827 protein-coding genes, 45 tRNA genes, 9 rRNA genes, 18 pseudogenes and 5 riboswitches (2 of these 904 only partly in view) are annotated in these 922,746 nt (G+C 32.2%); of the genes and pseudogenes, 230 read left to right on the top strand and 669 right to left on the bottom strand.

Going from position 1 to position 922,746, the window contains the following annotated elements; all coding sequences use genetic code 11:
• The 4 genes from pnpS to NST35_RS05440 all read right to left on the bottom strand — a co-directional run.
• Positions 1-1,055: the 5' portion of a two-component system histidine kinase PnpS gene (gene pnpS, locus NST35_RS05455; protein ID WP_002446656.1), read on the bottom strand. It extends 643 nt beyond the left edge of the window; the window shows 1,055 of its 1,698 coding nt (coding positions 1-1,055); its start codon is at positions 1,053-1,055; its stop codon lies off the left edge, out of view.
• Positions 1,055-1,765 (bottom strand): response regulator transcription factor, encoded by a 711-nt coding sequence (locus NST35_RS05450; protein WP_001830897.1) that lies wholly within the window; start codon positions 1,763-1,765, stop codon positions 1,055-1,057. Before NST35_RS05450 ends, pnpS begins: the two co-directional genes overlap by 1 nt.
• 414 nt (positions 1,766-2,179) lie before the next feature.
• Complete coding sequence (gene icd / locus NST35_RS05445) at positions 2,180-3,448, bottom strand: NADP-dependent isocitrate dehydrogenase (RefSeq protein ID WP_002457811.1); 1,269 nt, start codon at positions 3,446-3,448, stop codon at positions 2,180-2,182.
• A 42-nt stretch (positions 3,449-3,490) separates the two neighbouring features.
• Positions 3,491-4,612: a citrate synthase gene (locus NST35_RS05440; RefSeq protein ID WP_002446658.1), complete on the bottom strand. Its 1,122-nt coding sequence runs from the start codon at positions 4,610-4,612 to the stop codon at positions 3,491-3,493.
• 347 nt (positions 4,613-4,959) lie between these two features.
• On the opposite strand from NST35_RS05440, the gene NST35_RS05435 reads away from it, so the two are divergent.
• Positions 4,960-6,318 carry an amino acid permease gene (locus tag NST35_RS05435; protein ID WP_002446659.1) on the top strand — a complete coding sequence of 453 codons (1,359 nt, stop codon included), beginning with the start codon at positions 4,960-4,962 and terminating at the stop codon, positions 6,316-6,318.
• A gap of 449 nt (positions 6,319-6,767) precedes the next feature.
• Here NST35_RS05435 and pyk read toward each other — a convergent pair whose 3' ends face one another.
• The 8 genes from pyk to NST35_RS05395 all read right to left on the bottom strand — a co-directional run bounded on the left by pyk (position 6,768) and on the right by NST35_RS05395 (position 18,619).
• Positions 6,768-8,525 (bottom strand): pyruvate kinase, encoded by a 1,758-nt coding sequence (pyk, locus tag NST35_RS05430; protein ID WP_002446660.1) that lies wholly within the window; start codon positions 8,523-8,525, stop codon positions 6,768-6,770.
• 23 nt (positions 8,526-8,548) lie between these two features.
• Entirely contained in the window at positions 8,549-9,517 is a 969-nt protein-coding gene (gene pfkA, locus NST35_RS05425) for a 6-phosphofructokinase (protein ID WP_032604474.1), read from the bottom strand.
• A gap of 177 nt (positions 9,518-9,694) precedes the next feature.
• Positions 9,695-10,639 carry an acetyl-CoA carboxylase carboxyltransferase subunit alpha gene (locus NST35_RS05420; protein ID WP_002486755.1) on the bottom strand — a complete coding sequence of 315 codons (945 nt, stop codon included), beginning with the start codon at positions 10,637-10,639 and terminating at the stop codon, positions 9,695-9,697.
• A complete protein-coding gene (gene accD, locus NST35_RS05415; protein ID WP_001832673.1) occupies positions 10,639-11,496 on the bottom strand; it encodes an acetyl-CoA carboxylase, carboxyltransferase subunit beta in 858 nt (285 codons plus the stop codon). The genes NST35_RS05420 and accD overlap by 1 nt, the downstream gene beginning before the upstream one ends.
• Before the next feature lie 97 nt (positions 11,497-11,593).
• Positions 11,594-12,823, bottom strand: a complete 1,230-nt coding sequence (locus NST35_RS05410) for an NAD(P)-dependent malic enzyme (RefSeq protein WP_002446663.1) — start codon at positions 12,821-12,823, stop codon at positions 11,594-11,596.
• A 303-nt stretch (positions 12,824-13,126) separates the two neighbouring features.
• Positions 13,127-16,324: a DNA polymerase III subunit alpha gene (locus tag NST35_RS05405; protein ID WP_340747272.1), complete on the bottom strand. Its 3,198-nt coding sequence runs from the start codon at positions 16,322-16,324 to the stop codon at positions 13,127-13,129.
• 23 nt (positions 16,325-16,347) lie between these two features.
• A complete protein-coding gene (locus NST35_RS05400) occupies positions 16,348-17,286 on the bottom strand; it encodes a DHH family phosphoesterase (protein WP_002457815.1) in 939 nt (312 codons plus the stop codon).
• 34 nt (positions 17,287-17,320) lie between these two features.
• The gene (locus tag NST35_RS05395) at positions 17,321-18,619 is read right to left on the bottom strand and encodes a DRTGG domain-containing protein (RefSeq protein WP_002457816.1); all 1,299 of its coding nucleotides are present in this window, start codon (positions 18,617-18,619) and stop codon (positions 17,321-17,323) included.
• 197 nt (positions 18,620-18,816) lie between these two features.
• Between NST35_RS05395 and NST35_RS05390 the strand changes: the two genes are divergently transcribed.
• Positions 18,817-19,230 (top strand): universal stress protein, encoded by a 414-nt coding sequence (locus NST35_RS05390; RefSeq protein WP_002446667.1) that lies wholly within the window; start codon positions 18,817-18,819, stop codon positions 19,228-19,230.
• A 260-nt stretch (positions 19,231-19,490) separates the two neighbouring features.
• Here the strand turns inward: NST35_RS05390 and NST35_RS05385 are convergent, their stop codons facing one another.
• A complete protein-coding gene (locus NST35_RS05385) occupies positions 19,491-20,180 on the bottom strand; it encodes a metal-dependent hydrolase (protein ID WP_002457817.1) in 690 nt (229 codons plus the stop codon).
• A gap of 171 nt (positions 20,181-20,351) precedes the next feature.
• Here NST35_RS05385 and NST35_RS05380 point away from each other — a divergent pair, with 171 nt between their 5' ends.
• Positions 20,352-21,407, top strand: a complete 1,056-nt coding sequence (locus tag NST35_RS05380; RefSeq protein WP_002457818.1) for a M24 family metallopeptidase — start codon at positions 20,352-20,354, stop codon at positions 21,405-21,407.
• A gap of 62 nt (positions 21,408-21,469) precedes the next feature.
• On the opposite strand, the gene ald is transcribed toward NST35_RS05380, so the two are convergent.
• Entirely contained in the window at positions 21,470-22,585 is a 1,116-nt protein-coding gene (gene ald / locus NST35_RS05375; protein ID WP_002457819.1) for an alanine dehydrogenase, read from the bottom strand.
• Positions 22,586-22,732: 147 nt separating this feature from the next.
• On the opposite strand from ald, the gene NST35_RS05370 reads away from it, so the two are divergent.
• Positions 22,733-23,233, top strand: coding sequence for a universal stress protein (locus tag NST35_RS05370; RefSeq protein WP_002457820.1), 501 nt, complete (start codon positions 22,733-22,735; stop codon positions 23,231-23,233).
• A 137-nt stretch (positions 23,234-23,370) separates the two neighbouring features.
• Here the strand turns inward: NST35_RS05370 and NST35_RS05365 are convergent, their stop codons facing one another.
• The 7 genes from NST35_RS05365 to ezrA all read right to left on the bottom strand — a co-directional run bounded on the left by NST35_RS05365 (position 23,371) and on the right by ezrA (position 31,711).
• Positions 23,371-24,624 (bottom strand): acetate kinase, encoded by a 1,254-nt coding sequence (locus NST35_RS05365; protein WP_002457821.1) that lies wholly within the window; start codon positions 24,622-24,624, stop codon positions 23,371-23,373.
• 88 nt (positions 24,625-24,712) lie between these two features.
• Positions 24,713-25,660 carry a class I SAM-dependent methyltransferase gene (locus NST35_RS05360; RefSeq protein ID WP_002457822.1) on the bottom strand — a complete coding sequence of 316 codons (948 nt, stop codon included), beginning with the start codon at positions 25,658-25,660 and terminating at the stop codon, positions 24,713-24,715.
• Between the two features lie 128 nt (positions 25,661-25,788).
• Complete coding sequence (gene tpx, locus NST35_RS05355; protein WP_002457823.1) at positions 25,789-26,283, bottom strand: thiol peroxidase; 495 nt, start codon at positions 26,281-26,283, stop codon at positions 25,789-25,791.
• A 237-nt stretch (positions 26,284-26,520) separates the two neighbouring features.
• Positions 26,521-27,285, bottom strand: coding sequence for a TSUP family transporter (locus NST35_RS05350; protein WP_002457824.1), 765 nt, complete (start codon positions 27,283-27,285; stop codon positions 26,521-26,523).
• 39 nt (positions 27,286-27,324) lie between these two features.
• A complete protein-coding gene (thiI, locus tag NST35_RS05345) occupies positions 27,325-28,548 on the bottom strand; it encodes a tRNA uracil 4-sulfurtransferase ThiI (protein ID WP_002457825.1) in 1,224 nt (407 codons plus the stop codon).
• Complete coding sequence (locus tag NST35_RS05340; RefSeq protein ID WP_002457826.1) at positions 28,548-29,687, bottom strand: cysteine desulfurase family protein; 1,140 nt, start codon at positions 29,685-29,687, stop codon at positions 28,548-28,550. Before NST35_RS05340 ends, thiI begins: the two co-directional genes overlap by 1 nt.
• Positions 29,688-30,016: 329 nt before the next feature.
• Positions 30,017-31,711 (bottom strand): septation ring formation regulator EzrA, encoded by a 1,695-nt coding sequence (ezrA, locus tag NST35_RS05335; protein ID WP_002457827.1) that lies wholly within the window; start codon positions 31,709-31,711, stop codon positions 30,017-30,019.
• Between the two features lie 134 nt (positions 31,712-31,845).
• Here ezrA and NST35_RS05330 point away from each other — a divergent pair, with 134 nt between their 5' ends.
• Together NST35_RS05330 and rpsD are read left to right on the top strand one after the other, a co-directional pair.
• Entirely contained in the window at positions 31,846-32,316 is a 471-nt protein-coding gene (locus NST35_RS05330; RefSeq protein ID WP_002457828.1) for a GAF domain-containing protein, read from the top strand.
• A gap of 220 nt (positions 32,317-32,536) precedes the next feature.
• The gene (rpsD, locus tag NST35_RS05325; RefSeq protein WP_002446680.1) at positions 32,537-33,139 is read left to right on the top strand and encodes a 30S ribosomal protein S4; all 603 of its coding nucleotides are present in this window, start codon (positions 32,537-32,539) and stop codon (positions 33,137-33,139) included.
• Positions 33,140-33,412: 273 nt separating this feature from the next.
• On the opposite strand, the gene NST35_RS05320 is transcribed toward rpsD, so the two are convergent.
• Positions 33,413-34,159, bottom strand: coding sequence for a glycerophosphodiester phosphodiesterase (locus NST35_RS05320; RefSeq protein WP_002457829.1), 747 nt, complete (start codon positions 34,157-34,159; stop codon positions 33,413-33,415).
• A 77-nt stretch (positions 34,160-34,236) separates the two neighbouring features.
• On the opposite strand from NST35_RS05320, the gene NST35_RS05315 reads away from it, so the two are divergent.
• From NST35_RS05315 to serA, 3 genes are all read left to right on the top strand, one after another.
• Positions 34,237-34,677 carry an SACOL1771 family peroxiredoxin gene (locus NST35_RS05315; RefSeq protein WP_002446682.1) on the top strand — a complete coding sequence of 147 codons (441 nt, stop codon included), beginning with the start codon at positions 34,237-34,239 and terminating at the stop codon, positions 34,675-34,677.
• A gap of 126 nt (positions 34,678-34,803) precedes the next feature.
• Positions 34,804-35,967: a pyridoxal-phosphate-dependent aminotransferase family protein gene (locus tag NST35_RS05310; RefSeq protein ID WP_002446683.1), complete on the top strand. Its 1,164-nt coding sequence runs from the start codon at positions 34,804-34,806 to the stop codon at positions 35,965-35,967.
• The gene (gene serA / locus NST35_RS05305; protein ID WP_002457830.1) at positions 35,957-37,552 is read left to right on the top strand and encodes a phosphoglycerate dehydrogenase; all 1,596 of its coding nucleotides are present in this window, start codon (positions 35,957-35,959) and stop codon (positions 37,550-37,552) included. Before NST35_RS05310 ends, serA begins: the two co-directional genes overlap by 11 nt.
• A 79-nt stretch (positions 37,553-37,631) precedes the next feature.
• Here the strand turns inward: serA and NST35_RS05300 are convergent, their stop codons facing one another.
• The 3 genes from NST35_RS05300 to NST35_RS05290 all read right to left on the bottom strand — a co-directional run bounded on the left by NST35_RS05300 (position 37,632) and on the right by NST35_RS05290 (position 41,157).
• Complete coding sequence (locus NST35_RS05300) at positions 37,632-38,756, bottom strand: HAD family hydrolase (protein WP_002457831.1); 1,125 nt, start codon at positions 38,754-38,756, stop codon at positions 37,632-37,634.
• Between the two features lie 95 nt (positions 38,757-38,851).
• Positions 38,852-40,303: an N-acetylglucosamine-specific PTS transporter subunit IIBC gene (gene nagE, locus NST35_RS05295; RefSeq protein WP_272941641.1), complete on the bottom strand. Its 1,452-nt coding sequence runs from the start codon at positions 40,301-40,303 to the stop codon at positions 38,852-38,854.
• A gap of 230 nt (positions 40,304-40,533) precedes the next feature.
• A complete protein-coding gene (locus NST35_RS05290; RefSeq protein WP_002446687.1) occupies positions 40,534-41,157 on the bottom strand; it encodes a lysophospholipid acyltransferase family protein in 624 nt (207 codons plus the stop codon).
• Between the two features lie 279 nt (positions 41,158-41,436).
• Between NST35_RS05290 and NST35_RS05285 the strand changes: the two genes are divergently transcribed.
• Positions 41,437-42,675, top strand: coding sequence for a S1C family serine protease (locus NST35_RS05285; protein WP_002457833.1), 1,239 nt, complete (start codon positions 41,437-41,439; stop codon positions 42,673-42,675).
• Between the two features lie 190 nt (positions 42,676-42,865).
• Here the strand turns inward: NST35_RS05285 and tyrS are convergent, their stop codons facing one another.
• Positions 42,866-44,131, bottom strand: coding sequence for a tyrosine--tRNA ligase (gene tyrS, locus NST35_RS05280; RefSeq protein ID WP_002446689.1), 1,266 nt, complete (start codon positions 44,129-44,131; stop codon positions 42,866-42,868).
• A gap of 390 nt (positions 44,132-44,521) precedes the next feature.
• On the opposite strand from tyrS, the gene NST35_RS05275 reads away from it, so the two are divergent.
• Complete coding sequence (locus NST35_RS05275; protein ID WP_002446690.1) at positions 44,522-45,427, top strand: transglycosylase domain-containing protein; 906 nt, start codon at positions 44,522-44,524, stop codon at positions 45,425-45,427.
• A gap of 89 nt (positions 45,428-45,516) precedes the next feature.
• On the opposite strand, the gene NST35_RS05270 is transcribed toward NST35_RS05275, so the two are convergent.
• From NST35_RS05270 to NST35_RS05220, 11 genes are all read right to left on the bottom strand, one after another.
• On the bottom strand, positions 45,517-47,184 hold the full coding sequence (locus NST35_RS05270) for a formate--tetrahydrofolate ligase (RefSeq protein ID WP_002457834.1): 1,668 nt from the start codon (positions 47,182-47,184) through the stop codon (positions 45,517-45,519).
• Positions 47,185-47,602: 418 nt separating this feature from the next.
• Positions 47,603-48,592, bottom strand: a complete 990-nt coding sequence (gene ccpA / locus NST35_RS05265) for a catabolite control protein A (RefSeq protein ID WP_002446692.1) — start codon at positions 48,590-48,592, stop codon at positions 47,603-47,605.
• A 255-nt stretch (positions 48,593-48,847) separates the two neighbouring features.
• A complete protein-coding gene (locus tag NST35_RS05260) occupies positions 48,848-49,939 on the bottom strand; it encodes a bifunctional 3-deoxy-7-phosphoheptulonate synthase/chorismate mutase (RefSeq protein ID WP_002457835.1) in 1,092 nt (363 codons plus the stop codon).
• 434 nt (positions 49,940-50,373) lie between these two features.
• Positions 50,374-51,597: a hypothetical protein gene (locus NST35_RS05255; RefSeq protein WP_002457836.1), complete on the bottom strand. Its 1,224-nt coding sequence runs from the start codon at positions 51,595-51,597 to the stop codon at positions 50,374-50,376.
• A 77-nt stretch (positions 51,598-51,674) separates the two neighbouring features.
• The gene (locus NST35_RS05250) at positions 51,675-52,166 is read right to left on the bottom strand and encodes a DUF948 domain-containing protein (RefSeq protein ID WP_001830868.1); all 492 of its coding nucleotides are present in this window, start codon (positions 52,164-52,166) and stop codon (positions 51,675-51,677) included.
• Between the two features lie 74 nt (positions 52,167-52,240).
• Positions 52,241-53,554, bottom strand: coding sequence for a UDP-N-acetylmuramate--L-alanine ligase (gene murC / locus NST35_RS05245; protein WP_002457837.1), 1,314 nt, complete (start codon positions 53,552-53,554; stop codon positions 52,241-52,243).
• A 20-nt stretch (positions 53,555-53,574) separates the two neighbouring features.
• Positions 53,575-57,084 (bottom strand): DNA translocase FtsK, encoded by a 3,510-nt coding sequence (locus NST35_RS05240; RefSeq protein ID WP_002457838.1) that lies wholly within the window; start codon positions 57,082-57,084, stop codon positions 53,575-53,577.
• A 20-nt stretch (positions 57,085-57,104) separates the two neighbouring features.
• Positions 57,105-57,701: a YtpR family tRNA-binding protein gene (gene ytpR / locus NST35_RS05235; protein WP_002457839.1), complete on the bottom strand. Its 597-nt coding sequence runs from the start codon at positions 57,699-57,701 to the stop codon at positions 57,105-57,107.
• A 22-nt stretch (positions 57,702-57,723) separates the two neighbouring features.
• A complete protein-coding gene (locus NST35_RS05230) occupies positions 57,724-58,578 on the bottom strand; it encodes a DUF1444 domain-containing protein (RefSeq protein WP_002457840.1) in 855 nt (284 codons plus the stop codon).
• Between the two features lie 137 nt (positions 58,579-58,715).
• The gene (locus tag NST35_RS05225) at positions 58,716-59,027 is read right to left on the bottom strand and encodes a thioredoxin family protein (RefSeq protein WP_002446698.1); all 312 of its coding nucleotides are present in this window, start codon (positions 59,025-59,027) and stop codon (positions 58,716-58,718) included.
• A gap of 5 nt (positions 59,028-59,032) precedes the next feature.
• Positions 59,033-60,118, bottom strand: coding sequence for a M42 family metallopeptidase (locus NST35_RS05220; protein WP_002457841.1), 1,086 nt, complete (start codon positions 60,116-60,118; stop codon positions 59,033-59,035).
• A gap of 84 nt (positions 60,119-60,202) precedes the next feature.
• Here NST35_RS05220 and NST35_RS05215 point away from each other — a divergent pair, with 84 nt between their 5' ends.
• Positions 60,203-60,517, top strand: coding sequence for a peptidase (locus NST35_RS05215; RefSeq protein WP_002457842.1), 315 nt, complete (start codon positions 60,203-60,205; stop codon positions 60,515-60,517).
• A gap of 159 nt (positions 60,518-60,676) precedes the next feature.
• Here the strand turns inward: NST35_RS05215 and trmB are convergent, their stop codons facing one another.
• The 7 genes from trmB to NST35_RS05180 form a co-directional block, all read right to left on the bottom strand.
• Positions 60,677-61,324 carry a tRNA (guanosine(46)-N7)-methyltransferase TrmB gene (gene trmB / locus NST35_RS05210; RefSeq protein ID WP_002457843.1) on the bottom strand — a complete coding sequence of 216 codons (648 nt, stop codon included), beginning with the start codon at positions 61,322-61,324 and terminating at the stop codon, positions 60,677-60,679.
• 13 nt (positions 61,325-61,337) lie between these two features.
• Positions 61,338-62,129, bottom strand: coding sequence for a phosphotransferase family protein (locus tag NST35_RS05205; protein WP_002457844.1), 792 nt, complete (start codon positions 62,127-62,129; stop codon positions 61,338-61,340).
• Positions 62,130-62,515: 386 nt separating this feature from the next.
• Positions 62,516-63,364: a D-amino-acid transaminase gene (gene dat, locus NST35_RS05200; RefSeq protein WP_002457845.1), complete on the bottom strand. Its 849-nt coding sequence runs from the start codon at positions 63,362-63,364 to the stop codon at positions 62,516-62,518.
• 3 nt (positions 63,365-63,367) lie between these two features.
• Entirely contained in the window at positions 63,368-64,777 is a 1,410-nt protein-coding gene (gene pepV, locus NST35_RS05195) for a dipeptidase PepV (RefSeq protein ID WP_002457846.1), read from the bottom strand.
• Positions 64,778-65,079: 302 nt separating this feature from the next.
• Complete coding sequence (locus NST35_RS05190; protein ID WP_002457847.1) at positions 65,080-65,508, bottom strand: YtxH domain-containing protein; 429 nt, start codon at positions 65,506-65,508, stop codon at positions 65,080-65,082.
• Positions 65,509-65,525: 17 nt separating this feature from the next.
• Complete coding sequence (locus tag NST35_RS05185; protein WP_002500675.1) at positions 65,526-66,218, bottom strand: pseudouridine synthase; 693 nt, start codon at positions 66,216-66,218, stop codon at positions 65,526-65,528.
• Entirely contained in the window at positions 66,215-67,876 is a 1,662-nt protein-coding gene (locus NST35_RS05180; protein WP_002457848.1) for a putative polysaccharide biosynthesis protein, read from the bottom strand. The genes NST35_RS05185 and NST35_RS05180 overlap by 4 nt, the downstream gene beginning before the upstream one ends.
• 271 nt (positions 67,877-68,147) lie before the next feature.
• Here NST35_RS05180 and NST35_RS05175 point away from each other — a divergent pair, with 271 nt between their 5' ends.
• Positions 68,148-69,410, top strand: a complete 1,263-nt coding sequence (locus NST35_RS05175; protein ID WP_002457849.1) for a BaiN/RdsA family NAD(P)/FAD-dependent oxidoreductase — start codon at positions 68,148-68,150, stop codon at positions 69,408-69,410.
• A gap of 551 nt (positions 69,411-69,961) precedes the next feature.
• Here NST35_RS05175 and NST35_RS05170 read toward each other — a convergent pair.
• From NST35_RS05170 to NST35_RS05155, 4 genes are all read right to left on the bottom strand, one after another.
• Entirely contained in the window at positions 69,962-81,040 is an 11,079-nt protein-coding gene (locus tag NST35_RS05170; protein WP_340747271.1) for a SasC/FmtB family protein, read from the bottom strand.
• Positions 81,041-81,444: 404 nt separating this feature from the next.
• On the bottom strand, positions 81,445-81,756 hold the full coding sequence (locus NST35_RS05165; RefSeq protein WP_001830891.1) for a rhodanese-like domain-containing protein: 312 nt from the start codon (positions 81,754-81,756) through the stop codon (positions 81,445-81,447).
• 25 nt (positions 81,757-81,781) lie between these two features.
• The gene (gene leuS, locus NST35_RS05160) at positions 81,782-84,199 is read right to left on the bottom strand and encodes a leucine--tRNA ligase (protein ID WP_100198937.1); all 2,418 of its coding nucleotides are present in this window, start codon (positions 84,197-84,199) and stop codon (positions 81,782-81,784) included.
• Positions 84,200-84,487: 288 nt separating this feature from the next.
• A complete protein-coding gene (locus NST35_RS05155; protein WP_002457852.1) occupies positions 84,488-85,702 on the bottom strand; it encodes an MDR family MFS transporter in 1,215 nt (404 codons plus the stop codon).
• A gap of 106 nt (positions 85,703-85,808) precedes the next feature.
• On the opposite strand from NST35_RS05155, the gene NST35_RS05150 reads away from it, so the two are divergent.
• Complete coding sequence (locus NST35_RS05150) at positions 85,809-86,762, top strand: TIGR01212 family radical SAM protein (protein ID WP_001830802.1); 954 nt, start codon at positions 85,809-85,811, stop codon at positions 86,760-86,762.
• Positions 86,759-87,322 carry a class I SAM-dependent methyltransferase gene (locus NST35_RS05145; protein ID WP_002457853.1) on the top strand — a complete coding sequence of 188 codons (564 nt, stop codon included), beginning with the start codon at positions 86,759-86,761 and terminating at the stop codon, positions 87,320-87,322. The genes NST35_RS05150 and NST35_RS05145 overlap by 4 nt, the downstream gene beginning before the upstream one ends.
• Before the next feature lie 265 nt (positions 87,323-87,587).
• Here the strand turns inward: NST35_RS05145 and NST35_RS05140 are convergent, their stop codons facing one another.
• Positions 87,588-87,989, bottom strand: a complete 402-nt coding sequence (locus NST35_RS05140) for a SarA family transcriptional regulator (protein ID WP_002457854.1) — start codon at positions 87,987-87,989, stop codon at positions 87,588-87,590.
• A 488-nt stretch (positions 87,990-88,477) separates the two neighbouring features.
• Positions 88,478-89,305 (bottom strand): alpha/beta fold hydrolase, encoded by an 828-nt coding sequence (locus NST35_RS05135; RefSeq protein ID WP_002457855.1) that lies wholly within the window; start codon positions 89,303-89,305, stop codon positions 88,478-88,480.
• Between the two features lie 242 nt (positions 89,306-89,547).
• On the opposite strand from NST35_RS05135, the gene NST35_RS05130 reads away from it, so the two are divergent.
• Complete coding sequence (locus NST35_RS05130) at positions 89,548-90,549, top strand: proline dehydrogenase family protein (protein WP_002446717.1); 1,002 nt, start codon at positions 89,548-89,550, stop codon at positions 90,547-90,549.
• Positions 90,550-90,595: 46 nt separating this feature from the next.
• Here NST35_RS05130 and ribH read toward each other — a convergent pair whose 3' ends face one another.
• The 7 genes from ribH to NST35_RS05095 all read right to left on the bottom strand — a co-directional run bounded on the left by ribH (position 90,596) and on the right by NST35_RS05095 (position 97,662).
• The gene (gene ribH / locus NST35_RS05125; protein WP_002446718.1) at positions 90,596-91,057 is read right to left on the bottom strand and encodes a 6,7-dimethyl-8-ribityllumazine synthase; all 462 of its coding nucleotides are present in this window, start codon (positions 91,055-91,057) and stop codon (positions 90,596-90,598) included.
• Positions 91,058-91,069: 12 nt separating this feature from the next.
• The gene (gene ribB, locus NST35_RS05120) at positions 91,070-92,251 is read right to left on the bottom strand and encodes a 3,4-dihydroxy-2-butanone-4-phosphate synthase (protein ID WP_002457856.1); all 1,182 of its coding nucleotides are present in this window, start codon (positions 92,249-92,251) and stop codon (positions 91,070-91,072) included.
• A 12-nt stretch (positions 92,252-92,263) separates the two neighbouring features.
• Positions 92,264-92,896 (bottom strand): riboflavin synthase, encoded by a 633-nt coding sequence (locus tag NST35_RS05115; protein ID WP_002457857.1) that lies wholly within the window; start codon positions 92,894-92,896, stop codon positions 92,264-92,266.
• Positions 92,897-92,902: 6 nt separating this feature from the next.
• Positions 92,903-93,946 (bottom strand): bifunctional diaminohydroxyphosphoribosylaminopyrimidine deaminase/5-amino-6-(5-phosphoribosylamino)uracil reductase RibD, encoded by a 1,044-nt coding sequence (ribD, locus tag NST35_RS05110; RefSeq protein ID WP_002457858.1) that lies wholly within the window; start codon positions 93,944-93,946, stop codon positions 92,903-92,905.
• Between the two features lie 148 nt (positions 93,947-94,094).
• Positions 94,095-94,235, bottom strand: a riboswitch (FMN riboswitch).
• A gap of 148 nt (positions 94,236-94,383) precedes the next feature.
• On the bottom strand, positions 94,384-95,868 hold the full coding sequence (locus NST35_RS05105; protein WP_002457859.1) for an FAD/NAD(P)-binding protein: 1,485 nt from the start codon (positions 95,866-95,868) through the stop codon (positions 94,384-94,386).
• 348 nt (positions 95,869-96,216) lie between these two features.
• Positions 96,217-97,068 carry an N-acetylglucosaminidase gene (locus NST35_RS05100; RefSeq protein WP_001830727.1) on the bottom strand — a complete coding sequence of 284 codons (852 nt, stop codon included), beginning with the start codon at positions 97,066-97,068 and terminating at the stop codon, positions 96,217-96,219.
• 378 nt (positions 97,069-97,446) lie between these two features.
• Positions 97,447-97,662 (bottom strand): hypothetical protein, encoded by a 216-nt coding sequence (locus tag NST35_RS05095; protein WP_002446723.1) that lies wholly within the window; start codon positions 97,660-97,662, stop codon positions 97,447-97,449.
• Between the two features lie 206 nt (positions 97,663-97,868).
• On the opposite strand from NST35_RS05095, the gene NST35_RS05090 reads away from it, so the two are divergent.
• Both NST35_RS05090 and NST35_RS05085 read left to right on the top strand, forming a co-directional pair.
• Positions 97,869-98,348: a sigma-70 family RNA polymerase sigma factor gene (locus NST35_RS05090; protein WP_002446724.1), complete on the top strand. Its 480-nt coding sequence runs from the start codon at positions 97,869-97,871 to the stop codon at positions 98,346-98,348.
• A 5-nt stretch (positions 98,349-98,353) separates the two neighbouring features.
• Positions 98,354-98,797, top strand: a complete 444-nt coding sequence (locus tag NST35_RS05085; protein ID WP_002457860.1) for a competence protein ComK — start codon at positions 98,354-98,356, stop codon at positions 98,795-98,797.
• Here NST35_RS05085 and NST35_RS05080 read toward each other — a convergent pair.
• Positions 98,784-99,227, bottom strand: a complete 444-nt coding sequence (locus NST35_RS05080; protein ID WP_002446726.1) for a hypothetical protein — start codon at positions 99,225-99,227, stop codon at positions 98,784-98,786. The genes NST35_RS05085 and NST35_RS05080 overlap by 14 nt on opposite strands.
• Before the next feature lie 139 nt (positions 99,228-99,366).
• Positions 99,367-100,080, bottom strand: a complete 714-nt coding sequence (locus tag NST35_RS05075; protein WP_002446727.1) for a transaldolase — start codon at positions 100,078-100,080, stop codon at positions 99,367-99,369.
• A 276-nt stretch (positions 100,081-100,356) separates the two neighbouring features.
• Between NST35_RS05075 and NST35_RS05070 the strand changes: the two genes are divergently transcribed.
• Genes NST35_RS05070 through NST35_RS05060 form a run of 3 tightly spaced genes read left to right on the top strand, consistent with a single transcriptional unit; the run spans position 100,357 to position 101,417 of the window.
• Positions 100,357-100,665 (top strand): hypothetical protein, encoded by a 309-nt coding sequence (locus tag NST35_RS05070; RefSeq protein ID WP_002446728.1) that lies wholly within the window; start codon positions 100,357-100,359, stop codon positions 100,663-100,665.
• Between the two features lie 36 nt (positions 100,666-100,701).
• Entirely contained in the window at positions 100,702-101,067 is a 366-nt protein-coding gene (gene crcB, locus NST35_RS05065; protein ID WP_002446729.1) for a fluoride efflux transporter CrcB, read from the top strand.
• Positions 101,064-101,417 (top strand): fluoride efflux transporter FluC, encoded by a 354-nt coding sequence (locus tag NST35_RS05060; RefSeq protein WP_002457861.1) that lies wholly within the window; start codon positions 101,064-101,066, stop codon positions 101,415-101,417. Before crcB ends, NST35_RS05060 begins: the two co-directional genes overlap by 4 nt.
• A 248-nt stretch (positions 101,418-101,665) precedes the next feature.
• Here NST35_RS05060 and NST35_RS05055 read toward each other — a convergent pair whose 3' ends face one another.
• The 3 genes from NST35_RS05055 to metK form a co-directional block, all read right to left on the bottom strand.
• Complete coding sequence (locus tag NST35_RS05055; protein ID WP_002446731.1) at positions 101,666-102,502, bottom strand: aldo/keto reductase; 837 nt, start codon at positions 102,500-102,502, stop codon at positions 101,666-101,668.
• 179 nt (positions 102,503-102,681) lie between these two features.
• Complete coding sequence (locus NST35_RS05050; RefSeq protein WP_002457862.1) at positions 102,682-103,590, bottom strand: hypothetical protein; 909 nt, start codon at positions 103,588-103,590, stop codon at positions 102,682-102,684.
• Between the two features lie 102 nt (positions 103,591-103,692).
• The gene (gene metK, locus NST35_RS05045; protein WP_340747270.1) at positions 103,693-104,892 is read right to left on the bottom strand and encodes a methionine adenosyltransferase; all 1,200 of its coding nucleotides are present in this window, start codon (positions 104,890-104,892) and stop codon (positions 103,693-103,695) included.
• A gap of 108 nt (positions 104,893-105,000) precedes the next feature.
• A riboswitch (SAM riboswitch) is annotated at positions 105,001-105,110 on the bottom strand.
• A gap of 151 nt (positions 105,111-105,261) precedes the next feature.
• On the opposite strand from metK, the gene pckA reads away from it, so the two are divergent.
• Positions 105,262-106,854 carry a phosphoenolpyruvate carboxykinase (ATP) gene (gene pckA, locus NST35_RS05040; RefSeq protein ID WP_002457864.1) on the top strand — a complete coding sequence of 531 codons (1,593 nt, stop codon included), beginning with the start codon at positions 105,262-105,264 and terminating at the stop codon, positions 106,852-106,854.
• 61 nt (positions 106,855-106,915) lie between these two features.
• On the opposite strand, the gene NST35_RS05035 is transcribed toward pckA, so the two are convergent.
• Both NST35_RS05035 and ytkD read right to left on the bottom strand, forming a co-directional pair.
• Positions 106,916-107,701 (bottom strand): alpha/beta hydrolase family protein, encoded by a 786-nt coding sequence (locus NST35_RS05035; RefSeq protein ID WP_080009654.1) that lies wholly within the window; start codon positions 107,699-107,701, stop codon positions 106,916-106,918.
• On the bottom strand, positions 107,688-108,155 hold the full coding sequence (ytkD, locus tag NST35_RS05030; protein ID WP_002457866.1) for an RNA deprotection pyrophosphohydrolase: 468 nt from the start codon (positions 108,153-108,155) through the stop codon (positions 107,688-107,690). Before ytkD ends, NST35_RS05035 begins: the two co-directional genes overlap by 14 nt.
• A 70-nt stretch (positions 108,156-108,225) precedes the next feature.
• Here ytkD and yidD point away from each other — a divergent pair, with 70 nt between their 5' ends.
• Positions 108,226-108,474, top strand: coding sequence for a membrane protein insertion efficiency factor YidD (gene yidD, locus NST35_RS05025; RefSeq protein WP_002457867.1), 249 nt, complete (start codon positions 108,226-108,228; stop codon positions 108,472-108,474).
• Here yidD and menC read toward each other — a convergent pair.
• Together menC and menE are read right to left on the bottom strand one after the other, a co-directional pair.
• A complete protein-coding gene (gene menC / locus NST35_RS05020; protein WP_032604475.1) occupies positions 108,471-109,472 on the bottom strand; it encodes an o-succinylbenzoate synthase in 1,002 nt (333 codons plus the stop codon). The two genes, yidD and menC, sit on opposite strands and share 4 nt — an antisense overlap.
• On the bottom strand, positions 109,462-110,886 hold the full coding sequence (gene menE / locus NST35_RS05015; protein WP_002457868.1) for an o-succinylbenzoate--CoA ligase: 1,425 nt from the start codon (positions 110,884-110,886) through the stop codon (positions 109,462-109,464). The genes menC and menE overlap by 11 nt, the downstream gene beginning before the upstream one ends.
• 1,233 nt (positions 110,887-112,119) lie before the next feature.
• On the opposite strand from menE, the gene NST35_RS05010 reads away from it, so the two are divergent.
• From NST35_RS05010 to NST35_RS05000, 3 genes and pseudogenes are all read left to right on the top strand, one after another.
• Entirely contained in the window at positions 112,120-112,785 is a 666-nt protein-coding gene (locus tag NST35_RS05010) for an Ltp family lipoprotein (RefSeq protein WP_002446741.1), read from the top strand.
• A 200-nt stretch (positions 112,786-112,985) separates the two neighbouring features.
• Positions 112,986-113,235, top strand: a pseudogene (locus tag NST35_RS05005) (hypothetical protein).
• Positions 113,236-113,354: 119 nt separating this feature from the next.
• Positions 113,355-113,489: a hypothetical protein gene (locus NST35_RS05000; RefSeq protein ID WP_002446742.1), complete on the top strand. Its 135-nt coding sequence runs from the start codon at positions 113,355-113,357 to the stop codon at positions 113,487-113,489.
• A 208-nt stretch (positions 113,490-113,697) separates the two neighbouring features.
• On the opposite strand, the gene NST35_RS04995 is transcribed toward NST35_RS05000, so the two are convergent.
• The 12 genes from NST35_RS04995 to hemE form a co-directional block, all read right to left on the bottom strand.
• Positions 113,698-113,786, bottom strand: a tRNA-Ser gene (locus NST35_RS04995).
• A 53-nt stretch (positions 113,787-113,839) separates the two neighbouring features.
• Positions 113,840-113,911, bottom strand: a tRNA-Glu gene (locus NST35_RS04990).
• Position 113,912: 1 nt separating this feature from the next.
• A tRNA-Asn gene (locus tag NST35_RS04985) sits at positions 113,913-113,987 on the bottom strand.
• A 9-nt stretch (positions 113,988-113,996) separates the two neighbouring features.
• Positions 113,997-114,070 (bottom strand) — tRNA-Gly (locus tag NST35_RS04980).
• 17 nt (positions 114,071-114,087) lie between these two features.
• A tRNA-His gene (locus NST35_RS04975) sits at positions 114,088-114,163 on the bottom strand.
• 13 nt (positions 114,164-114,176) lie between these two features.
• Positions 114,177-114,249: transfer RNA gene (locus tag NST35_RS04970), tRNA-Phe, on the bottom strand.
• Positions 114,250-114,259: 10 nt separating this feature from the next.
• Positions 114,260-114,335, bottom strand: a tRNA-Asp gene (locus NST35_RS04965).
• A 14-nt stretch (positions 114,336-114,349) separates the two neighbouring features.
• A tRNA-Met gene (locus NST35_RS04960) sits at positions 114,350-114,423 on the bottom strand.
• 314 nt (positions 114,424-114,737) lie between these two features.
• Positions 114,738-115,292 (bottom strand): RBBP9/YdeN family alpha/beta hydrolase, encoded by a 555-nt coding sequence (locus NST35_RS04955; RefSeq protein ID WP_002457870.1) that lies wholly within the window; start codon positions 115,290-115,292, stop codon positions 114,738-114,740.
• Between the two features lie 135 nt (positions 115,293-115,427).
• A complete protein-coding gene (gene hemY / locus NST35_RS04950) occupies positions 115,428-116,825 on the bottom strand; it encodes a protoporphyrinogen oxidase (protein ID WP_002457871.1) in 1,398 nt (465 codons plus the stop codon).
• Between the two features lie 139 nt (positions 116,826-116,964).
• The gene (gene hemH / locus NST35_RS04945) at positions 116,965-117,888 is read right to left on the bottom strand and encodes a ferrochelatase (protein WP_002457872.1); all 924 of its coding nucleotides are present in this window, start codon (positions 117,886-117,888) and stop codon (positions 116,965-116,967) included.
• A gap of 76 nt (positions 117,889-117,964) precedes the next feature.
• Complete coding sequence (gene hemE, locus NST35_RS04940) at positions 117,965-119,026, bottom strand: uroporphyrinogen decarboxylase (RefSeq protein ID WP_002446746.1); 1,062 nt, start codon at positions 119,024-119,026, stop codon at positions 117,965-117,967.
• A 291-nt stretch (positions 119,027-119,317) separates the two neighbouring features.
• On the opposite strand from hemE, the pseudogene traP reads away from it, so the two are divergent.
• Positions 119,318-119,821: pseudogene (traP, locus tag NST35_RS04935) on the top strand (signal transduction protein TRAP).
• Between the two features lie 435 nt (positions 119,822-120,256).
• On the opposite strand, the gene NST35_RS04930 reads toward traP, so the two are convergent.
• The 3 genes from NST35_RS04930 to ecsA are packed head-to-tail and all read right to left on the bottom strand — an operon-like array spanning position 120,257 to position 122,889.
• Positions 120,257-120,874 (bottom strand): CadD family cadmium resistance transporter, encoded by a 618-nt coding sequence (locus tag NST35_RS04930; RefSeq protein ID WP_002446748.1) that lies wholly within the window; start codon positions 120,872-120,874, stop codon positions 120,257-120,259.
• 58 nt (positions 120,875-120,932) lie between these two features.
• A complete protein-coding gene (gene ecsB / locus NST35_RS04925) occupies positions 120,933-122,156 on the bottom strand; it encodes an ABC transporter permease EcsB (protein WP_002457874.1) in 1,224 nt (407 codons plus the stop codon).
• Positions 122,149-122,889 (bottom strand): ABC transporter ATP-binding protein EcsA, encoded by a 741-nt coding sequence (gene ecsA, locus NST35_RS04920; RefSeq protein ID WP_002457875.1) that lies wholly within the window; start codon positions 122,887-122,889, stop codon positions 122,149-122,151. The genes ecsB and ecsA overlap by 8 nt, the downstream gene beginning before the upstream one ends.
• 129 nt (positions 122,890-123,018) lie before the next feature.
• On the opposite strand from ecsA, the gene NST35_RS04915 reads away from it, so the two are divergent.
• The 4 genes from NST35_RS04915 (at position 123,019) to prsA (ending at position 125,800) form a co-directional block, all read left to right on the top strand.
• The gene (locus NST35_RS04915; protein ID WP_002446751.1) at positions 123,019-123,444 is read left to right on the top strand and encodes an HIT family protein; all 426 of its coding nucleotides are present in this window, start codon (positions 123,019-123,021) and stop codon (positions 123,442-123,444) included.
• Positions 123,445-123,520: 76 nt separating this feature from the next.
• Complete coding sequence (locus tag NST35_RS04910; protein WP_002446752.1) at positions 123,521-123,892, top strand: YtxH domain-containing protein; 372 nt, start codon at positions 123,521-123,523, stop codon at positions 123,890-123,892.
• A gap of 165 nt (positions 123,893-124,057) precedes the next feature.
• Positions 124,058-124,618, top strand: coding sequence for a DUF3267 domain-containing protein (locus NST35_RS04905; protein ID WP_002457876.1), 561 nt, complete (start codon positions 124,058-124,060; stop codon positions 124,616-124,618).
• 201 nt (positions 124,619-124,819) lie between these two features.
• Positions 124,820-125,800: a peptidylprolyl isomerase PrsA gene (prsA, locus tag NST35_RS04900; RefSeq protein WP_002496822.1), complete on the top strand. Its 981-nt coding sequence runs from the start codon at positions 124,820-124,822 to the stop codon at positions 125,798-125,800.
• Positions 125,801-125,947: 147 nt separating this feature from the next.
• Here prsA and NST35_RS04895 read toward each other — a convergent pair whose 3' ends face one another.
• From NST35_RS04895 to NST35_RS04855, 9 genes are all read right to left on the bottom strand, one after another.
• Positions 125,948-126,052: a type I toxin-antitoxin system Fst family toxin gene (locus NST35_RS04895; RefSeq protein ID WP_002440288.1), complete on the bottom strand. Its 105-nt coding sequence runs from the start codon at positions 126,050-126,052 to the stop codon at positions 125,948-125,950.
• Between the two features lie 171 nt (positions 126,053-126,223).
• Positions 126,224-127,165 carry a 3'-5' exoribonuclease YhaM gene (gene yhaM / locus NST35_RS04890; RefSeq protein WP_002446755.1) on the bottom strand — a complete coding sequence of 314 codons (942 nt, stop codon included), beginning with the start codon at positions 127,163-127,165 and terminating at the stop codon, positions 126,224-126,226.
• Complete coding sequence (locus NST35_RS04885) at positions 127,162-130,101, bottom strand: ATP-binding protein (RefSeq protein WP_002457878.1); 2,940 nt, start codon at positions 130,099-130,101, stop codon at positions 127,162-127,164. The genes yhaM and NST35_RS04885 overlap by 4 nt, the downstream gene beginning before the upstream one ends.
• Positions 130,091-131,287, bottom strand: a complete 1,197-nt coding sequence (locus NST35_RS04880; protein WP_002457879.1) for a metallophosphoesterase family protein — start codon at positions 131,285-131,287, stop codon at positions 130,091-130,093. The genes NST35_RS04885 and NST35_RS04880 overlap by 11 nt, the downstream gene beginning before the upstream one ends.
• A gap of 271 nt (positions 131,288-131,558) precedes the next feature.
• Positions 131,559-131,903: a YlbF/YmcA family competence regulator gene (locus NST35_RS04875; RefSeq protein ID WP_001829805.1), complete on the bottom strand. Its 345-nt coding sequence runs from the start codon at positions 131,901-131,903 to the stop codon at positions 131,559-131,561.
• Positions 131,904-131,975: 72 nt separating this feature from the next.
• Positions 131,976-133,106: a DUF445 domain-containing protein gene (locus tag NST35_RS04870; RefSeq protein WP_340747269.1), complete on the bottom strand. Its 1,131-nt coding sequence runs from the start codon at positions 133,104-133,106 to the stop codon at positions 131,976-131,978.
• 182 nt (positions 133,107-133,288) lie between these two features.
• The gene (gene xdrA, locus NST35_RS04865) at positions 133,289-133,753 is read right to left on the bottom strand and encodes an XRE family transcriptional regulator XdrA (RefSeq protein ID WP_001829807.1); all 465 of its coding nucleotides are present in this window, start codon (positions 133,751-133,753) and stop codon (positions 133,289-133,291) included.
• Between the two features lie 271 nt (positions 133,754-134,024).
• Positions 134,025-134,648 carry a response regulator gene (locus NST35_RS04860; protein ID WP_001829810.1) on the bottom strand — a complete coding sequence of 208 codons (624 nt, stop codon included), beginning with the start codon at positions 134,646-134,648 and terminating at the stop codon, positions 134,025-134,027.
• Positions 134,641-135,774, bottom strand: a complete 1,134-nt coding sequence (locus tag NST35_RS04855) for a GAF domain-containing sensor histidine kinase (protein ID WP_002457881.1) — start codon at positions 135,772-135,774, stop codon at positions 134,641-134,643. Before NST35_RS04855 ends, NST35_RS04860 begins: the two co-directional genes overlap by 8 nt.
• A gap of 158 nt (positions 135,775-135,932) precedes the next feature.
• On the opposite strand from NST35_RS04855, the gene NST35_RS04850 reads away from it, so the two are divergent.
• Positions 135,933-136,757 carry an RluA family pseudouridine synthase gene (locus NST35_RS04850; RefSeq protein ID WP_002457882.1) on the top strand — a complete coding sequence of 275 codons (825 nt, stop codon included), beginning with the start codon at positions 135,933-135,935 and terminating at the stop codon, positions 136,755-136,757.
• A 173-nt stretch (positions 136,758-136,930) separates the two neighbouring features.
• On the opposite strand, the pseudogene NST35_RS04845 reads toward NST35_RS04850, so the two are convergent.
• From NST35_RS04845 to bcp, 45 genes and pseudogenes are all read right to left on the bottom strand, one after another.
• A pseudogene (locus tag NST35_RS04845) lies at positions 136,931-137,413 on the bottom strand (transposase); the annotation flags it as partial.
• 474 nt (positions 137,414-137,887) lie between these two features.
• Positions 137,888-139,273: a class II fumarate hydratase gene (gene fumC / locus NST35_RS04840; protein WP_002447846.1), complete on the bottom strand. Its 1,386-nt coding sequence runs from the start codon at positions 139,271-139,273 to the stop codon at positions 137,888-137,890.
• 191 nt (positions 139,274-139,464) lie between these two features.
• A complete protein-coding gene (locus NST35_RS04835; protein WP_002457884.1) occupies positions 139,465-139,869 on the bottom strand; it encodes a hypothetical protein in 405 nt (134 codons plus the stop codon).
• A 151-nt stretch (positions 139,870-140,020) separates the two neighbouring features.
• Complete coding sequence (locus NST35_RS04830) at positions 140,021-140,203, bottom strand: SAS053 family DNA gyrase inhibitor (protein WP_002457885.1); 183 nt, start codon at positions 140,201-140,203, stop codon at positions 140,021-140,023.
• 23 nt (positions 140,204-140,226) lie between these two features.
• On the bottom strand, positions 140,227-140,826 hold the full coding sequence (locus tag NST35_RS04825) for a 6-phosphogluconolactonase (protein ID WP_002446763.1): 600 nt from the start codon (positions 140,824-140,826) through the stop codon (positions 140,227-140,229).
• Positions 140,827-140,983: 157 nt separating this feature from the next.
• The gene (gene trmL, locus NST35_RS04820) at positions 140,984-141,454 is read right to left on the bottom strand and encodes a tRNA (uridine(34)/cytosine(34)/5-carboxymethylaminomethyluridine(34)-2'-O)-methyltransferase TrmL (RefSeq protein ID WP_002446764.1); all 471 of its coding nucleotides are present in this window, start codon (positions 141,452-141,454) and stop codon (positions 140,984-140,986) included.
• Positions 141,451-142,581 (bottom strand): tRNA epoxyqueuosine(34) reductase QueG, encoded by a 1,131-nt coding sequence (queG, locus tag NST35_RS04815; RefSeq protein ID WP_002457886.1) that lies wholly within the window; start codon positions 142,579-142,581, stop codon positions 141,451-141,453. The genes trmL and queG overlap by 4 nt, the downstream gene beginning before the upstream one ends.
• 347 nt (positions 142,582-142,928) lie before the next feature.
• Positions 142,929-143,651, bottom strand: a complete 723-nt coding sequence (locus NST35_RS04810) for an amino acid ABC transporter ATP-binding protein (RefSeq protein ID WP_002446766.1) — start codon at positions 143,649-143,651, stop codon at positions 142,929-142,931.
• Entirely contained in the window at positions 143,644-145,101 is a 1,458-nt protein-coding gene (locus tag NST35_RS04805; RefSeq protein WP_002457887.1) for an ABC transporter substrate-binding protein/permease, read from the bottom strand. Before NST35_RS04805 ends, NST35_RS04810 begins: the two co-directional genes overlap by 8 nt.
• Positions 145,102-145,340: 239 nt before the next feature.
• Complete coding sequence (locus NST35_RS04800; RefSeq protein ID WP_002457888.1) at positions 145,341-146,399, bottom strand: PTS transporter subunit IIC; 1,059 nt, start codon at positions 146,397-146,399, stop codon at positions 145,341-145,343.
• Between the two features lie 226 nt (positions 146,400-146,625).
• A complete protein-coding gene (locus NST35_RS04795; RefSeq protein ID WP_340747268.1) occupies positions 146,626-147,474 on the bottom strand; it encodes a trypsin-like serine peptidase in 849 nt (282 codons plus the stop codon).
• Between the two features lie 315 nt (positions 147,475-147,789).
• Positions 147,790-147,873: transfer RNA gene (locus NST35_RS04790), tRNA-Leu, on the bottom strand.
• 40 nt (positions 147,874-147,913) lie between these two features.
• Positions 147,914-147,988, bottom strand: a tRNA-Gly gene (locus NST35_RS04785).
• 11 nt (positions 147,989-147,999) lie between these two features.
• Positions 148,000-148,074 (bottom strand) — tRNA-Gly (locus tag NST35_RS04780).
• Between the two features lie 13 nt (positions 148,075-148,087).
• Positions 148,088-148,162: transfer RNA gene (locus tag NST35_RS04775), tRNA-Gly, on the bottom strand.
• Positions 148,163-148,171: 9 nt separating this feature from the next.
• Positions 148,172-148,245 (bottom strand) — tRNA-Cys (locus tag NST35_RS04770).
• Positions 148,246-148,250: 5 nt separating this feature from the next.
• A tRNA-Gln gene (locus NST35_RS04765) sits at positions 148,251-148,322 on the bottom strand.
• Between the two features lie 11 nt (positions 148,323-148,333).
• Positions 148,334-148,406: transfer RNA gene (locus NST35_RS04760), tRNA-His, on the bottom strand.
• 2 nt (positions 148,407-148,408) lie between these two features.
• Positions 148,409-148,482 (bottom strand) — tRNA-Trp (locus NST35_RS04755).
• Positions 148,483-148,490: 8 nt separating this feature from the next.
• A tRNA-Tyr gene (locus tag NST35_RS04750) sits at positions 148,491-148,574 on the bottom strand.
• Positions 148,575-148,580: 6 nt separating this feature from the next.
• Positions 148,581-148,656 (bottom strand) — tRNA-Thr (locus NST35_RS04745).
• Positions 148,657-148,664: 8 nt separating this feature from the next.
• Positions 148,665-148,737: transfer RNA gene (locus NST35_RS04740), tRNA-Phe, on the bottom strand.
• Between the two features lie 104 nt (positions 148,738-148,841).
• A tRNA-Met gene (locus tag NST35_RS04735) sits at positions 148,842-148,915 on the bottom strand.
• Between the two features lie 11 nt (positions 148,916-148,926).
• A tRNA-Ser gene (locus NST35_RS04730) sits at positions 148,927-149,019 on the bottom strand.
• Between the two features lie 37 nt (positions 149,020-149,056).
• A tRNA-Asp gene (locus NST35_RS04725) sits at positions 149,057-149,132 on the bottom strand.
• Between the two features lie 7 nt (positions 149,133-149,139).
• Positions 149,140-149,229: transfer RNA gene (locus NST35_RS04720), tRNA-Ser, on the bottom strand.
• A 9-nt stretch (positions 149,230-149,238) separates the two neighbouring features.
• Positions 149,239-149,312: transfer RNA gene (locus NST35_RS04715), tRNA-Ile, on the bottom strand.
• Positions 149,313-149,339: 27 nt separating this feature from the next.
• Positions 149,340-149,413, bottom strand: a tRNA-Met gene (locus NST35_RS04710).
• Positions 149,414-149,437: 24 nt separating this feature from the next.
• A tRNA-Ala gene (locus tag NST35_RS04705) sits at positions 149,438-149,513 on the bottom strand.
• Positions 149,514-149,529: 16 nt separating this feature from the next.
• Positions 149,530-149,603: transfer RNA gene (locus NST35_RS04700), tRNA-Pro, on the bottom strand.
• Between the two features lie 9 nt (positions 149,604-149,612).
• Positions 149,613-149,686, bottom strand: a tRNA-Arg gene (locus NST35_RS04695).
• Between the two features lie 12 nt (positions 149,687-149,698).
• Positions 149,699-149,787, bottom strand: a tRNA-Leu gene (locus NST35_RS04690).
• A gap of 11 nt (positions 149,788-149,798) precedes the next feature.
• Positions 149,799-149,873 (bottom strand) — tRNA-Gly (locus NST35_RS04685).
• A 3-nt stretch (positions 149,874-149,876) separates the two neighbouring features.
• A tRNA-Leu gene (locus NST35_RS04680) sits at positions 149,877-149,959 on the bottom strand.
• An 8-nt stretch (positions 149,960-149,967) separates the two neighbouring features.
• Positions 149,968-150,043 (bottom strand) — tRNA-Lys (locus NST35_RS04675).
• A gap of 6 nt (positions 150,044-150,049) precedes the next feature.
• Positions 150,050-150,125: transfer RNA gene (locus NST35_RS04670), tRNA-Thr, on the bottom strand.
• Between the two features lie 6 nt (positions 150,126-150,131).
• Positions 150,132-150,207: transfer RNA gene (locus tag NST35_RS04665), tRNA-Val, on the bottom strand.
• Between the two features lie 10 nt (positions 150,208-150,217).
• Positions 150,218-150,332: ribosomal RNA gene (rrf, locus tag NST35_RS04660) — 5S ribosomal RNA — on the bottom strand.
• A 70-nt stretch (positions 150,333-150,402) separates the two neighbouring features.
• Positions 150,403-153,324, bottom strand: a 23S ribosomal RNA gene (locus NST35_RS04655).
• A 185-nt stretch (positions 153,325-153,509) separates the two neighbouring features.
• A tRNA-Ala gene (locus NST35_RS04650) sits at positions 153,510-153,585 on the bottom strand.
• A gap of 21 nt (positions 153,586-153,606) precedes the next feature.
• Positions 153,607-153,683: transfer RNA gene (locus tag NST35_RS04645), tRNA-Ile, on the bottom strand.
• A gap of 94 nt (positions 153,684-153,777) precedes the next feature.
• Positions 153,778-155,328, bottom strand: a 16S ribosomal RNA gene (locus NST35_RS04640).
• The 16S, 23S and 5S rRNA genes sit together here with 28 tRNA genes alongside, the layout of an rRNA operon.
• Before the next feature lie 644 nt (positions 155,329-155,972).
• Positions 155,973-156,425: a peroxide-responsive transcriptional repressor PerR gene (gene perR, locus NST35_RS04635; RefSeq protein ID WP_002458536.1), complete on the bottom strand. Its 453-nt coding sequence runs from the start codon at positions 156,423-156,425 to the stop codon at positions 155,973-155,975.
• Between the two features lie 95 nt (positions 156,426-156,520).
• Positions 156,521-157,471 carry a phosphoglycerate dehydrogenase gene (locus tag NST35_RS04630; RefSeq protein ID WP_002458537.1) on the bottom strand — a complete coding sequence of 317 codons (951 nt, stop codon included), beginning with the start codon at positions 157,469-157,471 and terminating at the stop codon, positions 156,521-156,523.
• A gap of 2 nt (positions 157,472-157,473) precedes the next feature.
• Complete coding sequence (bcp, locus tag NST35_RS04625) at positions 157,474-157,932, bottom strand: thioredoxin-dependent thiol peroxidase (RefSeq protein ID WP_002458538.1); 459 nt, start codon at positions 157,930-157,932, stop codon at positions 157,474-157,476.
• Between the two features lie 80 nt (positions 157,933-158,012).
• Here bcp and NST35_RS04620 point away from each other — a divergent pair, with 80 nt between their 5' ends.
• Together NST35_RS04620 and NST35_RS04615 are read left to right on the top strand one after the other, a co-directional pair.
• Positions 158,013-159,302 (top strand): glutamate-1-semialdehyde 2,1-aminomutase, encoded by a 1,290-nt coding sequence (locus tag NST35_RS04620; protein WP_002458539.1) that lies wholly within the window; start codon positions 158,013-158,015, stop codon positions 159,300-159,302.
• A gap of 306 nt (positions 159,303-159,608) precedes the next feature.
• On the top strand, positions 159,609-160,703 hold the full coding sequence (locus NST35_RS04615; RefSeq protein WP_002447426.1) for an FUSC family protein: 1,095 nt from the start codon (positions 159,609-159,611) through the stop codon (positions 160,701-160,703).
• Positions 160,704-160,853: 150 nt separating this feature from the next.
• On the opposite strand, the gene NST35_RS04610 is transcribed toward NST35_RS04615, so the two are convergent.
• From NST35_RS04610 to mutY, 3 genes are all read right to left on the bottom strand, one after another.
• Entirely contained in the window at positions 160,854-162,590 is a 1,737-nt protein-coding gene (locus NST35_RS04610; protein ID WP_002447427.1) for an ABC transporter ATP-binding protein, read from the bottom strand.
• Between the two features lie 241 nt (positions 162,591-162,831).
• Complete coding sequence (ntdP, locus tag NST35_RS04605) at positions 162,832-163,374, bottom strand: nucleoside tri-diphosphate phosphatase (RefSeq protein ID WP_001830384.1); 543 nt, start codon at positions 163,372-163,374, stop codon at positions 162,832-162,834.
• 106 nt (positions 163,375-163,480) lie between these two features.
• Positions 163,481-164,524: an A/G-specific adenine glycosylase gene (gene mutY, locus NST35_RS04600; protein ID WP_002458540.1), complete on the bottom strand. Its 1,044-nt coding sequence runs from the start codon at positions 164,522-164,524 to the stop codon at positions 163,481-163,483.
• Positions 164,525-164,703: 179 nt separating this feature from the next.
• Between mutY and NST35_RS04595 the strand changes: the two genes are divergently transcribed.
• Complete coding sequence (locus tag NST35_RS04595) at positions 164,704-165,678, top strand: metal-dependent hydrolase (protein ID WP_002447429.1); 975 nt, start codon at positions 164,704-164,706, stop codon at positions 165,676-165,678.
• Positions 165,679-165,874: 196 nt separating this feature from the next.
• Here NST35_RS04595 and NST35_RS04590 read toward each other — a convergent pair whose 3' ends face one another.
• From NST35_RS04590 to NST35_RS04560, 7 genes are all read right to left on the bottom strand, one after another.
• Positions 165,875-166,690 carry a hypothetical protein gene (locus tag NST35_RS04590; protein WP_002458541.1) on the bottom strand — a complete coding sequence of 272 codons (816 nt, stop codon included), beginning with the start codon at positions 166,688-166,690 and terminating at the stop codon, positions 165,875-165,877.
• Between the two features lie 8 nt (positions 166,691-166,698).
• Positions 166,699-168,216, bottom strand: a complete 1,518-nt coding sequence (locus NST35_RS04585) for an ATP-binding cassette domain-containing protein (protein WP_002447431.1) — start codon at positions 168,214-168,216, stop codon at positions 166,699-166,701.
• Between the two features lie 15 nt (positions 168,217-168,231).
• Positions 168,232-168,546: a YfhH family protein gene (locus NST35_RS04580; protein ID WP_001830430.1), complete on the bottom strand. Its 315-nt coding sequence runs from the start codon at positions 168,544-168,546 to the stop codon at positions 168,232-168,234.
• Entirely contained in the window at positions 168,539-169,342 is an 804-nt protein-coding gene (gene recX / locus NST35_RS04575; RefSeq protein ID WP_002447432.1) for a recombination regulator RecX, read from the bottom strand. The genes NST35_RS04580 and recX overlap by 8 nt, the downstream gene beginning before the upstream one ends.
• 278 nt (positions 169,343-169,620) lie before the next feature.
• A complete protein-coding gene (sgtB, locus tag NST35_RS04570; protein ID WP_002458542.1) occupies positions 169,621-170,430 on the bottom strand; it encodes a monofunctional peptidoglycan glycosyltransferase SgtB in 810 nt (269 codons plus the stop codon).
• A 323-nt stretch (positions 170,431-170,753) separates the two neighbouring features.
• Positions 170,754-171,272 carry a type 1 glutamine amidotransferase domain-containing protein gene (locus NST35_RS04565; protein WP_002458543.1) on the bottom strand — a complete coding sequence of 173 codons (519 nt, stop codon included), beginning with the start codon at positions 171,270-171,272 and terminating at the stop codon, positions 170,754-170,756.
• 414 nt (positions 171,273-171,686) lie between these two features.
• Positions 171,687-171,848 (bottom strand): SE1561 family protein, encoded by a 162-nt coding sequence (locus NST35_RS04560; RefSeq protein ID WP_001830395.1) that lies wholly within the window; start codon positions 171,846-171,848, stop codon positions 171,687-171,689.
• A gap of 158 nt (positions 171,849-172,006) precedes the next feature.
• On the opposite strand from NST35_RS04560, the gene yfkAB reads away from it, so the two are divergent.
• Positions 172,007-173,149 (top strand): radical SAM/CxCxxxxC motif protein YfkAB, encoded by a 1,143-nt coding sequence (gene yfkAB / locus NST35_RS04555; RefSeq protein WP_002458544.1) that lies wholly within the window; start codon positions 172,007-172,009, stop codon positions 173,147-173,149.
• Between the two features lie 135 nt (positions 173,150-173,284).
• Here the strand turns inward: yfkAB and NST35_RS04550 are convergent, their stop codons facing one another.
• The 3 genes from NST35_RS04550 to NST35_RS04540 all read right to left on the bottom strand — a co-directional run bounded on the left by NST35_RS04550 (position 173,285) and on the right by NST35_RS04540 (position 175,354).
• Positions 173,285-173,815: an acyl-CoA thioesterase gene (locus NST35_RS04550; RefSeq protein ID WP_002447436.1), complete on the bottom strand. Its 531-nt coding sequence runs from the start codon at positions 173,813-173,815 to the stop codon at positions 173,285-173,287.
• 80 nt (positions 173,816-173,895) lie between these two features.
• A complete protein-coding gene (locus tag NST35_RS04545) occupies positions 173,896-175,137 on the bottom strand; it encodes an aminopeptidase (RefSeq protein ID WP_002458545.1) in 1,242 nt (413 codons plus the stop codon).
• Position 175,138: 1 nt separating this feature from the next.
• Positions 175,139-175,354 carry a DUF1128 domain-containing protein gene (locus NST35_RS04540; RefSeq protein WP_001830421.1) on the bottom strand — a complete coding sequence of 72 codons (216 nt, stop codon included), beginning with the start codon at positions 175,352-175,354 and terminating at the stop codon, positions 175,139-175,141.
• Between the two features lie 141 nt (positions 175,355-175,495).
• Between NST35_RS04540 and NST35_RS04535 the strand changes: the two genes are divergently transcribed.
• The 3 genes from NST35_RS04535 (at position 175,496) to NST35_RS04525 (ending at position 177,836) form a co-directional block, all read left to right on the top strand.
• Positions 175,496-175,960: a low molecular weight protein-tyrosine-phosphatase gene (locus tag NST35_RS04535; RefSeq protein ID WP_002458546.1), complete on the top strand. Its 465-nt coding sequence runs from the start codon at positions 175,496-175,498 to the stop codon at positions 175,958-175,960.
• Between the two features lie 7 nt (positions 175,961-175,967).
• A complete protein-coding gene (locus NST35_RS04530) occupies positions 175,968-176,252 on the top strand; it encodes a YtxH domain-containing protein (protein ID WP_002447438.1) in 285 nt (94 codons plus the stop codon).
• Between the two features lie 405 nt (positions 176,253-176,657).
• The gene (locus NST35_RS04525) at positions 176,658-177,836 is read left to right on the top strand and encodes a YihY/virulence factor BrkB family protein (protein WP_002458547.1); all 1,179 of its coding nucleotides are present in this window, start codon (positions 176,658-176,660) and stop codon (positions 177,834-177,836) included.
• Positions 177,837-177,892: 56 nt separating this feature from the next.
• On the opposite strand, the gene vraR is transcribed toward NST35_RS04525, so the two are convergent.
• The 5 genes from vraR to map all read right to left on the bottom strand — a co-directional run bounded on the left by vraR (position 177,893) and on the right by map (position 181,570).
• Positions 177,893-178,522: a response regulator transcription factor VraR gene (gene vraR, locus NST35_RS04520; RefSeq protein WP_002473914.1), complete on the bottom strand. Its 630-nt coding sequence runs from the start codon at positions 178,520-178,522 to the stop codon at positions 177,893-177,895.
• A complete protein-coding gene (vraS, locus tag NST35_RS04515) occupies positions 178,512-179,558 on the bottom strand; it encodes a sensor histidine kinase VraS (protein ID WP_002447441.1) in 1,047 nt (348 codons plus the stop codon). Before vraS ends, vraR begins: the two co-directional genes overlap by 11 nt.
• On the bottom strand, positions 179,555-180,256 hold the full coding sequence (vraT, locus tag NST35_RS04510) for a cell wall-active antibiotics response protein VraT (RefSeq protein ID WP_340747267.1): 702 nt from the start codon (positions 180,254-180,256) through the stop codon (positions 179,555-179,557). The genes vraS and vraT overlap by 4 nt, the downstream gene beginning before the upstream one ends.
• Positions 180,257-180,270: 14 nt before the next feature.
• A complete protein-coding gene (locus tag NST35_RS04505) occupies positions 180,271-180,657 on the bottom strand; it encodes a hypothetical protein (protein WP_002458548.1) in 387 nt (128 codons plus the stop codon).
• A gap of 157 nt (positions 180,658-180,814) precedes the next feature.
• Positions 180,815-181,570 (bottom strand): type I methionyl aminopeptidase, encoded by a 756-nt coding sequence (gene map, locus NST35_RS04500; RefSeq protein ID WP_002447444.1) that lies wholly within the window; start codon positions 181,568-181,570, stop codon positions 180,815-180,817.
• A 173-nt stretch (positions 181,571-181,743) separates the two neighbouring features.
• Between map and NST35_RS04495 the strand changes: the two genes are divergently transcribed.
• Positions 181,744-182,730: an FUSC family protein gene (locus NST35_RS04495; protein ID WP_002447445.1), complete on the top strand. Its 987-nt coding sequence runs from the start codon at positions 181,744-181,746 to the stop codon at positions 182,728-182,730.
• 151 nt (positions 182,731-182,881) lie between these two features.
• Here NST35_RS04495 and isaB read toward each other — a convergent pair whose 3' ends face one another.
• The 3 genes from isaB to NST35_RS04480 all read right to left on the bottom strand — a co-directional run bounded on the left by isaB (position 182,882) and on the right by NST35_RS04480 (position 185,898).
• Positions 182,882-183,418, bottom strand: a complete 537-nt coding sequence (isaB, locus tag NST35_RS04490; RefSeq protein WP_002447446.1) for an immunodominant staphylococcal antigen IsaB family protein — start codon at positions 183,416-183,418, stop codon at positions 182,882-182,884.
• Between the two features lie 439 nt (positions 183,419-183,857).
• On the bottom strand, positions 183,858-184,583 hold the full coding sequence (locus tag NST35_RS04485; protein WP_001832482.1) for a type 1 glutamine amidotransferase: 726 nt from the start codon (positions 184,581-184,583) through the stop codon (positions 183,858-183,860).
• A 1-nt stretch (position 184,584) separates the two neighbouring features.
• Complete coding sequence (locus NST35_RS04480) at positions 184,585-185,898, bottom strand: Mur ligase family protein (protein WP_002447448.1); 1,314 nt, start codon at positions 185,896-185,898, stop codon at positions 184,585-184,587.
• A gap of 221 nt (positions 185,899-186,119) precedes the next feature.
• Between NST35_RS04480 and ftnA the strand changes: the two genes are divergently transcribed.
• Together ftnA and NST35_RS04470 are read left to right on the top strand one after the other, a co-directional pair.
• Positions 186,120-186,617 carry an H-type ferritin FtnA gene (ftnA, locus tag NST35_RS04475; RefSeq protein ID WP_002447449.1) on the top strand — a complete coding sequence of 166 codons (498 nt, stop codon included), beginning with the start codon at positions 186,120-186,122 and terminating at the stop codon, positions 186,615-186,617.
• A gap of 192 nt (positions 186,618-186,809) precedes the next feature.
• Positions 186,810-187,364: a 3'-5' exonuclease gene (locus tag NST35_RS04470; RefSeq protein WP_002458549.1), complete on the top strand. Its 555-nt coding sequence runs from the start codon at positions 186,810-186,812 to the stop codon at positions 187,362-187,364.
• Between the two features lie 30 nt (positions 187,365-187,394).
• On the opposite strand, the gene dinB is transcribed toward NST35_RS04470, so the two are convergent.
• The 7 genes from dinB to gatC all read right to left on the bottom strand — a co-directional run bounded on the left by dinB (position 187,395) and on the right by gatC (position 195,299).
• Entirely contained in the window at positions 187,395-188,465 is a 1,071-nt protein-coding gene (dinB, locus tag NST35_RS04465; protein WP_002458550.1) for a DNA polymerase IV, read from the bottom strand.
• A 311-nt stretch (positions 188,466-188,776) separates the two neighbouring features.
• A complete protein-coding gene (locus NST35_RS04460) occupies positions 188,777-189,319 on the bottom strand; it encodes a DUF3267 domain-containing protein (protein ID WP_002458551.1) in 543 nt (180 codons plus the stop codon).
• Positions 189,320-189,462: 143 nt separating this feature from the next.
• Positions 189,463-190,833 (bottom strand): 23S rRNA (uracil(1939)-C(5))-methyltransferase RlmD, encoded by a 1,371-nt coding sequence (gene rlmD, locus NST35_RS04455; protein ID WP_002458552.1) that lies wholly within the window; start codon positions 190,831-190,833, stop codon positions 189,463-189,465.
• 89 nt (positions 190,834-190,922) lie between these two features.
• Positions 190,923-191,873, bottom strand: a complete 951-nt coding sequence (locus tag NST35_RS04450; RefSeq protein WP_340747266.1) for a diacylglycerol kinase — start codon at positions 191,871-191,873, stop codon at positions 190,923-190,925.
• Positions 191,874-192,097: 224 nt separating this feature from the next.
• Positions 192,098-193,525, bottom strand: a complete 1,428-nt coding sequence (gene gatB / locus NST35_RS04445) for an Asp-tRNA(Asn)/Glu-tRNA(Gln) amidotransferase subunit GatB (RefSeq protein ID WP_002457087.1) — start codon at positions 193,523-193,525, stop codon at positions 192,098-192,100.
• Positions 193,526-193,537: 12 nt separating this feature from the next.
• Positions 193,538-194,995, bottom strand: a complete 1,458-nt coding sequence (gene gatA / locus NST35_RS04440) for an Asp-tRNA(Asn)/Glu-tRNA(Gln) amidotransferase subunit GatA (protein ID WP_002458553.1) — start codon at positions 194,993-194,995, stop codon at positions 193,538-193,540.
• Position 194,996: 1 nt separating this feature from the next.
• On the bottom strand, positions 194,997-195,299 hold the full coding sequence (gene gatC, locus NST35_RS04435; RefSeq protein ID WP_001830435.1) for an Asp-tRNA(Asn)/Glu-tRNA(Gln) amidotransferase subunit GatC: 303 nt from the start codon (positions 195,297-195,299) through the stop codon (positions 194,997-194,999).
• A gap of 378 nt (positions 195,300-195,677) precedes the next feature.
• On the opposite strand from gatC, the gene putP reads away from it, so the two are divergent.
• Positions 195,678-197,213, top strand: coding sequence for a sodium/proline symporter PutP (putP, locus tag NST35_RS04430; RefSeq protein WP_002458554.1), 1,536 nt, complete (start codon positions 195,678-195,680; stop codon positions 197,211-197,213).
• 327 nt (positions 197,214-197,540) lie between these two features.
• Here putP and NST35_RS04425 read toward each other — a convergent pair whose 3' ends face one another.
• The 10 genes from NST35_RS04425 to NST35_RS04380 all read right to left on the bottom strand — a co-directional run bounded on the left by NST35_RS04425 (position 197,541) and on the right by NST35_RS04380 (position 209,227).
• Positions 197,541-198,749 carry a CamS family sex pheromone protein gene (locus NST35_RS04425; RefSeq protein WP_002447460.1) on the bottom strand — a complete coding sequence of 403 codons (1,209 nt, stop codon included), beginning with the start codon at positions 198,747-198,749 and terminating at the stop codon, positions 197,541-197,543.
• Between the two features lie 19 nt (positions 198,750-198,768).
• Positions 198,769-200,766 (bottom strand): NAD-dependent DNA ligase LigA, encoded by a 1,998-nt coding sequence (gene ligA / locus NST35_RS04420; RefSeq protein WP_002458555.1) that lies wholly within the window; start codon positions 200,764-200,766, stop codon positions 198,769-198,771.
• Between the two features lie 3 nt (positions 200,767-200,769).
• Positions 200,770-202,959 (bottom strand): DNA helicase PcrA, encoded by a 2,190-nt coding sequence (gene pcrA / locus NST35_RS04415; RefSeq protein WP_340747265.1) that lies wholly within the window; start codon positions 202,957-202,959, stop codon positions 200,770-200,772.
• Positions 202,956-203,648, bottom strand: coding sequence for a heptaprenylglyceryl phosphate synthase (locus tag NST35_RS04410; RefSeq protein WP_002447864.1), 693 nt, complete (start codon positions 203,646-203,648; stop codon positions 202,956-202,958). Before NST35_RS04410 ends, pcrA begins: the two co-directional genes overlap by 4 nt.
• A gap of 322 nt (positions 203,649-203,970) precedes the next feature.
• The gene (locus NST35_RS04405; RefSeq protein WP_002458557.1) at positions 203,971-204,273 is read right to left on the bottom strand and encodes a YerC/YecD family TrpR-related protein; all 303 of its coding nucleotides are present in this window, start codon (positions 204,271-204,273) and stop codon (positions 203,971-203,973) included.
• A 124-nt stretch (positions 204,274-204,397) separates the two neighbouring features.
• Positions 204,398-205,693 (bottom strand): adenylosuccinate lyase, encoded by a 1,296-nt coding sequence (purB, locus tag NST35_RS04400; protein ID WP_002458558.1) that lies wholly within the window; start codon positions 205,691-205,693, stop codon positions 204,398-204,400.
• Between the two features lie 380 nt (positions 205,694-206,073).
• Complete coding sequence (locus NST35_RS04395) at positions 206,074-206,253, bottom strand: NETI motif-containing protein (RefSeq protein ID WP_002447465.1); 180 nt, start codon at positions 206,251-206,253, stop codon at positions 206,074-206,076.
• Positions 206,237-206,863 (bottom strand): DUF2179 domain-containing protein, encoded by a 627-nt coding sequence (locus tag NST35_RS04390; RefSeq protein ID WP_002458559.1) that lies wholly within the window; start codon positions 206,861-206,863, stop codon positions 206,237-206,239. The genes NST35_RS04395 and NST35_RS04390 overlap by 17 nt, the downstream gene beginning before the upstream one ends.
• A 74-nt stretch (positions 206,864-206,937) precedes the next feature.
• On the bottom strand, positions 206,938-207,765 hold the full coding sequence (gene nadE / locus NST35_RS04385) for an ammonia-dependent NAD(+) synthetase (RefSeq protein ID WP_032604559.1): 828 nt from the start codon (positions 207,763-207,765) through the stop codon (positions 206,938-206,940).
• Positions 207,758-209,227: a nicotinate phosphoribosyltransferase gene (locus NST35_RS04380; protein WP_002458560.1), complete on the bottom strand. Its 1,470-nt coding sequence runs from the start codon at positions 209,225-209,227 to the stop codon at positions 207,758-207,760. The genes nadE and NST35_RS04380 overlap by 8 nt, the downstream gene beginning before the upstream one ends.
• Before the next feature lie 191 nt (positions 209,228-209,418).
• On the opposite strand from NST35_RS04380, the gene NST35_RS04375 reads away from it, so the two are divergent.
• The 3 genes from NST35_RS04375 (at position 209,419) to NST35_RS04365 (ending at position 211,807) form a co-directional block, all read left to right on the top strand.
• Positions 209,419-210,486 (top strand): nitric oxide synthase oxygenase, encoded by a 1,068-nt coding sequence (locus NST35_RS04375; RefSeq protein ID WP_002458561.1) that lies wholly within the window; start codon positions 209,419-209,421, stop codon positions 210,484-210,486.
• Between the two features lie 18 nt (positions 210,487-210,504).
• Complete coding sequence (locus tag NST35_RS04370; RefSeq protein ID WP_001830419.1) at positions 210,505-211,308, top strand: chorismate mutase; 804 nt, start codon at positions 210,505-210,507, stop codon at positions 211,306-211,308.
• 349 nt (positions 211,309-211,657) lie between these two features.
• A complete protein-coding gene (locus NST35_RS04365) occupies positions 211,658-211,807 on the top strand; it encodes a hypothetical protein (RefSeq protein WP_192805694.1) in 150 nt (49 codons plus the stop codon).
• A gap of 113 nt (positions 211,808-211,920) precedes the next feature.
• On the opposite strand, the gene NST35_RS04360 is transcribed toward NST35_RS04365, so the two are convergent.
• Complete coding sequence (locus tag NST35_RS04360) at positions 211,921-213,018, bottom strand: glycosyl hydrolase family 28-related protein (RefSeq protein WP_002458563.1); 1,098 nt, start codon at positions 213,016-213,018, stop codon at positions 211,921-211,923.
• A gap of 193 nt (positions 213,019-213,211) precedes the next feature.
• On the opposite strand from NST35_RS04360, the gene NST35_RS04355 reads away from it, so the two are divergent.
• From NST35_RS04355 to NST35_RS04345, 3 genes are all read left to right on the top strand, one after another.
• Positions 213,212-213,766: an isochorismatase family cysteine hydrolase gene (locus NST35_RS04355; RefSeq protein ID WP_002447473.1), complete on the top strand. Its 555-nt coding sequence runs from the start codon at positions 213,212-213,214 to the stop codon at positions 213,764-213,766.
• A gap of 54 nt (positions 213,767-213,820) precedes the next feature.
• Positions 213,821-214,750, top strand: coding sequence for a manganese-dependent inorganic pyrophosphatase (locus NST35_RS04350; RefSeq protein WP_002458565.1), 930 nt, complete (start codon positions 213,821-213,823; stop codon positions 214,748-214,750).
• A gap of 299 nt (positions 214,751-215,049) precedes the next feature.
• Positions 215,050-216,429: an aldehyde dehydrogenase gene (locus tag NST35_RS04345; protein WP_340747264.1), complete on the top strand. Its 1,380-nt coding sequence runs from the start codon at positions 215,050-215,052 to the stop codon at positions 216,427-216,429.
• Positions 216,430-216,540: 111 nt separating this feature from the next.
• Here NST35_RS04345 and pglS read toward each other — a convergent pair whose 3' ends face one another.
• Positions 216,541-217,569: a 6-phosphogluconolactonase gene (gene pglS, locus NST35_RS04340; protein WP_002458567.1), complete on the bottom strand. Its 1,029-nt coding sequence runs from the start codon at positions 217,567-217,569 to the stop codon at positions 216,541-216,543.
• 235 nt (positions 217,570-217,804) lie between these two features.
• Here pglS and NST35_RS04335 point away from each other — a divergent pair, with 235 nt between their 5' ends.
• Entirely contained in the window at positions 217,805-217,942 is a 138-nt protein-coding gene (locus NST35_RS04335) for a hypothetical protein (protein WP_002494118.1), read from the top strand.
• Between the two features lie 51 nt (positions 217,943-217,993).
• On the opposite strand, the gene blaI is transcribed toward NST35_RS04335, so the two are convergent.
• Together blaI and blaR1 are read right to left on the bottom strand one after the other, a co-directional pair.
• Positions 217,994-218,374 carry a penicillinase repressor BlaI gene (gene blaI / locus NST35_RS04330; RefSeq protein WP_001284658.1) on the bottom strand — a complete coding sequence of 127 codons (381 nt, stop codon included), beginning with the start codon at positions 218,372-218,374 and terminating at the stop codon, positions 217,994-217,996.
• Complete coding sequence (gene blaR1 / locus NST35_RS04325; RefSeq protein ID WP_001096369.1) at positions 218,364-220,121, bottom strand: beta-lactam sensor/signal transducer BlaR1; 1,758 nt, start codon at positions 220,119-220,121, stop codon at positions 218,364-218,366. Before blaR1 ends, blaI begins: the two co-directional genes overlap by 11 nt.
• A gap of 106 nt (positions 220,122-220,227) precedes the next feature.
• Between blaR1 and blaZ the strand changes: the two genes are divergently transcribed.
• Complete coding sequence (gene blaZ / locus NST35_RS04320; protein ID WP_000733621.1) at positions 220,228-221,073, top strand: penicillin-hydrolyzing class A beta-lactamase BlaZ; 846 nt, start codon at positions 220,228-220,230, stop codon at positions 221,071-221,073.
• Positions 221,074-221,386: 313 nt separating this feature from the next.
• Positions 221,387-221,797, top strand: coding sequence for a YolD-like family protein (locus NST35_RS04315; protein ID WP_000612780.1), 411 nt, complete (start codon positions 221,387-221,389; stop codon positions 221,795-221,797).
• Between the two features lie 28 nt (positions 221,798-221,825).
• Here the strand turns inward: NST35_RS04315 and NST35_RS04310 are convergent, their stop codons facing one another.
• The 3 genes from NST35_RS04310 to NST35_RS04300 are packed head-to-tail and all read right to left on the bottom strand — an operon-like array spanning position 221,826 to position 225,378.
• Positions 221,826-222,191 (bottom strand): DUF6262 family protein, encoded by a 366-nt coding sequence (locus tag NST35_RS04310; protein ID WP_000514485.1) that lies wholly within the window; start codon positions 222,189-222,191, stop codon positions 221,826-221,828.
• Between the two features lie 8 nt (positions 222,192-222,199).
• The gene (locus tag NST35_RS04305; protein WP_000026854.1) at positions 222,200-224,263 is read right to left on the bottom strand and encodes a tyrosine-type recombinase/integrase; all 2,064 of its coding nucleotides are present in this window, start codon (positions 224,261-224,263) and stop codon (positions 222,200-222,202) included.
• A gap of 2 nt (positions 224,264-224,265) precedes the next feature.
• The gene (locus NST35_RS04300; protein ID WP_000706211.1) at positions 224,266-225,378 is read right to left on the bottom strand and encodes a tyrosine-type recombinase/integrase; all 1,113 of its coding nucleotides are present in this window, start codon (positions 225,376-225,378) and stop codon (positions 224,266-224,268) included.
• Between the two features lie 183 nt (positions 225,379-225,561).
• On the opposite strand from NST35_RS04300, the pseudogene NST35_RS04295 reads away from it, so the two are divergent.
• Positions 225,562-225,864, top strand: a pseudogene (locus tag NST35_RS04295) (YolD-like family protein); the annotation flags it as partial.
• A 213-nt stretch (positions 225,865-226,077) separates the two neighbouring features.
• Here the strand turns inward: NST35_RS04295 and NST35_RS04290 are convergent.
• Positions 226,078-226,248 (bottom strand): hypothetical protein, encoded by a 171-nt coding sequence (locus NST35_RS04290; protein ID WP_001830431.1) that lies wholly within the window; start codon positions 226,246-226,248, stop codon positions 226,078-226,080.
• 378 nt (positions 226,249-226,626) lie between these two features.
• On the opposite strand from NST35_RS04290, the gene NST35_RS04285 reads away from it, so the two are divergent.
• Positions 226,627-227,667: a C45 family autoproteolytic acyltransferase/hydolase gene (locus NST35_RS04285; protein WP_002447478.1), complete on the top strand. Its 1,041-nt coding sequence runs from the start codon at positions 226,627-226,629 to the stop codon at positions 227,665-227,667.
• A gap of 53 nt (positions 227,668-227,720) precedes the next feature.
• Here the strand turns inward: NST35_RS04285 and NST35_RS04280 are convergent, their stop codons facing one another.
• Genes NST35_RS04280 through NST35_RS04270 form a run of 3 tightly spaced genes read right to left on the bottom strand, consistent with a single transcriptional unit; the run spans position 227,721 to position 229,649 of the window.
• Positions 227,721-228,557, bottom strand: coding sequence for a DUF4097 family beta strand repeat-containing protein (locus NST35_RS04280; protein ID WP_002457926.1), 837 nt, complete (start codon positions 228,555-228,557; stop codon positions 227,721-227,723).
• The gene (locus NST35_RS04275; RefSeq protein WP_002447480.1) at positions 228,554-229,111 is read right to left on the bottom strand and encodes a DUF1700 domain-containing protein; all 558 of its coding nucleotides are present in this window, start codon (positions 229,109-229,111) and stop codon (positions 228,554-228,556) included. Before NST35_RS04275 ends, NST35_RS04280 begins: the two co-directional genes overlap by 4 nt.
• A gap of 52 nt (positions 229,112-229,163) precedes the next feature.
• Entirely contained in the window at positions 229,164-229,649 is a 486-nt protein-coding gene (locus NST35_RS04270) for a hypothetical protein (RefSeq protein WP_002457925.1), read from the bottom strand.
• Positions 229,650-229,817: 168 nt separating this feature from the next.
• Between NST35_RS04270 and NST35_RS04265 the strand changes: the two are divergent.
• Positions 229,818-230,379, top strand: a pseudogene (locus NST35_RS04265) (thioredoxin family protein).
• Positions 230,380-230,509: 130 nt separating this feature from the next.
• On the opposite strand, the gene pmtD reads toward NST35_RS04265, so the two are convergent.
• From pmtD to NST35_RS04230, 7 genes are all read right to left on the bottom strand, one after another.
• Entirely contained in the window at positions 230,510-231,241 is a 732-nt protein-coding gene (gene pmtD / locus NST35_RS04260; protein ID WP_002490542.1) for a phenol-soluble modulin export ABC transporter permease subunit PmtD, read from the bottom strand.
• Positions 231,241-232,113, bottom strand: a complete 873-nt coding sequence (gene pmtC, locus NST35_RS04255; protein ID WP_002457923.1) for a phenol-soluble modulin export ABC transporter ATP-binding protein PmtC — start codon at positions 232,111-232,113, stop codon at positions 231,241-231,243. The genes pmtD and pmtC overlap by 1 nt, the downstream gene beginning before the upstream one ends.
• Before the next feature lie 20 nt (positions 232,114-232,133).
• Positions 232,134-232,793 (bottom strand): phenol-soluble modulin export ABC transporter permease subunit PmtB, encoded by a 660-nt coding sequence (pmtB, locus tag NST35_RS04250; RefSeq protein ID WP_002495664.1) that lies wholly within the window; start codon positions 232,791-232,793, stop codon positions 232,134-232,136.
• Positions 232,774-233,688, bottom strand: a complete 915-nt coding sequence (gene pmtA, locus NST35_RS04245; protein ID WP_002447487.1) for a phenol-soluble modulin export ABC transporter ATP-binding protein PmtA — start codon at positions 233,686-233,688, stop codon at positions 232,774-232,776. The genes pmtB and pmtA overlap by 20 nt, the downstream gene beginning before the upstream one ends.
• Positions 233,688-234,065, bottom strand: coding sequence for a PSM export ABC transporter transcriptional regulator PmtR (gene pmtR, locus NST35_RS04240; protein WP_001830364.1), 378 nt, complete (start codon positions 234,063-234,065; stop codon positions 233,688-233,690). Before pmtR ends, pmtA begins: the two co-directional genes overlap by 1 nt.
• Positions 234,066-234,382: 317 nt before the next feature.
• Positions 234,383-234,553 carry an SE1626 family protein gene (locus NST35_RS04235; protein ID WP_002447489.1) on the bottom strand — a complete coding sequence of 57 codons (171 nt, stop codon included), beginning with the start codon at positions 234,551-234,553 and terminating at the stop codon, positions 234,383-234,385.
• A gap of 187 nt (positions 234,554-234,740) precedes the next feature.
• Positions 234,741-234,836 (bottom strand): Trp-rich small protein, encoded by a 96-nt coding sequence (locus NST35_RS04230; RefSeq protein WP_002440392.1) that lies wholly within the window; start codon positions 234,834-234,836, stop codon positions 234,741-234,743.
• A gap of 193 nt (positions 234,837-235,029) precedes the next feature.
• Here NST35_RS04230 and NST35_RS04225 point away from each other — a divergent pair, with 193 nt between their 5' ends.
• Positions 235,030-236,316, top strand: coding sequence for an aminotransferase class I/II-fold pyridoxal phosphate-dependent enzyme (locus NST35_RS04225; protein ID WP_002457922.1), 1,287 nt, complete (start codon positions 235,030-235,032; stop codon positions 236,314-236,316).
• Positions 236,317-236,746: 430 nt separating this feature from the next.
• On the opposite strand, the gene NST35_RS04220 is transcribed toward NST35_RS04225, so the two are convergent.
• The 3 genes from NST35_RS04220 to groES form a co-directional block, all read right to left on the bottom strand.
• Positions 236,747-237,814: an LPXTG cell wall anchor domain-containing protein gene (locus NST35_RS04220; RefSeq protein WP_002457921.1), complete on the bottom strand. Its 1,068-nt coding sequence runs from the start codon at positions 237,812-237,814 to the stop codon at positions 236,747-236,749.
• Between the two features lie 420 nt (positions 237,815-238,234).
• Positions 238,235-239,854, bottom strand: coding sequence for a chaperonin GroEL (gene groL, locus NST35_RS04215; protein ID WP_002457920.1), 1,620 nt, complete (start codon positions 239,852-239,854; stop codon positions 238,235-238,237).
• Between the two features lie 55 nt (positions 239,855-239,909).
• A complete protein-coding gene (groES, locus tag NST35_RS04210) occupies positions 239,910-240,194 on the bottom strand; it encodes a co-chaperone GroES (RefSeq protein WP_002457919.1) in 285 nt (94 codons plus the stop codon).
• Positions 240,195-240,368: 174 nt separating this feature from the next.
• Between groES and mroQ the strand changes: the two genes are divergently transcribed.
• Positions 240,369-241,109 (top strand): intramembrane glutamic endopeptidase MroQ, encoded by a 741-nt coding sequence (mroQ, locus tag NST35_RS04205; protein WP_002457918.1) that lies wholly within the window; start codon positions 240,369-240,371, stop codon positions 241,107-241,109.
• A gap of 60 nt (positions 241,110-241,169) precedes the next feature.
• Here the strand turns inward: mroQ and sdrH are convergent, their stop codons facing one another.
• Positions 241,170-242,576, bottom strand: a complete 1,407-nt coding sequence (sdrH, locus tag NST35_RS04200; protein ID WP_340747263.1) for an MSCRAMM-like protein SdrH — start codon at positions 242,574-242,576, stop codon at positions 241,170-241,172.
• Between the two features lie 351 nt (positions 242,577-242,927).
• On the opposite strand from sdrH, the gene NST35_RS04195 reads away from it, so the two are divergent.
• The gene (locus tag NST35_RS04195) at positions 242,928-243,713 is read left to right on the top strand and encodes a carbon-nitrogen family hydrolase (RefSeq protein ID WP_002457916.1); all 786 of its coding nucleotides are present in this window, start codon (positions 242,928-242,930) and stop codon (positions 243,711-243,713) included.
• 379 nt (positions 243,714-244,092) lie between these two features.
• Here NST35_RS04195 and hld read toward each other — a convergent pair whose 3' ends face one another.
• Positions 244,093-244,170, bottom strand: coding sequence for a delta-hemolysin (gene hld, locus NST35_RS04190; RefSeq protein ID WP_002494082.1), 78 nt, complete (start codon positions 244,168-244,170; stop codon positions 244,093-244,095).
• Positions 244,171-244,486: 316 nt separating this feature from the next.
• On the opposite strand from hld, the gene NST35_RS04185 reads away from it, so the two are divergent.
• Genes NST35_RS04185 through agrA form a run of 4 tightly spaced genes read left to right on the top strand, consistent with a single transcriptional unit; the run spans position 244,487 to position 247,243 of the window.
• Positions 244,487-245,050 (top strand): accessory gene regulator AgrB, encoded by a 564-nt coding sequence (locus NST35_RS04185; protein ID WP_002457915.1) that lies wholly within the window; start codon positions 244,487-244,489, stop codon positions 245,048-245,050.
• A gap of 5 nt (positions 245,051-245,055) precedes the next feature.
• Positions 245,056-245,196, top strand: coding sequence for a cyclic lactone autoinducer peptide AgrD (agrD, locus tag NST35_RS04180; RefSeq protein ID WP_002447513.1), 141 nt, complete (start codon positions 245,056-245,058; stop codon positions 245,194-245,196).
• 24 nt (positions 245,197-245,220) lie between these two features.
• Complete coding sequence (gene agrC, locus NST35_RS04175) at positions 245,221-246,510, top strand: quorum-sensing sensor histidine kinase AgrC (protein ID WP_002457914.1); 1,290 nt, start codon at positions 245,221-245,223, stop codon at positions 246,508-246,510.
• A gap of 16 nt (positions 246,511-246,526) precedes the next feature.
• Positions 246,527-247,243 carry a quorum-sensing response regulator AgrA gene (agrA, locus tag NST35_RS04170; RefSeq protein ID WP_002447515.1) on the top strand — a complete coding sequence of 239 codons (717 nt, stop codon included), beginning with the start codon at positions 246,527-246,529 and terminating at the stop codon, positions 247,241-247,243.
• A gap of 67 nt (positions 247,244-247,310) precedes the next feature.
• On the opposite strand, the gene NST35_RS04165 is transcribed toward agrA, so the two are convergent.
• The 8 genes and pseudogenes from NST35_RS04165 to NST35_RS04130 all read right to left on the bottom strand — a co-directional run bounded on the left by NST35_RS04165 (position 247,311) and on the right by NST35_RS04130 (position 255,242).
• A complete protein-coding gene (locus tag NST35_RS04165; protein ID WP_002457913.1) occupies positions 247,311-248,270 on the bottom strand; it encodes a carbohydrate kinase family protein in 960 nt (319 codons plus the stop codon).
• Positions 248,271-248,276: 6 nt separating this feature from the next.
• On the bottom strand, positions 248,277-249,749 hold the full coding sequence (locus NST35_RS04160) for a sucrose-6-phosphate hydrolase (protein WP_002457912.1): 1,473 nt from the start codon (positions 249,747-249,749) through the stop codon (positions 248,277-248,279).
• A gap of 259 nt (positions 249,750-250,008) precedes the next feature.
• The gene (locus NST35_RS04155; RefSeq protein ID WP_002457911.1) at positions 250,009-250,962 is read right to left on the bottom strand and encodes a LacI family DNA-binding transcriptional regulator; all 954 of its coding nucleotides are present in this window, start codon (positions 250,960-250,962) and stop codon (positions 250,009-250,011) included.
• A gap of 134 nt (positions 250,963-251,096) precedes the next feature.
• A pseudogene (locus NST35_RS04150) lies at positions 251,097-252,347 on the bottom strand (ammonium transporter).
• A gap of 423 nt (positions 252,348-252,770) precedes the next feature.
• On the bottom strand, positions 252,771-252,995 hold the full coding sequence (locus NST35_RS04145; protein WP_001830019.1) for a sulfurtransferase TusA family protein: 225 nt from the start codon (positions 252,993-252,995) through the stop codon (positions 252,771-252,773).
• A gap of 51 nt (positions 252,996-253,046) precedes the next feature.
• The gene (locus NST35_RS04140; RefSeq protein WP_002457909.1) at positions 253,047-254,099 is read right to left on the bottom strand and encodes a YeeE/YedE family protein; all 1,053 of its coding nucleotides are present in this window, start codon (positions 254,097-254,099) and stop codon (positions 253,047-253,049) included.
• Positions 254,100-254,185: 86 nt separating this feature from the next.
• The gene (locus tag NST35_RS04135) at positions 254,186-254,467 is read right to left on the bottom strand and encodes a hypothetical protein (RefSeq protein ID WP_032604478.1); all 282 of its coding nucleotides are present in this window, start codon (positions 254,465-254,467) and stop codon (positions 254,186-254,188) included.
• 139 nt (positions 254,468-254,606) lie between these two features.
• On the bottom strand, positions 254,607-255,242 hold the full coding sequence (locus NST35_RS04130) for a redox-sensing transcriptional repressor Rex (protein WP_002457908.1): 636 nt from the start codon (positions 255,240-255,242) through the stop codon (positions 254,607-254,609).
• 346 nt (positions 255,243-255,588) lie between these two features.
• Between NST35_RS04130 and NST35_RS04125 the strand changes: the two genes are divergently transcribed.
• A complete protein-coding gene (locus tag NST35_RS04125) occupies positions 255,589-257,523 on the top strand; it encodes an ABC-F family ATP-binding cassette domain-containing protein (RefSeq protein WP_002457907.1) in 1,935 nt (644 codons plus the stop codon).
• Positions 257,524-257,864: 341 nt separating this feature from the next.
• Positions 257,865-259,481 (top strand): MutS-related protein, encoded by a 1,617-nt coding sequence (locus tag NST35_RS04120; protein ID WP_002457905.1) that lies wholly within the window; start codon positions 257,865-257,867, stop codon positions 259,479-259,481.
• A gap of 81 nt (positions 259,482-259,562) precedes the next feature.
• Here NST35_RS04120 and tsaD read toward each other — a convergent pair whose 3' ends face one another.
• The 5 genes and pseudogenes from tsaD to NST35_RS04095 form a co-directional block, all read right to left on the bottom strand.
• A complete protein-coding gene (gene tsaD, locus NST35_RS04115) occupies positions 259,563-260,585 on the bottom strand; it encodes a tRNA (adenosine(37)-N6)-threonylcarbamoyltransferase complex transferase subunit TsaD (RefSeq protein WP_002457904.1) in 1,023 nt (340 codons plus the stop codon).
• Positions 260,582-261,043, bottom strand: a complete 462-nt coding sequence (gene rimI, locus NST35_RS04110) for a ribosomal protein S18-alanine N-acetyltransferase (RefSeq protein WP_002457903.1) — start codon at positions 261,041-261,043, stop codon at positions 260,582-260,584. The genes tsaD and rimI overlap by 4 nt, the downstream gene beginning before the upstream one ends.
• Positions 261,016-261,678 carry a tRNA (adenosine(37)-N6)-threonylcarbamoyltransferase complex dimerization subunit type 1 TsaB gene (gene tsaB / locus NST35_RS04105; RefSeq protein WP_002447529.1) on the bottom strand — a complete coding sequence of 221 codons (663 nt, stop codon included), beginning with the start codon at positions 261,676-261,678 and terminating at the stop codon, positions 261,016-261,018. Before tsaB ends, rimI begins: the two co-directional genes overlap by 28 nt.
• Positions 261,659-262,120: a tRNA (adenosine(37)-N6)-threonylcarbamoyltransferase complex ATPase subunit type 1 TsaE gene (gene tsaE / locus NST35_RS04100; RefSeq protein ID WP_002447530.1), complete on the bottom strand. Its 462-nt coding sequence runs from the start codon at positions 262,118-262,120 to the stop codon at positions 261,659-261,661. Before tsaE ends, tsaB begins: the two co-directional genes overlap by 20 nt.
• Before the next feature lie 415 nt (positions 262,121-262,535).
• Positions 262,536-264,207 (bottom strand): annotated as a pseudogene (locus tag NST35_RS04095) (IS1182 family transposase).
• A gap of 307 nt (positions 264,208-264,514) precedes the next feature.
• On the opposite strand from NST35_RS04095, the gene ilvD reads away from it, so the two are divergent.
• From ilvD to ilvA, 9 genes are all read left to right on the top strand, one after another.
• Positions 264,515-266,203: a dihydroxy-acid dehydratase gene (gene ilvD, locus NST35_RS04090; RefSeq protein WP_002457902.1), complete on the top strand. Its 1,689-nt coding sequence runs from the start codon at positions 264,515-264,517 to the stop codon at positions 266,201-266,203.
• A gap of 34 nt (positions 266,204-266,237) precedes the next feature.
• Complete coding sequence (gene ilvB / locus NST35_RS04085) at positions 266,238-267,962, top strand: biosynthetic-type acetolactate synthase large subunit (protein ID WP_050542355.1); 1,725 nt, start codon at positions 266,238-266,240, stop codon at positions 267,960-267,962.
• Positions 267,962-268,195, top strand: coding sequence for an ACT domain-containing protein (locus NST35_RS04080; protein WP_001830009.1), 234 nt, complete (start codon positions 267,962-267,964; stop codon positions 268,193-268,195). Before ilvB ends, NST35_RS04080 begins: the two co-directional genes overlap by 1 nt.
• 121 nt (positions 268,196-268,316) lie before the next feature.
• The gene (gene ilvC, locus NST35_RS04075) at positions 268,317-269,321 is read left to right on the top strand and encodes a ketol-acid reductoisomerase (RefSeq protein WP_002457900.1); all 1,005 of its coding nucleotides are present in this window, start codon (positions 268,317-268,319) and stop codon (positions 269,319-269,321) included.
• Positions 269,322-269,343: 22 nt separating this feature from the next.
• Positions 269,344-270,879, top strand: coding sequence for a 2-isopropylmalate synthase (locus NST35_RS04070; protein WP_002457899.1), 1,536 nt, complete (start codon positions 269,344-269,346; stop codon positions 270,877-270,879).
• Positions 270,876-271,919 (top strand): 3-isopropylmalate dehydrogenase, encoded by a 1,044-nt coding sequence (leuB, locus tag NST35_RS04065; protein ID WP_002447535.1) that lies wholly within the window; start codon positions 270,876-270,878, stop codon positions 271,917-271,919. Before NST35_RS04070 ends, leuB begins: the two co-directional genes overlap by 4 nt.
• A 15-nt stretch (positions 271,920-271,934) precedes the next feature.
• The gene (leuC, locus tag NST35_RS04060; protein WP_002457898.1) at positions 271,935-273,305 is read left to right on the top strand and encodes a 3-isopropylmalate dehydratase large subunit; all 1,371 of its coding nucleotides are present in this window, start codon (positions 271,935-271,937) and stop codon (positions 273,303-273,305) included.
• Entirely contained in the window at positions 273,306-273,875 is a 570-nt protein-coding gene (gene leuD, locus NST35_RS04055; protein WP_002457897.1) for a 3-isopropylmalate dehydratase small subunit, read from the top strand. It abuts the gene before it with no gap.
• 14 nt (positions 273,876-273,889) lie between these two features.
• Positions 273,890-275,158, top strand: coding sequence for a threonine ammonia-lyase IlvA (gene ilvA, locus NST35_RS04050; RefSeq protein ID WP_002457896.1), 1,269 nt, complete (start codon positions 273,890-273,892; stop codon positions 275,156-275,158).
• Positions 275,159-275,493: 335 nt separating this feature from the next.
• Here the strand turns inward: ilvA and rrf (NST35_RS04045) are convergent.
• The 21 genes from rrf (NST35_RS04045) to NST35_RS03945 all read right to left on the bottom strand — a co-directional run bounded on the left by rrf (NST35_RS04045) (position 275,494) and on the right by NST35_RS03945 (position 296,583).
• Positions 275,494-275,608: ribosomal RNA gene (rrf, locus tag NST35_RS04045) — 5S ribosomal RNA — on the bottom strand.
• A gap of 70 nt (positions 275,609-275,678) precedes the next feature.
• A 23S ribosomal RNA gene (locus NST35_RS04040) occupies positions 275,679-278,600 on the bottom strand.
• 263 nt (positions 278,601-278,863) lie between these two features.
• A 16S ribosomal RNA gene (locus NST35_RS04035) occupies positions 278,864-280,414 on the bottom strand.
• A gap of 115 nt (positions 280,415-280,529) precedes the next feature.
• Positions 280,530-280,603 (bottom strand) — tRNA-Gly (locus tag NST35_RS04030).
• Between the two features lie 21 nt (positions 280,604-280,624).
• A tRNA-Leu gene (locus tag NST35_RS04025) sits at positions 280,625-280,711 on the bottom strand.
• 757 nt (positions 280,712-281,468) lie between these two features.
• The gene (locus tag NST35_RS04020) at positions 281,469-281,924 is read right to left on the bottom strand and encodes a SprT family protein (RefSeq protein ID WP_002491198.1); all 456 of its coding nucleotides are present in this window, start codon (positions 281,922-281,924) and stop codon (positions 281,469-281,471) included.
• Positions 281,917-284,067 (bottom strand): Tex family protein, encoded by a 2,151-nt coding sequence (locus NST35_RS04015; RefSeq protein ID WP_002458688.1) that lies wholly within the window; start codon positions 284,065-284,067, stop codon positions 281,917-281,919. The genes NST35_RS04020 and NST35_RS04015 overlap by 8 nt, the downstream gene beginning before the upstream one ends.
• 291 nt (positions 284,068-284,358) lie before the next feature.
• Complete coding sequence (gene sigB, locus NST35_RS04010; protein WP_340747261.1) at positions 284,359-285,129, bottom strand: RNA polymerase sigma factor SigB; 771 nt, start codon at positions 285,127-285,129, stop codon at positions 284,359-284,361.
• Positions 285,104-285,583: an anti-sigma B factor RsbW gene (gene rsbW / locus NST35_RS04005; RefSeq protein WP_001829903.1), complete on the bottom strand. Its 480-nt coding sequence runs from the start codon at positions 285,581-285,583 to the stop codon at positions 285,104-285,106. The genes sigB and rsbW overlap by 26 nt, the downstream gene beginning before the upstream one ends.
• Position 285,584: 1 nt before the next feature.
• Complete coding sequence (locus NST35_RS04000; RefSeq protein WP_001829952.1) at positions 285,585-285,911, bottom strand: anti-sigma factor antagonist; 327 nt, start codon at positions 285,909-285,911, stop codon at positions 285,585-285,587.
• Between the two features lie 100 nt (positions 285,912-286,011).
• Positions 286,012-287,013, bottom strand: coding sequence for a PP2C family protein-serine/threonine phosphatase (locus NST35_RS03995; RefSeq protein ID WP_340747260.1), 1,002 nt, complete (start codon positions 287,011-287,013; stop codon positions 286,012-286,014).
• Between the two features lie 344 nt (positions 287,014-287,357).
• Positions 287,358-287,720 (bottom strand): type II toxin-antitoxin system PemK/MazF family toxin, encoded by a 363-nt coding sequence (locus tag NST35_RS03990; protein WP_002447757.1) that lies wholly within the window; start codon positions 287,718-287,720, stop codon positions 287,358-287,360.
• Positions 287,717-287,887 carry a type II toxin-antitoxin system antitoxin MazE gene (gene mazE, locus NST35_RS03985; protein ID WP_001829931.1) on the bottom strand — a complete coding sequence of 57 codons (171 nt, stop codon included), beginning with the start codon at positions 287,885-287,887 and terminating at the stop codon, positions 287,717-287,719. Before mazE ends, NST35_RS03990 begins: the two co-directional genes overlap by 4 nt.
• 86 nt (positions 287,888-287,973) lie before the next feature.
• On the bottom strand, positions 287,974-289,122 hold the full coding sequence (gene alr / locus NST35_RS03980; protein WP_002458690.1) for an alanine racemase: 1,149 nt from the start codon (positions 289,120-289,122) through the stop codon (positions 287,974-287,976).
• 66 nt (positions 289,123-289,188) lie between these two features.
• Complete coding sequence (acpS, locus tag NST35_RS03975) at positions 289,189-289,542, bottom strand: holo-ACP synthase (protein ID WP_002458691.1); 354 nt, start codon at positions 289,540-289,542, stop codon at positions 289,189-289,191.
• A gap of 38 nt (positions 289,543-289,580) precedes the next feature.
• Complete coding sequence (locus NST35_RS03970; protein ID WP_340747259.1) at positions 289,581-290,099, bottom strand: PH domain-containing protein; 519 nt, start codon at positions 290,097-290,099, stop codon at positions 289,581-289,583.
• Positions 290,086-291,591, bottom strand: coding sequence for a PH domain-containing protein (locus NST35_RS03965; protein ID WP_002458694.1), 1,506 nt, complete (start codon positions 291,589-291,591; stop codon positions 290,086-290,088). Before NST35_RS03965 ends, NST35_RS03970 begins: the two co-directional genes overlap by 14 nt.
• Positions 291,584-292,063: a PH domain-containing protein gene (locus NST35_RS03960; RefSeq protein ID WP_002458695.1), complete on the bottom strand. Its 480-nt coding sequence runs from the start codon at positions 292,061-292,063 to the stop codon at positions 291,584-291,586. The genes NST35_RS03965 and NST35_RS03960 overlap by 8 nt, the downstream gene beginning before the upstream one ends.
• A gap of 253 nt (positions 292,064-292,316) precedes the next feature.
• Positions 292,317-293,846, bottom strand: coding sequence for a degradosome RNA helicase CshA (cshA, locus tag NST35_RS03955; protein ID WP_340747258.1), 1,530 nt, complete (start codon positions 293,844-293,846; stop codon positions 292,317-292,319).
• A gap of 296 nt (positions 293,847-294,142) precedes the next feature.
• Entirely contained in the window at positions 294,143-295,498 is a 1,356-nt protein-coding gene (locus tag NST35_RS03950; protein WP_002458697.1) for a UDP-N-acetylmuramoyl-tripeptide--D-alanyl-D-alanine ligase, read from the bottom strand.
• A 2-nt stretch (positions 295,499-295,500) separates the two neighbouring features.
• Positions 295,501-296,583, bottom strand: a complete 1,083-nt coding sequence (locus NST35_RS03945) for a D-alanine--D-alanine ligase (protein ID WP_340747257.1) — start codon at positions 296,581-296,583, stop codon at positions 295,501-295,503.
• Between the two features lie 390 nt (positions 296,584-296,973).
• On the opposite strand from NST35_RS03945, the gene NST35_RS03940 reads away from it, so the two are divergent.
• Positions 296,974-298,185: an FtsW/RodA/SpoVE family cell cycle protein gene (locus tag NST35_RS03940; protein ID WP_002458699.1), complete on the top strand. Its 1,212-nt coding sequence runs from the start codon at positions 296,974-296,976 to the stop codon at positions 298,183-298,185.
• Positions 298,186-298,283: 98 nt separating this feature from the next.
• Here NST35_RS03940 and NST35_RS03935 read toward each other — a convergent pair whose 3' ends face one another.
• The 3 genes from NST35_RS03935 to csoR all read right to left on the bottom strand — a co-directional run bounded on the left by NST35_RS03935 (position 298,284) and on the right by csoR (position 299,073).
• Complete coding sequence (locus NST35_RS03935) at positions 298,284-298,421, bottom strand: Lmo0850 family protein (protein WP_001829949.1); 138 nt, start codon at positions 298,419-298,421, stop codon at positions 298,284-298,286.
• Positions 298,422-298,563: 142 nt separating this feature from the next.
• On the bottom strand, positions 298,564-298,767 hold the full coding sequence (gene csoZ / locus NST35_RS03930) for a putative copper chaperone CsoZ (RefSeq protein ID WP_002495676.1): 204 nt from the start codon (positions 298,765-298,767) through the stop codon (positions 298,564-298,566).
• A 12-nt stretch (positions 298,768-298,779) separates the two neighbouring features.
• On the bottom strand, positions 298,780-299,073 hold the full coding sequence (csoR, locus tag NST35_RS03925) for a copper-sensing transcriptional repressor CsoR (protein WP_002458700.1): 294 nt from the start codon (positions 299,071-299,073) through the stop codon (positions 298,780-298,782).
• A 173-nt stretch (positions 299,074-299,246) separates the two neighbouring features.
• Between csoR and cls the strand changes: the two genes are divergently transcribed.
• Both cls and NST35_RS03915 read left to right on the top strand, forming a co-directional pair.
• Complete coding sequence (gene cls, locus NST35_RS03920; RefSeq protein WP_002458701.1) at positions 299,247-300,731, top strand: cardiolipin synthase; 1,485 nt, start codon at positions 299,247-299,249, stop codon at positions 300,729-300,731.
• Positions 300,732-300,912: 181 nt separating this feature from the next.
• Positions 300,913-301,566, top strand: coding sequence for an HD domain-containing protein (locus tag NST35_RS03915; RefSeq protein ID WP_002458702.1), 654 nt, complete (start codon positions 300,913-300,915; stop codon positions 301,564-301,566).
• A 106-nt stretch (positions 301,567-301,672) separates the two neighbouring features.
• On the opposite strand, the gene yidC (NST35_RS03910) is transcribed toward NST35_RS03915, so the two are convergent.
• From yidC (NST35_RS03910) to NST35_RS03880, 7 genes are all read right to left on the bottom strand, one after another.
• Entirely contained in the window at positions 301,673-302,545 is an 873-nt protein-coding gene (gene yidC, locus NST35_RS03910) for a membrane protein insertase YidC (protein ID WP_002458703.1), read from the bottom strand.
• 88 nt (positions 302,546-302,633) lie between these two features.
• Positions 302,634-303,272 (bottom strand): thiamine phosphate synthase, encoded by a 639-nt coding sequence (thiE, locus tag NST35_RS03905; RefSeq protein WP_002458704.1) that lies wholly within the window; start codon positions 303,270-303,272, stop codon positions 302,634-302,636.
• Between the two features lie 5 nt (positions 303,273-303,277).
• Positions 303,278-304,066 (bottom strand): hydroxyethylthiazole kinase, encoded by a 789-nt coding sequence (gene thiM, locus NST35_RS03900; RefSeq protein WP_020363517.1) that lies wholly within the window; start codon positions 304,064-304,066, stop codon positions 303,278-303,280.
• A complete protein-coding gene (thiD, locus tag NST35_RS03895) occupies positions 304,059-304,880 on the bottom strand; it encodes a bifunctional hydroxymethylpyrimidine kinase/phosphomethylpyrimidine kinase (RefSeq protein ID WP_002458705.1) in 822 nt (273 codons plus the stop codon). The genes thiM and thiD overlap by 8 nt, the downstream gene beginning before the upstream one ends.
• The gene (tenA, locus tag NST35_RS03890) at positions 304,873-305,562 is read right to left on the bottom strand and encodes a thiaminase II (protein WP_002447775.1); all 690 of its coding nucleotides are present in this window, start codon (positions 305,560-305,562) and stop codon (positions 304,873-304,875) included. Before tenA ends, thiD begins: the two co-directional genes overlap by 8 nt.
• Before the next feature lie 71 nt (positions 305,563-305,633).
• Positions 305,634-305,732: riboswitch (TPP riboswitch) on the bottom strand.
• A 113-nt stretch (positions 305,733-305,845) separates the two neighbouring features.
• Positions 305,846-306,505, bottom strand: coding sequence for a transglycosylase family protein (locus NST35_RS03885; protein WP_002447776.1), 660 nt, complete (start codon positions 306,503-306,505; stop codon positions 305,846-305,848).
• 387 nt (positions 306,506-306,892) lie between these two features.
• Complete coding sequence (locus NST35_RS03880) at positions 306,893-307,288, bottom strand: single-stranded DNA-binding protein (protein ID WP_002447777.1); 396 nt, start codon at positions 307,286-307,288, stop codon at positions 306,893-306,895.
• A gap of 190 nt (positions 307,289-307,478) precedes the next feature.
• Here NST35_RS03880 and NST35_RS03875 point away from each other — a divergent pair, with 190 nt between their 5' ends.
• A complete protein-coding gene (locus tag NST35_RS03875) occupies positions 307,479-307,919 on the top strand; it encodes a YwpF-like family protein (RefSeq protein ID WP_002458706.1) in 441 nt (146 codons plus the stop codon).
• A gap of 317 nt (positions 307,920-308,236) precedes the next feature.
• On the opposite strand, the gene fabZ is transcribed toward NST35_RS03875, so the two are convergent.
• From fabZ to fdaB, 27 genes are all read right to left on the bottom strand, one after another.
• Positions 308,237-308,674 carry a 3-hydroxyacyl-ACP dehydratase FabZ gene (fabZ, locus tag NST35_RS03870; RefSeq protein ID WP_002458707.1) on the bottom strand — a complete coding sequence of 146 codons (438 nt, stop codon included), beginning with the start codon at positions 308,672-308,674 and terminating at the stop codon, positions 308,237-308,239.
• Between the two features lie 33 nt (positions 308,675-308,707).
• On the bottom strand, positions 308,708-309,973 hold the full coding sequence (gene murA, locus NST35_RS03865) for a UDP-N-acetylglucosamine 1-carboxyvinyltransferase (RefSeq protein ID WP_002458708.1): 1,266 nt from the start codon (positions 309,971-309,973) through the stop codon (positions 308,708-308,710).
• Positions 309,974-310,082: 109 nt separating this feature from the next.
• The gene (locus NST35_RS03860; RefSeq protein ID WP_002495678.1) at positions 310,083-310,316 is read right to left on the bottom strand and encodes a DUF1146 family protein; all 234 of its coding nucleotides are present in this window, start codon (positions 310,314-310,316) and stop codon (positions 310,083-310,085) included.
• A gap of 148 nt (positions 310,317-310,464) precedes the next feature.
• Positions 310,465-310,869 carry a F0F1 ATP synthase subunit epsilon gene (locus tag NST35_RS03855; protein WP_002447782.1) on the bottom strand — a complete coding sequence of 135 codons (405 nt, stop codon included), beginning with the start codon at positions 310,867-310,869 and terminating at the stop codon, positions 310,465-310,467.
• 19 nt (positions 310,870-310,888) lie between these two features.
• Complete coding sequence (gene atpD / locus NST35_RS03850) at positions 310,889-312,301, bottom strand: F0F1 ATP synthase subunit beta (RefSeq protein WP_002447783.1); 1,413 nt, start codon at positions 312,299-312,301, stop codon at positions 310,889-310,891.
• A gap of 21 nt (positions 312,302-312,322) precedes the next feature.
• Entirely contained in the window at positions 312,323-313,189 is an 867-nt protein-coding gene (atpG, locus tag NST35_RS03845) for an ATP synthase F1 subunit gamma (protein ID WP_002458709.1), read from the bottom strand.
• Between the two features lie 86 nt (positions 313,190-313,275).
• Positions 313,276-314,787, bottom strand: a complete 1,512-nt coding sequence (gene atpA / locus NST35_RS03840; protein WP_002458710.1) for a F0F1 ATP synthase subunit alpha — start codon at positions 314,785-314,787, stop codon at positions 313,276-313,278.
• Between the two features lie 22 nt (positions 314,788-314,809).
• On the bottom strand, positions 314,810-315,349 hold the full coding sequence (locus NST35_RS03835) for a F0F1 ATP synthase subunit delta (RefSeq protein WP_002447786.1): 540 nt from the start codon (positions 315,347-315,349) through the stop codon (positions 314,810-314,812).
• Complete coding sequence (locus NST35_RS03830; RefSeq protein WP_002447787.1) at positions 315,349-315,864, bottom strand: F0F1 ATP synthase subunit B; 516 nt, start codon at positions 315,862-315,864, stop codon at positions 315,349-315,351. The genes NST35_RS03835 and NST35_RS03830 overlap by 1 nt, the downstream gene beginning before the upstream one ends.
• Positions 315,865-315,961: 97 nt before the next feature.
• Positions 315,962-316,174, bottom strand: a complete 213-nt coding sequence (gene atpE, locus NST35_RS03825) for a F0F1 ATP synthase subunit C (protein WP_001048816.1) — start codon at positions 316,172-316,174, stop codon at positions 315,962-315,964.
• A gap of 42 nt (positions 316,175-316,216) precedes the next feature.
• The gene (gene atpB / locus NST35_RS03820; RefSeq protein ID WP_001829936.1) at positions 316,217-316,945 is read right to left on the bottom strand and encodes a F0F1 ATP synthase subunit A; all 729 of its coding nucleotides are present in this window, start codon (positions 316,943-316,945) and stop codon (positions 316,217-316,219) included.
• 25 nt (positions 316,946-316,970) lie between these two features.
• On the bottom strand, positions 316,971-317,321 hold the full coding sequence (locus tag NST35_RS03815; RefSeq protein WP_002491197.1) for an ATP synthase subunit I: 351 nt from the start codon (positions 317,319-317,321) through the stop codon (positions 316,971-316,973).
• A 152-nt stretch (positions 317,322-317,473) separates the two neighbouring features.
• Positions 317,474-318,607: a non-hydrolyzing UDP-N-acetylglucosamine 2-epimerase gene (wecB, locus tag NST35_RS03810; protein ID WP_032602800.1), complete on the bottom strand. Its 1,134-nt coding sequence runs from the start codon at positions 318,605-318,607 to the stop codon at positions 317,474-317,476.
• A gap of 36 nt (positions 318,608-318,643) precedes the next feature.
• The gene (upp, locus tag NST35_RS03805; RefSeq protein WP_002458713.1) at positions 318,644-319,273 is read right to left on the bottom strand and encodes a uracil phosphoribosyltransferase; all 630 of its coding nucleotides are present in this window, start codon (positions 319,271-319,273) and stop codon (positions 318,644-318,646) included.
• Between the two features lie 28 nt (positions 319,274-319,301).
• A complete protein-coding gene (gene glyA / locus NST35_RS03800; protein ID WP_002458714.1) occupies positions 319,302-320,540 on the bottom strand; it encodes a serine hydroxymethyltransferase in 1,239 nt (412 codons plus the stop codon).
• 24 nt (positions 320,541-320,564) lie between these two features.
• Complete coding sequence (locus NST35_RS03795; RefSeq protein WP_002458715.1) at positions 320,565-321,089, bottom strand: TIGR01440 family protein; 525 nt, start codon at positions 321,087-321,089, stop codon at positions 320,565-320,567.
• Positions 321,090-321,197: 108 nt separating this feature from the next.
• On the bottom strand, positions 321,198-321,617 hold the full coding sequence (locus NST35_RS03790) for a low molecular weight protein arginine phosphatase (RefSeq protein ID WP_020359957.1): 420 nt from the start codon (positions 321,615-321,617) through the stop codon (positions 321,198-321,200).
• Positions 321,614-322,657, bottom strand: a complete 1,044-nt coding sequence (locus NST35_RS03785) for an L-threonylcarbamoyladenylate synthase (RefSeq protein WP_002458716.1) — start codon at positions 322,655-322,657, stop codon at positions 321,614-321,616. The genes NST35_RS03790 and NST35_RS03785 overlap by 4 nt, the downstream gene beginning before the upstream one ends.
• Positions 322,633-322,779, bottom strand: coding sequence for a hypothetical protein (locus tag NST35_RS03780; protein WP_002447795.1), 147 nt, complete (start codon positions 322,777-322,779; stop codon positions 322,633-322,635). The genes NST35_RS03785 and NST35_RS03780 overlap by 25 nt, the downstream gene beginning before the upstream one ends.
• A gap of 42 nt (positions 322,780-322,821) precedes the next feature.
• Positions 322,822-323,658: a peptide chain release factor N(5)-glutamine methyltransferase gene (gene prmC / locus NST35_RS03775; protein ID WP_002496988.1), complete on the bottom strand. Its 837-nt coding sequence runs from the start codon at positions 323,656-323,658 to the stop codon at positions 322,822-322,824.
• On the bottom strand, positions 323,645-324,721 hold the full coding sequence (gene prfA / locus NST35_RS03770) for a peptide chain release factor 1 (protein WP_002447797.1): 1,077 nt from the start codon (positions 324,719-324,721) through the stop codon (positions 323,645-323,647). The genes prmC and prfA overlap by 14 nt, the downstream gene beginning before the upstream one ends.
• Positions 324,721-325,320, bottom strand: coding sequence for a thymidine kinase (locus NST35_RS03765; RefSeq protein ID WP_002447798.1), 600 nt, complete (start codon positions 325,318-325,320; stop codon positions 324,721-324,723). Before NST35_RS03765 ends, prfA begins: the two co-directional genes overlap by 1 nt.
• A 287-nt stretch (positions 325,321-325,607) precedes the next feature.
• Positions 325,608-325,865 (bottom strand): type B 50S ribosomal protein L31, encoded by a 258-nt coding sequence (locus tag NST35_RS03760; RefSeq protein WP_001829959.1) that lies wholly within the window; start codon positions 325,863-325,865, stop codon positions 325,608-325,610.
• A gap of 116 nt (positions 325,866-325,981) precedes the next feature.
• Positions 325,982-327,298: a transcription termination factor Rho gene (rho, locus tag NST35_RS03755; RefSeq protein WP_002458717.1), complete on the bottom strand. Its 1,317-nt coding sequence runs from the start codon at positions 327,296-327,298 to the stop codon at positions 325,982-325,984.
• Between the two features lie 303 nt (positions 327,299-327,601).
• Positions 327,602-329,029 (bottom strand): aldehyde dehydrogenase family protein, encoded by a 1,428-nt coding sequence (locus tag NST35_RS03750; RefSeq protein WP_002458718.1) that lies wholly within the window; start codon positions 329,027-329,029, stop codon positions 327,602-327,604.
• 428 nt (positions 329,030-329,457) lie between these two features.
• Positions 329,458-330,717: a UDP-N-acetylglucosamine 1-carboxyvinyltransferase gene (locus NST35_RS03745; protein WP_002458719.1), complete on the bottom strand. Its 1,260-nt coding sequence runs from the start codon at positions 330,715-330,717 to the stop codon at positions 329,458-329,460.
• Positions 330,718-331,073: 356 nt separating this feature from the next.
• Positions 331,074-331,934 (bottom strand): class IIb fructose-bisphosphate aldolase FdaB, encoded by an 861-nt coding sequence (gene fdaB / locus NST35_RS03740; RefSeq protein ID WP_001829938.1) that lies wholly within the window; start codon positions 331,932-331,934, stop codon positions 331,074-331,076.
• A gap of 219 nt (positions 331,935-332,153) precedes the next feature.
• Here fdaB and NST35_RS03735 point away from each other — a divergent pair, with 219 nt between their 5' ends.
• Entirely contained in the window at positions 332,154-332,675 is a 522-nt protein-coding gene (locus NST35_RS03735; RefSeq protein WP_001829945.1) for a DUF2529 domain-containing protein, read from the top strand.
• Between the two features lie 226 nt (positions 332,676-332,901).
• Here NST35_RS03735 and NST35_RS03730 read toward each other — a convergent pair whose 3' ends face one another.
• From NST35_RS03730 to NST35_RS03720, 3 genes are all read right to left on the bottom strand, one after another.
• Positions 332,902-334,509, bottom strand: coding sequence for a CTP synthase (locus NST35_RS03730; RefSeq protein WP_002458721.1), 1,608 nt, complete (start codon positions 334,507-334,509; stop codon positions 332,902-332,904).
• 336 nt (positions 334,510-334,845) lie between these two features.
• Positions 334,846-335,382: a DNA-directed RNA polymerase subunit delta gene (gene rpoE, locus NST35_RS03725; protein WP_002447803.1), complete on the bottom strand. Its 537-nt coding sequence runs from the start codon at positions 335,380-335,382 to the stop codon at positions 334,846-334,848.
• Positions 335,383-335,492: 110 nt separating this feature from the next.
• A complete protein-coding gene (locus NST35_RS03720) occupies positions 335,493-336,353 on the bottom strand; it encodes a GNAT family N-acetyltransferase (RefSeq protein WP_002447804.1) in 861 nt (286 codons plus the stop codon).
• A 302-nt stretch (positions 336,354-336,655) separates the two neighbouring features.
• Here NST35_RS03720 and coaW point away from each other — a divergent pair, with 302 nt between their 5' ends.
• The gene (gene coaW, locus NST35_RS03715; RefSeq protein ID WP_002458722.1) at positions 336,656-337,453 is read left to right on the top strand and encodes a type II pantothenate kinase; all 798 of its coding nucleotides are present in this window, start codon (positions 336,656-336,658) and stop codon (positions 337,451-337,453) included.
• A 219-nt stretch (positions 337,454-337,672) separates the two neighbouring features.
• Here coaW and NST35_RS03710 read toward each other — a convergent pair whose 3' ends face one another.
• From NST35_RS03710 to NST35_RS03700, 3 genes are all read right to left on the bottom strand, one after another.
• Positions 337,673-338,338 (bottom strand): DUF2750 domain-containing protein, encoded by a 666-nt coding sequence (locus NST35_RS03710; RefSeq protein ID WP_002447806.1) that lies wholly within the window; start codon positions 338,336-338,338, stop codon positions 337,673-337,675.
• 173 nt (positions 338,339-338,511) lie between these two features.
• On the bottom strand, positions 338,512-339,702 hold the full coding sequence (gene ldmS, locus NST35_RS03705) for an L-aspartate--L-methionine ligase LdmS (protein ID WP_002447807.1): 1,191 nt from the start codon (positions 339,700-339,702) through the stop codon (positions 338,512-338,514).
• Positions 339,702-340,886, bottom strand: coding sequence for a M20 family metallopeptidase (locus NST35_RS03700; protein WP_002458723.1), 1,185 nt, complete (start codon positions 340,884-340,886; stop codon positions 339,702-339,704). The genes ldmS and NST35_RS03700 overlap by 1 nt, the downstream gene beginning before the upstream one ends.
• A 226-nt stretch (positions 340,887-341,112) precedes the next feature.
• Here NST35_RS03700 and NST35_RS03695 point away from each other — a divergent pair, with 226 nt between their 5' ends.
• Entirely contained in the window at positions 341,113-341,583 is a 471-nt protein-coding gene (locus NST35_RS03695) for an S-ribosylhomocysteine lyase (RefSeq protein ID WP_001829929.1), read from the top strand.
• A 151-nt stretch (positions 341,584-341,734) separates the two neighbouring features.
• Here the strand turns inward: NST35_RS03695 and NST35_RS03690 are convergent, their stop codons facing one another.
• From NST35_RS03690 to deoC, 4 genes are read right to left on the bottom strand one after another with little or no spacing between them, the layout of a single operon-like run.
• Positions 341,735-342,085 carry a DoxX family protein gene (locus NST35_RS03690; protein ID WP_001829969.1) on the bottom strand — a complete coding sequence of 117 codons (351 nt, stop codon included), beginning with the start codon at positions 342,083-342,085 and terminating at the stop codon, positions 341,735-341,737.
• Positions 342,082-343,272 (bottom strand): phosphopentomutase, encoded by a 1,191-nt coding sequence (gene deoB / locus NST35_RS03685; protein ID WP_002458724.1) that lies wholly within the window; start codon positions 343,270-343,272, stop codon positions 342,082-342,084. Before deoB ends, NST35_RS03690 begins: the two co-directional genes overlap by 4 nt.
• Before the next feature lie 12 nt (positions 343,273-343,284).
• Positions 343,285-344,586, bottom strand: a complete 1,302-nt coding sequence (locus NST35_RS03680; protein WP_002458725.1) for a pyrimidine-nucleoside phosphorylase — start codon at positions 344,584-344,586, stop codon at positions 343,285-343,287.
• Positions 344,587-344,619: 33 nt separating this feature from the next.
• Complete coding sequence (deoC, locus tag NST35_RS03675) at positions 344,620-345,282, bottom strand: deoxyribose-phosphate aldolase (protein WP_002458726.1); 663 nt, start codon at positions 345,280-345,282, stop codon at positions 344,620-344,622.
• A gap of 206 nt (positions 345,283-345,488) precedes the next feature.
• Here deoC and deoD point away from each other — a divergent pair, with 206 nt between their 5' ends.
• Positions 345,489-346,199, top strand: a complete 711-nt coding sequence (deoD, locus tag NST35_RS03670; RefSeq protein ID WP_002447810.1) for a purine-nucleoside phosphorylase — start codon at positions 345,489-345,491, stop codon at positions 346,197-346,199.
• 122 nt (positions 346,200-346,321) lie between these two features.
• On the opposite strand, the gene NST35_RS03665 is transcribed toward deoD, so the two are convergent.
• The 6 genes from NST35_RS03665 to NST35_RS03640 all read right to left on the bottom strand — a co-directional run bounded on the left by NST35_RS03665 (position 346,322) and on the right by NST35_RS03640 (position 351,677).
• Positions 346,322-346,768 carry a Dps family protein gene (locus NST35_RS03665; RefSeq protein ID WP_001829900.1) on the bottom strand — a complete coding sequence of 149 codons (447 nt, stop codon included), beginning with the start codon at positions 346,766-346,768 and terminating at the stop codon, positions 346,322-346,324.
• Between the two features lie 186 nt (positions 346,769-346,954).
• Positions 346,955-347,365, bottom strand: a complete 411-nt coding sequence (locus NST35_RS03660) for a thiol-disulfide oxidoreductase DCC family protein (RefSeq protein ID WP_001829885.1) — start codon at positions 347,363-347,365, stop codon at positions 346,955-346,957.
• Between the two features lie 180 nt (positions 347,366-347,545).
• Entirely contained in the window at positions 347,546-348,922 is a 1,377-nt protein-coding gene (locus NST35_RS03655; RefSeq protein WP_002458727.1) for an EVE domain-containing protein, read from the bottom strand.
• Between the two features lie 232 nt (positions 348,923-349,154).
• Positions 349,155-349,382, bottom strand: a complete 228-nt coding sequence (locus tag NST35_RS03650; protein ID WP_002458728.1) for a hypothetical protein — start codon at positions 349,380-349,382, stop codon at positions 349,155-349,157.
• Positions 349,383-349,437: 55 nt separating this feature from the next.
• On the bottom strand, positions 349,438-350,376 hold the full coding sequence (locus tag NST35_RS03645) for a type I phosphomannose isomerase catalytic subunit (RefSeq protein ID WP_002458729.1): 939 nt from the start codon (positions 350,374-350,376) through the stop codon (positions 349,438-349,440).
• Between the two features lie 644 nt (positions 350,377-351,020).
• On the bottom strand, positions 351,021-351,677 hold the full coding sequence (locus tag NST35_RS03640; protein ID WP_002458731.1) for an NAD(P)-binding oxidoreductase: 657 nt from the start codon (positions 351,675-351,677) through the stop codon (positions 351,021-351,023).
• Between the two features lie 144 nt (positions 351,678-351,821).
• Between NST35_RS03640 and czrA the strand changes: the two genes are divergently transcribed.
• Entirely contained in the window at positions 351,822-352,163 is a 342-nt protein-coding gene (gene czrA, locus NST35_RS03635; RefSeq protein ID WP_002458732.1) for a Zn(II)-responsive metalloregulatory transcriptional repressor CzrA, read from the top strand.
• Positions 352,150-353,103: a CDF family zinc efflux transporter CzrB gene (gene czrB / locus NST35_RS03630; protein ID WP_002458733.1), complete on the top strand. Its 954-nt coding sequence runs from the start codon at positions 352,150-352,152 to the stop codon at positions 353,101-353,103. The genes czrA and czrB overlap by 14 nt, the downstream gene beginning before the upstream one ends.
• 261 nt (positions 353,104-353,364) lie before the next feature.
• On the opposite strand, the gene NST35_RS03625 is transcribed toward czrB, so the two are convergent.
• Complete coding sequence (locus NST35_RS03625) at positions 353,365-354,096, bottom strand: metallophosphoesterase family protein (protein WP_002458734.1); 732 nt, start codon at positions 354,094-354,096, stop codon at positions 353,365-353,367.
• A 132-nt stretch (positions 354,097-354,228) separates the two neighbouring features.
• Between NST35_RS03625 and NST35_RS03620 the strand changes: the two genes are divergently transcribed.
• The gene (locus tag NST35_RS03620; RefSeq protein WP_032604583.1) at positions 354,229-355,380 is read left to right on the top strand and encodes a lytic transglycosylase; all 1,152 of its coding nucleotides are present in this window, start codon (positions 354,229-354,231) and stop codon (positions 355,378-355,380) included.
• Positions 355,381-355,696: 316 nt separating this feature from the next.
• Here NST35_RS03620 and NST35_RS03615 read toward each other — a convergent pair whose 3' ends face one another.
• The 21 genes from NST35_RS03615 to NST35_RS03515 form a co-directional block, all read right to left on the bottom strand.
• The gene (locus tag NST35_RS03615) at positions 355,697-356,554 is read right to left on the bottom strand and encodes an HAD family hydrolase (RefSeq protein ID WP_002458736.1); all 858 of its coding nucleotides are present in this window, start codon (positions 356,552-356,554) and stop codon (positions 355,697-355,699) included.
• A 500-nt stretch (positions 356,555-357,054) separates the two neighbouring features.
• Entirely contained in the window at positions 357,055-358,860 is a 1,806-nt protein-coding gene (glmS, locus tag NST35_RS03610; protein WP_002458737.1) for a glutamine--fructose-6-phosphate transaminase (isomerizing), read from the bottom strand.
• A 630-nt stretch (positions 358,861-359,490) separates the two neighbouring features.
• Positions 359,491-360,846, bottom strand: coding sequence for a phosphoglucosamine mutase (gene glmM, locus NST35_RS03605; RefSeq protein WP_002447825.1), 1,356 nt, complete (start codon positions 360,844-360,846; stop codon positions 359,491-359,493).
• A 24-nt stretch (positions 360,847-360,870) separates the two neighbouring features.
• On the bottom strand, positions 360,871-361,806 hold the full coding sequence (locus NST35_RS03600) for a CdaR family protein (RefSeq protein ID WP_002458738.1): 936 nt from the start codon (positions 361,804-361,806) through the stop codon (positions 360,871-360,873).
• Positions 361,807-362,616, bottom strand: a complete 810-nt coding sequence (cdaA, locus tag NST35_RS03595; protein WP_002458739.1) for a diadenylate cyclase CdaA — start codon at positions 362,614-362,616, stop codon at positions 361,807-361,809. It lies immediately after the preceding gene.
• Between the two features lie 165 nt (positions 362,617-362,781).
• A tRNA-Lys gene (locus NST35_RS03590) sits at positions 362,782-362,854 on the bottom strand.
• A gap of 3 nt (positions 362,855-362,857) precedes the next feature.
• Positions 362,858-362,932 (bottom strand) — tRNA-Gln (locus NST35_RS03585).
• Positions 362,933-362,936: 4 nt separating this feature from the next.
• A tRNA-Tyr gene (locus NST35_RS03580) sits at positions 362,937-363,020 on the bottom strand.
• 16 nt (positions 363,021-363,036) lie between these two features.
• Positions 363,037-363,112: transfer RNA gene (locus tag NST35_RS03575), tRNA-Val, on the bottom strand.
• 6 nt (positions 363,113-363,118) lie between these two features.
• Positions 363,119-363,190: transfer RNA gene (locus NST35_RS03570), tRNA-Glu, on the bottom strand.
• A gap of 1 nt (position 363,191) precedes the next feature.
• Positions 363,192-363,266: transfer RNA gene (locus NST35_RS03565), tRNA-Asn, on the bottom strand.
• A 13-nt stretch (positions 363,267-363,279) separates the two neighbouring features.
• Positions 363,280-363,394, bottom strand: a 5S ribosomal RNA gene (gene rrf, locus NST35_RS03560).
• 70 nt (positions 363,395-363,464) lie between these two features.
• Positions 363,465-366,386, bottom strand: a 23S ribosomal RNA gene (locus NST35_RS03555).
• A gap of 263 nt (positions 366,387-366,649) precedes the next feature.
• Positions 366,650-368,200, bottom strand: a 16S ribosomal RNA gene (locus NST35_RS03550).
• 454 nt (positions 368,201-368,654) lie between these two features.
• Positions 368,655-369,722 carry an Mrp/NBP35 family ATP-binding protein gene (locus NST35_RS03545; RefSeq protein ID WP_002458405.1) on the bottom strand — a complete coding sequence of 356 codons (1,068 nt, stop codon included), beginning with the start codon at positions 369,720-369,722 and terminating at the stop codon, positions 368,655-368,657.
• Between the two features lie 146 nt (positions 369,723-369,868).
• Positions 369,869-371,308 carry an MDR family MFS transporter gene (locus NST35_RS03540; protein WP_002458404.1) on the bottom strand — a complete coding sequence of 480 codons (1,440 nt, stop codon included), beginning with the start codon at positions 371,306-371,308 and terminating at the stop codon, positions 369,869-369,871.
• Positions 371,309-371,578: 270 nt separating this feature from the next.
• Positions 371,579-372,046, bottom strand: a complete 468-nt coding sequence (locus NST35_RS03535) for a SepA family multidrug efflux transporter (RefSeq protein WP_002458403.1) — start codon at positions 372,044-372,046, stop codon at positions 371,579-371,581.
• Between the two features lie 193 nt (positions 372,047-372,239).
• Entirely contained in the window at positions 372,240-373,577 is a 1,338-nt protein-coding gene (sdrM, locus tag NST35_RS03530; protein ID WP_002458402.1) for a multidrug efflux MFS transporter SdrM, read from the bottom strand.
• Between the two features lie 239 nt (positions 373,578-373,816).
• Positions 373,817-374,500 (bottom strand): PAQR family membrane homeostasis protein TrhA, encoded by a 684-nt coding sequence (gene trhA, locus NST35_RS03525; RefSeq protein WP_002447365.1) that lies wholly within the window; start codon positions 374,498-374,500, stop codon positions 373,817-373,819.
• 18 nt (positions 374,501-374,518) lie between these two features.
• Complete coding sequence (locus NST35_RS03520) at positions 374,519-375,706, bottom strand: UTP--glucose-1-phosphate uridylyltransferase (protein WP_002458401.1); 1,188 nt, start codon at positions 375,704-375,706, stop codon at positions 374,519-374,521.
• A 54-nt stretch (positions 375,707-375,760) separates the two neighbouring features.
• Entirely contained in the window at positions 375,761-376,270 is a 510-nt protein-coding gene (locus NST35_RS03515; RefSeq protein ID WP_001829793.1) for a metal-dependent hydrolase, read from the bottom strand.
• Positions 376,271-376,446: 176 nt separating this feature from the next.
• Between NST35_RS03515 and NST35_RS03510 the strand changes: the two genes are divergently transcribed.
• Both NST35_RS03510 and NST35_RS03505 read left to right on the top strand, forming a co-directional pair.
• Positions 376,447-376,707 carry a SunI/YnzG family protein gene (locus NST35_RS03510; RefSeq protein ID WP_001829752.1) on the top strand — a complete coding sequence of 87 codons (261 nt, stop codon included), beginning with the start codon at positions 376,447-376,449 and terminating at the stop codon, positions 376,705-376,707.
• Positions 376,708-376,856: 149 nt separating this feature from the next.
• On the top strand, positions 376,857-377,171 hold the full coding sequence (locus tag NST35_RS03505; RefSeq protein WP_001829739.1) for a heme oxygenase: 315 nt from the start codon (positions 376,857-376,859) through the stop codon (positions 377,169-377,171).
• Between the two features lie 177 nt (positions 377,172-377,348).
• Here NST35_RS03505 and NST35_RS03500 read toward each other — a convergent pair whose 3' ends face one another.
• From NST35_RS03500 to NST35_RS03470, 7 genes are all read right to left on the bottom strand, one after another.
• A complete protein-coding gene (locus tag NST35_RS03500) occupies positions 377,349-378,722 on the bottom strand; it encodes a YjiH family protein (RefSeq protein WP_002447361.1) in 1,374 nt (457 codons plus the stop codon).
• A 298-nt stretch (positions 378,723-379,020) separates the two neighbouring features.
• The gene (locus tag NST35_RS03495; protein WP_002447360.1) at positions 379,021-379,986 is read right to left on the bottom strand and encodes a FecCD family ABC transporter permease; all 966 of its coding nucleotides are present in this window, start codon (positions 379,984-379,986) and stop codon (positions 379,021-379,023) included.
• On the bottom strand, positions 379,983-381,014 hold the full coding sequence (locus NST35_RS03490) for a FecCD family ABC transporter permease (protein WP_002447359.1): 1,032 nt from the start codon (positions 381,012-381,014) through the stop codon (positions 379,983-379,985). The genes NST35_RS03495 and NST35_RS03490 overlap by 4 nt, the downstream gene beginning before the upstream one ends.
• A gap of 11 nt (positions 381,015-381,025) precedes the next feature.
• Positions 381,026-382,021: an ABC transporter substrate-binding protein gene (locus NST35_RS03485; protein WP_002458399.1), complete on the bottom strand. Its 996-nt coding sequence runs from the start codon at positions 382,019-382,021 to the stop codon at positions 381,026-381,028.
• A gap of 202 nt (positions 382,022-382,223) precedes the next feature.
• The gene (locus tag NST35_RS03480; protein WP_002458398.1) at positions 382,224-383,285 is read right to left on the bottom strand and encodes an alanine/ornithine racemase family PLP-dependent enzyme; all 1,062 of its coding nucleotides are present in this window, start codon (positions 383,283-383,285) and stop codon (positions 382,224-382,226) included.
• A gap of 3 nt (positions 383,286-383,288) precedes the next feature.
• Positions 383,289-385,046: an IucA/IucC family protein gene (locus NST35_RS03475; protein ID WP_002458397.1), complete on the bottom strand. Its 1,758-nt coding sequence runs from the start codon at positions 385,044-385,046 to the stop codon at positions 383,289-383,291.
• Positions 385,036-386,217 carry an MFS transporter gene (locus NST35_RS03470; RefSeq protein WP_002458396.1) on the bottom strand — a complete coding sequence of 394 codons (1,182 nt, stop codon included), beginning with the start codon at positions 386,215-386,217 and terminating at the stop codon, positions 385,036-385,038. Before NST35_RS03470 ends, NST35_RS03475 begins: the two co-directional genes overlap by 11 nt.
• A gap of 102 nt (positions 386,218-386,319) precedes the next feature.
• Between NST35_RS03470 and NST35_RS03465 the strand changes: the two genes are divergently transcribed.
• On the top strand, positions 386,320-388,281 hold the full coding sequence (locus tag NST35_RS03465; protein ID WP_145368868.1) for an IucA/IucC family protein: 1,962 nt from the start codon (positions 386,320-386,322) through the stop codon (positions 388,279-388,281).
• A 60-nt stretch (positions 388,282-388,341) separates the two neighbouring features.
• Here NST35_RS03465 and NST35_RS03460 read toward each other — a convergent pair whose 3' ends face one another.
• The 5 genes from NST35_RS03460 to NST35_RS03440 form a co-directional block, all read right to left on the bottom strand.
• On the bottom strand, positions 388,342-388,842 hold the full coding sequence (locus NST35_RS03460) for an Asp23/Gls24 family envelope stress response protein (RefSeq protein ID WP_002447353.1): 501 nt from the start codon (positions 388,840-388,842) through the stop codon (positions 388,342-388,344).
• Positions 388,843-388,915: 73 nt separating this feature from the next.
• Positions 388,916-389,155 carry a DUF2273 domain-containing protein gene (locus NST35_RS03455; protein WP_001829717.1) on the bottom strand — a complete coding sequence of 80 codons (240 nt, stop codon included), beginning with the start codon at positions 389,153-389,155 and terminating at the stop codon, positions 388,916-388,918.
• Positions 389,156-389,167: 12 nt separating this feature from the next.
• On the bottom strand, positions 389,168-389,704 hold the full coding sequence (amaP, locus tag NST35_RS03450; RefSeq protein ID WP_002458394.1) for an alkaline shock response membrane anchor protein AmaP: 537 nt from the start codon (positions 389,702-389,704) through the stop codon (positions 389,168-389,170).
• A gap of 793 nt (positions 389,705-390,497) precedes the next feature.
• On the bottom strand, positions 390,498-391,508 hold the full coding sequence (locus tag NST35_RS03445; RefSeq protein WP_002457932.1) for a zinc-binding alcohol dehydrogenase family protein: 1,011 nt from the start codon (positions 391,506-391,508) through the stop codon (positions 390,498-390,500).
• 98 nt (positions 391,509-391,606) lie between these two features.
• Positions 391,607-392,611: an NADP-dependent oxidoreductase gene (locus NST35_RS03440; protein WP_340747256.1), complete on the bottom strand. Its 1,005-nt coding sequence runs from the start codon at positions 392,609-392,611 to the stop codon at positions 391,607-391,609.
• A 132-nt stretch (positions 392,612-392,743) separates the two neighbouring features.
• Between NST35_RS03440 and NST35_RS03435 the strand changes: the two genes are divergently transcribed.
• On the top strand, positions 392,744-393,769 hold the full coding sequence (locus NST35_RS03435) for an LLM class flavin-dependent oxidoreductase (RefSeq protein WP_002457934.1): 1,026 nt from the start codon (positions 392,744-392,746) through the stop codon (positions 393,767-393,769).
• Between the two features lie 67 nt (positions 393,770-393,836).
• On the opposite strand, the gene NST35_RS03430 is transcribed toward NST35_RS03435, so the two are convergent.
• The 9 genes from NST35_RS03430 to NST35_RS03390 all read right to left on the bottom strand — a co-directional run bounded on the left by NST35_RS03430 (position 393,837) and on the right by NST35_RS03390 (position 402,450).
• Positions 393,837-394,703, bottom strand: coding sequence for an alpha/beta hydrolase (locus NST35_RS03430; protein ID WP_020359641.1), 867 nt, complete (start codon positions 394,701-394,703; stop codon positions 393,837-393,839).
• A 237-nt stretch (positions 394,704-394,940) separates the two neighbouring features.
• Positions 394,941-396,353: a 6-phospho-beta-galactosidase gene (gene lacG, locus NST35_RS03425; RefSeq protein ID WP_002447347.1), complete on the bottom strand. Its 1,413-nt coding sequence runs from the start codon at positions 396,351-396,353 to the stop codon at positions 394,941-394,943.
• Positions 396,354-396,368: 15 nt separating this feature from the next.
• On the bottom strand, positions 396,369-398,117 hold the full coding sequence (locus NST35_RS03420; protein WP_002447346.1) for a lactose-specific PTS transporter subunit EIIC: 1,749 nt from the start codon (positions 398,115-398,117) through the stop codon (positions 396,369-396,371).
• 5 nt (positions 398,118-398,122) lie between these two features.
• Positions 398,123-398,437, bottom strand: coding sequence for a PTS lactose/cellobiose transporter subunit IIA (locus tag NST35_RS03415; protein ID WP_001829758.1), 315 nt, complete (start codon positions 398,435-398,437; stop codon positions 398,123-398,125).
• 19 nt (positions 398,438-398,456) lie between these two features.
• Entirely contained in the window at positions 398,457-399,434 is a 978-nt protein-coding gene (lacD, locus tag NST35_RS03410) for a tagatose-bisphosphate aldolase (protein ID WP_002447345.1), read from the bottom strand.
• Positions 399,435-399,437: 3 nt separating this feature from the next.
• The gene (locus NST35_RS03405) at positions 399,438-400,370 is read right to left on the bottom strand and encodes a tagatose-6-phosphate kinase (protein ID WP_002447344.1); all 933 of its coding nucleotides are present in this window, start codon (positions 400,368-400,370) and stop codon (positions 399,438-399,440) included.
• A 12-nt stretch (positions 400,371-400,382) separates the two neighbouring features.
• The gene (gene lacB, locus NST35_RS03400; protein WP_002457936.1) at positions 400,383-400,898 is read right to left on the bottom strand and encodes a galactose-6-phosphate isomerase subunit LacB; all 516 of its coding nucleotides are present in this window, start codon (positions 400,896-400,898) and stop codon (positions 400,383-400,385) included.
• 14 nt (positions 400,899-400,912) lie between these two features.
• Positions 400,913-401,341 (bottom strand): galactose-6-phosphate isomerase subunit LacA, encoded by a 429-nt coding sequence (lacA, locus tag NST35_RS03395; RefSeq protein WP_002447342.1) that lies wholly within the window; start codon positions 401,339-401,341, stop codon positions 400,913-400,915.
• 353 nt (positions 401,342-401,694) lie between these two features.
• The gene (locus NST35_RS03390) at positions 401,695-402,450 is read right to left on the bottom strand and encodes a DeoR/GlpR family DNA-binding transcription regulator (RefSeq protein ID WP_002457937.1); all 756 of its coding nucleotides are present in this window, start codon (positions 402,448-402,450) and stop codon (positions 401,695-401,697) included.
• 301 nt (positions 402,451-402,751) lie between these two features.
• On the opposite strand from NST35_RS03390, the gene NST35_RS03385 reads away from it, so the two are divergent.
• Positions 402,752-403,492 carry an NAD-dependent protein deacylase gene (locus tag NST35_RS03385; protein ID WP_002457938.1) on the top strand — a complete coding sequence of 247 codons (741 nt, stop codon included), beginning with the start codon at positions 402,752-402,754 and terminating at the stop codon, positions 403,490-403,492.
• 261 nt (positions 403,493-403,753) lie between these two features.
• Here NST35_RS03385 and rpsI read toward each other — a convergent pair whose 3' ends face one another.
• The 35 genes from rpsI to rpsJ all read right to left on the bottom strand — a co-directional run bounded on the left by rpsI (position 403,754) and on the right by rpsJ (position 422,381).
• Positions 403,754-404,146 (bottom strand): 30S ribosomal protein S9, encoded by a 393-nt coding sequence (rpsI, locus tag NST35_RS03380; RefSeq protein WP_001829714.1) that lies wholly within the window; start codon positions 404,144-404,146, stop codon positions 403,754-403,756.
• Between the two features lie 19 nt (positions 404,147-404,165).
• The gene (gene rplM / locus NST35_RS03375) at positions 404,166-404,603 is read right to left on the bottom strand and encodes a 50S ribosomal protein L13 (RefSeq protein WP_001829751.1); all 438 of its coding nucleotides are present in this window, start codon (positions 404,601-404,603) and stop codon (positions 404,166-404,168) included.
• 259 nt (positions 404,604-404,862) lie between these two features.
• A complete protein-coding gene (truA, locus tag NST35_RS03370) occupies positions 404,863-405,666 on the bottom strand; it encodes a tRNA pseudouridine(38-40) synthase TruA (protein WP_002457939.1) in 804 nt (267 codons plus the stop codon).
• Between the two features lie 3 nt (positions 405,667-405,669).
• On the bottom strand, positions 405,670-406,476 hold the full coding sequence (locus NST35_RS03365) for an energy-coupling factor transporter transmembrane component T family protein (protein ID WP_032604481.1): 807 nt from the start codon (positions 406,474-406,476) through the stop codon (positions 405,670-405,672).
• Complete coding sequence (locus NST35_RS03360) at positions 406,466-407,326, bottom strand: energy-coupling factor transporter ATPase (RefSeq protein ID WP_002457940.1); 861 nt, start codon at positions 407,324-407,326, stop codon at positions 406,466-406,468. Before NST35_RS03360 ends, NST35_RS03365 begins: the two co-directional genes overlap by 11 nt.
• A complete protein-coding gene (locus NST35_RS03355; RefSeq protein ID WP_002457941.1) occupies positions 407,323-408,132 on the bottom strand; it encodes an energy-coupling factor transporter ATPase in 810 nt (269 codons plus the stop codon). The genes NST35_RS03360 and NST35_RS03355 overlap by 4 nt, the downstream gene beginning before the upstream one ends.
• Before the next feature lie 330 nt (positions 408,133-408,462).
• Positions 408,463-408,831 (bottom strand): 50S ribosomal protein L17, encoded by a 369-nt coding sequence (gene rplQ, locus NST35_RS03350; RefSeq protein ID WP_001829718.1) that lies wholly within the window; start codon positions 408,829-408,831, stop codon positions 408,463-408,465.
• 16 nt (positions 408,832-408,847) lie between these two features.
• Positions 408,848-409,792 (bottom strand): DNA-directed RNA polymerase subunit alpha, encoded by a 945-nt coding sequence (locus tag NST35_RS03345; protein WP_001829787.1) that lies wholly within the window; start codon positions 409,790-409,792, stop codon positions 408,848-408,850.
• Between the two features lie 76 nt (positions 409,793-409,868).
• Positions 409,869-410,258 (bottom strand): 30S ribosomal protein S11, encoded by a 390-nt coding sequence (rpsK, locus tag NST35_RS03340; protein ID WP_001829725.1) that lies wholly within the window; start codon positions 410,256-410,258, stop codon positions 409,869-409,871.
• A 22-nt stretch (positions 410,259-410,280) separates the two neighbouring features.
• Positions 410,281-410,646 (bottom strand): 30S ribosomal protein S13, encoded by a 366-nt coding sequence (gene rpsM, locus NST35_RS03335; RefSeq protein WP_001829703.1) that lies wholly within the window; start codon positions 410,644-410,646, stop codon positions 410,281-410,283.
• 22 nt (positions 410,647-410,668) lie between these two features.
• A complete protein-coding gene (gene rpmJ / locus NST35_RS03330) occupies positions 410,669-410,782 on the bottom strand; it encodes a 50S ribosomal protein L36 (protein ID WP_001829709.1) in 114 nt (37 codons plus the stop codon).
• Positions 410,783-410,813: 31 nt separating this feature from the next.
• Complete coding sequence (gene infA / locus NST35_RS03325; protein ID WP_001829792.1) at positions 410,814-411,032, bottom strand: translation initiation factor IF-1; 219 nt, start codon at positions 411,030-411,032, stop codon at positions 410,814-410,816.
• Positions 411,033-411,220: 188 nt separating this feature from the next.
• Positions 411,221-411,868, bottom strand: a complete 648-nt coding sequence (locus NST35_RS03320) for an adenylate kinase (protein ID WP_002447334.1) — start codon at positions 411,866-411,868, stop codon at positions 411,221-411,223.
• A 17-nt stretch (positions 411,869-411,885) separates the two neighbouring features.
• Positions 411,886-413,178: a preprotein translocase subunit SecY gene (gene secY / locus NST35_RS03315; protein ID WP_002447333.1), complete on the bottom strand. Its 1,293-nt coding sequence runs from the start codon at positions 413,176-413,178 to the stop codon at positions 411,886-411,888.
• Positions 413,178-413,618 (bottom strand): 50S ribosomal protein L15, encoded by a 441-nt coding sequence (gene rplO, locus NST35_RS03310; protein WP_001829796.1) that lies wholly within the window; start codon positions 413,616-413,618, stop codon positions 413,178-413,180. Before rplO ends, secY begins: the two co-directional genes overlap by 1 nt.
• A 16-nt stretch (positions 413,619-413,634) precedes the next feature.
• A complete protein-coding gene (gene rpmD / locus NST35_RS03305; RefSeq protein ID WP_002432330.1) occupies positions 413,635-413,814 on the bottom strand; it encodes a 50S ribosomal protein L30 in 180 nt (59 codons plus the stop codon).
• A gap of 16 nt (positions 413,815-413,830) precedes the next feature.
• Positions 413,831-414,331, bottom strand: a complete 501-nt coding sequence (gene rpsE / locus NST35_RS03300; RefSeq protein ID WP_237622619.1) for a 30S ribosomal protein S5 — start codon at positions 414,329-414,331, stop codon at positions 413,831-413,833.
• Positions 414,332-414,351: 20 nt separating this feature from the next.
• Positions 414,352-414,714, bottom strand: a complete 363-nt coding sequence (gene rplR, locus NST35_RS03295) for a 50S ribosomal protein L18 (protein ID WP_002457942.1) — start codon at positions 414,712-414,714, stop codon at positions 414,352-414,354.
• 31 nt (positions 414,715-414,745) lie between these two features.
• Positions 414,746-415,282: a 50S ribosomal protein L6 gene (gene rplF, locus NST35_RS03290; protein ID WP_001829740.1), complete on the bottom strand. Its 537-nt coding sequence runs from the start codon at positions 415,280-415,282 to the stop codon at positions 414,746-414,748.
• A 24-nt stretch (positions 415,283-415,306) separates the two neighbouring features.
• Positions 415,307-415,705 carry a 30S ribosomal protein S8 gene (gene rpsH, locus NST35_RS03285; RefSeq protein WP_001829768.1) on the bottom strand — a complete coding sequence of 133 codons (399 nt, stop codon included), beginning with the start codon at positions 415,703-415,705 and terminating at the stop codon, positions 415,307-415,309.
• Between the two features lie 30 nt (positions 415,706-415,735).
• Positions 415,736-415,921, bottom strand: coding sequence for a type Z 30S ribosomal protein S14 (locus NST35_RS03280; RefSeq protein ID WP_001829713.1), 186 nt, complete (start codon positions 415,919-415,921; stop codon positions 415,736-415,738).
• A 22-nt stretch (positions 415,922-415,943) separates the two neighbouring features.
• Positions 415,944-416,483: a 50S ribosomal protein L5 gene (gene rplE / locus NST35_RS03275; protein WP_001829778.1), complete on the bottom strand. Its 540-nt coding sequence runs from the start codon at positions 416,481-416,483 to the stop codon at positions 415,944-415,946.
• A 25-nt stretch (positions 416,484-416,508) separates the two neighbouring features.
• Positions 416,509-416,826: a 50S ribosomal protein L24 gene (rplX, locus tag NST35_RS03270; RefSeq protein ID WP_002447331.1), complete on the bottom strand. Its 318-nt coding sequence runs from the start codon at positions 416,824-416,826 to the stop codon at positions 416,509-416,511.
• Between the two features lie 41 nt (positions 416,827-416,867).
• Complete coding sequence (rplN, locus tag NST35_RS03265; RefSeq protein WP_001829742.1) at positions 416,868-417,236, bottom strand: 50S ribosomal protein L14; 369 nt, start codon at positions 417,234-417,236, stop codon at positions 416,868-416,870.
• 30 nt (positions 417,237-417,266) lie between these two features.
• Positions 417,267-417,530, bottom strand: coding sequence for a 30S ribosomal protein S17 (gene rpsQ / locus NST35_RS03260; RefSeq protein ID WP_002432741.1), 264 nt, complete (start codon positions 417,528-417,530; stop codon positions 417,267-417,269).
• A gap of 24 nt (positions 417,531-417,554) precedes the next feature.
• A complete protein-coding gene (rpmC, locus tag NST35_RS03255) occupies positions 417,555-417,764 on the bottom strand; it encodes a 50S ribosomal protein L29 (RefSeq protein ID WP_000644737.1) in 210 nt (69 codons plus the stop codon).
• A complete protein-coding gene (gene rplP, locus NST35_RS03250) occupies positions 417,754-418,188 on the bottom strand; it encodes a 50S ribosomal protein L16 (RefSeq protein WP_001829782.1) in 435 nt (144 codons plus the stop codon). The genes rpmC and rplP overlap by 11 nt, the downstream gene beginning before the upstream one ends.
• A gap of 2 nt (positions 418,189-418,190) precedes the next feature.
• The gene (rpsC, locus tag NST35_RS03245) at positions 418,191-418,844 is read right to left on the bottom strand and encodes a 30S ribosomal protein S3 (RefSeq protein WP_001829791.1); all 654 of its coding nucleotides are present in this window, start codon (positions 418,842-418,844) and stop codon (positions 418,191-418,193) included.
• A gap of 23 nt (positions 418,845-418,867) precedes the next feature.
• Positions 418,868-419,221 (bottom strand): 50S ribosomal protein L22, encoded by a 354-nt coding sequence (gene rplV / locus NST35_RS03240; protein WP_001829734.1) that lies wholly within the window; start codon positions 419,219-419,221, stop codon positions 418,868-418,870.
• 27 nt (positions 419,222-419,248) lie between these two features.
• Positions 419,249-419,527, bottom strand: a complete 279-nt coding sequence (rpsS, locus tag NST35_RS03235) for a 30S ribosomal protein S19 (RefSeq protein WP_001829710.1) — start codon at positions 419,525-419,527, stop codon at positions 419,249-419,251.
• A gap of 66 nt (positions 419,528-419,593) precedes the next feature.
• Complete coding sequence (gene rplB, locus NST35_RS03230) at positions 419,594-420,427, bottom strand: 50S ribosomal protein L2 (protein WP_002447329.1); 834 nt, start codon at positions 420,425-420,427, stop codon at positions 419,594-419,596.
• A gap of 28 nt (positions 420,428-420,455) precedes the next feature.
• Positions 420,456-420,731, bottom strand: a complete 276-nt coding sequence (rplW, locus tag NST35_RS03225) for a 50S ribosomal protein L23 (protein ID WP_032604482.1) — start codon at positions 420,729-420,731, stop codon at positions 420,456-420,458.
• Positions 420,731-421,354 carry a 50S ribosomal protein L4 gene (rplD, locus tag NST35_RS03220; protein WP_001829775.1) on the bottom strand — a complete coding sequence of 208 codons (624 nt, stop codon included), beginning with the start codon at positions 421,352-421,354 and terminating at the stop codon, positions 420,731-420,733. Before rplD ends, rplW begins: the two co-directional genes overlap by 1 nt.
• A 28-nt stretch (positions 421,355-421,382) precedes the next feature.
• A complete protein-coding gene (gene rplC / locus NST35_RS03215; RefSeq protein ID WP_002447328.1) occupies positions 421,383-422,045 on the bottom strand; it encodes a 50S ribosomal protein L3 in 663 nt (220 codons plus the stop codon).
• A gap of 27 nt (positions 422,046-422,072) precedes the next feature.
• Positions 422,073-422,381 carry a 30S ribosomal protein S10 gene (gene rpsJ, locus NST35_RS03210; RefSeq protein ID WP_001118667.1) on the bottom strand — a complete coding sequence of 103 codons (309 nt, stop codon included), beginning with the start codon at positions 422,379-422,381 and terminating at the stop codon, positions 422,073-422,075.
• A 355-nt stretch (positions 422,382-422,736) separates the two neighbouring features.
• Between rpsJ and NST35_RS03205 the strand changes: the two genes are divergently transcribed.
• Positions 422,737-423,135 carry a hypothetical protein gene (locus tag NST35_RS03205; RefSeq protein WP_002447327.1) on the top strand — a complete coding sequence of 133 codons (399 nt, stop codon included), beginning with the start codon at positions 422,737-422,739 and terminating at the stop codon, positions 423,133-423,135.
• 56 nt (positions 423,136-423,191) lie between these two features.
• Here NST35_RS03205 and NST35_RS03200 read toward each other — a convergent pair whose 3' ends face one another.
• The gene (locus NST35_RS03200) at positions 423,192-424,526 is read right to left on the bottom strand and encodes an NCS2 family permease (protein WP_002447326.1); all 1,335 of its coding nucleotides are present in this window, start codon (positions 424,524-424,526) and stop codon (positions 423,192-423,194) included.
• A gap of 112 nt (positions 424,527-424,638) precedes the next feature.
• Positions 424,639-426,774, bottom strand: a complete 2,136-nt coding sequence (locus NST35_RS03195; RefSeq protein ID WP_002457943.1) for a DNA topoisomerase III — start codon at positions 426,772-426,774, stop codon at positions 424,639-424,641.
• A gap of 295 nt (positions 426,775-427,069) precedes the next feature.
• On the opposite strand from NST35_RS03195, the gene NST35_RS03190 reads away from it, so the two are divergent.
• Together NST35_RS03190 and NST35_RS03185 are read left to right on the top strand one after the other, a co-directional pair.
• Entirely contained in the window at positions 427,070-427,933 is an 864-nt protein-coding gene (locus tag NST35_RS03190) for a GRP family sugar transporter (RefSeq protein WP_002457944.1), read from the top strand.
• Between the two features lie 27 nt (positions 427,934-427,960).
• Positions 427,961-428,752 carry a glucose 1-dehydrogenase gene (locus NST35_RS03185; RefSeq protein WP_002457945.1) on the top strand — a complete coding sequence of 264 codons (792 nt, stop codon included), beginning with the start codon at positions 427,961-427,963 and terminating at the stop codon, positions 428,750-428,752.
• 197 nt (positions 428,753-428,949) lie between these two features.
• Here NST35_RS03185 and NST35_RS03180 read toward each other — a convergent pair whose 3' ends face one another.
• The gene (locus NST35_RS03180) at positions 428,950-429,858 is read right to left on the bottom strand and encodes an AEC family transporter (protein ID WP_002457946.1); all 909 of its coding nucleotides are present in this window, start codon (positions 429,856-429,858) and stop codon (positions 428,950-428,952) included.
• A 141-nt stretch (positions 429,859-429,999) separates the two neighbouring features.
• Here NST35_RS03180 and NST35_RS03175 point away from each other — a divergent pair, with 141 nt between their 5' ends.
• Positions 430,000-430,170 carry an SE1832 family protein gene (locus tag NST35_RS03175; RefSeq protein ID WP_002447321.1) on the top strand — a complete coding sequence of 57 codons (171 nt, stop codon included), beginning with the start codon at positions 430,000-430,002 and terminating at the stop codon, positions 430,168-430,170.
• Between the two features lie 301 nt (positions 430,171-430,471).
• Positions 430,472-430,789 (top strand): membrane stabilizing protein MspA, encoded by a 318-nt coding sequence (gene mspA, locus NST35_RS03170; protein WP_002438539.1) that lies wholly within the window; start codon positions 430,472-430,474, stop codon positions 430,787-430,789.
• A gap of 49 nt (positions 430,790-430,838) precedes the next feature.
• Here the strand turns inward: mspA and NST35_RS03165 are convergent, their stop codons facing one another.
• The 3 genes from NST35_RS03165 to NST35_RS03150 all read right to left on the bottom strand — a co-directional run bounded on the left by NST35_RS03165 (position 430,839) and on the right by NST35_RS03150 (position 436,482).
• Complete coding sequence (locus NST35_RS03165) at positions 430,839-433,994, bottom strand: efflux RND transporter permease subunit (protein ID WP_002457947.1); 3,156 nt, start codon at positions 433,992-433,994, stop codon at positions 430,839-430,841.
• A gap of 76 nt (positions 433,995-434,070) precedes the next feature.
• The gene (locus NST35_RS03160; RefSeq protein WP_340747255.1) at positions 434,071-435,321 is read right to left on the bottom strand and encodes a lipid II:glycine glycyltransferase FemX; all 1,251 of its coding nucleotides are present in this window, start codon (positions 435,319-435,321) and stop codon (positions 434,071-434,073) included.
• Between the two features lie 399 nt (positions 435,322-435,720).
• Complete coding sequence (locus NST35_RS03150; protein WP_002457949.1) at positions 435,721-436,482, bottom strand: VOC family protein; 762 nt, start codon at positions 436,480-436,482, stop codon at positions 435,721-435,723.
• A gap of 161 nt (positions 436,483-436,643) precedes the next feature.
• On the opposite strand from NST35_RS03150, the gene NST35_RS03145 reads away from it, so the two are divergent.
• Both NST35_RS03145 and NST35_RS03140 read left to right on the top strand, forming a co-directional pair.
• On the top strand, positions 436,644-437,084 hold the full coding sequence (locus NST35_RS03145; RefSeq protein WP_002447317.1) for a MarR family winged helix-turn-helix transcriptional regulator: 441 nt from the start codon (positions 436,644-436,646) through the stop codon (positions 437,082-437,084).
• A complete protein-coding gene (locus NST35_RS03140; protein WP_340747254.1) occupies positions 437,084-438,277 on the top strand; it encodes an MFS transporter in 1,194 nt (397 codons plus the stop codon). Before NST35_RS03145 ends, NST35_RS03140 begins: the two co-directional genes overlap by 1 nt.
• A gap of 200 nt (positions 438,278-438,477) precedes the next feature.
• Here NST35_RS03140 and NST35_RS03135 read toward each other — a convergent pair whose 3' ends face one another.
• The 7 genes from NST35_RS03135 to NST35_RS03105 form a co-directional block, all read right to left on the bottom strand.
• The gene (locus NST35_RS03135; protein ID WP_001832414.1) at positions 438,478-438,828 is read right to left on the bottom strand and encodes a SarA family transcriptional regulator; all 351 of its coding nucleotides are present in this window, start codon (positions 438,826-438,828) and stop codon (positions 438,478-438,480) included.
• 414 nt (positions 438,829-439,242) lie between these two features.
• Positions 439,243-440,265 carry a GTP 3',8-cyclase MoaA gene (gene moaA, locus NST35_RS03130; RefSeq protein ID WP_002457951.1) on the bottom strand — a complete coding sequence of 341 codons (1,023 nt, stop codon included), beginning with the start codon at positions 440,263-440,265 and terminating at the stop codon, positions 439,243-439,245.
• 12 nt (positions 440,266-440,277) lie between these two features.
• Positions 440,278-440,883, bottom strand: coding sequence for a molybdenum cofactor guanylyltransferase MobA (gene mobA / locus NST35_RS03125; RefSeq protein WP_002457952.1), 606 nt, complete (start codon positions 440,881-440,883; stop codon positions 440,278-440,280).
• A gap of 5 nt (positions 440,884-440,888) precedes the next feature.
• Positions 440,889-441,122 carry a molybdopterin converting factor subunit 1 gene (moaD, locus tag NST35_RS03120; protein WP_002475369.1) on the bottom strand — a complete coding sequence of 78 codons (234 nt, stop codon included), beginning with the start codon at positions 441,120-441,122 and terminating at the stop codon, positions 440,889-440,891.
• Positions 441,119-441,571: a molybdenum cofactor biosynthesis protein MoaE gene (locus NST35_RS03115; RefSeq protein WP_002500899.1), complete on the bottom strand. Its 453-nt coding sequence runs from the start codon at positions 441,569-441,571 to the stop codon at positions 441,119-441,121. The genes moaD and NST35_RS03115 overlap by 4 nt, the downstream gene beginning before the upstream one ends.
• Positions 441,572-442,048 (bottom strand): molybdopterin-guanine dinucleotide biosynthesis protein B, encoded by a 477-nt coding sequence (gene mobB / locus NST35_RS03110; protein WP_032604483.1) that lies wholly within the window; start codon positions 442,046-442,048, stop codon positions 441,572-441,574.
• Positions 442,045-443,304 (bottom strand): molybdopterin molybdotransferase MoeA, encoded by a 1,260-nt coding sequence (locus NST35_RS03105; protein WP_002457954.1) that lies wholly within the window; start codon positions 443,302-443,304, stop codon positions 442,045-442,047. Before NST35_RS03105 ends, mobB begins: the two co-directional genes overlap by 4 nt.
• 62 nt (positions 443,305-443,366) lie before the next feature.
• Between NST35_RS03105 and moaC the strand changes: the two genes are divergently transcribed.
• Positions 443,367-443,858, top strand: a complete 492-nt coding sequence (moaC, locus tag NST35_RS03100) for a cyclic pyranopterin monophosphate synthase MoaC (RefSeq protein ID WP_002457955.1) — start codon at positions 443,367-443,369, stop codon at positions 443,856-443,858.
• 57 nt (positions 443,859-443,915) lie between these two features.
• Here the strand turns inward: moaC and NST35_RS03095 are convergent, their stop codons facing one another.
• The 5 genes from NST35_RS03095 to modA form a co-directional block, all read right to left on the bottom strand.
• Positions 443,916-444,446: a MogA/MoaB family molybdenum cofactor biosynthesis protein gene (locus NST35_RS03095; protein WP_002447308.1), complete on the bottom strand. Its 531-nt coding sequence runs from the start codon at positions 444,444-444,446 to the stop codon at positions 443,916-443,918.
• A gap of 20 nt (positions 444,447-444,466) precedes the next feature.
• A complete protein-coding gene (locus NST35_RS03090) occupies positions 444,467-445,468 on the bottom strand; it encodes a ThiF family adenylyltransferase (RefSeq protein ID WP_002457956.1) in 1,002 nt (333 codons plus the stop codon).
• Between the two features lie 87 nt (positions 445,469-445,555).
• Entirely contained in the window at positions 445,556-446,164 is a 609-nt protein-coding gene (locus tag NST35_RS03085) for an ATP-binding cassette domain-containing protein (protein WP_002457957.1), read from the bottom strand.
• Positions 446,165-446,836: a molybdate ABC transporter permease subunit gene (gene modB / locus NST35_RS03080; RefSeq protein WP_001832420.1), complete on the bottom strand. Its 672-nt coding sequence runs from the start codon at positions 446,834-446,836 to the stop codon at positions 446,165-446,167.
• A gap of 13 nt (positions 446,837-446,849) precedes the next feature.
• On the bottom strand, positions 446,850-447,635 hold the full coding sequence (gene modA, locus NST35_RS03075) for a molybdate ABC transporter substrate-binding protein (protein WP_002500905.1): 786 nt from the start codon (positions 447,633-447,635) through the stop codon (positions 446,850-446,852).
• A 219-nt stretch (positions 447,636-447,854) separates the two neighbouring features.
• Between modA and fdhD the strand changes: the two genes are divergently transcribed.
• The gene (gene fdhD / locus NST35_RS03070; RefSeq protein ID WP_002457959.1) at positions 447,855-448,643 is read left to right on the top strand and encodes a formate dehydrogenase accessory sulfurtransferase FdhD; all 789 of its coding nucleotides are present in this window, start codon (positions 447,855-447,857) and stop codon (positions 448,641-448,643) included.
• A 115-nt stretch (positions 448,644-448,758) separates the two neighbouring features.
• Here fdhD and NST35_RS03065 read toward each other — a convergent pair whose 3' ends face one another.
• The 5 genes from NST35_RS03065 to yut form a co-directional block, all read right to left on the bottom strand.
• Positions 448,759-449,514 (bottom strand): GNAT family N-acetyltransferase, encoded by a 756-nt coding sequence (locus NST35_RS03065; RefSeq protein ID WP_002457960.1) that lies wholly within the window; start codon positions 449,512-449,514, stop codon positions 448,759-448,761.
• Positions 449,515-449,550: 36 nt separating this feature from the next.
• A complete protein-coding gene (locus tag NST35_RS03060) occupies positions 449,551-450,099 on the bottom strand; it encodes a biotin transporter BioY (protein WP_002457961.1) in 549 nt (182 codons plus the stop codon).
• Between the two features lie 108 nt (positions 450,100-450,207).
• Positions 450,208-451,149 (bottom strand): nucleoside hydrolase, encoded by a 942-nt coding sequence (locus NST35_RS03055; RefSeq protein WP_002457962.1) that lies wholly within the window; start codon positions 451,147-451,149, stop codon positions 450,208-450,210.
• Between the two features lie 309 nt (positions 451,150-451,458).
• The gene (locus NST35_RS03050) at positions 451,459-452,601 is read right to left on the bottom strand and encodes an acyl-CoA dehydrogenase family protein (RefSeq protein WP_181877256.1); all 1,143 of its coding nucleotides are present in this window, start codon (positions 452,599-452,601) and stop codon (positions 451,459-451,461) included.
• Positions 452,602-453,033: 432 nt separating this feature from the next.
• Positions 453,034-453,936, bottom strand: a complete 903-nt coding sequence (yut, locus tag NST35_RS03045; RefSeq protein WP_002457964.1) for an urea transporter — start codon at positions 453,934-453,936, stop codon at positions 453,034-453,036.
• 267 nt (positions 453,937-454,203) lie between these two features.
• Here yut and NST35_RS03040 point away from each other — a divergent pair, with 267 nt between their 5' ends.
• Genes NST35_RS03040 through NST35_RS03010 form a run of 7 tightly spaced genes read left to right on the top strand, consistent with a single transcriptional unit; the run spans position 454,204 to position 459,250 of the window.
• Positions 454,204-454,506, top strand: coding sequence for an urease subunit gamma (locus tag NST35_RS03040; protein WP_002457965.1), 303 nt, complete (start codon positions 454,204-454,206; stop codon positions 454,504-454,506).
• 13 nt (positions 454,507-454,519) lie between these two features.
• On the top strand, positions 454,520-454,921 hold the full coding sequence (locus tag NST35_RS03035) for an urease subunit beta (protein WP_340747253.1): 402 nt from the start codon (positions 454,520-454,522) through the stop codon (positions 454,919-454,921).
• Between the two features lie 2 nt (positions 454,922-454,923).
• Positions 454,924-456,639, top strand: coding sequence for an urease subunit alpha (gene ureC, locus NST35_RS03030; RefSeq protein ID WP_002447295.1), 1,716 nt, complete (start codon positions 454,924-454,926; stop codon positions 456,637-456,639).
• 13 nt (positions 456,640-456,652) lie between these two features.
• Positions 456,653-457,105, top strand: a complete 453-nt coding sequence (gene ureE / locus NST35_RS03025) for an urease accessory protein UreE (protein WP_002457967.1) — start codon at positions 456,653-456,655, stop codon at positions 457,103-457,105.
• The gene (locus tag NST35_RS03020) at positions 457,098-457,787 is read left to right on the top strand and encodes an urease accessory protein UreF (RefSeq protein ID WP_002447293.1); all 690 of its coding nucleotides are present in this window, start codon (positions 457,098-457,100) and stop codon (positions 457,785-457,787) included. Before ureE ends, NST35_RS03020 begins: the two co-directional genes overlap by 8 nt.
• Positions 457,788-457,799: 12 nt before the next feature.
• Entirely contained in the window at positions 457,800-458,414 is a 615-nt protein-coding gene (ureG, locus tag NST35_RS03015) for an urease accessory protein UreG (RefSeq protein WP_002447292.1), read from the top strand.
• Positions 458,414-459,250, top strand: a complete 837-nt coding sequence (locus tag NST35_RS03010; protein WP_002457968.1) for an urease accessory protein UreD — start codon at positions 458,414-458,416, stop codon at positions 459,248-459,250. Before ureG ends, NST35_RS03010 begins: the two co-directional genes overlap by 1 nt.
• Before the next feature lie 104 nt (positions 459,251-459,354).
• Here the strand turns inward: NST35_RS03010 and NST35_RS03005 are convergent, their stop codons facing one another.
• The 4 genes from NST35_RS03005 to NST35_RS02990 all read right to left on the bottom strand — a co-directional run bounded on the left by NST35_RS03005 (position 459,355) and on the right by NST35_RS02990 (position 463,203).
• Entirely contained in the window at positions 459,355-459,699 is a 345-nt protein-coding gene (locus NST35_RS03005; protein ID WP_002457969.1) for a SarA family transcriptional regulator, read from the bottom strand.
• A gap of 404 nt (positions 459,700-460,103) precedes the next feature.
• Positions 460,104-460,427, bottom strand: a complete 324-nt coding sequence (locus NST35_RS03000; protein ID WP_340747252.1) for a PH domain-containing protein — start codon at positions 460,425-460,427, stop codon at positions 460,104-460,106.
• Between the two features lie 35 nt (positions 460,428-460,462).
• Positions 460,463-461,191: a transcriptional regulator, SarA/Rot family gene (locus NST35_RS02995; RefSeq protein WP_002457971.1), complete on the bottom strand. Its 729-nt coding sequence runs from the start codon at positions 461,189-461,191 to the stop codon at positions 460,463-460,465.
• A 38-nt stretch (positions 461,192-461,229) separates the two neighbouring features.
• Complete coding sequence (locus NST35_RS02990) at positions 461,230-463,203, bottom strand: helix-turn-helix transcriptional regulator (RefSeq protein ID WP_002457972.1); 1,974 nt, start codon at positions 463,201-463,203, stop codon at positions 461,230-461,232.
• A gap of 572 nt (positions 463,204-463,775) precedes the next feature.
• On the opposite strand from NST35_RS02990, the gene NST35_RS02985 reads away from it, so the two are divergent.
• Positions 463,776-464,540: a CHAP domain-containing protein gene (locus NST35_RS02985; protein WP_002457973.1), complete on the top strand. Its 765-nt coding sequence runs from the start codon at positions 463,776-463,778 to the stop codon at positions 464,538-464,540.
• Between the two features lie 446 nt (positions 464,541-464,986).
• On the opposite strand, the gene nhaC is transcribed toward NST35_RS02985, so the two are convergent.
• The gene (nhaC, locus tag NST35_RS02980; RefSeq protein ID WP_002457974.1) at positions 464,987-466,384 is read right to left on the bottom strand and encodes a Na+/H+ antiporter NhaC; all 1,398 of its coding nucleotides are present in this window, start codon (positions 466,382-466,384) and stop codon (positions 464,987-464,989) included.
• Between the two features lie 64 nt (positions 466,385-466,448).
• Positions 466,449-467,519 carry an NAD/NADP-dependent octopine/nopaline dehydrogenase family protein gene (locus NST35_RS02975; protein ID WP_002476249.1) on the bottom strand — a complete coding sequence of 357 codons (1,071 nt, stop codon included), beginning with the start codon at positions 467,517-467,519 and terminating at the stop codon, positions 466,449-466,451.
• Between the two features lie 380 nt (positions 467,520-467,899).
• On the opposite strand from NST35_RS02975, the gene NST35_RS02970 reads away from it, so the two are divergent.
• From NST35_RS02970 to NST35_RS02950, 5 genes are all read left to right on the top strand, one after another.
• The gene (locus tag NST35_RS02970) at positions 467,900-468,394 is read left to right on the top strand and encodes a DUF4870 domain-containing protein (protein WP_002457976.1); all 495 of its coding nucleotides are present in this window, start codon (positions 467,900-467,902) and stop codon (positions 468,392-468,394) included.
• 321 nt (positions 468,395-468,715) lie between these two features.
• Positions 468,716-469,189 carry a CHAP domain-containing protein gene (locus NST35_RS02965; RefSeq protein ID WP_002447283.1) on the top strand — a complete coding sequence of 158 codons (474 nt, stop codon included), beginning with the start codon at positions 468,716-468,718 and terminating at the stop codon, positions 469,187-469,189.
• Between the two features lie 152 nt (positions 469,190-469,341).
• Complete coding sequence (locus NST35_RS02960; protein ID WP_001830041.1) at positions 469,342-469,668, top strand: DMT family transporter; 327 nt, start codon at positions 469,342-469,344, stop codon at positions 469,666-469,668.
• A gap of 5 nt (positions 469,669-469,673) precedes the next feature.
• Positions 469,674-469,991: a DMT family transporter gene (locus NST35_RS02955; RefSeq protein ID WP_002447282.1), complete on the top strand. Its 318-nt coding sequence runs from the start codon at positions 469,674-469,676 to the stop codon at positions 469,989-469,991.
• Between the two features lie 77 nt (positions 469,992-470,068).
• Positions 470,069-471,022, top strand: coding sequence for a 2-hydroxyacid dehydrogenase family protein (locus NST35_RS02950; protein ID WP_002457977.1), 954 nt, complete (start codon positions 470,069-470,071; stop codon positions 471,020-471,022).
• Between the two features lie 140 nt (positions 471,023-471,162).
• Here the strand turns inward: NST35_RS02950 and NST35_RS02945 are convergent, their stop codons facing one another.
• The 7 genes from NST35_RS02945 to NST35_RS02915 form a co-directional block, all read right to left on the bottom strand.
• A complete protein-coding gene (locus NST35_RS02945; RefSeq protein WP_002457978.1) occupies positions 471,163-472,287 on the bottom strand; it encodes an FAD-dependent monooxygenase in 1,125 nt (374 codons plus the stop codon).
• Between the two features lie 379 nt (positions 472,288-472,666).
• Positions 472,667-473,443 carry an N-acetylglucosaminidase gene (locus NST35_RS02940; protein WP_002457979.1) on the bottom strand — a complete coding sequence of 259 codons (777 nt, stop codon included), beginning with the start codon at positions 473,441-473,443 and terminating at the stop codon, positions 472,667-472,669.
• Between the two features lie 21 nt (positions 473,444-473,464).
• Positions 473,465-473,740 carry a hypothetical protein gene (locus tag NST35_RS02935; RefSeq protein ID WP_002447277.1) on the bottom strand — a complete coding sequence of 92 codons (276 nt, stop codon included), beginning with the start codon at positions 473,738-473,740 and terminating at the stop codon, positions 473,465-473,467.
• Positions 473,741-473,865: 125 nt separating this feature from the next.
• Complete coding sequence (locus NST35_RS02930) at positions 473,866-474,336, bottom strand: DUF1641 domain-containing protein (RefSeq protein WP_002457980.1); 471 nt, start codon at positions 474,334-474,336, stop codon at positions 473,866-473,868.
• Between the two features lie 2 nt (positions 474,337-474,338).
• Positions 474,339-477,290 carry a formate dehydrogenase subunit alpha gene (gene fdhF / locus NST35_RS02925; protein ID WP_002457981.1) on the bottom strand — a complete coding sequence of 984 codons (2,952 nt, stop codon included), beginning with the start codon at positions 477,288-477,290 and terminating at the stop codon, positions 474,339-474,341.
• A 478-nt stretch (positions 477,291-477,768) separates the two neighbouring features.
• On the bottom strand, positions 477,769-478,719 hold the full coding sequence (locus tag NST35_RS02920) for an LCP family glycopolymer transferase (protein WP_002457982.1): 951 nt from the start codon (positions 478,717-478,719) through the stop codon (positions 477,769-477,771).
• A gap of 188 nt (positions 478,720-478,907) precedes the next feature.
• Positions 478,908-479,723, bottom strand: a complete 816-nt coding sequence (locus NST35_RS02915) for an inositol monophosphatase family protein (protein ID WP_002457983.1) — start codon at positions 479,721-479,723, stop codon at positions 478,908-478,910.
• A gap of 426 nt (positions 479,724-480,149) precedes the next feature.
• On the opposite strand from NST35_RS02915, the gene NST35_RS02910 reads away from it, so the two are divergent.
• Positions 480,150-480,839, top strand: coding sequence for a helix-turn-helix transcriptional regulator (locus NST35_RS02910; protein WP_002457984.1), 690 nt, complete (start codon positions 480,150-480,152; stop codon positions 480,837-480,839).
• A 181-nt stretch (positions 480,840-481,020) separates the two neighbouring features.
• Here NST35_RS02910 and NST35_RS02905 read toward each other — a convergent pair whose 3' ends face one another.
• Positions 481,021-481,767, bottom strand: coding sequence for a CPBP family intramembrane glutamic endopeptidase (locus NST35_RS02905; protein WP_002457985.1), 747 nt, complete (start codon positions 481,765-481,767; stop codon positions 481,021-481,023).
• 51 nt (positions 481,768-481,818) lie between these two features.
• Between NST35_RS02905 and NST35_RS02900 the strand changes: the two genes are divergently transcribed.
• The 5 genes from NST35_RS02900 to NST35_RS02880 all read left to right on the top strand — a co-directional run bounded on the left by NST35_RS02900 (position 481,819) and on the right by NST35_RS02880 (position 486,593).
• The gene (locus NST35_RS02900; RefSeq protein WP_002457986.1) at positions 481,819-482,154 is read left to right on the top strand and encodes a hypothetical protein; all 336 of its coding nucleotides are present in this window, start codon (positions 481,819-481,821) and stop codon (positions 482,152-482,154) included.
• A 179-nt stretch (positions 482,155-482,333) separates the two neighbouring features.
• The gene (locus NST35_RS02895; RefSeq protein WP_002457987.1) at positions 482,334-483,386 is read left to right on the top strand and encodes a MupG family TIM beta-alpha barrel fold protein; all 1,053 of its coding nucleotides are present in this window, start codon (positions 482,334-482,336) and stop codon (positions 483,384-483,386) included.
• Complete coding sequence (gene murQ / locus NST35_RS02890) at positions 483,383-484,270, top strand: N-acetylmuramic acid 6-phosphate etherase (RefSeq protein WP_002447268.1); 888 nt, start codon at positions 483,383-483,385, stop codon at positions 484,268-484,270. The genes NST35_RS02895 and murQ overlap by 4 nt, the downstream gene beginning before the upstream one ends.
• Positions 484,271-484,282: 12 nt before the next feature.
• A complete protein-coding gene (locus NST35_RS02885) occupies positions 484,283-485,707 on the top strand; it encodes a PTS transporter subunit EIIC (protein ID WP_002457988.1) in 1,425 nt (474 codons plus the stop codon).
• Between the two features lie 13 nt (positions 485,708-485,720).
• Complete coding sequence (locus tag NST35_RS02880; protein ID WP_002447266.1) at positions 485,721-486,593, top strand: MurR/RpiR family transcriptional regulator; 873 nt, start codon at positions 485,721-485,723, stop codon at positions 486,591-486,593.
• Positions 486,594-486,715: 122 nt separating this feature from the next.
• On the opposite strand, the gene NST35_RS02875 is transcribed toward NST35_RS02880, so the two are convergent.
• The gene (locus NST35_RS02875) at positions 486,716-488,092 is read right to left on the bottom strand and encodes an amino acid permease (RefSeq protein ID WP_002457989.1); all 1,377 of its coding nucleotides are present in this window, start codon (positions 488,090-488,092) and stop codon (positions 486,716-486,718) included.
• Positions 488,093-488,490: 398 nt separating this feature from the next.
• Between NST35_RS02875 and NST35_RS02870 the strand changes: the two genes are divergently transcribed.
• Together NST35_RS02870 and NST35_RS02865 are read left to right on the top strand one after the other, a co-directional pair.
• A complete protein-coding gene (locus NST35_RS02870; protein WP_002447264.1) occupies positions 488,491-488,847 on the top strand; it encodes a hypothetical protein in 357 nt (118 codons plus the stop codon).
• A complete protein-coding gene (locus NST35_RS02865) occupies positions 488,844-489,029 on the top strand; it encodes a hypothetical protein (RefSeq protein ID WP_002447263.1) in 186 nt (61 codons plus the stop codon). The genes NST35_RS02870 and NST35_RS02865 overlap by 4 nt, the downstream gene beginning before the upstream one ends.
• Before the next feature lie 316 nt (positions 489,030-489,345).
• On the opposite strand, the gene NST35_RS02860 is transcribed toward NST35_RS02865, so the two are convergent.
• Both NST35_RS02860 and NST35_RS02855 read right to left on the bottom strand, forming a co-directional pair.
• Positions 489,346-489,534 (bottom strand): hypothetical protein, encoded by a 189-nt coding sequence (locus tag NST35_RS02860; RefSeq protein WP_002447262.1) that lies wholly within the window; start codon positions 489,532-489,534, stop codon positions 489,346-489,348.
• 17 nt (positions 489,535-489,551) lie between these two features.
• A complete protein-coding gene (locus tag NST35_RS02855; protein WP_002457257.1) occupies positions 489,552-490,187 on the bottom strand; it encodes an HAD-IA family hydrolase in 636 nt (211 codons plus the stop codon).
• Between the two features lie 301 nt (positions 490,188-490,488).
• Here NST35_RS02855 and NST35_RS02850 point away from each other — a divergent pair, with 301 nt between their 5' ends.
• A complete protein-coding gene (locus tag NST35_RS02850) occupies positions 490,489-491,019 on the top strand; it encodes a hypothetical protein (RefSeq protein WP_002457258.1) in 531 nt (176 codons plus the stop codon).
• A gap of 104 nt (positions 491,020-491,123) precedes the next feature.
• On the opposite strand, the gene NST35_RS02845 is transcribed toward NST35_RS02850, so the two are convergent.
• The gene (locus NST35_RS02845; RefSeq protein ID WP_002457259.1) at positions 491,124-492,713 is read right to left on the bottom strand and encodes an alpha-glucoside-specific PTS transporter subunit IIBC; all 1,590 of its coding nucleotides are present in this window, start codon (positions 492,711-492,713) and stop codon (positions 491,124-491,126) included.
• 197 nt (positions 492,714-492,910) lie between these two features.
• Here NST35_RS02845 and NST35_RS02840 point away from each other — a divergent pair, with 197 nt between their 5' ends.
• Entirely contained in the window at positions 492,911-493,672 is a 762-nt protein-coding gene (locus NST35_RS02840; RefSeq protein ID WP_002438434.1) for a MurR/RpiR family transcriptional regulator, read from the top strand.
• A gap of 144 nt (positions 493,673-493,816) precedes the next feature.
• On the opposite strand, the gene NST35_RS02835 is transcribed toward NST35_RS02840, so the two are convergent.
• The 7 genes from NST35_RS02835 to hutG form a co-directional block, all read right to left on the bottom strand.
• Positions 493,817-494,329 (bottom strand): SRPBCC family protein, encoded by a 513-nt coding sequence (locus NST35_RS02835; protein WP_002457260.1) that lies wholly within the window; start codon positions 494,327-494,329, stop codon positions 493,817-493,819.
• A 287-nt stretch (positions 494,330-494,616) separates the two neighbouring features.
• A complete protein-coding gene (locus tag NST35_RS02830) occupies positions 494,617-495,918 on the bottom strand; it encodes a Na+/H+ antiporter NhaC family protein (RefSeq protein ID WP_002457261.1) in 1,302 nt (433 codons plus the stop codon).
• A gap of 133 nt (positions 495,919-496,051) precedes the next feature.
• Positions 496,052-496,148, bottom strand: a riboswitch (SAM riboswitch).
• An 85-nt stretch (positions 496,149-496,233) separates the two neighbouring features.
• Positions 496,234-496,812: a hypothetical protein gene (locus NST35_RS02825; protein ID WP_002457262.1), complete on the bottom strand. Its 579-nt coding sequence runs from the start codon at positions 496,810-496,812 to the stop codon at positions 496,234-496,236.
• A gap of 43 nt (positions 496,813-496,855) precedes the next feature.
• Positions 496,856-497,467 (bottom strand): flavin reductase family protein, encoded by a 612-nt coding sequence (locus tag NST35_RS02820; RefSeq protein WP_002457263.1) that lies wholly within the window; start codon positions 497,465-497,467, stop codon positions 496,856-496,858.
• A gap of 280 nt (positions 497,468-497,747) precedes the next feature.
• A complete protein-coding gene (locus NST35_RS02815; protein ID WP_002457264.1) occupies positions 497,748-498,629 on the bottom strand; it encodes an SDR family oxidoreductase in 882 nt (293 codons plus the stop codon).
• An 85-nt stretch (positions 498,630-498,714) separates the two neighbouring features.
• Positions 498,715-499,833, bottom strand: coding sequence for an amidohydrolase (locus NST35_RS02810; protein WP_002457265.1), 1,119 nt, complete (start codon positions 499,831-499,833; stop codon positions 498,715-498,717).
• Between the two features lie 471 nt (positions 499,834-500,304).
• A complete protein-coding gene (gene hutG / locus NST35_RS02805; RefSeq protein ID WP_002457266.1) occupies positions 500,305-501,240 on the bottom strand; it encodes a formimidoylglutamase in 936 nt (311 codons plus the stop codon).
• Between the two features lie 247 nt (positions 501,241-501,487).
• Between hutG and NST35_RS02800 the strand changes: the two genes are divergently transcribed.
• Positions 501,488-502,636 carry a CPBP family intramembrane glutamic endopeptidase gene (locus NST35_RS02800; RefSeq protein WP_002457267.1) on the top strand — a complete coding sequence of 383 codons (1,149 nt, stop codon included), beginning with the start codon at positions 501,488-501,490 and terminating at the stop codon, positions 502,634-502,636.
• A 405-nt stretch (positions 502,637-503,041) separates the two neighbouring features.
• Here the strand turns inward: NST35_RS02800 and NST35_RS02795 are convergent, their stop codons facing one another.
• Together NST35_RS02795 and NST35_RS02790 are read right to left on the bottom strand one after the other, a co-directional pair.
• Complete coding sequence (locus NST35_RS02795) at positions 503,042-503,221, bottom strand: hypothetical protein (protein ID WP_002457268.1); 180 nt, start codon at positions 503,219-503,221, stop codon at positions 503,042-503,044.
• A 398-nt stretch (positions 503,222-503,619) separates the two neighbouring features.
• On the bottom strand, positions 503,620-504,312 hold the full coding sequence (locus NST35_RS02790; protein WP_002457269.1) for a ribose 5-phosphate isomerase A: 693 nt from the start codon (positions 504,310-504,312) through the stop codon (positions 503,620-503,622).
• Positions 504,313-504,477: 165 nt separating this feature from the next.
• Here NST35_RS02790 and NST35_RS02785 point away from each other — a divergent pair, with 165 nt between their 5' ends.
• Positions 504,478-505,158 carry an MOSC domain-containing protein gene (locus tag NST35_RS02785; protein WP_002457270.1) on the top strand — a complete coding sequence of 227 codons (681 nt, stop codon included), beginning with the start codon at positions 504,478-504,480 and terminating at the stop codon, positions 505,156-505,158.
• A 77-nt stretch (positions 505,159-505,235) separates the two neighbouring features.
• On the opposite strand, the gene NST35_RS02780 is transcribed toward NST35_RS02785, so the two are convergent.
• Positions 505,236-506,246: an aldose epimerase family protein gene (locus NST35_RS02780; protein WP_002457271.1), complete on the bottom strand. Its 1,011-nt coding sequence runs from the start codon at positions 506,244-506,246 to the stop codon at positions 505,236-505,238.
• 585 nt (positions 506,247-506,831) lie between these two features.
• On the opposite strand from NST35_RS02780, the gene NST35_RS02775 reads away from it, so the two are divergent.
• Positions 506,832-508,442, top strand: coding sequence for a ribulokinase (locus NST35_RS02775; protein WP_002457272.1), 1,611 nt, complete (start codon positions 506,832-506,834; stop codon positions 508,440-508,442).
• A gap of 554 nt (positions 508,443-508,996) precedes the next feature.
• Here NST35_RS02775 and NST35_RS02770 read toward each other — a convergent pair.
• Positions 508,997-509,569, bottom strand: a complete 573-nt coding sequence (locus tag NST35_RS02770) for a DUF805 domain-containing protein (RefSeq protein ID WP_002457273.1) — start codon at positions 509,567-509,569, stop codon at positions 508,997-508,999.
• Between the two features lie 207 nt (positions 509,570-509,776).
• Between NST35_RS02770 and NST35_RS02765 the strand changes: the two genes are divergently transcribed.
• Positions 509,777-510,385: a DNA-3-methyladenine glycosylase gene (locus NST35_RS02765; RefSeq protein ID WP_002457274.1), complete on the top strand. Its 609-nt coding sequence runs from the start codon at positions 509,777-509,779 to the stop codon at positions 510,383-510,385.
• A 154-nt stretch (positions 510,386-510,539) separates the two neighbouring features.
• Here the strand turns inward: NST35_RS02765 and NST35_RS02760 are convergent, their stop codons facing one another.
• Genes NST35_RS02760 through NST35_RS02750 form a run of 3 tightly spaced genes read right to left on the bottom strand, consistent with a single transcriptional unit; the run spans position 510,540 to position 512,217 of the window.
• Positions 510,540-511,343 (bottom strand): DUF4097 family beta strand repeat-containing protein, encoded by an 804-nt coding sequence (locus NST35_RS02760; RefSeq protein WP_002457275.1) that lies wholly within the window; start codon positions 511,341-511,343, stop codon positions 510,540-510,542.
• Positions 511,340-511,900 carry a DUF1700 domain-containing protein gene (locus tag NST35_RS02755; RefSeq protein WP_002457276.1) on the bottom strand — a complete coding sequence of 187 codons (561 nt, stop codon included), beginning with the start codon at positions 511,898-511,900 and terminating at the stop codon, positions 511,340-511,342. The genes NST35_RS02760 and NST35_RS02755 overlap by 4 nt, the downstream gene beginning before the upstream one ends.
• On the bottom strand, positions 511,897-512,217 hold the full coding sequence (locus NST35_RS02750) for a PadR family transcriptional regulator (RefSeq protein WP_002447239.1): 321 nt from the start codon (positions 512,215-512,217) through the stop codon (positions 511,897-511,899). The genes NST35_RS02755 and NST35_RS02750 overlap by 4 nt, the downstream gene beginning before the upstream one ends.
• 318 nt (positions 512,218-512,535) lie before the next feature.
• Between NST35_RS02750 and gltS the strand changes: the two genes are divergently transcribed.
• Positions 512,536-513,744, top strand: coding sequence for a sodium/glutamate symporter (gene gltS, locus NST35_RS02745; protein WP_002457277.1), 1,209 nt, complete (start codon positions 512,536-512,538; stop codon positions 513,742-513,744).
• Between the two features lie 155 nt (positions 513,745-513,899).
• Here gltS and fni read toward each other — a convergent pair whose 3' ends face one another.
• Both fni and corA read right to left on the bottom strand, forming a co-directional pair.
• Positions 513,900-514,949 (bottom strand): type 2 isopentenyl-diphosphate Delta-isomerase, encoded by a 1,050-nt coding sequence (gene fni / locus NST35_RS02740; RefSeq protein WP_002447237.1) that lies wholly within the window; start codon positions 514,947-514,949, stop codon positions 513,900-513,902.
• Between the two features lie 43 nt (positions 514,950-514,992).
• Complete coding sequence (gene corA, locus NST35_RS02735) at positions 514,993-515,940, bottom strand: magnesium/cobalt transporter CorA (protein ID WP_002457278.1); 948 nt, start codon at positions 515,938-515,940, stop codon at positions 514,993-514,995.
• A gap of 106 nt (positions 515,941-516,046) precedes the next feature.
• On the opposite strand from corA, the gene NST35_RS02730 reads away from it, so the two are divergent.
• Both NST35_RS02730 and NST35_RS02725 read left to right on the top strand, forming a co-directional pair.
• Positions 516,047-516,523 (top strand): thioesterase family protein, encoded by a 477-nt coding sequence (locus tag NST35_RS02730; RefSeq protein WP_002457279.1) that lies wholly within the window; start codon positions 516,047-516,049, stop codon positions 516,521-516,523.
• A 2-nt stretch (positions 516,524-516,525) separates the two neighbouring features.
• Complete coding sequence (locus tag NST35_RS02725; protein ID WP_002457280.1) at positions 516,526-516,912, top strand: hypothetical protein; 387 nt, start codon at positions 516,526-516,528, stop codon at positions 516,910-516,912.
• Between the two features lie 138 nt (positions 516,913-517,050).
• Here the strand turns inward: NST35_RS02725 and NST35_RS02720 are convergent, their stop codons facing one another.
• On the bottom strand, positions 517,051-517,950 hold the full coding sequence (locus NST35_RS02720; RefSeq protein ID WP_002457281.1) for an alpha/beta hydrolase: 900 nt from the start codon (positions 517,948-517,950) through the stop codon (positions 517,051-517,053).
• Positions 517,951-518,167: 217 nt separating this feature from the next.
• Between NST35_RS02720 and NST35_RS02715 the strand changes: the two genes are divergently transcribed.
• A complete protein-coding gene (locus tag NST35_RS02715; RefSeq protein WP_001831566.1) occupies positions 518,168-518,800 on the top strand; it encodes a hypothetical protein in 633 nt (210 codons plus the stop codon).
• A gap of 179 nt (positions 518,801-518,979) precedes the next feature.
• Here the strand turns inward: NST35_RS02715 and NST35_RS02710 are convergent, their stop codons facing one another.
• Positions 518,980-520,956, bottom strand: coding sequence for a DHA2 family efflux MFS transporter permease subunit (locus NST35_RS02710; RefSeq protein WP_002457282.1), 1,977 nt, complete (start codon positions 520,954-520,956; stop codon positions 518,980-518,982).
• Between the two features lie 12 nt (positions 520,957-520,968).
• Positions 520,969-521,616: an HlyD family secretion protein gene (locus NST35_RS02705; protein WP_001831502.1), complete on the bottom strand. Its 648-nt coding sequence runs from the start codon at positions 521,614-521,616 to the stop codon at positions 520,969-520,971.
• 140 nt (positions 521,617-521,756) lie between these two features.
• Between NST35_RS02705 and NST35_RS02700 the strand changes: the two genes are divergently transcribed.
• Complete coding sequence (locus NST35_RS02700; protein WP_002457283.1) at positions 521,757-522,308, top strand: TetR/AcrR family transcriptional regulator; 552 nt, start codon at positions 521,757-521,759, stop codon at positions 522,306-522,308.
• A gap of 35 nt (positions 522,309-522,343) precedes the next feature.
• On the opposite strand, the gene NST35_RS02695 is transcribed toward NST35_RS02700, so the two are convergent.
• The 3 genes from NST35_RS02695 to NST35_RS02685 form a co-directional block, all read right to left on the bottom strand.
• Entirely contained in the window at positions 522,344-523,555 is a 1,212-nt protein-coding gene (locus NST35_RS02695; protein WP_002457284.1) for a multidrug effflux MFS transporter, read from the bottom strand.
• Between the two features lie 56 nt (positions 523,556-523,611).
• The gene (locus tag NST35_RS02690) at positions 523,612-525,000 is read right to left on the bottom strand and encodes a zinc ribbon domain-containing protein (protein WP_002457285.1); all 1,389 of its coding nucleotides are present in this window, start codon (positions 524,998-525,000) and stop codon (positions 523,612-523,614) included.
• 279 nt (positions 525,001-525,279) lie between these two features.
• Positions 525,280-525,735, bottom strand: coding sequence for a MarR family winged helix-turn-helix transcriptional regulator (locus NST35_RS02685; RefSeq protein WP_002447227.1), 456 nt, complete (start codon positions 525,733-525,735; stop codon positions 525,280-525,282).
• Positions 525,736-525,922: 187 nt separating this feature from the next.
• On the opposite strand from NST35_RS02685, the gene NST35_RS02680 reads away from it, so the two are divergent.
• Complete coding sequence (locus NST35_RS02680) at positions 525,923-526,879, top strand: YdcF family protein (protein WP_002457286.1); 957 nt, start codon at positions 525,923-525,925, stop codon at positions 526,877-526,879.
• 270 nt (positions 526,880-527,149) lie between these two features.
• On the opposite strand, the gene NST35_RS02675 is transcribed toward NST35_RS02680, so the two are convergent.
• Together NST35_RS02675 and NST35_RS02670 are read right to left on the bottom strand one after the other, a co-directional pair.
• Positions 527,150-527,818 carry an ABC transporter ATP-binding protein gene (locus tag NST35_RS02675; protein WP_032604442.1) on the bottom strand — a complete coding sequence of 223 codons (669 nt, stop codon included), beginning with the start codon at positions 527,816-527,818 and terminating at the stop codon, positions 527,150-527,152.
• Complete coding sequence (locus NST35_RS02670) at positions 527,818-528,870, bottom strand: ABC transporter permease (RefSeq protein WP_002457287.1); 1,053 nt, start codon at positions 528,868-528,870, stop codon at positions 527,818-527,820. Before NST35_RS02670 ends, NST35_RS02675 begins: the two co-directional genes overlap by 1 nt.
• A 131-nt stretch (positions 528,871-529,001) precedes the next feature.
• Here NST35_RS02670 and NST35_RS02665 point away from each other — a divergent pair, with 131 nt between their 5' ends.
• Both NST35_RS02665 and NST35_RS02660 read left to right on the top strand, forming a co-directional pair.
• Positions 529,002-529,676 (top strand): response regulator transcription factor, encoded by a 675-nt coding sequence (locus NST35_RS02665; protein ID WP_002447223.1) that lies wholly within the window; start codon positions 529,002-529,004, stop codon positions 529,674-529,676.
• Complete coding sequence (locus tag NST35_RS02660; protein WP_002457288.1) at positions 529,669-531,024, top strand: HAMP domain-containing sensor histidine kinase; 1,356 nt, start codon at positions 529,669-529,671, stop codon at positions 531,022-531,024. The genes NST35_RS02665 and NST35_RS02660 overlap by 8 nt, the downstream gene beginning before the upstream one ends.
• Before the next feature lie 144 nt (positions 531,025-531,168).
• Here the strand turns inward: NST35_RS02660 and mqo are convergent, their stop codons facing one another.
• Positions 531,169-532,647 carry a malate dehydrogenase (quinone) gene (mqo, locus tag NST35_RS02655; protein WP_002457289.1) on the bottom strand — a complete coding sequence of 493 codons (1,479 nt, stop codon included), beginning with the start codon at positions 532,645-532,647 and terminating at the stop codon, positions 531,169-531,171.
• A gap of 331 nt (positions 532,648-532,978) precedes the next feature.
• Here mqo and NST35_RS02650 point away from each other — a divergent pair, with 331 nt between their 5' ends.
• Positions 532,979-534,124 carry a glycosyltransferase family 4 protein gene (locus tag NST35_RS02650; protein WP_002457290.1) on the top strand — a complete coding sequence of 382 codons (1,146 nt, stop codon included), beginning with the start codon at positions 532,979-532,981 and terminating at the stop codon, positions 534,122-534,124.
• A 204-nt stretch (positions 534,125-534,328) separates the two neighbouring features.
• Here the strand turns inward: NST35_RS02650 and NST35_RS02645 are convergent, their stop codons facing one another.
• Entirely contained in the window at positions 534,329-535,930 is a 1,602-nt protein-coding gene (locus NST35_RS02645) for an L-lactate permease (protein WP_002457291.1), read from the bottom strand.
• Between the two features lie 349 nt (positions 535,931-536,279).
• Between NST35_RS02645 and NST35_RS02640 the strand changes: the two genes are divergently transcribed.
• Positions 536,280-537,959: a CDP-glycerol glycerophosphotransferase family protein gene (locus tag NST35_RS02640; protein WP_002447218.1), complete on the top strand. Its 1,680-nt coding sequence runs from the start codon at positions 536,280-536,282 to the stop codon at positions 537,957-537,959.
• Between the two features lie 131 nt (positions 537,960-538,090).
• Here the strand turns inward: NST35_RS02640 and NST35_RS02635 are convergent, their stop codons facing one another.
• The 3 genes from NST35_RS02635 to NST35_RS02625 form a co-directional block, all read right to left on the bottom strand.
• Positions 538,091-538,738: a hypothetical protein gene (locus tag NST35_RS02635; protein ID WP_002457292.1), complete on the bottom strand. Its 648-nt coding sequence runs from the start codon at positions 538,736-538,738 to the stop codon at positions 538,091-538,093.
• A 128-nt stretch (positions 538,739-538,866) separates the two neighbouring features.
• Complete coding sequence (locus NST35_RS02630) at positions 538,867-541,032, bottom strand: bifunctional glycosyltransferase/CDP-glycerol:glycerophosphate glycerophosphotransferase (protein WP_002457293.1); 2,166 nt, start codon at positions 541,030-541,032, stop codon at positions 538,867-538,869.
• Between the two features lie 280 nt (positions 541,033-541,312).
• Entirely contained in the window at positions 541,313-541,843 is a 531-nt protein-coding gene (locus NST35_RS02625) for a GNAT family N-acetyltransferase (RefSeq protein WP_002447215.1), read from the bottom strand.
• 242 nt (positions 541,844-542,085) lie between these two features.
• On the opposite strand from NST35_RS02625, the gene NST35_RS02620 reads away from it, so the two are divergent.
• Complete coding sequence (locus NST35_RS02620; protein WP_002457294.1) at positions 542,086-543,078, top strand: NADPH:quinone oxidoreductase family protein; 993 nt, start codon at positions 542,086-542,088, stop codon at positions 543,076-543,078.
• A gap of 63 nt (positions 543,079-543,141) precedes the next feature.
• Here NST35_RS02620 and NST35_RS02615 read toward each other — a convergent pair whose 3' ends face one another.
• The 4 genes from NST35_RS02615 to NST35_RS02600 all read right to left on the bottom strand — a co-directional run bounded on the left by NST35_RS02615 (position 543,142) and on the right by NST35_RS02600 (position 546,094).
• Complete coding sequence (locus NST35_RS02615; protein WP_002457295.1) at positions 543,142-543,543, bottom strand: GNAT family N-acetyltransferase; 402 nt, start codon at positions 543,541-543,543, stop codon at positions 543,142-543,144.
• 68 nt (positions 543,544-543,611) lie between these two features.
• Positions 543,612-544,028, bottom strand: coding sequence for a DUF2871 domain-containing protein (locus NST35_RS02610; RefSeq protein WP_002457296.1), 417 nt, complete (start codon positions 544,026-544,028; stop codon positions 543,612-543,614).
• Positions 544,029-544,250: 222 nt separating this feature from the next.
• Entirely contained in the window at positions 544,251-544,838 is a 588-nt protein-coding gene (locus NST35_RS02605; RefSeq protein ID WP_002457297.1) for a YcnI family protein, read from the bottom strand.
• 11 nt (positions 544,839-544,849) lie between these two features.
• Positions 544,850-546,094, bottom strand: a complete 1,245-nt coding sequence (locus tag NST35_RS02600) for a copper resistance CopC/CopD family protein (protein ID WP_002457298.1) — start codon at positions 546,092-546,094, stop codon at positions 544,850-544,852.
• Positions 546,095-546,706: 612 nt separating this feature from the next.
• Between NST35_RS02600 and NST35_RS02595 the strand changes: the two genes are divergently transcribed.
• Positions 546,707-547,654 carry a magnesium transporter CorA family protein gene (locus NST35_RS02595; RefSeq protein WP_002438349.1) on the top strand — a complete coding sequence of 316 codons (948 nt, stop codon included), beginning with the start codon at positions 546,707-546,709 and terminating at the stop codon, positions 547,652-547,654.
• Between the two features lie 89 nt (positions 547,655-547,743).
• Here NST35_RS02595 and NST35_RS02590 read toward each other — a convergent pair whose 3' ends face one another.
• On the bottom strand, positions 547,744-549,189 hold the full coding sequence (locus NST35_RS02590; RefSeq protein WP_002457299.1) for a sucrose-specific PTS transporter subunit IIBC: 1,446 nt from the start codon (positions 549,187-549,189) through the stop codon (positions 547,744-547,746).
• 153 nt (positions 549,190-549,342) lie between these two features.
• Here NST35_RS02590 and NST35_RS02585 point away from each other — a divergent pair, with 153 nt between their 5' ends.
• The 4 genes from NST35_RS02585 (at position 549,343) to NST35_RS02570 (ending at position 554,047) form a co-directional block, all read left to right on the top strand.
• Positions 549,343-549,720, top strand: a complete 378-nt coding sequence (locus NST35_RS02585) for a YbgA family protein (RefSeq protein WP_002447208.1) — start codon at positions 549,343-549,345, stop codon at positions 549,718-549,720.
• A gap of 1,185 nt (positions 549,721-550,905) precedes the next feature.
• Positions 550,906-553,011: an AraC family transcriptional regulator Rsp gene (gene rsp / locus NST35_RS02580; RefSeq protein ID WP_002438342.1), complete on the top strand. Its 2,106-nt coding sequence runs from the start codon at positions 550,906-550,908 to the stop codon at positions 553,009-553,011.
• 72 nt (positions 553,012-553,083) lie between these two features.
• Positions 553,084-553,506 (top strand): pyridoxamine 5'-phosphate oxidase family protein, encoded by a 423-nt coding sequence (locus NST35_RS02575; RefSeq protein ID WP_002456062.1) that lies wholly within the window; start codon positions 553,084-553,086, stop codon positions 553,504-553,506.
• Between the two features lie 190 nt (positions 553,507-553,696).
• Positions 553,697-554,047 (top strand): DUF4889 domain-containing protein, encoded by a 351-nt coding sequence (locus NST35_RS02570; RefSeq protein ID WP_002438338.1) that lies wholly within the window; start codon positions 553,697-553,699, stop codon positions 554,045-554,047.
• A gap of 282 nt (positions 554,048-554,329) precedes the next feature.
• Here the strand turns inward: NST35_RS02570 and NST35_RS02565 are convergent, their stop codons facing one another.
• The 3 genes from NST35_RS02565 to NST35_RS02555 form a co-directional block, all read right to left on the bottom strand.
• Positions 554,330-555,610, bottom strand: a complete 1,281-nt coding sequence (locus NST35_RS02565) for a dicarboxylate/amino acid:cation symporter (protein ID WP_002456060.1) — start codon at positions 555,608-555,610, stop codon at positions 554,330-554,332.
• 164 nt (positions 555,611-555,774) lie between these two features.
• Positions 555,775-556,140 carry a DUF3139 domain-containing protein gene (locus tag NST35_RS02560; protein WP_001831482.1) on the bottom strand — a complete coding sequence of 122 codons (366 nt, stop codon included), beginning with the start codon at positions 556,138-556,140 and terminating at the stop codon, positions 555,775-555,777.
• Positions 556,141-556,263: 123 nt separating this feature from the next.
• A complete protein-coding gene (locus NST35_RS02555) occupies positions 556,264-556,893 on the bottom strand; it encodes a nitroreductase family protein (protein WP_002438333.1) in 630 nt (209 codons plus the stop codon).
• Positions 556,894-557,056: 163 nt separating this feature from the next.
• On the opposite strand from NST35_RS02555, the gene NST35_RS02550 reads away from it, so the two are divergent.
• Positions 557,057-557,503 carry a MarR family winged helix-turn-helix transcriptional regulator gene (locus NST35_RS02550; protein WP_002438330.1) on the top strand — a complete coding sequence of 149 codons (447 nt, stop codon included), beginning with the start codon at positions 557,057-557,059 and terminating at the stop codon, positions 557,501-557,503.
• 705 nt (positions 557,504-558,208) lie between these two features.
• On the opposite strand, the gene NST35_RS02545 is transcribed toward NST35_RS02550, so the two are convergent.
• The 13 genes and pseudogenes from NST35_RS02545 to NST35_RS02485 all read right to left on the bottom strand — a co-directional run bounded on the left by NST35_RS02545 (position 558,209) and on the right by NST35_RS02485 (position 574,100).
• The gene (locus NST35_RS02545; RefSeq protein WP_340747251.1) at positions 558,209-559,372 is read right to left on the bottom strand and encodes a nitrate/nitrite transporter; all 1,164 of its coding nucleotides are present in this window, start codon (positions 559,370-559,372) and stop codon (positions 558,209-558,211) included.
• Positions 559,373-559,626: 254 nt separating this feature from the next.
• Positions 559,627-560,283 carry a nitrate respiration regulation response regulator NreC gene (gene nreC, locus NST35_RS02540; RefSeq protein ID WP_002457306.1) on the bottom strand — a complete coding sequence of 219 codons (657 nt, stop codon included), beginning with the start codon at positions 560,281-560,283 and terminating at the stop codon, positions 559,627-559,629.
• Positions 560,284-560,311: 28 nt separating this feature from the next.
• Positions 560,312-561,346: a sensor histidine kinase gene (locus NST35_RS02535; protein WP_340747250.1), complete on the bottom strand. Its 1,035-nt coding sequence runs from the start codon at positions 561,344-561,346 to the stop codon at positions 560,312-560,314.
• 9 nt (positions 561,347-561,355) lie between these two features.
• A complete protein-coding gene (gene nreA, locus NST35_RS02530) occupies positions 561,356-561,808 on the bottom strand; it encodes a nitrate respiration regulation accessory nitrate sensor NreA (protein ID WP_001831592.1) in 453 nt (150 codons plus the stop codon).
• 19 nt (positions 561,809-561,827) lie between these two features.
• On the bottom strand, positions 561,828-562,505 hold the full coding sequence (gene narI, locus NST35_RS02525) for a respiratory nitrate reductase subunit gamma (RefSeq protein WP_002457308.1): 678 nt from the start codon (positions 562,503-562,505) through the stop codon (positions 561,828-561,830).
• Complete coding sequence (gene narJ / locus NST35_RS02520) at positions 562,498-563,073, bottom strand: nitrate reductase molybdenum cofactor assembly chaperone (RefSeq protein ID WP_002457309.1); 576 nt, start codon at positions 563,071-563,073, stop codon at positions 562,498-562,500. Before narJ ends, narI begins: the two co-directional genes overlap by 8 nt.
• Positions 563,066-564,619, bottom strand: coding sequence for a nitrate reductase subunit beta (gene narH / locus NST35_RS02515; RefSeq protein WP_002475317.1), 1,554 nt, complete (start codon positions 564,617-564,619; stop codon positions 563,066-563,068). Before narH ends, narJ begins: the two co-directional genes overlap by 8 nt.
• A complete protein-coding gene (locus tag NST35_RS02510) occupies positions 564,609-568,292 on the bottom strand; it encodes a nitrate reductase subunit alpha (protein ID WP_099606277.1) in 3,684 nt (1,227 codons plus the stop codon). Before NST35_RS02510 ends, narH begins: the two co-directional genes overlap by 11 nt.
• A 179-nt stretch (positions 568,293-568,471) precedes the next feature.
• Entirely contained in the window at positions 568,472-569,407 is a 936-nt protein-coding gene (cobA, locus tag NST35_RS02505) for a uroporphyrinogen-III C-methyltransferase (protein ID WP_002457311.1), read from the bottom strand.
• On the bottom strand, positions 569,398-569,712 hold the full coding sequence (nirD, locus tag NST35_RS02500) for a nitrite reductase small subunit NirD (RefSeq protein ID WP_001831573.1): 315 nt from the start codon (positions 569,710-569,712) through the stop codon (positions 569,398-569,400). Before nirD ends, cobA (NST35_RS02505) begins: the two co-directional genes overlap by 10 nt.
• A gap of 2 nt (positions 569,713-569,714) precedes the next feature.
• Complete coding sequence (gene nirB / locus NST35_RS02495; protein WP_002457312.1) at positions 569,715-572,120, bottom strand: nitrite reductase large subunit NirB; 2,406 nt, start codon at positions 572,118-572,120, stop codon at positions 569,715-569,717.
• A gap of 343 nt (positions 572,121-572,463) precedes the next feature.
• A pseudogene (locus NST35_RS02490) lies at positions 572,464-572,942 on the bottom strand (transposase); the annotation flags it as partial.
• A gap of 438 nt (positions 572,943-573,380) precedes the next feature.
• On the bottom strand, positions 573,381-574,100 hold the full coding sequence (locus NST35_RS02485) for a sirohydrochlorin chelatase (RefSeq protein ID WP_002457315.1): 720 nt from the start codon (positions 574,098-574,100) through the stop codon (positions 573,381-573,383).
• Between the two features lie 249 nt (positions 574,101-574,349).
• On the opposite strand from NST35_RS02485, the gene nikA reads away from it, so the two are divergent.
• Both nikA and NST35_RS12505 read left to right on the top strand, forming a co-directional pair.
• Positions 574,350-575,825 carry a nickel ABC transporter substrate-binding protein gene (nikA, locus tag NST35_RS02480; RefSeq protein WP_002457316.1) on the top strand — a complete coding sequence of 492 codons (1,476 nt, stop codon included), beginning with the start codon at positions 574,350-574,352 and terminating at the stop codon, positions 575,823-575,825.
• A 359-nt stretch (positions 575,826-576,184) separates the two neighbouring features.
• Positions 576,185-576,467: pseudogene (locus NST35_RS12505) on the top strand (transposase); the annotation flags it as partial.
• Between the two features lie 217 nt (positions 576,468-576,684).
• Here the strand turns inward: NST35_RS12505 and NST35_RS02470 are convergent.
• The 5 genes from NST35_RS02470 to NST35_RS02450 form a co-directional block, all read right to left on the bottom strand.
• Positions 576,685-577,221, bottom strand: a complete 537-nt coding sequence (locus tag NST35_RS02470) for a GNAT family N-acetyltransferase (RefSeq protein ID WP_002458136.1) — start codon at positions 577,219-577,221, stop codon at positions 576,685-576,687.
• 439 nt (positions 577,222-577,660) lie between these two features.
• Complete coding sequence (locus tag NST35_RS02465; protein WP_340747249.1) at positions 577,661-578,482, bottom strand: formate/nitrite transporter family protein; 822 nt, start codon at positions 578,480-578,482, stop codon at positions 577,661-577,663.
• Positions 578,483-578,715: 233 nt separating this feature from the next.
• Positions 578,716-579,186 (bottom strand): SRPBCC family protein, encoded by a 471-nt coding sequence (locus NST35_RS02460; protein WP_002458138.1) that lies wholly within the window; start codon positions 579,184-579,186, stop codon positions 578,716-578,718.
• A 277-nt stretch (positions 579,187-579,463) separates the two neighbouring features.
• Positions 579,464-580,060: a DsbA family protein gene (locus NST35_RS02455; RefSeq protein WP_002458139.1), complete on the bottom strand. Its 597-nt coding sequence runs from the start codon at positions 580,058-580,060 to the stop codon at positions 579,464-579,466.
• A gap of 23 nt (positions 580,061-580,083) precedes the next feature.
• Positions 580,084-580,446: a DUF4467 domain-containing protein gene (locus NST35_RS02450; protein ID WP_002447187.1), complete on the bottom strand. Its 363-nt coding sequence runs from the start codon at positions 580,444-580,446 to the stop codon at positions 580,084-580,086.
• Positions 580,447-580,806: 360 nt separating this feature from the next.
• On the opposite strand from NST35_RS02450, the gene NST35_RS02445 reads away from it, so the two are divergent.
• Positions 580,807-582,054, top strand: a complete 1,248-nt coding sequence (locus tag NST35_RS02445; protein WP_002458140.1) for an aminoacyltransferase — start codon at positions 580,807-580,809, stop codon at positions 582,052-582,054.
• A 170-nt stretch (positions 582,055-582,224) separates the two neighbouring features.
• Here the strand turns inward: NST35_RS02445 and NST35_RS02440 are convergent, their stop codons facing one another.
• The 3 genes from NST35_RS02440 to NST35_RS02430 are packed head-to-tail and all read right to left on the bottom strand — an operon-like array spanning position 582,225 to position 584,441.
• The gene (locus NST35_RS02440; protein WP_020359920.1) at positions 582,225-582,956 is read right to left on the bottom strand and encodes an amino acid ABC transporter ATP-binding protein; all 732 of its coding nucleotides are present in this window, start codon (positions 582,954-582,956) and stop codon (positions 582,225-582,227) included.
• Positions 582,953-583,672: an amino acid ABC transporter permease gene (locus NST35_RS02435; RefSeq protein ID WP_340747248.1), complete on the bottom strand. Its 720-nt coding sequence runs from the start codon at positions 583,670-583,672 to the stop codon at positions 582,953-582,955. The genes NST35_RS02440 and NST35_RS02435 overlap by 4 nt, the downstream gene beginning before the upstream one ends.
• On the bottom strand, positions 583,653-584,441 hold the full coding sequence (locus NST35_RS02430) for a transporter substrate-binding domain-containing protein (RefSeq protein ID WP_002447183.1): 789 nt from the start codon (positions 584,439-584,441) through the stop codon (positions 583,653-583,655). The genes NST35_RS02435 and NST35_RS02430 overlap by 20 nt, the downstream gene beginning before the upstream one ends.
• Positions 584,442-584,657: 216 nt before the next feature.
• Here NST35_RS02430 and NST35_RS02425 point away from each other — a divergent pair, with 216 nt between their 5' ends.
• Positions 584,658-584,762 (top strand): putative metal homeostasis protein, encoded by a 105-nt coding sequence (locus NST35_RS02425; RefSeq protein ID WP_002438284.1) that lies wholly within the window; start codon positions 584,658-584,660, stop codon positions 584,760-584,762.
• A 185-nt stretch (positions 584,763-584,947) separates the two neighbouring features.
• On the opposite strand, the gene NST35_RS02420 is transcribed toward NST35_RS02425, so the two are convergent.
• From NST35_RS02420 to NST35_RS02405, 4 genes are all read right to left on the bottom strand, one after another.
• The gene (locus tag NST35_RS02420) at positions 584,948-585,634 is read right to left on the bottom strand and encodes a 2,3-diphosphoglycerate-dependent phosphoglycerate mutase (RefSeq protein ID WP_002447182.1); all 687 of its coding nucleotides are present in this window, start codon (positions 585,632-585,634) and stop codon (positions 584,948-584,950) included.
• Between the two features lie 274 nt (positions 585,635-585,908).
• Positions 585,909-586,790 carry a cation diffusion facilitator family transporter gene (locus NST35_RS02415; RefSeq protein WP_002458142.1) on the bottom strand — a complete coding sequence of 294 codons (882 nt, stop codon included), beginning with the start codon at positions 586,788-586,790 and terminating at the stop codon, positions 585,909-585,911.
• A gap of 289 nt (positions 586,791-587,079) precedes the next feature.
• On the bottom strand, positions 587,080-587,466 hold the full coding sequence (locus tag NST35_RS02410) for a GtrA family protein (protein ID WP_002495945.1): 387 nt from the start codon (positions 587,464-587,466) through the stop codon (positions 587,080-587,082).
• Between the two features lie 20 nt (positions 587,467-587,486).
• Entirely contained in the window at positions 587,487-588,959 is a 1,473-nt protein-coding gene (locus NST35_RS02405) for a hypothetical protein (RefSeq protein WP_340747247.1), read from the bottom strand.
• 284 nt (positions 588,960-589,243) lie between these two features.
• Here NST35_RS02405 and NST35_RS02400 point away from each other — a divergent pair, with 284 nt between their 5' ends.
• The 4 genes from NST35_RS02400 to NST35_RS02385 all read left to right on the top strand — a co-directional run bounded on the left by NST35_RS02400 (position 589,244) and on the right by NST35_RS02385 (position 593,497).
• The gene (locus NST35_RS02400; RefSeq protein ID WP_002458145.1) at positions 589,244-590,398 is read left to right on the top strand and encodes a glycerate kinase; all 1,155 of its coding nucleotides are present in this window, start codon (positions 589,244-589,246) and stop codon (positions 590,396-590,398) included.
• 26 nt (positions 590,399-590,424) lie between these two features.
• Positions 590,425-591,126: a membrane protein gene (locus NST35_RS02395; RefSeq protein ID WP_002458146.1), complete on the top strand. Its 702-nt coding sequence runs from the start codon at positions 590,425-590,427 to the stop codon at positions 591,124-591,126.
• 257 nt (positions 591,127-591,383) lie between these two features.
• Positions 591,384-592,583: a multidrug effflux MFS transporter gene (locus tag NST35_RS02390; protein ID WP_002458147.1), complete on the top strand. Its 1,200-nt coding sequence runs from the start codon at positions 591,384-591,386 to the stop codon at positions 592,581-592,583.
• 305 nt (positions 592,584-592,888) lie between these two features.
• Positions 592,889-593,497, top strand: coding sequence for a C39 family peptidase (locus NST35_RS02385; RefSeq protein ID WP_002501492.1), 609 nt, complete (start codon positions 592,889-592,891; stop codon positions 593,495-593,497).
• A gap of 62 nt (positions 593,498-593,559) precedes the next feature.
• On the opposite strand, the gene NST35_RS02380 is transcribed toward NST35_RS02385, so the two are convergent.
• Positions 593,560-594,369 (bottom strand): metallophosphoesterase, encoded by an 810-nt coding sequence (locus NST35_RS02380; RefSeq protein ID WP_340747246.1) that lies wholly within the window; start codon positions 594,367-594,369, stop codon positions 593,560-593,562.
• 317 nt (positions 594,370-594,686) lie between these two features.
• On the opposite strand from NST35_RS02380, the gene NST35_RS02375 reads away from it, so the two are divergent.
• Positions 594,687-596,063: an amino acid permease gene (locus NST35_RS02375; RefSeq protein WP_002458150.1), complete on the top strand. Its 1,377-nt coding sequence runs from the start codon at positions 594,687-594,689 to the stop codon at positions 596,061-596,063.
• Positions 596,064-596,210: 147 nt separating this feature from the next.
• On the opposite strand, the gene NST35_RS02370 is transcribed toward NST35_RS02375, so the two are convergent.
• Positions 596,211-598,040, bottom strand: coding sequence for an APC family permease (locus NST35_RS02370; RefSeq protein WP_099606275.1), 1,830 nt, complete (start codon positions 598,038-598,040; stop codon positions 596,211-596,213).
• Positions 598,041-598,325: 285 nt separating this feature from the next.
• Between NST35_RS02370 and NST35_RS02365 the strand changes: the two genes are divergently transcribed.
• Both NST35_RS02365 and yidC (NST35_RS02360) read left to right on the top strand, forming a co-directional pair.
• On the top strand, positions 598,326-599,861 hold the full coding sequence (locus tag NST35_RS02365; RefSeq protein WP_002447172.1) for a serine hydrolase domain-containing protein: 1,536 nt from the start codon (positions 598,326-598,328) through the stop codon (positions 599,859-599,861).
• A gap of 140 nt (positions 599,862-600,001) precedes the next feature.
• Positions 600,002-600,838, top strand: a complete 837-nt coding sequence (gene yidC, locus NST35_RS02360) for a membrane protein insertase YidC (RefSeq protein ID WP_002458152.1) — start codon at positions 600,002-600,004, stop codon at positions 600,836-600,838.
• 123 nt (positions 600,839-600,961) lie between these two features.
• On the opposite strand, the gene NST35_RS02355 is transcribed toward yidC (NST35_RS02360), so the two are convergent.
• Together NST35_RS02355 and NST35_RS02350 are read right to left on the bottom strand one after the other, a co-directional pair.
• Positions 600,962-601,894 carry a 2-dehydropantoate 2-reductase gene (locus tag NST35_RS02355; RefSeq protein WP_002458153.1) on the bottom strand — a complete coding sequence of 311 codons (933 nt, stop codon included), beginning with the start codon at positions 601,892-601,894 and terminating at the stop codon, positions 600,962-600,964.
• Positions 601,895-602,311: 417 nt separating this feature from the next.
• Positions 602,312-603,712, bottom strand: coding sequence for an MFS transporter (locus tag NST35_RS02350; protein ID WP_002458154.1), 1,401 nt, complete (start codon positions 603,710-603,712; stop codon positions 602,312-602,314).
• Positions 603,713-604,135: 423 nt separating this feature from the next.
• Here NST35_RS02350 and NST35_RS02345 point away from each other — a divergent pair, with 423 nt between their 5' ends.
• From NST35_RS02345 to lrgB, 4 genes are all read left to right on the top strand, one after another.
• Positions 604,136-605,911: a sensor histidine kinase gene (locus tag NST35_RS02345; RefSeq protein ID WP_002458155.1), complete on the top strand. Its 1,776-nt coding sequence runs from the start codon at positions 604,136-604,138 to the stop codon at positions 605,909-605,911.
• On the top strand, positions 605,892-606,650 hold the full coding sequence (locus NST35_RS02340) for a response regulator transcription factor LytR (RefSeq protein WP_002458156.1): 759 nt from the start codon (positions 605,892-605,894) through the stop codon (positions 606,648-606,650). Before NST35_RS02345 ends, NST35_RS02340 begins: the two co-directional genes overlap by 20 nt.
• A gap of 143 nt (positions 606,651-606,793) precedes the next feature.
• Complete coding sequence (lrgA, locus tag NST35_RS02335; protein ID WP_001831627.1) at positions 606,794-607,243, top strand: antiholin-like murein hydrolase modulator LrgA; 450 nt, start codon at positions 606,794-606,796, stop codon at positions 607,241-607,243.
• A gap of 3 nt (positions 607,244-607,246) precedes the next feature.
• Complete coding sequence (gene lrgB, locus NST35_RS02330) at positions 607,247-607,948, top strand: antiholin-like protein LrgB (protein WP_001831408.1); 702 nt, start codon at positions 607,247-607,249, stop codon at positions 607,946-607,948.
• Between the two features lie 181 nt (positions 607,949-608,129).
• On the opposite strand, the gene NST35_RS02325 is transcribed toward lrgB, so the two are convergent.
• The 4 genes from NST35_RS02325 to NST35_RS02310 are packed head-to-tail and all read right to left on the bottom strand — an operon-like array spanning position 608,130 to position 611,680.
• On the bottom strand, positions 608,130-608,825 hold the full coding sequence (locus NST35_RS02325) for an ABC transporter permease (protein WP_002447165.1): 696 nt from the start codon (positions 608,823-608,825) through the stop codon (positions 608,130-608,132).
• Positions 608,825-609,769, bottom strand: a complete 945-nt coding sequence (locus tag NST35_RS02320) for an osmoprotectant ABC transporter substrate-binding protein (protein ID WP_002458157.1) — start codon at positions 609,767-609,769, stop codon at positions 608,825-608,827. The genes NST35_RS02325 and NST35_RS02320 overlap by 1 nt, the downstream gene beginning before the upstream one ends.
• A gap of 16 nt (positions 609,770-609,785) precedes the next feature.
• Positions 609,786-610,421, bottom strand: a complete 636-nt coding sequence (locus NST35_RS02315) for an ABC transporter permease (protein ID WP_001831629.1) — start codon at positions 610,419-610,421, stop codon at positions 609,786-609,788.
• 2 nt (positions 610,422-610,423) lie between these two features.
• Positions 610,424-611,680, bottom strand: a complete 1,257-nt coding sequence (locus NST35_RS02310) for a betaine/proline/choline family ABC transporter ATP-binding protein (RefSeq protein WP_002458158.1) — start codon at positions 611,678-611,680, stop codon at positions 610,424-610,426.
• Between the two features lie 489 nt (positions 611,681-612,169).
• Here NST35_RS02310 and NST35_RS02305 point away from each other — a divergent pair, with 489 nt between their 5' ends.
• Positions 612,170-613,222, top strand: coding sequence for a 2,3-butanediol dehydrogenase (locus NST35_RS02305; protein WP_002458159.1), 1,053 nt, complete (start codon positions 612,170-612,172; stop codon positions 613,220-613,222).
• A 318-nt stretch (positions 613,223-613,540) separates the two neighbouring features.
• On the top strand, positions 613,541-613,678 hold the full coding sequence (locus tag NST35_RS02300; RefSeq protein ID WP_162158355.1) for a hypothetical protein: 138 nt from the start codon (positions 613,541-613,543) through the stop codon (positions 613,676-613,678).
• Between the two features lie 129 nt (positions 613,679-613,807).
• Here the strand turns inward: NST35_RS02300 and NST35_RS02295 are convergent, their stop codons facing one another.
• The gene (locus NST35_RS02295) at positions 613,808-614,404 is read right to left on the bottom strand and encodes a YdeI/OmpD-associated family protein (protein ID WP_002458161.1); all 597 of its coding nucleotides are present in this window, start codon (positions 614,402-614,404) and stop codon (positions 613,808-613,810) included.
• A gap of 183 nt (positions 614,405-614,587) precedes the next feature.
• On the opposite strand from NST35_RS02295, the gene NST35_RS02290 reads away from it, so the two are divergent.
• Both NST35_RS02290 and NST35_RS02285 read left to right on the top strand, forming a co-directional pair.
• The gene (locus NST35_RS02290) at positions 614,588-616,267 is read left to right on the top strand and encodes an APC family permease (RefSeq protein ID WP_002458162.1); all 1,680 of its coding nucleotides are present in this window, start codon (positions 614,588-614,590) and stop codon (positions 616,265-616,267) included.
• A 315-nt stretch (positions 616,268-616,582) separates the two neighbouring features.
• Positions 616,583-617,938 (top strand): carboxylesterase family protein, encoded by a 1,356-nt coding sequence (locus NST35_RS02285; protein ID WP_002458163.1) that lies wholly within the window; start codon positions 616,583-616,585, stop codon positions 617,936-617,938.
• Positions 617,939-618,020: 82 nt separating this feature from the next.
• On the opposite strand, the gene NST35_RS02280 is transcribed toward NST35_RS02285, so the two are convergent.
• The 6 genes and pseudogenes from NST35_RS02280 to lnsB all read right to left on the bottom strand — a co-directional run bounded on the left by NST35_RS02280 (position 618,021) and on the right by lnsB (position 623,357).
• Entirely contained in the window at positions 618,021-619,199 is a 1,179-nt protein-coding gene (locus NST35_RS02280; protein WP_002458164.1) for an MFS transporter, read from the bottom strand.
• Between the two features lie 147 nt (positions 619,200-619,346).
• Positions 619,347-620,114 carry an ABC transporter permease gene (locus tag NST35_RS02275; protein WP_340747245.1) on the bottom strand — a complete coding sequence of 256 codons (768 nt, stop codon included), beginning with the start codon at positions 620,112-620,114 and terminating at the stop codon, positions 619,347-619,349.
• Positions 620,107-620,769, bottom strand: a complete 663-nt coding sequence (locus tag NST35_RS02270; RefSeq protein WP_002458166.1) for an ABC transporter ATP-binding protein — start codon at positions 620,767-620,769, stop codon at positions 620,107-620,109. The genes NST35_RS02275 and NST35_RS02270 overlap by 8 nt, the downstream gene beginning before the upstream one ends.
• A gap of 111 nt (positions 620,770-620,880) precedes the next feature.
• Positions 620,881-621,633 carry a CPBP family intramembrane glutamic endopeptidase gene (locus NST35_RS02265; RefSeq protein WP_002458167.1) on the bottom strand — a complete coding sequence of 251 codons (753 nt, stop codon included), beginning with the start codon at positions 621,631-621,633 and terminating at the stop codon, positions 620,881-620,883.
• A 142-nt stretch (positions 621,634-621,775) separates the two neighbouring features.
• A pseudogene (locus NST35_RS02260) lies at positions 621,776-622,240 on the bottom strand (lysostaphin resistance A-like protein).
• A 334-nt stretch (positions 622,241-622,574) separates the two neighbouring features.
• On the bottom strand, positions 622,575-623,357 hold the full coding sequence (gene lnsB, locus NST35_RS02255) for a CPBP family lipoprotein N-acylation protein LnsB (protein WP_002458169.1): 783 nt from the start codon (positions 623,355-623,357) through the stop codon (positions 622,575-622,577).
• A 144-nt stretch (positions 623,358-623,501) separates the two neighbouring features.
• On the opposite strand from lnsB, the gene NST35_RS02250 reads away from it, so the two are divergent.
• Positions 623,502-625,079, top strand: a complete 1,578-nt coding sequence (locus tag NST35_RS02250) for an FMN-binding glutamate synthase family protein (protein ID WP_002458170.1) — start codon at positions 623,502-623,504, stop codon at positions 625,077-625,079.
• Between the two features lie 52 nt (positions 625,080-625,131).
• Here NST35_RS02250 and NST35_RS02245 read toward each other — a convergent pair whose 3' ends face one another.
• A complete protein-coding gene (locus tag NST35_RS02245; RefSeq protein ID WP_002458171.1) occupies positions 625,132-625,599 on the bottom strand; it encodes a YehR family lipoprotein in 468 nt (155 codons plus the stop codon).
• A gap of 183 nt (positions 625,600-625,782) precedes the next feature.
• Here NST35_RS02245 and NST35_RS02240 point away from each other — a divergent pair, with 183 nt between their 5' ends.
• Together NST35_RS02240 and NST35_RS02235 are read left to right on the top strand one after the other, a co-directional pair.
• Positions 625,783-626,859, top strand: a complete 1,077-nt coding sequence (locus NST35_RS02240) for a M42 family metallopeptidase (RefSeq protein ID WP_002458172.1) — start codon at positions 625,783-625,785, stop codon at positions 626,857-626,859.
• A 16-nt stretch (positions 626,860-626,875) separates the two neighbouring features.
• Complete coding sequence (locus NST35_RS02235) at positions 626,876-627,064, top strand: hypothetical protein (protein WP_002447149.1); 189 nt, start codon at positions 626,876-626,878, stop codon at positions 627,062-627,064.
• 191 nt (positions 627,065-627,255) lie between these two features.
• Here NST35_RS02235 and NST35_RS02230 read toward each other — a convergent pair whose 3' ends face one another.
• Entirely contained in the window at positions 627,256-628,074 is an 819-nt protein-coding gene (locus tag NST35_RS02230; RefSeq protein ID WP_002447148.1) for an SDR family oxidoreductase, read from the bottom strand.
• A gap of 316 nt (positions 628,075-628,390) precedes the next feature.
• Between NST35_RS02230 and ppx the strand changes: the two genes are divergently transcribed.
• Both ppx and NST35_RS02220 read left to right on the top strand, forming a co-directional pair.
• The gene (gene ppx, locus NST35_RS02225; RefSeq protein ID WP_002458173.1) at positions 628,391-629,923 is read left to right on the top strand and encodes an exopolyphosphatase; all 1,533 of its coding nucleotides are present in this window, start codon (positions 628,391-628,393) and stop codon (positions 629,921-629,923) included.
• Between the two features lie 62 nt (positions 629,924-629,985).
• The gene (locus tag NST35_RS02220; protein ID WP_002458174.1) at positions 629,986-632,151 is read left to right on the top strand and encodes an RNA degradosome polyphosphate kinase; all 2,166 of its coding nucleotides are present in this window, start codon (positions 629,986-629,988) and stop codon (positions 632,149-632,151) included.
• A gap of 166 nt (positions 632,152-632,317) precedes the next feature.
• Here NST35_RS02220 and NST35_RS02215 read toward each other — a convergent pair whose 3' ends face one another.
• Positions 632,318-633,574, bottom strand: a complete 1,257-nt coding sequence (locus NST35_RS02215) for an acetylornithine deacetylase (protein ID WP_080034539.1) — start codon at positions 633,572-633,574, stop codon at positions 632,318-632,320.
• 88 nt (positions 633,575-633,662) lie between these two features.
• Complete coding sequence (locus NST35_RS02210; RefSeq protein WP_340747244.1) at positions 633,663-634,355, bottom strand: SDR family oxidoreductase; 693 nt, start codon at positions 634,353-634,355, stop codon at positions 633,663-633,665.
• A 213-nt stretch (positions 634,356-634,568) separates the two neighbouring features.
• On the opposite strand from NST35_RS02210, the gene NST35_RS02205 reads away from it, so the two are divergent.
• Positions 634,569-634,868, top strand: a complete 300-nt coding sequence (locus NST35_RS02205; protein WP_002458177.1) for a DUF1413 domain-containing protein — start codon at positions 634,569-634,571, stop codon at positions 634,866-634,868.
• A 282-nt stretch (positions 634,869-635,150) separates the two neighbouring features.
• Here NST35_RS02205 and NST35_RS02200 read toward each other — a convergent pair whose 3' ends face one another.
• The 4 genes from NST35_RS02200 to NST35_RS02185 all read right to left on the bottom strand — a co-directional run bounded on the left by NST35_RS02200 (position 635,151) and on the right by NST35_RS02185 (position 640,511).
• A complete protein-coding gene (locus NST35_RS02200) occupies positions 635,151-635,342 on the bottom strand; it encodes a hypothetical protein (protein ID WP_001831457.1) in 192 nt (63 codons plus the stop codon).
• 151 nt (positions 635,343-635,493) lie between these two features.
• A complete protein-coding gene (locus NST35_RS02195) occupies positions 635,494-638,352 on the bottom strand; it encodes a DUF3427 domain-containing protein (RefSeq protein WP_002458178.1) in 2,859 nt (952 codons plus the stop codon).
• Between the two features lies 1 nt (position 638,353).
• Positions 638,354-638,746, bottom strand: a complete 393-nt coding sequence (locus NST35_RS02190; RefSeq protein ID WP_002458179.1) for a (deoxy)nucleoside triphosphate pyrophosphohydrolase — start codon at positions 638,744-638,746, stop codon at positions 638,354-638,356.
• A 274-nt stretch (positions 638,747-639,020) separates the two neighbouring features.
• Positions 639,021-640,511, bottom strand: coding sequence for a glycosyltransferase (locus NST35_RS02185; RefSeq protein WP_002458180.1), 1,491 nt, complete (start codon positions 640,509-640,511; stop codon positions 639,021-639,023).
• Between the two features lie 217 nt (positions 640,512-640,728).
• Between NST35_RS02185 and NST35_RS02180 the strand changes: the two genes are divergently transcribed.
• On the top strand, positions 640,729-642,369 hold the full coding sequence (locus NST35_RS02180) for a phospho-sugar mutase (protein WP_002458181.1): 1,641 nt from the start codon (positions 640,729-640,731) through the stop codon (positions 642,367-642,369).
• 213 nt (positions 642,370-642,582) lie between these two features.
• Here NST35_RS02180 and galU read toward each other — a convergent pair whose 3' ends face one another.
• From galU to NST35_RS02160, 4 genes are all read right to left on the bottom strand, one after another.
• Positions 642,583-643,449 carry a UTP--glucose-1-phosphate uridylyltransferase GalU gene (gene galU, locus NST35_RS02175; protein WP_001831553.1) on the bottom strand — a complete coding sequence of 289 codons (867 nt, stop codon included), beginning with the start codon at positions 643,447-643,449 and terminating at the stop codon, positions 642,583-642,585.
• Between the two features lie 248 nt (positions 643,450-643,697).
• Positions 643,698-645,056, bottom strand: coding sequence for a gluconate:H+ symporter (locus tag NST35_RS02170; protein ID WP_002458182.1), 1,359 nt, complete (start codon positions 645,054-645,056; stop codon positions 643,698-643,700).
• A 49-nt stretch (positions 645,057-645,105) separates the two neighbouring features.
• Positions 645,106-646,647 carry a gluconokinase gene (gntK, locus tag NST35_RS02165; RefSeq protein WP_002458183.1) on the bottom strand — a complete coding sequence of 514 codons (1,542 nt, stop codon included), beginning with the start codon at positions 646,645-646,647 and terminating at the stop codon, positions 645,106-645,108.
• A gap of 22 nt (positions 646,648-646,669) precedes the next feature.
• Positions 646,670-647,350 carry a GntR family transcriptional regulator gene (locus tag NST35_RS02160; protein ID WP_002458184.1) on the bottom strand — a complete coding sequence of 227 codons (681 nt, stop codon included), beginning with the start codon at positions 647,348-647,350 and terminating at the stop codon, positions 646,670-646,672.
• A 367-nt stretch (positions 647,351-647,717) separates the two neighbouring features.
• On the opposite strand from NST35_RS02160, the gene glpT reads away from it, so the two are divergent.
• Positions 647,718-649,076 carry a glycerol-3-phosphate transporter gene (gene glpT / locus NST35_RS02155; RefSeq protein ID WP_002458185.1) on the top strand — a complete coding sequence of 453 codons (1,359 nt, stop codon included), beginning with the start codon at positions 647,718-647,720 and terminating at the stop codon, positions 649,074-649,076.
• A gap of 157 nt (positions 649,077-649,233) precedes the next feature.
• Here the strand turns inward: glpT and NST35_RS02150 are convergent, their stop codons facing one another.
• Both NST35_RS02150 and NST35_RS02145 read right to left on the bottom strand, forming a co-directional pair.
• Positions 649,234-649,950, bottom strand: a complete 717-nt coding sequence (locus NST35_RS02150; RefSeq protein WP_002499901.1) for a MerR family transcriptional regulator — start codon at positions 649,948-649,950, stop codon at positions 649,234-649,236.
• Positions 649,951-650,035: 85 nt separating this feature from the next.
• Positions 650,036-650,911: an alpha/beta fold hydrolase gene (locus NST35_RS02145; protein ID WP_002458187.1), complete on the bottom strand. Its 876-nt coding sequence runs from the start codon at positions 650,909-650,911 to the stop codon at positions 650,036-650,038.
• 305 nt (positions 650,912-651,216) lie between these two features.
• Between NST35_RS02145 and NST35_RS02140 the strand changes: the two genes are divergently transcribed.
• Positions 651,217-652,134 carry a phosphatase PAP2 family protein gene (locus NST35_RS02140; protein ID WP_002458188.1) on the top strand — a complete coding sequence of 306 codons (918 nt, stop codon included), beginning with the start codon at positions 651,217-651,219 and terminating at the stop codon, positions 652,132-652,134.
• Between the two features lie 119 nt (positions 652,135-652,253).
• Here NST35_RS02140 and NST35_RS02135 read toward each other — a convergent pair whose 3' ends face one another.
• The 5 genes from NST35_RS02135 to NST35_RS02115 all read right to left on the bottom strand — a co-directional run bounded on the left by NST35_RS02135 (position 652,254) and on the right by NST35_RS02115 (position 657,506).
• Positions 652,254-652,955, bottom strand: a complete 702-nt coding sequence (locus NST35_RS02135; RefSeq protein ID WP_002458189.1) for a GTP pyrophosphokinase — start codon at positions 652,953-652,955, stop codon at positions 652,254-652,256.
• Positions 652,956-653,221: 266 nt separating this feature from the next.
• Entirely contained in the window at positions 653,222-653,635 is a 414-nt protein-coding gene (locus tag NST35_RS02130) for a DUF2188 domain-containing protein (protein WP_002458190.1), read from the bottom strand.
• A gap of 77 nt (positions 653,636-653,712) precedes the next feature.
• Entirely contained in the window at positions 653,713-655,626 is a 1,914-nt protein-coding gene (locus NST35_RS02125; protein WP_340747243.1) for an FUSC family protein, read from the bottom strand.
• A gap of 161 nt (positions 655,627-655,787) precedes the next feature.
• A complete protein-coding gene (locus tag NST35_RS02120; protein ID WP_002458192.1) occupies positions 655,788-656,078 on the bottom strand; it encodes a putative quinol monooxygenase in 291 nt (96 codons plus the stop codon).
• A gap of 153 nt (positions 656,079-656,231) precedes the next feature.
• A complete protein-coding gene (locus NST35_RS02115; RefSeq protein ID WP_002458193.1) occupies positions 656,232-657,506 on the bottom strand; it encodes an MFS transporter in 1,275 nt (424 codons plus the stop codon).
• Positions 657,507-657,998: 492 nt separating this feature from the next.
• Positions 657,999-658,108, top strand: a riboswitch (TPP riboswitch).
• A 69-nt stretch (positions 658,109-658,177) separates the two neighbouring features.
• On the opposite strand from NST35_RS02115, the gene NST35_RS02110 reads away from it, so the two are divergent.
• The 7 genes from NST35_RS02110 (at position 658,178) to NST35_RS02080 (ending at position 664,701) form a co-directional block, all read left to right on the top strand.
• Positions 658,178-658,777: a thiamine phosphate synthase gene (locus tag NST35_RS02110; RefSeq protein WP_080009679.1), complete on the top strand. Its 600-nt coding sequence runs from the start codon at positions 658,178-658,180 to the stop codon at positions 658,775-658,777.
• Positions 658,770-659,888 (top strand): glycine oxidase ThiO, encoded by a 1,119-nt coding sequence (thiO, locus tag NST35_RS02105; RefSeq protein ID WP_002458195.1) that lies wholly within the window; start codon positions 658,770-658,772, stop codon positions 659,886-659,888. Before NST35_RS02110 ends, thiO begins: the two co-directional genes overlap by 8 nt.
• A complete protein-coding gene (thiS, locus tag NST35_RS02100) occupies positions 659,872-660,072 on the top strand; it encodes a sulfur carrier protein ThiS (RefSeq protein WP_002447125.1) in 201 nt (66 codons plus the stop codon). The genes thiO and thiS overlap by 17 nt, the downstream gene beginning before the upstream one ends.
• A gap of 1 nt (position 660,073) precedes the next feature.
• On the top strand, positions 660,074-660,841 hold the full coding sequence (locus NST35_RS02095; protein ID WP_002458196.1) for a thiazole synthase: 768 nt from the start codon (positions 660,074-660,076) through the stop codon (positions 660,839-660,841).
• Position 660,842: 1 nt separating this feature from the next.
• Entirely contained in the window at positions 660,843-661,841 is a 999-nt protein-coding gene (gene thiF / locus NST35_RS02090; protein WP_002458197.1) for a thiazole biosynthesis adenylyltransferase ThiF, read from the top strand.
• A 107-nt stretch (positions 661,842-661,948) separates the two neighbouring features.
• A complete protein-coding gene (locus NST35_RS02085; RefSeq protein WP_340747242.1) occupies positions 661,949-662,563 on the top strand; it encodes a DedA family protein in 615 nt (204 codons plus the stop codon).
• 173 nt (positions 662,564-662,736) lie between these two features.
• A complete protein-coding gene (locus NST35_RS02080) occupies positions 662,737-664,701 on the top strand; it encodes a fructose-1,6-bisphosphatase (RefSeq protein WP_002458199.1) in 1,965 nt (654 codons plus the stop codon).
• Positions 664,702-664,921: 220 nt separating this feature from the next.
• Here the strand turns inward: NST35_RS02080 and NST35_RS02075 are convergent, their stop codons facing one another.
• On the bottom strand, positions 664,922-666,709 hold the full coding sequence (locus tag NST35_RS02075; RefSeq protein WP_002458200.1) for a cation:proton antiporter: 1,788 nt from the start codon (positions 666,707-666,709) through the stop codon (positions 664,922-664,924).
• Positions 666,710-667,056: 347 nt separating this feature from the next.
• On the opposite strand from NST35_RS02075, the gene NST35_RS02070 reads away from it, so the two are divergent.
• Positions 667,057-668,106, top strand: coding sequence for a YkvI family membrane protein (locus NST35_RS02070; RefSeq protein WP_002458201.1), 1,050 nt, complete (start codon positions 667,057-667,059; stop codon positions 668,104-668,106).
• 246 nt (positions 668,107-668,352) lie between these two features.
• On the top strand, positions 668,353-669,777 hold the full coding sequence (aldA, locus tag NST35_RS02065; RefSeq protein ID WP_340747241.1) for an aldehyde dehydrogenase: 1,425 nt from the start codon (positions 668,353-668,355) through the stop codon (positions 669,775-669,777).
• 70 nt (positions 669,778-669,847) lie between these two features.
• Here the strand turns inward: aldA and NST35_RS02060 are convergent, their stop codons facing one another.
• Entirely contained in the window at positions 669,848-670,795 is a 948-nt protein-coding gene (locus tag NST35_RS02060; protein ID WP_002458203.1) for a metal ABC transporter solute-binding protein, Zn/Mn family, read from the bottom strand.
• A gap of 166 nt (positions 670,796-670,961) precedes the next feature.
• Here NST35_RS02060 and NST35_RS02055 point away from each other — a divergent pair, with 166 nt between their 5' ends.
• Both NST35_RS02055 and NST35_RS02050 read left to right on the top strand, forming a co-directional pair.
• A complete protein-coding gene (locus tag NST35_RS02055) occupies positions 670,962-671,243 on the top strand; it encodes a GNAT family N-acetyltransferase (protein WP_020360598.1) in 282 nt (93 codons plus the stop codon).
• A gap of 261 nt (positions 671,244-671,504) precedes the next feature.
• Entirely contained in the window at positions 671,505-672,302 is a 798-nt protein-coding gene (locus NST35_RS02050) for a VOC family protein (RefSeq protein ID WP_002458204.1), read from the top strand.
• A gap of 324 nt (positions 672,303-672,626) precedes the next feature.
• Here the strand turns inward: NST35_RS02050 and NST35_RS02045 are convergent, their stop codons facing one another.
• The 3 genes from NST35_RS02045 to NST35_RS02035 all read right to left on the bottom strand — a co-directional run bounded on the left by NST35_RS02045 (position 672,627) and on the right by NST35_RS02035 (position 675,665).
• Entirely contained in the window at positions 672,627-672,932 is a 306-nt protein-coding gene (locus tag NST35_RS02045; protein ID WP_002458205.1) for a TM2 domain-containing protein, read from the bottom strand.
• 199 nt (positions 672,933-673,131) lie between these two features.
• Positions 673,132-674,625 carry an aldehyde dehydrogenase family protein gene (locus tag NST35_RS02040; protein WP_002501529.1) on the bottom strand — a complete coding sequence of 498 codons (1,494 nt, stop codon included), beginning with the start codon at positions 674,623-674,625 and terminating at the stop codon, positions 673,132-673,134.
• 377 nt (positions 674,626-675,002) lie between these two features.
• Positions 675,003-675,665: an NAD(P)H-dependent oxidoreductase gene (locus NST35_RS02035; RefSeq protein ID WP_002468280.1), complete on the bottom strand. Its 663-nt coding sequence runs from the start codon at positions 675,663-675,665 to the stop codon at positions 675,003-675,005.
• Positions 675,666-675,911: 246 nt separating this feature from the next.
• On the opposite strand from NST35_RS02035, the pseudogene NST35_RS02030 reads away from it, so the two are divergent.
• A pseudogene (locus tag NST35_RS02030) lies at positions 675,912-676,905 on the top strand (D-lactate dehydrogenase).
• A 186-nt stretch (positions 676,906-677,091) separates the two neighbouring features.
• On the opposite strand, the gene NST35_RS02025 reads toward NST35_RS02030, so the two are convergent.
• Together NST35_RS02025 and srtA are read right to left on the bottom strand one after the other, a co-directional pair.
• Entirely contained in the window at positions 677,092-677,901 is an 810-nt protein-coding gene (locus tag NST35_RS02025; RefSeq protein ID WP_002438142.1) for a Cof-type HAD-IIB family hydrolase, read from the bottom strand.
• 344 nt (positions 677,902-678,245) lie between these two features.
• Positions 678,246-678,857: a class A sortase SrtA gene (gene srtA, locus NST35_RS02020; protein WP_001831599.1), complete on the bottom strand. Its 612-nt coding sequence runs from the start codon at positions 678,855-678,857 to the stop codon at positions 678,246-678,248.
• Between the two features lie 172 nt (positions 678,858-679,029).
• Here srtA and NST35_RS02015 point away from each other — a divergent pair, with 172 nt between their 5' ends.
• A complete protein-coding gene (locus tag NST35_RS02015) occupies positions 679,030-679,524 on the top strand; it encodes a GNAT family N-acetyltransferase (RefSeq protein WP_002458211.1) in 495 nt (164 codons plus the stop codon).
• A gap of 62 nt (positions 679,525-679,586) precedes the next feature.
• Here NST35_RS02015 and NST35_RS02010 read toward each other — a convergent pair whose 3' ends face one another.
• Positions 679,587-679,763 carry a hypothetical protein gene (locus NST35_RS02010; protein ID WP_002438139.1) on the bottom strand — a complete coding sequence of 59 codons (177 nt, stop codon included), beginning with the start codon at positions 679,761-679,763 and terminating at the stop codon, positions 679,587-679,589.
• A 342-nt stretch (positions 679,764-680,105) separates the two neighbouring features.
• Here NST35_RS02010 and NST35_RS02005 point away from each other — a divergent pair, with 342 nt between their 5' ends.
• Positions 680,106-680,243 carry a hypothetical protein gene (locus NST35_RS02005; RefSeq protein WP_162152261.1) on the top strand — a complete coding sequence of 46 codons (138 nt, stop codon included), beginning with the start codon at positions 680,106-680,108 and terminating at the stop codon, positions 680,241-680,243.
• 232 nt (positions 680,244-680,475) lie between these two features.
• Here NST35_RS02005 and sdaAA read toward each other — a convergent pair whose 3' ends face one another.
• From sdaAA to pgsB, 13 genes are all read right to left on the bottom strand, one after another.
• The gene (gene sdaAA, locus NST35_RS02000; RefSeq protein WP_001832363.1) at positions 680,476-681,375 is read right to left on the bottom strand and encodes an L-serine ammonia-lyase, iron-sulfur-dependent, subunit alpha; all 900 of its coding nucleotides are present in this window, start codon (positions 681,373-681,375) and stop codon (positions 680,476-680,478) included.
• Between the two features lie 12 nt (positions 681,376-681,387).
• Positions 681,388-682,068 (bottom strand): L-serine ammonia-lyase, iron-sulfur-dependent subunit beta, encoded by a 681-nt coding sequence (gene sdaAB, locus NST35_RS01995; RefSeq protein WP_002493287.1) that lies wholly within the window; start codon positions 682,066-682,068, stop codon positions 681,388-681,390.
• A gap of 2 nt (positions 682,069-682,070) precedes the next feature.
• Entirely contained in the window at positions 682,071-683,114 is a 1,044-nt protein-coding gene (locus NST35_RS01990; RefSeq protein WP_001832326.1) for a PTS sugar transporter subunit IIC, read from the bottom strand.
• A gap of 652 nt (positions 683,115-683,766) precedes the next feature.
• Entirely contained in the window at positions 683,767-684,552 is a 786-nt protein-coding gene (locus NST35_RS01985; RefSeq protein WP_001832336.1) for a hypothetical protein, read from the bottom strand.
• A gap of 274 nt (positions 684,553-684,826) precedes the next feature.
• On the bottom strand, positions 684,827-686,317 hold the full coding sequence (xylB, locus tag NST35_RS01980) for a xylulokinase (RefSeq protein WP_010959287.1): 1,491 nt from the start codon (positions 686,315-686,317) through the stop codon (positions 684,827-684,829).
• 290 nt (positions 686,318-686,607) lie between these two features.
• Complete coding sequence (gene rbsK / locus NST35_RS01975; protein ID WP_001832325.1) at positions 686,608-687,531, bottom strand: ribokinase; 924 nt, start codon at positions 687,529-687,531, stop codon at positions 686,608-686,610.
• 53 nt (positions 687,532-687,584) lie between these two features.
• Entirely contained in the window at positions 687,585-687,989 is a 405-nt protein-coding gene (gene rbsD, locus NST35_RS01970) for a D-ribose pyranase (protein WP_001832333.1), read from the bottom strand.
• Between the two features lie 21 nt (positions 687,990-688,010).
• Positions 688,011-688,892, bottom strand: a complete 882-nt coding sequence (rbsU, locus tag NST35_RS01965) for a ribose/proton symporter RbsU (RefSeq protein ID WP_002484494.1) — start codon at positions 688,890-688,892, stop codon at positions 688,011-688,013.
• A 255-nt stretch (positions 688,893-689,147) separates the two neighbouring features.
• Positions 689,148-690,752, bottom strand: a complete 1,605-nt coding sequence (locus tag NST35_RS01960) for a gamma-glutamyltransferase (protein WP_340747240.1) — start codon at positions 690,750-690,752, stop codon at positions 689,148-689,150.
• A gap of 2 nt (positions 690,753-690,754) precedes the next feature.
• Positions 690,755-690,916: a hypothetical protein gene (locus NST35_RS01955; protein ID WP_001832373.1), complete on the bottom strand. Its 162-nt coding sequence runs from the start codon at positions 690,914-690,916 to the stop codon at positions 690,755-690,757.
• Positions 690,906-691,979, bottom strand: a complete 1,074-nt coding sequence (locus tag NST35_RS01950; RefSeq protein ID WP_001833104.1) for a CapA family protein — start codon at positions 691,977-691,979, stop codon at positions 690,906-690,908. The genes NST35_RS01955 and NST35_RS01950 overlap by 11 nt, the downstream gene beginning before the upstream one ends.
• Before the next feature lie 23 nt (positions 691,980-692,002).
• Complete coding sequence (gene pgsC / locus NST35_RS01945; RefSeq protein ID WP_001832320.1) at positions 692,003-692,455, bottom strand: poly-gamma-glutamate biosynthesis protein PgsC; 453 nt, start codon at positions 692,453-692,455, stop codon at positions 692,003-692,005.
• 1 nt (position 692,456) lies between these two features.
• Positions 692,457-693,614, bottom strand: a complete 1,158-nt coding sequence (gene pgsB / locus NST35_RS01940) for a poly-gamma-glutamate synthase PgsB (protein WP_001832369.1) — start codon at positions 693,612-693,614, stop codon at positions 692,457-692,459.
• Between the two features lie 448 nt (positions 693,615-694,062).
• Between pgsB and NST35_RS01935 the strand changes: the two genes are divergently transcribed.
• Positions 694,063-694,380 (top strand): hypothetical protein, encoded by a 318-nt coding sequence (locus NST35_RS01935; protein ID WP_001832368.1) that lies wholly within the window; start codon positions 694,063-694,065, stop codon positions 694,378-694,380.
• A gap of 71 nt (positions 694,381-694,451) precedes the next feature.
• On the opposite strand, the gene NST35_RS01930 is transcribed toward NST35_RS01935, so the two are convergent.
• The 3 genes from NST35_RS01930 to NST35_RS01920 form a co-directional block, all read right to left on the bottom strand.
• On the bottom strand, positions 694,452-695,432 hold the full coding sequence (locus NST35_RS01930; protein WP_002469072.1) for an alpha/beta hydrolase fold domain-containing protein: 981 nt from the start codon (positions 695,430-695,432) through the stop codon (positions 694,452-694,454).
• Positions 695,433-695,514: 82 nt separating this feature from the next.
• Positions 695,515-696,363: a YitT family protein gene (locus NST35_RS01925; protein ID WP_001832362.1), complete on the bottom strand. Its 849-nt coding sequence runs from the start codon at positions 696,361-696,363 to the stop codon at positions 695,515-695,517.
• A gap of 182 nt (positions 696,364-696,545) precedes the next feature.
• A complete protein-coding gene (locus NST35_RS01920) occupies positions 696,546-696,872 on the bottom strand; it encodes a thioredoxin family protein (RefSeq protein WP_002469040.1) in 327 nt (108 codons plus the stop codon).
• A gap of 222 nt (positions 696,873-697,094) precedes the next feature.
• Here NST35_RS01920 and NST35_RS01915 point away from each other — a divergent pair, with 222 nt between their 5' ends.
• Positions 697,095-698,147 carry a zinc-dependent alcohol dehydrogenase family protein gene (locus NST35_RS01915; protein WP_001832329.1) on the top strand — a complete coding sequence of 351 codons (1,053 nt, stop codon included), beginning with the start codon at positions 697,095-697,097 and terminating at the stop codon, positions 698,145-698,147.
• A gap of 64 nt (positions 698,148-698,211) precedes the next feature.
• On the opposite strand, the gene NST35_RS01910 is transcribed toward NST35_RS01915, so the two are convergent.
• The 7 genes from NST35_RS01910 to cidR (NST35_RS01880) form a co-directional block, all read right to left on the bottom strand.
• Positions 698,212-698,979 (bottom strand): CPBP family intramembrane glutamic endopeptidase, encoded by a 768-nt coding sequence (locus NST35_RS01910; protein ID WP_001832343.1) that lies wholly within the window; start codon positions 698,977-698,979, stop codon positions 698,212-698,214.
• Positions 698,980-699,040: 61 nt separating this feature from the next.
• On the bottom strand, positions 699,041-699,250 hold the full coding sequence (locus NST35_RS01905) for a hypothetical protein (protein WP_044555367.1): 210 nt from the start codon (positions 699,248-699,250) through the stop codon (positions 699,041-699,043).
• A 19-nt stretch (positions 699,251-699,269) separates the two neighbouring features.
• Entirely contained in the window at positions 699,270-701,297 is a 2,028-nt protein-coding gene (ptsG, locus tag NST35_RS01900; protein ID WP_001832339.1) for a glucose-specific PTS transporter subunit IIBC, read from the bottom strand.
• Between the two features lie 243 nt (positions 701,298-701,540).
• Positions 701,541-703,280, bottom strand: coding sequence for a pyruvate oxidase (locus NST35_RS01895; RefSeq protein WP_001832342.1), 1,740 nt, complete (start codon positions 703,278-703,280; stop codon positions 701,541-701,543).
• A gap of 49 nt (positions 703,281-703,329) precedes the next feature.
• Positions 703,330-704,019, bottom strand: a complete 690-nt coding sequence (locus NST35_RS01890; protein WP_001832367.1) for an LrgB family protein — start codon at positions 704,017-704,019, stop codon at positions 703,330-703,332.
• On the bottom strand, positions 704,016-704,408 hold the full coding sequence (locus NST35_RS01885; protein ID WP_001832353.1) for a CidA/LrgA family protein: 393 nt from the start codon (positions 704,406-704,408) through the stop codon (positions 704,016-704,018). The genes NST35_RS01890 and NST35_RS01885 overlap by 4 nt, the downstream gene beginning before the upstream one ends.
• A 311-nt stretch (positions 704,409-704,719) precedes the next feature.
• On the bottom strand, positions 704,720-705,604 hold the full coding sequence (cidR, locus tag NST35_RS01880; RefSeq protein WP_001832366.1) for a cidABC operon transcriptional activator CidR: 885 nt from the start codon (positions 705,602-705,604) through the stop codon (positions 704,720-704,722).
• A gap of 187 nt (positions 705,605-705,791) precedes the next feature.
• Here cidR (NST35_RS01880) and NST35_RS01875 point away from each other — a divergent pair, with 187 nt between their 5' ends.
• Together NST35_RS01875 and NST35_RS01870 are read left to right on the top strand one after the other, a co-directional pair.
• The gene (locus NST35_RS01875; RefSeq protein WP_001832364.1) at positions 705,792-706,007 is read left to right on the top strand and encodes a sterile alpha motif-like domain-containing protein; all 216 of its coding nucleotides are present in this window, start codon (positions 705,792-705,794) and stop codon (positions 706,005-706,007) included.
• A 257-nt stretch (positions 706,008-706,264) separates the two neighbouring features.
• The gene (locus NST35_RS01870) at positions 706,265-706,696 is read left to right on the top strand and encodes a CHAP domain-containing protein (RefSeq protein WP_002438102.1); all 432 of its coding nucleotides are present in this window, start codon (positions 706,265-706,267) and stop codon (positions 706,694-706,696) included.
• An 81-nt stretch (positions 706,697-706,777) separates the two neighbouring features.
• Here the strand turns inward: NST35_RS01870 and NST35_RS01865 are convergent, their stop codons facing one another.
• The gene (locus NST35_RS01865; protein ID WP_002458228.1) at positions 706,778-708,055 is read right to left on the bottom strand and encodes a hydroxymethylglutaryl-CoA reductase, degradative; all 1,278 of its coding nucleotides are present in this window, start codon (positions 708,053-708,055) and stop codon (positions 706,778-706,780) included.
• Positions 708,056-708,300: 245 nt separating this feature from the next.
• On the opposite strand from NST35_RS01865, the gene NST35_RS01860 reads away from it, so the two are divergent.
• Complete coding sequence (locus tag NST35_RS01860) at positions 708,301-709,467, top strand: hydroxymethylglutaryl-CoA synthase (protein WP_002458229.1); 1,167 nt, start codon at positions 708,301-708,303, stop codon at positions 709,465-709,467.
• A gap of 235 nt (positions 709,468-709,702) precedes the next feature.
• Here NST35_RS01860 and NST35_RS01855 read toward each other — a convergent pair whose 3' ends face one another.
• The 7 genes from NST35_RS01855 to NST35_RS01825 all read right to left on the bottom strand — a co-directional run bounded on the left by NST35_RS01855 (position 709,703) and on the right by NST35_RS01825 (position 716,837).
• Entirely contained in the window at positions 709,703-710,239 is a 537-nt protein-coding gene (locus NST35_RS01855) for a methylated-DNA--[protein]-cysteine S-methyltransferase (protein ID WP_340747239.1), read from the bottom strand.
• Between the two features lie 308 nt (positions 710,240-710,547).
• Positions 710,548-711,009: a hypothetical protein gene (locus tag NST35_RS01850; RefSeq protein WP_002458231.1), complete on the bottom strand. Its 462-nt coding sequence runs from the start codon at positions 711,007-711,009 to the stop codon at positions 710,548-710,550.
• A gap of 181 nt (positions 711,010-711,190) precedes the next feature.
• On the bottom strand, positions 711,191-711,373 hold the full coding sequence (locus NST35_RS01845; protein ID WP_002447079.1) for a FeoB-associated Cys-rich membrane protein: 183 nt from the start codon (positions 711,371-711,373) through the stop codon (positions 711,191-711,193).
• A 14-nt stretch (positions 711,374-711,387) separates the two neighbouring features.
• On the bottom strand, positions 711,388-713,382 hold the full coding sequence (gene feoB, locus NST35_RS01840; protein ID WP_002458232.1) for a ferrous iron transport protein B: 1,995 nt from the start codon (positions 713,380-713,382) through the stop codon (positions 711,388-711,390).
• A 5-nt stretch (positions 713,383-713,387) separates the two neighbouring features.
• Positions 713,388-713,615 carry a FeoA family protein gene (locus NST35_RS01835; RefSeq protein ID WP_002458233.1) on the bottom strand — a complete coding sequence of 76 codons (228 nt, stop codon included), beginning with the start codon at positions 713,613-713,615 and terminating at the stop codon, positions 713,388-713,390.
• A 301-nt stretch (positions 713,616-713,916) separates the two neighbouring features.
• Positions 713,917-715,461 carry an L-glutamate gamma-semialdehyde dehydrogenase gene (gene pruA, locus NST35_RS01830; protein ID WP_002458234.1) on the bottom strand — a complete coding sequence of 515 codons (1,545 nt, stop codon included), beginning with the start codon at positions 715,459-715,461 and terminating at the stop codon, positions 713,917-713,919.
• A gap of 506 nt (positions 715,462-715,967) precedes the next feature.
• Positions 715,968-716,837 carry an SDR family oxidoreductase gene (locus NST35_RS01825; protein ID WP_002458235.1) on the bottom strand — a complete coding sequence of 290 codons (870 nt, stop codon included), beginning with the start codon at positions 716,835-716,837 and terminating at the stop codon, positions 715,968-715,970.
• Between the two features lie 202 nt (positions 716,838-717,039).
• Here NST35_RS01825 and NST35_RS01820 point away from each other — a divergent pair, with 202 nt between their 5' ends.
• The 3 genes from NST35_RS01820 (at position 717,040) to copZ (ending at position 720,207) form a co-directional block, all read left to right on the top strand.
• Entirely contained in the window at positions 717,040-717,246 is a 207-nt protein-coding gene (locus tag NST35_RS01820) for a hypothetical protein (RefSeq protein WP_002458236.1), read from the top strand.
• A gap of 238 nt (positions 717,247-717,484) precedes the next feature.
• A complete protein-coding gene (locus NST35_RS01815; protein ID WP_340747238.1) occupies positions 717,485-719,869 on the top strand; it encodes a heavy metal translocating P-type ATPase in 2,385 nt (794 codons plus the stop codon).
• Positions 719,870-720,000: 131 nt separating this feature from the next.
• On the top strand, positions 720,001-720,207 hold the full coding sequence (gene copZ / locus NST35_RS01810; protein ID WP_002476992.1) for a copper chaperone CopZ: 207 nt from the start codon (positions 720,001-720,003) through the stop codon (positions 720,205-720,207).
• A gap of 52 nt (positions 720,208-720,259) precedes the next feature.
• Here the strand turns inward: copZ and NST35_RS01805 are convergent, their stop codons facing one another.
• The 14 genes from NST35_RS01805 to NST35_RS01740 all read right to left on the bottom strand — a co-directional run bounded on the left by NST35_RS01805 (position 720,260) and on the right by NST35_RS01740 (position 738,874).
• On the bottom strand, positions 720,260-721,258 hold the full coding sequence (locus NST35_RS01805) for a D-lactate dehydrogenase (RefSeq protein ID WP_002458238.1): 999 nt from the start codon (positions 721,256-721,258) through the stop codon (positions 720,260-720,262).
• A gap of 12 nt (positions 721,259-721,270) precedes the next feature.
• Complete coding sequence (locus tag NST35_RS01800) at positions 721,271-722,431, bottom strand: aminotransferase class I/II-fold pyridoxal phosphate-dependent enzyme (protein ID WP_020363916.1); 1,161 nt, start codon at positions 722,429-722,431, stop codon at positions 721,271-721,273.
• Between the two features lie 177 nt (positions 722,432-722,608).
• Entirely contained in the window at positions 722,609-724,114 is a 1,506-nt protein-coding gene (locus tag NST35_RS01795) for a phytoene desaturase family protein (RefSeq protein ID WP_002458240.1), read from the bottom strand.
• A gap of 18 nt (positions 724,115-724,132) precedes the next feature.
• On the bottom strand, positions 724,133-724,990 hold the full coding sequence (locus NST35_RS01790; protein WP_002458241.1) for a phytoene/squalene synthase family protein: 858 nt from the start codon (positions 724,988-724,990) through the stop codon (positions 724,133-724,135).
• Between the two features lie 32 nt (positions 724,991-725,022).
• Positions 725,023-726,096: a glycosyltransferase family A protein gene (locus NST35_RS01785; protein WP_340747315.1), complete on the bottom strand. Its 1,074-nt coding sequence runs from the start codon at positions 726,094-726,096 to the stop codon at positions 725,023-725,025.
• A 41-nt stretch (positions 726,097-726,137) separates the two neighbouring features.
• Positions 726,138-727,640 (bottom strand): phytoene desaturase family protein, encoded by a 1,503-nt coding sequence (locus NST35_RS01780; protein ID WP_032604516.1) that lies wholly within the window; start codon positions 727,638-727,640, stop codon positions 726,138-726,140.
• A 3-nt stretch (positions 727,641-727,643) separates the two neighbouring features.
• On the bottom strand, positions 727,644-728,129 hold the full coding sequence (locus NST35_RS01775) for a glycosyl-4,4'-diaponeurosporenoate acyltransferase CrtO family protein (protein WP_002458243.1): 486 nt from the start codon (positions 728,127-728,129) through the stop codon (positions 727,644-727,646).
• A 373-nt stretch (positions 728,130-728,502) separates the two neighbouring features.
• A complete protein-coding gene (locus tag NST35_RS01770) occupies positions 728,503-729,276 on the bottom strand; it encodes a CHAP domain-containing protein (protein ID WP_002458244.1) in 774 nt (257 codons plus the stop codon).
• A 595-nt stretch (positions 729,277-729,871) separates the two neighbouring features.
• Complete coding sequence (locus NST35_RS01765) at positions 729,872-731,680, bottom strand: acyltransferase family protein (protein WP_002458245.1); 1,809 nt, start codon at positions 731,678-731,680, stop codon at positions 729,872-729,874.
• Between the two features lie 506 nt (positions 731,681-732,186).
• On the bottom strand, positions 732,187-732,894 hold the full coding sequence (locus tag NST35_RS01760) for a transglycosylase family protein (protein WP_002458246.1): 708 nt from the start codon (positions 732,892-732,894) through the stop codon (positions 732,187-732,189).
• Between the two features lie 652 nt (positions 732,895-733,546).
• The gene (locus NST35_RS01755; protein ID WP_002458247.1) at positions 733,547-734,971 is read right to left on the bottom strand and encodes a polyphosphate--AMP phosphotransferase; all 1,425 of its coding nucleotides are present in this window, start codon (positions 734,969-734,971) and stop codon (positions 733,547-733,549) included.
• A 100-nt stretch (positions 734,972-735,071) separates the two neighbouring features.
• A complete protein-coding gene (locus NST35_RS01750; protein WP_002447066.1) occupies positions 735,072-736,130 on the bottom strand; it encodes a PTS transporter subunit IIC in 1,059 nt (352 codons plus the stop codon).
• A 300-nt stretch (positions 736,131-736,430) separates the two neighbouring features.
• Positions 736,431-737,810 (bottom strand): amino acid permease, encoded by a 1,380-nt coding sequence (locus tag NST35_RS01745; protein ID WP_002458248.1) that lies wholly within the window; start codon positions 737,808-737,810, stop codon positions 736,431-736,433.
• A 206-nt stretch (positions 737,811-738,016) separates the two neighbouring features.
• Positions 738,017-738,874, bottom strand: coding sequence for a fructosamine kinase family protein (locus tag NST35_RS01740; RefSeq protein ID WP_340747237.1), 858 nt, complete (start codon positions 738,872-738,874; stop codon positions 738,017-738,019).
• A 223-nt stretch (positions 738,875-739,097) separates the two neighbouring features.
• Between NST35_RS01740 and NST35_RS01735 the strand changes: the two genes are divergently transcribed.
• Both NST35_RS01735 and NST35_RS01730 read left to right on the top strand, forming a co-directional pair.
• Entirely contained in the window at positions 739,098-740,162 is a 1,065-nt protein-coding gene (locus NST35_RS01735) for a quinone-dependent dihydroorotate dehydrogenase (protein ID WP_002458250.1), read from the top strand.
• Positions 740,163-740,255: 93 nt separating this feature from the next.
• On the top strand, positions 740,256-740,525 hold the full coding sequence (locus NST35_RS01730; protein WP_002458251.1) for a hypothetical protein: 270 nt from the start codon (positions 740,256-740,258) through the stop codon (positions 740,523-740,525).
• Positions 740,526-740,568: 43 nt separating this feature from the next.
• Here the strand turns inward: NST35_RS01730 and NST35_RS01725 are convergent, their stop codons facing one another.
• The 6 genes from NST35_RS01725 to panB all read right to left on the bottom strand — a co-directional run bounded on the left by NST35_RS01725 (position 740,569) and on the right by panB (position 746,376).
• A complete protein-coding gene (locus NST35_RS01725; protein WP_153647446.1) occupies positions 740,569-741,255 on the bottom strand; it encodes an epoxyqueuosine reductase QueH in 687 nt (228 codons plus the stop codon).
• 306 nt (positions 741,256-741,561) lie between these two features.
• Positions 741,562-742,896: a zinc ribbon domain-containing protein gene (locus tag NST35_RS01720; protein WP_193624001.1), complete on the bottom strand. Its 1,335-nt coding sequence runs from the start codon at positions 742,894-742,896 to the stop codon at positions 741,562-741,564.
• 3 nt (positions 742,897-742,899) lie between these two features.
• The gene (locus tag NST35_RS01715) at positions 742,900-743,904 is read right to left on the bottom strand and encodes a zinc-ribbon domain-containing protein (RefSeq protein WP_002458253.1); all 1,005 of its coding nucleotides are present in this window, start codon (positions 743,902-743,904) and stop codon (positions 742,900-742,902) included.
• A gap of 421 nt (positions 743,905-744,325) precedes the next feature.
• Complete coding sequence (gene panD, locus NST35_RS01710) at positions 744,326-744,712, bottom strand: aspartate 1-decarboxylase (RefSeq protein ID WP_002475660.1); 387 nt, start codon at positions 744,710-744,712, stop codon at positions 744,326-744,328.
• Positions 744,705-745,565 (bottom strand): pantoate--beta-alanine ligase, encoded by an 861-nt coding sequence (panC, locus tag NST35_RS01705; RefSeq protein ID WP_340747236.1) that lies wholly within the window; start codon positions 745,563-745,565, stop codon positions 744,705-744,707. Before panC ends, panD begins: the two co-directional genes overlap by 8 nt.
• On the bottom strand, positions 745,558-746,376 hold the full coding sequence (gene panB / locus NST35_RS01700; RefSeq protein ID WP_002458255.1) for a 3-methyl-2-oxobutanoate hydroxymethyltransferase: 819 nt from the start codon (positions 746,374-746,376) through the stop codon (positions 745,558-745,560). The genes panC and panB overlap by 8 nt, the downstream gene beginning before the upstream one ends.
• A 75-nt stretch (positions 746,377-746,451) precedes the next feature.
• Between panB and NST35_RS01695 the strand changes: the two genes are divergently transcribed.
• Positions 746,452-747,321 carry an oxidoreductase gene (locus NST35_RS01695; RefSeq protein ID WP_002458256.1) on the top strand — a complete coding sequence of 290 codons (870 nt, stop codon included), beginning with the start codon at positions 746,452-746,454 and terminating at the stop codon, positions 747,319-747,321.
• Positions 747,322-747,718: 397 nt separating this feature from the next.
• Here NST35_RS01695 and budA read toward each other — a convergent pair whose 3' ends face one another.
• From budA to cidR (NST35_RS01675), 4 genes are all read right to left on the bottom strand, one after another.
• Positions 747,719-748,423 (bottom strand): acetolactate decarboxylase, encoded by a 705-nt coding sequence (gene budA / locus NST35_RS01690; protein ID WP_002447055.1) that lies wholly within the window; start codon positions 748,421-748,423, stop codon positions 747,719-747,721.
• Between the two features lie 111 nt (positions 748,424-748,534).
• A complete protein-coding gene (gene alsS, locus NST35_RS01685) occupies positions 748,535-750,199 on the bottom strand; it encodes an acetolactate synthase AlsS (protein ID WP_002458257.1) in 1,665 nt (554 codons plus the stop codon).
• Between the two features lie 62 nt (positions 750,200-750,261).
• Positions 750,262-751,212, bottom strand: a complete 951-nt coding sequence (locus NST35_RS01680) for an L-lactate dehydrogenase (RefSeq protein ID WP_002458258.1) — start codon at positions 751,210-751,212, stop codon at positions 750,262-750,264.
• 834 nt (positions 751,213-752,046) lie between these two features.
• Positions 752,047-752,928, bottom strand: coding sequence for a cidABC operon transcriptional activator CidR (cidR, locus tag NST35_RS01675; RefSeq protein WP_001830605.1), 882 nt, complete (start codon positions 752,926-752,928; stop codon positions 752,047-752,049).
• A 543-nt stretch (positions 752,929-753,471) separates the two neighbouring features.
• On the opposite strand from cidR (NST35_RS01675), the gene NST35_RS01670 reads away from it, so the two are divergent.
• On the top strand, positions 753,472-754,923 hold the full coding sequence (locus NST35_RS01670; RefSeq protein WP_002458259.1) for an APC family permease: 1,452 nt from the start codon (positions 753,472-753,474) through the stop codon (positions 754,921-754,923).
• 127 nt (positions 754,924-755,050) lie between these two features.
• Here NST35_RS01670 and NST35_RS01665 read toward each other — a convergent pair whose 3' ends face one another.
• Positions 755,051-756,388 (bottom strand): aspartate aminotransferase family protein, encoded by a 1,338-nt coding sequence (locus tag NST35_RS01665; protein ID WP_002458260.1) that lies wholly within the window; start codon positions 756,386-756,388, stop codon positions 755,051-755,053.
• 265 nt (positions 756,389-756,653) lie between these two features.
• Between NST35_RS01665 and NST35_RS01660 the strand changes: the two genes are divergently transcribed.
• Positions 756,654-757,085 carry a hypothetical protein gene (locus tag NST35_RS01660; protein WP_002447048.1) on the top strand — a complete coding sequence of 144 codons (432 nt, stop codon included), beginning with the start codon at positions 756,654-756,656 and terminating at the stop codon, positions 757,083-757,085.
• Between the two features lie 103 nt (positions 757,086-757,188).
• Here NST35_RS01660 and NST35_RS01655 read toward each other — a convergent pair whose 3' ends face one another.
• Positions 757,189-758,067, bottom strand: a complete 879-nt coding sequence (locus NST35_RS01655) for a hypothetical protein (protein ID WP_002458261.1) — start codon at positions 758,065-758,067, stop codon at positions 757,189-757,191.
• A gap of 322 nt (positions 758,068-758,389) precedes the next feature.
• Between NST35_RS01655 and NST35_RS01650 the strand changes: the two genes are divergently transcribed.
• Positions 758,390-758,980 carry a hypothetical protein gene (locus NST35_RS01650; RefSeq protein ID WP_002447847.1) on the top strand — a complete coding sequence of 197 codons (591 nt, stop codon included), beginning with the start codon at positions 758,390-758,392 and terminating at the stop codon, positions 758,978-758,980.
• Here NST35_RS01650 and NST35_RS01645 read toward each other — a convergent pair.
• The gene (locus tag NST35_RS01645) at positions 758,963-759,115 is read right to left on the bottom strand and encodes a hypothetical protein (protein WP_002458262.1); all 153 of its coding nucleotides are present in this window, start codon (positions 759,113-759,115) and stop codon (positions 758,963-758,965) included. The two genes, NST35_RS01650 and NST35_RS01645, sit on opposite strands and share 18 nt — an antisense overlap.
• A gap of 650 nt (positions 759,116-759,765) precedes the next feature.
• On the opposite strand from NST35_RS01645, the gene NST35_RS01640 reads away from it, so the two are divergent.
• Positions 759,766-761,127, top strand: coding sequence for an FAD-dependent oxidoreductase (locus NST35_RS01640; RefSeq protein WP_002458263.1), 1,362 nt, complete (start codon positions 759,766-759,768; stop codon positions 761,125-761,127).
• Between the two features lie 313 nt (positions 761,128-761,440).
• On the top strand, positions 761,441-762,331 hold the full coding sequence (locus NST35_RS01635; RefSeq protein WP_002458264.1) for a fructose bisphosphate aldolase: 891 nt from the start codon (positions 761,441-761,443) through the stop codon (positions 762,329-762,331).
• Positions 762,332-762,464: 133 nt separating this feature from the next.
• Here NST35_RS01635 and NST35_RS01630 read toward each other — a convergent pair whose 3' ends face one another.
• From NST35_RS01630 to betB, 9 genes are all read right to left on the bottom strand, one after another.
• Complete coding sequence (locus NST35_RS01630) at positions 762,465-763,388, bottom strand: hypothetical protein (RefSeq protein WP_002458265.1); 924 nt, start codon at positions 763,386-763,388, stop codon at positions 762,465-762,467.
• A gap of 393 nt (positions 763,389-763,781) precedes the next feature.
• Entirely contained in the window at positions 763,782-765,281 is a 1,500-nt protein-coding gene (gene lqo, locus NST35_RS01625; protein WP_002458266.1) for an L-lactate dehydrogenase (quinone), read from the bottom strand.
• A gap of 208 nt (positions 765,282-765,489) precedes the next feature.
• Positions 765,490-766,308, bottom strand: coding sequence for a pyruvate, water dikinase regulatory protein (locus tag NST35_RS01620; protein WP_002458267.1), 819 nt, complete (start codon positions 766,306-766,308; stop codon positions 765,490-765,492).
• Position 766,309: 1 nt separating this feature from the next.
• A complete protein-coding gene (gene ppdK, locus NST35_RS01615; RefSeq protein ID WP_002458268.1) occupies positions 766,310-768,937 on the bottom strand; it encodes a pyruvate, phosphate dikinase in 2,628 nt (875 codons plus the stop codon).
• A gap of 362 nt (positions 768,938-769,299) precedes the next feature.
• Positions 769,300-770,880, bottom strand: a complete 1,581-nt coding sequence (gene mbcS / locus NST35_RS01610; RefSeq protein ID WP_002447040.1) for an acyl-CoA synthetase MbcS — start codon at positions 770,878-770,880, stop codon at positions 769,300-769,302.
• 316 nt (positions 770,881-771,196) lie between these two features.
• Positions 771,197-771,643, bottom strand: a complete 447-nt coding sequence (locus NST35_RS01605) for an antibiotic biosynthesis monooxygenase family protein (RefSeq protein ID WP_340747235.1) — start codon at positions 771,641-771,643, stop codon at positions 771,197-771,199.
• Positions 771,644-771,670: 27 nt separating this feature from the next.
• Entirely contained in the window at positions 771,671-771,889 is a 219-nt protein-coding gene (locus tag NST35_RS01600) for a sterile alpha motif-like domain-containing protein (RefSeq protein ID WP_002458270.1), read from the bottom strand.
• A gap of 542 nt (positions 771,890-772,431) precedes the next feature.
• Positions 772,432-774,150, bottom strand: coding sequence for a choline dehydrogenase (gene betA, locus NST35_RS01595; RefSeq protein ID WP_001830593.1), 1,719 nt, complete (start codon positions 774,148-774,150; stop codon positions 772,432-772,434).
• A 159-nt stretch (positions 774,151-774,309) separates the two neighbouring features.
• On the bottom strand, positions 774,310-775,800 hold the full coding sequence (betB, locus tag NST35_RS01590; protein ID WP_002458271.1) for a betaine-aldehyde dehydrogenase: 1,491 nt from the start codon (positions 775,798-775,800) through the stop codon (positions 774,310-774,312).
• A 480-nt stretch (positions 775,801-776,280) separates the two neighbouring features.
• On the opposite strand from betB, the gene cudC reads away from it, so the two are divergent.
• Positions 776,281-776,841 carry a choline uptake/conversion transcriptional regulator CudC gene (gene cudC, locus NST35_RS01585; RefSeq protein WP_002458272.1) on the top strand — a complete coding sequence of 187 codons (561 nt, stop codon included), beginning with the start codon at positions 776,281-776,283 and terminating at the stop codon, positions 776,839-776,841.
• 37 nt (positions 776,842-776,878) lie between these two features.
• On the opposite strand, the gene NST35_RS01580 is transcribed toward cudC, so the two are convergent.
• The 27 genes and pseudogenes from NST35_RS01580 to NST35_RS01450 all read right to left on the bottom strand — a co-directional run bounded on the left by NST35_RS01580 (position 776,879) and on the right by NST35_RS01450 (position 807,714).
• Entirely contained in the window at positions 776,879-778,501 is a 1,623-nt protein-coding gene (locus tag NST35_RS01580) for a BCCT family transporter (RefSeq protein WP_002447035.1), read from the bottom strand.
• A 422-nt stretch (positions 778,502-778,923) separates the two neighbouring features.
• Entirely contained in the window at positions 778,924-780,222 is a 1,299-nt protein-coding gene (locus tag NST35_RS01575) for an anaerobic C4-dicarboxylate transporter (protein ID WP_001830664.1), read from the bottom strand.
• A 362-nt stretch (positions 780,223-780,584) separates the two neighbouring features.
• Positions 780,585-781,121 carry an anaerobic ribonucleoside-triphosphate reductase activating protein gene (gene nrdG / locus NST35_RS01570; RefSeq protein ID WP_032604517.1) on the bottom strand — a complete coding sequence of 179 codons (537 nt, stop codon included), beginning with the start codon at positions 781,119-781,121 and terminating at the stop codon, positions 780,585-780,587.
• The gene (nrdD, locus tag NST35_RS01565) at positions 781,118-782,986 is read right to left on the bottom strand and encodes an anaerobic ribonucleoside-triphosphate reductase (protein WP_340747314.1); all 1,869 of its coding nucleotides are present in this window, start codon (positions 782,984-782,986) and stop codon (positions 781,118-781,120) included. Before nrdD ends, nrdG begins: the two co-directional genes overlap by 4 nt.
• Positions 782,987-783,280: 294 nt before the next feature.
• Positions 783,281-783,586, bottom strand: a complete 306-nt coding sequence (locus NST35_RS01560; protein ID WP_002458274.1) for a hypothetical protein — start codon at positions 783,584-783,586, stop codon at positions 783,281-783,283.
• A 351-nt stretch (positions 783,587-783,937) separates the two neighbouring features.
• On the bottom strand, positions 783,938-784,537 hold the full coding sequence (cysC, locus tag NST35_RS01555; protein ID WP_002458275.1) for an adenylyl-sulfate kinase: 600 nt from the start codon (positions 784,535-784,537) through the stop codon (positions 783,938-783,940).
• 15 nt (positions 784,538-784,552) lie between these two features.
• Positions 784,553-785,731 (bottom strand): sulfate adenylyltransferase, encoded by a 1,179-nt coding sequence (sat, locus tag NST35_RS01550; protein ID WP_002458276.1) that lies wholly within the window; start codon positions 785,729-785,731, stop codon positions 784,553-784,555.
• 23 nt (positions 785,732-785,754) lie between these two features.
• Complete coding sequence (locus tag NST35_RS01545; protein ID WP_340747234.1) at positions 785,755-786,654, bottom strand: sulfite exporter TauE/SafE family protein; 900 nt, start codon at positions 786,652-786,654, stop codon at positions 785,755-785,757.
• A gap of 20 nt (positions 786,655-786,674) precedes the next feature.
• Positions 786,675-787,286 (bottom strand): NAD(P)-binding protein, encoded by a 612-nt coding sequence (locus NST35_RS01540; protein WP_002458278.1) that lies wholly within the window; start codon positions 787,284-787,286, stop codon positions 786,675-786,677.
• A gap of 86 nt (positions 787,287-787,372) precedes the next feature.
• Positions 787,373-788,152 (bottom strand): uroporphyrinogen-III C-methyltransferase, encoded by a 780-nt coding sequence (cobA, locus tag NST35_RS01535; RefSeq protein ID WP_002458279.1) that lies wholly within the window; start codon positions 788,150-788,152, stop codon positions 787,373-787,375.
• Positions 788,153-788,173: 21 nt separating this feature from the next.
• Positions 788,174-789,892: an assimilatory sulfite reductase (NADPH) hemoprotein subunit gene (gene cysI, locus NST35_RS01530; protein WP_002458280.1), complete on the bottom strand. Its 1,719-nt coding sequence runs from the start codon at positions 789,890-789,892 to the stop codon at positions 788,174-788,176.
• A 19-nt stretch (positions 789,893-789,911) separates the two neighbouring features.
• Positions 789,912-791,756 (bottom strand): assimilatory sulfite reductase (NADPH) flavoprotein subunit, encoded by a 1,845-nt coding sequence (locus tag NST35_RS01525; RefSeq protein ID WP_002458281.1) that lies wholly within the window; start codon positions 791,754-791,756, stop codon positions 789,912-789,914.
• A 298-nt stretch (positions 791,757-792,054) separates the two neighbouring features.
• Positions 792,055-792,786 (bottom strand): phosphoadenylyl-sulfate reductase, encoded by a 732-nt coding sequence (locus tag NST35_RS01520; RefSeq protein ID WP_002458282.1) that lies wholly within the window; start codon positions 792,784-792,786, stop codon positions 792,055-792,057.
• Between the two features lie 315 nt (positions 792,787-793,101).
• Entirely contained in the window at positions 793,102-793,578 is a 477-nt protein-coding gene (locus NST35_RS01515) for a glutathione peroxidase (RefSeq protein WP_002447025.1), read from the bottom strand.
• Positions 793,579-793,590: 12 nt separating this feature from the next.
• On the bottom strand, positions 793,591-794,934 hold the full coding sequence (locus tag NST35_RS01510) for a dihydrolipoyl dehydrogenase family protein (RefSeq protein WP_002458283.1): 1,344 nt from the start codon (positions 794,932-794,934) through the stop codon (positions 793,591-793,593).
• A gap of 16 nt (positions 794,935-794,950) precedes the next feature.
• The gene (locus NST35_RS01505; RefSeq protein WP_002458284.1) at positions 794,951-795,391 is read right to left on the bottom strand and encodes a MarR family winged helix-turn-helix transcriptional regulator; all 441 of its coding nucleotides are present in this window, start codon (positions 795,389-795,391) and stop codon (positions 794,951-794,953) included.
• 219 nt (positions 795,392-795,610) lie between these two features.
• Positions 795,611-796,360: a zinc-ribbon domain-containing protein gene (locus NST35_RS01500; protein ID WP_002458285.1), complete on the bottom strand. Its 750-nt coding sequence runs from the start codon at positions 796,358-796,360 to the stop codon at positions 795,611-795,613.
• Positions 796,361-796,365: 5 nt separating this feature from the next.
• Entirely contained in the window at positions 796,366-797,691 is a 1,326-nt protein-coding gene (locus NST35_RS01495) for a PrsW family glutamic-type intramembrane protease (RefSeq protein ID WP_032604527.1), read from the bottom strand.
• Positions 797,692-797,834: 143 nt separating this feature from the next.
• Positions 797,835-798,944 (bottom strand): hypothetical protein, encoded by a 1,110-nt coding sequence (locus NST35_RS01490; protein ID WP_032604518.1) that lies wholly within the window; start codon positions 798,942-798,944, stop codon positions 797,835-797,837.
• Entirely contained in the window at positions 798,941-800,125 is a 1,185-nt protein-coding gene (locus NST35_RS01485) for a hypothetical protein (RefSeq protein WP_002458287.1), read from the bottom strand. Before NST35_RS01485 ends, NST35_RS01490 begins: the two co-directional genes overlap by 4 nt.
• Positions 800,126-800,254: 129 nt before the next feature.
• Positions 800,255-801,847, bottom strand: a pseudogene (locus tag NST35_RS01480) (solute:sodium symporter family transporter).
• Between the two features lie 521 nt (positions 801,848-802,368).
• On the bottom strand, positions 802,369-802,959 hold the full coding sequence (locus NST35_RS01475) for a DUF4064 domain-containing protein (protein ID WP_002458290.1): 591 nt from the start codon (positions 802,957-802,959) through the stop codon (positions 802,369-802,371).
• 103 nt (positions 802,960-803,062) lie between these two features.
• Positions 803,063-805,075: an ABC transporter permease gene (locus tag NST35_RS01470; protein WP_340747233.1), complete on the bottom strand. Its 2,013-nt coding sequence runs from the start codon at positions 805,073-805,075 to the stop codon at positions 803,063-803,065.
• A gap of 1 nt (position 805,076) precedes the next feature.
• Positions 805,077-805,826, bottom strand: coding sequence for an ABC transporter ATP-binding protein (locus NST35_RS01465; RefSeq protein WP_002458292.1), 750 nt, complete (start codon positions 805,824-805,826; stop codon positions 805,077-805,079).
• A gap of 110 nt (positions 805,827-805,936) precedes the next feature.
• Positions 805,937-806,833: a sensor histidine kinase gene (locus NST35_RS01460; RefSeq protein ID WP_002458293.1), complete on the bottom strand. Its 897-nt coding sequence runs from the start codon at positions 806,831-806,833 to the stop codon at positions 805,937-805,939.
• 5 nt (positions 806,834-806,838) lie between these two features.
• Complete coding sequence (locus tag NST35_RS01455) at positions 806,839-807,504, bottom strand: response regulator transcription factor (RefSeq protein ID WP_002458294.1); 666 nt, start codon at positions 807,502-807,504, stop codon at positions 806,839-806,841.
• Between the two features lie 30 nt (positions 807,505-807,534).
• Positions 807,535-807,714 (bottom strand): hypothetical protein, encoded by a 180-nt coding sequence (locus tag NST35_RS01450; protein WP_002458295.1) that lies wholly within the window; start codon positions 807,712-807,714, stop codon positions 807,535-807,537.
• 296 nt (positions 807,715-808,010) lie between these two features.
• Here NST35_RS01450 and NST35_RS01445 point away from each other — a divergent pair, with 296 nt between their 5' ends.
• Entirely contained in the window at positions 808,011-809,480 is a 1,470-nt protein-coding gene (locus NST35_RS01445) for an alkaline phosphatase (protein ID WP_002458296.1), read from the top strand.
• A 122-nt stretch (positions 809,481-809,602) separates the two neighbouring features.
• On the opposite strand, the gene NST35_RS01440 is transcribed toward NST35_RS01445, so the two are convergent.
• The 4 genes from NST35_RS01440 to NST35_RS01425 form a co-directional block, all read right to left on the bottom strand.
• Positions 809,603-811,147 carry an NAD(P)H-binding protein gene (locus NST35_RS01440; protein WP_002458297.1) on the bottom strand — a complete coding sequence of 515 codons (1,545 nt, stop codon included), beginning with the start codon at positions 811,145-811,147 and terminating at the stop codon, positions 809,603-809,605.
• A gap of 190 nt (positions 811,148-811,337) precedes the next feature.
• Entirely contained in the window at positions 811,338-813,671 is a 2,334-nt protein-coding gene (locus NST35_RS01435) for a CDP-glycerol glycerophosphotransferase family protein (protein WP_002458298.1), read from the bottom strand.
• 197 nt (positions 813,672-813,868) lie between these two features.
• A complete protein-coding gene (locus tag NST35_RS01430; RefSeq protein WP_032604519.1) occupies positions 813,869-813,970 on the bottom strand; it encodes an SE2200 family small protein in 102 nt (33 codons plus the stop codon).
• Between the two features lie 184 nt (positions 813,971-814,154).
• Positions 814,155-814,511: a MerR family transcriptional regulator gene (locus tag NST35_RS01425; RefSeq protein WP_002458300.1), complete on the bottom strand. Its 357-nt coding sequence runs from the start codon at positions 814,509-814,511 to the stop codon at positions 814,155-814,157.
• Between the two features lie 92 nt (positions 814,512-814,603).
• Here NST35_RS01425 and NST35_RS01420 point away from each other — a divergent pair, with 92 nt between their 5' ends.
• The gene (locus tag NST35_RS01420) at positions 814,604-815,338 is read left to right on the top strand and encodes an SDR family oxidoreductase (RefSeq protein ID WP_002458301.1); all 735 of its coding nucleotides are present in this window, start codon (positions 814,604-814,606) and stop codon (positions 815,336-815,338) included.
• 180 nt (positions 815,339-815,518) lie between these two features.
• Here NST35_RS01420 and NST35_RS01415 read toward each other — a convergent pair whose 3' ends face one another.
• Positions 815,519-816,838 carry a poly-gamma-glutamate hydrolase family protein gene (locus NST35_RS01415; protein WP_002458302.1) on the bottom strand — a complete coding sequence of 440 codons (1,320 nt, stop codon included), beginning with the start codon at positions 816,836-816,838 and terminating at the stop codon, positions 815,519-815,521.
• A gap of 585 nt (positions 816,839-817,423) precedes the next feature.
• On the opposite strand from NST35_RS01415, the pseudogene NST35_RS12500 reads away from it, so the two are divergent.
• The 5 genes and pseudogenes from NST35_RS12500 to NST35_RS01395 all read left to right on the top strand — a co-directional run.
• Positions 817,424-817,807, top strand: a pseudogene (locus NST35_RS12500) (transposase); the annotation flags it as partial.
• 171 nt (positions 817,808-817,978) lie between these two features.
• Positions 817,979-818,074, top strand: a complete 96-nt coding sequence (locus NST35_RS01410; protein WP_002496673.1) for a type I toxin-antitoxin system Fst family toxin — start codon at positions 817,979-817,981, stop codon at positions 818,072-818,074.
• A gap of 174 nt (positions 818,075-818,248) precedes the next feature.
• The gene (locus NST35_RS01405) at positions 818,249-818,431 is read left to right on the top strand and encodes a hypothetical protein (protein ID WP_002458304.1); all 183 of its coding nucleotides are present in this window, start codon (positions 818,249-818,251) and stop codon (positions 818,429-818,431) included.
• Positions 818,419-819,024 (top strand): hypothetical protein, encoded by a 606-nt coding sequence (locus NST35_RS01400; protein ID WP_002458305.1) that lies wholly within the window; start codon positions 818,419-818,421, stop codon positions 819,022-819,024. The genes NST35_RS01405 and NST35_RS01400 overlap by 13 nt, the downstream gene beginning before the upstream one ends.
• Before the next feature lie 90 nt (positions 819,025-819,114).
• Positions 819,115-819,750: pseudogene (locus NST35_RS01395) on the top strand (recombinase family protein).
• 118 nt (positions 819,751-819,868) lie between these two features.
• Here NST35_RS01395 and NST35_RS01390 read toward each other — a convergent pair.
• From NST35_RS01390 to esxA, 21 genes and pseudogenes are all read right to left on the bottom strand, one after another.
• Positions 819,869-820,069 (bottom strand): annotated as a pseudogene (locus tag NST35_RS01390) (DNA/RNA non-specific endonuclease); the annotation flags it as partial.
• 111 nt (positions 820,070-820,180) lie between these two features.
• Positions 820,181-820,711, bottom strand: coding sequence for a TIGR01741 family protein (locus NST35_RS01385; protein WP_002458308.1), 531 nt, complete (start codon positions 820,709-820,711; stop codon positions 820,181-820,183).
• Between the two features lie 26 nt (positions 820,712-820,737).
• A complete protein-coding gene (locus NST35_RS01380; RefSeq protein WP_002458309.1) occupies positions 820,738-821,232 on the bottom strand; it encodes a TIGR01741 family protein in 495 nt (164 codons plus the stop codon).
• 247 nt (positions 821,233-821,479) lie between these two features.
• The gene (locus NST35_RS01375) at positions 821,480-821,971 is read right to left on the bottom strand and encodes an immunity protein YezG family protein (RefSeq protein WP_002458310.1); all 492 of its coding nucleotides are present in this window, start codon (positions 821,969-821,971) and stop codon (positions 821,480-821,482) included.
• A 36-nt stretch (positions 821,972-822,007) separates the two neighbouring features.
• A pseudogene (locus NST35_RS01370) lies at positions 822,008-822,414 on the bottom strand (DNA/RNA non-specific endonuclease); the annotation flags it as partial.
• Positions 822,415-822,525: 111 nt separating this feature from the next.
• Positions 822,526-823,020, bottom strand: a complete 495-nt coding sequence (locus NST35_RS01365; RefSeq protein ID WP_002458312.1) for a TIGR01741 family protein — start codon at positions 823,018-823,020, stop codon at positions 822,526-822,528.
• A 10-nt stretch (positions 823,021-823,030) separates the two neighbouring features.
• A pseudogene (locus NST35_RS01360) lies at positions 823,031-823,986 on the bottom strand (DNA/RNA non-specific endonuclease); the annotation flags it as partial.
• 93 nt (positions 823,987-824,079) lie between these two features.
• Positions 824,080-824,292: a hypothetical protein gene (locus NST35_RS01355; protein ID WP_002458315.1), complete on the bottom strand. Its 213-nt coding sequence runs from the start codon at positions 824,290-824,292 to the stop codon at positions 824,080-824,082.
• A gap of 41 nt (positions 824,293-824,333) precedes the next feature.
• Positions 824,334-824,921: a DUF5080 family protein gene (locus tag NST35_RS01350; protein WP_002458316.1), complete on the bottom strand. Its 588-nt coding sequence runs from the start codon at positions 824,919-824,921 to the stop codon at positions 824,334-824,336.
• Positions 824,922-824,934: 13 nt separating this feature from the next.
• Positions 824,935-825,393 carry a DUF5085 family protein gene (locus NST35_RS01345; protein ID WP_002458317.1) on the bottom strand — a complete coding sequence of 153 codons (459 nt, stop codon included), beginning with the start codon at positions 825,391-825,393 and terminating at the stop codon, positions 824,935-824,937.
• Positions 825,386-825,835 carry a DUF5085 family protein gene (locus NST35_RS01340; RefSeq protein WP_032604520.1) on the bottom strand — a complete coding sequence of 150 codons (450 nt, stop codon included), beginning with the start codon at positions 825,833-825,835 and terminating at the stop codon, positions 825,386-825,388. The genes NST35_RS01345 and NST35_RS01340 overlap by 8 nt, the downstream gene beginning before the upstream one ends.
• Entirely contained in the window at positions 825,835-826,500 is a 666-nt protein-coding gene (locus tag NST35_RS01335) for a DUF5079 family protein (RefSeq protein WP_002458318.1), read from the bottom strand. Before NST35_RS01335 ends, NST35_RS01340 begins: the two co-directional genes overlap by 1 nt.
• A 19-nt stretch (positions 826,501-826,519) precedes the next feature.
• Complete coding sequence (locus NST35_RS01330; protein WP_002458319.1) at positions 826,520-828,181, bottom strand: T7SS effector LXG polymorphic toxin; 1,662 nt, start codon at positions 828,179-828,181, stop codon at positions 826,520-826,522.
• Positions 828,182-828,194: 13 nt separating this feature from the next.
• Positions 828,195-828,590, bottom strand: coding sequence for a YwqH-like family protein (locus NST35_RS01325; protein ID WP_002458320.1), 396 nt, complete (start codon positions 828,588-828,590; stop codon positions 828,195-828,197).
• A 38-nt stretch (positions 828,591-828,628) separates the two neighbouring features.
• On the bottom strand, positions 828,629-828,901 hold the full coding sequence (locus NST35_RS01320) for a TIGR04197 family type VII secretion effector (RefSeq protein WP_002458321.1): 273 nt from the start codon (positions 828,899-828,901) through the stop codon (positions 828,629-828,631).
• A 2-nt stretch (positions 828,902-828,903) separates the two neighbouring features.
• Positions 828,904-833,355, bottom strand: a complete 4,452-nt coding sequence (essC, locus tag NST35_RS01315) for a type VII secretion protein EssC (RefSeq protein ID WP_032604521.1) — start codon at positions 833,353-833,355, stop codon at positions 828,904-828,906.
• 21 nt (positions 833,356-833,376) lie between these two features.
• Positions 833,377-834,702, bottom strand: coding sequence for a type VII secretion protein EssB (gene essB, locus NST35_RS01310; RefSeq protein ID WP_002458323.1), 1,326 nt, complete (start codon positions 834,700-834,702; stop codon positions 833,377-833,379).
• Positions 834,703-834,717: 15 nt separating this feature from the next.
• Positions 834,718-834,960 (bottom strand): EsaB/YukD family protein, encoded by a 243-nt coding sequence (locus NST35_RS01305; protein ID WP_002446971.1) that lies wholly within the window; start codon positions 834,958-834,960, stop codon positions 834,718-834,720.
• Positions 834,957-835,388, bottom strand: a complete 432-nt coding sequence (gene essA, locus NST35_RS01300) for a type VII secretion protein EssA (RefSeq protein WP_002458324.1) — start codon at positions 835,386-835,388, stop codon at positions 834,957-834,959. The genes NST35_RS01305 and essA overlap by 4 nt, the downstream gene beginning before the upstream one ends.
• Positions 835,389-838,439 carry a type VII secretion protein EsaA gene (gene esaA, locus NST35_RS01295; protein ID WP_002458325.1) on the bottom strand — a complete coding sequence of 1,017 codons (3,051 nt, stop codon included), beginning with the start codon at positions 838,437-838,439 and terminating at the stop codon, positions 835,389-835,391.
• A 135-nt stretch (positions 838,440-838,574) separates the two neighbouring features.
• Positions 838,575-838,868 (bottom strand): WXG100 family type VII secretion effector EsxA, encoded by a 294-nt coding sequence (gene esxA, locus NST35_RS01290; protein WP_002458326.1) that lies wholly within the window; start codon positions 838,866-838,868, stop codon positions 838,575-838,577.
• 242 nt (positions 838,869-839,110) lie between these two features.
• Here esxA and NST35_RS01285 point away from each other — a divergent pair, with 242 nt between their 5' ends.
• Together NST35_RS01285 and NST35_RS01280 are read left to right on the top strand one after the other, a co-directional pair.
• A complete protein-coding gene (locus NST35_RS01285; protein WP_099606541.1) occupies positions 839,111-840,070 on the top strand; it encodes a CHAP domain-containing protein in 960 nt (319 codons plus the stop codon).
• 368 nt (positions 840,071-840,438) lie between these two features.
• A pseudogene (locus NST35_RS01280) lies at positions 840,439-840,658 on the top strand (hypothetical protein); the annotation flags it as partial.
• A gap of 189 nt (positions 840,659-840,847) precedes the next feature.
• Here the strand turns inward: NST35_RS01280 and tnpA are convergent.
• Together tnpA and NST35_RS01270 are read right to left on the bottom strand one after the other, a co-directional pair.
• The gene (gene tnpA / locus NST35_RS01275; RefSeq protein WP_340747232.1) at positions 840,848-841,330 is read right to left on the bottom strand and encodes an IS200/IS605-like element ISSep3 family transposase; all 483 of its coding nucleotides are present in this window, start codon (positions 841,328-841,330) and stop codon (positions 840,848-840,850) included.
• 214 nt (positions 841,331-841,544) lie between these two features.
• The gene (locus NST35_RS01270; protein WP_002446968.1) at positions 841,545-841,991 is read right to left on the bottom strand and encodes a MarR family winged helix-turn-helix transcriptional regulator; all 447 of its coding nucleotides are present in this window, start codon (positions 841,989-841,991) and stop codon (positions 841,545-841,547) included.
• Between the two features lie 170 nt (positions 841,992-842,161).
• Here NST35_RS01270 and NST35_RS01265 point away from each other — a divergent pair, with 170 nt between their 5' ends.
• Complete coding sequence (locus tag NST35_RS01265; RefSeq protein ID WP_002446967.1) at positions 842,162-843,811, top strand: alpha-keto acid decarboxylase family protein; 1,650 nt, start codon at positions 842,162-842,164, stop codon at positions 843,809-843,811.
• Between the two features lie 346 nt (positions 843,812-844,157).
• On the opposite strand, the gene NST35_RS01260 is transcribed toward NST35_RS01265, so the two are convergent.
• The 9 genes from NST35_RS01260 to NST35_RS01220 form a co-directional block, all read right to left on the bottom strand.
• Positions 844,158-845,324, bottom strand: a complete 1,167-nt coding sequence (locus tag NST35_RS01260) for a CapA family protein (RefSeq protein WP_002458329.1) — start codon at positions 845,322-845,324, stop codon at positions 844,158-844,160.
• A 251-nt stretch (positions 845,325-845,575) separates the two neighbouring features.
• Positions 845,576-846,334, bottom strand: a complete 759-nt coding sequence (locus NST35_RS01255; protein WP_002458330.1) for an alpha/beta hydrolase — start codon at positions 846,332-846,334, stop codon at positions 845,576-845,578.
• A gap of 292 nt (positions 846,335-846,626) precedes the next feature.
• Positions 846,627-847,313: a Crp/Fnr family transcriptional regulator gene (locus tag NST35_RS01250; RefSeq protein WP_001831835.1), complete on the bottom strand. Its 687-nt coding sequence runs from the start codon at positions 847,311-847,313 to the stop codon at positions 846,627-846,629.
• Positions 847,314-847,557: 244 nt separating this feature from the next.
• The gene (gene arcD, locus NST35_RS01245) at positions 847,558-848,961 is read right to left on the bottom strand and encodes an arginine-ornithine antiporter (RefSeq protein ID WP_002458331.1); all 1,404 of its coding nucleotides are present in this window, start codon (positions 848,959-848,961) and stop codon (positions 847,558-847,560) included.
• Positions 848,962-849,225: 264 nt separating this feature from the next.
• A complete protein-coding gene (gene argF / locus NST35_RS01240) occupies positions 849,226-850,233 on the bottom strand; it encodes an ornithine carbamoyltransferase (protein ID WP_002458332.1) in 1,008 nt (335 codons plus the stop codon).
• A gap of 104 nt (positions 850,234-850,337) precedes the next feature.
• Complete coding sequence (gene arcA / locus NST35_RS01235) at positions 850,338-851,573, bottom strand: arginine deiminase (RefSeq protein ID WP_002446960.1); 1,236 nt, start codon at positions 851,571-851,573, stop codon at positions 850,338-850,340.
• Positions 851,574-851,910: 337 nt separating this feature from the next.
• Complete coding sequence (locus NST35_RS01230; protein WP_002446959.1) at positions 851,911-852,372, bottom strand: arginine repressor; 462 nt, start codon at positions 852,370-852,372, stop codon at positions 851,911-851,913.
• 513 nt (positions 852,373-852,885) lie between these two features.
• Positions 852,886-854,409: a M4 family metallopeptidase gene (locus tag NST35_RS01225; RefSeq protein ID WP_002458333.1), complete on the bottom strand. Its 1,524-nt coding sequence runs from the start codon at positions 854,407-854,409 to the stop codon at positions 852,886-852,888.
• 425 nt (positions 854,410-854,834) lie between these two features.
• A complete protein-coding gene (locus NST35_RS01220) occupies positions 854,835-856,079 on the bottom strand; it encodes an ArgE/DapE family deacylase (protein ID WP_002458334.1) in 1,245 nt (414 codons plus the stop codon).
• Between the two features lie 338 nt (positions 856,080-856,417).
• Between NST35_RS01220 and NST35_RS01215 the strand changes: the two genes are divergently transcribed.
• The 3 genes from NST35_RS01215 to NST35_RS01205 all read left to right on the top strand — a co-directional run bounded on the left by NST35_RS01215 (position 856,418) and on the right by NST35_RS01205 (position 860,195).
• The gene (locus NST35_RS01215; RefSeq protein ID WP_002458335.1) at positions 856,418-856,921 is read left to right on the top strand and encodes a hypothetical protein; all 504 of its coding nucleotides are present in this window, start codon (positions 856,418-856,420) and stop codon (positions 856,919-856,921) included.
• Between the two features lie 204 nt (positions 856,922-857,125).
• Positions 857,126-858,040: a DUF1672 domain-containing protein gene (locus NST35_RS01210; protein WP_023474367.1), complete on the top strand. Its 915-nt coding sequence runs from the start codon at positions 857,126-857,128 to the stop codon at positions 858,038-858,040.
• Positions 858,033-860,195 carry a hypothetical protein gene (locus NST35_RS01205; protein WP_002458337.1) on the top strand — a complete coding sequence of 721 codons (2,163 nt, stop codon included), beginning with the start codon at positions 858,033-858,035 and terminating at the stop codon, positions 860,193-860,195. The genes NST35_RS01210 and NST35_RS01205 overlap by 8 nt, the downstream gene beginning before the upstream one ends.
• 358 nt (positions 860,196-860,553) lie before the next feature.
• Here NST35_RS01205 and NST35_RS01200 read toward each other — a convergent pair whose 3' ends face one another.
• Positions 860,554-861,333, bottom strand: a complete 780-nt coding sequence (locus NST35_RS01200) for a (S)-acetoin forming diacetyl reductase (RefSeq protein ID WP_001831826.1) — start codon at positions 861,331-861,333, stop codon at positions 860,554-860,556.
• Between the two features lie 298 nt (positions 861,334-861,631).
• Between NST35_RS01200 and NST35_RS01195 the strand changes: the two genes are divergently transcribed.
• From NST35_RS01195 to manA, 4 genes are all read left to right on the top strand, one after another.
• A complete protein-coding gene (locus tag NST35_RS01195; RefSeq protein WP_001831873.1) occupies positions 861,632-861,766 on the top strand; it encodes a beta-class phenol-soluble modulin in 135 nt (44 codons plus the stop codon).
• Between the two features lie 568 nt (positions 861,767-862,334).
• Complete coding sequence (locus tag NST35_RS01190; RefSeq protein WP_002458338.1) at positions 862,335-864,206, top strand: BglG family transcription antiterminator; 1,872 nt, start codon at positions 862,335-862,337, stop codon at positions 864,204-864,206.
• Positions 864,207-864,290: 84 nt separating this feature from the next.
• Positions 864,291-866,231 (top strand): fructose-specific PTS transporter subunit EIIC, encoded by a 1,941-nt coding sequence (locus NST35_RS01185; protein WP_123213680.1) that lies wholly within the window; start codon positions 864,291-864,293, stop codon positions 866,229-866,231.
• 15 nt (positions 866,232-866,246) lie between these two features.
• Entirely contained in the window at positions 866,247-867,197 is a 951-nt protein-coding gene (manA, locus tag NST35_RS01180; RefSeq protein WP_002458340.1) for a mannose-6-phosphate isomerase, class I, read from the top strand.
• 310 nt (positions 867,198-867,507) lie between these two features.
• Here manA and NST35_RS01175 read toward each other — a convergent pair whose 3' ends face one another.
• The gene (locus NST35_RS01175) at positions 867,508-870,366 is read right to left on the bottom strand and encodes a YhgE/Pip domain-containing protein (protein ID WP_002458341.1); all 2,859 of its coding nucleotides are present in this window, start codon (positions 870,364-870,366) and stop codon (positions 867,508-867,510) included.
• A 287-nt stretch (positions 870,367-870,653) separates the two neighbouring features.
• On the opposite strand from NST35_RS01175, the gene NST35_RS01170 reads away from it, so the two are divergent.
• Positions 870,654-872,621 (top strand): amidase domain-containing protein, encoded by a 1,968-nt coding sequence (locus tag NST35_RS01170; RefSeq protein WP_002458342.1) that lies wholly within the window; start codon positions 870,654-870,656, stop codon positions 872,619-872,621.
• A 368-nt stretch (positions 872,622-872,989) separates the two neighbouring features.
• Here the strand turns inward: NST35_RS01170 and NST35_RS01165 are convergent, their stop codons facing one another.
• Positions 872,990-875,020, bottom strand: a complete 2,031-nt coding sequence (locus tag NST35_RS01165; RefSeq protein ID WP_002458343.1) for an LPXTG cell wall anchor domain-containing protein — start codon at positions 875,018-875,020, stop codon at positions 872,990-872,992.
• Between the two features lie 249 nt (positions 875,021-875,269).
• Here NST35_RS01165 and NST35_RS01160 point away from each other — a divergent pair, with 249 nt between their 5' ends.
• Together NST35_RS01160 and NST35_RS01155 are read left to right on the top strand one after the other, a co-directional pair.
• The gene (locus NST35_RS01160; RefSeq protein ID WP_002446944.1) at positions 875,270-875,698 is read left to right on the top strand and encodes an organic hydroperoxide resistance protein; all 429 of its coding nucleotides are present in this window, start codon (positions 875,270-875,272) and stop codon (positions 875,696-875,698) included.
• A gap of 313 nt (positions 875,699-876,011) precedes the next feature.
• On the top strand, positions 876,012-876,188 hold the full coding sequence (locus NST35_RS01155; RefSeq protein WP_001831885.1) for a hypothetical protein: 177 nt from the start codon (positions 876,012-876,014) through the stop codon (positions 876,186-876,188).
• Between the two features lie 231 nt (positions 876,189-876,419).
• Here the strand turns inward: NST35_RS01155 and NST35_RS01150 are convergent, their stop codons facing one another.
• Together NST35_RS01150 and NST35_RS01145 are read right to left on the bottom strand one after the other, a co-directional pair.
• Positions 876,420-877,109: a flavin reductase family protein gene (locus tag NST35_RS01150; RefSeq protein WP_002458344.1), complete on the bottom strand. Its 690-nt coding sequence runs from the start codon at positions 877,107-877,109 to the stop codon at positions 876,420-876,422.
• A 161-nt stretch (positions 877,110-877,270) separates the two neighbouring features.
• A complete protein-coding gene (locus NST35_RS01145; RefSeq protein WP_002458345.1) occupies positions 877,271-878,443 on the bottom strand; it encodes an MFS transporter in 1,173 nt (390 codons plus the stop codon).
• A gap of 341 nt (positions 878,444-878,784) precedes the next feature.
• Between NST35_RS01145 and NST35_RS01140 the strand changes: the two genes are divergently transcribed.
• Complete coding sequence (locus NST35_RS01140; protein ID WP_002446941.1) at positions 878,785-879,141, top strand: hypothetical protein; 357 nt, start codon at positions 878,785-878,787, stop codon at positions 879,139-879,141.
• A 147-nt stretch (positions 879,142-879,288) separates the two neighbouring features.
• On the opposite strand, the gene NST35_RS01135 is transcribed toward NST35_RS01140, so the two are convergent.
• From NST35_RS01135 to NST35_RS01065, 15 genes are all read right to left on the bottom strand, one after another.
• The gene (locus NST35_RS01135) at positions 879,289-879,768 is read right to left on the bottom strand and encodes a peptide-methionine (S)-S-oxide reductase (protein ID WP_002458346.1); all 480 of its coding nucleotides are present in this window, start codon (positions 879,766-879,768) and stop codon (positions 879,289-879,291) included.
• Between the two features lie 169 nt (positions 879,769-879,937).
• Complete coding sequence (locus NST35_RS01130) at positions 879,938-880,285, bottom strand: membrane protein (protein WP_002458347.1); 348 nt, start codon at positions 880,283-880,285, stop codon at positions 879,938-879,940.
• 104 nt (positions 880,286-880,389) lie between these two features.
• Positions 880,390-881,730: an accessory Sec system glycosylation chaperone GtfB gene (gtfB, locus tag NST35_RS01125; RefSeq protein ID WP_002490446.1), complete on the bottom strand. Its 1,341-nt coding sequence runs from the start codon at positions 881,728-881,730 to the stop codon at positions 880,390-880,392.
• Entirely contained in the window at positions 881,723-883,231 is a 1,509-nt protein-coding gene (gtfA, locus tag NST35_RS01120) for an accessory Sec system glycosyltransferase GtfA (protein ID WP_002458348.1), read from the bottom strand. The genes gtfB and gtfA overlap by 8 nt, the downstream gene beginning before the upstream one ends.
• A 17-nt stretch (positions 883,232-883,248) precedes the next feature.
• The gene (gene secA2 / locus NST35_RS01115; protein ID WP_002458349.1) at positions 883,249-885,639 is read right to left on the bottom strand and encodes an accessory Sec system translocase SecA2; all 2,391 of its coding nucleotides are present in this window, start codon (positions 885,637-885,639) and stop codon (positions 883,249-883,251) included.
• Positions 885,632-886,204 (bottom strand): accessory Sec system protein Asp3, encoded by a 573-nt coding sequence (gene asp3 / locus NST35_RS01110; protein ID WP_002458350.1) that lies wholly within the window; start codon positions 886,202-886,204, stop codon positions 885,632-885,634. The genes secA2 and asp3 overlap by 8 nt, the downstream gene beginning before the upstream one ends.
• The gene (gene asp2, locus NST35_RS01105; protein ID WP_340747231.1) at positions 886,191-887,750 is read right to left on the bottom strand and encodes an accessory Sec system protein Asp2; all 1,560 of its coding nucleotides are present in this window, start codon (positions 887,748-887,750) and stop codon (positions 886,191-886,193) included. Before asp2 ends, asp3 begins: the two co-directional genes overlap by 14 nt.
• Entirely contained in the window at positions 887,740-889,296 is a 1,557-nt protein-coding gene (asp1, locus tag NST35_RS01100) for an accessory Sec system protein Asp1 (RefSeq protein WP_002458351.1), read from the bottom strand. Before asp1 ends, asp2 begins: the two co-directional genes overlap by 11 nt.
• 17 nt (positions 889,297-889,313) lie before the next feature.
• Positions 889,314-890,513, bottom strand: coding sequence for an accessory Sec system protein translocase subunit SecY2 (secY2, locus tag NST35_RS01095; protein WP_002458352.1), 1,200 nt, complete (start codon positions 890,511-890,513; stop codon positions 889,314-889,316).
• Positions 890,514-890,655: 142 nt separating this feature from the next.
• Complete coding sequence (locus tag NST35_RS01090) at positions 890,656-896,490, bottom strand: lectin-like domain-containing protein (protein ID WP_340747230.1); 5,835 nt, start codon at positions 896,488-896,490, stop codon at positions 890,656-890,658.
• A gap of 419 nt (positions 896,491-896,909) precedes the next feature.
• Entirely contained in the window at positions 896,910-898,211 is a 1,302-nt protein-coding gene (locus NST35_RS01085; RefSeq protein ID WP_340747229.1) for a hypothetical protein, read from the bottom strand.
• Positions 898,212-898,486: 275 nt separating this feature from the next.
• Positions 898,487-899,302, bottom strand: a complete 816-nt coding sequence (phnE, locus tag NST35_RS01080) for a phosphonate ABC transporter, permease protein PhnE (RefSeq protein ID WP_002476085.1) — start codon at positions 899,300-899,302, stop codon at positions 898,487-898,489.
• The gene (gene phnE, locus NST35_RS01075) at positions 899,299-900,051 is read right to left on the bottom strand and encodes a phosphonate ABC transporter, permease protein PhnE (protein ID WP_162832815.1); all 753 of its coding nucleotides are present in this window, start codon (positions 900,049-900,051) and stop codon (positions 899,299-899,301) included. Before phnE (NST35_RS01075) ends, phnE (NST35_RS01080) begins: the two co-directional genes overlap by 4 nt.
• A gap of 49 nt (positions 900,052-900,100) precedes the next feature.
• Positions 900,101-900,874, bottom strand: a complete 774-nt coding sequence (phnC, locus tag NST35_RS01070; RefSeq protein WP_002458057.1) for a phosphonate ABC transporter ATP-binding protein — start codon at positions 900,872-900,874, stop codon at positions 900,101-900,103.
• A 113-nt stretch (positions 900,875-900,987) separates the two neighbouring features.
• The gene (locus tag NST35_RS01065) at positions 900,988-901,944 is read right to left on the bottom strand and encodes a phosphate/phosphite/phosphonate ABC transporter substrate-binding protein (protein ID WP_002458058.1); all 957 of its coding nucleotides are present in this window, start codon (positions 901,942-901,944) and stop codon (positions 900,988-900,990) included.
• Between the two features lie 234 nt (positions 901,945-902,178).
• On the opposite strand from NST35_RS01065, the gene NST35_RS01060 reads away from it, so the two are divergent.
• Positions 902,179-903,729: a Gldg family protein gene (locus NST35_RS01060; protein WP_002458059.1), complete on the top strand. Its 1,551-nt coding sequence runs from the start codon at positions 902,179-902,181 to the stop codon at positions 903,727-903,729.
• A gap of 96 nt (positions 903,730-903,825) precedes the next feature.
• A complete protein-coding gene (locus NST35_RS01055) occupies positions 903,826-905,361 on the top strand; it encodes a bifunctional metallophosphatase/5'-nucleotidase (protein ID WP_002458060.1) in 1,536 nt (511 codons plus the stop codon).
• Between the two features lie 99 nt (positions 905,362-905,460).
• Here NST35_RS01055 and NST35_RS01050 read toward each other — a convergent pair whose 3' ends face one another.
• The gene (locus NST35_RS01050) at positions 905,461-906,636 is read right to left on the bottom strand and encodes an MFS transporter (protein ID WP_002458061.1); all 1,176 of its coding nucleotides are present in this window, start codon (positions 906,634-906,636) and stop codon (positions 905,461-905,463) included.
• Between the two features lie 590 nt (positions 906,637-907,226).
• Here NST35_RS01050 and NST35_RS01045 point away from each other — a divergent pair.
• A tRNA-Arg gene (locus NST35_RS01045) sits at positions 907,227-907,316 on the top strand.
• Between the two features lie 272 nt (positions 907,317-907,588).
• Here NST35_RS01045 and gehC read toward each other — a convergent pair.
• A complete protein-coding gene (gene gehC / locus NST35_RS01040; RefSeq protein ID WP_002458063.1) occupies positions 907,589-909,655 on the bottom strand; it encodes a YSIRK domain-containing triacylglycerol lipase GehC in 2,067 nt (688 codons plus the stop codon).
• A 405-nt stretch (positions 909,656-910,060) separates the two neighbouring features.
• On the opposite strand from gehC, the gene NST35_RS01035 reads away from it, so the two are divergent.
• A complete protein-coding gene (locus NST35_RS01035; RefSeq protein ID WP_002458064.1) occupies positions 910,061-910,846 on the top strand; it encodes an arylamine N-acetyltransferase family protein in 786 nt (261 codons plus the stop codon).
• A gap of 108 nt (positions 910,847-910,954) precedes the next feature.
• On the opposite strand, the gene hisIE is transcribed toward NST35_RS01035, so the two are convergent.
• From hisIE to NST35_RS00990, 9 genes are all read right to left on the bottom strand, one after another.
• Complete coding sequence (gene hisIE / locus NST35_RS01030; protein WP_002490178.1) at positions 910,955-911,590, bottom strand: bifunctional phosphoribosyl-AMP cyclohydrolase/phosphoribosyl-ATP diphosphatase HisIE; 636 nt, start codon at positions 911,588-911,590, stop codon at positions 910,955-910,957.
• Positions 911,587-912,345, bottom strand: coding sequence for an imidazole glycerol phosphate synthase subunit HisF (gene hisF, locus NST35_RS01025; RefSeq protein WP_002458065.1), 759 nt, complete (start codon positions 912,343-912,345; stop codon positions 911,587-911,589). Before hisF ends, hisIE begins: the two co-directional genes overlap by 4 nt.
• Entirely contained in the window at positions 912,342-913,046 is a 705-nt protein-coding gene (gene hisA / locus NST35_RS01020; RefSeq protein ID WP_340747228.1) for a 1-(5-phosphoribosyl)-5-((5-phosphoribosylamino)methylideneamino)imidazole-4-carboxamide isomerase, read from the bottom strand. The genes hisF and hisA overlap by 4 nt, the downstream gene beginning before the upstream one ends.
• Positions 913,039-913,617 (bottom strand): imidazole glycerol phosphate synthase subunit HisH, encoded by a 579-nt coding sequence (gene hisH, locus NST35_RS01015; protein WP_002490171.1) that lies wholly within the window; start codon positions 913,615-913,617, stop codon positions 913,039-913,041. Before hisH ends, hisA begins: the two co-directional genes overlap by 8 nt.
• Positions 913,614-914,192, bottom strand: coding sequence for an imidazoleglycerol-phosphate dehydratase HisB (hisB, locus tag NST35_RS01010; protein WP_002446917.1), 579 nt, complete (start codon positions 914,190-914,192; stop codon positions 913,614-913,616). Before hisB ends, hisH begins: the two co-directional genes overlap by 4 nt.
• Positions 914,193-914,302: 110 nt before the next feature.
• Entirely contained in the window at positions 914,303-915,553 is a 1,251-nt protein-coding gene (gene hisD / locus NST35_RS01005; RefSeq protein ID WP_002458066.1) for a histidinol dehydrogenase, read from the bottom strand.
• Positions 915,546-916,160, bottom strand: a complete 615-nt coding sequence (gene hisG, locus NST35_RS01000; protein ID WP_002458067.1) for an ATP phosphoribosyltransferase — start codon at positions 916,158-916,160, stop codon at positions 915,546-915,548. The genes hisD and hisG overlap by 8 nt, the downstream gene beginning before the upstream one ends.
• 24 nt (positions 916,161-916,184) lie before the next feature.
• On the bottom strand, positions 916,185-916,997 hold the full coding sequence (locus tag NST35_RS00995) for an ATP phosphoribosyltransferase regulatory subunit (protein WP_002458068.1): 813 nt from the start codon (positions 916,995-916,997) through the stop codon (positions 916,185-916,187).
• Positions 916,998-917,233: 236 nt separating this feature from the next.
• Entirely contained in the window at positions 917,234-917,650 is a 417-nt protein-coding gene (locus NST35_RS00990) for a hypothetical protein (protein WP_002458069.1), read from the bottom strand.
• Positions 917,651-917,752: 102 nt separating this feature from the next.
• Between NST35_RS00990 and NST35_RS00985 the strand changes: the two genes are divergently transcribed.
• A complete protein-coding gene (locus NST35_RS00985) occupies positions 917,753-918,163 on the top strand; it encodes an Lrp/AsnC family transcriptional regulator (RefSeq protein ID WP_002458070.1) in 411 nt (136 codons plus the stop codon).
• Between the two features lie 162 nt (positions 918,164-918,325).
• Entirely contained in the window at positions 918,326-918,733 is a 408-nt protein-coding gene (locus NST35_RS00980; protein WP_002446910.1) for a YjdF family protein, read from the top strand.
• 150 nt (positions 918,734-918,883) lie between these two features.
• On the opposite strand, the gene NST35_RS00975 is transcribed toward NST35_RS00980, so the two are convergent.
• Positions 918,884-919,402, bottom strand: a complete 519-nt coding sequence (locus NST35_RS00975) for a GNAT family N-acetyltransferase (RefSeq protein WP_002458071.1) — start codon at positions 919,400-919,402, stop codon at positions 918,884-918,886.
• A 320-nt stretch (positions 919,403-919,722) separates the two neighbouring features.
• Here NST35_RS00975 and lqo (NST35_RS00970) point away from each other — a divergent pair, with 320 nt between their 5' ends.
• Both lqo (NST35_RS00970) and NST35_RS00965 read left to right on the top strand, forming a co-directional pair.
• Positions 919,723-921,249, top strand: coding sequence for an L-lactate dehydrogenase (quinone) (gene lqo, locus NST35_RS00970; RefSeq protein ID WP_255296948.1), 1,527 nt, complete (start codon positions 919,723-919,725; stop codon positions 921,247-921,249).
• Positions 921,250-922,471: 1,222 nt separating this feature from the next.
• Positions 922,472-922,746, top strand: partial view of a YceI family protein gene (locus NST35_RS00965; RefSeq protein ID WP_002446907.1) — the 5' portion only. Its footprint extends 241 nt past the window's final position; the window shows 275 of its 516 coding nt (coding positions 1-275); it begins with the start codon at positions 922,472-922,474; its stop codon lies beyond the right edge, outside the window.

Raw genomic sequence — 922,746 nt, 5'->3', positions numbered from 1 at the left:
GACACATTAGCAACAAATTCCCTTCTAAGGTTTTCTAATTTCTGCAAATTAGTAATGTCATGAAGCACAACCACCATACCTTGTAAATTTTTTTTAGATTTAGTTAAAATGGGGATGCAAGATACATCGAAATATTTAGTATGTACGTTATTAATATCAACTTCTAATTGTTCATAGATAACTTTTTCAGTTCTAAAACTTTCAATAATCAATTTTTCGATACTATCATCTATGAAACCAATGTAACTTTTATTTTCTACCATTTGATCAGGGTTAAACACCTGATAATAAGCATGATTAGCAACTACAATTTCTCCATGTTTATCAATCATCAGTACTGAACTCGGTATATTTTCTAAGGTAGTTTTTAATCTATTGGATTGAATTTTTTGACTATTGTTTAATTTTTGCAATCGTCGCGCTAAGTCATTCGTAGTCACAAATAATGCTCTAGTTTCCTTCACATTACTTTCTGGAACACGAACATGGTAATATCCATCTGCAAGAAGTGATGTAGCATAAGTTACTTCATTGATAGGTCTAATATATGTTCGATTGATACTTCTACTTGCTAAATAAACTGTAAATAATACAATGACTCCAACAATAGACAAATATTTCCATAAATCCTTTTGTAAATCAATAATTTCATTATTAATTCCACTTATGTATATTGTTTTATTATCTATTGTATTCTTATAGGTGTAACGCATACCGAGTTTTGTATTTTTATTGATTAATTTCGAAGGATTAGCTTCATTATCAATTCTATGGTCAATATTTTTAATATTTCCACTTGAGTAAATAATTTTATCTTTATCGTTCTCTTTTATTAATATGATATTTTTTTCATTATGAGCTATATTAGTGATTTCTTTCTCTTTATTATTATTAAAGAGATTAATATAATTACGAGCTTCACTATCTAAGCTTTTAATTTGATTACTAGTTAATGTTTGATAAATTGTGTTGTGAATGATAGCGCCTAAACCAATAAAACTAATGATTGTAATAGTACTAATTAATAGTAATAAACGCAGATGAAACTTCAACATTAAGCTTTAGGTCTCTCCAGTTTATAACCTAAACCACGTACAGTCTTTATCAATTTAGGTTGCTTAGGATTTTCTTCCAATTTATCTCTTAAGTGGCTTATATGTACATCAACAATTCGAGAATCTCCAGCGAATTCATAATTCCACACTGAATTCAACATATGTTCTCGGGTAATAACTCTTCCTTGTCTTTCAATTAAATATAATAACAATTCAAATTCTTTTGGCGTCAATTCTAATAATTCATCTTCTTTATAGACTTCAAAGAATTCAGGTCGTATTCTAATTGAACCAATGATAATATCTTCATCATCAACATCTTCTTTTTCAATTTCATTAACAAATTGAGAACGTCTTAATATTGCTTTAACTCTGGCAACTACCTCTCTAGGTGAAAATGGTTTTGTCATATAATCATCAGCACCTAGTTCTAGTCCTAAAACCCGATCAAATTCATCGTCCTTTGCTGTCAACATTAAAATCGGTACTAAATTTTTATCAGACCTGATTGTTTTACATACTTCTATACCATCTTTTTTTGGCAACATAACGTCTAATACAATTAGTTCCGGTTGTTCTGTTTCAACTTTTTTCAATGCCTCTTCACCATCATAAGCGACTTCGACTATATACCCTGCTGTTTCTAAATTATATTTTAGTAAGGTCACGATGGATTGCTCATCATCAACCACTAATATTTTTTGTGACATAGTGTGCCTCCTAATCTTTTTATACATTTATATTATAACTGATATTTAAATGGAAATAATATAGCTACACATCAAATTTACATAATCTTAATAAAAGTTATAATTTTACCCGTAATAATTATGCATGATAGTAACGTCGACTTATATTTTCTTGAAGGAAACTTTATTAAAAGAAATATGAAATTTAAACAGAGTGATTGTTCAAGATAAGAAGTGGGTTAAATTTGTATTAAATAAACATTTCTATCCCAATTCCAACTTGCTGTGTTTGTACAATTTATTGATGATATTCTATCTACTGGGTCGCAATGAAGTAAAAAAATGTTAGGCTTATTTTAAATTCATTGATCATACAAAAAAACCTGAGACACTAATATTTTATGTCTCAGGTTCTTTGAAATTTTTATAAAAAAGTTATCTAATATTCTTAATTAGTTCATCAGCAAAATCAGATGTTGAAACTTCTTTTGCACCATCCATAAGACGTGCAAAATCATATGTTACGATTTTTGAAGCAATTGTTGCCTCAATAGAGTCAGTGATTTTATCTGCGGCTTTTTGCCAACCTAAATGTTCCAGCATTAAAACTGAACTTAAAATTTCTGATGACGGATTAACCTTATTTAAACCAGCATATTTAGGTGCAGTACCATGTGTTGCTTCAAAAATAGCATGTCCAGTTTCATAGTTAATGTTAGCACCAGGTGCAATACCAATGCCTCCAACTTGAGCTGCTAGAGCATCAGAGATATAGTCACCATTTAAATTCATAGTTGCCACAACATCATGTTCAGCTGGACGTGTTAATATTTGTTGTAAGAAGATATCAGCAATAGAGTCTTTAATAATAATTTTACCTTCTTGTTCAGCTTTACTTTGTGCTTCATTCGCAGCATCTTTACCCTTTTGTTCAACAATTTCATCATATTGTTGCCATGTAAACACTTTATCACCAAATTCATTATGAGCTAAATCATAGCCCCACTGCTTAAATGAACCTTCAGTAAATTTCATAATATTACCTTTATGAACTAAAGTTACTGATTTACGATCATTATCAAGTGCATATTGAATAGCCGCTCTTACTAAACGTTCTGTACCTTCTTTGGATACTGGCTTTATACCAATACCAGAAGTTTCAGGGAAACGAATATTTGTTGCTCCCATTTCATTTTGTAAGAAATCGATAACTTTTTTTACTTCTGACGTACCTTGTTTAAATTCTATCCCTGCGTATATATCTTCGGTATTTTCACGGAAAATAACCATATCAACATCTTCAGGTCGTTTAACCGGTGAAGGAACGCCTTTGAACCAACGTACCGGACGTAAACAAGTAAATAAATCTAACTCTTGTCTCAGTGCTACGTTTAACGAACGAATTCCACCACCAATTGGAGTTGTTAAAGGACCTTTAACAGCAATTAAATATTCTTTAATTGTTTTTAACGTTTCTTGTGGCAACCATTCTCCAGTTTCATCGTAAGCTTTTTGACCTGCTAAAACTTCTTTCCATTCTATACGTTTTTCTCCATTATACGCTTTTTCAACAGCTGCATCGATTACTCGGCTAGCTGCTTTCCAAATATCAGGTCCAATACCATCACCAATAATAAACGGAATAATAGGTTCGTTAGGTACATTTAAACCATCTTTACCCTGTGTTATTTTTTCTGCAGACATACAATTAACCTCCATATTTTTAAGTTATAATACTAATTTATTTTATGATCTTTCTTCAATAGGCACATATTTACGATTTTGTTCACCTATATATTTAGCTCTTGGTCGCATAATTCTATTGTCTCGATATTGCTCTAAAATATGAGCAATCCAACCAGAAGCACGACTTACTGCAAATATTGGTGTGAATAAATCATGTGGAATATTCATACTATGATAGACTGTAGCACTAAAGAAATCGACATTAGGAATAAGTCCTTTTTCTTCTTTCATTCTCTTCTCAATGGCTAATGACATTTCAAACAGTTCACTTTGCCCTGTTTCTTCAGTGATTTTACGGCTCATTTCTCTTAAATATTTAGCTCTTGGATCACCATCTTTATAAACACGATGACCAAAGCCCATAATTTTATCTTTATTTGCAAATCTTTCATCTAAATAGTGATCAACATTATCAATGCTACCTATTTCTTTAAGCATTGACATCACTCGTTCATTTGCGCCACCATGTAATGGTCCTTTTAATGAACCAATAGCTGCAACAACACCTGAATACATATCTGATAACGAAGATACTGCGCAACGTGCTGTAAATGCAGATGCGTTAAGTTCATGATCAGCATGTAAAATTAATGCCTTATTAAATGCTTCAACTTCAACTTCTGTTGGTAGTTCTCCCCTTAACATATATAAGAAATTTGCTGCATAACTAAGTTCAGAATTAGGTTTAACAGGTTCTTTACCGTCTCTAACTCTAGCGAAAGCCGTTACTAAAGAAGCGATTTTAGCTTGAATACGAATAGCTCTATCATATTTATTCTCATCAGATTCATTTTCCGCTTCTGGATCAAAATGAGCTACATAAGATACTGATGTACGTAGAGCAGTCATTGGATGTACATGATCTGTCACATACTCCTCAAAATGCTTGTATACTCTAGTGTTAAGAGTCATATAATCAAATAATTTTTCTTTTAATTCACTTAGCTCTTTTTCATTAGGAAGTCTATAATTCCATAGTAAAAAAATTATTTCTTCAAATTGCGCGTTTTCTGCGAGATCGTCAATATCATAGCCCGCATATGTTAACTGACTGTCAATTATTGAGCTAATTTTAGTTTCAGCTGCAATAACCCCTTCTAAACCTCTTTTTAATTCTGCCATGATAAATTTCCCCTTTACTGTTTCTTTATGAAATGGCTTTCAATAAATATTATAGCTAAATTCAAACAATTTGTGAAACATTAAAAACATTCTCATATCAGTACAAGAAAAATCACTAGTCACCACTTATAATATTTGCCTTCTAAAACCCCTAACAACACAGGTTTCCCCATACTTATCTCCTCCAAAAAATCACAATTGATTATGTCTTTTCGTTTAGTTATCAAGAATGATTAAAAAATATTAATAATAATTATGGTGAATTTTCACACTTTTTTTCGAAAAGAATTGTATAAATTGCATTATAAGTGCATAATATATATATCTTATAGTAAGGGAGTTGTCTTATGGCTGAGAATTTACAAAGAGAATTGAGCAATAGACATGTTCAATTAATTGCCATCGGAGGTGCTATAGGAACTGGTCTGTTCCTAGGTGCCGGACAAACTATCGCAATGACTGGTCCCTCAATATTACTTACTTATATTATTATAGGGTTCATGTTATTTATGTTCATGCGTGGATTGGGAGAAATTATTATTCAAAATACGAACTTCAAATCTTTTGCTGACGTGACCAACACATATATAGGACCGTTCGCAGGATTTGTAACTGGTTGGACTTACTGGCTATGCTGGATTATTACTGGTATGGCTGAAGTGACTGCAGTTGCCAAATATATAAGTTTTTGGTTCCCAGACATACCTAATTGGATTAGTGCTTTATTTTGTGTACTTATTCTAATGTCTTTCAATTTATTAAGTGCAAAGTTGTTTGGTGAGCTTGAATTCTGGTTCGCAATCATCAAAATAGTTACAATCATTGCATTAATCGTTATAGGTGTAATCATGATTTTATTCGCATTCAAGACACCATTTGGTAACACAAGTTTAACTCATTTGTATCAACATGGAATTTTTCCAAAAGGAGCTTCTGGATTCTTTATGTCATTCCAAATGGCATTGTTCTCATTTGTTGGTATTGAAATGATTGGTGTTACTGCAGGCGAGACAAAAGATCCAGAAAAAACTATACCTAAAGCTATCAATAGTGTACCTATTAGAATTTTAATCTTTTATGTAGGTGCATTAGCAGTCATCATGTCTATTATTCCATGGGATAAAGTAGATCCAGATAATAGTCCATTCGTTAGACTGTTTGCATTAATTGGTATACCATTTGCAGCAGGAATAATTAATTTCGTTGTTTTAACAGCTGCTGCCTCTTCATGTAACAGTGGTATTTTCTCAAACAGCAGAATGCTTTATGGACTTTCAAACCAAAATCAAGCACCACCAACATTTGCTAGTACTAATAAACATGGTGTGCCACATAAAGCGATCATTGCATCATCAGCTTTATTGTTAATTGCAGCGCTACTGAATTACATATTCCCTGATGCAACACTTGTATTTACTTATGTAACTACGATTTCTACAGTATTATTTGTTGTGGTTTGGGCATTAATTATTATTGCTTATATTAACTATAGTCGTAAAAATCCAGAACTTCATAAGAAAGCAACATATAAACTACCAGGCGGTCAATACATGGGATACCTTATTCTTATTTTCTTTGTTTTTGTATTTGCCTTGTTATTTATTAATGTTGATACAAGAAGAGCGATTTACTGCACGCCTATTTGGTTTATTTTATTAGGTTTAATGTACTTAAGATACAAAAAAGCTAATAAAGAAGCACGATAAAATTTACATCGACACTTAGTAATTTCTGATTACTAGTGTCGATTTTTTAATTTGTTTTAGTGATATACTTTTCTTACTTTTTACTAATTGATGTCATCTAGAAGCCTCTGATCTTATCTTGATAATTTCTTCAATTTTTATTTTTCAATGAATCATTCTTCTATTACTTTTATTAGTCAAACATAGAAAAATCCCTATATATTTAATTTTTTATAATTTGTTTTGTAAGTTATAAAAAGAATAAATTAGGATACAGATGACATTTGATGTTTTACCTTAAAATCGATAACTAGTATTGAAAAAGGTTGATTTAATCATTTTTAATTTCAATAATTAACTACCCTAATAATAAGAGCCTGGAACATAAATCAATGTTCCAGGCTCTCTTATGAATAGCTTTAAAGCTTTGTGATTATCAAATCTTCTTTTTTAATTTATCATTTGTTAAATTAAAGAACGTTAGCATAACCTTCAAACACTTTACCTTGTGACGCATCTAAAGTCACTAACATATCATTTTTAATTTCTTTAGTTGCTTGTTCTACACCAACAACAGTAGGTATACCTTTTTCTAAACCTATAATTGCGCTTGGTGAAGTAATACCATTTTCTTCTGTAATTAGACCTATAGCTTTTTCAACATATGGTACTAATGTTTCATCAACAGAATTTGTAATGATAACTTTATCAGATAAATCTTTACCTTCTAAGTCACTTGCACTATCTGCAACAATTGCGTGGCCTACAACAGATCCTCTACCAACACCTTGGCCTTTAGCAATCTCATCACCTACTAAGTGGATTTTCATCATATTTGTAGTTCCTTTTTCTCCAGTAGGTACACCAGCAGTAATAATAATTAAATCTCCGTTTGAAACTCTACCAGTTTCGACTGCTGTTGCTACAGCATTATTTAGTAAAGCATCAGTTGTTTTACGTCCTTCTTTAACTACAGGATTTACTCCCCATACAATTGCACATTGTCTAGCAGTTTTTTCGCTAGGTGTTACAGCAATGATATCTGAATGTGGACGATATTTAGAAATTGTACGTGCTGTTGAACCACTTTCAGTTGCTGCTACTATAGCTTTTACATTTAAGTTTAAGGCAGTATGTGCAACAGAAACACCAATTGCATTGACTAATGATGTTTCAACTAATTTAGTACGATCACTTAATAATTTTTTATAGTCTTGCGCTGCTTCTGCAGAAACTGCAATATTGCGCATAGTTTTAACAGCTTCTTCTGGATATTGACCTGCTGCAGTTTCTCCTGATAACATTACCGCGTCAGTACCATCGTATATTGCATTAGCTACGTCACTTGCTTCTGCACGTGTCGCACGTGGGTTACGTTGCATAGAATCAAGCATTTGAGTCGCAGTAATTACAGGTTTTCCTAATTTATTACATTTTCTAATTAAATCTTTTTGAACCATTGGTACGCTTTCTGGCGGAATTTCAACCCCCATATCACCACGTGCTACCATTAATCCATCAGATACTTCAAGAATTTCTTCAATATTATCGATACCTTCTTGGTTTTCAATTTTAGGGAAAATTGTTATTTCTGCTTTTTCTTCTTCAAGAATTTGACGGATATCTAAAACATCACTAGGACGTCTTACAAAACTTGCAGCTATAAAGTCTACATTTTCCTTTATACCAAATCTGATATCATCGGCATCTTTATCAGTGATACCAGGTAAATTAACTTTAACACCAGGTAAGTTAACACCTTTTTTATTTTTTAATTCACCAGTATTTAAGATATCACATTTAACTTCGCCTTTATCTTTATTAATTTCTTTGACTTGAAGTTCAACTAGACCATCATCTAATAGTATATATGAACCAATATTGACATCATTGATTAGATTTTCATATGTTACAGAGAATTTTTCAGGTGTTCCTTCAACTTCATCCATACTTACAATGACTTCTTTGCCTTTTTCTAAAACAATAAGCCCATCTTTCATATTGTGCGTACGAATTTCTGGCCCTTTAGTATCCAATAACAAGCCAATTGTTTTATTTAAACGTTTAGCAACTTTACGAATTGTATCAATTCTTGCTTTATGTTCTTCATGACTACCATGTGAGAAATTTAAACGCGCAACGTTCATTCCTGCATTCATTAACTTTTCGAGCATTTCCTCTGATTCTGAAGCTGGTCCTATTGTACATACAATTTTAGTCTTTCTCATTTTTATAATCCTCCCAAATAAATTTAAATTGATAATTCTTTTGCTAATTCATACATTTGACTATTAAATTTGCGATCACTTTCAGCAAAAATTTCATCAAACGGTGTAGAAGTTAATTGATTATTCCTAATGCCAACACCTTTAGCTGTCTCGCCTTGTTTTAAAAGTTCAATAGCATATCCGCCAAGTCGAGAAGCTAATACTCGATCAGCACCAGATGGGCTACCGCCACGTTGAATGTGACCTAACACTGAAACTCGTGTATCAATGTTAATATACTTCGTTAACTCATCTGCACATTCTTGGCCGCTCATACAACCTTCTGCAACCATAACGATAGAATGTTTTTTTCCTCTTTTGATACCCTGTTCAATCTTTTCAGCTACATCTTTAATATCTGTATTGATTTCTGGTAAAACAATCGTTTCAGCTCCTACAGATAATCCAGCCCATAATGCTAAATCTCCACAATCACGCCCCATAACTTCAACAATAAACGTTCTTGCGTGACTTGATGCCGTATCTCTAATCTTATCGACTGATTCAATAATAGTGTTTAATGCAGTATCAAAACCAATTGTAAAATCCGTACCATTAATATCATTATCAATTGTACCTGGAATACCAATTGTTTGAATTTCTTTACATTCCTCACTAATTCGTTGTGCCCCTCTATAGCTGCCATCTCCTCCAATGACAACTAAACCTTCGATACCACGCTTACGTAAATTCTCAATAGCTTTCTTACGTACATCCTCTTCTTTGAATTGAGGGCACCTTGCGGAAAAGAGAAACGTTCCTCCTCGTTGTATTGTATCCCCTACTGAACCCAATTCAAGCTTATGAATATCATCATCAAGTAAACCTTGGTAACCTTGATAAACACCATAAACTTCAATATTATTGTAAATTGCTGTTCGAGTCACTGCACGAACAGCAGCGTTCATACCCGGAGAATCTCCTCCGCTAGTTAAAACTGCAATCTTCTTCATGACGACATACCTTTCCTTAACTAGATTTATCTTCAACTCTAAATTACCATAAATTTTTTTAACGTTCCATTAAAAGAAAGACAATTCATAGATGTAAACGTTTTAAAAATGTAATTTTTATTACAACATAAAAAAAAGAGCTAAAAGCCTAACAATTAGACTAATAGCTATACAAAATTACTCCACAACCGAACCAATTTGTCTAAATTTTTCAAAACGATCATTTGCTAATTCTTCAGGTGTGAGTTGCTTCAATTCATTTAAATGTTTAAGGAACATTTTCTTAATTGATAAGGCTTGCGCTTCTTCATCTTTTTGTGCACCACCAAGAGGTTCATTAATCACTTCATCTATGATACCTAAATCTAGTAAATCATGTGCAGTGATTTTCATAGTTTCAGCGGCAATTTGAGCTAAGTTACTATCTTTCCATAAAAGTGCAGCTGCACCTTCAGGTGAAATAACTGAATAAGTACTATTTTCAAGCATCAGAACACGATTTGAGATTCCAATACCTAAAGCACCGCCACTTCCACCTTCACCAATAACAATAGCAATAACTGGTACAGTTAATGAAGCCATTTCCATCAAATTTTTTGCAATTGATTCACTTTGACCTCTTTCTTCAGCTGCTTTACCCGGATAAGCCCCTTTAGTATCTATAAAAGTAAATACTGGACGATTAAATTTCTCTGCTTGTTTCATTAAACGCAAAGCTTTTCTATACCCTTCAGGGTGAGCCATACCAAAATTACGATAAATATTATCTTTCGTGTCTTTACCACGTTGTTGGCCTATAATTGTTACTGGCTTACCATCTAGATAACCAATTCCACCAATCATTGCTGGATCATCCCTATAAGTTCTATCGCCATGTAACTCAATAAATGAATCAAAAATATAGGAAATATAATCTAATGTGGTTGGTCTTTCTGGTAAACGAGCGATTTGAACACGATCCCAAGGTTTCAGATTAGTATAAACTTTTGTTGTTTCTCTTTTTAATGATGCTTCCAGCATATCTATTTCATCTTGAAGATCAACTTCGTTTTTTTCTTGAGATTCTTTTAAAGAATCAATTTTATTTCTAATTTCAAAAAGTGGTTTTTCAAAATCTAACATTAGTTACTCACCTCTTGATGGATTTTTAAAATATTTGATAAAGTCTCACGCATATCTTTTCGATGAATGACTTTATCAAGTTGACCATGCTCTAGTAAAAATTCAGCAGTTTGGAAATCATCAGGCAACTTTTCATTAATTGTTTGTTCTATAACACGTCTACCAGCAAATCCGATTAGTGCTTTAGGTTCACTTAAATTAATATCCCCAACCGAAGCAAAACTTGCAGAAACCCCTCCAGTAGTGGGATTAGTTATGTAAGAAATATATAATAGTCCTGCATCAGAATGTCTTTTTAAAGAAACACTAGTTTTCCCCATTTGCATTAAAGAAATAATTCCCTCTTGCATTCTAGCTCCACCACTCGCAGAAAACAGAATAAATGGCAAACGATGTTCTGTACAATAATCAATAATTCTACATATTTTTTCACCAACTACTGAGCCCATGCTTCCCATTCTAAAACGAGCATCCATAACTGCAACACCATATTGTATTCCATCTAATTTCGCAGTACCAGACACTAACGCTTCATTAAGTCCAGTCTTCTGCTGATCTTTTTCAATTTTTTCTTCATATCCAGGAAAGTCTAATGGGTTAGCAGATGTCATACCTCTATCAAATTCTATAAATGACCCTTCGTCTGAAATTGCTTCTATTCTTTTATATGCGGTTAAAGCTATATGATGATCACAATTAAAGCATACATTTAAATTTTCATTCAATTCTTTTGTATACATTATTTTTTTGCATTTAGGACATTTTGTCATTATACCAGCAGGTACATCATTTTGTTTAGAATCTTGAACTGTTAAATATTTCTTTTTCTTACTTCGATTAAAAAAATCTTTAAACATTGGTAAACCTCCAAATATCCTCTGTTACTTCATTTAAAAAGACTTTACATATTTTGTAAAAGTCGTAATAGTACTAAAATATAGTTATTCGTTTAATCTATTTTAAGTCAGTAAGTTTCATAGTTTTATCAAATATTTCTTGTGTATCAATTTTAATTCTTGCTACACCGGATTCCATAGCAGCTTTAGCTACATTTTTGGCTACTGATGGAGCTACTCTTTTATCAAATGGTCCTGGTATACAATAATCGGGATGTAACTCATTTTCGTCGATTAAATGAACGATAGCTTCTACAGCTGCCTTTTTCATATGTTCGTTAATATGAGTAGCTTCAACGTCCAAAGCGCCTCTAAAAATACCTGGAAAAGCTAATACATTATTAATCTGGTTCGGAAAATCAGATCGACCAGTACCCACAACCTTTGCACCTGCTTGTTTGGCTTCATTGGGATTGATTTCAGGATTAGGATTAGCCATAGCAAAAATAATTGGGTCATCAGCCATTGTCTTCACCATATTTTGCGTCAATATATCCGCTACAGATACACCTATAAAAACATCTGCATCTTTAATCACTTCTTCAAGTGAACCTTCAACTTTATCTTTATTCGTCCACTTTGCTACATATGTTTTTGTATCATTCATACCTAAATTTCTGCCAGAATAAATAGCACCTTTTGAATCGCACATAATCATATTATTCACGCCATAAGCATGAAGTAACTTTACTATAGCGATACCTGCTGCACCTGCACCATTTAATACAACTTTTATATCCGTTAACTCTTTATTTACAATTTTTAAAGCATTGATTAACCCAGCCATAGTAACGATAGCTGTACCATGTTGATCGTCATGGAAAATAGGTATATTGGTCTCTTTCTTTAAGGTTTCTTCAATTTCAAAACAGCGAGGAGCTGATATATCTTCAAGATTAATTCCACCATAGTTGGGTTGAATAAGTTTAACTGTTTTTATGATTTCTTGAGTATCCGTTGTATCTAAAGCTATCGGCACACCATTAATACCCGCAAAACTTTTGAACAGTGCTGCCTTTCCTTCCATTACTGGAATACTTGCTTCTGCTCCAATATTACCTAAACCGAGTACAGCAGTTCCATCCGTTACAACAGCAACTGTATTCCCCTTAATAGTGTACTCATACACTTTTCTTGGATCTTCATGGATTTCTTTACAAGGTTCAGCAACGCCAGGTGAGTATGCTAGGCTTAATTGTTGCTTATTTGTCACTTTAACATTTGGTGTAATTTCTAGTTTACCTTGGTTCTCTCTATGCATTTCTAAAGCGTCATCTCTTAAAGACATTTAATCAACCCCTATTTTATTTTGTGAGAAGTCATTGAACTATATGTATTCAGTACATAAATCAATCCATGAATAGAAAACTGAATCATTTTAAATATACACGATTTACTAGTAAATATGTAGAACAATAGTACAATCATTGAAAGTAAATTGATTTTTAGATGTTGCAATTCAAATTATTTCTTCTGCTGATAAAACAGATTTAGTGTGTTAAATCAGAACAAAAAATAATTATAAAAGAAAAACTGATGATTAAGAAATAATCATCAGTTAACTATATCATAATTTAAAAATCGTTAAAAGTTAAATAAACCTAATATCAGCTGGTGAATAAGTTTGTATTAATAGATCAAAATTTTGAGGTTGACGTTCAATTTGTCCCAACATTGTCATCTTATTTGCACATTCGTCAAAACCATAAATATTTAATGGTTGTTGTTTATTAGATTGCACTTTTGAATGTTCAAATTGTGGTTCAAGATGGGTTACATTACGTAAAATAACTTTTTTCGAATTAGACAATTTTGTTTGCTCATACGCTTCAACTTCAAAAAGTTGATTGATGATAAGTTGCATTTGCTGATTACGCTTTTCAAATTTACCCAATACGATATACATCTGTTCCTTTGAAATAGAAGTTTCGTATTTTTTAAACTTATCTGGGAAAATCACTCCATCCATCATCGTTCTTCCATCATTCATCGTTACAAATGCCATATTTTGACCATTCTTCGTTCTTATTTGTTTGATATGGTCAAATTGAACAAGTATAGGTTGATAGTGACTTCCATTAGACAATTGAAATATGCCTAAATATTGTTTCTTTTCAAATTTCTTTTCAACTGGATGTTTACTAATATAGAATCCTAGGTATTCTTTTTCATAATCACTTAATAATTGATCAGGCAGTTCCTCTTTTTCTTCATAAGATTGTTTAGGAGTTAAAAGTTCGAAAAGCATATCATCTTGTTCAACATCAGAATTTAAATCTAGTACTTGATCAATTGCTTGTAATAATGTCGCTCTAGTTTTGCCAAAAGTGTCGAATGCGCCTACTAAGATAAGAGACTCAAGTAATTTTCTATTTTTCACCCTTTTTGGTATACGTCTTGAAAAATCAAAGAAATCTCTATAAGGTCCATTTTGCTGGCGCTCGTCGATAATTAATTTAACGCTTTGATATCCAATTCCTTTAATTGTACCTAAAGACAAATATATTCCTTTATTACTTGCCTTATAATACCAATGACTTTGATTAATATTGGGAGGCAAAATGCTAATTCTTTGATGCTTAGCTTCGTCAATCATAGCTGCAGTCTTTTTTTCACTTCCTATTACATTACTCAAGATATTTGCATAAAAATAATGAGGATAGTGCACTTTTAAATAGCTCATAATGTATGCAATTTTTGAGTAACTAACAGCATGGGCACGTGGGAACCCATAATCAGCAAACTTAAGTATTAAATCAAAAATTTGCTTACTTATCTGTTCACCGTAACCGTTATTTTTCGCACCATCTATGAAATGTTGACGCTCACTTTCTAAGATTGCACGATTCTTTTTACTCATTGCCCTTCTTAAAATATCTGCTTCACCATAACTAAAGCTAGCAACTTGACTTGCTATCTGCATAATTTGTTCTTGATAAATGATAACACCATATGTGTTTTTTAAGATTGGTTCTAAATCAGGATGTAAATAAGCAACTTGGTTAGGATTATGTCTACGGGTTATATAAGTTGGTATTTCTTCCATTGGCCCTGGTCTATATAATGATGTGACAGCTACGATATCTTCAAAATGTTCAGGTTGCAATCTTTTTAATACACTTCTAACGCCTTCTGATTCCAATTGAAAAATACCTGTAGTGTCCCCATTTGATAATAAATCAAACACTTTTTTATCATCGTAAGGTATAGCTTCTATATCAATATTTATATTTAAATCCTTTTTAACTTGTAAAATAATTTGATGAATAATTGATAGATTGCGTAATCCCAAGAAATCAATTTTTAATAATCCTATACGTTCCGCTTCTGTCATAGTCCACTGCGTTAATAATCCTGTATCACCAGTTGTTAATGGCGCAAATTTGAATAATGGTTGATCATTGATAATGATACCTGCAGCATGTGTCGACGTATGTCTTGGTAAGCCTTCTAACTTTTTACTTACTTCAAACCAACGTTCATTTCTATGATTACGATGAACAAATGCTTTAAACTCTGGCTTCTGGTATGCTTCTTCAAGAGTTATACCTAATTTATGTGGAATAAGTTTTGAAATCTCATTTAAACTCGTTTCATCAAAACCCATTATTCTTCCTACATCTCTAGCAACAGCACGGGCTAACAGATGTCCAAATGTCACAATACCTGATACATGATGTTCACCATATTTATCTTGTACATACTTAATTACTTTTTCACGTCTCGTGTCTTCAAAATCAATATCAATATCTGGCATAGTTACACGTTCAGGATTAAGAAATCTTTCAAATAAAAGATTATATTTTAACGGGTCTATCGTAGTAATACCTAATAAATAACTTACCAATGATCCCGCTGATGAACCACGACCTGGCCCAACCATCACTTCATGTGTTTTAGCAAAATGAATCAAATCACTTACAATAAGAAAATAATCCTCGAAACCCATATCAGTAATAATTTTATATTCATGTTTCAACCGATCGAAATAAGTTTTATCATTAAGTTCCCATTTTTGTAACCTATGTATAAGTATTGTCCAAAGATAATCTTTCGAAGTCTCACCATTAGGTGTCACAAATTGTGGCAACAGTGATTGATGATATGCAATTTCTGCTTGGCATAATTTTTCAATTTCATTCGTGTTAGCAATCATATCTTCACTAAGATTTAGTGTTTGAAGTTCTTCTATACTAGGAAAATGTTCATCTAGTGTTTCTTTCTCATGTATTAAATCTAGCTTAGTATTATCTCTTATGGCATGTAAAGCTGGAATGGTTTCAGCATCATCTTCATTTAAGTATCTTGCAGATTGCATCCATACACGTTTGCCAGTCAATGTATTATTACTATTGTGATTTAAATACAATTCTTTCTTACCTTCAAATGCATCAATGATTTGCTTATGAGACAACTCAGCCTCTTTAAATATGATAATTAAATGTTTATCATATTTTTTTAGCCATTCAATAGGTACTTCTTCTTTATTTTTCATCATTATAGCAGAAGAAAGTTGGTATAATGACTTGAGTCCTTGATTATTTTTTGCTAAAACAACTGTTTCAATAGTATAGAGACCATCCGTTAAATATATAGTCATACCAAATATGGGATGTATGTGGGCTGCAATACAAGCATCATAAAACTTTGGATAACCGTACAATACATTTGTATCGGTTATTGCAAGCGCACGGTATCCTTCTTTTTTAGCTTTATCTATTAATGCATCAATTCTCAAACTAGAATCTAACAGGTCAAAAGAAGTATGAATATTTAAATGTGCTACCATGGTCTCTTACCTCCTTTTAAAAATTATAACTTGTCGTTTAAAGCTTCGGCGAGTTGCTCGAATTGCTCCCAACTATTTACTGAAACTCCAGATGCATTTGGATGTCCACCACCACCAAATGTATTAGCGACATCATTAATAATAATATGACCTTTAGAACGCAACCTACATCTGATTTGATCTCCTTCATCAACGCCAAACATCCATATTTTTAATCCTCGAATATCGGCGATTGTATTTACAAATAAAGACGCTTCATTAGGTTGTATTTGAAATTTTTCAAGTATGTCTTTAGTTATTTTAACTTTGCAGAATCCCTTATCATTTAAATCAAAATTTTGCAATATATAGCCTTGAAATGGTAATAGTTTCGGATCTTTTTCGGACATTTTGTTTAATTCTTGGTTGTGATCAAAAGGATATGTAAGTAATTTTCCAGCAATTTGCATTGTCCGTGGCGTAGTATTATTAAATAAAAAACGTCCAGTATCACCGACGATGCCAAGATATAACAATCTAGCAACTTGTTCATCAATGATATGTTCATCATTGAAATGTGAAATGAATTCGTAAATTATTTCACTAGTGGAAGAAGCTTTGGTATTAACATAGTTTATATCTCCATACTGATCAGTAGCAGGATGATGATCAATTTTTAAAAGTTTGGTACCTGTATCATAACGTTGGTCATCTATTCTTGGTGCATTTGCCGTATCACATACAACTACAGTCGCTTTCTTATACATATCATTGTCAATTTCATCCATCAAACCTATAAATTTCAAAGAATCTTCATTAGTTCCTACAGCATAAATTTGTTTATCTGGAAATTTCTTTTGTAAGTAATATTTCAAACCTAATTGCGAACCATATGCGTCTGGATCAGGTCTTAGATGTCTGTGAATAATAATTAACTCACTTTGTTCTAATGCTTCCATTATTTCATTCATTTTTACTTCCATTTTAATTACTCCCTTTAAATTTCTAAATATTATTTTAAAACCCATCAAACATTTGACAAATTACTAAGGCATTAGCAACTTTTTCACCATTATTAATCATAGTAACTTCTAATTTAGCAAAATATCGTCCAACATCTAACATTTCATAATGTACTTCAATAGAAGATTCAATTGGTACAGTCTTAATATAGATAATACTCATACTTTCTATCATGACATTACCTTTTTTATACTTTCTCATTTCGTGACGAATCGTTTCCTCAATAATTCCAACAAATACTGCTTTACTTAAAGTACCGTAATGATTTGTAATGAGTGGAGATACGTCGACATTTATTCCTTGTTGATGTATTGAAATATGTTTAGCAATTTGATCATTCACTGTTTCACCAATTTGAGGTTGTCTACCTAATAATTGCATTGATTTTAAAACATCCTGTCTGTTAATTACACCGACAGCTTTTTTATTATTATCAGTTACTGGTAATAATTCAATCCCTTCCCAAATTAATAAATGGGCACAACTAGCAACCGTATTTGTTAATTTAACACTCAATGGATTTTTAGTCATAACCTTACCTAATAGATCTTTTTCGTTCATATTGATGATTTCTCTACTTGTTACTATACCTACTAATTTAAATTCTTCGTTTACTATAGGAAACCTTGTATGGCCAGTTTCATTTGCTATTTTTTTGTAATCATGAATTGTCATTGAATCAAATAACACTGATAATTCATTGATTGGTTTAACTATATCCTCAACCACAAGTATTTCTTTGCGTATTTTCTGATTAAACATTGCTTTATTGATGATATTAGCAACTAAGAATGTATCATAACTTGAAGAAATAATTGGCAATTCATGCTCATCTGCATATCTTATAATTTCAGCACTTGGACGAAAACCACCTGTGATGAGTATTGAAGTTTCTCGTTTTAAAGCTTCAATCTGTACATTTTCTCTATTTCCAACAATTAATAATGTGTGTTTGCCTATATATTTCAGAATATCATCAAATTGCATTGCTCCTATTGCAAATTTTGAAACTGATTTATTAAGTCCAGCTCTACCGGCAAGTATTTGACCCTCAACAATATTTGCAATTTCATTAAACGTTAAGTTATCTAAATTTTCTCTATTTCGTTTCTCGATTCTAACAGTACCAACTCTGTCAATAGTTGCTACAATTCCAAGTTGACTCGCATCTTTAATTGCTCTGTACGCAGTACCTTCAGACACATTAAGATCTTTAGCAATTTTTCGCACAGAGATTTTAGAGCCTATTGATAAAGATTCAATATGTTTAATTATTTGTTCATTCTTTGTCATCCCGTTACCTCTTATATCTTTATAACAGTCTTTTTATCATTATAACTTTTAATGTACAAAAAATCATTGTTCAATCATTCTAAAATACTAAATATTAATCAATATAAATTACCGTTAAAGATTATATTCAAAATATTTAAATATTAATGGAAATCACACTAAAACTTTACTAAAATAAAGTTGAGGAGGGATGATTTATGTATAAACATATTCTACTTGGGGTAGACACTCAAATTAAAAATGAGAAAGCTCTTAAAGAGGTGTCTCGTTTAGCAGGTGAAGGTACTATCGTCACAGTTTTAAATGCCATTAATGAGCAAGATGCTCAAGCGTCAATCAGAGCTGGCGTACATTTAGATAAGCTAACCGAAAAACGTTCTAAAGGTTTAGAAAGTACACTTAAAACTTTAGAAGACTACGGCATTGATTATGATGAAGTTATTGTGAGAGGCAATGCTAAGGATGAGCTATTAAAATTTGCGAATAGTGGTAAATATGAAATTGTTGTTCTTAGTAACCGAAAAGCTGAAGACAATAAGAAATTTGTTTTAGGTAGCGTAAGTCATAAAGTAGCTAAACGTGCTACTATTCCTGTTTTAATAGTTAAATAAACGACATACTCGTAACCTAAAATACCAAAACTATAATAAATGAGTTAGTATTTGTATTAAAAGGCTTGATATAATTTCAATTTTTATTCAGCAATCGACTTGCCACAACATTAGGAAGCCTGAGACATTATGTGTGTCTCAGGCTCTTATTTATATTTCTTAAATTCAAAATATCAACTTACTACTGTTAAATTTTAATTAACGTGTAATTTTAGAAAATGACTTAAAAACCAAAAGCTATATGTCATTTAGACAAATAATTAAAATTCCACTGATTCTCCTGGATTGAGAATTTGCACTTCCCCTACCTGAACTGCATCCTTAAATTGCTCTGGATCTTGTTCAATTAACGGGAATGTATTGTAATGAATAGGAACACTGATTGTAGGCTTAATAAATTCATTAATAGCGTAACTAGCATCTTCTATTCCCATGGTAAAGTTATCTCCAATAGGAACAAAACATACATCAACTGGGTGTCTATCTGCTATCAATTTCATATCACTAAATAATCCTGTATCCCCAGTATGATAGATAGTCTTACCTTCAGCTTCGACAATTATTCCCATAGGCATACCTAAATATACGGGCACACCATTTTCATGTGTAAAACTAGAACTATGGAATGCTTGAACAAATTTGACTGTTCCAAAATCAAATTCAGCTTTCCCACCAATGTTCATGCCATGAACATTTTCGACTCCGTGATAAGTAGATAAATATCCTTGTAATTCTGCCGAACCAATCACAGTTGCATGGTTACGATTGGCCAATTCAACTACATCACCAAAATGGTCAGCGTGACCATGTGTTAAGATAATGTAATCTACCTCTAACGTTTGTTCATCTAGGTCACATTTATCGTTGCCAGAGATAAATGGATCAACTATAACTTTCTTGCCGTTACCTTCAAAATAAATTGTTGATTGACCATGAAATGAAAGTTTCATAAGAGTTCCCCTCCTAAAAGTAATATCTTTTAACAGTATACCCTAACAGTCACATTTATAACACTAGTGAGCTATTTAGCTTGTTTAGTTCAAACAATAACTCTTACTTTTTGAAAACTATATCTTATTAGCATAGAATTAATATATCATCACATGATGGAGGTTCATTATATGACTAAAATAGAAGAAATCAAAAAAGTTTTACAACAAGAAGATGCTGATGCAGCATGGATTACGACACCCTTAAACATCTTTTACTTTACTGGGTATCGAAGTGAGCCACATGAAAGACTCTTCGCTTTGCTCATTCCATCAAATGAAGAGCCTGTTTTATTTTGTCCAAAAATGGAAGTTGAAGAAGTAAAACAATCACCGTTTAAAGGTAAAATCGTCGGTTATTTAGATACTGAAAACCCATTCGACAAATACTCTAAAACTTTCTCTAAAATGCTCATTGAAAGTGAACATCTTACAGTTAAACGTCAAAGAGAATTAACAAAAGCGTTTAATATAGAACACTATCAAGATGTTGATCAATCAATCAAGGACTTACGTAATATCAAATCAGAAGATGAAATTATCAATATAAAAAAGGCAGCTGCGTTAGCTGATAAATGTATTGAAATTGGTAAATCCTTTCTTAAAGAAGGTGTAAAAGAAAGAGAAGTTGTCAACCATATCGAAAATGAAATTAAAAAATATGGCGTTAATGAAATGAGTTTCGACACGATGGTACTCTTCGGTGACCATGCTGCTTCACCACATGGTACACCCGGTGACAGAAAATTAAAGCAAAATGAGTTTGTATTATTTGATTTAGGTGTTGTATACCATCATTATTGCAGTGATATGACACGCACAATTCATTTTGGCAAACCTAATAAGGAAGCACAAAATATATATAACATTGTTTTAAAAGCAGAAACGGAAGCAATTAAATCTATTAAACCAGGAGTTACCATCAAAGATATTGATAAAATAGCAAGAGATATAATCCAAGAAGCAGGTTATGGTGATTACTTTCCGCATAGACTAGGTCATGGATTAGGCCTTGAAGAACATGAATATCAAGATATATCAAGTGTAAATAATAATAAACTTGAAGCAGGAATGGTGATTACTATAGAGCCTGGCGTATATGTCCCCCATGTGGCTGGTGTTAGAATTGAAGATGATATTTTAGTAACTGAAAATGGTTATGAAATATTAACTCAATACGAAAAATAACAAAACCACAATAAGCCCCAAGCTTCATTCACATGAATGAAGCTTGGGGTAAATTTCACACATTATTTCAATGCATCTTCAATTGAAGTATATTCAAAATTAAATGTATCGGCTACATTCTTATTAGTCACGTGTCCATTAAATGTATTTAGACCTAAAGATAATGGATGATTTACTTTGAATGCTTCACGATAACCTTTATTAGCCAATAATTGCGCATAAGGTAATGTTGCATTGTTCAATCCAATTGTAGATGTACGTGGAACGGCGCCTGGCATATTAGCCACAGCATAATGCACGACACCATGTTTAGTATAAGTTGGGGCATCGTGCGTTGTAATTTTATCAGTAGTCTCAAAGATTCCACCTTGATCTATCGCAATATCTACAATCACTGATCCATCTTTCATTTCTTTTATCATATCTTCAGTCACTAAGTTTGGCGCTTTAGCACCTGGAATCAGAACTGCTCCAATGACTAAATCACTTTCTTTTACATACATTTCTATATTTAATGGATTGGACATTATTGTTCTTACTCTGCCATCAAACAAGTCCTCTAATTCTTCTAAACGTTTAGGGTTAACATCTAAAATTGTCACTTCAGCACCTAATCCTAAAGCTATTTTAGCTGCATTTGTTCCTGCTTGACCGCCACCAATAATAGTGACTTTACCTTTAGGCACTCCAGGTATGCCACCTAGTAAGATACCCATACCTCCATTAAATCTTTGTAAAAATTCAGCTCCCACTTGTGCAGACATTCTACCAGCCACTTCACTCATTGGTGTTAATAACGGTAAAGAACCGTCTGGTAATTGTACAGTTTCATAAGCAATAGATATAACATTGTTGTCCACAAGTGCCTGAGTTAATTTCTGTTCATTCGCAAGGTGTAAATAAGTAAATAAGATTAACTCTTCTTTAAAGAATTTGTATTCTGATTCAAGTGGTTCTTTGACTTTGATGACCATATCAACATCCCAAGCTTTTGACTGCTCATCAACAATTTTGGCACCGGCTTCTTGATAATCACCATCTTCAAAGTAAGATCCTAGACCAGCATTTGTTTCTACTAAAACTTCATGTCCTTGGTCTACAAGTGCATGTACACCACTTGGTGATAACCCCACTCGATTCTCATTATTCTTTATTTCTTTAGGAATCCCAATTTTCATATTATCTACCTCCAACCTTATCGTAACGTGTCCTTATCAAAACGGCAATCGATAACATATAATGACATAATTTTGTAATTATTATTAATTAAATATTCTGTTTATTGTGTTAAAATAGAATTAAGAAAGATAAAGGGGGCAATAATGATGATTTCTTATAAAAATATATTAATCGCAGTCGATGGATCTCATGAAGCAGAATGGGCTTTTAACAAAGCTGTCGGTGTTGCTAAACGTAACGATGCTCAATTAACTATTGTGAATGTAATTGACTCACGTACGTATTCTTCTTATGAAGTATATGATGCTCAATTCACAGAAAAATCAAAGCATTTCTCCGAAGAATTACTTAAAGGTTATAAAGAAGTAGCCACAAATGCAGGTGTAAAAAATGTTGACACACGTTTAGAATTCGGCTCACCTAAAGCAATTATACCTAAAAAATTAGCGCATGATGTTGGTGCTGATTTGATTATGAGTGGTACATCAGGTTTAAATGCGGTAGAACGTTTTATTGTTGGCTCTGTATCAGAAGCGATTGTTCGACATGCACCTTGTGACGTATTAGTTGTACGTACAGAAGAAATGCCTGAAGATTTCCAACCTCAAGTAGCAACATCTCAATTACGTGAAAAATATCAAGATTAGTCACTGTTATAGATAAAATAAAAAATACTGCCGGTTGTAGTTTACTAACTTAACCGGCAGTATTTTTATATGTACTAAAATTTTTTAATACATATAGAAAAAGATACTATTTGAATTCATTAATCCTATTTTTAAAATTAATTCACTTCGATACTTTCGTTGGTATTAAATTCTTCTTTTTTGGGTGTATTATCATTAAGTTTACCATATTTAATCACGTCACGAGATATCATTACTTCTTCATCAGTAGGTACAACAAGTACTTTTACAGGTGAATGTGGATAATTAATATAACCTTCTTCACCATGTAAACTTTCATTCTTCTTAGGATTCCAATAAACACCCATAAACTCAAGTCCTTCTAAAACTTTACCACGAATAATATGTGAGTTTTCACCTATTCCTGCAGTAAATACAATAATATCTACACCATGCATTCTAGCTGCATAAGAACCAATATATTTGTGAATTTTTGAAGCAAATAAATCTAGTGCAACACGTGAACGTTGACGTCCATGTTTTGCTTCTTCAGTTAAATCACGCAAATCACTTGATGTCCCAGTAAGACCTAATAATCCTGATTCTTTATTAAGTATTTCTAATACTTCATCAGCTGTTTTACCCGTTTTTTCCATAATGAATGGTATTAAAGCTGGATCAAGATTCCCCGAACGAGTCCCCATTGTTACACCAGCAAGTGGTGTGAATCCCATAGATGTATCAATAGATTCTCCACCGTCTATAGCTGCAATAGATGCACCGTTACCGATGTGACAAGAAATAATTCTTAAATCTTCAATTGGTCTACCAACAATTTGAGCAGCTCTACGAGATACATATTTATGACTTGTGCCGTGGAAACCATACTTACGTATACCATAGTCTTCATAGTAATGATATGGCAAGCTATATAAATAAGCTTGTTCAGGCATAGTTTGGTGGAAAGAAGTATCAAACACCGCAACATGTGGGATTTCTGGTAATAACTTTCTAAAAGCTCTAATACCCATTAAATTAGCTGGATTGTGTAAAGGTGCTAATTCACTTAATTCTTCAATTTGAGATTCTACATCATCAGTAACAACAACTGATTTAGGGAAAGTTTCGCCACCGTGCACAACACGATGACCTGTTCCTTGAATATCAGTGATGTCTTTAATCATTTCATGTTCTTTAAAACTATCTAACATTATATTAACGGCTTCTTCATGATTATGGATATCTCTGATATCAGTAAGCTTCTCGCCATTAACATGAATGGTAAAGATAGAATCGCTTAAACCAATACGTTCTATCACACCTTTAGTTACTAGTTTTTCTTCAGGCATCTTAATTAGCTGGAACTTTAAAGATGAGCTACCAGCATTTACCGCCAAAATTAATTTTGACATAAGACATTGTCCTCCATCATTTGTTTAGTTATATTTTTCACATAATCATTTTATCATTAACACAGTTTGAATACTATATTGTTACAGACTATTTTTTTGTATGATTTGTGACTATCCACTGATTCAATTCAGAAATGAAACCTTGAAATTGTTGAGGATTTTTAAAATCAGGGATATTTGCTAATAAGACTTCAACTGGTCGAGTTTCGCCAGATTTTTTCTTTTGTAAAATCAATATAGATTTACGTGCTTTTTCATTTTTAAATAAAGTTTTAGGTAAATTTAAAAATGCTTGCATCTCAGTCTCTGTAGCAATGAAATTTTCCAACTGTTTCACTTTATCATCTTCAAAGAGATGACTAGGAACAACTAAAAATGCATAACCTGCCCCTTTTAGCGCATTAATAGATTGTTCGATTAACAGATGATGGGAATAACTGTGTCCCTCTTCAAAGCCTAACTTCATTTCTCTACTACGTTCATCTAAAGGATAGTATCCTATTGGGAAATCTCCAATCACGACATCTGCCTCTTCCAATGGTAAAGGCATAATCGCATCTTGAGGATAAACGTCAAATGGTATCTCTAAAAAATTAGCCAAATGCACACTTACACGTGATAGCACCGGATCGACCTCTATCAGATGGTGCATAATTGTTTTATCAGAAAGTACTTCTTTCACTGCTGCACTTAGATGACCTGCCCCACTTGCAATATCTACAATGTGCATTTCCTCTTTATGTTCTAAAAAGCGTTGAACAAGAAAACCGAGAATGAGTCCAATAGAATCAGGCGTAATCTGATGATTAGCTTGAATATTTTCTTCTTGTAATAAACTTAAATATGCAAATTGAAAAGCTTTCCTTCTATCTTGAAGCGTTGCTTGCTCTAAAAGTTCTCTTTGGTTTGTATATATATCTTCCATAGCTAGCCCTAAATTTTCGATAAAACTTTGTCCATTTTCTTTGTTTAAGGCTTTAGCTTTATCGTCTAATGTATGAAATAGACGTTCCATTATAGTGTTTTCTTCAGACATAAAATATCCCTTTCTATTTAAAAAAGTGTCCATCCGTGATTGATAGTATGAATTAACTCTAAATAATTAATTTACTACTCGAACAAGTATGGACACTAAAACTTTTTACTGTCAATAGTTCAATATGACTAAATATTTCTATATGCTTTTAATGCGGCTTCAAAATCAGGGTAATTCGTACCTTCACTGACAATTTCCTTATATACTACTTTATTGTTTTCGTTTAACACAAATACCGAACGTGCAAGTAAGCGTAATTCATCCATTACAAGTCCATAATTTCGACCAAAAGATAAATCTTTATGATCACTTAAAGTAATTACATTTTCTAATCCGCTTGATGCACACCATCTTTTTTGGGCGAAAGGTAAATCTACTGATATCGTTAAAACTACGCCATCTTCAGCTGAAGCTTCTTCATTAAACTTTCGAGTTTGACTATCACATACTCCTGTATCAATAGATGGTATAACACTAATTAATTTCTTCTTGTTTTTATAATCATCTAAAGTAATTTGATTTAAACTATTATCAAGCACTGTGAAATTTGGTGCGATATAACCTTCATTAACCTCAGAACCTGATAATTTAATGGGATTATTTTTAAATGTAATTTGAGTCATCGTAACGACCTCCTATCAACTTAGTTAATTATAATGATACGACAAAGAACGTATGATTTTCAATTTTTTAGCCATTATCTATTAAAAAATGAAAACCTTTCCAAAAAATCGCTATTTTTAATATAGTAATAAAAGAGGCCAAACAAATTTGCAAACATTAACTCGACAAGATAAGCACTATACACTCATTTAAAGTTTGTCTACAATTTCATTTGAACCTCTTAATCTAACAATTATTTACTGCACAATAAAATCGTAGAGATTTTTTATAATTAATATTGCAGTAACTACTATAAATAAAGCTTTTACATACCTTACCCCTTTTTTCAAGGCAAATTGAGCACCTAACAAAGCACCTATCATCATGCTAGAAGCCATAATAATACCATAAAAATAATTGACCTGACCTAAAATCATGAAAAATAATAACGCACCACAATTAGATGCAAAATTTAAAACCTTTGCATTACCAGCTGCGCTTAAAAAGTCAAAGCCAAATAATAAAAGTGTAAATAGCATAAAGGAGCCCGTACCACCACCTAAAAAACCATCATAAAATCCAATAACAATAAATATTAATGTAAATAATACTGCTTTTGTAAAAGTAAAATCGGTAAATGTTCTTACATTTCCCCAATCTTTTTGTATGATGGTATAAATAAGAACTAATGACAGTGCTATAATGATTAGCGGTTTTAAAATATTTGCTGGTATGTATGTCGCAATGATAGCACCACCACCGGAAGCAACAAATATCAATGGAAACATCTTTCCTACTATTTTCAAGTCAACTTTACCTGAACGTAAAAATTTTAATGCACTTGTTAATGTACTAAAAGAACTCGCAAATTTATTTGTACCTAAAGCAACAGACGGCGGCAAACCAACTGCAAGTAATGCGGGGGTTGAAATTAGTCCACCCCCACCAACTACAGAATCGATGAATGAAGCGATAAAACCAAAGGCAACAATCATCAACATAATCGATAAATTCCAATCCATACTAAGCCTAACCCCTTTGTTTTTATTACATTACGAATTTTAGAATAAATCTTTAATCAATGAATCTGTAGATTGTTCTTTCGCACTCTTATAATTTTGATCTATTGTTAATGTTTCAATATTTTCAACTGCATTTTCTATCATTTCATCAAAATTAAATACACTTTCATATTTTACTACTTTGTCAAAATCCGGTTCAGTTACAGGATTTTTCGGAGTAAATATTGTACAACAATCTTCATAAGGTTGAATAGATGTTTCAAATGTACCGAGTTCTTTTGCTTTCTTAATAATGTCTTCTTTATCTAACGTTAATAGAGGTCTTAAAACAGGTGTTGCTGTGACATGATTAATAGCGTACATACTCTTTAGTGTCTGACTTGCTACTTGACCAAGATTCTCTCCATTTACGATGGCATTAGCATTTATTTGATGTACAACTTTATCAGATATACGCATCATCATTCTTCTTGTAGAAGTCATTGTATAACGAGGATGTACAACTTTATTAATTTGCTTTTGTATTTCTGTAAATGGTACGAGATGCAGCTTAATAGGACCAACACGTTCCGCTAAAATTCTTGTTAATTCGATAACTTTATCTTTAGCTTTTTCACTCGTAAATGGTGGACTATGAAAATGTATTGCTTCAACAGTTACGCCACGTTTCATTACTTCTATTCCTGCTACAGGAGAATCAATACCACCACTTAACATAAGTAATGTCTTACCTCCTGTACCGACTGGCAGTCCACCTGCACCAGCGATTACTTTTTCATAAATATAAATAGCATCCATTCTTACTTCTATTTTAATCTCATAGTCAGGATTTTTAACATTCACTGTTATATTATTATTTTCTTTTAGTATTGCTCCACCTACTTGACGTTGCAATTCATACGTATCCAATCGAAATGACTTATCAACTCGTTTTACATCTACCTTAAAAGTTGAACCTTTTACAAAGTCTTGAGATAACTGTATCGCTGATTGATTTATTTTCTCTTCATTTTTATCAATTTTTATGACTGGACTGATTGACTTTATACCATAAACTTTAGATAGGCGTTGAATGATTTCATTTATGTCTGCTTCAGGGGATAATTCTATGTACATTCTATCCCTCTTTCCTTTGACATGATAACCACGCAATGGAATAAGTGCGCGTTTCACATTGTCTTTAAGTTGATTAACAAACATTTTTCTATTCGTACCTTTAAGCGTAAGTTCTCCATATCTAACTAATAAATGATCAAATTGCATTACTTTAACAGCTCCTTAATTTCCTTATATACAGTTTCAAATGCATTCATAAAACTTAATATATCGTTTTCAGTCGTATGTGCCCCTAAAGAAATTCTTATACTACCTTCTATTTTTGACTCTGCAATTTCCATAGCAAGTAAAACCTCATTTAATTTATTCATCTTAGAAGAACAAGCACTTGTAGTTGAAACCATTACGTTTTGTTTGGAAAAAGCATTAACAAGTACCTCACCCTTAACACCTGGAAATCCTATATTTATAATGTGGGGTGATGCATTTTGAGGAGAGTTGATAAATACATTTTTGTATTCTGCTAAAAATGAAAGTAATTTATTTTTATAATTGCTTAAACGTAAATTAAGCTCGTATGTTTGATCAACAGCATTCTTTATAGCTCTAACCATAGAAATAGCCATTGGTAAATTAACTGTACCACTTCGTAAACCATATTCTTGTCCACCACCATGGACAATAGGTTCTATGTTTTGAATATTTTTTAAAAGTAATAGACCCTGACCTTTGAGTCCATTAAACTTGTGACCGCTTAAACTTAAACTATCAACATGATTGATCTGCATAGGTACCTTACCTAAAGCCTGGACTGCATCAACATGAAAGTGTGCACGTGGGTAATTTTTTACAATATTTGCTATTTCTTCAATAGGTTGAATTTGTCCCATAATATTATTGACATACATACATGTCACAAGTCCTACTTTATCTGTCATTAATAATTTTAAGTGTTCTGTGTCCAACTTACCTTCTTTTGTCACATCAACATATTTTAATTTAAAACCTTTTTCCCTTTCCAAATACCTCATTACTTCCAAAACTGAGGGATGTTCTAAGACTGATGTGATAATCTCATTAGCAGTTTCTTTTTTCATATACGCAATACCTTTTAGCAGTATATTATTCGATTCAGTTGCGCCACTTGTGAAAATGATATCAAACTGATTATTTAAGCTTAATATACGATTGATTTCACTTTTTGCTTTCAATAATAATTGTTCGGCTTGAACCCCTGCATGATGAGGACTATTTGGATTGAAGTATAATGTTTGGTTCACTTTTACGAATGAATCAACAACATCTTGATCAGCTTTGGTAGTGGCTGCATTGTCTAAATAAATCACTGATAACACTTCTCTTTCAAATTTTAATTAAATCTTGTTTTAAAAATGAATTGCTTCACTATAAATTTACAAATTAAGATACTCAAGCATTATACTATTTTCTCACAAAATTAAAAGAGTGTGACCATGAATTTTAATTCACTACTAATAGAACACTAAAAAACCTGAGACATTCATTATTGTCTCAGGTAATTCTGATGCATGGAGAGTCGATGACTGCAGAAAGTTACATTTATACTAATCTTTGACTCTATCAATTATGATTAAAATAAGATAGTAAATCTCAAGTAGATTTACCTCACAGTTGTATAATATTTATACACAAATTACTATTCTTTAATCACTTGCTCTTCAATATGTTTGGTAATACCAGGTTCAACACTTTCTAATGCTTCTTCGGCTATCTCTATCGCACGTTTATATCGGTTATTTTTAAATAATCGTTCTGCTTCATTTAAGCTTTTATCAACATGATGATGATCCTTACGATATCTATTACCATATTGGATAAGTTTTTCTGCGTATACAGCATTTACAAGTACATCGTTAGCTTCATCTTCAAATGTATTCATTTGAATAACAATTTTTGCTACTTTATCCTTTAGTTGTTTAACATGAATTGGACGTTCGCTAAATTGATCATTTACTTCTCTTACTTCATTATCAATTTCATTTTTCATGATAATGAAACGTTCTGGAACGCTAGTTAAATTAGAAGCTAATAAACGTCGGTATACTTCTTCTTTCTTAGATTGTACTCTTAATAAATTATCTTCTGCTTCAGCTTCATCTTCGCGTAATTGAATGAGATGATTTTGAAGTTTATCTTGTTCTTTGTTAATCACAGATACATGATCTTCAAGGTACTGTAAATTATCTTGTACTTCACTATAACGTACCGCAGATTTAGAAGTTTCTTTTAAAATATCATCATAAACTGAGATGAGACTTTGAATTTCATTTTCAAATTGTCTTACACTTTGAGCATCTGATTCATTAATATGGTAATTTTCACGAACATATTCAATTTCGGTTTGTAATGTATAGTTCATATCTTTGGCTTTAAATAAGTCATCAGTAATGATATCTTTCGTTTCTTCAACTTCATTTTTAGCTTTTACTTCATATTCAATAAGATCATACATTTCATCTAATTTATCATTAATATTTTCAAGTTTATTGTTAGCTTCATCTAATTCTAATCGACTAATCATTGGTTCAACAAAACTTAATTCTGTCTTAAGACTTTGTATTGTACCATCGACTTTGACATGATCTAAATCATAGCCTTCAACCTTTAAGTCTCTGCATCCATATTTTAAATCTTGAAACTGTCCTGGTAATTCTTTTTGAGTTTCTCGAATTAATTCTGGAATTTCATCCATATAAAATTTTAAATTTTTAATTTGATCCTGTAAAGCAGCAATGTGATTATGGGCTTGAACATAGTTACCTTCACTTTTTAAACTCTCATATTCATTTAACTTAGGCTCATAATTTTCGATTTCATTTTCAAGTGGTTCAGCTGCTTCACCAAATTGATGACGATTTGCTAATACATCACGTTTCATTTCACGATAGTCAACTTTACACTTTTCATACAATGCTTCATTTTCTTTATGTAAGTTTATAATGTCGTCCACTTGAGTTACTTGATGCTGATAATTCTCTTCGTATTGATCCATTAATTCGTGAGCATCATCAATTTCAGTTTGTGCTGCTGTGAATTTAAATTTCTCTAAAAACTCTTCAGCATTTTGAATTTTTTCTTCTACTGGAGCTAAGTATTTATTTGTAGTTTCTGTGTTGTCTTTTTTCATTGCATCATACTTAGTCTTTGTTTCACCTTTTAAATTTAAACCAGTAAGTTTTCTTAGGTTATCATCTAAAGGTAATTGTTCAATTTCGTTCTTACGCTCTTCTGTTTTTTCAATTAAATTTCTTTTGTTTGAGCGCATATAAAACAATACGCCAATAGCAATTAAAATAACTACTAATATTGCTAATATGATAAATAACACCATATACTTCTCCTCCTATTTTATCATCTTACATTATAACGTAATTTTGTGCGTCGTTAAATCACAAAATCAATTAATTGATAGATTATTTTTAAAAGCTTATACTAAATTAAAAATTGTAGTAACGAGGTATGACGATGACAATGAATATTCCAACAAATTATAAACTGATATCAAAACAACTTGCTAGTTTAATCGAAGATGAAAAGAATTTAATTGCAATATTAAGCAATACTTCTGCTCTTCTTAACGATACAATTGATCATATTAATTGGGTAGGTTTTTACCTTATTGAAAATAAGGAGCTTATTCTTGGACCATTTCAAGGCCATCCTGCTTGTGTACATATTGCTATCGGCAAAGGGGTTTGCGGCACTGCCGTTTCATCTGGTGAAATACAACGTGTTAAAGACGTCCATCAATTCCCTGGTCACATAGCTTGTGACGCAAATAGTCAATCAGAAATTGTTATTCCATTACATCAAAACGGCCAGATTATCGGAGTATTAGATATTGACGCTCCTATAAAAAATAGATTTTCACAAGATGATCAAGAAGGACTTGAATCTATTGTAAAAACTTTAGAAAAACAACTCAATCAAATTTAAAATAATCTTGACACTTTCTTTTAAAATGATAAAATAAGCTTTGTGTGAATTAACGAAAATAGCAGTTATATATTATCTAGCTCTATGTTGTTCCCAATGTGGACGTGTCGCGTAACTGTCGCTATAAGGTGAAGACACATAAAACAATATATCTCGATAAGCATGTAACACTCTTTTTTGTTTTTTCATAACAACAAAAAAGAAAAAGGAGGAGTCTCACATGGCTCGATTCAGAGGTTCAAACTGGAAAAAATCTCGTCGTTTAGGTATCTCATTAAGCGGTACTGGTAAAGAATTAGAAAAACGACCATACGCACCAGGACAACATGGTCCTAACCAACGTAAAAAATTATCAGAATATGGTTTACAATTACGTGAAAAACAAAAATTACGTTACTTATATGGAATGACTGAAAGACAATTCCGCAACACATTTGATATTGCTGGTAAGCAATATGGTGTACACGGTGAAAACTTCATGATATTACTTGCTAGTCGTTTAGATGCAGTTGTTTATTCATTAGGTTTAGCTCGTACACGTCGTCAAGCACGTCAATTAGTAAACCATGGTCACATTGAAGTAGATGGTGGACGCGTAGATATCCCATCTTACTCATTAAAACCTGGTCAAGTGATTACAGTTCGTGAAAAATCACAAGACTTAGATATTATTAAAGAATCTGTTGAAATTAACAATTTCGTACCAGAATATTTAGACTTTGATGCTGACAACTTAAAAGGTACTTTCGTTCGATTCCCTGAACGTAGCGAGTTACCAGCTGAAATCAATGAACAATTAATCGTTGAGTACTACTCAAGATAATCGATTTCTACTTTTTACACCCAATTCCAATTTTGGATTTGGGTGTTTTATTTTATATAAAAATTTCTATCTTGTTTTAGTTTTCAAATATTTAAATGTATAATGCATTTTGTTTAATAAAAACTGGGATATTAATTAATATTCCAGTTTTTATTAACAATGATCAATACTCAACTTAATTGAAAATACGCTCTTATTTATTATTTTTTGAAGCAAGTTCTGGTTGTACATACGTATTGAACTTCGCGTTGTTACTTACATTTCCCATCATACTTATAGCTCGAATAAATCTTCAGGTACATCGGAAATAATACCGTCAACACCAATATCTATTAATTTTTGTGATTCTTTTAATTTATTTACAGTATAAGGTAATATTTTTAATTCTTCCTCATGAGCAAATTGCATAAATTTCTTCGAAACAATTTGATAATTAGGATTAGCATAATCAGCAACTTTGGCAATTTTTTTGAAATTCGGTAACTTGTGCCAATATTTTTTCTTACTAATTAATAAACCTAATTCATAATCTAAATTCATTGCCGACAATTTTTTTACACAATCAAAATCGAATGATTGTAAAATCACTTTAGATTTAGATATTTGTCTTTCCTTCAATTTATCAACGATCATATTTTCAATATTTGGATACTGACTAGGCTTTTTTATTTCTATTAATAATTTTTGCGAAAAGTTATCTGCTAAATCTAACACTTCATCAAAAGTCGGTATCCTCTCCCCTTTAAATTTCTCTCCTTTATAGAAACCAAAATCTAATGCTTTTAATTCTTTTAAAGTAAAGTCAGAAACCTTGCCTTTACCATTTGACGTACGATCGATAGTATCATCATGTATAACGACAAGCTCTTTATCTTTTGTGTAATGTACATCAATTTCCAACATATCTATATGTAACATGAGCGCATGTCGATAAGCGATTAAAGTATTTTCAGGATAATCTTCAGGTAATCCTCTATGCGCTACGATTTGGAAATGTTGATTTGGACGTCGAATTTTCATCAAAGTCACCTTTCTTTTAAACTTATTTAATTTGCCCTAAACTTAAATTACCATAATTAAATTGGAGGTCAATTCATATGGTTAAACATGATTTTAAAGTTAAAACTGAGTGGCTAGGTGGACGCGAAGAAGTAGGTCAACTTCGAGGAGATATTATCAATGAAAATATATCCATCCCCTCTTCACTAGGTGGCCAAGGAAAAGGCACAAATCCAGATGAATTACTAGTAAGTGCAGCATCATCTTGTTACATCATTTCACTCGCTGCAACACTAGAAAAGAGTGGTTTTACTAATGTAAAAATTAATCAACAGTCAATAGGTACAGCTTCATTTGAAAATAAAAAATTTAAAATGGAACGTATTACACATTATCCCTCAATTGAAGTGCCCTCTTCTCAAAAAGAAAAGCTTAAAAGTATTTTAGATAAATTATTAGTGATTGCAGATAAAAATTGCATGATATCTAATGCTATACGGAATAATGTCATTATTTCAATTGAGCCTAATTTAATATAAATCATATAGCTATCACAAATTTTAAACATGTAAACGTTTTAATTATGTGATAGCTATTTAATAAGGGTTTTAAATATTCAGAATTTTTGCTAAAATAAATAAATCTTATTGTGGGAGGAATGTACAATGCAGTATTACCAACCTTTATTATTAACACCTGGACCAACTCCTGTACCGGAACAAATCTTGAGTGCCGTACAATTACCAATGGTAGGTCATCGTTCTACTGACTTTGAGGAAATTGCTAGTGAAGCATTTAAAGGTTTAAAGCCAGTATTTGGTAGCAAAAACGAAGTACTTATTCTTACATCTAGTGGCACTAGCGTATTAGAAGCAAGTATGCTTAACATCGCAAATCCTGAGGATCATATTGTGATAATTGTTTCTGGTGCATTTGGAAATCGCTTTAAACAAATCGCACAAACTTATTATAATCATGTACATGTATATGATGTTAACTGGGGTGAAGCTGTAGTAGTTGATGACTTTATTAATTATTTAAAGCAATTAAATGTACCAGTCACTGCAGTATTCACTCAATTTTGTGAAACGTCTACTGGTGTCATACATCCAGTTCACCAATTAGGTCATGCACTTAAAGCTTTTGATAATTCCTTATATTTTATTGTTGATGGTGTAAGTTGTATCGGTGCAGTGGATGTTGATTTAACAAAAGATAAAATCGATGTATTAGTTTCGGGAAGTCAAAAAGCTATCATGCTACCACCAGGTCTAGCATTTGTTGCTTATAGTGATAGAGCAAAAAAACGATTTGCTGATGTAGAAACACCAAGATTCTATTTAGATTTAAATAAATACATCAAATCACAAGAGCAAAATTCAACGCCCTTCACGCCTAATGTTGGTCTATTTAGAGGAATAAATGCTTATGTAGAACTTGTAAAAAAAGAAGGATTAAATCACGTTATTTCACGCCATTTTAAAATACGGGATGCCTTAAGAACGGCACTAAAAGCACTTGAATTAGAATTATTAGTAAAAGATGATGCCCATGCCTCACCTACTGTAACCTCATTTGTTCCAAAAAATCAAGAAGAACTTAATATCATTAAAAATCAACTTAAATCTCAATTCAATATAACTATTGCTGGAGGACAAGGTCACTTAAAAGGACAAATTTTGAGAATTGGTCACATGGGAAAAATATCTCCTTTTGATATTTTAGCAGTCGTGTCTGCATTGGAAATTATTTTAACTTCTAATAGAAATGTCAATTATATTGGAAAAGGGATAACTCAATTTATGGAGGTTATTGGACATGAGTCATAAAATATTAGTATCAGACCCAATTTCTGAGGATGGTTTACAAAGTATTTTAAAACATCAAGAATTTGAAGTAGATGTACAAACAGATTTATCTGAGAATGATTTAGTAAATATGATTTCAACTTATGAAGCTCTTATCGTACGAAGTCAAACCCAAGTAACAGAGCGAATTATTAACGCTGCAACAAATTTGAAAGTCATTGCAAGAGCTGGTGTAGGCGTGGATAATATTAATATAGAAGCAGCGACTTTAAAAGGTATTCTAGTAATTAATGCTCCCGATGGTAATACAATTTCTGCTACAGAACATTCAGTAGCCATGTTGCTAGCAATGGCACGAAATATTCCTCAAGCACACCAATCTTTACGTAACAAAGAATGGAACCGTAAAGCATTTAGAGGTGTTGAACTTTATGGCAAAACGTTAGGTATTATCGGTGTTGGTAGGATTGGTTTGGGTGTCGCTAAACGTGCTCAGAGTTTCGGTATGAAAATTTTAGCTTTCGATCCTTATTTGACAGAAGATAAAGCGAAGTCATTAGATATTCAAATTGCAACTGTTGATGAAATTGCCGAAAAATCTGACTTTGTAACAGTTCACACGCCATTAACACCTAAAACTCGAGGAATTGTTGGATCATCTTTCTTTAATAAAGCTAAACAAAATTTACAAATCATAAATGTTGCCAGAGGGGGGATTATAGATGAAACTGCACTTATTGAAGCATTGGATAATGACTTAATAGATCGTGCAGCTATTGACGTATTTGAACATGAACCTCCTACTGATTCTCCCCTCATTCAACATGATAAAATTATCGTCACACCGCATCTTGGCGCCTCAACTGTAGAAGCCCAAGAGAAGGTTGCAGTCTCTGTATCTGAAGAAATAATTGAAATTCTAACTAAGGGGAATGTGGAGCATGCCGTGAATGCTCCAAAAATGGATTTAAGCAAAGTTGATGAAACAACGCAAAGCTTTATAGGTTTAAGTACAACGATTGGTGAGTTAGCTATTCAGCTACTCGATGGTGCTCCGAGTGAAATTAAAGTTAAATATGCTGGTGACTTAGCTCAAAATGACACCAGTTTAATTACAAGAACAATTATAACGAACATCTTGAAAGAAGATTTAGGTAATGAAGTCAATATTATTAATGCATTAGCAATACTTAACCAACAGGGTGTCACGTATAATATAGAAAAACAAAAGAAACATTCTGGCTTTAGTAGTTACATTGAGCTAGAACTAGTTAATGATCAAGATAAAATTAAAATTGGCGCAACGGTATTCGCAGGTTTTGGGCCAAGAATAGTACGTATTAATGATTACTCACTTGATTTTAAACCTAACCAATACCAATTAGTAACATGCCATAAAGACAAACCTGGTATAGTAGGACAAACAGGAAACCTATTGGGAAGTCACGGAATTAATATTGCGTCAATGACTTTAGGCCGTAACGATGCTGGTGGAGATGCTTTAATGATTCTTTCTATTGATCAACAAGCAAGTGAGGAAGTTATAAAAATTTTAAATGAAACAAGCGGATTTAACAAAATTATTAGTACTAAGTTAACAATTTAATTAATTACTTTCGTCTTTTTATAAACCAACAAAAATGCCTCAGATTGAAATTAATATACGATCTGAGGTCATTTTTTGTCTATAATAAAATTTTTCGAATCTTAGTTATATCTTCTACTACATAATCTGCTCCATTTTCAACTAATTCAGCGTGAGCAGCTTTACCTTTTAAACCAGTTAAAGTACCAATGAACGTTGCCCCTATCTTCTTCGCACTTAATAAATCAGCTAAAGAGTCACCTACTATGTAGACCTCATCTTTATTCACGATATCTTCTTGATTTGTCGCATATCGTTCATATTGGTCGTTATAATTTCCATTTAAAGTAGCGATGTAACTAAATGGGTTAGGTTTTCCTAAAGGTTGATATTGAGGAAATTGCTTCTCTGCTAGCAACACCTCACTTGCCGTTACGATATGTTCATCTTTAAAATAAGATTTTAATCCCAATGATTGAAATGGAATTATTGTTTCAGTTCGTGGTCTTCCAGTTGCTATCGCAATTTGATATCCCGCTTCTATTAGATTTTGAAGTAATAATTGAATTTCATCTATAGGTTTAAGAATGACCTCATCATAAATGAAACCTTTCTTAAAATCTTGAATATCTTTTTTATATTCAACTTGATTAAATAAAGCTTTTCCTAAATACCATTCTTGATATATATCTTTTGCTAATGTCCATAAGGGACTTTTCAATTTAAATAAACTAGTGTTGTTAAGTTCTAATTGATTTTTAGCGTAAACTTCCAAATCTTCGTAAATAGCATCTTTACCATTTCTAAACGAAGCTATCACATCATAAGGTAAGCTATAATTTATCGTTTTATCAGTTAAATACTTTGCTATTTCCTTTAAAGTCTCTTTTGTAAACAATGATTCATCAAGTAATTGCTCTCGTAATGATGGTTTTAATTGTTTAGCTTTATCAATTAAATGAATACTAAATACAATAAATAGCATATCCCAATTTGAATTTAAACCTAGTGACTTTAGTTGATTTAGTATTCGGTCATGATTGAATACGTTTTTACGTATTTTGTTTATATCGTTTTCAGTTAAATTACCATTAAAATGAATATCTATACCACAATTTAAGAAATCTGGACTCGATAAAAGTTCAGCTACAGTAATTGCTGAAACATCAAAACATCGTTCCTCACTTAAAAATACGCCATCTACATCAAATAATATAGCCTTCATGCCTTACCCCTTTCATTTCAGAAAATTCTGATATAACTATATTACATGGTTCAATTAAAAAGGGCAAACTCATTACGAGCCAGCCCTTTCACATACTAATTCATTTGGCGATCCATTTCATTGGCAACTTGTTGTACGTGTGTTCCAATAATCACTTGGGTATAATGCTGTCCATTTTGAGTTATACCAATAGCTCCAGCATTTTTAATTTTCTGCTCATCTATAATTGAATTGTCTTTAAGCTCCAATCTAAGTCTTGTTGCACAATGATTTAAACTAATAATATTTTCTTTACCACCTAATCCATCTAAAATACGTTTAGCATTTTGATAATATTTACTTGTAGTGGTTTTGTTCTGTAATACTTCCATTTCAGAAGTATCATTTGATGTTGGATCGATAAGTTCATTATCTCCCCTTCCTATAGTATTTAAATTAAAGACTTGTATGACAACTCTAAAGATAACGTAATAGATAATAAAAAAGACTACACCCTGCAACAATAACATCCAAGGGTGATTAGATATCGGATTAACTAATGAAAGCACATAATCTATAAGACCTGCACTAAATGAAAAACCTGCTGTCCATTGAAACATTGCTGCTATAAATAATGATAATCCAGTTAAAACTGCGTGAATAACAAATAAAACTGGAGCTACAAACATGAATGCAAACTCTATAGGTTCTGTTACACCCACAAAGAATGCCGAAACTGAACTTGCTAAAAACCAAGCATAAACTTGTTTTTTTTGATTCGTCTTCGCAGTATGATACATCGCCAAAGCTGCTGCCGGTATACCAAACATCATAACTGGGAAAAATCCTGCTTGGTATCTGCCAGTAATTCCCTTAATAGCATTTTTACCACTTTGAAATTTACCTATGTCATTTATTCCAGCAGTATCAAACCAAAATACATTGTTGAGCGCATGATGCAACCCAGTAGGTATTAATAATCTATTAAAAAAACCATATAATAATGCACCGAATGGCCCCATACCAACAATCCACTTACCAAAAGTAACTATGCCATTAAAAACTGGAGGCCAAATCAATAATAAAATAACCGCTAAAATTGTACAAAAGAATGCTGTCATGATTGGAACAAGTCGTTTCCCACTGAAGAATGATAAGGCCATAGGTAAATTCGTTTCACTAAATTTGTTATAACTATATGCAGCAATCAAACCTATAATAATTCCTACAAACACATTTCCATTATTCATTTGACTAAATGCTAAATCAATCTTAGATTCTTTAATTTGTAACAAAGTTGCTAATTTTTCTGGAGATAGTACTACCGTAACTATAAAAAAACCTAACGCTGCTGCTAATGCTACTGCGCCATCGTTCTTCTTAGCCATACCGATAGCTACACCAATAGCAAATAATATACCTAATTGCTCTAATATAGTGATCCCAACACTTGTAAAAAAGAGAGCAGCTTGAGGCAGTATGTTTAAAGCATCTAAAGTATGACCTATACCTACAATTATTGCAGCTGCTGGCAGAACAGCTACAGGTAACATGAGAGATCTACCCAAATGTTACAAAAATTTATACATTTATATCATCCCTTATTTTTATTATCAAACGTTAAAACACTGCAATGCAAAATCGTTTTCTATACCATACATTAAAGTCAAATTATTTACTCTTGAAAAATAATTATCCACTTTAATGTAAACGCTTAATTATAATCTAAAAGAAAGAACGTCTATACAAATCATTTAATTGTACGACGTTCCTCAATAGTAATGATATCTATATTACTCTATTTCTTTAAACTACGTGAAATTTCATTAAGTTCTTTTTGTAATTGAGTTGTGCGTCTTTCAATTTCTTTGGTTAGGAAATCAACTTTCTCATTACGTTTCAAATCCTTTGGAATATCATCCATCTCAATTGGTTTACCGATTTTGATTAATGCTTGACCTGTAATCAAACCATGAATTTTTTTGGGACCCACATAAGCCGCTGGTAAGATAGGCGCCTTCCCTAGCATTGCTATAGTAGCTGCACCACGTTTTAATGGGGCTCCCTCTACTGAAGTACGATGACCAGTCGGGAAAATACCTATAGTTTTATGTTCTTTAAGTAAATTCACTGGTTTTTTTAATGTACTTGGACCAGGATTTTCTCTATCAACTGGAAATGCATTTAGTGATTTCAAAAATTTGCCAGCCCACTGATTCCTAAATAATTCTTTTTTAGCCATATAATGGATTTGATTAGGGAGTAATGCCATTCCTAACATGATTACTTCGTTATAACTTTCATGCGTACAAGTTACAACATATTTACTATCTTTAGGTATATTTTCCTTACCAATAACATATAATGATTTAGACATTTTCACTAAAATAACATCTAAAATCTTACTTATAAAATTGTACATAATGTCACCTGCTTATTTTCTTTATCATAATGATTTTATCACTATCAAATTCATAGAACAATACAACACATGTTTTCTTTAGTCATTTGATAACTATAGCACTGAAATAAATAACAATATGACTACAAAGTTATTTTTATCAAGCATTGATTCTTCCAAATCTTAAAGACAACAATGGCATTTATGATAATACTCCTAAAGTCGTATAGTTGATTGCTAGCAAATTTTATACAAACGATACATAATAGTAATACAGACTACAAATTATGGAGGTAACAAATGTCAGAACAAGAAAAGAATCAACACCACTATCGAAATTCTTCACAGAAGCGACACACTTTTCCATGGATTAAAACAATTATTGTTGCAATAATCGCTGGAATTATTGGAGCACTTCTCGTCTTAGGTATTGGTAAACTCCTTAATAAAACTGGTTTTAACAATGAAGGTGCTACTGTTCATCAAGTTTCAAATAGTCATGGTGGCAATCAGTTAGATGGTAAAAGTAACCAATACAAATCAGTACATGACATGATTAAAGACGTTTCTCCCGCAATTGTCGGCGTAATAAACATGCAAAAATCTACAAACCTTGATGATCTATTCAATGGTAAGGCATCTAAATCAAAAGAAGCGGGGATTGGTTCCGGCGTGATTTATCAAATAAGTGATGGTTCCGCATATATCGTTACAAATAATCACGTTGTTGATGGTGCTTCGGAAATTAAAGTTCAACTACATAATACAAAACAAGTAGATGCCAAATTAATAGGTAAAGATGCCCTAACAGATATTGCTGTTCTAAAAATAAAGGATACAAAAGGAATAAAATCAATTCAATTTGCTAATTCATCAAAAGTTCAAACTGGCGATAGTGTTTTTGCAATGGGTAATCCACTAGGATTAGAATTTGCAAATTCTGTTACATCAGGAATTATCTCAGCTAACGAACGTACAATTGATGCCAATACTTCTGCTGGTAATACTAAAGTTAATGTTTTACAAACAGACGCTGCAATAAATCCTGGTAATTCAGGTGGTGCATTAGTAGATATTAACGGAAATCTCGTTGGTATCAATTCTATGAAAATCGCTGCAGCACAAGTAGAAGGTATAGGTTTTGCTATACCTAGTAATGAAGTTAGAGTGACCATTGAACAACTCGTTAAGCATGGTAAAATCGAACGACCTTCAATCGGTATAGGTCTTATAAACTTAAGTGATATTCCTGAAAACTATCGTAAAGAACTACATACTCATAAAGACAAAGGTGTTTATGTAGCTAAAGTAGACAGTGATAATGCCATTAAAAAAGGTGATATTATTACTGGAATAGATGGTAAACAAATAAAAGATGATACAGATTTAAGAACTTATTTATACGAAAGCAAAAAACCAGGTGAAATGGTTACTCTAAAAGTTATCAGAGATGGTAAGACACAAGATATTAATGTGAAATTAAAAAAACAAGCATCTGCACCTGAATCATCTCAATCACAAAGTCAATTTGCTCAATAAAATATTTTCACTTTATACTTATTGATTTTAAGCTATTTTAGTTGACCGATTTTAAATAAAAACTCTGAGTATACTTCATTGTAAGAGATACTCAGAGTTTTACTTTTATAGTTATTCCTTTTTAAATAAATCTTTTAATTTTTACAATATACATAGAATATTTTTAAATAATCAAATAATTTTTTGTCATTTATGATTGGTAATTAACCATGAAATATTTTTTCTTTCCTCGTCGAATTATTGTAATTTCATCTTCAATGAGGTCTTTACTACTTAACTCATAATCTACTGATTGTTGACGTTCACCATTAATATATATTGCACCGTTGTTTACATCTTCACGAGCTTGACGTTTAGATGAAGCAATACCTGTTTCAATAAGTGCTTCAATTATATTTGTCGTTTTTGTAGATAACGTTACTTGAGGTACATCTTTAAACCCTTCTTTAAGTTCTTTAGCAGATAACGATTTTAAATCTCCACTAAACAGTGCTTTTGAAATGCGTATAGCGTCTTTTAAAGCTGCTTCTCCATGAATAAATTTCGTCACATTTTCAGCTAGTGCTTTCTGTGCTTCACGTAAGTGAGGCGCTTCATTTTTTGATTGTTCTAATCGATTAATTTCTTCTTTTTCTAAAAAAGTAAAATATTTTAAGAATTTAATTACATCTTCGTCAGATTGATTAATCCAAAATTGATAAAATTCATATGGACTTGTCTTTTCAGGATCTAACCACACAGCTCCAGACTCTGATTTACCAAATTTCTTCCCATCCGATTTAGTTACTAATGGGATTGTTAGTCCATATGCTTCAGTTTGTCCATACATTCGTCGCATTAATTCAATACCACTTGTAATATTACCCCATTGATCGGAACCGCCTACTTGAATTTTACAATTTAACTCACGATTTAAATAACCAAAATCAATAGCTTGTAAAATCGTATAAGTAAATTCTGTATAAGAGATACCATGTTCTAAACGAGTTTGAATAGAATCTTTTCCTAGCATATAGTTAACGCCTACATGTTTACCATAATCTCTAAGAAAACTAATCAACGAAATTTGACCAAGCCAATCTTTATTATTGACTAATTGTGCCCCTTTATCACTGTCAAATTCAAATAATCGATGCATTTGATTAGACAGGCCTTTGACGTTAGCTTCAACTTGTGATTCTGTTTGTAACACACGCTCTTCAGACTTTCCAGAAGGATCACCTATCATACCAGTACCTCCACCAATTAAGACGATAGGACGATGCCCATGTTCTTGGAATCGTCTTAATGTTAAAAAAGGTAACAAGTGACCAATATGTAAACTATCAGCTGTAGGGTCTGCACCGCAATATAATGTGACCTGTTCCTTATTTAATAATTCTTCGATACCTTCTTCATCTGTCTGTTGATAAATTAACCCTCTCCATTTTAAATCTTCTATTAAAGCATTAGTCATTGATAAAATCCTCCTAATTTTTTAAATTAAAAAAGTTAAAGATATTTAATAAATATAGTGATTTATCCAAACCTATTAAAAAGCGCCCCTACAAAAATGTAAGGGCGCTTATGCACGGTACCACCATACTTAGATAGAGTTCGTTACTCATAAATATCTCTATTAATGATACGTTCATTAATAAAACGTTGAATAATAAAAATAGCAAGGTGTATTCACCAATAAGAAACTACTAGTTCACAGCCACCACTAGTTCTCTTTAAGCTTTCTCAAAAGTTACTTGTCCTTTATATTCAAAACATATTGAATTGAATATTATTATAGTTAACATTATTTTAAAAGTCAAATTTCAAGATGTGGTATACTATATCTAACTTTAGGAGGTATCTAATGCATTTCAACAAGTATCAAATACTAACTACAGATAAATATACTAAATTTGAACATTTATATAAAAAAGTCAAACATATATGTGTCATGATTTTTTTGGTGTTTTTTTTGATTGGTTTTATCATACTGTTGTCATTAGTATTTTACTTCCAACAATTAACTAAAGATGCTTCGTCAATAAGTGATAAAGATTTGAAAGCAAAAATCCTTCATATACCTGGCGATGAGCTAATAAATCATAATAATCAAATTTTGGAAGAATATGATCATTCACAAAATACACTTATAGTTGGACCGAACCATGTAAATTCAAATATTATACATGCACTTACAGCCTCTGAAGATACATTATTTTATAAACATAACGGTATCATGCCTAAAGCACTTTTAAGAGCGATGCTTCAAGATATCACAAATTCAAACCAATCTTCTGGTGGTAGTACGATCACGCAACAATTAGTAAAAAATCAAGTGCTCTCAAACAAAAAAACTTATAGTCGTAAAGCAAATGAAATTATCTTGGCTACACGGGTCGAAACTTTATTATCAAAAGATGAAATCATATATACGTATTTAAATATCGTTCCTTTTGGTCATGACTACAACGGTGCCAATATAACTGGTATATCTTCCGCTTCATATAGTCTGTTTGGTATACCTGCAAAAGATTTGAATGTTGCACAATCAGCGTATCTCATTGGCTTACTGCAAAGTCCATATGGCTATACGCCTTATGACGAACATGGCAAAATAAAGCCTCACCATCTTTTAAAATTGAGCATGAAACGTCAACAATACGTACTTAAACGTATGCGTGTTGAAGGAAAAATTTCTAAACAACAATACAAAAATGCTGAAAAATACAATATTAAACAGCACTTGCTGAAACAATCGAAAGACGAATAAAAATCAAATATATTTATCAAAATTTTTGTAATAAAAAGAGAGCGAGCAATATTTATTAACAACACTGACTCACTCTCTTTTTTATTTTCTTAGAAAAGACCTATTGCTTTACCATCATCAGTAACATCCATATTTAGTGCAGCTGGTTTCTTCGGTAAACCAGGCATAGTCATTATAGCACCTGTTAATGCAACGATGAATCCAGCGCCTGTTTTAGCTTCAAGTTCTCTAATTGTTATTTCAAAATCATTTGGGGCACCTAACAATGTCTGATCATCACTAAATGAATATTGAGTTTTAGCCATACAAATCGGATATTCATCCCAGCCATTCTCTTTAAATTGCTTTAATTGCTTTTGTGCTTTACTACTGAAATTTACTTTTGAACCTCCATAAATTTCTTTAACAATCGTTTCAATTTTAGCTTCGAGTGGTTGTTTTAAATCATATAAAGGCTTAAAGTTTTGAGTTTCCTGCATTACATCGAACACTTGATTAGCAAGTTCAATTCCGCCTTCTCCACCTTTTTCCCATACTTCTGTTAAAGCAATACGTACTTGATTATCTTTAGCCCATTGTTTCACACAAGCTGTTTCAGAAGCTGTATCATGAATAAATGCATTTAAAGCTACTATGGGTTCGACACCGTATTTTTTAATATTATTCACATGTCTTTCAAGATTAACGAGTCCCGCTTCAACTGCCTCTATATTCTCATGTTGAAGTTGGTCTTTTGCAACACCACCATGCATTTTTAAAGCACGAATCGTTGCTACAACAACAACTGCTGAAGGATCAAAACCTGCTTCGCGAGCTTTAATGTTCATAAACTTTTCGGCACCTAAATCAGAACCAAATCCTGCTTCTGTCACAACAATATCTGATAAGTTTCTAGCAGTTTCAGTTGCTAATATAGAGTTACAACCATGAGCAATATTGGCAAAAGGGCCTCCGTGAACAAGAGCTGGAGTTCCCTCAATTGTTTGAACCAAATTTGGTTTAATCGCATCTTTAAGTATTAAAGTTAATGCACCTTCTACTTTCAAATCAGAAACTGTTATCGGTTTATGATGACGTGTATAACCAATGGTAATTCGACTTATTTTTTCTTTTAAGTCTTTGATATTTCGGCTTAGACATAAAATAGCCATTATCTCTGACGCAACTGTTATATTAAAACCATCTTCTCTAGGTACTCCGTGAGTTGGACCACCTAATCCTACGTTAACATGACGTAACGCACGATCATTCATATCTAAAACACGTTTCCATTCAATTCTTCGTTGATCAATTCCTAATTCATTTCCTTGATGTAGGTGGTTGTCGATAAATGCAGAAAGTGCATTGTTTGCAGTAGTAATTGCATGAAAATCACCATTAAAATGTAAATTAATATCTTCCATAGGAAGTACTTGAGCATAACCACCACCAGTTGCGCCTCCTTTAATACCAAAAGTTGGTCCTAAGGCAGGTTCTCGTAAGGCAACGGTAACATTATGATTCAACTTGTTAAATGCATCAGCTAAACCTACAGTTACTGTGGATTTTCCTTCACCAGCAGGTGTTGGGCTCATAGCAGTTACTAATACGACTTTCCCTTTTTTCTCCTGTTCTTGTATCTGATTAATATCTATTTTAGCTTTATAGTGGCCGTATGGTTCTAAAGCATCCTCAGTAATTCCTACTTTTCTTGCAATTTCACTTATTGGTTTAAGTTTTGATAAGTTTGCTATTTCTAAATCTGATAAATGTGCCAAAATATTCAGCCCCTTGATTATATATAATTAACGAGTTATATGAATCATGATAACCGACTTACATTTAAATGTCGAATATTTTAATATATTTAATACTAAAAGTTCGTTATTTAAGAAATACTCATGCTATTCGTATTCTGGATACATAAGAAATTTTTGCAAAAGTTACAGGAATCACAAAACTTGTAATTCGTTGATAATATGATAGTCATATTCATCCATAAAATTACTAAATATTTAATTGTACTAACAAGAACAATTACAAAGTTATTCCTTAGTAATATCTGTTAAAGTGAATTTATATAGAAAAATTGAATGATTTAGATACAATAAAAGAATATGAAAAACACTCTATAATGAAAATATTTTTTTCACTATAGAGCATTAATCTAGATATCTAATATGTCACTCATTATTTTTACTGAGTTGTCCCACGATATTCTATTCTATGAGGCAATATGACATTAGGATTTTCAATTTCTTCATCATTCATGTATTTAGTCAGTAATCTCATTCCAACAGCACCAATATCATACAATGGTTGAATAACACTAGATAACTGTGGTCTCACCATTTCAACTAAACGTGTATTGTTAAAGCTAATAATCTGTAAATCTTCAGGTACTTTCACACCAGCGTCTTGTGCACTATGTAATATACCAATTGCTTGCTCATCACTGATACAAAGAACAGCATCTGGTAAATTCGATTGTAATTGTTCAAATGTTTTTATACCTGATTTGTAACTTTCATTGCCAGATAAATGTAATGTATCGTCTAATTTTAGTTGATGCTGACTTAAAACATTTTTAAGACCCTCTAAGACATCATCTTGTGCCTTTATAGAATATTCTCCACCTATTAAAGAAAAAGTTTTAGCACCCTTCTCTATAAGATATTGTGTTGCTTCTTCGGCTGCTTGTTTAAAATCAATATTTACAGATGCAATATGATCATCCTTACCATCCGTTCCAGAAACTACGACTGGTACAGATGATTGATTAATAAGACTTTTAATTTCTTCAGAAATAGTTCCACCTAAGAAAATAATACCGTCGACTTGTTTACTTAATAAATTATTAAAAATTTCTTTTTCTTTTTCTGGATCATTATCTGAGTTTGAGATAATTGAGTGATATTTGTACATTGTTGCAATATCTTCTAAACCTCTTGCAAGTTGAGAGTAATAAACATTTGAAATATCTGGAATAATAACTCCGACCGTCGTTGTACGTTTACTTGCAAGACCTCTTGCAACTGCGTTAGGTCGATAGTTTAACCTTTTAATGACTTCATTTACTTTATTACGTGTTTCTGGTTTAACATTCTGGTTTCCATTTACTACACGTGAAACAGTTGCCATTGATACCCTGGCCTCTCGGGCTACATCATAAATTGTAACTGTCATAATTTCCTCCTTGTAAACGTTTTATTTGTTATTATAACGTGTTTTCATATCATTTTCAAAGTTTATCATATTTGTATAGTTTGTGAAATCATTTTATGTTTTTGTCACAATTCTGTTAAAAACTTCGTTACATTTAATATTTTTTATGTGATTTTTTATTAATGAGTTGGTATAAATAAAATTTCCCATAGCTCAAAATATATAGACCTATGGGAAATTATTACTTATTTAATTGTATAACGATACATTGATCTACTATTTCAGTTTCTTCGAATTGTACATATCAGCAAGTGGTTTTAATTCATGATAAAATTGATTGAATTCATTAAGATCCATTTGTTGACCAGCATCACTTAAAGCAACAGAAGGATCTGGATGAACTTCGGCCATAACTCCATCAGCACCAACGGCTAAAGCCGCTTTCGCTGTCGGTAACATAATATCTTTTCTACCTGTACTATGCGTTACATCAACCATAACAGGTAAATGTGTTCCTTGCTTTAAAATAGGTACAGCTGAGATATCTAATGTATTTCTAGTTGCTTTTTCGTATGTACGAATACCTCTCTCACATAAAATAATATTTCGGTTACCTTGTGAAGCAATATATTCAGCTGCATAGATAAATTCTTCTATCGTTGCTGATAAACCACGTTTCAATAAAATAGGTTTGTCTGTACGACCAGCTTCTTTAAGCAACTCAAAATTTTGCATGTTTCTAGCACCAATTTGGAAAACATCCAAATAATCTGAAGCGATTTCGAAATCATTTGGATTAACTATTTCACTTACTACATTTAAGTTATATTTATCTTTAACATTTTTCAAAATTTTAAGACCTTCTACTCCAAGACCTTGGAAATCATAAGGAGAAGTTCTAGGCTTAAACGCTCCACCACGAATAAATTTCTCACCTTTAGCCTGCAAATCTTGTGCTACAGCATCAACTTGTTCTTGTGATTCTACAGAACAAGGACCAAATACAAATGATTTATTACCATCACCAATGATTCCGCCATTTTCAAATTTAACAATCGTATCTTCAGGTTTCAATTTACGTGATACATAAAGATGTTTTTCATTTTCTGATTTTTGTAAATCTGTAGAGGCTTTAAAAATTTCTTTAAATAATTGCTTAATCACATTGTCGTTAAATGGACCTTTATTTTTATCTAATAGCTGATTAATCATTTCCTTTTCACGCTGAGGATCATATACTCGTGTACCTTGCTTAATTTTTTCTTCACCAATTTTCTGTGCTAATTCTCCTCGCTTCGATAGTAATTCTAATATTTGATCATTTAAGGAAACAATTTCTTCTCTATACTGTTCTAGTTTATTCGTCATTTCTACTCACCTCTAAGATATAGTTCCGCATAAAGTATGTTACTTTAAAGCGATAAAATTAAAAATATTCAAATCTAATTTTAACAATTTCACATTTATAGTTCAAGCGTTAATTTACAGAAAATACTAAATCTTCTGTAAATTTATGTAAATAATAATTTATTAAATAATGACATTCCAATATTATTTAAATGTTAAAAGAGATAGGAACGAACTGAATATAAATTCGTCGTCCTACCTCTAGATGTCTGATATTATTTAAATATCTAAAATTAAAGTGAAATAATATCTTAAATTAATGACTTACATTTAAAATTTAACATAATAATTACAATAGTTTATAAATCGTGTTAAGTAGATAAAGAATATAACTTTTACAATGTTCAATACACTTCATTGTACTCTTTATCATTGTTAATATTTAACACTCGAGATTAATCATTAAATGTTCGTTTTTCAATTTTGCTACTAGTTTTTTCTACTTTTTGTTGTTTATTGCGTTTGTTTTGATTAGGTGTATGTTGCTGTTTGCCTTCGGAATCCTCTTTAGTTGCTGTGATGTTTTTAGTCTGATTCGCATTTTTTTGGATGTGTGGATTATTTGAATGTTGTTTAGATTCAGTAATAAGTGTAGGGATACGCTTCAATTTTGTTTGAGCTTTAGCAATTGATGGTTCTTTTAACAATGATTCTGTAAGTTGTGTTTCTTTAGAACCATTTGTGAGCTTAGATTTTTTCTCTTTTGCTGCCTGTGCTAAGCGATAAGCATCTGAATTAGTACCTGATGCTTGAGATTGATTTAAATTAGTTACAAGATTTGGAACATCAGAGTTATTTGAATGTTTTATAGATTCTTCTTGCATTAGGTTTTTCGTGTTACTAGCAACTTTATTATTGTTATTTATTTTATCTCTTTTTGCTTTTGCCGCTGCAGCTAATTTTTCTGTTTCAGTTTCTGACTTACTTTTAGTATCTTCTACACTTGCAGATGGGTTTGCTAAATTATGGCTACATACTTCTTCTTTAACTGCCGTTTGAGCAATTGCAATTTCTTCAGCAGAAGGTTCTTTCTCACTATCTATGTGTGTCATAGATGTTTTATTGTTTGAATCAACTTCACTTTTAGCTTCTTGAATTGCCTGAGCTTCTGGTGATTCATCCGCTAAATGCGTTTCGCGTTGTATCGCATTTTGTTGAGCTGCTAATTCTGTTGCTGATGGTCTCACACCATCCGCTTTTTTTGTTTCTTTTTTTGCTTCTTGAATTGCTTGAGCTTCCGGTGATTCATCCGCTAAATGCGTTTCGCGTTGTATCGCAGCTTTTTGAGCTTGTAATTCATCTGCATGTATATTATCTTTGGAATCATTTTTTAATTGCTCAACTTTAGATTTAACAGAAAACATTGTATCTTCCGCTCGTTGTTTATAGTCTTCAACTTTACTGCGTAAATCTTGTTCTTTTTCTTTCAATTCATCCGTTTTTTTATATATTTTATTTTTATAGTACAATCCAACAGCAGAACCTACTATCGCACTTGCTATGAAACTAACTACGAAATCCTTGCGTTTCAATGAGTTAGATTGTGAACGAGATGAGCGATGATACAATTCTTCGCTTGTATGGCTTTTCTCGAAATTATCACGATTATAATGTTTCATAAACTTTCCTCCTAAAACAAAAGCACTTAAATAAGTAAAAGCCTCATTTAAGTGCATTTGTCATTAAATAGTATTAATTATTTATTAACACGAGAATTGTAGCTATGATTTGCATCATCTGCTACAGTGTTTGTTTTGTAGTTTGCACTTCCTCTACGATTGTATCTGTTTTGCCATTTGTCAGCAATCTCCATTGCAACATTTGACCACTGTACAACTTGAGAAATTTTATCTTCATTTTGAGAAATATTGTGCGTAATTGAGTTTGTAACTCTATCTACAGATCCATTTAAGTTTTGTACTGAGTCTCCAATGCCCTTAACAGCATCAACTACAGAATTTAAACGATCAACTTTACCTTGAATATCTTCAGTTAAGCGATTCACTTTATGAAGTAAATCAGTCGTTTCACGAGTAATACCTTGAACTTGGCCTTCAACACCATCCAGTGTTTTAGCCACATAGTCTAAATTCTTTTTAACAGAAATAAGTACCACGACGATACCGATACATAGAATTAAAAACGCTATCGCAGCGATGATTCCTGCAATTGGTAAAATCCAATCCATTAAAAACGCCTCCTAATTACCATAAAATAAAAGTCATTAATATTTAATACCCATGATGCTTTTATATAAACATATTAAAAATCATTTTTTACGCCTAATTTTTCAAAATAAGCTTTTAGTAACTTTTGAATGTCACCTGCGCCCATAAATAAAATTACAGCGTTATCAAATTTTTCTAATACGTCAATACTATTTTCATCTATAAGCGTCGAGCCGTCAATACGATTGATTAAATCTTTTATAGTTAAATCTCCCGTATTTTCTCTTATTGAACCGAATATTTCACATAAAAATACTTGGTCTGCCTTACTTAAACTCTCAGCAAATTCGTTTAAAAATGCTTGAGTTCTTGAAAACGTATGTGGTTGAAAAACGGCAACAACATCTTTTTGTGGATATTTTTTTCGCGCTGTCTCAATTGTAGCACTAATTTCTCTTGGATGGTGTGCATAATCGTCTACTAATACTTGATTTGATACTTTTGTTTCATTAAAACGACGTTTTACACCACCAAATGTTATCAGGGCTTCTTTAATATTCTCTACATTCATGTCTTCTAAATAACTAATTGCTATTACAGCAAGTGCGTTTAGAATGTTGTGATTTCCAAATTGTGGGGATAAGAATTGATCATAAAATTCACCTTGAATATATACATCAAATTGCGTACCCTTTTCAGTAATTTGAATATTTTTAGCATAGATGTCATCTGTTTCTTTAAAGCCATAATAATAAACCGGAATATCCACATCTAATTTACGTAAATATTCATCATCACCCCAAGCAATAATTCCTTTTTTAACATTTAACGCCATATGTTGGAATGCATCATAAACATCATCGATATTTTTAAAATAATCTGGATGGTCAAAATCAATATTAGTCATAATTGCATAATCAGGATGATAACTTAAGAAGTGCCTACGGTATTCACAAGCCTCAAAAGCAAAATAGTCACTTCCTGGTAGTCCCATACCTGTACCATCACCGATTAGGAATGAGGTCTTTTTATCTCCATTCATCACATGTGATAGCAAACCAGTTGTAGACGTTTTACCGTGTGCGCCTGTAACAGCAACAGATGTATATTGATTTATAACATGACCAAGAAAGTCATGATACTTAATGACATCAAGCTTTAATTCATGTGCTTTAACAATTTCTTCATGATTATCAGGAAATGCATTACCTTGGATGACAACCATTTCTTTTGTAATATTATTTGCGTCAAAGGGTAAGATTTTTATCCCTTTATTTCTTAAGGCAACTTCTGTAAAAACGTAAGATTCTATGTCTGAACCTTGTACTTCATGACCAAGGTCATGCATGATTTGTGCTAATGAACTCATGCCTGAGCCTTTAATTCCGACAAAATGATAGTGTGTCATTTCAATACTCCTTACTCATTTTATTCTTTATTTAAATCCGCTTCTGTAATATAAACATCCCTTGGTTTAGAACCATTAGCACCTGAAATATATCCTAATTGTTCTAGCTGATCGATAATTCTTGCCGCTCTGTTATAACCAATTTGGAAATGTCTTTGGATAAGAGAAGTAGAAATATGTCCCTCTTCAACCATAAACTCACATACATCATCAAATAAATCGTCTTGTGCTTGAGTTTGTGTTTTCTTTAATAGTTCTTTTTCTTCAAATAAATATTCAGGATCACGCTGTTGCTTAATAAAGTCAACAACTTCATCTATTTCGTCATCTGAAACAAATGTACCTTGAACACGTATAGGTTTATTCATACCGCTACCTAGATAAAGCATATCACCATAACCTAATAATCTTTCAGCGCCACCACTGTCTAAAATCGTTCTAGAATCAACACTCGATGAAACCATAAATGCTATTCTAGTAGGTATATTAGCTTTAATAAGACCAGTAATTACATTCACTGATGGTCGTTGTGTAGCAACTAACATATGGATACCACAAGCTCGAGCTTTTTGAGCTATACGTGCAATTGATTGTTCTACATCTTGTGGTGCCATCATCATGAGATCAGCTAACTCATCAATAACTATAACAATTTTAGGCATTCTTTGCTCATAAGTTGCTTTTTTATTGAAAGCAGTAATATTTCTGACATGATATTGAGCAAACAATTTATAACGTTTTTCCATTTCTTCAACAGCCCATTTTAAACTTTGTGTAGCTGCTTTTACATCTGTTATTACGGGTGATACAAGATGTGGTAAATCGTTATACGGTGCAAGTTCTACCATTTTCGGATCAATGAGTAATAAACGCAATTCTTCTGGATGATTTTTATAAAGTAAAGACATTAAGATACTATTGATACATACTGATTTGCCTGACCCTGTAGCACCAGCGATAAGTGCATGAGGCGTTTTAGCGATATCCATCAATAAAGGTTCATTATTAATTCGATATCCCATTGCAACCGTAAGTTTGGACTCTGTATTTTTAAATTTAGGAGATTCAATAATTGACCTTAAATTCACTTTCGTAGGATTTTGATTTGGCACTTCAATACCTACTAAACTTGTACCTGGAATTGGTGCTTCAATTCTAATATCTTTAGCAGCTAAAGCCATTTTTATATCATCTTGTAATGCAGTGATTCTTGATACTTTAACACCTTTTTCAACAGATAATTCGAATCGAGTAACACTCGGTCCTTCTGTTACATTTTTCACTTCCGCAGGCACGTTGAAATAATATAATGCGTCATTTAATTCTTGCTTTTTATTATCTATCCAATCTTGATCTTTTTCATGTGGTTCTGGTTCTTCCAATAATTGATAGCTCGGCAATTTAATATTCGGGCCTTTACGAATACGTTGAAAATTTTGATTTGATGTACTTGAATTTGAAGTTTGTGTATCAATATTTTCACTTTCATTTGTTGAATATTGCGACCGTTTTGAATGACTTATATTACTTTGATTGCCAGTTTCATTTGAATTGTTAGTTTTAGCATGGTTTGGGTTCTCAAAATGAAAATCATCTTGTAGCTTTTGTATTTGCTCATCGTGTTGTTTGGATGATGTTTCATGTACGCGATTATCACTTGCTGAATTAATATCATGCTCAATGCCATTAGCTTCATTACTATTAGAATCCGTTTTTCTATTAGTATTGATTTGTTTAAATTCTTCAGATTTATTAGATTCCCTGTCTTTTCTATGATTTGCATTCGCCTGTTTTTCAGGTTTAAGCTCTGGAACACTTACTTTTTTGCGGTTTTGATCCATCATTCTCTTTTTATCTGATGGTGTCATTAAAACATTAAATGGTCTACTACCACCAAAACGTTGTTTTCTTGTTTGACCTGTATCAGAATTTGAAGATTTTGATGAATTTACATTTTTAAATTTTACATTCTTATCTTGTTCTAAATAATTGTTTGTATTAGATTCAGTCTTCTCGTCACTAGCTTTTGCACTTGTTGTTTCATCTAAGTGTATAATTTCTGTATCATTTTTATCCTCATTTGGTTTAGCTCTTTCAGTGTCATTATCTACACTTGAACTGATTGCATTATCATACATATTTGAATTAATTGATTCTGAACTAATTATATTCTCTTGGGACTTACTTTGGTTTTGTTGTCGGTTATCATCTAATTCGTGATATTCGGCATCTTCTACTTCCGAATCATCATTAGAATGATAATGATTAGATGATACTAAATCTTCATCAATTTTTGATTCAGTTTCTTCTTCATTAACTTTATATACATCTGATGTCACATCTAAGTCAATTTCTTCGTAGTTAAATGAAGGTGCATTATTTTTCGCTTCTTTATTGTCTATGTCGCTGCTGTTTGTTTGTTTCTCAAAGCTATTAGGTGACGAATCTTGATTGCTTTCATTTTCTAAATCCAATGAACTTTCGCCTGTATAATGTTGGGCTTGCTTCGCATACATTTCATCAATAGCTTTTTGAATTGAATCTTCTTCTGACTGTTGATTTTGTTGACGTTTTTGTTGTAAGGCTTTCTTAAAACGTCGTTTCTGAAGAACTTTACGTTCTCTTTCTCTTCTGATTTCTTCTACAATTTGTGAAGCATAGATGTTTTCAATATTAATCGTATTATCTACTTTAGAATAATTTGGTGTTTTACGCTTAGTAGTTTGATAATTTGACTTTTCAACATTATGAATATTTTCTGATGATGACTCAGTTTGAGCAGTTGTTTGTTGTTTTTTCTGTTTATTTTTTTCAACATTATCATCGTTAGTATTAGAAACATTTATTGACGCATCTATTGATTTCGTTGAATGTGAGACTTCATCCTTTTGAACAATCTCTTTATCATTTAATTCCTTATGTTCTGGTGGTATGACACCATTTTCAATCGGTCTTCGTTTTTTTGTACCAAAAATCGCTGAGGGTACCTCACTTGATTTAAAACTATGATTTAAATATGTAAATTCAGGAGATGTCGACGTATTCTTAGTGTTTGCTTTGTTTTTAATATTTTCAGATTGTATTGATTTGCGTTGTTGTGAAGATTTCTGATTGTCGTTTTGATTAAAAACACTGTTATTATTTGTATAATTATTATCTGCAAATTGCTTTTGCTGTGTAATCTTAGATTGATTGTGTTTTGAATACGCTTGGCGACGGCGTCGATGTCTTTTACCAGAAGAATCAAAATCAAGGTTATCATGCTGGTTATATGAACTCATCGTATCATTTGTTTCTTTTTGGCTATGTTCATTATAACTTTCATTTTTTTGCGTATATTCATTTTCAGAAACTTGTATAGGGAATCTAAATTTACCTCTTGGTCGACTATAAATATCATTATTTTGAGGCAGTAATGAGTCTTGATTATTTTGTTTTGATTGCTGAGACTGACGTCTATTTTTATTTTTGCGTAACAAATCGTCATTCGAACCGTTGTCATCGCCAAATAATTTATCAAACCAGCTCATAATTACACTACCTTTCTTAATTATTCAAAAAATGCCTGACCAATATCATAGTCATCATTAAGTACCATAATTCCTTTTTCTTTAGGAGCATTAGGCAAATTTAATTCTTTCATTGAGCAAATCATACCACTAGAATCCACCCCACGTAATTGGGCATCTTTGATTACCATGCCACTTGGCATAACGGCTCCAACTTTTGCAACAACGACCTTCTGACCAGATTCTACATTTGGAGCCCCACAAACAATTTGAAGTTTTTCAGTACCAACATTTACATTTAACACACTTAGTTTGTCTGCATTAGGGTGTTTTTCTTTAGTTTCTACGTAACCCACTACAAATTTAGGCGATACATCAGTATCAAGTTGATAATCAAAACCTGCTTCAGTAATTAGTTGTTGGAAATCTTTGATTAATTCAGTAGTTAGTTTAATATGTCCATTATCATTTATTGTCACATTGTTAGACACACGAAATATATTATAACCTACGACCTTATTTTCTTTTTTTATTTCTACCACACTCTGTTTTTGCTCATATTCAAAAGGGCCAACTGAAGGTTCAATTTGAATAAATGCAACATCTCCAACACCTTTAGGATTGTAAAATAAGTTCATTTATAAAACTCCATTTCTTTCATTAATCTTTTTTGAATTTTTTTCTGTTAGCTTCTAAACGTTGAATAACGTTAGGGTCTCTTTTTTGTTTATTATTTTTTCCCAAAATAAATATTGGCTCTAGATGTCCGTTATCATAACCAAATGATAAAGAAGTAATCGGAACAAGTCCTTTAGTAAAGAATTCCATAGTCAAATGAGCCATAACATCATAACCTGTTTTATTTCTAATATCCGCAAGAATTAATACATCTTGATGTGGCACACCAACAAGCATTTCACCTTCACATTGGTGTTGAATATGATTTAAAAAAGAAGTATTTAAAATACGACTTGCATCATATCCATCATTTGTGTTGATGAAGTAAAAAATATTACCTTTAACTTCATCCGTACTATAGCGACACTCTAACTTACGAACATTAAATAGTGACATTTCTTTCACTTGTTGAGCAGTTAAATTTAATGTTTGTAACATATTTTCATCTATTAGCCGATAAGATTTTCCTAAATCAAGAGCGTAATATATATTAGTTTCAGCAGTATGTTCTGTTAACACAAATGCATGACCTTCTTTAGTTTCTTTATCGAAACTTGTAGCTCTTATAACCGGCATAATTTGTATGTCCTCAACATTATTTATCTCTTCATCACCCATCTGAGCGATTGCTTCCTCGACATAATAACAAATTTCATCTATAATCTTTTCTTTTTGTTCTTCGTATTTTGCGACGATAGCGTTAAGTTTAATCGTTACACCTTTGTGATTGTCAATTCTTACAATACGTAACGTTTCTTCTTCTCTATCAAACTTGAATTCTACGTCTAATTGTTTTAAACGCGCTTTCAATTTATCTCTCATTTGGAAGACATTCATTATTAACACTCCCTATTTTCGCACCTTTTTACAGTTTACAATAAATAATGTTGAGTTAACAGAAAAAACTCAGATAATCACATTAATTTGTTATTATAAATTAATGTAGATTTGCTGAGTCATTTTCTGACTAATTATTAAATGTGTTGAGATAGAAATTGATCAATTTGATCAATTGATTTTCTCTCTTTACCTATATAACTTCCTAAAAGTTGACCTTCTTTAAAGATAAGAAAACTAGGAATACCTAAAATATCATTTTGAACACAAATATCTATAAATTGATCTCTATCTACAGACACAAATTGTAATTGACTGTATTTTTTCTCTAATTTAGGTAAATCCGGTTCAATCACCTTACAATCTGGACACCATTCAGCAGTGAATTCAAATACTGTATACCCTTTTTTTAATTCTTCAAATTGTTGTTCTGATTCAAGTTTAATCATAAATGTCAAATTTCCTTTCCATATTGTAATTGTTGAATTTGTTCACTTGTTAAATGAAGAATACTTTCTTTTAACAAGTGACGTGCAGCAAAATAATCTCTAATATCAAACACCGCATCTGTACTATGAATATAGCGTGCACACACTCCAATAACAGCTGTTGGTATACCTTCATTCGCTTTATGAATCTCCCCACCATCTGTACCACCAGGTGATATATAATATTGATATGCAATCTGATTTTCTTGTGCTAGCTTAAGGAGATAATCTCTAAATATTGGTTTAAGTATCATAGTACCATCTTTGATACGAATTAAAGTCCCCTCCCCTAACATACCAGAAAGTTGTTGTTTACCTTTGATATCATTTGCAGGGGAACAATCGACAACGAATGCAATATCAGGATTAATTTGCTTTGCGGCAGCTTTAGCTCCTCTAAGACCAACTTCTTCTTGTACATTGGCACCAACATATAAATCAACATCTAGTTGAACGTCTTTTAATAATTCTAATATCTCAATAGCTAAGACACAACCATATCTATTGTCCCAGGCTTTCGCGCTATATCTGTTATTTGACAACTGAGTCATTATTGTGTGAGGAACTATCGTATCACCAACCTCCACACCCCGATTGCGTACTTCTTCTGATGAAGAGGCACCAATATCTAACATTAAATCTTTGATTTGAGGTATGCTTTCATTTCCTGTTCTAAAATGTTTAGGAATATTAGCAACTACACCGATAATTTCTTTACCGCACCTATTTTTTATCTTTAACCTTTGCCCTTGCCAAATATCATTAGCTACGCCACCTAAATTCGTAAATTGAATCATTCCATTATCATTAATATGAGTAATCATAAAACCTATTTCATCCATATGTGCTGCTATCATAACTCGAGGTGCATTTTCTTTATTTGATTTTTTTATTCCATAGAAACCACCCATCTTATTTTGAATAAACTTATCCACGAACGGTTCCATTTCACTCTTCATATAACTTCTCACTTCATCTTCAAAACCGGGTGTTCCATGAAGTTCTGTTAATATTTTAATTCGTTCCAATGTTTTTGAGTTATCAATAGTCATATAAATTCTCACTCCTTATGCTTAATTATATCATCTTCAATATGGTAAACTAATGATATGAATTATGTAAGAGGAGAATTTGTGATGAAGTCAGTTAATTTTAAAAAAATAACCATATTATTTTTTTCTACAGCTTTTTTAATATTAATCTTTTCTCTCATTTTTTTGACGAAGAAAAAACTGTATAACGCCGAATTATTACTTAATGAAGTCAAAACTTATTTTAGAGAAGTAAAAGGTTCCTATATTGTGCAAGAACCAATTGTTTTAGAAAATATAAATCAGAACCAACCAATATATCAAGGTGGCATCACAGTATTAAAAAATGACCATCTTATTAATTATGAGTTTTATGCAGATACGGTGTCAGGACAAATTATTGACATTATTGAACTCTGAGTCAAAATTGATATTATATAATAACAAAACCCTATCACAATAACTTCGCCCCAAATGATTTTATATTTAAAATCATTTGGGGCTTTTTGTAAAAAAACCAACTTTCATGATAATTTTAAACATAAAAGTTGGTTTGATATTAATCATAAGTTACTTATTCTATTCAAAACATTTATGAAATTTAGCTTCCATTCGATAAATACGAGATCCCTTTTCAGAAAATTTCTTCTCATATTCTGTCACAATATTATCTTCATCATCTTCATCGTGTAAATTTAAATTCATTTTAGTAAAATACATTCCAAATTGCGACATACTTTCTATACTAAATGCGAACAAACCACGATTATCAGTTTTAAAATGAATTTCACCGTCATCTTTAAGTATTTGTTTATATAATGCAAGGTATGTATGATACGTTAGACGTCTTTTTGCATGACGCTTTTTAGGCCAAGGATCTGAAAAATTTAAGTAAATTCTAGATATTTCATTATCTTGAAAATACTCATTAAGCTCAATAGCATCATTACAAATCATTTTTAAATTTTTTAGGCCCATCTCTTTAGTTTTATCAAGAACTTTGTACATCACACTTTTTTCACGTTCCATTGATACAAAATTAATCTCTGGATATTGTGCTGCTAATGTTGTTATAAATTGTCCCATTCCTGAACCAATTTCAATATAAATCGGTTGTTCTTTTTCGAACCACTCAGACATTTTACCAGCGTGAGCACCGTCCATGTCTACTAAATCAGGATGGTTCTTTAAATAATCTTCGGCCCACGGTTTGTAACGAACTCTCATCATTAATTACTCCTTATATAAATAAGTTACTATTCATTACTTCATTTAAAAATTTCAGCCATGTATTCATATCTTTATAGCGTTTTTGTTCTTCATACCACTGAATGAGACCAATTGCTTGAATAACTGTGTACCATTTCATACGTTTATTCAAATTGACACTTTCTTCAACGCCATAAGTTTTAAACCACTGAGACCATTTGTTTTGAGGAACGTAATTGTAAAGCAGCATACCAATGTCAATCGCTGGGTCTGCAATCATTGCACCTTCCCAATCCACAAGGTAAAGTTCATCACGATCTGATAATAACCAGTTGTTATGATTAACATCTCCATGTACAACAGTAAAGAAACGTGCGTCTAAATTCGGTATATGATCTTCAAGATAGGTTAAAGCTCTTCTCACAACATGATGCGTTAAAACTTCTCTTGAAAGTGATGCGTTAATTTTATTCAACATAATTTCAGGCGTAATAGGTTCCATCTCCATACGCTTTAACATTGTTAATAAAGGTCTTGAACCATGAATTTTATGTAGTAGTTCAGCAACTCTGGTTTGATTCATTTCATCTTCATTTAATTCTCTACCATTTTTCCAATGCTGAGCTGTTACTACTTCACCTGTTTCAATACGTTTCGTCCAAACAAGTTTAGGTACAATACCTTCTGCAGATAGCGCAGCAATAAAAGGATTTGAATTGCGTTTTAAAAATAATTTTTGTCCATCTTGTTCAGCCATATATGCTTCACCAGAAGCACCTCCTGCTGAATCAAGTGTCCACCCTAACTGATAAAACTGCTCCAACACGTTCACCTCACTTTCAACTAGAAAATGGCTCAAGAAATAGTTTTTCTGAGCCATATATTCTAATTTTTACAAAGCGTTTGTTTTTTACGCTTTACATTTAATTTGTTAACAGTTTATGTGAGCTATTTAAGTCAATATTTAGTCCCATCTTAATTCGACTTATTTAAGTCCGTTCATAATTTATCACTCATAAAAGATTTTATAATTTTTAGGGTTACATTTCAACTAAAAATCAGAAACAAAAAGATACATTTTACTAGTCTAATGTCTCTTTGATTTCTAAATCGCTTTATTATAAATTATAACACATTATCAGATCAGATTTTCGGTGAAATAAGACAATTATTTTAAATTTTCATCCTCAAACTATAAATTTAAAAATTCTAAATACTATGTGATTGAATATACTTTTCAAATCCTTGTTGTAATTGGCGTGTTATAGTACCAACTTGTCCATCTTTAACATTTTCACCATCAATTTTTGTAATTGGCATAACTTCTGCAGAAGTACTAGAAATGATTACTTCATCAGCACTCTTAAGAAATTCTACTGTAAATGTTTCTTCTTTGAATGGTATTTGTTCGTCCTCTGCTATCCACTTTATGACACGGCGAGTAATTCCGTTCAATATAAAATTATTGACTGGATGCGTGTATATTACTCCATCTTTAATTGCGTAAACATTACTAGATGCACCCTCAGTGACAATATCACTTCGGTGTTGTATAGCCTCTGCAGCATTATATTTAACAGCATATTCTTTAGCTAATACATTACCTAATAAATTTAAACTTTTAATATCACAACGTAACCATCTAATATCTTCAGTTGTAATAGCATAAACACCTTGTTCTAATTCTTCATAAGGTCTATCATAACTTTTCGTAAACGCCATAATAACAGGTTTTACAGGTGGTGTTGGAAATGAATGATTTCGAGGAGCAGCACCACGGGTAGCTTGTATATAAATACCGCCATTCACAACGTTATTTTCTTTTAATAATCGACGTACTAATTCAATTAATTCCTCGATAGTAAAATTTAAATCTAGACCTATTTCTTCAGCACTTCTTAAAAATCTTTCAAAATGCTCTTTAACGGTAAACAATTTCCCATCATATGCACGGATATATTCATAGATTCCGTCCCCAAACACGTATCCTCGATCTTCGTATGAAACCTTAGCATCCTCTTCATTAACAAATTCACCATTTATAAAAACTTTTGTCATAAATTAATCCTCCACACATAAAGCGTAAATAGCTTCTAAATAAATACTTGTTGCATTGATCAATTGCTTTTTAGTTATATACTCATTTTTTTGATGCATTAAATCTTCTGAATCTGCAAACATCGCACCAAATGCGACACCCTTATCTAAATTTCTCGCATATGTTCCTCCACCAATCGTATAAGGTTCAGTCATATCACCTGTTTGATTTCTATATGCGTTTACAAGTGTTTTTACAAATGGGTCATTTTTATCAACATAATGCGGTTTTTGAACTTTACCAAGTTCTAAGCTAAAACCTAGTTCATTAATTTCGCTTCTAAATCTTTCAATTGCGTCTTCAAATTTAAATCCTTCGGGATATCTTAGATTAACACCATAACGGCCTGCTTTTTCTTTATCATAACTGATAACCCCGATATTAGTAGTGACATCTCCCATAATATCTGTATGGAACTTCATACCCATTTTTTCACCAAAGTGAGATTCAAATAAGTATCGCTCATTGAATTCTACGAAATCTTTTGCGCTTTTATTTAGATTAAGACTTGCTAAAAATTTAAGTAAAAACAATCCTGCATTAACACCCAAAGATGGATCCATGCCATGAACTGCTTTGCCTTCAACTGTTAATATTAAAATACCACTGTCAACTGTACTTTCACCCTGCAGTTGATTTTGTTGTAAAAAGTTTTCAAAGTTTTGAATGACATCTGTCATATTTTCTTTGACGAGCACTTCTGCCTTAGCGTGATCAGGAACCATATTGTATCTTTGACCAGATTCAAATTTTAATAACTCATAGTCAGGTTCATCTGTATCTTCCGTCACTTCATTTTGTACTAAATCAAAGGTTGTTATACCTTTTTCACCATGTATAGCTGGGAATTCTGCATCTGGAGCAAAACCTAAGGCAGGCATTTCTTCTGTTTTGAAATATCTGCCTGTACATTTCCAATCTGATTCCTCATCAGTTCCGATAATAATGTGTATACGTTTTTTCCAATCTACCTTCATCTCATTTAAAATTTTAACTGCATAATAGGCAGCAATGGTTGGCCCTTTATCATCTAGTGTACCTCTGGCTATAATTGCATTGTCTGTCACTACTGGTTGGAATGGGTTTGAATCCCATCCATCGCCTGCGGGTACTACATCAACATGACATAAAATACCTAATACCTCTTCTCCTTTACCAGCTTCAATTCTACCAGCTATATGATCAACATCATGCGCTGAAAAACCATCTCTTTTACCTAGCTTGTACATGTAATCAAGAGCTTCTCTCGGTCCTGGTCCCACAGGTGCATCAGCTGTGGCTTTAGAATCATCTCTGATGCTTTCTATAGATAATAAGCCTTTAAGATCTTCAATCATTTGATTTTCGTACTCTAGAACCTTTTCTTTCCACATTCGAGATCAACTTCCTTTTTTCTAAGTTATGTTCCATTTTACATGATGTTTAAAAGAAACTACAGTAAGATGTCAGAAAAATAACTTAATTTTTATTAATAAGTTGCGACTAAAAGATTAACTTATAGTTTAAAAAATATAAAAAAGCCTAGGTACAAGTTAATGTCCTAGACTTCTCTTATTCTTAACAATCGATAAACGGATTGAAAATAAACTTATAACGCTTATGTTTAAAACTAATCTTTGTTATCGCTATGGAACAACGAATTCAAATTCTGTTCCACTAAAGTTAAAATGTATAACTATTCTTTTTTATCTTGTAATGCATTTTTATTATTTTTTAAGTCATCTTCAGTAACAACTCTTAAATTATTATTTGCAGTTGCGCCACCTTCAGCATCGAATTTTCCTTCTTCGATATCATCTTGAGTCTGATCATTTTTGCCAATAATTTTAGACTTTTCTTCTTCTAAAAATTCTTTAGGATTACTTTTGATACGTTCAACATAGTCTTTAGGGTTCTTCTTAACTTCTTGAATTGTTTCATTAGCTTTATTACCTATTTGAGTTGCTAAATCTTTAGCGCTAGATTTATATGATTCAGGATCTTCTTTATATTTATTATATTCTTGTTTAAGTTTATCTCGACTTTCTTTACGTGATAATGCTACAGCAGTAATAGCACCACCAATGCCTAATGCAACTTTAAATAAATTAGTACTTTTTCCCATTTTACATCTCTCCTTTGTTAGTATTTAAGGTTATCAAAATCCAATTGTGTTAACAAACGATAACTACCTAAATCTAAATTATAGTCTAGTTCTAGTTCAGCAATCTTTATGCGTTTCAATTCTAATACCTCATTTTCGATACTATGAAACATTCTTTTAACTTGATGATATTTTCCTTCGTAAATGGTTACATGTGATACATAATCATCAACTTTCTTTAAAATTGCAGGCTTTAATTTTCCATCTGATAATTCTATTCCGGATTTAAATTTATCAATATCGAATTGAGTTATTGGGTGTTTTGAATAGACTTCATAAGTCTTTGAAACATGCTTATTGGGATTCATTACTTCATGATTAAACTGCCCATCATTTGTAACAAGGAGTAATCCTTCTGTATCTTTGTCCAAACGTCCGACCGGAAAAATATTTAAATGTGCGTATTCAGGTATCAAATCAATAATAGTAGGATGCAACTCATCCTCTGTAGCTGAAATATAACCTTTTGGTTTGTTTAACATGATATACACTTTGTCAATATAACTTACTACTTCATCATTTACCATTATCTCATCAGAATTAGGATTAACATGAAGTTTAGGTGACTTAACTTTATTTTGGTTGACCTTAACAGCTCCTTTTTTGAGTAACTGTTTAACTTCTGATCGCGTTCCAACGCCCATATTAGCTAGAAATTTATCTAATCTCATCGCAATATCTTCACTTTACGTCTTATTTTAGTGGGAATATCACCTAAAAATTCATCAGCTAATCTAGTCTTGATTGTAATACCACCATAAATGATTGCTCCTACAATGACACCAATTGCAACAATAATCAAGTAATTAAATCTAGTTGGTTCCAAGAATAATCTTAAAATGAAGAAAATCACCTCAACCCCAATCATCATGATGATTGAAATTAGAATAATCTTAGCTAAATGTATCCAACTGTAACTAAATTTAAAGTTTGCGTATTTTTTAAGAATATAGAAATTGCAACAAATTGCAAATAATAAAGCTATTGCTGTACTTAATACAGCGCCAGGTGTGTGTAATAACATAATTAAAGGATAATTCAGAATTAATTTAATTAAAACAGATCCTAAAATAACAAAAACCGTTAATTTTTGTTTATCGATACCCTGTAACATTGATGCTGTAACACTTAATAATGAAATTAAAATTGCAACAGGAGCATAGTAAAATAATAATCTACTTCCATCGAAATTTGGATCGTGACCGTGAACAACTGGATCAAAACCATAAAATACTGTGAATAAAGGTTGCGCTAATGCCATGATCCCAATACTAGCTGGAACAGTAATAAACATTAAAACTCCAATCGAAGTTCTAATTTGTCGATGCATCTCTGCATATCTACCTTCTTCATAGGTTTTAGTTATAAATGGTATTAAACTGACGGCAAATCCAGCACTTAATGATGTTGGAATCATTACAATTTTGTTTGTAGACATGTTTAACATGTTAAAGAATATATCTTGCAAACCAGGTTTGACACCTACAAGGTTAAGCGCACCATTATGAGTAAACTGATCAACCAAATTAAATAGTGGAAAATTCAAACTTACTATGACAAATGGAATGCTATAAGCAATAATTTCTTTGTACATTTTCCCGTATGAAACATTTAAATTTGCTGTATCTGAGTCGACCATATTTTTAATATTATTTCTTCTTTTAATCCAGTAATACCATAATGTAAGTATTCCTGCGATTGCACCTATTGCCGCTGCAAACGTTGCAATACCGTTCGCCTGAAGAACTGTACCTCCAAATACATTGAGCGTTAAATAACTACCTACTAAAATAAATACAATTCTTGCAATTTGTTCTGTAACTTCTGATACTGCAGTAGGTCCCATCGATTTGTATCCTTGAAATATACCTCTCCAAGTTGCGAGAACTGGAATAAATATAACTACCATACTTATTATTCTAATAATCCAAGTGATATCAGCAACTGTCCACCCATTCTTACCATGAGTATTACGTGATAAAGTTAGTTCGGCTATGTATGGTGCTAATAAATATAAAACTAGGAAACCTACAATACCAGTAATACTCATGACTACAAAACTTGATTTATAAAACTTCTGACTGACCTTATATGCACCCAGTGCATTATATTTAGCAACATATTTTGACGCGGCAAGCGGAACACCTGCTGTTGCTATAGCTATAGCTATATTGTATGGTGCATAAGCATAAGTAAAAGGTGCCATGTTGGCTTGTCCACCTATTAAAGCAGTAAACGGAATAATAAATAAGACACCTAATACTTTTGTAATTAAAATACTTATTGTAATTAAAAAGGTTCCACGAACCATTTCTTTACTTTCACTCATAACCTATCTTCCTATCTTAATAATTATTAATGCTTGTCAGTTCTATTTTTACTGTTAAACACATTATCTTGCATTACTTTAAAATATATCACAAAATAATAGTTGTTTGTCCTATAAAGATAACTTTAATTAAAATCGATATGACTTTAAAAGACTCTCAACTTCAATTTTAATATTATTTGCCAAGTTTTATATTATAATTATTATCTTAAGCTCTGTCATCCTATTCCATTTACAATAATTAAGATAAAAAAGTGTGGAGGTTATCATTATGTATCAAACAATTGTTATCGGAGGCGGCCCTAGTGGGGCTATGGCTGCAGTTGCTGCAAGTGAAAAAAATGAATCAGTTTTATTAATCGAAAAGAAAAAAGGTCTTGGACGAAAACTAAAAATCTCAGGTGGTGGTCGTTGCAACGTAACTAATAGACTTCCGTATGATGAAATCATAAAAAATATTCCGGGTAATGGTAAATTCTTATATAGCCCTTTTTCAGTTTTTGATAATCTTTCTATTATAAATTTTTTTGAAACCCGTGGAGTCAAACTCAAAGAAGAAGATCATGGTAGAATGTTCCCAGTTTCAAATAAATCTCAAGATGTTGTTGATGTGCTTATTAACCAGCTCAAAGAGAATCATGTTGAGATTAAGGAAGAAACACCAGTTGTCAGTGTTTCGTATGACCATAATTTTAAAGTTAAAACACAAATAGGTGAATTTGAAAGTCACAGTTTAATTATTGCTACAGGAGGTACATCAGTGCCTCAAACCGGTTCTACTGGAGATGGTTACAAATTTGCAAAATCTCTAGGTCATTCTATAACAGAATTATTCCCTACTGAAGTACCTATCACTTCTTCAGAAACTTTTATCAAATCAAATCGCTTAAAAGGGTTAAGTTTAAAAGATGTTAATTTATCGGTTTTAAAGAAAAATGGTAAAAAAAGAGTAAGTCATCAAATGGATATGATATTCACACATTTTGGAATTAGTGGTCCTGCTGCTCTTAGATGCAGTCAGTTTGTTTATAAAGAGCAGAAAAATCAAAAAAAGAAAAATATCCAAATGCAATTAGATGTTTTCCCTGAACTAAACGTAGATCAACTATTTCAAAAAGTGAGAAAAATACTTAAAGCAGAACCAGATAAATATATTAAAAATAGCTTGCGTGGAATAATAGAAGAGCGATATTTATTATTTATTCTCGAACAATCTGGTATTCATGATGAAATGACTGCACATCATTTATCAAACCAACAGTTTCAAACTTTTGTTAATCTTCTAAAGACTTTTACCTTTACAGTAGATGGTACACTTCCATTAGACAAAGCTTTTGTGACAGGTGGCGGTATTTCTTTAAAAGAAATAGAACCCAAAACTATGATGTCCAAATTAGTGCCAGGATTATTTTTATGTGGCGAAGTCCTAGATATTCATGGATACACTGGAGGTTATAATATAACAAGTGCATTAGTTACGGGTCATGTTGCTGGAATGTTTGCCGGTGAATTTAAAATAGATAAAAACAAATAATTTTATTAATATAATACAAATTAGCATAAGCTATAAAGTACTTGATAATAATCAAATACTTTATAGCAATTTTTTTATATTAGACACGTCTAGATTGTACATACACTAATTCATAAAATGTATTTCTTAATATTTTCACAAGATAACTACCACAAATATAAGTAAAATGATATGCTAGATTTTTATTATTTAATAGCTTATATGTTTTATATTTTATTAGAAATATTTAATTGCTATATCTGAATTCAAATATTCATTTACAATTATTAATTTGTTGTTCTTTGAATAACGATTGTTATTAGAATGTGATAAAGGTGTTAAACTCCATATTATATTTCACATATAGATGGTTAATATTAATAACTACCTTAATAGTATTGAAAAGAATTTACATTTTGCTATCCTTAAAAGACGTTTAATAATAGATTAGCGACGATTTTATGTTGAATAGCTAAAAATACTCCCTTCAAAGTTTTCATTGTATTAATGTCTACTTTGAAGGGAGTTTATTAATTGATATCTCCGATTCTGTGGTTTATAAATTTATAATATTAGTCAATCACTTTTTTATCTTTTTTCTTTTTGCGTGAGGACATGATTGCTAAACCAGATATTAAAGTAACTCCAGCTAATGGTACTGATTTATCAACATTTCCTGTCTCTGGTAGAGATTTAATTGTATTATTCTCGGAACTATAACATTGATTAGATTTTTCTGTCATAGATGTTGTTGAGCCTTGACTACTCAATATTTTATCTTCTCTTAATTGTATTGACTTAAGTTTTTCAATCGTCTCGTTAACTATTTCATCAACTTCTTTATTTGTGGTTACTTTATTAAGTTGACTTAAAGCGTTACTAACAATTTCATTTATCAATGTATGAGCATTTTGTTTCACTCTAGTACTAGCACTTAGATTTGCATTTATCATTTGCTTTACATGATCTGCTTCTAATTTAATTTCCTTCAATGCTTTAGCTTTTTTACGTACAATTGAGTTTAATTTATCCACTTCAACTTTAAAGTTTCGGACAATTGTATCAACTGACACAATTGTTTCAGCTTCGTCAATCTGTTTATGTGCACGATTGATTAAAGCTTTAAGTTTACTTACAAATATTTGTTTTTCTTCGTTAGTCGCTCTAGAAGATATGTCATTAATTCTATCGTCACTATATCCATCAATGTATGCTTTAGCTTCTAATTTTTTATGTGCTTGAATTTCAATCGAGTCTATTAAAGATATACTTTCTTTTAATGCAGCGCTCACTGATTCATTATTTTGAGATTGATGAATATGATTAATTGCTGATTTTAAAGCTTGTTCTAATTCATTGACAGCTGATTGCTTTTCTTCAATAGTAGCTTCTTGATTTTGTTTAAATTTATTTAATTTTTTATCTGCTAGTTTTTGAATTTCTGCTATAGCTTCAGGCTTTTTAATGGCAATGACAGAAATTTTATTAATTTCAGAAGTTGCTATTTCTTTAGCTCTATTAACAGCTTCATTAGTTAATGCTTGGTCAATTGAAAGATTTGCTTGTGTTAGAGTTGTGTCTAATTGATTTAATGCTACATTTTTTTCTTCTTTAGTCGCTTCTTCATTATCATTAATTAATCCACGAATAACTTCTGCTTTTTGATGAATTTCATTTCTTGCAGCCGATTTAATTTCAATAACAGGTAGTATTTTAGAAATTTCATCAATACTTTGTTTTTTAATATCTTTAACTTCTTCATTTGTTTGAGCTTTATCTATTGCTTCGGCTATTCTTGCTGCATATTTAATTAATTTATCGATAGCCGAGGCTTTTTCTTCAACTGTAGACTCTTTATTATTCTTTATTAAATCACGTTGAGCGTCTAATTGAATAGTGATTTCATTTAATGCTTGTGGTTTGATAGTTGATATTGGTTTGATTTTATGAATAGCTTCAATCGTTTTGTTTTTAGTATCATAAACTTCTTGATTTTTATTAACATTATTAATTGTAATAAATGAATGATTTACTAATGTATCAACTTGTTTTAAAGCTTCTTCTTTTTCTTCTCTTGTCGCATCACTATTTCCATTAATACGTTCTCTTTGAATTTCAGCTTGTGCATTGATTTCTTCAAATGCTTGTGGTTTAACTTGTACATCTGCACTGATTGCTTGTAACAATGTTATTGTGTTTGATTTTGTTCCAAGTACTTCGCTATCAGTGTTAGCTTCTCGTATTTTTTCCTTTGCATCATCAACAATCGCCTTAACTTTATTCAGTGCAATTTGTCGTTCTTCTTCTGTAGCATATGGCGTATTATTGATAGACTTGTTTAATTGACTCGCCTTATCACTAATTGCTTTTCTGGCAGTAGGCTTTTGAGTTATGTTGATAAATATACTATTTAATTCATTTAATCCAAATAATTCATCTTGCGCAACTTGTATATCTTTTCGGTCTTTTTCAATGGCATTGAATACTAATGATAATTGTTCTTTTACATGATTAATCGCATCATTACGTTCCTCATGAGTAACATCTGGAGTATTTTCAAAAGTTTTAATCAATTGTTTAGCAAGTGCATTAAGTACAGAACGTGCTACCGCTTTTGTATCTACACGTGGTAAAATAGTTTTCATTTTTTGGGAAACTTCATTATAAATATCATCAACTTCATTATTTGTGTGTGCAAGACCAATTTGTTTTTTTGCATCTAAAAGTATTTTATTTAACTTACTATTAGCTTCTTGAAGTTCATCTTCAGTTGCATCAGGATAACCATTAATTATAGCTTCTTGAGTATCTGAAACATCATATAATTTTAATATAGCATTTTTCTTTTTATTATATTCTAGTCTGTATTCAGTTATGTTATTCAACCCAGAAGTTTTAGCATTATCTACTTCATTATCTGTATTAGCTTGATTTATAGAATTAATGATTTCTTTAACCTGTTCATCTAAATGTTGTAACGCATTGTCTTTTTCCTCTTGTGTAGCACTAAATTCTTGCTCTATTTCATCAATTTTGTTTTGTTGCGCTTTAACAATTTCAACTACTGCATTACGTTTTTTACTAAAATCTGGTCTGAAGTTATTGATTTGATCTAAACTATTTTGCTCAGCATTTTCAACTTGCTGATTAGTTTGAGATTGATTTACATCATTTTTGGCTTTTTCATGAATTTGATTTAACTGATTTAAACCCTCTCTTACTTCATCATGAGTTGCATTTTGTGTTTGATTAATTTCAGTTTTCTTTTTTTCTACTGCGCTTTCAATTTTAGATTTGGCAGTAGGTTTTTTAACTACAAGTGGTTGAATATCTCTAATTGTACCTATACCTTTGTTCTTTTCTACATTCACTTGGTTGGTATCTGGCGCATCCTCAATAGCTTGATTTGTTGTCTCGACAACGTGATTTAAATTGTCACTAGCAACTAATTTTTCTTCAGTCGTTGCTTCATCATTACTATTAATTTGTATGTTTTTCTGCTCTTTTTCAGCATTTACATCAGCTTTAGCTTTATCTTTAACTGTAGTAGCAGGTAATATATTTTCAATTTCAGCTATTCCGTTTACTACAGTCTTTTCTACATCATCATTAGTTTGACCTTTATCTATTTTAGCTATAGCTTTTTTAAGGACTTCTTGTAGTTTTGTACTTGCTTCCTGTCTTTCTTCAATTGTTGAATTAGGATGAGTTGCAATAGTACTTTGTTGTTGGTTAGCTTTTTCATTTAATCTGTGACGCCCGGTTGCTTTTGTTTGTGGATGTGGTTGAATTTGCTCTATATCTTGAATACTACGTGTTTTCGCATTATCTACATCTTTATTTGACTGTGCTTGATCAATATTTACTTTAGCCTGATTAAGTAATTGGTTTATTTTATTTAATGCTTCAGTTTTTTCTTCATTCGTAGCTTCTTGGTTCTCTTGTATTTCTTGAGTTTGTGAATTAAATGCTTCTTGGATTGCATTTAAAGCATCTCGTTTCTTACTAACTTGTGGTACAATTGCCTCAATTTTAGGTCTTGCTTTATCTAAAGCTTGATCAACCTCGTTGTTATGATCTACATTAGCAATTTCATCTGATGCGGACGTTAGTACATTTTGAAGCAATCTATTAGCTTCAGATTTTTCTTCAAGTGTTGCATCAGGCGTATTTTCAATAATTTTCTTTTGATTATCAATGAATTGATTCAATTGGTTTTTAACGTTTTGTTTCTTGATAACTTCAACTTGAACAGCGTTAATATTTTGAACAGCTTGATTTTTAATATTATTTACTTCCTCAGTAGTTTGCGCTTTCAGGATATTAGCATCTGATTCTTCTTGAAGACCATCAACTTTATTATTTGCTTCTTCTTTTTCTTCTGCTGTTGCATTTGGCGTTTGATCTATTATAGCGTTTTTATTTTTAGCTTCGGTAGCTAGAGCTACTAATGCATTAGTTTTGACTGCTGTACTTGGTAATATTTGGGTAATACTCGTGTTACCACTATTTTTAGCATCATTAACTAATTGTGTAGTTGTAGCATTAGTAATACTGTTAATAGCATCAATTTTAGCTACATTAACTCTATCTATAGCGGCTGATTTTTCTTCATTAGTTGATTTATTATTTGTATTGATAGTATCAATTTGACTTTGCGCAACTTGTTCAATCTCTTGTTTAGCATTACGTTTAATATTAGTCTCAGGATGAACCTCAGAAATTTTAGCAATTCCATTATTTTCCGCAATTTTCACATCATTATTTGAGTGTGCCTGTGATACTTGATTTAACGCTTCATTCTTTACTTCTTCTAATTTGCCAAGTGCTATTTGTTTTTCTTCTAGTGTCGCATCTTGATTTTGATTTATTAAAGTCGTTTGTTCCGCAGCTTTTTTTCTAATATTTTCATTAGACTTAGGTTTTACAACTACAATAGGTTCAACATTTCTTATTGTTTCTAATATATTATTTTTTTCGTCTGTAACATTTTGATTTGCTAAAGCTGCTTGTATTCTATCATTGACTCCATTTGTATCATGATTAAGTCTCTCAAGTGCTTCTTGTTTTTCTTCAGTTGTAGCATTTTGATTCTGATCTATTGTCGATCTTTGTTGACCTATTGCTTGGGCAATATCTGCTTTAGCTTGTGTTTTAGTTTGGGTAGACAACTCAATACGTTGTAACTTTTGCTTACCATCTTCTAAATTCTCATCCACTAACGCATTTGTATTTGCACCATTAATATTGTTACGTGCTTGTGCTAACGTATCATCTATAGATTGTATTGCCGTATTTTTTTCTTCAGTAGTTGCATCTTGATTGGCTCTTATATCTGATTTTTTACTTTCAGCTAGATTAGTCAAAATATTGATGGCATCTTGTCTTTTATGTGCATTTGCATTAATCAATTTAATTGCAGTAATAGCTTGTGCTTTTACATTATCAACTTGATTATCTTGTGTACTTTCATGAATTTTTTGAATTTCTTCATTTAATTTTTGGGTCACTAATTGTTTTGCAGCCTCTTTTTCATCATCAGTAGCATTACCATCATTACCTATTAACGTCTTTTGGTTATTAGCTTCTTGAGTCAAATCATTTATAGCAGTCGGTTTTTTGATCACATTGGGTAGTATACTCTTGATTGTAGCAATACTATGTGTTTTAGATTCATTTACTTCTTGAGTACTATGTGCATTATTAATATTTTGTATTGCTTGTGCTAATCCGGCATTGACTCTATTTGTTGCCTCTTGCTTTTCTTCTTCGGTTGCATCAGGCGTGTTGTTAATTTGGATCAATTGTTCTTGAGCTTTGTCATTTATTTCTTGTTTAGCATTTGTTTTAGTTTGAGTTGATGGTTGAATATTGTTTATTTTTTCTAACCCATTAGTTTTAGCACTATTGACTTCCCTTTCAGTATCACTATTTATAATATTAGATTTGACTTCAGTTTTCGCTTTTTCAACCAGCTTTCTAGCCTCTTCTTTTTCTTCATCTGTTGCATCATTATTACCATTGATGATTGTAACTTGTTGCTCAGCTTTTTTATCAATCGCCGTTTTAGCATCTGTTTTAATTGTTGTTGCTGGTATTATGGTAGCAATCTCATTCATGCCGTTATCTTTAGCATTATCAACTTGATTATTAGTTTGCGCTTGATTGATATTTGTTATAGTTTTATTTTTACTAATCTCCAGAAGTCGTTTAGCTTCATCTTTTTCTTCATTAGTTGCATCTTTATTATTATTAATTAACTCTGTTTGTGAAATAAATTTAGTTTGTAATTCTTGAAGCGCGTCAGATTTTCTAGTTGGATTAGCATGAATCGTTTCTAATTCTTGAAGTCCAGTATTTTTGTGCTGTTCAACGTCATTGTCACGTCTGTCTTGATTTATTAGATTCTTAACTTCTTCTCTTTTAACATTCAATCTTTGAATTGCATCTTGTTTTTCTTCTTCTGTAGCATCGGGCGTTGCATTGATTTGACGCTTTAAATCTTCAAACTTTGAATCTAATTCCACTCGCGCGGATGGTTTTTTTGCAACATTTGCTTGAATATTAGTTATCGTATCTATAGCCTCAGTTTTTGCATCAGATACTTGTTGGTTTGTTTGCGCTTGATCAACTTTCCTGTCTCCTATATCTTTAGCTATTTTTAATTTATCTAATGCTTTTTGCTTTTCTTCATCTGTTGCATCTGGTGTAGTGTTGATAGTATTGCTTTGCTCATTATATTTATCATTGATACTTTGTTTAGCATCAGATTTTTTGTGCGCATCTGGCGTAACTATTTCAATTTCATGAATGCCGTTAGATTTAGCTTGTGCGACACCATTGTTATTATGTTCATTTTGAATTGCTGTTCTTGCTTCATTTGCTTTTTGATTTGCCAATTGAATAGCCGCTTCTTTTTCCTCAATTGTAGCAGTTTGATGTGTTTGAATTTGATTAATCTGTTGCGCGAGTTTTTGATCAATGTCTTTTTTTGCTTTAGACTTAACAGTGGTTGCTGGTAAAACTTTAGCTATTTCATTTATTCCTGTTACTTTAGCATTTTCTATATCACTATTAGAAGATAAAGAGTTAATATTATCTAACGCATTTTGTTTTCTAGCTATAACTAAATTGTTGGCGACCTCTTTTTCTTCATCTGTAGCATTTTCATTATCATTAATGAATTGCGTTTGTTGTGTTGACTTTTGTTCGATTGCATTTCTTGCCGACTCTTTCTCAACAACTTGCGCATTAATTCGAGATAAAGAAGTTATCGCATCGTCTTTGATATTTTTGACACCTTGGGTTGTATGTTCCGCATTTATTTGTGCTTGAACTCTTGCTAATTCAGCATTTACTCTGTTTATTGCCTCTTGTTTTTCTTCATTAGTAGCATCAGGCGTGTTTTGAATATGATTAATCTGTTCATTTGCTTTATTCTGTACTGCTTGTCTAGCTTCAGATTTCACAGTAGTTGCTGGAGTTATATTTTCTATTTTATTTATTCCATTAGTTTTCGCTTCATTTACTTGGTCTCTAGTGCTACTGTGTTGAATATTATCTTTTGCTTCAATTTTAGCTTCTTCAATTTTACGATTCGCTTCTTGAATTTCCTCAGCTGTAGCATCATTTATTCTTTGAATTTTTATTTTCCTATCAGCTGCTTTACCATCAATATCATTTTTTGCATTTCTTTTAATTGATGTATCAGGTGTAATTGCATTTATGGTTTGTCTACCATCACTCACAATACCATCAATTTGGTTATTGGTTGTAGCATTATCAATCTTACTAATTACATTTTGCTGTGATACATTAACTAAATTATTTGCGACTTCCTTCTCTTCAGTTGTAGCATCATCATTATTTTGTATAGTTTGTTTATGTTGTTGAACAATATCATTAATCGTAGTTCTGGCTTCTTGTTTTTTCCTAACATCCACTTGTATATTTTGAATATTTTGAATTCCATTAGTAAGTGCTGTATCAACATTTTGATTTGTTTGTGCTTGATTTATGTCATTGAGTGTACTTTCTTTTACTTGTGTTAATCTAGTTAACGCATCTTGTTTTTCATCTTGAGTTGCATGAGGAGTTGAATTTAATTCAGCTTCTTTTTCTTGAAACTTTTGATTTACTTGATCTCTAGCTTGTTGCTTTTTAGTGAAATTAGTCTGAATTTTACTGATATTACTTATACCTATATTTAAGGCGTTATCAACATTTTGATTAGAAGCAGCCTGTGTAATTTGTTCATCAGCTGAATTTTTAGCATCATTCAAACTTTGAATTGCTTTTTGTTTTTCTTCTATAGTGCCTTCATTATCAGTATTAATCGCACTCTGCTTTTCATTTACTTTAGCAATCAGTGCTTGTCTAGCTTGAGGTTTTTTTTGAACATTAACATCAGTATGAGTAATAATTTGTTCTGCATTACTAAGTGCTTGATCTACATCATCATTAGAATTTGCTTGGTTGATATGATTATTGCCATTGATAACAGCTTGCGAAACAACACTGACAGCTTCTTGTTTCTCTTCAGTCGTAGCATCAGGTGTTTGAGCTATTGCTGACTTTTTCTCGTTTCCTTTTTGTTCTAATAATGTTTTTGTATTATTTTTCTTAACTGCATTAGGTTGATCTTGATTAATAGTAGTTATGCCATTATTCTTAGCTTCAGAAACTTGTTGAGTTGACTGAGCTTGATTGATATTTTCTATTGTAGCTTGCTTATGTGCTTCTACTTGATTTAATGCATCCTGCTTTTCTTCAGTTGTTGCCATATTATTTGAATTAATTTGTTGATTTTGTGCAATAGCTTTAGCTTCAACTGCTGCACGTGCATCCTCTTTAATCTTCGTTGCAGGACTTATTGTGGATATGATACCACTTCCCGTTGTTTGTGCTTGATCAACATCTCTATTAGTAAGTGCATTGCTAATATTTTGAGTTGCAGTTAATAATGCTTCATTAACTTTACGCTCTGCATCTGCCTTTTCTTCAGTCGTTGCATTATTGTTCGCTTGAATTAAACGTTTTTGTTCATCCGCTTTAGCATTGATAGTTGCTATTGCATTTTGTCTTTTCACTGGAGTTAATGGTACTTGTTGTATCGTATTCGTTCCATTGTTTTGTGCTTCAGTGACATCATCATTACCTTGTGCAGTGTTAATATTTTGAATCGCTTCATCTTTTGATCTATTAACAAGTGTGATAGCATCATTTTTTTCGTCTAATGTAGCTTGTGTATTATTGTTGATATCCTTAATTTTTGAATTTGCACTGTTGGTAACTGCCTCTCTAGCTTCTGCTTTTTTAGTTGGATTTGGAATATCTGTAGCTATTAATCTCGTACCATTATCTCTTGCTTCATTCACAGTGGTATCTGTTTCTGCCTCACCTATTTTGGCGATAGCATCAGATGAATGTGCCTCAACTTGACTAATCGCTTCATTTTGTTCCTCAGTCGTTGCCTCATGATTGTTACGTATAAGCGTCTTTTGTTGTTCCGCTTTGTTATTCACAACTTGTCGAGCATTTGGTTTAGTTACTGGATGTGGAGTATCACTTTCTAGAGTGTGTAATCCAGCCTCTTTAACTCTTTCAACACCATCATCTGTAAGTTCATCATCAATGTTATTAGAAATTTCATTTTTATGATTTTCAATTTGATCAACTAATGTATCTTTTTCTTCAGTAGTTAATTCTGTACTATCATATACACCATCAGTCATTTCTTGAGCTTTATCATTAATTTCTCTCGAAGCACTCACACGACTTATTAGTGTTGTTTGTAATTCGTGTAATAAATCATCAATTTGAGTTTGAGAGTATCTTTGGTTAAAAGGTGTATTGTTTGTTTCTTCATCCAGAACAGTCTGAGCACGTTCTTTCAACTTATTATATTTATTATAAGAAGCAAGTGTATAGTTCGATGGGATGATATCTTTATTGACCTGTTCTGATAAATCGTCTTTATTCATGATGACATTAATACTGAAAGGTGTTTGTTCACCAGTAACAGTATTGTCATTAGTGTTGATGTAATATTCAGAAAATGTCTTATATTTAATTGCTTCATTGAAAGTCACTTCACGTGGCGTTGAGATGTTGACAGGTCTAAGCTTGTATCTAATATTTAGTATTTTATTGGGCAAGAATCTAGCAACATCCTGAGCACTTCTTCCTAAATTTAAACCATTACTAGAAAATGTTAAAGTATGATTTTGTCTATCGAAATTAACTGAAAACGGATTTACTGTAGAATTTGGCACATTCCCGTTAACAAATGAAACTTCAGTTGAATTATCAACGTATTCGAAATTGTCTGGTAGTGTGACTTTATAAGTAAGTTCATTTTGACCTATAGCAGCAGCGAAGTTACCATTATTCTCTATACGAGTATTAACTTCAAATTCTTTTCCATTCTTTACATTTTTGTTAACTTGTCTTGATTTCACATATAGATGTGAACCAGAATTAACACCAATTGTATCTATAAAAGAATAGTATCTATACCCATCATGTAGCTGTTGAATTCTTTTAAAATCTGAGTGTATTTCGTTCATAGGTAGAAATTGAACTTTTAGCCTATGTACGTTATCAGGTAACTTGAATAAACGATATACGCCGCCTCCTTGAATATCAGTTGAAGCAATTTCTTGATTATTTTCTGCATTTCTTAAAACTAATTGAGTTCCACCTTTTCTGTTTTTAGCAGTCATTGTATTAAATGAAAATATTATCTCAGAATTAGGATTTACTGAAAATTCTTTTTCTATACCGTTGAAACCATCATGATCATTCGGATCATTTCCTTTAATACGTCCTAAGGCTACGACATTATCTACTGCTTGATAATTTTTCGGATCGGCACTATCAAACACACTTGTACGTTCTAACACACTATTTAATAAACCAACCTTACCCCCATTAACCATTGTAAAACCATTTAGACTATCAACTAGCTTTACCTCAGGTCGAGAGCGATTTGTACTTGTCTTAATTCCTAAATCATCAAATGTAATTACAGTGTTAACGCTATTTGGACCTGTATTACTTATATTTGGATCCGTATTTTGAGTTGTACTTGTAGCGTCATTTCCGCTATTTGTATCTAATGATCTTTTCCCTCTCTTTTTAGGTTTACTTGATGATTCTGTTGTAGCTTTATTTTCCGGAATCGATGAATTTGAATGATTTGAGTTCGTATGATTTGTTACATCTTCAGATTGGGCTTCAATATGATGTTTAACCGGCTGATTAACATGTAACCCGTTGTCACTCGTATCATTGTTTTCATAGATATTGGTATAAGGTGGTGTTTGAGCAGATTCAGCTTCTTCAGCATTTATTGCAATAGGTTGATTATTATGATGAGGATCATTTTGTGTTTGCTTATTTTCAGTAGATGAAGGTACTGTTTGCTCAGATAATGTATTTGTTGTTTCATCACTTATAGGATTAGACTGAAATGTGTTTTCTAACCCTCCATCAGATTGAGCTGTAGTGTCATTATTTTGAGAAGGTTCCAGTTCTGAAGCTGTTGCTTGTCCCGGATGAGCTAAAAATGCGACTGTAGCTATTAATGCTGAAAAAATACCTATATTAAATTTTCTAATACTAAATTTCTGTTTTCTAAATAGATTCATTAAATTGGCCTCCTAGTTGTAAATTCTTTATGATGTATGTCTAATGAACTTTGAAAAATATTTAAAGTAATGACTCTTCCCAATATCGCTCATTTAATTAAACACAACTATTTAAAGTCTTTTTAATTTTATCATCTATATTATTCTAAATCTAGTAGTATAAAAATTTATCTTAATATATTTTTAATTGATATCGGAATTTGTTTTTTGAGATCTACATTGAATTATTTAATGATTTTTATATCAAAAAAAGTACGACTAAGATTTCAAATCAAAATCTTAATCGTACTCAGTGACCATATTTGTGATTTACATTCTAATTCCAGAAATTCCTAGAATAAATTATAAACTCATTTGTATTAATTTTTAACTTAGAATATCGTTATCTACAACTTCGAAGTTCTTTAAATATTATCAATTACAGTACCTTCATCGCCCCAAGCATTCATTCCACCTTCGACGTTTACAGCATGAACACCTTGTTCTTCTAAATATGAAACTACTTTAGCACTGCGTGATCCCGCTGCACATACAATATAATATGTGTCATTTTTATTGAATTCTTTCAAATTATCAGGAATTTCATCCATAGGAATTGTTTTTGCTCCAGGAATAACACCCATTTCAGTTTCTTCGTTCGTGCGAACATCTACAATGTTAACTGGATTTGAATCTAATATTTTTTTCTTTAATTCATCTACTGTTATTGACTCCATTTAATAGCACTCCTTTAGAAAAATATTATTTAGCAACTATATTAACTAGCTTTTGAGGTACAGCAATAACTTTTTTAACTTCTTTACCTTCAATACTCATTTTAACATTATCGTTAGACAAGGCTAAGTTTTGCATTTCTTCTTTAGATAAATCTTTTGGTATATTGATTTTTGCTCTAACTTTACCATTGACTTGAACTACGATTTCAACTTCATCATCTACTAATAAGCTTTCATCAAATGTTGGCCATGGTTGATAAGTAATGGTATTTTCATGCCCTAATCGATCCCATAATTCTTCACCAATATGTGGTGCAATAGGCGCTAACATTTTTACAAACCCTTCGATATAAGGTTTGTAAACTTCATTTGTTTTATAACACTCATTAATAAACACCATTAATTGACTGATTGCAGTATTAAAACTTAGTGTATCAAAATCTTCTGTTACTTTTTTCACAGTTTGATTGTATACTTTATCAAGTGAATGATCGTTAGAATCTACAATTTTTTTATTGATTGAATTTTCATCAGTAATGATAAGTCTCCAAACGCGATCTAAGAATCTTCTAGAACCATCCAAACCTTTTTCACTCCATGCGATCGCAGCATCTAAAGGTCCCATAAACATTTCATATAGTCGTAATGTATCAGCACCATGTGATGCAACAATATCATCTGGATTAATCACATTACCTTTAGACTTACTCATTTTTTCATTGCCTTCGCCTAAAATCATTCCCTGGTTGTATAGTTTTTGGAATGGTTCTTTTGTCGGTACAACACCTAAGTCATATAACACTTTATGCCAGAATCTTGCATATAATAAGTGAAGTACTGCATGTTCCACGCCTCCAATATATAAATCAACAGGTAGCCAATGTTTTAATTTTTCAGGATCCGCTATCATTTTTTCGTTATGTGGATCAATGTAACGTAAATAGTACCAGCAACTGCCAGCCCATTGAGGCATTGTATTGGTTTCTCGGCGCCCCTTCATACCTGTCTTTTCATCGATAACGTTTACGAACGCATCTATATTTGCAAGTGGAGATTCACCGGTACCTGATGGCTTAATTTCATCTGTTTCTGGAAGTAATAAAGGCAATTCATCTTCAGGAACTGTAGTCATTGATCCATCTTCCCAGTGTATAATAGGAATTGGTTCTCCCCAATAACGTTGCCTACTAAATAACCAATCACGTAATTTATAATTGACTTTTTTCTCACCAGCACCTTTAGATTCAAGCAATTCTATCGCTTTACTTATTGCCGCTTCATTTTCTAGACCGTCTAATTCTCCAGAATTAATGTGTTTTCCTTCACCTGTGTATGCATTTTTTTGAACTTCGCCACCCTCTATAACTTCGATAATTGGTAAATTAAACTTCGTAGCAAATTCATGATCTCGCTCATCATGTCCAGGCACAGCCATTACTGCACCAGTACCGTAAGTTGATAAAACATAATCTGCTATCCAAATAGGTAATTTATCGCCAGAGAGCGGATTGATTGCAAACGCTCCAGTAAACACACCTGTTTTTTCTTTAGCTAAGTCTGTACGTTCTAAATCAGATTTTTTTGATGCTTCATTTTGATACAATTTGACTTCTTGTTCTTTATCACTTGTCGTAATTTCATTCACAAGTGGGTGTTCTGGGCTTAAAACTAAGAAAGAAGTACCATAGATTGTATCTGGTCGTGTCGTAAACACTTCAATATTTTGGTCAGATTGCTCAATTTTAAATGTTACTTTGGCACCTTCTGAACGTCCAATCCAGTTTCGTTGCATGTCTTTAATTGATTCAGGCCAATCTAACTCATCTAAATCTTCTAGTAATCTATCAGCATATTCTGTAATTTTGAGCACCCATTGTTTCATAGGCTTACGGTAAACAGGATGACCACCACGTTCTGATACCCCATCGACAACCTCTTCATTCGACAAAACAGTACCTAATGCAGGACACCAATTGACAGCAACTTCATCAACATAAGCTAAACCTTTATTATAAAGCTGAATAAATATCCACTGCGTCCATTTATAATATTCAGGATCTGTAGTATTCACTTCTCTATCCCAATCATAACTAAATCCTAATTCTTGAATTTGTCTTTTGAAAGTTTGAATATTCTTCTGTGTAAATTCACGAGGATCATTACCGGTATCTAAAGCATACTGTTCTGCCGGTAAACCAAAAGCGTCCCATCCCATAGGATGTAATACATTGTAACCTTGCATTCTTTTATATCGTGAGATGATATCTGTTGCCGTATATCCTTCTGGGTGACCTACGTGTAAACCAGCACCAGATGGATAAGGAAACATGTCTAATGCATAAAATTTCTTTTGTCCTAAATTGTCATTCGTTTTAAAGGTCTTATTTTCTTCCCAGTAATTCTGCCACTTCTTTTCAATTTCCTTATGATTATAATTCAACACATTTCCTCCTAATTCATAAAAAAGACATCCCTACTATTAATGATTTGAAAGGGACGACCTGTGCCGCGTTACCACCCTTATTCGCTAACAATTAGCGCACTTCATTTTAATAGTAAGAGATGTCTAATTAAATGTCGTTTATGTTAATAAGTCATTTAGTCCTTAACACTAGTTCTCACCAACACTAGCTCTCTGTAGAAAAGCCTCTAAATGCTTAATACTATACGTGTTTAATATTATTGTATATGGTCAATGAATGCAAGTAGTTAATTAAACATCATTACATTATTAAACACCATTCTGATTTCGTCGTCCTCTTGATTGATGTTGATTTTTAAGATTCTTAGGCAACACTTTATCATAGAAACTTAAAAATAACAGTGCAAAACTTAATAATATAATCATCCCAATAAACATCATACTCATATTAAATGTATCTACAAGTATACCGCCAATAAAAGGTCCAAATGCTTTTCCCACTGTAGATGCTGAATTAACAAATCCTTGGTATTGCCCTTGCTTTCCAACTGGTGCAAGTTGATTTGCTATAGTTGGTACTGCAGGCCAAACAAACATTTCTCCAAATGTTAAAATGACCATGCCAACTACAAATATAGCAAAGTGATTTGCAAAACTCGTTACTAGGAAAGAACTCATAAAAATAAAAATACCTACAAACATCTGATGCTTTAAATTACCTTTTAATAAGATGATAATTGGTCTTATTAACGGTTGAGCTACTAAAATCATTATTCCATTGATTGTCCATAATACACTATATTGAGACATTGAAATATTAATTGATTGAGTGAATGAAGCTATCGTTGTTTCCCATTGAATATATGCAATCCAACAAATTGCAAACATTGCACATACTAGCATCATAGCAGTAAATCGTTTTTTATTTTCTTTGCTTTTTAAATCTATCGAATCTTGTGGTTTAAATTTAGCATTAATCTCTAAATTAAACTGTGTAATCGCCACGATGGCAAAAAGTACATACATAATGAGATTTGCCATAAAAATATAATTGAAACTAAATTCAGCCACAAAACCTCCTAATGCCGCACCTAAAGCAACTCCTATATTTTGTGCTAAGTATATAGCATTAAAAGTTTGTCTCCCTCCATTAGGCCAAACGGCACCTGCCATCGCATAAATAGCAGGAACTATCATTCCGCCACCAAATCCAAGTAGTACTAACCAAATTGCGTACCAAGGCCAGCCATGAAACAAATTGAGTAATGTTGTACTACATAAACAAGTAAATGTACCTATTAAAATCGTTTTGTAACCGCCAAGTTTATCAAACAAAGAACCACCTAACAAATTACCTACAACCATTCCAAATGAATTAATCATCAAAACGATACCTGCAACTGTTAAACTCTTATGAAGTTCTTCCTTCATGAAAATTGTATTTAAAGGCCACAAAAAACTGGCGCCAGTTATATTAAGTGCCATACCTATAACTAGCCACCAAACTGATTTAGGTATATTCATATCATGAGTCCCTCTCTTTATATTTTTCTCAATCTACAATAGACACTATAACACTAAAATATGTTAAAATCTGTACTTAGAACTTAAATAGAAAGGAAAATGTATTATGGGTAACTATTTCCCGTATGCCTTTGAAGATAAACGCTATCACACATGGAACTATCATTTAAAAAACAAGTTTGGTCAAAAAATATTTAAAGTCGCTTTAGATGGAGGATTTGATTGTCCAAATAGAGATGGTACTGTAGCTCATGGAGGTTGCACATTTTGTTCTGCAGCAGGAAGCGGTGACTTTGCAGGTAATAGAGCTGAACCAATTGAAGTTCAATTCAAAAAAATAAAAGAACGAATGCATGAAAAATGGAGTGAAGGTCAATATATTGCATACTTTCAGGCGTTTACAAATACGCATGCACCTGTAGAAGTATTAAAGGAAAAATATGAACCTGTATTAAAAGAAGATGGCGTCGTTGGTTTATCAATCGCGACAAGACCTGATTGTTTGCCTGATGATGTTGTAGAATATTTAGCAGAACTTAATCAGCGCACTTACTTATGGGTAGAATTGGGCTTACAAACTGTGCATCAGTCCACTTCCGATTTAATAAATCGTGCTCATGATATGCAAACATACTATGACGGCGTAACAAAATTACGCAAGCATAATATAAATGTTTGTACACACATAATCAACGGCTTACCAGGTGAAAATTATGACATGATGATGGAGACTGCTAAAGAAGTCGCTCAGATGGACGTTCAAGGTATTAAAATTCATTTATTACACTTGCTAAAAGGAACGCCTATGGTTAAACAATATGAAAAAGGTATGCTCGAGTTTATGAGTCAACAAGATTATACTAATCTTGTTTGCGATCAACTTGAAGTATTACCCCCAGAAATGATTGTGCACAGAATCACTGGAGATGGGCCTATAGATTTAATGGTTGGACCAATGTGGAGTGTTAATAAATGGGAAGTATTAAATGAAATTGATAATGAGCTTGCTAGACGAAACTCCTATCAAGGTAAAATGAACAAGCAGAGTATACAATCATGAAACTAGAACGTATTTTACCCTTCTCTAAATCGTTAATTGATTCTCATATTAATCATAATAGTGTTGTAATTGATGCAACATGTGGTAATGGGAATGATACTGCTTATTTTGCTCAACATGTACCAAATGGATTTGTCTATGGATTCGATATACAAGAACAAGCAATTTTGAATACACACAAAAAAATAAAAAATTATTCAAATGTAAAATTAATCCAATCTGGTCATGAAAATGCTAAATTGCACATTCCCTCTGAACATCATGGTCACATAGATGCTGCTATTTTTAATTTAGGTTATTTACCGAAAGGTAACAAAGAAATTGTCACTAAACCTGAAACAACAATTAAGGCTATTAATGAAATCTTTGATATCTTAAGTATTGAAGGAATTATTATATTAGTTATATATCACGGTCATGAAGAAGGTAAAATAGAAAAAGAAGCACTACTTGAATTTTTACAAAACTTTGATCAAAATAAAGCTCATATATTGCAATATCAATTCATAAATCAAAAGAATAACGCTCCTTTTATCTGTGCTATTGAAAAGCGTAATTAAAAAGTTTATACATGTATATTTCAATTCAGTCATAGAATACGTGCACGTAAAAAGAACCTGAGACAAGCAAACATTTTGTCCAAGGTTCTTTTTTAATTATAAATTTCATCATGAAGTATACCTTACTTTTAATTACTATTAAGCTTACTGATTATCATAATTTTGAACACATTCTTTAATACATAGTTCAACAAATAATTCTCATAAGTGTACTCATGCTTTAAATAAAATAATTTATTCAATTAAAGATTTAAAGCGCGTTAAATTAAACCGCTAAAATAGATTGTAAACTAGATTGCATTGGTTCAGACTTGATTTTAATTGAGTCATCAATAAACTCTAACAAATCTTCTTTTTTTGAATTTTGCTTGTCATTAAAATGAATAATAACTGTACGTTCATCATCTTGAGGTCTTTCTTTGTAAATCCACTCAAGATTAACTAAATTATTATAAGTACGTGTACGTTTATACGGCTTAATATGAACATATTTATCCATTTCTTTTAAAGTCATTGAGCCTTTTTCTAAAAGTGTAAGTAAAATCAAAATTTCCTCTTTAGACATTCCATATTCTTCTTTGATTGTATTAAAAATTGAATCAATCTCTTTGAATAATGTCTCTAATTGTAAAATACCATAAACCCTGTTCTTTTCACTATTAGCCAAAATTAACATCTCCCAAATAAAAAATTGTGAATTCTATAAACTAACTTAACCATTTCCCCCAAATTTAATTTTACAAATGGTAAAGTTATTAAACTTTAGAATTATACCCTTTTATTTCAATGATTGAGCTACTTAAAATCAACTTTATCCGTAAAAAGATTTAAAAATGAGATTTAAAACAAATCTTACATCTAGTGCAACTCAAATTCTAACCCAAAAACTTAGTGTTAATACATAATAAAATTAAATTAATTATATAATCAAAATATATCAATTCTACATTTAAAACGCAATAATTTTGGCAAAACTTTCTATACAAATTGTTAAATATATTTTTTATTAAACCAAACTAAATATATCATTAAGAATTATAAGAGCCCGTACATGTTTAGGATGTACGGACTCATTACTATAGTCCCGGTATAAAACCGAGTTACTTATTCACATTATAGAATCGTATACAAATTGATAACATTTTTTTCTCTCACTTAAATGTCTTCAATTTCCTCTTCATTTACTATAAAACCCATAGTATTTACACTATTATTTAAAAATGATAGAACATATCTCATCACCAAATCGCGTTCAGGTTCATTATGTATTTCATGATATAATCCATCCCAAACTTTAAAGTACATCTCTTTCGACTTTAATTTATCTTTCATTTCATTAATAGATTGAGTTTCTAAAATTTTGTCTTTGGTACCATACATTATCAATGCTGAAATAGATTTAATATCTCTAATATGATCCATTGTTTCTTTCATCTTTTCATTTATAAGGTTATACCAACTATATGTTACCTTTTTAAGCATTAGCCCATCATTTGCTGTTTCTTCAATAATTTCATCATTACGTGTTAAATCATGAGGGGTTATACCAACTTTAAATCTAGTATCTTTAGAAATTTTACCAACATTAGAAATCAATTTGTTTTTGCGCCCTTTATAGTCTTTCTTTAGTTCTAACATAGGTGAAAATAATAATATACCCTCAATAGGTAATTCTGTTTTCTCAAGCAGATTTAAAATGATGAGACCACCTAGTCCCACACCTAAAACAAATGTTGGAATTTTATATTCATTAGCTATTTTTATCCACTCTAATATATTCTCATGGTACGTATTAAAATCATCTATTTGTCCCTTTTGAGCTCGTGAAGTTTGCCCTTGTCCCGGTAAATCGCCCATGATAACGTGATAACCATTTCTTCTTAACATCGTGATAACATATGCATATCTACCTGTATGTTCTAATATATTATGAGCAATGACAACAACGCCTTTTGCGTCATTTTCTGTTTCCCACTTCCACATTTTCTAATTGCCCCTTTTTATATGTTCTTTATTAATATAATTATAGCAAATCAAACATATTGAATGCTATTTTAAGTGAAATTTGATAGATATTTAAGTGTTTTCTTTAACTCTTCCAATATAGCCTAAAGTATAATTACTCTTTAAGTGTGCAAGCTCTTTATGTAAACGCTTTCTTAAACTTAATTTTCATGATACACTATTTAAAAATATCATAGTTTAGTATAACGGAGGTATTGCATATGTCCTTATTTAAAGATTTTTTCATTGCGTTATCTAATCATACATATCTTAATAAAATAGCTAAAAAGATGGGACCTCAAATGGGAGCAAATCGTGTAGTCGCAGGAAATACGATTCATCAATTAATTGAGACCATACAATATTTAAATGATTATAATATTTCAGTTACTGTCGACTCATTGGGTGAATTTGTTAGTACTAGAGAAGAAAGTATTAAAGCTAAAGAAGAGATTTTAGAAATTATTGATGCAATCTATAACAATAATGTTAAGGCACATATGTCAGTCAAAATAAGCCAACTTGGAAGTGAGTTTGATTTAAATCTTGCTTATGAAAATATGAGAGAAATTTTACTTAAAGCTGATAAGAATGGAAAGATGCACATTAATATTGATACAGAGAAGTACGATAGTCTTTCTAAAATTCAACATATTATTGATAGATTGAAAGGTGAATTTAAAAATGTGGGTACAGTCGTTCAAGCCTATCTGTATGAAGCCGATGATTTAATTGATAAATATCCTGAATTACGTTTGAGACTAGTGAAAGGTGCTTATAAGGAAGATGCATCAATCGCTTATCAATCGAAAGAAGAAATTGACGCAAATTATATTAGAATTATTAAAAAACGACTACTAAATTCAAAGAACTTTACATCTGTAGCTACACATGACAATGAAATTATCAACCAAGTCAAACAATTTATGAAAGAAAATCATATTAGCAAAGATAAAATGGAATTTCAAATGTTGTACGGTTTCCGCACGGAATTAGCACAAAAAATAGCTAATGAAGGTTATTTATTTACAGTTTATGTACCATACGGTAATGATTGGTTTGCGTACTTTATGAGAAGACTAGCAGAACGCCCTCAAAACTTGTCATTAGCTATAAAAGAATTTACTAAACCCAAAATCTTAAAAAAGTTAACTTTGGGTATCGGTATATTTGCAACTTTATTGACGTCTTTTATCCTTGGCATTCAAAGATATAAAAAATAAAATAAAGGCATGAAGTATTTTGATATCTACTTCATGCCTTTATTTTTTAATTGATTTGCTTAATTAGATTAGCCATTTCGATTGCACTAACTGCTGCTTCTGAACCTTTATTTCCAGCTTTAGTACCAGCTCTTTCTACTGCTTGCTCAATACTTTCAGTTGTTAGAACTCCAAAAATCACTGGAGTATCTGAAATATCATTTGCTTTAGAAACACCTTTAGCTACTTCATTACATACATAGTCATAATGTGAAGTTGCGCCTCTAATCACACATCCTAATGTAATCACAGCATCATATTCACCTTTTTGAGCTAATTTTTTTGCAACAAGTGGAATTTCAAATGCACCAGGCACATAAGCTACATCAATATTAGTATCTACTACTTCATGACGAATGAGTGTATCTTTAGCCCCTTCAAGTAAACGTGTAGTAATAAAATCATTAAATCTACTAACAACAATCGCAATTTTTAAATCCTTACCAACTAATTTACCTTCAAAATTCATTTTCGAGTCCTCCTATATTAAATGTCCCATTTTATTTTTTTTAGTTTCCATATAACTATGGTTATGTTGCGTTTCTGGTACGATAAGTTCAATTCTATCTACGATTTCAATGCCGTAATCTTTTAAACCTTCAAATTTTTTAGGATTATTGCTGAGCAAGTTAATTTTACTTAAACCAAAATACTTTAATATTTCAGCTGCAACATGATAATCCCTCAAATCCTCATCAAAACCAAGAGCAAGATTTGCAGTAACTGTATCATAGCCTTTTTCTATTAACTCATATGCGCGCAACTTATTCATTAAACCTATTCCTCTACCTTCTTGAGGTAAATAAATAATCATTCCACCATGTTCTTCAATATATTTCATTGACGCTTCAAGTTGTGCCCCGCAATCACATCTTTGACTATGAAAAATATCCCCAGTCAGACAAGCAGAATGCATACGTACATTAGGATTGCTTTTTAAATCTCCTTTAACTATAGCAACGATTTCTTCTTCGCTATAATCCGTTGTAAATCCATACATATCAAAATGACCAAAATCTGTTGGCATCTTGACCTTTGCCTTGAGATTAACATTAAGTTCAACAGCCTTACGAAAGGCAACCAAACTTTTTATAGTAATCATTTTTAAATGGTGACGTTCTTTAAAGGACTGGAGATCTTCACCCTTAGCCATTGTTCCATCATCATTCATAATTTCGCAGATTACGCCAGCTGGTTGTGCCCCTGTTAAACGTGCCAAATCTACGGCAGCTTCAGTATGACCATTACGTGTTAACACACCATTTTCTTTTGCTATAAGTGGAAATAAGTGCCCCGGACGATGAAAATCTTCAGGATTAGTCTTTTCATCTATGAGTGCTCTAGCCGTTTTTGTACGTTCATGTGCACTGATTCCTGTAGTAGTTTTATAATGATCAACACTTACAGTAAAATGTGTGCCATAAATATCTGTGTTATTTTGCTCCATAGATTGTAGTTTTAATCTTTCAGCTATAGATTTATCAATTGGTGCACAAATCAGACCACGACCCTCTTTAGCCATAAAATTAATGGTATTATCATCCATCCATTCCGTAACAGCTACAAGATCTCCTTCATTTTCTCTATCTTCATCGTCAACTACAATAATGCTCTCTCCATTTCTTAAAGCCTCTATAGCCAACTCAATTGTATCGAATTGCATGTGATATTCCTCCTAAAAACCAAATGCTCTAAGCTTTTCTTCTGTTATCTGCGATTGATTTTGATTCATAATGTTTTCAACATATTTGAATAGTACGTCTGACTCCAAATGCACTTTGTCGCCCACTTTTTTAGATGAAAGAATAGTAGATCGACGTGTCTCTGGTATAAGATGTATATCAAAAGTATGATCATGTAAATCAAATACAGTAAGACTAACTCCGTCTACAGTTATAGAACCTTGCTTGACCATTTGATTCAAAATATTTTTAGTAGTTTTAATAGAAATAATTCTTGAGTTAGCAGTTTCATTGATTTTAGAAATTGTTCCAAGCTCATCAACATGACCTAACACGAAATGTCCACCAAATCTCCCACTTCCACTCATGGCTCTTTCGAGATTAACTTCTGTATTACGTTGAACATTTCCAAGATATGTTTTGTTTTCAGTCCCTTTGATGACTTGAACTGAAAAACTTGAATCAGTGAAATCTATCACAGTTAAACATGCACCATTAACACTTATTGAATCACCAATATGCATATCAACTAAAATGTTTTGTGCTTTAATTTCAAGCGTTCTTACTGATTGCTCAGAGCGAACTTGTTGTACAGTACCTATTTCTTCAATGATACCTGTAAACATAGACATTCACTTCTTTCGTAATTTCAATTTTAAATTTTGATTAATTAACTTGGAATCAACAATTTCAAATTGAGTTGCTTCAGGCAAATCAATCACTTCGTCAGTCTTATAAAATTGATGTTTGCCAGAACCACCAATTAATTTCGGGGCTATATATAAAATGAGTTCATTTAGATGTTTGGATTGGAGAAATTGCGAAGTAATATTTGGGCCTGCCTCGACTAGCAGTTTCCCAATACCTCTTTGATATAAGTCTTGTAATATTGTCGCTGTATCACAATTACTTATATTTATTATTTTAATAAAACTTTTATCTGTTTTTAATTTTTCATTTTCAGTGTAAATCCATATCTCCGATGCAGTATCTTTAAATATTTGTTGATTAAAATCGAGTTGTCCTGTCTTAGAGAGAATAACACGAATCGGATGTTTTCCATCAGGAACCCTGGTTGTATACAATGGATTGTCTGCTTCAATGGTTCTACGCCCAGTAATAACTGCATCATGCTCATGTCTTAATTGATAAACATCTTCTTTAACTTCTTTGTTTGTTATCCACTTACTTTCATTAAAGTCTGTTGCTTGTTTACCATCTAAACTAGATGAAACCTTTACAGTTACTTCCGGAACTTCGTTTCTTTTAGCAGTAAAAAAGTCACGGTATAATGTAGCTGCATTTTCATTATATTGAAATTCAACCTCTATACCAGCTTCTCTCAGAATCTCGTCACCCTTGCTTACTAAAGTAGTATCTTTAACAGCATATATGACCTTTGATATACCCGCTTCAATAATTTTATCCACACAAGGTGGCGTTGAACCATGGTGTGTGCATGGTTCTAATGAAACGTATATGGTAGCACCTTGGGCATTTAAACCTGCCATTTCAATAGCTTGTACTTCAGCATGTTTATCTCCCTTTTTTAAATGTGCACCTAAACCTACAATCCTACCATTTTTAACAACAACGGATCCTACTGGAGGATTAACACCTGTTTGTCCATTTACCATTTGTGCTAGTTGAATAGCATCATCCATAAATCTACTCAATTGATCACCTCAAAAAAACCTTATACCTATACTGTAGGCATAAGGAGATATCTATATCTTTAAATAAGCCTATTGGCATACTTAAAATTGCACAAAAGTATACAATACGCTTATCATAACTACACGAATTTGTGTAAGTCGATAATTCATCTTCTTTCTCCCATCCAGACTCTAACTGTCGGCTCTAGATTCACACTAGATCAGCCACTAACATCAAAAAAACAATACTAGTGGGTCGCAGGCTTAATTTACTGCCGGTTGGGAATTTCACCCTGCCCCGAAAGAAATATATGAAATTGTTATGATTAATTGAGTCCAGTAGTTCTTCACTACATTTTAAATCTTACTATATTTAAATTTAAAATACAATTTTATAGCTTATTTTATTCAATGATTTTATGAAGATATATTAAACTCACAAACACGCTAAATGCATATTACTTATTTCGATTTTCCTGTGTTATATATAATTGAGATACTGTATCAACAACTTGATTAACAATCATCTTTACACCATTTCTAAGTTTATTGACACCGTTGGTCATTTGTCCAATTGCAATCACATTTTTTAAGGTTCCATATCTAGGACTTATGACTTGATTTGTTTCTGGGATAATTTGAATGCCACCCATAGGATGACGTTGAACAATTTGTCTATTTTCTAAGTTTAAAATTAATTGATCATCCTCATCTAATTGAGAAAGATGTGTTTTAGAACCTGTAGCATTAATAACAATGTCAAACGACTCATAATTTTGCGTGGTGTCGTTGTACTTTAACATAAATTGCTCATTTTTATGGACTATGTCTTCTAGTCCCTTTTTAATGACAAGTTCATTATTCTGTATTAACTTAATTAGTAAACGAGCCGTTCTAGGAGGCATTGGATTAGAATTTAATTGAATGATTTTAGTGTACTTACGATTAAAAGTTTCTTGATCTTTAACGCTCAAACTATTCCAAATCCAGTTTAAATTTTCTTTTAAATGTTCAATAATACTTTGGAATATCCCCATTTCTTCTTCATGTTTCAAATCATACTCCAAGTCTTTCACATGGTTTCCAGTTCTACGATAAATAAGTTTTTTAAAGTCTATTCCATAATCTTCACATTCTTTTAAAAATAATGAAACTACCTTTTCTAATGGTACATTACCAAAGTGTTTTTTCATAATTCCATTAAATCGTGATTTAGTTAAATGCGTAAACTGAATTTTAGTCATTTTTCCTCTAACACTTGGCAATGCTGCAGAACGACTTGTCATAGTAATGGGTAAAGATGGATGATGTGCAGCTACATATCTCACAGCATCTAAACTAGCCAACCCTGTTCCAATAATCACGATTCGATCTGAATCTTTAACATTATCAAGAGTATGATATGTAGGATACGGCGTTTGGATATAGCCTTTAGTTCCCTTCAAATCATAAGGGTCATGGTAACTAAAAGTTCCAAAAGTTAAAAATAAATAATCATATTCACGCCATTCTTTTTCATCATCACATGTACATACATGATATTTTAAATCTGTGTCATCAACATCGGATTGTGTAAAAATTTCTTGTACTTTATCATTGATAATAGTTAAATTATCAAATTGGTCATTATAATAAGATAAATAAGACTTCATATAATGACCAAATACAAATCTAGGCAAATATTGAGGATTACTAAAATTGAATTCTGTCTGATTTTGATACCACTTCCAAAACTCTTGGTCATCATCAAGATTTAAGCTCATAGATTTTGATGGCATGTTAATAAGTAGTTCGCTACTATCATTTTGAAATGGAACACCTTGACCCATATTTCTATCATCATCATATACATCTACTTTTAATTGAGAAAAGTTTTCATGTTTAACGAGTTGGCGTAACACACTTACACCAGCTGTTCCCATACCTATTATTGCTACACGCATATCAATCATCCTTATGTATTTATTATTAGTAGTTACATTTTATTGTACACTTTTTCACTATATCTATATTACCTATTTGATTGACTTTTAATCTTAAAATAGTATGCTAAAATTTTATTTGAGGTGAAGCTTATGAAATTTATAGTTAAAGTTTTAATTGCTTTTGCAGTTCTGTTTACAATACTATCGCGAAAAAACAAAGCTGAATAATTCAACATTTAATCCAATAAATTAAAAACACCACTATAAAACTATTGAAAGTTAACTATTGCTTAAATCTAAATTAATTTTAATTAGCACGATTAACTTCACAACTTTTATTAGTGGTGTTTAGTTTAACTATTTAATTTATTTTTGGTGTTTATCGTCATCTTTATAAACATATAATTTGAAGTATTTACCTTCTGTTTTCATGTTCTTGTAGAAATCTGCAATGATATTCGCGTTACTTTCAGCCCATTTTATATCAGTAGCATATTGGTGTTCACCCGGATTTTTAGGATTCCATCTCATACTATAAAGTGTATTTTGATCATCATGAGATAAGAAATGCTTATGAATAAAATCAGCGCCACCATATATAGCTTTTTGTGGTGTGTCCCATCCATGTTTTTTAGCATATTCGGCACCTGTTTTAATAGGGTCACTATCTAATGCACCAACACCATAGAAATTGTAATATTTTTTACCATCTATTTCTACACCATTAGCGAGTTCACTTTTAGCTGCACCTGTTTCTAATAGAGCATGAGAAATAAGATATACTTCATTGACATGTTTAGACTTTGCGGCATTAATAAAATCATCTGTATGTTTTAGTAGTACTGGTCTATCAAACAACATACGTTTAATTCTATTTTTATCAATGCCTTGATACTTAGACAAATCTAAAAATTGATATTTTTGTTTATCATCATCTATGAATTTACTACTATCCATAGCTTCTTTAATTTCTGTACCAGACGCATCACGCCAAGCTGTATTAGCTTTGTTAGATACTTGTTGGCTCGTATAATTGTGTATTTGCTTTTTAGATGCTTTATCTAAAGTTTTATCTAATTTTTCAACCTTTTCAACTGGTTTGACATGTTTAAAAAATATTTGATCTGAAATCATTGAAAAGAAGATAAAACCTGTAACAACAAATACAATTAGCAAACCTATGATAGCTAATATTGAGCCTTTCTTGTGCTTAGTCATATTCACACCTCTTAGGTCATTGTTGTTAAACTAGTCATTCTATTACGATAATCAAGTTTAACATTATTCAAACACATTCACAATTTGAAACTTCTTTTGTTACAAATTCATAAATAAATGGTAATCAAATTGAAATTTAAATAAATAGGTTACACGATGCACATATTAAAAAAATAAGACAAGAATCGAAATTTTTTTAATGCCAAATGAATGTTTTTATATACTGACAAAACTGAAAAATTCATTGATTATTATTAAACAGCAATATCACCTTTTGTTTTTATGGCAATTAGATTTAAATTTTAATTTATTTAAACATTATAGTGTTGAATAGGTTTTATAAATCCAGATTTAGTCACTATGGTGACACTCTAAATATCATTTCTTATAATTCATCATTATGAAACTTACAGCTTGTGATCTATTTTTATAATAGTATTGATTTAAATCGATAGTTCCTTCAATTTCACCTTCACGGTATTTCATCTCATTGGTGAAATTATTAATCATCACAAAATCAGATCGATCTCTAATGATATCCAAATCATCATTTCGTGCAAAAAAGTGCTCTAGATTTAAATGTGCGTAATCCATAAAAGTCCCTCCTCTTTATTCAAAAAGTATTTATGTTGAAAAGCCAAGTTAGCATGCAAATAAAACACTTATTTTATATATTAATAAAGTCTATGACTACTATTTAACACCTATTGCTTCAATTACGCAAATGATTATTTTCAAACAATAAGTTAACTTCTATTTATCCGGAAATCACTTTATGTACATAAATAGGAGTTAATTACATGTCATTTGAGGAATCATATAAAAAATACAATAATATCATACATTATTTGTTAAAAAGTTATCAAATCACTTATAATTATGATGAATTTTATCAACAAATGCTCATTAAAATGTGGCAACTTACACTCGATTTTGATGAACAACAATCTTCTTCTTTTAAATCTTATCTATTTATACGCTTAAAATTCTATCTTATAGATTTATTTAGACAAAAAGATACTACGCTTAATATATGTAGTATTGATACCCTTTCAGAACTTTCTCCGTCAATTTCAATCAACGAAATCGATTTATTTATTAAAGATATTTCACAACAGTTACTTCCACGCGAACGAGATTGGTTAGCCTTATATTTACAAGGATACAAACAATATGAAATTTCCCAAATCTTAGATTTTTCACCTACAACGATTAAAAAAATAAAATCTAACACAATACGAAAACTACGTCGTTATTTAATTTTATCTACAAAGGATTGACATCTATGAAATGTATATCAACGCATTCACTTTTATATCTTCAAACTGCGTTTTCAACAAATGTTGAAACCTATATTCAGTATGAACATTACAATATTCATTTACCATGTTCACCTGAAAAAACATTACATTATTTATTGGAATTACATCAAAAATCTTATCATCATCAATGTATGTTATCTAAAAATATTTTAAACATAAAAAAACTCATACCTATCTATATCAATGAGGAAACCATATTATTTCCAGTTACGCAAAAACGTGCATCGATTAAATATTTTATCAATGCACGCAATATTATAGGAATTCATTCTTCAATTCATACCACAAAGATAGTTTTTGAAAATGGTTCGACTATCGAAGTGAACATCCCCTATACCCTAGTAACAAAAAAGTGGCAAGAAAGTCTTACCGTAGGTCATATCATAGAGAAAACTACTTTTTATTAAATTTATATTCTAAAAGCTTTTTAGTGAATAAGGCAGTCGTATGTTTAATAGCATATAAACTAGCAATCATCATAACTATCGCAATAATCAAAACAGTTAACATAACAAAACCTGATAAATCAATACGTGGGTTGATATAGGCATGTACTATAGCTAAGCTGGTCACTAACCCTAAAATAAAGAGTCCGAGCAAAAATGCATAAGCTAAAACCATACAAATTAAAAGTACGAACACATGAGAAGTCGATTTTTTCTTATGATTAAATATAAATTTCTTTAAATATTCATTTGAAAATCTTATTGGCTTATTTGTGTCAACACTTTTATCCTGATCAACTGAGTCAATATATTTGTTAAGCGCATTTTTTTCTTTAGCATTTAAAAACCATAATTGCTTATTTACTCTTTTGATGAATTCATTTTTACTCATTTGATAGGTACCTCTCTTCAGAATTAGTCATATTTATCAATAGTAAATGAATTAAACTATTCTTTCAAATCTTCTTATATAACTAAAATAAAACAGCAATCTAGTGAAATAAATCCACTTAATTGCTGTTTTTTTACATTTATAGAATTGACAAACCAGAACTTTGAATATCTTTGGCAAAACCTTTGACTGTATCTACTGAAAGTTCTCCTATATCACGGCCTAAATTATTATTAACTTTTTTTACAACATCAGCTGGGCAAGTAATAATATCAGCGCCAATTTCATCAGCTTGAATTACATTATATACTTCACGACAACTAGCCCATAATAATTGAACGCCTTCTTTACTATGAGTTACCTTAACGGCTTCTTTCATCAAAGGAAGTGGATCAATACCAGTATCTGCAATACGTCCTGCAAATACTGACACATATGTTGGCACACCTTCAGTTACAACGTCAGTAATTGCTTTTACTTGCTCTATAGTATAGACAGCTGTAACATTCAACCTTACCTGTTTCGATGATAAACTTTTAATTAATGGTAGTGTAGACTCACCGGTTGTTGTAACAATAGGAATTTTTACAAATACATTATCACCATATTGTTTTAAAATCTCAGCTTCTTTTTCCATAGTAGGTAAATCGTCGGCAAACACCTCAAAAGAAATTGATGCGTCAGGTATTTCACTAACCGCTTCCTCTGCAAAAGCTTTATAATCAGTTACACCCGCTTTAGCCATTAAGCTTGGGTTCGTTGTAAAACCATCTACAAGTTGATTCTTATATGCTGATTTCATTTCTTCAATATCTGCACCATCCGCAAACACTTTAACATTTAATTTTGTCATGTCATTTCTCCTCCTGAACGTGAAAGGTCAATACTATCAATTATATGTATAGAATTGATTATTTGTATGTATATCATACTAAAACTAGGGATAGCGTTTTGTTATCACGTTTTAAATTTAAAAATTTTATAACTTATTTATAACATGACCTTGAAATGTAAGCGAATTATTTGCTTTAATTTTAAATATACTGTCTAAAATGGAATGAAAATTACTATGTTTAAGTTTAATAAATATGATAGTATATTGTAATAATGTTTATCTAGGAGGCAGTTTATGGCTCGGTCAAAAAAGTATTTTTATCTTAGTCTATTAATGATAATTTTAAGTTTTTTCTTTAATACCAATAATTCATTATTGAGTAATATATTTCAATCGTTTATGAAAATTGTTGTAGTTACAAGTATCGTTAATATTATAATACTTATTTTATCGATAGTTTTTGCCGATAAATCTATAAAGTATGCTAAGGAAAGTTCAGATTGGATTAGATTTGCAAGCAAAATTTTACCATTGATTATTTTAATCACTATTATTATCCATATTCTTTCATCTTTACATACTTTTGGTTACATTTTTAAATAAACAATCAACTCTTTTATATTTTGAGGTGAAATATAGATGCAATATCTATATATTTTTGTAGGCGGTGCTTTAGGTGCATTGATAAGATTCTGTTTATCAATGCTTAATGAAGGTTCAACCTTTCCGTTGGGAACATTTGTTGCAAATTTATTGGGTGCTTTTTTAATGGGCAGTATCGGCGCTTTAAGCGTTTCACTCTTTAAAACTCATCCAAACATAAAAAAAGGGCTTACCACTGGTTTACTTGGTGCGTTAACTACTTTTTCAACATTTCAATTTGAACTTATAACACTACTTAATCAACATCATTTTATACTGTTTACTGTATACGGTGTAACGAGTTATATTTTAGGAATACTAAGCTGTTACCTCGGTGTCAAAATAGGAGGTAGATTTTCTTGATTACTATTTTGCTCGTTATGTTAGGTGGAGGAATCGGTGCTGTATTTAGAGCCTTAATCACAAATATATGCCAAAGCTTATTCAATAGTAAAATTCCTATTGGAACATCTATAGTAAATATTACAGGTAGCTTAATTATCGGGTTTATGATGGGGCACGCCCTCGCTAGCCAGGATATGTTTCCTTTCTTTGTTACAGGTGTTCTCGGAGGTTTAACTACTTTTTCAACATTATCATCTGAACTTGTTAATATGTTAAGCCCTCAATTTAAACCATTACGTTTTGTAGTTTATTCCTTATTACAATTTATTTTAGGTTTCATTGCTTGCTTCTGTGGATACCATATCTAATATTAAAATAACTTTTACTTACGGTTATAGTAACTTATTTCATAGATTATGATTTCTATTTGTATCTTTAATTATCTTATTAATTTAGAAGCTCAACGAAACTAAATCCTTATTAAGGTCCTCAAGCTATCATGACAACGAGAATAATTGTAGTTAAAAAATAAACATATTCTCAACTCAACGATGTTGTACCAATATATAATAATGGCTAAGACAAATGCTATTGTCTTAGCCATTTTACTATTGATTTACTTACCGTCAAATTCAAGAGGGTTAGGTCCAATTCTTTTATCTTGATTTAATTGATCGATTCTTTCCATTTGGTTGTCGCTTAATTCAAAATTCCATACGTCTAAATTTTCTTCTATGCGATGTGGTGTTACGGATTTAGGTATAACAACAACATCGTGCTGAATATTCCATCTTATTACAACTTGGGCTGGAGTTTTCCCTACTTCATTAGCTACTTCATTTATGACATCATCATGGAGAATTTGTGAATTCATTAATGGAGACCATGATTCCATGATAATATTTTGGGCTTCTAAATACTTTCGCAATTTATTTTGTGTTAAATAAGGATGAAATTCTACTTGGTTAATGACCGGTTTAATAGAAACTTGGGCAAGCAAAGCTTCAAAATGTTCTGGGGTAAAATTGCTCACACCAATATTTTTCACCTGATTTTGTTTATATAAGTCTTCCATACCTCTCCAACTATCAATCATTACCGCTTCATTTGTACCTGGCCAATGCATTAGATATAAATCTAAATAATCCAGTCCTAATTTTTCAACAGATTGGCGATAGGCTTCTTCCACATTTTGACGTCCAAAATCAGTTAGCCATAATTTAGAAGTTATAAATAAATCTTCACGGCTCAAACCAGTCGATTTTAATCCTTCCTTAATACCTTGACCTACCGTTTCTTCGTTACCATAAATCATTGCCGTATCTATACTTCTATAACCTTGTTCGATAGCATGTTTTACAGATTCTCTACATTCATCGCTATCTTTTACTCTATAAGTTCCGAGTCCTATTTTAGGCATTGTTCTTCCGTTATAAAATTGAACCGTCTCCATATAATCTCTCCTTTAATCATTGTAATTAAAAAATTTACTAGTAATACATACCCTTTTTTTACTTTTTAAAAAAGTAATACTATCAAATCAAAAAAGTCTTCAAAACAATTAATTTGTAGTAATTGTTTTGAAGACTATAATAAGCACTCATATGAAAATAAAGTAATTTCTTTAATAATTTAATTGAATGACTCAATTTTATCCATGATATCTTGTAAATCATCCACATTGTACTGTATGCGTCCATGGAAAACAAACTTATTAAAGAATTCATCTAATTGTTCAGGACCAACTAAAACTTTAACATTTGATGATTGTGTATAATGAGAAATAGTCACATCATTATCCTTTTTAGGATTAAAATACAGTATTGATGTTGGCGTATATTTAGTATTCAATTCATTTTGTAAGTCTCCTGCTAATTTTTCAATATGTTTAATCTTATCCGAATAATTAACAAAAGATAATGAATGTTGATCTTCATTTTGATCCAAGACCAATGTCTGTGGCTGTGATGAATCTAAGTCGAGCGTGTCAAAAACTTGTGACATCGTAGGTAATTCTTTAAATTGCGCACCACTAATGCCATTATAAACATGGCCTTTTAATAATTGAGAGTCAATAATATATAAGCCAGTTCGTGTAAGTACTAGATGACTCACACGTTCAATATTAGTTAACTCATTACTAGGCAAGAAAATATTTGCCATAATATGCATATCTTCAGGGCGTATTCTCTTTTCATTTACTAGTCTCTCACGAATACCAATTAATCTCATATCTGTAACATATTCGCTATGATTTTTTGAGAATAGTTTCAACGCATCAATTTCACGATTTTTGTTACTAACTGTCACGTCAAAATCTTCTTGTTGTTTTGTAACAACTTTTTTATTCTCTACTCTCTCTTTTTCTAAAGCTTCTTCATGAGATTCTTTAAGATGTTGCTCTTTTTCTTTATAATGTGCTTCTGTTTGATTTTTCACTTTCTTCTTACTATGGTTCGCTACTAAGAAGAGTACAAAGAATAAAACAGCCACAAGTATTGCAACAATTAAGCCGATTACTGTCGGTGAAGAAAAATCCATTAAAACAACGCTCCTTTATCAGTTTCAATAACTCTAATTATAATAGAAAAAAGGCTTATTTTCGACATATATTTTATAATTATTTATTTTCTATTTTACAAGTCATTGAATTTCAACTGCATCTTTTAAAAGGTTGACTTTATCTAATTTTTCCCATGGTAATAATACGTCTGTACGTCCAAAATGACCATACGCTGCTGTTTGTTTATATATCGGTTGTTTTAAGTCTAACATTTTAATGATACCTGTTGGTCTTAAATCAAAATGCTTTCTTACAGCTTCAACTAAACGTGCTTCTGAAACCTTTCCAGTATCAAACGTATTAATTGAAATAGAAACGGGTTCTGCTACACCGATTGCATATGCAAGTTGTACTTCACATTGTTTAGCTAAACCAGCTGCAACAATATTTTTAGCTACATATCTTGCTGCATAAGCTGCTGAACGATCTACTTTAGTAGGATCTTTACCACTAAAACAACCTCCACCATGACGGGCATAACCACCATACGTATCAACTATAATTTTACGTCCAGTTAAACCAGCATCTCCTTGAGGTCCTCCAATAACGAAACGTCCAGTCGGGTTAATGTAAAATTTAGTTTCTTCATCTAATAAAGCTTTATCTACAGTTGGGTATATAACATGCGTTTTAATGTCTTTTTCAATTTGTGCTAACTCTACATCTTCAGCATGTTGTGTAGAAACAACAATAGTATCAATACGTCTAGGTTGGTCATCTTCATCATATTCAACAGTCACCTGTACTTTTCCATCTGGACGAAGATAATCTAAAATTTCATCTTTTCGTACATCAGATAATCGTTTAGCAAGTTGATGTGACAGGAATATAGGTAGAGGCATATACGTATCAGTTTCATCAGTTGCGTATCCAAACATTAATCCTTGGTCACCTGCACCTGTTGCTTCAATTTCTTCTTCAGAAATTTCATTTCGATATTCAAGCGCTTTGTCTACACCCTGTGCTATATCAGGTGACTGTTCATCAATCGCAGTTAACACTGCCATTGTTTGTGAATCATAACCATATTTTGCTCTAGTATAACCAATATCTTTAATCGTTTCCCTCACCACTTTAGGAATATCTACATAAGTAGTTGTTGAGATTTCTCCAGAAATAAGTGCCATTCCTGTTGTTACTGTTGTTTCACATGCTACACGAGCATTGGGATCATCCTTTAATATTTCATCAAGAATGGCATCTGAAACTTGGTCAGCAATTTTATCAGGATGGCCTTCAGTAACTGATTCTGAGGTAAATAATCGTTTATTGTATGTCATCATTTTCTCCTTTAAATAAATTACGAAAATTCTCTTTAAATATGAGAGCTAAATAAAAGAGCCTTCTTCACTATATAGATAGAGAGAAGGCTCTTAAACGTCCATTCGCTCTTATCGTTCAGACCATATTTGTCTGCAAACGGTTTGGCACCTTTCTTTAAATAAAGAGGTTGCTGGGTTTCATTGGGTCCATGTCCCTCCACCACTCAGGATAAGAGAATCCGTTAAACTTAATAATATCTAATTCAAAGTATGTTGTCAATTTTATACATTGTCACTATTTCTATTTTAAAGTGGATAAATTCAATCGGTGTGTTATACTATCTAAATGTAAGGGCTTACATAAATTATTGTATGGAGGGATTGGGTATGTCTATAGATACATACACAGAAACACTTAAGATAAATCAGCTAATAGAAAAAGCTACATCACATTTTCAACTATCATCAACACAATTATACAAAAAAATTTTAAAAAACCATGAGGGTGAATTAACTGAACTGGGGGCAATAAATGTTAAAACAGGTAAGTACACTGGTCGTTCACCTAAAGATAAATTTATTGTCACTGAACCATCGTATAAGGATAATATAAATTGGGGAGATATCAATCAGCCCATGGATGAAGAAACATTTCTAAAACTTTACAATAAAGTACTCGACTATTTAAATCAGAAAGATGAACTTTACATATTTAGTGGATATGCAGGGAGCGATAAAGAGTCACGTCTTAAACTTAAGGTGATAAATGAATTAGCTTGGCATAACTTATTTGCTCATAACATGTTTATTCGTCCAGAATCTATAGATGAAGCTCAAAATATAAAACCCAACTTTACGATTGTTTCAGCACCTAACTTTAAAGCTAATCCTGAATTAGATGGGACAAATAGTGAAACATTTGTCATTATATCTTTTAAACATAAAGTGATTTTAATTGGTGGTACAGAATACGCTGGTGAAATGAAAAAAGGTATTTTCTCTGTAATGAATTATTTGCTTCCAATGCAGGATATCATGAGTATGCATTGTTCAGCTAATGTTGGAGAAAAAGGAGATGTAGCATTATTCTTTGGATTATCAGGAACTGGTAAGACGACGCTTTCTGCCGATCCAAAACGTAAGTTAATTGGTGACGATGAACACGGTTGGAATAAAAATGGCGTTTTTAATATTGAGGGTGGATGTTATGCAAAAGCAATTCATTTATCTAAACAGAAAGAGCCTCAAATTTATAACGCTATTAAATATGGAACAATCTTAGAAAATACAGTTACAAATGATGACGGTACAGTAGATTTTGATGATAACACCTATACTGAAAACACTCGTGCCGCCTACCCTATTGACTATATAGAGAATATTGTTACACCTTCAAAGGCAGCACATCCGAATACGATTATATTCTTAACCGCTGATGCATTTGGAGTTATCCCTCCTATTTCAAAGCTAACTAAAGATCAAGCAATGTATCATTTCTTAAGTGGGTTTACGTCTAAACTAGCTGGAACAGAACGTGGTGTTACTGAACCTCAACCATCGTTTTCAACTTGCTTTGGAGCACCATTCTTACCTTTAAGTCCAACAAAGTATGCTGATCTACTTGGAAATTTAATCGATATTCACGATGTTGATGTATATCTAGTAAATACTGGATGGACAGGCGGTAAATATGGTATAGGGAGAAGAATTAGTCTACACTATACTCGTGAAATGGTAAATCAAGCTATTTCAGGTAAATTAAAAAATACTAAATATATTAAAGATGATACATTTGGCTTAAATATTCCAGTTCAGATTGACAGTGTACCTACAACTATTCTGAATCCTATCAATGCTTGGAACAATAAAGATAACTACAAAGCACAGGCATACGATTTGATTCAACGCTTTAATAATAACTTTAAAAAATTCGGCAAGGAAGTCGAACATATTGCCAACAAAGGTGCATTTAATCAATAATTAATATGCACATTTATATGTTAAATTTAAAAGCATTGTGCCTGAGAAAGCTTTCAATACCTCAGGCACTTAAATTTTTATTTTCGACGTCGTTCATCCATTGATGTATATATTGAATTACATCTTTCATCGCAGCAGGTCGTGGTACATGACCTTCATCCAATTGATAATAGGTTTGATAATAGGTTCCTTTGGATTTTAATTTTTTTTCTAAATAATAAGCTTGGTGTATTCCAACTTGAATATCTTTGCCACCATGAATAATGAGAATAGGAGGACTATCTTTTTTTATAAATTGCATTGCATCTCTGCTCTTATAAGCTTTCGTATCTTTTTTTGGATGTCCAACCATTCGTCGTAACATCCCTCTCAAATCAACTCGTTCTTCATACATTAAATGTATATCAGATACGCCACCCCAAATCATATAACTATCTACAGGCAAATCATTAAAAGTAAGTAATCCCTGTAGACCTCCACGCGAAAATCCTACCATATGTATAAATGCAGAAGGATAGTTTTGATTTAAAAGTCGAATCAAATGCGTTACATCATTTAAATCACCACGGTAAAATTCATCTCTTCCTTCACTTCCATTATTTCCTCTATAGTATGGACCTATAACTAAGGTATGTTCATTTGCAAATTGCATAAGTCTTGCGGCTCTCACTCTTCCAACTTGCCCTTTACCACCTCTTAAGTATATAACAATACGTTTGATATCTTTTTTGCTTTTCGGAATCATCATCAAAGCCTTAACTTTTAAATAATCTACAATATATGTTACTTCATTAAAAAAATGAGTTTCATATTCGATTGGCATGCGCTTTTCCTTAATAAAATCCAAGTGCTCTCACCCTTTCCAAACAATGAAGAATCGCCTTATCATTGATTAAAAAACTTCTTTTATTTAAAGGAATATCATTAATATGATGATAAAGACAAGGGCCTAAAGTCTCGTAATAGGTATCTACATATTCCAAATGACTTACTTCAACGAAGTAAACGTCCTTAATAAACGGCTCACCATGCTCCGTTTTTATACGATACTGTGCAAAATAGTAGATAAATTTTGCGATTGCACCCGTCTCTTCGTATAACTCTCTAATTACTGCTTCTTTACTTTGTTCGTTTATTTCAACTTTACCACCAGGAAACTCTATCCCACGTTGTTGATGGTGTGTAAATAATAACTGACTATTGTATACAGGAATTGCAAGAACGTGATTACCATTTGGCATATCATTTTCATTTTTATAGTTCAATGTTACAACCCTTCCATCTTTATCCTCAAACTCCACGTTCCTCACTTCCTCTCATCCTATGTTAAAATATATTTATCAAATATTTATTTGGAGGCCTTTATCAATGTTGAAAAAAATATTGTTATCTCTAGTTGTATTTTATCAACGTTTTATTTCGCCACTTACACCCCCAACATGTCGATTTTATCCAACATGTTCACAATACACTAGAGAAGCCATCGAATACCATGGTGCTCTAAAGGGACTTTATCTCGGTGTAAGGCGCATACTTAAGTGTCATCCATTGCATAAAGGTGGCTTTGACCCTGTTCCATTAAAAAAAGATAAAAATTCTAAGACCACACATCATCATTAAACTTTGTTAAGTAAAGAACGCTTGACTTTAGGGGGAGTGAAATAAATCATTCCCTCTTTTAATATGCCACATGTTTCTACGATATCATTAGCAAAATAATAACCGTGTGGCGTTATATCACCCGGATAATTTCCTTCTTTAGCTAACATTGCTGTAAAATATCTACTTAGACCAAACTCATACATGCCCCCAACTACAAACCTTATATTTTTTTCTTTCAAAATTTTCATGGCGTCTAACATTCTATCTATTCCTCCAAGTCTAAATGGTTTTAACACGACGACTTGTATGGGATATTGTTGAATTATTGATTGTATTTTTTCTATAGAAAGTGCCTTTTCATCGATGGCAATTCTAGGAAAAATAGACATATCAATATCATTTAAATCTTCTAGAATTTTAAAAGGTTCTTCAATATATATAATATCTGATGTTTTTTCATTGGCTAATTGTAAAAATGCTGGCTTTGTTAATGATTCATTTGCATCTATTGCAATATCACACTCAAGATTTAATAAACGTATAGTTTCAAGGTCTTTGATAAGTGATGTTGACCATTTAAGTTTAATACGTTTCGGTCTTGTTTCTAATAATGTTTCAATTTGACTATTAGTTAAGCCACTAACTGTAGCACCATATTGTACTTCAAAATCATGCAGATCGTTATACATTTGATAAACAGCCATGACAACCATTGATCGAGCAGCTGGTGCATCATTCATTTGATTGAGGTAAGGTAACCATGAATCAAAAGATGCCATATCTCGATGAAGTACTTGTGGTATCCACTTTCTTAATCTATTTGCGACTGTGAGTATTGTTTCTTTGTCATACCAATTAGTTGAAAATGCATTACACTCTCCATAATAAATTTCTCCACTATAAGTTACTATTTCCGTAAACAAACTTTCTCGATGCGTTAACTTCACTTTCGGTGTTGAAATTGGTGATTTAAAAGGTTCCTTATAAGTATATAGATTGATTGCCTTAACTTTCATTATTCTTTCCCTCATTCAAGTCTTCACTTTTGACCTTTTTACGTTGTAATTTACCTGTCGATGTATAAGGTAAAGATTCCACCTGATAATATTTTTTAGGAATTTTATATCTAGCTACATGATTTTCAAAATGTTCTATTAATTCATTACGATTAATATCTTGATTTGTCACATAATATAATATTGGTACTTGCCCCCAAGTATCATCTGATATTCCTACACATACGGCATCTTCAATACCTTCAAAGTCTTTTGCTATTGTTTCAATTTGGTAAGGGTAAATATTCTCTCCGCCACTTATAATCAAATCTTTGCGCCGATCATATATCATGACATAACCCTCATCATCTATTTCAGCTATATCTCCAGTTTGAAAAAAACCATCATTATCAAATGTGTCTTTTAAATCTTTGGGGTATAAATAACCATTCATCACATTTTCACCTTTAATTAATAACTCTCCATGGCCATATACGTTGGGATTTTTTATTTTCACTTCGACATTTTCACTTGGTTTTCCAACAGTATCGAAACGTTCTTTTAACATTTGAGGTGAAGCTGTTAGAAACTGAGAGCAAGTTTCTGTCATACCAAAAGAATTATATACAGGTAAACGGTAAGTCAATGCTTGCTCAATTAATTGTGGTGATAATTTAGCACCACCTAGCAGAATTTTTTCTAAAGAAAATGGTTGAGTCAATCCTGCATCCATTAACCACTTTAACGTTTGTGGAACAAGAGACATGTGGGTGATTGGATAAGTCTTGATTTGTGTTAACATATCATCAGTTTGAAACTTTTTAACAAGTCTGACAGTGAATCCTTCTATCACTGCGCGTAAAATAACACTGAGCCCAGAAATATGATATATAGGTAAGACCGAAAGCCACACAGTATCTTGTTCGAATCCTAAACTATGTTTACAGCCTATAGCACTTGCTAAATGATTATTAAACGTTTGAGGCACAGCTTTTTGAGGTCCCGTCGTTCCAGACGTAAACATAATTGATGCAATCGATTCTAAATTAAATTTGTAACTTGAAACATCACATTTACCTAATTGTGTTAAATCATTAAAATGATATAAATTAAACCCTTCTAATTCTAAAGGCAACGTGTGTACAATCGTTGTTATGTCGACTGAATTCATTTGATTTATCATCTCATGTCGCGTTAAACGTGTATTTATCATAGCTATTTCAATATGAGCTAACCAACAAGCATGAATCAAAACAACTGAATCAATATCATTGCTTATATATAAACCAATCCTTTTCTGATTTAAAGAAGTTAAATATTGCGCGATTGCTTTTGCACGATGATATAATTCTTCGTACGTTAAAGATAACTGATTTGTAACAATCGCCAATCGATTTCCATTTGATTGAGCTTGTTCTTGTAACCAAAAATTCACAATGCATTCCTCCAAATTATATACACGTATAATTATACCTACTTGCTTATTAAATATCAGTAGTTGAGCTTAATATGTTATTTTCAACTTAAAGTAATATGTTTAAAAGTCAATCCCCTATTGAAAATGTGGACTACATGCGTCATCTATAAGTCTTTAATATAGTCATGCTTTTAAGTTAGTAACCTACGCAACTTTCATTATCACATTTCAACTAATAATGTACTCTATTTATTTTCATCAATCATTCTATTATTAGCTATATATACATTTTTATAAGAATCGTTCTCTTTTCAAAAAGAACCACCTCATGAATTCATTATTTAATATATTTCATTTAAATAATATTGTAACACCGATTAATTTGTGATATTTTTAAATTACTTTATATAACAATATGGGGTCTTATATGAGTACCGAAATTGTTAGATAATTTTTCCGAGATATCTCAACGAATATTAAAAGTATAGATTGAAGAGAAATAGATGAAGCTATAAAATTCACTCATTCTAACATTCCAATAGGAATAAAGAGAATTTAAACTGTAACTGATAATGTTTAATGTTTCTAAATTAACAGAATAAAACTTCATAATGAAAAACAATCAAATTATCTCTTATATTACACCTGATGTTACTGAAGATGAAATGAGAGAAATTATAGCTTTTATGGATTAATAAAAACAAAAGAAAAATAGCGATAAATAAAGAGAGACGCTTATATTACTAATTTACACTTTAGTATGATTAAGTCTCTTTTTTTTATAAATAAAATTATGCATAATTTAAGGTTTCATATAGGCGTTGATGTTATATATAAAATATATACAATTTCTAAAAAATTGATAAGGAATAAGAATTATGCATCAATATAAGGAGTTGATTGATGGTATAGATATTAAATATATTGAATTAGAATGAGCCATTTTAGGTAGTGAATTATATGTTAACAGTAGATTATCATCAAGTTCTTATGTGAAAGAAGACATCAAAACTTACTATGTAAAAAGTAATAAAACTAACGCACTTATCTCTTTAAATCAAATTGAAAAAGCAATCAACGCTCACGATTGCAAAACACTTCAAGACTTGAGTAATTACTTTAACTTACCTACTACACATTTATTTCTAACAATGTGATTCTATAACCTTAAATATACAAATTTGCTTTTTTCAATATATTAAAAATTAAACCTGCTACTTTTCATCAAATAGATACACAGGAGGACGTTTTATGCAACAAGAAACGACATCATGGTACAAACAAGAGTGGTTTATAGTTTTATCACTTTTGTTCATTTTTCCACTAGGTTTATTTCTCATGTGGAAATTTAGCAAGTGGCCATCTATTGCAAGAACAATCATTACTGTTGCAATTTCAGTTATCGTATTAGCAAGCATTACCTATTATGGTAATCTACAAATGATTGTACCAGCAACATCAATTTCAAATAACGAAACTAAAGAAACTACAGAGAATACTGTAAATGATAAAGACGAGCTAAATCATAAAGCTGCAGTAGAAGAAACAAAAACTAATTATGACTCCACCAAAGAAAATACTAAAGAACCTGCAAAAGAAAATGAATCTGCAACACGATTGGAGAACTCTGCACTTGAAAAGGCAAAGTCATATTCTGATGATTTCCACATGTCTAAACTAGGAATTTATGATATTTTAACATCTGAATATGGAGAAAAATTTGATAAAGAAGATGCACAATATGCTATAGATCATCTAGAGGCTGATTATGAAAAGAATGCACTTGAGAAAGCAAAATCATATGCCAAAGATATGCATATGTCTAATGACTCAATTTACGATCTTTTGGTGTCTAACTACGGTGAAAAATTTACAGAATCAGAAGCAAAATATGCTATTGAGCATTTGGATAATTAAGTTTACGGACGAGTAACTTTCTCGTCCTATTTTTTAACATCAAGAGTAAAACAATGAGAATGAATGTGCAAAAATTAATATAACATGGTCTTATGATTTTAGATGTAAAATAAGAGCTCTCGTAAAAGAGGTTATAAAACTAAAAAGTAACGTATAAGGCAATGCAACTTAAATACAATGAAATAAATTAGAATTAACTCATTTCGTCTGACACACCGTTTCTAGAATACTTTCAAGATTAGATAAAAATTAATAAAGAGTACAAAATATCACAATTAACTTTAAACCGTTATTATAATGCATTAAATATCTTTGATGAAAAGTTTGGCAATACAGCTATTAAAGATTTTTCACAACTCAAATATAGAGAAATGTTAAAAGAGTATGCAGAAAGTCACTTTATTGGTGGACATAAAAAAAGACATACGAAAGCAAGTGTTCAAAAATTAAATAATTGCTATTCATAAGCTTTTAAAGATGCGTTAAATGAGGAAATAATTGAAAGTGATCCAACTTGGAACGCCCCTATCTATGAAAAGAAACCTACAAAAAAAGAAGAAGATAAATTCATGTCTTTAACTGAATACAGGAAATTAAAATTATTCTCAACTTGTAAAAATGAATTATCATATTTAGCTATTTTTATACTTATAGTTGCAGGTGGACCTTTTGGAGAGGTACAAAATTACAATACAACGATTTAGATTATATCAATATTACTATTCATTTAAGAAGTACTATGACAAAATCAGCTAATAAAATCATTTCAATTGCTAGAAAAGATATGAAACATATACAAAATGTTTTAAACAGACTATTACAGATTTCTGCCAAAAATAAAAAAGAACGTTGATATAACAACGTTCTAACGTAAATCAGTAAAACTAATGCTTACTAATTTTTACTGTTTTACGGAGAGTGAGGGATTCGAACCCTCGAGACGCTTGTGACGCCTACACACTTTCCAGGCGTGCTCCTTCGGCCAACTCGGACAACTCTCCATGCTAGAATATAGTAATAAAAAAACAGAAGCGATATTTCACTTCTGTTTGTATGACTCCTACGGGACTCGAACCCGTGTTACCGCCGTGAAAGGGCGGTGTCTTAACCGCTTGACCAAGGAGCCATGGCTCCACAGGTAGGATTCGAACCTACGACCGATCGGTTAACAGCCGATAGCTCTACCACTGAGCTACTGTGGATAAATAAAATGGAGCGGGTGATGGGAATCGAACCCACAACATCAGCTTGGAAGGCTGAGGTTTTGCCATTAAACTACACCCGCTTAATGAAATACGATTATGGGGCGGTTGAAGGGAATCGAACCCTCGAGTGTCGGAACCACAATCCGATGCGTTAACCACTTCGCCACAACCGCCAAAAATGGTGAATGGTTCAGGACAGAGTCGAACTGCCGACACATGGAGCTTCAATCCATTGCTCTACCAACTGAGCTACTGAACCATAATTGTAATGGCGGTCTCGACGGGAATCGAACCCGCGATCTCCTGCGTGACAGGCAGGCGTGTTAACCGCTACACTACGAGACCTAATAAAACATGTATTGCGGGAGGCGGATTTGAACCACCGACCTTCGGGTTATGAGCCCGACGAGCTACCGAACTGCTCCATCCCGCGCTAATATTATTTTTGACTACCCATTAATCATATCATTAAATTATTAATGATGTCAATACTTTATTTAATTTATTTTAACAATTTCTTTAAATGGTATTAAAGAAAACATGTAACACTTAAGGTTTAATGCCCTCTAAACAATTACCTATTAAGTATATTAACTTAAGACATAATAGTCAATATCGTTTTTCGATTTATTTGTGTAAAAAAATACTTCATATATCATTTTATAATTTTAATTACTAAATGATATGAAATGTTTTCAATAATATTTAATGTTTGCAAGTATAGACTAGGATAGATGTGTAAACATCCTACCTAGTCATATATCCTTGCATTCTGTTAATTAAAGAAGTAAATGTTACAAAACCTTCCTCTTCTAAAAAGTGTCCTCCATCTTCTACTACACGTGTATGTCCATTAAGTGTATTCATCAGCCTTTGTGTTTCCTTGTATGAAACATATTGATCATCTTTAGACGTGAGTCCATAAAATTTATCTACTTGTTCTTTTATTTTATCGTAATCGATGGTTACCCCTTTTAAATCTACATCTTCGTCTATATCTTGTGCATCTTCTTTAAATCCTGCAATACTAAAGAAACCTTCAATGTGATGATGCGTTTCTTCAAGAAATTTTAAGGCAGCGATTGAGCCAAATCCGTGGGTCACAAAATATGTATCTTTTTTACGGATATGTAGTTGTTGTCTCATTTCATTAACCCACTCATCAATTTGTGCATGATCATTTGCTTCAAGATTGAATAAAGAAACATTATACCCTTCCAAAGTTAAATTATGCCTTAACCATTCATACCAATGATTTTTAGAATTACCATGTTTTGAGTGTACAATAATAATGTCTGTCATCTTTCCCCTCACTCCTTTATTAATTCTATTGTAAATAAAAACACTTTAAAAAGAAATCGAATAAGTTTCATTGCCTTATATTTATAGCGTAAATCTAACTTATTACATTCTTCTAATTAAAGTGTCATTATACTATTATAACTCTTCTAATATTTCCTCAACTGCATTCTTTCCTTGTTGTATGCAGTCTGGTAAACCAACAGCTTCAAACGGTGCCCCTGTAACACGTAATCTAGGATAAGTTGTTTTAATATGTTGTTGAATTTCTTTAATCATTTTAATATGACCCACGTGGTATTGGGGCATACTCTTAGGTAACCGATTTACAATTGTAAAATCAGGATTCCCTGAGATGGTCATCATTTGGCTTAAGTCTTTTCTAACAATTGATACTATTTCTTCATCGGTGTGATCATCTACTACAGTATCACCTGGTTTTCCTATATATGCTCGAATTAAAACTTTACCTTCTGGAGTAGTAAATGGCCATTTCTTTGATGTCCAAGTACATGCAGTAATATCCGTTTGACTTGTTCTTGCAATAACAAAGCCAGTTCCATCGTACGTATTGGTAATATTTTTCTCATCAAACGCTAAAACAACTGTTGCGACAGTAGTAGAATCCATGTTCTTAAAATAATCAAATGCAGGATCGTGACTAAACCAATTCAAAAATACTTGATGTGGCGTAGTTACAAGTAAGCCATTAAATTTCTCTTTAGTGTCATCTTCTAATAAAATTTCATAATCCTTTTGCGAAATCAATATATCTTTGACTGGCGTGTTATATCGTATGTGGACACCTTTACTTTCAATATCTTTAACAAGGGCCTCTATAAAAGAACTCAAACCATGTCTAAACTGTTTGAATTGTCCTTTAGGAGCACCTGGATATAATTGACGTTTCTTAATACGTTGTTCTTTTTCATCTTTCATTCCTTTAATTAAACTACCAAATTGTTCCTCTTTTTCTTTAAAATTAGGAAATGTACTCATTAAGCTCAATTGATCAATATCAGTACCATAAATACCACCCATTAGTGGTTCAATTAAGTTCTCTAATACTTCATTACCTAATCGTTGTCTAAAGAAACTACCAACAGAAATATCATTTTCAATTTCTATCGGTTTTTTAAACAAATCAAGTCCCGCTCTTAATTTACCAATAGGTGAAATGAGTCTTGTTTTAATAAATGGTTTAATATCTGTAGGAATTCCCATAATTGAGCCACCAGGAATAGGATATAATTTATTTTTAGCAAAAATATAAGATTGACCAGTAGTATTTGTAATAAGGTCATTTTCTAATCCAATATCTTTTGCCACATCAGTCATAATTGTCTTACGACCTAAATAAGACTCAGGGCCTAACTCAATTGTGTAACCATCTGATCTATATGTTTGAATCTTTCCACCTACTCTATTTGAGGCTTCGAAAATAGTTACTTCAATAGAAGGGTCTTGTTTTTTTATGAAATATGCGCTAGATAAACCAGTGATTCCCGCTCCAATAATTGCCACTTTCTTACTCACTTTTCTCACGCTCCCTTTCAGAATTGCTTAAAAATTTATTAAAATACGCTATATACTGGTTCTAAAAAAAGTATAAAAACAATTCCCCCTATTAAATGGAGGAATTGTTTTGTTTAATAGGTTTGGATGACAGACTCATTTATATATGTGATTGAATTTCGTCAACAATAGCACCGATAAATAATGGATGTGTGTTAGGCATTTCTGGACGATAGTAATTTACCCCAATATCGTCACAAACCACTTTACATTCATAATCATTATCATAAAGCACCTCTAAATGTTCACAAACAAAACCGACTGGCGTATAGATAAAGTGCTTATACTGATGCTCCTTATATAAATCACGAGTTAAATCTTGGACATCTGGACCTAACCAAGGTGTTCCAGTATTACCCTCTGATTGCCACCCTTCAGCAACATGGATAATATTAGATTCCTGTTTAAGAATTTCCGCTGTTTCATGCAATTCATGAGGATATGGATCATTATTTCTTTCAATTAAACCTTTTGGTAAACTATGTGCAGAAACTACTAATACAGTCTCATCATGTTCTTGACTAGGTATTTGTTCTAATGTTTCATTAATTTTTTCTGTCCAATATTTAATAAATTTTGGCTGTTGATAATAGTGTTTAATATGTGTTAACTGGATACCATATTCATCTGCTTTTTCTTGAGCACGTTGATCATAAGAGCCAACAGAAAAACTAGAATAATGAGGTGCAAGTACAACTGTTACTGCTTCTTTAATTCCATCATTATGCATTTGTTCTACTGCTTCTTCAATATATGGAGATATATGTTTTAATCCAAGATAAAGTTTAAAATTCACATCATCTCGTTCTTTATTTAGTGCGTCAAGTAATGCTTCCGCTTGACGATCGGTTGTTCCTGCCAAAGGAGAAAGGCCACCAATAAATTCATATCTATCCTTTAAATCTTGCAGTTCTTCTTCAGTTGGTTTTTTTCCACGTCTAATATCAGTGTAATAAGGCTCTATATCGCTTTCTTTATATGGTGTGCCATACGCCATTACTAATAAGCCTATTGTTTTAGTCATTAATAAAAACCTTCCTTTTAAATCTTTAATTTGAATCAATGAAGTAAGGTTTGGAATCTAACCAAATCTTTAAAAACTATTTCGCTGTATAATTATGAACAAATTCAGTCACTTTTCGCAAGGTTTCTGGTTTAACTTCTGGAAATACACCGTGACCTAAATTGAAAATATGCTTTCCGCGATCTAAACCTTGATTTAAAATGTCTTTGAGTCGTGATTCTATGACATCCCATGGAGCTAACAGTAAAGACGGGTCTAAATTACCTTGAATTGCTTTATTTACTCCCATTTTGTCAGCTTGCTTTATTGAAGTTCTCCAATCAAGCCCTAGTACATCTATCGGTAAATCATTCCATTCATTAATTAAATGACTTGCACCGACACCAAAAAGAATGATAGGTACATCATAATAAGCTTTAATGCCAGAAATCAATTTATTCATGGCCGGCTTAATATAATAGCGATAGTCCTTCACATTAAGTGCACCAACCCATGAATCAAAAATCTGAATGATTTCCGCTCCTGCTTCAACTTGTGCTACAACATAGTCAATAGAAATGTCGACGAGATGGTTCATTATAGCGAACCATGTTTCCTCATCTCTATACATCATCGCTTTAGTAAAATTATAATTTTTTGAAGGCCCCCCCTCAATCATATAAGATGCTAAAGTAAATGGTGCTCCTGTAAAACCTATTAAAGGTACATTAAGTTTTTCTTCTGTGAGTAACTTAATTGTATCTAATACATATGGGACATCTCTTTTAGGATCTATTTGCGATAGCTTTTCTACATCTTTAACAGTTTGAATAGGATTGGAAATTACAGGTCCTATCCCTGATTTAATTTCGACATCTACACCAATTGGTTTGAGTGGTGTCATAATATCTTTATACAATACTGCCGCATCGGTTTGATAATTATCTACTGGTAAATGTGTCACATATGCACACAATTCCGGTTGATGCGTGATTTCAAATAGAGAATATTTTTCTTTTAATTTTCGATACTCAGGTTGAGAACGTCCAGCCTGTCTCATAAACCAAACAGGTGTATGTGACGTACTTTCTCCTTTTATAGCTTTTAAAATTGTATCGTTTTTGCTGCGCACCCTTGAGTCCCCCCACAATTGAATCATTCTTACCAATGATAGCATATTGTACTTAATTAAGTATTTTAATATGCTTAAATGTCACAAAAAAGACATACTACATTTGACTGTATCAAGTGGATAAAATTCTTTAATAAGAGATCTTTTATTTTCTAAAAGTTGGATAGATATTAAATTACACGACTAATATTAAATAATTTATGATTTTGCTTAATTTGACATCTAAAAATAAGTTACTTTTTATACAAATTAATCAACTTTATTTGTATATAGAAAAGTAGGCTCGTATAATAAATTAAAACAAAGGAGGAATGAGCCATGTATTTATATACATCTTATGGGACTTATCATTTTTTAAATCAAATTAAACTTAATCATCAAGAACGTAGTTTATTTCAATTTTCTACTAATGATTCTTCAGTAATCTTAGAAGAGTCTGAGTGAAAATCAATCTTAAAACATCCTAGTGCATATCAAGTGATTGATAGCATAGGTGAATTTAGCGAACATCATTTTTATAGTGCTATTTTTGTTCCTACATCTGAAGACCATCGTCAACAGTTAGAGAAAAAATTATTACACGTAGACGTACCTTTAAGTAATTTTGGTGGTTTTAAAAGCTATCGTTTATTAAAACCAACTGAGGGGTCTACCTACAAAATTTACTTTGGTTTTGCAAATCGAACAGCATATGAAGATTTCAAAGCTTCTAATATATTTAAGGAAAACTTTTCAAAAGATGCATTGAGCCAATACTTTGGTGCTAGTGGTCAACATTCCAGTTACTTTGAAAGATATTTATATCCAATAGAAGATCATTAATTAGTTAAAACAAATTATATATTCAACAATTTTAAACACAGTTATTTAGTCTACTTATTAATTATAAGGATTGATGTTAAGAGACATTTCAACTGTGGATAGATATCTTTCAAATTGCATTTTCTATAGAATTTCTAAGTGCATTTTTCTATTTGTGGCAATTGTTTATACGACAAGATGCCTGTGACATCACACATGGTCATAGGCATCTTTTTGTATATAGTTAAATACTTTTACTTATTCTCATTTACAATGATTAAAACTCCGATTTTACTCTATCTTTAATTTAGCCAAGATGTATAACCTCTTAGCTATAGATTTAATTAGAGGCCATTTAATCCTCAAACTCATCTCAACTTTTATTTAAAAAAGTAACATCCATATTTACTATGGAAGTTACCGAATGATTTATAGTTGTAATATAATCTCGTTATATTAAAAAACAAAATGAAAGAGTTTTTGAACTGTTCCGTTTTCAATGATAATGAATAGACCTAAACCAATATAGACTATTGACATTATCCACCTACTAAACCTTTCAATGATTTCACCTAGGCCAGGTATATTAGCTAATTTTTGAGCGGTAAAGACAAGAATAAAAATTAAGATTAAAAATGTGATTAAAGTAATAACTAATTCATAATTATTTATAGTAGTGAAATATGGTACAAATAATCCAATATTATCTGCACCACAACTTGCTAGTGTGACTACTGCAACAGATTTTGATAACTCAGATAATCCTTTTTTATTTAGTTCATCTTTAGCTCTTCTTTCCCCTTCACAATCATCGAATATAGCAACCTTAATTCCTAAATAAATTGGTATAAGACCAAGCAATCCTAAAATCCATTTATCTGGTACATAGTTAAGTACATAAGCCAAAAACAAACTGACAATAATTAAAGTTAATGACCCTAGATATTGTCCAATATAAATATCTTTGTACTGTTGATAATTGTTTGCTCTTGCAAAAAAGATTAATAATATGACTAATAAATCAACCGCTGTAGCAATATACAGGATGGCGGCTGTCGTTATCGTTTCAAACATTCAATCCCTCTTTTGACTATATTGAATTAAAATAAAGTTTACTCTAACTAAATTTGATTTAGTCACGTAATAATGTTTCTTGATATTTTAATTTTTTAATTGTATTTCGAATGGTTAGCCAACCTACTATAAAGAATAATACAGCAAAAAAGAATAATTCATGGTGTTTGATTACATATACAATCGTAAATGTAATAGCGATGATGATCATCAAGCGATTTAAAAATTGCTGATATCCTGTAATTACTTTTGTATCAGATACAGGCCAAACTTGAGGCCATAAACCGTATGCTTGCTGCGTATAAAATTGAGACATCTGTAATAAAATAATATACATAAACAAACTACCGATAATTAATGAAACAACTGGTTGTGATAACCATACCATTAATATCAAAGCGATAATAACTAATCTTAAAATAATAGAAAAAGCATCGCGTCCTCTGACAAAACTTCTTATAAATAAATATAAGTACATACGATTCTCATTGAATTTAGTGCCTTTAGGAACGGGTAGTAAGAAATCAAGATAACTACGACGTACTGCTGATTCTCTTAGGTGTTTTACATCTGTAAACATATTAACGAATTTATAATAATTTGTGTGGTGTTGTTGTTCAATTGCAATCACTTTTTCCCAAGGAAGCAAATAGTGATTCGCTCTACTCTTTAGGACTAAATAAATTACAAATAATAAAATCATTATTAAAAAAGCTAAATAGTTATGAAATTTTAAAATCATGTAATGCGTTACTGCTAAAGGTATAAATAATAATAAGTTGATAATGAACACATTTTTATTTAATTTAACCCATTGCCATTTGATGAGTAATACCAAATATGGATATAGCAATGTACTTATAGAAAATGCGATATAAAATCCATAATCACTGTGACTTAATTTATAAAACAATGGAAAGAACACGATTAGCAAAATGAATGGTAAACTGATTCTTGAAATATAACTATAAAACAGACTTGCTTTAATATAATTTTTCATGTGTCTTTCAAAAGGTAGTAAGAAGATTTGGTCCGCTTCTTTCATGAGTGTACGAATTGGGAATAATGAAACAACAGCTATTGCTATACTAGCAAATAGTGCATAGTCTATTTGAGGAGGAATGTGACTTAACCATTCGCCATATCCAAATATAAATGCTCCTAATAGTATAAGTAGAAAAACTGTAAAGTGACCATTAAATATAAATTTATTATAATAGTTTTTCTCCTTACGTATAGCGTGTTGTCGTTTTCTAAACAAAGTTAACGCCTCGTTATTCATAAGCACTACTACCTTGCGTGACATGAATGTAAATATCATCTAAAGTTTTATCTTTTAATCCTGTTTGTTCCCGTAACTCTTCAAGATTACCAAATGCAACAATTTCACCTTTATCCAAAATAATAAATCTATCACAATACCTTTCGGCTGTAGCCAAAATATGTGTACTCATTAACACTGTTCGATTTTCATTTCTTTTTTCTACCATTAAATCTAACATAGACTGTATCCCCAAAGGATCTAAACCGAGGAAAGGTTCGTCAATAATATATAATTCTGGATCAACTATAAATGCACAAATAATCATCACTTTTTGTTTCATTCCTTTAGAAAAATGACTTGGAAATACTTTAAGTTCATTTTCTAATCTAAAAACTTTAAGCAATGGTTTAGCTCGACGCATAGCCTCTTCTCTACTTAATTGATAAGCCATCGCCGTCATTTCAATGTGCTCCTCTAAAGTTAGTTCATCATAGATGACTGGTGATTCAGGTATATAAGATAACTTTCTTCTATAATTTTCAATATCTTCATTAATTCTAATATTTGAAATTGATAATTTGCCTTCCATTGGATTAATCAATCCTAGCATATGTTTAATTGTAGTACTTTTCCCAGCACCATTTAGACCTATTAAACCTACAATTTCACCTTTTTCTAATTCAAAATTCAAATCTTTAATTACAGGTTTTTTTCCATATCCGCCTGTAAGATGTTCAACTTTTACTGTCATAAGGCACCTCCATTGACTTTATTGTATCAAAAAAAATTATATAGACCTAAAAATAATCTTTACAATGATGTAGTTTTAAAAAATGAATGATATAATATGAACAAACATTTGTAGAGGAGTGTCATTATTATGTCAGAAACGATATTCAGTAAAATTATCTCAGGTGAGATTCCTAGTTTTAAGATATATGAAAATGATTATGTCTATGCATTCCTTGATATATCTCAAGTTTCAAAAGGACATACGCTACTAGTACCTAAAAAACCTTCAGCAAATATATTTGAAACTGATGAAGAGACAATGAAACACATAGGGGTTGCTTTACCTAAAGTGGCAAATGCAATCAAAAAAGCATTTCACCCTGACGGCTTGAACATTATTCAAAATAATGGTGAATATGCCGATCAATCAGTATTTCACATTCATTTCCATTTAATACCGAGATATGAAAATGATATAGACGGATTTGGCTATAAATGGGAAACACATGAAGATGTAATCGATGATGAAACTAAACAAAAAATAGCAACACAAATTCAAGCACAAATGTCTTAATCATGCATATTTCTTGTTATACTGGGTATGAAATAACTATTACAATTATCCGACAAATAAAGTGAGGAGAATCATAATGAAAGTCTCAAGAATATTATTTGGTTTAGGTGTAGGTGCTGTTGCAGGATTTGCAGTTGCTTTAAGACATCGTGATGACCAAAGCGTAAAAAATCATACGATTGATGCTAGTCAACCCACTGGCGCTCAATCAGAATTACAACGTGAAATAGAGAATATGAAACAATCCTTCAATGATATTCTTAATTACGGTTCACAAATCAAGAATGAAAGTATTGAATTTGGAAGTTCAATTGGTGAAGAGTTTAAAGGATTGATTGGTAATTTTAAATCAGACATTAATCCAAACATCGAAAAATTACAAAGTCACATCGAAAATTTACAAAACCGTGGCGAAGATATTAGTAATAACCTTTCAAAAGATAAGTAGTTTAAAACTATGGCAACTAAGCCATAGTTTTTTTACTTCTAAATCATAGACAGCTCAAACTTTTCACTGAGCAAAACCAACAAATATTGGCAATATCTATTGACTATTGAGCAAAAGACATAGATAATACGTAACAAATATTAACATAGAGAAGAGGCATATATTATGTTTTTATGTACTCGCCAAATCGATATACATGCACGGTTCGGTATTCAAAGAATTGCATTTTTAAGTTTAGTTGCGACAATATTTACATTTTTAGTTAGTTATGAAGTGATGTATTATTTTTTAGATACACCACTTTCAGATAGACATTTTTTTGTACTCGTAGTGTTTATATTGCTCATGTACCCTATTCATAAAATAGTACATCTTTTATTCTTTTTGCCCTATTATAAATCTTTTAAAATCCATAAACTATCTAGTAAGAAATGGGTACCATATTTTAATACTTATGTTAATACGCCTGTTCACAAAATTTATTTTTGTATTAATCTCATTCTACCCATCTTTTTCTTATCTGGTATCTTTATAATGCTGAGTATATATTTACCTCAATATGGACATTATTTTATGTTTTTATTATCACTTAACATAGGCTGTTCAATGATGGATATTTTATATTTAAAGATACTTTTATTTTCAAATGATGGACACTATGTCGAAGAACATCAATCGGGTCTTCATATTTTAAACAAGGTAGACAATCCTTATACACAACACTGATTTTTAAAATCATTTACAAAGATTAGATGCAACATTCTTTATATTTATAAATAAAATATGCATAATTAAATCGCTATCAATTATGTAGCTATACCCCCTTTCCTTGTCATACTATAGTCTGAGGAAAGGGGTTTCTAATTGGTTGATGATTAATAATATGTTATATTTACGATGATTAATACATAAAGGAGCTATCAACTTATGAAATTAATGAATAAAATTATTGTACCCGTAACTGCAAGTGCACTTTTGTTAGGTGCCTGCGGTTCAAATGCAACTGAATCGAAGGATAACACACTTATTTCTTCTAAAGCTGGTGATGTTAAAGTTGCTGACGTAATGAAAAAAATGGGCAAAGAACAAATTGCAAACACATCTTTTAGTATTGTATTAAACAAAATTTTAGCAGATAAATATAAAGATAAAGTAGATACAAAAGATATTGATAAAGATATTAAAAAAGAAGAGAAACAATACGGTGGTAAGGATCAATTTGAAAGCATGCTAAAACAACAAGGTATGTCACTTGATGATTATAAAGAGCAGAAGAAATTATCAGCTTATCAGAAACAATTGTTACTAGATAAAGTTAATGTATCAGATAAAGAAATCAAAGAAAACTCTAAAAAAGCATCACACATTTTAATTAAAGTTAAATCTAAATCTAGCGATAAAGAAGGTTTATCAGATAAAAAAGCGAAAGAAAAAGCTGAAAAAATTCAAAAAGAAGTAGAAAAGAATCCAAATAAGTTTGGAGAAATAGCGAAAAAAGAATCAATGGATAGTTCTTCAGCTAAGAAGGATGGTTCATTAGGTTATGTGATTAAAGGTCAAATGGTAGATAGCTTCGAAAAAGCACTATTTAAATTAAAAGAAGGAGAAGTTTCTAAAGTCGTAAAAACAGACTATGGCTATCACATTATAAAAGCAGATAAAGAAACTGATTTTAATAGTGAAAAATCAAATATCAAACAAAAATTAATCGAAGAAAAAGTACAGAAGAAACCTAAATTATTAACTGATGCATACAAAGAATTACTAAAAGAGTATAAAGTGGACTACAAAGATAGAGATATTAAAAAAGCAATTGAGGATTCTATTCTTGATCCAGATAAATTAAAACAACAACAACAGCAACAACAATCACAAGGTGGTTCTGGATTAACTAATTCAGGTTCATAATTCCTTTCTAACATGATTGTCGTAAGTTGAAATATTCATCACTCATGTTATAATATAGTTAACAAAGATATCTATCATATATGCACTAACCCCCTTACTATGCCAGTAGTAAGGGGGTTTTAGTGTGGCTAAATTTAAAATTGTCGCCTATCGATGTTTGTCATTACGTTGACGTAGCCAATGCGTAAACAACGCAACTATACAACCACTAATAACAGTGGTGATGATGTGTACAAAGATATCTAAAATCATATATGCACCTCCTTCCCTTCGTCATATGACGCCTGAGAAGTAAAGTTAGGCGACTAATTTATTATAACACGTTGATTAACAAACATTAAAAAAGTACAAAGACTCTAAGAATAGATACTTCTTTAAAATTATCTATTCATTAAAGGTAACTTTGTACTATTGAACCTGAATTTAATCAAGTGTTGTTGGATTATAAAATTGTCTATTTTCTAAACCAAAAATTCTTTCTGTAAATTGACCTTTTTCTGTTTTTTTGAAAGCTTTATCAAACATGTTCATTTTAGCATCAATATTATCTATAAAATAAAGTATTTCAGCTTCCTTTAAATGAGGCAATTTAGGCGATCCGAACTCCATTTTACCATGATGCGCTAAAATCATATGTCTAAGTAACATTACCTCTTCTCCATCAATACCTAACTCTTTGGCTGTTTCAGCAACTTCATCACTTGCTATAGAGATATGACCAAGTAAATTTCCTTCAACAGTATAGGTCGTCGCAACTGGACCACTCAATTCTCTTACTTTACCTAAATCATGCAAAATGATAGCACTGTATAATAGACTTCTATTCAACAGAGGATAAATATCACATATAGATTTTGCTATACGCAACATTGTTAAAACATGATAACTTAATCCACTCGCAAAATTATGATGATGCGAACTTGCTGCTGGATAAGTGAAAAAACGATCTTGATACTTTTTAATTAAATGTCTAGTAATGCGTTGTAAGTTTGCATTTTCAATATCTAACATAAAATGCGATAATTCCTCTTGTATTTCTGAGGGCGACATTGGCGCACCGTCAACAAAGTCTTTAGTTGACACTTTGTCTTCAGCTTGTGCAAGACGTATTTGATGTATTTTCATCTGTTTGCGTCCACGATAATTGATGATATCACCTTTGACATGAACTATTGTTTCTGGCTTTAAAGTTTGCATATCATCTTTCGTAGCAGTCCATAATTTAGCTTCAATATCACCACTTTTATCTTGCAGAAATAGTGTCATGTAATCTTTACCCTGAGCTGTAACACCTTGAGTTGCACGATGAATCAAGAAAAAATGATCCACTGAGTCGCCGGGATTTAATTTTTCTACATTTCTCATTTTTTCCCGCCCTCCTGTAATTTATTTAAAGTTAATACTTCTTTGGCCGGTATGACATGATCTTTTGTACAAGTAAAATAAAGTATTTGATAATGTTCTGATAGTTCTCTCAAATATTTCAACATACGCTCTTTACGATATTTATCAAAATGAACAAATGCATCATCTACAATCACTGGGAATGGATAGTACGGTTTTAATACTTTAATAAGACTAATACGTAAAGCCACATATAATAATTCTTTTGTAGATTGACTCAACTCAACTGGCTCAAATACTTGTCCGTTAGAATGCTTTACATGTATTTTATGATTTTCAGTATAATTAATCATATTGTAAGTACCATTTGTTAAATTTTTAAAAATAGATACAGCTTCATTAATCACTTGTGGTAGACGCTTATCCTTTATTTGCTTGATATGTTCTTCCACTAAAGCTTGCATATAACTTAAGCTTGCCCAATCCTTAGCAATATCGTTAAGTCTATTTTTTAAGCTATAATATTCATGTCTTAATTGTGCTAAAGTTCTATCTGTTTCCATATGATTAATCTGAGCATTTAAATCACTAACTTCTGCCTGCATTTCTAAAAATTGATCATTGTAATCGTCAACTTGTTTAGCCAATCTATGATCTTCTTCTTCTAGTTGAGCAGTAGTTTTCTCACTTAATTGCGAACTCATTTCATAAGTATAATTTTGATTTTCTAAATATTGATTTAAATCATTAAATCGATTTAAATCATTTTGATAGGTTTCAAAATGATGATGATGTGTATAATAATCTTCTTCATTATCTACATCAACATAATCAAATAATTCCTTAATCATTTGATTCGTTTCACTTAAGCGTGACTTCAATTGCTTTAATTCATTATTGAGTAATTGCATTTCATTTTGATTTTTATTCCAAGCCTCATTTTGTTCCTCTGCATTTTTTAACCACTGTTTCACATCATGGAAGAAAGACATCTGATTAAATTGTTTTAGATGTGGTTCAGTTACAGATTGTGCACGTTCATAAAAGTGATTGATATCTTTTAGTAGATTCTTGCGTTGTTGATTTAAATCAATAATGTATTTATCATGCGCTTTAATTTGACTAATGGTTGAGACACTCTCAACCACTAATTCATCTGAAAGTTTTTCTGATAAATGTAACTCTTTTTTTATTTCAATGATGCTATTTTTTAGACTATCAAGTCGCTCATTTGCAGTCGTTAATGATTGATTGATATATTGATGTTTTTCTTCAAGTATTTTTTTATTTTTCTTGGCATGGCGCCATTGTTCACGAACTCGTTGTTGATGTTCTAAATCGAAGTCAAGATTATATTCTTTTTCAAGTTGTGTGAGTTGGTTTTCTAAATCATTAATTTCTTGACTTATTGCTGTGCTATAATCTACTGCTTTAGATTTAGAAAAGATGATACCTACTACAAAAATCACAGTTAATAGAGCAAATATTACTCCAAAAATAAGATTTGCAGTGAAAAAAGAAAATATAGAAAGTGCTGCTGCTAGAATAGTCAAAACAATAAATCCTATTCTTAAAAACTTTTGTCTTTTATTTTTTTGTGTTTGTTCTTCTTCAAAAGTTTCTTTTAACTTTTCATATAAGTTCTCTTTTTCATGTAATTCTAAAACTTGTTGTGTATATTCCTTTTTCTTGTCAAAGGTTTCGTCAGGAACAAGCTCATTCTCAACTTGATTAATCTCATTAGAATTAGAGTTTCTTTCAATTTTATTTTCTTCAAGTCCACGTTCTAACTGGTTGATATAAGCATTTTGTTCTTGCTTGCCTAACACTAAATCACTCATATGACTTTTCATCGCTTCAGTACTATCTGTGTCGTAAAACACTTCTTGCCAACCGATATTAGATTGAAGAGCTTCTAGTTCACCTTGCTTATCAGCAATATCTTTCTCAATTGAACGTAACTCAAATTCTTTTTGTTTAATTTCAGTCTCTTGTTGATAAAGGCTATTAAATGAATCAATATACTTTTGGTCTACTGGATTGATAGACTCCGCCTCTTTATTTAATAAGCTTAATCTTTCTTCTCGCAAACTTTTATCTCGTTCAAGTGATTGTTTGTGAGATTTGGCAGTTTCGTATCTATCTATCCCTTTTTCAGGAAAATTTATAGGCTCTATATTAAGTGATTGTTCCAACCTTTTCCATTCTTGTGTTTGATCATGTAGAGCAACCTCTTTTTGTTTTCGCTCATGCATTTTTGATAATTGATTTAAATTTTGCTTCAAATTTTCTAGTCTTCTTGATGATTTATCTTTATCGTCTACAAGCCGATGATATGTATCAAGTTTACTTTCTTCATTTCGAATTTGATTTTCTAATTGTTTAAGTTGCTCAATTTGTTGATTAATAATTGGATTTTTTCCAGATTTTTTATATAATTCTTCTTTCTTTTGTCCAATTCTATCTCTCATACTTGTAAATTCAGTTGACCCAAGTGCACCTGCTTCTAATAAGTAATCTTGTAGCTGTTCTTCATCTAGATTTTTATGAATATCTTGAAGACCTAAAACGTCAAAAGAGAATATACCTTGATATGTTTTCTTTGAAATGTAATTAAGTTTTTTATTTAGCCAAACTTCATCTCGTATAGTACCATCTTTAAGATAAATTTTGACATCTCCATGTGCACTTCCCTTGATTCTCTCAACTTCTGCTTCAATGCCATCGTCGAAAATGAGGGATAATTTCCCGCCATATTGATTACCTAATCTTGGTTCTAAACGTGGTTCTTTGGACTTTTTAGTAGGAAATCCGAACAAAATAGAGTGAATAAATGCTTGAATGGTAGATTTACCAGCTTCATTCTCACCAAATATCTCAGTGAATTGACGATTAAATTCAATTTTACGTTGAACAAATTGGCCGTATCCGTATATTTCTAATGATTTAATTATCATTTTGTTCACCTCTCATTTCATCCTTTAAAAGGCTTTCTGCATGATTGACTAACTCAACTTTATCAAATTCATTGTAGTCATCTAAAAACTTAGAAGCCCTTGGATTTAGATATAAATCAGTCATTGCCGAATCAAAAAGTGACGCATCATCAAGTAATTCCGGTGAAAACTCTTTCACTATTGGCATTTCATCATTTTGAACATATTGAAGATTTAAATCTTCAATAAAAACAAATTGGTTTTCGTTTTCTTCGAACTCAGTAATCATTTCTTTTAGTTGAATTAAATCTTGTGGTGCAATTATGTCTTCACTATTAATGCGTACGTTCAATCTATAAAATGATTTACCTTCAGGTCTTACTTTATCTTTAAAAGATTGAATAACATCATAAAGTCCTTGTTTAGATGTATGATCAGTTTCAATTGTAGCTTCTTCAAATTTAATAAATTGAGTAGGATAAAATTGTGAAGTGAGTTTAAGGTGATCACCTTCCACCAATAGACAACCTTTTTCTCCTAATTCATTGAAATGTCTTCCTTGGATATTACCTGGATAGTTAATGACTGGCATATCACTTAACTGTTGACGTTGGTGTATATGTCCTAATGCCCAGTAGTGGTATAAACGTTGATTTAAGTCTTCTAATCTAAATTCAGTATAACGGTCTTTCACCGAAGATTTACTATAAGTTCCATGTAATACACCAATATGAATGCCCTTTTGACCTTGACTCGATGGGTATGCGTCTATTTTATTTTCATAACTCGCATCATTTTGATAGCTGAATCCATGAATATAAATCGTTTCTCCTGATTTAGTAATAGCTTGATATGTCTCCACTTGATTTGAAAATACGGATACGTTATTAGGCCACTGACTTGTTATTTTAGAAGTAAGAGGATCGTGGTTGCCATGGCAAATATAAACAAATATTTGTTCTTTTCTTAGTCTTTCAAATTGTTCATTTAAAAAGACTTCAGCACGCAATGTACGATTCTCACTATCAAATAAATCACCTGCTATAATAATAAAATCGACTTCCTGTTTTAAAGCTAAGTCGACTATGTTTTTAAAACTTTCATATGCACTCTTTTGGACATCTTCAAAAATATTTGGACTGAGATAACTTTTAGATTTGAAAGGACTGTCCAAATGCAAATCAGCACAGTGTATAAATTTAACCATAAGTTTGATTCTCCTTAGAATATCTGCAAAGTTAATTAAAAAAATGTACAAGATTATTTATGCATTAATGTGATGCATAAAGTATATAAACTAAAATTTTACAGTATGAATGATGAGAAATATTTTTTCCTTATATTCTTTCATTTTACCATATCTGTTTGTTGACAGTCGATGAAGAATGCATTGATTTAAAAATAATAAGACATAAATAAGAAAGCCTGGAACAATTATTATGTCCCAGGCTCAATCAAAGTAGATATTGATTAACTAATTAGTCAGCGTAAATTTCATCTAAAGGTTTTACAATGATTTGATTAATTTCTTGGAATACTTGGCTCATTTTTTGCTCAGCATTCATTAATTCAGAAATATTTTCGTCTTTTTCTATAGCTTGAGCTTGTTCTTGAGCTTTTTGTAAATCTTCTTCAGGAATTTCTTCCCCTTGCATTTGTTTTTGTTGGAAGCTCATTTGAGTTTCACGGAATTCATCAAATAATTTTTTTGATTCTTCATTTTCTTTTACTTTAGCAAATGCATCTTTGATAGCTTTATATTCATCACTATCTCTTAAAGCTTGTTCTAATTGATTTGCATAATCATATAAATTTACTGCCATAAGTCTTTGCACTCCTTTGAGTTAATTTGTGTTTTTAACCACTCGTAGAATACTTTAACATATCTGTCACCATTAGACAAAGATTGCAATTACTCCTTGGAAAAATCCAATGATACCTCCTAATATAAATCCTAATGTCATGATTAATTTTAATTCTTTGTTGGCAATTTCAATAATTAGATTTTCAATATACTTTAAGTCGAATGTATTAATCTGTTCTTCAATTAATTGACGTAAATTAATCTTTTTCATAATGTTTGTTAAATGTTTTGAAGTACCTTTAATAATTAAATCAGTCATACGTTTTGATGTATCATCTTCTAGGAATTGAATAAACTGCGGAACAATTTGGTTAATAGGTCTCTGTGTTTTATCTTTTAGATTTAGATAAGTTTTTAATTCATTAAGTACTAATTGACTATAATTTTTAAATTGTTGTGCTTTAATGATTTCATCTAAGTTCTTATCTTTAAATGTTTCATACTCATCATTTAATACTTTAGTAATTATTATTTGAGATTGCGGATGTTGAGTTAGTCTAATCAACTCTTGTTGAATTCTATCAGCAATGCTTTCTTTTGTCATAAACATCTGTAGTAAACCAATGATGCGTCCCTTTTCATTGAAAAATGTGTCTAACATTTCATAAATATCACGTTCACCTTTTTCAGAACTTAAATAATTTCTAGCCCTTTCACATAAGAAGTCAGTAATATATTCTATTTGACCTTTACATTGGTCTAAGAAAGACTGAGGTAATATTTCACTTAACTTTCTGTATTTATTTTTCTCATACCAAAAGTTTAGTTTACTTAAAACTTTAGTAGTGAATTTATAATCTACCAACTCATTAACATCTATTCCTAAAAATTTAGCTATATTTTTAATTGTCACATCATCATTTTTTAATTTACTTATTTGTTTTTGGATTAGTTGCTGTATCATATTTCTCGATTGTTGTTGATTTAGCTTCTGTCGAATTAATTCTTCAGTAATAAGATGTTCCTCAATAACTTGTCCAATTTTTCTAGCGATTTCCTCACGACGTTTTGGAATCAAACCTGGTGTGAATGGAATACGAAACCTAAAAATATAATACGGTTTGAATGGATGAAATAACATTTTAATTGCAATCATATTAGTTACTCCACCAATTATTGCTCCTAAAATTATCATAAAAACTACTAATAATATGGAATGCATCGTTTAAACTCCCTTTTAATAGAAAATGTTTCAAAACTATTTCATTTTACTCACTTATAAAAAAACGATGAAACCAAAAAGTTGTCTCATCGTCTAACACTTATGCTCCTGAATTTTTTATGATATTAAGATCAAAGTGATTCAATCATAAAATGATTCTTCTATCACTTATGTATTTATGTCTATACGTGTATTAATTCTTCTTTAGCATTTCTATTGAAGTAAGTTTCAGCTTCTCTCATTTTTGAAGTGCCAAAGATCGGTTGTTTTTCATTATTAAGAACACGATAAATGTTACTTACTTTATTACTTTGTAAAATGAAACCATTACGTGTATCAATAGTATTCCAGTAAATATCACTTGTTGTTGAGTGATTTGGATAAGCACAATGGTTTCTAGAAATTGTTTGTACGATTTCAAGCGGGTCACAACCGAATGTACTATTTAATACATCTGAATCTCTGAATAAAGCACAAATTGATACGCATGTAGTCCAGTTTGGTAGAACTCTTTCTTTTTCAATTTGAACCAATGTTTTCTTGGAAAGTCCAATGGTTTGTGCCATTGTATCTTGAGTATAGCCTGCTTCTATACGGACCATCTTAAATTTTGTTTGAATTAAATCTGTGAAACTCTGTCTATCCATTCTATTTATCTACCTTTCTCATTGGAAATATTTTATCCGGACACAAGAAATTGCAATAATACACATTTCTTGAAACACAAATTACATCTTAATATATTTTCAATAAAAATAAAAGAGTAAATACGTTTTTGAGTCTATTTTTATAATAGGCATAATTATCAAAATAATTAGACAGTAATATTAATCTACAAGCAGAATTATAATTGCTGTAAGTGTTATTGGCTAAAAACTCAACTTAACACAATTACATTCATAAAAATTAAAATAATTTTTAAATCAATTTATTTTCCATTGCATAAATAGCGGCTTGAGTTCTATCGGAGACTTCTAGTTTGCTAAAAATATGACTCACATGTGTTTTTACTGTCTTTTCTGATACAAACAATGCTCTTGCAATTTCTTTATTTGTTTTACCTTTAACCATTTCTTTAAGTACTTCTTTTTCACGTTTAGATAACTTATTCGTATAATGTGGTTTTTTTGATACGGCCTTAATCACGCTTTTAGCTTGAGGATGTATGATACGTTCACCTTGCAAAACTTTATGAATTGTCTCAATTAACTTTTGAGGTTCAACATCTTTCATTTCATACCCATCAGCTCCTTTATCAATAGCTGAAATAACATGTTCATCATCTACATAGCTCGTAAGTACTAATACTTTGATTTCAGGATATTGTTGTTTGAGTATTTCAGTAATTTCTATACCATTCATCTCTGGCATTACTAAGTCTAGAAGCACGATGTCCGGTCTTTCATTGTTTTTTAAATAAGATAAAAATGTTGCACCATCTTTAAAACCCTTTAAAACTGATAAATCATCTACAGTTGATAATAAAAATTCTAAACCTTGCCTTACAATATAGTGATCATCGACGAGAATGACTTTATGCATAAGGATGCTCCTTTAATTTCAATGGAATTTTAATATAAATCCGAGTGCCATGATTTATTTTTGATTCTATAATAACTTTACCGTTCAAATACTGTGTACGTTGCTTTATGTTTTTTAAACCATTAAATAAAAACGTATTAATTGATTGCGTGTCAAAACCTTGACCGTTATCTCTAATATCTATCTCAAGATATTCAACATTTTGTGATAAATCAAGATAAACTTTGTTGGTTTTAGCGTGCTTAATAACATTATTCATTGCTTCCTGAATAATTCTGTATACATTTTCTTCGATATCATTAGATAAATCTATTAGTCCATTAATAGTCACTTTCAAATCTAGTCCTAACATTTTACTATAATAGTCTAATGCATGGATTAAGCCTTGTTCTAATCCAACTGGTTTTAGTTGCCAAATCAGTGCTCTCATTTCATTTACTGCATTTTGACTTGTTTCCTCAATAGTCTTAAAAGCCTTTTGCGCTTGCTCGTCAGTAGTTATCCCTTTTGCAGCGTGAGCCGTTAATTTTAAAGAAAATAACATTTGATTTACTGAATCATGTAAGTCTCTAGCTAGTCGATTACGTTCATTAATTTTGGCATTTTCTTTTTCTTTATTAGTTAGCTGAATTCTCTTTATAGCTGAACCAATTTGAAATGCTACAGATTCTAATAGTTCTAAGTCTTCTTCACTATAATGTTCTTTGTTGGGAGATGCTACGTTAAGCAAACCGAATCTTTCACTCCCAGACTGCAATGGAACAGTAGCATGGTGAGTAATATGATTCGTTTCTTTATCATAAGCATGATTAGCTAAATTGATTCTAGAACAATTTATTATATTAGAAGCTTTAGTTAATTTATGATTTTGATATGCTTGCACACACCAGCAAGAACCATTTGTCAAATAGTAACAAGAGTTTTTAGATAAAGCTTCAGGTAAATCTACAGAGGAAACTAAATCATGGTGCCCCTCTTCATCAATATAGAAAATCCAACCAGTTGAAAAGTCGCTCCCATTTATAAGTAAACGCAAAGCCCCTTGCATCATGCTATATATTTCAGTTTCTTCATTTAGAAATTCGGCTATTTCCTTAAGTAATGCAAGTCTAGTTGGTTTCTCCATTATATCCCCTCAAATTTAACATTTTATCATTATTATACAACTCATTCTTTATTTTTAAAAACTCACAATGCCGATGTTATTAAAACTTTCAAAATAAAACAAGTTATAGAGTCGCACAAATATATGATATGATAGAACTGAATTTATAGGAGGAAAAAATGAAATTTACAATACCTAAACAATTTAACGATTATACATTGAGAGAGATTTTTCAATATTTAAAATTACCTAAAAAGGACTTACATCAACTGAATATGTCTAAAGAAATCTTAATTAATGAAGAGTACGGTACATTATTAAATAATGTTAAAACCGGTGATTATGTTGAGATACCAACACCTAATGAAGTAAGTAACTATTTACCAAGTTATCGATATGCTCAAATTTATTACGAGGATGATGACTTGGCCATTGTCATGAAACCAAAGGGTGTTAAAACGCATCCCAATGATTTAAAAGAGAGCAACACACTTATGAACCATGTGATTTACACTGTTGATAGTGAATATGTTGAGCCCATACATCGATTAGATCAAGAAACAGTAGGTTTATTGATAGTTGCTAAGAATCCGCTTATGAAAAAAATCTTAGACCGAATGTTAGAATATAATGAAATTACGCGTATATATAAAGCAAATGTAAAAGCGTTGTTACCTATTAAACCACAAACGATAGATATGCCTATTGGTAAAGATAAATTTCATTCAAACAAACGAAGAATTTCCAACACAGGTCAACGTGCAATCACTCACATTATTGACTCTAAAATGATTAAAGAGGGTGTATGTCAACTGGACATTAAATTAGATACAGGTCGAACACACCAAATTCGTGTGCACCTTGCTGAGATTGGCCATCCAGTTATTGGGGATCCACTTTATGGAACTTCAACATTACGACAATTAGAGCTAAATAGTCATCAAATTGAATTTACTCATCCACTGACTCAAGAAATTATTTCTGTAAGTCTAGATGATAAATAGCAATATTTCGATGTTATCATGAGCATTAAGTTAAATATCGAATTAAAAACTATATTATTTTGACTATTAATTAATGAAATTGGACAGAATGTTTTATTAAAAAAGTCAACATAACACCTAATTTCATCTTTATCACTGACTAACTACTAATATAGAGGCTGGGACATAAAGTTCTAGGATAAGTAAATAAAGACAATTTCTATTGAAATAATATAGAAATTGTCTTTTTTATAATTTTTTTGATTATTTTCAGCTCGTTGAGCTGTTACTTTTCTTATATTAAGTTCCATTAGCACAAATCCTAATTCTCTTTTGGCTTTATCTATCCCTCGAACGGACATTCGAGTGAAACCCAAAATAGCCTTCATAAATCCAAAAACAGCCTCCACATCAATTTTTCTTTGACTGTAGATGGTTTTTGTTTTTGGTTCTGAAAGCTTTTTATTAATTTGGGCTTTAAAATATTCCCAATTATAATTCTTCATTATTTTTTTATTTGTTTTTGAATTGAAGTTCATACATTGGTGTTTCAGAGGACACTTTGAACAATCATCACATTCATATAATTTAAAGTCTCTTTTAAAACCATATTTATCATGACGATAGTCATATCTTTTAAATCCCAGTCTTTGATTGTTCGGACAAATGAATTCATCGAATTCAGTCTTGGGATTTGTTTCTACAATATCATTTACATGTCGTGAAATATCATTTGTGGAGATAAGAACTAAAGTTCCAATGGTAGAGTAAGTTGAGTCATGTTATAATCTTTATAAATAAGGCACCGCGTTAATTTAGTTTATTGGTATTTATTAAATTATACGGAAGGCCCTTATTTTTTTAAAGTATTTTAATGTAAAATTACATATGAATACAAAGTATTTTGGCGAGACTCTTGAGGGAACAGGACAAGCTGAAGACTACAGGCTGAAGCTGTCCCCTAAGAAAGCGAGCCAACAATACGAAGTATTGTAAATAAAGAAGCCAGTAAATGAATTTATGAAAACTCATTTACTGGCTATTTTGCTAGGAATTATGTCCCAGCCTCATTTTCAATTTTGCACCACTTTTATTGTCCAACTCAAATCGTAAAGATTTATTTTTAACCGTAATTTTTATAATCTAGAAAATTAATGTGGGTCTACCATATCTTCTGGTTTTATCCACTCTTCAAATTGTGATTCAGTTACATATCCACTTTCTATTGCAGATTCTTTTAAAGTAAGTCCTTCTTTGTGTGCCTTTTTAGCTATTTGAGCTGCTTTCTCATATCCAATATGAGGATTCAGAGCCGTAACTAGCATTAATGATTGATTTAAATAATTATTAATGTTTTCTTCAATCGGTTGAATACCTATTGCACAGTTTTTATTAAAGGTATTCATTCCATCTGCTAATAAGTAGATAGATTGTAAAGTGTTATGCATAATTACCGGTTTAAATACATTTAGTTCAAAATTACCTTGTGAACTTGCGATACCTACCGTCGTATCATTCCCCATGACTTGTACTGCTACCATAGTTAACATTTCACATTGTGTTGGATTTACTTTTCCTGGCATAATAGAAGATCCAGGTTCATTTTCTGGAATTGAAATCTCAGCAAGACCTGCACGCGGTCCAGAGGCTAGCCATCTAATATCATTTGCAATTTTCATTAAATCTGTCGCTAGCGCCTTTAATGTACCATGTAATTGTACAATCTCATCATGAGAAGTTAAAGCATGAAATTTGTTTTCAGATGATACGAAAGCATACCCTGTGTTTTTGGAAATATATTTAGCTACTTTATGACCAAATTCTGGATGAGCATTAATTCCCGTTCCTACTGCAGTGCCACCAATTGCTAAATTTAAAATATGCTTTTTTGATTCTGATAGTAATTGCTCACATTTTTCTAACATATAGCGCCAACCACTTATCTCTTGACCTAGTTTAATAGGCGTTGCATCTTGCAAATGTGTGCGTCCAATTTTAATGATTGATTGATATTGGTCTTCTTTTTCTTTAAAAGTTTGACGTAAATGGTTAAGTGCTGGCTCTAACTTAGTTTCAACTTCATGGAACAATGCGACATGCATGGCTGTAGGAAATGTATCATTTGAACTTTGAGATTTATTTACATCATCATTTGGATGAATAGCTTCCTTGCTTCCATGTTTCTTAAGGTATTCATTAGCTACATAACTTACGACTTCATTAACATTCATATTGCTTTGTGTACCACTACCTGTTTGCCAAACAACAAGTGGAAAATGATCGTCTAGTTCTCCATTTAAAATACGATCACAAGCATAAACGATGGCGTTCTTTTTTTCATCACTCAATTTTCCTAATTCATGATTTGCTAAGGCCGCACCCCTTTTTAGTTGAGCAAATCCGTAAATGACTTCTATAGGCATATGCTCTTTGCCAACTGGAAAGTTTCGTTTACTTCTTTCAGTCTGTGCACCCCAATATTTGTCTTCTGGTACTTCAATTTCTCCAAATGTATCATGTTCAATTCTGACTGACATTTATATCGCTCCCCCTATTGTTCTTTGTTTAATTGTAGTATAGCACTATTTAAATTAGATGAGCAATGTTGAAATAAACCGTTTTCATTTAAAAGAATATTTTCCTAATAAAATAAAAATGAGTCCTAAATGAATTTTTTCATGCTCATTTAAGACTCATATATTAAAATATTAATTTACTTCTTACTTATTTAATTCTTAGGTTGTTGATATTTTGCTTTAGTAGCCTGAACAATAGCAATTGCAGTTAAAACAAATAGTATCACACCTATAGTGAGAGTGACAGGACTTATACTTACTAAAATACCTAAAACTCCTGGTAATTCATTATAAAAATCATCCAAGGTGTATGTCAAAACTCCCGTTATTAATAGACAACAAACCACACTAATCATCACACCAGACTGATTACTTTTTATAAATGTATGTGCATTGACATTATCAATAAGACCTTTTGATAAATTAAGTTGAAGTTGTACAATTTTGAACAATAGTGGCAAGTATAAAGCACCTAAAGCAAGTGGAAAACCTTTTATAGATAATAAACTCACTATAACAGTAACTATAACAAAGTGAATCCAGTATTTTCTTAACATTTAATTAATCTCCTTGTGTTAATGACTGTAAGTATCATATCATAACCAATCAAAAGGAGTGAATATTTATATAACAAATCGTGTGAAAGATAATAAAATATAAAAATCCAATAACTTAACATACTGATAAGCTACTGGATTTATATAAAATCTATTTACTATTTTTAAAATCTGAACGAACTTCGTTATCATGAGGTTGATTTAATTTTTCTTCATCATTTTCCTGTGAAATCTGTTCCATTTCTTTTCCTAATTCTTTTAAATCATCTAAGTCAGTCACCATAGCGTTTTCTTCTTCATGATAATTTAATTTGGAATCTTTTTTGTTCGCCATCATTTATCCCTCACAAATTTATTTTATGCAAAACGTGCAGTGAAGTACTCTTTTACGTCTTCAGGTAAACCTGCAGCCGCTTCTTTATCTAAGATAACATTGACCATACGGTGTGCTTTTAAATCCGATGGTTCAAAACTAGTCTTACCATTTTCACGGTAAAGTTTTTCTACCATATCTCGTTTATTAGCACCGGTAATAACTAAGAAAATTTCTCTAGCTTCCATCAAACCTTGACGAACGCTAACGTCAAGTTTGCCATTTTCATCAATCGTAAGGACTTGCATTGTCAGTTTTCCCTTATTTTCTTTAGTCTTAATCTTATCTGAGATAAAGTCAATTGCATCATTTTCGTAAGAAATTGAATAAATTTGTCCTGTCGGCACACCCAAAGCCTCATAATAAGAATGATTATCATCATAATCTAAAATATTTATTTGACTGAAATCAACTGCATGATTTTCCACATTTTTCTTAAGTTCATCAAACACTGGTGCATGTTCTTTGCCTAAATGAAATCCTGCAATAGTAGTTGGATTGTTATTAAACTGCTTACGTAGAATATCTGCAGTATATTCTGCTACTTTTTCACTATTGTCAAATACTTTAAAATTCATTGCCATGTTAACTACACTCCTCTAAGTTTGCTCTTTTAATTAAGTCGATTTAATTTAAAGTATACCCTTTGTATTAATTATCAAACTATTATTTTTTATTGGTTCACAATTAATATAACATTTCTTGGGTTTATCTTGCATTTACTTTATTTATTAACATTAATTATGAAAGGTTAGGATAATCTTGTTGTCTCAAAGCTTCGTAAATCAGTAAAGCAGCAGTATTAGAAAGATTAAGAGAACGTATATTGTCACTCATTGGAATTCTTAGAGCTGTTTTTGCATATTTCTCCTTAACCCAATCAGGAAGACCAGTAGTTTCTTTACCAAAGATAAAATAATAATCCTCATTAGTATTAGAAAAATTAAAATCGCTGTAGGTCTGTTTACCAAATTTTGTTAATAAATAGTAGTGACCTTCTGTATTAGCAAAAAATTCTTCAATACTATCGTGATATGTAATATTAACATGCTCCCAATAATCAAGTCCTGCACGTTTTAACATTTTGTCTTCAGTACTAAAGCCGAGCGGTTTAATTAGATGAAGATGGGTTAAAGTCCCTGCACAAGTACGTGCAATATTTCCTGTATTTGCTGGTATTTCTGGCTGATATAGTACAATATGATTCGTCATTTTTGTTCTCTCCTCATTTGCAAACCTTTTTTCATTTCGATCTGCACTTCTTCAATCTCATTTTCATAATGCGCATCAATAAAAGGTATAGCATCATCCTCTAAAATTTGTCCAATTGCCCAATATGCAGTACCTCTAATCATAGGTCTTGGATCATTTAATGCAACTTCTTTTAGTTCTGGTATAGCACTTTCTTCTTTAAAATGTGCCAAAGCTATAATAGCATTTCTTTGTATTGGTTTTTTACCTCTCCAAGCACCTGCTAAATGTCCATATGTACTTTTGAATTTCTTGTTGCTCATTTGAAGTAAAGGTACAAGACGTGGCTTCAAAATTTCCGGTTCCAAGACAATATCATCATGCTGAGTATTGATACCACGATTTTTAGGACAAACTTGTTGACACGTATCACACCCATATAATCTATTTCCAATTTTATATCGATATTCATCTTGAAGATAACCTTTAGTTTGAGTTAAAAAACTAATACATTTTTGACTATTTAACTGACCATTTCCAACAAGTGCACCTGTTGGGCAACGATCAACACAAATTGTACAGTCACCACAACTATCTAATAATGGATCATCAGGTTCAAACGATATACTTACTAACATTTCACCTAGGTAAGACCAAGTCCCTAATTCCGGAGAAATCACAAATCCATTCCTACCCGTGAATCCTAACCCAGCTCTTTCTGCTACTGCTCTATCTGACAATACACCAGTATCCACCATAGATTGGATTTCGACATCAGGTACTTTTTCTTTGATGAAATCAGCTAATTTATCAAGTCTCTTACGCATAATGCTGTGATAATCTTGGCCCCATGATGCCCTAGCAAACATGCCTCGACGATCACCTTTAACACTTTTTGGTGCACCTTTAAGTTTATTAGGATAACCCACAGCTATTGCGATGATAGAACGTGCGCTAGGTAAACTTAGTTTAGGTTCTGTACGTAATGATATATTTGATTCCTCAAAACCCGATGCGTACCCTTTTGCATGATATTCCTCTAATTTTTGTTTCAATTCATCAAAAGGATCTGCAGTTGTAAATCCAATACTATCAATGCCTATAGAATGAGCAAAGTCTATAATTTCTTTTTTTAGTTTATTGTTCATAAGCTTTGCCACCTTTTTAAAATTACATATGCTATTCTAACATAAGATTATGTATCAGAGTTGGCATAATATTGTAATGATTAAAAAATATAGCCTATGATATAAATCATTATCATAGGCTTTCAAAATTGTGTAGTTTATCGATATTTAGATTTAAAAATGCATGTTTTAGATAACTTTAACACTATTTATCAATTCAATCTTAAGAAAAGGATTTGTTTCCAAACTTCTATAAGTATTTTTATGATATACTATTTCTCTTTTAAAAGTTTAAAATGATGTCACTATAACAAATTCGCTAACTGAGAATAGTAAACTTTAACTTTTATCATAAGAAAATATAAATTTTATAACACTCGTGATAAAAAATTTTGAGTTCGACTGTGTTGAGGATTTTCAAATATGTTTTGTGGTGTACCAGATTCAACCACAACACCATCGGCCATAAATACCACTTTATCACTTATTTCTTTAGCAAAGTTCATCTCATGCGTGACAATCACCATTGTCATACCTTCATTCGCTAATTGTCTCATTACTTTTAAAACATCCCCTACTACTTCAGGATCAAGTGCAGATGTTGGTTCATCAAATAACATAACATCAGGTTCCATTGCCAAAGCTCTTGCAATAGCAACTCTTTGTTTTTGACCTCCAGACAGTTGATTAGGATATGAATCTGCTTTATCTTTAAGCCCCACTTTTTCAAGTAAATATAAAGCTTTCTCTTTTAATTGATCTTTACTATCTTTATGTAATAAAAGTGGTGCTAACATTACATTTTCAATGACCTTTTTATGAGGAAATAAATTAAAATTTTGAAATACCATACCCATTTTTTGTCGTAAATTATCTAATTGAACATTATGTTGGGTTAATTCATTATCTTCAAATATAACTTTACCTTTTGAAGGTACATCTAACAAATTCATACAACGGAGTAAAGTACTTTTACCACTTCCAGATGGTCCAATTATTGCAACCACTTCACCCTTATCAACAGTAAGATTAATATCTCTCAATACTTCATTTGCTCCAAATTTTTTATTTAAATTTTTAATATTAATCACTGGCACTCATTCTCCCTTCAATAAAATTCATAACACGTGTAAGTGCAAATGTAAGTAAGAAATATAGTAATGCTGCAACTAACAATGGTGTGAATGGATCAAAAGATATTCCTTGTACAACTTGTGCATTAAACATGATTTCACTCACTCCAATTGTGGAAACTATAGACGATTCTTTAATCAAGGTTACAAATTCATTACCTAAAGCAGGTAAAATTTTCTTAATTGCCTGTGGCATAACTACTGATTGCATAGTCTGTCTATAATTCATTCCTAAACTTCTAGCAGCTTCAGTTTGTCCTTTATCTACAGCATTAATACCAGCTCTAAAAATCTCAGCAATGTAGGCTGAAGAATTTATAACAAGCGCAATAGTACCACAAATTAAAGCTGAAATATCTAATCCCAAAGCTGCAGTAGTCCCAAAAAATACAATGAACACTTGCACAAGCATTGGAGTACCTCTTAAAAATTCTATGTATATACCTGCTATCCATTGTAATGGTCTAATTTTACTTAATTTTAATAAAGCTATAAAAGAGCCTAAAATAGACCCCAATACCACACCTACTAATGAAATCAAAATAGTATTTTTAATTCCTTTAATAAAAAAACTGCCATATTTAGAAATAAAATTTCCATCATCTTGCATATCTTCGGCTGCTTTTGTCATGTATTGATCAATTAAATTTTTTTCTTTTACATTATCAATTGTTTGATTTAACTTATCTAAAAGTACAGGAGAGTTCTTAGGAACAGCTATACATGTTTGTTTCTTTTCTTCATTAAATTTAGTCTTTGAAAATGTTAGTTCAGAATTTTGTTTTAAATAGGCCTCACCTACTGGTTTTTCAACAACTACACCCGCTACTTTTCCACTTTTTAAAGATAATATAGCCTCAGGTAATCTATTGAGCGAAGAAATTTTACTATCTTCAATCTCAGTTTGTGCAATTTTTTCTTGATCTGTTCCTTTTTGTGCAGCTATGTTTTTGCCTTCAAAATCTTTGATATTTTGATAACGTTTTGCTTCATCTTTTTTAATCATCATCACATTGTTTGTAATCATGTAAGGTTTTGTAAAATCCACTTCTTTTTTTCGTTCGGGAGTTGTCGTCATACCGGATATGATAATATCGATTTTACCGGTCTTAAGTGCACCTAATAAGCTATCAAATTGCATGTTTACAATTTTTAACTTTAAATGATTATCTTTCGCAATTTTTTTAGCTAATTCTATATCTACACCTGCATATTCAGTTTTACCATGTATCGTCTTTTCAAATTCTAAAGGTGCATAATCAGCTGATAATCCAACTCTTAGTTCTCCTCGATTTTTAATTTTAGTCCAATTTTCATCTTCATTTGCATATGTACTCGGACTGATAAATAACGTGAAAGTACTTAACATTAATATTATGATTGATAACATTTTGAACAAACACTTCATTGTTTTTAACCTCCTTTTTAATAATTATACATTATTATACATAAATACTCATAAATGCGCAATTAGATTTCCAAATAGTGTATAAAAAAATACCCGAGACATTGAGTATCTCGGGTATTTTATGCTATCTAAACTTAATAAATATGTTCATTAAGTTATTCAAATTTCATCTTATAACTTAAGAAAAAGCAAAGAGTTTGTTATATATCATACACTAATTCCTAATATAATAATTAAAATTAATCTTTTGAGATTTCAAATTTATAAATCTCATCACTGTAAGTACTTAATACTTTTTTACAAATTTTATGTACAATAAAGGCACCTACAAATGGTATAACGAAATATCCAATAGCTAATAAAATAATATTTATAGATGGATTTCCCGACATACGGTTTAATGCATTGATGGGACCAACCAGTCCAGTATAACCAAAACCAGCAGATAGTGCAGTCCCTTTAATTTTTAAAATATATGCAACTATACCACATATGACTCCATTAATTGTCAATGGAATTGCTATAATTAAATGCTTTAAGTAAACAGGAATCATCATTTTAGCAGCACCTATGAGTAATACCACGTTAACTCCTAGAGAATTAACTCTTAAAGATCCAAATAAAAAGGTTACACAAGCTGCAACTATTCCCATATTTGCAGCACCACTTCCTAAACCAGTAAGATTAATTGCTGTTGCTATAGCAACTAACGAGATTGGAGTTACCATTAATAAAGAAAATGTTACACAAATTAATATAGACATTAATAATGGATTTAATTCTGTGAACCTGTTTACTAATTTTCCTAGTGACTGCGTAATGACTTGAACGTAAGGTAATGTTAATAACCCTATTAATCCACTAATTACAGGAACTAAAACGGGTAAAATAATCATTTCTAAGGAACCTAATTTACCTTCTAAAAACATATAAATGAAACAAGCTAATATAACTACTAAAATTACATTTATAATATCTCCAATTCCTTTTAATTCAATTGTTTGTCCATTATAGTGTACTGCTCCAGAACCTAGCATTGCTGAAATACCAATTATTGCAGCACCTGTACCTTTAAATTTAAATTGGTGCGCAGCAAGAACTCCTATAATAAAAGCCATAAAAGATTGTATGATTGTTACTAGCTGAAAAATCGTTTCTAGTATATGATTACCTTCTTTAAAGAATTTTAATAATTCACCTAATAAGGCATTAGGTAATAATGCAATAACTACACCTGCACCTACTGCATTCAAAATGTTGTTAAAAAATCGCTTTCCATTGATTTGCGAATGACTCATGTTAAACCTCCATTTAAAACATTAAATTAATCGTATTATAGAAACGAAATATAAACAATCATTTAATATCAAATTTCATGTCAATAATTAAAGAAAAGTGAGCAATTATACTTATATACGGATAATATTTAACATTTACTTATTAGATAAAAAAAGCATCCAAGGTTAAATTGTACATTTAACCAATGGATGCATACACTATATATATTATAAAAACTAAATTTAATTATTGAATATTTATATCAGGTATATTGTTTCTTAGGAATTGCTGAACGAAATCATTTATATAAACACTGCTATTGTATTTATTATCTACGCCACCATAATGTATTCCAATAACTTGATTTTTACCATTAAATACTGGAGATCCACAGTTTCCACCTACAGTACTTAGGTCATATCTTAATTCCTCGCCACCAATATAGACAACCTTACCTACACTTTCCCACATTGTGGCTAACGGTTTGTCACCAGGGTAACCAGTAACAGTGATGTTTTCATTAATTCTAGTATCTGTATTGCTACTTATAGTTGCAGGTTTAACTACTTGCCCAATATGTTGATTATGTTCGTTCGGTGACACTCTTAAGATTGCTAAATCACTATTACCAGGATACGGTATGATTTCTTGACCCACAAATTTGCCATTAGGATAGTCATTTTCATTTTTAGCTGAAGGATGGACACTAATATTTCTTGGATTACCCTTAGCTCCATTAACGACGTGTTTATTAGTTAATATTTCATTTTCACCTACAACAACACCTGAACCACTCATATATCCACCATCTATTGGTATATAAATAAAACTAACAGCATCATAATGACCTTGTGTAGTATTAAAAATTTGATGTCTATTATTATTAGGCAATATTACACTTGGGTAACTTTTATTTTGACTTGGTTTAATATTATGGCTCGAACTATTAATATCTAAAACATTTTTGTTTTCTGTGCCAAGTGAGGAATGATTATGGCTTTGTGTATCGGTTTTTGCATAAGAAGTATTTACCATTGTAGTAGTTGCTAACGCTGCAATTGTCATTGTACATATAGATAAAAATCTCTTTTTCATATGATAACCTCCAAAAATTATAAAAATTATTTTTTAATAACAGCTGTTATAATTAAATTATATATATATACTGAAAAAATATGTGATTAAATGCCTAAATGTTAAAATAAAAACCCTATCTGTTTGCATTTTATTAAATATTATACTTATTTATTTAAATATTTTTTATAAGAATTTGGACACAATTATTAGTAACTTACTTATTTATAAAATTTTAGAGACTATCAAATGATAAATAACAATTAGCTCTTAAAAAATAAAAAAAGTGAAAACATTAAACTTACAATGTTTTCACTCTAAAAAAATTTAAATTTATACCGGTGGTCGGGATCGAACCGACACTCCAATAAAGGAACGGGATTTTGAGTCCCGCGCGTCTGCCAATTCCGCCACACCGGCTCAATATATAAACAAAAAACTTCCCAATGGAAGTAAATAATGGAGCGGAAGATAGGATTTACACCTATATCTCATTCCGGGAAGGAATGTGTTCTGAGAGTTGAACTACTCCCGCAAATCTAAAATTGGAGCGGAAGATAGGATTTGCACCTATATCTCATTCCGGGAAGGAATGTGTTCTGAGAGTTGAACTACTCCCGCATAATATTAAAATTGGAGCGGAAGATAGGATTTGCACCTATATCTCATTCCGGGAAGGAATGTGTTCTAAAAGTTGAACTACTCCCGCATAATAACCTGGAGGCGGCAACCGGATTTGAACCGGTGATAAAGGTTTTGCAGACCTCTGCCTTACCACTTGGCTATGCCGCCAATAACTGGGCTAGCTGGATTCGAACCAGCGCATGACGGAGTCAAAGTCCGTTGCCTTACCGCTTGGCTATAGCCCATTAATATAAAGGGCGGTTGAAGGGAATCGAACCCTCGAGTGTCGGAACCACAATCCGATGCGTTAACCACTTCGCCACAACCGCCATGGCAGGGGCAGTAGGAATCGAACCCACATCAAAGGTTTTGGAGACCTCTATTCTACCGTTGAACTATGCCCCTATATATGATGGTGGAGGGGGGCAGATTCGAACTGCCGAACCCGAAGGAGCGGATTTACAGTCCGCCGCGTTTAGCCACTTCGCTACCCCTCCTAAAAATGGTGCCGGCCAGAGGACTTGAACCCCCAACCTACTGATTACAAGTCAGTTGCTCTACCAATTGAGCTAGGCCGGCTATAGGTATGGTTCAGGACAGAATCGAACTGCCGACACATGGAGCTTCAATCCATTGCTCTACCAACTGAGCTACTGAACCAAAATAAAAATTCGTAATGATACCTCTTTGAAAACTAAGTTTTATATGTTCTGAAAAACAATATGTATTTTAGCTATTTCACCACGAAACCTATATTAGTAATATTGCGGGAGGCGGATTTGAACCACCGACCTTCGGGTTATGAGCCCGACGAGCTACCGAACTGCTCCATCCCGCGCTAATAATTAATGGCGGAGGAAGAGGGATTCGAACCCCCGCGGCCCGTTAAGGCCCTGTCGGTTTTCAAGACCGATCCCTTCAGCCGGACTTGGGTATTCCTCCACAAATTATAAATAAATTACTATTAAAATTTAATATATGGCGGTCCCGACGGGAATCGAACCCGCGATCTCCTGCGTGACAGGCAGGCGTGTTAACCGCTACACTACGGGACCATTAAAACGGAGGAAGAGGGATTCGAACCCCCGCGAGCCGTTAAGCTCCTGTCGGTTTTCAAGACCGATCCCTTCAGCCGGACTTGGGTATTCCTCCAAAATTATATGGACCTTGCAGGACTCGAACCTGCGACCGAACGGTTATGAGCCGTTAGCTCTAACCAACTGAGCTAAAGGTCCTGAATATAAGTATACAACTAATAGTAGTGGCGGTGGAGGGGATCGAACCCCCGACCTCACGGGTATGAACCGTACGCTCTAGCCAGCTGAGCTACACCGCCGTTATGTAGTTTGTAAATTAATAATGGTGGAGACTAGCGGGATCGAACCGCTGACCTCCTGCGTGCAAAGCAGGCGCTCTCCCAGCTGAGCTAAGCCCCCAAAATTTATTTTACTATCGGGAAGACAGGATTCGAACCTACGACCCCTTGGTCCCAAACCAAGTGCTCTACCAAGCTGAGCTACTTCCCGTAAAATAAGCGCGCCCGATAGGAGTCGAACCCATAACCTCTTGATCCGTAGTCAAACGCTCTATCCAGTTGAGCTACGGGCGCAAATATTAAAGATGGTGCCGAGGACCGGAATCGAACCGGTACGGTGATCTCTCACCGCAGGATTTTAAGTCCTGTGCGTCTGCCAGTTCCGCCACCCCGGCAATATTGTTAATGGAGCGGAAGACGGGATTCGAACCCGCGACCCCCACCTTGGCAAGGTGGTGTTCTACCACTGAACTACTTCCGCAAATGCGGGTGAAGGGAGTCGAACCCCCACGCCGTAAAGGCGCTAGATCCTAAGTCTAGTGCGTCTGCCAATTCCGCCACACCCGCTATTTAAATGGTGAGCCATAGAGGATTCGAACCTCTGACCCTCTGATTAAAAGTCAGATGCTCTACCAACTGAGCTAATGGCTCAAAAGATGGTGCCGGCCAGAGGACTTGAACCCCCAACCTACTGATTACAAGTCAGTTGCTCTACCAATTGAGCTAGGCCGGCTATAAATGGTGGAGAATGACGGGTTCGAACCGCCGACCCTCTGCTTGTAAGGCAGATGCTCTCCCAGCTGAGCTAATTCTCCAAGATATTTTGCCTGGCAACGTCCTACTCTAGCGGAACGTCAGTCCGACTACCATCGGCGCTAAGGAGCTTAACTTCTGTGTTCGGCATGGGAACAGGTGTGACCTCCTTGCCATTGTCACCAGACAAATGAATGATTATACATTCAAAACTAGATAGTAAGTAAGTTTTGCGTCGCAAAACGCTTTTAAAAAAATTGATTAAGTCTTCGATCGATTAGTATTCGTCAGCTCCACGTGTCACCACGCTTCCACCTCGAACCTATTAACCTCGTCATCTTCGAGGGATCTTATAACCGAAGTTGGGAAATCTCATCTTGAGGGGGGCTTCATGCTTAGATGCTTTCAGCACTTATCCCGTCCATACATAGCTACCCAGCTATGCCGTTGGCACGACAACTGGTACACCAGAGGTATGTCCATCCCGGTCCTCTCGTACTAAGGACAGCTCCTCTCAAATTTCCTACGCCCACGACGGATAGGGACCGAACTGTCTCACGACGTTCTGAACCCAGCTCGCGTACCGCTTTAATGGGCGAACAGCCCAACCCTTGGGACCGACTACAGCCCCAGGATGCGATGAGCCGACATCGAGGTGCCAAACCTCCCCGTCGATGTGAACTCTTGGGGGAGATAAGCCTGTTATCCCCGGGGTAGCTTTTATCCGTTGAGCGATGGCCCTTCCATGCGGAACCACCGGATCACTAAGTCCGTCTTTCGACCCTGCTCGACTTGTAGGTCTCGCAGTCAAGCTCCCTTATGCCTTTACACTCTATGAATGATTTCCAACCATTCTGAGGGAACCTTTGAGCGCCTCCGTTACCTTTTAGGAGGCGACCGCCCCAGTCAAACTGCCCGCCTGACACTGTCTCCCACCACGATAAGTGGTGCGGGTTAGAAAGCCAACACAGCTAGGGTAGTATCCCACCAACGCCTCCACGTAAGCTAGCGCTCACGTTTCAAAGGCTCCTACCTATCCTGTACAAGCTGTGCCGAATTTCAATATCAGGCTACAGTAAAGCTCCACGGGGTCTTTCCGTCCTGTCGCGGGTAACCTGCATCTTCACAGGTACTATGATTTCACCGAGTCTCTCGTTGAGACAGTGCCCAAATCGTTACGCCTTTCGTGCGGGTCGGAACTTACCCGACAAGGAATTTCGCTACCTTAGGACCGTTATAGTTACGGCCGCCGTTTACTGGGGCTTCGATTCGTAGCTTCGCAGAAGCTAACCACTCCTCTTAACCTTCCAGCACCGGGCAGGCGTCAGCCCCTATACATCACCTTACGGTTTAGCAGAGACCTGTGTTTTTGATAAACAGTCGCTTGGGCCTATTCACTGCGGCTCTTCTGGGCGTGAACCCTAAAGAGCACCCCTTCTCCCGAAGTTACGGGGTCATTTTGCCGAGTTCCTTAACGAGAGTTCGCTCGCTCACCTTAGAATTCTCATCTTGACTACCTGTGTCGGTTTGCGGTACGGGCACCTGTTATCTATCTAGAGGCTTTTCTCGGCAGTGTGAAATCAACGACTCGAGGAAACAATTTCCTCTCCCCATCACAACTCAGCCTTATGAGTGCCGGATTTGCCTAACACTCAGCCTTACTGCTTGGACGTGCACTCCAACAGCACGCTTCGCCTATCCTACTGCGTCCCCCCATCGATTAAAACGATACTAGGTGGTACAGGAATATCAACCTGTTATCCATCGCCTACGCCTGTCGGCCTCAGCTTAGGACCCGACTAACCCAGAGCGGACGAGCCTTCCTCTGGAAACCTTAGTCAATCGGTGGACGGGATTCTCACCCGTCTTTCGCTACTCACACCGGCATTCTCACTTCTAAGCGCTCCACATGTCCTTGCGATCATGCTTCGACGCCCTTAGAACGCTCTCCTACCATTGTCCAAAGGACAATCCACAGCTTCGGTAATATGTTTAGCCCCGGTACATTTTCGGCGCAGTGTCACTCGACTAGTGAGCTATTACGCACTCTTTAAATGATGGCTGCTTCTAAGCCAACATCCTAGTTGTCTGGGCAACGCCACATCCTTTTCCACTTAACATATATTTTGGGACCTTAGCTGGTGGTCTGGGCTGTTTCCCTTTCGAACACGGACCTTATCACCCATGTTCTGACTCCCAAGTTAAATTAATTGGCATTCGGAGTTTGTCTGAATTCGGTAACCCGAGAGGGGCCCCTCGTCCAAACAGTGCTCTACCTCCAATAATCATCACTTGAGGCTAGCCCTAAAGCTATTTCGGAGAGAACCAGCTATCTCCAAGTTCGATTGGAATTTCTCCGCTACCCTCAGTTCATCCGCTCACTTTTCAACGTAAGTCGGTTCGGTCCTCCATTCAGTGTTACCTGAACTTCAACCTGACCAAGGGTAGATCACCTGGTTTCGGGTCTACGACCAAATACTCAACGCCCTATTCAGACTCGCTTTCGCTGCGGCTCCACATTTGCTGCTTAACCTTGCATCAGATCGTAACTCGCCGGTTCATTCTACAAAAGGCACGCCATCACCCATTAACGGGCTCTGACTACTTGTAAGCACACGGTTTCAAGTTCTCTTTCACTCCCCTTCCGGGGTACTTTTCACCTTTCCCTCACGGTACTGGTTCACTATCGGTCACTAGAGAGTATTTAGCCTTAGGAGATGGTCCTCCCAGATTCCGACGGAATTTCACGTGCTCCGTCGTACTCAGGATCCACTCAAGAGAGAATATGTTTTCGACTACAGGATTATTACCTTCTTTGATTCATCTTTCCAGATGATTCGTCTAACATGTTCTTTTGTAACTCCGTATAGAGTGTCCTACAACCCCAACAAGCAAGCTTGTTGGTTTGGGCTCTTCCCGTTTCGCTCGCCGCTACTCAGGGAATCGATTTTTCTTTCTCTTCCTCCGGGTACTAAGATGTTTCAGTTCTCCGGGTCTGCCTTCTGACATGCTATGAATTCACATGTCGATAACATGACATAACTCATGCTGGGTTCCCCCATTCGGAAATCTCTGGATCAACGCTTACTTACAGCTACCCAAAGCATATCGTCGTTAGTAACGTCCTTCATCGGCTTCTAGTGCCAAGGCATCCACCGTGCGCCCTTAATAACTTAATCTATGTTTCCACCATATTTTGAATAACAATTCAAAATAAATAGCTAAAACTAGTTATTAATCTTGTGAGTGTTCTTCCGAACACTAGCGATTATTTATGAATTCAAGCTTATTTAAAACTCTATTCACTCGGTTTTGCTTGGTAAAATCTTACTTACTTATCTAGTTTTCAATGTACAAATTATAATGGTGGAGACTAGCGGGATCGAACCGCTGACCTCCTGCGTGCAAAGCAGGCGCTCTCCCAGCTGAGCTAAGCCCCCTAAAGTTTTTAAATTATTGAATGGTGGGCCTAAGTGGACTCGAACCACCGACCTCACGCTTATCAGGCGTGCGCTCTAACCAGCTGAGCTATAGGCCCATTAAAACTTGAATGCCAATAAACATTCAAAACTGAATACAATATGTCACGTTATTCCTCATCTTCGTAGAAGATGTTCCGAATATATCCTTAGAAAGGAGGTGATCCAGCCGCACCTTCCGATACGGCTACCTTGTTACGACTTCACCCCAATCATTTGTCCCACCTTCGACGGCTAGCTCCAAATGGTTACTCCACCGGCTTCGGGTGTTACAAACTCTCGTGGTGTGACGGGCGGTGTGTACAAGACCCGGGAACGTATTCACCGTAGCATGCTGATCTACGATTACTAGCGATTCCAGCTTCATATAGTCGAGTTGCAGACTACAATCCGAACTGAGAACAACTTTATGGGATTTGCTTGACCTCGCGGTTTCGCTGCCCTTTGTATTGTCCATTGTAGCACGTGTGTAGCCCAAATCATAAGGGGCATGATGATTTGACGTCATCCCCACCTTCCTCCGGTTTGTCACCGGCAGTCAACTTAGAGTGCCCAACTTAATGATGGCAACTAAGCTTAAGGGTTGCGCTCGTTGCGGGACTTAACCCAACATCTCACGACACGAGCTGACGACAACCATGCACCACCTGTCACTCTGTCCCCCGAAGGGGAAAACTCTATCTCTAGAGGGGTCAGAGGATGTCAAGATTTGGTAAGGTTCTTCGCGTTGCTTCGAATTAAACCACATGCTCCACCGCTTGTGCGGGTCCCCGTCAATTCCTTTGAGTTTCAACCTTGCGGTCGTACTCCCCAGGCGGAGTGCTTAATGCGTTAGCTGCAGCACTAAGGGGCGGAAACCCCCTAACACTTAGCACTCATCGTTTACGGCGTGGACTACCAGGGTATCTAATCCTGTTTGATCCCCACGCTTTCGCACATCAGCGTCAGTTACAGACCAGAAAGTCGCCTTCGCCACTGGTGTTCCTCCATATCTCTGCGCATTTCACCGCTACACATGGAATTCCACTTTCCTCTTCTGCACTCAAGTTTTCCAGTTTCCAATGACCCTCCACGGTTGAGCCGTGGGCTTTCACATCAGACTTAAAAAACCGCCTACGCGCGCTTTACGCCCAATAATTCCGGATAACGCTTGCCACCTACGTATTACCGCGGCTGCTGGCACGTAGTTAGCCGTGGCTTTCTGATTAGGTACCGTCAAGACGTGCATAGTTACTTACACATTTGTTCTTCCCTAATAACAGAGTTTTACGATCCGAAGACCTTCATCACTCACGCGGCGTTGCTCCGTCAGGCTTTCGCCCATTGCGGAAGATTCCCTACTGCTGCCTCCCGTAGGAGTCTGGACCGTGTCTCAGTTCCAGTGTGGCCGATCACCCTCTCAGGTCGGCTACGCATCGTTGCCTTGGTAAGCCGTTACCTTACCAACTAGCTAATGCGGCGCGGATCCATCTATAAGTGACAGCAAAACCGTCTTTCACTATTGAACCATGCGGTTCAATATATTATCCGGTATTAGCTCCGGTTTCCCGAAGTTATCCCAGTCTTATAGGTAGGTTATCCACGTGTTACTCACCCGTCCGCCGCTAACGTCAGAGGAGCAAGCTCCTCGTCTGTTCGCTCGACTTGCATGTATTAGGCACGCCGCCAGCGTTCATCCTGAGCCAGGATCAAACTCTCCATAAAAAATTATGATGTTTGATTAGCTCATCAATACTAAATAGTTTGTAACGTTTCGTTACTCTTTATTGGAATTAACGTTGACATATTGTCATTCAGTTTTCAATGTTCTTTAACACTTACAATACATTATTGTAACAAATGGAATTTATTAAGTCAAGAATTAATTTATATTTTATTTATTGTCGATTCTTAATTAATTCAACAAATAACATTTTATAATGTATTGATTTTAATTTCAATAGTCAAAATTACACTTTGTTAACTAAATTTTAAAGTTCTTAACTTTTTCTTTTCAATTAATTAAACTGCTTTTGACGACTTTTATATAGTATCAAGATATAAACGTAACGTCAATATTTATTGTTGATTTTTTAAGTTAAAATTTACTTAATGAGTGAATATATATCTACATATAGTACATTATAATTATATAGTGTAAATACTTTCGTTTTGTACATCTGCAAAACGAAGTCTTATGTAAAAAAAGAGGCTGTACAAATTATTACAGCCCCTACTACTTATATACGATTAATTATATGAAATTGCTAAACAGTCATACTATTTCATCATTATTTTATCTCAATAAAACTTCACAAAAGTATCAATAATGACTAAATTTTTATTTTGCTTCTATGAACTTACTTTCATCAATTTTCTTCTTCTTTGCAATCTTTACATACTCCATATATTTCCATCCGATGATGAGTAACATCAAAATCTGTTACATGTTGAGCTAATTGCTCTACTTCATCCAATTGTGGATAATGGAAGTCAACGATTTTACCACATTTTTCACATATAATGTGGTAGTGATTATGTGTATTAAAATCAAACCTACTAGATGAATCACCATATGTTAACTCTTTGACTATACCAATATCTTTAAATACTCTTAGATTATTATAGATAGTAGCAACACTTATATTAGGAAATTTAGGTGAAAGTGCTTGATATATTTCATCTGCTGTTGGATGTGAATGTGAAGATATAAGATAGCGCATAATTGCTTGTCTTTGGGGTGTAATACGAACGCCCGCTTGTCTTAATGACGCAATGGACTCTTCAAGTTCATGATCAATAGATTCAAGTTCCGCACTCACTTTTTTCACCATCTTTCTAAATAATAATTATTATTACTTAATATTAATATAACTGTTGCTATAAATAAATGTCAATAAATACTTGCTATTTTCAATTAGTAACCATAATCTAAGTCTACTTTATTCTCAATTACATCATAATTATTGAGAAAATGCTCAAGATTCTTTTTGAAAATATCCGTAGCTTCTCTATTATTATTAGAATCATTACCTGTAATATGAGCAGTTATAGTCACATTGTCTAAATCATATAAAGGATTATCCTTACTAAGTGGTTCTTTTTCAAAAACATCCAAATAAGCATGTCTGATTAATCGATCCTTGAGTACATTGATGAGCATTTCCTCATCAACAATTGTTCCCCTTCCTACATTTATAAATAAAACATTATTGTCCATTTGTATGAAATGTTTTCTTTTTAATAAGTGAATTGTTTCTTCGGTTTCAGGTAATGCATTAACAATAATATTCGCCTTTTCAATAACATTATCTAACTCTTCAATTGTATATACTTCATCAAATTGTTCAACATTTTTTCCTGACTTACTAACCCCTATCACTTTCATTCCAAAAGCTTTGGCTAAATAAGCAGCCCTTTGTGCAATCGCACCTGTTCCCAATAACAATAAAGTCTCTTCGTTTAATCTTTTACCAGTAATTCTGGAGTCATAATTTTTTTCAATTTGATTTCTATAGGAAGTTTTCATTTTTTTATAATCATCCAAAATGAATGTCATTATATATTCAGAAACTTGTTTAGCTTGTATACCTTTACCATTTGTTAGAATGATATCTCGCTCTTTAATATAATTTAACGGTAAATTATTTACACCTGTTGCAAACCATGCAATCCATTTAAGGTTGATACAATGTTCGATAAAGTGACGATCTATTTTGCCATCATAACCTATTAAAATGTCCATAGTTTTTCTATCATTGATTGGGATATTTATAGCTTTGTCATAAAATTTAAATTCTTCGTTTGGAAATTGTTTTCTTAATTCGTTTTCTATTTCATTTAATCTATTTAAGCTAACAATTTTCAAAATTAACCCTCCAGAATATTTTTTATTGTTTCAATTTGCGTTTTTACCTTTACATTTTCAATCACATCAATAATGTTACCATTTTCATCGAGAATAAATGTTGTTCTTACAATCCCCATATTCTCCTTGCCAAATGATTTTTTCAATTGGTAAACCCCTACTTTATCAGCAAGTTGATAATCTTTATCTACAAGTAAGTCAAAATTCAATTGATGTTTTTTTATAAAATTTTGATGTTTCTTTTTAGAGTCTGCGCTTATTCCATATATATCTACGTCAAGTTGGTTAAAATCTTCAATGTGATCTCTAAATTCACAAGCTTCAGTAGTACACGTTGGTGTATTATCTCTTGGATAAAAATAAAGAATTGTTTTACGACCTTTAATTGTTTCATTTGAAATAAAATTACCATCTTGATTTTCTAAAGAAAAAGAGGGAAATTGTTCACCTTTACTAATCATATACTCACCTATTTCTTAATTGTGTTGCTTTTATGATACGATATTAATTGAAAATATTAAATAAAAAGAGGTTGATAGATATGAAATTTATTGAAAGCGAACGTCTTCAGCAACTTTCTAATGAATATATTTTGGGAGGTGTGAATTCACCTTCACGGTCGTATAAAGCAGTAGGTGGCGGGGCACCAGTAGTAATGAAAGAAGGTCATGGCGCTTACTTATATGATGTAGATGGTAATAAATATATCGACTATCTACAAGCTTATGGACCAATAATAACTGGTCATGCACACCCGCATATTACCGAAGCAATCCAAGATCAAGCAGCAAAAGGTGTGCTTTATGGGACACCTACTGAATTAGAAATAAAATTCTCAAAAAAACTTAGAGAAGCTGTTCCTTCTTTAGAAAAGATCCGTTTCGTAAACTCAGGTACTGAAGCAGTTATGACGACAATTAGAGTTGCTCGTGCTTACACTAAAAGAAACAAAATTATTAAGTTTGCAGGCTCTTATCATGGTCATTCTGATTTAGTTTTAGTGGCAGCTGGTAGTGGACCTTCTCAACTTGGTTCTCCTGATTCTGCTGGTGTCCCCCAAAGTGTTGCACAAGAGGTTATTACAGTACCGTTTAATGATATAGAATCATATAGAGAAGCTATTGATTATTGGAAAGACGATATTGCAGCAGTATTAGTAGAGCCGATTGTGGGTAATTTTGGGATGGTCATGCCACAACCAGGCTTCTTAGAAGAAGTAAATAAAATTTCTCATGATAATGGAACATTAGTTATCTATGATGAAGTTATCACTGCTTTTCGTTTCCATTATGGTGCAGCTCAAGATTTATTAGGTGTTAAACCAGATCTCACAGCTTTTGGTAAGATTGTTGGCGGTGGTTTACCAATTGGTGGCTACGGTGGTCGACAAGATATTATGGAGCACGTTGCACCACTAGGTCCAGCTTATCAAGCCGGAACAATGGCCGGTAACCCGTTATCAATGAGAGCAGGTATTGCTTTATTAGAGGTTCTTGAACAAGAAGGTGTTTATGATAAACTTGATCAATTAGGTCGTCGTCTTGAAGAAGGGTTACAAAAATTAATAGATAAGCATCATATTACAGCAACAATAAATAGAATCTATGGCTCACTGACATTGTATTTCACAAATGAAAAAGTTACGCACTATGAACAAGTTGAAAACTCTGATGGAGATGCTTTCGCTCAATTCTTTAAATTAATGTTGAACCAAGGTATTAATCTCGCACCTTCTAAATTTGAAGCGTGGTTCTTAACTACAGAACATACTGAAGAAGATATTGATTGTACACTAGAAGCAGCTGATTATGCATTTAGTAAAATGAAATAACCTACAGTATGAGAACTTGACACATTACCTATGTGTTCAAGTTCTTTTTATGTTCAATTATGGATTAACTGTTGAAAATTTAATTGAAATTTGCGTTTTCACTTTTCTTAAGTAAAATTTATGATAGTTTATAAAATTTAATAGCTTATAAAGTACAAAATAAAACTATTTACTTAATTTCTTAAAATTTTTCATCTAAAAACCACATTGCATATAGATAAACTTGATTATTTAAGTTCAGGGGTGTATAACAATAATGAATGAGAGTATTATTATTACTCAAAATAATTAAAAGGAGCATTTAATTTGAGACTTGGAGCTCGGATTTTCAAAACTGGTATAGCCATTATCTTAGCTATGTCTATCGCTTCTTTACTTCCTGATAATATTGGTCTAAAAACGTTAGCAGGTGTCAGTGCAGTAGTTGCCATGCAACCAAGTGTTTATCGCTCAATCAAAACTGTTTCTGAACAAGCTATTGGTAATGTGATTGGTGCACTACTTGCAGTAACAATGGTAACGATATTCAGTGATAATTTCATTATCATGGGCGTTACCGTTATTTTACTCATTGCAATTTTGTTCCAATTTAATCTAGCTCATGTAGCAACACTTGCAAGCGTAACTGCTCTTATAATTATGGGGCAACATACTGGTTCTTTCTATGTTGCTGCATTTTTTAGATTTGTACTAGTGATGATTGGTGTATTGAGTTCTTCTATTGTCAATCTAATTTTTTTACCTCCTAAGTTTGAAACAAAAATTTATTATAATTCAATGAATATTTCTTCTGATATATTTGTGTGGTTTAAACTTGTACTCAATGACACATCAGAATTTCATAATATTAAACAGGATGGTGATCAACTAAACTCACGCATCAATAAATTAGAAAAGATTTTCGACTATTACAATGAAGAAAGACCATTAACAAAAAAACATATTTATCAACAGAATAGAAAAAAAATACTATTTAGAGAAGTAGTTAGAACGACTAGACAAGCATATGAAGTGCTAAAACGAATGTCACGATATCAAAATGATTTATATCAACTAAATAATCAATTACTTTTACAAATCAAATTAGAACTTGATTCATTAGTTACTTTACATGAACAAATATTTAAGAGTTTATCTAAAAAAGCTAGATATGATGTCACTCAACTAGATTATGAAGTTGACAATCCTCAGAAGAAAAACTTGATGGATGCTTTTCAGCAAGAATTAATTAAAAACCCACATCAGACGCAATATTCTTATAGCAATATGATGCAAATTATTGCTGAAATTGAAGAATACAGATATCAACTTGAACACTTAGATCGCATCCGTTTAAGTTTCTTTACCTATCACCGTTCTGATACTGATATAGACATTTCAGATGAGGACTTTGACTTATAATACAATGGTAAATCAGAATTTTATTGGATTAACCAGTGAAATTCTACTAGTTAGCTGTTTTGACTATAGGTAAAATAGTTCTTATTTTTAATAACTGCCAACAGTACAAAAATGCCTGAGACAACAACAGTCTCAGGCATTTTCAATGTTTTATAAATTTTGAATACTATAAAGATGTTCATATGCACCGCGTTTATTAATTAATTGTTGGTGTGTGCCAGTCTCAACAATTCGTCCATTTTCCATTACAACTATCCTATCTGCATGAGTAATTGTCGATAAACGATGTGCAACAATTAATGTTGTTCTATCCTTACTTAAAACATCAAGTGCTTCTTGAATAATTGCTTCACTCTCTAAATCCAATGCACTTGTTGCTTCATCTAATATTAAAACAGGAGGATTATTTAAAAAGATACGTGCAATTGACAACCTTTGTTTTTGTCCACCTGATAATTTAACTCCACGTTCCCCTACTTCAGTATCATATCCATTCGGTAAGTTTGAAATAAAATCATGGGCATTCGCCATTTTTGCAGCTTCTACGACTTCATCATCAGTCGCATCAGGCCTACCCAACAAAATATTCTCCTTAACAGTATCAGAAAAAAGAATATTATCCTGTTGTACTAAGCCTATTTGATTCCTCAAACTACCAGTTAGGAACTCTTTAACATTATGATGATCGATAAGTATTTCACCTTGAGTCACATCATAAAATCTTGGTATAAGATTAATCAAAGTAGATTTTCCACCACCACTCATACCTACAAAAGCTACAGTTTCACCTTTGTTAATTGTTAAATTAATATCGTGTAATACTTCTTTTTCATTTTCATTATATTTGAAACTCACATGTTTTAAATCAATTTGCCCCTCACTGATTTTAATTGGCTGTGCTCCAATGCCATTTTTGATGTCGTAATCCTCATCCATTAATTGAAATACTCTGTCCATAGATGCAAAACTTTGTGTAAGTGTAGTAAATGAAGATACTAGTCTTCTAAGTGGTCCAAATAATTGTTCTAGATAACCGACAAATGCTGCTAGAGTTCCGACAGTAATCGAACCGGTAATTGCTAAATATGAACCCACGCCAATCACAATTATTGGACCTAAATCTGTAACAGTATTAATAGCAGCAAAAGAATACGCGTTCCATCTTGTATGTTGGAATGCTCGTTGTAAAAAGTTTTTGTTATGGTTATCAAAATTTTTCGCTTCATTGTCTTCAATAGCAAAACTTTTAATAACAGACATTCCTTGAACCCGCTCATGTAAGAAGCCTTGTACTTCTGCTAGAGCTTGTGAGCGCACACGTGTAAGTTTACGTAATCTTCCAAAGAAAAAATAAACAGTTAAAATATAAAATGGAAAAATAAAAATAGCAGCAAACGTCAATTTTACATCAAGGAAGAACATAATAGAAAGTGCGATAATAATCGTTATACAGTCAAGCCAGATATTCATCAATCCAGTAAGAATGAAGTCTTTTGTTTGTTCGACGTCATTAATCACTCTTGAAATGACTTGACCGACTTGATTATTTGCATAAAATCGAGCACTTAGTGCTTGCAAGTGATTATACAATTGTTTACGAATATCATATAGTATTTTATTACTTGTCCATTGAGCTAAATATTGTCTAATAAACTCAATCGGCGGACGAACAATTAAGAATATAAATAATGCAATTCCTATTGCTACACCAAGGTGACTAAATTTTTCTTGATTTGTAAGCGAATGATTATTAATCACGCCATCTATAGCATATTTAATCAATAAAGGTATGAGCATGGGAATACCGAATTTAATAATTCCTACTATAATTGTTGCAATAATACGATATCTATAAGGTTTTACAAACTTTAAATATCGTTTTATCATGCGCCTTCCCTCCTAATAATTTGAAAATGAAGAGAGGTTGGCACATTGCATTTGTATACACTTTAAAAATAAAAGATACAAATGTTAATGTCTCAACCTCTAATACACGAAGACACTCTATCAGATATTAAGTTAGAAAGATGAACTAACAAATTATCATTGTTGTTACACTTCATTTATGAATTTTTATAGATTACTTTTACAATATAAATTATTTTAATCTTATTTACATCTATTTTGCTTAATAATCTCTAATTTTTTTATAACGTTCTTTCCATACTTTTATAAAGTCAGGAGCAAAAGGTCCTTTTTTTTGTTCTATCCATTGTTGTAAAATATCAACATTTCTTCTTAAAATAATATCGATATCATGAGGGTAATTCATTTGGTTCATATGTTGCTCGTACTCATCTTCATCAAGTAAATGATATTTTCCGTTCGGATAAACTTTGATATCTAAATCATAATCAATATATTTTAAAGCTTCTTCGTCACATGCAAAAGGCGAAGATAAATTACAATAATAATAAATACCATCTTCTCTAAACATACAAATAACATTAAACCAATATTCAGAATGAAAGTATACAATTGCTGGTTCTCGAGTAATCCATGTACGCCCGTCACTTTCAGTTACTAAAGTGTGATCATTACCACCAATAATCACATGTTCTGTTCCCTTTAAAATTGTGGTTTCTGACCAGACACGATGAATATTACCATCATGTTTATAACTTTGAATCTTAATATTTTCTCCTTCTTTAGGTATGGATTCCTTTACCATACTCCACACCACCTTTATAGTATTTAACCATTTAGATTATATCATATTTTAATATGCTTGATTAACCTATCATTTATAAGTGGCATATGAGATTGATGTTTATAAATTAACCTTCAATAAACTTATATATTTTATCCATTGGTACAGGAAATGTATACTGATCCCTATCATATAAATTAAACCACGTCATTTGTTGAGGTAAATCATTCTCCTGTATATTAAGGGGTGCTGTAACATTGTATACTTCAATATCCCATGTAAGATGGGTAAATTGATGTTTTAATTTAAATACTGGTTCGTTAATTGTTTCGATTCTTTTTCCTAAATCATCAGATATCACATCGTTTGCATTTGTTTGTTCTCTCATTGGAAATTGCCACATACCGTTAAGAAGTTTTTCTTTACGCTTTTCAAGTAAATATTGACCATTATCATTACGAATCAGAAAAACTTTTTGCTCAACGTTTTTCTTATTTAAATTTTTAGTTTTTACTGGTAATTCTTGTGCAGTCCCCATATGAAATGCCTCACAGTGTTCTTGAATAGGACAAAACAAACACAATGGTGATTTTGGAGTGCATACTAACGCCCCTAGCTCCATCATCGCTTGATTAAATGTTCCCGCATCCTTCAACACATATGGTTGTAATTCTTGTTCGAATGCTTTTCGAGTAGACTGTAACTTTATATCACGATAGTCATTGTTTAATCGTGACCATACTCTAAAAACATTACCATCGACAGTTGCTAAAGGATGGTTGAAAGCTATACTCATGACCGCCGCCTGAGTATATGGACCCACACCTTTTAACTTTTTAAATGTTTCAGGATCGTATGGTACCTCACCATCATAATTATTATTAACTTCTTTTACGGCAGTATGGAAATTACGCGCTCTGCTATAATAGCCTAAACCTTCCCAATACTTCAACACTTCATCTTCACTAGCTTCGCTCAACGACTGAATTGTAGGGAACCTATGTATAAATCTATAGTAGTAATCTATAACAGTGTTTACTTGCGTCTGTTGTAACATCACTTCACTTAGCCAAATATAATAAGGATTAGTCGTTTCTCTCCAAGGCATATCTCTTTGATTTTTATGAAACCAATCTTCAATATCTTTTTTAAAAGAATTTTCTAGATACATAAAACCTTCCCTCTCTATTAGTTTCATAAGAATGTATTGTTAAAAGCATTCTTATGTTAACTTTAACATGACTCTATATTACATTACTTAGTATATGTTTATTTAAAGTAAGTTAATTTTGTTATTTCAACTTTTAGATTATAATATATATTAAACAAAGAAGAAAAGAGTGAGCAATTATGGACACAGCCACACATATCGTTATGGGTGTGGGTCTTACAGCTTTAGCAACGCAAGATCCAGTTATGGCAGGATCATTTGCTGCTACTGCGACGACTTTAATCGCAGGTTCTTTAATACCAGACGGTGACACCGTACTGAAACTAAAGGATAATGCGACATATATTTCACATCACAGAGGAATTACACATTCATTACCTTTTACAATATTATGGCCTATATTAATTACATTTTTTATATTTGTAATATTTAGTCACACGAACCCCTTACATGTATGGTTGTGGGCACAACTAGCAGTGTTTTTACATGTCTTTGTAGATATTTTTAATTCTTATGGTACTCAAGCATTGCGTCCCATAACTAACAAATGGATTCAATTAAGCGTGATTAATACCTTTGATCCGATAATATTTATTATTTTAAGTATCGGTGTCTTATTGTGGATATTAGGTATTCATCCATATATTGTTTTCTTTCCAATCATATTAATTCTCATAGGCTATTATATTGTAAGATTTAAGATGCAAGCAGCAATTAGAAAACAAGCACTTCAAAAAATTGAGCAATCGCATACACCAGTAAAAGTATTCGTAGCTCCAACAATGAAATTTCATGTATGGCGGGTCGCAATACAAACAGATAAGCATGATTATGTCGGTGTTTCCAAATGGAAAAATGTAGTTTTCACTGATAAAGTTAAACGCCAGTCTATGACTCCTGATTCGATATTATGGAAAGTTAAAGGTAATAAAGATATTTATACATTTTTAAACTTTTCTTCAATTTATCGTTGGCAAACTACGCCATTAGATGATGGCACAACGGAAATTCGACTTATGGATTTAAGATACTTAAATAAAGGTCGTTATTCTTTTGTAGCTATTGCACATTTAACACATGAAAATGAAATTGATCACTCTTATATTGGGTGGGTATTTAGCGAAGATAAATTACAACGTAAATTATTTTCATAATATATTTGAGTGTTACAAAATTCGTATTAACTACGATGCTAATATTGAAGAAAACTTGATATGAAAGAATTTCAATTTAGCCATCGACTGCCTATAAATTAAGAATGCCTCAGACTTTAATTGATGTCTGAGGCATTCTTAATTTAATAAAATATCGTACACTTTATTGAACTATTTATTTATCTAAATTTACGTTTCAACGTTCCTTTTCTTTATTCTTTTTTTCTTTTGAATAACTCTTTTGGTTAGATTGGCTTTGATATTTATCAAATGCTATGTGACGCACAAGCGCATAATTAATCACACACATGATTCCAATTAAAATAATAATATATAAATGATAAGGTAAATTGCTCATACTGACTGTACCAAATACTATTGCTTGCGAACTACCATTTACGAAATAATACAGAGGATTTAACATCATAATATGATTAATCACATTTAAATTTGTCTTAGGGATGTATGTAATTGGAACCATAAAGAAACTGATAGCACTTACTATAATAAATATCAGTTTTACATGTTTAATTGCATAATTCAGTAAGCCCAACATTATCGAAGTCACACTGATAAAAATGGCTATAATTACTAAATAATATAAAAATGAAAGTATTGATGCTTCAAAATTCACAGGCTTAAGGATAATAATAACTATACCCAGAATAAGTATTGTTATTAAACCTAACATCGCTATAACTATAGTAGGTGTGACAGCAGATATATGAAATGACTTCATGACAACGAAATCTCTGATATAGTACTTATAAGCTATATAAATAGATTGTATAATTATGCTGAATATGATGAGTGATGAAATTCTGAATAACCAACGCACTTGAACAATATCAGTAGTATGGTTAAAATTAAAAAATCCTTCTAATGCTAGAATAATTACTAGTCCTATAATTAGGCTAATTGCAAACCACTTCCATGTTTGCTTAAGCCTTTGAGTACAAAAACTAAAAAGATGTGGTAAGTTTTTAATATATACAATTAAATTATCTATCATTTTCACACCTACAATTCAATATAAATCCATTTTTCTTCTTTCATGTCAGCGATAAAATAACCGCTTCCATTTTTAGTAATCCATACATCTTTCGTGATATTAAATGTTTTTTTCAATTCCGTTTTATTTGTCATTGGAATAACAAATCCAGACAGTTTATCATTATCACCAAATATCATTTTTATAGGTTGTTGCGTGATCGGTACAACATACTGTTTATCTTTATCAGGTCTAAGCGTTTCTGTTACTTTATCATGTTTTTGATGTAAGTGACTGTTAAAGTACTCTACGTAAGTACTATAATTTGATTTTATATAAGGTGATAATTTCTTAAAAGTATGAGATTCGTATAACCCAGCTGGATTGAAATAAAACACTTGATTTTTACTAATACTATATGTCCTTTGATTCAATTCGACGCGGTACCTTTTGTTATTTTCACCAGTAATTGTAATTAAACTATACTTAGGTACTTTTAAATCTTTAGACCCGTTTAAAGTAACTGATCCATCTAATGCTAATCCATATGCAAGTTTTTCTTCGTAAGTATCTTTATTCTGATTCTGTATGGATGCTTGAGTATTAATATTCCCTAGTTTGACCATACCTAAGTTATTAAAGAAAAGTACAGTCATTAAAACAAGCCCCATCAAAAAGCTGACAAATAATGTCCAAAATCTCACTAGAAATTTTGGTGGCTTAGCATGATTATAACGTTCTATTCTTTTGAAATTATAAGTCATTTCAGGAATCCGAGATCGATTCTTCTTCCAATCATAATCAAAGTTCTCAATTTCCATTTCTGATTTTAAACTATTACGATCTTTTTCATGTTCTCTAAAAGTTGGTAACACCTGATTTAGAGAACCTTCCTTGCGTATCTGGCCATGTGATACCCATGTTATGTAGTTGCTTGTTTTACTTATCTTTTCTATATCATTATCGATTAAGACTAGAGTTTTATTTTCTTCAATATAATCTGTTGATAAAATGGAAGCTCTTTCTATAAATGTTTCATCTAAATGTGATAAAACGTGATTTAAGATGATAATATCGTTTTTTGAAGAACGTGCAATACTAAGTAAAAGTTGTGCGTATGATTTTTCGCTTAAATTAGAAACCTTTTCCTCTATATGATCACCTAAATGTGCCCAATGAATAATTTGTTCAACTTTATGCTCAGTTACTTCATAAGGAAAAAGTTGTACGAGTTCGCTCACATATTGGCTCACAGTTAAATTATTAATCTTTCGATCATCAATATCACCGAAATACAAGTTTTTAGTTCGGACAACCTTACCTTTATCAGGTTTCACTGAACCACTTAAAATTCGACCAATCAAAGTTTTAGAAGATCCAGGTTCACCGATTATACCTAATGCTTCACCTTGATAAATGTGCAAAGAAATATTATTTAGGTTGATGTCCTCGGCATCATAACCCAATGGTCGATACCATTTTTTTGAACTATGATTTCTATAATAATGTGTTACCTTGAGTAATTTTAAAACTATTGAGCTTCCCATCAATTATACATCCTTCTAAAATTTTAATAATGCTAATGGTAGACCTTCCTCAGGTTCACTACTGTTTATTCTAAACCCCCATGCAAATACACCCTTGAGTCGTTCTACTTTAAAGTACTGTTTACTACCATCATTGAGTTTATAGATTTTTCCAGGTTCAATTTTATTGCGATCCACTAGATAGCTTTCTGCTATAATCACTTTACTTTGATAAACATCATATTCATTCATAATGCCATTCATCTCTGCTTTACGCATTTTTTCTTTAAATAATTGTATTTCATGTCTAAGTTCTTGCTCGGACATTTCACTCATTTTCTTTTTATTCATACGATATACCACTTTCTTCTAATTTAGATTTAATTTTATCATAATTATAGCCTTTTCTCATAAGTGCCTCTATGGTTTTAATAACACTTTTATCACTGTCATATTTTTTACAATTTTTATTATAGACTTTCTCTAAATCACGTTGCAATAAATGGTCTAATGTTTCTTCGTCTTGAGAAAAATCTATTTCATTCATAACTAGTTGAATCGTTTCAAGTTTATATCCTTTTTGGAGAAGTGACTGTGTTACTTTTTGCTTTACCTTTGCTTCAGGGCCTTTTTTAGACTTCATCACTTTTTTACCAACTTTAATAACGTCATCTAATGGTTGTTGTTGTTCATATGCTTTGACATATTTTTCAATAATCGTAGCTTCAATACCTAATTGGTAGAGTTTTTGTCTATATATTTCTGGCCCTTTATCTGTAGTATGTATCATGGTATTTTTTAAACTTTCTGCGTAATCTTCATGATCAATAAACTTTTCCTTATAGCAATAGTCAATGACATCTTGAATAGCATTACTTTGAATATCGTTTTTTTCTAAATACTGTATAACTTCTCTTTCAGTACGTTTCTTATAAGACAAGTATTGAATTGCGAGATTAACACCTCGACGGTAGTGATCATATTCTTGAATGTTCTGCATATCTGACGGTTCAAGTATTTGATCTTTTTTTAAGTTAAATTTAACTAGTGTATCAATATCTATTCCCATTTCAAATTCTCCATCTAAAAAGAGATTAAAGCGTTCTTTATTCTTTTTTTGTACTTCTATTTTAGTTACCTTTGGCATTTTACTATCCCTACTTCTATATTCAAACGTTTTTTCTTACATATATTATTACACATCATTAGATGTTTCATAAAAGACTTTGAATTTTATATATTTACTTTATGCAATAAAAAAGAAGTAAAACAGATTTCATCCTGTCCTACTCCTTTAAATTTATTTAGCTATCGACTTAAAATGTTTTAAAAGATTGACACAACATCATCATTAAATAGTTAATAAAAGTATTGCTTCTATAAACTAATACCAATATATTTATATCATCTTTATTTGTTTGTCGTTTAATTTCCAAGTTGAGACATAGCTTCTTGATATTGTGATTCACTAATAAAATTTTGTTGTTTCATTTTCTCTAAATTGGTTTTAACTCTATTGATGTAATTATTCGACATATCATTTACGTCATACACACTTGGCGCATTTACTTTGCTTGCTAATATGGCACTTTGTAACACACTAATCTGACTCATATTTGAATTGTTTTTATCTACCGTTACACCAAAATAATGATTTGCAGCACCTTCTACAGTATATTGATTATCACCATAATAAATATTATTCATATAAAAACTTAAAATTTGATTTTTACTGTATTGCTTTTCGACTTTACGCGCTACAAACAATTCTTTGATTTTTCTTGTAAAGGATCGTTCATTATCGTAATAATAATTCTTTACAACTTGTTGCGTAATTGTACTTCCACCTTGCACATCTCTATCGCTAATAGTTGAAAACAATGCCCTTGTCGTTCCTTTTATATCAAAGCCATGATGTTTATAGAAACGCTCATCCTCCATTGAAATAAATGCGCCTTTTACATAGTTAGGCATATTTTCGGTAGCAACAAAATCACTTTTATTTTCTATTGATTTTAAATCATCTACATTTGCTCTTGAAGAAATAAAGTACATGACACCAAAAAATATAATCAATAAAATTAATATAGTGATAATTGCTTTTAAGAAAATTTTTTTACTTTTTTTCTTTTTCGGTGGTTTCCCTATTGGTTGATAATACGTATTGTAATGAGGTCGTTGAGACTCATAATGTTGTTCAATATAATCAGCCGTATATTTATCGCTTCTTTTCATGGGTTTTCTCCTTTTCTCAAACTCACCCTTTTAAAGTGAGTTTACCAATTGTTTAACCGTTTAGCTATAGTTAAGTTAAAAAATCAGTCCCAAGGTGTAGCAGTAATTTTAAGACTTAAGTAAAGTCAAAAGTATAATTTATTCATTTATACTCAAGTTGTCATTTAAAAGATATCATTTACCTGTCAAAATTCAGTTTTTAATCATTTATTTGATGCCATAAAAAAGAGACTGTTGAGAAAGTCAAAAACTTTAACAACAGCCTTAATCAATAATTTAAAATCATAATAATGAATGCAAATTAGTTCATTGTAAATCGCGATTTATGCTTCTAATTTTTTTACAATTTCTCTATTGAAGTCATCTAAATCATCAGGTACACGACTTGTTACAATGTTGTTGTCTACCACTACTGATTCATCTACAACATTCGCACCAGCATTTGATAAATCTTTGCGTACGTTAATAACACCCGTAATTGTACGTCCTTTTAAATCGTCAGTATCAACTAATACTAATGGACCGTGACAAATTGCAAATGTTGGAACATCATTTTTAGTGAAATACTTAGCAAAAGTACCATAGCGACCTTCTTCATCACCACGTAAGTGGTCAGGTGAAAATCCACCAGGAATTAATAATGCATCATAGTCTTCTGGTTTGGCATCAGCAATGCTAACATCAACAGTGACTTTCTCACCGTGCTTACCAACAACTTCATGGTTAGCTGTATCACCAATCACTTCTGTTTCAAATCCAGCATTTTCTAATACTTCTTTAGGACTTGTTAATTCTATATCTTCAAATTCATCTGCTAGAATAATTGCTACTTTTTTTGTCATAATTTGGCATCACCTTTCATTTATCTGTTTTTCAATCTAAATATAGTATAGACAAAAAAATAGGGTGTTAAACATCTATTGCTAAATTTTCCAAATTAAAAAAGAGCTAAACTTATTAGCATTATTACATTGTCATTCTCCAACCCCAACTTGCTTTGTCTGTTGAATTTCTATCTGAAATTCTCTTTGTTGGGGCCCCAACCCCAACTTGCTTTGTCTGTTGAATTTCTATATGAAATTCTCTTTGTTGGGCCCCAACCCCAACTTGCTTTGTCTGTCGAATTTCTATCTGAAATTCTCTATGTTGGGGCCCCAATACTAAATTATATGGAAAACTTTTATGTTTTAATTATTCAGTGGTTATACGTTAAGAAAGTCTAGGATTGTGATTGATGTCCTAGACTTCCTAAATAATTATTTTGAAACTTGTTTCACTTTTTCTTCCAACTGATCAAGTAAACCAATCCACTCATCAATATCTTCTACACGTACCTCATCCGGATTTACGTGATCAATGTCTTCAATAAATTTGTTTAATCGTGTTTTAATTTGATCAATCGTTTGCTGTTCACTCATTAAATATTGGAACTCCTTTTTACTTGTATTTACTACGATAATATTATCCTAACAGAATTTGACAAAAAGCGATATAATCATAATAATATTCATTGTACATTTTGCACATAATCAAAACAAAGTAGATGGAAATTTTTTAATTTTAGGAGTAATAAATTATGATAATATCAAACAAATCCCCTATTTCTATCAACAATGATCCATGGGAAGCATACAATGATATTTTAGAACATAACCAATTAACATTGAGTAATATAGAATTTACAACTACAAATTTATGTAATATGCGTTGCAGTCATTGTGCAGTTGGTTACACTTTACAAACTAAAGATCCTGATCCTCTCCCAATGGATATCATCTATCGACGTTTGGACGAGATACCTAACTTAAGAACATTGTCTATTACAGGTGGAGAACCCATGTTTTCCAAAAAATCAATCAAAAACGTCGTTAAGCCTCTACTTAAGTATGCCAAACATCGTGGTATTTATGTTCAAATGAATTCAAATTTAACTTTACCTCAAGACCGGTATTTAGATATTGCAGAATACATAGATGTTATGCACATTTCACATAATTGGGGAACCATTCAAGAGTTTACTGATGTTGGCTTTGGTGCAATGAGAAAACAACCTCCTCTAAAAGCCAAGTTAAAATTATATGAGCAAATGCTTGAAAATTCCAGCACTTTATCAGACCAAGGCATGTTCGTTTCGGCAGAAACAATGCTTAATCAAAACACAGTCCCTTATCTAAATAAAATACATAACGAAGTGGTAAATGACATGAAATGTAGCCGTCATGAGATTCACCCAATGTATCCATCTGATTTTGCCAGCCAATTAAATGTATTATCTCTTAAAGAAATGAAAGAAGCTATTCATCATTTATTAGATATACGTGATGAAAACACATGGATGTTGTTTGGTACTCTACCTATCTATCCTTGTTTAAATGATGAATATGATCAACATTTATTGCAACGTTTAAGAAAATCAAAGAATGTTACAATGAGAAATGACCCTGATGGTCGTAGCCGTTTGAATGTTAATGTATTTACTGGCGATGTTATTGTGACTGACTTTGGTGATGAAAATGGTACAATATCTAATATACAAAAGGATAAATTGACAGATGTTTTCAACCAGTGGTTAAACACTGATCTTGCACAATCTTTAAATTGTCATTGTCCAGAATATCACTGTCTAGGTCCAAATGTTTTAGTTAAAAATATGTATTACCCAAATACTGATTTCAAGAAAAAAGAACAAAAAATGCATCAATATCAAATATTTTCGTAACTAATTTTGGTATAAACAAACAGTAACCACTCTATGTAGTTTTCAACATTCATAGGGTGGTTACTGTTTTATTAAAAAAGAAAACTTTATTGTTAAACTTATATTATCTTATCATTTAAATTAATTACTAAATTCTTACTTTTCGATATGTCTAACTCTAGATAAATATTCAATTGTATCTATACTTTCTTTACGACGTTCTTTACGTCTAGCAACACGTTGTGGTGCAGTTTCATGGAACCATTTTTCTACAGATGTTTCAGGTTCAACATCAGGTACTGATGTTGGCTTTCCATCACTATCTAATGCTACAAAAGTTAAAAAACTTAAAGCAGCCAAATGGCGCTCGTTCTTATAAACATCATCAATAACAATTTGAACACATATCTCCATTGAACTTGTTCCAGCATAAGAAACCATTGCTTCATATGATAAAATATCTCCTGTTGTAATAGGTCTTAAAAAGTCAACAGAATCTGTTGATGCAGTAACAACTGGGTTCCCAGCGTGCTTCATAGCAGTAATAGCAGCTATTTCATCTATATTTGCCATTAAAGTTCCACCGAACATTGTGTGATGATGATTGGTATCTTGTGGATATACCTGTCTTGTTTTGACGCATTTAGCATCTGACATTTTTTTGCTTTTTCTATTTGTGTTAGCCATAAATCATAATCTCCCCAATTTATAATATTTAAACAAACTCCCAATTCATTTTAATAAATTGATTGTTTATTCCACTTATACTATTTAGCCCAATTTCCATTTTTAAAAACTAATTCTTTTGTTTCATCTTGCAATATCCCATAAATTGTTAAATCAGGACTACCAATCATGAAATCTTCATGAATATTGGAATCATTAAGTCCATTTGTAATTTTTTCTTCTGTAGTCATTTCAGTACCACCTTTGATATTAAAACTATAAGCTGACCCAATAGCTAGGTGGCATGATGCATTTTCATCAAAAAGAGTGTTATAGAATATTGTGCGTCGATTTGATATTGGTGAATCGTCGGGCACTAGTGCTACTTCCCCTAATCTACATGCACCTTCATCAGTTGCAATCAAATCTTTAAGTAATTTCTCACCTTTTTCTGCTTTGACATCAACTATCACACCATCTTTAAAAGTCAATGTAAACCCGTCTATAATGTTACCATTAAGATTTAAAGGTAATTTGTTTGTTACATATCCATTAACATTGTTTCTATCTGGAGCTGTAAAAACTTCTTCTGTAGGGATATTAGCAATAAAAGGTTGACCGTCCCCATTTACATAACTTGTTGCATCTTCCCATATGTGTCCTTCAGGTAACCCTACTATTAAATCCGTGCCTTCTGATATGTAATGTAAAGCTTGATAGTTTTTCTCTTGTAATCGTTTAGCGTGAACACTTAAATCTTTAACATGTTTTTCCCAATTTTCAATTGGATTTTGTCCATCTACACGAACAATATCAAATACTTCATCAATGAATTTAATATATGCCGATTCAACATCCAACTCAGGATAGACACGATGTGCCCAATCTCGCGTAGGAAAAGCAGCCACTACCCATGGAAACTGGTTTTTTTGACTTGCTTCCATATATGGTTTAAATCCTTTTGAGTATACAGTTTGATACGCTTTTAACTTATGCGCGTCTATTCCACTTAATAGCTCTGGATCTTCAGCAATGAGTGCCAAGTTCGCTGCACCACGATTAACATAATCAAGACGCTCTTCAATATCATATTGTTTGAGTTCTTGGTTTTCAAAGTGTTCAACTGATTCGTTTTCAAATTTTAATCTTTTTAATCTCGGGTCTGTGTAACTCACTCGAACATCTTCTGCCCCTGCTTTATATGCTTCCTCGACGATTAAATGAGTTAATTCTAAAGCTTCGACAGATGAACGTATAAATACTGGTTGATGTGGCTGTACATTCATTCCCACTCTTACTAATAATTCTGCATATTGTTTTAACTTATTATGATAACTCGTCATATTAATCCTCCATATCTTGTCTAAGTTGTCCTAAATGGTCCGCAATGGCCGTAACCTCACTAGGCGAGAATGAATCTTTAGACATTACGAATTCATATATTTCGCTTATGTCTTGATGAGGTGTTGATTTAAATTTTTCCGGATTAAGTAACGCTTGATTTACAATATTTAATTTTTGTCTAATATTAGAAATCATTTCTTCATTAGATAATGACATTTAATTCACCTCTTTAGTTCAATATTCTATCAAAATATCATATTTTGTTAAACTTTGATAGAATTTGAGGTTAAGTACTTTCTTATTGTTTAGATAGTATATAAAATGGGCATATAAATACATAGTTTGGAGTGAATACTTATGATACATGTAGCATTTGTATGTCTAGGTAATATATGTCGTTCTCCAATGGCTGAAGCTATCATGAGGCAAAGACTACAAGAAAGAAGCATTTCAGATATAAAAGTTCATTCTAGAGGTACAGGACGTTGGAATTTAGGCGAACCTCCACATAATGGAACACAAAAAATTCTACAGAAGTACCATATTCCTTATGATGGTATGGTGAGCGAACTTTTCGAACCTGATGATGATTTTGACTATATTATTGCTATGGACCAAAGTAACGTAGACAATATCAAACAAATCAATCCAAATTTACAAGGACAATTGTTCAAATTGCTAGAATTTAGTAACATGGAAGAGAGTGATGTACCAGATCCATACTACACTAATAATTTTGAAGGTGTTTTCGAGATGGTGCAATCATCTTGTGATAATTTAATTGACTACATCGTAAAAGATGCAAATTTGAAAGAGAGGTAATTCAACTATGGAAAATAAATTAGTACCTGGTATTTTAATTGGTGCCGTAATTGGTGGCGCGGCTGCTCTTGCTGATAAATCTACACGTCATTCTTTAAAACAATCATTCAAAGACATCAAAGAAGGAAATCGTACACGTAAACCTTCAAAAATAAGTAGCATCAAAGATGAAGTAATGTATTGGAAGGATACATTAGAAGAAATACGTCGCAATAATCCTGAATTAGAACGTTCAATTAAAGATGCTAAAGAAACTTTTGTAAATCGTAAAAATCAACGCTTAGGTAAATAAACTTTTAAATACGTAGCATTTTCTGAGAAAGTAGGACTTCAATTGGAAAATGTAGGCATATAAGTTTATGATATTCAATGACTATGAAGTGGAACGGAATTCATTCTAAATGAATTCTGCTCCACTCTTTTTATCTTTGTTGATTATAAACTCTACATTGATTGTTAAACTTTGACTCGCCCTTGTTTAATACTTTAACTCGTGTTTAAAACTATAAATCAATATTCAAAAACTATTGCCTTTCTATTTAATTTAGGCCAAAATAATCATTGAGTGTTAAAAATACATTACTTTTTAAAGGGTATTAGATTTATCATATATAAATAAAACCATTTTTGTTTTACTATACCGCAAATATGGGAATACAAGTTTAAATGTAAAACATAAAAAGCGAAGGAGATTGTTATGTCAAAAAAAGAGAAAACAACTTCTAAATATCTTAATTCAATAGAAGATAAAGAGCATAAAAAGAATAAAAAAATAGAAGTTGACCGTACATATATAGAACCGCAAGAATTCCAATCGAAGAAACCTAAAAAAAAGAATCAAGTATTTTTTGTTTCTCGGCTGAATAAACCAGCAAAATACACCGAAAACTCTAATTTCTTTTCCTACCTTATTTATAGGATAGGTAAAGATGACGCTGCAGGTTTAGCAGCACAGATGACGTATCATTTTGTATTAGCACTTTTCCCAATGCTAATTTTTTTACTTACGCTACTTGGTCAATTCATCACGATTGATGCTAATCAGATTAATCAAAAAGTAAGTCAATATGTCCCTGATCAAGAAACAGCTAGTATCGTTGGCGGAATTGTTAAAGATATCTCTGACACTGCCAGTGGAGGTATTTTGTCAGTTGGGTTAATTTTAGCTATTTGGTCAGCATCAAATGGAATGTCCGCTATCATTAACTCATTTAATGTTGCTTATGACGTTGAAGATTCTCGAAACGGTATAGTAGTTAAATTATTAAGTATACTATACACACTTGTTTTAGGTGCAGTATTTGTTGTTGCTGTTGTACTTATTACACTAGGTCCAGTCATTAATAAATTTTTATTTGGACCACTAGGTATTGATAATCAAATTGAATGGATTTTTAATTTAGTACGAATTGTTATTCCATTGATTATTATTTTCATCATATTTACTGTACTTTATTCAGTTGCACCTAATGTTAAAACAAAATTACGTTCCGTTATTCCTGGCGCTATTTTCACTTCCATTATTTGGTTACTAGGGTCGTTTGCATTCGGTTACTATATTTCAAACTTTAGTAACTATTCGAAAACATACGGAAGTTTAGCTGGTATTATCATTTTATTCTTATGGTTGTATATCACAAGCTTTATTATTATTATCGGTGCTGAAATCAATGCAATTATTCACCAAAGAAAAGTCATAGCTGGTCACACACCTGAAGAAGCTGCTATTAAACATGAGGATAACAATGAAAATCATTATAACGAAAATACGACTTATGAATACTACAAAGATAATAAAGATGTAGATATTTCTAATGAAGATGATACTTATAATATCAATCATCAATCTAAAGAAGAACATCACACAACCGACTGATAATATCGAAAGGCGAAAGTATCGGTAGATGCACCGTTACTTTCGCCTTTAATAATTTATTGAATTAAATTATGCTGAAACGCATAGATTACTGCTTGTGTTCGATCTTGTACTTCTAATTTACTCAGTATGTTACTTACATGAGTTTTTACTGTTTTGATGGTGATATGAGAGGCGCTTGCAATCTCTTGGTTAGAGTATCCTTTAGCTATAAGTAATAAGATCTCCATTTCTCTTTCTGTTAACATTTCATAAAGCTCGGCACGTTTTTTCATACGGTTGCGCATTTTTACTAACACTTCTGGTTCAAATACTGATTCACCTTCATACGTTTTACGCACAGCGTCAGCTATATCACTTGCACTTGTTGTCTTTAAAATATAACTATCTACTCCAGAATCAAGTGCACGATAAACTTCTTTATCTTCTATAAAGCTTGTTAACATGACTACTTTAATTTGAGGTAAATCTTTTTTTATTTCAGTAGTAGCTTCTACACCATCCATATCGTCCATAAGTAAATCCATTAAAATTAAATCTGGTTTTAGCTCATGCGCTTTAGTGATAGCCTCCTTACCAGAAGCACCCTCACCTACTACTTCTATATCTTCTTGTGTTGAAAGATAGCTTGAAATACCGATTCTTACCATTTCATGATCATCAACAAATAAAACTTTAATCGCCACTTGAATTCTCCTCCTTATTCAATGGTGCCTTAACTTCAATTCGTGTACCTGAATCAGGTAAAGATACAATATGAAACGTCGCACCAATTTCTAACGCTCGTTCTCGCATATTTTTTAAACCATAACTTTGTTCAAATTTTTCATCTACATTAAATCCTTTTCCATTATCTTGAATTCTTAGTAAAAGATAATCCTCTTGATTAAATAATTCCACAGTTACTTTCGTACCATTTGAATGTCTCAATGTATTTGAAATAGCTTCTTGTGTAATTCTGAACAAATGATCTTCAATACCTTTTGGCACTTCAAAATCTTGAATTTCATGCAAAACTTTCATTGGTACTTTCTTTTGTAAATCGATGACTAAATCTTTAATACCTTCACCTAGAGACTTATCTTTTAAACCTATCGGTCTTAAATGTAACAACAAAGCTCTCATTTCAAGTTGTGAGTCTTGAACCATTTTTTCAAGAATTGGTATCTGTTGATTTAAAGGTGGTTCTAATTTCGACTCTTTTATTGCCGATAGCATCATGCTCGCAGCAAATAATTGTTGGCTAACAGAATCATGCAATTCCCTTGCAAGTCGTTGTCGCTCATCTTCGATAATCTTTTTGACTTTTACATCATTAATATTGTAGTTTTCATTAGTTAAATTCTGAGTCTTCATTCTAAGTCGATGTAATTCTTGATTTAATGGAACTAGTGTATGATAAATATCTATAGTTTCTGTATATAATTCGATATTTTGATCATTGATACCTACTGTTTGTCCTTCTATTGATCTTTCTATTTGGGAAATAATCCAATCATTTTGTTGATTAATTTTATAAGCTAAAACAGATCCAACTATAATACATAAAAAAACAATTAATAAATTTAAAAATAGAAAAACAGGTATTCCAAATATTTGTGTATAAAACATCCCTTGAAAAAAGATAATATTTACAAACACTTTATCAATAAATAAAAAAGCAATAAGCATACTATATACTAATATAAGCATTGAGCCTATAGCTCTTATGTAGTGATTCATCTGTAAATCACCTCTACGTCTCCAATGAATGATGAAACGTAAACATTAACAGTATAATTATCATCTTTCGTTTTTTCTTCAATTTGAACATGGTTATTCTCAATCTTATAAGATTTATCATTCACATAAGCAGTACCGTAGAAGAGAGTCGCATGTAAATTTATATTATAATTAAGAGGTACAACTACTTGTACTTTACCTAAAATATGACGCACAACTATGGTATTTGTTTCCTTAATATTTGCTGCTTTTGTCATATCAATGTGTATGTCTCCTATACCGTGTTGAATTTGTACGTCTTCCCATTTATATACATACACTGGTGTATGTTGTTCACCAAACCATTTTTGTTTAATGAAAATGGGTGATGTGATGTCTTCATCTGTAGCAATCACTTTTAAAGGTCTAAACTTATAAACCAAGTAACGTATGATGACTACAATTAAAAAGACAAATAGAATAATAATCGTGTACTTATTAGACAAAAGTGTAAAAGCAATTAATATAGTTCCTATCCAAAAAGATAATAGTCCTCTAACTTTATGGAAATACACATATCCTACATATACAAGTACACATCCTAATAGGAGTACTAGTAAAAAGCCAATTTTCTCAAAAAATATATAATAAAAATTGGCAATAATCATTAAAGCAGTAAAAATAATCAACATTTCAGTTGATATATATTTGCGTGTCATATTTCGCCACCTTTCTATGCTACAGCACTCATATGATATATAAAGTGGAATGCTTCTTCAGTAGTTATTTTCATTCTAGATTGTAAATTTATATCCGCTTCAATTCTCGCATAATAAGACTCAGCATTATTTAATTGTGATTTAATCATATCAATATCATTATCATGTATTTCCTCAGCACAATAGATTGCTTGATTGTTTACTAAATCTATATATTTATTTTCTAATGAGAGCGTGAGGGTGTCAATTAACTTCTTTAGTTGTAATCTTTTTTCTCTTAAATAATTAATATAAGTATCAATATTTTTAATTTGCTTATCTAATGACATTTTATAGTCATTGATACTTTTTTTAGTAATACGTTTTATAAATTGTTGTAAATATGAATCTAAAATATTCAATGATATCACCTCGTCACTGATTAAGCTTTATTATAAAACAATTCCGAAACCTAATGAAATAGGCTTCGGAACCATATACGCTTCATACTTTAGTCTGACGAGATATGAAAAAAGTAAATCATAATCTTAAATTCTAATTTGAATTACTAATATTTAATTAATCATCAATCTTAGTTGTAAGTAACGGACCATCTTTAGTTACTATAACCGTGTGTTCAATTTGGGCGACATAACTTTTATCCTTAGTTTCAAATGCCCATTCATTTTTACCTTCAGTTACAAATGTAGCATGTGTTGATATGAATGGTTCTACTGCAATGACTTGCCCTTCTTTTAATAATGTTTTATCTTTAGGATCAAAATAATTCATGACATGATTAGGTGCCTCATGAAGTGATTGTCCAACACCATGTCCAGTTAAATTCTTAATCACAGTCAAGTCATTTTGTCGTGCCGTTGCATGAACAGCTTTTCCAATATTACTCAATTTTGTACCTGGTTTCACCTTTTTCATAGCATTTTCAAAAGCCATTGTGGCTACGTCACAGACCTTTTGCTTAAGAGGTTGATCTGATTTCCCTACAACAAATGAAATACCAGTATCAGCATAGTACCCATTTTTTAAAGCTGATACGTCAATATTAACTAGGTCACCTTCACGAATTACTCGTTTACCAGGGATTCCATGCGCGACCTCTTCGTTAACACTAATGCAAGTTTGACCTGGGAAGTTTTCATCATGAATAGGCGCTGAAATCGCTCCATGCTCTTCAAATAAATCTTTGGCAATGTGATCTAATTCACGGGTAGTCACTCCAGGTTGAGTAGCTTCTTTCATAGTATCTCTGACTTTTGCACAAATGTAACCTATTTCTTTTAACGCTTGTAATTCTTCATCAGTTTTAACAATCATTTTATCCCGTTCCTTTATAAATTATATTACATCTTATTATAGCAAAAATTTTTTGATATACTAAATATGAATGTATAACGATTCGTAATAGTTAAATTAATTTTCAAAGAAAGAGAATTTGTCTAAAGTAAAGTCTTTTCGAATTTCCTTTTCTTAAGAGGAGTCAGTATGATATGAATGATAAATGGTATAGACATATAATTGGAGCGCGAACTATTAAAACTGGTTTGGCTACTTTTTTTACGTCTTTATTTTGTATGTTGTTAAACCTCACTCCAATTTTTGCCATACTTACTGCAATTGTTACAATTGAACCTACTGCTAAAGCATCATTAAAAAAGGGGTATAAAAGGCTACCAGCAACAGTTATCGGTGCGTTATTTGCTGTTGTCTTTACATATGTCTTCGGTGATCAATCGCCGTTAAGTTATGCTTTAAGTGCTACATTTACCATTTTGATTTGCACTAAACTTAATTTACAGGTAGGAACAACTGTTGCAGTATTAACTTCCGTTGCGATGATTCCAGGTATACATGAAGCATATGTATTCAATTTCTTTTCACGGTTACTTACAGCTCTTATAGGGCTTGTTACGGCTGGATTAGTCAATTTTATCATCTTACCACCTAAGTATTATCATCAACTTGAAGAGCAATTAGCCCTTAGTGAGAAAAAAATGTATAATTTATTTTATGTACGCTGTAATGAGTTATTATTAGGAAAATTTAGCTCAGAGAAGACTAGTAAAGAATTATCAAAATTAAACATAATTGCTCAAAAAGCTGAAACATTAATGAGTTATCAAAGAGATGAACTTCATTATCATAAAAATGAAGATAATTGGAAATTATTAAATCGCCTTACAAATCGCGCTTATAACAACCGTTTATTTATTTCACATTTATCTAACATTATTTATTTACCCAAACATACGTCTATTGCATTTGATGCTAATGAGAAGATAGCATTGATTAATATTAGTAATAGTATTAATGGCATCATTCAAAAAGGAAGCTTTACACGTCAAAAAGAATCTATTGCAACATTAAAGTCTTCTGTTAAACAGATGGATGAGTTTGACCAAAATCAAATGAAAAGTACACTCATATATGAAATTCTACTCATATACAAAATTTTAGATTCACGTTATGCAAAATAATATGACGTTAAAAATAATTACTTTATTACCTATTCAAAAAATAATTAAATATGATACAAAGCCGTAGAACAAAGTTTATCTACGGCTTTCTTGATACATATAAATATACGCATAAATCTCGTTAACGCTTTAAATTTGAATGTTTGGCAAACTATTCGTCTACACCTTCACCTATCGTCACGCTCGTAACAAATCCTTGTGTCACTTTGTATTGTAATTTAATCATTTTACCATGATACACATATATACCGTCTTCTGGATATTGTGAATCACTGCTTGTATGTGGAATATGATTCAATCTCTCTTTTGGGTATGCATCTTTCATACTTTCAAGTGATAGTGATTGATTATTAATACTGAAACGTACACTTATCGCTGTATGATTGCTTGTAGCTCTGATTTCTTGATCATAAATCTTTTTGTATTCAATATCATTAGTATCATCTTGTTGAATCTGATAACCATTAATATTTAAATGACCATTATCTAGAGAAGTAATAAATTGAGGTTGAGTTAAAAATGTTGGATTTTTACCTGCCTCACCTTCTAATGAAAAGCTATGAGATTGTTTGGTTTCGTTTGTTTGATGATGCTTTTCTAAGTAAGTATGTGCTTGTGCGACATGTGAAAACGGAAAGGCTAACGTTAAAGCAGCTAGAGTCAATGACGTCAATTTAAAAATCTTCATATTTTCACTCCTATATTTATTGTATGGTTCAATTACAGTTTAACAACTATTATATGTTTCAAAGTATTTTTTTCGTAGATAATAGAAATTAGCACTTGAGTGTCAATGTTTCAAGGTCAATGAACATTAACGTTTCCTAAATGTATATCAAAAAGTGCTACGTATTCATATAGAAGAAATTGTTTTTTCATCTCAACACATCCCACTTTCCACATTTTCTTTAGCGTTTTAGAAGAAAATACTCATCACTTCGTTCCTGACCTTTTGTTAATTAACATCTTCATAAGTTATTTACAATTCAGTCAATGGCTGCTAATACGTTAAAATGCCTCTAGAACATGCATTGATGTTCTAGAGGCATTAATATGATAAGTCTTTATACTAATAATCAATTATTGTCATGATTAACAATCATTATTAAAAATTAAGTTGTATTGAGTTATTTTTTATTTTCTTTTGCACGTTTAATCAGAACTTGCTTAGCAGCTTCTTCCTCGGTGTTATCAATCTTTTTAGGCTCAAATAGTATCCCTTTTCTTTCACATGCTTTCTCAAGTAGATAATCAGTTATTTCATGATTTTTTGGTAAAATTGGGCCGTGAAGATAAGAACCTAATAGATTTTTATAGTGTATACCTTCTTTTCGATCGTTATCATTATTACCATAACCATACGTTACTCGACCTAATGTTCCATACGGATGATATGTTCTACCACCATGATTTTCAAATCCAACAATCGTGCCAAAAGTATCACTCTCTATAATGATATCTCCAGTTAAGCGTTCTTTTTTAGACTCGGTATAGAAGTCAAGAACACCCAATCCTTCTAACTCGGTACCATCAGGAGTAATATACTTATGACCTAAAAATTGATAACCACCGCATATAGTTAACCCAGGCATACCATCTTCAATTGCATTTTTTAACGACGTTTTAATCTTACTTAATTCCTTTGTGGCAAGCGCTTGTTCCCTATCACTCCCACCACCAATGAAGAAAATATCGCAATCATCAAATGTGACTCCTTCAGTCTCATTGATTTCTTTAACATTTATCTTAATATTTCTTTTTTTAGCTCTTTGTTTTAATGCCATGATATTACCAATATCACTGTATAAATTAAGCTTATCTGACATGAAATGATAAACCGTTAGTTCATTCATCTTACGATTGCCCTCCTTCAAATGAGCGATTAAGTTGTTCAAGCATTGGTGTTAATGATGTATAGTTTGGAATTGCTACCGTAAATGAACTGTATTTCATAGTTAATGCAGTCGCTTTGTAGATATCCTTTTCAACCTTAATAGGCACTTCAACTTCAGCAAGTTTGAGACGTAATTGTAGTTCCTCAGCACGTGTACCACTTACAATGATAGCTTCGATATCTTGGGTAGCCAACTTTTCAAAGTCAGCATCGTATATCCATGAAATATCTCGACCATCTGCCGCGTTGTCATTAAGACTAATCACATAAACTTTTTTATCATCAATTTGTTCGCCTACTGATAGGCTTGCATTCATTCCAGCTGGATTTTTTGCTAGATTAATCATAGCTTCCTTCTTATTTTTTGAAAAATACTGCATTCGACCATTATCAGACGTATATGTTTCAAAACCTTTGCGTATTGCATCATCATTTAATCCCAATTCTCTTAATACGGTATAAGCTGCTATTGCATTATAAGAATTAAAATCTCCTGCAATTTTCATATTAAACTCACTTTGGTTTATTATCATTTTTAAGAATGGTGAAGCTTCAAATGATGACACTTCATATGTAGGTACTTCTCGTTTAAATCCACACTCACAGTGATAATGTCCAATTTGATTATAATGTATATAGTCATATTGCAATAATCGTCCACAATTAGGACAATATTTACTTTCATTCATTGTACTTTGTTCAAATTCATGTGCAAATTTTTTCATTCCGTAATACACAATGGAATGACTTGCAATTTTCAAACGACTCACAAACGGATCATCTGCATTTAATAATAATTTTATCCCTTTGTTACTTATTGATTTTGCAATATTATCAACCATAATATCGATTTCACCAAATCGATCCATTTGATCTCTAAAGAAATTTGTAAACACCATCATAGAGGGTGTAATTTCGTTTAAAACACGTGGTATAGATCCTTCATCTATTTCAATTATCGCAATATTAGTATCCTTAGAGCTTTGCATAATGAAAGCAGAAGTTATCCCTGCTGCCATATTTGCCCCTTCATTATTGTGAATAATGTTTATTTGATTTTTCTTTAAAGTATGTCCAATTAAGTTAGATGTAGTCGTTTTACCATTAGTCCCACTAATAAAAACAATGTCATCTACTTGTTTAGCTAATTTTCTTAAAATATTATGATCCACACGTCTTGCAATCTGTCCCGGCAAGTCTGTACCCTTTTTACCTACAGCTATACTTGCTTTCCTTGCTAACTTAGCCATGTGGGTTGCAGTCCATTGTCTCATGCGTTTCCTCCTCCAATTTGCACTCGAGTAATTATAACACGTAAAGGGTATAACAAAAAAGATTCTCATCTAAGATGTGCTATTCATTTCACAAATTAGAATAATTATTAATAAAAACGATAATCACTACTTATAGATTAGAATAATTATTATTTGCTATTGAGAAATGTTTTGTTATAATATACAAGAATCTTATTTTTATTTATACGGGGTGATTGAAGATGTTAAGTAAAGAACTATTAGCAGCTTTAAATGAACAGATGAATCAAGAATATTTTGCAGCGCACGCATATATGGCAATGGCGGCATACTGTGACAAAGAATCTTATGACGGATTTGCAAATTTTTATATAGAACAAGCTAAAGAGGAACGTTTCCACGGTAAAAAAATCTATGACTATATCAATGATCGTGGCGAACATGCTATTTTTGATACAATTAAAGCTCCTAAAGTAGAATTTTCTTCTATTTTAGAAACATTTAAAGATAGTTTAGCTCAAGAACGTGATGTTACTCAACGTTTCTATAATCTATCGGAATTAGCTCGGAATGATAAAGATTATGCTACAATTTCATTTTTAAACTGGTTCTTAGATGAACAAGTTGAAGAGGAATCTACATTTGAAACTCATATAGATTACCTTACTCGTATTGGTGACGATTGTAATACACTTTACTTATATGAAAAAGAATTAGCAGCGCGTTCATTCAACGAGTAATAATTACAATAACTTATTCCTAAATATTGTGTTATTTACCCTTAAATCTCCTCAAAGATAAATGATTTAAGGGTTTTTTTAATGCATAAATCATTTGTTTTAACCCGTTTGACTATCTATAAAATTGTTATTGTAATAAAATATTGACATTAAATACTCACATAACCAAAAATAATTGAAAGGAATGAAATAATGGCACAAAATGCATTTGTTGCACTGGACTTTGAAACTGCTAACGGTAAACGAACAAGCATATGCTCTGTAGGAATGGTCAAAGTTATTGATAATCAAATAACAGAGTCATTTCATACCCTTGTGAATCCTTTTGACTACTTTACTGAAACAAATATTAATGTACACGGCATCCACCCCGAAGATGTGCAAGATGCTCCTGGATTCAAGCATGTCTATCCATATATGCTACAATTTATTGATCAACTTCCTGTTGTTGCCCATAATGCTGCTTTTGATATGAATGTGTTACATCAAAGTTTAAAAAGTCTTAATATAGATACTCCTTCTTTGACATACTTTTGTTCATATCAATTAGCTAAACGAACAATTAATGCATATCGTTATGGACTAAAGCATTTAATGAATCATTACCATTTAGATTTTCACGGTCATCATGATGCGTTAAATGATGCTAAAGCTTGTGCAATGATTACCTACCGCTTATTGAAACATTATGATGATCTTCAAAGCATGTTAAATATATATGAAAAAAATCTTAAAGATAAAGGCTGATTGTCCACTTAACCTGTGTTCATCAGCCATTTAAATAAAATCATATATTGTTAAATTTTTAAAATCAGATTGCACTAAACTCCCAACCGTTACACCTATTAATCGAATCGGAATCTCTGGATCTTTTAAGTCGTTATATAAAGTATATGCAATATTATAAATATCAGTTTCAGTACGAATAGGATCTCTCAAACTTTTTTGTTTTGAGATTGTTTCATATTGATAAGTCTTTATCTTTACAGTGACTGTTTTTCCTGATTTTTGAATTTTATTTAAACGCTCTGCTGTTTTTCCTGAAAGCTCTCTTATTTTTCTTAAAATAACATCATCATCGTTAACATCTGTAGAAAATGTCCTTTCAGTCCCAACAGATTTACGAACTCTACTCGCCTTTACTTCATTATGGTCTATACCTCGAGCTTTATTATACAAACCTCGTCCTCTTTTACCGAACAAGCGTATTAATTCAAATTCATCTTTATTATATAAATCTTGACCTGTATATATATGATGTTGATGCATTTTTTTCTTCGACGCTTTGCCTACCCCTGGAAAATCTCCAATATCTAATTGCATTAATATTTCATGTACATTATTGTAATCAATAACTGTCAAACCATTTGGCTTGTTCATACCACTCGCTAACTTAGCTAAAAACTTATTATAAGACACGCCAGCTGACGCAGTTAAACGTGTTACTTCGTATATATCTCTGCGAATATAATTTGCAATAGTTGATGCTGATAAATCCGGTCTCACTAAATGTGTAATATCTAAATAAGCTTCATCTAAAGACATAGGTTCTACTAATTCTGTATAACTTCTGAATATTTCCATGATTTGACCAGATACCTCTCTATAAGCATCAAAACGGCTTGTTACATAATAGCCATTGGGGCACAGCTTATGTGCTTGAGTCATAGGCATAGCAGAGTGAACACCATAAGCTCTTGCTTCGTATGATGCCGTAGAAACAACGCCTCGATGACTCGCTTTACCACCAACGATGACAGGTTTTCCTTTTAATTTAGGATTATCTCTCATTTCAACTTGAGCAAAAAAATAATCCATATCTATATGAATAATTCTTCTTTCAGTCATCGACTCACCTCACTATGTCTTCCAAAAAATAGCTTTATACTATTATACGCCATCAGTTTTATCATTACATGTATTGTGCACATGATAATACTTGTATTGTTTATTTACTTAATGTAATAGCAAAAATAGGACTACAATTTTAGAATAAATTCATAGTCCTATCCTTTCCTACATAAGTGGTTATGTGAATGTAGTTGCATATTTTAATGAGATATTTGTTTATTACGATGGAAACGAGTTGAAACATAAGAAATGAAATTTTTAAATCAATTATCAACTTTAATATATGCGCTTGTCAGTATAATTAGTGATTATTCATAATAGGTTTGAGTGGGCTTTTGTTGATAAAGATACAAACCTTCTCCATAAGTTTGTATATATTTGAATTTGCTTTGTAGTGCCAATGCTACTAAAAACACATCTATTATGCAATAACTTGTATGTATACTAAACATAAAGATTAAAGATGAGAAGGAATATATTTGAATAAGTGCTAGTAAGGTCGCACTTATGATAACAAGTGGTGCTACCATGATAATTGTAAATTGCCACCGATGAAAACAAGTCTGAGAGAACTGTACAATAATTTTGTTTTTATCATATTTTAAAGATGGTTTTTCACCTTTAGAAAATATAATGAACAAAATACGATGGATAAACTCGTGCAAAATAACTAACACTGCGAAACCTACAAAGCCCAAAATAAGATTCATGACAAGATTTTGTTCAATGATATGTGTTGTTTGATAAGCCCATTTATAAGTAAATAGTATTGTAAATAACGCCAATACAATTTGTAACAGAACAAATCGTTGGATTTGAAATTTATTGCCTGATAAATCTATTTTATGCACATTCACCCCTCCAGTTCTCTATTTTCAAAAATAGTATACAATTTTTATTATAGCTAAAAAAGACCTTTTTCAATAAAGTAAGTTGCCTGTAATACAATCTTAACAATCACTTCAAAATAATAATGAATTGACTTCTATTAAATTCACTCTTCGTCTTTACGTACAAATAAAGCTACAGTCTCAATATGTGTTGTTTGTGGGAACATATCAACTGGTGTAATTTCTACTAACTCGTATTGTTCAGCCAATATTTGCGCATCTCTTTGTTGCGTTGAAGGGTTACATGATATATAAACAATCCTTTTCGGATTTAATTTTAAAAGAGTAGTTAAGAAAGTTTCATCGCATCCTTTTCTAGGTGGATCTACCATGACTAGGTCAGGTTTAATCCCTTGTGATTTCCATGTTAAGATAACATCTTCTGCTTTTCCACATTCGAAAGTCGTATTTTTTAGTTGGTTTTTAGTCGCATTGTCTTCCGCATCTTTTATGGCTTGCGGAACAACTTCTACTCCATAAACATGTTTGGCTAGTGGTGCCATATATAGCCCAATCGTTCCTATACCACAATACGTATCCAATACTATTTCTTTTCCTGTTAATTGAGCATAATTCAGAGCTTGCTGATAAAGTTTTTCAGTTTGTGATGAGTTAATTTGATAAAATGATAAATCAGAAATATGATAAATTACTTCACTTAATTGGTCTTCAATTTTGTCTTTACCATATAAAGTCATTGATTGACGCCCCATAATAACATTAGAATGGCTATTGTTTATATTCTGTTTAATACTTGTTATATTTGGAAATTCTTTTTTCAGCTTGTTTACTAACAGTTCTGATTGTTTAAATGTTGCTCCATTTGTAACAAAGATAACCATCATTTCATCGGTATGATAACCAGTCCTTACTACTAAATGACGTACTAAACCTGTTTTCGCTTTTTCGTTATATATAGATATATTTAATTCATTGAGCCAGTACTTCACTCGATTCATTACTTCTTGATGTTGTTTATCTTGTATAAGACAACTATCCATATCTATAATGTCATGGCTACGTTGTCTATAGAATCCCATTATAACTTGATTGGAGTTACCTTGACCTACAGGGATTTGAGATTTATTACGGTAACGCCAAGGATTATCCATGCCAATAGTTTCCTTTATGATGGTATTCTCAAAAGGGCCTTTTCTGTGAAAAAGATTAACTACTTGTTCTCTTTTCATATCCAATTGTGCTCTATATGTCATATGTTGTAATTGACAACCACCACACTTTGCATAATAAATACAAGGCGGTGTCACTCTATCATCACTTTCACTTATGACCTCTATCAATTTTCCTATAGCAAAATTCTTTTTCACTTTAATTAATTTAAATTTAATTTCTTCATCAATTAAAGCATTAGGAATAAAAATTGGATATCGATCAACTTTAACAACTCCGTGTCCCTCATGAGTTAAATCAATAACCTTTCCCGTTTTAACTTCGTTTTTCTTAAATGTTTCCAATTTTTTCCCTCCCACATACAAAAAGGTTAGGAATATAATATGTGGCATTCCTAACCTTAAATTTGATGTCGTAACTAGTCGTAATAATTTCATTGCTTATCTGGCGTAATATCAGGTATTGTACTATTTTCTAATAGTTCTTCGTTAAATACATCTTTAGGTGTGAAAATTTCTATGTGCTGTTCTAAATTAAGGAAATTTGCAGGTAATTTCCCACCGTATTCACCATCAACATTAAGTTGCATATCAGTAAATGATGAAATATTAATAGACTTCGCTTTAGCATAAATGACTTTAGGATGCTTTGTGTGCTCACCTCGAGACGCTAATGTCATAATATGGCCCAATTCAGCAAGATTTGCTTTTTCTACAATAATTAACGTGAAATAACCGTCGTCAAGCTTCGCATCTGGAACTAATTTTTCAAAGCCAGCCATTGAATTCGTTAAACCTAGAAGGAATAGTAAAGCTTCTCCTTGGAAGATATTATCATCATATTCGATACGTACATCTACCGCTTTCATTTGAGGTAACATTTCAAATCCTTTAATGTAATACGCGAACGGTCCTACAATTGATTTCAACTTACTTGGTGTTTCGTAAGATACTTGTGTTAGTTTTCCCCCTGCAGCTAGGTTAATGAAATAACGATTATTCATCTTTCCAATATCTACCTTGGTTGTATGACCATCAATAATTACATCAATCGCTTCCATTATATCGTTTGGTAAATGAAGCGCTCTTCCAAAGTCATTAACGGTTCCCATTGGTATTACACCTAATTTAGGACGATTGGGTTGCTCGGCGATTCCATTGACCACCTCATTTAACGTACCGTCACCTCCAGCTGCAATGAGTAAATCATATTCATTTTCTAGTGCTCTTTCAGCTTCAAAAGTAGCATCACCAATTTTTTCAGTTGCATATGCACTCGTTTCATAACCTGCTTTCTCAAGTTTAATCAGTGCATCTGGTAATACACGTTTAAAAAGTTCTTTTCCTGATGTTGGATTATATATAATTCTTGCACGTTTTCTCATAGTTAATCCCTCAAATTCATATACTCATTACTTATATTATATGATTTATACATCAGTTAAAAGTATTTATTTCCGATTTCTCTAAACTATTCGGTACTACAAAGGTAAATTATATGTAATTTTAAACATTAAGAAACTTAATACCTATACTTTTCAAAAGTAATAAAAGCTTCTAACAAAGTTCATATCCTTTGTTAGAAGCTTAAAGTATTATAATTTTCGAATTAACGGTTATCTAATTCTTGTTTTAATAGGCTATTAACTTTTTGTGGGTTAGCTTGACCTTTAGAAGCTTTCATAATTTGACCCACTAAGAATCCCATAGCTTTACCTTTACCATTTTTATAATCTTCTATTGATTGTGGATTATTATCTAAAGCATCAGTTACAAATTTAAGTAATGTTGCTTCATCAGAAATTTGTACTAAACCTTTATCTTCCATAATTTGTTTAGCATCTCCACCATTTTCAGCTAGTTCTGGAAAAACTTTTTTAGCGATTTTACTACTCATTGTTCCGTCTTCTATTAATTTTATCATACCAGCTAAATTTTCAGGAGTTAGTTGCGTATCTTTTAATTCAACTTGATTTTTATTAAGATACTCGTTAACACCACCCATTAACCAGTTGGAAGTAAGTTTAACATCTGCACCATGGTCAATTGCGCCTTCAAAGAAATCAGACATTTCTTTAGTTAATGTTAATACATGCGCATCATATTCTGGAAGTCCAAGATCATTTACGTATTTAGCTTTACGTTCATCTGGTAATTCTGGAATTGTTTCTCTCACACGTGCTTTCCAATCTTCATCTACATACAATGGTACAATATCTGGTTCAGGGAAATATCTGTAATCATCTGAACCTTCTTTCACACGCATTAAAATTGTTTTACCAGTAGATTCATCAAATCGACGTGTTTCTTGACCAATCTCTCCACCATTTAATAATTCTTCTTCTTGACGTTTTTCTTCATATTCTAAACCTTTTTTAACGTAGTTAAATGAGTTAAGGTTTTTCAATTCAGTTTTTGTACCAAATTCCTTTTGACCATATGGGCGAAGTGAAATATTAGCATCACAACGTAGGGAACCCTCTTCCATTTTACAATCAGATACACCCGTATATTGAATGATTGAACGTAGTTTTTCAAGGTAAGCATATGCTTCTTTAGGTGAACGAATATCGGGTTCAGATACAATTTCAATTAATGGCGTACCTTGACGGTTTAAGTCTACTAAAGAATATCCATCTTTATGTGTTGATTTACCTGCATCTTCTTCCATATGAAGACGTGTAATACCGATACGTTTTGTTTCCCCATCAACTTCAATATCAATATAGCCGTTTTCTCCAATAGGTTGATCAAACTGAGAAATTTGATATGCTTTTGGATTATCTGGATAGAAATAGTTTTTACGATCGAATTTAGAATTTGTAGCAATATCCATATTTAATGCCATTGAAGCTCTCATTGCCCAATCTACTGCACGTCTATTAACTACTGGTAACACACCTGGATAAGCTAAGTCGATAACATTTGTATTTGAATTTGGTTCAGCTCCAAAATGTGCTGGTGATGGAGAGAACATTTTTGAGTCCGTTTTTAACTCAACATGAACTTCAAGTCCGATTACTGTTTCAAAATGCATGATTTCCACTCCTTATAAATTTTCGTATGCGTCATGTAAGTTGTATTGTGTTTCAAATTGATAAGCAACACGATATAACGTTTTTTCATCAAAAGGTTTACCAATTAATTGCAAACCAATTGGGCGTCCGTTTGATTGTCCACAAGGAACTGAAATACCAGGTAAACCGGCAAGGTTAACTGGTGTAGTTAATAAGTCATTCGCATACATAGTTAAAGGATCATCAATTTCTTCGCCAATATTAAATGCTGTTGTAGGTGCTGTCGGTCCAACCACAACATCGTAAGATTCAAATACTTTGTCAAAATCATTTTTAATTAACGTTCTAACTTTTTGAGATTTTTTATAGTATGCATCGTAATAACCTGAGCTTAAAGCAAAAGTACCTAAAAAGATACGTCTTTTGACTTCTTCACCAAAGCCTTCCGATCTAGACATTTTATATAATTCTTCTAACGATTGTGCTTCTTTAGAATGATATCCATATCTAATACCATCAAATCGCGCTAAGTTTGCTGAAGCCTCTGATGACGCAATAACATAATATGATGGAATACCATATTTTGTATTTGGTAATGAGACTTCGTCAACTTCAGCACCAAGTGATTTTAACGTTTCAACCGCTTCTTTTACAGAAGTCTTCACTTCTTCACTTACACCCTCACCTAAATATTCTTTAGGTAATGCAATTTTAAGACCTTTAATATCTTTACCAATATCAGAAGTAAAATCTACATCATCAACAGGTGCGCTTGTAGAATCATTCGCATCAACACCGGAAATTGCCTCAAGTACTAATGCGTTATCTTTAACATTACGCGTGATTGGTCCAATTTGATCTAAAGAAGAAGCAAATGCAACTAAACCAAAACGTGATACACGGCCATAAGTCGGTTTCATACCAACTACGCCACAATAAGATGCAGGTTGTCTAATAGAACCACCAGTGTCTGACCCTAAACTAAAAGGAACTAAACCTGCTGCAACTGCTGCTGCAGAACCACCTGAAGATCCACCTGGTACTGCTGTGTGATCGAAAGGATTTAATGTTTTCTTAAAATATGAAGTCTCTGTAGAGCCACCCATTGCAAACTCATCCATGTTTAATTTACCAATTAATACCGCGTTTTCATCATGTAGTTTATTCATTACAGTGGATTCATAAATAGGTACAAATCCCTCTAACATTTTACTTGCACACGTAGTTTCTACATCTTTTGTGATGATATTATCTTTGATTCCCATTGGAATTCCAAATAGTTTACCATCCATTTGATCTTTAGCTTGTAATTCATCTAATTCTTCGGCTTTTTTTATTGCATTTTCTTTATCTAAAGCTAAGAATGACTTGATTGTTGGATCAGTTTCTTCAATAGCTGCGTATATATCTTTTACTACATCAGAAGGTTTAATTTCTTTATTTTTGATTAATTCAGTTAATTTTTCGATAGATTCAAAACGAATACTCATCTTAAGCGTCCTCCCCATTCATGATGGATGGCACTTTAAATTGACCATCTTCTGTTTCTTTCGCATTTTTCAATGCTAATTCTTGAGGAATGCCCTCGATTGCTTTATCGTCACGTAATACGTTTTGTAAATCTAATACGTGATAAGTTGGCTCAATACCTTCTGTATCGGCACTATCATTTTGTTTCGCAAAATCTAAAATACTTTCTAAAGTATTAGCCATTTCTTCTGTTTCTTCAGAAGAAATTTGAAGTCTAGCTAAATTAGCAATATGTTCAACTTCTTCACGTGTAACTTTAGTCATTAAATAAAAGCCTCCTTAATACTCATTCATCACCAAATTGTATCAAATTTCGGACCAAAAATCTAAATATTTATGAATAAGTTACTCAAAATAAACACTTGATATTTAAGGTGTTTAATAAACTTTTACATATGAATACCGCTAATTGTCATCTCTATGTCTTAAAATGATAGATGAATTAAATTTTAATTCTAATAATAATTTTGTACATATTTATGCAATAGATATTGATTAATCAAAAGACACATTTACGGTTAAACACCTTTTATCAAAGACTTTTAATACTACCATTAAAAGTTTTACTTTTCTGAACATTTAGTTACATTGTATAATATTACATGTATCTTATATCATTATTTAATAAAGGGAGTGTTAATTATGTTTACATTAGGTACAGCTCTCAGTAATCAAATTGATGCAAATTGGCAGACTTACGTTATGATTATTGTCTATTTCTTAATCCTTCTAATTATCGGCTTCTATGGTTATCGACAAGCTACAGGAAACTTAAGTGAATTTATGTTGGGAGGGCGTAGTATCGGACCATATATCACAGCATTATCTGCTGGTGCCTCTGATATGTCTGGATGGATGATTATGGGACTTCCAGGTTCAGTATACAGTACAGGTTTATCCGCCATTTGGATAACAATTGGATTAACCTTAGGTGCATATATTAATTATTTTGTTGTTGCTCCAAGACTACGTGTATTTACTGAGATTGCGGGAGATGCTATTACACTCCCAGACTTTTTTAAAAATAGACTAGATGATAAGAAGAATATTATTAAAATTATTTCAGGATTGATTATTGTCGTTTTTTTCACTCTATATACGCATTCAGGTTTCGTTTCTGGCGGAAAACTCTTTGAAAGTGCATTTGGATTAAACTATCACGTAGGACTTTTGATAGTGGCTATTATAGTTATTTTTTACACTTTCTTTGGTGGCTATTTAGCTGTATCAATTACTGATTTTTTTCAAGGTGTGATTATGCTTATTGCTATGGTAATGGTACCTATCGTTGCAATGCTTAAACTCAACGGTTGGGATACATTTCATGATGTTGCTCAAATGAAACCTACAAACTTAGATTTATTTAGAGGAACGACTATTTTAGGCATTGTTTCATTATTTTCATGGGGACTCGGATATTTTGGTCAACCACATATTATAGTAAGATTTATGTCTATTAAATCACATAAATTACTACCAAAAGCCAGACGTCTGGGAATAAGTTGGATGGCAGTCGGTCTATTAGGAGCGATTGGTGTGGGATTAACAGGAATTTCATTTATATCTGAAAAGCATATTAAATTAGAAGATCCTGAAACACTATTTATTGTGATGAGTCAAATTTTATTTCATCCGCTTGTAGGTGGATTTTTATTAGCAGCCATCCTTGCTGCAATAATGAGTACTATCTCTTCACAATTACTAGTAACATCAAGTTCTTTAACTGAAGATTTCTATAAACTAATCAGAGGTTCAGATAAACCATCATCACACCAAAAAGAGTTTGTTTTGATTGGACGATTATCAGTTTTACTTGTTGCGATAGTTGCTATTACGATTGCTTGGCATCCAAACGATACAATATTAAATTTAGTTGGTAATGCTTGGGCTGGCTTTGGAGCTGCTTTTAGTCCTTTAGTACTCTACTCTTTGTATTGGAAAGATTTAACACGTGCAGGAGCTATTAGCGGAATGGTAGCTGGTGCTGTAGTTGTTATTGTTTGGATTTCTTGGATTAAACCTTTGGCTGCAATCAATGCATTCTTTGGTATGTATGAAATTATACCAGGTTTCATAGTTAGCGTATTGATTACGTACATCGTAAGTAAATTAACAAAAAAACCTGATGATGTTTTTATTGAAAATCTAAATAAAGTTAAACACATCGTTAAAGAATAAATGTACAATTATCAGACTATATCAACATGATAAAATTGATTAATTAAGTAACAATTAGAAGTATAATTTAAATACTTTTCTAATATACAGTGTCAATTTCTTTCATTCACTTAAGAAAATAGCTATGAAGAAATCTATCAATATAAATTTCTTCATAGCTAATTTTTTATATTTAAATTTATTGACGACTCGAAAAATGAGTCAAAATTATCAATAATATCAAATTGCAAATATATTCCTTTGCTGTTAGGTTGACCAGTAAACTTAATTTGAATTCTATCCTATTCTTTTCTATACAATGAAATGGGTGTCATACTTCATAGGTAACTAATTATGATAAATATGAACTTGTGGTTCTTTATCGTCTTTAGTTTTACTAATGAGAGCACGTGGAGTATTTCCATCTTTGATTCTAATTTCATACTCATCTAGTTTATCAAAATACTTTTCGGCTTGTTCTGTAACATATTGTGTAATACCTATCGTTTCTGCCTGTCCGTAATAATCTATAGGCAAATCAACTGTAAGTTGTTTAGCTTTTTTATTTACGAATTTAACCTTACCAACTGCTTGTGTGAAGTTTGAAAAATACGATTGCAAATTATCATTAAACTGTTTAAAGTTATTATTCAACGTTTCATCATAATCAGCTGCAGTTGACGAAGGAATTAAGGCTGCTTTTTCATTAATATTATCCCATGAGTTAATTTTAGTTTTACCCTCTTCAACTGTAGTACCAACTATAAATTCACCTGGTGTAATGGAATCTTGACTAGATTGTTTATAGATAGCAAAATGAATAGGAATATCTTTTAAATCACTATTCTCACGTAAACGAGAGAGCATTTCACTAGCCATCTGTTTACCTTGCTTTTCAATCTCTTTATCAGATAAATCTTTACTATATGTTTCGCCATCTTTCTCTTTTTTGTAATAATAAACACTATTCATAGCTAAACCAATTGACATGCCTTTTATATTTTTACCTTTAGAATCACTGTTTCCATAAAAATCCTGCTCGAGTATATTTGAAAGATAGGCTGGAGAATTTTCAGCTATTTTCTCTTCATCTGTTTCACCATTGTGAGATGGATTGAGTCCAAGATTCTCATTAGCATTTTTGCTTTGCTTTTCTTTTTCGCTCATCTTGTCAATTTCTTTTTTTGTATATTTCGGATCTAAGTATGCATTAATCGTTTTTTTATCTAAATATTGTCCATCTTGATATAAATACTTATTTGTTGGAAAGATTTCTTTACTTAATTCTAGTAAACCACTTTCAAAATCTTCTCCATTATAACCATTTGCCATATTATCTTGTAATAATCCACGAGCCTGACTTTCTTTAAAGGGCAATATAGTTCTATAGTTATCACCTTGAACTTTTTTATCAGTCGCTATTTGTTTCACTTGATTTTTATTATGGTTATCCTTATGTTCACTTTGTTCTTTATCTGATGAAGTTTGTTTATGTCCATCTCCGCAAGCCGTTAATAATAACAGTATCGACATGAGTAAAAATATTGTTCGCTTCATTCACGTACTCCTCTAATTATTAGATTCCATTTTGTTTTTCTATAAATGCTGCTTCAGTCCAAATTTCAGTACCGTACTTCTCAGCTTTGGCTAATTTAGACCCTGCATCTGCTCCAGCTATGACAATATCAGTACTTTTAGTCACGCTATTTGTAACTTTAGCACCTTGCATTTTCAACCATTCAGATGCTTCATTTCTTGTCATTTGCTCGAGTTTCCCTGTTAATACAATTGTTTTCCCACTAAAATCAGGATGACCATCAATTTCAGTTGTTTTAATTCCTTTATAAGACATATTAACATTTTTATTACTTAATTTTTCAATTAATGAACGAATATCACTATTTTCGAGATATGTTACAACAGATTGTGCAAGTTTATCTCCAATATCTTGAATTTCAATTAATTCACTTTCTGTTACTTTAAAAAGTTGATCCATCGTTTCATATCGCTCAGCAAGTACTTGACTAGCTTTTACACCTAAATGTCTAATACCTAGTCCAAATAATAAATGCTCTAATGACTGTTCTTTAGATTTTTCTATTGCTAATAAAAGATTATCAACTTTCTTCTTTCCCATTCTCTCTAATGGTAATAAATCTTCTTCTTTTAAATAGAAAATATCTGCGACATCTTTGATTAACTGATTTTCGTATAGCTGATGAATAATTTTGGTACCTAAGCCATCTATATTCATCGCTTGTCTTGAAACGAAATGTATAAGTCCTTCAATAAGCTGTGCCTGACATTTTGGATTAATACAACGTAAAGCAACTTCTCCTTCAATACGAACTAATTCATGTCCACAACTAGGACAATGTGTTGGCATATGATAAATTTCCGATTCGTTAGGTCGTCTATCTAAAATACTTTTTACAACTTCAGGGATGATGTCCCCGGCTTTTTTAATAACAACACTATCTCCGATACGTATATCTCTTTCATGTATTAAATCTTCATTATGAAGAGAGGCTCTTGAAACTGTAGTACCAGCTACTTTTACAGGTTCTAGAATTGCAGTTGGTGTCACAACACCCGTACGTCCAATACTTAGTTCGATATCCAATAATTTTGTAATAACTTCTTCAGCTGGAAATTTATAAGCAATTGCCCATCTTGGAGATTTTTGTGTATAACCCATTTCCTCTTGTTGAGATAAATCGTTAACTTTTATAACAATACCATCAATATCGTATGATAAAGATTCTCTTTTGCTTGTCCATTTCTCTATATAATTAAGTACGCCCTCAATATCTGATACTCGTTCACGTTCTTGGTTAGTTTTAAAACCTAGTTGGTCCAATTCCTCTAGCGCTTCACTTTGTGTTGTTGCATTAAACTCGGTTAGGTCATTCACACTATATAAGAAGACACTTAATTTTCTTTTCGCAGCTAGTTTAGAGTCAAGTTGTCTTAAAGAACCAGCAGCAGCGTTTCGTGGGTTTGCAAAAGGTTGTTCACCATTTTCTTCTTTTTCATTATTCAAATGAATGAATGAACGACGTGGCATATAAGCTTCTCCACGGACCTCAAAATTGAGAGGTTCTTTAATTTTTAGTGGTATAGCATGTATAGTTCTTAGATTTTCAGTTATATCCTCACCTGTCGTACCATCACCACGTGTAAGTCCTTGGACAAAACGACCATTTTCATATTTGAGTGAAACGGCCAAACCATCTATTTTAAGTTCACACATGTATTCGACCTGACCAATACTATCACGAATACGTTGATCAAATTTTCTTAAATCTTCTTCATTAAACGCATTACCTAAACTTAACATAGGCGTGTCGTGATTTACTTTTTTAAAAGAAGACTGGGCTTCGCCACCCACACGCACTGTTGGAGAATCTGTCGATTTGAATTCTGGATATTTTTCTTCAATTTCAATCAGCTCATGTAATAACTTATCATACTCGCTGTCAGGCACTGAGGGATTATCTTGTACATAATATTCATAGCTATATTGATTCAACAAATCATGTAATTTTTCCACACGCTTTTTAACATCTTGCATCCCCTATGAGTCCTCCTTCTTTGTTATTGGTGCGAACTGAGCTAATAATCGTTTTGGACCTTCTGATTTAAATATAATATCCAACTCTACAGATCCGTTTTTTTCATTCACGTTACTAACCATCCCTTCACCCCATGCTTTATGCATAACTTTATCTCCTACTTTCCAATCAGATGAGGAAACTTGTTTTTTAGTTGATGTCGTACGCTTACTAAACCTTCTTTTAGGTTGAGATTTAGGAGATATAGTTTGTCTTTTTTGACCGGTATGACTATCAAGTAGGTCTTCTGGGATTTCTTTTAAAAATCGAGATGGCATATTGGATTGAGAACGACCAAACAACATTCTGGTCGTTGCATTTGTGATATAAAGCAACTCTTCTGCTCGTGTAATTGCTACATAACAAATACGACGTTCCTCTTCCATTTCATGATCATCTTCACTTTTAATTGCTCTTATATGCGGGAACAACGACTCTTCCATTCCCATAATAAAAACTATAGGAAATTCAAGACCTTTTGCTGAATGCATTGTCATCAATGTAACACCATTCTGTGTATCTGCTTCGTCAATATCAGCAACTAATGATAAATCTGTTAGAAAATTAATAAGCGATTGTTCCTCTAAAGGTGTATTTTCCTCATAATCTTTAGGTACAGACATAAATTCATCTAAGTTTTCTAATCGACTTCGTGATTCAATACTTTGTTCTCGATCAAGCATGTCTTTATAGCCTGATTTTTGTAGTACTTCATCTACGATTTCACTAATTTCGAGAAATTCTTGTTCTTTGATTAAATTTTGAATCATTTCATAAAAGCTGATACATTCTTGAGTAACCTTTTTAGAGAGACCTATAAAATCTACCTCAGCCAGTGCGTCAAACATACTTATACTATTTTGAAGTGCATAGGTTTGGATTTTTTCAACAGATGAAGGTCCAATACCACGTTTAGGCACGTTAATAATACGTTGCAAACTAATATCATCATTGCTATTAGCAATAACCCTTAAATAACTAAGTAAATCTTTAATTTCTTTACGGTCGTAGAATTTTTGACCTCCAACCATTGTATAAGGAATATTTGATTTCATAAATGTTTCCTCAAGTACACGTGATTGGGCATTTGTTCTATATAATATAGCCATTTCACTATATTTTTTACCACCGCGTTGATGCTTCATTATTTCTTTAACAACGTATTCTGCTTCATCTCTTTCAGTCATAGCTTCATAATACTGAATTTTGTCTCCTCCAGAATTTGCAGTCCATAGACCTTTAGGTTTTCGTTCAGAATTATGTTTTATAACTTCATTTGCAGCATTTAAAATATTCTTAGTTGAACGATAGTTCTGTTCGAGGAAAATTGTCTTTGCTTCAGGATAGTCCTCTTCAAAAGATAAAATATTTTGTATATCAGCTCCTCTCCAACCATAAATAGATTGGTCAGAATCACCAACAACACATAAATTTTTAAATTTGTTTGCTAATAGTTTTACTAAAGTATATTGTGCCTTATTAGTATCTTGATACTCATCTACATGTATATATTGAAATTTATTTTGATAGTATTCTAGAGTTTCGGGTACTCGTTCAAATAAATTAATAGTTGTCATAATTAAATCATCAAAGTCGAGTGCTTCATTACGTGATAACTGTCTTTGATAACCTTTGTATACCGTTGCAACCATTTGAGAGTGAAAATCATTCGCCTCTTTTTGAGCATCCTCAGGTGTTTTTAATTCATTTTTTAAATTGCTAATTGCACCAATAAACATACGCGGCTCAAATCGTTTACTGTCAATATTTTCACTTTTCAATACATCTTTAATCACTGATTTTTGATCTGTAGGATCAATGATAGTGAAATTTCTTTCAATGCCAATACGATCAGCATCTCTTCTCAGAATTCTTACACACATGGAGTGAAAAGTGGACATCCAAATCACTTGCGCTTCTTCTCCCACAAGATGTTCTACACGTGCCTTCATTTCTTTAGCTGCTTTATTTGTAAACGTAATAGCTAAAATATTATAAGGTGATACATCTTTTTCATCTAATAAATACGCAATGCGATGTGTTAACACACGTGTCTTTCCTGATCCAGCACCTGCCATAATAAGTAATGGCCCTTCTGTTGTTCTAACCGCTTCACTTTGCTCTGAATTCATATTTTTTACTAGCGCATTCATTTATTAGACTCCTTTATCTTTACAGTTTTTAATGCTTTTTTAATGTCGTTATATATAATATCGCCAACAACAATGGTATCCGCAATGTTAGACATTTCTTTAGCTTTGTCAATGTTTGTTATACCACCGCCATAAAATAATTGCGTATGTTGAAGCATATTTGCAATCGCTCTAACCTTATCAACATCTCCATATGTGCCACTATATTCTACATACATAATTGGAAATCGATATAATTCTTCTGCCATTTGTGCATATGCTTCGACGTCTTCTATATCTAATTGAGTATAAGCTTTGGTAATTTTTGCAACTTTACTATTCGCGTTTAGAACGACATATCCCTCGAAAAAAACTTCATCAAAATTAATCACATGTCCATATTTTTTAAGGGCTTCTAGCAAAATTTCGTTATGATATTTTGTATCCTTACTATTCATGACTGTTGGAATAAAATAGAAATCAAAACCAGGCATCACACTTTCTACATTCGAAACTTCTAAGACAAGTGGTAAAGGATAACGTCTTACTCTACTCATTAAATGAATAACATTATCTTCTGTTACATCATCTGTCCCACCAATAATTATTGCATCAGTGTTAGACATACACAGTGCCTCTAAATCTTCATCCGAAATTGATTTAGCCGGATCTAATTTAAACATATGTTTCCACTTGGTTATGTCGTACATTTTATGAAACTCCTTTATTTAACATACCCTAAATTATAGCATTTTTAAGTTTTAAGTTCTAAAGACTAAATGAGTTAATCATATATGATTTTAAGTCATATTTAATTTAACATATGCTTTAAGCAAAATATGTATCTTGCTATTAAATTCAATAACTAGATACAGTGTGGATTCGTTATAATAGTTCACACAAAATGCTTAAATTAATTATCTTTAAAAATTTAGCTTCATTAAAAAATAGCTTTGAAAGATTTCAATAAATCTTTCAAAGCTATTAATGTATTAAATGAAGCACTGAAATCAGACGAAAATATATGCATTCTTATGCCTTTGTTTCAATATTTAGTCTATTCAAAATCATTGTATAAGCATCATTACCCCATTGTAACGAACGCTTTACTCTAGAAATCGTTGCAGTTGATGCACCAGACTCTTCTTCAATAGTTGCATAAGTATAACCTTGCTTAATCATTTTAGCAACTTGAAGTCTCTGAGATAATGACTGTATTTCATTTACAGTACATAAATCATCGAAAAACTGATAACATTCTTCTCTGTTTTCTAGTGCTAAGATCGCATCAAATAATTCATCTAATGACTGACCTCTTAATTTTTCAATTTGCATCTCGAACAACCCCTATACAAATATTCTCTCATTATTTTAACTTACTAATTCGTTAAAGTGTAGTAGTTTCATGAAAAATGTATAGGAAATTAGAATCATTTGTCTTGTATTAAATTTGATTTAATTAAGATAAACCAGCACGTGCGAATATAGTGTCGACCTGATTAAGATGATGTTTAGGATCGAAGCAATCATCTAATTCTTCAGTTGATAGAACGTCAGTTATAGATGAATCTTGTTCAATTAGCTCTCTAAATGGTGTTTTTGTTTCCCAAGATTCCATTGCTTTAGGTTGAACTTTATCATAAGCTTCTTCACGTACCATGCCTTTATTAATTAATGCTAGTAGTACACGTTGTGAGAAGATTAAACCATACGTTTTATCAATATTATTTCTCATATTATCTTCATAAACTGTAAGTCGATCAACAATATTCGTAAATCGATTAAGTGCATAATCTAGAGCAATTGTCACATCAGGTAACATGATACGTTCTGCAGAAGAATGAGAGATATCTCTTTCATGCCATAAAGGAATATTCTCGTATGCAGTAGTAATATATCCTCGAATCACACGAGATATACCTGTAATATTTTCAGAACCAATTGGATTTCTTTTATGTGGCATAGCTGATGATCCTTTTTGTCCTTTTGCAAATGCCTCTTCGACTTCTCTAGTTTCAGTTTTTTGTAAATTACGAATTTCTACTGCAAATTTTTCCATTGATGTAGCAATCAGTGCTAATGTAGCAATGTAATAAGCATGACGATCTCTTTGTAATGTTTGTGTAGAAACAGCTGCAGTGTCTATTCCTAAATGTTCACATACGTAAGCCTCAATTTCAGGTGGAATATTGGCAAATGTTCCTACTGCTCCACTCATTTTCCCTACTTCTATTTCTTTACGCACTTCTTTAAAACGCTTAAGATTACGTTTCATTTCAGTATACCAAAGTGCCATTTTCACGCCAAAAGTTGTAGGCTCAGCATGAACACCATGTGTACGCCCCATCATCAATGTATACTGATATTTTTTAGCTTTGGCAGCTAATACATCTATAAATCTTTCTAAATCTTTTTCAAGGATTTCATTTGCCTGTTTAATTACATAACTTAAGGCAGTGTCAACTACATCAGTGGAAGTTAATCCATAATGTACCCACTTACGTTCATCACCTAAAGTTTCAGAAACTTGGCGTGTAAATGCAACTACATCGTGTCGTGTTTCTTGCTCAATTTCTTTAGCGCGTTCAACATTTACCTTGGCATTTTCACGAATTTTTTTTACATCTTCTTTAGGAATATAACCTAACTCACTCCATGCTTCACACGCTAGAATCTCTACTTCTAACCATGCTTCATAGCGATTTTGGTCTGTCCAAATACTAGACATTTCATCTCTTGAATAACGTTCTATCATTCTTTGTAAACTCCTATCGTATGTATTATAGCTCCTACAAAAACTGTACATTATCACATTTTTTATAAGAAAAGTTCGTTTCTAAGCTTTCATCTATAGTTTAACAGAACTTGATTAAAATGTATAAGTGTTTATCTAGTTATTACTATTTTATTTGAATCAATCTAGAAACACAATCTAGTAAAAACTATAATTAGATGTAAGATAATGCTTTATTTAATTCTTAGTGTAAAATTTTAGAGCAACACTTTTCAGTTAAATCACCAAGTGTCTAAAAGCAATTGATATAAGACTAGCATTTAATATCAGTAATCAATGCATAAAAATACCTAGGACAATAGTGGATGTCCTAGGCTTTATTATTCTATAGTTAATCATATTTATTGGATTAACGCACCTACAAATATAATATCCTGTTTTAAAATCTCTATACTGCCATCTTTGTTCTCTTTATAAACTGGTTTCTCAATACGACGTATTGGCATAAATCCTTCTTTTTTCATTCTGTCGAGACAATCTGCAATTGTTTCTTGATCTTCAACTCTAAACTTTTTGCTCATTTGAGCTACCACCTACTATTTCTTCGTGATCTACTACAACTTCCAATTGCTCTGGTTCATAAGCTTTCAGTTTACGTTTACGTACACCCTTAACCCAGAATCCTCCGTGAATATTTCTTGGTTCATACGCTATAATAAATGCCTTAGGATCTAAGTTCTTTACAGTATTCATTAACTTTAATTCATATTTTCTTGGTGTTAATATTTGCATTACCATTCGACTTCCGTCTCTACCAAATGCTTCGTAGTGGGTAACACCATATCCTAAATTTCTTAATTCATTTGGTAAATCTAACTCATATTCCGATGAAGTAACATTGACAACTGTATAACCCAACGCAAGTTTTTCCTCGATTTTCATTCCTACTATAATACCGACGGAGAACCCTAATGCATAAGCAAAAATATTTTGAATTTGGTCTAAGCTAGACATTACTAACCCTAAACCAACGACATAAACTAAGACCTCCATAAAACTAACTACTGCTGCAACATAACGATAACCTTTCAAAGTCAATATCGTTCTCATTGTTAAAAATGTGACATAACATACATTAATTATAAAAATTGCTAAGACCATTAACCATGGATTTTGAGCAATTGCTGACATATTATTCCTCTTTTCTTACTTTTAAATCCAGATTATTTTATCAGTCGCCAATCATTTTGTCACTTATAAATTTTTCATTTATTATTTTTAGGCCATGAGTATCGTGTATAAGCAAGTTCACGCTTATGTGCATTTCTAACATAATATTTTTCGATTGTTTCCCGAGCAGTTGCAGGAATTTCTTTACCTTCTAAATAATCATCAATATCATGATAAGATACGCCTAGTGCCTCCTCGTCTGGTAACTGAGGTTTATCATCTTCTAAATCAGCTGTTGGCACTTTTTCATAAAGGTGTTTAGGTGCTCCTAGATAAGCTAGTAATTGTTTACCTTGTCTTTTATTTAACCCAAAGATAGGTGCAATGTCCGCAGCACCATCTCCATATTTAGTGTAAAATCCTGTAATATTTTCGGCAGAGTGATCAGTTCCTAAAACTATACCTTGAGTATTAGAAGCAATTGAAAATTGAACTTTCATTCGTTCACGTGCTTTTTCATTACCTTTTTGAAAATCAGTAAGTTTGATGCCTGCTTCACTAAGTGATTGAACACTCTGATCAACTGCTGGTTTAATATTAACTGTATACGTTGTGTCAGGATTAATAAACTCAAGTGCATCTTCTACTTCATTAGCGTCTTGTTGCACACCATAAGGTAATTTCACTGCTATAAATTTACAGTTACGTCCCTCTTCCTTCAATTCATTTACTGCTAATTGTGCTAACTTACCTGTTAGAGTGGAGTCTTGACCGCCTGATATTCCAAGAACAAGAGTTTGTATAAATGAATGTGATTTTACATACGCTTTAATAAATTGCTTAATTTCTTGGATTTCCTTCACACTGTCAATTTGTTTTTTTACTTTCATTTCATTAACTACAACATCTTGCAATTTACTCATTTTCATCCTCCATCTCTTTAACGTGTTCAGCAACTTCAAAAATACGCTTATGCTTATTTTCCCAACATTTAGTGCTTAAATCTACTGGATAATCTTGCGGGTTAAGATATCGTTTATTTTCTTCCCATAAAATATTTAGATTATTTTTAAGATAGTCCTGAGCTTCAAATTCATCTGGAAGATTGTATACAAGTTTGCCATTTTCAAAAATAGATTGATGTAGATTAACAGCTTTAAATGATTTAATAAACTTCATTTTATAAGTGTGAACAGGATGGAACATTTTCAATGGAAATTCGTCATTAGGATTTTCACCTTCAAGCGTGATATAGTCGCCCTCAGCCTTGCCTGTTTTGTTATTAATGATACGATAAACATTTTTTTTGCCTGGTGTAGTGACTTTCTCAGCATTATTTGATAATTTAATGCGATCACTCATTGTGCCATCATCTGTTTCAATAGAAACTAATTTATAAACTGCACCTAAAGCTGGTTGATCATATCCTGTAATGAGTTTTGTACCTACTCCCCATGCGTCAACTTTAGCGCCTTGTGCTTTTAAACTTGTAATAGTCTGCTCATCTAAATCATTTGATGCGATAATTTTAGCTTCTGTAAAACCTGCCTCATCTAACATTCTACGGGCTTCTTTAGATAGATACGCAATATCACCAGAATCTAATCTGATACCTATAAAATTAATAGTATCTCCCAACTCTTTCGCAACCTTAATTGCGGTTGGTACTCCTGATTTTAAAGTATGGAAAGTATCAACTAAGAACACACAATTTTTATGTCGCTCAGCATACTTTTTGAATGCTATGTACTCATCACCATATGTTTGTACTAGTGCGTGTGCATGTGTGCCAGATACAGGTATATTAAAAAGTTTTCCTGCTCTAACATTACTTGTCGAATCAAACCCTCCAATAAAGGCTGCTCTAGCACCCCACAGTGCAGCATCGATCTCTTGAGCTCTTCTTGTACCAAATTCCATCAAACTGTCATGAGTTGCTATTTGACGAATTCGACTGGCTTTAGTTGCAATTAATGTTTGGAAATTAATGATATTTAACAAAATAGTTTCAATAAGTTGTGCTTGGATTAAAGGGGCTTCAACTCTTAATAATGGCTCGTTGCCAAAACAAATTTCACCTTCTTGCATAGATTTAATATTCCCAGTAAATTTCAAATCTTTTAGGTAGTTTAGAAAATCTTCTTTATAACCTATCGATTTTAAATATGTGATATCTTCATTTGTAAACCCAAAGTTTTCGATGAAATTCACAACGCGTTTCAATCCGTTAAATACCGCATATCCACTATTAAATGGCATTTTTCTAAAATACAAATCAAACACTGCTATTCTTTCATGGATACCATCATTCCAGTAGCTTTCAGCCATATTAATTTGATATAAATCATTGTGTAACATTAAGCTATCGTCGTTATATTGGTACACATTAACCTCTCCAATCGACCTAAATATTTACAATTAGTTTATCATATTTCATATATAGTAGGTACTTGCATGTTTGATTTACATTTAATTCTTAATAAATTCTAATATAGTGTCGACAAATTTATGACAATTCCTTATATTATTCAAGAAACAGTACATGCTCACGTATAATGACGATTGAGGTGTTTTAAATGCTAATAGATAAAGCAAAATCATTTATTCAGACCATGTATAGCGAATTAAAATATAATGCTAATGAAATTGAAAATAGAATGAAAGAGATTGAGCAAGAAATTAACTTGACTGGTAGTTACACACATACTTATGAAGAATTATCTTACGGTGCAAAAATGGCATGGAGAAACTCAAATCGTTGTATTGGTAGATTTTTTTGGGATTCTTTAAATGTTAAAGATGCCCGAGATGTATGTGACGAAAAAGAATTTATAAAATTTATACATACACATATTAAAGAAGCTACAAACGGTGGAAAAATCAAACCATATATTACAATTTTTAGTCCTGAAGATACACCTAAAATTTATAATAATCAATTGATTCGTTATGCTGGTTATGAAAATGCTGGCGATCCATCTGAAAAAAAGGTTACTCGTTTGGCTGAACATCTAGGTTGGAAAGGTAAAGGTTCAAATTTTGATATTTTACCTCTGATTTATCAATTGCCTAACGACACTATAAAAATACACGAACTTCCAAAAGATATTGTAAAAGAAGTTTCTATACATCATGAACACTATCCCAAGCTTTCAAAATTAGGTTTAAAATGGTATGCAGTACCTATTATTTCAAATATGGATTTAAAAATCGGTGGTATTACTTACCCTACAGCACCTTTTAATGGATGGTATATGGTAACCGAAATTGCTGTACGTAATTTCACAGACACCTATCGTTATAATCTTTTAGAAAAAGTTGCAGAAGCTTTTGAATTTGATACACTTAAAAATAATTCATTTAATAAAGATCGAGCACTCGTAGAGTTAAATCATGCTGTGTATCATTCATTTAAAGCTGATGGTGTTTCTATTGTTGACCACTTAACTGCAGCGAAGCAATTTGAAATGTTTGAACGAAATGAACATCAACAAAACAGAGATGTTACTGGTAAGTGGTCTTGGCTGGCACCTCCACTTTCACCAACTTTAACTTCTAACTATCATCATGGATATGATAATACAATGCATCATACGAATTTCTTCTATAAAAAAGAAGAACCTATGAAGTGCCCTTTCCATTAATTTAAACGAGGTGGCATAATGCATTTATATTATCTAGGACCTAAAGGAACTTTTTCATATCTAGCCGCTAAGCAATTTGAATCACATGAACAGTATGACTTCATTCCATTATCTAACTTGCATGAAGTCATTCAATCCGTATCTAAAGATAAACAGGCTGTAGGAATTGTCCCTATTGAAAACTCTATTGAAGGTACTATCAACATCGTGGCAGATTCATTAGCACATCATGATGTATACGCACATGGTGAAATTCAACTAGATATAGATTTTTCACTTTACGGTCATCATTCAAATTCACTTGATGATATTCATAAAGTATATTCAATTGCTCCAGCAATCAGTCAAACAATAAACTATATTCATCGTCAACAGTTTGACTATGATTATGTAGATAGCACTATTCAAAGCCTTAACATGATAAAAGATGGTATTGGAGCAATAGCTCCTCTTGGGAGTGGGGAAACTTATGGTTACCATACTTTAGATCAACATATACAAGATTATCCTCATAATGTAACTAGATTTTTAGTAGTAAAAAATCATACTCATTTTATTGAACATCCAAACACTACTATCTTTCTTATCACGCCTAAGTATGATAAGCCAGGACTTTTAGCCAGTGTTTTAAATACTTTTACTTTATTCAACATAAATTTATCGTGGATTGAATCTAGACCACTTAAAACTCAATTAGGAATGTATCATTTTTATGTTCAAGCCGATACTGCTATAAATAATGATGTGAATAAAATTATTTCAATTTTAGAGACTTTGGATTTTCAAGTTAAAATCATAGGCGCTTTTAACAAGAAAAACTAACTTTACATGATTGATAAAAATTCTTGAAAGCACTATATTTTTTACAATTCCATAAAGTTAAAAGGCTAGGACATAATTCCTAGCAAAATAACCCGTAAATGAGTTTTTTATAAATTCATTTACGGGCTTCTTTATTTACAATACTTCGTATTGTTGGCTGGCTTTCTTAGGGGATAGCTTCATCCTGTATTCTTTAGCTTGTCCTATTCTCTCAAGAGTTTCGCCAAAATACTTTGTATTTATATGTAATTTAACAATGAAATACTTTCAAAAATAAGGCCCTTTCGTATAATTTAACAAATACCACTAAACGAAATTAACGAGGTGCCTTATGTATAAAGATTATAATATGACTCAACTTACTTTACCAAAGGAAACTTCAGTTCTTATCGCCACAAATGATATTGTAGAAACAATTCCTAAGACTGAATTCGATGAATTCAGTCATCATCGTGGTGCAACATCTTTTCTTGTCACATTTTCTATACTAATCGTGTGAATATGTGCTGGTCACCAAGTTTCTATCAAAATTTCGTTAATCATTTTACCAATTAACGATTGTACTCTTATATTTTTACTAAATCATTCAATGATTAATATATTTCTGAATCTTTAATTACTGATATTTTTCACATCAATACTCTTGATTTTAATTTTAGTTTTTTCCTGATTTAAAGTAAGTCCATTAATATTTTCTAAATGTATTGATTGTGAAGCATCTTCAAATTGATTTGCCGCTATAAAAACGTGTTGATGTCGGACGTGATGATAACTTCTAATATGAATCGCATCTCTTTTCATCTTCCCAATAAAAGTATTACCTATCACATTGAAATTTTCGCCAGCTTGACTTTCCATCACTTGTCCTGTAATAGGATCGGCAGCATTTTTACCATCTTTCACTCCAAGAAATCTTATTCCACCATTACAATTTATAAATTTATTTTTTGTAATAAATGTGTCTTTTGACTTTAGAGGAGTTAAAGCATACTCATTTAAATTATCAAAGATGTTTTGATTGATATGAATGTTTTCATAATAGCAGTTATATCTACTGGCATGAGAGCCAATAGCTCTATTCCACGCTTTCATTTTAGGATGATCTGAACGACCAAAATAGCATTTTTCAATGACAACATTTTTCGTAATCGTTCCATCTGTAGTTCCAAATTTAGGAAAAGCGCCAGGTACTTGTATATCCAATTGTACTGCTTCAGAGAAAGAACGATCTCCATCAATATCAAGAAATCCTTTAAAATCACATTCTGATATGTGTAAACCATTGATTCCACATGCGTCGAGTGCATGCCCTCCAACAATATTTTTGAATGTTACACCTAAAATTTGAATGTCTTCTGCATGTCCCATGCACATGGCTGTATTATTATATGGGTATTCGCCTCCATTCATATCAAAAGTTCCTCCTTTAATATAAATGTGACTATTTCCATTATAGCCATGATATAGTTTTAAGCGTCTACCATTTTTTAATAGTGCATCTTTCCCTTTTCTTAAAAGTATTGCACCTTCATCCAATAACAATGTTGTAGAATCATAAATAACTAAAGCTTTTCTGATATAATAAGTTCCTTTAGGTATATAAACAGTGTGTCTGCCTTTTTTTGCGTAATTTAATGCTTTTTGAATCGCTCTTGTATCTTTATATTTACTTTTTCCTTTTAATCCGAAATCTTTTGCATTGATAAACATGTTATAACTCCTCATATATTTTAAATAATGATTGTGTGCTTAAAGTAAAGTCTATATACTATAATTACATTTCGTTTTAATTATGGTATATATTTTTTTTATGCTAATTTAATTTAAACGATTACAAAAGTCTTAGCTTTATATAAATATACCAATCTAACGCTTTTCAAACACATATTGGGAGGAAGTTCTAATGAGTAACAAAGCATTAATCATTGTAGATTACTCTTTTGATTTTATTGACGATAATGGTAAATTAACATGTGGCAAACCCGGACAAGAAATTGAAACTTTTATTACTCAACGTATAAAAAATTATCATGATAATCAACAGGAAATATTTTTCCTAATGGACTTGCATTATGAAAATGATCAATTTCATCCTGAAAGTAAATTATTCCCCAATCATAATATTCATCAAACACCAGGTCGTGAGTTATATGGAGAGGTAGGAAGATTATACAACTCTATTAAAGACCAAATGAATGTACATTATTTAGATAAAACGAGATACGATTCATTCTACGGCACGCCATTAGATAGTTTATTACGTGAAAGACAAATCAATGATATTGAAATTGTAGGTGTTTGCACGGATATTTGTATTTTGCACACCGCTGTTTCGGCATACAATTTAGGTTATAACATCACTATCCCAATTAGAGGCGTAGCATCATTTAACCAAGATGGTCATCAATGGGCACTCTCTCATTTTAAAAATTCCCTTGGTGCAAAAGTAGAAGATTAAACAACAATCATGATAAAATATGATTAACAATATATGTATAAGGAGATATTGAAAATGACAAAAACTTTTATTTTCGGTCACAAAAATCCAGATACTGATGCTATTTCTTCAGCTTTAATTATGGCTGATTTTGAGCAACAAACTGGTAATACTGAAGCAAAAGCTTATCGCTTAGGTGAAATAAGTGCGGAAACTCAATTTGCACTAGATCATTTTAACGTAGAAGCTCCAGAATTATTAAACGAAGATTTAAAAGGACAAGATGTTATTTTAGTCGACCATAACGAGTTTCAACAAAGTGCAGATACCATTTCAAACGCAACAATTAAACATGTGATAGATCATCATAGAATTTCTAACTTTGAAACAGCTGGCCCTTTATACTATAGAGCAGAACCTGTTGGTTGTAGTGCAACAATTTTATATAAAATGTATAAAGAGCGTGGTTTTGAAATTAAACCAGAAATCGCTGGACTTATGATTTCAGCTATCATTTCTGATAGTTTATTATTTAAATCACCTACGTGCACAAAAGAAGATGTAGATGCTGCTCAAGCACTTAAAGATATTGCAAATGTTGATTTAGAAGCATATGGTTTAGAGATGTTAAAAGCAGGTGCTTCAACAACAGATAAATCTGCTGAAACACTTGTCAATATGGATGCTAAATCATTCAATATGGGAGATTATGTAACACGTATTGCTCAAGTCAATACTGTAGATATTGATGAAGTTTTAGATCGTAAAGATGAATTTGAAAAAGTTATGTTAGAAATGAGTGCCAATGAAAAATACGATTTATTCGTTCTTGTAGTTACTGATATTATTAACAGCGATTCTAAAATCCTTGTAGTTGGTGCTGAAAAAGATAAAGTTGGAGAAGCATTTAAAGTACAACTAGATGATGGTATGGCTTTCTTATCTGGTGTTGTATCACGAAAAAAACAAGTTGTTCCTCAAATCACTGAAGTTTTAACTCAATAATTTTAAAAGCATTAAAACTATGTTGTTGCCAATGATATATTTTTTCATCCTAGAGTAATTTCTCAGTAGTTGATTGATTTAATAACACATTGATATCAGGTGTTATTAAATTGTTAGTTCTAAATTTCAGGAGTGGACTAAGAATTCGATATGAATTCTATTCCACTCCCTTTTTGTAACTTTTTAAACAAAATTTTTATATTTAAGAAGAAATAATCACTAATCTTTTTATGTTCTCATTTAATATATTCAGGACTATCTCAACCTCTTTACCAAAAAAATAATTTGGAGGTAATTTTATGACAATAATTAGAGATAAATTTAACAATAGTAAAGCTTTTTTTAATACGCATAAAACAAAAAACCTTAAATTTCGAAAAAAACAACTTAAATTACTAAGTAAAAATATCAAAAATCATGAAAATGAATTATTAGATGCCTTATATAAAGATTTAGGTAAAAGTAAGGTTGAAGCATACGCAACTGAAATTGGTATGCTTTTGAAAAGCATAAAACTAATGCGCAAAGAGTTAAAAAATTGGTCGAAAACCAAACAAACGGATACACCACTCTACTTATTCCCTACAAAGAGTTATATTAAAAAAGAACCTTACGGTACAGTGCTTATTATAGGACCATTTAATTATCCGGTTCAATTAGTTTTCGAACCTCTCATAGGAGCAATAGCTGCCGGAAATACTGCTATAGTTAAACCTTCAGAGTTAACACCTCATGTTGCTATTGTGATTAGGGACATCATTGAAGATACATTTGATGAAACATACGTCTCTGTTGTTGAAGGTGGCATTGAAGAAACTCAAACGTTATTAAGTTTACCATTTGATTATATATTCTTTACTGGAAGTGAAAAAGTCGGAAAAATTGTCTATGAAGCTGCAGCAAGAAAATTAATTCCAGTTACTCTTGAACTTGGCGGTAAATCACCTGTTATTGTCGATGATACAGCCAATATCAAAGTAGCGAGTGAGCGTATTAGTTTTGGTAAATTTACAAATGCTGGTCAAACGTGTGTCGCTCCAGATTATATATTAGTTCAGCGGAAAGTTAAAAATGATTTAATAAAAGCGCTTAAAAAAACAATTACTGAATTTTACGGAGAAAATATTGAAAAAAGCCCTGATTTCGGACGGATTGTTAATCAAAAGCACTTTAATCGGTTGAATGACTTGATTCAAATTCATAAAGATAATGTTGTTTTTGGAGGTAATAGTTCTAAGGAAGATTTATATATTGAACCAACTCTTTTGGATAACATAACCAATGACAATAAAATTATGAAAGAAGAAATATTCGGTCCCATTTTGCCTATCATTACTTATGATAATTTCGACGAAGTACTTGAAATCATCCAAAGTAAATCAAAACCATTAAGTTTGTATCTTTTTAGCGAAGATGAAAACATGACACATAGAGTGCTTGAAGAATTATCATTTGGGGGCGGTGCAATTAACGATACCTTAATGCATTTAGCTAATCCTAACTTACCTTTCGGTGGCGTAGGTTCTTCAGGCATAGGTCAATATCATGGTAAGTATTCCTTTGATACATTTAGTCATATGAAATCATATACATTTAAATCTACACGTCTAGAATCGAGTTTATTTTTCCCTCCATACAAAGGTAAATTTAAATATATTAAAACCTTCTTCAAGAACTAGTGTTAGTTATCTCCATATGAATTGCCCTTGAGTGATATACAGAGTTTTGTTTTTTTAATCTCATAATCACTCAAGGGCTTTTATATCGCTTTTATATTATTCAAAGACATCTTATAGTAGTACACAGACACCTTCATTAGCTATAGCTTTTTTATCTTTTAAAGAAAGTTTACCAGTTATGTTATCACGCTCAAAAATTGAAACTTTTGATTCCCCTTCTTGATGTGCGCAAATTAAATAATTATCTGATTCAGTTATATTAAAGTCTCTTGGAAAGGCATCGTAACTTGGTTGTATTTCAATACTTCTCAGTGACCTGCCATCTTTTAAAACTTCAAAAATAGCAATACTATCATGCCCTCTATTACTTATATATAAGTGCTTCCCATCATGCGATAGTCTTACTGCTGCTAGTTTCGATTCCCCGTCAAAGTCTCTTGGAATAGTTGAATGTCTTTCTAGCTCAATGAACTTACCATCTTGGTATTCTGTAACACTCACCTCATTTGATAGCTCATGAACGATATACGCGTGTCGCCCATCTTTACTAAAAGCGATGTGGCGAGGTCCGTCTGAATTATTGAATTGAGAAACTGCATATTGGTTTAAACCATCCTCACCAAATTTGTATGTTACAACTCTATCTGTACCTAAATCAGTAGCTACAACATACTTATGATCAGGTGTTTCATTTAAAAAATGAACATGTGATGAATCTTGTCTTTCATGTGAGCCAGTTGGAAATTCATGCGCAAGTTCTTCTATTAACTTCTCTATTGCTCCCGTAATTTCATTTAATTTATAAATCCTTGCAAGTCCTGCACCATAAACCGCTTCAAATAAATATTTACCATTACTAGACACTTGAATGTAACAGCCAGTTCCCTGATTTGATGCTAGACATTTATTAATTAATTCCAGTTGTCCATCTTCTTTAATGTTAAAACTAGCTACACCACATTCTTCACCTTCTTTAGTAATCGCATATAAAAACGATTCCTTACGAGTAAGATAAGTTGACGCTTCAATTTCATAACCAGTTTCTAACGCTTCAATGACTCCTGTTTCCTCATTTAATTTGAAGCGATATATACCTTTACCATTCTTTTTAGTATAAGAACCTATATAACCTAATGTCATACCAAAACCTCCATAAAATCATTAATCATTGATTCAATTTTACCTTTAAGTATGTTTAATTTACAACGAAAAGTCATTTTACATATCACCTTACTACTTATGATAACGAAATCAAATTAGAAATTACTTCTATCACACTAAAACATCACGAACAATTATATTGCTAAAAACTTTATATTGAAAAACAGAACAAATGTTCGTATAATAATACTATAAAGATTGAGGTGATTGAATAATGAAAGATATATTTAATGAAATGGATTACCGTAATATACCACGAGACATGTTAGATAAAAATATTCCTACCGGTCGTGGTATGGTTAAATGGGCAGCATTTATTATATGTACTAATCTCATAAAAAATCTAATTTAATAGGGTTCAAACATATTTTATATATGTATTATGTTTGAACCCTATATCTATTTATTTTTTACTAATATCATTTAAAATGTCTCGCAATTCTTCAATTTCTTTGTTATTTAATTCTTCATTTTTCGCAAAATTAAGCACTAAACTTTTCATATCCCCTCCATACAATTTATTAAGAAAGGTTTTAGCAGTTTTCATTTTAATATCATCTTCTTTAATAATTGATGAGTAAAAATAAATATTATTATATTTATATCGTTTTATAATCTCTTTTTTATATAGTCTTGTAATTAATGTTCTAATCGTCTTATCGCTAACTTCTTTATTTTTTTGAATCTCAACTACAATTTCATTAGCTGATACTGATTTTTTATTCCATATTATATTCATAACATCCCATTCAGCCATAGATATTTCAACTTGCTTATTGGCCATTTAAAACACCCATTTCTTTTAATATTTTTTCATTTATTAATTTAGCATTTTCACCAGAGGCTTTTTCATCTGATAAATGTGTAGAAAAATAATACTTATCATGATTTGTAATTACGTAACCTACAAACCACCCATTATTATATTTCCCGTTTACTATACCTGTACCTGTTTTCCCATACAATTCATAATTTTCATTTTTTCTAATCAATAACGAAGAAGATAATTGTTTCTTTTCATTTTTACTAAAATGGTTATTTTGTTCCATCATATTTTTTAAAACTATTACTTGTTCAAGATTAGATATTTTCAAACTATCTTCCAACCAATAGGCTTTATAACTTCCCAAATTTTTATTACCATAATTTAATTGCTTGAGTTGATCAGAAGTATAGTTCTTTGATAATTGATTACTAATACGTTCGAAGTACCAATTAACTGAGTTTTGTATTGCCGTATTTAAATCTTGATCCTTATTCCAAGAATCGAAAGGATAATGATTATGATTCCATGACATACGTGAATTTTTATCACTTATAATATGACGGTCAAGTCCAAACAGTGCTAAATAAATTTTGTAAGTTGAATCAGGAGAATATCTTTTTCTACTTTCTTTTTCATTATAAATATAGTATTTGTCTTTCTTCATGCTGTACATAACGAAAGATCCACTATTTGAACCAAAATTTTTACTTTCATCTAAAATTTGGTAATCGCTTTGTAAGGGCTTTTTATAATTATAATCAGTTAAGGATTGCCCCATTAAAAACTGGCTTTGAATTATCATGATAAAAAAAGTAAAAATACAAATAAAAATTAGAATTAATTTTGACTGCTTCTTCAGATTGGCTTCTTTTATATTAATTAATCTTCTTTTGAGTAATGATTTTTTACCATTAAATGAATGGCTTAATATATTTTTGTTGAAAAATGAGGTTTTTAATACGGAATCCATAATAGCTTCCGCATAAGACTTAAATTCATATTTGTTAATATTATTAAGGACAAATCTATCGGCTTCTACTTCATTGTCATGAATCATCTTTCTTTTTACAATTTGTATTAGTGGATTATAACTCATAGCAATAGAAAAAATATGAAAGATAATTAAATGCAAAGTATCTCTGTTTTTAGCATGAGCATACTCGTGCAATATTATATATTTTAGTTTTTTGTCATTTATACTTTTAAAATATAAACTGGGAATCAAAATAATATATTTTCCATACCAAAAAGTTATTGGAGAATGAATAGATTCTGCTTTTCGAATCACAATATTTCTTTTATATTGATGATTGAAAAGTATCTTGTTTATTTTATCTTTTTCTTTTTCATTTAGATAAAGTGACTGTTTCTTTAAATACTTAAGATATAATAAAGAATTTAAAAATTTAAAACTTAAAATAATAACTAAAACTATCCAAATAACTGTGCAGATATTATCTATTGAATCCCAATTAAACTTATGGATGTCTGTTGTAAACTCATGAACAGGTTTAGTGGTATTTATGTTAGGATTCAAATTGTGTGAATTACTTTCAACTGTGGGCTCTTGATTATTCAAATTATTAAATTTAAAAAAAGAGAATTTAATAGGGATGAAAGGAATTAATCCTGCAAGAAGAGTTAGATACCAAACTTTATAATTTAACATATAATTAAAATAGCGTTTTAATATGTACCTAAAAAATAATAACAATAGAAATATAAAACAAAAGCTTACTATGCTCATTATTAATAACTTAGCCATTTCAACACCTTCTTTCAAATATTTATAATAAACTATTGACGCGAATATTACAATTGTAATATTATTGATTTATAGAAATTACAACTGTAATATTGGAGGGTATATTTTGAAAAAGTTAATACTTTTAATTGCAATTGCTTTAGTTTTAAGTGCATGTAATTCAACCAGTTCACATGCTAAAGAGTTAAATAATTTAGAAAAGAAATATAATGCTAATATTGGTGTCTATGCATTAGATACTAAAAGTGGTAAGGAAGTAAAATTTAATGCCGATAAGAGATTTGCCTATGCTTCAACTTCAAAAGCGATAAATAGTGCTATTTTGTTAGAACAAGTACCTTATAATAAGTTAAATAAAAAAGTACATATTAACAAAGATGATATAGTTGCTTATTCTCCTATTTTAGAAAAATATGTAGGAAAAGATATCACTTTAAAAGAACTTATTGAAGCTTCAATGAAGTATAGTGATAATACAGCAAACAATAAAATTATAAACGAAATCGGTGGAATCAAAAAAATTAAAAAACGTTTAAAAAAATTGGGAGATAAAGTAACAAATCCAGTTAGATATGAAATAGAATTAAATTACTATTCACCAAAGAGCAAAAAAGATACTTCAACGCCTGCTGCTTTCGGCAAGACTTTAAATAAACTTATCGCAAATGGAAAATTAAGCAAAAAAAATAAAAATTTCTTACTTGATTTAATGTTAAATAATAAAAACGGAGACACTTTAATTAAAGATGGTGTTCCAAAAGACTATAAGGTTGCTGATAAAAGTGGTCAAGCAATAACATATGCTTCTAGAAATGATGTAGCTTTTATTTATCCTAAGAACCAATCTGAACCTATTATTTTAGTCATTTTTACGAATAAAGACAATAAAAGTGATAAACCTAATGATAAATTGATAAGTGAAACCGCCAAGAATGTAATAAACAAATTTTAATAGTCTAAATGTACTACAAAAACTGATATAATTCTATCTTTCATAAAACTTCATAATATCGAAGAACATATATATTATTTATAATTATATATGTTCTATTTTTTTATGTTCACATTTTTTAAAAGAGAAAATACTATTAACATACCAAACATCATAATTCCAGTTACTATAATTATAAATGCTCGATAATCTTACTCAACTTTTCCATATAGAAAATAACTTATTTTAAATTAATTAATTAATCACATTAAAAAATTATATAATCCTTGCCAAAAAAGAACATACGTTCTACAATGATGATGAGGTGGTAAACATGATTCCAAATCCTAATGCGCCAGATGAATATAAATATGAAACTGATTATAGAAAAATACCAAGAAAATATTTAAACCCTAAAATCCCTCAAGGGCGTGGAAAAATCAAATGGCAAGCTTTTGCGACTCTCCCGCAACAGTTTGAAATTTTAGAACAAATTATAAAGGATCAAAATAAAATAGAAAAACCATTGCTAACACATGATTCATTAGATAATTTAGATCAGATTTTTCAAATAAAAATTCAAAATGATGAGTTATGTACAATCTCATATTGGGAAGACGGCAGCATTTCAAACTATACAGGAAAAATTTTGAAAATTGATACAATCAATGGTTATTTTACATTTTACGATTCTACAAATACTAAACATACTTTTTTCAATACTAATGTGTATAATATCTCTTAAACTTGAATTATTTCTCTTTACCTGTGTATTAAATATCTTCATATATTTTATTATATAATGTGTTTATTTCATCTTTGAGCCTCTTTTTCTCATTTTCTAAAGATTTTACTCTCCTTTTTAATGAAGAAATTAATGCGTCTTTACCGTCACTGTTATTTTTATGTACAAATATGTCTTTACTTTGTTCACGTAACTCTTCGATTCTCTTTCGAATTTTACTATTATTATATAAAGTAGCTTTAGATACATTTGAATGCTTAGCAACAATATTAAAGTTAATTTCTTCATTTTTTCGAACCAATTCATTTATTGCTTTAGAAACTTTTTGCTCGGTTTTAACTTTTCGTTCTGCATGTAATTGTTTTAATTGTTCTTGTCTATTAAATTTTCCCATCTTAACCTCTATACTTTTATTCTATTACTTCTCCCGAATATAATGTTTCCATCTTTTATATTACCTAATATTTCTTCATATTTATTTAATATATTAGTATGTTTTTCAACTATATCTTGTCTATTATTATTTTTAGCTAATTCTATGGATTTGACCGTTGATTTGATATGTAATTCATATTTTTCAACATCTAAATCAGAAAATCCAATAGCTAGATCCTTACATGGTTTCCCAGAATTACAAGTTAAGCATGGCGGAGCTTCCATATATGGACAATCACCGCTCAATCTAGCATGACAAGTACCATAAGGATTGTCCATTGCGTTTAATTTATGTTCTTGCCATAAAGAATTCAATGCTTTTTCTGATAATTCACTACTATGCTGTATATTTTTAATTTTACCGTCAACATCAAAACTAAAAGCCCCTTGATCAATAACTGATTCAAAAGCCTTTCTTTTTGTATCATCAAGTAACTTAGCATATCTGAGTGTCATTTCTGGTGAGGAATGTGCTAATAATTCTTGTATGGTTAATATATCTGCTCCACCATTTAACAATTTCACTGCATAAGTATGTCTAAACTGATGAGTTTTGAAATGGAAGACTTCACCTTGTTCATCAAGAATATTTTTTGTTTTTGCTAAATGATTTAAGTGTGCTCTGACCATATGCTGTGTAAAGGGCATTCCTTTTCTTTTTCCTTTATGAATAGCAAAAATATAATTATTAGGGTTGTTATCTTTTGTACTTTTAATTTTAGAATTGGCTATTAAAACTGCTACTATATCAGCTAATTCATTATCGATTGGTATCCTATGTCCTTTAACAAAAGTTTTAGCAATATCAGTAATTATTGAAAACTTTCCATTAACTTTTGCAAGACAATTATTTTTTAATGTTAATACATCAGAAATTCTTAGTCCTGTTTTAAAAGCTATCCAAACTACAGGTATTAAATCTTTGTGCAAATCATTTATATGCTCAAAAAGCTGTTCCAATACAAAATCTGGGATATAATCAATTTGGCTACTATTTTTCTTTTCGCGCTTAGGAAAGTCTTGAGGATAAATTAAAAAACGTATATCTTCAGAGGGGGCTATATCATAATTTTGACTAGCAATATCATTTAAGAACCTTCTAATTGCTTTTAATTCTTCTCTAACGAAGTTCCTAGAACTTTGCACATTTTTACTATTAGCATATTCAAATAAAAATTCTATATATGCTTCGATATGACATCTATCTAGTTCATTTAAACTATTCCTTGTTTCTTTATTTTTAGATATATTTTGAAAAAACCTAGTCAAAACTCTTATATAAAATCTTGCTGTAGCAAATGCTATATCACCAGTTATCAAACGATTTTTTAAATATTTTTTTGCTAATTCTCGCATTTTAATTGACTCAATTTTTTCAAAGTTCAAATAATTACCAGTTAGTGTTTTATTATAACTCAATCCATATTTTTCTAAATTTCTAATATCCCATTTATCTTTTTCCCATTCTTCTCGCTTATCAATAAATTTATTTAGATTAATATACATATTCTTTAAAAAAGAAGCTAGTCCACTTTTATGTTCATAATCACCAAAAACTATTGTTGATGATTTTCTTTTTATAGGTATATTATTTTTAGTCAACCAACTAAACCAGTACTTTTCTAACATATTAATATCACAATCTAGTAAAGAATTTAAATTTGGATAAACTTCATTAAAGAACTCAGCAATCTTGTTAAGTTTCACTGCTCCAGTATTAAATACATTAGATAAAGACCAATCCTCTTTAACTATAAGTTTCAAAAAAAGGTATTTAAATTCTAAATTCAAATTTTCACTTTTAATCCTAAAGAAAATATTTTTTCTTTTGTCTTTATAGTTCTTGATACTATCTTGAAATTGCTCGAACTTGTTAAAAGCTGAAATGTGCCATTCATCATTTTTTAAAAAGTAATCATCATATATTTCAGTTATTAGCACTTCTCCTTTTATGTTTATAGTTCTACTTTGTAATGTACATAATTCATTAATCATAGTACTGTTTGTAGGCAAATTAATTGGTATTGACATAGTTATTCCCCTTTATTAAAAACTTGAAATTGATGCTTAACTTTATTCCAATCTTCACGTATATCTTCTTCAGTGGGATGAACATATAAATTAATAGTCGTTTGTATATTACTATGACCGAGTCTTTCTTGAACTTGTTTAATATCCTTAGTTTCATTATAAAAAACAGTTGCATGTGTATGGCGAAATAAATGGGGGTGAACATTTATAGATGTTTTATGTTTTAGCCTTTTAAATAATGAATATATATCACTATAATGCATAGCTTCTCCTACATTTCTACCCTTTATTTTTACAAAAAGATAATCAGAACATATGGAAAGTTCGTCAATTATTTCGTACACATAATCGTCATATAAATCAATTAACGATTGAGAAATAAATATTTTTCTTTCACCAGTTTTTAAATAAGTACCATTGCTATTAAATCTATTTTTCAAAACTATTTGGTGACCTTTTCTAAAATCAAATTTGATATCATCAATGCGTAATGATAATACCTCACCTATACGTAATCCTGTTTCATATAATAATTGTATTAAGAATTTATCTCTAATATTATTAGCTGCTCCTAATAATTTCTTAACCTCAACATTGGTTAACACTTCTAGTTTTTTCTTTGGTTCTTTTACTTTCAAAATATTTTTCAACATTCCATAGTCCTTGTTTACGTGATGCATGAAACTTTTATATTTTTTAGAGTATTTACTTTCCGTATGTATAAAATCATAGAAATTAACATCTAATTTTTTGCTCCTATAGAGATAATCATAAAAATTAGATACTACAGTAATAGTCAGATTAATTGTCTTAGGACTAATGCTTTTTCCTTTTCGGTGATAAGAGAGGACATTCTCATATTCAAAAGGTGTTTTCATCCATCTTATAAAATCAACAAAGTTATCAAAACTAACTTCTTTATAGCATATCTTTTTACTTTCTAAGTAAACAAAAAATTTTTTTAGTGCATAGGCATAGGTTTTCTTGGTATTTAAACTTTTATTAACACTATCCAGATACTTCAAATATCTTACTGCATCTACTATAGGTTCATTATTACCATCTAAAATCATAAAATTGATACCATTCTTAGATTTTACTTCTACTATTTTCATAATAATCTCATTTCTAATTTTAATAGTATAAGTATACACTATTCGAACTCTTTTTACATCATACATATTAAACTTATTACACGTAATAAAAAAAGACTATTTAATATTTTTACTTTGTTCATTTTTTCTTAAAATATGATTCATTTTAAACAAAATAGTCTATATCCTTCAATATATATATAACCATTCGCAACTTTACCAGAACAGTTTGAAACAATTTATCAATATATGATAGATCAAAATAAAGTGAGCAGACCAGTGCTTTCAGACGACCAACTTTCACAACTAAATATACATTTACATGAAGCACTACAACAATCACGCCCAGTCAATATCAAATATTACGAAGAAGGATATATTAACTTTATAGAGCTCATTGTACATCGGATTGATTCAATAAATTATGAGATTGAAGGCACTGCTCCTCATTCAAGAGAACGTCATAAAGTTTCATTTTTAGATATTATAGATATTTCTTTTATATAAAGAGTACAAGAGAATTTATTATGAATTTCCCACTTTACACTTATATAACCACCAACATACTTAGTGTTATCTAAAGCCTTTCTGAATGAAACCATTTAATTATTAATTTAAGAATTCAATAATTAATTTTGACTGATAATTGGTAAAATCAACTAATAAAAATAAGCCTACACATCTCAATGATGTACAGGCTTATTCCTAAATTATTATAAATTAATTGTTGTTTTCGATATCGGAAACGATTTCTTTCGTTTTTCTTTCGATATCTTCAAAGTCTTTTTTAAAAATATAAGCAAAGGCAACTACTCCGATGCCTACTACTACTGTAGTAATAGCTAATAAACTAAAGACAAATTTGAATAACCCTTTAATAAAGTTCCACATTAGTTTTCACCTCTATAATTAATATGCATAGCTACATTTCATAATGATAGCATACTTAACTTTATCATTAAATAATTACCCTTTTTACGGGTAATTATTCTAAATATGAATATAAATTATGATAATATATCAACTAAAGATGCTTAAAATGAAACAATTAAATGATTTCTTTAATCATGGTACACACAGATTAACTTAGCAACCAAGATTTTAATTTATCAGTGATTACTTTGTAATTATCAATATTCAGAATGATCACTCCTATTGAGATAATGTCATTGTCTTAATTTAGATTGTATGATTTACACAAATCAAGTTCAATTAATACTAAGTTACTTTTATATTACATTGAAGTAAAAAATAAGGAGAAATTATAAAATGCAAAAAGTACGTTCTGATATAATGACTCATCGCGGTTCGCACTATGATTTAGGAGTAAAGACTGCTCTTTGGTTACAAACCACTCCTTTATTAAAAAATCGAAATAAAGAATGGCGAAAGAGAATTCCACGTTTTGATATTGATGTCAAAGAAACCTATGATATATTTCAAGTCTATTCACCACAGATTTGGGAAGAAATAATTGGCATGCAAGATGTATTGAATCTACCTACAAAACAAATGATTTTAAATTTTGGCCATTATCGATTTACTGATTTAAAGGACAGTGGCTGCACAGTATATAAAGGTAGTGATTTTTTAGTTCGAAATTATGATTATCATCCTGCAACATATGATGGTAGATACTTATTATTTCAACCTAATGACGGGGGATTATCTCAAATAGGACCGACTTCAAGAGTGACTGGTAGAATGGATGGTATGAACGAGTATGGTTTAGTTATGGCATATAATTTTATGCATCGTAAAAAGCCTGAAAATGGATTTGTATGTTACATGGTTGGTCGGCTTATACTTGAAAACTGCAAAAATGTAACTGAAGCAATCAAATTTTTAAAAGAAGTACCGCACCGTAGTTCATTCAGTTATATACTAATGGATAGACATTCGAATTATGCCATTGTCGAAGTTACACCTCGATCAATAGATGTAAGGTATGAACATATATGTACAAATCATTTTGAATTGCTTACCCATGAAAATAGAAATTATACAAGAGAATCTAAAGAACGCTTAAATCGTGTAATAAATAAAACAACTCCTTCTACAAATAAAGATATCGCATTCAAATTATTTAACGACCCGCAATACGAAATCTATAGCAAACTATTTAAGAGTTGGTCTGGTACAATTCATACTTCACTATATGAACCTAATTCATTAATAGCATGGATGGCATTAGGTCAAAACAGTCATCCAACCTCAATCAATTTCTCTAATTGGTTAAAAGGTGAGAAATTGAATATAAATTACTTTGAAGGCGAAATAGATACACCATTAACTTTTGCCACATACTAATTAAAAATTCGACCCTATCTTAATAAATCAAAGGGTCGAATAATTTATATTATTTATTCAATTATAATATCGCCATCCACAGTGTAAAATTCCAATATATTATCGCTGTTTCCTACTTTTCCTTTGTCGAAATATCGATTTTTAATTTCTTTATTTCCATGACCAGGATGAAGTTTAAGCAAGGTGTTTTTGGGTTTTTCGCCAAAATGATAATTAATATTACCTTTTTGTGTAGAAGCTTTTATATCATTGCTAGATTTCATGTCCGTCATGGAAATATCACCTCTATTAACCAAGAAAACAGTATCACTTAATGTACTATTTTTAACATGAGTTAAGCCCTTATCAAGCTTCATACGACCTTCCCTGATTAAACAGTCTGTAATATAAAAATTTGCTTTAGAGGATTCGATATTTAGCTGATTGAGTTCAGACCGTTTAAGTTGTATAATTCTATCAGTTTCCAATGATACATGTTTCAAATTCACTTGATTTAAATCAATTTCTCCCAATAACGATTGAATATTAAGAGATTTAAGGTCTTTTTCTGGTACAACAATTGTTAGCTTCCTATTATTTGAGTGAAATGGATTAAAATTCAATCCATATCCTCTATCTACTGCACGTTTTTCTTTAATACTTAACCTTTTATTATTTTTTGTAACATTTATTTTATTATCTCCAGTAAAATAAACAGCTAATTTTTTCCCAGAAATTACATTAACATTGGTTGTTACTGTACTTATTGATAAATGTTCAATTTTACTATTTATAGTTTTGTTATAATGTCGATTATCGTATTTCTTTTTATCTATAGTAAACCACGTCATAGTACCACTAGCAAAGAAAATGATAAATATGATTAAACCACTAATAAAAAGCTTTTTCATTCTTTAACGCTTCCTTTAACAGTCTTTATATACCAAAGAAGATATTTCAAAATAAGTTTATGAATTATTTCACCAATTTTCAAAGTAATAACAATAAACATAATTCCTAAACCTGTAAAAGAAATTGAAAAAAACACATTACTTATAGCATTTTCGAAACCATGTAATACTGAATAAAATAATAAAACAAATGGTGCAAAGATAAAACAAATAGAAATAAGGAAACAGAGTAGAATAAGTAATGCAATGATAACAACCGGTATTAAAATAATAAATAACGACAAAATACCAAGACTTAACGATGCTAGTATTGCTCTTACGATGTTTGCTAAGGTTGGTTTGTAACTAGCATAATGAATAGCACTTCTAGCTTTTACTTCTTTGGAAATATGATAAGGATCATTTAACTTTTTTATAATTTGTGATTCACTAATCCCTTTCAATTCTTCTTCATAGAATAAGTTTTCATACTTGTGCATAATACTATCTTTTTCTTCTCTAGGTAAATCATCTAAAGCTAATTCTAATTCATTTAAGAAGGTTATTTTATCCATATTTACGCACGCTCTCAATCTGAACTAAAAAATATCTAATACTTTTTGATTATTATTTACTAAAGAACTCAATTCTTTTAACAATGTTATCTTTATATAAAATGTTTAATTTCAGTTTATTAAAACGGTCTACATATGTCATTGAGTGATAATTTTTACCTACTTTATTAATCTTGTAGTTTTCTCCCAATTTATTGATGACTTTATCAATTGGGTCACCCATTTTAACACCAAAATTTGTTTCAACTTTATCATCTTTGACTAAAACCATGCCTTTAACCTTATGCGTTTTATTTTTTACTTTTACTGTAAAATCTTTATGATTTTTATCATTGTAAAATGTATATCTATCTAATTTAATTTTCTTATTAACCACAAATCCTTTTTGATTAAAACCATGATTTAAACTAATTTGATTCACACTGTAACCAGATAAATCAACAGATTTTATACTTTTGTAATAAGTCAAACCTATCAATAAAGAAATAGCTCCAGTTAAAAAAATAGCGAATATTAACCATCTACTTTGAATTCGCACCTGAGTCACCACTTTCACTCTTGTTCTAATTAATATAGCATATGCACAATGTAGTTTCATCTAACAAGATAGTCACATTATTTAATATACATATATTAAGTTATTTTAATTTCTTTAAACTCAAAAAATTGATATAACATTTTAAATTATTCAAGGGAGGGTTTTTATATAAGAAATTTAGAAACTTATTTTAATAAAAGTCAAACACTCAATGAATTCATTAAGGAAATACAAGTAAATAAAGACAATTTATTATCCATTTATAATTTCTTCCACCTACCACTTAATGATGCACGTTTAAACCAATTAAGAGAATCGAATTATTTTAAGGTGCTTATAATTAAAGAGTATTGGTGTGGCGATGCCATGATTAACATTCTAATATTAAAGTATATTATTGAATTTCTGAACATCGAAGCAAGAGTTTTTCATAGAGATGATGATACACATCTGATTGATCAATATTTAACAAATAGTTAATCAAGTGCTATCCCTATCTTTGTCTTCATAAGCGATTTATTCAAACGATTAACAGTTTGGGGACCAAAAGCAAAAGAAGTACAAATTTTGTCAATAAAATTGGAAGTAATAAGTTGCCAGATAAAACCCATCCTAATTTTTGAGGATTGACTTAAAGAAAGACATATCATTATTAGTCAAAAGTATAAAATTAATTCAATATTTTGGAATCAGTTTTAACTCAATAATAAATCTACTTGTATATAAATAAAACGAGTGGGACAGAACTCGTCATGAATTCTATGTCCCACCCTATAAAATACACCTCATAAATTTTAATTAATGACTAAACAATTTTTATATGTCTGAGTTACTTAACTAACTTCTCCACGTTTTATTATTTAAATATCTCTCTTTGAGGCATATAACATATTTGCAATAAATAAGACCACTATTGATGCAATAGAGATAAACCATTGCCAATGAGAGAATTTAATCTCACCAGTCATTTTTTCAGTTAAATACGTAAATGGTATATATTTAAATGAATCTTGAATATCATCGCCAATATTCGGAATCATTGGAATAAATGGCTGAATAAACGGAACGATGAGTATTAAGAAAATACCTAGAGTAAATATGACAGCAGGTTTTTCTACTATTAAAGTGATTAATAATAAGAATAATCCAAAGAATAAAAAGAAAATAAGGTAAAACCAAATATTATTTAAAAATCTATCTCCATCTATTTTTTCACTTTTAGTTGTAGATTGTATAATAATTATTACCAAGTAGTGAATAATTGTAAATAAGAATGAAATTAATACAATAGATACTGTTTTAGTAATGATATAGCCCATTCTGCTAGTTATTCTGCTCATAAACAATTGTATAGTACCTTGTGAGTAATCTCTTGTTATTGTTTTTATAATGAATAAAAGTCCAGCAAACAAGAAAAGCCAATTAGCTAAATTAAAAACCATATCTATATTAACTTTATGTGCAGAACTATAATTTGCCATCATGCTAGCTTGGAATACCGTCATTCCAATTACAAGTATAAATGCTAAATAAGTATACGGACTTTTAAGTATACTAATTAAATCATATTTGACTAATTGTAAGCTCTTCATTATTTATCACCTCTTTGATTAATATTAAAGTAAGTATCACGTAGTGAACTTTTACGTGTTTCAATATATTTTGGATAAATATCTAGTTGGGATAACGATTTAAGTAACTCTCTATAATCATTTTGAGCTTTAATGATAATTTCTCCAGATTCTTTTTGAGACTGCTGTACTTTAAAGTTTTCAGAAAGATAATCTAAAGCTTTATTAAAGTCATCTTTTTGTAAAGTAAGAATGGTACTATCCTCTGGTCCCCCATCTTTCATATCTACATCTTGAACGAACTTACCATCTCTAAGAAATACTGCTCTATCACAAATCAATTCAATGTCTTCTAATTTATGACTTGAGATTAATATTTTCATTTCTAATTGTTGAACAAGTGATTGAATTGTCTTTAGTACATCTATCGAACCATCTGGATCCATACCATTTGTAGGTTCATCTAAAATTAAGTATTTAGGTTTGTTCATTAATGAAACTGCAATTGATAATTTTTGTTTCATTCCCATTGAATATTTGTTAACTTTTTTCTTGATATATGGTTTCATTCCAAAAGCTTCAATAATATGATTTGCATATTCCTTATCGAAACCATCGCCTAATACTTGTGCAAATAATTTTAAGTTAAATAAACCTGTCTTATTTCCATATAACTTAGGATGCTCAATTAAATAGCCAACATTCTCACTTTTAGGCATGTCGACCTTTCCTTGATAGTTAATAATGTTATTATTCATGACCTTCATCAAAGTTGTTTTACCAACTCCATTTTTACCGATAAGACCAACGATTTGACTCTCGCCAAAATCAAAATCTATATCGTCTAAAACAGTATTTTGACCATATTTTTTTGTGATATGTTGTAATTTCATCATAGACCTCCTTAAAAATGTTAATTCTTTATTTTTTTAATTTGAATCAAATAATTAATGACTAAGAAAATGCTACTTATAACTAATAGACCATAATTTAAGAAATATGAGTATATCATTGGGATATGGCTATCATTGTGTGTAAGATAATTGATTAAGATGAAAACGACCGATAAAGTAAATGGCAGAACCACCATAATCCCTACAATATAAGCTAAATATGGGATATCTCGATCTTTACGTTCAGTACTCTTACTAAACGCTATAGGTATAGAAAAGAAATTTCCTACAATGAATGAAAAAGTCGTCGAAAAATAAATCGAATCTGTTTTTATTGTGCTTGTATTGTATCCATATAAACTAATGATAAGCGCACCTATAAAAGTTAATAAAATACACGTCATGTAATTAGCGTTAAGCAAATCTTTCTTTGAAACAGGCAAACTATAAAAGAAATAATATGAAGATGAACCACCTAATCTACGGTTAACTCTAAATAAATGACCTATATCTATCAAACATATCATCGTCAGTATTAATCCGATTGGCCCTGAGATAATTGAATATAATGGTGTATCTTTATTTAACAAATGATAAATGGGAAAGAACAAAAGCAATAAGGCGTAAAGAATTAATGTCCAACTACGTAATTTTAAGTTTCTAATCATTAATTGCTTCATAGTTAAATCTCACTTTGTGTTTTGAATTTGTATTTCGTTCCTGTTTACTTTTTTCTAAATAAATCATCAATTGTTCTATAGATGCATCTTTTATTTCAACGCCACTACCAAATAATTCATTAAATGTTTGATAATATTCTGTTAAACCAATATAGCCTGTTTGCTTACTTTCTTTGTATATCAAGAGTTCATTCAACTCTTCATCTAAGTCTTCATTAGAACCACTAACGATTTTGTATTTTTGCGATAGTTTATCCCTAGACTCATTGAATATGATTTCACCCTCACTGAGAAAAACGATATAATCTGCAATTTTTTCCAAATCAGAAATAATATGTGTTGAAAAGAAAACTGTCTTATTTTCATCTATCAATTCTTGTTGAATAATTTCAAGTAATTCATTTCTTATTAACGGGTCTAACCCTGATGTTGGTTCATCTAGGATAAATAATTCTGCATGATGACTGAATGCAATTGCTAACGATAGTTTCATTTTCATACCAGTTGAGAAAGTTTTTATTTTATTTTTATATGGAAGCTGAAAAAAATTTAAATATTTTATAAATATTTCATGATCCCAACGATCATAAAAAGGGGCAATGATATTTTCTAATTTTTTTACTGTCCATTTTTGATTAAAATAAATCTCAGAATACACAAATCCAATTTTATTTTTTATTTCACGAGGATGGATTTTTATATCTTTCTCAAAAACAGTGATCGTACCACTTTCAGATTGAATTAAATCCATAATTAATCGTATTATTGTAGTTTTCCCCGCACCATTTCCACCTATAAAACCTGTAACATATCCTTTAGGAACATTGAAGGAGACATCTTGCAATTGAAATGCGTTAGATTGATAATTAACATCTTTAAGTTCTATCGCGTTCATTAGTCGTCCTCCTCATAAATCATAGTCAATATTTCTATTAATTCCTCTAAAGGCATTCCAATTGTTTTGGCTTCTTTTGACATAGAGTGAGCTAAATTTTCAATAACAAAAAATTGCTTTTCTTTTAAAATAGAATTATCTTGTTCCTTTACAAAGGTTCCTTTACCTCTAATCGTTGTTACAAACCCATCTTTTTCCAAATCTTCATATGCTCGTTTTGTCGTTATTAAACTCACTTTTAAATCTTTAGCTAACTCACGCATTGATGGAAGATGTTCACCAGGGGAAACATAACCTTTCAAAACATTTTCTTTAATTTGTTGCTTAATCTGTTCATATATAGGACTTTCACTATTGTTCTTCAAAATTATTTTCATTGATGTCCCCCTTTTCATCTGTATATACATAATATATACAATATACACACTTTTGTAAAGTGATTTAGGAAAAATTGTAGTAATCTCTACTTCATCAGGAATATACTGTGTATATCATCTATATACAAAAAGGATGAAACTGAATTCATTTGAATTCTACATTTCATCCTAAAATTAAATATTTTACCAAATTTTGCCAAATATTTACTAATGATCCTTTTAAAATTACAGTTAAAATAGCAAAATATACTTCACCTGTTTGATTTTATGTACTTAAAACTTAAAGTAATATTTGAAGTTTTATCACATGAATGTATCTATTTTTTTTTACGCTCGTTATGTCTATTGATAAAAGCACAAATCATGAACATAATTGCTGCTAGCAATAATTTTACCCCTTGCGAATCATGATCTGTCGCTTGTAAATAATACCCTACTATAAATAGTACAATAGCTAATCCAACAAATATTTTAGTCAAGTGTTTCATTTATTTCACCTCAGTAATATAAAAGTATATCAAATTAAAACAAAACTATGAACCACACTCAATAGCATCACTTTATATAATATTGTTTGCGGTCTATTTAGTACAGTGTTACAATTTAATTGTATCCACGTATTATACTACACAACCCCAAGTCTGGTACCAGCAGACTTGGGGTTTTTTTGGTCATCTATTTGCCTTTCCATTTTATTTCCAACCAAATACGAAAGACAATGAGTATGCCACCGGTAATTAATGTTATGATTCCATCTTGCCACCACGTCATTATACTACACCTCCCAAAAAGATGAGTGTCATATAATATGATGACCTATCAATAGTTTAACATAAAAACAGAACATATGTTCTGTTTTTGGCAGATAATTTTTAATTTATAACTTTAGTACAACACTTTATCTTTAAAGCAATACAAGATAATATATATATAAACACTTTATTGAAAAGAGGTTAAGACAATGATGAATCCATTAGCCCAAAAATTGAATGATGAAATAAAGCAATCAAGTCCAGAAGTATTAGATATGATGTCACAATTAGGTAAAGAGATGTTTTATCCAAAAGGAATTTTATCACAATCCGCCGAAGCAAAACGTACTACATATAATGCTACTATTGGTATGGCAACCAAAAAAGAAGGTAAAATGTATGCAGATTCACTTAACCAAATGTTTAATGACCTTACACCGGATGAAATTTTCCCATATGCACCTCCTCAAGGTGTAGAGGAATTACGTGATTTATGGCAGAAAAAAATGCTTAAAGAAAATCCCGACTTAAAGTCAAAATCTATCTCTCGTCCCATCGTTACAAACGCGCTCACGCACGGTCTTTCTCTAGTAGCTGATTTATTTGTAGATACAGAAGATACCATCTTATTACCGACACACAACTGGGGCAATTATAAACTTGTATTTAGTACACGTCACGGTGCTCATATCGATACGTATTCTATTTTTGATGACTCAGGACACTTCACTACATCTGAGCTTGTAAAAACATTAAAAGAATATAAAAAAGACAAAGTGATTATGATTTTAAATTATCCTAATAACCCAACTGGTTACACACCAAATAAAGAAGAAGTTAATACTATTGTAGATGCAATTGAAGAATTAGCTAATAAGGGTACTAAAGTAGTAACTGTTGTCGATGATGCATACTATGGGTTATTTTATGAAGAAGTTTACCAACAGTCGATTTTCACGGCTTTAACACAGGTTAAATCTTCAAACCTTTTACCAGTGCGTTTGGATGGAGCTACTAAAGAATTCTTCTCTTGGGGATTCCGTGTTGGCTTTATGACGTTTGGAATTAATCATGAAACGTTAAAAAATGCACTAGAAGCTAAAGTAAAAGGATTGATCCGTAGCAATATTTCAAGTTCTCCACTACCTTCTCAGAGTGCTATCAAACATGTACTTAAACATCATGAGCAATTTGATAAAGAAATCAATCAAAATATCAATATTTTAAAAGAACGCTACGAAGTAACTAAACAAGTGGTATATGATAATAAATATGCTAAATATTGGCAAGCCTATGACTTTAATTCAGGATACTTTATGTCATTGAAATTAAATCAAGTCGATCCAGAAGAATTACGTAAACATTTAATTAATAACTATTCAATTGGTATTATTGCTTTAAATAGTACAGATATTCGTATTGCCTTTAGTTGTGTAGAAAAAGAAGATATTCCTTATGTCTTTGAGTCTATTGCTAATGCAATTGATGATATTAAATAAGTTTAAGGGGCTGGGATTATGAATGCTCTCTATTCACAGTCCCAGTTCTATTCTTATCTTGATTGATTTTCTTTTGAAAACTATGTGAAAAAATCTTTTTATTTAATTTGATATGATGTTATTTGTACTAAAAAATATTAATTATATTTTCTTGGGATATAAATTTTGAGAATCTTCACAATTTAATTAGTCGACCCTTTAATAATTTATTGTTTTCTTTTTGTGAGATTTAAGTACAAAAGCTAAAACGAATAAATTGATACTAAGTACATTAGTTTTTGACTTTTGATTTCTAACTCCATTATCTCGAAGTTGATCCTCTGTGATTTTTCTACAATGATTAGTTATCAAGTAACTACACTCGTCACCCTATTCTTTAAGTTTTTAAATAGAAAAAAGTGTGGATTGTACACCCACACTCTATGACTAACTATTCTCTTATTTTATTTCTAAATAATCCTAATAAACCTAAACCAGCAAGTAACATTATTAAAGCAGGATTTTGAATATCGTTTGATTTACCTGTTTCCGGTAATTTATCTTGTACATCATTGTTATTATCTTTCTTAGAAGTTGTTGTAATTTCGTCTACTTTGTCTTTCTTAGTTATTTTTGTGTCTTTCTCGTCTATGTCGCTTTTTGGTATTGCTGGGCTTTTCTCCTCTCTATCTTTCTTCGAAGTTTTTGTGATTTTTTCTTCTTTGTCTTTTTTTGGTGTTTTTCTGTCTTCGTCTTTCTCGTCTTTACCATTACTTGTTATTACTGGTTTTTTCTCCTCTCTATCTTTCTTCGGAGTTTTTGTGTCTTTATTTTCTTTGTCTTTCTTTGGTGTTTTGGTGTCTTTAGATTCTTTCTCGTCTTTATCTTTCTGTAGTGTTTTTGTGTCTTCGTCTTTCTCGTTTTTGGTAATTTGTGTATTTGTTACTGAAGTATTTGCTTGATTTTGTTCTTTTCCATTCACTTCATCTTTATTTTGATTGGTTGTTTCAACAACTTTATTTGTATTATTATTTTGTTGACTATTTTCAACTATAGGTGATTGTTCAGTGCTAATTTTACGATAAATAAACTTAGTAATTCCGTCACTCACAGAAGTTCTATAATGTTGGTACCCAGGAATTTTCACCGGTTGCCTTTCTGAAGCAGGGGTTTTAGCATCTTCCACAGCATCTTTAATAATATTTCCTTGATCATCTAGCCAGACAGTTACATAAAGAATTGGTAGTTCATATGACGCATCGTATTCTTCTTCATCATTATTATTTTGATCTGTTGTTACGGCTGTTGCATCTGTATTTTCATTATTATTTGTAGGTGCTGTCTGTGAAGTTTTTGGTGATGTTCCTTGATTTGCAGTATTTTCATCCGCATACACAGTTACGTTACTGTTAAATAAATAGAGTGCCAATGTTAATGCACTTGCTGTGCCATATCTTATAGTTTTCTTACTTAAATATGTTTGTATTAATTTCGAATTATTAGGTTTGATGTCTTTCATAGTTGTATGTGCCTCCTAATTTTTTGATTTAAATTAAATTTCGATATCATATGCCTATGATACTGAGATTTACAGTGTGAGCATAATCGAACAAAATATACACAATACGTTATTTAATTTATAATATATCATGTATTTTAATTTTTCACAATTTAAAATTACCGAATAATACTAAAGACTTTTTATTACTTTCAACATTGAGATAACATTTTTATAACTGCATTAAAATCGTTGATTTCTCAGAGCTTTACTGACTAAACATTATAACTTTACTATATAGTGAGATATCTGACGTTTTTGTAATTACGATAATTTTAACTCATACCTAAAAAAGCTTCTCTAAAGTCTATTCAACTTTTGAGAAGCTTTTTAGTAATTTAAATTAAATATTTATATTGAAGTCTAAAATCAATAAAATATCTACACCATACCTGGCATGCCACCCATTCCAGGTTGTTCATTATTTTCTGGCTCCGGAATACTAGCAACGACTGCTTCAGTTGTTAAGAACATAGCAGCTACACTTGCTGCATGTTGTAACGCTGAACGAGTTACTTTAGTTGGATCTACTATACCTTCTTCTAACATATTAACCCATTCATTTGTTGCTGCATTGAAACCAACGCCCGCTTCAGCATGTTTTAAACGTTCAACAATAATTGAACCCTCTAATCCTGCATTTTCAGCAATTTGTCTAACAGGTGCTTGTAATGCTTGTAAAACAATATTAACACCTGTTTCAACATCACCTTCTGCTTTAATTTCACTTACTTTTTGATATATATTGACTAACGCAGTACCACCACCAGCAACGATACCTTCTTCCACCGCCGCACGTGTTGAATTTAATGCGTCTTCAATTCTTAGTTTACGTTCTTTAAGTTCTGTTTCACTTGCAGCCCCTACTTTGATAACAGCTACGCCACCAGCTAGTTTTGCTAAGCGTTCCTGTAATTTTTCTTTATCAAACTCTGAATCAGTTTCTTCAATTTGCGCTTTAATTTGACCTACACGAGCATCAATATTATTTTCATCACCATTACCATCTACGACTGTTGTGTGATCTTTAGTCACTTCAACTTTATTTGCAGTACCTAGCATATCAAGAGATGCATCTTTAAGTTCTAAACCTAAATCATCAGTAATGACTTGAGCACCAGTTAATATTGCTAGGTCTTCTAACATTGCTTTACGTCGATCACCAAATCCTGGAGCTTTAACTGCTACAGCAGTAAATGTTCCGCGCATACGGTTTAAAACAATATTAGTAAGCGCATCACCTTCTACTTCATCCGCAACAATTAAAATAGGTCGACTAGACTGCACAACTTGTTCTAATAATGGAAGAATATCTTGGAATGATGAAATTTTCTTATCCGTTACTAATATATATGGACGTTCTAATTCAGCTATCATTTTATCTGAGTCAGTTACCATATATGGTGATTGATAACCGCGATCAAATTGCATTCCTTCAACTACTTCTAATTCTGTATTAAATCCATTTGATTCTTCAATTGTGATAACGCCATCGTTGCCTACTTTATCCATTGCTTCAGAAATGTAGCGTCCGATTTCTTCATCTGCTGCTGAAATAGCTCCAACTTGCGCTATCTCGTTCTTATTTTCAACCTTTTGAGAAATCTCATGAAGTGCTTCTATAGCCACTTGCACTGCTTTGTCAATACCTTGTCTTAAACCTACAGGATTTGCACCACTTGTAACATTCTTAAGACCTTCCTGAATCATTGATTGCGCTAATACTGTTGCTGTAGTAGTACCGTCCCCAGCAATTTCATTTGTTTTATTCGCAACTTCCTGCACTAATTTTGCACCCATATTCTCATATGGATCTTCTAACTCTATTTCCTTAGCAATTGTTACACCGTCGTTTGTAATTAAAGGTGTTGTATAATCCTTATCTAGAACAACATTTCGCCCTTTAGGTCCAATTGTAACCTTTACAGCGTTTGCTAATTTATCAACGCCACGTAACATTGCTTGACGTGCGTCTTCAGAGAATTTAAGATCTTTTGCCATAGTCTAAACAACCTCCACTTATTAAATCATTTAATTAATATTTAAAATTCGCACTTTATTCTATAATAGATAATATATCTTCTTCATTTAAAATTAAATATGTTTTGTCGCCACGTTTCACTTCAGTACCTGCGTATTGTTGGAAGACGATTGTGTCACCTTCACTGACTTGAGGAGCAACTTGTGTGCCATTGTCTAATAAACGACCTTGTCCAACTGCAATGATCACACCTTCATTTGATTTTTCTTTAGCGCTATCTGTTAAAACGATGCCACTTTTAGTTGTTTGTTCTTGCTCTTTCTTCTCAATAATCACACGATTTCCTAATGGTTTAAGCATGATTGTTCCTCCTTCATTTACATGTGATTTAGCACTTTGATATATAGAGTGCTAATCTGTTTTTAATATTAATCAAAATTGGTCAATATATCAAGCAATAAGGACTATTAATTTTGTACTTATCCTTTATTTACGATAAAATATATAATATACATATATAGATGGAGGGAAATTATGAAAAGGTTATGGGTATCCCTATTAACCGTTCTATTCTACGGTTTAGCTCAAATATTACCTGGTTTGGTTTTAGGTAGCCATTTACTTGGAGATATGTCTAAAATGCAAACTGCCCAAACAATGATTATCATGCAAGTATCTATCTTCATCATCGCTGCATTGTTAATCATTTTCATGCAAGCAACCATTAAAAATCCTACTCAATTAGAACAAGGACATAAGGAACCTAAAAGATATATTCTCGCCTGGGTTCTATTAGGATTTTGTATTGTGATGATTTACCAATTCATTATCAGTATAATTTTATTTGCCATCAATGGAAGTCCGCAAAGAAGTCCAAACACAGAAAGGTTAATGGCTATTGCTAAGCAAATGCCGATATTTATCGTTTTAATATCCATCGTAGGTCCCATTTTAGAGGAATACGTTTTTCGTAAAGTTATCTTCGGAGAATTGTATAACTTTATAAAAGGATCACGTGTGGTAAGCTTTATCATTGCATCTGTAGTAAGCTCTCTAATATTCGCTTTAGCACATAATGACTTCAAATTTATACCAGTATATTTTGGAATGGGAGTCATTTTCTCACTTGCTTATGTTTATACAAAACGAATTGCAGTGCCAATAGGTATACACATGCTTATGAATGGTTCGGTTGTATTAACTCAAGTTATAGGTGGAGATTCTATTAAAAAATTGCAAGAACAAGCAACATTTATATTCCATTTTATATTTTAAAAATAAAAGCATCTCATCATGTATAAATTAATTATTATACATAGCGAGATGCTTATTTTATTACCCTTTTCTTCTAAAGATATATAGTCCAGTGACTCCTAGAAAAATTCCAATTATTGCAATACTTAATGATAAAAGACTTCGATGCATTTTCTTTTTCTTATCATAATCTTTGGAGTGTTCGTCATTATTTGTTGTTATTTCATCTGCACTATGGTTTTTGAAGGCGCTGTGATTTTTATCTTCTTTATCCGTAGGTTTTTTAAGTTCTGGCATTGAGCCGATTTGTCCTGTAATTAAAGCTAAAACCTGATCGTCTAAATTTTCATAGTACTTACTAGAATTAAGTGGATTAAAATATTGAAATCTGAAATAGCTTGTCCCTTTTTGTAATGAATTTAAATATTCATTTCCTCTAAATGATTGCTTTCTAAACAAGCTATAAATGTCACTATCTGTGACCTTTCCATCTAATTGATTCAAATTTTTTACTTGATTAATCAAAAACGGATTGTACTTATAGGCACCCGTTGCTAATTGTCTAAATCTACTAATTAATGAATTGGTATTATCACTACTATTCATTCTATGTTCGATATTATTTTGAGATTTAAAAAAGCCATTTTTATTCCATATAAATTGATTTATATTATTTTGATTTCTATGACCTGAGCTAGAATTAATAATATTTTGTCGACGTTTATATGGCGCACCGTCTCCATTAGTACGTGTATGATTAATATTATGGTCTATATTGTTTTGATTTGTTTGATTGTATTTAGGCCTTTGGGGTTGATTCGTATGACTTTGAGAAGGTCTATTTGTATTTCCTTTAGTGTTACTAGGTTTTTTTCCGGTATGTGAACCCTTACCTGAACTTGTATCAGAGTCTGAATCACTATCTGAATCTGAGTCATTGTCAGAATCGGAATCACTGTCTGCATCTGAGTCACTATCTGAATCCGAATCACTGTCTGCATCTGAGTCACTATCTGAATCCGAGTCACTGTCTGCATCTGAGTCACTATCTGAGTCCGAATCGCTGTCTGAATCTGAATCACTGTCTGAATCTGAGTCACTATCTGAGTCAGAGTCACTGTCTGAATCTGAGTTACTATCTGAGTCCGAATCACTATCTGAATCGGAATCACTGTCTGCACCTGAGTCACTACCTGAATCTGAATCACTATCTAAATATGTGTCAATGTCTGAATCTGAATCACTATCTGAAACGATATCTGTGTCTAAATCATTATCCGAATTCATACTATTTCCTGTGCGACTAGTGTCATTCACTTCATTGATAGTATTACTCTTAGCTGTATTCTTATCAATCCGGTCTTTAGAAAAATTAATGTCAATAGGATGACTACCCTCAGCATGTGCTTGGTGACTGAATAATGATGTAGTTACCATGAACGCAAAGCCCGTAAGCATAAATGAATGTTTAATGTTAAACTTTTTCATAGATTCAACCACCTCCCCATTACAATCTTTTGTTATTTCAAGTATATAAAAAAACTAAGCATTTTGCATTTAAATATGATTATTGAAAATTAATATTAATAAAGTTGAAACGTAAAAGTAACTATTTGTAAACAACAGAATTCATGAAATTTTTTATTTTAATTAGTACTTGATAATTAAATGTAAGCTAAAGCTTCACCCTAAGCCTAACAAAATTTCAAAATTTATGTTAGTTCAATATAGTTGTATGTATAGATTAACATGATTTAATTTTAGATATTTTAAATGAAATTTTGCCTTTAACTGGCAATTTTAGTATCTTATAACTAAAACGACAGGCGGGTGAATATATTGAAAATCCAAATACTTCAATTCAATGTAGAACGTGGAAATGTTGAAAAAAATATGCAAAATATCAAAACTAAGTTTAAGCAATATTTAGATAAAGATACCAGTGTCGTCGTGCTTCCTGAAATGTGGAATAACGGTTATGCTTTAGAAGAATTAGAACAAAAAGCTGATAAAAATCTTAAAGACAGTTCTCTCTTTATAAAAGATTTAGCACATACATTTAATGTGGATATCATTGCAGGTTCAGTGTCAAATATAAGAGAAAATCATATATATAATACTGCTTTTGCAATCAATAAAAACGGAGAATTGATTAATGAATATGACAAAATACATCTCGTGCCAATGTTACGTGAACCAGACTTTTTATGTGGTGGACATGTAGTCCCTGAACCTTTTTATTTATCTGATCAAACACTTGTGACACAAATCATTTGTTATGACTTACGATTTCCAGAGATATTACGCTATCCAGCTAGAAAAGGTGCTAAAATTGCTTTTTATGTAGCACAGTGGCCTAACTCAAGACTAGATCATTGGTTATCATTACTAAAAGCGAGAGCAATCGAAAATGATATTTTTATTGTAGCTTGTAATAGTTGTGGTGATGATGGTCACACCAATTATGCTGGAAATTCAATTGTCATTAATCCTAATGGTGAAATTTTAGGCCATTTAGATGATAAAGAAGGTGTACTAACAACACATATCGACATAGACTTAGTAGATAAACAAAGAGAATATATTCCAGTTTTCAAAAATCTAAAACCACATCTTTATAAATAGCATAGTTAAAGCCGTGAGCTTGGGAGAGACTCACGGCTTGATAACTTATTATTAAGGGAATGTTTTTACAGTTATTTTTTCAATCTATTTTTTGGGGATGTTATTAATTATGAAAAAATTTTAGTGAATTTATCTATTTAACATGATAAATTGAATGTTGTTTACGATAGCTTACATGCTAGAAATAATTACCTATTAAGGTAGCTAAAAATAATACGTAACACTGAGTCCAAGGAAACTACAGCTACTAGCAAATGCTTCTCACTTGCTTAGTTTATATTAGTAAATTATTAAGTTGGGATGGCTCAACAACTCACTAATAGTATTAATTATACGAAGAAAACAAAGTTACAAAAGTTACAATAGACTCATTCAAAAATTATTTTTTGAATTTATTAACTGTATCGATAATCCATTTTACTAAATCACCGATTGTAGAAATGATATCTGCTGCCATTATAACTTCACTCCTTTCGAATTAAGGTAATGGATACGAATGAATTTAACATTCACTCGACTAGATTAAGCAAATTTTTCAACTATCTTTCAATCACATCTCTGTGATATGAGTCTATTAAAACATGATTTTTCCATTTAAAGATTAAAATTTCGTAAATAGCAATATTTAGTACTCAACTGTAAAACTAAATATGATAAAATATCTAATAGCACTTAATTAAAACACTTAGGTATGTTTTTTTGACAGTTAGGCATGCTTTCTAAAAAATGTTGCGCAAAATAGTATAATGACACTTGAGGAGAGTAGACGACAAGTGAAAATCATCGATAAAAAAATTGAGCAATTTGCTCAATATTTACAACGTAAAAATAACTTAGATCACATTGAGTTTCTAAAAGTTCGTTTAGGGATGCAAGTAGTTGCTGGTAATATTGAAAAAACAGTGGTTCTATATGGACTATCTTATTTTTTTGATTTGCTCATTTTTACATTTTTAACTCATATTAGTTACTTTCTATTAAGAATATTTGCTCATGGTGCACATGCTAAAACAACTCTTCAATGTCATATACAAAATATTCTTTATTTTTTATTTTTACCTTGGCTAGTACTACACCTTCCTCTTAGTACAAATATATTTTATTTTTTAGCCATGATTAGTTTTTTATTAGTAATATCTTTTGCACCGGCTGCAACAAAGAAACAACCTATACCTAAACGTTTACTTAAGAAGAAAAAAGTACTCTCCATATTAAGTTTTATCGTAATCATAACAATCGCTTTAACACTAGAAGAAGTATTCAAAAAAAATGTTATCTCGGGTGTTGTAATAGAGTCTATTACACTTTTACCAATATTTTTTCCTAAGGAGGATTAACAAATATGAATTTATTAGGTGGCTTACTTTTAAAAATTTTTTCAAACTTTATGGCAGTAATTGGTAACGCATCAAAATACAACCCTTGTAGTAATTATCTCGATGAGCCACAAGTGCCAGAAGAATTAACTAAACTAGATGAGTAGAATTTTGTAGAAAGAGTGTATTCAATGGGTAAACTTGACTTTTTACCATTTGCAGCTATACAAGTGTTTCTTTTGGTTTGGGTTACAAAAACTATTGCTAATATTAAATTTGTAGGAAAGGATTATATTTTCATTACTGGAATTATAATCCTTTCTGCAATATTATATAATGTTTATGCAAGCCAAGCACTTGTACTTGTAGTATTAATGATTATAATTTTCTTCTATTCAAAAGTAAGATGGTATTCTATTGTTATAGTGTTAATGAGCACTTTGTTGTCATATTTAACAAATTTTATTACAGTAGCTATCAGTTTATATACTGAAAATATAATACATAATATTTATTTTTATAATATCTTTCATTTTTCAATTTTTATCATTTTATCTTTAATTTTGGCACATTTATTTAAACACTTATTAATTAGGCTTAGGTATTCTTATTTATATTTAAGCAAAAGGTATTACATTATTATTTCTTTTGTATTAGCTATTGCTTTTATATACTTCTATATAATTTCACAAACTAATTTACAAGAAAGTAATAGTTTGAACTTTTATGCTATTATTTTTGTTTCTATTACCGTACTTTTGAGTTTGGTTATATTATTGTTATCGGCTTTCGCACTACGTGAAATGAAATATAAACGTAAGCTACAAGAAATCGAAGCATATTATGAGTACACGTTACGTATAGAAAGCATTAACAATGAAATGCGTAAGTTCCGACATGATTATGTTAATATCCTCACCACTCTTTCAGATTACATAAGAGAAGATGATATGCCTGGATTACGCAAATATTTTGATGAACATATCGTCCCAATGAAAGATAAATTAAAAACTCGCTCTATTAAAATGAATGGTATTGAAAAATTGAAAGTGAGAGAAATTAAAGGGCTCATTACTACTAAAATTATTCAAGCTCAAGAAAAACGTATTCCAATTAGTATTGAGGTTCCTGATGAAATTGATCGTATCTCTATGAATACTGTTGAGCTTAGTCGTATTATAGGTATTATAGTTGATAATGCTATTGAAGCTTCAGAAAATCTTGAAGAACCACTCATCAATATCGCATTCATTGATAATGATGAATCTGTCACTTTTATCGTTATGAATAAATGTAGTGATGATATTCCTAAAATTCATGAGTTATTTGAACAAGGTTTTTCTACCAAAGGCGATAATCGCGGTTTAGGTTTATCAACTTTAAAAGAACTGACAGACTCAAACGAGAATGTTTTATTAGATACTGTCATCGAAAATGGTTACTTTGTACAAAAAGTAGAAATAAATAATAAGGAATCATAAGGATGTGTAGAATTAAATGAAAATTTTTGTTTGTGAAGATGACCAAAGACAAAGAGAACATATGGTATCAATCATTAAAAACTACATAATGATTGAAGAAAAGCCAATGGAGTTAACTTTAGCAACAAATGATCCTTATGAGGTCTTAGAGCAATCAAAAGAACTTAATGACATTGGTTGTTACTTCCTTGATATTCAATTAGAAGCTGATATGAACGGTATTAAATTAGCCAGTGAAATTCGTAAACATGATCCTGTTGGTAATATTATATTTGTAACCAGTCACAGTGAACTGACTTATTTGACGTTTGTTTATAAAGTGGCTGCTATGGATTTTATTTTTAAGGATGATCCATCTGAATTAAAAATGAGAATCATAGATTGTCTTGAAACAGCACATACACGACTCAAATTATTATCTAAAGAAAGTAATGTAGATACGATTGAGTTAAAACGTGGAAGTAATTCAGTATACGTTCAATATGATGATATTATGTTTTTTGAATCATCTACGAAATCTCATAGACTCATCGCACATCTTGATAATCGACAAATTGAATTTTATGGAAATTTAAAAGAATTAGCACAGCTTGATGAACGTTTCTTTAGATGTCATAACAGTTTTGTGATAAACAGGCATAATATTGAATCTATTGATTCAAAAGAACGTATTGTTTACTTTAAGAATGGCGAAAATTGTTTCGCTTCAGTACGTAATGTTAAAAAAATATAATGTAACACCCACCTTTACGATATGAAGTTGTAAAGGTGGGTGTTTGACTTATTTCTTATGTTTTTAATCAATAATAGTCTTTTATATCTTCTTTTGTTGGCAAACTTTCAATAGCACCATGTTTCGTTGTTGTAAGTGCTGCAACACGATTACTAAACGCTAGTATATCCTTTCCCTTTTCCTTAAATAAATCTTTACATTCAGAATGCCGAGCCTGGAGTATGCAATAAATAATAGCACCTATAAATGCGTCACCAGCACCAGTTGTATCAATTGCTTGAACTTGATACCCCTCATGATGAATACGATAATCATCTTTGGTAAAAATAGTGGCACCTTGTGCTCCTTGCGTATAAATCACTACATTAACTTGACCTCTAAATAAAGATTGAATTGCTTCATCTTCATTCTTCTTACCAGTAATAAATAATAATTCTTCATCAGATATTTTAACAATATGAGCTTTAGGTATGAACGCATTAATTGTACGTTGACATTCGAGTTTATCTTCCCATAAAGGTAAGCGTACATTAGGATCAAAAACAATAGTACCTCCTACTGACTCGAATTTTTCAATCATTTTCTCATGGGCATATTTCATGTCACTCTCTATTAAATCTACAGAACAAAAATGTAAAATATCGTCTTGGAAAACTTTAATATCATCAATATTTTCAGGTTGATATAACATATCTGCAGAAGGTTTACGATAAAATGAGAAATCTCTTTGACCATCATCTTGAAGGCTGACAAATGCCAACGCAGTATTTGCTTTATTAGTTCGCTTAATATATTGCGTACCTACACCAAGTTGTTCAATTGTTTCTACAATGATATCACCAAACGCGTCATTTCCTAGTTGTGTTATCATTTCTGATTTTCCACCTAGTTTACTTACTGTAGCCGCTACGTTACACGGTGCGCCTCCAACTTGTCGACTAAATTGTTCAACATCTTTTAATTTTGAATGTGTTACGTGTGGTATGAAATCAATTAATGCCTCTCCAATGGCAAATAGACGTCTCATTATAAATCACCCTTTTAATTCATATTTAGTGAATTTTAAATATACTTGACCAGATTCAGTCGAAGCTTTTATACCAGTAGCATCCTCATTTGGGAAAATACGTGAGGTTAAAACACGCTCACCATCATTACAAAATATTTCGATACTAGATGTATCTACAAAAATTTGTAACTGTTTTAATGGTGAGTCTAAAATGGTAGAACGCGTTGTTCCATCGACATTTGATGGTAATTTCCCACTATCGGTACGATCTAAAGTGAGTTTATTTTCGTGTTTATTATAAGTAATTAGTGTAGATTCAGATCGAGAGCTACGCAATTCAAAATATATTTCTGAAGCATCATTTTCTAATATATCTATAATCATCTCATACTGTTTACCCTCATATGGATGTAATTTACGTTTGAATTTATTAGCATATCCCAAAGCTGTTTCTTTATTTGTTCTTAAATCTTCTAACTGCTTAAAAGGTCGTTGCTTAAGTTTTCCATTTTCAATGGTAAGCACTCGAGGAATAGTAAGACAATGGGCCCACCCCTCTTTATCTGTAGGATACTCTGTATCTGGAAGTCCCATCCATCCTATTAAAATGCGTTGTCCATCTGCATCAATAAACGTTTGTGGCGCGTAGAAATCAAAACCATTATCCAATTCTTGAAAACTTTCATGGTCGAAAAATAGATCATTAAAGTTTAAATCTCCTATCATATATCCTGATTGATAGATATTTCTAAATTTATCTCCTTCAGCTTCAACACCTTGTGGACACATGAGTATGACATCTTTATTGCCTAGTCTAAAATAATCAGGACACTCCCACATATAACCAAATTGAGTCAGATTAGTTTTAATCTCACCTTCAAAATACCAATCAACAACATCTTGACTACGATATAAAAGTAAACGCCCCATCTCATTTTCATTTTGAGCACCTAGAATAGCGTACAGTTGACTATTTTTTTCAAATACCTTTGGATCCCTGAAATGACTTGTATACCCTTCAGGTTGTCCATGAATCACAGGTTTAGGAAACTTCTCTATTTTTCCGTCTTTGTTCATTCTGGCAATCATTTGACTGGAAATTCTATTCCAATGTTGGTCACGATGATTGCCTGTATACATATAATAAAGATGATTTTGATATTCAAAAGCACTTCCACTGTATACGCCATGACTATCATACTTAGTATCAGGTTTAAGAAGTGTTCCTTGAGGTTCAAAATGTAATAAATCTTTGCTTTTATAATTAAACCAATATTTTAAACCGTGCACAGCACCTAACGGAAACCATTGATGTGAAATATAGTAGTATCCTTCATAATAAATGAGTCCGTTTGGATCATTCAATAAACCCATTTCAGGTTGGATATGAAATGTTTGTCTATATAAAGATGTATCCACTTGGTGTTTCAGTTGCTCAAGATATGTTTTATCAACATCCTCAATACGTTGGTATCTCTCTTCACGAGTCCACTCCACTATGTTCTTCCTCCTACTACAATTATTTATATATTAATAACTCTATTATTCTAACATATTGATTTAGAGAAATATGTTAATAATGTCACTGTTTGATATGTTTAAATTCAGGCCTATTAATATCCAATTGATACCAGTCAACATATAATTAATTATTTCATTTAACTATGTTTTCACAATAATTATACCAATTTGATTAGCAATTATCATTATATGTGGTATCGGTTCCATTTTAACTAAAACAAACTTGTTGTGCATGTTAATTCAATTGGATAGGAATTTTTATTTTTAATGCTGTTTGTTCACCTTTTAATAGTTGGTTAATTTCTTTTAATGCTTGCTCTCCTGCTTCAAAGTAATTATAGCTAACCGTTTGAATGACAGGTGATACTATTTGAGTCATAGGGTCTCCACCAAATCCATATATTGAACAATTGTAAAACCTTTGTTTATGATCAGAGCAATATTTATGGATTGCAAAAGCAATGGTATCAGTTGCTCCAACTATCGCATCAGCATGATGTACTCTTTTAAGTTGCTGACTTACATCTTTAAAAGCTTGTTCATGCTTAAATGTTGTCTCATAAATTTTCGGACTTATGTGATAGTCATTCAGCGCTTGAATAACTCCCAGCTTACGTTGAACACCAACTGCAATATCTTCTTCACTTACACCAAAGAAATGTACATTTCGACATCCTTTTTCACCAATGAGTACTCCAATTTTATATCCAGCTTCATAATCATCGTGATATATACTATATAGTTGATCATGTTTTTGTCCTACTATAATGACAGGAACATCTATTTTCTCAATGACTTCAATATGCGCTTCAGTAATATGTGTTGCCATTAGCACGATTCCATCAACTTTACTACGTGATAATGTTTTTAGTGCCGAAATTTCACCGTCTATTTCTAATCCTGTGTAATTTAATAATAACTGGTATCGATGTTGATTACACTGGTGTACCAAGCCCTTAATCGTTTCATCAACAGCGTATGAATTCATACGTGGAATAATTGCTCCAATCAAATTGGTACGTCGAGCTCTTAAGCTTTGTGCAAATTGATTAGGTTGATAATTATTTTCTTCTATTATTTTAGTTATTTTTTCTTTTGTTGCTGGACTTACAGATCCATTATTTAAAAAGCGTGAAACAGTACTTTTCGATACTCCAGCTAGTTTTGCTATATCTGATATATTTTTCATAAAAAATCACCTATCACGTCATCAATCATTTCTTTTTATTTTATCATATGAACCAACGCTTTAAATAGTTGAAATTATTGTTTAGAATACGATTAAATAAATTGACGTGTTAGGTGATTGTCATTTATATAATTTTAAAACTTAATATGACGATTAAACTTATTTAGCTCTCCATAGAAATATGCTTTCTCACCGTGTACTATAACATCGAGTCCGGTTTTATCTTCTTCTTGAGTTGTAGCTAAAGGAGTAAAAATTTTAATAAATCTAGCAATCAAAAATGTGACTATTGCGCTAAAAACGACAGTCGCAATTGCCGCGCCAAGTTGAATGACTACTATTTTAAAATCACCTGTATAGATAAAACCATTCTGCACCGCACTATTAATTTGATGTGATTGAAAAACTCCTGTAAACACAGCTCCTAAGATACCACCTACACCATGAATACCAAATGCATCAAGTGCATCATTATATTGGAGTTTTACTTTGATTAAATTTATAACGATATAGCAACCTATGCCACCAATTATTGCAATAATCATAGCACTCATATAGCTGACGTATCCTGCTGCTGGTGTAATAGCGACAAGACCAGAAAGTGCTCCAGATAAAAGACCTAGTAAACTTGTAGTCTTTTTCAAGATATATTCAAAGATTAACCAACCGAAAGCACCTGCACTTGCACCAATAACTGTATTCACAAACGATATCATGGCTATGTGATCGAATGTAAATGCACTGCCCACATTAAATCCATACCATCCTAACCAAACTAATATACCACCTATAAGTGTAATTAATAGATTATGGGGAGTATGTTTTTCTTTCTTCTTACCTATACCTATCATTATCCCAAGAACCAAACCAGATACACCTGATGTTATATGAACTACTGTTCCACCCGCATAATCTATTGCTCCAATTTTACTAATCCAACCACCACCTCATACCCAATGGGCAACAGGGCTATAAATTAATAGAACCCATAAACTCACAAAAATCAGATAAGGAATGAATCTCATTTTCTCGGCTATCGAACCTGATAAAATAGATACCGCAATTGTACAAAACATCATTTGAAACAACATAAATAATGAGAGAGGGATATGAGGACTCAAGGTTTTTGAAGTTTCAAAACCAACATGATGAAGACCCAAAAACTTCAAACCACCTATCCATTGACTACCTCCATCAAAACTTAAAGAAAAACCAATCATTATCCATACAAATGTGACAATGACAATGGCAACCATACTTTGCATTACAGTATTCAAAGCATTTTTTGATTGTACGAGTCCTCCATAAAAAAGGCTTAAACCCGGTGTCATTAACCATACTAATAGAGTACATAAAAATAGAAATATTGTATCATTCATATTCATACTTACCACTTCCTTTAAAAACATCATAATGAGTGTTTTTTTAAAAAGCAAAATTAGGTAAGGTCATGTTACACAGTATGTTACTTTAAGTTACATCGCATATATAAGTGTAGTACAAAAAACATAATTACTTTCGTTACACAGCGTTAGTAATGAGTATAATTAAAAGATAATCTTGATTTAGTTATCTCATTACAATAATAAATAAGCCTGGGACAATGATTGTTGTCTCAGGCTATCATAATTCTACTAACGAATTTCATTAAATTAAAAAAACAGTTTTCAAGTTTAGCTCTTTCTTTCAATGATATAGCTAAAGGCTATTTAATTTAACCTTTTTTCTCGTCAATCTAATCTATAATTAAATTTGCTTAATTTCCTATCCTTAAAAAATCCTTTTATCAACTTTATAACTTTAAGTTTTTATGCCTTTTGAATAGTAATCGTCCATGATGCATCATCAAGTTGCTCATAGTTTGTAACTGGATATCCATTTTCTGCAGCCCAATTAGGCAATGCTTCAGTAGCCTGGGTGCAATCGAAATCGATTTTCAATTCATCCCCTTGATTTAATTCATTCATTTTCTTTTGTGCTTCTATTAAAGGAAATGGACAAACCATTCCTACTGTTCCTAATTCGTATACCATTGATATACCTCCTCATTCACTTTATCTAATGTCACATTTGAATAACCAATATTAGCTTTGAGATACTTGTTGTAACTTTTTCATAGGTTTTACAAAAATAAAATAACTCATAAACCAAACACCAATAATCATAGAGGCTAAAGCAATCCATCCTTGCCAACTCATTGTAGCTGTCTCTACTAAACCATTACCGATAGAGCAACCACCTGCAACTGAAGCACCAAATCCCATAAATATGCCACCAAGCGCACTATTGCGAATTGTCTTAATATCTGGCAATCTCCATCTAAATTCTTTAGACCCTTTTGCAGCTATATAAGAACCTATGAATATACCTAGTACCAAAAGCACACCCCAATCAATAAATTTTAAATCTCCTGAAATAAGATAATTTACAAGATTTGCAGATGGTGTTGTTATACCTAAGCCACCCATTCTCCCAGTAGATTCACTCATAGGCCAAGCAAGTAGAGCAATAAAACCTATTGCAATGCCAGCAACAAATGGATGATATCTTTTTTCAAATAGATAATGTCTAATACCACTATATTTTTGTTTAAGTTGGGGCACCATTATTTTAGGCTTTCGAATTGTTTTTACAACTAAAAATATTGTAATTACAGTTAATAACGTGACGAGAATCCATTGTGGTATACCAGTTGTACTTGTCATACTTGTGCTGACTTGTGTCGGTTTATTTATTTGATTCATTATTGGAAGAAGTACCCCAGTTTTAGTTACGGCTGAAGTCAATGCATAAAATATTAATGCCACCCAACTTCCAATTAACCCTTCACCAGCCCTATACCAAGTTCCAGTCGCGCATCCTCCAGCTAATACTATTCCTATTCCAAAAACGAAAGATCCCAAAATAGTTCCTATAACTGGAAATGTTTCTGCTGGAACCTCAATAAGATTCAAGTTCTTTAGAATAAGTAAACCAATACTTTGGACTGTAATAGCAATAAGCAATGCATAAAACATTTTGTTACTCTTTTGAACGTACATATCTCTAAATCCACCAGCTAAACAAAATCTTGTTCTCTGCATTACAAATCCTAGCAATATGCCAACGACTAATCCGCTTATAATTGTCCAAACCATTTTATCACCTTTTTCCGATATAAATACTAAGGTATTATAGTAGAAAGGACAATATTTTGCAAATTCTTAATTTTCTTTATTATTTTTTAATATAAATATTTTGTGAGTTTGTTTAAGTCATTTTTAGATAAGTTACTAAATTTATACCACTCTCGATCAGAATAATAAATAAACAATTTATTTCCTAATAAACCTTTAGATATTCTATACCGCACAATGCTAGAGAGTTCGAATTGGATATTGAATGGATTATTGTTTTGATTATATGCCTGAAACTCCAACTTATTTTCACGTATCAACAATATACCAGGAACTGTCATTATTCTAAGAATATGTGGTTTGAAATTACAATTTATTTCTTGAGTCACTTGTTTCAATCTCCCATTTCAATAAATATCAACTTACAATTTTTGTTAAAAAAGTTTCGTATTTATAATCTATTGTAACTGTTTAATATAAAAAAAGCACTCTCAATTGAGAGTACTATGTTAAAGTGATTTTTATTAATTATTTACTATAATTTTTCATGAAGAACAATAATGATTGTAACTCTATACCAAAGTCAATATGATGTACTTGGACATCTTGGGGTGTTTTAATTCGACGTGGTGTAAAGTTTAGTATACCTTTAACACCGGCTTTCACAAGTTCATCAGCTACTTGTTGTGCTACATTATCTGGTGTTGTTAAAATGACTACATCAATATCTTCTGATTCTAATGTCGTTTTGATATCATCGCTATGTTTTACCACAACGTCACCAATATTTTCACCTATAATATCTGATCTAATATCAAAAGCTTCAGTAATTGTCATCTCATCATGTATTGAAAAGTTATATGTAAGTAATGCACGCCCTAAATTACCAATACCTATAATGGCAATTTTAATTTGATCGCTCTCACTTAATTCTGATTTAAAGAATTCAAGCATACTATCTATATTATATCCATATCCTTTTTTTCCTAATTCACCAAAGTATGAAAAGTCTCTTCTTATTGTAGCTGAATCAATTTGTAGTGCTTCACTTATTGTTTTAGAATTAACACGATCTATACCTTTACCTTTCAAAATACTGACAAATCTGTAATATAAAGGTAAACGTTTTAACGTAGCGCGAGGAATTTTAAAATCATCTGACATATATCTAACCCCCTTTTTCGCGTATATTATGCATGTATCTTTAAAATCAGTAAATGAGTTAAAACATATGTTGAATGTCATCTCATAATACAAATAATTGTCTACAACGAATACTTAAACATTATACATTATTAATTTTTAAAAATAAATATCCTAGTTTCATGTGTTCTATGAATACTGTAGAATAGAGGTAATTGAGTTTAACATCATTTCAAGATAACGTACGCAATTTATTTTTCTATTTAAAATTCGATAATATAGAATTAACAAAAATTTAAATATTCAAAAACAAATACTTTATATATAGTTTAAACCTATTTCAAATACATAGAAAGGTGAGAATCGAATGATACTTTTACAACTTAATGACATCTCCAAATCGTTCGATGGTGAAGATATCTTCACAGATGTTAATTTTGAGGTGAAAACTGGCGAAAGAATCGGCGTAGTAGGCCGTAATGGAGCTGGTAAATCGACATTAATGAAAATCATAGCAGGTGTCGAAAATTACGATAGTGGTCATATATCAAAAATCAAAAATTTAACAATGAGTTATTTAACTCAGCAAATGACACTCAATTCAGAAGCTACTGTCTTTGAAGAAATGTCTAAGCCCTTTGAACACATTAAAAAAATTGAAAATTTAATTAAGGATGAAACAGATTGGCTTGCACGAAATGGACAAGATTATGAATCCGATGAATATCAATCACATATTGAAAAATATGAAACTTTAACTAATCGTTATGAGCAATTAGATGGTTATCAATATGAAAGTAAAATTAAAACAGTACTGCACGGGCTTAACTTTACAGAAAGCGATTTCAACAAGCCTATTAATGATTTTAGTGGTGGTCAAAAAACACGTCTTTCTCTTGCTCAAATGTTACTTAAAGAACCCGATTTACTCCTTCTTGATGAACCAACTAACCATCTAGACATGGAAACAACCAAGTGGTTAGAGGATTACTTAAAGTACTTTAAAGGAGCAATTGTGATTATCAGTCATGATAGATATTTTTTAGATAAAATTGTAACTCAAGTTTATGATGTTGCTCTGGGAAATGTAAAACACTATGTAGGAAACTATGAGCAATTTATAAAGCAACGTAATCAGTATTACGAAAAACGCATGCAAGAATTTGAAAAGCAACAAGAAGAAATCAAGCGTTTAGAAACCTTTGTAGAAAAAAATATTACTCGTGCATCTACAAGTGGCATGGCTAAGAGTAGACGTAAAACATTGGAAAAAATGGAACGTATTGATAAACCTATGATAGATGCTAGAAGTGCAAATATACAATTTGGCTTCGACCGTAATACTGGTAATGATGTGATGCATATTCATGATTTAAAGATTGGTTACGACTCACCTATTACACAACCTATAAACCTCGAAGTCTTTAAAGGGGATCATATAGCTATCATTGGGCCAAATGGTGTTGGTAAAACAACATTGATAAAAACAATTGCTGAAAAACATCCCAAACTAGGTGGTCAAATTATCTTTGGTGCTAATTTACAAATTGGATACTATGATCAAAAACAAGCTGAATTTAAATCAAATAAAACCATTCTCGATTATGTTTGGGATCAATATCCACATATGAATGAAAAAGATGTACGTGCAGTATTGGGGCGTTTCTTGTTCGTTCAAGAAGACGTTAAAAAAATTATCAATGACTTATCCGGCGGAGAAAAAGCACGATTACAATTAGCACTTTTAATGTTACAACGTGATAATGTTCTTATCTTAGATGAACCGACTAACCATTTAGATATTGATTCTAAAGAAATGCTTGAACAAGCATTGAAAGATTTTGAAGGCACGATTATTTTTGTATCACATGATCGTTATTTTATTAACCAACTTGCAAATAAAGTTTTTGATTTAAACCTTAATGGTGGCCAAATGTATTTAGGAGATTATCAGTATTATATTGAGAAAACTGAAGAAGCTGCTGCTATCAAAGCACATGAAACAGAAATTCAAAATAATTTTGAAAATAAAGAGATAAATCAAGACGCAAATACTTCAACCTATTTCAGTCAAAAACAACAAAAAAGACAACAACGTAAATTAGAAAGACAAATTGAACATTGTGAAAGACAAATAGAAGAATTAGAATCAGCAATATCACATATCGAAGAACAGTTAACACAGCCTGAAGTATTTAACGACCCTCTAAAAGCTAGTAAATTTGCCAATCAAAAATCCGAAACCGAACAAAAATTAGAACAAATAATGTTAGAATGGGAAAAATTACAAGAAAAGCTCTAATTTCCAACATAATGACAAGACACCTAAAAGTTGAATATATGACTTTTCGGTGTCTTTTAGTATGTTTTTACACAAATATTATTAACAGCATGAATTACTTCCATAATCAATATCCACAGAGTTATCCTATTTATCCACAAGTAAATTGACACTTTTATGTTTTAAAATTAACTTATTTATTTACATATCCACAAACAACTTCACCACTTACCCACAACTTACTCACATTTTGTTGATAAGTACGCACGTTCCCTATTGACAACTTATTTTCCATTTTTAATTGTTTCAGGTATTCATTTATGAAATAATTTATTGAGAAAGATAAAGGAGAACTAAACTTCATGACAAACAATCAAACCTTAGTACTAATTATATTAACTTTCATCATCCTAATTACACTTGTAAATGTAATTATTTCTATTATAGAGAGACGTAAACAGATTGCTAAAATAAATACTTTATGGGATAACAAATTAAAATCAGAAAATTTTATACGTCCTAATTCACGATTCGATGCCCAATACCGTGCTTACCGTGATCATTACAATAAGCAGTCATTTATCGACGATAAGACTTGGTCGGACCTAAATATGGATACGTTATTTCATAAAATTAATTTTAATTTCACTGCAATTGGTGAAATGCGACTATATGCAACTTTAAGAGGTATGTTTAAGGTAAATCAAACCTCATTGATAAACATGTTTAAAGATAATAAAGTATTTCGTTTAAATGTATCTTACATTCTTTCTAAAATTGGTAAAAATGTATACCCTTTGTTTCCAGATCAAATGTTACCTACTAAGCGAAATATTTTATTAATGTTTTGTCCGTTGTTACCATTTATCGGGTTCGCATTCATTTTTTTAATTCCTTCAAAAGGTATATTAATATGTCTTACTTTTATGATTTTAAATGCAATATTATCTTTCAAACTAAAAAAATCTTATGACCAAGATTTAAAATCAATTTTTTATACTGCTAATGTTATAAAGCAAAGTCAAGCTTTAAGTAAGATTGAGAGTACGCCAGCGATAAGTGTTGATTTTACTCATTTTAAAGCTTCACGTCGTTTTAGCGGTTTATTAGCTAGAGTAGAATCACAAGATATGGTAAGTAGCATAATTATGTTTATTAAATTAGTATTCATGATAGATTATGTTTTATTTCATTTAATTCAACGTAGCTACTTTAAGTATCAAGAAGAAGTTATGGCATGTTATGACTATATAAGTATATTAGATAATCATTACTCTATAGCTATGTATCAACATACTTTGACACATTATTGTTATCCTAAAATCAATAACAATATTAATGGCCTTCAAATGAAATCAATCATTCATCCTCTGCTAGATGAAGAAAATGCGATTGCTAACACCATTGACATTTCAAATCATATATTACTCACAGGCTCTAATGCATCAGGAAAATCTACATTTATGAAAGCAGTTGCACTAAATTTGATTTTAGCTCAATCGATACAAACTGCAACAGCTCACTCATTTATTTATCAACCTGGCTATGTAATGACATCAATGGCAAATGCGGATGACGTTTTAAGTGGTGACAGTTATTTCATGTCAGAACTTAAGTCTATTCGTAGATTATTTAACACTTATCAGTGCAATAAGATATATTGTTTTATAGATGAGATTTTTAAAGGAACGAATACAACTGAACGTATTGCCGCTTCTGAATCCGTATTATCGTATTTAGATAATCAAAAAGCATATCAGGTTATCGCTGCGACACATGATGTTGAATTATCAACATTATTAGAAAATACATATAATAATTATCATTTTAATGAATCTATTCAAAAAAATAGCATATTTTTCGATTACAAAATTAAACCTGGTAAAGCCAATACACGTAATGCAATTGAATTACTACGCATTACGCAGTTTCCTATCGATATTTATCAGCGTGCTCAACAAAATATTCGAAACCTCTAGAATTAATTAGTTTAATATTTAAAAAAAGTTAAGCGCCTATCTAAAAGTAGTTACTCTTAGATAGGCGCTTTGAAATATTATTTAAACAGAAAAAGTTTCAATATCAATATTATTTTGTCCATTTAAGGCTAAATCGCCACGCAAACCAGCTTGATATAAATAATATCCAGCAGCACCAATCATCGCTGCATTATCAGTGCAAAGAACAGGATTTGGAATAGTAAGGTGTATGCCTTCTTTTTTACATGCTTCACTTAGTGCAGCTCTTAATCCTTTATTACTAGCAACACCACCTGCAACAATTAAGCGATTAACATGATAGGTTTTACAAGCATGAATAGCTTTATGTGTTAAAACTTCTACAACGCTATTTTGGAAACTTGTTGCAACATCTTCAGCTACAATTTCAATATTTTTCTGTCTTAAATTGTGCAGTTTATTAATTACAGCACTTTTAAGACCACTAAAACTAAAATCATAACTATCTTTTTCGAGCCAAACTCTTGGAAAATCGTATATATCTTTACCTTTAGCTGCTAATCGATCAATATGCGGTCCACCAGGATAAGGTAAATTGATTGTTCGAGCAACTTTATCATAAGCTTCTCCTACTGCATCATCTCTCGTTTCACCAATCACTTCGAAATCTAAATGATTTTTCATATATACCAGTTCAGTATGACCACCAGATACAATCAATGATATAAGTGGAAACGTTAACGGTTGTTCTAAGTGATTGGCATAAATATGACCAGCAATATGATGTACTGGAATAATAGGCTTATCATAAGCAAATGCCAAAGCTTTAGCCGCATTTATACCAATTAATAAAGCTCCTATTAATCCGGGGCCTTGTGTTACTGCAATAGCGTCAATGTCTTCCATTTTCACTTTTGCACTCACTAATGATTCATCTATAGTTGCTGTTATCCCCTCAACATGATGTCTACTAGCAACTTCAGGTACAACACCACCAAAACGTTTGTGACTATCTATTTGACTTAAAACAGTATTAGATAAAAGTTCAGTGCCATTCTTTATTACACTTACACTCGTTTCATCACAACTTGTTTCTATTGCTAAAATTAATGTATTATTTGTCATTTCAAATTCACCCACATGACTAATGCGTCCTCGCCTTCTCCATAATAATTCTTTCTTTTTCCACCATTTTGAAATCCTAAATTTCTATAAACATGTTGTGCAACATCATTATCTATTCTTACTTCTAAACTCATCACATCACAAGAAAAACGTGCATAGTTCATTGCATATTTAAGTAAAAGTTGACCAAGACCATAGCCTCTATATGCTTTTGATATAGCTATCGTTGTAATTTGTGCTTGATCAACGACTAACCATAAACCAACATATCCAATTATTTTGTCTCTAAATTCTATCACAAAATATGTTGCAAATTCGTTGTTTTCTATTTCATGATAAAATGCATCGATTGACCACGAACTGTGTGAGAAACTATCTCTTTCTATATCAAAAACTTTAGGTACATCTTCCACACTCATTTTCCTAATATTCAATTGTTCTCTTGTTGGTTTAACCAATTTCGTTCCGCCTCTGATAATTTATGGTATTTAGGAGTAAATGAATGTATATTTTCTGGTTTTTGAATTAATTGCTTCATACTTGAAGCTTTTGGTAACTGTTCTATGATGTCACTGTCTAATAAATGTTTTATTTTTTCGGTATGATATCCTACAAACACATAAGGTTGGTTTAGTTGATGAAGTTTTTCAATAAGTTCAAAAATAGGTATATAAGTATCATCAATAATGGTTATTAATTCATTGTCCTGATATTGATAAACACCTGCATAAACTGCTTCTCTTCTAGCATCAAAAATGGGTACTAACAACTTCGTACTGTCTTTGACTGTGCTAGCAAGTGCTTTAAGTGATGAGACACCATATAAGTTAGTGTTTAATGCATAAGCTAATGTTTTAGCAACAGTAACCCCTATTCTAAGACCGGTATATGAACCTGGACCTTCCGCTACCACGATATCAGTTATTTCTGTTTTATTTAATTTACTTTCTGAAAGAATTTCTGCTATTTCAGGCATGAGTTGCACTGAATGATTCTTTTTGATATCAGTTGTTTTTTCAGCAATCACTTCATTATCTTTCATAATAGCTACTGATAAAGGTTGGTTTGACGTATCAATTAGAAGATAGTTCATTTAAAATTGCCTCCTTTACTAATGCATAATGTTGTCCATGTGTTTCAATGGATACTTGTCTCTCATTCGCATTTTTGACATTTATATTAATCGTTAAGTGATTAGGAGGAAGGAAATCTTTGATAAATTTACTCCATTCTATAACTATGATGGCATTGTCTTCAAAATATTCATCGAAACCTAAATCATCTTCCTCACCTTCAAGTCGATAACAGTCCATATGATGTAATCGTATGCTTGAACCTGTATAAGATTTGATTATATTAAATGTTGGTGAGTTTATCGTTCTTTTAACACCTAACGCTTTTCCTATAAATTGTGTTAATGTAGTTTTCCCTGCTCCTAGGTCACCATTTAGTAAAATCAAGTCCTTAGCACTTAAATGTTTTACAAGTATTTGAGCAAATTTATCCATTTCATTTAAATTGTGAATAGTTATCAATTTTTACTCTCCTATATATGATTATTTAAAATCAAATTATCTCTATATTTAAAGATATATATACATTTCTACATGGTTTATTAACTTAATCATTGTAACAAATTTTAATTCAAATTTCTTCGTAAAATATTTAAGCTTGTCCTCTGTAAATTTTTAGAAAATTCTAAATTTATCATTGACACAATTCACCACATGTAGTAAATTGAATTTATCAAATTTTAAAACAATTCAAACTATTAAGAATAGAATAAATAACCATTCAACGAAAGGAGTATAATAAAATGACTTATCTATCTACGCTAGACCTACCAACAACTCAACAAGCTATTATCATTTTATTATACTCGTAAGGACTCGAACTTTAGAAAGATTTTAACTTCTAAATGTTTAAGTCCTATTTCTAGTTGGATGGGACTTAACGAGTCCGGGACATAAAGTTCTTGGATAAGTGAAAAAAAGACAATTTCTATTGAAATAATATAGAAATTGTCTTTTTTATAAATTTTTTGATTATTTTCAGCTCGTTGAGCTACTACTTTTCTTATATTAAGTGCCATTAATACAAAACCAAGTTCTCTTTTGACTTTATTGAGTCCTCGGACAGACATCCGAGTGAAACCCAAAATAGCCTTCATAAATCCAAAAACAGGTTCCACATCAATTTTTCTTTGACTGTAGATATTTTTTGTTTCTGGTTCTGAAAGCTTTTTGTTAATTTGGGATTTAAAATATTCCCAGTTATAATTCTTCATTATTTTTTTGTTTGTTTTTGAATTGAAGTTCATACATTGATTTTTCAGAGGACATTCTGAACAATCATCACATTCATATAATTTGAAGTCTCGCTTATAACCATACTTATCATGACGATAGGCATATCTTTTAAAACCTAGCCGTTTATTATTCGGACAAATGAATTCGTCATTAATTTCGTCATAGTTCCAATTTTGAGTATTAAAGATGTCACTTTTATATTTTTTAGTTTTATCTTTTATAAACATTCCATATGTTATGAGTGGCGTTCGATTAAAGTCATCTATAATTGCCTTATAATTTGATTCACTACCATAACCTGCATCAGCTACAATATATTCAGGTAAATGACCGTAGGTCTCTTGAATTGAATTTAAAAATGGAATCATCGTTCTAGTATCCGTTGGATTTTGATACACATTATAAGATAAAACAAATTGGGAATTTGTCGCTATTTGTAAATTATACCCTGGCTTAAGTTGTCCATTTTTCATGTGATCTTCTTTCATTCTCATAAATGTCGCATCATGATCTGTCTTAGAATAACTATTTCTATCCTTTAAAATAGATTTTTGAAATTCGTATCGATACTTTCGCTCAAAATAATCATTGATTTGCTTTTTGTATTTTTTGATTTTAGTTCTTTTGAGACGTATTTGTTTTCTTGTTTTAGTACATTTTTCATTGTTGATATGTTGGTTTAAATCTTCGATTTCTTTATCTAAGTGACTACCAATCAAATCTATTTCTTCTTTTGTTAATTCATTATCATGATCTTTTTTAATTTCCGGTATGATTTTATTGGTTACCAATTCATGGTAGAGGGCTTTAGAATCCTCATTCATCTTTGATTCATGGTTTTGAATACTCTTTTTCCATACAAATGTATATCGATTGGCATTTGCTTCAATTTTTGTACCATCAATAAAAATAGCTTTATCATCTATAAGATTTTGTTTTACACACTGACTGTAAAATTGAATAAATAAAGATTCTAATAAAGCATCTACTTTTGGATTTACTCTAAATCGATTAATTGTTTTATAAGAAGGTTTTTGATTTTGTGATAGCCACATCATTCGGATGCTATCATTAAGCATTTTTTCTATTTTACGACCTGAGAATACAGATTGTGTGTAGGCATATAGAATCACTTTTAACATCATTTTAGGATGGTACGAAGTTGCACCACGGTGATGTCTGAATTCGTCGAATTCATTGTCATGAATTGTTTCAACAATATCATTTACATGTCGTGAAATATCATTTGTGGGGATAAGAACTGAAGTTTCCATTGGTAGAGTAAGTTGAGTCATGTTATAATTTTTATACATAAGGCACCTCGTTAATTTAGTTTAGTGATGTTTATTAAATTATACGAAAGTGCTTTATTTTTTTAAAGTATTACAATGTAAAATTACATATAAATACAAAGTATTTTGGCGAGACTCTTGAGGGAACAGGACAAGCTGAAGACTACAGGCTGAAGCTGTCCCCTAAGAAAGCGAGCCAACAATACGGAGTATTGTAAATAAAGAAGCCAGTAAATGAATTTGTTAAAACTCATTTACTGGCTATTTCTCTAGGGTTTATGTCCCAGACTCTTTTTATTTTCTAAATAATTATATGGGGGAATGATATATGCGAAGTGATATGATCAAAAAAGGAGATCACCAAGCTCCTGCAAGAAGTCTTTTACATGCGACTGGCGCTCTTAAACAACCTACAGATATGAATAAACCTTTCGTAGCAATTTGTAACTCTTATATTGATATTGTTCCTGGGCACGTTCATTTAAGAGAATTAGCAGACATCGCAAAGGAAGCTATTAGAGAAGCAGGTGCTATCCCATTCGAATTTAATACGATCGGTGTTGACGATGGAATAGCTATGGGACATATTGGCATGAGATATTCTTTACCTTCAAGAGAAATTATCGCAGATGCAGCTGAAACAGTTATTAACGCTCATTGGTTTGATGGTGTATTTTACATTCCTAATTGCGATAAAATTACGCCAGGAATGTTACTCGCAGCAGTTAGAACAAATGTACCAGCTATCTTTTGCTCAGGAGGCCCAATGAAAGCTGGTCTTTCCGCTCAAGGTAAGGCATTGACACTATCTTCAATGTTTGAAGCGGTTGGAGCTTTTAAAGAAGGAACAATCTCAAAAGAAGCATTTTTGGACATGGAGCAAAACGCTTGTCCTACATGTGGTTCATGCGCCGGTATGTTTACCGCAAACTCAATGAACTGTTTAATGGAAGTTTTAGGTTTAGCCCTACCATATAATGGTACAGCTCTAGCTGTGAGTGACCAACGTCGTGAAATGATTAGACAAGCAGCATTCAGGTTAGTTGAAAATATTAAACATGATATTAAACCTCGCGATATTATCACACAAGATGCGATTGATGATGCTTTTGCTCTTGATATGGCCATGGGAGGTTCTACTAATACTGTTCTTCATACTCTTGCAATTGCAAATGAAGCAGGTATTGACTACGACTTAGAACGTATTAATGAAATTGCTAAAAAAACACCTTACCTTTCTAAAATTGCACCTAGTTCTTCTTATTCTATGCATGATGTTCATGAAGCAGGTGGCGTGCCAGCTATCATAAATGAATTAATGAAAAAGGATGGTACTTTACATCCAGATAGATTAACAGTTACGGGTAAATCCTTGAGAGAAAATAATGAAGGTAAAAACATCAAAAATTTTGAAGTTATTCATCCTCTTGAAACCCCTTATGATAAGCAAGGTGGATTATCTGTCTTATTCGGAAACCTCGCACCTAAAGGAGCGGTAATCAAGGTCGGTGGAGTTGATCCTTCAATTAAAGTATTTACAGGAAAGGCAATTTGTTTCAACTCTCATGATGAAGCTGTTGAAGCCATTGATAATCATACAGTAAGAGAGGGACATGTTGTTGTTATTAGATATGAGGGACCTAAGGGAGGTCCTGGAATGCCAGAAATGCTAGCCCCTACGTCTTCCATAGTGGGCAGAGGATTAGGTAAAGATGTTGCATTAATTACGGACGGTAGATTTTCGGGTGCAACTAGAGGTATTGCAGTTGGACACATTTCACCTGAAGCCGCTTCAGGTGGACCCATTGGCTTAATAAGAGATGGTGATAAAATTACGATTGATCTAATCAATAGAACTCTAAACGTAGATCAATCTGAAAAAGAACTGTATCGTCGTAAAAATCAGCTTGAACCATTTAAAGCAAAGGTTAAAACAGGCTACTTAGCTAGATATACTAGTTTAGTCACAAGCGCTAATACTGGTGGTATTATGCAAGTTCCGGAAAACCTTATTTAATTAGGAGATGATTAAAATGTCAAATCAAAAATCAATGGTTTCGCCTCACCCTTCTGTGCATCAAACAAAGAATTCACAACCCTTAATAACACGCAGTGGTTCTCAATTATTGGTTGAAGCACTTCAGCAAGAAGATGTAGATTTTATCTTCGGTTATCCTGGTGGTGCTGTCTTACCTTTATACGATACATTTTATGACGGGAAAATCAAACATATTCTTGCCCGTCATGAACAAGGTGCTACACATGCTGCTGAAGGATATGCGCGTGTCTCTGGTAAAACAGGAGTCGTTGTTGTAACAAGCGGACCTGGTGCAACAAATGCCATTACGGGTATTACTGATGCATTTAGTGACTCTTTACCACTAGTCGTTTTTACTGGTCAAGTTGCTACACCTGGAATAGGTAAAGATGCTTTCCAAGAAGCTGATTTACTCTCGATGACCACACCTATTACAAAACACAATTATCAAGTTAAAAAGATCGAAGACATTCCAAGAATTGTTCATGAAGCCTTTCATTTAGCGAACACTGGAAGAAAAGGCCCTGTAGTGATTGATTTTCCTAAAGATATGGGTGTTCTTAAAACTGATGTTGAACTTACGCAAGAAATTAATATTCCTGGTTATGAAGTTAATAGTAACCCTAATAAAGAGGATATTAATAGGTTAATATATATGATTAAAGAAGCTAAGAAACCTCTTATTCTTGCAGGTGCTGGTATTAATCACTCTAAATCTAATCATTTATTGACAGAATTTGTGACAAAACATCAAATCCCTACTGTCACAACTCTCCTTGGACTTGGAGCAATACCTTATCATCACCCCTTATTTTTAGGTATGGGTGGCATGCATGGATCTTATGCAAGTAATATGGCATTAACAAATTGTGATTTACTTATCAACTTAGGTAGTCGATTCGATGATCGTCTTGCAAGTAAGCCTGATGAATTCGCACCAAATGCAAAAGTTGTACATGTCGATATCGACCCTTCTGAAATAAATAAAGTTATTAATACAGATTTAGGTATAGTCGCTGATTGCAAACTTGTGCTTGAGAATTTATGCCATGAGCAAGTTTTAACATCCACCCACGAAGAATGGAACGATTATTGTATTAATAACAAAAGTAAATATCCATTTAAATATGATGATAATGATAAAACATTTTGTAAACCACAAAAAGCAATTGAATATATTGGTAAAGTTACCGATGGAAATGCAATTGTGACAACTGACGTAGGACAACACCAAATGTGGACAGCACAATTCTACCCATTTAAAAATTATGGCCAATGGGTAACAAGTGGCGGTTTAGGTACTATGGGATTTGGAATTCCATCAGCAATAGGAGCACAATTAGCTGAACCTGAGAAAACAGTTGTTTGTTTTGTAGGAGATGGTGGTTTTCAAATGACGAACCAAGAAATGGCTTTACTTCCAGAATATGGACTTAATGTCAAAATAGTACTTATTAATAATGGAACTTTAGGTATGGTCAAACAATGGCAAGATAAATTCTTTAATAAACGATTTTCTCATTCTGTATTTAATGATCAACCTAATTTTATGAAAATGGCGGAAGCTTATGGCGTTAAGGGATTCTTGATAGATTCTCCTGATAAATTAGAATCTTCAATTGATGAAGCATTTGCATATCATGGACCAGCACTCATTGAAGTTAGAATCTCACCTGTAGAACCAGTTAATCCAATGGTACCTAGTGGCAAATCAAATCATGAAATGGAGGGTTACTAATGGAACGAACAATTCATTTTACATTAGTTGATCAAGTGAGTACTTTGAACAGAATTACTAGCGCCTTCGTTCGCTTACAATGTAATATTGATGAACTTCATGTTAAACATTCAGACAAAGAAGGAATTTCTAATATGAAACTTAAAGTCAATATTAAAGATGATGATACTTTTAAAATTGTTCTTAAAAAACTATCACAACAAGTAAATGTACTAAGTGTAAAAAGTGAGTAAATGTTTTGATGCGCTAGTTAAAATGAAAAATCAACTAAACATAACTAACATCATACACTTTTTACGCACATATTATTTTGAAAATTCAGAACTTTCGATAAAATGACTGGAGGAATTTATTATGACAAAAGTATATTACGATGAAACAGTAACACAAGATGCATTACAAGGTAAAAAAATTGCTGTCATTGGTTATGGCTCACAAGGACATGCACATGCACAAAATTTAAAGGACAATGGTTATGATGTAGTCATTGGTCTACGTCCAGGACGATCATTTAATAAAGCTAAAGAAGATGGATTTGATGTTTATACGGTAAGTGATGCTACACAACAAGCTGATGTAGTGATGGTACTATTGCCTGATGAAATTCAAGGTAAAGTATATAACGAGGAAATTAAACCACATTTAGAAAAAGGAAATGCTTTAGCATTCGCACACGGTTTTAATATCCACTTCAGTGTTATCGAACCACCTAGTGATGTCGATGTCTTTTTAGTAGCACCTAAAGGACCCGGTCATTTAGTTAGACGTACATTTGTTGAAGGAAGTTCCGTACCAGCATTATTTGGTGTTCAACAAGATGCTACAGGCCAAGCAAGAAACATTGCTTTAAGCTACGCAAAAGGCATTGGTGCTACTCGTGCCGGGGTCATTGAAACGACATTTAAAGAAGAAACTGAAACAGATTTATTCGGTGAACAAGCTGTTCTTTGTGGAGGAGTTTCCAAATTAATTCAGAGTGGATTCGAAACACTTGTAGAAGCAGGTTACCAACCTGAATTAGCTTATTTTGAAGTCTTACACGAAATGAAATTAATTGTTGATTTAATGTATGAAGGCGGAATGGAAAACGTTCGTTATTCTATCTCTAACACTGCTGAATTTGGCGACTATGTTTCTGGACCAAGAGTAATTACACCTGATGTTAAAGAAAATATGAAAAAAGTACTTGAAGATATTCAAAATGGTAACTTTAGCCGTAGATTTGTTGAAGATAACAAAAATGGCTTTAAAGAATTCTATCAATTACGTGAAGATCAACATGGTCATCAAATTGAACAAGTTGGACGCGAATTAAGAGAAATGATGCCATTCATTAAATCTAAAAGTATTGAAAAATAACAACAGTAGAGGGGTGTTTTTAATGGAAGAACATATTCAAATTTTTGATACAACACTTAGAGATGGTGAACAAACGCCAGGAGTCAATTTTAGCTTTGATGAAAGATTGAAAATTGCCAAGCAACTAGAAAAATGGGGAGTAGATGTACTAGAAGCAGGTTTTCCTGCTTCTAGTACTGGTAGCTTTAAATCAGTAGAAGCTATAGCCAAAACTTTGACTACAACAGCAGTGTGTGGATTAGCTAGATGTAAAAAATCTGATATTGATGCTGTATATGAAGCCACTAAAGAAGCTGTAAAACCTCAAGTACATGTATTCATTGCAACCTCCCCTATTCATTTAAAACATAAATTAAAAATGACTCAAGATGAAGTTTTAACTTCAATCAAAGAACACGTTTCTTATGCTAAACAATTTTTTGAAGTCGTACAATTCTCTCCAGAGGATGCAACAAGAACTGAAATTCCATTTTTAATTGAATGTGTTCAAACTGCGATTAACGCAGGAGCCACAATTATCAACATCCCTGATACAGTTGGATTTAGTTATCCTACTGAGTATGGTGAAATTTTTAAGCAATTAACACAGGCCGTTAAGTCAAATTCTAAAATTATCTTTAGTGCACATTGTCATGATGATCTTGGAATGGCAGTTGCTAATAGTTTAGCAGCTATTGAAGGTGGAGCTAGACGTATTGAAGGTACAGTGAACGGTATTGGTGAAAGAGCAGGAAATGCCGCACTTGAAGAAGTTGCTTTAGCTTTATATGTAAGGAAGGACCACTATGGTCTTGAATCTCAAATTAACCTTAAAGAAACTAAGAAAACATCTGACTTAATTTCAAGATATGCTGGTATCCGTGTACCTAGAAATAAAGCTATAGTAGGTCAAAATGCATTTAGTCATGAATCCGGAATTCACCAAGACGGTGTACTTAAACATCGTGAAACCTATGAAATCATGACACCTCAACTCGTAGGTGTAAATACTACAGAATTGCCATTAGGTAAATTGTCTGGTAAACATGCATTTGCCGAAAAGCTTAAATCTCTAGGGTATGAAATTAAATTGGAAGATCAAGTTACATTATTTAAACAATTTAAAGAAATTGCAGATAAGAAAAAAAATGTATCCGATAGAGATATTCATGCAATTATACATGGCTCTGAACATGAACACAATGCTATTTTTCAACTTGATAACTTACAACTTCAATACGTATCTAAAGGTCTACAAAGTGCAGTAGTAGTTATAAAGGAAAGAAACGGACAAGTTAAACAAGATTCAAGTATTGGAACGGGGTCAATTGTTGCAATTTATAATGCTGTTGACCGAATTTTCAAGAAAGACGCAGAATTGATTGATTATCGTATTGATTCTGTAACAGAAGGTACTGATGCTCAAGCAGAAGTACATGTACGAATCATTATTAATCATATTGAAGTGACTGGCATAGGTATAGACCACGATATATTAAAAGCCTCATGTAAAGCATATATCGATGCTCATGCTAAATATATTTCAGAATATGAGTTGAAAGAAGGTATCCGTACATGAGTTATAAAATAGTTGCCTTACCTGGAGATGGTATAGGACCAGAGATTCTATCTGGTACATTAGAACTTTTAAAATTAATAAGTGAAAAATATCATTTTGAATACCATTTGGAAAGTCATCATTTTGGAGGTATCTCAATAGATAATTATGGTACACCTTTAACTAATGAAGCATTACAATCATGTAAAAATGCAGATGCTATATTATTAGGCGCGATTGGAGGGCCTAAATGGACAGACCCAAATAATCGTCCAGAACACGGTTTGTTAAAACTGAGAAAATCCTTAAATTTATTTGCTAATATTCGCCCTACATTTGTAACTAAAGGGGCTAGTCATCTTTCACCACTAAAACAAGATATTGTAGAAGGCACCGATTTAGTTATTGTAAGAGAATTAACGAGCGGTATTTATTTTGGTGAACCAAGCTATGTTAAAAAAAACGAAGCTTTAGACTCATTAAAATATTCAAGTCAAGAAATTGAACGTATTGTGAGAATCGCTTTTAATCTTGCAAACCGTAGACGTAAAAAATTAACATCTGTTGATAAGGAAAACGTTCTATCCTCTAGTAAGTTATGGCGACAGATAGTAAATGATGTAAAAAAAGATTTTCCAGAAGTAGAAGTTAATCATATGCTAGTTGATGCTTGTAGTATGCATCTTATCACCCAACCTACGCAATTTGATGTGATTGTAACAGAGAATCTTTTCGGAGATATCTTAAGTGATGAAGCATCTGTTATACCAGGCTCTCTAGGTCTTTCTCCTTCAGCTAGTTTTGGTCAAACAGGTACACGTCTGTATGAACCAATTCATGGTTCAGCTCCAGATATAGCTAATGAAGATAAAGCGAATCCATTTGGTATGGTTCTCTCTTTAGCACTTTGCTTAAGAGAAAGTTTAAATCAAATTGATGCGGCTAACGAACTTGAGTCAATTGTTTACTCGTTTATTCAATCTAATAAGACAACTGCAGATTTAGGTGGACAATATCGAACTTCAGAAATTTTTAAGTTGCTTAAAGAAAAATATTTATAAGAGGAGGAGAAAATTATGGGTCAAACACTTTTTGATAAAGTATGGAAAAAACATGTGCTTCATGGAAAAGAAGGTGAACCACAATTATTGTATATTGATTTACATCTCATTCATGAAGTTACTTCTCCTCAAGCGTTTGAAGGACTTAGAATACAAAATCGTAAACTTAGAAGACCTGATCTAACCTTTGCAACTTTAGATCATAACGTTCCCACAATTGATATTTTTAATATAAAAGATGAAATTGCCTATAAACAAATTACAACTTTACAACAAAATGCTAAAGACTTTGGCGTACATATTTTTGATATGGGTTCTGACGAACAAGGTATCGTACATATGGTTGGACCAGAAACTGGATTAACACAACCAGGAAAAACTATTGTTTGTGGAGATTCCCATACTGCTACACATGGCGCATTTGGTGCTATCGCATTTGGGATAGGAACAAGCGAGGTTGAACATGTATTTGCTACACAAACATTATGGCAAACAAAACCTAAAAATTTGAAAATTAATATAAATGGTTCTTTACCACCTGGAGTTTATGCTAAAGACATTATTTTATATTTAATCAATCAATATGGTGTAGATTTCGGTACTGGTTATGCGCTTGAATTTACTGGGGAAACTATAAAAAATTTATCCATGGAAGCACGTATGACGATATGTAATATGGCTATTGAAGCCGGAGCAAAGTATGGTTTAATGCAACCTGATGAAACAACATTTGATTACGTAAAAGGTCGTCCTTATGCTACTGATTTTGATAGTTCTATGGAGTGGTGGAAAGAACTTTATTCTGATGATGATGCCTATTTTGATAAAGTTATTGAACTTGATGTAACAAATTTAGAACCTCAAGTAACTTGGGGAACTAACCCAGAAATGGGAGTTAGTTTTAGTAATCCATTCCCAGAAATTAAAAATGCAAATGACCAACGTGCTTATGACTATATGGGACTTCACCCAGGTCAAAAAGCCGAAGATATAAAATTAGGTTACGTTTTTTTAGGTTCATGCACGAATGCAAGATTATCTGATCTTATTGAAGCAAGTCATATTATTAAAGGACAACAAGTACATCCAAATATTACTGCTATTGTGGTTCCGGGTTCAAGAACTGTTAAGAAGGAAGCTGAAGCTCTGGGGCTAGATAAATTATTTAAAGATGCTGGATTTGAGTGGCGTGAACCAGGTTGTTCTATGTGCTTAGGTATGAATCCAGATCAAGTTCCAGAAGGAGTACATTGTGCCTCCACGAGTAATCGCAATTTTGAAGGAAGACAAGGCAAAGGTGCTCGTACACATTTGGTATCTCCTGCTATGGCAGCAGCTGCTGCGATTAATGGTAAATTCATTGATGTTAGAAAGGTGGTAGTGTAATTGGAAATCAAACCGATAACAATATATACCGGAAAAACTGTCCCCCTTTTTTATGACAATATAGATACTGACCAAATCATTCCCAAAGTGCATCTTAAGCGGGTCTCTAAATCAGGCTTTGGACCTTTTGCTTTTGATGAATGGCGTTACTTACCTGATGGTAGTGATAATCCTGATTTTAATCCTAATAAACCTGAATATCATGGTGCGTCAATTCTCATTACTGGAGATAACTTTGGTTGTGGTTCTAGCCGTGAGCATGCAGCGTGGGCCTTAAAAGATTATGGTTTTAACATTATTATTGCAGGAAGTTTTAGTGATATCTTTTACATGAATTGTACTAAAAACGCAATGTTACCTATATGTTTAAATCGGAAAGAAAGAGAATATTTAGCTCAATTTGATGAAATATCTATTGATTTACCTAATCAAACAGTGTCTACGGTGTCTCAGTCTTTTCATTTTGATATAGATGAAACCTGGAAAAATAAATTAATCCATGGATTAGACGATATTGCTATTACTTTACAATTTGAAAATTTAATAGAAAAATACGAAAAAACTTTTTAAAGGTGTGAAAGACAGTGACAGTAAGAACTAAAGTTTCGACAAAAGATATAGATGAAGCATATTTACGTCTGAAAAACATAGTAAAAGAAACTCCCTTACAATTCGACCATTACTTATCTCAAAAATATAATTGTAATGTTTATTTAAAAAGAGAAGATTTACAGTGGGTACGATCCTTTAAATTAAGAGGAGCTTATAATGCTATATCAGTATTATCCAATGAAGAAAAAAATAAAGGTATTACTTGCGCAAGTGCTGGAAATCATGCTCAAGGTGTTGCTTATACTGCAAAAAAGCTCAATTTAAAGGCTGTTATTTTCATGCCAGTAACTACACCACGGCAAAAAATCAATCAAGTCAAATTCTTCGGGGATAATAACGTAGAAATAGTACTAATTGGCGATACATTTGATCACTGCTTAGCACAAGCTTTAAACTATACGAAGCAACATAAAATGAATTTCATTGATCCATTTAATAATGTATATACTATTGCAGGACAAGGCACTACAGCTAAGGAAATATTAAAACAAGCTGAAAAAGAGGATAATACATTTGATTATGTATTTGCTGCTATAGGTGGTGGCGGTCTTATTTCAGGAGTGAGCACATATTTTAAGACACATTCCCCCCACACTAAAATTATCGGTGTTGAACCAACTGGTGCCAGTAGTATGTATCAATCAGTCATTATCAACCATAGTATAGTTACTTTAGAAAATATTGATAAGTTTGTTGATGGAGCTTCAGTAGCAAGAGTTGGTGATATTACCTTTGAAATTGCGAAAGATAAAGTGGACGATTATGTTCAAGTTGACGAAGGAGCTGTTTGCTCCACAATTCTGGATATGTACTCTAAACAAGCGATTGTTGCTGAACCAGCTGGTGCTTTAAGTGTAAGTGCCTTAGAGCAATATAAAAAGCAGATTGAAAATAAAACAATTGTTTGCATAGTAAGTGGAGGCAACAATGATATTAATCGCATGAAAGAAATAGAAGAGCGTTCTCTTCTATTTGAAGAAATGAAACATTACTTTATTTTAAATTTCCCACAAAGACCTGGTGCTTTAAGAGAATTCGTTAATGATGTCCTCGGACCTCAAGACGATATTACAAAATTTGAATATTTAAAGAAAACATCACAAAACACTGGAACTGTTATTATAGGTATACAGCTGAAACATCATGATGATCTCATTCAGTTAAAAGATCGTGTATGTCAATTTGATCCTTCTAATATTTATATCAATGAAAATAAAATGTTATATTCATTGCTTATTTAAACTAATTTTATATCCAAGTCTCAAGACGACGAGTATATTATTAATTCGTCGTCTTCATTTTAGTGTCTTACTGTAGAATGTCAGTTTAATTCCTCGGTTAAGAAGCTTTATCCATTTGAGATAAGCGCTCGCCTCTTGTTTCATTTTCAACTCTTGTTGATCCTTGTAGCTCGAATAATTTCATTGCTCTCGCTCCCTAATTCATGAGTTCAAAACGCTTTCTCTTCGTCGAAATCCTTACTTCTCATATCAAACACTTTCTTTTTATAACTATTTTTGCATAAAAAAAGAGACCTTTCGGTCTCGATTAGGCTCATCGCATCCATACGATATTTGCCTGGCAACGTCCTACTCTAGCGGAACGTCAGTCCGACTACCATCGGCGCTAAGGAGCTTAACTTCTGTGTTCGGCATGGGAACAGGTGTGACCTCCTTGCCATTGTCACCAGACAAATGAATGATTATACATTCAAAACTAGATAGTAAGTAAGTTTTGCGTCGCAAAACGCTTTTAAAAAAATTGATTAAGTCTTCGATCGATTAGTATTCGTCAGCTCCACGTGTCACCACGCTTCCACCTCGAACCTATTAACCTCGTCATCTTCGAGGGATCTTATAACCGAAGTTGGGAAATCTCATCTTGAGGGGGGCTTCATGCTTAGATGCTTTCAGCACTTATCCCGTCCATACATAGCTACCCAGCTATGCCGTTGGCACGACAACTGGTACACCAGAGGTATGTCCATCCCGGTCCTCTCGTACTAAGGACAGCTCCTCTCAAATTTCCTACGCCCACGACGGATAGGGACCGAACTGTCTCACGACGTTCTGAACCCAGCTCGCGTACCGCTTTAATGGGCGAACAGCCCAACCCTTGGGACCGACTACAGCCCCAGGATGCGATGAGCCGACATCGAGGTGCCAAACCTCCCCGTCGATGTGAACTCTTGGGGGAGATAAGCCTGTTATCCCCGGGGTAGCTTTTATCCGTTGAGCGATGGCCCTTCCATGCGGAACCACCGGATCACTAAGTCCGTCTTTCGACCCTGCTCGACTTGTAGGTCTCGCAGTCAAGCTCCCTTATGCCTTTACACTCTATGAATGATTTCCAACCATTCTGAGGGAACCTTTGAGCGCCTCCGTTACCTTTTAGGAGGCGACCGCCCCAGTCAAACTGCCCGCCTGACACTGTCTCCCACCACGATAAGTGGTGCGGGTTAGAAAGCCAACACAGCTAGGGTAGTATCCCACCAACGCCTCCACGTAAGCTAGCGCTCACGTTTCAAAGGCTCCTACCTATCCTGTACAAGCTGTGCCGAATTTCAATATCAGGCTACAGTAAAGCTCCACGGGGTCTTTCCGTCCTGTCGCGGGTAACCTGCATCTTCACAGGTACTATGATTTCACCGAGTCTCTCGTTGAGACAGTGCCCAAATCGTTACGCCTTTCGTGCGGGTCGGAACTTACCCGACAAGGAATTTCGCTACCTTAGGACCGTTATAGTTACGGCCGCCGTTTACTGGGGCTTCGATTCGTAGCTTCGCAGAAGCTAACCACTCCTCTTAACCTTCCAGCACCGGGCAGGCGTCAGCCCCTATACATCACCTTACGGTTTAGCAGAGACCTGTGTTTTTGATAAACAGTCGCTTGGGCCTATTCACTGCGGCTCTTCTGGGCGTGAACCCTAAAGAGCACCCCTTCTCCCGAAGTTACGGGGTCATTTTGCCGAGTTCCTTAACGAGAGTTCGCTCGCTCACCTTAGAATTCTCATCTTGACTACCTGTGTCGGTTTGCGGTACGGGCACCTGTTATCTATCTAGAGGCTTTTCTCGGCAGTGTGAAATCAACGACTCGAGGAAACAATTTCCTCTCCCCATCACAGCTCAGCCTTATGAGTGCCGGATTTGCCTAACACTCAGCCTTACTGCTTGGACGTGCACTCCAACAGCACGCTTCGCCTATCCTACTGCGTCCCCCCATCGATTAAAACGATACTAGGTGGTACAGGAATATCAACCTGTTATCCATCGCCTACGCCTGTCGGCCTCAGCTTAGGACCCGACTAACCCAGAGCGGACGAGCCTTCCTCTGGAAACCTTAGTCAATCGGTGGACGGGATTCTCACCCGTCTTTCGCTACTCACACCGGCATTCTCACTTCTAAGCGCTCCACATGTCCTTGCGATCATGCTTCGACGCCCTTAGAACGCTCTCCTACCATTGTCCAAAGGACAATCCACAGCTTCGGTAATATGTTTAGCCCCGGTACATTTTCGGCGCAGTGTCACTCGACTAGTGAGCTATTACGCACTCTTTAAATGATGGCTGCTTCTAAGCCAACATCCTAGTTGTCTGGGCAACGCCACATCCTTTTCCACTTAACATATATTTTGGGACCTTAGCTGGTGGTCTGGGCTGTTTCCCTTTCGAACACGGACCTTATCACCCATGTTCTGACTCCCAAGTTAAATTAATTGGCATTCGGAGTTTGTCTGAATTCGGTAACCCGAGAGGGGCCCCTCGTCCAAACAGTGCTCTACCTCCAATAATCATCACTTGAGGCTAGCCCTAAAGCTATTTCGGAGAGAACCAGCTATCTCCAAGTTCGATTGGAATTTCTCCGCTACCCTCAGTTCATCCGCTCACTTTTCAACGTAAGTCGGTTCGGTCCTCCATTCAGTGTTACCTGAACTTCAACCTGACCAAGGGTAGATCACCTGGTTTCGGGTCTACGACCAAATACTCAACGCCCTATTCAGACTCGCTTTCGCTGCGGCTCCACATTTGCTGCTTAACCTTGCATCAGATCGTAACTCGCCGGTTCATTCTACAAAAGGCACGCCATCACCCATTAACGGGCTCTGACTACTTGTAAGCACACGGTTTCAAGTTCTCTTTCACTCCCCTTCCGGGGTACTTTTCACCTTTCCCTCACGGTACTGGTTCACTATCGGTCACTAGAGAGTATTTAGCCTTAGGAGATGGTCCTCCCAGATTCCGACGGAATTTCACGTGCTCCGTCGTACTCAGGATCCACTCAAGAGAGAATATGTTTTCGACTACAGGATTATTACCTTCTTTGATTCATCTTTCCAGATGATTCGTCTAACATGTTCTTTTGTAACTCCGTATAGAGTGTCCTACAACCCCAACAAGCAAGCTTGTTGGTTTGGGCTCTTCCCGTTTCGCTCGCCGCTACTCAGGGAATCGATTTTTCTTTCTCTTCCTCCGGGTACTAAGATGTTTCAGTTCTCCGGGTCTGCCTTCTGACATGCTATGAATTCACATGTCGATAACATGACATAACTCATGCTGGGTTCCCCCATTCGGAAATCTCTGGATCAACGCTTACTTACAGCTACCCAAAGCATATCGTCGTTAGTAACGTCCTTCATCGGCTTCTAGTGCCAAGGCATCCACCGTGCGCCCTTAATAACTTAATCTATGTTTCCACCATATTTTGAATAACAATTCAAAATAAATAGCTAAAACTAGTTATTAATCTTGTGAGTGTTCTTCCGAACACTAGCGATTATTTATGAATTCAAGCTTATTTAAAACTCTATTCACTCGGTTTTGCTTGGTAAAATCTTACTTACTTATCTAGTTTTCAATGTACAAAGAATGTTAATAAACATTCAAAACTGAATACAATATGTCACGTTATCCCTCATCTTCGTAGAAGATGTTCCGAATATATCCTTAGAAAGGAGGTGATCCAGCCGCACCTTCCGATACGGCTACCTTGTTACGACTTCACCCCAATCATTTGTCCCACCTTCGACGGCTAGCTCCAAATGGTTACTCCACCGGCTTCGGGTGTTACAAACTCTCGTGGTGTGACGGGCGGTGTGTACAAGACCCGGGAACGTATTCACCGTAGCATGCTGATCTACGATTACTAGCGATTCCAGCTTCATATAGTCGAGTTGCAGACTACAATCCGAACTGAGAACAACTTTATGGGATTTGCTTGACCTCGCGGTTTCGCTGCCCTTTGTATTGTCCATTGTAGCACGTGTGTAGCCCAAATCATAAGGGGCATGATGATTTGACGTCATCCCCACCTTCCTCCGGTTTGTCACCGGCAGTCAACTTAGAGTGCCCAACTTAATGATGGCAACTAAGCTTAAGGGTTGCGCTCGTTGCGGGACTTAACCCAACATCTCACGACACGAGCTGACGACAACCATGCACCACCTGTCACTCTGTCCCCCGAAGGGGAAAACTCTATCTCTAGAGGGGTCAGAGGATGTCAAGATTTGGTAAGGTTCTTCGCGTTGCTTCGAATTAAACCACATGCTCCACCGCTTGTGCGGGTCCCCGTCAATTCCTTTGAGTTTCAACCTTGCGGTCGTACTCCCCAGGCGGAGTGCTTAATGCGTTAGCTGCAGCACTAAGGGGCGGAAACCCCCTAACACTTAGCACTCATCGTTTACGGCGTGGACTACCAGGGTATCTAATCCTGTTTGATCCCCACGCTTTCGCACATCAGCGTCAGTTACAGACCAGAAAGTCGCCTTCGCCACTGGTGTTCCTCCATATCTCTGCGCATTTCACCGCTACACATGGAATTCCACTTTCCTCTTCTGCACTCAAGTTTTCCAGTTTCCAATGACCCTCCACGGTTGAGCCGTGGGCTTTCACATCAGACTTAAAAAACCGCCTACGCGCGCTTTACGCCCAATAATTCCGGATAACGCTTGCCACCTACGTATTACCGCGGCTGCTGGCACGTAGTTAGCCGTGGCTTTCTGATTAGGTACCGTCAAGACGTGCATAGTTACTTACACATTTGTTCTTCCCTAATAACAGAGTTTTACGATCCGAAGACCTTCATCACTCACGCGGCGTTGCTCCGTCAGGCTTTCGCCCATTGCGGAAGATTCCCTACTGCTGCCTCCCGTAGGAGTCTGGACCGTGTCTCAGTTCCAGTGTGGCCGATCACCCTCTCAGGTCGGCTACGCATCGTTGCCTTGGTAAGCCGTTACCTTACCAACTAGCTAATGCGGCGCGGATCCATCTATAAGTGACAGCAAAACCGTCTTTCACTATTGAACCATGCGGTTCAATATGTTATCCGGTATTAGCTCCGGTTTCCCGAAGTTATCCCAGTCTTATAGGTAGGTTATCCACGTGTTACTCACCCGTCCGCCGCTAACGTCAGAGGAGCAAGCTCCTCGTCTGTTCGCTCGACTTGCATGTATTAGGCACGCCGCCAGCGTTCATCCTGAGCCAGGATCAAACTCTCCATAAAAAATTATGATGTTTGATTAGCTCATCAATACTAAATAGTTTGTAACGTTTCGTTACTATTTATTGGAATTAACGTTGACATATTGTCATTCAGTTTTCAATGTTCATGTATAAAATGGAGCGGGTGATGGGAATCGAACCCACAACATCAGCTTGGAAGGCTGAGGTTTTGCCATTAAACTACACCCGCATGTAGATATAAAATTCAATTTGGTGCGGCCGAGAGGACTTGAACCTCCACGGGATTAACTCCCACTAGGCCCTCAACCTAGCGCGTCTGCCATTCCGCCACGACCGCTGGCAAAACGCATAATTAGAATTTAATTATCGAGAACATTAACTATTGTAAATGCTTTGTTACTTTTTGTCAATAATAATTTAACTTTATATTAATAAAATTAATTAGCACTTAATATTAGGACCTCTTATTAAGACAACGATAACTATAATATATCACAACAATTACATTGTCAATGCTTTTACACCCTATAATTTAAATTTTGTTTGTAACATTATGCACAAGACGAATTATATAGCATTACATCGTAAATCGTTCTACAATATTATCTTAAACTTCAATTAACAAATACAAGTATGTTCTTTTAAATTTTTTTACTACCATAACGTAAGTCAAAGTTAACTAAAAATACTTTTATATGGAGAATAGTAATATAAAAATGTGACATTATCATATTCAAATCATCGATTATTACTTGACAATTAATAAGATTCCTAATGATAAAATTCGTAAGACAACAATCATCAAACATACAATTTATGATTGTTATCATTTCAATTTTCAGTATTAAATCAAAAACTGTGAGATAATTTAAAGGTTTCTCAATGATTCAAAATAAAATTACATATCTGTTACATCTTATTTTAATAATTGTTCGCCTAACTCGGCTACTTTTTAAATATATCTTCAAGACATATCATAGAAAAACCTGAGACATTATAAATGGCTCAGGTTAAATTTATATAGGATTAGTACAAGTACTCTTTTGTCAATTTTAACAACCTATTTTCAAAACAAAATGGTGATTTAAATTCTATCATTTTCTTGTTTGAAGAAGTTTTAAAACACCTCCACATCGTCCACAGCGCATTTTTTCCAGATTCACACGCTTTATACGAATAAATTCTTGTTCACAATAGATGCATCTATATTTATAATTAGCTCTATCTTGATAAGATTCTGTCGGAGTACAAAATCTAGGTGCTCCTACTTTAGCGCTCAAAATTTTGAATGCTTTATCACGATGTTGATATCCTTCACCAGATAAATGAAGAAAATAATGACACAGTTCATGTTTTATGATATCAATGACAGCTTTTTCTCCAAACATTTCATACTGTTTTGGATTTATTTCTATATTATGACTACTTAATATATACCTACCACCAGTGGTACGTAAACGCTTATTATAATATACCTCGTGCTTAAAAGCTTTGCCAAAATATTTTATCGCTATACTTTCAGTAAGGCTTTGTAATGCTAAATTATTCATTTGGGTCAACCATTGTCAATGAAACTTTGCCTTTATTTTCATCTATATCTAAAATCCAAACTTCTACAATATCTCCTACACTTATCATATCCATTGGATTTTTAACGAATTTCTTAGATAATTTTGATATGTGTACTAGCCCGTCTTGTTTAACACCGATATCTACAAATGCTCCAAAGTCAACAACATTTCTTACTGTGCCATTCAATTTCATGCCTTTAGATAAATCTTCAATCGATAATACATCTGACTTCAAAATAGGTGTTTCAAATTCATCTCTTGGATCTCTATTAGGTGCAATCAATGATTGTATTATATCTTTTAATGTAGGTTCACCAATATTTAATTGAGACACAAGAGTTGAAATATTAACATTTGATAACGTGTTTTTGAGTTTAACGGAACCTATATCTTGTGCAGTTAAATCTAATTGATGAAGCATGCGATATGCAACATCGTAACTTTCAGGGTGTATTGCAGTATTATCTAAAGGTTCTTTACCATCAACAATTCTTAAAAAACCAATACTTTGCTCAAAGGTTTTTGCGCCTAAACGTTTAATCCTACTAATTTCTTTATGATGTTTTATAGGTCCGTTTTCTTCTCTATAATCAATAATATTTTGAGCAATAGTTGATGTGAGACCTGATACATATTGTAATAAGGATTTAGAAGCAGTATTCACATCCACACCAACTTGATTGACGGCAGTCTCCACTACAAACGTTAAAGCCCTACTTAAATCTTTTTGATTGACATCATGTTGGTACTGTCCTACTCCTATAGATTTAGGATCTATTTTAACAAGTTCACTTAAAGGATCCTGAACTCTTCTACCAATTGAAACTGCACTTCGTTCTTCTACTTGAAAATCTGGAAATTCTTGTCTAGCAATTTCTGATGCTGAATAAACTGATGCGCCAGCTTCATTGACTATGATAAATTGTGCTTGAAGTTGATATTTTTTTATTACTTGAGCTACAAATTGTTCAGTTTCTCTACTAGCAGTACCGTTACCAATCGCTAAAAGTTCAATATCATAGTCACTTATCATCTTGACTAGTTCTTTTTCTGCTGACTCAACTTTTGATATTGGTGGATGAGGATAAATAACACCTTTAGCAATAAAGGTACCAAATGGATTGACGACAGCAAGTTTGCACCCTGTTCTAAATGCTGGATCTACTCCAAGAATTTGTTTACCCTTCATTGGTGGTTGTAGTAATAAATTTCTAAGATTTTCACTAAATACATCTATTGCATGAGATTCTGCATTTTGTGTTAAATCTCCTCTAATTTCTCTTTCTATTGAAGGAAGAATTAATCGCTTGAGACTATCCTGAATAGCCTCTTTAATAAACGGAGTTGCCTCATTTTGAGTTTTTATCTCAACATTTTCTATTTCTCTTTGAATACGTGTCGTATCAAAATCAATTTTTATTGATAATACTTTTTCTTTTTCTCCTCGATTCATCGCCAAAACACGATGATTTGCAATACGTTTAATTGGTTCATTGTAATCATAGTACATAGAAAATGTTTGTTTCTCATCTTCGGCTTTTTTCTTTTTCGAGGAAACAATTAGTCCCTGATTATAAACATCTTTAAGTATTTTAGAGCGATATTGAGGATTATCCGAAATACGTTCAGCTATAATATCTTTAGCCCCTTCTATTGCATCTTCAATTGTAGTCACTTCATCATTTAAGAATAATCGGGCTTTATCTTCAATTTTTGAATCCAATTTTGATTGTGAAAACCAGTCTGCTAAATCTTCTAACCCTTTTCTTTTAGCTTCAGTTGCACGTGTCTTCTTTTTTTGTTTATATGGTCGATACAAATCCTCAACTCTTTGTAGCTTCGTCTGTGTTAATATGTCTTGCTTTAATTCTGAAGTTAATAGACCTTGTTGATCAATATTATGTATTACCTCTTCTTTACGTTTTTGAAGATTTAACATATAGTTATATTCATCATTGATTTGTTTAATTTCTACTTCATCAAGTCCACCTGTAGCTTCTTTACGATATCTCGCTATAAATGGAACCGTATTGTTTTCTTTCAACAATTTTAAAACTGCTTTAATTTGTTTTTCCGAAAATTGATATTTACTTACAATTGTTTCAATTAAACTGTTATCCATTTGTTTTTTCTACCACGCTTTTCTTTAAAATTACTTATTTATCTTAACATAATAATTAAATTTGATTTTCTAGCGCTTTATTTTAATCAGAGTGCCTAGTAAAAATAGAGGTATAATTCAAATTGATAAAATTCATTCGAATAGTATCAAACGTTTCATATAACTAATACTAATTTTTAATTTTATCAAACCTTACAAATACAAATATAAGAAAACCTGAAATGAACTATTTTTTAAATTCATCCCAGGCTATTATAACGGATTTAATTATCAACACTGTTAACAACTCGTTTATTGTCTTGCAGCTTCCTGTAATTTTTTTATTGCGGTACGTTGCAAACGTGAAACATGCATTTGACTAAGACCAATTCTTTCACCAGTCTCTTTTTGGCTAAGACCTTCAATAAAAGTACATTGTATGATTTGTCTTTCTCTCTCTGACAAAATAGGTAAAATACGCTCTAATATCATACGCTTTTCCGTTAAATCATAATTATCATCTTGTTGTCCCATAATATCTAATAATGTAACTGTCGAACCATCTTTATCCGCTTCTATAGAGTGATCCACACTCAGGGCATTGTAACTCTGACCCATCTCCATCGCTTCCAAAACTTCTTCATCTGAAACTTCTAAGCGTTGTGCGATTTCACTAATAGATGGTGAACGTTCAAGTTCATTTGTTAATTCATCACTAACTTTTTTTATTCTTGGACCGATTTCTTTAATGCGTCTAGGTACATGAACACTCCATGTTTTATCTCGTAAATATCTTTTAATCTCACCAATAACTGTTGGTACTAAGAAGGCTTCAAACTTACGATCAAATGATAAGTCAAATCTATTAATAGCACCTATTAGACCAACCATACCCACTTGAACTAAATCTTCATGATGTGATTGTCCCTTAGAATATTTATAAGCTAAAGATTCAATTAGCTTATGATAATGTTTTACTAATTTATCTTGAGCTAGGCTATCTTCGTTTTCTTGATGTTGTTTAATCCATTGGTTAATTTGTTCAGGTGATACTTCACTAGCTGATTTCGACTCTTTCGCCATTATTTCGCACCTGCTCTTTTTTTATATACTTAATCATACTGATTGTTACACCAGATTCTTTATAAACAGTAACTTCATCCATTAAAGACTCAATTAAAAATAATCCCAGACCACCCTCACGTAGAAAATCAATATTTTCGTTATCATTATATGGACCTAAATGTGATTTTGTAGCTTCATAATCAAAACTTTCTCCTTGATCTGAAATAACGATTTTAATTCTATCATCAAATATTTCAAAACAAAGATTAATCATACCTATTTCAGAATTTTTTTTATATGCATGTTTAACCGCATTGGTCACCGCTTCACTCACTGCTATTTTAGAATCCTCTATATCATCGTAAGATGCGCCAGCTCTTGAAAATACCCCTGAAAGCGTCAAACGTATTAAACTTACGTATTCTGCAGAAGCTGGCAACCGCATTTCAATATAATCTTGTGTAGATTGCATGTTATTCTACCTCCGTTCCTTCATTAACATGCATTAAATCTTTTAATCCTGTAATATCAAACAATCTACCTATCCGCTCTGAGACACCTAAGATATAGAGATTTTTATCATTTTGATTTAATGCTTTTAATGTGCCTACGAATAAACCGAGGCCTGTTGAATCCATATAGCTCACATTAGCTAAGTTAACGTGAACATCATGTGTTCCTTCTTGTCTCATTGGTACTAGTACCTCTTCTAATTCAGGTACAGTATATACGTCCAATTCTCCACCAACTTTAACCTCATAAAAATCATCATGAGTTATTGTTTCAATATTTAGATTCATTTAATACACTCCTAGTCTTTATCAAAATGTTTTTATCCTACATATGTACTCAAAATTACCTATACCCTGCATGAATTAACTTTAATCTACATTTTACAATTTAGTTTACTCTTTTTATAATTAAAATAGTCATATCATCTTTTCTCGCAAAATTTTGTAATTTTAAAATCGCTTCGTAAATAATTTGCACTATATCCTGTGGATGCATATGCTTATATTTTTGAATTAAGTCTAACAACTTATCTTTATCAATAAAATTTCCCTCTACATCACGTGCCTCTGTGACACCATCAGTAAAAATAATGATTAAATCATCAAGGTAAATAGGAATCTCTTGTTGGCTGTAACGTGTTTTGGGGCTCACACCTAGAACTCTTCCTCGCACACCAATTTCCTCAAACGCTTCAGTTTCTGCGCGATATATATAGCCAGGTTCATGCCCAGCTGAGCTACAGTAAAGAAGATGATTCATCTCTTCATACAGCCCATAAAACATTGTGACAAACATATTTTGGTTAACGTTCTTTTCAACAACACGGTTCAAACGCTTCAAACCATCACTAGGAAGTTGTGAATGTCCATAAGCATCCATGCCAAATTTTATCATACTCATAGCTAAAGCTGCTGGAATGCCTGAACCTATAACATCTGCCACAGCAAAACTCATTGTGCCATCTTTATGATCAATAAGATTAAAATAATCACCACTTACTTTTTGTGCAGCAACAGATATCACTCCTATTTGAATGCTATCAAATTGTGGAATATCAGCTTTCAGCATAGTCTGTTGAAGTCTTGAGGCTAAATCCATTTCTTTATCGTGGACTTGAAGCTTATTAACAAGTCTTTGGTAATCTCGGTAACTATATCCAAATCCTTTAACGACTTCTTGTAACACATCGAGCGTTTCTAAAATATCTTCTTCTGCCAAATCTAATGTATTAATATAATCTTTATGTATCTCAACTATATCTTCAGGTAAAACATCTTTCTTTATAACTTCATTTGTGAATGCTTCACATTTCTTAATTAATAATGTTTTATTGTTAGTTATTAAACTTTCTTTAACAAGGGCTTTATAACTTTTTGTGAATTCTTCCACTAAATGTGCCTCCTTACTTCCACTTCAATATCCCATCAGTTTTATAACAATATGAAACCTTTATTTACTTTCTGCGAATAGCATAATTTTTGGTGTTAAAACTTTGTTGATAGCTAAAAAAGACTTTAGGAATGGATAACCTAAAGCCTTAAAAACTCAAGACATCCTTTTATAATAAATACATTTTCATAATAACTATAGTGATACGTCTTAAATCAAAGATAAATAGACATACCGACACCTATACAAGTGTTTAAATATCCTAATATTACTTAAACACTTAATTATTATAAAGTTATTGCCTTTTATTTCAATATTTTTTTATGTTTACTGCATATATTTATTTAAGATTTATGATGATCAAAGTTATTTAATCCCAAACTAATATCTAAGGCATTATCAACCTCTATCATTTTACTATCTGATAAAAATGTTAATTTTTCTTTTAAACGCTTTTTATCTAGTGTTCTAATTTGTTCAAGAAGAATAACTGAATCTTTATCTAATTTATACTTTTTCTTTTCAATTTCTACGTGGGTTGGTATTTTCGCTTTATTAATCCTACCAGTAATCGCAGCTACAATTACAGTTGGACTATATTTATTACCAGTATCATTTTGAATGATAACTACAGGTCTTACTCCCCCTTGTTCAGACCCTTGAACTGGTGATAAATCCGCTAAATAAACATCTCCTCTTCTAATCATTCATTCTTGGAATTAGATATTAAATGTGATTCATTGCAATCACAAGCTTCACACTCTATCGGGAAAGCTTCTGTTGCTAGGGAGAGGTTTAAATCGGCCATTTGTGCATAACCTTCTTTTAAAGATTGTTCAAGACTGTGGTTTCTATTTTGATTAAAAGATAACATGAAAAGAACCTCCATCTGATTCCAAAAGTTGTTATATTAGCATCAATTTAGTTTTATAATAACAAATTTCCTAATCAGTGACTATACTATTTTAACAATTCGTTTGTAACCTCTTCATTATTATCATAATAATATATTCTTGGAAGACGTCTTGATAAATTACATAATACTTCGTAGTTAATTGTACCTTGTTTATTCGCTACTGCTTCAGCTGATTGTGGTGAATCAACATGATTATCCATAAGTATTACTTTTTCACCCGTTTTTACATGAGAAGGAACCTTAACTATCATTTGGTCCATACAAATACGTCCAATGACTTCACATTGATTCCCGTTAACATTGACGAACGCACCTTGCATCGATCTTAAATATCCGTCGGCATACCCAATAGGTAAAATTGCAATTGTCATTTCTTCAGCAGCAGTATATGTACGTCCATAACTAACAGTTTCACCAGCTTTTAGCGTTTTGACTTGAACCGTTTCTGATACTAACTGCGCACTCGGTCTTAAATGAACTTTTACATTATCTTTAACATATTCTGAAGGATAGTATCCATAAAGAGAGATTCCTAATCTTATTGCATTACAAAATTGACCATCCATGAGTAGTGATCCAGCAGAATTTTGACAATGAATATAGATTGGTTTCTCAACTTGATTAACCATCTCTTTGAACAAAGTATATTGTTCGTTCATAGAACTTCCAGGTTCATCTGCACTCGCAAAATGTGTGTAAACGCCTTCAAAGACTAAATGATTTCTCTTATTAATTAGGTCAACCACTTCTTTATATTCATCTATATCTTTCATTCCAATTCGGCCCATACCAGTATCTAATTTTACATGTAGCCATAAATTTTTTTGGTTATCATCAGGAATTTGCTTGATAGTTTCCTTCAACCATGCTTTAGAAGGTACTGTTAAAGCAACACGATGCTGTATAGCCTTCTCAATGTCTTCTGTTGGAACAACACCTAAAACTAATAATTTAGCATCAACTCCATGCATTCTTAATTCTATTGCTTCATCAAGTGTAGCCACTGCAAAAAATGTTGCACCATGACGCATTAAATGTTGTGCTATTTTCACACTTCCTAATCCATATCCATTGGCTTTAATAACTGAAATGACAGTTTTATTAGCGTGTAATTGATTGAAATTTTGATAATTTGCTAAAATTGCATCTAAATTCACATTTAAATATGTTGCTCTATAAAACTTCTCTGACATATACATGTCCTCCTTGAAACTACTTACTTTATCTTATTTCTGATGATTAAAAATTCTATCTAATTTTCATTCGTTTTTTTCAAGAATAACTTGACTCATAGCATAATTCTCAGTATGTGTAATACTCACATGTGTATCAAAACCAGGATAATCAATACATGGTTTACCTAGTGCATCGTTGTAACAGTTAATATCCTGAAACGATACTGATTTCCCCAACCCAGTACCTAAGGCCTTACTAAATGCCTCTTTCACAGTAAAGCGACCAGCTAAAAATTCTAATCTACGTTGCGCATGTGTATACTGATTTAATTTGTCCCTTTCCTCTATAGTAAGTATTCTTTCAATAAATTTTGTTTGATTCTGAAGATTTTTAATTCGTTCAATTTCTATTAGATCTATACCTATTCCATAAATCACTTGTATCGCCTCTTTAGTATATCATCAATAATCTTTTATCAAGTCTCTAATATATCATCGTTTAATTTTTCTGATGAAGCTACATTTGTCGTTATTGATTTTTGTTGTTTAATTTGTTTTTTTAATCTTTGTGCTTCTCGAATATCTATCAATGCTATTTCAGAATTCCCCCCAGCAGTTGATAAAGACAGCGAAGCGAGTTGGAACTTTCTCATGATAAATCCCTCAACAATATCTATATTTTGTATTCTAAAGTATGGGATGACGTGCACATCTATAAAAATGATACCTTCTCTAATATGTATTTCTTTATCATCTAAAAAATATCTAAGATGTTTAAACTTAAACCAAGGCACTAGAATCATGAATAAAATACAAACTATTGTAGTTAAAATTATTGCTCCAATTATTAAATTTTTAGTATTAATAAAATGGAATTTTAATTCATTAAGCAATATTAAAATAGACAATGCTATCACTAGTAAAAGTGTCCAAAAAGCACCACTAATTCTCATTACTTTAATACCATTTGGTTGCATATATTTATAAGACTTCATGAGTATCACCTTTCATGTACCAATTTTTGAGTTTAAGAACATTATCTACTTCACTAAACTTCAAGCCAATATTTTGCCTACTACTACCTTTAGCAATAACAAATTGAAAATTTGCGAGTTGGTTTCTTTCAAGAAAGGGATGTTGACTAATAGCCATTCCTAAGACTTTTTCTTTTTTAACATAAAATCTCTTAATATTTAATATAGACGCTTTTTGTACAACTAGCTCTGATTCGCTAAAAGAAAAACCACTAAAACGTGTATAAAGTATAGCGTAAACAAAAAATAATGAGATTGGTAATAAAGCTATAATTAAAGACCATAAAGACCACATATACCATCCAATAATGCCCATACCAATAAGACACAAGGAAGGAATTAAAAAGTGACGATGAAATCCTTTTAAAGGCATACCAATTTTAGCATGATTAAATGTCATCTCAGGAACTAAAGGCCTAATCACTTTATATGCCTCTTTTCTTGGAATAAACGGTAAAATCATAATTCTTCCGTCATTATCAGTGGGTTCCCCTTCAGTGGCATCTATATCGCTTGTAATATAGAAATGTATAGATGTATAACCAAATAATTTTCGTATAAAAGATTGATGTTCAAGTACACCTTGCAGTCGGTCAGTTGGTACAGTGATATTTTTCTTCGTAAATAATCCATATTGAATTTTAAGTTGATGATTTTCTTGAATAACTCGATATCCATAAAACTTAATTAAGTACATGACAGTTCCGATTATATAACTTAATAATAACACTAGTATGACAATAAAAATGACAATGAAATATATCGTTTTAAATACTGAAGATATTTCTTCACCAAATTTATCCCATGGAATAACACTTGAGAGACTGCCAATAATAGGGGATAGCGTCACAAAAGCAAGCGCTATAGCTCCACTTGTCATAGACATAAATAATAGTTGCTTAAAAGGCATTTTAAATATGGCATATTGGGGCTTAGCATGTTGCTGATATGTCTGAGTATGGTTCTCTTCATTTAACTCTTTAGCTTCTTGATTTACCTGGTTATTCATGCGTTCTTGAATAGATTGCAATTCTTGTTCAATAACTTCACTTTGCTTTTTTGAAATTGTCCCTAACTCTATGCCATCACTAGGTGTTTTAATGATGAGTTCAACACCGCCAACAATCTGATTAATCAAACCTTGAGACGTATCTGCAGATTGTATGCGACTAATATTAAGTTCTTTTCGTTCCTTATTAAAAACACCAGTAGTTAATATAAAATGATCCTCTTCAATCCAATATCGTGTATTATAAACCTTAATAATATTATGAATGAAGCCGATAGAAAATATCAAAGTCATTATACCTGGAATAATATAAGACGAAAAATCATCATATTTAAAATCTTTTATATTAAATAAAAAGATGATAATTACAATGAAATTTGATTTAATCACACTAATCAAGCCATCAATATAAGAAATTGGATGTAGCTTTTGCGGACTATACATCGTCATTGGCACCTCTCAATCTCAATAGTATTTGTTGTTGAATATTTTGTGCTTCTTTCTTAGATATTATTGGAAATGAGATTGTATGACCTGCAGTAAATAAAGTTACAGAATTAAGATTTAATTTTTTTGATAACGGATTGGTTCCAATATCAATAAATTGTATTCTCTCTATTTTGCTTAATTCTTCTTTCTTAAAAATAAATAATCTTTTTAAAATGACAAAGTCTTCGTGAATTTTATAATAACGATATCTATATTTAATTAGTGGAGATATACAAGTGTTTAAAATCGATAACAAACCTAGCCCAAGAAAGATGTATGATGTAAAAGGCCACCAATGATTTAAAAAACTAAAATACAAAAGTAAACTGAATATTATAAGCAAAATAAATAAACCTATACAACTAGTGATGTAATAGTACTTTAGCGCTTGGATTGGACTTCTATGAAACGTACTATCATTTTTCATAAATGTACTCCTTTTCAAGATTTACCCACATTATAGCATAGTGATAATAAAGTCTAAAAAATAACAGTGTCCAATATTTTCAATGTATTATTTATTAAAAAATAATTTATTTCCATGCGAAAATGAAAAAATTCATATCGACACGTCACACCTAATATATAATAAGATTTATGCTCAATACATATGTACTTTTTAATCCGTATAAATAAAAATGCCTGAGACAAAAAATATTATCTCAGGCTAGTTAATTAATTTATTTTTGGTGATCTGCAAATGTGCGACCTTTTAGTGATTGATTACCACTTTTTTGTTGCTTATCTCTACGGTCAAATTTCTTTGAATTTTTCTTTTTACTTGATTGACCTTTAGAACCTTTTGATCGTCTATTTTTATTATCAAACTTACCATTACCACGTTTATGATTACTTCTTCTAAAACCGCCTTTACTACTGCGATTTTTACGTGCTAACGGTTTTTCAAATGTTAATTGTACTTCCACTTCATCGTTAGCTTCTACAAGTTCTTGAAGTAAAGAGGCTACTAATTCTGTACTATCATATTCTTTAAGTAATTCACTTGATATTCTTTGTAAACGCGGCTCGTTCTCTCTTGACATCCAGTTTTGAACTCTTTCTTTAATATCATCTTCACGCGCTTTAAGCACCTCTTTACGATGTGGAGGTCTTAATGCTTTCATTCGACGATTATTGACATCTTCAATTTGTCGAATATAATCCATCTCAATTGGATTTACAAAAGTAACTGCAACACCTTCTTTTCCTGCTCGACCGGTACGTCCAATACGGTGAGTATAACTTTCTGTATCTTGAGGGATATCAAAATTATAAACATGACTCACACCAGAAATATCAAGACCACGTGCAGCAACATCTGTAGCAACTAAAATATCTATTTGATCGTTCTTAAATTTCTTCAATACTTCTAGACGTTTCGCTTGGGTAATATCGCCATGTAAACCTTCTGCTTTGTATCCTTTAGATAATAGCGCGCTTGTTAATTCGTCTACGCGGCGTTTAGTACGACCAAAGACAATCGCCAATTCAGGCTGATGAACATCTAAAAAGTTTGTAAATGTATCAAATTTCTCTAATTCTTTAACGATTGTATAATATTCATCAATTTGAGGATCTGACATTTCATTATTCATTGTCTTAATTATTTTAGGAGCTTTCATAAACTGCTGTACCAATTCTTGGATTGCTTTTGGCATCGTAGCTGAAAATAACATAGTTTGACGTTGCTCAGCTGGAATTTTATCCATAATAAATCTCATATCATCGATGAATCCCATATTCATCATTTCATCTGCTTCATCTAAAATAAGCGTGTGAATTCCCTGAGTTTTAAGTGTACGACGATTAAGATGATCAATAACTCTTCCTGGCGTACCTACTACAATTTGAGGGCCTTTTTTTAATGCTTTAATCTGTCTTTCAATAGGCATACCGCCAAAGACTGTAACAACTTGTACTTTTTGACCTTTACTGAACTCTCTTAATTGCTCAGCTACTTGCATAGCAAGCTCTCTCGTTGGCGCAAGAATTAATGATTGAACACCCTGTTGGCCTACAACTTTCTCAATTAAAGGTATACCAAATGCCCCTGTTTTCCCAGTACCAGTTTGGGCTTGTCCAAGGATGTCATCTCCTTCTAACGCGTAAGGGATGCTATCTTTTTGGATATGTGTCGGTTCTTTAAACCCCATTGCTTCCAATGTTTGAACCGTTTTATCCGAAATCCCTAGTTCTTTAAAATTTTGCAAAATAATTCTCCTTTTACGTGTATATTTCTTAATATGCTTTTTTACATATATGGTCACTTATGTTTTATCAACTTCTATATAGTACCACCTTAAAAATATTATAGCAATAAAGCAATTTCACACATTTACTGTTTTCAATGTAATTCATTAAACAATTTAACTTTCAAAAAGGTCGTGCAATATGTAATGTAAGCGTTTTGCATGATTTACTAAAAAAAATAAAAGCATGCTGAAAGTAACATCCAAATTAATTTACAGATGCTCATTCATTGCATGCTTTAAAATTAGATTTTATATTACAACAATGCGTCAACAACTTCCTCAAGCTTCATACCCCGTGAACCTTTAACTAAGACTTTGTCCTCTGGTTTAACTTGAGATATTAACGTCTGAATTAACTGTTCTTTTTGATCAAAGTGTTTTGCTTCTTTAACAAAAATTTTACCACTATCATGGATATAACTGGCTTCTTTACCAAATGTATATAAAACATCTATATTTTTATCTTTCAAATATTCACCAACTTGTTTGTGCATCACTTGACTATTAGGTCCTAATTCAAGTACATCTGCTAATATTAAAATTTTTCGACCTTTCATGACACTTAATGTATCAATGGCAGCTTTCATACTTGTTGGACTTGCATTATATGCGTCATTAATTACTGTTACATTATTTGATGATTCATGTCTTTCCATTCTCATAGCAGTTAATTGCACATTGTGAATATTATTTTGAATTATTGTTTCATTTAAGCCTAATTCATGTCCAATAGCAATTGCAATAGCAGCGTTTTTCATATTATGCGTGCCCAAAATTGGTAAATGATAGTGTTCTTTTTGATTGATAGTAAAATGAATACCTTCGTTTTTCACATCGTTCATATGACAAGTATATGTATTGTCTGAATTTAATCCAATGCTGATTAATTTCGCATCTTTAACTTGAGTAACATGAGGTTTTAATAAAGGTTCATCTCCGTCATAAATAAATATACCATTTGTTTTGAGACCAGTTGTTATTTCAAATTTAGCTTTTGCAATACCTTCTCGCGATCCTAAATCTTGCATATGTGACTCACCAATGTTTGTGATGACAGCTATATCAGGTTGTGCGATGTTAGATAACAACTCTATTTGATGAAAACCTGACATTCCCATTTCTAGAATAGAAATTTCTGTGTCTTCATCAAGTTCTAGTAAAGTCAACGGCATTCCAATTTCATTATTATAATTTCCTTGTGTTTTCTTAACTTTAAATTCAGTTGATAATACACTTTCAATCATGTCTTTTGTGGTTGTTTTTCCATTAGAACCAGTGACCGCTATCACCTTAGGATTTACATGATTTAGATATGCTTTTGCCAATTGCTGTAAGGCTATTAAAGTATCTTCTACCCAAATAATAGGACCTTGGATCTCTTCAGAATACCTATTCTCTTTTTCACTAAAAACAGCTCCAGCACCATCGTTCAACGCTTGTGTAATAAAACGATGACCATCAACATTCTCGCCTTTAAACGGTATAAATAACGACCCTTCATTGATTTCCCGTGAATCAATTGAAACCCCATTTATTGTTTCTTTTAAATGTTTTTCATCAATTTCACAATCTATCCAGTTTTTAATTTGCTCTAATGTGACGTTTATCATAACTAAAACCTCGAATAATCAATTTTATATTTATTTTTCTTTTTATCTTCATAACGTTCTTTAGCCAAATCAATCAATTTAGCAATTAAATCAGGGTAAGATAAGCCCATATTTTTCCATAAGTTTGGATACATACTATATGCAGTAAATCCTGGCATGGCATTTGTTTCATTGATATAAATTTGATTATCATCAGTAACAAAGAAATCTGCACGAACTAATCCCGAACAATCAGTAGCTTTAAAGGCCTCTAATGCCATGTTTCTTAATGTCATTTGAACATCTTGATCTAAATCTGCTGGAATATCTAATTTAATCTTACCGTCTTTATACTTTGATTTATAATCATAAAATGCTACATCCTTAACAACCTCACCAGGCCATGTTGTTTCAGGATAATCGTTACCTAAGACAGCTACTTCAATCTCTCTAGCATTAATCCCTTGTTCAATGACAAGTTTACGATCAAATTGGAATGCTTCAGCTATCCCAGATTTTAATTCTTCTTCATTGTTACATTTACTTATACCAACACTTGAACCGAGATTAGCAGGTTTTACAAATACCGGATATGTTAACTTATCATTAACTAATTTAATGATATTATTTTCATATTTTTCATACTCACTTCTTAAAAAGCTAATATAAGGTAATTGAGGTAAACCTCTATGCTCAAATAATTGTTTCATCACGAGTTTGTCCATTGAGCTTGAAGCAGCTAACACACCATTACCTACATATGGTATATCCAGTACTTCAAAAAGACCTTGGATAGTTCCATCTTCTCCATTTGGACCATGCAATAACGGGAACACTGCATCATATGATCTTCCTAAACTACCTTTACTGAGTAATTGTGAGATTTCTCCAGTTTCTACATCGTTAATGACGAGTTCGTCAGTATTTTTTATTTCTTGTGTAATATTATCTTTTTTCTTCCATTCACCATCGTTTGTTATATAAATGATATCAACTTGATATCGTTCTTTATCAATTGCGTTTAAAACATTTTGTGCAGTTAAAATTGAAACATCGTGTTCTGCACTTTTACCTCCAAAAACGATACAAATATTTTCTTTTGTCATTTCGTTTTCCTCCATTACAATTACAGTTCTTTTAGCCTTTTTCTTTGACGTAATTGTTTAATTGATCTTTTTATTTGCTACTTTAAGTTCATAACGACTTCTGAAACTTAATATTATCATATTTTGAAATTCAATTGCATTTGATAATCTAAATATAGAACTAAATTTTAGTGACAATTTGGGTCAATATACATATTTTTATTATGACTATTGCATATTAAAAGTTAAAAAGGTGCTATCATTCTTTGATATTCTAGCAAATTTAAAAGAAGTCATGTAAAATTAATATATATTTGATTAGAAAATATGAATGAATACCGATAATTAAAATATTGTAAAAGTATCTACAGCAATTTTGAAAAGTGATCCATATACATAAAGGAGTAAGCAATGAATTATTCTTCTCGTCAACAACCTAAACGAAACTGGTTACGTAAAGTCGACTGGATACTCGTACTAGTTATATCGCTATTAGCATTAACAAGTGTTATTTTAATCAGTTCCGCTATGGGTGGCGGACAATATAGTGCAAATTTCAGTATTAGACAAATCATTTATTATATTTTCGGAGCTATTATTGCACTTTTAATTATGATAATTTCACCGAAGAAAATTAAAAGTAATACTTATATTTTATATAGTATATTTTGCGTTCTATTAATAGGATTACTTATTTTACCTGAAACTTCAATCACCCCAATTATTAATGGTGCTAAAAGTTGGTACAGTTTCGGTCCTATAAGCATCCAACCTTCCGAATTCATGAAAATTATACTTATACTTGCTTTAGCTAAAACGATATCTAAACATAACCAATTTACATTTAATAAGTCTTTTCAGTCTGATTTAATGTTATTTTTTAAAATTATAGGTGTATCCATTATACCTATGGCATTAATTCTATTGCAAAATGACTTAGGTACTACTTTGGTGTTATGTGCAATTATAGCTGGTGTCATGTTAGTAAGTGGAATAACATGGAGAATATTAGCCCCTCTTTTTATTGTTGCATTTGTAAGTGGCTCTAGTATTATATTAGCTATCATTTATAAACCATCCTTAATAGAGAGCCTATTAGGAATAAAAATGTATCAAATGGGACGTATCAATTCTTGGTTAGATCCCTATTCATACAGTAGTGGGGATGGATATCACTTAACAGAATCTTTAAAAGCTATTGGTTCTGGTCAATTATTAGGTAAAGGTTATAACCATGGCGAAGTTTATATTCCTGAGAATCATACCGACTTTATTTTTTCAGTGATTGGCGAAGAAATGGGCTTTATAGGTTCAGTATTATTGATATTACTTTTCTTATTCTTAATATTCCACCTTATACGATTAGCTAGTAAAATTGATAATCAGTTTAACAAAGTATTTATCATAGGATATGTATCGTTGATTGTCTTTCACGTGTTACAAAATATCGGCATGACGGTTCAATTACTACCTATTACAGGTATACCACTTCCGTTTATTAGTTACGGCGGAAGTTCTTTATGGAGTTTAATGACTGGTATAGGAGTAGTTCTTTCAATTTATTATCATGAACCTCAACGATATCAAATACCCGCATTATCAAAAAAATCTAATACAATTTAACCTTTATAAAAAGAGAGACACTATTCACAGTGAACAGTGTCTCTCTTTTTATATTAATTTAGATAATCAATACATAAAATATTATATTATTATGCAAATCATTTTAATTCATGACTTACTTGATTAGATGTAGGCAAAGTATTAATAATATCTAAACGAGACTTAGTTTTCTTAATATTCACACCCAATGATGATAATAATTTGACTACATTTTGAATCTTATCCTGATTCTTCACAATTATCACCTCGTTAGAAATAGCTTCATTTCCATCATACCCTAATTACTTCTACTTTACTACATCATTCAAGAAATATTTTTAAATATTTCTAAAAGCTATAATAATTCAAAGAAAAAACGAATTAAACACAATCCTTTAATTATAAAATACGAAATCCGCAATCGTAAATTTCTTTTTCAATGTTATTTAAATTTGCGGGAGTGTCAAATTCTACTCGAATCTCATTCATTTGGTAATCGATATCCACACTATTGATGCCTATCATCTTAGATAAATGATCTTTGAGCTGTTTCTCTTGTTCAGTTGTTTTAATACCTGAAACATGTATCAATCCTTTTTTCAATTTCATACCCTCTTAATCTTTTATTAATTTTTGGAATGTCACGAGCAATTCATCCATTGCTTCTTCTTGCGCACCGTCGTTTATTTTTTCCATAATACAACCCTTCATGTGATGATCTAGTAATTTAATAGCTACACTATTCAATGCTGAACGTGTTGCTCTAATTTGAGTTAGTACATCATCACAGTAAACATCGTCATCAATCATACGATTGATTGCTCTTACTTGACCTTCTATTCTATTTAATCTTGATTTTAAATTTGTTTTTATTTGCTCTGAGTGATGTGCACTCTCCATGTCTGCCATAAAGTCACCTCTATTCATATTATATCGTATTATTCATAAATTCACTCGTCAATGATTCAGTTAATTAAATATTATCTCACCATGATATTCGTATTTCTTCATGCTATAATTATATTTAAAAATCACTGAAATGAAAACTGAGTGAGAATAAACAATCATAAAGGAGGTAACCTATGATAGAAGTCTTTACTATGGCACTTCATCAATCTAATATTATAATTAATATTTTATTAGTTAGTGCCTTTTTATTAAATTTAGTTTTTGCATTCATTATTATCTTCATGGAGAGGCGTACAGCAAATTCTATATGGGCGTGGTTATTGGTTTTAGTTTTTTTACCTTTAGTAGGATTCATATTGTATTTATTATTAGGTCGCCAAATACAGAGAGAACATATATTTAAACTCGCCAAAGAGGATAAAGTTGGTCTTGAAATGATTGTTGACGAGCAATTAGAGGCTTTGAAAAAGCAAGACTTTTCTAAGGGTAATCATCAAATTGTTAAATTTAAAGAAATGGTACAAATGTTACTTTATAATAATGCTGCTTTTTTAACAACTGATAATGATTTAACAATTTATACAGATGGTCATCAGAAATTCGATGATTTAATTAATGATATTAGACACGCACAATCATATATTCACATCCAATACTACATTATTCATAGTGATAATCTCGGAAAGCAGTTGTTACATGAACTAGAAAAAAAAGCTGAAGAAGGTATAGAAGTTAAAATGCTTTACGATGATATGGGCTCAAGAGATTTACGAAAGAAGGACTTAAAAAAATTTCGTCAAAGAGGCGGCCATGCTGAATCTTTCTTCCCATCAAAATTACCACTTATTAATTTAAGAATGAATAATAGAAATCACAGAAAAATAGTAGTCATTGACGGTACGATTGGATATGTTGGTGGTTTTAATGTAGGAGATGAATATTTAGGTAAATCTAAGAAATTTGGTTATTGGAGGGACACACACTTACGTATTAAAGGTGACGCGGTAAATGCCCTTCAACTCAGATTCATCTTAGATTGGAACTCACAATCAACTCGTGACAATTTAACTTATGAATCTCGATATTTTCCTGATGTTGACTCTGGTGGTACGATAGGCATACAAATTGCTTCAAGTGGGCCTGATGAAGATTGGGAACAAATTAAATATGGTTATTTAAAAATGATTTCTTCAGCTAAGGAATCTATATACATTCAATCACCATACTTCATTCCCGATCAAGCTTTTTTAGATTCGATTAAGATTGCAGCGCTTGGTGGTGTGGATGTTAACATCATGGTTCCTAACAAACGTGACCATCCCTTTGTTTATTGGGCTACGCTTAAAAACGTAGCGTCTTTACTTGAAGCTGGCGTAAATGTCTATCATTATGATAATGGTTTTCTACATTCAAAAACACTTGTCATTGATGATGAGGTAGCAAGTGTAGGAACTGCCAATATGGATAATCGAAGCTTTACATTAAATTTTGAGGTCAATGCTTTTATTTATGATGAAGGTGTAGCGCGATCATTAAAACAAGCTTTCATTAATGATATGAAATTATCTAACAAGCTCACTTCTGAAGCATATGCTAAACGAAATTTACTAGTTAAATTCAAAGAAGGGATTTCACAACTACTTTCTCCAATTTTATAGAAATTTGCAAGAAGTGAGCGCTTAACGACAGGTTCACTTCTTCATTTATATCTTCTTTAATGTAACAAAATATGTAGTATCATTAATTAAACCATTATAATGATGTCAAAGATATTATTAAATACTAAATGTTAAAAAATGAAATACTTTGATACTTTTAAATTAAGTAAGGAGTCTATCTATGAACTCAAGAATGAAGATTAAAAACGCTTATGAATATATGAAAAGTTTCCATCAACATGATACTACTGGTCATGATATTGCACATGTGGAACGTGTCTATAACAACGCTTGTTATATCGCTAAACAAGAAAATATAACAGATACATTCGTTATAGAACTATCATCTTTATTGCATGATACTGTTGATAGTAAATTAACTGATGAAATTTTAGCATATAATCAGCTTAAACAGTTCTTATCTACTCTAGATTTAAGCAATGAAATATCACAACAAGTCCTCTACATTATTAAACATATGAGCTATCGAGCTGGTAAAAATAATCACGTTAAACTTTCGATAGATGGTGAAATCGTTAGAGATGCTGATCGCCTAGATGCCATAGGAGCAATCGGCATTGCTAGAACATTCCAATTTTCAGGACACTTTGGTGAACCTATGTGGACTGAAACGAAGTTTTCAAATGAAGCGTTACATACGTCTCATATTGAAGAGTTAGACAATTCAGCAATAAAACATTTTTATGAAAAATTATTTAAATTAAAAGATTTAATGCACACACCTACTGCAAAAAAACTTGCAGAAGAAAGACATCAATTTATGATTCAATTTCTCAAACAATTTATGTCAGAGTGGAATTTTAATAAAGAGTAAATTCAAATAAGAGATAAATTGTTAATTCATGTTTTAACCACAATCATTAGTATCTACCACATAAAAAATACCTGAGACAACGATTGGTGTCTCAGGTTATTGTTTATTATTTTTTATTCTTTTTTGATACTACTTGAGTATTTTTCCCTTTTTTCTTTGAAGAAGGATTATGTTCTCTTTCATACTTTTCAATAAAAGGTTGAACTTCTTTTTTAGCAAGTTTAGAGTAATAAATATTAGCAAAATGCGTTTGAATTACTAAGAATAATGCACTGACAGACCAGTATAAACCTAAAGCTGATGATGCTTGTAAAGAAATCCAAATAATCATTATTGGAGAAATAACCATCATCATATAACCCATCTGACGTTGCTCTTGAGGCATCGTTTTGCTTGAAACTACAGCTTGAATAAAGTATAGCACACCGGCAATAACTGTAATCCAAATGTCAGGTTTAGTTAAATTAAACCATAAGAAATGCGGATGTTCAGATAAACCATTTACAAGTTTATCTTTTAATACAAAGTATAATCCCATAATAATTGGCATTTGAATAAGTATAGGTAAACATCCTAACATGCTCTTCATAGGGTTCATATCATATTTTTTATAAACTTCCATAAGTTCTTGGTTTGCAGCCATTTTTTCTTCTTGTGTACGCGCACGTTTAACCTTTTCTTGAATGCCATCTACTTCAGGTTTAGCCACTTTCATTTTCTCACGCATCATGTGGCTATTTTTATAGTTAGATAACATAAATGGTAACAAGATTAAACGAATGAAAAGAACTAATACAATAATTGCTAGTCCAAAATTATTATGAAAAACATCATTTCCTAACCACTGTAAGAGATGTTTCATAGGTTGAACAAAAGTATTAAAGAAAAATCCATCTTGCTTCTCAGGTGTAGAGTAATCACAACCTGCTAGAAAAATCATTATTCCCAAAAACAAAGGTAGTAACGCTTTTTTCTTCATTTTTCCACCTCTAATGTTATATTCACATAGAGTATATTTTATCATACTAATACAATAGTAGAAAACAAAAAGTAGAAAAAATAGAGATTTAGGTGAAATATCTTAAGAAGTATTTAACCGTTTTGTCTATATTGGTACTACGTGTAATTGCTGAGATGACAGAAATACCATCTGCACCTTCGTCAACAATAGGCTGCACGTTAGTTTCATTAATACCTCCAATGGCAACTATAGGAACATCATGAATATATAATCTTAATTGAGATATCATAGATGGCCCAACAGGTTTACTAGCGTCATCTTTTGATGATGTTGTATACATTGGACCTACTCCAATATAATCAACTTTAGACAAATCAGATTGTTGATACTCTTTCAAATTCCCTACACTTAAACCTATAATCTTATTTTTAAATTGGCTTGCAAATTGTTGAATTTCCATATCATCTTGACCTACATGAATGCCATCAGCATTAATCTCTTGGGCTAATTGAACATCATCATTAACTATCATAGGTACGTGATATGAATGACATAATTGTTTAAGTTTTAAGGCTAGCTGTTTTTTCTTTTCTCCTTTTAGTGCATTAGGGCCTTTTTCACGAAATTGATACAATGTGATTCCAGCTTCTAATGCCTCTTTGAGAACTTGCTCAATTGATTTATTTTTAGGTATATCTTGTGTTCCGCAAATAAAATAGACTGATAATTGTTTTGAATCAAACATCATATTTATATCTCTACCTTTTTTACTTGATTTTTATAAGCAATATCATTCATTTGATAAAGTTGATCTAGTAGTTCAGATAGAAAAGTACCAGGTCCATTTACATGAAGTGCTTGTTCAGCAAATTCTGCTGCGATGTTGTAGACACTTACCGCTTCAACTAATAAATCAATTGAAGGTTGAGTATTTCTAAACAAGAAACTTGCTAATACACCACCTAACAAGCATCCAGCCCCTGTAATTTTAGTAAGAAGCGGAGAACCATTAGATAATTTAATTATTTTCTCATTTTTTGCAATAATATCATCTTCCCCAGTAATGACAATAGCAGTGTTTAAAGTATTTGCCGCTTTTTTTGCAATATTTACTGAATCTAATTCGCTATCACTGTCAGTACCTTTCATAGTTGTATTAAAATCAATTAATGTCAATATTTCTGATGCATTGCCTTTTATAACTGTGACATTAACTTCATCAAGAAAACGTTGACAAAAATTTTTACGATATGTAGATGCACCAACTGCCACTGGATCAAAAACTATTGGTGTACCTTGCTGATTAGCAATTTTACCTATTTTGATAATATCTTCCTCATTTTCACGTGTGAGTGTACCGATATTAATTAAAAGCGCACTAGCCATTCGAGTAAAATCTTCAGCTTCTTCTGGTGCCTCACTCATTGCGGGACTAGCACCTAAACTTAGTAAACCATTCGCAGTAAAGTTTTTCACAACATCATTGGTATAGCAAATTACGAGTGGATTTTCTGAACGTAATCGTTCTAAATTATTCATCATCTAAACCTACTTTCTTCATATAAGCAAAATGATTTACAGGTCCTCTTCCCCTGCCAATTTCTGGGGTATGTTCAATACTTAATGAAATAAACTCTTTTGCTTTTTTTACTGCATCATTTATGGAACGACCTTTAGCTAATTCTGCTGTAATGACTGCTGAAAAAGTACAACCAGTTCCATGCGTATGTTTAGTATCAAAGCGTCTGTTCTCAAATGTATACGTTTCATTCTTAGTGAAAAGAAAATCTTTAGCATTATTTAAATCGGCTGAATGTCCACCCTTAATTACAACGCCCTTACTACCAATTTCATTAATAAAGATTTGACCTGCTTTACGTATACTTTCTTCATCGTTAATTTTAATACCAGTAATTTCTTCAGCTTCAGGTATATTCGGAGTGACAACATCAGCCAAAGGTAATAATGTTGATTGCAAATGATTTTTAGTATTGTCATCCATCAATGAATCACCACTTTTGGCAAGCATAACTGGATCAATCACATAAGGAATATTGGAATGTTCCTTTAAGTAACTTTGAATCAACTCCATCGTTTCTTTTGTTGCAATCATACCCGTTTTGATAGCTTGTGGTAATTCATCATCAAACACACTATCAAGTTGTTCCTTTACCCATGAAGTTTCTAAATTATGAATATGTTGAACTCCTAGAGTATTTTGAGCAACGATACTTGTTATAGTGGCCATACCATAAACGCCACACGCGTGAAATGATTTTAAATCCGCCATAACACCTGCCCCACCGGTGGGGTCTGTGCCTGCTATTGTTAGTGCAATTTTAGGTTTATGCATTATTATCTCCCCTATATTCCCATTTTTCATTAATATATGCCATATTGAAGAAATGTCTCTCATGAATAGTACTTTGCAAGAAATTTTCTTTAATTTCATTTTTTTCAGTCTCACTACAATGTTTAGTTAAACGGTCCATCAATTGATCGAACACATCAACAAGTTCGTCCATTTCAGTACTATAAAATTGGAACCATTTAGAAGTCACTGATTCTTTATTTAATTTTGGATCTTCCATCGCACGTTTACCAATGACAGCGTAAACGTATGGACATGGTGCCATCGCTGCAATCGTGAAGGCTGCATTTTCACGTGCAAATGCATTGAAGTACATGTGTTTAATATAATGATCACCACTTGGTGGCCATACTTTTTCTTTTACTATTTCTTCATATGGTTCATTAATGAAATCAGCTAGAACCTCATGCGCTTCAACTTCTCCTTCTAACATAAATTCAATTTGTTCTACTAGAAATTTAACATCATCCATGGAACTCATTTTGGGTATGAGCATTGCATAAATATTTGTAAACTCTTTTAAATAAGAAGCGTCTGCTCTTAAGTATTGTCTTACAGCTTGATTAGATAACTTACCTGCTAATAAATCTTGAATAAAACCATCATTGTAAATGTCATCAATAATAGGTTTTGATGCTTCCCTCAACTCTTTTGAAAATGTCATAATTAGCCTCCTCAAAAAATAAAACTACTTCCCAACGAGGAAAGTAGTTAGACCAAGACATCTTAATGACGAATAGTTAATAACTACTTTCCTACGTTGGTATTAACCAAATCAGGTTATAAGGGTCTGAATACATTCATCTCAGCCTTTTGGCTCCCCTAGTAGTAAATAATATATGATTCATTATCAACCATAGCAAACGATTACATGTAAATCAAATAAGTCGTATAATAAAAAACCATCTTCTCAAATTCGAGAAGATGGTACATACTTCATATTTTAATTAAGCAGTTACCCAATGACCTGGGCCACCAGTATTATATAATTTTACTGCTGCTTTGTCTTGTACGCTTTCTGGAGCTTTTGCAGGTGATACACCTTTATATTGACTTGGAGCAACAGAATCCCAAGTTGATTGTAAGAATTGATATTTACCTGCTGCACCTGAAGATGGGTTTATTGCATGAATATCGCCACCTGATTCACGTTGAGCAATTTGTTGTAAATGTGAATTTACATTTACTGATGAACCACTTGAAGCTTTACTTGAAGAGGTTTGACTTGCAGATGTTGATTTTGTTTGTGGTTGCGCTGTTTGCTCATTTTGTGGTGCTGATACTTGTACAGGTTGTTGTTGTGTTGCTACTTGAGATTGGCTTGGTTGAACAGGTTGCGTAGCATTGTTTGTTGATTCATAACTCCAACTCCAAGTAGAACCATCAGATTCAAAATGATAAGAATTGCCATTGTAATCAAAATTAATGTTATAAGCACCTTCTTGAACAGGGCTTTCATTTAGTGATTGATCATTAGTTAACGCTTTTTGAGCTAATTCTGCTTTATCAACATTTGTAGTCTCACTTGCATGTGCGTCATGTCCTGCGTTGCCTGCTACAACGCCTAGTCCTATAGCTAATGATGATGCAACTAATGTTTTTTTCATTATTAAAAATCCTCCTAAAAGTGATTTGTTTTCTTAATTTGTTTACGTAACCTACTGTAACATCTATAAAAATCGTGCAGGTTACACTGAAATAAAAATAAACGCCATTTTTTTACACTGCAATTACATTAAATAGTATACTAATTCTAATGAATAACCGTAATGATTCCTATCATGATAGTTTTTTTGAGTCACATTATCACAATATCGTTGTAATATAAATGAAATTTATCAGATAATTATCAAAATTATAGGCCTTTGATATGTATTTAAAGCGACCTTTAATTAATGTTTTATGATTAACAAAGGCCGCTCGAGTATAATTGAAAGAAAGGATAAATTAATTTATTAAATATAGGATGGAGTTTTAAAGGAAAAGTTAGTTGTTTAAATATGAATTATTTCTAAATCATCAGGTTGATAAGTGTTGTTTTCAAATTGATTATCAGAGGGAGTTTCATTGTTTTTATTTTTTGGGGACATGAATTTAATTGTTTCAACGTATAATTCTGTAACAAAATGTGTTTGGCCTTCTTTTTCATATTTTCTTGAACGCATTTGCCCAGTTATACCTACTAAAGTACCTTGACTAGTGTACTTTTCAATATTAGTGGCAGTTTTACCGAAAGCTTTACAAAGCAAATAATCTGAAGAAATTTCGTTATTATCATCTTTGTAGTTTCTTTCTGTAGCAACGCAAAATGTTGCTATTTTGTTATCCTCCTTTTCATATATTTGAGCATCTTTCGTCATTCTACCAACAATGACTATTTTATTTAACATGTGTCACCTCCTTCTTATGCTCTAATCATAACTGAGCTTAGTTCACTGGTCAAAACCACAATTTTATTGAAATTGTTAGTAAATGATGATGAGATTTTGATATATTTAAAGAAAATATTGAAGTATTATATCTAAATCTGACATAAATTTATATTTTTGTATGAATAAAAAAATTTGGAGAAGTGATATTATGAAAACTTTTAAGGCAGTAAGATTTCAAATTGTGAATGAACATGGTGCTATATCCGAATACGCCATTGAAGATGGTGTGATTATAAATAAAGAGGGAAGTGGCACTGGGTGGTTACTAGAAATAGTTATTTCAAATGAACACTATGAAACATTTAATCAATATAAGGAAAACAAACAACTTTTAGATATTAGAGTAGTTATTACAAGACCTGCTAACGATCCAGCGTTATTTAATGCAACAGTTAAAAGCGTTAAAAATTTTAAATATTCAATGTCAGTCGTTTTAGAATGTCACATCTACACTTTGAGACAAGAATACGCTGAGAGTTTATTAGAAGAATTAGTTGATGAAGGACTTACTGGTGAAAAGTTAAAAAAAACATTTAATCGTATGATGCAATCAAAACCTAAGTTGAAAGATGAGAAAATCGAAAGATAAACACATAGGGTAATTATAAAACATTTAATTTTCATATATTTAAATCATATACAAATTTAAATGTTGAACATAAATAAAGCCTAGAACATGAATTAACCATTGTTCCAGGCTCTATACGAACACTAATTACTATATTAAAAAGCACTACTATTGATACTTATATTTTCAGACGAGACCTGACTTAGAGCATTTCAACCAGAAATTCAATAGACATGAAAAGTTAGGTCAATAATCTGTGCAACTTTCTTTAAATATGTTTTTACTATTTTATTATCACAATACGAATTATTTTACCTTAAGAGTTTAATTATCTAAGGTTAAGCATCTTGAATAGCAAAAGTAAGTTCACAGCTACAAGCAAGTTGGCCATCAACAGTCGCTTTAGCCGAACCTTTACCTATAGGGCCTTTTATTTTAGTTATTTCAACTTCCAACTTTAATGTATCTCCAGGTACGACTTGTTTTTTGAAGCGACACTTATCAATGCCTGCAAATAATGCTATTTTTCCTTTATTTTCTTCGCTATTTAACATAGCTACTGCACCAGTTTGCGCTAAAGCCTCCGTTATGAGAACACCAGGCATCACAGCGTAATTAGGGAAATGTCCCTGGAAAAATGGTTCATTACCCGATACTTGCTTTAGTCCTACACATCTTTTACCTTCATCATATTCTACAATTTTATCTATTAGTAAAAAAGGTTGTCTGTGTGGGATAATTTGTTTAATTTGATTATAATCAAAAATCGTTTCCATTTTTAAAACCTCCGTGCTTAAGCTGTAATAATATTATTGATTAACTCGTTCTATGTTTGCACCTAGACTTTTTAGTTTTCCATGCAAATTGACGTATCCTCTATCAAGATGCTTTAACTCAGTCACTTGCGTAGTTCCCTCGGCAACTAAACCAGCTAAGATTAAGGCTGCAGCAGCTCTTAAATCCGTGGCTTTAACTTGAGCACCTTGTAAATGGCTTTTTCCTTCAATTTTAGCACTTCTTCCTTCAACACTTATATTCGCATTCATTCTTCTAAATTCTGCAACATGCATAAATCTATTTTCAAAAACTGTCTCAGTAATCACTTTGTGTCCATTTGCTGTTAATAATAAAGCCATCATTTGAGATTGCATATCAGTTGGGAAACCTGGGTGAGGTAAAGTTTTTACATCTACTGGATTTAAATCTCCATTTGCTGTAACTCTTATACCTTCTTCATTATATTCAAGATCTACCCCCATCTCTTCAAGCTTATATATTAAACTAGCCATATGTTCTTTAATTGCACCACGTACAAATATGTCACCACGAGTTATTGCACCTGCGATAAGTAGCGTTCCAGCTTCAATTCTATCTGGTATAATTGCATGTTCAACACCGTAAAGTTTTTCAACACCATGTATCGTAATGGTATCAGTACCAGCACCTGTGATTTTACCGCCCATTTCATTAATATAATTAGCTAAATCAACAATTTCAGGTTCTTTAGCGACATTCTCAATGATAGATTTTCCTGATGCCAAGGACGCTGCCATAATAATATTTTGAGTTGCACCTACACTCGGAAAATCTAAATGGATATGTGCTCCCTTTAATCCATCTTTAGCATTTGCATAAATATTTCCATTTTCTAAATGAATGTCTGCACCTAAAGCTTCAAATCCTTTAATGTGCTGCTCAATAGGACGTGTTCCAATCGCACATCCTCCTGGCAAAGCAACAATAGCATGCCCTAATCGAGCGAGTAATGGTCCCATAACCAAGATGCTTGCTCGCATTTTACTCACATATTCATAAGGGGCTTCTTCATTTAAAGTTTTAGTTGCATCAACTTTAACTGCATTTTTATCTTTATCATACTCTACATTTGCATTGAGTGTAGATAATACATTATTGATTGTTTCAACATCACTTAACTCTGGGACATTAACTAGTTTACTTTGTCCTTCTGAAGCAAGTAATGACGCTGTAAGTACAGGTAATACAGCATTTTTAGCTCCTTCAACATTTACTTCACCTGTTAAACGATTTCCACCATTTATTACTATTTTATCCATCTTTAATCCTCCACTTAAAACTCTAATCAGTTATTCATTTCCCAACATTATAATTAAATATTCGTCATATGATCACATTTAACCTATAAATTAAATAACAATTACAAAGTTATTTTATCAAGTATTTCACTTGAGTTGAATATTGCAATAAATCAACTATAAAGTTACTGACTGCCGTACCCAGTAAAATAGAAATAAAAATCATACAAACTTGAACTTGTAATGGGTAGCCCTTTTTAAAAAGTTGATCTAATTTTATGGAATTTAAAGCCCAATAAGCTACGCAAATACAAACAACATGTAAGATTAAATGTACAATTGCGAACTGACCAAGATAATCCATATTAAGCTCCTTCGTAAGATTACTGTATAACATTGTACACGAAAAGAGGCAATAAAGATACTTATAAAAATGGATATTAGTTTTTAATATTTTAGAATTTAAAAAAAGGTTCGATAGTCATTAAAATATACTATCGAACCTTTTTTAATTATTGTAATTCTGCAACACGTAAACGATTATTTGCTCGTTCAAGTGCTCTTTTAGCTCTATTTATGTCTGTATTATCATCATCATCTTCTAAATGTGATTCTGCTCTCGACTTAGCTAATTTAGCTCTTTCAACATCGATTTCACTAGCAGGTTCGGCCGTTTGGACGATAATTGATAATTGATGTTGTCTTGCTTCAATAAAGCCATCACTTACTGCAATAAATTCATTTCCGTTGTGAAAATTAACTTTCACATGACCTGTTTTTAATGCAGCAACAGTTGGAATGTGACCATACATAATCCCCATTTCTCCAGCTGTTGTTTGTAAGACAGCCATCTCAACGTCTTCACGTTCATAGACAGAACCATTAGGAGTGACAATATTTAGTCTAAGTGTATTCATTATCCATACCTCCTAATTATTAGACTTCAACACCCATATCTTTTGCTTTCTCAATTACGTCTTCCATGCTACCTACTAAACGGAATGCGTCTTCAGGGATATGGTCATACTTACCATCTAAAATATCTCTGAAGTCTGCAACTGTTGTTTTAACAGGTACATATGAACCTTTTTGTCCAGTGAATTGTTCTGCAACGTGGAAGTTTTGTGATAAGAAGAATTGAATTCTACGTGCTCGTTCCACAGTTTGTTTATCTTCATCAGATAATTCATCCATACCAAGAATCGCAATGATATCTTGTAACTCTCTATATTTTTGTAAAGTAGATTGAACTTCACGTGCCACATCATAATGCTCTTGACCTACTACTGAAGGTTCCAAAGCTCTAGATGTAGAAGCAAGCGGGTCTACAGCTGGATAAATACCCATTTCTGTTAATTTACGCTCTAAGTTTGTTGTTGAATCTAAGTGCGCGAACGTTGTTGCTGGCGCAGGGTCAGTATAGTCATCGGCTGGTACGAAAACAGCTTGAATTGATGTAACTGAACCTTTATTTGTTGAACTTATACGTTCTTGTAATTGACCCATTTCTGTAGCAAGTGTAGGTTGATAACCAACAGCTGATGGCATACGACCTAATAACGCAGAAACTTCTGAACCAGCTTGAGTGAATCTGAAAATGTTATCAATGAATAATAACACATCTTGGCCTTCTTCATCTCGGAAATATTCAGCCATTGTTAATCCGGATAATGCTACACGCATACGTGCACCAGGTGGCTCGTTCATTTGACCAAAGACCATTGCAGTTTTCTTGATAACACCACTGTCGCTCATTTCATAGTAAAGATCATTACCTTCACGTGTACGTTCACCAACACCAGCGAATACTGAAATACCACCGTGTTCTTGAGCAATGTTATTAATAAGTTCTTGGATTAATACGGTCTTACCTACACCGGCACCACCAAATAATCCAATTTTACCACCTTTTATGTAAGGTGCTAATAAGTCTACTACTTTAATACCAGTTTCTAAGATTTCTACTTTTGTTGATAATTCGTCGAATCCTGGAGCTTGTCTATGGATAGGGTCACGTCGTACTGAATCATCAATTTTTTCATCTAAGTCAATAGTTTCTCCTAGTACGTTAAACACTCTTCCTAGAGTTACGTCACCGACAGGTACACTAATGTCTCTACCTGTATCTTTAACTTCCATTCCTCTTTGAACGCCGTCAGTTGAGTCCATTGCAATTGTACGAACTACATCGTCACCTAGTTGAAGTGCAACTTCTAACGTTAATTGAAGCGTTCCATCTTCTTTAGGAACTTCGATGTGTAATGCATTATTTATCTCAGGTACTTCGTTATGTTCAAAACGAACATCTATTACTGGACCCATAACTTGAGTTACACGGCCAATTCCCATGTTGATTTCCTCCTTTTATTATTACTCAAGAGCTGATGATCCACCAACAATTTCAGTAATTTGTTGAGTAATCGCAGCTTGTCTCGCTCTATTGTATTCTAATGATAAATCATCGATTAGTTCTGTCGCATTATCTGAAGCATTTCTCATTGCTGTCATACGTGAAGCATGTTCACTAGCTTTTGCATCTAAAATTGTACCGTAGATTAAGCTTTCAACGTATTGTGGCAAAATAACGCTTAATATAGATTCTTTATCTGGTTCAAATTCGTATGAAGACATTTGACCATGTCCTTGACCTGAATCTTCTTGAGATAATGGTAAAACTTGTTTAGTTGCAGGTTTATTTTCTAAGACACTAACATAATGACTGTAATAAATAGTCAATTCATCTATGTTTTCCTCGCTAAATAAATCAATAGCATGTTTAGCTATAGATTGAATAGACTTAAATGAAGGTTGATCTGGAACTTCAACTAAAGAACTTTCAATTTCATATCCTCTATGATTGAAGAAATCTACACCTTGCTGACCTAAAACGATTAGGCTATATTCACTACTGTCGTTGTGTTTAGATTTGATATCGTTTACTAATGTTTTTAAAACATTTGTACTATAGGCACCGGCTAAGCCTTTATCACTAGTAATTACTAAGTAACCACTTCTTTTAATATCTCTAGATTTAAGCATTGGATGATTAGAAGTACTATTTGAACCAGCTACAGCTGTAATAGCATCTTGCATCTTTTCCATATAAGGTCTAAATGATTTAGTATTTTTCTCAGCTCTACGTAATTTTGAACTAGAAACCATGTTCATCGCCTTAGTGATTTGCTTCATCTTACTTGTCGATTTAATACGACTGTCTATCTCTTTAAGAGAGGCCATTATCTCACCACCTTTGGAGTATTAATCTTAATTTAACGATTTATAAGATTTAGAATGTACTCTCTATATTACGATTAAATTAGATTTTATTCTTCTGATTTATTAAAGCCTTTTTTAAATTCTGTGATAGCAGAATCAAATTTATCAGCATCTGGTAAAGCACCAGTTTCTCTAATTTCATTTAATAACTCAGTTGCATTTGACTCAGCCCAGTGGTTAAATTCCTCTTCAAAACGAGTGATATCTTGTACAGGAATATCATCTAAGTAACCTTTAGTTAATGCAAAAATAATAAGTACTTGATGTTCTACAGGCAGTGGGTTGTTTTGACCTTGTTTTAAGACTTCAACAGTACGTTCACCACGCGCCAACTTTTTAGCTGTGAATTCATCTAAATCAGAACCAAATTGCGCAAATGATTCTAACTCACGATATGAAGCCAAGTCTAAACGTAATGTTCCTGCAACTTTTTTCATCGCTTTAATTTGAGCTGAACCACCAACACGAGATACTGATTGTCCAGCATTAATCGCTGGTCTAACACCTGAGAAGAATAAATCAGATTGCAAGAATATTTGTCCGTCAGTAATTGAGATAACATTTGTTGGAACGTAAGCTGAGATATCGCCAGCTTGAGTTTCAATGATTGGTAAAGCAGTAATTGAACCGCCTCCAAGATCATCGTTAAGTTTTGCAGCTCTTTCTAATAATCTACTGTGTAGGTAGAAGACGTCCCCAGGATATGCTTCACGACCTGGTGGTCTACGTAGTAATAATGATAACTCACGGTATGCTGCCGCTTGCTTAGTTAAATCATCGTAAACGATAAGAACATGTTTTCCATTAAACATGAACTCTTCACCCATAGTTACACCAGAATATGGCGCAATATAAAGTAATGGTGCTGGATCAGCTGCGGATGCAGATACAACGATTGTGTAGTCTAAAGCACCTGCTTGTCTTAATTTTTCAACATTTGCACGAACAGTTGAATCTTTTTGACCTATTGCAACATAAATACAAATTGTATCTTGATCTTTTTGGTTTAAGATTGAATCAATTGCAACTGTTGTTTTACCAGTTTGACGGTCACCAATGATTAATTCACGTTGACCTCGACCAATAGGTACTAAAGCATCAATTGCTTTGATACCTGTTTGTAATGGTTCATCTACAGATTTACGATCCATTACGCCAGTTGCTTTTTTCTCCACAGGACGGGTTTTAGTCGCATTGATTGGACCTTGCCCGTCAATAGGTTGTCCAAGAGGATTAACAACTCTTCCTATCATTTCCTCTCCGACTGGTACTTCCATAATTCGGCCAGTACGTTTAACTTCGTCACCTTCACTAATTTCTTCATATGGTCCTAAAATAACCACACCCACATTAGATTCTTCAAGGTTTTGTGCTAAACCAAGAACACCGTTATGGAATTCTACTAGCTCACCAGCCATAACGTCGTTAAGTCCGTGAATTAATGCGATACCGTCACCAATTTGGAGTACTGTACCAACATCTGTAACGGACATTTCTGACTCATAATTTTCAATTTGTGAGCGAAGCAATGCACTGATTTCTTCAGCTTTTATGGCCATCTATGTCACTCCTCTTTAAATATTAGTTAGCTCTTTCAAATTTTCTTTGTAATTGAACAAGGTCATTTCTAACACTACCATCCATAACTGTAGTTCCAACCTTAACTCTAAATCCACCAATTAGATCTTGATTGATTTTAGTGTTAACAATTACATTTGACAATTCAGTTTGCTTTTTTATAAGTTCTACAATTCTTGATATTTCATCTTCGCTTAACTCGTAAGTCGATTCAATAATAGCAAAATCTTGTTTGTAGTGTTTGTTATATAAATTTTGGAATGATTTAAAAACATTCTCTACAATTGAAATATGTCGGTTATCTGCTAATACTTTTAAAGTATTTACCACATATGGATTTGCTTCGTTGTAAACTCTTTCTACAAATTCTTTACGTTGATTTGCAGTTAAACTTGGATTACTATCAATTGCTTTAAGTTGTTTTATGAAATCAAACGATGAATGGCTAATTGTTTCTAAATCTTCATAGACAACATCTAGTTGATTTGTATCTAGAGCGACATCAAATAATGCTTTGGCATATTTTTTTGCTACCTTTGCCATTATTTATCCCCTGCCTCTTTTAAATACTTTTCAACTAATTCTTTTTGATCTTGCTCTGAAATTTCTTTTCTAAGAACTTTAGATGCAATAAGTACTGATAGTTCAGAAACTTGATTATTAATATCAGAAATTGCACGTTCTTTTTGACTATTAATTTCACTTTGAGCAGTTTCAATCATACCATTAGCTTTTTCGTTAGCTTCATGAATAATTTCTTCATGTTGCTTACGTGCTTGAATCTTAGCATCATCTAAGATTTTTTGAACTTCATCTTGAGTTTCTTTAAGTGTCTTTCTATTTTCTTCTTCAAGTTTTTGAGCATTTATCTTAGCTTGTTCTGCGTCGTCAATATCTTTATTGATATCACGTTCACGTTTATCCATTACTTCTTTTAATGGACCCCAAGCAAATTTCTTCAAAAGTATGATGAGGATTACAAATGTTGCGAGTGTTACAATTGTTGTCCCCCATTCAACTCCTGCACCGAGAATAAATGTATTAGCTGTTGCAGTCACGGGCTCATGACACTCCTTTCGTCAAAATAATCACTAAGCTATAAAAAACAAAACGAACGGCGATAGTCTCTCGTTAGACTTCGCCTTATAAAATGTCTTATCCAGCAAATGTCATGAATGCAATTACAACACCGATGATTGGTAATGCCTCAACTAAACCAACACCAATGAACATGATACCCATTAATTGACCACGTGCTTCTGGTTGACGTGCTACACCTTCAACTGTTCTAGATACGATAAGACCGTTACCAATACCTGCACCTAATGCTGATAAACCAATTGCGATTGCCGCTGCGATTAAATTCATAATAAAATTTCCTCCTAATATTTATATAGTTACTAAATTATATTAATGTCCGTCTGCCACTTTATGTGACATGTAAACCATTGAAAGCATTACAAAGATATATGCTTGAATCGTTCCCACGAATATAGAGAACGCTTGCCAAACTATTAATCCAGGAATACTAATTATCCAACCCCATGCAGGTTGTTCAAAGAACAATGATGCAAGTAAACCGAGTAATAATTCACCTGCAAAAATATTACCGTACAAACGTAGACCTAAAGTTAATGTAGAAGTGAATTCTTCGAATACATTAATAATAGCCAATGGCCAGAAAGGTTTAAAATATCCAGCTGCATAAGCTTTTGTTCCACGCATTTTAATACCGTAATAGTGCGTTAACAAAATCATAGTTGTAGATAACGTTAGAGTTACCGTAGCGTCTGCTGTTGGTGATTTCCACCATAGCGTATGGTCATGAGTGACAATTGCGAACGGTAAACCAAGCATGTTGGCTACAAAAATGAAAAGAATTAATGTCACTGCTAAGAAGTGGAAATTCCCACCTTTTTTCCAGGCCATATTACTTTCAATAATACCTCTAACAAAATCAAATACCCATTCAATGAAGTTTTGTTTTCCAGTTGGTCGTTTCTTTAAGTTTCGAGTGCAAACTATAGCTAAAATAAAAACTAAAATTGCTGTAATCACTACCATTAAAACACTGGCCAGATTAAAAACAATATCGAAACCAAAGACGTTCCAACTAACGAGTGGGGATTTGTGATCCATAAACTCACCTCTTTCTATTAAATTTTTACTCCCTTTGTAGTAGAGGGCGCAATATGATTACAATATAAGAAATCATTAACCCAATTAAAACTCCGATAATATTAATGTGTTCTTTAAAGAATAACCATAATACACATGCAATAATTGCCACTAAATACCTCCAAGTACTACCAGTAGACATTTGTGTCGATTCTTTATGCATTGATTTAGCTAAATAAATCTCAAAGATGTATGTATTTACTAAAGAACCACATGTACCTATCATAAGACCCAAAAAAAATGGGCGGGGTGAAATTGAGTACAATATTCCAACTATTACCAATAAATAAAGATAATATTGCAAATATTGTTTGAAAATGATGTTGAAACGACGCATTTTATAGCCTCCGAGTGTCCTATACCAATCATGTAAACCGTTCCACTCATACAATCTAAATGATAATATAGCCGGTTGTATGGTGTCAATTCTATTCAAATTCTTGTTAAATTTTCACTGGTTTTTGTCACAAAAAATTCACATTTGTCATTTTATAAATCTTTTGTATATTCAAAATGATTGGGTCTGTCATTTGTCAAATTAAAATAATATTTTATATGTTGCACAATTCTCTCACTAGCTTGTCCATCGCCATATGGATTAACAGCTTGACTCATTTTTTGATAAAGATCTGGTTTTTCTAATAATTTTTTAGTTTCATTATAGACATCTTCTTCATTCGTACCAATGACTCTCAAAGTTCCAGCATCTACACCCTCCGGTCTTTCAGTACTATCTCTCAATACTAAAACAGGTTTATGTAATGATGGTGCCTCCTCTTGTATTCCACCAGAGTCAGTCATAATGAGATATGCTTGTTTAGCAAAATTATGAAAATCAACCACATCAAGTGGTTCTATCAATTCAATCCTAGGATGATTTCCTAAATATTTTTGCGCTATATCTCTTACTTTGGGATTCATATGCATAGGATAGACCAACGCTAAATCATGATATTCATCAATCAACTTTCTAATCGCTTTAAACACGTTTATCATAGGTTTACCTATGTTTTCACGTCTATGTGCTGTGAGTAAAATAAAGTTTTTATTTTTATGTTTTTGTATAATAGATGATGAATATTGGTAATCGATTGTATATTTCATTGCGTCAATAGCTGTATTACCAGTGATAGCTATATGTTTGGCTAATTTACCCTCTTTTACTAAATTCTGTGCAGCATTATAGGTTGGGGCAAAGTGCAAATCTGCCATTACCCCAACCATTTGTCTATTTATTTCTTCTGGATAAGGTGAATATTTATTATAACTCCTTAATCCAGCTTCAACATGTCCTATAGGTGTTTGACTATAAAATGCAGCTAATGCTCCAGAAAAGGTTGTCACTGTATCACCATGAACAAGTACCATATCAGGCACTTCCTTTTGTATGATATCTTCTAACTTTTTCATTGCTTCAGATGTTACTTCAGACAGTGTTTGACCAGCTTTCATAATATTCAAATCATAATCTGCACTTATATTAAAAGTATTCAACACTGAATCAAGCATCTCCCTATGTTGGGCGGTGACTACAACAACGGGTTCCAGGTTAGAATCTTTTTCTAACGTTTTAATCAACGGAGCCATTTTTATAGCTTCAGGCCTAGTTCCAAATATGGTCATAACTTTTTTCTTCAAAAATATCTATCTCCGAATCTATTATTTAGTACCGAATAATCTATCCCCTGCATCACCTAAACCAGGTGTAATATACGCTTTGTCATTTAATTTTTCATCTAATGCTGCAATGTATATATCTACATCTGGGTGTGCTTCTTGCATTTTTTCAACGCCTTCAGGGGCAGCTATTAAACACATAAAACGTATACTTTTAGCTCCTCGTTTTTTTAATGAAGAAATTGCTTCAATAGCTGAAGCACCAGTAGCAAGCATAGGATCAACCACAATAATTTGACGTTCATCGATATCTTGAGGCATTTTCGCAAAGTACTCTACCGCTTCAAGAGTCTCTGGATCTCTATAAAGTCCTATATGTCCTACCCTAGCAGCAGGAACAAGACTTAACACACCATCTGTCATGCCTAAACCAGCTCTTAAAATAGGTACAATTGCTAACTTTTTACCTGCCAAACGTTTAGCTGTCATTTTAGTCACAGGCGTTTGTATTTCAACATCTTGTAGTTCTAAGTCTCTAGTTACTTCATAGGCCATTAACATACCGACTTCATCTACAAGTTCTCTAAACTCTTTTGTTCCAGTGTGAGCGTCTCTAATATAACTTAGTTTGTGTTGTATTAATGGGTGATCAAAAACATGTACTTTACTCATAATCATTTTCCTCCAATGTGTATATCTATTAATTATATAATGGATATTTAGATGTGAGTGCGTGAACCCTCTCTTTAGCTTCATTTAGTTTAGTATCATTATCATAGTTATTTAATGCTAAACTAATAATTTTTGCTACTTCCACAAATGCAGATTCATCAAAACCACGAGTTGTAGCTGCAGGTGTTCCTAGTCTAACACCACTTGTTACAAACGGTTTTTCTTTATCAAATGGAATAGTATTCTTATTACATGTAATTCCTACTTTATCAAGTGTCTCTTCAGCTAATTTACCAGTCATATTGATAGAACCTTTAACATCAACTGCAACTAAATGATTGTCTGTTCCGCCAGATACAACTCTGAACCCTTCTTCAATTAATGTTTGAGCTAAAGCTTGTGCATTTTTAATGACTTGATTTTGATAATCTTTAAAATCGTCGTTCAAAGCTTCTCCAAATGCAACAGCTTTTGCAGCGATGACATGTTCTAGTGGACCACCTTGAATACCTGGGAAGATTGTTTTATCTATATCTTTTTTATATTCTTCTTTACATAAAATCATACCACCACGTGGACCACGTAAAGTTTTATGAGTTGTAGTAGTCACAAAATCAGCATATTCTACAGGATTAGGATGTAAACCAGCAGCTACTAAACCAGCAATATGTGCCATATCTACCATCAATTTAGCTCCTACTTCGTCTGCAATTTCTTTAAATTTTTTAAAGTCAATAGTTCTTGAATATGCTGAAGCACCAGCTACAATTAATTTAGGTTGATGCTCAATTGCTAAACGTCTCACTTCATCATAGTTAATTAATTCATTTTCTTGGTCCACACCATATTCAACAAAATGATAAAATTTACCACTAAAATTGACAGGTGCACCATGAGTTAAATGCCCACCATGACTCAAATTCATACCTAACACAGTATCGCCCATTTCTAAAGCAACCAAATACACAGCCATATTAGCTTGAGAACCTGAATGGGGTTGGACATTAACATGTTCTGCTCCAAATAAAGCTTTTGCTCTATCAATGGCAATGGCCTCAGTTACATCTACGTGCTCACACCCGCCATAATAACGACGTCCAGGATAACCCTCAGCATATTTATTCGTTAATACTGAACCTTGAGCTTCCATAACTGCTTGTGATACGAAATTTTCTGATGCAATAAGTTCAATATTACTATTTTGTCGTTGAAACTCCTTTTGAATAGCATCGTAAACAACTTTATCCTTCTTCTCGATATAAGACATTTGAATCCCCTTCTTCCACAATATTTATTGATATTTAGCTCGTTCGCCACCAATTTTCTTAGGTCTAGATGTCGCTATGGTAACGATAGCTTCTCCAATTTGTTTAACACTTGTTCTTACAGGAACACACACATGTTTAATATGCATTCCAATTAAGGTCTGACCTATATCTATACCTTTTGAAACAGTAATATGCTCAACAACAATAGGATCTTCCATTTGTTGATAAGCGTAAGTGGATAAACTACCACCTGCATGAACGTCTGGAATGACAGTAACTTCTTCCATAGTCAATGGGTTGAAATTTGCTCTTTCTATCGTTACTGCCCGGTTAATATGTTCACATCCTTGAAAAGCAAATGTCACGCCTGTATCAATCTCTAGTTGTTTCAAATTTTCATAAATTTCTTTAGCTACGTCCATCGATCCAACAGAACCAATACGTTTACCTATAACTTCAGAAGTTGAACAACCAATGATACACATTTCGCCTGGGTTAAAGAATGACATATCTTTCAATTCATCAAGCAGTTGTTGTAAATCACGCATTTGAACCCACCCCTTTGTAAAAAATAAAAAGGAACATAGCAAACTTGCTATACTCCTTAATTATAACTTATTTAAAGCTTAACATATACTAATTATATATATTTTACTTTACTCGTGTTTAAATTTTATTTTGTCGACTAAATCATAAATTTTGATATAAGTTTGTTCATAAACATAGAATGAGCCACCAAATGGGTCATCAATTTCCTGTGTGTCACCTACATACTCATTTAATGTAAAGACATTAGATTGTCGTCCATACATAGAAAATATCAAGTCTTTATGAGCTTGCGTCATGGTAAGTATAATATCAGCATCAAGATCATCTATACGAAAAGTTTGTGCTAGCGATGGTTCAGGTAAACCGTACTTATGAATTAATTCTAACGATTCCTTAGATATGGCCTGTCCCTCAACTGCGAATAGTCCTCTTGAAGCTATGCTATCGTTTGGTAAAAGGGACTTGGCTATACTTTCAGCCAGTGGGCTTCGACAAGTGTTGCCACTACATACAAAAATTATTTTCATAGCTTTTCACCTTTAACTAGTTTATAACTTGCTGCTTTTAACATTCGATTCATGATAGCTTCAGTATGATGATTATCTTCAAATCCATAAATATATGCCTCTTCTATTTCTTCATTCTGGTCAAGTTCATGTAAAATTTCATATAAATTATGGCCTGCTGATTTAAAATCTTCCTTATTTTCACATAATGATATAAAAATGCTATTTTCGGGAATCAAACTTTTTTGACTCTGTGGAAATACAAATGCTACTTTTGACCATTTATCATCATTAGCTATTTTTTTATTTAAATCTTTAACAATTGTTAAAGGGGTTTCTGGGGAATAATGTTTATATTTCATCCCAGGTGCGATAGGCTTTTCATTTTCCTCATATATTTGACGATTTATCGAATGTGGTAGTCTACTTTCTATCATATCTTGTGTAATTGAACCTGGTCGCGCAATACGAAACGGAAACTGTGTGCAATCAATCACAGTACTTTCAAGCCCCTCTTCACATTGATCACCATTAACTATACCGTTGACTTTGCCATTTAAATCTCTATTCACATGTTCAAAGGTTGTTGGTGACGGACGACCACTAATATTAGCACTAGGAGCTGCTATGGGTTCATCTACAATTTGAAGTAATGCTCTCCCTATTTTATGACTAGGCATTCTAACAGCGATAGATTCTAATCCACCAGTCACTTTACTGCAAAGATAACCCTGTTTAAGTGGTAATATAAAAGAAATAGGTCCCGGCCAAAATTCATCCATTAATACTTTAACCTTATCATCGATATGCTCTACAAAATCATCGAGTTGTTCAATACTGTGAATATGGACGATTAACGGATTATCTGACGGACGTCCTTTTGCAACATAGATATTTTCGACTGCTTCTTCGTTTCTAGCATTCGCCCCAAGACCATATACTGTTTCAGTAGGTATCGCTACTAAACCTCCATCTAGGAAAGTTTGTTTTATCTCATCAATATGTGGATATTGACTAACATTATTTTTATACATTCTTAAATCCCATATTTGTGTGTGCATGTTTTCACCTCTTCTGTGATTGTATGCTGTAAAGAAATAAGGGCAGAATTTAATTCATTTTCAAAAAGTTGAATTAAAATTCCACCCGTGCTATGTTGCTGATCGAAAGTCATGTTTTTCATAAACAAAACAACTATAAAAACAATATCGTATAAATTGTTTAACTACCAAATAATAGATAAAATTCGCTGATTTCCATTGATATCTTTGAAAATCTCTACTTCTTTTTCAGGATATAAATCTTGAACCATTCTTTTTAAGATATCTCCTTGTTGATAACCAATTTCAAAAACAACATGTCCACCTTGTTTCATTACAAATGGTAAATCTTCTAATATTGACTCATAAATAGCAAATCCGTTTTTCTCAGCGAATAGAGCATGATGCGGCTCATAATTTAGTACTGTTGACTCCATATCTATTATTTCGCTATGACCTATGTATGGTGGATTAGATATTAACCCATCCAATTTTATATCTTTTTCAATTAGCGGTTTTAAAGCATTTCCACGCAAAAACTGAATATTTTGGTGATAGTGACTTGCATTTTGCTTAGCTACACTTAAAGCATCTTCATACAAATCTGTTGCAATAACATTTAATTCAGGTTGCAGTAACTTAAGCGTAATTGCTATAGCACCACTTCCAGTTCCAATATCTGCTATGGTATCAGTCTTTTTACACAATTCTAAAAAATGCAGCATAACTTCCTCAGTTTCAGGCCTTGGTATAAGACAGTGTTGATTCACTTTAAATTGATAACCATAAAATGACTGAAATCCAACAATGTATTGGATAGGTTCTCCAGTGACCATCCTATCCAACGCTTTATCCAATTTGTTAATCGATGTCAAAGACATTTGTTCATCTTTATGAATTAAATAATCTGTTTTTGACCAACCAAAAACATCTAAAAACAACCATTCGGCACGAGTTGATTCAAACCCTTCATTTATAGCAATTGTCTTGGCTTCTGCAAACTTTTCTTTATAATTCACCATTGTTTAATTCTTTCAGTTTCTCAGTTTGTTCTGAAAGTGTGAGTGCCTCCACAATCTCGTCTAAATGTCCTTCCATAATTTGATTTAACTTTTGAAGCGTTAAACCAATCCGATGATCTGTCACACGACTTTGAGGATAATTATAAGTTCTTATTCTTTCAGAGCGATCGCCTGTACCAACAGCTGATTTTCTTTGAGAAGCATATTTTTGTTGTTCTTCTTGCAATTTCATATCATATAATCGCGCTTTTAAAACTTTCATTGCTTTTTCTCGGTTTTGAATTTGAGACTTTTCAGAAGAAGTTGCTATAACACCCGTCGGCAAGTGTGTAATACGTACTGCAGAGTCAGTCGTATTAACGTGCTGACCACCAGCACCACTAGAACGATAAGTATCAATTTTTAAATCTTCATTACGTATCTCAATTTCGACATCTTCAGCTTCAGGTAATACAGCAACAGTTGCAGTGGAAGTGTGAATTCGCCCTCCTGATTCTGTTTCAGGCACACGTTGGACTCTATGTGCACCATTTTCAAATTTTAATTTACTGTAAGCACCTGTACCAGATACTGAGAAACTCACTTCTTTATATCCACCATGATCACTTTCTGAAGCTTCTACTATTTCTGTTTTAAATCCGTTTGCCTCGGCGTATTTTGAATACATTCTCATTAAGTCCCCAGCAAATATTGCAGCTTCATCTCCTCCTGCAGCTGCACGAATTTCGACAATAACATCTTTATCATCATTAGGATCTTTAGGTATAAGTAAGATTTTTAATTCTTCTTCCATATCAGGTAATTCTGTTTTTAAAGCGCTACTTTCTTCTTTTAGCATTTCAACTTCTTCTTTATCAGATGTTTCACTTAACATATCCTCAATATCTTGTAATTCTTCTTTTTTGGTCTTATAACTTCTATACACATCAACAGTCTTTTGTAAGTCAGCTTGTTCTTTTGAATATTTTCTTAATTTATCAGCGTCATTCACTACATCAGGATCACTCAGTAATTCATTTAATTGTTCATATCGTTCTTCTACTATATCTAATTGATCAAACACTACATTTCCTCCTTCTCATTTTCACTAGGCGCAACTATATGATGTGCTCTACAACGTGGCTCGTAACTTTCATTTGCACCAACCAATATGATGGGATCATCTTCTTTTGCCGGTTCACCATTTATTAACCGCTGTGTACGACTCGAGGGTGAACCACATACAGAACATACTGCTTGCAACTTTGTAATATGTTCACTAACTGCGAGCAACTTGGGCATAGGTTTAAACGGTTCTCCTCTAAAGTCCATATCTAAACCTGCTACAATAACACGATGCCCGTTTTCTGCTAATTTTTCAACTATGTTGACAATATCATCTTCAAAAAATTGCACTTCATCAATTCCGATGACGTTTACTTCTTCTAGCTTATGATTTAAAATTTCTTGAGCTGTAGATATATTAATCGCTTCTATCTCATTACCATTATGTGAGACGACCTTTTCTTTATGGTAACGATCATCAATTGCTGGTTTGAAAACAACCACCTTTTGTTTAGCGTAGATTCCACGTCTTAAGCGACGTATAAGTTCTTCAGATTTCCCACTAAACATACTTCCTGTTATGGTTTCAATCCAACCTGAATGGTACGTTTCATACATTGATAGTTCCACCTTTTTCAAAACATAATCGCTTAATTATATCATATTTTTTATGTATATAAATGTATTTTCAAAGTAAGAATCATAATTTACAGGTGTATTATGAAATTTAATAATTAAACGAATAATCTATAAAAGATTTTACACATCTCTATAAATGTTTATACTTATCGATAGATTTTATAGATATAAAGAGCTTTGATATAGAGTTGATGATTCAACGAAACTCTATAATAAAAAACTGTCTACAATACCCAAACGGGAAAGTAGACAGTTGAAATCCAAAATTAGTTGTTGTTTGATTTGAGTCCAAACTTTTTGTTGAAACGTTCCACACGACCATCCGCTGCTGCGAATTTTTGACGTCCAGTATAGAATGGATGAGAATCTGATGATACATCTAAACGAATAACTGGGTATTCATTTCCATCTTCCCATTCCATAGTTTCTGAAGATGTTTTTGTAGAACCACTTAAAAATTTAAAGTTTGTTGTTGTATCTAAAAAGATAACTTTGTGGTATTCAGGATGAATTCCTTGTTTCATTTTTTTCAGCTCCTTTGCCCTGAACCATCTGGAACAGAGTTATTTGTGAGTTTTTTACCCAATACTGTGTAATTATAATAGTAATATATGGAAAACGCAACCCTTAATCTACGAGTTTAAATAATTGGTCTTCCTGTTTTAGTACTCTCTTCAGCTGCTTTTTGCAATTGCTTAAAGAATTCTTTATTATTTTTCGAACGCTTAAGTTTTCTAATAAAACGTTCTGTAAAGTCTGTTGAATCGGTAAATAAATTTCGTAATTGCCATAATGAATCTAATTCCTCTTTAGTGATTAATAGCTCTTCTTTTCGTGTTGAACTACGACCTATGTCTATCGCTGGGAATATTCTACGTTCTGATAACTTGCGATCAAGATGTAATTCCATATTACCTGTACCCTTGAACTCTTCATATATCATATCATCCATACGAGATCCTGTCTCAACTAAAGCAGTAGCTAAAATTGTCAAACTTCCCCCAGCTTCAATGTTACGTGCTGCACCAAAAAACGCTTTAGGTTTGTGTAATGAAGCGGGATCAAGCCCGCCTGACAATGTACGTCCACTAGGAGGTATGACTAAATTATACGCTCGAGCCAAACGTGTTATGGAGTCCATAAGTATAATTACATCTTCTCCAATTTCAACTAATCGCTTTGCACGCTCTAATAATAATTCAGCAACTTTAACATGATGTTCTGGTGGTTCATCGAAAGTCGAATGAACGACTTCTGCAGATTCAACCGATCTTTCAATATCCGTCACTTCTTCTGGACGCTCACCTACTAGTAAGATAAATAAATTCGCTTCAGGTTTATTACTCGCTATTGCATTAGCGATTTCTTTTAATAAACTTGTCTTACCAGCTTTAGGTGGTGCAACTATAAGACCACGTTGACCAAGACCTATTGGTGTGACTAAATCCATAATACGAGTGGAATAATTTGTAGATTGCGTTTCTAATAGGATTCTTTCTTCAGGATAAAGAGGTGTTAAAGCTTGGAAGTGAGGACGTTTTTTGACTTCTTCTGCATTATGATCGTTCACAAAATCAACTTGAAGTAGACCATAATATTTTTCATTATCTTTTGGTTTACGAACTTTACCCGTTACTTTATCACCACGTTTTATTTCAAAACGTCGAATTTGGCTTGCAGAAATATAAATATCCTTCTCACCTTTAGAATAGTTAACGGTTCTTAAGAAACCATATCCATCTTGTTGAATATCATCTAATATTCCTTCCATATAGTAATTACCATCTTTTTCCATTTGTGCTTCCATAATGGCAAGTACCAATTCTTTTTTATTTAATTTACTGTAATTAGTTAATTTTAAAGATTTGGCTTTTTGAGTGAGCTCTTTAGTAGTATTGTTTTTATATAATTCGTGGAAAGATTCATACTGCGGAGATGTTCGTTCTCTACCAGGCATAGACTTGCACCCATTTCATTAATTATTTATTTTACGAAGTTCAAAAATAATAAACGTATAGTTAGCTTAACCAAATAATAGATGTATATCTTGATACTTATGTGACTGTCAATAATAAAAAGTCACATTATAGCTATATTTATACGTTTATATATTTCTCAACCTTCTAATTACTAGACTAACTATAGCAAATTTTCATTTTAATTACAAAATGATTTTAGGAATTTTAACATAAAAAACAAAACACAGAACAAAATTAGTTCCGTGTTTTGTTTAATTGCAACTTTTAATTTAATTTACTAATTATTTAAAATATCCAGCTATTGATTTTACTTCTAAGAATTCTTCGATACCATAATCGCCCCATTCACGACCTAAGCCAGATTCTTTATAACCACCGAATGGTAAGTCTGGTTTTCTACCAGCTTCATTAATTTCAATTGTACCAGCTTCAATTGAACGAGCGACATGTCTCAATGTATCTTTATCTTTACCAATAACATAGCCAGCAAGACCATATTTCGTATCATTAGCAATTTCAATAGCTTCGTCAAGATTATTATAAGTGATTACAGACATAACAGGTCCGAAAATTTCTTCTTGTGCAATCGTCATGTGATTATCTACATTAATAAATATAGTTGGACGCGCAAAATAACCTTTATCTAATCCTTCTGGTTTGCCAGGACCGCCGTAGAATAACTCTGCTCCTTCATTGATACCTTTATCAATGTAATCCTGAACTTGATCGAATTGTTTTTTACTAATAATAGGACCTACTTGAGTTCCTTCTTCTCTTGGTTGACCTACTTTAACTTTACTAAATGCTTCTTTAACTGCTGTTAAGTAGTCTTCTTTAATACTTTCAGGAATAAGTACACGTGTTCCTGCAGTACAAACTTGCCCTGTATTGTTAACAACTTTTTTCGTTGTTGCATTAGCAGCTTCTTCAACATCAACGTCATCTAATACGATATAAGGTGATTTCCCACCCAATTCAAGAGACACTTTTTTGAAGTCTTTTGCAGCTTTTTCCATAATTTTTGAACCTGTAGGACCAGAACCTGTAAATGACATCATTCTTACTTTTGGATGTTCACTTAAAGGATTTCCTACTCCAGATCCATCACCATTAACTAAGTTAAACACACCTTTAGGTACGCCTGCTTTATCAAAAATTTCTGCTAAAATAATTGCAGCAAATGGTGTTTCTTCAGATGGTTTTAAAACAACAGGACTACCAGCAGCAAACGCAGCAGCTAATTTAAGTGAAGTTTGGTTTGTAGGGAAATTCCAAGGTGTAACAAGTCCAGCAACTCCAATGGCTTCTTTAACAACCAAATCATCGCCACGTTGTTCTTCAAATTGGAAGCTATCTAAAGCATCTCTTGCAGCTGTAAAGTGATTCAATCCCATTTGATAATGAACGTTTTCGGAAACTGATAAAGGCGCTCCTAGTTCATCGGTAATCGCTTCAATTAAATCATTTTTTCTATTTTGATATTCTTTTACAATCTTATCTAAAAGTTCTCTTCTTTCCTCAACAGAACTATGTCTAAATTCTAAATATACTTTATCTGCAGCATCTACAGCTTTATTAACATCTTCTTCGTTACCGTTAGCAATTTTACCCATTACTTCTTCAGTTGCAGGGTTAATAACATCAATAGTTTCGCCGCTTGCACTATCAACCCATTCACCGTTTATATATTGTTTAGTGAAATTTCTCATCTTATTATATTCACTCCTTAGAAAAGTTATATACATATACTATCCTATTTTTACAGATAATAAACATAACTTGCTCACAAGTTGATTTAAGTAAATACTAATTACTAAAATACGTTTACTATAATTTGAAATATAAAATTACATTTCTCAAATTTGAGTTCGAATCAAAAAGAGCCTGAGACAATAATGTCCCAGACTTTCTTAACTTATAAGTAAGTCAATCACTAAATTTAAATTGCGCTTAAATCAATCTTTTTTGTACTCTATTTAAACATCCTAAATTAGATTGATTCATCAGATCATTTTACAAACATTACAAGTTTGGGATCTGTTGCAGAGAAACAACGTATTTAACTTGAATTCTGATACACTCACTATTTCATATCACTCAAATATAAATATTGTTAATTTAAAAATTGTGTTAAGAATTAAACCGTTTCTGTCCAAATATCAGCACCAAGTGCTTTAAGATGTTCAACGATGTTAGTATATCCTCTATAAATATGTTTTACATTAAATATTGTTGTCACACCTTCAGCTATTAAACCTGCAGTAATTAAGCAAGCGCCTGCGCGTAAATCACTTGCATATACTTCAGCTCCATTAAGTGTCGAAGGTTTAATTACAGCTGTTCCCTCATCCGATTTAATATTAGCGCCCATACGCTGTAATTCTTCTACATGTTTAAAACGCGCTGGATAAATAGTATCAGTCACAAATGAAGGCCCTTCTGTCATGAATAATAATGGTGTAATAGGTTGTTGTAAATCAGTTGCAAAACCTGGATAAACAAGCGTTTTTATATCTACATTTTTATACGGTGCTTGTTTACGAATGATAATTTTTTCATCTTCTATTTCAATATTTACACCTAACTCTTTTAACTTAACAGTTAAAGCTTCAACATGTTTAGGAACTATATTATGTAAAATGACCTCTTCACCCATAGCTGCGGCCATACACATATAAGAACCAGCTTCAATTCTATCTGGAATAATTTGATACTCTGAACCTTTTAGTTCCTCAACACCATTAATTTTTATTGATGTTGTGCCAGCTCCTCTAATATCAGCACCCATACTCATTAAAAAGTTCGCAACATCTACAACTTCAGGTTCTTTGGCTGCATTATCAATAACAGTTTGACCTTTAGCATGAACTGCCGCAAGCATAATATTAATCGTCGCTCCAACACTTACCATATCTAAAAATATATGAGCGCCTCTAAGTTCTTTTGCTACTAATTTCATAGATGTATTGCTAGATTCGTCAATTTCTGCTCCTAATGCTTTGAACCCCTTAATATGTTGATCAATAGGTCTTGGTCCGAGTGGACATCCACCCGGCAATCCAATTACACATTTTTTAAAACGACCAAGCATTGCACCCATCATATAATAAGAAGCACGTAAAGACTCAACTTTATTATTAGGTAGAGGTGCATTCTCTATTTGTGTAGTATCCACTTCTAATTGTTTACCATTTAATCTTGCTTTAATATTTAAATCTTCTAACAAACTTACTAGAGTTTCGACATCAGAGATTTGAGGAAGGCCATCCAACTTTACTTGTCCTTGAGCTAATAAAGTTGCGGGGATAATAGCAACTGCACTATTTTTTGCTCCACTAATTTCTACTTCTCCTTTTAGTGTTTGTCCACCTCTAATTTTTATTACCTCTTGAGCCATATCACTTTTCTCCTTTGTTTCCTTCTTTTTAAAATATCACATTATTAGCATTATAAGATAATTTTACTTTATTTGTAAAATACTTATTTTTACAATAAATACAATTTATTTATAGCATCATTTTGCTTTTTATAAAGATTGCTAATTACGACTAAGAATACGTCAATGAACTAATACCACTTATCTTTTCAGTTAATCATTTATTTTGTTAATTATTCGTTTGTAAGCTATTTTATTATATGAAATCTTCCCAATATTGAATATTGTAACCATAAAATGTAAATTTCTGTCATTATTATAGCATAAAAAGAGGTCACTGAACTTATGTTCAATGACCAATAACAAAGATATTTAAATTATTTAGCGCGATTAGAAGTACCGAATTCTCTAATTTTACCTTTAACTGTCTCTTTAATAGCTTCACGTGCTGGTCCTAAATATTTACGTGGATCATACACATCTTTGTCGTTGTTTAATACTTCACGAACTGCTTTAGCAGACGCAATTTGATTTTCAGTATTCACGTTAATTTTAGCAGTACCATAAGGAATAGCTTTTTGAATATCTTTAGTCGGAATACCTGTACCACCGTGTAGTACTAAAGGTAATCCAGTTGAAGCACCAATTTCTTCCATCTCTTTAAATCCTAATTTAGGTTCGCCTTTATATGGTCCATGTACAGAACCTAATGCTGGTGCTAAAGTATCAATTCCAGTTTTTTCTACTAGTTCTTGACATTCTTTAGGGTCTGCATAGATAACGCCATCAGCAACTACGTCGTCTTCTTGTCCACCAACTGTACCTAATTCAGCTTCTACAGAAACGCCTCTATCGTGAGCATACTCAACTACTTTAGAAGTGATTTCAACATTTTCTTCAAAAGGACTATGAGATGCATCAATCATTACAGATGTGAATCCAGCATCAATTGCTTCTTTACATTTTTCAAAGCTTGAACCGTGGTCTAAATGAATTGCTACTGGGATTGTGATGTTTAAGTCATGCATTAAACCTTCTACCATTTTCACAACTGTATAAAAGCCACTCATATAACGAGCTGCCCCTTCAGAAACACCTAGAATAACTGGCGCATTCTCTTCTTGAGACGCTTCTAAAATAGCTTGTGTAAATTCGAGGTTATTAAGATTGTATTGACCAACCGCATAACCGTTTTCTTTCGCATCGATTAACATTTCTTTCATTGAAACTAAAGGCATGAAAGTTCCTCCTTGAGTGCATCAGTGCACGTTTTTTTCAACGTCATTATATCAAAAATATATACTGATTGCATTCGAATATTTTATTTAATATTGATATTTTTCATAATTAATTGTTTTTACGTTTTTGGAAGCGAATACATTTCGAAAAATGTTCACATATTGCATATCTACCTAGGATTATTTACAATATTTCAGTAAAGAGATTGGAGGTTTACAATGTCAAAAATCTTAAACACACAATTAACTGGTATTTTTAATCGGCTTGAAAAACAAGAGTTAGATATTCAAATGGCAGCTCAATGCCTCATTCAAGCAATTGGTGGAGAAGGACATGTCTATATCAAAGGGTACGATGATTTAAAATTCTATGAATCATTCATATTACAAAGCCATGAAAAATTAGCATCTAGTTTACCACTTGAAGATTTACAAAATTTTAACGATATAGATACTACAGATAGGGTACTGTTATTTTCACCATACTACACTTCGGAAGTTGAAAGTGATGTACTTCAACTTATTGATTTAGATGTCGATTTAGTGCTTATTTGTAATAACCCTAAACGAGATGATTTTCCAAATCATTTAATTCATTATGTTAATTTATCAACACCTAGGCCCATTGTTTACACAGAAGATTATGATAAAATCATTCAACCACATCCGATGGCCTTAAATTATATTTATTATGATATTTATACTCAAATGATTGAAATGACTAGAGATCTGGATTTGTAAAATATGTGTGTAGTCGTTCAATTATTTTCTATAAAATAATTTCATCCGTGTTTTTAACTGATGAAGCAAGAACGTATAATAATTATAACCAAAACATCTAAATGTATAATGATAAATAAAGTACACTGATAAAGTTTAATGGACAATTAAAAAATGGTCATTTCCTTTTACTTTTAAGGAAATGACCATTTTTATTTAGCTTTATATTGTTTGTGCATCAAAACAATTATTTTTGTTGGTAATTTAACGCCGCTTCTACAAATGATTTAAATATAGGCTGTGGACGATTAGGTCTTGATAAGAATTCAGGATGGAATTGACATGCAATAAAGAAATCATTTTTAGGTATTTCTATAATTTCTACTAAACGACCATCTGGACTTGTCCCTGAAAAGACCATACCGTTACTTTCTAATTGTTCCCTAAATTCGTTATTGAATTCATATCTATGACGATGACGTTCTTCAATATCATTTTTATTATAAATTTTCTCTGCCAATGTACCTTCTTTAATGTGACAAGGATAAAGACCAAGTCTTAGGGTTCCACCTAAATCTTCAATATCCTTTTGTTCTGGTAATAAATCTATAATTGGATATGGTGTACTTGGATCTAATTCTGCTGAATGCGCACCTTCATAGCCTAAAACATGACGTGCAAATTCAACAGTTGCCAATTGCATACCTAAACAAATGCCAAAGAACGGTATGTTATTCTCACGGGCATAACGAATAGCTGCAATTTTACCTTCACTTGCTCTGAATCCAAATCCACCAGGAACTAAAATACCATCAACGTCGGATAAATAAGCCTCAACATTATGATCATTAACTTCACTTGAATCAATCCATTTTACCACAACATCTTTTTTAAATGGATAACCAGCATGCTTAAGTGATTCAACAACTGATAGATAAGCATCTTGTAAGCTCACATATTTACCAACTAAACCAATTGTAATTTTACCATCTAAATGATTAACGGTATCTAATAGATGTTTCCACTCATCCAGTTGCGTTTCATACTTGGCATTTAATTGTAAACGTTGAATAACAATGTCATCCATATTTTGCTTACTAAGTTGTAACGGAATTTCATAAAGAGAATCTGCATCTCTACATTCTATAACACTTTCCTTTTTGATATCACAGAATAGCGCGATTTTGTCTTTCAAATCTTGTGTCATTTCGTATTCTGTTCGTACGACTATTAAATCAGGTTGGATACCTAGGCCTCGTAATTCTTTAACACTATGCTGTGTAGGTTTTGTTTTCATTTCCCCAGCAGCTTTAATATATGGAAGCAAAGTACAATGTACATACATTACATTTTCACGACCTAAGTCGCTTCTAATTTGACGAATGGCTTCCAAGAAAGGTAAAGACTCTATATCACCTGTTGTTCCACCAATTTCAGTAATGACAACATCCGCATTAGTACTCTCACCAGCTAATAGCAATCTTTCTTTAATTTCGTTTGTAATATGAGGAATAACTTGTACAGTACCACCCAAGTAATCACCACGACGCTCTTTTTTCAACACATGTGAATATACTTTTCCGGCAGTAACATTTGAATATTTATTTAAATTAATATCTATAAAACGTTCATAATGTCCTAAGTCTAAATCAGTCTCAGCACCATCATCTGTAACGAACACTTCCCCATGTTGATAAGGACTCATTGTACCTGGGTCTACATTTAAATATGGATCGAATTTTTGTATTGTAACTTTAAGTCCTCTATCTTTAAGTAATCTTCCTAGAGAAGCGGCTGTTATCCCTTTTCCTAATGATGACACAACCCCGCCTGTTACAAAAATAAACTTTGTCATTGTCTGACCTCCTGTATAATTTAGTAAACTATTTAATGATTGATAAAATCTATTAAAAACTGTGAGTAAACTATGTATTTAACAATAATAATGAAATAAATTTGGTATATTACTCAACAATTTGATTCACTTTTACATTTCATTATGAATATTAAAAATAAAAAAATCGCTCCCTCTCACAGCAATTGTAAGGGGAGCGTATCTATTTAATACACGTGTCCTAATTAAAGGAGCCCAAATAAAATACTACCACCTTTTAAATAAAAATAAAAGTCCCACTTTAATGTTTCTGTTATAAAGCGAGACATATTTTTAAATTAAAATATAGTTACTTGATTAATCATTAAAGTCTTCGGCGTCTTCAAAGGCTTCTTCTTCACCTTCAGCAATATCTTCGTCTTCGTCTTCATCAATAACGATATCTGTATCATTCATTTCAACATCATCTTCATCATTATCTGACTCGTCTAATGTTTCTTGATCATCTGTTTGAGCAGGAATATCGTCATCTTCATCAGCGTCGTCATCACCTAATAATTTAAGGTTTTGATCTTCTTCATCTTCGTCATCTAGAATATCGAATTTTTGAATTGTTGGTGCGATTTTTTCCTCAATATCATCTACAGAGTACCAGTCACGTAGACCCCAAAGATTTTCTCCTACATTTAAAAAACGACCATCTGTGTTTAAATCGGTATAGAATTGGACGATTCGATTTTCAATATCTTCATACTCATATCCACCTAAAGATTTAAATTCATCAATAATATCATATAAATTCATCGTTGTTTGTTTATCATTTAATAAAGTATAGGCCATGTCGATGAATGATTTCTCATCAACCATTTCTTTTGTGTAATCTTGAATTTTCATATAAAAATACTTCCTTTCAAAGGATTTTCTTTAAATTAACGTCAAATAATCATTTATTAATAGTAACAAAAATAAATTATAAATGACAAGTTGTGATTTAGCAATCACTGTTAATAATTAATATATTTTTCAAAACGTGTATAATCCTCAGTTTCCTCTATTGCTACAAAATTACTATTCAAGCACAATGGTTTTAACTCATTACGTTCGCCATATAAAGTAATTGATAAAACTTCAATGTTTTCAAAATGTTTACGTATATACGTTGCTAATTGACGTAAAGCACTTTCTGCAATTCCTTCATTTCTATTTTGCTTATTAACCTCGATTGCAGAAATATTCATTTTATTATCATTTTGTTCTAGTGCAATAAAGCCTACCTTTACATCATCTTTAAGCAAATTAATCACATGAATATCATCACTATATGCTGACTCCCCCTCTTTTAACCTTAAAGAAGACACATGTTTTGAATCTAAATCTAAATAATAGAGTCTTTCTTTCCCGATAGGTCCTTCTTCTTTTGTAGCTGTATGCATAAAACCTGCACGTTCATAAACGTTCCAAGCGCTTTGATTTTCAGCGTCTACTACTAAGTATAAATGTGTAAAATCAGGAAATAATGCTTGAACATACTCTGGTAAAAACATCATCATTTTTGTCCCATATCCATGGCCTTGAAACTTTTCATTAACTGACAATGAACGTACATAAACAACATTGTTTGGAGTATCATAACCTTCATGTTGATAATAACGATGCAATACGAAGAACCCCACTACTTTTCCTTCTTTATTTAAAGCTACATTGGCAATTCGATTTTCATCTTTTAATGCATCATCTAAAACAGTTTGAGGTAATGAAGAATATATTTGTTGTCGTTCACTTAATTCAAATTGGTTAAGTGCATTTCTATATTTTTCTTCATATACTTGAACTGTAATATCATCAAAATCCCTTTTTATAAACATTGCTTTACCCCTATCTATTAATTACCATTTATATTATATATGAATTAAATAATTATGACTATCGGACTCGTTATGTATAACATTTTCTCTTGCTCAACATCATTTTACCCTAATTCAACTCATTACAACCTCATTTTATCAATATGTATGTCATCACTATAATGACTACCCTATATTTATTATTAACTTTATTATTAAAATAAGTGTATCTTAATAAGAGCTTTCTATAAATATTCACTTGTTTTTCAGTTAATTTACTATACTATAATGAGTGACAATAATTGTTATGGAGTGATAGACATATGAAGATTGGAATTGATGCTGGAGGCACTTTAATTAAAATTGTACAAGAGCATGACAATCGCAGATATTACAGAACTGAATTAACAACTAACATCCAAAAAGTCATAGATTGGCTTAACAATGAAGAAATTGAAACATTAAAGCTTACAGGTGGAAATGCTGGAGTAATAGCAGATCAAATTCATCAATCACCTGAAATATTTGTAGAGTTCGATGCATCATCAAAAGGTTTAGAAATTTTATTGGATGAACAAGGTCATCAAATTGAACATTACATTTTTGCTAATGTAGGAACAGGTACTTCTTTCCACTATTTTGACGGAAAAGAGCAACAACGTGTTGGAGGTGTAGGTACCGGAGGTGGGATGATACAAGGTTTAGGCTATTTATTGTCCAATATAACAGATTATAAAGAATTAACGAATTTAGCTCAAAATGGTGATCGTGATGCCATTGATTTAAAAGTAAAACATATTTATAAAGATACTGAACCACCAATTCCTGGAGATTTAACAGCAGCAAATTTTGGAAATGTATTACATCACTTAGATAATCAGTTTACTTCAGCTAACAAACTTGCCTCTGCAATTGGTGTCGTTGGTGAAGTTATAACAACTATGGCTATTACTTTAGCACGTGAATATAAGACTAAGCACGTTGTATATATCGGTTCATCATTTAATAACAATCAATTACTACGTGAAGTTGTTGAGAATTACACTGTTCTAAGAGGATTTAAACCATACTATATTGAGAATGGTGCTTTTTCAGGCGCTTTAGGAGCACTTTACCTCTAATAGGAAGATGAGTGGAAGCAAATTGGTATTGATTGTTACTTACCTTACCACCTAACTTACTTTATACGTTGAATTTTCTCAGTGTTAGCTTCAAACATCATTTTACTATCAAATTTATAATATTCGTTTATAAAAAATCACCCCAAAAGTTAAACTAAAATCTAACTTTTGGGGTGTAAATACTATAAACATGTTGCAGACTTTTTCTAATATAATCAATTAAAATGTTGCTTCATTTGACAATTTTTGCGCTGATACAACAGTACCTACAACACCTGATTTCAAATCAATCGCTACTGCTTTATTATCATCGCGTAACTTGTCTAACCATTCACTAAAGACTTTACCTTCAATTTCAATTAAATCACATTCTTCAAAATCTTGATCACGTACTTTACGCGCTCTACTCTTAATACTCCAAACAGGCATGATGTGAGGTTTATTATGGTCATCATCTGAAATCATAATAAAATTCTTTTCACCTTTGTTTGTCAATCCGTATACTTCGTCATATTTTGCGACATCTTTAACAAACTCTCTCATTCTTATATCATCTAATTCAGACATTAACTCATCAGTCATTTTAACTATATCTACAATGTTTCCTTCTTCACCATTATTCACATTAACTAAAACTTTGTCACCAGGATCAAAGATTTCATCCATTTCATATGTTACAAAACGGTCAATATCTGCTCTAATGATTTTGTCGTATTCGATTGAATGATGTAACAAATAAGACTCAGCAACATTTTCGTCTGTCCACATAGCAATAAATGGCAAATTCTCATGTTGTATTCTAATTAATTTTTTATTTTTTGAAGCAAAATAAATATATTCATTAATCAAAATATCTTTAAAAAATGCTTCATATTTGTATGACATACTTAACCCTCAATTCATAAGTTATTCATAGTGTTTCTTACTTTAAATCTTAAAATACTAACGATTGATAGTCAATAATGTTAAAATTCAAATCTTATTTGTAAACTGAGACATGATTGATTATTCTAACTTCTTTATCAAACACTACTTAATATCCTTAAAGAATCATACACTTATAATCCAGCTTCCAATATAAATTGTTGTTCATATCGATTAATTAATTCTTTATTTTCTCCATGCCAAATGCAGCCAAATCTAGAATTAACTTGATTCTTTCCATACCAATCTCCATCGTAATAGGAAAGTGGATAAAGTACACCTAATTCTACGTATTTTAAAATAGCATTATAGAATTTTGTATTATCTCCATTAGAAAAGTAACTGTAAAATTTATGATATCCATGAGTTAAATCTTTTGCTAAAAGTAGCATACTCGTTGATCCGTTTTGCCTAAAATTTAAATCAATCGCATAAACATCATTTTTATCATCTACTAGTAAGTCAAAACCTGCTACACCAAAAAAACCTTTGCTTACGCCTATTTCCATAATCTCTCTACCAGCGTCTATTACATTCTGAGGCACATCATTAACATTTTCATTTCCGTTGTAAAATCCATAGTCATTAGTTAACTGTTGCGCTGTTCCTAAGTATTTGATACCAATATCATCTGAATAAGCAAATTGTACACAATAGTTATTCACTGCATTAATTTTTTGTTCAATGATTAAATGTTCAGTCTCTGCTGATGCATTGTTGATGCGTGTGATAGCTTTATCTAAATCTGTATCATTATAACAAATCATAACACCATATCCTCCTGCTGTAGGTAAATCATCGCCTGGTTTTATGACAAATGGATACGACCATGTTTGAATACGAGATTCAAAATCTTTAATTGAGACAATTTCTCTTTGTGGTAGATATTTGTTATTAGTCCATTCCGGAATTCGTGCTTTATTATTAAGAGCAACAAAAACATCTTTATCAAGTGCATAATATTCTTTAGGTAGAATATCTTCATCATGAATATATTGAAAGTAGATTTTTTTACCATGATGAAGAGCTAAATTCCTTATCAAGCTTTCATATGTTTCTTGATTATTAAATTTATAAGTATGTGGTGGAATTTCCCTACCCACTATATTAAAAAGTTGTTCTAATTTGTTTGTAACACTTGCCTCATGAACAATGACAGGAAAACGATTAGCTATAAGTAATTCTCTTCCAGTTAAGAAATTTGATTGATGTTCATCTGGTTTCAACCATGGATTCGACACATATGAAGGTCGAGATGTGTAAACAATGTCATCATTATACAAATCACTAAGTGTGAGAAACGGACCATTTACTTTATTATTCATTACTTAACATGCCCCTTTATATGCGTATGCTCTTCAATTATTTCGTCTAACAACGGTTTATTTTCGATTAATTCTAGTCCCATTAATGCTAAAATTTTTGCACCTCGAATTAGTGCTTGATCACCTTGTAAACTTGCAGCCGCTTCTCTAAAGCGATGGGTATGTCCTACAAGATTTCGAGAACCAATTTTAATATGAGGATGGATTGTTGGTACAACATGACTTACATTACCTGTATCTGTTGATCCATAACCAAAATCATCATTAATCACTTCTTCTCCTAATTCAGCTGCATATTTTTCAAATAAATCATCAAGTTTAGGCGCTTTAATAAATTCGTTTACACCATTTTGGATAGGACCAAATTCAAAATCACATCCAGTTTGAATCGCAGCACCTCTAGCAATTTGGTTTACTTTTTCAGTTAAAACATCAAGTTCTCTCCGCGAAGTAGCTCGAGTATAAAATCTTGCATGTGTAAAATCAGGTATAATATTAGCCGCTTTACCACCGTCTAAAATAACCCCGTGAACTCGTTGTCCTTTTTTAATGTGTTGCCTTAACTGTGCGATACCATTAAAATATGAAATCATTGCATCTAAAGCGTTTAATGCTTCATCTGCATTTTCAGATGCATGCGCACTACGTCCATAGAATTTAATATCTAGAACATCCACAGCTAAAGTATTAATTGTACGATAGGTTTCATTTCCAGGATGAATCATCAATGCCACATCAATTTCATCAATGACACCTGCTTTAACATAAGAAGCTTTTGCGGAGCCATTTTCCCCACCTTCTTCAGCAGGACATCCCAAAACGACTACTTTACCGCCAATTTCATCGACGACTTCTTTTAGTGCTACTGCAGCAAGTACGCTAGCAGTACCAATAATATTATGCCCGCACGCGTGACCAAGACCAGGTAAAGCATCGTATTCAGCTAGAAATCCTATAACCGGTCCAGTCATATCAGAATCATACGTTGCTATAAATCCTGTTGCATGTCCTGCAATATCCGTTTCGATTTCGAATCGATTTGCTCTTAATTGGTCAATTAACGTTCTCGATGCAAAAATTTCTTCATTGCCTAATTCAGGGCGTTCATGAATACGATGACTTATTTCAACATAATCATATTTATTATTCTCTATAAAATCTAATATCTTTTGTTTATTATGCATTGTATCTAACTCCCTTTGAAACTTTGCGTATCAATCATTCTTTTTTAATCATTACTTATTTTATCGGATTTAATATTGGTTGTCATTAATTTTTACACAATTTTCTTACAACTTAAAAGACAACAGTCTATTAGTTTAGAAAAATTGTAAATGTATATGAGTATTGTTACAATCTATTTATTGAATTAAACAAAAATTGCTATATAGCAATAAGGAGGATAAATGCATGACTAAAATGAATGTAGAAAGCTTTAATTTAGACCATACTAAGGTTGTTGCACCTTTTATTCGTCTAGCCGGTACAATGGAGGGTCTTAATGGTGATGTCATACACAAATATGACATTCGTTTCAAACAGCCTAATAAGGAACATATGGATATGCCTGGTCTACATTCCTTAGAGCATTTAATGGCAGAAAACATTAGAAATCATACTGATAAAGTAGTAGATTTAAGTCCTATGGGTTGTCAAACTGGATTCTATGTTTCATTTATTAATCATGACGACTACGATGACGTATTAAATATTATAGATCAAACATTGCATGATGTGTTAAATGCTAGCGAAGTGCCAGCTTGTAATGAGGTTCAATGTGGTTGGGCTGCAAGTCATTCTTTAGAAGGTGCTAAAACAATTGCTCAAGCATTCTTAGATAAAAGAGAGCAATGGAACGACATCTATGGAGAAGGTAAATAGTTAACCATACAACTAAGCATAAAACGCTTAATTAATATCATTATGGAGAAATGTCGAATGAGTCTTCCTTTCGACATTTCTCTTTTTTTATAAAAAACCTTCTAAAATGCTAACTAGTTATCATTTTAGAAGGTCTTATTTTCTGAAAAAATTATAATTTTTTAATGGCTTTAATAAGCACAAATTGCAATGGTAATCTAGAATAAAGTGCCCATTTAGGTAGTTCTTTGTCACCTAATGGTAATCCTTTACGAGCCATATAAATATTTGCTGGGAACACTGCTAACAAGAATAAATTAATACCCTTTTTCAACCATGATGCTGGCCTTTTAATAAGCAACATGATACCAAAAAAGATTTCTATGACTCCTGTTACCAATACGGCAGTTTTTTGTAGAGGTAAATAATCTGGAACAATATTTCTAAATTGTCTCTCTCTAGTAAAATGTAAGACACCAGCTGTTCCAAATGCTAGCCCTAATAAGAATCTTAAAACTTTCATTGATGCTCAACCCCCATTTCTTTTAAATAACTTTTTCCATATTTAGGTAATTCTACGTTGAAGTTATCTGCTATTGTAACACCGATAGAGCTAAATGTCGTGTCTTGTGAAAGTTCATGATAATCTTTAATTTTCGGACTAAACATTAAAAGTGGAATGTATTCACGTGTATGATCTGTACCTTTAGCAATTGGATCATTACCATGATCAGCTGTAATAATAACTAAATCATCTTCTCTTAAATGATTCATTAATTCAGGTAAACGAAGATCAAAATCTTTAATTGCTTGAGCATAGCCTTCTTTATCACGACGATGGCCATACAATGCATCAAAATCAACTAAATTAAGAAAACTGATGCCTTCAAAATCTTTTTTTACAACTTCAATCAATTGATCCATACCGTCCATATTATTTTTAGTACGTATAGCTTCTGTCACGCCTTCACCATCATAAATATCGTTAATTTTACCAATTGCGATTACATCATATCCATTATCTTTAAGGCTATTCATCACTGTTCGTCCAAATGGTTTTAACGCGTAATCATGTCGATTAGAGGTTCTAGTGAAATTACCAGGTTCTCCAACATATGGTCGAGCAATGATTCTTCCTATTAAATATTTAGGATCTTTTGTTAGTTCACGAACTTTTTCACAAATCTCGTAAAGTTCTTCAAGTGGAATCACGTCTTCATGTGCAGCAATCTGTAGAACTGGATCAGCACTAGTATAAACTATTAAATCTCCAGTTTTCATTTGATGTTCGCCCCACTCGTCAATAATCTGAGTTCCTGAAGCAGGTCTATTTGCTACAACCTTGCGTCCAGTCATTGATTCAATCTCTTTAACAAGCTCTGCTGGGAAACCATTTGGATAAACCTTAAATGGTTGCATAATATTTAACCCCATAATTTCCCAATGTCCTGTCATTGTATCCTTGCCTACTGAAGCTTCACTTAGTTTGGTATAAAATGCACCCGGATGCGTAACTTTTGAAACAACAGGAAGCGGTGCAATATTTCCTAATCCAAGTTGTTCTAGATGTGGTAACTTTTGCTTAAATCCTTCTAAAGTATGCTTTAAAGTGTGTGATCCTTCGTCATTGAATGCCGCTGCATCAGGACCTTCGCCTATACCTACTGAGTCCATAACTATTAGATGAATTCTTTTGAACGGTGTAGTCATCATTTACATCTCCTACTCGGTTATTATTTTATGAATTAAGGTTGGAGCTTCGCCCTTACTCTCAATAGTAATACTATTGTCTAGTTTGTTTAAAATATCATCGATCTTTTTGGTGTTGGTATGAATAGTTAAAATATTTTCACCCTTCTCAACATGTTCTCCTACTTTTTTATTTAACACGATACCTACACCTAAATCAATAACGTCTTCTTTTGTTTGACGACCAGCGCCTAACATCATTGAAGCAACGCCTATCTCATTTGCTATTATTTCAGTTATAAAACCATCTTTTTTAGCTTTAAATTCAACTTGATATTTCGCGCTAGGCAACTTTTCAGGAGAATCCACAATAGAGTCATCTCCTCCTTGATTCGATAGAAATGTTTTGAATTTGTTTAAAGCTTTTCCTGTTTTTATAGCATCGACTAACATCTGACGCGCTTCATCTAAAGATGCTGCTTGTTCAGCTAAGACAACCATTTGAGAACCAAGTGTTAACACAAGCTCTGTTAGATCTTTCGGTCCATTTCCTTTTAATGTTGCGATAGCTTCTTTTAATTCAAGCGCATTACCAACTGCATTTCCTAAAGGTTGACTCATATCTGAAATAATAGCCATCGTATTACGACCTACATTATTACCGATTCTAACCATCGCATGCGCAAGCGCTTCGGCATCATCTAGCGTCTTCATAAACGCACCACTGCCAGTTTTGACATCTAGAACAATTGCATCTGCACCAGCAGCAATTTTCTTACTCATTATGGACGAAGCGATGAGAGGAATAGAGTTAACTGTTCCTGTTACATCCCTCAATGCATATAATTTTTTATCAGCTGGTGTGAGATTGCCTGATTGGCCTATTACTGCTACTTGGTTATCATTTACAAGTTTTATAAAATCTTTTTCACTGATTTCAACATTAAATCCCTTAACTGATTCTAATTTATCTATCGTACCCCCCGTATGTCCTAGACCACGACCACTCATCTTTGCAACTGGAACACCTACTGCCGCTACTAATGGGGCAAGAACGAGTGTCGTTGTATCACCGACGCCCCCTGTAGAATGCTTGTCTACCTTTATACCATTGATATCGCTTAAGTCGATTCTCTCCCCTGAGTTAACCATTGACATTGTCAATGCGGCTCTTTCTTCATCATTCATATCTTGAAAGAATATCGCCATAGCTAAACTTGAAGCTTGGTAATCTGGAACTTCCCCACGAGTGTATCCGTTTACAAAAAATTCTATTTCTTCTCTTGTTAATGACATACCGTCTCGTTTCTTTTCTATGATGTCAATCATTCTCATTATTCATCATTCCCTTAGACAATAAATTTAGTATTAGTAATCAGTATTTGACTCAAGTCCTTGAATAATTTGCACGCCGGCACTAGCACCAATGCGTGTAGCACCCGCCTCAATCATATTGTTAAAATCTTCTAGATTTCTCACGCCACCTGACGCTTTTACTTCTAAACGATCACCAACAGTATCTTTCATTAATTTTACATCTTCAACTGTAGCACCCCCACCAGCAAAACCTGTGGATGTTTTAACAAAATGTGCACCTGCCGCTTCAGATAATTGACATGCTTTAATCTTCTCTTTCTCAGTTAATAAAACAGTCTCAATAATGACCTTAACTGTTTTACCATTAGCTGCTTGAACGACGGCTTCGATATCATTTTGCACTTCATCAAAACGACCATCCTTAAGTGCTCCAATGTTTATCACCATATCAATCTCTTGAGCGCCATTATTAATCGCATCTTTTGTTTCATAAGATTTAACTGCTGTAGTTGTTGCACCTAGTGGAAATCCAATAACAGTACACACTAAAACATCAGTTCCTTTAAGTTGTTCAGATGCATATTGTACATGTGTAGGGTTCACACATACAGACTTAAACTGATATGCTTTTGCTTCATTTATAATAGTATCAATTTGTTCCTTTGTTGAATCAGGTTTTAATAATGTATGGTCTATTAATTTTGCTTTATTCATCATTTTTCCTCCATGTTTTTAGTTTATTACTATCTCAGTATATTAAATCTTCACATAACTTTAATATATCTTTAAAAAACAAAACATATTTACCTTTAATTATATAGTACAAAAATTCGCAAAAAAGATAAACAAATGTTATCTTAAAATGGTAATATAACGGTTATGATGATATTGCGAACTGACTATTAAGGAGAAGATATATTATGACAGAAAGTACACCTCACATTAACCCAAATGGAGTTAAAATAGCTAAAACTGTATTAATGCCAGGCGATCCGTTACGTGCTCAATATATTGCTGAAAATTTTTTAGAAAATGTTGAACAATTCAATACAGTACGTAATATGTTTGGTTACACTGGAACTTATAAAGGCAAAGAAGTTTCTGTAATGGGGTCTGGGATGGGGATTCCAAGTATTGGCATTTATTCTTATGAACTTTACCATTTCTTTGATGTGGATACAATCATTCGCGTAGGTTCGTGTGGCGCTCTTCAAGAAGATGTCAATTTATATGATGTGATTATTGCACAAGCCGCTTCTACAAACTCAAATTATGTTGATCAATTTAATATACCAGGTCACTTTGCACCTATTGCTGATTTTAATCTAGTAGCTAAAGCTAAGAAAGCTGCTGATGAAATTGGTGCCGTATCACACGTAGGTAACGTTTTGTCATCTGATACATTTTATAATGCTGATTCAACTTTTAATGATTCATGGAAAAAAATGGGTATCTTAGGTATCGAAATGGAGTCTGCAGGTTTATATTTAAATGCCATCCATGCAAATAAAAAGGCTTTAGGTATTTTTACAGTGAGTGATCATATTCTAAGAGATGAAGCCACTAGTGCAGAAGAGAGACAAACATCATTTACTCAAATGATGGAAATAGCACTCGAAATAGCTGAATAGAAAATATAAAAATAGAGTGGGATGACAAACATTCAATGCGTTTGTCTCCCACTCTTTTCTAATAGCTACACTAAAAATATTTGAGATCGTCAATTTAAAATTAAAATGTAAGTTACTAAAAATTAATGACCTAAATAAGATTGTAGCATCCAATTATGCTTATCAACTGAAGTTTGCATGCCGATAAACATATCTTCTGAAACGTCATCACTAGCGCTTCCAGCCACTTCAATTGCTTGTTCTAATTGTTTAGAGATTTTAGAAAAATCTTTAGACAATTCTTCTACCATTTCTTCAGCTGAATAATGTTTTCCTGCTTCATTTACTATTGATTTATCTAAACACTCGGAAAGTGTTCCTATTGGATTACCACCTATTGCCAAAATTCTTTCTGCTAAATCATCAACATATTGACTAGCTTCATTGTATAATTCTTCGAATTTTGTGTGTAAAGAAAAGAAATTAGGGCCTTTAACGTACCAATGGAAATTATGCAACTTTGTATAAGCTACCGTCCAGTTTGCGACTTGTTGATTTAATTCTTTGACTACATCTTGTTGTTGACTCATATCAAACACTCCTTCGAACCTCATTTTACAATAGTTATTATATTATAATAATTCTAATTTGTAAAGTGAAATAACACTAAGAGACAAAATAAATATTACTTTAATTTCTCAAAACATCTGTCTAAATGATTTCAATTTTGATCTTGTTCATCTTCTTTTATTATCAATTAAATCATATTTTATCAATTAGGTTAGTTTGATTTTTTCATTATCATCAAGAAAAAATGATTTTTCATAATCAGTTGGCTTGTGCCAATGTGTTTTCCACATTTTATCTCGATTATTTGCAAATAATCGATATCCTAAATCTCTTAATGGTTTAGGAATTAATCTTAATCCTATACCAAGAAATTTAGAGTGATTAGGTAGTGACGATATCAATGTTGCAACAGCCTGTGATTCAAATTCTAAATGATTCCCTTTTTGAAGAATAACACTATTCTTATTTTGAGCATCAGGATAATTTTCAAAAAATTGTTTACCTATTTGACCTTTAATTGTTGCAAACTCATATTTATGTGAAAGTCCATTTTGAATTAACCAAATTGCATAGTTATAACAATAAACACAATTTCCATCATAATAAATTATTGGCATGTGTATACACTCCTTTTTCATTGCTTAATTATTTATATTCCCATTTAGGTATAATAAATAAACCTTATTAAGTTAACATCATTCTAACTTAATAAGGTTTAAATCACTAGGAAATGTATAGTTATAATCTACTTTATAAAATGAATCAGTTATGTGTTCTTCATACGACTGATTACACGATTAGTCATGATTCACTTTGACGATACGAGTATATTTTAAAAACTGTGACGAATATTTTTGCTTAATTTTTTCTATAGAGTCATATGTAATACCAATAATATGCCAATTAGGATTAAAATGATAAAAAGAATCCTTATTTTTTGACCACTTAATCATGCTTCCATCTTTATTATATCTTGGTAATGTCACTTCATAGCCTTCAAGTACATTAATATATGTTTGGAAAATATCCACATCGATGCGATTGAAGTTATCAATGACTAAATAACTTTTATCTTTCTTAGGCATTAGGTGTGTAATGAATCCTTCACGATAATATAGCGCTCCTGACTCATTTGGTAAATATTTACCATAAAGCATATCTTCAGTAAAATCTGGATGTCCACTTGTAATCACAGGGTTTGAATTAGTTTTTTGGAGTAATTCTTCAGCAGCCTTTAAGCCTTCTCCTTTTTGCTCAACAACTAATAATACAAAAGGTTTTAAACTATCATCTTCAGCATTTTGAGTTGATAGTTCTGCTTTTTTTACTGTTTCAAAAGGATGTTTAATACCATTATTCATACTCATGTCCAAAATGGCATCGTATTGAGCTTGTGACATACTTGCTATTGACTGTTTCGCATTTTCTTGTAAGAAATACAAATTCTTCAATTTAGGATGTTTATTCAAATGACCTAATGAAATGGGCTTAATATCTTTCTCATAAAAAATTTCAATAGCTGTACTATTCGTTCGACCTGGTATAGGTGGTTTCTCATGTAAATGCTTTGATACTTCGCCAATACCGATAACCGATTGATTTTGATATTTATTATATATAATAATGTTATCACCTACCTCTAGTTGAGTGTAAAAATGATAACCATTCCTTTTGATTCCATTAAATGTATGAGTAAATATAGTATAGTTTTTACCGGGTTCAAACGCTTCTGTTTCTGCTAATAAAAAATATCGAGGAATTTTTGATTTTCCTTTACCTAAACTAACTATTAACTCAAATTCTGACTCTCTGATTTGGTTGAAAAGTGTTTCTCTCATGTTACTCATACGAAAATCGAGTACTTCACTTCTTTTAAGATAATCAGTTGTAAGTGGTTTTAGCGTTTCTTTAAATTTAAATTCTACTCTTATTTTATTTTGAGCACCGGATTGCACACTTATAATTTCACCTATACCTAAAAGACCAGAATCTGTTTGTACTTGATAAAAAATCACTTGATCTCCAGCTTTAGCTTTTTTAAATGCTCTATATCCTTGTGTAGGATTAAAATGTGCGCCAGATTCAAATAACGCTGTCTGTCCCACTAATGGTTCATTATGATTCCATCTATTGTAACCACAATTAAGCCAAAAATAGTTAATTTCCTCAGTCATTATAATGCTCCTTATCCTAAAATTAATTTATGTTCTATTTTCATATCATTCACTCTAAACAACCATGGGTCTCATCAGTAATCACTTAAATGTGATCATCATTATTATTAAATATTTTTATTTATTTTATCATAATATCATTCACTATTCTAAACAACACTTATCATTAAAAGTTGCTTTTAAAAATTAAAAATGCAAGTATCATCGTTAGACACTTGCATATCGTCATCTTTCATTTAGCAATAACACTCCCAAGTAACGGCATTATATTAATCATTATTCCACCAAGTTTAAGCATACCACTTATTTCCTTATCTCTTATTGTAATTGCAGCGCTAATTATTCCGAGAATCGCCACAAATCTTGGAATCATCATAGATGGATAATGCGGTAATTGTAAAAATATACCTGCTCCTGAAATAATGCCACAAACTAGAGAAATATATAAAAATTGCTTCACAAAGTCTCTCTCCTTATATCACCTATACTTAAATTGGTATATTTTTTAATACTTATTAAATGTAACTAATGATTAGTTTGAAATCTCCTTCGAAAACACTATCTAAATCTTCAGAAGTTAACACAAAGTTTGAACCTGTAGATATTTCATATATATCACCATCTACAATAAGTTTACCTTGTCCATCTAAAACAGAAACAAGACAAAATTCTCTAGGCTTCATATAATTTAGAGTGCCAGAAATATCCCACTTAACCATAGTAAAAAAATCACTCGATACAATATGTGTACAATTGTGATTTTCTATCACTTCATTTTGAGGAGTGATATTAGGTAGTTCATTTGAATAATTAATAACATCTAATGCCTTATCTATATTTAATTCACGTTCCTCACTATTGTCTGTTTTTCTATGATAATCATAAATTCTATATGAAATATCTGATGATTGCATGACTTCATACGCCATAATGCCTGCACCTATAGAATGTATCGTTCCAGCTGGTATAAAGTAAAAATCTCCTGGTTGCACTTGTATTGTTCTCAAATGATTTTCAAATGTACCTTGCTTCAATTGCTCTTCAAATTCATCACGAGATTTCGCATACGTACCTATAGTAATCTTTGCACCTTCATCAGCTTCAATGATGTACCAACATTCAGATTTTCCATATTGACCTTCTTCGTGTTCATATGCATAAGAATCGTCGGGATGTACATGAATAGACAATGGCGCAGCAGCATCTACAATTTTAGCCATTAACGGAAAATCTTTACTTGGAAAATCTCCAAACATTTCTCTATGATTGTTCCATACTTGATCCAATGTTTGACCAGCAAATATACCATTTTCAATCACACTTTTGCCATGTGGATGTGCTGAAATTCCCCAACATTCACCTATATGATTATTAGGTAGTTGATACCCAAATTGGCGAAGATTATCACTGCCCCATACTTTATCGAGAAAAATGGGTTTTAAAAATAACGGCATGTTCACACCTCCATTATTAAAAGCCTAAACTTTAATCATTATCTATGCTTGAATATCACACAATGTCAAATAATAAAAATACTTTTGAGACAACATAGCTCTTCTTTTAAGATATGTATTTGAAGCTAACTCTCTTTCTCACTCGTTTTGAGTGTAGCATATATGATTATTTCACAAACTACTATATGAATATACTATCATTTTATACACTTTGTATCCTGTGTCCATTTGACATAGGATTCTTACATATTATATCAACTGCCTAATAAATTGAATAGCATCATTTTTACTAATCTAATAAAGCGCTTTATTCATTACTATACCATTATTTTCTGTAAATGACGCCTTAAAATAACAAAGCGTTAAATTGGATTCAATAGAATCCAGCATTTCTCTCTTTTCAAGTTCATTTAAAAGTAGAAAAATGAGTATAATTATACTCATTGAAATATTTAATGTTTAATATAAAAAGGGAACAAGATAAGACTTTTTGATTTTCTTATCTTGCCCCCCTCAAATACTGATTAGAAATTGAAGTATTTAAAAACAAACTACAACAATTCTATCGATAATAGAGAATGAATTTTGCATCAAGTTATTTTATAAATGACAAATAATTTTTAATACGTACTTAATTTTAAATGTTAAGATTCATAGTTTTTCAATGCATCTTTAACATCATGATTGCCACTTAAAATTTGGAATTCTTGATTATTAAAACCATCAGAAGTTACTACTTCTTTTAAAACTGTAGCAACATCTTCACGTGGAATTGATCCTGCTTTGTCGAAATATAAATCAGCTTCTATTTTTCCAGTTCCAGCATCATCTGTAAGTGAACCTGGATGTACAATTGTATAATTAAGATTTGATGTTCTTAAGTAATCATCAGCATAATGCTTTGCAATTGTATACGGTTTTAAATCTCCACTCGCATCGAATGCTTCACGTCTAGAATCGTACGTTGATACCATAACGTAATGTTTGATACCCGCTTCTTTACTAGCTTTAATTGTTTTTACAGCACCATCTAAATCAACAATGATTGTTTTATCCGCTCCAGTGCTTCCTCCAGATCCAACCGAAAAGATGACTTTATCATAATCTGTAAAGATATTTTTTAAATCATCAATACTATTTTTTTCTACATCTATTAAAGTAGCTTTAATTCCTTTATTTTCTAATTCTTTAACTTGATTTTCCTTACGCACACCAGCTGTAAAATCAACGTGTTCTTCATTTAATTGACTAACTAGTTTAGAACCTACGCCACCATTTGCTCCAATAACTAAAATACTCATTTCTAACGTCCTCCTTCAAAAAATTGTACTTTGTATTTACCACTACAAGAGAATACTAAACGTTAGTGTATCATTGACATACTTCAATATTCTCATTATATTAATATATGAACAAATATTCATATGTTGGAGTGTGAATTTACAATGAGTGGATATCATATTAACGATGAAAGCAATCAGGATACATTGATTAAAGTCACTCATATTTTCAAAGCTTTAAGTGATTTTAATCGTGTCAGAATTATGGAGTTTCTTGAAAACGGTGAAGCAAGTGTTGGACATATTTCACATTCTTTAAATATGACTCAGTCAAATGTATCACATCAATTGAAACTACTTAAAAGCACTCATCTTGTTAAATCTAAAAGACAAGGGCAATCAATGATTTATTCTATAGATGATAGACACGTTTCAACTTTACTTAAACAAGCCATTCATCACGCCAAACATCCTAGTGAAGGTGGAATTTCTAATGACAAATCATAATCATCAACATCATCATTCTCATGCACACGGACACGTTCATACAGATAATAAGAAAGTACTCATGTTTTCTTTTATTATTATTGGTCTCTTCATGCTTGTAGAAATTATAGGTGGGTTCTTGGCAAATAGTCTAGCATTATTGTCTGATGGTTTTCACATGCTAAGTGATGCCATATCCTTAGGTGTAGCTCTCATAGCTTTTATATATGCTGAAAAGCATGCTACAAAAAGTAAAACATATGGTTACAAACGTTTTGAGATTCTAGCAGCACTTTTCAACGGAGTTACCCTATTTATCATTAGTATTATTATAATAATCGAAGCGATACGAAGATTTTTAGAACCTCCTGAGGTTCAATCGAAGGAAATGTTCATCATTAGTGTGATTGGTCTTATAGTAAATATCATTGTAGCGATACTCATGTTTAAAGGAGGAGATACCTCTCACAACCTTAATATGCGAGGCGCATTTTTACATGTACTTGGAGACTTGTTAGGCTCTGTTGGCGCAATCGTTGCTTCTCTCTTAATTTGGGGCTTTAATTTTACATTAGCGGATCCTTTAGCCAGTATTTTAGTTTCGTTAATTATTTTAAAAAGTGCTTACGGCATTTCTAAATCATCCCTTAACATATTGATGGAAGGAACGCCTAATAATATAGATTTAAATGCTGTAATTAAAACAATTAGTAAAGATGAAAGAATTCAAAATGTACATGATTGTCATGTATGGACCATTTCAAATGATATGAATGCATTAAGTTGTCATGCAGTTGTACCAGAATATTTATCAGTTCAAACGTGTGAAACAATGCTAAAATCAATCGAAAGTGACCTATTGCAATTAAATATTCAGCATATGACAATACAACTTGAAACACCAGAACACAAACATGATGAATCAACATTATGCTCAGGTATACATGAGCACTCTCATTAGAGCGTTTATTTCTAACGATCCTTTTTGATTATAAATAAAGATGTAGATTGAAGGTGCTATTGCATTCAAAGACTCAACCTAAAAATCATATCTTAATTTAAAAGAGAGTTGATGTGAGTAGAACTCCATTTCAATCATCCTATATATATTTAGAACGTGGGACATCAGTTATGTTCCCACGCTCTAAAAATTTTCAATAGGTGTTATAAATTTCAGATGAATCTATCTCAATATTTACTTTTCTACTATAAACATCTTACTTTAAATGAAATTCTTAAATATAAATTCTCTAGCTGGTACTTGCTTTTCTTCAAAACCTGCTAAAAATTCTTCATTATTGTAAGCTAATTTCACTCTTTCTACTGAAATTCCTTTTTCATTAACGGTAATAATACCATATACGGTGTTAGAACCGTTGTTCAAACCTACTGATCCAGGATTAAAATATACTGTAGATTTATCATCAAACATATGCAATCTATGGTTATGTCCAAATAAAATTAAATCGGCTTCTTTATCTTTAAATAATTCAGAAATAGCTTGTTCGTCATCTTTTGTAATAGGCGCAAAAGGTTGTTCTTCAATGGGAGCTGACATTTTATCATTTTCAATTTCATAATGAATAAATAAAATCTTTTTCCCTTTTACGTTCATTTCAATATATCTTGGCAATTGATCAATTTCATCGTAATAGGACTCATCTAAATGTCCTTCAATCCATTGATGATGCTCATAAAACTTCCCTTTTAAATCTTCAGGATAAGGTGTTCCATTGACGAGTGACATAATAGCTTCATCATGATTACCTGCGATCATTTCCATATCATCTCGGTCAAATATAGTATCCAGTACTTTATTTGTCTCATGTCCAATCCCTATGTTATCACCTAGGTTATAAATTTTTTCAATATCATCTCTACTATCAATATCATCTAAAACAGTTTGAAGCGCATCAAAGTTTCCATGAATATCAGTGATAACAGCAAATTTCATGATATTATCTCCCTTCAATGTTATCTTATTAGCATATTCTAACATTTTGTGCTCTATTATGTTAGATATTAATTTAAAATTTATTAGAATTTTGATATTGTATTTATATGAAAAAAAAGGAGTGCTTAAAATTTGTTTAATTATTATAAATCCGGATTTCAAAAAGCAAAACCACATAATCTAAAGTTAATACTAATCTCATTACTAACTTTTGTCATTTGCTATATTACTTCTAATATTGCATTCTCATTAGTTATATTAAGAGCCCAAAGGTTACCCATGTTAGCTCAACTCGGTGAACCTACTACAAAACCTATTATATCTATTATTTTTATTTTACTCATTTTAATTTTATTATTTATTTTTGTAGGTTACCCATTGATAACTGGTACAGTATATGCAATTCAAAAAGCTATTAATAAAGAGAAAGTTCTCTTTAGTGATTTATTTTTTGCTTTTAAAAAAGGCAAATATGCTAAATCAGTAATCTTAGCTTTAATAACTTTAGTTCTGTTTATTATAATCGTACTTATTCTAATGCTATTAAATAAATTATATAATTTAGCTCTTAGCCCATTATTTATTGGCTTACAACAATCAATAAGTGGCTACGAAAATCCAATGGGAATTTTAATCACAATACAAATTGTGTTGTTACTCATAACAGGTTTCATTTCATCAATTTTCTATTGGTTTGTAATTATATTCATTATTAATTATACTACTGCTTATACAGAAGATTCATCTCGTAAAGTAATGAGTAATCTAAAAGAAGGATTTAAAGGTATTAAAAACGGTAAGAAAACTTGGTTTAAATTTTTCATTGGCGTATTACTTATTGGTTTACTTGCAAGTATTATTAACAGACCGCTATTATTCGGTGTACAATACTTAACAAGCAGTATGTCTCAAATGGTGGCTCAAACTATTGTTATAATAGCTAGAATCGTATCTATAGTATTACGTCTATGTCTTTATTACATTTTGATTTTTGGAATTATTAATTATTTCGTTAAACGTGGTGACCAACCAGTCAAAAGCAAAAGACGTCATAAAAATAAAGATGTTAACAAAGATACTGTAAACGACAAAGTAGATACTACATTGAATACTTCCGATTCAAAAGATACAGAAATAGATAAAATGAAAGATCAACAAACACATGTACAACAAGAAAAAACTGATATCCAAAAAAATAACATAGATGATTCCATCAAAGAAAAAGTAAATGAAAATAAAGAAAATATTACAGAACAATCTAAAAATCTATTTGATAAGAAATAGTTGATTGTCTTTAGATTACCTTATTAATTTAAATGTAAAGTATTTTGCCCAACATGAAATTTTAATAATCTTTCATGTTGGGTTTTTTATATTGTAAATATATTTTTGTGAAAATCCTCTTTAATATTTTATTAATGCTTATGCATATTTTAAATAATCATAATGAACCAGTTGATAGGCATATAATTTAAATCAAAAATGGACACTTTCATGATTAAATATGAAAGTGTCCATTTGCCTATTTTATAAATTCAAAATTTTTACTGATATAAACTATCGTGATCGACCGTTTAATAACAAGATACTGACTTGAAGACTAGTTATCTAATAAATGAGTTTTTAAGTAATGTGCTGCACCATCTTCTTCGTTCGTGTATTCGGTAATATCATCTGTAAGATTTTTAATTTCTTGTCTTGCATTTTTCATTGCAACAGTGTGGTGCCCAAAATTAAACATAGCTCTATCATTATCACTATCACCAATAACTAAAGTTTCTTCTTGCTGAATACCATAGTGATCAATCATTTCCTTGATACCTGTACCTTTATCAGTATGATATGGCATCGTTTCAGCATTATAACGCGAAGAATTAGATACGGTAATACCTATATTTGATTGATTTTCAACAAGATGATTGCGAAAATCAGTTATTTTATCTAAGTTGGGACTGAATAAATATATTTTAGAAAAGTGTGCATCGGGTAAGGTATCTTGCCAATCTATTTTTCCTTTAATTGCTTCCCTTCTCGATGACCACTCACTTTGACTTACAGCGTCAGGTGGCTCTATAGTGGAAATCATTTCTTTCATCCAATCTTCATCTTCTTTAAGAGATATGCGATCACTTTCAAAAGGAAAAACTTCATAATAAATATGTTGTTTTTTAGCCAATTCCACAATTTTCTGTACTTGTTCTAAAGTTAAACTATGTCTAAATAAATTATCTCCATGAATTTCACCTGAAGTTCCATTCGAACTGATAATACCATCTACAGTGAATCCATTTGGAACAAGTTGATTGATTTCTGAATAAGATCTCCCAGTAGCAAGGAAAACTTTATAATTTTGTTCTCTCAATTGATTAATCACTTGTTTAGTATATTCCGAGGCTTTATTATTTTCATGTAATATCGTTCCATCCATATCTAAAAAAATTGCTTTTATATTTTTCATATTATCCTCCATTCAAGACTCTAACTTATACACTTAAATTGTGTCACTTATCATACTAAAGTGCAACGGCTTTGATTACACTTTGAACATACTATATTGTCGTCTTCTTTTATTTACAATGACATCTCTACCAAAAAATTTGTTGTCCGATAAGGATCTCATAACATCTTTAATATTACCCTTGTTAAATATGTAAATGTCTTTAAGTAAATCTTTTTCACAAATAACGGCATTTCTTCTATTATATGTATATGCGTTACATGTAGGACAGAAAGTTGTGAATCATTTAAAATATGCTTACCTAATGTTTTAAATAGTTGTCTCTTTATATAAAATCCAATTCAGTTGTAGGTTCGTCCAATATTAATAATTTAGGGTACTTCATTAAAGTCCTTAAACAACGGCATTAGACGCTTAGTTAAAATTAATTGAAGCATAATTCTAAAATTAATTCAAAAAATAAAGAGTAGCCACTTAGGCTACTCTAAATTATAAACATTTTACTCTACTGTAACCGATTTGGCTAGGTTACGAGGTTTATCCACATCCAAATCTCGTTGTAATGCAGCATAATATGAGATTAATTGCATTGTCACTACAGATACTAATGGAGTTAATAATTCATGTACTTGTGGAATCACGTATGTGTCTCCTTCTTTATTCAAACCTTCCATTGAAATCATACAAGGATATGCACCACGTGCTACTACTTCTTTCATATTTCCACGAATTGATAGATTAACGTTTTCTTGGGTAGCTAAACCTATGACAGGTGTGCCATCTTCAATCAAAGCGATTGTTCCGTGCTTTAATTCCCCACCTGCAAATCCTTCAGCTTGAATATAAGAAATTTCCTTTAATTTTAATGCACCTTCTAAACTAACATTATAATCAATTGTTCTTCCAATGAAGAATGCATTACGAGTAGTTTTTAAGAAATCCGTTGCAATTTGCTCCATCTTAGGTGCATCGTCAACAATTGTTTCTATAGCAGTAGTAACCTTAGCAAGTTCTCTTAATAAATCAACATCGGTTTCACGACCATGATATTTAGCAACAATTTGAGATAAGATAGCTAAAACAGCAATTTGCGCTGTATATGCTTTTGTAGATGCTACTGCAATCTCAGGTCCAGCATGTAAAAGTAATGTATGATCCGCTTCACGTGATAATGTTGAGCCAGCAACATTAGTAATTGTTAATGATTTGTGACCCAACTTATTTGTTTCAACTAAAACAGCACGACTATCAGCTGTTTCACCAGATTGTGAAATATAAATAAATAATGGTTTTTCAGAAAGAAGTGGCATATTATATACAAATTCAGAAGCTACATGAACCTCAGTAGGTACACCTGCCCATTTTTCAATAAATTCTTTACCAACCAATCCAGCATGATAACTAGTACCAGCCGCAACGATGTAAATACGATCAGCATCTGCTACATCATTAATAATCTCTGAATCGATTTTTAAATTACCTTTTTCATCTTGATATTCTTGAATTATACGACGCATCACTGCAGGCTGTTCATGAATTTCTTTTAACATGTAATGATCATATACGCCTTTTTCTGCATCAGCAGCATCTATTTCTGCCGTATACGTATCACGTTGTTGAATGTGCCCCTCAAGATCTTTAATTTCTACTGTGTCTCGCTTAACGATAACTATTTCATGGTCATGTATCTCTTTGTATTGATTTGTAGTTTGTAACATTGCTAGAGCATCAGAAGCAATAACATTGAAACCTTCACCTACACCTACTAAAAGCGGAGACTTGTTTTTAGCCACATAAATAGTATCTTTATCATTATTATCTAATAGTCCTAAAGCATATGACCCATCTAATAATTTAACTACTTTTGTAAATGCATCTTCTGTAGCTAATCCTTGCTTAGAAAAATAATCTACTAATTGTACGATAACTTCCGTATCAGTTTCTGATGAAAAAGTGACATCAGATAAATATTCAGCTTTTAATTCTTCGTAATTTTCAATTACACCATTATGAACTAATGTAAAACGTCCAGATGTTGACTGATGTGGGTGTGAATTTTCATAATTTGGAACACCATGTGTCGCCCAACGTGTATGACCAATTCCTAACGTACCATCCTCATCACTATTATCTGCAACTTTACGTAATTCAGCAATTCTTCCTTTTTCTTTAAAAAGTTTTGTACCATCATCATTAACTACAGCAATACCTGCTGAGTCATAACCACGATATTCTAATTTTTCTAACCCTTTTAATAGTAATTCTTTGGCATTATCGTAGCCAATATAACCTACAATTCCACACATATAATATCCTCCAACAAATGGGATAACACGGCTATTATGATTAATTATCACTGGTTAAATTTGATAATCCCCTATCATAATTATTATTAACGATTACATCATGAAATAAGCGTGCTATTATATGAATTTTATACACGCTATCCGTAGTTTCCCAAAATAATTTATTTAGTTTGGCGATCTTATTAACTTTGTCCACTAAGTCACCTTAATGATTTACTTAATAAGCTAACGAATGTGCCACATCCGGGATAGCATCCGCCGATCTGATTCGATCACTATCCTCCTCGTCTACAAAATCCAAATGATTATCTATAAAAGCTCTACTATTTTAACTTTTAATACTTGACAACTATTTAAGCATTTTGCACAGGCGCTTTAATTATTAATAACCTAGACTTTCCTCCTTTCCATTAATATTTATTGTACACTGATAACGAATTAATTTGCAAACGATTTAACAGTATTTTTTATAAATAGTAATAGTTCTGAATAGATACATCAGCGAATTATTCTCAAAATAAAAAAATATATTTTTCAAATCTTTTTAAAAGATAAAATTCTGTTTTAAAAAAACAGATTTATGATAGTAACATCATAAATCTGTTATATATGAATTTAAACATGAAAATATTATTTATCTAAACCCATTTTTTCTTCAACAACGTCAGCGATACTTTGAGCATATCTTTCAGCATCCGCGTCAGTTGCAGCCTCAACCATTACACGTACTAAAGGTTCAGTTCCAGAAGGTCGAACAAGAATTCTTCCTTCACCGTTCATCTCGGTTTCAACTTTCGTCATTATCTCTTGAACATGAATATTCTCTTCAACACGATATTTGTCAGTCACTCTCACATTAATTAGAGATTGTGGATACTTTTTCATTTGAGAAGCTAACTCACTTAGAGTTTTACCACTCATTTTAATAACAGAGGCCAATTGAACACCCGTTAATAATCCATCACCAGTAGTATTGTAATCCATTAATACGATATGACCCGATTGTTCACCACCAAGATTATAATTTCCTCTTCTCATTTCCTCGACAACATAGCGATCTCCCACTTTAGTTTTGTTTGACTGAATACCTTCTTTTTCTAGAGCTTTGTAGAAACCAAGGTTACTCATAACTGTCGAAACTATCATATTTCCATTGAGTTCTTGGTTTTTATACATTTCTTGACCAATAATGAACATAATTTGATCTCCATCTACAATTTGTCCATTTTCATCTACCGCAATAATGCGATCTCCATCTCCATCAAAAGCTAAACCAAAGTCACTTCCAGTTTCTAACACCGTTTCAGCTAATTTTTCTGGATGAGTAGAGCCACATTGTTCATTAATATTATAACCATCTGGATTACATCCTATTGTCTCAGTATCCGCTTCTAAATCGCCAAACAAGAATGGGGCTAAAGAAGAAGTTGACCCGTTTGCACCATCTAATACTATTTTAAGACCCTCAAAATTTACATCGACTGTGGATTTAAGATAACTTAGATACTTTTGTGCACCTTCAAAATAATCTGAATAATGTACAATATCCTCTCCTACAGGACGTGGTAAATCAGGATTAGTTTGATCTAATAATTGCTCAATTTCATTTTCTTGATCATCTGACAATTTAAAGCCATCTGAACCAAAAAATTTAATTCCATTATCAGCAACCGGATTATGTGACGCAGAAATCATAACACCTAATGCTGCTTCCATTTCTTTAGTCAAATAAGCCACACCTGGTGTTGAGATAACACCTAAACGCATCACTTCTGCGCCAATTGAAATTAAACCAGCGATTAATGCAGATTCTAGCATTTCTCCTGATACTCTTGTATCTCTTCCTACTAAAACTCGAGGATGCTTTTCACCTTTGTTATGTGCGAGTACATATCCTCCGTATCTACCTAGTTTAAAAGCCAATTCAGGTGTGAGTTCTTGGTTAGCGACACCACGAACACCATCAGTACCAAAATATTTTCCCATTTTTAAACGCTCCTTTTGTATCTATCAATTTTTAACATTTATATACGCTTTTGTTTCCTTTGGATTCACTTTAGTCACATCTTTAGGTAAGTTAAATAATACTGTTTTTTCTGTAGATTCTGAAATGCCATCAATATCTACTTCAGCAGTAATTTCATTAATATTTTGTAATTCATCTCTATTACCAAATATTTCTACTTCTTTATCTTCTAGTTTAACACTATCTAATTCTTTATTTTCATTAAGCTTACCCGTTGTTTTTGTACGTACCTTAACCATTTTACTGAATGGTTCAACTGTTACTTTTAAATTAACCTCATTTGGATTAATTGATACATTTAATTTATTTAATTGTTTATCAAATGCACTAACATCTGCAACATCATTGGTATCTTTGTTCACTTTACTAGAATTTTTAAAGGTTGCTTTTAAATAAGCTATATTTTTTAACTGTTGCTCTCCACCAGTCACTTTTACAGTTTCTGGTGAAATACTTTGTTTACTTATTTTATATTTTGGGTCTAAACTATTACTACTAATGTCTGGTTGTACATGCATAACTCGTGTTATTTTATTTTCAAGGTTAATGTGTGCTACTTCAGGTTTAATTTGATAGTTGATACCACTATCTATGCCTTTAACTTGATATTTTTTTTGATATTTCCCTGCTTTTTTTCCAGAAAGATCAACGACTACTTTCAAATCTTCAGGGTTTTCAATTTTGATTAATTTTGATTGTGGTCCTGTTAAATTAACATCGACGTTTTTAGGAATTTTAGTTACATGTAGGTCTTTATTATTATAAATAACATCAACGGGCACATCTTGAATGGTTTTGGATGATTTTTGTGATAAATCATCTGTATTAAATATATTTCCGAATACATTATTTACTGATAAAAAGAAAAATACTGCTAATATGAGAGCGACAAATCTTAATCCCCATTTACTTTCAAGCATTTATGAATTCACACCTTTCTTTTGAAAGTGTGCACCAAACCAATGTTCAGCAAGCAATTCTTCAAAAACATCTTTTGAAATATCTCTTCTTAATTTTCCATCAAAAGTGACTGATATATCACCAGTTTCTTCAGATACAACAACAGTAAAAGCATCAGAAACTTCTGAAATTCCAACTGCCGCTCTATGTCTAGTTCCTAAACTTTTTGATATTTTAACACTATCTGATAATGGTAAATAACTTGCAGCAACGGCAATCTTACTTCCTTGAATTATCATTGCACCATCGTGTAATGGTGTATTAGGGATAAATACATTAGTTAGTAACTCTTGAGATATATCAGAATTCATCGGTATTCCAGTTTCTATATAGTCCTGCAAACCTGTCTCTTTTTCAAAAACAATAAGCGCACCAATGCGACGCTTAGCCATATATTGAACAGCTTTAGATACAGATTGAATCAACTTTTCTTCATCGTGACTATAAGTATTCGTATATCGTTTTAAAAAATTTCCTCTACCTAATTGTTCCAAGGCTCTTCTTATTTCAGGTTGAAATATCACAATGAGAGCTAAAACACCCCATTGAATTACAATATCAAACAATTTAGATGTTGCTGTTAAGTTAAGAATTTTACTGATTTGCTGGCCGATAACAATGACAACTATCCCTTTTAATAATTGAATTGCTTTAGTACCTTTAAAAACTGTAATGAGAAGATACAACACATACCAAACAATCAGTAAATCCAGTAGACTAGTAATAATTTTTATAGTACTCAGATTTTGAAAAAAATTGGAAAAATCCATAACATCTCCTCCGGGTAATACTTTTCCATATTGATTATTATACCAATCATTATTAACACTGTCATACGACAAAATAACATTTTATAAAAATTCTTAAATAAGAAATAAAAGTAAAAAATTCTAACAAATAAAAAAAGACACCTTCAATTGAAGATGTCTAGAAAGTGAGCCATAGAGGATTCGAACCTCTGACCCTCTGATTAAAAGTCAGATGCTCTACCAACTGAGCTAATGGCTCTAATGGCTGGGCTAGCTGGATTCGAACCAGCGCGTGACGGAGTCAAAGTCCGTTGCCTTACCGCTTGGCTATAGCCCAAGAATGGTGGAGGGGGGCAGATTCGAACTGCCGAACCCGAAGGAGCGGATTTACAGTCCGCCGCGTTTAGCCACTTCGCTACCCCTCCGCAGTATTTAATTAAATGGTGGAGAATGACGGGTTCGAACCGCCGACCCTCTGCTTGTAAGGCAGATGCTCTCCCAGCTGAGCTAATTCTCCATAAAATGACTCCTACGGGACTCGAACCCGTGTTACCGCCGTGAAAGGGCGGTGTCTTAACCGCTTGACCAAGGAGCCATGGCTCCGCAGGTAGGATTCGAACCTACGACCGATCGGTTAACAGCCGATAGCTCTACCACTGAGCTACTGCGGAATAGTAATATTTTGCCTGGCAACGTCCTACTCTAGCGGAACGTCAGTCCGACTACCATCGGCGCTAAGGAGCTTAACTTCTGTGTTCGGCATGGGAACAGGTGTGACCTCCTTGCCATTGTCACCAGACAAATGAATGATTATACATTCAAAACTAGATAGTAAGTAAGTTTTGCGTCGCAAAACGCTTTTAAAAAAATTGATTAAGTCTTCGATCGATTAGTATTCGTCAGCTCCACGTGTCACCACGCTTCCACCTCGAACCTATTAACCTCGTCATCTTCGAGGGATCTTATAACCGAAGTTGGGAAATCTCATCTTGAGGGGGGCTTCATGCTTAGATGCTTTCAGCACTTATCCCGTCCATACATAGCTACCCAGCTATGCCGTTGGCACGACAACTGGTACACCAGAGGTATGTCCATCCCGGTCCTCTCGTACTAAGGACAGCTCCTCTCAAATTTCCTACGCCCACGACGGATAGGGACCGAACTGTCTCACGACGTTCTGAACCCAGCTCGCGTACCGCTTTAATGGGCGAACAGCCCAACCCTTGGGACCGACTACAGCCCCAGGATGCGATGAGCCGACATCGAGGTGCCAAACCTCCCCGTCGATGTGAACTCTTGGGGGAGATAAGCCTGTTATCCCCGGGGTAGCTTTTATCCGTTGAGCGATGGCCCTTCCATGCGGAACCACCGGATCACTAAGTCCGTCTTTCGACCCTGCTCGACTTGTAGGTCTCGCAGTCAAGCTCCCTTATGCCTTTACACTCTATGAATGATTTCCAACCATTCTGAGGGAACCTTTGAGCGCCTCCGTTACCTTTTAGGAGGCGACCGCCCCAGTCAAACTGCCCGCCTGACACTGTCTCCCACCACGATAAGTGGTGCGGGTTAGAAAGCCAACACAGCTAGGGTAGTATCCCACCAACGCCTCCACGTAAGCTAGCGCTCACGTTTCAAAGGCTCCTACCTATCCTGTACAAGCTGTGCCGAATTTCAATATCAGGCTACAGTAAAGCTCCACGGGGTCTTTCCGTCCTGTCGCGGGTAACCTGCATCTTCACAGGTACTATGATTTCACCGAGTCTCTCGTTGAGACAGTGCCCAAATCGTTACGCCTTTCGTGCGGGTCGGAACTTACCCGACAAGGAATTTCGCTACCTTAGGACCGTTATAGTTACGGCCGCCGTTTACTGGGGCTTCGATTCGTAGCTTCGCAGAAGCTAACCACTCCTCTTAACCTTCCAGCACCGGGCAGGCGTCAGCCCCTATACATCACCTTACGGTTTAGCAGAGACCTGTGTTTTTGATAAACAGTCGCTTGGGCCTATTCACTGCGGCTCTTCTGGGCGTGAACCCTAAAGAGCACCCCTTCTCCCGAAGTTACGGGGTCATTTTGCCGAGTTCCTTAACGAGAGTTCGCTCGCTCACCTTAGAATTCTCATCTTGACTACCTGTGTCGGTTTGCGGTACGGGCACCTGTTATCTATCTAGAGGCTTTTCTCGGCAGTGTGAAATCAACGACTCGAGGAAACAATTTCCTCTCCCCATCACAACTCAGCCTTATGAGTGCCGGATTTGCCTAACACTCAGCCTTACTGCTTGGACGTGCACTCCAACAGCACGCTTCGCCTATCCTACTGCGTCCCCCCATCGATTAAAACGATACTAGGTGGTACAGGAATATCAACCTGTTATCCATCGCCTACGCCTGTCGGCCTCAGCTTAGGACCCGACTAACCCAGAGCGGACGAGCCTTCCTCTGGAAACCTTAGTCAATCGGTGGACGGGATTCTCACCCGTCTTTCGCTACTCACACCGGCATTCTCACTTCTAAGCGCTCCACATGTCCTTGCGATCATGCTTCGACGCCCTTAGAACGCTCTCCTACCATTGTCCAAAGGACAATCCACAGCTTCGGTAATATGTTTAGCCCCGGTACATTTTCGGCGCAGTGTCACTCGACTAGTGAGCTATTACGCACTCTTTAAATGATGGCTGCTTCTAAGCCAACATCCTAGTTGTCTGGGCAACGCCACATCCTTTTCCACTTAACATATATTTTGGGACCTTAGCTGGTGGTCTGGGCTGTTTCCCTTTCGAACACGGACCTTATCACCCATGTTCTGACTCCCAAGTTAAATTAATTGGCATTCGGAGTTTGTCTGAATTCGGTAACCCGAGAGGGGCCCCTCGTCCAAACAGTGCTCTACCTCCAATAATCATCACTTGAGGCTAGCCCTAAAGCTATTTCGGAGAGAACCAGCTATCTCCAAGTTCGATTGGAATTTCTCCGCTACCCTCAGTTCATCCGCTCACTTTTCAACGTAAGTCGGTTCGGTCCTCCATTCAGTGTTACCTGAACTTCAACCTGACCAAGGGTAGATCACCTGGTTTCGGGTCTACGACCAAATACTCAACGCCCTATTCAGACTCGCTTTCGCTGCGGCTCCACATTTGCTGCTTAACCTTGCATCAGATCGTAACTCGCCGGTTCATTCTACAAAAGGCACGCCATCACCCATTAACGGGCTCTGACTACTTGTAAGCACACGGTTTCAAGTTCTCTTTCACTCCCCTTCCGGGGTACTTTTCACCTTTCCCTCACGGTACTGGTTCACTATCGGTCACTAGAGAGTATTTAGCCTTAGGAGATGGTCCTCCCAGATTCCGACGGAATTTCACGTGCTCCGTCGTACTCAGGATCCACTCAAGAGAGAATATGTTTTCGACTACAGGATTATTACCTTCTTTGATTCATCTTTCCAGATGATTCGTCTAACATGTTCTTTTGTAACTCCGTATAGAGTGTCCTACAACCCCAACAAGCAAGCTTGTTGGTTTGGGCTCTTCCCGTTTCGCTCGCCGCTACTCAGGGAATCGATTTTTCTTTCTCTTCCTCCGGGTACTAAGATGTTTCAGTTCTCCGGGTCTGCCTTCTGACATGCTATGAATTCACATGTCGATAACATGACATAACTCATGCTGGGTTCCCCCATTCGGAAATCTCTGGATCAACGCTTACTTACAGCTACCCAAAGCATATCGTCGTTAGTAACGTCCTTCATCGGCTTCTAGTGCCAAGGCATCCACCGTGCGCCCTTAATAACTTAATCTATGTTTCCACCATATTTTGAATAACAATTCAAAATAAATAGCTAAAACTAGTTATTAATCTTGTGAGTGTTCTTCCGAACACTAGCGATTATTTATGAATTCAAGCTTATTTAAAACTCTATTCACTCGGTTTTGCTTGGTAAAATCTTACTTACTTATCTAGTTTTCAATGTACAAAGAATGTTAATAAACATTCAAAACTGAATACAATATGTCACGTTATCCCTCATCTTCGTAGAAGATGTTCCGAATATATCCTTAGAAAGGAGGTGATCCAGCCGCACCTTCCGATACGGCTACCTTGTTACGACTTCACCCCAATCATTTGTCCCACCTTCGACGGCTAGCTCCAAATGGTTACTCCACCGGCTTCGGGTGTTACAAACTCTCGTGGTGTGACGGGCGGTGTGTACAAGACCCGGGAACGTATTCACCGTAGCATGCTGATCTACGATTACTAGCGATTCCAGCTTCATATAGTCGAGTTGCAGACTACAATCCGAACTGAGAACAACTTTATGGGATTTGCTTGACCTCGCGGTTTCGCTGCCCTTTGTATTGTCCATTGTAGCACGTGTGTAGCCCAAATCATAAGGGGCATGATGATTTGACGTCATCCCCACCTTCCTCCGGTTTGTCACCGGCAGTCAACTTAGAGTGCCCAACTTAATGATGGCAACTAAGCTTAAGGGTTGCGCTCGTTGCGGGACTTAACCCAACATCTCACGACACGAGCTGACGACAACCATGCACCACCTGTCACTCTGTCCCCCGAAGGGGAAAACTCTATCTCTAGAGGGGTCAGAGGATGTCAAGATTTGGTAAGGTTCTTCGCGTTGCTTCGAATTAAACCACATGCTCCACCGCTTGTGCGGGTCCCCGTCAATTCCTTTGAGTTTCAACCTTGCGGTCGTACTCCCCAGGCGGAGTGCTTAATGCGTTAGCTGCAGCACTAAGGGGCGGAAACCCCCTAACACTTAGCACTCATCGTTTACGGCGTGGACTACCAGGGTATCTAATCCTGTTTGATCCCCACGCTTTCGCACATCAGCGTCAGTTACAGACCAGAAAGTCGCCTTCGCCACTGGTGTTCCTCCATATCTCTGCGCATTTCACCGCTACACATGGAATTCCACTTTCCTCTTCTGCACTCAAGTTTTCCAGTTTCCAATGACCCTCCACGGTTGAGCCGTGGGCTTTCACATCAGACTTAAAAAACCGCCTACGCGCGCTTTACGCCCAATAATTCCGGATAACGCTTGCCACCTACGTATTACCGCGGCTGCTGGCACGTAGTTAGCCGTGGCTTTCTGATTAGGTACCGTCAAGACGTGCATAGTTACTTACACATTTGTTCTTCCCTAATAACAGAGTTTTACGATCCGAAGACCTTCATCACTCACGCGGCGTTGCTCCGTCAGGCTTTCGCCCATTGCGGAAGATTCCCTACTGCTGCCTCCCGTAGGAGTCTGGACCGTGTCTCAGTTCCAGTGTGGCCGATCACCCTCTCAGGTCGGCTACGCATCGTTGCCTTGGTAAGCCGTTACCTTACCAACTAGCTAATGCGGCGCGGATCCATCTATAAGTGACAGCAAAACCGTCTTTCACTATTGAACCATGCGGTTCAATATGTTATCCGGTATTAGCTCCGGTTTCCCGAAGTTATCCCAGTCTTATAGGTAGGTTATCCACGTGTTACTCACCCGTCCGCCGCTAACGTCAGAGGAGCAAGCTCCTCGTCTGTTCGCTCGACTTGCATGTATTAGGCACGCCGCCAGCGTTCATCCTGAGCCAGGATCAAACTCTCCATAAAAAATTATGATGTTTGATTAGCTCATCAATACTAAATAGTTTGTAACGTTTCGTTACTATTTATTGGAATTAACGTTGACATATTGTCATTCAGTTTTCAATGTTCATTTTGTAAAATCAATCTTTTATATTGTACTATATCGCTTTGATAAAAGTCAATAACTAATTGATATTACTTAATTAATTTTAAAAGCTTTTCATTAACTTTGCAAGGGTTATTTTTACACCAACTTAACAAAGTTATTAATCGCTTTACATCCGCTTTTTAGCGACTTTTATATAATATCAATTTTATGTTTTGAAGTCAACATTTAAATTGAATTATTTTTTATTCGTATGAGTTCTTTTATTCACTCACAAGAAATTATTCTAACACATTTCTTAAAATTTGCAATAGAAAAATCGTATGAAAATATTTTTCACACGATTTAAACACAATTTAGGTATTATCGATTTTATTGTTTTTGGGTGCTTGCTATAACTTTTCTTGCGATTGAATTATATAATTCTCCTAAACGATCATCCGATTGATATATCGAAGGCGAAAAGTCATTGGGATTCCATGTAGGTTGTTCTAATGGAAGTTCAGCAAATAATTGCGTCTCAAGTTCATCAGAAAGCTTTTTGCCTCCTCCTTTTCCAAAAACATACTCTTTTTTACCTGTTTCTTTACTTTCAAAATAGCTCATATTTTCTATAACTCCAAGAATAGTATGCTCTGTATGTTTAGCCATTGCACCTGCTCGAGCCGCTACAAACGCCGCGGTTGGATGCGGTGTCGTTACTATAATTTCCTTACTTGATGGTAACATTGAATGTACATCTAAAGCTACATCTCCTGTGCCAGGTGGTAAATCAAGAAGTAGATAATCAAGTTCTCCCCACTGTACTTCTGTAAAGAAATTTGTAAGCATCTTACCAAGCATTGGACCTCTCCAAATAACCGGTGCATTTTCTTCTACAAAAAATGCCATTGAAATAACTTTTACTCCATGTCTCTCTACAGGTATTATCTCCTTACCATCTATACCCGGTCTTTCATCTATTCCCATCATATCAGGCACACTAAAACCGTATATATCAGCGTCTACTAATCCTACTTTCTTACCTTCTCTTGCTAAAGCTACGGCTAAATTGACAGCCACTGTCGATTTACCAACCCCACCTTTACCTGAAGCTATAGAAATAAATTCAACTGGGTTGTTTTGTGATAATAGTTCTTCAATGGTTTTGGGCTTTTCACTACCTTTTCCTATATATCTCTCGACTACTTCGCCAGGAAGTTCTTCAAAACGAATTCCCACAGTATTTGCACCATTTTCTTTTAAGACTTTGACTATAGCCATTTGAAGATCTAATTGTGGTTGCCCCCCTAATTGCGCCATTGCCACCTTAACGCTCACATGGTTAATATTATCCTTAATAGACACATCAACAATACCTTCAGATTCCTTCAATGGCACATCTATAATCGGATCCTTTAATGCCCCTACAATTTCTTTAACTTGATTTACCGTTAACAAAGTAAATCCCCCTTATTGATTTTTAATTTATCTACATAGCAACTATAGTTGCCTGTTTATATATCATTCATATTTTTTAGTATAAGACTTTTCCTAATATAAAAAAAGAAGTTAGCCCATTTTTAAAATAGACTAACCTCTAATTATTAAACTTTCCTACTATTGTGAGTAGAATGATTTGGCTCCTTTATAAATAATGCTAGAACAAAAGCAATAATCACAAAAACAGTGACTAACGCGAACGATACATCAACTCCCGCAGCAACACTTTGCCGTTGAATCATTTCTTTACTAGCGTGATTACTTGATGATACAACCCATTGAGCACCTATACTCATAAAAGTGACCATTAGAGCAGTTCCTAGAGATCCCGCCATAACACGTCCAAAGTTCATAATTGCCGTTCCGTGGGAAATGTTTTCAGTTTTCAATGCATTTATCCCCGTCGTATTGATAGGCATCATTAATAAAGACACAGCAAACATACGAATCGCATAGATTACAATCAAGTACGTATAGGATGTATCTACTTTAAGAAAGCATAATAGAAATGTACAAGAAATCAATAAGATAAATCCAGTAAATATTAACGGTCTAGGCCCATATTTATCGTAAAACTTTCCAGTAAACACAGACATAATACCATTGATAATCGCGCCAGGCATAATTACTAATCCTGATAGCAACGCAGATAATCCTAAAGCATTTTGAACATACAATGGAATAAGTAATGCAGGTCCTACCATAGATAGCATAATAATCATAGAAGTAATTGTTGAAAAACAAAATATTTTGTTATTAAATATTTTCAAATTTAATAATGGATTAGAAATTGTAATTTGTCGTTTAACAAAAATACCAATGATGATTAGACTTATTAAAAGCGAACAAAGGACAATTGGGTTAGAAAAACCTAGGTTACCAGCACTACTGAAAGCATAAAGCATTAATCCAAAACCTAATGTAGAGTATATAACGGATTTTTTATCCAGTTTTGTTTCTTTCGTTGTGTTATAACTTGAAATCGATACAAAACCAAATATAAATGTAACTAATGCTATACCGACAATAACAATAAATGGCACTCTCCAACTTGCATTGTCAATGATTAAACCAGTAAATGTAGGTCCAATTGCAGGTGCAAATTGTATAACTAATCCTGCAAGTCCCATTGCAAATCCACGGTGTTCTTTAGAGAACAATGTAAACAATGTAAATTGCATTAATGGCATGAGTATACCTGCACCGACAGCTTGTATTACCCGTGCAAACATGAGCACGCCAAAATTAGGAGCAATAGCAGCAACGATTGATCCTATCAGAAATGTTCCCATTGCACCTAAATATAGCGGTCTTGTTTTTACTTTATCCATTAAGTAAGCGGTAAGTGGAATCATGACACCATTCACTAACATGAAACCTGTAATCAGCCACTGCGATGTATTCTCATTAATATTTAACTCACGCATAATGTGTGGCAAGGCTGTATTAAGTAATGTTTGATTTAAAATGGCCACGAAAGCGCTAATTAACATTACAGATACGATTAAATTTCGCTTAGTCTTAGATAATTCATAACTGGCCATAAACATATACTCCTTTTTATTCAAATGATAATTTTACATTCAATCAAATTTTATTTACCGATACAAACTTAATGCTCAGAATAATGATAGAAATTTCTTGTTATTTTGAATACCATTATTGTGTAATTATTCAAACTTTGTACTGCTTGGTAAAGCATGATATAACTGCAATTTTTAATAGCATTATCAAACATTGCTATTAAATAATTAAATTATTTTCTATCGTTAAGTTCAATTATTACATATTAAATTCTCTTTTTTACAAAAGTCTTACTTTTTATTATTCAAATTTTTACTTTCAGGATAAAAAACTTCTTTACATACAAATAAAAATCCTATAATAATCATAATTACCCAAAAATGTATATTAACATGTACATAGTGTATGTGAACTATAAAATAAAACATAATTGTAGTAACAATATAGGAGATAAGATGAAAGTTAATACCTTGAAAGTATGGATTTTTTGGAAGATTCTTTTTAAAATAATCCATTAAATGCTCAATTGAAAATAAAGTAAAATAGCCTAAAACGATATAACTACCGTAGTATATTAAATTATCATAAAAGCCTTTATTGTAACTAAAATCGCCTAAGTGTAAATAAATAAGGATGCGACTCAAACCGTACAAACCAAAGCCTAAAAACGTTAAAAAAATGGCTCCGGAAATAATAAATATAGTGAGAACAATAAGTGTTACTAATAAATGATATGATTTATTTTTTAAAAATTTCATCACTTTTGTCCTCCCTTACACTTCGTATATACATATATATTATCATGTAAATAAAAGCATATAAAATTTTAAGTTATACAACATTTCTACTTCTCATCTCAACTTATTTCATTTTATTTTCCCAAAAAAAGCAAGTAGATATGGTATACGCATTTCTACTTGCTCGTAATTAAAAAATCATTCTGTAATTTTTCTAAGATTGAATAGGATTGCTCTTAAATAATGTCATCCACATTACAATTAAACATACTGAAATTATTGATACTAATCCTAATACATTGTGTAAATTAGAACCAAATAATCCAACATTTAGTGCATACATATATCCCATAATCGTAGATCCGACAGACGAACCTAAATTTTTTGTCAATGCATAAAACGACATCATCTTTTTCATATTTTTTGGAGAAGTTTCCTCTTGGACAATAACACTATCTTTTGTATAAATATAGCCAAAACTTAAACCTGCAAATATAACCGCAAAAGCTATAAGCAATGGGAGTTTTAAGCCAAACATTATCATCAGACTACAAACTAATAAAACAAAAAATGAGCAAATATATAATGTTTTTCTAGTAAAATGCGCTTCTATTTTAGCTAAATTGAAATTAAGCGTAATCCAAGCAACAGACAACGGGAATATTACAAATCCACTTTTTAAAGGTGATAAACCAAGTTTTTCTTGTAAATATACTGGTATATATAAATTATATCCCATCAGTGTTATCGCAATTAGTAAATCCGTTATAAAAACTAGAACTATTGATATGTTAAATTCTTTTGTTGGTAAAAATGGTTGTTCGATACTATTTTCTACTTTAAATAGTATCCATAAAACAACTAAAGCTAAAATAATTGAGAATATATTAAAAATAATATGATGTTGGTTGAGTAAACCAAACATTAATAAAGCTATAAAGATATAAAAGATAATCAATCCTTTTATATCAAAACGACTCTGTTGTACTTGTGTCTCATTAGGAAAATGAAAAGTCATAAATACAAGTATTATTGCCAATATAGCAATAGGAATATTGATATAGAATAGCCAATGCCATGAAGCGAACTCTAAAATCGCACCACCTAATAATGGACCAATAATACTCGAAATTCCCCAGACACTTCCGACGATACCCATAATTTTATATCTTAACGGAATTTCAAAAGCCAACTTAGGAACTATTTGTGAGAGTGACATCATAACTCCTGCTCCAAAACCTTGTACTATTCGAGAGATAATTAAAAACGTAAACGTCTGACTTAATCCCGACATTAAACTACCTAAGGCAAACAATGATACCCCTACAACAGCAATGTTAATAATTTTAAATCTAGACATGAGCTCACCAACAATAGGGTTAGCTATAACTAAAGCAATAAAATATACAGTAAATACTAATGAAACTAGATTACCGGCATTCAAACTATTTTTTATTGTTGGTAATGCTAATGAAATGATTGATGTTTCTATAGCTGCCATAAACATTATTAGTATGAGTGCCATTACAGTAATGATGGACTTAAGATTCATAAAAAAACTCCCTTTTTATTGGATTTAGCTATTGAAACGTAAAATTGACTTTTTAATATGATGGTACTCATACACCATTTGTTTTCAATAAAAAGGAGTGAGATCAGTACATCTCACCCCTTTAAAAAGTCCATAAAGTTAAAATTAAAACGCCACCATGTGTTTATTTAAAGTGTAATGATATATCTAAAAATAATACTTATTTTTCTCTCTAACTTAAAAGGACAGAATGTTGCAATTCACATAAAATAAAAAATACCTATCATATGTAAGAGAGAAGCAAGAACAATAAATATATGCCAAATCATATGAAAATAAGGTTTATTTTTTTGGGCATAAAACCAAGCTCCGATAGTATAAGATAACCCACCAAGAAATATAAAGAAAATAAACCACCATGATGTTCGCATAATAATAATAGGTAAGAATATGATACCTACCCACCCCATCACCAAATAAACAATGAGACTTAATCTATGATTGACTTTAGTTGCTATTGATTTATACAAAATTCCCCATAATGTTGTTCCCCACAATAATATTGTGACAAGCCAACCTAACCAACCACCGACAACACTTAACAAAACAGGTGTATACGTTCCTGAAATAGCCACATAAATCATACTATGGTCAATAATCCTTAATATATATTTATGAGACGTATTATTTTGCATCGAATGATAAATGGTTGATGATATGAACATCATAAAAATACTAATCACATAAATCGACACACTAATTGACTCTAATGTGCCACCATTGTTAAAACTATGCACTGCTGCATATGGAAGAATAAATAATGTAAGTAATGCAGCAGCACCATGTGATGCTGCATTACCAATCTCTTCTCCAAATGTTAAAGGAATGATGTCCTTAAAAGTTTCTACCACAGAATCGTTTTTTCGCTTAGATGATTGAGACATCTATTCCACCACCTTTAGTTAAATCAAATCCATTCGTTTTAAATCTTCTATAGCTGTATGTACACTATCCTTACCTTCTTTATTTTTTAAAGGTGAAAATTCTTCTTCTCTTGGAACTTGTAGTGTTACAAAGCTTGTACCGTACCTAAATATGTCAAAATAAAATAATTCAAACTTTAATGTAGGTCGTTCAACCACACCAAAATTTTCATCTAATTGCTTTAATTGCTTAATTGCCAAATGATACGGTAATTCTCTATCAACAGCACTGGTAATGAAACCTAGTTTAAAAGCATGGATACCTATATTAGCATTGTTAAATTGATTTGCTATGTCTGTATCTAATTCGGAATACTCTAACACAGTGTCTTTACAATCAACATTTACAAGCCGACCTACACTTTCACTATCTTTAGGTTGAATTGTTTTTGATGTGATGTCTTTACTTTGTGTCACTGTAAAACCGGCAAATAACGGATCTAAAACTTTAACTAAGACATTATCAATGTTATTTAAGAAGATATATTTGACGTGATCCTGTTGCATTTTATCAAGGTATCCAGCTTTTTTAAGAGACTTGAATACCCCCCCATTACCATTAGGTGTTTCCATAATATGTCCATCTCTATTTAAAACAAGTTTTCCTTCTTCGCTTAAAGCAACAATGTTATCTTGCTTAAAAAAATGAATATGATTGGCATCATAATTAAAATATTTATGTTGTTTAAAATACTCTATTGTATCTTTATGATTAATGTCACTTGTCATAATATACCAATTAATTGTGTGGCCGGTTTCTTCTTTTAAACGAATCAATTGACGCGCCTGAAGCTCAAATAAACTCGTACCCTCTATTTCAAAAGAACCTTTAGGCCCTTTATATCCTAAACGCGTACCTTGTCCTCCAGCCATCAATAATACTACAAATTCACCATTTCGTATTGCCTCATAACCTTTTTGTTCATATGTATGTCGTTGTTCTTCATTGAGTCGTGATTTCACTTCATATTTAACTTCAGATACAGAAGATACATCATCAATAGTTTTTCTATTAACATATAAATCCTGATATAAATCTTGAATTTCTGCAAGATTTAACTGATTCAATTTTTCATCTAAAGCATTCTTTTCATTACTACTCATTAATTTTTCATATTCATACAAATGCTCTTGGTTATACTTTTCCAATTGATTTTTGTCTAACATGATAACGCTCCTTATGTATACGTAATTTTAATTGTTATTTTTCTCATAATAATCTTATTTGATTAACCAATAGTGCATCATAGTATTTAAATATGGTTGAAATAAAGTATATATCGCACCAACACTTAATGCAGTAGCTAGAGATACATCTACTAGTCCCCCAGTTTTAAAATGAATGGGTGATACGATATTAAATGGTAAAGGATATAATAGTTTAACACCTCTTGGGGTTAATATATCAAGTATAACATGCGAAAACATACCAATAACAATTGCAACCATATAATACATCGGAGTTTGTATGAAGTACAGTAAAAAACTAATTCCTATAATAAATAAAAGTGAATGCGTAAATGTTCTATGACCAAATAAAATTCTGACAAAAAAACTAGTAAGCCTAAATCGTCTTCCTATTTTACTTTGTGTATGACATATATCTGGCAATATACTTGAAATGACTGAAAGTACAATCACTGATATAGAAGTAAATATATCTGTATGAAAATATTGTGTGGTTATTGCACCGACTAAAAAGCCACATGATGCGTGTGTTTTACCTGTCATGTTTTGTTCTCCTTTATAAAAATATTTTAGCACATTTCGTTTTAAAAAGCGAACATACTTTCGCATTCACTTTCAATTAGTATGACATAATTAAAAAAAGTATCACATAAATACTTGAAAACGATTACACAATCATTTATGATAGGTTTATAAATTAATTAAAGGAAGTGTTTTTAATGGCAATGACAGTTAAGAAAAACGATAATGAAGTTCGTATTCAATGGAGAGTAGCAGATATCAAAATTCCAAATAATGAAATTAAAAATGTTACTCAAGATCAAGATATTCATGCCGTACCAGAAGAGAATGGTAAAGAAATATCTCGAATCGGTTCTACTTTCGGAAAAACAAATCGGGTATTAATTGATACTGATCAACACTTATATATTATTTACACTCAAAATGATCAAAAAGTATATAATGAGTTAACAAAATAAATTACAGATTTATATTGTTAACATAACTTTATAATCAGACTGTCGACATAACTCAATATAATGTCGACAGTTTTTTATTGTGATATTTTCAAAAGTGCTAAGCTGAATGATAAACTTTATATTGAAAAATAGACTAGGAGGTAATTTGAATGTTCGTTGTTACTAATAGAATCACTGTAAAAAAAGGATATGCAAAACAAATGGCGCCTAATTTTACTAAAGGAGGTCCTATTGAATCTTTAAAGGGCTTTGAAGGTATTGAAGTTTGGCAAATTGATAAAGATGATTATAGCGAAGATATGTATGTAAATAGTTGGTGGGAAACTGAAGAAGATTTTAAAAATTGGGTGAATAGTGATGTATTTAAACAAGCACATAAAAATACTGGTAAATCCGAAGATTCACCAGTCATTAAAAGCGAAATTGTTAAATCAAATGTTTTATCTTCTTTAAACAGAAGATAAATTATGCAAAGGGAGTGGGCTAGAATACGTATATGATTCATTGTCTAATTTTGCATTTATAATTATAAAAATAAAACAAGTTAGATATATGAGAATTTTTATTTCAACCATTAGTAATATATTGCTGTTGTTATGATTAGTTCCCCACTCCCACTAAATTAAAAATGAGTATATCTTTTATCCAATAAATAAATGCGCTAATAAAGCAATTATTGGAAGCGTAATGATAGTACGAATTAAAAAAATCATAAATAATTTACTTATACTAACTGGAATTTTAGAACCAAGAATCACGCCACCCACTTCAGATAAATAAACAAGTTGAGAGATACTCAATGCTCCAATTACAAAACGTGTTACATCATTTTGAACCCCTTCAATAAGAATAGAAGGTAAGAACATATCGGCAAACCCAATTAGAATTGTTTGTGATGCTTCATGTGCTTCTGGAATTTGTAACAATTCTAGTACTGGAACAAATGGTTTTCCTATAATCTCAAAAACAGGTGTGTAGTTAGCGATAATAGTAGCTATTGTTCCTATACTCATAACTACTGGTAAAATTACAAACCACATATCTACAACTGTTTTAAAACCCGAAATTAAAAATTCTTTAAACCCTGGCGATTTAATTCCAACTTCAGTTGCTAAATCAAAACCATATTTTAATGCTGTTTTGCCTTCTGGTAGCTGTTCCTTACGAGCCTCTTCACTTACTTCTTTAGCATATTCGTCAGGAATATTTTTAAGTGGCCAAATTCTTGGCATAATCATTGCTGCAATTAAACATGAAATGACTACTGTTAAATAAAAATAGAAGAATTGATCTTGCATTCTAATTGTTTCGGCAATGACAATCGCGAACGTAATAGATACAACACTAAAGGTTGTGGATATTACTGTTGCTTCTCTTCTTGAGTAATATCCTTCACCATATTGTCTACTAGTAATTAAAACACCAACTGTACCATCACCTATAAATGAAGCTAGATTATCAACTGTCGATCTACCAGGTAAAGTAAACAAAGGTCTCATGATAGGTCTAAAGATGGGGCCAAGTAATTCTAATAGACCATACTCCATTAATAAAGGTAAAAAAATTGCAGCAAATAAAAATACTGCTACAAGAGTAGGTAATAAACTCGAAAATACTAATCCACCTGTATCTTCAGATTTAATCATTTCAGGTCCAATATTTAAAAATGTTAGCCATGAGAAGAAGACAGCTAATACTCTCAAAACAAGCCACCCTATTTTAACGTTGAAAGCACTGCTCATTAAACCTTGAGGATTTAATTTGTTTTTAAAAATTGTAGAGCATAATATTGTTAAAATACCTGATACAGTTATGATGGTTACAATTAAAATTGGCATGATACCACCAAGCCAATCTTTTAATAAACCAGCTAAAAAAGCTATTGGAAGAGTCGTTTGCTGCTGTCCATCTTGAACAACTGGTATAGGAATTAAAAATAATATAATCCCTAACAACGACATAGTGATAAATTTAATTCTACCTCTAACTATGTCAACTTTTTTATATTCATTCATATATATTCAATCCATTTCTATCTTTTTATATCCATATGTAATTTAAAGTATATCACATTATATATATGCATTATTTTGAATAATTACGTAAAGAACACTATACGCTATTTATTAACTTTTAGCAAATCCATTTTAACTCTTTTTCCATTTAAGCAGTTCTATTCGTATATGATTTATATTTTTTATTTTTTTAATGAGCCATCAAAATGATATTGTAACATCAATAAGAGCCTGTACATTAATTTGTAATGTATCAGGCTCTATAACTAAAAATATAATATTGAAACTATCAAATTTACTACATCTTACGTAATAAAAATAAGAAGTAAGGTGCGCCTATAATTGCTATTACAACACCTACAGGAATATCAAGAGGAGGTTGTATACCTCTTGCTAAACCATCACCAAAAGTTAATAATATTGCTCCTACCAAACCTGACATGATTATAACATGTATATTTTTATGACCGACAAGTTGACGTGCAATATGAGGTGCTATAAGACCTAAAAAACTAATACCTCCTACTACTGCAATGGACGCGCCTGCTAACATTACTGCTAATACAAGTAAAGTCATTTTTAAGATTTTTACACGTGCTCCTAGTGCAATGGCTACATGATCACCTAAATTTAAAATATCAAGTTGATACCCTAATAACAATACTATAGGTACAGTGATAATAAACCATGGTAATAAACTATAAAAACTGGCTATATTATGACCATATAAACTACCAGTTAACCATAATAGCGCATTATTTGCATCAAGAGGATTACGTATAAGCAGGAATTGGACAATGGCCGTACAAATTGCACCTATAGCTAAACCTATCAATGCTAATTTTGATCCCTTTACATCAAATTTAGAAATAAGAACTGAAAGAATAATACTTATTGTCAAAGCACCGATAAATGAACCTAAAGGAAGAACAAATAGAGGTGCCGATGGAAATATCATTATGATTATTACTGCTGCTAAACTTGCCCCTTTTGTTATTCCAATAACATCGGGTGAGGCAAGTGGATTTCTTATAACCCCTTGTATCACCGAGCCAGAAATAGCTAAACTACTGCCTATAAGTATTCCTAAAAGTGTTCTAGGAATTCGATATTCATTTAAAATAAAGTCATTGTGTAAGAAGAAGCCTGTAACTGCATGAATAGGATTAATCATTACTGATCCTATACAAAGACTAAAGATTGTACTAAAAATTAATAACAGTAAGACAATGGTATAGCGCATCTTCAGGTTTTGTTTAATCATATGCGATTCACCCCTCTAACAGTTATGAATAAGAAGTAAAAAGCACCAACAAATGATGTAACAATACCTACTGGCGATTCGAATGGATAAGTAATTAAGCGACACAATACATCAGAAATAAGTAATAAAGTAGCGCCGAATATAAATGTTAAAGGTATCATCAATATATAGTTTTTATTTATATATCTTTTCACTATGTGTGGAACTATCAAACCAACAAATCCTATAGGACCAGCAATAGAAACAGAAACACCAGCAAGAACAACGACCAATATTCCAACAATCATTCTGACGATTTCTGTTCTTTGTCCTAATCCTCTGGCAATATCATCACCTAACTCTAATATAGTTAATTGTCTTCCCATAAATATGGTCACAAAAATAGCAAGGAGTAAAAATGGTAAGATAAATATAATCTGTTGCCATTTTATACCGGCTAATGAACCAACTAACCAGAACATCACTGTATCATTAGAATCTTCATTTAGAATAATTATACCTTGAGTCATACTACTAAAGAACAGATGAATAGCCATACCTGCAAGTGCTAGTTTAATCGGTGTAAGCGACTTAGTAGAGCCAGACAATGTATAGACAGTAAAACCTCCTAAGAAGGCACCAATTATCGCTAAAATTGTAGAGTAAGAGCCTAGAGACGGTATAAGTACAGTTATAAGAACAATAACGAAGGAAGCGCCTGCATTCACACCAAAAATCTGTGGTGAAGCCAAAGGGTTTTTGGTAATTGCCTGCATCAATAAACCTGCAATTGCTAAAGCGCCACCAATAATTAAACTAGCCAGCATTCTTGGCATACGTACATTGTGTATTAAGAAAGTTGCTTTTGTATTCGTGTGTCCAGTGACATAACTTAAAATATCATTCAATTGTATTTTTGAAGAACCAATCGCTAAATTCAAATATACTGAAATAAAAAGAAGGCACACACCCACAATAAAAGTGAGTGTAGTGCGCTTTTTCTTTTTTTGTTCAATAGCGGATTGACTATCTTTATTTACTATAGTCATTGTTTTCCACCTTACTTATTATCTTTTTTACTATCTTTCTTTGATAATTCAACAAGTTCTTTTGCCATTTCTTCAGAAGAAATTAAACCACGTGATCTTGCCCATAAATCACGGTCTAAAATATCAACACGTTGATTTTTCACAGCATTTAATTTCTTCCATACAGGATCTTTTTCTAGTTCTTTTAGTGAAGGTTCGTTAGAACTTGCTTTGTTTGTCATTATGAACATACGCTCAGGATTCACTTGAGATAAAGTTTCAGTGTTCATTTGTAAGTAAGGCCCTTTAAGATACTTACTTAAACCTTTAGTAACATCATCACTTAATGCTTCTTTAAAACCTAGTTGACTTAGGAATTGACCAACATAAGAGTTGCTTGGGTGAGCAAGCAAACCTGATTTAGCAGCTACTGCAGGCAATACCTTTAGATTTTTATCCATAGTTATTTCTTTTTTATATTCTTCAATTTTCTTATCATGTTCTTCTAAGCGTTTTTTACCTTCTTCTTCTTTATCTAAAGCCTTTGAAATTGTTTTAAAAGCATCAATATTTTCATTATAATCTCCATCGAAACTTTTCAGTTCAATCGTAGGAGCAATTTTATTTAAGTCTTTATAAATACCTTTGTGTCTATTATTATCAGCAATAATTAAATCTGGTTTGAGTTTACTGATTTCTTCTAAATTAGGTTGTTTACGTGTTCCTACAGAAGTGTATTTTCCAATTTTGTCTCTTAATGGTTTAATAATACGATTTTTTTTGTTATCATCCGCTATCCCAACAGGTTTAACATCTAAAGCAACTAACGCATCAACAAATGAATACTCAAGAACAACAACACGTTTAGGGTGTTTAGGTACCTTCGTAGTACCTTCTTCGTGCTTGATTTCAACTCCATCTTTTGATGACTCTTTACTTGAGTTACTTGAATTATTATTTCCACATGCTGCAGTTGCAATTAAAACAAACAATAAGCCAATTACACTTAAAATTTTTAAACCTCTCACTGTTTCCACTCCTTAATATGTATATGCTTACAATATTAGTTTATTGATAACGATTCTCAATGTCAATAACTTATTTTATTATTTTCATAATTAATCCAACGCTGAACAAATGATGTTTATATAAAAATGCTAATTTTAATAAGTAATGCCTATCAAAATTTAATTTGGAACGGTGCGTTGATTTAAAGGTAAATAAACACTTTTAGCAGTGGGAATATATGGGCATATCAAAGTTTTGAACAAGGGATTCTATTTTTGAATCACTACTATATAACTTAGTTAAATTTTTCATATACATGCTCTGAGACAGCGCTTCATAATTCAAGCTAAATTGAAGTTTATCTCCGATCTGATAATGGTCTTGGTTATTTAAATCAATCATTAAATGGTCACTTGATGCACCTAATATTCTTATATCATCCCCAAGAGGTTTTATCCCCTCGATAAAAGTATCTAAATAACCGATATCAACTATAGCTTGTAAATAAGATTGATTATTTTTTTGATATAGGCGTGGTTTTATTTCTATAATTTCTGCTTCTAATACTATCGCATTTTGATATAAGCTATTAATTGAATGATTTGTCGTCGTATCTATACCCCTTAATAATGCTTCCCCTATACGAAGATCATTGATTTTATCTAAATGATTGTACAGTGTTTGAGGTAACATACTCGAATTTCCACCTGAAATAATTCTAAACTTAAAATGAGTTTCACTTTCTACATCATGTATAAATTTGTTTATCATACGAACATCTTTTTCATTGGGTGCTTCTGATTTAAAGCACATAAAATTAAATGCCAAGCCAACAAGTTGTATGTGAGATAATTTAAGTATTTCTTGTACATAGCGTACCACATCATAGGTCAAGACCCCTTCTCTACCATCTTTCCAGTCAACCATTAGCATGATTTGATGTTTAATATCAAGAGATTTTGCTAACGTATTAAGTTTTTTGATTGTGGTTAATTCAGTTTGGATACTCATTTCTACTCTTGAAATCATCTTTTCCAAATCTGCTTCAACAGTAGGTCGTAACAATGTAAATGTAATGCCTAAATCTTTGAGTTGTTCAATATTATCTAGTCTTGATTCAGCAAAATGTGTAATTCCTAAAGACTTAATACTTGATACAATATGTTTATCCCCTGCGACACATTTAATTACTGGTGTGAAATGAATTTGTTTACATTCTAATAACGATTGAAGTACTTTGGCATTATATTTAATTTTAGATAAATTGACACGAACATTCGCCATGTACTACACCTCTTTTTTTATCGGATTATCTAACTTGGTATTTAAATATTTTTTCACTTTATTTTCCATTCTCATACTTAATAAAGCTTTGACTGTGATAGTTGACCCAAACAATAATTTTTTCAATTTTTCAGCATGTGGCTTGTCATTATCGATTGCCATTTCGATTTCTTCACGCACAATCTCAAATAATTCTTCTTCTATTACTTCATCATACTGATTAAAATGATGAATCAATTCTGCCAGCTGATTTTGAATCACTGCATGTTGAAATTTAGCAATAACCTCCTCAATAGTATCTGCAATAAGACTTTCATTTGTAACATCTATTTGAGGAACTTTCTGTTTAAGTATATTTAAATCTATACGAGAACCACCTAAATCACGTACAATGAATTTCATTTTATAATTAGGTCCAAGATTAACAATCGTATTTTGCATATGCGCTTCAAGTGCTATGCCATAATTTTGAATATACGCAATAAGTGGTGTAACTAAGGTTTGTGTATAAACTGCTATAAAATGCTTAATATGATCAAGTGTGATTTCATTTTCTATCCATTTTAAATAACTATCTACAACTGCCTGATTATCAATTGGATTAGGATTAACTAAACTAGCTGTTACAACTGTACAACCATAATCATATATCGTTGGTTTTTGACGTATGATAAGCGCTAATTGTTTTGATAAATCAGATGCCGTGTGAGCATAAGCTCCAAAAGGTTCCATCGCGACTTGAAGTTCTGGAAATTCCTGAAGCAATCCTTGTAATGCATGGCTTAACTTAGGACCATCTACAGTCGTAACTGATGAAACTGTTCTAATAGCACTTGTAGCTTGAACATTTACTGGCAATTTTACATGATATGGTTTATGAATTAAATCCATTGTTCTAAATGATAAAGTAGCTTTAGACTCAACAGTAAATGGTGTAGGTAGTAAGATTTTCTTGGCTATCCATTCTTCAAATTGTTCGCCGATAGTATGATCATACTGCCAAGGATGTATCAACATCACTCTGTAATTGTTAAGATTTAATCGAAGTGGCTCGAGGTAGCATTTTAAACGATCTCGATATTCAGGAATAACTTGATTTAGAATAAAATTTTGATCACCATTTATTGCTGTTGTTACTACATGATTTTTTTCAATTAGCATAATATTTAATGGAATAACTTTTTCAAATTCTGGTTCATAAAGTTTCAATTCATTAGTACTGAGAGGCAATTTAGTTTTTGTTAAAGGATGTGTTGGATGCCCTTCTATCACAAGACTTTCCGAGTAACTTAAATCATCTGTCATACCACTATCTTGTAAATGTTGCAGCCAAGCTATAAAATTTATAGAATTGGGTAATTTACTAAATTTCATACTCTGATGAATGAGTGTTTGTCTATTATAAAAATGTTTGTACGTTTCATACAAACTATCCCTACTATGAATTAATTCATCGTATAATCGTTTTGAAATGTTGATATGAAATATTTCCGTTAGTATTTGAAGAAGTTCTTCTAAACTTTCAACTGATTGAGACAATTTTTTATTTTCTAATACTATGTCACCAGTAAAAACATATCTTTTTAAGGCACTTTTTCGAGCTACTTTTAACGATAAAAGGTGCTCATTGAGTAAAATTTCAACTTTACGCGTACCTTCTTTAATACACATACCTTCAGAAACAATATGCTCCTTAATCATTGCGTTAATCGTTCGATATTGGATGTTTTTGTCAGCTAAAAGCCATTCCTTATGATTCATTATTGCTCTCCTCCATATTCGAAATACGTTGTATGATATAAAAAATGATTGAAATACTAATAGTGCTAATTCCCATAATAGTAAATGTAGTTAAAATACCGAACATATCCGCGAAAAAGCTCATTATTAAACTACCTAACGGAATCATACCTCGATCCATCATTACAATACTTAATACTTTCCCTCTATCACAGTCCTTTACACTATGTTGAAAATAAACTCTATTAGTTGTTCTAGCCCATTGACTAAACAAACCTATTAACGTAATACATATAAACATGACTACTAAATGATGTATGATAATACCTAGTAAAGCCATACCAAACAATATTGAACTGAGATAATACATTTTTACTGTACTCAAGTGTTTTAAAATTGATGGTAAGACTATCGTTGCAACTATTCCTCCAATCGCACAAAAAGTCATAGCTATACCAAACACTTGCGATTGACCAGGAAAAATATGGTTTGTTAATACTGGTAAAACTGTAGTATAAGAAAAGCCTGTTGCCATAATAATTATAGACGTTATGAATATCTGACTACCTTCTAAATTACTTTTAAAATAATTTAGCACAACTTTAAGTGGTAATGCTTTTCCTTCTTTTTGACTTACTATGACTTCAAAATGAATAGGTATACATAAAACTGCTGCGATAAAATAGCACACTGCTTGAGCTAAAAATGTAGTGGGTGTATGGTATACAGCTATTAAGCCACCCGCTATTGCAGGTCCTATTGATCGACATATATTAATAATGAACGAATGAAAGGAAACTGCTTGAGTTGTAGAAATTTTACTAGATAAATCAGGTAAAACTGCTTGTCTCACCGGAGTTTCTACAGCACTTAGTATCCCCCTAAATGTTGCATATAAAAGTATGATGAAAATCGGTATAGTGTTAAGACTATATGTAAGTAAACACAATAATGCTGTAATGATGAATGATGAACTAATAGTGATACGTAACAGGAGACCTTTGTCATATTTATCGGCTATGGATCCTGCCCAAACACTTAATAGTAAAATAGGTATAAGACGACAGAAATTAACTAAGCCTAAATATACAGCATTATGATATGTTGTGAGTACGAACCAATTTAACCCCACTTGACCAATCCAATTTCCTAAAAATAACAGAAAAGAACTGGAAAAGAAATATTTTGCCATCAAATTCCACCTGTCTTTTTCATTGATAATAATTATCATTATCATTAATATGGATTATACAAATGTTATTTATTTTTGTAAAATATTTTTTAGAGGTGAATTATGAATTTCAATCAATTTATAAATAAACAAAATATAATAATGACTGAAGATGAGCATAATGTATATGACTTTCTTAAACAACATGATCCTAAGTGGTCTTCTAATTATATTGATCATTTATTAGATGGACGTGATAAAGTAAGTCAACGTTTAATTACATCTTTACATAGGGAGAATTTAGTAAAAAGTCGCGATCATAGTCGTGTACTTAATCGACGTCAGTTTGCTGGTTACGGAGTTAATGTGATTGCCATTTTAGAAATCTATTTTCCAACATCAAATATTTATTTGTATGCACCAATAACTGGAATGCATGCATTCGATCGCCTTGATGTCGAAGGACCTTTTTATTTTAAGAATCTAAGTAAAGAAGATGATTTTGAACGTGTACTACATCCTAATCAAATATTAGATTGGATATTAATTGAAGATGAGAACTTAAATAACGAGGCTAGTATACAATTTAGAAATGATTTAAATAATAGTGCAGCTAATATGACTTTTGCTTTAAGTTTCCAACATCATACGATGCGTAATGAAAGAGCGCCATTATATCACCTTATTAAAAATGCAAATGATAGTTACTTGCGTTCTGAACAATCTGTCGTCGAAGGCCATCCCCTTCATCCTGGTGCTAAGTTAAGAAAAGGAATGAATGCTGGGGAAAACTTTATGTATTCATCAGAATTTGGTAATGTTATTCATCTAAAAGCCGTGTTTATTCATAAAAGTATAAGTCGTATTCAATCATTGAATGTAGATTACAATGATGCCGTAAAGCAAATGTTTCCTGACTTAATTAAAACCTTAGAAAAAGAATTTGGCGAAGATTTTAATTTACAAAATTATCATTTAATGATGGTTCATCCTTGGCAAATAAAACATATTTTACAAAGTGATTATCAGGATGAACTAAACGAAAAGTTAATATTGATAAGTAATCATTCAGTACCATACTATGCTGGTCTATCATTTAGAACGTTAGTACCTAAACAACCTGATTTATCCCCGCATATCAAATTATCAACGAATGTGCATATAACTGGTGAGATTCGAACATTGTCTGAACAAACGACGTATAATGGACCATTAGTGACTCAAATTTTAAGGGAGATTATGTCAAAAGATGAAGATTTTTCACGTTATCAATCTACTTATATCGATGAAAATGCAGGGATTCACTTTTACAATCGAAACGACAATGAGTCAATTCAAACAGATCGAAGTGAACAATTAGGGACTTTGTTTAGAAATAATTTATATCAATTTATATCTAATGAAACAGTGCCAGTAATTCCATCAAGTTTGGTTGCGACCTATCCATATAATACTGAAGCACCAATTTGTACGTTAATCAAAACGTATCAAAATACGCATCAATATAAAAATTTTGAAGAAGCAGCGAAACAATGGATTAAAGACTATAGCAAAGCTCTTCTTGGCTTAGTTATCCCTCTCTATTCAAAATATGGAATTTCGCTAGAGGCACATTTACAAAATTCAGTGGCAACTTTTAATAAAGATGGCGCACTAGATATGATTTATATCAGGGACTTTGAAGGATTACGTATTGATAATGAACAATTGAATAATGCTGGATTTACTACTCAACATTTCCATGAAAAATCTAGAATCCTTACAAATTCTAAAACATCAGTATTTAATAAAATGTTCTATTCAACAGTTCAAAATCATTTAGGTGAACTCGTTATTACAATAGCTAAATATTCTGATAGTAAAGTCCTTGAACAAGAAATATGGCAAATTATTGCACAAACAGTAGAAGACATTTTTAATCACATGACTCACATTTCAAAACAACATCTCAACAACATCAAGCGCACTATTTTCGCATCCGAAATCGATTATAAGTGTGTCACAACAATGCGTTTAGAGGATCAAGCACATGAATATACGTATATTAAAGTGAATAATCCACTTCATAGAAAGAATGATTTATAAAATCAAAAAGCACTCGAGCATCATGCTCAAGTGCTTTTTTGGTATACATCAAGAGATTGATTATTTTAAACCTTCTCTTTCATTGTTTTCTTTGTTATCTTTTTCGTTTTTTTGTTGCCATTCTTTTTTTGTCATTACGTCGTCAACTTGCATGTTAACTTCAACAACTTCTAAACCAGTAATATATTTTACTTGTTCTTTAACTAAGTCTGTCACTTTACGGAAAATTTTAGGTGCAGATTCACCATATTCTAAAATAACTTTTAAATCTACAGCAGCTTGTTTTTCTCCAACTTCTACAGATACGCCTGTAGTTACATTGTTACCGCTTGAGAAAGCGTTAGTAAAGCTGTCTGTGAAGCCACCTTTCATGTCTAAAATTCCTTTAACTTCACGTGCTGCAATACCAGCAATTTTTTCAACTACTTCATCTGAGAAAGTTAATTTGTTTTCAAATTGAGGTTGATTATTTTGAGCTTGTTGTTGCTCTTTTCTTTCTTGTTCATTAACCCCTGTTTGATTATCATATGCTTGTTTAGCTTTATTGTTATCTACTGCCATAATACATTCTCCTTTATTTTTAAATTAGTTTTATCCATAAATTAATTAATTAGAAACTTCTTAATATCTGAGTCTAACTCCATCTATTTAGGAAGTTTAAGAAATCTTGAGTACGGTCTTTAATATACCCGATACCGATTCCTATTAAACATAAGACTATAATTAAAATTGTCTTCCAGAATCCAAGAGTTAGGAATAATATAGCTATAATTAAAAATGCTAAAAATCCAATAATACGCCATTTAAACGATTTTAAAATATTTATAAATTGTTGAGTAGCGTCTTGTCCGTTTTGATTGTTATTATCAGCCATGGTATCCCTCCCTTACAATACGCGTGGACCAGATGTTTTCTGATCACGTACGTTAACTTCTAATTTTCTTACAGGAATTTCAGTAAAGTGTTCAACATTACTTTTGATATCAGCACGGATACTCTCTGTTAAACTCTTAACTTGAACATGGTTTGGTACGAAGAAATCTGTTTTGATGTCAATGAATGATTTATTCTTTTTGTTATAGAGCTTACTTACAACGTTTGGTTGTCTAACTTGATCATATTTAGCAATTGTATCGTAAATTGTTTTTTCAACAGCTTTACGTGATACGTAAATATGTCCATCATCGAAGTCTTTATAAAGTCCAGGTTTGCGATGCGTAGGTTTAAAAATACTAAGTACTAATATAAGTCCTATTAATATAAGTAATCCTGCAAGCCCAATCAATAGTGGTTGGAACCAATTAAATTGTAAGAAGTAGTCTTGATAACTTTGAATGCGACTATCATCTATATACATAAATAATAGGAAGCCAACTATAGCCACAATGAGTAAGCCGAGAATAAAATTCTTAAGTCTTTTCACCTCGCACGTCACCTCCTTAGCAAAAGTTAATTTTAGATTATACATCAATTAGGTACCCTATAAATATTTTTTAAAACATTAATAATTCAAATTGATATCTAATTTAAAATATATTTAAAGAAGTACATCTTACAATCGTTATTCCCTATTTTTTTAATAGAAAACCAGAATTAAGCAAATTAATTTTATTTTCATTATAGAGCTTTAAATTTTAATATATAGTTTTTCATGTCCGTGTTATACATGTCTGATAACGTATAGATAGTTCTTTTATTGGAGACTTTTATTAGAAGCGAATAATTGCAATAACCATTAATGAAAATGTTAATAAAATCACTATAAGCTATATTGTAATGACTTTATGTTACTGCGTGTAAGAACAAAATATTACGCCAACTTATATAAAATAATATTAATCACTAGGCAGGAATTAAGCATATTTAAACACAATTGATACAAATAGTAGAATTAAGTATGAATATCATCATTCAAATAAAGTAAAAGTGCTTAAATTAAAATTCATGTTTATAATCTACTAATACATTACATCAAAAGATTAAATATACATGTTCTATCACACTCTGTTTATAATGATTAATCATTTCAAATGACAAATATAAAAGCCTGGAACATCAAATGTTCCAGGCTTTTATGGTGTATTAATAATTAATCACTGCGTTAAAATAAACACTTATCTTGTATGGATTATGTTTCATATTAAAGCTTTAGACTGAATTAGGATATTAAACGTTGTCGCCTTTTCATACATATACTGACATTTATATAACGTTTTTTACTTAAGATTGATAACAAGCTTACCAATCATAGAATGAGACTCTAAAATTTGATGCGCTTCATAAAGGCTATCTACACTTAATCCGTTGATAACTCTCGTGGTAGTTGGTTGATAATATCCCTGTTCAACCTTTTCTGCTATATCCTTAAGATATTCATGGTGTTTGATTACATCATCTGTATGGTGTAATGGTCTTGAAAACATAAATTCATGCGTAAATGTTACACTTTTAGATTTCAATAAATTTAAATCTTGTTGCGAATTAAATGCGACAATTGTCGCAATATGTCCTCTAGGTTTAACTAAGTTAACCATCATTTCATAATACTTATCTGTATCAAATGTACAAAAGATATAGTCAACACCCTCAATATGATTATCTTTAAATTGTTGACGTAAATCTTTCCTATGATTCAGTACAATATCAGCACCTATATTAATAGACCACTTTATAGTATCCTCTCTCGAAGCAGTTGTAATAACCTTCAACCCATAAAATTTCGCTATCTGTGTTGCAATACTACCTACACCACCTGCTCCATTAATTATTAACAAAGATTTACCTTTATTTTCAGAAGGATTTTTTGAAATCCCAAAAACATCGAAAAGCGTTTCATAAGCTGTTAACCCAGTTAAAGGTAGGCTAGTTGCTTGTTCACTTTTCAAATTTTTAGGTGCTTTAGCTACTAAATACTCCTCTATTAATTGGTATTCTTCATTCGAACCATTTTGGTTAGGGGAACCTGAATAAAAAACGACGTCCCCTTCTTGAAACATTGACACTTGATCTCCAATCTTTTCAATCACACCAACAGCATCAAAGCCAAGTACACGTGGCGCTTTGTCAACTGGCATCGTACGCTGTTTTGTATCAACAGGATTCACACTAATACTTTGAACCTTGACTAATAATTCATGGCCGGATGGATGAGGTATATCAAAGTTAAATTCCTCAAAACAATTTCCTTCATCTAATTGGAATGGAGATTTAAATCCTATCGCTTTCATAGTGCCACCTCTTTAAAATTATTTAATTTCATTATATCACTTCAACTTACTACTTGTAGTGTGAACGTTTTATCGTCAAGTAAATTAATGCTTTGCTTTTATTCACTTGCCACTTTAATAACTTGTTTACCAAAATTATCACCAGTTAGCAAATTTCTAAAGGCTTGCGGTACTTTATCAAAACCATCTTCTACTGAAACTTGTGTTTTAATTTTATTCTCTTGAACCCATTGAGCTAATTGCTCGCTCGCTTCTTTAAAACTATCAGCGAATTCTGCTACTAAGAAACCTCTCATCATTGCTTGATTTTTAATCAATGTTTGCTGAATGCGTGGCCCAATATCTTTTTCTGGATGATTATAGGATGAAATCGCACCACAAACAGGAATTCTTGCATGTGTATTAAGATGTTTGAAGACTTCATCGCCAATATATCCACCTACATTTTCAAAGTAGACATCTATACCGTTAGGCACCGCTTCTTTTAAGGCTTCAGGGAAGTTATCTTTTTTGTAATCGATACCAGCATCAAAATGAAGTTCATTTTTTAGATAGTTCACTTTTTCATCTCCACCTGCTATACCAACGACTCTGCAACCTTTAAGTTTCGCAATTTGGCCCACAACTGAGCCAACTGCACCTGAAGCTGCTGAAATAACTACTGTTTCACCTTCTTTAGGTTGTCCGATATCAAGTAGTCCATGATAAGCAGTCTGACCTGGCATCCCCAACACACTAAGATAAAGATGTAATGGTACGTCAGAAGAAGGTACTTTGTTAACATACTCACTCTTTACTGTATTGATTTTTTTCCAAGGGAGCATGCCCACTACTATATCACCTTCATCAAAATTACTATCCTTGGATTTCAAAACTTTAGATACTGTATGTCCATTGAAAGGTTCCCCTTGTTTAAAAGGATCTACATAAGAATCAGCATTTGTCATACGTCCCCTCATATATGGATCAACCGATATATATAATGCTTTCAATTGCAATTCGTTTTCTGAAGGTTCAATAACATCTATATCTTCATATTTAAATGTATCGTCTTGTGGCATTCCGTCTGGTACTTTATTAAATATTATTTGTTCATTATTCATATAATCATCATCCTTATAATAGTTGTTTATGCTTTTATGTTACCCTAAACAATTCGATCGCAATCATTACATATCATTTGTATAATAATATTTATAGTATCGTGAATATAAATGAAGAGGAGATGTGTGTTCATGAGATTAAGTTTACTTGATTATGTCCCGTTGTTCGAAGGGCGTAGCCCAAATGACGCCCTAAAGCATAGTATTGAATTAGCCCAACACGCTGAGAAACTTGGGTACTTACGATACTGGGTTGCAGAACATCATCAAGTTTATTCTGTTGTTTCGAGCGCGCCCGAAATAATAATGATGTCGATTTTAGAACACACACAACACATCAAAGTTGGTAGTGGAGGTGTGATGTTACCACATTATAGTCCTTATAAAGTAGCTGAACAATTTAAAATTATGGAAGCAAGACACCCCCAACGTATCGATATGGCTATAGGACGTTCGCCAAGCTTTAAAAATGTTAATGAAGCATTAAATGAAAACAAAAATAAAAAATTACCATTCAATACTCAGATTATTGATTTGCTTAAATACTTCAATAACGATACATCTCAAGAGCATCGTTTCAAATCATTATTAGCCACACCTATGGTTAGTTCATTTCCTCAGTTATATATTTTAGGTATGAGTAATAGAAGCGCAAAATTAGCCGCTCAGCGGGGACTACCTTTTGTTATTGCACGAATGGGACAATCTGAGACTGACCTTCATGAAGCTATAAGCACTTATCGAAAATATTTCAAAGCTTATCATGGTGAAATTAATAATGCAAAACCATATGTTATTTTAGCAACTTTTGTAGTAACAGCTCCTAATTTGTCTAGAGTTAAACAATTGCTACATGCGCTTCAACTTTGGTTGATGCGTATTAACTATTTAAATCAACCTAAGAGCTATCCATCGATTGAAACAGCACAGAGCAAGCATTATAGTCAACGAGAATTAGAAAAGCTTGAAAAGATGAAATCAAAAATCATATACGGAATGCCAAATGATGTTGCAGAACAACTTACCTTGCTTCATCAACAATTTAAAGTGGATGAAATCCTCATCTTACCTCATGTATTTGGTGAAGATGCTAGAATGGAATTAATTGAGTTAATTGCGAATGAATTGATTCCATCTTGTTCACGCGATGAATTTTAGACTATTACTAAAAGACGCACGATTGAAAGTCAAGTTATCATTCAATCGTGCGTTTTGTTTTTTACTTTTAAGTTCCCCATAAGAATTGTATGATTTTATTTGCAACATCTTTATTCTCATGTAATTGACTATGTTGTCCCTTTGCACCTTTAAATTTCATTTCTTGATAAGACTTAGCGCTACCTCTTAGTAAATATTGAAGCGATTGAGAAGAGCTATTTGACACACGTCCATCTGAATGTGAGCCATCTTGTAAATCTCCGTAGATATTTAAAACTTCTATTTCCTTACCACTATAAATCTTATGCAATGATAACAATTGTCGATATGCGGGATTCATTCTACTTGGTTTTCCCTGTTTATCTACGATAATTTCATTCACTTCCTCATTCATATTCAAAACCCCGTTATAAACTCCTGCTATATTAACTTCTTTTTTAAGTTGTGGCAAATGCTGATTGTCTCCATAAATTTTCATGTAAAAAGCAAATGACATGTTCCCCATTGAATGTCCTACAAAATTAAATTGTTGAATTCCAAATTGACTTTTTAGTTGTGATAGAACTTCTTTAATCCAGAAAGCATTTTCTTTAAAATTTCCATTTTTATTATCTTTAAATTCTACTTTGACAATAGGGTTAGCTGCATCTTTACTTAATTTTTTATCAAAATATACTTTTCCTTCACGACTTACTCTAGCGGTTATCACTTCATTGGTTACATTTTTATTTAATGCTTGTTTGACCATAAACGTTTCTGAGCGTTCGCTACCTCCATAACCATGTAAAAAAAGTGTTGCCGTTGTTTTTAAATTATTATTAGAATATTGAGTCGAAATGTATGATTGCGATTGAGTTTTGTTATAAATAATAACCAAAACTAAGACTGTCGTAGATAAGATTGTAAATAATAGAATTGTGAATTTTGACTTCATCATTAGCCCTCTTCATGTTTATTTATTAATTATACTATTACTAGTAAAAATTTATTTGATTTAAGGTATATCACAATGAGACATAACTCTATTTTAAACTACTTTACTTAAAAAAGAATATACGTATTAAAAAACGATTATTTCCAAATCATTTTCATTGGAAATAATCGTTTTTGTTTTAAATACTTTAATAAGTGTTCTTAGTCAGCTGTCTTTTTTCTAGTTAATATTTAGCTTTTATTTAATTTCTTTACTCTCTGCAAGTTCTTTGTACCAATACGCACTTTTTTTAGGGAATCTTTCTTGTGTTTCAAAATCAACATAGAATAAACCGTATCTTTTTTCATAACCATTTGACCATGAAAATACATCCATTAGAGACCATAAGAAGTATCCTTTAACATTGGCACCGTCTGCAATTGCATCTGCTATCACATTTAGATGCTGTTTAATATAGTCAATTCGTGCATCGTCATGTACTGTTTTTTCTTTTTCATCGAATACATCTTTATATCCTAATCCATTTTCAGTAATATAAATCTTATGATAATTTGGATAATCTTTTACTACACGCATAATTTGGTCATATAAACCTTGTGGATAAATCATCCAATCCCAATCGGTTCTAGGAACATCAACATCAAATTCACGTTGTCCTACACCTTTAAGTTGATACTTAGAGCCACCTTTATCACCAGTAGCATTATGTGTTATTTCAGATTCACCTTCATAACCACGCATCCAGTCACTCATATAATAATTAATACCTAAGAAATCGTTTAAATCCTTAGCTTCATCTAAAATTTTGTAGTCTTCATCAGAAATCTCTAATTGACCACCATTCACAGATAAGATGTGTTGTACTCCTTCCATCGTTTCACGTGAGTACTTACCAAGGTATGTTGCATCTAAAATAAATTTATTATGAATAATATCTTCAAGTTCGGCTGCTCTCACATCTTCAGGATTAGATGGATCATATGGATATTTTGTAGGTAATGCATGGACAACACCTATTTCTCCCTTATAATTTTTATCTTTAAAAAGTTTAACAGCACGTGCGTGTGCAACCATCATATTATGATGAGATTGGAATACTTTTTCAAAGTCATATTTGATACCTGGAGGGAATTTACCAACTAAATATTGACCATCACCAATTGGCCCAATTTCATTGAATGTTGTCCAATACTTAACTTCTGGAAATTCTTTGAAACAAAATTCAGCATAATCTACAAAATAATCTATAGTTTTACGATTTAAGAAATCTCCATCTTTGTGAAGTACTTCTGGTGTGTCAAAGTGATGTAATGTTACAAAAGGCTCGACATGACGCTTATGACATTCTTTGAAAAGATTATGATAATACTCGACACCTTTTTGATTCACTTCACCGTAACCTTTAGGAAAAATACGAGACCAAGCAATTGAGATACGTATACCATTTACACCAAAGCGTTCACTTAATTCCAAGTCAACAGGATATCTGTTATAAAAATCACTTGCTGGTTCAGCTGTGTACCAATAATTCTCCTCTAAATACGTGTCCCAAGCGACACGCCCTTTACCATCAGTCTGAGTAGCTCCTTCTGCTTGATAAGCAGCGGTTGCTCCACCAAAAATAAAGTCATCAGGTAATTTCTTAGTCATATATAAAACTCCTTTTTAATTGTTAAATTGTTGTTTTACAAATTCTAAAGCCGCCTCACCGTCTCTTGTTAACTTGATATATTGAGCGCCTTCAGTTTTGGCTAATTTAATTCCTAAGCGATCAGTATCTTGTTTAATATCTTCATAATTAGAAGCAACTTGTGGTGCTAAGATAATTAATTGATAATCTTTCATAATATCCATATGTGCACCATAACCACCTGCTGCTGCTTTTACTGGTACTTCATACTCTTCAGCAGCTTTATTTAAAGCATTAGCTAGTAAACCACTTGTACCTCCACCTGCACATAAAACTAAAACATTTGTTTGTTCACTAATAGTATCTGTAGAAGATGTAGAAGTTGTTTCATCAACTGAAGATGTATCATCAGTATCCGCTTCACTTGCCCCTGCAGTTGCTAAAATAGCATCGGCTTTTTTCGTATCAAAGTTTGCTGATACTTTTTCTTTTAATTCATTATTTGCTTCTTTATTTCCTAATTCTTCTTCAAGCACTTGTTCATCGTATACTTTTAAGAATGGATAGTAAATGATCACATCAACAACAATAAGTAATATTGCTAACACAAATGACCAAAATGCAAATCCAGTCCCCATAACAATACCGAGTGGACCAGGAGTAGTCCAAGGTAAAAAGATACTAAAACTATTCATGTTTAAGACATCAACAAAAAATTTAAAAATCCATATGTTTACTATAGGTGCAAAAATAAAGGGTATAAAGAATACCGGATTTAGCACGAGTGGTGCACCAAAAAGTATGGGTTCATTGACACCAAAGAATGTAGGTACGACTGATGCTCTACCTATCGCTTTATTTCTTTTTGATTTTGTTAACCACATAAACATAAATGGAACAACTAATGTTGCACCGGTTCCTCCCATAGTTGCTACGAACATCTGTGTACCCGGTGTAATCACTTTATCAGCATGTTCTCCAGCTTGTATTAAGTGTAAATTTGTTTCAAGGTTCGCATAAGTAATTGCTGCAATCGCTGGTTCAACAATAGAAGGTCCATGAATACCTACAAACCAGAAGAACGCAAACGCACCGAATATGAGTGTAACCCCAATCCAACCATCTGCCGCAGTAAATAGTGGCTCAAATACTTTTAGTACTGCATTTGCTACATTCGTGTGAACTATTGCTCTAGAAAGTAAGTCTAAAGCATACAAAATTAAAATAACTGCTGATAAAGGGAAAATATCTTTAAATACTTGAGATATATTTGGCGGGACTTCTTTAGGCATTTTAATGGTAATATTTCTTTTGACAAAGAAATTATAAACAATCACGGTAATAAACGCGGAAATAAAGGCTGTCAATAAACCTTTTGTACCCATAAATGCACTAGAAAATCCACCATCTTTAACAGGATCAGCAGCTAAGAATAAAAATCCACAAATAGCTGCCATCATTGTCGAAATAAAGTTGATCTGATTCGTTTTATCTAGTTTTCGATTGTAAGAATCAGTTAAGGATTTAGCTGTGGTTCCTGCTACAAGCAAACCAACTATTCCCATTGTATAGTTATAGGGTTTCATCAATATACCTTCCATTGTTTTACTCCAAGTAAAACCAAACACATTTGGTACATAGGTAATTAAAATAAATATACTTGAGAATAAGATAATTGGAATAGCAGCAATAAATCCATCACGAATCGCTCTTAAATAGATATTTCGTGATATTTTTTCAAAGAAAGGCTTTCCTTTTTCTATCCATGCTATTAATTTATTCATAGGGGTCAGCTCCCTTTTTTGTATAATTCAATTAAATGCTTCATTAAGTCCTTTAAAAGTAATGTTGTCATTAAATGGTCTTGACCATGAATCATAGTGATACTATATGCGATATCCTCCCCTTTAGCCTCTTGAGCTAGAAGATTAGTTTGTGCTTTATGTGCATTGGCAATACATTCATTCGCTTCCTCTACAAGTTGTTCTGCTTTATCAAATTCACTATCTTTAGCAGCATTTAAAGCTTCTAATAATTTTGAACGTGCATCCCCAGCATAGGCAACAATTTCAAATCCGAGTAATTGTACCTCATCTCTATTCATTTGAATATCCTCCCTTACATTATTTGTTTTTCCATGATGTAGCTGTTGTTTTCAATACTGTATTCAAATCATCAATATTTTTAAATCCTACCGTACGCAACCATTCTCTAGCAGCTTGCTCTCCTTCTTCAATGTATACCTTAACTGCTCCTGACCATGTGGCACGTCCACATAAAACACCATTGAATTGCGCACCAGAATCATGCGCAAATTTTAATGTATCTTGGAACAATTCCGCTGATACACCTGCACTTAAATAAATATATGGTAAGTGAGTAGCTTCATCTTGATCACGGAAATGTTGTGCAGCTTCTTCTTTAGTATAGACAACTTCTCCTTCTGAAAATCCTTCCACAAAATTCATATTCACAGGTACTTCTACTTTAAGTACATCCACATTAAAACGATCTTCAGAGAATAACTTCATTGCTTCATTAACTTTATGTGGCTTGACTTTAGCGAATTCTGCACTTTTATTGTCAGGAATATTGTCGTCATATGTTAAAACTTCCAAGAAGAAAGGAATATCTTCGGCAACACATTCTGAACCAATTCTTTCAATATATGCTTTCTTTTGTATATTAATTTCTTCTGTGTCATCTACATCATAATAAAGTAAAAATTTAACTGCATTGGCCCCTTGCTCTTTCAAACGTTTCGCAGACCATTCTACCAAGCAATCTGGCAAGCGACCTTTCGCATTCACATCATATCCAGTTTTTTCGTATGCAAGTAATAGTCCGCAGTCATTATTTCGAGCATCCGATGCTGGTAAACCATATTCTGGATCCAATAAAATTGAAGACGCATATTGAGTTAATTCTTCGGAAACAAGTACTTTTAATTGTTCTATTTGCTCTACTGTTGGTGTTTCAGATTGATGTTCTGCCATCATTCTTTTTAATGCACCACGTTGATCAAATGCTAAAGCTGAAATAATACCTTCTTGATTACTTAATTTCTCAATTGATGACACTTTTTGTTGTGATTTTGTCATAAATTACACCTCTATAACTTCTATTTGTTTGAATATTTCGTCAAATTTATCTGTATTAATATGACCTGTTTGTTGTTCCATTGCATTTAGCATTCCGAATGCATTTGCTTTTTTTAATAACTCTTCATCGGTTTGTTGATGAATGAGTGCAGAAGCAATACCTGCTACAGTGGAATCTCCTGATCCAACAGGATTAACTACTTTAATGTTGGGGATATTCACCTTGTAAAATTTATGATTATGTTTTGCAAAAGCACCTTCACTGCCCAATGAAACAATAATCCATTCAATATCATTAAATATTGGCTGACTTACTGCCGTTTTCAATTCTTTAATATCACTTGTTACTTTGTATTTTAAAAGCTGTGATAATTCATCTATATTAGGTTTAATTACTGTAGGTTTCACATTACTAATAAGAACTTCCTCAAGTGATTGACCAGAGCTATCTAAAATGGTCAAAATTCCTTGTTCTTTTGCTAATCTCACAATATCCGTATAATAATCAGTATTAAGTCCTTTGGGCAGACTACCAGACATAACAGCCACATCAGTTTCTTTGAAAAGTTTTAATAGATGTGACTTGAATTCCTCTGATTCCTTAAGTTCAATCGTGGGACCCTTTTCAAGGATTTCAGTTTGTTGTCCCTCATGTAGTATCGCAATACAATTTCGTGTTTCGCCTTTGATTTTGAAAAATGCTTGTTTAATACGAGTAGTTTCTATTTGTTCTTCAATATATTGACCTAATGCTCCACCTAAAAAACCACTTGCTATTACGTCTTCACCAAATTCAGACAATACTCTAGTAACATTTAATCCTTTACCGCCTGCTGTTTTGCTTGTTTGAGATACCCTATTAACAGTATCTAAATTAAACTGATCTAAAGGATAAGATATATCAACTGAGGGATTTAAAGTTAATGTTAAAATCATTGGACATCATCCTTAATCGTGATATTCACCTTTATTCCATTTTTCTAAGAACTCATCGAAGAAATGTGGATCAGTTTGGTCATTGTTATGTGCTTCTAAATGATTGATTTTAGCAATTAATTTTTTATTTTCCTCAGTAGGTTTGTACTCTGCCTCAATGAATGCATCAACGATGTCGAAAATAAATAATTCACCTGCTACCTTACCGCCAAAACTTACAACATTTGCATTTAACTCTTCTTTAGAATAAAGCGCTGATGTCATATCTCTAACTAAAGCAGTTCTAACACCAGGTACTTTGTTTGCAGCGTTACTAATTCCTACACCAGTGCCACAAATACATACACCTAAATCTGCTTCACCACTCGCAACTTTTTCTCCTACCTTTTTTCCATAAATCGGATAATGTGTACGTGTAAAATCATAAGTTCCAACATCTATCACTTCGTGTCCCTGTGATTTTAAGTGTTGTGAAACTTCCATTTTTGTATCAGTAACAATATGATCGCAACCTATTGCAATTTTCATTTTTATTCCTCCTATTAACACATTTTATTTAACATATCTACGCGGATTTGATGACGTCCACCATCGTAATGACCATTGACAAATTCTTTTGCGACATTTTTAGCAAGCGTATCTCCAACAATTTCGGCTCCCATAGTAATCATGCGTGCATTATTATGACTACGTGTCATGTAAGCTGAACGCTCATCTGAAACCTCAGCCGCAATCATTCCCTTAATTTTAGTTGCAACAATAAAACTACCTGCACCATAGGCATCTATAGCAATACCTAGATTGTCGTCGGACTTTTGAACTTCTTTAGCTACAGAGACTGTAGAATCAACAAAGTCTAAATCTTTTCCTTCTGTGACATCTAAAACATCATAATCGTTGTCTTCCAAATAAGCTTTAATTAATTCTTTTAAGCGTTTGCCATCTACATCTGAACCAATAATAATCGTCATAATAAGTCTCCTTTTTTGAATTAAGGTGTTTAAACACATGTATTTTTGAAAAAGCGCTTTCAAATCTTTACACCTAAATTATAAACATATTCAAACAAATAATCAACATATATCAAACAATTGTCACGTAATTTTGTTTGATACATGTTGATTTAAAAAGAAATTGTTGTTTTTCTCCATGTAAAATGTTTATTTAAACAAAAAAACAGCAATAAATTTTAAAAATTTATTGCTGTTTTTACTTAAACTAGATATTTAATTTTACAATTCTTATCACTTGATTTTATTACTTTATAATAATGTTTAATTGACATAATCATTATGATCACTTTAAAGGCAATATGTTAACGACATTAACTAATAACCTCAACATATGATTCTATTTTTTCTTTCTTTTCCATGTCATTATTATCTGTTAAAACTGCATTGAGTTCACGAAGCTCACAAAATGATGAAAAATCATCCTTACCAATTTTTGAAGAGTCAATCAATAAATATTTTTCCAACGAATGGCTAAGTGCAATTTGTTGCGTATAAGCCTCTTCTATTGAGGATGTCATAGCTAGACCATCTTTAACACCATTACTACTAAAAAACATTTTACTAAATCTTAGTTGACTTAATAATTGATTTGTCATCTCACCTACAAATGCTTCAGTTAAATCACGCATTTCTCCACCTAATAAATAGACTCTGAAATGTAACGTTTGTTTTTTCATTAATATATTAAATACTGGTAAACAATTAGTAATAATCGTTAATGAATAATGATTTATTTCTTCAGCTAATTTTTGAACCGTAGTACCAGGACCTAAGAAAATAGTATCTCCATCTTCAATTAAATCTACTGCATTCTTTGCTATAAATCGTTTTTCTTCAATAAAACGTGTATGTTTTTCTTGATGCGACATTTCTTTATATTGGAAAGCTGAATTACTACGAGCGCCACCATGTATTTTAGTGAGAACACCTTTTTCTTCGAGCTCAGCAAGATCACGGCGCACAGTCATATCTGAAACATTTAGATCTTCGACAATTTCGTTTGTTCTTACAGAACCTCTTTTATTTACTAATTTTGTGATTTCATCTAATCTATCATATTTGTTCATTTATTTATTCACTTCCTATAATTACTATATATCATAATATTGAAACAGTTTCATTATTTTAGAAGTTTATCATTTACTATGATACAAATTTAAAATCGATATTGTATATTTTAAATATCAAATTTGATTTTTTATATAATTATTTTGATTTTTCAAAAATACTACCGATTTTCATTAAAAAGTTAGAAATACCTTCTATCATTACTTTAAATCATAACATGAATTCTTTAATATTAAATTATATTGTAGTTGATAATAAATGAGTACTTACATAATATCTATGATAATGAGGTGAAAACAAATGAAAAAAACAGATATTCAACAGTTAAAAGATATCGTAAACAACTCTAATCAAATTGTTTTCTTTACAGGAGCTGGTGTTTCAGTTGCAAGCGGAATTCCAGATTTTCGCTCAATGGGTGGCTTGTATGATGAAATATCAAAGGATGGACAGTCTCCAGAGTATTTGCTTAGCATTGATCATTTACATGATAATAAAGAAAGTTTTATAAACTTTTATCATGAAAGACTTTTAATTGCTGATAAAAAACCTAATATTGTTCATCAATGGATAGCACAACTAGAAAATCAACAAAAATCACTTGGCGTCATCACTCAAAATATAGATGGTTTACATGAAGATGCAGGAAGTCACAATATTGATGAGCTACACGGCACACTTAATCGCTTTTATTGTATTAACTGTTATGAGGAGTACTCAAAATCATATGTCATGACACATCATCTCAAATATTGTGAAAAATGTGGTAATGTCATCAGACCTGATATTGTTTTATACGGCGAGATGTTAAATCAAAAAACAGTCTTCAAGGCATTAGATAAAATTCAACATGCAGATACACTCATCGTATTAGGTTCATCACTTGTTGTACAGCCTGCTGCTGGTTTTGTATCAGAATTTAAAGGTGACAACCTAGTTATCATCAATAGAGATGCAACTCCATATGATCATACAGCTAGCCTAGTTATACACGATGACATGACTAGTGTTATAGAAGAAATTGTAAATAGTAATAGTTAAGTAATATAGAAGTCAAATTAAGTTCAAAATCCACTACTCATGCTCCAAAATCAAACACGTCAAGTAGGTAGAATTTCTTGATGACACTTCCTTAATTTTAGGGCATAGCATAGTATTGAAAAAGCTTAAATAAAGTGCTTTTTAATTGAATAATCTAAATCCTACGCAACAATAAAGACTGGGACAATTAAATGTCCCAGTCTTTAATTATAAAAAAACACTTCCCAATAAATGGGAAGTGTAAATGTTGTTCGCCAAAAATTAACGTTTTGAGAATTGTGGAGAACGACGTGCTTTTTTAAGACCTGGTTTTTTACGTTCTTTCATACGTGGGTCACGAGTAAGTAATCCAGCGCGTTTTAAAGAACCTCTATATTCAGGATCTGCTTCTAATAAAGCACGTGCAATTCCATGTCGGATTGCTTGAGCTTGTCCAGTAAATCCACCACCATGTACGTTAACTAAAACATCATAGTTACCTTTAGTTTCAGTAACATCAAATGGTTGATTTAAGTCTAAAATTAATGATTCGAATGGTAAGTAGTCACGTACATCACGTTCGTTAACAGTAATGTTACCTTCGCCAGGTACTAAACGTACACGTGCTACTGAGTTTTTACGACGGCCTGTGCCTTTGTATTCAACTTGTGCCAATGTAATTTCCTCCTTCTAATTAACCACGTAACTCGTAGTTTTCTGGTTGTTGTGCAGCGTGTGGATGTTCAGCGCCACCATATACAAATAATTTTTTACCTTGTTTTTCACCTAAGCGTGTACTTGGTAACATACCTTTAATTGAAGTTTCTAATAAACGTTCAGGATTTGTTCTTTTTAATTCACCAGCAGAGATTGATTTTAAACCACCTGGGTGATTTGAATGACGGTGGTACATTTTGTCTTGTTCTTTGTTACCAGTAAATTCAATTTTAGATGCATTAATGATAATTACATAATCACCAGTATCAACGTGTGGTGTATAAGTTACTTTATTTTTACCGCGTAATATAGCAGCTACTTCTGAAGATAAACGACCTAATGTTTGGCCTTCAGCATCAATAACATACCATTTGCGCTCAATGTTTGATTCATTTGCCATAAATGTTTGACGCATAATAATTGTCCTCCTAAAAATAAATGCTTCGTTCATTATTGCAGTGCGAATAAATCACATTCGAACCTATGTTTATTGCACTAACAACTATCATTATTGTTACGATTTAAAAGCGTAAGATTTCATTTATTTCATTAACTGTTGTTCTGCTTTGCTTATATATCTTGTAACACAATAAGTTTCCGGGGCTTATCGTGGGGTGATATAAAACAATACCGTTAATAATCATATAATTTCACAGTACTTTTGTCAATGACAATTAGTGTTTTTCCAACGATTTTTTGTAGTGTATTTTTATATCTTTCCCATATTCTTGTATCAATTCTTCTGGGCTTAAATAAATCTTTTCTAAATATAATCCGTCAGGTGGAGCTGTAAGAGGCACATTATTTCTATTTCTGTCCTCTAAGAGCTTAGGGACGTCATTAGGTTCACGCTTTCCTTTTCCTACTTCAATTAAGAAAGCTACCAATACACGGACCATATTATAAAGAAATCCAGAACCTGTTACGACGTAATCAAATCCCTCTTTAGTAGCAACAATTTCACTCTGATAGAGTGTTCTTACTTTGCTTTCAACTTCTGTTTTCTGTGAACAAAAACCGGTAAAATCATGTGTACCTATAAATTCTTGAGCAGCTTTGTTCATTTTATCATAGTCTAATGTTTCATAAACAAATGTTTCAGTACCACTCTTAAAAGGATTTCGATGATTACCTTGATAAACTTTGTAACGATAGCGTTTGCCTACGCAGTCATAACGACAATGAAAATACTCGTCGACATTTCGTACATTTTTAACGTAAATATCATCTGGTAAAGCTCGATTCATCGCATATTGCCATTGTTTGTTATCAATATTCAATTCGGTATCAAAATGAAAGAATTGCTGATACGCATGCACACCCCTATCTGTTCGGCTTGAAGGATGAATTCGTACATGATGTTTATGCATTCGTTTAAGAATCTTTTCAAATTGTTGTTGAACAGTTCGTCCTTGTTGCTGAATTTGAAAACCTAAAAATTGGTTACCTTGATAAGCGATTTCAACTAATATACGCAATATTTACACTCCTGAAAATTTTAAAATAAATAATATAATAGCGATAGGTATTAAAAGTAAGACTGTTATTGTGTCTTTATATTGCCAATGCAATAACCTATAGCTTGTTCGTTTGATGTTAATATCATATCCTCTGACTTCCATTGCTATAGCTAGTTCTTCTGCTCTTTGAAAGGCAGAAATAAATAATGGAATCATGATAGGTATAAAAGCTCTAATTCGTGTTATTAAACCTCCTGAACTTATTTCTGATCCTCTAGATTTTTGAGCAAGTATAATTTTTTCTAATTCGTCCATTAACGTTGGTATAAACCTTAGAGCAATTGACATCATCATACTCAACTGATGTACTGGTACTTTAATCACTTTTAGAGGTGCAAATAATTTTTCAAAAGCATCTGTTAAATCAATCGGACTAGTCGAGAGTGTCATGATTGTTGCAATCATAACTATAAAAATTAATCTTAATGATATATAAATCCCTTCCATAACACCATTTGATTCAATAGTGATAAATTTCCATTGAAATAATATGATACCTCCATTAGTAAATAATACATGCATAGAAAAGGTGAAAATCAAGAAGAAAAAGATAGGTGTTAATCCTTTAATTAAAAACCAAAAAGGAATGCGTGCTAACTTGATAAATAGGATTAAAAAAAGAAACAACCATGCATATGTACCTAATGAATGACAAAAGAAAATTAAAATAATAAAAAAGAAGACAAATATTAACTTAACCCTTGGATCAAGCTGATGAACAATTGATTGTAGGGGAAGATATCGTCCAATGATTAATTTATTTTTCATGATGCCACTCCTTATACAACTTCACAAACTCTTCTTCATTCAAAGCAAGTTGTGGAAATAAGATATTATACTTTTTTTCGATATCTTTCTGTAATTTCACCACTTTAGGTAAATCAATATGCCATTTTAATAAACGTGACTTCTGATTAAATAAATTTCTAGGATTTGATTTTTCTACTATCGTCCCTTTATTCATTACTACAACTTCATCTGAATAACGTGCTACATCATCCATATCATGTGAGACAAGAATAATCGTTTTATTTTCTTCTATTTGTATTTTCTTTATTAAAGACATGACTTGGTGTTTACTATTCGGGTCTAACCCAGCAGTCGGTTCATCTAAAATAATTACTTGTGGATCCATAGCCAAAATGGAGACAATGGCTATTTTTCTCATTTGTCCTCCCGACATTTGAAATGGAGAGGATGACATCACATTTCTTGAAAAACCTAATTCAAGAAGAAGTTGAAAAGCTTTATCTTTAACATTTTTTAGGTTCATATTAAAATTTTTAGGTCCAAACTCAATCTCTTTTTCAACACTATCTTCAAATAATTGGGATTCTGGAAATTGAAATACTACACCTACATCTTTTCTTATGTGACGTAAGTGCTTGTCTTTAGTTTTACTTGTAACTTCTAAACCATTAATGTTGACTGAACCTGTAGTGGGCTTTAATAAAGCATTCAAATGTTGAATCAGGGTGGATTTCCCACTTCCAGTTTGACCAATAATTGCATAATACTTGCCCTGTTCAAGAGTTAGTGAAATGTCTTTAATAGCTTCAAATTCATAAGGTGTGCCTTGTTGATAAATATAACTCACTTGATTAAATTGTATACTCATAATTTTTTAATCAACCCTTCATAAGTTACATAAGTTGAATCAAAACCTAAAAGTCGATTCATTTTCAAAGGAAATGGTAAGTCCAATCCAACTGATATTAGTGCCTCTTCGCACTTAAAAATATCTTGAGGTGTTCCTTGTTTAAAAACAGTTCCTTTATTCAATACAATGATTTGATCAGCATGCATTGCTTCATCTAAATCATGAGTGATTGAAATAATTGTAACATTATTATTCACTTTAACTTCATTTACAAGGTTAAGTAAAGATGACTTTCCGTGAGGATCTAGCATCGTTGTCGCTTCATCTAAAATCAGCACATCAGGATTAAGTGCAAGTGCCCCAGCAATGGCAACACGTTGTTTCTGTCCTCCTGAAAGTGAATGGGGTTCATCGTCTGCTTTATTTATCATATCGACTTCGGTTAATACTTGATTAACTTTAGATACCATTACTTTATGAGGAACAAGTTGGTTTTCAAGACCAAAAGCAACATCAAATTTAACTATAGAACCTACAAATTGATTATCAGGATTTTGAAAAACAATTCCGATATGTTTCCTCACTTCTCGCTTATTCTGAGAGTCTACTGGTAGATTTTGGAATAGAATTTGTCCTTCACTTGGTTCTTCTATACCTACCATTAGTTTAGCAATAGTAGATTTTCCTGAGCCATTGTGACCTACAATTGAAGTCCATTGTCCAGCTTGTATTGAAAATGAAACGCGATTTAATGTGAAAGCAGCGTCACTTTGATATTGAAATGATACATCTTTAAATTCAATGATAGGATTTGACTCATTCACATCAATCACTCCTAATATTTTTATATCACTAAACATTCTACAATAATTCAAATTGACTGTATATCAGATATGTATAATTTAATCATTTGTAATATGAATTATAAAAAAAGCTATAGTGTTATTAACTATAGCTTAAATAAAAAAGCGCGCACCCCATCAAATGTTGAGTTCACGCTTAAATAATTATTTAGTTGGATGGGGTACTCTGAGCTAGACAATATTTGTATGTGGCAAACATTATCGTTGCACTCATTTGCTTTATATATAAGTAGTAAATGTGTATTTATTAAGGTTAGACAACTAAGTTATAACTTGTGTCTTAAAACTAGATTAAACTAATTCAATAATTACTGATTCAGCACCGTCACCACGACGAGGGCCTACTTTAAGAATACGAGTGTAACCACCTTGACGTTCACTATAACGTTCAGCGATTTCACCAAATAATTTTTGAAGAGCAGTTTGTGTAGAGTCATCTTCATTTAAAATTTCAACATTACGTAAAGTTTTAGCAGCATTACGACGAGATGCTAAATCACCTTTTTTACCAAGTGTGATCAATTTCTCTACTACACTACGAACTTCTTTAGCACGAGCTTCAGTTGTCTCGATGCGTTCACTAACGATTAATGAAGTTGCTAAGTCACGTAACATTGCTTTACGTTGATCAGAAGTACGACCTAATTTTCTGTAACCCATGAGTTAACCTCCTTTATCAATCTTCTTTTCTTAATCCTAATCCTAAATCTTCTAATTTATATTTTACTTCTTCTAGAGATTTACGACCTAAATTACGCACTTTCATCATGTCAGCTTCAGATTTATCAGCTAACTCTTGTACAGAATTGATTCCTGCGCGTTTTAAGCAGTTATAAGAACGTACGGATAAGTCTAATTCTTCAATAGACATTTCAAGTACTTTTTCTTTTTGATCTTCTTCTTTTTCAATCATGATTTCAGCGTTTTGAGCCTCATCAGTTAGACTTACAAAGATATTCAAGTGTTCAGTCATTATTTTAGCTGCTAATGATACTGACTCTTGTGGTGTGATTGAACCATTTGTCCAAACATCTAAAGTTAATTTATCAAAATCACTACTTTGACCTACACGTGTATTTTCAACTGTATAGTTTACACGTTCAACAGGTGAATATAGTGAATCAACAGGAATTACACCAATTGGTAAATCACTAGTATTATTTTGTTCAGCTAATGCGTAACCTCTACCCTTATTAGCAACAAGACGCACTTTAAGATGTCCACCTTTAGACACTGTTGCGATTTTAAGTTCTGGATTTAAAATCTCAACATCACTGTCGTGAGTAATGTCACTTGCAGTTACTTCGCCTTCATCTTTTACATCAATTTCTAAAGTTTTATCTTCTTCAGAGTAAATTTTTAATGCAAGTTTTTTAATGTTCATAATGATTGTTGAAACATCTTCTACTACATTATCTACTGCTGAAAATTCGTGTAAAACTCCTTCAATCTCGATGTACTTAACGGCTGCACCTGGTAATGAAGATAGTAGGATACGACGTAAGGAGTTTCCTAGTGTAGTACCATAGCCACGTTCAAGTGGTTCAACAACGAATTTACCGAATTTAGCATCTTCACTAACTTCAATTGTCTCAATTCTAGGTTTTTCAATTTCTATCATTTACAAATATCCTCCTTAAATACGTCGACTAGATTTAAACTGTTTGCTCAGTGACTTGTAACAATACATTTAAAAATTATACGCGACGACGTTTTGGTGGACGACAACCGTTGTGTGGTACTGGAGTAACGTCTCTGATTGCAGTTACTTCTAAACCTGCAGATTGTAGTGCACGGATAGCAGATTCACGGCCTGGACCAGGTCCTTTTACTGTTACTTCTACTGTTTTCAAGCCATGTTCCATAGCTGTTTTAGAAGCAGTTTCTGAAGCCATTTGAGCTGCAAATGGAGTTGATTTTTTTGATCCTTTGAATCCTAATGCACCAGCTGATGACCAAGATAATGCATTACCGAATTCATCAGTGATAGTTACGATAGTATTATTGAATGTTGAACGGATGTGAGCTACACCATTTTCAATATTCTTTTTCACTCTACGTTTACGAGATACTTGTTTACGTGCCATTAAATTTTGCCTCCTTTACCTATTATTTTTTCTTATTAGCTACTGTTTTAACTGGACCTTTACGTGTACGAGCATTGTTTTTAGTTTTTTGTCCACGAACTGGTAAGCCACGACGATGACGAATTCCACGGTATGATGAAATTTCCATTAAACGTTTAATGTTTAAGTTTTGTTCACGGCGTAAGTCACCTTCTACTTTGTAACCATCTACAACTTCACGGATACGACCTAATTCATCGTCAGTTAAATCTTTAACGCGAGTATCTGCTGATACGTTAGCTTCTTCTACAATTTTATTAGCAGTTGAAGTACCAATACCATATACGTATGTTAATGAGATAACAATGCGTTTTTCACGTGGAATATCCACTCCTGCAATACGTGCCATATTAATTTACACCTCTCTTTTATTAACCTTGTCTTTGTTTGTGTTTTGGATTATCACAAATTACCATTACTTTACCTTTACGTTTAATGACTTTGCATTTTTCGCATATTGGTTTTACTGATGGTCTTACTTTCATTTTTATACCTCCCTATATTATGGAGTGACGATTATTTATAACGATAAGTAATTCTACCGCGCGATAAATCATACGGAGACATCTCAACAGTTACTTTGTCGCCAGGTAGAATACGAATGTAATTCATTCTGATTTTACCACTTACGTGAGCTAAAATCTCATGACCATTTTCTAATTCTACTTTAAACATTGCGTTTGGTAAAGTATCTAGTACTGTACCTTCTAATTCAATTACATCTTGTTTAGCCATTGATTAACTTCCCCCTTTTTGCAATAGTAAGGTAATCGTCAATAGACAACTTAACGATACGAATCTATTCGTGATGGTTTAATATAAGTTCAACAAAAATACGGGAATTAAATATCGTTATTTGTCACTCATTCTATTAAATTTAACTCTAATACTCACTGAAACATAGATCGTATAGTGTTGATCTATTATAAATGATCTAAAATATCAATGACATCTTTGGTTACTTCGTCAATATCTTTTGAACCATCAATGTTTTTCAAGACACCTTTGTTGTTGTAATATTCTAAAATAGGCTTAGATTGTTTAACATTAACGCTCAAACGATTAGATACTGTTTCTGGGTTGTCATCTTCGCGTTGATATAACTTTCCACCATCGATATCACATATACCATCAACCTTTGGAGGATTAAATACAAGATGATATGTTGTACCACATTTCTCACAGATACGACGACCTGTAAGACGATTCATTAATTCTTCCTCAGGAACTTCGATATTAATGACAGCATCAATTTCTCTATCAAGCTCAGACATAATTTGACTTAATGACTCAGCTTGATCTATAGTTCTTGGGAATCCATCTAACAAGAATCCTTTTTTTGCATCGTCTTCAGAAATTCTTTCTTTAACGATACCTACAGTAACTTCATCAGGAACTAATTCTCCACGATCCATATATGATTTAGCTTCTTTTCCTAAATCTGTTTCATCTTTAATCGCTTTTCTGAACATGTCACCAGTAGAAATATGTGGTATTGGGAATTTCTTAACAATTTCACTCGCCTGAGTCCCTTTACCTGCACCAGGTAAGCCCATTAAAATGATATTCATAAATGCCCTCCTACAAATTATCTACCACCAAAGCCTTTATATTCTTTTTGAGTGACTTGTGCTTCTAAAGTTTTCATAGTTTCAATAGCTACACCAATTACGATCAAAAGACTCGTACCACCAATTTGAATTGATTGTGGTAAGCCCATAAATTTAGTCGCAATTATAGGTAAAATAGCTATAGCCGCTAAGAAAATTGAACCAACAAAAGTCAATCTATAAAGTACTCTAGTAATATATTTTTTTGTTTGTTCACCAGGTCTAATTCCTGGGACATAACTACCTTGTTTTTTAAGGTTATCTGCCATTTTCTCTGGATTAACTTGTACAAAAGCATAAAAATATGCAAATGCAATAATTAAAACCACATAAATAATCATTCCAATATTGCTTGACGGGTTGGCAGTATCAGCAATATTCTGTGCCCATTCTGCTTTCGGGAAGAATAAAGTCAATGTTCTTGGTAACAAGAAAAATGCCATCGCAAAGATTACTGGAATAACACCGGCAGAGTTAACTTTCAAAGGTAGATAAGTTGCTTGTGAACCTAATCGTTGAGCAGATTGTTTCTTTGCATATTGAATAGGTATTTTACGTTTAGCTTCAAGAACAAATATTGCGCCTACTGTTAGTAGAATCAACGCTACTATCAATCCTAGTATTTTCAGCCAAGCGAGTGAAGTATCGTCTTGCCCAACAAACACTGATTGTGCAAATTGTTCTAGACTTGAAGGTAAAGTTGATAATATACCTGCAAAGATGATAAGAGAAATACCGTTACCAACACCAAACTGTGTGATTTGGTCACCAAGCCAAATTAAGAAAGCTGTTCCCGCTGTTAATACAACTGCAATTAATAAATAACTCATAACGGACTGTTCTATAATAAGTTGTCCTTTAAGATAGTTATTAAATTGGAAAGCCATACCTATAGATTGGATAAAAGCTAAAATTATAGCAAAATAACGAGTTACGTTATTAATTTTTCTTCTACCCATTTCACCTTGTTTTGCCCACTCTGTAAATTTAGGAACAATATCCATTTGCAGTAATTGCATGACGATGGACGCAGTGATATAAGGCATGATTCCCATCGCAAATATTGAGAAACGTTTCAAGGCACCGCCACCAAAAGTATTTAATAACTCAGTGGCACCTTGAGATCCCTGTGGATGATTAAAGGCTTCAGGATTAACTCCTGGAGCAGGAATATACGTTCCTATTTTAAAAATAACTAACATTGCTAGAGTGAAGAAAATCTTGTTTCGTACTTCTTTAGTTGTAAAGAAACGTACAAACGTTTGAAACATTAGATCACCTCGTGTGCTCCACCTTTTGCATCAATAGCTTCTGCTGCTGAAGCTGAGAATTTATGAGCTTTCACTGTTAATTTCTTGTCTAGTGAACCGTTACCTAGTACTTTGATACCAGATTTTTCATTCTTAACAACACCAGATTCTACTAATAAAGCTGGAGTAACTTCAGTACCATCTTCAAATTTATTGAGTTGGTCTAAGTTAACAATAGCATATTCTTTACGGTTAATGTTAGTGAAACCACGTTTAGGTAAACGACGGAATAAAGGTAATTGTCCACCTTCAAATCCTGGTCTTACTTTACCACCTGAACGTGCTTTTTGACCTTTTTGACCACGGCCACTTGTTTTACCGTTACCAGTTGCAGCACCACGTCCTACACGGTTACGTACACGACGTGATCCTTCAGCTGCTTTTAACTCATGTAATTTCATTTCGGCACCTCCTTAATTATTTTTCTTCAATTGTTAATAAATGCTTAACTTTGTTGATTTGCCCACGAATTGCAGGGTTATCTTCAACAACTACTGAACTATTAGTCTTTTTAAGACCTAAAGCTTCAACAGTTTTACGTTGTGTTTCAGGACGACCAATAACACTACGAGTGAGGGTAATTTGTAATTTAGCCATAACTTATTTTCCCTCCTTAATTGTATAATTCTTCTACAGATTTGCCACGTAATTTAGCAACATCTTCTGCATTTTTTAAGTTTTGTAAACCGTTGATAGTCGCACGAACCATATTAATAGGAGTATTTGATCCTAAAGATTTACTTAAGATATCAGTAATTCCTGCTAACTCTAATACAGCACGAACTGGTCCACCAGCTATAACTCCTGTACCAGGTGCTGCTGGTTTCATAAATACGCTACCTGAGCCATATTGACCAGTGATAGTATGAGGAGTCGTACCTTCTACACGTGGAACAACTACTAAATCTTTTTTAGCTGCTTCAACAGCTTTTTTGATAGCTTCTGGTACCTCTTGCGCTTTACCAGTACCGAAACCTACACGATCATTTTTATCTCCAACAACCACTAATGCAGTGAAACGGAAACGACGACCACCTTTTACAACTTTAGCAACACGGTTAATCGTAACAACGCGTTCTTCAAATTCTTTAGTTTCTTCTTCTCTACGAGCCATGAATGTGTCCCTCCTTTAAATTAAAATTCTAATCCATTTTCTCTTGCAGCATCAGCTAAAGCTTTAACACGTCCGTGGTATAAATATCCTCCGCGATCGAACACGATTTCTTTAATACCTTTATCGTTAGCTTTTTTAGCAATTTGTTGACCTACAGTAGTTGCTAAGTCAACTTTTGAAGCTGATGTATTTGCAATATCTTTATCTTGTGATGATGCTTGAGCAAGTGTTACGCCTTTAACGTCATCAATAATTTGTGCATAGATGTGTTTGTTTGAACGATACACATTTAAACGTGGCTTTTCAGCTGTACCTGATAATTTAGTACGAACACGAGCATGTCTTTTCAAACGTACTTTGTTTTTATCAATTTTACTGATCATTTCAATACTCCTTTCTTTAGAGTGTTATCTATTATTTACCAGTTTTACCTTCTTTACGGCGAACATATTCACCTTGGTAGCGAATACCTTTACCTTTATAAGGTTCTGGAGGTCTTACAGAACGAATGTTAGAAGCAATCGCACCAACTTGTTCTTTAGAAACACCAGATACTTTAACAGTTGTATTTTTCTCAACAGCGAAAGTAATGCCTTCTTCTGCTTTAATTTCAACTGGGTGAGAGTATCCAACATTAAGTACTAAATCTTTACCTTGCATTTGTGCACGGTAACCTACACCAACAAGCTCAAGTGTTTTTTCGTAACCTTGAGAAACACCTAGTACCATATTATTTAATAAAGCACGAGTTGTACCATGATCTGTTCTATCTTCTTTAGAATCAGATGGTCTTACAACTTCAACAGTGTTTTCTTCTTGTTTAAATGTCATTCTTTCATTTAAAGTTCTTTCTAATTCACCTTTTGGACCTTTTACAGTCACATGACTTCCGTCAAAAGTTACTGTTACGTCACTAGGAATGTCAATAATTTTCTTACCAACACGACTCATGTTATGGCACCTCCTTATTATTTATTACCAAACGTATGCGATAATTTCTCCACCAACATTACGTTTTCTTGCTTCTTTATCAGTGATTACACCTTCAGAAGTTGAAACTAATGCAATACCTAAGCCATTTAATACTTTTGGCACTTCATTTGCTTTAGCGTAAACACGTAAACCTGGTTTAGAAATACGTTTTAAACCTGTGATAACACGTTCATTGTTTTGACCATATTTCAAGAACAAACGAATAACACCTTGTTTATCGTCTTCTACATATTCAACATTTTTAATGAAACCTTCACTCTTTAAGATTTCAGCAATTTCTTTTTTAATATTAGACGCAGGTAATTCTAATTTCTCGTGGCGAACCATATTAGCGTTTCTTACACGAGTAAGCATATCTGCGATTGGATCTGTCATTGTCATTGATTGTTGCCTCCTTTCAGACTCTTATTATTACCAGCTAGCTTTACGTACGCCAGGAATCTGACCTTTGTAAGCTAATTCACGGAAACAAATACGGCATAGTTTAAATTTACGATACACAGAATGTGGACGACCACAGCGTTCACAACGAGTATATTCACGTACAGCGAATTTTTGTTTTTTTTGTTGCTTAGCAACCATTGAAGTTTTAGCCACTTTATTAGCCTCCTTTTAGAGATTATTTACGAAATGGCATACCGAAGTTTGTTAACAATTCACGAGCTTCCTCGTCAGTGTTAGCAGTTGTTACGATAACAATATCCATTCCTCTAACTTTTGTTACTTTATCGTAGTCAATTTCTGGGAAAATTAATTGTTCTTTAACACCAAGTGTGTAATTTCCACGACCATCAAAAGCTGTTTTAGAAACACCTTGGAAGTCACGTACACGTGGTAATGAAACTGCAATGAGTTTGTCTAAGAATTCATACATTCTTTCTCCGCGAAGAGTGACTTTCGCACCGATTGGCATACCTTCACGTAAACGGAATGTTGCAACTGATTTTTTAGCTTTTGTTACTAATGGTTTTTGACCAGTGATCAATTCTAACTCTTCAACAGCATTGTCTAATACTTTAGAATTTTGAACTGCGTCACCTACACCCATATTTACAACTATTTTTTCAATTTTTGGTACTTCCATTACTGAACTATAATTGAATTTTTTCACTAAGTTTTCAGTAACTTCTGTATTAAATTTTTCTTTTAAACGGTTCAAAGTGGATCCTCCTTTCAACTAGTTATTAATTATTAGCTTTAATTTCTTCGCCTGATTTTTTAGCGATACGAACTTTTTTACCATCAACTGTTTTATATCCTACACGTGTAGGTTCATTTGTTTTAGGATCTAATAATTGTACGTTAGAAACATGGATTGCTGCCTCTGTTTCTAGAATTCCACCTTCAGGGTTTAATTGAGTTGGTTTTTGGTGTTTTTTTATAACGTTAACACCTTCCACAACGACACGGTCTTTTTTAGGTTCAGTAGCTACTACTTTACCTTCTTTACCTTTGTCTTTACCTGCGATAACTTTTACGTTGTCACCTTTTTTGATATGCATGTAGGCACCTCCTTAAATTATGTTAATTTATTTGATTGGTATTATAGTACTTCTGGAGCTAGTGATACAATTTTCATGAAGTTTCCTTCACGTAATTCACGAGCAACAGGACCAAAGATACGAGTACCACGTGGGCCTTTGTCATCACGGATGATAACACATGCATTTTCGTCAAATTTAATATATGAACCGTCTTCACGACGAACACCTGATTTTGTACGAACTACAACAGCTTTTACAACGTCACCTTTTTTGACAACGCCACCTGGTGTTGCATTTTTAACAGTACATACAATGATATCACCAATGTTCGCTGTTTTGCGACCAGATCCACCTAATACTTTAATTGTAAGAACTTCACGAGCACCAGAGTTGTCTGCTACTTTTAAACGTGTTTCTTGTTGGATCATTCGTTAAACCTCCCTTATCTCTAATCTTGATTAAATAATTACTGACTCTTCAACAATTTCTACTAAACGAAAACGTTTTGTTGCTGATAAAGGACGAGTTTCTTGAATTTTAACAATGTCTCCTAATTTAGCTGAATTGTTTTCATCATGAGTTTTATATTTTTTAGAGTATTTTACTCGTTTGCCGTATAATTTGTGTGTTTTGTAAGTTTCCACTAAAACAGTGATTGTTTTGTCCATTTTATCTGAAACAACTCTACCTACATAAACTTTACGATCGTTTCTTTCGCTCACTTTTGTAACCTCCTCTTTCAATTATTATTGATTAGCCTTGCTTTGTTCAATTTCTCTTTCACGAGCAACAGTTTTTAGACGTGCAATCGTTTTTCTTACTGTGCGAATACGTGCCGTTTCCTCTAATTGACCTGTAGCTAACTGAAAGCGTAGGTTAAAAAGCTCTTCTTTTGAAGATTTGATTTGTTCTTCGATTTCTGAAGTGGTTAAGTCTCTAATTTCCTTAGCTTTCATTTGTTTCACCACCCAATTCTTCACGTTTTACAAACTTAGATTTTACTGGAAGTTTGTGACTTGCTAAACGTAATGCTTCACGAGCAACTTCTTCAGGTACACCAGCTACTTCGAATAAAATTCTACCAGGTTTAACAACTGCTATCCAGCCTTCAACCGCACCTTTACCAGCACCCATACGTACTTCTAAAGGTTTTTTAGTATATGGTGTATGAGGGAAGATTTTAATCCAAACTTTCCCGCCACGTTTCATGTAACGTGTCATTGCAATACGAGCTGATTCGATTTGACGAGATGTGATCCAAGACGTAGTTGTAGCTTGTAATCCATACTCACCAAATGTTACGTAGTTACCGCCTTTAGAACGACCAGTTGTTTTTGGACGATGCTGACGACGATATTTTACACGTTTTGGTAGTAACATTATTATTTTCCTCCTTCACTAGTGTTCTTAGTAGGAAGAACTTCTCCACGGTATATCCATACTTTAACGCCTAATTTACCATATGTTGTATCGGCTTCAGCGTGTGCATAATCAATGTCAGCACGTAATGTATGAAGTGGAACAGTTCCTTCTGAGTATTGTTCAGCACGAGCGATGTCAGCTCCGCCTAAACGACCTGATACTTGAGTTTTGATACCTTTGGCACCATTTTTCATAGCTCTTGTAATAGCTTGCTTTTGTACACGACGGAATGAAGCACGATTTTCTAATTGACGTGCAATATTTTCTGCAACTAAACGTGCATCAATATCAATTTTCTTAATTTCAATTACGTTAATGTGTACTTTTTTATCAGTTAAGGTATTTAATTTGTTACGAAGTTTTTCAATTTCTGAACCGCCTTTACCAATAACCATTCCTGGCTTACCAGTATGGATTGCAATATTGATGCGATTTGCTGCACGTTCAATATCTACGTGAGAAACTGACGCTTCTTTTAATTCATTATCAATAAATTTACGGATTTTTAAGTCTTCATGTAAAAGTGAAGCAAAGTCTTTTTCAGCATACCATTTTGCTTCCCAATCACGGATAACACCGACACGAAGTCCGATTGGATTAATTTTTTGACCCACAGTATTCCCTCCTTAGAAAGTTATTAAGCTTCTTTAGCTTCTTCTTTACCGTCACTTACGACGATTGTAATGTGGCTTGTACGTTTATTAATTGCACTTGCACGTCCTTGTGCACGTGGGCGGAAACGTTTTAAAGTTGGTCCTTCATTAGCATATGCTTCTTTTACAACTAATTCATCTGTATTCATATCATAGTTGTGCTCAGCATTTGCTAAAGCGGACATTAATACTTTTTCAATTACTGGTGATGAAGCTTTATTAGTTAATTTTAAAATAGCAATAGCTTCTCCAGCATTTTTACCTCTGATTAAATCAAGAACAAGTCTTACTTTACGAGGTGCGATTCTTATTGTTCTAGCAACCGCTTTTGCTTCCATCAGGATTTCCTCCTCTACTTATTAAAATTATCTTCTTGTTTTCTTGTCGTCTGCTGCATGTCCTTTAAAAGTACGTGTAGGAGCAAATTCACCTAATTTGTGACCTACCATATCTTCAGTGACATATACAGGTACATGTTTACGTCCATCGTATACTGCAAAAGTATGACCAATGAAATTTGGGAAAATTGTAGAACGACGAGACCATGTTTTAATCACTTGTTTCTTTTCACTTCCGTCTTGAGCTTCTACTTTTTTCATTAAGTGATCATCGACGAAAGGTCCTTTTTTAATACTACGAGCCATTTGGGCGCCTCCCTTCTTATTGTGTGCGTGCAGCTTTACGCCGCACACCCAAATAAGTTTTTAATATTATTTTTTCTTACGTCCACGAACGATAAGTTTGTCAGAAGATTTTTTACCACGACGAGTTTTCTTACCAAGCGTAGGTTTACCCCATGGTGACATTGGAGATGGTCTACCGATTGGAGCACGACCTTCACCACCACCGTGTGGGTGATCATTAGGGTTCATTACAGAACCACGTACAGTTGGGCGAACGCCTTTCCATCTAGAACGTCCTGCTTTACCAACATTTACTAATTCATGTTGTAAATTACCCACTTGACCAATTGTTGCACGACATGTAGATAAAATCATACGTACTTCACCAGATCTTAATCTGATTAATACATATTTACCTTCTTTACCTAATACTTGAGAGCTAGCACCAGCAGAACGAGCAAGTTGTCCACCTTTACCAGGTTTTAGCTCGATGTTATGAATTACTGTCCCAACTGGAATATTTTGTAATGGTAAGGCATTACCAACTTTGATATCTGCCTCAGCACCACTTTCGACAGTTTGACCTACTTGTAATCCTTTCGGTGCGATGATATATCGTTTTTCACCATCAGCATAAACTAATAATGCAATGTTTGCTGAACGGTTTGGATCATATTGAATTGAATCAACTTTAGCAGTGATTCCATCTTTGTTACGTTTAAAATCGATAACACGGTATTGACGTTTGTGCCCACCACCATGATGGCGAACAGTCAATTTACCTTGGTTATTGCGTCCCGCTCTTTTCGGTAGCGGTTGTAATAATGACTTTTCAGGTGTTGTTTTTGTGATTTCAGCGAAATCTAAAGTAGTCATATTACGACGACCATTCGTAATTGGCTTATATTTTTTAAGAGCCATTGTCGCTTACCTCCTTATTGGTAATTTTTTAGTTAAATAAATCGATTGAACCCTCTTTTAGTTTAACAATCGCTTTTCTTCTTTTGTTTGTATAGCCTTGGTAACGGCCCATACGTTTTTTCTTAGGTTTATAGTTGATAATATTTACACTGTCAACTTTAACGTCGAAGATTTCTTCAACAGCAATTTTAACTTGTGTTTTATTTGCACGAATATCAACATCGAAAGTGTATTTATCTTCTGCCATAGCTTCAGAAGATTTTTCAGTGATTACGGGGCGCTTAAGAACATCTCTTGCTTCCATTATGCGAGCACCTCCTCAACTTTTTTCGCAGCTGCTTCTGTAATGATTACACTGTCAGCGCTTGTTAGATCAAGTACATTTAATCCTTGAGCAGTTGTAACTTGAACACCAGGGATGTTACGTGCTGATAATTCAACATTTACATCTTCGTTTTCTGTTACAACTAATACTTTCTTAGGTTGTTCAAGTGTAGTTAATACATTTTTGAATTCTTTTGTTTTTGGTGCTTCAAAACCAAAAGTATCTACAATTGTAAAGCTGTTTTCTTGAACTTTAAAAGATAATGCAGAACGTAATGCTAAACGACGCATTTTCTTTGGCATTTTATATGCATAGCTTCTTGGTGTTGGTCCGAATACTACACCACCACCACGCCATTGTGGCGCACGGATTGTACCTTGACGTGCACGACCTGTACCTTTTTGTCTCCATGGTTTACGTCCACCACCACGTACTGCTGAACGATTCTTAACAGCGTGAGTACCTTGGCGTAATGACGCACGTTGTAAGTTGATAGCTTCAAATAGAACGCTATTATTAGGTTCGATAGCAAATACTGCATCGTTTAATTCAACTGAACCTGATTTTGATCCGTCTACTTTTAAAACATCATAATTAGCCATTATGCAATTTCCTCCTTTCGCTTCTTAATTATTTATTACCTTTTTTAATTGAAGTTGTGATCTCTACTAAACCTTTTTTAGGTCCAGGTACATTACCTTTTACTAAAATCACACTATTTTCAGTGTCAATTTGAACGACTTCTAAGTTTTGAACAGTAACAGTGTTTCCACCCATGCGTCCTGGCATTTTTTGTCCTTTAAACACTTTTGAAGCGTCTGACGCCATACCTACTGAACCTGGTGCTCTATGGAAATGAGAACCGTGAGCCATTGGTCCACGACCTTGTCCATGACGTTTAATAGCACCTTGGAAACCTTTACCTTTTGAAACGCCTGTAACATCAATGATGTCACCAGTTTCGAATGTATCAACTGAGACTTCTTGACCTACTTCGTATTCGTCAACGTTAACGTTACGGAATTCACGAATGAAGCGCTTAGGTGCTGTGTCAGCTTTTTTAGCATGACCTTCAGCTGGTTTATTAGCATATTTATTAGATTTAGAACCTTTCTTATATGCTTGTTTATCTTCAAAACCTACTTGGATAGCATTATAACCATCAACTTCTTCAGTTTTCTTTTGTAATACAACGTTTTGACTAGCTTCTACAACTGTTACAGGGATTAATTCACCATTTTCACCGAAAACTTGTGTCATCCCAATTTTTCTTCCTAAGATTCCTTTGGTCATCGAAAGTCCACCTCCTATATTGTTCTATTATAATTTAATTTCGATGTCTACACCTGATGGTAAGTTTAAGCCCATTAGAGCATCTACCGTTTTAGGTGTTGGGTTAACAATGTCGATTAAACGTTTATGAGTACGTTGTTCGAATTGTTCACGAGAATCTTTGTACTTATGCACAGCACGAATAATTGTATAAACTGATTTTTCTGTTGGTAACGGAATCGGTCCAGAAACATCTGCACCAGAACGTTTTGCAGTTTCAACAATTTTTTCTGCTGATTGATCAATCACACGATGATCATAAGCTTTTAATCTGATTCTGATTTTTTGTTTTGCCATAATTTTCCCTCCTTATTCGTCTACATTTAAGTGATAGACTTCTCCACGAAAACTATCTCACACAACGCCATGGCAAAGCGGCCGGGTGTGTCAGTAACCTTTCGCTTCATCGCTTTTCATAAAGTCCAACATTAGATATAATACATGAAAAACATTGATAATTCAAGGTTTTTCAGTAATCTTATATATAACTGTCTAACACATACTTGATAATTGTACTTTAAATGATGATGTTGTTCAACCATTTTAGAGAATTTTTTTTACTTTTTATTTTCTTTCACTAATCATTCTAAATCAAATCAATATTATTATTCTCAATTATTATATATAATAGTAGTTGAATGGGAGTGATAATATGAAAAATGGAGTGAAAATGTCTTTGGCAATCATAGGAGTCTTTCTTATTGTTTGTGAATTTTTCTATGGTATTCCATTTCTAGGAGGCAGTGTAATTCTAAGTTTTGGATGGCAACCATTGTTGTTTAACGCTCTTCTATATCTTGTACTCATCATTATTTTACTAGTGGATTCACAGAACTCAATTAAACCTATGTTTGTCATTCCATTCTTAGGCTTAATAGGGTCTTTCATAGCGTTCTTACCAGTGATAGGTATGGTAATTCATTGGATTTTATTCTTCTTAATGATTTTCTTTGTATTTATTGTCTTGGTTGCACCCACTTATATCCCTAATAAAAATGCGAGGGTCGTTTATACTCAATATAAAGAACGGATTAAAGAAGATAATGATTAAAATTCATACTAATATACAAAAAGGAGCTGAAACTTCAACGTTTCAACTCCTTTTTATTATTTATGAACGAATATAAAATATAATATGAACAAAGCCATTAAAAAGTACATAATAGGATGAACTTCTTTATACTTTTTAGTAATAATCATTGTTATTGGATAAAAAATAAATCCACATGCAATACCAGTGGCAATAGAATAAGACAATGGCATCATAATGATTGTAATAAAAGCTGGTACCGCAACTTCAAATTGCTTCCAATTTATATCAGCAAAATTAGCCGCCATCAGCACACCTACTACGACTAAAGCAGGTGTAGTTACTGCACTTGTTACAACTTCAATTAACGGACTGAAGAATAATGCTAATAAAAAACAAACACCCGTAACTATACTTGCAAATCCTGTTCTAGCACCTACAGCTACACCAGAAGTAGACTCAATATATGATGTTGTGGTAGTTGTACCAAACACAGACCCTACAATAGTCGCTAAAGAGTCAGAGAATAACGCTCTTCCAGCTCTAGGTAATTTGTTATCTTTCATCAATCCTGCTTGCGTGGCAACAGCTACTAACGTACCAGCTGTATCAAAGAAATCAATGAATAAGAACGTTAAAATAACAATTAGGAATTGAATTGTAAACAGTTGACCAGGATCTTTAAATGATTCAAATGCCGCACCAAAGGTTGGCTTGATACTTGGCACTTCTCCAATTATTCCTGATGGTGGATGGATTTGACCAGTTAGCATACCCGCTACGGCAGTTACAATCATACCTACAAAAATTGAACCAGGAACCTTCATAGCATATAAAATGACCGTAACAATAATTCCGAAAATAGCTAAAAGTACTGGTGCCTCAGTCAAATGTCCTAGTTTTACTAAAGTTGAATCACTTTTAATTATTATCCCTGAACTTTGTAACCCCACAAATGTGATAAATAAACCAATCCCTGCCGAAACAGCTAGCTTCATTTGATGAGGGATAGCATTGATAATAACTTCTCTTAAACCAGTAACAGTAAGTAATGCAAAGAATATACCAGAAAATAGAACACCTGTTAATCCCACTTGCCAAGGAATTCCCATAGTTAATACTACTGTAAAAGCAAAAAATGCATTCAACCCCATACCAGGTGCTAAAGCTATTGGATATTTAGCAATTAATCCCATAAATAATGATCCAACAAACGCTGCTAAAGCTGTCGCTACAAAGATTGCTCCTTGGTCCATCTTCATATCACTTGTTGCACCTTTTACACCAGCTAAACTTAAAATTTGCGGGTTTACAGCTAGAATATATGCCATTGATAGGAAGGTCGTAATTCCACCTAAAATTTCATTTTTATAACTTGTCCCATGCTTATCAAACTGGAAGTACTTTTTCACAATGAATGCTCCTTTATTTGAAATACTTTAATAGTTTAATATCAAATTTCTTAAAAAACAATACCAAAAACGAACTTTTTAGTCTGAAGTCACAAAGAAGTTCGATATTTATCTACAATTTGAGATTTTTCAGAGCATCTTTAAATGGATTATTATCGATTTCCTCTTTTTTATTTATATATTTTTTCATTTCCTTACGTGACACTTTACCATTCGTTTTATCTCTCATTCTTTTGTCCATTTGTGATTGAGTTTCTGTATGGCCACATACACATCTATAAACAGCTTCTTTTCCTTTACCGAATAAGGTCATTTTTTTCTTACAATTAGGGCAACGTGCATTGGTCTTTCGTTGAATATTTTTCTTAGTTTTACATTTTGGATCTTGACATACAAGCATCTGTCCATTTTTAGTTTTGACTTTAATCATAAACTTACCACATGTTGGACACTCAGTTGTTGTTAAATTATCATGTTTATATTTTTGCTCACTGCTTTTAATTTTATTTACCACTTTAAATGTAAAGTTTTTCATTTCTTGTATGAATTTCTGAGAATTATATTTCCCCTTTTCGATAAGCATTAATTTTTCTTCCCATTGGGCTGTTAGTATAGGTGAGGTTAATTCACTTGGAGACAATTCTAAAATTTGTTTTCCTTTTGATGTAACTTTAATTTTGCCATCTCGCGACTCTAAAGCATTCATGTTAAATAACTTTTCTATAATATCAGCCCTAGTTGCTACAGTTCCAATCCCCCCCGTATGTTTAAGTGTTTTTGCATACTTTTTATCATTCAAATCAATGTGATTTTGTGGATTCTCCATGGCTTTAAGTAATGAACCTTCATTAAAATATTCCGGTGCCTTTGTTTCATGTTCATGAATATCAATACGATGTACATTAAATAACTGACCTTCTTTAAAAGAATGCGTTAAAGTATTCGAAGAGGGGTTATCTTTTAAAGCTTTATATCCTAATTGTTTAGGTATTTTCTCTTTTAAAACAAAATGGTAACCTTTCAGTTGTGCATGGATTGTTAAAACTTCATATAAATAAGGATTCATTAAATTTTCTAAAAATCTTTCTGCTATTAGCATATAAATTTTAAACTCTCGTTGACTCAATTGTTCAATTGAAGGTCTAACTTCCGTAGGAATAATCGCATGATGATCTGAAACTTTTTGATTATTAAAAATATGCATTTTAGAAGAAAAGGTCTCAGATATTAAATCTCGAACATGAGATTTATAATCTGTAGCTAGAATTGCTCTTAACCGTTCTTGAATTGTATCGACCATATCATGTGTTAAATAATTAGAATCTGTACGGGGATAGGTTACTAACTTATGTCTCTCATATAAATGTTGTAATGTATTTAGTGTCTCCTTTGGCCCCATCTTGTAACGTTTATATGCCTCTTGTTGTAAATCTGTTAAATTAAATAAAGGTTGCGCGTAAGATTTCTTATTTTTTCCTTTAACTTCTAATATTTTTCCTTCTTGATGTTTAATTTCATGTTCAATCAATTCTAATTCTTTTTTATCTTTATATCGCTTTTGTTGGTTAAGATTTAAATCGTAACCATCAACATTAATGGATAACGTGTAATATTTTTCAGATTTAAAATAGTTAATCTCATCTTGTCTTGATTTAACTAACTGTATTGTTGGAGTTTGTACGCGACCTAATGATAATTGCGCATCATATTTTGTCGTTAGTGCACGTGTTGCATTAATCCCTACTATCCAATCTGCTTCACTTCGTGCAAGTGCTGCTTTATATAAATTTTGATACGCGTTGCCATTTTTCAACTGCTTAAATCCTTCTTGTATGGCTTTTTTTGTAACTGAACTAATCCACAAACGCTTGATTGGTTTTTTATTACCTACTTTATCTAAAATAAGACGAGCTACAAGTTCACCTTCTCGTCCAGCATCTGTTGCTATAATAATTTCTTTAACATTTTTATCTAAAATTAAAGATTTTACAACTTTAAATTGTCTATTTGTTTTACTAATCACTACTGTTTTCATTTTCTTAGGAATGATAGGTAAATCTTCTAAATTCCATTCTTTATATGAAGGGTTATATTGTTCAGGCGTTGCATTTGTCACAAGATGCCCCAATGCCCAAGTCACAATATACTGTTTCCCTTCTATATAACCATTACTTTTTTGTTGAAGATTCAAAGCATTAGCGATATCTCTTCCAACCGATGGTTTTTCAGCTAAGATTAAAGATTTCATTTTAATTTTCCTTTCACATTTATAAAGTACATCATGTTATAGAATTACATACATTGTAACATGTATCTTTTTGTAAATTAGTATATATAAAATTAATTAAGATAGTTATATATATGTACATATCTTGTTCAATCATATTATTCAAAAACTCATTATCTGTTATTATGAATATTTTCCTTACTAAAAATTTCAGCACTTTCAAGGTGTTGTTTTTTACTTCTTTTTTTAATTACTATAGAATGACTTCGAGTGTAATTGGGACACTTAATTTTGTTCTTAGGAGAGTGAGTAATAAGTGCAAATTGTAGATTTTTTGATAGCACTTTTACCAGCCCTGTTTTGGGGTAGTGTAGTCATTATAAATGTTTTTGTAGGTGGTGGACCATATAATCAGATTCGAGGTACAACTTTAGGGACACTTTTTATCGGATTTTCTCTACTAGGTACTGGACACGCAGCGTTTGATAATCTAACAGTAATTATTGTCGGTTTAGTATCAGGAGCTCTATGGGCTTTTGGTCAAGGAAATCAATTAAAATCAGTGCATTTAATAGGTGTATCTAAAACGATGCCTATTTCAACGGGTATGCAACTTGTCGGTACCACTCTATTTAGCGCTATTTTCTTAGGTGAATGGAGCACGATTGTTCAAGTAGTGCTGGGACTTATAGCAATGATTTTATTGGTTGTAGGTATTTCTTTAACATCACTTAAAGCCAAAAGTGAAGGCAAATCCGATAACCCGGAATTTAAAAAAGCAATGGGAATATTACTTCTATCAACAATCGGTTACGTAGGTTATGTAGTTCTTGGAGATATTTTTGGAGTAAGCGGTACAGATGCTCTCTTCTTCCAATCAATTGGTATGGCAATTGGAGGATTAGTTCTTTCAATGAACCATAATACTTCAATTAAATCTACTGCTTTAAATCTTATACCAGGTGTTATCTGGGGTATCGGTAACTTATTTATGTTTTATTCACAACCTAAAGTTGGTGTTGCAACTAGTTTCTCATTATCACAACTCCTAGTTATTGTTTCAACTTTAGGGGGTATCTTTATTCTAGGGGAGAAAAAAGATCGTCGCCAAATGATTGGTATTTGGTCAGGTATTATTGTTATAGTTATAGCTTCAATCATTTTAGGCAACTTAAAATAGAATTTTAAACTTTAGGGAGGTAACATAATGTTTGAAGAATTAGAAAATAAAGTGGTTCTTGTTACCGGAGCTGCCACTGGAATTGGCAAATCTATTGCTGAAAACTTTGGTAAAGCTAAGGCCAAGGTTGTTATAAATTACCGTTCTGATCGACATCATGATGAAATTGAGGAAATTAAACAAACTGTTGCTAAATTTGGTGGTCAAACATTGGTGGTACAAGGTGATGTTTCAATTGAAGAAGATATTAAACGAATGATTGAAACAACAATTAATCACTTTGGAACTTTAGACATTATAATTAATAATGCTGGATTCGAAAATTCAATCCCAACTCATGAAATGTCGATTGATGACTGGCAAAAAGTTATTGACATAAACTTAACTGGCGCCTTTGTTGGTTCAAGAGAAGCCATCAATCAATTTTTAAAGGAAAACAAAAAAGGTACTATTATTAACATTTCGAGTGTTCACGACACTATTCCATGGCCTAATTATGTACACTATGCCGCAAGTAAAGGTGGCTTAAAATTAATGATGGAAACAATGTCAATGGAATATGCTCAGCACGGTATTCGTATTAATAATATATCCCCAGGGGCAATTTTTACTGAACACACTGAAGAAAAATTTTCTGACCCAACGACGCGTGAAGAAACAATAAAAATGATACCCGCACGTGAAATTGGAAATGCCCAAGATATAGCTAATGCAGTACTATTCCTATCTTCAGATCTTGCAAGTTATATACACGGTACAACATTGTACGTTGATGGTGGCATGATGAACTATCCAGCATTTATGGGTGGTAAAGGCTAAGTTTCATTTTTTCAATTTTAACTAGAAATAAAGTGTCATCATTTGATAGTGAATAGTAGTCTTAAAAAGCATCAGTCATCGGCTGAATATAAGTTACAAGCTATAATAAAAAGCTATGAAGATATCTACAATGATATATTTCTTCATAGCTTTTTTTAGTTATATATAAATGAGCATATTGATTGTGCAATCAATTTTTATACAAATACAGCTTGATAAATATACAAAATGATAATGCTAATAATAATGGTTAAATTAGTTACCATTCCAACAAATGGTAATGTCTTATATTTGAATTGAATCGAATATGGTATGATTGCTACTCCTACTGGTAATAACCACGTTATAAGCAAGGTTGTTTTAATCATATCATCAGATACAGGTAATAAAAAGTGAACTAGTGTTCCAGCTAACACACCTAACCCGTAATGTAAACAAAGATATTTTATTGTTACAGGGAGGTATTCTCTCTCAATACTAAAATTAAGCATTACACCTAATAATATCATGGATAAAGGCATATTCGCCTTTGATAATACACTAAAGAAATCAATAGCTGGTTGCCATATATGAATATGAGACATATTCAATCCAAACATAATCATATAGGTTACTAATGGGACTGATTGAACTAATTTTTTTCCTAAAAATTTGAAGTTAAATTGGTCACTACCTTCGCTATAATAACTTCCTACAAAATAAGTAATACCAAACATGATAATGGCCCCACCAATATCAACCATTCCAAAATATATCATACCTTTAGATGGCCATATCGCTTCAACCAAAGGATATGCAAACAAACCAATATTCATAGATCCAGTCATCATACCAACAGAACCACGCATATGGTTATCATATTTTCTAAAAAACCAAATTACGATAATTTTAGCTACTATACCGTAAATAATCATCATTATAGGCAATATTGAAAAAGATACATCTAATTTCGCACTATTTAAGTTAACTATAACGAGTGAAGGTAATGTAACATTTAACACTAAAGTTGAAAGTACTTGACTATCAGTTGCTTTCAAGTAATTCATACGTTTAAGAAAATAACCAAGTGCTATTAATAATATAATTATGACAAATTGTTCAGTCACATTGATTCCTTCTTTCTAGTTTATACAAATGAGTACTTTGATATCGTGTCCCTCTTATTTAGAAGTATCGTATTTCGTGATATAATCTTTATTAAATGTAAAAATTACTACTATTAACCCTTTGAAGAGGAGAATGATACGATGGACTTGAATTCAAAGTTATCAGAACTTAAATATGATTATACACGATTACAAAACGATTTAGAAAAACGTGAGTCGCTTCATCAAGATATTGACCCTCTACTTAAACAACTTGAAAATATTGAACAAGAAATCGCCTATGTACGTTCAAAATTAAATCAACAATCCTAAAATTTAGCACGTTGATTGTTTAACCCATAAGTATAAATTTAAACTACAAAATTTATTAAAATTTTTTTGCCAATTTTAGATGACATTAGAATCTAAAAATCAATGTTTTAAACATTATTACCATATTGACAATCAATAAGCGATTTAACAAACACGTATTTCTAGAATTTTTAAATTTTGGTTTACAAAGCAACGTATAAAGCTACGACAACCAATTAATACGACTCATCTCTACTCGCATTCTAGTCATATGATTTTTATCGTGCTAATATATTATTCGTAATAGAAAGGGTGGCTTTTTATGAAACTTTATCTTATTTTATTGCCTGTTTTATACTTAATTGTTTCGTACATTAGTATTTTTAAAATGCATTCTGTCATAACTCGAATCTTGAGAATTGTTATGGGCATATTGTTACTATTTGTAGTTGCTTTGACGACGTTACAGTTCCCTAAAGAAAATTGGTGGGTATTTGTCGTTTTATTACTTTTAGTTGGTAATGTTGAAGTGACTGGTTTTAAGGAATTAAAAGATGATAAAAAAGGTGTTAGCATCTTAAATATCTTATCACTTTTATTATTTGTTATATTTATTATTTTAATTTTTATACTATATTAAAAAATAAAAACGACTTAGGTAAGTATAATCATCTTACCTAAGTCGTTTTTTACATATTAAACTTTTTAGTAAGTTTATTTTTCAAAGTGAATAAAATTTCGTACATAACCGGTACTACAAAGAGTGTGAGTAGCGTTGAAGAAATTAATCCACCTATTACTGTTGCAGCCATACCTTTAGAAATTAATATTGAACTGTCTTGACCAAATAACAACGGCACTAGTGCACCTATTGTTGCAATTGCTGTCATTAATATAGGTCTTATCCGTGTACCACCCGCTTCTATCAATGCCGATTTCATCGGCATACCTTGTTTTTCATTGTTAATGACACGATCGATTAATACTATAGCATTCGTAACAACGATACCAATTAACATAAGCATACCTATTAAACTTGGAACTGAAATGGTTTCTCCAGTAATGATGAGTGCCAGTACTACACCGATAACCGTAAATGGTAATGAGAACAAGATCGTAAATGGTGCCAAACCACCTCTAAATGTAATAACTAAAATTAAATAAACTATGATAATTGCTGCTATCATCGCCATTGCAAGCTGAGAAATTGCCTTATCAATGTCATCAGTAGCACCGCCGACATTAATTTTAATATGATTAGGTTTCTCAAGATCTTTCACTTTAGCCATGACTTGTTGAGATTTACCACCCACATCTTTATCAGTCACTTTACCTGTAACAGTCGTAGCATAATCGCCATCTTCTTGAGTCAGTTTACTTGGTGTATATGATTTTTTGAGAGATGCTATTTCACTAAGTTTAATCGTACCGCCCGTAGGCTTATTTAGTTTAATGTTTTTAATTTTTTTAGAAGACCAATCTGTTTGCTTATTTTGTTTGACCTTTACATCGATAGATTTACCCTTTTCATTAACTGTAGAAATTGTTTTCTCAGGTAAGTTTTCATTAAGATTCATCGCAAGTTGTGCAGCAGAAATACCATTATCAGCAGCTTTATTTTGGTCAACTTTTATTTCATATTGGTCATACGTCTGTGATAAATCAGATTTAACATTCGTTATGCCTTTAATATCAGTCATCATTTTCTCTACACGGTTGACTGTATCTTTCATTGCACTTGTATTAGGTCCTTTGACAGTTACTTCAACAGAATTATTACCTGCTCCTGTTCCTAAATCTTGATTTTTCCATTCTCCAGGTTGTTTAAATGTCTCGATATGTTTAAGTACTTTATCAGGCTCTTCGTCAAAATTAGGCGTGTCAGATTGATATTTAATCATAATTGCCATGCTGTTAGTACTACCGGTAGGATCTTGTGGTGTAGGACCACCTATAGAATATTGAACAGTTTCTACTTTATCTTTTTTATCTAAATAATTTTGTACTTTTTCAGCATGTTGTGTCACAGATTTCTGTGTTTCTCCAGGTTTTGGAGTATATGTTAGAGCTAAAAATTTATTATCTCCAGTTGAAATATAACTCGTTCCTAGATTTCTTGCGCCTATGACCACACTTCCAACTAAAATAAAAATACTAACTATAAGCACAATCCATTTATGATTAAGTGACCAATTCAAAGCGCTTCGATAGGCTCTCCCAACTGCTCCTAGACCTCCCTTTTGTTCCCTATTTTTAACGCCATTTTTAAAAAATGTTGCACCTAAAGAAGGCACTAGGGTAATCGAAACAAGTAGTGAAGCTAATAAACTAAAAGTAATAGCTAGCGCAAATGGTCTAAACATTTCACCTACTGAACCTGACACAAACACTAGTGGTAAAAACACTACAATAGTAACAAGGGTCGATGACATAATAGGTTTAAATACTTCTCTAGTAGCGCTTATAATTAAATTTTCCCCTTTGAGCTTCTCATTCGGATCAGATAATCTTCTAAATATATTCTCAACGACAACTATAGAATCATCTATAACTCGCCCGATTGCAACCGTTAATGCACCTAAAGTAAGAATATTTAATGATACGTTGCTTAATTTTAATGCTATGAGCGCAATTAATATTGACATTGGTATAGATACAATTGAAATAGCTGTAGTTCTTATGTTTCTTAAAAACAGAAGAATAACAATAATAGCAACGATCGTACCGAGAGCGGCCTTTTCAACCATAGTATAAAGAGAATCTTCAATAGGTTTAGCAGTATCCATAGTTTTAATAGATTTCATTCCACTCTCATTACGTACAAATTCATCTACTTTTTTCTGAACTTCTCTCGCAACTTGCACAGTATTAGCATCTTGTGATTTCATAATTTGTAAGTTAACAGCATCTTTTCCATTTGTCTTGGATATAGAAGTACGTTCATCACCGACACTAATATCTGCTAAATCTTTAAGTGGTACAGATGGCATTTGGCCTTTTTGTGCCATATGAGTTGAACTATTAGTCGAGCGAGTATTATCACTTGGCATTAGACTATCACTGTCGGAATCGCTATCATTTTGTACAGATTGTCCAGAAATAGATAAAGGGATTTTAAGATTTTTAAAAGCGTCTACAGATTTAAATTGACCATCAACAATAATAGATTTATTACTCTTATTAAATTGGAAAAGTCCTAATGGCGTTTCACGTGTAGCTGTTTTTATATAGTTCTCAACATCATTTGCAGTTAAACCTTTTTCATCTAAATTTTTTTGTTTAAACTTTAACGATACTTCACGATTAGTTTGACCGTTTAATTGTGCATTTTGCACACCATCAATGGTTTGCAATTTTGGTACGAGCTGTTGATTTAACTTATTAGTAACGTCTTTTAACTTTTGATTATTACTTGAAAAAGAATATGCCACAATTGGAAAAGCATCCATAGAGTTCCTTGTTAATTCAGGTTCACCAACGCCGTCTTTAAACTTAATTTTATCGATTTCTTTTTTTAATTGTTCTTCAGCTTTATCCATATCTGTACCATTATCATATTCTACAGTTACTATAGAAGCATTTGGTATAGATTCGGTCTTCACACTATTTACGTAGGCCAACGAACGTACTTGATTATCAATCTTGCTACTTATTTCATCTTGTGTTGACTGGGGTGTTGCTCCAGACATTGTAGTTTGAACTGAAATAACTGGATTTTCAACATCTGGTAATAATTCAAGTTTTAATTTGGCGCTTGAATAAACACCACCTAATATAATTAAAACTACCATCAAAAAAATAGCGAATTTATTACCTAACGAAAATTGTAATAATTTTTTAATCATGCAATTTTTCCTTTCTTATAAAAAAATCTGAACGCTCTCAATTTATCATAGAAGCGTTCAGATCTGAATGTAGTAGTTATTTACCTTTAAGTTTACGTGATATTTTAATTTTGGCTTTCGTTAAACGAGGTTTCACTTTCTCAACTAAATGATATAGCGGTTGATTTAATACATAATCAAATTCTCCAATTTTTTCACTTAAATATGTACCCCAAACTCGTTTAAATGCCCACAGCCCATAATGTTCTGAATCTTTATCAGGATCATTATCTGTACCACCAAAGTCATAGGTTGTTGCACCATGCTCTCGTGCATATTTCATCATTTCAAATTGCATGTGATGGTTTGGTAAGAAATCACGATAGTCATTCGATGAAGCACCATAGAGATAGTACGATTTGTTTCCTGCAAACATTAAGAGCGCACCTGACAAGTAAATACCTTCTGGCTCGCTTTTTTCAAGTTCTGTTAAATCAGATTTTAATTCATTTGTTTTTTTAATTTTATTTTCAATATCATTAAGTTTATTGAGTGTCTTTTTATCTTGCTTTTTTGATTGTAATTTCTCTTTCTCAGCTAATTGTGCTTCAAGGTCTTGATTAACCATATCTAATACTGGCTTGGGCTCTAATTTAACAAGGAAGAGTTCTGCATCACCGTCTTCATGAAGTGCATCATATATATTTTCAAAATAACTAATATCTCTAGTTAAAAAACCATCTCTCTCTCCAGTTATCTTCATTAAATTAGCAAAGACTTTAAGCCCCTCGCGATTTGATCGTTCTACTTTAGTTCCACGCTTAAGCGCAAGTCTTACTTTTGAACGATTTCGACGTTCGAAACTTTGAACTAATTTATCATCTGTTTTATCAATAGGCGTAATCATAGTCATTCTTGGTTGAATATAGTCTTTAGATAATCCTTCTTTAAAACCTTTATGTTTAAACCCAAGCTCACGTAAATTTTTAAGTGCTTCTGCACCTTTATCAACTTCGACATCGGGATCTATTTTGATAGCATACGACTTTTCATCTCTTGCTACTTCTTTAGCATAGCTAAGTAGAGCTTCTAACACTTCTTTATTATTATAATCAGCTACAAATCCCCTAGATACATAGCATAAAGTGTATGGGAGTTTAGGTAATTTTTTGAATAGTAGCTGGCCAACACCTTTAATTTGACCATTTTCACCGACAGCAATTCTTCTCGAATACCATCCTGTTAATTTTTTCGTATCTGCCCACTTAGATAATTGTAATAAATCACCATTGGGATGAGATTTCACAAATGCGTCATGTTGTTGATTAGTGATGTTCATCTTTTCCATGGTTTAAAATATCTCCTTTATTTTACAATAATTTTAATTATACATCTTAATGTGAACGATGTCGACGATGTCACTTTCAAACCGTTTTAGTTCTTTCAATACTATTACCCTTGATATAATGGTTACTAACAACTAGTAAAGAGGTTTTTATATGAGAAAGTTTATTTTGTTATTATTTATTATCCTAAATCTCGTAGCAATCATTATTACAATCAATCACCCACTAACAATTTCATATTTTAGTCTTCGTGTCATCTTCGTAGCATTTATATTTATTATATCCATATTTTTTATTTTTTTACGTACTACAAACTATGAATTGATTCTAAGTATTTTATCTACCGTTTTCGCTTTCATACACATCGGTTTAATTATTCACAGTGCATATCTATATTTATACTAATTAGGTGGCTCAAAACGATATTTAGCACCACGTATAAATATTGAGTATGGAGCTGTGGCATTGATATCGGTCATTATTAATGTATGAAAACCGGAATCTTTGCCGTCTTCTATTTTATAAATAACTTCATCAGTTTCTAATTTGAGATCAGTAGATGTAGCTGTTTCATTTACTATTTTCATGTTATACCATTCTTTCCAAAGACTTACTGTTGTTTCACGTTGAGTACTAGTAATAATCACCTCTTTAATTTCAAATTCTGACAAGTTGAAATTATGTATTTGTGATAGGTTTTGCTTTCTGCTGTTATCCCATTCTATAAAGAAAGGTGGTTTGACTCTATAGTCAGGGTTAGCAATATATAGCAATCTCCAACGTAATTGATGACCCTTCTTATTTTCTCTTTCCATGTCAATAGGACCAATTACATCAACGCCTCTATTTTCTAAAGTACTTTTAACTTGATCTATATCCTTTGTTCTAAAACAAATACCTTTAAAGCCTTGTTTAAAATGATCCTGCACTATTTTTGTAGCAAATGATACACGACCTTCTTCAGTTTTAGCTACATTGTTAAGTTTTGACTCATTTTCAACATCTAGCAATTCGATATAACTATTTTTAATCGGTGCTATTTGATTAAAGGTGCCCAAATGATGATGTCTTCCACCATTTTGCAATTCTAATATTTCTCCAGGAAACTTAAATGACTCTAATTGATGTAAATAGTGAATGATATGGTCTAATTTTAAGTTCAACTTTATCCCCTCCACATGTTATTGCTCATTTTAACAAAATCTAACTTTAATTACTTTAAATATTAAAAAGGAATCAAAGACCATTGCAAAATTCACATTTTAGTCATATAATTGTCTCTGTCTTTTAAATGGTTAGCTAGGCTAACTAATATAACAATGAGGTGTTAGATATTTTAACCAATGAATTTTTCAATAGTTTTATAGGTATATATAGACCCTATATTAAACTTACACAACCTATATTAGATCAGCATCAGATTCATACTGGCCAATGGCTTGTGCTAAGAGATATCGCCAATTATCAACCTACTACACTTGTAAAAATTTCTCATCGTCGTTCAATAGAAAAACCTACAACACGAAAGTTGATTAAAGTATTGTTAGACAATGGTTGGGTTATGACAAAAACAGGAGTTGATAAGAGAGAGAAATTATTAAGTTTAACTGACAAAGGTCAAAGCCTCTTTGAAACTATTAATAAAAAGGTCACTGTCATTCAACAAGATATTATAAAAAAAACTGGATTAACTGATGAGCAAGTATTTGATATTACAAATGCGATGTCTCAAATTCATGAAGCAATGATAAAGGAGGAGCAGTAATGAATCAGTCTACAATAACTAGAGACCCCATCTTTACGAAGAGTTTTAATATTAACTTTGCTATTAACTTTTTTGTTTATCTATGTATGTATTTATTAATTGTCGTTATCGCGAGCTATAGTAAATCAGAATACCATGCTTCTGATTCTGTTGCTGGACTCGTAGTCGGACTTTTTATAGTAGGATCATTAATAGGTCGATTTGTAACAGGTAAATACGTCAATCGATTTGGTCCAAAAAAAATTCTCATTTTTGGTTTAATATGTTTAGTAGTAACACAGCTACTTTATTTTATACCTGGTTCTGTTTGGTTCTTAATGATGGTGCGTTTACTGAACGGCTTAGCAACAGCGGTTGCCACAACTGCTACAGGAACAATAGCAGCATATATTACACCACCTACACGCAAAAGTGAAGGTATCAGTTTATTCTCATTAAGTTTGGTGTTGGGAACCGCTATTGGCCCATTTTTTGGTATGTTATTGATGAATTCCTTTTCTATCAATATTTTATTTACTATTTGTGTAATTTTAGGTGTCATAAGTGGTCTATTATCACTATTAATTAAAATTAATTTCACAACAGTTAAAGAAAACACAATTACACATAAACGGTTTAATTTGGCTCATTTTGTAGCCAAAGAAGCCATTCCGGTAGCATTCGTCATGTTATTAATCGGTGTTACTTACGCTGCTATTTTAACTTATTTACAGGCTTTTGCTGTTGAAAGAGATCTAGTTACATCAGCAAGTTACTTTTTCATTTTTTACGCTATTGCGTCCCTCATAACAAGACCTATTGCTGGAAGATTGATGGATGATAAAAACGAAAATGTAGTTGTTTATCCAGCATTTATCTTCTTAGTATTATCTTTTCTTCTACTGATGCTTAGTTTTAACGGATGGGTATTACTTATTGCAGGTATCGCATTAGGAATTGGTTATGGTAACTTGTCATCTTCTATGCAAGCTATTGCAATAAAAGTATCTCCATCAAATAAATATGGCTTAGCTACATCAACTTACTTTATTGGTTTAGATATAGGAATTGGATTTGGACCATCCTTCCTAGGTCTTTTCACACATATGATTTCTTATAGTCAATTATATGGAATCATGGGTATTTTAGGATTTGCAACTTTAGTCATCTATATTATTGTTCACGGACGTAAGGTTCACAACACTTCATATTAACTGCTAGAATTTTAAAAAACTTCTAAGTTAATATACCTAAATATGCCAAAGTGACTTTTATGTAAATTTTATTCCAACATCGCTATATCACTCATATTAGGATATAAATAATAACAAAAATAGCAGTTACCTCAATATTCATAAGGTAGCTGCTATTTTATAATTTATTTAGTCACTTTTAGATTTAAAATTTACTGTCCTTAATTTGCAATACTAATTGTTTCAATTTCTCCAGTCATTTTGTCCAATAATTTCTTTTGCTTTGCATCGAAGAAATAGTAAACTTGTCTTTCATCGGTTTCTGAGCGTAATTTAGAAATGAGTTCTTTCTTATAGATTTTACGAATAATCACATCAATTTTACTAGTATCCCATAACATCTCGAAATGTAATGTGTCTCGTAACTCTTTACCACTAATCTTAGTGTCTGCATAAACCTTGTAAAGAACTACAAATTCTTCAATAGAAATACGATATGTTGTTTTAAGCCAATGCTTTAATTGACTTAATTCTCTCTCTGATTCAATAAAACGTTGTACTTTGTTACTCATAATAATATGCCTCCTAAGTTGATTCTTGGATGTTGTGTTTGTGTGATAAAACTCAATTGCTTATTTTAATTATATTACAGGTTTTGCATTTAATCTATAACAAATATTAAAATTGCCTCTAAATATTGTTTTGAAATTAAACAATTTAAACAATCAGTTATATGTTGAAAGGCATTTAAAATATCTAAATAGGTTTTGTCGTAGCTATATTAACTAACTAAATGTATAAAATTATGGATTTAAAATGTTTAACATGAAGACTTAAGCATATGTTGTCTATAAATACTCAAAACTGTATTAATTGTTTCTTGCTCATTTAATATAATTTATTAGTATTATAAACTTTTGAAACTAAATTTAAATGCTTATAATATAATGTCCAAATCCCATAAGTAGTAAAATTCTAAACTACGCCTATCCACCTATATAATTCATATTAATTTTTTTCTTTCTATTATTCTCAATAGTTTGCATCGTACGCTTATCAGAGTACTGATCGTTTCTAATACTCCACAAGCGTTTAAATTGTGCTTTTAAATCATCATCTGTAGCTCCATTACGTATTAAGGCTTTTACATCAAACCCTTCTGAGGAGGCAAATAAACAACCATAAAATTTACCATCTGAAGACAATCGAGCACGCGTACATGTGGAACAAAATGATTCAGATACACTCGTAATTAGACCAAATTGTGCATCACTATCTTTATGTCGAAAATATTTAGCAACTTCCCCATAATATTTAGGCGCTACAGGACTTATCTCAAAATGTTGTTCTATCATATTAAGCATTTCTTCTTTAGTTACAACTTTATTGAAATTCCATCCATTATCGTTACCTACATCCATAAATTCAATAAAACGTACTTCAATATTTTTATTTTTAAAATAATCAATCATCGGAATAATTTGATTATCATTAACCCCTTTTTGAATAACCACGTTTACTTTAACTTCAAAACCTATTGATACTGCATAATCAATTTGTTCTAAAATTGTAGACGCTTTAATATTTCTATTGTTAATTTCTTGAAAAACGTTATCCTCAATCGCATCTAAACTTACATTAATACGTCGTAAACCAGCTTGATATAAATTTTTTCCATGTTTTTTTAATAACAAGCCATTAGTAGTCAATCCAATATCCTCTATACCATCTATGAGATTTAATTGCTCTATAAGTTTATAAAGATTGCGTCGTAAGAGAGGCTCTCCTCCTGTAATTCTTATCTTTTTAACTCCTAATTGAGCATAAATCTTTGAAATTCGTGTTAATTCTTCAAAAGTAAGCAATTCATCTTTAGGTAAGAAAGTGTAATCATCTCCAAAGATTTCCTTTGGCATACAATAATCACATCTGAAATTACATCGATCAGTGACCGATATTCTTAAATCCCGTATTGGACGACCTAATTTATCTTGTATTACCGCTTTCATTGTTGGACCTCCTTATTCATTTATCTGCTTTTTTAAAGAGTCCAAATCATGCTGAAAATTAATATTCTTATACCAATAATGAGGCGAATCAATTTCAGTAACGTCTAACCAATCTGTTGATAATTGTTTAAAGACATGCTTTAGACTTAAATGATTTGAATTTAAAGCTTTTTCAATAAAAGGAAACGTCGAAAGTGTATAAAAACCAATCGTCGGTATACATATTTGTCCTTCTTTAAATGCTACAATATCTAAACGTGATTCAATTAAGTTTGATACCATGAAATGATATAACCCATTCACTGCTTTACTTGTAATCATTGGTGTATCAACAGATACAATGAAAAACAATTCTTCATCCATGTATTGCTTCATCACTGAGTAAATTCCTGTTAACGGCCCTTTATTTTTATGATGTTCGTCATCAATAATCACATATTCATATTCAAACTGAGAAGCTAATTGTGAATTAGTGCTAATGATAATGCGATTAAACATATTTGTAGATTTTAACGTTTCTACAATTTTTTGATAAAAATATTGATTATCAATTTTAGCAAAAGCTTTAGCTTTACCAAATCGGCTAGATTCTCCACCTGCTAAAATAATTGCTTTCATCTTGATCAACCCCCACTGACCGGTGGAATGAGCGCAATTGTATCTCCTGGTTGGACCATATCATCCTGTCTGACGAATTCTTCATTAACGGCAATTTGAAATTTTTTAGATTTAAGTTCTCTATGGCGTTTTAATAAATATGACTCGAATTCTTGAACAGTTAATGTCGTATCTAAATGTATTGTTTCAGTAGATCGATTGAGCAACTCTTTTAACTCTGCAAAATATAAAATTTTCATCTTGCTTTCCCCTTTTTTGCTTCATTATATGTTCCCTTTTGATGGCCTTGCCATTCAGCACCATCATCCCAAATTTCCTTTTTCCAAATTGGAACAATTTCTTTTATGCGCTCTATGGCGTATTCATTTGCTTCATATGCCGCTTTTCTATGAGGTGAAGATACTGCAATTAAAACTGCTATATCTGATATTTGTAACGGCCCAATTCGATGTACAATTGTTGTTATTGTTCCAGGCCACTTTTCTTCAATTTCTTTTCCAATTTGAGCTAATTTTTTCTCAGCCATTGGTATATAAGCCTCATATTCTAAGTGTTGTGTTCGAATACCTTTAGTCCACTCTCTTACGTGACCAGTAAATACGACTACGGCACCTTGACGTTCGTTAATCGTAAAATCCCTATATTGTTCTGTTTCAATAGGTTGAGTCACGATTTCAAATTGCTTCATTTAATTCATTCCCTTATCCTTAATTAATTTGTTGAGTAAGTGCTCAAGTTGATTATTTGCTCGTGGATGATTGGTTTCTATTTTCCCTATGACGTGAGAAAGTCTTTGTAGAGTTCTTAATTCATCATTATTTTTATAAACGATAATTTTATCATAATTTTCTTCTTTAAAGCCCTCAACTAAAATGATACTACAATCAATTGTAACAGAATTTTCAATTATTTCGCTAAGCGATTGTTTCTTATTACGTGTCACTGTTTGCTGTAAATGATGCCCCTGAACAATACTTTGGTCTGCGCCCGCAGCAAAATGTTTCATGTGGTCAACATCAGATGACTGTAATTCAATTTCTTCACCAATATGCCCGTGATGTTTAATTGTTGCTACTGAATAATCTCGTTCTTTTAAAAATGATATCGCATGGTTCATCAATGTAGTTTTTCCTGAATTTTTCATACCTACAATTTGTAAAATCATAGTATCAATTCCTCTTCAAAACTATTAGATTCGGTCAAAATCACATCAACAATGTTACCTGCTTTAAATCCACGTGTACCACCAGGAAGCATAATCATAGCATTAGCGTGCGCAATAGCTACAACTGCACCTGATTTATTGAATCCAGATGGTATTACTGTCATTCCAGCTTTTGTTAATGTTGCCTTAGCACGAATCAATCGTGTAAATGGGTTTGCTTTATTAAAATCTTCCATAAGTGTAGCTTTGATTATTTGCGGATAACAAGCTTTAGCTCCCATGAGTTTATTTACAGCGGGTTTAACATATAATTCAAATCCTGTATAGCAGGCTGAAGGGTTTCCAGATAAGCCAAATAAATATTTACCATCTACAAATGCAACCGTAGTAACACTACCTGGTCTTTGAGCCACTTTGTTAAATAATATCTGCGCTTGGATGGACTTGTATATTTCTGGTAAGTAATCAAAATCTCCTACCGACACACCTCCAGTAGTAATTACTAAATCATGCTCTGATAAAGCTTTTCTTACGACCTCAATACTCTTTTCTAGATTATCATGCTGAACTTTATACATTCCAACTTGTATTCCAAATTGTTTAGCTAATGCTTTAATCATCGGTCCGTTTGAATTTCGTATCTTTCCTGGTTCAAGCTCATCTTCTACTTCAAGCAATTCACTACCTGTAGCAATTACTGCAACAGTTGGTTTTCGAGCCACTCGCACTTTAGTATAACCGTATGTTGCTAAGACTGCTATCACACCAGAGTTAATACGCATACCTTTATGCAGTACGATATCACCAGCTTTTATTTCTTCACCTTTTAGCGAAATATTTTCTAAATGTTTAAAAGATTTTCTAATTGTAAAAGTTGTTTCAGATTCAATAGTTTGTTCAAACATTACTACTGCATCAGCTCCAGAAGGAATTTGAGCACCAGTCATTATTCGTATTGCTTGGTTTTTATCAATTGTTTTTTCTGAAACTGAACCTGCACCGATATGATCTATTACTTCAAATTCAATACGGTTTTCGCCACTTGCACCTTGTGAATCTTCACTTCTAATTGCAAATCCATCATAAGGTGATTTATTAAACCTTGGTATATCATAGGTCGCAACAATATCTTCAGCAAGAATATGTCCTAAACTTTCATCTAAATTAACATTGATATTCTTCACTTCAACATGTTGTTTCATAATACGATTAATTGCTTCTTTAACTGATATTGGCGTTCTTTTCTCTACAGACATACACTCATCTCCAAAATATATTAATTTTCATGATATACTTACTCCTAATAGGAGGGAAAAAAATGACTCATTTCACACATATTAATAAACAAGGTAATGCTAAAATGGTTGATGTTTCTAATAAGAAAATTACAAAACGTGTAGCAGAAGCACACTCAAGTATAATAGTTAATGAAAAAATTTATAGACAAATTACTCAAAATACTAATAGTAAAGGAAATGTACTTAATACTGCGCAAATTGCTGGTATCATGGCAGCTAAAAACACTTCTACAATCATTCCTATGTGTCATCCATTACCACTTACAGGTATAGATATATCCTTCAAATGGGATTCAAATAATGATGATTCATATCGTTTAAATATTACAGCGGTCGTGTCTACAACAGGTAAAACTGGTGTTGAAATGGAAGCATTGACTGCTGCTTCAGTTACAGCACTTACAATCTACGATATGACAAAAGCTATAGACAAAGGCATGATAATTGGAGAAACGTACTTAGAATCTAAATCTGGTGGTAAATCTGGCGACTTCCACAGAAAAAATTTATAATTCTATTCATTATTTAAATTAAAGATTCGTACATTATAACTAAAATATTGCAATTACTTAATTCCTTATGTCTTTATTTAATTCAAACACTAAGTGACTCAATTCAGGTTTAATTAATTTTTCTATTGCAAGTTTAATTGCACCTGTTGAGCCAGGAAGTGCAAAAATCAAGGTATTATCACAGGTACCTGCAATAGCTCGAGTTAATAATGCTCTTGTACCAACATCTTCGGTATAACTTAAGTATCTAAATAATTCACCAAAACCTTCTAATTCTTTAGTTAATAATGGGCGAACAGCTTCTATTGTCACATCTCTTTGTGAGATACCTGTTCCTCCCGTTGTAATAATGACATCTAGTTGATTTGGTGAAGCTAACCAAAGCTTAAGTTGGTGTGTAATAGCTTCTATATCGTCTTTAACAATTCGATAATAATTAATATCAACATGATTTTCATGTTGATTTATCAAAGATTGAATCAGTTGACCACCTTTATCAGAATCATAATCTCTCGTATCCGATACAGTCAAAATTGCTACATGAATCGGTCTGTTTAAATGAATATTCTGATGTTGATGTTTGTGCATGTTTATCCACTCCCTCATATTTAACCAAATAGTTGATGCATTAATTGAATTGCTTTTTTAGGTTCTGTCGTTCCATGTATCAAAAATCTACCTCCAGAAAATGCAACAATTCGATATTCTCTAAACCTAAACATTGTCATATATAAATTAGTACGATGTTGAATATGATTTCGCTCGAGAAATGATAGTAATATTTCCTGAGAAATATCAGGATTTTTATATTGAACAGTGTCTCTTCCACATAAGGTCGCGTAATCTTGTTGATGTTGATTAAGGTGTGGATATGTTGGAGCATCACCACATGTTTTACAATCTTCATTTTGCATACGACTAAAACCAAATGTATAATGATCCCCTTCCCAAATATCTCCGTAAGTGAAGTGTGTCTTAACCTTATTACCAGTCAATAACTTTAATGCATCACTGAGTTGTAAACTGGTTGTCATTGTTACAGCTGGTTGAATAACTCCAACCGTATCACATGTTAAATTAATAGATGGTAATTGAGGCATTAAGCAATTAAAACACGGTGTTTGCCCAGGAATAAACGTTGCCTGAACATATGTACTTTGAACAACACCACCATATATCCAAGGAATCTGATGTTTATAAGCAAAGTCATTAATTAACTCACGCGTATCAAAATTATCAGTTGCATCTAATATAATATCGACATCTATTCCATGTTGCTCTAAGAAATTGTAATTGACATGCTCAATATAAGCATCTATCTCTACATCTTTACGTATCTCTTTTAAAACTTTCTGTGCAGCGATTACTTTTGGTAGAACATCTTCTGCATCACGCTCTATAAAGAGTGTTTGTCGTTGTAAGTTGCTAAATTCAATGTAGTCTCTATCAACAATAGTTAACTTATTTATTCCTGCTCTCACTAATCCCTCAGCTAAGTGTGTTCCTAACGCCCCCATACCTACTATAAGTACATGTTTTTTCTCAAGTTGACTTTGACCTTTTAAACCAATTTGCTTAAACAACACTTGTCTCGAGTATCTTTCTTGCATCAAATCCCTAAACCTCTCTTTATATTTTGGATATACGAATAATTGTTAAAATTAACAGTTAAATAGCACTTCTTGCTATATTTTTATTCAATCTTCAATTGTTATAATCTTATGTGCCATTTGTTGCGCTTCATAATTTGAATGCGTTACAAATATAATGGGAATTTTCCATGCTTCGAATATTTTTAAAATTAATTTGATACCTTCTTTTTTTGTCTTATCATCTAAACTTGAAAAAGGCTCATCAAGCAAAATTAAATCGGGTTTCGTACTTAGCGCCCTAGCTAAAGCGACGCGCTGAGCTTCACCTCCTGATAAGGTCACAGGATACTTTTCAAGTAAATGCTCTATTTTTAGAGTATGAATAAGTTTATTGATATGTTCAGAAGGCTTAGTCATAAACGTTATATTGTTATAAACATTCATATTAGGGAAAAGTTGATAATCTTGAAATAAATATCCTATACGACGTTGTTGAACCTTAACATTCAAATGATGTCGTGAATCAGTTAATACACGTTTACCAACCTTTATATATGAATAATTTATAGCTTTCAAACCGGCAATTATATTTAAAATTGTTGTCTTTCCAATTCCAGATGGTCCTTGTATCGCATATATCTTAGGGAGTTGATCATCTATGCTGATATTAATTTTCGTCTGATTAAGCACACCATTCAATTTAATTGTGAGCATTTAATCAACCTCCCTAAACGTATCACGATTAACTAGATTAATGGTCGCTATGACAGTTACCGCAAACGCAACTAATACAAGCACCCATAACCAAGCTTCATTTTCTTTCCCTTGCTCCACTAAAAAATAAATTTCTAAAGGCAATGTGTTTGTTTTGTCTGGAATATAACCAGCAACCATCAAAGTAGCACCAAATTCACCTATTGCTCTTGCAAAGCTCATCATAATACCTGCAAGAATAGAACGTTTAGATAATGGTAACACCAATTTAAAAAATATTTTTGTTTCACTTGCTCCCATGGTTCTTGCAGTATTTAACATCTTTGAATCTATACTTCGAAACCCATTCACTGTATGTTGATACATAAGGGGAAAACTAACAATGACAGATGCAATCACTGCACCTGTCAAAGTAAATACAACTGGTAAGTGTAAGATATTAGTAAAGAATTCTCCTACAGGACTTCTTGTAGAAAATATAATTAATAATATAAAACCAAGAACAGTAGGTGGTAACACAATTGGTAAAATGATAAAACTTTCTAATAGATTTACCCAATATCTATTTTTATTGTATAGCCATTTAGAAATCAATATGCCAAAAATAGTAACTATCATTGTACTAATTAAAGCAACACGAAAAGAAATCCAAAAGGACGTTAAATCAGGCATAGCTTAGAACCCCTTATACAGAAAATTGATATTCTTTAAGAATTTGTTTAGCTTTATTGGATTTTAAGAAGTTTATCCATTCTTTAGCTAATTTTTTATCTGAAGTTGCACCTGCTTTATAAGTAATTGGTTTACTTAATTTAATTTCTTCGATGACTTTAACTTTATTTGCTTTTTTCTTTTGTTGATATAAGTCTGTTTTATAAACGAATCCTTCCTGTGCGTTTCCTTTTTCCACATAATTTAATACTTGTTTTACGTCTTTAGCAAAAATAATTTTATCTTTAACATCACCATATAAATGTTGATCATCTAAATATTGTTTTGCATATTTACCTGCAGGCACTGTTTTTATTTGTCCTAGTGCGAGTTTGTCGTTTTGATTTAAATCTTTTACAGAGGTATAACTTTTATTTTTATCACCAATTAATACAAGCTGATTCTTTGCATAATTATAAGTATCATGTGCTTTGTTTTTTTTCTTCAACAGATCTATATCTTTAGTGTTAGCTGACATCATGACATCTGCCGGAGCACCCGCTTCTATTTGTTGTCTTAACGCACCTGATCCGCCATAGTTAAATTTAATCTCTACATTTGGATGGTCCTTTTTAAATTCATTTTCTAATGATTTACTGACTTCAGTCAAACTTGCTGCAGCAGAAACTTGAAGTTCTTGTTTATCACCTTTTGGGGATTGTTTTTCATTATGTTCTTTATTCAGACCTCTCTCATTGGTACAACCTGCTAATACTATACTTAATGTTAAAATAGTAATAAAAATATGTTTCATTTTCATGATAGCCTACCTCCATTTAACCTTTATTATACGCTTTAAATAATATTTGAAAAAGAAATAAAATGTGATAAATTATGTCATTATTTATACAACTAAATGTACTCGAATTGACTTTATAAAAATTTCTCAAAAGTCCTTTCCTAATAATAGGATATACAAAAGAGTGAGAAGTGAGTTACATTTAAGATAATAAGTAGTCATGATTAAAGGGGTAAAAAAATGAAAAAAGATGTGACGCAAAAACAAACTATAATCAAATTTGAGAATGGACACTTATATACAGCATCGGATTCATGTGTAACAGAGATGCCATTAACAATTAAAGTCAACGATATTGAGTTTGCAACTATTATTTGTAGTCCAAACCATTTAGAAGAATTGACTTTAGGTTTTCTTGCATCTGAAGGTATATTCTTAAAGAGGAATGACTTACAATCCATTCATATTGACGAAAGTAAAGGATTCGCTCATGTAAAACTAACTCAATCAGTAGGTCAACAATTCGAACATCCTACAAAACGTGTGCTTGCTTCCTGTTGTGGTAAAAGCAGAGCATTTTATTTTCAAAATGATGCTGCTATTGCCAAAACATCAATGACAAACATTCAACTTCAACCCAAACAAGTTATTAATTTGATGACGCAATTACAGGATGCAAGTATTATTTTCAAACAAACGGGTGGTCTTCATAATGCTGCCATCAGTGATGGAAAAGACTTTTTTGAACATCGCCACGATATCGGACGTCATAACGCTCTTGATAAATTATACGGTTATTGTATTCAACGACATATATCGGTGAGAGATAAGGTTTTGATTTTTAGTGGCCGTATTTCATCAGAAATTTTAATCAAAGCAGCTAAAATCGGCGTAGGAATTATATTATCTAAATCTGCCCCTACCTCACTTGCAATACAACTTGCAAGAGATTTAAACATTACCGCAATTGGGTTTATTCGAGAAAATCATTTTAATATCTATAGTCATCCAGAAAGAATCATAAATTAATTTTAAACTTAAATGAGTTTTAAGGTTAACACTTCATGTCTGATCACCTTTGAACATATAAAAAATAACCTAAGATAGATTTAATAATCCATCTTAGGTTATCATTTCGATTAACTTAAATATTTTCTTTTAAAATATGATACTTAAAACCTTGGTATATATACCCTTGTCTTAAATACATATCTTTAGCAGTATCTTCTCCATCTGCAACAAGAATAACAGGTCGCTCGTTAGCCATACGTCCAACGTAAGCTTGTATTTCAGAACCAATACCTTGATGTTGGAATTCTTTTAAAACCCCAAAACCATCTATTTCTATTGTTTTATCCGTCATTATAATATCAACTATTCCAACTGGTTGCTGGTTAACATATGCAACTAAACGTTCAATGTCATCCAAGTTGTGTGAGCTATAAATATGTTGTTTAACCATGTTGGCATAGTTATCACCAAAAGGCCGTGCAAACGCATCATAGACATGAAGGTAATCATTGATATTACTACTTGTTACAAGTTGAATATCTACGTCTCTTTTGCGTGAAAGTTCCTTTAACGCTTTAGCTTCAATGACATAAAGCTCAAGTACTCCTATCTGAAAACCTAGGTCACGTATTTTTTCCAACAATACTTCATCTATATTTTCATTAGCTGGAAATGAAAATGAAAGATGATAGGATGATTGATTTAGATGCGTTTTCTTTTGAACCTCAATGTCTTTAAGCCATTGATTCATTGTTGGCATCGTTTTATAAATCCACGTGTTACTCGCATATTTTAAAGGTTGAGAAGGTAAGAGATAAATCACCTTTCTAGAATCTTCAGTTATTTTATTTCCATCAATATAAATATCTTTAAAAGTTATTTTCGACATAAATATCGCCTCATCAACTTCATTATTATTTTTTAGTTACTGAATAAGAGTCTTGAAACGTGAATGATTTAAAATTGCTGCACCTATTAAACTTGCAATAATAGCCTTAATAATATCACCTGGCATAAATGTAAATGATAATATAAATGCCTTAGAGATAGGTATATGTATAATGAAGCCCATAATGATTGTACCTAATATATCTAATCCTAATACACCGATAACTAGTGTAGCTATAAAAATCACTAAGAAATTAATTTTATGCAAATATGCATCACGAATAATACCTATAAAGTAAGCTACAACAGGATATAAGAATAAGAATCCTGCCGAAGGTCCTGCAAATACGCCAATTCCCCCACGGCCTCCAGAAAGCACTGGTAAACCTGTAGCTACTAATAATAAAAAGACAATAACACTTGTAGTACCAAGTTTTCGCCCTAAAATAATTCCTGCCAAAAAGATTCCTATATTCTGTAATACAATAGGTACTGGCATAAATGGCAGAGGTACACTTGGTACTAAACCTAAAATACAAATGATAGCAGTCATTAAAGCTGTATATACTAAATTTTTTGTAGTCACTTGTTCAACCTCCTTACATAGATTTTATTATAGCACCCTTGTAAACTTTTATGAACGGAAAGTTTACAATAAGTTGAAGTAGATGATCTTTTTATTAACTAATAAAACTTAAGACTCAATTTTCTTTGCTAAATCCGTTATGTATTTAAAAAATGCTTGTTTATTTACATCCGTAATGACTTGAACTTCACGTCCATTTTCAGATTGGAATGTTCTCCCTTGACTAGGTCCTTGACTGACTACATCAATTTTCAATTTCGTTGATTCAACTAAATTTGGAGAACCCACATAAGCAGTAGTTAATACATCCCATAAAAAGTATGTTGAATTGGTCACAAAATGTGTGAGTGGTGGTACTGCTGCGTAACTTGTGCCCAGAAAATCAACGCCTAAATATTGTCTTTTATCTGCCCACATTTGACGAACTTCCATTGTTAGAGGGACTTGATTTGTACTTTCTAAAGCAACAATATCGACAATCATATCACTATCTAATACAACTTTTACAGCCTCGGGATCCCAAAATGCATTCCATTCAGCTGTACCATCATGTTCTGGTTCTTCAACATTTCCTTTGTCTAAAAACGTTCCACCCATCCAAACTAATTTCTTTATATTTTTTAAAATTGAGTTGTCATAGTTTATAGCTTTAGCTAAATCTGTAAGCGGTCCAGTAAATAACAATGTAACTTTCTCATCACAACGCTTCACCTTACGAATAATATCTATATACGCCTCGTCCTCACTAGCCTTACATCTTTTGGGTATACAAGACTCATTTAGCACTGGTAGGGCATCCATAAAGAAAGCATGCATTCTCCATTCTTTTGGAAAAGGATTTTTCCCTCTTTCATATGATGGTGCTACATTAATTTCAACGTCTGAAAAACGATTTATAATCTTTAATGAAGCACTTAATGAAGGCTCTAAATAGCAGTCTGCACCAATCGTACTTACACCAACAAGTTCTATATTTTCCATTTGTAATAATAAAAATAGTGACACTAAATCATCAACGCCACCATCATGATTAAAATATACTTTGGTCATAGTTGATACTCCTAACGTTTTTAATGAATAACTTAATTATATTTGAAATCTTTTATGACACCAAATAATTTCCAGTTGATCATTGAATACATGCCAATCTATAAATAATTAGCAGTTACATAGCCATTTCATTATGATTGCATTAGAAAAGCCTGTGACAAAAAGATTGTCACAGGCTTGCTTAACTTGAAGTCTATCAATGACTAAATTAAATTATTAATGTACATCGCGCTTTTTTTAAAATTTATATGCGTTGCAATGAAGAATATTAAATTCCATCTCATTCCTTTAAAGAATATCAATATAACATTAGAGTTTGTTTGTAATACTTTTAGCAATATTAGTGTAAGCCATATCTTCCATTGGTGGATTATGTAATCCAGCACGTATATCTCTATAGTACCGCTGAAGAGGTCTGTTCATTTCTAGGCTCTTAGCTCCAACTATTCTCATAGCTAAATCAACGATTTCTATACCTTGGTTCATTACCACCACTTTACTTGCTGAGGTTTCATTCCATATTTGTGCATCCTCTGTATATGATTGATATCCTCTAGCTGTACTCCATAGAAAATGTCTTGCAGAAAGTAATAAACTTTCCATTTTCCCTAAATTTTGTTGCACTGTAGGTAAACTATCAATCGTACCTGTAATACTGTTAGGACGATAATTTTTTGCAAAATCTACTGCATAGTCACGAGCTGCTTGTGCAATACCTAGATAACAGCTCGGTATATGAAGAAGCCAACCATTAGGTCTTGATTCACGTTTTGATTCTACAAAATTTTCATTAGGAACATAAATATTATCAAGAATTAAATCATGGCTCTCAGTCGCTCTCATACCAACCATATCCCAATTGTCAGCAATACTTACTCCTTTAGTTGACCGAGGAATTAAAAAGAATCCCATCGATTTAGTTTCTTCAACATAGGCGCCAACAATATAATGTGTCAATGCTTTACTCATAGATGTAAAGGTTTTAACACCGTTTATAACATAACCATTTTCAACTTTAACAGCATGTGTAGATGGGCGACCACCTCTAGTAGGACTACCAGTTTCCGCTTCACTGACTGCTCTATTGATCAGTGCACCGTGAACAACTTCTTTAGCAAAGGAATCTAACATTGATGGTGTCCACATATGTTGCTCGTACAATTGACCAATTACACTCAAATGCCACCCTATAGATAAAGCAGTCGCTCCATCAATAGCACCCAAATAACTTTGTAAAATCACCATATCTTCAATAGTAGCACCTTCACCTCCATACTCTACAGGCAAAGTTAGTTTAGTATATCCTTCCTTTATCAGCCATTCAATATTTTCATATGGGAATCTAGATTGAATATCATTTTCAGCTGCACGTGCTTTGAATTCACTTTCAATCTTTTTAAATTTACGAATCCACTTCTTTTGAATGTCAGTGTGAATTAAAAAAGACTCCATCACATTTACGCCCCCTATGACTCATTTTATTTTAAAATTAATTATTCATAGTTTAACACTCGACTTTATTTTTTCAAAATTTACGAATGGATCTTCATACGCATTTTTCTCTGATATTGAAAAGTTACCAATAAATATATACATAACTTAACTATGAATATATCTAATTAGTCAATTTTATTTCTTTTATAAAATTTCAATATAAAATCATCGCCACATTCATAATGAAGGCAGATGCTTTTTAGTAGAATTTTGATTTTCAAATACATTTAAATTTTATAAAGTAATGCTAAAATTTCGGACATAAAACGTAGTGAATTAAATATCTGTTCTAAAACAGTTGTGATTATAAATTTAAAAATAATCATAGTGTATCAATTAAGGTTAACTCAATTTGCAAATTTTAATATTTTCACTTTAATTATGCATTATTTATACAGATTGATTTTTAATTCCTGCAAACAACATAATCCATGTAGCAAAAATAAATGGCCATGTTAAAGGTGGTAAACCTAGAGGTGCGAGCAATGTACTCAAACCTAAATGTATGAATGCAGTGAGCACTATTCCTAAAATCATTGCGAGATAACTATGGATTGCTGTCTCAAAAGTGACACCTAGCGCAATCGCAGATAAAACTACATTATAGCCAAAAATGCCGTCATTTATACTACTATAGTCTCCACCCAATAATATAATTATTAGGAACCCAATGATGTTTGCAATTATAGAAACAATTCCAGCTTTTTTAGAACCTATAAAAATCCCTATTAGAATTAATAAACCACCTATTATGCTGGGCATTAAAAATATTTGTCCAAATCCATCTAAAACTGATTGAAAAAAATGAACACGGATGTGGTCATTATTTAAAGATACCTTTTCTATATGCTCCGGAATAATATCAATCTGAGTATGTAACGTTTTAAGTTGATTAGGTATTAACAAAGTAATCCACGTCATAATAACAAACGGGCTAGTTAAAAATGCTATTTTATGTGGTTTCAATACTTCTCTTAACGCTGCTCCAATCGGTAACGTTAAAATAGTGGATACGAATGTGATTAATATACCGCTCCAATTGCTATCCAAAAATAAAGTAAGTGCAATTGCTGTTAATACAGGGTTAAACCCGGCTAATCCACTTTCGATTTCATCTTTTGTGTAATTCATATGTGGTGCCAATATCCAAGTCATTACACTTGCAATTATAGCACTGATTGCTACTTTCCAATTCACTGCAAACAATCCAAATAAAATGAACAATCCAGTATATGGATTATTAATTAAAACCACTTGAGAGATACTACTTAAAATTACTTTTATCAATTTCAATTTTATAGCCTCCTTTTATTCACAACATTAATTATTTAATAAAGACAATTTTCAAATTACCACTAAATATTCATCATATCAATTACATTTTACTAAAATAATGTTTATGTACGCTGGATATTTTTCATATTCATTCAACTTTATACACTTAATTTTAAAAAACATTGTTAATTCGATAAAATTATCAAAGTATTATACTTGTATAATTCATTAAATGGTTTTAATATAAAATTCGCAAGACAAATTAATTTGAAAGAAGGGATAGTTTTGCACTTTACACAACGTGAACAAGACAAATTAATGATAGTTGTAGCTGCTGAGGTTGCACGTCGTAGAAAAGCAAGAGGACTTAAACTTAATCATCCTGAAGCACTTGCTTTAATCAGTGATGAATTATTAGAAGGCGCGCGTGATGGTAAAACGGTGGCTGAACTCATGAGTTATGGAAAAACAATTTTAAATGAGGACGATGTCATGGATGGCGTAGCTAACATGATTACAGAACTTGAAATTGAAGCAACTTTTCCAGATGGTACTAAGTTAATAACAGTCCATCACCCAATCGTTTAAGGAGGCTATATCAATGATTCCTGGTGAAATTATTGTTAAAAATACTGAAATAGAAATCAATAAGCATCACCCCGAAACGGTGATTGAAGTAAAAAATACAGGCGATAGACCTGTACAAGTAGGTTCACATTTCCACTTTTTCGAAGCAAATAAGGCATTAGAATTTGATTGTGAGAAAGCATATGGTAAACATTTGGATATTCCTGCAGGCGCAGCAGTGAGATTTGAACCTGGTGATGAAAAAAAAGTACAACTTGTCGAATATTCTGGACGACGTAAAATTTATGGATTCCGTGGTTTAGTCGATGGCGATATTGATGAAGAACGCGTATTTCGTCCAAATGATTCAAATCAAAACGCCGCTGTTAAAAACGATGCAGGCGAAGACAATGCGAATAAAAAAGGTGGTAAATAAGCATGAGTTTTAAAATGACACAATCTCAATACACAAGTCTTTATGGACCAACTGTAGGAGACTCTGTGAGATTAGGAGATACGAACTTATTTGCACAAGTTGAGAAAGACTATGCAAATTATGGCGATGAAGCTACTTTCGGTGGCGGTAAATCAATTCGTGATGGTATGGCTCAAAATCCTAATGTGACAAGAGATGATAAAAATGTAGCTGATTTAGTTTTAACGAACGCATTAATTATTGATTATGACAAAATTGTTAAAGCAGATATCGGAATTAAAAATGGTTATATTTTTAAGATCGGTAAAGCTGGAAACCCAGATATAATGGATAACGTTGACATCATCATTGGTGCAACAACTGATATTATTGCTGCTGAAGGTAAAATTGTTACTGCCGGCGGTATCGATACACACGTGCACTTCATCAATCCTGAACAAGCTGAAGTTGCACTTGAGAGTGGTATTACAACGCATATCGGTGGAGGAACTGGTGCTTCTGAAGGGGCTAAAGCGACTACTGTAACACCAGGACCTTGGCATATTCATCGTATGTTAGAAGCAGCAGAAGAGATGCCTATTAATGTAGGATTTACTGGTAAAGGTCAAGCTGTCAATCATACTGCACTTATTGAACAAATTCATGCAGGCGCTATAGGTCTTAAAGTACATGAAGATTGGGGAGCTACACCTTCAGCATTAAGTCATGCATTAGACGTTGCAGATGAGTTTGATGTTCAAGTCGCTTTACATGCAGATACATTAAATGAAGCTGGATTTATGGAAGATACTATGGCTGCTGTTAAAGATCGTGTATTGCATATGTATCATACTGAAGGAGCTGGTGGTGGTCATGCACCTGACTTAATCAAATCAGCTGCATATTCAAACATCTTACCTTCTTCAACAAACCCAACATTACCTTACACTCATAACACTGTAGATGAACATTTAGACATGGTTATGATCACACACCATCTTAATGCTTCAATACCAGAAGACATTGCATTTGCAGATTCTCGTATACGTAAGGAAACTATAGCAGCAGAAGACGTATTACAAGATATGGGCGTATTTAGTATGGTAAGTTCAGATTCACAAGCAATGGGTCGTGTCGGTGAAGTTGTAACACGTACTTGGCAAGTTGCACACCGTATGAAAGAACAACGCGGGCCATTAGATGGTGACTATGAATATCACGATAATAATCGTATTAAACGTTACATTGCAAAATATACAATCAATCCTGCCATTACACATGGTATTTCTGATTATGTTGGATCTGTGGAAGCGGGTAAACTTGCCGATTTAGTAATGTGGGAACCTGAGTTCTTCGGTGCCAAACCTGATCTTGTTGTTAAAGGTGGCATGATTAACTCAGCAGTAAATGGTGATGCTAATGGCTCCATACCAACTTCAGAGCCTTTGAAATATCGCAAAATGTATGGTCAATTTGGCGGTAACATTACACATACTGCTATGACTTTTGTTTCTAATACTGCATACGAAAACGGTATTTATCGTCAACTTAATTTAAAACGTATGGTACGTCCTGTTAAAAATATTAGAAATTTAACTAAAGCAGATATGAAAAATAATAATGCTACACCTAAAATAGATGTGGATCCACAAACATATGAAGTATTTGTTGATGGTAATAAGATTACGAGTGAAGCAGCAAAAGAATTACCTTTAACGCAAAGATACTTCTTATTCTAGGAGGACGTAAATCATGATTATAGAAGAAATACAAGGAAATATTGCTAATTTATCACAAGATGAAAAGCAAAAACATGTTGAAAAAGTCTATCTTGAAAACTCAGATTTGGTTAAACGTATACAACGTGTTAAAACAGATCACGGTAATGAAATAGGAATACGTCTTAAACAACCCATTGATTTACAGTATGGTGATATCTTATATCAAGACGATACAAACATGATTATTGTCGATGTAAATAGTGAAGACTTACTAGTAATTAAGCCTAGAAGTTTAAAAGAAATGGGAGATATTGCCCATCAACTTGGTAATCGACATCTGCCTGCCCAATTTACAGAAACTGAAATGCTTATTCAATATGACTATCTTGTTGAAGATTTATTAAAAGAGTTGGGTATCCCCTACTCACATGAAGACAGAAAGGTCAATCAAGCATTTCGACATATAGGACATTCGCATGATTGATCATCAACATTTAAGACTATTTCAGTTCTGTGATTCTCAGTTTCCAACTGGTGCATTTAGTCATTCATTTGGACTTGAAACATATATTCAAAGAGAAGCTGTTCATGATACTGAGACATTTATTGAATGGTTAACATTGTTCATAAATGAACAATTAACTTATTCAGATGGGTTAGCTATGAGAATTGTGTATAATGCACTAATACGCAATGATAAAGATAAAATTTTAGATATTAACCAAAAACTATTCGTACAAAATTTACCTAAAGAAACACGTATTGGCGCTAAGCAAATGGGCACACGCATGGTAAAATTAGCTTTAGATCTTTATGAAAGTGAATGGATTCAATGGTACTATGACCAAATGAAAAGTCATAAAATACAGCTTCATCCAGCTGTGTGCTTTACTATGCTAGGACATGATTTAGGCGTCAATGTAGAGTCCATCATTGATTATTACTTATATCAAAATATCTCTAGCCTTACCCAAAATGCAGTTAGAGCGATTCCTTTAGGACAAACAGCTGGGCAGCAAGTCGTAACTGAAATGATATCCCATATCGAGAAGGTACGTAATCACATACTAGAATTAGCTGAGAGTGATTTTGGTATGACTGCTCCCGGCTTAGAACTTAATCAAATGGAACATGAAAATGTTCATGTTAGAATCTTTATTTCATAGGAGGCATATGAGATGTCAAATCCAATTAAAATTGGTATCGGGGGCCCTGTTGGTGCAGGTAAAACCCAATTAATAGAAAAAGTGGTTAAACGTCTTGCTAAAGAAATGAGCATTGGCGTTATAACAAATGATATCTATACTAAAGAAGATGAAAAAATATTAGTTAATACTGGTGTTTTACCAGAAGATAGAATCATTGGTGTAGAAACTGGAGGTTGTCCTCATACAGCGATTCGTGAAGACGCCTCAATGAACTTCGCAGCCATAGATGAGTTATTAGAACGTAATGATGATATTGAACTCATTTTTATTGAATCAGGTGGCGATAACTTAGCGGCTACGTTTAGTCCAGAACTTGTTGACTTTTCAATTTATATCATTGATGTTGCACAAGGCGAAAAGATACCACGTAAAGGTGGTCAAGGTATGATTAAATCTGATTTCTTCATTATTAATAAAACAGACCTTGCACCATATGTGGGCGCTTCATTAGATCAAATGGCTAAAGATACTGAAGTATTTCGTGGAAATCGTCCATTTGCTTTTACAAATTTAAAAACTGATGAAGGTTTAGAAAAAGTTATTGAGTGGATTGAGCAAGACGTCTTACTCAAAGGGTTAGCTTAATGGGTAATCAGAGTTGGACTGGCCAATTGGATTTAACAGTTTTTAATAATGGCCAAAACTCAAAAGCACGAAATATATATTTTGAAAAAGCGCTCAAAGTCCTACGCCCTATATATTTAGAACAATCTCCTGTACCAACTTTCTATATTGTGAATGTTGGTGGAGGTTATCTAGATGGAGATAGATACCGGGTCAACGTCAACTTAGAAGATAAAGCACAAGTAGTACTCACTTCTCAAGGTGCAACTAAAATATATAAGACGCCCAATGATCATGTAGAACAGCATCAAACATTTCATTTATCAAATCAGTCATATATGGAATTTGTGGCAGATCCTATTATTGCCTACGAAAATGCTAAATTTTACCAGCATAATACGTTCCATCTTAAAGAAGATAGTGCTATGTTTTACACTGATATATTAACACCAGGATATTCATCTAAAGGACAAGATTTTACGTATAAATATATGCATCTTATTAATGAAATTTACATTGAAAATCAATTAGTTGTTTTTGATAATATGATGTTAAGTCCTGAGAAAAGTAAGCTCGACGGTATTGGGTATATGGAAAACTATACACATCTAGGTTCTGCTTATTTTATCCATCCGGACGTAAATCAAAGTTTCATAGACGATATTTACGTGGCGGTTGCTGATTTTCAAAAACAATACGACTGTAGAATAGGTATCTCACAATTACCTACTCATGGATTGGCTGTTCGTATTTTGACTAAAAGAACTCAAATAATAGAAGAAATTTTGACTCGTGTTCAATCATATATCAATCAAACGATTTATCATCGACAAATTAACTCCTTAAGAAAATATTAATTTTTTCAAATAAAAAGACTAGGTACTCACTTTAAAGTGGGATACCTAGTCTTTTTTAGAAATCTTCATCTTAAAAACACACATGAAACGCCAGTGTCTTAGTATTATTTGATATAGTTTTCTAATTCTAAAATCAATTTTTTTATTTTTTCTCGTTGTTCATCGGATACAAATACAATTACTGTTCTTTCATCATGCACGCTTCTTTTTTTAGATAATAAATTTAAATCTTTTAATTTTTGTAATGCTTTAGTTAAATAATACGGTTTAAACTCTGAACATGTAGCAATTTCTTTTGAAGATATTTCGTTAGATTCACTTTTTAAAATGTGATTAAGAATATAAATTTCTTCATAATTTAAATTATATTGCTTTTTAGTATCTCTAAAAAATTTTTTAACTTGAAATGTCGCATTAACCAAATCATTGATGTCTTTAATTTTTCCCATTATAAAACCACTCCTCTGATGCACATCTTGTTGTAGCAAGGTTCACATGTATTTTATCTAACCGAAAATTTCTCCGCCCATGTTACAAGGTACATTTTAAACAAATAAGTATAAGAATTCAATATTTTTATAACTACAAAATGCATTTATACATTTATTTCTTAACCAAAACATTTATAATAGTGAAATTGATGTAATTAAAAATATTAATACTAATAATATATCACTAATTACGTCATCGTATTTTTTAAAATTTTAATATAACATATCTGTTTAATTGGAATTAATTCGTATACATCAAAAGAGCAGTCAAATTTTTTACATAAGGCATTTTAAAGGTATCAAATCTTTTACAATTCAAAATTTTAAGTTCATCGTAAATACCACATAATAAACTAGTATATTTATTGAATTTGTTGTTTTATATAATAAACAAAAGCTTGTACATCTTCAGTCTTAATTTCACGCATTGGAACTGTTCCAATATTGAACTCAAATATAATATCTGAACCATCAAAATGAATTTGATTAATTTCATCATAACGTATATTTCGATAATAAAATTGTCCATTCATATCAACATTCATAATTAACCGCTCATTTGTTGCTATGAAGGCACCTTCAAATTTAGTCTGACCCTGTACGTTATACTCAATTATACCTAATACAGAGGGTCCTTTTTTCTCTGTAGGAAATAAATCATCTGGATTCACATTGTCTAAAATCATTCTTTCAACTCCTTTTAGTTAATACAAATTTTATTTTATACATGCTGTATTCCCTGTTCTAATTTATTGTAACATTCCTCGATTTCTGACTGAATCACATTAATTTTTTCTTTTCTAAGTGTTAATACAATATAGCGTTCATCATCTCTACTACGACTTTTAATGAGATAACCTTTTGACTGTAAGGTCTTAATAATAGGTCCCAATGAAATGATTCCCTTTAAAGAATGTACTTTTATGCTTTTAAATGTAGTCTTGTTATCACTAATGATAAGTAACCCAAGAAGGTATAATTCTTCTAATGTTAAATGTTGAGGGGTACAAGATTGTTCAATCACTCTAAATTGACTATGGCATTTTAAATAATACGATAATAAAGTTGAATGATTGATTTCGTTTATTAATGTAGATTTCACCTCTAAGAAGTGTTCTAGTTCTTCAATTAATTGAGTTATTTTACTACATTGATTTTGAGTTAACGTAATAACTAGTCTACGTTGGTCGTATGGATGTCGTTTTTTTGAAATCCAATTAAATTCATATAGATGTGTAATACTTTTTAACAATTTGTTTTTTTGATAATTTTTGTAAAAGATGATCATATTTAAACTTAATTCTTCTTTATGATTTTCAGTGAAATGTAATATAAATATTAATAATTTAAGCTGTTCAATTGTCAGTTGGTAGCCATATTTCAAATATTCTATTGTGACGTGATCTAATACAAAATGGGCTAAGAATCGTTTAATCTTCTGTTGTTGCATTTGATGATAATCCTTTCTTAGTCAACAACCTTGCACGACTACGAACAAAGAAATGTTAAATGAGCAATACTCATTTTAGGAAGATCAACTATTGCTTGTTGGCTTTCTTTACTCTTCAACTTTGCTAACCAATATTGATGTGGGTATGATACATGACTATCTAGCTCATCATTCTCATTCATTAAAAGTGGTATCATTTCTATATATTCATATTCTGCATGGTTGAGTGATTGAATATCTGAAAAAATTAATTGTTGATGGTTTGCATTTTCCTTAATCGTATTTTTTAAAGAGATAGCAATGGCCTGATATTCATACTTATATTTAGTCATAATGATTGCATCATCTTTATAGACGATTGTCCCCCTTAATTGGTTAAACATTCTTATTACATATGACAAGATATGATACGGTTTTAAATTTGAATGATATGTTACTGTGGTAGCGTAATCAGAGGAAGGTTGTATTAAAACACCTCTCACTTCTCCACACATTTTAATTAATGTATGAATATGTTGAATCCATGGATATTCCACAATCTCACTTTTTAAATCGGTCAAATAGCTGGTTTCCAAAATGACTTTTTCAAATGATATCTCTTTAATATATAAATGTAATTGATTAATAGGAATGAAAATTTGAGTCACTTGTTTTTCTAAATTTTGATAATTAACATTTCCATTTTTCTCATTTTTAATACGATAATTTAATTTATAATATTCAAAATAAGAACTAATCATCTTTTTTAACTGCACTACTTGTTTTAACATCATGTCCTCTACAATAAATTCAATCTCAAGTTGATTAAATTCCCTTAGCATGATGAATAACATTTGAAATGTTAACTTCAGGGCCATTTTTTCCTTTGATGTAAAAGTATCATGTCGATCGGTAATGATTTTAAATGTTGGAATTAAATTCAAACCGGAACAAAAACGTAAAATTTTCAACATCTCATAACGACATAACTCTTTGTTTTCAATCATAGAAGTGTAGTTAAGCTCTATTACATAGCGCATTGATTTTTGACTTAAACTTAAATTACGCTTTATATGAATTATCTGCTCCTGATCAAGAATAGTACTTCGGTTATCTTCAATATAAATATCATAAGAACGATATTTTTTCTCTTTATCTGACATCTCAATATATTTTTTACTTATTATTTTTGAATCTAAATTTTGTAATTCGTGAATGTTCATAAGAAAATGTCTATCTAAATCAATTTCTTCAGCAGTATTTTTGAAGATAGACGTCGCTATATAATCTCTTCTAATCAATTTAGGTGTGTAACCATATGTATTTTTGAATAATTGTATAAATCGAGAATAATGATGAAAACCATGATCTATAGCTATTTCTTCGATAGGTTTATGGGTTGTCAAAATATCTATAAGACAAAATTTTAATCTAAGTTGATTTAAATATTGATTAAATGTTTGAAATGGCGTTTGTTTAAACATAGATGTAAGTGCTTGATTTGATAGGTTAACAGCTTCAGCTAGTTCATGTTTGTTGATTTTACTGTCATGATGATCCACTAAATATTGATGTATATCTTCAGATAAATAAAAATCTTTATTGACATCAAGTTTTGGTTTCTTTAGATAACTCAATTCAATAAGTAAAAATTGTATCAATCTTTGTATCTCGGACACATCATTATAAGATAAACAATGTAACTCTAATATTTTTAATATCCAGTATTTTATTCTATCTCTACTACGTTCATCAATCTTTGTACCACTTATTAAAAATTGCGTATCCTTCTGACTAGTATATCGATGTATTGGTATATCGATAATACAACACATGGTATCCGTATTACTTAACAGTGAATACGTATCATTCATTACTACAAACGCTATATCATCTTTCTTTAATGTATGTTTCTGAACATTGATAGTGATTTCACATTTCCCTTTCAAACAATAAAATACCTTTACACTCAGTGCCTTTTCTGTATTAATGGCTAAATTATTAAAAACACGTATCGAATAATTTTCTCTCATATGTCTTCCTCACGATGTCCTAGTGTGTATTTTAAATTAAACTTCTCCCCGATTGCTAAACTAAATTTAACTAGACAACATCTATTTTTCAGTGTCTATTATACAACTCTCAAAAAATTAGTAGTAACAAATTAGATTTTAATTATATCAATTTTCTTTTCTATTTATATAGCTTTCTCAAAATATTGCTCAATCATATCATCAAATCAACGTAAAATATCAAAAATTCAAATACTGTTTATTCACATTGCTATGTTAATTATTATCAAAAAGAATTTTCAGTAATTTTACATTCATGTAACAATGTTTGTGTTGCTCAAAATCAAATACTTTAAAAATGCTGAGCGTATCATTTCTATTCATATTACATAAATTAATTGGGTTAAATGAGATTGTGTAACAATATTAGCAAAAAATTACAAATCAATAACAATGCACACAAACATCAATTTTTCTGTTAGAGTATGGCTTGTCGTTAAACAAGAACGAACTAAAAATTATTTTGTAACTCATTGATCACATGATTATTAATTATAAAAAAACTAGTTTAATTTTCAGGAGGATATTTAACAATGAAAAAAATCGCTACAGCTACAATTGCAACTGCAGGAATCGCTACTTTCGCTTTTGCACACCATGACGCACAAGCAGCAGAACAAAATAATAATGGGTACAATCCTAACGACCCTTATTCATATAGCTATACTTACACAATCGATGCTGGAGGTAACTACCACTACACTTGGAAAGGTAACTGGAGTCCAGATCGTGTAAATACTTCATATAACTATAATAGTTATAATAACTACAACAACTATGGTTACAATAACTATAGCAACTACAATAACTACAGTAATTACAACAACTATCAATCAAACAACACGCAATCACAAAGAACAACTCAACCGACTGGTGGTTTAGGCGCAAGCTATTCAACATCAAGTAGTAATGTTCACGTTACAACAACTTCTGCACCATCATCAAACGGTGTATCTTTATCAAACGCTCGCTCAGTATCTGGTAACTTATACACTTCAGGTCAATGTACATATTATGTATTTGACAGAGTAGGTGGCAAAATCGGTTCAACATGGGGTAACGCAAACAACTGGGCAAACGCTGCAGCACGTTCTGGTTACACAGTAAACAATTCACCAGCTAAAGGTGCAATCTTACAAACATCACAAGGTGCATACGGACACGTAGCATACGTTGAAGGTGTAAACAGCAATGGTTCAATCAGAGTTTCAGAAATGAACTACGGTCACGGTGCAGGTGTTGTCACTTCACGTACAATCTCTGCGAGCCAAGCTGCTTCATATAATTATATTCACTAATCATATATAAAACTTGTATAACATAGTCAAATACCTGAGACAATGATAATCAATGTCTCAGGTATTTTTTAGCAGTATTTTACCAACTTATACAGTGTAGAGCCATTGTCTTTATATAAAATTAAAGTAATACATCAACGCTCTATGATTATAGATATTAAAAAATTGAGATTAAAACGTATTAATAAACGCTTTAACCTCAATTACAACTTTTAACAAATTCAATTGTTGTGGTAGTTTTCTCAATAATTATGCCATTTCAAAAATAGTGTCAAAAGAATTCGTCGTGTACTGTCATGCATTTATTTCGCTACAAGACAAATACATGATATGTACATAAAGGATATTAACAAACTTGAAACGACTTATGATACTATAGCTACAATTCATATCGTAAGTTAATGTTTCAACTATTATTTACATTCCACTTACGATAATATTTAAACTTATTTTCTACTTATTTTTTTAATTCCTATACCTGTAAAGCCATAAATTATTGCAATGAAGGCACATAAGTAACATGGAATTGCCCATATAAAGAACTGATCAACTGAAACATTAAGTTGTTGTGCATAATATATACCAGATGTGCCCCATGGAATGAGTGGCAATACCATTGTACTTGAATCTTCAAGTGTACGCGATAACACTGCCTTTGAGACATTCATCTTTTCGAACATATCTTTCATAAGTACGCCTACCATAATAATAACTATTGAAGCAACTCCTGCTGCAAATACTAGCATAATACTACAAACTACAGTTATTAATACTAGTGTTCCAATTGACTTTACTCCTTTAGCTATTGTCTCTAAAATTACGTCTAAACAACCTGCCTTTTCAACAATACCAGCAAAAGCATAACCACAAAATATAGTTACAATGATTTGAGTCATGCTCATCATACCACCCTGCTCTATCAACGTTTTGGCATTATCTGAAATATGAGACTGGTGTAGCATCGTATGATTAAATCCATCAAAACAAGCTTTAAAACCATCTTTCATATTAAATTGATGATTAAATGTTCCAATAACCAATGCACTAATACTAGAGATAAGCATTGACGGTACTGTAGAGATTCTAAATATTAAACATAAAATGATGATAATAAATGGGATCCACACCCAAAAATTCAAGTTATAAATTGTTGATAATTCTTTTAATAGATTTTGAATTTGTTGTGTATTTGCATCTCCCTTAAATTGTAATCCAACAATAAACCATATAGCCAACCCTATTATAGATGCAGGGATTGTTGTCCACATCATCGATTTAATATGAGCAAAAATATTAACTTTAGTTACGAGAGCTGCCAAATTTGTAGTATCAGATAATGGAGACATTTTATCACCAAAAACAGCCCCTGCAATAATGGCACCAGCAGCCATACCTGCTGGCACACCTAATTGATTAGCAATTGATATGAGTGCAATGCCTGCTGTTGATGCTGATCCCCAAGCTGTTCCTGTAGCAATTGAAGTCATTGCACTGATTATAAATGCAGATACTAATAAATAACTTGGGTTTAAAAATTTAAGTCCATAGAAAATTAACGCTGGAACTGTTCCAGAATACATCCAACTTCCTACAATGATTCCAACAGCTAAAATAATAAAGAGGGCTGGCATCGCCGTGCTCAATCGATGAGTAATCCCTTCTTCTAAATCCTTCCATTTTAACCCCACTCTATGTGCAATCAATGCTGCATAAGCTGAAGAAATTAATAATAATACTTGTATCGGAACATCAAAGAAAACAAAACCGATTACCACAACAACAACCATAACTAAAATAGTTGAAATAGATTCTAAAAAAGTAGGATATCTATACTTTTGAGTCATACTTTTGCTCCCTTCAGTATGATTTGAAACAAAACCTCTTTTCTTAAATTTTAATTGCTAAACATTACTCTAATCCTAATTTATCTAAGCCTAATTCCTCGATAGTGAGTCCTTCTTCAAAGAAATCGCGTTCAAGAATTGTTGAAGCTATCATAATAACAGCATCGATATTAGGTGTCGGGACATCAATGACACGTCCTAAACTAGACCATAGTACTAATCCATATGCAATATCTTCAGTTAAATAACGATTTTCAACATGATTCGGTCCTGGAATTTGAGAAAACACAGGGCTAGTATTAAAAAGACGATTTAACGGTTCATCTTCATCTTTACGTTCCAAATAACCTCTTTGAATCCTTGATTCTTTGGCAGTCGATAATTCAAAACCTAATTTTCTCCCTAAATTTAAACGTTCTATCTCAATAGCATGTAATAATCTCACAGTATGCTTTGTTATGCCTTCTTTATATAAAGAAAACTCATCCGAGTAATCAATACGTCCAACGTTCAATAATGTTGGTCCAGGATGTACTTCTGGGTTACCATTTTCAAGATTCGTTTTAAGTAAACTTTCTTCTTTCACAAGATAATCGTAAATTTTAGATACCTTTTCATAACTTTCATTTAACTCACTACGATCAAATGTTGAAAAGAACACACGGCGAACATTTAAAGATAAATCTACTTTAGCATTGTTAAAATCAACACGTGTACCATATGTTAATGTATTTGCTTCTGCAAAATGTGGATGTACATCAATATGACGATCTTCTAATACATTCATAAATCGTATTGAACCCATCGAAGCAGCAATGTTAAAGAAAATGAGATGGTCGTTCGTCACAAATTTTGACATCACTTTAGCATAATATTCAATGAATGATGAAGGAATAATAACTTGGACGATATCTGCACCATCTAAAACGTACTCCATATCATCACTAATATCAGTAAACTCTATAAACTTCTCTTCTCCCTCATTATTAAAATCAAAACCACCTTTTTCTAGGGCCGCATCAAATTTACTAATAGATTCATTACGACAATATAATCGTACATCATGCCCTTTATCTACCATATCCACTGCAGCAGTTACTGCACCATTACCTGAACCTACAATAGCTATTTTCATTTTTTTACCTCTTTTCACTAAATTTTTATGATTATACTACAATAAGTCACTATAATATTTTGTATTCTTACCATAAAAAAGGAGTGGTTCTCAATTCAAACATAATCTGATTGAACGATGTGCCTCTCCACATGTATGTAATGATTAAAATATGTACTAGAACTGCATTATAATATGAAATTTTATCGTTTACTTTACTATTATATATAACGCTTAAAATTTTATTAATAACAACAGTACTATATAACCAAATTATCTATATTTCAAACTACTTCGTCAATCGATATAAAGACCAAATTTAACATTTAATAAATAATTAATTATTGATACAATTATAGTTATATTAAGTAAATTTTTTACAAATGGAGGCAAAACCTATTATGGACAAAGAAACGAATTACAATGAATTAGAATCTAAGAATGTGTCTAATCAAGCTTCAACAGACAATTTATCGAATGACAATACAATACACCACCAATCAACTATTCAAAATGAGGAAAGTCAAGATAATCGTTTAATGGCAATGTTAATTTATTTATTAAGTTTATTTACTGGTATCATTGGTCCTTTGATTATTTGGTTACTCAAACGTAAAGAGTCTCGACTTGTTGATGTATCTGGGAAAACGTATCTGAACTATTTTATTTCTTATACTATCTATTCAACAGTAGGCGTGATATGTATGTTTATGATTGTTCCTTTAATGAATATAAGTGAAAGTTTAGCCATCTTATTATTAATTTTGCTGCTGGTGGTAGTCTTCATCTTATTGGCATTGTTAATAATGTCATTTGTGTGTACAATTATTGCTTGCGTAAAATATATGTCTGGCAAAACTTACACTATCCCACTCACGATACCGTTTATAAAATAAGTTACATTATTACAGAATCATTGTAATAAAACACTTGAAATTATTTACATTATGACCCTTCAAATCTTGATTTGAAGCACATTAACAATATAAATTGAGTTCGTAATCTTGGTTATCTTTTATTACATAGATAATCAAGGTTTTTTTATTTTGTTTACGAATAAGTAACAATCCCCATATTTTCAATTAAATCTGTTAAAGTATTCAGTGTTGTTAAGAACAACTTCATGTACACATGAATGAGTAAACATGTTAATAACTTTTTAAATCAATTTGCAGTACATCTAATAAATATTACAATTTTTGGAGGCGTTAAATATTATGAAAAAAATCAAAACAATCTCGACATTGGTAGCTGGACTTGGTATAGCATTTCTAGGTCACACAACACATGCAGATGCGGCTGAAAATAATAATCAACAACAAAGTACATATAACTATAGTACAACTGATGTATCATTTTCTAAATCAGGAAATTTATATACTTCTGGCCAATGTACTTGGTATGTTTACGATAAAACTGGTGGAAAAATCGGATCAACATGGGGGAATGCAAATAGCTGGGCATCTGCAGCTCAAGCAGCAGGATTCACTGTAAATAATACACCTGAAGAAGGTGCAATTATGCAATCATCTGAAGGTGCTTTCGGACATGTTGCTTTCGTTGAAAGTGTCAATAATGATGGTTCAATTACTGTATCAGAAATGAACTATGATGGTGGTCCATTCTCTATAAGTACACGAACAATCTCTGCCAGTGAAGCAAGTTCATATAATTACATCCACCTAAACTAATCAGTATTTAAACTAATAAAATTGCTCCAATCTATTCTTGTGTAAGAATAGATTGGATTTTTTATTTAATAGGAATGTTTGTGAGAAGCCATTGCCTCGAAATTACTAATTTGAGAAAATGGTTCTATTACTTTAATAGGAGGAATAAAAGAATGCAATGGCTTAAAGTTATATTAGCCGGTTTTATTGAAATCATCTGGGTCACCGGACTTGATCAAGCGCATTCATTGTTTACATGGATATTCACCCTCTTTTTTATTGCTTTAAGCTTTTTTCTAGTCATTGATGCTTCGAAGCACTTACCAGTTGGTACAGTATATGCATTTTTTGTTGGAATCGGTGCTGTTGGTACAGTGTTAGTTGATATGATTTTCTTCAACCAACCATTTACTTTCACTAAAATATTTTTAATAATGACCCTTATTTTAGGAATAATAGGATTAAAACTTACAACTGATGCAACGAAAGAAGGGAGATAAAAAGTATGGCTTGGTTATTTCTAATGATAGCCGGAAGTTTTGAAATTTTGGGTGTTGTTCTTTTAAACGAGCTATCACGTACAAAGAATAAAATTTATGTCATTTTTTTAGGATTAGCATTTATATTAAGCTTTAGTACGTTAAAATTTGCAATGGTATCTATTCCTATGGGGACTGCCTACGCTATATGGACAGGAATTGGTACAGCTGGTGGTACATTGATTGGAATGATTTTTTATGGAGAGTCTACACGTATAAGTAGAATTTTATGTATTTTATTAATCATCATTTCAGTTGTTGGATTACGTTTAATAAGTTATTAATATCAATCATTAAGGTTTAATGATTGTTTGCGCTTTCTTATTTTACTATACTATTCATAAAAGAAGGAGTGATGGTTATGACAAAAGTTTATATTGCAGGCGCAATACCTGAAGTGGGACTTAACTTATTGAAAGAACATTTTGAGATAGACATGTATGATGGCGAGGGGCTTATTGATAAAGAAACCTTAAAAAAAGGGGTAGAACATGCAGATGCATTAGTAAGTTTACTATCAACTTCTGTTGATAAAGATATTATTGATAGTGCTAATAACCTTAAAATTATTGCGAATTATGGTGCAGGTTTTAATAATATTGATGTCGAATATGCAAGACAACAAAATATAGATGTTACAAATACACCACATGCTTCGACAAATGCTACTGCTGATTTAACAATCGGTTTAATTTTATCAGTAGCGCGTAGAATTGTAGAAGGAGATCATTTATCCAGAACAACTGGTTTTGATGGTTGGGCACCCTTATTCTTCCGAGGTAGAGAGGTATCAGGAAAAACTATTGGTATTATAGGTTTAGGTGAAATTGGAGGTGCAGTGGCTAAACGCGCACGTGCATTTGATATGGATGTACTTTACACTGGTCCTCATCGTAAAGAAGAAAAAGAGCGAGATATCGGTGCGAAATATGTAGATTTAGATACTTTACTTAAAAATGCAGATTTTATTACAATCAATGCGGCATATAATCCATCACTGCATCATATGATTGATACTGAACAATTTAAGAAAATGAAATCTACTGCCTATCTAATTAATGCAGGACGTGGTCCAATAGTAAATGAACAAGCTTTAGTTGAAGCACTTGATAATAAAGCTATTGAAGGTGCTGCATTGGATGTATATGAATTTGAGCCAGAAATCACCGATGCATTAAAATCATTTAAAAACGTTGTGCTTACACCTCACATTGGTAATGCAACATTTGAAGCTAGAGATATGATGGCTAAAATTGTTGCGAATGATACAATAAAAAAATTAAATGGTGACGAACCTCAGTTTATTGTCAATTAACTGGTGCATTCAACAACATAAACACAAAAAGAGCTATGAAGATATTGAGTTGAGTCTCTATCTTCATAGCTCTTTATTTATTAAAATTACTGCATTTTTAATATTTAACTTTATCATTTAACAATATATGTCATCATATATTACTTTTCTTTGGATTTGTATAAAAATTTTGTTTGAGCTGATGCCAAAGCATTTGGTATCAATTTCATCGCGGTATTTCTAAGTTTAACAGTTAATTTATGATGCTTTTGAGCCATTTTACCTATCTTTTTCGAACGTCTAATCACTTTTGCGGTATGTTTAACTCTAAGTTTATCGTAACGCTCAATCGCTTTATTAAAATCATATTTTTCTAAACAATTAACTAATACAATTGCATCTTCCATAGCTTGACTAGCACCTTGTCCCATATTAGGCGTAGTGGCATGCGCAGCATCGCCCATTAAAATAGTACGTCCATAAACGAATGTCTTCAGCGGTTTTAAATCATATATGTCATGAAGTAATATACCTGTTTCACTTTGCTTTTCCAACACTTTTCTCACTTCATCTGGAAAGTGATTAAAATATGCTTGAAGATGGGGTTTTCCAAAAGATTGATATTTTGGATCTCCTTCTTTAGCATGAACAGTAATAAACCAATAAGCACGTTGATTAATTAATGGGACTATACCTACTCGCCCTTTAACACCCCAATATTCATTCGCAACATGTTGGTCATTAAATTGTACATCTTCAACCATTCCTCTAAAACATGTGTAACCATTGTAACGAATTTTAGTTCGCGCACCTACAGACTCTCTTACTACAGAATGTATCCCATCAGCACCAATACACAAATCAAATGATTCACTTTCCTGTTTGATAAAATGTAGGGTAACCTTACAACTCGTTTGTTCAATTTTAGTAACTTTAAATCCTGTGTGAATAGATGATTCTTTGACATATGACTGTATGATTTCAATTAAAGTTTGTCTAGATAATGCGACATTTAGGGAATGAGTCTTCAATTTAGCGCTCATTAATGGGGTGCCTTGCTCATCATAAATATTCATTGCGGTAAGATTTTGACCAGCATTTTTAATGCCTTTAGCAAGGTCATGATGCCCTAATTTTTTTAAAACATTATCTCCTATCCCAATACCAGCGCTCAATTCGTTTATAGAATTATTTTTTTCAAACACTTTAACTTGATGACCTTGTTCTTCTAATAACGCAGCAGCAGTTAAACCACCTATACCTGCGCCTACTATTGCTATTTTCATGTTTTACACCTCAAATTTATCATTCTTTATTATTTTAGCACACACACACATGTTGAAAAGCAAACCCTTCTATTTTAATTGCCAATGAATACAATTCTCTAGTTAAAAATAATGAATATATCTATTCGTTCTATCGTTAATGCTCAATTTAAATTTTCACTCTATTGTAAAAAAATATTTAAATATTCTACATGGGTATATGCTTCCGAATATTCTTTTAAAGCTAAAAAACCTGAGACATCTTTTATTGTCCCAAGTTTTTTATCATATAGCTAATCATTGGCAAAGTTAAAACTATTCTGTTTGAAGCTTTTCATATATGAATTGCCCAAATAGAATGAAATGCTTAGTTGATTGCTCAATCATTCTCTAATTTTATTTATTTGTAATATTTTTTTCTTATATGATCTTTTTTTATTCCATATTTATCATAGTATTTCTCCATTAAATCAGCTATATTATTAGCCCACTGAATATCACTAGCATATTGATGTTGGCCTGGATTTTGTGGATTCCACCGCATTTGATATAAGTTCAATTGATTATTTTTAAAGTAATGGAATCTCACAAACCACGCGCCGCCCATTATCGCTTTTTCAGGAGTGGTCCACTTCTTCTGTTTAGCAAAACTTTTACCAGTCTTTACAGCATCTTCGTCAAAAGCACCAATACCAAAAAAGTTATAATAGTGATGGTCACCTTCTTTAATTCCATTTGATAAATCTGATTGACCATTTCCTGTCTCAACTAGTGCATGACTAATGAGATATATGATATTCACTTCATATTTATCTTGGGCTTTAATAAACGTTGATCCCTTATTTTCTAAAATACCTTTTCCTTTTAAGATATGGTTAACTTCTTTCTCTGACATAGGTACTTTTTCCGATATGTCCATGTACTTCAAATTATTATCACTATGTTTTATTTGCATAGCTTTCTCTATATCTTGTTTGGAAGCATATATAAACTTACCATTAACTTCTTTAGTATGGATATTTCCTTCACTTGTTTGAAGTGACACCGCTTCTTTAAATGTATGTTTAACATCATTTTTAAAAAGGTTTGTATCAAATATAAGGAAAAGTATTGCTAAAATAGCGAGTATGCTAATTATGAACAATGTTGTCATACGAAGCCGAGTATTCTTTAACATTTCGACAAACTCCTAAAAATTTTAAGATAATACAAAATAGGCTACTACGATAGCAATCATCACTATAAAGAAAGAGACATTAATTGCAATTTTCATACCTGTACGGTGTCTGAACATAACATTAAAAATAACGAGACTAATTGTTAATGATACAACAAAAAATGCAATAGCTAACATGAGTTTTAGCATAATTAGACAAATGATTCCAATAACTAATAGTACATTAGATGTGATTGCTAGAGCTTTTAATACTTTAGGATTGATATGCGTCACTCCTTCTATGATTTTTAATAACATTATTAATCATACATGATTAGAAGAATAAATGTCGACTCATAATACGTTAAAAAGTTTTTATATCAAATGTACTAGAAATTTAAGGTATAGATGTTAGTTTAAAAGTGTATTAAACCGTAATAGATTTAGTTATTACTAGACATTCCTCTAAGCAGATTTAACATATAAGTCATACTACGATTGAGATCATCATCACGTAAAAATCCAACAAGACTTTTAATTGTTGTTTTGTCACCAGGTTTTGTTAGATTCGCAGCATGTATCCCTCTGTTTAAACGAGATAATAATTCACTTAAATCTTTAACATCTAATTCTCCTAGCAAAAAGACAAGTTGTGCCATATTTGTTAAAACGCCTGAATATATATCTTTATTCAATTCAACGGCAAATTTATTAATGATGACTTGTCTTGCTTTTAAACCACCATTTAATGCATCCAGAATTTTAGCTTCATCTAATATACCAATTAAACGTATTGCTTTTAAAATACTATCTTTATTTTCTACAATTGCATCGATAACATCATTCAAACTTTCTTGTTTAATTTGCTCATATGATTTTTTTAAACGTTTAATTTCAGTAATTCTCTCTGCCATTATCAATCACTCATCTTTCCTGGGAATACATAATCTGAGCGCTCCCATTTTTTTTGAACTTGAACACTATATTGTGGTTGCCGCTGTTTATTAACTCGGAAATTCGTTGGATTCAATGGAGATTTGCCTCTTTTCGTCACAACTTCCATTCGTGCATGTGTTCGTTTGTAGGAAGGCGTATCTGTATAAGGATCTACGTCACTATTCGTAAGAGCATTAATAGCACCTAAATCTCCATTTTCTAATGCATCATTATTTAATGGAATATATATTTCTTTTCCTTTTACTCTATCAGTAATGTGTGCTAGTAAAGAAGCCTCTCCAGTCTCAGAAATCAATTTAATTTCAGCTCCTTCATGAATGTCACGACTTTGTGCAAGCTCGGGTGAAATTTCAACAAATGCTCGAGGTACTTTATATTTAATCATTTCTGTTTGATACGTCATATTACCTTCATGGAAATGCTCAAGTAATCGACCGTTATTGACATGTAAATCATATACTTCATCTTCTTTAAAATAGTTATCAAAGGTTAATGGATATAATTTAGCCTTCTTGTTTTCAAAATTAAACCCATCGATATAAAGTATTGAAGTGTCTTTACCATCTTTATTTACGGGCCATTGTAAACTATTAAAACCTTCTAAACGATCATAACTTACACCTGCATACGATGGTGTTACTCGTGCAATTTCATCCATAATTTCACTTGGATGCTGATACTCCCAATTCGCCCCTAGTCGATTTGCAATAAGTTGGAAAATTTCCCAATCCGGCTTTGAATCTCCAAGCGAATCTAATGCTTTATACAATCTTTGTATGCGTCGCTCCGTATTAGTAAAAGTTCCATCTTTTTCTAGTGAAGGACTTGCTGGTAAAACTACATCTGCAAACGTAGCTGTAAATGTTAAAAACTCATCTTGAACTACCATAAAGTCTAACTTTTCAAAAGCAGCTTGAACAAAGTTAATATTGGAATCTACGATACCTGTATCTTCTCCATACAAATACAACGAATGAATATCACCATTATGTATTCCTTCAATCATTTGATGATTATCTCTACCAGGTTTATCATTTAGCTTTACTCCATACTCTTTTTCAAATTTAGCACGTATTTTATCATCACTGATAAGTTGGTACCCTGGAAATTGATTTGGCATACTTCCCATGTCACTACATCCTTGAACGTTATTATGACCTCTTAAAGGATATGCTCCAGCACCAGGTTTTCTATAATTACCAGTAATGAGTAATAAATTAGAAATAGCAGTACTTGAATCACTTCCAATATCTTGTTGTGTTATACCCATCGCCCAACATATCGCTAATGAATCAGCTTTTGCTACTTCATGCGCAAATTGTATTAACCGTTCTTTCGAAATTCCTGTTACTTCCTCTGCAAATACCATTGAAAATGGTTCTAGTGATTGGTAATATGTATCAAAGTGATCAACCCACTTTTCTATAAATGATTTATCATGTAAGTTGTTATCAATAATATATTTAGTGACAGCACTTAACCAAGCTAAATCGGTGCCAGGTTTGGGTTGATAAAAAGCATCTGCACGTTCTGCCATTTCATGTTTTCTTATATCAAAAACATGTGACTTTTGACCAAATAACTTTTGTGCACGTTTCATTCGTGAAGCAATTACAGGGTGCGCTTCTGCTGTGTTAGTACCTATTAATACAGTCATAGATGCTTTTTCTAAATCAACAATCCCGCCTGCATCTCCACCGATACCTACTGTTCTTACCAATCCTTTGGTCGCTGGTGCTTGACAATAGCGCGAACAATTATCTACATTATTTGTACCAATAACTTGACGAGATAATTTTTGCATTAAATAAGATTCTTCATTAGTTGCTTTGGATGAAGAAATAAATGACAAGCTATCCGCGCCATATTGCTCTTTAATTCTTTCAAAATTGTTAGCAATAACTTGTAGGGCCTCTTCCCATTCAACTTCATGAAACATACCTTCTTTTCTCACTAAAGGTTTCGTTAATCGTTGATCTGAGTTAATGTGTCCCCATGAAAACTTACCTTTTACACATGTTGCTATTTTATTTGCTGGAGAATCATGGGAAGGTTGAACTTTTAATATTTCTCTATCTTTCGTCCATACTTCAAACGAACAACCTACGCCACAATATGTACAAACAGTTTTAGTTTTATTGACACGTTCTTTACGCATTTCTGCTTCAGAATCAGATACAGCTAATAAAGTACCATAGCCAGGTTCTGATTTTTTAATAATATCAATCATAGATGCTAGTGAACCAGGTTCTGTATCTGTGAGATATCCCACATTACCTTCCATATTAACTTCCATCATTGCATTACATGGGCATACAGTCGCACATTGACCACATGAAACACATGATGATTCATTAATTGGGACATCATTATCCCAAATTACTCTTGGATGATCTCTTTCCCAATCTATTCGTATTGTTTCATTAACTTCAACATCTTGACATGCTTCAACACAACGTCCACATAAAATACATTGATTTGGGTCATATCTATAAAAAGGGCCATAATCTTTTTCATATGGTTTTCTCTTATACTCATAAGTTTGATGTTGTATTCCCCACTTATCCATCGTATTATGTATTTCACAATCGCCATTATTATAATCACAAACTGTACAATACAACATATGTTTTTCTAAAATACGATCTAATGCTTCTTTTTGGCTAGTTTTCACGTGGTGATTGTATGTATTTACCGTCATTGAGGATTCAATCGATGTTCCACATGCTCGGGCAATATCTCCATTGATTTCTACCATGCATGTATCACATGTTTGAATTGGTCCCATCGATTCGTTATAGCAAATGGCTGGTACAAATGTATTTCTAGAGCGTATAAATTCGAGTAAATTCGTCCCTGCTTCAACAAGATAATCTTTACCATCTAGATTAATTTTTATCTCCTTAGACATATATTTTTCTCCCCCCATTAAATTATTCACTGTTAAACACTTTAGACTTTATAACTTAATTGATTAAATCTACAATTTAACTTTTAGTAGAATTACTTAAATTGTATTACTTTACTCTATAAAAGTTAAGCGTTTACATAATAAATATAATAAAACTAATTTAATTGAAACTGAATATCAATTAAAGAGTGGAATAAATAAATTAATTTCTTTATTTCAAGCCATTTAACATTGAATATCATAACTTTTTGCTTATAAGACATTGAATTACATAGTGCCTCATTTTATTTAAATATTAGTTAGAAGAAAATGGTATATAATGCAATATAATACTTAAAAATAAAGCAAAAATGTTTAAAAACTAAAATAAGAATATTTAACTCAGCCATCCTTAATTTGTCAAAAAAACCTAGAACATTTCGTTCTAGGTTTTAAACTCAAGCATTACACAATATGTGATTTTAAAGCTTTTTCTTTTTTATAAATTTAAATTGTCTCTTAGTAATTGTGTATTTTCATTTTTAGATGCATCACTTGGTATGAAATAGTACAAACCGTCATTTTGTATACCACCTTCACCCTCTAACTGATGTCGATTAACTTGGTCATTAGCATCTTTATACTTAGTTCTAATTGTATTGAGATCACCTAATTTTAAATCTGTTTTAACATTTTTCTGGATTTGATTCATTAATGTATTAAAATGAGTGATTGAAGATGCGCTTGTCATCTTATCTGCCATTGCTTCTAAGATAAGTTGCTGACGCTCTTGTCTACCAAAATCGCCTCCTGCACCATCTTCTTTACGACTTCTAATAAAGTCCATGGCAGCATCACCATCTACATGTGTTTTTTCACCTTTAACAAAATGATTAGCACCCATTGTAAATGTACTATTACTTACGACATCTACGCCACCTAATGTATCAATCATGTCATGTAGTCCATCCATGTCAATCGTAGCGTAATGATCGATTGGAACATTCATTAATTTTTCAATTGTTTTAACAGCCATGTTAGGACCGCCATAAGCATAGGCATGGTTAATTTTTTCTTCAGTACCTCGACCTGCAATTTCTGCTTTGGTATCACGTGGAATACTTACTAGCTCAGTTTTCCTTTCTTTCGGATTAATGGAAAGTACCATGATTGTATCACTACGTTCCCCACCGCCTTGTTGTTTTCGCTTTTCATCAGAATCTACGCCAAAGAGTGCAATAGTAAATGGATCACCATTTTTTAAATTTACTTTTCCAGAACGTAGTTCAGAATGATTTCGATTTAAAGGGTTATGTATCTTGTCTCCTGTAATAAATATTTTTGCACTAACATAAATAACTGCAATGATAGCTAATAGAAATAAAATTCCCACTACCCACAGTAGTATTTTCATCGGCAGGCTCATTTTTCTTTTATCTGATCTTTGCATCCCTACCACTCCTATTCAATAATTTTGTTGTTTTATGATACACAGGTCATTATATTATAAATAAATTTATTTGGTATACATCTACAGACCTATTCATTAATTATTTTAAATTTTCTTTAAGAAATCGTATAGCTTAAATGTATAAAATCTCTATAGAGCTAATTTGATATAATTTATAAAAATATACATTAACCATGCTCTATATGATGATTACTCTTTGAATAGTATTCTCCTTCATTTAAGATACGTATCATATCATCGTAACAACCAGGGTTACTAATGATAAATGGGCCTGCCGTACTAAAATCAAGAGGTTCACCATTTATTTTTGTCATAATCAAACCTAGTTCTCTTGCAAAAAGAAATTGTGCTGAAATATCCCATGGCTTAGGATTCGTGTTAATGTGTGCCCCGAACTGACCTTTTATCACTCGAATAGAATCAAGACCACAAGACCCAATAATTCTAAAATCAAAGGCTGATTGAAATAAAGATTGAATCGTGTCTTCTTTTAACACTTGTGGTTTAAATGAAATAATTGCATCTCTTAAACCTATTCTTTTTGGCAATGTCATTAATTGATTGTTCTCGTAAGCTCCCACACCAGCAATTGCTCTATATAATCTTTGATGTGGATAATCATAAATATATGAAAGTTTAGGTTCCCCATCAATAAAATATCCTATAATGATACAGTAATCTTCTTGTTGTTTCACTAAATTACTTGTTCCATCTATAGGATCCATAATCCAAAGATGACCCTCGTAAGGTGTTATATCTGAGTTATCTTTCTCTTCAGCTAATAATTGGTGTGTGGGATAATGTTCCTGAAGAAAGTTTTGAAAATGATTTTGAATTTGTTTATCAACATTAGTAACTAAATCAAACCTATCTTTTTTTGTTGATGTTTCCATCTTCTCAACCAAACCTGGAATGATATCGTCTAAACCACGTATCCATTGACATATATATTCATCTAATTTTTTTAAATAAAGTTCTGTCATATTTTCACCTTCATTTCATTATTTCAAAGACTATAGTGTTATCATTTAAATCATTATAGTTATATGTAAAATCTATTGTAAATCATAGAGTCATAAAATCAGAATTTGTATTAATAAATATTAAAAAATCGGCTAGTCAATAACTAGCCGACAAATAGAAAGGAAAGTAAGTAATAAATATTGAAGATGTTTTGATGTAACTTGAACGATTATACAGCTATCTAATATGTAGCTCTACCCCTTTGTCTAATCGCTCCCCCTGTTACAAATATTATATTATCATATTGTTTTTGTTTTTGTAAGCGTTTTCTAAAAGTTTTTTGTATAATTTTACACTATTATAGAGTTAAAACAGACAAAATGTCATCATTGTCGCTTATATGTTATAATAATTGTAATATGTAATGTTTATGGAGGTGACTTTCATTGAATAAATTAGAACGTCAAAATCGAATAATTCAAACTATTCAAAGTTCTGACAAAATTACTGCTTCGCAACTTGCAAAACAATTTAAAGTATCTAAGCGAACTATTTTACGTGATATTGATGAATTAGAAGATCAAGGGGTAAAAGTATATGCTCGTCATGGCAAATTAGGCGGTTATCAAATCAAAGATGCACATGCTAAAATCACCTTATCGTTAACTGAACAGCAACTTTCGGCATTATTTTTAACACTAAATGAAAGTCAGTCCTATTCCACTTTACCTTATCAAAATGAAATTCGAGCAATAATCAAGCAATGTTTAAATTTACCTCAAACACGATTACGTAAATTGCTTAAAAAAATGGATTATTATATAAAATTTGAAGATTCTAATCATGTCACATTACCTCATTTATTTTCTGATATTTTAATTTATTGCACGGAGCGCAATGTGATGTTAGTAGATTTAAATGAAGATGGTCAAACTCAAGCTGAAAATGTTATTTTTATAGGTTTAATATGCAAAAATGCCGTTTGGCATGCTGTTGTATTTGAAATCGGTAGAGGTTACACTCGTGAATTATCTATCATGAATATTCAAGATATCTCATATTCTTTTGAAAAAACAATACAAACTCAAGATATCTCAATTGAAAATTATAGACAGTTTTTAGCGCCTTCTGAATGATAAAAATAAAGCCTGGGATAGCCGAAAGGCCCCCAGGCAATTTAGTACACTAGTAGTTGTCTATAGAGTTATAAATGTACATTTATCCATTTTTAAACTTTCATTTTCTTCCCAGTGACAAAACTATACCTCTCTTTAGTCATTTCCCGTTATAACTACTGCTCGGAAATATATTTTCAAATCATTTACTGAATACAACTATAATTGTCCAAATGAATGATATGAAATTATTTAACATATGTAAGCTAATTGATGAAGCTAAGTTTCTATTCGATTTTAAGTAAACATATACTAATGCTATTGCCAGTATTAAATATGCTCCAAATTCAAATGGGGACTTAGCATCACTCACATGTATATATGTAAAAGACAATGCTGATATAACCCCCATCACAATAAAGTTAAACTTTTTACCTAGTTCACCTATTAACAAATGTCTAAATACCAATTCTTCAACAATAGGCCCTACAATTACAATAAGTACAAATGCAAAAGGAATAAATATACCACTTTTAAATAATTCATTAAGTTCAAGTTCATTTTGCGTTTCACTATATTGCAAATATTTAGGTAATAGTTCAATTAATTTGTCATAAACATTAGAAATAATAAAAGATGCACACATGACGATAATTATAAACAACCAATGCTTTTTCAAATAGTCAAAACCACTCTTAACTCTATCTACAAATGAATTGATATGTAAAAAATAAAAAGCTAATATCACTAAAATATATGACATAAATTGTCCTAAAGTTCCAATCATAGTAAGTTGTAATTCATTAATATTTTGAAAAGCTATAGCAGCAATTGTTAAACCTATAAAGCTAAATATAAATATACATAGAAAGCCTATCGCAATTAAACTGAAATCACGCCATACTATATCTTTAAACCTATAACTTTGCCTTTTTTTATCTTTTTTCATCATTGTATCCTTTCCACTCACCAACAATTATTCAATCATATGGGAGGCTTTATGAATTATTTAGAAATTTCACTACATATTGAACAACAACTTGTTAAATTACTCTCTCTGAGTGAAAGTGCGAAATACTATGCACTCATACATCATAACAAATTTGAATCTTTTATAGATGATTTCAACCTTACTGTAAATCAAGAGATGAAATGGGCAATGTCTCATCAATTGTTGTTGAATTCTAATGATACGCTTGTGTCATACTGTCAATTGATTCGAAGGTTAAACGATTCCCCACTTTTAACTTTAAACCAAGGACATATAATTTATTACATTAATACACAACAAACACTCATTCACCGACAGTTACTTAAACATAAACAAGCCCTTTAGTATATTCAAATGTTTCTATACTATTATACTATTAATTATATATTAACGTTAAAAATAATTATAAATATCAATCTCTTATAATTAAAACATTAAATTATTTATTCTATTTACTAAATTGTAAACTTGTTGCAATAAGGTTATAATTAGCCATGATTAGGTATCAAGAAGGAGTGTTTAAAATGCTTGGTTTCTCAGTCTATCTAGGACAGAATTTAGATCGAGATTATATTTTAAATATGGCTGACTTAGGCTATGATGTAGTTTTTACTTCACTACAGATACCTGAGGAAGACAAGAAAAATCAAATGGCTTATTTGGGAGACTTATGCCAACTATTATCAGCCTATCAAATCACTTATATTATCGATGTAACCCCTTCATTACTTAATCAAACTATTTACAGTTATTTGAACCAATTACCTCATAGGGATTTTTATATTCGTATAGATAATCAATTAAATATTGACCTTATCAAAGACATTATCAGTCAAGGCTTCAAATGCTGCCTTAATGCTAGTACGTTAACTGATAGCATGTTAGCGCACATATATCGTACTGATTTTAATAATCAACTTTTATACTGTCATAATTACTATCCTAGACCTGATACTGGTTTATCTATCTCATTTATTGAAGAAAAAAATCAACTCATTAGAAAATACGATGCGCATGCAAAAATTTGTGCTTTTATACCTGGCACGCAGAAAAGAGGTCCCTTATTCAAAGGTCTTCCTACAGTTGAAAAACATCGTTTTGAACACCCTCTTATTGCTGCACAAGACCTTCAATTAACGGGTATATCTAACATTATAATTAGTGATACGCTATTATCACACATTTATGCGGAACAATTATCTAATATGTGGCTATATCGACACTTTATTTTACACTTAGATCAACTAGACTCCTCATTTACATCACAAGTTTTAAAGATACACACATCAAGATTAGATTCACCTGAACATTTAATTCGGTCCCAATATTCTCGTACAGATAATCAACAGACTGTCCCAATGATAGGATCGGCACATAGAGATCAAGGAGATATCACAATTGATAATCACCTGAATGGTCGTTATGAAGGAGAAATTCAAGTTATAAAAGCTCCTATGCCAGGTCATTCCCACATCAATTGTATTGGTCATGTTTGTGATAAAGATGTTCCATTGTTATCACTGATTCAACCAGGAGATACTTTTAAATTTGTATATACGAAGGAGAATAACAAATGAATCATTTAACTACTGAAACGAGAAATATACAAACAATGCATTTGGATGAAATGAATCTAAAAGATGCATTAAAGACTATGAATCAAGAAGATCAATTTGTACCCAAAGCGATAGAACCTGTTATTCCTAATTTAACAAAAGTGATAGAGAGTGCAATTCAACGCTTTAATAATGGAGGGCGAATTATTTATATTGGTGCTGGTACAAGTGGAAGACTTGGCGTACTAGATGCGGCAGAATGTGTCCCAACTTTTAACGTTTCACCAAATGACATTATTGGGATTATCGCTGGTGGACAAAAAGCTATGACGGTAGCTATTGAAGGTGCAGAAGATGATGCTGAACAAGGTGCACAGGATTTAAAGAACATTCATCTTCAATCCAAAGATATTGTAGTGGGTATTTCTGCTAGTGGACGTACACCATATGTAAAAGGTGCACTAGATTATGCAAATAAATTGAATGCAGAAACAGTCGCACTCTCTTGTAACGTTCACAGTGATATAAGTAAAAATTCAAATCACGTATTAGAAATCAATGTGGGGCCTGAAGTATTAACAGGCTCTACGAGATTAAAATCAGGTACTGCTCAAAAACTAGTTTTAAATATGATTTCTACAATGACAATGATTGGCGTGGGCAAAGTTTATGATAATTTAATGGTTGATTTACGACCTACAAATCAAAAGTTAATCCATCGTTCTATTCGCATCATTCAAGATGTGTGTGATTTAAATCATCAAGAGGCTATAGAATTATATGAAAAATCAGACCACAATATCAAAATAGCTATCGTAATGCACTTATGTTCCACAACTCAACAAGATGCAAGACTTCGTTTAAAACAAAATAATGGAGTGATTAAGCAAGCTATCAACACTTAAGGAGGAGATTCCATGAGTAAAGAAGAACGCCTTGCCAAAGACATTACCCACGCATTAGGCGGTTCTCAAAACATAAGTAATATCATCCATTGTATGACTCGAGTTCGTATTAAAGTACACAATGATGCAAAAGTTAATTATGATGAACTAAAATCTATCAATGGCGTATTAGGCGTTGTTGAAGATGAAAGAATTCAAGTTGTTGTTGGGCCGGGTATTGTTAATAAAGTTGCTAAACATATGGCTGACCAGTCAGGAGCAACTCTAGCTGAAGAGACGACTGAAAATCAAAGTTATAAATCACAAGCAGAAAAACGTGCGTATGAACATAAACAACAATTCCAAAGTCAACGTAAAAAAAGTAAATGGAATAAAGTGTTAAAATCTATTGCTAATATCTTTATACCTTTAATACCAGCATTTATAGGTGCAGGATTAATCGGTGGGATTGCAGCAATACTTAGTAACTTGCTTACAGCCGGTTCCATTTCAGGTCAATGGATTGAACAAATTGTGACAGTCTTAAATGTTATTAAAGATGGCATGCTATTTTACTTAGCTATTTTTACTGGTATAAACTCGGCAAAAGTATTTGGTGCTACACCAGGTTTAGGTGGTGTCATCGGGGGTACTACACTACTAACCGGTATCACAGATGAAAATCCAATTAAAAATATTTTCACTGGAGAACATCTAGCTGCAGGACAAGGTGGTATTATTGGTGTTATCTTTGCAGTTTGGTTATTAAGCATGGTTGAGAAACGTCTACATAAAATAATACCTAACTCTATTGATATCATCGTAACGCCCACAATAACCTTACTACTTATTGGTTTGTTAACTATATTTATAATCATGCCACTAGCTGGCTTTGTCTCCGATGGTCTTGTTTATGTCATTAACTGGATTATTGGAGTAGGAGGTATTTTCAGTGGATTCATTATAGGAGCATTCTTTTTACCTTTAGTCATGCTAGGATTACATCATATCTTCACCCCAATCCATATCGAGTTAATCAATCAAACTGGCTCCACTTACTTGTTACCTATTGCCGCAATGGCTGGTGCTGGACAAGTCGGTGCGGCGATTGCATTGTGGGTGAGATGCGGTAAAAATAAAGAATTACGTAATACGCTCAAAGGTGCTCTTCCTGTAGGGTTCTTAGGTATAGGCGAACCTTTAATTTATGGTGTAACACTGCCGTTAGGTCGCCCTTTCTTCACTGCGTGCATAGGTGGCGGTGTTGGTGGTGCTGTCATTGGTGGTATCGGTCATATTGGTGCGACAGCTGTAGGACCAAGTGGTATTTCATTATTACCATTGATTGCCAATAATATGTATCTCGGTTACATCGTAGGTTTACTAGCTGCTTATGCGGGTGGCTTTATCTTTACTTATTTCTTCGGCACAACTAAAGAAATGAGAAATCCTGAATAAATGGGTGATTTAATTGCCAAACATTTTGTATAAGATTGACAACCAGTATCCCTATTTCACTAAAAACGAGAAAAAAATTGCGCAATTTATTCTCAACTATCCTCATAAAGTTGTTAATATGACTTCTCAAGAAATTGCAAATCAATTAGAAACTAGTTCTACTTCTATCATACGTCTAAGTAAAAAGGTGACACCAGGTGGTTTTAATGAACTTAAAACACGTTTGTCTAAATTTTTACCTAAAGAAGTCACACAATATAATGTTGAGTTAGTTGATAACGAAAGTACAATTTCACTTAAAAACAAATTGCATTCTCGCTCTAAGGCAGCGTTAAGTAATGCTAATGAAACCATTAACGCTGCTATCATCGATGAAATTTGTGATCTAATTAAAAAATCTGAAACTATATTTATTTATGGCTATGGTGCCTCTTTTGTTGTAGCAACAGATTTATATCAAAAATTATCTCGCATCGGTCTAAATATTCAACTAGTGCATGAAACTCATATTTTCACAACTATGTTAGCAACACGTAACTCTAACGATTGTGTTATATTTATATCTAACAATGGTACTCAAAGTGAAATGCAATCTATTGCTAAAGTCATTGCAGACTATCACATTCCCATTGCGACTATTTCAAGCACTTCTGATAATCCAGTTGCAAAGCAATCTAATATTGTTTTAACCTATGGACAAACCGATGAAAATGAGATGCGCATGGGAGCCACAACTTCATTATTTGCACAAATGTTTACTATTGATATATTGTACTATCGATATATTGCGCTAAATTATCAATCATCTTTAGATTTTATTACTCAATCAAAAATCGCATTAGATAATTACCGTAAACATCTCTCGAATATAGATTTCAAACATTAAAATAATAAAAAGCGATTCTTTATACTTATCCTAGAAAAGATAATGTATGAAAGAATCGCTTTAATTTATACTAACTCTTAAAAATTACTGATTTTAACAATCAATTGTCATTTCATCTTTTATTATATTTGTCGTTCCTTTTTGTGATATCTAATAAAATAATAAAGTGTCACAGCTGTTAAAAACACGATACCAATGACAACCGATACCGCAGTCTCTTTGTTAAGTAACATACCAACTAATACTAGGAGTAAAAACATGATAGTTAAATAATTGGCAATTGCTCCTCCCGGCATTTTAAAAGGATGATTGTGAACCTTTTCAGGATGTAACCTTCTAAATCTTAGATGACTAAATAAAATCATAAACCAAGGTATCATTCCCGGTAGAATAGAGGCGCTATATACATATACAAAGATACTATCAGCTCCATCAATAATTAATGGAAGTATGACATTTAATAAAGCACCAATTAATATTCCCATAGATACTGCAAATACAGTATAGAAAGGTACGCCATTTTTCATTACTTTAGTAAATACTTTAGGCATTTGTCCTTTTTTTGCCAAAGTATAAATCATTCGACTTGCACTAAAAATACCTGAATTACAACCAGACAATGCTGCCGTTAAGACTACAAAGTTAATTAAACCAGCAGCAAACGTAATTCCCACTTTAGCAAAGGTTGCAACAAAAGGACTACCAATATTACCTAATTGGTTCCAAGGATATACTGATACAATGACAAAAATTGCACCAATATAGAAAATTAAAATTCTCCATATTACTCCGTTGACTGCCTTTACAATATTTTTTTGAGGATTTTTGGTTTCACCTGCTGAAATCCCAATCAATTCAACACCTTGGTATGATCCAATCACAATAGATAAAGCAAAGAAAAATCCAATGAATCCATTTGGCATAAATCCACCATGTGACCATAAGTTAGAAATCCCTATTGGATTCCCTCCATTACCTATACCAAATAAAATTAATCCTAATCCTGCAATAATCATTAATACAATAGTTACAACTTTAATTAAGGCAAACCAAAATTCAAACTCTCCAAACGCTTTTACTGAAACTAGGTTAGCCGCCATCAAAAAGAGAACTGCTATCACTCCTGGTATCCAATTAGGAAGGCTTGGGAACCAGTAGTTCATATATTCTCCTACTGCAATCACTTCACTCATGCCGACGACAACCCATTGAAATACATTGCTCCAAGCAGTCATGTAGCCAGCTGCTGGATGAATATAGTCACTAGCAAAAGTCGCAAAAGAACCAGTGGTTGGATTAATATATATCATTTCACCCATGGCTCTCATGATTAAAAATAAAAAAATACCAGCAATTAAATATGCGAGAATAACAGATGGACCTGTCCACTTAATTGTACTTGTTGCTCCCATAAAAAGACCAACACCAATTGTTCCACCAAGAGCAATCATCTGCATTTGACGTGCATTCAATCCCCTTTGCAACTCATTATTTTCCATAACTTGACCCCATCTCTAAATCTAGATTGAATTTTTGATAATCTTATTTCCGTAATTATACTACAAATTGACAAAATTGAAACAATATTTTTACAATTCTGTAAAAGCGCTTACCTATCCTGCTAAGATGTTTTCTTGCTTTTTGCTAACACTCATATTAAAATCTTTTTGATAATAGAGATTATAGAGCAAACGAAATAGTTCAGAACACACTCTTATAGTTGATTTAAAATATTAACTGCTTACCACCTAGCTATATAACATAAAATGATTGTTAAAACTATATACAATGTCATTTCAAATTTAACTTAAATCACTTTACCATTTTACCTATGTCTTTGCTCTTAATAATTATTTAAATATGATATACTTTTTTTAAATAATAAAGGAGTGCTCATATGAATAAAGCGCTTGTTATACGTGCAATCAAATTTTCTTTAATATTTATGACTGCATTTTTAATTCTTAATTTATTGACTATGAAAGAGGCTTCAATATCGTCTATTATTGTACGAACTGTCATTGCAGCTATTGTTTTCTTTGTCATTTATATCATTGTATTTACAATTTTAAGTTCGTCAGAACGTAAAATTATTTATGGTACAACTTTACCTATTGCGCTTTTTATATGCCTTATATTTGGATCAATTTTCTTCACTCCGCGTATAGGTATCATTGTCGGACTAATTTTGGGTGTGATTGCTGGTGTCATATGGGAGTTCTTAAATAGAAAAAATGGAGGTCACACATCTTGACTATTATTATCGGACTCATTGTAATTATTTTGTTAATCATTAGTTTACTTCCAAATTATAAAGCAATGGTATTAGCTAAGCAGCAAGGCCAAAAACCTACACGATATACTATTATGGTAGGCATTGACTTATTATTAATTATACTTATATTAGTAACATTAGTATTAAAATTGATTATGTAGGTTCAACAAATTTACTGTTGAATAGACGATAAAAAAGTCTGGGACATTATGATTTATGTCCCAGACTTTTTTAGTAAAGACATTCGATGATGGACTTAAACATATGTCACAATCTATCATGGTTTTCAAATCTCATTATTGGTGAACAACTAAGATATTCATACGAATTTTGAGCCCCTCATTTAATATTTTTATTCAAACAAGTATAAATCACTAATGTAGATTTTAGATTTCTTTTCTATAATATAAATAACAAGTTGATTTTAGTTAAGTTAGCTTAAACATTGTTCTATATCAACTCATACTGTAAGTAGTATTATAATTTGCCTTGAAGTAACAAAAAATAGCAAACCGTAGCGAGAATAAGGTATACAAGAGAGCCAATAATAAACGATCGAAATTGAACATGTAAAGGTGTGCGTTTATTAAATATCGGTCCCAATATGAGATTACCCACTCCTATAATAACTGGACCTGCTATGAAAAATAGGATAATATAGCCCATTTTTAAATACCTCCAATTTATTCTTTAAATAAAAAATTCTTTATATCTTCAAATTCCATATCTTGTCCAACATATTGAACTGTCGAAAAATCTTGATCCTTCGTTATTATATTCGTATTAACGACAACATCTAATCCTGCTAGCATCGCTGCAGTAGCACCATTGACAGAATATTCAATTGCTAAGCAGGTTGTAGGATTATAATTAAGCTCTTGTACAGCTTTTAAATAAATTTCGGGATTAGGTTGAACACTCTCAACATTTTCACGACCAACAACAACATCAATGTATGTATCTAGTCCTAATTGTTTAAATATAGGATATATATTCTTTTTATAACTACTTGTGGCAATCACCATTGGGATATGACGTTTTTTTAAATATTGCATCAATTGAATGATTGTGGGATTTACCGGCAATTGAATAATTGTTTGATAATATTGATCATAAATTTTTTCTTTATTTTTGAAACCAATAGCATCTTCTAAATATGTATGTAATCCAGTAGTTTCACCGCCAATAAATTGTTTATAAAATTCTAAAGAAATCGGCGCTTCTTGATGGATTTTTAAATGTGTATTTATTAAATCGAACAAATGTTTTTCGGTATCAATGACAGTACCATCAAAATCAAACACTACTGCTTTATACATGTTGTCATCTCCTTTCAATATTTATTATTTTTCATACTAACATAATTTGATATAAACTTGCCTCTAAATAACTAAGCATCAAATAATATAAAATCTAGTTCACAACTATGCTATGAATAAAACTTTTCCTTCAATGATTACGCATTCGAAATAAGATAACTATAATTCTTTCAACTTCAATCAAAAGTCTTAGTGATTCTAAAAAAAAAGAGTGGTACAATTTATTTAAACGAACAGCATATAAAATATAAGCATTCATATCATTTCCACACATATATTGTTAACGATTGGAGGTCCCCATATGTTGATTGATAAATTTGAAACCTACATTATTAATGTTGCAGGTTTGAAATCTCGCTCAACGCGAAAAAAATTAATACATTTATGTAAAGAAATTACTTTTTGTGAATCCTTTCAGTATTCTATCATTAAGCAAAACGATGTGTTCGCATTGGAAGTTAGCCTCCCCAAGCAACAACTACCTTATCTGATAAGTTTCTTAAGTTTCCACAATTATGCTATTTATCAAATACTTTTACCCAGCCGTGTAAATGAACTTCTTGATTCAGAACAACTTTACCAATCTATTAAGCGCTTTGATTTAGCAATCGACGGTTTACAAGATGCCTTCATTAAAGATAAAGTCATTGATATCATGAATATGTTTGTGAATCATCACAATGTGAATTATACATTAAATAATAATTGCGCAAGCGTCACATGTCCTCCTGAGATTTTCACAAAGCTGCTTCAAACTATTGCAACGCGTAACATTGATATCCTATCAGCAAGTTATAGAGCAAAGATGCTACATAAAGCACGCATTTCATAAATAGAAAGATAGAATATATGAGCAAGAATAACTTATTTACAAATATAAATACAAAAACTCCCAAAATAATCTCTATTTGAATTATTTTGGGAGTTACTTTATTTCTAAGATAGATCATCATTTACAATGTTTTCAAATGCTTCTCTTACCTGAGGTACAGACATTCCAACGACAACTTGAACACTCTTGCCACTTTTTACTAAACCATGAGACATTTGATTATGTGTAAAATAGGCACTTTCTTGAACTTTACTTTCGTCTTTAACAGTTAAACGTAGGCGCGTCGTACAATTTGTAACGTCTTTAATATTTTCTTTACCTCCAAGACCTTCTAGGTAGTACATCGCCTTTTCTTCATATTCACTATTAGGTGAATAATTGCGAGTTGACTCTCCTTTTTTATCTTTATAATCTTGTTTGGAAAATAATTTGACTTCTTCTTCACCTTTCTTACGTCCTGGTAATGGAATATCAAATTTTAAAATTAAATATTTAAATAAGAAGTAGTAAATCGCAACAAAGATTAGACCAATTACTACTTGAAAGACATATGTCATCCAATGTGCTTTTCCTAAAGGTATCCAGTTAGTTGCTATAAAATCTAGTACACCGCCACCCATATTACCTACGACACCAAATCCATACATCAGTGTATCCATAGTTGCTGCTAGTAGTGCATGTAATACGAATAAAAATGGCGCAATAAATAAGAAAGTAAATTCAAGTGGTTCTGTAATACCAGCTACTACTGCCGTAAGTGTTGCTGGTATTAATAATGCAGCAACTTTTTTACGATTTTCTTTTGGTGTAGTTGCATACATTGCCAATGCTATACCTAGACAACCAAAAACTTTGCCATTTCCTTGCAACATAAAACCATATGGAAATTGTTCTTTAAGTGGTTTGTTACTCTCGGCAAACTGATTTAAGTGTTGCAACCATTCTGCTTTCAAACCATGATTAACAACTACTGGACCTACTTCGATTGGTGCATAGATAAAATGATGCAATCCTGTAGGTATTAGTACACGTTCTAAGAAATGATATAACCAAACACCTATATATCCTGATGCAACAATAAAATATTGAATTGAAGCAATACCGTGTTGAATCGTTGGCCAAACAACACATGTGATTGCTGCCACTGGTAGCATGACAAAGAAAGAGATTGTTACAACGAATGTTAATCCTTGAAATACACCTAACATTTCAGGTAAACGCTTACTGTAATATCTATTATGTATCCACGTTATTATTCCTGATATAATGATTGCACCTAAAATATTGGTATCTAACGTTTCAATACCTGCAATAGATTTTAATCCTGTTGTGTTTTCTACACCTTTTTTTAAATTAGCGCCAAAAGTATGTGGCCATTGAGTTAAAATTGCATTGATAAAAGTGTTAAACATTAAATATCCCATTAGAGCTGCTAAAGCTGCATGTCCTGGAGCTTTTTTAGCAAGAGATAACGGTAAACCAACTACAAAGACAATTTCCATATGTGTAAATATTACCCAACCACCTGATTCAATAACAGACCAAAATTTAAACCAAAATGTATGCTGATCAGCTAAGCCTCCCATGATGGTTGGATTTTTAAATAATGTAGCGAATCCCAAAACAATACCGAAGAAAGCAAACATTAAAACTGGTACTATCATTGCACTACCAAATCGTTTAATTGCATTCATTTTTGAATACCTCCCTCTTCCCTTAACTATGATAACTAATATATGTTTACCTTTATTGCTCTTTATTTAATAAGTTATTACCAATATATAGTAAACGCTTACATAATGACAATGACGTTGACGCACTTTGAAACATTTTTGTATAATTAGATTATATTTTCATATAAAGAAAATATTTTCAATGATGAGGTGTTAAGATGATTTTAGATGAACGAGTAAACTCTAATTTCGATCAATTAAATGATAATGATATACAAATTGCACATTATGTTAATACACATATAGATGTTTGTAAAAATATGAAAATACAAGATTTAGCCTCACAGACACATGCTTCAAATGCTACGATTCATCGCTTCACTCGTAAACTAGGTTTTGATGGTTATAGTGATTTTAAATCCTTTTTAAAATTTGAAGATAGTAAGAATCATCAACTTCCTTCTGATTCTATGGAGCAATTTAAACAAGAAATTGAAAATACATTCAACTATTTAGAACGTATTGATTATCGTTTATTAACTCACAAAATGCATCATGCTACAACAATATACTTATATGGTACTGGACGTGCACAGATGAATGTCGCTGAAGAAGCACAACGTATACTGTTGACTATGCATAAAAATATTATATTGTTACATGATGTTCATGAACTAAAGATGGTGTTAAACAAGACAATTCCTGAAGATTTGTTTTTCATTATTTCACTTTCTGGCGAAACACATCAACTTAAAGAAGTCACACAATTGCTTCAACTGAGACAAAAATATTTTATTTCCGTAACAACAATGAAGGACAATACATTGGCACAACAAGCTGATTATAATGTTTATGTTTCAAGCAATACTTTTTATTTAAACGATGGTACCGATTATTCCAGTTTTATTAGCTATCATATTTTCTTTGAAACACTACTAAGAAAATATAACGAATATAAAGAGAATCATGAATTAACATAGGAAAGTGAGTCATCATTATCATTGAATGCAATTCTCACTCTATATATAAATATTATTTGGTAGATCCTTTTTCAACTTAGACAATGACTATTAAAACGTTAAAAAGCCTGGAACAACAATTTTTGTTGTCCCAGGCTTTTCAGTTTAGTTATGACGCTGTTCCTCAATTTCATCTATCACATTTTGCATTTGATCAATCATCAATTCAAATCCATGTGCTGTTGAATCATGATATTCTTTTTTCTTTTGCTTATATTCTAATGTTGTTAAACGTCTTTCCTTTTCAATAAAAGAGCGATAGTAAAAGAACATTTGAGTCCCGCCATTCTCTCTTTCAAAGAACTCTACTTCAATGACATCCTCTTCCTCACTTAGTCCTGGCATTCCAATCGTCATCTTGATATATTCATCTAAAACTAACTCTTCATATGTACCTTCTATGATGTTTTGTTTACCGTTTCTACTATCAATGATGCGATACTTTCCTCCCTCTTGAATGTCTGCATCAAACGATTTATTCGTGCGTTGTGTGGTCATAAACCATTTTTTTAAGATATCTGTTTTTGTCCATGCCTCATAAACGACCTCTGGTGTATATTTAAGTAATCTCTCAATGTCGATTTCAACATATTCATTTTCCACATTATATTTTGCCATTTCATTTCACCTACTTTCACTCTTAATACTATTTTAACGTATTTGAGCTAGGTCACAAACTTTGAGCTCTATAAAATTAAATTATATTAAATAAAACTTATGATTTTTAACTTTTTAAATTCAAGATTGAGTGTATAGTCTTGTTCTTATCAATATTTTACTACTATTCTATATTGCTTGATACTCAACTTAAAAATAAGATACAGATGGTGAGTATCAAAGAATCATTATAAAACTGTCAACAATCATAAGATTGTTGACAGCCAATATATACTATGGGCCGTATTTTATTTTTTTGACGATTGATTTAAACGAGGTACTCTTAAAATAATTGCTACTAATCCACAAACACCTAATAATATTGGATAAATACTATATTGTAACATTAGGAATGGGGAAATTCCGGCTACACCTGCTGCTGAAATCACTTGCGGGCTGTATGGTAATAATCCTTGAAAACACCCACCAAAGATATCTAATATACTTGCTGATTTCCTTGGATCGACATCATATTCATCAGCAATATTTTTAGCTAATGGTCCAGCCATAATAATAGAAATTGTATTATTTGCTGTTGAAATGTCAGCTGCACTCACTAAACTCGCTATACCTAGTTCTGCACCACGCTTTGATTTTACTTTTGACCTTACAAAATTAAGCAACCAATCAATACCACCATTATGTTGAATAATTCCTACTAGACCACCTATAAGCAATGCAATCATAGCAATATCTTCCATTCCGATAATCCCTTTAGAAATAGCATTTAAAAGGCCCTTCCAACCAAAAGAACCATCAATCAGTCCAATTATACCGGCTAATACAGTACCTCCTATTAATACAATAATTACATTAATACCAACTAACGCAAGAATCAAAACTAACAAGTATGGTATGACTTTAATTAAATTATAATCATAGTTTTTAGTATGATCTATGGAAATACCATTTGTTAAAAAGAATAAAATGATGATTGTAATAATCGCACCTGGTAATACAATTTTAAAATTGACTTTAAATTTATCACTCATTTTTGTTTTTTGTGTTCTTACTGCTGCAATAGTGGTATCAGAAATCATAGATAGATTATCACCAAACATCGCTCCCCCAACAACTGTTGCCATGGCTAATGCAGCTGGTACATCTGTTGCTTGTGCAAATCCAAAACCTACTGGTGCAATAGCTGCAACTGTGCCGACAGAAGTTCCCATTGAAATTGATACAAACATACAAATAATAAATAGTCCAACAATTATTAAATTTTGAGGAATAAGTGATAAGCCTAAATTAACTGTAGATGACACGCCACCCATTTTTTCAGCAGTCGTCGAAAAAGCTCCAGCAAGGATAAAAATAAGCATCATCAAAATGATATTAGAGTGACCTGCACCTTTTGTAAATACCTCTACTTTTTTTGCAAAAGTTTCCTTGCGATTCATCAGTAAGGCAACAATAACAGTAATTGTAATAGCAACATTTAATGGCATAGTGGTAAAATCACCAGAAATAATACCAACACCTAGAAATAGTAAGACAAATAACAATAAAGGAATTAATGCCCAAGCATTGCCATTCTTCATCTCTTTCATAATCTAACCTACTTTCCCGTATAATGGATTGATAGATTTTATACTAAAAAATTCCTATCTATTTAATCAATAACTCAAAAATAAAAAACCAGGACACGTAATCATGCCCCAGTCTCAGTTAACATCGTGTTTAACCTTATCTTCTAACCTTCTCGGTTACTGGAATTGGCACATGATACAATGTTGCCGAAGCTTCTTTGGGCCAGTCCCTCCACTTCTCTTGATAAGTTATTGAATTGTGTTTAACGTTACAAGATATTTACAATAACGTCAACACTTATTATTTTAAATATTTTAATAATAGTTTACATATTTTCAATATATAGTAAAGTATTTTTCAAAAATAGCCACACTTATTGATGCAAAGATGAATATCGCTAATGCAAGTCCAAAAATAACCATTAACTTTAAATATAATGATATGAGCATTGAAATGATTACTACAACAATCACAGTAAAAAATATATTCTTAAGACGTTGTGCCTTATGTCTTGATATTACTTTACGTTTTATCCGTTCAGATGATAACCTTTCCTCTAATTGAAGTGATGTAATATGTAATTTCGTTTCTAATAAAACTGCTGTACCCACTGTTAATACCAGAATAAGTATCACTATCCATAAAGGCTGTTGCTTTATAAAGCTAACCACGTAAATACCACAATATAGTATGCCCGAAAGCATACCAAGGATACGATCGAGTTTAGGGCTTATCCATATGATATGATTTCTAATATTATTATTAACAAAGTATACATTTTTCAATCCACTCGTTATAAAAGTAATAATCACTATGATATGTAACAATGTGGGATAATCATTAATAACGTAAAAGACAATCAGTCCTATGACTAAAATGAGCAATGGCATGAATTTATATAGATATGCTTTCATCAATAACATCCTTAAAATGATATTTATAAATGTCTTTTTATCTTTATGAGGTAGGACGATTAACTGTAAATGTTTGACCTAACAAAGAGTAATCATTTCCAGCTAACCTAGCTACCGGATTTAATTGATTTGCATCAATTTTACTATCTTCAAAATAAACTTCTTCATCAATATGGTACATGACAATTTCACCAATTATCAAATCACTCCCGTTATCTTTGTTGCCCAATTGTACTATTTGATGAAGCTTACACTCAAACCTTACTTTTGCTTCTTTGATTGCTGGAACATTAATTAAATCAGAATCAATCATACTTAGAGAAGTTCTCTTAAGTTCATTAACACCATATTCTAACGGGGCAGCAGTTTCATTCACATCATTAACAATAGCTTCATCAGTAATATGCACAACAAACTCACCTGATTGTTCTATATTTATTGAGGTGTCTTTTCTATTTCCATTTGTACGTTGAACAGCAATTGCGATCATAGGTGGTGTATGATTAACTACATTAAAAAAACTAAAAGGAGCTGCGTTGATATCGCCTTTTAAATTTTGAGTAGTTACAAATGCTATCGGCCTAGGTATAATACTTCCACTAAGTAATTTGTAATTTTGCATATCTGAAAGTGTTTCAGCTTTTATTTTTTTCACTATCAATCAATCCAATCAATTTTTATTTAAAATATAAAATTTACTATTTAACTATTGTTGTCCCTTTGTAGACAAAATTAAAAAGAGTTAAAGAAGATCGTATATTCAATTGAATCACAGTTTGCCTATAAGATAAAAAACCTAGGACATTGATATTTGTCCTAGGCGCTTATTATCATAAACAAATCTTATATTAAACTATATAGTTTTGTAAGATGTTTAGCACCTTCGTCGTGCTTTCACTTTGAAAATATATACTAATTAATATGCTATAGTTAATTTAATCTATTTGAGTCCCACCAGTCACACCATATACTTGACCAGTAATATAACTTGCATCATCAGAAGCCAATAACACATATGTCCCAGCACATTCAACAGGCTGACCAGCACGTCCTAACGGTGTGTTTTGCCCAAAAGTAGGTATAGCGCTTTGTGGTTGACCACCGACAATTTGAAGTGGTGACCAAAACGGTCCAGGCGCAACACAGTTAACACGAATACCTTTAGGACCCAATTCGGCTGAAAAACTCTTTGTTAAAGATATAATTGCAGCTTTCGTTGCCGCATAATCATGAAGAATTGGACTAGGATTATAACCTTGAACTGAAGATGTTGTTGTAATTGACCCTCCTGGTTGTAAATACTCAAGCGCTTTTTGGACTGTCCAAAATACCGGATAGACATTCGTTTCAAACGTTTCAGTAAAATCTTGAGTTTTAAACTCCGATAATTCATCTTGATAAAGTTGATGACCAGCAACCAACGTTACATTGTCTAAACCACCTAATTGCTGATAAGCCTCTTCAACCATGTCATAGTTGAATTGTTCATCTCTAATATCACCAGGAATTAAGATAACTTTTTGACCAACATTTTCAATGATCTGTTTTACATCATCGGCATCTTGTTGTTCACTTGGTAAATAATTAATCGCTACATCCGCACCTTCTTTAGCATAAGCAATTGCTGCCGCACGTCCAATTGCTGAATCGCCACCAGTCACTAGTATTTTAAAGCCATCTAATCGATGGTGGCCATGATAGGAATCTTCCCCACAATCTGGTTGTGGTGACATTTTAGCTTGTATACCTGGAACTTCTTGTTCTTGTTTTTCATAATTATCAGTTTTAAATTTATTGCGCGGATCTTGAGCTGACATTTCAAATCATCTCCTAATTCATTTAATGCTTTCTGTATACCCAGTTATCATGTACGTTTAATCATAGAAAATATGAAATCACAAATTATGTCAATAAACGTTGAACGAGCTGTACGAAATATTGAGGAACTTTTTCCAAAATACGCTCATCCGGATGATAATTAGGATGATGTAAATCAAATTTACTGTCGGAACCAATAAATGCGAAAACACTGGGGTATTCTTCTGTATAACCTGAGAAATCCTCTCCAATAGTAACCGGTTCATCGAGCATTGATACATGATAGCCAACTTTTTTAGCGACCTCGATTGCTTCTTGTGTTAGATGTGCATCATTTACTACTGCACCAGGGAGTCTTGAATAAGTTAAATCAATATCCACATTAAAAACACGACTTAAACCATCAGCAATATTTTTCATCCTATTTTCAATATAATGACGTTTATCCTCATCGAATGAACGAACAGTGCCCTGTATATAAGCTTTGTCAGCTATAACATTCCATGTGTTACCACAAGAAATTTCACCGATTGTTACAACTGCACTATCAAAAGCTGATAAATTTCGACTCACAATAGTTTGTAAACTATTGATAAGTTGTCCTACAACGATGACTGGATCGTTTCCTTGCTCAGGTTTTGCAGCATGCGCACCTTTACCTTTAACATTAAACTCAAAACGATCGACTGCAGAGGTAATTGCACCCGATTTAATAGCAAATTCACCAACTTTTAAAGTGGGATAATTATGAAAACCAAGTACTGCTTTAGCTCCTTTAAGTACTCCAGTATTTATAATTTCAAATGCACCATGTCCTAATTCTTCAGCAGGTTGAAATATTAATCGAACGCGTCCATTTAATTCATCTTCAATCTCTTTTAGTTGAGTACCAGTAGCTAATATACTTGCCATATGAATATCATGACCACATGCATGCATTGCACCATGATGCTTTGATGTAAATTCATGCTTCACTTGTTCTTCTATAGGCAAAGCATCAATATCTGTTCTTACCGCTATCATTTCCTCTCCTTGCCCAATTTCTGCTACTAAACCTGTTTTTAAAGGGACATCCAGTATACGTATACCATAACTTTTGAGTATTTTTCGTAACGTTTCTGTAGTTTCATATTCTTCATCTGAAAGTTCAGGATATTGATGAAACGTTCTTCTCCAATTTACATAAGTAGAATAATTTGTCATATATCGCTCAGCCCTTTCTCACACTTCTAATTTATTCATATGCTTAACTTGTGATTTAGCATTCTTTTAATTAACTTAATTGTCAATTTTAGTAAAGTTATCTTAACATTTTATCGGAAAATTCTAAATATTCAACGTTTTTAAGAGCTAGTTTATTAAAATTATTTAAAAAAGCGAAAACATGTTGAAACAGTTACATGTCTCATTAGTTACTGCTTAGATTACTGGAATATATGATAAACATGCATTAAAAATTCTCTTTCATAGTGAAATGAACAATCTTCACAATAAATGGTTATTCCTATTACGATAACAAGTATGACATTTTAATTTGTGACTAACACACCATTTCTTATTCAGTCATAAACTGTCAAAAAACGTCAAAATGCCCGAGACATCAACGAATATCACAGGCATTTTGAAACTAAGTATATCTAAATTTATTAAATTTTTACATGACGAGTTCTAACTTTAAATTAAACAATGATGTACTAAATTAGCAACTAATTTAGCAGTTCTTTGATCTGAATCATACGTTGGATTCATTTCAGCTATACTTATAGATTTTACTTTTTCACTTGGAATGACACGTTTAGCAAGTTCGAAAACTGTATGTGGATATATACCTAGGACAGCTGGTGCACTTACTCCTGGTGCAAATGCACTATCTACTACATCCATGCAAATTGTGAACATAACCGTATCATGATTATGGATAAAACGTTCTATCATATCTTTAATGGGGGGAGACACCTGATGTAGTAATTCATCTGCATATACAAATTGAATATCTTTTTCTTTAGCATAATTAAATAAAGCTTGTGTATTACCACCTTGAGATATACCTAACACTAAATAATCTGCATTATCATCTTCTTCTAGAATCTGTCTAAAACTAGTACCAGAGGTTGAATAATCCTCATCGCGTGTGTCAAAGTGCGCATCTATATTAATCACACCTATTGACGACTCAGGAAAAACTTTACGAGTAGCTAAATATTGTGCATATGCTATATCATGACCGCCACCAAGTAAAAATGTTTGTTTATGTCGTTTCATAGACTTAGCAGCAAGGTCTGCGAATTCGCGCTGTGTATCTATTAGCAACTCATGATTGTGTTCTACATTACCATAATCTATAATCTCTTCACATTGATTCAAATCTGGCAATCCAGCAAAAGCTCGCTTAATGGCATTGGGGCCTTCTTTTGCACCTACACGTCCTTTGTTTAATTCTACTCCTTTATCAATTGCATATCCTAATAAGCCCACGCCTTTGTGTTCCTCCGAAAAATCTAATTGACTTAAATCACCGAATTTAACAGTTTGGAAATGCCTAAATTGTGTAGAATCAGTTTCACTATCTAAACGACCTGTCCATAGATTAGATTGCGCAAGTTGATACATGATATATCCCCCTTGAATTTTTATCAGTTAAGTTAATTAAAGTATAACTATTGAATTTTTCTTTATCAACGCTTGCTCTTTTAACATACCCATATAATGATAAAATTATTTACGATTAGCTAACAAAATGATTCAAGACTATTACATTTTGATTATAATTAAAATAGACAATTTAAACATATGCTTGTAAGATGTATAATTGTAAATAAATCAATTTAAGCTTGTTACCTAATGGAGGTTACATACAATGAAAAACTCTAGATTTTCTGGGTTCCAATGGGCTATGATGGTCTTTGTATTTTTCGTTATCACAATGGCATTGTCCGTGATACTCAGAGATTTTCAAGCGACTATCGGAGTGAAACGTTTTGTCTTTAGCATTAAAGATTTAGCTCCTTTCATAGCTGCAATTGTGTGCATATTAATATTTAAACACAGAAAAGAACAATTAGCAGGATTGAAATTTTCTATCAGTTTAAAGGTGATTGAGCGTCTACTTTTAGCACTCATTCTACCACTTATCATTTTAATGATCGGCTTGTTTAGCTTTAATACTTATGCTGATAGTTTCATCCTATTACAAACTTCAGATTTATCAGTATCATTACTAACTATACTAATTGGTCATATTTTAATGGCTTTTGTAGTGGAGTTTGGTTTCCGTTCTTACTTACAAAATATTCTTGAAACAAGAATGAATACATTTTTTGCGAGTATTGTCGTTGGTCTTATTTATTCAGTATTTACAGCTAATACGACATATGGTGTAGAATACGCCGGATATCATTTCTTATATACATTCATGTTTTCAATGATTATTGGTGAATTAATTAGAGCTACTAATGGTCGTACAATTTATATTGCAACTGCCTTTCACGCATCCATGACTTTTGCTCTCGTCTTTTTATTTAGTGAAGAAACAGGCGACCTTTTCTCAATGAAAGTCATCGCACTTTCTACAACAATTGTGGGTGTTTCATTTATTATTATTAGTCTCATCATTCGTGCTATTGTTTATAAAACGACGAAACAAAGTTTAGACGAAGTTGATCCTAATAATTATTTATCTCATATTCAAGATGAAGAACCAAGTCAAGAAGACGCCTCTTCAACTTCAAATCATGATGTATCATCTAAAGATGAAACAAAGCAACAAGAAATTGATAATGACAAACATCAATCAAAGAAACCTAATAAGAGTGACGATACGCTTGCTACTTCTGATTATAAAGAAGACGCCTCTTCAGTTAATAAAGAAACGGATACAAATCACAATGATAAGTTTAGAGATCATTCAACTTATACCGAAGATAGACACTCATCAGTTGTCAACGATGTTAAAGATGAAATTCACGAAGTTGAAGATCATAAAGCCGACACAGATAAATCACATTAATCTTTGATACTTTAAAATAGATCCTGTGTTAATGATTCGCATTCTAAAAGTTTGATTTTAATATTACTCTTTATTTTTAGTATTAAAATGCATAAATAAGCCAGTCCAGTGATTACGTTCGACACCTTAATCATTGGACTGGCTTTTTCATATCTATCACTTTAAATAATAATCAATATACATTCGCTATATTGATTAAAGATAATTTATTGCGTTTCATTAGAACTATTAAGATGATAACTGCTTTTGCATTTAAAATCTTAATCTACTTACTAGGGTTTGCATTAGCAGGATATTAAATTTATCCATATTACTTTATTAATCGTAATAATCAAACACCATAACATTTTTACGCTTAAATATTCTTCTCAGTATCTGTCAATTGTTCCACTATATATGTTTATTTTATTTTTTGTTTTTGTCTTGTTTTAATACAAAAAATAATGGTGTCATAAAAACTGCAAAAAAGAATGCAGTAATTAAATTTGTATACACATCAAATTCAATTGGAAATGCCAAACTAATTAGAGAATCCACAACAAAAAACGCAACGAAAAAGTAAATGAAATATAAAAAAACTTTCAAAATAAAACCTCCTTTTACCCCAGCTAAAGACCAAACTATTTTTTCAAAAATTATTACTAAAACACCAATAAACTTTTTCTTAAAAAATTAGTTGATGTCTTACATCAATTAGATAAATTGATATTAACGTTTATAACAAAATTGAATTTAAACAAAATAGAAATGTTTACCTCGCTCAATAATATAGAAAACATAAATCAGCATACAATTTTCATTTTCGGAGTTCAGTACAAATCATTTATTGAACTAACTTTATTACAAATTGGAGAACTCAATGACTATGATAAGATTGTATGTCATTCATGTCTTTACAACTCTAATATGTATTGTTTATGTAAGAAAATCACTTTAACACAAATGCTCTATCTCAGATTAATTTTTTCAGCTTAATATAATGGCTAAGTCTCTTTATTTAATATTTTTACGCCTTCTTGTGTTCCTACTATTACTTGATCGGCAATATTGAGGAAATATCCTGTTTCAAGAACACCAGTTAAATGAATTAAAAATTCGTGTAGCTCATAAGCAGAAATTCGATTTTGCAATGAACAATCTAATATGTAATTACCATTGTCGGTAATAAAAGGTACATCTTCATTAATTCTTCTGTTTACATGAATATCATAAGTACACTCAATTTTTTTGGCAACTTGGTACCAATTAAATTTATCGACTTCAACTGGTAATGCAAATGTTTCTCCTAAATAGTTGACGAGTTTACTTTCATCTACAACAACGACAAATCGGTCAGCCATTTCATCTATGACCTTTTCCCTAAATAAGGCTCCACCACCGCCTTTAATAAGGTTAAGCGCACTGTCTACTTCATCAGCGCCATCTATTGCTAAGTCGATTTTCTCAACATCATTTACATCAACTATATTCATAGCTAATTCTTTAGCTAAAAATGCTGTTTTATTAGAAGTGCAGACGCCGGTAATTGTATAATTCTTTTGCTGAATTAATTCAGCAATTTGGGGAATTAATAATTCAATTGTGCTCCCTGTTCCTATTCCGAGTGTCATTCCATTTTCAATTTGACTAAGTACATCTTCTAAGGTCATCAATTTTAGCTCTTTTGCATCTTTCATGTGTCGTTGCTCTCCTCTTCATAAAAGTATCTAATTATATTCTACATGAGATTCAATTTTTTAACATACCTCATTTTTGATTTCATATTAATCATTTCATTTTATTGTTAAACTATTTGTATCAACACTTGATAATAGCTTATAAATTAAAAGGTCGTGATATACATGATTAAAGTGAATGCCATATCTATTGGCAAAATAGAAACATTGTCTTATGGTAACTATAAACCAATGCAATCAGCGTTAAACAAAATTCCTTTTAAAGGTCAAATGTGGCTCAATCGACTTGGTTTCGTGGACGATGAACAAGCCTATCATAAACATGGTGGTATACATAAAGCGATATGTTGTTTTAGTAAATCTAATTATCAATTATTTAAAGATGACTTACATCAATTACCTGAATATGCAATGTTTGGTGAGAATTTGACAGTTGAACATCTAGATGAAGCCGATGTTTATTTTGGTAATCAGTATCAACTAGGCGATACAATCATAGAAGTATCAGATATACGAGAACCTTGTTGGAAAATTCAAGCTAAATATGCAATACCTAATTTAGTTCAAAAAATGTCGCAATCTGGTAAAACTGGATTTTATTTTAGAGTTATAAAAGAAGGATATGTACATCAGAGTGATAATTTAAAACTCATTAAAAAGGCAGAATCAAACACACGTCTATCTGTGAAAGACTTAAATCATTTATTCTATAATGAGCGTGATAATTTAAGATTAATTTATCATGCTCTTCGAAATCCTTATCTTTCACCTGATCGAAAGGAAAAACTACAGAAAATGAAAACGCGTGCCGAAAATAGAAAATTCATTAATTCTGACGATAAGTAGTTTAAAAAGAGTCTGAAACTTTTAAGCTCAGACTCTCATATGTATTGCAATGAATGATGATAATCATCATAAAAATACTACTTTTCATGAATTTGAAAACTTGTTTTAGATGTAAATAATGTATCTGCCTCTAAAATAGACTGAGCTTTGGCGCCGTACATATTTATATCATTAGGCATATATTGAGTTTCGATGGAAAATCCAGAATGCGCCTTATAAATATTAAAATCATTGTTCCAAACTTGTGGATCATTAAACGTAAACATTACAAAGTGAGGCATATCAGTCTTAATATTAAGTTCAAATTCAGAATTATCAATGGTAAGCTCATTTCCACCAAACTCGAAAGGATGATCAATGCCATTATAATGATTAATTTGTTGTTGCAAAGTTTCATTGTCACTTTCAAAAATATCTTTTAAATAGACTTTATTTGTATCCAATAATCGATGTAAATCAAGAGATTGCTCCTCTTTAACAATATGTTTATCATTTAACATATACATTTTTAATTCTGAACTATTAATACAGTGGTTATACACAACATTGTTATCACGATTCAAATTAAAATAAACATGATTTGAAGGATTAAATACTGTTTTTTTTGTTGATTTTGCCTCATATTGTACGGACCATCGATGATTGGCATCATAAGTGTGAATAACCTTTACCATCATATCTCCAGGATAATTGTCCTCTTCTTCTTTAATCGTTGTTGTGAATATAATCTTTACTTGTCCAATATCATCAACTATTTCATAATCAAAAATACGTCTATTTAATCCATGACTGCCCCCATGCAAATGATGTTGACCATCATTTGATTCTAATTGAAAAGTATCATCATCTAATTTAAATGATGCATTTTCAATTCTACCTGCATAGCGACCTATCGTAGCACCAAAATTAAAAGGTTCTTCAAAATAAAATTCATCCGCTTCTACTACATTCCCCAAAACGATATTGTTATCATGGTATTTCCAAGAAACAATTCTTGCACCATAGTTTGTAAATACAATTTTCGTATCGTCATTATCAATTTTAATTAAATCTAAACCGTGTCTTTGATGTTCAACTTTAGATATCATTACATAATCTCCCTTTCAACCTTGTAAAATTAACGCCCTTCTAACTATATTTCAATGACTAAAGGCCTCTATCTCACCTGTCCTAATTCCCCTCATCACCTTAGTTAACAGTGTTTATAATTACTTATATCAATTTGATTTGTATTTATAATCGCCAGCCTCGCGATTGATTTAAAAGTTAATAATGATATAAGAACATCTGCTTTTAATTGGACAAATTTTTACATAGAAGAACGTTCAAAGTCTTACATTACTTTCAATTCCCTGATTTTTAAGACGTTCGCCATAAAAGGGGTAGCTTTATGGCTAAACAAATCAAACACTTTATACTTTAAAATAGCAATATAAGACTTTTTAAATTCAACTTTTATCAACAGTGTTTCACTTACATATTGTTACACTTTTTCTTGTAATATTCCATAGATTTCGGCAATTAACGTAAATAAATTGTATGGCAGATGATTCGAAAATATAATTATTATTTTTGTAAACACTTACATTCATGTAAACTATACTTAAACATCAAATCGTCGACTCAGAACAATATGATTGATTACAATTACGCTATATATAGGAGGCATACACATGAGTTATAGTATAGGAATTGATTTTGGAACCGCTTCTGGAAGGGTGATATTAGCTGACACATCCAACGGACATATCATATCAAGATATGAGGAAGACTATGCGAACGGAACTTATATGAACTCATTATATGATAAACCGTTACCTGAAAACTACTTCTTACAAAATGCTGACGACTATTTACAAATTCTTGAACAAGGTGTTCAATTTGTATTAGAAGATAGTAAAGTTAATAAAAACGATGTTGTTGGTATTGGAGTCGACTTTACAAGCAGTACAATTATCTTTCTCGATGAACAATTTGAACCGCTTCATCGTCATGAAGATTTAAAGACAAATCCACACGCGTACGTAAAATTATGGAAACATCATGGAGCTCAAGATGAGGCAAACCATATGATTCAGATGAGTAAGAATAAAAATTGGTTAGATTATTATGGCTCAAGCGTAAATAGCGAATGGATGATACCGAAAATCATGGAAGTTAAACATGAAGCACCAGAAATTCTTAGAAGAGCACGGTATATAATGGAAGCTGGAGATTACATTACTAGTATACTAACAAATTCAAATGTACGATCAAATTGTGGTATTGGCTTTAAAGGTTTTTGGGACAATGATGCAGGATTTAATTACGAGTTCTTCCATAGCGTGGATCCTGATTTACCTAAAATCGTCAAAGAAAAATGTGAAGCGTCAATCATATCAATTGGAGAAAGTGCAGGTCGTTTATGTAAAGGCTATCAACAGATATGGGGTCTTTCTCAAGATGTCCAGGTTTCACCTTTTATCATAGATGCACATTCTGGCGTCTTAGGTGTTGGGGCAATAGAAGCTGGAGAATTCACTGCAGTCATTGGTACAAGTACTTGTCATCTCATGTTAGATTCAAAGCAAGTACCCATTTCTTCTATAACTGGCTCAGTTAAAAATGCTATTATACCTGGATTATACGCCTATGAAGCTGGTCAACCAGCTGTCGGTGATTTGTTCGAATACTCAAAGAAGCAAGCACCTAAACATATTGTGGATCAAGCAAATGAACATCATATGCCTGTACTTAATTATTTAGAGGAATTAGCAAGTCATATTAAAATAGAAGAACAACATGTTGTTGTTTTAGATTGGTTGAATGGAAATCGTAGTATACTAAGTAATAGCCATCTAACTGGAAGTATCTTTGGCCTTACACTTCAAACACCATATGAAATGATTCATCGAGCGTATATTGAAGCTACAGCATTTGGAACAAAATTAATTATGAAACAATTTGAAGATAATCATATTCCTGTTCATACAGTATATGCATCTGGCGGTATCCCACAAAAGAGTAAATTACTCGTTGAAATTTATGCAAATGTCTTAAATAAAAAGGTTGTCGTCTTAGATTCATCTAATGCTTCGGCATTAGGTGCAGCGATGTTAGGTGCAACTGTCGGTAACGCATATAGTACATTAAAAGAGGCGGCATTATCTATGAAGCAACCTATAGCTTATATACAAGAACCTGAATTCCAAAAAGTTCAAGCATATGAACCACTTTACCATAAATATTGTGAACTACATGATTTATTAGGTCGTCAATATCCTGAATTATCATATTTGATTTAAGTAGTTATCCCTTTCAAGACGTTTAATTTTAATCACCGATACCATGATTAAAGTTGAAGTGAATAAACATGTCAGCATTGATGCAATAGTACATCGATGCATAAGAAGTTCCACAGTGATATGAATCATTGAGATAATTATTAACGTAGGTGCTAACATATAAAATTTTTAGCATACACAATTCAATTATGTTTTTTGATATGAATCAGCAAATATATAGCGAAATTAATCTTAAGCTAAACTCGTTGTTTTTTTATTGACTTAATGACGTTTAATAAATTCTGGTTTTCTATAAACATGTATTTTTCTATCATCATATAGCATGAAGAACAAACTAGGTATCACAAAAATAACTAAACTTGATAATTAAAGCTTAACTTGGAGGAACGACAACAAAAGAGCTAAAATACATATAAAGGCATACAAGGATTAATAACTACTTGATAATGCTTACGCTGAATACATGAACATTTTCAATTCAATCAAAAACTATCAATACAATTAAAGTACCCGAGACAATCATGATTGTCTCGGGCTATATTATTGTTTGAATTTTATTTATCAACTGGATTAGCATTATCACCATGGAAATTTGTCTCGTTACGATTGTACTTTGGACTTGGTCCATATTTATTAGACTCTGTTTTACTATCTAAGCAAGTCAATACTAATATTAATATCGACCCAATCCAGTAGATTAAGCAGATAATTCCCATAGATATTAATACCGGTGAATTATCTATATCTGGTATATAATTAAAAGCAGATAAAATGACAGTGAAAACATAAAAAATAATCGGGAGAGTCATCGTCATTGAGCGATCATGGAATCTTCTTGATAATATCGCAACATTAGGTATTAATGTAACTAAACTATAAATCAAAATATAAATCACAGAAAAGATTAAAATTCCTACCCCCAACAAGAGAAATCCATAACTTTTAAAAGTTTCACTTAATATTAAAGAGATAATTCCAAAAGCGTAACCAATAATTGTAGGAATCATAAAAATTAAATGCCATAACATAGCAAACCAATACTCACTTCTACGAGAGCGCCCTTTAAAATTAAAATAGTTAGTCCAAAATAATTTAAAAGCTTGTGTAAATCTAACTTTTTCTCTCATTAGATATACTCCTTTTCATTTTGTCATTAAAACAAGTGTTTTAAATCAACACATTATTTGTTACATTAAAAAGAGTTTATTTCTATTAAAACTCATATTGAAAGTATAACAAAAAGTATTTTAAATAAAAATAGTAATATAAAACATAATATTTCAATTTATATTTTTTTAAGTAAATTCTTTTAATAAAAAAGAGAGATGATATATTTGGACTTTATAAATCAGCAGACAACTCAAACTGCAAAAGCTTTATTAGGTGTTAAAATTATATACCAAGATGACTATCAAACATATACTGGATATATTGTAGAAACTGAAGCTTATTTAGGTATACAAGATAAAGCGGCACATGGTTTTGGTGGCAAAATAACACCAAAAGTGACATCTTTATATAAAAAAGGTGGCACAATATATGCACATGTGATGCATACGCATTTATTAATCAATTTTGTTACACGGACTGAGGGCATTCCAGAAGGTGTACTTATTCGTGCTATTGAACCAGATGAAGGTATCGGCGCTATGAACGTCAATCGTGGAAAATCTGGATACGAGCTCACTAATGGTCCAGGAAAGTGGACTAAAGCTTTCAATATTCCACGGTCAATTGATGGCTCAACCTTAAATGACTGTAAATTATCTATAGATACCAATCATCGCAAATATCCAAAAACTATTGTAGAAAGTGGTCGTATCGGTATTCCTAATAAAGGAGAATGGACAAATAAACCACTACGTTTCACTGTTAAAGGCAATCCATATGTCTCTAGAATGCGCAAATCAGATTTTCAAAATCCCGACGATACATGGAAATAAAAAAAGGAGTAGGATATTATTATTTGTCCTACTTCCTTTTTCTAAATTTATTCAAATTAAAATCTGCAGAAAAGTGCATTTTAAAATACACCATTCATTGTTTATTGAAAATACCTCTTTCCTCAATTTTTGAGCTAATGTTAGAAAAATGCCTTTATTTCACTGTAATATCTCCATTTTCATTAATTAATTTCACTTTATTATTCCCATTGTTAACTTTACTATTATTTAACACACGATGATCGATGTCTGTTTGCCCTTCTTCATTACGAGTGATGATTTGGGTGTGATGAAGTTCTTTTTTATAATTCAAGTTTATATCCCCTTCTTCATTTTTAATACGTAAAGGAATATCAGGGGGCAATTGTTTCATTTGAATATCCCCATTGTCATTTTGAATATCAGCATGATTAAAATGAATATCTTTCGTATGAATATCTCCATCCTCATTATGAAGCGTCACCTTTTTATATCGTCCGTTTTGAACTTTAATATCTCCAGATTCAGTATCAAATCTTCCTGTGTCACTATTTACTCCAACAACATTTAAATCCCCATCATTAGTTTTAATATCTATGTTTTTAATATATTTAGGTACTGTAATCGTAATATGATTACTAACATGACCTTGTATTCTAAAATTAATATGCGGTCTTGTTTGACGCTCTGTAATTACCCAATGTTGATTGTTCACCTTGCTAGTGACGTTTAAATTTTTGTCATTCCCTTTGGACTTAACCGAAAAATGTTCACCTTTTTTCACAGTTACATCGCTTACTTTTCCATCAACGTAAATACTTTTCACAGTATTATCATCATAGTTTTTCATTAAATTTGTTGTTTGATCATTATATTGCTTGTCTTTACTCAATTTTTTATTTTGTGCATATACTCCCACGCTACAAATAATAATTAGTGACAAGCCTATTAATAATATTATCGCTGAAATTTTTTTCATGATTGTACACTTCCTTTGACAATAGAAATATTCCATTTTAAATATTTCATAGTTAAGTAAAATAGCCACTTAATGAGGTAGTAAGTCACCACTGCAAGTACAAGTCCAACACCAAACATTAAACCAGTCATAAATATGTCATATAGGATAATGGAATGAAAACCATCCATAATTCCTTTAATGAGCAACATCAATGGTGCAACTAGTGAAGCTAGAGTAAAAATGATGAAGGTTAATACGAGCAGAATGCTTAAAAAAGCTGGTATTGTAACAATAAAAAAGTTAAGCAAACTTAGCCCCATTACTGCTACAATTGCGGATGAAATATTCATTAAGGACACTTTTTGATGTGCATTTTCTACACTAAAAGTAGCTGTAAGTTCCTTACCTATTACTTTTGGATTACCTAACTCTTTACATACTTCTGATTCAGACTTTCCCTCTTGCTGTCCGCTATAAAAGTGCGTATCGTACTCATTCAAAATATCTTCTTTTTCTTCTTTATTCATATGTTTCAAATGCCTTTTAAGTTCTTTTAAATAATCATTTTTATTCATTCATTCTCACTCTCCTCAATGAAATGTTCTACAGCTTCCGTAAACAATTTCCATTCCTCTTCCAATTGATCAACCCTCGCAGCCCCTTGTTGAGTTAATTGATAGTACTTTCGAGACGGTCCTTCAGTTGAAGGTTGATAATACGTACTCAGTTCCCCACTTTTAACCAAACGCCTTAGTAGAGGATAAACTGTACCTTCAGCTATGGTCATGTATCTCGAGATATTTTGTACAAGTGAATAACCATACTGATCTTCTTTTTTAATAATAAGCAGAACGATTAATTCTAAAGCACCTTTCTTAAACTGTGCATTCATATACCTACCTCCTCAATCGTATAAACAGTATTAAACTATACACAGTAGTGATTCAAAATAACTATAGCATCTACTACTATACATTGCAAGGTACTGTGTCTAATTTATTAATACACACGTCTTTATACAAATTACATCATCTTTTATTGATAAATTATAAAAATTAATATTTTTAATATGCTTATATCATTATTTGGCAAACTGGATTTATTTCATTTGTGTATGTATAATGTGTATTATGGGACTTTATAAGGTTTACATTGAGTTACTTTAATATATAACTAGTTATATAGGGTTTCATACAAAGGGGGCTTTTAAATGATAGAATTTGATGCAATTACCACATTATGTTTGGCATGTGTTTTATATTTAATTGGTCAAACAATAATCAACCATGTTTCTATTTTAAGGCGAATCTGTATTCCGGCACCTGTCATTGGTGGTCTTTTATTTGCAATATTAGTGGCTATATTAGATTCATTTAATATCGTTAAAATAAAACTTGACTCGGCGTTCATTCAGAATTTCTTTATGCTCGCTTTCTTTACTACAATTGGACTGGGCGCATCATTAAAACTATTCAAAATTGGTGGAAAAGTCATGTTGATTTATTTCACTTTTTGTGGAATTATGGCTATTTGTCAGAATATTATTGGTGTATCACTCGCTAAACTCTTAAACATTAAACCTTTATTAGGTCTTACAGCAGGTTCAATGTCAATGGAGGGTGGTCACGGTAATGCTGCAGCTTATGGTAAAACCTTACAAGATATGGGTGTAGATTCTGCTATTGCAGCTGCTTTAGCTGCCGCTACACTAGGCCTTGTATTCGGTGGACTCATTGGCGGACCCATCGTTAAATATTTAATAAAACGCTATGATCTTAAACCAGAGCATCGTGACGATTCATTTAAAAATTATGGTGTCGTTGAATACAATCAATCATTACATACAAAATATAAACCTATTCAAGTCTTTTTTATACAATTTTCTATACTCGTATTTTGCATGGCATTAGGAACATATATTGGCAATACTTTTACCGATTTAACCGGAGTTAATATTCCAATGTATGTTGGTTCAATGTTTGTAGCAGTAATTATTAGAAATGCTACAGACTTTATTGGTTGGGATATCGTTGATTTAAAAATGAGCGAACAAATAGGTGATATTTCATTAGGCATCTTTTTATCGTTGGCTTTAATGAGTATCCAACTAACCCAAATATATTCTTTAGCTATCCCACTAATCATAATTGTTCTTGTACAAGTCGTATTTATGGTACTGTTCTCGATTTTCATATTATTTAAAGGACTCGGCAAAGATTACGACGCTGCTGTTATGGTAGGAGGATTTATTGGTCATGGTCTGGGAGCAACACCAAATGCGATGGCTAATTTAGATGTTATCACTAAAAAGTTTGGCAACTCTCCTAAAGCATATCTAGTAGTTCCTATTGTTGGTGCTTTCCTCATCGACTTAATCGGTGTAATTATTGTTATGACTTTTATTCAACTTTTCAGTTAAATCATTCACCATTTTTATTATAAGTACACGCTTTATAATAAAAACCTCTTATATTTCGGCATAACAATAAAAAAAACGATAATTCCTATAAATCTCACTTGGGAATTATCGTTTTATTTGTATGTTGAAATTATTACAATATACTATTTCATTTTTTATTTTCTATTTAAATGAAGGCCACGTTGATTGATCCATGATATCAACTCCGGACTCATTACGATATCTGCTTGTCGTAAACACTCAATGTTCGGTGCATCTAACATCGTCATAATTTTTTTCATATGTTGAATAAAAGACTCTACATAGTCGATGGTATTTGTAATACCTGATTGTTCTACTTGATTTAAGAACGGGCGAGACATCCCTATTGCTTTTGCACCTAATGCTAAACATTTTACAGCATCGAGTGGCGTACGTAAGCCACCGCTAGCAAAAATATTTAATCGATCTTGAAATTCAGTACTCTCAAGTAAGGATTCTACGGTAGATTGTCCCCACTGAGATAAATAATTCATATCTTTATTCGAACGTCTTTCATTTTCAATATCAACAAAATTAGTCCCTCCGCGTCCACTGACATCAACATAGTTAACACCAATATCATGTAACGCTTGTAATGTTTCTTTACTCATTCCGAAACCAACTTCTTTAATAATAACTGGAACATCAACGCGTTTAACAATAGATTCAATATTCGACATCCATGAAGCAAATTCACGGTTCCCTTCTGGCATGACTAATTCTTGAGGAGAGTTCACATGAATTTGTAGCGCTTGAGCGTCTAATAATTCAACCGCTTGTAGCGCTTTATCCACTGGTACATCGGCACCCACATTGCTGAAAATTGTTCCTTTGGGATTTGTTTTACGCACAATGCTAAATGTTTCAATCATATTAGGATTTCGCAAAGCTGCATGTGTTGATCCCACCGCCATTGCAATTCCAGTTTCTCTAGCAACAATTGCTAATTTTTCATTAATTTGTTTTGTCCAATCACTTCCACCAGTCATTGCATTTATATAGATTGGGTATGCCAAATCGAATTTCGTTGTATGACTTGTCATATCGACCTGACTAACATCAATACTGGGGATGGAATGATGAACAAATCTCACTTTATCAAAATCTGAAACCAGCGCATCTTTCTGTGACATTGCGATTTCTACATGTTCATTTTTCCTCTGTTCTCTTTGTGAGTCACTCATTAAAACACCCTACCTTTGTTAAATTATTTATATATATAAAGTTTTAAAACCATTTTTTCTTTTTAAAGAATATGATTAATATTATTGTTATAATTAGCATTAGAGTTAAGCACACGAAATAAGCATAATGCCATTTCAACTCAGGCATAAATTCAAAGTTCATTCCATATACACCAGCAATAAAAGTGAGTGGTGAGAATATAACAGATACAAGCGTAAGTATCTGCATTATACTGTTCATCCTAAATGACGTGAATGATTCATAATTTTCACGAATCTCATTCGTCATTTCTTGAGAAGTCCGAATAACACTTCTTTGTTTAATAAGATGATCATCAATATGTTGAATATACATTCTATGTTTGGCATCTTTAATTATATTTCCTTCTTGTTGCATTGTATCTACAACTTCTTGCATCGGAAATAATACGCGTTTAATTTTAATTAAATCCGAACGTAATTGAAAAACATTTTCCATAACGCTCTTACTATAGCGGTCATCGACATGCTTAGCTTCAAAATTATACACTTTATCTTCAATACCATAAACAAAGTTAAAATATTTATCTACCATACAATCCAGAATATGAATGACGATATCTGCACAATCTAATTCACTATCATGATTTTCTGAATTGTATTGAGCTACACGCTTTAATGATGGGAAATGTTTGTGATGGTATGTCACTAAAACATTACCTTCTAAAAATACACTTAGTGAGATTGGTGAGTAATCATCATTAATAATACTATGAAATATCATATATTGATACGCGTCATATTCTTTATATTTAACTCGTGGGTCACCATTGATAGCATCATCTATTTCTAAGTAATTGAAATCAAAATGATTTTTTAAATATTCATTTTCTTCATCAGTGGCATTTTCAAAATCATACCATATAATCGTTGCATCTTTAGGAATCTCTTTCACATTTGAAACTAATGTAAGAGGTTGCGATAAAGATTGAAATCTAACGGTCACCGTCATCTTTCTTACCCCCTCATACTTTATAAATTACATTTTATCATGAATTATGTTACATGTATGTGCTCTTTTCGGTTAGTATAGTGTTATAACTAAGGAGGTTAAATAAATGAACAAGACATTTACCGTAACCCGAACTGTGACAGAAGATGCTATAGATGATAATAATCATATGCATGACGCATATTATAATATTATTTTTAGCGAAGTCATTAATAAATTCAATGAGGTTCATGGTTTATCATTACCAGAGAGAGACCGTCTACAGTATACAGTTTTTACTGTTGAAACACATACTACTTTTTTACATGAATTAACACTTGGTCAAGAATTCAATATAGAGTTATTCCTTTATAATTACGATGACAAACGAACTCATTTCTTTCTGAGAATGTTAATTGATAATCAAGAAGTTGTTGCAACCAATGAGGTTATGATGTTAGGAATAGATAGGACACAACGTCGTGCTGCACCATTTCCAAAACATTATCTGAATGCTATACAAGATTATGCTCATAAGCAAGAAAAAATTGAATGGCCACCACAATTAGGCCACTCAATTGGAATACCATATAAAGGAGAATAATAATGTCTATAAGAGAAAAATTAGTAATAGAGCTCATGAATTTAAAAGACACTGTAAAATACGAATTGTCAGAATTAAATGAACAACAATATTTGTTTATGAACGGCCCAGCACCTCAATTGATGAAGCGTGCTATGAAAATGAGCTATATTCTAGGCCAAAAAGAAGCAATTGATTACCTTTTATTACTCATCGACACTAGCCATGAGAATGTGTTACTAGATCACTGTCATAACTATCAAAAACAAATTCAACGTAAACAATTCTCTTTACAAGAAGATATTATTCACCAAATAAATCAGTCAAAGGACTTCGAATCATTTCTATCAACTTACTATGTAAATAAAGGCAAATATGATATCATCAGCAAAATACAAACTTTCCTTTAATAAATACTATTGTTTAAACAAAATGATTATCTCATTCATCACCAGTTGATAAGCATAGCATTGGTAATTGACTTCATCCTTCCTTTTAGAACAACATTCATATCACTTTTAAAATTCAGTTAGCAATCTATTCAATTCCTACTCTAAAATTGATTTAGTGATGTGTTTTAACACCTTGTGGGATTGGCGTATGGGATAGATAGGAAAATCATGCACCATTTTAGGATACTCTTTAAACTCAACATCGTTCCCACATTCCTCTAGAGCATGAGTAAATGCATGCATGTCTGGGCTTAATATTTCTCTGCCACCTCCATACATATATATAGGTGGCAACCCTTTTAGAGTACCATATAATGGTGATATACGCGCGTCTGATAAAGGTAAATCATTTGCCCAAGATTTCATGAGTTGATGAACACCAAATCGACTAACTAAGATATCATTTTCTTCCAACGTTTGCGTAATATTAGGATTAGTTAAAGTGGCATCTAAAAGTGGTGAAAGTAAAAATAACTTTCTAGGCACTTCTTGATTATCATTGATAAGTGATTGAACAAAACTTAATGCTAGTCCCCCACCAGAACCATCCCCCATCATAACAATGTTGTCCGCACCAACTTCTTCAACTAATTGATTATAAACGTCACGAATCGCTTTGAACGTTTCTAAGTAGTGATAATCCGGTGACTTTGGATAGATAGGTAAAACGACCTCATGCAATGTATTTAAAGTTAGTTTATCCAAAAGTCTCCAATGAAATGGAGAAGGTTGCAAAGTATTATATCCACCATGCAGATAGAGTATCTTTTGATTCTTCTCATGTCTAAAATTAAATCTAAACACTTGCATATCATTAAGAGTAAGTTTATCTAAATTTGACTTTACATTAAGTGTCGCAGGTTGCTGATGTTTTTTACTATTTTCGATACTTCTCTTTTCTAAAAATTTTTTAACTTCATCATGACTACTAAAAAATATCGATCTATTATGAAGGATGTATTTATTAACCACGCGATTCATCATTCTATTTTTCATTAATCAATCTACCTACCTCTATTTAAAATTTTAAATTTAAGAAATAATTTGTTTAAATATCTATATACCTTTGCAAAAAAAAGATATAATGATAAGTATGTCATTTTAAAGAAATATTTTTTAATCAATACTTAGGATACTAGATTAAACCCAATTATAACAGACATAAAATTAAAAAGATAAACTTAGTAAATTTGCATCTAAAGGAGGCATTTAAATGTCTGAAACATTACAAAACCAAAGACAATTCAACTCTCAATTTGAGCATCAAGAGATCCATCGTGGGAAAAGATATGGTAAAAAGAAACGCTCATGGGTAAGTCTCATTATTCAAGTTTTCGTTTTAGTATTAACTGCTATTACTGGCTATAGCATGCTTAAACAACCTATATTTAAAATTTCATTTGTAAATGAAACTATCAATTTTCATCAATTAAGAAATTTTCAAGATACCGTTACGCAAATCGGCAATTTAAATTTAGGTAATATTGATCAATTACAACAGTCTGTCGATAATCTCATCATTATATTTAATATTTTCTTTGTCCTATGTCTTATTAGTTTGTTTATAACCGTAATTACAATTATTTTTAATCGCACAGCACTTAAAGTAGTCAATATATTACTTTTAGCTATTATGCTAGTCATTACATTGTATTTCAGTTATATCATACATACAATTGCTCAGAAAATTTCCGAATCTCTAAAACAATATTATTTAACAGTATCACCAGAACAAGTATTAACTGAAGCAGATGCGATTCACAATGCACTGATACTCATTGGATGTAGTATTGCGTTATTGATTGTAAGTTTGTTTTTCCGTAATCGTTTACCACGTATTAAATAAAGATGATTTTAATGTTCTTTTAATACGAGAATCATCTCTTTTGTTTATGATTCCGCGACATAAAGTTTCTGGATAAGTGAAAAAGACAAATTCTATTGAAATAATATAGAATTTGTCTTTTTATAAAAATAACCACCTAGACGCTCTTAACGTCGTAGGTGGTTATTTACATCTCTTAATTATTTATCTTGTTGCGAAGGATAATCTTCAGCATTTGCTTTTTCAGCTGATAATTGAGCCTTTTTCTTGCCCTGTAAGAACAAGCTTAATATCAGTGCAATCGCACTAATAATTGTAGCAACAATAAATGCATCATTTACACCTTCTACGGATGCAAGTTTATTGACATGTTCGAGTAATACTTTCATTGCTGCTGACTCACCACCATACTGTTGGGCAAGTTCACGCATATGGTCTTGAATGACAGGATTCGTTTTATCTAACTCTTCACTAAAAGCAGAAAGATGATTTGTTTGTTGTGTCGTCATAACCGTAACCAAAATTGCTGTACCAATTGAACCAGCTAATTGTCTCATTGTATTAACAAACGCATTACCATGAGAAATTAAGCGTGGTGGTAAAGCATTCATACCTGCTGTCATAATAGGCATCATTATAAACGCCATACCAAATGAACGCACAATATATATCCACATAATGTGGATATATGTTGTATCCATGTTTAATTTACTTAATTCCCATGTCGCATATGTCATAATGCCAATACCAAATATTGCTAATGGTTTAATACCGATTGTATCTAACAATTTACCTGCCACCGGACCTAATGCTCCCATGACTAATGCACCTGGCAATAGTAATAATCCAGAGTCTAATGCTGAAAAACCTCTAAGATTTTGTAAATATAATGGTAGTAAAATCATTCCGCCGTATAAACTCATCATCACAATCATATTGATAATTGTTGTAAGTGTATAAGTTGGATATTTTAATACTTCCAAGTTCAACATTGGCGCTTTCATTCTTAATTCTCTAATAATAAAGAAGATAATGAAAACCGTACCAACAATAAACATTGTTACAATCTCAGTTGAACCCCATCCTTTATTACCAGCTTCTGAGAAACCATATAATAAGGAACCAAATCCAATCGTACTATAAATAATTCCAGGAATATCTGCTTTCGGATTTGTCGTACTTTGATACAACTTAAACCAAAATAGACCAATTACGATAGCAATAATACCTATAAAGAACATGCCGTAAAACATCACATTCCAATGATAATTTTGCACAATGTAACCTGAAAGTGTTGGACCGATTGCAGGTGCTAATATCATTGCAATGCCCATTGTCCCCATTGCCACACCACGTTTTTCAGGTGGGAAAATGGTAACAATAACGTTAGAACCTAACGGCATCAATATACCTGCGCCTATGGCTTGTAATACACGTCCACTCATCATAATTGGGAAATTAAATGAGATTGCACAAACTAAGGAACCTAACGTAAATAGTGCTAAACCTATAATAAACAATTTTCTATAAGAATATTTATTAAATAAAAAGGCACTAATAGGTATTAAAATACCGTTCACTAACATAAAACCAGTCATTAACCATTGACCAGTTGAAGCAGAAATATTAAATTCAGTATTTATTTTAGGCAATGCAACGTTTAATAAAGTTTGGTTTAAAATCGCGATAAACATACCAAATAACATTGCCGCTAAAATTTTACCTCTTGTTATACCTTTACCAAAAATAAAGTTAGACTCTTGACTTTTAATTCTCTCATTAACTCTACCTTCAGTAGAATTTGGATCGATAGGGTTCAACACATCGTTCGATGCGTCATCTTCCTCTTGGTTCTTATGACTTAACGCGTTTCTATCCTCTTTACTATCTGTATTGATAGATTGAGATGCATTATCTATTTCTGAGTCAAAGTGATTTTTTCGTTTTTCATCTTCAATATCGTTTGATTGCGTTGGATCAGTATTTGACTTAGTTGTTTGTTCTAAATCGCTTGCTTTAAATTTAGATTGATTGCTTTCTCTCTTAGAATCTATTGTCGAACGTTGTTCCACTCTTTTGTCTTTATTTTTTCTTTTACGCTTAATTAAAAAGAAATTAATAAAACCAATGAGTATGAGCGCTACTACAATATATATAATAATGAAGGTCGCTGTCATAAAATGACCCCCTTAATTTTTATGAATTTTAACTTCAGCGTTCATACCTGGGACAACATTTTTAGATGGATTAGAATCTAAAGAGATTTTTACGGGTACTACCTGAGAAACTTTCGTATAGTTACCGTCGCTATTTGATGAAGGCATCAATGAAAAGCTAGCTGCAGTCGCTTGGCCTACTTCTTCAACCTTACCTTTGATTGATGCTTTTTGACCGTCGATATCTACATCAACATCATTGCCTTTTTCCACGTCAGAAATATCTTTTTCATCTACATTAGCAGTTATATATAGATCATCTAAATTATATGCATATGCAATTGGGTTCCCTGCTTGAGTCATAGAACCTTCGATACCATCTGTTTTAACAATCGTACCTTTTTGTGGCATTTTGATGTTCATATCTTTTGATTGCCCATCTTGGCCTTGTGCTAAAACTTCTGCTACTTTATCACCTTTATCAAGTTTGTCTCCTTGCTTAACATTAAGAGATTTAATTTGTCCAGATGCAGGACTTGAGATTTTTATTTGATCTCCATCAACTTTTGCATTGTCAGTTGTCACATAACTTGTTGTGTTATGCCAGAACCAAAAGCCTAACACACCAATAACAACTAGGACAATGATAGTAATCACATTGATTAATATCATTTTTTTCATGAATATACCCTCCTATTTGCTTTTAAAATTCACTTTATCTATTATAGAGATGTGTAAATAAAAAATACACCAACATTTTTAATAATTGTGTTGGTTTAGAGTTTATTTATTTAAATTTTCTTTTTGATTTAGGTGAATATATGAAACAACGTGCGAAATATAAAATAATAAAAAGTTTAATCGAACTTTTAGAATACTATCCTTTTGATGAAATAACCATTAAAATGATATGTGCTTATAGTGGCGTGAATCGCTCTACTTTTTATGATCATTTTCAAGATAAATATCAATTACTAGATAAGATTCAAAATTATCATTTAAACAAATATATGTCATTACTACAATCCTTCTATAACGATTTTCATCATATCAAAAAAGATCAAAAAAAATTATATAAATTTTTCTTATTGATAGCCAAATATATTAAACGTAAAGAAGCGTTCTACAGAGCAACGCTTGTAACATATCCTAATAAAGATATTGCATTAGATTACATTAACGCCACTAAAACATGTTATGAAAAAGTCATGGATAGATATGAAACCTCAATAAATAATAAACGTATGTTTATCATTTATTCAGTCGGTGGTCAAGCAGGTGTATTTATCGATTGGTTACGTAATGGATGCCTGGAATCTCCTCAAGAGGTCGCTAAAGTTCTTTTAGCAAATACAATTAAATTACAACGATAAAAAGCTAAAACTCATTGAAAAATCACTCAATTTTATCAATGAATTTTAGCTTTTTTAAATATCTTCACATTAATCAACTGTAAAATCATAAGAATTATTGCTGTAATAACGATAACGATTATATAAGGTATCGCATTACTCTCTCCCTTAATACCAACAAGTGGAGAGATGACGCCACCAAGTAAAGTTTGAAACAATCCCAACAAACTTGAAGAACTACCTTTGGCCCCTTTACTCTCATCCATTGCTATCGAAAATCCTAACGTTGCAATCCCTGTAACTGGTGCCACTAAAATCACAAAGCCACAAGAAAGTATCCAAAAAGTCCAATGGTTGAGTAACGTTAGTGATACGATTATAACACCAATAACTTGTATAGTAGACATGATTCTTAGCAACAGTAATCTATCTATATAGTCAACAAGTTTTCCGGTTAATTGGCTTGAAATAATGAGTGTAACGCCTATAAAAGCAAACATAATACTGAAGTTTAATGGCGTTAAACCATAAATTGTTTGAACTATAAAGGGCGATGCAGAAATATAAGTAAATAGCAATACAAATGACACCCCTTGTATCAACATGGGTAATACAAAGCGGGGTGTTTTAAAAAGTTCTTTGAAATTGATTAGCATCGTACCTATGTTACTATTTACTCTTAGGCTCTTTTCAAGCGACTCAGGAACTTTAAATAAAGTTCCTATTAACATGACAATCCCAAACATTGTTAGTATTACAAATACAATTCGCCATGGCCCATAATTTAAAATGATACCGCCAAGCGCAGGTGCGATAATTGGTGCAATACCATTGACGAGCATTAATAATGATAAAAATTTAGTTAGCGCATTACCTGAGTACATATCACTAGCAATGGCTCTTGAGATGACTGCACCTGCACCACCAGTTAATCCTTGAATAAATCGTAAAATAATCATAATCCATATATTTGTGACGAATATAATACCTAAACTCGCAATAGTAAAAATAATCAGTGAGAAAATTAATGGTTTTTTTCTGCCAGTAATATCAGATATGGGTCCAGCCAAAAAATTTCCTAACGCCAATCCAATCATGAAAAAGGAGATAGTAAGCTGAGTTGTAGATGCAGAAATATCAAAATCATGACTAATATTAGGTAGTCCAGGTAAAAACATATCAATAGCCAATGGTCCAAATGCTGTTAAAGAACCTAATATAACAATAAAAAGAAATGATTGATTTTCTGACTGATACCCCCTTTTCAAGCTTACTCCCCCTTTAACAAAAATATTTTGAATGTGTGATAAAATCCATTTTGTTTTTATAATTCTTTAACCAACTGCATATTACTATCATCATTATCTATTTCTAATTCATAGTCTTTATTTATATAATTCCCAATATAATCAATATGTTGAATAGTTGTTCTTACAGTATGTCCGCTTCGATGAACACTTAACACTTGTGGAGATATCATAGTCACGTTCGTTCGATTTTGGAAATTACTTTTCATTGATGTGTATATAGACGAATTCTTTTTAAAATAACTCGATATAAAGTTAAAATCATTCATATTAAATGCTGAATTCATAGCCGTTGCATAACCAGTAAAAAATTCAGTTAATTTATTTTTCAAACTATTTTCTTCTTTTTCTTTCTTCTCAACATAGCTATTTATTTTATCACTATCAAATTCCAATGTAACTTTCGTATTATCTTTCAAATCGTCTGCACTAATTGTTTTCGTCTCAGAACTAAACGTCTTACCTTTTGCCTTACCAGTTGCAGAAATCGTTATATCTTTTGTTTTTGGATAAGGACCAAATTCTTTAGAATGAGAATAAGTGAATGTACGGTCATTGATTTGAACTTTTTCTGATTTATCACTTAATTTACTCGCACCCTTAAATTTGATATTGATAAATGATTGATCATAATCTTCAGCTACATCTACGGTTTCAGAATGGCTTTCTCTAAAGTCAAAATTTAAATGCCCATTGAATGTACCGTTTTCTGTAATTTTCTTAGCTGGTAAATGATATGTACCAGGAATAAATTCACCCAAAGGTGTATTTTTATTTGCTTCAGCAATGACAGTTTTCTTTTTACCACTTGTTCTAAATTCATATTTAGTTTCTACTTTAGGTTTAATAATTGGCTTTTTAGTCGGAGCTGTGAAACTCATATTATCAAAAATTAAATACTTTGTACCATTTTTACTTATTTTAAGTACATCTTGTCCACTTTTCGTTTGTATATAAGATGCCACACTTGAATTACTTTTATTCAATTTATCTACAGTATTATTGATATCTCGAATATACTTCTTAATACCTACTTCTTTTTTTACATAATTAATATATTGTTGCGCTTCAACATCGTCTACTTTTTTATTTTTAGTGCTCAATAATGTAGCAACTTTTTGTGAATCATTATTATCTACAGCATTAACTAATATCTTAGCTTGTGCATTAGGCGAATTATAATTTCTTAAAAGGAAAAATAACACGATAATAAGTATTAAAATAAATACACTAATACCTATCGGCACAATTTTACGAAGACGTATATTGGTAGAATTCTCATTACTCGATTGAGATGATTGGTCTTTAATCTTTCTTTTTTTCTTCTTAGTTAATAGTTGCCCACAGTTTGGACATTGCGATGTATCATCTTTCACTTGATGACCACAATTTGGGCATTGACTCATTTTATCACCTCTACTCATCTCACTACATTATGATTATATTTACATTTCATAAGCACATTACCTTCTCGATATATTTTACATTTAGCAATGATAAAATACAATTTCCATTACATGTAGTTTTCATTGTAATTCCATTAAAAGAAAGTTACAGACTTATCTAAATTATATAAATAAACGCTAGTCAAAAACATACAGATTTAGTCTCATTTTCTTATTTTCCCACTCATATTATTATATTCCTATTCGTCTCTAACTGTATAGGCTCTTTCACTGATTCTATCAAAGTTTAGAAGTATAAGATTGTATACGATAGTCGATAATTTCTAAAACCTGTCTAACTTTTTCAATTTCCTTACTGTCAAAGTCACTCGTCATATCACTAGCAATATGGCTCATAATCGCTTTTCTCTCTTTAATATATTTCTTTCCTTTATTAGATAATTTAATTATTTTAAGACGTTGGTCAGTATTGGAATGTGGTTTTTCTAATTTAACTAATTCAGCATTGAGCAATTTTTTGACTCTTCGACTAACAGCAGCTTTATTAACACCTTGTTTCTCTGTAATTTGCCCCACAGTTAACGCCTCTATACTAAGCATATTTAACACATGAGATTGCTCAGCTGATATGCCATACTCAGTTTGCAAGTCTTTAAGTAACTTTGCTGTTAATGTATTAACATCATTAATAAATTTTTCTAAAAATGAGATGTGATCTTCTATTCTTCTTACCATTTTTATCTCCTAATTAATCTAAACGATTTATATAAAAAAATTATGTTTAATCCTTTTAAATCATAGCAATAATACCTTAAAATTTAAACTATAAATATATATTAAAATTGCCATATTCATAAACATTGCTAATTATAATTTCATAAGCTAAATTTATAGGTAATATATCTACTGAGGTATCAAAACAATGTTACTTTTTTTATGTTTTCTAATCGAATTATTACTTATTGTTTCATTATATACGAAACAATCGTTTACTCTTAATTTATTTAGTTTTATCTTATATACCATCATTGGTTTTGTTATGATGACTTATCATATGGTAACTGTATCAATACCATATGAAATGTTTATCATTGTAATTGTAGCAATGATACTGTTATTGATTAAATATCGTTATATTTTTAAGTTGCAAGCAGGTCGTTTTTTTATTTTACAACTTAGTCACCATTTTTATACTATGGGGCTATTTGCTGTGAGTTGTTTATATATAAGTACTATTCCCCTAATTATCATTAATAGCTTAGCTTTATGGGTCGCAACCATTGCATTTAGTACAATTTACTCGTTTATCGGCTACCTATCTTGGTCTACAGCTTTTGAAAATCATCAATATCATAAACACGTAAAGTTAATTATGGTGCTTGGAGCTGGAATTTTCTCTGAAGAAGTGACTACGCTTCTTGCTGCAAGACTTGATAAAGCTTTATCCGTTTATCATTCACAACGAACTAAACCTATCATCATTGTAAGTGGTGGCCAAGGTCCTGACGAACCAATTTCAGAAGCACTTGCGATGAAAAGATACCTTATAGCTCACAACGTTCCGGAAAATCATATATTTATGGAGAATCAATCCACGAATACACGAACCAATTTCTTATACTCTAAATCTATCATTCATTCGATGATGCCTGCTTCAAGTCAGATGTTGTGTGTAACAAGTCAATTTCATGTTTTAAGAGCGCTTAAATTTGCTAAAAAAGCTCATCTTTCTTTCGATGGCATTGGAAGTCGTACACCATACCACTTTTTGGCACAATCTATGATTATAGACTTTTTGGGTTTAATGTATCAATATAAAACAATACTTACTATTTATTTCGCTATGTTGTTTTGGCTTGCAATACTACAAACCATATAAACCCCTTTTAGCAAAATTGAATATATTTAAAGAAGCTTGAGACACAAACATGTCACAAGCTTCTTTAATTTATAGTATGTTATACAACAATTCCACAGTTGGGTTCGGGGCCCCAACACAGAGAATTTCAGTACGAAGTTCCACAGACAAGGCAAGTTGGGGTTCGGGGCCCCAACACAGAGAATTTCAGTACGAAATTCCTCGGACAAGGCAAGTTGGGGTTCTAGAGTGAAGTATCATTTGTTCTATCTATTCTATCCTACTTCCCTTTTAACTATTTTTTATTTTACCATCGTACAATTCTATAATACGATCAGCGTATTTGAACAAGCTTTCATCATGAGTAATCATGATACCTATCATTTGGTTATCTTTTATTTGTTTTCTGATCATTTCAACAACCCCTTGAGCACGACTAGCATCAAGACTTGCTGTTGGTTCATCTGCTAAAACAATTTTCGGATAATTCATAAGTGCTCTCATAATCGCTACACGTTGTTGTTGTCCACCTGAAAGCATATGTGGGTAGCTATTAAGTTGCTCTTCTAATCCAATTTTTGTTAATAATGCTTTAGCTCTTGCTTGGGCTTCTTTGCTAGACATTCCAGCTTCTTTACCTACTAAGGTAAGTTGGTCTAAAACTTTTAAGTATGGAACTAAATGAGAGGCTTGAAAGATAAAACCAATATCATTTAGTCTTAAGTGCGCTTTATTAGTATGTCGTTCAAATAAGGATTTCCCCTCGTATACTACATCACCTGATGTTTGAGATAACAGACCACCTAAAATAGTCAATAACGTCGTTTTTCCTGAACCTGAAGCGCCATTTAAAATGATGAATTCTCCATCTTTCACTTCAAAATTAATGTCTTTTAACACTTCTGTTTTTGAGCTTTTTTCACCAAATGTTTTACTTATGTCTTTAACAACTAGACTCATTATTGACCACCTCCAATAGCTTCAATAGGATCAATTTTAATTAACTTAATAAATGATAATGATGTACCGATTAATCCAACTATCATAAATACGACAAGTACAAAGATAATATTTTGCATGTCAATATGGAATGGCATTGAAACTGGCAATATTTTACTGATTAGCAAAATGACTACTTCTGCTATAGCTACACCTATAAATGTAATCATTGAAATTTGTAAAATCAATGATGTCAATAAATGCTTTGTAGTTATACCAATTGCTTTTAAAATACCGATTTCAGATGTCTTTTGTATCGTCATTACATAAAAGAATGCACTCAATACAATTGCAGTTATAATATATAAACTAATAATCATCATATCTAATGGGGTTTGCTCTGCTTTATAACTTGCGATATTACTTGTTATATCGTCTGTAGTCGCTGTTTGAACGCCTTTGATGTGATTTATTTTATTTTTATCCGATTTAGATAATTGGTTCGTAACATAAAATGTTGCGACATTACTACTTTGTTCTATTTTAGATTGATCCATCATAACAATGTTACTATGAGAATACATCGTGTTTTTTAATATACCTACAACTTTATAAGTTGTATCGTCACCTTTGACTTTAACTTTATCGTCTAAATAAAGACCTTCTGCAGTTAGTTTTTCATTTATTGCTATCTGATTTCCATTTTTAGGATAATGACCAGATTTCAAATTTGGCTGATGATTTTTCACGCTATTTATAGCCATCACGTTTTCTTCGTTTCCATTGATTTTGAAAGTTTTACCTGCCATTTTAAAAGGTTTTTCATCAATAATTTTTGAAATATTGTCTTTTTTACTTCGTGATAGAATAGATTTTTCTAATTGTGGTTCTTTCATTTTTTGAACAACAAATTGATTACCGTTAATTTGATAAAATATTGATATATTTTCTCGTGCTAGGCCTTGAGCAAGTCCACTGATAAATAAAACCATAATCGCCATTAGAAAAATAATGAACATGATTAATATAAATCTGAACTTATAAAATTTAATCTCTTTCCAAGCTAGATTCATTGATATCCTCTCCTGTTTCTTTATATGTTAAGTTTAAGAAGAAAATATGAACTCAATATGAACAAGTATGATTTTGTTCATAATTTTCTTTATCGTAGTATAATTATTAAAAAGTATAGGAGCGTAAACATATGATTAATTGCTTAATCGTAGACGATGATGAAAAGTTATTGCAATATGTTTCAAGTCATTTAGAAAGAGAAAGTATTCAAACACATACTTTCACAAGTGGAGAAGCATCACTAGATTTTCTTGAAAATAAAAATGTTGATATTGCGATAGTAGATATTATGATGAGTGGAATGGATGGTTTTGAGCTTTGTCAGACTTTGAAAGATGATTATCATATTCCTGTCATAATGTTGACAGCTAGAGATGCATTAAGTGATAAAGAGCGTGCATTTCTAAGTGGCACTGACGATTATGTCACTAAACCTTTTGAGGTTAAAGAATTATTATTTAGAATTAAAGCTGTCTTAAGACGATATCAAATTAATGCTGATAACGAGTTACAACTTGGCAACTTAATATTAAATCAGTCTTATATGGAAATTACCGTGGGTTCAAAAACGATGAATCTTCCAAACAAAGAATTTCAGTTGTTATTTTTATTAGCCTCTAATCCTAAACATATTTTCACTCGAGATGATATTATTGAAAAAATTTGGGGCTTCGATTATGAAGGAGATGATCGTACTGTTGATGTTCATATTAAAAGATTACGTCAACGTTTATCTAAATTGAAATCATCAGTATCTATTCAAACTGTAAGAGGTCAAGGATATAGGGTGGACCAAAATGTTTAAAACATTATATTCGAGAATTGCTATATATGCAATTACAGTCATTTTGTTTAGTGCATTAATGAGTTTTCTTTTTACGAATATTTATTATCACTTTCATTTGAAAGCTTCTAATGATGCAAAAATTATGCGCACACTTAAAGAAGCTCGTGAATATGAAAGAACTCAAAAACCTAAACCTCTAGATACGTATTTGAAACATTTAGGTCAAATGAATTATCAAATTATGACTGTCAACGAACATGGAACCAAACATTTTTATGGGGAAACTTTTCGTAAAAATACTATAAGTCAGTCTGCAATCAAAAAAGTGCTCAACGGTGAAGATTATCACGGTATTAAAAATAAACCTTATGCCTTTTTTGTAACAGGGTTCTTCGATAATGAAACGGATAATACAGTAGGCATTCAATTTAAAACAGATGATGGGGTATTAGCAGTTTTTATGCGTCCAGATATCGGGCAAACTTTTAGCGAATTTAGAATTTTCTTAGCTGTATTGATAACACTTTTACTTATTATTTCAATTTCACTAGTCATTGCATCAACTTATTCTATTATTAAACCAGTGACCGCATTAAAAAATGCAACAACTCGAATTATGAAAGGTGATTTCAGTACGCCTATCAAACAAACACGTCATGATGAAATTGGAACGCTGCAATCACGTTTCAATACAATGCGTCAAAATTTGGGACAAGTAGATCAAATGAGACAACATTTTGTCCAAAATGTATCTCATGAAATTAAAACACCGCTTACACATTTGCAACGATTGCTTACACAACTTGAATTGACGCAAAATGAAGAAGAGAAACAAATATATATCAATGAAATGTTTGAAATCACTAATCAAGTAAGTGAACTAACTAAGGAATTGCTACTTTTATCTGAATTAGATAATGCTTCCCACCTTACTTTTAACGATAATGTCCATTTAAATACTTTAATAAAGGATATTATTAGACATGAACAATTTCGAACTGATGAAAAAGATTTAGTTTTGTTTACTGAATTGGAAGATTTGTATTTCCGAGGAAATGAAAGACTATTACATCAAGCTTTCAATAACCTCATCATTAATGCAATGGAATATGCTCCTCAAAATAGCATGATTAATATCACTCTAACTAGTACAAATCACTTGATTATATTTAATATTGAAAATGATGGTTCGATTGCAGAAGAAGATGCGAAACATATCTTCGATCGTTTTTATAAATTGAGTGACGAATCTAGTAGTAATGGTCTAGGTCTTGCCATTACCCAATCAATTATTCATCTTCATCATGGTAACATTACGCTCACTTCAGATGATAAAACACAATTTATTGTAAAACTATTTATTTAGTATGTATTCTTTAAACTATCAATTGGATTCATAACAAAATATGATGAATTTAAAACATTTCATTAATTAAACTATACGCCATATATAAAACCACCATTAAATGATAACTTATTTTTAATCATTTAATGGTGGTTTTTTAAAATATTACTTTACATTCAAGTATTTTTTTACTTCTTCATTTATTGAATGATACATATCTTCATGATCTGACAATTTTAAACCAAATGATGGGACCATTTCTTTAATTTTTGGTTCCCATGACTTAAACTCTGATTTGTAACAACGTTGCAAGACATCAAACATGATATCAACAGCAGTCGAAGCACCAGGTGAAGCACCTAATAATGCTGCAAGTGAACCATCTTCTGATGTTATCACTTCCGTACCAAATTGTAATTGACCTTTAGACTTATCTGTATCTTTAATCACTTGAACACGTTGACCTGCAGTAATTACTTCCCAATCTTCATCTTTCGCTTCTGGTAAGAATACACGCAAATCATTAATCCGTTCTTCATTTGAAAGCATTAATTGAGAAACTAAATACTTCGTCAAATTAAATTCTTTTACGCCAGCACTTAACATTGTGATCATATTATTGGGTTTTACAGATTTAACTAGATCTAAATATGAACCGTTTTTCAAGAATTTCGGCGAAAACCCTGCAAAAGGTCCAAATAGTAATGATTTTTCACCATTAACAAATCGTGTATCTAAATGTGGAACTGACATTGGAGGTGCACCTACCTCGGCTTTACCGTAGACTTTTGCATGATGTCTATGTATGACATCCGGATTTTTACATCGTAAGAATAAGCCACTTACTGGGAAACCACCAATGTGTTTAGATTCCTTAATTTTTGTTTTTTGTAATAAAGGTAAACTTGCACCACCAGCTCCGATGAAGACGAACTTAGATTCATAATTCATTACATTTGATGTATTTAAATCTTTAACCACAACTTGCCAGTTACCATTATTTAATTTTTTTATATCTAAAACTTCATGTTTATAATTAATACCAACATTTTTTTGTTGTAAATTAGCTATTAACTTTTTAGTCAAAGCACCAAAGTTAACATCTGTACCTGTCTCGTCATACGTGATGGCAATTGCTTCATCTGATTGGCGTCCTTCCATCATTAAAGGAACCCATGAGTTAATTTTTTCTGAATCTTGAGATATTTTCATTTTTTCAAATAATACATTTTTCTGTAAACTCGCCACTCGACTTTTTAAAAATTTAACATTTTCTTCCCCTTTGACAAAGCTCATATGTGGGACTGATTGAATAAATTTATCTGGACTTTCAATATGACCTTCACGTATTAAATATGCCCAAAACTGTTTAGATAATTGAAATTGCTCGTTGATGTGAATTGCCTTAGTAATATCTACTGAACCATCTTGACCTTCTTTCGTATAGTTCAATTCACACAGTGCTGAATGACCTGTTCCTGCATTATTCCAAACATTTGAACTTTCTTCTCCAGGTTGACTCAATCTTTCAAATAATTGGATATCTTTTTCTGGTGTTAATTCTTTTAGTAAAGTTCCTAATGTTGCGCTCATAATTCCGCCACCTATTAAGATGACATCTGTTTTGCTATGTTGAGTATTCATAACAAACACAGTCCCCCTTTTTTATTAAATAAATGGAACGATTGACACTCATAGATGTCGATGTCTTTAATAACATTAAAGCGCTTTCTCTATATTGCAAAAAAATCTAAGCGTCTTTTAAGGAAGTGCTCATTTCTTCCCTATCATAACCATTAATTAAACTAATTTAATTATATATATAAATTGTGTTACACAAAAGAATAAAAGTCAACATTATGAGAATAGCTTCATTACACAATTCAAATTACAATTGTTTACATGTTACCCCATATACACGAACTAATGTTATAATAACTTAAATATCATAGAAAACAATGAGGTGTTTAACGCAATGAAGTCGTTCACATTTTTTATGCATAATATTTATGCAATGGGCGGAACGGTAAAGTCGGTGACACAACTTGCAAATACACTTGCAGAAAAAGGACATCCTGTAACAATTATTTCAGTTTTTAGAGGCACAGACTCTCCATATTTTGAATTACATTCTGCAATAAAAGTTAAAGTCTTAGTGGATTATCGCTTAAAGATTAAAAATACTAGAGCTATTACGGCAAATCGTATCAAAAAGTATACCCCCTTTTTAAATACAAAAGTGATTTCTCAATTTGAGCCAGGTAAAAGTCAGTTTTCGAGTTATGTAGAGAAAAAAATGATTAAAGCAATCAGACATACTAAAACTGATGTACTCGTTGGAACAAGAGCTAGCTTTAATATTCTCATTTCTAAATATGCTAAAGCTGAAATAGTGACCATCGCAATGGAACATATGAATTTTGATGCTCATCCTGATCAGTATCAAAAGGAAATTATTGCTGCGTACCGTAATATCAATAAGATTACAACGTTAACTGTCGCAGATCAGCAAAAATATCAATCACAACTTAAAACTCCTGTATATGTTATACCTAATATGGTTACCGAAAAAAGAATTGCTGCTCCAAAGAAAAATCGTATTATTAGCGCCGGACGTTTAGAATATGAAAAAGGGTATGATTTATTATTAGAGAGTATTCGTTTAATACAAGAAGACTTGCGTCAATTGAATTATGACGTTCATATCTATGGTTCTGGTAGTAAGAAAACATCACTTGTTGACTTTATTAATCAATATCATTTAAATGATTTGATTAAAATATATGAGCCAACGCAAGAATTAAATAATAAACTTGCACAAAGTAAAATCGTTGTTGTACCTTCACGCAATGAAGGCTTCGGAATGATTATTTTAGAGGCAATGGTGCAAGATAATATAGTCATAAGTTTTGAAGGCAATGTAGGGCCAGATTCAATCATTAACAACGGAGATAATGGTTATTTAGTAAACTATGAAAATGTGTCTGAACTTGCAAAACGTATCGATTTAACAACACAACATTATAATGAGTTAGATCACATCATTGAAAATAGTAAAGATACGTTGAAACAATTTAGTCCGGATCATATATATCAATTATTTATGTCTATGTTTAAATAAAAATAGGAGTGAGACTTAGTTCATTTAAAACGAACTGTCTCACTCCTATTTTTCAAATGAGAATTTATATAACAATTGCACCATTTTAAAAGATTACCTAAAATCTCAACATCTAAAAGCAACATATTGAAAGCCCGAAATGAATGGCTTTATAGCTTCATTTCGGGCTTTGTATATGAAAAATTCATTTCAATAAATTTTGATTTACAGAATGAATGACAAGATAAATGTCCAGATACAGATAAATACAAGTAATCCAATACTATAACGTAATGTCATTTTAAGTAATTCAGATTCTTTACCTACTTCTTTAACAGCTGCTGTTGCAATGGCAATTGATTGTGGAGAAATAAGTTTCGCCGCAACCCCACCTGCTGTATTTGAAGCTACAAGTAGTGAACCACTTGTACCAATTTGTTGTGCTACAGAAGCTTGAATTGGCGCAAATAAAGAGTTGTTATTAACAACTGAACCAGTCATAAATACGCCGATCCAACCAAGGATTGGTGATAATATTGGGAATACGCTTCCTGCTTTTGAAATACCTTGTCCCATAGCGTTACTTAAACCACCATATGTTGTGATTTTTGAAATTGCTAAGATGAAACAAATTGTTATGATTGGTAACCATAATTCTTTAAATGCTTCAACAAATAAACGACCAGCATCACCAAAGTTAACTTTTTTAGCCATTAAAACAGTAATAATAATTGTAATTAGAATCGCTGTACCTGTTTGACCAATTAAGTTTAATGATAAAGTAATTGGTTTGTGTGAAATATTACTGAATGTACCAGGTAAGTCAAAATTTGCAACTAAAGCAGATAATTTACCTTTTGGTGCAAATAATGCTTTAAATGAAGGTGCACTCCAAATCATAACAATGACAGTTAAGATAATGAATGGACTCCAAGCAAATAAGACTTCTTTACCTTTAAGTTTTTTCGGTGCTTCTGGTTTAACATCTTTTTGAACTCTAAAGATATTCTTAGGTTGGAATTTCTTAGAGAATAAAGCTAATGCTAACATAGAAGCAAGTGATGGAATGATATCAGCTAATTCTGGACCATTAAACACTGTAAGTAATCCTTGTAAAACTGTATAAGTGACAGAAACAACAAGAATTGAAGGTAAAGTTTCTTTAATTCCTTTGAAACCATCTATGATAAAGATAAGTAAGAAAGGAATAAAGAAGTTAATAATTGCTAAAGTTAATGTTGATGTTTGTGAAACTCCCATCGCTTCTACATGACCAGGTAAGTTAAGTGTATCTACAACACCTACTGGAATACCAATTGCACCGAATGCACCAGATGCAGCGTTAGCTACTAAACATAACATAGCTGCTTGTAATGGTCTAAAGCCAAGTTGCGCTAATAAAAGTGCACAAATTGCAATTGGAACACCAAATCCTGCAGCGCCTTCTAAGAATGCATTAAATGAAAAACCAATTAAAAGAAGCTGAATTCTTTGGTCTTGTGAAATACTTGTAATACTGTCTTGAATAGTTGCGAATTGCCCCGATTTCAAAGTAATCTTATATAATAATACTGCCATAATAACAATATATCCGATTGGGAAGATACCTTGGAAGAAACCTTCAACAACTGCGCCAGAGGCAATTCCTACTGGTAATTTAAAGAAAGGAATTGCAATTAATAATGTAACCACAAGGGTTGTGATAGCAGCATAAATTCCTTTCATTTTAAATACTGTAAGACACAGTAAAAATAAAATGATAGGAATTGCTGCAATTAATGATGATAATAGTAAATTACCAAATGGGTTAAATGATTCTACTAACATATTGAACTCTCCTCATTAGATCTTTAGTCATGAAGACTAGGTAGACGCATACTGTCCCCTTATTAATATGTGATAAATACCTATTAAATCAGTACGATCCCCACAAGCATATCGTGACCATTTTCACAAGAAAAATATAACATTTTCTTATATAAATTACAATGGTGTGACATGAATGTAAAGGGTTGTTAACAATTAATAAACCTTAATATTTATAGTAGTTAAGCGCTTTAATTTCACAGGTTAAAAACATATATATTTATTTTTATGTTATGTTTACATGAATTATATTATGGGCCATGATAAAATAAAAACTAACAAATATCGTTAAGAGATTGAAGGAAGATTTATGATAAAGCAAATAAATATTTCAAATATGGACAAATTAAAAGAGCAAATGGAACGTGCACTTAGCGACGGCTATACGCATGTCATTCCCTATTCGAATGAAATTCAAATTCATCAGTCCATGATTAAAGCCATCACTTTACCTAAGACTTCTTTTTTAGTTGACTATACAATTAACAATTATTATTTAAACGATTGTAAATACTTCGGGTTAGACTTTGTTGATTTTGAGGACTGGGTTAAAAATATTAATTTATATCCAAATGTTATTTATGAAATTAATTCAACATTAGAACTTATTGATAAATTTGAAGTTGAAAATATTTTTGATTTAGCATTATTAACAATTCTAAAAGGGCATATCGCAGTTGAAGGTCATGTCGTATTAGACTTTAAAGAACCATTAAAAACGAGCAAGGGATTTTGGCGCTCATTTGATCGTAATGATTTAACTTATAGAGATAAATTCTTTTTAAACACCATCGCTTATGCACATAAACAAAGAATCCCATTTACGCGTGTACCATTTAACGATCACGATAGTATTAGATATTATGATTCAGTACTACTTAGTACTAAATTTAAAGCTCCAAGATGGTTAGTAACTCCTATTAAGAATTATTCAGTTAGAAAACACAAAGAGATTAGCTATATTTATAAAAAGGATTCATCAAAACTTAAGAACCACGTCGTTTTTCTAGGATTTGATTTTGGGTATCGAGGAAACTCTAAGTATTTATTTAATTACTTTGTTAAACATAATCCTATGATAGAGTCTTACTTTATAACAGATGAGAGAACAGGACCACATTTTATTTCAACTAACGATGAAAATGTGAAGAATTTAATTGAAACAGCTACTTTTGTCATCACGGAAAGCTATATTCCTGACGATATTCACCCTAATGGTAAAATCATTCAATTATGGCATGGGACACCTATTAAAAAACTATTTTTAGATAGTAAAGAGCCACATCAAAATTTAAATATATATAACTACCGAGCTCGAAAATATAATAAATGGACACAACAAGATTATTTAGTTGTAGATTCAGAAGAATCAAAAACATACTTTGAATCAGCGTTTCCTAGTCAAAAAATTGATATATTACCTGTAGGATATCCTAGAAATAATTATTTATTAAATCGTATCAATGATGTAGGTTTACATAAACGTATATTTAGCGAGATAAATATAGATCCTACTAAGCGAGTATTATTATATGCTCCAACATGGAAAACAAATTCATCTGATGATGATGTATTTCCTATTAATGAACAGTTATTAAAACATTATAATGTGATCTATAAAGGACACGTCGAGAGTCAGAATGACTTGGTTCCTGAAGGTGTAATTATTCCGCCTAATAATATTGAAACACAAGACTTAATTATTATTTCAGATGTTGTTTTGACAGACTACTCATCAATTATTTTTGATGCTTTAACCGTAGATAAAAAAGGTTGCTTATATACACCCAATCACTCTCAATATGTCGAAGAACGTGGTGTCTATCAAGACGTAATAGACACCTTAAAACCTGTTTGGTATACCGATGCTGAACTATTAATGAATGATTTAATTACTGATAGCATTCCACAATTAAACAATAAATATACAAATAAAAATAATCAGTCATTTGAATATATTAGTAAACTTATTTCTAATCAATTGAAATAAGTGATTCATCTTATTGATGATTTTCAATATAGAAGCGAGCAAACTCATTATGGAATACAGAAATGATTTTGCTCGCTTTTTATAGTTATCTTAGTATGACTCATTCGTGTTGAAATTCACTTTACTTACAACTAAGGTTGGAAGTTAGGATCTACAACAGTAGGTTGACCTTGTCGATTAAGCGTTACAATTGAGTAAGTATTACTTTTTGATGGATCTTTAAAGCTAAACACATATCTAAATCCATCTTCTGTTTGTTCTATTGAATAATCATTATATGATTTATTTTCGCTTCCATACATATTAGCTTCATTTTTGGCAATGGAAAGTGCAGTTTCAAAATTTGGTAATTGCTGCAAAGCTTGACTGCGGTCGCCCTCAAATGGAGAAAGATATCGAGCAACACGTGTCGCATTTTCACTTTGGTATGGTGCTACATATTTATTCTGATTATCTTGTACTGATTGATGTTGTTTATTTTGATTATCCGATGAATTTCCGTTTGAATTTGTTGTTGGTCTTTCGCTTGTTCGTTGCTCTCCTACATTTGGATTTTGATTACTTGTTCGTTCTTTATTATTGTTATTTTCCTGATTGTCTTGCTTATTAATCGTATCATTACGTTTCGAATCTTTTTTTGAGTCATGTTGAGATGATGATTTATCCTTTTGTTCTGTTTTGGAACTATCATCTTTATGACTTGATTCATCATTTCCTCCATTGGAACAGCCTACTAACATTAATGATAAAATCGTTGCACTTGCTAATACTTTTTTCATTTGAAACCGCCTCCTACTTTGTCTCTTTATCATGTTGAATTGAATTTCAATTAAAATATTAAAAAGGGCATAATATTAATTGCTCATTAATATTATACCCTATAATTATTAATTAAGTATGAAATTTATCATTGTTCCTTGATATCCTTATGAATTAAATCTCCAATATATTGAGACGCCTTACCATTATCTAAAGAGCAAAATCTATTATAAAATGCATCTATTTTTTCTTGGTATTGCTGTTGCACTTTATCTAAATTTTTTAGTTCTTTAGCTAGGCCATATGGTTCTGTATAAATTGGTCCTGGTAAGTCTTCCATATAATTCATATAGAATCCTCGTAATCCCTTATCATATTTGTCTATATCATATGCAAAGAAAAATTGAGGGCGTTTTAAAATACCATAATCAAACATTACTGATGAATAGTCTGTAATTAAACAATCACTTATTAAGAATAATTCAGAGACGTCATTATAGTTTGAAACATCAATTGCAAAATTTTCATAACCAGATAAATCAAGTGCGTTAGAAATGAGATAATGCATGCGTAATAAAATCACATAATCATCTCCGAGTTCTTTATAAAGGTTGTCTAAATCAATTTTTAATTCAAACAAATATTTTCCTTTACTCACAAATTCATCGTCTCTCCATGTCGGAGCATACATAATAACCTTTTTATCACTAGGTAAATTTAAGTGAGTTCTAATTTCATTTAGATACTCTTGATCATTGGCTCTATTCACTAATACATCATTTCTAGGATAACCTATCTCTAATATTCTCTCTTCATCCATCCAAAAAGCACTTCTAAATATTTCAGTTGAATATCTATTTGGCGAAATTAAATAATCCCAACGTGATGTTTCACGATTAAAATTACGCTTATACTTCGGAGTCGTAGTGCCCGGCATACGAACCACTTTCATATCATTCGCTAACCGTTTTAATGGTGTACCGTGCCAAGTTTGAATGTACGTTTGATTTTCTTTTTTATTTAAATAAAGTGGTGTACGGGCATTTGATACCCAATGACTTGCTTCCGAGTAAGCTTGATAATACTCTGCTGAATTACGCTTAACCTTTTCAGCACTACCCGGTACGACATTTTTATCAGGATTCTTAAATGACCATATATAGCGATAATTAGGATAATACTTTTGCATATATTCATAAATATACTTTGGACTATCACTGTAATTCTTACCACCGAACGATTCAAAGACAATCGTTTTCGGTTTAACATTATCTTCTTTATCTGTTAAGTCATACAATGAACGTTCTTTATTTTTTCTTCTTAAAACAATATTTTTAACATGTCGCAATGTTTTTCTAAATTGATTAACTTTAAAAGCTTTATCAGTTTCATTATTCATTAACAAAATTGTTTCAATTTTATTTATTAGTTTTTGATTTTTAACTAAATGGACATGTAAAAATTTCGATAATTCAACAAGCGTATCCTTATGTGTTTGATAGCGTTCATTAATATCATATCGAGTTGGTTCAAATTCATTAGCGATTTTATTTCCCATTTTAGTGACAATAAATTCTCTAACTTTTGGGTTTGTTGCTCGTTTAATGGCATCATAAAAGCTGTTGACGTAATCTTTAAATAAAATATCAAAATTTTGTTCACTTAAAGTAAGTGTTTCAAATGGATCATAGACTTCCCCACGGAAATAAAATGGGAAGTTAAAAATACGAACAAACTTATTTACATACTTCATATACTCAAGAACAAATGACCAATCCACATATGTATTTAAATTTTCATTAAATCGAATATGGTGCGCTTTGACAATAGCTGTTCTAAAAATAATATTACAAGCTGACTGTTTTCTTAAAAATGAATTAATATTCCCTTTGGCATTAAAATATTCAACCCTTACTCGATCTAAATCAACAAATTGCGGACGTTGTGTAGTAAAAGAATGTATTGGAGCAATTAAACCATCAGTATCATTAAACTTTTCTAAGTAAAACGTGATTGCATAAGAGGCTAATTCATCATCTGCATCTAAAAACATAAAGTAAGGTGTTTCCACTTCTTCTAATGCAATATTACGCGCATGTGCATGACCACTATTTTCATCTAAATCGATAAATCGAATGTTTTTATCATAGTCTTTAATAGCTTCATCCATTAATTTTTTACTTTGGTCTGTCGACCCATCATTCACAATAATCAAATTAAAATCTTGTGTACGTTGTTGCTTAATACTCTCTAAGCAACCTGTGATGTATTCCTCCGCATTATAATACGTGACAATAATTGTCAGTTTATTCATACTATACGTCCTTTCTCTCTATATTAAATCGACAACATCTTATAAAATTTAGGTTGTACGTTTGAATGTCACTATAATAACTATCATTACCTATTAAAAATATAAACCTAATCTGTATATATTGATTGCATTTTTAATTTCGATGACTTCACTTTGAATACAATTACATAGATATTGTACTAAAATTCAACGCTACAATTATATCTAATATTAATGCTAAATGCGAACAATATTAAACATAACCCTAGCTCATTTATATTTTGTGATTGAACTATAAACTTTATTTATAGTTTGTTGGAACATCCAATTCCATAATCAAATCATTGTCTACTACACTTCCGGTATAAAACTGATGCGACCCTGTAACTCTAAATCCCCTATTTTTATAAAAACTAAGCGCTTTAGGATTATGCTCCCAAACACCAAGCCATATTTTCGATTTCCCAAATTTGATAGCTTGATCAATAGCTAAATTGATAAATAATTGTCCTCTACCACTCCCTTGAAATGCTTCATCAAAGTAAATGCGTTGTATTTCCAAATATGCTTGTCCTTTATTTTCAGTCTGAGCATCATTAATGTTCAATTTCAAGAAACCTACTATATTTTGATCAACTTCATAAAAATAATGAAAAGAATTACTTTGTTCCAATTCTTTTCTCAACATATCTATATCATATGCATCATTGAAAAATTTCTTGAAGTCCTCATCACTATAAGATTCTCTAAACGTTGTAAAAAATGTTCTTTTAGCAATTAGTTGTAGTTGCTCTACCTCAGTTATTTGAACACTTCTTATCCTTTCCCCCATTTAAATCCCCCTCTTTAAAATCTTAAAAAATTAATTTTGTGAATTAGATGTGTACATTGACATTTTTGCTATTAATAAGTTTTAAATTTTCAAATTAAATTATACAATGAATGATGTAAAGTTTGTTATAAAAGAATTTTCCTTATATTAAAAATAAAAACAAGGTAATATCAAGGGAACCATGAAAGAATATCTTTAAAATTTAATATTGATTCAATTCATCATTAGAGGAGTGTAGAAATATGGTAGAAAAATTCAAAGCTTTTGTAGTTGATCAAGATGATAACGGTATTGTTTCAAATAGTTATAAAGAACTAACTAAAGATGACTTACCTGACGGTGACGTTTTAATAAAAGTACATTATTCTGGCATAAATTATAAAGACGCACTAGCCACTCAGGATCATAACAAAATAGTAAAACAATATCCGATGGTGCCCGGTATAGATTTAGCAGGTACCATTGAAGAAACAAATGCTCCAGGCTTTGAAGTTGGAGATAAAGTCATCGTAACAAGTTATGATTTAGGTGTAAGTCATTATGGAGGGTTCAGTGAATATGCACGTGTTAAATCAGAATGGGTGATTGAATTACCTGAAGATTTAACATTGGAAGAAGCTATGATTTATGGTACTGCTGGCTATACAGCAGGTTTAGCTATAGAACAACTTGAAAAATCAGGTATGTCTATTGAAGGTAAAGAAGTGCTTGTACGAGGTGCCACTGGAGGGGTCGGTACAATTTCATTACTCATGTTAAATAACTTAGGGTATGATGTTATTGCAAGTACAGGTAGAGATGACGCTGAAGAAAAACTTAAAAAGCTTGGTGCTAAAGAAGTAATTGGCCGTTTACCAGAAGATAATAGTAAACCATTAGAAAAGAGAACATGGCAAGCAGCCATTGATCCAGTTGGTGGTGAAAACTTACCGTACATCGTCAAACGATTGGATAACAATGGAAGTGTTGCATTAATTGGCATGACTAGTGGTAACAATTTTGAAACAACCGTCTTTCCTTTCATTTTAAGAGGAGCAAGTATAATTGGTATTGATTCAGTATTTACTCCAATTAAACTAAGAAAACGTGTTTGGAGAAGACTTGCAAAAGACTTAAAACCACAACAATTACATGACATCAAACATGTTATTTCATTCGATGAAATCCCAAAAGCTATCGATCAAGTCATCAATCATCATAATACTGGACGTATTGTCATTGATTTCAATGTTTAAATAACTAAAAAACGTCATAAGATGCAAAAGCAAATGCATTTTATGACGTTTTCACTTTAATATTTAATATTTGATATACATACCTTTTGAATAAGGCTCAGTGCTTTTAAATCCAAACTTCTCGTATAATTGATCTGCCGGATAATCTGCTATCAAGCTCACATATGTACCTTCTTCAGCAACACTCTCAATATACTTCATTATTTCATGCATAATTGTCATTCCATGACCCAACCCTTGATATGTATCTTTCACAGCAATATCGACGATTTGGAAAACTGTGCCACCGTCTCCAATCACTCGCCCCATTCCAATCAACATATCATTCTCATAAAGGGTCACATTAAAACATGCATGAGGAAGCCCCTTTATTGCCGCTTCAATCGATTTACTACTCATTCCAGCATTAGCTCTTAAATTACAGTAATCCTCGGGACTGGGTGCTTCAAAGTGAATCTTAGTCATTATCTATCACCTATCTGGTTATTTAAAATCTAAATCCACTCTACCAAATATTTTTTAGTATTTCGACTTTATTTTTTAGGTTCTGTAAGAATAGCCTGTCTTAATAAGAAAAACAGTAACAGTAAACCAGCAAGCATACCTGTATGACCTATGCCTGCAAATCCCGCAAACATTTCAGGTGAAAATTTTTTACCAATAACTTGGAATGTACCTTTAACTGTCATCATTGAAATCGTGATTAACACACCTAAATGATACACGAAAAAGAACCAATTAAATAAGTAGTAACTACTTAATTTAAATACTTTTTCAAGTGGTAATAAGAGTAAAAACATAAACATGCCTAAGATAAGTGTATGTGTATGCACTAAAGACAATTGCGTGTCACCCACAAAGTCATGCGCTTTAGTTAATTCTCTGTAGTAAAAGCCACTTAATAAGCCTATGATCATATAAAATAAAAAAGAGTATAATAATCTACGCATAAAGAATCCTCCTTAAGATTATATTATAAAACATATTTGTGTTAGTTAAAGTGACAAAATAGCGACCATAGAATAAACGCAATCAAGTGAGAAAGATATTTAAATTAAATAACTCACATCCTAATCAATCTTGATAAATGATGAATGCAATTTTTAAAATATAGATCTAAGTGGATTGCTTTAAATTAGAAAAATGTATATATATTTCTAACCCGTTAATGATTACTTTTTAGAACGCGCTTGTTTAAAAAGTGCAATCAACGAAATCACAATTGCTAAGATAGCAACTATCCATAAAGCGATAGAATCACCTTGACTTGAGTCAGAATGCGTGTCATTTGGATTTGCTCCTTTTTTTACAGTTGTAGTTGGTGCTGGGTGTTCGCTATCTTCTTTACCAGTCCATTTAACTACATCTCCATTATCATAAGTTTGAATAGCATTCCATTTGAACTTTCCTTCTTCTTTAGGATTTGCCACTACAATAGGGAACTCAATAAATTCGTGTGGACCAATACCTTTACCAGTAGCTGTCCAAGTAACTTTGGTAATATTTCCCTTTTTATCTTTCGAAAAATGATGTTCAAAACCTTGGACAGGTTTAACACTCTCAACGTTTAATCCCTTCGGCACATCTAATTCTACTTTCACTGTATGATCATTTTGCTCAACTGGTACGCGTACATCGTACTTATCATACGACTCAGGTTCGCTTTCGTTTGGATTCAGTGTGACATGTGCATCTGCAAACTTAAAAAATCCTAAACCAAAAAACACTATTAAAGTCAGTGGTAGTAACTTGCGTAACATCGTTTTCCTCCTTAACTAGGTATATTCATTTGACTCATCATAATACCTGCAAAAATTAAAATAATACCGATTAACAACTCAAATATAAGCGCATAACGATTGACCTGTTGGTGCTGTTTCAAAGCTCGCATCGTCTGATACAAACCTAGCAGCATCATTGTCATTGTTCCCACAATTTTTATAATAAGATATATGGACCACGCTTTGATGTTATTCCAAAGTGTTAAAATATTCGTTTCATCAATAGCCATTAAAATCCCTGTAAAAACGATCATAATCACAGCAATGATATTAACTTTTAAAAGCATGCGTCTTACATTCGTCAACTGATCAGTTTTCACTTTAATAGCATAACAAATGAGATATACGAGTGAACCTAACCATAACGTTAGCCCTATAAGATGAATTGTTCTTATGATGATTGACCATAATGGCACTTGTTGTGACCACACGTGTCCAGACATACTTATCACAGCAATCATAATTATTGAAATGAGCCAGTACCATATTTTTTCCATATCCTTTAATACGAAAAGTATAAACAAAATGATTAGTGAAATAGAGCTTAATATATATGGAAATTGCATTATCACTTCTAATTTAAATGATAAAATATCTTCTAATATATCAGATGTGAGTGTCATCATGTAAACAACGAGACTCACGAGTACTGACATAGCCATAATCCATGCAATTCCTGATTGCTTTGGTAACACATTAAATTGTCTTAATCCTCGTTTCTTAGCAACACCATTTAACCAAAACAAGCCAATAAGTAGAAAGGTTGCACCTTCTGTAACATATCTTAATAATCCAAACCAAAATTTAGACTGTTCATAAAAAGGAGAAGATGTATCTACATCTTTAGCCGTCACTTTTCCAACTGAAAATTCAAACGTATCTCCAACTTCATGTCCATCCGCAGATACCGTATGCCATTCAATTGTATTCGTCCCATTAACAATTTGATCAGATGAAAATACGACTGTCTGTGACCATCCAGTTGTGATTGGTTTAAGGTCTTTAATCTTTTTACCTTTATCATCAAATAAGGTCACACTTGAGTATTTGGTATTCACAGGTTCATTAAACTCTAACTTGATTACTTCTGGTTTGTGTTTAATAATCCCTTGCTGTTGTGGTATTGATTTTTCTAAAGTCGCATGTGCAGAAGCTTGATATTGAAAAATAGGTGATAAAGTTATTAAAAACATAATAACTAACGTAGCACTAAATTTAGACATTATTTTTAACACCGAACCCTCCTCCTTTCATACAAAAATTTTGCTCCGTTTTTCATATTAGACATAATCACTTGTTTTAACAATAACTATTCTAATTTTTTTGAATTAGACACAAATATAAAAATAGAAATTTTAACTAGTAAACTAAATACAAGTATAGATAAATCATAAAGTTAATAAATCAATTAAGAATGTAGCAAAATGGCAATTTGTAATATAAAATAAAGTTTACTCATTTTAGAATCACCTTACTAAGTGATCAACAAAAATTCGAAGATTGAATAAGTTGTATAAAGTTTATTATAATTAACCATACTATTAAATCTTAAGCAATCTGCATATGCCTTAAAGATAAATTATATATTTAATGATTAATGTACAATCTAAAGTTATTAGTAGCTAGATTGATAATATAGCAAAATTCATCTGCTTTTCTTATAACTAACTATACAATATGAATGTGATTCAACTTTATATATCATATTTAGACCAAGAGAGTATGATATTTAAAAATTATGTCCGAAGTTTAAGAAGTTTGATGCCACAAATTTAAAAGTTTAAAATTTATTTAACTAACTTTAGTATCATCCTTATTCTAGTGGACTTTGAAAGGAACTATTAATTATGATTACAGCTTATAAACACGCACTTCATCATCCTTCACAAATTATTGAAACTGAAATCAATCATAGCGCTTCATGGATAAATGTAGTAGAACCAGATAGAGAAGAAATTGAAGGTTTGATGGAATTTTACAATATACCTGAGGATTTTATTCGAGATCCGTTAGACTCTGAAGAGAGTGCACGTATTGAATATGACGAAGATACGGGATACTCGCTAATTATTATTGACTTACCTATCGTCAATTCTACCAATCGACGTGTCTTGTCCTTTGTGACCATCCCATTAGGCATTATTATTGGAAATGGTATCGTTATGACTGTTTGCGATGCTGAAAATGAATTTTTAGAAAACTTTGCTAAACAAGAAGATATTAACTTAAAATTTCACAGTCGATTTGCACTTGAAATACTAACAACAATAGCTAATCACTACAATAGAAATTTAAGATTGCTGAATAAATCTAGGATTCGTATTGAAAGAGAACTCAAAAATAACATTACAAACAAACAGCTTTTTAAACTAATGGAAGTAGAAAAAAGTTTAGTATACTTCTTAGCTGCACTAAAAGGTAACGACACAATTATTAAAAAACTGTTTCGTCTTCCTGCAATCAAACGTTTTGAAGAGGATGAAGAGCTACTTGAAGACTTGGTGATAGAAAACAACCAAGCTATTGAAACAACTGAATTACATCAACGAATACTTGAGAGTATCACTTCTTCGTATGCTTCATTATTATCTAATGATATGAATAACATCATGAAAACATTAACGTTGTTTACGGTTCTTTTGACCCTTCCTACACTCGTCTTTAGTTTCTTTGGTATGAATGTACCCTTACCAATTGACGATCATAGTTACGTGTCTTGGATTATTGTTGTAGGAATTTCACTTATTCTAGTAGCTATCGTTAGTATCTTTTTATGGAAAAAACAAAAGTTATAACAACAAATACCCTTAGTTATAGATTGTCACTCAATCTAACTAAGGGTATTATTATATATTTAAAATTGTGTCAAAATTTTAAGTCCCTACTATGATTCAACAGCTGTCTTATTTGCTTTTCTACGAGAAAGTACTAAAGTGACGACAACTGAAACAAGAAATGCAATTATCATTCCTATTAAGTAATGCAACCAACCAGCGTGTGTAGGATTTATAGATATAAATCCTGGTAATCCAGCTGTACCAAGTGCTATCGCTTTTACTTTGAAGAATGAAATATAAGCAGCACCTATACCTGATCCTGCAACAGCACCTATAAATGGATATCTCAATTTAAGATTGACACCAAACATTGCTGGTTCTGTAATTCCTAGTAAAGCTGAAATACCTGCTGCGGAAGCAACACCTTTTAATTTTTTATTTTGCTTAATGATAAAGAATGCAGCTAAAGCTGCACCACCTTGTGCAATATTTGACATAGTTGCGATTGGGAAGATAAATGAGCCACCAGTTTTAGTCGCATCAGCAATTAATGTCGTTTCAACTGCAATAAAGCTATGGTGCATTCCTGTAATGACGATTGGCGCATATAATAAACCAAATATAAGTCCACCAATAGCGCCACCAAATTCATATAACCAAGTCAATCCATCAGATAACCAATAACCTAATTGACGAGTGACAGGCCCTACAAATAAAAATGTTATAAATGCTGTAATAAAAATTGATAATAATGGTGTCAATAAATTATCTAACACAGTTGGAATAACCTTACGTAACCATTTTTCAATTGTAGCTAAAATATATGTTGCTACGAGCATAGGTAATACTTGTCCCTGATAACCAACTTCATTAATATGTAGCCCAAAGACATCCCAATGTGGAATAGCTTTTCCTGCTTCTAAAGCTTTTGGAAAATCATATGCACTCATCAATCCAGGGTGAACGAGTATCATACCTAGAGCTGCACCTAAATAAGGATTACCACCAAATCGCTTAGCTGCACTAAAACCAATAAGTATTGGTAATAACGTAAAAGGTGCATTTGCGAATATATTAATCATATCAGCCAAGCCAGAAAATTGACTATGTACATCTATGATAGACTTACCATCATAGAACAAATCTTTAGCTGTGAAAATATTATTTAATCCCATTAACAAACCACCAGCTACAATAGCCGGAATAATAGGAACAAAGATATCAGATAACATTTTCACAAATTTTTGGAAAGGATTCATATGCTTAGATGATTTATCTTTAACTTCTGACGTCGTAGATGCTTCTTTTCCAGTTATTTTTTCTAATTCATTAAATACTTTATTTACTGTACCTGAACCTATAATAATTTGGTATTGACCACCTGTAGAGAATGTTCCTTTGACGACGTCCATATTAGACAAGGTATCTTCATCTACTTTACTCTCATCGTTCAGTACTAAACGTAACCGAGTTGCACAATGTGCCATTGCATCTAAATTTTCTTCACCGCCAATTGCTTTAAGTATTTCTTCAGCAGATTTTTTATAACTCATATTCATCCTCCTTTTAGAACCGGTTCCAATCACTTAATTATATTGTAACCGGTTCCAATCATTTACACAATACCCCTATTCATTTTTCTTGAAAAATATTAAACTACCTTTAATATCTGCAGTTAAATCAATATCACTATGGAGGGGCTTTAGTTGAAAGAACGTGGAAAAATAGAAAAATTGTGGCGTGAAGAAAAATATCGTGTGTTATTTCATGATCAAAATGCATATCATTCGATAAGAACGTTACTAAAATCACCTACCACATTGGATGAAGTGGAAGAACATATTGCGCACGCTTTAACCATTACACCGACCAAAGGCTCAGTCATCAATGCTTTTGAACATATGTGGGGGTACTTCAAAAAACAATGTACACAATATGAAAAACAACATAGTCGAGAATTAAAGGAGTTGTATATTGAAAATCAAATTGACTATTTTGAACTGTTGTCTTTTTTAAAAAATTTAGCAGATAAATATGCTGTCGAGTACTTACAACAAAGTACTATACTCAATATTACAAAATGAAGTGACAAAATCATTTAACAATTATGTTACGTCATACAAGATGAATACGTAAAAACACATCTTTATTTATATGTCATATTTGGTTTGATCATAAAAAAACTGCCGGCACAGTGGTTTAAAACTTTGCAGGCAGTTTAAAATCTGTACATATCGTTTATACAGAAAATCTTGCGAAAATGTACGCCTATAGATGATGACATCTATATGAGAATGATACTCATCAAATCACTCACATTTATAGTTTATAAGACAATGGAGTTTATAAGTATGTTTGAGACTATGTCCTTAAACTATTTGTTGAAAAGAATTAAAAGCGATATGAATACTTAATAAAATCTAAAACTTAACGGCGAACACCATGACAATGTTTAAAATTTAAATTAAATGTTACTTTGGGGGAGAGTCATTTTAATTCAAAATTCTAATTGTTGCTACTTCAATAATGAACATAAACTTATGGTACATTTAAAACGTGCATCGATGTTGATTCTTGATGTTGAAATAAAATGTTTAACTTTCATCAAAACTACCCATATACTAATGTTTATTCATCTTAATTTAAAAAATTAATAATCAAGAAATAGAATTTTAATGGAGTTGTTTTCAGATCATGGTGCTTGTGTTTTCTAGTTGTTAAATTCATTGATGTAATTGGAAAAGTTTTAAAAGATTACATAAGCATGAAACATTTTTACTCAATTAGTAATAAGTACTAAATAATGACACATCTAACATGTTGAGTCTTGTTATGGTCGATATCCCTTTTATTGTTCTTTCGATTAACGTTGAAATGAGCAGCGTACATTTAATTACAGTGACTTCGTTTTATAATTCATTCGAACTTCCCCTAAACCTCTAAATTGCTATTTTAGATTTTTAAAAGGAAACGAAATCTAACATTAATTATGTAGTAAAAATCTTTTTTTGACTCTATCTAAATTTTCCAAAATAATGACCCTATATTCCTAAATCAACTTTTATATTGTGCGAAACTTATAATTTCTAACCATTTTCTGTATTTAGCCAAGAAAAATTTTATTTTTTACTATTACTATTTCTTTATCAATCGCTTATAATTACATTTATTATTCTATCAAAACAACTAAATAATTGAGCGAAATAGATATACACGGTCACATTTAAATTTAGTTATTCAATTCATTCAAGGAGCTAATGTAATATACAATGACATGTTTTTTAAATATATATAAAGAATATCATTCTCCCCCTGAACGCAATATTAATAGAATTATTCTGATGTTTTCACTTACAAATGACTTAAAAATCACTATTAATGGTGAAACAAAAGATTTAGGTAATCATATAGCTATCATTAATCAATCTGACATCTATTTTATTAATAGTGCTTCAAATCTCGTATTACTCTCTATTCCAGTTATTTATTTTTATAGTAAAGATAATAAATTTTTTAAATGTTATTTTGACAGACATTTATTACAATCAAGCAGTTTTGTTAAAACAATTATTTTACAAGCTATTCAACATTTAATAAAAGGAGAAAATCAAGATGAGCAATCCATCTCTAAAATAATACAAACGCTACTAAAAGAAGCAGTCATTCGATATAAGAAAAAATATATTCCTCAAATTGCAGTTAATCATTCAGTGTTTACTGAAGGATTAACATTTATTCATTCAAAAGTATCACAGTCACTTTCACTACGAGAAGTAGCTCAACATTGTAATATATCTGAATCTTATTGTTCTAACCTATTTGCAAGATATCTTAATATGAATTTTAAAGATTATTTTACAAGCTTAAAAGTGATTGACTCTATAAAAAGGCTACTTTCATCTGAGGACTCAATTAACGCTATTTCAGAACAATCTGGATTTAGTAGTCATACCAATTTTACAAATCAATTTAAAAATTATTTAGGTTGTAGCCCAAAACAATACCGAACGATTATCTCTAAGTTAGACTCCTTACCTTCGATAAGTTTTAGTGATACTGACTTTTCACAATATATTGATTTAATTAATCAATTTGAGTTTAGTGATCATTTGGCTACTGAAACGACTGAAAGAGATATCAATGAATTTTATCCTCAAGATCAGACTAAAAACTCTAAAGCGTTTATACGTTTTCAAAATTTCAACGAATTATTTCAATTTGTTTTTAATGAATATTACAACATTGATTTTACCTCCCTGCCACAAGCTGTAATTTTTATCAATGATATCACTGATATTTCGACGCGAGAGGTGAACTTTAATTTATTAAATCGATGCTTTGAAAAATTATTCGAAAAAAATATAGGTTTAGCCATGAGATTAACATCTACAAATGAATTTGAATCTATCAAAGAAATAATTTTATTATTTCTTAATAGCCACCAAGATTATAAAATGAACAAAAAAATGGTTAAATTTATGTTAGTCTTTGAAACTAAGAATATGTCAGTGAACGATATACATTTATGCCATTTAAAAATTAAAAATAAAAATAAAGCTATCCGTTATAGTATAACTGTTGAAGGATTACTACACCAAAATTCTTCTATTGATCGAACTTATGATATGATGAAGCGATTAAATTTCGATTACTATTTTATAGACATTGAAAATCTAGAAACCAAAAACTCATTAATTACCAAACGTAAATCGTACTTACATTCGTCCACACACTTTGAAAATTATAAACAATTTATATTAGATTCCGGTATACCTTCAACTAAATTTGTTTACAATAATTTATCTTTAAAGTGTTTTAAATATACAAACAATGGTACTTATCCACTTCAATTATCTGACCTTGTTTGTCATTTAGTCGCATTAATGCGTTACGGGGGTGGTGTAAGTTATCAACTGATAGAAGATGAGAGTCCTTTTATTGCCTTATTTAATCGTTATGGTAGTCCCCTACCTCTCATGCACCTCTATAAATTAATCGAACCATTTTTAAATGAACCTTTAGAGATAGCTAACAATTTTTTAATGAGTCGCAAAGATGGTAACTATCACTTTTTATTATTTAATAAAATAAATGATCGTTATCTATCTGATAGTCAACAGCGCTACGTTTTTAAAAATACATTATCAACCAACTCATTAATTATTATTAAAACGTTAAATCATGAGCATGGCGCAATTCAAAACCTTCTACCACAAACTAAACAACAATTTTATATTGAACGTAGTATTCTTGATGAACTTGATAAATCAAATCAACCAAAAACAGAATTAGCTATACAACATGACCATCATCTTCCTTTCCAAGTCACCTTAAAACATGATGAAGTCAAATATATTTGTTTTAAACCTTCTTAAAAATCATCATAAGGTTGTTTCGTTTAAATTATGTGTGATAAGGATATATACAATAATAAGGAGATGATAATTTTGAATAAACAACAAGTGACAAAAGCAATAGAAAAAGTATTAAATTCTTCAAAAATTGGTGTCCTATCAACAGCACATCATAATAAACCTAATAGCAGATATATGGTCTTTTACAACGATGACTTAAACTTATATACAAAAACGAATATCAATTCACTAAAAGTCGAAGAAATAGAAAATAATCCTGATGCTCATATTTTATTAGGCTATAACGAAACAACAAACAATAGCTTTGTTGAAATAGATGCCACTATAGAAGTTGTCAAAAATCAAAAAGTTATTGATTGGTTATGGGAAACTCAAGACAAAACATTTTTCAATTCAAAAGAAGATCCTGAATTATGTGTACTCAAAGTTATACCTCGTTCAATTAAATTAATGAATGATGATGAACTAGATACGCCAGCTACAATTGAGTTATAAAATAATATCAAAATTTACCGTATTATAATCATTTTAGATTATGATGCGGTTATTTATTGTCTATTTATTGTCATTCATATCATCAAGCTCTATTTTATAAACTTTATTTTCTTTATACTACAATATATAATTGCAAAATGACTTAAAATTATGTATAAATGAATTAATATAGATAAAGGAGTTTTCAATAATGAAAAATAAAAAAGGATTAGGCATAGGTCTTATCACAATTATGATTATCGTTTGTATTGTACTAGTAATCATGATGTTCGTGGGTGGTAAGAAAGAATCATACTACGGTATTATGAAAGATAGCACGACTATTGATAAAATGATAAATACTAAAAATGAAAAAATTGAAAAAAACGTAGAATTACCTAAAGATGCTAATGTATCAGTTAAAAAAGAAGATTTTGTGATGCTCTTTAAAGATGAAAAAACTGGAAAAATTACTAAAGTTAAGAAAGTTAATCACGATGACGTACCTCATGGTTTAATGTCAAAAATCCATGATATGGGTAATATGAAACACGGAATGTAGAAGTATTAAAACTTGCATTTAAATTAGAACAATTTAGCACAAAGATGATTTTAAACTAAAAAATCATTTTTGTGCTTTTTAAATTTACATTTTTTCAAAAATGCATAAGAGCCACTTACTATCATAGATAGTTTTGCTTCTGTTTACATTTTTCAAAAATGCATAAGAGCCACTAACAATCATAGATTGTTTTGCTTCTGTTTGCATTTTTTCAAAAATGCATAAGAGCCACTAACAATCATAGATTGTAAGTGGCTCTAAAATGTCAGATATATAAATTTTTTAAATTGAATTTAAGTAGTTTTGACCTTTCTCTTTATCATAGACGTTTTCCCACTTAGCAATAACAACTGTTGATAGTGCATTACCAATAACATTAACACATGTACGAACCATATCTAATAAACGATCAATACCAATAATTAAAGCAAGACCTTGTGCTGTTATGTTCATAGAAGTTAATGTTGTTAATAAAACTACAATAGATACGCCTGGCACCCCAGCCATACCTTTTGAAGCAATCATAAGTGTGGCCATTAATACAAGTTGTTCAGTTAATGATAAATGTATATCATACATTTGAGCAACAAATAAAGCAGCTATAGATTGATATAAAGCTGAGCCATCTAAATTAAATGAATAACCGATAGGAATAACAAATGAAGTAACATCTTTTGGCGAACCAAAGCGTTCCATTTTCTTCATCATAATCGGCAATACTGCTTCTGAACTTGAAGTAGAAAAGGCAAGTAACAATTCACTTTTAAGTATCTTCATGATTGAAAAAATACTTATTCCAACCATTCTTGCAACAATTCCTAATACTACAATAACAAAGAAAACCATAGCAAATACTACAACAACTAATAATTTAAATAATGGAATTAATGCAGAAGCACCAAAAGTCATTACTGTCGTACAGATAAATGCAAATACTCCAATTGGAGCTAATTTTAAAATTTTATTGATCATCCAAAATACAGCTTCTAAAGTACCATTTAAGAATCCTTTAACGGGTTCTGCTTTTTCTCCTATCGCAGCTAATCCTAATCCAAAAAATACTGCGAAAAAGATAATCGGTAATAACTCACCTTTTGCCATAGATTCAAATAAATTCGTTGGCACAATATGAACTAATGTATCTATAAGATGATTACCATAAGTAGTCGCTTGTTCTGCTGAATGTGCAGATGATTGATATTTAGTAATATCGCCTTTAGGTAATTTATCTGGATCTAGACCTGAACCTGGTTTGAATAGATTACCAATGATAAGACCTAAACCTATAGCGATAGTTGTAATAATCTCAAAATAAAGGATTGCTTTCCATCCATAGCTTCCTACCTTTTTAGAATCCCCTAAATTTGAAATAGATAAGGCTAATGAACAAAATACAATCGGAATGATGATCATCTTAATTAAATTTAAGAACACATCACCAAATGGCTTAATATAATTTGCAACATCATCTTGTCCATATAGTAATAGACCAGCGATGACACCGAGTACCAAAGCAATAATTACTTGCGTTGGTAGACTTATTTTTTTCTTGAATAGAGCCATTATGCAAACTCCCCTTCATCTGACATCACTTAATTATATCAGATAATATCAAAATAGCTATATAATTTTTTTATTAAAAATACATGCATGCTGCATTTCTTCCTATTAAAAACAACACTAAAAACACACAGTTCTATGTTTAAATAAAACTGTGTGTTAATCCTTTATTTAGAAGGTTTATATTTTTGATCAAAATCACTATGTTTTGCTTTTTTAATACTTTTCTTCGTTTCGCTATCAAAACCTTCAATGAATATTCCTTTTGAAGTACTGATAGGTTGAATCACATATGTCACGTTAGGTTCATCTTTGAAAACGACTTCTTTATAGTATAGCCCCTTTTTAGTGCTATATGATGTTTTGTCTTTTTTCACTTTATCATTAAGATGATGGTCGCTCATATAGCTATCAATCAGTTCAAGATTTTTATGACCTTGATAAGCTTTGAGTCCAAAGAAAAATGCAATTGCTAATATTAGAGAGATAATCAAAATAATGATTACCCTAAAAATAACCTGTTTCTTACTCATTATTATAGAAACTCCTTTTATCTTATCACACACAATTATAAACGATTAATTCGTATAGAAAAGAAAGATTTAGTTAAATTGTAACAAAATGTTCGTTTGTAAATGTGAAAATTTTGAGAAGTTTTATAAAAACTCCCTTACATCATCAATTCGAAGTCTCACTGAATCGTGTGCATCTTGTGCTTTTTTACCTATAGCAATCGCTAAAACTGGCAGATATCTGTCAGAATCATAACCGATAATATCCGCAATATTTTCTTTATCGAAGCCGCCAATAGGGTTTGTATCGTATCCATGAGCTTTCGCTGTAAGCATTAATTGCATTGCCATTAAACTACTATCTATATTCACAATATCTTTCATGCCTTCTCTAGATAAGTTTTTATAATAGGGTAATATCCAATCTAACAGTTGTGCTTTGATATCTTCTGTCATCAATTGTTGTTCTACAGCATCGCCATAAATCTGTTCAGCTTTTTCGTAGTTTTGTAAATCTCCAAAAATAATTAACATAGCTGAGGATGTTGTTAACTGTCTGGAATTGAATCCAAATGATTCTTTAACTTTTTCTTTCATTTCATCACTTTCTACAACAGCAATTCTCCATGGTTGCATATTAACCGATGATGGTGCTTTAGTTGCTTTAGTAATGATTTCATCCATTTCTTCTCGAGGAATTTTATAATTCTCATCAAATACCTTTACTGATTTTCTACTGTTAAGCACTTCGTTAAAATCATTTATACGTGTCAATTTTCGTACTCCTCCATTTTTTAAAAAATTGTTTTATTATCAAATTAAACTCATTCAAATATTTGATAAATTTAATTTAAAGCAATTTGAATTATAGTGATGAGATCAATACTTGACAAGTGATACGCTTCATAATATTGTTACCTTAACAAGGAGTGATTAAATGTATGTAGAGAATAGTTATTTGAGCAAACAATTATGTTTTTTATTTTATGTTTCCTCTAAAGAAATCATCAAAAAATATACAGATTACCTAAAAGAGTATGGTCTTACATACACAGGTTATATTGTATTAATGGCGATAGAAGATGATGAGAAACTTAACATTAAAAAACTAGGCGAAAGAGTCTTCTTGGATTCTGGCACGCTGACACCATTATTAAAAAAATTAGAGAAAAAGAATTATGTCATTCGAACTCGTGAAGAACAAGATGAACGGAACCTTCAAATTTCTTTAACAGAACGTGGCAAGGATATTCAAAATGTTCTATCTGATATTTCACAAAGTGTTTTTAATGAATTTAATATTACTCAAGAAGAAACCCAAAATTTAGTTGAAGACTTGCAAAATTTTGTAACGAAAAATTTTGATAAAACAGTGGAAAAGTGATACTTATAGAGACTAGAGACAAAAGTAAGCTTTTTAAATACAAATACAACAAAACTTTCAACTTTAGCAATAGCGATACAATTTAATAGTAATAGTATGTCTAAAGTAAGCTTTTGTCTTATTCTCTCGTACAGTCAGTATATTTTTTTGCACCTAATTCCTACTAAACTTATCTAAATACCTCTTTTTTTTGCAAGTTACATCACTTTATCTATACTCTATTAATTACAAGCATTGTAAAGACCATTAATGAATGATTATAGATATTTTAATAATTATCCATTTTAACATCTAAAAATGTGAATTAAGGTGGTATTTAAATAGACTATCAAGATGTGTGTTGTTTGTTTCCCTTCATATAATGGAGGTTGAAAGAAGCAATTGTATAGCTATTTTAATGAAAGTAGAGGGTGTGATTGTAAAATCAGTTATTCACATATATGACAACATGGAATTATGTTAAAACATTAAGATATACGTATTTTTTAAAATGATCTATCGACTGCCAATGTCTTGAAAGGATGATTGTTTCCTAATTCATTGATAGTCTTTGGTTCAGTATGTGTATGAAAACTGACTGTTAGTTATTTCATTTTAATGAAACGAAAAATAGCAAAATTTTTTGAATATTTTATTTTGATATTAAACAAAAATGTGCCCTAATTTGAACACACTTTAATGCTCACCTTAGGACACAATTTTTATTTATATACGAATAGCTTTCTCTTTTTTATTTAAATGAATCATTGTAATAAGAGCAATTACACCAAATATAGCCAAGAAGAAGAAAGCGAGATGACTTGAACCAGTGATACTCGTTACAAAAGTAATCACCAGTGGTGGGAAGAAACCGCCTAGTCCTCCCATCATGGATACAATACCATTCGCTGAACCTGCTTCTTTAGAAAAGTATGAAGGTGCTAATTTAAATATTAAACCATTACCTATACCTGCACAGATACTAATTGCTAAACAGCCTATCGTAAACAGAACAATATGACTAGATAAGCTTAATATAAGCGCACCAATAATCATTATCACGAAGTCGATGATAAGCGCTTGTACTGCATTAAATTTATCACCTATAACACCACCAACCGGTCTTAAGAACGTCGCTAGTGCTATAAATATACCTGAACGAATACCTGCATCCACTTTATCAATACTAAAATGATCAACTAGAAAGTTCGGTAAAAAAATCCCAAAAGCCACAAAAGCTCCAAAAGTAATAAAATACCACAAACTTAAATAATACAACTTATAATTCTTAGATAGGTCTTTGACTTGAGCCATCAAAGGAATCTTCACTTTCGGCTCATTTTTATCTCCTAAAAAAAACATTAAAATTGCAAATATACTTAGAATAATTAAATAACTACGAACTGTATTTTGCCAGCCAATTGCACCTGCTAACACTGGGGCACAAAATGATGAAACTGCAGTACCAATATTACCTACACCATATATACCATTTGCTAGACCAACTTTGTCTTTTGAAAAGTATTTGGGTACAGAAGTAACACCCACTGAAAAAATTGCGCCACCAATTCCTAGAAAGAATCCTGATAGCATTAGCATACCGGGTGATTGAGCTTGACCTAAAAGAAAAATTGGAAGTAATAATACAATAAAACTCCAGAAAAACACCCATTTAGCTCCTACAATGTTAGTTAAGTACCCAAATGGCACACGTAGTACAGAACCTAAAATAACAGGAATAGCTAAAATGACAGATATTTGTCCCGGAGAAATATCAATATCTTGTGAAATAAATGGCATCAATGGAGAAATAATACTCCAAGCCATAAAGCCAGCGACCAAACTCAATGTCTGTAACGTAAGCTGAGAAACACCCTTTTTCATGTTCATTTTGATTCACCTTCATCTGATTTAATTATAAGGTGTATTGGTACTTTGTGAGGGCTTAATAAGAGGTCAAAATTAATTATATAAAACAAAATTAAACAAAGTACCAATCACACATTCATTTTAATATGTTTGTGAAAATATGAACATAAGGATATACCCTGATTTTACTTTTATTTTTCCCTATATAAAGCTACAAAAAAAGGACTACTTAGCCATAGACTAAGTAAGCCCTAATAATCAGTCATGATATACATTTAAAATTCTAATAATTTTTTCTTTAAGGCATATTCAACTAATTCAGGTTTACTCTTTAAATTTAGTTTCGTCATAATATGCGTTTTATGTGCTTCTACCGTTTTTACTGATACAAACAACTTTTCTGCAATATCTTTATTGCCATAGCCTTTAGCTATAAGAGGTAATATTTCTAACTCTCGTTTCGATAAAATTTTAAATGGATCTGAAGAGGATGACACTTCATCCGTTTGAGATTGATTGACAAACTCATTGACTAAAGACGTCGTCAATTTCATATCAACATAAGTTTCACCTTGATATACTGTACGTACGGCCAATATTAATTGCTCATCAGGTGAATTCTTTAAAATATATCCTTTAGCACCACTTTTTAACACATGAAATAAATATTCTTCGTCATCAAACATCGTAAGTATTAAAATTTTAGTTTCAGGAAAACTTTCAGAAATTTTACTGGTTGCGATTAAGCCAGACTCTCCTGGTGGCATGCTCAAATCTAATATTAAAACATCTGGTTGATGTTCTAACACTTTTTGGTAAGCTTCAACCCCGTCAGCTGCAGTTGCAACAACTTCCATATCTTCTTGATAATTTAATATCATTGAAAATCCTGTCCTAACAACTGCATGGTCATCCGCTATAACTATTTTCACTTCAATTCCCCCAACTTACATCATCAACTTAAATCGGTATATCTAATGTAATTATAGTACCTCTATTAATATGTGTCTCTATATTAACATGACCGTTAACTAATTCTGCACGTTCTCTCATTCCGTACAATCCAAGTCCAGAGCCTTTAGGGTGATGATCTAAACTAAACCCTTTACCTCGATCCACAACCTCTGCTACAAGCTGCTTGCCATCACTATGCGTACTTACCTCAATTTCATTAACCTCAGCATATTTTAGAGCATTAAATACCCCCTCTTGAACTACACGATACACAACTGTTTCAATTTCACTATCAAAACGCATGCCTTTAATATTCGAATCATATTTAATATGCATACCATAATTTTCTTCAAACTGTTTAAAATATGATTTAAAAGCTGCTTCAATACCTAAGTCATCGAGAGAAGAAGGTCGTAATTCAACAGACATATTTCTAATATCATCAATAAGCTGTGATAATAGTCCTTCTATACGTTGAGATGTTTCAGCTAACACCTTATCCTTGTACTTATACTTCAAAAGCCTTAGTTCAACATCTATATTAAGCATATCCTGTATTACACTATCATGTAATTCTCTAGAAATACGCTTCCGTTCATTTTCTTGTGCTTGAATTGAACGATGTAACATTTTTTGTTGATACATCTTTTCTTGCCTTTCAATCTGAGGCGCCACATTCTGTAATGTAAATGCACTAATACCTCTTTGTTCATCAATATTTTGATACATAGCTGTAAAAGGCTTAATTTCGTTATCTTTTGTCTTCATAAATACTTGGAAATTTGAATGTTGTAATTGCGTTGTTTCTAAAAAACAATCTTTACACGATTGTACATCATATTCATTAGAGTATCCTTCACATCGATGACAAATCGCATTTGTCATAGCATTATAATTATCTTCTTCAGTTAAAATATCTTTTGCTGCGTCATTCATAGCAATAATTTTTCCATACCTATTAACAAAGACAATTTTCTCGTTCGTGGTTTCATAATAATTCTTAAGTAATTGCTCTAAACTTAAATCAGTTTGCTCCAACATATTTACCACCTAGTTTATTTCTGTAAAAATACCGATTTGTTTTTCAATATTAAGTTGGTCCAATGACTGAGGTAACGGCTGATGATTTCTTTGACCTAATAGTAAAACGCCATACATTGAATTTTCTAACCATAAAGGTACTGCAACTACAGCTGTCAATGACTCACTAAGAATGATTGGAAATTTAACTTTCTCTTCTGGAGATAAAGCTGTATCTACATCAGCAATAACCATACGTTTACCGGTTTTCATCACCATTCCAGCAAGCCCTCTACCCTTTCTCAAAATGATAAGTTTATATCTATCATTTGTATTACCTGAAACATATTGCCATTTAATTGGTGATGAAGTGTGATGATAATCATATAAAGCGATACCACCAAAATCATAACCCTCTTGCGCTCTCAACTTATCTAAATTCATTTGTAAATGTTGATTATGTTTTAAAGATTCTGGTTCCACACTTTCACCTCATAATAAATTAAATTTTGTTTTTGCGATAAACAATGTATCTTCTATTCATATAAGACAGTGGTACACTCCAAACATGTACTAAACGAGTAAATGGCCAACACGCAAATACTGTAAACCCTAATAATATGTGCAGTTTAAACGACCAAGGCACGTTTAACATTAAGTCAGCATTTGGAGAAAACATGAATAAATGTCTAAACCATATCGCAATGGTTTGACGATAATCAAATTCAGGTTGAATCGCATTGGTTACAAGCGTAGAATAACAACCCATTATTAAAATAATCAACAAAACGAGATTTACGAATATATCTGAAAATGAACTTAATCGTCTAACATTTTTGATGGATAGTCGTCTTAAAGTTAGCAACAACATTCCTATTAATGTTATTATACCAAAAACACTACCTATATAAACTGCACCTATATGATAGATATGATTATTTACACCTATCGCCTCTAACCAATTAGCGGGAATCAATAATCCCACAACATGACCAAAGAACACCGGAATAATACCTAAATGAAAAAGTAAACTTCCCCATTTTAATTGTTTCTTTTCAATCATTTCACTCGACTTTGCTGTCCATGAAAATTGATCGTATTTATATCTTGCGATATGTCCAATAACAAATATTGCTAAACATAAATATGGATAAATAATCCATACAAATTGATTAAGCATGATTTTCCACCTCTTTCAAAGGCATGATACACGCTTTTAACGTTTTTCTTAATGCACTGACAACATATGCATAGGGATTATTGTTTTCAGCAAGGGTATTTGCCATTTCATATGTGCCATCTTCAATAATCATAATGACTAGTTGAAGGTTTTCCTGTGCTCGACTATCATTTTTAAAATCAGCAACTTGCAAAAACTGTAGCATCAATGGAAGAAAATCAGATAATTCATTATCAACCATTTTTAGTCCAAACATTTCGTATAAAACCTTCAATTTAGCTAGCATTTGTCCACGTTCCTTTTGCGTGTCAAATTTATTAAATGTCATATAGAGTGGGTGTTTTTTACTAAAATCAAATGTATCTGTATAGATAGCTTTAATTTCTGACAAAGTATAATTCATCATGATTTCTCTATATGCAAGCAATTCTTCATAGCCAGGATGAGACTTAGAAATGGTTTCTTCAAATATTTTTGGGTGAAATGTCATTTTTTCTGGAAAATTCATTTGTTGACCAAGATAGCCTAAGCTATCTTGGTATAGACTTAATTGTTCAAGGTTAATCACGGAAGATCCCTCCATAGAAATTTTCATTATAAATTTCTTGTCCAGTTTTACCTGATTGAACTGCAACACCACAACCTTCACAATTAGAGCCAAAGTACTCTCCACCATAACCTTGACTTCCTTGCGCTTTATAAGTATCTAAATATGTTTCTTTATGAGAAGAAGGCACAACAAAACGATCTTCATATTTAGCAATACCTAGTAAGCGATACATTTCAGTCATCTGTCTTTCAGTAAGTCCTAATCGTTCTAATTTAGATGTATCGAAAGGTTGGTTTGTTATTTTAGAACGCATATAACTTCGCATCATGGCCATTTTTTGCAAGCCCTCTTTAACAGGTTCTGTGTCGCCAGCAGTTAATAAATTTGCTAAGTATTGAATAGGTAAACGCATTTCCTCAATAGCTGGGAATATCATATCTGGATTTTGACCTGCATTTTCACCTTCGAAATAACTCATAATAGGACTTAAAGGTGGACAATACCACACCATTGGCATAGTTCTAAATTCAGGATGCAATGGAAAGGCCATTTTATATTCTATTGCCAATTTATACACTGGTGAGTTTTGAGCTGCTGTAATCCATTCTTGATTTATTCCATCTTTTTCAGCTTGAGCAATGACTTCCTCATCAAATGGATCAAGGAATAGGTCTAATTGTTTTTCGTATAAGTCTTTTTCATCTTTAGCTGAAGCCGCTTCTTGAACACGATCTGCGTCATATAATAAAACACCTAAATATCTCATACGTCCTGTACAAGTTTCTGAACATACGGTTGGCATACCAGCTTCGATTCGTGGGAAACAAAATGTACATTTTTCAGCTTTATTTGTTTTCCAGTTAAAATATACTTTTTTATACGGACATCCAGTCATACAGTATCTCCAACCTCGACAAGCTTCTTGATCGACGAGAACAATACCATCCTCATCTCGTTTATACATAGCTCCTGATGGACAGGATGCTACGCAACTTGGATTCAAACAGTGTTCACATAGTCTTGGTAAATACATCATAAATGTCTCATCGAATTGAAATTTAATATCTTCTTCTATTTTCTGAATATTTGGATCCTCTGGTCCTGTAATGTGGCCTCCAGCTAAATCATCTTCCCAGTTTGGTCCCCATTTAAGATTCAATCTATCACCTGAAATTAAAGAGTGTGCTGTCGCCACGGGAGAGTGTTGTCCTTGTTTGGCATTGGTTAAATGTTCATAGTTATATGTCCACGGTTCATAATAATCTTGAATGAGTGGCATGTCAGGATTATAGAAGATTTTACCTAAAGCAATTTTTGACCATCTATTACCAGATTTTAATTCAAGCTTTCCTTTTTTATTTAGCACCCAACCACCTTTATATTGTCCTTGGTCTTCCCATCTTTTTGGATATCCTACGCCCGGTTTCGTTTCTACGTTATTAAACCACATATACTCTGCACCAGGTCGATTTGTCCATGTGTTTTTACATGTCACACTGCAAGTATGACAACCAATACATTTGTCTAGATTCAATACCATTGCAACTTGCGCTTTAATCTTCAAGCCAATTGACCTCCTTCATTTTTCTAACAGCTACATACTCATCTCTTTGATTTCCAATTGGTCCATAATAGTTAAAGTGATAACTAATTTGTGCATATCCTCCTACTAATTGAGTAGGTTTCAAGTGAATACGAGTAGGTGCATTATGAGAACCTCCACGAGTATCAGTAATTTCAGAACCAGGTGTCTCTATGTGTTTATCTTGTGCATGATACATAAACATTGTGCCTCTAGGCATACGATGAGATGTTACAGCTCTGGCAGTAACAACTCCGTTTCTGTTGTATACTTCTAACCAGTCGTTATCATTAATGCCATGGTCAGCTGCGTCTTCATTTGAAATCCATACAACCGGCCCACCTCTAAACAATGTCAACATGCGTTCATTATCTTGATAAGTTGAATGAATGTTCCATTTTCCATGAGGTGTAAGGTATCGAAGCACTAATGTATCTTGTCCACCTTTAACTTTTTTATCACGAGCACCAAATACCATTGGAGGTAAAGTAGGTTTATATACCGGTAAACTTTCTCCAAATTGTTGGAATACCTCATGATCTATATAATAACTTTGACGTCCAGTTAGCGTTCTAAATGGCACTAAACGTTCCACATTAGTTGTAAACGGTGAGTAGCGTCTTCCATCTTTATTAGAGCCAGGGAATACTGCAGTTGGAATCACTTCTCTTGGCTGAGAAGTAATGTTTAAAAATGATATCTTTTCAGAAGCACGTTCTTTAGAAATATCTTTAAGTTCCATACCTGTTTGATTTTCTAAATCTTCATATGACTTTTGTGATAATTTGCCGTTTGTAGCAGAGGATATATTCAAAATGACATCTGCTACTTTTCTCGCTGTATCTATTCTCGGTCTATCATTTTTAACTGAAGTAGTATTATCATCATTCCAAGTTCCAACCATACTTTTAAGTTCTTCGTACTCTTCACTAACGCTATAACTCACCCCATGGGCACCTATTTTTCCTTTTTCTAGTTTTGGACCAACAGTAACGAATTTATCGTAAATTTGTGTATAGTCTCGCTCTACTATAGAAAAATTAGGCATTGTTTTACCTGGTACACCTTCAATTTCTCCCTTAGACCAATCTTTTACAATACCGTATTCAGTTGAAATTTCTTGTTTAGAATCATGTCCTAATGGCGTAGTTACGACATCTTTAAATTTACCTGGAAGATAATCTTTGGCCATTTCTGAAACAGCTTTACTTAGAGTTTTATAAATATCCCAGTCCGAACGCGATTCCCATAATGGGTCGATCGCTGGATTAAATGGATGAATAAATGGATGCATGTCTGTAGAAGATAAATCATGTTTTTCATACCAAGTTGCAGCAGGTAAAACGATATCTGAATATAATGGCGTTGCAGTCATTCTGAAATCAAGTGATACTAATAAATCGAGTTTCCCTTCTGTATCCTCGCGCCATTTAATTTCCTCTGGTTTATCATCTTCATTTGGCTCTGCCATTAAACCAGAGCGCGCACCTAACAAGTGCTTCATAAAGTATTCTTGTCCTTTAGCTGAACTAGAAATTAAATTAGATCTCCATACAAATAATGTTTTAGGATGGTTTTTTCTTAAATCTGGATCTTCTATCGCAAATTGTGTATCTTTATTTTTAACTGATTCAATCGCTTTTTGTAGGATAGCTTCATTTGAATCATCACCTTCATCTTTAGCGTCTTCTCCAAACAATAGACTGTTTTTATTAAACTGTGGATATGAAGGCAACCAACCCATACGAGCAGCCGTTACATTGTAATCAGCTGGATGTTGATGCTTAATATTTTCAGCTAATGGTGATTTCAATTTATCTACATTTGATTCTTCATACTTCCATTGATCTGTAGCGAAATAAAACCAACTTGTACCATTTTGTAAACGTGGAGGACCTTGCCAATCTTTAGCAAATGCAATAGTATTCCATCCTTCAATTGGTCGACATTTTTCTTGTCCAACATAGTGTGCCCAACCACCACCGTTAACACCTTGACATCCACACAATAGTACTAAGTTAAGTATTGAACGATAAATAGTATCCGAGTTAAACCAATGGTTGATACCAGCCCCCATAATAATCATTGAACGTCCACCAGTATCAATAGCATTTTGTGCAAATTCTTTTGCCACTTTCGTCACTAACTCTTTTTTGATACCTGTAATTTGTTCTTGCCAAGCGGGCGTATATTTAGAAGATGCGTCATCATATGATGTAGCTTCTAGTTCGTGTTCAAAACGTTGGACACCATATTGACTCGTCATTAAATCATAAACCGTAGCGATTTTAACTTTCTCTCCGTTAGCTAATTGAATAGTTCTCGTTGCAATAGGTCTCTCAAAGATGCCATCACCACTGCTATCAAAGTATGGAAATTGAATCGTATCAACATGATAGTCACTTTCAGCCATTGATAACATTGGATCAATCGGTGTACCGTCCTCTGTTTCAAGTTTCAAATTCCATTTTTTACCTTCTTCCCAGCGTTGGCCCATTGTGCCATTAGGAACAAGTAATTGTTGACTCAATTTGTCTTGAATAACTGGCTTCCATTCATTATTTTCACCTGACATCCCTAAATCAGAAGCACGCAAGAATCTACCTGCTTTATAGCCATTCTCATCTTCATCTAACATAATGACAAACGGCATATCAGAATATTGCTTAGCATAGTTAATAAACATATCATTCGGATGATTTTCATAATATTCCTGTAAAATAACATGTGTCATTGCTTGTGCAATCGCTGCATCTGTACCCGGATGTGGTGCAAGCCAATGATCGGCGAACTTAACATTCTCAGCATAATCAGGTGCTACTGAAATAACTTTCGCCCCTTTATATCTAACTTCAGTCATAAAATGTGCGTCAGGTGTACGTGTTAATGGAACGTTTGATCCCCACATCATAATGTATGAAGCATTGTACCAATCACTGGATTCTGGCACGTCTGTTTGCTCACCCCAAATTTGTGGAGATGCAGGTGGTAAATCAGCATACCAATCGTAAAAACTTAACATTTCTCCACCTAACAAATTAATAAATCTTGCTCCTGAAGCATAACTAATCATCGACATAGCAGGAATAGGAGTAAATCCAGCAATACGATCCGGCCCATCTTTTTTTATGGTGTATAAAATTTGAGCTGCAATGATATCTGTGACATCTTTCCAATTTGCTCTGACGTGTCCACCTTTACCTCTTGCTTCTTTATATTGTTTCGCTTTTTCTTCATTTTCTACGATGGATGCCCATGCCGCAATTCGATTTCCCTTTTGTTCTTCAAGCGCTTCGGTCCATAAATCTAATAATTTACCTCTAATATAAGGATATTTAACTCTTAACGGACTATATTCATACCAAGAAAATGATGCACCTCTCGGACAACCTCTTGGCTCAAATTCTGGCATATCAGGTCCACAACTTGGATAATCAATTTGTTGATTTTCCCATGTAATTACGCCGTTTTTGACAAATACTTTCCATGAACATGATCCAGTACAGTTAACACCATGCGTCGTTCTCACAACTTTGTCGTGGCTCCATCTTTCTCTATACATCTTTTCCCATTCTCGACTTTTATGCTCTAATACCGACCAATTTCCATTAAACTTTTCTGTCGGTTTAAAGAAATTCAATCCAAATTTTCCCATTTTATTAATCCTCCCACCATACAAGGTTATATCCTTTCTCAATGCATAGGTATTGTGTCTTATCTTTATTGTACATTTTTTCACAAAGCCATTATATTAGGGAATGTCCTAATTGATGTTAGAGATTCCCTAAAAAATAAGGCCTACAAATTCATAATGAACTTGTAGACCCAAATGTTTTATACATATATTGTTTTAATACTCTTGTGTTGAATCATTTCGTTATACACGTTTTGTTGAGAAATGTGGTAGCTATGGTCAAAATCAATCAGACATTGGATTCCTTCATCATATAAAGTTTCAGCCCTTGCAATTGCACGTTCTTTATCTCCCTTGATTAAATATAGATTTCCCTTGTCATTCTTATTATTATTCAATAACGTACGATTAATGTCATCAAGTATATTACCTAAAATGCATATGCCTGGATGACCTTCTAGTTGTTGAGAAACCAATTGTTCTTCAATCGTACTTAAATGACCTATAACAATCTTTTCATTGTAGCAGGAAGCATTAAACACTATTGCAATGGGGTAGTCTTCATTCGTATATGATTCAATTTGTTTAATAATTTGACCTAATCTTTTCACACCCATATAAATAGCTAAAGTGCCTCCATTAATCAAGTTCCTAATATCCGTATCGTGATTAACCGAATCTTTAAAATGACCAGTTGAGAAGGTCACACTCGGTGCGATAGAACGCATCGTTAATCCTATATTCATAGTTGCTACAGCAGCACTTGCTGATGTCACACCAGGGACAATCTCGTAATGAATATGATGATTTTCTAATGTTTGTACTTCTTCTATAATTCTACCAAAAATCGCAGGATCTCCCCCCTTTAGTCTCACCACACATTGATATTGATTAGCTGCTTCAACAATTTTTTGATTAATCTCCTCTTGTTGAATGTGTTTACAATAAGGTTTCTTTCCCACATTGATCACTTTTGTTTGAGAAGAAGCATACTGCAAGATGAAAGGATTTACGAGACGATCAAATAAAATCACGTCAGCTGATCTAATTAATCGTTCAGCTTTTTTAGTTAATAAGTTTGGATTGCCTGGTCCTGCACCGATTAGATAAACTGTGCCAGGATAAGTTATAGACATAAGTAAATATCTCCATCAATAACTTCTACTTCATATGTTTCTACACATCCTGTATCAGGTTGTTGTACTTCTCCAGTTTTTAAAGCTATTTTTTGATCGTGTAACGGACAGTAAACATAATCACCACTTACAGTCCCTTCAGACAACGGTCCTTCTTTATGTGGACATATATTTCCAATGGCATATAAATCACCATTATCTGTGAGAAAAATACCTATTTCTTTTTCGTTTACAACTACTTTTTTGCCTATTTGAGGAATCATTTCATTCATTGTTGTAACTTTAACCTTTTCTTTAGCTTTCATTCTTACACCTTCTCAACTTCAAAGATTTTTTGTGCTTCTTTATTTTCAACAATAGCTTCCCATGGTTCATTCTCAACAGCTTTTTTGGCTTCCATAATTCTTAAATACAGTTCTTTTTGCTTTTCTTGATTTAATAAGACATTCTTGACATTTTCAAAGCCCATACGTTCTAACCATGGTGCTGTTCTTTCAGCGTAAATACCTGTTTCTCTGTAATATTGCATGAGGGCACCACATAATTGAATCACTTCATCTTCGGTTTCAACTGTCGTTAACAATTTACCTACAGTAACATCAGTGCCACCATTACCTCCTATAAATATTTGGTAGCCGTTTTCAACAGATATGACACCAAAATCTTTAACACCAGACTCTACACAACTTCTCGGACAACCTGATACTCCCATTTTAAATTTATGAGGCGTATCAATATATTCAAATGTTTTTTCAAGTCTTATTCCTAGTCGAGTTGTGTATTGTGTACCAAAACGACAAAACTCTTTACCAACACAACTTTTAACAGAACGCGTCTTTTTACCATAAGCAGAAGCAGAACGCATTCCTAGATCTTTCCAAACTTGTGGTAATTCTTCTTTCTTCAATCCATATAAACCTACACGTTGCGAACCTGTTACTTTAACAAGTGGTACGTTATACTTTTTAGCAACTTCTCCTAATCGAATAAGTTGGTCAGCATCTGTAACACCACCGCGCATTTGAGGGATCACTGAGAAAGTACCATCATTTTGTATATTTGCATGATATCTTTCATTAGCGAAGCGAGAGTTTTTTTCATCTCGATGTTCAAAAGGATAAACCATATTTAAATAATAATTAATTGCTGGTCGACATTTAGGACAACCATCTTTATCTTTGAAATCAAGAACGTGTCGTACTTCTTTTGATGTTTTGAGATTTTTAGCTCTGATTTGAGTTACAATTTGGTCTCTTGTTAAATCAGTACATGGACAAATACCTGTTGGTTTTGCTGCAATAAAGTCGTCACCTAATGTATATTGTAATAACTCACCAATTTGACCTTTACACTTACCACATGAATTACCTGCTTTTGTTGCTTTAGTCACTTCATCTACAGACGTTAAGCCTTTAGTTGTTATAGCATTGACAATTGTTCCTTTATCAACACCATTACATCCACAAATCGTTTCATCATCAGACATATCAGCGATAGATGTCCCCGCATCTTCATCACCTTTATGCAATAAAGAAACAAGTGTATAATCTTCAAGCGTTTCATGTTTTTTCATCATATTATAAAATCGTGATCCATCATCAGTATCACCATACAAGACAGCACCAACGACTTGACCTTGACTTAAATACACTTTTTTGTAGATATTGTCGACACTATTAAAAATTTCTACACCATGGACATCTTCATCTTCAACAATTTGCCCTGCGCTATATAAATCACAACCAGATACTTTAAGTGAAGTGAAAGTAGTAGATCCTTTATAACCTTTTGTTTCTTTACCAGTTAAATAATCTGCTAGCACTTTGCCTTGTTCATAAAGTGGCGCCACCAATCCATAAACTTTCCCATCATGTTCGGCACATTCACCGACTGCATAAATATGAGAATCAGATGTTTGCATATAATCATTTACAACAATACCTCTATTGACATCTAATCCACTATCTTTAGCAACTTCAGTATAAGGTCTGATACCAACAGCCATAACTACTAAATCTGTTTCAATCACCCGACCGTCAGCTAATTTAATAGCTTCAACATCTTTATCACCAATGATTTCTTTAGAATTTGCTTGAAGTTCAATCTTCATACCTTGCTTTTCTAAATCCGCTTTAAGCATTTCTCCGGCTTTACGATCCAATTGCATTTCCATGAGCCAATCAGCTAAATGAAGAACTGTCACTTCCATTCCTTGATCTAGAAGTCCTCTGGCACACTCTAAGCCTAGAAGACCTCCACCAATGACAACTGCGCGTTTTTTCGTTTGGGCAATTTCAATCATTTTATTTGTATCATCAATTGTTCGCCATCCAATGACACTGGGAAGATTTGAACCCGGTATAGGTAATACAAAAGCTTTTGATCCAGTAGCGAAAATACAAATGTCATACTCTACTTCAATACCTTTAGAAGTAGTAACTATTTTGTTTTCTTTATCAACTTTTTCCACTGGATCATTATTTATAAGTTCAATATTATTCTCTTGATACCAATCATAAGAATTCATAATTGTATCTTCAACGGTCATTTTCTTCTGTAAAATATTGGATAACATAATTCTGTTATAGTTCGGATAAGGTTCTTTTCCAATAATAGTAATATCAAATTGTGATTGTGAACGTTCTAAAATCTCTTCTATCGTTCTTAACCCTGCCATGCCGTTACCAATCATTACAAGTTTTTGTTTTGCCATACTTTAAATGCCCCTTTTATCAATATAAATTTTTAATACAAAACACAATGTAACTTTATAAAAGGTCAGAAATTTAATCATTTTGTATTTCTCTCTTCATGTTCATCTTATAACAAAACTTCAGTTTTTTGTGATGTAATTCACATTTAAATTTAAAATCGGGGATTTCCCTAATGGCATGGATATGGTTTTCTAGGATGAAAATGAGGTCAAAATTAAAACAAATATTATAAATTAATTAATAATATTTGTTGCAATTGAAACGACACTTTACTCCATCATTTTAAACCACAAACTATTTTATAATGAGCTGCATTCACTATCGAAACAATATCATCAAGCATTAAGTAGGCTGGGACATAAAGTTCCAAGATAAGTAAATAAGGACAATTTCTATTGAAAAATATCGAAATTGTCTTTTTTATAAATTTTTGATTATTTTCAGCTCGTTGAGCTGTTACTTTTCTTATATCAAGTGCCATTAGTACAAATCCTAGTTCTCTTTTGGCTTTATTTATCCCTCGAACGGACATTCGAGTGTAACACAATATAGCCTTCATAAATCAAAAAACATGATCCACATCAAATTTTTTAGTTCTGAAAGCTTTTTATTAATTTTGTCTTTAAAATATTCCCAATTATAATTCTTCATTATTTTTTTATTTGTTTTGAATTGAAGTTCATTCATTGATGTTTCAGAGGACATTCGGAACAATCATCACATTCATATTATTTAAAGTCTCGTTTAAAACCATTTTTATCATGATGATAGGCATATCTATTAAATCCTAGTCTTTGATTGTCCAGACAAATGAATTCATCGAATTCAGTCTCGGAATTGTTTCTACAATATCATTTACATGTCATGAAATATCATTTGTGGGGATAAGAACTGAAGTTTCCATTGGTAGAGTATATTGAGTCATATTATAATCTTTGTGCATAAGGCACCTCGTTAATTTAGTTTAGTGATGTTTATTAAATTATACGAAAGTGCCTTATTTTTTAAAGTATTTCAAGTAAAATTACATATAAATACAAAGTATTTTGGCGAGACTCTTGAGGGAACAGGACAAGCTGAAGACTACAGGCTGAAGCTGTCCCCTAAGAAAGCGAAGTATTGTAAATAAAGAAGCCAGTAAATGAATTTATATAAAACTCATTTACTGGCTATTTAGCTAGGAATTATGTCCCAGCCCCCAATCTTAGCGAATCATATCATTTATATTTTTTTAATTCGTTTAAAATAATTGACACATATTAAATATCTAACGCTTCAAGTCTTTCTCTAATAATTAATCTTAAAATTGGATCAAAGTTAATCGAGGGCGTTATGTGTAATTGACTATGCAATGTCATTTCACCTAAAAGGCGTTTTACTTTATTCACTAATCTACCATCAAATAAAAATAATGGGACAATGACTAACTCGTCATATTGCTCTGAGATTTTATCTAAATCATTTTTAAATGCTAATGTCCCATATAAAGCTCTTGCATAAACAGGATGATGACTATCAAGCGTTTTAACAAATGCTTTTAATTCATCGTGTGCTTTTGTAAAACGTCCACTTCCATTTCCATGGGCAATTACTATAGTTGCTTGGGTTGAAAATTCATTGACTTTTTCATCAGCAATTCTATTTTCTACCAATGTTTTCATATATGGATGTGTACCAAGAGGCGCACTCATTTTACTATCAATTTGTGGATATCGAGCTTTCATCTCTTTAAGTATTTGTGGAATATCACTGACATAATGCATTGCACTAAAAATGAGTAAAGGTACAATACGAAATTTTGTAATTCCTTGCTTAATCATCTTCTCCATTATGATTTCAAGATTTTGTGTTTCACTTTCTAAAAAAGCTAACTCATAATAATATTGCTCATCTTTTAATAGAGTTCCGATAAATTCTTCTAAAGCTTCATTCTGATTTCCTTTTCTCATACCATGAGCGACTAGAATATTACCTATCATAATTATCCCACCCTTTTGTATTATCATTATTACGAATAATTAAATCACATTTATGTACCAATGTATATTGTAGTATCTTAAATAAATGTACTATCATAGTTGTCAAAAATTTTATTTTTTAAATTATAAGTTATATAATAAAATTCGTTGAGAGTTTATAAATATAATCATGCCAATTGTATATATATTTACTACATAATTACATTTTTAAATATCTCAAATAATTCATATTTAGAGAGGATTTCATTTATGAAAAAATTGATTACTCTTATTGTCATGATATCTTTTGTTTTAGCGAGCTGTGGGGGCACCTCAAGTACAGACAAAGACACCCTCAATGTTGAAATACCTTTAAAAACTAAATCAATTGCACCTTACGAAACTGATATCCCAGTTAAAACAGGTGCCTTGGAATCGCTTTTTAAAATGTCGAAAAATGGTAAAGTTAAACCTTTATTAGTCAAAAAATATCATCAAGTATCTGACAATCAACTAGAACTCACATTAAAAGATAATATTAAATTTCAAAACGGTCATCATTTAACAGGCGAAGCTGTAAAACGCAGTCTTGAAGAGGGAATGAAAAAAAGTGATTTGTTGAAAGGATCACTTCCTATCAAATCAATCAACGCTCATGGACAAAAAGTCACAATCAATACTAAAGAACCTTATCCAGAATTAAAGTCTGAACTCGCAAGCCCATTTGCTGCTATATACGACACAAAAGCTAAAAACAAAGTAACTGATCAACCTGTTGGTACGGGTCCTTATCAAATTGACAGTTATAAACGTTCGCAAAAAATCGTATTAAAACAATTCAAAGACTACTGGCAAGGTACGCCAAAATTAAAAAGAATTAATGTCACTTATCATGAAGATGGTAATACTCGTGTTGATCACTTATTAGCAGGCAAATCAGATTTGACTACTGATGTTCCAATTGAACGCGTTGATGATGTAAAAAAATCTAACAAAGCAAAGATTCAAAGTACATCAGGCTTTAGAACGCATTTAATGTTATACAATCATGATAGTAAAAAAGTTAATAAAAAAGTAAGAGAAGCACTAGATATGATTATTAATCGAAAAGACATTGCTAAAAATGTTTCTAAAAATTATGCTGATCCTGCATCAGGTCCTTTCAACCATCGATTAAAATCATTAGAAAAAGAGGAAATACAATCACAAGACATCAAGCGTGCAAAGGAACTTTTAGCTAAAGAAGGTTATTCCAAATCGCATCCTCTTAAATTAAACATGGTCACATACGATGGCCGACCAGAGTTGCCTAAAATTGGACAGGTGATACAATCAGAAGCTAAAAAGGCAAATGTTGATATACAATTACGCAATGTAGATGATATCGAAGGTTATCTCCAAAACAAACAGGCTTGGGATGTTTCAATGTATAGTTATTTAAGTGTGCCACGTGGTGATACAGGTTATTTCTTTAACACTGCATACTTACCTGAAGGTGCATTAAATAAAGGTAATTATAGTAATCCTAAAGTCACTCAGTTAATTAAAAAATTAAATACTACTTTCGGTGACAAACAACGTGCTCAAGTGACTAATGAAATACTAAATGAATCTAAAAAAGATGTTCCTAACAGCTATATCACTTACAACTCTCAAATAGATGGTGTGAATAATAAAGTAAGACATTTTAATGTTACACCAGAATCTATCTATTTAATTGATTATAAATTAAGTAAAAAAGAATAATAATTGATACGAGCCTTGGACAAAAATATGTCCAAGGCTTTCTTAAAGTATGCTCAGTCAATGACTGAAATAAAAATGTAATTATTCATGAGCCTGGGACATAATTCTTAGCAAAATAGCCAGTAAATGAGTTTTCATAAATTCATTTACTGGCTTCTTTATTTACAATACTTCGTATTGTTGGCTCGCTTTCTTAGGGGACAGCTTCAGCCTGTAGTCTTCAGCTTGTCCTGTTACCTCAAGAGTCTCGCCAAAATACTTTGTATTCATATGTAATTTTACATTAAAATACTTTGAAAAAATAAGGCCCTTTCGTATAATTTAATAAATACCAATAAACTAAATTAACGAGGTGTCTTATGTATAAAGATTATAACATGACTCAACTTACTCAAACTTCAGTTCTTATCCCCACAAATGATATTTCACGACATGTAAATGATATTATAGAAACAATTCCCGAGACAGAATTCGATGAATTCATTTGTCCGAACAATAAAAGACTAGGATTTAAAAGATATGCCTATCGTCATGATAAATATAGTTTTAAACGAGAATTTAAATTAATATGAATGTGATGATGGTTCAGAATGTCCTCTAAAACAACAATGTATGAAATTCAAATCAAAAACAAATAAAAAATAATAAAAAAAGACAATTTCTATATTATTTCAATAGAAATTGTCTTTTTTTATTTATCTTGGAACTTTATGTTCCAGCCTCTTTTTGTTAGTCAAATAACTTTATGCCCCAAACTCTATAGATTGTTATCAAGTATTGTACAAATAATACAATTAGGGTCACTAAGACATTAGAATTCTATTTCATTAAGTTATCATTCTAGAACACAAAAATATTTCTAAAATGGCGGTCGGCCCAAAATGTCCTCATTAAATTGTTCTGGTATTAAAATTTTACGCATTATGACTCCTAAATCACCATCATCATTTTCATGTTTAGCGTATATTTCATAACCCCGCTTTTCATAAATGTTTAATAACCAAGGGTGCAAACGTGCTGATGTTCCTAAGGTTACCGCAGCAGCTTTTAAAGTATCGCGTAAAAATGTCTCCTCTACATATTTTAAAAGTTGACTACCATACCCTTGTCCATCATATGTTGGTCGTGTTGCAAACCACCAAACGAACGGATAACCTGAAATGGGTTTTACACTACTCCATGAATAACAGACCGTAATCGTTGAAATAATTTCTTTTTCATTTTCAAGTACAAATGTAGTATTTTGTCTTAAATTATCCCTAACCATTTCAAGATCAGCGTGAACTGATGGCCAATCAATACCAAGTTCTCTTAAAGGGGTAAAAGCAACTTGCATGATGCTATGTAATTCTTTAGCATCTTGTTCATGTGCCACCCTAATATTAATATTCGACATATTTTTCACTCCTTAAGTACTGAACATCCACATGAACAATAGATTAAATTTTTTATAAGTGCGCGTCAATAAATGTTTATTATCATTTTTATAAAGTGTCAAGATTCTATTACTGATAAAAAAACCTGGAATATCTGTAAATATCCCAGGTTTATAAACGTATAGAAGCATAAGACAGAATTCTAAATATAATAACTTTATTTTTAAAATCTAAAATAGATTTCGAGTTTGAAGTAAGGCAACGTAACAACAGAACTAAAGCCTCACTCATCTTATCTATTTCGAGATTTCATCTCTTTAATCTATATATCATTTCAATGATGCAATGATACTTTATAATTTAAACACTTTCAACATGAACCAAGACATCCATTTCTATCACTTGAAGATGTCAATATGACAAAGACTAGTGATTAAATCTCAATTACTTAATAGTCCTCTATGGTTGGAGGCTGTCACGTTTACCGTTCAAATATGCATACACTAATCCAATAAAAATGCCTCCACCGATATAGTTTCCAAGGAATGCAAAAACAATATTTTTCAGCACACCCAACCAAGATAATCCATCCATATTAAAGAACATCATACCTGCATATAATCCAGCGTTAAAAACAACGTGTTCGTAACCCATAAATACAAAGACAATCACTCCACAAGCTATAAAGAATGCTTTGGCTAGACCCTCTTTAAACTGCATTGAACTAAAAATACCGATATTAATAAAGAAATTACAAAATATACCTTTAATCAAAATATTTAACCAAGTCGATTCTACTGTTTTTTTATGTACTAATGCTGTTAAGCTATCTGTCATTTCTGGCGTCATAACATGTGCATATTTCATTAGGAAAAATAAAATAAATCCACCTAAGATATTACCTATAAAACAGAAAATAAAAATCCATATCATTTTACTTACACTAATTGCTCTATAATACCAACCAACAGTCAGATACATAAAATTACTTGTTAATAATTCAGAGTTGGTTAACACAACTAATACGAGACCTAAACTAAACGCAATAGCTCCCATCAGATTGATTAAACCGTCGTTATGCGTTGAAGCGAATTGTGTTTTAATTGCTAACATAAAAACTGTAACGATTGATAATAGAAATCCAGCCATGATTGCTTTCAACGTATATCTAATGGGTGTTTGTTTTGCCATCACTTGTTTGATTTGTGCCTGACCAACGATATTCTGAATAATAGATTTTGTTGCATAAGTATCTTCAATACTTTTGTTGTTCTTGAACATGTCTTCTCATCCTATCCACATTATTATTTTCACACTTATTATATAAGTAAGAATGACATATGTGTATATTAAATTTTATTTATAGGATATAGAAATTTTAAAAAAAGTTTATATACATAGCATTTTCAATAATTAAACAATATAACTGAAAACTTTATGACATTTCATCAAAGTGTAACGATTCACTCAAATTTTTCACGTTTCTTTGGTTAGGTATACGATCGAGATGTATGTCACTTTTTATTTAGTAATTTCTCTAACTGATTAAGAGTTGAATTCATACCTTGTTCTACACCCATATCTATCGCTTGCTGGGCAGCACCTTCAGTTGGAAAAGTCGATGTAGATGTTACAGTAGTCTTTCTTTTTACTTCTTCAAAATTCAAAGTAATATGCATACCAGGCATACTTGTGTCTTTTTCCCCTTTTGAGGTAGCAAAATAGTCTAAATACTCTATATAATATGGTGCATCCACTTGCAGATATTCAGCAATAGTATAACTTATCATCTGAGGAGCTTGAATAGCATAAAAAGCGCTTCCACCTTTCGTAGCATTAAAATTATAAACTGTAACAGATGCGTTTTGAGGATGAAACCATTGTTCAAATAGTTCCCGCTTTGTATAAGCATCAAATACCTTATTAATTGGTGCACTAAAAGTTCTAGTAAAAATAATCTTATTTTTCTTTTTTTCTATCGTCATATATGTACCTCACATTTTAAAGAATCGATTGCCTCTATATTAACAAAAATAATATGCTTAAGATAATTCCATTAATTCTAAAATATCGAAAAAAATTCAGGAAAACATCACGCTTAATTTGTAGTTCTTGTTGCTAAAAACAAATTAAATATGATTAATACACGCCCGTTTTTGATTAGCAAGTGACTGTCAAAATAAAAAATACCCGAGACAATGATTAGTCTCAGGCATTTTAAATAAATAAAGATTAATATATTAACTAATATTACAGATACTTTCACTTTTCGTTTTCTAGCAACATCTCGTAGCTAGAAAAGTCATATGGATCTTCAACCTTGGTATCATTAACAAACGCTGTAGGTGTTTGCTTGATGTGATTTTTCTTCGCAATTTGTTGATCTTCCTTGGCTTTTTTCCACGAGATGGAACCTTTAGTTTTATAATCAGTCTTTATTTTTTTCTTTGTGTCATCACTGATACTTAATTCATCAATTTGTTTATCAACAAGACGTGTTGTAATCCATTGCTTATGTTCATCTTTTTGTTGATTAAACATTAATTTCTGAAATTCAAGTGACTTCTTGGGAGCATAATGATTTACCGCATGCTGCGCTCTTGAACCTACAATTGAATCTTTTCCTAAGAACGCCAAATTCACATATTGATATTTAATTTTGTTTGTATCAATATACTTCTTCTTAAGCTTTGGCATTACGCGATCTTCTGTTTTTTTACAATAAGGGCACTTATAATCACCGTATATTACCACTACAGGTTTGCTATTCTTAGAATGCTTTGGAGAGTCCATTGGACCTGAGCAACTGTATAGCAAAACCATACATAAAATCATCAATAATCCAATTAATTTTTTCATCGTTTCTCCTTTTCCTAAAACGATTAATACATATTCTCTTCTTTATAGTCAGGCTCATGAGATTGGTAGTATGCTTTTGCATTAAAATCTTTATTATAATATGCTTTTTTATCTTTAAATTCATAAGTATAGTAACGCGCTTCAGCATCATCACTAAGTGGTTTATACTCCAATACAACATATTTTCCTTTGTCAAACACATAAATATTGGCATCTTTTTTATCAAAATGTTTAACTTCATCACCTGAATCGTTTTTGGCAATTTTTTGTTGCTTTTTCTCTTGTAGTTTAACCGCTTTATCTATTTTGTCTGCGTACTCGTGGCTCATGCAACCTGCTAATAATAAAGTTAATACACTAACCCCGACTAATAACTTCCTCAACATACTCACTCCTACTCACGCTATCTATATCTATGTCATAGAACTTCAAGTTAATCTCTTTTTACACTTAACATATCAAACGATGTCAATATTTCTTTAGCTCTACGTTTACAATTAGCATGTTATTTAATCTAAGCAATTCTTTCAACTTAAATTTTATCACATTCTCTTTAGAGGTACGATCTTCATTAACTTAATTTTTTATACCTCTTACTTTTTAAATCTATTCTCTTTTAAATAAAACGGCCTCATACGAAAGTATGACACAATTTTTTATGTTATGATGTGTAAGGATGTTTAGGGTTTGGTAATATATATCATGACGATAAAACATGGAAATTGACTTAGAGGTGAAGAAATATAATGAAATTTGTAAATTTAACTTCTGAAGAATTCGAGCAATTTACTTCAGAAAATTTCTCGCATTACACACAATCCAGTATACATTATAATAATAGATCGAAAACAAAAGGTGACGTACATTTAGTGGGAGTTAAAGATGATCAAGAAGATGTCATTGCTGCGTGCTTATTAACAGAGGCACGTTCTCTAAAATTCTTTAAGTATTTCTACACACATAGAGGACCAGTCATGGACTTTAACAATTTAGTTTTAGTTCGCTTCTTTTTTAAATCACTTACTGCTTATTTAAAAAAACACAATTGTTTATATGTACTCGTTGACCCTTATGTATTAGAAAATTTACGTCAACCTAATGGAGAAATCATTGAATCCTTTGATAATCGCGCATTGATTAAAACAATGGAAGAATTAGGCTATAAACACCAAGGATACACTGTAGGTTATGATACAATGAGCCAAATCCGATGGTTATCAGTACTTAACCTTAAAGATAAATCTGAAGATCAATTATTAAAAGAAATGGATTACCAAACACGTCGAAATATTAAAAAGACTTATGAAATGGGTGTTAAAGTTAAAACATTACCCATTGAAGAAACAGATACATTTTTTGAATTATTCAAAATGGCTGAAGAAAAACATGGCTTTAAATTCCGTGAAGAGCCTTATTTTGTTGAGATGCAAAAAACGTATGAAGATCATGCTATGTTAAAACTTGCTTACATCGATTTACAAGATTATTTAGATACGTTGCAAACTAAACATCAAAACCTTAATCAACAACTAAAAGATGTTGAAAAAACATTAGAAGAAAATCCAAATTCTAAGAAAAATAAAACGAAACATACACAAGTCAAGCAACAATTCGATAGTAATGCGCGTAAAATCAGACAAACTAAAGAGAAAATAGCAGAAGAAGGTCAAGTTCTTCATCTTGCTGCAGCATTATATATATATAATGATCACGAAATGTATTACTTATCAAGTGGCTCTAACCCTAAATATAATGCTTATATGGGAGCATATCGATTACAATGGGATATGATTCAATTTGCAAAAGAACATAATATCGATAGATATAATTTCTACGGTGTTACCGGAGACTTTAGTGAAAATGCTGAAGATGCTGGCGTTCAAAAATTTAAAGAAGGATTTAACGCTAAAATTTATGAATATATTGGTGATTTTATTAAACCAATTAAACCACTGTTTTATAAAGTTAAACAAGAGTTAGAAAACCGTAGATAATTATTAATTAGCAAATAGGAATCGAATTCTAATCAATTCGATTCCTCCAACCTAGATAAAAAACTAAATATCAATGCACAAGAGTTTAAGTCATTGACTTTCTATACACTCAAAGGAGCCTGAGACATTGCAATTAATGTCTCAGGCTCCATTTCTATAATATTACTATTCTATTTTTCATTAATCACATTTAAAAATCGCTGAAGCTCTTCTGTTTTGGAGTGATTAAATATATCTTCAGGCGTACCTTGTTCTGCAATGACGCCCTCATGAATAAAAGCAATTTGATTGGAAACTTCTTTGGCAAAACGCATCTCGTGAGTCACAATGACCATTGTCATCCCTTCGTCAGCCAATTCTTTAATGACTTTTAATACATCATTAACCAATTCAGGATCAAGTGCAGATGTTGGCTCATCAAATAACATCACTTTAGGATTCATAGCTAATGCACGTGCAATTGCGACACGTTGTTGTTGCCCTCCTGATAAAGCATGTGGCCGTTGATCTTTAACATGTACCAATCCAACCTTAGCCAATAAATTCATTGCTTCTTCATTAGCCGTTGCTTTATTCATCTTTTTAACTGTTATAAGACCTTCCATAACGTTTTCTAATGCAGATTTATGTGGAAATAAATTATAATTTTGAAAAACCATTCCTGATTGTTGTCTTACTTTAATTTGAGATTTCTTATCTTTAGCAGTATATGTCATGCCATTGACATATACTGTACCTTCAGTAGGTATCTCTAAAGCATTAATCATTCTAAGTAAAGTCGTTTTACCTGAACCTGAACGTCCAATTAGTGTCACAACTTCACCTTGATTAATTTTCAAGTCAATACCTTTAATCACTTCAGTTTCATTAAAAGACTTATGGATATGAGACAATTCAATCATGAGCGATACCCTCTTTCAATGCGTGATTCATACCATCCTTGGATAATTGAGATGACAAAACATACGACCCAATACATTAAAGCTACTAACAAATAAATAGTTAGATACTCATACGTTGTCGAAGCAACTTCTTGTGCCTTTCTAAACATTTCTGCAACAAGAATAAATCCAAGTAATGATGTATCTTTAATTAAACTTAAAAATGTGTTTCCTAGTGCTGGTATAGATACACGAATGGCTTGTGGTAAGATAATACGTTGCACAGTTTGTCTATAGTTCATACCTATCGAATAAGCCGCTTCTGTTTGTCCTTTAGGAATAGACAATATACCTCCTCGGATAATTTCAGAAGCATAAGCACCAACATTTAAAGATAAACCAATGACTGCAGCAATAACAGGTGCAAGTGTCCATTGATTATCAGCATTGTTAGTTACCAATCTTCCAAGCTCCGGTATACCGTAGAAAATAATAAATAACTGTACAATCATAGGTGTACCACGAATAATTGATACATTGACACGCGCAATACCTCTAAGTAATTTACTGGTTGATATACGCATAAGTGCAGTAAACAATGCAATGATTAAACCTAGAATGAAAGTGACCAAAGTAATAGGGATTGAGTATTTCACCAATCCCTCTAACATTGGACCAAATGCTTGTTTGGCTGCATCTAATGCATGTTGTTGTTCATTATTCAGGTTTAGAAACATCTTGACCAAACCATTTCTTACCAATTTTAGCTAATTCACCATTATCTCTAATTTTTTCTAGGCCTTTATTAAATTTCTCAATCGTTTTTTCATCAACCTTCTTAGAGAATGCAAATGCTGATTTATTTTGTTCTGCATGTCCTTTGATTGCTTTAATTTTCGCGTTAGGCTTTTGTTTTCTGTAATCTAAGTAAGATAAACTGTCGTTAAATGTACCATCTACGCGTTTAGATAATAGTAAGTCCATTGATTGGTTAAATCCATCTACCTTAGTAATGTCTGCACCCTTATCTTTAGCCAATTGACCATAGTTAGACGTAAACGTTTGTGCTAACTTTTTACCTTTTACATCATTGAATGATGTAATACCTTTTTCGTTTTCACGAACAACAAGTACAGCACTTGAATATGTGTAAGGTTCAGAGAATTTATATTTTTTCTCTCTATCTTTATTCACACCCACTTGATTTGCAATAACATCAAAACGACCAGCATCTAATCCTGCAAACATTGAATCCCATGACGTTTCATTAAATTTAAGTTTAAGATTCTCTTCTTTTGCAACGGCTTTAATCACATCAATATCATAACCTGTTAATTGATCTTTTTTATTATGGTAAGTAAAGGGCGCATATGTACCTTCAGTACCAACTCTTAACGTATCCTTGTCTTTACTGCTTGATTGATTATCTTTATTATTAGATGAATTGTTGCCACAGGCTGCTAAAACAAAAACAAGTGCAACAATGCAAAGTAAAAGTCTTTTCATTTAATCAAACCCCTTATTCTTATTATTCTAATCGGAATAAAAATATTTTATCCCGTTATTACATAATAGTCAATAAAGAGTTACTTGCTAACAAGTGTTCAGAAAGTTCAAACTCTATAAACTATTAGTTTAAATGATATATACAAATCGTAATAATTACTATTTACAAATAACTTAATTTCTTTCATAATAGTGTTATACAAGGAGGAAGATAAGATGAAACAGAATTTACAAACAGCAAGACGCAACCTCAATAGTCCTAACATCAAAACACGAAAACGTGCTTTAAAAATAATAAAACAGCATCAACGTTCGAAATAAATGTGACAATCGTCAATTATTTTAATTTAATCCACTCAATAACTTAGGTTTCACAAATTTATCTATAATTTAATTGTTTTAAATATCACTTCACACAAAAAATAAGCCATTCAATGAAATCAATACTGACCATTGAATGGTTTATTTATTATGATATGAAAATGTTCTAAACTATATACATCTTGTTATAAATAATATTTATCCTTAACAACTAAATCATCTGTAAGTTCATATACTAGTGGTGCACCTGTTTTAATTTCATATCCAACGATATCTTCTTCTGATAAACCTTCTAAATACTTAATTAATGCGCGAATGGAATTTCCGTGGGCCGAAACAAGTACAGTTTTATCATCTAATAAGTGTTGTGAAATATGATCAGTCCAAAACGGAACAACTCGTTCTAATGTATCTTTCAAACTTTCACAATAAGGCATCATACGGTGATCAATATGTTGATAGCGACGATTTTTTAAATATGCTTCTCGTTGTTCTTCACTTTCTCTAGGCGGACGGACATCATATGAGCGTCTCCATTGATGCACCTGATCTTCTCCCCATTTTTTTCTCGCATCATCTTTGTTTAAACCTTGTAAACCACCATAATGTCGTTCATTTAAACGCCAACTTTTATGGACTGGAATCCACTGTTGGTCAGAACCTGCTAAAATATGTTGTGTTGTTTCTAAAGCTCTAGTGAGTAAAGAGGTAAAAGCAATATCAATTTCAATTTGATTGTCGTAAATTTTTTTACCAGCTGATTTCGCCTCTTCAATGCCTTGTTTTGATAGTTTGACATCGGCCCAACCTGTAAATAAATTTTTGGCATTCCATTCACTTTGTCCGTGTCGACATAGTATTAATTGTGGCATAAATCAAAACTTCCTTTCTATAATCTAAATGTAGTTACAATGAATTAACTACAAATCTATTTAAATATCAATCAATGTAGTAATTCCATTAAAATAGCACTAGTAATAAATTGTTTCTTTTTTCTCTACCCTTACTTTTATTATAGAACTATAATTCTTAATTTCTCAAATGATAATATGGCTATTTTAGTAATTTCCAGGTAATGATTCTGGTTTGAAATAAAAAAGCCAACCACTACCTAATGGTCAGGTAATGATTGACTACTTATATATTTTATTTTACTTCGTCTTTTGTAGTATAGGGTTCTGGATGTACATATACAGACGAAATTCCTTTACTATGTAAATGAATTTCAACTTTATCACAAATCTGATGCGCTTCATAAAGTGAAAGATAAGGATCTACTACAATGGTCACATCAATAAAGATACTACTCCCATGATATCTACCTTTAATATTATTAACATCAATTACATCTTCAACTTCTAATATGTCTAGTCTGTATTCCTCTAAATCTTGTTCATTGAAACCATCACTTAGCGTAAAAATCGACTCTTTAAAAATTCCAAAACCTGTAAACACGATTAATAAACCTAAAATATTTGCCAATATAATATCGATAATTGGAAATCCAATTTGTGTGAACAATAGACCAATGGCTGTGCCAATACTCACTAAACTATCAGATAAATTATCTTTAGCTGCTGATTTTAATGAGCTACTTTTCGTTCTTTTAGATAATCGATAATTAATAGCAAAGACACATAACATCACAAGACCACTGATTATACTTATAATAATAGTAATAAAGTTAGGAATATGTGAATCATGTGTAAACAATCTCGGAAAGTTTTCTATGATAACTTGTATTCCCACAAACATGATAATGAATGATACTAACAATGTGGAAATATTTTCAGATTTTAAGTGCCCATATGGGTGGTTTTGATCAGCAGGTTTAATAGAGATTTTAAGTCCGACGATAACTGCTACTGAAACTAAAATGTCTGTCATGTTATTTAAAGCATCTGCTCTAACTGCCGCCGAATCATAAACATATCCAGTCATATATTTAGCAATTGAAAGTATAATATAGATGACTAAACTAAGATATGCACCTCGTTGCGCTAACTTCAAATTTTCATTTTGAGTCACCTTCACTTACCACCTTTATTTTTTGCTAATATTAGTATGAATTATCAGTTCCACAATGACAACGTTTTTTTATTTCTACATTTTTTATATTCCTCATCTAATAATTTCATTAGATATGCCTAAAAATTACTTTCCTTCAGTTACTTATTCATTCATTTAAAAATAAGCCTTGTACATATATAAATATGTAAAGACTTATATACATTAATTTTTTCTAAATAAGAAAAGGTAAATATTTGAAAAAGAAATTCAATTCATCTTAAAGGAAAAAATAGTGCTTGTGAATACATTAAACTTTATCTCTAAGTAACCACTTGGAAAGTATAAATGTCACTGGGATTGTAATGATTAGACCCGCAAAAGGTGCAATTTCTGAAGCGATATTCAACCACTTTACGAATATATATAATAATAACGTTTGCATTCCCATATTGACTATCTGTGTGATAGGAAATCTTAAAAACTTTTCTATTGTAGGTTTTACTTTATATACAAAATAACAATTTAAATAATATGAAATAATAAAACTTACAATAAATCCAACAATGTGACTAACCATATAATTCACATGTAACACCTTTAACAGAAATAAATATGCTATATAGTAGTTAAAGGTATTAATTCCACCAACTATGATAAATTTTATAATTTCATAATGTATTCGGGTTAACTTCATCATATTTCCCCTTTGAACAGTTATTGTTTTGTACCATATGGGACTATTTTAAATGTGATGTCTTTGGGCAAATTATAATAGTGTTTGAAATCTTGAAGTTGTTCCTTTGACTTTGGTGTAGTCATATGAGTATATCGCTCAAATGGTAATCTTTCCAATGTTATTTTCTGATGTCGTTGATGTTGTGTTATTTGTTCTTTAATGACGTCTATTCTGTGCACACTACTAATATGTATAAAAGAAAATCCAATCATCATAATAATGCTGATGATAATCGCAAATATTTTAATTATATATTCTAGTTGTTTAAATAGCACATCACATTGCTGAATTAAACAAAGTAATATCACAATCCATAAAGTATAAATAAAATAAAAATTTCTATAACTTATAGGCGTCACAAATAAAAGTGGCAAAACAGATGAAGCCATAGCTATAAAACTTCCTATCGCAATCATTTTTATGTATCTTTGCTGTATCGTTTTAAACACAACGTATATCACACTCATCATGTAAATAAAGCAAATCGTTGTATTCAAAACAGCTATAGAAATTGATGCTTTATATAATTCAAAATGAAATTGATTGTAAACAAAGATCTTATAAACAGGTAAAATAATTAAACCTAAGAGTAGTGGTATTTTAATATAAGTTCTCATATGCTTCAGGCTTTTATTTTGCTTAAGTAAAACTATACTTACTATTGATATCACAGTAAGAATAATTATTTGATTAATAAACATATATTGTGGTACCAGCTTAAATAACGTCACACCTGCTTTATGTATCATTCCATGACTATCGGAAATGGAATAATGCGTATTTAATCCATCCTTAATTAAAAAATAATTGAAGTTTAAAAACATTATAATATTACCTATACAACTAAGCATCAATCCTACAATTAAGAAATAACTGAGTCTTTTTTTAACAAAGAAATAGACTACCAATCCTATTAAAATAATTAGGCTATTAGCAATAGAAACATTCTCCAAGAAGAATTGTCCAAACAAACTTACTAATAAAAATACCCATAATTGCATTTCAGAAACTGTATCGTGCGACTCAATTATTTTAACTACCGTAAAAAGAATAAAAAGTGATAGGACTGTAGCAGGTATATAACTAAAAAATCCAGTAAACCACCCGTAAGTTTCGCTATAAATTGTATTAGGCACAGTAACCATAAATACGAAACTCAAAATAAAATAAATACGATTTGTATGTAATTGAACCATATAAACGACTAAATAAATAACTAAAAACGAAGTTATCGCATATATCAAAGCTCTTAATATGACATTATGTACGGCTACCCATTCAAATAAATGTCCTAAATAACGACCATTTTCTTGAGTCAAATATTGGCTTAGATTAACTTTATATGCATGCCAATCCGTAGTTGATAATGGCGTTAAAATTGCCGTTATAAGATAAAAAATAAAAATTCCTATTAACCAAAAAAATGATTCATATTGTTTTAAGTAATTCATTGTTGACCTCTCTGTTCTTCATGATGTAATTCAAAACTAACATTTAAACGATTATCATGTTTATTCTCTTTTTTATGTGATTCATTCAGTTATCTGCTCAAATTATATAGGCATTTATTGAATCTTTAATCATATTAATATATACATATTGCTCATCATCAATTTTATATTCTTATTATTATACAATTCACGTATGATTTCCATTTTAATTATCAAGATTTCTTTAGTTTAATTTCATTTTTGGATAGAATAAATATAAACCAATTGTTTAGGAAGTGATATAAATGTCACCATATAAAGTTATCATTGCACCTGATTCTTTTAAAGAAAGTATGTCAGCGAAGGAAGCTGCTTTAGCTATTAAAGAAGGATTCCAAGAGGTGTTCGATTCTAGTACAATATATGACATTATTCCTATGGCTGATGGTGGCGAAGGAACTACCGAAGTATTGAAAGAAGCCTTAAATGCTACCTCTTATTGTGTAGAAGTAAAAGATCCACTTAATAGAAATATCATGGCAAGTTATGCGAGAAGCGATGAACACCGTACAGCAATCATTGAAATGGCAGCTGCTTCAGGACTAGCATTATTGAGTAAAGATGAAAGAAATCCATCTATTACAACTTCGTACGGTACCGGCCAACTCATTAATGATGCACTTAATCACGATGTTAATAAAATTATTTTAGGAATAGGAGGAAGTGCCACAAATGATGGCGGTGTAGGAATGTTAAAGGCTTTAGGTGTCTCTTTTAAAGATAAAAACAATCAAGAAATTCGCGATGGAGGTTTAGCCCTATCTCAAATAGAATACATTGATATTACTCGTATAAACCCACGATTGAAAGATGTGAATATTAAAGTAGCCTGTGATGTAACTAATCCATTATTAGGAGATAATGGAGCAACAATAGTTTATGGTCCACAAAAAGGTGCTCAGCAAAAGATGATACCAAAGTTGGATTCAGCATTACGTCACTATCATGATAAAATTGAAAGAGAATTAAATGTGAATGTAAAAGATATCCCAGGCGCTGGTGCTGCAGGAGGTATGGGAACAGCATTAATTGCGTTTCTAAACGCTGAATTACGTCCTGGAATTGATGTAGTTCTTGAAGAGACTCAATTTAAACAAAGAATAAAAGATGCGAATTTAGTTGTTACTGGCGAAGGTAAAATGGATAAACAAACAATCTATGGCAAAACACCTATTGGCGTAGCCAAAGTTGCAAAATCATATGATATACCCGTCATTGCTATTTGTGGTAGTCTAGGAAAAGATTACGAAGCAATTTATCACCACGGTATCGATAGCGTGTTTAGTATCATGGAACGTCCATGCCACATTGACGAAGCTTTGAAAGAAGCCGAAATTCATATTAAACATACAACAGCAAATATCGCACGACTTTTACAATTAAAAATAAAAAATGATTGAGTATAATTATTAAATGAGGTGACAATATGAAACGAACAGATAAATATAGAGATTCATACAAATATGATGACCAATATCAAAATCATCGTAAACGTTCAGAAGAAGATATGTATCGTCAACATCAAGAGTCGCAACAGAGAGCAAATTCAAATCGTGCAACACAAAGTAAAAATGAAAGAGAGTATGAAAATCATCCTGAACGTTATTACAATGGAAGAGACTATCGACGTGAGCAACAATTAGAAGAGGAAAATGAAAAATCAAGCAAAACTAAAAAATGGCTGATTGCAATCATAGTCATTTTACTCATTATAGTAGCTATCTTTATCACGCGTGCAATTATCAATCATAATAATGATAAAGTAAGTAATGACCCTAACGTTTCACAAAACTATAAAAAAGAAGTTGAAAATCAAAACGACGATATAAACCGACAAGTTGATTCAGCCAAAAGCGATATTAAAAATAAAAAGGACACCCAATCCCAAATTGATAAACTACAAAATCAAATTGATCAATTAAAACAAAATGAAGAAACCAATGCGGATTCTAAATTCACAAAATTTTATCAAAACCAAATCGACAAACTGAAAAATGCAAATAACGCGCAACTTAATAACGAAAATCAAAGTAAAGTTAACAACATGCTTGAAGACATCAATACAAAATTTGATAGTATTAAAGCTAAACTAGAAAATATCTTGAATGGATCAAATTCAGGAAACTAAAGGCATGACACTTCAAACTAAATATCTACAAAACCTTAAGAATCTGGGACATAGATACTTGTCTCGGGTTCTTTTTTATCAAAGACACTCGGTGATTGAATGACGTATATTTACCAATTTTTTCTTTGAACATTATTACGTTGACAAAACTATCAATGCCTATTGGGTAATACTCTGCTTTTTTATTTGTGTATGCTGATTACTTTTTTATGTAAAACGTATATAATAGATGCTATAACTTTTCTAGGAGGATAATGATGATGACTACAAGTTCCAAACACTTATCTAAAATATTGATTGTTATACTTGGCGTTATGACTGCATTTGGTCCTTTGACTATTGATATGTACGGACCATCTTTACCTAAAGTTCAGCATGCGTTTGGTTCATCAATTTCAGAAATACAACTTACATTATCCTTTGCTATGATAGGTTTAGCTATTGGTCAATTTGTATTCGGGCCACTATCAGATGTATTAGGTCGTAAAAAAATGGCACTCATTTTATTGATTGGATATTTAATAGCCTCATTATTATCAGTGTTTACAGTTCATTTAACAATATTTTTAATTATCCGTTTAATTCAAGGTTTAGCAGGAGGTGGTGCAATCGTCATAGCCAAAGCTTCTATTGGAGATAATTATGACGGAGACGAATTAGCAAAATTTTTAACTTCTCTTATGGTCATAAATGGTATAATCACCATTATTGCTCCACTGTTAGGTGGTCTCGCTTTATCTATTGCGAGTTGGAGAATGATTTTTATATTTTTAACAATCATTACCTTAATAGTCATCTTAGGCATCTTATTAAAGATGCCAGTTGGGCTACATCAAGAACAATCTCAATTAAAATTTAAAGCAATATTTAAAGATTTTGGTCTATTATTAACAAGACCCACCTTCGTTATTCCGATGCTATTGCAAGGATTAACTTATGTCATGTTATTCAGTTATTCGTCAGCCGCACCTTTTATTTCACAAAAGATGTATCATATGACACCACTTCAATATAGTGCAATGTTTGCTATTAATGGAGTTGGTTTGATAGTCGTTAGTCAGATAACTGCTATTATAGTAGAAAAGATAAGCCGATATACGATGCTCATATATTTAACAATCATTCAAATGTTAGGTGTTGTAATTTTAATATTTACTTTAACATTACATCTTCCATTGTATGTTTTACTTATTGGCTTTTTTATTAATATATGTCCAGTCACTTCTATAGCACCACTTTGTTTTTCTATGGCAATGGCTGAACGCACAGGTGGAAGCGGCAATGCTTCAAGTTTACTTGGCCTATTCCAATTTATTTTAGGAGGCCTCATTTCTCCCCTAGTTGGTTTGAACGGTCAACATGATATGTCTCCGTATCTAATTATTATTAGTGCGACAGCTGTTTTACTTATCGCATTACAAATTATATATTTCAAATTATTTATGAAAAAAACATAGTTATTCGTAAATCAAAATATAGGAGTGAACTGACAATGTAGTATAATTAAGTGCCACTCCTATTTTCTATTTTAATAGTACCATAGACTTGTAATTCTAAATTTACGTTTTGTAGTGTTTTAATGAACGTTCCTATTTTTATTTCAATTTTCATTCACTTTACAATTTTAATACTAATTCATCCCTTTCTACTCCGAATATCTGATGAAAACGCTCATTTCAAGTTTGTCTAAATCAATTTTGTATACTAAATAAATCGCACGTTATATAATATGCTTTATCAAAGTTATTAGAGGATACATTTTATGAAGATAATTTTACCAGTAAAACCTATAAGTCAGCTATTCCCTATCCCTTTTGTTATGGGGTGTGAGGGAGTATCCGCAGCGATGCTATTACAATTTAATAATTACGATATTAAAGCAACACAAATTATGAGTCACTGGCCTAAACATCCGACCAATCCCTATAAAGGCTATGTTGGTCATCCTTTGTTAGTTAAATTTGGCCATCATCAAACAATATTTCCTGATGCTTTTGCGCCATTTCTTAAACAATATGATTCTCGAATTGTAGATGGTACAGGTACATCATTAAATCAACTTGAAAAATTTATCGACAAAGGTCAGCCGGTCATCATTTATCATACTAGTTTAGGTTCCAAACCGCTTCGACGTGTATTTCATTTCGACAATCAACCAACAAAACTAGTCTCAAATATTCACGTTACTTTATTAATAGGGTACGATGATGACTATTATTATTATATTGATCCGTTATGGAGTCGTTTAACAAAATTTGTTATTTTCCCATCTATTATTCCTAACTCTAAACAAATCATCAAAATTAAAAAGCGCACTTTGGAAAATAGTTATAATGCCCCAGGAAGAAAATGCATATATATCGATAATTAATAATAAAGCCTCTAGAGACTGTTTAATTTCAGTTTCTAGAGGCTTTATTATATAAGTTGATACTAAATATCAAAATCGACTAAAGCATGATTTATTTCATATGTTATATCGTCTGTCATCCATTGTCTTTGATATCCTAAGCACGGACATATATATATTATGTTGTTTTCAACAAGTTTTTTTCTAAAATGAACATGCCCCATTACACTAAATCGAATAGGATAATTTTTATAAATAGTATCAAAATCACGAGTACCAATAAATGCATTAAAAAAGTCAAAAATACGATGAGGCGTTGGTACTACGAATTGAGGATGTGTTACAACGTGCGTAACTAGTATAATTTGACGTGGACTTACATTGTTAATGTCTTTTTCAACCTCTTGAGCAGCTAAGAGGGATAGTTGCGGGTCTGATAATGACCAATCTGTTCTTACTTTATCTTGCCAAGTTGCACCATAATGTTTACCACTTGCTATTTTCTGCTGAGAAAAACGATTATCTGCATAGCTATAATCATACCAACCGACATGGCCTACAATTGCATATTGATCATTAATAATGATTGGATTGCCTATTAAGCATTCCTTTTTTGAACGAAAGAATGATAGTATTTCTGTTGAAGTTTTATCTACTTGGTCAGACCACAAATCATGGTTCCCAGGAACAAAATAAGTAGGTGTCCCACTTAATTCTTGAATGCTTTGAATAAATTTGTAACTTATCCGATAGTCATTAGATATATCCCCTGCTATGATAAGTAACTCAATAGACCTTTGTTTAATCACCTGACAAAGCTTTTCTAAATATATTTCAGGATTTAAGTGTGGATGACGGTCAATGTGTAGGTCAGAAATAGTACCTATTTTCATCTTCTCAATCCTCATTTCTCTTTATAATAACTTACATTATTACATAGAGATAAATGAAAGTTAATTCATGTGATTAATTATCATTATACTTGCTATTTGTAAAATTATGTCTATAATTAAGCATAATTTTTAATATAAACTTTTCTTTCATTGTATTTCATAATTTTTTATTACAAGGTTATAACTATTAATTTAAGATACCATATTAATACATATATCCACTTATATTTCTGAAAATTCTTGCTTTTTTTAAATATGTTGGATAAGATAAGCTTTAAGTAAACGCTTTCATATACGTATCCTTAAGGAGGAAGTTGATGGCAAAACAGCTACAAAGAGAATTGAATAATAGGCATATTCAATTAATTGCTATTGGTGGCGCTATAGGAACTGGTTTATTTTTAGGTTCAGGACAGACAATTTCTCTAACCGGACCTTCATTACTCTTTACTTACATGTTGATAGGTATAGTGTTATTTGCTTTTATGAGAGCTCTTGGTGAATTATTATTAAGTAACTCTAAATTTAATTCATTCGTAGATATTGCAAATGAATACCTTGGTCCGTTTGGTGGATTTGTAATTGGGTGGACCTATTGGGTTTGTTGGATTGTCTCTAGCATGTCGGATCTCACTGCGATGGGACAATATTTTGCTTATTGGTACCCACAAGTCCCACACTGGTTGACAGTGCTATTTATTGTACTCATACTTATATCGTTTAATTTGCTTGGTGCCAGATTATTTGGAGAACTTGAATTTTGGTTTTCTATAATTAAAGTCGTTACAATTATTACGATGGTTATTGTAGGTTTAGTTCTGATTTTTTTATCATTTAAAACAGAATATGGACATGCTTCTTTTGGTAATTTAATACATCATGGCGGTATGTTTCCACATGGTGTAGCTGGATTTTTAATGTCCTTCCAAATTGCTGTATATTCATTTATAGGTATAGAACTTATAGGCGTCACAGCTGGTGAAACCAAAAATCCAGAAAAAACAATTCCTAAAGCAATAAATAACGTTCCAATACGAATTTTATTATTTTATATAGGTGGTTTACTTGTAATCATGTCTGTCATTCCATGGTTTAAAGTTGATCCTGATAGTAGTCCGTTTGTTAAATTATTCACACTAATTGGTGTGCCCTTTGCTGCAGGCATAGTTAATTTTGTTGTTTTAACTGCAGCAGCATCTGCAACGAACAGCGGAATATATTCTAATAGTCGAATTTTATTTGGTTTAGCGAAACAAGGTTTAGGTCCTAAAGCATTAACAAAAACTAATTCTAATGGTGTGCCTTATCTCTCAATGTTTGTATCTTCAATAACATTGTTAATCGCCGCTTTATTAAATTTTGTTTTCCCAGATGCTATTAAATTATTTATTTATGTAACGACATTATCTACTGTTCTATTCCTTGTAGTATGGGGAATGATTATCGTCTCTTACATCGCATACGTAAAGAAGAATCCCGAACGACATCGATCAAGTGCATTTAAATTATGGGGCGGAAAGATTATTGCCTATATTGTGTTATCTTTTTTCTTATTCATCTTTATTCTACTATTCTTTAGCAAAGATACTAGAGTAGCAATTTTTATTTCACCGTTATGGTTTATCTTCTTATTCTTTTATTATAAGAAATACAAGAGCAATGCTGAATCTTTAGCCGAAAGACAGCAACATTAAAGTAAAATGTGATTAAACTTAATTATAACCTATGACTTTAAAATATTAATCATCAAGATTTGCAAAATATATATGATCTCAAAGCGAATGTACTCATTATAATAAGGACCAAAATTTCACTTTAATCAAGTGTATTTGGTCCTTTTTTTATTTCATTAATTTGAATGGAATAGTACACAAAGTAACGTTTTTTTGATAAATTAAATGCAATTTTAAACGTAAACTCGTTTGATTGTGCAACAAGTGTTGCCAAGCCTTTTTAGGGATAAATTCTGGAACGACTACTGTAATTAAATAATTTTTATCATTCGCTTTTTTACGAATTTTATCTATAAATCGTGAAATCGGACGAATAATACTTCTATACTCTGAATGTAAAATCACAAGTCTTACATCAGGAAAATGTTTTTTCCACTTAGTCATAAAAGCTTGCTCATCCTCATCACCAAATGTCACATGTACTGCAATAACATCATCATTAGCTAATAATTTAGCATAATAAATAGATTTATCAACTACAGTTGTAATACTTTGTATTGGTACAATCGCTAAATTGCGATCTACAACAGGAATGTCGTGTATATCAATTTCAGATCGTAATTCACATGCTATATTCTCATAATGTACATGAATTCTAATAAAAATAAATACAACAAAAGGTAAAAATAAAAGAATTGGCCATACTTGATTCAGTTTGGTAATAAGTAAAATCATGAATACGATAAACGTAATCGTACCACCAATTAAATTGATAGTAAGCTTTATTCCCCATCGTTCAGGGCGTTCTCGAAGCCACTTTAAAACCATACCAAACTGAGCAAGCGTAAATGGAATAAAAACACCTACTGCATATAATGGAATGAGGTTCTCTGTCATTCCTTCAAATAGAATAATTAAAATGATGGCTAATACACCTAATATAATAATCGAGTTTGAATAACCGAGACGATCACCACGAACAGTAAACATACGTGGCATATATTTGTCCTTAGACATTGATGCAGCAAGCATAGGAAATGCTGTAAAACCAGTATTAGCAGCCAATACCAAAATCATAACTGTAGTAGCTTGTATAAAATAAAACGCTATATTTTCACCAAATATTTGGGACGCAAGTTGTGAAAGCACGGTCGTTTCAGTTTGAGGCATAATTCCATATATATATGAGAGTACAACAATACCTACTAGTAACACTGCTAAAATTGTACCCATAGTGACTAAAGTTTTGACTGCATTCTTAGGTGCTGGATTTTTAAAATTTGTTACTGCATTGGATATTGCCTCTACACCTGTAAGTGATGATGCTCCAGATGAGAATGCTTTTAAAAGTAAAAATAACGTAACACCTGGCACAGTACCCCCTACAGTGGAATGGATATGTGGTGCAATTTGTCCAGTAGCTACGCGAAATGTTCCAACGACTATCAAAACAATTAAACCTATAATAAATAAGTAGACTGGATATGATAATACAGTTGCTGATTCAGTCAAACCTCTTAAATTCATCATTAAAATAAAGAGTACTAATAAACATGCAATAAACACTTTAAAATGATATAAGTGGGGAAATGCGGCAACAAAAGCATCTGCTCCTGAAGAAATACTCACTGCCACCGTTAATATATAGTCGACTAGTAAAGACCCTCCAGCTAACAATCCCCATTTCTCACCAAGATTTGTTTTAGAAACAATATACGCTCCCCCACCTTTTGGATAAGCATAAATAATTTGTCTATAAGATAAAATTAAAGCTGTTAATAATATTAGAACTGCTCCAGCAATAGGCAACGTATACCAAGATGCCACAGCTCCTATCACCGATAATGTAATTAATATCTGTTCAGGACCATAAGCAACTGATGACAACGCATCGGATGATAGGATAGCTAATCCTTTAAATTTTGAAATTTTCTCATTTTTTAAGTCTCTGTTTCTTTTAGGTCTACCAATCAAAAGTCTTTTAAATTGAATGAACATGACTCCTACCTCTTTAACTCATTTTGATGGATAAAACTATACTCCCATAAAACAAAATTGTATAGCTACTTCACATATCTTTAATCATTACATTTACTCTATTAGTGTTTTATTACACTTTAAAATTTATTGTTTTTCACTAAGAAAACTACTTGATTAAGATATAGCTAACCCAATATCTATTCGTTATCTGTAACTTTATACACCAAAACTGTTATAATAAATTCACTTATTGTTGCCATATCGCAGGCAATAAATTTTTAAATTTAAAGTAGAGGATGCTTAATGAAGATAAAACTGTTTGTCATTGTTGTCATTTTTTTGATGACCATTTTATCGATAATTTCAATTACAACACGAGAAATTACACATAGTAAGAATGAGACGATATTGACACATGCTTCTCAAAAACATATTGATAAAATGGTTGAGACAGCAATGAAGAAAGGAGATATCCCCGGACTAGCAATATTAATCATCAAAGACAATAAAATCTTTTTAAATAAAGGATATGGTTATGCCAATATTGAAAAAAAAGCAAAGGTAAACCCACATACTCAATTTGAAATTGCATCCAATACTAAAGCTTTTACAGGTTATGCAATTCTACAATTAGTTCAAGAAGGAAAAATAAATTTAAATGACAAAGTAAGTACATTTATACCTGGATTTAAAATGAAGTATGAAGACAAAAAAATTGATATTACTATTGAACAGCTATTAGCTCAAACTAGTGGTATACCTGGAGATATCACTGAAGAAAATCGTTATTCTAAACAGTACGATAGTATTGAAAATATCGTTAATTTTGCAAAAGGAAAACGTCTGAACCATGCACCTGGAGAAACTTTTGAATATTCGAATATGAATTATGATATTTTAGGTCTTATTATTCAAAATGTTACCCATCAATCCTATACATCATACATCCAAAAGCATGTTTTAGCCCCTTTAAAAATGAAACATACCACTTTTAAAGTAAATAATACGAAAGCTAATAACGAAGCATTAGGTTACATATGGGAAGATAATGAAAATAAAGTTGCACAACCAGAGTTTAACATCGGTGATACGCCTGCAGCATATATGATGTCAAGTACAAGTGATTTAGCAAAGTGGGTCCAACTACAGATCCACCCTACTTCAAAATCACAAGCCCAGTTAATTCGTCAATCGCATCAGGTATTATCTAACTCATTAAATAGTGAGCCTAACGCAGATAGCTACGGTTCAGGATGGTTTATAAATACTGATGACCATCTCGTATTACATACCGGCGTTTTAGATAATTTCTCGTCACAAATTTTATTAAATATTCGTAAATCTTATGGCATTGTCGTATTAGCGAATACAAATTCAAGTCAAGTGACTCGTCTAGCGGAACATTTAAATACTCAAATTATGAATAATCGTCATTACACAACCATAGAAGAAAAAGTGAACCATACGAAAAATATGCAACTTATCATTTCCACATTGGCCGATATATTCATGGTCATATTTAGTATCTTAGTTTTTAGTAAAATCTTAAAATTACGTGATGGTCACATCTTCATCCGTAAATGTTTACGAACTTCAATCATGTTCAGCATCATTTTGTTGGGATTTGTAGCAATGAATATTCTTTTTTACCTACTTCCTTTGATAATATTAGGAGATGCAACTTGGGGGTTTGTTTTATCATGGTTACCTTTGTATTCGAAATATTTAATTGTAAGTGTATATCTAGCCATAACCATGTTACTAGTTTGGTTATCTTTATTAAGTATAACTTACCATTCTGATGAAAATAAAAAACATAAAACAACACCTAAGCATTAAAAAGCCACATTTAAGACATGCGATACACACCTAAGAATGACTTTGTTATTTTTAAATCATGCAATATTATACTATTTTGATGAACTTGAACATCATTTATCATAAAATTAATAGAATTATAAATAAAAGGAAGTATCACTATGCATAAACGACTTTTCATCACTTTATTAGGTTTTATCATTTTACTAGCTGGATGCGATTATTCTAAAGAAGAGAACCAAACTGGTATATTTTATAACGTTTTTGTAAAATCTATGGATGAATTTCTTCATTTTCTTGGCAAAGTTTTTCAGGATAATTATGGCTTTGCTATTATTTCTATTGTACTCATAGTTCGTTTCATCCTATTACCTTTCATGTTAATACAAGTTAAGAATATGCATATGATGCGCGAAAAAACAAAAGTCGTCCAACCAGAATTGGATGCTATAAGAGATAAAATAAAACACGCAACATCACAAGAAGAACGCAATGCAGCCAATCAATTGCTTTTGAAAAAGTATCAATCGTATGGGATTAATCCTTTAAAAAATATGTTAGGCTGTCTGCCTGTTCTTATACAAATGCCTATATTAATGGGTCTTTATATGAGTTTGAAGTACCCTTCGAGTCACGGAATTACTGAATACCCACACTTCTTATGGTTTGATTTAACGCAACCTGATTTGATTATGACAATCATCGCAGCAATCATGTATTTTGTTCAACCACTTGTAAACTCAATCCATTATCCAAAAGATCAAAGAAAAACTTATTATTTTATGATGGTGTTTTCACCTATATTCATAACATATGCATCTCTACATTCTGCTGCAGCTTTGGGCTTATATTGGAGTATAAGCGCTGCTTTTCTAATTGTGCAAATGCATTTTGCCCACTCTCACTATAAGAAAGTGGCACTACATGAAGCTAAAAAACTCAAACAAAAATTAGAGCATCATAAAGACAATAGTGAGTTATTAACTGAAGAGTCATAAAAAAGCACGCTATAAACAATCTTGTAAAAATTGTTTATAGCGTGCTTTTCGTTCTCCACTATTAAATATGCCATGTTAATAATTTAAAAAGAGCTTGTAACTCAAACGATCCATATTGTTTTATCATTGTGCACCACGTTGATTTTCTTTAGCATGTACAAGATTTGTTACAAAATCATTTACAGGTGTAGCAATATGATTCTCTTTCCCTAATTTACTAACTGCTCCATTAATATAATCTATTTCAGTTGTTCGATTATCTTTAATTAAGTCTTGGTACATAGAAGGATAGTGTGGGCCTACTTTATCATTTAAAGCAATTAAGTAATCAAAAATCTCATCAACATTAAGATGAACATCATCAACTGTTGCAACATGAACAATTTCTTGTGTAATTTTATAGATCAAATTTTTAGCGTCATCACTATTATTCAGTGCTGCCAAATTACATTCAAGTATAGTACATAAAGAATTAGCTGTTCCATTAACACATATTTTTTTCCAAATTGATTGATGTAAATGTTCACTTTTTACACCCTTTAATTCTGCATTTTGTAGCAGATTAACAATGATATCTACGCTTTCTTTTCCTTCGGGCACGAGATACCCAATTTCAACAGGACCTTGCCCCATTAAGTGCGTGTGACCAGGTTGATCAATACCGGCTGTCCACGTTGTTACTCCACGTACAATTCTATCTATAGAAACATATTGTTGTATAAGACGCTCATGTTTCAAACCATTCATAGTGCACACAACAATCGTATTATCATGAAGATGGGGTTGAATATGACTAAGCACTTCTTCTAATTGCATAGATTTAGGAAATAGAAAAACAATATCATAGGACGTGTCTTTAGGAATTTCCGTTAGTCTATACATAGGTAACTTGAAATGATGTGCTTCACCATTAATATCGATATGTAGACCGTCCTGTTGTATTGTAGTAACTTGAGGTTCCCAATTATCAATTAAAGTGACGTCATAATCATGTTGAAACAACTTTGCACCAAATCCACTACCTAATGCGCCAGAACCTGCAATTGCTATTTTCATATATTCCATCTCCTTACAATTCTATATTGTTTTTAAAATACTACTTTACTACATACCAGTCAATATAATACAGTTATTTTGTAAGAATTTTCTGTTAATTATGAATAAGTATTATCTTCTCAAACGTACATTGCTCACTCAACATTTTATTAGCACAGTAAATCGTTTCTTTGTTCATTTATTATTCAATTCCAGTTGCGTTTTTAAAATATGAGTAGAACTAGTTTCATATTGACTGGATTATCTCTTTACTCTTTAACAAGAATTAGAATTTATAGACTTTTTCATACCTTTATTTTTACTGGGTTCTCGATTTCAATATATCAAAATGTCTGAGACACCAGTGATGTCCCAGACACAAATTCATATTTTTCTATTTCAATATTAAAGATGAAATTAAAGTTGATGACTATATTCTTATACATTAGACTGTTTTTTCGGTATTAAGAACAAAATAGATAGGAATGCTAATAATGCTATAAGCGCATTGAACATTATTCCAGTAAAACCACCTAAAGTCAGATTCAGTTGAGCCGCAAGTACGCTGTAAACTGTGCTTGAGATGGCCACACCAAATGCATTTCCTAAGGATGATGCCATCTTATATACACCGGATGCGACGCCTACTTTATCATCTGGTGCTTGTGCAACAGCTGTATCCGTGGATGGTGTTGCATAAATACCTAAACCGGTACCAAATAATAAATAACCAATGACACTTGACGCTATATACCAAGCATTAGGTAAAAACGTCAAAGATAATAATATTAATCCTATGACGGTCAAGGCACTTCCGAGTAACAAAGGTCTTTTAGGTCCTAGCGATTGTAATATCATTTCACCCACACGTATCATAATTAATACTGCAATTAGGTATGTAAGTGAAATATATCCTGTTTCCTGAGAGTTAAAATCTAATTTTTGCTGATAAAAAGTATTTACAACAATCAATGTACCACCAGCTACACCATTCAACATAAAGTTTGAAATCGTTGCACCTGTATAACCTTTGTTTTTAAAGATATCAAAATCGACAAGTGGTTGTTTGATTTTATTTTCGTAAATCACGAATATAATTAACGATATAACAAAAATTGCAATAAGTCCCAAAATAAATGGTGAGAACAAACCAAAATGAGAGGTTTGAGTTATTATCACATTAATACTTAACATGCTAACCACTAAGATGATTAAACCAACAACATCAAATTTCTTTGTCTCTGTTGGTTGATCTCCTATAGGCTCTGCTTTTGTTTCGGGTGTATGTTTAATGAGAAACATGGATAATATTGTCAGAATAATTGAAACAATAAAGATTGAGCGCCATCCAAGGTTAGTTGCCATTAAACCACCAAACAAAGTACAAACACCACTACCTCCCCATGAACCGATAGACCAGTAGCTTAATGCACGTTGTCGTGCTGTCCCGATATAATATTCATTAATGATTGCGAGTGTCGCTGGCATTATACACGCCGCTGACAATCCTTGAATAGCCCGTCCAATAATCAATAAACTTGGTAATGGCGTAATAATGATTAAAACTGACCCAACAATATTAAGCGCTAAGCCTATGTATGTCACTTTTACTCTACCAATTTTATCTGCAATATCTCCTGCACCTACAATAAACAAACCAGAAAATAGTGCCGATAAGCTAACTGCTATATTAATGGTGCCAATATCACTATTGTATGATGATTGTAATGGCACAACTAGATTTACAAGTGATTGTGCAAATAACCAAAATGTAATAACCCCTAAAATAATCCCTAATAATAAGCGATTATCTCCCCTAAACTTTTGTGATGTATTCATCTATCACTTACTCCTTCACAATTAATTAAAAATCTCTAATAAGACTTATTTAATTACAATATCCATTTTTTATTTTACAAATCTTTTATTTGCTTTCCTCTAATATCATTTTTACATTAAGAAACTTTATCATATTTAGAACAACTTTTTAACTAAAATAAATATATGACTAAATCATTTATCATGTTAATATTCATTCATCCTAGATATGTTTCTTTTTTAATTTCTTGTAATTTTTAGAAAATTTGTAAATATAGAAACATATTCTACACTATCTAGTTTCAATTTTCCATACTATAATTGATTTAATCGTGCTTTCATATAAACTATAAATATATGAAACAAGCCAATGTAAGTGCTTTTATTTTTAATAAAAAATATATTTCTTTTTATGATATTAAAAATTAAATGAGGATTGACGTTATGCTTAATTTATTTATTTTATTACTTGAACGCGTGGGATTAATTATTTTACTCGCATATATACTCATGAATATTAATCATTTTAAAAAAATGATGAGCGAACGTGACAAATGGCGTTCAAAATTCCAACTAATCATTATTTTTGGTATATTCTCTATGATTTCTAATTTTACAGGAATTGAAATAGAAAATGGCCATATCGTATCTGGTGATATTTATTACCACTTAAGCAAAGACGCCTCAATGGCCAATACCCGTGTATTAACTATTGGTGTTTCTGGTCTAATAGGTGGACCGTGGGTAGCTATAATTGTAGGGATTATTTCAGGATTATGTCGTTTATATATTGGCGGGGCTGACGCATATACCTATCTCATTTCATCCATAGTTATTGCTATCATATCTGGTTACTTTGGTCATCAAACAATAAAGCAAAATACATATCCGTCCATTAAAAAAGGTGCTATTATCGGTGCAACAACTGAAATTATTCAAATGAGCTGTATATTATTATTTACAAATAACTTACATCATGCAATTACATTAGTCAGTTTTATAGCACTACCGATGATTATCATTAATAGTTTAGGTACAGCCATATTTTTAACCATTATTTTGTCGACTATCAAGCAAGAAGAACAAATGCGTGCAGTCCAAACGCATGATGTATTACAACTCGCTAATGAAACACTACCTTACTTTCGATCTGGACTTAATGAAAAATCAGCCCAACAAGCTGCTGAAATTATTTTAAAATTAATGCAAGTATCGGCGGTAGCTATTACAAATAAAAAAGATATTTTAACACATATTGGTGCAGGCAGTGACCATCACGTAGCACGAAAAGAGATTATTACAGATTTATCTAAAGAAGTGATTCAATCAGGAAAGTTAAAAGTCGCTCATACGAGAGAAGGAATTGGATGTCACCATCCTAATTGCCCTCTTGAAGGAGCCATTGTCGTCCCTCTTTATATACATAATGAAGTCGCAGGGACTTTAAAATTTTACTTCACTGATAACAATATTATTTCAACTTCAGACCAACAACTCGCAAAAGGTCTCGCTAATATATTTTCTTCACAGCTAGAACTAGGCCAAGCTGAAATGCAGGGACAATTGTTGAAAGACGCTGAAATTAAATCATTACAAGCACAAGTCAATCCACATTTCTTTTTTAATGCTATTAACACTATATCAGCACTAGTAAGAATTGATAGTGAAAAAGCACGACGTTTACTGATTCAACTCAGTCAATTCTTCCGCTCTAATCTTAATGGTGCACGTAATAATACAATTACTTTACAAAAGGAATTACAACAAGTAGCAGCATATTTATCCTTAGAGCAAGCACGTTATCCAAATAGATTTAACATACATTATCGAATTGATGATCAGTGTCAAGATGCGCTTATCCCACCTTTTATAATTCAAATATTAGTGGAAAATTCTATTAAACATGCATTTAAAAATCGTAAAGTGAATAATCATATTGATGTGGATGTTAGCATGAAACAAGACTACTTAAGTATATCTGTTCAAGATAATGGACAAGGCATACCAGCTGATCAATTAGATATCATTGGATATACGACAGTGACGTCTACCACTGGTACTGGTAATGCCTTAGTCAATCTTAATAAAAGACTTACTGGACTATTTGGAACAACATCGGCACTAAACATTCAATCTTCTCAATCAGGCACGACTGTAAGTTGTTTAATTCCGTATAAATCTTCTAAGGAGGAACACTTTAATGAAAGCGTTAATCGTTGATGATGAGCCACTTGCAAGAAATGAATTACAATATCTTTTAAATCTTAATGATGCTATAGATGAAATTGAAGAAGCAGAAAACATAGAAGAAACATTGGAGAAGTTACTCTACAACACATTTGACTTAATATTCTTAGATATAAATTTAATGGATGAAAGTGGTATTGATTTAGCTCAAAAAATTAATAAAATGAAGCAATCACCACATATTATCTTTGCAACCGCTCACGAGAAATTCGCAGTCAAAGCTTTTGAATTAAATGCAACCGATTATATATTAAAACCTTTTGAAAAAGAGCGTATTAATCAAGCTGTAAATAAAGTTGGCATGGCTAAAGATAAAACAAAAAACAAAGATAAAACTATCACACCTAAATATATTGATTATAGTGATGATGAGTACGCTCAAACGCATGTACTCCCAATTGAAGTGGATGAACGTATTCACATCTTAAATTTCACAGACATTATCGCATTATCTGTTAATAATGGGATTACTACGATAGATACAACAAAAAAAAGTTATGAAACGACCGAAACACTTAATCATTACGAGAAAAAACTACCTTCCTCACTATTTATTAAAATACATCGCGCTACTATCGTTAATAAGGAACATATCCAAACAATAGAACATTGGTTTAATTATACTTATCAGCTGACGTTAACCCATGAATTTAAATATCAAGTTAGTCGTTCTTATATGAAGACTTTTAAACAACAACTCGGTCTTCAATAAAATTTAAATCACGCTTTATGAGTTTCACCTTTAAAATGGTGCACCTCACCCTAAAATATTTGTAAGTGAGCAATGAAACCACATATAGTAAACGCTTTCATTCTATAATATAACCATGAAGAAAACAGAGGGGAATGGTTATTTTGGAACAAACGCATCTCGTTAAAAACAAAGCGGTTGATAACAAGAAGTCAATGAAATACAGTATTTTTCAACAAGCATTAACGATTGCAGTGATTTTACTTATATCAAAAATTATTGAATCATTTATGCCTATACCAATGCCAGCTTCAGTCATTGGACTCGTACTATTATTTATCGCATTGTGTACAGGCATTGTGAAATTAGGTCAAGTTGAGACTGTGGGAACTGCATTAACCAATAATATTGGATTCCTATTCGTACCAGCTGGTATTTCAGTCATTAACTCTTTACCAATCCTTAAGCAAAGCCCTATTTTAATTATTTTACTTATTATTATTTCAACACTTTTATTATTAATTTGTACTGGCTTTGCGTCACAATTATTAGTGACGAAATCACTTTTCCCTTCTAAAGAGAAAAATGAAGAAACAAGTCACATAGGAGGGTAATCAATGATTGAACATTTAGGAATCAATACACCTTATTTTGGGATATTAGTATCATTAATACCATTTGTCATAGCGACTTATTTTTATAAAAAAACGAATGGTTTCTTTTTACTAGCACCTTTATTCGTAAGTATGGTTGCAGGTATTGCTTTTTTGAAATTGACAGGAATTAGTTATGAGAATTATAAAATCGGTGGCGACATTATTAATTTCTTTCTAGAACCAGCTACAATATGCTTTGCGATTCCTTTATATCGCAAGCGCGAAGTATTAAAAAGATATTGGTTACAAATATTTGGTGGTATAGCTGTTGGTACAATTATTGCCTTGTTATTAATTTATCTTGTTGCAATAACATTCCAATTTGGCAATCAAATTATAGCATCTATGCTACCCCAAGCTGCAACGACAGCAATTGCATTACCCGTATCTGACGGTATCGGTGGTGTCAAAGAATTAACCTCACTCGCAGTTATTTTAAATGCAGTTGTCATTTCTGCTTTAGGTGCTAAAATAGTTAAATTATTTAAAATATCTAACCCTATTGCCAGAGGACTTGCACTAGGGACAAGTGGACACACTTTAGGTGTCGCGGCAGCTAAAGAATTGGGTGAGACTGAAGAATCAATGGGAAGTATTGCCGTTGTCATCGTTGGCGTTATTGTAGTAGCAGTAGTTCCTATCCTTGCTCCAATCTTATTATAATTACCCAAAACTATAAATATATCTAAAATACCCCTGAAAACTTAATATATTAAACAAACAATGCCAGGAACACAAAATCATGTTCCTGGCATTGTTAATGTATAAGCAACTGTTGACTAAAATAATCTCTGTTTCAGTCACTGTCTATGCTTTTTATATTAATTAAGTTTATTGATATCTATTAACGTAATTTTTGTACTTGATGTTTTTGCATTGAATCTTTTTTGTTTTTACGAGTAGGATCTAAACGTTTTTCTAGATAACGTAATCCTATATCTATAATAATTGCTATTAAAGCAATTGGTATGGCACCTGCTAAGATGAATGTTGTTCCATCTGTTGAATTTGTACCACGAATAATAATATCACCTAGTGTTGGAGCACCGATAAATGACCCAATCGCTACTATTCCGATAGCAACAACAAGTGCAATTCTAACACCACCAATAATAACAGATAAAGATAATGGTAACTCTATCATTCTTAATATTTGATTCCCCGTCATTCCCATACCTTTACCAGCATCTTTAATATTTTCATCAACTTCTACAATACCAGTATAAGTATTTTTAATAATAGGTAATAACGAATACAGGAATACAGTTACAACAACAGTTGTTGGTCCTAATCCCATAGCCAACATAAGTATGGCCAACATAGCGATTGCTGGAACAGTTTGTATAATATTTGCAATTGTAATCACCGGCCACGATAAACGTCTATACTTAGCTATGAAAATACCAATAGGAATTCCAATTATACAAGCAAACAACACACCATATACCGACATTAATAGATGTTTGAAGAACAGTTCTAGAAGAAAGGCCCAGTTCAGTGAGTAATATTCGATGATTGAATGTAACAAATTACCTTTCATTACTTATGACCACCTTTCTTTTCTTCAAAGTAATGATGTTTCTTTAAATATTCTTCAGCTATCACTGCAGGTTCCTTACCTTTTCCATCCGCTTCATAATTTAACTTCTGCATTTCTTCTGTTGAGATTTTACCTTCTAATTTTTTTAGTGCCTTATCGATTTCTGGATTATCCTTTATTAATTGTTCATTTGCAAGTGGACTACCGTCATAAGGCGGGAAGAATTTGCGATCATCTTCCAATATTTTCAAATCATAAGCTGCAATACGTCCATCTGTTGAATACCCAACTGCTACATCTAATTTATTATTTTTTAATGCATCATATACTAAACCAATTTGCATTGGACGCGCACTATCAAATTTAAATCCATAATCTTTAACAAAAGCTGGATATCCATCACCTGCACGGTTCATCCATTGGGTATCCATTCCAAGACGTAGTTCATCTTTATATTTCTCTAAATCTGATACTTTTTCTAAGTGATACTTTTTAGCTGTTTCTTTTGTCACCATGAATGCGTATGTATTCGCAAACCCAAGTGAATGATAAAACTTTTCATCATATTTCTTTTTAAATAAGCGTTGTGTTTCAGACATGGCTTTTTCAGGATCTTTAGTAGGTTTAGCTGCTAATACACTCGTCAATTCAGTACCTGTGTATCGTACCGCTGACATATTTGCATCTCCTCGTTGTAACGCATTATGTTGAATAATGCTAGAACCTAGGTTCCCAATCAATGTCGGTTTGATTTTTCCATCAGTTTCATGTTCAATTAATAATTTTTCCATATGACCTATAATCTTAGTTTCACTTGTTTCGGTCGTTGTAATTTTCACATCATCTTTTGCATTTCCATCACCTAAGCCTGGTAAACTGCATCCAGATAACACGATGAGAGATAATGCAACCAGAATCAGTGTATAGTTAAAATACTTCTTCAATGTCAATTCCTCCCATTTATCTAGATACTTTTAATCCTTTAGGTACAACCCATTTTTCAACTAATGAAAGTATAAAGTCAATAACTAATGCTAATAAAGTAACAACAATCGCTGCACTAATAATCATAGGTGGTTGATAGAGATTTAATCCATTAAATACAAGATCCCCAAGTCCACCCGCACCTACATAACTTGCGAGTGTTGCCCAACTAATGACGTATACACTTGATAGACGAATACCACTAATAATAAGTGGTAAAGCTAAAGGCATCTCAACATCTTTCATTAATTGAAATTTAGTCATTCCCATACTTTGACCAGCTTGAATAACATTTTTATCGATATTTTTAACACCTAATACTGTATTATTTAAAATTGGTAATAATACATAGATAAATAATGCAACAATAGCTGGTGTTTTTCCTACTCCAAATATTGGAATCATGATGGCTAGCACAGCCAAAGTAGGAATGGTTTGAAGCACGCCAGCAACTGTTAATACCACATTAGCAGTGCGTTGCGTTTTTGATAATAAAATACCTAAAGGGACAGCTACTACAATCGCTAACAATAATGCAAACATAGAAATATAAAAATGTTCTACCGCTTTCGATAAAAGTTGGCTACCGTATTCTTGTAAGAATGCTTTCATTATTAATCCTCACCTCTATGTTGAGCATCATGATAATCATTCACATCTTCATTTACATTTGTTCGTGCATCAGTTTGATTTTGCGGTAAATCATGATTATTCTCATCTAAGCTTTCAATTGGGCTCTCATGACTATCAGAATCTTCTTCGCCCCAAATTGAGTCATACACAATATCGACTAAGTTTGCACGTGTAATTAAACCAATGAGATGTTCATCATTATCGACGACAGGTACATTTCTAACATTACGTTTTAGAATTGTACGCACAGAGTCTTGTAATTTTGAATTGATATGTACTTTGTAAACATCCCTTTGCATGGTATCAATTAATTCTTTACGCGCACGTAATCCTTGATTGATATCTTCAATATCTAAAAATCCTAATAATTTATTTTGATTATTGACTACAAAAATAGTGTCTACACGACGTGTTCTCATAATATCTACAGCATCATTCAATGAATCATCTGCTTTAACAGTGACGGGTTTGATCATAGCACTTTCTACAGATTTCATATTAGGACGATCCTGAATCAAGCGATTTTGTCCAATAAAATCTCTAACAAAGTCATTTGCAGGATATCGTAAAATATTGTCAGGTGTATCGTATTGAACGACTTTTCCCTTAGACATAATACATATTTTGTCAGCTAATTTGATGGCCTCATCCATATCATGAGTGACAAAAATAAATGTTTTTCCTAATTTTTGTTGTAATTCCTTTACTAAATCTTGTAATGTATCGCGTGTAATAGGGTCTAATGCACCGAAAGGTTCATCCATTAATATAATATCTTGTTCAGCTGCTAAAGCGCGTACAACACCAATTCGTTGTTGTTGCCCTCCAGATAATTCAGCTGGATAACGATCTAAATATTCTTCAGGTAAATCTACCAGTTTAATAAGTTCTTTAGCTTTTTCATCTTTCTTCTCTTTAGACCATTTTAAAAGTTTAGGTACTAAAACAATATTTTCTCGAATAGTCATATGTGGCATCAAACCAATTTGTTGAATGACATAACCGATACTTCTCCGCAATTCAACAGGATTCATATTACGGACATCTTTTCCATTCATCATAATCTGGCCATCTGTCGCCTCAATCATACGATTAATCATGCGTAGTGCAGTTGTTTTACCACTACCACTCGTCCCAATAAAAGCGATAAATTCACCAGATTGAATATCCAAAGAAATATTATCTACCGCTTTTTTATTCCCTGAATAAATCTTGGTTAAGTTTTTAATACTTAACATAATTGTCTTCCCCTTCCTATATAAAGAATGTCTTGTTCCATGACCTAAAAAAAGACCTCTGATGCAATTGTTAAACAAATAATGACTAAAGTTAAACAAAAGACAAAGGCCTTTGCTTATATATTTTTACGTTAAATTAATAGTCTTAAACATTAACCATCAATTTGCTATACATGAAAACAGAGACAGATACTAATATATACCCAATGAGTTGAAAATAAACACTTTTCACATAATTTTTATAAATTTTTCTATGTTAAAAAAATTATAAATTAAGAAATCTACGGTTGTTTATGTAAATGATTCACTATCTACGAATTAAAAGTTTAATTTTTATAATATTGTGAAAAATATCACATTATATGTCGGTGTTCTCTTGAAAACAGAGCATTTTAGTATTATGCTCAAGATGTAATAAGAATTATTACATCACATTAAAGACTGATATTCATATTTTGCAGTCAAATTTATATTTAAGGGGTTTTTATTATGAAAGCAGCAGTATGGTATGGACAAAAGGATGTACGCGTTGAAGATCGCAAACCCAAAGCAATAAAAGACAATGAAGTTCAAGTTAAAGTCTCTTGGGCTGGTATCTGTGGTACTGATTTACATGAATATTTGGAAGGACCTATCTTTATTTCAACTGATCAACCGGACCCACTACTTGGTCAAACTGCACCTGTGACTCTAGGTCATGAATTTTCTGGTGTCGTAGAAAATGTTGGTAAAGACGTATCACGTTTTAAAAAAGGGGATCGTGTGGTAGTTAATCCAACAGTGTCTAAAAGAGAAAAGCCAGAAAATGTTGACTTATATGATGGTTATTCATTTATAGGACTAGGTTCTGATGGTGCGTTTGCCGAGTTTACCAATGCTCCTGAAACAAATGTTTATCATCTACCAGATAATGTTTCAGCGCGAGAAGGTGCGCTTGTAGAACCAACAGCAGTTGCTGTCCAAGCAGTTAAAGAAGGCGAATTATTATTCGGTGATACTGTAGCGGTATTTGGCGCTGGGCCAATAGGTTTGTTAACTATTGTTGCAGCAAAAGCTGCTGGTGCAAGTAAAATATTTGTCTTTGACTTATCAGAAGAACGTTTAGCGAAAGCTAAAAGTGTGGGTGCGACTCACGTGTATAACTCAGGTAACGTCGATCCAGTACAAACAGTTTATGAACATACTGACAACGGTGTAGATGTGTCATTTGAAGTTGCTGGTGTAGGTATTACTTTACAACAATCTATTGAAGTAACACGTCCACGTGGTACTGCTGTCATCGTATCAATCTTCGGTCATCCCGTAGAATTCAATCCATTATTACAAATGAATAAAGGTGTCAAGTTAACAACTACAATTGCTTATACACCAACTACATTCCAACAAACAATAGATTTAATCGCTAATGGTAGCTTAAATGTTAAAGATGTCGTAACAGATCAAATTGAATTAGAGAATATTGTTGAAAGTGGCTTCAATCAACTTGTAAACGATAAATCTCAAGCTAAAATTTTAGTCCGTTTAAATGGCGACCAAAAATAATTCTAAACAGAATATCGTTCATTTTATACGAAAGGTTGGGACATAATTCCTAGCAAAATAGCCAGTAAATGAGTTTTCATAATTTCATTTACTGGCTTCTTTATTTACAATACTTCGTATTGTTGGCTCGCTTTCTTAGGGGACAGCTTCAGCCTGTAGTCTTCAGCTTGTCCTGTTCCCTCAAGAGTCTCGCCAAAATACTTTGTGTTTATATGTAATTTTATATTAAAATACTTTGAAAAATAAGGCCCTTTCGTATAATTTAATAAATACCAATAAACAAAATTAACGAGGTGCTTTATGTATAAAGACTATAACATGACTCAACATACTCTACTAATGGAAACTTCAGTTCTTATCCCCACAAATAATATTTCACGACATGTAAATGATATTGTAGAAACAATTCCCGATACTGAATTCGATGAATTCAGACATCATCGTGGCTTAATATAAGAAAAGTAACAGCTCAACGAACTGAAAATAATCAAAAAAATTATAAAAAAGACAATTTCTATATTATTTCAATAGAAATTGTCTTTTTTTACTTATCCTGGGACTTTATGTCCCAACCTTTTTGTATATCTATTTATCGTTCATGCCCTTACCTTGTAATATAGCGTTAATATATTTATCAATACGATTATATCGCGTCTGACTACGTTTAGCCTGTGAGAAATAATATAAATATTGATGCTGACGTCCTGGCGTTAATTGGTAAAATGCTTCTTTTAAACGGGGGAACTCTTCAAATTTTTGTTGTAGCTCCTCAGGTACTTCATAATCTTCATTCTTTTTCATTGGAACATTTTTACCAGCTTTTTCAGTTTTAATTGCTTCATTCAAGTAGTATTTTATTTCATCTTTACGCTTTTCTATTTCTTCTAAACTGTTAAAACGTAATTGTCGTGCTGCCTGTACTCTTTCAGTTTGTTGAATTAATGTATGATACTTATCTTCAAGTATTGCTCCTTTTTGAAAAAGCAACGCTACATAACCTTTAAATCCATGTATTAGCACAACATTTTTATTGTTTATCGTATAACAAGGATGCAGCCATTTATAATTTTCTTCAAGTTCAGTTTCATTAAAAATTAAATTTCTCAAAAATTTATAACAATCTTGCCATTGGCTTTCTTTAGCTAAAAATTGCTCAACTTGCTCATTTTTTTGTTTATTCATTCATTACTACACCTCTTTTAATTAACATTACCTTTTCATATTATATATATGTTATTTATTGATATTTAATTAAACAATATTAATTGTATTATTACAAAAATTTAGTTTGACTAATGTTTTAACTAGCGTATAATTATAGCGTAATATTTTTGTTGATTATTCAACATATACAAAGGAGTAATTATGAAAAATAAAAGCAAATCAAAAAGTAATAAGATAAGCCTTTCTCAACTCGTCCTCCTTGGTCTTGGTTCATTAATAGGATCAGGTTGGTTATTTGGAGCGTGGGAGGCATCTTCAATGGCCGGTCCAGCCGCCATTATTTCCTGGGTTATCGGTTTCTTAGTAATTGGAACGATTGCCTATAACTATATTGAGATAGGAACTATGTTCCCTCAATCAGGCGGTATGAGTAACTATGCACAGTATACTCATGGCTCATTACTTGGTTTTATTGCAGCATGGGCGAACTGGGTATCATTAGTAACAATTATCCCTATTGAAGCTGTGTCTGCTGTTCAATATATGAGTTCTTGGCCATGGGATTGGGCTAAACCAATGGGATCTTTAATGAAGGATGGCTCAATCAGTACTTACGGTTTGATCGCTGTTTACATCATTATTGCAATCTTTTCATTATTAAACTATTGGTCAGTAAAATTATTAACATCATTTACAAGTTTAATTTCAGTATTCAAATTAGGTGTCCCTATTTTAACCATAATTATGTTAATGGTTTCCGGTTTTGATACAGGTAATTATGGACACTCTATCGGTACATTTATGCCTTACGGAAGTGCACCTATTTTTGCTGCAACAACAACATCTGGAATTATCTTCTCATTTAATGCATTCCAGACAATTATTAACATGGGATCAGAGATTAAGAATCCAGAGAAAAACATCGCACGTGGGATTGTTATTTCACTTACATTAAGTGCTATATTATATATTGTTTTACAAAGTACGTTCATTACATCAATGCCAAGTTCGATGTTGCATGAACATGGATGGAGCGGTATCAATTTCAATTCACCATTTGCAGATATGGCAATTTTATTAGGTCTTAACTGGTTAGCAATATTACTTTATATGGAAGCAGTTGTGTCACCGTTTGGTACTGGAGTTTCTTTTGTTGCCGTTACTGGACGTGTGTTACGCGCTATGGAAGAAAATGGACATATTCCTAAATTCTTAGGTAAAATCAATAAAAAGTATAATATCCCACGTGTTGCCATTGCATTTAATGCAATTATCAGTATGGTTATGGTGACATTGTTCCGCGACTGGGGTACACTAGCTGCAGTTATTTCTACTGCAACATTAGTTGCATATTTAACTGGTCCAACAACGGTTATTTCATTACGTAAAATGGCTCCAAAAATGACTCGTCCATTCAAAGCTAATATTTTAAAATTTATGGCACCTTTATCCTTTGTTTTAGCATCATTAGCTATCTATTGGGCAATGTGGCCAACGACAGCAGAAGTTATTTTAATTATTATTTTAGGTTTACCTATTTATTTCTTCTATGAATATAAAATGAATTGGAAGAATACTAAAAAACAAATTGGCGGAAGCTTATGGATTATTATCTACCTTATTGTTCTCGCATTCTTATCATTTATTGGAAGTAAAGAGTTCAAAGGCTTAAATTGGATTCACTATCCATGGGATTTCTTAGTCATTGTAATCGTTGCTTTAATCTTCTATCAACTTGGTACGACAAGTTACTTTGAAAGTATCTATTTCAAACGTGCAAACAAGTTGAATAAAAAAATGGGCGACAAATTGCGTAAAACACGAAAAAAAGCGCGTCATAAAGATTGGAAAGAACGCGATAGACAAGAACAAAATCAATAAGACGACAGCTTATAGAATATAAAATATTTATAATAAAAGCTTGGGACTATTATCATTGTCTCAAGCTTTTTAATATACCAGTAATTATGAATTAAATTCAAAAGTTCATATAATTCTATCTGATATCATTCGTTAAATATTCAGTTATACACTTAAAATCATTTTTACTTCGTTTGTAAATTTAATTTTCTAACACATTATTCAAGTCAATCATCAACAGTTCTTTTCACTTTGTTACTTGGTCACATTTCATCTAAATATTATTTTTCATGTTATAGTTAAGCTACGACTTTATATGTAAAGGTGTGTTCAAACATGGTTCAAGTCAAGATAGGTAACTGTACCATCAATGGCTTACACAAAAAGAATATTGATGTATTCTTAGGTATCCCGTATGCCAAACCATTCAATAAGATATCTCGATTCCAACATTCAAAGCTTATGGAACTAAGCAAACCAATGATTGATGCAACTCATATTCAATCCATCCCACCACAACCCTACAATTTACTTGAAGACTTTTTTTCGACGACAGATTCATCGTTTAATTCTTTTAAACAAAATGATTATTGCCTGTTTTTAAATATTTGGAAACCATCATCCAATCAAAATCATTTACCTGTAGTGATTTACTTTTATGGTGGTAGTTTTCTTCAAGGACATGGTACAGCTGAACTATATTGTCCTGAACACATAGTAGAACAAGAAAATATAATAGTAGTTACTTTTAATTATCGCTTAGGTGCACTCGGCTACCTAGATTGGTCTTATTTTAATCAACATTTGAACTATAATAATGGGATTTCTGATCAAATTAACGTTTTAAAATGGGTACATCAATATATCGAACATTTTGGCGGTAATCCAAATAACGTGACACTAATAGGTCAATCTGCGGGTAGTATGAGTATCATGACATTAATGCAAATGCCCGAACTTGATGATTATTATCATAAAGTAATGTTATTAAGTGGAACGTTAACAACTGATACACCACTCAATGCACATACTAAAGTACAACATTTTTCACAACTCATGAGACATTATTTTCCTAATAAAACACTTAAGACACTTACCAGTGATGACATTTTATATCTAATGGAGTCTCAAAAAATAGAGCGCGGAAGATCTCGTGGACTTGATTTGATTTATCAACCTATTAAAGATCATCATATGTCACGATCCATTAAAAAATTTTCCAAGCCGACATTCATGAGTTATACACACGATGAAGGTGATATTTATATTGAAGACGCAACACGCACCTTACCTTCTGAACGTTTTATTCACTTGATGACTCAATATGGTGCACACGTTGAAAAAATGGATGTCATTACAATGAAACAACAAAGAAATTTAATAACAGAGTATTGTTTTGTTCGTCCGACTTATCTATTTTTAAATCAAATGAATAGTTGCGACACTTGGCTAGCACGTTTTGATTGGCATCAACCCCATACCTCCTACTTTAAAAGTGCATATCATATATTGGATTTAGTATTTTGGTTTGGTCACCTCTCTATTTTGACTAAAAATCATTATTCTGTAACCCAACATGATATGAATTTAAGTCGTAACATGATATCTGACTTAGCTTATTTTGCCCGAAAAGGTAGGATGCCATGGAAATGTTATGAACCTCATCATCAAACGTTACATATCTATAAATAAAGACTGGAAAAAGCACTGATAACATACACGAATCTAATACCATAAAGATACTTCTATATGCTATCGTGCAAACCTTTTCCAGTCATAAATTTTTAGCATAGTGTCTATTTTTTAAAGTGAATACAATGATAAGACTAATTAAACCTATCAATGCACTAGTATAAGTAACATATTCCACTGATAAATGTGTCATAACGAGTCCACCTACGATTCCGCCAACGCCAATACCGGCATTGAGACTCGACATATTCCAACTCATCACTTGGCTTGTATCACCTTCGACGTGTTCAATAATACCGCTTTGAATAGCTGGATTTGTACTCCATTGCATTAAATTCCACATAAATAAGCCGACTAATAATAATCCTGTTCCTGGTAATAATAAATTAAGAATTATCATCATTATTATAAATATTGAAATCGAAATTATTAACCAACGCTTACTAGTAAACTTATCAGATAAAACACCGCCTAATGAAGTACCAATCACACCTGCTACACCATTAACAAGCAGTGCTAAAGACACAAAAGACATTTCATGTCCATTGGATAAAATTAATGGATTAATAAACACGAATGTTACAGAATTAGCAACCAATACTAAAAATGTAATCATCAGATATTTAATAACCTCACGAGGTCTTATGACGCTTGAGCCAGTGTGTGATTCAATACTAGCTGAACGAAGTGTTTGATTAAGATGTGACAATTCATCTTCTTTTGGTAGATATATTAACATCAAAATACCAACAAATACACTTACAACAATAATAAATAAAAATGTAAATCGCCATCCTACCCAGTCGCCAATCACTGTACCGATGGGAACACCAAAGACATTCGCCCCACTAAAACCTGTATAAACAATGCCAATCATTTTACCTCTGTTTTTTGCTGATGTGAGCATCGCCGTGAGTGCTAAAACTTTCACAATAATGAGTGAAGCTGCGGCAGAAGATAAAATACGTCCTACAACTATTATTGCAAAATGAGGCGCAATGGCAATCATACCATTCCCGAAGATAAAGATAATTAACGTCCATAATAATACTGATCGCGAAGCAAACCGATGAGTCAATTTCACTAATAACGGACCACATATCGCAAAGGTAAGCGCGTACAACGTCACCAGTTGCCCGACCACCGCTTCAGAAACATGAAGATCTTGACTCATTAAATTCATAATACCTGCAACCATCATCTCAACCATACCTACGATAAAAACACTTAATATAAATGTTGTTGTGCGTGCGACAGTCATAATATCTAGATGCCCCTTTCAAAGTAATGACGTAACTATTGATTTTGACTAAAATAAAACAGCTACAAACTTATCATTGTTTATAACTGTTTTATTATATAATATTTAAAGCTGTACTGTGTAGATTAACAACGATATTTAACTACTTTATCTTGTGCGTTGCGTTCTAGCAATGAGTTGATGACGAGCATTAAAGAACTGGCCGTAACTCATATACGTTGCAATGAGTGCAGACATAATCGTCGCTGTTGTATGAATAAACACGACAAGCAATTGAAATTTAATTGCTTGAAGTGGGTCAACGCCTCCGATAATCAATCCTGTCATCATACCTGGAATTGAAACTAAACCATATGTTTTTACAGAATCAATTGTAGGAACAATCGCTAAGCGTATACTTTCTCTAATAGATGATTTTGATGCGAGCTTAGGTGTCGCTGCTAACGTAAGTTTGGATTCAATATCAGAAACATCTTGAACAAATGCTCTTTCTAAATTCTGATAAGCGAGATTAATCGCGATTAAACCATTATTAGCTAACATACCTCCAATTGGAATCACTTCATTCGCTGTAAATTTAATTGCACCTGTAGCAACAGTTGCCGCCAATGGTAGTGCTGTTCCTACAAATATAGCCACAAATGATATCCAAAAGACATGATGCATGACAGGTGAAGCACGACTTATTGTATTCCAAGATGCATTAATAATAATAACTAACACACAAAGCACTAATAACCATTTTTCATTAATTTCGAAAATATAATGTAATAAAAAACCTAAAATCAATAATTGTATGGTTGCTCTAATTGTAGCAATAACTAAATCTTTGATAATATGTAATCCTTCTTTATAAGAAATAAAGATAGGGATTAGTAATAAAAGTGCTGTCAGACAAAGTGCTGTATTACTCATTACCATTCAACTCCTCATCACTCGATATCTTACCGTCAGTAATTGTGATTCTACGCTTAAAATGACGCATACTTTGGTCATCACTATGCGTAATCCACAAAATGGCAATCCCTTTATCCGCTAGTTTAAATATAATTTCTTCAATTTTCTTTTTATTATGTGTATCTAAAGCGCTAGTAGCTTCGTCCAATAATAAAACTTCAGGTTCATACATGAGTTGTCGTGCGATGGTAATACGTTGTTGCTCTCCCCCAGACATGTGCTCAAATTGAGCATCTAACTGATAATTACCTAGTCCCACTTGAGAGATGAGGTGTTTCGCTTTATCACGGTCAAAAGCTTCACTTCTAGCCTCAGCAGGAAATTTCATATTATCTTCAATTGTATAACCAATTAACTCACTTTGTTGCATTAAATAACTCACACGTGTTCTTATCTCTTCCGGCTTATAATCAAAGTAAGATTGATCATTCAAATATAAATCTCCACTCGTAGGACTAATTAAATGATTCAATTGTTTGAGTAAAGTACTCTTACCGCTTCCAGAAGGACCTACAATAGCAATCGTGTCTCCTTTATTAATATTCAAATTAATATCATCTAAGATTGTACGATTATCAACCTTGTATGTAAGATGTTCAACCTTAAGTAGCAATTTAAACACATCCTTATATCGACATTACTAAACTCTATTCCCTATTTTGACTATTTTATTATTATTAAATTTAAGTTTGTACCTGTTAAATTATAGTACTCAATCACTCACTTATATTATAGATGTATATACACTTATAAATGCAACCACACTTAAAATCATATGCATTAGTATAGCAACTGCTAAATTTCTACCACTAAAATGATATGCGCTTACTAATCCTATAGCTATAATTAAGTAGGGCCCTATTTCAAAAGGCGACTTTGCTTGCGTGCAGTGAAGATAAGCAAAAATAATTACAGATACAATGTTCATTAATCCATATGTCAATTTTTTCCCTAATTCATGGATTAATATATGTCTCATTAGTAACTCTTCAATGAAAGGTGTGAGTATTGTAATATCTAAAAACAAAAACGGTAACATCCATTTATGAGTAAACATCTTATTAATTTCCATTTGATTTACAGTTTCATCATACTGAAATTTTACTGGTAATGAATATATTACATTATCGTAGATATCACTCATTAAAAAAATAAAACTTAAACAAATCACTATAAGAGCTACATGTTTTTTTAATTCCTTAATCCTTGCAATTGCTATAGGTATAATAGATTTTCTATGCATTAAATAGAATGATAAAAGAATAATTATTTCCCCGACTAATGTTGTTAAAGAGGTTATATCTAAAAAAAGTATATCCGTCTCTTTTTTAGTTAAATTGATACCCACAAATGATAAAATTTTAATGAGGGTATGCCCCATAAGTAAAGGGATTAATATATAAAATATGTAATATAATGGAACAAGCAAAAAGTCTTTTTTAATTATTTTTCTTGTTGTGAACGTGTTATCCTTCATTAGATACTCCTTTAATTCATCAATGACATAACTAATTTTTCTATGTTAATAATTTTTATCTGAACTAGTTTATTTGAGAGTGTTGGGTTCTAATATGAAGTAATAGTTTACTTAAACGCAATCCTATAAGTAGAAGCACTGTTCAAAATGCTATTAAATTTGTAATCATATGCAAAGCAATTGGTACTGCTAAATTACGGTGGCTAAAATGGTAACCTATAACAAATACGACTGCTGCAATAAAGTAAGGTCATGCTTCAAATGGTGAAACTGCATCGGTACAATGAAAATATGTAAATCCCACTACTGACACAATATACATCAAACCATAAGTTAATTTTTTACCTAGTTCATGAATGATTAAATGACGAAATAAAAGTTCTTCAATGATTGGTGTAAAAATAACAATATCTATAAATAGTATGGGTGTTATCCACGTATGTGTAAATAACTCTTCAATTCCCTCTTCATTAACTGTCTCATAATATTGATACTGTTCAGGTAAAAAATCAATTGAATATTCCCAAAGACTTGTAAAAATCTCTGTACTTAACGCACAAATAATAAGTAAAGGTATATATTTTTTTAATTCTTTAATTTTAGTCATTGCAGTCGTTATCATCGTTCTTTTATGTAATAAATAAAAAATAAGAATAACAATTGCCTCTCCGACAAACGCATATACAGTACTTGCATCATTATAAAAGCTATTTAAATAATCTTCAGATAAATAACCATTAACTATAGCTAATATCCACGTTGTAATATTAGCGAACAAATCAGGTAAAATAAAAATTGCCAAAATATATAGAGGAACAAGCAAAAAATCCCTTTTGACTATTTTCTTTAATTTAAATTTTCCCTCAACGGTAGTTTGAGTTTGACAATAACAATGTTGTACTTCCTTTGACATAATAAACTCCTATTTCGAACTTTTCTTCTTAAAAGTTGGTATACTTACTTAAAATTTCTATAAAAAGGATACATTGCAAAATCACTTGAAATATATAAGCGACAATTAAATTATCCCGCGATTTAATATATAGTATTGTAGCTGCTGAAGCAATAACGATATATGGAAGAATTTCAAAAATCGATGCCATGTCGTAAACATGTACGATCGTTTCAATAACAATAGACAAACCAATTACAAATTGTCTATTCCATACTTTTCCTAATTCATGGATGATGAGATATCTATAAATGATTTGTTCTACCATTGGACGTAAGAATACCATGGATATAAAAGTAACTAACAACACATAAGGTGATTTAAATAGTCCTAATGTACGTTGTTCGTATTGCGTGAGATGATAACTTAAATGATTAGGTAATGCTGTTCCAATCACCCGAACTATAAGTAATAATAAATATACGACAATCGCAACTATTACAATTTTAATTATTTTATTCTTTGCAACTATCCATTGTTGCTTCATCACATCATTTATTACAGATTGATGCATTTTATAAAAGATAACTAATATTAGACCTTGAGCAATCACAAAACTTAAACTCAATGAAAAATGATACAACCATTGTGGTGGTGCCTGTTGTGTTATCATTGCAGTGATCCCTAATGAGCCGAAAACAACAATGATTGGTACGATACTTTGTAATAAAATATAAGCTGGTATTAATATAAAATTTCTTTTTAAAACTGTCCTACTGTCTGATAAATGATACGGTCGACCTTGTTTCTCTGAAGATTGTTTAATATCCATATTGTCCCTCTTCTCGCATAAAACATATATTTTTATCTTAATATAGCCGTACAATAATTTTAATGTTTTTCTATTAGACTTTCATTGTAAAACGCATACATTGTTGTATCATAATATTGAAAACGTTTTTAGGGGGTATTGTTTATGTCAGTTTTAACTGTCATGCAATTCATAGTCAATATTATCATCATGATTGTGTTATTAACGATTATGATTCTTGGGGTTATTTGGTTATTTAAAGACAAAGGTCAAAATCAACACAGTGTACTAAGAAATTTTCCTGTTTTGGGTCGAATACGTTATATTTCTGAAAAAATCGGTCCCGAATTAAGACAATATTTCTTCGCAAACGATAATGAAGGAAAACCTTTTTCACGAAGTGATTATAAAAATATTGTTTTAGCTGGAAAATATAAATCACGAATGACTAGTTTCGGTACAGGTAAGGATTATGAAGAAGGGTTTTATATTCAGAATACGATGTTTCCACTTCAAGCAACTGAATTACATATCGATCATACTGAATTCATTTCTACATTCTTATATCATATTGAGAATGAGCGCCTATTTAGTAGAGAGGAACACAGAAAAAGCGCTCAGATTGATCCGTTTTTCTTAACTGATGAACATGCAGTAATATTAGGCTCTAACCTTAAGCATCCCTTTAAAATTAAACGATTAGTTGGTCAATCTGGGATGAGTTATGGCGCTCTAGGTAAAAATGCAATTACTGCGCTGTCAAAAGGATTAGCTAAAGCTGGTACTTGGATGAATACAGGTGAAGGCGGACTATCTGAATATCATTTAAAAGGCAATGGCGATATCATTTATCAAATAGGTCCAGGACTCTTTGGTGTCAGAGATCATGATGGTAATTTTAATAAAGATATGTTTATCAATCTTGCTGAACACGACAATGTACGTGCCTTTGAAATCAAGTTAGCACAAGGCGCTAAAACACGTGGTGGACATATGGAAGGCAACAAAGTCACAGAAGAGATTGCACGCATTAGAAATGTGAAACCATATGAAACTATTAATTCACCTAATCGTTTTGATTTTATTAAAAATCCAACAGATTTACTGAATTTCGTTAATCGATTACAATCAATAGGTCAAAAACCGGTAGGCTGTAAAATTGTTGTTAGTAAAGTTGAAGAAATAGAGACGTTAGTTAAAACAATGGTAGAGATAGACATCTATCCAAGCTTTATCACTGTTGACGGTGGCGAAGGTGGTACAGGCGCTACCTTCCAAGAGCTTGAAGATGGTGTAGGTTTACCATTATTTACAGCACTTCCTATCGTTTCAAGTATGTTAGAAAAGTATGGTATAAGAGATAAAGTTAAAATTTTTGCGTCTGGCAAATTAGTGACTCCAGATAAAATCGCAATTGCATTAGGATTAGGTGCAGATCTCGTCAATATTGCTAGAGGGATGATGATAAGTGTAGGATGCATCATGAGCCAACAATGTCATTTAAATACATGCCCAGTCGGAGTAGCAACAACCGATCCTAAAAAAGAAAAAGGACTTATTGTTGATGAAAAACAATACCGTGTTACAAATTATGTTACAAGTTTGCATGAAGGATTATTTAACATCGCTGCAGCTGTAGGTGTTCATAGTCCAACGGAGATTACTTCCGATCATATTATCTATAGACAATTAGATGGCACTACAACGTCCATTCAGGATTATAAACTTAAATTAATTTCTTAAATCACAACATCGAAAAGGAGCGAGACAGAATGCTGTCTCGCTCCTTTTCAATTTAATTATCTTCATTCATTTTACTTTTATCTTTTAAACCATTACGTTTGAGTTGTTTAACAACCCTATCCATACTCACATGGTCACCTTTTTTGGCGTCGGATGATATGAAACCTAAATTTTTCTTAAGCTGATCGATATCCGCCTCTTTATAATCAATATCGATATGTTCGATGGCCTTTCGATCTTTAAAATCAACTTTATATGTGACACCTTCTATCCCTTTAAAGGCTTGCTCATCATTTTTAAACATTTGTTTCGCTTCATCTTTAGTAATGCCTAAATCATCATATTTAACTGTTGCTATAGTAGATTGTTTGAGAACTTCATCATCTTTGTATGTCAAAGATGTAATCACTTGCTTTCCGTTGACTTCGCCTTCATAAGTTTTTGTGCGTTCTTTCCCACATGCTGAAAGAGATACAGCACTTATCACTATTACTACTAAAAGCGATATGACTTTTTTCATAGTAGTCGCCTTCTCTCATCTTTAATCATGTTAATTATATCATCTTTAATTTGAATATGTTACTTATATGAAGATAAATATCTTTTTATTTCGAAAATTTAAACATCTATAAACATGGGATTCAGAATTTCACTACTTAGAATGTTATACTACTTTTAAAGACTTATTAATGGAGGAATGACTATGCCAGAATCTAAAGCATTACTTAAATCTTTAACAGATGTTAATGGCATTTCTGGACATGAAATGCAAGTTAAATCGTTGATGAAAGATTATTTAACACCTGTCAGCGATGAGATTGTTGAAGACCGATTAGGAGGTATTTTTGGTAAAAAGAATGCTACTCATGGAACTAAATCTTTAATGATTTCCGGTCATTTAGATGAAATTGGCTTTATCGTTACACAAATTGATGAACAAGGATACATTTATTTCACGCCCATTGGTGGCTGGTGGAATCAAGTCATGTTATCTCAAAAAGTGACGATTACAACTGAAAGTGGTAAAGAGATACGTGGAATTATTGGTTCTAAACCGCCACATGCCCTTTCACCAGAAGAGCGTAAAAAGCCTGTTGATATTAAAAATATGTATATCGATATTGGTGTAGGTAGTAAAGAAGAAGCGAAAGAAGCAGGAATTGAATTAGGTAATATGATTACACCTTATAGCGAATTCGAATCGCTAGCCAATGATAAATACTTAACAGCTAAAGCGTTCGATAATCGATATGGATGCGCACTTGCTGTTGACGTACTTCAACAACTTAAAGATGAAAACATAGATATCAATCTATATGCCGGTGCAACTGTACAAGAGGAAGTAGGTTTACGTGGTGCTAAAGTTGCAGCAAATTTGATTAAACCTGATTTAGCAATCGCTGTGGACGTCGGGGTTGCATACGATGTTCCAGGTATGACGAGTGAAAAAAATGAAGGTAAGTTGGGTGATGGCCCGTTAGCAATATTAATGGATGCCACTAGTATCGCTCACGATGGTTTGCGCAAACATATTAAAGACGTTGCTGAGCATCATAATATTCCTGTACAGTGGGCAACAACACCTGGTGGTGGTACAGATGCAGGTAGCATTCATGTAGCCAATGAAGGTATCCCAACAATTACAATCGGCGTGCCATTAAGATACATGCACTCTAATGTATCTGTGCTCAACATTGATGATTATACAAATTCAGTGCGCTTAATTACTGAGATTGTTCGCTCATTAAATGATGACAGTTATCAAGCACTTATGTGGTAAATGAAGGAGGCATATCATGTTTTCTACTGGTAATAAAGCTAAAAAGACTATATTTGGAGCTATGACTTGTTCAAAATGTGGTAAGACACTCAATAATGATGAAAACATTACCATTAAAATCAATACTAAAGAATTAAAAGGTTATACTCACTTATCAAGTTGGGCTGATGCACAGTATAAATTGTGTGAAATCTGCTCAGAATAATCATTACCAGAGCACAAATGAATTAAGTTAACATTCATATTAGAATTTACTGCCACATCTCAATAACAAAAATTAAATTTGTTAAAATGCTTTAATAAAAATAAAATTTATTTCTGTGATTACCCGACAATATATTAAAACATGCCTGAGACAAGAAATGATGTCTTAGGCATGCTTTATTTTCAATAATTTTATTTAGTAGAGTTTTTCCAACTTTCATCACTTAGCATTTCTCCAGGCCATGTATAAGCCATCACGCCACCATCGATACGAATAGTTTCACCAGTTATAAATGAGCTATCATCAGAAGCTAAAAATGCTACAAGTTTCCCGACTTCATCCGGTGTTCCTAGTCGACCTAATGGTGTTACCCATTTTTGATTTTCTCGGAATGTTTGTCCGGCCTCTTCATCTGATGTACCTGCTAAATTATCAACAAGTGGTGTTTCGATTGTTCCAGGTGCTATGGCATTAGCACGAATATTTTCACGTCCATATTCTATAGCGATAGATTTTGTGAAATTAATGACACCGCCCTTTGCAGCATTATACCCTGAACGGTATAAATCGGCAGCTTGTCCAGAGAATGAAGCTGTATTAATAATAGAACCACCTTGTTTCATCATTAAAGGTAATAAAAATTTAGTTACTAAAAACGTTCCTCTCATATCAACAGCCATAATTTTATCAAACACTTCAACTGGATACTCATGAATACGTCCGGCGCCATTATCTACACCCGCATTATTAAAAATAACATCTACATGTCCAAAGTCTTGTGCTATTTTTTCTGAGAATTGTTTGACTTGTTTATCATCTGAAATATCTACGCGATATGCAGTTGCTTTCCCACCATTATCATTAATAGACTGTACAGTTTCTTCTAATTGATCTGATATATCAAGCGCTAACACATGTGCACCTTCTTTTGCTAACGCCACGGCTGATGCTTTCCCAATACCAGTACTCGCACCAGTAATCACTGCGATTTTGTTTTCTAAACGTTCCATCCAAAGTCACTCTCCTATCACTTGTACATACTTAATACAATTAAGTATCATGTTAGTTTAATTTTTCCACGATGTGAATCAACTTAAACAGTGATAAGAATAAGACGAACGAAGAATGAATAGCTGAGTTAAGCTATACACTTATATACTATTCCTTTTACTAAAATTATATTTTTAAAAATTATAATTACTAATCAATCATCTTAAATATTTCAGAAAAATTAACTGTAAGTTCTTTTCAATTTATCTATATCATGTACAATAAAATTAAATAAGGATTATTTTAAACGCATTGTTTGAATAATAGGAGGCACACATGGAAGAAAGAATTGGTTTGATAGACATTGGTTCCAACACGATTCGACTTGTTATATTTGGCTATAATAAAAATACTGGGCTCAATGAAATACTGAATATAAAAACACCTGCACGATTAAGTCAATATCTCACTAAGTCCAATGAAATGAATGATGAAGGTATTCATGTTTTAAAAGAGACATTAAGCAGTTTTAGAAAAGTTGCGGATAAATTTAACGTTGATGCATTATATCCCATCGCAACAGCTGCTATTCGTCAATCTAAAAATCGTGAAGCCATCATTAAAGAAATTAAACAAGATATTCATATCGAAATTCAAATTGTACCTGAAGAAGATGAAGCATTTTACGGTTACTATGCGATTACACATACTACCGATATTGAAAATGGAATTTCTGTCGATATCGGTGGCGGTTCTACCGAAGTTACCCTTTTCAAAGATAAGCAACTTAAAGAGTCTCACAGCTTTCCATTCGGCGTGGTATCACTTAAGCGTCAGTTTTTTGGTGATAAAGAACATAATGACAAAACAGCCATTAAAAATATGGAACAGTTTTTACGTGAGCAATTTAGTCAGCTAGACTGGCTATCCAATCAACATATTGCGCTTGTAGGAGTAGGTGGTTCTGCACGTAATGTTGCACGCATTCATCAATCAGCACATGCATACCCTATCGGTGGCGTTCATAACTATACGATGACTTCGAAAGATATTAATAATGTTTATGATTTAATCTGTAAAAGTTCTCGCGATGAACTAACAAATCTAGACGGTTTAAGTCGCGACCGCGTCGATATTATTCTGCCGGCTATCTCCGTCTTTAAAACGCTTTTCAAAAAAATTGACGCCACACAATTCACCTTCTCAAGAAAAGGGATTCGTGAAGGGTTTATTATGAACCACATTAGCAAACGATATCCTGATGAGTTTAATAAAAGTCACGTACGTAAAGATGCATTACGTCATTTAGCTAACGAATATCATATTGAAGAAACGAGTGCTAATCGTCGTGTGAAATTAGCGCAATCCTTATTGAATCAAATATTAAGTGAACGATCACTTAATATTTCAGAAATAGAAAAAGAATTATTTATTGAAGGTGCCTACATCTATTACCTAGGTAGTTTCATTGATTCAGACTCAAGTTCACCACATACGTATTACTTAATCGCAAATTCAATGATTAACGGCTTTTCACATAAAGATCGTGTGAAATTAGCTTTGTTAGCTAGTTTTAAAAACAAATCTTTACTTAAATTTTATTGCAAAGAAACACAGTGGTTTAGTAATAAAGAAATAGATACAATACAAGCTTTAGGGGGGATTATTAAATTTGCAAACACCTTGAATATCTCACATACTAGTTTTGTAGAGGAAGTTAAACTAAAAGCAAAGAAAGATGACAAATACGATTTAATAGTTTATTACAAAGGATCACCTATTGCAGAAGAATACCAAGCAAATCGTCAGAAAAAGCATATTGAGAAAATTTTAAAAGGTAAGGTTTCTATTATATTTACAAAATCTTAAAATTATTATGATATTTTAGATTGGTGCATAATAAAGATTAATTAATGAGGTGTATGTATAGTATGCAAACTCGATTGGGAGAAAAAGATATTAATTTACCACAGTATTACAACAATAGGGAGTTAAGTTGGCTAGATTTTAACTACAGAGTATTACAGGAATCATATGATAAAAATAATCCGTTGCTTGAAAAACTTAACTTTATTTCGATCTTCAGTTCAAATTTAGATGAATTCTTTATGGTTCGAGTGGCTGGGTTAAAAGACCAAGTCAAAATGGGATATGACAAACCTGAAAACAAAGCACAAATGACGCCTCAAGAACAACTTGATGCTATTAAAATTAAAAATACAGACTATGTGAACACTCAATATCAACGTTATAACGAATTAATTAAAGAATTAGCCAATTACGATATTGAGATGGTAAAACCTGAAGACTTATCAGATGCATTGATAGAAAAATTAGAACAAGAGTTCAAGTTAAGTGTCTTGCCGACACTGACTCCATTAGGTATTGATGCGTATCATCCATTTCCAAAGTTAAATAATAAAAGTTTAAATATTTTTGTTGATATCGATACGGAAGATGCCATTAATTCAGCTATCGTTCAAATTCCTTCATTAATTCCACGCTTTTTAACTTTAAATGAGGGTACAAAACAATACGTTGTCATGGTCGAAGATGTGATTACGTATTTCATCAATTATCTATTTACAGGATACGAAGTACTAAATACTTTTACTTTCCGAATAACACGTAATGCAGATTTAACCATTCATGAAGATGGTGCTGAGGATTTGCTTATAGAAATTGAACGTTTCTTAAAAGAACGTAAGAGTGGTTCCGCTGTACGTTTAGAATTAGATTGTCGCACTTCTGAAAAAGAGAATGTAGAATGGTTAATCGATCAATTAGAAATTGAAGATAATGATATTTATTATTTAGATGGGCCACTGGATTTAACATTCTTATTTGGATTGGTTGATCATCTATCTCATAAGCTCAAATATTTAACGTATGAGAAATATACCCCTCAACCACCTAGATCATTAGGTAACAAGAATATCTATCAATTATCATTAGAAAGAGATATATTCTTCCACCATCCGTATGAATCTTTTGAACCAATAGTTGACTTTATTCGACAAGCAGCAGATGATCCAAATACAATCGCTATCAAACAAACCTTATATCGAGTGAGTAAGGATTCGCCGATTATTAACAGCTTAAAAGAAGCTGCTGAAAACGGCAAGCAAGTAACGGTGCTCGTAGAATTAAAAGCACGCTTTGATGAAGAAAATAACGTACATTGGGCACGTATGCTTGAAGATGCTGGCTGTCACGTTATTTATGGTATGACACATTTAAAAACGCACAGTAAAATTGCGTTAGTCGTTAAACGCATCAATAATGAACTGACGTCATTTGTTCATTTAGGTACAGGTAACTATAACGATAAAACTGCTAAATTATACACAGATATGGGTATCATCACGACAAATAAAGATATCGCTGAGGATGCAATTAACTTCTTTAATTACTTGAGTGGTTACTCAACAAAACCAGAATACAATAAATTGATTGTAGCACCATACGATATTCGAGACGTTTTCATTGATCGTATCGATAAAGAGATACGTAGTCATTTACAACATGGTAATGGTAAAATTATGATGAAAATGAACTCTTTAACCGATAAAACGATTATTGAAAAGCTCTTCGAAGCATCTCAAGCAGGCGTTAAAATACAACTCATCATTCGTGGTATCTGTTGTCTCAAACCAGGCATTCCGGGTATTAGCGAAAATATAGAGGTTGTTAGTATAGTGGGTCGTTTGCTTGAACATTCACGTATTTACTATTTCCATAATAATGGTGAGGCGCATATTTATTTATCTTCAGCAGACGTTATGACACGTAATATGATTAAACGTGTCGAAATATTATTCCCTGTCGAAGATAAATCAATAGGACAACGATTAGTTAATTATATGAATTTACAATTATCTGACAACCAAAAAGGTCGTTACCAAGATGCACAGGGCGTTTATCATTACGTCGAAAACAATTCATCACCTTTAAACTCTCAATCTTACTTGATGCAAGAAGCAATTAAGTATGGAGAAGAACTAAAAAAACAATCGGTACAACCTTCAGGACAACCCGTTCATTCTAGACGTGGTGGTAGTTGGATGCGAAAATTAAAAAACACATTTAAAAGATAAACTCACCTTGACAATTGTATTTTATATGAAATGAACACGAAAATAATAAATATCTTTTTATAACTATTCAACTTGTTATTCTTTATAATAATTAAGAGGTACAGAACACATCACTTTAACTCAACATTTTGAGAGTATAAAAGTCGTTCATGTACCTCTTTTTTATCTATGATGATTTATAGGATTGTGGGTGTGCATACCACTCTTTTAAAAATGTATATAAAACATCACTATATTGTGCTAATTCCTTTGCTTTTATTTTCTCATCTACGCTATGTGCTTCTTCTAAACTACCTGGGCCATATAGTATTGTGGGAATGCCAAAATGTGCTGTCCAACCTCCATCAGTTACAGTTGTACTCATACCATGTTCAAGCTTTTTATTATGAATATATTCATGTGCTTTTTCTAATTGCTTAAAACCTGGATGATGTGTCGGCACAGTGAAACTTGGGAAGATTTCTCCTTTATCCTCAATCATGGATGTACCACCCCATTCAAATTCAAGTGGATTCTCTCTGAGCCATACATCTGCTTCTGCAACCTTATTTAAATATTCCTCTATTTCATCAACTACAGATTCATAACTTTCGTTCGGTAAGTAATGAACAGTAATCCATAATCGACATTCATCTGCAATAAATGCAGGATGACGTCCACCTTCTATGACAGCTGGGTTAATTGTATTCGCACCTGGCGGCATTCCAGGGCTCTTCTTCATGACAGCCCAATGTCTTTCAAGTTCATTAAGCGATTGAATCACCTTTGTCATTTTTTCAATGGCACTTGCACCAAACAAGCCCCCACCAGCATGTATCGTTTGACTACGCGCACCATCATGTATTGTATTCTTACTTTTAACTGTAATCCATCCAGTAATCACACCACCTTGCCCAAGTGCTTGATTCTCACTCGTATCTAAGACAAGAGCTAAGTCACCTTTAGGTCCTATTTCACACGCACGTTTAGTTCCCGCTTCACCTACTTCTTCACCGACTACTGATTGAACAATAATATCACCTTCTGGACGTACACCCTCTTGATGTAATTGTTCCAAGACGTAGAATAATGAAGACATACCACCTTTCATATCGCTAACGCCACGACCGTATAGCCATTCATCTTTGTTGGTAAGTTTAAAAGGTGGATACTGCCAATATTGATCATTATCTACAGAAGCTACATCAACATGCCCATTCAATATCAGTTTTGGCGCTTGAGGATTGTGTCCTTTTAAGGTTGCTACTATCACACTATCATTGTCATATAACTGTTCTCTTTGTATTGAAAAATCCAGTTGTTTAAGTAACGTTTCGATTTCATCTTGCAATGGATCTGTATTACGTCCAGGTGGACTTTCAGTATTAAATTTAACTAGCATATCTAAAATTTCAAATTGACGTTTATCCAATTGATATCCCATCCTTTGTATAAAGTGGTTGAATTCAAACGTAACAATTTAAGTGTAACATGAAACAAAAATGCTATTTTAAATAGAGAAATGTCATCATTTAAACAGGTCTTATCGTTACTTCATTAACATTAACGTGACTAGGTTGTGTTAAAGCATATACTACAGCATCAGCAATGTTCTGTGCTTCAAGTTTTTTGCGTTCCCCAAAATCAGTCCCTTCCGTCATAGGGGTATCAACCATTCCTGGTGAAATACTAGTCACTTTAACACCTGTACGTGCTAATTCTTTTTCAAGAGACTGTGTGATTGCATGTATTGCTGCTTTTGTCGCACCATAAACGGCATTCGTCTTTGTTGGTTCAAATCCTGATACTGATGCAAGATTGATGATATGCCCACTAGATTGTTTTAACAAATAAGGCAATGTTGCTTGTAAAACATGGAGTGTACCTTTAATATTTACATCTATCATAGTATCCCACTGCTCAACATTATAGTCTGTAATTTTAGATGATAAACTTTGACCTGCGCTATTCACAACAATATCGATATGACCGAAATGGTCTATTACAGCTTTTAACATATCATCTATGTTCGATTTTACAGTGACATCCGCTGAAACAACTTTAGCTGGGTTATTTAGTTGCTGGGCTATTTCGTTTAAGTGTTGTTCGTTACGACCAACCAGAACTATTGATGCACCTTGTTGACTTAACTTTTTGGCAATCGCCTCTCCTATACCGCTACTCGCACCTGTAACGACTGCAACTTTCTCTTTTAATTTTGTCATACATCACTACTCCTTATCATAGAATTATTTTGAATATCTTTATCATAACGTTTTGTTAGAAAATAGGACATTAATGTGATTTATAGATCAACTTTAAATAAAAGGAATTAAACATATATTTAATTATAAAAAATCATTTTATATTTAGTCATTTTCATTATAAAGTAAACATAGTAACTAAAGAATAAAAGTCAAATTTTAGGAGGAACAGTAATGTCGTTTTATGAACGGGTATTAAAACTAAGTGAAAATAATCATCGTACTGCTTTTGAATTTCGTTTTGAAGAATTATTTTCAGAGGAAGAATGGTGCGCATTATCGCTAGCAGAACGTCAGGAACAAGAAAAAGCATTTAGATGCGAAGTGAACAAGCGAGACGATATACGTATACCATTTTCAAGTGAAAACGATGCTAAAAATAAGTTATTTAATATTGTTTATGCTTACAATTCCGTAAAAAAGAACTTTAAACAGGCTGAACATTCTAGAAATCCTAGAGGTCGAAACGTTTAATAATTATCAAGACAGCTTGCATTGTAATGATTAAAATATGTTGGGAAATGAAAGATTCGATGTGATCATAGGATATTTCGTGTGAGACCATGTGACACATTAAAAGAAATGAAAGTCATCGTTGAATCAAAGATTAAAAATGAAGACCATAACTCACAGGGGTAGTAAGTTACGGTCTTCTAACACATTAATTAAGATTTTAGGGGTATATAGAGTGTCAATTTTGCCCTCAATTACTCTTTGAGAGCAAGCGAGTTCAACATTGTGGGAGTTCGTCAAAAATCAACTTGTAACGAGGGCTTTGCGCTCTAAACTATAATAGTATAATCTTTCAGCATCAATATATGGGATAGAATCAATCGTCAAATAACCATCCTTGATGTCTCCAACCAACCCTTGGTTAACGCCTGTGTTTACATAGATGTCATAACTACTTACATCGGAGAAGATCAATTCTTCTATAGCATTTCTCATAGTCATCACCTCAATAATTTACTCTTTCCTTACACTTCATATACTACATCATTTTATGTAAATTAAAAGTATTTTGTGATACATTTCACAAAAGTATCACTTATTTTTACTAATAGTCAAAATTCATAAATAATAATTTTAGTATAAGTAATTAAGTAATATATCTATAAATATCATCTCGAATGGACGTATTCATTGATAAATGCATAGTAACCACGCTATTTCCATTAGGCATATAATCTTGCTTCTCAGTTCCTTTAATATATTTGGCTTTACCTAAATAGTAGAAATATTTCCCTTCATCATCTCTTTTTTTCACAAATATATACATATCTGTATTATTTTCTTCATGCTTTAAAATATTTTGTACTTCTGGTGAAGTTAATTTACGATTAGACCGCGTGTACCATTTCAATTCGTCTTGGCTCAAAAATTCATCGTCATACTTAGTATTATCGCTGATATTCTCATGTTTATCATAAGTGATAAATAAAGGAAGTGTACGATGTTTCATACGATAACCATTAATTGTTCCTGATTCATCTTTATCCCAGTTTAATAACTTAACAAAATCTTCCCTAGAATATTTGTTATATAGAATTAAACTGTTTTTCTTATTTTGATATTTATCATTATTATAATTAGCAAGATCAATTAAATCATGAACAAATGTGTTAAACAGTGATTTATTTAAAGCCTCTTTAAATTCATTTCCTAGACAAATAAGATTATCCTTATATTGTATTAAAGGCAATCCATAAGTTTTACCTATAGTCTTTTTGAAAAAAGTAAAATCTAAAATACTCAATGAAGTGTTAATATCATATTCAGAAATATCGTTATTAATGTTTAACATTTTTTTTGTTAAATTTTCATAAGTTACGTCATTTTGTATAACTTCTTTCAATACATCAATATCTACTTTTTTAAGTCCAGGTGCTAATTGTCTTGATAAAAATGTTAAATTTTTAAATTCATTAATACTTAATTCATTCTCAATAATTTTATTTTTTATTAAAAACTCATAATAATTTTTAAAACGTGAGAAAATCACACTCGGATCTATCGAATCGTTATTTATAAAGTCCATAAGTAAAGGTAATTTACCTATTCGGTCTTTTAAATTGTTAAAAGCTTCTTTAATTAGTTTTGGTTGATTTAATTTAACAGAATCTAGCGAATTATAGATTTTATTTTTAGCTACTTCTTCAAAATTTATTGTTGAAACACCGTTTAAAACCGTAGTATCTGTTAAGAATTTTCTATAATTATCCTTATTTTGAGATTTATTCCCAGATAAGGCTATTGGGATCATATAGTTAGTTTTATAATTGCCAATAAAATCTATAACAGTAACGAATTCTTTATTATTACTTTTCCTTAATCCTCTACCAAGCTGTTGAATAAATATAATACTGGATTTGGTAGGTCTTAACATTACAACTTGATTTATTTCAGGAATATCAATTCCTTCGTTAAACAAATCAACAGTAATTATATAATTAATAGATCCTTCTTTTAGTTGTTTAATTGTTTCAGTTCTATAAGCTATAGAATCTTTTCCTGTCAAACCAACCGATGATATACCACGTTTACTTAATTGGTTTGCTAATTGATACGCCTCCTTCCTACTACTAACAAATATTAATCCCTTTAAAACGTCACCTGAATAACCATAATAATTAGTCTTTTTTATGATATGTTCAACACGCTCATTAGATGCTAAATATTTTAGATTAAATGCATCTTCTTGACTCATTTCATTTTGAATATAATCTGTAACTCCAAAATAATGAAAAGGACATAAAATATTACTCTCTAAAGCCTCTTGTAAACGAATTTCATAAGCAATATTGTAATTAAATAATTCAAAAATATTTAATTCATCTGTTCTTTCAGGTGTTGCAGTCATTCCTAGCAAAAAGTTAGGTTTAAAATAATTAAATATTTTCTGATAACTAGATGCAGCAGTTCGATGCGCCTCGTCAAAAACGATATAGTCAAAATGATTAGAGTTAAACAATTTATAATTTTCCTTTTTAGAAAGTGTTTGAATTGTTGCAAAAAGGAATTTAGCATCATGATCTTTTCGTTTTCCTGTTAATAATCCAAAATCACTTTCATCCTCATATGGAAATACTTTCTTAAATTCTTCTATAGCTCTATTTAATATACCTTCATTATGAACAATAAATAGAAATTTATCTGGAGAATAAGCCCTTACATCAAGTGCGCATAAAATAGTTTTTCCGGTTCCTGTCGCAGAAATAATTAACCCCTTTTCTTCTCCCACATTTCTCAAAGACTCTAATGACTTTAATGCGTGTTCTTGCATTAAATTGGGTTTTATAAGTTTTGATTCATTAAACTTTTTAATATCTGAATTTTGAACGGCAGTGTTATCAAATACTTTTTGCAATGATTGATATTCAAAAGACTGTTTATATTCCTTTATCCATTCATCAGTTAAAGAAAAGCTAGAATCCCAAAGTTCATCAAACTTATATTTAATATTGTTAACAAGATCTCCATTTTTATGAGTAGATAAAAATAAATTATGTTCATAATTCAATTTCAATGCATTAGAAGTTAAATTCGAACTCCCTATAATAAAGGAAGTATGATTATGATGTTCAAATATGTATCCCTTAGCATGGAACCCCTCAATGTTTGTTAATTTAACCTCTACATTCTCTATTTTTAATAATTCCTCAAACATTTTCGGACTATTAAAACCTAAGTAATTTGATGTTATTATCCTTCCTTTTACGCCTTTCTTACTTAAATCATAAAAATGTGATTTTAGACTTGCCAAACCACTTTCTGTTATAAATGCAACCGAAATACAAAAAGATTGGCAATTGTGCAGCTGATCTATAATAGTAGAAAGAACATTTTCCTCTTTGTTATTTACTAGTAATCTTGGAACAAAATTACCTTTATGGGAACTATCTTTATCTATAAACCCTTTATATAAAGATTGCTTAATATCTTGTATCAAATTACTCAATCTAATTCTCCTCTATTATACGTCTTACAGCAGGTACGTCTGCTGGAGCCCATTCTAATTTATCTAATTCATTTTTTCCTACCCATTTTATTTCCTTATGCTCAGTTAAAGTTGGTTTTTTATTGTTAAGTTTACACTTGTAAGTTGTTAAGTTAACTATTCCAAAGTCATACTCATAAGTTGTGGTTGTTACCTTATCACCAACAATTAAATCACATTTCATTTCTTCTTTAATTTCTCTTATTAATGCATCTTTTTCGGTTTCCCCATTTTCTATTTTCCCACCTGGAAACTCCCATTTTAAGGGTAAACTCATATTTTCGCTTCTTTGCGCACATAATATTTTGTTATCAGAATATATAACAGCACCTACTACATTAATTTCCTTTTTCAATTTCATCACCTTCACACCTTAATAAATTTATTTTAATTTTAACAAATGTATATGTGTTTATACATCCAAACAACTGCGAAAAATGCTCTGTTTATGTATATAAAATTTATTTTTTAAACAAGTCGTGGTTTACATACTTAATATATTAGATGAGTTAACAATATGATTTATATAGATAATTCATTGTTATTAAACGTATTTTATTTATGCATAAAAAAAGGTATTCAGATCATCTCAACCATCTAAATACCTAAAATTTTCAATTTATATATAATTACTTTAATCTCTCAAACAACTTCTGATAGTTATTCTTTGCTTGTTCATACTTGAGTGTATTTTTTGTTTCAACTTTTGTTAGTGGATTTTTAATTATTTTATCCATATAGGCTGCGAATGCTTCAATGTTATCTGGCTCAACAAGATAACCATTTTCACCGTGCTCTATGATTTCACCAGGACCGTATCTTACGTCATAAGCAATGACTGGGCAACCTACTTCAATACTTTCCATAACGGTTAAACCAAAACCTTCGTATTCACTGGTTAATAGTGAGGCTTTAGATTTTTTGAATTCTTCAAGTGGATGCTTGGTAAAATCATTTAAATCAACTTTATCTTCAATTTGATATTCTTTAACTAAATCTAGTATGACTTGTTTTTGATTTTGTTCATCTGCACCATAAATCGCTAATTTCGTTTGATGTCCATATTTTAAGAATTGATTATAAGATTTGATTAAATGGTCCACTTGTTTTTGTTTGCCTAGTCTACCAATAAATACAAATCTATCCTCTTTGTCATGAGTATCTTGTTGTCCATAGCTTTTAATAAAGTGAGGTACAATCGATATTTTTTCATCGCTGATACCATATGCATGTTGAATATCGTCTTTTTGCATATGTGTGAGCAAGAGGTATTGAGCTACTTTATCAGAATTTTCCAATGCAATTTTGTATGAAGATTTAATATAATCTCCATCGATGTGGCTATTATGAAATACAAGCACATTTTTTGTGTTCATACAGTTATTTAAAAGTGGTTTATCTAGAAGTCTAGCATCATTAAAAACAATATCATTTTGCTTAAAGCGATGTTCAAAATAATATTTAAAGAGATCTTTTTCGTTTTTAAAAGCCTTCATGATACGTTGATTTTTAAAAATTTGAATGAAATCTAATTCATTTGCCTTTTGAGAATTGAAAAATTTTTTACAGTAAATACTTCCCTCTGTGTCAAAATATTCTTCCAAAATTTTGTGATATGTGCGACTTGAGAAGTAAATCTTTCTATGCAATTGACCGAAGTGATTATATTCTCTACGTTCAATTTTTTTCTTAGAAATTGGTGACATCACATCTTCAAATTCTATGATATTTGTATCTTCATAAAATTTTCGATATAAAACATAAGTTTCTTGATCATAATATCTCATCACATTGCCATCATTGAATACTTTAGAAGTTAAACCTTCTATGTCTCTATCTTTTTCAGAGTAAAGCGTTTTTTTCTTAAATCTTGTTTTAGGTATTGAAAGTAATTTGAAATCAGATAACCAATCATATATATTTTCGATTTGCGTATTTTTCGTTATGAGTTGATTCTCTTCGAACTTTTGATAAACTTCATTATAATTAGCGTTATAATTCGTTGTTAATATTTTATTGTGAATGCCCATTTCTTTATCAAGAAATCGAATTCTTGTTAATAATGATTTAGTTCTTCCTCCGTGCACTAGGGGTAATGTGCTTGTTACCGTATATATCATTGTTTTAATCCTCACCTTTTAAGATGTATGCTATTTTATAGTTAATTATAAAAATATTGATGCATTTTGAAGCTAGAAATTTTATAATGTGATTTAAGAAGTATTTTATATGTTGTTTTAAAATAAGCTAAGAACTTTTTATGTTTTCGAAAATAAACGTAAACTAAAAATATAGTATAATGTATATTTTAATTTTAATAAAGAGGAATTTGTAAATATGAAAAATAATTGGATAGATGTATTAGACGAAAGTTTAGTCAAAGATTTTTATAATAATCAAACTTCCGAAGAGCAACAAGAAGGACTTAATACTACACTGTCTTTTGGTACGGCTGGTATTAGAGGAAAATTCGGTTTAGGTGAGGGCCGATTAAATAAGTTCACAGTATCTAAAGTAGCATTAGGCTTTGCCCATTATTTAACATCAAGTATCGCGCATCCTGTCGTCGTCATACATTATGACACAAGGCACTTATCACCTGAATTTGCTCAAATTATCGCTAATATTCTAGCAAGTCATGATATTAAAGTTTATCTTGCTGATACATACAGAACAACACCTGATTTATCATTTGCAGTCAGATACTTACAGGCTGATGCGGGTGTTATGATTACAGCTAGCCATAATCCTAAAGATTACAACGGAATCAAAGTGTATGGAGAAGATGGTGCTCAATTATCAACAGACGCTTCCGCACAATTAAGCACATATATCGATAAGTTAGGTCATCCACTTCATATTAATGTACCTAGTTTAACTACTGAACAACAATCATTAATTCATTCAGTCCCGAGTGAAGTCAAAGAAGATTATTTCAAAAACGTACAAGACTTAGTTGGAACGATTCCACAGTCCGATTTAAAAGTTGTCTTTACAAGCTTGCATGGTACGAGTGTGCCAATTGTACCTGACATTTTATCTTCTCTTAACTTTAATCAATTTGAGTTAGTTGCATCACAATGTGAACCTGATTCAGATTTCAGCTCTGTAGCCAGTGCAAATCCAGAGGATCATAAAGCGTTTAATCAATCGATAGAACTTGCTAATCACATTGATGCTGATTTACTTATTGGCACAGATCCCGATGCAGACCGCTTAGGAATAGTTGAACGTGATGCTGAAGGTAACATCTACTATTACAACGGAAATCAGATTGGTGCACTTTTGTTAAATTATCGCATCAAACAAACAGAAGGATTGCCTAATAGAATCATGTTCCAATCAATTGTAAGTGGTGGATTAGCTAAATCTCTTGCTCAATATCATAATGTTAATTTCAAAGAAGTTTTGACAGGTTTTAAATATATCGCAGCTGAAATAAGACATCTGTCTCCTGAACAAAACTTTATTTTTGGCTACGAGGAAAGCTATGGCTTTTTAGCTCGTCCTTTCGTAAGAGATAAAGATGCGATTCAAATCGTGCCATTAATGATTAAGTATGCAGCTGAATTAAAAAATGAAGGACGCATGCTTAAAGATGAATTAGAAGACATTACTCGAAATATCGGTAACTTTAATGACAAGCTCTTCTCACATACATTTGAAGGTACTCAAGGCAAGGCAAAAATTGAAAATATTATGACTCAATTCAGAAGTGAAACACCTTCGGAAATGTGTGGTCTTAAAGTCATTGCAATCGAAGATTTTGAAACAGGTAAAAAGACTGACTTACAAAATGATGAAGTTAGCGATATAACTTTACCTAAAGCGAATGTAATAAAGATATACTTTAATGAAGGATTTATTGCTTTGCGTCCTTCTGGTACAGAACCTAAAATTAAACTTTATGTATCACTTTCTTGTGACCATTTTGACGTAGTTGCACAAAAAATGAACGATGCTATATTTAACTCTTAAGTAGAAAAAGGTGGAAATGTATTCTCTTTGCAATCTTAATATCGAAATGGAGTTAACATGGTTAGTAGAATCTCTAGGTTGAACTCTCGATATTGGGTACTATTCTTTCTAATAATCAAAATTTGATGACAGTGAATACTCAATCCAATCATCCACTATAAATACGTAAAATGCCTGGGACAACTATTTTGTCTCAGGCATTTTTGATTGAATTTAAATATCTAATTGCTTAATGAATGCTTTTAAGTCTTGACTCATTTCTGGATCTTTTAAAGCATATTCAATCGTTGTTTTAACAAATCCTAATTTTTCTCCAACATCATAACGATTACCCTCAAAATCATATGCATACACTTGTTGTTTGCTATTCATTCGTTCAATCGCATCAGTTAATTGAATTTCATTTCCAGCACCTTCTTGTTGTGTTTCAAGATAATCAAAAATTTCTGGTGTTAATACATAACGACCCATGATTGCTAGATTAGACGGGGCAGTACCTTGTTTCGGCTTTTCTACAAATTGACGTACTTCATATCGACTTCCCTCTTTAGCAGAAGGATCAATGACACCATAACGATGTGTATCAGATTCTGGCACTTCTTGAACACCTATTACTGAATGGCCTGTTTCTTCATAAACGTCCATTAATTGTTTAATAGCTGGTGTATCAGACTCTACAATGTCATCTCCTAATAACACTGCAAATGGTTCGTTACCGATAAACTGTTTTGCAGTATGAATTGCATGTCCTAGCCCCTTTTGTTCTTTTTGTCGTACGTAAAAAATATTAGCTAAATCTGTTGAATATTGTACTTTTTCAAGCAGGTCTGCTTTTCCTTTATTTTCAAGAACCATTTCTAATTCTTTTTGATTATCAAAGTGATCTTCAATTGCACGTTTATGCTTGCCAGTCACTATAATAATATCTTCAATCCCTGCTTTAGAGGCTTCTTCTACAATATATTGGATTGTTGGTTTATCTAATATTGGTAACATTTCTTTTGGCATCGCCTTAGTTGCTGGTAAAAAACGAGTACCTAAACCAGCGGCAGGAATTATTGCTTTTTTTATCTTTTTCAATCTATAAACTCCTTTACCTATTTACGTAATTAAACTCTTAATAAAGTGTATCACTATTTAAAATGCTTTCATAGTAGTGTTTTTTCACCACAATCTTTTTCAATATTAACATTAACTTAATCAAGAATTGAGTTAGAAATTAAAAATACTCGAAAAGAAATTAACTTTATTTTAAATATATCGGTGACAGACATCCACTGAAAAACACTCGCTATATTTTTAAAATGAGAGTGGCAGGAAATTTTTCTCTATACAAATAAACTAATAAACAAAATAAATAAAATGCCTGATACTGAAATAATTGTCTCTAATAAAGACCATGTTAAAAATGTTTCTTTAACTGTCAGCCCGAAATATTCTTTAAACATCCAGAACCCTGCATCATTGACGTGAGAGAGAATTACGCTACCTGCACCTATTGCAAGAACGACCAAAGCAACATTAACATCTGAATGTTCTAAAAGTGGTAACACGATGCCTGTTGTTGATACGGCAGCAACTGTAGCTGATCCTAATGAAATCCTTAAGACTGCAGCTACAATCCATGCTAATAAAATGGGTGACATGCTTGTTCCTTCAAACATCTTAGCGATTGTATCACCTACACCACCATCAATGAGTACTTGTTTAAATGTACCACCACCACCGATGATGAGTAACATCATGCCGATTGGATAAATAGCATGCGTAACTGATTTCATAATGTCTTCCATTTTTCGTTGTTGCTTCGTTCCCATCGTAAAGATTGCAAATATCACTGCGATAAGCATTGCAGTACCAGCAGTTCCTATAAAGTAAACAATTTGTTCAAATACATTTGTTGCTTCTTCGTGTCCTGTAATCAGTTGCACAATTGTAGAAATCAACATAAGAATAACAGGAAACATAGCAGTTAATAAACTTATTCCGAAACCTGGCATCTCTTCTTCTTTAAATTCCTTTTGAGTACCTAAAGAAGAAATATCCCCTTCTCTCGTATACGCTGTTGGAACCATCTTTTGCGCAAATCGATTAAAGAGTGGACCTGAAATAAGTGTTACAGGAATAGTAATAATCATACCATATAACAAAACTTCACCAATATTCGCTTTAAGCTCTTTAGCGATGACAACGGGTCCAGGATGCGGTGGTAAGAATCCGTGTGTAACGGATAACGCTGTGACCATTGGTAGTCCCAACTTTAATATTGATACATTTGCGCGTTTAGCTACTGTAAATACGAGTGGGATTAATAGTACAAGACCTACTTCAAAAAATAACGCAATACCAACGATAAATGCTGCTATCAACATAGCCCATTGAACATGTTTTTGACCAAACTTTGCAATAAGTGTATCAGCAATACGTGTTGCGCCACCACCATCGGCTAATAATTTACCTAATATCGCACCTAAGCCAAAGATTAAAGCAATGTGACCTAGCGTACTACCCATACCATTTTCAATGGTTTCCATAATTTTGTTAAGTGGCATACCTAATAATAACGCCGTTATCATTGAGGTAATGATTAATGAAATAAATGTATTAAGTTTCAATCCAATAATTAATGTTAATAAGATAATAATTCCTAATACAACACTGATGAGTGGCCAAATCTCTCCAAACATCGCATTCCCCTTCTTTCTCTTGTTTATTATTCATATAATATATAAGCAATTAATCACTTAAATGTTCTCGTTGGAAATTCGCAATATCACTATAATTCTCAGTCATAGAACGACTAATGTTAATAAAAATGGTGACAAGTTGTTGGTAGATGGCAACTGTTTCTTGGTTAGGTGCATGGGCATGTGTAGTACCAACCATATCTTTAATGACTGAAAAATCATCTATTTCTCCCAAAGCTTTCATTCCAAGTACACATGCACCGAGACATGAACTTTCGTAGCTTTCAGGTACGATTAAGTCAGTATCAAAAATATCTGCCATCATTTGTCGCCAAATTTCACTTTTAGCAAACCCACCCGTCGCTTTAATTGTTGTCGGTGTTTCATTCATCACTTCAATTAATGCCAGATAAACTGTATATAAGTTATACAGTACACCTTCCAAAGCTGCACGAATCATATGCTCTTTCTTGTGAGATAATGTCAATCCGAAGAATGAACCTCTAGCGTCAGCGTTCCACAATGGTGCGCGCTCTCCAGCTAAATAGGGATGAAAAATTAATCCCTCTGCACCTGGTTTTACTCTGCTGGCAATCTGAGTTAACACATCATAAGGATCGACCCCCAACCTTTTAGCCGTTTCAACTTCACTCGCTAAAATTTCATCTCGTAACCATCTCAAAACGACACCACCATTATTGACAGGACCGCCAATCACATATTGATCTTTATCGAGAATATAACAGAAAATACGCCCCTTCTCGTCTGTTTTTGGCTGATTAATTACCGTACGAATTGCGCCCGATGTGCCAATAGTTACAGCAACTTCACCTTTTTGATAGCTATTTACACCTAAGTTAGATAATACGCCATCGCTCGCTCCGACAATCACAGGCGTTTGCTCATCAATACCCATCAACGTTGCGTAGCGTTTTTTCATTCCAGTTAAAATATGTGTGGTTGGAACAAGTTGTGGTAATTGATTTTTTTCAATACCTAACAATTCTAAAGCTTTATGATCCCAATCTAATTGTTCTAAGTTCATCATACCTGTAGCTGATCCTAAAGAATAATCAATGACGAATCGCTCATATAATTGAAACAGTACGTATGTTTTTAAATCTGCAAACATAGCTGTTTGTTTAAATATTTCCGGTTCTTCACGTCTCATCCAAAAGATTTTAGATAATGGTGACATAGGATGAATCGGTGTACCAGTTCGTTGATACAATTCAAAACCGCCATATGATTTTTCTATTAAATCAGCATAATCATTCGCTCGATTGTCAGCCCAAGTGATATTTTCAGTTAAACGTTGATTATCCGCGTTCATAGCAATCAAACTATGCATTTGCGCACTCAAGGAAATAAATTTAATATCTTCTTTTGCGATGCCAGATTCTCTTACAATATATTTAACCGTCATAAGCACAGCATCAAATATTTCATCCGGATTTTCTTCCGACACATCTACGTTTGGTGTATGTAAGTCATAGCCAATATTATGTTTCATTATAAACTTGCCTTTTTCATCATATAGCACAGCCTTCGTACTCGTTGTCCCCATATCTACACCAATCATATATTTCATATTCATCCCTCTTTTCTATAAATTAACGTAACCAGAAAGCTTCAATATTTTCTCCTACATCATCAAAATTTAAATGGAATGCTTTTTTCAATATGGAGGCATCATCGTTCTCAACAGCATCTATAAAAACTTGATGATTACTATGAATTCTCTCGAAATCTTTAGGGTTATTTGCCATTCTTTGTCTCATTGAAATGAGTATGAGTGATTCCATAACAGGTTTAAGATGATTCCAAAACACTTTAAGATACTGATGGTTTGTTGCTTGAATCATCACCTCGTGAAACTCAAAATCATGTTGTGTAAATGCTTCAGCATCCTCAAATTGGACTGCAACCTTCATCATTTCTAATTGCTTTTTCATTTCCTTAACAATATGTTGTGTATCTGTACCACTTAATTTTGAAAAAGCAAATGATTCGAGCATCAAACGCAAATCATACATCTCCTTTTTCTCTTGATCTCCAAAAGGAAGCACCTGTGCACCCATACGCTCTAATTGAATCAATTGATCTGTTTGAAGTAACTTAAATGCATCTCTGACCGGTGAACGACTCACATTAAATTGTTGTGCAACTTGATTTTCACTTAGTTGTATATGGGATTCAATTTCGCTATTCACTATTCCTAAACGTAACTCAGCAGCTATTACTTGTCCTGAAGTCATGTTTTCCTTCCACTTTTTCGGATAACCATACGTCACGTTCTATCCACCTCAATTCAATGTCCCTCTACTTGTATACAAGTATGTTAATATACAAATTTTTGTTTTGCAAGCGCTTTCTTTTAGGTGTTTTGACATTTTAAACACAATTCAACAAAATATTTCTTAGAATTATTTACATCCATCTTTGATTCGTTCACTTTCCTTCCTCTCAATACAATTTATAAAACAATGTAAAATACACTTAAAACATACTTACTTATTGCTTGTTTCTTATTATTCAATTATATATTTTATATTTCATAAAAAAATATAATTATATTGACAACGCTTACTTGGATACTTAAAATTTACTCGTAATTATTTTTCAGTTTTATACATCATCATACGATTAGGAGGTTATAACATGTTTAATTTCTTAAAACCAGCTAGACATATCAAATCATTGCCATCAGAAAAAGTAGATGATACGTATAAAAGACTACGCTTTCAAGTCTTTTTAGGAATATTTATCGGTTATGCTGGTTACTATTTATTAAGAAAGAACTTCTCTTTAGCAATGCCTTCATTAATTGAGCAAGGCTTTAGTAAAGGGGAATTAGGTATTGCGTTATCTGCAGTATCTATCGCATATGGCTTTAGTAAATTTGTAATGGGAACTGTCAGCGATCGAAGTAATGCTCGAATGTTCTTAACTTTAGGTTTAGTATTGACAGCAATTATTAACTTATTATTAGGATTTATTCCATTCTTTACTTCAAGCATAACTATAATGTTTATCATGCTGTTTTTAGTTGGTTGGTTCCAAGGAATGGGTTGGCCACCATCTGGACGTGTGTTAGTTCATTGGTTTAGTGTCAGCGAACGCGGAAGCAAAACGTCAATATGGAATGTAGCACATAATGTAGGCGGAGGTTTAATGGCACCTATTGCTACGTGGGGTATTTCCATGACTGCATTATACAACTTCGGTTATTTAAAAGGGTTTGAAGGCGTCTTTATATATCCTGCACTATTGGCTATCATTATTGCCATCTTCTCTTACATACTTATTAGAGATACACCACAATCTCAGGGGTTACCACCAATTGAGCAGTATAAAAATGATTATGCCACTTCAACTAAACAAACAATTGAAACAGAATTAACTACGAAAGAAATATTGTTTAAATATGTACTTAATAACAAATGGGTATGGGCGATTGCTTTTACAAACATTTTCGTTTATTTTGTGCGTTATGGTGTTTTGGACTGGGCACCGACATACTTAAGTGAGGAAAAGCATTTTGATTTAAGTGCTTCAGGTTGGGCTTACTTTTTATACGAATGGGCAGGAATTCCGGGCACACTACTTTGTGGTTATCTATCTGACAAACTATTTAAAGGTCGTCGTGGTCCAGCAGGCTTCTTCTTTATGTTAGGCGTAACAATCTTTATCCTTATATATTGGTTAAATCCACCAGGTCACGCATGGTTAGATAATCTTTCATTAATTAGTATTGGTTTCTTAATTTATGGTCCAGTCATGTTAATTGGTTTACAAGCGTTAGATTATGTTCCTAAAAAAGCTGCTGGCACTGCGGCTGGTCTAACTGGTCTATTTGGATACTTGTTCGGTGCAGTTATGGCTAATATTGTATTAGGGTTTGTAGTTCAACATTTTGGATGGCATATTGGCTTTGTGTTATTAACAGTCATCAGCATACTCGCTATGTTATGTTTCATTTTAACTTGGAATAAACGTGGTCAAGAACAAATCGACTAATATCCTAAGTGTGCTCAATCATTGATTACGATGCGCATATGTCCTATTCAGTCGTGTGCTATATATAAAAATAGCCTAAGACTATTCGTCTCAGGCTATTTTTATGCTTTGCGTCATGTAGCATAAATGAATTTTTATTAATATATCCAAATTGCATTCATTGCTTAGCAATTTCTACACAATAATGTATTTCGTGACAATCAGGACATTGAAGCTTTCTAGTTTTAGGTGTATGTGATGCTGTTACAAATTTAATGACACTAGGATTAAACACATGGTGGCAATTAGGACAGACATATGAAACATTCTTTTTATACTTTTTTGTTAACCAAAGTGAATACATAGCTACAACAGGCATCATCGACAAGAATGGCTTTTTCCTTTGAGTTACAATTGAAGTGATTAAACCACCATATTGTAATAAACCAATCAGAGCTATACTTAACCACAATTTCTTTCTAACACTTTTGAGTCTATGAGATTTTTTCATATAAGTAGCTATATCTTGTAAATAATGAATTGGAGATATTGAATTTTGATGAACATAACGCTGAATTTGCTCTATTTTACGTACCTTGTTTTCTTTAACTGTTATCGACTGTTGTATCTCATGCTTTTTGATTTGAAGAAGAGTGTAAAGCGTCTTCATTGATGAGTCTTCTTGTAATAACACTTTAATTTCTTTAATTGTGCAACCTATTTCCTTAAGAAATAAAATCAGTTCAAGTTTCTCCACTTCCTTATCAGTGTAAAAGCGTCTGTTAGTTTCAGAAGTATAATTTGGCGATAAGATTCCTTGTTTATCGTAGTACTGAATAGTGCGTGTTGACACATGGCATTTATGAGCTATATCTCCTGAAGTATAAATCGACATAGACATCTCACCTCCTAGTCAAAGCATACTCGATAACGTTACGTCATTATCAATAACTTTATTCATTTCTAGACGTCCGGACGTCTTATTTTTTGGAAATCCACGCTTTAATTTCATCTACCACGCCAGTTTGTCCATCCGATTGGGTTTCTAAAACACTCGGGAAATCTATATGACCGATTCCTGGATAAATAACTTCTTTAGTTTCTCCACCTAACGCCTTAAATTTTTCTAACGTAGCTTGAGAATCCGTATAAGGAATAATTTGATCTTCTTTTCCAGACATAAATAAGATTTTCGGAAATTGTTTAATCTCATCGATATCTGGTAAATAATCTGTATTAATCGTGTAAATCATATCCGTAATTATAGTTTTAATAGGTGCAATAAATTGTACCAAATCAAGTGCGTTTTCCTTTTGTGCATAAATCGTTTTATCAAGTATATATTGAGGAAGATTTTTTACTGCCTTAATTTCATCTTTTAACACTGCTCGCTTACTCTCACTAGTGAATAATCGTGCTAACATACTCGCATCTGGAGTAATTTTCGCTGCGCTATGTAAATAAATAAGATGAGATACTGGTAATGTATTATACTTAAGTAATCGTGTCGCAATCATTCCTCCCATTGAATAACCAACAATACTCAGTTCTTTTATCTGTTGCTCCTTAACAATTTGCGTTAATACATCATATATACGTTCAGCGTAATCATCTAATGTATGAGTGTCACGATCTAAATCTGAACTTTTACCACGACTTGGACAATTAATAAATATTAATTTGTAATCTCTGAAGTAAGGCTCGAACATCGTCATAATTTTATATGTTAAGAGTGCACCATGAATAAATACAATCACATCATCAGCTTGGCTATCTCCTGCGTAGGCAACTTCACTATATTCTCCCTCAAATTGTTTAAGTGGATAAACTTTAGTTGTAAAATTTTGCTTAATCATATACATCCTCTTATTCTTAATACATTAATTAATATAATAATATCATATAATTTAATTTTTTATAATTATACTAATCATATGTCCATCCTCTTTATGTTACTACATATTTAAAACTGTTCTTTCTATTTAAATAAGTTTAAACAATTTGAATCACACCAATACGCTTAATAAAAAATTAATATTATTCTCATACTTAATTAACATTTTCTTACTATTCTTAATACTAGGAAACGACCGTTGCTGATAAATAATTTATACGTTTTGCACAACATCATTTACATTTTCATCATCTAGGGAGGCATTTCATGGTTATTTCAAAAAAATTATCACTTATTACTATAGGTATCTTAATAAGCATTCTTTTAATTTCTCTACTTATTGATCAACCTATCTCACATTATTTCATGAATCAGAATTCAATTTTCGGTACTTTATTTCAAAACTACGGTTTATTTCCACCTACGCTCATATTAATTATTTCAACTGTAATTTTAAATTATTATATTTTCACTACATTTCAAAATAAATTAGCTAGAATGTTAACCTTGCTTATATCTTTCATATTCACCCTAATTAAAACCAATGAATTCGTGTCAGAAACTGCTCAATATATGTTATCTACATCAGAAAACATCAAAAATCATAAGCCAATGGGTATGGCAAATAATGAAGGAAACGCTGGAAATGCTTTATCTTTAGGAATGAGTTTCTTTATTTCTTTGATTATCATTATAATTATCACTTTTATTTGTTATCAATTTTGGTTAAAACATACAAATAACCAAGAACTTGATCATTTATTCAAAGTTTCACTTATTAGCTTTATGATTTTATTTATTGGATTAGAACTCGTTGATAGCTTGAAACATTTGTGGGGACGTTTTAGACCATATGAAATCACTGACAAAGCCGGACATTTCACTCACTGGCTAACAATAAATGGAAACACTGGACATAGTTCCTTCCCTTCAGGACATACTGGAAATGGTGCATTTCTAATGTTTATCGCATTTTACTTTAAAAAATTACGCACTCAAAAAATAGTATTTAGTATCGGATTATGTTATAGCATTTTAATGGCATTGAGCAGAATTCGTATTGGTGCACATTTCACTAGTGATGTAACAATGAGCTTGCTCATTATGTTTTCACTCATGGTTATTGCAGATTTTATCATTAATCAAGTCATATCTAGACATAAAAACAAGCTAAGTAAAGACTAGAATTAAAATATTAATCACAATTTAAATGAAGTAATATAGTAAACGGTAATTTTCTTTGTATTAACTAGAAAATTACCGTTTTTTAATTTCTCCTATATGATTTAAAACAAAAACTCACGCTACTTCTCTCGATTTGAAATTTCTGAATGTATTTGTTGCATTTTACTTTCTACATTTGTAATTTCTGATGCACATTGCTCTAATAGTCCTTTATATTTTTCAGTATCTGTATCATTTTTATAACGAATTTTGTGTTCTAAACTTGCCCACATATCCATGCCGATTGTACGAATTTGTATTTCTACTGGTGTTACTTCTACTGAATCTGCTAAAAATACTGGAATAGATACGACGATATGTAAACTTCGATAGCCGTTTTCTTTAGGATGTGTGATATAATCTTTACGTTTTAATAATTTAACATCTTCTTGTCTTAATAACATTTTTTCAATGACATAAACATCGTCTAAATAGTTACATACGACACGTATACCAGCAATATCCATAATGTTATCTTTAGCACTTTGTGCACTTACTTCAAATCCTTTACGATTCAATTTTTTAACTAAACTGTGCATCTCTTTTACTCGTCGTTCCATATGATGAATTGGATTATGTTTATATTGATAGTTAAAGTTATCATCTAAAATACTTAATTTTGTACTTATTTCTTTGAGTGCTGAAGAATATAGGTGGTCCAGTTCCACAAATCCAACTAATGTATTAAATGCTTCATCATCATCTTTAAAATGTTTTAAGCTATTTTTGAATTCGTCTCGTAAATTTTCGATATAAAGTGCAGGCTTTCTCTCTACATACATCTTTCTCAACCTCCGATTTCTTTTCAAACCCATTATAGCGAATTAAAATTTAATATAGAAATTTTATGTCATATTACAGTTGTATCATATATCATTTATATATAAAAAAACTGAGACAACAATAATTGTCTCAGGTAACATTCATTCATGCTTTTAATCATCGATAAGTCAATTTCATACATTTATTAGCTTTTATATTACAATACCAAATGTTTATATGAGTCTATCACTTCAACATATATCCATCGCCATTATTTTGTTTAGAATCACTCATCTTTTCGATGCTCAATCACTTTGGTACCTTTATTCTCTGCGATATGTTGTGCACGGTTAACTGCTTCAGATTTTGTATCAAATGTATCTGAAGCTCGTTTAGCCTCTGTAGATTTTACTTTCCATAGCTGATCTTCATAATATACATGAACATTTTCTTCGTTAAGTTTAGGATTAGCTGATTCATCTTCTTGATGTTGCGTGATATGTTTGTTTTTTAACGTCTCTAATTCTTCTTTTGACGCATGTTGATACCATTTTTCAGCTTGATTTGTAGCAATGGGTATCACATCAGATTCTTTATAGCCATCTTTGAGCATCGCATTACCAATATCAATCGCTTTTTTCCGTTCGAGTTCTTCAAAGTTTTTCCAACTTTGAGGATAATCTTGCATCGTCCAAGGCATCGTCTTACCTCCTCAATAATTTACTACACCTTACCACTAAATTTGTTTAATTAAACAATACGAGACATCTTTACTAATTAATCTTTTGTGATGGCCTGACGTTGTTCAGCACAATTACGTTGTATATTCATAAGGGAAGCACGGATGTAATTGTATTGAGGTAATGGTTGCATGTCTCTGAGATTTAAATCTGCTTGAAATTGGAAATGCTTAGCTATATTTTCAAATACGACTAAATATTCACCCATTAAATCATCATTTATTTTTTGTCGGTGTTTATTATTCATGGCACGCTCTAGCATAAAACTTATTTCCTCTAGCGCAAATATGCTTGGATAGTAATATCTTACCGCTTCTTTATTACTAAACAATTCACCATTCGCTGAATTGTAAATCTGTGTCACATTACTGATTTTGACGTTTAAATTTAAACTTTCTACCCTATCACGTTCATTCGTTTCCTGTTTATTTTTTGAAAATAAATAATGAAATAAAATACCTTCTTTACGTACCAATTCGGCAATAGCATCAGATAACATTGAGGATGCAGTTTTACGCGCGAGTATGAATATACCAATAACTGCAATAGCTATACCTATTAGAACGTCAATAATTCGAGTGTATGCTATCTCAATATTTAAATTTTGAGAGGCTAGACCATTGAGCATAATGACCTGTGTCGTAATAAAAATAACTGCAAATGCATAGTTAGATGCCACAAAAGCTTCCGTCATCATGGCTGAAAATCCCATAATGATAATAGCGAAAATAGGATCGATATGAAATGCCAAAATTCCCGACAAAACAATAGTTTCTATTATTGTTCCAATTCCTCTAGCAAGTGACCTGTCTAACGTACGAATCGTTGTCACATTACCTAACATGATGGTATGCGCTGACAATGGTACCCAATACGCTTTTTGAATGTTAAACGCTAGAGCAATAAATATAGCCACTGCCATAATAACTGTATATTGCAAAGCATTTCTAAATACAATTGAGTCGAAAGTTAGATTTTGATATATTCGCTTGCTATATAAAGGCTTGCGAATATCTGCTTCATATTTAATTTGATTATCGTTTGCGTGAATCATTTCATCTATTTTCAAAATATGATCCATTAAATTTTGAAATTCTGGTGCCACATCAACAACTTTTGACCACGGTCGATATTGTTTAGGTTGTTGAACACTTTTAATGATATGATCCATCATTTCAACTAAGTCATTTGGTAATGGACGAATATGATTTTCATTGAGTTCTAGTAATTCTGAATATATCCCTTGTGCTGATGTATGTAATAAAATTAATTTCTGAAACCTTTTACTTAATTTTCCATTACCACCTGATGTTGAAGTAATTAAAAGTTTTTCAGAATTTCTAAATTCTGTAACAGCATTTCGAGCATATGCTTTGAAATCCTCTGGCTCATCAAAATGATGTAGCAAGTTATGTAATGTTTTAAAATCCGCATGAATTGCTCTGTCTTCTGCTTTCTCTTTAGCAAATATGATTGTTAAAATTACTGTTATGGTTGCCAACATACCACCAATGAGAATTGCAGATCCACGTAAAAGCGCTTCTTCTGGGGCTATCGGTAAGTTTATAGATAAGCAAAACGTTACTAAAAAGAATGTCGATGATGGACCAGCGATTTTTAGTGCATTAAACGTATAATATGGGATTGTTACAACAATCAGTAATAGTAATCCAAATAAAATAGGCTGAGATACTGTTAAGGTGCCAAGAATCATGCAAATAGTAAATGATAGTGAACATGTGATGACTGTTTTTAACATAGATTGCGGTGATCCACTAAAAACGTAGACATGTGCTAGCGTACCTGTTGATATTAAAATACCAAACATAGGGAATCCTAATAAGTAACCTATCAATGCTGGTAGTATCATTAAAAATCCTTGTCGTATTCCTTTAGCTATATCAATCTTTGAACGGTCGAAGTGTATCAAAGAGTTAATGATTTGTTGCATCCCAATCTTCCTTTCTCTAACATCCCACAAATTCAATTAAAAAAGGACAGAACATATACTTCATACATTTATTGTTCTGCCCTTCATCAACATTGTTGAGAATTATGATATTTAATTATTATTTTACCACATTGTCACTTTAGAGTAAGTACAGATTGTGATTATAATTGAATAGGTTGACTTACATCAATTTGAGGTTCTTCAATTAAATATTGACTAATATTATCACTAAAAACTTTAAAGTGATCTGATTGATTGTGTGCTTGAACCGCTTGTTCGTCTTTATAGTTTTCAACTACGACAAAGACATTTTTCTCAGTTACATCTTCGTAATGATGATAGAATAAATTACCTTCTTCTTTTCTAGAATTTATGACTAATTCCTTCATAAGTTTTAGATAATCTTCGCGTTTATTACCATCGATTTTTAATTTTGCGTTAATAATAATCATTTTAGTCAACTCCTATACATATTAATTATAAGTTTAGCAGTTTATAACTGATTAAAAAAACAATTCGCTTATCGCTTCCATGTTCTATACCACATAATAAAAGAATAAACACACGCAATGATATGAATGTCATTGCATGTGTTTCAAAAAATATTATTTATTAACGTGTTCTTCACTAACAACAAGAGGTTTATCTGGTTTAACGAAGAACCATAAAATTGCTGCTATAATAGCCGGAACGATTAAGAGTTGTAATGTCATTGACCATCCTAAATGATCTACAACAATTCCTGCAAGTAAAGGACTAATAAGTGCGCCAACATTTCCCCATAAGTTCATCCAACCTGACACAGTTCCAGAGAAATTACGACCTAAGTCAGTGGCTGCAGCCCAACTCATTCCCATAGAAATACCTACGCCACCTAAACAAAGTGATAACCAGAAAATGGTTACATATAAGTTGTCTGTATGTACAGCTAAGAAAATTGAAATTGAGAATACCACAAATCCCGCAATGGCAATTACACCACGTGCAACAAAACGTGATTGACCTGTATTCAAAATCTTGTCTGAAATAGCTCCAGCAAATAAAATTAAGAAGAACATAAATAACCAAGGTAATGCACTGATAGTCATTTCTTTGAAATTCACATGATATTGTTCAGTTAAATATGTTGGTAACCATATTAGGAACAACGCGATAACAAACTGAACTACAAAATATTGTAATGCGATTGCGTAGAAGCTGAAATGACTTAAAAAACGTTTCCACGGTGGTAAAGATTTCTCAGTTGCGACAATATCACGATTTTGAGTAATAAATCTTTTCTCGGCATCGTTTACCATTTTATGTTGTTCTGGTAAGTCCTTAGCAATAATTGCCCAAAGAACTGCCATTAAAATTCCTACAACCCCGAAAATGTAGAAAACGGCTTGCCAGTTAAAAGCATTGACAATGGCTATTGTAATAATAGGTGCTAAAACTGGACCAAAATAAGAACCTGCTAACAACGCACTAGATGCACGACCTTTTTCATTTTTAGCGAACCAAAAAGAGTTAAAAACCGCATTGGATGGATACATTGGCGCTTCACCAACACCAAATAAGAATCTAATAAAGTAAAGTAAACCATGATGTTTAATCATCCCTGTTAAGATGGTAAATGCACTCCACCAAACTAAAGCGACAGTAATCATTTTACGTGGTCCAAACTTCTCTGCTAACATTCCCGAAGGTACTTGCATTAATGCATATCCTAGAGAGAAAAATGATGCTAATAAACCAAATTGTGTCTTAGTTAACCCCAAATCTTTCATCATCGGTACTGCAATATAAGATATGTTAGATCGATCCATGTAAGCAATAACCCCAATAAAGAAGAACCCTATTGCAAAATACCAACGAACATTACTACGTTTTTCTTTCATATTTGTTTCCTACTTCCATTTGTATTCTGTTGTTTCTTATTATGATGTCGTTATGTTTCAGAAATCCCCTCTGGTGACTGTTTTAACTTCAATTTTTAAAACAACTATTAAGTTGTAGCGCTACAATTTTTTATTAATATAGCACGTAGTGTAAACGGTTACAATACTTTTTGTGAAATTTTTTTGAACTTTTTAAAATTTTTTGTGTATTTTAGATGCATCTTACACCTTTATATCTTTTACCGCGCCCCTTACACCCTATTCTCACAATATATTAGCAATCATTAGTTATTGATTTTTTAAAGATGGTTTCTAAATATGTACTTTGCCAATTAAAGTTTAAAATAATTCGCAAATGATGATAATAACTTTTAAATGAATACGATATCTACAAATTACTTAATAGAAATTGTAAAGAAATTTGAAGTCTTTTCTTAAAGGTAGTAAAATATTGTAAACGAAGCATTTAATATCTTGTAAATTAATTTCATATTTAACCACTGGAAGTGCCTTTGTTTAAGGCTGAGAGTAAAGAACTGACTTTATAATTCCTGGAACCTGATCCAGTTCATACTGGCGTAGGGAAGTGGCGACGCTCAATTTTATTAAGTCATACTAAAGCTCAACGCTATTTCCCAATTTAAGGGAAATGGCGTTTTTTTATTGTAGAAATTGGGGGGATATTTATATTTATTGCGATTACACATCATAAACAACTGACTAGGGACGATTTACAGCATTATAAACATATCGAAGAAGCTATTGATAGCTTGTTATTTCGCACTTCCATGAATAACGAAGAAAACAAGGACATGATTCAATCTTTACTTCAATTGGGTTTTAGTAAAGATAAAATAATTATTCACAGTGATACGACACTATTAGAGGAATTAAATCTAAAACGTATTCATTTTAAGAGTAATGATACAACTGCTTTCGCATATAAAGCAGCTCATCCTGATATTTGTGTAAGTATGTCTACACATGACGTTGAAACAGTAAAACGATGTTATGAAAATAATTTAGATTATGTCTTTTTGGGGCACATTTTTCCGACCGCTTCACATCCAGATACGCCACCACGTTCTAAAGAGACCATTCAACAAGCATTAGATGTTCCTATCCCTATTTATGCTATTGGCGGTATCAATGAACATTCAATTCAAAAGATGCCACCTGGATTTAAAGGTATATGTGCCATATCATATTTTAACAATGCTTCACTAGAAGAAATTAAACAATTAAGAAAGGAGTGGTCTACTCATGCATGATGTACTAATCATTGGTTCAGGCGTTATTGGTATGTCAATTGCTAGACACCTCAGTGCAACACACTTAGATGTTGCAGTCATAGATAGAGATGTACCTGGAAAGCATGCGTCATATAAAGCTGGAGGTATGCTTGGCGCACAAAATGAATTTACAGAGGATAGTGACTTGTTTCAATTAGCCATCGAATCTCGTGCTATGTTTCCACAATTAAGTAAATCATTATTAGATGAAACAGGCATAGACATTCAATTTAAAAATTCAGGACTTATCAAAATTGCTAATGAACGCGATGATATCTCATCTATAAAACGACAATATCAATTTCTGAATAGTCAAGACCGTAGTGTCAAACAATTATCAGATGATGATTTGCTACAACTTACACATGGTGAAGTTAATCCTTCATACGCGGCCATTCACATACCACATGATGGTCAAATTAATGCACATCATTACACACTGGCATTATTAGAATCAATGAAGTTAAGAGAGATTAAGCGTTATGCGTCTACAGAGGTCACTTCAATAGAACGCCATAATGGCTATTATTTAGTGAAAACCAATCAATCTTCAACAATTGAAGCGCACAAAGTTATCGTTGCAGGTGGCGCATGGTCTTCGCAATTATTAACACAATATCATCTACAACGACAAGTGATTGGCGTTAAAGGAGAAGTCATCTTATTAGAAAATAACGATCTTGCACTTACTGAAACATTATTTATGACTAATGGTTGTTACATCGTTCCAAAACAACCCAATCGTTTTTTAATTGGTGCGACGAGTGAATTTAATAATTATTCTGTTGGTACTACAGATGAAGGTATGGATTGGCTTCTTCACCATGCATATCATCGTGTACCTCAACTAAAAGACAGTCATATACTGAAGAAATGGTCAGGAGTAAGACCATACACTGAAAAAGAAATGCCAGTCATGGATCAAATTGATGATGGCTTATACGTGATAAGTGGTCATTATCGAAACGGAATATTATTGTCACCTATTATCGGTCGTGACATTGCCAATTGGCTACTTTCTGGTATTAAACCATCACGTTATTCAAGTTTTACAGTTACAAGGAGGAATAATCATGAAGTGTATCATTAATGGCGACCTCTTCACTTTCGATCAGGATCAATCGATACAAGAGGTTTTACATTCACTTGAGTTAGACCCAAAACGAGTGATTGTTGAACTAAACAAAGAACTTATCAAGCAAGACAAATATGAAGAATATACTGTAAGAGAAGACGACAGATTAGAATTACTAGAAATTGTTGGAGGCGGTTAATATGTTTAAAATAGGAAATTTAGAATTACAATCTCGTTTACTTTTAGGTACTGGAAAATTTGAAAATGAAGAGGTTCAATCAAAAGCAATTGAGGCATCTGAAACAAATGTACTTACATTTGCAGTAAGACGGATGAATTTATATGATCGTAACCTACCTAACCCACTTGCAAACGTTAATTTAAAAGATTTTATCACTTTTCCAAATACTGCAGGTGCCAAAACAGCTCAAGAAGCCATCAGAATTGCTGAAATTGCTAGTCACGCAGGTGTATGTGACATGATTAAAGTCGAAGTCATTGGTGATGACGAAACATTACTACCTGATCCTTTCGAAACTTATGAAGCATGCAAAGTATTGTTAGAAAAAGGCTACATTGTTTGTCCATACATCTCTAATGATTTAGTTTTAGCTCAACGTTTGGAAAAATTAGGTGTACACGCAGTCATGCCACTTGCATCCCCTATTGGCACAGGTAGAGGTATTAATAACCCATTAAATTTAAGTTATATTATCAAAAATGCTAGTGTCCCTGTCATCGTAGATGCTGGTATTGGTTCCCCTAAAGATGCGTGTCATGCCATGGAGCTTGGCGCAGATGGTATTTTACTCAACACAGCCATTTCAGCAGCAAAAGATCCTGTGAAAATGGCTGAAGCAATGAAATTAGGTATAAATGCCGGCAGACTTTCATATGAAGCTGGACGCATTCCTGTTAAGTATACTGCACAAGCATCTAGTCCATCAGACGGTTTAGGGTTCTTGTAAAATGTCGCGTTATGAACGTCAAACACGCTTTGCACCATTTGGAGAAGAGGGACAGCAAAAGCTATCTAACTCTCAAATACTTATTTTTGGTGCTGGTGCTTTAGGAAGCCATATTGTAGATCAACTCGCACGCATGGGGGCTCATCATATTGCAATTGTCGATATGGATATTGTTGAAATTTCAAATTTACATCGACAAACACTCTTCGATGAAGGAGACGCACATACTTTAATATCCAAAGTAGAAGCAATCAAGCATAAGATTAATCAAATTAATACAAATGTCAATCTAACAACTTATGATTTAGAAGTTACTTCATCAAATATCGAAAATTTGATAAAAAATGTCGAACCAGACATCATCATTGATGGCATGGATAACTTCAAAATACGATACCTGATTAATGAGGTTTGTCACAAGCATCAAATCCCATGGGTTTATGGTGCAGCTGTTGGTAGTAAAGGGTCAGTATATGGAATAGATCACCAAGGACCATGTCTAAAATGTTTATTGCAAACAATTCCTGACACAGGGGAAAGTTGCGCTATTAATGGCGTACTTCCCCCTGTTATATCAATGGTTGCAAGCTATGAAGTAGCAGAGGCCGTACGTTATCTTTCAGGAAAAGGATTTTCTAAGCAATTAATCACTATCGATGCATTTAATATCAATTATAAGTCAATGAATGTAGATGCACTCAAAAATAAAGATTGCCCAGTGTGTGAAAAACATGAATATACGTTACTAGAAAGCCAACAAGAACGTACCATTGAGGACTTGTGTGGGAATGCTTATTTATTTAGATTTCCACCTAAAGCTTTTAAACACGCTGCCCATTTCCCTGGAAATATGGTGAAATCTACTTCCTTTGCCAAATTAATTCAATATCAAACTTATGAATTCACCTTGTTTAAAGATGGTCGTATGAATGCATATGGTATACACAATGATGAAGAAGCACATCACCTATACAATACGTTGTTAAAATCCATACGCTAATTAAAGTAAGATTGTTACCCTTTCAACCTGTTTCTTGTTAAAATAACTTATACTTAACATCAAGTTTACGACAACTCGATTAATTTAAAAGGAGAAACTAACGTTGTATGGAACAAATTATCACTGATTTTATTAGTAAGTGGGGTTATACAGCGATATTCATTTTAATCTTATTAGAGAACGTATTACCTGTCGTTCCATCTGAGATTATTTTAACTTTTGCAGGCTTATTATCTGTGAAATCACACTTATCTATTTGGACATTATTAATTATAGCAACAATTGCTTCATTCATTGGTTTACTCATTTTGTATTATATTTGTAGACTTATCTCAGAAGAGAAATTATATCGTTTCGTTGATCGACATGGTAAGTGGATGAAGTTAAAAAGTAAAGATTTGAAACGGGCAAATGATTGGTTTAAAAAGTATGGTGCATGGGCTGTATTTTTATGTCGATTTGTCCCGGTACTTCGAGTATTAATTACAATACCTGCTGGCATTAATCGAATGAACGTTATTCAGTTTACAACTTTATCGTTAATAGGTACTACAATTTGGAATTTTGCTTTAATACTGCTCGGTCGTTTGCTCAGTGACAGTTTTGACGCTTTGATGAATGGTATTCATACATATTCACGTATCATGTATGTCATTATTATTATTGCATTCATATATTTTGTCATACGTTATTTAATGAAACGTCGTCACAGTGTTAAATAAATGTTATGCTAAGTTTTCCGTTTCTTAACGGTTAACTTAGCTTTTTTATTAATTTTAATTTTATGATACGCAATTATTGAAAATTAATTGATTTTTCAAGATAATCTATGTAAGCGCATTATTATAAATAATCGTATCGTTAGGTCGGAAAATATAATTAGAGGTGACTATGCATGACCCATATTACAGAAAGTGAAATGAAAGAAAAATATCTAGATTTACTCTCACAAAAATTTGACAGTGCAGAAAAACTTGCTACTGAAATTATTAACTTAGAGTCAATCTTAGAATTACCTAAAGGGACTGAACATTTTGTCAGTGACCTTCATGGTGAATACGAATCTTTCCAACATGTTTTAAGAAACGGATCTGGAAATGTGCGTGCTAAAATTAATGATATCTTCAAAGATAAATTATCCCAGCAAGAAATCAATGACTTAGCAGCATTAGTATACTATCCGGAAGAAAAACTAAAATTAGTTAAAAATAATTTCGATTCTATCGGAACATTAAATATTTGGTATATTACAACCATTCAACAATTAATTGATTTAATTAAATATTGCTCATCAAAATATACTCGTTCAAAATTGCGCAAAGCATTACCTGAACAATACGTTTATATTATTGAAGAGTTACTTTATAAGAGCAATGAATTTCATAATAAAAAGCCTTATTATGAAACACTAGTCAACCAAATTATTGAATTAGAGCAATCAGATGATTTAATCATTGGCCTTTCCTATACTGTACAACGTCTTGTCGTAGACCATCTTCATGTCGTGGGCGATATCTATGACCGTGGTCCTAAACCTGATAAAATTATGGATACATTAATAAATTATCATTCTGTAGATATCCAATGGGGAAATCATGATGTATTATGGATTGGCGCCTATGCTGGTTCAAAAGTATGTCTTGCGAACCTACTACGAATCTGTGCACGTTATGATAATTTAGATATTATCGAAGATGCATATGGCATCAATCTACGTCCTTTACTTACGCTTGCTGAAAAGTATTACGATGCTGAAAACCCAGCGTTTAAACCTAAGAAACGACCAGATAAAGACGTCAGTCTTACAAAGCGCGAAGAAAGTCAAATCACAAAAATTCATCAAGCAATTGCGATGATTCAATTTAAACTTGAAATGCCTATTATTAAGCGTCGTCCTTCTTTTGAGATGGAAGAACGTTTAGTTTTAGAAAAAATAGATTATGATAACAATGAAATCACTATATATGGTAAAACATATCCGCTTAAAGATACTTGTTTCCAAACTGTAGACCCTAATAATCCCGCTGAATTACTAGCAGAGGAAAAAGAAGTCATGGATAAGCTATTACTTTCATTCCAACAATCTGAAAAATTAAGACGTCACATGTCTTTCCTTATGCGAAAAGGAAAATTATATCTACCATATAATGGCAACCTTTTAATTCACGGTTGTATTCCCGTCGATGAAGATGGAGAAATGGAATCATTTGAAATTGAAGGTGAACGTTTAAGTGGTCGTGAACTACTCGATGTTTTTGAATATCATGTAAGAAGAGCTTTCGACCATAAAGAATCTACCGAAGACATATCTACAGATTTAGTATGGTATCTTTGGACAGGTAAATATTCATCTTTATTTGGTAAACGTGCCATGACAACGTTTGAACGTTATTTTATAGAAGATAAAGCATCTCATAAAGAGGAGAAAAATCCTTATTATTACTTACGTGAAGATGTTGATATGATACGTAAAATGTTAAAAGATTTTGGTCTTAATCCAGATGAAGGACGTATCATAAATGGTCATACGCCTGTTAAAGAAATTGATGGTGAAGATCCAATTAAAGCTGATGGTAAAATGTTAGTCATAGATGGAGGATTTTCAAAAGCTTATCAATCAACAACTGGTATTGCCGGATACACACTTTTATATAATTCATTTGGTATGCAATTGGTCGCACATAAAGAGTTTAATAGAAAAGAAAAAGTGTTATCAATGGGGGCAGATGAATTGTCAGTAAAACGCGTTGTAGATGAAGAATTGCAACGTAAAAAAATTAGAGATACCAATATCGGTAAACAACTGCAAGATCAAATTGATATCCTCAAAATTTTAATGCACGACCGATATTTAAAATAATATCTTTAAACATATTTAGTAAGTTGATGTGTAATAACATATCTTATCTCCTAATAACTTAAATTAAAAGCGCCCGTACATACACTCATGTACAGGCGCTTAATTCATGTGCTAAAGTATGCTATGTTTTTTTGAATTAATTAAAGGTCACGTCATTGATTATCTTTTCATAAAACAAATTAATTTTTGTAGTATGACTTTTTGTAACTTACGCAACACATTAAGTTAAATAAGCATTTTTTAAAATACCATAAATACCTGTTTCATGTTCAGGTATATCTCTATTGCTTCGTTTAAACGTCACTTCTTTATCTTCATTGATATGATAGATTAACATATCATTTTCTGTAATTTTTTCATAATCTTCTGCTGGTACTTCAACAATATTATGTTGTGTAATAAATTGATTAAACCAACGTGGGGTATGATTTTCATCAAATAATATATGATTTCTGATTGGACCATTTAAATTGTTTCGTGCTTGCTCATCATTAAAAGATACTGGCATCATATCTACATTATTCAAGCCAAATTCAGGTACCAATTCATTAAATGCTAAACTGTTAAAGATAAACGATTGTGTCATCAAAATACATTTATTATAGCGTAATAAATCAGAATAAATTCTATCATTACTAGATAAAAGATTACCTTTAAATACTTCGAACCCAGCTTCGTGGGCTTTTTCTGATGTGTTTTCAAATAAGTTGAACATCATGACGGGTATACCATGATCCCTTAGATTAATGCCGAGATGGAATGAAAATTCACTTTCTCCGACGATGATTACGCCAGGTGGCTCTGTACTTGCTACACCGAACAGTTTACTTAAAGGTGTAAAACCAAATCCATAAATGACTACCGTGATAAATACAAGACCAAAGGTTACTGGTGTAATATATTGAGCCATAGGAATTTTATCGTCCATAAATAAACTTGAGAAGAATTGTGCCACTGTTAAAACCACAATACCTCTAGGCGCCATTAGTGCTACTACTGCACGTTCCTTTTTAGTTATTTCAGTACCTAATGTTGAAAGAAGCACTGAAATTGGTCTTACTAATACAATCATAACCAAACTAAAGAGTATGAGCTGCCAAGATAAAACGTTGAGCAGCACATCTTTAGTTAAAGAGGACGTAATTAAAATAAATACAGTACTCACAAGTATAGAAGATGCATTATCTATAAAGTGGTCTGATTCTTTAAAGATGAGATCGTGACGTTTTTTACGCGCCATCATTAAGCCGAAAATTGTTACAGCTAGTAAGCCTGATTCTGATAATATCTCATCGCAGATACTAAATGTTAAAAGAATAAATACAAACTGAATGGGTGGCATTAAACTTTGAGGAATTTTATCTTGACCTATAAGCCAATTAAATAGAAAGGCTGCACCAAAACCTATTAAAATTGCAGCTAAGAGTTTCAAGATAAAGAGAATAATAACGACAAAGCCTATCCCTTCCTCAAAAATCTGGAATACATAAAATGCAGTGAGTGCAATAATAGGTCCAATAGGATCCAATATAATACTTTCCCATCTTAATACTGAATCGACATTTCTTTTTACTTTCGCTTGCTTTAATAAAGGTTGAATCACAGTTGGACCAGTGATTAAAAATAGACCCCCAATCACAAACGAAATGGATAAAGGGAAACTCATTGTTATATGTAAAGCAATCGCTCCTAAAATCCACGCAATCCCTGCACCTATGGTTATAATTCTTATAACAGCTTTAGAAATGCCTTTTAATTCTCTAAAATCTAGATTACTACTACCTTCAAATAAAATAATTGCTACAGCAAGAGATACAATTGAACTAAATGCCTCAGGTCCAAGTGCCTCTTTTGGATTTGCTAATCCAAAAATAGGTCCTACAAGTAAACCTACGATGGCCATGACAACAATCGATGGCCATTTTATTCTACTCGCTAACCATTGACTAAAAATGCCTAGTGCTAAGAACAACACAATCGTTAGCATCACGGGCAAGTCCAATGACATATTAAACACCTTCTTTATTTCTAATTCGATTTATATACTTAATATTGACCTATACTACCAAAAATGCTTTGCAATTGCATTATGATTTGCTTAAAGATAATGTAAACATTTAAATGAAATATATAGATTTAAGTTAGATGGCACTTGACTATACGCAGTTATCTACCATCTTATTTAATCATACCACACTTAAACGTACACCCTATTTATACAATGGTACATATGTGGCGAACTTTACTGTTTATTTTTTCAGTAAAATCATCTAAAATAGATTAATGTAATTTTTAAAATTTTTGTAGAAAAAATTAATCTAACTTGGATAGCGCTTGAAGGGATTTGTTTATTAAATGAACAATGTTAAAGAATCCATCATTGTTGCCTTCGCCTTTGTAGGTGTTGTAGTTGGAGCAGGATTTGCAACAGGTCAGGAAATTTTCCAATTCTTCACTAGTCATGGTATTTACAGTATTGACGGTATTTTTATTACTGGACTTATCATAACTCTTGGAGGAATATTCGTATTAAATACTGGCTTTCGTCTTAGATCTCAAAACCACTCTGAATCTATTCGCTATTATTTACATCCAACAATAGCTAAATTATTTGATATTATACTTACAGTATTTTTATTTTCTCTAGCAATTATTATGACAGCCGGCGGAGCATCGACTATAAATGAAAGTTTTGGTTTGCCTTTTTGGATAAGTTCTCTCATTTTAGTAATACTTATTTTGTTAACATTATTTCTAAAGTTCGATCGTCTCATCGCTGTTTTAGGAGGAGTAACACCATTTCTTGTGGCAGTCGTAGTAATGATTGCAGTGTATTACTTTATTACTGGTGATTTAAACTTTAGTGACGCCAGTCAATATTCAAATCAAAATAAGTCGATTTCTCCTGGTTGGTGGTTTGACGCAATTAATTATGCTAGCTTACAGATTGCTGCTGCATTTAGCTTTTTAACTGTAATGGGCGGTAAGCTACGATATCAATCGTCCACAATTTATGGTGGACTTATCGGTGGTATTATTGTGACTTTACTATTACTTTTGATTAATTTTGGTCTTGTTACAGAATTTAATCAAATTAAAGAGGTAGCATTACCATCATTGCTACTTGCTAAGCAGATTTCTCCATCCATTGGTATTATCATGTCTGTCATTATGGTTTTAGTCATATACAATACAGTAGTAGGTTTAATGTACGCCTTTGCATCACGCTTTAGTCGACCGTTTACGAAACGCTATTATATTCTTATAGTTATGATGGCGATAATAACATTTGCTTGTACTTTTGTGGGATTCATTTCTCTCATTGGTAAAGTATTTCCTATCATGGGACTTTTTGGTTTTATCTTATTAATTCCTGTGATATACAAAGGAATTTTACGAAAATAATAATCTTAGCCTAGGACAAATTGTCTTAGGCTTTTATATTGTCAATAAGGTAAAGAGTTAAACACATACTAAACAAATTTTAATTCTATTAGCACTTCCTGTGTGAGTTAACCAATCTATTTAAACACTATTTACCTTCTTAATGGTTGCTCATTTTCTTGAAGTTCAGGAGAATTTTAATATAAATAACGCAATTTAAATTTAAAACTGATTTTTCAGGGAATAATTCTAATGGAGGTGTTTAACATGACAAACCAATTATTTATTAACAATGAATTTATAGAAAGTCAGTCTAAAGAAACAATGGATGTCATTAATCCAGCTACTGGCGAGGTATTTGATACTATCACTCTTGCAACTGAAGAGGAAGTAAACGACGCAATTGAAAAATCGCAACAAGCACAACTTGAATGGGAGCGCGTGCCTCAACCTACACGTGCAGAACATGTTAAATTACTTATACCTTTATTAGAAAAAAATCGCGATGAAATAGCTCAATTATACGTAAAAGAACAAGGTAAAACTTTAGCGGAAGCTTATGGAGAAATTGACAAATCAATCTCATTTATCGATTATATGACAAGTCTGAGTATGTCAGATAAAGGACGTGTTCTACAAAATAGTATTGCAAATGAAACGATTCAAATTATCAACAAACCTATCGGAGTTACTGCTGGTATTGTGCCATGGAACGCACCGATACTTGTCCTTATGCGAAAAGTCATTCCAGCTATAGTAACTGGTTGTTCAGTAGTGATTAAACCTAGTGAAGAGACAACGTTACTCACTCTTCGATTAGCTGAATTATTCAGAGCATCAACTATACCAGCAGGGTTGATTCAAATTGTTCCTGGCACTGGAGAAACAGTAGGTACACAATTAGCTTCGCATAAAGACATTCAACTTATTTCTTTAACTGGAAGTATGAGAGCTGGTAAGTCTGTTTACGAAAATGCTGCTCAAACTGTAAAGAAAGTAAATTTAGAATTAGGTGGAAACGCACCAGTCATTATCACATCAAATGCCGATTTAGATAAAGCAGTTGACTATATTGTGACAGCCCGTATAAATAATGCAGGTCAAGTTTGTACGTGCCCTGAACGTATCTTTGTACATGAAGATGTCCACGATGACTTTTTAAATAAACTAACTTCCAAAATGAAAAACTTAACTGTTGGAGATCCATTTGATGAAAACACCGATTACGGCGCAATTATTAACCAAAAACAACTTGATAGTATTCATGAAAAGGTTCAAGATGCTATTAAAAATGGTGCAACATTGATGACTGGTGGACATCAATTAAAACGCCATGGTTTCTTCTACGCACCAACGGTATTAGATAACGTTAGAAAAAACGATAGTGTCTTTAAAGATGAAATTTTTGGTCCTGTTCTTGCGATAACAACATACCGTAATTTTGAACAAGTGATTGAAGACGCTAATGATACAAACGCTGGCTTATCTTCTTATATCTTCTCTGAAAATTTAACAGAAGTAATGACAGCAACCGAACGTCTAAAATTTGGTGAAGTATATGCAAATTGTGAGGCTGAAGAAGTCGTTAATGGCTATCACGCAGGTTGGCGTGAATCAGGCTTAGGTGGCGCTGACGGTATTCACGGTTTTGAAGAATACTACAATACCACAGTAAGTTATATCAGATACTAATGTAATCATTATCATATAACTAACGGGATGGGTTTAACGTTTTATTTAGAACGTTAGACCCACCCCGTTTTTAATTATTGAGTGCGCGATTTAATACGTGAATGTTCTTTTTCATTAATGATTGGTATGAAATTGAATCATCATTTTGCTCCTCTTTAGTCAATACAGCTAAATTATGAAAACTTAATGGTTTCGTATCTGTTTCTTTCTGAATAACATCTGTAATTTTGGAGGTAATATTTTGTTCATATAAAACATAAGGCGCGTGCGAATGCTGTATATCTTTAACGATATTCAAAATCTCTTTTTGACTAGGTTCTTCATCATTCATACCTTTAACACCTTGTTGTTTAAAACCATAACGATGCGCTAAATATCCAAGCGAATCGTGTGATATCACAACTTTATCTCTTTTAGAATGCTTCGTTATTGATTGTAGCTGTTGATCAATATGCACAATATCTTTATTTACCATTTTATAATTTTTCTTGTAATAAGCTTGATGTTTAGGGTCTTTCTCTATTAATTTCTCTTTAATCATGAAAGCGAATTTTTGATTTAGAACAGGATCTAACCAAACATGAGGATCTTGATTCGATTCTTCATGATGTGAATGATGCTCATGATCTTCATCATGGTCTTTAGAGTGAATAAAATCACTTTGTTTGAGTCCTTCGGCAAGCGCTAATTTCATGCTATTATTGGTCATCGAATTCGTAATCTTTGCAGCGACAGGATCTAATTGATGACTTGAATAGACAAACAGATCACTTTTGGCAATATTAATCATATCTTTTTGTGTTGGTTCATATGAGTGTAAATCAGCACCAGCAGGATAGATTGATTGCGCGTCAACATATTTTCCACCAATCTGTTGTGTCAAACTTTGAAATGCGTATACAGTCGTGTATACTTTCATTTTATTCTTGTCATTAATACTTTCGCGTTTACGATGATCAAAGCTACTGCATCCGCTTAACATTAAAATGATGATTGACACTATAATTAATTTCTTCAATATAAGTGCTCCCTACTATGACCAATTTATACGCTTATCACTATATCCGTTACATTATAAAAAAGCAATAGTTATCAATATAAATGTAAACTGTAAACCAATTATGTTTGAAAACGTCAAAGCGTGATAAATATAACTATATACTATTTTAAAGGAGTGAACGTCGATGGCTGCAGAAATTAAACAAGGCGATCATAAATTCTATGTAGGTGATGACGAAAATAACCCAAAAGCTGTTATTACATTTAAAGAGGTTGATAACAATGAGATAGACATCGATCATACTGGAGTTTCTGATGAACTCGGTGGACAAGGTCTAGGTAAAAAATTAGTTAATCGTGTTGTTGAACATGCACGAGAAAACAATCTAAAAATTATCGCTTCTTGTCCATTCGCAAAAAACATATTAGAAAAAGATGATCATGCACAAGATGTTTATTTAGGATAGTTTATGTGAATGTACTCATATCAATTTGAGATATACGTCATTCGTTTATTTCACAGAAAATTTATAGCAGTTGACTAAATATGCAATATGTTTATCAAATGGCCACACATATAGTCAACTATGTAAGAGTAGGACTAATTTCAAAATAATTTAGTTCTACTCTTTTATTTAGATTTTATATTAGTTCAATATATTAGCTATTTTAGTATCTTTTAAGTATATTAATTATACTTATTTTAAAATTGAAAGGAACACGAAACGATGACAAATTTTCATTCTATAGATGCTACACAAGTAACAAACGTCACTTTAAATGTTAAAGATTTAAATAAATTAACTGATTTCTATTCTAATGTATTAGGTTTTTCTATTGAAAAACAAACGAATCAACAAACCGTATTCAACATCGGAAATCTTGGTTATACTTTAACTTTAAACGAACTCAACAACGGTCGACAACCCGAATTTAGAGAAGCAGGTTTATTCCATGTTGCTTATCTTTTACCGACTCGTATCGATTTAGCAGACTTCCTTTATCATGCTAACAATCTCAACATCGCAATGGGTGGTGGAGATCATCTTGTTAGTGAAGCGCTATATTTCACTGATCCTGAAGGTAATGGTATTGAAGTCTATCATGATCGTCCTTCAGAAGACTGGGTATGGCGAGACGGTTTTGTCAAAATGGATACATTGGAAGTTGATGTCAATGATTTAATGGCTCAACGCTCAAACGAAGGTTGGCAAGGTTGGCCGGAAGAAGGAAAAATCGGCCATTTACATCTCAAAACCCACAATTTAGAATCAGCTTATGAATTTTATGTTGAAAAGCTAGGGTTCGAACATATATCTAATTTCCCACAAGCACTATTTATGTCTACTCAAAAGTATCATCATCATATAGCTACAAATACTTGGCAGTCAAATAAGATTAGAACTCAAAATGAACAAACTTATGGTTTATGTCACTTTGACATATATCAACCTAATGCAAATACTACTCATGTTACTTCACCTGAAGGCTTTGACATTACAATTCATAGTAACGAAACAAAATAACGATGATAACTTATCTTAGTTGATACACACCTTATTTTGAATAAGTTATCCAAGTTACCGATAACTTGCTTTGCCCTGGGAATTTCTCGGTGAAATTCTCTTTGTTGGGGCCCCGAACCTCAACTTTTCTAATCCATTGAATTCCAACATATACTTCGTCTTTATGGGGTTTGATAAAAGTGTTTGATATAAGGTAGATGTATTTTCTAATGGTTTGTCTATATATTAAGAAAACCTGAGACAAGATTGATGTGTACTATACCTCACAATGTTAGAATTTAGTCTAACTTTGCGTTGCACTCAATGTCTCAGGTTTTTATAATTTTATTTATTTTTCATTAATTTTACTTCGCTTAATGCTTGCTGACGTATTCTTTCTTCATCTTCTCTAACCCAGTTTGGAATTAAAAAAGCATCAATAATAGCCCAAATTAATGTAGGAATTCCAAAAGTAAACCAAACAGTTAATAATGTTAAGACTAATAATCCAACTCCACTTCCTACTTTACCATGATAAAATCTGTGTGCTCCAAATCCTCCTAAAAAGAACCAAAGTACATAAGATACAGCAGTAGATTTTCCACGATTCGTTACTTGTTGTTCAATATAACTTTTTTCTTCTAAATTCATAAAATCCCTCACAACATTATATATTTAAAATTATTGTACCATACAAAATATAAAAACAAATATTAATTTATTATTTTTTACCGGATAAATAAATTTTTGTGTAATATTTAAAATTATTTTTGGCTTTTAATTGAAGTAAAATTCCAACAAAAAACAGGATGCACGCATACGCATGCATCCTGTAAAATGCCTCTTTTTATTAATATAAACCTTTAGTTTGGTTGCTTGTATCAATAAAGATATTTTTAACTTGTTGATAGTTTTTGATAGCATCTTTATATACTTCGCGCCCAATACCTGATTTTTTATATCCTCCGAATGGCGCACCTGCAGGAATTTGATTATAAGTGTTAATCCAAATACGACCTGTTCTCATAGCTTTAGCTACATTTAATGCACGATTTATATTTGTAGTAAAGATACCTCCAGCTAAACCATACTCAGAATCATTTGCAATTTCGATAGCTTCTTGCTCATCATCGAATTTTTCAACTACTACAACTGGACCAAAGATTTCTTCTTGAGCAAGTTGATGTTTATTATCGTTAATCTCAATAATTGTAGGCTCAAAGAAGTAACCTTTGTCTAAGCCGTTATCTGTGATTCGATGACCACCAGTTAAGATGTTCGCTTTGTCATCTTCTTCAGCAATTTTTATATAACTTTCAATTTTATCTAATTGTTCTGGTCCAGTTTGCGCACTCATTTTAGTATCTTCATCAAATGGATCGCCAACTTTAATATTTTCAAATGCTTCTTTCAATTTTGGCAATAATTCATCGTAAATAGATGATTGTACTAATAATCTTGAACCTGCACTACATACTTCACCTTGGTTAAATAATATACCAAGTTGAACACCTTCAATCACTTGCTCTAAATTAGCGTCATCAAAGATAATATTAGCACTTTTACCACCTAATTCTAATGTTGTAGGAACGATACGTTCAGCACCTGCTTGTGCTACACCGTAACCCACGTCAGTAGAACCTGTAAATGATAATTTGTCTACACCTTCATGATGGAAAATAGCGTCTCCTGATTCAGACCCTTTACCAGTTAAGACATTAACTACTCCTTTAGGAAGAACTTCTTGGAAAATTTTAGCAAGTTCAATTAATGATAAAGGCGTAGATGATGATGGTTGAATTACTACTGTATTACCTGCTGCTAAAGCTGGTCCTAATTTCCATGATGCTAATAAAATTGGGAAGTTCCATGCTACTACTGCACCAACAACTCCAACAGGTTCATTAACAACTAAACTCATTGTATTTTGATCAATTTCATTAACTGAACCTTCGTCAGTTGTTAAAACGCTAGCAAAATACTTAAATTGATTGGCTGCTTGTGGTACATCAATTGTTGATGTTTCACGATAAGGTTTACCATTTTGCAGTGATTCAACCGTCGCTAAATGTTCAGTTTTCTCATGAATACGTCGACTAATTTCTAATAAATAATCTGCACGTTCTTCTTTAGAAATCTTACTCCAACTATCAAATGCATCATGAGCTGCTTGAACAGCTTTATCTACATCTTTTTTACCAGCGCGTGCAACTTTAGCTAAATCTTCACCATTAGCTGGATTAGAAACAGTTAATGTTTCCCCACTATCACTAGCTTGGAATTCATTGTTAATAAACAAGCCGTAACTTTCATCTATATAATTTCTTACGTTAATATTTGTCATTAAAACCCATCCTTTTTTAGTGATATTTGAAGTAATCGCTTATCCCTAATAAAATGTAAGCGTTTACTTAATGTAATACCTATTTTAACCTCTTTTGTAAATAATGCAAAATTATCTGTTTGCATCATCATTAAAAGCGACTATTGTATGTTGTACCCGCTTTGAATTTTATTATTCAACGTATAAAAATTCTATTATATTCAACAAAACAACCTGAGACTTCAAGTAAAAGTCTCAGGTTGCTTATATATTAATTATTGATAACTCACTTAATCTTACATTCGTATAATCGTACTAGATTAAAGTTCTCACTATCGTGAGTTAACTATGATATTTAACATAAATCCATGTTATACCCTGGGTTTCATAGAATTTCTTTATTCAATCCAACTAATGATGTCGTCTTCGTTTTGTCTAACTTTGCCATGTTTAGGTTCTTGTGCTCTGTAACCAAAGCCTACCATAACTGAAATACCAAATTGTTCCGTATCTAAAACACCCTCATCTGAAAGAATTTCAGTCACTTTATCTAAATCAAATCCTTCAATTGGACATGAGTCGATACCTAGTAATGCAGCACTTGTCATCATGTTTGCTAATGCAATATATGTTTGTTTACTCGCCCAGTCATATAATGTTCGTTCATTATCGGCAATATGGAAACTTTCTTGGAAATCATCAAATTTATTTTCAACTGCTGGAATTGTACTTTCTTCATATTTTTTGACGCCACGAAGTAAATGTTGCACGTAATCTGTATGAGCCGTCACATTCTTACGAGCAAAAATTAATACAAAGTGACTTGCTGTATCAAGTTGCTTTTGTGCTCCCCAACTATAGGCTTTCAATTTTTCTCTCAATTCTTTATTTTGAACCACTACAAAGTGCCAAGGTTCTAAACCTAGTGAACTTGGAGATAATCTACCTGTTTCTAAAATCGTATTAAAATCTTCATCACTAATTTTTTTCGTAGGGTCAAATTCTTTTGTCGCATGTCTAAAATGGAATGCATCAATAATCGTTTGATTCATCTGATTCATAATCATACCTTCCTCTCTTTACTTCTGTTGATACAAATTATATACGACTTCAAAAAGTAACTAAAGTAATTGATTTCTAATCTCTTCAGCTCACTTATATAGTTAGTATAATTTAGAAATTTAAAAGACCTATGAAGTAACTTGTTTAGTGAATTAAATCACATATAATTAAAAAATCATAAGTACTGACTTGTGAATGTTTTTACTATTTATTAATTACAAATTTTAGAAATGGGGTAATTTTTAATGACAAAAATTATGTTTTTCGGCACAAGAGCATATGAGAAGGACATGGCATTACGTTGGGGAAAGAAAAATAATATCGATGTCACTACATCAACAGAACTTTTAAGTGTAGATACTGTCGATCAATTAAAAGATTATGACGGTGTTACAACAATGCAGTTCGGTAAATTAGAACCTGAAGTTTACCCTAAATTAGAGTCCTATGGTATTAAACAAATTGCACAACGTACGGCTGGATTTGATATGTATGACTTAGAACTTGCAAAAAAACATGAAATTATTATCTCGAATATACCTAGTTATTCACCTGAAACAATTGCTGAATAACTAGGTATCTATCGCTCTGCAACTCGTACGAAAATTCCCAACAATTGAAAAACGTGTGCAAGCACATAATTTCACATGGGCGTCCCCTATTATGTCTCGTCCAGTAAAAAATATGACTGTAGCAATCATCGGTACAGGGCGTATTGGTGCTGCAACTGGTAAAATCTATGCTGGTTTTGGTGCGAGAGTAGTTGGTTATGATGCATATCCTAATCATTCTTTATCTTTCTTAGAATATAAAGAAACAGTAGAGGATGCAATTAAAGATGCTGATATTATCTCATTACATGTACCCGCTAATAAAGATAGTTTCCATTTATTTGATAACAATATGTTTAAAAATGTTAAAAAAGGTGCCGTTTTAGTCAATGCCGCAAGAGGAGCTGTGATAAACACGCCTGATTTAATTGAAGCAGTAAATAATGGTACATTATCAGGTGCTGCCATTGACACATATGAAAATGAAGCTAATTATTTCACATTTGATTGTTCAAATCAAACGATTGACGACCCAATATTATTAGACCTAATTAGAAATGAAAATATTTTAGTTACACCTCATATTGCCTTTTTCTCCGATGAAGCAGTACAAAATTTAGTAGAGGGTGGTTTGAATGCAGCATTATCAGTAATTAATACTGGCACATGTGATACGCGATTAAACTAATACGAATAAAGTCAGTAATCACTGTAATCAAGATATTATTTATCATTATTTCGATTTACTTAACCTATATCATTACATCACAATATCACTTGGTATTGTTGCGAATAAAATAAAAAAGACTTTACTTTTCTAAAAAAATGGTTAAGTGTCTGTACATGTTAACGTTTCAGACATTTAACCATTTTATTATTTATTGGAATAACCGAGAACAACATTTTCGATTGTTGATAGTACGCCTTGTTCATCATTGGAAGGTGCCACATGACTCGCTATATCAAATAATGATTGATCTTCACTATTAGCCATAACATAACTATGTTCGGCAAGCTCCAACATATCTTTATCGTTATTTGCATCTCCAAATGCCATTAAATGTGAAGCAGGCATTTGCCATTCTTTTAATAATCTAGACAAAGCTTGACCCTTAGTCATATTTGGCATAATAACATCTATACTATCTCTCCCACTTGATACTAGTTTAATATCGTCTTTAAACTTAAGAGCTAATTTCTCATCTAAGTCTGGATGAGTCTGACGATTTATATTGAAAGCAATTTTCACATAATCATCATCAGGTAATGTTTGTAAGGAGTCAACCTCTATTAGTTGGTGATAATATGTACGTGCATCTTGCTTAAATGCTTCGCTTGTTTCTTTTAAAATATATGCACTTTTTACACCACAAATAATCAAATTGTTTATCTTTTGATTCAAATTTAAATAATTTACAACTTTTTGAAAAATATACTGATCAAAACTTCGATAATTGTAAAGTTGATTACCTTTATAGATGACTGCTCCATTTTCAGATATAAAGAACATTTCCCTATCTCCAAAAATTGATTTTAGCTTTGCAAATTGATTCCCACTCGCAGCTATAAACTTAATATTTTTATCTATTAATTCTTTAAAAATAGTTTCAAAACGATTTCGATCAAACTGTTTATTTGTGTCAAGAAATGTTCCATCCATATCTACCGCAATGGCTTTAATCATCGTTAATCCCCCTATCTATAGATTAAAATTCATAATCATTATATAGCTGTTGGATTTGGTATTGAAGCAATATCAAATATAGTGAAAACATATTCATATATTGAAATTGTTTTCAACATAAAAAATAATTACCTTTGTCATTCACACTATCGCTTAATATATAAGATAAATCTCTTATTTTCATTTATATAACTTGAATCAAAAATATTAAAAAGAGCCAAGGACATTCACTTTGTCCTCGACCCTCTAATCAATAAGTTATTAAAATTTATTTTAACAAAGCATCTTCTCGAAGAAGAACATAATTAATACAGTTTATTACGTATCTTTCACTTATAAGAATATTAGTTAATTTGTGTAGCTATGAATATTTTCCTTGTTTCCCAAACACCCGTTTCTTCGTTATAGTCATCGCAAGTAATTAATGTTAATTGATTTTTCTTATTAGGATGTTCGTCTAATACCTTAACCTCTGTAGGCTTAACATCACGTATTTTAGTTATTTTATACTTTCTAGTTTGATTTCCAGTTTTAAAATACACTTTACTACCGATTTTGGCTGATTTTAAATTTGTAAATTGATAGTGCGAACGATCTGTAAACGTATGACCAGCAATTGAAATATTCTGTTGATTAAGAGATTCGTCACCTTCTGCAAAACTAACACCTCTATTGAGTTGTTCTGGTGTTGCTGGACCAGGGTATACTGGTTCTTTTATTTGCGCATCTGGAACTTCTATATAACCAGCCATTTTAGATTTATCGGAAGGTATCTTTGGCGTCGATTTAGATGTCTTTGTCTGTTCTTTTTCCTTTTTATCATAATTTTCAATTTTATGATCGTTATCTTTTTCATGAAGATAATTATCGATATATGGCTTTGAGAATAAATAAATAGCTAAAATGATTAACAATACGCCTATTAAGGTGATTAATCTATTCATCCACTGCTTCATTTATGTTACTCCTTTATATTTATTTCGCAAATTATATAATTTTAGTTTAGTATAGCATTAAATTAAAAATTCAACATTACATGGTGTGATATCTGAACTAGATGAGAATGCCTGAAGATGATGCATTGTCTATTGAATAAAAATAATAATTTTAAAGATTTGAGGGATTGAGATGATTAGATTTGCACGACTAGAGGATCTTCAAGATATTTTGACAATTTATAATGATGCTATCCTTAATACAACAGCTGTTTATACGTATAAGCCACAACAATTAGATGAACGTATTCAATGGTATCAATCTAAAGCAAAAATAAACGAACCTATATGGGTTTATGAAAAAGAAGGGAAAGTGGTTGGTTTTGCCACTTATGGTTCCTTTAGACAATGGCCGGCCTATTTATATACTATTGAACATTCAATATATGTTCATCAACAGTACAGAGGACTAGGTATCGCTTCTCAATTATTAGAGAATTTAATTCATTACGCTAAAGAACAAGGTTATCGCACCATTGTTGCCGGGATTGATGCATCGAACATGGACAGTATCGCATTACATAAGAAGTTTGACTTCTCACATGCAGGTACAATTAAAAATGTAGGTTATAAGTTTAATCGATGGCTCGATTTATCATTTTATCAATATGATTTATCCGATTCATAAGAAAGTGTGGAGTTATTATTAAATAAGTTAATCCAAAAAGATACTCTTTATTTTTTATTTCTTCAGTCTTCTTTTTTATTTTCAATAACAAAACGAATGTAATAGAACATAAAAACAATTATCATGCTCAATGATAATGATTTAAATAGCAAGTTGGGCCATGTTCCCTCGATAGTCCATAAATAAGTTATCGTCGTGTTAATGATGAATGCGATGAAAATCAAAAATAATCTCAGCATTTCATCAACCCCTTTTTAGCTATTTTATGTCGTTGTCAGAAAATTTGCAATATACAAAGGCTAGGACATAATTCCTAGCAAAATAGCCAGTAAATGAGTTTTTATAAATTCATTTACTGGCTTCTTTATTTATAATACTACGTATTGTTGGCTCGCTTTCCTAGGGGACAGCTTCAGCCTGTAGTCTTCAACTTGTCCTGTTCCCTCAAGAGTCTCGCCAAAATACTTTGTGTTCATATGTCATTTTACATTAAAATACTTTGAAAATAAGGCCTTTCCGTAAAATTTAATAAATAGCAATAAACAAAATTAACGAGGTGCCTTATGTATAAAGACTATAACATGACTCAACATACTCTACTAATGGAAACTTCAGTTCTTATCTCCACAAATGATATTTCACGACATGTAAATGATATTGCAGAAACAATTCCCGATACTGAATTCGATGAATTCAGACATTATCGTGGCTTAATATAAGAAAAGTAACAGCTCAACGAGCTGAAAATCATCAAAAAAATTATAAAAAAGACAATTCCTATATTATTTCAATAGAAATTGTCTTTTTTTACTTATCTTGAACCTTTTTGTCCCAGCCTCTTCTTAATATAAAAACTTTGTCTTTTATAATTTTTTTCTTTATTTTTAACAGCTTTTATTACAAAAATGCTCAAGCTTTATAATTTACAAAGCCTGAGCATTTGAATCTTAATTATTTATTTTTAACCATGTTGTCTGCTTCGCCGAATATTTTACGTTTAATTTCTTCGCCAGTAGGTGTACCTGCTAAACCGCCTAAACCTGTTTCTCTTAATGATGCAGGTAAATTACGACCTACTCTATCCATAGCACCTATGACTTCATCAACTGGAATTTGACTTTCAACTCCAGCTAGTGCAAGGTCTGCAGATATTAATGCATTTCCTGAACCAATAGCATTACGCATTACACATGGAATTTCAACTAAACCAGCAACTGGATCGCAAACTAAGCCTAATAAGTTACTAATTGCCAATGCCATGGCATGTCCTGATTGTTCTGGTGACCCGTTAAAAATTGATACTGCAGCAGCTGCAGCCATTGCAGATGCCGAACCCACTTCGGCTTGACAACCACCAGTTGCACCGGCAACGCTCGCGTTGTTTGCAACTACTCGCCCGAATAAAGCTGATGTGAATAGAAAATCTATCATTTGATCTTCAGTGATATTATGAGTTTTTTCTAATTTAAATATTACGCCGGGAATCGTTCCCGAGGAACCAGCTGTCGGAGTAGCACAAATAATACCCATTGCTGCATTGACTTCGTTCGTTGCAACTGCACCTTTGACTGCATCAATCATTTCATGACCTGATAATGCATGATTATTCTCGTTGTAATCTCGAAGTTTAGCAGCATCATGACCTGTATAACCTGTTACACTTTCCACACCATCGCCAGTCGTACCTTTTTCAACTGCCTCACGCATAACATTTAAGTTTTGTCTCATTAAATCACGCACTTCTTCGCGAGATTTACCTTCTCTTTCCATTTCATCATTAATCATCATATCAGCAAAACTGATGTTATTTTCAACTGAATAATCTATTGTCTCTCTAATTGAATCAAACATGTTAATCCCCCTCTATTTGATATAGGAAACGTTTAAATCACTATGTTTATCTTTAATAATATTTAATGCTGATTCTGAGATTGCTTTATTTAAAGGAAATACAACTAAACCTTCATTATCATTTGTTTCTATTAATTCTTCACCTAAGTCTAAGTCCATATCTGATAAATCATTAATAAGATGATTTATTTTAGCTTTATTCATATTTCCATCTATAACTAACATTGGAAGCCCATGATTCAGTTCCACATTTAAACCATTTACATTGATACCTTTTAGTTTGATTGTACCGCCACCAATAGAAATACCTATCACTTCTATATAACGTCCGTCTTTCGTATTTGCTTTGATATAAGCACAGTTAGGATGTTGACCAATACTTTCTCCTTCATCTTCAATAATATCAATTGTAATATTTTCATCTTTTGCTATGTCTAAGGATGATTTAATTCTACTATCGAAAGTGCTGTAGCCCATAGCACCTCCGACAATAGCAACGTCTGTACCATGCCCTTGATGCGTTTTAGCAAAAGATTCATAATAACGAATTTCTATATGCTTAGGCATATCTCCTAACACAGCTCTCGCTGAATTACCAATTTTTACTGCACCTGCTGTATGAGAACTTGAAGGTCCCATCATTACTGGTCCAATAATATCGAAAGCACTTTGATAATCATAGCTTTTAGCCATCATTAAACACTCTCCTTAACTTGGTTTTTTCTACGTGGTAACTTGAATCCGACATTCATCAAGTTAAATTTATTAATAATAGCACTAATAACGTACGCTAATATCACACTTGCAATTGCTACTGCGATAATTGTAATTGTAGATCTTACAGCGTCGTTAAAGCCATAAAGTACAATAGCACCTGCTATAGGTGTTGCCATACCTTTAATATCAATAATTAGTCCACTGTATGTGACAATACAAGCATTTACAACACCAATAATGGCATTCGCACCAAACAGTTGTAGTGGATATTTGGCAATTAAGTCAATTTGAGTTAACGGTTCTACAAATACCGCGAAGGCATTACCTTTATTACCAATTTTTAATTTGCTAAATAAGATTCCATTAACAAAAGATGCTCCTGTACATGTTAATGCACCAATTGCCATTGGAATACCAGTTAAACCTAATAAGCTTGTAAGTACCATTGAGCTTAATGGCGTCATACCAGTTACAGGAATAACAAGTCCTAAAATGACTGCTAATGCATATGGGTTGTTATCACCTACTGAAGTGATTGCACTACCAATTTGTTTAAGTACTGCAATAACCCCTGGAGAAATTAAGTTTGCAAGACCAAATGTAACTGCTGGAGCCAATAAAATAACAACAATTAAATCTAGTCCCTCTGGAACTTTTTTCTCAACAAACTTGATTCCAAATGCAACAACATACGCTGCGATAAACGCAGGTAATAATTTTGAGTCATGTAATACTAAACCTACAATGACTGCAAATACTGGAGACACTTCTAACTTTAGACAAGTTAATATACCAACAGCTATACCACTTAAACTCCCTGCTAGATCACCAATTTCTTGGAAAAATTTAACATGGAATACGCCACCAATTGCGTAACTTAAGAACGCCTGTGGTAAAAACGTGGCACAAGCAGCCCCTGATAAAGCTTGTAAACCTTGTTTACCATATGGCGCAAAATTTAAGAAAAGCGTCATGATAATAAGAACGAGTACTAAAGTCCCTACTCCTAAAATAATATCCATTTCCCCAAAACCTTCTTTCTTTATTTTTAGGCCATAGTTATCGTACACCCTAAAGAAAGCGATTTCAACAATTTATTGAACACAATTAAGTCTATATTGTGAATTAATTCACAAAATCGTTTTAATAGTCTTCCTAAAACATTTATATACACGAATTTTATATTTTACGATAGTTTCAAATTACTTTTTTTAGTTAATTGGTTTTATTTATCTACTTTAAATACTGTAAAAGTAAAAAGTTAATCACAATGATTCAATATTTTGTCAATGCATAACTAAGATGACTCCATGTATTCTAACGCTAAAAGTCATGTTTGTAAAAAATTAGTCACAATTAAAAAAGGAGCGGAACTGAATTCATCTAAAAATTCTATGTCCCGCTCTATCGCTCTTATTGACTGAGTTTATAAAAAACTTAATGAACCAAAAATTCCATTTCAATCAATGATTGCGAAAAGATTGAGAATCTACACGTAATTTTATGGTATAGATTCTAAGCAATATGAATGTTTATGTTAAATAATGTGTTTTAATGACTTAATATCAAATAAATGATACGAATTTTATCATACTTTAACCTTCTTATAACTTACCTTTCGTACCTTTTATGGTGGTGCTCGACATCTCACTATCAAATATTTTAAGTGTCTATTTAATTTTTTGTATGGCATTGCGAGTAAAAATAATATTGACTCAATGAATATTCTTGTCTCGCGAGATGTTCAGGTAATTGAAATATAAGTAAAAAAAGCTTTTGTATATGGAAAATAAGATCATTCAAAGACGGTATTGTGAAGGTATTTGAGATTTCGAGATATTGGAAATCTCTATGCCATGCGTGGATGCTATATTGTAATGGATATAAATGGTCTTGCTGTTCGTGATAGTTTAAATCAACCTTTATGATATAGTTTGGTAGTTTTATTTCGAAAGAATTATTCTTTAGAGAAACAGGAACTTGACATTTGGTAATTTCGTTGATTAATTTTTGTAATAGACAAATTAAAATATCATTGTCTTTATCAGAGCTTTGAGGTGGTGTAATTTCTTTACGAATAGAATGCTGATCTAAGGGGAATTTGAGCTTTAAACAATGTTTTTGAGATTGTAACTTTAGACTTTTCATTCTAGAATAAGCACTCAAAATTAAATGTATTTGCTGACGTGGATAAAAATGCAGGAAACTTAATTGTTCATTGTTAATAGGGGTCGGAATTTCATCCTTTAAATGAATATAACAATTGTCTACGCGATTCTTAGGCTTCATAATTTTACTTCCTCGCAATGTTTTTCGAAGTTGATGAATCGGTGGAATAGATATTTGATGCTCTTCAATTATCATTAATAAGTTATAATAATCTATTTCATTCAAGTAGGCAAACGTTCTTGGCGTAACATATTGTAACTTTTCATATAATTCTTGTTTTGAAATAAACATAGTATCATCCTCTCGATGCTTATATAGTCTTGATTGCTCAAATCTTAAAAATGATACCTATATTAAACGTATAATTTAAATCAATGTCAATATTCATTTTAATAATTAAATTTTTACTTATCATTATTAGTAGACAGTTTTTCAATTTTTGAACTTTTCTTCGACAAAATTGTATTTACTGTTAATAAATATAATTATTTTTTTCATTTCCTTATAATTGACTATAATAAAAAGACTCATCGCCATTAAAAGTGAGCGATAAGTCTTTAATATTTTAATTCGTTATCGTTAACAAATCAGCAGTAAGCTGTTTCGTTTGTTTATATATAGCTTCATAAACTGAATAGTATTGTTCATAAAGGTCATGATTTTCATTATTCGGCTCAAACACCTCGTCTACTTTAATAAATGCCTCTACACAAGACTCAATTGTTTTAAACCATCCTAGACCGTATGCCGCTAAAATTGCCGCTCCCATGCTTGGGCCTTCTTCATGCTTCAATCTTTTTATTTGCACATTAAAAATATCAGCTTGAAGTTGTAACCAAAATCTACTCTTAGCACCACCACCGATTGAAGTGATAGAGTTCATTTCATGACCAGCTCGTCTCATAATCTTTATAGAATCATATAAAGAATACGTTATGCCTTCGATTACTGCTCTCGCAAAGTCAGCTTTAGTATGTTGCCCACTGATACCTATAAAACTTCCACGTATTTGAGCATCACCATGTGGCGTACGTTCTCCAGCTAAGTAAGGTGTAAATAGTAGTCCATTGGCACCCATCTTTGAAGATGCAGCTAAATTTAAAATCTCTTCAAAAGATTCATTTTCAAAAAAAGTTTGTTTTAACCAGTTTAAACTATAGCCTGCTGCCAACGTTACTCCCATTGCGTAATAAGTATCTGGAACACTATGATTGAATAAGTGTAAATTACTATCATATGAGGTCACACGTTGGTATTCAACATTTAATACAACACCTGAAGTACCTATGCTACATAATGCACTTTTATCATGGATGACACCAGCACCAATTGCACCACATGCATTATCACCACCCCCAGCATATACAGCAACATCACTAGATAATCCTAATTCTTTAGCCAGTGATGAAGTTACATTTCCAACATACGAATGTGATTTTACTAAGGGTGGATAGATATCACCAATGTTAAATGTATCTCCAACATCTCTTGTCCATTCATAATTCTCAGGATTGAATAATAATGTACTACATGCATCACTATATTCCATATGAATTGTCTGCGTTAAGCAATAACGTAAATAATCTTTAGGCAACATAAAAACATCAACTCGATTCCAAATTTCAGGTTCATGTTGTTGTACCCATAACATTTTAGGAAGTGTAAATCCTTCTAATATCGGATTGTAATTCAATCTTTCACCATATATATCTTCAATTTGTCTACATTGTATTGAATTTCTAGTATCATTCCATAAAATCGCTTTTCTCAAAGGAATGCCATTATCATCAACTATGACCAACCCATGCATTTGACCTGAAAAAGAAATCCCCTTTACTATCTTATCTGACATTTCTGTTGATTGAATTAATTCTTTTATCCCTTTCTTAGTAGCCTCAAACCATTCATTAGGGTCTTGTTCGCTATAACCAGGATTCTCTTGGTATAACTTTAATGTTTCGCTTACTGATTCAATGACATTTCCTAGTTGATCAACAGCAATAATTTTTATTGCGCTTGTGCCTAAATCAATTCCTAGAACTACTTCTTTCACCATCGTTCACCCTTTGTTTAAAAAGTTAATTAAGTATAAATATATCATAAATAGTTAGAACGAGAATTAAAACTTAAAATTAAAAGGTATTCATTACACTATATGAGGGTGTGGAGAAGAATTCGTGTTAAATTTCGTCATCGTCGTGCAACTGGCTTAATCTGTTCGATTTTTCTATAATCTCTTTTTATTGGGCCTTTGACATTATTTAAACAGTTATAAAATTTAGAGATTCCCTCTTTATAAGTGAAGAAAGTCTGCGACATTATTTCATGTCACAGACTCTTATTTCATTAATTATATTCTGCCTCTACTTCTTTACGTGTTGGTATAGAAGCTTGTGCTCCTTTTCGTTGTACCGTTAGAGACGACGCTTGATTTGCAAGTCGAATAGCCGATTCTAAATTGCTCAAATCTTTATTTAACTCACTTAAAAAAGCACCTATAAATGTATCTCCTGCTGCTGTCGTATCTATTGCTTTTACATTACACGCAGGAATCATTTTGTATTGTTCTTGATATGCACAATACGTGCCTTGCTCCCCTAAAGTAATTAATACTGCAGATATACCTAAATCGAGAAAATATGTTGCTGTTTCTTTCATATCACTTTCATTATTGATTGAAATACCTGTTAATAATTCTGCTTCCGTTTCGTTTGGAATAATTATATCAGTTAACTCTAAAAGTGACTTAGGCAATTCAATTGCCGGTGCAGGATTTAATACAGTAGTGATATTTTGTTTACGAGCAATTTTAAATGCTTGTTCTATCGCCTCAAATGGAACTTCAAGCTGCGCTACAACAAAGTCTGCACCAATAAACGCATCCACACTCATCTCAACATCAGTTGCACTTAATGTCATATTCGCACCACCGTAAACAAGAATCGTATTTTGTCCTGCTTCATCAACAGTGATAAATGCTTGCCCAGTTTCTTCACTTTCTGAAGTTAAAATATATTGTGTATGAATACCTGCTTTTTTGAAATCTTCCAATATAAAGTTGGCATTGCCATCTTTACCAACTTTACTGATAAATGTTGTATCTGCTGCTAATCTACTAGCTGCTATGGCTTGATTGGCTCCCTTGCCCCCACCAAACTCCTTTTGAGCTTGATTAATATGTAATGTCTCACCGGGTTTTGGAAACCTTTTAACATTAAGAAATTTATCTACATTTGTTGATCCAATTACAATCACTTTATTTTTATTCATTTCAACTTCACCTACTTTATCTTTTTAAAAGCACAATCACATGACTATTAAGCTTAAAAAGTCACATTAGATTCTAGGATAATGTTAGAAAAAGGGGTGATTTCACCAGTACGTATATTTCCTTTATTTAAAGGAGATTTTAACATTTCTTTCATCTCAGAATGCGCAATAAATTTAATTTCTACATCATCATTGATTAATTTCTTAATTGCTTTTAATTGCTGTGCATTCGCAGTTTTAATTTCTTCTGCTAAATATATTTTTTGTATTTCCATTTCAGTTAACACTGTCTCCAACACATCAATGAAACATGGCAATGACTTAGTCACTGCTAAATCTATACGTTTGTCATCATTAGGTATAGGCATACCCGCATCATTAATCGTTAATAAATCATAGTGACCTAGTGTGGAGATTGCGCTTGAAATGTGACTATTTAATACTGCTGTTTTCTTCATCTTATTCGTCCCTTCTTAATATTATTTAATAAACACTGTGATTGATGCTGCAACTAAAATAAGAACTAATCCCACAATTGTAATCATTAATTCTTTTGATGTTTTTTTCTGATTTAAGAAAAAAATGCCTGTTAGCGTTGCTAATACTACAGATGTTTGAGATAGAACAAATCCTGTTGCTAAACCATTCATATTAGGTTGTGCTGAAATTAAATAAGTTAAAGCAGCAAACGCAAAGAAAAATCCGGATATTGTTTGTTGCCAACTTACTTTCTCTTTAAAAGCATTACCTTTAGACATATTCATCAACGCATAGATGACAGCCACAATGACCATTCCTATAGCTTGAGGTAAAAAAGCTTTAAATCCACCAATATCCGTTGCTTGAGGTGCAGCAGAATATATCCAATAGCCAATTTCACCTACAAGTAATAAGATCACTGCACTTCGTAGATTTTTACTATATTCTTGTTGCTTTGTTTCAGTCCATACAGTCATACGTGCACCTATAAGGATTACGAGTAAAGCTAGAAATCCAATGATTTTGTTTGTTATACCGGGCCAGTTGCCAAGCGCAAAAACGCCCCATAAAGATGCACCAAGTAATTGAAATGCAGTAGTAATTGGCATCGCTCTTGATGAACCTACTAATTCGAACGCTTTAAAAGTAATAATTTGACCAAATGCCCATCCTGCACCTGATATGAGCGAAAATACTAATGCCATACCTCCTGGTAAACCTATACCTTTAAATAGTGCTAGAACAATTGCGAAGATCAAAGTACCAACAGTAGCACCAAAGATTTGATTGACTGGACGTCCACCAAACTTAGAAGCGATAGTTGGAAATAATCCCCAACCTAATAGTGGCCCTAATCCGATTAAAATAGCTATAAAGTCCATAAGACACCTCTATATATTTCATTTTTATATGTAATTCTTCCACTCAATCATCATACTACTTCTTTCATTCATTGTATACGCTTACACTCTTTGTCAAAAAATTGTCTTAAATTATATTCATATTTAAGTTATTTTTATCGTTAAACTTGAAAACAAATAAATATGTATATAAAATTTATAATTTAATACACACAAAAAAGCACCTTAAATGTTTTCATTACTCATTTAAGGTGCTTATTAAATTAAATATTTATTTTAACGGTTACCTACATCATGACCGACATCTACAGTATTTTTATCTTTATCATAAACAGCACCTTGGACACTGCCAAAGTTTGGATCATTATGCTTTTCTTCAACACCATAACCAAGACTTTTAAAGATATTTATATCTTCATCAGTCATAGCATTTTCGTAAAATATCGTGCCGCCGTCATTATAAAATCTTGGTTTATTAATAGATTCTTGTAATGAACCATCACTGTTTAAATAATCGACAATCACTTCATTAAGAATTGTTGGAATCTTGTTCCCACCTGGTGTACCAATACCCATATAGAAATTAGGGCCAACAATTACTGACGGAGAAATAAATGATCTAGGCGCCTTGTGAGGTTCACCATGATTAGGACTTGATTTATCCTTACTAAAGTCGCCTAAAGAGTTATTCATATAGAATCCCTCTTTCATATAGTCTCCTGTCCCGAAGTAACTGGATAGTGTATTAGTCGTACTTGCTAACTTACCATTCTTATCAATAACTACAAAATGGGTTGTACTTGTATTATCCGTTCTAATTTGATCAAAATCACTGCCATTATCTGTGTTTTCACCAATATTAACTTTGTTAAGTTCACCAAGTAAATAATCATCAGTCAGATGTTGTTCATTACTAGGCTCATTACCATTAACAATGTCTCTATTCTTATACATAACATCACGTGATTTAATCATTGCTGTGATAAAATTATTGCGATCCATATTGTCTACATTTTCTTTTTCATCAATTTTCAATCCTTGAAGCATTAATGTGCCTCCTAAAGGATTAGGTGCTGAATACACTTGATTATTCTTATAATCAGTACTTACCGCTTCTTTTTCTTCTGTTTTAAATTCTTTGAAATCTCTTTCAGTTAATTTATTATCTAATTGTTTTGAAACACTTTTACCAATATCTTCATAGAAGTAATCAGGACCTTTATCTTTGATTTTAGTTAATGTATTAGCGAGTTTATCTTGTTTTACAATATCTCCTTCGCGAACACTTTTATTGCCTTTATAGAATGGTGAGTTGTGATCAATATCACGACCATATAATTTTAAACTTCTTTCAAGTTCTGAATCTACCTCAAAACCATCTTTAGCGAGCGGAATGACATAATCTAAAATCTTTTTCTCATCCATTTTCCCTTCTTTCTCGTGCATATCATGTAATCCTCTCACTAAGCCAGGAACTCCAATTTTGTCGCCTTCTTTATATTCATATGAGGACATCGTTTTATATTCATAGGCTTTAGGTGTTTCATTCTCTTTACCATTATATGTAAGTGTCGCACCGCCACCTCCTAGTCCTGATGAATGAGGTTCTGTCACTGCAAGTGCATAAGAGACACCTATTGCCGCATCAACCGCATTTCCACCATCTTCAATAATCTTATTTCCGACTTTCGTAGCTATTTTATTATTAGATGCGACACCATAATTCTTAGGTTTACCTGCTTGTTTATGATTTGTAATTTTGTTTTCATACAATTTATCTTTGTCCACTTTTTTCTCTGTTGTATAAAAATAAAAAATGAACGAAATGATAATTGTTATAACTAAAATGACAGATAATGTCACTTTATTATATATATTCATAATTAGCTTGCCCCTTTTGAAAGATATTGCTGTTCACCATTATTTAATTCATGTTGCTCATAATTATCTAAACCTTCATTTGCTCTAGCAAAAGTAACTAATAAAAAGATAACAACGACAAGAATGACTACAACAATTGGTAACCAATGCTTTTTAATATTCAAAAGTATAACCTCCATTTTGATCGGACTTTAAATCTATTGATTTATCTTTAATGTTATTTTTGAATCGAATATGATCCATTTTGTTCATATTATCTTTAGAGATTTTTCCATCTTTTGATTGAATTGGTGTGATATGGAACTGATTATGCGAACCTTTCCAGTCTTGTTGTACAATCATTCCTTTCTGATTTTTTGATAAGAAGTTATCAGACGTTGTGTTACCTAAACTATAAAAAATAGGCGTTCGCTTATAATTTTCAACTTTTTGAATAACTGTATTATGACCAATAATGACATCTGCACCAGCATTCGCTAACGCATGTGCATATTCTTTTTGACGTGTAGTCACATTTCGTTCATTAGGTATCCCCCAATCTACATTGACTACGACGTAATCATTATTTTCCTTTAATTTTTTTATTAAAGGATAAAATATAGCTGGATCTAAACTAATTGACGTCGTGTTTTTTAAAGAGTTAGTATAGTTAGATTCGATATCGGTAAATGAAACATTAGCTATTTTTTTACCTTTAATGTCTTGTTGTACAGTTTTACTATTAATTGGATTTGAACCATTACCTGTTAAAAAATTATAACCTGCTTGGGAATCTATTTTTCTCATCATTGCTGTCGCTTGAATATTATCCATAGATTCGTTGATTAAGTTAACACTTTTAACATTATGCTTGCGTAGAAACATGATATTTTCAATATTTTTATTTATGTTATCTTTTTGATTTCTTGAAAAATCATTTACTATTAATGAACCTGTTGAAAAATCACTATGATCTAAAGTATCTTGAATACCTTTAAAAACATCATTCAAGTTAGTTTGTCGAATATGTTTATTTAAAGTGACGTTACCTAAATAGGTGATACGAATGCTATCTTTGTCTCTCGTATCACTTTTTACAGGTTCTACTTGTATTGATTTAACAGCAAATATGAGTAGAACTAACGCTACTAAAAGTACAATTGCCGTGTAAAGTGTATTTTTCCTTTTATGTCTTTTAGATTGTTTAAGCAACCACTCACTAGGCGATAAACGTTTTTTCTTTGTCATTAGTACGCGCTCCTTGTTCGTGATTAATTAATAAAACTATATAAAAATAAGATGATATATGTAATACATGTTAATAACATTGTTGTAGAAAGTGTAATGACTACACCTTGTTTTTGAATTGTATTCGCAATAATACCAGGAATGACAACACCTATACCTGAAACTTCAACCATTTCAAATGGGGTCAATGGGTACAAGAGATCAAATATAAATTTAATCACCATTCCCGTCAGTATCATGGCAGCGAATTTTCTTCTACCATATAAAATAACCCACTTACTAATACCGTTGCTTACGATAAAATAAGTTAAGCAACTAATGATTAATACTGATAACAACATGATCGGTTGATCAAAAATCAAAGCTAAATAACCTGGAACGACTAACCCTGCTGGATTAATCCCAAATTTCTCAGCAAATATCAAACTGAGTACGACACCTACGAATAAGGAGAAATATAATTCTGAACCTATCATTTTATTCTATCCCTTCTATGAATTCCGCTATTCTACCACCCGGGCCGTGGATGTTTCCTACACAAAATACAAGTGCATTCTCAGCTTCATGTAGAATACCTTTTTCAATCTCTACAAAGTCTCGTCCTTCATAATTGATATATGTTTTTTCTGGCATAGTTTCCATAAACTGTGTCACCATTTGTGTACTTTTTCCTGTACAAATGAGAACATCGTAATCGACTTCACCTAAAAAGTTATCAACAAAGAGTTGTGTTCTATCAACCCTATCTGAACGACAATTGAGAATGATTATTTTCTTATCGTATGGATAATTATATGATTCCACTTTATTTAAAATCGCTTTTGTAGACTGCGGTTCATTAGCAGCGAATGCATTAACAAATACATTTTTTGTGCGATTTGCATGGAAATATTTAATTCTAACAGCACCTGGATCGGCTGGTGCATTTAACATACCTTGTAATGCAGTTTCTTCATCTACACCAACTGCTTGCGCTATTCCTAACACAATAGCTACATTATCAGGAAATACTAAATAATCGAACTTCCGTAAATATGATTCTGGTATGACGTCTTTATCTACAACAATGAGTTCTGAATTACGCTTTTTAGCTTCCTTTGCAAAGAAACTAGTATAGTTATCTTTCATTACAACTAATTTCCCGTTATATGGAATTGTTGCAGTAAAAGCTTGCGCTACATCTTTAAGTGTCGGTCCTAAGACATCCATATGGTCTTCCATCACATTAACAATTACACCGATATTTGCTTTTACTAAATCATTTTGAAAGGTAATTTGATAATCTGGATTTACAGCCATACACTCATTAACTAGGGCATTTGCTTTTTGTTTAACCACCTTACGAATAATATCTCGTTGTTCTCCAATGTTGGCGCCTTGTGGTTTTCTGATTACTGGATATTCCTTTTCAGTAAACCAATAGAGCATTCGTGCATCTGTTCCTGTTGTCTTACCAACAACTCTATACTGGTCCTCACGTAGAACACTGTAAGCCATCCGAGTAATCGTAGATTTCCCACGAATTCCATTTATGTTAATACGTAATGGAATTTTTTCAAGTCGATTTGCATGACGCTTCTTCTCTTTAATTCCTAGCCAAAGAATAAGCGCAACACACGCTATAATGAGTAACAATCTGCTTTACCTCTCTTTTCTTATGTATGTAAATCATGATACTTATAAATCTTTTTAATATTAAATTGTAAATTTTAAAGATAGTTAAATAACCTTAAATCATCAAATATAAATAAACTAACCATTTGTTAATTTAATATTCTACATATTTAAGACATCTACTATAAATGGCTTAATCTTTTGCTAGTAGTAGACTATCACTTCGATATTGATTCAGTTTTAAAAACTTTAAATCAATGTTATGTTAACGTAAATTTATGTAAATTCATACCATAATAACAATTTTTTTGTGAATACAAATTAAATTTCACAGAATTAAATTACGTTAATCACAATAATTATAGCTTATCATAGTTGGGTCATAATAAATTTACTTATAATTTACATTAGATTAAAACAACGATGTTACATTATATATGAAAGATATTACGACTTTAGGAGGAGAGGTATGGAGAAGTCAGTTAAACTTGCTGTTGGCATCTATCTAGCAATTATTTTAATTATTTGTAGTATTTACCTCGCATTTATACTTATTGGAAGCTTAAATGGTAAAGACATGAGTAATTCTGTTTTAGATACTGATCACTCTCGTATCAACAATACTTCAAGAAACAGTAACGAAGATGTTACGTCATCAAATAATGAGTCAAACAATACAAAAGCGCACTCATTTGCAAACTCTGAATATAAAGCTATTAACATAAACGAAGCATTTAAAAATAATAAGCAAATTAAAAAAGCGAATTCGAGTTATCAATACTATTGATAACAAGAGTTCGCTTTATTTTTGGGAATACATAATTATAATCTTTCATTAAGTATCCACATCTCATTTGATTATAACTCTTTTGTGACAATGATTTTTTTAAGCTGTTCTAAAAAGCGTTGACGCTCTGGGATAGGGAATAAGGGATAAATATGAAATAAATTGTAACCTGGGATAAACTGATGCTTTATTCCTTTATCATTTAACATGTGAGAGAACTTAACTGCATCAGGATATAATGTTTCTTTGGTTCCTACAGTAAGTGTAATATGTCCTAGGCCTTCTAAATCACCATTCATTGGAGACATCTTATAGTCATCTAGTGGTGCATCACCAGCCCATAACTCTACAAGATATTTACTGCCATCAATTCCAAGCATTGGATCTTCTTTTTCATATTTTCTTGCTTCTGGATTCTTAAATGTCGCATCAAGCACCGGTGAAATAAGAACAATATGGCCAGGTTGACTGAGTTGCTCTTTTTTTAACATTTGTGCAAAAGCTAATGCAATTTGTCCCCCGGCTGAATCTCCAATGATGACCAAGTTTTCAGGTTCATCAATTTTAGTCAATAATCGCTTATATATTTTTGTTAATAATTCAAATGTCGTACGATAATCTCTGTGTGGTATTTTAGGATATACGGGCATAATCACCCTAGCATCGAGCGCATCAACGAGTAAGTCTAAATATTCAAAATGATTTTCCAAAGGATCTTGGAACCATGCGCCTCCATGTACATATAAGACCGTGCGTTGATCTGGAAGACCATGATCATTAACAACATAGACTAAAGAACCATAATAATCTCTTATTTGAACTTTATGCTTAAATTCATATGTTGTTCCATTATATTTACCTGCAGTTTGATATTTAGTCTCATTCAAAGCTTTTTTCGCGTCATCTATACTTTCAAATGTCTTTTTCATTCCTGATATTCTAATCATTTTCTCTTGTAAAAAACTTTTATAACTACGCTTTTCTTTCACTTTTGCGAATAAAACTGTACCAAATAATGTCGAACCTATTATAGTAGCAATCTTTTTAAACATGAATGTGCCAACCTCCTCAATCTATAACCATTTTAAACCATCAGCGTCTAAACATTGAGTAATTGGCTCAATTTATTAAATCTTATTTAATATTAATAAATCCATTACCTAAGACATCACGCACATCATGAATCACTAAAAAGGCATTTTCATCATATTGATTAACAATCTTTTTTATTGCTCCAACTTGATTTTGGGATACCACGGCATATAGAACTTCTGTATCACTTTTTTGGTAAGCACCTTTACCACTTAATAAGGTTGCCCCTCTTCCAGTCATTTCATATATATCAGCACTGATTTCTTTATTATATTTTGAAATAACTGTCACAGCTTTTTTAGGATTAAATCCTTCAACAACAAAAGACATTGATTTTTCAACAATAAATAGCATCACAATAGTATATAATACATTCGTTATAGGTAAAACAACGATAAATGATAACACGATGATTGCATCTAATATAAGTAGTGCTTGTGACGTCTTCATCTCACTATATTTTGAAATGATACGTGCAATGACAGATGTACCACCCAATGTACTATGAGCAGTAATTACTAACCCAGAACCGATTCCCAACATTAAACCTGCAAAAATTGAATTAATAAAATTATCATGAATACCTAATCCGAATGTGTGAGTTAAATCAAGAAAAATTGAACTTGCGGTGATTGTTATAGCAGTGTAAATCGCTGTCGTTCTACTGAGAAATTTCCAACCTACAATAATTAATATTGCGTTAATGATGAAGGAACTGAGTGCGGGTGAAATACCTAGAGTATAATTCAGAATTAATGAAAGGCCTATAGAACCACCCTCACCTAAATTGCCCGGTATAACAAAACTATTTACTGCGATTGCAATAAGTAATGTCCCTATAAGGCATAAAGATATATTAATCATATGGACTTTATTCTGTTGCTTCTTCATTTTGGCCTCCTTCATCTATTGACTGTTTAATTTAAAATATACGAGATTAATCATAACACGAATGAAGATACAGCCCAATGATTAAAAATACAAAAAAATAAATGCCTGTGAAATCTACCGAATTAATTTCCCAGGCATTTTTAAATTTGCTATTTGATTTTCAATTATTATTTTAGAATAGCTTAATCGATGGCATTTTGCATTATATACAATTGTTTTTCAAACGATTGCATATCGATAAAACGTGCTTGTCTATGCATTTCTTTCCCTTTCAAAAAAATTAAATCAACAGGTACTGTAAAAATAGAAAGTTCTCCGGCAATAGCTTCAACATTAGATTGATTAATCACACCTAATTGTGCTTTCGGATAGTCCTTTAGTAAATCTTGAATTTGGGGTAATACTGCATGACATACTGTACAATTATCTCTCATAATATGAACAACAGCTAAAGCGTGTGCATTTATAAATCGGTAAAAATCTTCAATATTTTGTATATTCTCATACATGATATACACCTACTATCTTTCAAAGACTTAACTCAATCATAAATGATTTAAGTGTAAATGAACAATGTATCGCACTTCACTAATTTAAATACTCTATTTAATTTCATAAAAAACTGAACACACTGAGTAAAATGTATTTTTTCACAAAAATTATATATATCCATTCAACAAACGTGGTATAATTATTGTGAAAAATTTCACATAATAAATGGAGGTATTGATATGAAAGCTTATGAATACTTAAAACCTGGTCATGCACAACTTACGGATAAAGAGAAGCCAACTATTACGAGCAGTACTGACGCTATTATTCGCATAGTTAAGACGACAATATGTGGTACAGATCTTCATATCATAAAAGGAGATACACCTGAAGTTAAATCACATACGACACTAGGTCACGAAGGTATTGGAATCATTGAAGAAATTGGTGACAACGTTAACAACTTCAAAGTTGGAGATAAAGTGATTATCTCTTGCATTTCATCATGTGGCAAATGCTACTATTGCAAAAAAGGTATCTATGCACATTGTGAAAACGGAGGAGGATGGATATTAGGACATTTAGTGAATGGTACTCAAGCAGAATATGTTAAAGTTCCTTTTGCAGATAATTCTTTATATCACGCCCCTTCAAATTTAAAAGAAGACGCCCTTGTAATGTTATCAGATATACTTCCAACAGGTTATGAAATTGGTGTTTTAAAAGGTAAAGTTAAACCTGGCTGTACAGTAGCCATTGTAGGTGCTGGTCCTGTAGGTTTAGCAGCATTACTTACAGCACAATTCTATTCACCTTCAAAAATTATTATGATTGATTTAGATGATAATAGATTAGAAACCGCTAAAGAACTAGGTGCTACGCATTTAATTAACTCTAAAGAGACTGAAACCGCAATTAAAAAGGTAAAATCGTTAAATCCACGTGGTGTTGATGTTGCTATTGAAGCTGTCGGAATTCCACAAACCTTTGATTTATGTCAAAATTTAATTGGTGTCGATGGTACGATTGCTAATGTTGGTGTGCATGGGTTACCTGTACAACTTGATATAGATAAATTATGGATTAAAAATATTAACGTAACTACTGGTTTAGTTTCAGGAAATACAACTGAAGAATTACTTGAAGCGTTAAAAAGCAAAATAATACAACCAGAACAACTCGTGACACATTATAGTAAACTGAGTGAAATCGAAAGTGCCTATGATTTATTTAGAAATGCAACAGATCATAAAGCGATTAAATTAATCATAGAGAATGATATCACAATTTAACATATAAAATTGACCTGATTAAAAGATAAATCTACTTTTAATCAGGTCTTTATTGTTATGTTTACTATCTAAAATATAGCCATAAATAACCAACAAATACCGGTAATGTTGAAACAGAATTATTCAACATGTGAACCATCATACTATCTTTGATATTACGTCTTCTGTTATAGGCAAGGTATAATACACAACCCATTAGAAAATAAATTGCATATGAAAATATATTTGTTGATAAATGTTGTGAACTAAAAATAATAGAAGATATAATGAATGGTAGCCAAAATCGATATTTCATAAATAATGTTTCTTTAAAAATTCCTCGGAAGAGTAATTCCTCTAAATACGGACCTATAATACATATCATTAAAACAACAGTTGCAACAATTGAAATATGTGGTAAATGGTCTTTTTGTAAAAGTAAATCTAAACTTTCATTGATTTCTTTCTCATTCGCTGTAGTATCGTTGCCAGTAAATATGACCATTAATACACTACTTAGAATACTAAAAACCATTGATAATACCAGAAAACCAATATTAATAAAGATATCTTTTCCCCTCATTGATTGATATTGTCTTTCATATGTATGACTCAAATAATAATTCCTAACTAACCATATGATTAATAGTGCTGTACCAGTTATTAGCATACTTAATGCGATGGATGTTAACTTACTGAATTTCACTGAAAAAGGTAAAGCTATTAGTGACACGCCAATAGGTATTTGAATTAATAAAATCATTCCGATGAATATCAAAATATTAATTATTTTATTACCTTTAGGTTTTTCGTTAGAAGATTGATTTTGTTTCAAGTCATCCATGATTACCATCTTTCCTTTCTCTTTAAAATGATATGTCCAATATCAACATTGCCTATAATTATCACGCTTGTCAACTTTGTAAAATTCCCCTTATTAAAATGAACGCTAAACTAGGATAGAATTCATTGTCCCCTGTCTTCTCCCCAACCCCAACTTGCTTTGTCCGTGGAATTTCTTCGGAAATTCTCTGTGTTGGACTCATCTCATAAGAATCTGTATATACATAAAGAAAGTCTGGGACATAATATATCCTTGTCCCAGACTTATTTGTTTTAGCCATTAAGTTATTCTTATAGGCTTTATTTAATTGTCATAATCGCTTTACCAGGATCGACTTGTTTTACATCTTCAATTGTTAATGTTTTGTCTTCTTGGTTTGTTATGATTACTGGTGTAATAATACTTGGAGCATGTTCCTTTAAGTATTCTAAATCAATCTTCATTAATGGTTGACCTTGTGTTACTGGTTCATCAGTATTTACCAAACTTTCAAAACCTTCACCATTTAATTTAACTGTATCGATACCAATGTGAATTAACACTTCAACACCACTATCAGACTCCAATCCTATCGCATGTTTTGTAGGGAAAATTGTTTTAACTGTACCATCAAATGGTGCTACAATTTCTCCTGAATCTGGTACAAATCCGATACCATCACCCATCATCTTTTCAGAGAAAACTTTATCAGGTACTTCAGATAACGGTATTATCTCACCATGTCCAGGTGCGTAAATTTCTGTTTCTACAATATCTTCCACATGTACAGGATCATCTGACACTTCTTCATCAATTGTTGTTTCACTTGGTTTTGTAATTTCTCCACTTATTATCTTAGCCATATCATGTTTGATTTGATCAGATTTAGGACCGAAAATAGCTTGCATATTGTTACCGACTTCAAGTACTCCTGAAGCACCTAATGATTTAAGGCCGGCAACATCAACTTTTGATTTTTCATTTACTTCTACTCTTAGTCTAGTAATACAAGCATCTAGATGTTTAATATTTTCTTTACCACCCATTGCTTTCAAAACATCGAATGGCAGTTGACTAGCCGATGTAGTTGTTACAGATGATTTTTTATCTTCACGACCTGGTGTTTTATAGTTAAATTTAACAATAAGGAATCTAAATACAAAGTAGTAAATCACTGCATAAATAATACCTACTGGGATGACAAGCCACCATGCTGTTTTATTAGGTAGAATACCTAATAAAACATAATCTATAAATCCTCCAGAGAAAGTATATCCTAAATGTACATTTAACAAGTATAGTGTCAAGAATGATAAACCATCTAATACTGCATGAATTACGAATAAGAATGGTGCTACAAATAAGAATGAGAATTCTAATGGTTCAGTAATACCAGTTAAAAATGATGTTAATGCAGCAGAAATCATTAAACCTGCAACTACTTTCTTATTCTCAGGTTTTGCTGTTTGATAAATAGCCAATGCTGCAGCTGGTAATCCAAACATCATGACTGGGAATTCCCCTTGCATGAATTTACCAGAAGTTAAATGAGCACCTTCACGGATTTGTTCAATAAAAATACGTTGGTCGCCTCTAATTATCTCTCCAGCAGCATTTTTCCAAGAACCAAATTCAAACCAGAATGGTGCATGGAAAATGTGATGTAAACCAAATGGTATTAATAATCGCTTAATAAATCCAAATAAAAATACAGCTAAACCTGTATTTGAATCTAATAACCCCTCACTAAATGCATTTAAACCGTTTTGAATCGTTGGCCAAATAATTGCCATCGGAAAGGCTAAAATGAAAGATGTTGTTGCCATCATAATTGGTACAAAACGTTTACCTGCAAAGAATCCTAAATATGATGGTAAGGTAATATTATAGAATTTGTTATAACACCAGGCTGCTAGTGCACCAATAATAATACCTCCGAACACACCTGTTTGAAGTGTAGGAATCCCTAATACATTTGCATATCCATTAGTTGGATCAGATAATTTATCTGGAGTTACATGCAAGAAAGCCCCCATTGTTTTATTTAAAATGATAAAACCAACAAATGCAGCAATAGCAGCTACACCATCTCCACCTGCAAGACCAATTGCTACACCTAAAGCAAAGATAATAGGTAGATTATCAAATATAATACCACCAGCACCTGTAAGCATATTAGCGATTTGTTGAACAATATCATTTTTTATAAATGGAAGATAATGTTGTAACGCTTCGCCTTGAAACGCAGTCCCAATTGCTAATAGCAACCCTGCAGCCGGTAAAATCGCAACTGGTAACATTAAAGCTTTACCGATACGTTGCATTTGACCAAATAGCTTTTTAAACATAATCAATTCATTCCTCTCTATCTTCTTATTTACGTGCCACAAAAAAAGCATGAACAAATAAGACTATCAATTTCATATCACGAAAGATAGACACTCTTATTTGCTCATGCCTGCATAACCAGTAACACGCAATGATTTTATTTACATCTAGTATACACATTCAATAAAGCGTTTACAATACTTTTTGAAAATTTTACATAAAAAAACTCGACTACTTAGAGTCGAGTTTCTAAAAATGTATTATTATAAGAAACGTTTAGCTGCTACAGAGATTGGTGGGATTTGATCAAAGTCTAAGTTTTTATCTTCAGTAATTGATCTATAAGCCCATTTACTGTAACCAAATGCTTCTTCGTTTACAATTTTACCTGGTAATGGTGCAGCATTAGGATCAACATGAACATCAACGATTGTTGGAACATCTTGAGCCATTGCCTCTTCAACGATGTCGTCAAGACGACTTACATCTCTCACAACATAGCCTTTACCACCAGCAGCTTCAGCAAATTTAGCATGATCCATATCAGAGAAATCAATGGCATACTCTAATTCACCAGCAGCTTGTTGTTCATATTTAATGAATGACAATTGTTTGTTATTTAATACGAAGATTGTCATTGGTAAGTTATATTGAACAGCTGTAGCAAAGTCTTGCATTACCATTTGGAACGCACCGTCACCTGTGATAGCTACTGCTTGACGGTTTGGATAAGCAATTTTAGCTGCCATCGCACCTGGTAAACCACAGCCCATAGTACCTAACCAACTAGAAATAATGAATTTATTATTTACAGATAAGTTTAAGTAACGCGTAGACCATACTGTAGAAGTACCAACATCTGCTGAGATAATTGCATCATCTTTTAAGTTAGCATTGATTGCTTTCATTAAACGTTCTGGACGTAATGGTGAATTGTCATTATTCAAATCTTGTTTCATCCATTTATCCCAAACTGCTTTACGTTCTAATGTCTTATCTAAGAATGGACGTTTTGCAACATGCTTAATGTTTTCAGTTAGTTGATGGAAAGCAACTTTACTATCACCTAAAATACCTACATTAATTTTAAAGCGTGCACCAATATTTTCTTCGTTCGTATCGATTTGAATAGCTTTAATGTTTTTCTTAGGTAAATAGTTAACATACGGATAGTTCGTACCAGCCATAATTAATAAGTCTGCATCTTGAATTGTTTGATAAGATGTTTTAGTACCAATTTTACCTAAGTTACCAATACTATAAGGATGATCGTCAGGTAAGATTGTTTTTGCAGGTAATGTGTGAATAACTGGAATTTTTGCAGCTTCAATAAATTCACGTAATTCATCTTTAGCGTGTTGTGTACCTAAACCAATAAGCATTACTGGTTTTTTAGCTTTATCAATTAATTTAGCTGCTTTTTTAATACTTTTGAATTTTGGTGAAGCTGGTTTTGGTTTAGTTGTATCAACTGCACGATTTGTAGTGTCTTTAATTTTTTGAGTTAATAAGTCATTTGGACAAATGATAACAGAGACACCTTTTTTCTCGTATGCCGTACGAATTGCTTCATTTGTAATTTCAAATACGTTATCACCTTTTTGAATTTGGTGGTGATATACAGCAACATCATCAACCATTTTAGAAATGTTTGTCTCTTGGAAGAATTTTGTACCTAATAATGTACTATTTGTTTGTCCAGCAATAATAAGTTGAGGTACATTATCCATTTTAGCATCGTACATACCATTTAATAAGTGTACAATACCAGGTCCTCCGATACTTAAAGCTACACCAATTTTCCCTGTCATTTTTGTGTAACTTGCAGCAGCTAAACTCGCTACCTCTTCATGACGTACGTGATAGAATTTAAATTGATCTCTGACCGTACGTAAGCTATCAACAACAGCATCTACTGAGTCGCCAGGAATACCATATAAATGATCAATATTCCAGGTTTGTAATGCCTTAACTAATGCTTCATTTGCTTTAATTTGTGCCATTTTTACAAATAGCCTCCCTTTCTATTAATATGAGTAAATCTTTTTCCCTTTAGTAAAACAATAAAATCAGTACTGGTATGAGAACAGAACTAATGACTGCTGTTAAAATCATACCAATTGAACTGAACGCTCCTGATTCAATATCAAGCTCTAATGCTTTTGCGGTACCAAATGCGTGAGAAGCATTCCCATAAGTTAGTCCTCGCGCAATGGAAGATTTAAAACCTCCCATACGTAAAAGCATTGAACCTAAAATACTGCCGATTAAACCTGTAGTTATGATAAAGAGCACAGTAATTGTATCTGTTCCTCCCAATTCTTGAGAAACCTCTATACCTACTGCTGCTGTAATTGATCTAGGTAACAGGGTAACAATTGTGTCTTTAGAATAACCAAAGATTTTCAACGTTGTAAATACTAACACAAAATTGAGAACTACACCAGTCAACACGCTTGTGAAAATAATTGTTAAATATTTTTTTATTTTCTTTTTATTTTGATAAAGTGGGTATGCAAGACATACAACTGTAGCGTTTAAAACATGGTTAATCCAGGTACCACCTTTCATATACCCCTTATAGCTTACTCCGCAAACCAATAAAACAATAATTATTGCAATTGATGCAATAAGAGCTGGATTTAATAGTGGATTATTGTATTTATCTTGAATCTTTTTGGAAACATAGTACAGAACAATAGTTAACAAAATCATTAGAACTGCTTGTAAGTATTCATTCATGAGTGATCAGTTCCTTTACGTGTATTGCTTTTTTCTAGCATTTTTTCAGCGATATAACCTGATGATAGTGCTACAAGGCATGTACCAATTATAATAACAATAAAGAATAATATATAATTCATCGTGATATTAGATGCAACATCCATAATTCCTACCACTGATGGGATAAAGAAGAAAACCATTGTTTTAAGTAAAAAGTCTGCTCCTACATTAATCCATGATTCAGGTACAATTTTAAATTGTAACAATAGGAAAAAAAGCATAAGCCCTACGATACTACCTGCTAGAGGTATATGAAGTAATTTTTGAACTTCTGTGCCTATAAAAGTAATAAGCATGATAAGGGCAAGTTGAAGTATTAACTTAATGACAAATTTTGCTTTTTCCATCAACAACACCCCTTTCTAAAAATGTGTCCAAATTGTTACTGTATTTTTTTAGTGACATTTTCTATTATAGTGTTTGCTATTATATATTAAAAATATTTATTCATGATATTTTATATTCCTTAAATCTATGAAAACGCTAGCAAATTAATAGTGCTGAGAACTAATTGATAGTAAAAAAACGTAGGGCAGAATTAATTTATAATTCAAAACCCTACGTTTTCGTTGTAATATGACTTTGTAAAAACATATTATTTCACATCTTTAACAACTTCGCTCTTTTATTAAATGCATTGTTTGTTATTATATTTATATTATTCTTCGGATAATCTTTCTTTCAAAAATTCTATCCATTTATTTGTAGCATGACTTAAACGTTTATCTTTTTTCCAAACGACACCAAGCTCCCAAGTTGTATGTGCATTTTCCAAATGTACAATTTTGACGTCATCATTAAGTAATTGTGCTATAGTGGCTGGCAATATGGAAATACCTAATTGATTAATGACAAGATTTTCAATCACATTCCATTGTGAGATTTGTGAGGCCATGTTCGGCACGAATCCAGCATTCTTCGCATTTTCAATAATTTTATCGTTGAGATAGAAATCTTCATTAAATAAAATGAAGTTCTCATCAGCTAATTCTTCCATTTTAATAGAAGATTTTTGTGCTAAAGGATGTTCTTTATTTAAAACTACAGTCAGTTCTTCTTTGTTTAAAGATATACATTCAAATTTTTGATGATCTACTGGCAATGTTGTCACACCAATATCCACTTCATCATTAAGTATAAGGTTTTCAGTCGTCTTACCACCACTTTCGATTAAGTTGTACGTAATATTCGGATAAAGTTGATGAAAGTCTCCTAATACGCCAATAAATTTACGCATGCTCATCACTGCAGACATACTAATAGTGATATGACCTGTTTCTAAACCATACAAACTATTAATTTCAGTGGGCAAATTATCATATAGTGCGATGATTTCTTGACATTTCTTGAAAAAAATTTTACCTGCATCAGTAAGTACTAAACTTCTTTTACTCCGGTCAAATAAAGGGACAGCCATCTCTGCTTCAATATCCTTAATTGCTTTACTGATAGTTGGTTGCGCAATATACAAGGATTTTGAAGCGTTTGTCATACCACCTTGTTTGACAACTTCAACAAAGTATTTCATGTGTTTTATATCCATGCATATCCCCCTAGTTTTGATATAATTCAATAGTAAGTTTAATTATACAACAAAATTGACCTTTCTAGCGATTAATATATTTAAAAACTATAATTCAAAACATTTTATTTAGTTTTTCAAGTATTTTAAAAAACGAAAATATGTTAAAATAAAAGTCGGCTCATAAAATATATTATGAGGTGAGATATTGAGCTTTTACGAATTTATGCAAAATTTCCTAGGTGATGACACGCCATTAGGTGAATTGGTTGATTGGATTAATCAAGATATCAATTTCCCTAAAGACGTGACGAGCCAAAAAGAAATCTTGACATATTTTCGAAATCATCCATGTCCGGAAAACATACCAGTGACGAGTATCAAACGGGCACTAGCTGTTTTCAACCAATTCACTAAAGTATAAATTGATGTTATGACATGACTTTAACATTTACGCATACTTATATACATGGAGTTAATCATCTCGTACCTGAGTGAGATTACATTTTATTTGAATGTAGTCTCACTCTTTTTTTACTCAAACGATTATTACGATAAAAATATGTATATTTCATTAATGTTACATTTACTTTGATAATTCATTTCTTATATTGTATAGCGCATTTTTAAATACTATTATTATTACTGTCATTAAATAAATACATTTTTTGGGAGAAAGAAATGAAATTCAAAAAATTATTATCTCGTATTATTATCGCTACAATGATTACATTTACTGGAACACTCTCATATCAAGCTATTGAACAAACGCATATTTCCCATGCTGCACATAATTATTATGGTAAAAAACAATGCACTTGGTGGGCATTTAAACGTCGTGCTCAATTAGGTAAACCTGTATCAAATCGATGGGGTAATGCTAAGAATTGGTATAGCAATGCACGTCGATCTGGTTATGCAACTGGACATAAGCCTCGCAAATACGCTGTTATGCAATCAACAAGAGGCTATTATGGGCACGTAGCAGTGGTTGAAAAAGTATATAAGAACGGAAAAATCAAAATTTCTGAATATAATTATAATGTGCCATTAGGCTACGGCACACGCATTATTAGTAAATCGTCTGCACGAAACTATAATTATATTTATTAATCAAATCGAATCAAACAAACCGTCAAATAAGTATATCCTTAAAGCTATATATCAAGGTATACCCGTTTGACGGCTTTTTAATTATGATTCTCTTATATTCATCAAGATTTCTTGAGCTTTAGCAGTATTTGCTTGTGATTCATATTTGAGCGCTTCAGCTACTTGCGCAATTTCTTCGCCTTTTGCACCTACAACAATCGCTAATGATTTATATTGTAAACTCATATGTCCTTGTTGTATCCCCTCAGACACTAGCGCTCTACATGCGGAGAAATTTTGTGCCAATCCAACAGCAGCAACAACTTGCCCTAGTTCCTGTGCATTTTCAACATTGAGCAAATCTAATGAGGCTTTAGCAATAGGTAAAACTTTCGTACCTCCACCTACTGTAGCTAAAGTCATAGGAACTTCAATAGTTCCAACCAATTTATTACGTGAGCGATCATATTTCCAAGTAGCTATCCCTCTATAATGACCATCTTTGCTTGCATATGCATGAGCACTTGCCTCAACTCCTCTTGTATCATTGCCTGTAGCCAATACTACAGCATGTATACCATTCATCACACCTTTGTTATGTGTTGCAGCACGATGTATATCTAGTTGTGCAAGAACCGACGCTCGTTCCATACGTTGCGCTACTACTTCGCCACTTCTCTCTCCTCTATGTAAATCTTCAATATCTATTTCTCCTTGTACTTTTACTACTGATGCTGTCGCATGATTAGATAAAATACTCATTAAAACATTTTGATTTGAAAATTTAACTTTAAGATGTGCAGTGATTGCTTCTAATATCGTATTTAACATATTGGCACCCATAGCATCTTTAGTATCAACAAAAACCTTTAAAGATAATAATTGTTGATCAGGAAATGTATCTATTTCAATACGTTGATATCCTCCACCTCTTGCTTTAATAGAAGGGTAAGCCTCATCAGCAATTTGATGAATTTGTGATTCAATTTGATATATTGAGTTAGCTAATGAACCTGTGTCATCTACATCATCAAAGACAATTTGTCCAATCATTAGACGTTCACTTGAAATCGTCTTAAATCCTCCACTTTGATTAACGAGTTTTGCGCCATAACTTGCTGCTGCTACGACAGAAGGTTCCTCTACCATCATAGGTACTACATATTCTTTACCATCAACTATAATTTGAGGTAATAATCCTACTGGTAGTGCACCTTGACCAATGACATTTTCAATTAAACTGTTAGCGACTTCCTCATTAATTAACGGATAATTAAGTAATATTTCATAGTTTTCATCCTCTAGCCAACCATATTCAACAAGTTCTTTTAATTTATCTTCTCGTGTTAAATGTCTAAATCCTTTATCTAAACTTTTCATTCATATACTCCTTTAAAATATCTTTATATCACTGTAGTGATGTAATCATTTATACTTCGCTTTAAATATTAACTGCCAACATTGTCTTGCACAAAAATAATCCTAAACTTTTTACAATCGTTGTAAAGCGCTTACAAATTTATTATATATTCCCAGTCATGTCTGTTATATTTCATTGTATAAAAAGAATTTTCTTTGGTATGATACTAGTGCTACTTCTAAAAAAAGAAAGGATGTCACACTTTATGAATATAGGTATAGATAAAATAAGTTTTTATGTACCCAAATATTATGTAGACATGGCTAAACTTGCAGAAGCGCGCCAAGTCGATCCAAATAAATTTTTAATCGGAATCGGTCAAACTGAAATGGCTGTGAGCCCAGTGAACCAAGATATCGTATCTATGGGAGCCAATGCTGCTAAAGATATTATAACAGAAGAAGATAAAAAGAATATTGGTATGGTTGTAGTAGCAACTGAGTCTGCGATTGATAACGCCAAAGCAGCAGCCGTTCAAATTCACCATCTTTTAGGTATTCAACCCTTTGCAAGATGCTTTGAAATGAAAGAGGCTTGTTATGCAGCAACACCTGCAATCCAACTTGCCAAAGATTACCTTGCTCAACGCCCTAACGAAAAGGTTCTTGTCATAGCTAGTGACACAGCTCGTTATGGTATTCATTCTGGTGGTGAGCCTACTCAAGGTGCCGGTGCAGTTGCAATGATGATTTCACATAACCCAAGTATTTTAAAACTTAATGATGATGCCGTAGCATATACTGAAGACGTTTATGATTTCTGGCGTCCAACGGGTCATCAATATCCCTTAGTTGCTGGTGCATTGTCGAAAGATGCCTATATCAAGTCATTCCAAGAAAGTTGGAATGAATATGCACGCCGCCATAATAAAACACTCGCTGATTTCGCTTCACTATGTTTCCATGTACCATTCACCAAAATGGGACAAAAAGCTTTAGATTCTATTATTAATCATGCCGATGAAACTACACAAGAACGTCTTAACTCTAGTTACCAAGATGCAGTTGATTATAATCGTTATGTCGGTAATATTTACACAGGGTCCTTATATTTAAGTCTCATCTCTTTATTAGAAACACGTGATTTAAAAGGCGGAGAAACGATTGGTCTCTTTAGTTATGGTTCTGGTTCTGTAGGCGAGTTCTTTAGTGGAACATTAGTAGATGGGTTCAAGGAACAATTAGATGTTGAGCGCCACAAATCTTTATTAAATAATAGAATAGAGGTTTCTGTTGATGAATATGAACATTTCTTTGAGCGCTTCGATCACTTAGAATTGAATCATGAACTTGAAAAATCAAATGAAGATCGTGACATTTTCTATTTAAAATCTATTGATAACAATATTCGCGAATACCATATAGCAGAATAATCTAAACTCAATTCTTTTGCTCTTTTAATTTTTTAAAATGAAATAATCAAACTTGCTGTTCATACTTACCCCTAAAAACAATGTCATATAGCTGTTTTTAGGGGCTTTTTTAATCTCACGATAATACATTTCATCTATTATAGACCTCTACTATTTATATACTCTTTATCTACTATTCATAGATAAAAAACGAACCCTATCCATAGATCAACATTAACAAATAACTAAAGCAATTTTATACAATGACGTATCTCAAGGTTTCGTTGTTTTTTTTAGGTCTATATAAATGTGTCATATCTATTTCTTCCAATTTTAATAATTTTATTTTGTTATCTAAAGTACCTCCATATCCTGTTAAATTTCCATCCTTACCAACCACTCGATGACATGGTATAAGTATAGAAATAGGATTACTCCCAACAGCACCTCCTACAGCCTGAGCAGACATTGCTGGTTTATTCATTGCTCGACCTACTGTTTTAGCAATCTCTCCATATGTTTTAAGTTCTCTATAACGAATTGTCTGAAGTTCATTCCATACCTTCTGTTGAAAATCAGTGCCTTTTGGTGCTAACGGTACTTTTATCTCAGGATAATTCCCTTTAAAATACTCTCTTAACCACGCTTTAGTATCTTTAAAAATATCTAAAGTATCCTTTGTTTTAATTCCTTTCAAATGTTGATTGGGATATAAGACATGTGACAACGAGATGCCATCGTTTGTAATTAATTGCAATAAGCCGACGGGCGAGTCATACATTGACTGATACATATTTCACCAACTCCTTAAGTGTGTATATCATTCTAGTCATATCCTTATAAACTAACGCATTCTATCCTGAACATCATTTTATAATATAGATAATTGCTATATTTATGAAATTGGATAAACACTTGAATAAAATATGATACACCAACAACGATAACTAAAAATGAAAAAATGTCGTTATCTTTATATTAAGTCAATCATTGACAGGCTATACTTTAAGAAAGTCTGGAACTTTATTTTACGTCCCAGACTCGTCAAGATTTAGAATTTAAAGTCCAACTCAACCTTTTGATTAGATGTCATTGTATTTATTAAAAATTATAAAGTTCATACCCCTTATTTTTTGCATATTCTAATGCTAGAATTTCTAAAACATTAATGAACGCAGGTTCGTCTTTTACTTTTATATATTGGAAAGTGAAGCCGTAATTATCTGCAGTAATGTCTTTTAAATGATTTTGATTTAAGTCTTTATTTTGAGCATAAGCTTTTCTAAATTTAGTCGTACCTGTTTCTGAATGTGAATTGTATTGTCCTAATTTTGTATACAAATCACTATTAATAGGTTGATGTGTGGATGAGTATCCTCCAGTTTGACCTACAAACACTGGTTTTTCCTCATCGAAAATCACATAGACACCAAACTTATCCTTAACTTTTTCTCTATCCTCTGGTGTAAACGCCAATGCCTTTTTATGATCATACTTAAATAATTTTTTTAGTTTCTTATGATTATCTTCTAGTAATTCATTTAATTTTTTGCTACCCTTCATACATTTATTCCTCCCAATTAGTAATTGACTTATATACATACATTTTACATGTAGTATATCACTTTTTAAAACTTTTAATCATTATTGTACCGAGCTAACATGTCAAAATTTTATCAATACAAATAACCCCTTTCATTCGTAAATACATTTCCGAATGAAAGAGGTTTGTTATTGTAATTATCTATGACTTAATATGTGGAATATTTAATTTATTTTTATGAGGTGAAGGATTCGTATCACATTTACAATTAGATTTACACCCACCACAATCACCTTCTTTTGAACGTTTAAAGAATTTTACTAATGTCATTGCTGTATAACCAAAAATAGCTATGAACAATATTGTATTGACTAAAATAAACATGACGAATTCATCCTTTATATAAATAATTGACTAACTTGATAAAATATGAACGTTAATATATATGCTGTTACTATTGGATAAACAACCGCTAATAATGTCCATTTCCAAGAACTTGTCTCTTTACGAATCGTTGCGACTGTTGAGATACAAGGAACGTAAAGTAAAATAAAAATCATGAATGCATACGCTGAGAGTGGGGTGAATTGCTGTTGAATGACTTGTGTTAAACCACTTTCACTAGAAGAGTATAAAATAGCCATAGAACTGATAATCACTTCTTTAGCAAGAAAGCCAGGTATTAAAGTCGCTCCTGCCTGCCAAGAGCCAAATCCTAAAGGTGTAATTAAATTCGCAAACCCTTGACCAATCATATGCATAAAACTTTGATTAATTGGTACATTAACACCATGCGGTCCGATGTATGTGAGTGTCCAAATAACGACTGAGCCACCAAAAATAAAGGTACCTGCTTTTTTGACAAAACCTTTTGCTTTTTCCCAAGTACTGCGCCAAAGTGTTTTAAATGATGGAACACGGTATGTCGGTAACTCCACAATAAAAACAGACTGATTATCTTTTAATATCAATTTATTCAATAACGTACTCACTAGTAAAGCGACAACTATACCTAAAATATATAAGCTTAATACAACTAGTGATTGATGTGCTGAAAAGAACGCTCCTACAAAAAGTGCATAAACCGGTAAACGTGCTGAACATGACATGAAGGGTGCAACCAATATTGTAATCAAACGTTCTTTCTCATTCTCTATACTTCTTGCTGCCATAATACTTGGTACATTGCATCCAAATCCAATAATCATAGGAATAAATGATTTTCCACTTAAACCTATAGATTCCATTGTTTTATCCATTAATACAGCTATTCTTGCCATATAACCTGAATCTTCTAATAAAGAAATAAAGAAGAATAACACAACAATTTGTGGTACAAATACCAATACAGAACCCACACCAGCGATAATTCCATCTGTAATAAGATCTTGAAGAAACGACGTAATATGTAATGTATTCATAACAGATTTAATCCATTCTGATAAAGGACCACTTATAAAAGCGTCTAATTGATCAGATAATGGTGTTCCTATCCATGTAAAGGTTGTTTGAAAAATAAGCCACATAATGCCTAAAAATATAGGTATACCTAGATATCTATTTAATAATAATCGATCCACTTTTGAAGTAAAGAATTGTTTATCCTCTTCGGGATATTCTACGATATCTTCCAATAGCTGATTAATGTAATCATTTCGCACAGCTTCAATTCTTTGTCGTGTTGATTGTTCTGTCGCGTTACTCAACCCTCGCTTAATGGGCTCTAACTGTTCTAAAGTCATGGCGTCGAGTTCTTGATAAATTTGAACATTGTCTATTAAATACTGTATGGCTATAAAACGTAAACGTTCAGTTGGATACATATTATCTTGTTTGATAATTGAACAAATTTGTTGAATTGCAGTTTCAATTTCAGTTCCATAATTAATCTTAAATGCACGACGTTGATGTGGTTCTAAATAATTAAGCTCTCCTAGAAGATTATGTGTCCCCTTTGCCTTTCTTGCAACAATTGGAAATACAGGTACTTTTAATTTTCTCATTAATGCCTGATAGTTAATTTTAATACCTCTTTGTGTTGCAACATCTATCATATTTAAACCAATAATCATAGGTTTGTTGAGTTCCATCAACTGTATAGTAAGATTAAGATTTCTTTTAAGCTGACATGCGTCAATAATGTTAATCATTCCTGTGAACGATGTTGACATTAAATAATCTGTGACAACCGTCTCATCTTTAGAAATAGGTGATAAATCATAAATGCCTGGTAAATCAACTAAATCACCTACATTATCTTTCAATTTTCCTACTTTCTTTTCAACGGTTACGCCACTCCAGTTACCTATATATTCATAAGAACCGGTTAACGCATTAAATAATGATGTTTTGCCTACATTAGGGTTTCCAAGAATACAGTAGCTTTGAGTCATTATAACTACTCCTCTAATGTTATGAGTCGTGCATCACGTTGTCGTAAACTTAAATGTTGACCATTTACTTCAACAACGCTAGGACCGTTGAGTAAACATTTCTGTTTGATGCTAATTTCACTTCCAATATTTAAGCCTAATGCCCCTAAACGATACAACATATTTTTATTTGCAATCCCTATATGCTTCACTCTATATTTTTTATTTTTTACTCCATTGTTTACACTAACCATATTGTTCACACCCTCTAATTAATAATCATTATCATTATCATTTAACAACAGAATATGCTTTAAACTACTTTTTTACAATAACCAATTAACAGAGTGTGTGTCTTTTTTGTGAACAATACATTAATTTAAACGTTTATTCATATAGTTAATATTGATGAAATTATTATTTTTATATATGACTAAACATTCTTCTATCAATTACAATAATGATTTTCTTTTTAAACAAAAAAGTCGTTGTAAAGTGGTTATAAGTCATCTTCCCTCATTCACGCACATTACAACGACATATTATATATATAAATTAAAACATTTCGGAAACAACTTTTTGTTCTAAGAAATTAAGCAAGTAATCTGGACTTCCTGTTTTAGCATCTGTACCAGACATCTTGAATCCTCCAAATGGATGATAACCCACTACTGCAGCTGTACAGCCTCTATTCAAGTAAAGGTTACCTACATCAAATTCATTCACAGCCTTAATCCAATGTTCACGACGATTAGTAATTACGGCGCCTGTCAAACCATAGTCAGTATCATTTGCTACTTCGATAGCCTCATCAAAATCCTTGACCTTAACAAATCCTACGACTGGTCCAAAAATTTCTTCTTGCATAATACGATCCGCAGATTGTAGTCCGGAGAAAATTGTTGGTTCAACGAAATAACCGGTAGAATCATCTGTTCCGCCGCCAGTCTCTAGTTTGCCTTCTTTTTTACCAATTTCAATATAATTTTTAATTTTATCAAATTGTTTTTGATTAATTACCGGCCCCATAAATGTGTTCTGTTCAGTATTACCTAAAGTTAATTTTTGAGTTAATTGAATTGCTTTTTCCAATATTTCATCATGCACGTCTTGATGGACTATGGCACGAGAACACGCAGAGCATTTTTGACCAGAGAAACCAAAAGCAGATGTAACAATTGCTTCAGCTGCTAAATCAGTATCTACATTATTATCTACAACTATCGCATCTTTGCCACCCATCTCTGCAATAACACGTTTTAAAAACTGTTGTCCTTCTTGAACTACAGCACTACGTTCATAAATACGTGTGCCTGTAGCTCGGGATCCTGTAAATGTGACAAAATGTGTCTCTTTATGGTCGACTAAATAATCTCCAATTTCTTTTGGATCACCAGGAACAAAATTTACAACACCTTGTGGTAAACCTGCTTCTTCTAATATCTCCATTAATTTATAAGCAGTCAAAACTGTATCCTCGGCAGGCTTTAATAGTACAGTGTTACCTGCAACAACAGGAGCTAAAGTTGTCCCAGCCATAATTGCAAATGGAAAATTCCATGGTGGAATTGTCACGCCTGTACCGATAGGTTTATAAAAATAACGATTATGTTCACCTTCTCTGTCTAATACTGGTTTACCATTTGCAAGTTCCATCATTGATCTTGCATAATATTCTATAAAATCGATACCCTCAGCTGCATCTCCAACTGCTTCATCCCAAGGCTTGCCAGCTTCATAAACCATAATAGCGGAAATTTCCTCTTTTCGACGACGGATAATTGCTGCTACACGTAACAATAATTCTGCACGGTCCTTATGCGACCACTTCTTCCATGATTGATACGCATGATTTGCTGATTCGAAGGCTTTTTCAATATCATCTTGCGTTGCTTTAGACACTTTCGCAATGAGCTGTGATGTATTCGCAGGATTCACTGAATTAAAAGTATCGGTTTTAGTAAGTTTTTCACCGTTAATCACAAGTGGTATATCTTGTCCTAGTTGCGCTTTTACTTTCCTTAATTCTTCATTAAAACGCTCAACATTTGCCTGTACTGAAAAATCAATACCAGGTTCATTTTTGAAAGGTACTACCATTCTTAATTACCCCCTATGAATTTATCATTTCTACCATCCTTTGTGCATAAAGGTATGACTAGTCATCTTCTTTTATTTTAAAGACTTTTCTTCGCCATAACCTTTGTCTTATTTTACTATGTAAGCTCACATATTTGCAAACGCTTTCATTTTAAAATGAGTGACTTTTCAAACCGTAAAATTTTCGTTTTCTATAAATAAATTTACAGTTTTAAACATTACCTATGTTTAGACATCTCATTTAACTTATACTTTTCATGGAAGATTTTTTTAAAATTAATCGCTACATGGACTTATTCTTATGTTCACTTTCAATACACATAAACATTTATTCGATTATTGTATAGACATCTAATAGAATCAAGTCTATCAAAATGATATTCTTTTCACCCATCTCCTCGTCATATTACATCTATAAAGTCGTTTAATTTCAACTAATCTTCTCTTAAAGATTTAGCACTACTTAGAATGCCAAACATCAGCTCCAAGTAGTGCTATTAATTTTGTTAAGATGTGATAAAATCGCCACCATTGACATGAATGACTTGACCAGTAATATAGGAACTATCTGCATGTGTTGCTAAGAAGACATAAGAAGGTGCAAGTTCTGCTGGTTGTCCACGACGGCCCATCGGCGTTTCGCCACCTTGATGTTCTACTTTCTCTTCATCAAATGTCGCAGGAATTAAAGGTGAATAGATTGGGCCGGGCGCAACGGCGTTAACCCGAATTCCCTTTTCCATTAAAGTAGTAGCAAGAGAACGAGTAAACGATACTATGGCACCTTTTGTAGCTGAATAATCAATGAGATGTCCCGATCCTCTATATGCTGTTACACTTGTAGTGTTAATAATTGTATCTCCTTCAGATAGGTAAGGTACTGCTGCCTGGGATAAAAACATCATGCCAAAAATATTCGTCATAAAACTTTCTTTCACTTGTTGTGGAGTGATATCTTCAAAATGATCGCGTGGAAATTGTACGCCACCATTATTTACTAATATATTTAAACCACCGAAGTCATTTATGACGTCTTTGATTAACTTTTGAGATTGCTTTTCATCTTTTAAGTCATGGGCATAAGCTTTAGCTTTTACACCAATTTCTTGAAGTCGATTAACGGTGTCTTTGGCATCTTGATGTTCGTCATAATAACCAATAGCAACATTTGCCCCTTCTTTAGCGTATAGTATTGCTATCGCACGTCCAATACCTGAATCTCCTCCTGTTATTAGAGCAACTTTATTTTCTAACTTTCCTGCTGCTTTATATTCTTCTAATTCTGCAATGGGTTTAGGTTCCATATCCGCTTCAATACCAGGTTGTCTATTTTGAGTATATCCTTTGATTTTGTTGTGAAATTTTAATAAATTCACTTCTCATCACCTCAATTTATGTTTTACATTTAAATTCCCATAAGGTTTTATCATCAAACACGTACAGCAATTATATTAGAAAATCTAATATACTATTGCTTAATCAAACTAAGGAATGAGTCAATATCCATTCTATAGACGCATGTTTATCATCATAAAAAAATGTACACTCATATATAATTCAATAAAGGAGTTGTATCCTATGAGAAAAATACTTAAGGGAATTATATTATCATTAATAATCATCGGCTTAATCAAAACGTTCAATGAATACGATGTTATACATTGTGCAAATCATTATTTCGAACAAATCAAAAGTGGAAAAATGATTGAAGATATCAAAATTGACCATTTCAATAATTATCATAATATTAATCTTGAAAACCTAAATCCTTCTGACTTTTTCTAACACTTATGCAATACTAATTGAGAAAAAGATAAAAACATGATGTTATGTATTGTTTCCTATTAATAAATCAAACGATGTATTTTGTTATTTTTATCCATTAATTATTTATACCTATATAGATTTATTGATTAATTTTTCTTAAAGGTAACACATAATACTATCCCATAATATATATGAGCTAAGTAGTTGACTTGTATACCTATAGGGGGTATATTAGATGTGAAATGGAGGCATTTAGATGGCGAATACAACGTTGACTTTGGATATTATTGGTATGACATGTGCTGCGTGCTCAAATCGCATTGAAAAGAAATTGAATCGTATGAATCATGTTCAAGCTAAAGTGAATCTGACTACTGAGAAAGCAACTGTCGACTATGAGTCTGACGATTATCATCTCGAAGATTTTGTAGAGCAAATTCAAAGTCTCGGCTATGATGTTGCTGTTGAGCAAGTAGAATTAAATATAAATGGTATGACATGTGCTGCATGTTCTAATCGTATAGAAAAGGTTCTGAATCAAACGCAAGGTGTACAACAGGCAACAGTAAATTTAACTACTGAACAAGCACACATCAAATATTACCCTAGCGCTACGAACACGGAATCATTAATTAAACGTATTCAAAATATTGGATACGATGCTGAAACTAAAACTTCATCAAAAGCGCAATCAAATCGTAAAAAACAAGAGTTAAAACATAAACGCAATAAATTAATCATTTCAGCTATTTTATCGTTGCCACTATTACTAGTAATGGTGGTGCATATCTCACCTATTTCCATTCCATCCATTTTGGTCAACCCTTGGGTACAATTAATTCTTTCGACACCTGTCCAATTTATTATTGGTTGGCAATTTTACGTTGGCGCGTATAAAAATTTGCGAAATGGTTCAGCTAACATGGATGTATTGGTTGCTGTTGGTACCAGTGCCGCATATTTTTATAGCATTTACGAAATGATAATGTGGCTCACACATCAAACACATCACCCACATTTGTATTTTGAAACAAGTGCTATTTTAATTACGTTAATTCTTCTTGGTAAATATTTAGAAGCACGTGCCAAATCACAGACTACCAATGCATTAAGCGAATTGTTAAATTTACAAGCAAAAGAAGCACGTGTAATTAAAGAAAATAAAGAAATTATGCTTCCACTTGATAAAGTTAAAGTCGGTGATATTTTACTAATTAAACCCGGCGAAAAGATACCTGTAGATGGCAAAGTCACTAAAGGAGATACTTCCATTGACGAATCCATGCTAACTGGTGAGTCTATACCTGTTGAAAAAAGTAGTGGCGATTCAGTGATTGGATCTACCATGAATAAAAATGGTTCAATCATGATTGAAGCAACTCAAGTAGGTGGTGATACTGCATTATCACATATAATTAAAGTGGTTGAGGATGCTCAAAGTTCTAAAGCACCGATTCAACGCTTAGCTGATATTATTTCTGGATATTTTGTTCCGATTGTGGTTAGCATTGCGGTTATTACTTTTATCATATGGATTATATTCGTTCACCCTGGACAATTTGAACCTGCACTTGTTTCAGCAATATCTGTTTTAGTTATTGCTTGTCCCTGTGCACTTGGTTTAGCAACACCTACATCTATTATGGTGGGTACGGGACGCGCTGCAGAAAATGGCATATTATTCAAAGGAGGCCAATTTGTAGAACGCACACATTATGTTGATACAATCGTGCTAGATAAAACAGGTACAATTACTAATGGGCAACCTGTAGTAACTGATTATGTTGGTGACAATGATACATTACAACTTTTAGCAAGTGCTGAAAATGCTTCAGAACACCCTCTTGCTGATGCCATTGTTACTTATGCTAAAAATAAAGGCCTTAATTTACTTGATAATGACACTTTTAAATCAGTTCCCGGACATGGCATTAAAGCTACGATTCATCAACAACAAATCCTTGTAGGCAATCGAAAATTAATGAATGATTACAATATATCTATTAGTAATAAATTAAATGATCAATTAAATCACTATGAATATTTAGGTCAAACGGCAATGATGATTGCCGTGGATAATCAAATTAATGGAATTATTGCTGTTGCTGATACAGTAAAAAATGATGCTAAACAAGCGATAAAAGAGCTTAGAAATATGAATATCGATGTGGTTATGCTGACTGGCGATAACAATCGAACAGCTCAAACCATCGCAAAACAAGTTGGCATTGAACATGTCATTGCAGAAGTGTTGCCCGAAGAAAAGGCACATCAAATCTCTTTATTACAAGACAAAGGTAAACAGGTTGCCATGGTCGGCGATGGAATTAATGATGCACCTGCACTTGTAAAAGCCGATATTGGAATGGCTATTGGCACTGGAGCTGAGGTAGCGATTGAAGCTGCAGATATTACGATTCTTGGTGGTGACTTGCTATTAGTTCCAAAAGCTATCAAAGCAAGTAAAGCTACGATTAAAAATATTCGACAAAATTTATTTTGGGCATTTGGATATAACGTAGCTGGCATCCCAATAGCTGCATGTGGTTTATTAGCACCTTGGATTGCTGGTGCTGCTATGGCATTAAGTTCTGTTAGCGTAGTTACGAATGCATTAAGACTGAAAAAAATGAAACTATAGCATATATATAATGATGATAAATATCTTACAAAATGATTTACTTTCTAAATAATTTATACAGAAAGCTTTAAAAATTTACATTTGAGCTTTATGATAGTATGTAATATGTGGAGTAAAAAGGAGTGATAATGATGACACAAAAAATCATAAAAGTTGAAGGTATGAGTTGCGAACATTGTAGAAACGCCGTAGAATCGGCACTAGCTAAACTAAATGGCGTATCAAGTGCTGAAGTAAATTTAGATGAAAATCATGTACGCGTTGAGTATAATGATTCAAAAGTTACATTTGACAATATGAAAGAAGCAATTGAAGAACAAGGTTATGATGTTAAATAATCTCTAATGTAAAAAAGCATAAAGGGAATGCTTCTCGCTCCCTTTATGCTTTTTAATTTACTCTTAACTGCGTCGTGCCAGTATTTAATACTTCCATTGTTGCATCTAAAGCATCAAAAATAAGATGTTGGATTGCCGCTTCAGTATAAAATGCTATGTGCGGTGTAACAATAATATCTTCTCTAGTAATTAATTCCTCTAAAAGTGGGTCATTCAAACCGTCTTCACTTCTATCTGTCGTATATACGCCAACCTCATATTCATAAGTATCAAGTGCCGCACCTTTAATTTGACCTTGATCTATTGCAGATAACAAAGCCTTGGTATCTACTAAGGATCCTCTAGCACAATTTACAAACACAGCACCCTTTTTAAACATTTGAAACATATTTTCATTAAACAGGTAGTTGTTATACTGTGTTGACGGCATATGTATTGTGACGATATCTGCATCTTGAATAGCCTCATTTATACTTTGTTTATAGATAACGTAAGGTTTCACATGTTCACTTGGAAATGGATCATACGCTACAACGTCACATAGATATCCTTCTGAGAATATTTGTGCAACAATGCCACCAATATGTCCCGTGCCAATAACCGCTACCTTTAAATCTTTGATAGATTGAGATAAAATTGATGCCTCCCATCTAAAATCATGCAATCTCATTTTTCTTTGAACATGATTAAAGTGACGTACAATATTGATGGCTTGAGTCACGGTAAATTCAGCAATGCTTCGAGGTGAATAGGAAGGCACATTAGATATAATAAGACCATATTTAGATGCTAACTCTAAATCATAACCATCAAATCCAGCACTTCGTTGAGCAATCTGCCGAATTCCAAGTTGATTTAATTTATTATAAATTGTTTCTGATAATGGTAATGTTTGAGACAGTGATAGTCCATCAAATCCTTCAATAGATTGGACATTGTCTTCAGTTAACTGTTCTTTCGACATCTCCACCTCCACTTCATGTTGTTGTGACCACATTTCAATGTAAGGTTCATCTTCTTGTCTGACACCCATTAATTTAATTTTAGTCATTTTATAACTCCTTTATCTTTCATACAAATACCGTAACTGTGCTAAGCGATTCGCCGCTTCTTCTAATTGTTTATCATCGAGCGCCAATGAAACCCTCACATATTGATTACCATTTTCACCAAATGGTTTACCAGGTGCAACTAAAATTGACTTTTCTTTTAATAACAACTGTTCGAATGCTTCACTATCATAACCCGGAGGTGTATGTAACCAAATGTAAATACCTCCCTTAGAGTGAACAAACGGTAAATGTGCACGTTGTAGTTGTGATTCAAAATTATCACGTCTACGTCTAAATATTTCATTTTGCTTTTCTAAAAATTCATCATAATGATTGAGTGCGTATGTAGCAGCATCTTGAAGCGCTCCAAACATACCTGCATTTGTATGAGTTTGATACTTCTTTAACGCTTGAATCATTTTTTTATTACCAACAGCAAAACCAACACGAAAGCCTGACATATTATATCCTTTAGATAAAGAGAATATCTCGATAGCAACATCTTTTGCATTTTTAGAAGCTAATATGCTTGGATTTTTGGCGTCAAATCCAAAAGCACTATATGCAAAGTCATGAACTATCTTTGTTTGAGTACCTTTAAAGCGATGAACCACTTCATCAAAAACTTCTTGTGTCGCTGTCGATCCGGTAGGATTATTAGGATATGTTAAATAAATTAGCTTAGTCTTCTCAAGAACTTTAGCATTTATAGTATTCCAATTCGGCAAATAATTTGGTGGCGACAATTTTAAAGGGAGTGGCTTAGCATCAGCTAACATGACCCCCGCTAAATAATCTGTATATCCCGGATCTGGTAAAAGTACGATTTCACCAGGATTAACAACACAAGTAGGTAATGCAACAAGACCATTTTTAGTCCCATATAAAATACAAACTTCATCTTCTTTGTCTAATTCAACATCGTAATGTCTTTGATAGAAGTTAACAATCGCTTGTTTAAAGGCATCTTTGCCGTGGAATGGACCATACTTTTGATTTTCTGGAATACATAGCGCCTCTGAAAAATGATTGATAATACCTTTTGGCGTTTCTCCATCTGGAATTCCAACTGCCATATTTATAAGCGGTAAAGAACCATATTCAACTTTGCGACCCATTGTTTTGCCAAAGTAGCTATCGGGAATTGAAGCTAACCTTTCTGACATTTCCATGCTATGCCTCCTCATTAAAATAATCTAAATTAGTAAGTACTTTATATTATAACAATAGTTAGAATTTTCTGAAATGTTAAAACGAGAAGAAAGGCTAAAACTTTATAATTTTTTAAATAGAATGAATTAACTATTCTATAATCATAGAGTTAGAGTTCTAGCCTTGGAAATGATAATTTAAATTCCTGCTCGAATATCTTTAATCATTTCACCTACTGTTATTTTGGCGCTCGTTAATACAATGGGCACTCCTGCACCAGGATGTGTGCTTGCTCCTGCAAAGTATAAATTTTTATAATCACGCGATACATTCGGAGGTCTATAGTAATTACTTTGTGCTAAAGTAGGCATCAAACCAAAAGCTGTACCAAATTTAGCATTATAATCATTTTCAAAATCTTTAGGTGTAAAAATAGTTTCGGAAACAACATGTTCCTTAATATCTTCAAGTACATCTATTGTTTTAATTTGTTGATAAATCGTTTCTTTCACTTTATTGATTACAGATGAATTTTGCCAATCAATTTGACCTGTTTTCAATTCGGGTGTTGGCATTAAAACATATAATCCTGTTTGTCCATGTGGTGCTAAATCTGGATCTCCAACAGCTGGCACATAGATATAAATAGATGGATCACCCGAAAGTTTACCGCCAAAAATTTCCTCTATATTTTGTCTAAAATTCTGTGCGAAAACAACATTGTGCAACATAACATCATCTGTAACATCTTTATCTATACCAATGTACATTAAAAATGCTGAACATGAATAGTCTAGTTGTTTAATTTTATTTGGCTTATATTTTTTGATTGGGGCATGAGAAGGCATGAGTTTTTCAGCTACATAAGGAAAATCAGCTGTACATAAAACTTTATCAAAACGTTTCACAAGGCCGTTCACTTTAACACCGTCAGCAGTTTTATATTTTGGATCTATAATAATTTCCTCTATGTGTGAATTTAATTGAATGTCTACACCTAAATCTTTATTTAATTTAACTAGCCCCTGTGCCATTCCATACATACCGCCTTTAATAAAATGCACACCAAACATCATTTCAATCATAGGTATAATAGAATATAGAGATGGCCCTCGTTTAGGATCTATCCCTATATATAACATTTGAAATGCTAATAGTTTTTGAATTCTCTCATTGTCAACATACTTATCAATGAGATTATTAGCGTTATTTAAAGTTTTTAATTTAGCACCTTGAACAAGTGAAGTGAGATTATAAAAATCAGAAGGTTTTCTATATGTTCTTTCTAAAAAATAATATCGTGCAATTTCATATCGCTTATATACATCAGTAAGAAACGACATAAAACCATGCGTTGAACCAGGTTCAATAGATTCTAGCATGTGTTGTAGTTCTGCTAAATCTGTAGGTACACGCACTTTATCTCCTTTACCAAAATAAACATCATATATATATCGAAGTTGATGCATTTCTACATAATCTTCAAAATTTTTTCCACATTCTTCAAAGACAGCTTTATATACTTCTGGAATCATGACAATTGAAGGCCCCATATCAAATGTAAAATCATCTTTTTTCAATTGGCTCATGCGACCACCGATACGATTATTCTTTTCAAAAATAGTTACATTATGGCCTTGTGAAGCAAGTCGAGCTGCAGATGCTAACCCTGATACACCCGCACCTATCACTACTATATTCATATGGCATTCCACCTATCTTTAATATTTCGTTCTAACAGATTGATATAACTTCATTTTTATTAATTTCGATACATAAACACGACGATGTAATGTATAACAAGACTTTCTCACTTCATCTAAGATGGCTCTATAAATTACAGCTGCTAATTCAACAATATACTGTGATTCTTTGTTAAATACATCAATATGGTCAAGTGTAGTGGTGTAGTCTTTTTCTGCAATCTGTGCGTAATGTTCCCACAATTCAATATATTGTTTCGTATTACCATAATTATATTCATGCTCTATAGATACGTTAAAGTTATCTAATTGCTTTTGACTTAAATAAATTCTGTTATTTTCAAAATCTTCACCAACGTCACGCAAAATATTAGTTAGTTGCAATGCTTGTCCTAAAGTACGTGCAATATGATACGTTTTCTCGTTGGGGTTTTCTGCAAGTAGTGGTGTTAATAGTTCTCCAACCGTACCTGCAACGCCATAACAATATTGCATTAATTCTTCATCTGTTGCGAACATCTTAAAATCTTGATCTTGGCGCACCGTACGAATAAGATGATAAAAAGATTCATATTTAATATTGAATTGTTGAGACACTTCGTGCAATGCGCTCATAATATATGGATTACTTTTAAATTGCAGTATTTTTATTGACGAGCTCTGTTCAATTAAAACTATATCATCCTCTATCTCCTGTAATAAAGCCGGGTTTTCATAAACATCAATACTATCGTCAATAGTACGACACACAGCATAAATAACCCACACTGCTTGTCGTTGTGTTTCAGGCAAAAAATCAAATGCATAAGAAAAACTTTTGGAATGTTTTTTCATTATTTGATGACAATATTTATAACATTCTTCTTTCGATGGCATGATACTCCCCCTTTTCATTCTTTTGTTGATTTCTAAATATGATACGTGCGACCTTTCCATTTTACCGATTTAACAACATGTGTATTTCTCCAAGAATTAATAAAGATAATTATAAAAAAGAATAATAATATTGGATGAAAGGTGAGTAAAATCATTGAAAAAGTTCCTACTCTTCGATGTAAAGCAATAAACTGTAATGTATAGATTAAATAAGCCAAACGCGATACATATTTATAAATGGGCTTCCCAATAAAGCTTAATATCAACAATCCACTTGTTGTTAAAGAGCCTACAAGCCACATCACAACGGCAAACATGACGGGTGCTTCAGTTTGGTTAGCGCCTACAGAAAAATGTTTTGTCCACCCCTGGATAAGTGAAGTCATACCTTCTTCATACATTCTAAATTGCACATCATCACTACCCTCAAATAAAGTAACTGGTAACTTTGCATCTTGAAATGCCTGGCCCAAAGCAAAACCTTCAATAATACAGTTTTGCGCATTTCGATGACCTTGAGTTTGAAAATAGTCTCTACGATTCATTAATGTAACTGGACCAAATGCCAAATTCATATGTTTGTGTCGTGATAATGTGGAAAAACAATTCATTCCTACAACTGTCAATAGGTTAAATATTGCAGAAAAACTTTCATAAAAACGATAAGTTTGGTGATAGGGTTGAATACTTAACAAGCCTCTATTCTGTTGTTTTTCATATGAGGCTAATATTGTATTAATTGAATTGGGATATCTGAAAACGACATCTGCATCTACGAATAAAAACAAATCAAATTTTGCTTGTTGAGCACCTTGAAAGCATGCCAAAGACTTACCATGCCACCCATTATCTATGTGAGTTTTTGTTGTATAAACACTTGCTCCATAAGAACGAGCAACTGAACGTGTATCATCCGATGACCCATCATCCATCACTATTATTTCATAAGATTTTTGTTGCTGTTTTATTGATTGTAACAATCTTGGTAAACGTTGTGCTTCGTTTCTAGCTGGAATAATAATAGTTAAACCTTCATTACTGTTAATACTTCTATGTGCGCTTGATAATTGATTTCTCCTGTTATATATTAACGCACCGCATACCATAGAGAAGATTGAAAGACATGTACCTATGTGTTGGAGTATTTTCACTTTCGTGTTCCCCCTTCTTTAGAGACATGCGATATAATTTTATCAGCAACTTGCTGACCACTTAATGCAACCATTGGCATGCCACCACCAGGATTTACAGAGCCACCAACAAAAAACAAATTTTCGAAATATTCACTTTTCTTAGGGAATTTAAAACCTTTATTTTTCTTTTTATCAGCAACAACACCATAGATTGCACCTCTATTTGAACGATAATTATGCCTAATATCCTCAGGTGTCCATACATCTTCATATACAATATGAGATTTTAAGTCCGATAGCCCCATACTTTCTAATTTAGTTAATATTCGCTCCTTGAATGCATCATATTCCTCTTGTTTAAAAGGTTTATCTTGTATGTATGGGATATGGGGTAGTATTTTAATATTTTCATATCCTTTAGGTGCTTGTTTCTTATCGGTTTTATTTGAATTAACAAGGTAAATTGTTGGGTCTTGTGGCAAAATCTTTTGATGAAATACTTCCTCATAATTACGTTTTGAATCATTCGAAAAAAAGAAATTATGATGTGCCAGTTGAGGATAATTTCGATTAACACCAAGATGCAAGACATATCCTGAACTTGCAGGTTCAAATCTCTTTTCAAGTTTATTTATCTTTTGCTGACTAAAGTGTAGTAAATCTCTATACGTTGGAATCACTTCCATATTAGAAATAATGTAATCTGCATATTTAATTTCCCCAGTATTTAAACGAATACCAGTAACTTGATTATGATAAGTCTTAATATTGTCTACGGATACTCCAGTGTGAATTGAAACCCCTTCTTCTAACGCTAATTTTTCTAATGCTTGTGCTAAGTGATGCATTCCACCTTTGACATACCATAAACCCTGTTCTTGTTGCATATGAAAAAGCATAGATAAAACAGCAGGAGCATCATAAGAAGAAGAACCTACGTATTTAATAAAATATCCTATCATGTCACGTAAATGTGGACGAGTAATATAACGATTAATAGCTTGTTGCATTGTTGAAAAATAATCAAAACCTTTTAAAGCACTGAAGGGTCCATGATATTTTAATATCTCAGTTAAGCCATCTAATCCTAAGTTAAAATATCCACGTTCTGTAAAACGATGAATACGTTCTGCATACATATAAAATTGATCTAGTTCCTGTTTATCTTTATCAGTAAACTGATTATTATAAAGCATTGTTTCTTCACTATTATCATATAAATCTATTTTTTCTCCATCAGGAAAGAAGCTTCTCCATTGTAATGAGAGTCGTTCTATTGCAACGTAATCGGACATATTTTTATGACTGTTCTTGAATAATCTTTCAAAAATATATGGCATAGTGAGAATTGATGGTCCTAAATCAAAACCAAAACCTTTATGCTCTAATCGATTAAGTTTCCCTCCAATATAATTATTTTGTTCAAACAATTGAACCTTGAAACCGTGTTGAGCCATACGAATTGCTGCTGAAATACCTCCCAAACCGCCTCCTATAACAATTACCGATTGCATCATTATTTATCTACCTCGTCTTTCTCTAAGTCGTATTAATTGAGCTACTCTTGGCCTATTATATCTTTGTGTAATAATAATTGGTACATGACTCACACACACATATACAACATTAATCCATTTGATGTAACGTGGCGCATGTCCAAATATCAGTACTGGCAATATTGATATCCAATGTATTAACTCAGTTCTTCTCATTTCTAAAAGCAACTTGTGTATATCATCAGTACGAAAATTTAATTTACTTTTATCGTAAATATTATTATTAATCTTTGATCCTTCGGGTATCCATTTTTTCCACTTGTCAACTTTAAAAAGTCTATTCCAAATTCCGCCTTGATTTTCCCATTGACAAGGTTCAAAAAATAGATACGTTTTTTTAAAAAATGATAGTGGAATTTTAGTTCCTATATGCGCAATTAATAATTGTAATGTCGTCCAATACAAACTATGAATAAGGATTAATAGAAACATATTTTTCATTCGAAGCATCTTGGTCACAACTTTCTATAGAAAACTAAATATAATAATATTTGATAAAGATTTTCCCTATATGACTAGAATCAAACCTAAAGCATTATCCTATATTTGCTAATTAAGGTGGTACTTAACACTATTTCACCATTTAATAAATTAAGTGCTCGCTCTCATACATAATTTAACTTAACAAGATAATAGAAACATATTTGATAAACAAAAAAGGAGCAGAACAGAATTTATCTAAAATTCATAGTTCTACTCCTCTAAATTAATCCTATTTGAAAAAATATCAAAAACGCAAAATAACTTTCAAAATGATTGTGTATATGTTAAGAGCCCGGACATTTATTTAAATTTATCCAGACTCTTTGAATATTATATATAATTAGTGAATATAATTATATGAAGCAGCTTGGCTCGCAGAGATTGTACGTGAAGTGACAACACCTGCACCGTGACCGTAGTTCATTTCTGAAACTCTGATTGAACCATTGCTGTTTACACCTTCAACGTATGCTACGTGTCCGTATGCACCTTGTGATGTTTGTAAGATTGCACCTTTAGCTGGTGAATTGTTTACTGTGTAACCAGAACGTGCTGCAGCGTTTGCCCAGTTGTTTGCGTTACCCCATGTTGAACCGATTTTGCCACCTACTCTGTCAAATACATAATATGTACATTGACCTGAAGTGTATAAGTTACCAGATGCTGAGCGAGCGTTTGATAAAGATACACCGTTTGATGATGGTGCAGAAGTTGTTGTAACGTGAACATTACTACTTGATGTTGAATAGCTTGCGCCTAAACCACCAGTCGGTTGAGTTGTTCTTTGTGATTGCGTGTTGTTTGATTGATAGTTGTTGTAATTGTTGTAATTACTGTAGTTATTGTAGTTGCTATAGTTATTGTAACCATAGTTGTTGTAGTTATTATAACTATTATAGTTATATGAAGTATTTACACGATCTGGACTCCAGTTACCTTTCCAAGTGTAGTGGTAGTTACCTTCAGCATCGATTGTGTAAGTATAGCTATATGAATAAGGGTCGTTAGGATTGTACCCATTATTATTTTGTTCTGCTGCTTGTGCGTCATGGTGTGCAAAAGCGAAAGTAGCGATTCCTGCAGTTGCAATTGTAGCTGTAGCGATTTTTTTCATTGTTAAATATCCTCCTAAAAATTTAAATAATTAATTTCATATAATGAATAGTCATGTGACTAAAATATTAACTTTGTTATCCTTGGTTTCGTTCTTTTTAACGACAAGCATTACTTTATCAGAAAAATGTACGTTTGTGTGCGGTGTTATCATTTTGTAATGTTTATATAGAGTTGTTTTGTTAAATGAAGTCTGTAAAGAGCGTAACGAAAGCATGTAACTAACAATATTTCATGTAACGTTTTAGAATTGTTATATTCTTGTAATAATAAATTTTGCTCTTATTACAACTTTAGCTATGATGAGTTTAGTTTTTCTTTTAAATATTTAGTCAATAAAGAATATTTACTTGATGTAAATTTAATCTTAAATAACGCTAATATTATTCATAAAATTGATAAAAAATGAGGTGAGATAGAATTCGTATCGAATTCGTTATCTCACCCCATCACAATGGTGAACTATAATAATAAATACCATATACCCATTTTTGACTTAATTGTTATTGTCATCTTACTAAATCATGACTAAGCAAACATTGAATCTCACTCTAATTTCTAGTGATATATAGCGCTCTTATTTTTATTTTTGAACATTATTTTTCATTAACTTCTTTCATTTTCTTAATGATCTCATTAGATAATGCCTTAACACCACTGTATTCCAAGTGTATACCATCATATGCAAAATACTCAGAATGACCCTCAGATGCTTTATACCAATCAACAATATGAACATTTTTATGCTTCTTGGCTACTTGTTCCATAATTTTATTATTAGTCGACTCATAGTCTCTCGGTACTCTTACCTTAATTAAGTAAATATCTGCTTCACCTAAAGAATCAATTAATTCATTCATTTGATCTTTCGTAAACTCACCGTTCGTACCAAGTTCTATCACAACACTCTGACCTTTTTTAGTATAATCTTGGTACTTCTGATTGATTAAATCTTTGCCCTCAATTAACTGTCGTCCAACTTTTCCATCAATATTAGCATGTGGCACTTTTTTACTAAAGACCTGACCGATATCTACCATTACTGAATCTCCCAGCAATAATGGAGACGCTTCTTTAGGATTAAAATGTTGTTGTGAAGACTTATCTTGATTATTTTCATCTGGCTTTTTAGGTTTTGCTTTCTGGTTCGTTTTAAAAGATTTTTGTTTCGCAGCTTGTTGTTTATCATGCTCTTTACCCAAACTATCATAGGCACCAAATACTATGAGTGCAGAAGGAACAAGCAAGATTAATACAATAATCGTTCTTGAAAATCTTGTTAAATTTTTCGGCATCACTGTGAATGCTTTGAATCCATTTTTTCTAATAGGCGTTTCAATAAATTTATAAGATACTTCAGCCATGACAAACATAAGTATCACTTCACAAATATATACAAACCAAGGAATCTGACCTTGTACGAAATAACTATTCATAAAAATAATGATAGGATAGTGCCATAAATATAAACTATACGATCTCTTGCCTATATAAATAAATAACTTGAAACTTAGTATTTTCTTTAAGACACTTGATGGATGCACAACGCTTGCAATGACAAACAGTGTCAAGAACGAGATGGCATAAAATCCTCCACTATATATCCATTTATCTTGATCACTAACCACTACAAACAAATAAATGAGCACTGCCATTCCGACTATGCCTATTGCACTTATACTTGCTTTAGCACCTTTAGATATATCCTTTCTGAAAGAAAATGGTGGCCAAATAAATGCTAGTAAGCATCCTAATAACAACGTTTGTAAACGTGTGTCAGTTCCGAAATAAACTCTAGAATTGTTACCTGTATACATATGTATCGTTATCATTGCAGTTAATGATAATAAAGAGATGATTAATAGAATAATCATTGTAGTTCTCTTTTTGAAAAACTTTAATAACCCTAAAAGTATAAATGGAAAGAATAGATAGAATTGTTCTTCAATAGCTAATGACCATAAATGTTTTAATGGCGCTACAGCAAATTGATTAAAATAGTCTACGTCTTGTATGATATACCACCAGTTCGAAACATAGAAAAGTGCTGCTATAGCATCATGTTTTATACTAATAATTAATTCAGGTTTAAATAGTAATGTATATATTAAAACAACCGTGACAACAAACATCATTGCTGGTATTAATCGTTTAAATCTTCTAAGCCAAAAATTAACTAAATTAATAGAATTATTTCTATAGTACTCACTTAATAATAAACTAGTTATGAGATAACCAGAAATAACAAAAAAAGTATCTACTCCAAGGAATCCACCAGATAACCATTTCGTGTTTAAATGATAAATGATTATCCCAATGACTGCTATAGCTCTCAAACCATCTAAACCAGGCAAATAGTGCGGTTTATAAGTTTTGTTGAGACGTCTATAATTGTTCTCGTTCATTCAATTACACTCCGTTTAATTTTTAAAATACTTGCTCTTAATATTATCACAATTACATCCTCAATTGCATTGACATATCATCTTTTCACTTAAATATTATACTTTAACAAATTAAATAGGCATACATTTATTAAAACATCTTCATATAAGTTGTGTAGGTATGCAATTTAAATGTATCTATATATGATATTAAACACACCATTTATATAACCATATCTTTTAAATAAATACAAACATAATATCATTTAACTTTATTATACTTTTCAGTCTAGATGTTATATTTTTCACTTTGTTAACATCACTTAGTTATATAAATCATTTTAATTAGACTTTCAAATAAAAAAAGAGCCTAGAACACAAAGCGATGTGTCCTAGGCTTCTTAATTTATTGCATCGATAACTAAAATTAAAACTTACTTATATATAACAGAGTTCTTTTTAGTCCTCGTTGCTGAGAGGACAACGAATGCTGTCCCACTTTTTCTAATTATATTATTAGATTTGGATTACATACCCCAAGCAGATAAACCTTGCGCTTTATACGCTTTATAAGCTGCATTGATTTGATCATCTACTGAACCAGTTGAACCCCAACCTGGCATAGTTTGGAATAATCCAGCTGCACCTGAAGCATTACGTGCATGTAATTGACCATTTGATTCTCTAGCAATGATGTGTTCCCATGTTGAAGCAGATACACCAGTACGTGCAGCCATTTGAGCAGCAGCATATGAACCTACTGAACCAGCAGTATTACCATTTGATAATCTTACTGAACTACTGTGAGAGCTGTAGTTATGGCTTGGTGCTGAGTATGAAGTAGTTGATGTGCTGTAGCTACGACTTTCTGAAGAAGTTGGAGCTGAAACAGCTTGTACATTTGTGTTACTAGATTGTGCATTTTCACTTACTTCTTGGTTTGATGATGATTCTGTATAATCAGCATCTGAACCTGCTACAGTGTAGCTCCATGACCATTCAGAACCATTTGAAGTAAAGTTGTATTGGTATCCATTGTCTACGAAATGAATATCGTAAGCACCAGCTTGAACTGGTTTAGCATTTAATTCTTCAGGATTATGTTGTGCTAAATCTACTAAGTGTGCTTTATCAACGTTAGTAGTTTCTGAAGCGTGTGCTTCATGTCCTGATAAACCATAACCTGCAATTCCTAAAGATACTGCTAATGTAGAAGCGATAACTGTTTTTTTCATGATATATAAATCCTCCAGATATAAATTTAAAATTTGTTTGTTTTGTTATTTAAATGTTTTAAATTCGTTGTGCTATATTGAAAATGTTTTTTGTTAACTTTTGACGCTACCCACTATATCATAAAAATCGCCTTTGTATATTACACGTTCCTTACAAAAGGTTACAATATCAACGCTCTTTTGTAATCTTAAAACAGATATATTTCAGTTTGTAACATATAATTTCTTAATATTAGTTTCATATTCCATCTTAATTTAAGTAATTACATCGTGTTTCAAGCTGAAATACCATTATATTAAGTTATCTGTAAAATTACAGATTGCAATGTTGTTACATAAATGAAATAATTCTAACTATTTGATTCTAAGTATTATCATTTTTAATGAAGATTTGTTCATTTAAATGAGGTTACTTTTTAACTCTTATTCTTTAATAAACAAAATATAACTCTATGTATCAATTTGGAACTCAAAATATCTTTTGTATTAAACGACGTTACCTTTTTCTATATAGGTGAGTTATCCTTTTAGACTATATAATAGAAGAAACACAGTATTTTCATTCATAAACATTTCATTATATTAAAAAAGAGAGTCAGACCAATGAATAATGTTTCATCCACGGTCTCACTCTCGAGATTTTTATTTAAAATTAATACGTTTTAACTCCCCATAGTACTTCTTCACATTTCCTAATAATTGTTTTAAGTACTTCAATCCGACCCGTTTTTTTATGATCTGCCGGAACAATATACCAAGGGGCGTATGAAGTGTTTGTAGATTCAATCATATCATGACTTGCTTCTAAATATTCATCCCATTTTTCTCTATTACGCCAATCTTCTTCAGTAATCTTCCATTGTTTATCAGGATTATTTTCACGGTCTTTAAAACGTTTTAGCTGCTCATCCTTATCTAAGCTCAAGAAGAATTTTAAAATGATTGTACCTTCATCTGTCCACATCTTTTCAAATTGATTAATTTCATCAGATGCACGTTGCCATTCATTCTGGCTCGCAAAACCTTCTACACGTTCAACTAGTACACGACCATACCAACTACGATCAAATATTTCTATATGACCTGATTTTGGCATCTTTTTAGCAAATCTCCACAAATAATGATGATTAAGTTCGACATCCGTAGGCGCACTAATACCATTCACTTCATATCCTGTTGGATCTAATTTTTCTCTAATACGTTTAATATTGCCACCTTTACCGGCAGCATCCATACCTTCGAAAACCAAAACAAGAGGAATCTTTCTTTCATATAAAGCAAATTGGATTTCTCTCATTCTCTGTTGCAATTCAACAATGAGATTCTTATACGTTTTTTTGTCTACTTTCTTAAGATTATTATCAAATAAAGAAGTCGTGAAGCCTGATGTGAACTTACTGTTGACTTTAGTCGTTTGTTGTTCAACTTTTTTTATAGCTTGCTCAAGTCTATCAATTAAATGTAAGTACATTTTTTCAAAAGCATGCTCGCGCTCTGTGTAATCGATGACTTTCCAATCTTTATCCTTCTTGATGAATTGATGCATTTGATTTAGATAACTTTCTTGAGGTATAACATTTTCATATTCTTGAACTTTCCATCTAGTTAAGGGATTATCTTTTGTATGTTGAATATGTTCATTGCGTTTTTCTTCATTTATTTCTATGAAAAACTTTATAATTTCATAGTTATCATTCTTTAACATCGATTCAAAATGATAAATTTGATTGACTAAAACATCATAATTTTTATATTGATCATGCTTAATTTTATTTTCTTTATAATCTAAAAAGTGTGAATACCAACTTCTAAAATAAATATTTATATTACCCTTTTGTGGTAACGTATTCCAATATTTTTGTAAAAATTGATAACGTAAATCGTTTGATTCTGGCGATTTAGTAGCTATAAATTGCGAATATTTGGCATCTAGGTGCAATAGTAATTCATTTGATAAACGTGTCTTCCCTGAAGCAGGAATCCCCTCAAATAATACCATAATTGGAATACCTAATTCATGAGTACGTCGACTTAATCGAGCTACTTTCAATTGTAATTCTTCTAGTTTCCCTGACATCGTTTCACCCTCTATATATGTTAAAGTTAGATGCTATATTATTATATTTTAACATAGAAAAATCTCTTCAACGTTCTAAACGTCGAAGAGAAATGACGGTTTATCCCATAAATTTAAAAATATCATTCTCATACAAATGAATAAATCTTCTTAGTATTAAATCTAAAATCCATGCAACTAGAAACGGCACAACAAAAAAGGCGATGACAATAAGTAATAAACTTAACCATGCAGAATCAACATGCATAAATTTGAAGGCATTAATAGGCCCAACCATTCCGATAAAACCAAATCCTGCTGATTCTTTTGTTCCTGAAATACCAATAATTCCAGAAGCAATACCAGATATTGCCGCTGTCAAGAAAATCGGAATCATAATGACAGGGTATTTAACCATATTTGGCATCATCATTTTCACCCCACCGAAAAATATTGATAAAGGAATACCTACATGATTAACTTTGCTGGTACCAATCAATAATACAGCTTCTGTTGCTGCTATACCTATTGAAGCTGATCCTGCAGCAATACCTGATAATCCAATAGCAATAGCTATGGCAACAGTTGACAATGGCGATATGATTATAAAACTAAACACCATAGAGATTAACATACTCATAAACACTGGTTGTAATTCAGTAAAGCTATTAACCATGTTACCAATTCCCGTAGTAATTAACCTTACATATGGTAAAGTAAATACGCCGATTGTAGCTGCTAAACCACCAACAACTGTCGGAAAAACAATTAAAGCCATACTACCAACACGTTCTTCTATTAATAAAATAAGTAACACGGCGATGGACGCAGTTAACATCGTATTAATTAAATCACCAATTCCCGTAATTACCCATGTACCTTGTTTAAATTGAGCTGCACCACTACCAACATATGAAGCACTTGCTACTACAGCTATTGCTAATGGTGTCATATTGAACTTCATAGCTATCAATGCTCCAATAAGCGCTGGCACTGTAAATTGGATGGCTTGAACGACCCCTAATAAAGTTTTGAAAATAGGATGATATTGCATAAAGTATTTAAAAATTTCTCCCAAAATCGCATTTGGAACGAGTCCGGCTACTATTCCAATTGCTACCCCTGATAACACTCTAAAAATAAAATCCTTTGGTCCATCGATATTTTTTATCGTCGACATAAGTTAAACCTCCCAATGTGCTAAGTAAAATTATGTATAAAAAGAGTCTCGAAGCCTATATATGATTCAATTAAATCTTTCTTAGATGCTGTAACTTAGAGGGATAATTAGTGAAATGCATATATGACATTCAAGACTATGATCAATAGTATACCATATTTTTCTGAAAATTAAGATAACTTATTTGCCATTTAATTCAAAACATTAATTTTTTAATTAAAATACACTTCATAACCTTTAGTTTAAATACTAACGTTATGAAGTGTTACCTAACTCACCCTATTTGAAATAATAAGTGCTTTACTCTTCCTCAGTTTCAATTTTAGCTTTGCGAGATTCTTTTTTATATTTTTGATACATCAATAGCATGATAACAAACCATACGGGTGCAGAAAGTACGGCATAACGCGTTGCACTATTAATCAATAATATAATAAAAATAAATGCAAAGAAGCCTAAAATACTGTAAGCCATGTATTTTCCGCCCCACATTTTATAGTTACTCTCTTTATGCTGTTTCGGATCATGTCTTAAATAACCTAGATACGCAATCATAATAATTGTCCAAATCATAATATTTAAAACAGTTGAAAATGTTGTAATTTGTACAAACACTTTAGTCGCATCTTTAAAAATTGCATTTAACACGACTGAAATACTTAATAAGCCACATGTCATTAAAATAGCATAATGTGGTACGCCATGCTTATTGGTTCTATGTAAGAATGCTGGACCCTGCTTTCTTCCAGCTAATCCAAACATCGTACGGCTATTAGCGAATATACCACTATTACAAGAAGACGCTGCGGCTGTGAGCACAACAAAGTTAATAATACCTGCTGCAAAAGGGATTCCAACTAATCCAAACATTTTAACGTATGGACTGTCAGCAGGATTTAATTGTTGCCATGGTACAACAGACATGATAACTGCTAACGATCCTACATAAAATAATAATATTCTAAACGGTACATTATTAATTGCTTGAGGAATTGTTTTGTGAGGATCTTTAGTCTCCCCTGCAGTTATTCCAATCAACTCAATACCAATAAATGAAAATATTGCCATTTGGAATGACATGAAGAAACCTTGTGCACCATTAGGGAAAATGCCTCCGTCTTTCCATATATTCGTCACCGTTGCAGGCCCATAGCTTGTCTTCATTCCAAATACAATCATAACAACACCAACGGCTATCAAAGCTAAAATAGTCAAAACTTTAATAATAGATAGCCAAAATTCTAATTCTCCAAATAATTTAGCACTGAATAGATTTAAAGCAACTAAAACTAAAATCGTCGCTGCAGCTGTTAACCAGTTTGGAATTGTTGGATACCAGAAGGAAACATACTTGGCAACAGCAGTCACTTCTGCCATTCCTGAAATAATCCATGTTAACCAATATGTCCACCCCACCATAAAACCTGCCATAGAACCAATATGATGATGAGCAATATCACCAAAAGATTTAAATCCTAAATTGGATAACAGTAATTCTCCCATAGCTCTCATGAACATAAAGAGAACAAAACCTACTATTATGTATGTTAGTAAGATAGATGGGCCTGCTAAATGAATAGATTGGCCAGCACCAAGAAATAAACCTGTTCCAATAGCCCCGCCAATAGCAATTAATTGTATATGTCTATTGCTTAATTCTCTTTGCAGTTTGTCTGCCATAATCTTTTCTTCTCCATTTCATAGAGTAATTCACTGACTGAAGATTATGTCGTACGTCATACCCCTTTTTTTATAATAAATTTCTTTTAATTATAGAAAAATAGTATTACAAATTTTAATATACCCTATTTTAAAAATTTTCAATCAATCTTATTTTTAAAAACCTCACTAAAGCCCGTTGATATCTTTAGTGAAGTCGATGTTCTTTATTCTAAAATAATTTTCATAGAGCTTTGTACACTATCAGCATACATACCTCCAAATTTAAGTAAATGTATCATAAGTAAATATAATCTATAAAATTCTATTCGTTTTTGTGACCCCTTGGCTAGTGGTAACTGTTGATTATATTCATCATAGAACTCTTGTGTAAATCCACCAAATACTGTAGTGATTCCTATGTCAAACTCTCTATCTCCATAAAGTGGTGCAGGATCAAATAAAGCAGGTTGGCCATTTGTTAAGAACATATAGTTACCTCCCCATAAATCACCATGTAACAGAGAAGGTTTACTAGTATGATTTGATAGCTCGTCAACAATAACTTTTCTTACACTTTCATACATCTTTTTATCTTCTTGTTTCCACAATCCTACACGTAATAACTCATCTTGTAAGTGATCCATTCTACGATCTATAAAAATCTCTTTCCATGTCTCAGTCCATGAATTATCAAATGAAATATCTGCACCTTCATGTGGTAAACGGAATCCAAATTTATTATCTTGTTGGTATTGGCTATGCATTCTAGCAACTAATCGAGCAAGCTCTCTTTGACTTCCTTGACCACCTTCTTCAAGATAACTTAATAATAAATATGCGTCTCCATTTATCTCTCCACTTGCAATTACTCTTGGAGCTGTTATACCTGCATTTTCAAATTCATTTAGTCCTGCAATTTCTGCGGCATAAAAGGCTTCTGATCGTTGACGTTGAACGAGTAGAAAAAAAGTATCTTCTTCAACTGTAGTGACTTTAAATGCTTCATTTACATCTCCACCGCTTACTGGATAAATGTCTTTCACATTGTCAAGTGGCAATGCGCTCATCCATTGTTCATTCATTTTCTCACCCTCTTAACTTTATATTATATCTACATTATTATATTACCTATAATGAAAACATTAATCTTAACTTCTTTATATTATTAAATTAAGTCAATTTTTTAACTTTCTAATATTTAACTATGAAATTTTACATGAAAATGCTAGTCTATTAAAAGAATGAATTTCAAACATATTAACTGGGGATAGTAAGCCTCAAATATAATGAAATAGGAGCATTTATATGTACAAATTAGTTAAGCCTTTATTATTCAAATTAGATCCTGAACGAGCACATGGTTTGACCATCAATGCGTTGAAGTGTGTTCAAAAATGTTCACCCATTTTACCTATCGTTAATAAGTTATTTACTTATAACAATCCAATATTAACGCAACATATTCACGGCATTTCTTTTGATAATCCTATCGGGTTAGCTGCAGGTTTTGATAAATCTTGTGAAGTTCCAAAAGCACTTGAAAACATTGGCTTCGGTGCAATTGAACTCGGCGGTATAACACCTAAGCCTCAACCAGGTAATCCAAAACCGCGCATGTATCGTTTACTAGAAGATGATGCACTCATCAATCGTATGGGATTCAATAATAAGGGGATGAATAAAGCATTAAGTAATTTACGTAATCATTCATGCTCAATACCAGTAGGATTAAATGTTGGTGTGAATAAATCAACTTCCTATGAAAATCGCTATCAAGATTACATTAAAGTGATCGATACATTTAAAAATGATGTCTCATTCTTTACAGTGAATATTAGCTCCCCAAATACAGAAAATCTCCAAAACTTTCACGACGAAGATGAATTTTCGATGTTATGTGATGCTTTAAAAACATTTAAAGCTAAGAACAATATTAATGTACCTATCTTTTTAAAGTTAACATCTGATATGGAATTAGATGGTTTTAAAAAAATCTTGCCTTCAATTACAGATACATTCGATGGGGTTGTGTTGGCAAATACAACACGACAACGCGATGGATTAAATTCAAAAAATAAAATACAAGAAGGTGGTTTGAGTGGCAGACCATTATTCGAAAGAAACTTACAGCTGGTTAAATATGCCTATCAACAAACACGAGGTAACTTCTTAATTATTGGAACTGGTGGTATATTCAGTTCTGAAGATGCTATCAAAATGTTAAGAAACGGTGCATCATTACTACAAATATACTCTTCATTAGTCATTGAAGGACCAGGTTTGACTAAGAAAATGAATAAAGAAATCGCGCATTATTTAACTCGTCATGGTTATGCTAATGTAAGTGATATTATTGGTTTAGATGCATAAATTACAATTATGAAACTGCCTTTTAAATAATGAATAATTTAATAAATAACGTATATAAGTTTAAGAATGCTATTATTCATTGGAGGTCCTATCATGGATAAAATAAACAAAGAAGATACCGATACTAAAAAAGATAGTAATAACAATTATAAACATCAAAATGACCATATAGATAGACAAGGTTTAAATGGTTATCAAAAAACTGATTTGGATCTTGAGATAGAACGAGAACTACAGGAAATGATGGAAAATGGAGAATCTAATAAAGAAACAAAAAGTAAGCATTTCAAAATCTTATCTTTCGTTTCAATGATTGTCATTGCAGTGATAGCCATCATACGATTCATCCAAAAAACGATATAAATATACAAATGCCTACTCATATGAGTAGGCACATTTTATATTTTTAAAATTGTTGTAAAAATGCTTGAGCATCTTTATTTATTTGTTTAAAATCTATACCTTGCTTCATCGCTGCAAATACACAGCCACAATAACATTGTCTAAAAATATTATAATCATTACACATTTCGATAGAACGTTCATACCCTTTATTCTTTTTAAAATCACTTGGTAAATATTTTACATTATATATATTTTGTACATCCATACCTAGTTCATTGATTAATTGGGCATTTTTCTTTGGAGAGAGTGTGATTGCACTACCAAAATAATCGTAACCATGTTCTAAAGCAGCTTTTGCAACAATTTCTAATCGCATCTCGAAACAAGCCGTACACCTTAGTCCACCTTCCGGCTCTTCAGTTAGACCTTTATCTTTTGCCATTTTCATAAATTTATGCGGTTCATATTCGGCTTCAATATACTTTACATTTGCACCTGTTTTATTATTAAAATCATTTACAAATTGTTCTTGAACTTTAGCACGTCTTAAATATTCACTTTTGGGATGTATATTAGGATTCGCAAAATAAATCGCTATATCCGCATATTGTGTTAAAAACTCTAACGTATATGTACTACAAGGTGCACAACAACTATGAAGTAAGATTTTTGGACGTTCTCCATCACGTTCCCATTGAGAAATTATCTTTCTTAATACTTTATCATAGTTGATTTTTTGATTTTTCATTTTAGCTAAAATTTGATTCGCTTCAATCACAATATGACCTCTCTTTCATCTACATAACACATTATTTAATAATATTATATATTACCGAATATATAAAGGAAATATTGAACGTACAAGACAATTCGACTTTAACTCTTAAAAAATTTAAAAAAGTGACCGAATTCGAATTGCGTGTATTGCCACATTTTAACAACAAGTCCTAAAAATAAAAATTTGTTACATAGCTACTTTAAAATTAGTCATCAATTCCCACTACAATAAAACACCTGAGACAATTATTTTTGCCTCAGGTTCTTGCATTAAATATTAATAACCAGATCCAACTTCTTCACCATCTTCGTCATATTCTGTAACATAACCGTCGTCAATGTCTACCGTATACGATCCAGCTAAATCTCCATCTTTATCTAAGAATGAAAAACCCCATTTACCATCACCGGTTTTTTCAGGTTCTTTATACGTATACGTATCAGTATCTAGTGTATGTCCTTCATATGACTCTACTTTATCAATTACATTTTCACGCGTTACTTCACCACTACTTGAATCGTTATCTGACTCGTCATCTGCATCATCATCGTATTTTTCATCTGATTTTTTATCGACATACTGATCAATAGCTTCTTCATCGAATTTGACTGTGACATCTGTCACGCCACCATCTTTTTCGCTTGCACTTGCTACATTGACCGAATTTGATTTAAAAGTTTTTCCTTCGTATGAACCTTCAGCGTGAACGATAACTTCTTCATCCGGATCATAAGGACCATATGTTTCTGATGAAAAACCATCGCCTATTTCTTTACCATTAGCATATATTTTTACATTATCTAATATATATCCGCCTTCAGTATCAACATTAAAACGTTTTTGTTTAAACGATTCATATGCAATACTATCACTTTCACTCATATCAATTGTAAGAGCGCCTTTAAAATTTTTACCTTCCATGTCTTTTGATGCTTTTAAATTATAATCACCGATAGGAAATGTTCCTAATTCTTTATCGTCATCTTCTTCTACAGAAATATGATGTTTATCCCCGTTAAATTCATAAGTAATTTCACCACTATCACTTGAAACGAGCGTAATTGTTTTTTGAGGAACATTAAATTGATAGTTATCAAAAAAAACATATTTTTTTCCGTCTTTAGATATATTTAAAATATTATTACCATTTGCATCTACAGATAAATTGTTATAGTGATTATTTTTAATATCTTTGGTGTTTTCTTCAACTTTGTCAGCAACATGCTTTAAATCATTTTCTGCTTTAATATACTTTAAGTACGCACGTGCTTCTTCTTCACTTAAACGATGATTGTTTGATGTTAATTGCTTAGATAACGATTTAGCATCGTCTTTTTTGATAGCATGTGCAATGTGAGTCGCTTGTTTTTCTGGTGACATTTGATTTTTAGCTATAGTAAATATTACTACCAAAGCAATGATAATAGCTAACACTATAGTAACAATCAACCAAGTTTTTTTATTACTCTTATTGGAACGTGGTTGCTGATGAGAATAACGTTGTTCTGAATGTTTATAATTAGGTCCATCATTTCTCACAGGTGTACCACAATTTGTACACACCTTTACACCTTCTCGAAGAGGTTGACCACAATGACTGCAATATTTCATATTTTAATAAGTTCCTCCTTCAAATAAATCCCCTAGTTCTTCTATAAAATCACCAAATATTTGATGGAAAAATGCCTCCCCAAAAATACGAATAAATAAGAACAAAATAATGATATAAATAATCACACCATAAAAGCTGGATATTCTTGTTTGATTACCCGTGCTATATTTCGCAATTAGATAAATACCAGAAGCAATAAATAATAATAAAGACAATAATGCTATACTTCCGCCAAAGCTGTATGATTCTGCTAATGTTAAAATTACAGAAATAATTAAAATTGCTAACGAAACACTATTAATTAACACATAGTCTGATAATACTTTTTTAAAGGTAATAGGTTGTCTAACTACTAAACGTGTAAGTCCAAATATTGCACCTACTATGACAACCAAAAATAGAATAATACCGAAAATGATACTCGTTACCAAACTACCTCTTGTAGTACCGAAAATACCAATCTCAACTGGTATTACGGAAGCGAGTAAAATTGCTAATACAATAAAACCGATTACTAATAATGATAATAATAATTTAAAACTGAAAACATGATTAGTTTGAATGATTTTATCAGGTGCAGTAAATGCACTTTTAAAGAACCCTTTACTTTCATTTGTTACTTGTTTAGCTTGTTGACCTATTTGACTTTGTTGTTGATTGTGTTGATTTTGAGGAATTTCTCGATGTTGAGGTCTTTGGTGGTATGTAGAGAGATTTGATTGTTGGTTATCATTATGTGACTGCTTAGATTGTAATGTTGAATCTGCTACGTCATTTTCATTTGATCTAGTCTCATCATGAGATGTTGAATCAACATTTTGATGAGTCGCTACGTTGTTTTCTTTATTATTTGATGTTATGTTTGGTTCTTCATCATTCTTTTCAGCTTTTGTTATTTCACTTTCTGCATTTCTGACTGACTGTGGATGTCGACTTATTTTATGCCCACATTCACCACAGAATAAATCATCATCTTCTATTGGATTACCGCAATTCGGACAATGCATATAAAACCCTCCTATAATAAATATTTTGTAATCTTTTAAATTATATCATTTTATTTATATTGTTTTCTACAAAAATCCTAAAAACCTTATTTATTTAATCGGGTATAGTGAATTGTGGTACATAGATTTCATATAAAGGAGTATATATTTTCCGTCACTTTTTCAACTCATATATTCTCAAATTGATTTATAGTAATAGCATGATATTTTACTTCATTATTACTATTTAGACATTTATTTCAAAACAATATCATTGAAATATAAAAAAGAGTCTGGACATCCATATACCTTGTGTCCAGACTCTTAATCATCCTCTTAGTAATTTATTGATTCAATCATCAACTTATTTATAACTTTTCAGTTTTTTGATTTTAAAATCGATAATGACCCTATCAATTGAGAATGAATTCCATCTCATCTCTTATACATTTGATATCGTATTTTCTTTCTCATTTATCATTTCTATAATTTCATTATTTTCATTTAACACAGCTACTTTTGGTGAGTGATTTACCATTTCATCTTCATTTAATTGTGCATATGTCATAATAATAATGACGTCTCCAACTTCAACTAGCCTTGAAGCCGCGCCATTTAAACACATCTTTCCACTACCACGTTCTCCAGCAATGACATATGTTTCAAATCGAGCACCATTATTATTATTAACAATAGCAACCTTTTCATTGGGTAAAATATCAACCGCATCTAATATATTGGCATCTATTGTTATACTTCCAACGTAATTTAAATTAGATTCTGTAACTCTAGCCCTATGGATTTTCGAGTTCATAAATGTTCTAATCAATATAGTCATCTCCAATAATTATATTATCTATCAATCTTGCTTTAGAAAATTTAACTGCCAATGATATGAATATTCGTCCATGAATCTCTGATTGTTGTATGAGATTTGGATAACTATAAATACCCAAATCATCAATATGTCCACTAATATTTTTGTTTAAATACGCAGTGATTTGACTTATAATCTCATTGCTATCTCGTTCACCCGCTTCATACAAATTCTTTGCTAAGCGTAGACTTTGATATAAATGTTTTGCCTCTCTTCGTTCATCAGAGGTCAAATAAATATTTCTAGAGCTTTTGGCTAAACCATCTTTTTCTCTTACGATATCAATGCCAATAACGTGTACAGGAAGATTAAAGTCTTTAACCATCTTTTCAAAAATAGCTAATTGTTGCGCATCCTTTTTCCCGAAATAGGCATAATCTGGTTGTACAATATTAAATAATTTGTTGACCACGGTCACAACACCTTCGAAGTGTCCAGGTCTTTGTGCTCCCTCTAATACTTGTGCCAAGTGTCCAACTTTGAGATGAACGCCTAATTCTTCTGGATACATTTCATCTACACTTGGATGGAAAACATAGTCCACTTTTAACTTTTTTACTGCATCCACATCATCATCGAGTTGACGTGGATAAGCATCAAAATCCTCATTTGGTCCAAACTGCAAGGGATTCACAAATATACTAATAACCGTGAGATCATTTTCGTTTACAGATTGCTTAATCATGGTTAAATGACCATCATGTAAAGCTCCCATAGTCGGAACGAATCCTATTGTTTTACCTTCACGTTGATATTGTTTAACAATAGATTGCATTTCATTAATTTTTGTAATAACTTTAGTCATGTTGCTCTACCTCATCCATAATACGTTTTTTATAAGTATGCTTTTCAGAAGGAAACGCCCCGGCTTTAACCTCTTCATTATATTGCCTTAATCCATCAATACCGCTTGAAAAGTCTGCAAATTGTTTAACAAACTTAGCGTGTCGATCAACACCATAATTTAACATATCATGATAAACTAATACTTGCCCGTCAGTATCTTTACCTGCCCCTATACCTATAACTGGAATAGTGAGTTGCTGACTAATTTCTCGAGCTAAATCACTAGGTATGGCTTCTAAAACCAGTACTACTGCACCAGCAGTTTCCATAGCTTTAGCATCTTTGATAAGTTGCATAGCGGCTGTCTTTGTATCCCCTTGAAGTTTATACCCCATTACACCTACACTTTGAGGTGTAAGACCTAAGTGAGAAACAACAGGTATACCCATTTTAGTTGCTTTTTGAATAAATGATGCAAGATGAGCCCCTTCTACTTTGACAGCGTTAGCATTCGTGTTTTGATAAAGCTTAAGTGCATTTTTTAAATCTTCTTCATCACTTAAACCAACAGTCCCTATAGGCATATCAACAACTATAAATGTATCCGGAGCACCTCTTTTAACAGCCTTACCATGATGAATCATATCGTTCAATGTTACTTGAACAGTACTATCATATCCTAATACTGTCATTCCTAAAGAATCTCCTACCAAAATCATGTCAATTTCAGCTTGTTGTGCTTGCTTAGCACTAGGATAATCATAAGCTGTAACCATAGAAATCTTTTGCTGTGATGTCTTCATTTTGTTTAAATGATTTAAAGTTTTCAATTCATTTCACCCTCAATTTCCTTTATTATTAGCAATAGTATAATGAATCGTAAAAAGAAAGGAAAGAATAAAGTTATGACAATTGCCATTATAGGCCCAGGTGCAGTGGGTACAACGTTAGCTGTTGAATTAAAAAAAGTTCTACCAGATACGGAACTCATCGGCCGGCAAGATAAATTAATGACCTATTTCCCAGAAAATACTTCAAATGGAAGTCATGTTAAAGTGACTTCATTTAATCATATTAATCAAACTTTTGATGTCATTATCATAGCAGTTAAAACACATCAATTGAATGACCTCATTAAACAATTACCTAAAATCACTCATGACGATTCGCTCATTATCTTAGCACAAAATGGCTATGGACAGCTTAATAAACTTCCATATCAACATGTCTTTCAAGCAGTCGTCTATATTAGTGGACAAAAAGTTAACAACAATGTTCAACATTTCAGAGATTACCAACTATGTATTCAAGATAGCACACTAACTCGTCAATTCAAGCAAATGGTTCGTCCTTCCAAAATAGAGGTGGTTTTAGAAGAAAATATTGAAAAAAGCATTTGGTATAAATTATTAGTGAATTTAGGTATAAATACCATCACTGCTATTGGACGTCAACCAGCTAAAATTTTAAAATCTCCTCATATTGAGTCGATATGTCGTCGTATATTAGTTGATGGTCTTAAAGTTGCTAGAGCTGAACAAATTGACTTTGAAGATCATATCGTTGATGATATTTTAAATATTTATAAAGGTTATCCAGACGAAATGGGAACAAGTATGTATTACGATGTCATTAACAAGCACCCTCTTGAAGTCGAGGCCATACAGGGTTATATATATAAATGTGCAAAAAACCATCATTTAGAAACACCCTATCTAGATATGGCTTATACATTTTTATACGCTTATCACCTCGAATACACCCAACCAGATTGATATCTTAGGTGAATCATTCATTAAAAAATATGACTTTTTCTCAAATAAATGTCTTTATTCTACAAATAAACAACCTCATATTTGAAATGCGTTTACTTTATAAATTCTAACCATCATAAACATACAACAAAGCCTAGAACACAAATTCATGTCCTAGGCTTTGTTAACCGTATAGATAATTTATACTTGAATTGAAGATGTTGTTTATATCAAACTTTTTCAATAGTAGTACAAGAAACCCCAACATAGAGAGTTTCATTCAGAAATTCTCTATGTCGGGGTTCGTTACCCAGATAAGACAATATATTCAATACATATTTTATCTTATCCTCATCTATTTAGTATACAAATCATTGTAGTCTATAATGTTTGGAGTTAAGGTACATCTAGCTAACAATTATTCAGCTTCTCTGATTTCATCAGCTATATCTTTATAGTCAATGTCAGCATCAGTAAATGATTTAGCATCTACTGGGAAGTGTTGTTCAAATGTTTCAAAGTTTTGTATTTCAACAGTCACATCATCCACTTCAAAGTCTAAAATATGACCACCGAAATCACGATCATCATTTGCAAAGTGAATATGGAAACCTGCAGAACCAATACCATGGAATAATTCTGGAGTGAAGAAACCTACGATTGAACCTTTGATATTTTCACGTGTTTCTTCAGGTTGTCTACGAGCTGAATCAATTAAACGTGTGTATGGAGGTTCTTGACCAGGCATCATACGTACATGCATTTTTTTAAACGTTCCTGAAATTTTAACTGCTGAGAACATATTTTCACTTGTCATTTGTTTTTTAACTTCATCGAATACTTCTTCTTGATTTTTATTAGAAGTTTTAAAACTTGAGTCTGCTTTGAATTTTGTAACTGTTGCATATGGTGTCATTTCGTCGCCTGTCAATTCTATAAACTCTTTATGTTCATTTGCATGATAAGCTTTACCATCAACAAAAATTACTTCTCCATCAGAACCTGTAAGCGTAGCAATACCTAAATCACCATGTTCTAATAAGTCATTAATTGAAGCAGTTCCTTCTAATAAACCTGCCATTAAAGTTCCTAATGTTCCGTGTTGATACAATACATTAGTCATTCATAATCACTCCTATTAATATTCATTACTTGAAGAAACGCATCCTAAGGTAGCCTTTCAACCTTAGAGTGCGTTCTATTAAAATTCAACTTAGTATCATTGGTTAATATATTAATTTAAAGCATTTGGTAACATATTTGTAGATAATTTAACATTATCTGCATAGTTAACTGGGATATCAATTAATACTGGTCCATCAGTTTCGTAACCCTCTTTAAGTGCTGCCTCTAATTCTTCTTGATTAGTCACACGTAATCCTTTAGCGCCAAATGATTCTGCATATTTTACATAATCAACTGGTCCAAATTCTACACCTGCAGAGCGTTTGTATTTCATTTCTTCTTGGAATTCAACCATGTTATAACGACCATCATTCCAAATTAATTGAATGATATTTAAGTTTTTACGTACTGCAGTTTCTAATTCTTGTCCTGAGAATAGGAAACCACCGTCTCCAGCTACAGAAACAACTTGTGTATTTGGACGTACAAGTGCAGCTGAAATAGCCCATGGAAGTGCAACACCTAAAGTTTGCATACCGTTACTGAATAGTAAATGTCTAGGATTGTAACTTCTGTATTTACGAGCCATCCAAATGTAATGGCTTCCCACATCTACAGTTACAGTAGTATCATCAGTTAAAACTTTTTGCATTGTTTCAATGATTTCAACTGGGTGCATCACACCTTCTTTGTGAGTTGCTTTAATTCCAGTTGCTTCTATGATTTCGCCTCTTAATTTTTCAAGTTCATCTAAATGATCTTGATTAATAAATGGTTCATTTACATGTTCAGAAATCATATCGATTGTACCTGCAATGTTTCCGATTAACTCTTTAACTGGTTGCATGTAATTTGTGATTTCAGCATGTTCTTCATCGACATTGATGATTTTAGTATCTAATTCTTTATTCCAGTTACTTGCTTCATATTCAATAGGGTCATAACCGATTGTGATAACTAAATCACTTTTTCTAAGTAATTCGTCACCCACTTGGTTTCTAAATAAACCAACACGACCGAAGAAGTGATTTTCTAATTCGCGACTAATTACGCCGGCACCTTGGAATGTTTCAACAACAGGTAAGTTTGTTTTTTGAACTAAACGGCGAATAGCTTCTGTTTCAGCTTGGCTTGAACTTCTCATTCCAGCTAATAATACTGGGAATTTAGAATTTTTAATAGCCTCAATCACTTCATTAATTTCTTGTTCTGAAGGTACACCAAGATGTGGTTTTTGACATAATGAAATTGCATCAGCTTTGACAGGTGATGAAATAACATCTTGTGGAATACTGATAAAGCTCGCTCCATTTTTACCTGAAGTGGCTGTACGCATTGCATTCGTAATAACCTCTGATAGTGATTCTGGATCTTGTACTTCTGCACTATATTTAGTTGAGGATCTAAGTAATGATGCATTATCAATACTTTGATGTGTTAAACGTAATAAGTCATTTCTTTTAACTTGACCACCGATAGCTAATACAGGGTCACCTTCAGAAGTTGCAGTTAATAAACCAGTAGTTAAGTTACTTACCCCTGGGCCACTTGTAGTAATAGCCACACCTGGTTTTCCTGTTAAACGACCAATACCTTGTGCAATCATTGCTGCATTTTGTTCATGACGCGTAACGATTAATTCAAGATCGTCATCCTCTAGTGCATTAAATAAGTAGTCGATTTTCGCACCTGGAATACCAAATACATACTCAACTCCATTATTTTTTAAAGTATCAATTACCATTTGTGCTGCAGAATATTGTTTTTCCGCCATTTATATTCATTTCCTTTCAAAAATTAAGTTCACTCAAAACATCTTCGTCATTCTTATAAGTTTTAAACTAAATGTTTTATAGAATCATAAGTGTCTTCTAAAGTTTTCACTGATTTTTCTAGTAATTGTAGTTCGTTATCATTTAATGGTGTTTCATAAATTTTAACTGCACCATTTTGATTGATAAGTGTTGGTAAGCCAAGATAAACATCTTTAAATCCATATTGACCATTAAGTTGACTAGAAACTGTCAAAATACTGTTTTCATTATTTAATAAAGCTTTAGAAATACGTAATAGTGCTAAAGCTATACCATAATACGTAGATCCTTTAGCTTGAATGATATCGTAAGCAGCATCTCTTGTATTAATATAAATTTCATTCGCTTTAGCATCGCTACCAGTTTCTTCTTTCAATGTATCATACACTGAAATACCTCCAACGTTTGCTTGAGACCAAACTGCAAGTTCAGAGTCACCATGTTCACCTATAATGCTAGCGTGAACACTACTTGAAGTAACACCTAATTCTTTACTTATTAAATATCTGAATCTTGCACTATCAAGCACTGTACCAGAACCAATAACACGTTCAGCTGGTAAACCTGTAACTTCTTTAACATAACGTGTTAAAATGTCAACTGGGTTTGCAGCAATTAAGAAGAAACCATCAAAGCCACTATCCATGACACTAGTTACGATACTTTTCATGATTTTAGTATTTTTCTCAACAAGTTGTAAACGAGTTTCACCCGGTTTTTGAGGTGCACCTGCTGTAATAACAACTAAATCTGCATCTTTACAATCTTCATATTCTCCAGCTTTTACAGTCACTGGTGAAGAACTGTAAAGTGCACCATGGTTTAAATCTTTAACGTCTGCTTCCACTTTATCTTTTGCAATATCAATAATTACAAATTCATCTGCAATTCCTTGAGTCACCATAGCAAATGCATAACTTGAACCTACGGAACCGTCTCCTACTAGAACAACTTTTTTCCCAAATTTTTTCATTTTAACGAACTCCTTCATAATAAAGTTACACAAATAACTGTGTTAGCTTATTTGTATAATATTTCTATTAAAATAACTAGAATTTTACTTCAGTTCAGATATAAAAAATTCATTTTAATGACAATTTTTCAACACTTTTCTGAAGTAATCAACTCAGCGACTAACTTTATTACGTTTATTATTATAGTACGTGACAAAGTATTAATAAAATACATAATAACGATGTTAACCATTCATAAAAGGAATAGGTTTCCTATAGAAAAATGTAATACTTTGTTTGTTCATATATGAAATAAACGAATGTGAGTTAATCGCGGTCTTTTTCGACAATAAAGACATCAATTCAATGCCTTTATTAAAAGACTACCTACTAGGCCATACCCACCTCTATGTATAAACTAACAATTAAATACAGTGAATTCCAAATATTTATCAATAAGTATAACGTCAAAGCATCGAAAGATCGTAATTGATTAAAATATCTACCGTCGCATACCTTTTTCAAGAATTTATAATATAAAAGTTTAACATCGGCACATTTTAAAACTAAGCTATCAACTTCCAATACACAAAACACCTGAGACAAATATCAATGTCTCAGGCTCAGTTATTTAAGTATAAACACCTACTTGAAAAGCACACTTCAATTTATGTACTAGTCATTTTAATATTTAAATAGTGGAGCAAGAACTATTAGTATACCTTAATGAATTTTAAGTGCATATGTACAATACATTAAAAATGTGTTCGTGCCTCTAACATATCTTCGGCATTATTAAAAATAGACAAGTTGTTATATCGACTTTGATATAAAATCCTTTACTAAGTATTAACCTATGTTGGTTTCATCTCAGAAATAAATTCAATCCATTTGCGAGTTACATGATTGAGATAAGCATCTTTTCGCCATATCACGCCAAGATGCCATGATAATTCAACATTCTCTAATTGAATGGACGTTACGTTATTCCCCATTAAATTAACTAAACTTTCTGGAACGATACTTATTCCAATTCCTTGTTGAATCATGTTAGCGATAAAACTAATTTGAGAAATATTAGCAACAGTTTTAGGGTAATAGCCTAGCCTTTTACAATTCTCTATAATTTGATCTTTTAAATAATAATCATCATGAAATAAAACAAACTCTTCATCTTTCAAATCTGCCATGTCTACTTTATTTAAATGTGCTAAGTGGTGGTCATTACTTACGACTAATAGTAATTCCTCGTTATACAAAGAAGTTGAATGAAATTCAGTGTGATCTACAGGTAGTGTAGTAATACCAATATCCACATCATCATTAGATGTTAAGTTCTCAACAATTTTACCACCACCCTCAATCACTTCATATGTCACATTAGGATAGAGTCTGTGAAACTGATTCAATGCATTTGTAAACATTTGAACATTCATCATTGGTGATAATCCTATTTTAATATGACCTTTTTGAACGTTCACAATGTCATTCATTTCTAAAGATAATTTCTCGAATAAAGCTAAAAATTCTAAACTATTATCATAAAATGTTTGACCTATATCTGTTAGTTTTATTTGTTTTTGTGACCGGTCAAACAATGTAATATCATATTCATTTTCAATATTTTTAATCGCTTTGCTAATTGTTGACTGCGCAATGTATAAGTGTTCAGATGCTTGCGTCATACCACCTTGTCGTACAACTTCTACGAAATATTTAATTTGTTTAATTTCCATTTATATTCATCCTTAATTATCAACATTTGATTGATGGATATTTCTTCTCATAGAACCATCGTTTGATATCTAGCATTTTTTCATCGACATAACTTCTTCAATTATTCATTTACACTAACACTGATTAAACAATAAATCCTTGTATATATTTGTTTCAATTGACTAATACCGATTATTTTTCATCAGTATCACGATGCTCTCTTTTACGATAACATGTTTTACAAATATAGTTACTTTACTAATTTATAAATCATGTGAAGAAATACATGACAAATACCATAATTTAAAACTCCTGTGATATTAACATTCAATTTATATCATTTTGTCCCTATTGAAATTTAACTATATTAACTTAATCACTGTGAAAATAATTTTTATTAATTTTTCAGAATTTTTAGACAAAACATTTATCTTCTGTGCTATTATATTAATTATCAGAATCAGCCAACTCATTTATCTACATGTAAATGATTTTTAATACGTATTGTTAAGGAATGTTTGCTGACTCATGTTAATAGTAAGTTGATGTTATGGAGGTTTGTTATGGGAAGTTTTTTTAATCGGATGACTCGGAAAGAGAATCCTACTATTTATCAAAATAAAGATGGGCATCTTAAACGCACGCTACGTGTACGCGACTTTCTTGCACTAGGTGTTGGTACAATTGTTTCTACATCTATCTTCACTTTACCAGGTGTTGTCGCGGCTGAGCATGCCGGACCTGCTGTTTCGTTGTCATTCTTATTAGCTGCTATTGTGGCAGGTCTTGTAGCCTTTACTTATGCAGAAATGGCATCTACAATGCCTTTTGCAGGATCAGCTTATTCATGGATTAATGTACTTTTTGGTGAATTATTCGGATGGGTTGCCGGTTGGGCGCTTTTAGCAGAATACTTTATTGCTGTTGCTTTCGTTGCTTCTGGCTTTTCTGCTAACTTAAGAGGTCTTATTGCACCATTAGGTATTTCTTTACCTAAATCATTATCTAATCCATTTGGAAGTAACGGTGGTGTCATTGATATCATTGCTGCTGTGGTGATTATTTTAACTGCATTACTATTATCACGCGGAATGAACGAAGCTGCTCGTATGGAAAATATATTGGTTATTTTAAAGGTGTTAGCCATCATTTTATTTGTGATTGTAGGGCTCACTACGATAAATTTCAGTAACTATATACCATTTATTCCAGAACATAAGGTTACTGAAACTGGTGACTTTGGAGGTTGGCAAGGTATTTATGCTGGAGTTTCAATGATTTTCTTAGCTTATATTGGTTTTGACTCTATTGCTGCTAATTCAGCTGAAGCGATTAATCCACAGAAGACAATGCCCAGAGGAATCTTAGGATCACTCATAGTAGCTATTGTATTGTTTGTTGCCGTAGCACTTGTTCTTGTTGGCATGTTCCACTACTCTCAATATGCTGATAATGCAGAGCCAGTAGGTTGGGCATTACGAGAAAGTGGTCATGGTATTATTGCTGCTATTGTTCAAGCAATTTCTGTTATCGGTATGTTCACTGCATTAATTGGTATGATGCTTGCAGGTTCACGTCTATTATATTCATTTGGACGAGATGGTTTACTCCCTTCTTGGTTAAGTCAATTAAATCACAAACATTTACCTAATCGAGCACTTGTCTTACTTACAATCATTGGTGTAGTTATCGGATCAATGTTCCCGTTTGCTTTCTTAGCACAATTGATTTCCGCAGGTACCCTTGTTGCATTCATGTTTGTGTCACTAGCCATGTATCGATTAAGAAAACGCGAAGGGAAAGATTTACCTAAGCCAGAATTTAAATTACCTTTATATCCTATTTTGCCTGCAATTACATTTATATTAGTATTGCTAGTATTTTGGGGATTAAGTTTTGAAGCTAAATTGTATACACTGATATGGTTTATTGTAGGTATAATTATTTATTTAATTTATGGAATTAGACATTCCAAAAAGAATGATGAAGAAGCGTATCAAGTACCTAGAGAATAAGTGAAAGACCCATAGATTAAATTAAAATATAGGGAGTAGGACAACGAACTCGTTATGAATTCTGTCCCACTCCCTATATTAATATTGTTATTTAGTGTCGAGGCTTTGCTATTCATCTACTTTTTTCTTACCAACCTTGACCACTAATGTCATATTGATTTAATTCTCCTCTTTCCAACTTTTCAAGCGCCTGTTCTATTGTATCTAATGCTTTATCAAGTTGCTTATAGGTAATCACAAGTGGTGGTTGAAATCTTAAAACATTACCCGCAACTGCTATGATAATCACACCATTTTCAAAGCAGTAATTACATATCTTTAATGCTGCTTCAGAATCTCTAGTTTTCTCAATTTTATTTGATACTATGTCTATTCCAATTGATAATCCAATACCTCGAACATCACCTACATATTGGTAACGTTCTATCCATGGGTCTATTCTTTTTCTAACGTAACTCCCTTTTTTCCACGAAGCGTTTAGTAAATCTTCATCTTCAATCATCTTTATCGTTGCTAAGGCTGCCTCACAACTTACAGGATTTGCACCAGTTGTAAATAAATGTGCAGGTGCTTCAAGACTTTCCATGATTTCTTTACGACCTACAATCGCTGACATTGGTAAACCTCCAGCTAATGACTTTCCAAATGTCATTAAATCTGGAGTGAAATGATAATGATCTACGGAACTCCACTTTCCTGTACGACCTAATCCTTGTTGGATATCATCAACTGCAATAAGAATATTGTGAGCGTGGCAAAGCTCTTGTAATGCTTCAAAATAACCTGATACAGGTTCAAGTAAACCACCGTCACCTTGAATTGTTTCAACCACAATACATGCCACTTCTTCCGCAGGGACGTATTTTGCAAACATTTCTTTTAAAGGCGCTAAATATTCCTCAACCGTGTTAGGTTTAGCTTGCTCAAACATCCCCCTATACTTATCAGGAAAAGGTATATGGTAAAATCCATTAAGTAATGGCCCATAATGCTTACGCATATTCAAACTAATTGAAGACATCGATAATGAACCAAATGTTGAACCATGGTATGCGTTGGTAAAACTTATGATGTATGGACGTCCTGTATACGCACGTGCAAACTTTATAATCCCATCATTAGCATCAGAGCCACTTAATCCGAAAGTAACTCTCTTCTCATAATTTCCAGGAGCAATGTCACATAATTTTTTTGATAATCGCACTAACGGTTCATGATACATATATGCTGGTGTATAATGAATGAATTTCTCAGTTTGGTTCTTAATTGCTTCGACTACTGGCTTCGGAGCATGACCCACATTTTGTGAACTTGCACTTGCTAATAAATCAATATAAGACTTACCCTCTATATCGATTAACGTGGCTCCATAACCATGATCAATAACTAGAGGATAATATTTAATCCGTCCAGAATGTGCAAAATAACGTTCATCTTCATCTATCAAATGACTAACTTTACTCATTGAGTTCCCTCCCAATAATGACTCTTTTTAATATAGCTATCTACATATGAAGCTATAAAACTATCAACTGCTATCGTTTTAAAATAAATCAATACTAATAGGATAGTAATCAATATACTAACAATTTTCAGATTTGTAAATATTTTCTGATAATTAAAAATATTTTCGTTATGAATCTTTTGTGATAAAGAAATATATGTCCTTGAGGCTTAGAAGATATGTTTAAAGGGAATATAGAATAAAATATTTTACGGAGGATATTAATATGAATGGGTTAAAAATATTTTATCATTTATTATACGCAACCACGATTAGCGTGCTATTACTTATTTTAACTATATTAATGGATGTGTTACTACAAAACACACACTTAACTCAGTTATTACTCAATATTGATTTTTTAATCAACCCTGATGAAGTGCCAACAATTATCGAAGTACTGATTCATTTAAGTATCGGAATATTGATTTATATCACCTTTTTAATTATCTATCATTATTCAAAATTCTTGTATCGTCTAGCATACTTACCTTTAGTATTAATATTTGCTTTGATGTATCCACTTCTCGTTTTTCTTGCGCAACGCTCAATTTTTTTCTTTAGTTGGAACGAATTTGCATGGTGGTTAGTTGCACATCTTTTTTTCATTATTTTAATGGCGAGTTGTCTACCTATCATTTCGAAAAAAACTTTATGATTTTAAAACTCATATCTCAATGTCTTTTACATATTATAAAATAAATATTGGCAGTAGAAACATCATAGATAATTATACTATGATATCTCTACTGCCCTATTAGTTATTCTGGCTCTCCATCTTCATCATACTTCGTTACTTCTCCATCTTTATCGATAATATAAGATCCTTCTAAATGACCTTCTTTATCTGTAAACGAGAACCCCCAACTACCATCACTATCTTTTTCTGGTTCTTTGTAAATATATGTGTCTGTATCTAATTGATGCCCTTCGTAGTCCTCAACTATATCGATAACATTACTTCGTGTCACCGTTACTTCATCAGAACTGCTTGATTGATTTTCCGATTCAGAAGTATCATCTTCATCTTTTAAATTATCGCCAACTGAAAATTGAGTCCTCATCATCTGACTTATCTTATTGATTTCACTTTCACTTGCGTTGTATAACTTAACTGTACGAGCATCATCTATAATGCGCTGAGATTCTCTTTTAGAGTAATCAGCGTCACGCCAACTCCCTTGAAAATGTGATGGTACATTATATATTGTAATTGTGCCATCTCCATTATTTTTATAATAAACTGAACCTGCTGCAGTAACACTTGCTGTTAACAATTCTGTTCCTTCAGGTAGTTTAGCTGATTCGTCTGGGTGATAGGGATCTAAAACTTTATTAGAAATATTTTGATGTACAATTTCTAAATCGTCAAAAGGAAGGTCACTATCACCTCTATAGCTATCTAAAGCAGTTAACCAAACTTGAGCATAGTATTTATTCGAATGGGTATCTTGTTGTGTGTCTTGCTGATTACCTCCTGTTTGATTTCTACTTGTACTTGATTTTGAATCTCTGTTATTTTTATCCCCTGATTGTTGATCATCATTTATCGTTGAGCTTCCTTTATTATCACTATCTCCAAGACCACAACCGGCTAATATTAATACTGTAAACGCACATATCACTGCTAATTTCTTCAATTCAAATACTCCCCTACATTCTAATCTATTTAACACAACAAAATAAACCACTTTATAAAATAATTATAAACTAACTATTTTTAAAAATGTACAACAATTTAACAGATTATTAAAAATTCGCTATTTACTAAGCAATACTTGACGTCTTTTTTACTGCTGTATCATCAGCAATGATTTATAATTATTAAGATTTTTAACGTATCTTAAAATTTGTATTTGAATTCTTTTAAACCACTATTATCTCGCTATCAAGGTGCTAAACTATAATCGTAAAGTAATTTAAATACATCATATATCATCAATTCGAAATGGGGTTATCAATGTGAAAAAGATTTCTCTAATTGCAACGACTGTATTAACAGGATTATTATTATTTCCAAGTGTCAATGACACAACGACACATGCAGCCGAAGTAACATCTCAAGATGCACAAGCTGTAGCAATTCAAGCTATGAAAAATAGTGGTGGCAATCCGGACTTACAAAATTTCAAAAAAGTTAAGGATAAAGGGGATTATTTCACAATTGATATAAATAATAAATCTGGTGCAGGTGTCGGTACTTATAAAGTATACAAAAATGGTGTGGTGCTATATAAAAGTGGAGATTATGGAGAATATAGTCAACTCAATACACCACAATGCTATGTTGCACAAGATATTGCTACAACATCTTCACAAGTAAAACAACACTCTACTCAACAGACACAAGCAGTGGATAGCACACGTGAACTCAATTCATATTACGTAGGTCAAGTTCAATCTTCTGACTTACCACAACAAAGCTCATCTGATATGCTACCGAATACTGGTATGAAAGATAAAAATTTCAATACAAATGGTATAATAAGTCTATTTTTACTCACTGCTGGTTTCATTGCACTTTACCATCAACCTTTACGTAAAATGACATAGTTCTTTGAATATCATTTTGGGATAGTATGATGTTGCACCACGATGATGTCTGAATTCAGTCTTAGGAATTGTTTCTACAAAATCGTTTGTGGAGATAAGAACTGAAGTTTTCTTTGGTAAAGTAAGTTGAGTCATATTATAATCTTTATATATAAGGCACCTCGTTAAATTAGTTTAGTGGTATTTATTAAATTATACGAAAGGGTCTTATTTTTTAAGTATTTCAATGTAAAATGTCATATAAACACAAAATATTTTGGCGATACTCTTGAGGGAACAGGACAAGCTGAAGACTACAAGATGAAGCTGTCCCCTAAGAAAGTATAATCCAACAATACGAAGTATTGTAAATAAAGAAGCCAGTAAATGAATTTATAAAAAACTCATTTACTGGTTATTTTGCTAGAAATTATGTGCCAATCTCTCCTTTTAATTTCAATATTTGTAAAATAAATAGTTAAGTAACTAAAAGTATAACTAAACTATAGTTTGTAAAATATTTTGAACACACTCTCCTACCAATAACATAAATATTGAAACAAGCTTGATAATAGCGCATTTTAATCCACTATCAACTACCCATATGTAAAAATCCTTGAGTCAATGACTTAAGTTTCATATTAATCGAACATGAACGAATCCCCAATTCTTTTACAAAATTTTGAAGAATATATCACTTTTTCAATAACGTTGAATAGAATTTAACTACCTGGGTAAACATCATAATGTAATTGCTAAAACTAACGTAATCTATACGTTTTTATAAATAAAAGGAGGACATCATAATGAAATATATTGTGGTAGGTACATCTCATTCAGGATATGAAGTAATCCAAACATTGCTTAAAGAAGATGAAAATGCTGATATTCAAGTTTTTGAAAGTGCAGATCAACCGTCCTTTTTATCTTGTGGTATTCAAAGTTATCTTGAAGACATCTCATCATCACTAGATGATTTACATTACGCATCCGTTGACTCTTATAAGGCACAAGGTGTAAACATTCATACGAATAGCACAGTCACAGATTTAGATACTGACAATAAGACTGTTACAGTTGAACACCAAGGTCAAACATCAACTTATTCTTATGATAAATTGTTCCTAAGTCCCGGCGGTAAACCTGTTACACCTCCAGTCGATGGAATTGAAAAATATAAACATGTATTATTTATGCGTGGACGCGATTGGGCAAATCAAATTAAAGAACGCATGAAAGATGCCAAAAAGGCTGTTGTAGTCGGAGGTGGCTATATAGGTATTGAAGCTGCTGAAGCTTTTGCTAAAGCAGGCATAGATACTACAATCGTAGATGTCGCTGATCGTATATTAAACACTTACTTAGATAAAGAGTTTACAGATGTATTAGAAACAAATGCACAGCAACACGGTCTTCATTTTAAAGGTGGCGAAACAGTACAATCACTTTCAGGAAATCAAAATAGCGAAGTAACTACTGTAGTTACCGACAAAAATGAATATGATGCAGATACTGTTTTATTTGCTGTAGGTGTCGAACCGGCTACCGAGTGGCTAAAAGATAAAATAGATTTAGGTAAAAAAGGAATTATAAACATTAACCACCAACAACAAACATCTGCTAAAGATGTCTATGCAGGTGGCGATGCGACATTAGTTCCTTTTGCACCAGTATCTGAGGATCGTTATATTGCATTAGCAACAAATTCAAGACGCCAAGGCGTTGTCGCAGCAAAAAACATGTTGGGTAAAAAAATGACAATGCCACGTGTTTCTGGTACTTCAGGTTTACAATTATTTGATTATAAATTTGGACAAACTGGCATTCACGGTACAGAAATCGATAATTATGATGGCAATTTAGGTCAAACATATGTAGAAGAATTGATTCGTCCTCAATTTATGCAAAATGATACGAAAATTCATATGAAAATTATTTATGATAAAGACACTCACCGTATACTTGGTGGTCAAGTCATGTCAAAAGAAGATATTACTGCTTCTATTAATACAATTTCAGTAGTTATATCTGCTGGTTTCACACTTGAACAACTCGCTGTCCAAGATTTCTTCTTCCAACCTGATTATGATAGACCATGGCATTACCTTAATGTTTTAGCTCAACAAGCATTGGGAGATACATTTGGTAGCGATAAGATGTTATTCTAAATCTCTTAATCTGATATAAGATAAAGTACTTATAAGCATAGGATATCTAATGTTGTCCTAGGTTGATTTAACCATTATCAGTTGATAATTAAATTGCACCAGTTAAACTTTTTCAATTTTATTCGTCGGTGTTTCTGACGATATGATGCATTTAAGGAAAATCATTGTTACGATTTATTTATATTTTACACATCTAAATCATAGTTAATTACAACAATTATGTGATTTTTCATCATTTTTAAGTAGAAAAACTTGAGATAAAAAGTAATTTTTATCATACTGTATATGAAAGTTATATTAAGGAGTGGAAAGTATGAATAAAGAACAATTAGAAAAAATGACTCATGGTAAAGGATTCATTGCTGCATTAGACCAAAGTGGTGGTAGTACACCTAAAGCACTTAAAGAATATGGTGTGAATGAAGATCAATACAGTAATGAAGACGAAATGTTCCAACTTGTTCACGATATGCGTACACGTGTTGTAACTTCACCTTCATTTTCACCTGATAAAATTTTAGGTGCGATTTTATTCGAACAAACTATGGATCGCGAAGTTGAAGGTAAATACACTGGAGACTATTTAGCGGACAAAGGCGTTGTTCCTTTCTTAAAAGTCGACAAAGGTCTTGCTGAAGAGAAAAATGGCGTGCAATTAATGAAACCAATTGATGATTTAGATGAAACTTTAGATCGTGCAAATGAACGTCATATCTTCGGTACTAAAATGCGTTCTAACATCCTTGAACTTAATGAACAAGGAATCAAAGATGTTGTTGAACAACAATTTGAATTCGCTAAAAAAATCATCGCTAAAGGTTTAGTACCTATTATCGAACCAGAAGTTAATATTAACGCTAAAGATAAATCTGAAATTGAGAAAGTTTTAAAAGCTGAAATCAAAAAAGGTTTAGATTCATTAAACGATGATCAATTAGTTATGCTAAAATTAACTATTCCTACTGAAGCTAATTTATATAAAGAATTAGCTGACCACCCTAATGTTGTACGTGTAGTAGTATTATCAGGTGGTTATAGCCGAGATGAAGCTAACAAATTGTTAAAAGATAACGATGAATTAATTGCAAGCTTCTCACGTGCATTAGCAAGTGACTTACGTGCTAGCCAATCACAAGAAGAATTCGATAAAGCATTAGGCGATGCTGTAGATTCAATCTATGATGCGTCAGTAAATAAAAACTAATTATTTATCAGTTCATAACGAACAATGTTTTCTCTAAACAACATCATATTGTCTAGAGAAATATTAAAACCGTGTGGTAGATTAATCTGACCACACGGTTTTTTTTATACTTTACACACATTTTGTCCTTTGATTATTCATCAAACGACATACTACTTTCGATAATTTTTTTAAATACACCAAGTTGATAAGATGAAAAATCGTTTTGAGCACTTAAGAATGGCGCTGATGCAACTTCAACGTATTTATGATTATCATCACTATCTAATTCCGTTGGTGAAAATAGATAATAAGCTAATATGGCTGAGGAAATATCATTCTCTTCATCAGAATCACTGCCTAATATTGAAACTTGAGTGTATGGTTTTCCTTTATATTTCGTCTGTAAAATACCATATGATGTCGCTTTAGGATCTTTCAAACGCGTTAAATCTTCCAATGTCTTAACTTCTTCTAAGTCTTTAGCTTTAACCATTTTCTTTTTGTCTAAAGCAAAAAATCCAGGTTGAATATTTGTAGCTACTAATTTACCTTCTTTAAATGTTGCAAGTATTTGAGCGTAGGACATAGGTTGCTTATTTTTACCTGTTTTTTTACCATCTGGATCTACATACATATAATTGATATGCTTAATATTTTTTTCCTTACTTTTCATTCGTTTAATCTCTACACCTTTTTTATCTTTAAAGAACTTATTAACTTCTTCAATAGATGACCCTTTAGATTCTTTTGTGTATTTATAATCTGCAAGTGTTACCTTATCCACTAATTTTTTATAGTCTTCCCAGCCTTGCAACCCCGTTTTATTTGTAAAACCTTTTTCTGTAATAAGTGCATCGATTTCATTAAGAACTGGCTTTTGTTTAAGATCCTTAGCTTCTTTTTCTAGTTCTTTATATTCGTCCTCTTTTGTATATTCAGTCGCCACGTCCGTTTTTTTCTCCGAGCTTTTTGATGATGACTTTTCATTAGAAGATTGATCTGAATCATTGCTATTTGAACATCCCACAAGAGCAATTGACATCACAATTAATAAAATTCCCAAAAATTTTTTCATATTCTATCTCCTTTTAATTTTTATATACAGAGAAATAACAATTAAATATTGATTAGTTTTAAATTGCTATTTATAACTTTATAATACACTATTTAAGGTTTTGAATATATAGTTACCTATACATATTTTTATTTATTAATTTTAAAAAACGAATTTTCATTAATTATCTATCAATTAAAGAAAAGATATGAAATATACTTTGTATTGAATTTTTTCGCTGCCTTATCAAAAGATATGATAGTTCACAATCTTGATTTAAATCCCTTTCATCTGCAAATTAACCATCGATTGTTAATATATAAAAATGCCTGAGACACTCATTGTCTCAGGCATTTAAAATATTAAATACAGCAACTTTACCTAATAAGGATTAATAGATAACGCTATATCTTTTTATTTTGCTTTATTATAGAATCCTAATTCAAGATCTTTAGATGTTTGTTTACGTATTTTTCTCATTAATTGAACATCATCAATAAGTGATTCACCATATGAAGGAATCATTTTCTTGATTTTAGGTTCCCAGTCTTTCGCGTATTCAGGGAAGTTTTTCTCTAAAACTTCTAGTGCTACTGATACTGAAGTTGATGCTCCTGGTGATTCGCCTAGTAATGCAATAACTGAGTGGTCTTCAGAATTAACCACTTCAGTACCAAATTGGATAAATCCTTTACCATTCTCTTCAGTATCTTTAATAACTTGTACACGTTTACCAGCTGTGTAAACTTGCCAATCTTCATCACGTGCTTCAGGATAGAACGTACGTAAATGGTTCATACAACCTTCTTTTGTCATAATGACTTGGTCAAATGAATACTTAATTAATGGTAAGTTTTTAACTGCAGAAGCAAGTAAAGTCGTAATGTTATATGGTTTAATTGATTTGAATAAATCCAAGTTAGAACCATGTTTTAGGAATTTAGGCCCCACGTTTGCAAATGGCCCAAATAATAATGTTCTTTCACCATCAATGTAACGTGTATCTAAGTGAGGTACCGTCATTGGTGGTGTACCAGGTGGTTCTTTACCATAAACTTTGGCATCGTGCTGTTCAATAACTTGTGGATTTGTACAAGCAATAAATTGTCCACTGATTGGGAATCCACCTAAATGTTTACTTTCTGGAATGCCAGTTTTTTGTAATAGTGGAATTGCGCCACCACCAGCACCGATAAACACATAATCAGTTTGATGTTCGAATACTTGTCCATTATTTAGATTTTTAATTTTAACTGACCATTTACCATTAGACAAACGTTCAAAATCAACAACTTCATGTTTGTATTGCACTTCAACGTTTGGTGAGTTTTTAAGATTTTGAGCCATTTTACGAGTTAATTCACCGTAATTTACGTCAGTTCCTTCGTTTATTTTACTCGCTGCCATGTAGCCCTTATCTTCACGGCCTTTCATCATTAATGGAATCCATTTTCTCATTTCTTCAATATCTTCAGTATATTCGATATTATCGAACATAGGGAATTGCTTCATCGCTTCATAACGATCTTTTAAGAATTTAACGTTATTTTTACCACGAACAAAACTAATATGAGGTAATGGATTAATAAATTCTTTAGGATTTTGAATTTCTCCTGATTTAACTAAATGTCCCCAGAATTGTTTAGAAATTTCAAATTGTTCATTAATTTCTTTAGCTTTTTCAATATCAATTGAACCATCAGGTTGTTGTACAGTATAGTTCAATTCACATAAAGCTGCATGCCCTGTTCCTGCATTGTTACGTTCATTTGAACTTTCAATACCAGGACGATCTAGACGTTCATATAAATGAATGTCCCAATCAGGTGCAATCGTTTTCAACATAGAACCAAATGTAGTACTTAGTACACCGGCACCGATTAACACGACGTCTTTTTTGTCAGACATAGACATAATGTTCACCTCTTGTGTAGTAGTTATCAAATTGCTTTCCAGCTAATTAGACGTCATCATTCTTGTTATATTACTTTATAACCTCAAAACCTTAGAAAAGAATCAAATCTAATAGCTTTTACATATATATGTTAAAGCAAGCACTTTGAAAAGTAAATTGTTAATAGTAAATTTATGACAATTTTATGATATATATTTTTATGAACATTTAACGTTTAGCTAGAAACTTTTCAATATAAAATGCCGATTCCTCTATCGATTTATATTCTGTATTAATTACCGTTGCATTTAATTTTCTAAAAACTTCTTCAGCATAAGATAATTCTTTTTTGATACGCTCTAAACTATTGTAATTAGATTCTGAAGATAGTCCTAATGTTTCTGCACGATTACGTCGTATATTTGCGATATAATTGGGACTTGCTGTTAATCCAAATACCTTTAAATTCTTTTGTTGAAATACATTATCTGGAATAGCCACTTCAGGGACTAAAGGAATATTTGCAATCTTATATCCTTTATTAGCTAAGTACATACTTAATGGCGTTTTAGAGGTACGTGATACACCTACTATTAAAGCATCCGCTTCTCCAATATCTGTAAAATGCTTACCATCATCATATTTCACTGAATACTCAATTGCTTCTATACGCTTAAAATACTCATCATTAAGCTTACGCAACGCACCACTTTCCATTAATGGTTTAGCGTGTGTATGTTTTTTAATTATACTAATTAACTCAGACATGTAATCTACATAGGGAATTTGATGTTCATTTGCAAACTGATGACCTAATGCATTAAATGACTCACTCACTAATGTTGTTGCAACAATTGCATTCTGTACTTTAGCTAATTGTAAGACATTTAAAAATTCTTGTTCGTCCTTAATATACGGAAATTTCTTAATTTCTACTTGAGTTAAATCTGGAAACTGTGTCAACGTTGCATGAATCATCCGTTGCGCTGTTTCTCCTATTGAATCTGAAACTATAAATAACTTTAATACTTCATTATTATCCTTCACCTTATCGCTCGCTTTCCTCCGCTTGACTCTGAGCTGTAGCTAAAATTGCACCCGGAACTCTAAATGGTGAACATGAAACATAATCAATTCCCCATTGGTTAAATTGACGAATTGATTTTGCATCGCCACCAAGCTCACCACATACACCAATTTTAATCTCTGGATTGGTATTTTTAGCTTGTTCAACGGCTAATTGAATTAGTCGTCCTACACCTTCTCTATCTAAAGTTTGGAATGGGTCAAGCTGTAAAATGTTATTTTCAGTATACACATTTATGAATTTTCCTGCATCATCTCTAGAGAAACCAAATGTCAATTGTGTTAAATCATTAGTACCAAAACTGAAGAAATCACAATGTTTCGCAAGGTCATTCGCAATCAAGCATGCTCTAGGCGTTTCAATCATAGTACCTATCATATATTGTATATTTTGTTGAGATTCTTTTTCTAAATGTCTAATTGTATTAACTAATCGTTCTTTTAAAGTTGTAAATTCTTCTACTGTTGACACGAGAGGAATCATAATTTCTGGCAGGCACGTTATCCCCTCTTTTTGAAGCTTAATAACACTTTCAATGATAGCTTCAACTTGCATCTCATATAACTCTGGATAAGTCACAGCCAAACGACAACCACGATGACCAAGCATTGGATTGACCTCATTTAAGTCAACGATTCGCTTGCGTAAGAACTCTGAAGATACATTCAGCTGTTGAGAAACATTGTTTATATCTTCTTCAGATGATGGCAAGAACTCATGTAACGGTGGATCAAGCAAACGAACAATCGTAGGTCTATCTTGAGATAATCTGAAAATTGTTTCAAAATCTTCTACTTGATATGTTTTAATTTTTTCTAAAGCTTGTACACGTTCGTCATGATTTGAAGCTAAAATAAAACGGCGCATTTCTATTAAACGTTCAGGTCCAAAGAACATGTGCTCAGTACGAACTAAACCTATTCCTTTAGAGCCAAAATTATATCCAGCTTTTATATCTTGTGGTGTTTCAGCATTCATTCTAACTTGCAGTCTTGCAATCTCTTCAGACCAAGTCATAAATTGATCGAACTCTTCACTATGTTCAGCATTGACTGTTTCAATTGCTCCTAAATATAAATCACCAGCTGAACCATCTACAGAAACGATATCCCCTTCATGTAATTCACCTTCAGGATAATATACTGTTTTGTTCACTGTATCTATCTCTACATTCGAACATCCTGTCACACAACATTTACCCATTCCTCTTGCTACAACAGCAGCATGTGATGTCATACCACCATGAGTTGTTACGATTGCTTCACTTGCTACCATCCCCTCAATATCTTCAGGTGATGTTTCCGGTCGCATTAACACTACTTTATTACCATTTTCAGCTTGAAGTTTTGCTTCTTCAGCAGAGAAGACTACTTTTCCTGTTGCTGCACCGGGACTAGCTGGTAAGCCCATTTTAGAAACCACTGTCGCTTGCTTTAATGACTCTTCATTAAAATTAGGATGTAATAATTGGTCTATTGATTTTACTTCTACTTTTGATACTGCTTCTTCACGTGTAATTAATTGCTCGTGAACTAAATCCACAGCAATTTTTATTGCTGCTTTAGCAGTACGCTTTCCGTTACGTGTTTGTAATAAATAAAGTTTCCCATTTTCAATTGTAAATTCTATATCTTGCATATCTTTGTAATGCTTTTCAAGTTGTTTAGTTACATCAACGAACTCTTGATGCACGTCTGGCATTTGTTGTTTTAAAGTGTCAATATCCTTAGGGGTACGAATACCTGCAACAACATCTTCACCTTGAGCATTAAGTAAGTACTCCCCGAATAAATGATTTTCTCCGGTAACTGGATTTCTTGTAAATGCTACACCCGTACCACTATTTGCACCACTATTACCAAATACCATTTCCTGAATATTTACAGCTGTACCAATATCATGTGGAATATCATTTAAATCTCTATATACACGTGCACGATCATTATCCCAAGATTTAAATACTGCTTCAATTGCTTCTTCTAATTGCTTTAACGGTTCTTGTGGAAAAGGTTTATATGCCTCTTCTACATAAATTTCTTTATATCTTTCACATATAGTTTGTAGTCCTTCTGCCGGAATTTCAGCATCATTTTGATAACGATGCTTCGTTTTAAAATCATTAAAATATGTATCGAAAGCTGTCATTGGAATACCATAAACAACCTCTCCAAACATTTGTAGTAAACGACGGTAACAATCATATGCAAAGCGTGCATCATTTGTTTTGTCAATAAGCTTTTTTACATTATCATCGTTAAGTCCTAAATTAAGAATTGTATCCATCATTCCTGGCATGGAAATTTTTGCACCACTACGTACTGATACTAATAACAAGTTGTCATCAGAAGAAAAGGCCTTTCCAGTTCGTTTAGAAAAAGCTGCTAAATGATCAATTAATTGTGTCTTTACTTCTGTAGGTAGTTTTTCATTTTGTTTTAAATAGGTAATACAAGCTTCAGTCGTAATTGTAAAACCATCAGGTACTGGTAGTCCGAGTCTCTTCATCTCTGAAAGATTGGCACCTTTACCACCAAGTAAGTCTTTCATAGCTATATTTCCTTCATTAAATGCATAAACGAATTGTGTCATTCTTGACCACCTCTTATTTTTATTATGTCATACTATTTATTTACAAGTATGTCATAATAAAAACGGAATTACAACACTTTTAAGAAAAGGCTTTCATTAAATTTGTTCTAAATATATCAAAAGTATTAATTTAATGCTTTTTTATTCATGATTCTATTTTTCAATTCATCATTGATTAGGTTATACTCATGTAATCGTAAAAAGCAGGACAAAATTCATATTGAATTCCCTGTCTCATGACATTAACTAAATTATACTAATGCATATTTCTAATATTAGTCTCTGATAGTCAAAATAAAAAACCTGAGACATTGTATAAGTGTCCCAGGAAATATTTTCATTCATACTTAATGCGATGAATACTATTGTTTATATTTTTTAATTTCTGCATCACGTAATTCAACGCGACGTATCTTACCTGAATTTGTTTTTGGTAGATTTTCAACAAATTCAATTGCTCTTGGATATTTATACGGTGCTACTTCATTTTTACAGAATACTTGTAATTCTTGGATTAACTCATCACTTGCTTCATAATCATCTTGCAAGATGATAAATGCTTTAACAATATTTCCACGAATGTCATGCGGACTTGCTACAACAGCACATTCTTTAACAGCTGCATGATTTGTTAATGCATCTTCTACTTCAAAAGGTCCAATGGTATAACCTGAACTAATAATAATATCGTCACGGCGACCTTCGAACCAGAAATAACCATCATTATCAATATGAGCTTGGTCTCCAGTAACATAATAATCACCTGTTGAAGCTGCTTTTGTGCGTGCTTCATCTTTAAAATAACCTTTAAATAAGGCTGGTAAGTCTAAAGGCACGGCAATATTACCTTTTACATTTGGGCCAACCTCTTTACCATCATCATCAATGACAGTAACAAAACTACCAGGTATACCTTTACCCATTGAACCCATACGTGGTTCAGTATCTTTTAGAAATCCAATCAACAATGTACTTTCCGTTTGTCCATATCCATCTCGAACAGTAATATTAAAATGACGTTTAAATTGTTCAACAACTTCTCGATTTAAAGGTTCACCCGCAGACACCGCACTGTGTAAATGTTCTAAATTATACTGTTCTAAATGACTAAGTTTAGCCATCATACGATATTCTGTTGGTGTACAACATAGAACATTGATTTGATAATTTTGAAGTAACTCGAGATATGTTTCAGGGTGGAAACGACCGTTATAGACAAATGCTGTTGCTCCCATCCCTAAAACAGATAAGAATGGACTCCACACCCACTTTTGCCACCCTGGTGCTGCAGTTGCCCATACAAGATCATTCTCTTGTATGCATAACCAATGTTTTGGTGCCATTTGCAAATGGGCATACCCCCATCCATGTGAATGCGTTACTGCTTTTGGATTACCTGTTGTACCTGATGTATAAGAAAGAATCGCCAAATCATCTCGTGTTGTATCTGCGCCTTTAAGGTCATCACTTACTTTTTCTTTTTCATCTTCTATTGAAACCCAATCTTCTTTGTGACCAGCTACTATAAATTTCTTTAATTGGTCATATTCTTTAACGTTTTCGAATTCTTTAGTTAGAGAATCAAATGAAATAACTGCATCAATCTCACCGTGAGTAATTCGATATTGTAAATCTTTTGTTCGTAACATTTCTGAACTTGGAACAATCGCTATCCCCAGTTTCAATGCTGCAATATATAATTCATATGTAACGATTGCACGTGGCATCATGATGAGAACTTTATCTCCTTTTTTCAGCCCATGATTGAGGAATACATTCCCTACTTTATTAGCATTACTGATAAGTTCTTTATAACTTACAGAAATATTTTCATGCTCGTTATCCTTGTAAATAATGGCTTTTTTATGATCTTCTGAAGCATATTTTTCTATTTCTGAAACAATATTATATTTCTCAGGTGCTAGTAAATTTGATTTATTCATAAGTGTACTTCCTTTCAATATACTTTCATCTAAAAACTACCAAAGGTTTATAATCTATCAAACCTCTTAAAAACATTCATATCATTCAACATCAACTAACAAATTTTCAAATAAGAAAAACCTGAAACATAAAACAATGTACAGGTTTATCATTAACTTTTTGTTACATTCATTTATCTTATATTATTTGAACAAGTCAAATAGACTTTTACGTGTGTACAATTCATTAAAAGTATTCTCAAATTTTTATTCTTAATAAATTTAATAACATATTATGCCGTTTTTATATTTTATCATTCATATATTCAACACAAATTTAGTTATTAAGACTTTCTAACTCTATTCTTATATTATAGGATAAATCTCTATTGACTATACGATGATCGACACCTTTTTGAGTTCCACGTTTTTTATGAGTTTGCGCATATGCTTTTGAATTTTGCCAATCATAGAAAGCTTGTCTACTGTTCCATAGCGTGATGATAATGTAATGTCTCCCTTTGACTACCGGTCTAAGAAATCTTAACGCTTTAAAACCAGGCACATCTTGCAAATGTTGATTTCTCTTTAAAAACCGTGACTCAAACACCTCTTTATTACCTTCATTGACGAATAAGTGATTTAACACACAAAATGAATCATTAGATAAGCTGTTAATTGATTCTAATACTTCGTAATGCTGCTGATCATTATTCCTTTCAATTATGAATGAATTACGAGTTTCTTCTATTATATATGTTTTATTTGTATCGCTAACTAACATAAGACATCCCTTCATTTCAATTTAATATTATAGGGCTACTTTACTTTGTTCATATAGTGATAGTGAGCGTTTTACAGTTTCAATACAATCGTCATCAAAATAATTTAACTGATTAAAATAGTTTAATATATTATGTGCTGTTGTTTCCTCTATAGGGAAATCTTCATCTTGGTTAATCCATGCGGCTAGTTTACCTAAAGGTGTTTCATCACCAACGAAATTTTGTATAAAATGATAAAAACTCACCTTATCACCTCTTCAATATGATATAAATACATACTACCATGATTTATTATATAAAACATTAAATCCAAACCGACACTCTATGTACTTAACTTATACATATATATTCTTAGTAACTTATCAAAGTAAGAAAAACTAAGTGATATAGTAGCTGAAAAGTGTTATTGACACATAAAAAACATAAACTTTTCATTGCTCTTATTTTCTCTAATTAATTAAACAGAATATCAAACCTACTACATATAGAAGTAAACATAATTATCTCTATGGCACCCAAAATGTGCGACTTGATTATCTTGTAAATATCTGAAGCAACATTTACTATTCAATTATTACTTTTCTAAATATAAGCATATATACTATTTATAAATTATGACCTCAAGTATGCATGATTACCTCATTTAATGAAATTTCATTTATAAATACTGTTATATATGTAAAAACCTGAGACAACGATTTGTCTCAGGTCATTTTATAAATAACGAATAAATGAGCTAAAAATATACATTTAATTAAATTTTTAATTTAACTTTCCATCTACCATTTTAATATTGATAGAATGGATCATCTTCCATTGCACCTGCTTTTTCATCATCAATACCATGTTTATAATAGTCAACATATTGAGGTTCAAGCGGTTTTCTACCACGAATAATATCCGCTGCTTTCTCAGCTAACATCAATACAGGCGCATGAATATTACCATTTGTTGTTCTAGGCATTGCTGAAGCATCAACGACACGTAAATTTTCCATACCATGTACTTTCATAGTTAATGGATCGACTACTGCCATTGGGTCAGATGCAGGTCCCATTTTCGCGCTACAAGATGGATGTAATGCAGTTTCTCCATCTTTTCGTACCCAATCTAAAATTTCTTCATCCGTTTGAACTTGTGGTCCTGGTGAAATTTCGCCACCATTAAATGGATCCATAGCTTTTTGTTTTAATATATTTCTTGCTACTCTAATTGCTTCAACCCATTCTCTTTCGTCTTCTTTCGTAGATAAGTAATTAAACACGATACTTGGTTTTTCAAATGGATCCTTAGATTTGATTTTCAAACTACCTCTTGAGTTGGAGTACATTGGTCCAACATGTACTTGGTAACCATGTGCTACTGGTGCTTTTTGACCATCATATCTTACAGCAATTGGTAAGAAGTGGAACATGAGGTTTGGATAATCAACATCATCATTTGATCTTACGAAGCCGCCACCTTCAAAGTGGTTAGACGCCGCTGCACCTTTACGTGCAAAAATCCATTGTAAACCAATGAACGGCATACGTTTAACATCAAGGCTAGGTTGTAGTGAAACCGGTTGTTTACATTTATGTTGAATATATACTTCTAAGTGATCTTCGAAGTTCTCACCAACACCTGGTAAATGCATACGTGGTTCAATACCTTTTGATTTTAAGAATTCTGAGTCACCAATACCTGATAATTGTAATAGTTGTGGCGTATTGAAAGCACCGCCAGATAAAATGACTTCGTTTGCGTGAACAGTATGTTCTTTACCATTTTTCTTGAAAGTCACGCCTGTTACTTTTTTACTATTATTTTCATCAAATATTAATTTTGTTACGAACGCACGTGTTTCAACATCTAAGTTTCTACGTCTTAATGCTGGGCGTAGATACGCTCTTGAAGCAGACATACGACGTCCATGATGTACTTGGCTATCAAATGGACCAAATCCTTCTTGTCTGTAACCATTAACGTCTGCAGTTTTATGATAGCCCGCTTCAACACCTGCGTTAAAGAATGATTTAAATAATGGATTAGTAGCTGGTCCACGTTTTAATTTGATCGGACCATCATGACCTCTAACTTTATCATATGGCGCTGCACCATATGTTGTTTCTAACTTTTTGAAATATGGTAGACAATGCGCAAAGTCCCATGTGTCCATTCCTTCAGGTTCTGCCCATCCTTCATAGTCCATTGGGTTACCTCGTTGATAAATCATACCGTTAATAGAACTTGAGCCACCTAATACTTTACCTCTTGCATGATCTACTCTACGTCCCATATGTGGTTCTTCGTCAGTTTGATATTCCCAGTCATAAAAACGATTACCTGATGGGAACATCAATGCTGCTGGCATTTGAATAAATAAATCCCAGAAATAGTCACTACGTCCAGCTTCTAATACCAAAACATTTTTATCTTTATCTTCTGAAAGGCGTGCACCAAGAACTGAACCTGCACTACCACCACCAATAATGACATAATCGTATGAATCGCGTTTTCTTCTCATCGTTAAAGACCTCCAAAAATTGATTTGTTTTCTTTGTTTGTTAACATCTCTTTCTTAAAAGGTTTCATTTATTGAAGTGAGCACCATACCTTTGTAAGTACTCACTTCATGTAGCATTTTGTATTTATAAGTCATTTACTGTATATAAGCAATGTATTATTATTTACTAAACCAATCCACTGGTTCTGGATTAGTATTTGTAAGAATATGTTTACTTACTAAATATTCCTCTAATCCTTCTTTACCTAATTCTCTACCAATACCTGATTGTTTGTAACCGCCCCATGGCGCTTGCGCAAAGTATGGATGGAAATCGTTAATCCAAACCGTACCAAGTTTCAATTTATTCGCAACACGTTGTGCTTTACCAATATCTTTAGTAAATACAGCACCTGCTAAACCGTAAATTGAATCATTTGCTAAGCGAATAGCTTCTTCTTCGTCAGCAAATCCTTCTACAGTCACAACTGGTCCAAAGACTTCCTCTTGAACAATACGCATTGATGTATCACAATCTGTAATTACAGTAGGTTCAAAGAATAATCCCGCTTGTAAGTCTTCACGTTCAGGACGTTTACCACCAATAGCAATTGTTGCGCCATCTTTTTTCGCAACTTCCATATAACCTTCGATTTTATCGCGGTGTGCTGTTGAGATAACTGGTCCCATTTCAGTATCTTGATCAAAACCGTTACCTAATTTGATTTTGCTTACACGATCGATAAGAGCTTTTTCGAATTTATCTTTAATATCATTGTGAACTAAGATTCTAGAACCAGCAGAACACACTTGACCAGCGTGGAAATATCCACCATTAAGTGCTTGGTCTACAGCTAATTCAAAATCAGCGTCATCAAAAATAATATTAGGATTTTTGCCGCCTAATTCTAATGCAACGTCAGTCACGTGATTAGCTGCTTGTTTCATGATGTGTTTTCCTGTTTCAATACCACCTGTAAATGAAACTAAATCGACTTCTTCATGACCTGACATCACGTCACCCACTTCTGATCCAGCACCAAGTACTAAATTAATTGTTCCTTTAGGGAAACCAACTTCCTCCATCAATTCAAATACACGAATTGTTGTTAACGGAGTAATTTCACTTGGTTTCATAACTAATGAGCAACCTGTTGCTAAAGCTGGCGCAATTTTCCAAGATGCTTGAAGTAATGGATAGTTCCAAGGTGTAATTTGAGTAACGACACCTACAGGTTCTTTAACTATTTTACTTTCTGTATTAGGAATTGGTGAGTTAATCATTTCACCGCCATCTTTATCAGCTAAACCAGCAAAATACATAAACACATTATGAATATCATCCATATCAGCATAGGATTCTTCTAAAGTTTTACCAGTGTCTAATGTTTCTAATTTAGCTAACTCTTCTCTATTTTCTTTAATTTTATCAGCAATGGCTCTCACTTTTTTACCTCTGACTTCACTTGTTTCAAGTGACCATTCACCGTCTTCGAAAGATCTTCTAGCAGCTAAAATTGCTCTTTCAACATCTTCTTTAGTTCCTTCAGCTACAGTGAAGATTGTTTCTTGATTATAAGGATTTATAATATCTCTTGTGTTTTTATTTGAACTTTCAACCCATTCTCCATCAATATATTGACGATTTGATAATTTATCTACAAGTTCCATCAAACGACCTCCGTTAAGTTTGTTAAATTTTTATTTAACGAATTTTACAGAGTTATGTTATCATAATTGATGAAAAAGTGTCAATTTCTTTAAAAATGTTTGTATTTTACAATCAAACTTATCTATGTTTAAGAAATAATTTTTGTTCAGAAAATTACTTTTCTTTTTTTCATAAAAGGCTTTATAATGATTCTCGTGTGTATTTATTAGAAATGGGACATATAGTATAGGTTTTTATAGCCATTTATAGATTACGACATCGAAGATAGTCAAAAGTAGTATAGACATTAACACTTCAAATCGATAACTAACATTTGATTTTGATGATTATAAACTTTCAATGTAACTATGCTTTATATTCACGAACAAACTACAACTCAAAGTAATAGACGTATTATTTACAGGTAAATCATCATAAAAATCATAGTATCTAGTGCGTCCCACCTAAGCTGAATAATGGATTAAAATGGAGGTGCAGTGATGGATTATAATAACAATGACAGTCAACATATCGAAGAAGCTAAAGATTTAGTTATCAACTCAATCGGTGAAACCATGGATTTGTATGGTATCAACCGTAGTGTAGGTAACTTGTATGGCATTATGGTTTTTGAAGGAAGTATGACACTTGATGAAATGCGACAACAACTGCAAATGAGTAAACCTAGTATGAGTACAGGTGTAAAAAAATTACAAGAATACGATATCGTCAAACAACAATTCACGCGTGGTAGCCGAAAGCAACATTTTATTGCAGAGAAAGATTTTTTCACTTTCTTCCGCAACTTTTTCACTAAAAAATGGGAACGTGAAATTGACACTAATATGGAAGCAATTGAAGATGCAGAAAATATCATTTACCCACTTCTTGAAAAGAATGATATAGACGAGGAAGTTAAAAACCAAGCAATGAATGTAAAAGCGCAGTTAGACCACTCTAAAATTTATTACAAGTGGCTCGCTCAATTAAGTGAAGCTTTAGAGTCAGGAGAAATCTTTAACTATTTTCCAATTCCAGATGAACAACATCATCATGATTAAAAAGAAAAAGCCAAGCGATAATCGCTTGGCTTTTTTGTTATAAGTTATCGTCTTCAGGTTTGTCTTTGACCTGAACTATTCTTAGAGAACGTCTTTCAATTTCTTTATGCTTATCTGCACGTCTTTCTAACTTGATACGATCTCGTCCGAGTATAATTAAGAACGAAATCATCATAAGCGTAAATATAACAATTAAAGGTACACTAGCAAGTAATGATGCTGTTTTCAATACTTCTAATGCACGTTCTCCTCCAACTAGCATTAAAGAGAACGGTAGTAAACATAACGCAAACGCCCAGAATAAACGATTAGCACGTAACGGTTCTCCTATCACTTTTTTCTGTGACGCTGCTGCTAAAATATATGAACCAGAATCGAATGTTGTTGCTAAGAATAAGAAAGCTGATATTAAGAATAAGATAATAGTAATTGTCGAGAATGGTAGTTGATGCATTACTTCTATGATTGTTGCCTCTGTACCATGATTGTTTAAATAGCTTATTACATTAAATTGCTCAGAAATTTGTAGATATACAGCATAGTTACCAAAAATACCGAAAAATAATACACAACCTAATGTTCCATAGCATATTGTTCCTAATACAACTTCTTTAAGTGTACGTCCTTTTGAGATACGCGCGATAAACAATCCAATAAACGGTGCATAAACGAGCCACCATGACCAGTAGAATATTGTCCAATCTTGAGGGAAATTCGTTTCTTTACGACCTTTTATGCCACCAAATGGTTCCATCCATGTCGCCATATGGAAGAAATCTTTTATCATATTACCGAACCCTGTAACTGTAGTTTCCATAATAAACACAGTTGGACCTACAATGAATACAAATGCTAATAATAAAAATGATAACCAAACGTTAACATCACTTAATTTTTGAATACCTTTTTTCAAACCTGTGTAAGAACTGATTGCGAAAATAACTGTAATAGTTAGTAAGATGATTGAACGTAAAATCATATTAGATCCATCTAAACCAGTCAATCGTTCAATACCAGCTGAGATCATTGGCACGCCTAGAGCGAGTGATGTTGCAGCACCACCGAGCAAACCGAAAATAAATAAAATATCTACGATTTTTCCTAATAATTTATCCGTATGTCCTTTTAAAATTGGTCGACAAGCTTGACTAATTTTATAGACGGGTTTCTTCTTAACGAAAACTAAATAACCGATTGGCAATGCTGGTAGCACATATATTGCCCAGGCTATAGGTCCCCAGTGAAACATACCATACTGAGTTGCATATTGAAGAGCTTGATCAGACATTGATTTTGCACCGTTAGGAGGTACTTGATAATAAAATGCCCACTCAATAACACCCCAATATAAAATATCCGAACCAATACCGGCACAGAATAACATGGCTGCCCATGTGAAATTATTAAATTCAGGTTTGTCAGTCGCTTTTCCTAACGTGACATTCCCGTACTTACCAAATGCTATGTATAAAACAAAACAAAATATAGCCAGTCCCATAAAGAGATATACCGATCCAATTGAATTAGAAATGGCACTATTGATATCGGTAATGATTATTTCACTTGCTTTCGGAAAAACCATCATAGGTATAACAGCAAAAAGTAACACAATGACTACACCTATGAAGGTCGTCCAGTCCATAACTTTTTCCTTTTTCAAATGTGATCCCCCTAATATTAATTTATGAATCTTTACTTTAAATTACGTTCAATGGATAGTGATTCACAAAAAAGACAATAACGAATTTTTAATAATAATGCAAATTACATACATGGATCATCAAAATCTCATTTGAATAATTATATAATTTACGCCTCTCAAACATTCATCTTAAATTGCTATGACAATAGTGTTAAGTTAAAATTTAACAAAATGAACGAACTTTACAATATTTCATATTGTATTTTTATACACTTTTAACGTATATATATTTATTTTAATTTTTTTCTCCACTTATACTCACTCTTAATCTATAAATAAAAAAATCGCCAATATTTAGTCATTCAAATACCTTACTCTATGAGATGAAGTATCTAAAGAACTATATATATAGCGATTAAATTCCAACTTATAAAAATTGATTAATATCCTAAAATGGTTTTAATAACAAATCCAGTAATGACGGATACTGTTATAACAAAAAATCCTGGTATCATAAAGCTCGTAGGTCTTGTTCTACCAGTTTCATCTAGTTCTACAGCAAATAATAGTGTCGGTTGAGCTGGAATAACGAAATTCACATTTAATGTTTGTACCATCGCAACAAAATAGATGGGGGGTATACCTAAACTCATAACTATCGGTACCATAATTGATGCTGTAGCTGTTTGAGAAATGACAATCATTGCAACTACAGAAACAAGTATGATAACAAGCCAAGGTACTTCACTAATAATTGACCCAATATCATTTTTCAATATTTTTAAGTTATGTGGAGCATTAAATATTGTTGCACCTAACCAACCTGGGCCAAGAACTGCAAAGAGTGCTCCCATTGCAGACTGAGTAATATTCGATGACAGAATATCAGAAGTATTGATTTTTATTAATAATAAATTAATTGTAGCGCTGAGATACATAAAGAACTGAACAATTTCAGTCATCTCAACTTTAACTACATCTCCATTCACATTGAATTGCGGCATGAGATTAGGAAATATACCAAACGTTAATATACCCATGACACATAATAGGAATGAGATCACACCTATTTTTACTTTTAATGAAAAGTCATTTTTGATTTCGACTTCTGGCATCTGAACTAAACGTTCTGATTCATCACGCACGTGTTCTTTTCGTCCTACAAATGTACAAAATGTACTAAGCATTAACATACTAATTAAAGCTGTAGGTAAAACAATACTTAAATACTTACCCATCGATATTTCATACCCTGCTAATACTGAAATAATATAAGCTGTAGCGGAAGCTGCCGGGCTACAAAGTAGGGCTAAATTGGCGGTTAGTACCGAAGCAGTTAATGCGCGTTTAGGCTGAATTCGTGCTTTTTGTGCAGTTTTAGCGATGATAGGTTCAAGTGAAAGAGCTATATTTGCAGTACCAATTCCAAAAACAAAGACAAAGACAATCATTGGTGCTATAAATATAATTGATTTTGGAAAGCGTTCAATCACACGTGAAGCAATGTAAACTAAATAGTCAATACCACCAGTAGCTTGTAACGTACCACCTGCTATACCAATAGATAATATGATCAAGACTGCCGTCACTGGTGCTGAACCTGGAGGTAACTGGAATCCAAATATCATAATAAGTTGCGCTACTATAGCAAAGATGCCACATCCCAGTGCACCAGCAGTTCTTAATCCTAATAATATCGCTAGAATCATGATTATGATTTCTATGATAAACAATAACATGGAAGAATCTCCTAACTTATGCCGAACAATTTTCACTTCAATATTTTATCACTTTAATATGTAATTAGTATATATATAAGTATAATATTATTTCTTTTACTTTTTAGATGTTTAATGTTTGTCACTTTTCAGTCTATAAATTGCAACAAATCACATCCACCTAATAAAAAGTGATAAAAATTTACTTTAAAAATAAAATTAACTATACTCTTTAAAACTGTCGTTATACATGTGATAACATTCATGTTCATCTCATTGATAACTTATAACAAAGATTGCCCAAAACAAATGAACCATAACATTTATTTTAGGCTATTTTTCTAAGAGATATCTTAAAAATTAATTACAATTATTATCATAAACTATTCATTTAGATATTCAATGACCTGTTCTTTTTGTAAGGAAGCTTGAACATCAATCACACGTTGATTAAGTGATCCTTTATATGGAAGATTCGGGCGATATAAATGTTGAATAAACATACCATCAACTAATACATCAATATGTTCGAGTAATGACTTGCGCGCATCGTTTTGCTGTTTCAAATATTCAAATAAAAAGCCAGTCCACACCCAAATTGTTTTTGTATGACCGAATCGTTGTCTAAAAGCTTCAACGAGTTGGAGTGTGATAGACAAATTACAAAATGGTTCTCCACCAAGTATGCTTAAGCCTTCGATATAAGAAGGCGCACAATAATCTAAAATCTCTTCAAGCATTTCTAGTTCGAAAGGTTCTCCGTATTTAAAATTTTGGGCTTGAACGTTATAACAACCTTTACATTGAAAAGGACATCCGGAAACATATACACTGCATCGAACACCTTCACCATCTACAAAGCTATGACTTTCTATTTTAGCTATATAGTGTTGACCTTCTTTAATGTTTAAAATATTCATGAATGAGGTTCCTTCATGTGTTTCACTCTCGCACATATCTCTTTTTGTCGTCCTTCAATAACTGGTCTTTGAACTGGATTTCCTAAATAACCACATGTTCTTTTTACAACGTCAACTGTTTTAGGATCATTGTTGCCACAATGTGGGCATTTATATCCGTTAGCAGTAGTTTCAAAATCTCCATCATAGCCACAACGATAACAGTGATCAATAGGAATATTCGTACCTAAATAACCTACCTTATCATAAGCATAATCCCATACTGCTTCTAAAGCTTTAAGATTATGATTTAACTTTGGATATTCACAATAATGAATGAATCCACCACTTGCGTAGTAAGGATAGTCCTTTTCAAAATCTAGTTTTTCAAACGGCGTTACATCTTTACGAACATCATAGTGGAATGAATTTTGGTAATATCCTTTGTCAGTAACATCTGGAATAGATCCAAATTTATCTTTGTCCAATCGGCAAAATCTATCTGTGAGTGATTCACTAGGTGTGCTGTATATACTGAACCAAATATCATATTGTTTCGTCCACTCTACTTGATAACGTTTCATTTCTCTTAATATGTCTAATGTGAATGTTTTAGCCTCAGGATTATGTTCCCAATTTGGTCCATAAAATAATGTTGCTGCTTCGTATAAACCGATATACCCCATTGAAATTGTAGCGCGTTGATTTGTAAATAATGATTCGACAGTATCTTCTGAAGTGAGTTTATTTTTAAATGCACCACTTTTATATAAAATAGGCGCGTTATCCGGAATAGCATCTTGTAGTCTTTCAATTCGATACACAAGTGCATCATGTAACAATTGCATGCGTTTTTCAAAGATATCCCAAAACTGTTGCATGTCACCATCTGCTTCGATTGCAATTCTCGGTACGTTCAGCGTCACTACACCTAAGTTACACCGTCCATTATTTTCCAATTGACCTTCATCATTCTTCCAACTTGGTAAAAATGAACGACATCCCATCGGTGCTTTAAAATCACCAAGCAGTTCCACTAGTTTATCGTAATTTAAAATGTCGGGATACATGCGTTTTGTTGAACATTCCAATGCAAGTTGCTTAATATCATAGTTAGGATCTTCTGGACCAAAGTTAATACCCTTTTTTATCGAAAATACAAGTTTAGGGAAAATTGCAGTGACTCTATCTTTACCGAGACCTTTAATACGAGTATGTAAAATTGCTTGTTGAATCTTTCGACTTAATTGATCTGTTCCTAAACCAAATCCCAAAGTAACGAATGGCGTTTGTCCATTGGAAGTATATAGTGTGTTGATCTCATACTCTAAACTTTCAATCGCATCACCAATATCTTTAGTTACTTGCGTGTCCACATAATTCTCAATTTTGTCAGGTTGAACGAAATCATTTGCTACTTCCCTATGATGTTGTGCGTTCATTTGTGCATATTTACTTAGTAATTCGTCAACACGATCGACAGTACAACCTCCGTATTGACTGCTTGAAACGTTTGCAATGATTTGTACAAGTTGTGCTGAAGCGGTTTGTATTGATTGAGGTGTTGTAACATTAGCATTACCTATCTCAAAGCCATTCTCTAACATATCTTTTGCATCTATGAGACAACAATTGGTTAATGGTTGAAATGGATGGTAATCTAAGTCGTGAAAATGAATATCTCCCGATTGATGTGCATGAACAACATGCTTCGGAAGTAAATGATCGAGTGCATAAGACTTTGATACCGTTCCAGCTGTTAAATCTCGCATTGTTGAGAATGTATTACTATCTTTATTTGCATTTTCATTTAATATAGTTGGATCTTTTGTGATTAATCGAGTTAATGATGTTTCTAGAGTAGTCATTTTGTCACCCTTTGCTATATATAGTGTATATAAATAAAATAAAACACTATATATAGTATTACAATCGATTACTAAGTCGTTAACTAAAATGTCATAAAGATTATTAACGTTTAGTGAACTCTATGTGAGATAAAGATAGTTTTGTAATCAATATAAAAACCTGAGACGTCAATGTTCTCAGGCTTCTATAACATACAGTTAGTTATTGATTCAGTTAAAATTTATAATATTTTCATTTTTTGTAATTCTAGTAATTATCTTCGTATAAATTGGGAATAAATAATCGAAAAAGCATTTACCTTTCCCTTTTATCTAATTATTTTTATTATCTTGTGTTGATTGATTTATATTTTGATGTGTTTGTTGATGATCTCGAACGACATGACGAGAATGCTCTTGTGCTACTTGTTCTTCCCCGTTGCTCGACTCTTGCGATTCATCCGTATGTCCTTTTGACATCTCAAGATTTTTTTCTAAATTTTTGCGTTTTTCATCCTCTGATCGACGGTCATATGAGCGCTCTTCTAACACTGAGCCAACTGTTAAAATGAGAATTACAGCTATTGTCCCCACAATAAATAATACAAGTAAAATCCACATCCAAATATTAAATGCCATGTTATATCACCATCCTCTTATTTTTTATGATAAATCACTCAATATCTCTTTAAAAATATTTTCCCTTTTTATTTCACTTTAATCACACATCAATAATTAGCTTTTTATAAATTTAAATTATATTTGTATTTAGATAATCACAAACTAAGCATAAATCATGACTCATAAGTATACTATTGATGTCATTTAAAAATAACATCTTCTTACTTAATTAGAAGTAAGTATACCTGACCAAGTGCTTTTCTTTAAAAATTATGATATGTTCAAAACTTTCCAGTATACTTTTAAAATTAAAAAGAGTAGGATTAAGAATCTATAATTCTCTCCTACTCTATATAATGAAATATCAATTTAAATATATTGGTGTTCTTTAAGATAACGTATAATTTGTTCCACTGATTGTTCAATAGTGTCGTGTTCAGTATCTATAGTGATTTCAGGATTTTTAGGTGCTTGATAAGGTGCACTTATACCTGTAAATTCAGGTATTTCCCCAGATCGTGCTTTTTTATACAATCCTTTCGGATCTCTCTTTTCACATTCTTCAACACTACATTTTGTATATACTTCTATAAACTCATTATCCTCTAGTAATGCTCTAACACCTTCCCTGTCTTCTTTATATGGGGAGATAAAAGCAGTAACTGTTAAAGCTCCAGCGTCTACCATTAATTTTGCTACTTCTCCAATGCGTCGAATATTTTCTGAACGATCTTCAGGACTAAATCCTAAATTTTTATTAAGACCGTGACGCACATTATCACCATCTAAACGGTATGTTTGTTTTCCTTCATTAAATAATTCTTTCTCTAAGGCAACAGAGACCGTTGATTTCCCTGACCCAGATAGCCCTGTAAACCAAATTACAGCACTTTTGTGCCCATTTCTATGCTGTCTTTGTTTCTTCGTAACTTCTGAGTCATGCCATGTAATATGATTTGATTCACTCATTTTAACACTCCTGATTTATTTTTCTCGCAAACCTTTAATTAGAACTTCGGCAACTTCTGGTCTTGAAAATTTAGTTGGCAATGATTCGCCATTACGCAGTTTTTCCCTTACTTTAGTACCACTTAAATGTAAATGTTGAGAAGCGTCATGCGGACATGTTTTAGCAGTTGCCATATTACCACAAGCTTCACAATAAAAGGCATGTTCAAATTTTAAAATTTGAATACCTAACTCATCTTCAAATTGAGTAATCAGTTCTTGAGCTTCATAAGTACCATAATAATCGCCTACACCAGCGTGATCTCTTCCCACAATAAAATGTGTACAACCATAATTTTTACGGACAGTTGCATGAAGTATCGCTTCACGTGGTCCGGCATAGCGCATTGCAGCAGGATAAATGACTAGACGTGCTCTATCTTCAGGATAATAGTTTTTTAATATCACTTCATAACTTTCCATACGTACATCCGCTGGAATATCGTCTGACTTTGTTTCACCAACAAGTGGATTTAAAAGTAGACCATCAACAATTTCTAGTGCTGATTTTTGAATATATTCATGTGCTCGATGCACTGGATTTCTCGTTTGAAAACCTACGACAGTTTTCCAACCTAAATCATGAAATAATTTTCTCGTCTCTGAAGGATCCAAATGATAATTTGAAAACGCATCATGTTTCGGACGATTTAATAGTTTAATAGGACCACCTAAATAAATATTACCTTTTTGGTAAACCTTTTTAACTCCAGGATGCGCTTCTTCAGTTGTTCCGTATACCAAACGCGCTTCTTTTTCTTTATCATATGTGTACTTTTCTTCTAATTTAAGCGTTCCATATAACTGTCCATCTTCACCATATAAAGCGATATCATCACCTATATCAAGCTTATCTGCTTCAGATTCTGTTACAGGTAAAGTGATCGGAATACTCCAGACCAGGCCATTGCTTAAATGCGTTTCCTCTATAACCTTAGTGTAGTCTTCCTTGTTCATAAATCCTGTAAGGGGACTAAATCCGCCAATACCTATGAGCTCTAGATCCGATATTCCCCAAGGATTTAAAGTAATCGGTTTAAATTTTAATGCTTCCTCAATCAAACGTTCACGTTCGTTTCCTTCAACAACACGATTGATAAGTTCTCCTCCATGAGGTTTAATTGTATAATTGGTTATTGTTTCATTGTTAGACATTATAATCAAATCTCCTTTTCCAATTAATTATATTTGTTTACTCGGCTTTTCTTGTAAGAAAAAGATAATTTCTTGTTTCGAACGACTTGAAAAACAAGCAAAATAATGATTGCAATAATAATAATGAATCGAACTGTATTTGAAATAGTGCTATCTTTTACAAAATAGCTTAATAATGCATTACTATTTGTAAAAATGATTAAACCTCCGACGCAAATTGCAAGAATGTTAATAGGTAACACTTTAACTAAATACGCTGAAATAGGTGCCGCTACCATTCCACCGAGACTCAAAGCAATTACAGCAAACCAATTAATTTGAGTGATTCCTAAAAAGATGATGAAACTTAAAGCAGCAGATGACGTAACAAAAAATTCACTTGCTGAAACCGTTCCAATCGCATATCGTGGTTGAATTTTTTTACCTGAGAGCAGGAGTGGTGTATTTACTGGTCCCCAACCACCACCACCGATTGCGTCTAAAAATCCTGCCACAAAACCTTGTGGAATTACTTTAAAGCTACTCAAATCTCCCACATGATGATGATGTTCATGTGCACGTTTAAATAGAAATTGATACAAAATATAAAATCCCATACTTAACAAGAATAAAGCAATGAACGGTTTAATATAATCACCATGAATAAATGTCAAAACACCTGCACCGATAAAGGCGCTTATTGACCCGGGTATAGCTAACTTCAACATTGTTGGTTTATGAACATTATCAAATCTCCAATGTGATGTCCCAGATGCAGCTGTTGTTGCAATTTCAGAAAAATGAACGGTTGCTGACACTACTGCTGGTGCTATACCATAAGTTAATAATATTGATGACGATGAAGCGCCAAATCCCATGCCTAATGATCCATCAACAAGTTGTGCTAAAAATCCCGCAATTGCGAAAATTAATACTTTGCGCATATATCATATGCCCCCATTCTTCATTTGACTTGTGATTTTAGCCATCGGATGAAATCTTGTTGCTTCTTCTCATCTAAATATTTGTCTGACAAAATTTGCTCGAGTAACGCTTGTTTATCAGATGGCTCAATTTTAAGTGATTTAATATACTGTCTACTTTCATATAAAAACTGAATATACATTGAATAGTCTTCGTTGTATGTATCTTTTAAATCTTTAATAATTCGTTGACCTAATTTAGGACTTGCACCATCAGTTGATACACTTATTGTTAATTTATCTCTTTTTAAGAAATTAGGGAACGCTATATTACCTAGGTCTGCTTGTCCTGCATGATTAAATAATACGTTCTTAGACAAAGCTGCCTTCACATCGTTGTTAACATCAGATTGATTAGTAGCCGCTATGACCATATCAGCATTCTCAACATCTTGTGGTTCGAAGAGTTTCTTTTCATAAGTGATTTGTTTCATTTCTAGATATTTTTGTAATGTATCAGTAATTGTTGGACTTACAACATGAATATGGTTTGTATAAGCTAATAAACTTGTAGTACGACGTGTTGCAACTTTACCTCCACCTACAATGACGACTTTCTTGTTACTTAAATCAATCATTAAGGGCATATTCATGATGATTTCCTCCTATACACTTTTATTAATACTCTTTATAACATGATATTTATCCATGATTTTTACTGTTGCGTTAAATGTATGCGCTAAGTTGATGACATTTCCGTTAACGTTTCATTTTGAACAGTTGCTTGTTCTACAAACCAATTAATTTTTTCTCTCATCTTAACCACTTCGCCTACAATAATCATCGCTGGATTCTGAATGTGATGTGCTCGTTCTTGAATTGTATCCAGTGTACCAGTCACTGTCATTTGCTGTTTTGACGTTCCCATATGCACGAGAGCTACTGGTGTTTCTGACGAACGGCCATATTGTATTAACAACTCACAAATTTCACTGAGTCTCTTAACCCCCATATAAATGCACAAAGTTTCAGGACCATTGGCCAAATGTTGCCAGTATTTGCCTTTATCCATACCAAGTTTATTTACTGCAGTTACAAATGCTACAGAAGAACTATAATCACGATGTGTTACTGGAATTCCAGCATATGCTGGTGCTGCAATTCCCGATGTAATTCCAGGTATAATTTCAAAGTGGATATTATGACATGCTAATTCCTCTGCTTCTTCTCCGCCACGTCCAAAAACAAATGGATCGCCACCCTTTAAACGTGTAACTGTGTGCCCTTTTTTGGCTAAAGTTACCATCATTTTATTTGTTTCTTCCTGCGGTAAGGAGTGCCTGTGAGGATCCTTACCACAATAGAAGAACTTAGTAGAAGGAGAAGCATAATTAAGTATTTCTTTATTTACAAGTCGGTCATAAAGAATGACATCGGCTTCTTTAATGGCTTTTAAACCTTTTAATGTTATTAATTCTGGATCGCCAGGTCCAGCTCCAACTAAATATACTTTCCCCATATGAACCACTACCCCTCTCGTTTAGCTATGAAAATCGCGACCATCATGAACTTTGGCTATCACACCGGCACGAATTACAAAGTCCCCAAAGTGTTCTCCGTCAAGACGCTCTTTACTATAACGCAATAACAATGGACGTAGACTTTCTAATATTTCATTTTCGTCGATATTCTCTTTATATATTTTATTTAGACGTTCGCCTTTAAAACTACCACCTAAGTACATATTATATTTACCAGGTGCTTTACCGATAAAGGCTATTTCTGCTAGCGCTGGTCTTGCACATCCATTAGGACAACCTGTCATACGAATCGTTATTTCTTCCTCTCTTAAACCAGACTCATCTAATAAATCTTCAATTTTTGTAATTAATGAAGGAAGATATCTTTCAGATTCTGCCATAGCTAAACCACACGTTGGGAAAGCAACACAAGCCATAGAATTTCTTCTAAGTCCTGTATAATTTTTGCCATCTGTTAACTTATATTTATCAATAATAGCTTGTATTTCTTCCTTTTTCTCGGGAGAAACATTTGCAATAACTAAGTTCTGATTAGGTGATAATCTGAAATCTCCAGTATGGATTTCTGCGATTTCTCTTAAGGCTGTTTTTAACAAATAGTCTTCAGTATCTTTCACACGCCCATTTTGTATAAATAAAGTGAAGTTCCAATTATTAACACCTTCAATCCAACCTAATCGATCACCATTATGTTCAAATTCGAAATCACGTGGCGCTTTAATTTCCCAACCTAATCGTCGGTTTAATTCTTCAGTCACCCAAGTTTCTCCTAGACGGTCCACTGTATATTTAAAACGTGCATTTTTTCGATTTTCACGATTACCATAATCACGTTGTATTGTAAGTATTTTCTCACATACATCTACAACCTTTTCCTTAGGTATAAAACCTATGAGACGTCCAAGTTGAGGATATGTTTCTGTATTACCATGAGTCATACCCATACCGCCACCGATAGTCACATTAAATCCAATTAACTCATCTTGTTCAACGATAGCGATTAAACCAATATCTTGAGAATAGACGTCAATATCATTAGATGGTGGTACCGCAATACCTATTTTGAATTTACGTGGTAAATACGTATTCCCATAAATAGGTTCCTTTTCCTCACTAGAATCTAAAACCTTTTCACCATCAAGCCAAATTTCATGATATGCATTTGTTCTTGGAAGTAAGTGATTACTTATACGCGTTGCATAATCATTAATCTCCTTATGTACTTGAGATTGATAAGGATTAGGATTGCACATTGTATTACGATTAACATCTCCACATGCAGCAATAGAATCAAGTACTGCATGATTGATATTTTTCATTGATTGTTTCAAATTACGTTTAAGAATGCCATGAAATTGAAATGCTTGGCGTGTTGTTAATTTAATCGTATGATTGGCATATTGATTAGAAATATCATCCATAGCAATCCACTGTTCAGGAGTCGCTTTCCCCCCGGGTACACGAACTCGAATCATAAAACTATATGCAGGCTCAAGTTTTTGTTTACGACGCTCATCTCTTAAATCCCTGTCATCTTGCATATAACTTCCGTGAAACTTTAGCAGTTTTGCATCATCTTGTGTAATGGATCCAGTGATTGGATTAGCTAAACTTTGTTCAATAGTTCCACGCAAAAAGTCACTATTTGCTTTTAAAAATTCCATTTCATCAAGATTTTTATCTAATTCTTCCGAAATATGATTATTTGTATTAACCATGTATCCCCCGTCCCTTCTATTAATACACGTCTCTTTGATATCTTTTATCTCTTTTCATTTGTTTTAAGTATTCTTCTGCATCTGTTTCAGATAGGTTTTGCTCTTTGATTAACACATTTTTAATCGCTTGATGAACATCCTTTGCCATTTTACTTTCATCACCACATACATAAATAGTAGCGCCATTTTCAATCCATCGATTAAATTGTTCACTATTTTCTGCAATTTTATGTTGCACATACACTTTTTTATCAGTATCTCTAGAAAAAGCAATATCTAATTTTGATAAAGTTCCATCTTCAAGCCATTCTTGCCATTCCGTTTGATACAGAAAATCTGTAGTGAAGTGTTGATCTCCAAAGAATAACCATGTATTTCCTTCAAAACCTAGTTCCTCTCGTTCTTGCATATAGGATCTAAACGGTGCAACACCTGTCCCAGGACCTATCATAATCACAGGTGTTGATTCATCTTGCGGAAACTTAAAATTCGGATTTCGTTTTAAATAGATAGGAATTGTATCGCCCTCTTGTATTCTCTCTGCAAATTGAACTGAACAAACTCCTGAACGTTCGCGACCGTGTGCTTGATATCTAACTGCCCCAACAGTAATGTGAACTTCATCTGGTGTTGCTTTATAACTACTAGATATTGAGTACTCTCTAGGTGGTAACTTTCTTAATAATTGATGTAAATTTTCAGGTTGTAGTTCTGTCGTTGCGAAGTCATTTAATAAATCAATCAAATCCCGTCCCTCAACGTAGTTTTGAATCCATTCTTTATCTTGAATTTTTTCAGAAAGCTCTTCATTATCAAAAAATATCGCAGCATTTTCTATTAGCGGTTTTGTTAATTTAGTAATTTCGAAATGCGATGTTAATGCCTCTTCAAGATTTAAAGTATCTCCATCCTCGTTAATTAAAACTTGTGTTTCTGGACTCCAACCTAATGTGCTAATAAGTAAGTCTACGATAGCTGGATCGTTTTGAGGCAAGACAACTACACAATCCCCCGGTTCATATTCTTCACCGAAATTATCAAGTAATAACTCAATATGTCTTGTCTCTTTGTCTGAACCTCTACCATTCAAATTAATGTTGGTCAATACTTCAGCATCGTAAGGATTAGACTTACTATATTTCTTTTCCTTTGCTGATTTTATAGATTCGCTAACAACTTGTTCACTTTCAGTACCAGCTGGTGTTGAATCAATCGTATTAATAACATTGGCCATCCACTTTTCAGCGTCTTCTTCATAATCAACATCGCAATCAGTACGTTGATAAAGTCTTTCTGCCCCTAATTCAGCCAAACGATTATCGAAATCTTTACCAGTTTGACAGAAGAATTCATAGGTTTGATCTCCTAATGCTAATACTGAAAATCTCACCCCATCCAATTTTGGCGCTTTACGTCCGTGGATGTATTCATGTAATTCAACAGCATTATCTGGTGGATCTCCTTCGCCATGTGTAGATGTGATAATAAATAAATCTTCTACTTTCTTTAAATTCTTAGGTTTAAAGTCATCCATTGATTTGAGCGTAACGTCATTTCCAATATCAGATAAACGTTGTTCAAATATTTCTGCAAGTCCTTGCGCATTACCAGACTCAGATCCATATAAAATCGTTATCGATCTCGCTTCCGGCTCAACTGAAGGTTCCTTTTCATGTAGCATCGCTTCTGTATTGTCATCTAAGTTATGTTGGTCTACAGAATCTGTAGATGTATTTGATTGTTGATTTGCCATCAGATAGCCACTTAACCATACTTGTTGGTTAGGTGATAAAGTGTGAAGCAATTCATTGATTTGTTTAGCTTGCCCTTCCGTAAAAGGACTATTGGTAACACTTAAGTTCAATCTTATCCACCTCTTATACTTTGTTATTCCGATATTTGTCATTAGTTTATATATGTCTATATTTGAAAATCATTAATTATATCTTCAATTCTAGTATGTACCATTTATTATTTTCAGTAAATGTAATACTCAAATGATAACTAAAATCGAAAAGACAATTCATAATATCAAAGTGCAATACAAACATTGATTACTCAAGATAATCGCTTATAAATAAAGCTGTATCAGCTTTTAATAAACAACTCCTTATTTCTTATCGGAATACTATGTTTTTAAATTAAAATTTTTTGACTATCTCTTATGGTTTATCAGCTACATGTAATCCGCATTCAGTCTTACTAGAATTTGACCAACGACCAGCACGTGAATCATTAGAATTAAATACGGGTGATGTACATGGAATGCAACCAATACTTGGATAATTTTGATCATGTAATTCATTATAAGGTAAGTCCTTATCACGTATATAAGACCATACTTCTTCTTCTGTCCAATAGATTAAGGGACACACTTTAATTGATTTAAATCTTTCATCTTTGTTAATGAAATTTGTATGTGCTCGTGTTGGTGATTGTGCTCGTCTAAGACCTGATATCCAAGCTACAGCACCAGATAATACGTCTTCTAGAGGTTTAATCTTGCGTATGTAGCAACATTGATTAGGATCATTCTTCCATAAAGCAGGATTATATTTCTCACCTTGTTCCTCTAACGTAAGTTCCGGTTTTTTCATTTTAATGCGTAATTGTGGATATTTATCTTTCACCCTATCTATTAAGTCATATGTTTCTTGAAAATGTAAATCAGTGTCTAAAAATACAATTTGTGCGTCGGGTTTAATTTGAGAAATCAAGTCAATCAAAACCATACTCTCAGCACCAAAACTGCAAGAATAAACAATATCATTTTCATAAGTTTGATATGCCCATTTTAAAATCTCATAAGCACCTTTTGTCTCATCATTAATATCTAATTCATTTATAAATGGATCGTTTTGAAAATTGTCATAAGTAATTCTTTTTATAGACATTTGTGGAGCCCCCCTATCACCTTATCAATCCATCCAAATCAACAAAACATATCAGAATTGTCAGAATAATTATGTTTAATACTTTAACTACTTTTATAACGAAAGTCAAGGTAACTCGAGAAATTATCGAAATAAAGATGAGATTAATTTAAATTTTTTGTCCTATATGCTCATAAAAAAATTTAAAGAGCCTACACATATGATATGGCAGACTCTTTAATATTTTCTTTTCCATTCGTTTATAGTGGCTTTATTCAAAATATTACAAATGAAACAAGATTATTTTATTCTTTAATTCAAGTATAAGACAGGCATTTATTTTAATAATTGTCTTATTAATTCCTCCATTTGGTTAGGATTATCACAAGGTAAAAATCGTTTAACAATATTTCCCTGTTGATCGACTACAAATTTAGTAAAATTCCACTTAATTTGCGAACCAAATAATCCTGGTTGTTTACATTTTAATAATGTGTACAAAGGGTGCTCATGCTCTCCATTAACGTTAATCTTAGCATGGATGGGGAAAGTAATACCAAACTTATATTTATATACGCGATAAATATCTTTGATTAATCCTGGCTCCTGATTATTAAAATCATTGCAAGGGAAGCTCAAAATCTCAAGACCATACTTATGATATTTTTTATAAAGCATTTCTAATTTATTAAATTGATCATTCAAAGTACAATTAGTTGCAGTATTTACGATAATGAGCACTTTCCCTTTATATTTTTTTAGTAAATAGGTAGAACCATCATAATTCTCTACCGCAATATCATAAATACTCATTTAGTTACACCTCTACATCATCGCCAATTTCAATAAATCTATAACGCCACTGGAAGCTCCAGGAAATGCAAAAATATTTTGATTTAAGTCGTGTGCAGTAAGTTTTTGATTAATGATAAAGACTAGGAGATTAACCAAATCACCAGCGTCATTCCCATAAATCTCTGCTCCTACTAAACGTTTTTGACTATCTAATACAATTGACATTTCAGCTTCTGTTTCGTTTTGATACTCAAATACCATTTGTCTTCCGAATGGTATATCTTTAATTATATACGTATCATCTTTCTTAGCCTCGCTTACTGTGACACCTATTTGAGATAAACGAGGCAATGAATAAAGCACTGAAGGTATTGGTGGATACTGGATGACCTCTGTATTCAATCCAAGGATATGGGCAGCGATATAATTAGACTCAAATGTAGCTGTAGGAGTAAGCTTAGGAATCATTTTATCGATAACGTCCCCACTTGCATATATATTTTTTACATTTGTTCTTAAATAATCGTCAACCTCAATACCTCTATCACTAAATTGTATACCCACTTTTTCCAAACCTATTTGCTCAACATTAGGCTTTCTACCTGTTGCATCCAGTACATAATCTGTTTCAATCATTTTTCCAGACTCAGTTTCTACTATAAAACGTTGCGCATTCGGTCTAACTGACTTGGTATTCTCACTAAAGTAAAATTTAACACCTTCATCTTTTAACTTTTGAATTAATTTATTGACGTGAGATTCGTTAAACCCTTCAAGTGCCTGATTTGTATGATGAATCACATTGACCTCTACACCAGATTTGACCATGATAGAAGCGAATTCAATACTGATAATACCTGCTCCAATAAAAGTTATACTATTCGGTAAAGATTGCATTGATAAAAATTCCCGACTATCATGCGTATATTCTTTACCTTCGATATCTAATTGATGACTATGTTGTCCAGTTGCTATAACAATATAATCTGATTGTAATGTTGTATCATTTACCTCTATTGTATGAGCATCTACAATTTTACCTTTTCCCAAGATTACATCAATTCCCTGTTGTTCAAACATAGATGTGAGGGTTTCAGACATAGGATTAATGACTTGCTCTTTGTAACGCATTAAATTCTTCCAATTCACTTCTAAATTGTGACTATCAATAATATTAGGATATTGTTTGGCTTCTTCAAGCACTTCATAAGGTCCCTCTAATAAAATTTTCGCATTACAACCATAGTTAGTACATGTACCGGCGATGGTATCTTTTTCAACTATAGCTACTTGCTTACCACTTTGCTTTAATGTTAACGCAGCATGCCAAGCTGCATGACCACTTCCTAAAAATACTACATCATATTGTTTCATTAACTCTCATCCTTTCTTATTTTTCTATGAGATGTTTTAATGTTTTCTCTAGTTCTTCAAACACATACTTCGTTTCATCATACTTCGTTGTATCAAATTCTTGTGGTAAGCAACTTGAAATTGCTTCAAAAACTGCTTCTTGTTGTTGTTGTCCATTGTCAGTTAACGTAATTATCAACTGTCGTTTATCAGATTGTTGACGTTCTCTTTTAACCCATCCAGATTGCTCAAGTCTTTTTAGTAATGGAGTTAAAGTGTTACTGGATAAATCCAAATGTCTACCGATTGAATTTAATGTTTGAGGATTCTCTTCCCATAACGTCAGTAATACTAAATACTGAGAATAAGTTATACCAAACTGTTTTAACTTTTTCTCATAAAATTGAGCAAATAAACGACTTACATTATATGCTGAAAAACAAAGCTGATTCGCTAACCTCATTTGTTCTTGTTTCACATATTCACCTCTTTTCAATCGCGCGCGATTGATTATAGTGTAAAATGACTCGCACATTTTCACAATATATATGCTCACAAATAAAATTTTCTTATTTAAACATCAACTATAAAGTTAAAAAGACTTGGAATAATACTATATTCAAGATACCCTGACCACTAATCATAGAAAAAGCCCAAGACACTCTTTGAGTTCTTAGGCTTTCCATAAGCGTTATATTTAAATTTGATTTACATTTTCAATGACGGTAACGTCTCCATTTTTAACATTAACTAACACAGAGAAGTCATTATCTTTGTTACTATCATAAATGAGCTGGCTTGAATTTCTATCATCCGGTTCATTATACATGCTTAAAAATTGATCTTCTGAAATATGATTAGGTGCTACACCTACGCTAACAACTTCATTATCATCGTAGGCTACAGCTAAATCACCATATGTTTCATAACTCCACTTCAAACTTTCTACAGAGCCATTGGATGTTCCAAATTTATCTTCAACTTCTTCACGTGTCATTCCATTATAAACACCTCTATATCCACTTGTTGAAGCTGACTTCATATAACCTTGATCAAAGTCATTACTAAAAACATCAATGCTTGGACCAGTAGATTGGTCCCTATTTTGATTACTTTCATTTGATTGTTGAGACTGTGTTGTTTGATGACTTTGCTCATCACTAATATAATGATTGTAAGCATAGTACGCACCATACAATAGTGCTGCTATCAACAAGACAAATATAATTGATAGTACAATCAACCAACCTGTATGTTTCTGTCCTTTATAAAATGTTGAATCATGATCTTGTCTTTCCTCACGAGAAATATACGATTGCTGTTCACGCATATGTTCAATTTGATTTTCACTTTTTCTTTGTGTCGATGTCTGTAAATGTTTTCCACATTTATTACAAAATGACTGTTCCTTTTTTACCGGATTTCCACAATGAGGGCAGAATTTCATTTATATCACCTTTCCTCTAAACGATTGTATTCCTCACGCAACTGATTCACCTGAGTTAGCCCTGCTTTCATAAGTATAAATATAAATAGCCATGCAATTATAATTAATAGAATATATTTTAAATAACCACTACTTAAAAGTGTTATTTCCGTATCCCATATTCCGTGCAATGTCACTGCCACAAAAAAGAAAAATATAAAACGTTTATCGATGATATTCGACCATTCGAAATGGTTTGTTTCTTTCACTATTACTGCCGCAGCACCAACAATAGCTGCCCAAACGAGGTGACCGCCTAAAGCTGTCCAACCTCTTTGTATAGTAATTTCAGTAATATTATTAACTCCATCAACTAAATTAAATCCAAACCTAAATATATAACCGGCTGATTCAAACACCGCGAACCCTGCACCAACAGCAGCACCGATAAGTAATCCATTGAGTATTTTATTTGTTTTTAAATAATTGATAAACAAAATAACAACAGTTGCTTTTCCAACCTCTTCAACAAATCCTACTATGAATGCATCTGTTATAGTCATAATTCCATAATATTGCGATTCAGTACTAAATGTAACAAATTGATATAAAATCATTGTACTAATAAGTGACAATACACCACCAATAAAAAACATCCTCATTACATCAAAGATACTAATGTTTTTAAATGCATTAGATTCGAAGAAGAAGATTAACCCTGAAATAGGAACTAATAGTGCGCCAATAAATATCATTCCTGGTATGGCATTGGCATTACCAAATACATTTGTTAATACCCATAACGCTAGGAAAGTGATACCTAAAGCTAAAAATACACGCGAGAATACCCAAGGTCTCCCCCACTCTTCGGAAACTTCATTAATATGTGGCGTCGTACGCTTTGTTCCAGCAATAAATACATCATCCGCTTCATCTTTGGTGTGAGATTTAAACACCTCAGAAAACATATCACGCAAATTCAATTTTAAACTTTCATCATTCCCTGCTAGCCTACCTATTGATTTCGTTGTGTTATTAAATAGATGCTTGGCTTCTTCTGTTAATCGAATGCGATCTGCAGTTTCATTTTCAATTTCAGGTTTTGTGTTTGAATATGTATGTGACCCTATGTTGTCATTTGCATTTGATAATGTTTGCTGAAGAAAATGACCACAATTAATACAAAACTTATCATCGACATTTACTACTTTGTGACACTTTGGACATTGTCTTTCTTGACTACTAAAAAAATGTTCAGTTTTTGTCTTTGGATTATCTAACACACTCTGTCCACAATTAACACAAAATTTATCATCCTTCTCTAAATGTGACCCACAATTAGAACAAATCAATTCAATCCCTACTTTCAAGTTATCTCTATAAAAAAGTTGTTATCAATATTTTAAATTAATTCTCATAAAATCGCTATATTCTATGACAGATAAACTGTTAATTTTCGTATTGCAAAATAAAACGTCGATAAAAGCGACTGCTTTTATCGACGTTGCTCTTCGTATCTTATACGTTGACGATATCCATATGTGCTCTCTTTAATGAGTTCATCATTAAGTAAACCAGCTCCAATTGCACCTGCAACTGTCGAAATTGAAGCTGCAAACCATGGAATACTTAAATACAAATCAATGCCTGCAGGACCTTTTAATCCAACTTGCTGACCTAAAAATCCTGATGGCAATAATACGATTTCAGCAATTAAGAAGAGTAAATATAGAATAATATAATAAATGATAATGGCAAAAATCAATGTCATTATTGTTGTAAGATTGTATAACCAAGTAATACGCTTATGATTGCTTTTATTAACTGGTTCCCATAAATCATGTGACATCATTATCCATATTAACATTCCAATAATCGCAATAATTGAAATTCCAAATAAGCGCCACATTGAAAAGTTATAAGCCATTTGCCACATCGTTGTAAATACAAGTCCAAATGCACCTGTAGTAAATGCAATAGCTACTATATTACTTAAACTTGCCATCATATTTAATGGATTATTCGCAAAGGTCATTCCACTAACAAGACGAAACATGCCTCTAGAACGTGAACTAGATAAATATCTTAAGTGATAAGAGTCTGTTTCTTTCATATATATTGTTTCTTTGTCTATTTTAGAGAGCGGAAATTGCTTTTTTACTGAATTTTCTATTTGATTATTATTATCATAATTACGACTTTCTTGTTCAGCTTCATTTAATTCTTGAATAATATTATAAATCGCATGCTTGAAACGTTTTTTAACTGGACGCCAGCCAAATGCCGGATATGAGAAAATAGCTGCACCATTTTCCATATTAATATCTAATGCCATCACTTGCTTGTCAGCAAACATCGGTAAATCTGTAATTGCTATCACATAATCCCATTGTCTCTTATCGTGATAATCAGCTACTTTCTCAAAAATTTCATCTACAGATTCAGCAAAACCAGTAAGCGGATCAGTAACTAAATCAAAAATCCATTCTTGCTGATGATTATAATGCGTAGATAACATTTTAGGCATTTCTTGTATGAGATTTTCTGCAAGATGTTCAGTAACACCTGGAGCGACGACTAGACCCACAGTTTTTTGATTTGTCATGCGTCATCCTCCTCTCTATGTCCTTGTTTTTTACCTTCATATTGTTCATTATTTTTATCTTTACTTGAATTTTGTTGTTCGACATTTTGTTGTGATACATCACGAGAAGTTTCTTGTTCTTTTTGTTCTTTCTCAGCTTCTTTATAGCGATGATATTGTCTATAAGAATAAGTAATACGACGTATTTTCTCTTCATTTTCAACAGTTGATCCCATAGCCCCAGCTAAAAGCCCTAATGATGATACAAACCAAATCAATCTCATATAATTTGAGAACGTAAATTGTGCTTGGGCACTCGTCCAACTATTAAATAATTCCACAGGGACAAAGAGTGTGATACTGATGATTAACAATAAATACAAAATGACATAATTTATGAGTGTAATCAAACTTAGTGTAACAAGTGTGGTTGAATTATAAATATATCGATATACACGCTGAGATTTAGCAGTTTTCTTTTCAATCAATTGATGCGCATAGAATAGCCATCCGGCCATCCCAAGTATGGCAATCACCATCAATATGATAAGTCGAAGCGGTGAATAAATCACGCTTAATTCCCATGGCATTGAAAATATGGAGACATAAGTTCCTGTTGCAAAGGCAACTGAAATGATTTTCTTAAAATTAAAGATGTTTTTCCAAGGCTGATTTGCTCGTGTCAGTCCACCAATTAACTGAATCCAACTTATGATAAATAAAATATTAATATATCGTTGCTTTGATGTTGCGTCTTCGTCTGGTTCTACAGCCTTCACGCGTACAAAAGGATGTGGCGCATTTTTGTTTTTCGGTTGATTATAATATAATTGTTCAATCAATGAAGTCATCGTTTTAACTAGCTTGCGCTTTAAATCAATAAAACCTAGTGACGGTAATGATAGCATTGCAACATGTTTGTCACTATTAAAGTCGCTGACTACCACTTTATTATCTGAAATACTTGGCAAATCTGTCAGGCAAACAACGTAATCCCACTGATGTGCCTCTTTAATTTGTGCTGCTTTTTCAACACTTTCATGTATATCCTCTGCAGATCCTATCATGAGATCGACTTTGATTTCGAAATTCCATCGATTATGTTTAGTCCGCTTTGACAATAACTGTTTAACATTTGGAATTATATTTTTTGCATGTTGATGCGCTATACCTGGTGAAGGTATAATTCCGACTGTTTGCATCGTCGTTGTCCCTCCTTTCTAATTTTTAAATCAACTCTATTCATAGTTAAAAAGTGCACGTTATCACGCTGATAAACGTTCTTAACGTACACTTTTGTTTTGTTACTCATTAAGTTTTAATTGTAACATTTATTTTGCTAACACGAGTGGTGAGAAGATAATATAACTTACTACTACTAATGCAAGAACAATAATACCTGCAACGTAACGATATTTCCAAGGCGTCATATCTACTTTCGGTTGATGCGTGTTTAAATCAAACTCACTAGATGGTTTAACTTTGTTAAAGATCAAAATTATAATTAAATCTACAAAGAATAATACACTAAATGTGTATAGATAATTAATTTCTGTAAATACAAAGCTGATGATGGCATATAAAATTATATGTGTGAAGAGTGTCACTTTAGCGCCCAATTTAGATGTGCGTTTAGAAAAGAAAGCGACTAAAATCAAAGCTAGCACAGGCATACTATACACACCATTAAACTGTTGAACTAATGCATAAAGACCACTAGGGAATAATGAGATGACTGGTGCAAGTGCTACAACAATAACTCCAATGACTACAGTAGCAATATGGCCTACTCGAGCAATATGTTTATCTGATTTATTTTTTCCAAAAATAGGTTTATAGAAATCGAGTGTTAATAGTGTAGTTGTACTATTCAATGAGCCAACAAATGAGCTTAATATTGCACCAAAAATAACCGCACCAAATAAGCCGAATGCCCATTCTGGTAATATTGAAGTTACAAGTGCAGGGTAAGCGTTATCTGATTTATCAAGACTACCATTAAAATAGTTAAATGCTACTACACCTGGTAAGACTGTAAATAATGGTCCGAACACTTTAAATAAGCTTAAATATATTGCACCTTTTTGAGATTCTTTTAAATTTTTAGCTGCGAGTGCTTTTTGAACTATCATCTGGTTTGCGCACCAGAAGAATAAATTGTTAAAGAACATACCAAAGAATAGGGTTGGCCAAGGCACAACATCCGAGTCCACCTTACCAAAACCATTCAATTTCTCAGGTGTGTCTTGCACGATTTTGTCGAAGCCATGTAGGAAGTTGCCATCTCCTAATTGACCTAGACCTAATATTGTAATCGCAAGTCCACCTATGATTAAAGCCATGCCATAAATTGAATCACTAAAAGCACTTAACGATAAACCACCTACAAATAAGTAAATAATACCAATTATACCAATAATAGATGAAATAATGATGACAGCTGTTGAACTACTTACACCTAAATATTTATCAACTTTAAACATTTTATTGAACACTAGTGAACCAGAGTACAATACTACAGGCAAGAAAGATACGACATAGGTGAAGATAAATAAAATGGAGACAAAACGTTTAGTAAATGTATCATAACGTAATTCCAAAAACTCAGAAATTGTATTAACACCCTATTTTAAATATTTAGGAAGAAAGACCCATGCCAACAATACAACTGCTACGGCAGCCGTAACTTCCCAAGCCATTACTTCCATTCCTTGTGCATAGCTTTAACCATTTTGCCCAACAATTTGTTCTGTCGACAAATTGGTCATGATAATTGTTGAAGCAACTGTAAATCCAGTAAGGCTATTTCCTCCCATAAAATAACCATCTGAACTATTCGTTTTAATTTTTCTTGATTGCAAATAGGCATAAAAAGAAATGCCACCTACGACCATAATAAATAAAATAATCGATATCCAATTCATTTAATATGTTACTCCTTTCCACTTTTGTCGATTGGATATAATTAAAATAGATCCTAAAAAACAACGATAGTGACTTATACGTAAAACAATGAATGTATCTACATCAACTTAACAACATATTATTGTAAAGTGATAAATGTTTCATATGTGAATTGGGTTTGTCATTTCGTGCACAACTCATATATAGACAGAAATATAAATTTTAAAACTTCTTTTTTGTTTTTAAAATGAATTGTACACTTTAGAACATTTTTTAATAGCGGCATTTTTCCAATATATTTTTTAAAGTATCCTTGCACTAAATTTAACTATAGAAATCACTTCATCATTTTAAAATAATAATTAAATTTTTATACTAAAAAAGCGAGACCGATTCTTTTCAGATTCGTCGTCTCGCTCCCGTACAACTGACTATGATTCGAAACAGTCAGTAACAAGCATTTTTCAATTCATTTATTTATAATAAAAATTTCAAACATCAAAACATTTGATATAGGTATTCAACCTTTAAATCGTTTGTACTATTTGTATGGTTGATTATCATGATTATGGTTTTCTCGTTTATTTTGATCATTCAATGCGTGATCATGATGAGATGTTGATGGTTGACCAATATGTGGTTCATTCATATTATATTGTTGTTGTTCACGTTTCTTTTCTTCTGGCACAACATGTGAATGTATGTCATTACTGTATTGAGAATTGATTTGGTCATTTTGTGTTTGTGGTTTACGTACTAAAAGCATGATACCTGCTATTAACCATAAGACACCAGCCATAAAACTTAAAAAGAGACCAATGATTCCTGTAATAACGAGTAATATTCCTGATACTTTTGCATTTTTACCAATTAAAATAGCGGCAACTATTGATACAATTAATAAAATGAGAAGTATAATAATGAAAACGACACCTAAACCTAACATAATATTATAGGTTTGGTATGCTAAATCATATTCCCCTGGATTTTCTTCTATAAATCCTTGAATCATTCCATTTTTAAAATCACTTGTTTGTGTCATTATGAAAAATATGCCTATTAAAAATACATACAACAGATGTAATCCATTGCCAATCCATGAAAGTATTAATTCACCTTTACGTTGTATCATTCTTGTTCCTCCTTTTCACCTATTCATTTAATTCCCTATTTTTTAAAAATATATGCATTAAATTAGATATATTGTAATTTATATTTCTTAAAATATATAAATATTAATGCTTACCGTTTATCATCGTATAATAAATTCTAGAAGTAATCCAGTACATGGTTGAATAAAAAATAATAAATACAACTATCACACCGACGTAACTTGTAGCATACAGTCCCAAGTCATACTGACCAACGATTCCTAATACAGAGTATATGATGCGAAAAGCAGCTAACGTATGTATAATTGCAACAATTACAGGAATGAGAAATACCCATATTACTTGTTTATTAATTGTTTTTTTGATTAAATTTTCATCTAATCCAAGTTGTTTCATCGTTATATATGCATCTCTATCTTCATGCCCTTCTGAAACTTGTTTATAATACATCATAAGAAATATACCTATCAATAAAACTAGAGATACAACACTTCCAACAAAAACTAAACTTGAGTTGACTTGTTTCCACATCAATAGATTTTGTTTTTTCACTTGAAATTCAATATCATGTTGAACCCCTATTTTCTTAATGCGATGATTCAACTTATCCTTTTCTTTTAATACATTAAATTCAACGGCAGTTTGTACTTGATTAGGAGTGATGATTAAATTTTCATCATTATGATTACGATATTCATTAACAATACGATCCATCAGTTGTTGTTGATTCACAATTAAAGTTATACCATCTGCATAGAGTAAGTTATCCATATTTGTAGACTCAATATATTTAACTCTGTATGTTTTCCCGAATATATTGAGCGTTTTCATTTTTTTAAATAATGACACACTTGTACTAATTGCAATTTCATCATCATTTAATTTTATTTTTTTATTGTTTTTATTGTAATCACTTTTATTATATATAGAAATAAAGGAGTTGAATTTTCGCTTATTTCCAAAATTAAATAAACCACTCGATACATTTTGTCTTTTTAGCTTTTTATGTTTTAAGCCTCCCTGCAATTCAGCTCCCACCATACCTCGTGCATAAATTTTAAATTGACCAGTTGGAACTTCTTGGCGAATATCTTTTTTTAAATTTTCTATCTTACGTTGAATTTTGCTATTTTTATGAAAATCACCAATATAATAACCTGCGTAATCATTTTTAAATGCAAATTCAAACCTGTGATCCATATTTCTATAAGTTGAGACTGTCATACTTAACGTAACAATCAGAAATGTACACATAAATGAAATCGTAGCTAAACCAATCGCACTAGATTTTACGCGTGATTTAAGTCCTGCAATAAAGAAAAAATGATTGGGTTTATAATAATAATGATCTAATTTTTGTAACATTTCTAAAACTATTGACCCTAAGCTAACAAAAAGCAAATAGGTACCGATAAGCGTTGACAAAATCGCAAAAAATATAATCCCCAAGGAACCGATAGCCGTGTTAGGTTTTATAGCTAAATAATAGCCCATTCCTATAAAAATTAATCCTAAAATTAAAAATATTATTAACAGTACACGGGACTTTTCATGTGTCTTACTTTTATTTTTAAGCAGTAACTGTAAGGAGTTTTTAAATGATATTTTAAAATTGTTAATAACAAACAATATGATCATCAAACTGAATAGCATGGTTAATGTGATTTTCATTGACAAAACATCAAATGGATAATCTGACAACTGAGGTTGATGCGTATTAACTAGTTTATTAAATAACATAAAAAAGAGCTCACCAAATAAGTAACCTCCAACAATGCTCAATATTGCAGATATAATAAATTGAATGAGAAGTTCAATCAAGATGATGAGTCTTAGATGTTTTTTCTCCATGCCAAGAACCATATTTAAGGCAAATTCCTTTTTCCTACGATTCATAACAAAGTGATTTGAATAAATTAAAAATATGAATAATAACATCGTCATAAACACTATTCCAATCATCGCAGATATTTTTAATTCAGGATGATGCTCATTAAAATACATGTTAGTGGTTAACGATAACAATATGTATTCAATACCGAATAAAATACTTATTACGCTAATAAACGGAACAATGATATGACGTTGATTAACAAAATTTTGTTTAATCATTTTCCACAAAATCTTGAAAGTCATATTAGTCACCTACTCCATTCAATATGGCCAAATTATCGGCAATACGCTTTTGATAATCTGTTTGCGATTCTTCACCACGATAAATCTCATGATATAAACGACCATCTTTGATAAAGATGACACGGTTCGCATATGACGCGTCAATATTTGAATGTGTCACCATTAATATAGTTTGATGCTTTTGATTAATTTTTCGAAATAAACACATAAGGTTTTTAGAGGTTTTTGAATCAAGTGCACCAGTGGGTTCATCAGCTAATAATAATTTAGGTCGTGCTATCAACGCACGGGCTATAGCTATCCGTTGTCTTTGTCCCCCAGATATTTCAGACGGATATTTTTCAAGCAAGTCTTCAATTCCTAATTGTTCACTTATTTCCGTTAAGCGTTTTTGCATTATTTTCGGACGTTCATTTGCAAGTACAAGAGGCATCAAAATATTATCTTTGTTCGACATCGTATTCAACACATTAAAATCTTGAAACACAAATCCCATCATTTCTCTGCGAAAGCGTGCAATGTCTTTATGCTTCAATTGATTAAGCGGCAACCCGTCTAACTTTATTAATCCTTCAGTTGTACGATCAAAAGTAGCAATTAAATTGAGTAATGTAGATTTACCTGAACCTGACTCGCCCATGATTGCTACAAATTCATTTTCATCAATTTCAAGGTTCATTTGATTTAAAGCCGTTGTCGTGTTCATACCTCTGCCATAGACTTTTTTTACATTTTTAACCTCTAATAACACTATGCAAACTCCTTTCTCCCTTTCTACTACATCATAAAATAAAAAGAATGCCAATAACATTCATAATATCTTACAAATATCATTGGCAAACTTACAATTTTGAAAGTTTATTATTTTTCTTTAGTAAAATGTATAAAAAATACTGTCCCCTGATTCAACTCTGATTGTACAGTTACTTGTATATTTAAATGATTTGCAATGTGTTGCACTATAAATAAACCTATACCGGTTGATTGTTCATTCAATCTACCGTTAAATCCTGAGTATCCTTTATCAAAAATTTTAGGAATATCTGCTTTACTAATCCCAATACCATTATCTTTAATCTGTAGAGTTTGATTGGCAACATCAAAATCTATCCATATATCTTTACCTTTAGCATATTTTAAAGCATTATTTAAAAGTTGCTCTATCATTATAGAAGCCCATTGTGTATCGGTTAAAATGATGTCCTCACTTTTTTCATAATGGATTTGCGTCTTTTGTTCAATAAACTGAATTCTATATTTTAAAATCAACGGCCGAATCAAATCATCAACTGTCACTTTGGTAATTGTCATATCTGACTCTTCATTTAATAATTTTAAATAACTTAATGCGAGGCTTGTATAATTATCAATGTGCACAATTTCTTGTCTAACACGATTAACTACATTCTCCTCGTTTCTCTCCAAAAGTAATTGTGAGGCAGTGATAGGTGTTTTAATTTGATGTACCCATGTTAAAAAATAACTTTCAACATCATTACGATATTCAATTTGCTGATTCTTAACATGTGCTAACTCATATTCTAAATATGCCACTTTATCTTTAAGATGTTCGTTCTTTTTAAAACTTAAATACTTTATCCACCAACGTACACACATCAATAGTAATATGATACTGATTGCTAGTACGTATGCATCAAAAGGTAAAGAAAATACATAAAATATAAGTGCAAAAAATAATAGAATTATTAAAATAATTGAAATCTCATTACGAATCGATTGAATATATGCAAACTTCATATGTCTCAAACCCTGTATCCTACATTTTTCTTTGTCTCAATTAAATTATCGACACCGATAGAAAGTAATTTTTTTCGTAATCTCGTCATATTTACTGCTAGCGTATTGTCATCAATAAAATTCTCAGACTCCCAACATTTCTCAATTAAAGCTGTACGACTTACATATTTATTTTCATTTTGAAATAACAATTTTAATATCTGTAGCTCTGTTAAGGAAAGTTGAACATGTTCATTATCCTTGCTAAGCTTCGCCTCATCAACAATTAGTTTACAACCTTTAACAGCTATTTCATCACGAGCTATAGATAAATCATAAGTGCGACGCAATAGTGCCTGAATTTTAGCTACTGTTAAAGACAAGTTAAATGGTTTCTCGATAAAATCATCGCCACCCATTTGGATAGCCAGAATTTGATCCATATTATCTGTTCTTGAACTAATAAACATAATAGGCACACGAGATACTTTTCGTATTTCTTGGCACCAATGGAAGCCATTAAGGGTTGGTAGATTGATATCTAATAATACGAGTTGTGGTTCTACTCTGCGAAAATCTTCCATTATCTTTTCAAAATTATCAATCACATGAACCTCATAATTCCATTTAGATAGCTCATTAGCTAAACTTTCAGCAATCACGAAATCGTCTTCTACAATGAAAATCTTCATATATGTTCACCTTTCACTATCTTTTCACTCTTATTTATCATCATCTGAATTTTTATTTTGCTGTTGTTCTTTGTCGATATAATCAGCTTGTTGCTGTTCTACATGATTCGAATTTTGTTCTTTTGAATTTTTCTTTCTACGTTTTTCTTCTAATACGCTTAGTACAATAAACAAAATAATTAATATTGGAGATAACATTACAAATATCATTGTCTCACCTTCTCCTAGGGTCTCTAACTCCCAATAATTATGATACCTATTATAGATTATTTTACATGTTTATTACTAAGAAATACATTGACATGATGCTATTATTTTAACAATATTATCACTTTGAGAGATATAAAGGGGCATCGAATATAGAGCCATACATTTTATTTAAGTAATAAAATTTTATAATATGTAAAAATAATATTACTTTACATTATATTTACTAAAAACTAACTCTCAGTCAAAGTTTGTCTTTTATACTTAAATTATCATACATATTGGGAGGCAATTTATTTATGAAATTTATGAATAAAATGGGCAAGACGACGCTTGCTTCATCAATCGTAGCAGCATCCGTTTTAAGTACAGTGAACGTATCCTATGCTTCTGGTAGCTCAGAACAAGGTGCTCAAACTAAGCAAACACAAAACGAAGCCATTGCTTTCGGCAACACAAAAAATCCAAAAAATGTCATCTTCATGGTTGGCGATGGTATGGGACCTTCTTTTAACACTGCATATCGCTATTATAAAAATAAGCCTGGTGCTAAGAAAATGACTCCAACCGCTTTTGATAAATATCTAAAAGGAACAAATCGTACTTATTCTAATGATCCTAAAGAAAATGTTACAGACTCTGCTGCTGGAGGAACAGCTTTTAGTACCGGTCACAAAACATATAACGGTGCAATTAGTGTTGATACAAATAAAAAACCAATTAAATCTGTGCTAGAACAAGCTAAAGAACAAGGAAAATCAACTGGTTTAGTAACTACTGCTGAACTTACTGATGCAACACCTGCTGTATATGCTGCTCATATAGATTCACGCGATAAAAAAGATGAAATTGCACAGCAATTTTATAATGATAAAATAAATGGCAAACATAAAGTCGATGTGATGTTAGGTGGCGGAGCAAAATACTTCGGTAAAGAAAATAAAAATTTAGCGAAAAAATTCAAAAAAGACGGTTATGATATCGTTTCTAATAAAGATGAATTAAATCAATCACAAAGTAAGCAAGTCTTAGGTACTTTCTCAGAAAAAGATATGCCATTACAAATAGATGCACCTCAATCTAATCCGTTGCTAGTAGACATGCAAAACAGTGCACTAAATAAATTAAGTAAAAATAATAAGGGATTCTTTTTAATGGTTGAGGGTGCCTCAATTGATAAAGCTGCCCACCCTAATGATATCACTGGTGTGATGTCTGAAATGTCTGGTTTCGAAACAGCTTTTGATAATGCTATTAATTATGCAAAGACACATAAAGATACACTTGTTGTAGCAACTGCAGACCACTCAACTGGTGGTCTATCAACCGCAAAAGGTAAAGATTATAAATGGAATCCAGAGGCTATTCACAAGATGAAACATTCTGGAATGTATATGACAAAACAAATTGCTGATGGAAAAGATCCTGAAAAAGTAATTAAAGATGGATACGGCATTGATTTTCCAAACAAACAACTCGATAAAGTCAAAAAAGCAGCAGACGACCTTCACAAACTACAAAAAGAAGGTAAAGATGATAAAGACGAAAAAGTTGTAGAACAAACAACAAAATTACAAAATGCAATTCAAAAACCAATTAACGATGCTTCACACACAGGTTGGACAACCAATGGCCATACAGGTGTAGATGTTAACACATATGCATATGGGCCAGGTTCTAATAAATTCAAAGGGAATATGGAAAATACCCAAAGCGCTAAAAACATATTTGACTTTTTCGGAAACAATGTAACATCAAATCAAAATTAGTTATAAAGTTTAAATTTAATATAATAAGAAAGGGACAGTCGTCGTTATGACCACTGTCCCTTTATCAAGTAAATAATATATTTTATACACATAAGATGTAATAACTATTAAATATAAATCGCTTATAATTCTGCATTCGACATTGTGCTCTTTTTGATTTGATACTTTTTAAAAAGTTGGAACCCTACTGCACTTCCAATAACGAACGTTGATGCTACTGTTACTCCAATAGTTACACGATTAGACATATTCTTTTCAACTTTCACATTTTTTTGCTGTGCTAAACGTGCCATCTTATTCTTAAAAATATTCATAACAGTCTTGTGTGCTTTAGCTTGAGTTAGTTTATATACTACCCAAGGTAATGTAGGTTCATATTCTTGTAAAGCAATAATACCCTCATCGGTGTTTCTTATTCTTCGGAATTCAAAGCGTGCATTTCCACCATTATTTGAATGTGCTAAATCGCCACCCACAATATTATATACCACCATATCTTCTGTAGAGTCAGCTTCATCACGTTCCATTTTTAAAATAAATTTATTAATGAAGGGCAAATTCATATTAAATTCTCGTTCATTTATCGTACCTTTAACGAGATGTAGTGTGATATTATTGATGAATTTTGCATATTCTTTAGTCACATCTTTAATCGAATAACCTTCCGGAATTTTAAACCGTGTAATGGCTCGTACATCTTTAATTTCTTGATGCATACGCCCAAATGATTGAGAATTTTTCGAATCCGACTTTTTCTTAGAAGTCTTTTGTTCTTCTCTTAGTGCTCTTTTCACACTATCTTCAAAGGTGATATTTCCTACGGACAAGTTAGACACAACGCGTTTTCGATGTGGTACCATATCGTGAATCAAACTATTCATTAATGGATATACCATTTCTTTCGGTACATTTGATATCAGTTGTACCCAATAACGACTTACGATAATGGGTATAATAGGTAAATCAAGCATAGGTAGTCGCTTATCAAGTACGTTAGCTGTACGCTGTATCAGCGTTTTATAATTCATCACTTCAGGACCTGTGATATCAATTGCTTCGTTATCTTTGGGTGTTCGATTCACCAATGCTGCTAAACCATCTATCACATCGTCAATGGCAACAGGTGCAATTTTATTGTAAGCCCAACTAGGCAAAACCATTGCTGGCAATCTCTCAACTAGTCTTTTAAGAATTGGATAAGAACTTCCTTTTGCACCAATAATTAAACCTGCACGTAATGTGCTAACTGGTATACCGTAATCACCAAGAATTTTTTCACATTCAAGTCGACTTCTTAAATGCGCAGATAGCTCATCATTTTCTGGTATTAAACCACTCATGTAGACAATATGCTTAACACCCTGCTTTTGAGCCGCACGCGCAAAATTATCCGCTAACAATGCATCCATATCTTCAAAGCTAGCCTGCGTTAATTTTGCTGATGGCATCATAGAGTGTACTAAATAAATCGCTGTATCTACATCTTTCATTACTTTTGTAATTTCGTCCAAATCAAATAAGTCTGCTGACTTCCACGTGACATTTTCTTCATCCGTTTTATTATGAGTATTTCTAGATATAGCTATCACTTCATGATCTTTTTTTAATTTATTCTTGAGATGGCTACCAATATAACCTGATGCACCCGTTAGTAAAAATTTAGACATATACTCCCCCCTAGAATGTGTTTGAATGTTCTAGAAAAATAGTTAGATTGTATACTTATTAAATTTGTATTGGTTATCATTGCTATATGTTAAATGTTTACCCAAAAATATGAAACTGAGACAAGATTCACATGATTCTTGTCTCAAAGTACCCATACTTATATTATTTCCCAGTAAATAACAACTTTCTTTAAGAAATCTGTTGTTTGCAGTTTGATGAACGTGGATATTCTGGTTCCCCAAGAATTTTGGTCATTAACTTTTCACTGCTTTTCGAACTATCTTGTTTCATCAAACGATGAACCACTTTTGAATAATTTATATAATCAGTGCTACAAATTTGTTTAGCTAACATGCGTTCATTTAAAGAGGCTTTAAGAAAATCACCCACTTCAAACAAATCAAAATAAAAACCAACACTTTGTTTATATTGTTGCTCGTCTTCTTGAAGAATAAACACTGGCTTGTTTAAATGTATATAGTCAAAAATGGTCGACGAGTAATCTGTAATCATACATCCACTCAGAATATACAGTTCTTGAATATCAACAAGTTCATTGAAATAACAGTGAATTCGATTGTCTATTTGATTATATCTGGTTCTTAAATGACTTTCATTAGGATGGAGTTTCACAATAATCTCGTAATTTTCTGGTAAATATTTAAGTAAATCTTTTAAATTAATCTGAGTGACTTCTTTTCTTTGATTTCCTCTCCATGTGGGACAATATAATATATATTTTTTATCATCATCTATCTTATACATATATTTAAGCTGTAACTGCTGGCGCTCTTGTAAATTATTATTATTTATTAAATATTCATTCTTAGGTGCACCGTATTCTAGAACTTTAAGATTTGGATTTTTATTTAGCATAAAGGCTGATTCTAACAACGTCGTATTAATATCTGATGATGTCAAAATGTAATCCCATTTTTTCATGCGTGGTATGAATGCATCTAGTTGTTGTTGTCTTTCATGCTGTTCATTTAAATCATTAACCATTTTCTTTAATGGAAAACCGTGCCACGTTTGAATAAATATCTGATCTGAAGACTTGTACACTTTATCCCATGAGTTACCATTGATAAAAACATACTTACACTTTCTAAACGTTTTAATATACTTCTCGCTTCCAAATCTAACGGGTGTAAAACCGTAACGTTTGATTTCCATATCAACAAGTGAATTGGTTGAACTCACATATATTTTTTTATGAGCATACTGTCTCTTAATAGCGAGAGCAATATATTTAGGATCTCCACTGAAATTCTTACCATGGAAAGACTCTATAAATATTGAGTCTGCGTCTACAGGTATTTGATTTAAATTTTTGATATAGCTCATATGCTTTCTTTTTTCATAGTACGTTTTACATTTATTAAATAAATATTTATTTTTTCTAATTAAATTCATCCAACGACTTTCTTTTAAACGACTTGCTATATCTATTTGTTTTTCACTACCGAGATGTTGATGAATTTTCTTCACTTTTACATGTTGAGATGAAGAAAAAGTTTCAACGTGATTTAAAAATTCCTGTCCATAGTTAATGCATTTAAACGTACTTTCCAACTGTCGAAAATCTTTTTGTCGATCACAGTGACTATATTTATAGTCTAGAAAGTCTTTAATTATTTTACTATCTTTAATCATATCTTTGGTTAAAAAACGTATCGCTTCATATGGTTCATAGATATCCTTTAACACGTTATCATCACCATAGTAAACTAGAGCTTTATTCCCCTGTGCAATTGTTTCTAATATAGAATAGCCGAGCGTTTCATATGGTGAACTAGATATATAAATATAACTCTGTGGTTCTTTTTCATTAATATGAATATAATCATTAAGATGATAGTAATTTATCAAATTTTTGTAAAGCATTTCTGAAGGACCATATCCTATTAAATAAAGTTGAGCATCGTCAACAATTTGGTTTTTAATGATGTAATTAAACAATTTAATAATATATGAAATATCTTTAACTTCGTCCTCAAAACGTGCTTTAATTAAAAAATTTCGTTTAGTATTTATTGGCTCTGATTTTAAATCGATATGTTGTGCATTTACGTATTGATTAAAAACCCGATGATAGTCATATTTAGCTATAAACTCATTTTTGATTCTAGCTGTACTCACTCGAACACAATCAATACAGTCTAATGCTAAATCTATATTCTCATTAATATATTCCAATGGACCATGTATTTCACCAACAATCTTAATCTTGCTATTTAATTTTTTAACTAAATATGCATGATTAAAAAAGGTTTCTCTAGTAATTATAAGTAGGTCTCCATGAGCAAGTTCTTTTCCACTATTAAATTGATGAATATGAAGATGCTTTGTGCTCAAACCTTCGTAAATAATTAGTTTTGTGATATCACTTTTATTATAGTTCTTATAATTAAAGTAGTGTACCTCATGTCCAATTTCTAATAAGCTTTTCACTAAGTTAATATTACTTCTTGATGTTCCGCCCTTGGCGAAGATATTATATCCAAATATGTTAATCTTCATTTAATATCTCACTTCCCAAATACATTAAATTATTTCATCTTTAATATGTAGAACTCGCGAAAGATATTATACTTAATATTTGGAATTTTATCTACTTTATATATAATTAAAATAATTTTGAATTTTAAAATTAAAAAAGACACGACATGATCGCAATCGACCTAGTCGTGTCTTCATATAATTATCATTAGTGAATCTTAATATTCAATGTTTGGAGCTTGGTTTACATGATTTTGGTATTTTTTGAAACCATAGAACGCTGCACCAGCTAATACTAAAATAACTGCTAATTTTTTCATCTTAATAACACTCCTTTCAAAGATGCGGTTCTTGAACAAACAAATTGTTCAATAGTTAGTTACTATTATACACGTTTTATAGTTGTTTTTAAAAACTTGAATTTCAAATTAACGTAATTTTTTCCTTATTTTCTAAAATTCATTATTAATTTTGAAACTAAATAGATTTATTTTACAACTTAAGTTACGATTTACGATTACATTTATTTCTCAATGCTTCATGAATTTCTATTTTATTCCTCACATATTTAAGATTTTGTCTTAGTTTTGTTATATCATTTTCTATATTGACTTTGAGCTTATTTAATAACTGACTTGATAAGTCATGGTCATGTGCATGAGTTAAAATTTTCTTAATATCCTCAATAGGCATATTTACCTTTCTGTAATGAACAATAACTTCTAATTTTTTTAAAGTATCATTACCAAATTGGCGGTGACCACGTGCATCCCTTGGTATGTTAATGAGTCCTTTCTTTTCATAAAAACGAATCGCATGCGTACTGACATGATAAAGGTTAGCAACATCTGTAATTCGCAATTTTTGTCTCCTCTCTTCAAAGCATCTGTTTTGACTTAGACCTAGTCTAAGGGAGGATACTATAGATTATCAATTATAAGGAGTTGAAATTGATGAATAATAGTAAAGTTATTGTAATAACTGGTGCATCTAGTGGTATTGGAGAAGCTACTGCACAACGTCTTGCACAAGATGGTCATAAAGTTGTTTTAGCTGCACGTCGTGAAGAAAAATTAAAAAGCATTGTCAATCATATCGAGGGAGAAGCCACTTACAAAGTAACAGATGCGACTTCACATGATGATCTTAAAGCTTTAGCCCAATTCACTTTACAACAATATGGTCGTATTGATGTTTGGATGAATAATGCAGGCGTTATGGCACTTTCACCTATTGGTAATGGACGTGTTGAAGATTGGGATCATATGATTGATCTTAATATTAAAGGGGTTTTATACGGCATCAACGCAGCGTTACCTACAATGAGAGAACAACAATCTGGACACTTTATTAACATTTCATCTGTCGCAGGTCATAAAACTTCACCTGGTTCAGCAATCTATGGCTCAACTAAAATGGCAGTCCGTTTCTTAAGTGAAACACTGCGTCAAGAAGAAGTACAGGCACAATCTAATGTTAGAGTAACTGTTATTTCACCTGGTATCATTGATACGAACTTACCTGATTCAGTTAATGATGAAGACGTTGCTGAACATGTGCGTAAAGGTTACGAAGCTTTGGCTGTCCCACCAGAAAGGGTAGCAAATGCTATTGCTTATGCAATTAATTCGGAAGAAGATACATCTTTAAATGAAATAGTCATACGTCCTACAAATCAAGAGTTATAAAATTAAAGATAGATAATGACTAAGTTTCGATTATGAATCGCAATTATCAAAGCTTTTAAATAAAACGGTTATGTCCTTAAAATATTCTCAGACATAACCGTTGAATTTGTTATTATTAAAATTTTACAGCTTATAATATATATACTCAGTTCTTTGTCATCTCATCTCTGCCACCTTAACTTAATGATAGGTTTGATTGATAGCTTCATATAAAGCATTAACGAACTCTTGCATTGTGGGTGTCCAATTTTCTTTGTTCGAACGATTTTTTGTACTAGTATCTCCATTTTTAAAGAATGCTTTTCTTAAAGCAGTCGTTAATTCTAACTGAACGCCAGTGTTATTGTCTTCTCTATTAATGAAGTTTTTATTATTTTGACCGCCTAGATACTCTGGTGGAACTTTAACAGTAAATCCACGTCCAACAAGTTGCTTCTCTATAGCATTTCTCAAATCTGAACGGGGCCCGCCAAGATAGATTATCTCCTCAGTACCTGATGCGCCATGAATTGAAACAGTTGCAGTACGGTTTTTAATCATTTGATTTAATGTCGGATCATCATAATGTGTAGACGTAACATGTAATTCAGAGTTATTTTTAGGTCGAATGCCTTCAAATGAATAATAATCATAATTACCTTTATCCGCTAATGCTTTAGTTAATTCTGTTGTACCTTGTTCAATACTTCCACCATGTGGAGCCACAATGAGTACTTGATTCCCTGTGTTTTTTGTATCTTTTCTCCAATCTACACCTTCAGTTGTTTCTTTTTCTAACTGTGTCATCGATTGATATTTATCTGTTTTACGTTCAGCAGGTGCCACTCCCACTAATTCTTTACTACTAATGATTTTAGAAGTAGATGACGTTGAAAGTTGCTTTGCTTTAGTAGTTGTACTAACTTGAGTCGTTAAAGTAGGTTGTGCCTTTGTCATAGAGGATTGAACTGTTTTAGACTTTGTTGATACTGACGGTGATTTTGTTTTACTTAGTTGTGTAGTGTTTTTCTTAACAGAAGTTGTATAACTTTTAGTTGATTGTTGTGTTTTTGTTGATATTTTAGCTTTAGAAGTTGGCGACACAGTAGTTGCTTTATGAGAAGTTGTGCGTTTCACAGAAGTAGGCATTGTTTTTGAACGTGTTGAAGTTGTTGAACTCTTACGAAGGGCAGGCTGTGTCTTGGTTGTTGTACGCGTTTTATTTAATGTTGTAGATTTTTTGGCTGTTGTAGTTTTTTTAGTTGATGACGTTTTGGGTGATATAGCTCTTTTTGTTGATGTAGCTCTAGATTTAACAACCGTATCTTTAATTGAACGTTTAAAATTGGACGTCGTCTTTTGAGTTGGAGATGTCTTAGTTACATGTGTTTGTTGCGTTTTCGTACTTGCATCAGCATACTGATTAAATGAACCTATTGTCCCTACTCCAATAAATACGGTAACGAAACTTAGCGTCACTTTCTTCATTGAAAAGAACCGTGAAATACTTTTGACTTTCATATCAATTCTCCTTATGAATTATTAATATAAAAATTATACTAACTTATTTGTACAAAAAATCAATATTTTCTATTAAGTTGTGGAATGTTTTTTATCATATCAATATTTTTAAAATATTGATATTACTAAATATTTTCACTAAAAAAATTTTTTTAAACAATAACAAAGAGTTTAAGATACAAATCCTTAAAAAAGCAATAAGATATTTTCAATTGAAAGTTATCTTACTGCCATTCTCTATTTATGCAATATTTCATATTGAATAACCCACTTTTCTAGTGTGCCATCTCAATCTCTTTCAACAATTAGCACTACTTGCTTAGGAGTCTCGACATAAATACTACGTATTAACATGCAATTTCGCTTTTAAATACTTAAAAAATAAGACACCTTCATATAATTTAATAAATACCACCAAATTAAATTAACAGAGGGCTTACGTATAAAAATTATAACAAGCCTCAACTTAAAAGCTTACGCTATCAATGGGAAGTTATGTTAGAACTGCTCAAAATAATATTTCGCGGTATGTTAATGAAATTTTTGGAACGAAATCCAATTGTGATCTTAACTAATATATATCTTAATAATAAAAGAATAGATTTTAATGATATGTATATCGAAATGGTAGAAATGGCTTTAAATGTGATTTTAATATAAAAAAATGTGATGATTGTTCAGCATGTTCTTTGAGAGCTCTATACATAAAACCGAGTTCATAACAAATAAGAAAATCATGAAAAATGATAATTAGGAATACTTTAAAATTCAAACTAATTAAAACCTTTCTTAACTAGAAATGAAAAACTATAGTCATATAATATTGTGTGTAGAACCTATTTTGGAAATTATGAAGGCTATTTGGGGTTTCACTCGAGTGTCAGCTCGAGCTATAAATAAAGTCAAAGGGAAATAGAGTTTTTATTAACGGTGCTTAATATTAAGAAAAATAGTAACTCAGAGATTTGAATACTTATAAAGTATCTCTTTTGTCTCTGAATATCAAAGAAATAAACCTCACTATCATTACATAAAATAACTTATCGGAAGTAGATATGCTAGTATATTTACAGATGGTATAATACTAGAGTCGCCTATCTCTCAGGCGTCATATTTAGACGCAGAGAGGAGGTGCAGAAAATGACAGATATTCTTGTTCACATCATGACCACGGTAGCAAGTGGTTGCATTGTCACATTCTTTGCGTATTGGCTTCGCAAACGTGATGATAAGTAAAATAGGCGACTAAGCCACACCAAAAACCCCTCACTATTCTCAGTAGTGAGGGGTTTGGTGCATCAAATGCAGATATTCTTGTTAAATATATTATAACATCATAGTGGATAGGAATGCAAAACTATACAATCTAACGTAAGAAAGACAAATAAACATAATGGATGTGATTTCAATTTGAATATAATAGAAGGTGAGAACAGAATTATAGGTGTTTTAAAATTTATATCACCTAAATATAGCAAAGATTTTGAAAATGATTATTTATATTTTAATAGTCTTAAAACTTTTCAAAAAATTGAACATGAAGATATAGGAGATGAACTTGAAGGAGTTATTTCTGATAAATGGGGGATATAAATAGTTCAGAAGATTCAATAGAAATGTATTTCCAACGTTTAGATGATCCATATACCCAAGTTAATAAGGTAAATCTAAAAGAAGTCATATTCAAAAATACTCCGAATATAAATAAAGATTTTAAAATTTGTTGCTTTTCTATAATAAGAGAGAGCGATTTAGTGAAGATGGATGATGGTATTTATAGGCTGTCGCAGAAATTCATAAATGAAATAAATGGTATACTTGATAATAGAAATATTTATATAACTATTGATTTTGAGCACTTTAAAAATAGGTTACTTAAATACTTTTCAGAAAATGATATATTTTTTAAAGGGGATATTGTTGAATACTTCAATGAGAAACATCCACTATTTTATAAAATAGAAAATAAGGAAGAACTGACATTTGAAGATATTGTTAAAGTTAGTTTTTGTAAATCTAATAAATATGCCAATCAAAAAGAATATAGAATTTTAGCATATAAACTGAAAGGAAATAAAATCAAAATAAACGGATTATATAATGAATTTTTTCAGTTAAAAGGCTTAGAACAATTAGCTATCAAATTTTATACAGAAGAAGAATATAAAGATATGTTAAGTGACTGATTTAAGTAAACCCTAATCTTACTGATATTGTAGTTGAATTTATAATGACTCAAACGTATGATTTGGGTGTATATTAATTATGGTATGAAAATAAATGTTGGCTATGCGAGGGTATTATCCATGGATCAAAATTTAAAAAGACAACTGGATAATTTGAAAACGTTTGGTGCGAAAAACATTTACAGAAAAACAGTCTGGGGAACCTATTAAAAATAGATTGTTATTTCAATAATTTCTTAGTTTTGTGAGAGTGGAAGATGAGGTAGTAGAGTAGTCATTTGATCGTTTAGGCCTTAATTACGATGAAGTGATCAAGACAGTTAATTATTTAAAAGACAAATAAGTTTAATTAATGATTACTAGCATACCTATGATGAATGATGAGATTGGCAATTCATTATTAGATAAATTTATGAAAAATCTATTCATTCATATATGAGCAATGGTTTCAGAACAAGAACGAAATGAAGTAAACGTAGACAAGCACAATGTATTAAAGTCGCGAAAGACAAAGGGCTATATAAAGGCCGTTCATTACTTTATTCGTCGAATTGTAAAGATCCTCAAAAACGTATTATTTATCATCGTGTTGTAGAAATGTTAGAAGAAGGACAAGCAATTAGTAAAATTGCGAAAGAGGTTAATTTAACAAGGCTAACAGTTTATAGAATTACGATATTGTTTTGGTTTTATAAACTTTTCTTCAATGCCTCCCAAAATAAATGATAATAACCTATTATGATATTTTAATAATAAAGCAAGAAAGAGAAAATACAATCTCCCTTTTTTATATTCCTCTTCCCCATAATACACTTCTTTATAGCAACCGCCTGTTAAAGTATATAGAACCTCCGAATGCGCGCGCAATTAAATGACCGCCGTCATCATCTGGCAAACGATCTTCTCTTCCAACTGTTCGTTGCGCATATGAATTACGTCCACCATCTAGAAGCGATAGGTCATCCGCATATACTTCTTTAATGCGACCTTTGTAATCCATGCGATACACATGTCCATGTGGTGTTGTATATTCGATGTTGGCTTTCTCTCTAAAATATTTTATATGTATTTAGTAGTAAAATTAAAATTTACTATTCGTTGTAATCAAAAGAAAACTAAGCAACTTTTACATTGCTTAGTCGTTCTTAACTTCATTTTATTTTTCTTCTTGTTCTTTAATGAATTGTTCTACCTTTTTCACTTTATTTATCGCATATTCTTTTTCTGGTAAAATACCGAATTTTTTGTATTTGTAATAATTTTTTCTAGCCATAGGACCGAATTCTGAATTTTTCCAATCGATATAAGCAAAGGCCACGTTTAATTTACCTTCATTATTAAAATCAAATTCACACGATGTCCATGGCTCTTGATTATTTTCTATAAATAACTTCTTGAGTCTTTCAAAGTTTTCGTAAAGGTCATCCAATAATTCTTTAAATATTTTTTTTGAAACATTATGTTCTTTAGGAATAGCAGTATAATAATGTAATTCTTCACTCCCAGGTAGAGTATAGTAGAAAAAAACTTCTTTGCTTTCTTCTTTTATATATGCCTTTGTATATATCTCATCCCACTCCACAGGAATCATATCACTGATTTTATTCGCTATTTCTTGATACATTTCATTTAATTTTTCTTCAAATCCTTTTTTATTACTTCTAAAGAGTTTCAATATGTTTTTCATATTTCTTTGTCACCCTTCACTTCATTTTACTTATCTTCTTGTTCTTTAATGAACTGTTCTACTTTTTTTACTTTATTTATCGCATATTCTTTTTCTGGTAAAATCCCAGATTTTTTATATTGATGATAAAATACTCTAGCTAAATGTCCAAATTCAGATTTTTTCCAATCGATATAACCAAATGATACGTTTAATTTACCTTCATTATTAAAATCAAATTCACATGATGTCCATGGTTCTTGATTTTCTTTTTTAAAAATAGCTCTTAATTTTCTGAATTTTTCTTGGACTTCTATTAATAAATCTATATATATGTCTGATGAAACGTTATATAATTCAGGAATATCACCACTGTAATATATTTTATTATCATTACTCTTAGTGAAAAAGAAAAAAGCTTCACTTCCTTCATCATTTATATATATTTTAAAATAAATATTTTGCCAACTATCTGGTATCATACCACTGACTTCATTAGCAATTTCATTATAAAACTTACTTACTTGTTCTTCAAAAATCATTGCTATTCCTCCAATTAATGAATTGATTTTGATCTTAAATACTGTTTGCCATGTTTGATTTTTCAGAACTAATTTATTTTGATAATTGATTTCTACCTATTGAATTAGTTTTAACACACTTAAATTGCTTTTCTTACACTTTAAAAATTGTGAAACTTTAGATTACTTCTTCTTTCTCAAATATATTTTTAAAATAGCATTTTATCGCGTATACCTTAGCCTGTCACTTTATTATAAAAATTACTTTTTAAAGATTATCAATATATTCTTTCATTTCATAAAGCTTTTGAATTTCATATTCATTGCTTGGTAATTCTCCTAAGTATTTATATTTAAAATAATTCAATCTATCACCTGGTCCAAATTCCGTTTTCTTCCAATTCGTATAACCAAATTCAGATTTTAATTTACCTTCACTAGTAATAACAAGTTCACAAGTAGTCCATTTATTTTGACTTTCATTATCAAACAATAGGCATAGTTTTTTGAATGTTTCATAAAGCTTAAAGTCTAACTCATCAAAAGTTTCCTCTGAAATATAATATAAATCAGGTATCTCTAATGAATAATATATTTCGTTGGTTTTGTTACTTTGATAGAAAAAGTACACAGTTCCTCCATCGTTATAAATTTCGGCGTTCACATAAACAGTTGACCATTCATCAGGGATCATAGTATTTAATTGGTCAATTATTTCTCGATAAATGCTTTTTACTTTCTTTTCAAATTTATCATTCATAAAATTACTCCTATACATTTTCTACATACATTTTATTTAATATACCTTTTTTTGATAAGTTACCTTGAACACAGAAGGTCTAGTACTATCTTGTCGATATAATATTTTAATTTTAATACTTTTAATTGTACCTCCTTTATCTAATGTCTCTCTCCATTCTTTCTCCATCTTATACCATTGACCGTTCTCTTTAAATGAGCGGTTGATGTATTTACTTTGTGGGACGAGATTGTCTATATCTTTAGAACCTCCGAATGCGCGCGCAATTATATGACCGCCGCCATCATCTGGCAAACGATCTTCTCTTCCTACTGTTCGTTGCGCATATGAATTACGTCCGCCATCTAGAAGTGATAGGTCATCTGCATATACTTCTTAATTCGGCCTTTGTGATCCGTGCGATATACATGTCCATGCGGTGTTGTATATTCGATGTTGGCTTTCTCTCTAAAATATTTTATATGTATTTAGTAGTAAAATTAAAATTTACTATTCGTTGTAATCAAAAGAAAACTAAGCAACTTTTACATTGCTTAGTCATTCTTCACTTCATTTTACTCTTTTTCTTGTTCTTTAATGAACTGTTCTATTTCTTTAATTTCTTCTCTTTCGTCTTCATATTTAGGAATCATACCGAATTTTTTGTATTCATAATAACGTTCTCTAGCTAACTGTCCAAATTCTGAATTTTTCCAATCAATATAATCAAAGGACACATTTAATTTACCTTCATTGGTAAAATCAAATTCACACGATGTCCATGGCTCTTGATTATTTTCTATAAATAGCTCTCGGAGTCTATCAAAATTTTCGTAAAGTTCGTCTAATAATTCATCAAATATTCTTTCAGAAACATTATAATCATCTGGAATACTAGTATAGTAATGTATGTCGTTACTGTCGGGGTGGATGAAATTAAAAAAAACTTCGCCACCCTGATCATCTATATATGCCATTGTATATACTCGTTCCCATTCCACAGGAATCATTTCATTAATTTTACTTGCGATTTGTTGATACATTTCGTTTAATTTTTCTTCAAATTCCATTGTTTCACCTCTATATATTTTTTATATGTCTCTCAAGTTTCCTATTATTTATTTCATATTTTACTTTAAACTGAGTTGGCCTTTAACTGTCCCCCCTATATTGGACTTCAATTTTAATATTTTTTACTTCTCTTCCCTTTTTAATTGCTTTTTGCCATTCTTTCTCCATCTTATACCATTGACCGTTCTCTTTAAATGAGCGATTGATGTATTTACTTTGGGGTACGAGATTGTCTATATCTTTAGAACCTCCGAATGCGCGCGCAATTAAATGACCGCCGTCATCATCTGGTAATCGGTCTTCTCTCCCAACTGTTCGTTGCGCATATGAATTACGTCCGCCATCTAGAAGTGATAGGTCATCCGCATATACTTCTTTAATGCGACCTTTGTGATCCGTGCGATACACATGTCCATGCGGTGTTGTATATTCGATGTTGGCCTTCAATTTCTTAGGCTTCATAAATCGACGTTCATAATGGGCATCATATTCAACCTTTGTAAGGTTAGGGTCTTCATGATAATGAACAGAATTGGAACCATGACTTTGACTTCTACTTACATGTTTACCTTCACTCTTTACCATACTATCTTTTGGTGTGTGACTTGATGATTGGGGGTGAATGTACGTTGAATACTTTGGCTCACTTCTTTAAGTGCAGCACCTTTACCCACTTGAACACTACCTACGCCTGCAACTGCAACTCTAGGTTGTGTAAATGGTATTTCCTTTTCTAATATATGATTCGTCGCTTGTTTCACTTGTTGAGCTTGATGGCCTATCCATTGCTTACCTTATTGTACCGTATTAGACGCTTGGCCTCTCATATTACTCAACATTTGGCCGACTCGATTGTTCTGTGTAAAGTTCTTAGACTGGTTGAGAACACTATCTTTCATTGCTGTCATTTTAGGCGTCATACGACTTGCCATATTTTGCATACCTTCATGCATGCCTGTTTTCACTAAAGGAGGGTTGAAAATATAAAAATGGAGTAAATGAATACTTCTACATCCATCTACTCCATCTTTATGTGTTATTTTTTATTGTTACAAGACTTATCTTAATCCAAATAAAGTTAATAAATTTAGAACAAAAATAATAACTGCTACAATTATTGAAATTTGTAGTAATTTAGCGCCTTTAACTTCATCATATTTTTTATACTTAATACTACAAATGATACTTCCAATCGCGAATAAAGGCGTTACTATAGTTAATACAATAAAAATCCAAGTCCATACTTTTAAAGGTTTTCCAGTTTTCTCCATTTTAAATCTCCTCTCTGTAACAGTTTAAAATAATTATAGAATTAATACAATAATACAGACGATATTATAATCCATACAGTCACTACAATAGGAATTAATGATTTAAATAAAAAAATGCCATATTTTTTCTTTCTATACAAGTCCATTATTAGCCAGATAACTATAATAATCATTCCAACAAAAATAAATACAGGGTTCATTGACAAACTGTCTGCTTTAATATCACTAACAATATGTATTTTTGTAAGTATTAAAAGTGCTATAGCAATTAAAAAATAGTAAACAGATTTAATTTTTGAGACTTGTAAATCTAACTCTTGATATTCTATATCATCTTGATTTGCATTTTCCTGTTTACTAATTAGATAGTTCAAAACTTTGGGTTTTGTCCAAAAATTTTTGATTGCAAAATATATATACACAAATGAACCAATTAAAGTAAATGCTATATAATTACTTAAATCATTTCCTGTAAGTTTATTTCCAATAAAATGAAAAACAATCAACATTACTATAATAATAAAATCTAAAATAATAGATAAAATTGAAAGATTTTCAGATTTCAGAAGACTATCAAATAGCGCTAAATAAAATATAATAAATACTCCAATCAGTACAAAATAAACCAATATTTACACATCCTTAATCATTCTCATATACCTTCGCTTTGATTTCACACCAACCTTTTTCACCTTTTCTATCATATTTAAATGTATGGTAATAAGGTGATATAAAAGTTAAATTTTCACGTTTGGCAAAATTGTTCATTTCTTCTAAAAGTTCAATTTCTTCTTCTATAAAATTATTTGTTTTAATTCTTCCTTGTAATAACATATTCAAACAAAAGTAAGTCCTATACTTAAGTTCATTACTAGGTGAAAAAGCCCTATCAACTGATGCAAAAACATCCAAATTCATTCTTTTTTCTAAATCTATTTGCGTTACAGCAAAATTAATATCTCCTACAATTAAAACATTTTTATGTTCACAACATTTTTGAAAATCTTTAAATACTCTTTCAAAATCTTCTTTGCTTATATCAAAATAGGTTTTATATGCTAAATTTTTTAACATTATATAAGAATAACTATTTTCATTCATTATCATCACCTATTTCTAATTGAGCATATATCTCAAATACAGTCCCTCCAAAGTAATCTACCATAACATGATAATAAGGTTGATCAATGACTGATAAATCATTATTTTCAGCTGCTAAGTTTATTTCTTTATATACTTGTTCAAACTCATCTTCATTAAAACATTTTTCTGATAAAGTAGGGCCAACTTCTAACATATCAATATATTCTATGTTTAATTCAGGGATATGTTGTAATTCATCATTTAAAGAAATAAAAACAGTATATTGATATTCATTAATCCCAATAAGCTTTCTTTGAAATATTATAGGTCCTGTTGGGTATATATCTTTATCAATAAAAAATTCATTTACCGTATCTAAACTTTCTAACCAATTTTCTTCTTTATCAATTTCAAATGTTATTTTTACACAATATGGCATGATAAGCATACCTAATTCCATTATAATTTCACCCCATCTTCACTAATGTCATAATTTAACAGACCTAAGTAAAAATATGTTCGTCCAATAAGCAAATGGCTACAAAATAACATTATCATTCCCATCCAAATCGTTCTATTTTCTTCAGAATAAACAGGAAGAATTAATGATACATACAACAATAGTCCAAACGATAATAAAACAATTAAAATACCAATCATTCTAATAAAACTACCGTTTTGGATACCGAACATCTCAAATTCACCTAGACAAAATAAGAATAGACCTATAGCAGAGACTATTATGAGCCCACAAATTAACAACCAATATGTAAAAGTATCGTCTCTAGAATCTGCAAAATAAAAAGCATAAGCAGAACTAATTAAAAATGGAATGTTGTATCCTGAAAGTAAATTGATGCTCATATATATTGCAACTCTGAACTTATAATTTTTTCGATTATAGTTCTTAAAAATATACTCGCGTTCTTGTAAATAAAGAGTCAGCCATAATAATAATGATACTATTAAATATATTTTCATATATAATGGCATATTACCTCTTATACCTGGACCTGAATATATAAAATAGTAAAATCCAAAAATAATGAAATTCACTAATGATAATCCTATTAAATGTGAATGTTGAATTGATTCTATTGATTTTTTTTGTAGATTTTCCTCCATAATGTACACCTTCCTTTTATCAACTAAATACTGAACTTACACCTTTAGTTACAGTATTCCATGAATTTTTAGCAATTTTTTTACTATTATCTATTGAATTATTAATTTTATCTTTTGCTATATCTTTAACTGCCTTATCTTCAACTTTAATATCTCCTAACATACCTGCTAAAATACCAACTCCAGCTCCTGCTAATGTCCCTACTACAGGGATTGGTATAGCAGTTCCTACTGCTGCACCTGCTGCTGCACTTCCACCTAAGATTGATAAGTCCACTCCTGCACCTACTAATTTTTCTTGCAGTGAATCTTTACTCATATTATCTGTTATAGCGGTAATAGCAGCTAATGGTTTTAATGCTTTCCCCCCCATTTTTGTCAATTTTCCTAACTTCCCTAAAATATTTTTGTTTTTAAAATCTTTGGCTACACCTTTTATATCTTCATTCCAATATTTTTTTATGTTTTTTTGAATTGCGGATTTTGATTTTAAATTTTCTTTCTTCAAAAATGTTTCTCTAAAACTTTGATTAGAAAAAGTATTTTTAAATTCAGTTGATGCCGCCTTTTTCATTTCTTTTGCATCAAAGAACTTTTTAGCGTCACCAAACTTATATTGAAAATTTTTATTCTTCAAGTCTTTTTTCAATATTTCAGCAGTTTTATTATCATATTCCTGTACTTTAGACATCCAATTAACTAAATTACCTTTTTTAAATGGATTATTTTTAACAAATTCACCAGTATTTTTTATTGCATTTTTTAATTTAATATTATCTCTATTTGTATTAAATACCATTGCCATTTTTCTCAATTGTTTTTTATCCATATTATTTATTAATTTGTTTATGTCTCTGGTATTGTTATATTTTTTAAAACCTTTCATTGCACTACCATTACCAATTGCCTTTAAAGCGTAATATTCCCTGCCAGCTTGAACCATAGCATCATAAGCATTTTTATTAAAAGGTTTCTTATAAATTGTGTCACTTGTTTTTTCTAGATACTTTTGCCATTTTATTAATTCTTGACTTGTTTGATGTCTGGCGATTGCTTTTTCTATCTTTTTAGTTGTTGAACTGATTCTTGCTCTATTAGAAGATAAGCCCTTAACGTAAGAACTAAGCCCACTTAATTCTGTAATTAAATTATCAGTTCTGTCACCATCAATAGAATTATTAGCATCGAACGAAGTAAGTTTTTCTAAAGTTTTATCTATATGTTTATTAAAATCAGCCATCTTATTAGACAGATTATCATATTTTATTTTTTTTGCTGTTGATAAATCTGACACATCATTTATCGCATTATTTGCATCATCACTAGACTTAAATGCATCTCTTAATGCATCAACTATTTCCTTTTTATATTCTTTAATTTTACTTTCGTCTAAAATCGCTGCTTGATTATTATCTACTTCTGACTCAAATTTATTAATGGACTTGTCTAAATCAGACTTAAAATCTCTATTTATTTTTTTGATTTTATTAATTGATTTTATATGAAAGGTATTTGTATAATTCTTAACACTTGAAGCAGCTTTCCCTTCAAATCCATCTGTATTAATCAATTTGGACATACTTGAACTTAATTGGTCAACATTAGAATCAACTGATTTAAGAGAACTTTCGACTGCCTTTTTCATATTATGAACTTCAGTCATATCAACTTTTGTTCCCATTGTTATCCCTCCATTATAATTTAGCTTCCAGTACCTTTATATCATGAGATAATTTGCTAATTTGATTTTCAACTCCTTTTATTTCTTTATTTTTTTTCGAAATGTCATCCTCTAAATCATTTTCTGCGTTTTCAAAATCTTGGTTAACATTTTTCAATTCTGAATTTATTTCCTGCTTCTTTTTATTACTTTTATTTCTAGTTTCTCCTTTCCAATCAGAATCTGTTATTTTAGTTTTATCATAAGAACTTTTAGCTTGATTAAAATCATCTTTTGCTGATTTAACATCTTTTAATGCATTTTCTAATCTTTCCAAATCACCATTTAATCCTGTTAATTCAGTGTTTTTTTCAATTTTTTCACTTTTTTTCTGAGAAATTTGTTGTCTTATTGCAAATTTATTACTCATTTATACCCTCCATGATAAAAATATATGCTTTTCATATATTAATTATTTTGCCCAATTTGATTAGCGATATCACTATCATTCGCCACTATTTCATTAACAGTTGTTTGCATTGCTTCCACATCTTGTGAAACTATAGATTCATAATTGGAAATAGCTTTATTATAGCTTTCGTACATATCAACATATTCCGTAAATGTTACTAAATTGGTCTTTGATAAGTTTACTTCCCCATTTTCACTCATTATCCCTTGACTATTGTTGCGTATATTTTTAATATCAGCAGTTACTGAAGACTGATTTAACTTTATCATCTTTAAACATCCTCTATTACTTTTAATTTTTTATATTCTTGGTTATCCACGATATACATTTCTTGAGGTTTTAATTCTGGTTCACCAAATTGATCTTTCACTTTAATGAATTCTTGCTCAGAAATTTTATGTCCAATAATTGATTGATTGACTGTACGTGTCAACATTTTACTTTCTCGATCAAATGCGCCTATTGTGTCTGAATACAATCCACTAGCTATTACAATCACATTATATTTTGGACCTTCATTAAATAACATCCTCACTTCATCTTCATTCATTCCTGTAATTTGGTTAAATCTTTTTATGTTGTTAATGAATACAATTTTACGTTCTTTACAAGATCGTTTTCCTTCTTTTCTAGAAGCAATTTCTTGTTTAAAACCAGTACGAATCATATTTAATTCAGAAGGTGAAGAATGATATGATGAAACACTTTCCGAATACGAATTCATATTTTCATCCACATCAACTAATATAACCATATTGTTTTTGCTGTATACTTCTAATTGATTCATAATAATTCGACTTAAATATTCATGTTCGTTCGGTTTTACAGCAGTAATAATACTAGGCTTTGTAACATCTAAACTAACCAATTCGACGTCTTCAAAGTCTAATCCTACTGGTAGTTTATGATCTTCTAAAATGATTTTTTCAAAGTCGTATTTAGCTTCTAGCTCTTCTCGAAGTACTTTTTCTGGCATCATCGGAATGTGTGCAGGATATTCGCCCACGTAGTGTTCGTTCATTTGTGCGATTTCATCTTTGATGCAACTATTGTAGGTTTGCCCTTCTTTTACTTCAAATGGTTGTGCAATTTGGAATTGTGTGAAGTTGTCATCGTTGATGGCTGCACGTCCTTTAATATCTTTAACACCTTTTTTATATGAGCCAATGATGTTTGTTAGTTCATTATTTTCAAATAAGTATAGTGCAATACGCGTCTTAATATTAGTAAATATAGATGATTTAACGGCGCTTGATCTAGAACCAGTCAAGATAATGTAAACACCTAATGCTAAACCTTCTCTTGTCACTTTAGCCATCATTTCTTCATAGTCTTCGACGAAAGGTGATTCTTTCACTGTGTCATAGTTATCAATGATGATAAAGACGTTGGGCACTCTTTTTCCTGTTTCTTTATTATATTGATCAATGTTAATCACACGTTCTTGACTTAATAACTTTTTACGTTCTGCGATAATCTGATGGATTTGTTTAATGGCTTTAGCAATTTTATCCTCTTGATCCACTGTGAAATAATCTGCGACGTGTGGAACATCACTGACAGGCATTAAACCGTTTGTACCAAAATCGAATAAATACATATGTGCTTGATCTGGTCGATAGTGACGTGCCACATCAAAGATAACATTGTGCAGGAAGTTCGTACGTCCATATCCAGGGCTACCAATTAATGCAATATGACCTGCTTGTTTTATCTTCAATGTCATCGGTCCTTGATATTGATCTTCTGGCACATCTTTCAACCCTAAAGTTAATTCGACTTCTTTAGGTTGATCTGTCCATAATTTGTTGAAATCTGTTTCAATTAATTCTGATTGATATACCATCTCAGGTAATGGTGGTAACCAAGGTCGTTTAATATCCGGTATATTTAAACGCTCTGTAATATCCTCAATATGATCAATCACTGCTTCGAGTTCTGTTTGAGTTTCAGTTGGTTCTTCATCGTCTAATCCACTTAAGTCTTTGTTGATAGGTTGTAATTGACCATAATCATTAATCATATAGATTGTTTTATCTTCATTATCTAATGATTCACCTTCGATATCGTACGTCGCACCACTCCAAGCAGACTGGAATAATTCATAAATTTCATTATTACCGACTTGTAAGTACGCACGTCCTGGTAATGTGATATCAGCTGCGTCAGGTGTTTTTAAAATTTCGTTACTGTCCTGTCTATCTTGTACTTTCAAAGCAAGTTTGAATTTAGAGTTAGACCATATTTGGTCATCAACCACACCAGATGGTTTTTGTGTCGCTAAGATCAAATGAATACCTAAAGAACGACCAATACGTGCTGTTGAAACGAGTTCTTTCATAAAATCAGGTTGTTCTGATTTCAATTCAGCAAACTCATCGGAAATAATATATAAATGTGGCATAGGTTCAGTTGCTATACCTTCTTTAAATAACTTGTGATACTGATTGATGTGGTTAACATCATGTTCTCCAAATAATCTTTGACGTTTACGCAATTCTGCTTTTATAGATGTTAAAGCTCGCATAGCTTCATCACCGTCTAAGTTCGTAATAGTTCCTACTAGATGTTTTAGGTCTTTGAACAGATTCGCCATACCCCCACCTTTATAGTCAATTAATAGAAATGCGACTTCATGTGGATGGAAGTTCACTGCAAGAGACAAGATATAAGATTGTATAATTTCTGATTTACCAGAACCTGTTGTACCTGCAATTAAACCATGTGGTCCATGTGCTTTTTCATGTAAGTTAAGTGATAATACATCGTCTTTACCTCTTACACCTAAAGGTACTGCCATTGTTTTATATGTTTCATTTTGCTGCCAACGATTAGCAACATCTAATTCATTAACTTCATTAACATCATACATTTGTAAAAATGTAATACTATCAGGAATTGCGTTCTTCATATGTTCAATATGATTAAGATTAGCAATTCGACGTGCAATATATTCTTTATCAATACCATCAATATTTTCCGGCGTAAATTTCAATTGCACTAATTCTTCTTCTTTCATAATAAGTTCGCCTTCAGTTCTAGATTTAATATCTATTATTGTTTCCACGTGTTCTGGCAAACTTTCAATAACGTCTTCCACAAATACTAACGAAATACCATATTCTGATAAATCTTGATTCACATATTCTAAAATAACGTGATCGATAATAAGTGACATATCAGTAATCACAAATACTAAATGTGGTGTGAATACGATTTTTTCATTACTTTTACTTTTTTCTCTTACCGTTTGAATACGCTCTTTAATCATACTGTATACAGAGGTCAAAATTTGATCACGTGTACGTTGATTATAGACGAACCCTCTTATGTTTAAAGCACTCAATGTTATATGAGGTAACCAACGCGCCCAGTTAAAGGTGTCACGTTCATCTTCTCTAATCACATATAGCATTTCCACATCATGATAACTGTGGAAAGTGGCAAGTTGAAGTGTCATCTTCTCTAACTCTTCAATAATCAAATGTCTGGCACCAATATAAGCAATTGGACCATGTGTTAAATCATTAATTAATGGCGCTTTTTCAACTTCTTGATAAAATTCATAAAGTTCTTTCGCATCGTCAAATAATTCATCTCTTCTTTGAACAAATTCATCTTCTTGATAATCGACTTTAAAAGATTTTTCAATATTAGCGATACCTAATTTATAATGTAGAAAATCATGATGGTGTGATGTTTTCTCATAAATTCTAGGTGCCTTATTTTCAACAATATCTTTAATTTCAGATAATGTTGGATAATGGAAGTTCAAACTAAATCGTTGGTCTTTTATCGCTTTATTGATATCCGATGACTTATCACTAAGATACTTTTTATAATCCTTCTCCCGCTTTTCGACCTCTTCTTTATATTTCTTTTTCTCAGAGAAGTAAGTTGTAATACCAAAGATAACCGTTACGATGCTCATACCAATCATCATAATAATATAAACACCAATTGGTCTGACTAAAAAGATGACTACGGTCAATGCAATCATTACGAGTGGCGGAACGATGGAACGCCATATCGCAGTATTATTCTTTTGAATTGGTTGTGGCGGTTTTTCAATTTTAATTGTCTCAGTAGGTTCACGATGAATGATTCTTGGTGAACGATGGTAGTCGTTATAATCATCTGATTGTGCATCTGGTGTATCTTGATTGAGTCTGATTAAATCTGAAATCATCGTTTCGTGACTCATCATTTTCAAACCGTCGGACTGCACTTCAAACCAAATCCCATTGATAAAGACATGATCCCCGATGTACGCTCTGCTCCATTTGTCATTACTAAGTTCATAATTGATGTATAATTTTGAATCATCATTATGTACAAACTGAACATATCCAGTCTGTCCAATTTCAGCATAATTTTTAATCATAATGACATTCGAAAGTTCAGCAATTTTAATATCATCATAATCATTAGGACCTATGGTTATCACGTCTCGTGTATTTGGGTAAGCAAAGGATGCTATGTTTGAAGTATCAAATAGGTATAACGACACATTACCATCATTCGTCTTTCTTTCTTGCCCTTTAAATATAGAAGAATGATTAGCTTGCCATGTACCTTGTTCATTCTGTTCTAAATGAATCACATCATTAAAATTGTCTAATGTAATGTCAGCTGACTTATCTCCACTAATGGTATATGTCTTTTGATTTCTTAAATTTAACATTTTCAATTGATTCTGGTATTCAATAATTAATCTATGCATAGTTAGTTACTCAGTCCTATACTATTTTTTACGTTCTGCTTCTTGACGTTTCTTTTTATCTTTTGCTGCCTGTTCTTTTTGTTTCTTCTCATTCTCTTCTTGCTGTTTTACTTTTTTGTCTTTTTCTTCAGCTTTTTCTTCTTTTTCTTTAGCTTCTTCATCTTTAACTTCTTTTTCTTTATCTAAGATGTCTTGTAATTTGTCGTTATATTTTTTCGTTTGTTCAGAACGTTTATCATTAGATAAATCTGAATTATTTTTAATTTCATTTAATTTATTTATTAAAGCTAATTTTGTAATATCGTTATCATCTAGATAAGTAGCAATATTTAAAGCTTCATCTAAATGTCCTTGCCCCAATTGCATCCAATATAATAAGTAATCTTTATTGGCATCTGGTGTAACGCTATTAAGCAAGTTCTCTTTTTTATCTTTTTCTAATCCCTGCTTGTTTGTTTCAATATAACTTTTCGCATAGATATAGAGTGCCTCTTTATCAAGATTTTTACCATCTAAATCTTTGTAGTCATTAAGTACTTGTGTATAATCTGCTTTGACATAAGATTGATATCCTTTTTCAACTTGTTCTTCATTATTCATAACAAAGAAATACAAATAAGCTAAACAAGCAATTAATAACACGCCAATAATACTCATTGCTATTCCTAACCATTTAAAAGTATTGTATTTTCGTTTTCGGACATATGAAAAGTTCTGTGTATAATCTGACTGTTGCTTATTATATTGTTCTGTTAAAAATTGCTTAAGTTCAGACAAGTTCTTAGATTGTATAATTTTATTTTCAAAAGGTGTTCCTTTATGTAGTTCTAAATTTCCTTCAACAAGCGCATCGAAATTCACTTTTTGATTAAAAGCTGTAATAATTAATGACTTGTATCGTAAAAGAAAATCATCTTCAGACAACGGTAATGGTTCTACAATATTCTTTAATCCTCTTGTCTTCATGAGTGGAAGTCCATCTTTTGTAAAGTAAAGTTCGTCTGGAGATAAATTAAAGGTATAACGTGTTGCTCTAAGTTCTTCTAATTTTCCAATATTTAATAAATATCTCAGCTTTTCATTTTTGGAAAAACTTTTAATTTTTTCAAAAGGAATATTATGTTCTGTAATATGGTAATGCACTTGATAGTTATCACGTAGTTCTGTTAACTCTGCATCAAGGAAGTATGATGTATGTTGCTCTAACAAATACATTAGATGACTTTGTTCTTTCTTAATGGATGTCTTAGGTATTTCTCTCATGTCTCTTCTTTCATGCTTTTCATCATTAGTTTGACGATCTAGTGGTTCTAAATCCTTTAACTCACTTGTCTTTTTATTAGCCATTTATTTTTATCCACCCTATAGTAATTTTAATATGTCTCCGTCGGTAATTTGATAATCTATCAACCTATCATTTTCAACTAAAAGTTGATTTTTCGTTATTACTTTAATTTGGTTGCTTATGTCACTCAAATGTATATCTAAACTTTCCAATACTAATGGTAACAATGCTTTCATTGACATGTGTATTGGTACTGCCAAATCATAAGTTCCGTAGTTATAATTCGTAAAATCGAATGTCACTTTTTTATGTTGTTTCATTTTTGCCTTCTCCCTCTTCTAATAGAAATTATGACAAACCCAACTGTTAAAAAAGCCCCTATACTCAATAAAATATAAGGAACTACATTTTTCTCCTGTTTATTTTGAATATAGGGACTTTTATCACTCTCCACAGCTTTTTCAGCATTCGTTGGGGAAAACAATACTTTTTTAGTTTCATCCAAGCGAGTATTTTTACTCGCTTGGTTCTGAAACATACCATTTTTTATTTTATTGTCTTTTTTCTCTCGTTGCTTTTTCAGTGCATCATTTACCTTTTTACTGTCTTTATCAAATAAAGTTGTATCATATTGATTTAAATCTTTGTTTACATTTTCCTTTTCCTCTTGATCAACTTGAATATCGAGACTTCCTCTGGGACTATCTGCTGTTAATAATGTCATAGTCATTAAACCTTCTATTAACATTTAGATGAGCCTCTCTTTCTTAAAGTGCTTGATAAACATATTAAGTACAAATCCAATAATTACAATCACTGACATTATGAATAATGCCATTCCAACTGGATGTTCTGCATTCAGGAAGTTATATATCATAGTATCTACATAGGATAATGGTGAGAATTTGTTTAACGTATGATTTGTATTGAAGTAATTCATCGCAACAAAATAAATACCTAATGTAGTCATCATGATAAACATACCAATTGATTTAAGTTGTCTGAATAAGTAAGTGTTGATTAATACAAATAGCATCATTGTCATGATAATCATAAACATAAACTTAACTTTATAACCTGGCATAATGTGATATTGATTCATAGCAATTAGACCAATGACAACACCCTCTATTAAACCAGTCAATGTGATGATTGAGGAAATAATCACGTTATTCCACATTCTATTATTTTTACTAAATTCATCTTTAATTAAGTTAAGGCTTCCTTTTGCTCTTTCGTAACTGTAAAATACATAAGCTGTCATCATTGCGATTAAATACATCAACAGTACTAAAATCGTAGGAGACATAGTATCTTTATCACCATTATTTGCTAATACATTTTCCAAATTTTTCTTTTGAATTGGATTACTCATAAAGTCTTTTAATGCGACATTTTGACGATCCCCATCTTTAGAATTTTTAAGTACTTTTTCAAAATCTTTAGCAAATAGTTGGTTCTTTTTGTCATTATTAGACATTTGTTCATTTAAATCATTTGCTCTTGTACCTAGCGCTCTACCGCTTGCATGTAAATTATTAACATTATCATCTAATTGGTTTAACTCTCCACTAATTTGATCTGCATTAGATTTAGAATTTTGTACATCAGATAGTAAGCTTGTACTTCTCTCTGATAATTTACTTACTTGATCGTCTAGATTCGTAGATAATGTTGTAAATTCTTCACCTTTATCTTTATCAATTTTTGGTGTCTTAGGTTCTTCATTAAGTGTCTTTTCAGCTTGACTCAGGTCACTAATAAGATTTGAAATATCTTTTTTGTTTTTCTTAATATCATCTTGATTGTTCATTACATCTTCAATCATTTTGTCTGAAGAATTATCTAATCCATCGATTTGTTTTAATAATTGTGACTTATCATTTTTAAAGTTTTTCATATCATCAATGACTTGATTTACCATCATATCTACAATGGCTTTATTATCAATCGTTGGTTTATCTGAATTTAAATTAAAATCTTTAAAGATATCGTAATGAGACTTGAACTTATCTAATGAACGTAACTGTTGATCTAAGTCTCCACTAATCAATTCACCTTCTAAGTTATGATTAATAGATAAGTCTACAACATTCACTCTATCTGGTTCTTCATTCGTATCGTTATTAGCGTTATCTTTCTTATCTGCTTGACCAAATAACACTTGTAATTTCATTGTTTTATCTTTTAAAAATTCAGATTGATATTTACTATCATTTTTTAATTTAGCTGTACCTTTGATTTCCACATCGTATGATTTCTTCGTTGTATCTAATTTAATATCCTGATTTTTAATGTCATATTTCTTGTCATTTACATATACATATCCGTCAAAGTCAAAATTAGGATCGGTCGCAATAGTTAATTGGTTGATATCGCGACTTTTAATCGTTTCATGACGTTCAAATTCCACACCTTCGTTAATCAACTTAGATGTATCGTCTGCCGTGATTTCACCGTTATAATCTTGTTGCTTAATAAGGTCTTGTGGATGAGCCTTATTATATTCATCTTTGAACTGTTGAACATCATTAAGTATAGATTTATATTCCCTCGTAGCTTTTAAGGATAGTCCTGCATTATCCAAGTCTTGTTCGGACATATTTAAGATATAGTTTTGATCTTGACCTATTTTGTCTTTTTCAATGTCATTTCTTAGATGATTAATCATCGTATCTTGCATTTTCTGTTTGTCGTCTTTAATTTGTTGTAAAGCATCTTTAAGATCTTGATTATCGTCTAGTTGTGCCCTCATTGATTTAGTCAATTCTTTTCTGTAATCTTCAATCATCTCGTCAGTAAAAGGCGATTCTTGCTTTTTAACATCATCCTTGACTTTGCTTAAGCGATCTTTAAATGTTTTCTTGTATTCTTCTTTAGATTGATCTTTAGCATCTGCTTGTTTATCGAGTTGATTATCAACTTGTTTCAAATGATTGATATAGTCTTCTATATCGACATTGTCTCGTTGAGATTGATAATCTTCTAAAATTTGTTCCATTGCTGATAAGTTTCCTTCAAACCACTCATCTTGGTCTTGAACTATAGATGAAGCACTTAAATCATTACTAATATTAAATATATTTGAATTACTGCTTAATAGTGAATGATTATATTGTTGTATCCACGTTGTAATACCTTTATTTGCAGTTATAGAATTCACTAATGTATCTGTGAATAATTCTGGAAAATCATTTAATGGATTTAATAAATAATTTGCGAAGTTGTTATTAACACCTTGTTCACGCTTCATAATATCGCCTACATTTTCTTGGGCATTATGCAAATTATCTATAATACTTGTTAAGTAGATTTCAATTAAATGTTTATTAAAGTCATTAAGTACATTACTTACAACTTTTTCAGTTTCTTTAGCGATACTCTCTTTTTGACCAACTGCAGTTTTATATTGAATAGACATTTTTGACGGTGTCTTTTTGTCTAATTGCATAGCTAATTTTGTGAAATCTTTAGGAATCACAATCATGACTTGATATTTACCATTTTTCAATCCTGAATCCGCAATACTACGTGTTACAGTTTCAAATTTATAATTACTTTCTTTTGATAATTTTTTTATAAATGGTTCACCTAATTCAATCTTTTTTCCATTATACTTAGTTGGTTGGTCTTCGTTGACAATTGCAATATGTATATTTTCACTATTTTTAACTTCTTTTTGTGTATTATCTTCAGTCTGATTCCCATATTTAAAATGGACAAAGGCAATCATTCCTACTATAGCAACAATAATGATTAAGATTACGCTGGAAAGATAAATCCAATTTTTCTTTGTCATGTTTCTTTTCCCTTTCTAACCCAATACTAATAAAACGAAGAGGCGAGACCCCTTCTATATCAATGTATAAACTGATAATCCTTAACAAACACTGTTTGTTAATCCACTGTTAGGTTTTCCCGCCTCAACAAAATATTACTGTAAACCGAAGTTATTAGATAATTGTTGGTCTTGTTCTTGAACAGCATCTGCTGTGCTGTTTAATTGTTGTTTGATTTCTTCTAATAACTGAGCAAATTTTTCAACTTTAGGACTAAGTTGTTGGAATTGTTCTTCAAAACGGCTGAAAGCTTGTCCTTCCCAGTTTGCTGCGATTTCGCCTTGTGCACGAGTTAAATCAGCTAAAATTTGGTGTATTTGTTCAGAACCTTGTCCATAAGATTGTGATTTAGCTCTGATTTCCTCTGGACTCATCTTAATCATTGCCATAATTAGAAACCTCCTGAAAATTTGATTGTATTTTCTACAAGATACAGTAAAATTTAAATTTAAAGTATCTTATGTAAATAATATACAAATTACTAGTATATGTATATACTTTTTAACAAATTTAAGTGATTTGTTTTATTCAACACATTATTTTTATTTGATTTTTAACTTTTTATTCATTTTTTTACTATTGAAGTTTATACTAATAATAAATCATTTAAAGTAAAGGATTATTGATTAACATGAAAAAAATATTATTAACCAGTATATCGTCTATAACATTATTAAGCGGCCTTACTTTAACTACTAATACTTATGCTGCTAACTACAGTAATATTGATGAAGCTAGAAAAGAACATCCCAATGCAGATTTTAAAGTAAATAAAAAGGATGGTACGTTTTCCTATACATATGACAATAGAAACACACAATCATCATTAAATAAGAAGAAACAAGAATATCAGCCATCAAATAATCAAACAAATCATTACCCATCCCAAAATAATTCAGTTCAGTTATCACCTTATAACAATCAAGTATCTAACTTATCTCAAAATCATCAAAGTAATAATCAATTATCTGAAACACCTGATCCTCAAAATCATAGAAATGACCAAGGTGACATATTAAATGAAACTGATACACCACAACCTGTAATACCACCAACGTCTGATGATATGAAAGATAACTATCAATCTGATACTAAAAAAAATGCTTATCAAAAAGATAAGCATGGAATGATTACTACCATTGATATGGATGAGTTATATGATGAGTTGCAAATTGCTGAATTCAATGATAAAGCTAAGACAAATGATGGAAAACCATTAGCTATTGGTAATGGAAAAATCGTTGATCAACCCATATTCACAGACAAAAATAATTTATATACTGCAGGTCAATGTACTTGGTACGTCTTTGATAAACGTGCACAAGATGGACATACAATAAGTACTTTCTGGGGTGACGCAAGAAACTGGGCAGGACAAGCATCAAGTGCTGGTTTTAAAGTCGATCATTCACCAAAAGAAGGTTCAATCATGCAAACGACCAATGGCCCATACGGTCACGTTGCGTATGTTGAACGTGTTAATAAGGATGGAAGCATATTTATATCTGAAATGAACTGGATAGCACCATATATCGTTTCAACACGTACAATATCTGCTTCCGAGGTTGATTCTTATACTTTCATACATTAAAAATTGAAAGACCTTGTAATGACTTAGCTTAATATAATTTGTTCTTTTGAAATAAACTAATATACTATCAAATAGATTTATCCTAACACTTTATGTTTTGTCCAATTTGAGAGGTATTCTAATCGAAGCTAAATGAGTTTTTAAGAATCATATAAAGAAATGAAAGTAAGCATAGATAAGCAATAAGAGGTTTGAGTTGCAAAAGAAAAAGAGATTCTGTTGCAAAGTTAATTTTATAGAGTAATTTAAACAAAAAAGAAAAGATTTCTGTGAATTTTTTAGATATAAGCAATTTATAAGGACGTAATTATTGTAGCTGTTGGCTAATATCTAAGATACGCACTTGGTTATTGTAATATATCTAAAATATTAATATCCTCATTGAGCAAGATTACCGCCATATTAAAGTGAGAGAGACAAGGCATCCAAACATCAATACATCAAACTTTAAAAAGTATTGAATATATTTACGGTCTTTTAAAAAATCTCAGGTCTCTTCAGATCTATGGATTTCCCACAGTGCTACGACATTCGTTACATGTTGGTCAATTAAGAGAATACCACCATTTAAAAGTGATAATTAGTTAGATTTTTTGCTTGTGCAATAGAACCCAAGAGATAGTAACTCAACGAACTAAATTTAGTTTGAGTAATCAAAACCACCCGTATGAACGGGTGGTTTGTTCTACGGCTATAAGCCTTTCTTACTGGCCAGCCCTAAAAGGGCACTGATAGGTCAGCCGACTGCACTACTTTCCCAGCACCCCTAAAGGGGTACTATTTTTTTCGTCTTTTTTTAATTTCTTCTCCTGTAAAGGGATCTAGGTATTCTTCCATTGAAATTTGATCTGCAACGATATCTTCTTGTAATTGATTACGAATGTAATTTTCAATTACCTTTTTATTTCTACCTACTGTATCTACATAAAATCCTTTACACCAAAACTTTCTATTTCCATATCTAAATTTTAAATTAGCATGTCTATCAAAAATCATTAAACTACTTTTACCTTTTAAATATCCAACAAATGATGATACTCCTAATTTAGGTGGAATACTAACTAACATATGAATATAATCTTTACATGCTTCTGCTTCTATAATTTCTACGCCTTTTCTTTCACATAGTTGACGTAAAATAACTCCAATATCTCTTTTGATTTTTCCATATATCACTTGTCTTCTATATTTTGGTGCAAAGACTATGTGATACTTACAATTCCATTTTGTATGTGCTAAACTGTTTGTGTCAGATGACATTAAAAAGCATCTCCTCGTGTTGAATATTTTGGTTGGCTGACCAATATATATTCTAGCATGATGAGATGTTTTTTTAGATAACGGTAAAACCTTTTCTGAACCATACGCATAGCGCATGGTTTTCTTTATACAATTATAAAAAAACAATTTCTATTGAATAAATATAGAAATTGTCTTTTTCTTCGTCTAAGACCTTTATGTTCCAACATCTTTATTAATCTTCTTTCAAATGTTCAATTGTTTTGAAGCCTTCACGATAATTAGCTAGTTCTTCCATCATCGCGTACCAATCATGGCCTACTTTTTGTAGTGTCTGTTGAATTAATTCATCTTGTGCTTGGTTTAACTTACCTATTAAATCATCACCCGCTTCAGTGGTAAAAAGTTTTTTTACTCGTCTATCCTGCTTAGATGTTTGTTCAATAATTAAACCTTCTTCTTTTAATTTACGTAACGTTGCATGCGATCCTTGTTTAGATATTTCAAGCGTAATCAAAAGTTCTTTAATTGTTATACCCGGTAATTTATTAATGAAAAATAAGAATCGATGATGTTGGCGACTCATGCCATATTGCTCAATAATTTCATCCGCTGTAGTAATAAAAGTCTTATACGCGAAGTAAAACAGCATATGTTCGTAATCATTTTTATTTTTAGACATTTAACACTATCCTTTTTTATTCAATATCGTTATTATAATAAACTTTTGACTGATAGTCATATATTTCAGAAACTGTTCAAACTTTTAATAGGTCAACTTAGTTGACTTTATTTCAGATTGACGTTACTATGATACTTGTAAGATAAAAGAAATCAAAGGTGGAATTATATATGAAACAACGCGTAGGACAATATTTAATGGACGCGGTTTATTCAGCAGGTGCTGACAAAGTTTTTGGTGTCCCAGGAGATTTTAATCTAGCCTTTTTAGATGATATTATTGCACATAATCATATTAAATGGATTGGTAATACAAATGAACTTAATGCAAGTTATGCCGCTGACGGATATGCACGTATTAATGGCATCGGTGCAATGGTAACAACATTTGGAGTGGGTGAATTAAGTGCTGTCAACGGAATCGCTGGATCTTATGCTGAGCGTGTACCAGTTATTGCCATCACTGGGGCACCTACTCGAGCTGTAGAACAAGAAGGCAAATACGTTCACCATTCCCTTGGCGAAGGAACTTTTGATGATTATAGAAAAATGTTTGAGCCTATTACAACAGCGCAAGCTTATATTACACCTGATAATGCTACCACAGAAATTCCAAGAGTAATCAACGCGGCGATTCAACAACGTCGTCCAGTTCACATTCATTTACCTATTGATGTCGCACTCACAGAGATTGAAGTTTCAAAGCCATTCAAAGCAGAAGTCGAACCACAAAAAGACGTTCAAAGTTATATCAATATGGTTCAAGACAAGCTTGAATCGGCAACACAACCTGTCATTATTACAGGCCATGAAATAAATAGTTTCCATCTGCATAAAGAACTCGAACAATTCGTTGATCAAACTCAAATTCCAGTTGTTCAGTTATCTTTAGGTAAAGGTGCATTTAATGAAGAAAATCCTTATTATATGGGTATCTTTGATGGTTCAATAGCAGAACAAGATATTCAAGATTATGTCAATCAAAGTGATGCTATTTTGAATATTGGTGCTAAATTAACAGATTCTGCAACAGCTGGTTTCTCATATCAATTTGATATTAATGATGTGATTATGCTAAATCATAATGAATTTAAAATTAATGATACATGCATCGAAGCATTTTCATTACCAAATATATTAAATGGTTTAAATAAGTATATTCACTACAAAAATACTAATGATTTCCCACAATATGAGAGACCACAAGCACATAATTATGAACTTAGTAATCAGCCATTAACTCAAGAGACTTATTTCAATATGATGCAAGATTTTTTACAACAAGATGATATTTTAATCGCTGAACAAGGCACATCATTCTTTGGTGCTTATGACTTAGCCTTGTACAAAGATAATACTTTTATCGGACAACCATTATGGGGTTCTATCGGCTATACGCTACCAGCAACGTTAGGAACACAAATTGCAAATCCATATCGTCGAAACATTCTATTAATTGGTGATGGCTCACTACAATTAACTGTTCAATCATTATCTACAATGATTCGTCAACATTTAAACCCTGTGATATTTGTAATTAATAACGATGGTTATACAGTTGAGAGAATGATTCATGGTATGAAAGAACCTTACAATGACATTCGCATGTGGGATTACAAATCATTACCTTCTGTATTTGGTGGTGACAATGTTTTAGTTCATGATGTAAATACTTCAGAAGAACTCATGCTCACCTTCGAAAATATTAAATCTAATAGTGATCGCATGCACTTTGTAGAAGTGAAAATGTCTGTTGAAGATGCACCAGCTAAATTAAGTAATATAGCTAAAGCATTCGCATCACAAAACAAATCATCTTAATATCTTTTTAAAATTCTATAATATAAGCAATTCAAACACCCGTATGATTCTCTAGTTATACGGGTGTTAAATATATCTTTATAGAAGTTGAAACTTAAAAAATGACGTTTCCCGTGAAACAACATTCATTTAACGTTATATTTTATATCGATTAAAAGTAAAATGTATAAATAATCACAAACATTGATGACTCTAATAAATCATTCTTAAGACGCCTTTTTTAATGAACTCAATCATATCTTTAGCCATTGCTATAGTTTTAGAATTTGTTTTAAGTTCCGAGTTAAAAATTCCAAATATACAAATAAGCCTGCACATTCTTTAATGTGAGGCTTACTTGAATTCTCTATAAACTCCGATTATCTAAATATTGTTTATCAATAACTGAACGTGTGATATCTCGTAAGTGTGCTGGGCTCATCGAAGAACTATCCATTTGATTGCGACCGTGATGAGTCGCATCTTTGTCATTATAGTCATCTAGCATCATCACTTTAAAGTTCGACTTAAGGAACTGGTTTTGGTGTTGAGTTAATTCGTAATAATTCACCATACTTCTCCACTTCACATCTTGAACTTGAAACTGTTTATCTTTCTTACTAATTTTAAAATCTATTCGTCCTAATAAATCATTACTTTCATTTCCTGTTGACTGACCGTTCAAGAAATTCCCTAAAGAATATGCTACGAGTGTACGATTCCCTTCTCTACCGTCAACCCATTTTACTGGTTGAATCACATGAGGATGTGTACCTAAAACTACATCAACACCTGCATCAGCGAAAATTTGTGCATATTTTTTTTGAGTGGCGTTAGGCTGATGCTTACCTTCATTACCCCAATGTGCTGAAACAAGTACTACATCACTTTGTTGTTTGGCTTTCTTAACATCTTGCTTAATTTTATTTTCATCAAACGTATCTACCGTATAATCATGAGTTGGTTGATGATCGTTTGTACCAAATGTGTAACTTAATAAAGCAACTTTCACGCCTTTAATTGTTTTAATAGGAATTTGACGGTGTGCTTGTTCTGATTCATATACACCCGTGAACAAAACTTGATATTTAAATTTGTTCCAAGTATGAATATGATTACTTACACCTTGCTCCCCTTGATCTAAGGCATGATTGTTTGCACCGTTTACAAAATTAAAGCCAGTATCTACTAAATCCTGAGCAATACTACTCGGTGTATTAAAGTTTTTAAATCCTGAATAAGGCCTATCATCCCCACCTAATGGTGATTCTTGATTAACAAAAGAAATATCTGCGTTTTGAATGTCTTTTCTTACTGGTTGATACATAGGTTTAAAATCAAAACTATTCCCCGTAATTTGTGCATCTTTATATACAACTGGGTGAATTAAATTATCACCTACAGCAACCACACGTATTGTTTTATTTGTATTTTGTTTATTACCAAAAGATTGATTAATCGTACACCCACTAACAACTATGAAAAACGTAAATAATATCATGGTATACACTAAATATTTAGATACTGTTTTCATTTTTTAATACTTTATCCCCTTTTATAAACTTTTGTATTTATCTTCATCATATCTCTATTACCTTTAATAAACAATATATGATATGTGAACATAATGATTTTAATAAATAACTATAGTTGTCTTACCTGTCATCTGGATTAACAGTAACACCGAACAAAATCAAAAAGTGAAAATACTAAGACGAGTAACAATTTTTTATATTCGTTTAATAAGATGTCCGCCTAAATATCCAAATTTAACCCTTTGTATCATTACTGGACAAACCACTCAATCGCACGTTTAATAGCTCTATCCCAATAAGCATAATCATGATCTCCTGGACCATCTTCAAACTTATAAGAAACCCCTTTTTTATTTAATGTCTCAATAAATTGAAGGTTATCATGATATAAAAAGTCTTCTTTACCACACATGATAAACAATTCAGGAATATCTACACTAGCATCGATGGCTTGATCAAGTAAGTAGTACGTATCGAGTTCTGTACCTTTAATTTGAGTATCTCTTCCGGTGATAGCTTGTGGAGAGAAATCAATCCAATCCAAATCAATGAGCCGTTGCGCTTCAAAAACTGCTGAAAGTGGTGCAGCTTTAGCAAATTTATCACTTTGAGTTAGCGCAAATTTAATCGTTCCATAACCGCCCATTGAATGTCCTGCAATAAAATTATCTTCTCTTTTTCTAGAAAGTGGTAAAATTTGATGTACGTATTCGTAAATTTCTAATATGTAATCATAGTAACTATGTCCATATACCATATTTGCATAGCCACTATGATCGACGTTAGGCATTATAATCGCAAGTTGATGTTCATTTGCATAACGCTCGATACTTGTATATCTTATGTAAGTTGTTTCATCGCTAGACAATCCATGTAATAACAACATTGATTTCAAATGTTTCGCTGTTCTTGAACTATCAAAAAATGTTACATCCTCCGGTAAAATAATCGTTAAATTTTGATGCATTCCTATCGTAGGTGAATTGTAATTCATTGTTATTAAAGCCATATGTGTCACTCCTCTACTGTATTATCTATTATTTTACTTATTCTTTTTATCAATTTATAGAAAAAACGCAACTTTGACTATAGATTATATAAATTTCTATACTTCTCAATGCGGAACTAAAATTTTATTCTCTATATTAAACAAGTTGATTTACTATAGATTGTCTAACCTTTAAATATGATATATTTCTAAAGCAATAAATCATGAAATAAAAAAAACGATAGTGAATGATTTCATAGAAACCTATTCGACCATCGTTTGTCTTCAATTATGTATGAGTGATACGCACTCATTATAAGTCTTTACTAACCAACCAATTTTTACTGTTTTTAAAGAGTATTTTTTCTTCTCTAAGTTCATTTATGATATGACTCGTCGTTTCTCTAGATATTCCTGCCATATCACTCAATAACTGTATTGTCATAAAATGCTTAATTTCATAAAACTCATCATGATCATAACCTACTGTTTGACATAGGTAACGTAAAATCTTAGTCACGCGTTCTTTAGCTAATTTACTCGTTAAAGCCATATTGTATTCAATATGTTGACATTGTGTTTCGCTTAATAAGGAGAATAATTTCACAAAAATCTCTTCGTGATTTTTACATAAATATTCTATTAAATCTCTTGGTATTCCAATCATTTCACAATCTGTTAGGGCTGTACACATTTCATTAGGAACTTTATCTTGAAATAAGTTATTTAAAGGAAAGAGCACTTTTTCTCTATTCAAATATCGATATACATCACCATTCAAATTAAAGTTTTCTCTCATAATATTACCTTTTAAGAGTAGGTAAATATGCGTGGTTTCATCAGACGAATAGTAGACAATTTGTCCTTTGTTGTAATGTCTCACAAAACATTGACTTTTAAATGGCAGTAATACGCCTACAGGAATATTGATATAAGATGCTAATTGTTTAAAACTTTCATCAAGTTCATTTTCTCTACAAAACATTTGATTTCCAGTCATAAAAATAACTCCTTATTGCCTTAGACTATGGTCAAAGGGGACGCTATAATTTCTCCGATTTAAAATTTATTAGAATTCTGTATATACTACAGACAATATTTACTATGGACCACTGTTCTTATTATACCAATAGTTTAAATATCAAATATTTTATATACTCTTCTTTGTTTGATTTTTATCGATTAAACTCCCTTTATAACTCATGATTGATCAATATCTATAACATTTAAAAATATAAATTACATCATCGTAATAACCCTATCAATGCTAAAATAACGATAAGACTGAAGAAAATATAGTCAAATTGTGTAAGTCGCTTTTGATTATTTTTTTGAACAACTACATAGACGATAATCCCCGGAATATAGAGCAACATGGTAAGTAACAAATAATCTATACCTGACGCGTAAACCAGCCAAATTGCATAAATAGATGCTAGAATTCCTATAATCCATTGTTTAGGCGTTGCAGTTAACTTGTGTTCTATTGTATATTTCACCTGATAAAACGCACTGAACATGTATGGATAAAGTATAGCACTTGCCGCGAGAGAAAATGCAAAATGATAGGCACTTTTGGTAAACAGCATGCTAATAAGGAATATTTGAACTAATACATTAGTAATGAATAAGGCGTTCATAGGTGCCCCATTTTTATTTTCTTTTGCAAACCACTTAGGAAACAAACCATCTTTAGCTACAATAAAAGGCAACTCTCCGGCAAGTAATGTCCAACCTAGCCATGCACCTAATACTGAAATAATAAGACCAATATTGACAAATGTTGCTCCCCAATCACCAACAATATAAGCTAAAATTTGTGCCATTGATGGTGCCTCAAGTTTAGAAATATGATTTTGAATTACAATACCTTGTGCTAATACAGTCAGCAAGAAGTAAATGAGCAATACTGAAATAAGTCCGATAACAGTGGCAGTTCCAACATCTTTTTTATTTTTAGCTCTTCCGGAGAATACAACAGCACCTTCAATACCAATAAATACCCAAACTGTCACTAACATCGTACTTTTAACTTGTGACATCGTATTAGCGAAATGAAATGATAATGATCCATATCCATCCATTCCAAAGAAACCTATCCTGAATGTATTAAAATTAAAGGCTACAATCATACATATAATCACTAATAAGATAGGAATTAATTTTGTAATAGTAACAATACTATTGATTAAAGCAGCCGTCTCAACTCCTTTTAATATTAAAAAGTGCACACTCCACAATAATATTGATGCCACTATGATACTAGGAAATGTGTTGCCCCCTTTAAATATTGGAAAGAAGTTCCCTATAGAAGACATTAATAACGTTGCATATGCGACATTACCTAAAAAAGCTGAGAACCAATATCCCCAAGCACTTGCAAACCCTATAAAATCACCAAAACCCGCTTGAGCATAACTATAAATACCACCATCTAAATCAGATCGTTCATTAGTTAAGTTTTGAAAGACAAGTGCTAATGAAATCATTCCAATAGCAGTAATCAACCATCCAATTATAATTGCTAATCCTCCAGCGTGGCCTCCCATATCAGATTGAATATTGAAAGCACCGCCACCAATCATCGAACCTATAACAAGACCGATTAATGATGTTCGACTTAATCTTTTATCTCCTGTGTCATTCATATTCATTTCTCCTTTAGAAGGAGGGATTGAAAACGTATATGCCTTTTAAAATACACATGTATATATAGAGATGTATAGCGGAAAGATATAGATGAGTAACGACACATCTTTGATAGTCATTGACCGAAGTTCTATATCATCCTCTTAACATGATTTTGAAAAAAGTTATTTTTATTATGTGACACAATTTGTAAAAATAAATATTCGTTTATTTAATAAAGCATACACGTGATCTTATCCCTATTTATTTTTCTTGTAGTAAATCTAGCCTAAAGTTGCTGCCATCACGGCTTTAATCGTGTGCATTCGATTTTCAGCTTGGTCAAACACTCTAGAATGCTCACTTCTAAATATTTCGTCTGTCACTTCCATTTCAGTTAAGCCATATTTTTCAAAAATATCCTGACCATATTCTGTTTGTGTATCATGAAAAGCTGGTAAGCAATGTAAAAATATCGTATTGACTTTCCCAGTTAAATTAAACATTTTTCTATTAACTTGATAGTCTTTCAATAAATGAATACGTGTTTCGAATTCACTTTCTTCACCCATTGATACCCAAACATCAGTATAAATAACATCTGCATCTTTGACGGCAGTATGAATGTTATCAGTCATCTTAACTGAACCTCCATAATTAGATGCTTGATCTTTAGCAATATTAAAATATACATCTCTTGGTGTTAATGATGAGGGTGTACAAATACGTACATTTACACCAAGCATCGCACCCGCCACCATAAGCGAATGTGCAACATTATTACGTCCGTTTCCTACATAAGTTAGGTTGATGCCTTTTAAATATCCAAAATTTTCTTTAATTGTCATATAATCAGCTAACATTTGTGTAGGATGCCAATCATCAGTTAACCCATTCCATACCGGTACTCCAGAGAATTCGGCCAATTGTTCAACAGTTTTTTGGGAAAAACCTCTAAATTCAATTCCATCAAACATTCTTCCTAAAACTTTAGCAGTATCCTCAACAGATTCTTTTTTACCTAATTGAATATCATTTTTCCCTAAGAATTCAGGGTGTGCACCTAAATCAATAGATGCGACTGTAAATGCGGCACGCGTGCGAGTAGACGTCTTTTCGAAGAGTAAAGCAATGTTCTTACCCTCTAAATATCGATGTGGTGTGCCTTGTTGTTTATATTTTTTTAACGTCATAGCAAAATCGATTAGACCTTCAAATTCTTCACCTGTGAGATCATACTCTTTTAGCAGTGACTTACCTTTTAAATCGAAGGGTTTCTTGATGTTTTTCATGGGATGTGCCCCTTTCATTTTATAAGTCGCTATCAAATTTAATAGCATAAGTGAATGTATTTCGTGATGCTCAAGCTATATATATCCAACACCCTATCTTATATCTATAGATCTTCTCTTATTAAAGGTTGACTCATACATCGAGGGCCTCCTCGACCACGTACAAGTTCACTTCCAGGAATTTCAATAACTTTGATACCATGCTCACGTAACAATTGATTAGAAACATAATTCCGATCATAAGTTACAACCACACCGGGACGGATGCATAAAGTATTCGAACCATCATTCCATTGTTCACGAGCTCCGTCGATGATATCACCATTTCCAGTTGGTATTAATGTAATTTCATCAACATTGAGTACTTCTTCTAATGTTTGTTTAAGATGACTAGAGTGTTGGATTTTGATATCTTCAGCTTTATCATCGTATTCGATAATAAAGATATTCATGTTTCCTTCTGATTTAAGAATTGCTGAATGTGTAGTGAATTTGTCGTAATCAATCATTGTACAAACAGTATCTAGATGCATAAATGTTCGACTAGTTGGAATCTCAATCGCCACCACCTTTTTAAAAGTAGATAACGGATCTTTAAAAATACGTCGTGCTAAACGTTCAATTGCTTGTGCAGAAGTACGTTCAGATATCCCTATTGCAAGTACATCTTTAGATAACACCAGTTCGTCTCCGCCTTCGATATTGAATGGGCAGTCACGATCCAACCATAAAGGAACATTCTCATCTTTAAATCTAGGATGATGTTTTAAAATATATGAAATGAAAATCGATTCTCTGCGTCTTGCTCTCCAAAACATGCGATTTACTGTCATACCTTTACCAATTGAAGCTTGAGGATCACGTGTGAAATATAGATTAGGCATTGGGTCAAGATAAAACGGATATTTATCATCCATGTACTCTACAAGGTGTGTCGATTCAAGTTGTATTTCTTCTTTGCGTACGCCAGCCATAATCTTATTAATTAATGCTTGATTTGACAAAGTTGAAAAGAGTTTTTTTATTTCTGTTTCATGCCCTAGGATAGTTTTTCTAGATTCTGCTAAAACGTCATCTATAAATTGCTCTCTGACATTTGAATCTTCTATACTTTGTGCTGCTAATTTTTCTAAATAAAGCACTTCTATTCCTTCATCTTGAAGAACTTGAGCAAAACGATCGTGCTCTTGTTGAGCTACCTTTAAAAATGGAATATCATCAAACAATAATCCATCTAAGTAATCAGGCACTAAGTTTTCTAATTCTTTCCCTGGTCTTTTAAGTAATACCGTCTTTAGTTTCCCGATTTCACTGTTAACTTGAATAGGTCCATTTGTCATACTCATTTCCTCCTTTTCTTCACTACATTATCAGTATAAAACTGATTAATAACTAAGTTCGTGATGATTATCACATACTAAATGTAAAAAGTTTCGCAACATTTGGTTATTCAATACATAATTATGTTTGAATATACATTACTATTGCATACTTTCGTTGAAAAAATGAATATTTGAGTAATATGAACCTTTACATCTTTATGGATAAAAGTTTTTTATTCATAAATTTGAATACTTAGTCAAATAACAACACTCATATTTATTGAAATAAAAAACACCTGATAAACGATGTATGCGCTTACCAGGTTATATTTATAATAAACAACTTTATAAATTTTTATGAATAATTATGATTAAATATTTTGTAATAGACATATTCAGCTATAGACTGGGAATGTGTAAGAATCATAATCGTATCATTACCACTTATCGTTCCTATAATCTCTTTCAATTGTAACTGATCAATATAATAATTTATGCTTTGTGCAAATCCTGGTGTCGTCTTTATTAGTATATACGATTCTTTAATCATAGTGTTAATAATTTCTGTTTCTATGTAATCATTAAGTTTTACTCTTGAGTCTAATTGAGACTGCTGCGTAAGTAATTTATATTCATATTGATTTGCCTTCACAGGCAGGCGATAAATATGGAGTTCTCTTAAATCTCTTGCAATAGTAGTCATGCTATAACGTACACCAAAGTGATCATCAATGTAATCAATTATATCTGCTTTTTTATAAATGTGATTTTGCTTAACAATCATAGTTACTAAATCTTGTCGTTTACTCTTTTTCACTGAATGATCAACTCCTATAGATAACTAATTTATTTTAATTTATAAATTAAAATTTCTTTTTATTTAATTATACTTTATCATTTTATTGTTGATAATTATAAGAATTTTTATGTCCTTTGTGACAAAGTACGTAAAAATACATTCAAATTTAAAATTAATTTGTTTATTTAACTATCATTTTATCTATATTTCCCTTTTATTCTTATTAGGTTTTATATACTTATTACTATGCAGGCACACTTACGCTAGACAAACCGTAGTCTTACCTCAAGGTAAAGTAAGCAGCTTTATATTAGTTGAAAAAAATCCTGAAAATTTTAGTTCACTCTTATGATGAAATAAAAAACCTGAGACAGTTAAGTTTGTCTCAGGCTGAGTCGAAATTAAGTCAACACTCATTTCGATTAAGGCTTTAAAGATTGTAAATATTTAACATTACTTCTTCTTTGTTAAGGTTCTTTAAAATTCATTTTTAGATACTTGTTAACATATTTTTATTTTAAAACGGTTCGCTTACACGCCAACACTGTCCCATGCTTGACCTACTTGTTGAGCAATACCGTCGCCATATAAATCAAATGCTGCTTGTTGTAATGATGCTTTGGCATCTTGGAAATCAGAATTTGAAGTTAAATAAACAGTTAACGCTCTATAGTAAATTTGTTCAGAACGTTGTTTACCAATACTACGAATTGTGTTGTAAGCTGCTTTGTTCGGAATACCTGAATTCGTATGTACGCCTCCATTGTCAGAATTTGTATAAACAAAATCATTCATATGAGATGGTTGTCCAAAACGTTCTGGATTAGATAAACTTCTTAAGGCATCTCCGCCTACGCCAGGTGTATAAACATCTTCACCCATTAAGAAATCTTCATCATCAACGAAGTAACCAAATACATCTGAAAAACTTTCATTTAATGCACCTGATTGAGAACGGTAAACAAGATTAGCAGTTTGCTGTGTTACACCATGTGTAATTTCATGTGCAACAACATCATTTGCACCAGACAGCGCTGTAAATGTACGTCCATCTCCGTCACCGTAAATCATTTTATCACCAATCCAAGCCGCATTGTTTCTGTTATCTTGACCTTGGAAGTTATTTACATGTGCGAGTGAAATAATTGGGCTACCTTGATTATCATATGATTCTCGGCCGAAAGTATTTTTATAATAGTCATACGTTTCTTTAGCATAATAATTTGCATCTACACCTGCACGTTGTTCATCATCAACAAAATTTCTATCTTTATCTTGCATTAAGTAAGCTTGACCAGTATTCGCATCGTAATTGTAAGCTGAAAGTGTACCTTGTTGAGTTAAATCTTGTAGTGCATAGCCACCGCTGACACTATTAATATTAATTTGTTTCATGTCACCTAGCACACCTTTACCTGTACCTGTAGTAGCTGCTTCTTTGATCATATTTAATTTATCAACTACTTGACCCGTTTCAGCATCAATTTTCACATTCCAATGAGAAATTTTTGGTGAAGTTGTAATAATTTCTATGTTATAAACATATTTATTTTTTTCTCCATCAATCTCAACTTTATTGGTTTTGATGACATCACTTTTTAAGTTTTTAGCTTTTTGACGATCAATTTTTATTGCTTCGAAAGCTTTATCTGTGGCATTTTCTTTACTTATCGATACTTTATTCGTAGGTTGAACTTTCTTAGCATCAGTATCACCATTGACAAGAACTACCTTACCCTCTTTATTCGTATGAACTTTTACTTCTTTGTCGGGTGCATACGTGTTGCCCACTTTCGGTTGCAATGTGTAATGCGTAAATCCTTTGTTATCTTTTTCAGTATCAGTGACCTTATAATCTTTGTAATGATTTTTTATATTTTCAGATTTTGGTAACTCTTTCAATGCGTTAGTTGCTTGAGATTCTTGGGTTACTTTCGCATCGATGTTTTGAGTTGCTGATACTTTATCCTTAGCGTCAACCTCCGTATTGACTAAAGGACTTGCCACAGTTAATGCGGCAATACTTGTAAGTGCGAATTTAGAAAAATTCTTCATTTTATTACCTCCTATAAATTAATGAAAAACAACTTACTATATAATAGTAATTAAAATTTTCTGAAAAGTAAATGAAAATTTCATTTAATTCACATAATCATCACTTATAATTTTTTTGTATAAATAATTTGTACAATACTTTAAAAACTTATGTTAAAATTTTAATTTATAATTAATGTTATAATACACTTCAGTTAAATAAAATTAATTATTATATCAAATAGTTAAAACGTTTCACTTCAAATGCTATATTTTGAGAAATAAATCTAAAAAGTCGTCAATTTCTGAAGAATCAACAATTCTAAAACAATATTATGGTACGGCGTATTTTTTAAATACTGTTTAGTTTTACGATGTTATATTAAAAACACCCTCCAAGTTGAATATTTTAAATTCTACTTGGAGAGTGTAACGTCACATCTTTATTACTCATTCTCTTCATTTAAATATGAAGTGATAAACTCTATATAGTATTCCACAAATTCTAAATAATTGGCTTTTTCTACGCACTCATTTATTTGATGAGGTCCATTTCCCGGGCCAAACATTAAAAATGGAAAATTTTCATCTTTTCCTTTTAATAAGTTGGAAGCATCAGTAACTGCTACAGTAGGAGTAACGATTAAATCTCTTTCGTTAGAAAAATGGCTTTTTGCAATATCAAACCCTAGCTCTACCAAGCGATTTTGACCTGTTGTTACTACAGGTTCTAAATCAAGATAAAGTTCTTGAGTCAAACTAGCACCATTTTGATTTGCTTGCTCTATATACTCATTAAATAGCGCTTTAACTTTGTTATTATTATATTCTGGTATTGTGCGTGCATTAAATTCAGCTGTAGCAAAATCAGGTACTGAATTAACTTGTGTTCCCCCTTGAACAATACTATTAGTCATAACAAGTCCTTGAATAAGCTCTTGTGCCTTTTCCTTTGTTATATGGTTAGGTAGTTGACTTCCTAAATTATTTATCATGTTTGAAAAATCTAAAGATTCACCTTTTACTGATTGTGTTATTTTTTCATATTCTTGATTTATATTTTGAATAAATTCTAATAATGGCTTAATAGCATTTTGACCTAAAAATGGTAATGAACTATGTGAAGCACGTCCTTTAGATTTTATTCTAAAGTCCATTGAACCTTTATGTGCATACACCAAACTAGGAAATGATGGTTCCGCAATAAGTAATGCATCTAAATCATCAGCATATCCTTTTTCAAACAACTGTTGCGAACCAGATTGTTCCATTTCTTCACCCACTGTTGCCATGAATTTAATAGTTCCCTGTGTTAACTTACCACTTTCTTTAATTTCAATAAGAGCAATGGCTAAAGCTGCTAATCCAGATTTCATATCTGCAGCTCCCCTACCGTATAAATAGCCTTGATCCTCTGTGAGTGTGAAAGGATCATACGTCCAATGATCATGATTTCCCTCAGATACTACATCCATGTGACCAGATATTCCTATAACTGGTTGACTTGAACCAACGGTTGCAATTAAATTTGCTCGACCATCTGTAACTGTATCAATATGTGAACGAATTCCATACCGATTAAATAGTTTTTCTAAGTACTGTGCAACCTCTAATTCATTGCTATTTACAGTTTTTATTGACACTATATCGGATAAGATTTTAACTCTTTCCTCATTAGATAATACGCGCATCGTTATTCCACCTTTCTTAATTTGTAAAACTTTTAATTTAACAATGTAAGGATAACTTTTATTCTATAATGTATCTCATTTATCTATATTGTTTACCTTACAATACTTATATACCATTCATTGTTAAAGTCATGTCTTATATTAAATGATTATAACAAGCACAATGGTTCAATCATTACATTATGCTTAGACGTTAAACGATAATTCTAGCTTGTAATATATTACTAATAGAAGAATAAATTTAGAATTTCTTTTGTAACTTATAGAATAATTCTACTTACAATAATAAAAGGATTATAATAAAATATAGCTAATAAAGAGGATGGAGGATATACGCTTTGAAAAAATTTTTAGCTACAATAGTGGTAATCATTCTTATATGTGCATTGGGCTTTTCATTATATGCAGCTATTAACCACCATACGAATTCTAATAAGAACGATAAAAAAATAGAACACAATCACAAAAACAAACAAAATAATACTTCAAATCAGAATCGTGATACTCATCAACAACATGACCAAACGCAACCAACAAATAGTGATTATAACAACGATAATCAATCAGGTACTGAACAACCAGCACAACAACCTAACTACCATCAATACCCAAATAATAATCAACAGTCCGGTTCAAATAAAAATAACTCTTCAGAAAATAACAAACAGAAACCGAATCAGAACAAAACTAATCAATCAGATCATCAACCATCACAATCAACACCACAACAGTCGTCACAACCTAATCATAATCAATCTGATTCACAACAAAATGGCAACTCAAATAATAATTCCAACAATCAAAATCATGGAACAAATGATAATCAGAATAAAAATCGTTAATCATATGACAAAGCTTATGCATGTATCAAATTACATTGTGTAAGCTTTTTATTTTTTTATTCGAATATGTTTGAAATTGCTATAAAATCAATATAACTAATATGTGAAAAATGTTATATTTGTTTAATACTTTTATAAATTCTATTTATATAATTTATAAATTAAGTTAAAATGAAAGTAACTAATCTTATATTGAGGTGTATCATGAGAAAACTGATATCTACCATTATCGTTTCAACATTATTAATTGGAGGATGTTCCACAGTGCATAAAGAAGCAAAACATTCATCACAATCAATTCCTGAAGAAGTTCCCGCAAGTCAATACAAAGGTCAAGGTTTCCAACCAGTAGCTGAAAAAAGTGCTATCGCACATGCGAAAAAACATCGTGAAGAATACGAAAAACTTGGTGAACAATTTTTTAAAGATAATTTTAGCCTTAATGTTAAAGCCACAAATGTTGTAGGAAGTGGTGATGGCGTCGAAGTCTACGTTCATTGCGATGATCATGACATTGTGTTTAATGCAAGCATCCCTTTTGATAAGGAAGCAATACATGAAGAAGGCTCCATGCGAAGCAATGATAACGGAGATACCATGAGTAATATGGTTGGAACTGTGTTAAGTGGTTTCGAATATAAAGCACAAAAAGAAAAATATGATAACTTAACAAAGTTCTTTAAAAACAATGAAGAAAAATATCAATATACCGGTTTTACTAAAGAAGCAATACATAAGACACAGAATGTTGGATATCAAAATGAGTATTATTATTTAGCAGGTAACGTTACTAATATTAATAATTATAGAAAATATTATGAACCTTTAATAAAAAAAGATTCTAAGAGTTTCAAAGAAGGCATGAAAAAAGCAAATGAAGCAACAAATTTCAAAGCCAAAGTTGAAGTCGTTTCAACATTATTCAGTACTAAATCTGATTTTACTAAAAATAACTCTAAGAAAGATTTATTATTCTTAAGTGATGATTTATATCATTACAAAGAAAAACCTGAAAACACAAACATAACTTTACAATTAAGTGAGCCAAAAATTAATTCTACACGCGCATTTTATGATGCTAATAACCCATTAGAATATGGAGTGCATAAACATGAATAAAATCAATGATAGAGATATTGCTGAATTAAATAGCTTTTGGGCTTATCAAGATACAAAAAAACTGAAAACATTTTCAGTAAATGACAAGAATTTTAAACAAGTTGGAGGGTATGAAGATAATAATAATCAAAATATTAATGGTGCAGCAGATATCAAAGTTTACGAGTTATTAGATAGATACGGTATACCTTCGGGTGAACAATTTATAGTATTTCAGGGCACTGATAATAATGAAACTATTAATCCTAACAATCCTTTGAAAGGTAAACTTGCAGATGATTGGCTTCAAAATATAAAATTAATGAACAATAATAATAAAAGTACTGCTTTAATTAAACAAAATCAGAGTTTTATAAATAAATACAATAAAAAAATAAATGATGCTAAAAAATTAAATTCTGATGAATTTTATATAAAATACGGAGAAGAAAGAGAACGATTTAAAGATGTAAAAATAGTTAATAGTGGTGGAAATTCTCAAGGAGCAGTTGGTGCTAAATTAGCAGGTGTTAAAAATCCTAATTTAAAAGTAGTTACGACTGATCCTGCAACCTTACCTGAAGCGTCTTGGAGAGGCACTAAATCTAAAAAACATAATAATATTATAAATTATCATAGCACTTATGATATATTGTCTTGGGTTCAAGATCCGGTATTTAAAAATAATCCTGGGAAACGTGTAGACCTTAAAACCGGTGTGCCTACTCTTGAAGGTCTTGCTGATAGTCATTTAGGTTATAAAAGAAAATTTAATAAAATAAATAACACATACAAAGATATACCTGTTAAAAAGATAAAATCTGTTAAGGATACGGATACTAAAAAAGGCAAATCAAAACCTAAAACGATTGATATTACTTTAGACATGGACGGCCGAATCCCAATAAATGTCTGGACAGGAGAATCTATTTCTCGTTCTGGTACTGGCACATTAATTAAACTAGATATTGAAAAGTTAGAAAATCTCCATAATTTAGTAACTGGTGAAACAAGTAAAATGTTATCTGAATGTGTTAAATTTCTAAATGAAAGCTTTAATATATCTCAACATGAAAACAATAACTTTAGTAATCGTAAGCACAAACTTAAAAGTGATTTCATTGATAAAATATGCCTTGATTCCTTGGAAAATTTATGTAATTCCATTAAACACAAACGACAGTCTTTTGAAGAAGCGATTGATCAAGTACACAAAGTTATCGATCCTATAATTGGCTTAATACCTTCTATAGGTCTTAAATCACTTGAAGAATATATTTCTGAAATAGTCCGTAATTTAGAAAAGGGTATCGAAGCAATTCACGATACACTTGAAGCAAAAATCCAAAAAATCTTTCAAAATTTGGATAATGATTTTCACGATGGTGTAGCTGAAGAAATGATGAAGCATCTTCAAGTGGTATCTAGAAATATTTTACAAGTAAAACAACAAAATGATATTTATGGTCGTCAAATAGCAGATATTAAAAATATCATGTCTCAACAAGATGCCACTATAATGGATGGTAATACTAATATAAGCTATAGTGGTGAAAATATGGTTTACGGTTCAATCGAATCTTCCAATTACTTAACTCGTAAAATGTCAATTTTAAAAGATCATATTGATAAGGGCATAAAAGATTTAGCAGAATATGTAGAAGAGTTATATAACGAGTATTTCAAACCTGTTAAGGATGATATCGATAAAACAGTTACTGCACTTACAAATGCGAAATTAAGTATATATTCTATTAAAACAATGTTGAAAAACCCAGCTATTATTACTGCATTGAAAGTTTCTCCATTTAGTCCTTCAATTGTAATTTCTGCACTTGAAAGATTAGTAGGTGAAATAGATAAGTGGGTATCTCTATTAAATGATTTGAAAGTTGCGTCGCCTATTCTCGAAAATCACTTAGATGATATTATAGAAAATGCGAAACCTACGATTGTTAATATGATTTTTGAACCAAGTCATTATGACGATATGTTTATTTTAAATACTCAAGCTCAAGCGCGTTTAGATCAAATGGCTCAACAATTTGAAGTAGTGTGTAATGGGTTGAATGAAAATGCTGGGCAAGCCATCAAAACTATGGATGAATCAGCATCAGTGATACGTTCGAATATGTCAAAAGTAAATGCGCAATTAGAAAAATTAGCTGTATATTAATAAAAAAGATAAAAATCACTATGTTAGATTTATCGATGGATCAATTAATAAACCAAAGTATTAATATTTGCAATTGCTAGATTTCATGTCATTTCTGGATTTGAGAGTGAATATTTTTCTAAGCGCATACCTGTTGTAAAAGATATGCCACAATATATCACGCCATCAATTTTAAATTTAATTACTAATTATAAATATTGACCATTTTCTATGCAGTTAAAGTAGCTTAAATAGCTTAAGTTATTTTTACAGAATAGAAGAATGTTAATGTTTGATAATTAAAAAAGTTAATTCTAGAAATTTTAAAATCTCTAGAATTAACTTTACTCAACTTTTTTATATCTTATTGATTTTTATCTTAGTGGAATCTCATACCACCGTCAACGATGATTGTTTGACCAGTAATATAATCTGAATCGCTACCTGCTAAGAAGCTTACTACATTAGCTACATCTTCAGGTTTAGACAAACGTTTTAAAGCAATTTGATCTGTAAATTGTTTCCAACCCCATTCCATTGGTTGGTTGTTTTCTTCAGCAAGTTTTTCAGCGATACCTTTCATCATTGGTGTTTCAACAATACCAGGTGCGAATGCGTTGACTGTAATATTTTTCTCAGCTAAATCACGTGCTGCTACTTGAGTCAATCCTCTAACAGCAAACTTAGTACTACTGTATAGAGATAAGCCTGCATTACCTTCAACACCTGCTTGAGATGTGGCATTGATAATTTTACCGCCATGTCCTAATTTATCAAATTGTTCAATTGCAGCTTGGATGCCCCAGAATACACCACCTACGTTAACACCTACAACTTGATTAAATTGTTCAGGTGTTACTGATTCAATTGGTGTCATTGGACCAAGACCAGCATTATTAACTAGGACATTTAAATCGCCAAAATGTTCAACGACTTGATTTAACACACTAAATACTTGATCACGATTTGAAACGTCTGCTTTAAAAGCAACTGCTTCTTGCCCTTCTTTTGATAATTTTTCAGCTGACTCTTTAGCTACCGCTTCATTAAAGTCTACAAGCGCGATGCTATATCCATCTTCAAATAGACGCTCAGCAATTTTCAAGCCAATACCTTGTGCTGCACCTGTGACAACGGCTACTTTTTTTGAGTTACTCAACAAAACCACTCCTCAATATTTCTTAAGATTATATATTTAAATTATCATAATTTGTGCAATTTGATGTGAAGATATTGTGAATAAATGCACAATTTTATTAACATTTAATTTTCAATGTTCATCTATTGCAATTAATTAAATTACAAGAAGTCACAATATTCCAAATTCCTAGTTCTCAATTTTATTTTGTTTTTAAAGAATTTGTTAAAATTTCTCAACCCCCTTTACATGTATCTATATGTATGTTAGAAATAGTTATGTAAGCGTATCACAAACAACAAGGGAGGATTATATTATTATGTCAGGTATCGTTGAATCATTACATAACGCTGTAAACGCTGGTTTACACGTAAAACAAGATTGGGTAGACATGGGATTCGGTATTGCAGATACAGTTGCAAAAATCGTTGACCAAGTTTTAAAATTTGTTTAATTCAAAATAGCATATGAAACCTCATTGTTTCTAAATACCATAAAACAAGGCTAGGATACATATCGTGTCCTAGCCTTGTTAACATATTAGTAGTTGTAGATGCTAATTAAGTTGAACAAGTGACTATACTGTACTATTCATCTTAAAATATTAATTCTATAACCTTTTTAGAATTTATCATTTTAGCCCTCTATTTCTCTGACAAAATGATTTATTCTAATGCTCCACCATCATACTGGACCATTAACTTTCACTCTTAAGCGAACTGATTTCCACATGTTTTAAAGTGAAGCAATTTTTATTAGAGATATTAATTTCATCTCTTTACCACTTAATATATATCGAACTCAAATCTAATTTAATTCAAATTTTACTTTTTTAATAATTGATGTCTACTATTCTAAAAATATAACTTAATTATAAATAACGACTTCTTATAATTGTAATTAAGATGATGGTAATATTTTTCACGTTTTCCCCATATTGATTGTGTTCAATTTTAATAATAGAATTAAAGTAAATCATTGAAGCGTTTTCTCAAAGTTTATATAGAGAAGAGTGATTAATCGTGATTGATAGACAAATCAAACTCATCAAATTGTTATTAAATTATACAGATACGTATATAAGTGGCCATGATATTGCCAAACAGTTAAATGTATCTAATAGAACTATTCGTAATGATATTAAAACTATACATACTACATTTCTAAATGAATTAATTTTAAGTGTACAATCTAAAGGTTATCTGCTAAATACATGGCTTTATACACCTGATGAGATACAATCTGCTTTAGAGTCAGTTATTGTAAAAGAGAATAAATTACTTATCACAATTGCTTATAGGTTATTTATGGAAAAGCATACATTCACTATCAAAGAGCTATCTTCAACTTACCATTTAACAAAATCAAAAGTGATTGATTATATAACACGTATACAAACGTGGGCTATAAAATTTGATATTTATTTATCAATTAAAAAGAAGCAAGGTATCATGATCGATGCGAGTACAACGAGTATCAGTAATGCTGTACTTCATATCAACCAACTTACAGACGATGACTTTAAAGTTGAAAACCTTATTTTACAAGAGTTACCTCAAGCCCATACTAGAAAAATAAAACAAATTATCTCAAAGCATATAGATAATCATCAATTATCAACTTCTGAAAATAAAATACAACAATTACTTGTGCATCTAATTTTAATTATCAAACATTCTCAAACAGAGGAAGAAGATTGGACCACTGATACAGAATCCTTAACCATAGCGAAAAAGTGTATAAAAGATATCAACGAAACGCTGGGATATCAACTTAACAATAAAACAAGCGAGTGCTTTTCCTTTTTTATTAGCTACCATTTCAATAAGTTTGATTTAGGGATCCAACAACTATTTATTCAAAGTTATATCGATCGACTCATTGAATTAATGGATCAACATATTGGTTTTCCCTTTTCACAAGATACAATTTTAAAAGATAATATGAACGTCCACTTTAGTCGTACATATTTGCGATTAATGCGTCATGTGTATCTAAATAATCCATTAACAATTCAAATCAAACGACTATATCCCTTTGTCTTTAATACACTATATGATAGTATTCGACAATTATCACAAGATACAAATATCCAATTAAGTGAAGACGAGATTGCCTTTTTAACTATACATTTTCAGTCTTCTATCGAACGTCATAAGTCATCACATATTCATGTTGTAATTGCTTGTTATTATGGTTTAGGCATCTCAACGTTACTCGCTGAGAAAATCAAACAACTTAATCATGCAATACAAATCGTAGATACATTAAAACTTGAAGATATTAACGACTATCATTTTGAAGGGATTGACTTATTAATTACTACTCAAGACTTTGATACAAGTCAACTTTTACAAACACCTAAAGTCATACAAGTATCACCTTTATTTTCAGATGAAGATGCTAAAAAAATCGAATTCTTTATAAAAGCCATGCAAAACCCATTATCAAAAGATGATATATTATCAAAAATTCAGTTGAGTGTTGAGTCCAATTTCAAACTGAATCATTCAAATCACATTCTTCCAATTTTTGAGAAATCCAAAGAAATTTTAGATTATCATCATGCAACTCTAGATGGCTATATAGAAAGTGCAATAGATCGCGAAAAACAATCCTCAACATATATAGGTAAAGGGATAGCACTCCCGCACGGCAACCCTGAAAAAGTACTGAAATCACACATGATTATATTTAAACCTTCTCAACCTATAACATGGAAACAACATAAAGTTAAACTTGTTTTCTTTTTAGCAATGAGTAAAAAAGATTTAAATATTAACCGTAAAATTATACAAACAATTGCTCAATTAGAAGAAGATGACATCCATCAATTATGTCTTTTAGATGATTTACAACTAAAAAACACCTTGTATGCACGTTTTAAAGAATAATTGCCACTATTGACGGCAATTATTCTTTTTTATGCTTGAATGTATGCGTTTACAATTATTGTTAGGAAAAGGAGCGTGCATACTATGAAAATTCTTGCAGTTACATCATGTCCAAATGGAATTGCTCATACATATATGGCTCAAGAAAAATTAGAACAAGCGGCAAAAGATATGGGCGTTGATATTAAGGTTGAAACTCAAGGAGGCGTCGGAGCAGAAAATGTGCTCACTTCTAAAGAAATCAAAGAAGCTGATGGAATCATCATTGCTGCCGATAGACAGGTAGATTTATCAAGATTTAATGGTAAACCTCTCATCAATGAAAGTGTACGTGAAGGTATTCATAGACCCAAGGAATTAATACAGCGTGTGATTGACCAAGATGCACAAATTTACCATGATCAAAATATTTCTACAAATATGTCTAGAGATCAGGAAGAATCTCATAAAAGTAATATTCAAATGGTGTATCAGCATTTAATGAATGGTGTATCCTTCATGGTGCCATTTATCGTCGTTGGCGGTTTACTCATAGCTATTGCCTTAACTCTTGGAGGACACACCACTCCAAAAGGATTAGTTATCCCCGAAGATTCATTTTGGAAATCTATTGAAAATATTGGTAGTTTATCGTTTAAATTTATGGTTCCCATCCTTGCAGGTTATATCGCGGTGAGTATTGCTGATAAACCTGGTCTAGTTCCAGGTATGATTGGTGGTGCCATTGCTGCAGATGGTAGTTTATATGGAAGTGAAGCAGGAGCTGGTTTCCTTGGTGGTATCGTCGCAGGTTTCTTAGCGGGCTATATTGCAAAATGGATTAAACAGATTAAAGTTCCTAAAGCTATGGCCCCTATTATGCCTATCATCATTATACCTATTCTATCTTCATTAATAGTTGGTCTCATTTTTATATTTGTAATAGGCGCACCAATTTCGAATATTTTTGGTGCATTAACATCATGGTTAAAAGGAATGCAAGGGGCTAACATCATTATTCTTGCTATTATTATTGGCGCGATGATTGCTTTTGATATGGGAGGTCCAGTTAACAAAGTAGCATTTTTATTCGGTTCTGCATTAATTGCTGAAGGCAACTACACTGTGATGGGAATGGTTGCTGTTGCAGTATGTACACCACCGATTGGTTTAGGTTTAGCAACGTTTGTTCGTAAACACCAATTTAATAAAGCAGAACAAGAAATGGGTAAAGCATCATTTACGATGGGATTATTTGGTATCACTGAAGGAGCAATCCCTTTTGCTGCACAAGATCCTCTAAGAATCATTCCAGCTAATATGATTGGCGCGATGATTGCTTCAGTAATAGCGGCGATTGGAGGTGTCGGTGATAAAGTTGCTCATGGAGGTCCTATTGTCGCTGTACTAGGTGGCATCAGTAATATTTTATGGTTCTTTGTAGCTGTTCTCGTTGGAAGCTTAGTAACCATGTTCACAGTCTTGTTGTTTAAGCGTCACACCCCTGCTATAGCAAAAAACAGTAGTGGAAATGATACTTCTGTTGGAACTGACAATGTATTTTCTGATGACCAATCTACTAATCACACTACACAATCCTCACATCATATGGTGTTCGATAAATCACTCATTGAAATTACCAAGGAACCAATGACAAGAGATCAAGCGATTGATAGATTACTTACAAAGTTATGCCATCGTCATTACATTACGAATATAGAAGAGGTAAGAACCGCAATCCTTAAACGAGAAGCTGAGTCAACAACTGCTATCGGAATGAACGTTGCAATACCACATGCTAAATCTTATGCAGTTAAACGTCCTATCGTCGCTGTATTAAATCATAAAGCAGGTGTAGAGTGGGAAAGTCTAGATAAATCCAATCCTCAGCTCATTTTCCTTATAGCAGTTCCCAATGATAATAACGATACACATTTAAAATTGCTACAACGTTTATCACGAACACTCATGAAAGATAATACGCGTGATGAGTTAATTCATGCTCAAAGTCGTGATGAAATATTTAATATTTTAAAAGAGATATAAAGGAGCGTATGACAAATGGTACTTTTTCTTCAACCCGTATTTCAAGAACGTTTATGGGGTGGCACCAATCTCACTCAATTTGGTTACGATATTCCGAATAATTCTACGGGTGAATGCTGGGCAATTTCCGCACATAAAAACGGTCCCAACACAATTCTTAACGGAAAACATAAGGGGAAATCTTTAAAACAAGTTTGGGACGAGGATAAAGCACTTTTCGGAAATGACTCACGTAAAGATTTTCCACTCCTCACTAAAATTCTAGATGCACATGATCGTTTGTCAGTACAAGTACATCCTGATGATGAATATGCACTTAAACATGAAGGCGAATACGGTAAAACTGAATGTTGGTATATTTTAGACGCTCAACCTGGTGCTGAAATTATCTATGGTGTTAATGCTACAAGTAAAAATGAACTTGAACATATGATTGATTATCATGAATTCGACTATTTATTTAAACATGTACCTGTTAAACCGGGTGACTTCTTTTATGTACCAGCCGGTACAGTTCATGCTATTGGTTCCGGAATACTCATTTTGGAAACCCAACAATCCTCAGATACAACATATCGTATATACGATTATGACCGAAAAGATAAAAATGGTCATACGCGTGAATTACATTTAAACCAAAGTAAAGATGTTATTGATATCACTACAACTGAACCTAATACAACACCTAAGACTGAAATGATAAATGGCAATCAATACACTCAATTTGTTGCTAATCATTTCTTTACGGTTGAAGAATGGTCTATCAAAGACATATTAGATTTTCAAAAACCACACACTTATTGCTTAGTGTCAATGATTAACGGCCACGGGCAAGTTTCAATCAATAACGAAGTATATAAAATCGATAAGGGTGATCATTTTATTTTAACTTCTGAAGATCAATATATTAACTTTGTTGGTAATATGGATATAATAGTCAGTTTTAGTAAAGATGAGGCATCTTAAATAAACGTGTTGCATCAATTTTTAATTTAAATCAATTGAATAAAACATCATGTTACTTGAACTGACTTAATCATAGATTTTTCTTTCATATAAGAGAAGCATCGATAATTACAACTGTGCCTGTTTCTATAGCAATAAAATCTGTCACTGTTAAACTTAGGATAAACAAAAACGGTTATCCACCTTCTGTTAAGGTGAATAACCGTTTTTTAACTTATCTTTCTAAGATAAGAACAATACAACATGTTTTCCTGTAAGTATCATTTTAAATCATACTGTTCTAACATTAATTAAGTAAAATCGTTGATCTTTATTCAGTTACTTTACTTTCGTCAGCTTTTTCAGCAATTTTACGGATAATAGGATCAGTCACAGGTTTCAAGCAATAACCTACAACCATGAATCCAATTCCGAATAAACCTAAAATAATCACTTTCGTAATCAGTATCTCTGGAACTATACCTCCAACTGTTTCACGTAATGCGTCGATAGAATACGTGAATGGTAAATATGGAGATATCGCTTGGAAGAATTCTGGCGTTGTTTGAATTGGGAATGTACCTCCACCACCAGCAATTTGTAACACAAGTAAGATAATAGCAACAGCCTTACCAGGGTTACCTAACAATGATACAGATGTGTAAATGATCGAGTTAAATACGAGTGAACTAAACACGGCAACAGAGACAAATAATATCGGTGATTCTATCGATGCTTTAAGGATAACTAAATCACCGATAGATACTATTAATGCCTGTATGATACCTAATAAGAAAAAGAAACCAGATTTACCAAGATACACTTGTCTCTTCGTCATAATAGGTTGTAAGTGTTCGTGTTTGTTATCCACAGATAATAAGCTAACCATTAATAATCCTCCAACCCAAATAGACAATGCAGTATAGAATGGCGTCATGCCAGAACCATAATCTTTTACTGGGAACACATCTGTCGTTTTTTTATTAATAGGGTTAGCAACAATATCCGCCTGTTTCTTCAAATCATTTTTCAGTGTATCTATTAACTTATCTACAGCATCATCTTTATCTAACTTTTTGAAGATTTTATTTGCTTTTTTCAAGTCTTTCTCAACATCTGGCAATTTATTTTCTGAGAAATCGGCAAGCGAAGCAAGTGCTTCTTTAGCTTGAGGCTGTTTCTCGTTTAATAAATCTACAGCATTATCATAACGACTAAATAAAGATGGTATTTTTTGGTTTACAGACTGTGTTACATTGGCTAGTTCTCTCTCTAATCCAGGCAAGTCATTACGTACAAAGTCTGCGGCTTTCGCGACATCTTTTTTAGCTGTTGGGAAGTAAGCCTGTGCAGTTCGCATTGCATTTATATATGCGTTTTCGATCGCTGGCAATGCAGTTTGAATCGTATCAATTCTCTTTTTACCGCTATTTAAAATATCTTGACCAGCGTTAATCACTCGGTTAATAGTATTTAATTTAGACTGGATTGTCGATAATGTATTTTGACCTTTATTAAGTTGATCAGTAATCTCATTAGAAACAGCTAGTAAATTACGATTAAGTTCTTTTTTAATGTAATTTCGTAATGTATCTAACCTTTTATTTAAGTTAGGTAAGTCACGTAATACATTGACTGCTTCTAATTGTCCGGAGCTACCATTTGACAATGCATCTATTAATTGATTGGTACTTTTTAAATTATCATTAATGCTATTGTTTGCTTCTTTCACTTGCTTAATTTCATTAGATAAATCAACATGTTCACTTTTTTCCAACTCTGACAAGATATCTATAAATTGTTGATTATACTTAGATGCGTTTTCTAAGCGTGATTTTATATTTTTTAATGGTTCTTTAAACTCTGATGGTTTATCTGAAGCGATGACACCATATGCTATATTTTTTAATGATTTAACGTCTTGTTGGGTAGCTTGTGCTTGTTGATCAGTTTGATTAGATAATGATAATAAAGCTTCTGTTAAAGCTGTATTCATTGATTTTACATCACTGTTAGATAAAATGTTATCACTGTATACGGGTTGATTCTCACCTGATTGACTCACAGGTACTGTTTTAATGTTTGAATGACTCTTCCCTTCCGAATGAGATGATTTTATAGCGCTTTGGGGTGTAGTTGATGCTTGATTTCTTAAATTTTGATTTGCTTGGTTATTCACATCTTGAGCGCGACCCGCTGCTTCTTGATAGTCTCCCACTCTCGCTTTAGCTTGAGTCAAATAACCTTTTGCATCATTTAACTGACCGCTCGCTGCATCAATTCCTTCACTTGCAATATCGACACCTCTATTGATTCTAGGGAATTGTGCTGGAACATCATTAGCAGCAACATTTAAAATTCTTTCAATATTAGGCATGTAGCTATCAAGTGCAAGTATCAACTTAGCCCTTTCATTAAGTGCCGGAATAGACGAATTAACAGCATTAAGTTTTTCTTGAGCATCTAATACATTCCCTTTATACTTTCCTAAACTTCTAAATTGATTAGCATAAGCATCCAAATCATCTTGATGTTTATTTAGTTCAATAATCTTGTCTGCAAATTGATTAATTTTAGGCAATGAATTATTAGCTTGATATACAGCACTCTTAATTTTATTGATTGTAGGTACATTATCTTCAATTGATAGTCCGACTTTGTTAGCTTCAGAAAGTAAAGCGGTTGCTACGGTTTTGTTAAATTGTTTATTTGCTTTATCAATTACAAACGACGATCCCGTATCGGTTAATTTAGCTGCTACGGCATTAATCTTCTGATTTACTTTAAAATCTATATCCGCCTTTTGAGGATGTTTTCTTAAAGTACCAGTGATTTCATGTGTAAATTTCTTCGGTATATAAATACCTGCATAATATTTTCCCATTTTAATTTCATGGTCAGCTTTTTCTCTACTCACAAATTGCCAGTCAAAACTATCATTCTTTTTTAAAGTTTTGACCATTTTATTTCCTACATTAATATTCTTACCACGAACTTTTTCACCTTGGTCTTCATTCACTACGGCAACTTTGATATGTCCTGTATGACCATACGGATCCCACATAGCCCAGAGGTTAAACCATGCATAGAATGAAGGAAGAATTGCTAAACCAGCTAAGATGACCCATACACCTGGTGTTTTAGCAACTCTTTTTAAATCCGTGATAAAAAGTTTTAGTGCGTTTTTCATTTTCACACTCCTAATTATCATTATTCTTTTTTATTGTAATACATTTCCGTACAGATGATTACTTAAATGTGCATATTTTTTTGCTTACGTAAAGATGATACACATATTATATTAAAATTTGATTAAATGGATTTATTTTTCTAATGTTGATTAGTATAATATTTGTATTAAGGCGTAATTCATTTTTGTTGATACTTGTCAACTTTATAAACCATAAGATAAATTATATCAAATTCTCATTTGTTATGACAATAACTAAAAATAATTTTTAAGGGAGCACACATAAGATGAAGAAAAATAAATTTTTAGTATATATACTATCGACGGCGCTTATCACGCCAACCTTCGCTACACAAACAGCTTTTGCTGAAGATTCATCTAATAAAAATACAAGTTCAGATAAAATGGAACAACATCAAGCACAAAAAGAAACATCAAAGCAATCTGAAAAAGATGAATTTAACAACGATGATTCTAAACACGATTCTGATGATAAAAAAAGCGCTTCTGACAGCAAGGACAAAGACTCTAATAAATCATTATCAGCTGACTCAACACATCGCAACTATAAAATGAAAGATGATAATTTAGTTGATCAACTTTATGATAATTTTAAGTCTCAGTCAGTAGATTTTTCTAAATACTGGGAACCGAATAGATACGAAGATAGTTTTAGTTTAACGTCACTCATCCAAAATTTATTTGATTTCGATTCTGATATAACAGATTACGAACAGCCACAAAAGACAAACCATTCTTCTAATGACGAAAAAGATCAAGTAGATCAAGCAGATCAGGCAAAACAACCATCACAACATCAAAATCACTCACAGTCGTCTGCTGAACAAGATCAAGAACCATCAAACAATGAAAAAGAAAAGACAACTAACCACCAAGCCGATTCTGACGTCAGTGATTTACTTGGAGAAATGGATAAAGAAGATCAAGAAGGCGAAGACGTAGATACAAACAAAAATCAATCTTCTTCTGAGCAAAAACAAACTCAAGCGAATGATGATAGCTCAGAACATAACAAGAAATATTCTAGTATTACAGATTCAGCATTAGACTCTATTTTAGATGAATATAGTCAGGATGCTAAGAAAACAGAAAAAGATTACAATAAAAGCAAGAATACAAGTCACACTAAAACATCTCAAAGTGATCATGCTGACAAAAATCCACAATTACCAACAGATGATGAATTAAAACATCAATCAAAACCTGCACAATCATTCGAGGATGACATTAAACGCTCAAATACACGTTCAACAAGTCTTTTCCAACAACTACCTGAATTAGACAATGGTGACTTATCTTCTGATTCATTTAATGTTGTTGACAGTCAAGACACACGTGATTTCATTCAATCAATTGCTAAAGATGCGCATCAGATTGGAAAAGACCAAGATATATATGCATCAGTTATGATTGCTCAAGCCATTTTAGAATCTGACTCTGGAAAAAGTTCACTTGCACAATCACCAAATCATAACTTGTTTGGAATCAAAGGTGACTACAAAGAACAATCTGTAACTTTTAATACTTTAGAAGCTGATAGCAGTAATCATATGTTTAGTATCCAAGCAGGTTTCCGTAAATACCCAAGTACTAAACAATCTCTTGAAGATTATGCAGATTTAATCAAACATGGTATCGATGGTAATCCGTCAATTTATAAACCAACTTGGAAGAGTGAAGCTCTATCATATAAAGATGCTACTTCACATCTGTCACGCTCATACGCCACAGATCCTAATTATTCTAAAAAATTAAATAGTATTATTAAACATTATCATTTAACATCTTTTGACAAAGAAAAAATGCCTAACATGAAGAAATACAACAAATCAATAGGTACAGATGTGTCTGGTAATGACTTCAAACCATTTACTGAAACTTCCGGTACATCACCTTACCCACATGGTCAATGTACTTGGTATGTGTACCACCGTATGAATCAATTTGATTCCTCCATTTCTGGTGACTTAGGTGATGCTCATAATTGGAATAACCGTGCTGAAAGTGAAGGCTATACGGTAACGCACACACCTAAAAATCATACTGCAGTTGTGTTTGAAGCTGGACAATTAGGTGCTGATACACAGTATGGTCATGTTGCTTTCGTTGAAAAAGTTAATGACGACGGTTCAATTGTTATTTCTGAATCAAATGTTAAAGGATTAGGTGTCATTTCATTCAGAACTATTGATGCAGAAGATGCTCAAGATTTAGATTACATTAAAGGTAAATAGTAAAAATTTAAAATTATTTGAGGTATTACCCACAAAATAATAGCACAAAGATGTATTCAAATTTACAATGCATCTTTGTGCTTATTTTATATTCAATAACTATATTTGAGTAAGTTTACATTGAAAAGTCCATTTTTATATTTTTCTCAAGTGATTTCTAAAAGTATATTATTCATTATATATAACGATCATTATTACATGTCAAAAAAGAGTAGGACAGAATTGATTTTAAATTCTTAGTCCTACTCTTTTATACTGACTCTTGTTATAAACTTTGAGTAAGCATTGCGACAACTCAATCATTAACTGTGTAATTGTTTAACTACACATAAGATTGATGATGTCTATTAGTATATATCATTTTCAAATTAATTTTGGTGTTTTTTTCTACGAGCCATAAAGATGAGCGCCCCACCTAATGACATGAGTACAACAGCCACTGACATCCAATGTTGTTTGATGACTTCACCTGTCGCTGGTAATGAAATATTACCATCGTCGTCAAATAGATCACTTAAAAGGCCACCTTTATTATCTAAAGATAATCCATTCTCCGGTGCCGAATGATCTAATTTATCAAGAATAGATCCTCTTGAGTGAAGTTTATCAAGTAAACTTGGTCTATCAAATATTGAATTAGAATCACCGACACCTTTGTTAATACGATCTAACAAGGATGGTCTATTCTTTATAGGATCTAAAATATATTCTAAGTCTTTCTTAGCTTGTTTTGCTCGTTTTTCTAAATCTAATAAATCATTTGCCTTGCCTTCAATCGCAGAGTGAATGAGATCCATGATATCTGATTTGTCCTTTTGTACACGCGCAATAACATCAGCGATAATTTTAGCTTTGTCTTTATTGATACGGGTTTGTAATATTGTTTCAATCGCTTGTCTTTTGTCTTTAGCATCATTAATCACACCATTCAATATATCATCAGCTGTTGCTGTTCCTTGACTATTAAAATGACGTTTTAATTGTTCTACGATTTGAGAATTCGACAAGTTTTGGCTTAACAATTTTTTGGCAATACGATCTGCTTCATCATTACCAAGTCGTGTCGTCAACAGTTGTTTAATTAAACTTTCTTTATCTTTAGATTGATCTAACATTGATTTTAAAATATCATCACTAGAAGTTAATGCAAGACCATCGATTTGCTTGGCAATTTGATTAGCGATATCTTCATTACTTCGGCCATTTGTTTTAATACGTTTCATTATGTCTTCTACTTCATTTTTGCTAAAAACACTATTTAAGATATCTTCGGTTGCTTGCTTTTTATTACTAGCACCATTGAGTTGATCTATAATAATATTTCTTTGTCGGTCAATACTTTGCTTAGTTTTATCAATTTCTTGTTTAAGCGCTTGTTTCTTATCATCAGATAAAGTGTTATTATCCTCTACTTTTGTATCTAGTGCTCTTAAATTCATTAATTTATTATTTATATAATTAGAATCTAGTGATTGATTGTCAGTTTGTACCTTAGCAAGTGCTTTTTCAATCTTATCACTACCTTGTAATGAACGTGTAATTGCTTGTATATCTTGTTTTCCATCTGTGACATGTTGATTTTTTGAATCCCTAATTTGATCAGTATCTGATGCTAGACGTTCTAATGTTGAGCGACGACCATCATTACTTTTATCGTCTTTACTATCACTATCAGATTGGTTTGTTGTTGTACTAGATTCTTCTTTGTTATTTTCTGTTTTATTAGATGGTGATGCTTGCTGATTGCTTTGTTCAGAAGGCTTATTATTAGAGTCAAACTTAAAATCTTGATGGATTTTATCTAATTTATCAATAACTGACTCTTCAGAATCATCAGTAGTTGCATTACGTGTACTAGCACTTGTATCGTGTACTTTATTATTTGAATCATCTTCTTCATCGGTTGTTGAGTCGCTAGGTTTAGAAACACTTCCTTCATCTTGTTGATGGTTATCAACATTTTTAGCAATTGAATCTAAATCTGACAGAATTTTATCTAAGTCTTTAGTTATATCATCATTATCTTTTTCAGATGTATCGTCATCTTCAGTTTTTGATGATGTGGCACTAGAGTCTGTCGATTCTAAGTGATTATTTTTATCTTTTGCATCATTTATAATACGGTCAATGCTTGATTGATTATCGACTTTATCTAAACGTTCTTCAAAACTTTTGATATCTGCGTCAGAAAGTTCTTTCAAATCTTTAATATCATTTTTAGCTTGTTGGATTTTGTCAGCGATGGAGTTACTATTAGAAGTATTTTCAACATTTGATGATGTACTTTCTGAATCTGCAAAAGCATCTTTTGTGAAGCCATAACCAACCAGCGAACCACTAAGTAACAACGCAGAACATGACAGCTTGAGGTAGACACCAATTTTATCTGTTCTCTTCATTTACACATACTCCTTTAATAAAGTTACCTGTATTATTCTTTAAATAGATTTACATGATTTAATCAAAAATATACATATCACATTATAATACATAATTTCATAGATTTGTAGATAATGAACCTAAAATAACAAATTTAAAAAACAAATTTCTTGTAATTATTAGTAATTTGGTATTACACTTCTTTACACACTTAATTATTTAAATAATATATTAAGTTAAGTGTAATTCAAAAACAAGGAGTTTTTATAATGGCAAATTCTATTTACTCAACTACAATGATTTCAAATGGTGGACGTGATGGTCGCGTTTTTAGTCCAGATAATACATTTGTTCAAAACCTTGCAACACCTAAGGAAATGGGTGGTCAAGGAGGCAACGATACTAATCCTGAACAATTATTTGCTGCTGGATATAGTGCATGCTTTAATAGCGCGCTATCATTAATCTTATCTCAAAATAAAATAAGTGATGCCAACCCAGAAGTTGAAATCACTATTGAATTACTTAAAGATGATACTGACAATGGTTTTAAACTTGGCGCAGATATTAAAGTCACACTTGAAAATATGTCCCAACAAGATGCTGAGAAATTTGTGGAGCAAGCACATCAATTCTGTCCATACTCAAAAGCAACACGTGGTAATATTGACGTTCAGATAGACGTTACAGCGCAATAAAACTTGTAATCGTACAACTAACTCTTTGCAAATAATTCTATACACGATTAAAGAGTAGAATAATGAATTCAAATTGAATTCTATTCTACTCTTTTTATATACTCTCATACTTCCACAATCACTGGTTTTCATTTTCAATCCCTCATTAAATTTACTTTTCATAAACAAAATATCTTTTTTTAAATCAATTTCATACTTTTTAAAAAATTTTACTTTAAAACAACTATAAAAAGGTTAAAATGGGAATAGTATAAGTAAATAGATTTTTTCTTCATAAAATGTAAAGTTGCCCATCACCGAAGGAGGACTATTTATGTTTACCATATCAATCATCGCTATGATTATTGGTGTTGTGCTTATCGTTTTAAGTCAAATTATCTATCATTCAAAACCGATAGATGCTAAAGAAAAAATGTTTATACCCGGTGTATGCCTTTTTTTAGTAGGACTCTTAAGTTTAATCGGTCACTTTGTTAATGGCTACGTATGATCTTTTTTCAAAGCTGTAAAACATACCAACATCTCTATAACAAAACATAGTATTTAAAAATTTTGTAATTATTAAAAGAGCCTAGGACATCAATGTCCTAGGCATATTTAGCTATTGGCTTTTGTCAGTTAAATTTAAAATACTCTTTTTCAAGTTTTTAAATTTCTAGTTCTCATTAATGAATCTGAACGACGAATTTAATATGAAAATGATTTCATTCTTTTTGATGTATCATGATCCTTTATTAGTGTTGTCAAAATTTCGACCTTCTAGTCCAGCCAATTCTTCTTTCGACGCTGCAGGTGCTTTCATTTCAAATATTTCATCGACAACCGTGTAATCATAATAACCGAGACGTGCTATAGGTCTGATTGACTTAATGTCTAATTTTCCGTTGTCCATAATTACTTTATCGTCAATATGCACTTGTGCTACACGACCGATGACTATATCCACAGTTGAAACAGGGTCTCCAGTGGGAATTCTTACTGTTTGAACGTATTCACATTCAAAATGAACAGGTGATTCCTTTACCCTACTTCCAGGAGCTTCGATACACGATTCTTTCGTCACACCAGCAAAGTCAAATTCATCATCTTCTGGAGGTAATGCTTTGGATGATAAATTCACTGCTTCACGCAAATCATATGTTGCCATATTCCATACAAACCAACCAGTTTCTTCCGCATTTTTAACTGTATCTTTTCTTTCATGATCGCCAAGCACTGACTGATTAGCCGCAAACATTACCATTGGGGGATCCCATGTAAGATTTTGATATTGACTGTACGGCGCCAAGTTATCTTTACCTTCTTTAGATACTGTAGAAATCCAACCTATAGGTCTAGGTACGGTGCTACTTTTGAACGGATCATGTGGCAATCCATGACTTTTAACACCTTGTTTTGGTGAATAATTCATTTTATATCCACTCCTATCGTTAATCGTTCTATCAACTTAAGGTTACATGACTTGACTTAGCATTGTCTAATATTTATCAATCATTTCATTATAGTTAAAATTTATAAAAAGTATTTTTAACTTTTAATAACCAATTTTGCTTTTATCATTTGAAGCTATTTTCAAGAACGTTGGTCACCTGGCATAAATATTGATACAACTAAAGCAATCAGTCCGACAATAGCAATCATTAAAAACTGTAAGAAAAAGTTAGACAGTTCGCCTACAAATAACATTAGAATAGGTGCAATCGCTGTTCCTAAGAATAATACAAATGTATTAACAGATAAAAAGAAACCTTGATTGTTTTTAACAACTACACCTACTTTTGAAATAACAGTAGGAATCGCAAATGCGATGCCTGCAACAAACAACACACTAAATGTTGTAATAAGTATAATATTCGTAGTCACACCCATGAGTATGATCGACACAATACATGTTGTTAATGCGATAGTTAGCAAGCGCTTCATACCTATACGACTGCTTACACGCCCTGCTAATAGAGATAATAACATGCCTATCACACCGAACAATTTCATCATTGAGGACACAGACATGTCTCCCCCAACTTGGTGTGATGTGACATATTCATTTAAAATATCATACATACTTATAAACATAATCAATAATGTTAGTGAAATAAATAAACAATAGAAAACTTTAAGATTGTCTTTGAAATCTTTAAAGTTATTGAAAAACTTAAAGAGTTGTATATCAGGATTTTTATGTGGACTCTCAGGTACATTTTTATAAATAACTAATACGAGAATTAAATATAGGATTGTTAAAATAAAATATACCCACTGCCAATTCAAATAACTTACGACTAATTCACTCATATTTTGCCCTAACACACCTGATAACATAAAACTTGTACTGATAAAACTAATTGCTGTTACACGTTTCACACGTGGATAAGTTTCAGTTGTATAAGTCATGACTACAGGAGAAAATGATGCAGCAAATACGCCTTGTAGTGCTCTTAATATTAATAACACTGTAAATGAATGAACAATACCTATCATCAGACAGATGATAACTAATGCACTCATACCTACTAAAATAGTTTTAATTCTGCCATACTTTTCAGAAATCGTTCCATAAAATAGACAACTGATTGAATATGTTAATGAGAATAAAACACCGTTTAAAGTTGCTATAGATTCAGGAACATGAAAGTCTTCTGCGAAAGTTGCTGTAAGAGGTAGAGCCGTATATAAACTTGCCATTACAATGATACCTGAAATAAACATGATTGTCGTAATGAGATTATAGTTTTTACTTTCTTCCATCGATTTCCATACTCCTTTCTAAATTTTAATCAATACGATTATTATGACAGGTTGTTTCAAATACCTAAAGAGATATTTAAATTGACGAAAAATTAAAATAATATAAATACACTTGTATACATTTAATTTCTTTATAGACACATGAGAGCTGAAAAATTGACATACAGATTACATCAATATTAAGATTACCATTACCTTTTAATATCTATATTTCACAAACCTATGATTAAATCGTTAATATATTACAACATTTCTGTTAAATTGTGCATTTAATTTTTATTTTAGGGAAAAGATATGTCTAGAAGGAATTCATATTTACAGATAAATAGGAGGAATCTTTAATGATTTTACGTTATGCTACAAATTTAAAACTAGCTAAAGAATTATATGATGCAAGTAAACCTAAATTAAAAGGCGATCAAGGTATGATTGATACGTTCACTAATACATTTGGTTTACCGGAAAACTCAGTTAAATTAGCAGGTGGCGTTGAAGCTGCAGCTGCTGGTTTATTTGCTGCAAGTTTTTTAAATAAAAATATTTCACGCTTAGGCTCACTTGCAGCAATTTCAGTACTTGGTGTTGCAGCTTACAAACATTTTGAAGCAGGGCATGGTAAAAAAGGTGCACAACATGCTTTAGACTTATTAGGTTTATCAACACTTAGCTTATTAGATACTTTTTCTTGTAAAAAATAAGTACTTCAACATATAAATATATATTAAATAAAATAACAGCGGTAATTTCCTTATTAATCTTATCAAGGAATTACCGTTTCTTTTATGTTATCTATCAACGAAGAACAAATGCATTCAATTCATCAGTCTAGATGAATACGACAATGATTATTTCTTGTATTTATTAAGCAATGCTGGAGGAACATGACATAAATAATAATCCTCCGGAAATTTCTCAAGATGATTCTGATGTTCTTCTGCACTCTTTACATAATTACTTAGAGGTTGTACTTCGACCATTACTTGTTTCGCGTCTTCCCTGCGCTTAATGTAGTCTTTTGCTTCATTTAAATGCTTCGAACTTTCACTATACACGCCTGTTCGATATTTTTGACCCTTGTCTTGACCTTGTTGATTTAAACTATAAGGATTTATCATTTCAAACAAATAATCCATCAGCATATGTATTGAAGTTTTTGCAGGATCAAAGTGTATCTTCACACATTCAGCATAGCCATCATAAGGAGCATCTAAACATTTCGACGTTCCATTTGCCCTTCCAGCTTCTGTTTGAATAACTCCTGGAATCGTATTAAAAAAAGCTTGAGTTCCCCAGAGACATCCACCAGCAAAATATACCGTTTCCATATCCTCACTCCCTAAAACAAATGTGTTAACTCCCTTTTCAATAATAAAGAATTCAAAATAAGTCTCTCAGTTCATTCAATTACAATCAAAATAAGAAAAGAACCTGTACATATGATTGATGTATCAGGTTCCATATTATTAACTTGATTACTCTGTTCATTCTGTCTTACTAAGGCATCAATAATTTGATACCCTTCACAATATTAATAATAAATAATACAAGCGAAGCGATAAGTAGAATACCTCCAATAATTACTCCTATCACTAGTACAGCAACTCCATTTGTCGAATCAATCAAGGATAGTCCAGCAGAAAATGATATAAGTCCTAATGCCAAACACACCCAACTCAATATATGGTTAAATAATGCATTTCTTGAATACGTAGATGCTGGTGGTTGTCCAACAATCCATACGATTAACGGAAACAATACAGGTGCAAAAAATACACTTAGATAACTTAAAGCCCCTAACATATCATCCGTTTTATCATGATAGCTTTTATCAAAATTTTCCATACAATCATCACCTCAATTTAAATATAAACACATTCTGAGTATTCATTTAAGTGATATGGAATACAATTACAATATTGTAAGTTTCGATACAAAAATACTAATGATTAACCACTTAATGCTTGTACTAATGCATATTTAAATGTTGATACCGACACAGCATTAGCATGACGTTGTTGTAGTGCTAAACGTGTTTCAAATTGACCACGATGAGTCCCTATCTCCTTCAAAGCGTTACTCAACTGACTTATATCATTTACAAGAAACTGATTTTCTATTGCAACGAAATCTTGATTATGAACAACCGCTTTATATCCCATAATTAACAATTGATGATTATATGCGCTTCTTACAGCATTCCCTATTTCATTCCCTTCATTAATATCTAAATAGATATCACATTGTTGATATAAGGTTTGAACTGTTTGATCTTTAATTATTGGATATAATTTAACATTTTCATATTGCGATAAACTTAATAATTTTGAAGACATCTCAGTTTTAGCGCCTATGTGAAATTGATAATCTTTATGCAAACGTATCAACGTTTCAACATGTGGTATTTGATCTGAATTTGTTAATGTTAATACATTCTTAGAATAGTGATTCCGTTTATACATGTCATATAAGTAACCAGATGCATATACTTTCTGTTGTTCCTCTCTAGATAGTTGTTCTTTGATCAATTTATATTCATTTTGATTAGGAACAATAACGGCAAAGCGACTTTGAAGGTTTTGTGATAACATGACTTTCATATTTCCTGGGATATAACCATGAGATTGCTCTTGCCAAAATAAAATACCTTTTTTCAATGTCGGTAAATGATAAATTGCTAAAAATGGTGTTGATAAAGTATTAAATATAACTTCTTTTATCTCAACGCCCATTTCACTCAAGTAAAATTTAATCCACTCTGTATATGACTCAAAAAAATAAGATTTCCCTTCATATTCTACAACTACATCGTTAGTTACATAATTCTCATAAATCACTTCTTTACCTTCACGTGTCATATACTTTTTTAATATTGCATTACCTAACAAATCGTAAACTGTTTCAGCAAATTTAAATCCTTCTTTTGTATAATAATCAACCGAACGCAAACGCTGTTTTGAATCAAGCCACTCTACATGGCTAACTACCCGTGTCTTATAATGTTCCTTATAAAAGATTTTACCTCTAAGCTCACCCATATCTGTAATGGTAGCCATTGTCGCATCTCCTTTAATTTCCCAAAAAGGAGGCGTATCAATATCATTAAAAAAAGCAGGGGTATCATCTTCATAAATTTGATATGCTGCGAAAAAACGATACGGCGATGTCACATCATCAGGTAAAAAACCATCATCATTAATTACAATCGTAAAGTGATTGTAACCAGCATGCTTAAGAGAGTGATGTAATTCCTGTGTTTCTTGATTATAACTTTCGAATAAATTAATCATATAGCACCTCTTCAATGAGTTGTCTCCATAGATCAACAATATGCGATGTTTTAAATGATTCTGCAATGTTATACGATACCTCATGTGCCCTTATGGGACCATCTTTAAAATATCGAATAATCATATGAGCGATTTGCGTTGTGATATCATCAGTAGACGCTTGTTCAAAATCTATCGGTATCAAATAGCCATTTTGATGATGTCGTATAAATGTCGGACTGCCATAATTCACATCAAATCCAATCATACCTAAACCTGAGCCAACCGCTTCCATTAATGTCAGTCCGAATCCTTCACTTTGTGAGGCAGCTATGAATAATTCATATTGCTGATATATTGTACGAAGATTTCTATGTCCTTTAATTTGTATGTAATCCTCAGCACGATGTTTGATAATAATATTTTTAATTTTTTCTTGTTCTTCTCCTTGTCCGTAGATATCAAAACTCAATTGAGGTAACTGATGTTTAGCTTTAATCACAGCTTCCACTATCCAATCAACATGTTTTTCGGTAGCAAGACGTGATGCGGTTATGATGGAATATGGTTTTCTTTCTTTTTCAGGATATTGTAACGATTCTATACTACCTACTGGAATTGTACGTATACGTGGGCAATCATTCTTATATTGTTTAAATTGTTCACTTAGTGTATGCCTTTGCAAATCTGTCGCTGTGATAAAGAAATCAATATACTGTGCATTTTCGAATTGATACTCATAATAATTATTCCATAAAATGTGAGTCCCATCAGTCGCCCCTTCACTGAAATGTTCAGCGTGAACGACTACGCCAACTTTACTGGATCCCTTGTTTTCTAATATGGCTTGTCCCACATCAGTTGCTCGATCAATAATAATGATATCGTCTGAATCCAATCGCAATTGGCGTATAAAGTATGCGACGAGTGCTTGTTTACTGTATAAACGTGCATCATCAAATACAAAAACATGTTCATCTTCATCTATATATTCGCGGTATACAATTGATCCATCTTCATTATAAAATTGACGCATATATATTTTAGCTTTATTGTCAAAAGGAGCATAATACTCCGAGAATGTTCTTACATAGCTATAAAAATCTTTCCTAATTAACATTCCATTCACTACAAACTCCGCACGATCAACGTAATGTTCGTTAGCATTTTTTAAATAGCAGGTTACGAATGTTTGCTGATTATTTAAATAGAGTCGTAATACTTTACCGTTTTGTTCTTTTCGAGTAACCTCATTACCCAACTCTGAAATTAAATCATCAACTGTGTACGTTGTAGGAGCGATTTTTACGTCTGTGAAGTATTGATATAGCCAAATAACTTCATCATCTTTAAACCCTATGTTGCTTGTTAGTGTTTGAATATTTTCTGATTGAATAAAATCTAAAAATATAAATTTTGTTGGATAAGGTAATTGCCTTAATAGTTTTGCTCGATACACTTGTGCATATTCAACACCACTACTGGCCCAACCGATTCCAAAATTGATATTATAAATCGTCATGTCTAACACCTCTTTGTTTATGGGAAATGAATGACCATATCTCCGTCCTTATCAAAGGTTAGAATACTTAAACATAAATTTCTAACCATCTTCCTTTTTATATCTTCAGACATATATTCATACGTTTCAAGAGCCACTTTGTGATATTCAAAAATGACATTACGCTGTCCATTTTGTCGATTGTTTACACTGGCTTTAAGTTGTTGTAAGTTATCCACTTGCTCAATCCATTCGCTATCTATCGCTTTCAAAATTGATTTTTGAATGAAACGAAGTTTTAAATATGAATCCGTCGCAATTTCTAAACGATTGTTAAATTGTTGAGTAAATTGTTGTATTAAGAATTGTATGATTTCTTCATCATTTTGCATATTAATATTTGATATATCTTCATCAAAGATAAAACTTAAGTTTTCGTATATATAATTCACAAGTGCACGTTCCCTACTTAAGCCAAGATTTTTAACGTCTTTTGTAAACACATCTCGTGCAAGCTGTTCAAAATTAAAATCATCAAAATCGCTTGCTTCAAGTATGTGATTACGTTCAGCATAAATTTTATCTCGTTGAACACTAATACTTTTTTCGAATTCATTTGCCATTTCTCTATTTTTCATAGCAGTCTCTTCAGATACACGTTGCGCTTTATTAACAATTGACTTTACACGTTTTTGAAAGAGTGCACTACTTTCTAGTTTAGATGCATCCATCGTTTGGAGATTTTTATTTTCTGCCAAGTTAGAGTTACTCCAACGTTTTACTAAATCATCATCAAGTGATACAAAAATCTGTGAATATCCAGGATCTCCTTGGCGACCTGAGCGCCCTCTTAATTGACGGTCAACACGACTGTTATCCATATGTTCATTAATTATCACTGCTAAGCCACCGATATCATGAACCTCTTTTGATAACTTTATATCAGTTCCACGCCCTGCCATACTTGTAGCAACAGTAACTGCAGATAATTGTCCCGCCTCAGCAATCATTTGTGCCTCTTTAGCTACATTTTGAGCGATTAATAAATTGTTAGGTATATCACATTTAAATAACTCAGCCGAAAAATATTCTGCCGCTTCTGCAGTACGTGTAATTAGTAACACAGGTTGTTGAGATTCATGTATATCAATCACTGTCTTTAAAATTGCATCGTTCTTTTTGTCACCATTAGCAAATACTCTATCGGGTCTATCATCACGTTCAATCGGACTGTGCGTCGGAATCTCTATAACAACTTTTGAATATAAATCAAAGAACTCTTTTTCCCCTAATTTACCTGTTCCAGTCATACCTGAAAATTCATCAAATTGTTTAAATAAATTTTGGAATGTTATGGTTGCCATCACACTCATATCTTGAGAAATTTCAACATTTTCCAGAGCCTCTATAGCTTGATGTAAACCAGACTGAAGCTTTGTTCCAGGTAGCATACGACCAGTGATTCTATCTATAAGCACAATCTCACCATCAAAAATAAAATAGTCTAAATTATATTTGAATAAATACTTAGCTCTAAGCGATAAATGAATCATCCTCACTAAATCAAAATATTGCTGTTGGTATATATTATTCACTTTGAAATAATGGTTTGCTTTTTCCGAGCCCTCATCAGTGAGCCACACTTCTTTTTTATTAAAATTAACTATGAAGTCTTTATCTTTCTCAAGTGTTTCAACAAACGTTTTAACGATGTGAAATAAATTAGATTGTACACGTGGCGCACCAGAAATAACTAAAGGCGTTTGGGCAGCATCTAATATAATAGAATCGACTTCATCAATAATTGCAAAGTTTAATTTCGGTAAAAATTTGGCACGAATATCATCAGCTAAATTATCAATTAAATAATCAAACCCTAGTCGCCCATTAGTCGTGTAAACAATGTCATGGTGGTACAGTTCATATTTTTCATTTTCAGCGTATTCGTATTCTGGAATGTCCACAAATCCTAATGATACAGACAAGCCTAGCCATTCATATAGTGGTTTCATTTCTAAAAAATCGCGTTTTGCTAAGTAATCATTTGTTGTGATTAGATAAGCACCTTTACCTGTAAGTGCATTTAAGTACAGAGGCATGGTAGCTGTAAGCGTCTTACCTTCTCCTGTTTGCATTTCTGCAATATTCCCCTGATGCATAGCGATTGCTCCTAAAATCTGCACATCTTTTGGATACATACCTAAAACTCGCTTAGAAGCTTCTCTAACTGTTGCATAAGCTTGTGGCAGAATGTGATTGAGTGAAGATTTATTATCATTTAAATAAACTTTAAATTCTTTTGTCTTTGCTTGAAGTGCTTCATCACTATAATTTGAGAATTCCACACTCAACGCATTAATTTGATTTAATATTTTACGCAATTTTCTTAACCTAATATTATTAATAATTTGGTTGACACCTTTAGCCATTCATATCACTCCTGTGATAGTTTGATGTGTCTAGATGATGTGTCCTTATATTGGTTATTATTTGATTAATTACTTTAAGTTTTTTCTCAGGATCTATATATTTCGTTGTCTCGTAAGCTTGATTACTATCTTCTCTTAATTCTTGCACAATTATATTGCGAAAAGATAAATGATTCATGCCAGCATTAATAAGTTCTAAATCATATGAATATGCTTCTCTAGGATAGACAATATTTTCTTTTTTATTTTTTAAAATTTGGTGACTAAGAATTTCTTTATTCTTACGATAAAATTTCATTTTAAAATAAGCCGCACCCTTAGGTTCAACTTCAAAATTAAATTGAAATTGATATTGGTGGCCTTTTTTTAAAATAGGTAGCTTAGGGCTTACACGGTCTTCTGCAAAATCAGTTAACATATACCAACTGTGAATGATTGTACCGGATGGCATCAAAGGGTTCTCAAAATAGATATTATCTTGATTAAAACGTAACTTTGTACCATACATAAACGTTGATGAATTAACTAGTCGCCATTTGACTTCAAATTTCCTATCTTCTTGCATGTGTCACCCTCCCAAATCGCTCTTCCATGATTAAATGATAAAAATTAATAAACCAATGAGTAACAGTAGCAGAATCATCGTTATGTCTACCAGGAATTCTTTTACTTATCACACGTGCATGTTGTTTTGTAAGAACAGGCAATAAATCTTGAAATGCATATTTGTCATAATCATCATGCTCCATGTAAGCAATCGCAAATGTTGTCATTGACAAATCACTATGCTGAATTTGCTTCCAAAAATGATTATCTAACTGAACAACATCTTTGTTAGTTATGTCATTTTGATTCAATCGCAAAATATCAAGTGACGTTCCAAAATCGTTTGGACGAACGAGTTTCATATTATTAGCAATAGTACCGAGATTTATCAAAGGTTTTCCTACAATAACAGCCGCTGGATTTAATTTTGTAGCGTAATAAAGTGCGCCAAATGATCCCATTGATAATCCTGAAAGAATTAATTGGTTGTTCGCAAATCCCAAATAATCCAAAGCATTTTGGATGACCTTACGGATTGCCTGTTCATAATTCTCTGACCCTAGGTAAAAGGCACCACCTTCGATTCTAGGATCAGCTATTAAAATAAATGGAGCATTCATGCGTTTCATCATAAAGTACCCCTCAAAGCCCTCAGCCGTACGATACCCACTAAAATATACATTGAGTGGCGGTTTTAAATCTCCAGGATGAAAGTAATGTATAAATTCTTGCTTATTTTCATCACTATATCGTTTTCCGCCTAATATGAACTGCCCTAATTCCAAGCGTGACCAACGTTTATGAATAGCACCTATAAATAATGTTCCTTTACCTTTAGCTTTGATTGATACACTCACATATGTTTGATAAGGACGAGCAGGTAGTTCTATGGGAGCGTCTAAATCGTCTTGTTCATATATTAGCTTTTCTACTGGTTGATCAGTTGAATAAACAGGCGTCAATCTCAATGTATATTGGATTTTAGCATCACCTTCAACTTTAAATTCTGGCCATATTTGATTCACCTTATTGGCATCAGCGATGATATTTTGACTCCATGTAATGAGGGGTTGGTATGATTCCCCAAATCGTCCTGATACTTCAATAGATTCATTTCCATTAAATTGATAAGAACCATCAAAATGAATACTAACGCGACAATGAATAGGTTTTACTTTATCTCCATATTGCCCAGGAAATGTAACTGCTTCTAATTTTTGTTGTAATTGTTCTTCATTTTCATAAATGAGTGGTTTTATAAAATTATGTTGTATTGTCTTATCTTGTTGGTATTGATTATCCCAATAGTCATTGTCAATCACAGTATTATACGGTGTACTGACTAATGATAAAAGTTTCATTAATGAATCAGAATATTTTTCACGTACAAAAACAAAATCAAATTGTCCTTTTTCATCTAAAAGATGTGCTACAACTTCTTGATAACCGCTTTCAAAATTAAACAAACTAACATCAAAATAATCCCAATCTACGTTGTTTTTATGATTAAACATCGAACCTAAATCGTGTCCGCCTACTTGGAGTACTCTAAATTTACGAGCCACTTGAATCATCACCTTTAAATAACTGATCTATTTGATGAATAATATTAATAGAACTAAAATCATCCGATAATCTCATGGAATATGCATAAGAATAATTCCAATTTTTTAAACGTGTCAAAAAATAATCTAATGATTCTACAGTTTGCGATATGTCATCAATAATATATCCATTATGCATATGTTTAACATAATCTGTTCTCTTTTTATTAATTTGTGGTATACCCGCGCCAATACAACAGATTTGTAAGAAAAGTTTCGGCTCTAAAGATAAATCTACAACAACTCTTAATTTTGAAATAACGCTTACAAGATCTTCTTCAAACGGTACTGTTTCAATATCAATGATTGTTTCTTTTTTATTCTGTATCACGTCTTCAATTACATCACTTATTTCCTTTTTCTCTTGGTGATATAAATCATTGAGATGAGCAACTTCATCTATAAGATTTTCCGTAAGATTATCTCTACTCTTAGTTAAAATTTTCAACTTATAGCCATCTTTATGTTGAATATATTGAAATAAGGTGTTTACAATCTCTCGTATTTCAATCTCGTCCAAACCATCTATCCATAATCCAATATAAGTGTCATACAATTGACTACTTTGGTTAGGTAATGACTGCGCATCAAAAGGCGTTACCCTTAGAAGATTAAAATCATTCCTATTCAATCCTGCGTAGTGTTCAATCATATTTTGATTAGCTTGTGTATCAACGAGACAGTAAGATGCTCTCGAAATAGAGTCATATAAATCTTGTGTCACCACTTTATTTCGCTCAGTAAAAATAGAAAAACATAAAGACGTTGCATCAATAGTGCGAGCCATCATTGAATTATGACGTTCATCAGATGCCACTATAACAGAATCATCTTCATTCAATTCTCTTTCTACATATGATTGGAATTTCTCTTCTATCAACTCGACCATAGATGAATACGTAACCTTTTTAAATTTTGATTGAAAATTTTTATTAATCGTTACTGTATTAACATTTAAGTCTTCAACAAATATTTCTTCCCCATCTTTTGAAAAATAGTGTTTCTTATTATTATCACCATCAAGTGTATAAGTACGCACTGCCGATATAAATCCTCTGTCATCGAATACAAAGCGTCTTTGAATTGTGTCGAATTTGTAATCTTCCACCCACATCAAATATCCTTCCTGGCTAAAGTGAATTTTAGAAAACGTGTTATCACCTGTAATCGCTTGAATCTGAAAGGGAGTAAAAATAAATTCAGTACCTTCTGGCCATGAAAGATCACGATAATCAATAGCTTGAGGCGTTTGATGTCCAACGCCCTGTATCTCATCAAACACTGACCAATAATGACTTTCATACAAATCATATCGATGGAGGAATGTTCTAAGATATGGACTAAAACTTAAAACTATCAATTGATAATCCACATTATTCGAACTATGCATTGTCATTAAACTAATCATATCGTCAAAATCTGTATACTGTTTTTTTTGATAGAATGGTCTTGAGGTACTTTCCCACCATCTGTTATGGCTATACCAAGCTGGTATAAAGCGTTTCATATTCCAAAACCTCCTCCCTACCAATATTTATTTAAAATTTGCTTATAGCTGTCAAAGTATAAGTACGCTCTAATTGTTTCAGCGATATTAATTCCAATATAGACAAATACAATTATTTGAGTTGTAAAGTAAACTTCTTTAAGTAAGTGGGGCACAAGCAGCGCTGAATACATTGGTATAGCGAGTACAATCGCTACTACTATTGAACCGAACCAACAAATACGACGTGCTTTACTCCCTAGAAATTTTTCTGTCTGCTGTCCAGGTTGAATACCCTCGAAGTAATTCCCATTTTTAAGAAATTCCTTTGATTTACGTTTCGTATTAATTAATAATCTTGATAAAAAGTAACCCAAAATCATTTGTAACAGAATATATATAGTAATTCCAACTGGATTTGTAAAATTAAAGACTTGTGTTTCAAAATTATGATTCACGATAAAGCGTCCTATGAAATTAACGATATTATTCGTTAACATAAATAATGACAAACTCACCATGATAGAGATACTACCAGCAGGATTAAGTTTCCATGATAAATATGATGGTATATCTTTAGCAGAAATATTCATAATATCATTATATTCTATCCGATATTCTGTTAACTCAATGAAGAAGAGTATAAATAAGGTCAGCATTAATAAGACAATAATCATAGTAATTAAAGATGCGCTTGAATTTAATTTGGGAAAATGTGTATTAAATATAGATTTAACAAGACTCATTAAAACAATTGGCATAGGTCCCGAAATGCCATACGTTGTATTTTGATCTGCTAACCATACCATTAACAACGTCCCTGTAATTAAAACTAATAATAAAATAAGCATATTACTATCTTTAATCGCATGTTTATTAATATATGAATGAATAATGTAAAATCCTTGAGCGGCACTAATGATAAGTGTTAACGCTCGTTCTTTGAAATGTCGTTCCCTACGAGTTTGTGTTTTAACCTTATCATTACTTTTGTGGTTTATTAGTGTCAAAATAATCATCGAACTTAACCATGGCCCAAGTCCTAGTGAAAATATATTTAATGTATGTAAATCCCCACCTACATTAGTAATCGCTAACTTAAAAAAGGAGTCTTTATGTGTTCTTAAATTTTCATTACTTACGATTGAAATATTACTTCCTATAATATATATAACTAAAATTAAGCATGTAAAAAATATTCTTTTATATAAGATTTTATATTCGAATTTCTTAAACATTTTTTCACCCTAATTATTAAATAATTAATCACTTGAATCATATCTAAAGAGGCTAAGGATAATCTAAAGTTGGATTTAGTTGTCATGTACTTATCCAATCAATTAATGTTCCCTAGCCTCTTAATATGATTAAAACTATCTGTTATTTACTATCATCTTGATCATCATCGTCTTTTCTAGATTTTTTTGCTAAACCGAAGATAGCCAATACTATAGCTACTGCTACTATAAAACCGTTGCTTACAACTCCATCTTCTCCTTTAGTCGGTTGTTTAACGACTTTATCTTGTGCACGATTTTGATGAAGTAAATCGAGGTTGTTTGAGTGATTATCAGCTTGATTACTTTGTGTTTCATTGTGTTGTTCTGAATCAGTATAACCTCTTTGTTCTTGTAAATCATAATCTTTTCCAGTTTTATTAAGCATATTCGTATTTTTTGATTGAGTCACGATTGTATCTTCAGACGAGCTATCACCAATAAATTGACTTTCACTATTTATAGGAGATTGAGAAGTGAAAGTTTCAGATGTACTCATTGATGTGGACGTGCTTGCCGATTCACTTAATGACGTGCTTGTACTGTTTGAGTCAGTTGTGCTCGTTGATGTGGACGCACTGTCTGATGTCGACGTACTCGTTGAGTCTGAAACGCTTGTACTTGTTGAACCACTTAACGAGGTGCTGGCACTTGTTGATTCACTCTCTCTCGTTGACGTTGATGCACTGTCCGATGTGGATGTGCTTGTTGAATTTGAGATGCTTGTGCTTGTCGACTCACTCAATGATGTACTTGCACTTGTTGATTCACTCTCGCTCATTGATGTTGATGTACTCGTTGATCCTGAAAGACTCGTGCTTGTCGAGTTACTTAATGACGTACTTGCACTGTCTGACTCACTCTCACTCATTGATGTGGATGCACTGTCTGATGTTGATGTACTTATTGAGTCTGAAATGCTTGTACTTGTTGAGCCACTTAACGATGTGCTGGCACTTGTTGATTCACTCTCGCTCATTGATGTTGATGTACTGTCGGATGTTGATGTACTCGTTGATCCTGAAAGACTCGTGCTTGTCGAGTTACTTAATGACGTACTTGCACTATTGGAACCACTCTCTCTCGTTGACGTTGATGCACTGTCCGATGTTGATGTGCTTGTTGAATTTGAGATGCTTGTGCTTGTCGACTCACTCAATGATGTACTGGCACTGTTTGAGTCGCTCACACTCGTTGATGTGGATGCACTGTCCGATGTTGATGTGCTTGTTGAATCTGAAACGCTTGTACTTAATGATCCACTTAGCGATGTACTTGCACTGTTTGAGTCACTCTCACTCGTTGACGTTGATGCACTGTCGGATGTGGATGTGCTTGTTGAATCTGAGATGCTTGTACTTGTTGAGTCACTTATGCTCATTGATGTTGATGTACTGTCTGATGTAGATGCACTTATTGAGTCTGAAATACTTGTACTTGTTGAGTCACTTAACGATGTACTTGTACTGTTTGAGTCACTCGTGCTTGTCGATGTTGATGTACTGTCTAATGTTGACGTACTTGTTGAATCTGAAACGCTTGTGCTTGTCGACTCACTTAATGATGTACTTGCACTGTCTGACTCACTCACACTCGTTGATGTGGACGCACTGTCGGATGTCGACGTACTCGTTGAGTCTGAAAGACTCGTACTTAATGAACCACTTAACGATGTACTTGCACTTGTTGATTCACTCTCGCTTGTTGACGTTGATGCACTTTCTGACGTTGACGCACTCGTTGAGTCTGAAAGACTCGTACTTGTCGATTCACTTAATGACGTACTTGCGCTATTGGAGTCACTCACACTTGCTGACATTGATGCACTATCTGATGTTGACGTACTCGTTGAGTCCGAAAGACTTGTGCTTGTCGACTCACTTAATGACGTACTTGCGCTGTTTGAGTCACTTACGCTCGTTGATGTGGATACACTATCTGATGTTGACGTACTTGTTGAATCTGAAACGCTTGTGCTTGTCGACTCACTCAATGACGTACTTGAGCTTGTTGATTCACTCTCGCTTGTTGACGTTGATGCACTTTCTGACGTTGATGTACTCGTTGAGTCTGAAATGCTTGTACTTGTTGAGTCACTCTCACTCATTGATGTTGATGTACTGTCTGATGTGGACGTACTGTCTGACGTTGACGTACTCGCTGAGTCTGAAAGACTCGTACTTAATGAACCACTTAACGATGTACTTTCACTGTTTGAGTCACTTACGCTCGTTGATGTGGATGCACTTTCTGATGTCGATGTACTTGTTGAGTCTGAAAGACTTATGCTTGTTGAGCCACTTAGCGATGTGCTAGCACTGTTCGAGTCACTCTCGCTCGTTGATGTGGACGCACTTTCTGACGTTGACGCACTTGTTGAATCTGAAACGCTTGTGCTTATCGACTCACTCAATGACGTACTTGCGCTGTTTGAGTCACTTACGCTCGTTGATGTGGACGCACTATCTGACGTTGACGCACTCGTTGAGTCTGAAATGCTTGTACTTAATGAACCACTTAACGATGTACTTTCACTTGTTGATTCACTCTCGCTTGTTGACGTTGATGCACTGTCTGACGTCGACGTACTTGCTGATTCTGAAAGACTCGTACTTGTCGATTCACTTAATGACGTACTTGTACTTGTTGAGTCACTCTCACTCGCTGATGTGGATGCACTTTCTGACGTTGACGTGCTTGTTGAATCTGAAATGCTTGTGCTTAATGATCCACTTAGCGATGTGCTTGCACTGTTTGAGTCACTTACGCTCGCTGATGTGGACGCACTGTCTGACGTTGATGTGCTTGTTGAATCTGAAACGCTTGTGCTTAATGATTCACTTAACGATGTACTTGCACTGTCTGACTCACTCTCGCTTGTTGACGTTGACGCACTTTCTGATGTCGATGTACTTGTTGAGTCTGAAAGACTTGTGCTTGTTGAGCCACTTAGCGATGTGCTAGCACTGTTCGAGTCACTCTCACTTGCTGACATTGACGTACTTTCTGATGTCGATGTACTTGTTGAGTCACTTAATGACGTACTTGCACTTGTTGATTCACTCTCGCTTGTTGACGTTGATGCACTGTCTGACGTTGACGTACTCACTGATTCTGAAAGACTCGTACTTGTACTGTTTGAGTCACTTACACTCGTTGATGTGGATGCACTATCAGACATCGACGTGCTCGCTGATTCTGATAACTTCTTACTTGCACTTGCGGATTCACTTGCTTTTATTGATGCACTATCAGACGTCGACGCGCTCGCTGATTCTGATAACTTCTTGCTTGTACTTGCGGATTCGCTCGCTTTTATTGATGCACTATCAGACGTCGACGCGCTCGCTGATTCTGATAACTTCTTGCTTGTACTTGCGGATTCACTCGCTTGGATTGACGTACTATTCGACGTTGACGTACTTAACGACTCTGAGAGACTCTTACTTGTTGACTCTTTTGTTGATAATGATTGACTCGCTTTTACACTATCACTTAGCGATGTACTATTACTTATACTTGTTGAAACACTGTTTACTATGCTAGTGGAAGTAGAGTCACTTGCGCTATTTCTCGTTACTTCATAATTAATTTTAGTCGTAGTTTTATTTCCGCTCGCATCCGTTGACTCAATCGTAATTGTATTTGTTCCTATTTGAGTTGGAGTTCCAACAATTGAATTCGTTGATGCATCAAATTTAAGTCCTTGTGGCAATCCTGTTACTGTATGCGTTACCACTTTGCCACTATTATCTGTAGCAGTTATCGTAATTGGATTAATCGGCGTGAAAACTTCTGATGCTTGACTTGGAGTCACATTTACAACAGGGCTGATTGTATCTTGAATCGTTATTGTAAATTGCTTAGATGTTACGTTCCCAGTAGCATCAGTCGTATTAACTGTCACAGTTGTAGTTCCTACTTCACTTGGCGTGCCAGTAATTGTATTAGTCGTTTGATCAAAAGATAACCCTGAAGGTAGACCTGTCACAGTTGTAGTTAATACGTCTTTACTATTGTCAGTTGTAGTAATTGTAATTGGATTAATGGTCTTTCCAACTTCTCTAGTTTGACTATCAACACTAATTTGAGGACCTTGAACATCTTTAAATTTATAAATCACTGTTTGGCCTGAGTTAGTTAATTTAAGTGTAGGCGTACCTGACGTTTCTGTATAATTTGGTGCTTTTAAGGCATCTGTCTCCACATAACTGTAACCTAAATTTTTTAAATTGTTCAATTGTTTATCTATATTTACAGTCCCGTCAACTTCACCTGCAATAGTTTTAGGCGGGATAATATCCTTACCAGTATTTGCATCTACATAGCGTACTTTAGCAACAGCTGATTCTGTATACTCGAATGTTCCAAATTGAACTTGTTGTAAGTTTTTTGCGCCACCAGTTGAAGCAGTCATAGATAGAGAAAACGTCGTACCACCACTGTTTTTTATCCAATCTGTAAGGTTTTTCGACCAAGTCTGACCAGCATACGTCACTGTCATCACTTTTGTATCACCGTTATAGTCAATGACAAAATCTTGGAATGAATTATTATTAGGTTGTACATTTAATTTAGCCGCAGATGATGCCTCAGTGGTAGCCATACCACTTCCATCTGTACTTACGAATGCACCGAAGGCACCACCACCCTTAACAGTAGGTGGATCTGCTTTTGCTTTAGCCTCAGGTTTAGGAGTTGATGTATTATGATACGTATCCAATTTAAAACCAAAGGCATTATTCAAACCACCTATTCCAACGGCAGCCCCTTCTTTACCTATCTGTCCTAAAGGGCCTGGTGAAAATGCAAAGCCAATGCCATCTCCACCTGCTATACCATCAGGAGAATAACCTTCATATCTATTACCAAGGTTAACTTTACCTGTAAAACGGAAGCTACGGTTTGAATCTAATCGAGTGTTTAAAGATATGGCACCCTTTTGACTATATGCATCTGGCGTTAAGGTAGCAATACCTGTTTTTGGATCATACGTCGCTGATCCAGATAGATTCATATGTTCATTAAAGTTATCTTTGTTCACCACAACAGAATTAGATGTAAGATTTGAAGTTGTTGTCGTGGACGTTGTTGTCGGTGCTGCCATCGTATTCAAAACGGTAAATCTACTAAATGTTCTTAAATTCGCAAAGGAAGTAGGACTCGATTGATTCGAAGTAGATGTTGATGTCAGATTAGATATTTGATTTGTACTAGTACGTGCTTCACTAGTCGCTAATGAATCGGTTGCTTTTGTTTCGATTGACTGGGTTAAATTGGAGCTAATGCTCTTTTCTGAGGATGACGTGTTTGATTGTGTTGACTTAGAGGTTACATTCGAAGACTTATTTTGATCTTGTTGTGCAGTATTATCATTGTTAGTAGTTGTACTCTCTACATGGTCTGTGGAGGCATATGTATTTAACTTAGATGATTGACTTGATGTTTCACTACTTTGTTGACTAATTCCATCTTTTTCACTTGATTGCGCTGTATTTGTAACTTCTGAAGACATTTGCTTATTTGTACTATTAGATTGGTTTGATTCCAAACTTGCAGAATTGACTGTTTCTTTTAGTGAGTTCTTAATCGTAGTTGAATTTTGATTGGCTACTGTCTCACTATTGGATGAAATTTCAGAGGTGATTGGTGTTTCTGAGGCAGCTAATGCTTGATGATTATTCAACATATTAAATGTAAATGCTCCACCAACTAGGGCTGTTGTTTTCGCTGCGCCTTTTTTTATCTTATGACCTTTCGTCTTTTCAGTGGCATTTTCTTGTATTTCGTTTTTACTTAAAAATGGTAGCCCCATTGTTTTTAACAATTCTATTTCATTAATACTTGCTTTTACCCAGCTTTTTCCTGACTTGTACAGTTTTACCCGTGTTTTTTGTTGCTCAAGACTTTTTTTATAATCCTTTTCTTTCTTTGTCATAATATACTCCCCATCGTTTTCTTAGTTAATCATAGTCTTTTATACCGAAAATATTCATTTTTACAAGTATATAACTATGAACATGTAAAATGCAACTAATACTTCTTAGTTTTAATAAATTACTATACATATAAAGATATTAAACGATTGTGCAAAGAAAAGCTGTTGACAAAAGGGTTAATTTACTATTAAATAGCGTTATTTCCCTGTATTCCAACATATTATTATATTGAATTCAATTAAATTTTATCTATTTAGTTACTAATTATATATATAAATTCTAATCAAAATGAATATAATTTGAGAAAAACTTAAAATTCCGTTTGTATATTTATGTATGATAACGAATAAAAAACTAACTTTAAATAAAGTTAGTTTTAACATTAATGATTAATGAATTTCTTTAGACAAAATGTTATTTACCATTGTCCGTTGTTGTATTGATACATACCTTCTTTTAAATATATTCCCCAAAATATATAACACAATATGCCTAGCCCCATGGAATCAAATAAAATAATATGATTCATATTAACAAAGATAGTGATTAAAAATAATAAAATAGTTATACCCATTGGAAAAGTAACTAAAAGTACCATATGAAGCATGTATATCGTACATAAAGTAAGTCCTATTATTCCAGTAACGATAATCATACCGAAGATGATATTACTCGTTTCTACATTAAAGTATTGTATTTCTGAACTCGCTTTTATCATCGGTATACCAAAACCGCTTCCTAAAAAAGGATGCTCAGTTAGCGCATAATCAATAGCTTTAATATTCATATCACTCGGCATAAAGACTTCCTGGCTATTCTTCCCTTTTAAGATTAGTTTAATAAAAAGGTGATAAATGTATGGTTGATTGATTATAGCAATTGTCATTAGTATCATAGCACCAATTATGGGATGTTTAATTCTCTTTTTCATGTGAGATAACGGTAATAGAAGCATTAGACATAAAATAACAGATATAAAAATATGACGAGAATTTGATAAATAGAGCTCTATCATTCCAATATTTAACAATAATAAATTGAATACATCATAATCTTGTTGTTTGATTTTTGTTACCATATATAAAACTAGTCCCATAGCAAGAATAATTGCGAATGAATGTTCATCTTTGAAAACACTTCGAAGTGATTCCCCATCAATTAAATATGATTTTGGCGCTATAACTATAAGTAAAAAAGTAAAGACAATCATTAGCGTGATAAATTGATTAATCCAATTAATAAGATTTTTTATCTTTTTTATTAAACTAACATACATAACAATCAAAATTAGCGGTATAAAGAAGTTAAGCAATTTAAGAATAGATTCTATCGGATCGTTAGATACAACTAAACTCATTATGATATAAAGTAGCATAAGAATCATAGTAGATTTGATAAACCTTAATATCATTTCATTTCTTATCCAATTTTTTACATATTTAAATAGAAAAAATACCCCAATGACATAAGTCAAGATATATTTCATACTTACTATGTAATGCGTCATCTCTAGTGTGTCAAAGGGAGTATATATCTGCGATCTGAGCATATAGAGTATGATTAATTGAACGACACCTAGCGCCCCTCTTTTAAGAAGTAATAAAGATAAAGCGATAGATATCATTAATGTCCATTTATTAGGAATGCTAACCATAAAAATGGATAAGATAATCAACCATTCGATAAATTTACGTTGAGTGATGTTTAAAAATTGTTTCATGATATAAGCCTCAAGTTGTCTAATTCGTGATGTAAGTGTTTGATCAATTTTTAATTATGAACATGTTATTATATTTCTATTATAAATAATTACACACTATCAACAAAATATTTTTCTAAATAATTTTATTATATTTTAGAATTATAACATGAATACATTCCTACCGAAAATTAAAATGATGAATATGCCGTATGTCTTAAATTAAAATTTTTATTCCAATAAATGAAAACAATTAATGCTTTAGACAATGAACATATCCTTTCACCATAAATGCACTAAACGATACGTTTACGAACCGCGCCAGATATTAAATCAACTAAAGCAACCATCGCAATCAAACCAATTAGAATCATGCCCACTCGGTCCCAAGATCGTGTTTGTAAAGCAAAAATTAATGGTGTACCTATGCCACCTGCGCCGATTAATCCTAAAATGGAGGCTGAACGTAAATTCAATTCAAATCGATACAAAATAAGTGAAATAAACGATGGTAAAATTTGTGGTATTACAGCAAACATTAACGTCTTCATTTTATTTGCTCCACTCGCTTTTAAAGATTCTACAGCGCTAAAATCTAAACTTTCAATATCTTCAACAAAAAGTTTCCCTAACATACCGACTGAATGAATCCCCAGTGCAAGTACACCTGAAAACGAACCCGGTCCAACAGCTTTAATAAATATTAACGCCATTACAATTTCAGGAAACACACGTATAATGCTTAATATGAATTTACTTATACCCGTAACTGGTCGTAATTTCATCATATTTTTAGCGCCTAAAAATGCAAAAGGAATACATATAATTGATGCAATGAACGTGCCAATTACTGCAATAGCAAAAGTTTCCAGCAAACCTCTAAGTAAGTCTTCACCATCAGGTATATATATGTAACTTAAATCTGGATGAAATAATCCGTAAAAGATAGACTTTAATATTTCAATAGACTTACTTTTAAGTTCAAGGCCTGGAATCCCTGCAAACGCCCATATAATTATAGCTGCAACAACAATGACTATAATCCAATTTTTAATTATTCGTTGACGATGTTTTTTTGATTTTAATTCATATTTACTATCCAACGTATTCATGCTAATCTTTCCCTCACTTTCGAACTCACATAGTCAATAATAACTACAATGATTAGAGTGAACAGGATAATCATTGCTGTCTTCTTATATTGAAATAATCCTAACGTTTGATCGTAGAACAACCCAATACCACCTGCGCCAACAAGACCTAAAACTGCTGATGCCCGAATGTTAATTTCAAAAGCAAATAGCACATATGACATAAATGATGAAAGTGCTTGAGGAACAACGCCAAATGCAATCCATTTCACTTTATTAGCTCCTACAGCTGTCATAGCTTCCATAGGTCCTGGATCAATTGTTTCTAATGATTCATATAATAATTTACCAATGATACATATTGTTAGAACAAAAAGTGCTAATACACCCGGAATTTGTCCAATACCAAATATGGCTACAAATACGGCAGCTAATAATAAATCAGGTATTGTGCGTACAATATTAAGAACAAAACGTGATGGTATCGCAATCCATTTAGTTTGAACAATATTACTCGCACATAGTAGCGCTATTGGAATGGAGACAATACTTCCTAGAAAAGTACCGACAATTGCCATACGAATCGTGTCTAGCATTGGTTGTGTAATATGATCTAGATAACCCCAATCTGGTGGTATCATTTGTTTGAAGAATACGCCAATTTGTGGAAGACCTATCATTAAATCTCCAATGCTAAATCCAGTATAAATAAAACTCCAAATAATCAAACCCGTGATTAAAATAATTGAAAAGCTAGTTTTAAGAGACATCCTTTTATTTAAATAGCGATTATATTTATGCGTTGTTGGTGTCGTCACTTTATTCCACCCCTAATTTTTCATCGTCCTTAATAGAGCGACCGTATATATGATTAAATACTTCATCATTTGCCTCAGACGCGGGACCATCATAAACGAGCTCTCCCGCTCTTAAACCAATTATTCTCGAGCCGTATTCCTTTGCCAAATCTACAAAGTGTAAATTAATCAAAATAGTAATACCTAGTTCTTCATTGATTTTCTTTAAGTCATCCATCACTTGTTTTGTAGTTAATGGATCTAATGAAGCAACTGGTTCGTCTGCTAATATGATGGTTGGTTCCTGACATAACGCTCTAGCTATTGATATACGTTGTTGTTGGCCACCTGACAACTGGTCAGAGCGTTGGTCATATTTATCTAAAATGTTGACACGTTCTAAAGCATCCATTGCCTTGACTTTATCTTCCTTAGGAAAAAGACCAAGTATCATTTTCCAAGTAGGATGGTATCCTACCCTACCACTCAAAACATTTCTAAGCACTGTTGAACGCTTAACTAAGTTAAAATGTTGAAAAATCATCCCTATACTTCGACGCATTTCTAATAATTTTTTACCGCGTGCTTTAGTTATTGATTGACCTTCGATAGTAATTTCACCTTTGGAAATATCATGTAGCCGATTAACCGATCGTAGTAATGTTGATTTACCTGCTCCAGACAATCCAACAATAACTGCAAAATCACCTTTTTCTATATTTAAGTTAATGTCTTTTAATCCCACATGGCCATTTGGATACACTTTACTAACATCCTTAAATTCGATTTGACTCATCAACAAACACCCTTCTTTTATAAAGAAAAGCTATGAGACTCAAACGGCAAGAGGTCTACAAACCTTCACGTTTAATCCCTTAGCTTTTCTTTTTATAATTCATTCAATTTATTTTATTTCATATCATGAACAGCTTTTTCATATTGTCTAACGATATCAAAGTCTGAATCTTTAGTATCAACATAACCTTCATGAGAGTATACCTCGCTAATGATTTTATGACCTTTTTTAGTTTTAGAAATTTCTTTAAAAGCTTTTTTCAATTTATCTTGGAATTTTTTATCCATATCAGGACGTACTGAAATCGTATCATTAGGAATAGGTTTAGTGAGTTTTAATATTTTAGTATCTTTAAATACATTTGGTTGATCTTTTTTTACAACTGTACGTGCATCATTAAATACAGCTGCTGCATCCACATCTCCATTTAACAATGAAATAACTGCTTGGTCGTGTCCTTTAACATTGACTATCTTCATATCTTTTGTTGCATCAATACCAGCTTCTTTTTTTAATGTTACTAGAGGGAATGTATATCCTGCTGTAGAAGTTACATCTTGTAATGCTATTTTTTTACCTTTTAAATCTTTGAGACTATTAATACCAGAGTCCTTTTTAACAAGGATTTCTGATTTATAATCATCAACTAACTTTTTACTTGGAGATCCATCTTCATTAACGTCGTAACGTTCTGCCTTTAATAATAAATCCGCTGCCTTTTGATCGTGTGCTAAAGTATATGCAGTTGGTGGCAAGAAACCAACATCCACTTTCTTAGATTTCATCGCTTCAACTATCGTGTTGTAGTTTGTTGAAACTGATACTTTAACCGGAATCCCTAATTTATCTGACAACAATTTTTCTAACGGTTTTGCCTTAGCTTCGAGTGTATCAGCATTTTGAGATGGTACAAATTGTACTGTTAATTCTTTAGGTGTATAACTACCTGATTTTGAATCTGATCCGCTATCAGAACTTTTATTATTATTCAAAGAACTTGAATTCCCACAGGCTGCTGCAAAAATAACCACCGATAAAACAAGCACCACTAAAAACTTAAGATTTTTCATTCTACTTACTGTCCCCTTCACATCAATATTGGTGTAATATGTATATTTTTGAAACTATATTTATAGATTAGCATATCTTATAAGTGATGGGTATTTAATTTTAATTAAAATTATAAATTTTTTATAATAAATCGTAAGAAATTGTAAAAAATATGTTAAGCAAGCACAATACGCTATACTTTTATACTATACTTTTTAAAAATTCCATCTTTTATATAAGGAGTAATCATAGAGATGAAAATATTTAAAACTTTAAGTTCTATACTAGTTACATCTGTTCTTTCTGTGACTGTGATTCCATCAACATTTGCATCAACAGAATCTACTGCTACAAATCAGACACAACAAACAGTACTTTTTGATAATTCTCACGCTCAAACTGCGGGCGCTGCCGATTGGGTGATTGATGGCGCTTTCTCAGATTATGCAGATTCAATGAGAAAGCAAGGTTACCAAGTTAAAGAACTAGAAGGAAAATCAAACATTTCTGATCAATCTTTACAGCAGGCGCATGTATTAGTTATTCCCGAAGCTAACAATCCATTTAAAGAAAATGAGCAGAAAGCAATCATTAATTTTGTTAAAAATGGTGGTAGCGTCATTTTCATCTCAGACCACTATAATGCCGATCGTAATTTAAACCGTATTGATTCTTCAGAATCAATGAATGGTTATCGACGTGGCGCATACCAAAATATGACTAAAGATATGAATAATGAAGAAAAAAATTCTAACGTTATGCATAACGTTAAGAGTTCTGATTGGCTCTCACAAAACTTCGGTGTTCGTTTTAGATATAATGCACTTGGAGATATCAATACTCAAAATATCGTTTCAAGCAAAGATAGTTTTGGTATTACTAAAGGTGTACACTCAGTTTCAATGCACTCAGGTTCAACATTAGCAATAACTAATCCTAATAAAGCTAAAGGCATTATTTATATGCCCGAACATTTAACACATAGTCAAAAATGGTCTCACGCAGTTGATCAAGGTATTTACAATGGTGGTGGCATCAACGAAGGACCTTATGTAGCCATTTCAAAAATTGGTAAAGGAAAAGCTGCATTTATTGGTGATAGCTCTCTCGTAGAAGATCGTTCACCTAAATATCTTCGTGAAGATAATGGGAAACCTAAAAAAACGTACGATGGTTTTAAAGAACAAGATAATGGAAAGTTATTAAATAATTTAACAACATGGCTAGGCAAAAAAGAATCTCAATCTTCTATGAAAGACATGGGTATTAAACTTGATCATAAAACACCGTTACTTAACTTTGAGCAACCTGAGAATTCAATTGAACCTCAAAAAGAACCGTGGACTAACCCAATAGAAGACTACAAATGGTATGATCGTTCAACATTTAAAAAAGGGAGTTATGGAAGTGATCAACGGGGGGTAGACGATAGAGTAGATGACAAAAGCTCTTCTTATCAAAAACAAAATGGCAAAGTTGAATTAACTTTACCTCAAAATATCCAACCGCATCATCCATTTCAATTTACAATCAAACTCACGGGATATGAGCCTAATAGCACAATTAACGATGTAAGAGTTGGACTTTATAAAGATGGAGGTAAGCAAATCGGTAGCTTTTCTTCTAACCGTAACCAATTCAATACTCCCGGCTATAGTCCTAGCCAATCAATTAAAACAAATGGAGCGGGTGAAGCCTCAATCACACTCACAGCTAGAGTGACAGATGAAATTAAAGATGCTAATATTCGTGTTAAACAAGGGAAAAAAATTCTATTAACTCAAAAAATGAATGAAAATTTTTAACACCGATAATAACTTAGTGTTGAAAAGTGAGACATTGTTTTTAATTTATATATCACAGAACTATGTCTCTTCCCCGTACTTGAGGAGGTTAATTCAATGTCTCAAATTGCTTTCTATATCCTTAGTGATGTCCACGGTTTTATATTCCCAACAGATTTTTCATCAAGAGGAAAAGATTTACCCATGGGGTTGTTAAAAGCCAATCATCTTATCGAGCAAGACTGCGTGCACTATGACGACAGTGTAAAGATTGATAATGGAGACTTCTTACAAGGTTCTCCATTATGTAACTACTTAGTATCTAAATTAAAGAGTAGTCTCCCATTAACATCAATATATAATCGTTTAGGGTTTGATTTTGGAACTGTTGGCAATCATGAATTTAATTATGATTTACCTTATCTAAAACAGGCCATCAATCAACTTCATTACCCAGTTTTGTGTGCAAATATAATTGAAAATACACAGCCATTCACTGGCCAAGGTATTCATTATTTTAAAGTAAATGGTTTAACTATAGGAACTATTGGTTTAACCACTCAGTATATCCCTCATTGGGAACAACCTGAATACATTAAGACACTCACTTTTAACAGTGCTGTCCAAACATTAAAATCTGAGTTACCTACACTTAGGGAAAAGAGTGATATTGTAGTAGTAAGTTATCATGGTGGCTTTGAACGTGATTTAGATAGTGGCATCCCGACTGAGGCGCTTACTGGGGAAAACGAAGGGTATGATATTCTAAGTCAGTTTAGCGATAATATCGATGTGTTGATAACCGGCCATCAACATCGTGATATTGCGACAATCAAGAACCAAACAGCCATCATTCAACCAGGTTCAAAAGGTACAAAAGTTGGAAAAATAGTTATTGAATATACGCATGATAAAAAAGTATTAATTAAAGAATGTAACTTAATGAATGTTCATAACAATACCTCCTTTAAGCCGAATGACGAAGATATCGTTTTACGTAATCAATTAGAAGATTGGCTTGATACTCAAATCGCAGAACTCCCCTACGCTATGAGAATAAACAATTCATTTGAGGCAAGAAAATCACCGCATGCATTTGTTAACCTTCTTAATTATATTTTACTAGAAAAAAGTGGTGCAGATATTGCATGTACAGCACTATTTGATTCCGCAAATGGCTTTGATGAGAAAGTAACCATGCGTGATATCATCAATAATTATCCTTTTCCTAATACTTTTAAAGTGATAGAACTTAGTGGAAAAGATATTAAACTTGCAATTGAACGAAGCGCAAGTTATTTTGACATTGTTAACCATAAAATCACAGTTAATAGAGAGTTTCTAGAACCTAAACCTCAGCATTTCAACTATGACATATTTGCAGGTATCCAATATACAATTCATGTTGGTCATCCTTACGGTGAACGTGTTAGTGATTTGCAAATTAATGATGCACCACTACAAAGTGATCAAATATATACAATATGCGTAAATAATTATAGAGCTGTTGGTGGTGGGAATTATGATATGTATGTTAACAAACCTGTGATAAAAGATATTCAAATCGAAGGTGCTCAATTGTTAATAGATTACTTATCTCACAATGATTTATCTCAAATCCCACAAGTGATCGATTTCAATGTTGTTAAGTAATCCCTCTTTCTATTAAAGTATCATTGCTGAAAAGTTTGATTGTATAAAGAAAAATCCTTATAGAAGTGTCGCCACACTTCTATAAGGATTTTTTAATAATCATGAATATTCATTAAATGTGACATGTTTCTTTTCATAAAGTTGATTAACAAGATTAAGAAGCATACCCAACACTATAATCCCACCAGATATCATAGTAATTTGAATGTAAGGTAATCCTACTGATAATAATATAGATCCAATAATTGCACCAAGAAAATTAGCAACATTGAAAATAGAAGCTGCTAACGTGCTTGCAAGAAGTGGTGCTTCTTTTGCACTTAAGATAATTTTGCTATTAAGTAACGGTGTTGTACCAAATGTACCAAAACCGAATAAGAAGCAAATGATTAATGCTAATATTGAATTTTGAATAACAGTAACAAATAGTACGATTGTTAAAAATAGTAAAAGAAATGTAAGGTATAAATTTTTTGTTAATTTATTTTCCGGTACATTACCAGTAATTAAATTCCCTATTACACCGCCTAAACCAAACATAAATAAACAAACAGTTAAACCTACAATTTTAAATGGAGAAAAATCTCGTATCATTGGCTCCATAAATGTATAAGTAGTAAACACACCAGAGTAACCAAACACAATAATGGCAATCACAATTAAAATGTGTGGATTCTTAAACACTGTTAATTCTTTGCTAATATTTGCTTCTGCACTTAAAGAAACGTTGGGAACAAATTTAATCATTCCTAACATAGTAATGATTGCCAACACAATCATGAATCCAAAAACAACTCTCCAATTTGCAAAGCCACCTAAAAATGATCCGAATGGTACACCTAACATTACAGCAATAGTTAAACCTGCCTGAACAAGTGCAATGGCCTGTGTTTTTTTAGCAGGAGGTGCGACTGTCGCAGCAACACTCATACACACACCGAAGAATGGCGCATGCATTGCCGCAGACATGAGTCTTGATAATAACAATACATTAAAATTCGGTGCAAGCATCCCCACTATATTACTTATTATAAAAATCGCAACTAATATTGGTAACAGACGATGGGCGTGAACTTTCAATGTAATGATTCGCATTAAAGGACCTATCAATGCAACACTAATAGCATAAACACTAATTAATAAGCCAGCACTCGAAACAGAAACCTTCATATCGTCAGCGATTTGTGTAAGTAAGCCTGTCACTACATATTCAGCCATTCCTACTGTAAATGTTCCTATCATAAATATAATGAACAACATTTTATTATATTTCATGAGCATTTCCTCCCTTTTCGTAATATCAAAAAATCAATATGAGTGGTATATTATAAAAAATTCGTCTCAATGTGAAGAGTATGTTTTCAAATTTTCATCTTCCTCAAATATTAATCTCATAAGTTTTCATATTGTTTTCATGTAATAATATTAAGACAATTTATGATGACTTGATATAAAGCATACGTTTAAATACGTCTGATTGAATTGATTTAATTTTGATAAATAAAATTGAATATTCATGAAATAATGTCGATTTTTTGACGAACCCTCTTATAATACGTTTTCTTTTTCCTGTTTGATCATAATTAAATGATTTTTTAAATAACTCGACAGTAAATATCTTTAAATTCATTTTAATATTTGAAGGTGATTGGGTGATCTGAAATTAAAACAGTTACCTAAAAATTAATTGTAGTATGGACAATGTAGTAGTATGTGATTAATGTCGATTGAATGATAATCACAGTCCGAATTGTATATATATTTTAAGTAGCTTAATGAAGACGATTTACATGTTTATAATGAAAAACTAATTGCTACTTTACAAAACCTTCTATATATTATATGATACTAATTGTTGAAATTTTGGAGGGATACTCAAGTCTGGTTTAAGAGGCTAATCATTCCTGATTAGTAGGAGCTTTTTGCTCGCGTTGGTTCAAATCCTTCTCCCTCCGCTATATATAAAAGAGCCTGAGGCATTTATTTGTCTCAGGCTCTTTTGCATATTGGCTATGATGATTAAATTGAACATCATAAATATCCCTTATTCAAGCTACGATATATGTAAACACTTGAATAAGGGATTTTTTTCTTACTATAATTTTACATTATGAAAATAAATTTTTTAATACTCTGTATAAAGAGCCTAATAATTGAAAGAAATCACCTGTCATTTATTTCACTCCTATCTATATAAGATTACATTAGGTTTATACCCTATATCATTTTATTTATTTGTTGATGTTAATTGTTCACTTTGTACTAAATCATCAGCAAGACCGTGCCAGAACTGTTGTAACTCATCTCTAGTACGTTTAGTATCTGTACTGTCTTGTCCTACAAAGTCCACATGATCCCAGTCATGTTTTGTTGGAGTTACTTGCCATACACCTTTTTGATTTTTATCTGTAGCTTCAACATATTTTTGATTAAATGGATGTTGTGAAGAAATGACTGAAACAAGTCCATCATTTTCTCTCCATTCTTTCTCTTTAGCTTTTCCAATTAAGTTACCAGTAATTGTAAATGGTAAGAACATGTTAAGATCAGCTTTTTGTTTTCCTGCCAATGTTTTATGTGTTGATTCGCCCGTATAAGTTTTATATACAATATTAGGATTTAATGATGTTTTTCGGTTTAAATCTGTTGCGCCATCGCGTGTTAAATCGTGTAAACCACTATCTTCTGATTTCCACAGTTTTGAATTTTGAACACGTTTAACATATTGAATATATGATTCATTTGGTTTTTGTTTTAATCCCCAGTGTTCTAACCCAAAGTCTACACGTGAATCTTTATTACCATACATTTTACCTACGTCATATACAAGTTGGCGTACAATCGCTTCGTTACCTAATAAGTCTGACGCATGTGTACCATTATGTGGTGTACCGAGTGTTGTAATAGATGACACCATATTATCGTGGCCACCTTGGTATAATGGAGAAATTTCCCCACCATGTTGTTTTTGATATTCAACTTCTTCTGGATTACCATGTCTCAATAGCTCTTCTAATTGACGAATTGTTTGACCACCCATACTATGACCAACTAAATGTATTTTTTGACCTGGTTTCCAATCTTTATAAACACCTTCATAGGTTTTACCGTAACGCTCATGACCATATTTAGCTGCGTGTGCTGCACCATAGTCAACACGTCCGCCTTTGATGTAGTAATATAACTCAACAGCACGGTCATAGTTACTACCAAATGCACTTATACTTGCTTCATAAGCCTCATATCCATTTTCTTCTAAATCTTGGCGAATATTCATTTTATCGCCACCCCAATAATGCGTTAGTACTGATGGGTTAATATTGTCTGTAAATCCATTGAAACCATGTACTAAAATAATTGGATCATTATTTTTATATTGTTTTTGTTTTGCTGATTTATTTGTTTGATCCTCATTTTTTTCACTCACTTGTTGCTTAGACTGTTTATTAGTTGTAGCAACAGCATTACTTTCTAAATTAGCTAGGCCATCTTGAGACCCTTTATCATTTTTAGAAGATTTATCTTTATCTGTAGTTGGATTCGCTTGCTTGTCAACTTTAAGAGGTTCCTCTTTACTATTTAAATTAAATGTTTCAACTTTGTCGTCATCTTTCTTAGCAGTCACTTGTTGAGTGTCGTTATTTACTTCTTTGTTTACCTCTTCTGTTGATTGGCTATCTTTTGATTGATTTTGACCTGTTGCTCGTAGTAGATCAGTATTTTTAGATGATTGTGTATCTTGTTTACTCAAATTCTCTTTTTGAGAGTCTTTTTGTTGGGCAGTTGTATTATCGAGTTGTGAAGGTTTAGTTTTCACATCTTCATTGGACTGTGCTGCATTTGAGTGTAAAGTTTGATTGTTTTCACTAGCATGCTTTTCCAGTTCAACTTGTTCTTGTTGTGGTTTCTCTTCAGAATGATTTTGAACAAATGCTTCATTCTTTTTATTTTGTTCAACTACAGATTCAGATTTATTGTCATTTTGAGAATCTTTTTGTTGCTGAATCAAATCCTCATTTTTTGGTGTTTCGTTATGTAAGTTTTCATTTTCAGTAATAGAATTAACATTACTTTTCTCATTAACATTCTTATTTTGCGTTGATTGTTGTTCACTTAACTTTTCATTTTCATCCCCAATAGATTGTGTTGTGCTATTTTCAACAGTTCCTTTATCCTGTTGTTGCTCAGCAGCCTGAGCTGATCCTCCACCCATAAATAATAATGCTGCAATCAGAATGGATGATGCACCTACGCTAAATTTACGAATACTGTATTTATTTTGTCTTGTCTTCACAATTAGCACCTCTATCTATTTGTTTATTTTAAAATGAAATTTTTGTCGGTAATTTGTTAGATGAAAATATTAATAATCATACGTGGTATAAATCCGAAAATTTTACTAAAAATGGGTTTGATTGCTTCCATAACTATCTCCTTCCCACCAAAGGTAAGCGCTTCCATTTTTGTTCAAAAAAATAAAAATTATAAAAATAATTTTAATAGGCCATAAAAGAATAATTCACTTATCTACTTTGGTTTGATTTGATTAATATATTACATCGATGTTCACAATTTGTCAACAATTACATGCAATTTAATTATTTATCATACTAATATTAAATCTAAAGAAATGATGGTAATCTATATATACTATAAAATAAAAAATATCGATTTATATAAAAATAAAGGATGATTAGTAATGGATATACAAAAGTTTGAATCTTATCTAAAAATTAAGCATTCATATTATTCAAACCCTTCTCTTGAAGCATTGAATTACTATGTAAGACGTTTTATGATAACTGTGCCGTTTGAAAATATTAATGTTCAAAACAAGATTCCTATCTCAATCGATATCAACGATTTATACAATAAAATTGTTATTCAACGGCGTGGCGGATTTTGCTATGAATTAAATCATTTGTTTGCTACGTATTTAGAACATAAAGGCTTCCACGTCACTCGTGCTGCGGCAACAGTTTACACACCAAATGGTGGACGTAGTCCTGAAGGTTCGCATATGTCACTTTACGTTAATATCGAAGGAACACTTTATATTACTGATGTTGGATTTGGTGATTTACCTACAAGTATTATCGAGATAGGTTCTAAAACACAATTCATTCCAACATATGATAAAAATGGAGTTTACCGTGCTGTTTGGATTAATGATAATCAATATGCTTTACAGAAGCTTAGACAAAATAAATGGATGACACTCTATGAAGCACATTTAAAATCTCAAAGCATTAAAGACTTTGAAGATAAAATAAGCTACAATGAGCACCATCCTCATTCTATTTTTGTACGACATTTGCTTATTACACAACCACAATCGTTTGGACGTGCAACAATGACTTATCATTCTTTAACTTTAAGCAATGATAGTACTAAACATAAATATGACGTTACTACCAATAACTACAAATATTTTTTAAAAAAATATTTTAACTTAAACGTATCAATTATCCTATTTGAGCCATAAATAGGATGAATCGTCATTCACTTTCATCCTATTTTTAATCATTGATTTATAAGATTCATGGAATAAATCCCCCATATTAAATTAATTAAAATTCTAAATTATACTACTTTACCATTTTCGAACCTCTTTGCGCTCGCCTTTAAAATTATTTCTTTCTTGATGGCGATGTGCTAGTACCTGTTCTACTTCTGAAAATGGAATATCTAAACTATGTAGTAACACAAAAAGGTGATACATGACATCTGCTGTTTCATTAATAACTTCTTCACGATTTTGTTTTATCGCACCTATCACAACTTCAAATGCCTCTTCACCAAATTTCTTAGATATTTTCTCGATGCCTTCCTTTAACAAATATTGAGTGTAAGAGTTAGATTGATTGTCTTTAGCACTTTGATGAATCGTTTGTGCTAAAGCTTGAATTTTAAAGCGTGATGCAAATTCACTATTAAAACAACTCAGACTTCCAGTGTGACATGTAGGACCTTGTGGCATCACTTTGATTAAGATTGTATCTTGATCACAATCTATATGAATACTCTCAACGTGTTGGAAATGACCAGAAGTTTCACCTTTAGTCCACAAACGTTGTTTAGATCTAGAGAAAAAGGTTACTTTCTTTTCTTTCAGAGTTTTTCGATAAGCTTCTTCATTCATGTATCCCAACATTAATACGCTATCCGTTTGAGCATGTTGCAAAATTACTGGTACTAATCCTTTAGAAAAGTCTATAGGTTTATTCATCTCACGAGGATACCTCCTTCACGCATTTTATCTTTAATTTCTGCCACTGTAGTTTCTTGATCATGTAAAATACTTGCCGCTAAGCCTGCAGAAACATCTGTGTGTTGAAACAGTTCAACAAAATGTTGTGCATTTCCTCCACCCCCAGAGGCGATAATCGGAATATTAACTAATTGTTTAATTTTTGCTAAATGTTCAATATCAAAACCTTGTTTCATTCCATCATGATGCATGCTAGTTATAAGTAATTCCCCGCCACCTAAATGCTCTACTTCTTGTACCCAATCATATACTCTGACATCAGTTAATTTTTTACCACCGTGCGTAGTACAGAAATAATCCTTTCTGTCTTTATCATAAAAGCTATCAATAGCAATACAAATACATTGACGACCAAATTTCTCACTTGCTTGTCGAATTAATTCTGGATGTTTTAAAGCGCTTGAATTGAGTGATACTTTATCTGCTCCGTGATTTAATAGTTGTGTAATATCATCTAAATTTTGAATACCTCCTCCTACTGTTAAAGGGATAAATAATTGTTTTGCCGTTGCTTCTATCACTTCTATCATAAGATCATGTCCTGCTTCCGTCTTCGAAATATCAAGAAAGACCAGTTCATCTGCACCGGCTTCATTATAAAAAAGAGCCAAATCAACTGGATTACCGATATCTCTTAATGACTGGAACTGGATACCCTTTACGACGCGTCCATCTTTAACATCTAAACATGGAATTACTCTTTTTTTAATCAAGATAATCCCTCCCAGAATTTATCCAGATGTGCTGCTTTTCCTACAATAGCAGCATGAACATTTAACGATTCTAATCGAAACAAGTCCTCTTGATGTCTAATACCTCCTGAAGCAATCACAGGCAAGGATGTATAAAGTGCGAGACGACCTGTCAAATCAAAATTAGGCCCAGAAAGTTTACCATCTTTCGAAATATCGGTATAAATTACACCACCCAAAGGTAAATGCTCAATTTGGTCAACATAATCAAATAAATTGAGTTTGGCATCCTCTTCCCATCCATTAATCTTTATTTTCTCTCCAAAAGCATCTACGGATAAGTAGAGTTTATTTGGAAATTGATGTGTCATATGTGTTAACCACTCTATGTCTTGGATACCTTTTGTACCTACGATACAATAGTCTATTCCTGAATAAATATAATTTTCAATTGTTTGTTTTGAACGAATGCCGCCACCCACTTCTATAGGCTTAGTGGTCAACTTTCGTAAGGAACGGATGTAGTCGAATTCTTTTACTTCTTTTGCTTTAGCCCCAATTAAATCTACAATATGTATACGTTTCACACATTTAAATTGACTATAAAATCGGATACTGTCTTCTACAGATTTTTCCATTTTTTCTTTTGAATCATATTTGCCTTCTGTTAATCGAACACTTGTTGAATTAATCAAATCAATAGCTGGCCATAAATCAATCATTAATAAACCCTCCTTTAAGCGCTTGATTTAGAATCTCTAATCCATACGTTCCACTTTTTTCTGGATGAAACTGGATACCGATATAATTTCGGTATTGAATGACTCCCGGAATCTTTGTACCATAGTCAGCATAAGCCACTACATATTCTGACATTTCTGCTTGATATGAATGAACAAAATACACATCACTTTGCAGTAAAGGATGTGTACTCTTTAATTCATTCCATCCCAAATGAGGAATAGGATGAGATGATTGGATTGGCACTATATTTCCTGGGACAAGTTCCAATCCACTAATGTCACCTTCTGCGCTATGTTGAAAGAGTAATTGCATACCTAAACATATTCCAATTATCGGTTTATCATGTATATTTTTAAGCATATCTTTGATGTCTTTTTCTTCTATAGAATGCATCGCATCCCGAAAATGTCCAACACCTGGAAGTACGATAGCTTCAGCTTTTTGTACATCTTTATCATCACATGTCAAAATCACATCATATCCTAAATGTTGAATCGCTCGAGTGATGTTATTTATGTTTCCCAATCCATAATCAATAATCGCAATCATTCAATTACTCCTTTAGACGATGGAATACGTCCATCTTCATTTTGTGCAAGAGAAATCTTTAATGCTCTTGCAAAAGATTTAAATATTGCCTCAATCTCATGATGTGTATTTCCACCTCTTAATAAGTCAATGTGAACGGTTAATCGCGCATTAATTACTAATGCTCTAAAAAATTCTTCAACTAGTTCAGTGTCAAAAGTTCCTACCTTTTGAGCGCTCAACTTGCTATTAAATGAGAAATATGGACGACCACTAATGTCCACTACTGTTCGAGCAAGCGCTTCATCCATGGGTACATATGAGCAACCATATCTTGTAAAACTTTGTTGAGTCTTAACTAATTCAAGAAGTAATTGTCCAATAACTATACCTATATCTTCAGTTATATGATGATCATCAACATACGTATCACCAGTGGCCTCAATAGATAAAGTTAATCCACTATGAAAAGTAAATAGCGTTAACATATGATCCAAAAATCCTACACCAGTATTAATATGAGATTGTGTTCCGTTATTAGCCAACGAAATATTAAGCTGAGTTTCTTCAGTGTTTCTTTTGATTTGATAGTTCATAACATACGCTCCATTTCTTCACTATTTTTTCCAGTAGAAGAAGCTGTTCTTCTGTAGCAATAGATTAACGAACATACGCATTCATTTTTATTAACAGATATCATAATAAGCTATCCTTTTCGGCGTACGTGAATCGATTTTTCATGATTAAATAAAGATTCTATATGTGCAATGTGCTCAGCTGATTCTGCTACTTCGTTAAATGTTTTTTGTGACAAATGAATGACTGAATGTCTTGTCATAAAGTCATTTACAGAAAGTCCATTTGTAAATCTAGCTGTTTGATTAGTAGGGAGTACATGACTAGGACCTGCCACATAGTCCCCAATAACTTCAGGAGAAAAGTGTCCTAAAAAAAGTGCGCCAACATATTTAACTTTATCTATATACCTTTCAGGTGCTCGAGTTTGAATAGATGCATGTTCAGGTGCAATCGTGTTCATAATTAAACATGCTTCTTCAATATCTTGAGCTAATATTAGATAATGATGATTAGTAATACTTTGTGATATGATATCTTGCCGTTCAACATATTGAAGCTTCTCTTGTATTATAGTGTTCAATTGATTAAGTACCTTTTCATTTTCACTAATCACATAAGTACAAGCCATTTCATCATGCTCTGCTTGTGCAAATACGTCATAAACGATTGCGTCTAAGTCAGCACTTTCGTCTATAATCAAGGCTATTTCTGTCGGTCCTGCGATTTGGTCTATGCCTACTTGACCGAATACAAACTTTTTGGCATAAGCAACATATTGATTTCCTGGACCTACAATTTTGTCGACTTTTTTTATAGTTTCCGTGCCATAAGTTAGTGCTGCAACACTTTGTGCTCCACCGACTTGATAAACATGATGAACGCCTGTAATGTAACAAGCGGCTAACACCTCTTGACATATACCGTTATTTTGAGGTGGGGTAACAACAGTAATCTCATTAACACCTGCTACTTGAGCAAGTGTTGCAGTCATTAATACCGTAGACGGATAGCTAGCCTTACCTCCCGGCACGTAAATACCTACTCGTTCGATAGGATGATATCGTTCATAACATTCAGTTTGTTGAGATGATTCCTGTTTCACCTTAATATTTTCTTGATACACTTTAATTCTCTGATAGCTTTGCTCTAATGCATCTCGTGTTTTATTATCTAGCATGTCGTATGCATTTTTTAGTTGGCTTTGCTCTAATTCAAGATTCTCAGTTTCCACTTGATCAAATTGTAAATTATAATTTTTTAAAGCTTTATCTCCCTGTAATTTAACTTCTTCACAAATCTGACTCACTATCTCGTACAAAGATTCATCTAGAGATTCAACATTATTAAATTCTTTTAAAAATTGTTGTGCGCTAAGCATAGCTAATAGACACTCCCAACTGCTTGATTAGTCTCTCTATTTCAGATGATTGCTTAAAATATGATTCTTTATTTGTAATTAACTTAGCGTTAATTTCACTGATATACTTTTTCTCAACGAGCCCGTTAGCTGTAAGCGTAGAACCAGTTTGTACAATATCTACAATAGCATCAACCATATCCACTACACATGACAATTCAACTGAACCGTTAAGGTGAATCACTTCTACATCCATACCTTCTTTATTGAAGAATTGAGTAGCGGTATGTACATAGCTCGTTGCTACTTTTTTATAGCAAGATGTTTCTGGCTTTGCCGCCAACGCAAAATGACATTTACCAAATGGCAAATCGAGTAATTTATTAATATTATATTTTTGACCATTCAGAATATCACTTCCCACAATTCCTACATCAGCAATACCTTGTTCTACATAAGTGGGAACATCGCTTCCTTTAACTAAAATCATTTCAATGTTGTCGACTGTAAGCAATAACTGTCGTTGTCTATTTAAAAGTACAGTTGCAATATCTATCTGATTAACTTGTTGTAAATATTCGATAAAACTCTCTAATAAACGACCCTTTGCTAATGCAACTCGTAACATGGCGTTCCACCTCACCTTTTATAATTAAAGTGTTAATCCTAAACCAAAACCTTCTAGTGAACCGTGATAATAACCACCTGTCAAAACGCTATGAGTAGTATTTTTAAGATGACATTTTATAAAAATACCTTTGTAATAAGATCTAGGCGCTTGTGCAGTTACGTCAAGGTGGATTTCAGTCATCCCATGATCAGTAAACCATTGTGCCCAAGATTGAATTGCCCCCATTGCAGGATGTTGCTCAGGTAAATAATGAGATAATATTTTAAGTTGGTTTAATGTGTTCTCTTTAAGAATTTGAATGATGGGATGATTGAAAGTTAGTGTTTGAATAAGCCCTGATAAATTGCGTTCTTCTATCATCTCCATAACTTCTCTAGTTTGATGATTTTTCTCTAAAAGTGCATCAATCAATTGATAGTGACCTAAAATGACAAATTGAATATCATCATGAAGTACGTTTTGAATAAAATATTGGAAATCTAAGAAATTTTGAGTGATTTTATCAAATTGTGGCTCGTAGTTCTCGATGCCGACTTGCTTTATAACTCTGTTATCTCTGATAATATCCCCTGCATAAGCTACTTTTTTAAAATGTGTTGGATAGTTCGAATAATATCTGAATAATTGATCAGTAAAATCATTTCTTAATGCATAGATAGATTTATTTTGTTGCCAAAAGCTTCTTTCATCCATTTGTTGCAAATCCTCGTGAGTCAATCGTCGCCAATCCAATTCTTCAATTAAGTTAAAATCTACAACATTATACTTTTGTTGATGAAAAAACTTTAAAAAACGTAATTCCTTTTCTTTCATTGAAATAATGGTATTGTTCATACTTACGCCACCCCTCCCTCACGCTGCATTCTTTAGTTCGATAATACACTAAAGTAAAAATGTAGTAATACACTAACATGTTACAAGTTATCTGACAAGTATTTTTCTGAAAATTCTTTCTTTTATAATGAAATATATCTAAGTCTTTAATTATCAATTTTTAATTAAAATAAAAACCTCTTGCGAAGTAAATAATACTTTACAAGAGGCATATATTATTGATCAGTATTAAATTTTTAATTATTGCTAGGTTGTAAATTCATCATGGCACCAAATTCTTGTTGACAGTGGGTAAATGATACGAATGCTAACAATTCTACAATCTCTAAATCAGTCAGTGTCTTTGTTAAAACCTGTATTGTAGATTGTGGAACCTGTCCCTTTTGTGACACATAAACATCAACAAAACCTATGCAAACTAAAGATTTTTCATCGGTAAATTTCTTATTGGGTTTTCCTTTAGATTTGCAGTATAGACAACCACTGTTTTGAGCTAATATTTTCCTGATTTCTTCTTTTAAATCAACAGATAATTGACCCTCATTTTTTAATATATCTTCTAATGCATTCCATTTTTCTTGAACACTAGGGAGATGTCCGAGAAGTTTGTCAAAAGAAGTATCACCACGATGAGATAAGTTAATTATAGCCATCTAATCACCTCTTATTTATTTTAATTAATCAAACATCAGTGATGAATGTTATAATTAAAGTAAATTTATAGTTTACTTATTAATAATAAGGAGATTTTCCCATTGGACCTAACAAATCAAAAAATTCTACACTTACTTGAGCAAAATAGTAAGCTATCGCTTTCTGAAATTGGAAAGGAAGTAAATTTATCTACACCTTCTGTTCGAGAACGAATCTATAAACTTATTGATTCGAAAATCATTGAGCGATATACAATCGATATTAATTACGATGCATTAGGTTTCGATATTAATGTTTTAATAGAAGTAACTATAAAAAATAACCTATATAAAGATTTCAAAGCATTTATTTCAGTTCAAACCAATGTTGATTTTTGCTATAGAATTTCTGGAGATAGTTGTTTTATATTTAAAGCGCATTTTAAAAAGATGAGCGAAGTCGAAACACTCATCAACGAAATCCAATATTATGGTCATACAAAAACACATTTTATATTTTCAGAAACAAAATAGTATTTTATGATTTATCAATATTGTCGTTTATGTAATACTATATAAAGAAATGTAAAAACACAATTGGGTTGGTAGTCCCAATGCAAATCACTTATATTTGTCAGTAACCTTCCTCCTCAGGTCGTCCATCATTTCAATTTTAAATTGAGGAGGGACTTATCTATGAAATTATCTATTTTTCATGATGGTCAATTTTTTGTAGGTGTCGTTGAATACCAAGAAGGCTGCATTCATAAATATCTAAAAGTTACATTTGGTAATGAACCTAGCGATGAAACAGTGTTACGATTGATAACTTTTAAACTTATTCCTTTATTAAATCAAACACAGGGCAAGAAGAAACCTATTCAAAAGCATAAAAAAATTAATCCAAAACGTTTGCAACGTAAAATCGCTAAAGAACAAAAAGAGACCAATTTAACTACATTTGCCCAACAAGCGATTAAAGAAGAACAAGAATTGAATAAGCTAAAAAGTAAAAAACTTCAGCGATTAGAAAAAGAACGACACAGACAATACAAAAGAATGTTAAAAAGAAAAAAGGCGCATGAAAAGCACAAAGGTCACTAATTTAATTGAGTCTGCCACATATATTAAATGTGCTGCAGACTCTAAACTTTTTCAAATTAATATAGATAGCTTAAATCTACCAATTTGAAGTTAATCATTCCTTCATTTTTAATTACTCATAAAAACTACGAATTCATCATGCTTATAGTTTTAGTTATTATCCAACGCTTGTACGTTAAAAAAACAACGATCTCCTTTATTAATTACATCGTCCCAGTTAGCATCATAATTATATCCGAGTCTTTGTGCTAATTTAATAGAATTTGTATTATATTGATTTGTTCGAATTATTTTTGGTGTTATAGTATCATGCTTTTCTAAATGACGAGCAATCTCCTCCATCGACTCAAAAGCTAAACCAACACCAGTATACGATGGAAAGATTCTATAATACGCATTAAGAAATTGTTGTTGATGAATTGTACGATACTCAAATCCTGCTATTCCCACTACTTCTTGATTATCTCTCATCATTAAAATGAAGTAACCAAATTGATATTCATCCCAATGCCTCATCCATCCTTTAATAAAATCTCGGGTTGCTACTTTATTCTGATGAATACCTTTAGGTGTATACTTTGTAGCTACTTTATTTGTATGCAATTGATAAAGTTCATCTGTATAACTCAAATTAGGCTTCACTAGCTTTAATCTATGTGTTTCTAACATCTACATCCCTCTTTCCAATAAATTATTCAATTGTAGATAACTTAATATTGTTTACGCACTCTTTTCACTATTGAGAAGAGTATATATTATATTTAGACTTACGTCAGTCTCACCTAAAAATTTCACCTAACATCCCATTTTGACACTATAGTTCACCTTATATTTATACTTGTTCACTAGTAAATGTGTCTAATCAATGATCATATTGTGTCCAAAATATTACAAAATGGAATAGGTAGTATTATAAATATGTATTTTTGTTATATAGCCTATCGTCTTATAATAGGAATCAGCGCAATAATTTAATTATTTTTGCACGAATTCTTAAACCAAAGAAAGGTGAGCAAAAAATGGCTAATAAAGAGTCAAAAAATGTTGTTATTATTGGCGCTGGTGTCTTAAGTACGACATTTGGTTCTATGATTAAAGAATTAGAACCTAATTGGAACATCAAACTCTATGAACGCTTAGATCGTCCAGGTATTGAAAGTTCTAACGAAAGAAACAATGCCGGTACAGGACATGCGGCGTTATGTGAATTGAACTATACAGTACAACAACCTGATGGTTCAATTGATATAGAAAAAGCCAAAGAAATCAACGAACAATTCGAGATTTCAAAACAATTCTGGGGTCACTTAGTAAAAAGTGGTAACATCAGTAACCCTAGAGATTTCATTAATCCACTTCCTCACATTAGTTTCGTAAGAGGTAAAAATAACGTTAAATTCTTAAAAAACCGTTACGAAGCAATGCGTAACTTCCCTATGTTCGATAACATCGAATATACAGAAGATATCGAAGAAATGAGAAAATGGATGCCATTAATGATGACAGGTCGTACTGGTAACGAAATCATGGCGGCTAGTAAAATCGACGAAGGTACAGATGTTAACTACGGCGAATTGACTCGTAAAATGGCAAAAAGTATTGAAAAACATCCAAATGCTGATGTTCAATACAACCACGAAGTAATTAATTTCAATCGTCGTAAAGACGGTATTTGGGAAGTTAAAGTTAAAAACCGTAATTCTGGAGACGTTGAAACTGTTCTAGCTGATTATGTATTTATCGGTGCAGGCGGTGGCGCTATTCCACTATTACAAAAAACTGGTATCCCAGAAAGTAAACATCTTGGTGGATTCCCTATCAGTGGTCAGTTCTTAATTTGTACAAACCCTGATGTCATTAATGAACATGACGTCAAAGTATATGGTAAAGAACCACCAGGCACACCTCCAATGACTGTACCACACTTAGATACACGTTATATCGATGGTGAAAGAACATTATTATTTGGACCATTTGCAAATATTGGCCCTAAATTCTTAAGAAACGGTTCTAACTTAGACTTATTCAAATCAGTTAAACCTTATAACATTACAACATTACTTGCATCTGCAGTTAAAAACTTACCTTTAATCAAATACTCTATCGACCAAGTATTAATGACTAAAGAAGGTTGTATGAACCATCTACGCACGTTCTACCCTGAAGCTCGTGACGAAGATTGGCAATTATACACTGCAGGCAAACGTGTTCAAGTTATCAAAGATACTAAAGAACACGGTAAAGGATTCATTCAATTTGGTACAGAAGTTGTTAACTCTAAAGACCACTCTGTTATCGCATTATTAGGTGAATCACCTGGAGCATCAACTTCAGTATCAGTAGCCCTAGAAGTTTTAGAGAAAAACTTTGCTGAGTATGAAAAAGATTGGACTCCAAAATTACAAAAAATGATCCCATCATATGGTAAATCTCTTATCGATGATGTTAAGTTAATGAGAGCAACTCGTAAACAAACATCTAAAGATTTAGAATTAAATTATTACGAATCTAAATAAAATACTTTCCCTGTAAAATATAAAAATGATGAAGAGAAAATAAATAAATATAAAATATTTCTCCCCTATCCTCAAAACCTTAATTAATATTAAATTAGAGTAAATAAATTTAGAAACAAAATTAACCCCTACCCCTGATACCTCCAACGAAGTCGAGCCAACTTCGTTGGAGGATTTTTTATTTTTTTCTTAGCGACTTAAGTATCTATCACAGTAGATATCTAACAAATCAGCGATACAACAAAATTTATGAATTGTCCATGTTTTAAAACTCAATGAGTTAAAATAACTATTCACACGATTCCTTCTCAATTCACTTTTTATAAACACTATTTCTATATAAAAAATAAGCTTGTCTCTCTTTTTATAAAAACAAACTCAAATATCATCTCATTATACATTTTTAAAGACGTCGTTTAACCCATGCACTCTATATATAAATATATCCATTGTACTAAAGGTTATTTAAAATTCCATGTTGCAAGTCATCATAGATACGAGAAAGCTTATGAGTTGATTTAATTTCAGAATATAATTGAACAGAATCTTCAACAATTTCATCACTCTACTATAAAAAAACACTCGTCCTAAGACGAGTGAAAATAAAAAGAGTTAGAAATAAAAGGAAACTAAACATAAAAAGAACAATATAATAGATGATGGTCAATTGATGTGTTATATGAGGTATTGAAGAATTTTCACTTTGTTTGCACTTCAAATAAAATAGACAGGGACGGATGTGTCCATCTTATATTCATCCAACCATCATCTCTATATCATTCTTAAATCGTAAAAATTACGATTTAATGTCATGTTACTTTCTTCTAATAGCAATGTCAAATGAAAGTATATGTGCTTAATTATTTTTTGAGATATACGTTGTCTTACTTCAGTATTAAATGAAATATTCTTAATTTATACTTCAATAATTCTCTCTATGAGCAACCTCAAATTAACAATCACATGTTCTTTTTTATTTTAAAATAAAATTTTACAACATTTTTTCTGGAGGATAAATTTACTGTTGATTGCAAAATATCATCATTCTTTTATGTATACTTCATTTCTTTTTAACAAATCTAGTATTATAAACACACTAAAAAAGGGGTTAAAAATCCGTAAATTTAATGAGAGCAAAAAAATTGATAAGTCATCTTACTGTATCTAGAATATAAATACAAGAAACATAACTATTGTAATAAAGAGAGAAGGGGTTATAATAATGACAAAATTTAACTTTGATCAAGTTCACAGTGATATTCAGTTTAAAATTAAACATCTTATGGTGTCTCAAGTAAAAGGAACATTTAAACAATTTGATGTTCAATTAGATGGAGATATTAATGATTTAACTTCACTAAAAGCAACAGCTACTATTATTCCAAGTTCAATTGACACTCAAAATGAGGACAGAGACAATCATTTAAGATCAAACGATTTCTTCGGTACAGAAGACAACGATAAAATGACATTTGTAACTAAAGAAATCAACGAAGA

Origin of the sequence: Staphylococcus sp. FSL W8-0304 (assembly GCF_038006565.1) — a bacterium.
In the GTDB taxonomy this organism is placed as follows: Bacteria; Bacillota; Bacilli; order Staphylococcales; family Staphylococcaceae; genus Staphylococcus; species Staphylococcus epidermidis.
This window is presented reverse-complemented; position numbering and strand designations above follow the sequence as displayed.

Excerpts from the sequence above, each read along its gene's own strand:
- NST35_RS03005 (WP_002457969.1), bottom strand. The coding sequence starts at position 459,699 with ATGGGAAAAATTAAAGACATCAATGATTTGGTTAATGCGACATTTCAA.
- NST35_RS02630 (WP_002457293.1), bottom strand. The coding sequence starts at position 541,032 with ATGAATAAACTGACAATTATTGTCACGTATTATAATGCGGAGGAATAC.
- NST35_RS03480 (WP_002458398.1), bottom strand. The coding sequence starts at position 383,285 with ATGGCGAATGTTCGTGTCAATTTATCTAAAATTAAATATAATGCCAAA.
- rpsJ (WP_001118667.1), bottom strand. The coding sequence starts at position 422,381 with ATGGCAAAACAAAAAATCAGAATCAGATTAAAAGCTTATGATCATCGT.
- NST35_RS04915 (WP_002446751.1), top strand. The coding sequence starts at position 123,019 with ATGTCAGAAACGATATTCAGTAAAATTATCTCAGGTGAGATTCCTAGT.
- NST35_RS03135 (WP_001832414.1), bottom strand. The coding sequence starts at position 438,828 with ATGAGTAACAAAGTACAACGTTTTATTGAATCAGAGAGAGAATTAAGT.
- pglS (WP_002458567.1), bottom strand. The coding sequence starts at position 217,569 with ATGACATTAGGTTATATAGGTTCTTATACTAAAAAGAATGGTAAAGGT.
- NST35_RS05290 (WP_002446687.1), bottom strand. The coding sequence starts at position 41,157 with ATGTACAATTTTATAAGTAAGATTTTAGATGTTATTTTAGTGAAAATG.
- NST35_RS04230 (WP_002440392.1), bottom strand. The coding sequence starts at position 234,836 with ATGACGTGGTGGCAAGATGGAATCATAACATTAATTACCGGTGGCATA.
- NST35_RS03535 (WP_002458403.1), bottom strand. The coding sequence starts at position 372,046 with ATGAAATTTTTAAAAAATAAATCATATCATTTATTAGTAACACTTATT.
- NST35_RS01720 (WP_193624001.1), bottom strand. The coding sequence starts at position 742,896 with ATGAAATATTGCAGTCATTGTGGTCAACCTCTTCGAGAAGGTGTAAAG.
- NST35_RS01455 (WP_002458294.1), bottom strand. The coding sequence starts at position 807,504 with ATGAAGATTTTCATTGTAGAAGACGATTTCGTGATTGCTGAAAGTTTA.
- mobA (WP_002457952.1), bottom strand. The coding sequence starts at position 440,883 with ATGAAAGCAATTATTTTAGCAGGTGGAGAATCTAGCCGATTTGGTAAA.
- NST35_RS02760 (WP_002457275.1), bottom strand. The coding sequence starts at position 511,343 with ATGAAAAAAATTTCAGCGATAATATTATTAATAGGCTTGTCACTAATT.
- NST35_RS05130 (WP_002446717.1), top strand. The coding sequence starts at position 89,548 with ATGTCCTTATTTAAAGATTTTTTCATTGCGTTATCTAATCATACATAT.
- moaD (WP_002475369.1), bottom strand. The coding sequence starts at position 441,122 with ATGAAAATTTTATATTTTGCAGAGTTAAAAGAGTTGCTCAATCGATCT.
- NST35_RS04310 (WP_000514485.1), bottom strand. The coding sequence starts at position 222,191 with ATGGGAAAATTTAATAGACAAGAACAATTAAAACAATTACATGCAGAA.
- NST35_RS01050 (WP_002458061.1), bottom strand. The coding sequence starts at position 906,636 with ATGAAATATAATAAAATGTTGTTCATTATATTTATGATAGGAACATTT.
- rplC (WP_002447328.1), bottom strand. The coding sequence starts at position 422,045 with ATGACCAAAGGAATCTTAGGAAGAAAAATTGGGATGACACAAGTTTTC.
- ribH (WP_002446718.1), bottom strand. The coding sequence starts at position 91,057 with ATGAATTTTGAAGGTAAATTAGTTGGTAAGGATTTAAAAATTGCGATT.
- hisG (WP_002458067.1), bottom strand. The coding sequence starts at position 916,160 with ATGTTACGAGTTGCATTAGCAAAGGGTCGTTTATTAGAGAGTTTTATC.
- NST35_RS03730 (WP_002458721.1), bottom strand. The coding sequence starts at position 334,509 with ATGACAAAGTTTATTTTTGTAACAGGCGGGGTTGTGTCATCATTAGGA.
- groES (WP_002457919.1), bottom strand. The coding sequence starts at position 240,194 with ATGCTTAAACCATTAGGAAATCGTGTGATTATTGAGAAGAAAGAGCAA.
- asp1 (WP_002458351.1), bottom strand. The coding sequence starts at position 889,296 with ATGAAACGCTTTATACCAGCTTGGTATAGCCATAACAGATGGTGGGAA.
- NST35_RS05145 (WP_002457853.1), top strand. The coding sequence starts at position 86,759 with ATGAAACTAGAACGTATTTTACCCTTCTCTAAATCGTTAATTGATTCT.
- NST35_RS02130 (WP_002458190.1), bottom strand. The coding sequence starts at position 653,635 with ATGCCTTGGACGATGCAAGATTATCCTCAAAGTTGGAAAAACTTTGAA.
- ilvC (WP_002457900.1), top strand. The coding sequence starts at position 268,317 with ATGACAAAAGTATATTACGATGAAACAGTAACACAAGATGCATTACAA.
- NST35_RS02280 (WP_002458164.1), bottom strand. The coding sequence starts at position 619,199 with ATGACTGTCGCACGCACAACAACATTTATATTAAGTGTTTTTATCGTA.
- dat (WP_002457845.1), bottom strand. The coding sequence starts at position 63,364 with ATGACAAAAGTTTTTATAAATGGTGAATTTGTTAATGAAGAGGATGCT.
- NST35_RS04545 (WP_002458545.1), bottom strand. The coding sequence starts at position 175,137 with ATGACGAGTTATCATAATAAGTTAAAACAATATGCAGAATTATTAGTA.
- NST35_RS02725 (WP_002457280.1), top strand. The coding sequence starts at position 516,526 with ATGTCTATAAGAGAAAAATTAGTAATAGAGCTCATGAATTTAAAAGAC.
- queG (WP_002457886.1), bottom strand. The coding sequence starts at position 142,581 with ATGAACAATAAACTAAAAAAAGAAATTATAGACTTTGCTCATTCTATA.
- NST35_RS03430 (WP_020359641.1), bottom strand. The coding sequence starts at position 394,703 with ATGAAGTCAAAATTCACAATTCTATTATTTACAATCTTATCTACGACA.
- NST35_RS01870 (WP_002438102.1), top strand. The coding sequence starts at position 706,265 with ATGAAATTCAAAAAATTATTATCTCGTATTATTATCGCTACAATGATT.
- NST35_RS02095 (WP_002458196.1), top strand. The coding sequence starts at position 660,074 with ATGTTTAAAATAGGAAATTTAGAATTACAATCTCGTTTACTTTTAGGT.
- NST35_RS05255 (WP_002457836.1), bottom strand. The coding sequence starts at position 51,597 with ATGAAACATTATAATCGTGATAATTTCGAGAAAAGCCATACAAGCGAA.
- copZ (WP_002476992.1), top strand. The coding sequence starts at position 720,001 with ATGACACAAAAAATCATAAAAGTTGAAGGTATGAGTTGCGAACATTGT.
- NST35_RS02185 (WP_002458180.1), bottom strand. The coding sequence starts at position 640,511 with ATGATATATACGGTAACAAGCACATTACCCCTAGTGCACGGAGGAAGA.
- NST35_RS01605 (WP_340747235.1), bottom strand. The coding sequence starts at position 771,643 with ATGTTAGTTAGCGATACAAATAAAACATATATAATAGAAGAAACTCGT.
- NST35_RS04315 (WP_000612780.1), top strand. The coding sequence starts at position 221,387 with ATGATTCCAAATCCTAATGCGCCAGATGAATATAAATATGAAACTGAT.
- NST35_RS05115 (WP_002457857.1), bottom strand. The coding sequence starts at position 92,896 with ATGTTTACAGGTATCATTGAAGAAATAGGTACTGTACAACAAGTTCGC.
- NST35_RS01560 (WP_002458274.1), bottom strand. The coding sequence starts at position 783,586 with ATGGCATTTAATATTTGGATGTGGATTTTACTTGTATTATTTATTGTG.
- secY2 (WP_002458352.1), bottom strand. The coding sequence starts at position 890,513 with ATGTTTAAGAAATTCGAATATAAAATCTTATATAAAAGAATATTTTTT.
- NST35_RS02850 (WP_002457258.1), top strand. The coding sequence starts at position 490,489 with ATGTTGATTGATAAATTTGAAACCTACATTATTAATGTTGCAGGTTTG.
- NST35_RS03440 (WP_340747256.1), bottom strand. The coding sequence starts at position 392,611 with ATGAATAATGAACAAATAATATTTAATAAAGTACCAGACGGAATGCCA.
- czrB (WP_002458733.1), top strand. The coding sequence starts at position 352,150 with ATGACAAATCATAATCATCAACATCATCATTCTCATGCACACGGACAC.
- NST35_RS04955 (WP_002457870.1), bottom strand. The coding sequence starts at position 115,292 with ATGACAGACATTATTATTGTACACTCAAAACATGGTAATTCTAAAAAT.
- trmB (WP_002457843.1), bottom strand. The coding sequence starts at position 61,324 with ATGAGAGTTCGTTACAAACCGTGGGCCGAAGATTATTTAAAGAACCAT.
- tnpA (WP_340747232.1), bottom strand. The coding sequence starts at position 841,330 with ATGTCATCTGACACAAACAGTTTAGCACATACAAAATGGAATTGTAAG.
- trmL (WP_002446764.1), bottom strand. The coding sequence starts at position 141,454 with ATGACGAATCATATTGTACTATATCAGCCAGAAATACCAGCAAATACA.
- deoD (WP_002447810.1), top strand. The coding sequence starts at position 345,489 with ATGACAGAAAGTACACCTCACATTAACCCAAATGGAGTTAAAATAGCT.
- NST35_RS03790 (WP_020359957.1), bottom strand. The coding sequence starts at position 321,617 with ATGAAAATAATTTTTGTATGTAGTGGCAACACTTGTCGAAGCCCACTG.
- groL (WP_002457920.1), bottom strand. The coding sequence starts at position 239,854 with ATGGCAAAAGATCTTAAATTCTCTGAAGACGCACGTCAAGCAATGTTA.
- manA (WP_002458340.1), top strand. The coding sequence starts at position 866,247 with ATGGTACTTTTTCTTCAACCCGTATTTCAAGAACGTTTATGGGGTGGC.
- NST35_RS02135 (WP_002458189.1), bottom strand. The coding sequence starts at position 652,955 with ATGTATGTAGAGAGAAAGCCTGCACTTTATATCGAAAATTTACGAGAC.
- NST35_RS04885 (WP_002457878.1), bottom strand. The coding sequence starts at position 130,101 with ATGATAATTAAATCATTAGAAATATACGGATACGGCCAATTTGTTCAA.
- NST35_RS04000 (WP_001829952.1), bottom strand. The coding sequence starts at position 285,911 with ATGAATCTAAATATTGAAACAATAACTCATGATGATTTTTATGAGGTT.
- ftnA (WP_002447449.1), top strand. The coding sequence starts at position 186,120 with ATGTTAAGTAAAGAACTATTAGCAGCTTTAAATGAACAGATGAATCAA.
- NST35_RS01220 (WP_002458334.1), bottom strand. The coding sequence starts at position 856,079 with ATGCGCGTATTATCTAATGAGGAAAGAGTTAAAATCTTATCCGATATA.
- NST35_RS03765 (WP_002447798.1), bottom strand. The coding sequence starts at position 325,320 with ATGTATGAAACGTACCATTCAGGTTGGATTGAAACCATAACAGGAAGT.
- NST35_RS01150 (WP_002458344.1), bottom strand. The coding sequence starts at position 877,109 with ATGAATTATTCACCAAAACAAGGTGTTAAAAGTCATGGATTGCCACAT.
- NST35_RS01500 (WP_002458285.1), bottom strand. The coding sequence starts at position 796,360 with ATGAAATTCTGCCCTCATTGTGGAAATCCGGTAAAAAAGGAACAGTCA.
- NST35_RS02790 (WP_002457269.1), bottom strand. The coding sequence starts at position 504,312 with ATGAAAGATGCAAAAGAGCTAAAATTGATGACCTTAGAAGATGTACTT.
- coaW (WP_002458722.1), top strand. The coding sequence starts at position 336,656 with ATGAAGATTGGAATTGATGCTGGAGGCACTTTAATTAAAATTGTACAA.
- NST35_RS02170 (WP_002458182.1), bottom strand. The coding sequence starts at position 645,056 with ATGTTTGGAGAGATTTGGCCACTCATCAGTGTTGTATTAGGAATTATT.
- atpA (WP_002458710.1), bottom strand. The coding sequence starts at position 314,787 with ATGGCCATAAAAGCTGAAGAAATCAGTGCATTGCTTCGCTCACAAATT.
- NST35_RS03625 (WP_002458734.1), bottom strand. The coding sequence starts at position 354,096 with ATGAAATTTGCTGTTATCACTGATATTCATGGAAACTTTGATGCGCTT.
- NST35_RS01135 (WP_002458346.1), bottom strand. The coding sequence starts at position 879,768 with ATGGAAACGGTATATTTTGCTGGTGGATGTCTCTGGGGAACTCAAGCT.
- NST35_RS02345 (WP_002458155.1), top strand. The coding sequence starts at position 604,136 with ATGCTTAATTTATTTATTTTATTACTTGAACGCGTGGGATTAATTATT.
- NST35_RS04020 (WP_002491198.1), bottom strand. The coding sequence starts at position 281,924 with ATGAATAATTTAGCATTACAAAGCCTTACTGAAAGTATAGCGATAAAA.
- NST35_RS01445 (WP_002458296.1), top strand. The coding sequence starts at position 808,011 with ATGAAATTTATGAATAAAATGGGCAAGACGACGCTTGCTTCATCAATC.
- moaA (WP_002457951.1), bottom strand. The coding sequence starts at position 440,265 with ATGAAAGCGGTAATACAAGATAAATTAGGTCGTCCAATACGGGATTTA.
- NST35_RS03700 (WP_002458723.1), bottom strand. The coding sequence starts at position 340,886 with ATGCATAATAAACAAAAGATATTAGATTTTATAGAGAATAATAAATAT.
- NST35_RS02485 (WP_002457315.1), bottom strand. The coding sequence starts at position 574,100 with ATGATAGGTAATATTCTAGTCGCTCATGGTATGAGAAAAGGAAATCAG.
- rplF (WP_001829740.1), bottom strand. The coding sequence starts at position 415,282 with ATGAGTCGTGTTGGTAAGAAAATTATTGACATTCCTAGTGACGTAACA.
- NST35_RS01850 (WP_002458231.1), bottom strand. The coding sequence starts at position 711,009 with ATGAAGGGTAGCAAAAAATTAAATGAATTACTAGAAGATAATCATAAG.
- NST35_RS04225 (WP_002457922.1), top strand. The coding sequence starts at position 235,030 with ATGAATCCATTAGCCCAAAAATTGAATGATGAAATAAAGCAATCAAGT.
- NST35_RS04395 (WP_002447465.1), bottom strand. The coding sequence starts at position 206,253 with ATGAGCAAAAAGTTTAGAGTTGAAGATCAAGAAACAATTGCAGATTGT.
- NST35_RS03640 (WP_002458731.1), bottom strand. The coding sequence starts at position 351,677 with ATGAGTATTTTAGTTATTGGAGCAAATGGTGGCGTAGGTTCTAAACTA.
- NST35_RS02450 (WP_002447187.1), bottom strand. The coding sequence starts at position 580,446 with ATGTTGAGGAAGTTATTAGTCGGGGTTAGTGTATTAACTTTATTATTA.
- sat (WP_002458276.1), bottom strand. The coding sequence starts at position 785,731 with ATGTCTAACAATGAAACAATAACCAATTATACAATTAAACCTCATGGA.
- NST35_RS04305 (WP_000026854.1), bottom strand. The coding sequence starts at position 224,263 with ATGTCAATACCAATTAATTTGCCTACAAACAGTACTATGATTAATGAA.
- NST35_RS03085 (WP_002457957.1), bottom strand. The coding sequence starts at position 446,164 with ATGCTCACAATTAAATTGAATGGTGTGCTTAATCAGACGAAAATTAAT.
- rpsD (WP_002446680.1), top strand. The coding sequence starts at position 32,537 with ATGGCTCGATTCAGAGGTTCAAACTGGAAAAAATCTCGTCGTTTAGGT.
- NST35_RS01695 (WP_002458256.1), top strand. The coding sequence starts at position 746,452 with ATGACAATTGCCATTATAGGCCCAGGTGCAGTGGGTACAACGTTAGCT.
- csoR (WP_002458700.1), bottom strand. The coding sequence starts at position 299,073 with ATGGCAGACATGGAGAGTGCACATCACTCAGAGCAAATAAAAACAAAT.
- NST35_RS04375 (WP_002458561.1), top strand. The coding sequence starts at position 209,419 with ATGCTAATAGATAAAGCAAAATCATTTATTCAGACCATGTATAGCGAA.
- NST35_RS02750 (WP_002447239.1), bottom strand. The coding sequence starts at position 512,217 with ATGAATGCACAGTTTAAGAAAGGTGCTTTAGAATTAATCGTTCTGCTT.
- NST35_RS01325 (WP_002458320.1), bottom strand. The coding sequence starts at position 828,590 with ATGAGTAATAAATTTGCAATAAGACAACAAATTTCTCAGAAAAAAAGT.
- alsS (WP_002458257.1), bottom strand. The coding sequence starts at position 750,199 with ATGGCGGAAAAACAATATTCTGCAGCACAAATGGTAATTGATACTTTA.
- NST35_RS02220 (WP_002458174.1), top strand. The coding sequence starts at position 629,986 with ATGCAAACTCGATTGGGAGAAAAAGATATTAATTTACCACAGTATTAC.
- lrgB (WP_001831408.1), top strand. The coding sequence starts at position 607,247 with ATGATTGAACATTTAGGAATCAATACACCTTATTTTGGGATATTAGTA.
- fdhF (WP_002457981.1), bottom strand. The coding sequence starts at position 477,290 with ATGTCTAAGGAGATAAAAATTAATCTAGATGGTAAAGATTATCTTGTT.
- NST35_RS02085 (WP_340747242.1), top strand. The coding sequence starts at position 661,949 with ATGGAACAAATTATCACTGATTTTATTAGTAAGTGGGGTTATACAGCG.
- NST35_RS04290 (WP_001830431.1), bottom strand. The coding sequence starts at position 226,248 with ATGTGGAACTTTATTAAAGGGTTATTCAAATTTGTCTTTAGTTTATTA.
- NST35_RS05095 (WP_002446723.1), bottom strand. The coding sequence starts at position 97,662 with ATGGATTACGCACATTTAAATCTAGAGCACTTTTTTGCACGAAATGAT.
- NST35_RS02025 (WP_002438142.1), bottom strand. The coding sequence starts at position 677,901 with ATGATTAAAGCCATTGCGGTAGATATGGATGGAACATTTCTTGACACA.
- NST35_RS03915 (WP_002458702.1), top strand. The coding sequence starts at position 300,913 with ATGAACTCAAGAATGAAGATTAAAAACGCTTATGAATATATGAAAAGT.
- srtA (WP_001831599.1), bottom strand. The coding sequence starts at position 678,857 with ATGAAGCAGTGGATGAATAGATTAATCACCTTAATAGGCGTATTGTTA.
- NST35_RS02550 (WP_002438330.1), top strand. The coding sequence starts at position 557,057 with ATGTATGTAGAGAATAGTTATTTGAGCAAACAATTATGTTTTTTATTT.
- NST35_RS02920 (WP_002457982.1), bottom strand. The coding sequence starts at position 478,719 with ATGCAAAGATCAGATAAAAGAAAAATGAGCCTGCCGATGAAAATACTA.
- NST35_RS02465 (WP_340747249.1), bottom strand. The coding sequence starts at position 578,482 with ATGTTCAAGAACAACAAAAGTATTGAAGATACTTATGCAACAAAATCT.
- NST35_RS05055 (WP_002446731.1), bottom strand. The coding sequence starts at position 102,502 with ATGGAGACGGTTCAATTTTATAACGGAAGAACAATGCCTAAAATAGGA.
- fdhD (WP_002457959.1), top strand. The coding sequence starts at position 447,855 with ATGAAAAAAGATGTGACGCAAAAACAAACTATAATCAAATTTGAGAAT.
- accD (WP_001832673.1), bottom strand. The coding sequence starts at position 11,496 with ATGTTTAAAGATTTTTTTAATCGAAGTAAGAAAAAGAAATATTTAACA.
- NST35_RS02800 (WP_002457267.1), top strand. The coding sequence starts at position 501,488 with ATGAAAAACTCTAGATTTTCTGGGTTCCAATGGGCTATGATGGTCTTT.
- cudC (WP_002458272.1), top strand. The coding sequence starts at position 776,281 with ATGGATTATAATAACAATGACAGTCAACATATCGAAGAAGCTAAAGAT.
- NST35_RS03750 (WP_002458718.1), bottom strand. The coding sequence starts at position 329,029 with ATGAGAAATTTCACTAAACAATATATAAACGGTGAATGGGTTGATAGT.
- NST35_RS01635 (WP_002458264.1), top strand. The coding sequence starts at position 761,441 with ATGAATAAAGAACAATTAGAAAAAATGACTCATGGTAAAGGATTCATT.
- NST35_RS03055 (WP_002457962.1), bottom strand. The coding sequence starts at position 451,149 with ATGACCAAAGTATATTTTAATCATGATGGTGGCGTTGATGATTTAGTG.
- NST35_RS03165 (WP_002457947.1), bottom strand. The coding sequence starts at position 433,994 with ATGATTAAAAAATTATTACAATTTTCGTTAGGTAATAAATTCGCTATT.
- NST35_RS03735 (WP_001829945.1), top strand. The coding sequence starts at position 332,154 with ATGTCAAAAATCTTAAACACACAATTAACTGGTATTTTTAATCGGCTT.
- NST35_RS02545 (WP_340747251.1), bottom strand. The coding sequence starts at position 559,372 with ATGAACATGAAAAAGGGTGTTTCTCAGCTTACGTTACAGACATTGAGT.
- NST35_RS01055 (WP_002458060.1), top strand. The coding sequence starts at position 903,826 with ATGTCTCAAATTGCTTTCTATATCCTTAGTGATGTCCACGGTTTTATA.
- panC (WP_340747236.1), bottom strand. The coding sequence starts at position 745,565 with ATGACTAAAGTTATTACAAAAATTAATGAAATGCAATCTATTGTTAAA.
- modB (WP_001832420.1), bottom strand. The coding sequence starts at position 446,836 with ATGCCTGATTTAACGTCCTTTTGGATTTCTTTTCGTGTTGCTTTAATT.
- glpT (WP_002458185.1), top strand. The coding sequence starts at position 647,718 with ATGTTTAATTTCTTAAAACCAGCTAGACATATCAAATCATTGCCATCA.
- mqo (WP_002457289.1), bottom strand. The coding sequence starts at position 532,647 with ATGAATACTCAACATAGCAAAACAGATGTCATCTTAATAGGTGGCGGA.
- pmtR (WP_001830364.1), bottom strand. The coding sequence starts at position 234,065 with ATGAAAATAATTTTGAAGAACAATAGTGAAAGTCCTATATATGAACAG.
- NST35_RS01730 (WP_002458251.1), top strand. The coding sequence starts at position 740,256 with ATGGATAAAATAAACAAAGAAGATACCGATACTAAAAAAGATAGTAAT.
- hisIE (WP_002490178.1), bottom strand. The coding sequence starts at position 911,590 with ATGAATAAACCTATAGACTTTTCTAAAGGATTAGTACCAGTAATTTTG.
- NST35_RS03940 (WP_002458699.1), top strand. The coding sequence starts at position 296,974 with ATGAATTATTCTTCTCGTCAACAACCTAAACGAAACTGGTTACGTAAA.
- NST35_RS04410 (WP_002447864.1), bottom strand. The coding sequence starts at position 203,648 with ATGTACGACATAACCAAGTGGAAACATATGTTTAAATTAGATCCGGCT.
- NST35_RS01335 (WP_002458318.1), bottom strand. The coding sequence starts at position 826,500 with ATGGAGGAAAATCTACAAAAAAAATCAATAGAATCAATTCAACATTCA.
- NST35_RS04285 (WP_002447478.1), top strand. The coding sequence starts at position 226,627 with ATGCAAAAAGTACGTTCTGATATAATGACTCATCGCGGTTCGCACTAT.
- NST35_RS02560 (WP_001831482.1), bottom strand. The coding sequence starts at position 556,140 with ATGAGTAAGAAACAGGTTATTTTTAGGGTAATCATTATTTTGATTATC.
- NST35_RS02210 (WP_340747244.1), bottom strand. The coding sequence starts at position 634,355 with ATGACAAAATTAAAAGAGAAAGTTGCAGTCGTTACAGGTGCGAGTAGC.
- NST35_RS01185 (WP_123213680.1), top strand. The coding sequence starts at position 864,291 with ATGAAAATTCTTGCAGTTACATCATGTCCAAATGGAATTGCTCATACA.
- NST35_RS03760 (WP_001829959.1), bottom strand. The coding sequence starts at position 325,865 with ATGAAACAAGGAATTCATCCTGAATACCACAAAGTTATCTTTTTAGAT.
- NST35_RS01785 (WP_340747315.1), bottom strand. The coding sequence starts at position 726,096 with ATGGTATGCGGTGCGTTAATATATAACAGGAGAAATCAATTATCAAGC.
- bcp (WP_002458538.1), bottom strand. The coding sequence starts at position 157,932 with ATGATTAGTAAAGGTGAACAATTTCCCTCTTTTTCTTTAGAAAATCAA.
- betA (WP_001830593.1), bottom strand. The coding sequence starts at position 774,150 with ATGAGAAGAAAACGCGATTCATACGATTATGTCATTATTGGTGGTGGT.
- NST35_RS01375 (WP_002458310.1), bottom strand. The coding sequence starts at position 821,971 with ATGAATGATAAATTTGAAAAGAAAGTAAAAAGCATTTATCGAGAAATA.
- thiE (WP_002458704.1), bottom strand. The coding sequence starts at position 303,272 with ATGTTTGATTCAAAACAATTATCAGTCTATTTTATTTGCGGAACACAA.
- deoB (WP_002458724.1), bottom strand. The coding sequence starts at position 343,272 with ATGACTACACCGTTCAAAAGAATTCATCTAATAGTTATGGACTCAGTA.
- NST35_RS01365 (WP_002458312.1), bottom strand. The coding sequence starts at position 823,020 with ATGGAATTTGAAGAAAAATTAAACGAAATGTATCAACAAATCGCAAGT.
- NST35_RS02180 (WP_002458181.1), top strand. The coding sequence starts at position 640,729 with ATGAAAAATAATTGGATAGATGTATTAGACGAAAGTTTAGTCAAAGAT.
- NST35_RS05395 (WP_002457816.1), bottom strand. The coding sequence starts at position 18,619 with ATGACAAAGAATGAACAAATAATTAAACATATTGAATCTTTATCAATA.
- NST35_RS03785 (WP_002458716.1), bottom strand. The coding sequence starts at position 322,657 with ATGCACACACAAATATGGGATTTAAGAATGTATAAAAATAATGTTAGT.
- mazE (WP_001829931.1), bottom strand. The coding sequence starts at position 287,887 with ATGTTATCTTTTAATCAAAATAGAAACCACAGTCTTGAACAATCTTTA.
- NST35_RS02645 (WP_002457291.1), bottom strand. The coding sequence starts at position 535,930 with ATGTTAGTAGAATCATTTAACCCATTTGGTAATTTACTATTATCATCA.
- NST35_RS01805 (WP_002458238.1), bottom strand. The coding sequence starts at position 721,258 with ATGACTAAAATTAAATTAATGGGTGTCAGACAAGAAGATGAACCTTAC.
- NST35_RS02455 (WP_002458139.1), bottom strand. The coding sequence starts at position 580,060 with ATGAAAAAATTAATTGGATTATTGATGATTTTATGTATGGTTTTGCTA.
- NST35_RS04165 (WP_002457913.1), bottom strand. The coding sequence starts at position 248,270 with ATGAGACGTCTATTTGCCATTGGAGAGGCATTAATTGATTTCATACCA.
- NST35_RS02665 (WP_002447223.1), top strand. The coding sequence starts at position 529,002 with ATGATTAATTGCTTAATCGTAGACGATGATGAAAAGTTATTGCAATAT.
- NST35_RS03185 (WP_002457945.1), top strand. The coding sequence starts at position 427,961 with ATGTTTGAAGAATTAGAAAATAAAGTGGTTCTTGTTACCGGAGCTGCC.
- NST35_RS02435 (WP_340747248.1), bottom strand. The coding sequence starts at position 583,672 with ATGTTTCTAAACCTGAATAATGAACAACAACATGCATTAGATGCAGCC.
- NST35_RS01385 (WP_002458308.1), bottom strand. The coding sequence starts at position 820,711 with ATGAAAAACATATTGAAACTCTTTAGAAGTAATAAAAAAGGATTTGAA.
- isaB (WP_002447446.1), bottom strand. The coding sequence starts at position 183,418 with ATGAAGATTTTTAAATTGACGTCATTGACTCTAGCTGCTTTAACGTTA.
- ldmS (WP_002447807.1), bottom strand. The coding sequence starts at position 339,702 with ATGAATAATAAAGTAAATGGTCCGTTTCTCACACTTAGTGATTTGTAT.
- NST35_RS01920 (WP_002469040.1), bottom strand. The coding sequence starts at position 696,872 with ATGTATGAGAATATACAAAATATTGAAGATTTTTACCGATTTATAAAT.
- NST35_RS04405 (WP_002458557.1), bottom strand. The coding sequence starts at position 204,273 with ATGCAAATTGAAAAATTAAGAGGTCAGTCATTAGATGAATTATTTGAT.
- mbcS (WP_002447040.1), bottom strand. The coding sequence starts at position 770,880 with ATGAATAAATCAAATTTACTAGCACCTGAGAAATATAATATTGTTTCA.
- NST35_RS03520 (WP_002458401.1), bottom strand. The coding sequence starts at position 375,706 with ATGTTAGACAAAAATCAATTGGAAAAGTATAACCAAGAGCATTTGTAT.
- NST35_RS02035 (WP_002468280.1), bottom strand. The coding sequence starts at position 675,665 with ATGAATCAGATGAATCAAACGATTATTGATGCATTCCATTTTAGACAT.
- NST35_RS03680 (WP_002458725.1), bottom strand. The coding sequence starts at position 344,586 with ATGAGAATGATTGACATCATAGAAAAGAAACGAGACGGTATGTCATTA.
- hld (WP_002494082.1), bottom strand. The coding sequence starts at position 244,170 with ATGGCAGCAGATATCATTTCTACAATCGGTGATTTAGTAAAATGGATT.
- NST35_RS04800 (WP_002457888.1), bottom strand. The coding sequence starts at position 146,399 with ATGAGTCATTCGCAAATCAATGGAAAGCGATTTTTTAACAACATTTTG.
- cdaA (WP_002458739.1), bottom strand. The coding sequence starts at position 362,616 with ATGGATTTTTCCAATTTTTTTCAAAATCTGAGTACTATAAAAATTATT.
- NST35_RS02445 (WP_002458140.1), top strand. The coding sequence starts at position 580,807 with ATGAAATTTGTAAATTTAACTTCTGAAGAATTCGAGCAATTTACTTCA.
- NST35_RS01775 (WP_002458243.1), bottom strand. The coding sequence starts at position 728,129 with ATGCTTCGAATGAAAAATATGTTTCTATTAATCCTTATTCATAGTTTG.
- NST35_RS05150 (WP_001830802.1), top strand. The coding sequence starts at position 85,809 with ATGGGTAACTATTTCCCGTATGCCTTTGAAGATAAACGCTATCACACA.
- NST35_RS04525 (WP_002458547.1), top strand. The coding sequence starts at position 176,658 with ATGTCAAAAAAAGAGAAAACAACTTCTAAATATCTTAATTCAATAGAA.
- cobA (WP_002458279.1), bottom strand. The coding sequence starts at position 788,152 with ATGGGGAAAGTATATTTAGTTGGAGCTGGACCTGGCGATCCAGAATTA.
- pmtD (WP_002490542.1), bottom strand. The coding sequence starts at position 231,241 with ATGAAGAGCTTACAATTAGTCAAATATGATTTAATTAGTATACTTAAA.
- NST35_RS05450 (WP_001830897.1), bottom strand. The coding sequence starts at position 1,765 with ATGTCACAAAAAATATTAGTGGTTGATGATGAGCAATCCATCGTGACC.
- NST35_RS02215 (WP_080034539.1), bottom strand. The coding sequence starts at position 633,574 with ATGGGATATCAATTGGATAAACGTCAATTTGAAATTTTAGATATGCTA.
- NST35_RS02200 (WP_001831457.1), bottom strand. The coding sequence starts at position 635,342 with ATGAGAAATGCTATAGAAGAATTGATCTTCTCCGATGTAAGTAGTTAT.
- NST35_RS05080 (WP_002446726.1), bottom strand. The coding sequence starts at position 99,227 with ATGAGTAAAAATGAATTCATCAAAAGAGTAAATAAGCAATTATGGTTT.
- murA (WP_002458708.1), bottom strand. The coding sequence starts at position 309,973 with ATGGATAAAATAGTAATAAATGGTGGAAATCGTTTAACAGGTGAAGTA.
- secY (WP_002447333.1), bottom strand. The coding sequence starts at position 413,178 with ATGTTTCAAACGTTTGTACGTTTCTTTACAACTAAAGAAGTACGAAAC.
- NST35_RS05260 (WP_002457835.1), bottom strand. The coding sequence starts at position 49,939 with ATGACGAATAAACTAGAACAGTATAGAGAAGAAATTGTTTCCTTAAAT.
- NST35_RS03320 (WP_002447334.1), bottom strand. The coding sequence starts at position 411,868 with ATGAATATCATTTTAATGGGCTTACCTGGTGCAGGTAAAGGGACTCAG.
- deoC (WP_002458726.1), bottom strand. The coding sequence starts at position 345,282 with ATGAATAAAGCAAAATTAATAGACCATACATTATTAAAACCTGATTCA.
- NST35_RS01140 (WP_002446941.1), top strand. The coding sequence starts at position 878,785 with ATGATTTTACGTTATGCTACAAATTTAAAACTAGCTAAAGAATTATAT.
- NST35_RS02150 (WP_002499901.1), bottom strand. The coding sequence starts at position 649,950 with ATGTCGATTTATACTTCAGGAGATATAGCTCATAAATGCCATGTGTCA.
- NST35_RS02295 (WP_002458161.1), bottom strand. The coding sequence starts at position 614,404 with ATGAATAAACAAAAAAATGAGCAAGTTGAGCAATTTTTAGCTAAAGAA.
- NST35_RS01680 (WP_002458258.1), bottom strand. The coding sequence starts at position 751,212 with ATGAAAAAATTTGGGAAAAAAGTTGTTCTAGTAGGAGACGGTTCCGTA.
- mutY (WP_002458540.1), bottom strand. The coding sequence starts at position 164,524 with ATGTATCTAGAAAATTCTTTTAAAAAAGATATTGAAGATTGGTTTCAT.
- NST35_RS03095 (WP_002447308.1), bottom strand. The coding sequence starts at position 444,446 with ATGCACAAACATCAACATCAGAATATTCATTTAAACAGACCGATTCAT.
- rplV (WP_001829734.1), bottom strand. The coding sequence starts at position 419,221 with ATGGAAGCAAAAGCGGTTGCTAGAACAATAAGAATCGCACCTCGTAAA.
- NST35_RS03875 (WP_002458706.1), top strand. The coding sequence starts at position 307,479 with ATGAAAACTTTTAAGGCAGTAAGATTTCAAATTGTGAATGAACATGGT.
- NST35_RS05230 (WP_002457840.1), bottom strand. The coding sequence starts at position 58,578 with ATGAATGTCTTCCAAATGAGAGATAAATTGAAAGCGCGTTTAAAACAA.
- NST35_RS02975 (WP_002476249.1), bottom strand. The coding sequence starts at position 467,519 with ATGAAAATAGCTATTGTAGGTTCAGGTAATGGTGCAGTAACTGCTGCA.
- NST35_RS05000 (WP_002446742.1), top strand. The coding sequence starts at position 113,355 with ATGTCTTTAACTGAATACAGGAAATTAAAATTATTCTCAACTTGTAAA.
- gtfB (WP_002490446.1), bottom strand. The coding sequence starts at position 881,730 with ATGATTAATTTATTCGAAAGTTATAATCAAGAAACACAGGAATTACAT.
- NST35_RS02755 (WP_002457276.1), bottom strand. The coding sequence starts at position 511,900 with ATGAATAAAAATGATTATTTAAAAGAACTTAAAAGGCATTTGAAACAT.
- NST35_RS03020 (WP_002447293.1), top strand. The coding sequence starts at position 457,098 with ATGATTGATCATCAACATTTAAGACTATTTCAGTTCTGTGATTCTCAG.
- NST35_RS02905 (WP_002457985.1), bottom strand. The coding sequence starts at position 481,767 with ATGAAAAAAGATAAAAAAAGGCAAAGTTATAGGTTTAAAGATATAGTA.
- murC (WP_002457837.1), bottom strand. The coding sequence starts at position 53,554 with ATGACACACTATCATTTTGTCGGAATTAAAGGCTCAGGCATGAGTTCA.
- NST35_RS03160 (WP_340747255.1), bottom strand. The coding sequence starts at position 435,321 with ATGGAAAAGATGAACATCACTAATCAACAACATGACGCATTTGTGAAA.
- NST35_RS01725 (WP_153647446.1), bottom strand. The coding sequence starts at position 741,255 with ATGAAAAATCAAAAAATCAACTATGATAAAGTATTAAGAAAGATAATT.
- prsA (WP_002496822.1), top strand. The coding sequence starts at position 124,820 with ATGAAATTAATGAATAAAATTATTGTACCCGTAACTGCAAGTGCACTT.
- NST35_RS01250 (WP_001831835.1), bottom strand. The coding sequence starts at position 847,313 with ATGACTGGAAATCAAATGTTTTGTAGAGAAAATGAACTTGATGAAAGT.
- NST35_RS02960 (WP_001830041.1), top strand. The coding sequence starts at position 469,342 with ATGCAATGGCTTAAAGTTATATTAGCCGGTTTTATTGAAATCATCTGG.
- NST35_RS03495 (WP_002447360.1), bottom strand. The coding sequence starts at position 379,986 with ATGATTAAACAAAACCTGAAGATGCGCTATACCATTGTCTTACTGTTA.
- thiI (WP_002457825.1), bottom strand. The coding sequence starts at position 28,548 with ATGCAATTTGATCATTTATTAGTTAGATATGGAGAACTTACGCTTAAA.
- NST35_RS03500 (WP_002447361.1), bottom strand. The coding sequence starts at position 378,722 with ATGAATGAATATAAAAAAGTTGACATAGTTAGAGGTAGAATTAAATTT.
- NST35_RS02610 (WP_002457296.1), bottom strand. The coding sequence starts at position 544,028 with ATGCGTAGATTATTATACTCTTTTTTATTTTATATGATCATAGGCTTA.
- NST35_RS05310 (WP_002446683.1), top strand. The coding sequence starts at position 34,804 with ATGCAGTATTACCAACCTTTATTATTAACACCTGGACCAACTCCTGTA.
- NST35_RS02710 (WP_002457282.1), bottom strand. The coding sequence starts at position 520,956 with ATGACAGCGACCTTCATTATTATATATATTGTAGTAGCGCTCATACTC.
- NST35_RS04855 (WP_002457881.1), bottom strand. The coding sequence starts at position 135,774 with ATGGAGAAACCAACTAGACTTGCATTACTTAAGGAAATAGCCGAATTT.
- NST35_RS03600 (WP_002458738.1), bottom strand. The coding sequence starts at position 361,806 with ATGCTTGAAAGTAAATGGGGATTAAGATTTGTCGCTCTCATATTAGCA.
- NST35_RS05215 (WP_002457842.1), top strand. The coding sequence starts at position 60,203 with ATGAAGTCAGTTAATTTTAAAAAAATAACCATATTATTTTTTTCTACA.
- NST35_RS01905 (WP_044555367.1), bottom strand. The coding sequence starts at position 699,250 with ATGGCTAAAACAAATAAGTCTGGGACAAGGATATATTATGTCCCAGAC.
- NST35_RS03010 (WP_002457968.1), top strand. The coding sequence starts at position 458,414 with ATGGGTAATCAGAGTTGGACTGGCCAATTGGATTTAACAGTTTTTAAT.
- NST35_RS04595 (WP_002447429.1), top strand. The coding sequence starts at position 164,704 with ATGGACACAGCCACACATATCGTTATGGGTGTGGGTCTTACAGCTTTA.
- NST35_RS05300 (WP_002457831.1), bottom strand. The coding sequence starts at position 38,756 with ATGAAGGCTATATTATTTGATGTAGATGGCGTATTTTTAAGTGAGGAA.
- NST35_RS04015 (WP_002458688.1), bottom strand. The coding sequence starts at position 284,067 with ATGGATAACAGTTTAATTGAAACAATTGTAAGTAAATATCAATTTTCG.
- NST35_RS02590 (WP_002457299.1), bottom strand. The coding sequence starts at position 549,189 with ATGAGTTATAAAAAATCTGCTGAAGAAATACTTAAAGCAATTGGCGGT.
- NST35_RS01780 (WP_032604516.1), bottom strand. The coding sequence starts at position 727,640 with ATGATGCAATCGGTAATTGTTATAGGAGGCGGTTTGGGAGGTATTTCA.
- NST35_RS04450 (WP_340747266.1), bottom strand. The coding sequence starts at position 191,873 with ATGAGAAAACGTGCAAGAATTATATATAATCCAACATCAGGAAAAGAA.
- NST35_RS01470 (WP_340747233.1), bottom strand. The coding sequence starts at position 805,075 with ATGACTTTCAAGATTTTGTGGAAAATGATTAAACAAAATTTTGTTAAT.
- sigB (WP_340747261.1), bottom strand. The coding sequence starts at position 285,129 with ATGGCGAAAGAGTCGAAATCAGCTAGTGAAGTATCACCTGAACAAATT.
- NST35_RS03455 (WP_001829717.1), bottom strand. The coding sequence starts at position 389,155 with ATGGCTGATAATAACAATCAAAACGGACAAGACGCTACTCAACAATTT.
- essA (WP_002458324.1), bottom strand. The coding sequence starts at position 835,388 with ATGTTAATAGAAGGTTTAATGACTATGACATTATTAACAGCAGATAGT.
- NST35_RS04910 (WP_002446752.1), top strand. The coding sequence starts at position 123,521 with ATGAAAGTCTCAAGAATATTATTTGGTTTAGGTGTAGGTGCTGTTGCA.
- yfkAB (WP_002458544.1), top strand. The coding sequence starts at position 172,007 with ATGATAATATCAAACAAATCCCCTATTTCTATCAACAATGATCCATGG.
- hisH (WP_002490171.1), bottom strand. The coding sequence starts at position 913,617 with ATGATTGCGATTATTGATTATGGATTGGGAAACATAAATAACATCACT.
- NST35_RS02055 (WP_020360598.1), top strand. The coding sequence starts at position 670,962 with ATGGCTGCAGAAATTAAACAAGGCGATCATAAATTCTATGTAGGTGAT.
- NST35_RS01795 (WP_002458240.1), bottom strand. The coding sequence starts at position 724,114 with ATGAATATAGTAGTGATAGGTGCGGGTGTATCAGGGTTAGCATCTGCA.
- prmC (WP_002496988.1), bottom strand. The coding sequence starts at position 323,658 with ATGGTGAATTATAAAGAAAAGTTTGCAGAAGCCAAGACAATTGCTATA.
- moaC (WP_002457955.1), top strand. The coding sequence starts at position 443,367 with ATGACTCATTTCACACATATTAATAAACAAGGTAATGCTAAAATGGTT.
- NST35_RS03950 (WP_002458697.1), bottom strand. The coding sequence starts at position 295,498 with ATGATAAACGTCACATTAGAGCAAATTAAAAACTGGATAGATTGTGAA.
- NST35_RS01205 (WP_002458337.1), top strand. The coding sequence starts at position 858,033 with ATGAATAAAATCAATGATAGAGATATTGCTGAATTAAATAGCTTTTGG.
- NST35_RS03360 (WP_002457940.1), bottom strand. The coding sequence starts at position 407,326 with ATGAGTATACAATTTAATCAAGTGAGTTATATTTATCAACAAGGCACA.
- NST35_RS05360 (WP_002457822.1), bottom strand. The coding sequence starts at position 25,660 with ATGTCTGAAGAAAACACTATAATGGAACGTCTATTTCATACATTAGAC.
- NST35_RS01740 (WP_340747237.1), bottom strand. The coding sequence starts at position 738,874 with ATGAATGAACAATGGATGAGCGCATTGCCACTTGACAATGTGAAAGAC.
- NST35_RS04830 (WP_002457885.1), bottom strand. The coding sequence starts at position 140,203 with ATGGCGAACAAAAAAGATTCCAAATTAAATTATCATGAAGAAGAAAAC.
- gatB (WP_002457087.1), bottom strand. The coding sequence starts at position 193,525 with ATGCATTTTGAAACAGTAATCGGACTTGAAGTTCATGTTGAGTTAAAA.
- glmM (WP_002447825.1), bottom strand. The coding sequence starts at position 360,846 with ATGGGAAAATATTTTGGTACTGATGGTGTTCGTGGTGTCGCTAACCAA.
- NST35_RS02430 (WP_002447183.1), bottom strand. The coding sequence starts at position 584,441 with ATGAAAAGACTTTTACTTTGCATTGTTGCACTTGTTTTTGTTTTAGCA.
- NST35_RS02510 (WP_099606277.1), bottom strand. The coding sequence starts at position 568,292 with ATGGGAAAATTTGGATTGAATTTCTTTAAACCGACAGAAAAGTTTAAT.
- ecsA (WP_002457875.1), bottom strand. The coding sequence starts at position 122,889 with ATGACAGTAAAAGTTGAACATCTTACAGGCGGATATGGAAAAAAACCT.
- NST35_RS04825 (WP_002446763.1), bottom strand. The coding sequence starts at position 140,826 with ATGGCAATGAATTTTAAAGTATTTGACAATAGTGAAAAAGTAGCAGAA.
- NST35_RS01255 (WP_002458330.1), bottom strand. The coding sequence starts at position 846,334 with ATGGCTTTAATAACAATGAATTACAATTCACCTACGATAGGAATGCAT.
- ureG (WP_002447292.1), top strand. The coding sequence starts at position 457,800 with ATGTCAAATCCAATTAAAATTGGTATCGGGGGCCCTGTTGGTGCAGGT.
- rpmJ (WP_001829709.1), bottom strand. The coding sequence starts at position 410,782 with ATGAAAGTAAGACCATCAGTAAAACCAATATGCGAAAAATGCAAAGTC.
- NST35_RS02885 (WP_002457988.1), top strand. The coding sequence starts at position 484,283 with ATGAGTAAAGAAGAACGCCTTGCCAAAGACATTACCCACGCATTAGGC.
- NST35_RS05090 (WP_002446724.1), top strand. The coding sequence starts at position 97,869 with ATGTCATTTGAGGAATCATATAAAAAATACAATAATATCATACATTAT.
- NST35_RS03345 (WP_001829787.1), bottom strand. The coding sequence starts at position 409,792 with ATGATAGAAATTGAAAAACCTAGAATTGAGACAATTGAAGTTAGTGAA.
- NST35_RS01885 (WP_001832353.1), bottom strand. The coding sequence starts at position 704,408 with ATGGAAAAAGCAAAATTTGTCATTAAGTTAATACTTCAACTTGCCCTT.
- tsaD (WP_002457904.1), bottom strand. The coding sequence starts at position 260,585 with ATGACAAATAATACATTAATTTTAGCAATAGAAACAAGTTGTGATGAA.
- NST35_RS05385 (WP_002457817.1), bottom strand. The coding sequence starts at position 20,180 with ATGAAACTTTCATTTCATGGTCAATCAACAATTTATTTTGAAGGTAAC.
- murQ (WP_002447268.1), top strand. The coding sequence starts at position 483,383 with ATGAATCATTTAACTACTGAAACGAGAAATATACAAACAATGCATTTG.
- NST35_RS02945 (WP_002457978.1), bottom strand. The coding sequence starts at position 472,287 with ATGAAAATAGCAATAGTAGGCGCAGGTATAGGTGGTTTAACTGCTGCT.
- NST35_RS01745 (WP_002458248.1), bottom strand. The coding sequence starts at position 737,810 with ATGGCAGACAAACTGCAAAGAGAATTAAGCAATAGACATATACAATTA.
- sdaAA (WP_001832363.1), bottom strand. The coding sequence starts at position 681,375 with ATGTTTGATTCAATTAGAGAGACAATAGATTATTCAGTTGAAAATAAC.
- NST35_RS05285 (WP_002457833.1), top strand. The coding sequence starts at position 41,437 with ATGTCAGAACAAGAAAAGAATCAACACCACTATCGAAATTCTTCACAG.
- NST35_RS02045 (WP_002458205.1), bottom strand. The coding sequence starts at position 672,932 with ATGAATTTAGAAGAAAAAAGTTATATTGAACAACAAGTAACGAATCGT.
- gtfA (WP_002458348.1), bottom strand. The coding sequence starts at position 883,231 with ATGACGATTTATAATATCAATTTTGGAATCGGTTGGGCCAGTAGTGGT.
- NST35_RS01515 (WP_002447025.1), bottom strand. The coding sequence starts at position 793,578 with ATGAGTATTTATGATATTGCGGTAGAGAATTATGATGGTTCTACCTAT.
- rplW (WP_032604482.1), bottom strand. The coding sequence starts at position 420,731 with ATGGAAGCAAGAGATGTTCTTAAGCGCCCCGTAATCACTGAAAAATCT.
- NST35_RS04850 (WP_002457882.1), top strand. The coding sequence starts at position 135,933 with ATGAAATTTACAATACCTAAACAATTTAACGATTATACATTGAGAGAG.
- NST35_RS03695 (WP_001829929.1), top strand. The coding sequence starts at position 341,113 with ATGACTAAAATGAATGTAGAAAGCTTTAATTTAGACCATACTAAGGTT.
- NST35_RS01860 (WP_002458229.1), top strand. The coding sequence starts at position 708,301 with ATGAATATAGGTATAGATAAAATAAGTTTTTATGTACCCAAATATTAT.
- NST35_RS01890 (WP_001832367.1), bottom strand. The coding sequence starts at position 704,019 with ATGAATGAATACTTACAAGCAGTTCTAATGATTTTGTTAACTATTGTT.
- NST35_RS02440 (WP_020359920.1), bottom strand. The coding sequence starts at position 582,956 with ATGATTGAATTGTCTCATATCCATAAGTCTTTTAATGAAACTGAAGTG.
- nhaC (WP_002457974.1), bottom strand. The coding sequence starts at position 466,384 with ATGACTCAAAAGTATAGATATCCTACTTTTTTAGAATCTATTTCAACT.
- NST35_RS02870 (WP_002447264.1), top strand. The coding sequence starts at position 488,491 with ATGAATAAAGCGCTTGTTATACGTGCAATCAAATTTTCTTTAATATTT.
- rpsS (WP_001829710.1), bottom strand. The coding sequence starts at position 419,527 with ATGGCTCGTAGTATTAAAAAAGGACCTTTCGTCGATGATCACTTAATG.
- NST35_RS01800 (WP_020363916.1), bottom strand. The coding sequence starts at position 722,431 with ATGGAAATGTCAGAAAGGTTAGCTTCAATTCCCGATAGCTACTTTGGC.
- NST35_RS02125 (WP_340747243.1), bottom strand. The coding sequence starts at position 655,626 with ATGCAACAAATCATTAACTCTTTGATACACTTCGACCGTTCAAAGATT.
- feoB (WP_002458232.1), bottom strand. The coding sequence starts at position 713,382 with ATGACTCAAAGCTACTGTATTCTTGGAAACCCTAATGTAGGCAAAACA.
- NST35_RS02965 (WP_002447283.1), top strand. The coding sequence starts at position 468,716 with ATGAAAAAAATCAAAACAATCTCGACATTGGTAGCTGGACTTGGTATA.
- NST35_RS01990 (WP_001832326.1), bottom strand. The coding sequence starts at position 683,114 with ATGGATATTATTTTAGGAGTAGGGACTTTAGTACTCGTTCTTATTATC.
- NST35_RS04360 (WP_002458563.1), bottom strand. The coding sequence starts at position 213,018 with ATGTTTATCAATGCAAAAGATTTCGGATTAAAAGGAAAAAGTAAATAT.
- NST35_RS05135 (WP_002457855.1), bottom strand. The coding sequence starts at position 89,305 with ATGTGGAAGTGGGAAACAGAAAATGACGCAAAAGGCGTTGTTGTCATT.
- NST35_RS01285 (WP_099606541.1), top strand. The coding sequence starts at position 839,111 with ATGAAAAAAATATTATTAACCAGTATATCGTCTATAACATTATTAAGC.
- NST35_RS01575 (WP_001830664.1), bottom strand. The coding sequence starts at position 780,222 with ATGTTATTGTTTATCATAGAAATCATAATCATGATTCTAGCGATATTA.
- NST35_RS02780 (WP_002457271.1), bottom strand. The coding sequence starts at position 506,246 with ATGATATCTAAAGTTGAACATCAAAGACACGGTTTAGATTTAATTAAA.
- NST35_RS01790 (WP_002458241.1), bottom strand. The coding sequence starts at position 724,990 with ATGCCATCGAAAGAAGAATGTTATAAATATTGTCATCAAATAATGAAA.
- NST35_RS01665 (WP_002458260.1), bottom strand. The coding sequence starts at position 756,388 with ATGAGTAAAGTTAGTCATTTGATAGATGAAGATGAACGTTATTTTGCA.
- NST35_RS01225 (WP_002458333.1), bottom strand. The coding sequence starts at position 854,409 with ATGAAGAATTTTTCTAAATTCGCACTTACAAGTATTGCCGCATTAACT.
- NST35_RS05405 (WP_340747272.1), bottom strand. The coding sequence starts at position 16,324 with ATGGTAGCACATTTAAATATTCATACTTCTTTTGACCTGTTAGATTCT.
- NST35_RS04140 (WP_002457909.1), bottom strand. The coding sequence starts at position 254,099 with ATGGTTTGGACAATTATAAGCGGATTAGTCGTTGGCATATTGCTAGGA.
- NST35_RS02395 (WP_002458146.1), top strand. The coding sequence starts at position 590,425 with ATGAAACGAACAGATAAATATAGAGATTCATACAAATATGATGACCAA.
- NST35_RS01915 (WP_001832329.1), top strand. The coding sequence starts at position 697,095 with ATGAAAGCTTATGAATACTTAAAACCTGGTCATGCACAACTTACGGAT.
- NST35_RS01645 (WP_002458262.1), bottom strand. The coding sequence starts at position 759,115 with ATGACTCAACTTACTTTACCAAAGAAAACTTCAGTTCTTATCTCCACA.
- ytpR (WP_002457839.1), bottom strand. The coding sequence starts at position 57,701 with ATGAACTTATTTTACAATCCTAAAGGTGTTGGAGATGTTGCATTTATT.
- NST35_RS02070 (WP_002458201.1), top strand. The coding sequence starts at position 667,057 with ATGAACAATGTTAAAGAATCCATCATTGTTGCCTTCGCCTTTGTAGGT.
- NST35_RS03860 (WP_002495678.1), bottom strand. The coding sequence starts at position 310,316 with ATGGATTATCTTGGTCAGTTCGCAATTGTACATTTAATCTTACATGTT.
- NST35_RS01160 (WP_002446944.1), top strand. The coding sequence starts at position 875,270 with ATGGCAAATTCTATTTACTCAACTACAATGATTTCAAATGGTGGACGT.
- NST35_RS03420 (WP_002447346.1), bottom strand. The coding sequence starts at position 398,117 with ATGAATAAATTAATAGCATGGATAGAAAAAGGAAAGCCTTTCTTTGAA.
- NST35_RS01410 (WP_002496673.1), top strand. The coding sequence starts at position 817,979 with ATGACAGATATTCTTGTTCACATCATGACCACGGTAGCAAGTGGTTGC.
- NST35_RS02950 (WP_002457977.1), top strand. The coding sequence starts at position 470,069 with ATGACAAAAGTTTATATTGCAGGCGCAATACCTGAAGTGGGACTTAAC.
- rplX (WP_002447331.1), bottom strand. The coding sequence starts at position 416,826 with ATGCATATCAAAAAAGGTGACAACGTAAAAGTTATCGCAGGTAAAGAC.
- NST35_RS02230 (WP_002447148.1), bottom strand. The coding sequence starts at position 628,074 with ATGGAACGTTTAGAAAACAAAATCGCAGTGATTACTGGTGCGAGTACT.
- NST35_RS01760 (WP_002458246.1), bottom strand. The coding sequence starts at position 732,894 with ATGAAAAAAACAGTTATCGCTTCTACATTAGCAGTATCTTTAGGAATT.
- NST35_RS03065 (WP_002457960.1), bottom strand. The coding sequence starts at position 449,514 with ATGTCGAAAATAACTTTTAAAGATATTTATATTGATGGAAATAAAATA.
- rplD (WP_001829775.1), bottom strand. The coding sequence starts at position 421,354 with ATGGCTAATTATGATGTTTTAAAAGTAGACGGATCAAAATCAGGTTCA.
- NST35_RS02460 (WP_002458138.1), bottom strand. The coding sequence starts at position 579,186 with ATGACGATAGAAAAAAAGAAAAATAAGATTATTTTTACTAGAACTTTT.
- NST35_RS03415 (WP_001829758.1), bottom strand. The coding sequence starts at position 398,437 with ATGAATAGAGATGAGGTACAATTACTCGGATTTGAAATTGTTGCCTAT.
- mroQ (WP_002457918.1), top strand. The coding sequence starts at position 240,369 with ATGAAAAGGTTATGGGTATCCCTATTAACCGTTCTATTCTACGGTTTA.
- NST35_RS02675 (WP_032604442.1), bottom strand. The coding sequence starts at position 527,818 with ATGAGTCTAGTTGTTAAAGACATAAGTAAAACATTTGGTGAAAAAAGC.
- leuB (WP_002447535.1), top strand. The coding sequence starts at position 270,876 with ATGAGTTATAAAATAGTTGCCTTACCTGGAGATGGTATAGGACCAGAG.
- NST35_RS02775 (WP_002457272.1), top strand. The coding sequence starts at position 506,832 with ATGAGTTATAGTATAGGAATTGATTTTGGAACCGCTTCTGGAAGGGTG.
- NST35_RS01910 (WP_001832343.1), bottom strand. The coding sequence starts at position 698,979 with ATGGTAATCATGGATGACTTGAAACAAAATCAATCTTCTAACGAAAAA.
- NST35_RS02840 (WP_002438434.1), top strand. The coding sequence starts at position 492,911 with ATGATTTTAGATGAACGAGTAAACTCTAATTTCGATCAATTAAATGAT.
- NST35_RS04580 (WP_001830430.1), bottom strand. The coding sequence starts at position 168,546 with ATGAATAAAAAGAAAATGAGTGAAATGTCCGAGCAAGAACTTAGACAT.
- NST35_RS02245 (WP_002458171.1), bottom strand. The coding sequence starts at position 625,599 with ATGAAAAAAGTCATATCGCTTTTAGTAGTAATAGTGATAAGTGCTGTA.
- NST35_RS03505 (WP_001829739.1), top strand. The coding sequence starts at position 376,857 with ATGTTCGTTGTTACTAATAGAATCACTGTAAAAAAAGGATATGCAAAA.
- NST35_RS01510 (WP_002458283.1), bottom strand. The coding sequence starts at position 794,934 with ATGAAACAATATGATGTAGTATTTTTAGGAAGTGGTCATGCAGCTTGG.
- NST35_RS05350 (WP_002457824.1), bottom strand. The coding sequence starts at position 27,285 with ATGGATTGGAATTTATCGATTATGTTGATGATTGTTGCCTTTGGTTTT.
- NST35_RS04370 (WP_001830419.1), top strand. The coding sequence starts at position 210,505 with ATGCATTTATATTATCTAGGACCTAAAGGAACTTTTTCATATCTAGCC.
- NST35_RS02375 (WP_002458150.1), top strand. The coding sequence starts at position 594,687 with ATGGCAAAACAGCTACAAAGAGAATTGAATAATAGGCATATTCAATTA.
- NST35_RS01660 (WP_002447048.1), top strand. The coding sequence starts at position 756,654 with ATGAATGGGTTAAAAATATTTTATCATTTATTATACGCAACCACGATT.
- NST35_RS03390 (WP_002457937.1), bottom strand. The coding sequence starts at position 402,450 with ATGAACAAATATGATAGATTAGATGAAATCACAAAATTAGTAAATAAA.
- NST35_RS02995 (WP_002457971.1), bottom strand. The coding sequence starts at position 461,191 with ATGCAACAACAGAAGATTAAACGATTCTTAGCCCATTTTGTATTAGAT.
- NST35_RS02275 (WP_340747245.1), bottom strand. The coding sequence starts at position 620,114 with ATGAGTAATACAGCACTTTGTCTGACAGCACTTTTATTACTAATCCCT.
- rplB (WP_002447329.1), bottom strand. The coding sequence starts at position 420,427 with ATGGCTCTTAAAAAATATAAGCCAATTACGAATGGTCGTCGTAATATG.
- putP (WP_002458554.1), top strand. The coding sequence starts at position 195,678 with ATGTTTACATTAGGTACAGCTCTCAGTAATCAAATTGATGCAAATTGG.
- budA (WP_002447055.1), bottom strand. The coding sequence starts at position 748,423 with ATGACTAATGTATTGTATCAACACGGAACATTAGGAACTTTAATGGCA.
- pmtA (WP_002447487.1), bottom strand. The coding sequence starts at position 233,688 with ATGAACGCGATAGAACTTAAAGATGTTAATTATCAATCTAACGCATTT.
- NST35_RS05075 (WP_002446727.1), bottom strand. The coding sequence starts at position 100,080 with ATGACAAAATTAAATGTTAAAGTGTTTGCGGATGGTGCAGATATTGAA.
- NST35_RS03835 (WP_002447786.1), bottom strand. The coding sequence starts at position 315,349 with ATGGCAAAGGTAGCAAAAAAATATGCCAAAGCATTATTTGATGTCGCT.
- NST35_RS04565 (WP_002458543.1), bottom strand. The coding sequence starts at position 171,272 with ATGACAAAAAAAGTAGCAATTATTCTAGCAGATGAATTTGAAGATATA.
- NST35_RS04485 (WP_001832482.1), bottom strand. The coding sequence starts at position 184,583 with ATGAATGAACTAACGGTTTATCATTTCATGTCAGATAAGCTTAATTTA.
- NST35_RS01835 (WP_002458233.1), bottom strand. The coding sequence starts at position 713,615 with ATGGTTAGTGTAAACAATGGAGTAAAAAATAAAAAATATAGAGTGAAG.
- NST35_RS02605 (WP_002457297.1), bottom strand. The coding sequence starts at position 544,838 with ATGTTACGCAAGTTACTACCACTGACTTTAATAGTGTTTTTTGGTTTA.
- phnE (WP_162832815.1), bottom strand. The coding sequence starts at position 900,051 with ATGTCTCTTAAAACTAGCTTTTCAATTATTTTAATCACGGGTTTGATT.
- NST35_RS05420 (WP_002486755.1), bottom strand. The coding sequence starts at position 10,639 with ATGTTAGATTTTGAAAAACCACTTTTTGAAATTAGAAATAAAATTGAT.
- lacG (WP_002447347.1), bottom strand. The coding sequence starts at position 396,353 with ATGACTAAGAAATTACCTGATGACTTTATTTTTGGTGGAGCAACCGCT.
- arcA (WP_002446960.1), bottom strand. The coding sequence starts at position 851,573 with ATGACAAATGGACCTATTCAAGTTAACAGTGAAATCGGGAAACTAAAG.
- NST35_RS02010 (WP_002438139.1), bottom strand. The coding sequence starts at position 679,763 with ATGCTGAGATTATTTTTGATTTTCATCGCATTCATCATTAACACGACG.
- NST35_RS04620 (WP_002458539.1), top strand. The coding sequence starts at position 158,013 with ATGAAATTTATTGAAAGCGAACGTCTTCAGCAACTTTCTAATGAATAT.
- NST35_RS03140 (WP_340747254.1), top strand. The coding sequence starts at position 437,084 with ATGAATCAGTCTACAATAACTAGAGACCCCATCTTTACGAAGAGTTTT.
- lqo (WP_002458266.1), bottom strand. The coding sequence starts at position 765,281 with ATGTCTATGTCTGACAAAAAAGACGTCGTGTTAATCGGTGCCGGTGTA.
- lnsB (WP_002458169.1), bottom strand. The coding sequence starts at position 623,357 with ATGGATATTAAACAATCTTCAGAGAAACAAGGTCGACCGTATCATTTA.
- rho (WP_002458717.1), bottom strand. The coding sequence starts at position 327,298 with ATGCCTGGTAGAGAACGAACATCTCCGCAGTATGAATCTTTCCACGAA.
- NST35_RS01090 (WP_340747230.1), bottom strand. The coding sequence starts at position 896,490 with ATGACAAAGAAAGAAAAGGATTATAAAAAAAGTCTTGAGCAACAAAAA.
- NST35_RS02785 (WP_002457270.1), top strand. The coding sequence starts at position 504,478 with ATGATTAAAGTGAATGCCATATCTATTGGCAAAATAGAAACATTGTCT.
- serA (WP_002457830.1), top strand. The coding sequence starts at position 35,957 with ATGAGTCATAAAATATTAGTATCAGACCCAATTTCTGAGGATGGTTTA.
- sdrH (WP_340747263.1), bottom strand. The coding sequence starts at position 242,576 with ATGAAAAAGTTTAACATTAAACATTCATTTATGCTTACGGGCTTTGCG.
- NST35_RS01545 (WP_340747234.1), bottom strand. The coding sequence starts at position 786,654 with ATGCGCAAAGTATTAATTTTCGCAATTGCGGGATTTTTAGCACAACTT.
- NST35_RS02935 (WP_002447277.1), bottom strand. The coding sequence starts at position 473,740 with ATGTTATTAAAAATCATAGAAGGAGTGACGCATATCAATCCTAAAGTA.
- metK (WP_340747270.1), bottom strand. The coding sequence starts at position 104,892 with ATGACATACAATAAACGATTATTTACCTCAGAATCAGTTACTGAAGGC.
- NST35_RS01475 (WP_002458290.1), bottom strand. The coding sequence starts at position 802,959 with ATGATACAACGTAAAGGTGAATTAATACTTTCATGGATTGGCAATGGA.
- NST35_RS01145 (WP_002458345.1), bottom strand. The coding sequence starts at position 878,443 with ATGGAAGAAAGTAAAAACTATAATCTCATTACGACAATCATGTTTATT.
- NST35_RS04300 (WP_000706211.1), bottom strand. The coding sequence starts at position 225,378 with ATGAAAATAGTAGAAGTAAAATCTAAGAATGGTATCAATTTTATGATT.
- NST35_RS01750 (WP_002447066.1), bottom strand. The coding sequence starts at position 736,130 with ATGTCGACGATAAAAAATATCGATGGACCAAAGGATTTTATTTTTAGA.
- NST35_RS04905 (WP_002457876.1), top strand. The coding sequence starts at position 124,058 with ATGTTTTTATGTACTCGCCAAATCGATATACATGCACGGTTCGGTATT.
- NST35_RS03990 (WP_002447757.1), bottom strand. The coding sequence starts at position 287,720 with ATGATTAGAAGAGGAGATGTTTATTTAGCGGATTTATCACCAGTTCAA.
- NST35_RS02650 (WP_002457290.1), top strand. The coding sequence starts at position 532,979 with ATGAAGTCGTTCACATTTTTTATGCATAATATTTATGCAATGGGCGGA.
- NST35_RS05250 (WP_001830868.1), bottom strand. The coding sequence starts at position 52,166 with ATGGATTGGATTTTACCAATTGCAGGAATCATCGCTGCGATAGCGTTT.
- NST35_RS04390 (WP_002458559.1), bottom strand. The coding sequence starts at position 206,863 with ATGTCAGCAATTGCTCAAAATCCATGGTTAATGGTCTTAGCAATTTTT.
- hisA (WP_340747228.1), bottom strand. The coding sequence starts at position 913,046 with ATGATTGATTTATGGCCAGCTATTGATTTGATTAATTCAACAAGTGTT.
- NST35_RS01340 (WP_032604520.1), bottom strand. The coding sequence starts at position 825,835 with ATGGAATTAGGTATGCTTATCATGCCATATTGTGTAAAAATAACATTT.
- asp3 (WP_002458350.1), bottom strand. The coding sequence starts at position 886,204 with ATGCAAGAAGATAGGAAATTTGAAGTCAAATGGCGACTAGTTAATTCA.
- ptsG (WP_001832339.1), bottom strand. The coding sequence starts at position 701,297 with ATGTTTAAAAAGCTATTTGGTCAAATGCAACGTATCGGTAAAGCTTTA.
- NST35_RS03945 (WP_340747257.1), bottom strand. The coding sequence starts at position 296,583 with ATGACAAAAGAAAATATTTGTATCGTTTTTGGAGGTAAAAGTGCAGAA.
- NST35_RS03710 (WP_002447806.1), bottom strand. The coding sequence starts at position 338,338 with ATGTCATACAAATATGAAGCATTTTTTAAAGATATTTTGATTAATGAA.
- nirB (WP_002457312.1), bottom strand. The coding sequence starts at position 572,120 with ATGGCAAAACAAAAACTTGTAATGATTGGTAACGGCATGGCAGGGTTA.
- rbsD (WP_001832333.1), bottom strand. The coding sequence starts at position 687,989 with ATGAAGAAAACAGCAGTATTAAATAGTCACATTTCAAGCGCAATCTCC.
- NST35_RS05330 (WP_002457828.1), top strand. The coding sequence starts at position 31,846 with ATGACAATGAATATTCCAACAAATTATAAACTGATATCAAAACAACTT.
- NST35_RS05435 (WP_002446659.1), top strand. The coding sequence starts at position 4,960 with ATGGCTGAGAATTTACAAAGAGAATTGAGCAATAGACATGTTCAATTA.
- NST35_RS05390 (WP_002446667.1), top strand. The coding sequence starts at position 18,817 with ATGTATAAACATATTCTACTTGGGGTAGACACTCAAATTAAAAATGAG.
- NST35_RS04080 (WP_001830009.1), top strand. The coding sequence starts at position 267,962 with ATGGAACGAACAATTCATTTTACATTAGTTGATCAAGTGAGTACTTTG.
- pfkA (WP_032604474.1), bottom strand. The coding sequence starts at position 9,517 with ATGAAGAAGATTGCAGTTTTAACTAGCGGAGGAGATTCTCCGGGTATG.
- agrD (WP_002447513.1), top strand. The coding sequence starts at position 245,056 with ATGAATTTATTAGGTGGCTTACTTTTAAAAATTTTTTCAAACTTTATG.
- NST35_RS01060 (WP_002458059.1), top strand. The coding sequence starts at position 902,179 with ATGAAAATATTTAAAACTTTAAGTTCTATACTAGTTACATCTGTTCTT.
- NST35_RS02685 (WP_002447227.1), bottom strand. The coding sequence starts at position 525,735 with ATGGTAAGAAGAATAGAAGATCACATCTCATTTTTAGAAAAATTTATT.
- NST35_RS02425 (WP_002438284.1), top strand. The coding sequence starts at position 584,658 with ATGAAACAGAATTTACAAACAGCAAGACGCAACCTCAATAGTCCTAAC.
- NST35_RS03665 (WP_001829900.1), bottom strand. The coding sequence starts at position 346,768 with ATGAGTCAACAACAAGATGTAGTCAAAGAATTAAATCAACAAGTCGCA.
- NST35_RS02310 (WP_002458158.1), bottom strand. The coding sequence starts at position 611,680 with ATGTTAAGTATTAAAAACTTAACCAAGATTTATTCAGGGAATAAAAAA.
- NST35_RS03175 (WP_002447321.1), top strand. The coding sequence starts at position 430,000 with ATGGACTTGAATTCAAAGTTATCAGAACTTAAATATGATTATACACGA.
- pgsC (WP_001832320.1), bottom strand. The coding sequence starts at position 692,455 with ATGATAGGTTCAGAATTATATTTCTCCTTATTCGTAGGTGTCGTACTC.
- NST35_RS02690 (WP_002457285.1), bottom strand. The coding sequence starts at position 525,000 with ATGAGTCAATGCCCAAATTGTGGTCATCAAGTGAAAGATGATACATCG.
- NST35_RS03780 (WP_002447795.1), bottom strand. The coding sequence starts at position 322,779 with ATGAAAAACATGACTTTCGATCAGCAACATAGCACGGGTGGAATTTTA.
- NST35_RS01065 (WP_002458058.1), bottom strand. The coding sequence starts at position 901,944 with ATGAAAAATCTTAAGTTTTTAGTGGTGCTTGTTTTATCGGTGGTTATT.
- NST35_RS02930 (WP_002457980.1), bottom strand. The coding sequence starts at position 474,336 with ATGGCAGAGAGAATTACTGAAATTAAACGTTTAAAAAAATCATATGAG.
- xdrA (WP_001829807.1), bottom strand. The coding sequence starts at position 133,753 with ATGGATAGACAGAGTTTCACAGATTTAATTCAAACAAAATTTAAGATG.
- sdrM (WP_002458402.1), bottom strand. The coding sequence starts at position 373,577 with ATGAATCTTAAGTCCATCATTACTGTAATGGCACTCATACTAATAATG.
- NST35_RS01755 (WP_002458247.1), bottom strand. The coding sequence starts at position 734,971 with ATGTCAGGGAAACTAGAAGAATTACAATTGAAAGTAGCTCGATTAAGT.
- rplR (WP_002457942.1), bottom strand. The coding sequence starts at position 414,714 with ATGATCAGTAAAATTGATAAAAACAAAGTACGTTTGAAAAGACATGCT.
- tpx (WP_002457823.1), bottom strand. The coding sequence starts at position 26,283 with ATGACTCAAATTACATTTAAAAATAATCCCATTAAATTATCAGGTTCT.
- NST35_RS05050 (WP_002457862.1), bottom strand. The coding sequence starts at position 103,590 with ATGGATTTTTCTTCACCGACAGTAATCGGCTTAATTGTTGCAATACTT.
- atpE (WP_001048816.1), bottom strand. The coding sequence starts at position 316,174 with ATGAATTTAATCGCAGCGGCAATCGCAATTGGTTTATCAGCATTAGGT.
- NST35_RS03090 (WP_002457956.1), bottom strand. The coding sequence starts at position 445,468 with ATGCAAGAAAGATACTCGAGACAAGTGTTGTTTAAGCAAATTGGTTTA.
- NST35_RS05370 (WP_002457820.1), top strand. The coding sequence starts at position 22,733 with ATGATTTCTTATAAAAATATATTAATCGCAGTCGATGGATCTCATGAA.
- NST35_RS02305 (WP_002458159.1), top strand. The coding sequence starts at position 612,170 with ATGAAAGCAGCAGTATGGTATGGACAAAAGGATGTACGCGTTGAAGAT.
- NST35_RS02400 (WP_002458145.1), top strand. The coding sequence starts at position 589,244 with ATGTCACCATATAAAGTTATCATTGCACCTGATTCTTTTAAAGAAAGT.
- NST35_RS02205 (WP_002458177.1), top strand. The coding sequence starts at position 634,569 with ATGTCGTTTTATGAACGGGTATTAAAACTAAGTGAAAATAATCATCGT.
- tyrS (WP_002446689.1), bottom strand. The coding sequence starts at position 44,131 with ATGACTAATGCTTTAATAGAAGATTTAAAATGGAGAGGGTTAATTTAT.
- NST35_RS04155 (WP_002457911.1), bottom strand. The coding sequence starts at position 250,962 with ATGAAAAATATATCAGATATAGCAAAACTAGCTGGAGTATCGAAAAGT.
- alr (WP_002458690.1), bottom strand. The coding sequence starts at position 289,122 with ATGTCAGAGAAGTTTTATAGAGCAACATATTTAAATGTGAATTTAGAT.
- nikA (WP_002457316.1), top strand. The coding sequence starts at position 574,350 with ATGAAAAAATTGATTACTCTTATTGTCATGATATCTTTTGTTTTAGCG.
- nadE (WP_032604559.1), bottom strand. The coding sequence starts at position 207,765 with ATGAGTAAATTGCAAGATGTTGTAGTTAATGAAATGAAAGTAAAAAAA.
- NST35_RS02855 (WP_002457257.1), bottom strand. The coding sequence starts at position 490,187 with ATGTATAAAGCAGTAGTGTTTGATTTTGATGGTACTGTCATTGATACC.
- NST35_RS01320 (WP_002458321.1), bottom strand. The coding sequence starts at position 828,901 with ATGATAAAGTTAAATCAGTCTTCAGTAACTGCTGATATTAAAAATATA.
- NST35_RS02420 (WP_002447182.1), bottom strand. The coding sequence starts at position 585,634 with ATGCCACAATTAATACTATGTCGACACGGACAAAGTGAATGGAATGCC.
- NST35_RS04795 (WP_340747268.1), bottom strand. The coding sequence starts at position 147,474 with ATGAAAAAGAGATTTTTATCTATATGTACAATGACAATTGCAGCGTTA.
- NST35_RS04350 (WP_002458565.1), top strand. The coding sequence starts at position 213,821 with ATGACAAAAACTTTTATTTTCGGTCACAAAAATCCAGATACTGATGCT.
- NST35_RS02145 (WP_002458187.1), bottom strand. The coding sequence starts at position 650,911 with ATGATTAAGCAAAATTTTACAACTAAAGTTTATCCACTTAAACAATTT.
- NST35_RS01845 (WP_002447079.1), bottom strand. The coding sequence starts at position 711,373 with ATGTTTATTTTAGTCAATACAATATTGTTCATAGCTATTTTTGGTTAT.
- trhA (WP_002447365.1), bottom strand. The coding sequence starts at position 374,500 with ATGTCTCAATCATCTAAGCGAAAAAACGATTCTGTGGTAGAAACTTTT.
- NST35_RS05175 (WP_002457849.1), top strand. The coding sequence starts at position 68,148 with ATGTATCAAACAATTGTTATCGGAGGCGGCCCTAGTGGGGCTATGGCT.
- gltS (WP_002457277.1), top strand. The coding sequence starts at position 512,536 with ATGATAGAATTTGATGCAATTACCACATTATGTTTGGCATGTGTTTTA.
- NST35_RS00995 (WP_002458068.1), bottom strand. The coding sequence starts at position 916,997 with ATGAACAATACCATTATTTCAATGAAAGAAAAGGAATTACGTTTTTTA.
- NST35_RS01855 (WP_340747239.1), bottom strand. The coding sequence starts at position 710,239 with ATGTATCAGTCAATGTATGACTCGCCCGTCGGCTTATTGCAATTAATT.
- cidR (WP_001832366.1), bottom strand. The coding sequence starts at position 705,604 with ATGGATATAAAACACATGAAATACTTTGTTGAAGTTGTCAAACAAGGT.
- NST35_RS03205 (WP_002447327.1), top strand. The coding sequence starts at position 422,737 with ATGAAAAATGGAGTGAAAATGTCTTTGGCAATCATAGGAGTCTTTCTT.
- NST35_RS02715 (WP_001831566.1), top strand. The coding sequence starts at position 518,168 with ATGTCTGAAACATTACAAAACCAAAGACAATTCAACTCTCAATTTGAG.
- upp (WP_002458713.1), bottom strand. The coding sequence starts at position 319,273 with ATGAGTAAAGTACATGTTTTTGATCACCCATTAATACAACACAAACTA.
- NST35_RS02625 (WP_002447215.1), bottom strand. The coding sequence starts at position 541,843 with ATGGGGGAAAGGATAAGAAGTGTTCAAATAACTGAGGTAGAGCAACTA.
- secA2 (WP_002458349.1), bottom strand. The coding sequence starts at position 885,639 with ATGGCTAAAGGTGTCAACCAAATTATTAATAATATTAGGTTAAGAAAA.
- NST35_RS03795 (WP_002458715.1), bottom strand. The coding sequence starts at position 321,089 with ATGCGTGATTTACAACAACTGCTTGATGAATTGAAAGATATGTCATTC.
- rpmC (WP_000644737.1), bottom strand. The coding sequence starts at position 417,764 with ATGAAAGCTAAGGAAATTAGAGACTTAACCACTTCAGAAATCGAAGAA.
- NST35_RS05220 (WP_002457841.1), bottom strand. The coding sequence starts at position 60,118 with ATGACTATTGATAACTCAAAAACATTGGAACGAATTAAAATATTAACA.
- NST35_RS01765 (WP_002458245.1), bottom strand. The coding sequence starts at position 731,680 with ATGAACGAGAACAATTATAGACGTCTCAACAAAACTTATAAACCGCAC.
- sdaAB (WP_002493287.1), bottom strand. The coding sequence starts at position 682,068 with ATGGCTAAAAGCTATGATTATCAAAGTGCTTTCGATATTATTGGACCA.
- NST35_RS02640 (WP_002447218.1), top strand. The coding sequence starts at position 536,280 with ATGATAAAGCAAATAAATATTTCAAATATGGACAAATTAAAAGAGCAA.
- NST35_RS02810 (WP_002457265.1), bottom strand. The coding sequence starts at position 499,833 with ATGACAAATTATTCTACTTATGTAAATTGGAGAAGAACGTTTCATCAA.
- agrA (WP_002447515.1), top strand. The coding sequence starts at position 246,527 with ATGAAAATTTTTGTTTGTGAAGATGACCAAAGACAAAGAGAACATATG.
- rsbW (WP_001829903.1), bottom strand. The coding sequence starts at position 285,583 with ATGCAATCTACACAAGATTATATTGAAATGCGGTTGCCAGCTTCTGCA.
- rbsK (WP_001832325.1), bottom strand. The coding sequence starts at position 687,531 with ATGAATAAAAATAAAGTGATTGTAATTGGATCAACAAATGTAGATAAA.
- NST35_RS01380 (WP_002458309.1), bottom strand. The coding sequence starts at position 821,232 with ATGATTTTTGAAGAACAAGTAAGTAAGTTTTATAATGAAATTGCTAAT.
- NST35_RS02615 (WP_002457295.1), bottom strand. The coding sequence starts at position 543,543 with ATGACTAAGATTCACTTTGAAGCACCCAGTCCCGAGGATTACTGTAAT.
- NST35_RS00990 (WP_002458069.1), bottom strand. The coding sequence starts at position 917,650 with ATGGCTATAATTAACTTATCTCATCGTGGTGATACTTCTTTTGACAAA.
- NST35_RS02770 (WP_002457273.1), bottom strand. The coding sequence starts at position 509,569 with ATGAGAGAAAAAGTTAGATTTACACAAGCTTTTAAATTATTTTGGACT.
- NST35_RS04895 (WP_002440288.1), bottom strand. The coding sequence starts at position 126,052 with ATGATTTTAGATATCTTTGTACACATCATCACCACTGTTATTAGTGGT.
- phnE (WP_002476085.1), bottom strand. The coding sequence starts at position 899,302 with ATGAATACGTTGGATAGTAAATATGAATTAAAATCAAAAAAACATCGT.
- NST35_RS03965 (WP_002458694.1), bottom strand. The coding sequence starts at position 291,591 with ATGTATAGTCCGCAAAAGCTACATCCAATTTCTTATATTGATGGCTTG.
- NST35_RS02635 (WP_002457292.1), bottom strand. The coding sequence starts at position 538,738 with ATGAAAAAAGTATTAGCAAGTGCAACGATTTTATCATTAATGTTAGTA.
- NST35_RS02340 (WP_002458156.1), top strand. The coding sequence starts at position 605,892 with ATGAAAGCGTTAATCGTTGATGATGAGCCACTTGCAAGAAATGAATTA.
- NST35_RS04835 (WP_002457884.1), bottom strand. The coding sequence starts at position 139,869 with ATGTTAAGAAAATACTGGATTCACTTTGTTATAGTTACTGTTATAGTG.
- pmtC (WP_002457923.1), bottom strand. The coding sequence starts at position 232,113 with ATGAAATTACAACATATCACAAAAAAATATGGTCAAAATACTGTTTTA.
- NST35_RS02005 (WP_162152261.1), top strand. The coding sequence starts at position 680,106 with ATGACTCAACATACTCTACTAATGGAAACTTCAGTTCTTATCTCCACA.
- NST35_RS01960 (WP_340747240.1), bottom strand. The coding sequence starts at position 690,752 with ATGAATATATATAATAAAGTGACATTATCTGTCATTTTAGTTATAACA.
- NST35_RS03720 (WP_002447804.1), bottom strand. The coding sequence starts at position 336,353 with ATGTTTATAAAAAGGGATTTTGATGATATTACAGTTCAAGTATATGAA.
- NST35_RS04220 (WP_002457921.1), bottom strand. The coding sequence starts at position 237,814 with ATGAAAGACATCAAACCTAATAATTCGAAATTAATACAAACATATTTA.
- NST35_RS02390 (WP_002458147.1), top strand. The coding sequence starts at position 591,384 with ATGATGACTACAAGTTCCAAACACTTATCTAAAATATTGATTGTTATA.
- sgtB (WP_002458542.1), bottom strand. The coding sequence starts at position 170,430 with ATGAAAAGAAGCGATAAATATACGGCTGATTATATTGAACAACATTAT.
- NST35_RS01420 (WP_002458301.1), top strand. The coding sequence starts at position 814,604 with ATGAATAATAGTAAAGTTATTGTAATAACTGGTGCATCTAGTGGTATT.
- NST35_RS02570 (WP_002438338.1), top strand. The coding sequence starts at position 553,697 with ATGAAAAATAAAAAAGGATTAGGCATAGGTCTTATCACAATTATGATT.
- cysI (WP_002458280.1), bottom strand. The coding sequence starts at position 789,892 with ATGGTTAATACAAATAATCATATTTCGGAAGAATTAGATAAAAATCTT.
- nirD (WP_001831573.1), bottom strand. The coding sequence starts at position 569,712 with ATGAAAGCTAAAGAAAAGGTTAAAGTTACAACAATGAATGAAATGATT.
- NST35_RS01485 (WP_002458287.1), bottom strand. The coding sequence starts at position 800,125 with ATGCAAACAGTCGGAATTATACCTTCACCAGGTATAGCGCATCAACAT.
- atpB (WP_001829936.1), bottom strand. The coding sequence starts at position 316,945 with ATGGATCACAAATCCCCACTCGTTAGTTGGAACGTCTTTGGTTTCGAT.
- NST35_RS02670 (WP_002457287.1), bottom strand. The coding sequence starts at position 528,870 with ATGAATCTAGCTTGGAAAGAGATTAAATTTTATAAGTTCAGATTTATA.
- NST35_RS01355 (WP_002458315.1), bottom strand. The coding sequence starts at position 824,292 with ATGGAGAAAACTGGAAAACCTTTAAAAGTATGGACTTGGATTTTTATT.
- ribB (WP_002457856.1), bottom strand. The coding sequence starts at position 92,251 with ATGCAATTCGATACAATTGAGTTGGCTATAGAGGCTTTAAGAAATGGA.
- vraT (WP_340747267.1), bottom strand. The coding sequence starts at position 180,256 with ATGACACGCAAATATATATCAACTGAAATGTTGATTATTTTTACTGCT.
- hutG (WP_002457266.1), bottom strand. The coding sequence starts at position 501,240 with ATGTATCAACTTGCGCAATCTAATCTATGGACAGGTCGTTTAGATAGT.
- NST35_RS01035 (WP_002458064.1), top strand. The coding sequence starts at position 910,061 with ATGGATATACAAAAGTTTGAATCTTATCTAAAAATTAAGCATTCATAT.
- NST35_RS03745 (WP_002458719.1), bottom strand. The coding sequence starts at position 330,717 with ATGGCTCAAGAGGTAATAAAAATTAGAGGTGGACAAACACTAAAAGGA.
- NST35_RS02140 (WP_002458188.1), top strand. The coding sequence starts at position 651,217 with ATGGTTATTTCAAAAAAATTATCACTTATTACTATAGGTATCTTAATA.
- NST35_RS03885 (WP_002447776.1), bottom strand. The coding sequence starts at position 306,505 with ATGAAAAAAACATTAGTTGCATCATCATTAGCTATAGGACTAGGCGTT.
- NST35_RS03460 (WP_002447353.1), bottom strand. The coding sequence starts at position 388,842 with ATGGCAGTAGATAACAATAAAGCTAAACAAGCATATGATAATCAAACA.
- esxA (WP_002458326.1), bottom strand. The coding sequence starts at position 838,868 with ATGGCAATGATTAAGATGAGTCCAGAGGAAATCAGAGCTAAATCACAA.
- NST35_RS02040 (WP_002501529.1), bottom strand. The coding sequence starts at position 674,625 with ATGACAAATATTAACGTAAGAAATTATATAGATGAAAGTTACGGCTTG.
- NST35_RS04235 (WP_002447489.1), bottom strand. The coding sequence starts at position 234,553 with ATGAAACACTTGACTAAAATATTTGTTGGATTAGCTATTGTACTATTT.
- NST35_RS02875 (WP_002457989.1), bottom strand. The coding sequence starts at position 488,092 with ATGGAAAATAATGAGTTGCAAAGGGGATTGAATGCACGTCAAATGCAG.
- NST35_RS01735 (WP_002458250.1), top strand. The coding sequence starts at position 739,098 with ATGTACAAATTAGTTAAGCCTTTATTATTCAAATTAGATCCTGAACGA.
- atpG (WP_002458709.1), bottom strand. The coding sequence starts at position 313,189 with ATGGCCTCTCTTAAAGAGATAGACAGTCGTATTAAATCGACAAGTAAG.
- NST35_RS02120 (WP_002458192.1), bottom strand. The coding sequence starts at position 656,078 with ATGATTATTATTAACGCAAAATTAAAAATCGATGGTAATAAACGCGAA.
- NST35_RS02700 (WP_002457283.1), top strand. The coding sequence starts at position 521,757 with ATGAAACAACGTGCGAAATATAAAATAATAAAAAGTTTAATCGAACTT.
- betB (WP_002458271.1), bottom strand. The coding sequence starts at position 775,800 with ATGGAACTTGTAGATAAATTATCAAATCGTCAATATATTGATGGAGAA.
- NST35_RS01170 (WP_002458342.1), top strand. The coding sequence starts at position 870,654 with ATGAAGAAAAATAAATTTTTAGTATATATACTATCGACGGCGCTTATC.
- NST35_RS03645 (WP_002458729.1), bottom strand. The coding sequence starts at position 350,376 with ATGCCGTTATTTTTAAAACCCATTTTTCTCGATAAAGTATGGGGCAGT.
- NST35_RS02405 (WP_340747247.1), bottom strand. The coding sequence starts at position 588,959 with ATGAATTACTTAAAACAATATGAATCATTTTTTTGGTTAATAGGAATT.
- rpsH (WP_001829768.1), bottom strand. The coding sequence starts at position 415,705 with ATGACAATGACAGATCCAATCGCAGATATGCTTACTCGTGTAAGAAAC.
- pckA (WP_002457864.1), top strand. The coding sequence starts at position 105,262 with ATGTCTATAGATACATACACAGAAACACTTAAGATAAATCAGCTAATA.
- NST35_RS04560 (WP_001830395.1), bottom strand. The coding sequence starts at position 171,848 with ATGAGTGAACAGCAAACGATTGATCAAATTAAAACACGATTAAACAAA.
- NST35_RS04495 (WP_002447445.1), top strand. The coding sequence starts at position 181,744 with ATGAATGATAAATGGTATAGACATATAATTGGAGCGCGAACTATTAAA.
- NST35_RS03475 (WP_002458397.1), bottom strand. The coding sequence starts at position 385,046 with ATGAATCATAAGGAATGGCTTTTAGCTGACAAAAACATCCAATATCGA.
- NST35_RS03105 (WP_002457954.1), bottom strand. The coding sequence starts at position 443,304 with ATGTCTGTAGAGAAAAGAACGCCAATATCAGTTAAAGAAGCAATTAAT.
- pmtB (WP_002495664.1), bottom strand. The coding sequence starts at position 232,793 with ATGAAGCAATTAATGATTAGAAACTTAAAATTACGTAGTTGGACATTA.
- NST35_RS02265 (WP_002458167.1), bottom strand. The coding sequence starts at position 621,633 with ATGAAGGATAACACGTTCACAACAAGAAAAATAATTAAAAAAGACTTT.
- NST35_RS02985 (WP_002457973.1), top strand. The coding sequence starts at position 463,776 with ATGAAAAAAATCGCTACAGCTACAATTGCAACTGCAGGAATCGCTACT.
- hisB (WP_002446917.1), bottom strand. The coding sequence starts at position 914,192 with ATGAACTATCAAATCAAAAGAAACACTGAAGAAACTCAGCTTAATATT.
- NST35_RS05010 (WP_002446741.1), top strand. The coding sequence starts at position 112,120 with ATGCAACAAGAAACGACATCATGGTACAAACAAGAGTGGTTTATAGTT.
- NST35_RS03815 (WP_002491197.1), bottom strand. The coding sequence starts at position 317,321 with ATGCGTCGTTTCAACATCATTTTCAAACAATATTTGCAATATTATCTT.
- NST35_RS03690 (WP_001829969.1), bottom strand. The coding sequence starts at position 342,085 with ATGAAAGTTTTAAGATTCTTATTAGGGCTAGCATTTGGAACAGCTGGT.
- NST35_RS03655 (WP_002458727.1), bottom strand. The coding sequence starts at position 348,922 with ATGACTGAGGAAATTAACTATTTTTGGCTTAATTGTGGTTACAATAGA.
- ezrA (WP_002457827.1), bottom strand. The coding sequence starts at position 31,711 with ATGGTGTTATTTATCATATTAGCAATATTAGTAGTTATTTTAATTGCT.
- NST35_RS02895 (WP_002457987.1), top strand. The coding sequence starts at position 482,334 with ATGCTTGGTTTCTCAGTCTATCTAGGACAGAATTTAGATCGAGATTAT.
- NST35_RS01460 (WP_002458293.1), bottom strand. The coding sequence starts at position 806,833 with ATGAAGTTTGCATATATTCAATCGATTCGTAATGAGATTTCAATTATT.
- NST35_RS03050 (WP_181877256.1), bottom strand. The coding sequence starts at position 452,601 with ATGGAGTCTTTTTTAATTCACACTGACATTCAAAAGAAGTGGATTCGT.
- NST35_RS03960 (WP_002458695.1), bottom strand. The coding sequence starts at position 292,063 with ATGAAAAATGATAGTACGTTTCATAGAAGTCCAATCCAAGCGCTAAAG.
- ureC (WP_002447295.1), top strand. The coding sequence starts at position 454,924 with ATGAGTTTTAAAATGACACAATCTCAATACACAAGTCTTTATGGACCA.
- essC (WP_032604521.1), bottom strand. The coding sequence starts at position 833,355 with ATGCATAGATTAATTATTGAATACCAGAATCAATTGAAAATGTTAAAT.
- NST35_RS02385 (WP_002501492.1), top strand. The coding sequence starts at position 592,889 with ATGAAGATAATTTTACCAGTAAAACCTATAAGTCAGCTATTCCCTATC.
- NST35_RS01895 (WP_001832342.1), bottom strand. The coding sequence starts at position 703,280 with ATGGCACAAATTAAAGCAAATGAAGCATTAGTTAAGGCATTACAAACC.
- NST35_RS04070 (WP_002457899.1), top strand. The coding sequence starts at position 269,344 with ATGGAAGAACATATTCAAATTTTTGATACAACACTTAGAGATGGTGAA.
- lacA (WP_002447342.1), bottom strand. The coding sequence starts at position 401,341 with ATGACGATTATTATTGGTTCAGATGTAGATGGCAAACGCTTAAAAGAA.
- mspA (WP_002438539.1), top strand. The coding sequence starts at position 430,472 with ATGAAACTTTATCTTATTTTATTGCCTGTTTTATACTTAATTGTTTCG.
- NST35_RS02620 (WP_002457294.1), top strand. The coding sequence starts at position 542,086 with ATGGTAGAAAAATTCAAAGCTTTTGTAGTTGATCAAGATGATAACGGT.
- NST35_RS04425 (WP_002447460.1), bottom strand. The coding sequence starts at position 198,749 with ATGAAGCGAACAATATTTTTACTCATGTCGATACTGTTATTATTAACG.
- recX (WP_002447432.1), bottom strand. The coding sequence starts at position 169,342 with ATGCCAAAGGTAACTAAAATAGAAGTACAAAAAAAGAATAAAGAACGC.
- ccpA (WP_002446692.1), bottom strand. The coding sequence starts at position 48,592 with ATGACAGTTACAATTTATGATGTAGCCCGAGAGGCCAGGGTATCAATG.
- NST35_RS02080 (WP_002458199.1), top strand. The coding sequence starts at position 662,737 with ATGACCCATATTACAGAAAGTGAAATGAAAGAAAAATATCTAGATTTA.
- rpoE (WP_002447803.1), bottom strand. The coding sequence starts at position 335,382 with ATGAAAATTCAAGATTACACAAAAGAAATGGTTGATGAGAAATCATTC.
- NST35_RS02835 (WP_002457260.1), bottom strand. The coding sequence starts at position 494,329 with ATGGCAAAATATAATGTGGAAAATGAATATGTTGAAATCGACATTGAG.
- NST35_RS02830 (WP_002457261.1), bottom strand. The coding sequence starts at position 495,918 with ATGAAAGAGATGAAGAATGGCAATGCTTGGGCATTAATTCCTTTATTG.
- NST35_RS05180 (WP_002457848.1), bottom strand. The coding sequence starts at position 67,876 with ATGAGTGAAAGTAAAGAAATGGTTCGTGGAACCTTTTTAATTACAATA.
- NST35_RS01935 (WP_001832368.1), top strand. The coding sequence starts at position 694,063 with ATGGAGAAGTCAGTTAAACTTGCTGTTGGCATCTATCTAGCAATTATT.
- ilvD (WP_002457902.1), top strand. The coding sequence starts at position 264,515 with ATGCGAAGTGATATGATCAAAAAAGGAGATCACCAAGCTCCTGCAAGA.
- wecB (WP_032602800.1), bottom strand. The coding sequence starts at position 318,607 with ATGACCATATTTGGAACTAGGCCTGAAGCTATAAAAATGGCTCCGTTG.
- yhaM (WP_002446755.1), bottom strand. The coding sequence starts at position 127,165 with ATGAGAAATGTAGAAAAATTAAATCCCGGCGACTCAGTGGATCATTTT.
- NST35_RS02990 (WP_002457972.1), bottom strand. The coding sequence starts at position 463,203 with ATGAGAGAAAATTATTCGATACGTGTTTTTAATAATTTAGCCATTAAT.
- rpsM (WP_001829703.1), bottom strand. The coding sequence starts at position 410,646 with ATGGCACGTATTGCAGGAGTGGATATTCCACGTGAAAAACGCATTGTT.
- NST35_RS03510 (WP_001829752.1), top strand. The coding sequence starts at position 376,447 with ATGGCAATGACAGTTAAGAAAAACGATAATGAAGTTCGTATTCAATGG.
- NST35_RS03540 (WP_002458404.1), bottom strand. The coding sequence starts at position 371,308 with ATGGCCAGTTATGAATTATCTAAGACTAAGCGAAATTTAATCGTATCT.
- NST35_RS04125 (WP_002457907.1), top strand. The coding sequence starts at position 255,589 with ATGATACTTTTACAACTTAATGACATCTCCAAATCGTTCGATGGTGAA.
- NST35_RS01925 (WP_001832362.1), bottom strand. The coding sequence starts at position 696,363 with ATGAAGAAGCAACAGAATAAAGTCCATATGATTAATATATCTTTATGC.
- NST35_RS04145 (WP_001830019.1), bottom strand. The coding sequence starts at position 252,995 with ATGGTATACGAATTAGGAACAGTAGGAATGGTTTGTCCATTTCCTTTA.
- NST35_RS03035 (WP_340747253.1), top strand. The coding sequence starts at position 454,520 with ATGATTCCTGGTGAAATTATTGTTAAAAATACTGAAATAGAAATCAAT.
- rplN (WP_001829742.1), bottom strand. The coding sequence starts at position 417,236 with ATGATCCAACAAGAAACACGTTTAAAAGTAGCAGACAACTCTGGTGCT.
- NST35_RS02015 (WP_002458211.1), top strand. The coding sequence starts at position 679,030 with ATGATTAGATTTGCACGACTAGAGGATCTTCAAGATATTTTGACAATT.
- NST35_RS01985 (WP_001832336.1), bottom strand. The coding sequence starts at position 684,552 with ATGTTTATTTCAAAACAAGAATTATATGAAAAGTTACAATATGTTACG.
- ureE (WP_002457967.1), top strand. The coding sequence starts at position 456,653 with ATGATTATAGAAGAAATACAAGGAAATATTGCTAATTTATCACAAGAT.
- fumC (WP_002447846.1), bottom strand. The coding sequence starts at position 139,273 with ATGTCAGTCAGAATTGAACATGATACATTTGGAGAAATTGAAGTACCA.
- NST35_RS01260 (WP_002458329.1), bottom strand. The coding sequence starts at position 845,324 with ATGAAAACAGTATCTAAATATTTAGTGTATACCATGATATTATTTACG.
- NST35_RS04530 (WP_002447438.1), top strand. The coding sequence starts at position 175,968 with ATGGAAAATAAATTAGTACCTGGTATTTTAATTGGTGCCGTAATTGGT.
- NST35_RS05400 (WP_002457815.1), bottom strand. The coding sequence starts at position 17,286 with ATGGAAGTAAAAATGAATGAAATAATGGAAGCATTAGAACAAAGTGAG.
- NST35_RS02410 (WP_002495945.1), bottom strand. The coding sequence starts at position 587,466 with ATGAAGTTAACCCGAATACATTATGAAATTATAAAATTTATCATAGTT.
- fabZ (WP_002458707.1), bottom strand. The coding sequence starts at position 308,674 with ATGGAAACGATTTTTGATTATAATCAAATTAAACAAATTATCCCACAC.
- arcD (WP_002458331.1), bottom strand. The coding sequence starts at position 848,961 with ATGAATGACACAGGAGATAAAAGATTAAGTCGAACATCATTAATCGGT.
- NST35_RS05320 (WP_002457829.1), bottom strand. The coding sequence starts at position 34,159 with ATGAAAATTCGACGTCCAAATCAACATTTCCAAATCGTAGCGCATAGA.
- NST35_RS02285 (WP_002458163.1), top strand. The coding sequence starts at position 616,583 with ATGGTTCAAGTCAAGATAGGTAACTGTACCATCAATGGCTTACACAAA.
- NST35_RS02290 (WP_002458162.1), top strand. The coding sequence starts at position 614,588 with ATGAAAAATAAAAGCAAATCAAAAAGTAATAAGATAAGCCTTTCTCAA.
- NST35_RS02860 (WP_002447262.1), bottom strand. The coding sequence starts at position 489,534 with ATGGGCTATATTATCCTATTTTTCATAGCAGGTCCAGTTATTATAGGA.
- NST35_RS02900 (WP_002457986.1), top strand. The coding sequence starts at position 481,819 with ATGAATTATTTAGAAATTTCACTACATATTGAACAACAACTTGTTAAA.
- NST35_RS01820 (WP_002458236.1), top strand. The coding sequence starts at position 717,040 with ATGAGAAAAATACTTAAGGGAATTATATTATCATTAATAATCATCGGC.
- NST35_RS01815 (WP_340747238.1), top strand. The coding sequence starts at position 717,485 with ATGGCGAATACAACGTTGACTTTGGATATTATTGGTATGACATGTGCT.
- NST35_RS04535 (WP_002458546.1), top strand. The coding sequence starts at position 175,496 with ATGATACATGTAGCATTTGTATGTCTAGGTAATATATGTCGTTCTCCA.
- NST35_RS05105 (WP_002457859.1), bottom strand. The coding sequence starts at position 95,868 with ATGCGTGTAGCAATAATAGGTATGGGAACAGCTGGTGTAAGTGTGTTA.
- NST35_RS04585 (WP_002447431.1), bottom strand. The coding sequence starts at position 168,216 with ATGGGAAGCTCAATAGTTTTAAAATTACTCAAGGTAACACATTATTAT.
- NST35_RS04355 (WP_002447473.1), top strand. The coding sequence starts at position 213,212 with ATGAGTAACAAAGCATTAATCATTGTAGATTACTCTTTTGATTTTATT.
- NST35_RS02845 (WP_002457259.1), bottom strand. The coding sequence starts at position 492,713 with ATGAATGCAATTAAACGATTTGGTAGTGCAATGATAGTACCAGTTTTA.
- rsp (WP_002438342.1), top strand. The coding sequence starts at position 550,906 with ATGACATGTTTTTTAAATATATATAAAGAATATCATTCTCCCCCTGAA.
- leuC (WP_002457898.1), top strand. The coding sequence starts at position 271,935 with ATGGGTCAAACACTTTTTGATAAAGTATGGAAAAAACATGTGCTTCAT.
- NST35_RS05225 (WP_002446698.1), bottom strand. The coding sequence starts at position 59,027 with ATGATTAAACTTGAATCAGAACAACAATTTGAAGAATTAAAAAAAGGG.
- thiS (WP_002447125.1), top strand. The coding sequence starts at position 659,872 with ATGAAGTGTATCATTAATGGCGACCTCTTCACTTTCGATCAGGATCAA.
- NST35_RS03115 (WP_002500899.1), bottom strand. The coding sequence starts at position 441,571 with ATGAAGCAATTTGAAATCGTGACTCAACCTATTGAAACAGAACAATAT.
- lacD (WP_002447345.1), bottom strand. The coding sequence starts at position 399,434 with ATGACAAAATCACAACAAAAAGTGTCATCAATTGAGAAATTAAGTAAT.
- NST35_RS02235 (WP_002447149.1), top strand. The coding sequence starts at position 626,876 with ATGTTTTCTACTGGTAATAAAGCTAAAAAGACTATATTTGGAGCTATG.
- rpsK (WP_001829725.1), bottom strand. The coding sequence starts at position 410,258 with ATGGCACGTAAACAAGTATCTCGTAAACGTAGAGTGAAAAAGAATATT.
- czrA (WP_002458732.1), top strand. The coding sequence starts at position 351,822 with ATGAGTGGATATCATATTAACGATGAAAGCAATCAGGATACATTGATT.
- NST35_RS04120 (WP_002457905.1), top strand. The coding sequence starts at position 257,865 with ATGACAAACAATCAAACCTTAGTACTAATTATATTAACTTTCATCATC.
- NST35_RS02720 (WP_002457281.1), bottom strand. The coding sequence starts at position 517,950 with ATGAAAAATAGAATGATGAATCGCGTGGTTAATAAATACATCCTTCAT.
- NST35_RS01715 (WP_002458253.1), bottom strand. The coding sequence starts at position 743,904 with ATGCATTGTCCGAATTGCGGTAATCCAATAGAAGATGATGATTTATTC.
- argF (WP_002458332.1), bottom strand. The coding sequence starts at position 850,233 with ATGAAAAACATCAAGAAACCCTTCGATTTAAAAGGTAAGTCACTGCTA.
- vraS (WP_002447441.1), bottom strand. The coding sequence starts at position 179,558 with ATGAATCACTACATAAGAGCTATAGGCTCAATGCTTATATTAGTATAT.
- ilvB (WP_050542355.1), top strand. The coding sequence starts at position 266,238 with ATGGTTTCGCCTCACCCTTCTGTGCATCAAACAAAGAATTCACAACCC.
- NST35_RS02115 (WP_002458193.1), bottom strand. The coding sequence starts at position 657,506 with ATGAAAGAAAAACGTAGTAATGTTCGTTGGTATTTTGCAATAGGGTTC.
- cysC (WP_002458275.1), bottom strand. The coding sequence starts at position 784,537 with ATGAGTGAATCAAATCATATTACATGGCATGACTCAGAAGTTACGAAG.
- atpD (WP_002447783.1), bottom strand. The coding sequence starts at position 312,301 with ATGGGAATTGGCCGTGTAACTCAAGTTATGGGTCCAGTAATAGATGTT.
- NST35_RS01630 (WP_002458265.1), bottom strand. The coding sequence starts at position 763,388 with ATGAAAAAATTTTTGGGAATTTTATTAATTGTGATGTCAATTGCTCTT.
- NST35_RS03855 (WP_002447782.1), bottom strand. The coding sequence starts at position 310,869 with ATGAATACACTTAGACTAAATATTGTCACTCCTAATGGTTCTGTCTAT.
- NST35_RS01265 (WP_002446967.1), top strand. The coding sequence starts at position 842,162 with ATGAAACAACGCGTAGGACAATATTTAATGGACGCGGTTTATTCAGCA.
- NST35_RS02355 (WP_002458153.1), bottom strand. The coding sequence starts at position 601,894 with ATGAAAATAGCAATTGCAGGTTCTGGCGCATTAGGTAGTGGATTTGGT.
- rplO (WP_001829796.1), bottom strand. The coding sequence starts at position 413,618 with ATGAAATTACATGAGTTAAAAGCAGCTGAAGGATCACGTCGTGTACGT.
- NST35_RS01305 (WP_002446971.1), bottom strand. The coding sequence starts at position 834,960 with ATGAAACAACATAAAAAAGTGACATTCGATTTTACGAATTATAACTAC.
- NST35_RS02680 (WP_002457286.1), top strand. The coding sequence starts at position 525,923 with ATGTTACTTTTTTTATGTTTTCTAATCGAATTATTACTTATTGTTTCA.
- aldA (WP_340747241.1), top strand. The coding sequence starts at position 668,353 with ATGACAAACCAATTATTTATTAACAATGAATTTATAGAAAGTCAGTCT.
- glmS (WP_002458737.1), bottom strand. The coding sequence starts at position 358,860 with ATGTGTGGAATTGTAGGTTATATTGGCTACGATAATGCCAAAGAATTA.
- NST35_RS02300 (WP_162158355.1), top strand. The coding sequence starts at position 613,541 with ATGACTCAACATACTCTACTAATGGAAACTTCAGTTCTTATCCCCACA.
- NST35_RS01085 (WP_340747229.1), bottom strand. The coding sequence starts at position 898,211 with ATGAAACAATTTTTAAACATCACTCAACGTAAATTTATCGAATGGTTG.
- NST35_RS01155 (WP_001831885.1), top strand. The coding sequence starts at position 876,012 with ATGTTTACCATATCAATCATCGCTATGATTATTGGTGTTGTGCTTATC.
- NST35_RS03195 (WP_002457943.1), bottom strand. The coding sequence starts at position 426,774 with ATGAAATCTTTAATCTTAGCTGAAAAACCATCGGTTGGAAGAGATATC.
- NST35_RS02250 (WP_002458170.1), top strand. The coding sequence starts at position 623,502 with ATGTCAGTTTTAACTGTCATGCAATTCATAGTCAATATTATCATCATG.
- nrdG (WP_032604517.1), bottom strand. The coding sequence starts at position 781,121 with ATGAATATTTTAAACATTAAAGAAGGTCAACACTATATAGCTAAAATA.
- NST35_RS03470 (WP_002458396.1), bottom strand. The coding sequence starts at position 386,217 with ATGGCAAAATATTTCTTTTCCAGTTCTTTTCTGTTATTTTTAGGAAAT.
- yidC (WP_002458152.1), top strand. The coding sequence starts at position 600,002 with ATGCATAAACGACTTTTCATCACTTTATTAGGTTTTATCATTTTACTA.
- hisD (WP_002458066.1), bottom strand. The coding sequence starts at position 915,553 with ATGCTTAGCGCACAACAATTTTTAAAAGAATTTAATAATGTTGAATCT.
- fdaB (WP_001829938.1), bottom strand. The coding sequence starts at position 331,934 with ATGCCTTTAGTTTCAATGAAAGAAATGTTAATCGATGCGAAAGAAAAC.
- pcrA (WP_340747265.1), bottom strand. The coding sequence starts at position 202,959 with ATGAATGCGCTAGTAAAAAATATGAATTCAGAGCAAAGTGAAGCGGTT.
- NST35_RS03385 (WP_002457938.1), top strand. The coding sequence starts at position 402,752 with ATGAAAAAAACAGATATTCAACAGTTAAAAGATATCGTAAACAACTCT.
- NST35_RS03970 (WP_340747259.1), bottom strand. The coding sequence starts at position 290,099 with ATGAAGTCTTATAAATATATGCAACCAAATGGTATTAAAGTAATGAGA.
- cls (WP_002458701.1), top strand. The coding sequence starts at position 299,247 with ATGATAGAAGTCTTTACTATGGCACTTCATCAATCTAATATTATAATT.
- thiM (WP_020363517.1), bottom strand. The coding sequence starts at position 304,066 with ATGAATAATTTAGAACGATTACGTTCAGAAAATCCACTCGTAATTTGC.
- NST35_RS01640 (WP_002458263.1), top strand. The coding sequence starts at position 759,766 with ATGAAATATATTGTGGTAGGTACATCTCATTCAGGATATGAAGTAATC.
- NST35_RS04875 (WP_001829805.1), bottom strand. The coding sequence starts at position 131,903 with ATGGCAGTAAATTTATATGATTATGCAAATCAATTAGAACAAGCTTTA.
- NST35_RS01435 (WP_002458298.1), bottom strand. The coding sequence starts at position 813,671 with ATGAAGATTAACATATTTGGATATAATATCTTCGCCAAGGGCGGAACA.
- NST35_RS02815 (WP_002457264.1), bottom strand. The coding sequence starts at position 498,629 with ATGTCAGCTCAAGATCCGCGCAATAAATTTAAAACTGATAATTATGAA.
- NST35_RS01270 (WP_002446968.1), bottom strand. The coding sequence starts at position 841,991 with ATGTCTAAAAATAAAAATGATTACGAACATATGCTGTTTTACTTCGCG.
- NST35_RS04550 (WP_002447436.1), bottom strand. The coding sequence starts at position 173,815 with ATGGCTAACACAAATAGAAAAAGCAAAAAAATGTCAGATGCTAAATGC.
- NST35_RS01540 (WP_002458278.1), bottom strand. The coding sequence starts at position 787,286 with ATGAATATGCCCTTAATGATTGATTTAAGTAACAAGAAAGTCGTCATT.
- NST35_RS03465 (WP_145368868.1), top strand. The coding sequence starts at position 386,320 with ATGAATTTCAATCAATTTATAAATAAACAAAATATAATAATGACTGAA.
- NST35_RS01330 (WP_002458319.1), bottom strand. The coding sequence starts at position 828,181 with ATGGGAACAAAAGTTGATATGACTGAAGTTCATAATATGAAAAAGGCA.
- NST35_RS02240 (WP_002458172.1), top strand. The coding sequence starts at position 625,783 with ATGCCAGAATCTAAAGCATTACTTAAATCTTTAACAGATGTTAATGGC.
- NST35_RS01930 (WP_002469072.1), bottom strand. The coding sequence starts at position 695,432 with ATGTTTAAAAAGATTGCTACTATAATAGGTTCGACATTATTTGGTACA.
- NST35_RS05165 (WP_001830891.1), bottom strand. The coding sequence starts at position 81,756 with ATGGAGTCAATAACAGTAGATGAATTAAAGAAAAAAATATTAGATTCA.
- NST35_RS01175 (WP_002458341.1), bottom strand. The coding sequence starts at position 870,366 with ATGAAAAACGCACTAAAACTTTTTATCACGGATTTAAAAAGAGTTGCT.
- NST35_RS02970 (WP_002457976.1), top strand. The coding sequence starts at position 467,900 with ATGGACAAAGAAACGAATTACAATGAATTAGAATCTAAGAATGTGTCT.
- rplP (WP_001829782.1), bottom strand. The coding sequence starts at position 418,188 with ATGTTACTACCAAAACGTGTAAAATATCGTCGTCAGCATCGTCCAAAA.
- corA (WP_002457278.1), bottom strand. The coding sequence starts at position 515,940 with ATGACGGTGACCGTTAGATTTCAATCTTTATCGCAACCTCTTACATTA.
- NST35_RS05315 (WP_002446682.1), top strand. The coding sequence starts at position 34,237 with ATGGTTAAACATGATTTTAAAGTTAAAACTGAGTGGCTAGGTGGACGC.
- NST35_RS02955 (WP_002447282.1), top strand. The coding sequence starts at position 469,674 with ATGGCTTGGTTATTTCTAATGATAGCCGGAAGTTTTGAAATTTTGGGT.
- NST35_RS02470 (WP_002458136.1), bottom strand. The coding sequence starts at position 577,221 with ATGTCGAATATTAATATTAGGGTGGCACATGAACAAGATGCTAAAGAA.
- agrC (WP_002457914.1), top strand. The coding sequence starts at position 245,221 with ATGGGTAAACTTGACTTTTTACCATTTGCAGCTATACAAGTGTTTCTT.
- NST35_RS01865 (WP_002458228.1), bottom strand. The coding sequence starts at position 708,055 with ATGAAAAGTTTAGATAAAGGATTTAGACATTTAACACGAGAAGATAAA.
- NST35_RS04805 (WP_002457887.1), bottom strand. The coding sequence starts at position 145,101 with ATGAAGTGTTTGTTCAAAATGTTATCAATCATAATATTAATGTTAAGT.
- modA (WP_002500905.1), bottom strand. The coding sequence starts at position 447,635 with ATGAAAATGAAACATATTTTTATTACTATTTTAACATTAAGTATAGTA.
- ecsB (WP_002457874.1), bottom strand. The coding sequence starts at position 122,156 with ATGAATAACGAGGCGTTAACTTTGTTTAGAAAACGACAACACGCTATA.
- xylB (WP_010959287.1), bottom strand. The coding sequence starts at position 686,317 with ATGGTGAAAGAAGTAGTTCTAGGAATTGATTTAGGCACAAGCGCAATA.
- NST35_RS02075 (WP_002458200.1), bottom strand. The coding sequence starts at position 666,709 with ATGTCATTGGACTTGCCCGTGATGCTAACGATTGTGTTGTTCTTAGCA.
- rpsE (WP_237622619.1), bottom strand. The coding sequence starts at position 414,331 with ATGGCTCGTAGAGAAGAAGAAACTAAAGAATTTGAAGAACGCGTTGTT.
- NST35_RS02350 (WP_002458154.1), bottom strand. The coding sequence starts at position 603,712 with ATGAATACATCACAAAAGTTTAGGGGAGATAATCGCTTATTATTAGGG.
- crcB (WP_002446729.1), top strand. The coding sequence starts at position 100,702 with ATGCAATATCTATATATTTTTGTAGGCGGTGCTTTAGGTGCATTGATA.
- rpmD (WP_002432330.1), bottom strand. The coding sequence starts at position 413,814 with ATGGCTAAATTACAAATTACCCTCACTCGTAGTGTTATTGGTCGTCCT.
- NST35_RS03435 (WP_002457934.1), top strand. The coding sequence starts at position 392,744 with ATGAGATTAAGTTTACTTGATTATGTCCCGTTGTTCGAAGGGCGTAGC.
- NST35_RS05155 (WP_002457852.1), bottom strand. The coding sequence starts at position 85,702 with ATGAATATACCTAAATCAGTTTGGTGGCTAGTTATAGGTATGGCACTT.
- thiF (WP_002458197.1), top strand. The coding sequence starts at position 660,843 with ATGTCGCGTTATGAACGTCAAACACGCTTTGCACCATTTGGAGAAGAG.
- ntdP (WP_001830384.1), bottom strand. The coding sequence starts at position 163,374 with ATGGTAAAGGAATCCATACCTAAAGAAGGAGAAAATATTAAGATTCAA.
- NST35_RS04880 (WP_002457879.1), bottom strand. The coding sequence starts at position 131,287 with ATGGTTAAATTTATACACTGTGCTGATTTGCATTTGGACAGTCCTTTC.
- NST35_RS05070 (WP_002446728.1), top strand. The coding sequence starts at position 100,357 with ATGGCTCGGTCAAAAAAGTATTTTTATCTTAGTCTATTAATGATAATT.
- narI (WP_002457308.1), bottom strand. The coding sequence starts at position 562,505 with ATGCTTAATCAATTTGTATGGATTATTTATCCATATTTATGTTTAGCA.
- NST35_RS04870 (WP_340747269.1), bottom strand. The coding sequence starts at position 133,106 with ATGCATTCCATATTATTAGTAGTTTTTATGATAATTTTAGGAGCAATA.
- NST35_RS04540 (WP_001830421.1), bottom strand. The coding sequence starts at position 175,354 with ATGTCATTATCTAATGAAGAAATGATTTCTAATATTAGACAAAAATTA.
- NST35_RS05100 (WP_001830727.1), bottom strand. The coding sequence starts at position 97,068 with ATGACTAAGCACAAGAAAGGCTCAATATTAGCTATCATAGGTTTGCTA.
- NST35_RS01670 (WP_002458259.1), top strand. The coding sequence starts at position 753,472 with ATGGGAAGTTTTTTTAATCGGATGACTCGGAAAGAGAATCCTACTATT.
- NST35_RS01770 (WP_002458244.1), bottom strand. The coding sequence starts at position 729,276 with ATGAAAAAAATCGCTACAGCTACAATTGCAACTGCAGGAATCGCTACT.
- NST35_RS05085 (WP_002457860.1), top strand. The coding sequence starts at position 98,354 with ATGAAATGTATATCAACGCATTCACTTTTATATCTTCAAACTGCGTTT.
- NST35_RS02915 (WP_002457983.1), bottom strand. The coding sequence starts at position 479,723 with ATGACAGAACTTTATTTAAAAAAATTAGATGAATATATATGTCAATGG.
- NST35_RS05240 (WP_002457838.1), bottom strand. The coding sequence starts at position 57,084 with ATGAGCTGGTTTGATAAATTATTTGGCGATGACAACGGTTCGAATGAC.
- NST35_RS01520 (WP_002458282.1), bottom strand. The coding sequence starts at position 792,786 with ATGTCTATAAAAAGAATTACTTATGACAATTTTCAAAACGATCCATTT.
- map (WP_002447444.1), bottom strand. The coding sequence starts at position 181,570 with ATGATTGTTAAAACTGATGAAGAATTACAAGCGTTAAAAGAAATAGGT.
- NST35_RS01345 (WP_002458317.1), bottom strand. The coding sequence starts at position 825,393 with ATGAATGAAAATAGTTATTCTTATATAATGTTAAAAAATTTAGCATAT.
- NST35_RS03490 (WP_002447359.1), bottom strand. The coding sequence starts at position 381,014 with ATGACTATAGTAAATAAAGATAGTCAATCCGCTATTGAACAAAAAAAG.
- NST35_RS02940 (WP_002457979.1), bottom strand. The coding sequence starts at position 473,443 with ATGTTAAAGAATACTCGGCTTCGTATGACAACATTGTTCATAATTAGC.
- infA (WP_001829792.1), bottom strand. The coding sequence starts at position 411,032 with ATGGCTAAACAAGATGTAATTGAATTAGAAGGTACAGTACTAGATACT.
- NST35_RS02380 (WP_340747246.1), bottom strand. The coding sequence starts at position 594,369 with ATGAAAATAGGTACTATTTCTGACCTACACATTGACCGTCATCCACAC.
- NST35_RS05170 (WP_340747271.1), bottom strand. The coding sequence starts at position 81,040 with ATGAATCTATTTAGAAAACAGAAATTTAGTATTAGAAAATTTAATATA.
- blaR1 (WP_001096369.1), bottom strand. The coding sequence starts at position 220,121 with ATGGCTAAGTTATTAATAATGAGCATAGTAAGCTTTTGTTTTATATTT.
- NST35_RS05380 (WP_002457818.1), top strand. The coding sequence starts at position 20,352 with ATGACTAAAATAGAAGAAATCAAAAAAGTTTTACAACAAGAAGATGCT.
- NST35_RS01450 (WP_002458295.1), bottom strand. The coding sequence starts at position 807,714 with ATGATATTTGTAATGTTATCTCCAATATTAATTATTTTGTTTATTGTA.
- NST35_RS02730 (WP_002457279.1), top strand. The coding sequence starts at position 516,047 with ATGAACAAGACATTTACCGTAACCCGAACTGTGACAGAAGATGCTATA.
- NST35_RS05185 (WP_002500675.1), bottom strand. The coding sequence starts at position 66,218 with ATGAGATTAGATAAATTTCTAGCTAATATGGGCGTTGGAACGCGATCA.
- NST35_RS03660 (WP_001829885.1), bottom strand. The coding sequence starts at position 347,365 with ATGCCAATAATTTATTATGATGGAAATTGTGTTTATTGTTATAACTAT.
- NST35_RS03405 (WP_002447344.1), bottom strand. The coding sequence starts at position 400,370 with ATGATTTTAACATTAACTTTAAATCCCTCAGTTGATATATCTTATCCT.
- rplQ (WP_001829718.1), bottom strand. The coding sequence starts at position 408,831 with ATGGGTTACAGAAAATTAGGTCGTACTTCTGATCAACGTAAAGCAATG.
- thiO (WP_002458195.1), top strand. The coding sequence starts at position 658,770 with ATGCATGATGTACTAATCATTGGTTCAGGCGTTATTGGTATGTCAATT.
- NST35_RS03365 (WP_032604481.1), bottom strand. The coding sequence starts at position 406,476 with ATGAAAAATAAATTAATCATTGGACGATATCTTCCCCTACAATCAATT.
- pruA (WP_002458234.1), bottom strand. The coding sequence starts at position 715,461 with ATGGTAGTACCTTTCAAAAATGAACCTGGTATTGATTTTTCAGTACAG.
- NST35_RS02315 (WP_001831629.1), bottom strand. The coding sequence starts at position 610,421 with ATGAAAGCATTCTTACAAGAATACGGTAGCCAACTTTTATCGAAAGCG.
- NST35_RS04610 (WP_002447427.1), bottom strand. The coding sequence starts at position 162,590 with ATGATAAAACGATATTTAAAGTTTGTAAAACCTTATAGATATCGTATT.
- NST35_RS05275 (WP_002446690.1), top strand. The coding sequence starts at position 44,522 with ATGCATTTCAACAAGTATCAAATACTAACTACAGATAAATATACTAAA.
- NST35_RS04470 (WP_002458549.1), top strand. The coding sequence starts at position 186,810 with ATGGCACAAAATGCATTTGTTGCACTGGACTTTGAAACTGCTAACGGT.
- NST35_RS02325 (WP_002447165.1), bottom strand. The coding sequence starts at position 608,825 with ATGAAAGGTAATTTGTTACATTCAATCATCGAATATTACTCACTGAAC.
- NST35_RS04930 (WP_002446748.1), bottom strand. The coding sequence starts at position 120,874 with ATGTTTGAAACGATAACGACAGCCGCCATCCTGTATATTGCTACAGCG.
- NST35_RS03515 (WP_001829793.1), bottom strand. The coding sequence starts at position 376,270 with ATGACAGGTAAAACACACGCATCATGTGGCTTTTTAGTCGGTGCAATA.
- rbsU (WP_002484494.1), bottom strand. The coding sequence starts at position 688,892 with ATGGACTTTATAGCTATTTTAATCGGATTAGGGCCACTATTAGGTTGG.
- NST35_RS01130 (WP_002458347.1), bottom strand. The coding sequence starts at position 880,285 with ATGGAAAATTTTGATAAAAGCTATCATGATAAAACGGATGATATGTTA.
- NST35_RS03880 (WP_002447777.1), bottom strand. The coding sequence starts at position 307,288 with ATGTTAAATAAAATAGTCATTGTTGGTAGAATGACGAAAGATGCTCAA.
- NST35_RS01400 (WP_002458305.1), top strand. The coding sequence starts at position 818,419 with ATGGGGGATATAAATAGTTCAGAAGATTCAATAGAAATGTATTTCCAA.
- NST35_RS03445 (WP_002457932.1), bottom strand. The coding sequence starts at position 391,508 with ATGAAAGCGATAGGATTTAAATCTCCATTCCAATTAGATGAAGGAAAT.
- cobA (WP_002457311.1), bottom strand. The coding sequence starts at position 569,407 with ATGTCTATAACTTATCCTGGCACAGTTTATCTAATCGGTGCAGGACCA.
- tsaB (WP_002447529.1), bottom strand. The coding sequence starts at position 261,678 with ATGAACTATCTTCTAATTGATACGTCAAACCAACCTTTATCAGTAGCT.
- NST35_RS02365 (WP_002447172.1), top strand. The coding sequence starts at position 598,326 with ATGAAGATAAAACTGTTTGTCATTGTTGTCATTTTTTTGATGACCATT.
- mobB (WP_032604483.1), bottom strand. The coding sequence starts at position 442,048 with ATGATTTTACAAATTGTAGGTATGAAAAATTCAGGAAAAACTACATTG.
- ald (WP_002457819.1), bottom strand. The coding sequence starts at position 22,585 with ATGAAAATTGGGATTCCTAAAGAAATAAAGAATAATGAGAATCGAGTG.
- NST35_RS02535 (WP_340747250.1), bottom strand. The coding sequence starts at position 561,346 with ATGTTGGAGCAAACTGATTTAAGTTTAGAGCAATTACTTAAGAATTAT.
- NST35_RS04480 (WP_002447448.1), bottom strand. The coding sequence starts at position 185,898 with ATGAGACAATGGACTGCAACCCACATGGCTAAGTTAGCAAGGAAAGCA.
- NST35_RS01195 (WP_001831873.1), top strand. The coding sequence starts at position 861,632 with ATGTCAGGTATCGTTGAATCATTACATAACGCTGTAAACGCTGGTTTA.
- NST35_RS05440 (WP_002446658.1), bottom strand. The coding sequence starts at position 4,612 with ATGGCAGAATTAAAAAGAGGTTTAGAAGGGGTTATTGCAGCTGAAACT.
- NST35_RS04130 (WP_002457908.1), bottom strand. The coding sequence starts at position 255,242 with ATGTCAGATGATTTTAAAATTCCTCGCGCTACGTTAAAACGTTTACCT.
- thiD (WP_002458705.1), bottom strand. The coding sequence starts at position 304,880 with ATGCATAAACCTAAAATTGCACTAACAATAGCAGGCACAGACCCCACC.
- NST35_RS03615 (WP_002458736.1), bottom strand. The coding sequence starts at position 356,554 with ATGAAAAATATAAAAGCAATTTTTTTAGATATGGATGGAACGATATTA.
- NST35_RS04345 (WP_340747264.1), top strand. The coding sequence starts at position 215,050 with ATGACAATAATTAGAGATAAATTTAACAATAGTAAAGCTTTTTTTAAT.
- NST35_RS01210 (WP_023474367.1), top strand. The coding sequence starts at position 857,126 with ATGAGAAAACTGATATCTACCATTATCGTTTCAACATTATTAATTGGA.
- tenA (WP_002447775.1), bottom strand. The coding sequence starts at position 305,562 with ATGACATTTTCAAAAGAGTTGAGGGAAGCATCAAAACCTATTATTGAT.
- NST35_RS01165 (WP_002458343.1), bottom strand. The coding sequence starts at position 875,020 with ATGAAGAGAACAGATAAAATTGGTGTCTACCTCAAGCTGTCATGTTCT.
- NST35_RS01950 (WP_001833104.1), bottom strand. The coding sequence starts at position 691,979 with ATGACAAAGAAAAAACGTTTATCGCCTAGTGAGTGGTTGCTTAAACAA.
- NST35_RS05190 (WP_002457847.1), bottom strand. The coding sequence starts at position 65,508 with ATGGGAAAAAGTACTAATTTATTTAAAGTTGCATTAGGCATTGGTGGT.
- cidR (WP_001830605.1), bottom strand. The coding sequence starts at position 752,928 with ATGGAAATTAAACAAATTAAATATTTCGTAGAAGTTGTACGACAAGGT.
- NST35_RS01490 (WP_032604518.1), bottom strand. The coding sequence starts at position 798,944 with ATGACAAATCAAAAAACTGTGGGTCTAGTCGTCGCTCCAGGTGTTACT.
- hemH (WP_002457872.1), bottom strand. The coding sequence starts at position 117,888 with ATGACTAAAACAATAGGCTTATTAGTAATGGCGTATGGCACACCATAT.
- menC (WP_032604475.1), bottom strand. The coding sequence starts at position 109,472 with ATGAAAGTTAAGGCAATCAATCTATATACTTATAAGGAACCTTTTAAA.
- gatA (WP_002458553.1), bottom strand. The coding sequence starts at position 194,995 with ATGAGTATTCGTTTTGAATCTATCGAAAAATTAACTGAATTAATCAAA.
- dinB (WP_002458550.1), bottom strand. The coding sequence starts at position 188,465 with ATGACTGAAAGAAGAATTATTCATATAGATATGGATTATTTTTTTGCT.
- NST35_RS04280 (WP_002457926.1), bottom strand. The coding sequence starts at position 228,557 with ATGAAAAAGCTTTTTATTAGTGGTTTAATCATATTTATCATTTTCTTT.
- NST35_RS01430 (WP_032604519.1), bottom strand. The coding sequence starts at position 813,970 with ATGAAAAAATTAGCAGTTATTTTAGTATTAGCTGGTGCAGCGTTCTAT.
- NST35_RS02565 (WP_002456060.1), bottom strand. The coding sequence starts at position 555,610 with ATGGCTCTATTCAAGAAAAAAATAAGTCTACCAACGCAAGTAATTATT.
- NST35_RS00975 (WP_002458071.1), bottom strand. The coding sequence starts at position 919,402 with ATGTTAGAAACACATAGATTAAAGCTAGTGAAGCCTAATTTGAGTTAT.
- glyA (WP_002458714.1), bottom strand. The coding sequence starts at position 320,540 with ATGTCTTATATCGAGAAGAAGGATAAAGTTGTTTACGATGCTATTCAA.
- NST35_RS04275 (WP_002447480.1), bottom strand. The coding sequence starts at position 229,111 with ATGGATAAAATAACCTTCTTAAATGAATTAGAATTAGCTTTAGATGAT.
- lacB (WP_002457936.1), bottom strand. The coding sequence starts at position 400,898 with ATGAAAATTGCAATAGGTTGCGATCATATTGTTACTGATACAAAAATG.
- NST35_RS00980 (WP_002446910.1), top strand. The coding sequence starts at position 918,326 with ATGAAATTATCTATTTTTCATGATGGTCAATTTTTTGTAGGTGTCGTT.
- essB (WP_002458323.1), bottom strand. The coding sequence starts at position 834,702 with ATGGCTAATAAAAAGACAAGTGAGTTAAAGGATTTAGAACCACTAGAT.
- ppdK (WP_002458268.1), bottom strand. The coding sequence starts at position 768,937 with ATGACACAATTCGTTTATGCATTTAATGAAGGAAATATAGCTATGAAA.
- NST35_RS04860 (WP_001829810.1), bottom strand. The coding sequence starts at position 134,648 with ATGCATAAAGTCATTCTCGTCGATGATCACTATATTGTAAGGCAAGGT.
- ligA (WP_002458555.1), bottom strand. The coding sequence starts at position 200,766 with ATGCAAGATGTTAAAAAGCGTGTGGAAAAATTACATGATTTGTTGAAT.
- yidC (WP_002458703.1), bottom strand. The coding sequence starts at position 302,545 with ATGAAGAAAAAAGCGTTACTACCTTTGTTTTTGGGAATAATGATTTTT.
- hemE (WP_002446746.1), bottom strand. The coding sequence starts at position 119,026 with ATGATTCAATTGTGGGGGGACTCAAGGGTGCGCAGCAAAAACGATACA.
- NST35_RS03000 (WP_340747252.1), bottom strand. The coding sequence starts at position 460,427 with ATGATTTTAGACAATGTGAATCCAGATGATTTATTTCCTACAGAGAAA.
- NST35_RS02705 (WP_001831502.1), bottom strand. The coding sequence starts at position 521,616 with ATGAAAAAAATGATATTAATCAATGTGATTACTATCATTGTCCTAGTT.
- NST35_RS05365 (WP_002457821.1), bottom strand. The coding sequence starts at position 24,624 with ATGTCAAAATTAATTTTGGCGGTAAATGCTGGTAGCTCATCTTTAAAG.
- NST35_RS05410 (WP_002446663.1), bottom strand. The coding sequence starts at position 12,823 with ATGTCTTTAAGAGATGACGCTTTAGAAATGCATAGAGAGAACCAAGGT.
- blaI (WP_001284658.1), bottom strand. The coding sequence starts at position 218,374 with ATGGCCAATAAGCAAGTTGAAATATCTATGGCTGAATGGGATGTTATG.
- pepV (WP_002457846.1), bottom strand. The coding sequence starts at position 64,777 with ATGTGGAAAGAAAAGGTTCTAGAGTACGAAAATCAAATGATTGAAGAT.
- NST35_RS04335 (WP_002494118.1), top strand. The coding sequence starts at position 217,805 with ATGAAAGATATATTTAATGAAATGGATTACCGTAATATACCACGAGAC.
- rplM (WP_001829751.1), bottom strand. The coding sequence starts at position 404,603 with ATGCGTCAAACATTTATGGCAAATGAATCAAACATTGAGCGCAAATGG.
- pyk (WP_002446660.1), bottom strand. The coding sequence starts at position 8,525 with ATGAGAAAGACTAAAATTGTATGTACAATAGGACCAGCTTCAGAATCA.
- esaA (WP_002458325.1), bottom strand. The coding sequence starts at position 838,439 with ATGACAAAGAAAAATTGGATTTATCTTTCCAGCGTAATCTTAATCATT.
- gntK (WP_002458183.1), bottom strand. The coding sequence starts at position 646,647 with ATGAAATATATGATTGGTGTAGATATGGGGACAACGAGTACGAAGGCT.
- icd (WP_002457811.1), bottom strand. The coding sequence starts at position 3,448 with ATGTCTGCAGAAAAAATAACACAGGGTAAAGATGGTTTAAATGTACCT.
- NST35_RS02050 (WP_002458204.1), top strand. The coding sequence starts at position 671,505 with ATGACAAATTTTCATTCTATAGATGCTACACAAGTAACAAACGTCACT.
- NST35_RS01440 (WP_002458297.1), bottom strand. The coding sequence starts at position 811,147 with ATGTCTAAATTTTTACTAACGGGTGCATCAGGTTATATTGGTAGCCAT.
- NST35_RS02370 (WP_099606275.1), bottom strand. The coding sequence starts at position 598,040 with ATGTTCATTCAATTTAAAAGACTTTTGATTGGTAGACCTAAAAGAAAC.
- NST35_RS02825 (WP_002457262.1), bottom strand. The coding sequence starts at position 496,812 with ATGAAAGCATATCTATATAAATTCATGCCATTGCTCATTTTAGTCATA.
- ppx (WP_002458173.1), top strand. The coding sequence starts at position 628,391 with ATGGAAGAAAGAATTGGTTTGATAGACATTGGTTCCAACACGATTCGA.
- NST35_RS04365 (WP_192805694.1), top strand. The coding sequence starts at position 211,658 with ATGACTCAACTTACTTTACCAAAGGAAACTTCAGTTCTTATCGCCACA.
- NST35_RS04590 (WP_002458541.1), bottom strand. The coding sequence starts at position 166,690 with ATGATAGATAATTTAATTGTATATATTAAAAACTTACCACATCTTTTT.
- fni (WP_002447237.1), bottom strand. The coding sequence starts at position 514,949 with ATGAGTGACTCACAAAGAGAACAGAGGAAAAATGAACATGTAGAAATC.
- phnC (WP_002458057.1), bottom strand. The coding sequence starts at position 900,874 with ATGAGTCAAATCGAATTTAAGGATGTTAGTAAAGTGTATCCAAATGGC.
- purB (WP_002458558.1), bottom strand. The coding sequence starts at position 205,693 with ATGATAGAACGTTATTCAAGAGATGAAATGTCTAGTATTTGGACAGAC.
- NST35_RS01415 (WP_002458302.1), bottom strand. The coding sequence starts at position 816,838 with ATGAAAGTCAAAAGTATTTCACGGTTCTTTTCAATGAAGAAAGTGACG.
- NST35_RS02595 (WP_002438349.1), top strand. The coding sequence starts at position 546,707 with ATGATTACAGCTTATAAACACGCACTTCATCATCCTTCACAAATTATT.
- gatC (WP_001830435.1), bottom strand. The coding sequence starts at position 195,299 with ATGACTAAAGTTACACGTGAAGAAGTTGAACATATTGCTAATTTAGCT.
- NST35_RS02660 (WP_002457288.1), top strand. The coding sequence starts at position 529,669 with ATGTTTAAAACATTATATTCGAGAATTGCTATATATGCAATTACAGTC.